Here is a 922,746-nt window from a genome sequence, read left to right as displayed (position 1 = left end):
AAAAAAAATAAAGCAAATGTTAATTTTTCTTAGTATTTCCGCAATTTAAGTATCTTTGGGCATTAACTATTATCTAATATGAATACAGAAACGATCAACAACATCAAAATGATAGCTGAAACAGCAAAAGAATTTGCTGAGAAAAATATCAGACCCAATATTATGGAGTGGGACGAAAGTCAGACTTTTCCGAAAGAATTATTTCATCAATTAGGTGATATGGGTTTTATGGGAATTGTTATTCCTGAGCAATATGGTGGTTCTGGTTTGGGTTATCATGAGTATGTGACCATTTTGGACGAGATTTCTCAGGTTGATCCTTCAATCGGGCTTTCTGTAGCAGCTCACAATTCATTATGTACCAATCATATTTATGAATTCGGAAATGAAGAGCAGAGAAATAAGTGGCTTCCTCAGTTAGCCACCGGAAAAGTAATCGGAGCTTGGGGTTTAACAGAGCATAATACAGGATCTGATTCTGGAGGAATGTCTACAACTGCTGTAAAAGATGGTGATGAGTGGGTTATCAATGGAGCTAAAAACTTTATTACTCATGCAATTTCCGGAGACATTGCTGTGGTAATGACAAGAACCGGAGAAATTGGTGCTAAAAATAATTCTACAGCTTTCGTTCTTGAAAAAGGAATGGCTGGTTTTACTTCAGGTAAAAAAGAAAATAAATTAGGAATGCGTGCTTCAGAAACTGCTGAGCTTATTTTTGATAATGTTCGTGTACCAGATTCTCACCGTTTAGGAGAAGTAGGTGAAGGTTTCAAGCAGGCAATGAAAATATTAGATGGTGGTAGAATTTCTATTGCTGCTCTAAGTTTAGGAACTGCAAGAGGAGCATACAAAGCTGCTCTAAAATATGCTAAAGAAAGACATCAGTTCGGAAAATCTATTGCTACTTTCCAGGCGATCAACTTTATGTTAGCTGATATGGCAACTGAAATTGATGCTGCAGAATTGTTGATTCAAAGAGCTTCAACATTGAAAAATGCCAAGCAAAAAATGACCAAAGAAGGTGCAATGGCAAAATTATACGCTTCTGAAGCTTGTGTAAGAATTTCTAACAACGCAGTACAGATCTTTGGAGGTTATGGTTATACAAAAGACTTCCCTGCTGAGAAATTTTACAGAGATTCAAAATTATGTACCATTGGAGAAGGAACTTCTGAAATTCAGAGATTGGTTATCGGAAGAGATATTACTCAATAATTTTTTAACATCCAAATATATGAATAGCACTTGCATTTTTGTGAGTGCTATTTTTGTTTTATTAATGAACGTTTTATCATTTATTTAATGTGTTGCATAATATTTTAAAGCAATTATCTAAAAATTTCTTAATAAATTTTGTTTTTCATAATATAATTTTTATTAGCTTTGGTATTCCACAATCAAAATGTTATCTATATGAAAAAACAACTATTGGTGATTGGAATGCTGGTATCAGGCATTTCTTTCGCTCAGACTGATAGACTTTGGTCTGAAGGTTCTAAAAAAACCAATTCTGAAATTTTTGAAAACAAAACAAATATTCTCAATCCGAAAGTCTATAAGCTAGATATCAACGGGTTAAAAAGCGTTCTTGCTAAAGCTCCTAAAAGATTGTCTGTAGGAGAAAAATCAGAGATCATCATTTCCTTTCCTAATTCTGACGGGAAATTAGAAAACTTTAAAGTAAGAGAAAATTCAAACTTCGATCCTCAGTTAGCCGCAAAATATCCTGATATTAAATCTTATGTAGGTGAAGGTCTTGATGATCCCAATTCTACAGTTTATTTCAGTATTTCACCATTAGGATTATCTTCAATGGAAATTTACGGAGATAAATCTGCTGTTTTTATCGAGCCTTATGCAAAAGATCTTTCGTCGTATGTTGTGTATAAAAAATCTGACAAAAAAGATAACCTAAGTGCTTTTGAATGTACCGTTATCGATGTTGCTCAAAAAGGAATCACTACATCAACTCTCGCTGCAAGACCAAATGCAGATGATGCCAAATTAAGAACGTTCCGTTTGGCGCTTTCTTCAACTGGAGAATATACAACCTATTTCGGAGGTACAAAAGCTCTAGCTTTAGCAGCAATGAATAACACAATGACTCGTGTAAACGGTGTTTTTGAAAAAGATTTTGCAGCAAGAATGGTTTTGATTGCCAATAATGATGCGGTAATTTATACAAGTGCTTCATCAGATCCTTATTCTGCAGCTGCGCAGATGAACAATTGGAATTCTCAGCTTCAATCTACCTTAACCTCAGTAATCGGTGAAGCCAATTATGATGTCGGGCATTTATTTGGAGCTTCCGGTGGTGGCGGAAATGCCGGTTGTATCGGATGCGTTTGTGTAAATGGTTCCAAAGGCAGCGGTTACACATCTCCATCAGACGGAATTCCATCAGGTGACAATTTTGATATAGATTATGTAGCTCATGAACTAGGACATCAGTTTGGAGGAAATCATACATTCTCTCATGCCAATGAAGGAACAGGTGTCAATATGGAGCCCGGTTCAGGATCAACAATCATGGGTTATGCAGGGATTACCGGACAAGACATCCAGGCTCATTCAGATTCTTTCTTTCATGCAATAAGCATTCAGCAGATTACAAATAATATCAAAGCTAAAACCTGTCCCGTAAGTACTTCAACTGGCAATTCAATTCCTACCGCAGATGCCGGTTTAGATTACACGATTCCGAAAAGCACGCCATTTATGCTTACTGGTACAGGAACAGATGCTAACGGAGATTCTTTAACTTACATCTGGGAACAGGTTGATAACGCTTCATCTTCCCAGACAGGTGCAAGTTCTGCTGCAACTGCTACGAAAGCTACAGGTCCTACATTCAGATCTTTTACACCAACCACAACTCCTGTGAGATATTTTCCGAGAATGGCTTCTGTTTTAGCAGGTGCAACGACAACAGCAGGTGCTGAGATCAATGTGGAAGCACTTTCTTCTGTTGCCAGATCTTTGAATTTCAGATTTACAGTACGTGATAACAGAGCCGGAGGTTCCGGAAATAATTCTGATGATACAAAATTGACTGTAAACTCAACTGCAGGACCTTTCATCATTACTTCTCAAGGTACTTCAACAACATATACAGGCGGAAGTTCTCAAAACGTAACATGGAACGTTGCCGGAACAACTGCAAATGGTGTCAATACTGCCAATGTTGATATTCTTTGGTCAACAAATTCCGGCACCACATGGACTACTTTGTTATCAGGAACTCCTAATGACGGATCTCAGGCTGTGGTTATTCCTAATGTGACGACAACAACAGGAAGAATTATGGTGAAAGGAAGCAATCATATCTTCTTTGATGTGAATAATGCTAATATTTCTGTGAATGCAGGTTCTGGAAGTACAGATACAGTTGCTCCAACAGCTCCTACTCTTTCCGCATCAGGAACTACTTCTACAAGCACCAATCTTTCTTGGTCTGGTGCAACAGATGCAGTAGGTGTAACAGGTTACGATGTTTATCAAGATTCATCATTGATTGGGAATACAGCTTCTACAAATTACACAGTTGCAAGTTTAAGCCCGTCTACGACCTACAGTTTTTCAGTAAGAGCAAAAGATGCTGCCGGAAATATTTCTACTTCAAGTAACTCGGTAAGCGTAACAACACTTGCAGGAAGTACAGTTACTTATTGTACAGCAACTGCAACAAATACTGCGGATGAAAGAATTGGAAACGTGACATTTGGTAGCATCAACAACACTTCAACAGGAACGGCAGGGTACGAAAATTTCACTTCTGTTTCCACCAATGTAACTAGAGGAACAGCAAATGCAATCTCCATCACACCGGTTTGGACATCTACTAAATACAATGAAGCTTATGCAGTCTACATTGATTATAATAAAGACGGTGATTTTACAGATAGCGGAGAATTAGTCTGGACAAAAACAGGTTCGCAAACAACTCCGGTTACAGGGTCAATCATAATTCCTGCAACAGCAGCACTTGGAAGTACAAGAATGAGAGTAATGATGCAATACAATTCTGTTCCTTCATCATCTTGCGGATCTTATACTTACGGGCAGGTTGAAGATTATACTTTGAATATTCTGTCATCAGGAAGAGGTGAAGATTTTAATGTCGAAAATTTAATGACTGACATTAAATTATATCCAAATCCTGTACGAGATATTTTAAATATATCAAACACGAAGTCAGAAGATTATAGAATCTTCGATATGGGTGGAAAACTAATCAGCTCAGGAAAACTCGAAAGAGGCACAGTGAATGTAAGCCAACTTACAACAGGAGCTTACACGATCCAGATTGGAGAAATCTCAAAAAGATTTATCAAAAATTAACCATTGAAAAATTAAACTTGAAAAGGCTGCCAGAAATGGCGGTCTTTTTTTATGAGTAATGAATAATCTGTAATAAGTAATTTTGAAACTAAAAACTAAAAACTAAAAACTAAAAACTAAAAACTAAAAACCGACAACCAACAACAATTTCCCAAAATCACTATATTTGCTTTAAATTTAAAATTTCATGGACAAAATTGACAGTCTGAATCAGGTAGCAGAATTCCACACTACCTTCAAAGCACCCATTCTAGAAACTCCTCAAATTCCTTCTCAGGACAGATGTAATCTAAGAGTTGAGCTTTTGCAGGAAGAATTAAATGAATTGAAACAGGCAATTGAAGATAAAAATTTAGTAGAAATTGCTGATGCATTATGTGATTTGCAGTATGTTTTAAGCGGAGCAGTTTTAGAATTCGGCTTAGGGGATAAATTTGTAGAATTATTCAATGAAGTTCAGCGTTCTAATATGTCTAAAGCTTGTGATAATGAAATTCAGGCAAACGAAACAGTCGAATTTTACAAAGAAAAAGAGGTTGAATCTTTTTACGAAAAATCCGGAGAAAAATTTAATGTATACAGAAAGACAGATCATAAAGTTTTAAAAAACAAATACTACTCTCCTGCCGACCTAAAAACAATTATTGAAAATTAAGATGAGATCAAAGATTCACAAATACAATGAAAAATAATAGAAATATGATTTGTAAAAAATTTATTACCAGAACACTTGCGGTTTCAATCATTGTATTGGGAATTCAGGAATATAGTGCACAGAAAGTTGTTGTCAATCGTGAGGTTGAAACCACCAATGACGGCAAGATGCTTTTAGGACATCAGCTTAAAGATCAGTTTGTAAAAGAACCTTATGCTGAATGGTACACAAAAGAATTCAATGAATATGCTTTGGATCAAAAAGCTGTCGGAGAATTAAAGAAAAACAAAATCAATTCTTACAATCTCATTGTTTTCATGGGAACCTGGTGTGAAGACAGCCACAGAGATTTCCCACGATTAATGAAGATTTTAGAAGAAGTAAAATATCCGGAAGGCAAACTAACAATCATTGCGGTAAATCGTAAAAAAGAATCTCCTACCGGCGACGAATCTAAATATAACATTCAAAAAGTTCCGACCATTATCGTAGAAAAATATGGCAAGGAAATTGGAAGAATTATCGAAATGCCGACTACAGGATATATCGAAAGAGATCTTGTGGAAATTTTAAAGAAAGATGACAAATCGGTGATTAAAGAAATATTTAAAAAAGAAAATTGAGAAATTTAAAACTTGTTATTCCATTTGTTGCAGGAATTCTCCTGATGCTGATTCTGTTTTTCAGTTTCAGATCATGCTTAAACATTACTGAAAAAACCGAAAAATCTGATTACTATATTTTGACCAATCAAATCTCAAAGATGAATAAAATGGTCGTCTTAGAACAGGATTTTTCTGCAATGCAGAAAACTAAATTCGGTTATGAATTTCTAGGAAAAGAAATGACAAGCAATAGCGTTATTACCTACACCAAAACCAATGCGCAGGTTTCCTATGATTTAAATAAAATGAAAATGGAGGTTGATTCGGTGAATAAAAAACTGATTATTACAGATCTCCCGAACGCTGATATCAGAATTACCCCAAGTGTAGAAATTCAATCTTTAGACGATTCTTTTATCAATAGGATTTCAGAAAAGGATATTAAAAATGTGCAGCAAAAGGCAAAACAAACTGCTATTAATTCTGTAGATCAAAATAAGCTGAGAAATGAAGGCAAACAGCAATTATTGGAAAATTTGAATAATATTTTCGTTTTGGCAAAGGCTTTGAACTATACCATAGAAGATAAAACCGGAAAACTCGGTGTTCTTGGACTCTAAAATTCAAAACAATGGACTCAAAAGAAAATAATAAAAACATAGAGCCTGCAAACTCTGCAGAAACTAAAAAACAAAATGAGGATTTCCGTGATTTACCGGCATCTTCAAAAAAACGAAAATCCACCGGATGTAGATAAAGAAGATATCAAAAAATCTTCAGAAAACAAATCCGGAAAACAGATAATACTAAGTGAAAGCTTAGTATTTTTTTGTTTCAGTAATAATGAAAATCATTAATTGAAAATTTCGCTAACGTCAAAATTTAAAATAAATTGTATTTTTTGTGAATTATCGTGCTATGATTTCTCAAAGATGTAAAAAATGCGTATTTTTGCAACTTAAAATTTCTTAGTAAACAATGATAAAAATTACACTTCCAGACAATAGCGTCAGAGAATTTGAGGGAGAAGTCACTCCGTTGGATGTGGCAAAATCGATAAGCGAAGGATTGGCTAGAAATACCATTTCCGCAGTTGTAAACGGCACACAAGTCGAAGTTACCACGCCTATTACCACAGATTCTACCGTACAGCTTTTGACGTGGAATGATGATCTTGGCAAGAAAGCCTTCTGGCATTCTTCTGCCCACCTTTTGGCGCAGGCAATCCTTGATTTTTATCCGAATGCTCAATTAACTATCGGTCCCGCAATAGAAAGCGGATTTTATTACGACGTAGATTTCGGTGACGAAGTTTTGTCTGAAAAAGATTTTGAGAAAATTGAAAAGAAAGTTTTAGAAAATGCTAAAAAAGCTTCTACCTTCTCACTATACCCTGTTTCTAAAGAAGAAGCTTTAAAAAGATATGCAGACAATCCTTATAAAGTAGAATTGATCTCTAATCTTAATGATGGTGAAATCACTTTTGTAACGCATGATAATTTCACAGATCTTTGTCGTGGCGGTCACATTCCAAATACCGGAATTGTAAAAGCAGTAAAGATTTTGAATGCTGCAGGAGCTTATTGGAGAGGAAATGAGAAAAATCCTCAGTTGACAAGAGTTTACGGTATTTCTTTCCCAAAACAGAAAGAACTCACAGAATATCTTGAGTTATTAGAAGAAGCAAAAAGAAGAGATCACAGAAAATTAGGTAAAGAATTAGGGATTTTTGCTTTTTCAGAAAAAGTAGGTGCCGGTTTACCACTTTGGTTGCCAAAAGGTACAGCTTTAAGAAAAAAATTAGAAAATTTCCTTTCTGATGCTCAGAAAAAAGGAGGATACGAATTTGTAATGACACCTCATATCGGTGCAAAAGAATTGTATGTAACTTCCGGTCACTGGGATAAATATGGTGCAGACAGTTTCCAGCCGATCAAAACTCCGAATGAAGGAGAAGAATTTATGCTTAAACCAATGAACTGTCCCCATCACTGTGAAATCTACAAAACTTCACAATGGAGCTATAGAGATTTGCCCAAAAGATATGCAGAATTCGGAACGGTTTACAGGTATGAGCAGAGTGGCGAACTTCACGGCTTGACAAGAGTTCGTGGTTTTACTCAGGATGATGCTCACCTTTTCTGTACTCCCGATCAGTTGATGGATGAGTTTAAAAAAACAATTGATTTGGTTCTTTATGTTTTTGGTTCACTTGGATTTGCAGACTTCACTGCTCAGATTTCGTTAAGAGATCCCGACAACAAAGAAAAATATATCGGTTCTGATGAAAACTGGGAGAAGGCAGAAAATGCAATCGTGACTGCAGCAAAAGAAAAAGGGCTTAATACTGTCACAGAATATGGTGAAGCGGCATTTTACGGACCTAAATTAGATTTCATGGTGAAGGATGCTTTAGGTAGAAAATGGCAGTTGGGAACCATCCAGGTAGATTACAATTTACCGGAAAGATTTGATCTTACTTATATCGGAAGCGATAATGAAAAGCACAGACCGATCATGATCCACAGAGCGCCATTTGGTTCTATGGAACGTTTTATCGCTATATTATTAGAAAATACTGCCGGAGATTTCCCATTATGGTTGAGCCCGGATCAGTTTACCATATTGCCAATCAGTGAAAAATATGTAGATTATGCTAAAAAAGTTTCACAATTTTTAGAAAATCACGATATTAGCGGATTGATTGACGAGCGAAATGAAAAAACGGGTAAAAAAATCCGTGATGCAGAATTAAAAAAGATTCCTTTCATGCTTGTAGTAGGAGAAAATGAAGAAAGAGATGGCACAATTTCTGTACGAAGACGTGGAGAAGGCGATCTTGGAGTAATGAGCATGGATGAATTTGCAGCGTACTTCAAAAAAGAAGCAACAGTATAAAAGTTCTTATAAAATCTTTTATATTATTAAATAGTTATTAACCAATAAAATTATAAAGCGATAGCACAACGATTTAACAACAGAGGCCCACAGAGACGTCCACCACAGGAGGACTTACACATGATAAACGATAAGATCCGTGTACGGGAACTTCGTTTAGTGGGCGATAACGTAGAAGCGGGTATTTTCCCGATTGATAAAGCGAGACAAATTGCCAAAGAACAAGAACTTGATTTGGTCGTGATTTCAGACAAAGCTGAACCTTTCATTGCGAGAATATTAGACTATAAAAAGTTCTTATACGAGCAAAAGAAAAAAACAAAAGAACTTAAAGCAAAACAAATCAAAGTAGTTGTGAAGGAGATCCGTTTTGGACCTCAGACTGACGAGCATGATTATGATTTTAAGAAAAAACATGCTGAAAAGTTTTTGGAAGAAGGTTCAAAATTAAAGACCTACGTATTTTTCAAAGGACGTTCTATTATCTTTAAAGATCAGGGTGAAATTTTACTTCTTAAACTTGCCCAGGAACTTGAGCATGTAGGGAAAGTTGATCAGCTTCCTAAACTTGAAGGAAAGAGAATGATTATGATGATGAGTCCTAAAAAACCGGCTAAATAATTACAGTATAATAATGGGTTTTCATGCTCATTATTATCCATAAACATATAAAAGAGATTTTCTAATGAAAGTCTCTTTTTGTATGATAATTTTTCGTAATTTTGCAAACCAAATATCTGTATGGATATTAACTGAAAGCTAATAGCCAAAAGCTTTTAGGGATAGCTAAAATATTGATAACAAAACATAAAAAAGCAAACAATGCCAAAATTAAAAACGAAATCAGGTGCTAAGAAGCGTTTTAAGCTTACCGGAACTGGTAAGATTAAAAGAAAAGGTGCTTTCAAAAGCCACATCTTGACAAAAAAGGAAACTAAGCAGAAGAGAAATCTTACGCAAACTTCTTATGTTGCAAAAGTGGACGAAAAAAGCGTTAAACGTCAATTAGCAATTAAGTAGTTTTTATAAATCCTTTATTCGGTTTATAAGAATAACAATTCAACATTTTAACCCTGAAACGGTGCACCAAAGAGAAATAAAGTCTGAGAGTTTGAGAATTGTAGAGAAAATCTTTCATCAATTATCATTTATCAATTATTTTTAGTTCCGCCCTTTTCAAAAAAACAATTTAAATTATGCCAAGATCAGTAAATGCCGTAGCTTCTAGAGCTCGCAGAAAAAAATTAATGAAACAAGCTAAAGGTTTTTTCGGTAGAAGAAAGAACGTTTGGACTGTTGCTAAAAACGCGGTACAAAAAGCAATGCAATATGCTTACCGTGGTAGAAAAGAGAAAAAGAGAAACTTCAGATCACTTTGGATCATGCGTATCAATGCAGGAGCTAGAGAACACGGAATGTCTTACTCTCAATTTATGGGAGCTCTTAAAAAGAACAACATTGAATTGAACAGAAAAGTTTTAGCTGATTTAGCGATGAACTATCCTGAAGCATTCAAAGCAGTTGTAGATCAAGTAAAATAATGTAAAATTTTTTGTTATCAATATAAATCCTGAGTTTTTTGCTCGGGATTTTTTTATTATATACATTTGCTTAAATAATTTTAAAGTTTAAATTCCCGTTAAAAGTGAAAAAAATAACTACTCTACTTCTTCTTGCCTTAGCAGTTTGTCAAATTCAGGCACAAAGTTTTATTCAGGCTTATCAGACAAGAGCTAATCAGGTTTCTCAAACCAATATTACAGGTGCTTTGCAGGATTTTGCCAACCTTGGTGTAAAAACTACAGGATCAATCGCCAATACCAATACATTAAACTGGCTCAAAGCCAAGTATCAATCATATGGCTACACTGCAGCTCAAATAACAGAAGACACTTTTACATCTGGAAGCGTTACTTCAAAAAACCTGATCATTACAAAAACAGGAACCTTATATCCAAATACTTACGTTATCATCTGCGGACATTACGATACTATTGCAGGCGCCGGAGTAAGTGATAATGGAAGCGGGACATCTATTCTTTTAGAAGCGGCAAGAATTTTAAAAGATGTGCCAACAGAATATTCGGTGAAATTTATCCATTTTTCAGGTGAAGAGCAAGGTCTTGTAGGAAGCACTCATTATGTGAATAATGTAGTTTTTCAAAATAATGTTCGTCAACTTAATCTTAGGTTGGTGTTCAATATTGACCAGGTTGGCGGACTGCTGGGAAATATCAACAATAATGTTAAATGTGAGAGTGACCAAGCCGGACAATCTGCTAATAATGCACAATCATTAGCTTTTACCCAACAGCTTGCAACTTGCACTACATTATATTCTCCATTGCAAACGACAATGGCAAATGCCTTTGCTTCAGATTATGTTCCTTTCGAATCAAAAGGTGATATCATCACCGGTTTTTACGAAACACAAAGAAGCTTCAACGAACACACGGTCAATGATACCTTTGCAAACGTAGATCCTACCTATGTTTTCAATGTAGGAAAAGCTGCAGTGGGTGCATTACAGCATTTTGCCATTGCATCAACTACAATTTTAGCAACAAGTGAAACTCAAACCGATCAGCTAGAATCTGTAAAAATTTATCCAAATCCTGCTAAAAATATTTTGAATATTGATGTACCGACACCCATCAAAGATTTCAATGTTGAAATTACAGATGTAAGTGGAAAATTAATTTTAAAATCAGAAAACAGTTCAGAAATAAATATTTCAGGGTTAGAAAATGGAGCCTATTTTTGCGTAGTAAAAACAGATAAAGAGAGTGTAACAAGAAAAATAGTTGTCAAAAAGTAAATTTTCTAAAATTCTTTTTTTTCTTTACAGACTATTTATAAAATATTTATTTTTAATAGATTTAAAATAATAATTCCAGGCTTTTGTTTGGAATTATTTTATTGATATATTTGCAAAAATTTTTAGATGAAAAAAATATTTGGTTTTTTAATTTTATCTTTCGGATTAAACTTTTCTTACGCTCAAAGTTTTATACAGGCTTATCAAAACAGAGCGAATCTGGTTACGCAGACCAATATCACTACAAATTTGCAGGAGTTTTCTAATTTTGGTATTAAAACTACAGGTTCTGCAAATAATACAAACGCTTTAAACTGGCTTAAAAATAAATATCTCTCTTACGGATATTCTGCAAGCCAAATAGTTGAAGACCCTTTTTCTTACACATCTGGAGGTAATACAATTAATTCAAAAAATTTAGTCATTACAAAAACAGGTACAGTTTATCCTAATAAATTTGTGATTATCTGTGGACATTTCGATAGTATCAATGGTCCTGGAGTAAATGATAACGGCAGCGGAACATCTATAATTTTAGAAGCGGCAAGAATATTAAAAGATGTACCCACAGAATATTCTATTAAATTTATTCATTTTTCAGGAGAGGAACAAGGTTTGAGAGGAAGCAGCCATTATGCAAATACCGTTGCTTATCAGGGAACAAATCGTGTTCTGGATATAAAATTAGTTTTTAATCTCGATCAGGTAGGTGGTAAAGTAGGTAATAATAACAACACCATTTTTTGTGACGAAGACATGGGCGGAAACCCCAATAATACTTTAGCTTCAGCTGCCGTAACCCAAGAGCTGGTTACACTTACAGGTCTTTATTCACCTTTATTGACAGATATTGACGAAGCAGAAAATACAGATTATATTCCGTTTGAACTGAAAGGTGAATTGATTACCGGTTACTTTGAGAAAATAAGAAGCAATCATCCTCACACATCCAGCGATACTTTTGCCAATACAGATCCTGTATATATTTATAATGTTGGAAAAGCATCAGTAGGTGCTCTTCAGCATTTCGCTGTAGCCACAACCTCAATTTTAGCTACAAATGAAAATTCTGTAAATGAATTAGAAAATCTAACGATTTATCCCAATCCTGCAAAAGATTTCATTCATCTTGAATTACCAAAGAGTGTAAAAGATTTTACTTTCGAATTAACAGACTTAGTTGGTCATACTTTTTTGAAAACGGATAATGAAACTAAAATAAATATCTCCGGAATTGTAAAAGGAGTTTATTTGGGACATATAAAAACAGATCATCATACCGTCGTGAGAAAAGTGATGATCAAATAATATCTTAAGATTAAAAACCTGCAAAATTGCAGGTTTTTTTTATTGATTTCTTTCAAGAAGTATTTTCTCAATTTCAATGAGTGAAAAGTTTTTAGCTTTCAGTAAGATTAAATAGTGGTAGAGCAAATCTGCAGCTTCATTTTTAAACAAATCATCATTATTATCTTTAGCTTCTATCACCAATTCTACAGCTTCCTCTCCTACTTTTTGGGCGATTTTATTGATGCCTTTTTCAAACAAAGAATACGTATAAGATTCTTCTACTTTATCATCAATTCTCTGTGAAATTTTTTCTTCGAGCTCATACAAAAATCCTTTAAAATTCTTTTCACCAAAGCAGCTGAAACTTCCCGTATGGCAAACCGTATCTTTTGGAATCGCCTTAATTAAAATGGTATCCTGATCACAATCTATCTGAATATTTTTTACGGTAAGAAAATTTCCCGACTCCTCACCTTTTGTCCACAATCTGTTTTTTGAGCGGCTGAAAAAAGTAACAATTCCGTCATTTTTTGTTTTATTGAATGCTTCTTCATTCATATAACCCAACATCAAAACCTGTAAAGTTCTGTCATCCTGAATAATTACAGGAACCAATCCGTCTGTTTTATAAAAATCTATTTTCATCGTACGTTTATATTTCTATTTTTTAATTCGTTTTTTAAATCATCAATTCTGATTTCACCAAAATGAAAAATGCTTGCTGCCAAAGCTCCGGTGGCTTTTGTGAGATTAAAAACATTTTCAAAATCTTCAATTTTTCCTGCACCACCTGAAGCAATAACCGGAATATTTACATTTTCCGAAATGAGTTTAGTTAATCTCAAATCAAAACCATTTTTAGTTCCGTCTCCGTTCATTGAGGTTAGAAGAATCTCTCCTGCGCCCGATTCTTCTGTTTTTTTTGCCCAATCCAAAGTTTTTAAATGAGTCAATTCTCTACCGCCTTTCACAAAAACCCAATCAGAATCATCGATGAATTTTGTGTCAATTGCCACAACGATACACTGACTGCCAAATTCTTTTGCCAACTGAGAAATCAGATTCGGATTTTTTACCGCAGAAGAATTGATACTTATTTTATCTGCTCCCGCTTCCAGCAATTTTCTGACATCATCAACAGAAGAAATTCCGCCACCAACGGTAAATGGGATACTCAATTCTTTTGCAATGTTTTTGACCAGTTCTGTAAAAGTTTTGCGTTCTTCAATCGTAGCGGTAATATCTAGAAAAACCAATTCGTCAGCACCTTCATTTTCGTATTTTTTGGCTAATTCAATAGGGTTTCCGGCATTGATCAAACCTTCAAAGTTGATTCCTTTTACAGTTTGTCCGTCCTTAATATCCAGACATGGTATAATTCTTTTTTTAAGCATTCTGAATAAAATTTTGAAGTTGATTCAACGATATTTTTCCTTCGTAAATTGCTTTTCCGATGATTGTTCCGGCACAGCCAATTTCTTTCATAAGATACACATCTTCAATGCAGGAAATTCCGCCGCTTGCGACTAATTGAATAGATGTTCTATTTATTATTTCCAGATATAATTCTTTTGATGCACCTTGCAACATTCCATCTTTTGCAATGTCAGTACAAATCACATTCTGAATTCCTTTTTGTTGAAAATCAAGAATAAAATCGATTACATTTTTATCACTTTCTTCCAGCCAGCCAGCAGTTTTTATTTTCATATCTTCACAATCTGCTCCTAGAATTATTTTATCAGCCCCATATTTTTCAATCAGTTGAAAACAAAATTCAGGATTCTGAACGGCGATACTTCCGATTGTAATCTGTTGTGCACCAGAATTAAAAGCGGTTTCAATATCTTCTTCAGTTTTCAGACCGCCACCAAAATCAATGTGTAATGACGTTTCTTTTGCAATACTTTCCAATACTGTTTGATTCACTATATGTCTTGATTTTGCACCATCCAAATCAACCACATGCAAAAACCGAATTCCGTTAGCTTCAAATTCTTTGGCAACTTCAAGAGGATTTTCATTGTAAATTTTCTTTGTACTGTAATCGCCTTTAGAAAGTCTCACACATTTTCCGTCGATGATATCTATGGCAGGAATTATTTTCATTTTTAATTGTTTATTTTAAATTTTTAAAAAATTTTCAAGTATTTTATTTCCTGTTTTACCTGATTTTTCTGGATGAAATTGAGTTGCAAAGAAATTATCTTTCTGTAATGATGCACTGAAAGGTAAAATATAATTACAAACAGAAGTTGTATTTTCTGATAATTCGCAATAAAAACTGTGAACAAAATACAAATCATTTGCTTCAGAAATTCCCGAAAATAGTGGTGATTTTAAATCTAAAATGGTATTCCAACCCATATGAGGAATAATATTTTTTGCAGGAAATTTCTTTACATCAATGTCGAAAATTCCCATACCTGCCGTATTTCCTTCTTCATTATTTTTACACATCAGCTGCATTCCCAGACAAATACCCAAAACAGGCTGTTTCAAACTTGGAATTAATTGATCTAAACCTTTTTCCTGCAAGAGTTTCATAGTAGATGAAGCTTCACCAACTCCGGGAAAAATAACTTTTTCAGCATTTTTTATCACATCAAAATTATCGGTAATAATAGAATTTGCTCCTAATCTTTCTAATGCATTCTGAACAGAATTCACGTTTCCGCCGTTGTATTTTATAATCGCTATCATTTTATAAGCTTCCTTTTGTAGATGGTAAATTGTAGTTTTGATCGCTCTGATTGACTGCCATTTTTATCGCTTTAGCAAATGCCTTGAAGATAGATTCTATCTTGTGATGCTCATTTTCTCCTTCCGATTTTATATTCAAATTGCATTTCGCAGAATCTGTAAAAGATTTGAAAAAATGCTGAAACATTTCCGTCGGCACATCGCCAATCTTTTCTCTTTTAAAATCAGTATCCCAAACCAACCAGGATCTGCCTCCAAAGTCAATGGCAACCTGGGAAAGACAATCGTCCATAGGAAGTAAAAAACCATATCTTTCAATCCCTTTTTTCTTTCCTAAAGCCTGTAAAACCGCTTCTCCAAAAACAATTCCTGTATCTTCAATCGTATGGTGCTCGTCAACCTGCAAATCGCCATTCACTTTAATTTTCAGATCTAAATTTCCATGCTTTGAAATCTGTTCCAGCATATGATCAAAAAAATGCAGACCTGTTGAAATTTTAGAATTGCCGCTTCCGTCAAGATTTATTTCGACCTCAATTTCTGTTTCATTCGTTTTTCTGAAGACTTTGCCTTTCCTTGGAATTTGTTTTAAATATTGGTAGATTTCACTCCAATCTTTTGTCGTCAGTTCAGCATGTTCATTTTTGAATTCATTGATGAAGATGGCTTTTGAACCTAAATTTTGGGCTAATTGAATATCCGTCAATCGGTCTCCAATCACGTAAGAATTTTCAAGATCATAATTTCCATAAATATATTTTCCCAGCATTCCAACTCCAGGCTTTCTGTTCGGTGAATTTTCATGTTCAAAACTTTGATCAATCAGAATATCATCGAAAATAATCCCTTCATTTTCAAAAGCTTTCAACATTTTTTCTTGAGGCTTATTAAAATCTTCAAAAGGAAAATTTTCAGTTCCTAAACCGTCCTGGTTGGTAATCATGACCAATTCGTAGTCTAATTCTGTCACAATTTTGGATAAATTTTGAAAAACCCTGGGATAAAATTCAAGTTTTTCCAGTGAATCAACTTGAAAATCAAGCGGTGGCTCAATAATCAATGTTCCGTCGCGATCTATGAACAATACTTTTTTCATTTTTAAATATTTTTTAGAGCATTTACTAGAAGTTCATTTTCATCTCGTTTTCCGAGATTTATTCTGATACAATTTGGAATTTGCGGAAATCTTTTGCTTGTCAGAATTTCATGATCTAATAATTTTTGATAAACTTTTTCAGCATTTTTAAATTCAATAAGAAAAAAATTGGCGTCCGTCGGGAAAACTTTTGTGATGCATTCTACATTTCCAAACTGATGTTTTAGCCATTCTCTTTCTTTTAAAATTTCATTTAATTGGGTTTGAAAATCTTCAATTTTTTCCATCTTTTGTAAAACCAAATTCTGGCTCAGAAAATTCACATTATAAGGTGATTTTACTGTATAAATAAGATTGATAATTTCTTCAGATGAAAATGCAATTCCAACTCTTGCTCCTGCCAATCCCCAAGCTTTGGAAAAAGTCTGCAATACAATTAAGTTTGGATAATTCTTAATTAATTCTAAACAAGATTTCTGCTGTGAAAACTCAATGTAGGCTTCATCGACAACTACAATTCCTTTAAAATTTTCGATATAATATTCAATATCTTTAATAGAATTTCCAGTGGGATTATTGGGCGAACAAAGAAATAAAATCTTAGGTTGGTTCTCTTTTATACTGCTTAAAAACTCTTCCTTTATGATTTCAAAATTTTCATTAAGAGTGAGTTGCACAATTCTATTTTCATTAATCGAAGCATAAAATCCATACATCGCAAAAGAGGGATTCATCACCAAAATAGAATCCCGTTTTGGTTCACAAAAAATTTTTATAATTAGATCAATCAATTCATCACTGCCGTTTCCCACTGCAATCTGATTGGCTGAAATCTTTTTAACATTCGCAACTTTTTCCCTTAAACTCTTGTGGGTAGAATCCGGATATCGATTAAATTCACCAAACGGACTTTCGTTAGCATCCATTAATAAAGGATTTTCAAACTGATTTTGATCTCTGAAACTGACGTATGGTTTCAGTTCCAATATGTTTTTTCGGACTAAATTCTGTATATCTTCTGTGGTCATACTGATTGTTTTAATCTAATGGATACTGCATTTTTGTGTGCTAAAAGACCTTCTGCTTCCGCCATGAGTTCTATGGTTTTTCCTAAATTCTGTAAACCTTCTCTCGATAAATTCTGAAATGTAATTTTCTTCACAAAACTGTCTAAAGACACTCCGCTGTAATTTTTGGCAAAACCATTTGTTGGCAGTGTATGATTAGTTCCACTAGCGTAATCTCCTGCACTTTCGCAGGAATAATTTCCGAGAAAAACAGAACCTGCATTTTGAATTTGATCAAGGTGATTTTCAAAGTTTTCAATAGCCAAAATCAAATGTTCCGGCGCATATAAATTGCTGAATTCTAAGGCTTCATCAATTGAATTCAACAAAATAAAGTGACTGTTATTCAAAGATTCCTGAGCAAATTCATTTCTAGGCAGTTCTTTGATTTGCTTTTTGACTTCCTCAATGGTTTCCTTTAAAACTTTCAAATCTGTTGCAATAAAAATCACCTGGCTGTCACTTCCATGTTCAGCCTGAGACAAAAGATCTGCTGCACAAAATTCAGAAATTGCATTTTCGTCAGCAATAACCAGAACTTCACTAGGTCCTGCAGGCATATCTATGGCAATGCCAAAATTTTGAGCATAATCTTTTGCCGCAACCACAAACTGATTTCCCGGGCCGAAAATTTTATATACATTCGGAACAGACTCTGTCCCCAAAGTCATGGCTGCAATAGCCTGAGCTCCACCAATTTTAAATATTTCAGAAATTCCGCAAAGCTTTGCTGTATACAAAATCGAAGGATCAATGTTTCCATTTTTATCCGGTGGTGTACACAAAATTATTTCTTTGCAGCCAGCCAGTTTTGCAGGAATTGCCAACATTAAAACTGTTGAAAATAAAGGGGCGGTTCCTCCGGGAATGTAAATTCCTACTTTTTCTATAGCACGGTTTTCTCTCCAGCAGATGACGCCTTTTGTAGTTTCTATTTTCTGAATTTCAGTTACCTGAGAAGCGTGAAATTTTGTGATATTTTCTTTGGCAGTCTGAATGGCTAGTTTTAAATCTTCCGAAATACAATCTGCAGCTTTGTCTATTTCATTTAAACTTACCGACAGTTCATTAATCTTTGCAGAATCAAACTTTTCTGCATATTTTATTAAAGCCTGATCTCCAAATCTTTCTCACTTCTTCGAAAATTTCTTTGATTATTTCTGAAATTTCCTGCTTTTTGAAACCCGGTCTTTTTGTAAGTTCAGACCAAGTTATTTTTTCTGGATTTTTATAAATATTCATCTTAAATAACCATTTTATCAATTGGAATTATGAGTATATCCTGTGCACCGTTTTCTCTCAATTCATCAATTACTTCCCAAAAACGTTCTTCATCAATCACTGAATGAAGACTGCTCCAACCTTCTTCAGCTAAAGGAATGACCGTAGGGCTTTTTAAAACCGGAAGTACATTTGTAACAGCTTTAATCTTTTCATTAGGAACATTCATCAAAATATATTTGGAGTTTTTAGCTTTCAAAACAGCTTTAATTCTGAATAGAAATTTTTCGAGAATGACTTCCTTTTCATTGTTCAGCTCTGGATTTTTGGCAAGAACAGCTTCAGATTTAAGAATCGTTAATGTTTCTCTTAAACCATTTTTAAACAGCGTGCTTCCTGAACTCACAATATCACAAATTCCATCTGCCAATCCGATATTGGGGGCAATTTCTACAGAACCCGAAATCACATGAATTTCTGCAGAGACTTTATTTTTATCTAAAAAATCTTTTAAAGTATTCGGATAAGAAGTTGCTATTTTTTTACCTTGAAAATATTCCAGCTGATCTGTATTGACATCTTTTGGAACAGCCAGAGAAACCCGGCATTTGGAAAAACCAAGTTTGTGGATTACTGAAATGTTTTTTTTCTTTTCTGCCAAAAGATTTTCACCCACTATGGCAATATCGACCACTCCATCTTCCAGATACTGAGGGATATCGGAATTTCTGAGGAACATAATTTCCATGGGAAAATTGTCTACCGATATTTTCAGCTGGTCTTTTCCGTTGTTGATAGAAATCCCGCAATCTTTCAGAAGCTGCAGAGATTCTTCATACAATCGACCGCTTTTTTGAATTGCAATTTTTATTGTACTCATTTCACTTTTGTTGTGTCTGAGTATTAACTGGAATCATTGTAAAATTTCTGAAGAGAAATCTGGAAACAAAAAAACCGTCTGTATACTCAGACGGTTTAATTTTTATAATATTATTTTAACACAAATATCAATCAATTCCGTCTTAGCAGAGATGATGATAATGATGAAGTGTTAAAAAATTCGGTTTCATTTTTGAAATATTGTGTGACAAATGTAGGGCTAATTTTTAAACTGCCAAATAATTTCTGAATAATTCAGAATAATTTTTGATAAAAATTAATGAGTTTATGAGCAATTGATACATCATTAAACTTCTGAACGAACTCAAAACCCTTATCAGAACGTCGTTTTCTTTCTGATTCGCTTTCCCAGAGAAATTTTATTTTTGACTGTAAATCTAAATAACTTTTAGGATCGATGTAAACAGAATCAGCACCACCTGCTTCAGAAAGACAACTTGTGTTACTTGTAATCGTTACAGTTTTTGAGAATAATGCCTCAATTACCGGAATTCCAAAGCCTTCAAAAAAGCTTGGGTAGACAAAAATATCGGCAAGCTTGTAAATCGCTGCCAATTCATCCATAGAAACCCCTTCTAAAAAATGAACTTGTTTTTCCATTTTATTTTTTTGGATGAGATCCTGAATTTTCTTGAAATATTTTGTTTTTCTTCCAACTACAACTAAAGGAATCTCGGTTTTATCAATTGCTTTTACAATGTTTAAAAGGTTTTTACGCTCTTCAATTGTTCCTACATTCAGGATAAATCTTTCTGGTAAATTGAATTTTTTTTTGGTTTTTTGAATGAATTCCTGTGATTGTTTATCTTTAAATGTATGATGGCAACCTTGATAAATGACTTCAATTTTGTTTTCAGGAACTTTTAAATAATGAATGATATCCTGCTTGGTCTGTTCTGAAATGGCAATAATTTTATCAGCCGTTTCAGCTGCTTTTTTAAACTTCCAAAAGTGAATTTTGCGGTCAAAGAAAGAATAATATTGTGGATAACGCATGAAAATCAAATCATGAATGGTCACCACTTTTTTGATGGGAGTTTTGTCCCATTTTAAAGGTAATTCGCCAGATAATCCGTGAAAAATATCGGCATTTTGCGATTGCGCATCTTTTCCCATTTTAAACTGACGTGAGAATTTTCCTTTTGAAGATCCTATAAAATGAACATTATTTTGTTCCAGAATTTCTTTTCCTCGATCAGATTTATTTTTATTAACAAGAAGATATTCGTTTTCCGGAAAATATTGTGATAAAATTCTCACCAAATCTCTCGAGTAATTTCCTAAACCCGAAGTATTGTGAAAGAAACGCTTTGCATCAAATGCTATCTTCATGACTCTTCACTGGGCTTAATGATATCCTGAGAATGCTGTTTTTTCTTCCAGTGTTCAGATTTTTTTCCATAAAGAAAAATTCGTCCCAGTTTATACTTAAATTTAAGATGCCCTTTAAAATCTGTTCCTAAAAGACGGTAAGGTGTATTGGGATCCTGTTTTAAAACCTCATTTATGGCTTCTGTAAAAACTCGTGGTCCCGTAGTACTGTGCACGTCGTTTGGATATCTGTGTGTGTTAATATTATCAACAACTTTCTCTAATGTTAGTTTTAAAAAAGGGTGATTTTTATCTGATATAAGCGCCCATTGACAATATAATCCAGGATTACCTTCATGGCTTATTACAGCGGTATCATCATGTCTTAAGAAATTATCAAACGGAGTTTTTACATAGGAATCTATATCTATGTATATTCCCCCATATTTATATAAAACAGCATATCGGAAAAAATCTGCTTTGGCAGCACCAATGGTCAAGCTTTTATAGGCTCTTAAATATTCTGGACTGTATTCTTTTTCAAAAAACTCCAGGATTTTTTCATCATCATAAAAATGATAAATCCACTCGGGGTTTTTCTTTTTCATTCTCCCAATATAAAACCTCGTGATCCAAGGAAGATCAGAGGTTTTAAATGTTTGAAATATATTTTTTGGAATTGCCATTATTACAATTTAAACCGCAACATTATTCTCTCTCAAAGCATCATTCAATGATGTCTTTTTATCTGTAGATTCTTTTCTCTGACCAATGATCAAAGCACAAGGAACCTGAAATTCTCCTGCCGGATATTGTTTTGTATAACTTCCAGGAATTACAACAGAACGTGCAGGAACTCTACCTTTTATTTCGATAGGAGTTTCACCGGTAACGTCAATAATTTTAGTTGATGCTGTTAATACGACATTTGCTCCCAAAACTGCTTCTTTTTCAACGTGAACACCTTCTACAACGATACATCTTGAACCAATAAAACAATCATCTTCAATGATAACCGGGGCTGCCTGAAGAGGTTCTAAAACACCACCAATTCCTACACCACCGCTTAAGTGAACGTTTTTACCAATCTGTGCACAACTTCCAACAGTTGCCCAAGTGTCAACCATCGTTCCTGAATCTACATAAGCACCAATGTTTACATAAGAAGGCATCAAAATAACGCCAGATGCGATGAAAGAACCTTCTCTAGCAACAGCATGAGGAACAACTCTTACCCCTTTTTCAGCATAATTTCTTTTCAACGGCATTTTATCATGAAACTCAAAAGGGCCTACTTCAATAGTTTCCATTTTCTGGATCGGGAAGTACATTACTACTGCTTTTTTTACCCATTCATTTACCTGCCATCCGTTTTCTGTAGGTTCAGCAACACGAAGTTTGCCTGAATCTAAAAGAGAAATAACTTCTCTGATAGTTGCTTTGCTGTCTTCGTTTTGTAATAATTCTCTATGATCCCAGATATTTTCAATAGTTTGTTGTAACGACATTTTTTTAGTTTAAATCAGTTTAATAAATATGTTTTCAAATATACAAAAAGTTGAGCAAAAGCCTTTGAAAGTTGCAATTCTGAAAGCAAATTTATTTTAAAATAGAATGAATTTAATTACAAAACTCTCTGGGCATGAAGGTAAGTTTTGTTCCAGTATTTTTCGTTGAGTGATGAAATGATAACACCTTTTGATGTGGAAGCGTGAATGAATTTTACTTCGCCATTATTTTCAATGGTATGAACAATTCCTACATGAGAAACTTTGCTTCCACCAGCTGTTGCAAAAAATAAAAGATCACCCGGTTTAGCATCTTTTATATTAATATTATTACCTGTATTGGCTTGGTCAGCTGATCGTCTTGGCAGTTTTAAACCATTTTCATCAAATACTTTTGTTGTTAATCCTGAACAGTCAAAACCGGAAGAAGTATTTCCTCCGAATTTATAAGGTGATCCCAGATAATTTTCAGCATCTTTTAAAATACTTTTCATTGAGCCAGAAATTTTGCCGTCAAACTTAGAGTCCAATTTCCTCAGATTTTCTGGTTTTGAAACTGCTTTCGCAGATGAATTCTTTGAGTTTGTTACATTTTTTGAACTTCCACACGATACAATTAAAGTCGAAATTATCAAAATTGCAGTTTGCTTTAAAACCGATCTGTATTTTACTGATTTGGGACTCATTCCTGTAGATTTTATTAACCCTGTAATTAATAGAGCAAATATAAATAATAAATTTTAATTATGTAATAACTATACTACAACTATACAATAATTATATGTTAAAATTATAAATCTATAAAATTATTAGTATATTTGAAATTTATTTATATAAATGGCAACGTACGAAAGCTTCATAAAACTTAACGGAACTGTAGGGGATTTAGTTTTTTATAATCTGAATGGCAAAAATGTCGTTCGTAAAAAGAGTGGGTTTAATAAAAATGCTTTTAAGAAAAGTCCGTCTTATGAAAAAGTTCGTCAAAACAGTTCAGAATTTGGTCATTGCTCTAAAATCGGAAAAATTATCAGACAATGTCTGGAGATTTATATTAAAGAATGTGACGATGCCCTACTCTATCAGAAGTTTGCCAAGCTGATGACTGAAATTAAAGATTTGGATCTAATTTCAGAAAAAGGAAAAAGAACTGTAAAGAATGGAATAATTTCTGAACCAGGAAAACAGATGCTGAAAAATTTTCAATTTGGAACTATTCAAAATCTTGAAAATGCTGTGTCTATTTCTACCGGTTTGTGGGATTACAGTTTGGTTTTGGATAAAAGCATCAATGTTGATGAAATAACCTTAGAGACTTTATATATTGATTTTGAGGAATATCAGTCAAATCATTTAAGTGAAACTATATCCGTAGAAAAAACGCTGAACGAATATGTATTTCAAAAACAATTTATTGAGGAAGTGCAGATTCATTTTGTAGTTTTAAAGAAAGACCGTAAAATTATCCAAATGGGATTTGTTTAGAAAGCAAAAAAAACCTGTAAACGAAAGCTTACAGGTTTTTAGATTTTATAATTTAAAATATTATTTATTTTTTTCTCCGATCCAAGCGCCACTTCTTGGTGGAGTCGGTACTGCGTTGGTCCAGTTTCCGCTTCCTTTTTTATCACGAGCTAAGGTTCCTAAAAATTGACCGTCTGCAGGCAAGCCCAAGTCTGCAGTAAGTTGTCCGGAAGCGTCTAAACGCCCTGAGATATTATAATTTTCATTATTATCATCAGAATGCATTGTTCCTGTTACCTTACCATCGCTTGCTACTACAAAATTCCATGATCCTTTATCATTTCCGCTGTAAGTTCCGGACCAAGTTCCGATGTAATCGTAAATTGTTTCGTCATCAGCAGTACATCCAATTAATAAAAAAGTTGTCACTAAAAGTAAAAAAAGTTTCTTCATAGCTTTTTATATGGTTTGATAAAGTTTTGTTTTTGTGGAGAATATGGGGATCGAACCCACCACCTTTAGACTGCCAGTCTAACGCTCTAGCCAGATGAGCTAATTCCCCTTAATCTTAGTGCTTTTCACACGAAGCGGTACAAAAGTAAGTAATTAAACCATAATTGCAAATATTTTGTTAAATTTTATTTAAGAAGAATAATTATTATATGAATAATTATCATCCATTGGTAAAAATCGCTTAGAAAAACACAAAAAGCGTATCCTGTTATGGCATACGCTTAATAATTTATGATAGCTGAATTATTTCCAACCTCCACCTAAAGCTCTGTATAAATCTACTGCCGCTTTCATTTTACTGTATTGTGCATTAGAAATATTCAGTTCCGCGTTCAATGAATTTACATTGGCATTCAACACCTCAAGATAGTTTGCCATACCGTAATTCACCAATTCCTGAGAGTATTCTACAGAGTTTTTGTAGGCATTCAATTCTTTTGTTTTTAAATCAATGAAAGAATCCTGAACAGAAAATACTCTGATTGCGTCAGAAACTTCTTTTCCTGCAGTAAGAACGGTTTTTCTAAAGTTTAAATAAGCCGTTTCTTTATTCGCTAAACTTACCTCATAATTGGTTTTGATCTGTCTTCTGTTTAAGATAGGTTGAGCCAATCCTCCAACTACACTGGCAAATAGGGAATTAACACTGAAAAGGTGATCGATATCCACAGATTGTACTCCGCTGCTGCCAGTAAGCCTTAGAGTTGGGTAGAATTGTGCTTTCGCTGAATTTGTCAGTTCAAAGGCATTCATCAGATTAAATTCGGCCTGCATCACGTCCGGTCGGTTGGCCAGTAAGTTTGCAGGATACCCTAAAGCAAAGTTTTCAGGAAGTTTTTGACTGTCTAAAGTTGATCTCTCAATTGCTTGAGATGGCTCACCCATTAGAAGACTCATTGTATTTTCTAACTGCTGAATCTGTGTATCGATATCAATGAGTAAAGACTGTGCATTGTAAACCAACGCCTCACTTTGTTGTACTGCAACTTCTGTCAGAATTCCGGCAACCTTTAAAGCCTTTGTGGTTTCAAGATTATTTTCACGGATTTTTATCGTTTCCTGAATGATCTTTTTTTGATCATCTAAAGTTAATAACTGATAATAACTTGAAGCAATAGAAGATACCAAATCACTTTTTACCGCATGATGAGCAGCTACATTTCCCAGGTAATTTGCCAGCTGAGCTTTTTCCTGAGATTTTAATTTTCCCCACAAATCGGCTTCCCAGGCAATACTCCCGGTAATATCAAACTGATTGACATATCTTCTTTCCCCAATGATCTGTCCGAATTGCGTATTTAATGACTGAGTCTGAAAAGTGTAACCCGGTCCCACCGTTAAAGTCGGTTGATAGGCAGCTTTACTCTGTCTTAAATAGGCTTCTGCAGAATTAATATTCTGCAATGCAATTCTTATGTCTAAATTATTTTCTAAAGCTTTAGAAATATGTTTCTGAAGAATAGGATCGGTAAATATTTCTCTCCAGGAAACATTTGCCGTGCTGATGCTATCTTGAGGAAGCATATCGGTTCGGAACAATTTTTCATCTACAACTGTTGTGGGTCTTTCGTACTCTTTTCTTACGTGGCACGATGAGATCACAACTGCGGTAAGTACTGAAAAAGCCGTTCCTTTTATTATTGATAATTTTCTCATTATTTTAATTTCTTATTCAGCTAAATTGATGTCTTTTGGTTTGATCGGTTTTATTTTCTCTTGCAAAGTCTGGAAAACCACATACAAAACAGGAATTACAAATACTCCTAAGATGGTACCTATCAATAATCCGATTGAAGCACCTGTCGCAATTGATCTGTTACCTACTGCACCAATTCCGCTGGCTAAAACTAAAGGTAATAAACCGAAAATAAAGGCTAATGAAGTCATCAAAATCGGTCGCAATCTGGCCTTGGCTGCGTTGATGGCAGATTCTACAATGGTTTCACCGTGATGTCTTCTCTGGACAGCAAATTCGATAATTAGAATCGCATTTTTAGCCAATAAACCTACCAACATAATTAATGCAATCTGGAAGTAGATATTATTCTCAAGTCCCATTATTTTCTGTCCGAAATAAGCTCCCATCACTCCCAAAGGAAGTGAAATAACTACCACTAAAGGCAGAATGTAACTTTCGTACTGAGCAGAAAGAATGAAATAAACGAACACCAAACTCAAAGCGAAAATCATTAAAGTCTGAGATCCTGAACTCAACTCCTCTCTGGTAAGACCTGTAAATTCAACGTCATAATTCTGATCCAGTGTTTCTTTTGCCACTTGCTGTACAGCAGTGATCGCATCACCCGAACTGAAGCCTGCTTTGTTGGCTCCGGTAATTTTCACTGAAGTAAATAAGTTGTAACGACCTACAGATTGAGGACCATATGTTTTCGTTAATGTCACAAATTGTGAAATGGGTGACATTTCTCCTGAACTTGTTTTAACGTAGTATTGATTTAGATTTTCTGCACTCGCTCTGTCTTCCGGTAGTGACTGTATCATTACTCTGAACTGCTTTCCGTACTTTGTAAAATCAGCACCATAAATTCCACCGATATATCCCTGCATCGTTGCCAAAATATCGTTCACAGAGACACCTTTTTGTTTTGCCAACGGAACATTGATTTCCATCATGTACTGCGGATATTTTGTATTGAATGAAGTCTGAGCGAATTCAATTTCCGGTCGCTGCATCAGGTTCCCAATAAATTCATTGGTTTTTGCATCAAGCTGAGCAAAATCTCCTCCCGATTTATCCAAAAGTACCATCTCAAAACCTGCACTGTTACCAAATCCCGGTACACTTGGCGGCTGGAAGAATACAACTTTGGCATCCGGAACTTTTCCAGCAAGACCAAATAATCTTTTGGTAATTTCTTCTGATGATAAGCCATCCCCTTTTCTATCGTCAAAAGGTTTTAATTTAACAAAAGCAAGTCCGTTATTACTTCCATTACCAGATAATAATCCTCTACCTGTAGAAATGGTCACATTCTGAATTCCGGGGATTTTCAGTGCGTCTTTCTGCAAAGTTTTAAGAACATTGTACGTTCTTTCCATTGACGCTCCCGGCGGAAGCTGTACATCCGTAAAGATGATACCTCTATCTTCTGTAGGTACAAAACCTTTCTTCATACTTCCGTTTGCCCAATAGATGATTCCTCCCGTGACAATCAGAATTACTAAAGTCACCCATTTATGTTTAATCAAGAAATTAAACCCTCTACCATATCTGTCTGTTGCTGTTTTGAAGCCGATATTGAATTTATAAAAGAATTTCTGAATAAAATTTTTGTTCTTATAATCCTGGTGATGATCTTCATGTGGTTTTAAGAATAATGAACATAAAACAGGACTCAACGTTAATGCATTCACCGCAGAAATGATGATCGCAATAATTAATGTAATCCCAAACTGCTGATAAAATACTCCTGTCGGACCTGTAATAAAAGTTACGGGAATAAATACCGCCGCCATTACCAAAGTAATAGAGATAATTGCGCCCGTGATCTCATCCATTGCTTCAACAGTTGCTTTTTTAGCATCTGAAATTCCGTTTTCCATCTTGGCATGTACAGCTTCAACGACGACGATTGCATCATCTACCACAATACCAATTGCCAGTACCAATGCAAAAAGTGTTAAAAGGTTTAATGAATATCCAAATAGATTTAGGAAAAAGAAAGTACCCACAATAGAAACAGGAACCGCAATTGCAGGAATCAAGGTTGATCTGAAATCCTGTAAGAAGATATACACTACAATAAAAACCAATATAAACGCTTCAATCAAAGTATGAATTACTTTTTCGATGGATGCGTCCAAAAATTCGTTGGTATCAAAGTTAAATGTATATTTTACACCTTCAGGGTATGAACTTTCATTTTCTTTAAGCTGTGTCTTTATGTTTTCAATAATCTCCTGAGCATTCGATCCGGGAGTTTGAAAAACCCCCATACTGATCGATGGATTATCTCCGTTTTCACCAACTCCAAAATAAGAAAGACCTCCTAACTCGACTTTTGCGACATCTTTCAGCATTAAATTCTGTCCGTCCGGAAGAGATTTAATAATGATATCATCATACTGCTCTTTCTCACTGAATTTTCCGACATATTTAATAATATATTCGAAAGAACTTCCGCTGTTCTGTCCTAAAGAACCAGCAGCAGCTTCTCTACTCTGATCATTAATGGCGGCTGTAACTTCAGTGGGAGTAATTCCATAAGCTGCCAGTTTAGCAGGATCCAGCCAAACTCTCATGGAATAGTTTTTACCCCCAAAAACATTGGCTTCACCTACTCCATTAATTCTCTGAAGATTTGGGATAACATTGATATTCAAAAAGTTCTGAAGATAAACGTCGTCAATATTTTTGTTTTCAGAATAAAAAGATAAATACATCAACGCACTGGTCTGCTGTTTCTGCGTTACGACTCCTGCACGGGTAACTTCACTCGGAAGCAACGGACTTGCTCTTGAAACTCTATTCTGAACGTTTACGGCTGCAATATCTGCATCAACGCCCTGTTTAAAGAAAACCTGAATCTGAGCCGAACCATCATTACCAGCTGAGGAGGTAATATAATCCATCCCTTCTACCCCGTTGATCTGTTCTTCCAGAGGAATAACGACACTCTTCATTACGGTTTCAGCGTTGGCTCCAGAGTAATTCGCTCTTACACTCACCGTTGCAGGTGCAATGTCCGGATATTGAGTAACCGGAAGTGCTGTAAGCCCCAAAACCCCAAGAATAAGGATCATTATGGAGATTACGGTCGATAAAACCGGTCTGTTAATAAAGTTCTTTATCATTAGAATTTCGGTTTTACTGATTGTACTAAACTATCCATGCTGATTTTTTTAGGCTTTACGGCTGTACCTGGTTTTATATTTCCGGTTCCGGCGGCAATAATTACTTCACCTTTTTTGATGCCAGATTTTATCAAAGCTAAATTGTCTATTCTTTCGATTACTTCCACAACTGTATTTCTGGCAGTGTCTTTTTCAACCTTATAAACATACACAATACCTTGTTGTTCGTAAGTTGCGCTTTCAGGAACGACTAAAACATTATCATAAGCTTTAGGAAATCTTATAGTTCCGCTGTTTCCGTTGCTTAAAAGTTTCTGTGCATTTTTGAAAGCCACTCTGAACTGAATAGTTCCTGTTGTAGCATCTATTGAACCTGTAATGGTTTCTATTCTTCCTTTTTCAGGATATAAGCTTCCATTGGCCAATTGCAACTCTACCATCGGAAGATTTTTGATTTTTTCTGGAAGAGTTGATCCGACAGATTTTTCAAGAAAATCAAAATATTCTTTTTCATTCATTGAAAAATAGGCGAAAACTTCTGAAGTATCTGAAATTGTAGTTAAAGCCGTCTGATCTGTTGGACCGACTAAGCTTCCTACTTTTAAAGGTAATTTACCGATTACACCAGAAATCGGTGCACGAATAATCGAATAATCAACGTTTGCTGCTGCTCCTTTGTAATTGGCATTTGCCTGCTGTCTTGCTGCGATCGCCTGCTGAACCTGAGCCTGAGCCTGTGAAAGATTTGCCTGGGCTGTCTGAAGCTGAATGTTACTGATGATATTTTTTGCAACCAAAGGTTTCAGTTTGTTGACTTCAACCTGAGCTGCATTTACTGCTGCCTGAGCTGCTGCAATGTTTGATTGAGCTGCGCCAACTCCTGCTTTCGCTGCTGCCGCAGTTTCATTTAAAGTATTGGTTTCCAGACGAAATAAAGGCTGACCTTTTGTTACATACTGTCCTTCGTCTACTAAAACCTGTGTGATATAACCTGATATTTTCGCTCTCACATCATTGTTTACTCTACCTTCAATGCTCGCAGGGAAGGTATCATACCCTACTATATTTTTATTTTCTACCGAAATTACGGGATATGTTTTTGGACCATCCTGTACGGGAGCTTCTTTTTTGCAGGCTGTCAAAGAAAATGCAGCTACAGAAAGTAGTATAAGCTTGTTTGTCATTTTTATAGTTTATTAAGAGATTCCTGAATATTTACGATGTTTTTGTTTAAAAGAGATTTGTAGACTTCCATTTTATCTTCAAAATCTTTGTCATCTACTTTCCTGAATTTTCTGAATTTTCGCAGATCTTCTATCAAGTTGAGCTCATCCTGCATTTTTTGAACAATTTTTTCAAATCTAATTTTCTTGTATTCGCTATTTGTGTAAAAATACCGTTTTCTTTCATCAATTTTATTTACATCAATAATGAGCTGAGCATTAAGCAACAATTTGATATTGGTAGAAACTGAACTTTTACTCGCCGCAAAAACGTCAACAAATTCATCAAAAGTAATTCCTACCTTTTCAAAATCGAAAATAAGGTAGGAATAGATTTTAGAAGCCAATGGAGGAAGATTAAACATCGTGCTGCAAAACTTTACAGAATTCTGAAAAATCTTCTCATCAATTTCTATACTTTTTTTCATCATATAAAATTTTAAGCAAATATAGAACTTAGTTCGGAACTAAACGAACAAACTCAATAGAGTTTATGAATATATAGTTTCTAAAAGAATCAATTGAAACAGATTTAACCTTTTTGTCTTTCTAAATCAATATTTTCTCAAAAGCTTTTCTCATACCGCCAGCAAGAAATACTTCGCCACAATAAATATAGCCTTTGGTCTCAAGAATCTTTAGCATTGCCAAGTTATCATAATTGGTATCAACTTTAATGCTCGAAACATTTTCTGACTTTACAAAATCTTCAATACAGTCAAAAAGTTTTTTCACTAAACCTTGTCCTGCAAAGCTTTCTGATACCGCAACTCTATGAATTACAACAAATTCACCATTGGTTAACCATGCTCCGTCAATCGTACTGTATGCAGGTTCATCATTGAAAATCAATGCAACATATACCGCAATTTTATCATCAACGGTTAATACATATCCAAAGTTTTTTGAAATATCATGTTCAATTGTCTGCTCATTTGGATAACCGTTTTGCCATTGCGTACTGCCGTCTATTCTTCTTCTTTCGATTGACTGCTGTATGATTTCCCAAATTCTTTCCTTGTCTAAAATTTCAGCCTTTCGGAATTCTGTTTTATTTTCCTGAATCATAAGTTTGATTTTTATGATATTTTGAAGTTAACTATTTTATAATTTTATTTGAAATGATTTATTTTTCAAATTCTATCAAATGGTTTTTTAAAACTTAACATAAAAAACCGAAAACTAATTGTATTAATTTTCGGTTTCGAAGTAGTAAAATTTAAAATTATGAAATTGTTTTTTATTGATTCTGGTTTTGCTGAAGATACGCATCAATCACATCAAATGCTTTCTTCTCATCTTCTAAGTTTACCATCACCTTCAACGAAGTCGCTGTGGGCGTTGTAGTGAAAGTAAGATAACTATTCTCTACGTCATTGGTAATCTGCGCTTCTTCTAACTTAGACTTGATCAATTGAATTTCTGAAGGTTTATCGCTTTCAAAAACTGATACTCTTGTGTTGCGTTCCATATAATATACATTTTGAGTAACTAAATATAGGACGTTTTTTCAAGAATTCCAAATTTTGAAGTTTTAAATTTTATTAATATTGTTTTCGATTTTATCTATGGCAATCTGTATTTCTTCTTTTGTTACATTCAAATGAGGTCTGAAACGGATTGACTGGTCGCCGCATGATAAAATGATTAATCCGTCATCAAATAAGATTTCTCTCAGTTGATTTCTCTGTTCCTGAGAAGGCAAATCAATCGCACACATCAATCCTCTTCCTCTTGCATTAGAAATTTTTTCAGGATATTTTTGAGCTAAATTTTGTAAACCTTCTAATAAATATTCACCAACGATTTTAGCATTTTCAACTAAATTCTCATTTTCAATAACTTCCATTACCAATTGGAAACGCAGCATATCAATAAAATTACCACCAAAAGTAGAATTGATTCTTGAGCTTTCTCTGAAAACATTGTCAGGAACTTCATCAAACTTTTCTCTGTTTGCCAATACTCCGCAAACCTGAGTTTTTTTACCGAATGCAATAATATCCGGTCTTACGCTGAAATGTTCAAAAGACCACATTTTTCCTGTAATTCCGATCCCGGTTTGTACTTCGTCGAAAATTAATAAAATCTCATGTTCATCGCAAAGGTTTCTCAATTCAACGAAAAATTCATCTCTAAAATGATTGTCTCCACCTTCAGCCTGAATCGGCTCAATGATAATGCAGGCAACTCTGTCAGGATGTGATAAAATCGCTTCACCGATGTTGAGTAATGCTAATCTTTCATTGTTAATCGTTTCCTCAAGGTTTTCTTCAGTAATCGGGAACGTGAGTTTCGGATTTAGAATTCTCGGCCATTCAAACATCGGAAAATATTGATACTTTCTCGGATCTGAAGTGTTGGTCAAACTCAAAGTATAACCACTTCTACCATGAAATGCCTGTCTGAAATGGATGCAGATCCCGGCTTCAATATCAAGACCTTTATCAAAATTCTTTCTTGTTTTCCAATCGAAACAGGCTTTCATTGCATTTTCAACACCCATTGTTCCTCCTTCAATAAAGAAAGCATACTGCAATTCTTCCGGCATTACAACTCTTTCAAAAGTCTCTAAAAACTGAGCATATTCTTTAGAATATACGTCTGCTAAAGTAGGCTTATTGATTGCCATTTTGCCTAACCATCCGGATCTTTCAACAAGATAAGGATGATTGTAACCGATAGAAGCAGAACCGAACATCGAAAACATATCCAGATAATTCTTACCCGTAATTGAATCATGAATCCACGAGCCGTGAGAATTTTCAATATCCATTACAAAGTCAAATCCGTCTGCCAGAACGTGTTTTCCTACGATTTCTTTTACTTTATTTATTTTTGTTAGTGTGTGTTCCATATTTTTAAATGAGTAATTGGTAATAAGCAATGATTAATTTTAATATCAAACTTTACTTAGAGTTGTTTATAAATCAAATTTAATTCCCTGAGCTAAAGGAAGACTTGCTGTATAATTAATAGTGTTAGTTTGCCTTCTCATATAATATTTCCAAACATCAGAGCCAGATTCTCTACCACCACCGGTTTCTTTTTCACCACCAAAAGCTCCGCCAATTTCAGCACCCGAAGTCCCGATGTTGACGTTGGCAATTCCACAATCAGATCCGGCCTGAGAAAGGAATAATTCTGCTTCTCTCAAATTCTGCGTCATAATTGCTGAGGACAATCCCTGAGGAACATCATTCTGAATTGCGATTGCTTCCTCTAAAGTTTTGTATTTGATTAAATATAAAATCGGTGCAAAAGTCTCGTGCTGTACGATTTCGAAAGAATTTTCAACTTCAGCGATACAAGGTTTTACGTAGCATCCTGATTCATAATCTTTGCCTTTTAGAATTCCGCCTTCTACAACAAATTTCCCACCTTCCTGAATACAGTTTTCAATGGCCAATTCGTATTGATTCACTGCATGAACGTCGATAAGCGGTCCTACATGCATATTTTCATCTAAAGGATTTCCTATTTTTAATTGTCCGTAAGCTTTTACCAAACGGTTTTTCACTTCATCATATACATCTTCATGAATAATCAGTCTTCTGGTGGAAGTACATCTTTGTCCGGCAGTTCCCACCGCTCCAAAGACCGCTCCGATGATAGACATATCCAGATCTGCATCTTTAGAAATGATAATTGCATTGTTTCCGCCCAATTCCAGGATTGATTTACCGAATCTTTCAGCCACTTTAGAAGAAACCATTCTTCCTACTTTGGTTGAACCTGTAAATGATATTAATGATACTCTTTTATCATCAACCAATAACTGTCCGATCTCGTGATCTGCTACCAAAACGCTTGAAATACCTTCTGGAAGATTATTTTCTTTTAAAACTTCCATCATGATATTCTGACAGGCAATTGCGCAGAAAGGAGTTTTTTCTGACGGTTTCCAGATCGTAACGTTTCCGCAAATCCAAGCCAAAGCAGTGTTCCAGGCCCAAACGGCAACCGGAAAGTTGAAAGCAGTAATCACACCCACAATTCCCAACGGATGATATTGCTCGTACATTCTGTGACCCGGTCTTTCTGAATGCATGGTGTACCCGTGAAGCTGTCTTGAAAGTCCGACTGCAAAATCACAGATGTCGATCATTTCCTGAACTTCACCAAGACCTTCCTGCAAAGATTTTCCCATTTCATAAGAAACGAGTTTACCCAAATCATCTTTATATTCTCTTAATTTCTGACCCAATTGTCTTACAAACTCTCCTCTTTTGGGAGCCGGAATCATTCTGAATTCTTTGAAAGCCTGCTGTGCAGTTTCTATTACTTTGTCGTAATCTTTTTCTGCTGCAGTCTTTATTTTTCCGATTAATCTTCCGTCTGACGGCGAATAACTTTCAATAGTTTTCCCGGAAGCGAAAAATTTACCTCCCATAGAAGTTCCTTTATTTTCAGCTTTTATTCCGAGATTTTTTAAAGATTTTTCAATTCCAAAATCTTTGATTTTTTTTGACATAAATGTTACTTTTCGTTTTGCCTAAGATAAAAATAATTATGGTACTGGTGAAATTTTTATGATTTAAACTTGTTTTTATTTGGAATGAATCTAAATATATTTACCTTTGTGATATAATTTGCAAACTTTCAGAAATGGAAATCAATAAATCTGTGCAAGAACTTGAGGAAGAGAAAACATCAAAATGGAAAAAGATGCTGAAGAAATTTGGAATTGGCGGAATTATCTTTTTTACAGTGAAAGGAATTATCACTTCTACACTGATTTATTTTCTTGGGAAAAATTTCTGGACGATTATTAGTAACTATTTTTCCGGAATTTTTCAATAAAAAAAGCAAAGAAACGATCTCTGCTTTTAGTTATAAGTTCTGAATTATGAATGATAAGTTTTCATAATGTTTTTCTCTGAGTTATTAAATTTGACAATAAAAAACTCCCGAAAAATTAATTTTCAGGAGTTTGTAATTTATATATTAATATCTATTTTTTCTTTAAAGCTGAAAATCTGATATAAGAAATCACAGATAGAATAAGCATTGAAGCCAGGCCTATATAAACCCAAGCAGGAACAGGAACCGGATCACCTGCTGCGTAAGAATGCAGTCCGCTTAAGTAATAATTGACCCCAAAATACGTCATCACCATTGAGCAAAACGCAAACATTGTTGCAACGTGGAATGCCCATCTGCTTCTCAAGCCAGGAACCAATCTCATGTGTAAAACAAAAGCATACACCATAATCGAGATGAATGCCCAGGTTTCTTTTGGATCCCAGCTCCAGTATCTTCCCCAAGATTCATTGGCCCAGATTCCACCTAAAAAGTTTCCTACGGTAAGAGCAAAAAGACCTATCGTTAAAGACATTTCAGAAACAATTGCCAGTTCTTTTAACGTTGTGTCGTTATGAATTTTAAAAATATTTTTATCTGAAATGATATAAAACACGAGTGAAATTACCGCAATAATCATCGATAAACCAAAGAAGCCATAACTCGAGGTAATAATGGCAACGTGTACAATCAGCCAATATGATTTCAAAACAGGAACCAATGGGGTGATCTGTGGATCAAGAGACGAACCACCGTGAGCAAAGCCCATCATAATTACAGCAACCATAAATCCTGCTGCAGGAATAAGTGCATTCGAATTTCTGTATAAAGCTAAACCTGCTGAAATTCCGACCCAGGAAATGAAGATAATTGCTTCATAGCCGTTACTCCAAGGTGCGTGACCGGAAATATACCATCTTGCAACCAATCCCAAAAAGTGAAAGAAATAACCAATTGAACCAATAATAATGATCGCTTTGATAATTTTACTCAACATTTTTCTAGGCTTAAATAAATCTACAAACCCTAAGATTAGTAATAAACTTCCTACAATTGTGTAGAAAATTAAAAGCTTAAAATTAAGATTCACTTCATTCATGAAAACCTCAAGATTAACTTTGCTTTCTGAAGGAACAACACTTTTTCCCCACTTCTGCTGGTATTCTGATAGTTTTGCTAATTCTGTATCTGCTTTAGCCCAGTTTCCTGTTTTCTCAGCCTGTAAAGCTTCTGCGAAATATGGTCCCATTACTTGCTGAGATTCCATATCCGGTTCCATTTTTTGGTCAAGCCAAGAATGCCAAGTATGATTCGGATCGTTTTTCACGGGAACAATTCTCATAAACTGTCCGCTGAAAAACTCATTAAAAATCTGTACCTTTTCGTTTATTTTAATAACCTGTTTGTCGTATTCAGACTGCTCGCCCGGTTTTTTACGGAAGGCCGTATTGTAATCTTCATCTAAAATGTACGTCAGGTTACCATTAGCATCTGCCGGGAAAAGATTCATTAAAGAAGTATAACCATCCTCGTCAGCTTTTGTTTTTTTCAAAAGCTCTTTTCCTCCTTTTGAATCAATTTTAATCAACGGAACCATTGTCCAGCTTGGTGTGTCTGTATTAACTGATAAAAACCATTGATTAGCGGTAAGATATTTCCCATCAGTTCCTCGGAAAGCATCTTTTTTATAAAGCTTTCTTAAAACGTCTAAAGCCTGCGTATTAATCGGAACAATTCTACCTTCATAATTCTGAACCAAAAGGTATCCAAATTTATCTGCATGTTCTTTACTGATTTTATTTCTTGCAATGATCTCGTCTGGAGAAATCATTTTCATTTTCGTCAAAGGTGCAGCTATTGAATTCTGCTGTATACTTTTTTCTGGCTGACTTGCTTGCGGAGCTGGGTCATGTGTGTGACCATCGCCTTCTATATGTACGTGCTCTCTGCTTCCGTCTGAAGTCCCGTGAGTTTCTATTTTTTGAGCATTGAATCCAAAACTTAAAAATAACAATAAAACCGCTGCTGCTCTTTTTTTGTTGACGTCTTTCAGCATCTTATTTAATTTCCAGAAGTGCGTTCCTTTCCAGAAGAACATCACGAACATTCCTCCGAATAAAAATGCATATCCTATATAAGAAATCAAAGTTCCCCAGAAATCATGGTTTACAGATAAAACGGTTCCCATTCTGTCCGGTGAAAAACTAGACTGGAAAAAACGGTAACCTTTGTAATTTAAAACGTTATTCATATAAATTTTATAAGGAGTCTGCTTTCCTTCATCTATAATTTTCACATGACTTTCGTAAGCACTCGGAGATGAACTTCCAGGATACGTTTCCATCACGAAATCATCTAGTTTTATAGCAAAAGGTGTGTTGTAAATTTTCGGACCAAAGCCTACCATAATATTCAGACCATCTATCGTTACCTGCTTGTAAGCGTTTGGATTTCCTCTTTCTACCGATAAATCAACGATTTGTTTTGTTTTTGGGCCGTGAAGTTCGATGGTCATTACGTCAGGAACATTTTGGTCTTTCTTTCTGTCACCTTCGAAAGCCATTAATTTACCTTTTCTGAGTCCTTCAGGTACCACCAGTTTTAATTCGTTAATGGTATATAAACTTCTCAAAACCAAAGGCTGGAACTGATCTTTTACAGTGGTTCCGGTAGCCTGAGTTGCCATCGTCATAAAATTGGCATCAACAGGAGTTTTAATTAAAATCTGTCCGTTTTCTTTTTTGAATTCAACTGCACCGTCAATAGCTCTGTTGAACGTTACCAAAGTTCCGTTGATTGATTTTGTTTCGCCTGGTTTGATATAAATATTTTGTCTTCCTGTCTCAGCTGTAGAAACTAAATGAAGATATTCTGCTCCGTTTGGATCGGCAATTAAGCTGTCTTTTTTTCTCTGAACATAGTCTAACGTCTTCACTTTAATGTCTTTTCCATGGAAATCATAGGTCGCATTAAAGTTTTTGTGCAAAGGAGACATTAGGTAAGGAACATCCTGATAATCCAGTATATCGCCTTTATTTTCAATCTGAATTTTAAAGAAATGTTTGTCAGTTACAATTTCATTGGAAGTTTCTCCTTCTCTTATGACCATTTGACCTTCAAAACTGATATATCTCGTAATGGCACCACCCATAAAAATTAAAATAAAAGAAAGGTGGAAAACCAAAACCGGCCATTTTTCTCTTTTCCAAAGACGATACCTTGCAATGTTTCCGATGAAGTTTAAAATAAGAAGAACCATAATTAGCTCAAACCATTTAGCTTCATAGATTAATGCTTTCGCTGTGGGCGTTCCATAGTCGTTTTCTAAGAATGTTGCATACGCCATAGAAAATGCGTAAACCAGCAATAGAACTGCCGTTGTTCTGGTTGAAATAAGAATATCCTGGATCTTCTTCATGATTTTTTTTACTTGACATGCAAAAATAAGGATGATAAAACGAAAGGCAGATAAAAAAAGCTGTTTTTTGTCATTTGAACGTCGTAATACTGTTATTTTGAATGATTCTTAATAGTTTTTAATTCATTGTTGAAAATCTAAAATATCTGTGAATCAGTGTAGAAGTAAAGACTCTGTTTTGATGAAAAAAAAAAGCCACAATATCAAAAAAACACTAAATTTGCCGAGATTGACATTATGGAAAAGAAAACACAAAAACCACAAACCAATTCGCCTGAAAAAGGCAATCTTTTATCAAAACCACGCATATTCTTCGGATTGACGTTCATCGTTTTTTCCGGGGTTCTGGCTTTATCTTTCATTTCATATTTAATGAATTGGAAATCAGACCAGAGCCAGGCAGGAACCATGCTAGATAAAAGCATACAGTCTTCTAATATTTTCGGAAAACTGGGTGACTGGCTGGGCAATATTTTTATATTTGAAAGCATTGGTGTTGCATCATTCATTGTAGCATTTCTTTTTCTGGTTTTTGGGACGATGATTCTGAAGAAAAAAATCTTTAAACCCTGGATGACTTTTGGGCATTCTCTATTCTTTATCTGTTGGCTTCCTGTTCTTTTTGGAGCTATTACTAAAGGTCAGGGAAAAGCCGGAGTTTTAAGCGGAGTTTACGGTTACCAAATTATGGATTCTTTGAACGCAATCATCGGAAGTGTGGGTCTTTGGTTAGTTTTGGTCGTAAGTATTGCGTTGTATTTTATTCTGGAATTTAATCTAAGACCAAGTTCGATCAAAGCAAAATTTGAGGAGATCAATGAAAATACAATTGGCAGAGTAAAATCGATGATGCCAAATTCCAGTGAAAATTTTGAAGCTGATGAAGAACTGGAAAAAGAAGTTAAGGATCCTGCTTCAAATGTTACAGTAACTGATCTTTCTGAAAACATTAAAGAAACAGTAAAATCTGTAAAAGTTTCCAATGAAAACCAGACTTCATTAAATTTGGAAACTATTGTAACGCCTAATCAGACTTCATTTGATGAAAAAAAGGATTTTTCTCAATCTTTGAATCTAGATTTAAATAAAAAACCTGTAATTCCTGTTGCAAAACCTGAAGATGCATTCGATCTAAAGCCTGCATCAACGTCAACTGACGGAATTAAATTTAATGTAGAAGTAGCTCCGGCTGTAGAGATTCTAACGGATTCTGAAATGCAGTCAAATGATTTGGTCGAAAAGCATGGTCTGTATGATCACCGTTTGGATCTGGCAAAATTCCAGATGCCTACCTTAGATTTGCTGAAAGATTATGGAAATGAAGAAATTTCAGTTAATAAAGAAGAGTTAGAAGAAAATAAAAATAAGATTGTTGGATTACTGAAGAACTTCAACGTTGGAATTGCTGAGATCAAAGCGACCATCGGACCGACAGTTACTTTGTATGAAATCGTACCGGAAGCAGGAATCAGGGTTTCTGCAATCAAAAAGCTGCAGGATGATATTGCTTTGAACCTTTCTGCTTTAGGAATCAGAATTATTGCGCCAATGCCGGGAAAAGGAACAATAGGAATAGAAGTTCCGAGAAAAAATCCTACCATGGTATCAATGCGTTCGGTAATTGCTTCACAGAAATTCCAGACTACCGATATGGATCTTCCTGTTGTATTTGGGAAAACGATTTCTAATGAAGTCTTCATGGCAGATTTATCAAAAATGCCTCACCTTTTGATGGCTGGTTCTACTGGTCAGGGAAAATCGGTTGGTATCAATGCCATCTTAACTTCCCTACTCTACAAGAAGCATCCGAGCGAATTGAAATTTGTGATGGTTGATCCTAAAAAAGTAGAACTTTCGTTATACTCAAAAATCGAGAGACATTATCTGGCTAAACTTCCGGATTCTGATGATGCAATTATCACCGATACTCATAAGGTGATCAACACTTTAAACTCTCTTTGTGTAGAGATGGATCAACGTTATGATTTGCTGAAAAATGCTTTCTGTAAAAATTTAAAGGAATATAATAAAAAATTCAGTGAAAGAAAATTAAATCCTGATAACGGACACCGTTATTTGCCTTACATCGTTTTAGTAGTCGACGAATTTGCAGATTTGATTATGACTGCAGGAAAAGAAGTTGAGCTTCCTATCGCAAGATTGGCACAATTGGCAAGAGCGGTGGGAATTCACCTGATTGTTGCAACACAAAGACCTTCTGTAAACGTAATTACGGGTATGATTAAGGCCAATTTCCCTGCAAGAGCAGCATTCAGAGTAATTTCAAGTGTCGATTCCAGAACAATCCTGGATTCTCCGGGGGCGGATCAGTTGATTGGAAAAGGAGATATGTTGTATTTTAATGGGAACGAAATTTTGAGACTGCAATGTGCATTCATTGATACGCCCGAAGTTGAAAGACTTGCAGAATTTATTGGCGAACAAAAAGGATATGCTTCTGCATTTATGCTTCCTGAATATGTGAATGAAGAGGCAACAAGTACAGTAGGAGCTTTTGATCCCAATGAAAAAGATGCTTTATTTGATGATGCTGCCAGAATAATCGTTTCGACTCAGCAAGGTTCTACTTCAATGCTTCAGAGACAGTTGAAATTGGGATATAACAGAGCCGGAAGAATTATGGATCAGCTTGAAGCAAGCGGTATCGTTGGCGGATTTAACGGAGCAAAGGCAAGAGAAGTTCTGATCAGTGATCTTCATTCTTTGGAACAATTTTTGGAAGATTTACGAAGTTAAAAATCAGGTACACTTTAAATTTTAACTTTTGATCATTGAAAGTGTCTAAGTAGTAGAAATGTTAGAAATAAAAACATGAAAAAAATAATTTCAAAAATAGTTTTCGGAAGTTTTGTAATAGGAAGTATTTCTTTCGTTCAGGCTCAAAAAATTGACGCCAAAGCGAAGAAAATTTTAGATGATGTAACTGCTAATTACAAATCTAAAAAGAACTCTTATTTTAAATTTGCTTTTGGAACTGGTGTAAACGGTACAGTTAGCAAAAATGAACCCGGAATTTATTACACAGCAGGAGATAAATACAAGCTGAAAATCATGGAAACCGAACAGATTTTCGATGGCAGTAAGATTTATAATATCAATACTGAAGATAAGGAAGTAACTGTAGCAAAGCCAAACGGAAGTTCTACTATGTTCTCTCCTATCAATTATCTGACGTCATACAGAAATGATTACAACGTTACATACAGTGGTAAAAAAACTATTGAAGGTGTGAGCGCAGATTTCATCACATTAACTCCTGTGAAAGCAAACGGATTAAAATCTATCTATATTTATATTGATGGTGCAAAAAAGCAGATGTTAAAACTAGAGCAACACGGAAACAACAAAGATATTGCGGTGATTTCGATAAAAGAATATAAAGAAAACCAGCAACTAGACCCCAATATGTTTGTATTTGATAAGAATAAATTCAAAAATTATTTGGTTACAGAATTATAATTCTAAATATATATTAAAATTTAAAGTCACAAAGGAAACTTTGTGGCTTTTTCATTAATTTTGGCAAATGTTTAAAATATTAGACCGATATATCATTAAGACCTTTTTTGGTCCGTTCTTTTTTATATTCAGTGTATTGTTTTTCATTTTTATTGTAAACATTGTCTGGATTCAGCTTGGGCAGTTTATGGGAAAAGGTCTTACTACAATGCAGATCATGAAGCTTCTCTTTTATTTGGGAGTGAATGTGGTGAGTATGGTTTTACCTTTGACGATACTTTTAGCAAGTATTATGTCTTTCGGGGAATTTGGGGAACGCTATGAATTAGCTGCCATGAAAGCTGCCGGTATTTCTTTAACGAGAGTCATGATCCCACTTTTGGGAGTCGTTTCCGTAATGGCAATTCTCCTCTATTTCTTTTCGAGTAACATTATTCCTGATTTTCAGAGGAAGGCAAAAAATATGCTTTTCAATATTGCACAGACAAAACCTGCTCTGAATTTTACGCCCGGACAATTTATTGATCAATTACCTGGATATATGGTAAAATTTGATAAGATTGAAGGTGAAGAAGGCCGTGATCTGGAAGGAGTTTTTATTCATAAAAAAGCAAGCACCCTCGAAAACCAACAAACAATAACAGCGCAAAAAGGAAGATTTGCGTTGGCTAAGAATAAAAATTATCAACAGCTTATCCTTTATAACGGTTATATTTTTGAAGACAGTTATGCGGGAAAATCTGAAAATGTAAGATTAAAACAACCAGATCAAGCTATAAAATTCGACACACTTGTTACCCATTTCGATATTAGTGAAATCATTAATAAAGCCATCGAACAAGAAAAAATCACTGAAGATTACCGCTTTCAGAATTTTAATGAATTGTTTACAGACATCGATAGAACAAAAAAAGATAATATAAAATTAACCACCAATATTGGAAATGAAGTTTTATCTCAAACCAGTTCCGTCGTTAGTTACATGGATAAAAATAAATCAAAAGCTCCTGTAAAAGCTCAGTATAAATTAGATACCATCAAGATTGATAAAAAGCTTGAAATGATTTACAATGCTCACAGCAGATTGGATAATTTGAAAACTACACTCGATAGTAAAAACCAGGAACTTAATCCCAGTATCAAATATTTCAATAAAGTGGTGATTTATCAGCAGAGAATGATTACGTATTCATTTACGTGTATTATCTTCTTTATGATTGGTGCAAGTTTGGGATCTATTATTAGAAAAGGTGGAATGGGTGTTCCTGTGATTGTTGCAATCGTTATTTTTATTATATTTTATGTCATCAATGTCGGTTTTGAAAACGTTGCATGGTCAGGAAAGATGAGTCCTTATCTGGCAGCCTGGCTCCCCAACATGATTTTATTTCCTTTCGGAGTTTTGATGACCTATAAAGCATTGACAGATTCTCAATTATTCGATTCTGAAAAATATAAAGTATTCTTTAAACCAATTACTAAACTTTTTATAAAAGATAAAGAACATAAAAGATATCAGTAAAAAAAATCCGGAGTTTATCTTCGGATTTTTTGTTTTAAAACTGATGAAATAATTTAACGATTAAACGAAATACTTCTGAGAATTAAATCAGTACATGATAAAACATCAAACTTTCAAAAAAAAATCTCATATTTATAAAAATTAATTTAAATAAAATTCTAATGAAAAAAGTTTTATTGTTTGGCTTATTCAGTTTGATCACTTCGAGCGTTTACGCACAGGAAGAAAATACAGATTACGAATTAAAAGCCAATGAAAAATACGGTTATATAATCGATAAAAACGGAAAGAAAACTGAAGGAATTGTAAGATTGGCAGGAGATGATATGAATCCGTGGGTCAATCAGAAAAAAGTAAAATTTGTTGCTACATCAGATATTGACAAATCTAAAAAAAAGAGGCAAAAGTTTAAAACAATGGATTCTGACGACGTAAAAGAATATGTTGCCTATGATGACAGCGATAATGAACGGCATTTTGAAGTGGTAAAATACACCAATACCAAAGAAGGTTTTAATACAGCAACCGGTGGATTAAGCGGCAATATCAAAGCGTTTAATAACCTTACCAAAAGCAATCAGTTTGCAGAAGTGGTAACAGATGGTAAAATAAAAGTATATAAATTATATGGTTACCCAACCACATTTTCTGCCGGACAAAGCCAAATTGACAAGGCTGATCAGGAAACCGAAAGAATGAGAAAAAACCCATCTTATATTTTTACAAAAAAAGGAAGCAAACTTAAAGAACTGACTTTAAAAGAATCAAAAATCATTGTCGCAGATTGTCCTTACGTAAAAGATAAAATAGCAAGTGGCTCTTACGCCTCACTAAAAAATGATGAGAAAAAGAGATCAGGTTTGGGTAAATTGATTAAAAGTCAAATTGACGATGTAATGTCAAATGTTCCTCAGATTATTGATGAAGTAATTTTAGACTATAATGAAAACTGTAAATAGATATATCATGAAAAAAGCACTGCTCATTTCAGCTTTATTGTTAAGCATTTTTAGTTTTGCTCAACAACTGGATAAAGAAGCTTACGTTAAAAAAGAAAGCATTAATGGCAAACTAGATTTCACGAAAATGATCGAAGAAAAATACCGTGATGCTCCTTCTATCCGTTTCGGTAACATACTCTATGATAAAAAAGATTTTGCAATTGTACTTTGGGCCGCAAATGTAAGAATAGTAGGTATTGAATCTTTTGATCAGGCTGTGAAAATATGGGAAGAAATAAATAAAAGAAGTTTGACAGAACCTGAAAAAAAGGCTTTGAAATCGGGATTTGAGGCAAAATTTTAAGTTAAAAACTGAGTTGCACAATTATTGTTTGATAAGTTATCAAACTTTATTAAAATGAAAAATTTTCTTACAATTTTCTGTCTGCTTATTATTTTATCCTGTAAAAAAGAAAACGAACAAAAAACTCTTCAAGGTTCTAATACAACAGATAGTGTACAATTAAAACCGAATGATTCTCCAGATTTGCAAAATGATTTAAGCACAGTTGAAGGAATAAAAAGGGAATACAATATCTTAAATTCAAAATTATTGGCAAAGAAATTAGATTCTACGAGTTTTGAATACGAATGCGAGGAAAGATCAGGAAAAGTAGTTTATTATTCTGAAAACGGAACTTTGAAAGTCATCAAGCATTTCACTGCAGACAGTCATTATTCTTCTTTACAAAACTATTTTATTGATAAAAACCAGCCATTTTTTATATTTAAAGATGATACCGTTTGGAATTTCGATGGCGGCACTCCCGAAAAACCTGAAACGAAAGATGAAGTAACGCAGCAAAGAATGTATTTTTCTAACAACAAAATTATTAAATGTTTAGAAAAGAAATTTACTTTAAAATCAAGTTCTGCAAAGAATCCGAATCCTGAAAATATCCCAAATTCAGAAAGTAAAAACTGTTCAGTAGAAGAAGTGCATAAGACTTACGCATCGCTTCTGAAACATAAAGGCAGAAGAAATAATATCACTTGTCTTTAAGACAAAAAAGTGGCTTCGAAAATATTTCAAAGCCACTTTTTTTATTATTATTTTAAACTGAAAATTATACTTTCATAATTTCAGCTTCTTTTGTTTTAAGATGATCATCACACAATTTTACATGCTTGTCAGTAAGTACCTGAATTTCTTCTTCAACACCTTTTATTGCATCTTCGGAAACACCTTCCAGTTTTTTCAGTTCTTTAATACCGTTTTGTCTGGCGTTTCTTACAACAATTTTCGTGTCTTCAGTTTCTCCTTTAGCCTGCTTAGCCAATTCTCTCCTTCTTTCTTCAGTTAAAGGCGGAACATTAAGAATAATATTTTCACCATTATTAGAAGGTGCAAAACCTAAATTTGAATTGATAATTGCTTTTTCTATCGCTCCAATCGCAGTTCTGTCCCAAGGTTGAATAGAGATTGTCATTGCATCAGGTACAGATACATTGGCAACCTGATTAAGAGGAGTCGGAGCACCATAATATTCTACCATCACATCCTGAACCATATTTGTAGACGCACGTCCTGCTCTGATTCTTTGAAATGCATGATCCAAGTGCTTGATAGCTGCTTCCATATCATGTTTTACAGATTCTACAATAAGATCTAATTCTTCCATTATATAATAAAAATTTGATAAGTTACACATGTTAAAGTAATAGGTAATTGGCAATCAGCAATTTCAATGCCTTTTATCTTTTTACTTTCTAGATATTTACTAAAGTTCCTACAGATTCTCCTTCTACAATTTTCACCAGATTACCATCTTTGTTCATGTCAAAAACGATGATTGGCAATTTATTTTCGTGGCTTAGAGTAAAAGCAGTCATATCCATCACTTTAAGATTTTTCTCAAAAACTTCATCAAAAGATAATGAATTGTATTTTACTGCATTTTCATTTTTCTCAGGATCGCTGTCGTAGATTCCGTCTACTCTTGTTCCTTTTAAAATAACGTCAGCTCCAATTTCGATAGCTCGCAAAGTTGCTGCAGTATCTGTTGTGAAATAAGGATTACCGGTTCCTGCACCGAAGATCACTACTCTACCCTTTTCAAGATGTCTCACCGCTCTTCTTTTGATGAAAGGTTCGGCTACTTTATTCATTTCTATAGCAGATTGCAGTCTTGTTTTGATTCCTGCATCTTCCAAAGCGCCTTGTAATGCCATCCCGTTGATTACGGTTGCAAGCATTCCCATATAATCTCCCTGCACTCTGTCCATTCCTGCTGCAGCTCCGGCAACACCACGGAAAATATTTCCTCCTCCAATGACGATAGCAATTTCGCAACCTAAGTCTACTACCTTTTTAATTTCTTCAGCATACTCCATCAGTCTTTCAGGATCGATACCGTACTGTCTGTTCCCCATCAATGCCTCACCACTCAGTTTTAGAAGGATTCTTTTATATTTCATCTTTAAATTTATAATAGTTTTTGAGAATTAATTTCCTCAGAAATTAACTTTGCAAATATAATCATTAAAAATATTGAAAAAAGAAAAATATTTAATAGTAAATAATGAAGTAAATATTTTGATAAGTACGAAAAAGGATTATTTTTGCATTAATTAATTACTGATTTGAAGAAAGTTCTAATTTTTTCACTATTTCTTTCGGGAATTGTTTCATTTGCACAAACTGGAACAAACGTATATCCGTTTCTGAACATTCCGGTTTCTGCAAGACAGGCTGCTTTAGGGGGCGACGCAATTACAATGAGAGATCATGACGTTTCGTTTGCTATTGCCAATCCATCTTTGTTGAATAAGGAATCTGACAAGCAACTTTCTGTGAACGCAACCGCATATCTTGCAGATTCAAAATATGGAACCATAGCTTTTGCAAAAGATCTTGATAATGGTCACATGGTAACCGTAAATGCACGTTACATGAGCTACGGAAACATCCCGAGAACGGATGACAGTGGTTTTGAAATGGGAGAATTTTCCGCTTCAGATGTTGCAATCGGTGGTGGGTATGCTTACCAGTTTGAAGAAGACTGGACGATCGGTGGAGGATTGAATTTTATCACTTCAAAAATTGACACCTACACTTCTTCTGCGGTGGCAGGAACCTTAGGTGTTACTTATCATCCAAAACAAAGTAAAGAAGTTGTTGCTGTAGTTTTAAGAAATTTCGGATATCAGTTTAAATCATTCAACGGCGAAAGAGAAAACCTTCCTTTCAGAATAGATTTAGGATATACCAAGATTTTAAAAGCTTTTCCTTTAGCGATTACCATAACAGCTCATGATCTGCAGGAATTTGATATTTCATCAGAATTAAATGTAAACGGACAGGAAGTAAACGTTGGCAGAAAAATCGCCGATCACTTTTCTTTAGGTGCAGAGCTTTTTCCTGAAAAAAGTTTCAACTTCAGATTGGGGTATAATGTAAGACGCGGAAATGAATTAGCTGTAGCAGACCAGAGAAATTTCTCCGGGCTTTCTGCAGGTTTCGGACTTAAAGTTTCAAGATTCCGTATCGATTATGCACATGTAAGGTATCATAATTCTTCAAATGTGAACCAAATCGGTATATCTGTAGATCTAAGCGGTCGCCAAGGAGAATAATTTCATACATAAAACTTAAAATTTTAAGATTAAATCTTTAGAATTTCTTGGATTTTCAGAAAAATTTTTGAAATTTGTAGTATGAAAAAACCAGTGATAGCGATTGACGGATTCTCATCTACAGGAAAAAGTTCTATCTCAAAAATTATTGCAGATATATTGGGAATCGTGCATCTTGATACAGGAGCACTTTATCGTGGTATAACCTGGTTTGCTTTGCAAAACTGTCTGAATGAAGATCAAACAATCAATTTAGGGCAGCTTTTTAATTCTTTTCCTTCAATCGACCTTGAATTTATAAATGACGATGGTGAATTGGTTCTTTTCCTAAACCATATCAACATTTCAAAAGAAATCCGTTCCAACGAAGTTTCAAACAATGTAAGTTTTATCGCCAAACAAAAAGAAGTAAGAGATTTTTTACTTGAATCCCAACGCAATTTGGCAGAAAAAGGTGGCATCATCATGGATGGCAGAGATATTGGCACAATTGTACTGCCAAACGCAGATTTTAAATTTTTCCTGACAGCGAGTATCGAAGAAAGAACCAGGAGAAGGTATAAGGAATTACTAAGCTTGGGAATAGATACTGATGAACAAAAGGTAATGGAAAACCTTATCGCAAGAGATAAAATTGACAGTGAGCGCGAGATTGCGCCATTAAAACGTGCCGAAGATGCAATTGTGATTGATAATACCCTTCTCACCAAAAAGGAGACAATAGAAAGCATATTGTCACATATAAAAAATTAATAATATTTATAGGACAAAATTACCATTTGGTACATAAATTGTAACCTTTAGGATATAAATATTTATTAACTATTAAAAAACAAAAAATGTCTAGAAAAGAGAACAATACAGCAGGTATTTTAGCAGGACTTTTAGCAGGCGCTGCAGCCGGAGTAATCTTAGGAATGTTATATGCTCCTGAAGAAGGTAAAGAAACAAGAAAAAAGATTAAAACAAAAGCTAACGATTTAAAAGAAGAAGCTAAAAATAAATACGGAGAAGTTTCTGAAAAAGTAAAAGATCAGTATGGAAATATCTCTTCTACTTTCAAAGAAACAGCAAGTAACGTAGCCCACACTGTAAAAGATGGTTACGATAAATATAAAGATCAGATAGTATCTAAAACTACAGACATCGTAAAGGATGTAGAAACTGGTTTGAACGATCTTAAGAGATAAATAGACCTTAATTTAAATAATAAAAGGAACTTTGACCAAATTAAAGTTCCTTTTTTTGTAACTTTTAAATATAAACAATGATAGAAACTTTAAAAGAATACGCATCAAAGAGGATAGATCTGTTAAAACTTCAGGCGACAGAAAAATCTTCACTTTCGGCAGGAATTATTGCTTATCTGGTTGTATTATTAGTAGCTTTTACTTTTTTCATAATCCTTTTTAATTTTGGAGTTGCATTTCTTATCGGTAAGGCTCTCAATAATACTTCGTACGGCTTTTTAATCGTGGCAGCATTTTATTTGCTGGTTACAATTTTAGTTATTACCTTTAAAAAGAGCATTGTAAATGTTATCGCAAACAAAGTAATAGAATTTTTAAATCACTAAATATGAGCAGAAATTACAGCAGTTTGGAAGAACTGAGGAGAAAGAAAAAACTTTTGCAAAATGAAGTTCAGGATCTGGAAGGCTTATTGACATTTAAAAATACAAAAGAAAGTTTAAGTGCTTTTACCAACGGACTGAGCGATCAATATTTAAAAGAAAAAATAGATGAAGACGGCGAAGAAACTACGGTTATCAGAAAAGATGTTATTGCAAAACAACTGACTTCAGAAGTAAAAGATTTGTTTTTTAGTAGAAATACAGCAATGGGAATTGCAGGAAGCGCCTTAAAAGGAGATGCTATTGATACTGTTGTAAAAATTGCGATCACTGCATTTGTTGCGAATTATGCAAAGAAAAACATGGTCAGCTCAAACTGGAAAAAGAAAATTTTAGGAGCGGTATTAATTTACGTAGCTCCAATGGCTTTAAAATTTGTAAGGACAAAATTAGAGGCCTATCAGAAAACAAAAAGTGTATCCAGCATGGAGCAACTTATATGAGTTTGTAGAGTTTTAGAATTGGAATTTAGTTTTAAAATACACTAAACTTTCCTACTCTAAAACTCTATCACTCTCCCACATTGAAAAGTTGTCCTAAAATGATTCCGGCTGCCATAGAGACATTCAGGCTTTCTGTAGATTTGATTTTTCCGAATCTCGGGATTGAAATTTTCTTTTGAAGCAATTTTTCTGTTGTGTCACGCATTCCGTTACCTTCGTTTCCTAAAATTAAATTGAGTTTTTTAGGTTTTTCAAATGAATAGATATTTTCTCCATCCATATCTGTTCCTACATTTGTATTTTCAGTTTCAGATAAATACTCAAACAGATTGCAATAAGCAATATTCACTCTTGTGAAAGAACCCATACTTGCCTGTATTACTTTTGGATTGTAAAAATCTACCGTATCATCACTGCAAATAATCTGCTCAATCCCAAACCAGTCTGCCAAACGAATAATTGTTCCTAAATTTCCGGGATCCTGAATTCCATCTAAAACCAATTGAATATTCTGATCATCATATTTTTGTTGTTCATTCAGAACGCAAACTGCAACAGAATCTTTTGGATGTTGTAAAAAACTTATTTTTTTAAGTTCATTCTCAGTGATTTGATGAATGTTTGTTTCCTTTAAACCTAAATTTTCAGGATTCGTAGAAAATATTTCTTTAATTTTAAACTTAGAATTGGGAAGTTCGGAAATGATTTTATTCCCTTCAACCAAAAACAAATTGTATTTTTGCCTGAACTTCTTTTTATCTAAAGATTGTAAAACTTTTATTGTATGAGCTGTAAGCATTTTAAGAATTCTCCTCAAAAATATTATAAAATTCTATCATTTGCAACTGTTGTGGTTGTACTCTATGCATGCAGTACAACCAAGAAAGTACCGGAAGGTGAATTTTTACTCACCAAAAACAATTTTAATTTTGAAGATAAGAAAGAATTTTTTGATGATGAGCTGAAGAATTATGTTCAGCAGAAGCCCAATAAAAAACAATTTCTTTTCATGCCGCTCAGTCTATGGTTTCACAATGCAGCAGATCCGAAATATGATACAATCTTTAGCGAATACATGACCTACCCGAGTGAAATGAGAAATCAGAAACTCAGGGATTCACTCTTTGTAAAATACAATATGCCGGAGAGCGTTGGGAAAAGTTTATTGTGGGACAGAATTCTTCATAATTGGGGAACGCCACCTGTAATTCTGGATCAGACAAGGACAGAGAAAAGTGCACAATCTATTGAAAAAAGAATGACTTACAGAGGTTTCTGGGATTCTGAAGTTAAGTTTAAGCATGATCTAGATTCCACTGCAAAGAAAGCTGCAGTTACCTATTTTATTACTCATAACAGCCCTACAAACATCAAAGAATATTATTACAACATTCCTGATGCCGGAATTAAAAGTATATATCAGCAAAACATCAATGAAACTCTTGTAAAATCTGGAAAAGTTCTGGATCAAACAGTTCTTGAAAAAGAGGTAACCAGAATAAACGACCTCATGCGAAGAAATGGTTACTATAAATTCAATAATGCCAATGACGAAGTTTATTTTGTTGCAGATTCTTTAAAGAATAGAAAAAATATTCCGCTGACCCTAGAAATTCACAAAGATTCTGCAGATTCTCCTTATAAAGTGGCCACTATAGGAAATATTGATGTTGCAATCGTTGATGAGCCGCGTGATTTTGGCAGAAAAACAGTTAAAGACAGTCTAAGAAGAGTTAGGTTTCATAAGATGAACGACGATTACAAAACCAATTCTATCTGGAGAGCCATCATCATTGATAATAAATCTGTCTATGATCAGAATAAACTCGATTTAACAAAAAGAAACCTTATTGCAATGAACAATTTCAGTATTCTGAAAGCAAAAGATTCTTTAAGACAAGGAGGTGCAATAAAGCCTAATGACAGTATCATCGATGTATTGTACCTATTAAAACCTCTCCCAAAATATGAGCTGAAAGTGGGTACAGATATTAACTATTCTCAATTGCTGAATCTCGGAATTTCTCCGTCTGTAGATCTCACCACAAGGAATGTTTTTAGGGGTGCAGAAAACCTTTCAACAAGTCTTTCCGGAACATTTGGTTCCATCCGAAATCCTAAAAATCTGGATAGAAGAATTTTGGCCTACGAAATTTCTGCTCAGGCATCTTTGAGTTTCCCGCGTTTGTTGCTGCCTTTTAATTATTACAAATTGATTCCTAAAAGATATACACCAACATCTTCAATAGTATTGGGTACATCTATTCAGAATAATATCGGTTTGGGAAGAGTTAATTTTAATACAGGATTAAATTACTTTGCCAACGTCAATGATCAGTCATCACATAGATTAACATTGTTTAATACACTCTTCAGTTTAACTAAAAATAAAGACAGTTACTATGATTTCTTTATCAACGATGATAATATTCGTAAAGAAATATTTGCAGATTATTTTAGTTTTAATCCGCAGGTACAGCAACAGTTTAATTCCGGAGCTTTGACCAGAGATCAGGTTTCTGAGCAGATTATACAGGATGCAAGTTATGTGGGAACGCTCGATAAAGACAGAGCTGATCGATTGGTTGCTTTTTTGGGGACACTTATCAACAAAGACAGACAGACGCAGGATGTAATCATCTCATCTTTCATTTATAATTTTATCTATAACGAAATCGGAAAAAAAGATTATCCTAATGCATTTTATTTTAACGGTAAAATGGAAGTTGCGGGTAATATTCCGAGTTTATTTAATCAGAAAAGAGAAGATGACGGAGGTGTCTTGAGAAACCCTGAACGTACAATTTTCGGAATTCCTTATGCGCAGTTTGTGAAATTCGATTTTGATGTAAGAAAATATTTTAAATTCAATGGAAATCAGACGTTAGTTCTCCGTCAATTTATCGGTTTAGGAATTCCATACGGTAATTCTTCTTCAATGCCATTTGTAAGATCATATTTTAATGGCGGATCTAATGATATTCGTGCTTGGGTTGCATTTGGAGGTCTGGGTCCCGGAGGTTCTCAGGTGGATGAAAGAGTGAGAACTTATTTGATGGGAAATGTGAAGCTCACAACCAATTTAGAATATAGAATTCCTTTTAATGATATGTATGAAGGCGCAATATTTACGGATGTTGGGAATGTCTGGAATACTGAAAACAATGGTTTTGGTGATCAGTTTAAATTTAACAGATTCATTCGTGAAATGGGTGTGGGAAGTGGTTTTGGGCTGAGAGTAAATGTCGCTTATATCACGTTGAGAGTAGATTTGGCATATAAACTTTATGATCCTAATAAACCTGATGGAGAAAAATGGAGATTCAGCCAGTTTCAACCTCTAAAACCTACATTAAATATTGCGTTCGGATATCCTTTTTAATCAGGAGAAATTCCCAGCAAAAAATAAACTACAGCAATCACTCTGGCAAGTATTTCTCTGGATTGATTTCTGTAGAAACTCTGTGGTTTATTGACATCCTGGGCATCAAATCCTAAAGCATTCATATTATTATTTCTTGCAAAAAATAACGCTCGAAGATTGTGAAAACCCTGCGAAACGATAATCACATTTTTCATTTTATAAACGTCTTTGCAGCGCAAAATACTTTTGTAGGTATTGAAACCTTTAGGATCTTCAATGATTATATCTTCAGGCACACCTTCCTGATACACCAGATAATTTTTCATGGCAGCCGGTTCATCATAGCCTTTGCTTTTTTCACCACTTACAATGATTTTTTTAATCTTTCCATGATGGTAAAGCAATGCTGTAGCATCCATCCTTTTTGTAAAGTAAGGGTTGGAAACACCAGATCTCATCCTCGGCGAAGTTCCTAAAACCAAAGCTATTTCTCTTGGCGGAATTTTTGAAATTTTATTGTACGTTCTTCCGTTTGTCAAACCAAAAACCCAGACATTAGAAAGGCAGATCAAAAGAAAAACCAGTTCTATTGATGAAATAATAAGCTTAAATATGTTTCGGATCATTCTCAACTGAAATCAAAGTTAAGCTTTATTTTCTTAGTTTTTGCGATCGACATACAGGCAAGAATTTTGCCTTGCGCTTCTTCTTTTTCGGTAAGATATTCGTTTTCTAACAGCTCCACTTCTCCTTCTTCCAAAGTACATTCACAGCTTCCACATATTCCTGATTTGCAGGAATAAGGAACGGGAAATTTTTGTGTTAAAAGTTGCTGAAGAATCTTCTCACGATTATCTGATAATACCGTTTGATAATTATTCCCCAGCATTTTAAAATCTACCTGTACATTTTCAATTAACGGAAATTCTTGTTCCACAGGATAAATATCATCATTGAACTCTTCGAACAATTCAAAATGTATATTTTTTTTGGGAATTCCATGATGATAACATGCATTTGCAAGCGTTTTGATCATTTCTCCTTTTCCGCAAATTAAAACCTCGTCTACGGCATCCCAAATCGTAGATTCTTCGTCTGTATCATCCAGATGAAGAATCTGATTGATAATTAAATTCAATTTTTTTGCGTCTAATCTTCCGTAGAAAAAATGATCTGCAGTTTTTTCCTGAGAATAAAAATAGAAAATTTGCAACCTATGATGATGTTCTTGGGCAAGTTTGTCCAGAAGTTCACGATAAATGATCTCTTCAGAATTTTTATTTCCAAAAAATAAGAACAATCTTGTGCGGGGCTCGTTGTAAAGAATATTTTTAAAATGGCTGATTATAGGCGTAATCCCAATTCCGGCAGCAAAACCAATGATGGTACGGAATTCACTCGGTTTGGAAACCAATGTAAATCTACCGCTGGGTTCACTGATAAGCAATTCATCACCAATTTGATAATTTTCGTACAATTGTGAAGTGGCGCCATTCAATGAATTTATTTTTATCCCTAAAGCAATTTTTTTCTCGTACGGAGCCGATGTCATCGAATAATCATTGATCACTTCATCACCATTGGAAATGAATTTGATACTTACAAACTGCCCTGCCTCAAACTTAAATTTCTCTTTCAGATTCTCAGGAACTTCAAGCTCCATCGAAAAACTATTTTTGGTCAGGTCTTCCTTTTTAACTATTTTTAGGCGGTGAAACTGCGTCAGTTTACCTTTATAGATTTGTTGTTCCATACTTCAATTCAAAAATAAATAAAAAATAATTATGAATTTGCTGCTGATGTAATTTTATTAATTATAAAACCGGTAAGAATCAGCAATCGTATATTTCACTGTAATAAAAGAAGATTTATCTATGAAAAAAATATTTTTATCAACCCTTTTAGCTGCTACTCTTTTCAGCTGTAAAAAAGAAGCCGAAAAAACGGAAGAAAATACAGTTGTCAACGATTCGATTTCAAATGTAACTCCGGAGTCCCTTCCTGCAGCCATTACTTTGAAAACTTTAAATCCTAAACAGACAACAGATTTTTTACAGACTAAAAATGATACTCTGTATGTAACCAATTTCTTTGCAACCTGGTGTGGCCCGTGTGTAAGAGAAATTCCGCATTTCAAAGATAAAATTGCAGAATTAAAAGATCAGCCTGTAAAAATCACTTTTATAAGTTTAGATACCAAAGAGGTCTGGAATACTGAGATTCCTAAATTTGTTGATAAACAAGGCATCAGAAATAATACAATTCTTTTGGATGGCGGTTTGTTAGACGAGACTTTTTTTAAGAATAATTTTAAAAATTGGGATGGCGGTGCAATTCCTTTTACTTATATGAGGAAAGGAGATAAAACTGATGAATATTTAGGAATGATGACCTCAGAATTACTCAATTCAAAAATCAATTCATTTATCAAATAATTCTATTTGGAATTATCTTCATCATGTCTAAAAAATTTAAAATCCTGTGTTTAATATTCATCATCGCAATTGTATTTACAGCGGTTATCAATCTGAACACAGGATTTTTACATTTAAATTTTCAGGATTTTTTTCTGACTTCTGAAAACGGGCAGATTGCTGAGATTCGTGTTAATCGAGTTTTGGTCATGCTTTTGGCAGGAATTTCAATTCCTACTTCCGGATTTCTGATGCAGGAGTATTTTCAGAACCCACTTGCCGGACCGGATATCTTAGGAATCACTTCGGTTGCGAGTTTATCTGTTGCTTTTTACATTTTCTTTTCACACAGCATTTTGCTTCCCGAATTTTTGCAGAATAGTTTTTTGAGTTTATCTGCAATTATAGGAAGTTTACTTTTGATGCTCGTTTTGCTGTCATTATCTAATAAATTTCAGGATAAATCGTATTTGATTATTTTTGGATTTTTGGTTTCAGCATTTGCAGGAGCACTCGTTTCTTTATTGCAGTTTTATGCAGAAAATCAAAGTCTGAAAAATTATATATTATGGTCTTTTGGAGCCAATAATATGGTGTCCCGAAGTCAGATTATTGTGTTGTCTATTCTGGTTTTAACGGGATTAATATTCTGTTTTAAAACGATTAAGCCATTAATTGGAAATTCTCTGGGAACTTCATATGCGAAGAGTTTGGGAGTTAACTCAAACAATCTGAAGTTATTGATTATTGCTACTTCATCATTGCTTTCGGCTTCAATAACAGCATTTTTAGGGCCCGTTTTATTTATCGGAATTATTGTTCCCCACTTCTGCAGACTCATTTACAACCCCGCAAAATTATGGCAGCAGTGGATTCTGAATATGTTTTTAGGAATGCTTATCATGTTACTATTTTCTATTGCCGCAGAAAAATCTCAAATTCCATTGAATGTAATCAGTTCCGTCTTTGGAATTCCTGTAATTTTGATGATGCTTTTGAGGCAAAATAAAGTGTAAGATGAGAATAAGAATATCACAAAAATTTTTAATGATTACTAATATAATTTTATTTTTATTTAATAACAATGCACCTACAAATTAACCAAGCCAACATCGGTTATGACAAATCTTTAATTTCAAATGTCGAAGCCACTTTGAAATTAGGAGATGTATGTCTGCTCATTGGTAATAATGGTGTAGGAAAAACAACCTTAATTAAATCAATACTTCATCAAAATCCTCTATTGCAAGGAGAAATTTTAATTGATAGTAAAAATATAAAAGATTTATCTGTTAAAGAAATTGCTGAAAATATTGCAATTGTTTTTTCAAAGGCTGTGATTCCGCAGAATTATACAGTTGAAGATTTGATTTCTTTAGGAAAATATATTTATTATCCCTATTATTTTGAACTAAAAAATGAAGACAGGAAAGAAGTTGCTGATATTATTGATGAGTTAGATTTAATACAATATAAAAATACGTTGCTCCAAAATCTGTCAGATGGAAATCTTCAGAAAGCATTCATCGGAAGAGCTTTAACGCAGAATTCTGCAATCATCATTCTTGACGAGCCCACGACTCATTTGGACGAGAAAAATAAATTAATTATTCTTAAAACGCTGAGAAAACTAGCAAAAGAACAAAATAAATTAATTTTGTTTTCTTCTCACGATTGGCGATTGGCAAAAGAATTTGCGGATAAAATTTGGTACATTAAAGATCAAAAACTTTTTTCCGGCTTGGTTGAAGATGTTTTACTACAACATCATGAGCTCACCAATGTTTCACTCTTTCAAGTGAATGAAGGTTTTGCAGCACCAAAGATTTCAGCACCTGAAGTACAAAAAGAAATGCTTTACTCATTACTTCAGAAAAATTTTGAAAAAGACCTCTCAAACTTAAATTTTAAATTTGTTGGAACATTTTGGGAGATTTCTCATAATGATAAAGTATATCAATGCGAATCTTTTGAAAATATACTTAAATTAATCTCAAACATTCACTAATTCTCATTTTTTATTAAAATATCTACATACTATGCATGCATAGTATTATGCTTGTCATACATTTTAATTAGCTGTAAATCATATTGTTAACAAATTTTAATGTTAATAAATACTATGCATGCATAATATTTACTAAATTTGATAAAACCGATTAGCAAAAAATATGATGGATAATAATAAAGAAAAAACAGAAAATGTTGATCTCATTTTAAAACAGACTTGGTTGGCTGTTTCTAAAATGTACACAGAGCTTGCTCAAGAACACGATTCTACTGCTGTACAGGCCTTAACATTATTAAAAATTGATCCGAAAGAAGGTACCAGAAGTACCAATTTAGGTCCAAAAATGGCAATCGAGCCCACCTCACTTACAAGAATCATCAAACTACTCGAAGACAACGGATATATCTATAAAGAAAAAACTACTACTGACAAAAGAGAAGTCATTATTAAACTTACAGATAAAGGATTAAGTTCTCGAAATATGTCTAAAGAAGTCGTGGTCAATTTCAACAAAAAGGTGATGGAAAAAATAGCTCCTGAAAAGCTGGAGATGTTTAAAGAAGTGATGACAGAAATTATGAAAATTGCAACTGATATTAATAATAGAAAATAAATCAAATGAAAAGACGAATCAAACACGTAACGGTCTTAGGTTCAGGAATCATGGGAAGCGGTATTGCTGCACATTTTGCCAATATTGGTGTGCAGGTTTCGTTGCTCGATATTGTTCCGTTTGAATTGAATGAAACCGAACAGAAAAAAGGTTTGACCAAAGAAGACAAAGCCGTTCGTAACAGAATTGCTTCAGAAAACTTTGAAAAACTTAAGAAATCAAGTCCGGCACTACTCTATTCTCCAAAATTTGCTGAAAGAATTAAAGTAGGAAATTTTGATGATGATCTACAGAAAATAAAAGACACTGACTGGATTATTGAAGTTGTAGTGGAAAAATTGGACATTAAAAAATCGGTTTACGAAAAAATCGAGCAGTTCAGAAAACCCGGAACTTTGGTCTCTTCCAATACTTCAGGAATACCTATTCATTTTCTGATCGAAGGAAGAAGCGATGATTTTAAGAAACATTTTGCAGGGACACATTTCTTTAATCCGGTGAGATATTTGCCACTTTTAGAGATAATTCCAACGCCGGAAACTGATCCTGAAATTGCCGATTTCTATATGAATTACGGTGCAAAATTTTTAGGTAAAACAACCGTTTTAGCAAAAGATACTCCCGCATTTATCGCCAATAGAATCGGAGTTTTCTCAATGATGGATTTGCTTCACAATGTTCAGAAATTAGGTTTAAATGTTTCTGATGTAGATAAATTGACAGGTCCTGTTATTGGTCGTCCAAAATCTGCAACTTTCAGAACTGCCGATGTTGTAGGACTTGATACTTTGGTAATGGTTGCAAACGGTGTTCGTCAAAGCGGTGCAGAAGCGAATGATTTCAACAATGTTTTCGCCCTTCCTGATTATATTCAGAAAATGGTAGACAACAAATGGTTAGGATCAAAAACAGAACAAGGTTTCTATAAAAAAGTAAAAGGAGCAGATGGAAAATCTGAAATTCACGGATTAAATCTGGATACTTTAGAATACGAACTTCAGGGCAAATCTTCATTCCCTACTTTAGAATTAACGAAAAATATCGACAAACCAATTGACCGTTTTAAAGTCTTAATTGGAGGAAAAGATAAAGCTGGAGAATTATACAGAAAATCTTTAGGGGCATTATTCGCTTATGTTTCTCACAAAGTTCCGGAAATTTCTGATGAAGTGTACAAAATCGATGATGCGATGAGAGCCGGTTTCGGTTGGGAAAACGGTCCTTTCGAAATTTGGGATGCAGTTGGAGTTCAAAAAGGAATCGAATTAGCCACAGAAGCTGGTTACCAAGTTTCTGACTGGGTGAAGAATGTAGAATCTTTCTATAAAGTAAACGAGGACGGACAAAGCATTTTCTTCGACAAAAATTCAGGAAATTATAATAATATTCCGGGTCAGGAATCATTTATTATTTTAGATAATATCAGAAAAAACAAAACGCTTTGGAGCAATTCAGGTTCTTCTATTGAAGATTTAGGTGATGGAATTATCAATTTTGAAATCCGCTCTAAAATGAATTCTTTGGGAGGTGAAGTTTTAGATGGTTTAAACAGAGCCATTGATTTAGCTGAAAAAGAATACGATGGTTTGGTTATCGGAAATCAAGGAACAAACTTCTCTGTGGGAGCCAATTTAGCCATGATTTTAATGATGGCAATCGAAAAGGATTGGGATGATCTGAATATGGCAATTGCTTATTTCCAGAAATCGATGATGAGAGTTCGCTATTCATCAATTCCTGTTGTCGTTGCGCCTCACGGAATGACACTGGGTGGTGGATGCGAAATGACCATGCACGCAGACCGAGTTGTCGCAGCAGCAGAGACTTATATCGGATTAGTTGAAACAGGAGTTGGTGTAATTCCTGGTGGTGGCGGAACAAAAGAATTTGCCTTGAGAACTTCAAGAGAATTCCATAGCGATGACGTGAAAAACAACAGACTTCGTGAAGCTTTCATGAATATTGCGATGGGAAAAGTTGCCACTTCAGCTTACGAAGCTTACGATATGGGAATTCTTGAAAAAGGGAAAGATGTGGTAGTAGTTGACAAAAAACGTCAGATTATGACCGCAAAAATGATGGCGAAAAGTTTAGCAGAACACGGTTACACACAACCGATCGAACAAACTGTAAAGGTTCTTGGAAAAGATGCTTTGGGAATGTTCTACGTTGGAACCGACCAAATGTTAACCGGGAATTTTATCTCAAAGCATGACAAATTAATCGCAGATAAATTAGCTAACGTTTTGGTAGGTGGAAATCTTTCTGAGCCAACAGTGGTAACCGAACAATATCTCTTGAATCTTGAAAGAGAAACCTTCCTTCAACTATGTGGTGAAAGAAAAACTTTGGAGAGAATTCAGTTTATGTTGCAAAAAGGGAAACCGTTAAGAAATTAGATTTTATGTAGAATGTAAAAAGTATTAATGTACTCACTATGCACAATTTTAGAGACTTAGAAGTTTGGTCAAAATCGATGAAACTTTGTAAAATATTTTACACGGCTTCAAATAATTTTCCTAAAGATGAAATGTTTGGATTGACTTCTCAATCAAGAAAAAGTTTATATTCAATTCCATCTAATATTGCTGAAGGTGCAGGTCGAGATACAAATGCTCAGTTTTCACATTTTTTGAATATTGCATTAGGTTCTTCATTTGAATTTGAAACACAAATCTTAATTGCTAATGATTTAGGTTTCTTTAAAAATGATGATTTTAATGGTATCCATTCAGAGATAAAACACATCCAAAATATGTTGGCAAAATTGAAGCAAAAATTTAATACTCAAGCATTTTAACTCATAAATACATTTTACACAAATACATTAATACAACAAAATGAAACAAGCATATATCATAAAAGGGTTTAGAACTGCCGTTGGAAAAGCGCCAAAAGGTAGTTTAAGATTTACAAGACCCGACGTAATGGCGGCAACAGTTATCGAAAAACTGATGGCAGCCGTTCCGCAGTTGGATAAAAACAGAATCGACGATTTAATCGTTGGAAATGCAATGCCGGAAGCTGAACAAGGCTTAAATGTGGCGCGTTTAATTTCTTTAATGGGATTACAAACCGACAAAGTTCCCGGTGTTACTGTGAACAGATATTGCGCTTCCGGAAGTGAGGCAATTGCGATTGCATCGGCGAAAATTCAGGCAGGAATGGCAGATTGTATCATCGCAGGTGGTACAGAATCTATGTCTTACATTCCAATGGGTGGTTACAAACCGGTTCCTGAAACAGAAATTGCAAAGTCAAATCCCGATTATTATTGGGGAATGGGTTATACGGCAGAAGAAGTTGCAAAACAATTCAACATTTCTCGTGAAGAACAAGACCAGTTTGCTTTTGAGTCTCACATGAAAGCTTTAAAAGCGAATGAAGAAGGAAGATTTGCTAATCAGATCGTTTCAATCCCGGTTGAATATAATTTTTTGGATGAGAACCAGAAAATGCAAACCAAAAAATTCGATTTTTCTGTAGATGAAGGACCGAGAAAAGATACATCGATTGAAGGTTTGACAAAATTAAAACCAGTCTTTGCAAACGGAGGGTCGGTTACCGCAGGAAACTCATCTCAAATGAGTGACGGAGCTGCTTTCGTAATTGTGATGTCGGAAGAGATGGTCAAGGAATTAGGTTTGGAACCGGAAGCAAGATTAGTGGCATATGCAGCAGCAGGATTGGAGCCAAGAATTATGGGAATGGGACCAATTTATGCCATTCCAAAAGCATTAAAGCAGGCTGGTTTAGAATTAAAAGACATCGAATTGATCGAATTGAATGAAGCCTTTGCTTCTCAATCGGTTGCAATTAAAAAAGAATTAAACTTAAATCCTGATATTCTTAACGTCAACGGCGGCGCAATTGCTCTCGGTCACCCACTTGGCTGCACAGGAACAAAATTAACCGTTCAGTTGCTTGACGAAATGAGAAAACGCGGAAACAAATATGGAATGGTTTCTATGTGTGTAGGAACAGGACAAGGAGCGGCTTCAATCTTTGAGTTATTGTAGATAAAAGAACAAAGAATAAAGAGTAAAGACCAGATGAAGCATAATTTTAAGAATTTAAATATTTGGAAGCTTTCAATAGAATTAGCAAACGAAATTTATATTCTTACAGATAGTTTTCCAAAAAACGAAGAATTTGGACTTAAATCTCAGATTAGAAGATGTTCAGTTTCCATCGCTTCTAATATTGCTGAAGGTTCAAGCAGAACTTCTAACAAAGATTTTAATCGTTTTTTAGAAATCAGTCTTGGCTCTCTTTATGAATTGCAAACTCAAATAATAATTTCTTCAAACAGAAATTATTTTGAGAAATCTAAACTTGAAAATATAGAAATTAAAATCACAGAATTGCAGAGAATGATTTCTGGCTTCCAAAAAACCTTAAAGTTGTAAGTCTTTATTCTTTTCTCTTTATTCTTCAATCTAAAAAAAAACAAAACAATGAGTGATACACTTAATAAATCATTAAAAGGAGGAGAATTCTTAATCAAAGAAACTCCTGCAAAAGAAATCTTCACTTTAGAGGAACTGTCAGAAGAACAAAAAATGCTTCGTGATTCTGCAAAAGAATTTATCGATAGAGAAGTCATTCCTCAAAAAGAAAGATTTGAGCATAAAGATTATGCTTTAACAGAGGAGAAGATGCGTCAGTTGGGTGAGATGGGACTTCTTGGAGTTGCCGTTCCCGAAGAATACGGCGGTCTTGGAATGGGCTTTGTGAACACCATGTTGGCTTGCGATTATTGTTCGGGAGCAAATGGATCATTAGCAACAGCTTACGGAGCTCACACAGGAATCGGAACACTTCCTATCCTACTCTACGGAACTGAGGAGCAAAAGCAAAAATATCTTCCGGATCTGGCGACAGGAACTAAATTTGGAGCATATTGTTTGACTGAACCAGATGCAGGTTCTGACGCAAATTCAGGAAAAACAAAAGCAAAATTGTCTGAAGATGGAAAACATTATATCATCAACGGACAAAAAATGTGGATTTCAAATGCAGGTTTTGCAGAGATTTTCATTGTTTTTGCTAAAATTGACGACGATAAAAACATTACAGGCTTCATTGTTGAAAAAGAAGGAACTGAAGGACTTTCTTTTGGTGAAGAGGAGCATAAGTTAGGAATCCGTTCGTCTTCTACAAGACAGGTATTCTTTAATGATATGAAAGTTCCTGCTGAAAATCTTTTAGGTGAAAGAAACAACGGTTTCAAAATCGCTCTGAATGCTTTGAATGTGGGCAGAATTAAATTAGCTGCTGCAAACCTTGACGGACAAAGAAGAATTTTAAATCATTCCCTGCAATATTCAAATGAAAGAAAGCAGTTTGGAGTTTCTATTTCGACTTTCGGAGCTATCAGAAAAAAAATAGCGGAAATGGCGACCGGAATTTTCGTATCTGAAGCAGGTTCATACAGAGCCGCAAAAGATGTAGAAGATAAAATTGCAGAATTGGTTGCAGGTGGAATGAATCACCAACAAGCAGAATTGAAAGGTGTTGAAGAATTTGCGGTGGAAGCTTCTATTCTGAAAGTTTTCGTTTCAGATCTTACACAACATACTGCCGATGAAGGAATTCAGATCTATGGCGGAATGGGATTCTCGGAAGATATGCCGATGGAAGCAGCCTGGAGAGATTCTAGAATTGGAAGAATCTATGAAGGAACCAACGAGATCAACCGTTTACTTTCTGTTGGAATGTTAATCAAAAAAGCGATGAAAGGCGAATTGGATTTACTTTCTCCTGCAATGGCGATTTCTAAAGAATTAATGGGAATCCCAAGTTTTGAAGTTCCTGATTATTCTGAATTGATGAGTGAAGAAAAGTCGATTTTGGCAAATCTCAAAAAAGTATTTTTAATGGTTGCCGGAGCAGCTCTTCAGAAATTCATGATGGATATTGAGAAACAACAACATTTATTGTTGAATGCTTCAGAAATTTTAAATCAGATTTATTTAGCAGAATCTGCGGTCTTAAGAGCTGAAAAACATTTTTCTGCAGAGTCTGTTGAAGTTGCCATGGCACAGCTTAATCTTTATAAAGCAGTAGAAAAAATCATTGTTGCTGCCAAAGAAGGAATTATTTCTTTCGCAGAAGGCGACGAACAGAGAATGATGCTTTCGGGATTGAGAAGGTTTACAAAATACACCAACAACCCTAATGTAGTTGCTTTAACTGAAAAAGTTGCTGCTCATTATATTGCAAAAGGATCTTATTAGTCTTTTACATATAATTTAATTCCAAAACGTCTCATTTTTTGAGACGTTTTGTATTATAATGAATATTATTTATTATTTTTGTTAAAAAATCAATATTAATTCTTTTAAAAACTACTTACAATGAAAAAAAATTTATTAATCTTTGGAATTCTTTTAAATGTTTTCTCCCTCTCAAATGCCCAAGATTTTTGTGCGACTGATGAAATACAAAAAAGATTAGAATCTAAAAATCCCTCGCTTATAAAAGAGAGAGAAGATGCCGAAAAAAAAATGCTTTCTCTGGATATTAAAAATTTTTTAAGTTCAAGAAAAATTAAAACAGATGTATCTGGAAAATATGTGGGGCCAATTTATACAATACCTGTGGTCGTTCATATTATAGTTCCCAATGGTGAAGCTCTTGGCAGTGAGTTTAATCCATCAGATGCACAAATTCAAACATGGATCAATAATACAAATGCAATATTTGCAACTACCAAGGGTGGAATCTTCTCTGCTGAAGGGGTTGGAAATAATGACGGTACAGTTATTCCTTTCCAACTTGTTTTAGCTAAAAGAAAGAAAGATTGCACTGCGACAACAGGGATAGTAAGATATGATGGCAGCTCTTTGGCAAACTACGCTACTTATGGTGTTAATATAAATAATAATACGGGGGTATCAAGGGATCAGATTACAAGTTTAGCACCTCACTGGTCAGAATCATCATATTATAACATATATGTTGTTAAAGGATTTGACGGAAATTTCGCTTACACAGCAAAGAATGGTTTTGCAGGTTTCCCCAACTCTGCTAATTCAGATTATCATGCTTTTATGAAAAGCGGCTTAGTCACTGGAACCAGTGATTTTAGTTTAGGAATTTTGCCCCATGAAATGGGACATTCATTAGGATTACTGCATACTTTTAGTGGCAATGGAACTGTGTGTTCAACTAACAATAATTGTGATATTGATAATGATAAAGTTTGTGATACTTCTCCTAACACTGCTTATCTAAATCCTCTTCCTGATAATACTATGATTAACCCATGTACCAACCAGGTGTATGATGGCATACAGTACAATATGATGAGCTATAATAGCAGTAGAAAATTTACTACGGGGCAAAGAGATAGAGCGCTTGTACAGTTTTTAGCATATAGAGAAAATCTCACTCAATCTTTAGGAGCCACTGATATTGTGACTAATCCTGGAATTGGCGGCTTATCAGCTACCAGCTGTACAATAGCAAATCCCAATAATAGTATTAATTATGGTAAAGGTCCAAGACTGGTTAAATTAGGAACGATAAATAATATAAGTGGCGGTAGAGATTCAGGCAATGATATTTATTATACTGACTATTCTATTGAAAATTGTATTAACCCCGGAGCATATACTGATCTTACAATAGGACAAAGTTATACACTCCAGGTAAATATTAAAGGCAATCCTCAATACATCCAGGCTTGGATAGACTATAACAATAATGGTTCTTTTGAAGCATCTGAATTGGTTGCAACATCATTAACACAGGTTCCTACACCTAATGGCTTTGCAAGTGATGCTGTATGGATGTCCCAAATAACACCTCCTGCTACTGCTACACTTAATACCCCGCTACGATTTAGAGTAAGAGCCAGCGGAGAAACAGGAGCTTGTACAACACCTTCTCAAGGACAGGTGGAAGACTATACGGTCATTCTTAAACAATCATCTGTTTTAAAAACTTATGAAAAGGTAGCAAACAATAAATTTGTTATTACCTATTCTAAAGATGAAAACAAATTGATAAGCAATAAGGTAATTGGCGATTATAAAATCTATGATATGTCCGGTAAACTGATGCAGTATGGAAACAGTAGGTCAAAAGAAATTAATCTTAATTTTAACTTACAAGGGACATACATTATTTCTAACGATAAATACAATACTAAATTTAATAAATAACGACAACATTATTTAAACCAAAACGTCTCATTTTTGAGGCGTTTTTTTTATGCTGTCTAATATCTAAAGAATCTTCTGATTATTTATTGTACTTATCTATCTTTTGACCACTATACAAATCAGTGGGAAAATTCATTATTCTGCTTTCTTATTTTGTAAATATAAAAGCCGTCTCAATTGAGACGGCTTTATGATATAAATGCTTATCTATTTCTTATTTACCAAGTTTGAAATTCTTAGAAATCCCTACATTAATAGATTTACCAAAAGAAAAATCGAATGTACTTGTTTTTAGATCAGAATTCTTATCGTTTAAATTGTTGTATCCAATACCTCCGATATTAAAGTTGAGTCCGAAACTATTCTTAAAATTAATGAATAGAGCGGGTGTAAACTGTACATATATCCCGTTAGCTTTAGTAACAATATCCTGATCCAGCAATGTCTGTGTAGTTTTCTGACCTTGATATCCAACCCCTAAGTCGCCATATATGGCAAAAGTTTCATTAAAAGGTTGGGCATACCTTACAAATGCTCCTATTTTATCGGTATTTTTTTTATAAACATCCGATATTTTATCGCTTCCCCAAAAAGAATTAATACCAGCAGTCCAATGGTCTGCAAACTGATACCCTATTGTCGGCGAAAATTCGAACTTATTTGAAGTATTTGAATCATTGAGATCATTAGTATCCTTGGTAGAGCTATATGCTATATTACCTCCAACTAATAATGTGTTTTTTTGGGCACTTACCAACCCGAAAAGGGCAACAGCCCCAGTCAAAATCAATTTTTTCATAAATGTGTTTTTAATTTAAGCGACAAATTTAAATAATTTTATATTGATGAGGAATATTTTTTTATGATTTTAATCATGTTTTAATGAGGCTTTCTTTCACTTATAGTTAAAATAATTACTGCCTGTTATTTTTTTACTGTTTTCGGTTTATCTTCAAAAAGCAATAACTCAATTACTTAATTAAAATATAAAAGGCAAACGTAAATATTCTGCAAAATAATATTAAAAAAATGTCTCAGATTTTAAGGCATTTTCTATTTTTGTATTCTACTTTAGATACAATGACAAAAGAAGAACTTCTACATAAAGCGATAAAAATTGCAGATAAAGCACACAAAGGTCAAAAAGACAAATATCATGCTCCATACATCGCTCATGTAATGCGTGTGATGGAATATGGGAAAACGATGGACGAAAAAATTGTAGGAGTTTTGCACGATGTAGTAGAAGACAATCCACAGGATTTCAGTATAGATTATCTACGTGATGAGGGGTTTCCCGAATACATTCTTTATGCGATCAGCTGTCTTACAAAATATGATCCTGATGAATTATATGATGACTTTGTAAAACGAACAGAAAGATCTCCACTTTCTGTTGCAGTAAAGCTTAATGATCTGCGGGATAATATGGATCTAAGAAGAGTAAACCGTGAGCTTACATCAAAAGATATTCAGAGATTCAATAAATATTTAAAAGCTTACCGATATTTATCAGAGAAATATTAATCTGCTCCCGGGAAATGATATGTTTTCGTTTCCTCACCTTTTGCTCCGTCAATATTGATGTTGAGAGCTAAGTAAACAAAGTGCACGTTTTTATTTCCTTTTGCATCAAATTCTCTTTGCCAGAGATAACCGCTCACAATACCGAATGTTTCGTCAGCCTGATATCCAAAACCACCATATAATCTGTTTCGGGCAAATGTAGGCTTCATAGGTGTTACAAAGAAAACTTCATCGTAAACATTGGCAAATAAAGTTCCTGGCTCTATTTTTTTGGCATTTAAAGGCACTGAAATATTCAATCGGTAACGATAACGCATTCTATCAGAATTTTTACCGGTTTTGGGTTCATAAAACCATGATTTCTCTGCTCTGAAACGATTTTCGAATTTTACAATTCCTTTTCTGAAATCAATGACATCCTGTAACCACACTCTGAACTCTTCTTTATCAATTGCGTGATTTTTGTATGTTGCATATCTTCCTAAACCAACAAATGGTTTGTGATTTTTAGTCAAATTATATCCTAAACCACCTTTGATTTCGTAATAATCGGGATAAGTGTATTCTTCGATACCTCTCATTTGACCTTCTGCATATAAGAAAAATTTCGGATGGAATTTATAAGTCACAGTCAATGCATTGAAAGAAGAAATATGCTCCTGAGCATTAAAAAAAGCTGCCATCAAAACTAAACCAAGACTTGTAATAAACTTCATCCGAAAAATTTTTGCAAAAATAAACGAATTAACAGTACCGTAATATTAAGTTTACTTAATATTAATATTGTAAGTAAATCCTAGGTGAAACCATCTTTGTGGCATCGGTAAACCAAAAGTTTCTGTATAATCCGAATTAGTCACATTATTCACTAAAATATATACAGAAAAATCATTTTTATTAAAGCTCAGTTTCTCATCCAGAAGATGGTAGCTTCCTAAATTTACACGATCGTTGTATCTGTAAACCAATTCATTGGTAAAGTAAGTAAGAAATTTAGTCTGTAATTTGGTGACAACCTGATGTTTTAGATTATCAAGCACATATCTTGAGACAAATTGATTTTGTTGCTTAAATTCTGTATCTAAATAAGTATATCCAAAAGAATATTTCAACCATGATGTTAGTTGATGATTAATTTCCAATTCCACACCTTTTGTATCTATCGCTCCAACATTTTGTGCGTACCAGATTGGGTCTTGTAACGAGTTTTTCACCCAGTCAATAGCATTTTTTGAATTTCTCATGAAACCACTCGCTTTAATGAGAATTCCATTTCTTTGAAATTGATATCCAAGTTCTGCCGAGACAGCATTTTCAGGAACTAAATTTTCATTACCCTTCTCTGTTTTACTGGTGTAATATAAATCTGTAAACGTCGGAACTCTATGAACTTTGGAGATGTTTCCGTAAATTTTATGGTTTGAATTAAAATCAAATCCCACATCTAACCCCGGATAAAAGAAGTTTCCTTCGTTAGAATAATTTGCCCAGGAAATTCCCGGTGTAATATTCAATTTTTGATCTAAAAGAGAAAAGTGATGTTCAAAAAAGACCTGAGAAACAAATCTTTCTCTCTGTCCCAAATTATTACTTGCCAGAAACTCTTTCCTCAGCTCAACTCCTAAACCTGTTGTTCCCAAGCTTGAAGTATAGCTGGAATTTACTTCTCCGCCTACGTTATTCCCGATATGCATATTTCTGTAAATCTCAGGCTTTTCTCTGTTAAACAGATACATATCTTGCCCTCTTCGCCAGTAAACATTGGAGTTGAATTTAAATTTCCCAAAACTTTGCTGATGAGCCAGACTTACAATAGAAGCCTGAAGCTCTTCATACTGTTCAGTGGCATTGGGTGAAGAATAAAAGCCGTTTGCTCCAAATTTTTTCTCAGAAAACCCTGCTTGCAATCGTATGTTTCCACCTTTAATTTTTAATTGATTCTGATAGAAAACATTTCTTATTTCAAAATCCGTGTTATGTCTGTAACCTTGTGAAGAATTCGAGTTGGCCTGTAATAAATTTGAAAACTTTTCATTTCCAAAATTGGCATTTAGTCCTAATCCATAGGTTTCATAATCGCCCGCTTCCGCTCTTATCTTCACTCTTTTACCGGGATTGGCTTTCGTAATAATATTGATTGCTCCTGCAAAAGCATTCTGCCCGAAACGTCTTGCTGCAGGACCCTTGATGATTTCTATTCTCTCAACATCTTCCAGATCTACAGGTATATTCAGTGAGTTATGACCGGTTTGAGAGTCATTCATTCTTATCCCATTAAGAAGCAAAAGAACCTGTTCAAAAGAACTTCCACGAAAGCCAATATCACTCTGTACCCCATTTGCTCCTCTCCTTCTGATATCCATTCCCGGAATCTGCTGAAGAATTTCATCGATGCTGGTTGAGGGTGAATTTAAAATATCTGCTTTTGTAATCACAGAAATATTTTGATTGGCATTTTTATAAGGTGTTGAAATAAATTTCCCCTGAATTTCCAGAGAATCAATTGCTGAAATTTTTTCCTGTGCATTGACTAAATTCCCAAGAAATAAAATGGCTACTAATCTTTTAATCATATTGATGAGTTTCTCGTATTATCAAAAGCCAAAAGTACACGAGTTCTGCGAAAATCAGAAATGATTCTTATCATAAAAAAAGACACAGAAATCTGTGTCTTTTTTGAGGGGCAATACGGGAAAATTTTATCTTTTGTTCATCAAATATGTAATAAAGTGTTTAAACAATGTTTTCATATTTTTAAGATTTTATGGTATATGCAATTTACGTATAATTCAAACATAAAACAATATGTTAGAACAAAATGCATTTACTTTTTTTAAAATATTTCTGACAGAATTGATAATTAAGGAATTAAATTTTAACATGGTCAAAAAAAATGTTAACAAAGTGAATTATTGTTTCAAATTTTAACAGATCTGCTGAAAAATATTTTGAATTCTTGATGCATAAAAGTCATATGACATTCAAAATCGCATTAAAATTACTTCAAAAATTACAATTTAAAATTCGTATTTTTGTTAGTCTTAATTTTACTATGACTCCACTTACAGAAATAGATATAAAAAAGCAGGTTTTCGTTAAAAACGCACATCTTAACAACCTGAAACACATCGATGTATTAATTCCTAAGAATAAATTGATTGTCATTACAGGAGTTTCCGGAAGCGGAAAATCTTCTTTGGCTTTCGACACCATTTATGCTGAAGGACAAAGACGTTATGTAGAAAGTTTGAGCTCTTACGCCCGTCAGTTTTTAGGCAAGCTTGAAAAGCCAAAAGTTGATGACATCAAAGGTTTAGCACCATCGATTGCGATTCAGCAAAAAGTAATCTCCTCCAATCCTCGTTCTACTGTAGGAACTTCTACGGAAATCTACGATTACATGAAGCTGCTTTTTGCAAGAATCGGGCGAACTTTTTCTCCGGTTTCTGGCGAGGAAGTGAAAAAAGATTCGGTTTCAGATGTTATTGACTACATTAAATCGGCAAAAAAAGAGACCACATTTCTACTGACAGTTCCTTTGCAATATGATATTGAAAATTTTACAGAAAATTTAAATATTCTAAAACTTGCAGGATTTACGAGACTTGAAGTTAACGGAAACGTTGCAGGTATTGAAGATCTGGAAAGCTTTGGCTTTATACCTTCAAAAGAAATGATCATTAATCTTGTTATTGACCGCTTTTCATATGAAGACGATGAGAGTTTTCTTCAGCGTTTGGCAGATTCAATTCAAATGGCTTTTTATGAAGGTCGGGGATATTGTTCATTGAAAAATATACAGACCGCAGAAAAGAAAGATTTCTCTAATAAATTTGAAATTGACGGACTTGAATTTCTTGAGCCGAATGTTCATTTTTTCAGTTTTAATAATCCTTATGGTGCTTGTCCGACCTGTGAAGGTTATGGAAAAGTGATAGGAATTGACGAAGATTTAGTCATTCCTAATAAGGCGCTATCTGTTTTTGAAGATGCTGTTGCATCATGGAGAGGCGAAACGATGAGCGAATGGAAAAAAGATTTCATTAAAAAAGCCAAAGAATTCCCAATTCATAAGCCTTATCATCAATTAACGAAAGAGCAGAAAAATTATCTCTGGAAAGGTGACGGCAGCAAAACGTTCCCCTCTTTGAATAATTTCTTCAATATGCTGGAGGAAAATCTGTATAAAATCCAATACCGTGTCATGTTGTCCCGTTATCGTGGAAAAACGCTTTGCCCTACCTGTGAAGGTCTGCGTTTGCGTGAAGAGACCACTTGGGTAAAAATAGACGGTCTCAATATTCAATCAATGATTGAGCTTCCTCTGGATGAATTGTCACCGATGATCAGCAACCTGCACCTTTCTCAGCACGACAAAGACATTGCCAAAAGATTATTATACGAAATTACCACCCGACTTGATTTTTTACTGAAAGTAGGTTTAGGATACTTATCAATTAACAGAACTTCAAATACACTTTCGGGAGGTGAAAGTCAGAGGATTAACCTTGCAACAAGTTTAGGAAGTTCTTTGGTGGGTTCTATCTATATTTTAGATGAACCGTCAATTGGATTACACTCTCGCGACACTGAAAATTTAATCGTAGTTTTAAAAAATCTTCGGGATCTGGAAATACCGTAATTGTTGTAGAACATGATGAAGATGTAATGCGTGCCGCCGATTATATTATCGATATCGGTCCGGAAGCAGGTTATCTCGGTGGTGAATTGGTTTTTGCAGGCGATTATAAAGAATTAAAGGATGCAGATACGCTGACTTCAAAATATTTAACAGGAAGATTGGAAATTAAAGTTCCTGAAAAACGCAGAAAAGCTAAAGAATTTATTCACATAAAAGGTGCAAGAACCAATAATCTTAAAAATATTGATGTTGATGTTCCTTTAGAAAGTCTGGTTGTTATATCAGGAGTTTCAGGGAGTGGAAAATCTACTTTGATGAAGGAAATCCTGACCAATGAGATTCAGATTCAGTTGGGAATGGGCGGAAAAAAAGGTGATTATGATTCTGTGGAATTTCCAAAAAAACTGGTGAAAAATATTGAATTAATTGATCAAAATCCAATAGGAAAATCATCACGTTCAAACCCTGTCACGTATTTGAAAGCATATGATGATATCAGAGATCTGTATTCGAAACAGAAGGTTTCGAAAATGATGGGTTATAAGCCAAAGCATTTCTCATTTAATGTCGACGGCGGAAGATGTGACGAATGTAAAGGTGAAGGCGTGATCAATGTTTCGATGCAGTTTATGGCGGATATTGAACTTGAATGTGAAGTTTGCAAAGGAACCCGCTTTAAAAATGAAATTCTTGAAGTGAGATTTGACGAAAAAAACATTTCAGATATTCTTCACATGACACTTGATGAAGCATTGGCATTTTTCAGAGAAAATAAAGAAGATAAAATCGCAACAAAACTGACTCCGCTTCAGGAAGTTGGTTTGGGATATTTGCAACTCGGACAAAGCTCTTCTACCCTTTCCGGCGGTGAAGCGCAACGTGTGAAACTTGCATCATTCCTGGTAAAAGGTGTGACGACTGATAAAACTTTATTCATTTTTGATGAGCCTTCCACCGGATTACATTTCCATGATATTCAGAAATTATTAAAATCTCTTCAGGCATTAATTGAATTAGGACATTCTGTGATTGTCATTGAACATCAACCCGATATCATGAAATCTGCAGATCACATCATCGACATAGGCCCCGAAGCCGGAAAACATGGCGGAGAAGTAGTTTTTGCAGGTACTCCGGAAGATTTAGCCAAGAATAAGAAGTCGCACACGGCAAAGTATATTGCTGAGAAGTTGTAAGTCTATTCTATGAAAATTTTCTTTTTCATACTGATAACTTTAATTATTTCATCCTGTAAAAATGATGATAAGAAAAGTATTGAGGAGAAAGTTTTCATCGTTTCTAAATTTAATAATGATATTGAAAAACGTGTTCAGGAATCACTTGTTAAAAATTCTGAAATATCGATTATTAAACAACCAAAATTGTATGATTATCCTAAAGGAATATTTAATTTTATTTTTTTGAAAGATGGTTCCGTCTTGTACTATCAAGAAGAATTATTTACAATAATGTGTGGAAATGGATTAGAAAACTTAAAACCTATTAAAAGAACATTGTCCAAAGACAGTTTACGAAAAATTCAGTTTAGAGAAATTTTGAATTTTGTAAAAGAAAAAACTGTAGATAAAGAATTGAAAAATAATTGGGTTAGTTTAAATCATTTATCTTTTTCATTTGAGAATGATACGATTAAGAATTTTGATGTTTATAAATTGTTGCAAGATATCGACAGTTTAGGTTATCATTCTTATAATGTTAGAAGGATAGCACCTTTGAAAGTGAAGCTATTACATATAAACATCAATAGAACCTTATCCACAAAAAAATGTGGATAACCTGTTAATTTTAACATTAAATTCATTTTGTATATTAAAAATATCCTTACATTTACTATGTAATAAAACTGAAATGAAATCAATTTTTGCTCTCTTCGTTTTCGGAATTGCAATTAAATTTGAAATAAATTTAAAGCACAGCATCGTCGGCTGTGCTTTTTTGTTGTTGTCTAATTAAAAAAAAAATGAGATTATCTACTGGATCCGCCTCTAAAGGGCGGATTCTTTTATTGATATCATTCTCTGGTCAATTGGTCAAGTTTCTTCAGCAAAGTTGGCATTCTATAAGCGCCGTGCATTTGCTGTATTGTCGGTTTTACTTCATCTACATCAATTCCCAATGCAGTAATAAATAAAGGAGTTTTGCTTTCTCCCCGAAAAACTTCTCTCCGCTTTGAATCTGGCGATGAAAATTCATTCTTCGCAATTCCGATGATTGGAATTTTTTTATGAAGTTCTTCATAAAGATAACCTCCTAAACCGATTTTCCCGTCATCATTTAATGTAACGTAACCATCTACAATGATGATGTCGTTGTATTCTAATTCAATCTTTTTCAAAAGACTTAAAATGCAGGGAAGTTCTCTTCTGTAAAATTCACCACTTTTATAATCTGAACTGATTTTAGTTTTTTCGGTGAAAATTTTTGTTTCTTTTTCAGAGGTCCAGTCTTCAAATGAAATACAGACGGTTTTTGCAGAATCTTCGTAATAATAAGTATCAAAAGCGTAAATCATCAGTGATTATTTATTAAAAAATTCTCCAAAATGCCATAAAATCCCTGAAGGATCATGAAGAAAGCACTCTTTTCCCCACTCCATTATTTTCACGGGACTTAATTTTACACCCTCATATTTTTCATTTAGATTTAATGATAAAAGTTCATGATAATATTCATCAGTATTTTCCACTTCGATGAAGATCATGGTGTTCTCTATCCATTCTTTTGAATAATAATCCTGCAGATAAAAGGCGATTTCCTGTTTTTTAAATACTGAAAAGTTATGTTCAAGAATCACTTCTTCAAAACCTAAATCTCTGTAAAACGCTCTGCTCACTTCAAAATTTTCAGCTCCTATAAAAGGTCGGATTGATTTTATATTCTGTTTCATTTTTTTAATATTTGTTTTTTCCAGTTATCTAAAGTCATTTCAAATTTAATTTCTTTGCCGTGCATTCCGACATCTTCCCAGCCGGATTTCCTGTAAAATGTTTCTGCTCTCGTGTTGGGTGAGGTTCCGAGCCATAGCGTTTCCATACTTTTTGAGAAATACCAATCGACCATCACATCATGAAGTTTTCTTCCAATTCCTTGTTTTTCAAAATCAGGATGAATAAACAATGCCCAAATGTTATTATCCTTTACATCTGCAATTGAAAATCCTACAATCTCATTATCTATTTCACAAACCCAGCCCTTTCCTCTATTCGTCAGATATTCTTCACAGTCTTTATCCGAAACAAGTTTGGGATCAGATAATGTATTTTCTTTTACAGAATTTCTTACGATTTGTATTTGTGCAATATCCTCAATCTTAGCTTCTCTAATATTCATTTGAAATTTCAATTTAAAAAACCTACAAGAATTTTCTTATAGGTTTAATGTTAATATCTAACATGACTTATTTTCTGTCAACCACTATTCTTGCTTCTCTGTTAGCTAATTCCCAAGCTGTCGCAAAGACTAGTTGTGTTCTCTTCTGCAACATCGAATAATCAATTTTCTCGACATCATCAGTAGGTTTGTGATAATCTTCGTGAATTCCGTCAAAGTAAAACGCTACCGGAATATTGTTTTTAGCAAAATTATAATGATCTGATCTGTAATACAATCTCTGTGGATCTTTCGGATCGTCATATTTGTAATTTAGTTCCAGATTAACTGTTTGTTTATTGGCAGCTTCATTGATGACTTTTAATTCTGAGCTTAACATTTCAGACCCTATCACATAAACATAATTTTTACCTCTGTTTTCAGGATCATCACGACCGATCATATCAATGTTTAAATCTACAACCGTATTTGCCAATGGAAATACAGGATTATCGGAATAATATTCTGAACCGAAAAGTCCGTGCTCTTCGCCCGTCACATGAAGAAACAAAATGGATCTTTTCGGTCCGTTTCCTGCTTTTTTTGCGCTTTGAAAAGCTTTTGCAAGCTCCATTACAGCTACCGTTCCACTTCCGTCATCGTCTGCTCCATTGAATACGACACCATTTTGGGTACCTACGTGATCATAATGTGCAGAAATCACTACTATTTCTTCAGGTTTTTCGCTTCCTTCAATAAATGCCAGAATATTTTCTGAATCCGGTAAATTTTCGCCACCTCTTTTTTTCATATAATCGGCAGGAACTTTCTGATAATAAGAACCTAAAGTCTTCGGAAAAGAAACACCGATACTTTTGTAATAATTGATCATATAATCACCCGCTCTCTTCTGACCAGGACTTCCTGTATCTCTGCCTTCCATATTGTCCGCTGCAATTACATAAAGATTTTTCTTTAAATCTTCCAGCTTAATGTTTTGATAGGCAGCTTGAAAAGCCTTGTCATTTTTAAGTGAAATTGAAGTTACAGAAGTTTGAGTAGTCTGATGAGTAGAACTTACTTTTGATGCTCCGCAACTTGCCAGAACCACCAAAGAAAATATCGGAAAAAGAATTTTTTTCATATGCAGATTTTATTTTAAGATCATAGGTTATTGCCTTTTTATATCAGTGTTTGTGGATCAAAACCAACCATGGCAATTTCATTCGTAAATTATTTCTTTAAAAATAATAAAAATAATTTAACTTTAGATCAGAATCAATATTTATAAATTTGATAACCACGATGAAAAAAAATTACGGATTTAATGATTTTAAATTTTTTACTGAAATGTCTGAGCTCGCTTCGAGACATCATAGTTATGATTTATCATTAGGTCTTCCCGATTTCGAGATCGATCCGCGTCTGCGCCATTACCTCAAAGAATCTGCGGATATCATCAGTCACAGCTACGAATCACTAGCCGGAAATTCTCTTCTGATTGATAATATATTAAAATTCAACATCAAAAGAACCAACAGTTTATTGCTGAAAAAAGAAGAAGTGAATATTGTCCCGTGTTCTACTTTTGCTTTATATACTTCTTTGAAATCGATACTGGATTTTGGGGATGAAGTGATTGTCATTCAGCCATCATATTACACTTATGCGCCATCTATTGTATTGAATGGCGGAATTCCTGTGTATTATGATCTTGATAATGATTTTGCCATCAATTGGGAAAAACTTCAAAACTGTATATCTGATAAAACTAAAGCAATCATCATTAATTCTCCTCAAAATCCTACTGGGAAAATGTGGACTGCTTCAGATTGGGAACAGTTGTACCAGCTGATTAAAAATCATGACATTTATCTCATTTCAGAAGAAATTTATGATATTTACTGTTACGATGAAGTTGAACATTACAGTCCTTTTTTGCATCCTGAACTCAAAAAAAGAACATTCTCCATTTTCTCTTTTGGTAAAATGTTTCATTCTACAGGCTGGAAAGTAAGTTATCTTTTAGCTTCGGAAGAACTACTAGAAAATTTCAGAAGTCATCAGCAATATATTTCTTACAGTTCAAATGCTCCTTGTCAATACGCTATAGCAAAATATTTAGAAGTTTTTGATCCTTCAGACAACCAAAAAATCATGCAGAATAAAAGAGATATTTTTAACGAAATGATTAAAGAAACTCCGCTGCTGGTTGAACAAAAATCTGAAGGCAGCTTTTTTCAACTGGTCAATTTCAGAAGTGTTTCTAAAACGATGACTGATGTTGAGTTTTCTAAATGGCTGACTGTTGAGAAGAAAGTTTCCTGCTTACCCCTTTCTGCATTTTATCAATCGAAGGAAGATTCAGATTACATTCGATTTAGTTTTGCTAAAAAAGACGATGTGATTATTCAGGCGATGGAGCATTTGAGAAAGAATTTGTGAACGTACCCACAGATCACGCAGATTTTCACATATAAAAAACACCGCATATAAATTGCGGTGTTTCATTTTATTTATTTGATTTTCATTAGAAAGACAAAACTCTCACATCAATCCTTCTGTTTTTTGCCATGCATTCATCTGTGTCATTTGCAGGACAAACAGGATATTGCGAACCATAACCTTCTGCTTCTACTCTATCTGCTGCGATTCCCAATTCTAATAATTTAAGTTTTGTTGTTTGTGCTCTCAGATTAGATAATTGTTTGTTAGCTTCCTCACTTCCTGAATTATCTGTGTAGCCACCTAATTTTATTTTCAGATTAGGATATTCATTTAATATTTCAGCTAAATTCATCAATTGATTTTCGGATCCTGCTTTCAGATCACTTGAACCTGCTTCAAAATACAAGTTTTCAATCGTATACCACGAATTTGGATCTAAAACTTTCTGATCTTTTCTATTGATATTATCATACATCGCAAAAAGCTGACTTTGGTTTCCTAAAGAAATTGTTTTACCTCCCTTCAGTTTAATCTCTTGCGGAGTTCCTGTATTGTAAACAAAATCACCGTTTTCATTAAGCTGACCCATCACTTCTGCAGGAACAACTACAGGGGTTGCACCTGCTGTGTTTTGATTGACCGAAACTCCTGCCATTCTTGTAAGGCTTTCGATTTTTGCCTGACGGTTAGCGTCAATTTTATCTTTATGCATTACCGCTAAAGTGGGTGCAATCACCAATGAAACAATTGACATAAGTTTAATCAAAATATTCATCGACGGTCCTGAAGTATCTTTGAAAGGATCTCCCACAGTATCTCCGGTTACCGAAGCTTTATGAGGTTCTGAACCTTTGTAATATGTTTCGCCATTAATTTTAGCACCTTTTTCAAAAGACTTTTTGGCATTATCCCAAGCTCCGCCGGCGTTATTCTGGAACATTCCCATTAAAACTCCACAAACAGTTGCCCCCGCTAAAAATCCACCTAAAACTTCAGGCCCGAAGATGAAACCTACCAATAGTGGTGAAATGATTGCAATCGCACCGGGAAGCATCATTTTTCTGATGGAGGCGTCCGTAGAAATCGCAACACATTTTTCGTATTCCGGTTCTGCTTTGCCTTCTAAAATCCCAGGGATTTCTCTGAATTGTCTTCTGACTTCTTCCACCATCGCCATTGCAGCTTGTCCAACTGCTGTAATTGCCAACGATGAAAAGATAAAAGGAATCATCCCTCCTACAAATAATCCTGCAAGAACATCTGCTCTGTAAATATCAATCCCATCAATTCCTGCAATTCCTACAAAGGCTGCAAATAATGCTAAAGCCGTCAAAGCTGCTGAAGCAATTGCAAATCCTTTTCCTGTTGCTGCAGTAGTATTTCCTACGGCATCTAAAATATCTGTTTTTTCACGAACTTCTTTTGGTAATTCACTCATTTCTGCGATTCCTCCCGCATTATCTGCAATAGGTCCGAAAGCATCAATGGCCAACTGCATTGCTGTAGTCGCCATCATTCCTGCTGCGGCGATAGCAACTCCATACAATCCTGCACAGAGATAAGAACCGTAGATTCCTCCTGCTAAAACAATGATTGGTAAAAATGTAGATTCCATACCAACGGAAAGTCCTCCGATGATATTGGTTGCATGACCTGTGGAAGATTGTTTTACAATACTTTTAACCGGTCTTTTTCCCATTGCTGTATAATATTCTGTGATGATACTCATCAAAGTACCTACAACCAAACCTACCATGATGGCTCCGAAAACTCCCATTTTTGTAAATTCCAATCCACGTAAAACCATCGTTTCCGGTAACAGGTAATTAACCAAAAAATATGAAGATATTGCTGTAATGACGATACTTCCCCAGTTACCAAGATTCAAAGCATTCTGAACACTTGAAGTAGAAGATTCTTCATCGTCATTTATTTTTACAAATAAAGTTCCGATCATTGAAAAAATAATTCCTGTTCCGGCGATGAGCATCGGTAAAAGAATGGGTGCAAAACCACCAAATGAATCATCAGACATGGTCTCACGACCTAAAACCATTGTTGCTAAAACTGTTGCGACATAAGAACCGAACAAATCGGCACCCATCCCGGCAACATCACCTACATTATCCCCAACATTGTCTGCAATAGTTGCGGGGTTTCTTGGATCATCTTCAGGAATTCCTGCTTCTACTTTACCCACCAAATCAGCTCCTACGTCTGCTGCTTTTGTGTAAATTCCACCACCAACTCGTGCAAAAAGAGCGATTGATTCCGCACCCAAAGAAAATCCGGTAAGAATTTCAATCGTTCTTTCCATTTCATGAGAATCAACCATTGCATCCGGAGCAAAGATCTGTTTAATAATTAAATACAAAGCTCCTAAACCTAAAACAGCCAGCCCTGCAACGCCCATTCCCATTACAGAACCTCCGGCAAAAGAAACTTTCAATGCTTTGGAAAGTGAAGTTCTTGCAGCTTCTGCAGTTCTTACATTGGCTTTCGTGGCGATTTTCATTCCGATAAATCCTGCCAATGCAGAAAACACGGCTCCAATTACAAAAGCAATACTGATGCTCCAGTGAGAATTTTCATTAGTGGTTCCCATGATCGCCAGAAGTACGGCAACAATGACAACGAAATAAGTTAAGATTTTGTATTCAGCTTTCAGGAACGCCATGGCTCCGTCCGCGATGTGTCCGCTTATAACTTTCATTCTTTCATTTCCTGCGTTTTGCTTGGTCACCCAGTTGCTTTGCAGAAATGTGTAGAGTAATGCGATAACACCAAAAATAGGTACTAAATAGAATAAGTTCATAGTTTAATATTTTTTTGATAATAGTTTAATAAATATACCAAATTATTCTATTCATAAATTTAAAAATTTTGAAAAGTCTTTAAAATTTTACACTAAGCTATAATTTGTAGAGAAATTTTATGCTTCCAGAGTATGTAAATTGTCAATATTTTATTGAAATTTAAAACGAAAAAAGAGCAAATGATCACTCATTTACTCTTTTAGATTGTATGATTTTGAGAATTTTATCCTCCGAATTTGCTAGCGTAATCATTTTGTGAAGCAACAATCACTTTTCTTGCGTGATCAGCTCCGTAAACTTCCTGAATTCTACATTTTGCAGGCTCATCCGGAAGATTTTTATACGTTAAGAAGTAATGCATTAATCTTTTAACTTCAGCTTCAGGAAGCTCAGAAATATCTCTGAAATGTCCGAAAGCATGGTCACTTACCATTACCGCAACGATTTTATCATCTGCTTCACCATCGTCAATCATTTTAAAACCACCGATTGGAATAGCTTCCATCAACAATCCTCCAGAATGAATATTATGAGAACTCAAAACACAAATATCCAAAGGATCATGATCTCCCATTGTAACGTCGTCTGCTCCGCTTTCTACAGCTAATTTCATAACTTCATCGTTACAATATGTTCTTGGAACAAAACCGTACAATGCCGGGATGATATTAGAGAATTTCTGAGGTCTGTCTACCTTCAAATATCCTGTAGCTTTATCAATTTCGTATTTAATAGTATCTGAAGGAACAATTTCCACGAAAACGTTAACAACTTCTGGCGCATCTTCTCCCGCAGAAATCCCATGCCATGGATGTGCTTTAAAATTTGGAATCATTATTTATATTTATTTTTATAGTTTAAGCAATTATTAAAATTTCTCTTCGTAAATCTTCGATGGTTGCAACAATATAATCGTCTCCATTTATATAATTCATGATGAACACGGTTTTGAATTCATCAAGATTAGGATTATTATTGAGACTTTCGTAGGTTTTGTGGAGCAAATCGATGATGGCATTTTTAGAATCTACAATATTCTGCCATGAGTTTTTTGTTAAATACAATTGTTGAGATGAGTTGTACTCAAATTCGTCATTGATGGTTTTCTCTGTTAAGAATATAAATTCGTGAGCAGCAAGATTTTTATCAAATTTCTGAATAAGATTTGAAGGTTTCATTCGTTCTAAAAAAAGCGTCATTCTTTCGTAAGAATGCGTTTTGTTTTCAGAATTTGATTTTACAGAAAGTAATTTGATTTCCTGATTTTTTAAATTAATATAAGTGTAGACAAACTGTCTCAGCAAAACCAAAAAAGGAATTGCTACAATCAATGCAAAAGCATACGGTAAATAATCTGAAAAATCTGTCATAATTTGAGGAAGCAAAATTACTAAATATTTGTTATTTAATCATTATTTTAACAAGTTTTAATAAAAGCTTTTATACTAAAGGTTTACGAGTAAAATAAATCATTAAATTAGATAAATTTTCATCGAAATTTAAAGTATTTTTACCAATCGGAACAGCAAAATATCCTAAAATGCCTCTTAAAAATTATCTCTCAAAAATTTTTTTCACCTCAAAAATAACTCAGAATATTAAATCGTGGATTTCTCTTATTGTAAATTCAAAAAGATACAGTACAAAATTTAAGAAAAATATATTGGATCTGAACAATGATGAAACATTTGTTTATCATTTAAAAGCAGGAAAGAAAAACTTTGATTTTTACATGAGAACTTTTAAAGGAGATATTGATATTTTCTACGAAGTTTTCTGGAAAAAAACATATTCAGAATATCTTTCGCTCTTAAAAGAAGAACCGCAGATAATTGTTGATCTTGGAGCGCATATTGGGGTGACTTCTATTTATTTGTCTCTGAAATATCCAAGTGCAAAAATATATTCTGTCGAAGCTTCGCGTGAAAATTTTGAACTGCTTAAAACCAATACGAAATCATTCAATAACATACTATGCATCAACGCTGCAGCTTATTTTGAGGACGGATTTGTGAATTTCAGCAATGATGAACTTTCTTATAATCAGAAAATATCAGACAAAGGAATTTCAACTGAAGCTATTTCTATTAAAAGCTTGAGACAGAAATACAATATTAGCCAGATCGATCTGATGAAAATAGATATTGAAGGCGGAGAAACCGAACTTTTAAGTAAACAAAATTCATGGCTGTCGAGCGTGGAGAATATTATTATAGAAATTCATCATCCTTATTCAGAGCAAGATTTACATGAGGATTTAGAACCTTTTGGTTTTAAAATTAAAAGCGCAGAAAACTCGGTATTGATGGCAGCTAAAGTTTAATTATTAAAGCTTTAAAAACATTTTGACAAGATCTTTTTTTGAATTTCTAATGACAGGATACGTCTTTAATGTTGGACGAAAACCTGTGAAGAACTCTTCTATCGAGGGAATTTCGCTTCCTTCAAAATCAAATATTTTAGAACCAATGTTTCTGGAAATAATATAATCTATCAAAACAGCTGATCCCGATAGTTTGATGTAATTTTTATCATTAAAAGTACCCAGCAAAGCAACTGTATTTTGATCTGAATATAATGCCAATGCATTAATTATTTCCGATTTATAGATGAAAACGTTTATTTTTAAAAAATTTGCTTTCTCCAAATCAGAGAATATCTTTAGAAATTTCTTTTTATCATTTTTATTTTTTGCACCGATGAAATTTTCTGCTATAAACTTTTCAGCTTGTCTGAATTTGATTTCTTTAATCTCCGAATGAGCAATGACTTCATCATCAAGTCTGAGTTTTCTTTTCCTTTTGGGCGAATATCTCTGTTTTACAGCTTCATAATTTTCAGGATGTATCAAATAATTTTTTCTTGTTTTCAATTTTTGAGTGAACTGATTGACATCGTTGAATGCATAATACCAGATTTTGTATTTTTTTTTAATAAAATCTAAAAAAAGATCATTGATCTGAATACTATCTTTTTCAGAAAAAATTCCAAGTTGCTGACAAAGTTTTGGATGAATTACCAATTTCAAACTCATTTTTCTAACGTAAGGAATGGGCATCACCGCTTCATAATCATTATAAACCAGTAGTTCCCATTGCTTGCCTGAAGTAATATCGAGAAAATCTTTTGCAGCAGAATATTTGCTTTGTTCAGAATTTTCTAAACATTTTGAGTATTTATCAAAATTTATTTCGTTGTATTTTAATCTTCTGATCATAATATGTTTTCGTCTGCAAAACTTAAATAAGAATTTTGAGTAATGATAAGATGGTCGAGCAGTTGAATACTCATTACTTTTCCCGCTTCTCTGATGTTTTTTGTGATCGCAATATCTTCAGAACTTGGTTTTAAATTACCTGAAGGATGATTGTGAGAAATGATAATTCCCGTAGCAAAATGTTCTAATGCTGTTTTAAAAACAATTCGGATATCCACAATCGACTGATTGATCCCTCCTTGCGTAAGCTGGGCAATATGAATAACCTTGTTACTCTGATTGAGAAAAACCGCCCAAAATTCTTCCGTTCTAAGATCAGACAAATGAAGTTTCAGGATTTGATAAGCGTCATTGCTGCTTGAGATTTGAGGTTTTTCCGGAATTTCCTGTCCCGCTCTTCTTCGTCCGATTTCCAGAGCCGCAGCAATTGAAATTGCTTTCACTTCACCAACACCTTTGAATTTTGTTAAATCTTTTATCGTCAGCAAACTCAACTGATGCCAATTATTATTGACCGATGCCAGAATTTTTCTTGCCAATTCCACAGCTGTCTCATCTCTGCTGCCGCTTCCCATAATAATTGCCAAAAGTTCAGAATCAGAAAGTGAATTTTTACCTTTCAGTAAAAACTTTTCTCTGGGTCTGTCATCTTCGGCAAGAAATTTTATGGACATGATCTAATGAGTATTAGTTTCTAGGCTTAGTAAAATGCATACAAAATAATCGGTTTCTTTGACTGGTCGATATATTTTGCAGTTTGATCAAATGCCATTTTGGAAAGCATGGGACATCCCAAACTTAAACAAGCTAGTGTTTCTGATTCTTTATTGGGAATGCAATCAAAAGAATGGAGGATAATAGCGCGCTGCATTGCATTGCTGTTGCTAGAATCAAGACCTTGCAATCTGTAAGATTTGCCAAACTTGCCAACGTAGCTTTCCCTGATCTCATATTTTCCCAAAGATGATTGATAAGAGCCCTCCACATTAGAAAATTTCAGCTTATCAGATTTTGCAACAACAGAACCTGAACCGTGAGAGACGATCGCTTTCTGTAAAATCTTATTGTTTTTCAGATCATAGACAAAGTATCTGTATTTTCCTGAATGCGTTTTAAAATTGATAAATACAGCAATATTCTGATTGTAATTTTTTTCTTTTACAAATTCTCTGATTTCTGAAATTTTAGATACAGGCAAAGCCAATTGACTCTGCTGAGACTGGGTTTTGGAACATGAAATAATAAAAAGAAATAGTAAAATAAAGTGTTTCATCAGAAATTGTGTTCAAATTTTAAAAATTTAGATATTTATAAAAGTCAAGAGTAGCTCTATTCTATAATCATTCCGTCTTTCATGACGAGTTTTCTGTCTGTGATTTCCGCCAAATTTGGATTGTGCGTTACAATGACAAAAGTCTGATTGTATTTATCTCTTAAATCAAAAAATAATCTGTGAAGATCGTCTGCGTTTTTTGAATCCAGATTTCCTGTCGGTTCATCTGCGTAAATAATTTTTGGTGAATTTATCAAAGCTCTTGCCACCGCTACTCTTTGTGCTTCACCACCGGAGAGCTGATTGGGTTTATGATGCAATCTTTGTCCGATTTTCAAATCTTCAAACAGATCATGGGCTTTTTCGATGGCTTCTTTTTCATTGGCTCCTGCAATTTTTGTAGGAATTAAAACATTTTCTAAAGCTGTAAACTCCGGAAGAAGCTGATGAAACTGAAACACAAAACCAATATTCTGATTTCTGAATTTTGAAATCTGCTTATCGCTCATATTGATAAAAGATTCGCCGTTCAGAGTAATTTCTGTATGATAATTTTTAGGATTCGTCGGGCTGTCCAGCGTTCCTAGAATCTGCAAAAGAGTAGATTTTCCCGCTCCCGATTCTCCAACAATAGAAACAACTTCACCGGTTTTGATGTGAAGATCAACCCCTTTTAAAACTTCCAGATTTCCATAAGATTTATGGATATTACTTGCTTTAATCATGTTTCAAAAATAGTGATTTTTTTTTGCTTTTGGCTTCTGAATTATACTATTAGTATTGTAGATTTTGAAAAATATATTATGCTTTTTTAATAATAATTCTGAAAGTTGTACCCTTTCCTATTTCAGTTTGTGAAATTTTAATATCGCCGTTATGATACTCCTGCACTACTCTTTTTGCCAATGACAAGCCTAATCCCCAACCACGTTTTTTTGTAGAATATCCTGGTTTGAAAGCATTTTGAGCTTGATATTTTGTCATTCCGCTGCCATTGTCTTTTACTTCAACCAAAATATTTTTGTTGCGTTCAAAAACCGACATCTGCAAAGTCCCTTGTCCTTTCATAGCATCAACGGCATTTTTAACTAAATTTTCGATGACCCAACTCATCAGAATTCTGTTATGAGGAACAAGAATATTGTAAGTGGGAAGCAAAAGTGTAAAGTCGATTTTTTTTGAAATTCTTGTTTTCAGGTAATCATAATTTTCACGAATTGTTTCATTAAAATTCTTGTCATTCAATTCAGGAACTGAACCGATTTTAGAGAATCTTTCGGAGATGGTTCGCAATCTCTCAATATCTTTTTCGATTTCCTGAACGCCGTCCGAATCAGGATTATCAAGCTTCATAATTTCCATCCAACCCATCATTGAAGATAATGGTGTCCCAATTTGATGTGCGGTTTCTTTTGCCAAACCAGCCCAAAGATAGCCTTCATCAGTTTTTTTGACCGTTCTTAAAAACCAGAATGAGAAAAGGAAATAACACAACACAAAAAAACCAAGCAAAAAAGGAAAATATTGCAGATTATTAAGCATTTCTGAATTGTCATAATATACAAACTGATTATTTCCACCCTGCACTATTATTTCTATCGCAGGGTATTTTTTTGCCATTCCTTTTGCTAATGCAATTATTTCGCTGGAATCATCACCAATCTCTTTTGGTAAATGTTTGTATTCTATAATCTGATCATTTTTATCTAAAATAATCACAGGAATTGTAGTGTTGGAACTGTAAATTGCAAGAAGGAGCTCCTGAACTTCTAAACTCGGGGTAATATCCTGCTGAAATTTTATAGCTTTAACCAAAATATCAACCCTTTTCACCTCTTCTTTTCTTAAGTAATTGACAACCATTGTAGAAGCAATTACAATAGCGACGACTACCAAAGTCATCAGAGAAAAAATAAACCAGTTGTTGAATCTGGAAAAAATGGATCTTTTTTTCAATTGAATTTATTTTAAAACATTTAAAATTTTTTGCAACTCGGTACTTCCGCTTCCCTGATAATTGTTGATGATAATTGCGTAAACGTATTTTTTTCCATCTTTGGAAGTGTGATAACCTGCATAAGATTTTGTATCTCTCATCGTTCCGCTTTTCATCTTCATGCCGTTGTCCTGAGTAGGAAAACCATCATAATAACTTTCAAACCAAGATTGTTTTCTGGCATATATTAATGCCTGAACTTCTGCTTTTGCAGAAACATAATTTTGAGGTGAAAGACCGCTTCCGTCAGCGAAATTAATCATATTAGAATTAATTCCTTTTGATTTCCAGAATTCTTTAAGATAGGCAACTCCGCTTTTGAAACTAGGGTTTCCTTTTTTTTCTTTACCTAAAGTTTTAATTAAGTTTTCGCCATACAAATTCACAGATTTTCTCAGAAACCAATAGATAATTTTATCTAAAGTCGGAGATTCGTAGGTAAGAATACTATTGTTTTTAGGAAATTCCGGTGCTGTTTTCCCATCTAATTCTAGTTGAGAATTTGTCACTACTTTTCCTGAAAAATCAATTCCTGAATCTTTCAGCCATTTTTGAACTTCCATACCCAGCTGTAATGGCGGATTGGGAACAGAACCAGAAACAGTGGTTACCTTTCCTGCAGGCAAACTTCCGTTGATTAAAGCCACATCCGAATGTGGAGCTGTAAAAATCAAGCTTTGGTCTGAACTTCCTGCTGCTTTCAGATCATTGAGCCATTTGACATTAGCCAACGGATATGAAAAACTTTTAATATCTGTTCCGTTGATGTTGATATCAAACTGATTTTCACGCCAGTTTACGCCCCAAACTCCGGCTCCGTAATAATTTCCCAGATCATCCCAAGGCCAGCCTCCGGGAATCGTCTGATAGTCAAAATAAGAATCATCAATAATTAAATCGCCTGAAATCTTTGTAATTCCTGATTTTTTGATGGATTCTAAAAGCTTTTGCTTAAAATTTTCCGGCTTGTAACTCTCATATCTCCAGCTTCCTAAAGTCGGGTCTCCATTTGAAGTAATAAAAAAATTTCCACTTAAATTTCCTCCGGAGATTGTTCCCGAGTAGCCTGCATTTGTTTTGTAAGTATAATTTTTACCTAAAGTTTCTAAGGCAGCAGCAGCTGTAAAAATTTTTTGCGTTGAGGCTGTCGAAAGCCCTTTACTTCCCTGAAATTCATAAATTAAATTTCCGCTCTCATCAGAAACATAGAATGACAGATTCGATGAAACTGCTGTTGGGGAGTTCATCAGATTTTTTGTTGCTTCATCCAGCTTTTGGCTGATATTTTGTGCAAAAAAAACTTGTGTTGAAACTGCAAATATTGAAAACGATTTTTTCATTTCAGAAATACTTATTCAAATATAAAAATTAAGAATACAAACTAAAGCTGACTGCCTGATTCAATTTCATAAGGTTCTTTTCCTTTCTCAAAAATCCTTGTGAGTTCACTGCCTTCGACAGAAATTGTGTCGCCAATTTTTCTAATCCAGTTTCCCTCTCTTAAACCAACAACTTTGATATCGTTTTGAGTTAAAAATTCTTTAATTCTCGTTTCTCTTGTCTCGCCATTATGTTTCAATTCAGGATTTGGATCTAAATAATGTGGGTTGATATTAAAAGGAACCAATCCCATACAATCAAAACTTGACGGATAAACAATAGGCATATCGTTGGTGGTTTTCATGTTTTGTCCACCAATGTTACTTCCGGCACTGCATCCCAGATAAGGTTTTCCGTTCTCTACATTTTGCTTTAGAATATTCATCAAATTTTCTTCATGCAAGGTTTTAACGAGCAGAAACGTATTTCCTCCACCTGTAAAATAGCCTTCTGCCTGATTTAAAGCTTCATTTTTATCGTTAAATTCATGTAAACCTTTTACTTTGATGTTTATGGTTGCAAAAAAAGAACGTACTTTCTCCGTATACTCCTCATGAGAAATTCCTCCGGGTCTTGCGAATGGAATGAAAACAATTTCATCAATTCCCTGATATAATTTAATTAACTCTTCCTTTAAATATTCCAGATAATTTCCACCAAAAATTGTGGAAGTTGAAGCTAATATGATGTTCATTTAATACAATTTTAAATTCCTGACAGAAAATCTGTAATTGAGATTTCCATTACCAGCAAATATACTTAAAACTGATAATTCATAGCCGATAATCGGTCACTCAATTACAAAGTATTCGTTATCTTTGCGGGAATAAATCTATCGAACAAAATGAAATTTTTTATTGACACTGCAAATTTAGAGCAAATTAAAGAAGCCAAAGACCTTGGAATTTTGGATGGTGTAACAACCAACCCGTCATTGATGGCGAAAGAAGGAATTCGCGGAGCTGAAGCAATCAAAGATCATTACAAAGCAATCTGTGAAATCGTAGACGGAGATATTTCTGCGGAAGTGCTTTCTACAACTTATGAAGAAATGATCAAAGAAGGTGATGAATTGGCGGCGATTCACCCAAACATTGTAGTGAAAATTCCAATGATAAAAGACGGGATCAAAGCTTTAAAATATTTTTCTGATAAAGGAATTAAAACTAACTGTACGTTGATTTTTTCTGCCGGGCAGGCTCTTTTGGCTGCGAAAGCTGGTGCGAGTTACGTTTCTCCATTCTTAGGGAGATTAGATGATATTTCTACAGACGGATTAAATTTAATCCAGGAAATTCGTTTGATCTTCGACAATTATATGTACGAAACTGAAATTTTGGCTGCGTCAATTCGTCATTCGATGCACATCATCGATTGTGCTAAAATTGGTGCAGATGTAATTACTTCTCCTCTTCCTCCGATTTTGAGTCTATTGAAACATCCTTTAACAGAAAGCGGTTTGGCTCAGTTTGTTGCAGATTCTCAGAAACTAGCATAAATTTTAAACTTAAATATGAACGCCCGAAACTAAAGTTTCGGGCGTTTTTTATTGTAATAATTCGAATTCCAGGAGATTATTATTTTAGCATTATTTTTTTTTAACTATTTTGGAAAATTATGATTGAAATACAAATAAAATTTAACAAAAAAAACCTCTCGAAATGAGAGGTTTGAGTATTATATAGAAAGAAAATTACAATAACAAAGTTAATGGACTTTCTAAATATGTTTTTAAAGTTTGTAAGAATTGAGCTCCTGTAGCACCATCAACCACTCTGTGATCGCAAGCTAAAGAAAGTTTCATGATGTTTCCTACAACAATCTGTCCGTCTTTTACAATTGGTTTCTCCACAATTGCGCCTACTGAAAGAATTGCAGAGTTCGGTTGATTGATGATACTCGTGAAAGTTTCAATTCCGAACATTCCTAAGTTTGAAATAGAGAATGTAGATCCTTCCATTTCGTTTGCTTTAAGACCTTTAGATTTTGCTCTTCCGGCCATATCTTTTACAGCAGCAGAAAATCTGGGTGTAATTCATCTGATCTGTATTCTTAAGAACCGGAACTACCAATCCGTCAGGAATCGCAACCGCCACACCAACGTTGATGTTTCCTCTGTGAATCACTTTATCTCCTGCCCAGCTTGAATTCACTTGAGGATGTTTTCTTAAAGCAACTGCTGTCGCCTTAATAATCATGTCGTTGAATGAAATCTTAGTATCTGGTAATGAGTTGATTTCTTTTCTTGCTTCGATCGCTTTATCCATGTTGATCTCCACCATCAGATAATAATGAGGAGCAGAGAATTTACTTTCAGCAAGACGTTTTGCAATAATAGTTCTTACAGGCGAATTTGGTGTCTCTGTATCTTCGCCTTGAACAAAACTCAACGCAACCTGAGCTGCAGCATTGCTTTGTGTAGGAGCAGATTCGGTTTTTTGTGAAGGCTGATAATTTTCAATATCTTTTTTCACAATTCTTCCGTTTTCACCAGATCCCTGAAGACTGTTGATATCAACACCTTTATCCTGAGCCATTTTTTTAGCTAAAGGCGAAATTGCTACTCTATCTGAAGATGAAGTATTTACAGTTTGTGCAACCGATTTCTCTTCTGTCTTCGTTTCAGATTTTTGTTCGGTAGGTTTATCCTCAGATTTAGTTGTAGGTTTTGCAGCTCCAATACCTGAAACATCAGTTCCTTCAGGACCAATAATCGCCAAAACAGTATCAACTGGTGCAGCACCGCCTTCTTCAACACCTTGTTTCAAAAGGATTCCGTTAAATTCAGATTCAAAATCTTGAACGGCTTTATCTGTTTCGATCTCAGCGAGAAGATCTCCTTCTTTTACTGTATCTCCAACGTTTTTGTGCCATTTTGCAACTTTACCTTCTGTCATTGTATCAGAAAGTCTTGGCATTGTAATCACTTCCACTCCTGCAGGAACTTCGGCTGAAGTTTCTTCAACATTTGTAGATTCATTTTCAGTTTTAGTTTCTTCCTGTGATTTTTTTTCTTCAGAAGCTCCTTCTGATGTTGTTGGGTTTCCTCCCTTTAATGCAGAAATATCCTCACCTTCCTGACCTATAATTGCTAAAACAGAATCTACTGCCGCAGCAGCACCTTCTTCAACTCCAACAAATAAAAGCGTTCCTTCAATTTCAGATTCAAAATCCTGAACAGCTTTATCTGTTTCAATTTCAGCTAAAATATCTCCTTCTTTTACTTTATCTCCTACTTTTTTATGCCATTTTGCCACTTTACCTTCCGTCATCGTATCGGAAAGACGTGGCATTGTAATAACTTCTGCCATAATCTATATTGATTTGAGATTCGAGATTCGAGATTTGAGATTAGACATCCCAAATTCAAAAAATCAAATTAATTATTATTTTTTAGTTTTCTAATTTGTCTAAGAATGGATAATCTTCCTGAGCGTAAACATACTCATAGATTTTTTCTGCAGTCGGGTATGGAGAATTTTCCATAAACTCGATGCATTCTTCTACAAATTCTCTTGATTTATTGTCTGTAGCTTCCAATTCTTCTTCTGTCGCCCAGTTGTTTTCTAAGATTCTCGCTTTGATCAATTCAATAGGATCATCTTTTTTGGCAATAGCAACTTCATCCTTAGATCTGTATGGTTCTGCATCAGACATCGAGTGACCTCTGAAACGGTAGGTTCTGGCTTCGATAAATGTCGGTCCGTCACCTCTTCTTGCTCTTTCAATTGCTTCGTAAGCAGCTTCAGCCACTTTTTCAGGATCCATTGCATCTACAGCAAGGCAAGGCATTTCGTACCCTAAACCTAATTTGTAAATATCTTCGTGATTAGCAGTTCTTTTCACAGAAGTTCCCATTGCATATTGATTGTTTTCAACCACAAATACTACAGGAAGTTTCCAGTTCATTGCCATATTGAAGGTTTCGTGAAGAGAACCCTGTCTTGCAGCTCCGTCTCCGAAGAAACAAATGTTTACTGCTTTTCTGTCAAAGAATTTATCTGCAAAAGCAATACCTGCGCCCAAAGGAATTTGTCCTCCTACAATACCGTGACCTCCATAGAAACGGTGTTCTTTACTGAAAATGTGCATAGATCCTCCCATACCTCCGGAAGTACCTGTAGCTTTGCCACAAAGTTCTGCCATGATTCTTTTTGGGTCTACTCCCATTGCCATTGGATGAATATGACATCTGTAAGCAGTGATCATGCTGTCTTTAGTTAAATCCATTGCATGAGTAAAACCAGCCGGAATAGCTTCCTGACCGTTGTACAAATGTAAAAAACCTCTGATTTTTTGTTTTAAATAAAGAGAACGGCATTTGTCTTCAAACCTTCTCCACATTGTCATATCTTCATACCACTTCAGGTATACCTCTTTAGAAAATTCTTTCATGTGCTAGCTTCTTGCTTATTTATTATGAAATAGTTGAGCAAAAATATAAAAAAAACTTTGTTTTTATTATATACATACCAATTGTTTTTTTAGTTATAATGTTATATTTACATCACAAACTTCAATATGGAAGAAAAAAAGACCTCATTATTACAAACTGTTTCAAGAATTATTTCAGATTTTTTTAATCCGCTGGTTTCTCTGTTTATTTATTTTGTGTATTTCAGTATTCAGAATTACACTTTTAAAGATGCGCTAACACACTTTTTACCCATTTTGCTGATAACCATTCTTCCTGTCATTTTATGGATTGTTTGGAACGTAAAAACCGGTCGTTACACAAATATGGATGTATCCAATCGTGTTCAGAGAAAAAGCCTGTATATCTTCATTGCTGTTTGTATTATCTCTTACCTGACATTCAATTATATAAAAAACGGATTTATAGATTTTGTAATGTTGTTTATTCTGATCCTTTTATTCGCTTTACAATTTAGTAATTTATATATCAAAAGCTCGATGCACACTGCCTTCAATGTATTTGTAGCTGCTTTATTCTTTGCATTTGATATAAAAATCGGATTTGTGTGGTTAGTGATTGCAATCTTGGTAGGAATTACAAGAGTTATTCTGAAAAGACATACTGTAAAAGAAGTATTTATGGGAGCCGGTATCGCTGTTTTGGTTTCTTTTATTTATCTTTATTGCAACAATAAGTATCAACGCAACGATTTGCCAACTGAAGTGATTCCTATGGAAACAACGATTAAATAAGCATTTTATAAAAATACTTATATCTTATAATTTTAAACTCAAATATGAAAATAAATCATCTTACATCAGCAGAAGAAAATTTAATGAAGCTTTTTTGGGATCTCAATTCCTTTTATCTTAAAGATGTTATGGATAAGCATTCTGAGCCAAAACCGCATCAGAATACGGTTTCTACTTACTTAAAAATACTGGTTGAAAAAGGTTATTTATCTACGGAAAAAGAAGGGAGAATTTTTAAGTACAGCGTTGGTATTCCGTTCGATGATTATAAAAAATTCTTACTGAAAGAACTTACACAAGATTTCTTCAACAATTCTGGAAAAGAAATTTTAGAATTTTTGTTTAAAGAAAATCTGGTTTCAAAGGATGATTTCCAAGAATATTTTGAAACTGAAACGAAACCTGTAAAAGTAAAATCTCCGACATTGCAACTAGCTGAAGAAATTTTAAATTCGAAGAAAGATAAAAAAGGAAAGGATAAGAAAAAGAAGAAGAAAAAAGATTAGAAAAATAAAGTATTACCCTTGCTCGTAATGCTTTGTCTCATCAATCAATAATTGCATTATCTCTGCGTTTCAGAGCTCCAGACAGGAGAATTGTTATTGTTATAAATTACAAGATTTCCATCATCCTGAATCTTTAATTTTCTAGCATCTTTATTAGATGTATTTGTTGACCAGATTGCTTTTTCATAAGAATCGTACACTACCAAATTTCCATCATTCTGAAATTCTGCTCTCCCTCCTTTGTTATCTGTCGCTGAGCTCCAGATAGGATTACCATTTTTATTCGCCAGAACAAGATTACCGTCATTTTGAAAAGATAAATTATAGAAACGGTTTGAAGAATATAGCTTTAAACTTCTACGAAATACATATCCTGGATTAATAGAAGAAGTATCTCTAAAACCAGAATTACCTCCGTTATTACCGGGCTTTCTATTAGATGACCATAATGGGTTTGATCTATTATAAATAACGAGATTCCCATCATCTTGCATAGTCAATCTGTCTGCACGTCTTGCATTCGTATTTGTGCTGTAGACAACTGCATCACTTTGACTATAGACTACCAAATTACCATCGTCCTGGAAAACCGCTCTACTCCCTTTTCCAGCAGTATTTGAACTCCACATAGAAACATCATTTCTTTTATATACAACCAGATTACCATCGTTCTGAAAAATCAAATAATATTGATTATTCCCTGACCAATACCTTTTGTTTTGTTCGAGGTTTTGACCGTTGTAGATATTTTGTGCAATGCTTAAACCACTAAGCAACATTAAGAGTATGAATAAATATTTCTTCATTTTGATTCAATTTATTTTATCCGAATATTCAATACTTACACCAAATCCAGTTTTTATTTATTTTTATACTTCATAATTTTTACAATAAATAAAGACATAAAAAAAGCGGCTAAAAAGCCGCTTCAATTTTTTACCAACGACTTCCGCCGCCGCCGTTACCTCCACGGTTGTTGTTGTTTCCGTAACCACCTCCAGAGTTGTTACCTCCTCCACGGTTGTTACCATAACTTCCACCTCCGCTTCTGTTATTATCAAAACTTCTTCTTGGTTTTTCTTCTCTTGGCTTAGCCTCAGACACGTTAAGAATCTTACCGTTAAGTTCTTTTTGATTAAGCGCTTCGATAGCTTGAGCTCCTTCTTCGTCACCCATTTCTACGAAACCGAAACCTCTAGAACGACCAGTTTCTCTGTCTGTAACAATTTTAGCTGATGATACATCGCCAAATTCTGCGAATAAATCGTGCAACTCATATTCTTTAGTTGCGTAATTGATGTTTGAAACAAAAATGTTCATTGTAAAAAAAAAATTAAAAATTAATATAAATTCTGGTATAAAAGAAAAGCAACATAATAATGAACATGATATTGATTCCTAATATAAACGCTTGCAAGATACAATTAAATTAAATATATCAAAACATTTTTTGAAGTATTTCATCGATTATATCAAATTTAACATTCAATTAATAAAATACCTGTATAAATCAAGTCATTTCGATCGTAAACCGCCATTTAAAGATCAAAACAATCAGGTAATTCAGCTATAAAAAACATCGACAAAGTCTTTAATATGGCTATAATTTCCATTAAATTCAATTATTCAGTTTTAAACCTTAAATTTGTATTTTTAATCATCTATAATATGAATTATCATACCAGAAAATGGGTAAAACCTGAGGACTTGAATCCCAACCAATCTCTTTTCGGAGGAAAACTTCTGCAATGGATTGATGAGGAAGCTGCCCTATATGCTGTCATTCAGCTTGAAAATAAAAAGGTGGTCACCAAATATATATCAGAGATTAATTTCGTAAGTTCTGCAAAACAAGGTGATATCATCGAAATTGGTATTGAGGTTTCGGCTTTCGGATCAACTTCACTTACTTTAAAATGTGCTGTACGAAATAAAATGACCCACCAAACCATCATTACCGTTGAAAAAATCGTAATGGTAAATCTTGATGAAGACGGAAATCCTAAGCCACACGGTAAAACAAAAGTAGAATTTGTAAAAGACAGACTGAGCAATCCGTTATGAAAATTTCAGTAAAAAATATGGTTTGTGACCGCTGTATTTCTGCTGTGGCAAATATTTTTGAAAAAGAGGAAATTACAATAAAAGCTATCACATTAGGTGAAGTTGAGACCGAGTCTGAAATTCCAGAAAATCAACTTTTTGATATTGAGAAAAGGCTTGAAGAAATTGGCTTTGAAAGAATTAAAGATTCTGCACATCAAATGATTGAGAAAATTAAAAACCTGATTGTTTTAAAGGTTGGAAGATTAGATACTGACGAAAACTTTATATTGTCTAATTTTCTTAGCGATGCACTTCACAAAGATTATAGTGCCCTATCAAAGGTCTTTTCACAAAACGAAAATATTACCTTAGAACAATATTACATTCTTCAGAAAATAGAAAAAGTAAAAGAACTGCTTTTCAATAACGATTTTACTCTGACCGAAATTGCAGGACATATGGGCTACAAAAGTGTGCAGCATCTCTCATCCCAATTTAAAACTACTACAGGCCACACTCCTACTGAGTTTAAAAAACTTAAAGTCTTGGACAGAAAACCTCTGGATCAAGTGTGAGAGTTTTAGAGTTTTAGAGTTTTAGAGTTTTAGAGTTTTAGAGTTTTAGAGTTTTAGAGTTTAAAATTAATTTTAAATTTTAGATTTTCATAATCCTTAAACTTTCTTTCACTCCGGTTCTAGCTCTCTCTCTCTCTAACACAAAAACGCCCAAATTCTATAACTATTATCCTTAAATTTATAACAGTCTTCTATATTCATTTTGGAAATTTGTTGAATAAATTTAAAAATCATGCAACAGCAGTTTAAAATATTAGGAATGACCTGTTCAGGTTGTCAGAAGAAAATTTCAGAAAAACTTAATAGTCTGGAAAATATAAAAGCTGATGTCAATTTAGAAAGCAACACAGCAACCCTCAATTCTGATAAAGAAATTAATTTAGAAAAATTAAACACAGCTTTAGAAGAAATAGGAAATTACAAATTGGAAGATCCCAATCATCCCGAAAAAACTTTTCTAAAACCACAAGATAGAGTTTCCCCATCCTCGGTTTACTATTGCCCAATGGAATGTGAAGGCGAAAAAGTATATTTTAAACATGGTGAAAGATGCCCGATTTGCCATATGTTTTTAGTTCCTATTGAGGAAAAACTGGCAAAAGACCCGAACTTCAAAACTGCTTTTTCCAAAACCAATTTACCCGAAAATTTTAAAGATCATATCGGTGATTATTACTGTCCAATGTTCTGCGAAGGCGATAAAATTTATGATGAAAAAAGCGATTGCCCGGTTTGCCACATGCATCTTGAAGAGATCACAGAAGATCTAGTTAAAAATTCCGTTTCAAATCATTTACATGTTCATCAACATCATGAAGCTCCAAAAGTTACTGATGACATGGCGGGAAAATATTATTGCCCAATGTTTTGTGAGGGAGATAAAACGTATGATTCCAATGTTGGTTGCCCGGTCTGCGGAATGGATCTCGTAAAATATCCCGATAAAAATGGCAATAGCGAAGAAGATGAAACATTCAATATTTTAAAGAGAAAATTCATCACTTCATTAGCATTCACAATTCCTGTTTTCATTTTGTCAATGGGCGGAATGTTGATCGACTTTCCTTTTTCACATCAAATTCAAGGTTATATTGAACTTATTTTAACAATTCCAGTTCTTTTCTATTCCGGATGGTTTTTGATGAAAAGAGGTTTTATTTCATTCAAAACCTGGAACTTAAATATGTTTAGTCTGATTGCTTTAGGTGTTTCAGCTGCGTTTTTGTTTAGCATTATTGCTTTGCTTTTCCCGGATATAGTTCCTCACGAAATTCGAGGTCACAGTCATGAAAGTCCATTGTATTTTGAAGCGGTTTGCGTGATTATTACTTTAGTGATCCTAGGTCAGCTTATGGAAGCTGCTGCTCACAAAAGAACAGGAAATGCCATCAAAGAACTGATGAATCTTTCTCCGGATGAGGCCAATTTAATGATAGATGGTGAGGAAAAAAAAGTTCCATTATCCGAAATAAAAATTGGGGATTTATTAAAAGTAAAACCGGGCGAAAAAATTCCTGTCGACGGAAAAATTACGGAAGGAAATTCTGTGGTTGACGAAAGTATGATCACCGGCGAACCCATTCCTGTTGAAAAAAAACTGGATGATAAGGTAAGTTCAGGAACCATCAACGGAAACCAGGTTTTCATTATGAAAGCTGAAAAAGTGGGCGACGAAACTTTGCTTTCAAAAATCATTAAAATGGTGAACGACGCAAGCCGAAGCCGTGCTCCGATTCAGAAACTAACTGATAAAGTGGCAAAAGTTTTTGTTCCGACTGTTATTTTTGTTGCGGTAGTTACATTTATTTTATGGCAAGTTTTTGGTCCTGAAGGTAAAAAAAGTCTGTTTGCTTTTGTAAATGCAGTTGCCGTTCTTATCGTGGCGTGTCCGTGTGCTTTAGGACTTGCAACACCGATGTCTTTAATGGTGGGAATCGGAAAAGGTGCGAAGAACGGTATTTTAATTAAGAATGCCGAAGCACTTGAACAAATGAATAAAGTAAACGTTCTAATTACCGATAAAACAGGGACTTTAACCGAAGGCAAACCTTCTCTTGAAGCTATTGAAACTGTAAGTAATGATCAAAATCTAATTTTAAAACTAGCCTATTCACTAAGCCAAAATTCTGAACATCCATTATCCAATGCAGTCATTAAAAAAGCTAAAGAAAAAAATATTTCTGCTGAAAAAGTAAGTCAGTTTGAGAACATTTCCGGAAAAGGTCTAAAAGGAATCATCAACGGAAAAACAGTTTATCTCGGTAATGAAAATGTTCTGACTTCAAATCAAATTCAAATTCCTGAAATTTTAAAACAGAAAGCCATTGAAACCCAATCAAAAGCGCACACCATTTCTTATGTTGCACAGGAAAATGAAGTCTTAGGATTTTTAAGCTTTACCGACAAAATTAAAGAAAGCTCAAAAAGAGCAGTTGAATTATTGATGAATGACGGAATTGATGTCGTTATGATGACAGGCGACAATGAAGACACGGCAAAAGCCGTTGCAGATGCATTGGGAATTAAACACTTTAAAGCAAATTGTCTTCCTGAGGATAAATTAAATGAAGTAAAAAAACTGCAGCAAGAAGGAAAAATCGTAGCCATGACCGGTGACGGAATTAACGACTCCCCTGCTTTGGCACAAGCAAACATAGGAATTGCAATGGGAACAGGTACCGATATTGCCATTGAAACTGCTGAAATAACTTTATTAAAAGGAGATCTTATGGGCGTTGCCAAAGCCAAAATTCTGAGCGAAAAACTTCTAAAAAACATTAAAGAAAATCTGTTCTTTGCATTTATTTATAATGTTCTGGGAATACCGATTGCGGCAGGATTGTTGTATCCGTTTTTTGGAATTTTGCTATCTCCGATGATTGCAGCTGCAGCAATGAGCATCAGTTCATTATCGGTAATTTTAAATTCATTAAGATTAAATTCTGTGGATTTAAATATTAAATAAAACTTGAGCCATCTAAAAAAGATAATATTTCACAGCTTTTACCAAACTTAAAATGTTAAAATCTAACATGAAAAAAGAAAATCTCTACATTGGCTGTTCCGGCTTTTACAACAATGATTGGAAAGGTTCGCTGTATCCTGAAGATGCAAAAAGTAAAGACTTTCTTATACTGTATTCTCAACAATTCAATGCGGTAGAAATTAACTCAACTTTTTATAGAAAACCTACCGCAAAAACACTTCAAAAATGGTTTAATGAAACTCCGGATGATTTTAAGTTTTTTATTAAAATACCAAAGGCTATTTCACATGATAAAAGACTTGAAAACTGCAAAGAAGAAATCAGTGATTTCTGTGATCATATTCATAGCCATCTAAAGGAAAAACTTTCCGGTTTTTTATACCAGTTTCCGCCATCTTTTAAAAACACCGATCAACATTTGACACTTATTTTGGAGAATATTGATTTTGATTTTTTAAATGTTATCGAATTTCGTCATGAATCGTGGTGGAATGATGAAATTTTTAAGACATTGACAGACAACAAAATTATTTTTTCCGGCGTAAGCTTCCCGGGAAACCTTCCGGAAGAAGTGATTCTCAATTCTGAGGATTTTCTTTATTACAGACTTCACGGAAAACCCATTCTGTATAAATCAGAATATTCAGATGAATTTTTAAATGATTTTGCTGATAAAATCAAAATTTCAGATAGAAAAACATTTATATTTTTCAATAATACCTGGGGAATATCTGCTATTAAAAACGGTTTACATCTTCAAGAAGTATTGTCTAAATAATTATTATTAAGATTTAATTACATCATCAATTTTTTCACAAATATTGGTATTAAATTTGCTAATTGTACAAATAGAATTTAACATTTTTTAACAATTTAATATCCGCCATTTTTTATGAAAAAAACCTTTGCGGAAAAGTCTTTTAACGGGACTTTTCTGGGGATGATTGCAGTAATAAGCGCAACATCAATTTTCTTTACGAGTTGTAATCAGAAAAAAGACATGAAAGAATCTGAAAAGATCATCTCTAAAGAGCCTCCCGTCGCAAAGCAGAATTTAAAATCAAATGATGAAGATATTATTTCAGACAAAAGAGTAATTTATCTCACTTTTGATGACGGTCCCAATCGTGGAACTGAAAATCTTCTTAAAATCCTTCAAAAAAGAAATGTTTGCGCAACCGCATTTTTAGTAGGACAACATGCTAATGGCAGCAAAAAACAAAAAGACGACCTTGAATCTTTGAGGAGAGACAGGTTGATAGAATTAGCCAATCACAGTCACACCCATGCTCATAACAGATACACAGATTTCTACAAGAATCCTGCGGCTGTAATTCATGATTTTGATACGGCAAAAGACAGTTTAAAATTGCTGAATAAAATAGCAAGAACTCCGGGAAGAAATATCTGGAGACTTAATAACATTACAAGTACCGACATCAAAACTTCAAACGAAGCTGCGAATGTATTAAAAACAGCAGGCTATAAAATAATTGGTTGGGATTTAGAATGGAAGCCCACCCATAAAATGCAACTCAAAGATAATCATCAGGCAATGCTCAAAAAAGTGGACAGTATATTTTTCAATGACTTAGAAAAAACTTCAAGACATTTGGTATTTCTCACGCATGACCAGTATCTTACAGATGCAAATTCTGTTAACGAACTTGATCTATTTATTGAAAAACTACAGAAAACCAATCGTTTCGTATTCAGGAAAATTTCAGAATATCCAAGAATCAATGAAGTTCTGAATTAAATCTAATCTTCAACAGATTTCACAGATGATTGCGTGTAATTAAAAATATAAAACATCTGTGAAAATCTGTGGGATCTGTGGGATGATTTTTTCATAAATTTCTCTTCTCAAAGTATTCCAGAATTTAATAGTTTTTCTTTTCGAAATTTCAGAAATTTGCATCCATGAATATTCAGGAAAATTACAACATAATAAAAAATCAGCTTCCGTCGACAGTTGAATTGGTAGCGGTTTCTAAAACACATCCTGTTTCAGCGATTCAGGAAGTATATGATTTGGGACAGAAAGTTTTTGGTGAAAACAAGGTTCAGGAATTGATTGAAAAATACCCTGTACTTCCAAAAGATATTCAGTGGCATTTGATCGGGCATCTTCAGACCAATAAAGTAAAATACATTGCAGAATTTATTGACACCATTCAAAGTGTTGATTCTGAAAAACTTTTAAACGAAATCAATAAAGAAGCAGGAAAGCACAACCGAAAAATCAAAGTTCTGCTTCAGGTAAAAATTGCCGAGGAACAAACTAAATTCGGTTTGGAAATAGAAGAAACGGTGGACTTATTCCAAAAATTTATTTCCGGTGAATTTCCAAACGTAAAGATTACAGGATTAATGGGAATGGCAACGTTCACTGATGATCAAAATCAGGTGAGATCGGAATTTAAAAAATTAAAAAGTCTTTTTGATGATTTAAGTCAGACTCAAAAATTAGAAACCCTTTCAATGGGAATGAGTGACGACTTTCCTCTTGCATTAGAGTGTGGAGCCAATTCTGTACGCGTTGGTTCAGCAATTTTCGGACGAAGAGATTATTCTATATAATATATTTGGGAATGGTTTTTGATGCAAATCACGCAAAATTTACCTAAATTTGCAACTATGCTAAAAATACTGATAGTAGAAGACGAAAAAGCAATATCCGGAGTGCTTCACAGCATTCTTTCGGACGAACTTGCTGATTATGAATTTGTAATTGCCGAGGATGGTCTTGAAGGTTACAAACAAATCGAAAAAGAAGATTTTGCTCTCGTGATTTCTGATATTAAGATGCCCAAAATGTCTGGTACAGAACTTCTTAAACAAAGTTTAGCATTAAAACCTGAAACCACTTTTATCATGATTTCCGGTCATGCAGATATTGATTCTGCGGTGGCTTGCCTGAGAGACGGTGCCTATGATTTCATATCTAAACCAATTGACATTAACCGTTTGATTACCAGCGTAAAAAATGCTTTGGTGAAAGAGACATTAAAAAAAGAAAATAAAAGCCTGCAGACTGAAAATAAAACGCTTAAGAAAAAAGTAAGCAAAAAATACCAGATGATCGGTGAATCTGCTCCGCTAAAGAAAATTCAGGAGATGATTGAAAAAGTGGCAGTTTCTGACGCCAGAGTTTTGATTACAGGTCCTAATGGTGCGGGTAAAGAATTGGTTGCTCATGCGATTCATAATTTAAGCGAGAGATCAAGAGGTCCAATGGTAGAGGTAAATTGTGCTGCAATCCCTTCCGAACTGATAGAATCTGAACTTTTTGGTCATGTAAAAGGATCTTTTACCGGTGCCATTAAAGATAAGCAGGGTAAATTTGAACAGGCTAACTGCGGAACCATTTTCTTAGATGAAATCGGTGATATGAGTTTAATTGCTCAGGCTAAAGTTTTAAGAGCTTTACAGGAAAGCAAAGTTTCTCCGGTAGGAAGCGATAAAGAAATAAAAGTTGATGTAAGAGTGCTTGCAGCAACCAACAAAAATATGGCAGTTGAGATTGAAGCAGGAAGATTCAGAGAAGATTTGTATCACAGATTGTCTGTTATCGAGATCTACGTTCCGCCTTTGGATGAGAGAAAAGAAGACATCAAGCTGTTGGTCGATCACTTTTCAGGATTGATCTCTGACGAACACGGTACTGCTCTGAAAAAATTTGACGACTCTGCGATTGATGCGTTAAAAGCCCTTTCATGGACAGGAAATATAAGAGAGCTGAGAAATGTTGTGGAGAGATTAATTATTCTTGGAGGAACAACGGTTTCCGAAAAGGATGTTGCAAGTTTTGTGAGAAAATAATTTAATTATTAATTAAAATATAAAATAAAAATTTGCAGTAACTATACTGCAAATTTTTTTTGTCATCAATTATGAGTTTTTTAAATAAAAATTACACGAAAGAAGCCCTTGCATTGGCACTTCCGGTCATGCTTACACAAGTCGGCCAGGTTTCTGTTAACCTCTTCGACAACATTATTGTAGGGAAATTATTGGGTGCAGATGCGTTGGCGTCTGTTTCTTTGGGGAATGCAGTATTTTTCTCCATGTTTGTTTTGGCACTGGGTTTTTCTTTTGCCATTCCGCCATTGGTTTCTGAAGCGCACTCTCAGAATGATCATAAAACCATCAATTCAGTTTTCAGCCATGGTTTTGTGATCAATATGACTGTGGGAGTTATTCTGATGCTGGTCTTATTTTTAGGATTACCGCTACTCTATCATTCGGGTCAGCCTGCGAAAATCATTCCTGATACGGTAGATTTTTTATGGATTATGGCGATCAGCATTGTTCCTTTTATGGCATTTCAGACTTTGAGAGAGGTTTCCGAAGGATTATCATATACGATTGGAGTTACAAAAGCAACGATTATCGCCAACGTGATCAATATCGTTTTGAATTATGTTTTGATCAAAGGACTGTGGATCTTCCCTGAAATGGGCGTAAAAGGTTCGGCTTTGGCAAGTTTGATCGCACGAATTTTCATGGTGGTTTTTCTTTATTTTGTTTTAATGAAAGAACCGAAAACCAGAATATACGTCAAAGAATTTTCGTTAAAAATGCAGGTTTTCTCTAAGAATATGTTTGAAAAAATGATACGATTAGGTTTTCCTACCGCTTTGCAGATGTTCTTTGAGGTTACTGCTTTTGCAGGAGCAGCATTTATCTGTGGATTAATTTCGGCTCACGATATCGCTTCTCATCAGATTGCATTGAGCATGGCATCTTTTACTTTTAACTTATGTATAGGTTTCAGTGTAGCATCTACGGTGATGATCGGTAGAAAACTGGGCGAACAAAACTTTGTGGAATTAAGAAAAATAGGCATCAACAATTTAAAAATCGCATTTCTCTTTATGTGTATTTGTGGAATCATTTTCATCTTAGGACGAAATATTCTCCCTACATTTTTCACAAAACCGGAAGAAGTTGAAGTCATTATGCTGGCTTCAAAACTCATGATTATCGCAGCGCTATTCCAGCTTTCAGACGGCATTCAGGTGACTGCTTTGGGAATGTTGAGAGGTTTACAGGATGTGAAAATCCCTTCGATCATTACATTTATTGCGTATTGGCTGATTACAATTCCGTTAGGATATTTTCTCTGTGTAACTTTAAAAATGGGCGCTTTCGGAATGTGGATTGCGCTTGGATTGGGATTAACGATTTCAGCATTTATGTTGGTGAAACGTTTTCTCGATATGTCTGCGAGAAGAATTAAACAGGATTCATCCATTTAACTTAATTGGAATACATGGAAAATATAATCATTAAAAAAGTCAGTCTGAATAACATCAAAGAACTTCAGACCATTGCAGAACAAACCTTCTTCGATACCTTCTCCCCTCACAACACGGAAGAAAATATGGCGGAATACATGAAGGAAGGTTTTACGGTTAAGAAACTTACTGCTGAAATTCAAAACGAAGGTTCAGAATTTTTCTTTGCGCTTTCAGAAGGTAAGGTGATTGGCTATTTAAAAGTAAATGTCGGCAATGCACAAACAGAGTTACAGGACAGTGATGCTTTAGAAATCGAAAGAATCTATGTTTCAAAAGATTTTCACGGTAAAAAGGTCGGACAAATTCTTTACGACAAAGCTTTAGAAATTGCCAAAGAACAAAATGCCAGGTACGTTTGGCTGGGCGTTTGGGAAGAAAACCCAAGAGCCATACAGTTTTATAAGAAAAATGGTTTTGTGGAATTTGACAAGCATATTTTTAAGTTTGGAAACGAAAAGCAGACGGATATTATGATGAAATTTGTATTGTAATAAATCATTTTTGATAGTAATAAATATAATTGGCAAGACATCAATAATAAAACTGCAGGAATTTCTGAGGTTTATTATTGTGGTGTAAAAATTTTAAGATTAATCTTTTCTATACCATCTATATAACTTTCAGTTTTATATCCATTTCTATAATTTGTTGAAAAACTTTCGATTAAGTAATTATAATTACCGTCTAATTTTTCTTTCAAGCTAGCAATAAGTTTTTGACTAATATTGTCACTCAAATCTAAATAGTAAAATCTTAGTAAGTCTTTGTCTAAAGGCTTAAGATTAACAATTATTTCTAAATTAGTCCTTTTATCTTTTTTAGTTGGGTAACATTTTATAAAATATTTATTCTCACCTATTTTCTCAACAACAATATGATCTATTGATTTATTATCAGAATATTTAACTTCTCTTGTTGCAGTAAAACTGTAGATACTTTTATTAGAAAGCTTAGAATGCAGAAAATCGTGAGCATTATAGTTTTTTGTATCAATCTTATCTATCAACACACCTGTATTATCTTTCCTTATATGCATCTCATAATTAGGATTATCAGAATTTAAAATATATTGTCCCGTAGTTATTTTTGCTGCTCCTTTCGGATTGATATTTCTAATTTTTAAATTGTAATCGAAATTATAGGATTGAGCGTTCATGCTCAATCCTATAAGTAATATCAATGTTGTTATAATGTTATTTCTCATAATCAATGTTTTTCCATAATTGTTTTAATAATTTATACCCACAAATTAATGTAATTACATATGATATAAAATATATGTAAAAAGAATTATCTAATGGCAGACTTTTATAAATAAAGATTGCTCTTAAATCATATTGATATACTATAATACCCAATACCGACCCTAATAAAACAACAAAAAATATATTTCTAGAATTTTTTAAATAATATGATATCAGTATATAAGTAATGAAAAAGCAGCTAATACAAAACAAGTTATAAGGTTCAAAAATGTGACTTATTATACGAAATAAATACAAAATCAAATACTGGAAATTATATTGTACTATGCAAATTAAAACACTTGATAATATCGAAAATATTAATAGTATCAATATAAAAAACAAAAAGTTAAAAACGGTGTAAAACTTTAGTGACATCCTAATGCTGTTAATGGTTTAATTCCTTTTAGATAATCTTTTATAAATATGTAACTTGGTGTATAATCCACACCAGGAATAATTGAAGAGTTACCATTTTTATTATTCACAAATGTAGAAACTTTTTGCTGCATATTTTGCCACATGGTTTTAGCTTCTGAATACCCAAAATTCTCAACAGTATATTGTAACGCATTATTAGATACTTTTGTGGTAAATCTATCTACACCTCTAGTATATATAATCATATTTCCTGCAGCATCAACGAAATAACCAAATAATCTATTCCCACTTACAGGATGTTCTCCATCCCAAGGTGACTTAACCGTTGTGAAAATCCATGCTTGAGAATTAAAACCACTACAAACAACAGTCCCATTATCAGCTGGAATTTTTATTGTAATTAAAGAACCAACTGGATTATTAGAATACCAAAGTTGAGTGTCATCAATCCCATATTGGGGTTCAACAACTGGATAAAAGTTGCCGTGATTAATATCTGTAAAGTTATTTATGTTTTTTCGAAAGTAATCGAAAAATTCTGCATGAGTATATTTCACCCTGGTGATTTTTCAGGCATATTAGTGATTTTAACCGGGTAAACATCCATATTTACTGTAAATGATTTAGAGTAGTCTAAATTTTGAATAACTGCGCTACTAAACCAACCTGTGTTATCATTAACTTGAAATATTTTATTTATAACAGATTGCGGAATAGGATGGTTAGCCAATTCTTCCCAATCTGGTAGTTGTGAACAAGGAATATTGATCAAAAAATTTGGATTTTGGGTCAACGCATTATCTAAATCTTTTAGTCTTTGAAATATTTGTTCTGGATTTAATGTATCAGGATTTTCTTGTAAAAAGTTGTGTGCAAATGTTAACATTGGTTTAAATGTTGCCCAAGTTGTATTAGTATTAACTGCTTTAAATTGCAATGCCCAAGTTATAAAATTCTTTGCTTGCTGACTTCCAGCTTGAGAAGTGTAGTAAGTGTTGAGTCCGAATAAAAATTCTTGGTTTGATTGGTTGTTTATTACCTGTTTCAAATTCATCGGCAATGTATTGATGTAAGAAATAAATCCTGCATTTAGAATATGTGTATTTCTAAAATCTTCCCAAGATACAAACCTGTTTTGGTCAAAAAAACTTACAGCCCAAGATGCAATCTGACCATTTTCCGGTGAAGGGTTATCGAGTAAAAACTTGAAAAGCTCATACACTCTGATGCTGTAATCAGTCACTTCTGCATTAGGCACATTAGGAGTATTCTGGTTATACGTCGCAAGATCATTGAACATTTGATCGTTATTAGAAAAATGCTGTAATCTTGTATTGAGTTCAGATAAATCTCCATTGATATCAGTAACATTAGCAGGGATCCATTGTCTTACGATCTGCAAAAGAAGTTCATGACCAGGCGAAGTTAAATAATCTCCATATAGAAATGTAGAGTTAGTAAGCAATGCGTTCAATTGTTCGTCAAAAACATAACCTCCACTTAAACTTCCGCTTCCGTTGCTTCCTGGATTTCCTATTGTTGCCGGTCCAAATTCATGTGGACAGCTTACTACAATCGTGACTTCAAAGTGAGCGTCGTTCGTCATTCCTGGATCGCAAGTCTGACCAACATGATGACCATTTCCATTTGAACATAGTACTTCTGTTGTGATAATATCAACATCACATTCTCCCGATGTTTTATTTGATACATTTTGACCAGGTTTATTCTGTGATGATAAATTTTGTGCAACGCCATTTAGATAGTTTGTTGCAGAAACATAGGACATATCTTCATCATAAACTTCAATAGAACCAGTAAGATTTTTCAAAACATCTTCTGTTTTATAAGCAGGAGGATTGTTTGGAATTATCTTCAAATATCTTGTTGTTTCAACATTTGAGGGTGATATCAAGATTTGTTGAATCAGATAATATGGTTTTTGGGAAGAATAAGAGTTAATAGGTAAAGTATAAGTAGTAATTCCTGTTGTTGCATTTTCAAATTTTCTGTATAAAATATTGTTTGAGTTTATATCAAAAGATGTTTTACCTGCTTTAGAATTATTTAAGCTGCTTTGAAATTTGCTAAAGCTTTTGACTTCTTTTCTAACGGTATTAATAGAAATAAGCTTGGAAGAAATAGATTTCTGAGTCTGTGTAAATTTTGGAGTGTTTTCCTGCATAGAATCTAATTCGTTTCTACAACTTAGGACTAAAAATGCCAATGCCAGAAACATCAGGGAACTGAGTTTTTTCATTTGTGTTTGTTTTTAATTATTTAATACTACAATATTAAACATTTTCTGAAATCATTACACAACTTTTTCGGAAAAAATATTACTTTTGCACTAATAATTACAATTTTTAGTTATGGATACCATGGAAGTTATCATCGAAAAAATAAAAGAATACCGCAAGAAGAAAGGCTTTTCACACGAGAATATGGCAGAGGAACTGCACATCAGCCAGGCAGCCTATAGCAAAATAGAAAAGAACGAAACCAAACTTACTGTTGATCGATTATATCAGATTGCTGAAATTCTGGAAGCTCCGGTTTATGAATTATTGGATGCAAATCCAAATAACATTTATAATCAGCAAAATTTCTATGATGCTTCTGTAGGTTATCAGGATATTCAAAATCTGTATCAGGAAAATAAAGATAAAACAGAAAAGATAGAATCTCTGTACGAAGAGAGACTGAAAGACAAGGATAAGATGATCCAACAATTGCAGGAGATTATCAGCGTATTAAAAAAGTAAACAAAAACCTCGTTCAGATTGAGCGAGGTTTTGTTTAGTTTAAGCATTTCTAAGATAATTTTTATTTAGGAAATGAAGATACCCTGTATAATCATTAAATCATACCATCTTTTCCTTAAAGTCTTTCAAAGCTTTGTTCAGGCTTCTGACGGTAGTTCCCAGATAAGCCGCCATGTCTTTTTTTGAAATCTTCATTTCTTTCGCTTTAAGTTCGAGAAGTTGAGATAAAGTATGTTCTGTTGAATGAAGCTGCTGATAAGATGATCGGTTTGAAGTATTGACAATACGCTCAGCGAAAACATCAAGCAATAAATTGTTTAAATCAATATTGCTTTTAATCAATGACTGAAAGTACGGGATCGTCATTGAAAAAACTGTAACTTCTGTGATAGCTTCAATACTGCAAATACACGGAACATTCTTCATCACCTCTATTTCGCCGACAATCTCTCCTTTTCCAAGAAATTCCACGATGTATTCCTGATCATTTTTTTCTGTGAAAAAGCATTTTGTAATTCCACTTTTGATAAGCATTATCTTAGTAGAAACTTCGTTTTGGGTCAATATTTTTTCTCCTTTTTCAAAAGAATCTACAATGATATTACCTTTGTTCTCCTGATTATTATATATTTTTTCTAAATAATCTAAAAATGGTTGGTTTGTTTTTAACATAACTTTTTTTTGAGAAAGATAACCTTTCGGAATCTAATATTTGTAGTGAATTTTGTCCTTGAAAATTACAAAAACTAACGTGAACATAATGTGAATTATTCTCACATATCTTCCATAAAAAAACTCGTTCTTTCGAACGAGTTTCAGTCATTATTTTTTCAGACATTTCTCCAGAAACTGATCCTGTTCCCAAAGAAGGTGAAGAATGTTTTCTTTTGCAGCATAACCATGAGATTCTTTTGGTAAAAGAACCATTTTCACAGGAGCTCCCAAATTTTTCAAAGCCTGAAAATATCTTTCGGTCTGTAAAGTAAATGTTCCCGGGTTGTTGTCTGCATCACCGTGAATCAGCAGCAATGGTGTTTTCATCTTATCTGCATTCATAAATGGTGACATCGTATTGTAAATTTCAGGAACATCCCAATAATTTCTCTGTTCGCTTCTGGAAACCAAAAGGTGTCAAAGTTCTGTTGTAGGCTCCACTCCTTGCAATTCCGCAGGCATAATCTTTAGAATGTGTCAAAAGATTGGCAGTCATAAATGCACCGTACGAATGTCCGCCAACAGCCACTTTATTTCTGTCAATATATCCCAACTGATCTACTGCATCAATGGCAGCTTTTCCGTTGGCAACCAACTGTGGAATGAAGGTGTCGTTCGGTTCTGTTTTTCCTTCACCGATGATCGGAAATGCGGCATCATCAAGCACGGCATACCCTTTGGCTGTCCAGTACACAAACGAACCGTAATATGGGAAAGTAAAGTCGTTCGGGTTTTGCGTATTCTGACCTGCCGTGTTTTTATCTTTATATTCTGTAGGATATGCCCAGATCAATAACGGAAGTTTTTCTTTTTTCGCTTTTCTGTCATAGTTCGCTGGTAAATAAAGTGTTCCTGTTAAAGTAACACCATCATTTCTTTTATAAGTAATTACTTCTTTGTAAACATCTTTGATGCTTTCAAAAGGATTCGCAAAATTGGTTATCGCTTCAGTTTTATTGTTTTTAATATTTTTCTTGAAATAATTCGGGTACTGACTTGCAGACTGCTGAATCATTAATACCTCTCCTTTTACAGGATTGATGATATCGATTATTTCTTCTTTGGCACCTTTGAGATTAGACGTGTAGAGTCTTTTCTTTTTAAAGATTTCATGTCCATTTCATCTATGAATGGATGTTGACCTTCTTTGGTAAATCCGGCACCGATGAGATAAGCTTTATCATTTTTCATATCTAAAACATATCTTCCGAAATTATTTTTTGTGGTATTAAAAATTCCCGGATCGCTGTAAACGTCCTGGTAATTTCTATCTTCTATGATCTGCGATTTTCCGTCATTTAAATTTACCAGATAAGATTTTGTATTTCGGGTATCATACCAACCTTCGGAAACGATTGCGTAATGATTATTCGTCCAGCTTGTTCCTTCATAACGCTGTTTAGTTTTGAAGAACGACCTCGGCTGTGCAGTAAACGGTGCTTCCCAGGTGAAAACTTCATCTCTGAAATCCACTGTTTTCGACTGATCTCCTCCATCCAGTGCTTCAGCATAAACTAAAGTGGCAGGCTGATCGGCTCTCCAGCTCATATCTCTTTTCCCGGTGCGTACTGATGAAAATCCTTTCGGCATAATTTCATTTAACGGAATTTCGTTCACAACTTTTACCGTATTTCCTTTAGCATCATAAACCGTTGTGGTCATAGGAAATCTGCTCAAAGGAACGATGTATGAAAAAGGTTTTTTAACAGTGGTCAACATCAGATAATTTCCGTCTGGAGAATAGCTGATTCCGCTATATAAATCCTGATCTTTTATCTTTTTTAAATTTCCGTTTAAATCAACATTGTATAATTCAGACGCCGTAAGGATTTCAAAATTCTTTTCATCCTGCGGATTTTTAAGCAAATCCTGATACGTTCTGTTCTGAGAAACTTTTCCGTCAGCTGTAGAAACAATAGGACCAGTAGGAAGATCTTTTGAAGAATCTGTTAATCTACCTCTGTTTTCGGGAAGAACTTTAATCAGGAAACTCTGAGAATCTTTTATCCAGGTGTAAGGATTTCCTAAATTGGCATTCAGATTATCTTTAGTCATCTTTTTTGCTGTTGCGGTTTCAAGATCAACAACCCAAAGTTCAACTCCTTTATCGGTAGTGTTTGTGAAAGCTAATTTTTTCTCATCAGGTGAAAAGGAAGTATTGGTAATTTTAGGATTTGCCGGCAGACCTTTTACCTGAATTTCCATTTTATCATTCATCTTTCTCACTTTCAGATTGTAAGAATATGATGTCGAACTTGAAATATTTGTTACCGGATTGATTCTCAAACCACCCAGTTTCATTTCCTGTTGATTAAGATCATCCAACGTTTTGTAGGTCGGACGGTATACAAAAACAACCCAGTCTTTTTTGGAATTGGTTAAAACACTTGGTGGTCTGTCATAATCTGCGAGCTTTAAAATTTCTGCAGAAGGCTTTTGGTAAGAAATATTTTCCTGTGCTTCGTAAAAATTGAGAAACGCCAATAAACAGATGGTTAATTTGATCTTCATTATCTTTTTGATTTGATACGAATTTAATGAAAAGTATTTAACCACAAAAGGGACGATGTTATACAAAACAAAATACTCTCAGAAAATAATTGATTTGACCATTCACCAGACATTTAATCAAAAAAAAAAGCGGCAAATAAATTACCGCTTTGTATATTTAAAAATAAAGTTTACCATTCTGATGCCCTTCTTCTCTTTTCTATCATATGATCTATGGAGAACTTTCCTGCCCCGAATGTGATGATAAGTGCATACACTGAAAGATACAATAAACTCATTTCTCTTTTATCAAAAGGGTCTTAACCATTAACTACGAATGCTGCAATTCCCATCGTGAACAGTAAAAATCCGCCTGCAATTCTGGTGAAAAGACCTAAGATAATGAAAATTGAACAGACAAACTCTGCAAATACAGTCAGTATTAGCGAAATCTTTGGCCCCAATCCTATGAAATCATAGAACTGAATTTCGCCTCCATTCAATAATTGCTGAAGTTTCGGAAAACCGTGAGAAAGCATGGCAAAACCTACAAATAATCTCACAATACACAAAACGATGTCTATAATGATGGGATTAGTTTTTGAATTTAAGTAGCCCATTAAATTAAAAATTTAGTTTAAAGATAATAAAATCTTTTGATACAACGATGTATATTGACTTTTTAGTCTATCTGTACCCAAAATTCTTCAGATCTCTGTCGTTCTTTCTCCAGTCTTTTTTCACTTTTACAAACAGATTTAAATGTATTTTTTTAGAAAAAAACTTCTCCAGATCTATTCTTGCTTCTGTTCCTACTTTTTTGATAGCTTCTCCTTTATGTCCGATAATGATTCCTTTTTGGGTATCTCTTTCCACATAAATGATTGAATCAATAAAGATAATTCCTTCGTTTTCTTTGAACATTTCAGTCACAACTTCTACAGAATAGGGAATTTCTTTGTCATAATTCAAAAGAATTTTCTCACGAATCGCTTCGTTTACAAAAAATCTTTCCGGCTTATCGGTGTACATATCTTTATCGTAGTACGCCGGACTTTCCGGTAACATAGATTTTAATTTTGGTAAAATAATATCTGTGTTGAAAGCCTTTAATGCAGAAATAGGAAGAATCTCGGCTTTAGGAATTCTTTCGTGCCATTCAGTAGCTATTTTTTCAAGACCTTCCTGATTAGTCTGATCAATTTTATTTAATAATAATAAAACCGGAACCGGGATTTTGTTTAATTTTTCAATTAAAAATTCTGATTGTTCAGATTTATCCGTAACATCTACAATGAAAAGAAAAACGTCTGCATCCTGTAAAGAATCTTTCACAAAATCCATCATTTTTTCCTGTAAACCGTATTTTGGATCTAAAACTCCCGGAGTATCAGAAAATACGATCTGTAAATCTTCTTCATTATAAATTCCAAAAATTCTATGTCTGGTTGTCTGTGCCTTTTGGGTAACAATTGCCAGTTTCTCACCCATTAATTCATTCAAAAGGGTTGATTTTCCGGCGTTTGGCTTTCCAACAATATTTACAAATCCTGCTTTATGCATATAAAAAAATTAAGTCGCTTTTATTACGATTTGCAAAGTTAGTAAAACAAAAATTGACTTTCTTCAATATTACATTTAAAAGACATAATTTTACCGTTTAGGATAAATTTTAAAGATTATTTGGTTATGAATTGGATTATTTTAATTATTGCAGGACTGTTTGAAGTGGGCTTCGCTTCTTGTTTAGGAAAAGTAAAAGAAACCTCAGGAACGACAATGCATCTTTGGTTTGGAGGATTTTTAGTTTGTCTTACTATCAGTATGCTTTTATTAATTAAAGCAACACAAACACTTCCTATAGGAACAGCTTATGCCGTCTGGACGGGAATTGGTGCTGTAGGAACCGTTCTAATGGGTATTCTTGTTTTTAAAGACCCTGTAAGTTTCTGGCGAATGTTCTTTATCTGTACATTGATTGGTTCTGTTATCGGTCTGAAAGCTGTTTCTCATTAATTTTTAAAATAAAAAACGTATCAATTAAATTTAACACATATCACCATATGTAGATTCTTTTTATTTAATATCTTTAAATAAAATTTTCCATGAAAAAATCTCTATTCATTTTAACCTTTTTGAGTCATCTTGCTTTTGCACAAAGTGCTGAACTTTTTAACAACAGCTGGTACATTTCGCAAATAATCACTAATGGTCAAAGCGTAACCACTCCTGCAATGAATTTTAGTACTCCGGCTTCAACCTTTTTGCAAAATGGCTCCGAATACATTTTTACTTCCAAATATTTTAATACGGCAACATCGAATATTACTTTTTCGCCAACACTCAGCAATTTCACAAAAAATGCCGGAGGATGTACATTGGCTGATTATTGGGGAACAAATATGACTGCTGTACAAGGTTTTGACCAAAAGAACTGCGACTTTTATATTGGGAATCCGTCTGTACCTGTTCCGGCAGGAACATTATACAATTATCAAATTATAAACAACGGAACATCTAAAACATTGATTATTACAAACCCGACAACGGGAACGCAAATATTTTACAACAATTCGATACTTGGTACAAAAGAAGATGTGCTGAAAAAGAATTTCAAAATATTCCCAAATCCTTCAAAAGATTTTTTGACTGTTGAAAATATTGAAAGAAATTTGAATCTCAAGATCTATGAAACTTCAGGAAAACTGGTTTATGAAACTCTGACTTCGGGAAAATCAATCAAGATCGATGTAAGTCATTTTCAGAAAGGCCAGTATATTCTGATGATTGAAAATTTAAAACCTGAGTTTTTTATAAAAGATTAATTTACAATTTTGCTCAAACAAAAACGTCTTCAAAATTGAAGACGTTTTTTTATTTTTTATAAACAACAGGTAAAATTTCGTTGTGATTGAGTCCGTATTTTAAAATTTCAGCGTCGCTGAACTGTTTTGAGTAGAAATTAGGTTCGGTTTCGAAACCCGCTTTTCTCAGACGGTCAAAATAATCCATTCCGTACCAGCGAACGTGATCGTACTGGCCGAAATGTTTCTGACGTTCTTTCGGATCTTTTATGGTAAAATCTTCATAGGTTTTCTCCAAAGAATTTTTCATCGGCACCTGAATAATTCCCCATCCTCCTGGTTTCAAAACACGATACAACTCGCTCATTGCTTTTGCATCATCTTCAATATGTTCTAACACATGATTACAGAAAACCACATCAAAACTTTCGTTCTCAAAAGGCAAATCTAAAATATCAGCTTTCACATCTACAATCGGCGAATACAAATCTGCCGAAATGTAATTGAGATTGCTCATTCTTTTAAACTTTCTAAGAAATTCCTGTTCAGGAGCAATGTGCAGAACTTTAGCATTTTTAATGAAAAAATCGGTTTCGTTCTGAAGATACAACCACATTTGGCGGTGTCTCTCTAAGCTTAAAGTTCCCGGTGATAAAGCGTTTTCCCTTTGTTTTCCGTAACCGTACGGTAGAAATTTTCGGTAAGACCTTCCATCAATCGGGTCGAAAAACTGATCTCCTTTAAAAAACTGGTAAATTAAAGGACGCGCCCAAACACTCATCTGAATGAGCATCGGACGAGGAATTTTATTTAGTAAAAGCTTAGTAATTTTTTTCACTTTTTATTTTATAAAAAGCTGCGAAGCAGCGATATGTTGGTAATTATTGATGATGTTCTGTCCAACATATCAGCGCTTTGCGCCTTATTATTTTGTTAATTGCAATATTTTTTATCTACACTTTATGGCTTCATCCTTTCAAAGCATCTAAAAATCAAATTGAAATGGCTTTTCATCATCACTTTCAATGCCTAAAGCTTCGTTAACATACTTGAATGTAGAAAGTAAAAGAGGTTTACCGTTTACAACCGCAACATCATGTTCAAAATGTGCCGAAGTAAGATTATCTAAGGTAGTTACCGTCCAACCATCATTGTGAAATTTCACTTTTTCAGTTCCCATATTGACCATTGGCTCGATGGCAATCGTTAGACCATCTTTAATGATTTTACCACTGCCCTGTCTTCCGTAGTTGGGAACGTTGGGTTCTTCGTGCATTTTTCTTCCTAAACCATGACCTACCAATTCTCTTACTACGCCATAACCTTGCTTCTCACAATGTGACTGGATAGCATGAGAAATATCTCCGATTCTTTTTCCTCTCACACATTGTTCAATGCCTTTGTACAAAGATTCTTTAGTAACCTTGAGTAGTTTTTTGATCTGAGGTTTTACTTCACCAATCTCAAAAGTATAAGCGTGATCGCCTACGAAACCATTCAAAATAGCTCCGCAATCAACAGAAAGCACATCACCTTCTTTAATTTCTTCTTTATTCGGGAAACCATGCACAACTTGCTCATTGGGTGAAATACATAATGAATACGGAAAACCTCCGTATCCTAAAAATGCCGGTTCTGCGCCATGATCTTTGATAAAATCGTGAGCTAATTTATCTAAATATAAAGTAGTAATCCCAGGTTTGATTTCTTTCGCCAACATTCCTAATGTTCTGGAAACCAGCTGAGCACTTTCTCTCATAAGACGAATTTCGTCTATTGTTTTTAATTGAATCATTGTTTTGTTTAGATATTAGAACTTAGATGTTAAAATTAAATTAAAAAGTTTCTTGCTTTTTTTTCATAACATCTAATATTTTCTGATTAAAATTTTAAAATTAAAAGCTGACTTAAAAAATTAACTTCTAATGTCTTACATCTAACTTCTAATTTTTTTAATCTACCAGAATAAACCTTTTTTCTTTTCTTTTTTTAGTTTTGAATAGGCTAAAACTTCTTTGCCTTCAACACGGAACTCAATTCTATCGTTAATAATATTATAGATTTCTCCCCATCCCGGAAAACCACCCAAATTTCTGTCATCAATAAACCAATCTGCATCAAGTTTTCTGGATTGAGTTTCGCTGTCAAAAACTTCTCCCTCAAAACTAGAATTAATTGCATAAAACTCAATTCCGTTTTTTTTACAGAATTCTACCGCTTCATCAAGGGTTTTGCCGTGTCTGTATGTCCAGAGTATCAATCTGTAACCTTGAGCCTGCAATTTTTTTAAAGTTTCAAATGCGAAAATTTTTGTCTTTCCTATTCCGGGATATGCATCGTCAACGATTGTTCCGTCAAAATCTACTGCAATTTTTTTATTACTAATCATTTTGTTCTTTTTAGCCTGGCAAAGATAATAAATAAAAAAAGAGTGTCGAAAAAACATCCGACACTCTGAATTATAATTTACTATTAAATTGAAATTTTATTGCTTTACCCAGCTAAACTCAAATTGTAAATCCGGAGTAGAAACTCTGTCTGTGATTTTTTGTAATCTTGAAGGAAGTTTCATTAAATATTCCTGAGCCTTTTCTGCTTTTTCTGTAAGACCTGTTACGTGTTCGATTTTCCATTCATCTAACAAATCTTTCATGATATTGATATAATCCTGACCTGTATAAACCATACATCTTTGCGCTGCATCTGAAAAATGTCCCCAAAGCTCACCCGCTTTTTGACCAGACTGTCTCATCATGTGTGCAGGCATCACAATTTTTTTACGCATCATATCCTCAAATGCCAAGATCATTTCTGAAGGATCGAGTTCTAGAATCTTTGCTACAAAGTGCTTATATGCTTTGGCGTGTCTTGCTTCATCTGCTGCAATTACTGCACACATTTTAGCCAGTTTTGTATTGCCCGATTGTTTTGCTAAAGTACCTACTCTTCTGTGAGAAATATTGGTCGCCGTTTCCTGAAAGCTTGTATAGACGAAGTTTCTGTAAGGATCCATACTTGTACCGATATCAAAACCATCACTGATTAAGTATTGTGTAGTGATCTCAACTTGTCTCATGTTCACTCTTCCACAGAGATAAAGATATTTGTTCAGTAAATCTCCGTGTCTGTTTTCTTCACCCGTCCAAGATCTGATCCAGTTTGCCCAGCCAACTCTATTGTCTTCCTGATTGATGCCATCAACACCCATTAACCAAGATTCATAAGATGGTAAAGCTTCCTCAGTGATACAATCACCAATCAATGTTACGAACAAATCGTAGGGCATTTCTCTGGCGAATGTCTGAATTTCATCCAGATCGTATTTGAAATCATCACTAGAAGGATCCGGAAGAAAATCTGACGGCTGCCAGATTTTTTCAATTGGAGTTAAAAATCTTTCAAGAAAAGAACCTACTTCCTTTTCCAAAATACCCATTACCTCTTTCCTTACGAGCTTGTTGTACATTTTGATACGTTTATGAATTGCAAATATATTAATATTTTACTATTTGTAGCATATCGTTCTATGCTTGTCATAATAGGTGTGACATAAATCATACCGTTATTTGAATAAAACAATAGTATTTGTATAATAATATTTTAATTATTAGCTGGTTAGGATTTCGCCTGTCATGATTGCAGGAATTTCAACACCCATTACCGAAAGAATTGTAGGAGCCATATCGCCTAGTTTTCCGGGTTTTAAATTCCACTGGCGGTCTTTATCCATCACAATTAACGGAACTAAATTGGTTGAATGCTGTGTATTTGGTGATCCGTCTGCATTGATCATCACATCAGAATTTCCGTGGTCGGCTAGAATAAATACAGCATAACCGTGCTCATACGCCGTGGTTGCAACTTTTTCGATGCACTGATCTACCGTTTCAGCTGCTTTCACAGCTGCTTCAAAAACTCCTGTATGACCCACCATATCCGTATTGGCAAAATTCAAACAGATAAAATCAGCCGTTTCGTTTTGTAATTCAGGAAGAATGGCATTCGTGATTTCGTAAGCAGACATTTCAGGTTTTAAATCGTAGGTCGGAACGTCTTTCGGACTAGGACACAACAATCTTCTTTCACCCTCAAACTGTTCTTCACGACCGCCAGAAAAGAAAAAAGTAACGTGCGGATATTTTTCTGTTTCAGCAATTCTGATTTGGCTTTTTCCATTTCTTTCAAGAATTTCGCCCATCGTCTCTCTTAATACATCTTCATCAAAAACCACTTTTACATTCTCGTACGTTTTGTCATAATTGGTCAAAGTAACATAATGAAGATTTAGTTTTCGCATGAAATATTCGGGCATATCATGCTGACAAAGAACCTCAGTAATTTCTCTGCCTCTGTCTGTTCGGAAATTGAAGCAAATCACCACATCATTATCCACAATTTTTCCTACCGGAACTTCGTTTCCAATCTGTGTATCTTTTACTAAAATAATGGGTTTGATAAACTCATCGGTAACTCCTTCATTGTAAGAATTCTGAATCACAGATGCTGCATCCATAGTTCTTTGTCCGATTCCGCTCACCATTGCGTCATACGCCAGTTTTACACGTTCCCAACGTCTGTCTCTGTCCATTGCAAAATATCTTCCGATTACCGTTGCCAATGCTCCGGTGGTTGTTCTCATGTGATCCTGAAGTTCCTCAACAAAACCTAATCCGGAATGAGGATCGCAATCTCTACCATCTGTAAATGCATGAACGTAGACGTTTTCGTGCAAACCAAATTCACTTGCAGCAGTTAATAATCCTTTTAAATGATTGATATGTGAATGTACTCCGCCATTGGAAACCAATCCGATGAAATGAACATTTTTATTCTCTGTTTTAGCATAAGCGAAAGCTTCCTGAATGACTTCTTCATGACCCAAAGTTCCATTCTCAACAGCCATATTGAGTTTTACCAGATTTTGATAAACTACTCTTCCGGCACCCAAATTCATGTGTCCTACTTCCGAGTTTCCCATTTGTCCTAACGGAAGACCTACCGCAAGACCGCTTGCTTCTAATGTTGTGTGTGGATATTTTTGATAACAGCTATCTATAAATGGTGTGTTTGCCTGAGCTAATGCAGAAACTTCAGGGTTTTGACCTAAACCCCATCCGTCAAGTATTGCCAGTATTGCTTTTTTTGACATTCTAAATTTATTTTTTACAAACAAATTTATTGATTTAGAAATGAATTGAAGAATTTGAAAGACTTAAATTTTAATTAAAAAACTTCTTCTTTGTCAAACAAATATTTTATTAATTTTGCGGTATGGATTTACGTGACCAACTTAAAAACCTTTTTCCTGAACACGAAGAGCAGGATTTTCAGATGCCCCAAGAAGAATTTAAACAGAATGAACCGCTGGTTTGTAAGTTTGAAAAGAAAGGAAGAAACGGAAAGCCTGTAACGATTGTAGAAGGTTGGGAAGGCAGTGAGGATGATTTAAAGAAAATTTCAAAGAAAATAAAAACCACATTGGGAATCGGTGGTTCTGAAAAAGACGGAACCATTATCATTCAAGGGGATAACCGGGATAAAATAATGGATATTTTAAAGAATATGGGGTTTAAAACAAAAAGAGTCGGCGGATAATCCTAAAAATAGATCTGCGTTTGAGGCATTAATTTTTTCAACTTTTCTACAGTTGATTTTTCGATAGGATTTCCTTTAAGAATTAATGTTCTAAGATTTTTCAGTTCCTGAAATTCTTTTGGAAGATGTGTGAGTTGATTATTTGCCAGATTCATGCTGACAACATCCTTTAAACCTTTTACTTTTGGCGAAATTTCTTTCAGATGATTATCGCTCGCATTCAAAAATTCCAGATTTTCAGATTTGAATAAATCATCAGGAAGTCTTACCAGCATATTTTGTTGAAGTTCTACATATTTTAATTTCTTAGGAAACTTCACTTTCGTAAGATCATTGATTTGGTTTGATGCAAGATTTAAATAGCTTAAGTTTTTAATCTTATTTAAATCCTGAGCAACAAAACTGATTTGATTGCTACTGAGATTTATCTCTTCCAAAGTTGGAATTTCTATTAAAGCTTCAGGGAAAACATTCAGATTATTGGCATCAAAATGAACTGTTTTTAGTTTCTGAAGTTTTGTGAGATTATGATTTATGGTTGTTAAACTGTTCAAATTCATTGAAAAAACCTTCAAGTTTTTCAGTTCACCAATATCGTTTGGGATAAATTTTATACTGTTAGAATTCATATTTAGAATTTCTAAATCTTTTAGTTCAAAAATTCCGGCTTCCATTTTTTCTAAATTGTTCGCCATGAGATTTAGAAAAAAAAGAGACTTCATCTTTGTAAGATCAGAAGGTATATTAAATAGTGCCTTTTCTCTGAAACTCATGCTGTAAACCGGTTTATCACTTTTCAAAGCATCTTCCATATTGGTAAATGTAGGATACTTTATGGGGTCGATTTGTGCTTTTATTGTACCAACAGATAAGAAAGTGAAGATTAAAATCAGTTTTTCCATTTAACAAAAATCTATTATAAAATTTATTTTAGGTGAGTTTACAAAAACAAAAAGCCACCGGCAAAGAAACTGCCGGCAGCTGAGAAAGAAAATCAGTAATTATTTTTTAAGAATTTTCATGGTTTTTTGGAATCCTTCAGCCTCAATGTTTAACATTAAAACTCTTGAAACCTGAAGTTGATTTGTAAAATCTAATTCTAAAGATGTATTGCTGCCAGTAAATTTCTTGCTGTAAACAATTTTACCATCCATAGTGTATGCTGTAATTTCAAGATTTTTCAAAGCTTTTGGCGAGTTGATTTTCACTATTCCTGATGTAGGATTAGGAGAAACGGTAACTTCAGTTTCTTTAATTATTTCTGTTGTACCTAAAACTGCTGAAGAGCCTAAAAACTGTTGTAAGGCAACCACCATTGTAGCAGATTTTCCTTTATAATCAATCACGTTTCCGGTAGCATCAATATCTGTATCGATTGTAGAATTTGGATGTTGAATAGAGAAGAAACCGAATTTATGATCTGGTGTAAATGTAAGACCAGTTGGCTCAGAACCTGCAGGCATAGATGCGAATAATCTTACTTTAGGATTTGCAGCAGTATGATCCGGAGCAATTACCCAGATATAGTTTTTACCACCATCCTGAAGTACCCAAAGATTTCCCAGCTCATCAAAAGTTAAGTTATCATTTCCGTCACCCCAGAATTCAGTTTTCATACCTTGAGCTGTATTGAAAGAATATTGTGTCGTATCTCCACCTACGAAAACTTCTACCTGAGAAGCGGTCGTCCCATTATCCAGTAAACGGTAAACTTTGTTTAGACCTTTAGCTGCAAAATAAACTTTTCCATCTAGTGGGCTGATTTCAATATCTTCAACACCGTTGAATGCAGTACCGCCTAAAGATAATGCAAGTGCTTGTGTATTGTTTTGGTCAGCTTTTAATTTATTCGGAACCTGAACCCAGTTTGCCGTAGTTCCTGTAGGATTACCACCAGAAAGAGGTTGATTCAGCTGTAAAACATACAAGTTTCCTGATGTCAAATTGTTTGGAGTGTCCATCACATATTTGTACACTAAGTTTGTACCTCCATCTTCACCGAAGTAAGCTATCGTTCCTGCATTGTTGACCACCACATTTTCATGGTTCATCTTACCCATTTGCCAAAGCTTATCCTGAGTTCCTAATGGATTGTGAGACATTACCTGTGCAGTAGCAGGATTAATTTCTACCAACCATCCGTAGTCATGGTTTCCATCCGCATTAGTGTCGTTTCCTGTTACAGATTCTTCCGCAGTAACAACTGTTCCCCAAGGTGTAACTCCACCAGAACAGTTTCTGATAGTCTGAACCAAACTTGTTGCAGAGAAACTTACTCCTCTAGATTTGGTTAACGCCCAAAGTTTAGTAGTTGCATTGTAATTGATCTCTGCCATCGTCACTCCACCAGGACTGGTTTCATGATTTACAGAAAGATATCCGTTTGTACTGCTTGCAGTTTTTGGTACGTAACCTGTAAAATCATTTTGACCTCCTACAAGACCGCCACCTTCTGTGTAAGCATCACCTTCTTTTAAGATTAATTGAAATCTGTGTTCAGAAGGAATAATTAATTTTGAAGTCTGTGAAGTAGGTACGATTGACGTAAAACAGCTGATGTGTGTGCCTGTACAAGTGGTAGTTATCGGAGGCGTTACAACGGGTGTAGTTTTAAGATACGCATCAATTGTTAAATCTGAGCTCGTTGCACTTCTATTGTGCAACTGGATTGAAATTCTGTTATTACCCTGTACAAATTTGTTTTTAAGAATTGAAAAAACATTGAAAGTTGTCTCAGCAGAACCATCAACTATAGTGCTGGAAAAATCACCGTGAGAAACCACACCTGCAGGCATATTGTCTCTTATCACTTCTACCCCGTTCAGATAAACGATAATACCGTCATCTCTTCTTACACCAAATTCCATTGTATCGGTAAGATCAGCTAAGTTTACCGTAAAATCTTTTGTAAGATAAGCAGTATCTATTCCTGTAACGAAAGATGTTGTTACAGGATCACCATAACCCAAAGGTCCATTTCCGGACGGCCATGCCGATGTATCGTAGTTGGCATCTTTCCATGTGCTGACAAGAGCTACGTCGTTGTCATTGTATTTCCAAGACGAACCTTGACCAAAAATCGTTGTTTGTGCTTGAAATGCAGTGCTCATCATGAATGCGAGAGCTGCAATTGAGAATAGTTTTGTTTTCACTTTTAATACTTTTATTTTTACATTGCAAAACTATAAGATTGCGGTGAGCCCTCTGTTAAAAAGGTTTTAATTAAACCTTGCCGAATATTAATAAATCTCGAATCTAATGTTACGGGGATTAACTTATTGTTAAATATTTTGAAAAAGTGAATGCTGTTTTATTCTACTTACCTTTTGCTTTACTGATGTCGGTCAAAGAATTTAGAAATGCTATAATCTGTTTAATTTCTGCATCTGTTAAATTCAATTGATCGGCAGGTAATGTTTGATTATTTATTTTTAATCCCAAACCTTCTGCTCCGCCTTCATTGTAAAAATCCATCACCTCTTCTAAAGTTGTAAATGCGCCATTGTGGAAATAAGGTTTTGTTAAGGCAATATTTCTTACCGTCATGGTTTTGAATGAATTTTCATAAATCCATGAGTTTTCTTTTTTTACATTGCTTTTTATTCTTCCCTGATCAGAATCAATTTCCAAAGGAGAAATTGTAATAGGTTTTTTAGTAACTCCCAGGACTTCAGATTCATTTTCATTAAAAAACGGCGGAACCAATCCTGAAAAGTGAGGCGCAAAATGACAGGTCGCACAATTGGCTTTTCCCATAAAGAGATTAAATCCTTTTTTAGCATCGTCAGAAATTTCTTTCTCGTTTCTCATAAAACGGTCAAAATCACTATCGAAAGAATATAAAGATGCAACGTAAGAACTTAATGCCTTTGAAAAGCTTTGCTTATCGACCTCTCCGTTTTTAAATGCTTTTCTGAAAGCTTTTTTGTACTCAGGTTTGGTTTTTAATTTTTTAATGATGCTTTCGTAGCTTGTATTAAATTCCTCATTGTTGTAAATAACGTGTTCAGCTTGCTGTTCCAGATAGAAAGCTCGCATATCATAGAAAAATCTTTTGGCAAAAACTGCGTTATACAGCGATGGTGAATTTCTGAGAACCGTTTTTCCTTCTACATTGCTTAAAGATTTTGCTTTAAGATCCGTAAAAGCATTTTCCGGAAGATGACAGGATGCACAACTCATTTTTCCGTTTTCGCTGAGGTTCTGATCATAAAAAATCTCTTTCCCCAAAGCTCTAAGATCATCATTATCTTCTGAACCTTTTAAAATCGTATAAAAATAAGGATCTAAAAAATCACTGCTGAAAAAGTTTTTGTTAGCAACATTCCAACCCGAAAATTCTTTGAGATCATCTGAATTTCCGTCCCAGTTTCCTAATTCTTCATAGAGAGGCTGCAAATATTTTTTGTAAAATTCAATTCTGTCAAAGGTTTCAAAATCTTTATTTTTTGACAAATAATCTGTGCTTTCAGACAATAACTGATTCGCTTTTTGTGTGTGGTAATTTTTGAAATATAAGTCGTCCTGAATGTATTTTTTAATTCCATTAAGCGCAAAAGATGTTTCCTCGGAGATATTCAACGATCCGGGTGTATCAAAGCCTGTTAATCCTAAAGTATAAATTCTGATCAACTCAATCCTTAAAGGCAGCGTCTTATTATTTCCTTTGCTCAGGCCATTGGTTACTGAACTCAGGTAAAAATTATTGTAATTATTGTAAAGATAATCTGTGATTTCTATGATTTTATCTTTCTGCTCTGTGATTTCATCAGAAAAAATCAATTCATCCAAAACCTGCAAACCTTCCGGCGGAAGTGTGTAAGCAGAAGTTCCGGCAGCTTCAATTCTGAATAACGGAGCCGCATTGATGTGTGTTTTAGAAAATTCGGGATAATGATAAGCGATGAAAAATTCTATTTCCTTATAAGAATTTCTGGTATTTCTTAGTGATTTCTGAAGCTGTTCTGTATTGATTTTATCTTCTTTAAAGAGATAAACGTCTGTTTTTAACTTTTCAAGATGATTTTTAAAATTGAATAAACCCTGCTCTACGAAAGTTTTTTGGGTTTCTGATCCTTTATCAGTGGGATTGAATGACATTGCAACGATTCCGAAGAAAAATACAATGATAAGTATGGGAAAGAATCTTGTAAAATTTTTCATCTGCAAAACTATCACCTCAACGTTACCGCAGTTTTAACGAAAAATTAAATAATGTTTATATTTTGCTTCATTTAATTTTCGTTAATTTTAAATTCCTAAAAAGTAAATTACAGATTACAAAATCAAACGATACAAAAACATTTTATGCTAAATAAACTTACAGCTTCAGAGCTTATACTGAATGAAGACGGAAGCGTGTACCATTTAAATCTCTTACCGGAAGATATTGCCGAGAAAATAATCCTGGTGGGAGATCCCGATCGTGTACCGAAAGTCTCGAAATATTTTGACAAGATAGAAATTAAAAAAAATAAAAGAGAATTTTACACACACACCGGAACCTTGCGTGGCGAAAGAATTTCTGTAATGTCCACAGGAATCGGAACAGAGAATATTGATATTGTGATGAATGAGCTCGATGCTTTGGTGAATATTGATCTTCAGAAAAAAGAATTCAAAACCGAACACAAATCTCTGAAGCTTTTCAGAATGGGAACTTGCGGAAGTGTAAATCCTTATGTACAGGTAGATAATATGTTGGTTACGCAAAATGTCGTAGGTCTTGACGGACTGATGAATTTTTATCAGGATTACAGCTTTGAAAATGAATTTTCTAAGAATTTCTTAGAAAAATTTCCATACGAAAAAATCAAACCAATGCTTTATTTCTCCGAATGGTCAGAAGACTCAGGTGAAGTTTTTAAAGATGCAAAATACTTCGGAAATACAGCCACTTTCCCGGGTTTTTATGCGCCTCAGGGAAGAGAACTTCGCTTAAAAGCACTTGATGACCAATTTCTTGAAACTTTAAATGAACTCGGAATTACCAATTTTGAAATGGAAACTTCCGCCATTTATGCATTTTCAAAACTTTTGGGTCATCAGGCGATTACCGTCAACAATGTGATTGCCAACAGAAGACGGGGCGAATTTTCCACTAACCATCACCAGTCTGAGAAGAATTTGATTGAATGGGTTTTGGAGAGGGTGATTTAAAAATAAAAAAAGGATTTCAAAGTTTGAAATCCTTTTTTATTGCAATTTAATTCTGACAGTTTTTTTCATATTCTTTTACGATGCCTATATAAAATTGTGCTTCATAAAAAAATAATTTCTCACCTACATAATTTAACCTCTCTTCTTTACTCAGATCGAGTTCACGCGATTTTTTCTTTACTTCTTTTCTGTAACTGATAGCGTCTTCTCTTATTTTCTTTTCAAATTCCTTATCATTCATTTTTTTACGAAAATCTTCAAGGTATTTAGTAAACTCAGGACATTCTTTTCCTGCCGCTTTAAAAGCATTCACGAAATTATCATAGCTTCTTTTCGTATTAAAAAGTTTAATATCTAAAGGTGTTACAGCAAAATTTTCTTCATTATTTTTCAGATAAAATGTAGAATAGGCATACTCGCAGTTGATGAAATTTTTGTTTCCATTTAAAGGAGCACGAGACACATCCTGACAAATAAAATTTGCTTCACCATAAATACTGATTTTACCATCATAGACTTGCGGCATATAAAGTACCTGTTTGGTGTCTTTTAATACATTATTCCTGTCAAACATTCTTATTGAAAGACGTTCATAGGCTCCTATTTCGTCTTGGTTTTTGTCCAGAAATTTTAAAAATACAATATCCTTAGAATTTATTTTTTCTGTAGGTCCGTTTTCAGAGATTTTGTATTCAATCTTTACATTAGAATTTTGGTTTCCGCCAAAAACCTGTTTAAAATTGCTTAATCCGGGAAGAGTGATGCGCTTAAAAAGAACCTTCATTTTAGTTCCGTCACTTTTTGTAATTTCCACAGGAGCATATTCACTGTTTTTCTTATCTGTTTTTTGGGAATAAACTATTGTAGTAAAAGACAATAGAATTGCAGCAATATAATTTTTCATGGGCATTAATAAATTGGTTATTTTATTTTTTTACGAACATATAAAATTTATCTTTATTTTTAATAACAATTTTGATCATTTTAAGATTTATTTCTAAAGCTAATTTTGTCAAGATAATATAAATATACAATTTGGACAATCATTTTAAAATTGAAAAAACAGACCATACAATCTATCTGACAACAAGTGTAAAACCTAAGTTTTATGCTTACATACTATTGGTAATTACATTAGGAGTTCTCGTATTACCATTCATCTTTATCGGTTTTAGCTCTCCAGATTCAATCATGGTAAGTTTAACTGTTGTTATCCTATGGTTTTTATTTCCTCTTAAATATGCTTGGTGGAATGTATTCGGAACTGAAATACTAATCATCAATAATAAATCAATCAGTTATAAATATGATTTCGGATTTATACAAAGCCGACTTATATCTAAGCCATATAAAGATTTGACCATATATCTTCAAAATTTAATTATTACCGATGATAATTATTTTGGTAAAGTATATTTTTTTGAAGAAGACGATAAGACAGGTTTGAAAAAAGTTTTGCATCAAACCTCTATATATATTTCAAATGAACAATATGATCAATTGGTAGTGGAAATTTCAAAAATAGAGATATTAAACGAGTATATATATTTAAACTAGTAATAAAACATTATGAAAACTTTAACAACGCTTTTTTTTCTTTAGGAATAGTTCTTGTTTATTCTAAAATATATAACACTTAAATACTATATTATTATGGACAATCAAGATTATAACAAAGCAGAAAGAGCAGTTGACAACACTGAAGATTCATTAAGAAATACTGCAAGTGATGCAAAATGGAAAGTAAGTGATTTAGCTGACAGAGCAAGAGATTATATCAATGAAAAAAGAAATAATGACCAGGAAGCTACACAGGAAGACTGGCTAGACAGAGTGAAAGCTAATGCTTCAGATACTTGGGAAGACATTAAGGACGGAGCGAGCGATGCATGGGAAAAGACAAAAGATGCTGCTGAAGATGTGAAAGCAGAATGGAACAAGAAAACGAATTAGAAAATTCAGTCTTTTATATATATTCAAAAGAAAACGGAACCTTTTTATAAAGGCTCCGTTTTTTATTATGTTCTAAACACAATTATTCCTACATTTGTAAATATTAAACATTAAAAAATTATGTCATACGGTTTACTTAAAGGGAAGAAAGGAATTATTTTTGGAGCCCTTAATGAACAATCTATCGCATGGAAAGTTGCAGAAAGATGTCATGAAGAAGGTGCAGAATTTATATTATCTAACGCTCCTATCGCTTTGAGAATGGGAGAATTAAATGGTTTAGCAGAAAAAACAGGCTCTGAAGTAATAGGTGCAGATGCAACTTCTACAGAAGATCTTGGAAAGCTTTTGGATGCCGCAATAGCAAAATTTGGTAAAATAGATTTTATCCTTCACTCGATAGGGATGTCCGTAAATGTAAGAAAAGGGAAACATTATACAGAAATGAATTACGACTGGACAGAAAAAGGTTGGGATATCTCAGCAGTTTCTTTCCATAAAGTAATGCGCATGGCTTGGGAAAAAGACTGTATGAATGAGTGGGGAAGTATTTTAGCACTTACCTATATCGCAGCTCAAAGAACATTCCCTGATTATAATGATATGTCTGACAATAAAGCATATTTAGAAAGTATTGCAAGAACTTTCGGATACTATTGGGGAGAGAGAAAAGTACGTGTAAATACTGTTTCTCAGTCTCCTACTGTAACTACCGCAGGAAGCGGAGTGAAAGGTTTCGGAGGTTTCTTAGGATATGCTGAAGATATGTCCCCACTAGGAAATGCATCAGCTCTTGAGTGTGCAGATTATTGTGTAACGTTATTCTCAGACCTTACCAAGAAAGTAACCATGCAGAATCTATTCCACGACGGAGGATTTAGCAACACGGGTGTTACTCAAAAAGTTATCAGCAAATATGATCTTGAATAAATAATTAATACTGATTATTATTTTAAAATATAAACCCAAAGTGAAAATTCACTTTGGGTTTTTTATGTTCGGATGCCAAAGTATTTTAATTTTTTTTGAAAAACTAATTTTTATGTGATTTATTTTTCTATTTTTGAAAAGAAAACACAAACACATGAAACAAAATATTTTACAAAAGGTTAACCCTTTATCAGCCTCTCCTCTATCAGATTACTTCATGTATTCTATATGTAATTTCAATTTCATTTAAAAATTAATTCAAAATGAAATTATTCCTGCTACACCATATTGTAAAAAAAGGAGAAACATTGGAGCAGATCGCAGCCCTCTACAATGTTCCGAGTGTGGAAATACTGAAATATTACCATTATCAGCATATTCCCAAAAACAGCAATCATTTAGGTCATACCCTGTTTGAAGGACAGGAAATTTTCGTACCCGAGAGTCAGGATATCGAAGATATCTTAGCAGAACGGAAACAGGCTGCAGAAAAGTAGACGAGAACAATCCCATTTATTAATAAAGAATAGTGTTCTCCTTCCCGATTTCTCAGAAATTAACCAGACCTACACGGTTAAAATTACAGATCTCAATAACGGTAATATAGAAAATGAAACAGAATTTGATATTGGCATACACTATCTTGGAAAAGATGAACAGCAGTATATTTTCAGGTTGACTAAAAAAACAGTCTTCGTTAATGGAGAAATCCCTGATATGAAAACATATGAATTGGCAATGGACTGTTCTTCTGTACTCTCTACTGTAGAGCTAGGGATAGATAATAACGGAATAATAGAAAACATTTACAATTACAGACAAATTTTAAATACATGGAAAGAAAACAGACAGCGTCTTCTTCAAAAGTATAAGGATCAAAACTCACGTCAATATATTGATCAGGTGGATATGAGAATAGAAGACAGAGAATTATTGCTCAACGATCTGAATAAAGAGCTGTTTATACAATGTTACTTCTCCCCTTACTTTAAAACATTTTCTGATGGAAAATCAGAAAATACTTCCAGATTTTTACAATACCGGATTTTGTATAAAAACCGTTATGAAATCAACTTACAAGATAATATCCATATCAGTCAGTTCTCCCAATCCATTGATCCCAGAAACCAGGAAGAGATTATCCGTTATCTGAAAAATCTTTTGGAAGATTCTGAAGATCATGAATTGCCTGAGTCTGAAATATCTGCGAATTTTTACCTTGATCAACAAAATAGGTCTCTGCAGAAAGCAGATATAAAAATAGATTTATATCTCTATAACACTCAGGAAACAAAACAATTACAGATCGAAAGAAAATAAATTTACCCATTGAATGAACACAAAAAAATACACAAATGAAAGAATATGAAGTCAAAAAAGGTGACACCCTTTTTAATCTTGCCGAAAAACTGGGAGTGCCAAGTGCTTACGCCCTACAATCATTTCACAACTTCAAAGGTCCCATTGATAGAGGAATCGGACCCGATATTCAACCGGGAATGATTCTCACGATCCCCGAACCTCATGAAGTAGAAATCATAAATAAAAATATTGCTGAAGTGGAAAATAAAAATTCAGAAACTTCTTCCGGAAAATCTCCAGAGAATTCTGAACAGCAAGAAGAAGAAGAAGAAGAAGAAGAATCAAAAGAAAAAGCTGCGGGAGAACACGAAGGAAAACTTTTCGTTGCCCAAAAAGGAAAAGCCGTTTGTGATAAAGGAACACAGTTTCCACAGTTTAAAGTAAGCAGTCACAAAAAACACTATATCAATGATCAAGAAGGTACGGAAGATTATCTTGCGGTAACGGAAAATGACCTGCAGTTTAATCCTCCAACTGTTCCCTTCGGAAACTGCTCTGTAAAAAACGGACAGCCCTGCACTTTTGCCCCTGCCGGAAAATGGAAAAAGTTTTATGAAGGCGTAAAAATGATGGATCATGCCTTACTCACCGAGATCTCCGAACTGCAATGCTCCGTCGGCGGAAAAATAAAGGTGATGGACCACGGACAGAAAGCTCAGCTCAGCATACATAATTTCAGGAATGCCGATGCAAAAGTGCACAGTTATATTAATCCTTTGGTGGATCATGGAGGAGTTTATTGATGAGATGGACGGAGAACAATTTTATATTTAAAACTTACTGCTTATGTCACAATTAGTAATCATAGGAGATAAAAATCCAGAAACAGGAAAGGAAACAAAATATTCTCTTTCTCTTGCCGGTCTTGGTGGGTTATCCAATAACATCAGTATTTTTAATCCCATTTCAGAAATTCCACAATGGCAGATTCTCGTTCTGGAAAATGGAAAATGGCGCAAAACATCTGAAAATACCAAGCAGGGCGAAAGTGTATCTTATACCTTCAAACAAAGTAGTCTTTCCAGGCAAGGAATAAAAATTGTCGTTACAAAAGGAAACGACAGAGGAGAATTAATTATTAAAACAAAGAAAGCCGGACAAGCGAAAATTCTGAAAGTAGATCTTCTGGATGCGAATTATCATAAGGTCACAAAACCTTTGCACTATTTTGACACGCTGATTGCAAAAGCTCAGTGCACAGATATGGAAGGTGAAAAGCTTCATTTCACCCTTTGGGAAGATGATGCCTTAAAAGAGGGACACAACAAAATGAATGAGATCAATAAAATAAATCCGATCCCGATTTCTGCAACGGTAAAAAGAGGTAAGGCAGAGGCAAGGTTCAATATGGCTTTTTATACTCAGGCTTCAATGATTGCCAATATGCAATTAGCCAAAGGTGATAAAAGCGAAGGCAAAAACCATGAATATTACGTAACGGCAGATTATTACGGGAAACTTGAAGCCAGTAATAATGTAAATATTAAAGCAGCTTCTTCTTTGACACCGGTAAGTATGGAAGATATTCTAAAAAGGATAGAAGCAGATAAATTACAAAAACAGAAAGATACCCAAAAGCCAAAAGTAAACAAACGACCTACTCCACCGCCACCTGCGCCTAAAAAGGACACTTATAAAACTCCCGTAACTCCAAAGGCAAAAACTAAAGCTGCGGATCCAAAAGGGAAAATTATAGGTGTTGAATTTGTAGATTTTATGGGGAAACCTTATAAAAACATGAAGTTTGGAACAAATGTCATAGCCAAAATTGTTTCCAAAAACATGAAAGGAAAAACCATAAAACTGAACATATGGGAAGATGATATTTCTGATCAATTGGTTTATGAGCATAATTATATTTTAAGTGGCGATGAAAGCTATGCTACGCTTAATCTTACCAATGATATGCGAACAAAAGGTGATGATTTTAAAGAAGGCAGTGAACAGGAATATTTTTTAGAGATAGAATATGCGGGACAAAGTGTAGATTCTGAGGTGATTAATGTAAATGATTCTGCACCAAAGATTAAAGTGGAAAGTGGGGTGAGTACTTCGGGAGTTGGGAGAAAGAAGAGAGAAGAGAAAAAAGAGGAAAAAAAGTCTAATGAAAAATGTTCGTGTAATAATAATATCACAATAGAAGAATTAAAAAAATATTGCTCCTTATGCAAAAGTAACTAATATTGATAAATATTTTGATGGCTTTAATATAACTTTTAAAAAATTCAATATTAAAACTTGTCTGCAAAAGATACATTTTTTGTCACAAGTAATTCATGAATCAGGAAGTTTTCAGATATAATGTTGAACAAGGAAATTCTGAATATTTAGCGAAATATGGAGGGTGGCATGGAAGAGGATTAATACAGCTTACAACAAAACCAAATTATTTGGCATTTGAAAGAGCAATTGGAGATGATGTAACTTCTTCAACTTTAGCAAGAGATAAGGTGACAAAATCTCCATATGCAGTATATTCAGCTGGTTGGTTCTGGGATAAGCGTGCTATACTCAATACTCATGCTGAAAGTAATGATTTTATTTATATTACTTATAGGGTAAATGGTGGGTTTAATCATATAGATGATAGACTAGAAAATGTAAAAAGAGGTTTTAAAATATTATATTCAAACTGTGTTAATAATGATGGAAAAACGACAGAATATAAATTTAAAAGTAGTAAGGCTTATGAAGATAAAAAAGCATCATTTGCATGGGGGCTTTGGCATGATCCAAAATTTAGCAAAGACGGATGTAGAAAAAGTAAGCAACTAGCATTAGAAGGATATAAAAGATTCGTAGAAATGACTGCTGAAGCAGATTCAACAACTAATTATTATAGTATACAAAAGCTTATATATTTTTCAGATTTAGTGTATACAAAAACCGTAGCCGGAAAGGTTAAAAAATTTGTAAATATTAGAAAAGCATCGTTAAAAAGAATAAAAGAATTAGAAAATGAATAGATATATGATCTCTATGATTGTTCTTTTACAATTCATCTATTGTAAAAAGACAGAACCTCAAAAAGTTTTAAATTCAAACAATAAAGAAATATCCATACAGAATATTTCTCAAAAAAATATCACAGATACAATACATGGTTATTTTAACAACGATAATATAATAGACTATATTGAAATAAATACTAAACCGTTTGAGGAAAAAGAGCTTTGTATTTATTTAGGATCTGATCAAAACCAATTTAAAAAAATAAAATCAATCACAATTACTAATGACTATTTTAGCGAAGTTGAAAATCCTATTGAGAATTTTTTTGTCTCAAATGGTAAAGTTGGAGAAATAATAATTGGATCTTCTTGTTGTGGAAATTTTAAAACAACAGAAACATATAATTATAAATACTTAAATAATAATTGGTTTTTATATAAAACATTAGTTTCTACTGTCGACGATGATTTTATACCAATAATAAATCTGAATCTAAATGATTTATCTGAAAGTATTAACAGTGAAAAATTAGCAAATAATAAATTAGTTTATTCTAAAGAAATAGAGGATTCAAAATCTCAAAATCTCAATCTTTTCAATGAAAAACTTAATTTATTTAAAAAAAATTATCTCAATAAAACAATTAAAAACATAAATGGAATTGATCTAGATAGCATAACTGAATTATTATATTTTTTTCCTCTTCAAGAAAAAAACTTGAATAATTATAATGATTTAGCTTTTTATAACATGTATACAAAAGATGGTCCCATTGGTTCAATATTTTTGTTAAAAGAAATCGTCAATAAATTTCCAGATCGTGTAGTCTCTTATATCAATCTTGGGGATGCTTATTGGGAGTTCGATAATCAACAAAAAGCAAGAGAAGCATATCAAAAATATATTGATTTGATGAAAATTCAACACAAAGATTTAAATAAAATTCCTAAACATGTTTATGAAAGAATTAAATAAAATTTTAAAATCAAAAATTAAAAAAATATTTTTCTTTATAGTAAATATAGCAATTATTAATATTTCTTGTCAGAAAAAAAATATCAATAATAATTATTCAAAACCGACTATAGATACATTATATGAGCAACCTAAACTATTATATTTTGACGGCGATAATATAAAAGATAAAATAGCAATTTATGAAAAAAATAGTACTGAACTTTTAAACTTTGTACTTACTATTTATTTATCATCATTGAATAAAACTGTTGAAATACCTTTGTCAAATAACAGTATTTTATATAATAACATTGAAGCAGATTATTATTTAAGCGATCCTATCATCAAAAATAAAGTAATAGAAATTCGGGTGGAATATGCTGAACGACCAACAAAACCTAACATTTCTGGCGAGAAAAAAAATCTAATAGAAAATATTAAATTTAGATTCAATCCTAAAAATAAAAAAATACAAATAATTGGTTATGATTTAAGCTATTTAAAAGTCGATAGAAAAAAATATATAAAGTCATTTAATTTTATCACAGGAAAGTATTATGCTTCTTCCTATATAGATAATGATAAAAAAACTACATCTGGTTTGGCACTAGAACTTCAAGATATATATACAGAAAATTGGAATGCTAGTTTTTTGAATAAACTTATTCTATATGGAAGTGAAATTGAGTAAATTTTAAATTAAAAAATGAAAGATAAGCAAAGGTGATGATTTTAAAGAGGGCAGTGAACAGGAATATTTTTTAGAGATAGAATAGCGAAGAACATCTGCTGCTGCATTAAGAGGTAATCAAGTACATTTACATTTTGAAGTACGTACCACTAGAGAAAGAACAGGAGGAAGGGTCGATCCTTTTACTCACATTTCTGAACTAAATGAAGAAGTAATTAAAAATCCTAAAAAAGAAAATCAACCGTGATAAAGAATATAACTTATACATTTACTATTTCTCTTTTACTATTTACAGTTGGCTGTAAGGGACAAAAAGAAGAGAAAAAAGCAAGTAAAAATAGACTAGAAATTAGAAAAGATTCTAAAAAATTATCAAATGATATTTATATAGGTAAAGAATTTTTTTCAGGCGACGAAATAAATAATTATGACTTTATTAATACCAATAAGACTCCTAAAGATAGCATTTTTTATAGTATTTATCAAGATAAATATAGTAAAAGATATGTTTTTTCATTAGAAAAATTATTAAAAAATGACGATGTTGAGAAATATAAAATAATAGATACTCTTAATATTAAAAATAAAATATTAATAGATAAATTAAAAATAGAAAAACAAATATCTAACAATACACTTAATTTAATATATCAAAAAGAAATACTAAAGTCATGGAAATTTAATAACAAAAAATTCAAAAAAACATTTTGGCAAGGTAATTATTCAGTCAATATTGACTATGGGAAATTAGATGAATTTTCAGAAATGTCCATTAATTATGATATTGAAATTATAAACTATAAGTGTACATTTTCGGGATTAGGATATAAAACATTTTTCTCAGATCAATGTATTGTCGAAGAAAATAATAATAATCTTATATTAAAATATGAAAAAACAATTGCTGGAGATGAACTTTCAAATCATTCTACAATGGATACCCTTGGCATTTTAATATCAAAAAACAATAAATATTATATAAAAAGTCCAATCATAGCAGATAAAAATTGGAATTATAACGTAGAAATATTGCTTAAAAAAAATTAAAGTAAGAAGAATAATTTTATTTAGTGACCTCAGCAGACAAATCCCGAAACAGGAAAGGAAACAAAATATTCTCTTTCTCTTGCCGGTCTTGCTGGGTTATCCAATAACATCAGTGTTTTTAATCCTATTTCAGAAATTCCGCAATGGCAGATCTTCGTTCTGGAAAACGGAAAATGGCGCAAAACATCTGAAAATACCAAGCAGGGCGAAAGTGTATCTTATACCTTCAAACAAAGTAGTCTTTCCAGGCAAGGAATAAAAATTGTCGTTACAAAAGGAAACGACAGAGAATTAATTATTAAAACAAAAAAGGCCGGACAGCCGAAAATTCTGAAAGTAGATCTTCTGGATGCGAATTATCATAAGGTCACAAAACCCTTGCATTATTTCGACACCCTGATTGCAAAAGCTCAGTGCACAGATATGGAAGGTGAAAAGCTTCATTTTACCCTTTGGGAAGATGATGCCTTAAAAGAGGGACACAACAAAATGAATGAGATCAATAAAATAAATCCGATCCCAATTTCTGCAACCGTAAAAAGAGGTAAGGCAGAAGCAAGGTTCAATATGGCTTTTTATACTCAGGCTTCAATGATTGCCAATATGCAATTGGCCAAAGGTGATAAAAGCGAAGGCAAAAACCATGAATATTACGTAACGGCAGATTATTACGGGAAACTTGAAGCCAGTAATAATGTTAATATTAAAGCAGCTTCTTCTTTGACACCGGTAAGAATGGAAGATATTCTAAAAAAGATAGAAGCAGATCAATTACAAAAGCAGAAAGATACCCAAAAACCAAAAGTAAACAAGCGACCTACTCCACCGCCACCTGCGCCTAAAAAGGACACTTATAAAATACCAGTAACTCCAAAGGCAAAAACTAAAGCTGCTGATCCAAAAGGAAAAATTATAAGTGTTGAGTTTGTAGATTTTATGGGAAAACCTTATAAAAACATGAAGTTTGGAACAAATGTTAAAGTCAAAATTGTTTCTAAAAACATGAAAGGAAAAACCATAAAACTGAACATATGGGAAGATGATATTTCTGATCAGTTGGTTTATGAGCATAATTATATTTTAAGTGGCGATGAAAGCTATGCTACGCTTAATCTTACCAATGATATGCGTACAGAAGGTGATGATTTTAAAGAAGGCAGTGAACAGGAATATTTTTTAGAGATAGAATATGCGGGACAAAGTGTAGATTCTGAGGTTGTTAATGTTAATGATTCAGCACCAAAGATTAAAGTGGAAAGTGGGGTGAGTACTTCGGGAGTTGGGAGAAAGAAGAGAGAGGAGAAAAAAGAGGAAAAAGAATGTAAATGTTGTAGAATTGATGAAGAATACTTCTTTGCAAATTATCAAAAAGAATTTCCAAAACGTGATAAAAAAGGTAATTTATTGCCTATCAAAGAAAATCTTAAAAAAAGTCTTATAAAAGTGTTTAAAGGTATTAGAGAATATTATTCTAAGGAAGAAAAAGATTGTGATATTAGAAAAATTTCTTATATGCTAGCCACAGCAAAACATGAAACTGCACACACATTTAATCCGATAAAAGAATATGGAGGTAAGAGTTATATTGAAGGAATGTATGATCCTGTTTTGGGGAAAAATGAAAAACGCAGAAATATGGCATTGAACAATGAAAATACAGAACAAGGTGATGGAGTGAAATATTGCGGAAGAGGTTTTGTACAACTTACTTGGAAAAAAAATTATAGAAAAATGGGCGAAAAATTCGCTGTGGATTTAATCAATTCTCCGGAAAAAGCTTTAGAACACGATCTCGCAATTAAAATAATGATATATGGGAGCGAAGAAGGCTCATTTACAGGAAAATCACTAAATGATTTTATAAATTCCAATCAAACCGATTTTTACAATGCAAGAAGAGTAATAAATGGAACTGATAAAGCAACTACCATTCAAGAATATGCAGAAAAAATTGAAAAATGTTTAAAAATAAAAAAATGCAAAGATTAAAAACCCTCATATTAATTATACTTTCACTTCAAGCTTGTAATGGAAGTGGACAGATTAAAGAAAAGTCAGATGAGGTTGAAATGGATTCAGAATATACTATTCAATTGATTAATGAAAATTTAATGATAAAATCCGCTGACTCAGTAATAATTTATAATAGTAATAAGCTTATTAGGAATTATGATTTGCTCAACACTTTTTTTTATAAGGGTGAAAGTAATGATTTTTTCCTTTTGTATCAAAATGATGCAAGTACTGTTAAAACACAAATTACTTATCATTTATTTATTAGTAAAAAGGATTTATATTTAATAAGCAAAGAACAAGTTACTCTAAATAAAAGTAATATTTCTATATCAAAAAATTATACAGTTCCAGTAAAAGTAACCAATATGGATTATGAAACATTGGACGAAAAAAATATTATTATGAATAATAAAAGTTCTATTCTTTCAGAAACCAAACTGAAAAACAATGTTTTTTTTCATAATAAGAACGCTTTTGATTTGATATTTAATTATAAACATAATAATTTTTTTATTGACTATCCTGTAAACTTATTCAAAATTGGAACCATCAATTTTCAAGATATAGAGAACAGTAATGACATAGCGTATTATTTAGGAGAAGCTAAAATTTATGATGAAGCAATTTTTATTTTAGAAAACATTATAAAAAAAGAACCCATGCGAGTTGTAGCTTATCTAAATTTAGCAGATGCTTATTGGGGAGTTGAAAATAAGAGCCAAGCCAAAAAAACTTATCAAAAATATATTGATTTGATGAAAATTCAACACAAAGATTTAAATAAAATCCCTAAACATGTTTATGAAAGAATTAAATAAAATTTTAAAATCAAACATGAAGGATATTGCAAGTCCAATAAAGCGCAACTCGTTCTTGAAATAAAAATAGTAGAAGAAAAATGAAACAAATAAATTTATTGTTACTTTCCTTATTATTTAGTTTTGGTAGTTGCCAAAAAAAAGAAGCTACTAATAATAACAAACAAAAAATTGACTTAAAAAATTATTTAAAAATTACAGTAGACAAGGATATAAATCTGTTAATTGGTGAATTAGCCTCTGTCAATGAAAATATTAATGAAGATTTTAAAATTGTAAAAAAAGTTGACACTATATACCTCTCAAAACTATTTTTAGAATCAGATAATATTGATGGTAAGAAACTAATATTAGAAAGTAATCACAATTTTAACATAACTACTAAATATGATGTTGGATATAATTTTTCCGGTGATGAAAAAAAATCAAATTATTTGCCAATAAATTATGTCATACAACAAGATATTTATTCCGATTTAATTATTCCATCTTTTGAAAAAATACACAATGATGACGAATTTAAAAAGTTCGAGAAATTAAACAAACAAAAGATATATGAGGAATCATACAATACTTTCTTAGAATATTATGGAAGTAAGCCTCAAAACGAATTAAAGTCTTGCTGTCTTTCTGATTTTAAAAATTATCAAATCATAAAAAATATGAATCCTAAAAATATTTATCAATTAGATTTGGAAAAAGACTTAATTACGTATCCCAATTATAGATCTATCATTATAAATTTAAAAGACCTTAACACAAATAAAAATTATGTAATTAAGTTTATAAAAGAAGAAAGTAAATTACAAGACGAATCAAATACCATAAATAATACTTTAAATAGTACTCAATTTTCAAGCTGGGAAGGGATTTATTGGCTATATCCATATAATCTTGATAGCCAAAAAATAGGTAATTATTATATAAACATTTCTAATCAAAATAGAGAATTTGGTTTTAGTGGTGATGGTGAATTTAATTATAAAATAAATATCAAAATAGTTGATAATAATAAACTCTATATTTTTAATTCAAATAGCCAATCATCAAAGCCTCTAGCTATTATTTATAAAAATCAAGATAAATACTATTTAAAAAGTGGTCTTATTAAAATTGAACGCTCTGATTTAAAAGAAACACAAAATGGTTACCCTATAAATTGGGCAAGGTCAAGTGATGAGATATCAGATTTCCAATAATAATGCATAGATTAAAAATAGATTCCAATAATCTATATACTATTCCTTGTAATAGATTGAAACTTATAATAATATAATGTTATGAAAAAATCATTGCTATTAAAAATTACATTAATACTTTCATTAGTATTTAATAATTTCAAGTCACAAAAAAATAATTTGGAATATCAAAATGATAACATAATACAAAATCTAGGTATTGGGTTACTTCAAGTTGTGAATTCAAATGAAAAAATTAAACTATATACTGATAATAATTTTACTAAAATAAAAGAAATTAAAATAGGAAGAAATTTTATTCCTATTTTAAATAAACCTGACTATGGTATTCTATTTTTTGTATGTGCTGAAAAAAAATCTAATTATTATAAAATTATTATTTCAAAAAATGATTTTGCATACATAAAATCTTCCCAAAACTTTATATACTACACTTGGGAAAACTTTTTAAAGGATCAGGTTTCAGGCATTGAAAATAAAACTCCAAAAAGTAATCCACCGAGAAGTTTAATAAATGGCAAGCCTGTAAATATGAATTGGAGGAATGACGATGAAATCGAAATTGTTAAAGTTCAAAATTATTGGATTCAAATAAAAAATATTACTCAAAATAAATTATTTTGGATTAAATGGAGAGATGAAAAAGAATTGAAAGTATATTTAAACTTATTAATATAAAACAAATGAAAACAATATTTTCGACATTTATTCTAATTTGTTTTTTAAATTGTGAAAAGACAATCAATTTTAAAATAAAAAAAACAAATGATAAAACAGAAAAAAAAATTAATAGTCCTATTCAAATAAAGCAAAATTATTCATTTTCCTTTTCTGTACTAGAAAAAGATTCTAATAATAAGCCTATAAAGTTGAATATTAAAATTAAACAAAATGATAAAATAATTCAGGAAATAAAATATAAGCCAGGCTTTTGGTCATATAATGATTTTAATCCTATAAATTATTTTAATACAGAATTAAAATTCCAAGAGGGTGTAGAAAACTATCATAATTTTATTACGGCAGACTTTAATTTTGATAATTTGGAAGATTTTGCGATACTTTACGATTCTGGAGGAAATGGAGGTCCGGTATATTCATATTATCTTCAAAATAGAAAAGGGGAATTTAAACAACTTCAAAATTTTCCACTTAATGAAGGATTCTTTCCTAAAGAAATTAATAAAAAAGATAATACTTTGACTCTTGTTGGACCAATTGGCTGCTGTAAAATAGAAACAACTGTTTTCCAATTAAAAAATAATAAGTGGAATATTATTTTATCTAAACAAGAAAACATGAGTAAAGAATAATTCCAAAGACAAGATCTTAAACTTTGAATTTGTAAACTTTGTTCAGTAATCAATTCCCACCGTACAATTTGAAGTTTCTTTTTATGCCAAAGTAAGATCAAATTGTACGGTGGGAAAAACCATAAAACTACATATATGGGAAGATGATATTTCTGATCAATTGGTTTATGAGCATAATTATATTTTAAGTGGCGATGAAAGCTATGCTACGCTTAATCTTACCAATGATATGCGCAAAAAAAAGGTGGCGTCTTAAAGAAACAGTATTTCTTAGAAACTAGAATGCGCAAAGCAAACTCTAGATTAACTAGGCACTCCAAAGCAGTATCGGCGGCACCTTTGGTGCCGCCGATACTTAATAAAAATGTTAATATGATGTTATAAAATTACGGTCTTTATAGAGTGCGCAGGTGCTTTTATATTTTAGCTCATCCAAATGGCAGGTTATGTTCTGCGACCTTTCGGAAGTTTAGCAAGAAACTCAATTGTTCTGTATTGAAAAGAAATTTTCCTTTGGTTAAAAAAAAACAGAAGGGATTACGCTCGTTTTGAAAAAACTAATCATGTTATTTTTCCCAATTAATTCTTTTTGTCTCAACATTTTGAGAATCGGTTCCCACCATAATGTCAAATTCTCCGGATTCCCAGTCATAATTTAATGAGTCGTCATAGAATTTTAAGTTCTCCGGAGTTAAATTGAATTTGATGGTTTTAGTTTCTCCCTTTTTTATAAATACTTTTTGAAAAGCTTTCAATTCTTTCACAGGTCTCACCACTTTTCCTGCCCAATCTCTGATGTACAATTGCACCACTTCTTCCCCATCGTAATTTCCAGTATTAGAAACATTTACACTGATATTTAAAGTCTGATTACCTTTAAGACTGGTCGAACTCAGATTCATGTCCGAGTATTTGAACTGAGTGTAACTTAAACCATAACCAAATGGAAATTTGGGATCATTATCCAGATCAATGTAAGCTGAAACATAGTTTCTGTCTGTCTTATTTTTCGCCGGTCTTCCGGTGTTGTAATGATTGTAATAAATTGGAATCTGTCCTTCTGCTCTTGGGAATGTCATTGGCAATTTTCCACCCGGATTAACTGCTCCAAAAAGAACATCGGCAATAGAATTCCCTGCTTCAGTTCCCAACCACCAAGTGTAAACAATCGTAGAAATATTGTCTGCTGCCCAGTCGAAAACCAAAGGTCTTCCTGCATTGATCATCAGAACAATCGGCTTTCCTGTTTTTGCAATTTCTTTCAACAGATCTTCCTGAACGCCTGAAAAATGAAGGTTACTTCTGCTTTTCGCTTCACCACTCATGGCATGACCCTCGCCTAAAGTCATGATCACAATATCAGCTTTTTTTGCCGTTTCGATGGCTTCAGCAAACATAGATTTGTCCTGATCATCAATATTCGCACCTTTTGCATATAATAAAGTTGAATTGTTATCCAATTGATTTTTAATTCCATCAAACTGAGTGACGATTCTTTGATCATCATCTTTAAAGGCAACTGACCAAAAGCCATGATTCGCAACAGTTTCTTTTCCGAAAGGCCCAATCAGAGCAACCGTTTTAGTGGTTTTTGAAAGCGGAAGAATATTTTTTTCATTCTTCAGTAAAACAATACTTTTTGAACCAAATTCTCTTCCGAATTTCCTGTTTTCCCGATTGTTAAGTTGCTCTTTCTGTCTTTTTTCACTGCTGAACCGATAAGGGTCATCGAATAATCCCATCTCGAATTTTTTAACCAAAATTCTTCTTGCGGCATCATCGATTAATTTAGGATCAACCTTTCCTTCTTTCACTAATTTAGGAAGTTCAGCCATATACGCACGACTTTCCATATCCATATCACTTCCGGCAATGATTGCTTTTTCGGCAGCTTCTCTGTTGTCTTTTGCATAACCATGAGGAACCATTTCACCGATACTTCCCCAATCTGAAACCACAAAACCCTGATAGTTCCATTGACTTTTTAAAAGATCTCTTAAAATATATTTGTTAGCCGTTGCGGGAATTCCATTGATATCGTTAAATGAATTCATAAAAGTAGCAACACCAGCTTCTGCAGCCGCTTTGAAAGGTGGCAAATAGGTCTCATGGAGCTGTCTCATACTCATGTCGACAGAGTTGTAATCTCTCCCGCCTACTGCTGCTCCGTACGCTGCAAAATGTTTAGCACAAGCCATTATTGCATCAAGATTCCCTAAACCTTTTCCCTGAAAACCTTTAATTCTTGCTAAACCGATTTGTGTTCCCAGATACGTCTCTTCACCAGAACCCTCCATCACTCTACCCCATCTCGGATCTCTCGCAATATCTACCATGGGCGCAAAAGTCCAGTGAATTCCGTACGCAGATGCTTCGGTTGCAGCAATTCTTTCGGATTTTTCAATTAATCCTAAATCCCAACTTGCAGCCTGACCCAAATTAACCGGAAATGTTGTTCTGTAACCATGAATCACGTCCTGTCCGAACAATAAAGGAATTTTTAACCTTGATTGTAAAGCTAATTCCTGAAATTTTCTGGTTTCTTCTGCTCCTGCTACATTAAGCATTGATCCCACTTTTCCTTGTTTTATTTCATTCAAAACATTTGCAGAATTGGAATTTTGCGGACCCGTTGCATATTCAAAACCACTGTATTGAACGAGCTGTCCAACCTTTTCTTCTAAAGTCATTTTAGATAATAACTCAGAAACTTTTTGGTCAATGGTCTTTTGTCCGAAAGAATTGAACCCAAATATTGTAAATGCAAGTATGAAATAAAGTTTTTTCATTTTTTAATTGATTTTTAAGCTGCTCAGTAAATTTAAAGACAAAGTGTACAAAGTTTTTAAAAAACTTACTGCTTTTAGGTTACAAGTTGCTGTCTCACTTATAAAGTCTACAATTATTTTATGACAAATTAAGTATACTAATTTAAAAAATATAAGTTGCAACCGAACTTGCCGAAATATTTATTGGCACTGCTTTGCTGTTGTATTTAATATTGAAATTTTCATCAGTTTTGCTGTAATTCTGAACAATTAAAACCGTTTTTCCTTTTGGAGTTTTGAATGCAACTGTTGAAAGTTTGTCGGTCTGTGTAGAAGAGATTCTTTGAGAATTTGCAGGAACAAATTTTGAAGCATGGGCAATGATATAATACGCAACATTTCTTGTGAAATTCTCTCTGTCTGAAACCGTTATTGCACCCTTGCATTCTGTACAACCTCCGTCTGTGTGAGGTTCGAATTTGGGATCATTGGCTAAGTTCCATTCCAGTGCAATTTTGCTCCAGTTTCTCATAGATCCGATGATTACGTTTTTGGTATGCCAGTTTAAATCTTCATTAAACGTACCTTTTGCACCCGTCCATTGTTCTGTAAAATATAAGTTTTTATCTGGAAAAGCATTGTGAACAGTACTCAAAGATGAAATATCACCTTCATATAAATGAAAAGCTGAACCGTCGATATATTGATTGGCTTCAGCATCATTCAAAATATTGATGGCATATTCAGGCTTATTACAATTGTGATCGTAAACAACAATTTTAGTTTTAATCTGATTAGATTTAAAAGCAGGTCCTAAACTTTGTTTAATGAAATCTCTCTGATGATCAGAAATCATGAGCAAACTCGGATTATTTCCCGGGTGCAATGGTTCATTTTGAGGAGTGATTGCATAAATAGTGATCCCTTCTTTCTGCATTCCCTGAATATACTTTACGAAATATTTTGCGTAAACATCGTAATATTCCGGTTTTAAACTTCCACCAATTGATTGATTATTATCTTTCATCCAAACTGGTGGCGACCAAGGTGCTGCAATGATTTTTATTTTCGGATTGATTGCTAAAATTTCTTTTAACATCGCAATCAAATCTTTATCTCTTGCCAAACTAAATTTTGAAAGTGAGAGATCGGTTTGTCCTTCCGGTAAATCATCGTAAGAAAAGACTTCGCTGTCCAAATCTGATGCTCCGATGCTTAATCTTAAATAACTAATGGAGACAGAATTTTCATCTTTCCCGAAAAGTTCGTGCAACAAAGCTTTTCTTTTTGAGGGAGAAAGACGATTAATCACTTCAACACTTCCTCCGGTTAATGTAAAACCAAAACCATCAATATATTGAAACTTTTGAGTGTCATCAATTTCAATATATTGAACGTTATTGGAATTATTTACAAAACTAATAGAATTTTGCTGTTGTAATTTTACGCTTTCATCACCTTTCGTTAGCCAAATGTGAACTTTATTTTCAGTATTTGAAAAAGTTTTGCATGATGATAAAGAAAAAAGTACCACACCGCCGAATAGCAGTGCAGTACTCTTTAAAAAGAAACTATATGATTTTTTAAACTTCATGTTAGTTATAACCCGGGTTTTGTTTTAAAGCAGTTCCTGTAAGTTCAGTTAAAGGGATTGGTAAAATTTCATTTTTACCGGCTGTAAAACCTCTGGATCCTAAAACTGCTGGTGCATCTCCCCATCGCACCAAATCAAACCAACGGTGTCCTTCACCAATAAATTCTCTTCTTCTTTCATCTTTAATCGCCTGAATAGATACAGGCACAGACGCTAAACCTACTCTGGCTCTCACTGCATCAAGTAATGCCTGAGCTCTTGCTCCACTTCCGTTTAATGCTTCTGCTTCCATTAAATAGGTGTCTGCAAGCCTTATTAAAATATAATTTTTTCGATAATTTAATTCACCTGCACCGGGAAGTGTGGTTACTTCATTTTTCGTTGGCATATATTTTTTTAAGAAATATCCAGAATCCATATATGCCGGAGAATAATCAATATATTCTTGTTGCTTTAAAGATTTGGCATTAAAAATACTTGCATCCAATCGAGGATCACCCTGCATAAAATTAAATAGATTTTCTGTGATGGGATTGAACGCCCAACCTGCAATATAATCAGGAGCTGCAACGTTTTTTCTATTGTATGATCTTATTGCTGTCATAATACAAATAGAATTGCCTTCATCAGCACCTTGTCCCCAAAAACTCCAGTCAGAATTTCCCAAATTCGTATGATTGACCTCGATGATTGATTCTGTGGTGAATTTATTTTCAGTATTCCAAAGTGTTGCAAAATTTGCTACCAATTTGTATCCATATTGACTAGTACTGCCGGGAGTTCCGTTTACATCTGCAAACTGAGCTGCTGCTTCACTTTTTTTATTCTGATACAAATATATCTTACCAAGCAATGCTTTCGCCGCACCCTGCGTCATACGTCCTTTCTGGTCAGCAGATGCTACAACAGGAAGATTAGGAATTGCACTTAGTAAATCAGCTTCCATTTGCGCATAAACTGCAGTTGGAGCTGCCTGTGGAACATTATAATAATCATCCGTAGCCTTGAATGGTTCCAGGATAAGCGGAATGTTTTTGAACATCTTTAAAAGTTCAAAATAATACAATGCTCTTAATGTTTTTGATTCTGCAACAAATCTATTTTTTGTAGCATCACTCATATCAGCAAGCGGAACTTTCTGGATTAAAACATTTGTTCTTGAAATTCCCTGATAATAATCTCGCCAATAAGTTGCAGGCATCACTGTAGAGTTTATCGTATAGTTTGACAGACCTTGTATTCCTGCGCCATCTGTAGAGCTTCCACCTCCGGCGTAAAAATCATCTGAACCTGCATTGAAAAAAGTAACCATATTTTCAAAGCCTCCTGCATATTTTCTCATCCCGTCATAAGCTCCTACGAGAGCGAAAAAACATTCTTTTTCATTTCTGAAAAAATTTTCTGTTTCGAAAGCACCTTCATATTCTACATCTTCGATATTGCTATTGGTACACGCAGTATTGGTAAATGCCACTCCTAATAGAAGTGAGGCAGCAAAAGTTATTTTATAAAAATTATTTTTCATTTTATTATTATTTAGAAAGTGATATTTGCTCCAAAAAGAAAAGATCTTGCCTGTGGATAAAAAGCTCTGTCGATACCAAAACTGTCTCCGGCTGCGATCTCAGGATCATAACCTGTATATTTTGTAAAAGTAAAAAGGTTTTCTGCCGTCAAATAAAAACGAACCTTACTTGCTCCAAAATTTTCTGTGACATTCTGCGGTAAAGTATATCCTATCTGAACCAATTTTAGTCTTACGTAATCGCCTTTTTGCAGATAATAGTTTGACATTCTGGAATAATTTTTATTAGCATCATCCCTGGTCAAACGCGGATTATCGTTGGTTGATCCCTCACCTGTCCATCTATCAAGAATTGTGGTTTGATAATTGGCATCAAGCATATCTAATCTCCTCAGACCCTGAAAAATTTTATTTCCTGCCACACCTTGAGCAAAAGCCATAAAATCCCAGTTTTTGTAATTTATATTTGCAGTTAAGCCAAACGTGTATTTAGGAATTGAACTACCTAAATTTACCTTATCTAAATCGCTAATTTGACCATCTCCATTAGAATCTGCCCAAATGAAGTCTCCCGGTTTAGCATTAGGTAAAATTTTCTGTCCATTACCAGTCACGTAAGAATCAATTTGAGCTTGATTTTGAAATACTCCTAATGTCTGAAAACCGTAAAAAGAATTGTAAGCATCGCCTACCTGAATTCTTTGAATAGGTCCCATTGATTGGAAACCTGGACCGTCAAGATATTCTTTTCCTCTCTCTAAGCTTGTAACAGTATTTTTTAAGTATGCAAAGTTACCGTTAAAAGAAACTCCAAAATCTTCCCAGTTTTTCTTATATCCCAATTCTACTTCAACCCCTTCGTTTTCCATATCTCCAATATTGGCAGTCGGAGCATTTGTAACTCCTACGTAGCCAGGAATAAAAATCTCTCTGAGGATATCTGAAGTCTTTTTCTTATAATAATCTACAGTTAGATTAAAATTATTAAATAACTTCATATCTGCAGCGATGTTCAACTGAGATGTGGTTTCCCATTTTAGATTTGGATTTTCTAGCGTATTGGGTATGTATCCCGGATAAATAACTTCTTGACCTGAAGCATTAATAAATGTATAGTTGGCTCCAGAAACGTAGAAACTAGCAAACTTAAAATCACCAATTCCGTCATTTCCTAATACACCATATCCACCTCTAAGCTTTAAAGTATTTACAACAGAATTTTGTGGCCAAAAAGTCTCATTATTAACATTCCACCCTACTGAAAAAGCCGGGAAAGTACCCCAATGATTATTTGCTCCAAATTTTGAAGAACCGTCTCTTCTAACTGTCCCAGTGAACAAATACTTGTTATCATAATCATATATAACTCTTCCAAAATATGAAGTTTTATGAGTATTTATATAATCCCATGCATTGGTATTTCGTTTATTTGGCGCAACAAAAAAGTTAAACGATGCATCCTGCCAATTATTAACCGGAAGATCAGTATGAGTAACAGTTTGCCCGAATCCAATATTATATTCGTAATAGCCGTTTCCTAGTAATGCGTTGATACTGTGCTTGCCGAATTTATTTTGATAATTAATTGTATTTTCAGAACTCCACTCAAACTTTTGCTGCGTAGTTCTGCTCAGACTGTTTACACTTAAATTGGTGTAGTTCGGATTCAGATAAAATAATGGTGTGAAATTTTTGCTTCCCCAATAAGCTTTCTTACCGTTTAATGATGGTTTAAAAGTGAAATTTTTCAAAAACTTCACTTCTGCATATACATTTGCCACAAAATCATCAGACCAACTTTTATTTCCTTGTTGTGTATATTTAAATGCCATTGGGTTTGACATTTCCTGATTTACATAGTGTGATATACCATAAGGATTTCCATTTGGATCTCTGATTATGTATGGATTCGAATAATCATTCGGAAATGGTTGTGATGCAATATTATCCACAAGTACAGGCGTTGTTGGATCTAAATTTACGGCTGAGCTAAGCGGTCCGCCAAATTCACCATTAGCATTGATCCCCTGGTTTTTTATATTGGTATAGGCAAAAGTTTGACCTAATGTTAACCAATCTGTTACTTTGTGCGTAGAATTGAGACGGCCTGTAAGTCTTTTATAAAAAGATATATCGCTGAGTACAATACCTGTTTGATCAAAATAACCAAATGAAGCATAAAAAGTAGACTTGTCACTTCCTCCATTTATACTTACTTCATGATTTGATCTTGTTGCATTATTAAAAATTACATCCTGCCAATCGGTTCCTGTGCCTAAACTTGCAGGATCACTGTAGCGTGGTGCTTTGCCGTCATTAATGAAACCTTCATTAATAATTGATGCATATTGACTTGCATTCAGCAAGTCAAGTTTTTTTGCAGCACTTCCAAAACCATAAAAACCGTTATAAGATAAATTGAGTTTACCTTTTCTGCCTTTTTTAGTGGTAACAAGAATAACTCCTCTTGCTGCTGAAACTCCATAGATAGCTGATGATGCTCCGTCTTTCAGCACTTCAATACTTTCTATATCTGATTGGTTAAGCCAGCCAATTCCGTCTACGACTATACCATCTACAACCCATAGCGGATCATTGCTTGATGAGTAGCTGGTTATCCCTCTTACACGAATCGTTGCAGCTGAGCCTGGCTGACCAGAATTTGTAATTACATTTACCCCTGCAGCACGACCTTGCAAAACCTGCTCTGGTCTTCCGGCTGGGATATCTTCAATGTCTGAAGCCTTGATACTTGATATCGCTCCGGTTACATTACTCTTCTTCTGAGTACCGTAACCGATCATTACTACCTCCTCGATCTTTTGTTCTTTTTGAACAGTATCCGTAGGTGTAGTTTGTGCAGTGAAATTTGCAGTGAAATACAGTACCGCAATTGCCCCTAAACTTCTTGATATTTTTACATTCATATACAGTTAGTTTTTTAATTCTCAAATTGAGACAATAAAAATATATTTTTTTTTGAATAATTAACATTTATTTAATAATTATTTTAATATTTCCACTATTTTTGGGGTCTCAAAGACATAAAGAGATGGTCATATTTAGTTAAAATTCACAAAAAACTTATGAAAAATTTCCCCAAATGAGTGTTAAGCATCCGAATATTTCTCTTCCGCTGAAGCTTACCTTCCTTGTTTTCTCTATGGTTTTAAACTGTATGGGAATTGTAATTTTGCAACTTTCTGAACAGAAAATAACCTATGATAAGCTGGGATTTTTAGAGTCGTTTAAAGATCTGCCAATTGCTATATTTTCACTTTTTGCAGTCAACTTCATCAGCAGATTCGGGACAAAAAAATCATTGATATTTGCTTTAATAATGGTAGGAATTTGTTCATTATTTTTACCTTTTGTTGAAATGTTCTGGTTTTTTAAATTATGGTTTGCAATTATCGGAACCTGTTTTGCGATTGGAAAAATATGTGTCTATGGAATTATCAGAAATAATATGACCGAAGAAAAATCATTAGCCAAAACCATGAACAGCGTAGAAGCATCATTCATGATTGGTATTTTTGCAGTGAACACAGGTTTTGGTTGGCTTATTTCCAGTCAGTACGGTGCATACTGGAAGTTTGGATTCATGTCTATTTCTTTAATTTCTTTTTACACAGCATACCTGTTTATTAAATCTAAAATTATTGAACCCGAAAGCAAAAGCAACAGAATCTTCCCCGATTTATCAGGTTTTGGAAAAACGCCTTTTATTTTGTTTTTTGCCGTGAGTTTTTTCATCATTTTCATAGAACAAAGTTTTAATTCCTGGCTTCCGGCATTTTACAAAGACCACTTGAAAGTCAATTCATTTTTCGCACTTCAGGCTTCCTCATTTTTAGCATTATTTTCTTTTACAGGAAGAACAATCACTTCCAAGATTATTCAGAGATTTCCTTTATCCGGATATTTTATGACCTGTGTGTTTCTGATCATATTTTTACTGATCATTATTTCGACAATTCAGTTTTACTTTGTAGAAAATGCGAAAGTTCTGTTATTTCTTTTTCCGGTCATCGGTTTGTTCTTATCCCCTCTATATCCGGTAATTAACTCAAAAATGATTGCGAAAATTGATAAAGATAAAATCAATACTTTTACTTCTCTCATAGTAATTGTATCTTCAGTAAGCAGTTCAATCAACTCCATAACTATTTCATTATTATTTAGAAATCAAATACTTACCTATTATTCATTATATATTTTAGGAGCAGTGATTATGGTATCTGTATTGGCATATTGTTATTTTAAACTTAGTATTCATAAAATTTAAAAAATAATTTTATTTTTACTGCATGAAAACTGACCATAACAGAAACATAGAAACCTTAAAACAACTTGTAGAGAGCAAAGACTTTATCCCAAACCTCTCGGTAGATTGTACAATTTTTGGTTTTCATGATAATATTCTTAAAGTTTTGTTGCTTAAATATCATGATCTCGATTTATGGTCGCTTCCTGGTGGTTTCGTTTTTATTGATGAAGATCTCAGAGAAGCTGCAGATCGTGTTTTATACGAAAGAACCCATTTAAAGGGTCTTTTTCTGGAGCAGTTTCATACATTTGGAAGATTAAATCGTACAGAAAATAACGTTCACAAAACTTTAATTAAAAATAAAGGTCTTGACGTTCCAAAAGATCACTGGATTCTTCAGAGATTCATCACCGTAGGATATTGCAGTCTGATTGATTTTTCATTAGCTAACACATTTCCTGATGCTTTTAACGAAACCTGTGCCTGGTTTGAAGTGGGCAAACTTCCAAATATGGCATTTGATCATGACAGAGTAATTACAGAAGGTCTTGAATATTTGCGTAAAAACATTGATACTCAGATCGCTGCGAGCAATCTTTTGCCAGAGAAATTTACCATGAAAGATTTACAATCGCTTTATGAAACAATCTTGGGCGAAAAATTCAGACGCAATAATTTTCAGCGTAAAATACTGAGCATGAATTCACTGGAAAGAATGGAAAAACTATTCGATGGTTCTGCCAACAAAGCGCCTTACCTCTACAAATTTATTAAAAAGTAGTGTTTGATATTTTTCTTAAAAAATTTTTCCCAGACAATCTGAAAAGTATTATTTTTAGGAAAATTAAATTACATGTCATATTATCCTCTTACAAGCATTCCCGATTATTTCGGAATCGATGCTTTACTTACCGAAGAACACAAGCTTATCCGTCAGTCTGTAAGAGATTGGGTAGAAAGTTTTGTCATGCCCAATATTGATGAGGCTGCTCAAAATCATACCGATTTACCAAACTTGATGAAAGAATTGGGTAAAATCGGAGCTTTAGGACCTTATATTCCTGAAGAATATGGCGGTTCCGGACTTGATCAGATTTCTTACGGTTTGATTATGCAGGAATTGGAAAGAGGAGATTCTGCCGTACGTTCTGCAGCTTCGGTACAGAGTTCACTGGTTATGTTTCCTATCAACGAATTTGGTTCTGAAGAACAAAAAAGAAAATATTTACCCAAATTAGCTTCCGGCGAAATGATTGGTTCTTTCGGGTTGACCGAACCTAATCATGGTTCAGATCCTAGTTCTATGGAGTCTCAGTTTAAAGATATGGGAGATCATTATCTTCTGAATGGTGCCAAAATGTGGATTACCAATTCGCCTCTTTGCGATATTGCTGTGATTTGGGCTAAAAATGAAGATGGAAAAGTTCAGGGGCTGATTGTTGAAAGAGATATGGAAGGATTTACTACCCCAGAAACTCATAATAAATGGAGCTTACGAGCTTCTAAAACAGGTGAATTGGTTTTTAATAATGTAAAAGTTCCTAAAGAAAACCTACTTCCGGGAGTTACAGGATTAAAAGGACCATTATCTTGTTTAAATTCTGCTCGATATGGAATTTCCTGGGGCGTAATTGGTGCTGCGATTGATTGCTATTGTACAGCAGTTCAGTATTCTAAGGAAAGAAAACAATTTGGTAAACCTATCGGTGCATTTCAGCTACAGCAGAAAAAACTGGCTGAATTTTTAACTGAAATTACAAAAGCTCAATTGCTTTGCCTTCAATTAGGAACATTGAAAAATGACCACAAAGCAACACCGGCTCAAATTTCTATGGCAAAAAGAAACAATGTAAAAATGGCGATTGACATTGCAAGAGAATCTCGTCAGATTCTTGGCGGAATGGGAATCATGGGTGAATTCCCGATGATGAGACACGCTGCAAACTTAGAGTCAGTGATTACCTACGAAGGAACACATGATGTTCATCTACTGATTACAGGTTTAGATATTACAGGCTTTAATGCTTTTTAAATAAATGAAAGTCCGGTGTATAACCGGACTTTTTTAATAATTATACATTTTTATTTTTTCGGTAAAACTGATTTCCGGATTTAGAATTTGCATGATCAGACTTTTTACCGATTGCATCGCATCATCGAGATTTCCCTGAGCAAATTCTAAAGAGGCAACACCTTTTTTGGCATCGGCAAAACTCCAGATTCCCGTTTCAATCGGGAAGCCCCAAAATTCCGGCAAACTTTGAACGACATATTGATAAATACAAAGCTGTAAAGCCTGTTTTCGATCATCTTTATGAAAGTAATTTTCCATATTTTCAGCGTCGATTTTAACCGTTAAATTTTTGATTTTTGCCGTTTTATAATCAATAATTCTTACAGTTCCGTTCAGTCGGTCAATTCGGTCTATAAATCCGAAGAAAGAAACTTTGTCTTTTTTAGTTTCATCCAAATAGAAATCTACATTTTCAAATCTTCTTTCAATATCAATGATTTCTAAAGAACTGCCTTGTTTTATTAATTCCAGATCCTGATTCAAAATATTTTCAACTACTTTTTTTGCAATAGCTTTATGAATGAAATTCATTCCTTTATTATAAAATTCAGGTTGGTGTTTTAGCTTTTCAATAGCGATATTTATATATTCATCTATTTGTTGAATTGATTTTTCTAAATCTTTTGTTTTTAATACTTTACCTTTAATAACTTCATATATCTCTTGAAGAGTGTAATGTACAAGATTTCCATAATTTCTTATGGAGAGTTCTTCTTCTATTTCGTCCGTTTCTGAAGTATTTAAAATTTTAGATATATAAAAATCGATCGGATTATAGAGGTAACTCGTGAGGTGAGAAGCAGAAACTCTTTCTTTCCACTTTTCCAGCTGTTCCATGACGATTGCTGTTTTTGCAATTTCGATGGGCTGACTAGAAATTGGTTCAGAGGTATTTTCCACAATCAAATGTTCGATATCGTGATTGCTTTCCATTTCAATTTGTGTGATGAAACGACTTTTTTCACCCGTATTTATACCAGAACTTAAAGCATTGAAAAGCAAATGAACATTCTTCGCATCCTGAATCAAACGATAAAAATGGTATGCGTAAATACTGTCATTTTCTAAAAAAGTGTGCAGATCAAAATGTTTTCTGATATCAAAAGGAATGTAAGTATTTTGTGAGTTTCCCAAAGGCAATTTACCTTCGTTTACAGAAAGCAAAATCACGTTTTCGAAGTTGAGCAAACGTGTTTCCAGAAGGCCCATAACCTGAAGTCCTTTCAACGGCTCACCCTGAAAATCGATACTTTCTGTATTGATGTGCTGATTGATCAGAATCTCTAAAGTATCCATTTTTATTTCAAAACCATAAGGTGTAATTTGGTTTTTTATAATCTTAAATGCATTTTCGAAGTGAGACACGTTTTCATACTGTATATCATCGAGTTGCATCCATTTGATTTGCTGACAGTATTCAATTAAAATATCTAAAAAGTGATAACCGGAATTTGCTTTTTGAAGAAGATTAAAATAGGACAGATCATTCAATAATTCGTACAGAAGATTTGACGAAATGTAGACGATATTTCTTTCTTCAATATTAGATTTAAATTCATTGATGACCTTTTCATCACCGTCCGTTTTAGGAAGTTCTTCGAGAATCGGAAAGATGTCCCGGTAATAATAGGAAGATTTATTTTTTTCTAATTGTTTCTGAAGATAAAAAAGCTGTTTAACCGCATTTGAAAAGGAAAGATTTTTCAAAGGAAAACCCATCGTAATATTCAGGTTTTCAACGTCATGCATCACATCCAAACTTGCAGGCAAAAGATTTTCATCCAGAAGAACAACCGCAGTATTTGTAAATGTTTTATTGTCAATATCTTTGAAAAGATCGGGAAGAACTTTCGTTTGCGTAACATTTCCTGAAACTTCGTAGATTTTAATATTTTTCGGTTGATTAAAATCATTTTCAATCCAGTGAAAAGATCTGCTGTCATTGAATTCTTTCCACATTTTATGATTTCGGAGAAACTTTCCTGCTTCCTGCCTTTCATCATCAAAATAGTAATGATCTGCCTGGAAAAAACATTGTGCTTTATCCCATTGCAAGAGGTTTCTGACTAATTTTTCTTCAACCGGCGTGAAAGCATTAAATCCACAAAAAACAAACTGCTTATCCGTATTTTTTGTAAAATCCACGATTTTTGCCTTCGCAGATTCATGAATCATTCCCGGAGTTGCCCAGTTTCTGTCTTTTAATTTTTGTTTTAAAACGGGGAGAAAAATATTCATATTTCTCCAGAAATTCAGAAACTTTTTTCTGGGAACTTCTTCTTCATCACCCAAATCCTGAGCCCAGTCTTTGATTCTTTCTTCATCAAACATATATTGCAACACTGCTGTATCACTTTCTGAAAATTTCAGAATATCATCCCAGTCTTTTTGAAGTGTAGGAAACCACTTTAAAAATTCGGCAAAATCATCGTTGGGAATCAAATTTAGACTTTTGTAAACATCAAATGCAAAAAGCCATAAAGCGATCCCTTGAATAATCTGTTGATCAACAATATCAACGATCAGTTCTTCAATCGTAACAAAATTTGGAAGAAATCCGGAATAATTATTCTCTTCTAAAATCTGCCTGATAAAAACAATAGGTCTTTTACCGGGCAAAACAATATTAAACTGAGATAAATCTGCACTTTGCGACAGTAATTCATCAATGATTTTATTGAGAAATTTCAACGCTTTTGATAGTTTTTTAATTGTTCCAGATCATTCGAAATCAAAGCATCATATTCGGCTTGTTTTTCTTTATTCATGCCATGTTCCGTAACTCCGTCGTACAGTACCTGAAAATTTCTGTAATCTTTAACGATCCGATTGTATATTGTCTGAAAATACTTATCGTAATCTTTTGTGGTCTTTATTTTTTCAGCAACTTCTTTTCTGATTTTTCTGGCATAAATCTCTGCAATATCAAAATGTTTCTGCTCATGGTTCAGAATATAGTCATTAATTCTTTTGTCGTCCTTCCAGGATTTATCTTCATTGAAAATGGTTTCAACGGTTACTTTCGCTGCACCTTTCGGATCTGAAGATTTTACTACAGAATAAGCCCAACCGCAATGCGTATAAGCAACAATATCTTTTCCGTGCTGGCTATTAATTTTACTTTTAAAATTACTCCAGACCAACTTACCATCTTCCTTCCACTCTATTCGCTGACTCCATAAGCAATTGGAAATCAATAGAAAAACTATTAGCGCATATTTCATTATTCTACAACAATTGTTTTGGTAATCCAGGTATTATCACCATTCCAAAATTTAAAAGTATATGTTCCTGTTTGCTGCGGACTAAAATTAATCTGATTGGCAGAAACATAGTTGGCTTCTGTGCAGGATCCGTTCGTATGATATTGATATGCAGTTACCTCTCTGGAAAAATTACCGGAATGAATATAATCATATCCGTAAAATCCCTGACATTTTGAAGCATACTTAGAATAAGTTCTGATGCTTTGAACACTCATAACAGACATCGTATCATTAACAATTTTTACACTGTCAATTTTAATTTTATCTGCAAATTCAATAGTTTCGTAATCATCATCATCTTTACATGAAGTGAAAATTGCGGGAAGAGTGACGATCAGAAAACTCAATTTTAAGATAGATTTCATGCCTTTGAATTTAGAAATTAAAATAAAATTTGTAAACAATATTAATTATCAATGCTAATTTACGAATTAAAATTACCTTTTGATAAATAAACTACTTTTTTAGTATCAAAAAATTCTTCATCAAAATAATTTTTTAAATTAAAAAGTTCACATTTTAATCCGGCTAACTCTTCAGCTAAATCTCCGCCTTTTAAATACAGTACACCATTGTGTTTTGTATTCAATTGTTCTTTCTCAAATTTTCCTTTCAGCCATCTCAGGAATTCCGGCATTTGCGTCACAGCACGACTTACTACAAAATGGAATTTCTCCTTCACTTTTTCTGCTCTTCCGTGTATGGCGGTTACGTTTGTTAAACCAACACCTTCTGCAACAGCATTCACCACTGTAATTTTTTTACCGATAGAATCTATCAGCGTAAATTGTGCTTCAGGGAACAAAATCGCCAAAGGAATCCCCGGGAAACCTCCGCCAGTTCCAATATCCAAAACTTTAGTTCCGGGAGCGAATCCCATGATTTTAGCAACCCCTAAAGAGTGTAAAATATGTTTCTCATAAAGTGATTCCATATCTTTTCTGGAAATTACATTGATTTTCTCATTCCACTCACCATAAAGGCTTTCTAATTTTGAAAACTGCTCGATTTGTTTTTCGGAAAGTTCCGGGAAATATTTCTGGATTAACGCTACTGACATACGATTGAATATAAATAGCAAAAATAAGTTTTATTTCATAGCAAGAATAATGTTTTTGAGAGATTATGGTAATCACTTGATTTTCAAAATTGTTCGTTCAAAAAAAACACAATAAGCTCAAACTTCATCCACATAAAGTTTTTTATCTATATTTGTTAAAACGACAAAAAGAATACATGAATAAACTTTCAGACCGAGTAAACAGGTTAGGATACTCACAGACTTTCGTCATGTCAAATAAGGCTAGAGAAATGAAAGCCAGCGGAATTGACGTTATTTCTTTAACATTGGGCGAACCCGATTTTGATGTTCCGGACAATATAAAACAGGCAGCTTTTGATGCCATCAATGAAAATTACAGCCACTACTCTCCCGTTCCGGGATTTTTAGAACTCCGACAGGCAATTTCAGATAAATTAAAAAGAGACAATCAATTAGATTATAAACCAACACAAATCTGTGTTTCAAACGGTGCAAAACAGGCAATCATCAATGTTTTGGCAGCAATCATCAATGACGGTGATGAAGTGATACTTCCTACTCCATATTGGGTAAGCTATGATGAAATGGTGAAAATGATGGGCGGAAATTCTGTTATGCTTCCTACTTCGTATGTAACTGATTTTAAAATCACTGCCGAACAATTAGAAGAAGCAATTAATGATAAAACCAAAGCTGTCCTTTTCAGTTCGCCGTGTAATCCTTCCGGAGGATATTATACCTATGATGAATTGAAGTCTTTGGCAAAAGTGATTGCAAAATACCCTCATGTAACTGTAATTTCAGATGAAATTTACGAATACATCAACTATGAAACCCGATCGACTTCAATTGCTCAGTTTCCGGAAGTGTACGAACAAACCGCAGTAATCAACGGAATGTCTAAAGCCTTTGCGATGACAGGCTGGAGAATAGGCTATTCTGCGTGTCCCGAATGGCTGGCAAAAGCGTGTGAAAAAATTCAGGGGCAAATGACAAGCGGTGCAAATACAGTTGCCCAAAGAGCTTCGATTGTCGCTTTAAAAACAGATCCTTCTGAATACAGATACATGATTGATGCTTTTGAGCAAAGAAGAAATGTTATGTTTGATTTAATAAAAGAAATTCCAGGATTTAAGGTTCTTTTACCAAAAGCTGCATTCTATTTCTTCCCGGACATTTCATATTACATAGGGAAAACTTTAAATGGAATCGAAATTAAAGATGCTGATGATTTTGCCATGTTTATTTTAGAAAATGCCCATGTAGGATGTGTTGGCGGAGTTTCTTTCGGAAGTCCTGAATGTATCAGGTTTTCTTACGCAGCTTCAGAAGACGACTTGCGTGAAGCGATGAGAAGAATTAAAGAATTACTAATGAACGTATAAAAAATAAAAAGTTCTTCCTGAGGAAGAACTTTTTTAGTTTAATCTCAAAGAGAACCACCTTCTACAGGTATTTCCGGTACGATAATATAGCATTCTTCATTAATTGCGACACAAACATCAGCTTCGGGACAGTAATACCTTCCAGGAGGACACTTTGAAGTAACTGCTGCTCCTTTAATTGTTTTCAGTTCTTTTCTTGACAGACTTTTTAAATTTTTCATAATAATAGTATTTGGTTGTTTATAAAATTTTTCAGTTCTATTTTCTAAAATTAATAAATAATTTTTATTAATTTTAATTTATTTTTTTCATAATCAACATATTATAAAAGAAATTTTCACAAAAAAAGTAAAGGAAACTTTTTATAGAGATTATTTTATACAACAGGAACTGTGTGAATTTGATTTTAAATCATATCACAAGGATGACAGTTCATACCCTTTCTTTATTTCAGAAATTACCGTAATAAAACTACATCGAATACAATAATTAATTATATTTGACACAATAAAAACACTTTTTATGGAAAGCGAAAACCTCGATCCCTCTATATTCGGCACTTGCCGTTCTTTTCAAGACTGGCTTCACGACAAAACCAACTCCATGGTTTATTGTCTTTTGACCATAGACGGAAAAGAATTTCTGAGAAAAAACAGCTATGAAGTAGAACTTCACCAGAAAACCAATGACCACGATACCTTTACCATTACCGTTCCGGATGATGCTTTAGACACATTCAAAGGGTATGTGATGGAAAATTCCAGAAAACTACTCGGAAAAGAAATAGGAATTACCTATTGGCGTTTTGGCGAATCCCGGTATTATTTTAGAGGCATCATCGGAAAAATCCGCAACAAAAAAGACGAAGGCGGCGGTTACGGAGATTTGCACATTACAGGATTTGCACCAGGCATTTTGTTAGAAAGCGGTAAGGATTGCCAAAGCTTTGAAGACAAAACACTGGAACAGATCATCAAGCAAATTAACGAAGAATATCCAGAGGAAGCACAGGTAGAGATTTCTTCAAATCACCTGAATGCTTACAACAAAAAATCCCTTCCCTACACCGTTCAATATAAAGAATCTGATTATCAGTTTATCCGGAGACTCGCCATTCGTCACGGTGAATATTTATATTACAACGGTGAAAAACTGGTCTTCGGAGGTCAGGTACAGCCTGTTTTGAAGCTTAGGGAAAATATGGACCTGATCGATGTTGAATTTGAGATGCGGATGCAGGCACAGGAATTTACCTTCACTTGTTATGACTCGCAGAGCGGAGCCAAAATAGAGAAACACAGCAATGGTGTACAAAGCGAGTTCAAAGAAAGTCCTTTTCAGGCAATTGCGGTCATTGCTTCCCAAACCATTTTTAATAAAAAACCAAAAATGCACTTCAACCATACAGGAATCCAAAAAGGGTCAGAAGGACAATTGGCAGAAGCCGTTCGATTGGAAAAAGAAAAGCGGGAGAACCTGATGCAGGTAAAAGGCAGAAGTAAAACTCCCGAACTGAAAATAGGCGGGAGAACCCAGCTTTCGGACATCAACGGCAAAGCAATGGAAACTTACCGCATTATAGAAATCAAGCACGTTTATGAGCCGGGTGATTATTACAACGAGTTTGTCGGAATCCCCGATTTATTCAATGCTTCCCCTTACATCGATACCGAAGCCGTACCGAAAGGTGAAGAGCAGCCTGCAAGAGTGATGGATAACAACGACCCGATGGGAATGGGAAGAGTTCGGGTACAATTCCCGTGGCAGGAAGATAAAGGACAGAAAACCCCGTGGATCAGACTGATACAGCCACATTCAGGATCAGGCAAAGGTTTTCATTTTATCCCGGAGATTGGTGAGGAAGTTCTGGTAAGTCACGAATCCCAGAATGCAGAAAAACCTTTTGTGATGGGAACGCATTATAATGGGAGTGAAACGAGTTCGTACCACACTTCTGGAAACGACAAGAAAGTTATACACACACGAAGCGGAACTAAAATTATTCTGAATGACGCTGAAGGAAGTGTTTTTATAGAAGATCCTAGCGGAAATACGTATCTAATGGATGGAGCTGGAAATATTAATGTGAATGCACCAAAGAATATGAGTTTTACGGCGGGTGAAAACGTAACAATTACGGCAGGCATGAATATTACATCCAATGCAGGGATGAACATTTCTGAAACTGCTGGAGTAAACCATTCTAGTTTTGCCGGAGCCATGATGATGCAGAATGCGGTTGCAGATTATTCTCTAATGGCGGCTAATATTATGGAAGTGGCACAGGGAGAAAGGAAATCAAAAGCAAAAGAAGTTACAGATCAATCCCAAGAAAAGAAAGTTATTTCAGAAAAGAAAAATGAAGTGCATACAAAAGGAACTTTTGACAATAACAGTGGAGAAAAATCTAAAATGCATTAATTATGGCAGGAGGAAAAATAACTCGCATTATTGGTGGAACCAATAGTATAGAGTGTGAAACCTGGAAGGTTTATACGGATCAATTTTCAGTCTTTGGAGAAAAAGGAAGTCATTTTACGGCAGATGAAGGAATTATTATCGGAGAACCGAAGGAAGCTCCTCTTTCCTATCGTTATTTTGAAAAAGGTTGGTGGACTGATAAAGATGATAAAGAAATAAAGGAAGCACAAATAGGAGATCGGGTAAAATTTCATTTGAAAATGAAGAACATAAAATCTCCTAAAGGAAAAAAAATTAATCTTGAATTAAGAGAATGGGATGATTTTAATTTTCTAATGTATATTTTGGCACTTACAAACAAAGAACTTATAGGGCATGATAATACTAAAGGATATGAAACGATAAACATCATAACCAACACACCGGATGGTAATCAAATATTAACCGACTGGGAGCTTAATGAAAACTCTGAAATAACAGTAAGTTTACTGCTGGATGATGATAGTTTATCAAAAATGGTTGCCAATGATGATGCAAGAGATATAGAATTATACTTTCGTTGCAGATACATTGATGAAAATAATCAACCTGAAATTGCTGAATTTCCAGATGAATCATGGAATTATTTAAAAGTAAAACCAAAACCTGTAGTTGAGCCTATCATTTTTGTGCATGCTTCAAAAGAACATTTATTACCGGCAATTTACTCTTCAGCGGATGGAAGTCCTTGGTATATTTCAGCTTTTAAAAACGCAATGTATACCATAAAGATAGATGGTTTAATGAAACCATACGACCTGGCTGGAAAAAAAGAACTGACTTTTTTTGAGAAAAATGCTTACAACATTGCCATAAGAAATTTAGAGAAAAAGAATTTTTTTACCACAATAAAAAAAGGGTCTACTTCCGAATATTACTATTATGATATTTCTGAAATAGACAATATGTTTGAGAAAGAGATTAAAAGAGCGGTAAATGTAAGTGCCGAAGCTTCGACAGATGTACCAAAGGGATTAAATGCCATCACATATGAATCCGGAAAAAGTTCAGCCAAAATAATAAAAACGGTGGGCGAAGTTGCGGGTCTTTTTGGAGTTCTTTCGGATTTGGCAGCTCTATTGCGCGGTGTGGCAGATCACAAGATACCTCCACCGTCTATTATTCCGCCTTTTATAACAATGGAGGTTGAAAAATATCTTAATGAAATGTATGAAGACTTAAGAGATTTGTGGAAAAAAGATTTGATGAAGGCTATTGATGGAGGAAAAGGAGGTGTTATTAAATTTCTTGAAGAAAACAGTTATAGTGATGGTATAAAAGTTCGAAATTTAGGATTTAAAGTAATAGATATGACAGAAGATGGGTTAAAGAAAATTTTAAATAAGGAAATATCTTGTATCAACAATAAAAACGACAGAAATTCGCCTCAAATATTAGAGTCTTTATCAAATATTGGTAATGGCAGCCATGATGCTGGGATTTTAGTTCAATCAGTTGAAGAAAATGATAAGTATAATAGAATAACAACATTTCATTATATTCATGCCATATTTGTTAATAATTTAAAGGTCTGAAGCATGATCAAAAACATTTTATATATTATATTATTATTGCCATTATTTTATTCTTGTCAGAAAAAATACAGCAATGCTCCATATGATAAGAGTGAAGAAAAAATGAGAGTAATGCCCGATACTATAAAAGTTTTATTACTTGACAGTTTATGGCAAAAAAGAGATTCTATAACTTATTTACGGTTTAAAAATATTGAGCAATTAGTGTTATCAGAAACAGATTCAATCCCAAGATGGATTATAAAATTTGAAAAATTAAAAATACTATATGTAAGTAATTATCAAAAAAAAATCAAAACAATTCCAGAGAATATTGGAAAATTAAAGAATCTAGAACAGATAGATTTACCTAGAAATAATATATCGCATATTCCTATGTCATTATTTACTTTGATAAATCTTAAAAGGCTAAACTTAGAAGGAAATCGTATAGTAAATCTTCCATCACAAATAAAAAATTTAAAAAAAATCACAATTTTATCACTTGAATATAACCCTATTGCTATGTTGCCAAATGAAATATGTAGTCTAGATTCATTAAAAGTTCTTCCAATTGGAAACACTAATATTATTGAACTGCCCAATTGCTTAAATAGTCTAAGTCATATAGAAAGAATATATATAACAAATACTAAAATAATATACATTCATCCAAATATTTTAGAAAATAGAAATTTAAAAGATATAACTGCAAAAGGGTTAAAACTTAAAAACTACAAAGAAGTAAAATCTATCTGCGAAAAAAGAAACATTGATTTTTATTATGATGAAGAATAATTTAAAGAGCTGGTATTTTCGGTGTTCTTTCAGATTTAACTGCTCTATTACCAGGTGTGGCGGATCATCAAATTCCAATGCCATCTTTTGTTCCGCCTTTTATAACAATGGAAGTTGATCGAATGATGAAAGAAAACGATGAGTTTATCATTGAAAATTGGAATATAGATCTTGAAAAAGCAATTAGAGAAGGTAAAGATTTTACTAAATTCTTTTTAGAAGATAATGATATCAATCGAAGCAAAAACTTAGGTTTCAAAATTATTGAAATGTCAGAAGAAGGGATCAAAAAAGTTTTAAATAAAGAAATTGATGCTATTAATGATCAAACAAATTCTGATTCTCCAAAAATGTTAGAATCATTATGTAATATAGGAGAAGGTAACCGAGACTCAGGTTTTTTAATTCAATCAATGGAAAGTTTAGACAAATATAACAGACTAACGGTTTTCCATTATATTCATGCCATATTTGTAAATGATTTAAAAATTTAATAATGAAGTTTTTGCAATACATATTTTTTATATTTCCACTACCTATATCATGTCAACAATATAATAAACAGCCCTATGACAAATCTGAAGAAACTTTAAGAGCGTTTCCTACTTCTACCACTCAAATTATTTTTGATAGTCTTTGGAAAAAGAGAGATTCGCTCACATATTTAAGACTTGAAAACGTTCGTAGTATATATCTTTCAGATACTGATTCTATTCCAATTTGGATTTCAAATTTTCAGCAATTAAAAAGTATCCAATCTTTTTCTGGAAGTAAAAAGATAACTGATATTCCGGAAGAGATTGGAAAAATTGTTAATTTAACTCATATTGAGCTCCCAAATAATAGTATCACTAAAATACCACAATCTTTATATAGCTTAAAAAAATTGGAAAGGCTAAACTTGAGTGATAATGATATTAAAAATATTGATGTACAAATAGGAAATTTAAAAACTCTAAAAATTGTTTTCCTCTCAAACAATCATTTTTTATTAAATCTTCCTAAAGAAATCTGTAACCTTTCAGATTTAGTTAGTTTACCCATTAATGACACGAGTATATCAAATCTCCCTAAGTGTTTGAAAAACATGAAAAATCTTGAAAGGATTAATATTTCTAATACAAAAATATCCTATTTTCCTATCGAAATTTTATCAGCTTCAAAATTGAAAACAGTTCATGCGAAAGGACTAAAGCTTACAAATTACAAAGAAGTAAAAGCTATTTGTGAAAAAAGAAACATTACTTTTTATTATGATGAAGATAGGTTTTAATCTAATTGATATTTCAAACGAACTGTTTAAAAAATATCTAATATGATAAAAAGTCGCTTGATTTTGAAACCTATTTGATGAACGAAAGCCAAGGTGAAGAGGATGCCGTCTTGAATGACAAAGGAAAACAGTAAATTCTAAATTGATAGTATCATTAATATTATTCAGTAATTGCAATGCAGAACCATAAAAAAACAGATCTTAAAACACTAACCTACCAAGCGCCTGTCGTGTTGGTGTGTTATAAGTTTCAGTCATATTTGCTGTATAATTCGGAGACCAGTGCATACCTGTATTTAGATCCCCATGGTGGGATCTGCTTTTCCGATGACCGGGGAAACCATTTTGTGTGTGGTGCAATGATTACAAAAATCAAAACTGATTGCGAAAACATTGATTCTGGAACTTGGGCAGTCAGTGTATGTAAAAAGTTTGGGATTCTATTATCATACCCTGCTCTGGAGTGAAGTGTACCAAAAAGCCGCCGAGTATTTCACTATTTTTTCGGAATAAAGGCACACTGAATGAAAAAGATTGATTTAGAATGAAGAAAAAACTTTTCCACTTTAATAGGAGATAGAAGTTCTTGATCTGCAGGTGCAACAGATTTATTTAAGTATGCAAATTAATAAAATTATAAGTGGGTATTTTGCCCACTCTCCTGCTTAAATTTGAAAGACTATCTGTATAAGTTTTTCATTTAGTTGACACATAAAAAAAATAATTTGTAACACGTTTATCTATAAATATTTAGAATCAATTTAATGTATTTTCAGAGAATCTAAATAATTAAGATGCTTTCAGCATGATGAACTCCACATTCAATATATAAAATCAGCAAATAATTATAGATTTTATTTATCGATATGAATAATTCCAATAGATAAAAATTGTATATTTGCACCATTAAATTATAAATCAAAAATTAGAAAATTATGTCTTTAGTAGGTAAAAAATTTCCAAACGTAACGATTGATGCAATGTCTGAAATGGGTGATGATCTTAAAATCAACATCTTTGAAGAAACTACAAAAAACCAACAAAAAGTGATTTTGTTTTGGTATCCAAAAGATTTTACTTTCGTTTGCCCGACTGAGCTTCATGCTTTTCAAGAGGCTTTAGGTGAATTCGAAAAAGAAACACGAAAGTAATCGGTGCTTCTTGTGATACAAACGAAGTACACTTTGCGTGGTTAAACGTTTCAAAAGACAACGGGGGTATTGAAGGAGTTACTTATCCGCTTTTAGCTGATACTCACAGACAATTGGCAAACTTATTAGATATTGTTGATCAGGATCTGGAATTTGACGAAGAAGGAAATGAGTATTTCACAGGTTCAAATGTAACATACAGAGCAACTTATTTAATCGATGAGACCGGAAAAGTATTCCACGAGTCTGTAAACGATATGCCTTTGGGAAGAAACGTAAAAGAATATTTAAGATTAATCGATGCTTACACACACGTTCAGAAGCACGGTGAAGTTTGCCCTGCAAACTGGGAAGAAGGAAAAGATGCGATGAAAGCTGACAGAACTTCTACTGCTGAATATTTAGCAAAAAATTAATGAATTAATTTCAATCTAACAATGTAGCAATCTAGCAGTATACCAATTTTAAAATCTCTTTTTTAATTGGTACATTGATAAATTATTTGATTGCTACATTGTTTATTTTTTTCTTTAAAAAATAAACTTATGTATACTGAATTAACAGAAGATACGCTGCAAAATATTGTGAGCGACAATGAAAAAGTAGTGGTACAATACGGAGCAACATGGTGCGGAAACTGCAGAATTATGAAGCCTAAATTCAAAAAACTGGCTTCGGAAAATGATGCAATCCCTTTTTTGTATGTAGATGCTGAAAAACTTCCTGAAAGCAGAAAATTAGCTAAAGTTGACAATCTACCAACCTTTGCTATCTTTAAAAACGGCGAATTGGTGAATCAGGTTCAATCTAATCAGGCGGAAAGTTTAATTAACTTATTCAATGAATTATAATATGAATTCGTAATTCTGCGAATCCATATAAAAAATAAAATCACACATGAAATTACCTGTAATCAGACAATTTTATCAGAATCAGACCCCTGAAAATTTGGAAAAAACTTTAGAGGTTTTAGAAAGTTTCAGTGAGTTCAGAGGAACAAGCGAAGAAGATCTAAATGTTGCCGGAGAATTGATTACCAACATCTGCGGAGCTTTAGAAGTTCACGCCAATGTACAAAATGGTATGAGCGAAAAAGATGCTTTAAACTCTTTTGCTCAAAAGGTTTTAGGATCAATCGACAAATAATAAAATTCTAAGAGTTCATATTCTTAAAACAAAAAAATCCTGATGCATAATACATCAGGATTTTTTGTTTAGTGTATTGAATTTAACTCTTTCTGTTTAAAACATTTAAAATCAGCGGGAGAAAATTTTTAATTTTACTTAGTTTGTTTGTAAGGTTTCACGCCTAATATTTTTCCATCTTCCTGAAAAACTGCGGTGATAATTTCTTTTGGGTCAGACTTAGATTTATCATCAGAATATTTATACTGAATCATAGGATAATTTTCACCATTCATCAAAGATTTGTATCCTGTTTTATAAATTTCCGTTTTTCTCGTAAAATCAATTTGCTCCAAAAGCTTTTGATAAACTTTTTCTGTAAATGATGGTTTGGCTTTTTCAGAAAGCAGACTTTCCACTTTACCTTTATCGGAAACTTTTAAAGCTGAGATAAACTGCTCAAATTGTCCGTTAAAAAGTTCTTTCTGACTTTTACTGAGCTCTAATTTCTGCTCAGTTGTTCTATTATCTTTTACTACTACTGCTTTTTTTACCTTCTGTGAAAAACACAGCTGGAACGCTAAAAAAGAAAGTATGATTAATATCTTGTTCATATCATTGATTTTGGTTGACAGGTAAATTTAATGATAATTATTAAATAACTTCCAAAAATCTCATTGTATCTACATTATCAGCGTACGTATCAAGTCCCGGATTCTGCGCTTCGCCGAAATGTATCGTTTCAATTCCCAAGTCGTTTTTACCAACCACACATTGAATATTTTCTTCATTTTCACTGATGAAATTTTTCACTTCATCCAAAGAAGAATATCTGCTGAAATGAATTACAGACAACGGACTGAACAATTTTTCGTCTTCTTTCAGCATGACAAAATTATTATCCCAGAATTGATCCTGATTCAACAGATAAACGGCTCTGTTATAATCATAATTATTGGCATATTTATTATGATTAATGATTTCTTTAAAATCAATAAAACTTTCAAAAACCCTGTCAATAATAAAATTTTCCGGAATAAAAAGTCTCGTCACATTTCTGCAGCCTAACCCAAAATACTGGAAAATATCCTGAGCCAAAAGTTTTAATTCCGCTTCTGTTTCATCACCCTTTATCACGGCAACCGAAGTTCTGTTTTTTCTGATAATACTTAAATGGTTTTTAAAGTAATATTCTAAATATCTCGCCGTATTATTGCTTCCTGTAGCTATTACGGCATCAAAGTCGGTCAGTCTTTCAACAAACTCATATTCAATTTCATGATCAGAAAATTCTTTCCATTTTTTTAATAAAAAAGGCATCATCTGTTTGTCTTTTGAAGATAATTTAATCAGTGGAATATGATTGCTCAAAACCACCGAAATAACATCATGCCATCCGACTAAAGGAATATTTCCGGCAAGAATTAATCCTACCCTTTTTGTCGTTTTTGAAGGAGAATAATTGTTTAACCAGGAATTAAGATTTTCCTCATTTAACAAATCTGCCCATTGCTTCAATGCAAATCTTTGATTTTCTACGGTAAACCACGGATTTTCGATTTCAGATTTTTTAATGACTGATTCAAATTCAGAATCATTTTCATTAAAATCGTCATTATTTTCTGACAAATAGCTTTTTATATAATCACTTAATTTAATAAGTCCTAAAACTTGTTTTTCGATATTCATAATTACTGTAAAAGTGGGGAATATTTTGTAATTTTGTGCAAATTTAAAAAAAATTAGCGATGGCTATTAAAATAACTGATGAATGCATCAATTGCGGCGCTTGCGAACCGGAGTGTCCGAATAATGCAATCTATGAAGGAGCGGTAGACTGGAAAGCTTCCGAAGGTACAGAATTAAAAGGTACTGTGACATTACCATCAGGATTAACTGTTGATGCAGATGCACCACAAGAACCTGTAAATGATGATGTGTATTTCATTGTAACAGACAAATGCACAGAGTGTAAAGGCTTCCATGAAGAGCCACAGTGTGCAGCAGTTTGCCCGGTAGATTGCTGTGTTCCGGATGAAGATCATGTAGAGTCTGAAGAAACTTTGCTTAATAAAAAAGCATTTTTACACGGTGAATAAAATACGCCGTCTCATTTTTGTTGAGACGGTTTTTTTTTCTTTATATTTAAATTAATTCAAATACTGAATAGCAGATTGAGAAATCAGCACAATCCCAATAAACAAAAAGTAAAATTATGAGCAAAAAGCACAATTTCAGCGCAGGACCATGTATCTTACCTCAGGAAGTTTTCGAAAAATCAGCAGAAGCGATTTTAGATTTTAACGGTATCGGATTATCTCTTCTTGAAATTTCGCACAGAAGCAAAGATTTTGTTGCGGTGATGGATGAAGCTCGGGCAATCGTAAAAAGATTGATGAATTTGGGTGACGATTATGAAGTTTTGTATTCAGGAGGTGGCGCAAGTCTTCAGTTTGCGATGATTCCTTACAATTTGATGAAGGTTGGCGGAAAAGCGGCTTATCTTGATACGGGAACTTGGGCTGCAGGAGCTGTAAAAGAAGCAAAAAAAGTAGGAACAGTAGATGTTGTAGGTTCTTCAAAAGAAGAAAACTACTCTTTTATCCCAAAAGATTATACGGTAGGTTCAGAATACGATTATTTCCACTGTACTTCAAACAACACAATCTACGGAACTCAGATGAAATCTTTCCCTGAAGTGGATACTTTGATGATTTGCGATATGAGTTCTGATATTTTTTCAAGACAATTAGATTTTTCAAAATTTGATTTAATCTACGCCGGAGCTCAGAAAAACATGGGACCTGCAGGAGTAACTTTAGTGGTAATCAAAAAAGAAATTTTAGGAAAAACAGGCAGAGAAAATATGTTTTCGATCTTAGATTATTCTGAGCATATTTCTAAAGAATCAATGTACAATACTCCACCGGTTTTCCCTGTATATGCATCTTTACTTACATTACAACATTTAGAAAACAATGGAGGAATTGCCGCTGCTGAAGCAAGAAACGAAGCAAAAGCAAAACTTTTATATAATGAAATTGATACCAACCCGATGTTTGAAACATTTTGTGTTGAAGAAGACCGTTCGTTGATGAATGTTTCATTTAAATTAATTGACGACAGCAAAAAAGAAGAATTTGATGCTGCATGGAAAGCTGCAGGAATCAGCGGATTGAACGGTCACAGAAGTTTAGGGGGATACAGAGCAAGTATGTACAACGCCTTACCTCTTGAAAGCGTGCAGGTTTTGGTGGATGTGATGAAGTCAATAAAATAACTTAAATTAGGCAACACAAAAAAATAAAAAGATTAAGAGATTTTTAGATTTAAATGAAAGACAAAATTGTCTGAATCTAATTTCTAAAATCTAAACATCTAAAATAACAATATGAAAGTCTTAGCTAACGACGGAATTTCCAAAGCAGGTGAGCTTGCTTTAAAAGAAGCAGGAATCGAAGTGCTCGATAACAGAGTTGCGCAGGATCACGTTATCAGTTTCATTAATGAAAATAACGTTGACGTTCTTTTGGTGAGAAGTGCTACCAAAGTAAGACAGGAATTAATTGATGCTTGTCCGAGTTTGAAAATTATCGGAAGAGGCGGCATCGGCATGGATAATATTGATGTTGAATATGCCATTGAAAAAGGTCTTTACGTAATCAACACGCCCAATGCATCATCGAGATCAGTGGCTGAGCTGGTTTTTGCGCATTTCTTTTCTTTAGCAAGATTCTTACATGAATCCAACCGATTAATGCCGTTGGAAGGAGATACGAATTTCAATGCTTTGAAAAAATCTTTCAACAACGCGTATGAACTTTCTGGTAAAACTTTGGGAGTTATCGGATTTGGAAGTATTGGTCAGGAAGTGGTGAAGATGGGAATTTCTTTGGGAATGAAAGTTAAAGTTCTGACAAGAAAACCAAAGACCAAGACAATCAGTTTAAGTTTTTTTGACGGACAAACCGTTGATTTTGAAGTTACATCAACCAACGATTCTGATGCTTTCTACAAAGACACTGATTTTATCAGCATCAACACTCCGAAAACAAATGAATATGTAATAGATACACCTCAATTTGAAAAAATGGAAGATGGTGTATTTATCGTAAATACTGCAAGAGGTGGTGTCATCAACGAAGTAACCTTAATCAATAACATCGAATCAGGAAAAGTTGCAGGAGCTGCACTCGATGTTTTTGAAACCGAACCGACTCCCGAGCTGATTTTATTAATGAATCCAAACCTGTCTCTTACACCCCATCTTGGCGGAAATACCCTTGATGCTCAGGAAAAAATAGGTGTTGAGCTTGCCGAACAGATTATTGAGATTAAAAAGAAACTATAAATTATATATGCCAGTTTTTAAACCTTTCCGTGGAATAAGACCTCATAAAGATCATGAGGCTACATTTCCTACTCATCCTTTAGATAATTTCACTCAGGCTGAAATCACTGAAAAAGCTCAAAAAGAGAAAACTTACATCAATATGATAAAACCCTATGTTGTAAGTAAATCTAAAGATGTCGACCGGAATTTAAGGAAAATACGTTCAACTTTTGAAGAACTGATGGATGATAAAACACTCGTTCAGGACAGTTCGTCATATTATCTGTATGAGCAAATTTATCCTAACAAGCAGGTTTTCAGAGGACTTCTCGGTTTAACGAACATAGAAGATTTCTGGGCAGGTAAAATAAAACGTCACGAAAGTACAATTCCTCAGCGAAAAGAGAAGCTGGCTCATTATTTAGATAAAGTAAACCTTCAGGCAGAACCTGTATTGCTCACTTATCCATCCAATTCTAAGATAGAATTACTGATGAATCATGAGGAGAAGAACGTTCCGATTTTCAATCATGTAGATTCAGTGGGAATCAGACACAAAATCTGGAGAATAGATAACCGTTTAAAACTTCAGCAGTTCAAAGAAGTGATTGATCAGATCGATTCTTTCTACATTGCAGACGGTCACCACAGAATTGGTTCCACAGCAATTCACGCAAAACGTTTGAAAGATAAAAACAAAAAACATAATGGTACAGAAGCGTATAATTTTGTCTACAGCTTCATAGTTTCCAACCAATCCATAAAAATTCATGATTACAACAGAATCGTGAAAAGCATCGGAGATCTTTCCACTGAAGAATTCCTTAAAAGACTTGAAAAATATTTTTTAATTCACGAAAAAGAAGAAACTCCATACTATCCGTCACAGAAATTCCATATTTCTATGTACATTGATGGCAAATTCTACTCTCTTCATGTGAAACACGACCTTCGTTCACAGGAGATGTCTTTAGATAATCTTGATCACCATCTTTTAGATAAATATATCATTAAAGATATTTTAAAAATTGAAGATTCAGACAGTTCAGATCAGATCACTTACAGCAAGGGAACTTCAAATATTGACGGAATCAAGCTTTTGAAAGAAAAAGTGGATAACGGTGAAGGCAAAGTAGGTTTTGGCGTTTATCCTGTAAGTTTTAATGACATGATTAAAATTTCTGATTTAAAACTTCGTATGCCTCCAAAATGTACATTCATCGAACCAAAATTGGTTACTGCATTATTAATGTACGATATGAAACAATAAAAAGCTTTCTTCTTTTTGCAAAAAAATAATTCAATATTAAAAATCCTCAAAATTACTCTTCTGCAAAAGAAAATAATTTTGGGGATTTTTTTAATGTTAGTATTTAATCTAAAACTTTTGTTGTCTTTGCTAAAGTGATTCCTTTACGAACTTAAAATATTTAGTAAAAACTCTTTGCGCCTTGTATTAAATTGAATATTAATAAAAACCAATATTTATAAGAGTTAGTGAATTTTTCTTTATTTTTATGCACCGAAAGAAAAAGGTCAGTAAAAATGAAAAAACTCTTACTCATCATACTTCCACTCTTTTTGAGTGGATTTTTATTTTCTCAAAAGAAGCCTGTCAGAAAACCGAAACCAATTCCGAAATTTAATTATATAGAAGAATTTAAAAAAATTTCTGATGAGATAATGACCAACGGAACGGCGTATGATAATCTCGGCGAACTGACGAAAGGTGTTGGTGCACGTTTCAGTGCAACTCCCGGTTATGCAAAAGCAGCCGAATGGGCAGAGAAAAACCTTAAAGAAGCAGGTGCAGAAAACATCTGGAAACAGGAAGTAAGAGTTCCTGTCTGGATCAGGGGCAGAGAATCATTACAGATCAAAGCCGGAAACGGAGAATGGAAAAACATCAGAATGCTGTCGTTCGGAAATTCTGAAGGTACCGGCGGAAAAGATATGATTTACGATATTCTTTTGGTGAATGATGTACAGGAATTAGTGAATCTGACAAGTGCGCAGGTAAAAGATAAAATTATTTATGTCAATTATCCTATCGATCAGAAAATCATCAGCACCGTAGATTCTTACCTGATTGCTGCTAAATCTAAACTACTTTCAGCTTCTGTCATCGGAAAAAAAGGAGCGAGAGGTTTGATTATAAGATCATTAACAACTGCTTCAGACGATATTCCTCATGCAAAACAGATTTATTACGAGCCTGATGATAAGGTAAAAATTCCTGCCGTTACAATTGGTGTGAGATCTGCGGACGAGCTGGAAAAACTTCTGAAAAAACAAACTGTAAAAGCAAAACTCAATATGACCGCCGAATCAAAAGGCGAAACCATCAACCATAATATCATTGGAGAAATTCCTGGTAAGAAAGATGCTAAAGTCATTGTTTTGGGAGCGCAGCTCGATTCTTGGGATTTTGCGGAAGGTGCTCATGATGACGGTTCGGGAGTGGTGCAGTGTCTGGAAGTTTTAAGAACCTTCAAGGCATTAGGTTACGATAATAATCACACCATAAGAGTTGTGCTATACGCCAACAGCGAAAACGGTGGACAAGGGAGAGAAATCTATGCCGCCCAAGTAAAAAAGAAAGAGGAAAAACATATTCTTGCCTTCGGTTCAGATTCCGGTGGGTATTCTCCGAGAGGGTTTTCTCTTGATATGTCTCCCCAAAGACGACGCCTGATTTTCCCCTGGAAAGAATATTTTCTACCTTACGGAGTGTATGATTTTGATCAAACTGATGCCATTCAGGATATTGCTCCACTTAAAAAACTGGACATCCCGTTAATGGAAATGGTGGTAGATACCCAAAGATATTTTGACTATCATCACTCTGAGAAAGATACTTTCGATAAAGTGAACAAAAGAGAATTGCTTTTAGGAGCGGTTGTGATGACACAGATGGTTTTTATGATTGATAAGAATTGGTAGATCAAAAAGTATTCATGCTTATAGAATTTAGTTTACACCAGATTCTCAATGCGATTTCTTTAAAATCTTCTCGAATTGAAAGCATTTAAAATTAATATTAATTCAAAAATTCCTTTTTATCCATCGTAAAATCTAAAATTTTGCCGTCACGTTTTACTTTTATATTGATCTGATTTCCGGCTCTCTCTACCCTGTTCAGTAAATATTGACAAGACAGATCCTGATTTAAATTTTCAAAACTGGTGTCATTAATGCTTAAAATTTCATCGTCAACCTTTACCGGAATATCATTTCCCTGAAACACCAGAACCACTTTAGCTTTATAATCAATAAAACGGTAAGCAAATCCGAAAGACTCCATTTTTGCAGGAGTATTTTTGATCCGGTGGAGATAAATTTTATTATTCTGCCAATCGATGATGAACTGGAATTTTTTCAGAAATTCATTCCCCAGCAAACTGGAATTTCCGGTCATTACAATTTCGTTTTTAAATTTTTCGCCGCCCAATACTAATTCTTCAGCTCTGAAATTATAAGAAGATTGAGGTTTTCCGGTACCGAATGCTCCCACAGAATTCACCCCGTACATTTCTACAGATTGTACTTTTCCGTTTTTGGGATCGTAGTAGTGATCGCCAATTTTAATAGATCCTGTAAATCCGGTATCGAAAGTGAAATTGATCTTTTGATCTAAAACCAGTCCTTCGATGATGGGAGTTTTCTGAGGTCTTACCGTAAAATTAAATACCGTTTCGTAACCCTTTGTAGAAAACAGATTAAGATCTTTTGTAGCCTCAAGAAGATTTTCAGAATAATTGAATCTCCAGAATAATTTTGCCATCTGACTTGCTCCTACGATGCCGTCTATCTTTAAACAGCCAAATTCAGGACCTTCAAGATCGATTACTACTGCCCCTATATCTTTGAAAACAATCTGATCAATCGTCATTTCAGGAAGTATTGTAAAAATCTGCTCCTGCTTGTTTTTCTGTGAATCTCTTACTTTGCTGGAGTGTTTCTTTTTAAGATTCAGTTCGTTATACACAGCGTGGGAAATAACGGTGGGCGCACCTGTATCGAACAGAAACTGATAATATTTTCCGTTGATGAAAACTTTCACTAAAGGCAATTCGTTGGCAAAAGTCAGATTAATTTTTTCAATAGGATTTGTAAGCACTGCTTCCCCACTTTCAAAAAACTTTTTCCCCTGTGCAGATAACGCTGTAATACAGAATATAAAAAACAAGAATAGACTTTTCTTCATAGCGGTAATTTGTACTAAAATAGTGAAATATTTGATACTATTCTTTATTAATATGCTGTGAGATTTTTTAAAAATGTATATGGTTACCTCGGAATGAGAATTTTATAATTTCTTTTTGCTGCTTCGAAAAGACATAGTAATAATGAAATCTTCCTACTTTAGAAAAATTTTTTTGTTACTTTATAGAGGCAATAGATCTATTATTAATATATTCTAGCCATTAAATATTGAGGAAATTATTCCTCTATGTTGTGTTGGTAAAGATAACTGGAAATAATGATTTAGAGAAGATTCAAATGATAACTGCCCTCTAAAGGGCGTTTTTTCGACTAAAAAAATTACTTAAGTCTTGATAATTTATATTTGATTTCGCTAATGAATTCATTTGTTAAGTTTCTAGCTCCTCTCAAATTATATATTAGTTCTTCAAGTTGTTTATCCAATTTTCTTTTAGAAACATTAAGATTAGCTTGTAAATTTGGTAAAGTTTTTACTGTATCATGAAATCCAGACATCCCATCAATAGCTAAAGGCATACTTTCTGAAAGAGACTCAGTTGCTTCTAATGTAGATGTTAAATTTTCAATGTACTGATGTTTATCTAAACTTTCCATGCTATTTATGTACTTCAATCCTATATCAATAGCATCTTTAAAATTATTATAAAATATTGAGTTCTCAACCTTTATTCTATTGGAATATTCATCCATTAATCTAGAAATCCTCTTAAACAATTCAATAATCACTAATTTATTTGGATTTGGATAATTTGTTATTCTTTCTATTTCATCAGCTTTTTTTGAGAATTCGGTTCCAATATCTGTTGTACTTTCACTTATGTTAGAAAGTGCATTAGTTGCATTCATGAGCAAAGTTTCAAATTCAATCAAATAATCAAAAAGACCAAAATCATCCTCTAAAATAACTTGTTCATCTTCATCAAGAACAGTATCAATTTGGTTTTCATCGAAAATCATATTATCCAAATTAAATTGATTAATTTTTAAGTCATCAATTCGTTTTGGTAAATGCATCCTTAACTTTGTTTTAAGTTCATCAGTATCATTAAAAGAATTGTAAAAGACGTTATTTTCTTTCAAAACTTCTTTAAACTTTTTGATCTTTAATAATTCTTCAACATTAATATCATCCAAACTAAGAGGAGCTTTATTTTTAAAGTAGAATAAAATTTGAATATTCTCATTATTATCAAATCTTTTAATAGCATTAAGAAATTCTTCTTCAGTTCCAGAATTTGCAGCATTCGTTTTAGTACCAAATTTTTGCCAAATTATTCCTATAAATATATCATAATCATAGCCGATATCTTTACTAATTAAATCCTGTGTGTAAGTATTGGTGACACCGGGTGCAGAATGTGTTTCCCATTTTAATAATTCAAGAATTATATTATCTCGATTTCCAAAAGTTATATTTAATTCTTTAATTACATTCTCAATTTCTATTCTCTCCTCCTGCAAATCACTAGGTGATCCTAAAAAAATTGAATATTTCGTTATATTTTTTGCCATAAATTTTATTTTTTTCAAATATATACCGTTTTTCTTATTGCTTTTTATGGGAATCCATAATCTGATGCTATCTTGAAATAAAATATTATAAAATTAATGTTAAATTTTAAATCTTATCCAAAACCTTCTTCGGCAGCAGCTTCACCAGCTGTGATTTGAACTCCTTGTCTGCAAACACAAGCTTCCATGCTTTTTTATCTTTACTTATCGCACAGGCTTTCATTGGAGCATTGATGATGTAAGAACCTTCATTGGCTATATATTTTATGTTGGCTTTACCGTATTTTGAAGTAAGCATCTCTCCTATTTTCTTTCTCATAGGCTCATCCATAGATCCTACATTTGCCTTTAGTTTCAGGTAATAATTGGTTATTGAAAAATATTCACCATTGATGAGTTCAGGGGTTTCAATATTCCCAAACTTTAGATCCTGCACATCGATTTTTACAAAAGGATTGTTGTAAGTCATATTCAGAAGCTGCGACATTTGATCTTTGGGAATGATGGTAAAATATTTGGGATAAATAGTGTTCATCGCCTGATCAATATTTTTAGATTTGATGCTGTTGGCAAAATAAGTGAGTGTCTTCTTGATTGCCAAACCATCGGGAGTTGCATTAGCCTGAGCAAAGGAAAAAAGAGAGAAAAGTACCAGTAAAAGGGTGAAAAATTTTAATTTCATGATGATAAATTGTAATTGAAGTTGATATAATTGTCTCTTCGGAGAACTTTTTCAAATATATGTAAAATTCTGAGGTTCGTTCTCATAAAATCTTCTCCTGCAATTCAATATTTTACCACAGCGCATCCGATTTATATCAGTAATTTTGCACCGAAGAATTACTAAGTATGAAAACATTATTACATTATTTAAAACCTCATAAATGGTTGCTGATCTTATCTTTGGTTTTGGCAACGATCAATCAGGTTTTTTCTTTATTCGGACCTGCGATTACCGGAAATATATTGGATCAGCTGGTAACGCATCCCAATTTTTTTGATAAAGAAAAACAGATGTCCAGAACATTGGATGAATATTTATACGGAACCGATCTTTATCATGGAGCATTTTATTTTCTTGGCTTATTAATAGGAACTGCAATGGTGAGCAGAATTGCCAAAGCTTTTCAGGATTATGTAGTGAACGTCATTACCCAAAAATTTGGGGCAAACATTTTCACAGACGGTTTGCAGCATTCTATGGCATTGCCTTATCAGGAATTTGAAGATCAGAGAAGTGGCGAAACGCTTTCTATTTTGACGAAAGTAAGAGAAGATTCTGTGAAATTTATCACCAATTTCATCAATATATTTTTCGGAATTCTGGTGAGCATTATTTTCGTTTCGGTATATGCCATTCGTTTGCACTGGTCGATTATGCCGGTATATGTGGTGGGAATTTTCCTGATTGCATTCATTACCAATTTATTAAGTAAAAGAATTAAAAACATCCAGAAAACCATCGTAACAGAAACTACAGGTTTGGCAGGAAGCACAACCGAAAGTCTTCGTAATATCGAAATTGTAAAAAGTTTAGGTTTAACAAAACAGGAAGTAAAACGTCTTAATAATAACACGTACAAAATTCTCGGACTTGAATTAAAGAAGGTGAAAAGCATTCGTTCTTTAAGTTTTATTCAGGGGACGATGGTGAATTTCCTGCAACAGTTGATTACTCTTACTCTTTTATATTTAATTTTCAGAAACATTGTGACACCCGGACAGTATTTATCATTGATGTTTTACGGGTTCTTTATTTTCGGACCGATGCAGGAAATCGGGAACATCATTATCTCATATCGTGAAGCGGAAGCATCGCTGCATAATTTTGATAATTTAATGAAAAAACCTGTGGAAGAAAAGCCTCAGACTCCAAAACAGATTGGTGCTGTAGAAAAACTGGCTTTTGATCATGTGTCTTTCAAACATCAGACTGCATCTTACAAAGCATTAAACGATATTTCGTTTGAGGTAAAAAACGGAGAAACGATTGCATTTGTGGGACCGAGTGGTTCAGGGAAAAGTACATTGGTTAAGCTATTAGTGGGATTATACCGTCCTAAAGAAGGTTCTATTTTTTATAATGGAATCAATGGAAAAGAATTCGACTTTGATGAATTGAGAAATCAGATAGGTTTTGTCACTCAGGATACCCAGCTTTTTGCAGGAACGATTAAAGAAAACCTTTTGTTTGTAAACCCAAATGCGACAGACGAAGAGTTAGATTTAGCGCTAAAAAAATCAAGTGCAACGGCATTGATAGAAAGAGCAGAAAAAGGAATTGAAACCGTTATTGGTGAAGGCGGACTGAAACTAAGTGGGGGTGAAAAACAAAGAATAGCCATTCCAAGAGCATTATTGAGAAAACCTAACCTGTTGATTTTTGATGAAGCGACTTCAGCTTTAGACAGCATTACCGAAGAAGAAATTACCACAACCATCAAAGAAATTTCTGAAGAAAAAGAACAGATCACCGTATTGATTGCCCACCGATTAAGCACCATCATGCATGCAGACCGAATTTATGTTTTGGAACGCGGTAAAGTGATAGAAACGGGATCGCACGAAAATCTTCTGGATTTAAAAGGATTGTATTATGCGATGTGGAGACAGCAGATTGGTGAAAGAAAGGTGATTAAACCTATTAGTTAAGCTGGTATGATACTTAAAAAATTGATTACCACCGTAATTATTCTTATTGTCATTTCTATTGATGGTCAGGATAAAACATTTTCTAAACTTCAGTTTGATAAAGTGATCATTTATGATTTCATCGGAGGGAAAGGAGCAGAAAGTATGTACATCATTGATGAAGACGGTAATGTATCGAAGACTGCAAAAAAGAAAGTTACATTAGATAAGGAAACAGTAAAAATCCTGAATGCAAAACTTGACGATAAGAAATCTTATGGAGCGGGAACTGCTGCCTGCTTTGATCCTCATCTTGGTATTGTTTACTATTTGAAAAATAAACCTGTTGCCCATATTTCAGTATGTATGGATTGTAACAGGTTACATTCCAACAAAGATATATTAGCTCAAAAGCAAGGAAAAACAGGAAGCGGAACAGATTCTTATTATCTATTGGATGGGATGAGTACATCATTCAGAAATTTCCTTAATGGATTGTTGAAAAAACACAATTTTTCACACCAAATAAAATAGTAGTATTTTTATCAAAATCAAAAAAGCCATCTCTCACGAGACGGCTTTCTTATTTTTATCTTAATTCGACTAAGGAACTTTCACCAATTCCACATCGAAGATCAACCATGCATTTGCTGGGATAACTCCTCCTGCACCTCTTTCTCCGTAAGCCATTGCCGGCGGAATCAAAAGTGTAGCAGTTTCACCTTCTTTCAACAAAAGAATTCCTTCGTCCCAACCTTTGATTACTCTTCCGGTTCCTACAGGAAACTCAAGGGGCTCACCTCTTTTGAATGAAGAATCAAACTCAGTTCCGTCTACTAATTTCCCTGCATAATGTACAGAAATATTATCACCTGCTTTTGGTGCTTTTCCTTCAGTCTTTTTTGTGATTTTATAGAACAAACCAGATTCAGTCACCTGCATTCCTGCTTTTGCATCTTCAACCATCTTCAGCTGATTAGCTTTAAATTCTTCTTCTTTCTTTTTCTTTTCAGCTTCTTCTTTAACTAAAAATTCTTTATTTTTTTCTGCAATTTTAGCTTTACCTTCCGTGAAAGTTTTTGCAGCATCATATCCTTTGTATTCGTCTCCTTTGCTGAAAATACTTACTTTTTCAAGTACGATATCCGTTTTAGGTTTATCCTGAGCTCCTTTTTCAACATTAGCAATTGCGTCAATTACATCGTCTCCTTTTACAACTTCCCCGAAGATGGTGTGTCTACCGTCTAACCAAGGAGTAGCAATTTCGGTGATGAAGAACTGAGAACCATTGGTATTTGGTCCGGAGTTAGCCATTGATAAAATACCTTTTCCTGTATGTTTAAGGTCGTTTTTTTCGTCTTCGAATTTATATCCGGGATCTCCTGTTCCTGTACCTTTAGGATCACCTCCCTGAATCATGAAATCTTTGATCACTCTGTGAAAGATTGTTCCGTCGTAAAAAGGAACACCTTTCGCTTTAGATTTGTTATCAATTTTACCTTCTGCCAGACCAACAAAGTTAGCCACAGTAACCGGTGATTTTTTGTCTTCAAACTTTACAATCAGGTTACCTTTTGTAGTTTGTAGATTGGCATAAAGTCCGTCTTTAAGCCCTTCGTAAGTTTCTTTGTCTACGTTCATTTTCTTATAAATTGGTGTACAACTTAGCAGCGATGCACTTGCAGCTGCCAGAATTATATTTTTGTTAAACAATTTCATTTTATAGAACTTTTAATTTTATAATTAAAGGAATATCGTTATCTATTTTATTTTCGTCACCGTAAGTTCCGTAAGCCAATGATGATGGTACAAGAAGCGTTACTTCTTCGCCGTCATTCATATATCTTAAAGCATTTTCTACTGCTTTCAATTCATCAAAACGTCCGAATACCGCATTATTTCTGCTGATTGACTGGTCATAAATTTTAGTCTGATCAAAATCATAGAGATCATACGAATAGGAAATCGGTGAATTATCCGGTCTTCTCTGTCTTTTGTCGAAATTTTCTACCGTTGTCCAGTAATTAAGCTGAGTAGGATAAAATTTAATCTCCTGACTATTCACCCAATCCTGAATCTGCTGTCTTTCTAGAGCATTCAGATTTTTCATTCGGTTTCTGGAAACGTCGAGATCATTCTGGCTCAATACTCCACCTACAGGAGGATGAACCTGTGGTGCATTTCTTTTACAACTTAAAAGTCCTAAAGCAGATATGAGAAGTATTTTTTTCATAAAACTTTTGCGAAAATACGCATTTCAAAGGATATAAAAAAACAAAAAAAGCCAAGAAGAAATCCTGGCTTTATATAATAATTAATTATTCGGAATTAAGCTGTTTCTAAAACATCTTTTTCAACCAGTACTCTCCATCCGAATGAATCTTCACTTACATTATTCTGCAAGTTAACCAAATCATTTTTCAATAGTGCTGCATAACTTTCTTCATCAGAAAGTGTTGGAAGCTGCAATTTTTCTCCACGGTGTCCTAAGGCTTTAAATACAGTAGTCACAACAGCTGTACCTACACCCCAAACTTCTTTCAAAGTTCCGTTTTTGTGGGCTTCTACCACAGCTTTCACTGCGATAGGTTCAATTTTCATGTCAAGACCTCTCTTGTTTGCAAGCTGGATAAAGCTGTCTCTGGTAACACCATCTAAAATTTTCTCAGAAGTTGGCGGCGTATAAATAGTATCGTTGATTCTCACGAAAACATTCATTGTTCCGCTTTCCTCAAAATATTCGTGTGTTGCATCGTCTGTCCAGATAATCTGATCATATCCTTCTTCCATTGCTAATTGCGTTGGGTAAAAAGATGCTGCATAGTTACCTGCTGCTTTTGCAGATCCTACTCCACCACTTGCCGCTCTAGAATAGTGATCAGAAATTTTCACTGATACAGGTTCAGAATAGTAGCTTTTTGCCGGTGTAGCAACAATGGCAAACATATATTTATTGGCTACTCTGGCTTTCAGGGCTTCTTCTGTAGCAAAAATTAAAGGTCTGATATATAAAGACATTCCGTCTCCCTGCGGAATCCATTCTCTATCGATATTTACCAATGCTTTAAGTCCATCCAAAAACATTTCTTCGGTAACTTCCGGCATTGCAAGACGCTTTGCAGATTTATTGATACGTTCAAAATTCTTTTCGGGCCTGAAAAGGAAAACCTGTCCGTCATTGTCTTTGTAAGCCTTCATGCCTTCAAAACAAGCCTGTCCGTAATTTACTCCCATCATCGCTGGTGTAAATAATAAAGGACCGTAAGGAACCAATTTCACATCGCCCCATTTACCGTTTTCATATTCACAGATGATCATATGATCACTGAAAGTATTTCCGAACGAAAAATTATTGGGATCGAAAGTAGAAATTCTAGAGTTTTCTGTTTTTTGAATTATCATTTCTTAAAATTTTTATGATGTTCCACAAATTTAACATAATTTTCCAAATATAAAAATTTTGAAGTAAATTTGAAAAAAAATACCTTGAAAAGAGAAGTCAGAACTACAAATGATGGTAGTAAAACACTATTTATCAGCTATTTAGACGAAAATTACCATTCACATCATGGTGCCTTACAGGAAGCAGAACACGTCTTTATCAATAATGGATTTATATTAATAAATGATTACGAAATTAACATTTTAGAACTCGGATTTGGAACAGGTTTAAATGTTTTGGTAACTATTAATGAATATTTAAAAACTGACAAAAATCATGTAGTCAATTATTTTACGCTCGAAAAATATCCCATAAATGAATCTGAAATAGAAAATTTAGCCTACTTCGACCATTTTGATAACCCAGAATTAAAAAATATTTATCAAAAAATTCATCAAACTGAATGGGATAAATCCGTTGAAATTATTAAAGGTTTTAATCTGAAAAAAATTGAATGTGATTTTTTTGAGCTGAAAAATATCGATTTACCCAAGATTAACCTTGTTTATTTCGATTGCTTTGGTGCAAGAGTGCAGCCGGATCTTTGGGAAAAGCCACTGTTTGAAATAGTTTCCGACAAAATGAGCACAAACGGACTGTTAACAACATACTCATCAAAGGGCAGTGTAAGAAGAATACTGAAAGAACTTAATTTTAATGTAGAAAAAAAACAAGGTCCTCCCGGAAAAAGAGAAATGATCAATGCTATAAAGTTATGAGTTATGAGTTAGAAGTTAGAGGTTAGAGGTTGTAATAATTGAAATAGTGTATAAACTTGTAGACTCATAATTGATAAGTCTTAATTTCTAACTTTTTTCCCTATTTTAGCTTTACAAAATAGTACATATGATTGACAAAATAAACGTGAGAGTTTATGCTTGTGCTGTAAAAGATAATAAAGTTTTGACTTTGTTTGAAGAGTATGCAGGACAGCCGTTATTAAAATTTCCTGGTGGCGGACTAGAATTTGGAGAAGGTTTAACAGCATGTCTTCATCGTGAATTTGATGAAGAACTTAATGTGAAAATTGATATTTTAGAGCATCTATATACTCAGGAAAATTTTTTAGTTTCTCGGTTCAGAGAAAATGAACAGCTTCTTACAATATATTATCTGGTAAAAATTGTGAATGAAGAAGACTTCCTTATTCTTGATCCCTGCATAGAAAAAACAGAATGGCTTCCTATCAATACTGAAATAAATCCTTTTACTCTCCCTGTAGACAAAATTGTTTTTGAAAAATTAAAAGAAAAATTCCTGTAAAAATTAACTTTACAGGAATTATTTTTATTTAGAAATTCTGAAATCTTTCGCACCCGGATAAGGCTGCAAATAACCTGAATTCCAGTTGGATTGTAATAATGATTCCAGAAACTCATCTGTTCTGTTTTTATGAGGATTGTATTGATCTTTCAAATCAATATCTGCCATTTTTCCTTTCACATTCCACCAAAATGCGCTCCATCCGCCACGCATTTCTTTAATGATTTCAAAGACATTCTTTCCTGTGGCTCTGTTCATTAATTTTGCAAAAACCTGCCCTTCGGTTGTAGTTAAATCTTTTAATTGCTTTTCATATTGATCTGCAAGCATATTCTGACGGTCTTTTACATATTTTCTTTTTGCTGCGGTATCCATCACGGTCATTTCAACCTGAATATCTTTATATTGCTCCAAAGCAGTTAAAAATAAAGGATATACTCTGTATAATTTTTTATTGAGAAAATAATAATAATTTTTATCCAGTTGATTGTTAAATCTCGGTTTATTTAACAAAACCAATTCATCCATCACGACCACGGTTTCGCCATTGATTTCGTAGATTTTGGCTTTTTGTCTTTCGTCGTAATAATATCGATTTCCAAATTCATCAATTTTCAATTGATCTTGAGGATATTGACTTAAAGGCTTCGCAATAATAGAATCTCCCTGCTGTCCGAATGTAGCAACTCCAAAAAAGAATAGAAAAAGAAAGGTGAATTTATGAAATTTCATTATTTTTACACGTATTATAACAAAATTTAACTACAAAAATCATTCCTTAAATATGAAATTTGAGAAGAAATCTTTGAAATTTTTAGAGAAATATTTAAATACTTCGTCACCAACCGGATACGAACACAAAGGTCAGGAGGTATGGATGAATTACATCACACCCTACGTTGATAAAATTGAGGTTGATCACTACGGAACCTGCTATGGAATCATCAATCCGGAAGCTGAATTTAAAGTTGTGATTGAAGCTCATGCTGATGAAATTTCATGGTATGTTAACTATATTACAGATGACGGATTAATCTATGTGATCAGAAATGGAGGTTCAGACCAAACTATTGCGCCTTCTAAAATTGTCCATATTCACGGAGAAAAAGGAATAGTAAAAGGAGTTTTCGGATGGCCTGCAATTCATACAAGAGGAGCCAACCAAGATGAACCTACACCAAAAATTGAAAACATTTTCATCGATTGCGGAGCAATTACTAAAAAAGAAGTTGAAGAATTGGGAATTTTCGTCGGATGTATGATTACTTATCCCGATGAGTTTTTTGAAATGAATGACCGTTATTTTGTCTGCAGAGCTTTAGATAACAGAATCGGAGGTTTTATGATTGCCGAAGTTGCCAGACTTTTAAAAGAGAATAAAAAACAACTTCCATTTGGTTTATATATTACCAATTCTGTACAGGAAGAAGTGGGTCTGTATGGTGCAGATATGATTGCCGACACCATCAAACCAAACATTGCAATCGTCACCGATGTTACCCATGATACAACCACTCCGATGATCGAGAAGAAAAAAGAAGGCGACCAAAAATGTGGTGACGGTCCTGTAGTTTTTTTCGCACCGAGTGTTCACCATGTGATCAGAGAATTGATTATCGACACTGCCAAAAAGAAAGAAATTCCTTTTCAAAGAGCTGCAGCAAGCAGAGCGACAGGGACAGACACTGATGCGTTTGCGCATTCGAACGGAGGTGTACCAAGTGCATTGATTTCATTGCCTTTAAGATACATGCATACGACAGTTGAAATGGTTTCAAAAGAAGATGTAGGAAATGTCATTCAGTTAATTTATGAGACGCTTCTTAACATCACTCCTGAAATGAAACTGAAGTATCATTAAGCAATTTATTGTACTGTTTAAAAACATAGAATGCTAATCGAAAAATACACTTCGAACTGGATTAAAGATTTTGAGAAAATAAAGCGTGAAATAACTAAAGGATTAGACGGAATTGAATATCGCATAGAGCACGTTGGAAGTACTTCTGTTAAAAATTTAGACGCTAAACCAATAATTGATATTGACCTGATTTATACCGAACAAACAGATTGGGATAAAATAAAATCTTGTTTAGAATCAATCGGATATTATCACAACGGGAATCAAGGAATTACTGACCGTGATGTCTTTAAAAGAAACGGAAAATACTCCAATAATGTTTTAGATACCATAAAACACCATCTTTATCTTTGCCCAATTAACAGCAAAGCATTAGAAAGGCATATTTTGTTTCGGAATTTTTTGAAAAAGAACGACTGGGCTAGACTAGAATATCAGCAATTAAAGTACGAAATGGCAGAAAAATCAAATCAAGACAGAAAGAAATATGCAGAAATGAAAGAACAGTATATTAATGATTTTATTGATATAATAATACAAAGAGAAAAAGATAACCTGAAGTCTTGAATCTTATCTCAATAATTTATTGAATTTAATTAAAAAATAAAAATGAAAACTAAGCTCATCGCTCCATCCCTATTATCCGCAGACTTTGGGAATCTGCAAAGAGACATTGAGATGCTGAACAATTCTCAAGCCGACTGGTTACACGTTGATGTGATGGACGGCAGATTTGTGCCCAACATTTCTTTTGGCTTTCCGGTTATGAAAACAATTCAGCAGCACGCAAAAAAATTCGTAGATGTACATTTAATGATTGTAGAGCCGGAAAAATATGTTGAAGAATTTATAGAATATGGTGCTGATCTGGTTTCTGTACATTATGAAGCCTGTGTACATCTACACAGAACAATTAATTTAATTCAAAGTAAAGGGGCAAAAGCCGGTGTTGTTTTAAATCCTTCAACTCCTGTTTTAATGCTTGAGGATATCATTGCAGATGTTGATCTGGTACTATTGATGAGTGTGAACCCAGGATTCGGTGGACAGAAATTCATCGAAAACACGTATAAAAAAATCGCAGAAACTAAAGATTTAATTCTGAGCAATAATTCTACTGCACTTATACAAATTGACGGTGGTGTAAATCTGGACAATGCTTCCAGATTATTCGAAGCAGGAGCAGATGTATTGGTCGCAGGAAATGCAGTTTTCTCAGCTGAAAGTCCAGAAAAAACGATCGAACTTCTAAAAATGTAAATCAAAAAAGCAGCTCATTAAAGCTGCTCTTTGTTCTCATATAAAGAGAAAGTATGATGGTTATTAGTTTCTATAACGATGATTAATGATATTTTTATTCTTTATTTATCTTTTGTAAAGATGGAGATTTTTATCAGACGAAAACATCCGTAAAAACACGGATTTTTTCAACATATACTGATTATGAATTTTAGAAAATAATTGTATCATATTATTTTTACATTATTCACAATATTTTAATAATTATTTATTTTAATTATAATGATGAATGAACAAAAAATTGAGAATAAATCAATTTGTTTTTTATGACTAAATGTCACAAAAAATGGAAGTATTTGATTATAACAAAAAAATCCGGAATAATTTCCGGATTTTTTATTGACAAGAGTTTTTGGTTAAAAAATCTCTCTCCCTGAAAAGTGGAATTGTGCTTCAATAAGAGCATTTTCATCAGAATCAGATCCATGAACTGCGTTCTCTCCAATGCTTCTGGCAAACATTTTTCTGATTGTTCCTTCAGCAGCATCAGCAGGATTTGTAGAACCAATTAAAGTTCTGAAATCTTCCACAGCGTTATCTTTTTCCAAAACTGCAGCAACGATTGGTCCTGAGCTCATGAAATCAACCAATTCTCCATAGAAAGGTCTTTCAGCATGCACTTCATAGAATTTTTTGGCGTCAGCAACTGTAAGTTGAGTTAATTTTAAAGCTTTAATTTTGAAACCTCCTTCAGAAATTTTTCCTAAAATAGCACCGATATGTCCATCAGCAACTGCATCAGGCTTAATCATAGTGAATGTAATGTTAGACATAAATGTATATTTTTTTAATGGCACAAAACTACAAAAAATATCTAAATATAATTTTAATTTAATTTTAACACAAAATAACTTTTATTAAGAAAATTTACCATACATTTTGGCACATAAATTGCAATTAATAATTCGATTCTCATGTTTAATTTGAGTTTTCATGGTTATTAGTTTTTACCCAGCTTCGGCTGGGTTTTTTTATTTGTAAATTTTTGTATATAAATTTACGAATTTCACAATAATAAACAGGGAAATTTAAATTAAGATAAGCGAACTCTTTTATTCTAAATTAATAGAACAATTTGTATTGTAATTTAAAAGTGAGATATTTTTAATTCTGAGAGTTTTCTTCCGCTTCATCCATCAGTTTGATGTAGGTAGAATAGCGTGAATGTTGAATTTCTCCTGTCTCCAGAGAATTCAGAACGGCACACTTCGGTTCATTAATGTGCATACAATTATGAAACTTACATTCTTTTCTCTTTCTGAAAATTTCCGGGAAATAATGTTGTACCTCTTCTTTTTCAATATCAATCATTGCAAATTCTCTCACACCCGGAGTATCAATCACATTTCCGCCGAAATGCCAAAAGTGCATCTGTGCAAAAGTTGTCGTATGTTTTCCTTTGAGATGAGTATCTGAAATTTCTGAAGTCCTAAGATTTAAATCAGGTTGCAGCGCATTGACCAAAGTAGATTTCCCGCACCCGGAATGCCCGAAAAATACTGAAGTCTGATTCTTTACAAGTTCCTGAAGATCATTCAGATTTAATTTTGAATAGGAAGAAATTTCAAGGCTGTCATAACCGATTTCCTGATAAAGAAACTGAATATCTTTCACCACCTCAATTTCTTCGTCATTTAAGACATCCATTTTATTGAAAAGAATAAGTGGCTTTATATTATAGGCTTCACAACAGGCAAGAAAACGATCCAGAAAACCAAATGAAGTTTCAGGATGCTTCAAAGTAAAAATGAAGCAGGCAATATCAATATTTGATGCGATGATATGTGCTTCTTTTGAAAGATTGACCGCTTTTCTGATGAGATAATTTTTGCGTGGATCAATTTTGGTAATCCATGCTACATCATCCTGCTCAAGCTGAAATTCTACATAATCACCTACAGCAAGAGGATTGGTAAGCCTTGTTTTAATCAGCTTGAATTTTCCACGAATTCGTGCTTCGAAAATCTTATCGGTTTCCATTTCTAAAACCTGATACCAGCTTCCTGTAGATTTAATGATTTTTCCTTTCATATATATGACTGCAAATATAAGAAATTAGGATTTAGGTAACAGGATTTAGTTTAAGCTATTCATTAGATTTTTCAAAGCCAAATCCTATTACCATTTCCAGTTTCTTTACATTCTGTCAATCATAATATTGTTTTGTTTTTCAATAGATTCTTCATGAATTGCCTTAAAAACTTTTTCTATAAAATCCTGAGACATTCCTGTTTCTCTGGCTTTTTGAATTGCATATTCTGTAATCACTTTCCAGCGTTCCGGTTGGAAGATTGCGATATCGTTTTCTTTCTTTAGCTTGCCGATTTGTTCTGAGATCTTCATTCTCTGCGAAAGCAATTCTATCATTTGAAAATCAAGATCTGAAATCAACGTCCGGTGTCTTCCCATTTCGTCATCAAAACCTGCGATCCCGGAATTTCTTATTTTTAAGTTTGAAATTAAATCAGCCAGAACTTCCGGTGTAATCTGTTGGGAAGCATCGCTCCAGGCTTCATCAGGATTGGAGTGCGATTCTATAATTGCTCCCTGGTAACCAACATTTAATGCTTCCTGAGTGATATCTGCCAAGCCGGTTCTGTTTCCGCAAATGTGAGAAGGATCGATCAGCATGGGAATGTTCGGAAATTGACTTTTAAAATCTAAAGCAATCTGCCAATTCGGGTTATTTCTGTACTTTGTTTTTTGGTATGTAGAAAAACCACGATGAATTACCCCCAGATTTTTAATATCCTGACCCAAAAGTCTTTCTAAAGCACCAATCCATAACGCTAAATCTGGATTTACAGGATTTTTAACTAAAACTGTTTTTTCAGTTCCTTTTAAAGCTTCAGCAATTTCCTGAACCGTAAAAGGATTTACTGTAGAACGTGCGCCAATCCAGAGAATATCAACATCCGCTTCCAAAGCTGCTGAAACGTGATGCGCATTGGCTACTTCCGTGGCCGTCTTAAAACCGTATTCCTGCTTTACTTTTTTTAACCAGTTTAAACCAATTACTCCAACTCCTTCAAAACCATTGGGTTTTGTACGAGGCTTCCAGATTCCTGCACGGAAAATAGGTACCTGAGCATTGGTATCTTTTATTCTTTTGGCTGTCTCCAGCATTTGAGCTTCGCTTTCTGCGCTACAAGGTCCCGCAATGATCATTGGTTGCGAAAACTCATTAATCCAGTCGTTTTTTAAATCTATTAAGTTCATTTTAAAGTGTTTTTTTATTTAAATATTATATTCAATGAATAAGCATTATAAAGTTTATTTATAATTCTTTTCAAAAAAATCCGGTACAAAATTGCAGTGAAATTGGAAATGGAAAATGATTGATTTTCCAGTATTTTTTGAGAAAGAAATTCAGTTAACTATACCAATAAAACAGATAATAATTTCTGAAATTTCTATAATAAATAGTTTCAAAACTAAAATAGCTGCTAAAATGATTAGCAGGTACAAAATTAAACAGATATGGGAACAATAGTTTTACCACGTTGACTGTCAGAATTTTTTGTTTAGTTTTAAATTAAATTTAGACTTGTAAAAATCGTATTTTCTACAAATCACTTGGCAAATATATAAAATTATGTCAAATCAAACTTCATTAAATCATCAAGATCTTTTAAAAGTGGATTAATTTCGACAAATTTCTCAAATTTTTTCTTGGTTGTAAGTACTTCCTGTTTCAAATTTTGAGGATCGTGCTTAAAATTAAACACAATTGCATGATTATTTACTTTATGCTTAAAATGATTAAAAAACTCAATACTTATTTTGTCAAATTCAACTTTTGCAGATTCTGAAGGATACTGAATCTGAATCAGTTTTTCATCAATCTTTTCCAGTTTGAAAGATTTGATAGCATTGAATATAACAGGATCTTTGGCGCGAAGCTGCATCAATAAAAGATTCCATTCTGACTGAAGATCAGTTTCTGTAAAATGATGCTCTTGCAAATGCTCATTAACTACAGTTAGCTTTTCCTCAACTTCCTGCTTTTCTTCTTTATTTATAAAAGAATTAATGCTGAAACCTGATGAAACTTTTGGTCTTGATAATGGTTTTGAAGCGGTTTTAATTGTAAGTTCTTGAGGTGGCTGATGTTCAGTAACCTCAGATTTCGCTGCTATTTCTTCTTTTTTTTCTACTCCTTTTGATGGCAGTATAATCTCCTGTTTCTCATGAAGAAATGGAGCTAATATTATGAACTTTTTTTTTTAGCAATATCTCCAGAAGCAGTAAGAGAAGCCAATTGCATTAAGGCAATCTCTACTGTAAGTCGGGGATTTTTAGAGTTTTTATAATTGATATCTGCATGATTGCAAATTTCAATTCCGTCTATCAATTGCTGAGCATTCCAGTTTTTTGCCTGCTCTACAAATTTTGTTTTGGTATGTTCTCCCACTTCAATCAAATCAATAGTTGAAGCATTTTGAGCCATCATTAAATCTCTGAAATGATTTCCTAAACCTGCAATGAAAATATGCGGATCAAAACCTCTCTTTACAATTTCATTAAAAGCAAAAAGAACTTCGGGAATTTTATTTTCTTTTGCAAAATCTATGATCTTCAGATATTGATCGTAATCTAAAATATTGAGAACTTCGGCTGCTTTAGCAAGTGTAATATTTTTCTGTGAAAATGTTGATAGTCTATCAAATATTGAAAGTGCATCTCTTAATGCGCCGTCTGCTTTTTGGGCAATTAAATACAGAGCATCATCTTCATATCTGATATTTTCTTTTGCTGCAATACCTTTTAAATGCTCCTGAATATCGAGAATTGTAATTCTTTTAAAATCATAAATCTGACAACGTGACAAAATAGTAGGAATAATCTTATGCTTCTCTGTCGTAGCGAGGATAAAAATTGCATGAGCAGGCGGTTCTTCCAAAGTTTTAAGAAAAGCATTGAACGCCGCCGATGAAAGCATGTGAACTTCATCGATAATATACACTTTATACTGACCGACCTGTGGCGCAAAACGCACCTGATCAATCAGTTCACGAATATCATCAACCGAGTTATTGGAAGCTGCATCTAATTCATAAATATTATATGCAAAACCATCTTCTGAGACCGAACCGTCTTTTTCGTTAATTTTTCTCGCTAAGATTCTCGCACATGTAGTTTTTCCTACTCCACGAGGGCCACAGAAAAGCAATGCTTGTGCTAACTGATTTTCTTCAATTGCATGCTCTAAGGTATCTGTAATGTGAGATTGACCAACAACGGTGTCAAACTGTTGAGGCCGGTATTTCCTTGCAGATACGATGAAATTTTCCATAGCCCAAAAGTAAGAAATATTGTTCTAATCTGAAAATATAAATTTTCAAATAATGGCTGATATAAAGCTGGATTATAAGAAAATAATTATTTTTTCTGATATGCGAAATCGATAATATCTACAATGGCTTTTTCAATTTTCTTTCTTCCGTCTTCAGACTTTGTATCTATTCCGCAGAAAGTCGTTCCGTTGTATGCAGTATACAAATTAAGATGGTAAATACCTGCAACGAGCAAAGCTGTGATTGCTCTGTATTCTTCAGACTTGTCACCAAAATGGGGATCTGTAATATTTGTAAATAAGCCCTCTCCTACTTCTTCACGCTGTTCGAAGAGTTTTTTAAGAACCGCCCTGTTTTCTGAAAGCTCCCAAACTATAATTTTCTGAAGTTCTTTGTTTTTTCTCAGGCTTTCATACTGATTAAGCAATGCCATTTTAGACATTTCTTTTCCACCGTCGGAAACATCAACTTTCATCTCTTTTTCATCTACTCTGCTCCAGTAATCTTGGGATCTGATATACTCATCTATAAGCTTATCAGTGCTTCCGAAGTATTCATAAATTAATTTTTTGTCGAAACCGGCAACGGCTGCGATCTTACTTACCATTAATCCTGAATACCCTTTGGTTTTCAAAATTTTACCCACTGCATTCAGCAGTTTTTGTTTGGTTTTTTCCTTATCCCTAATCGGGCCTTGTACAACTTTTCTAGGCATCGTCTATTATTTAATATTGCAATTAGCAGTCAATTATTTGTTATTTTTAAAAAAAATGAGACTTAGAAAATTTTCTAAAATCAGCATTTATTACAGATTAAAAATTATCCATTTCAAAAATCAGAAGGAAGGCTCAAAAGATTTCCCGTATTTTTGAAAAGACTAATAATAAGTACGATATTAATATTGATTTGGATTTGGCTAAACTTAAACGCTTAATTAATAAAATAAAAAGCTTTATGATGAAAATGATACAATAATAAACAGTTATTGAAAAACAGTTATCATAAATTATATCCAATGATTTAATTTCAAAAGTGAATACAAATAAACGTATAAATCACTGGATAACTTAAAATTATTTTTTTTCAGACACTAAAATTATACCAATTAAAGTTAGCAATTCAACTGATATGTTTTTAATTTTTTATATTAAATCATTACTTTATTTAAAAAACCACTTAAGCATTTCATTTACTGATGATTACCACACAACATAATGAGTTTAATTATCAAAATAATTTAAAATTATTTTTACCAATAAAAATTTATTCTTCCAAATTGTTCGATTATAACTCAATTATATTAAATCAATCCATCAATATTTTAATTATTTGTTATAAACTAATAAATATTTAATCATCATAATAATTCTAATCATAAATTTTAAGAATTAGATCTGTCTAATTTGTTTCATACATTTTAGAAATCATTTTTCAAATAAAAATATTTTGGAATTATTTTTGATAATAACTAATTCACAAATATACTAATTTAATTATTAATTTGTATATTTATGCACTAAATTTTAAAGATGGATTTTGACTTAATAAAAGATACTATTGCTTTAGTAGAAGAGTTTAATTCTTCTAATAAAACGCTAACTTATCCGAAAACTATCGATGGATTCAAGAATTGGGTTATTGATCAGGAAATTGACAAAAACCCGATGGTAAAGGATGAGCCAGACTGGGAAGGTAAAGAAAATGGCAGAACTGTTGAAAGTGCAATTAGTACCCTATTTGTTCATCTAAACCGATATGCAAAAATGTATTCAAAATCTGCAATTTTAGATTCTGATTTTTCTACACAGGAAGATTTTATTTATCTGATTAATCTAAAGACTTTCGGAACGATGTCAAAAATCGATTTAATCAGAAAAAACATCCATGATAAATCTGTCGGTAATCTTATCATTTCAAGATTGATGAAACAAGAATGGATTGAGCAAAATGACTCACCTGAAGATAAAAGAATGAAATTAATTCACATCACAGAAAAAGGATTGTCTGTATTAGACAATCAGATGAAAAAGATTCGTCAGGCTACACAGATCGTTTCCGGTAATCTCAATCATACAGAAAAAATGGATTTGATCCGTATTCTTAATAAATTAGAACAATTTCATCATCCCATTTACACCCAAAATATTGACAGCAAAAATCTTATAGACACGGTTTATAAAGAATTTTCATTTGATTAAAACGAATATGAAAAAAATAGCAATTATAGGATCAGGATTTTCAGGTTTATCTGCAGCGGCTTACTCTGCACAGAAGGGTCATGAAGTGCACATATTCGAAAAAAACAGCAGTTTAGGCGGAAGAGCCAGAAAATTTACTACCGATAACGGTTATGTTTTTGATATGGGGCCGAGTTGGTATTGGATGCCGGATATTATTGAAAATTTCTTTAATGATTTTAATAAAAAAAGTTCAGATTTCTTTGAGTTGATTCCTTTGAATCCACAATTTGAAATGGTTTTTTCAGATGGGACAATGCAGATCCCACATGATTACAACGAGATGAAAAGCCTTTTTGAAAAAACCGAAAAAGGTGCCGGACAAAAACTAGATGAGTTCATGAATGATGCGCAATACAAATATGAAGTCGGTATGAAAGATTTTGTCAACAAACCATGCAATTCCTGGTTTGAATTTGTTTCTCCGAAAATTGCAAAAAGTGCGCTGAAATTAGATTTGCTTTCTAACTTTCACAAATTTGTCAGAAAATACTTCAAAGATCCAAAACTCATAATGCTGATGGAGTTTCCGGTGATTTTTTTGGGAGCAGCTCCGAAAGACATTCCTGCGTTATACAGTCTAATGAATTACGGAGGATACAAGTTGGGAACATGGTATCCGATGGGAGGTTTCTCAAAAATTATTGATGCGATGGTAAATGTTGCTCAACAACAAGGTGTACAGTTTCACTTAAACTCAAACATTGATTCCATAAAAATTACTGATCATAAAGCAACTTCTGTTTCTGTCAATGATTCTGAAATTGAATTCGACACGGTGATTGCGTCATCAGATTATCACCACACAGAAAACAGTTTACTTCCAAAAGAATATAGAAATTACACGGAAGATTACTGGAAAAAAAGAATTTTTGCACCATCATGTCTTATCTATTACTTAGGATTTAAAGAAAAAATCCCAAATCTAAAGCATCATACTCTTTTCTTTGAAAACGATCTGGATCTTCATACAAATGAAATTTACGACGATAAAAAATGGCCTACAAAACCACTTTTTTATGTATGTTGCCCATCCAAAACCGATCCTAACGTTGCGCCTGAAAATTGTGAGAATGTGTTTTTGCTCATGCCGGTTGCGACAGGATTGGAAGACAGTGAGGAAGTAAGAGAAAATTATTTTAACGAAATGATTCTCAGACTTGAAAAGCATACCAATACTTCTAATATATTATCTAAATTAGACTACAAAAAAAGTTATTGCATTAAAGATTTTAAAGAAGATTATAATGCCTATGAAGGAAATGCGTACGGTTTGGCAAATACCTTATCACAGACTGCAGTTTTAAAACCATCATTGAGAAATAAAAAAGTCAGCAATTTATTCTATACAGGACAGCTTACGGTTCCCGGACCAGGCGTTCCGCCATCCATTATTTCAGGAAAAATTGCCGCTATCGAAGCAACTAAATAAACTAAGATTACTATGAAAAAACTATTTGACGATTTATCTTACAAAATCAGTAAACAGACCACCAAACAGTACAGCACAAGTTTTTCATTGGGAATTTTGGCTTTATCACCGAAAATAAGAGATTCAATCTATGCTATCTACGGATATGTACGCTTGGCCGACGAAATTGTAGACAGCTTTCATGATTATGATCGTGCTACTCTTCTTGCACGCTTCAAAGAACAAACAAATCAGGCATTAGAAGAAAAAATATCATTAAATCCTATTTTACAGTGTTTTCAGGAGACCATTCACAGATATGAAATCGACGTACAATTGATTAATCAATTCCTGAAAAGCATGGAAATGGATCTTCAGAAAATCGATTACAATTCAGATTTGTATAAAGAATATATTTTGGGATCGGCAGAAGTTGTAGGATTAATGTGTCTTCATATTTTTGTAGATGGAGATAAACAGCAATATGAAATTCTGAAACCTTCTGCGATGAAACTCGGTTCGGCCTTTCAAAAAGTGAATTTTCTGCGTGACCTGAAAGATGATTATCAGGTCTTGGGACGTACTTATTTTCCGGATGTTGATATTACTTATTTTGACAATATTGTGAAGTCTCATATAGAAAATGATATTCAGCAGGAATTCAAAGAAGCGCTGGAAGGGATTAAAAATTTACCCAATTCATCGAGATTTGGAGTTTATCTGGCTTACAGATATTACATTTCACTGTTCAGAAAAATTAAAAGAACACCGGCTAAAAAAATTATCAACCAAAGAATAAGAATTTCTAACGGGAGAAAATTTTCACTGATGATGAGCTGCTATGTACAGTACAAAATTTCTCTTTTATAAAATTCAAAAATTTATTTTAAAAAAATATAATGGTACACCAACTTAAACGTGAACAACAACTCAACTGTGATATAGAAACTGCCTGGAAATTCTTTTCTTCAGCCAATAATCTTTCAAAGATCACTCCGAAAGATATGAACTTTGTCGTTCGGACTCAATTGGAAAACGATGAAATCTACGAGGGAATGATCATTGATTATTATGTTTCACCACTTTTAGGAATTAAGATGGATTGGCAGACAGAAATCACTCAGGTAAACGGTAACCGTAGTTTCACAGATTACCAAAAGAAAGGTCCTTACAAACTTTGGAATCATTTTCATGAATTTATACCCAATGAAAAAGGAGTTTTGATAAGAGACACGGTAGATTACGAACTTCCTATGGGATTTTTAGGAGAAATTGCACACAGCGTTTTTGTAAAAAATAAATTAGAACATATTTTCAGTTATCGTTTTAATATTCTGGAAAAAATGTTTAATTCTAAAAAAGATTAACAATGAATTTTTTAATAGTATTTGCTACATTTTTTATCATGGAAGGTATAACCTGGATGGTACACAAATATGTCATGCATGGCTTTTTATGGAGTCTTCACCGTGATCATCATGACCATAGCAACGAAGGTGAACTAGAGAGAAACGATTATTTTTTCGCAATTTTCGCAATTCCAACTATTGCATTGATGTACTATGGAACGGTGAATAATTTTAATTTTTATTTTTACATTGCCGTCGGGATTACCTTATACGGAATGGCCTATTTCTTTGTTCACGATATTTTTATACACCAGCGTTTTAAGTTTTTAAGAGACACGCAAAACCCGTATCTGTTAGCAATAAGACGTGCTCATAAGCAGCATCATAAGCACACTGGGAAAGAAATGGGAGAATGTTTCGGATTTCTTTGGGTTCCTGTGAAATATTTTAAGATGTATTTTAATAAAAATAAAAAATAATGATGTGGCATTACACATATCTTGCAATCAACTTTTTCACGGTAATTATCTGTTTTTTGTTTTCATTTCATCCGAAAATAAAATTTCATAAACATTTTAAAGCATTTATGATGGCTTCTGTTTTGGTTGCTGTAGTTTTTATTGTTTGGGATGTGTGGTTTACAAAAATGGGAGTCTGGTGGTTTAATGACAGATATTTGATTGGCAGCAGACTTTTCGGATTGCCGATAGAAGAACTCATGTTTTTTATCTGTATTCCGTTTTCATGTGTGTTTACCTATTTTTGTTTAGACAAGTTTTTCAAACTCGACTGGAATGTCAATTTTGAGCGAATTTTCGTTATAATATTCATTATTGTTTTATTATTTCTTGCCGTTTATTTTAGACAGAAAATTTATCCTTTCGTCACATTTTTCAGCACGGCAATCAGCCTTTTCGTACTTTATTTTATTTTAAAAATAAATTGGCTCGGGAAAGCTTCCCTTATTTACCTGATTTTGATGCCCGGATTTCTTGCAGTCAACGGAATTCTCACCGGAAGCGGATTAGACTCACCGATCGTCAATTATAATCCTGAAAAAATTATCGGCATCCGTATTTTTACCATCCCGATTGAAGATACAATATACGGCTACGAAATGATTCTTTGGAATTTATTTTTTTTTAAGAAGTTTAAAAAGAAGGAAATTATTGAGAATGAAGAGTAATTTCACCACAAATTGACAAAAATCTGAAAACGTATTCAAATTACATTTATTTACATACCACATAATTAATGCGAGGCATAGTATTTGCAACTATTTAAGTCAACTCACTTATACCACAAATATTATGAACGTTACAGATTTAAAAATTAAAAATCTGGTAGATTATAGAGGCCAGATTTTCACTATTACAGAAATTTTTCAGAATGAAAGCAACGAATATTCTGTAAAGATTGAAAATGACTATCAATGTTTGGCTGTACCAGCAGATTCTATTCAGCCTATTACCATCAATGAAGATTGGCTTGAAAAATTTGGTTTTGCAAAAACATACAGCTCTGATCACAGAATACGATACGAAAGACCAGAATCGTTTATCAAGTATGATATTGATTTAAGTTCAAAAAAGATTGTTGAAGGACTGAAAATTTATGGAAATACAATCAAATGTAAATATATCCATGAATTTCAAAATATCTTTTCTTCACTATTCGGAAAAGAAACATGTGTTTCTATGAAAAACTTGTTCAATAAAGAAGCAGTAGCTTAGAACCACAATCAAATTTTATATATCTTTCAAGAAAAATCTCTAACTTCGGTTAGAGATTTTTTATTTTATCTAATTTATTCTTTTCTTATTTATCGCAGGTATCCAGTTTTCTCTGCCACAGTTTTTACATTTTCCGGCTGAGCCTGTTTCTTTATTTTCAGTATACCCACAGAAAGTACAAGAATAGTACCCTGCATCATTAATATAATTTATATGATGATCTAGAGAATTTGGCATAATTGATAATCCGAAACGCACTTCCTGATCAGCAAGAAAAAAAACACTTATATCGCCGGAGATTTCTTCAATTGCCGTTTCTATCTGCCCAAGATGAGAGACTCCTTTTAATCTTAATTCTGAAAAAAACTCATCACTTCCCAAATTTTCTTTTTTAAAATTCTCAGTTAAAAATACACCATCCTTTATCAGGCAGATTGGTTTTCCTTCTAACAGAATTTCGATTTTTTTGAATCTTCCGATACAATATGTTAACAGACTATAAAACAAAATGATCACTGTAAAAACTGCAAGAGATGAAGCAATGCCCACATCTTTATAAAACATAGGATCACCTGCTGCAGAACCTAAACCGATAATCACCACCAATTCAAAAATCGATAATTGCTTAACCCCTCTTTTACCTAAAACACGAAGTCCGAATACGATTGTAAAAAACATGATGACTGTTCGCAAAACAATTTCTGGAAGAAAAATCCATTCTTCGGTACCCATCAAAAATTCTTTCAAATCCAGGCTTAATAATACGGAGAGATTCATAAACAGTAATTTAAAACTAAGATTTCAAATAGTAAGCCACATACAGATTTACACATAAAAAACCTTCGAATCTGACTATACAAATTCGAAGGTTTTTAATTGGATTTGCCAATATTTGAGTTTAAGGGGGGCTTTTGGGGCCTTTTTCTAAAAATCTTTATTATTTTATATCAAAATAATTTCCGTATTTGCTTTGTTTGATTTTAGTCATAAAATCATCAAATGCAGGATAACGTATTCCTGTTGCAATATCAATTACAATTTTATTCAGATTGGGTTTCAGTCGCAATTTTATCTGATCAAAGCTTTTATTATCAACTTCAGACAAAAAATTTTTGATCTCATTAAAGTTGACTGCATTTTCATTAACAGATTTTTTAGAATTTCGAAACGGCATATCGTCTACAAAAAATTTTATTCGTTCCATAAGATTTAGATTTGATGGTTGATGCTAAGTTAATGATATCTAATTGAGAAAAATATGATTCCGATCACATTATCAGAATAATAGAAGTTTAAATTAAAGCTTTTTTAATCCTTATCAATTGGTTTTTTATGATTACTCATAAAAAAACTGGTCTGACTTTTGAGTCATTACCTCAAAATATTATTATGAATCTTCAAAATATCTCACGACTCGCACTTGGTACTATGCTTATCACTGCAGGAATTGCACATCTCTCTTTTGCGAGAAAAGAATTTCAAGCTCAGGTTCCTGATTTTGTTCCTTTGGAAAAAGATGATACGGTGATATATTCAGGTATTGCAGAAATTTCTCTCGGTATTGGTATTATTGCAACTCCTGAAAAGTACCGTTCAGGTTTAGGTAAATTTACAGCTGCATTTTTTACTGCTGTTTTCCCGGGAAATATTTCTCAATATAAAAACAGAAGAGATGCCTTTGGCTTAAACACTGACAGCAAGAGATTTGCAAGACTATTTATGCAACCCATTCTTGTAGCCTGGGCTTTAAAATCAATGAAATAGTAGTTTCCGTAACCAATTTTTCAAAATAAATTTCTTTCAAAAAAATTTAGAATTAAATAATGAAGAATGATTATTTTTGTTAAAATTAAAAGACGAAATGAAGAACGCAGTAAGTTGGGTTTTGGTAGCATTTTTAGCCATCACATTGCTTAATAACTGTCTGCAAAACAATACTCACAAAGACATCAAAGAAAAGCAATCTTTTATTGATCAGCTAAGATTTGCTTATTCTTCCGGGGACACAACAAAATGGCCAAAACCAGTAATTGATGCTTCCGTATCTTCATTTTCAGAAATTGGTCATTTACCACAAGTTGAGTTTCCTAAAGACAATCTTTATTCTGAAGACAAAGCTCTGTTGGGAAGGGTTCTCTTTTATGATCCGAGGCTTTCTAGCTCTAACCAAATCGCCTGTGCATCTTGTCATGATCCAGAATTGGGATGGACGGATAACAGAAGATTTTCTTTCGGTCACGACAGACAATTAGGTTCCCGAAACGCAATGACGATTATGAATGTCGCTTATGCTAGCTCTCTTTTCTGGGACGGACGCGCAAAATCACTTGAAGATCAGGCGAAAATGCCTATTGAAGACATGAGAGAGATGTATGAGCATATTGATATTGCCACAGACAAAATTGTAAAGATAAAAAGATATGAAATTCTTTTTGAAAAAGCATTCGGCGACAAAAAAATCACCAAAGACCGTATTTCGAAAGCCATTGCTACTTTTGAACGAACAGTGATAAGTCCGCCAAGCAGATTTGATCGGTTTATAGACGGAGAAAGAGATGCTTTAACCAATGATGAAGTGATGGGTCTTCACCTTTTCCGGACAAAAGCACAGTGTATGAACTGTCACAATTCAGGATATTTTTCTAACAATCTTTTTGAAAATGACGGAACTTCTTTATTAGGTTCAGACGAGGAAGATTTAGGACAATATCTGATCACTAAAAAACAGACAGATGTTGGAAAGTTCAGAGTTCCAACATTAAGAGAAGTTACCAAAACCGGACCCTGGATGCACGATGGTTCATTCAATACTTTAACTGAAGTAATCGAATTTTACAGCAAAGGAAATCCGGAATCATCAAAACATCGTTCCACTGTACATGAAAATATCTCATTACATTCTGAAAAATCTGATATGCTGAAACTTTTAGAATTGACAAAAGAGGAGATTATGCAGCTTGAAGCATTTCTCGGAACTCTGAGTACACCTGTAATAAGACCGAAACCACCTGTGCTTCCGAAATAATTTTTAAACAAAAATGCCTTTAAATAATTTAAAGGCAAAAAAAATTAATTGAGTTTAAATTAAAAAAACTGATCCGGAGTTATCGGTAAATTCCTGAAACGTTTACCCGTTGCATTATAGATTGCATTTGCGATTGCTGGTGCAGCACCTATAATTCCTACTTCACCCAGACCTTTTGCACCGCTAGGATTCAGGTTTAAATCCGGTTTGTTGATAAACGCAACTTCTATGATTGGTGCATCTGCGTTTACCGGAAAATGGTAACCAGCCAGATCATTGGCGACTAGGCTTCCCAGTTTTTCATCGAGAGATATTTTTTCCATCAGAGCCATCCCTATTCCACCTACAGCGGCTCCTGAAATTTGGTTGGCAGCAGGTTTTTCGTTAATTATTTTGCCACCGTCTACAACGACAACCATTTTATCTACGACTACTTTTCCGGTTTTTGTATTTACTTTTACTTTACAGAAATGTGCAGCTGATGAACAAAAAGAAAATTTATTTTTTTCATCTCCCGGACCGGAAGTTGCTTCAACTTCAATTACATTGATATTATTTTTTGTGAAAATATCCTGATACGAAACAAAATTCTCACCTTCTTTCTGAAATGAAACGCCGGAATCTGAAAGGATGATGTCTTTTACAATTGCATCTTTAAACTTTTTATTAAAATCTGAAGCATATTCTGCCAACTTTAATTTTAGAGCATCGCTTACTGCAACTACTGCTCCACTGATGGAAGATAATCCTGTACTACCGCCCTGACTTCCTGCAGGTGGCAAATCAGAATTCCCTAATTCGATTTTTATTTTATTTTTAGAAATACCGGAAGTTTCATGCATGATGTTCATCATTCCGGTTCCTGTCCCGGTTCCGATATCGGTCATTGCAGTTTGCAGAACTATATTTCCATCTTTGGTCATTTTGATTCCTGCTCCGGCTTTATTTCGCCCCGCATTCCACATTCCTACAGCCATTCCGTAACCTATCTTCCAGTCTCCTTCTGTTGTTACTCCTGTTGTGGGTTTTCGTAAATTCCAACTGATCATTTTAGCCCCTTTTTCGATGGCTTCTTTCAGAAAATTAGTTGACCAGGGCAAACCTGTTTCCGGATTTTTTTCTAAAGCTAAATTTTTATATCTCAATTCTACAGGATCCATTTTCAACTGATAACTTAGCTCATCCAAAGCACTTTCTACTGCAAAATCGCCCGTACAATCGCCTGGACCACGCATCCAGGTTGGTGCACTGAGATTTAAAGGAACCACTGCATTTTCAGTTTTGAGATTGTCAAACTGATAGATTAAGCGGGTAACTCTCGTGATTCCATCGCTGAACTGATCATACATTGCGCAGCCGTTTTTTGCCTGATGCAAAACTCCTGTAATCTTACCATCCTGATTGGCACCTAATTTTATTCTCTGCCAAGACGCAGGTCTGTAACCCACAGAATGAAACATTTGTGGACGGGTCAACATTAATTTGACGGGTCTTTTCACCTGTTTTGCCGCCATAACCGCAGCTAAAGCATGAGGCCAGACTTTTAGGCCGGAACCGAAACCACCCCCAACAAATTCGCTGATGACCTGAATATTGTCAACAGGAATTCCGAATAAACCTGCAAAAGTTTTTTGCACGCTGTTTACTCCCTGATTTTTATCGTGTAATCTTAATTTATCTTCTGCATACCAATCTGCTATTGTTGCGTGCATTTCCATCGGATTGTGAACTTCCGCAGCGATATTGTATTGTTGATCCACTGAAAATGGCGAGTTGCTCCAGCTTTTTTCATCGCCTCTTTCTTTTCCGGCAGATTTTAATTCAACTCTATTTTTAGCCGTATTAAAATCAACTTCAAAAGGTGAAATTGTATATTCCACTTTAACCAAAGATGCAGCATAAGTGGCTTCCTCAAGGGTTTCAGCAATAACCACAGCAATCGGCTGTCCTTTAAAAAATATTTTATCCGTATGAAAAACGGGCAATCCGAATTTTGATTCTTTTATTTTAGCTTCATCCGCAAATCCCGGAACTGAAGGTTTCTTTAAGTGTGAAATAATATCTATTAAACCATCTGCTTGTTTTGCAAGATCTGTATTGATAGACTTGATTGTTCCTGATGCGACATCACTCGTCACCAAAACTCCATAACAAAGATTGTCTACTTTGTATTCGGCAGCATATTTCCCCTGTCCTTTTACCTTTGCAATTGCTTCAACCCTACCTTCGGCAGGAATTACAAAATCAGTTTCATCGTCAAAAAATCCCATGTTTTTAATTTTTAAAATTGTTATAAATAAAACTGTTTATAAATTGGAAGCATTTTGTAAAGCCAGTTCGATAGCTCCTTTCAGCATCGGAACTTTATAACCGTTGTGAGCCAAGGGTTTTACTTTTTCAGCGGCGATTTCTGAGGCTTTTTTAAATACGTCTTCAGATGCATTTTTACCTTTTAGATATTCTTCTGCTTCGTACCATCTCCATGGTTTGTGAGCGACTCCGCCTGAAGCTAATCTTGCTGATTTAATCGTATTCCCATCCATTTCCAGAGCTGATGCTACAGAAATCATCGCAAAAGCGTACGAAGTTCTTTCACGCAATTTCACATAAGCATATTTTTTATGGAATTCATTTTTAGGAACTTCAATATGAGTAATGACGGCATTTTGTGGTAAGTTATTGTCTAACCATGGTGTATTTTCCGGCAATTTGTGGAAGTCTTTGAATGGAATTACAAGCTTTTCGTTTTTAGAATCAAGCGCATGAACATTAGCATCCAACGCACTCAAAGAAATACATAAATCTGAAGGATGTACGGCAACGCACTGGTCGCTGTAACCTACGATTGCACTCATTTTATTGTCACCTTTCAATGCACTGCACCCACTTCCTTTTTTTCTTTTATTGCAGGGTGTGGTGACGTCATAAAAATATGGACATCTGGTTCTCTGCAACAAATTTCCGGCGGTGCTTGCCATGTTTCTGATTTGAGGAGATGCTCCTGCAAGAACAGTTTTGGAAATCAGCGGATAGTTTTTCAGCAAATCAGAATTTGTAGTCAGATTAGTATTTCGAACCATCGCACCAATATTAACCGACTTTTCAGACAACTTAATTTCGGTAGACAATGCACCGGAAACATCAACCATTCCGTCCGGTTGTGCTATGTTTTTTTTGAGAAGATCAACGATATTTGTTCCGCCTGCTACAAAATCTCTGTTTGAAATTTTTAATTTTAAAGCTTCAGCAGAAGTTTTTGCTTTTTCGAATGTAAATGGTTTCATAACGCTGCAACTTTTTGTATAGATTCAACAATTCCGTTGTATGCACCACAACGACAGAGATTTCCGCTCATGAATTCTTTAATTTCTTCCACAGAATTGGTATGACCTTCTTTTACACAAGCCACTGCAGACATGATCTGTCCGGGAGTACAATAACCACATTGAAATCCGTCACAATCAATAAACGCTTTCTGCATAGGATGAAGCTGATCACCAGATGACAAACCTTCAATGGTAGTCACTTCTTTTCCGGGAACCATTGCTGCCAAAGTAAGGCAACTTAATGCTCTTTCACCATCAATATGAACGGTACAGGCACCACATTGCCCGTGATCACAGCCTTTTTTTGTTCCGGTAAGATTGAGGTTTTCACGCAGAACATCCAGAAGTGTTGAACGGCTGTCTGTTTTAATGTCATATATTTTTTTATTGACAGAAATTTTTATGGGCAAAACACTTTTTTTCGGAAGAATAAAGTCTTTTACATCCTGATAAAAAGCTTTTACAGAGGTAGGAATAGAAGCAAATATTGCTACAATTGCCGTACTTTTCAGAAAGGATCTCCTGCTTTGATTTGTTTCAGACATATCTGATATTTTTTTTGAAAAGGGGGAATGATTTAATTTGAAATACTAATTGAATAACTTATTCAATTATATCAAATATAATGAAAACTTTATGCAAAAGTTATTAACTGTATTTGAATAAAGATAAAACAACCGCAATTTATAATCGAAATAAATTAAGAATAAATAAAAATCCGACAAAAATAATATCTGTCGGATTAAATTTTAAGTTGTTATCAAGTTTATTGAATTACATGGCTTCTTCTGCTGATGGTATGTGCAGAAAAATATCCTAAAGCTCCGTTGCTGATATTGCTTGGCGGGTTAGAAGGAGTTATTCCTCCACCGGGACCTCCACCGTCTATAATTTCCAGTAGAGACGTAAAATAGGTGTAAACATTGGTATCAATACACTGCATTTCAACAAAAATGGTATCTCCTACCTTTGTTTTTTCGTTGGTACCATCTTCATCATCATTAGGTAGTAACAAAGGTCTTTGGTTTACTAATCCGTTATTGACATTGTCTGAAAATGCTTCAAATGTTTTGCCCGAATTATTTACCCGGTAACTAAAGAGGTATCTGTTTCCCAAAAATACCGGATCTGTAAAAACTGGCAAAAGCGTGTACGACAATTCACCAGCCACCATGAATGAATCCTGTTGCAGATCCTCTAGCAAAACGGGTTCAGGCATCGTACTTTTTGCTGTATATTCTTTTCCTTCAGCGGTAACTTTTAAGGTATAAGTTCTTCCCGGAACTGTAGTGAAATTTATTGTTTCATAAACACCTCCACCAACATGGTTTAAAGTTTCGGTTTGCCCGCTATTATCACTCAATATCACAACGGCATTGCTTACAATTGGATAAGAATTGGCTGCCGTAAAAGCTACAGATTTTGTTATTTTCACGAAATGCGGTCCGGGTTGATCTGTAATATTTCCTTCAATAACGATGTTTCCGCTTCGATCTTCAAGATCGAGATCAATTTCTTTTTCGCAACTTATGAATAGAAACAGCGATATGATTATTAAAAATATATTTTTCATATGTATTTATATTGTTTTTCAAAGGTCATGTGTTATCGCCTATTTGAGGGAGCTTTTGTTTCCTGATTGTGGCGATTTCATCGAACTAAAATTTGAAATTATAGGTTATATTCGGAACAAATTTAAAGAGAGAAGTCTGCAATGCACGGGTTGTTCCGGGTTTGTCAGGATTATCTTCAAAGGTAATTGTGTAAGCATTTTCTCTTCCATAAAGATTATAAATCCCGAATGACCAGGAACTCTGAAAACGTTTGTTTTTACCAGGCTCATATGTTGCGCTCAGATCCATTCTGTGATAAGCAGGCATTCTGTCTGCATTCCTGTTGCTGTATTGGAAAATAGTCTGATCCTGCAACTCATATTTTCCTGTTGGGAAAGTTACGGCATTTCCTGTACTGTACACAAAAAGCCCCGAAAAAGACCATTTTGGATTCAGCTCATACGTTGCTACGACTGATAAATCGTGGGTCTTGTCCTGTCTTGCGTTGTACCAATTGTTATCATTGATGCCGTTTATTTTTCTTTCGGTTTTTGATAAAGTATAAGAAATCCAGCCTGTCAGTTTACCGCTTTTCTTTTTTGCAATCAATTCAAAACCGTAAGCTCTGCCTTTTCCAAATAACAACTCTCCTTCCACATCTGCTGCTGCATCAAAAGTAATTTCTGCTCCATTTTTAAAATCAATCTGATTTTGCATTGATTTGTAATAAATTTCTGCATTCAATTCATAATTATTATTGTTGAAATTTCTACTGTACCCTGCGCTGACCTGATCCGCTATTTCAGGTTTTACGGTATAGCTACTGCCAATCCATTGGTCAGTAGGATTTCCGCTGCTGCTGTTGCTCAATAAATGAAGATTCTGAGTATTTCTAGCATACCCTCCTTTGATACTGCTTACTTCATTAATTCTGTAGTTGGCTGTAATTCGTGGCTCAAGATTAACGTAGGTTTTTCCTAATTTTCCTTTTTCTAAAAATTGACTGCCTGTTAAAACTCCGTTTTCATAAATATTAAAGTTATCTCCGCCTAAAACGCTGAACATTGATAATCTTAGACCATAATTAACCGCCAGTTTTTCTGTGGCTTTAAAATCATCATTGATGTACAGTGCATTTTCCCAGGAATATCTGGAATTTCTAGGAAAACTGCTTACACTCGTTCCCGAAGCACTGCTCGGAGTAATGGTGTGATAAATAGACTGTAAACCAAAACGGACAGAATGTTTGTTCCCTGCAAACCATGTGAAATCCTGCTTCAGATTCCAATCCTGGATTTGTGAGTCTAATCCAAATACATTGTCGTTGCTCGAAAGACTTACTTTATAATCGTAATTGCTGTAAATAAATGAAGTGTTGGAGAATAATTTGCTATTGATGATGCTGTTCCAACGTACGGTTGCAGTTGTATTTCCCCAATCTGTCGCAAATGTATTTCCAAGACCTAAAACGTCTCTTCCAAAATACCCCGAAACATACAAACGGTTGTTTTCATTAATCTGATAATTGGCTTTTAAATTTAAATCATAAAAGTAAAGCTTGCTGTCTTTAAAATCATCCGTTGCTTTTAGAAAAACATCGGCATAAGTTCTTCTTCCAGAAACGATGAATGAAGATTTCTCTTTCTGAATAGGTCCTTCCACGCTTAACCGGCTGCTGATCAAACCAATTCCTCCATTGACGTTGTAATCTTTGTTGTTACCGTCTTTCATTTTAACATCCATTACCGACGAAAGTCGGCCACCATACTGAGCCGGACTGTTTCCTTTGATAATGCTTGCATCTTTCAAGGCATCACTGTTGAATGTGCTGAAAAATCCTAATAAATGCGATGCGTTGTAAACCGGAGCTTCATCTAATAAAATTAAATTCTGATCGGTTGCACCACCACGCACGCTAAATCCGCTGCTGCCTTCGCCATTGCTTTTGATCCCCGGAAGCAACTGAATGGTTTTTAATACATCTTTCTCACCAAACAAAACGGGAAGCTTCTCAATGCTTTTTATGCTTAAAGTTTCGGTTCCCATTTGAGCTGAAGTCAGGTTTTTATCTTTTTTAACTGCTGAAACGATGACTTCGTCAATCTGTGTAGTTTTCTCTTTTTCCTGACTAAGAATAAGATCAAGTTTTACGTTTTGGTCGAGCTGTACAGTCTGTCTGTAATTTTCGTAACCTCCGTAAGCGACAGCAATGGTATAACTTCCTGGTGGAAGAGAAAGTGAATAAAAACCGTATTCGTTAGCTGTGATATTGATTGCGGGATCTTCCACCACTTTTATTGTTGCTCCGATTACGAGTTCGCCATTCTTTCCGTCTCTGACCGTTCCGCTGATCGTTTTCCGTTCCTGAGCAAAAGCCGTAATGCTGAAAACCGACAGCCCGATTGTGGTAAAAATTCTAGAATAGATTGCTTGCATTCTTTAATGTTTATTAAGAAAATAGTTTTTAAATCTAAATGTAAAGATAAGCTTTAATTGAATGGATCTAAAAGTCAATAAACGGATAATGGTGTTTTAAATTGTATGAAATTTTGTTCATGACAAATTCTCACTTGTAGGAGTGAGGATTTAATGATGTACAATAAAATCTTTGCTTTACTAATTTTTAATGTATTTCGCCACTTTCTCTTCCAAATCATCAAGATTGAAAGGTTTTGCTACATAATCGTCTGCCTGTGCACTTTTGGCCAAAGCCACAATATCATTATTGGCTGTTACATAAATTACAGGAATATTTTTGTATTCTTCATGGTTTTTTAAAAGCCTGGTTGCCTCTACTCCACCAATATTCGGAATCCAGTTATCCATCAAAATGACATCCGGACGAAACTGTGACACTTTCTGTATGATGTCGTGCGACGTTTCTGAGATCTCTACTTCGTAACCGCCTTCTTCGAAAATGATGCTGATTACCTCAAGAATCACTTTATCATCATCAAAAATCAAAATTTTCTTCTTGTTCATATTTTTTAGTTAATTTATTTAAATTATTATATTGAATGTAGCCGATTGATTAGATCTGCTAACTTTCCCGGTTCGATCAGGAGATCGTAATCTACTTTCTCCATTGCCTGCTTCGGCATATAATTTACTTCTGCAGTTTCAGGATTCTGAATCCATACTTTTCCTTTATTTTTTTTTATATATTTTAAACCTTCCACTCCGTCTGCATTGGCTCCCGAAAGTAAAACTCCGATCAGGTTTTCGCCAAAAGTTTCTGCTGCAGATTTGAAAGTGACATCAATTGACGGTCTCGAATAATTCATCTTCTCTGAGCTGTCGAGCGATACAGTATTTTTATTTTCAAACAACAGATGATAATCTGAGGGAACTATATAAATCGTATTCTTAAGGATATCTGCTTTATCTTCTATCTCTATGACTTTCTTTGCGGTAAATTGCTGCAGCAAAGTGGGCAATATACTTGTAGAATAAGCTTTTCTATGAACAACAACCAAAATCGGAAAATTCATATTTTCGTCGAGATTTTTAATCATATCCATAATGACCTGCAGACTTCCTGCTGATCCTCCGATAACGATTAACTCTGTTCTGGCCGTTTGCTCTTCCATTATTGTAGAATTAATTATGATCTACTTTTTTCCAAATTTTCTGATTCTCGACCTGATGATAAAATTTATCTAAATTGGAAAACCGCAAGGTCTCTTTTGAACCTAAAGCGAGATATCCTAAGTTTTCTAAACTGGCATCAAAAAGATTGAAAACCCGCTCCTGCAAAGCTTTTTCGAAATAAATTAAAACATTTCTGCAGATAATCAACTGGAAACTGTTGAATGAGCTGTCTGAAACCAGATTATGAGTCGATAAAATCAGTTTTTCTTTCAAGCTTTTATCAAATCTTACGCTGTCATAATTTGCAGTATAATAATCTGAAAAATCTTCTTTCCCGCCAGAAAGCATGTAATTTTCTGAATAAATTTTCATCTGATGGATCGGAAAAACACCCGATCTTGCGGTTTCCAGAACCGACGGATTGATGTCTGTACCGTAAATTAAACATTTATGATAGAGATTGGCTTCTTTCAATAAAATTGCGATCGAATATGCTTCTTCACCCGTTGAACATCCTGCAACCCAAATCCTTATCAAAGGATAAGTTCCCAACTGAGGTAAAATTTCTTCTCTCAATTTCTTGAAAAAATGAGGATCTCTGAACATTTCTGTAACATTCACCGTAATTTCTTCAATAAAATGTTTGAGATAATCTGGATCATTGATGATGGTGTATCGCAATTCTGCAAAACTTGTAAAACGGTCGATCATACAAATACGATTAATTCTGCGTTTAAAAGATGCTCTGCTGTACAAAGAAAAATCATATCCGTACAGATCGTACACATCTTTGATCAGAAATTCAATTTCCTCGTCTTTTACGATACTCGGTTCCAGCATTTATGAAATTTTTTCAATGGCAGTTAATAATTGGTCTACATCAATGGGCTTTTTCACATAATCCTGCGCTCCTGCATCAAGGCATTTCTGACGGTCTTCTTCCATTGCCTGTGCAGTCACCGCAATCACAGGAATATGTTTGATGGAAGGCGTCTGACGAATCAATTTCACCGCTTCATAGCCGTCCATTTCCGGCATCATCATATCCATCAATACCAAATCTATATCTGGATTTTTCTCTAAAATCTGAATTGCTTCTTTGGCCATAGTACAACTCACTATGTCGAAACCACGGGCTTTTAACGTAAGTTTCAGAGCAAATATATTACGCAGATCATCATCTACTATCAAAATTTTCTTTTGCATGCCAGAATCTGTAATTTAACTTTCATATAACCAAACACGTAGCAGAGACAACAGCTGATCCATATCCACAGGTTTTGTGATATAATCTGAAGCTCCTGCCTGAATACATTTGTCACGGTCACCAATCATTGATTTTGCCGTTACCGCAATAATGGGAAGTCTTTTAAACTTCGGCATTTTTCTGATTTCCTGTATGGTTTCGTAGCCATCCATTTCGGGCATCATCATATCCATCAATACCACGTCGATATCCGGATGTATTTTTATCTGTTCTAATGCCTGAACTCCGTCCATCGCCAAAACAACTTCAACTTTGTATTTTTCCAAAGCTTTCGTTAAAGAAAAAATATTACGAACATCATCATCGGTAATCAGAATTTTTTTACCGCTCAAAACTTCTGTTAATGAGCCTAAAGTTTTGTTTATAATGGTTTCCACCGAACTGTTTTTCTCTTCAACCAAATGTAAAAACAATCCTACTTCATCTAAAATCCGCTGATAAGAATGAGCCGTTTTCACAACAATAGAATCGGCATATTGCTTTATTTTCAATTCTTCTGAAGTAGACAAATTACGTTCTGTGAAAATAATAATCGGGAGATTTTCCAGACCTTCATACGTTTTAATGGACTCAATAATTTTATACCCATTTCTTCGGTCGGGTCCGATGTCTAAAATAACACAGTCTACTTTATCCGTTTTGAAGGCTCTTACACTGTCTTCAAGATTATCTTCTACGGATAACGAGATATTAAAATTACTCAGGAAATATGACAGCGCACTTGCATGTTTGGCATTTTCTTCAACAATAAGAACCTTTTGCGGGGATTTTTTAAGAGCATCTTCAATTTTCCTGAAAACTTCATTCATCTGTTCCAGGGCAACCGGTTTGTCGATAAAATCGATAGCACCTTTCATCAGACTCTCTTTTTTAACGTGTAAAGAAGACATCATGTGCACCGGAACAGGCTTGGTCTGAGGATTAGATTTTAGTTCTTTCATTACTTTCCAGCCATCTTTTACAGGTAACTGTACATCTAATAAAATTGCCAAAGGACTGTATTGGAGAGCGGCAGACAAAGCCTGATCTCCTCTTACTACAACAACGCCCTTGTAGTTTTGCATTCTGGCATATTTCAGCAATGCTTTGGCGAAATTCGTATCGTCTTCAACAATTAGAATTACTTTATCGTCTTTTGAGATGCTTTCTCTGTCGTCTTCTACATCATCAGGAATTTCAAGATGATTAAATGCTGATGTTATATTATTGTCTTCATAATCGATGATGTTTTTGATCTCTTCAAGATCTTCAACAATGACATCAACTAAATTCTGATCGGAATTCACATTCGAATTTGGCTGCAATCCTTTCAGTTTTTCACTCATCGGTATGATTAAACTGAACTCACTTCCTTCATTAACTTTACTATTTAAATCTAAATAACCTCCTAATAATTTTGCAATTTCACGGCTGATTGACAATCCCAAACCTGTTCCGCCAAACTTACGCTGCGTAGATCCGTCAGCTTGCTGGAAGGCTTCAAAAATAATTTTCTGCTTATCTTCCGGAATACCAATTCCGGTGTCTTTCACAGAGAATACGATAAAGTCTTTGTTTTTCTGATCTTTTTTAATATTTAATTCTACACTTCCTTCTTTGGTAAATTTCAAAGCATTTGACAGAAGATTTCTCAAAACCTGATCAAGACGAAGGCGGTCAGTTTCAAAGCTTTTAGCCAAATCTTTTTCAATATTGATATTAAAATTGACTCCTTTTTCTTTAACTAACGGGTTCATTAGATTTTTTAAATCTTTCACCACTTCATCAATCACAACATTCTGATATTCAAGAGACATTTTACCCGATTCTATTTTAGCTAAATCTAAAATTTCATCAATCAAGGTTAATAAACTGCTTCCCGAACTTTGAATAACTTTTGCAGATTCAATCTGATCTTCATTTAAGTTTTCGTCAGGGTTTTCTGCCATAAGACGTGAAAGAAGCAGGATTGAATTCAATGGTGTTCTCAATTCATGCGACATATTTGCTAAAAATTCAGATTTGTACTGCGTACTGAGAGCCAATTCTTCTGCCTTTCTCTGAATTTCAATATTTCTTTCGGCAATCAAATGATTTTTTTCCTCCAATAATTTAGAACGTTCTTCCAATTCCGTATTGGTCTGCATGAGTTCTTCCTGCTGCACTTTCAGTTCTTCTTCAGAAGCCTGCAGTTTTTGAGTTTGTGCCTCAAGTTCTGTATTCAGATTTTCCAATTCAGCATGCTGAACCTGTAATTCTTCTGACTGAGCCTGAGTTTCTTCCAACAAACGCTGTTCTTTTTCACGAGCTTTTGCTGCACGCAAAGTAATGGCAATATTTCTTGAACTTTCTACAAAATAATCAATTCTGTTCTGCTCAAAATTTTCATTTGAACTCACTTCCAGAACACCGACAGTTTGGCGGTCTGACATGATAGGAACTAATAGAATTGCATTAATCTTCAACTTACTGCTTGCAAAAGTAACTGCAAAATCATTTTCATCTAAATCATTATATGCTTTCGCTTTTTTCTGAACAAAAACCTGCCCAACCATACCTTCTCCCAACTCGAAGGTCTGTTTCATATTGCTTTCTAAACCAAAAGAACTGCTGAGCTTCAGCTTATTGTCATCAATTAAATAAATCGCACCATTCACACAGTTTCCGTATTCAATGATTTGACTGAGAGAATCGGTGGTCACCTGTTTTACAGATTTATTTCCTACCAAAATATCATTGAGTAATACAAGACCTTTCTGTCGCCAGTCGTCTTTATTGATCTTATCAAAAGAAATCTGAAGAGAATCTGTCATATGATTCAGAGAATCTACCAAATCGCCCAAGTCACCTTCATAATCATCTACCACTCTTTGGCTGTAATCACCATTTGAAACCCGGTTGGCAACCTGCTGAATAACATTCACACGTTTAGAAATTTCTAGATCTTTTGCTCTTAATTGTTTTTCCAGCTTATCTCTTCGGATCAGATCATTTCTTAATTTAATGTAGAAAAAAATGGTCACCACCATTGCTGCCAAAGATGAAAAAATAATGAATAAAACAGTCGTATTAGATGATTTATTAAGATCTTTACTTTTTTTCTCAAGCTGGTTTTCTTCAAATTTTACAAATTCTTCAACAAGCCTACGGCATTTATCCATAGAGAATTTGCTCATCGAGATTTGCTCCTGAGTCATTGCAATGCCTTTCCTCCTGTTTTCAACAAAAAGTTTTAAATTGGTGATATTGACATTTACGTTTTGCTCTAAATCTTTCAGGCGGGCAAGCTGAGAAGGTTCAGTAATATCCAGAGATTTTGCTCTATCAATCGATTTAGAATACTCTACAATACTTCTCTTGTACGGATCTAAAAAGTTTTCCTGACCCGTTAACTGATAACCGCGGTTACCGGTTTCTGCATCAAGCAATGCGATCAACACATCTTTTACAGCGGTCATTGATCGTCTGCTTTTGGAAACGCTTTCCCGATGCTCCATCTGGTTTTGGATGCTTAAGTATGATGCGACCGAACTCGCAATTAAAACCAGTAAAGAAAATCCGATTCCAAACTGGAGATTCCTTATTACTTTTTTCGGCATAAAATTAATTTAAAGGTAATGTGAAATAAAACGTAGAACCTTCATCTGTTTTGCTGGATAAACCGATGGTTCCGTGGTGTTGCTTGATGATTTCCGAACAGATGTACAACCCGATTCCCATCCCCTGAAACTGTACCGATGATTCTTCAACACGGTAAAATTTACGAAAAACAGCATCCTGCTTAATTTCAGGAATCCCTATCCCGAAATCTGTGACGCTTACTTTTACTTCATCCTCATCTACAAATGTAGTGACGATGACATGATTATTTTCCGGGGAATATTTGATGGCATTGGTTAAAAAATTAATCAAAACCTGCTCAATACGAATTGCATCTAAAGGAATGAGTTGATTGATCTTCCCGATATGACGGTCTATTTTTACATTGGGATCGTCGTTGGTTTGAAGAATAGTATCAATAGTGCTGTTAATTAATTTTTCTAAATCTGTTGGCTTTTTATTGATTTTCAGTTTTCCGTTATCAATTTTAGAAACATCCAGCAGATCTGTAATCAGCGTATTTAATTTTTCGATTTGACTGAGTGCTTTTGTTACAAAAACAGCTTCTGTACTTTCGTTATGGGCTTTCAGTTTGCGATCCAGCAATTGCATATACGCTTTGATGCTGGTAAGAGGAGTTTTGAGTTCATGACTTGCAATGCTCAGAAATTCATCTTTTTCTTTTTCCACTTTTTTCTGGTCATCGATATCTGTAAAAGTTCCTACCCAATTTTTTATTTTTTCGTCCTGATAAATCGGTGACATTCTCAGCAGATGATATCTGAATTCTCCTGAATCAATATTTTTTATTTCTGGCTTCCAATTCCAGTGCTTTCCCTTTATTTCTGCATCTTTCAAACTCCTCAAGAATATTTTGATCATCAAAATGCGCTTCGGGAAATTCATGATCTGAAGATGAATATTCGTACCATTTTCTGTTGACAAAATTGACAATTCCTTCTTCATTTACAGTAAATGCAATTTGTGGTAACGCTTCAAGCATGAGATGAAAATGATCAATCTCAGACTTCATCGTCACCTGCGCTTCTCTTCTTCCTCTGACCTCAAGCTCCAAAATCTGCTGTGTCTTTTTCATTGCAAGATTATTTTCCTGCAGATTGTAAAAAGTTTTCACTTTGAGCATCAGAATTTCAGGATCTATGGGCTTTGTCACATAATCAATTCCACCAGAATTGTAACCTCGGGTGATAAACCTCTTGTCGGTATTAACGGCTGATAAAAAAATAATCGGAATCTCTTTGGTTTTGCTGTATCCTGCAAAAGTCTCAGCAACTTCAAAACCATCCATTCCCGGCATCTGAACATCAAGAATGATCAATGCGTAGTTATTTTTTAGTGCTTTGCCCAGAGCTTCTTCACCAGAATTTGCCGTATCTACCGGAAAATCTTTAGACTCCAATAATTTTTTTAACGAATAAATATTGTTCTGGTTGTCATCAACAATTAAGATCATAAAGCGTAAAATAATCTGATATCAGGTTCATATTTGGATAAACATCAAAAATACTTACAAATTTTCAAAAATCACAGGATTATTTTAGGAATATTCAACTTATAAATCAATACAAAAGAAAATAAATAATAAATATTATTTTAATCTTAAACAATCAATAATTTAATCATTTTCATTTTTAAAATACCACAATCTATGTCAACTTAATACTTACAATTGAAATGAATACAGTTTAGATAACATTAAAATCAATATCTGGTCACTTCAATTGTATTTTTGGCATAATTTGTTCTTTAAGTAAAATATAAAAATATAAAAATATAAAAATGAATTATACAGAAGCCTTAAAACACAAAGAAGAATCGATTGCAACTGCTGACGAATCTATCTTAAAACTTTACCATATTACCATCGCACCCGCCAATACCGATGACAGCTATAAGTATATTGAAGATTTTATGAAAAATCCGGAAAAATTTGACGATGAGAGCTGTAAAAAATATTGCAAAGATGATTTATATGAAGTGGTAAGCTTTAAAAAAGAAAAAGAATAATGATATTCTATTATGAATGATGATCATATTTCATTTTATTGATCACCGGATTGGCATACATTGCCAAAAACCCTTCCCTCAAAATATGATCTGATACATCAATGCGCATTTCGAGCCTTCTTTCAAAAAGCTGTTTCTCCTTTTCAGTGTATTTGTGTGCAAACTGGTCTGTTTTCTGAAGCAAATCGTAGGCAATGTAATTGGTAGGCCACAAATAATAATTCTGAATTATACAATCATCTATTATTTGTGCGACAGCCTGCAACTGCCTATTTCTGTGATTAAATTCGGTAAAGACATGATCAAACTCTGATTCTAAAACATCGCATGCATGAAGATGGATGCGTTTTTTCTGTCCCAAAACCCCGCTCATCATGGTATTAAAATCTTCATCCTTTGTTTTAACATACGTTGTATCATGATGTTTTGCCAAAAGCTGAGGCATTTTTAAAACGTCTGTAGGATCATATTCGTAGGAAATTGAAAGAGGAACAATTCTTAAGTTTTTAAAAAACTCTTTTAAAGGAATTTCTTCGGCTGCCATTGCAAGCATTTTCAGGATTCCCTGTTGTGTTGCATCATTTCCGTCTTTTGTACGACCTTCTCTTTGCGCAATCCAAACTGAACGATTGTCTGACAAAAGCTGGCAAATATATTCTGAAAGAAGTTTAGAACTTTTGAGCTGCTCACGCAACGGCAAACCTCTTTGTACCAAAAAATTACGGTTAAGCTTTGCCAATTTGTGCAGGAAGGTCTGCTGAACAAGATTATCTCCTATCGCAGAAGAAGTCATGATATGACCATTTTCCAGCAAAATCAGATTCAGCAACGAGGTATCTAAAACAATATCTCTATGATTGGAGATAAAAAGATAGGAAGTATTTTTATCCAGCTTATCAAATCCAGAATGCGTTAAACCCTGAGAACTGATTTCTAATATTTTTCTGATGGTTTGCGAAATAAAATTTGTCTGAAAATCTTTTATTGACGATGTTTCTTTTAACTGAGATGACCAAATTTCCTCATCAGTATCCGGAAAGGTAAAGCCCATCAATGCTTTCATCATAGGATGACGAACTATAGATTGCACCGCATTATTGACTTCTGCATCATCATAAGACCTTATCTCATCAAACTTCGACATGTAATTTTTTGATTTTCTTAAACAATCTGCAAAAGAACAAAAAAAATAATAAAATCACAGCATTATGTTAACAAGAGATTTATATGCTATGAATATGTAAATAATTAAATTTTTATTTAAAAAATATCAAATATTCATCATTTTTCAATGTAAGTTTTCAATATGCAAATATTTCATTATATTTATTCATAATTGAATACTGATAAACATATTTATACTAATTGGAATACGTTTTGTTTAACTAACTTAATCTCAACAAAAAAATTGATGAAACAAAACGAGCCCGTTAAGAAATCTAACCGAAAAAAATGGTTTATTTCTATAGCATTAGGAATTTTGGCGTTAATAATTGCTTTTCCCTTTGCTCTGAATTTTTACCTTCAAAGAAAATTGCCTGATTTAGTAAATGAAAAAACACCTTATAAATTACAGCTGAAAAACTTTGATTTAAGTTTAATATCCGGACATTTTTCTGCAACCGATCTTAAGATTTCGACTAAAAATCCTAATGATAAAAAAATTACACAGATTGACGGTAATATAAAAAAAGTTGAGCTGACAGACTTCAGTATCTGGAAAGCTGTTTTCAACAAATCTTATCATGCCGATCAGTTTCTGCTTACAGATTCTAAGGTGAAAATTCGTTTGGCTCCCAAGTCTGAAAAGGAGAAAAAAGCGACAAAAAAAACGGATCTCCATATCAATAATATAGTGCTGAGTAATGTATTTGCCGACATTGTAAATGCTGAAGGAAAACCCGTTTTTACTGGTAAAGACATCAATATCAGATTAAAAGATATTGAACAGAATGACAACGAAGCAAAAATTCCATTGGCATTTAAAGAATTTAAAATTGATGCCAACGATGTTCATATCGGAGTGAATGAATTTTACCAGATCAATGCAGAAAAAATAACTGCTGCCAATAAAACTTTAGATCTCAGAAAATTTCACCTTCAGCCTATTCAGAAAGCAGAAAAATACAATGCAAAGAATGTTTTTGATTTTGCATCTGAACGTCTTGTGGCAAAAGATTTTAACATCAGCAAAGATTCTTTGATCGTTTCTGATATTATTTTTACAAGTCCTGATCTGAAAGTAACTTCAACAGGGAAAAATACAGTTGAACAAAATAAAAATCCTAAAGAAGTTGAAATGAAAATCGGGTTGAAAAACATCGACTTTCAGAAAGGTAAAATTGCAGTAATGCAAGCTAACAAAGAGAAAACGGCGTCTGTTGATAATTTCAATTTTAAGCTTACCGATATTGTGTTTGATAAAAATACCGTAAAAGAAAAATTTCCTTTCAGATTTACCAACCATGATATTGAGGCGGACCATATTTATTTTAAAGCCAGCAATCTGCAGGCGTTGAAAATTCAAAAAATATCTTCTAGAAATTCAAACATTATTATTGAAAAATTTCAAATGATTGCTTTGGGAAAAAGCGCTCATAAAGATTTATTCAACGTGACTACGGATGAAATTAAAATCAATAATAATAAAACAAAATACATCGGGCAAAAACTGAATATTCAATTTGACGGTTTGGAAATCAAAACTCCAGATATTAAAGTAATTTCTGCAACTCAAAAATCGAAACAGAAAAAAGAAAAATCTGAAACTCCGGAATTCAACGCTCAACTAGGTTTTATTAAAATTTCAAATGGTAAAATTTCACAAACAAGTTTAGGAAAAGAAAAATTATCCGTTGGTAAATTTGATATTCAGCTAAATAATATTGTTTCAAATAATGAACAATTGAAAAAAGATTTGCCAATCAATTTCTCAAGTCATCTTATAGCTGCTCAGAAAGTCTTTTTAGATGCAGGCAAATATTACACACTAAAGGTTGGTCATCTGAAAAATTCAGGAAAACAGACTGAAATTAAAGATTTACAGTATCTTCCTAAATATTCGAGAGCAGGATTCAGCAAAGTGATTGCTAAAGAGAGTGATTTGTATACGATTACCGTTAAAAAAATAGGAATCACAGATTTTAATTCAAAACTATTTAAGAATCAACAAATTGACATTAGTAAAGTCGACATTGATGGCTTACAGTGTAATATTTATCACGATTTGGCACCACCCGATGATACGGATGCGAGATATCTTTTCAGCAAAAAACTCCGAGGGATGAAGATGCCGATGTTTGTAAAAAATGTTGCTATCAAAAATTCAGGTTTAGAATATGAAGAAAATGCCGAAAAAAGTAATATTCCTGGGAAGCTTACATTTGACAAATTCGGAATTGACATCACAAATGTGAACAACGGAAAAATCAAAGGCCGACCTACTGTGATTAATGCTGATGCAAGGTTTGCTTTTTATGAAAAAGCTGATACTCAAGTGAATTGGAAATTTGATGTGATGAATCTTGAGGATAAATTCACCATCAACGGAAAAATTCTGAAGTTGCCTGCAGACAATGTCAATCTTTTTGTAAGACCTTATTTGAATGTAACATTAGACGGAAATATTGATTACCTTAAATTTGATTATTATGGAAGCAATGCCGGTATTGCAGGAAATTTCTATTTTAAGTACGATGAAATGTATGTGAATTTTCTGAATAAAGAAGGTAACGAAAGAAAGCTACTTTCAAAAGTTGCCAACTGGTTTGTAAAAAATGAATCTACCGGAGAACCTGATCACGTCGTTATTGAGAAAAAGAGAGAAGCCGACAAAAGTTTTTTCAGTATGCTTTGGCAGGGAATTATGGAGGGATTAAAAAAATATCTGATATAACCTCCATCAAAAATATTAAAAAAAACTATCTTAATTCATGTTAAGATAGTTTTTTATGGTTGTAAGAACTCCAAATTTATTATTGCTTGAAGCTTCATATTTTGCGGCTTCTTTCACAGAAGGATGCGCATTTTCCATTGCGTAAGAATATTCTGCTTTTTTGAGCATTTCGATATCATTCATATAATCACCGAAAACCATCGTCTGCTGAGGAGTAATGTTCAGGGTTTTCTGTAGTTTTTCAAGTGCATTTCCTTTGTTGATGTTTTTATTCATAATATCCAGCCAATTTTTACCCGAAACTACCACCTCAAGATTATACTTCTCAAACTGTTTTAAGACTGGATATAAATTTTCCTCAGAACCTTCCGGATGATATACCGCGATTTTGAAAATACTGTCATCCAAAGTTTCTGTAAGATCGTTTACTTTCTGATTTCCAGTATAAAACTGCGCAATATAGTCTACAAAATCCTGATTTTTTACTTCGTAATAGGCTTTTTTCTTCCCTGATATCACGGCTGTCGCATCGGAAATTTCTCTTATCGTTTTAATGATTTCTTCAACATATTGTTCTTCAAGTTTATCTGCGAACAATTCTTTGTTTTTATAAATCATGTAGCCCCCGTTTTCAGCAATGAAAGCCATTTCGTTTTCTATTTCTCCGAAATATTTGGTAATGCCCGACATCTGTCTTCCGCTTGCAGGTACAAATAATATATTTCTTCTTTTCAGTTCTTCATAAATTGCAGGAAATTCGGGACTTACTTCATGTTTAGAATTGAGGAATGTTCCATCCATATCCGTCACTATAAGCTTAATATCTTTCATAAATTATTTAAATTCTTTCGGAAAAATCACTCTTTAAACATCAAATTTAATAGATAATAACTGAGTTATCATCCTAAAAATCAAAGATAACAATGTTTATCTTCATTAAAATATTAAATTAATTCATTCTTAAGATAATCCTTCCATCTAGAATATGCTTCTGTATACTGCTCTTTTTTGTCGTGTTCCGGTTCTATTACCGAAATTTTTTCAAGTGATGCAAATGCTTCGGAAGAGTCTGAATAGAAACCGATCCCCATACCTGCTGCTCTGGCTGCTCCTACTGCGCCATCTGTATCATATAATTCGATTACTGCACCACTCACACTTGCCAATGATTGTCTGAATAAAGAACTTAAGAACATATTGGCATTACCGGCACGGATGACGTTGATATCCATCCCGATCCCTCTCATAATATTCATACCATATTCGTAAGAGAAAACAATAGCTTCCTGTGCAGCCCGGAGCACGTCACCTTTTGAATGAATATTAAAATTAATCCCATGAATTGAACATTGTGTATCTTTATTTTCTAAAACCCGTTCTGCACCATTACCAAACGGAATAATGCTTAAACCCTTGGAACCAATCGGTGAAAGTGAAGCAAGCTCATTCATATCGCCGTAAGAAGAAAGTGACGTTGCAAAATTATGCTTCAACCAAGAATTTAATATTCCTGTCCCGTTGATGCACAGCAATACGCCTAATCTCATCTGTTCTTCGCTATGGTTAACATGCGCAAACGTATTAACTCTGGATAGCTTATCGTAATCAAGCTGATCTAAAACTCCGTAGACAACTCCTGAAGTACCCGCAGTGGAAGCAATTTCTCCTGGATTAAAAACATTTAACGATAATGCATTATTTGGCTGATCTCCTGCTCTGTAAGAGATCGGTGTGCCTTCTTTCAGACCTAATTCGTTGGCTGCTGCAGCTGAAACCGTTGATTGAATACAAAAAGTAGGAACAATTTCCGGGAAGAAACTTTCTGGTATTCCAAAGTACTGAATGACATCCTGTGAGATGCAATTATTTTTAAAATCCCAAAAGATACCTTCAGATAAACCCTCAACAGTAATGCCTATTTCTCCAGACAGCTTCATGGCGATATAATCTCCCGGAAGCATTATTTTATCAATTTTTTCAAAAATTTCGGGTTCATTATCTTTTACCCATGCTAATTTTGATGCTGTAAAATTTCCCGGAGAATTGAGCAGATGAGAAAGACATTTTTCAGCTCCAATTTGTTTGAAAGCTTTTTCTCCATATACTACCGCCCTGCTGTCACACCAAATGATTGATGGTCTCAGGAGATTCTGATCTTTATCTACCAGTATCAATCCGTGCATTTGCCAGGTAATCCCGATTCCTTTTATATCTTCTGCATCTATTCCTGCGTGGTGCATAACAGATTCATGGGCAAGTTTCAGATTGGTCCACCAGTCAGCAGGATTTTGCTCTGCCCATCCAGGTTGAGACGCTATGATCTTCATCTCTTTTTTCGGAGAAAAATCTGAGGCAATTACTTTGCCACTGGATGCTTCAATGAGACAGACTTTCACAGAAGAACTTCCTATATCGTACCCTAATAAATACATAAACGAAACGGTTTATTTGATTAATTTTGAATTATTTTTCTTGAAAACTTTGGCATCAAACTTATAATATCTTGCTGCCCGATGTGAAACGTTCTTTTCAATCTCATCCAATGGGATGATGTAGCTGAAAGAAGAAACTTTTTTATGAAAATTTTTAATATCAATTTTCTTTTCGCTCAAAGCACAGTAGAGTTGATAAAGCTGTCTGATTGTAAATTTTTTTGGCAGAAGCTCAAAAATAATGGAGAAATCGATCTCAATCCACTTTCTGATTTCTATGAGCGATTCTGCGATAATCTTGTTATGATCAAACGGCAGAGACGGTATTTTATCAATGGGATACCAATCTACGTTGCTGTATTTGTTGCTGTTAATTTTATGATCTATTTTGCAAAGAGAGAGATAAGCTACAGTAATGATTCTATCAATATTATGTTTATATTCTTTGCCCATCCATTGTATATCACTTTGGTTACTTGCCCGCAAAGGATCTGCATAACATTTAAACTGCTTTAAGACCATCTTTTTTATTCCTGTAAGCTCGTGAAGCACCCTGTTTGCCGCATCGTCAACATCTTCATTATTAAAGATCAGGCTTCCTGGTAATCTTTTCTTCATTTCAGCCTGAGAATCATCAAAATGATGCTGAACCAATAATATATTTAATTTATTCTCGGGATCAAATCCAAAGACAACACAGTCAACAGAAACGAAAGTATGTATAAAATCCGGATTCATATTATAGTAACATTTTGCAACATTACAAATATAAAAATTCAATTGGTAAAAAAATGGAAAATTATGTTATCAATTAAATATCAGTCTATTACAAGCTGATTTTTAACAATTAATAAAGTATATATTATATGATAAGCTTATCGTAATTTTAAAGAAAACTTTATGACAAATCTCTAACTTTAAATCGATTATGTATTTAAAAAACACGACATAAAATGTATAATGCCGTACAAGTAAATATGATAACAAAGTACATTGAATAATACTTTATTTTATTCGAAAAAAAATAAAATATCAATTTTTGATACCGAAAAACCTAAATTATCTCGTTGTTTTCTCAAATTGCAGTACCAAAGACAAGATTAAATGGTTTGAATTTTAGTTCCCAAACTTTTTTGTATTGACTTTTTTCTCTTTCACTCTAATAATAAAATCCGGCAAAACCGTTATTTTTCCGGCTGCAACTTTTATTTTTTGGCTTTTCACTTCACAAAAAGTATTTGTAGGTAAAGAATTTTCGTTTAATGTCACTGTGTATTCTCCGGTAGGCAGAAAAGAATTAAAATCCCCTTCTTCGTTTGTGTAAAATTTTTGAATAACCTGCTCTTCTTTTAAAACACTGAATGAAATTGCTGAACCTCGGCGTTCAAACTCTACCGCTTTTTTTATATTGTAATCAAACGATACTTTCCCCTTGACTGAACCATTCTGATGCAGTGGAACACTAAGGTTGTACGTATAGCGATCTACATTAAATTCTAACTCATCATAATACCATCCCTGCTGGATAAATTGCTTTAAAAGATATTTTCCAAACGGTACACTTCTGTTATGAGGCTTCACCTGTATTATTGGTCTTTAATGCAATGCTATTGATATTGAGAATATATTCATCCGCAGGCTTTTCACCATCATCATAAAGATTATTTCCGTTGCTATCATAAAAAGCAAATGCCTTGATGACTGATTTTTTAGACGGATCCAAAACATTTTTCCGCAAATTCAAACTCACTCCTACTTCAAAAGTCATGATATTCGTCTTGATATTTCCTGAAGAATAATTGTACCAGGAAGAATTTAAAAAAGCACTGAAATTTTTACCGTTGTATTTTGAATTGATAAATGCCGAGGGCGACTCACCATAAACGGTATCATTGATGTAAGAAACTCCGGCACTAAAGGTAATTTTATCCTTTATAAAGTTGTCGTTATAGAAAAATGAGAATGTTGTTTTTTTATAATTAAATTCTCCGAGAAATGCAGAAAATGCGTATTCGGATAAATAGTAACTTCCGGACTGATAAATTGAGTTCACATTAAACTTTTTAAAACTGTAATTCGCATTGAGTTTCATCTGAAATTGTTTGCTTTCAGACATAGGATATTCTACCAATCCTGTCTCAACTCCCAACACAATGGTCTGTCTTGTCGGAGCGTTCACCCAGGACAATTGTTCTATAATACGATGTGCTGTTATGTGCTTAATCCCTCTATCGTCTAAGTTGCCCAAAAAAGTGTTATAGCTGTTTGAGCTTTCATCTTGGTATTGATACAATAAACTCAGAGTAAAATCTTTGAGTTTGGGAAATCTGTTACCTATTTCCAGCCTTTTGTTTTGCGAAAGCTGCTCTCTGTTAAAAAAATAAAATTTTGGTGAAAAATCTGATATAGTAAAATTTGCATGAAGATTCTGTTCTTTTATCTGCGTCGTAATATTCTGCTGTATCAGCATACTTCCTCTTCTGTTTCCGGGATAATAATCAGAACTGTAAAAATAATTTCCGTTGAGATAAAAATTACTAAACTTACCCGAATAATTAGATTCTGCAGAAAATGAAGGTTTACTGAAATTTTTAGATTCGTAAGAACTTATTCCTGCATTAAGCTTTGCATTCAGCCTCCATAACTCGTTAAAGTTATAATTTGCTTCAGTTCCCAAAACGCTGTGTTTTACTTTTTCAAAGGGATCATAGCGGTAAATATATGTTGCTGAAATATTACGTGAGCTGTTGTTAGACTGTAAAGTTCCTTTGGTAAAAAAGCCGTATCCGTTTTTGAGCCAGCTGTTTTTCTCTGTGAGATTAAAATTCTGATCTACAAAACCTACTTCAAGCTTTTGATGTTTAGAAAATGTGTAACTGTATTCTACTCCTCTTCCGACAAGCGTCATATCAAGGAGTTTATTTACGCTTCCTACGATATATTCACTTCCTCCCTGACGAAACACAACATTGGTATTGGTAACTAAAGGATCTTTTTGGCTATTCAAAAAAGCTATATTTCCTCTCATAAAAACATATCCTGCAGATAAATTGACTCCGCCAGAGCCTATAATCTGAAAAATATCTACATCTTTTCCTACTTTTCTGTAACTTGTTGTGATTTGATTTTTAGTTTCTTCAACAAAATTATATAAATCCGGATTCTGATACTTTTGGTTGCTCGATATATTTTGTACTCCTATCGTGGTGGAACCAAATATTTCTTTATCCGGATTTCGGAAACCGGAAATGCTAACAATAAAATTAGACTGTCTTGCTAAGCTTTTTGAAGGTAAATGGGTAAAGATGAAAACAGAATCTTTTTTAGGTAAAATCACTGCATTCTGCTCAAAAAATATATTGGAATCTGAAGGATCGGGAAATTTGCATACTAAAGTTATATCCTGATCGACGTTTCCGGTGTTTGCAACTCTTATTTTAACCGTTATAGGTTCTTGATCTGAAGATCTGTAAATTGTAGTTGACAAAGGATTGATGAGAAGACTTGCATCTATCTCAATCATGTGTTCAGTATTTTTCTGGGCAATTAAAATATCTGCCTGATTGAATAATTTTGTAGTGATAACCGAAGTTCCCGCTACAGCACCTTCATCAATGATGATTTTTACAGGGATGTATCTGATCTCATTTGGAGCCAACTCAATCTGCAGATCTTCTCCATTGATATTTTTGAATCCTTTCGGAGACACAAACTGTAGCTTACCTTTGAAAGTTTCTGGTTTTAAATTCTTGACCGTAACCACTAAATTCATCAACCGTGATTTTTGTGAAGTCAAATTATTTTCGACATCAAGAACAACATTAGAATCAATGTTTTGAGCATAAAAAAAACTGTTTAAGCAAAAAAAGAAAACAAGGCTGAATAACAGTTTAGATTTGAAAAAATACATTACAGATTTTATTGTGGTACAATTTCATATTGCAAAGTGGTAGAATAGTCTTCAGGTTTGGCATTGATCAGACGCTCATCCTGCGGAGCCGTAAAATACTTAATATCATAGCTGTAAGATGTGTATTGCGAAGTGGTTGCCTGGGCTAAAGTCTGATTGGTAACACTCAATGTAACAGGAAATACTGTCTGGCTGCCGGTATTGAGAGGTGATAAAACAAGATGAATTACTCCTACAGGAATTGTATTTCCGTTTGCTGAGATCAGCTCATTTTGAAGAGACCTTACTCTGATCTGATAATTACTATTGCTCGTCACAGCAAGCCCGTTGGAATACGTTACACTTGTACCGTTGTTATAATCCTGCATACTTTTGAATTCCAAAATACCATTAGCTGCGTTCATATTGATTTTTAATGACATTTCTTCAGCGGCAGGCGGCGTACCGGTAATGCTGCCTATCTGAAACTGAAAGGTATGACTCATTTTCCCAAGAACGGAATTATTCTGATCGTAGGCTGTAAATTCTATTGGTGCAGTAAATTTCGTCCAGGCAGGAAAACTTCCCAGATATGAGCCGCCAATAACCGTAATGGCAAATTTCAACTGAAGATTATAGTAACCATTCGGCTGAGCCGGCATATTATATAAAGGAGCGTTGGATTGAGGAACTAAAAAAACTTCGTTATTGTTTTGCAATATTACATTTAAAGGAACTCCTATTTGTGAAACTAAAGGAATAGGATTCGGGTAAGACTGCCCTGTAGATGAGATGGGCTGAAAAGCTATTTTGTTTGCAGGAATGGTAAACTGACCGTTGGCGGAGGTAATGTTTTGTTTTAATCTTGCAGAGAGCCTCCAATTAGATATGTTTAAATTTCCGTTTGCAGCAAAAGTAACCGTGTAGGCATCAGGATTTGTATTTCCGTTATAAGAATCAATCTGCATGTAACTGTTCGTCCAGGATGTAAAAGAAATCTGAGCCTGAGTTACAGCACCAATGAATAAGAATATAAAAATAAATAGTTTATTCATAATTGAAATTTAATTCGGCAATCTCCAAAGCTGAAGAATCACCATAATCAATCATCACAGAAGCACTATAAGAACCTTTAGCCAGTGTTTTTACGATTGGTAAATTTACTTTTCGGGAATCACCTGCTAATGTATAAAATATAATATCTTCCACAGAAAATTTTTCTCCGGTAGTAGTATTAATAATCTCTGTTGAGATTTTTCCGTCTACCCAAATTGCTGACTGATTTTGAAATTGCAGAGCCAAACTATTTTTAGATTGATCAAACTTCAGATTTTCAATTTCTATTTTTTTGATAACAGCATCTGTGGATTTATGAAAAATCTTTATTCCCGAACGGATGCTTACTTTTATATTTGCACCCTTGGTATCAACATCGTCTACAGGATTCATCTGACTCACGTAAAGCAATGCAGTATGTGAAGAAAGATTATCTTTTGCAACACCGGGAACGGTAAGGGTAACATCCAGTTCCTTTCTTTCGCCGGGAGCGAGTGAAAAATAATTATCTGTTTTTTTTACGGAAACCCAGCTTGCACAAGAGTTTTTCAAACTATTTGCAGGGTGCATGATGTTTTCTCCTACTCCATCATACTCCCAGTCTCCAAGACTCACGGCAAGATCTAAAGAATTTTTGGCGCTTACATTGGTGATGGTTATTTTCTGTGTGTCGCTGCTTCCCGCAGAAGTATCAAAATAAATTCTTGGCGGAGATACAGAAATACCGGTCTGTGCACTCAATTGTATGGCTAAAAAATAAAATAATAACGAAATTTTATTCATAGGAAACGGTTAAAAAATAAAAAAAGTGCCACAGTTATCGTGACACTTCATAATTTGGATCAGATAATTCTTACTGACTTACGATTGTATAGGTAAGCTCTGTAGTATATACTGTAGGATCTTGACCTGCAATATAATTATCTAAATATGCATTGGCACCAGAACCTTTATACTCGATGCTGATTTTTTTGTTTACTCCACCATTTGTAGATGTTACCAATGTAGATTCGTTGGCAGACAATTGTACGTTTTGAGAATATTGAGCTCCTGTTACCGCTTCAGAACCAGCAGTTGCTTTAATCTGAATAGTGTTTGCCTGAATATTTTTACCTCCGTTTTGCATTGCTGCGTTGGCACTTTTTACTTTTACCTGAAAACCTCCAGTACTGAAGACATTCAAATGATCTGCGTTTACTGAAGTAACACCATTTGCATAGTCATCTTTAGTTACGTAATCTAGGTTAACAATTTTTTGAGCATTGTTTACAACTAGTGTTTGAATTGGCTTAAGACGTACGTTAAGTGTTACATTTTGAGCGCTTAATGTTGTGAAGCCCAATATTGCTATGGAGCTAAGAATGAATTGTTTCATTTAAAAAATGTTGTTATTGTTTCTACTAAGTTTCTGGCTGCAAAATTACTCAGTTTTGAACAGAAGCAATTGTAAAAAAACACATATATTTTGTGAAAATTAACAAACGTGTAAAAGTCAGTTAATATTAGAAAATTATATGATTAACATCCATAAAACCAAAACAATAAACATATTATATTAAGAAACAGTTACGAAAACCAAATAATTAATAAAATGAAAATTATGGACTATTTTATTTAATATCATAATTTGCAATAAACTATTCATAGCATAGCTTTTATTTAAAAAAATATCTAAATTTTATTGGAATAATTTGAATTCAAATAAAAAAAACGGGCATTCTGTAAGATTATTACAATTTTACAATTCTCTACACCAACATCAATCTCATTTCTGATGGTTTTTTGCCTGTATGCTTTTTTACGAAATTGCTAAAATTGCCTTCATCATTGAATCCCATTTCATAAGCTATTTCAGAAAGTGTAGAATTTGAATATTTTATTGCTTTTTCGCATTCGAGCTTTATTTTTTCAATAATAATTTGCTTGGCAGATTTCCCATATACATACTCAGTCATTTCAGTCAGTCGTCTTGGAGATATTTTAAGCTCATCTGCATAATACGAAACTTTTTTGGCATGCTTAAAATCTCGCTGAAGCAAAATCTTAAATCTGTTAACATGCGAGACAAACATTAATCTTTCATCATTTTCCGCCTGCGGGCAGCCAATGTGCAAAAAGGCATCCAATATTAGCGCTTCTATAGCATTATGAGCTGCAGAAATATAAAGGCTTTCGTTTCTATCTTTAAAATTCGATAATCTATCGATTAACATAATGTGATTGTATTCGATATTTCCAAAATAGGGCGCAATGAAAATTTCTGACTGATAATTGAAAAAAACCTGAGAGTTTAAGAAGATACTGTCTTTGGTAGACCGGTCATAAAAATCTGACGAAAAAGCAATCACATAAACCTCATTATTCCGTACATCGCCAAACTCGACATCCTTCTGAGGACCTATAAAAACAGAATTACCTGCCTGTACATCATACATCTTGTCTGCTACTTTAATTCTGAAATCACCGGTTACTATAAAAATACAGTAATAATCTAAAGTATTAAATTCTCTCTGATAATTATTTCGTTTAAGAATATCACTTAGCAGATTGATGCTAAAGCCTATTTTATGAAGCTGATTTGTTATTGTGTACATTAAATCTTTGGTCCTTAAAATGGTTATATTACAAAAATACAATAAATAATACATTATAAACAACCAAGTAGCAACATAATTAAATTTATTACTCATTTTAAATAGATATATTATAATATAAATATTACAAATACAATTTATGTTGCAAAGCCACGAACTAGATTATGATAATTTATTCCTCATAAAACATCACTCAAAAATGATTAAAATAAAATTGATTTTAAAAAACCAAACAGTACAAAAATATATTTTATTAAATAAAATTAATAAATGAATCATGTTAAATTATAATGTGGTAAATTTTAATAACCCTGAGATCTGCTATACTCTACTGGGATAAATTTTAGGAAAGATATATAGTAAAAGGTATGATAATGCTGCTAAAAAAGGAAATGCAATATCTGAGGTAGCACTGATAAAAGAAATATTTATTACAAAGTTAAAAAGGAGAAACAGGAATGGGAATAAACATCAATACCGACAATGGAGACACAATTTGTCATCTGCAATTAAATTATAATCTGGTCACTAAACAAAAAAAGCAGATAAATAATTATCTGCTCTATATCACGATTGAAGATTAGTATCTTCAGAAGTTAAGCTACTCTAACGTTAACTGCGTTAACACCTTTTTTACCATTTTCTAAGTCATAAGTAACAACATCGTTTTCACGAATGTTATCTACTAAACCTGAAGTGTGTACGAAAATGTCCTGACCACCATCTGTTGGTGTAATAAAACCAAATCCTTTGGTATCGTTAAAGAATTTTACTGTTCCTTGTTGCATTGTATATGTATTAATTAATGAATATTCTAATTTTTCTTGGATCATTAAAATCCGTTTGCTTTGATATTTAAATCAAAACGATAATAATTTATTTGTGTAAAATATGGATGAATTTAATTTAAGAGTTTAAAATCTTAAAAGGTAGTACACCTAAGTCTTAGTAACAAAATTGAACGTCTTCTTGTGAATGCTGATATAAAAGTAAACTTAAATTTCAGAAGATACAGATATCTGCCTTATTATTCGACAAATGTAAAACAAATATTTTAATAAACAACTATTTAATTAAAAAAACTTTGAAATTTTCAAAAAAATCTAATGATGGATTATATATACTGCATATTCATTCAAATATTTCTATAAGTATATGGATTGGCTTTGTTTTTGCCAAGCTATGGGTATGAAAACAATTTTTATCGTGGAAGATGAGACAGGCATCAGAGATGCATTACAATTGCTCTTATCATTTGAAGATTATGATGTACGCTCTTTTGCAAGCGTAAAAGCATTTAATGAACGAGACGCATCTGCATTGCCTGATGCTTTTATTCTCGATGTCATGCTACCGGATGGATTAGGAACCGATCTCTGCAATCAATTGAAAGAAAATCCGGAAACTTCTAAGATCCCTGTCATTATTATCAGCGCTCATGCTAAAGCAGACAACGTTATTAATGTATGTAATGCAGATGAATTTATACCGAAACCTTTTGATATAGATGATGTTCTTCTTAAAATAAAAAAATTAACTGATTAAGTTCGATTTTTATATGTATTAAGTTCATTTTCTTATAACTATAATTTTATTGCCAAGAGTTTTTAATAAAACCTGAGCCAATATTTTCAAATTTTATTTTTAATGGCTATAAAATTATCAATTCTAAAATATCCAAAAAAAGATAAAAAAGTTATTGAAATTAATTCAATATTTGATAATCAAAAATAAAATACTATTTTTGATTATTTTTTTGTAATTTTTTTTATTTTAATTAGAAACAACAAATGATTTGAATGAGATTACTAAATTATTACTTATTTAACCGGACATGTTTTAAAACATAATTTTTAAAAAAAAGAATTATTATATTTCTGCCTTTAAATAAAAGGTCAAAAACCAGTATACAATCATTTTTAGTACAAACAATTTATGAATTATAAACTTGAGCTCCACAAACAGGAACCTCACTCAAAGATAATATTTAACACCATTTTATTCGATTCGTTTAAAGTTAATATCATCGAACGATACATGGGAAAAATGAATTTCAATCCAAAATTGATTGAGGTTTTGATAAAAGTAAGAACCTTAGATGATCAACTCATTAAGAAAAGGGACGGTAATATAAGAGTACGTTTGAAGGGAGATGATTTTAATATATACGAGCAGTTGGTAAAAACATTAAGCTCATATGATTATAAAAACAGATTAATAAACAGAGAAGCTTCCGAACAGGATTTTGTCCATTTTATTTTGAGGTTAATCATATCTAATTATGAATTATATTGAAGAATTTTATCAGCTTAAAAATTAATTTTTAAATATTAAGCAATTAAAATTTCATTAAGTCTGAGAGGCAAATCAAATTTCTGATCTTATTTATATGCTCAGAAATGATGAAAACAAAAAGTCCGTATACACAAATAATGTGATACGGACTTTTAAATTATTCTGATATATGTTACAGCTTTATTTTAAAGCGGCTTTCACTTTTTCAGATTCCATTAAATGATGTTCTAATGTAGGAAGAGTTTTCTGAGCAAAAGTTTTCACTGAATTGTCAGAACCTTCTGAAGCTTCTTTCTTGAAGGCTGCGATATCTTTTTTATGATCTTCTACCATAAGATTTGCGTACATCTTATCAAACTCACTGCCTTTTTTCGCTTTCAAATCATCATGCATCTTTTGTTGATCAGCATCTAATGAAGTTGGGAGTGTATAATTTACAGATGATGCCCATTTTTTTAATTCTTCATTTGCTTTTCCGTGATCTTTTACCATCATTGCACCCAATGATTTCACTGAAGCATTTGTACCATTAGTGGCTGCAAGCTCACCCATCATGACTTCCATCATACCGCCTTTTGCTGCGGCATCAACAAATTTTTTGTCCTGATCGTTCAAAGTATTTTCGGTAACACCAGAATTAGATACTGTCGCAGAATCATTACGCGTCATCGGAGAATCGGCAGGTAAAGACATATCTGCAGAATCTGCTGAGTTATCAACTGCCGTAGTTTCTTTCTTGTTACAAGCTGCTAAAGCAAAAACTGCCAACATAGTTAAGATTGAATTTTTCATAAAAATTTGATTTGGTTAATTATATGGAGCTGTATTTTTCTCACTCCGCACAAACTGTAACAATTTGTTTGCCAAAAATTTAATAATAAAGACATTATGTTTCAAATAGTATGTAATGTATCCACAGATTCGCCTTATCAATTTAAAAGTGAGTGTAATGTCGAATCAATCATTTCAAAAAATGAAAATCCCCCTGAAAAATGAAATTTCAGAAGGATGTAATAAAAATATAATGTATATACATTTACATTTTAAAATATAATTTTTAGTCTGTAGTTTTTTCCAGACTTTGAAATTTGTTATATGAAGATTTCAGTTGCTCTAGTTGGTCTGCAACTACAACAGTACTTTGAGGACACAATTTATCACTTTGTAATGCTTCCTGATAAGCTGCAATCGCTGACTTTTCTCCGAATACAACATTCTCTAAAGTTGCTTCAGGATTATCTCCCGCAAAAGCATTTTTAACATCAATCCATGTTCTATGGATTGCTCCTGCTGTGGTTGATGTATCATCAGGCTCTCCTCCACGCTCAGTAATCAGCTCGATGAGGTCAGATTTCATTTCTTGGGATTCTCTTACCATCTGTTCATAATCGCTTTTCAGAGGTGAGTGTGTTTCCCACACTTTATCTTCTACTTTACTGAATCCTTGAATTCTGTCATTGGTGATGTTTAATAAATCGTTTAAAACTGATATCGTTTTAGTACTGTCCATAATAATATTTTTAAGTTAGTATGGTGTTGTATTTACAACTGTCATACCATCATTTGAATTTTCTGATCATTTTATCTCATTTTCTTTAAATGTTTTTTGTGAAAGCAATTCAATACCAATAAGGCAATTTACAAGAGTACTCTTTGATACAAGATCAGATTTTAAACAAAAAAAATCCCGGATTAACGGGATTTTAATTTTTCATATTACATTTATTTTATATTTACTGGAACTGATATTTTATCCCAATCCATAGTAAATCCATTGCTGTTTACTTTATAAACCAACGTTTCCTGTTTTGCCTGTAAAGTTTTTGTTTTAACATCAACACGCAGAGCATCTTTAGCTTCTTCGTATTTATAAGCGCCCCATTGTTTGGGTTCTTTGTTAAAAATCGCAGTCCAGGTTCCGCTTTCTTTAGGAATTAAGAAAAAGCTATATTTACCTGCAGGCAGTTTTTTACCTTCAACGGTAATATCTTTATCTGTTTCGAAAGTAGTTGCGTCATTTGCACCCGCACGCCACACTTTGTTGTAAGGAACTAGTTCGCCCCAAACTTTACGCTCTTTTACAGAAGGACTGTTGTAGGCGATAGTAATGGTTGCCTCGTTAATTTTTCCCGTTGCAGTAGCTGCAGGACTGGCAGGTTTTTTAGCCTCCTGTGCAAATGCATTAACTGACATCGTCATTGTAGCAAAAACTACAGCAACAGTTTTAATCATTGTTTTCATAAAATTTTTGTTTGTTTGTTCGTTTACGAATTTACTGCTTTCGGTTTATAAAACAGTAATCCTAATGTTGAAAATATAATAACTGCCGCTGCCCCGATTACATTAAGCCATAGGAAAGAAACAATATCGAATTGATAAACGGCAATCACTGTAATTTCTGATAAAATCGCTGAAATAAATACATTCTTTCCATTGATTTTTTTATAGTAAAAAGCGACAAGAAAAATCCCTAATATTGGACCGTAGAAAAGAGAGCCCAGTATATTCACTGCTTCAATAAGAGAACCCATCTGAGTGGCAAACATGGCTACACCGATTGAGAAGATACCCCAGGCTAAAGTGTGCAGCCGACTGTACTTCAATTCGGTTGCATCGTCGGGAATTTCTTTTTTAAATATCAAATGAACATCTTTTAAGGAACATGCGGCAAGAGAATTCAGCGCTGCAGAAATTGAACCCCAGCTGGCGAGAAAAATGACGGCAAAAAGTAAACCGATCATCCCTACAGGTAAGGTATTTTTTACGAAATACAGAAAAATATAATTGGTATCCGTTTTCTCCGCATTATAGTTTGAATGATTGATCGCTTCCTCTACCCTGCCGTGAAGTGCTTTCACCTGAGTTTGTGTGTTTTTAAAATCCTCAATTTTATTATTAAGTTGCGGAGAATGAGTTTCCTTTAAGTTTAAAATTTCTTTCGATTCTGAATTAAATTTGGACTGCAAATCCTGATGTTCTTTTTCAAAAACCGCAGCCTGTTCAGGCTTTGTTTCCTTTAAATATTGATAAGACCGTTCGTTAAAATAAATTGGAGCCGGCTTTAGAGAAAAGAAAGCAAAAAGCAAAGCACCGATCAGGAGAATAGCAAATTGCATCGGAATTTTAACCAGTCCGTTCAACAGCAAGCCCATCTTAGCATTCGTATTGTCTTTCGCCGTAATATATCTCCCGACCTGGCTTTGGTCAGTTCCGAAATAAGAAAGTGCCAGGAAAAAACCGCCAATCAATCCGCTCCAGATATTGTATTTATCTTTCCAGTCAAATTCTGTGGTGATTACATTAAGCTTTCCTGATTTCCCTGCCAGATAAAGTGCATCCTTAAAACCAATTCCATTCGGCATATTTTGAATAAGCAGATAACCTGCAAAAGCCATGGTTCCCAGAATGATAAGAAACTGTATTTTTTGAGTATGAGCGATCGCTTTTGCACCGCCTACATAGGTGTAAATCAACAGAATACCACCTGTCAAAACATTGGTTAAATAAATATCCCAGTTTAAAACACTTGATAAGATGATACTCGGAGCGTAAATGCTGATTCCCGTAGATAAGCCTCTGGAAAAAAGAAAAAGGAGTGAAGTGAGCACCCTTGTTTTTTTATCAAAACGGTTTTCCAGATATTCATAGGCGGTGTAAACATTTAATCGCTGAAAAATCGGGATAAAAGTAATGCAGATCACAATCATCGCCAATGGCAGACCAAAATAATACTGAACGAAACGCATACCGTCTGTATAAGCCTGTCCCGGTGCTGAAAGAAAAGTAATCGCACTTGCCTGAGTAGCCATAATACCTATCAGCACAATGTACCAAGGCATTTTATTATCTGCTTTCAGGTAGGTTTCGTTGCTTTTTTGACCACGACCGATCACTACGCCGTAAACAACCACTGCAACAAGTGTAACAATAAGAACGGTCCAATCTATCGTACTCATGCCCAGAATTTAGTAAATAAATAATAAAATGCGATCTGCAATACTAATGCAACCGCCAATAGTATGTACCAGGTATTCCAGTTTTTAAGTTGTTTGTTCATCAGTTTTTCTGTGCAGATAAAAAGTTTAAAAATAAACGTGCCGCACCCACATTTCCTGCGGGCAACTGTCTGAAAAATGCCAACGGTGTGTAAATAAAATTACCTTTCCCGTATTTGGCATATAAAGTTGATCCCTGCAGAGGCTTTTCATCTGTATCGTGAATTTCAAAAAGCGGTTCATACGCTGCATCCCATTGATCAGGAAAATAGGCGCCACGCTCCTGAACCCAACCATTAAAATCATCAGCAGTAATTTTGTTCGGAAAATTCAGTAATTGATGATTTGGATTTAAAAACGTAACCTCAGCATTTTCTTCGGTAACCCGCTTATTCGCAATGCTGAAATTGTACATTCCCAATTGATCAACGGTTGTATCCTGATTGGTGTTATATTGCATCACCAGATTACCCCCGGCTTTTACATAAGACCATAAAAAAGGCATCCAGCGACCCAGCTTTTTCTCTGTGTTGTTGGCACGAACACCCAATACGATAGCATCATATTGCGACAGCTTATTTTGACTTCCATTTGCAGATTCATCTAATTTGCCATAAAAATCTTCATCTTTCAAGACATCCACCTGAATCCCTGCAATACGCAGGAACTCAGGAATAAAATCGCCTGCACCTTGTATATAACCCACTTTTTTAACCTTTGCCTGAATATCGCCCTTCATTACAGTTACCGTTGCAGGTGCAAAATATTGTAAGGAAGATAAATGCGGATACTGAATTAATATCTGTTTTTTATTATAAGTCATTCCATCTACAAGATAATTGGCATCCAGTTGTAACTGATTCGATTTTATTGAGGAAAGTTTAGTTTTTGGAATGACATAATCAACAGTAAAATATTTTCCATTGATCGATTTTAAATCACCACCTCCAAGTCTTTCTCCATTAAACATCAGGTTTACTTTACCATTGTTGAACTGTTTATCGGAATTCACCTTAAAATTTAGGCTTATATTCAAATCTTCATTTTCTTTAACTAAATAAAGCGGTTGAGTAAATTTCAGTTCCAAGGCTGGAATAATTCTTAAAGCTTCAACCACATCGCCACGCACGGGGTCTAATTTCTTGAAAGATAAAGGAAGTTTAACCTGAAACTTTTCCGAACCAATTTTTAAATCAAGTAAAACGTTCAGTGGTGATTCTGCATCCGGTAAACCGATTAAAGTATCATTGGGAACAGAGAAAGTTGCTGCATTCGTGGGAGATTTTGCCAACCAGTAAGGTTCTGTAAGCGCAGCATCAGCAGGAATCTGAATATCATGCTGAATGGTAATTAAAGAATCTTTTGAGAGTTTTCTGTTGAAATTTTCTAACTGATTTAGCCATTTTACATTTTCTAAAACGACAGGATTTTCAGCTCGTGAAATCAAATTTAATTTGAAATTGTAATGGTCTCCGGCAACAGCTTCAGCCTGATTGATCACTACTTCACCCATGAAGCCTGCACAACTTAAAATAATATTATCGAGAAATTTAATTTTATCCTTTTTTAAATCTGAATCTTTCAATGCCATCACTTTTTTTCTTAAAACAAGCAAAGCAGGCAAGCTCAGGTCAGGTTGATTAAAGTTGAAAGCGGAAATAATTTTATCCAAAGATTGGTCGATATCAGGATTTCCTTTTGCGGTCCATGTTTTAACAACTCCGTCAAAAAGTGATGCGTTGGCAGGCTCGCCAACAACATGGGAAAAATATTCAGTTTTGATCCCGGCTACAGACTGCGTTCCCGCACCCTGGCTTTTATGTAAACTTCTGCTTAATCCTGCCAGTTCACCATACCCCATCCCCAGTTGCGCATCATATTGCCCAACGGTAATTTTCATTTGATTTTCGGCAGTCGTATTGACCGAACCAAAGCGGAAAGTATTCCATAATAAGCGTTTTGGTTGCCATACATTGACATATTTTAGTTGATTGGGAAAAGCAGTTTTATCGCCCGCCAGCTTAAAAGCTTTTTCAGCAATCACAGCCGAAGCTGCATGTTGTCCGTGACCTGCAGCAGAAGTTGGCGGAAAACGACATATGATCACATCAGGACGGAATTTACGGATGACCCAAACTACATCTGCTGTAATGACATCTGCATCCCATTGTTTAAAGGTGTCGGTGGTATTTTTAGAGAATCCGAAATCAATCGCACGGGTAAAAAACTGTTGGGCGCCGTCTAACTTTCTTGCTTCTAAAAGCTCATGCGTTCTGATTAAACCCAATGCAACACCCTGCTCTGTGCCTAATAAATTCTGACCGCCATCACCTCTTGTTAAAGACAAATAGCCCGTTTCTACGTTTTGGTCGTTGATTAACCATGAGAGTAATCCTGTATTTTCATCATCGGGATGAGCAGCCAAATATAAAACTTTAGGAATATGTTTAAGGGTTTTGAGGTCACGGTAAATTTCAGATGATTTTGAAGGCCGAACCTGTTGGGCCGAACAAAAACCCATATAAAAGCCAAGAATAAATACAATGATTACTTTTTTGAACATTTGAATTTGCTTTGCGAGGCAAATATAAGTAAATCGTTCTTCTTTCAACCATACAGCCAAAACCAAATACTTAAACTTCTAATTCGCTGTTTCTAATTCTTTTTTGCATAATTTTTTTTAAATTGTTTCTAAGGCTGATTTTAATTTTTAAGTATAAAATTCCAGGCCGCCGTTCTATTAAAAGCAGTTCAATGGGTATTGTTGAAGTAAGATTTTTCAAGCATTTTTAAACTCACAAAAATGTAACAATAAATGATCAGAATCGAGGATCTGACAGAAAAAAGAACTGGATAAGCTTCACATTTTTTGAGAAAAAATTCTTATATTGAACTTAATAAAACCACATCATAATGACAGCCAACAAAAACAATTTCTTTAAGAGAAACGGTCTCAGCATCGTAATTGTTATTTTATTCCTACTGTTTCTCAGCTTTCAGTTTTTTACAGGGTGGTACGTAAAAAATGATGAACTTTCAGAAGATCATTTGCCTACTCTTACTTACCTGCAGTATCTAAAAAGCCCACATTTTATACAGGCCACTTTCGAGAATTGGGAAAGTGAATTTCTTCAGATGGGAATGTATGTGCTCTTTACAGTTTTCTTACGACAAAGAGGATCTGCCGAATCCAAATCTATTACAGAAACTGAAGATGTTGACAAAGAACCGGTTGCTCATCAAAATGCACCTTGGCCTGTTAAAAAAGGAGGTATTATCTTATCAATTTATGAACATTCGCTTTCTATTGCATTCGGGATTTTATTTTTGCTAAGCTTTATTTTTCATTTTATCGGAAGTTTCAACAATTATAATGAAGAGCAGATCTTAAAGCATATGCCCACTGTGACACGAAATGAATATTTTCTTAATTCTCAGTTCTGGTTTGAATCATTTCAGAATTGGCAGAGTGAATTTCTTGCTGTTGCATCTATTGTTTTATTATCAATATGGTTAAGAGAAAAAGGATCGCCCCAGTCAAAGCCTGTGGATAAACCTTATGATGAAAATTAAACGTAAATCTTTAGATGGCACTATGAATATCTATAATCGGATTAACATCACAGCTAAATTATTTATGACAAGATTGACCCTGTTTCCAAACACCTACTATTGATAAAGTATCTGTAATATTTTCAGTAGGATCGCCTTTTACTAAAAGTAAATCAGCTCTCATACCTTCTGCAATAATACCTCTATCATCTAAACTGAATCTTTTTGAAGTGACTGACGTTGCCGACCTTAAAGCATCAATAGGAGTTAAGCCTGCTTTAACCAAAAGCTGCATTTCGTGATGAACACTTACTCCATGAGCAAGACCTCCAAGATGTGCCATTGGTACGGATACGTCTGTACCCACCAAGATATCAACTCCTGCATCAAATAAATCTTTTACATTATGGAAATTATCCTGCATGTTACCTGACGGGAAAGTATTGAAACATGAGCACATGGTCATTTTCCAATCTTCGTCCAGCTTTGTTTCTACTCTTTCGTCTTGAGCAATATGACAAGCTGAGTTCCCAATTATAGATGAATTCAGGACCAGGCAAGGCGTAACAAAAATACCTTTATCTGCAATAGATTTAATAAGATCCGGAGTCCAGTCAGGTCTGTCTATAAATAAGTGAGCGAGTCCATCCACGCCAACCTCAACCGCTGTTTTTGCAGCTTCAGCAGTTAATACGTGCGCAATTGCAATTTTACCTAATTTATGAGCTTCATCTACTGCCGCTTTCAGCACTTCAGGTCTTATCATTGGTAAACCTGGCGCATTCATAACAGTTCCTTCCTCAATCATTATTTTGAAATAATCGGCTCCGTTTTCCATTTGTTGATTTACAAATTGCACTGCACCCTCAATGGTTGTAACATCTGACTTAACCTCATCATCTTTGTTGCTCTCTTCGAAAGAAGTTATAAAATCCTGTTTTTCCTGCTCTGTCATTTTCTCCATCTTTTTCAAAATAAAACTTGGTATGCCGTCTTCTTTAGGAATTAGTTCGTCAGGATGTCCTCCCGGAGCTGTGAGAGCCATTCCTGATGAACGGACATCAGCAACATTCCTCCAATCTTTTATCTGCATTTCACGACCTTTTTTTGTCATACCGCCTTGCATTTCCAATTCAGTAGTTATTCCGAATTTCAATGCGTGTGCAAGTGAATCTTCTGAGGTATGCACATGAGCATCAATTAATCCTGGAAGTAAAGTAGTCCCTGTACCATCAATGATCTCAGTATCATTTGCAGAAAAAAAACCATCATTCATTTCTAACTGCTGCGGTGTAAAATCCAATATTTTTAAAATTTTTCCATCTTCAAATAATACAGTTTTAATACCCAATACTCTAGTTCCATCAAATACATTTGTATTGATGATCGCTGTTTTTTTACTTTTTGTCATTTCTTTTGAGGTTTAAAAATTTATAATACAAAGATAATTTCAAATTAACAGGCATAATACCTATATTTGACAACATAATAGCTGTAAATGGTCAAATATGGTAGAGCTACAATTAAAAAAAGAAGCAAGCTTTTTACAAATTTTCGCCAACATATTGGGTTCCGAGGTTAAAAATGGAATTTTGGAGATACCAAAAGATAAAGGAGCCGGTTATTTAAGAGGTTTCCGACTGGCTAATTCTATTGATATGATTGTAAGTGCTTATGCATTTAATGATGATATTGTGGCTAAAAGATTTGGGAATCAGAGTACACTGAATAAAGTTATTTTTTCATACAATAATATTTTCCCTGACTTGAATTCCACAATAAAGTCTACAACAAATGATTTACCCACTATCCAAATTGTAAAAGGTAAACTGAATTTTGAAACCTTTCATCCTGCTAAAACTAAGATCAAATCTATATTTATCGGAATTGAGACTGGCCGCTTATTAAGCTTTTTAGACTCGAATAATGATAATGAAATTTTAAGAAATTTAATCGATAGCGAACAAACAATTTTGTTTGAAGAATTGGTTTCGCCCAACATCCAGAAGGTCGCTTTAGAAATTTTGGAATCAGACATTCCTGATTCTTTAAGTGACTTCTACTTTAGAATAAAAGCAGAAGAATTAATATGTCTGACCCTAAAAGAGCTTTTAAAAAGAGGACATTATAAAATGTATGCGCTTAATGAAAATGATGTTAAAAAGATTTATCATGTCAGAGACAAAATTTTGAGCGAGTTAAATAAAGCACCTGTCATTAAGGATTTTGCGAATATAAGTGGAATGAGCGAGTCTAAGTTCAAAAGATTATTCAAACAGATATTTGGAGATAGTTTCTTTAGCTATTACCAAAAGTTTAGACTAAGAGAAGCGGCAGTTCTGTTAAAAGAAAACAAAATGACCGTATCAGAAGTCGGCTACAGTTTAGGGTTTTCTAATTTAAGTCATTTTGCAAAAGTTTTTGAGGAACATTATGGTATCAAACCAAAATCGTTTCAGAAAAAGCAGGTTACTTAAACTATTACTTTTTTTCTTTTTTTCAGATCCCTAATAAAAATAGTTGTTTAGTAATGTGCTCCAAGCCGGATTTATTGTCTTTCAGGATAATCTTTAAGTTTTTCCTTCATAGTTAGAAAGTAAAAAAGAGGGCTTGCAATGAAATTTTATGTTGCACACCCTCTGAAAAAGTTTGAAGTTACTTTTATTAGCGTTTTCTTAGTCCTAAACAAATTATGATGATCACAACAAACAATCCCACGATATACCACCACGAGAAACTTGTATTAACTTCGAAACCTGATACCAGGTTAATATTGAGCAGCGTATAATGTGAATTTTGCATTATTAATCTTTTTTTGATACCGTATTTTCTTCTTTCAAAACAACAAGAGGCTTTCCTTTTTGTACTATATAAGTTGCTAGCTCAGATGCTTTTTCCTTACCGACATTTTTAGCTGAGTGGTTTTTTCCTGCAGGAATAAAAAGCACTTCTCCGGCTTTAAGCACTACAGGTTGCTCTCCCTCAATTACATATTCTAATGAACCTTGTAAGACATTAATAATTTCCTCTCCTGGGTGCAAGTGCATTCCGAAAGCTTTTCCTGGCTCAAAATCAACGCGAACCTGAATGGCTTCGTAACCTGAGGCACTAAGATCGTGTCGCTGAAGTTCAGTACGTTTAATTCCTGCTGTTTGTGCCATTAACTTATTAGGGATCATACAGAAGATAAAACCTGAAATTGCCAGCGCATTGGATAAAAAATTTTTAGATGTTTTCATAATATTATTATAAGTTAAAAGAATCATTTTTACTTGAACCTTATTTTCGTCTTCATTGCAACTATGATGAGGTAATAAATTAGGATATATTATTAGTTAAACCTGATGATTCATTCGAATTACAAAACAAAAATAGGGCTTCTATAATACTGATAATTGTATAAAACGGTCATTTTTATTATTGGCGAGTTCTGTTGGAATTACTCCGGCGAATTTTTTAACATTTCGAATAAAATGGGGCTGGTCTGAGAAATTCTGCTCAGGATATAAAATTCCGTTTTTCAAATGATTAAACGAAGCTTTAAATCGCAGAATATTACAATATGTTTTTAAAGGCATTCCGAAATGATGGTTAAAATAGCGATTGATTTGCCTGCTATTCCATGAAACTGCTTTAGATAAATCTTCAACGGAAGAAGTACCGCAAGACGAATATATCAGCTTAAAGAGTTGCCTTCTTCTATTATCAATTTTCACATCTGCCTGTTGTTTTATTCTAGAAGTAGCTTTGGCACAAAACGAATCAAAATCTGTGATGTCATCTTCAAAAATATCTAAAAATCCATTGGTCAAAAGTTTAGACTTATTGAGAAGACCGGAAATTGTCTCATTTAATAAATATTCAACGGCTAGAAGATTAAGACTTATAGCAAAAATTTTTGCTTTGGCTTTTAGGATTTTGGTTGCTGGTTGATCCTCCAGTCCCATTAAGATTACCTGAAACGGTTCCGAAGCAGAACAATAGAAAAACACATCTATTCTTCCATCTGGAATGACAATAATTTCTTTCTCTTCATCAGAAGGATTCTCAAGAAACCAAAAACTTTCCACAAACTCGGAAATATCTTTATCTGGTTTTTGTATTTTATACTTGTCAGCCAATAGTCTTAATTTTAAAATTAGAATTAGACATCATTTTTCACAAACCGTTCAGCATCAACGGTTGAGTAAGTAAATATAATTAAAATAACTTACATCTTCGAAATCACAAATTGCTGTGAATCTGAAGTTAACAAGACAGATAATTAACTAACAAATCACTTTTTTTTATAGGATCCAAGGAGAAAAAATTTCCCTGTTCATTTAAACGATGCACAATATCTTCTAACCGACATATTGAATCTTGCTCTGTTGTTCACAAGTCATGTATTGTATTTTTTCCTTGAGATAATGGTACCTGTTTTTGTTGCACTTACATTCAAAAATCAGTACCTATATCTGAATATGCAATATGATTTCTGCAGAAAAAGAATTTATGGCATTTAGTGTGAAATAATTTGTAATTTCGGATAAATATTAAAAATTCTTGCTTCATAATAAATAAGCTTTCAAATATAAAGAATTAACAACATTTTTAATAGCTAAAAATAAATCCTCGATTTATGGATAAATATCCGATGCCCTCCAACGAGAACGAACGGATCAATAAACTGAAGTTTTTTGACCTTTTGAATTTAAAAAAAGATCCCCAGTTAGATATTTTTGCTGAAGCAGCATGCTTAATTACAGACTGTCCTGCCTCTCTTATCGGTATGATGGAAAGTGAAACACAGGTCATCCAAAGCTGCATAGGGCTCGCTTTTGATTCCGTAGACAGAAGAAGCACTTTATGCCAATACAGTATTGCAAGCGGAGAGGTTGTCGTTATTGAAGACACATTATCAGATGAAAGATCATCGGAAAATCCCTTAATACTGGAAGGTGGTATCCGTTTTTACGCAGGAATCCCTCTAATAGATGATGAAGGTTTTGCATTAGGAACTTTGTGTGTTATTGACTTTAAGCCTAAAACATTAAGTGAGAAGCAACTAAATGTCCTTCAAAAAATTGGAAGTGCTGTCACAAATCTGTTAATTGGAAAAAGAAAAAACATTGAAGCCGAATACTTTCAGCAGATCTTCAACATTTCCAACAATCTAATATGTGTCCTGGATAACAATTTGATAATCAAAGATATTAATCCGGCTTTTGAAAATATTTTTAAGAGTAGTAAAATTGAAACTGCTGGTAAAAATTTATTAGATATCGTAGGTGAAGACTATATTGAATTACAGTCGCTGGTTAAAAATCTGTCTGATAGTGAGGAGGAAATTAAATTTTCAACATCAACAAAAATTGAGGATGTATCAATTACGGTAGAATGGTATTTAAAGCAGAATCAAAAAAAATCTGAGATTTTCTGCTTCGGAATTAATATTACCCAACAGATCGAAGAAAAACAAAAACTTGAAAGCTCAGAACGTCGCTTCAGAAGCTTTTTCGAAAATGCAATCGGATTGATGAGCATGCATGACATGGAAGGGAACATCCTTGCTGTGAATGAAAAAGGAAGAAAGACACTTCAATATTCTGCAGAAGAAGTTAAAGGATTGAATTTAAAAGATCTCGTTCCTGAAAAAAACTGGCCACTACTTGCAATGTATCTTGAAAAAATCCACAATACTCAGGAAGATCTCGGAACCATGATCCTAAAATCTAAGGAAGGAGAAGAAATGGTCTGGATGTATCATAATCTTGTAGAAACGGATAAAGAAGGAATGCCATATGTTGTAAGTACAGCTTTGAATGTTACAGAAAGAATGTCTCTCGAAAAAGATTTGCTGTACACTAAGAAGATGTTAGAACAGACGAGTGCAGTAGCTCAAGTAGGAGGTTGGGAAGTCAATCTTAAGGCCAATACTGTTTTTTGGTCACAATCTACTAAGGAAATACATAAAGTAGACAAGACATTTCAGCCTGATTTTGAAAATGCAATAGGATTTTATAGTGAAGAAAGCAGAAAAAAAGTAGAAATATTATTTGATAGAGCTGTACAGAATGGGATACCTTATGATGAAGAGTTACGCCTCAAACGTAATGATGGAGTTATGATATGGGTAAGGGTAAAAGGAATTCCTGAGTTTGATGATGGTGTATGTACAAGAGTGTACGGAATTATCCAGGATATCGATAAATTCAAAAACATCTACCTCGAATTGGCTACAAAAGAGGCTATGCTTCAGTCATTTGTCACCTATGTACCTACTGCGGTGGCGATGTTTGATAAAGATCTCAACTATCTGTCAATAAGCAGCAGCTGGAAAAATGAGTTCCAGATGCATGATGCAGAACTTATAGGAAAAAATATGTTTACTGTCTCGCCCAATGTGCCGGAGGATAGAAAGAGAATATACAGAGATGCGCTGGCTGGTAAAGCTTACGTAAATAAAGATATGACTTTGGAAGTTCCTCATAAAGAAGGATTACAACATTATAATATAGTGGTAAGTCCCTGGTATCTTTCAGATAAAGTTATGGGTGGCGTTATTGTTTCAGCACAAAACATTACGGAGTCGGTACGAACCAATGAAGAGCTTAAAAATGCAAAGCAGATGGCAGATATTGCCAATAAAACCAAGTCTGAATTTTTAGCCAATATGAGCCATGAGATAAGAACTCCGTTAAACGGCGTCATTGGTTTTTCTGATCTATTGCTTCAAACTCCATTAAATGAAGTACAAACACAGTATCTTAATTATATTAATGAGTCTGGTGAAAATCTTCTGAATATCATTAATGACATCCTTGATTTCTCTAAAATTGAATCAGGAAAAATGGAGCTTTTGATAGAGAAAGCCAATGTTTATGATATGGTAAGCCAGGTTATCAATGCAGTTCTATATCAGTCTCAGAAAAAAAATATCGAACTCCTTTTAAATATCGAACCGGGATTGCCAGATACAATTTGGCTTGATGAAACACGATTGAAGCAGATTTTAATCAATCTTCTTGGGAATGCTGTGAAATTTACGGAACACGGTGAGATAGAGCTTAAAGTAGAAAAACTGAATTCAGACGATAAAAATATAAAACTGCGATTCTCAGTTAGAGATACCGGAATCGGTATTCCAATAGACAAACAGCAGCATATCTTTGATGCATTCACTCAGGAAAACAGTTCTATCAGCAAACGTTATGGCGGAACAGGGCTCGGACTTACCATTTCAAATAACATTTTGAAATACATGGGAAGCAATCTTACTTTAGTAAGCGAACTTGAAAAAGGTTCTGTTTTCTATTTTGATATTGAGATTCCTTATGAAGTTTCTGATCAGGACGAAGATGAAACACTGAAAATCAACAAAGTTCTTATTGTTGATGATAATGAGGCAAACAGGCTTATTCTTCAGCATATGCTTGCTTATAAAAATATAGATTCTAAATTAGCCGCCAACGGAATGGAAGCTCTTCAAATGCTTTTAGCAGGAGAGCGTTTTGATATTATTTTGATAGATTACCATATGCCAATTATATCAGGTTTGGAAACAATCGAAAAAATAAAGCAGCTATTTAATGAACAAAATGAGGTCTCCCCTCTCGTTATTCTTCACACATCTTCTGAGGAACATGACGTTATTAATTCATTCAGAAAGGAAGAAAGCTCCTATTTTCTGCTAAAGCCTATTAAATCTGAAGAATTGTACAAGACGTTACGACGTGCGGTTAAAAGTTCAGAAAAAGATTTGGCTGTTGCTAAACCGCTGCAGAAAGAAGAACATTTACTCATGCCTTCTCCAAATGTTTTGCTTGTCGATGACAATCCTGTTAATATGGTTCTGAATAATAAAATGATGAAATCATTAATTCCTGATGTAAAGCTAACAGAAGCAACTGATGGATTGCAGGCACTGGAACATTGTCGTGATCAGCTTTTTGACATAGTATTAATGGATGTACAGATGCCCGTAATGGACGGAATCGAAGCTACAAAGCAAATCAGGTTATTGCCAGAATACACCACAGTTCCTATTATTGGCGTGACGGCAGGAAACGTTTTAGGTGAAAAAGAAAAATGTCTGAGTTCGGGAATGGATGACTTCTTACCCAAGCCTCTTAGACAAAATAATCTTTTGGAAATGCTGAAAAAATATATTGGCACTGGCGTTCAAGAATTATCGGAAAACCTACCACAACCTGAGACGTATCTGGATATGAATCTTCTGAATGAGCAGATGGGTGATGATGATGATTTTAAAGTCATGTTTTTAAACTTAGTGATCCAGGAGCTTGAGCAGGCTAAAGAAAAAATGCAATTACGGATAAGAGAAAGGAATTCTGAAGAGCTTAAGAAGATTCTTCATAAGCTAAGAGGAACTGCCGGTACTGCCGGCTTGATTAAACTTATGGAACAAACTGCCAATTGGGAGAAATCCATTGAAGAAAACATCGATTATAGTCCTATGGAGCACGATATAATACATGAAATAACGGTAGGATTACAATTAATCAGAAATTTAATTCAATAAAAACATAAGACTATGGTAATTCTAGTTGCTGAAGACGATGAGCTTATATTAAAAACGATAGAGCACAAATTATTGAAAGAAGGACACAAGGTAATTTTGAGCCGTAATGGCAAAGAAGCTATTGAAACCCTGAAAAATGAAAGTGTAGATATTGCGATTACAGATATTATGATGCCTTTTGCATCAGGAATTGAAATTCTATCTGCAATACAATCAATGGGTAAAAAAATACCTGTAATTATACTTTCAAGTATGGGACAGGAAGAGGTCGTATTAAATGCTTTTGATCTGGGAGCAGCAGATTTTATTGTAAAGCCATTCAGTCCTAACGAATTGATGTTAAGAATAAAAAGATTTTCTACAAAATAAAGACATGAGATGCTAGATTCTGTACACTTTATTTTTCTGGTTTTTTTGGGAATGCTGTCATTGGTACTCTTGCTGATTATTATAGTCATCATTTATGGTATTTATCAGTATAGATTTTCTGTCCGTACTTTTGAATGGTCTGAAATAATCAATAAAAAAATTACAAAAGTGATTGTGTATGAGGAAGATGAAGAGTCTGCCGATCATAATTTTGACGAGGCAAATAAAAACCCTCTGTTTAGAAATCTTTTTTTACAAAAACTGGTTGATTCTGAAAAGAAATTTTCCGGAGCTGCCAAAGAGAAAATTAAACATCTTTTTGAACATTATAAACTTCAGGATGATGCCTTTAAAAAATTAAACCAAAAAAAACCTCATCTGATTACAGGCGGAATACAGGAACTTACTGCTATGAATGTAGAAGACAGCCTTCCGGAAATCTCCAAATTTCTTACCCATTCTTCGCCACAGGTTTATCAGGAAGCTCAATATGCTTTGGTGAATTTTAAAGGTTTTGAAGGATTACATTATTTAGACACTATTGAATCCGTAATATCAGAATGGCAACAGTTACGACTGCTCGGTTCAATAGCTCACATTCCCGAAAATTCTGATGGCCTGATAAATGGCTGGCTTAAAAGCCCGAACACATCTGTAATAATTTTCACGCTTAAATTAATCAGGAAATTCCAGATACTTTCGGTTTACTCCATTGTTACCGAACTTATGGCACATTCTTCCACAGAAGTAAGAGTAGAAACAGTACAGACTTTGCTATCTCTGGAGAATTTTTCAACGATTACTTATCTTATTGAAGCTTATCCTGATCAGCCAATCGAAGTTCAGTTTGAAATTCTTAAAGCAATTAGAAGTTCAGGAGATAAAAGCTGTATCGATTTCCTGAAAGAGCAACTGCTTCATACCACCGAATCTTCTCTAAAAGTCTACGCTGCCGAAGTTCTTTTTTCAATGGGGCAACAGGAATTTTTGGAACAGATCGCTCATGATGAAACTTCTTCAGAAGAATTAATAAGAATAATAAAACACGCATCGCAGGAAAAAATATGACAGAATTCTCACATATCATTTACGAAGTTGTTATATGGCTGTTTTTGCTTTATGGTATAGCTGTTACGACTATATATGGATGGATAGGAACATATGCATTGGGAGCCGTATTAAGATACAAAAAAGAAAATACCTTTACAGATTACAGTATTATCGCAGCCAATCCCAACGCTCCTACGTTTAGTATTATTGCTCCGGCTTACAACGAAGGAATGACCATTGTAGAAAATGTGCGTTCTCTTTTATCTCTTTATTATCATAACCTGGAAATTATTATTGTAAATGATGGAAGTAAAGATGATTCTGTACAAAAACTGATTGAAGCTTATGATCTGGAATCTATCGCTTATTTCATACAGGGAAAAATAGAGACCAACAAGGTAAGAGGGGTTTATAAAAGTAAAAATCCGGCTTTCAAAAAGTTGATTGTTGTAGATAAAGAAAACGGTGGTAAAGCAGATGCACTGAATGTTGGTGTTAATATTTCTTCCGGCCAATATCTTGTCTGTATAGATGTAGACTGTATTTTGGAGCAGGATGCAATTCTGAAACTGGCAAAGCCTTTTCTGGAACAGAAAGATAAAAAGTTTATCGCATGTGGCGGAGTAATCCGTCTGGCGAACAATTGCGTTATTGAAGACGGTAAAGTCATCAGTGTCAATATGCCGAGAACTCTTCTGGGAAGAACTCAGGCATTAGAATATATCAGAGCTTTCGTCCTCGGGCGAATGGCTTGGTCACGCGCTTCGGGACTCATTTTAATCTCTGGAGCCTTTGGTGTTTTTGACCGGAAAATTGTGCTGGCCTGCGGTGGATATGATAAAAAGACCGTAGGAGAAGACATGGAATTGGTAGTCCGTATGCGAATGTATATGGAAGAAAGAAACGAACCCTATGAAGTTCTTACCATTCCTGATCCTTTGTGCTGGACTGAAGTTCCTGAATCAAAAGACATCCTTAAAAAGCAAAGGAACAGATGGATGCGCGGAACAATCGAGACTCTCTGGAAGCATAAAAAGGTCATGTTCAATCCAAAATATGGAAAGCTTGGTATGATCAGCCTTCCCTACTGGTTCTTTTTTGAACTGCTGGGTCCGTTGGTAGAATTTTCGGGATACATTATTTTTATTATTTTTCTATTGTTGGGCATTATCAGTTGGCCGTTTTTCACTGTTCTGTTTGCTTTGGTAATTTCCATGGGATTTTTGTATTCTATCTATGCGATACTTGTTGATCTTGTGAGTTACCAGGTTTATACCAAAAGAAAAGACTTTTTTGCTCTTATTGCAACTGCATTTTCCGAACCGTTCTATTTTCATCCTATCGTTGTAAAGGCGGGTGTTAACGGGTTTATCGATTACTTCAGAAATTCTCACGGTTGGGGAGAAATGACGAGACAAGGGTTTAATCAAAGTACAAAAAATTTACCTTTAAAAGAAAGGATTTTAGTGATCCTTAAAACAGGACTTAAGCAGTGGGGAATTCTCGCTGTAGTATTTTTGATTCTCTTTTTTATAGGAATAGGTGCAGAATCGCTTTGGTACTGGTATTCTTTTCCTTCCATAGACACATCGCAGATAATCGGTCACCTGTTTTTTGAAAATCTTTTATTTGCCTTAAAGCTTATATCAGTGATGGGCATTATTTATCTTATTTTGTCATTCATCAAAAAAAGCTGGGCAAAAACTCTCACCACTGCAGTATTTCTCACAGCGGCAGTTACGCATTATATCTTGTTTCTTTATTTTTCAGAAACGCATAATCTTCTTGGAGCGGAGGTTTTCTATTACAGCAAAGACGAAATAAAACAGACTTTACAGGCAAGCGGAATGCTTAACTACAAAAATTTTGCGTTAATGGGCATTTTGATTGTATTGGTACTTATTCCTTTGTGGATGATGGGGAAAAGAGCACTCAAATCAATCTACACTGGTCTCACATTATTGATCATCGGATTGCTGGCTTTCCTTGTTCCTTCATTTATGTTAGACACGAATGCGTTGAACAATTCCAATGAATTTAATAAAGACGCTTCAAAAAGCAAATGGGTTTACTTTTTTAATTCTAATGAAGATAATTTCATTAGCGATCATCCTGAAATCGTTGCACTTTGGGGTGGCAGCCACAAGTTTCAGGTCACTTCTGAAATGCTGGATGAAAATTTTCCTTTTTGGAGAAAAGAAACTACGCCCGACTTTTTAGGTCAATATCTCACAAAATCTGAGAAAGTACCTAACTTAATTTTTGTTGTGATGGAAGGCTTCGGACATGCTTATACTTCTCCTAAAGGATATGTCGGTAACTTCACCCCTTTCCTGGATTCATTATCACAAAAAAGTCTCTATTGGGAAAACAGTTTGAGTTCGGCAGGAAGAACATTTGGAGCATTGCCTTCATTGACGGGTTCTCTTCCTTTTGGCAAGAACGGGTTTTTAGAAATCAAAAAAACTCCACAAAATTTTAATTTATATAACGTACTTAAAGCAAACGGTTTTGAAACAGGTTTTTATTATGGCGGGCACATCCAGTTCGACCGGTATCGTGAGTTTTTGAAATACAGTAAAGTAGATCATATTGTTGATGAAGACTTATTCAGCAAGCCTTATAGAAAGCTTCCCGCAAACAATGGAGAAAGCTGGGGATATGAAGATCAGGCAGTTTTTGATAAAATGCTTGAGGTTCAGACTCTGAGCAATCGACCATATTTTAACATGATACTTACTTTATCAACCCATAATCCGTTCTTGATAAACAATAGAAATTATTACGAAAAGCAGTATAACAGCAAGTTGCAGTCTAAGATTCTGAATCCTCAGCAGAAAAAGTGGGCGATGCAACATAAGAAAGAATTGATTTCTGTTCTGAATGCTGATGATGCTTTAAAGAAATTCTTTTCAGATTACAGTAAGCGTCCAGACTTCGCAAACACAATTTTTGTAATTACCGGTGACCACAGCATGCCTGAGATTATCTTACAATCTAAAATTGATAGATTTCATGTCCCGCTCATGGTATATTCACCATTACTCAAAACGTCTAAAAAATTTAATAAAATTGTTAGCCATTTTGATCTTGCACCTTCTTTATTGTCTTATTACAGAAATAACTATAGCGTGCGTACACCTTCCACGGTTGCCTGGCTGGGAAGAGGGCTTTCTGTAGGTTCAGAGACTGTAACTTCAGGTATTCCTATGATGCAAAGCAAAAACCTTCTGACCGATTTTGTTTTTGAAAATTATTATCTTCATGACGGACAGCTGTTTATCACAAAAAATTTGGAAGAGAGCATCAATAACGATGATGCAGAATTGCAAAAACTAACTGTAAGATTCCAACAATTTAAAACAATGAATTCCCGCTTCTATAATTCTAAAAAAATAATGCCAGATTCGGTAATCGTTAATTTTATGAAAAAAACAAAATAAGATTTTCTTAGAATAAATCTTCTACAACCTGTTTCCTCCTCTACCCATTTCAACACTTCGGAAACCTGAAAAAAAAATTTTTGATTATAAATCACAAAAAAAGTTTATTGAAAAGTATTTCCAATAAACTTTTTTTTGAGTTACAAAATGAATTTTTGTCTGTTATTTTAACGATTAAATTTTAAAATTTTCGTGTGTATCCTATTGTAACATCAAACTGATTGCCTTTAACATTCGGAAGATATTCCTGATTATAATACATTGCTCCCACAGAAAATAAATTTCTGTAGACCGAAAAATTATATGAAGCCCCTATTTTGAAAGTCTTCAGTTTAAAGGTTTCATTTTCCAAAAGATTATTACGGCTTTCTTCCGGGCTAATTCCTGTTCCTATCTGAAAAGCAAAATAATCTTGGCTGCTTTTCGTATAGTATCGTACAGTTGCGGTATACGAATGTGATATATTTTTATTGTTCGGAGTAATGTAGGTTCTTAAATTAAACCAATAATTCTTATAATACTTCCCTACTGATGCGGTATACAACCAGATATTATTGGTAAAATAAAGTTGTCTGTATCCTATTTCGGCTTCAAAGCTTTTTGGTAAATTGGCATTCAGAGAAACTCCCGTCCGGTATTTCGGAAAAATGCCAACATCCTCAGAATATCCTGCGCCTACATATAAATAAAATGTTTTAGACAATCTTGGGTAGGCTTCAAATTCTATCTGTGTGCCGTTTTGTGCAAATTTGTTGGCATAATTCCCTCTCAGGATTACTGATCCGAGCGAAGTGACTCTTTTATAACTTACTCCTACAATGTGCCAATCATCACCGAATTGCTTGTCAAAATGTGAATAATTATAGGTGATTCCTATTTCATTTTTTGAAGAAAAATCATTTATTCTCACAGCAAGAGCTCTTGCCTCTGTATTTTTAGGATTGATTAATAGAAGATTTGCGATGGCTTTTTGTGCTTCGGCATACTCATTCATTCCAAAATAGACTTTTGCTTTCAACAGCCATAAGGCTTCAGACGAAGGATGATTAGCCAATCCCTCATCAATTATCTTGATGGCATCTGTATTTTGATCATTCCAATATTCAAGCGAAGCATATGCTACAAAATAGTCTTCATCCTTAATTCCTTTCTTTTGCAGATCTTCAAATACTTCTCTAGCAGAAACAATATCTTTGTTCCACGTATAAAGTCTTGCTAAAAATATAGAAATATCAGTGTAATCGGGAGATATTTTCAGTGCTTCTTTTGCAAGAGAAATAGACGAATTATAATCTTTTTGTTCAAAAGCTGTTGTCCGTGCTTTTGAAAACAACTCATCAGCTGTGGGACTTTGCTGTGCTGTAACTGCAAAGGGAATCCATAGCAATAACAATAAGGATTGACATCTTTTCATGGAAGATTATAATTAATTATATGATATAAGACAAATATATTGAACTTTTTCATAGTAAACCAAACTAATATTATCTATCAGATAATAAGGGAGATTCCGGATTAATTAAGTGGATGTGTTTACTATGCTTTGTGAAACAAACTACTGATATAATTATCTATCTTGATCATTCAACAAGACTTTCGGTAGGTTAACCAGCAGAGAGAGGATTTTTGTAACTTCTTCTCGTCCTTTTGTTGATAATCTTATAGGAAGAATATTTGTAAGCAAAAAGCATTAGGATATTAAAACTTATTTTGAGTTTTTTTACTTATTAGGCATATTCTAAGCATTAAAACTTTGTCCTATCCCCATCAATCTAACTCTTTCCAACCATTCATAAATCATCGAAGAATTATATTTCAGATTACCATTTTCATCCTTTTCTTTTTCCAAAGCTATTGCCATCAACGCATATTCATTTTCTAATGAAGTTGAAAAAATTCCTTGATCATCAGTATTTATAGAAACAGAAAGCTGAGGACAATTTTTAAGCTTTTCATGATCTAGTTCTAGTCCTAAATTAAAAAATTTGGTAATTGGATGTTTTGCGTATTTCTTGAAGGTTCCAATAAGATAATTTGATGTTGGATTTGTTTCAATAGCTATATTTTTATTCTTTAATTCATGCATCATGTTGAACTGTACTGCTTCAACCAATTCAATATAAGCATGAGATATTTCAAACTGTTTGATTTGCGCACCTGCTTGTTTGATTTTTGAATTAAAATGATACTGCTGATTCAGGCACTTAATATCAATATTGTTTCGAATATTTTTATTTCTCGGGTATTCTTCATTAATACGACATCTTTCCCAATAAGTAAAATTAGATTTTGTGTAAATATCTTCCTTAAGATTATCTAAATATAAATAGGGATCATCACCTCTCAGTTTCCAGGCATCAAAATAAATTGTATGATGAATATATTTTTGTTGTAGTAGACTGCCCTCATCAAAATGACCAGTATATAATTCATAAAATAAATTCTCATAAAGCTTTTCAAGTCTGTTAACTTCATTTCTATGAATTCCAATTCCAAATTTTCTTATTTTAGCTAATAGCCACACTATATTATCCAAAACAATTTGTTTTGGTAACATCAGTTTCAATTGTTTGAAATTATAATATTCTTTTACATCAATACCTAGTGCTAATGCATGTCCAATTCGATCTCCTTGCGTTAAATTTAAAAATCTGATACATTCATCAATTGATCGTAGACCATCAACTAAATCATAAAAATCCTCTCCCGCATGATAAGTTGCGTAAATCTTCGGTTCTTCCAATTTATCTTTCAAATGATTAAATTGTCCCTTTAGTTTATGATTCTTTAAATATCTAAATCCTTGCGCAAAAACTTCAGGACTAGCTTTGAATTCACTAGAAGCAGCGTCTATTCCACGAATTAAATCTGACACTTCTGAGTAGCTTTCTCGCAGTTGACTTATGGCTATCGATTGCTTTCTAACCTCTAATCTTAAGTCATGATGTCGACATAGTATTTCCTGTGATAAGTCAGAATATTCTCTTGTATCTCCTTTTTTAATGTAATGTATGGTATAAAATATTTTGTGCTTCTTTAAATCAAAACGACTATTATCGGGTAATGAATGGCTCAATTGCTTTGATAATATTACTTGATTATCTAACGCTTTGCTATATCCTTCTAAACTTGATTTTAATTTTATTACATCATCTTTTGGAGCAACCCTTAATTCAAAAGAACTAATTTCACTATGTGACTTGGTATCATGCACCGCTAAATTCATAAAAGCAGTATGATAAATAGAATCATCAGGTAAGAAAAACTCTTTTCTATCCTGATACATAGAGAAATTACCAAATCCTACTTTATCATTGACCTGAATGAGCTCGGCTCTAAACTGAGCTTTAATTAATAAATAGGCATGAAATAAATAAATATATGATTGGAAATCTCTATCTCCTGAATAAATCAACTTAAAACAGTCATAAAGCAGTTTTCTCTCACCATAGAATACATATGATTTTTCAAGATTTTGTAAATGAATATTTTTAGGAATTGCATAATCAATAACTTCTATGTTTCCTTTAAATTCAAATTGATGTCCAACATCATACCTTAAAACTTCAATATTATTCGAAATTTCATGTGCATTCATTAACAGATCAAAAGATTCAAAAGCATTACTTTCTTGAGAGAGATCAACACTAAACTTTTTACCTCCGTGAATTTTATTAATTAATCTAAATAATTCATATCGTATATAAGCAGCTTTATAGACGAGTATCTTAAGCTCTTTTTTTGAACTTTGGGAAGCATTGGATGTTTTGGTTAACAGACTTATTTCTTTTTTTAGGTCATCAAATCCTTTTTCGAAAGAAGTTGGATGATTCATTATGTTAATCCAACTTAAATCGAAAACGGGGCCCGAACCTTTTAAATGAAAATGATTTTCTGCCAAACCTTTTTTAAGTAACTGATGAAGTCTCTTATTGTCAGAAAATGCGGTTGGTCTCCAAGCGAAAAAATCTCTTCTTCGTTGAGATCTGTTATCCAAACTAGCAAAAAGAGAAGTGGTAAGTATATCTTCTCCGATGTAGTAAGACAAGTCTCTCCATTTAAGTAAATGTTCGTATACAACAAATGGTTCTAAATCTTGCTCAATTAAAACTTTTGAAGTAAAATGATTAAGAATATGGAAATAATTTTTATTTTTTTCTTTATTAACATCATAAAACCAATCAGAATCAAGCTTTTTATAAACATTTTGAATTTCATCAACTGAGTAATTTGAAAAAGTTCTAAAACCTTTTTCTAAGAAATTATGTTCATTTATATAATCGTTTGCGTCTTTTTCAGATAAAATAAAATCAGAACAATAATCTGCGAATAATAAGCGTATGGATTTTCGAAGATTATCCATTTATTATAAAGTTTTTAAATAATTTCTTAATTCAATAATAGCACTGTTTTTAATGGACACATTCTTTGAATTTATTTTATGCTGGAAAGACCTTATAACTTGAGTAATCTGATTAGTATTCTCTAATTTATCTAAAGCTTCTAATTCCTTATAATAAAGAGCACTTGTAAAAGTAGACCTGCTAATTTTATTTGAAATTCTATTTAAGAAATATCTTACCTCTTCAGATAATTTTTTATCACCACTTATATTTTCTGGTTCATCAAAAATACTATTTATGATTTCAATCAATTTTGTACTTATTTCATAATCAGACTGAACTGATGAAAGAATATTATGCTTTTCATTTAGTTCTTTAACGATTGTAGATTTATATTCAACTTTTGTAAAATAATTGATTAAAACCTTTACAATTGGAAATTGTATAAAATCAACAACAATTCCATTAATATTATATTTTTTTTCAATTTTATCAAGTGAATAAATAGTACCGTAGACAAATAAAAGACATAAATCATCCAAATATGTTGGAGGAAGTGTCTTCTTGACTTCTTTATTTCTAAATTTTTTTAGATCGTTAAATATAGTCGATACAAAAGATGGATTATATAGATTTCTTATAAATTTTGATTTATTTAAAACCATGAAAGATTTTGTTGAATAAAAAAAGTTTCTTTATCATATTTTAAAATTTTAGAAAGGATATCAATATTAAATAAATTGTGAAAGATTGCAAATGGACTGAACACACCTTTTTCATAACCAGTCACAAAGATATCTTCATCCTCATCAAATCTGTACGACGCATATCCTGTGCCTAAATATAGTAGAAATAGACTTAAAAAAAACTTATCATCATTAATTTCTAAACCTTCTAAGCGTTCAGCTGGAAAATCAATTCTACTTCGTGATTTCTTTCCTTCTTCTTTAGGTAATACATCATTAAAGTAATTTATAAATCCATACTTAGTAATTGGAAGATATATCGGTTGGTCGTCACTAAATAGTAATATCTTAATTGTATAATATGCTTTAAAATAATCTAAAAATTTAATAGTATCGTAATCATCAATTTTAGTTTTTTTCTCAATTTCCTGTAAAAGATAATATATATCTCCAAATGAAATTACGTTTTGTAAATTTGAAAAAGAAATTCTCTCTAAAAGATTCACCCTACGTCGAGGGGTTGCTTCGAGTTTAAAATATTTTTCATATAACGAATATATTCTTTTGAATACAATTAAGTTAAACCATTGATAAGGCGTGTTTTCAAATTCTTGAAATACTTCTTTTTTGACATTTTTTATATATATCTCGTCAATTATATAATTTTTAATACTTGTTAAAGAATTCCCATCTGAAAATGTACCTATAAAAGCTTGAGTTTCTCTAATTGTTTCAGGCAAAATAATACTAGTACCAAATAAATTTTCTAGAAATAAAATGGATTTTTTCTCAAAAATTAGTTTTATTAATGACGTATTAAAATCTAATTTTTCACTACTAAATAATATTTTTTTTTCGTCATATAATTCGACATCAATATCTTTTAATTTCTGAACATCAGGCAAATAAATCCTTCTGTTAAATGGTATTAATTTAGCTGTATATCTATTAGTTTTATCTTCTATATGGTTCTTAATTCCTAACTTTTCAAATTGAATTGAAATTGCTTCATTGAGCTGCTCAATTTTACAAGATATTAAAAGTATAACTTTAGGCTGTATTAAAAATTGTCTTATATCCTCTAGCATCTTATAAGCATTTTCTATATTTACATCAAAATCATCAATTGCAATAATTAAAAACTTTTTTTTTATCAAAATATTCCAAATAATACTCAACTAGATTATCAAAATCTTCTTTTAAATTGCTGCTTATCGCTAGTTTACTTTAGGGCCTCGATAGAGTCTTTTTTAAATATATCTCTTCGATTCAGAATTTATGATTTGTAAATTTTGAAAAGTTTTCTGAAAATGCTGTATTAGTTCTCTTTTATGAGTTTGATCAATTTTGCAATCTTTTTCATTTATTCCATTCTGAAATTTTCTAAACATTTTTGCTAAAATAATCTCAAAAAGACTTTCGCCCCCTCTGAATAATGAAGGATCAATAATTTCAATTTCTGCAAAAGTTTTATCTATTAAATATTGCTCAGGATCATTTTTTCTTTCAAAAAAAATTTTATTATTGTCACATTCTTTATTGACTAAAGCATCACGGAATGAAATCATTGAAGACGACTTTCCTTTCCCCCTTTCTCCTGTAAAAGCAACAATATTATTAAAATCATCGTATTTTGAATCTTTGTGAGAATCATAATGTCTAACTATTTCAATAACATTTTTTAATGCTTCCTTATAAACTTCACTAAAAATTGAATCTTCAAATTGCTTTCCTTCTTCAATTTTTATCTTGTACTCATCGTTTAAATTTATTTTTAATAAAGCTTTATCGCTCATTTTTATTAGTTTTTAATTGGTTATTTTATGTTTTTTTAAATTCCTACGACGCCACCCCATCAATAAAAACCTCAACAAAATCCTGAACTTTTTGAATAATTCTTTTTCCGATATTATTTCGTTCCGTAAGTTTTGGTTTTATTTCTAAGAGTTTTAGAGCGTCGCTCATTTTTGGTATTTTGGAAGTAAATAGAAAACTGTCAATCGTTTCTTGAAATTTTTCTTTATTAAGAGATTCTTCTTCTGCAATTTTCTCAAAAGCATTAGTTCTTTCTTTGTTCCAGAAATTATCAAATTCATCACTTACAGCATCGCCATCCGGAATATGTGGCAAGTTCTCGTCTATGAATTTTTCAATTAATTCTTTTTTGCTTCTTAATTGGGCGTCGCCGGATAGGATTTCACGAATTTCTTTTATTTTCGCTTCTCGTTTAATTCCTTTTATATCTGCAATATTTGCTAATAGTGAAAGTATATAGCTCACATTGATTTCATCACGGTGGATGAGCTCTAATTCAAAATCAACATCATCTAAAATACTGACTTTGTCACCACCTTCTTTCTTTCCCTTAATTCCAGTCCAGATATCAAGATATTTACTTTTATATCCATCAAACTCAAATTCTGTCATCTCTAATTGCTCAAAACCAAAATCTGTAAATGACTTTAAGACATTCAGAATACGCATCAATTCACGGAAGGCTGTAACAAATTCAAACTTTTCCTGTTCGGTTTGATAAGAATCAACACTTTGAATTTCGGGCGCAACAAATTTTAATTTTTCTAAAGAATTTTTGAAAAGTTCAATATAATCTTCAATGGGTTGGATAATTATTTCCTGTATAGCTTCTTTATTAGAAAATAAAGTCACTGCATCATCTGTCGCAGATTTTAAATTGCGAAAACAAACGATATTTCCCTGCGATTTTTTCTCTCCGATGATTCTGTTGGTTCTAGAAAATGCCTGAATCAATCCGTGGTATTTCAGATTTTTATCAACAAATAAGGTATTGAGTTGTGGACTGTCAAATCCTGTCAAAAACATATTGACCACAATAATCAAATCAACTTCTTTGTTTCTGACTCTTTTCGCAATGTCATTATAATAATTATAAAAAGTCTGGCTGTCTTTGGTAGAAAAATTGGTTCCGAACATTTCGTTGTAATGAGCAATATATCTGTCCAAAATATTTCGGCTGTGATTAAAACCGTATTCTGCACTTGGTTCTGCAACCATTCCAAAAACCTCCTCCTCTTCTGAATGAATCCCGTCTGCATCTTTTGAATCCTCATTGCTATTATAACTAAAGATGGTTGCGATTTTCAAATCGTGTTTTCCCTCTTCTTTCTTCTTTTGGAAAAGGTCATAATATTTCTGCAAAACATCTATGCTACTCACACAGAACATTGCATTGAATGTTTTCTGATGGGTTTTTCTATCGTGTTCGGTTATAATATAATCGGTGATTTTCTCTAGACGTTTTGGACTTGCAAGCAACTCTTGAGTATCAATAGCTTCAACTTCCATATCTATGTACGTATTACTACCTTCTTTTTCTTTGTATCTGCCAACATATTCTACAGAGAATTTCAAAACATTTTCATCTCTGATAGCATCTGTAATCACGTATTTATGCAGACATTCTTTGAAAAGCATATTGGTCGTTGCAGCAATTCCATCTATTGTACCAACTGAATTCACTTCCGAAATCGGCGTTCCGGTAAAGCCAATCATCTGTGCTTTTTGGAAATATTTCTTAATATTTTGATGCGTTTCTCCGAACTGACTTCTATGGCATTCATCAAAAATGAATACGACTTTTTTGTCTTTTAAACGGTCTATTTTTCTACCGTGCTTTTCTTTGGTAATAGCAGTATTTAGCTTTTGTAAAGTTGTAACAATCAGTTTTGTATTATCAGAAAGTTGCTTTACGAGATGTGCCGTATTTTCCGTAGCATCTACACTATCCTTTTCAAAAGCATCAAATTCCTTCTGTGTTTGATAATCTAAATCTTTCCTATCCACTACAAAAACAACTTTCTCCACTTTAGGAATTTCTTTCAAAATCTGACTTGCTTTGAAAGAAGTCAATGTTTTCCCCGAACCCGTTGTATGCCAAATAAATCCATTGTTATCGGTATTTCTAACTCTGTCAACGATTTTTTCTACCGCATAATATTGGTACGGTCGAAGAACCATTAAAATTTTATACGTTTGATTCAGCACGATATATTTCGTAATCATCTTGGCAATGTGACAAGGCTCTAGAAATGCCTGTGCAAAATCTTCAAGTTGTGTGATATTATTATTGTGCTCGTCTGACCAGAAGAAAGTTTGTTTGAAACTCTGCTTGGCGTTATTGGAATAATACTTTGTATTCACTCCGTTGCTAATAACAAACAACTGAACATAGTTGAATAAACCTTTTCCGGAATTAAAGGACTGATGATGATAACGGTTGATTTGGTTGAAAGCTTCTTTCATTTCCAAACCACGGCGTTTGAGCTCTATCTGAACCAAAGGCAAACCGTTGACTAGAATCGTGACATCGTAGCGATTTTTATAATCTCCTTCCTGAGAAATTTGATTTGTAACCTGGAATTGATTCTGACACCAGCTTTCCTGATTGATGAATTCAATCCATTCCGAATTCCCGTCATCTTTGGTAAACTGAAATCGGTCACGCAATATTTTAGCTTTTTCAAAAACATTTCCTTTGGCAAGATGATTTAGAATCTTTTCAAATTCTTTATTGGAAAATTGTTTTTTATTATGAATTTCGAGCTGGGTTTTCAGGTTGATAATCAAATCTGCTTCATTGCAAATCCTGACTGGCTTATGACCTAACTGCTGTAATTGTTCTACTAATTTTTGTTCAAGAATATATTCGGGCTGGCTGGACATTTTTGCGTTTACGAGTTTTTTGGTTAAAAAACATTGTCAGAGTTTGAAACTCTGACAATGTTGTTAATAGTTTTATCAAATCTAACAAAAAATTTCATAACTAAAACTATTTAAGTGCTTTAAACATTTGATCTATTGCTTTTTTCTTCTGTTCTAGATTTGGATGCACATAAAGATTCAATGTTGTACTGATATTAGAATGTCCCAGCAGCACACTCACAGTTTTGTAATCACATTTGCTTTCAATACATCGGGTTGCAAAACTATGACGCAATCCGTGAAATTTAATTTCCGGGATTTCCAGTTGTTTCATCAGATTTTTATAATAGCTCCGGTAAGTTCTTGGCTCAGTTGGTTTAGCATCATTTGTCAAGACAAAAAACAAAGGATTCACAATCTTTTTAAAAGGCTTCAACATTCGCAAAAGGTCTCTGCTCATTGGAACTTCACGTATTGAGTTCTTGGTTTTTGGTGTATCGAGAAGCAATTCTGTTCTGCGTTTGCCATCTTCGATAATGTAGATTCGCTGAATGGTTTTTCTGATGTTGATAATCCCGTTATCCGTATCAATATCTTCCCAAGTGAGTGCGCAGATTTCTCCAATTCTCATTCCTGAACAAAGACAAATGTAAACGCCTAGATTCCGGAATGTAAAATGCTCCTGAATATAATTCATTACTTTTTTCTGATGGGCTCTGGTCAGAACTTCGATGCTCTGATTTTCCCGAACTGTTGGATATTGAATATCAAATGGCGTGTATTGAATCCACTTATACTTTGCCCCAAATTTCATTACCATTTTCAAAACGATAAGAACATCTTTGATGCTTTTCTGGCTCAATCCCTGTTCCAATTTTTGAAAAACAAATTGCTGAACTTCCTCTTCTTCTATACTACTAACTTCCGCAAATTTGGGTAACAAATGGTTCTCCAGCAAAAGCACATAAGCCGAAAAGCTAGATTTCTTCACATAGAGTTGTTTGTCCTTTTTCCATAGTTCCACGATTTGAGCAAATGTTTTTTTTGTCGTCATAATTTTCTTTTGATTTTTAAATTATTATTAAAAATCAAAAAAGGTATGAATAAAGGATTTGAGAAGAAAATTCTGTGGAATTTAAGATTGGAAATCATTAATCTTTAGTTTTCCAAATTTGCGATTTCCGGGGTTTGATTTAGAAAAAAATTCTTATAAAAAATACATTTTTAAAGATATTTTCCTTTTTTCAACGGGTAAAAATATTAAACAAAATGAAGCATCTCCTGAATTTGAAACTTTTTGTGTCAGATATGGGGAGTTATACCATATGTATAATGAGGTTATTACAGAAGTGTTTAATAAAACTAACCTTGATAAATCTGAATTGCATTTTAGTAAAGGAGATGAGATTTTGCTTCCCTCAGCAGGTGAAGACCCTCTTGATATTGGATTAGCCTCCGCTCTAACAGTTGCGAACGTAGCTATAGGTCGCACAATAAATATATTAAAACCGATAAATTCTGATGTTTATTCTCAGATCTACGTATCCTATTACATCAATCATAAATTAAGAAGGAAAATTTCCAATTTAGCCAAAGGCTCAAGTATTAGTAATGTATATAATTCGGATTTAAAAACATTAGAAATAATACTTCCTAATCTTGATGAGCAAAAAAGAACATCAAATTTTTTATTATTGCTTAACGATAGAATTTCAACTCAAAAGAAAATAATTGATAATTTAATGTATTTAATGTTAGGTTTTCGTGAGAAGATCTTTTCTAATAAAATTAGATTTAAAGATGAAGATGGAAATGATTTCGTTGATTGGGAAACATTAAATTTAGGAACTGTTTTAATTAAAAATTCCAATAAAAATAAGGACTTAAAATATCTAAATGTTCAAAGTGTTAGTAATAAATATGGTTTCATAAATCAGGATGAGGTTTTCCAAGATAGACGAGTTGCAAGTGTGAATACCTCAAATTATTATGTTATTGAAAAAGGACATTTTGCTTATAACCCGTCAAGAATTGACGTTGGTTCTTTAGCCTATAAATCTGACGATAACGTGTCAATAATCAGTCCTTTATATATAAGCTTTAAAGCCGATAACAATTTGCTAAATGATGATTTTTTATTAAGCTGGTTTTTTACTTTAGAATTTAATTTTCAAATGAGTAATTCTTTTGAAGGTAGTGTGAGAAATACATTAAGTTATGAAAGTTTAAGTAAAATGAAAATTAAATTTCCCTCCATTAAGGAACAAACTAAAATCGCTAACTTTTTATCATCCATTGGTGACAAAATTAGATTAGAGAAAGAAATTTTACAAAAATTAGAACTTCAAAAAAAGTATTTACTCGTTAATTTGTTTGTGTAAAACGGAAACTTTTCAAGGTTTTAAATCTTGAAAAACTAATTATATAAAAAGATTTGCCAAAAGGTATTTTTTTTGGGTTTCGTATTGCGCTAAAATTTTCTTTTCTGTTTCGATTTTTTCATCAATGGATGATAGGAAATTTGCAATTTGGGTCTGTTCTTCAAAATCATTTGACACTAAAAGATTTAAATTTTTTAAATCCTTTAGTTGGATATTAGGAAGACCTGAACCCACTCGAAGAATTCATAATTTTTGATTCATTATATTTAAGTAGATGATAAAAGTATTTTTTAGAAGCATTCTTATTTACGATGATTTTATAGCAATGCCCACCTAACCAAAATTTTGTACTCATAAAATTTATGTATCCACAAGAATTACCACCTTCACTTATAGTAATTGTATTTTCTTCAGAGTTAAATTTCTCAGTAAAACCCGAAAAACTTATTCCGCCATTTAAACAAGGATATGAACCAGCATCATTTAAATCATCTTTATTTAATTGTTCACCCTTTTTTATTTCAAATAAATCTCTAATTTTTTTTATTTCCCAATTAGAAAAATCAATTTCATTTACAGTTCGGAATTTTAATTTTTGAGAAAATATTTTATCACGTGAAGATTTAATTAAAGATTTTAGTTCCTTTAATATTTTCTTTTGTGATACGATACGCTTATCTATCAGAGAAAGAAATGAGGTTATTTTGTCCTGTTCTTCCAGCTTAGGAAATTTTATTTCAATACCTTTTATGATTCCCCCACTTAAATTCTCTTGACCACCTTGATTACTTAAATCTCTTATCTCATCATACCTTTTAGAAAGATTTTGGAAAGCAAAAAGTGAATTAAGAATATTTTCGTTTGTTGTAATTGCTCCGCACGCTTGATTTGTAGTGGCTTCAATATTTAACATTGCAATTTTACCTCGCGTTTTCCCCTGTCCGTACATTGCCATTAGTAGAGTGCCAATAGGAAATAATTTTGCAGAAGAATTTTTAAGACCTTCCTCAGTAATATATTCCTCTGATTTTTCTATAATATTGAAATCGATTAGTGAGGTCGATATCCAAGGGATTTTTCCATTCCAAAACATTGAATTTGCTCTGTTTGGTGTTCCTCCTGATGAAATAGTAGCAATCTCACCTAATTTATTCACTTCCCACTCCTGTTCAAACCCCGGAAATCGCAAATTTGGAAAATTTCTGATACTTTTATTTTTTTCTGTCATCTTGATAATTTATTGTTACTGCTATAAAAATTAAGGATATTCTAAAGTCAAAAAAAAATTAACTTACTAATCCCAATTCTTTTAAATAAACTTCAATTTGACTGTCGAGTTCCACACGTTTGGCTTCCAAAACTTTGATTTCTGCCATTACCGCTTGGATGTCAATTTCTTCTTCTTCCTCAAAAGTATCTACATAACGAGGGATATTCAGGTTGTAATCATTGTCTGCAATTTCCTGCAAAGTAGCGAGATGAGAGAATTTCTCTTCCGTTTTTCTCTCTTGATACATATCAACAATTTTATTGATATGTTTTGGGAGCAATACATTTTGATTTTTTTGCTTTTCAAATTCTTTGCTGGCATCCACGAACAGAACATCTTCATCTTGCTCTCGGCATTTCTTGAAAACCAATATACAAGTAGGAATGCTTGTGCCAAAGAAAATATTGGCAGGTAAACCGATTACAGCATCCAGATAATTTTTCTCTTTAATAAGATATTTACGAATAACCAATTCAGCCGCACCACGGAACAAAACACCGTGTGGCATCACAACTGCCATAATTCCGTTCTCATCCAAATGATGAATCATATGTTGGATAAAAGCGAAATCAGCTTTGGAAGCCGGAGCTAATTTTCCATATTGTGAGAAACGCTCGTCTAACAATAAAAGTTCATTGCTACTCCAGTTCGCAGAAAAGGGCGGATTGGCAACAATAGCATCAAAAGTTTTATCAAGGTGTTGGGGTTTCTCAAGCGTATCCTCCTGCTTGATATCGAAATTACTATAATTGACACCGTGTAGAATCATATTCATTCGCGCCAAGTTATAAGTGGTTCGGTTCATTTCCTGACCGTAGAAATCACTTACTTTTGCTTCACGGGCAACACGAAGGAGCAAAGAACCACTTCCGCAAGTTGGATCATATACGGATCTTAACTGGGATTTTCTGCTGGTAACGATTCTAGCTAAAATGGTAGAAACCTGCTGAGGCGTGTAGAATTCACCTGCTTTCTTACCTGCACCACTGGCAAATTGTGAAATGAGATATTCATAAGCGTCGCCTAGAACATCGGCATTGGTATCAGAAAGATTGAAATCTATATCATCCAGATGATACAACACTTTGGAAATAAGAGTATTTTTCTCGTCTTCGGTTTTTCCTAACTTAGAAGATGTTAAATCCAAATCTTCAAAAAGATTATCAAAATCATCTTCACTATCAGTACCTAAAGTGGACTGCTCAATATTAGTAAGAATCTTTGAAAGTTCTGCAAGGATAAAATTTGATTTACCTTCTTCTTTTTGATGACCTTTTTTAGCAATATTACTGAAAAGTTCTGATGGTTTTAAGAAATATCCTAAATCTTCAACAACCTCTTCATAAATTGCCTGAACGATTTCTTTTCCTTCTTCAGTATTTTCATCAACATCATTATAGTCGATGTCTTCTCCTGAATCTAATAAAATTTTATTGGCTGTAAAATGAATCTTCTCGGACAGATATTTATAGAAAATAAATCCTAAAATATAATCCCGAAATTCGTCGGCATCCATTTTCCCTCTTAAAGTATTGGCAATATTCCAAAGTTGCTGCTGCAACTGACGTCTTTGTTCTTCTGACATTTAGTATCATTAATGTTAACCCTCAAAGATAAAAAATGTTAGATGCATACAATGCTAAAATAGCTAAAAATTATAAAATTGATATTGAAAAATAACTGTCATAATTATATCCATCAAAATGTCGCAGAATAACCTCTGTTATTAATTAACACTTGAGAAATTCAGAAGAAATTAAGGCAACTTTGTTTGTCGACCCTTTGGTAAAAAGTGATTTAGCTTGGATTTATAACAAAATCGTGAACGTTTTTAATTTAGCAAAGATTAAATGATGTTTTCTAGCTGAAACTAGCTCTAAACTCTATTGGGCTTTGACTGGTTTTAGCTTTAAATAAGCGACTGAAAGATTGTGAATATTCAAACCCTAATTCATAAGCTATTTCTGAAATCGATAAATCAGAAGTTGATAATTTCTCTTTTGCTTTTTCAATGATCTTGTTTTGGATGTGTTGTTGTGCATTTTGACCTGTTAAGGAGCGCAACATATCACTCAAATAGCTTGGCGAAAGATGGAGTCTCCCGGAAAGATGCTGAACTGTCGGAATTCCTTGGATTGCCAGATTTTCATCTTTAAAAGCTTCTTCCAGAATTTTCTCCATTTTTTGTAAAAGGTCGTTATTTATTTGTTTTCGGGTTATAAATTGTCTCTTGTAAAATCGATTGCTGTAATTGAGCAAAGTTTCTATTTGTGAGATCATTACGTCCTGACTGAAATCATCAATTCTGCTTTGTAATTCTTCATCAATATTTTTGAAAATAGAAATAATAATATTTTTTTCTTTCTCTGAAAGATGCAACGCTTCGTCGGCAGAATAACCGAAAAAGCCATATTGCTTTATTTTATTTGCTAAAGGATAAGTCAATAAAAAATCGGGATGAATTAATAAAGTATAACCAGAATGATCACCGTTATTATCGCTATTTGCAGTAACCTGATTAGGCGATACAAAGAACAATCCGCCCTCATCAAAATCATAATAATGTTGCCCGTATTTTAACTGCCCGGTAAGATTTGATTTATAAGAGATCTTATAAAATACTGAAGTTCGCAGGTCTGCTATGTTGCTGTAATCTATTTTTCTATTGGTGTTGTCGAAAAAACTAATCAACGGGTGCAAGGGTTTAGGTAACCCAAGCACCCGATGCAATTCTGTAAGTGAATGGTAATGGTAAGGAATATTTTTGTCCTTTTTCATCTCATAAATTTAGTGATTTTCTACCACGGAATTTCGCCGGTGTCCGTATTTATATCTTCAGAGAAAAATTTACCTGTCGGTCCGTCTTCGCCAATGATGGCATATTTTACAATTCTGTTACCGGCATCTTCAACAGAACCTTGCCCCAAATTATGATTAAAATCTGTCTTGGTAGAACCTGGGCTAACAGCATTTACCTTAAAAGGCAAATCCTTCAATTCATATGCAAGCACAATTGTGTACATATTTAAGGCTGATTTTGAAGATTGATATACCGAACCTTTGAAGTGGTAATGAATATAATTTGGGTCGCTGTGTAAAGTGAGCGAACCTTGGCTGGAACTTACATTGACGATTCTGGGTGCTGATGAATTTCGTAATAAATCTAAAAATGCCTGCGTAACTCTTATCACGCCATAAACATTTACCTCATAGACTTTCTTGTAAACATTTACATCCGTTTCTGTTGCAGTATGCATGACAGGTTTGCCATCTTTAAATTCTATTCCATTGATACCGGCATTATTGATCAGTACATCCAGTACCTGTGTTTTCTTGCCCAATTCAATCCGGGCATTGTTTACCGAATGCTGATTGGTAACGTCTATTTCTAACAATTCAACATTTTTCAGCCCTTCATTTTTTAATTTTTCGACAGCTTCTTGACCATTATTTAAATCTCTGCTACCCAGATAAACATAGTACCCTTTTTGTAACAACTGTTTTGCTACCTCGAAACCAATGCCTTTATTCGCTCCTGTAATTAATGCGTTTTTCATTTTTTTAATTTTAAATGTTTGAAAAACAAAGGTCACTATATCTAAAATACTGTTTGTAACACAACTGAGGTTTCTTATAACAAAATCGTGGAATGTTTTTAGTTTAGCAAAATTCGGATGATGTTTATTAATTGAAACTAGCTCTAAATTCTAGCGGGCTTTGACTGGTTTTATCTTTAAACAGTTTGCTGAACGATTGCATATGCTCAAAACCTAATTCATAAGCAATTTCACTTATCGTTAAATCCGTAGTTGACAATTTTTCCTTTGCTTTTTCAATCAGTTTCTCGTGAATGTGCTGTTGCGTATTTAAGCCTGTCAGTGTTTTGAGTAAAGTACGCAGATAGGTTGGCGAAACATTTAAATGGCCTGAAATGTATTGGACGGTTGGCAATCCCTTTGAAACCAAATCATTACTGTTGAAATAATCTGAAAGCAGTACTTCTAGACGGTCGAGGATTTGATGGTTCGTTTTCTTGCGGGTAATAAATTGTCTCTGGTAAAACCGTTCCGAATAATTCAACAAAGTTTCTACATGGGAAATGATGATATCTTGGCTAAATTGGTCGATGTATGTTTGATATTCGTTTTTGATGTTTTCAGCGATACCATTTATCATTGTTTCTTCTTTATCCGATAAAAACAAGGCTTCATTGGCAGTGTAGCCAAAAAAATCGTATTGTTTTATTTTTTTAGCCAGAGAAGTATTCCATAAAAAATCAGGATGGATAAACAACATCCAGCCGTCTATATTTTCCGGAATATGATCACTTTCTCCACGTAAAATTTGTCCGGGCGATAAAAATGCCATCACTCCTTCATCAAAATCATATTGTTGCTGTCCGTAAAGTAATTTATTGCAACCTCTTTTTAAAGTAATTACATATAAATCAAATAGTACGGCAAAAATTCCTGTATCCTTTTTTTGTTTGGATAGATCAATGAGTTCAATCAAGGGGTGATGTGGTTTGGTCAAACCCATTATTTGGTGTAATTCAGAAATGGTTTTTATTCGGATTGGTTTTTCCATAATGCAGATTTTGATTAATTTTTTAAAAACGGATATTTCAACCAAATCAACACCAAAGGCATCATTAAAAACGGAATTTCCATCAATACCATTTTAAAATTCCCAACGTTCATCGCCAATGCCATAATTATTAATATAGAAATAGCATTGAGCATATTACCTAAGAAAAATGTTCTGGGGATAAGCAATAATACACCAATTAATAATGTAACCCCACCGAAAATGGGAATCATTGTTTCGGTAATGCCTAATTCGCCCATCATTTTCATCGCTTCGGGATTTTTTTTGTAATTAAATGTGTCCCAACCGTGTTTGAATGCCAGAAAAACCGACACTCCCAACAACACTAAAGAAATTATACTTTTTACCATCGTTTTGTTTTAAAAACTTACGTTACTAATTTATTGAATTCTTTTAAATTTCATCGAAATACTAAAACTCAACCTTTGCTAACTCTTGTGATACTTCCCATAATTTTTTAGCAACTTCTTTATCATTTGCCTGTTCAGGGATTTTTGCGATAGATGGAAAGCCACGGGTCTCGCTCATTTTGTCAGGTCCATAGTACAATCCGCCTTTAGCTTCCGGCGAAGTGGCTGCAAATAAAGTGGGCAATGCTCCTTGTGACTGTGGCTGAAATAAAAACGGAAAAAATCTTCGCATAATTCCAGGAAAACTCCATTTTCCGGTACCATTTATCAATAGATTGGTTCGGGAAACACCCGGATGTGAAGCAATACTTGTAATGCCCCAACCATGCTTTTCACTTTGTCGCTGAAGTTCCAAAGTAAACATTAAGTTTGCAATTTTTGATTGGCTATATACTTTCCCCGGAATATACGAAGATCTTGACTGAAGGTCATCAAAATTAATTTGCCCGTTACGATTAGCTACGCTGGAAACGGTAACAACACGAGCATTAGGTGCTTTACGAAGCAAAGGAAGTAATTGTGCTGTCAATGCAAAGTGACCCATATGATTGGTACCGAATTGCAATTCAAAGCCATCGGCAGTTTCTAATCGTTTTGGTGGTGTCATTACGCCGGCATTGTTGATGAGCAGATGGATGGCTTCGTCTCTTGCAATCATTCTTGAAGCAAAAGCTTTTATTGAGGATAGATCTGCAAGGTCTATTTTTTCAAAACTCACTTTTGCCGTTGGATTAATCTGATGAATCTTAGCAATTGATTCAGCGCCTTTGTGAGGGTTACGTCCCATTACAATCACGTTCCAACCCGCAGAAGATAATGCCAATGCATCTTCGTAACCAATACCTTCTGTACTACCTGTGATTACAGCTAAACCGTTATTTCTTTGAGGAATATTTGAAGCTGTCCAATTTTTAATATTGTTTCCCATTTTCTCTTTTTTGACTGAAACAAAGTTGCTGCAACTTCAGATAACAGATTTAGCCAAAACGACTTTTGATGTAATCAAAAAAAAACCAAGCATTAAACTTTGTATGCTAAACACTGCAAGGCTAGTGACTACCGAATTCTTATATCTGTTGGCCAAACCAGTAACACCCCTTACTTGGGTCAATCTATCGGAAGCAAATTCTTTTTCATACATCGTCTGGATTTCTTCTTTAGACAGAAAAATAGATGTTCTACAGCTTTGAGCTTTATATCCTTGACTCTTATCAGACTCTGTGACACAAGCAGGACTTCTGGAGAAAGTAAAGCGCTCATGCATAACCTTCCAATACTTCATGTAATATACTAGTACCTTTAACCTTACCCATCATAGTTTCTAATTTGCCTAAAAAAATAGTGATTAACGGTATTATTTGCATGAACTTTACCGCCATATTTATAACTTCCTCCATATGCTCCACCTTGATGTAATACCAAACCATCACTATTATCCATTCTCAAATCGCTATCTGTTTGTAACATTACAATATGATTTTCGTCAACATTAGCAGCGTAACCTATTTCCTGTAAAAATGCTATAAACGCTTCCGACTCATAAGCGGTATAGCCGGATTCTGCGTACACAACTCCCAGTTCATAAACATCCGATAACGCATAATGAAACCATCAAGATATTCGGTGGATGAAGCATGCATTGATCCACTTGAGGATGAACACAAAGCAGCGTTTTTAAAATCATTGACAGGATGCTTACAAAACAAAAATTTCAATTTTTTTGCTAAAAATTTAGCCGCTTTATAAAACAACAAAAAACCTCGCATTTTGTGAGGTTTTGTTTATCTGCGCCAAGTTATAAACTTTGCGCAGCAGGGGTTAATTTAAACTTTTTTATTGAACAATTTAATGTATCAAGTTTATAATATCCTATCTCTTTTTTATTTCCAAGAATAGGCTCTCTTTTATTAAATGAGATTTTATTGTTTGTTAATTTATAACATTTGGAAATTTTTTTTTCATTATCGGTATATAAAAAAATTGTATCCTTATCCAATATCTGACATCCTTTAAAATTTGAGGCAACAAGAACTTCTTGGTACTTTACTATTTCGCATATATGCTCGCCATGATCTGTAAATAAGCTTACTATGTATACACCTGGTTTCTTCGATTCTTTTCTATCTTCCTTTATTTCTTTCAGAATATTTTCATTAATTGATATTTCTTTAAAAGAGTTTTTCTCTTTACAAGAAAACATTAATAGAAAAAATACTAAGCAATATTTGTACATAATATAATTATTTATCGGTGAACATTATCTTGTTTTTGATTAGGAACCCAAAACCTTTCATGATCGTATTTGATAATATTAGGATGCTTTTGTGTTGGTATGAAAATCCAAGCACTTTCAGGCATTATATCTTTATTATTTTCAAAAACACTTCGATCTCCTCCTTCGTTTGGCTTAATAGTTCCATTTGGATTAAATCCTGAAGGTCGGCTAGAAGCATCATAGTGAGAATCTTTCATTAGAAAGCCTAAAGGATGACTATGCCCAGTTTCTAACCAAGTGTATCCATCTTTTTTTACATAGTTTTCTGCAATCCCATGATTAGTAACATCTCCTATACGGTGTTGAGAAGTAATTAAATATAATGTGGTATCTCCAAATAAACCGTCTTTGTGCAATTTGTCGTAATGCCATTCTTTATTTGTGACCGATGCAAGAAAATAGTAATAGTTTTTAATTTGCTTTGAAGAGATATCAGGATTTTCTAAAGTTATAGTTGTTTCTGTAGGGTGATACCCAATGTATGGAGCCCATTCTACATTTTGTCTAAAGCTTTTAGAAAATTCCTTACTAACTTTAATTGATTTTGAACCGTTTTCATTATAATATCTATCAAATTTATCTTTAGTAGTTCTAATTAACTCTCTTCTGCCATCTTTATATACTCGATAATCATCTTTAGGCGCTCTACCATCAGGATCAAAAAACTTAATCGGGTTATTAAATACATAATTATAAGGGCTATGTCTTGTCATCTTCTCCGCCAGGGGATCAACCACACCCCATCTTCCAATATCGGGCATATAGAATCTTGCGCCGTAATCATACATGCCCGTCTCTTGTAACTCCTTTCCGTTGTACTTATAATTGTAATTTCCATTTCCACTTCCATTCCCAACATTATAATCTTTGAGTTTTAAACCAAAAGGATAGTAATTATTTTCTTCAACAATTTCTGCTGTGTCATTAATATTTTTGGAATAGCTTACCCTAACATTTCCTAAATGGTCAATATAATTATAAATATACTTATTTTTTACAAAATCAAAATAACCTTCCGCCGTCAGTACAAATTGAAGCACTAGAGGGGTAGAAACCAAAAATCCTGTCGAAGAATACTGAAACCCATCTAAATAACTAGTAGAACTAATATCTGTTTGGGTTGCATATGATTTCGCTAATTTTACACCATCCGCTCTATAAGTATATTGTGTGATATTTGATCTTTTACTACTCTGATTTGCCTTTATACTGGACGGAAGATTTAGAATATTATAATTAATTTCATTGATTACCTTATCTAAATGTTGAGTCATATTTCCGTTAAGATCATATTGAAAAATGTTTCCTAATGCATTATATCCTGATCCGTTATTAATGATACCTGATGGAAGTGTGATTTGAGATAACCTATTGCTTGCCCCATTATTTTCATAATTGTAAATTAAATCATCAATTTTATTAGCAATTGTACCTGATGGCGGCATATCGAACCTTTGCAAGGTTACTATATTACCGTTTAAATCATAAGTCAGCTTTTCAGTGAAATAATCATTATTTATGATTGTAGCATTTACATCTGAATATGCCCCTTCTAAAAGCCTGTTAAGCATGTCATACTTGTAATTATATCTTCTTTTATTGTCATTAGGGGTTGTAGCTGTTTTCCAGTCAATCTCCGAAATGTTCCCGTTAAATCTCCCCCCCGAAAGACTGGTATCCTCAGGGTTATTGTATTTAATCTCATACCCAAACAGTTTCCCGTTAATTAAATTCGCAGGATCATTGATCTTCGTCATCCAGCCACGGATGTTATACGCATAATCAATGCTTTGCAAGGGTGTTGCCGCATTGGTTCCGCCTACTTTTTTGTTTTGTAACTGCGACAATTCATTGTAGGTATTCTGCGCTAGAATCTCTTCCGCATTGTTATCTACTTTATGTTTGTGAACCAGCAGTCTGTTTTGGTTATCATACGTAAAAGTTTCTGCGATCACTTTTTCAGTATCCGAGTCCAGCCTTTTGTGTCTTGTTACTACCTGCAATGGAGTTCCTGCAAAATCAAGCTCAGATTCTGTTTTGGTATAGCCTCCGAGATGGTTGATAGAATGAGATCCTATCGGTCTTCCTTTTTGGTCATACCAAGTGTAGTTTTTTGTCCAGTTATCATCTTCAATATTTTTCACATAAGAAGCAGTAGGAAAACTTTTGGTACTGATATTTGAATTTTGAGCATCCTGCGGCAGTACGTTCTGTCCTAATACTTGGGCAGGTAGTGCGGGACTTCCTGTAGGATAAGTGTCGTAGTAATTAACGGATAATACGGTTTCTATATTGAAGAAATATCCATTACTGTAATAAATCTGCATTCCGTTTTTAGTAAAACCTCCTGCATCTCTGTTTTCTGTAATCACCAAATTTCCTGCCTGATTCTGCATACTTTCTCTGCTTCCACCCGGTAAGATGCCCGTGTAAATTACTCTGCCAAGCGTATCATATTTGGTGATGAGCCATTTACCCTGCTGGTTTAAGTTCGCATCCTGTGTCATAATAAGTCTGTCAGCTTTATCATACACCATATATTCCCAGCCTTTTCCAGGAAGCTTCTTTTCTACCAATCGGTTTCTGCCGTCATATTTATATTGGTAACAGAGATCATTCAATAAGGTTTCTGTGATTGCATTGTGTACCGCCTTGGGGGGAATGACGTACGCTAACTGATTGTATTCATTGTAAACATAGTAGGTATCAACATTATTGAGTCCGTCAGTTTTTCTCACCAATAACGTTTGTCCTTGTCCGTTTTTAAATTCAATAGTTATGTTCCCGTCTTCATCAGTTATAATGTTTTTGTACAATTGGTTAGGAGGGAAAGTGACAGCACTTGACAGGCTTAAAACAGATGATGTGCTGTTATTAACCCAACTTGTCGTTGTCTCAAATTTGTATACTTCACCACTGTAATTGGTTTCATATCCGAACTGTACCGGCTTATTCGTCCAGGCATTACCTACATGGATTTGTTGCTGAATCCTGTCTAATGGTGAGTTTTCTAAGATTTTCTCAGAATAGATTTTCTCAGAACCATAAGAGGCAGGCTGAGAAGCATAATCCAATGGTGCTGTAAATATGCTGCCATTGGCAGTGAAAGTCTGAGTCACAGGAAGGTAATCTCTCACCTGTCTTCCGAAACCGTCATATTCGATATGCGTAACAACATCCCTTCCCAGAGGAGAAGCTTTAATATTAACGACTTGTTTGGGCCTGCCCAAACCGTCTAAATACTGAACGGTTTCTACACTCTTTGGACTCGAAGCGGTAGGATCCGTTAAATATGTTTTGGTATAGACATAGTTTTCATTAGTACTGAGATTGAGGGTCTGTGCATGGGAGATCCCCACTACAAACAAAGTACTGATTGGAATGATTATTTTTTTCATGGTTTCGTTTAATGTTTGTAGTTGTATTTGAATTCCTTTAACAGCTTGCCGTCAATGTCCTTAATATTTGCCAGCCTGTTGGCAGAATCATAGGTATATATTTCTCTGATGCCAGAAGGTGGAGTCACAGTCGTTACTCCAATCAAAGGATCGTAAGTATAGGTCGAAATCTGAGCTTCTGTCAAGGCTGAATTCTTTCTGAAGGCATCCAAAGCATCCAATAAAGCAGGTTCATTCGACGAATTCGAAGCGTCAAGATCAGAGGCTGCAATAATTGCTGACGCCAAACTGTTTGCTGTAGAATACGGAACACCGGTAACCTTCGCAATCGGCTGAGTCCCGTTATATCCCCAGATAATCGAGGTCGGTATACCTTCCCTCGTTGTGTACTGCAATAAATTCCCCTTGCTGTCGTATTGGTCGTAGGTTAAATCGGTAGAAGAAGTATTTTGAAAATCAAATGACAAAGCTGAACTTGGGAACAGGTTTGCAGGATGGTCATATTTTGTTTCTGTTTTTCCGATTATTTTACCAGAGTCTGCAGAACTCTGTTTTTGAAGGACAGAAGTTTCTAGAGGAACAGCGATCATATTGGCATTGATCAGGCGCGTGTTGCCTTTCTCATGAGCATACTGGTAATTGGTTTCTGTGATCTTTGAATCTGAATGAATAGTCACCTGTTTAATAGGATAATCTCTTGTGTTATATTGATATAACTTTGTTGTTTTCAAAGTCTTTTGATTGGCAAAATATTCGATAATTTCTTCCAAATCTAAATTTGCTTTACCCACTACTTCGTATTTAATGTAAGGACTTATAAAATTATAAGGATCAATAGATAAATAATTTTTATAATAGTGATAAAGATTATCATACCATTGACAAAAATTATCTAAATCCAAACATGGCATATTTAATAAGCTTAAAAATTGATCGTAACCAGTAAAAACACTACCATACAAGAAATCGCCCAAGCCATTATTGTTGTTATAATAAAAACCTATACCTGCAACAACAGTAGATTCATAATTATCATAAGTAAGTTTTTGTTCTTGTAATAAAATATTGTTATTACTAAAACTTTTTTTATTAAGTAAATTACCTCTTAGATAATCATGATTTAATGTTGGTAAAAAAGGAGGCATTATGGATACAGTAGAGCTATTCGGCTGATCTATCGGACTTGTATACTGATATACCTCTTTGCCTTTATCAAGCTGTGAAACTTCAACAAACTGGTAGCCAATATCTCCACCTTTAGTCTTTTGTACATTAAGGAAATTTCTGTTAGAATAATGAACTAAATCATTTTGAAAATTATCATGTGATATAAGATTTGGATAGTATGGATCTCGATATGCAACATTTGTCTGATATGCTTCAGTATAATTTAACAAAGGTTTTGGGAAAACGAGTGCTCCGCTACTTTTCTTTACATCATTGATATCTTGATATTTATAATGGAGAGTTTTATCCGACAATGTATTACTTAAAGATGTGTAATATTTCAATGTTTTCACCCTAATTCCTCCGCCTTGTAAATATTTAAAATTATTCTGATTCTTCTTTTTATAATATGTATTGAAGTTTACATTAAATGACATGCTGCCAGCATTTAAATCAGCGGTAACCATCTGGAAATAATATTCTCCAGGACTTAGCATTTTAGAATATTCTGTCGGGTAAGGATCATTAGCACTAGAAAAGGCGGTCCCAACAGCACCAACTTCAATATAATTGCTTCCTTCCTTTCTTAAAACCCTCATATTCCAAGCATATTGGTTTATGCTTGATGTATCAAAGTAGGTTGCAAACATTGATTCTTCAGATAATGTGAATGCATATTTCATGCTTTGATTAAAATTATTGAAAACAACTGAGTTATTAAATGTGTCCCAGTTTAATTCATTTTCATTAAAATCACTTATTTCACTCGGAAGGCTCTCCGGTCTGTGAGTATAAGTGTTTACTTCATACTCTATTTCTATATTACCTGCCGTCGGAATTTTCATTGATTTTAACTGTCCTGCCCTAACGCATTCATCGGAGTAATCTTGAGTCGCATAAATGTATTTTTTACATTTCACAAATCTCCATTCATCTTCTACAGTCTCTAATGGATAATTGTAATAATTTAAATCATAATCAAAAAGGTTCGAGTTATTTTGGATGTTGATTTTAGCTACATTTCTTAGCCGTAGACGCTGCACACTATTCGTTGCCAGCTCATAATCATAAGTGAATTTATATCGATCAATAAGATGAGATGTCGAGTAAACTTTTATTTCGTCAAGTGTTGCTAAATTTTGAAGTGTAGAATTTCCGCTTCCGTAATAATTGCTGTCACTTCTACCATAAATGTAAGAGAATTCTATTTTCCCGTGGCCTGATATATTTATTTCTTTTAACTGCTTTGTTTTAGTTTTGATTCCAATAGAAGAAATTTCCATCACCTTAGGCAAATATGGATCAAATTGGCTATTTATAATGGGTAACACATGATTCAAATTACCATTCGAATGTTTATACGTTCTGCTAACCTGGTTTTGGTTAACAATTGCTATTTCCTTTTCTTCACCGTATAATAAATTTACAAATGTATAATTGTTGTAGTTTTCCATTTTGCTCAAATGATAACTACTGTTAAATTCTGCTGAGTTATGACTTGCAGAAGTATACTGACCTCCAAAAAACCCTTGAGAATCGCTAAAATTAAATGTACTTGATTTCTCAGTTACATCAAAAAGAAAATTATTACCAAACTCATCTGTAATTGTGAATGATATTGGTTCAAAACTATTATGATTACAAACTATCCTTAGATTATTTTTATCGAGCTTATTTACGACTAATTGATCAATAACTTTTTTAACAATAAATCTTCCTGTATAACCCAGAAAAGAATATTGATAAATATCATAATCGGTATCAAATGTATTCTGATAAAGACTTTCGTATAATAGCCTTTTTAAATTCCGATCGTCGGTAACCGTAGGCTGAATTCCATTCAAAACAATATCAAGATACTTTCTCGCATAATTTTTGGGTATTTCACTTGAAGAATCGTCAATGTATATTCCTAATTTTTTCCGTGAATTATAACTACTTATTGGCCAGTCGGTTATTGTATATGTTACTTTTTCGTCGGGCAAACCGATTACAGTTCTGGAAATGGTACCTCCTGCAAATAAACTCCAACCAATACCTAATTCACCAGCTTTCTCTTCCGGCTTCAGATTATTTGAGTGGTACTTGATGTTAACATTTAAAGAAACATTTTTCAATCCTGTATTTAAATTTGCTATTGGAATGGAAATATCGGGTATCCCTGTATAGTTACTCACCGGAACTTCTTCAAATTTCATCAGATTATTTACAGATGGAGCTGGAGGAATTATATTGGGTGTGTGACTCCCCTGCTCCTGTCCAAAAACAATATTTAAAATCGAAAATGTTAAAATTGTAGATAATAGTGAATTTTTCATTTTGTCTATTTCTTAATCAATTTAGCGTTCGCAGTTTTATTCGTATCCGTTTTTATCGTCACCAAATAAGCTCCCTGAATTAGATTCTGCGTATTGATCTTCGTGATTTTGTTTTTGGTTTTTAGTGTTTGGAGCTGTCTTCCGCCCATGTCATAAATCGTGATATCTGCTTCTTTAAAATCAAGCCCAATCTCCACATAACAGTAATCCGAAACAGGATTCGGATAGATTTTAATATCCTGCTTTTCAATCAACTGATCAAGCTGTTTATCGCCCAACTTAACGATCTTCCAGTTTTCCTTTCCTAATTCTTCAGCACTGGTTCCTGCTAAAATAATTGAGCCGTCTCTGTTTAATTTGATGTCAGACAAACGTTCTTCCTTTTTTCTAGATTCTCCCTTTACGTGCTTTCTCCACTGTTCGCTGCCTTCAGAATTTAAATACAACATCCAGAAGGTTTCGTCATCGGTTTCAATTCTGCCTTCTGCCTGTGTATAACCACCGAGTAAAATTCCCTGAGTTAAATCTTTATTCTTTGCTCTTTCATCTTTCCTCTGAATCACATTCATCCCCATCAAAACATCCCTGTTTTTAAAATTGTAGGATTTTTGCCACAGTTCTTCACCTCGGTCATTTAAAGAAATCAACCAGATGTCGGTTCCTTCTTCAATTCCTGTTGTCTTATTTCCTGATCTTTCTGATCTTGATTCTCCGCCAACGATAAATCCTGTAGAAGTCATTGCCAAAGTCCGCAAATGGTCATCACTTTTACCTCCAAAGTTCTTTTCCCATTCTACTTTTCCTTCTTTATTCAGCTTTACAATCCAAAAATCACCTTCTCCGAAGTTTTCGGTTTTCTTGGAACCGCCAACAGTACTTCTTGAGTAAATTCCGAGCAAAGCACCGCCATCCAAAGTAGGAATCATTTTTTCCACTTCATCCAGTCCCTTGCCGCCTAAAATGATTTGTGACAATTCTTTTCCGTTTTTATCCAGTCTTGAGATCACTACATCTTTCGATCCGTGACCTTTTGGAGCATTCTGAACATTTCCTGCAACAAAAAATCCGAAATCTGTAGTTTGGATCACTGCTTTCGCTTCTTCATCCTGAGCCGATCCTAAAGTTTTCTGCCATAGCTCGTCTCCGAATTCGTTGATTCTGATGAGCCAGATGTCGCTGCCGCCTTTTGCATTGTCTTTTTTGTCTAATCCTGCGTTGGAGTACGAAGTTCCTGCCAGTAAAAAACCGCCTTCCTGTGTGGCAACCGTTGCAGAAAGAAAGTCATGGTTTTGTCCCGATAAATATTTTTCCCAGACTTCCTCACCCTGCTGGTTGAGCTTTACCAAATGAAAATCGTAACCGTTATTCTGTTTGTTTTCGGAAGTCAGTTTTTTTGCCTGAATGGAACTTCCTGTAATGAGATATTGCTGATCGATCGTTGTGGTCACCTGAGAAAGAAAATCCTGAGTGGAGGATTTGATGTCTTTCTGCCATACCACATCCTGAGCATAGAATATTGCAGCAGCGCACATAAGGAATGCACTCGTGTAGAGCTTTTTCATGATTTGAGTTTTTATTGTTTATAATTGTATTTAAATTCTTTTATAATCTTTCCGGTAGAATTATTTTCTCTGATTTCTTTTAACCTGTTGAAAGGATCATAAATGTATATTTCCCTGATTCCTGATGGTGGCGTAATACTGGTTACTCCAATCATTTGGTCATAGGTGTACGTTGTGATACGATAAGATGATAAAGTCGTATCTTTTCGGAAAGTATCTAAAACATTGATTAAAGACTGATCAGTAGCAGATGTCTCAAATTGTGCATCATTATTTGACTGATTGACAATCGTATTAATAAGTGATGTGGATATATCAGACCATTGTGCTCCTGCTATTTTTGCAATTGGCTGCATATCATTGTAACCCCATATAATAGACACCGGTATGCCATCCTTTGTAGTGTATTGCAATAGATTTCCCTGAGCATCATATCGGTCATAGGTACCTTCAACGGTAGACACATTTTGATTCTGTAGATCCAATGATAGAACTGAACTTGGAAAATGATGGGTAGGATCATCATATTTACTTTCAGATTTTGATACAATCTTTCCATTATCCAGCAAATCAGCTTTTTTCAACACTGAACTCTCCAGAGGAATGCCAATAATATTTGCATTAATCAATTTTGCATTTGATTTCTCATGTGCATAACTATAAGTAATTTCCTTAATACTGCTGTCTGCAGATATTTCAGTCTTTTTTGACACATAATCTCGTTGATTATAAGTTGTTTTAATAGTTTTTTCCAGAGAATGAGTCCCTAAATATTCGATTTCCTTATTTTCTTTTATTCCACTAAATCCGTATTTTTCAAATGAGTTAAGAATTAGCGACGAAGACAAAGGATTGGTTCCGCATTCAGATGAAGGGTAAGGCTGAGCATTGAGATTACTCATATAAGAATTATAAGATCCCACTCGGGATGACCATGGTCCGTTTTGCAAATAACAACCTCCACTATTATTATATATCTTATAATTCAAGCTAGCTGTGTAATCATGTATCTCATACTGGTTATCTGTATTTCTCAGTAAAACGTTATTAAGACCAATAACTTTACTGTTTATTAACAAACCTATTTTATAATCCTGATGATGGAATTTGTAAGCAGGATAAAAGATATCGTCATAGGTAATATCGGGATAATCTGAGTACACGGAAAATGTGTTTTCTATTTTACCTTTATTATCTGATACTTTTACAAATTTATAATTAACATAGCTTCCCTTAATGGCATTTACAGAAGAATGACCAAGTTCACTAACACTCAAATACTGCGTGGTCTGCGGAACGATTGAATATCCGATAAAATTACTGCCATATACCTGTGACCATTTATATGCATGAACTTTTGTAAAAACAGGAGTATTGATAATCTCTCCACTGGATTTTTTAATGTTAAGTGGATCAGTATAATCATAATTTTTAGAATATAGATCATTACCATCACTTATCTTTATTTCCTTTATTCTTAGTCCGCCGCCATATAAGTACTGTATATTATCCTGAAGCGTATAATAATAAGTATTTACGTGATACTGAACAGGATTGAACTGGATATCTCCATTGCCGGTTATCGATATTCTGTAATATCCTTTTCCATAAAAGCTGATCTGTTTACTATTAGCATTGTCCAGTGTGACATATTGTTTTGATCGGGGCTGTATTGTATTGGACGAATTTTCTTCAGAAGCATTGTCTATTTCACTCTGAAGAATCCAGTTGGGATGACTAGGATTTGATGGTGTGAAGATAATGGGTGTTATCGTAAGGCTCTTAGCAGCAATATCTGATGTACTTTGATTCTGCGACGCTGAAAAATTAAGAACAATTCTTTGTGCATTTTTAATGTAAATAAATGAGCTCCCATCCGGCGTGGAAATCCCATTAAAAATAGTTTGAGAAAAATAAGAACTGGCTGGTGTCCTGTTTTCAGCAACATCATATATGAGGTTGGGATTGCTCAACTCTTTTGTATATCGGTTCGATTCAAATAAAAACTCTTTGTATCCACCGGTTGGTAAAATCATCTTTTTAAGAACGCCGGAAGTCACGAAATCTTTGTCGGCCCACTTATTTTCAGAACTTACATTTTTACCATCAATAATCAGATCCGTATTGGTTTTGTTATTAAAATATCCCCAGTAATCATAATGATCAGTTAGGATCGATGGCAACATTTCCGGTGATTCATATTCAAAAGAGTATTTATAAGCCTGTACATTATCTTTGTTTTTGATATATAAATCTTTTAAGAATCTGCGTCCACTGTAGGTGGTAAGATAATTGAAATCTATTTTTTTAATCGTACTTCCCGAAAGTGTTTTGATTGAAATTGACTCAACCTTCCCGCTCACTACGTTAAAATCGATACTCCCCTTATTGATCATATTGATTTTCGTCAATGCAAGACCTGCGGTATTCTGGATCGTAGTAGTTGAGTACCTTGGCAGCAAGCTTCTATGATTACAAAATTGCGGAGTACAGTTTTCTGCAGTATTTGCGTCATCTTCTAAAATTTGTCCACCGGATCCCAGATCCCCGATATTCATATCATCCAGTCGCAGATTTACTTCTTCTGATTTTGCAGGTGGCGGAACTTCTGTGGATGCATCATAAGAAAACTGGCATAATGTTACATTTTCTGGAGTCTGAATCTCGCTTAAGTACCAGGTTACATAAGGCGGAGGCAAAAGAGTGCTTTCCATAGGAGTATATGGCATACATGAATGCATATTCTCGTAAGTAAGCACCTTTGTAACAGTTCGTCCATCTATGACTTTCTTATCAAATAGATATTTATAACCTAAATCATCGGTTATCGTAATTCTTGAAATTCTGCCGGCATCATTTTGATTTCTTTCATAGAATATTTTATAATTTCCCTCTCTGCCGATATAAACACCGGTTCCATTCTTATTTAATTTAAAGCTGCCCGAATGATTCATAAAGCTGAAGTGGAATACATCATATTCAATATCTTCGGTTCCAAATTTAGAATCATACATGTATTTTATCGTTTGGTCATGAGATAAACCATATTGAGATAAAGCATTTTCAAAACCATTATCTAAAATACCGTACATCGGCTTATCATCCGGCAAGCCATTAACTTCCCTAGTTACAACACCAAAGTTAGTAAGGTTCCAACCCTGCCCTACCAGACCAGACATTTCTTTAATTCTGATCCCGGAAGGATGATATTTGATATTCAGGTTGATACTGATATTTTTGTCTAGCCCAACAGAATATAAATTTTCAGATATGTCGGGTATTCCTGTATTCAGATCAACGGGATTAATATCAAATTTCAAAAGAGAATAGGCTTCCGGTGTTAACGGTAAGGAGGCAGAATTTTGACCGTTAAAAACAGGTGTCAAAGGACCTCCGGGTTGAGAATGTAAAAAACATATTGTGCATACAAGAAATACACCCATGCAAAGTTTTTTCATGATTTGGTTATTAAGATTTGTTGCTAATTTAACTTTTTTTTAACACATATCACAATAGCTTGAACAAAATTGATAAATATGTGATATTTTCTTAACGCAAAGCTAAACTGACATGGCGTCAAAACTTGACGTGTTTAAAATAATAGGAAGAGATTTTTTAAAAATTATGTAATAAGACGACTAAGCATGCAGAAGTTCAAATCTGAACAGGTTATTTTATGATTTAAATACAGAGTACCCCAATAAAAACGGAACTCCAAAAAATAAGACTTATTCAACAGCTCAAAGAAGAAGAGGAAGAAGAAGAAGACAAGCAAACCATTTTCAGACTCATGGAAAAATGCTTACCACAAAAAAAATAAATATTTCTTTAATAAAAAATGTAGCTGCGCTATAAACACAAAAAACCTCGCATTTTGCGAGGTTTTTTTGTGTTTATAATGTTCTTATTTTCCGTGAGTATATTTAATAACTTTCTTAGTTTTAATATTTACCTCTGCATAAGCAACACCTCCTAATCTATTCTTTGGTAGGGTTCCCTGAACCATCCAAAGACTATCATTTTTCTTTTCTGCAACAAATGATTTTTGTTCATTTACTGATTTACCATAAATCTCTATCCATTTTTCACCCGCAAGCGAAATTGCAACATTTGAGTCTGAACTCTGATCTTCTTTTTGGTTTAATTTTCCATTCTTGCAACAAGATAGTAAAATTGTGGATATTATTAAAAAGTAATGTCTCATAATTAATTAATTTTTGTAAGTCCTGATCTATCCAATTATTCTTAATTCGATGTTATATTGACAATAACTTCATAATTAGACTTCAAATGTAGATTCTTAAATCAAATTTTTTATGGGAATCCGTAATGTAGAAATTTATAAATACTGAAAAGAAAAACCTCAAAATCCAGCAATGGTCTTTCAGTATATAGAAGAGGATATCTATTAATTAAATTTTGTGCAATTTTTTTTCTAAAACATAGAAAAGCTAAGACTGGCGGATGTTTTAGAATTGGGTTGCTCCAATTCCGCAAAATGCGTCAAGAATTATCCCAGCCAACGATTCCCACGGAACATCTCTTCAATCTAATAGCGGTATTGAGAATTATGAAGGTAAAAAATGACTTGTTATAAAATCGCCAACAGAACTCCCTGTTAGCATACTTCTTATTTCTGGCAGTTTATACCGTTTCAATAAAAACTTCGTACGTTTTCAGATCTTGTTTTTCTACATCCGAAGAACTATCAATATACTCCTGCAAACCTCTCGCTGTTTCCTGTCTTATATCCCCTGAGTTAAAAAAAAAGAATATTCCGAACTGATGATAAAAATCTGGATCACTTTAATGATAAGGTACTTTGGAGTTTTATTTAAACTTCACAATATCTGAAAGAATAATCAATAAAATATTTATTCTGATAATTTGCATGCAAACGTTTAATCGCTAACTTTACATTACTCTGAATTAATCTTTTATCCCATGAAAAAAATGATTCTGTTTATTGTACTGACTTTTATATTAACAGCCTGTGGTGAAGATTGTTATAATTCTCCTCAACCGGTCGTGTTTGAATTTGTTGATATTGATGGCGAAAATCTGATAACAAATGGAACACTGCATCCATTCTCGGTCACTGACGAAAATCAAGTTGTGATACAGCTGACGAAAACTGATGACGGAAAAGTCATTTTAGAAAATGTAGGTACCTATGACGGTACAAAGAATTACACTTTTTATTCTGCAGTTAAAATTTTTGATTTTTCAATACAGTCGTCTGAATTTAATAGTGGCTGTAATGGTTACCAGATTAATAAATTAACATTTAAAGGGGTGGGTATAGATGTAACGGACGAAAAAGGACACTATAGAATTACTCTGAAATAGTACTACTTACAAATCTAAATGTTCCCTGAATTTTAACAGACAACCTATTATAAAAAGAAAAAACTAATTCTACATTTAGTCCCAATAAGTCATATCTGAATGATCGAGGCAGATTTAATTTGGTCAATAATAACTGAGTGATGCGTTGGATATTTTAACTGGATATCTATTCCCTGATACTGGAATCCATATGACAGCCATGGTGAATATTACTTTAAAATGATCATGAAAAAATCAAATGTATAAAATGATCTGAAAATTAAAAGCAAAATAACGAAAAATCTAGCTTTATGAAAATCGCAACCTACAATGTCAATGGAGTGAATGGCAGATTGCCTGTCTTACTCAGATGGCTGAAAGAATCTAAGCCTGATATCGTGTGTTTACAAGAACTTAAATGTCCTCATGATAAATTCCCAATAACTGAGATTAATAAAGCAGGGTATGATGCGATTTGGAAAGGGCAGAAAAGCTGGAATGGTGTTGCCATTCTTTCAAAAAATCATAAGATACAGGAAGTTCAAAATACTTTGCCTGGTGATGATGATGATTTTCAGAGCAGATACATTGAAGCGATCATTGATAAAAAAGTAATATGCTGCATTTATCTTCCCAATGGAAATCCTTATCCGGGGCCAAAATTTGATTATAAACTTTCATGGATCAAAAGGTTAAAAAAAAGAACTAATCAACTCATAAAGATGGATCTCCCTGCCATACTTATAGGTGATTTTAATATTATCCCCACTGAATTAGATGTTTACAAACCGGAAAAATGGACTAATAATGCGCTTTTCACAAAGGAAATGAGAAAAACATTTCGTGATTTTGAAAAAAGCGGCTGGACTGATTCTTTAAGACAAATCTATCCCGACGAGCAGATTTTTACATTTTGGGATTATCTCTATCATTCATACGATAGAAATGCAGGCATGAGATTAGATCATATTCTCTTAAGCCCTTATTTAATGTCTGAACTTATAGACGCTGGGGTAGATAAACATGTACGGGGGTGGGAAAAAAGCAGTGACCACGCACCTACCTGGATAGAGTTAAAGTAAATTTTCATTTGAAGATGATATCAGGAGAAAATATCAATTTGCAAATCATTGATCATTTTGGTTAAATTGTTTTATCAAATGAATAATCTTCAACTGGTGATTACAATAAAAACTACACATTTCTATCTTTTCTAGCACGGAACTATTATAGTACCTCATAGATGTCTACACCGAAGATGTTGTAATTTATTGGTTCAAATACTTATTGATATTAAAAAAAATCATAACATTCCCATTAAAATCAGTACTATCAATTGATAGCTGTAAAATATGGTTAATAATTATTCAACAACATGCAAAAGAAAACAAAAAGCCACTTCAAAATGAAGTGACTTTTATAACAATGTTATTTTTAGCTGGTTTTAGCTGTCTGCTCTCCAATAAGACCAAACAGTTCCATTGTAAACACAAAACAGTTTTTTAACCGTGTCGTAAACAAGCATTCCCGGTGCAGGGCTTTTGATCGTGTTAGCGGGGTCTGCCACCAATGGCGGAATCATCGCTTTATTAGTATCTGCCAACACAAGAATTCCCGGAGTATTATCCGTAAAAACACCTCCAATCTGCATTTTTGCAGTGGTCTGCTCTACAGCCGGGCTTGCCTGGATGGGTGCTGCAACTACAGCATTCGTTCCTATTGCAGGTAATTCATTGGTTCGTACCGTAAGGTCAATCCACGTTCCGTTATTTCTTGAAAGTTTAACTCTGCTGTCGTTTCGATCAAAAATAAGAGCTCCTCCTTTCGCATTGGCAGTCGGGTTTAAACTTACATTAGCTGCAGCCGAAACCCACGGCAATATCAAACCTTTATTACCGGTCCCAAATTCTAAAGAGACACCAGCCTGAGTAGTTGTTTTTCCGATTGCGACTTGTGCAGAATATGTGGCTGCACATGACAGGCTTAAAAATATTGAATATATAAATTTCATTTTTTTAATTTTTAATATTAATTTTCTTCAGGACAAGACTGTGTGTTAAAACACTTCCACCCTGTTCTTGTACCATCTATATTTATTTTCATACAGTTGTTGGTCGTATCATAGAAGGTCATTCCTACTATCGGAAGGGCTATAACAGGAGAAGTTAATGCTGCATTTACAGGCTCACCTGCAATAACAGCACCGGCAGTAGTGGCTGCAACAGGCATTCGATTCATCACAAATGCTTTTGTATTGGCTTCAAGAACTGTCCAACCATTATTCCTGATCATCGGCCAGTTTGTATTATTTGCTCCTGCCCTGTTAAATGCGGTAATACCGTGCTTCGTAGCATTATCAGTTCCTAAAGTTGTTGTTGGATTTCTGTAGCATTTACAGTCATTAAGTCCTGAATTTTGGGAATTTCCAACAGCCTGACCTACTCCTGTAACAGGAGAAGCACCTGTATTATCTGCTACACCCGCAACACCGCCTGTATTATTGACCGCATTATTTACCAGTAAAGGAACACCGTTTGCAGCAGGAACGGTACTGATAACCTGAGCAGGAGTTCCCGCAGTTGTTCCGTTTGCTAAAACTTTTATCTGACCAGAGTGGGTAGGTGAAGTCAAAGGATTAACCATAGAATATGTAACATTTTCTGAACCTTCTATTGCATCCGGACAACCGTCCCCGTCTGAATCTGTATCAAATTGATTCGAAACTAAATCATTATCCGGGTCACAAAAACCATTTTTCAATCCGTTTCCATTGCCTGTAATATAGGTTGCACCTACAACAGCTTGACTCAGTATTACACTATTCGCACCAGTTCTATTCCAGGTTATCGTATTTAAAACGTTACCATTATAAAGTTCCAGTTGAAATAATGGTCCGTTTGACGCTTTGCTTCCATATATACTCACACTTCCATTCTTCTGAATTATAATTCTGATGAGGGGATTAGTAGCGTTACCGGTCATACTATAAATTTGTGGAACCGAACCAATACCATATCTGTCACCTCCCACGAACCTTATATTATCTACCTGATCTGACTGGAACTGAATTTCACTGGTCGCTAAATTCACTCCGTTTATATTTAAGTTGAATGAATTATCTAAAGTATAGACATCAAATACAAATCCTAAATCTGCAGCAGGTGCTGAAAATGAAACAGTTGTACCATTTGAAGTATTGTATGGCTGATTTACTACTGATTCCGTACATTCGAAAAGGTCCAAGATTCCGTCATTATCAGAATCCAGATCTACACTGTCGACTAATCCGTCACTATCTGTATCTGGCTCTATCGTCGCTAGTATAGTACAGGTTGTTGTACTTCCGTTCAGGTCAACGGTAAGAGTTCTTGATCCGGCACCGCCTGTCCCATTATATGTAAGAGGAACATCAATAAATGTAGTTGCCGTAGTTACAGAAGCAGAGAAAGAAGGATTGGTGAAATCTGTTCCGGTAACATTAATCACATAGTTTCCGGGTGAATAGATATTTGAAACAGGAATACGTAGAGTTCTGGTGGAAGAACTCCCTGCCGTATACGGAGTCGTTCCTTGCAATGCTATTGAATTACAATTAAAAGTAAATGGTACAAAATAATCAACAGAAGCCAAGTCAAGATTGTTGGTTCCAAATCCAGTTCCTGTATATGTTGCCAAATAATTTGATGCTCCGGTAGAAATATTGATACGGTAAATTAAAGCCTCACTTGCTCCACCTGCAGTATTACCAGCAGCAACAAATACGAACCCATTTAAATATGCACTTCCTCTTACGTTGCCAACATCTATAGTTGTACTTGTGCCTACAGTAGCATTTCTTACGCCTACAGGACCCGTAATTGCCGCAACCTGAGTTGCAGTAGCTGCCGAAACAGCTCCGTTAATTGCTATTTTATAGAGATATCTTGTGTATGTTGTTCCATTAAGATTCTCCAAAATAGTATAAACGTTATTCTGATAATCATAAAACGTATCACTTGCAAATACAGTAGAATTATTACCTCCAGTTCCATTCCAAATTGCATCACCGGTAACAGGTATTGCTGCAGATACGGTAGGATATACCCTGTAGAGATTTTTACCACTGAAGCCAAAAACCTGTCCAAAATTAGTTCCTAAAACATTGTTGGTACCTAATCCACCGATTCCCGCCGGAAGTGTATTCCCAGTAGCAGTTCCATTCTTAAGAACATTAGCACCATTAGCATTACTTGAATGAATAATTACCAAAGGCTGATTTGCAACCGTTGTATCATATCCTACAGCTAGGTTACTGATATCGATCCCATTATTTGCATTAAAGTATGAAGGTGTTGTAATTCCGGCAGGCAAAGTTGTCTGCACTGTAGATGGCGTGGTACCTGTAATATCATAAACACGCCCTGTTCCCTGTGCAGAAAAATACAGAGAACCTCCACTTTGAGCCAAGGCGAACGTTATATTAGTAACAGTTAACAATAACGCCAAAAATATTTTATTTTTCATATAAAAGTATTAGAATAATTTATCTCAAGAATATGAGATAGGTAATAATAGAAATTAAAAAAACTTATTGATACTCATACTCATGGAGGTGGTCTTGCAGAAAATACCTGTGAGAAACAAAAATCTAAAGATTTGTTATTATAACAACTGAATTTTTGGGAATGCAAAAAATATAAAGCATTCTTAAGAGAATAATGACTTTCTTCAAAATAAATTTTAGAATCAACCTGGCTGTCTGTGCATAAACTTATGTAATTTTTATTACCGCCTCGTGTTGTTGAAATATGATTTGCTGACGGGTAACTTTTAAAAACATCTGTGCGAAAACTTTCTGTTCTAAGTTTATATTCTGCTATTTGTTTTTGTATTTTTCTTATAAGATTTTCTTTCTTCTCATCCTCTGTATTTTTTAGCTGCAATGAAAGACTTTTGGGTACATTGACAGATTTTATAGGTGATATTACCAGATATTTTTTTTCTAAAACATGGGTAATTGAAACCTGCGATCTACTGATAACGATATTTCCCTGCTCGATCTGTTGATTAAAAGCATCGTCTTCAGAATATATCAGTGCATTGTTTTGTAAAAAAATAAAATGATACTGAACACTTTCTTTTTCCGGAATATGCTGAGCATAAATGAATGGGTTTGAAAAAAGAATAAAAATGAAATATAGGAATCTTGCTAAACTACCAAATTTAATAGCAGAATTTGCTTGTCTTGTAGACGTGATAAAAAAAAGAATAAGACTTCTCAATTTGTATTTATTCTGATTGATAATTAATATCATCAATGTTATCGGTTAACTATAATTAAATAAATGTCTGTACTGGAACTTTATCATTGAACTTAAGACGTTATTGAAAGTACTCTGCAGAATGCTTGGCAGCCATCTTACATATTATGTTAAGATACAGAGCGATGATGACTGGTATAAATAAACTCCCTTTCTTCACTCGATTCATAATTTATATCATATTTTTTTTCAACGAATGCTATTGTCTTAACTATACTTCTGATCTGAGATTCTGTAAACCATTGAAGTGAAAGATTGATTGTTTTTGGAGCCGCACTTCCACTGTCAATCGAAATTGATATGTAGTAGATATACAAAAATCTGCTGACTGTATAATCTGTAATGTAGGAAGCAGGTATTTCAACATAGGGGCGCACATAACCTTTTGTGAATAAAGGATACTTTCTGAACGTCATGCACTCACCGGAAAATTCGTAAACTCTATATTTGACGGTAACGGCAAAAATAATTAACAAGAAAGCTGCAGTTATAAGGATCAGCTTTATTGTAAAACTGGATATAAAAATTGTTGCTGTAATCAGGATAAAAAACAATGACAGGGTCGCAAACCTAATAGTATTAATATAGCTTTTATTAGTAATTTTCACAGTATTATATTTTGGGTGGTATTAAAAAGGTCATCAGTTATAAATAAATAACTGTGACCCGAAGATATATTGAGTATTGTGTTGTATTTGAAAAGCAGAGCAAAAATAGATCTATAGAAAATTTCTCACAACGTATCTAACGGCCCTTTTCGGGAAAACAGATCATCTGATATGGTCTGAATATAAAAAAATCTGACATAAAATCCAGATTATGAAAATGTTTAAAATAATTCGCTATTGCATGAAAATAAATTACAACTAACCTATTATCAAAATGGTATAGCACTTGATATCATTAAATGATTGTCCGTTTTCACGAATTGGTCACAGAATTCCTTGGAAGCATCTTAAGTTACCATTACTTTTGTAACACATAAGAAATATGGTACTGATTCATTGAAATATCAATACACGTATTGAAAAACAATGTTTAAAGAAATTGATAAATCAAATTATCTAAAAGTATAGCTGAAAAGCTATTTTTTTTCATCATTTGTGTTTTTAGCCTTCTCTACATGAGAGGGCTTTTTTTAATAATATTAAAATTAAATTATAACATAGGCTCAAAAAAGATATTATAATTCCCTTAGATCTGAAAATTGTATTTTTGACGATTTAAATACATAATAAGAAAATCTTATGAAATTGCAATTGTCTTACGTTCTTATTTCACTGTTATTATGTGCCACTCTGCAAGCACAAAATCTGGACGATTACAACCGTATTTATACAAGAACTTTTCTAGAAACATCACAAAAAGATTTTGATAAGGCTTTACAAGTTGCTGATTCGCTGTATCAAATATCAGAATCGCCCAAACTTAAGGCAAAAAGCCTTATGCTTTCTGCTACCCTTCTGCAACAATCGGGAGATCTGAAAAAAGCAGTGGACTTTGCCCTGAAAGCTGAAAAGGTTGTTCTCAATTCTGAAGACTATCTATGGCAGGCTAAGATCAACGGTTTTCTTTCGACTCAATATAGAAATCTCCGGTTATTTGAAAAATCTAAAAAGTATATTGAAAAATCAGAAAGAAGTATTGATAAGCTGAATGATCAAAGAGTAATCAACAATATGAGAGGTTTTGTAATGCAGGAAAAGGCATATTATGAAATTGACTTAAAAAACTATACACAGGCCATCGGTTTTATTAAGCAGTCGCAAAAGTATTTTGACCTGTCTGAAAACAAGGAAGCTTTTCTTACCGCTAGCAATTTGCAATTAGAGGGTCTTTGCCATTATGAGTTAACCGATTATGCTAAAGCTCTTGATTGCTACCGCAGCGCAAAGGAAATTCTTGACAGGATGCCCGATAACTTTTTAAAAGGCTTAGTGTATAACGGGCTTGCAAAAGTATATATAGGTATGCATGACTGGAAAATGGCAAAAGAATATCTTACAAAAGCAGAAAATATTTCTGAGCAATCTAACCACATCAATTTAAAAAGGGAGATATACAGCACTTCACAGCAATATTATCTTGCAATAAAAGACATAAAAAAATTTGAAGAGATTACTGCTAAAAAAGACTCTGCTGTAGAAAAAATAGTTAAGAATAATACTGCTTTTATCAATAAGGAAATTTCTGAGCTGGAAAAGAAAAATACAGTTACAGAGAAAAAAAACTCAAGAAAGACCTTTTACATATTTATTATCGCAGGATTATTCGTAATTGTGTTGATCATGGTGATAATCCGCAAAAAACAACATAACGAGAAGCTTAAAGTAGCAAGAGAGCGCTTTGATGATGTACAGCAAAGCTTTTCAGAACTGAAAACCCAGATTGAGACCAAGGAAATTGCTGAGGCTGAACGAATAGCAATTACGATCAATAATTCTGAACAACAGCCCATGATGTCAGCCGCCACAGAACAGAAAATTCTTGCAAAACTTGAAAAGTTTGAAAAAACAACATTATATACCCGGAACACTATATCACTTCCCTATTTAGCAACGTACTGTGGAACAAACACAAAGTATCTATCTTATGTTATCAATAATTTTAAGCAAAAGGATTTTAACAATTACATCAATGAACTTCGCATCAACTACATCATCGCAAAGATCAGATCAGAACCTAAATACCTAAAGTATAAAGTAGCAAGTTTAGCCGAGGAAGCTGGCTTTTCATCACAAAGCAAATTTGCCAATGCATTTAAAAAAGTTATTGATATTTCACCTTCTCAATTTCTTCACAATCAAAAGCACAGTGATCAACAATGATTCTATACTTGTTAATTATCAAGTGGTGCATATTTGTAATCCGTAAGATGGAATTACATCAGTATAAAGCGAATATTACGATATAAAAGGTAATCCATTTTCAGTCATATGAACCTATATTTATTTGTTATCATACTTAGAAAAGCGTAGCATTGCTTCAGCATTCGGGATATTTTATTGTTAGTTGTTTAAAAATTTGAGCCATCGTTCAATTTTGTATAAATCTATTTATATCCTGAAAGAAATTGGGGCGCACTAAGACACAGATCTATTTATGATGACAGGAAAGTTAAAAAAAATTGAATTTTACCTCAATAAATATTTGAATATGCCAAAGGAAATGGTATTAAAAGATTTAAAAATTCACTGTAATGAGTATGAGGATATTATGTTTTATAATCGTAATAGATGTAAATTCCTTATAAATGATGAAATTATTTTTTTTGTCAAGAATAATAGGATTTACAATATTTGCATTACTGAATATATTTTAGGTATTCCATTAACCATTATATTTTATCATCAGGATCAAGATTTTACCTATACGATAATTGGGCTAAAAAATAAAAAAATAAAAACATACTAAACTTGAGGATGTGAAATCTTAATCCACTCTAACAAAAGCTGGAAATGATAATATTCTTGTTGAAAATTCTCTAGTTTATTAAATGGCATTACAAAAGGCCGGTGTGCATGCGGAATACCATTTCTACTTTTTAGGAAAAATTAATTAGTCTACTATTTGAATTCACCTTTAAAGATGAATTCAAATAGTAGACTACAATGAGGATCCAGTTTCAAAGATAGCTTGATTATGAATACAGTTTAGATTTATTGAAATATCTGGGTCAATTTAGATCATCCATAATAACAGCATACTATTCATATTTAGTAAAATCAACCGCAAAAATGCATCGATTAACCTGACTTCCATTCTGTGCTCCGGCATTAGGTTCATACTCCGTCAAACTCCAAAGATAACCATATTGAGATTCGTAGTAAAGGGATTCGGCTCCATACGGCCATCGGTAACGTACAGTATCATCTGCTCCGTCGGTATAGCGTGCTAATCTGGCATTGGAACCGTAAGAATTGCTTGGCGATCCGGTACAAGAAAGCCATGTTCTGTTCCCTTTTCGGAAAACTCCCTGTATTCCATGAGCGTGATTATCTGTAAAAAGACTATTCTTTGGGGCTACTGCGACAATTCCTGTATTTTGAAGTGTCCCATTTGTGCCAACGGGAAAACCAAAAACTTTGGGAACAATTGTTGCATCAGAACTGCCTGCATAGTATTGCCCTGTCCAGAACTGAGTGCCTTCGTCATTGACCTGAATGGTGGAGAAAGGATTACCATTATTGATCTTTTGATATCCTACTTGAGGCAATATATACCGATAATTGAAGGCGAATAAATTCCCATTGGCATCTTTACCGCATTTTTCATTGGTCGTGTCACCTGTACTTACCTCAATTATTTTATTCAAATCAAATACCCGAACACCTAAATTCGTGCTGCTGAGATATATTTTACCGTTAAAATAGGCAATTCCCCCTGCATGTACGTTCAATGGAGCGTACGAACCATATTGCGAATAGGTTGATGTATTTGCAGGAATATCGGGCTGCACCAGCAGAATATGACGATAGGTAAGATACGTACTCGAACTCGGACTGATATCAATCAGAGTAATGCGGGAACCTTTATACACAGCAGCATCCTTTGCGTACCAGCTTACCAACAGATAACGAATACCATCTTTTGCAAATCCTGCAATCCCTTGAGGTCTCCAGATCGATGTCGTTTCATCATCGGTATTCCAACGGATTCCTCTTACTCTGTTTTCTTCGGGAATATTAAATCCATAGACTTCAGTATAAGCATTTCCTCCTACAGCCTGACGGTTTTTATTGATCTGAGATGGGTTTAGAAAACCAAAGCCAGAATTGATGTAGCTACTTGTGTCCACATAAGAATTAACACTTACGTCTGTGGCTGCTCTATCGACATTGAGTTCTGAAGACAGTTCTTCGTCCATCGAAACTGAAGCAAATTCATTGTTCTGGCATCCGATACTCGTTACGGCAAGCATAAGCATCCATCCAAGGAGTCGTGGTTTTTGAATCATAATTAATTTGATGTTTTTAGTTTTTTAATTTTTGCTAAACTATCTGATTGTCGTTTTATATAGATGACGTCAGCATTAATTATGGATTAAATTTATGATTCTTGACTACGATGGCGATTTATTCAAAAAGTGTACATCTCATTGATACTATCGTGACCAGTTTTTTTATAAACTACTCAAAGTGAATTTATTGTTCACAGTCTATAAAATGAAATAAGTGGTCTCTGTTAGCTCTATTTTATTTAATTTTTTAAATAATTTAAACACTAGATTTTCTCATCCTTACAAAACAATACACCAAAAATTGATTACTTGATAAGTTAAGAGCCTTTTTTTGTAAATTTAAAAAATATTAACCATCAAATCACTCAACATGAACCTCGACCCTATTTACCAGGCCATAAAGAACTGGAAGACGCTGGTAGATTCCTATCAGAAAGGAAACTTAGAAAGCATGAAGCAGCTTCTAGAATTTTTAAACCAAGGCTCACATTTCTCCACGGAAGCCTCTGTAATCAAAGAATGGACAAAACGTCTGGGAAACACTTCAAACCCATCTATACATGTGTATGCAGGTATTGATGATAACGTATTCAAATTATATTTAATAGACTCCGAAAGTGATGCTCAGGAAGATTTCAGTTTTATCACAACAAAAGAACTGAACCGTAAGCCACCGATCAGCGTACCTGACATTCAGCTAAGTTCCGGCCCTCCTATTTCTTCAGAATCTGCAATTTACCGTAACTTCATTTTCAATATGTATTGCAGTACATGGATGGCAGCACAAAAAACAGATTTTTTCCGTATCATCACAATCCCTTTTGATGATTTTCAAAGAATGTCGCTTGAGGAGGATCAGTCATGTATCTCATTCTTTGGAATTACAAATGAAAAATCAAATTCTACCAATATCAATGGCTACCATATAGAATTGATCACCATAAAAGATGTCAAAATTAACAGCATGAGCAAAACCGCTGAAAACTATTCTACGCCACGCCCGCCATTTACTGCCTCAGATCCAAGCTCAAATTATAAATTATTACTAAAGAGTGATGCTTACCTATAACCAGCTGTCGTTTTACCTACAGTTTGTCATTAATGCTACACTGCTTGTAGGATTTGCGCTCCTTATGTGGAGAAAACACTCCAAAAAGCTTTTATTTATCTTCTTTTTGGGTGAGCTGATAGCAGAATTGCCTGATCTTATTTTTCGGCTCATCAAAGTAAATACAGCGAACATGTTTATTTATCCATTCAGCCAAAGCTTTTGTTTACTAATGATGACCGAGATTTACAGCAAATATTTTTTTAAAATTCCTTTTTTTGTAAAATGTATCATTTATTTTTTTGCGGGATTTTCACTCCTATTAAATTTCACCCACAGACAAGGTATAGAATCAATCACTTTTTATCAAAATATTATTACCGATATTGTGATCTGTAGTTTTGCAGCAGTGTATTTTATGCATGTATTCAAGAATCCGGGAATTGACAAAGCTTTACTTACTGCAAATATTTTTATTTTTTTATTTTTCTCAATTGAAAGTATTGTTTCAACAACGTTTAACTTTCTTATCAGTCATCATTTGCAGTGGGTAGCGCCCGTTTGGCTCTTTCGTGGTGTATTATTATGGTTCTTATATATTACTTTTATTAACTTAGGATGGAAAACGGGCGAAGTGAGGACGTAATTATCTTATGGATCTGGATTGGTATCGGATTATTACTCTTAACTACCACCTTTGTTACTATTCTGATTCTTGGCTATATCAAAAACATCAAAAAAAATAAGCGGAAAGCAGCCTCGTTAATTGATAGAATACAGACAAGATACGGTGAAGACACCCTATATCTCCAGGAGAAAGATAGGGAAAGGCTTGCTAAGGAAATTCATGACAATATCATATCCCGGCTGAACATCTTACGGCTGAATGTTAATTACAGAGATATGACTGAACTTCATACAGATTTAAAAAAATCCATGCAGATTATACGGGAATTCTCCCATCAGCTGACTCCTCCAGATCTTAGTGAGATAGAACTGGCAGATTTGATCTCCGATTACCTTGAAGAAGTGAAGACAAGTATTTGTGTCGAATATTATCCATTGGTTTCGCAGAAAAAAAGCATCAGTAATCCGGTAAAATTAAACACCTTCAGAATATTTCAGGAATTGATTAATAATATATTAAAACATGCCAATGCTACGCTTATCACCGTTTCGCTAAGAATTTCGAAAAATTATATGATTCTGATAGTGTATGATAATGGCAGCGGTTTTAGCCTTGAACAAAAAGCAGCAGGAATCGGACTGCGTAATATTCAATTAAGAGCCAAACAAATAGGGGCTGCTTATAAATATAAATCCGGACCACGACAAGGTACACAATTCATTATCCTTGCAAATATTTAATACATCTAAAATGGAACACTCTAAAATTAAGGTAGGCATCGTGGACGATGATCTTTTATTTGTGCAACTTTTAACAAACTATATCAATACTACCAAAGATTATTATGTTGTAATGACCTCAACCAGCGGCAATCATTTCCTGAATGAAACTGATACCAGCTTACCGCAAATTCTCCTGCTGGATCTACGAATGGCTAATGGTGACGGACTTGAGGTAATGTCTGTCTTGGCTCAAAGAAACACAGAAACCAAGATCATTGTATTGTCAAGCTTTTACAGAAGGTCATTTATGGGACAAATGCTAAAAATGGGGGCACATGCTTTTTTGCCTAAAGAGATTGATCTTGACGATTTGTTAAAGGTAATGAATGCCGTACATTATCACGGGCACTATTTTTCGAATGAGCAGGTAGAGTTGATGAGAAGTCAGCTCTCTAACAAGCTTCCCGAATTTCATTCATTCTCTAAGGATGATCTCACAGAACGTGAAATTGAGGTTCTGAGGCTGGTCTGTTTACAGTTAAACACTAAAGAAATTGCAGATACCCTTTGCATTTCCCCGAAAACAGTAGAGACTCACAAAACAAATCTGATGATTAAAACCTCTGTGAAAAATAGTGCAGGACTGGTAATTTATGCTGTACAAAATGATATTGTAAATGCACATGAAATTGTTTTGTTGGATAAATAATTATTCTCTTTCAGAATAGTCAGAAAATTTTTTTACACTATGGTCTATGCGTGAAAGATTCTGTAATTCCCTAAATTTAGCAGCGGCGGCTTTTGCCATAGAAGGAAATAACCTGGTTCCAACGATCTGATTAATCCATTTAAAATTATTATATCCGCCCCCCCTGATTTCAGTGTAGACAAAACCGTTAATTTCCACAAATCTGAACTCCAAATACCCGCCGCTGAATAAATGCCCTGACTCAGCTACATTGGTCATCGTCAATTCCAGATCATTGTGTGTCGTACGTACCGGCCCACCAATCCCCGCTGTAGTAAGCCCTCCCTGAGGTCTTGCTCCAAAAATTCTATTTCCTTCTCCTATAAGAGAAAATGGGACTGACCTTGTTACGGAAGCCTTTGAATATTCATAAAGCAAACGGGCATTAAATTGTGGGCTGGCTTCTCCTGCCAAAACTCTGAAATTAAATTTATGTTCACCATAATTAACGCTCCAACCCAACCGCTTCCCTAGGATACGAAAAGGGATGAAAGGCGGAAATCCCCTCCATGTAGGTGGATAAATTTTTTCGTTAATAGCACGAATTGTAGGGGCATACCTCTCTATCCTTAAAAAGTGTTTGTAAAAAGGGGCAACACGATCCCAGCGAGCCCGGAGATTGCGTGGATGCCGTAATAAAAATGCTGTGATTAATTCTCTCATATTAAATGATTTAATTTGTTATAATTTGTGTAATCTAAAAATCAGGGAGAATGGTAATCTCCTCCCTGAAAAGATCCTGAAAGCATACTTAAGAGGGATTCATCATCCTGGCAATTGAAATAGCATCTGCTACCGTATCAAGGCTATAAATCTGCATGACGCCTTGTGCAGTAGCAGCCTGTCCTAAAATATTCTGATGATTCTGATTGTTCACCGCATTTTCAAACATGAGCCCCGTGGAATGGGCAGCGGTTTGATATACATTTGCTAAAGCCATTGCAGGAGCCTCTGCAACTACTTTCACGTTAGTCTGTGTTACAGCGTCTGTGATTTGTTGGTTTACGAATGCCATAATTAATTTTTTTTAAAGTTTGGTTTAAAAGTAACCGGATTGATCTCCGGTTACTAATCATCTGTACTATTTATACTATCGGATTATTAACCGGGATTCAACATTTTTGCAATAGAAATAGCATCTGCTACCGTATCGAAGCTATAAATCTGCATAACTCCCTGTGTGGTGGCCGCCTGTCCTAAAATATTCTGTTGATTCTGATTATTTACCGCATTTTCGAACATAAGCCCTGTAGAATGGGCAGCTGTTTGATATACATTTCCTAAAGCCATTGCAGGAGCTTCTGCAACTACTTTAACATTAGTTTGTGTTACTGCGTCAGTAATTTGTTCATTTACGAATGCCATATTAATTTTTTTTTGAAGGTTTAAGTAACCGGATTATCCGGTTATGTAATTAAATTTTGATTTGGTTTTAAAGCAACCGGGTTGATTTCCGGTTGCCAATATTTGTTGCCTGAACTACCTGATTATGGATTAGGATTCAGCATTCTTGCAATTGAGATAGCATCTGCTACCGTATCCACACTGTAAATTTGCATTACTCCCTGAGTTGTAGCTGCCTGTCCTAAGATGTTTTGCTGATTCTGGTTATTAACTGAATTTTCAAACATAAGTCCTGTTGAATGGGCTGCGGTCTGGTATACATTACCGATAGCTATTGCCGGAGCTTCTGCTACTACTTTTACATTGGTTTGCGTTACTGCATCTGTGACTTGTTGATTTACGATTGACATAATTAAAATTGTTTAGAGTTTAAATAAACCGGATTTTCCGGTTGTTTTTTTAGATTTTTTTTGTTTTAAAAGATACCGGATTGGTTTCCGGCTGCTGGAAATACCGTGCTTTCAACTACCCGATTACGGATTAGGATTTAGCATTCTGGCGATCGACATCGCGTCAGCTACTGTATCTACGCTGTAGATTTGCATTACTCCCTGAGTAGTTGCTGCCTGTCCCAGGATGTTCTGTTGATTTTGATTGTTCACTGCATTTTCGAACATAAGTCCCGTAGAATGAGCCGCTGTTTGGTATACGTTACCTAGAGCCATTGCAGGTGCTTCTCCTACAACTTTTACGTTGGATTGCGTTACTGCATCTGTGATTTGTGTGTTCACTGTCATAATGTAAATGTTTTTTTGAGATTGATCTCGGTTAATGATTATTTGATTGTTAAACTAGTTTTCATATTAATTGAAATATCATAAAGACTTTATCTGATATTGAAGGTGATATTTCATTTAAAACACATTTCTTATTTCTTTTATAATTAAAAGTCGAAACGGCTTTTTCTAAAAATCTTGAGCTCTTTTTTTAATTTTACAGAACTCATTTTTTTAATCCCCATTGCAGAACTACTCAATCCGATGAGCGAATCTCTCTGCTGATTCAAGACTGAATGTTGATACATTAATCCCGTCGAATGCGAATTGACCTGCATTAATATGGCGGAAGGTACCGTAGAAGACATTCCTACAACTTCAGCGTTGATTTCATTTTGTTTGTCTGTCATATTATATTTTTTGAGGTTGTACTTTTATCTGCGCATATTCGCAAATTTTGCCTGAAGCTGGCTCATTCTTTTTGCCACCTTCATCTCTTTCATTTTGAAAGATTCCTGAAGGCTTTTTAAGCGGTCTCCACTATCCATCGGAAGAAGACCTCCTTGCAATGCAGTTTCCTGAGATTCCTGCTGCTGTGACTGCTGCTGTTTTACCCCTTCTTCCAGTTTTTCGAGCAGAGGTGATAAATAAATGAAAATTTCTTTAATCGCTTTTTCCTTTATGTAAGCGATAATTTCTTCTTCATGGCTGATCACAAACGGCATTATCGTTTCTTTTTCCACGGCTTCAGGTTTGATGGGCTCTACATCTATGATGATTGGATGAGTATGAGCCACACGTTTATGAGGTTTTAATCTCTGGTATATTATTCTGCGCATATATTTGACTTTTTATATATAAATTCTTAAAGGCAGATTTTCAGGAATTGATATGTTTTAAAGCAAATAACCGATGAAAGCTTCTGCAGCAGTCCAGTCTCTGTTAAGATCTTTAATGACATTACTTCCAATGATTTCCAGCAGCATGGATCCAGAGATAGCGTTGGCAGACATCAGTTCTTTCAGTTGGTCATTAGGAAGATTCAATAAATATTCATCGGGAATAATTGGTAATTTTCCTGTATTGGTGGGGTTTTCATTGATAATGATGTCTAAGATTTCCTGAAAATAATGGGCAACTAATTTTGATCCCTGAAATTCCAATTCTCTTTTTAACTCGACAATTAAACCCTGGGTGACCAGATCTGATATCGCACTAACATCCACATCATGAACTGAATACAAGGCCTCCCCTGTATTGGATGAGGTGATCGTAATATCAGTTTTCACAATACATTTCGCTTTTTCAAGATTTACTGTAAGAAGCTTAGAGTCAATTTCAGGCTCAGTAATGTCACTCAGGCTGCTAAGTGGGAGAATTCTCACATTGCAGAAAAAAGTCTGCTGCTCTTCCAGTTTAATCATGATCACCACAATCCCTGTAGATTTTCTTTTAGGTTCGATCACGAATGACTGGTAGTTATTGTACCTCTTCCCTTTATTGGTACAGATCACATGTCTTATAATGGGCTGGATGTTGACATCTGCTGTAGCAAGGGAAAAGGTAACACGGTCACTGTTGTTTTCCGGCTTTTTTACACTAAAATATTCGGTATCACTTTCTCTGGTAAGATAAAGGCTTTCGTTCACTTCCTTTAGAGAGCTTAAGTTTAAAATTTTTGCCGGTTTTGTTTCGTTTGAATAATTCATATTTTATTTTTTTTAAGTTTGTTCATTATTTTTGTGAATAGTGTTTGTTTTGGAGCCTCGCTCATATGCACTTCGATAGGCTTCGAGGCTTCCTGTAAGTTTGTTCTATCAATTGTATCTGTCGGTTTTTCCGTTTTCAGATCATTGTCTTCCGTGATCGGAATTCCTTCTTCAGCATTATCCTTCTGTTGGGAAACCTCTTCGGTTACTCGTTTTTTTTTTCGTTGTCCTCGGTAGTTTTGAGATCATCAGATCGGGCGTTTGCATTCTGCACAACTGTCGGATTATCCGTATTAAGAACCGCAGGATGATACATGGTACTAGAGATTTTCGCCTTTGCATCGGCATAATCACTTACAATGTTAAATAAATCCCGTATCATTTCATTTCCTTGTAGATGATTATAATTTTCGGCGGAAAGGTTATCCCCTGGTGGAGGTTTGTTTTCACTCCATGTTCCGTAAGTCAGTAAATTATTGGCTAGTCTGCTTATTGCAATAAGCCCAAGCTGTTCAAAACTTTTTAGAAAAGACTGTAAATCCTGAACCATCATTCCTGTAGACTGCTCAATCATCAGTTTTGCAATGCCTCCTAATGGATCGGCTGCAGGCGGCGATAATACTTCGGCATTGATGAACTGTACCGATTTTTGTGTAGTAGTCATTGCATCGGCTTCCTGAGGCTCTGCTGTTTCACTTTTATTCTCGTCCATTTTCTAAGTTTTATTTATCCTTTTAAAATCTTAATAGCATCTGCAACAATTGCCGGATTGAGCTGATTTAAATTATGCTGATTGGTTACCGAGTTCTGAATGGAGATTCCACTGGCATGCGTCGCCATCTGATAAAGCATACTCATCGCCTGCGCCGGAGACTCCCCAAGTACGGTTACATTGGTTTGTGTAACTGCATCTGTCGTCTGATTATTCACTGTATCTGCCATAATATTTTTTTTGGTTATTAATTTATTTTTGCATGTCGCAGACTATCAAATTCTAAGTCGCTAATCTTGTTACCTTTTCGGCCTCCAACATATTGGTTTATCCCTTTTGTCTGATACAAATTTCTCCAATCGGAACAACAAAATAGTCGGGGAAAAAACTGAATTTTAGAAAATCAGGGAATTCTCTGATCCTTTAATATTTGAAATACTTGGTAAAAAATTATTTTAATCTGAAACCTTCAATATTTCTGCAGATACCTCCTAGAAGTGCAGATAAATTTGATTTTCAACAATGGTAACATCAGATGAGCGGAAAAAAAAGAAATTATGTTTAATTGTTGTATAAAGGTTTTAAATTTGATTTCATAAATTATCAAGGAATGGAAAGAGTGACCCAATTTATATTAATCCTGCTCATCAGCATTATGTGTACACAGAAAGGATATGCCCAAAAAGCAGCCTCAAGTCAGGAAACAACCAAGTATTTGATTGAAGACTGTGTCAAGCCATTTGACATGAGTAAGGCTACAAAAACAAAATCAGGTTATCAGTATTGGTTTGCCGACAAAAAAAATACTGAAGAAAACACCTTGAAAATGAGCATCGTAGAACCTGGAAAATCGACACACCCACCCCATCGCCATCCTGAAGAAGAATTTTTTTATATACTGGAAGGAACAGCCACTTTTTATCTCGACGGTAAAACAGTGGAAGCATATCAAAATACAAGTTTGTACTGTCCGCCAAATGCTGAACATGGTATAAGTAATGCGGGAAACAGCAATTTGAAGTATTTGGTTATTAAAAAGGATTTACGTTAGAATAATTATCGAGCCTATGTATGGGCGATTTACTATTAAGAAAGAAATGAAACTTTAATCACTGTAAATACAAGAATTAAAACACTGTAGCTGCACAGTCAAGGGATCATATTTTCTGCCATAACATCCACAATTCTCCAAAATTTCCTGTGTGGTTTTTAATGTCAGTGTGCCCAAGCATTTTGCTCACGCTTTCAATCGGAACACCATTAGAAAGTGTAACAGTTGTTGCAAATGTATGTCTTGCAGTATGGAATGTCAGATAATTTTAACTTCTTCAGTTCACAAGATGTTCAAATACTGAATAAGTCAGCTAGACCACTTCTAAAGTACTTGTCCATCGAGTTTTTTGAAAAATTCGGTTACCCAGAATTCTAGATATTTATGGTAACCGAATTAGACCCTTTCGTTTTACGCATAAATGAATAGTTTTGATATTAATGAATACAAAAAACCCTTGCTAATCATTTAATTAACAAGGGTTTGTTTAAATTTAGTATCTCTACCAGCGGAGAGAGAGGGATTCGAACCCCCGGACCTGTTACAGTCAATAGTTTTCAAGACTATCGCAATCGACCACTCTGCCATCTCTCCATTAACTTCGATTGTATCGTTGTTTTTGGTGGTGCAAATATAATATGTTTTTAAATTCTGACAAAATGATTTTAACAAAAAATTGAAATTTATTAATAAAACACTAAAAATCAGCAACATTAGATTAAAGATTTGTTATATAAAAAGTAAGTTATTTGTCAATCAATATTTTTATTTGCGTAAGCTTCAAAATAAAAGCGCACCTTATTCAGGTGCGCTTGTGTATACAAATTGTAGTATTTAATGCAATTCTGCTAAATATTTTTCGGCATCCATTGCTGCCATACAACCGCTTCCCGCAGCTGTAATTGCCTGTCTATAAATGTGATCCTGAACGTCTCCAGCTGCAAAAACACCCGGAAGATTAGTTCTGGTCGAACCTTTTTCTGTTGCGATGTATCCGTTTTCATCTAAATCAATCTGACCAACAAAAATATCTGTGTTTGGTTTGTGACCGATTGCTATAAAAATTCCATGAACATCTACTGTTGATTTTTCCTGTGTCTGGTTATTGATGACAACTGCTCTTTCAACCAAATTATTTTCACCTTCAATACCAATCAATTCGTGATGGAATTTCACTTCAATATTCGGTGTATTTTCCACTCTGTGAATCATTGCTTTCGAAGCTCTGAATTCACCTTTTCTCACCAACATCGTCACTTTATTAACCAATTTCGCAAGATAAGTTGCCTCTTCAGCAGCTGTATCTCCTGCTCCTACTACCACAACGTCTTTTCCTCTGTAGAAAAAACCATCACAGGTTGCACATGCGGAAACTCCTCCTCCATTGTATTTTTTTTCGTCATCTAAACCTAAATATTTTGCAGTAGCACCGGTAGAAATAATTACCGTTTTTGCGAAAATCTCTTTATTTCCTGCATATAATTTATGAACACCGCCAACTTCTTTAGAAAACTCGGCTTTAGTAATCATCTCATAAAGAACTTTTGTATCGAATCTTTCTGCTTGTTTCTGCAAATCCATCATCATTTCAGGACCTGTGATTCCTGCAGGATAACCAGGGAAATTATCAACTTCTGTTGTAGTCGTTAATTGTCCTCCCGGCTCAAGACCTGTATATAACTGTGGTTTTAAGTCTGCTCTGGCTGCATAAATTGCTGCTGTAAAACCAGAAGGTCCAGATCCTACAATTACACAATCTAAAATATTTTCTTCCATAATTCCCTTTTCAAAAAGATTTAATTTTTAAGACGACAAAGTTCGTAATTTTTAATATTTAATTAAAGAAAAATTAATGATAGTTTTCAATATTTAATATGTGAATAGTCAATGGTTGCCGATTAATTGTTTTATGTTCATTGATATAAGAATATAGACAAATCAACGATCAATCTAATTACACCTTCATTTTAATCTTATCCACATTGATAACTTTATACACCAATTCTTTGATCAGTTCGGCTTCGCTCATATTAACTGCACCCAGTCCTTTCCCTTTCATGTCATACTCTCTTAAAATAGAAATCACTCTGGTAGAATGCTTTAGCGGATACAATCTTGCTGCTTCGGCATAATCTTTCAAAAAGTAAGGATTTACGCCCATTTGCGATGCAATCACTTGTGGTGATTGACCTATCATTGTATTGTAAATGATCACATTAGAAAAATAATTGTACAAACTGGAAAGCAACATCACAAACGGATTATTTTTAGGATTTTTACCCATAAAATGAGCAATTTTGAATGCTGCATTCGCATTTTTTGTCCCTAAAGCTTTCTGAAGTTCAAAAACATTGAACTCTTTGCTAATACCTATGTGATTTTCAACGATAGTTCCATCTAAGATCTGGTCATCTTTCAGAATGATCTTTAACTTTCCTAATTCATTTGAAATTCTGGAAAGGTCATTCCCAAGATATTCTGCAAGAAGATGAGAAATATTCGGGGCTGTTTTTATTTTAAGTCTGATACATTCATCGGCAATCCATTTTGGGAGATTGTGGTCTTTTAGAGATTCGCTCAAAAAAAGAGCATTTATTTTCGTTAAAGTTTTGGTGACTTTTTTTCTGCTGTCTAACTTTTTATGTTTGTGTGCAAAAACCAAAACTGTAGAAGGAACCGGGTTTTCAACATACGTTTCTAAAGCTCGGCTTTCTTCGTCATTAAACTTCAAATCCTGCGCTTCTTTTACGATAATCACCTGTTTGTCACCCATCATCGGAAACTGTCTTGACAAAGAAAGAACTTCCTGATACGTTGTGTCTTTTCCGTAAGTCACAGTTTGATTGAAGGCTTTTTCGTCCTCTTCCAAAAAGTCGTGTTCAAGAGCTTTTACAGCAACATCAATAAAGTAAGGTTCTTCTCCGTGGAAAAAATAAATCGGGAGAACTTCTTTATTTTTAATATTTTTGAGGATTAAATCTAATTCTTTCATCGTAATAAATGGAACTTCCCAAACTGAATTTTCAGGAAACTTTTGATTTTAAATTCAAGAAAGACAAAGATAAGTTTTTTATCTATGATCTGGTACGCAAAACTTACCTTTTGCTAACGCCTGAAGAGTGGGTAAGACAGCATTGGATTCATTATTATCTTACGGTAAAATCATATTCTGTATCGGCTTTGATTACCGAGAAAAAGATCGTTCTGAATGGTTTAACCAAAAGGATTGATCTTCTCGTCACTGAAAAAGCACAACCAAAAATTCTGATAGAATGTAAGGCTCCTCAAATAAAATTAACCGAAAAAACTTTTGAACAAACCGCACGGTACAATTCAATAATTGGAGCAAAAGAAATTGTGCTGACCAATGGATTTCAGCATATCAATGCATCTTATGAAAATGGAGAATATCAGTTTTATAAACCTTAAAAGATTTTATACCATTTTATTAATCTCATTGTAAGTTATTTTTGTTAATTTAGATCAAGGTTTAATTCCAATTGTTAATTGGGCACATTGTTTGTCATTCCGTAGGAATCCAGATATGAATCTTTTAATGTTATACTCTAATAATTTTGTTTAGATTCCTACGGAATGACAAAATTAATTTTGATTTGACGATTGAAATTTGAATACGAACAAAATTCTAGCCCCGATTGCAGCGGAAATCCTTTTTTTGAAAAAAAAAGATTGTAGCGGAAAGCGGGAAACAGCTCCTGAAAAAATTAAATTAATAGATATGATAAAATCGATTTTCATTACCGCAACATTGCTTGCTTCAGCAACCGTTTTCAGCCAAAATCTTAAAAAAGTTTCTTATCAGGACGGTTCACAAAAACTCAAAGGTCTGGTTACTTCAAATGCAGGAAAAAAACTTCCCGGAGTTTTGATTCTTCCCGCCTGGAAAGGAATTGACGAGGAAGCAAAAACTGCTGCCGCAGATTTAGAAAAGCAAGGTTATATTGCTTTTATTGCTGATATATATGGTGAAGGAAATATCCCGACCGATAATGCTTCTGCAGGAAAAACTGCTGGGTTTTACAAAAAAGATTATGTGGCTTACCAGAAAAGAATTTCTCTGGCGCTGGAACAATTGAAGAAAAACGGAGCTATTCCTGAGAAGATTGCCGTTATAGGATATTGCTTTGGCGGAACCGGAGCATTGGAATCTGCAAGAGGAAAACTACCCGTTGTGGGTGTGGTTTCGATTCATGGAAGTATCGGGAAAGATCAATCACGACCGAATGAAGCTATATCAACTAAAATTTTAGTGGAAAATCCTGCAGATGATAAGGGCGTTACGCCGGAAGATTATAACAATCTGGTTAAAGAAATGAATGAAGGCAAAGCTGATTGGCAAATCATCACTTATGCGAATTCAAAACACACTTTTACCGACCCGAAATCTGCAGATTATAATCCCGTAATGGCAAAAAGAGCCTGGAATCATACTTTGATGTTTTTGAAAGAAATTTTGAAATAATTCAATTTGACACAATCAAAAAATAACCTCAATGATCTGAGGTTATTTTTTTATATTTCGGTTGTCTCATTACAATTAGAACACCACCAATATTCTTTTTGTTTATCTTTCAACTTCGTTTTTGTTTTCTTTTCGCAATTTTCACATATACATTCGTCGGCTTCATTTTCTTTAGCTTCATAATCACAGTTAAAACAGCTCCAACTCGTCATATTAGACTTGTCATTCATAAACCATGTAAATGAATTTTGTTTGCATTCAGGACAAATTTGTAACGCCATATTTAAAAGATTTCTTGTTCTCTATTTACCAATTCCATTGAAAAAGCAGGTAGGCAAATCGCAATATATTCACAAGGTTCTGAGAACGGATTGCTGTACCTCACTCTTGCTCCTTTTTCGATTAAAATGCTTTGACCTTTCTCTAAAACTATAATTTCACCGTCAATTTCAAATTGCTTTTTTCCTGAGATAACCAGGGTAAACTCATCAAACTCGGGAGTCTGATGCGGCTCGCTCCAATCCGGAGGGGCAACCATGTGAGCAATCGAAATATTAGGGTTATTTGTAGAATTTCCCCAATGTTCTTCAATTAATTTTCCATCAGTTGTCGGAACTAAAAACGGGGATTTTTGAATTTTATATTTTTTCATATGAATGATTCTTTTTAATTTCATAGACAAAATTGGTTCTTGCAGGCTCACCAAAATAAGCAACTTCTTCTTCGGCAATTTTTTGTCCGCCCAATCTTTCCAAAGCGATTTGTGAACGCAAATTCTCTTTGCCAATATGGAAATAAACTTTCTCTGTAAACTGAAAAATATAATCAATCATCAGCTTTTTAATTTGAGGATTGATGCCTTTTCCCCAAGAATTTGTTCCGTAAAATGTATATCCGATAAAAATGCTGTTTTTAGATTTATCAAAATCATAAAAGCGGGTACTTCCTAAAATATCTCCTGAAGATTTTTCAATAATTTTAAAAGCGCCCCGACTTTCCATCGCACCTTTGAAAAAATTTTCAAAAACTTCTCTTTTATAACGGTCTTTATTCGGATGCTGTTCCCAGACTTTAGGATCGGAAGCGACTTCATACAATAACTCAAAATCCCCTTGCTGTAAGGGGATTAATTGATATGTTTCATTTTCTAAAACAGGTTGAATAGAAAAGTTCATGGGGTATAATTTTGAATCTTAGCTTTTTGCTTTTGCAGCGTCAGATTCTATTTTTTTAATTTCTTTTAATTTCTCTGCGATTTTTGTTACCGCTTCCGGTTTTGCAGGTTTTAAAGGAACTTCTGCCTGAGCCATATCCCATTTGATGACCAGATTTCCTGAATTTTCATCTGTCGGGTTGATGGTAATTTCAAACCATTCTTGTTTATCAGCTAATTTATTAACCGGAACAGTGACGTCTACTACATCGTTTTTAGCATCATAAGTGTAAGCACCCCATTGCTGAAAATCTTTATTTAGAATGACTTTCCAGTCTTTTTCTGTTGGCACGATAAATAAACCGTAAGTTCCTGCCGGAACAACTTTTCCGCCAAAATTTACAGACTGTCCGAATGTAATTTTCGTTGAAGAGTTTGCTCCCGCTCTCCAAACCTGACCGTAAGGAACTAATTCTCCGAAGATTTTTCTTCCTTTCACACCCGGCCTTCCGTAATCGATGCTTATTTTTGACATTGAAAACTGCTGCTCAACTTTCTGACGCGGGCTTGCTGCCGGTACCGAATAATCCTGTGCAAAACCGAAAGCCGAAACTGATATGCAAACTGCAAATAATATTTTTTTCACTTTTTTTTAATTTTGATAAAATTACGAAATCGAAGTTATAAATTATCGGCTGATCTTGATAAATTTTGTTAAAGTATGTTTTAAATAAAATAAAAAGCCTCACAATAAAACTTATGAGGCTGTATGTGTAATTATTCAGGTCTGGCTTTCCATTTCATGAGAATTGCTGTGTAAAAATAGGTAAAAATGAAACCACAGATTAGTATGATATAACTTAAACCTAATCCTAAAACATCAACAGTTGTTTCGCAATAACTCTGAATGTTTCTGCAAGCTTCCTTTTCATGAATTGTAATTATTACAAAAATAAGAGCTAAGAAAAGTACAAAGGCATTCAATGAAATATTCATAAAAATTGAAATGACAAGCTTGCTAAAATTTTTCATCCATAAAACAGGTATTGCCAATATAATTAAAGAAAGAATTAAGGCTAAATAAGAAACGAAAAATTCAAATCCTTCCGACGTAGAAACTGAATATAAAACCGTCACCAAAACAACCGCTAAAGTCAAAAGTCCCGCAGAAATGATACTGAATAATAATGATTTTAAACCTGTAATTCTGAAACTAAGAATAAATGTTGAGAGAAAAAAAGCAAGCCAAAGATAAATATGGATATTTTCAGAAAAGAAATCATAAGATTTTACATCATCTACACTTGTTAAAAAATCTTTCAGATTGTCTGTATAATAGTAATAATCTGTGATATTCTTTTTAAAATAATCTTCGGGGGAAATTTGTTTGTCTATTTCCGGGTTTAGCTCTCTGATGTGTATTGAATCATCCACAATTACTCCATTTACAACTGCGGCAGCGTTATCATCAACAGTTTCTGTTACTATATAATCTCCTTCGTTATTAAGTGGTCTGTTATTGACATCATATTTTTCACCTTTTAAAGGTTTATATTTTTTTATAAAATAATGAACATTAAAATCCTGCGGTGCATAAACCATTTTTGTCCATTGCTTGACATCAAGATTATTTTCGATCCCGAATTTATTGGATATTGCTAAAAATTGTGAAAGAAGTTTTTCAATTTCCGCCGAATTATTTTTATCTAAAAGTTCAGCAGTTTTTCTATTGATTTCGGCTCTTTTTCTTTTAAACTCAATATTATTAATGTTTTGATTATATAAACTGTAATCCTCTAAAAATGCTTGACCATCAGATTTATAATCATAAAAAACATCTGAAAAATTATAGAAACTCATCTGAGTACTTCTTAAATAGGAAGAAACATCCACAACATCTCTTTTAAAGTAAAATGTTTCTGATTTATAACCATTTTTAAAAGAAAAAACAGCTTCTTTCTTTTGAGAATTTTCAGGCTCTGGTGTAAGGAAATTCTTATAGAGATCTTTTTGATAAGATGTTTTTGAGTATAAAGAATTGAATTGATAAACTCTGTCGTAAAAAACAAAATATTTCTTCGTACGGTCTATTTTTTTGATGTCTGTTTCGCAATACAAATCGTAGAAAGGTTTTGGTGAAAGACGATTGTCTAAAGTATACAATTCTAAATTCTGACTTAAAAAAGCATTTCCACGATTGATGATTTGGATATTTTCTTTCATCTCAGAATCAGGATATTTATTATCAATAAACATCTTAAAACCAACCATGTATGAGAAATAAAAAGTAGTGCAGACAAAAATAATCACAAAATACTGAAAAAATTGTGAAAAAAGCTTTGCTTTCGACTGAGGATAAAAGTTCTTGAATGCATTGTTTTTAAACATTATAATGAGCCATCCTACAATCATCAAAATAGAAATTATGATATGTACCAAAATAATCCCGTCACGGTAATAATCGTCTTTAACATTTGATGTCTGAAGAGAAACAGGATTGATATGTGAGATAAAACCAGTGATGAAAAACAAAATATGAATGATGAATCCCGCCAAAAGCATCCAAACGATTTTGGTGTTCCAGATAGTAGGATATTTTTCAAGCAGAAATTGATTGAATTTATTTATTTTTTGCATTTTAATTTGAATTAAAGAAGATTAATTAACGAAAAATCTTCTCGTAGAAGATGAAATATTTCTGATATACACCAAGTCTGTTTTTGCCTGTCCCAAAGTTGCAATAACCTGATGAAATTCGGTATCCGAAGAGAAATAGGCAACATAAACACCACCGTTGAAATTAAGTTTTTCCAAACTAAAATCTTTGAAAATCTCAAGAAGATGTTCTCTGGATTCCGGAGTATCAATTTCGATAATCAAATTTCCATTTTCTGTGTTATCAAGTTTCAGAATTATCTTTGTACTTTCCGTTTTTCAGGAAAATAACTTTATCCGAAACTTTCTCTACTTCGTATAATTGTTGTGAACTCAGAATCAAAGCAATAGGATTGTTGACAGAGTTTGCAATTGATTTTAAATCTTCCAGAATAACCTGTTGAGCCAAAACATCAAGATTTGCTAAAGGTTCGTCTAAAAGTAAAATTTCGGGTTTTCTTAAAAGTGTTCTGGCTAATTCGAAACGCATTTTATAGCCGGAAGATAATTCATTCCATTTCAGATGTTTATAATTCCAAAGCCCGAGACGGGCAATCATCATCAAAGTACGAAGTTCATTCTCTTCAGGATTTACACCATAATTTGCAAGTACAAATTTCAAGTTATCTTTCAGACTTCCGTACCATTTTTCGGTACGTTGAGGAATGTAAACCAGCTTTGTACAAAGATCATAATCATCTTTCGGTTCGATATTAAAAGAATAACTCAGATCGCCTTCATTAAATGAAATTTCCTTTGCCAGAATCCTTAAAAGTGAGGTTTTACCGTTGCCGTTTTCACCAACTAAACCGTAAACCTGACCTTTCTTGATTTCCATAGAAACGGGACCGAGTGAAAATCGGTTGCTTCCGTATGATTTTATAATATTTTTTGCCCTGAGTACAGATTTTTCAGCAGAATGCTCCTGAACTTGATTTTTTTCTATTTTCTGAAGAAGAATTAAGGATTTTTCAATAAAATCATCTATTGTATGATTACTGGTTTCTTTCCAATCGGTTAACTCAATGGCTTCTTTGTAAATTTCCATATTCTGAGTATCGATTGCACAGTCGAGCAATTTCCTGAAACCCAAAACAGTATCTTTATTTTCAAAAAAGTGGTAGACTTCAGTTACTCTTTGCTGATGTTTCGTCATTCTGTTTTTTTTAATTTCTGTTTGTAGATTTTAAAGATAAATATTATATGTATTTATTTTAATTTTTAGCTAAAAAAAAGATAAAAATTTCACATTAATTTGATTTAAAAGATAAAAATAAGAGATTACATTCCCATCATCATGGCCATATAATAATTTTATTTTTTAGAGTTAGTTGTTCAATATATTTTCAGATTTTCCAAATATTGTGACCAAGCACCTGAACAACCTTCATAGCATTCAAATTTTGGAACTAAACCATCATGAGTAAAATCAATTATTAAATGGTTGTTTTCTTTAGAAATGTTGAAACTGATTTTGGTTCCCGTCCACTCATTAGTCTCTTTTAAAAAAGATAAATTGCTGTCAACAACTTCCCAAACTATTTTTTCATTGGGAATAAATTCCACTAATTTTTGAACGGAATTGTGCGCTCCATTTCCGGCACTGAAAGTAAATACATCATCCAGTTTTTCATAATTTCCGGTAATGATCTCGTTGTGTAAACCAATCCACCATTTTTTTGGATTCATTACAATATTGAAAACTTCTTCTGCCGATCGGGAAGTTGAAAATGTATATGAGAAATTTTGTGTTGACATTTTTAATCATTTTATTAAAATCTAAATTATACAATTTTTCTTATCCATTGATCATAAAAAAAAACGCACCTTAAAAAGATGCGTTTTGTAATATATTCTTAATCTGAAAGCTACATTGCCTCCATTTTAAATGTCATGCTTTCAATCACTTTCAGGATTGCTTCAACAGTATCCATTGATGTTAAACAAGGTACACCGTTTTCTACACTCATTCTTCTGATCTGGAAACCGTCTCTTTCAGACTGTTTTCCTTTGGTCATGGTATTGACAACATACTGAACTTTTCCTTTCTGAATCAGGTCGATAAGATTGACACTCTCCTCTCCTATTTTGTACCCGATTTTACAAGGGATTCCTTGTTCTTCAAAGAATTTTGCTGTTCCTTCGGTTGCCCAGATTCTGAAACCAACTTCATGAAACCTCGCTGCCAAATCTGCCGCTTCCTGCTTGTGTTTATCTGCTACCGTAAACAAGATTGAACCGTGCATCGGAACTTTTCTTCCTGCTGCAACCAATCCTTTATATAAAGCTTTTTCCAAAGTGGTGTCTTTCCCCATCACTTCTCCTGTAGATTTCATTTCCGGACCTAAAGAGATATCCACTTTCGTTAGTTTTGAGAAAGAGAATACAGGAACTTTCACGAAAACGCCTTCTTTATTTGGAACCAGTCCGTTTTGGTAACCTAAATCTTTCAGTTTCTGACCTAGAATTGCTTTTGTCGCCAAGTTTGCCATCGGAACATCGGTAATTTTAGATAAGAAAGGAACCGTTCTTGATGAACGCGGATTCACTTCAATCACATATACATTTCCTTCAAAAAGAACGTATTGAATATTCATTAAACCAATCACATTCAACCCTTTAGCCAATCTTTCGGTATAATCTACCAACGTTTTGATTTCTTCCGGAGAAACATTCTGTGGAGGATATACCGCAATTGAGTCACCAGAGTGAACTCCAGCTCTTTCAATATGCTCCATAATTCCCGGAATAATTACCGTTTCGCCGTCGCAGATTGCGTCGACCTCCACTTCTCTTCCGGTAATATAACGGTCGACCAATACAGGCTGATCAGGACTCGCATCTACCGCAAATTCCATATAGTGAGCCAATTCTGATTCAGTGTATACAATTTCCATTGCTCTGCCTCCCAAAACGTAACTTGGACGAACCAAAACCGGATAACCAATTTCGTTTGCAATCACAATGGCTTCTTCTTTTGAAGTCGAAGTTTTTCCTAAAGGCTGGGGAATTCCCATTTCCTGAAGGGCTTTTTCGAACTTATCTCTGTTTTCAGCTCTGTCAAGATCTTCAAGTGAAGTTCCTGAAGATTTTCACTCCATAAGCTGCTAATTTATCTGCTAAGTTGATTGCGGTCTGACCTCCAAACTGCACCACAACTCCCATTGGTTTTTCAAGGTCGATGATGCTCATTACATCTTCTTCCGTCAAAGGTTCGAAGTATAATTTATCTGAAATCGAGAAGTCTGTAGAAACAGTTTCCGGGTTATTGTTGATGATAATCGCTTCGTAACCCATTTCTTTGATTGCCCAAACCGAGTGAACCGTTGCGTAATCAAACTCAACTCCCTGTCCGATTCTGATGGGTCCTGAACCCAAAACGATGATTTTTTCTTTATCGGTAACTACAGATTCATTTTCCTCTTCGTATGTTCCGTAGAAATATGGGGTTTCAGATTCAAATTCTGCAGCGCAGGTGTCTACCATTTTATAGACAGGCACAATTCCGTTTTCTTTTCTGAAATTATATACTTCTCGCTGTGTAGATTCCCACAGATGAGCAATATTCTGATCTGAGAAACCTAGTTTTTTAGACTGAATAAGAATTTCTTTATCAAATCTGTTGGCTGCAATTATTTTTTCGAAATCAATGAGCTTCTTTAATTTCCAGATGAAGAATTTATCAATTTTACTCCATTCTACAATTTGTTCCCAATCATAGCCTCTTCTTAAGGCATCACAGATGATAAACAATCTTTCGTCATCACAAACTCTGATTCTTCTTTCGATATCTTCGTCTGTTAAAGCTGCAGCCTGTTTTGTTTTTAAACCTAAATGTCTTAAGCCTGTTTCGAGAGAACGTACTGCTTTCTGTAAAGATTCTTCGAAGTTTCTTCCGATCGCCATTACTTCACCTGTTGCTTTCATCTGAGTAGACAATCTTCTGTCTGCAGTCTCAAATTTATCGAAAGGGAATCTTGGGAATTTTGTTACCACATAGTCCAAAGCCGGCTCGAAGCAAGCGTAAGTTTTACCTGTAACCGGATTCATTATTTCATCTAAAGTCAATCCTACAGCAATTTTTGCAGCAATTTTCGCAATCGGGTAACCTGTTGCCTTACTCGCCAAAGCCGATGAGCGGGAAACTCTCGGATTTACTTCGATGATATAATAATCAAATGAATCTGGGTCTAAAGCCAACTGCACGTTACAACCGCCTTCAATTCCTAATGCTCTGATGATTTTCAGTGAAGCATTTCTCAACATCTGATATTCTCTGTCGGAAAGTGTCTGAGAAGGTGCTACAACGATTGAGTCACCGGTGTGAACTCCCACGGGATCTATATTTTCCATGTTACAAACCACAATTGCGTTGTCATTTGCATCACGCATTACTTCGTATTCTATTTCTTTGAAACCTGCGATTGATCTTTCGATCAAGCATTGTGTAACCGGGCTGTATTTTAAACCTAGTTCAGCAATTTCTTTTAATTCGATTTCGTCTGCAGCAATTCCGCCACCTGTTCCGCCCATTGTGAAGGCAGGACGAACAATCACCGGATAACCGATTTCTTCAGCAAAACGAAGTGCTCCTTCTACTGTGTTTACAATATCAGATTCAGGAACGGGCTCATTTAATTCTCTCATCAATTCACGGAACAAATCTCTGTCTTCCGCTCTGTTGATGGCTGAAAGTGTAGTTCCTAACACCTCAACTTTACATTCTTCAAGAATCCCTGAATTTTCCAATTCTACCGCCATGTTCAGACCTGTTTGTCCGCCAAGAGTCGGTAAAAGTGCATCCGGACGTTCTTTTCTGATAATGTGACTTACAAACTGAAGTGAAATCGGCTCGATGTAAACTTTATCAGCGATTTCAACATCCGTCATAATCGTTGCAGGATTTGAGTTGATCAAAATCACCTTGTAACCCTCCTCTCTCAGGGAAAGACAAGCCTGCGTTCCTGCGTAATCAAATTCTGCTGCCTGACCGATGATAATTGGTCCGGAACCGATTACTAAAATTGTTTTTATATCTGTACGTTTTGCCATTTTCTTTTTTTTAGATACTAGATGTCAGATTTCAGATTTCAGACTTCCAATATTGTGTTTACTTTTTTAGATTAGATTTAAATGAATAAATCATTCGTTGAATTTCATTTAGATTTGATATTAAACTGTTGACTTTTTCTGCATTTAATAAATTGAGCTCTCTAGTTAAGATCAATTGAGTTTGTAACTCAAAAGAAGAAGCATTTGCAATTCCAAGAAAATGGTAAAATTCTCTGTCATTGTTCCTTCCTGCTCCTTCCGCAATATTTGACGGAATTGAAACTGCAGATCTTTTAATCTGAGAAATCAAACCAAATTTTTCATCTTTTGGCAATTCAGCACAAATTATATAAACTTCTTTTGCAAGTCCTATTGATTTCTGCCAAAAAATTAATTTCTCAAAATTGTGCATGTAAAGTCTGTTATCTGATGTCTAATATCTGAAATCTAAATTATTTTTTAAAATCTTCCATCAACGTGATGAAATCATCAAATAAGTAGTTCGCATCTTCAGGACCCGGGCTTGCTTCCGGGTGATATTGTACGGAGAAACAAGGGTGAATTTTGTGTTTCAGACCTTCGTTTGTTCTGTCGTTCAATGCGATGTGTGTTTCAATTAAATCTGTTCCTTTTAAACTTTCCTGATCAACAGCATAACCGTGGTTTTGAGAAGTAATTGCCACTTTATTTTTTTCTAAATCTAAAACCGGGTGATTTCCTCCTCTGTGTCCGAATTTTAACTTGAACGTTTTAGCTCCGCAAGCCAACCCGATCAATTGGTGTCCGAGACAAATTCCGAAGATGGGAACTTTTCCTAATAATCCGCGGATCATGTCTAAAGCATGTTGGTTATCTTCAGGATCTCCGGGACCGTTGGACAGCATGATTCCATCCGGATCCATCAGTAAAATATCTTCTGCCGTAGTGTCTTGCGAAACCACGATTATGTCGCAGTTTCTTTGAGATAATTCTCTGATTATTCCTAATTTAGAACCAAAATCTACAAGCACAACTTTAAGTCCTCTTCCAGGATTTGCATAAGAAGTTTTCGTAGAAACCTGCTCCACCTGATTAGTTGGAAAGGTCGTTGATTTTAATTCTTCAACAGTGGTATTTTCGTCTGCATCTGCATTAACGATTTTTCCCTTTACCACTCCTGAATTACGAAGAATTCTGGTCAGTCTTCTGGTATCAATCCCTGAAATACCCGAAAGATTTTTCTTTTTAAACAATTCCTGTAATGTAATCTGAGTACGGAAATTGGAAGGCAAATCGCAAATTTCTTTTACAATAAGACCTTTGATTGCAGGTTCTATGCTTTCGTAGTCATCACGGTTGATCCCGTAATTTCCGATCAGCGGATAGGTCATGCAAACAATCTGACCGCAGTAAGATGGGTCAGAAATCAATTCCTGATATCCCGTCATTCCGGTATTGAAAACCACCTCACCTGCTGTTTCCAATTCTGCTCCGAAACCTTCTCCATGAAATACTTCACCGGACTCCAGTATTAATTTTTTCTTCATTTTAACTTTTTATCTTTATTTCTATTTTATCTTTTTTAAATCATCCTTTATTTGATGATCTTATTTTTAACCACCCCGTCAAAAATTCTTTGAATTTTTGCCACCCCTCCAAAGGAGGGGAATTTTAGAGCCATTTATTTATGAACTTTTACTGGCTTTTAAACCTTTAGTTTTTTACTTGAAAGAAAACCCTTTCTCTTCCAAAGCATTTTTCAGGATTGCCATTCTTGCGAAAACACCGTTCTGCATTTGTTTGAAAATTCTTGAGCGTTCGCATTCCACCAAATCAGTATCGATTTCAACTCCTCTGTTGATGGGAGCGGGATGCATGATGATGGCTTCCTTTTTCATGTTTTTTTCTCTGCCCTTCGTCAACCCATATTTTCTATGGTATTCCGAAGCTGAGAAACTCATTTTTGCATCGTGTCTCTCGTGCTGAATTCTTAACAGCATCAATACATCCACATCTTTAATCATTTCATCAACAGAAAGATAAGTTCCGTTAATTAAAGCTCCTTCGTCAAACCATTGTTCCGGTCCGGAGAAATAAACTTTCGCTCCCAATCTTCTTAATGCTTCTGCATTAGAATTGGCAACCCGGCTGTGTTTTACATCTCCTACAATTCCTACTTTTAACCCTTCAAAAGTCCCGAATTCTTGATAAATCGTCATCAGATCCAGCATACATTGGGATGGATGATTTCCCGTTCCGTCTCCACCGTTGATCACAGGAATCGTTATATTTTTTAAATCATCAAAATATCTGTCTTTTTTGTCTCTGATTACCACCAGATTTACCCCTAAACTTTCAATTGTTTTTACCGTGTCATATAAACTTTCACCCTTATTGACAGAACTGTTTGAAGCATCAAACGGAACCACCTGCAAACCCAATTTTCTTTCGGCAATATCAAAGCTTGTTTTGGTTCTTGTACTGTCTTCAAAGAAAAGATTTGAGCAAAAAACTTCTCCTTCAATTTTAGCAGTTTTTCCATTCGCAAAAGCCATCGCTTCTGCCAGTATACTGTTGATTCTCTCGGTGCTTAGTTCTGTAATCGTAAACATAATATCTTAAATTTTTTACAAAAAAAAAGCGAAGAAAATATCTTCGCTTAAAATAAATAAATATCGTAAAGGACGTCTACGCCCGGTAATTCTAATGATATAAATACTGTGTTATTCATTAGGTGCAAAGGTATAACATTTGGTTAACATGGCAAAGTGAAATTTTAAAAAAATTAAAAAACTTCAATCACCTGGTAATTCTCATTTATTCTTAATATTTTTGTTAGAATTCAAAAACAAGTTTATGGACGCAAAAGACAGGATGATTCTCAGCATAATTCAGGAGGACTCTACTTTCTCGGTGAAAGAAATTTCAGAGAAAATAGGCTTGACCTTTACTCCGACCTATGAACGTATCAAACAGTTGGAAAAACAGGGAGTTATTGAGAAATATGTCGGTCTTCTGAATCGTGAAAAACTGGGTTTGAATATTGTTGTTTACTGCAACGTTCGCCTGAAAGAACAATCCAAAAAAGTGTTGGAAACGTTCGAGAAAAATATCATGCAGCATGATGAAGTTCAGGAAATTACCAGTCTTTCCGGCGAATATGACTATATGCTGAAAATCATTGCCAAAGACATTAATTCTTATAATGAATTTACCGTCAATGTCATTTCAAATATTCCCAGTATCGGGCAGTATCACAGTTCGATTGTGCTTCATGAGGTGAAGAAGTCTACTAAGTTTAAGATTGATTTGGGGTAAGATGAAATCAATAATAGGAATACTAATAGCAATTACTTTTTTGGTCTCATGTCGTGACTCCCGATGGAAAATAGAGAAGAAAAATCAATTTCTCATCGATAATAAAATTGATACAACAAAATACAAAACTGTCGCAGAACTTTATCTTGATGGACAAATCTCTAAAATAATAACTTCTGATAGCACAAACAACCATAATTATCTGCATTTTTATTCCCCATTACTCTTTGATAATAAATATGTTTATGTTGAGAAAAATCATTCTTCAGACAAAGACAAAAATGTAATCGTAAAATTAGATTCTACTGGAAATATTATTGATTCAATCATAATAAATAAATATTCCACAATCATTAATAATTTTATAATTGAAAAAGATTCATATATCAGTTGGTTTGTGGATAACAACAAGGAAATCAAAAAGCTTGAAAATATTAATTATTTTTCGAAATCGGACACAACAAAATTAAAAGTGCTAATTAAAACATTTGAAAATGATGATGTTAAGTTTTATTCAAAATCAAAATATTCTTCAAACGACAATATCGATACTTGTAATTTTATTATTTCTTTTAAAAATAATAAGCTTCGGAAATTCAATTATTCAAAAAATATTCAACCTGAATATTTCTTAGATATTGATAACAATACCACTTTTGATTTTTCAGATAAATTTAAAGAACTTCCTGTAGCAACTTCCAACGATTTTCTTAAAGTTGATAATTTTTTTGCAAAAACTTCTGAAACATATATCAAAGGAAATAAACCAAACTTCAATTTGTATCTAAATGGAGGTGGTATGAATCCCTGCAATCGCTTTACAGGAAAATGTTTTATAACTCTGTCACCATCAGGAATAAAATTAAAAAGTACTAATCAATCCGTTTGTGACGATAAGAAAGCTCAAGAATTCTCTGACTTTAGAGCTTTTTTAGATAAATCGGTAAACTTTATTATGATCATTGATTACGATGATAAACTTAATTCAGTTTTGTATATTTTAAAAAATAAAATACAGTAAGAGAATGTTATGATGATACAATTACTAACCCAATAATTTGTTTTTCAACTTATTAAACTGATATTCAATTTTATCCAGACAAAGATTTCCAATGCTTCCCTGATGAGTATGATTTAAATTTTTAATTTCAAAATCAAACTCATTATTTTCAATCTCCTGCCCTACTTTCACATACGCATCACGGAATGAGCTTCCGTTTTTCACTTCTTCATTAATTTTCTCTACACTGAAAAGATATTGATACTTTTCATCTTCCAGAATTCCATCTTTCACCTGAATATTGGGTAATGTATAGCTTAAAATCTCCAAACACTCTTTCAGAGAATCGATTGCTGGAAAAAGAATTTCCTTCGTCAGCTGCATATCTCGGTGATAACCTGAAGGAAGATTATTGGTCAGCAAAATAAATTCATTCGGCAACGACTGAATTCTGTTGCAGCGCGCACGAACCAGCTCAAAAATATCCGGATTTTTCTTGTGCGGCATGATGCTGCTTCCTGTCGTAAACTCTTTAGGAAAGCTTATAAAATCAAAGTTCTGACTTAAATACAAACAAACATCATACGCAAATTTCCCTAACGTTCCTGCCAAAGTAGCCATTGCCATCGACAACATTTTCTCTGATTTTCCTCGTGTCATCTGAGCATATACCGAATTATAATTCATCGACTGGAAACCTAAATTATAAGTCGTACTCTCACGGTCGATCGGGAAAGAAGAACCATAACCTGCCGCGGAACCCAGTGGATTTTTATTAATTATATTCTTCACTGAAAACAGCATTTCAACATCATCCAACAATGCTTCTGCATAAGCTCCAAACCACAAACCAAATGATGAAGGCATTGCAATTTGTAAATGGGTATACCCCGGAAGAAGGACATTTTTATGCTGCTCTGCCAGTTTAATTAATATTTGAAAAAACTCGTCTGTCAACACTGTGATTTCACGAATTTCATCTAACAAATACAGTTTAATATCCAGCAAAACCTGATCATTTCTTGAACGAGCCGTGTGAATTTTCTTTCCTGTATCACCTAATTTTTCAATTAAAACAGATTCTATCTGTGAATGAATATCTTCCGCATTTTTATCCATTGTGAAAATTCCGTTCTCGATTTCTTCTAAAATTTCCGCTAAAACAATTAACATCTGCTGTGATTCTTCACTGGAAATAATACCGACTTTTGCCAACATTGTACAGTGCGCCATTGATCCTTTGACATCGTATTTTGCCAAACGTTCATCAAAGTCAAGATCTTTCCCGACTGTAAATTTGTTGACTACTATATTAGTGGCGTTGTCGTCTTTTTGCCATATTTTTTTCATAATTCTCTTTTTAGATATTAGATATTAGAAGTTAGATTTTAGATTTAGATTTAGATTTAGATTTAGATATAGATTTAGATATAGATATAGTTACAAAGAAGTATTACTCTCTAACTTCTAGTTTCTAAAATCTAACTTCTTTCTTTATAAAACCTTTTCAAGCATCTTGATATAAATCTCAATTCCCTCTTCTATTTCCTTTATATAGATGTATTCATCCGCAGTGTGAGAGCGTTTGCTGTCGCCGGGACCGAGTTTTACCGATGTACAAGGAATGATTGCCTGATCGGATGAAGTTGGTGAACCGTAAGTTGTCCTCCCGATTTCCATACCTGCCTCTACAAACGGATGATCAACTTCGATTTTTGAAGAATTTAATCTGAAAGACCTCGCCGTTAAGGTTGATTTCATCTTTGACTGGATAATTTCAAATGCTTCTTCATTAGAATATTCATCGGTAACCCGAACATCCAAAGTGAAAGTGCATGATTCCGGAACGACATTATGCTGAACTCCGGCGTGAATTTCCGACAGCGTAACTTTAACTTCACCCAAATAATCCGAAACTTTTGGAAATTTAAAGCTTAAAATTTGCTGCAAATCTTCCATACATTTTACAATCGAGTTATCGTCATTCGGATGAGCTGCGTGAGAGGGAGTTCCTTTTATTTCCCCGTCAATGACCAGCAATCCTTTTTCTGCGATCGCTAAATTCATTTGCGTTGGTTCTCCAACAATAGCGAGTTCGATATTCGGCAGTTGGGGAAATAAAGCTTCAATACCATCAAAACCTGAAATCTCTTCCTCGGCTGTCAAAGCAATCACTATATTATATTGTAAATCTTTCTGAGCATAAAAATGCAAAAAAACCTGCGCCATAGATACCAAAGAAGCTCCTGCATCATTACTTCCCAGTCCGAATAATTTTCCGTCTTTTTCAATCGCTAAAAACGGATCTAACGTATACGCTTTATTTGGTTTTACGGTGTCATGATGGGTATTCAGCAAAATTGACGGTTTGAAAACATCAAAATTTTTATTGACTGCCCAGATGTTATTTTTAAAACGTTTGGCAGGAATTTGGTGCTTTTTGAAAAAGTTTTCAATTTCTACTGACGTATTATATTCATCTTTGCTGAATGACGGAATCTCAATCAGTTTTTTCAACAAATACACTGCGTTATTCAGTAATTCTTCTTTACTATAAACAGATTTCAGTTCCTGCATGATGGTGTTCTGTATGGTTTTTCAGTTGGGTTTCTTTGATTAAAAAAACCTTATTTACACTATTTTTCACAGCTTCAAGAGCGTTTTCCAGTTTGGGTAAAATTCCTTTGTGTAATTTTCCTTCATTTTTTAATGTTGAAAATTCTCCTTCAGAAATATTTTTGATAACAGATTCAGGATTGTTTACATCTTCCAAAACGCCTTCTTTATCAAAACAGTACAATAATTCTACATCATATTTTGAAGACAAAGCCTGAGCAATAACCGAAGCAATCGTATCTGCATTGGTATTGAAAAGATTTCCTTTTTTGTCGTGCGTAATAGCGGAAAAAACCGGAACCAGATTAAGTTTAATGAATTTTGAGATTAATTTCTTGTTCACGTTTTTCTTTTCAATATCTCCTACAAATCCGAAATCTATTTCTGCGTGTTCTCTTTTTTTGGCTTTAATTAAATTGGCATCAGCTCCCGAAAATCCTATTGCTTTACATTTTTTCTGCTGAAGTTTTGCCACAATATTTTTGTTGATTCCTCCCGCATAGACCATCGCCACAATATCCAAAGTCTCTTTATCTGTGATTCTTCGTCCGTTGATCATTTTTTGTTCAACACCCAATTTATCAGCCAATGTTGTAGCTAATTTTCCGCCTCCATGAACAAGGATTTTCTTGTCTTTAATTTCAGAAAACTGCTCGAGAAATTCATTCAATAATTCTTCATCATCAATTAAAGCACCTCCTATTTTTATAACGAAAAGCTTTTCCTTCATTATTTTATTTTGAATTCAATTCATCTAAAATTTCAGAGAAAACCGATTGAGCCGAGAAAATTCGATTTTTTGCCTGTTGATAAATAATAGAATTTTTACCATCCATCACCTCATCACTTAACTCTACATTACGACGAACCGGAAGGCAGTGCATTACTTTTGCGTTATTAGTCTTTTCCAATTTTTCATTCGTCAGCATCCAGCTTTCTTTCACTTCAGGCATTGCTGCGTAATCATCAAATGATGACCAGTTTTTCACATAAATAAAATCTGCATCTTTCAACGCTTCATCCTGATTATGAACCACTTTTACATCTTTCGTGAAATTTTTATCCAAATCATAGCCTTCAGGATTAGCAATCACTAACTCAACATCCATTTCCTGCATCCATTCTGCGAAAGAATTTCCCACTGCATGAGCGATCGGTTTGATGTGGGGCGCCCAAGTTAAAACCACTTTCGGCTTGCGTTCTTCTTTCCAGTTTTCGGTAATCGTGATACAATCTGCCAAACTTTGCAGAGGATGACGGGTAGCCGATTCCAAAGAGATCACCGGAACTTTTGCATGTTGCTCGAACTGGCTTAAAATACTTTCGTTAACATCATCTTCCTTGCTTTTCATTCCTGCAAAACAACGAACTGCGATGATATCGCAATATTGATTTAATACTTCAATGGCATCTTTGATATGTTCTACGGTATCGCCATTCATGACGGCTCCGTCTGCGAATTCTAAGTTCCAGGCTTCCTGAGCTGCGTTTAACGTCAAAACATTTAAACCTAAATTTTGTGCTGCAATCTGACTGCTTAAACGTGTTCTCAAACTTGAATTTAAAAATACAAGTCCAATTGTTTTTCCTTTTCCTTTCTCAGTTTCCGAAAGAGGATTTTCTTTAATCTGTAACGCTTTTTTTATGATTTCCTGTAAGTTTTCAATATCGCTTACAGAGGTGAATTTTTTCATTGGGTAATTTTATTTTTCAATGACAAACGGAATATCCATTTCATTTTGAATTGATTTTAAAGATTTTCTAAAACAGTTTTCAAAGCACCGATGAATAGGTCGGTTTCTTCCTTTTTAATGTTAAGCGCCGGAAGAATCCTCAACACAGCCTTATCATTGGAATTTCCTGTGAAAATTTGATGATTGTACAATAGGTTGTTCCTCACTTCCGAGCAATCCCTGTCGAGTTCAATTCCAATCATCAGGCCTTTCCTTCGGATAGTTTTAATATGTGGAAGATCTTTAATTTTATTTTCAATATACTCGCCCATTTTTTGAGCATTTTCGATGAGATTCTCATCTTTCATGACATCTAAAACCGCAATCGCAGCGACACAAGCTAAGTGATTTCCGCCAAAAGTGGTACCCAGCAAACCATTACTCGCCTGAAACTTAGGGTGAATCAAAACTCCGCCGATTGGGAAACCGTTCCCCATTCCTTTTGCGGTTGTGATAATATCTGCTTCAATTCCAAATTCCTGATGAGCGAAGAAATATCCGCTTCTTCCATATCCTGACTGAACCTCATCTAAAATCAAAACTGTATCATGTTTTTCACACAATTCTTTAATTTTAGTTAAAAATTCAATCGTTGGAATCATAATTCCACCTACTCCTTGGATTCCTTCGATAATTACAGATGAAATTTCACTTCCTTGTTTTTCGAAAATTGTTTCAAGTTGTTCGATATTATTAAATTCAGACTTGATGAATCTTTCATCATAATTTACCGGAGCCACAATTTTCGGATTGTCGGTCACGGAAACTGCCGCAGAAGTTCTGCCATGAAATGAACCGGAGAAATACAACACTTTGCTTTTTCCGTTTTGAAACGAAGCTAATTTTAAAGCATTTTCATTCGCTTCAGCACCTGAATTACATAAAAACAAATTGTAATCTTCTAAATCTGAAAGTTTGCCTAGTTTTTCAGCCAATTCAGTTTGTAAATCATTCTGAACCGAGTTTGAATAAAAAGATATTTTATCTAATTGGTTTTTCAATTGAGTCTGATAATGCGGATGGTTGTGCCCTATAGAAATTACTGCGTGACCTCCGTAAAAATCGAGATATTTTTCTCCTTTATCGTCCCAAAGAAATGATCCATGAGCTTTTACCGGATTGATGTTGAATAATGGATATACGTTGAATAAATTCATCTTTTGGTTGATGGTTTTTGGTTGATAGTTGCCAGTTTTTGAATAGCTATCTTATTTTCTATTAATTTCTTTTGTCTTGAAACAAAAGAAACAAAAGTTCAAGACTTGGAAACTCCGGCTTAAATTTTAAATAATTTCCTAAAATTTCTAAACTCGGGCGGAAGGCAAATTTTGTTTCTTAAAGATTTTTTTGGACGCCACTCAAACAGGAGAAATTTTTTAACGGAAATTCTTTAAAATTTCTTAACGCCTCCGTTTCCTAAGTCGGTTTTACTTTGAGTTTAAAATTCACGATTGATTTATTGAAAATTGACATTAAAACGCCATAGGCTTTAAATTCAATCCTGAATTTTCTTCCCAACCCATCGCAATATTCATATTCTGAACTGCCTGTCCGGAAGCTCCTTTCAACAAATTGTCAATCGCTGAATGAATAACTGCAACATTTCCACTCTTTTCTATATGAATCACACAGCGATTGGTATTGACAACCTGTTTTAAATCAATTGCTTTCTCGCTTACCTTTACAAAAGGTGCATCTGCATAAAAATCCCTAAACAATTGATTGATCTCTGAAAGTTCTACATCTGTTTTCACCGTTGAACTCGTAAAAATTCCTCTCGCAAAATCTCCTCTCCATGGAACAAAATTTAGACTGATTTCATTCATATTAAAAGAAACTAGCTGTTGTAAAATCTCATCTACATGTTGATGGGTCAAAGTTTTATACGCTGAGATATTATCGTTTCTCCAGGTAAAATGCGTAGTCGGCTGTAAAGACTGACCTGCTCCTGTTGAGCCCGTAATACCTGTTGTATAAATTTCATTCAACAAACCTTTTTCAGCTAATGGAAGTAGAGCCAATTGAATCGCCGTTGCAAAACATCCGGGATTGGCAATACTTTTTGAACCTAAAAGTTGTTTTTTATTGATTTCAGGCAAACCGTAGATAAAATTTCTGTTTCCTAAGTTTCCATCTAAACGGAAATCATTTCCTAAATCGATTATTAACGTTTCACCTTTTACAGCATTTTGAGTCAGCCAGTTTTGGCTTTCTTTGTGAGGAAGACATAAAAACAAAATATCTACATCTTCCGGCTGATCGGTCAAAACCATTTCACAAACCGTCGTTAAATCCGGGTACAAATTTGAAATCTTTGTCCCCGAATTTGAACGACTATATAAAAAACTCAATGACACATTGGGATGAAAAGCCAGAAGCCGAACCAGTTCGCTTCCCGTGTAACCGTTGGCGCCGATAATTCCTACTGTCTTCATATCTCTTCTCCGTTAATCTGGTGATATATATTTAAGGAATTGCTTACAATTTTGGTATACCCTTTCACATCTTCACCTGTCCATGCTCTGTTTGCTTCGCCGTAACTCCCGAATTTATCGGACATTAAATCATGTTTAGATTCAATACCATTTAATATAAATCTGTAGGGATGAAGCGTTACAAATACTTTTCCGCTTACTGTTTTCTGAGAATCATCTAAGAAGGACTCGATATTTCTCATCACAGGATCTAAGAAAAGTGCTTCGTGAAGCCAGTTTCCATACCAATCAGACAATTGAGATTTCATCATCTGCTGATATTTTGAAAGGGTATGTTTTTCCAATAAATGATGTGCTTTGATGATCACAGATGCTGCTGCCGCTTCAAACCCTACTCTTCCTTTGATCCCGACAATCGTATCTCCCACATGGATGTCACGACCAATTCCGTAAACAGAAGCCAGTTCTTCAATCTTTTGAATAGCATAAACAGAATGTTCAAAATTCTCTCCATTTACGGCTATAACTTCTCCATTTTTAAATTCAATATCCAGTTCTGACGGCTGAGTTTCTTTAATTTGTGAAGGAAAAGCTTCTTCGGGCAAATAATTTCTTGAAGTTAATGTTTCTTTTCCCCCGACTGAAGTTCCCCAAAGTCCTTTATTCACAGAATATTGTGCTTTTTGAAACTCCATTTCGTACCCGTGATTTTTTAAAAATTCGATTTCATCTTCACGAGACAAAGACAGATCACGAATTGGTGTAATAATTTCTACATTCGGGCACATTACCTGAAAAATCAAGTCGAAACGAACCTGATCATTTCCAGCACCTGTACTTCCGTGAGCAATCGCATCAGCTTCAATTTCAATGGCATATTTTGCAATTTCCTGCGCCTGAATCGTACGTTCAGCACTTACAGACAATGGATACGTATTGTTTTTCAAGACATTACCAAAAATCAAATACTTAACACAAGAATTGTAATAATCTTCCTGAGCATCAATGCACCTGTATTCTTTCACGCCCAGATTAAAAGCTTTTTTTTCCAGTTGTTTTTCCTCTTCTTTAGAAAAACCTCCGGTATTTACGGTGACTGCATACACTTCATATCCCAGTGTTTCACTCAGGTATTTGGCGCAGTAAGAGGTGTCCAGACCTCCACTAAATGCTAAGATTACTTTCTTGCTCATTGTTATATTGATTTTCGGGTTGATTATTCTCAATACCGTTTACTTTATTATCAGGAACGAAAAGCATTGCTGTACAAAGACAATTTTTTCGTTCTTTTTTTATTAGAATTTCATAATTCACACAGCTTTTACAACCGTTCCAGAATTCTTCATCTTGCGTGAGTTCAGAATAAATTACGGGTTTATAACCTAAATCACTGTTAATTTTCATCACGGCAAGACCTGTCGTTAATCCGAAAATTTTGGCATTCGGATATTTATCTCTGGATAATTGGAAAACTTTATCCTTAATTAAAGTTGCAGCTCCTCTCTCCCTGAATTTTGGGGAAACTATTAATCCTGAATTGGCAACAAATTGACCATGTGACCAGGTTTCTATGTAGCAGAATCCTACCCACTTCCCATCTTCAGTGGCAACTACAGCATTGCCTTCTGAAATCTTTTTGCTTAAATATTCTATAGAACGTTTTGCAATTCCGGTCCCTCGTCGCTGTGCAGAGTCATACATTTCCTGCTGTATTTCACACACATACATTAAATGTTCGAATGAGGAAACTTGTATTTCCATTTATTATCTGAATTTTTTGGCAAATTTAAAGCATAATTACTTTAAAAACCAAATTAAAAAGATAATATTATTGTTTTAAAACATATTTAAAGATAATATATCTTATTTATTAAATTTTATTTTGCTAAATTATTATATATTTGCTAAAATACTATATATGGAAAATATTTGTCCGAAATGTAAGAGTGAAAAAGTAGTTAAAAGCGGAATTATTAACGATAAGCAAAGATTCCATTGTAAAGATTGCAAATACTATTTCACTGTCAAAAAATTAGGCAAAAAGATTGATGATTATTATGTAACAAAAGCCCTTCAACTTTACCTTGAAGGTTTGAGTTTCCGAGAAATAGAAAGGATTATAGGCGTTTCTCATGTAACCATCAGTTCCTGGATTAAAAAGTACAATATCACAAGACCTCCCCATTCTGAATTTCATCCTGTTTATAAAATTTTAAAACAAAATGAGCTGATTGACTATATTTCTAAAGAAGAAAACATCAAAGATTCTGGATTAATCATTACTCAATTTGCAGATAAATACATGTTGATCAAATGGGAAAGATTTAAAAAATGAGATATTAAAGTTATGAGTTATTAATTATAAGTTTTGAGTTTTTTTGCATAAATAAAATTAATAAATAATTGTAAATTAAAACATTATGAAAATAAATTGATTAAAATTTCAACATTTTAAGAACTCATAATTCATCACTAAAAACTTATAACTATATTATAACCATTAATATATATTAAATTTTTATAACTAAATTATTAATTCCAATTTGGCTTTCACAAAATAACAGCCAAAAAATTAATAATTTATGAAGAAAATATTAAGTTTTATTGGATTAGCTTTAATAAGCAGTTCTGTATATGCTCAAGGTTCTCCTGATTATGGAAATGGTTTAAAAATCAACATTAATCCTGAAGGAGATAAGTATGTGCGATTTATTTTATGGGATCAGTTCTGGATCAGGAATACAGATATGAACCCGGGAAGTATGCTTGGCGGCGAACCCACTGACAATACATGGAACTTAGGAAACCGAAGAGCACGTATTTTAGCTTATGCTCAGATCACCAAGCGTTACATGATTTTAACACATTTCGGGATCAACAATCAGACTTTCATCAACGGTGGCGGATCGGGAACTACAGGAACAGGAGGCTACGGAAATGGTAAAAAGCCGCAGCTTTTCTTCCATGATGCTTGGAACGAATATGCCGTTATATTGCCCGGAGAAGCAGGAAAATTCAGTCTGACTTTAGGAGGCGGACTTCATTATTACATGGGACTTTCACGTATGACAATGGGTTCAACGCTCAACTTTTTAACTTTAGATTCTCCGATTTTCAGTTGGCCTTTGATAGATAATTCTGATCAGTTTGCAAGGCAGATGGGCGTTTTCGCCAAAGGTAAATACGGAAAATTTGAATACCGAATGAGTTTAAACAAACCATTTGCAACAGATTTAGCTCCAGCCAACACGCTAGTTCCAGGAAATGAAGTTGCTGTGGATAACAACGGAAATCCGAACTGGTCTAAAGCAGGTTATTTTGAATACCAATTTTTAGATACAGAATCTAATCTTCTTCCTTTCAAAGTGGGTTCTTACTTAGGAACCAAAAAAGTTTTTAATCTTGGCGCAGGTTTTTACCATCAAAAGGAAGGAACCAGAACCTCAGTAAATTCAAATATTGAAAAACATAATATTACTTTACTTTCTGTAGATGCTTTTGCAGATATACCATTGGGTGAGGCAAAAAATAAAATGGCAGTTTCTGCTTACGCGGGTTTTTACAACTATAATTTCGGACCCAATTATGTCAGAAATTTAGGAATTATGAACATTGCAGCGAACGATCCAAATTTTGCTGGGCAAAGAGCTTTGGCTGGTCCCGGAAATCTTCAGCCGATGATCGGAACCGGAAATGTGGTTTATGCGCAAGCTGGTTTGTTACTGCCGAATCAGGCAGAGAAACCAAAAATCAGAATTCAGCCTTTTGCAGCTTACACATATAAAGATTTTGAAGCATTTGACAGACCTTCTTCGCAATTTGATGTAGGAGCCAACTGGTTTTTAGATGGTCATCATGCAAAAATTACTACACAATATTCTACAAGACCGGTTTACACAAGCCCGACTGAAAGCCCGTCTTCTAAAGGAGAATTTATTGTACAGCTTCAGATTTATCTATAAAAATTAATTTCCATAATAATAATTTAAACAAAAAAATCTAGTGATATGAGCGAACAACACCACGATGCTTACGAGAATATGACAGATAAGCAAAAAAACCGCACCATCTGGAGCGTCATCACTGCATCGTCTCTCGGAACTTTGATAGAATGGTATGATTTCTATATTTTCGGAAGTTTGGCAGTCGTTTTAGCGACAAAATTCTTTCCGGCAGACAATCCAACAGCAGCATTTTTGTCTACACTGGCAACTTTTGCAGCGGGATTTGTAGTAAGACCTTTCGGAGCTTTATTCTTCGGAAGATTGGGAGATATTATCGGAAGAAAATATACTTTTCTGGTAACTTTATTAATCATGGGATTCTCCACCTTCTTAATTGGATGTATTCCGGGATACGAAACTATTGGGTTTATGGCTCCTGTTTTAGTTTTAATTTTAAGACTTTTACAAGGTTTGGCTTTAGGTGGAGAATATGGCGGAGCAGCAACTTATGTTGCAGAATACGCACAGCCACACAGAAGAGGTTACTGGACCTCATGGATTCAGACTACTGCAACGGCAGGACTTTTCATTTCATTAATTGTTATTTTAATTACAAAAAATACACTTTCCGCTGAAGAATTTGATTCTTGGGGATGGCGAGTTCCTTTCTGGATTTCCATTTTAATGGTAGGAGTTTCTTATTTCATCAGAAAAAACATGAAAGAATCTCCACTTTTTGCAAAAGCTAAGAGTGAAGGAAAAACTTCAAAAAATCCTTTAAAAGAAAGTTTCGGGAATAAATTCAACTTCAAATTTGTCTTGCTGGCGTTATTCGGAGCAGCAATGGGACAAGGAGTAATCTGGTACACAGGACAGTTTTATGCAATGAGTTTTCTGCAGAAAGTAATGAATATTAACTCGATGCAGGTCGATTATCTAATGGCAACTGCATTATTGATGGGAACCCCTTTCTTCGTGTTTTTCGGTTGGCTTTCAGACAAAATTGGTCGAAAATCGATTATGATGACCGGAATGCTGGTGGCAATTTTAGCTTACAGACCCATCTACGACAGCATGTATAAAAGTGTGAACATAGAAGCGAAAACTGTGGCGAATGACGGCATCAAAGAAACCAGAGTGGCGGCAATTCACAAAACTATCGCATCAGACAGTGTGATTACATTCCACAAAGAAACCGCTTTTACAGACGGAACCTTAATGAAGAAAGACAGTATTGTTCATTGGTCAGCTGCAGGTCCGGTAATGAAAGACGGAAAAGCAGAAGAACCAAAAGTTTCAACAGCAATTACTTTGAACGATGACACAAGATGGTATTTGGTATTTCTGGTGTTTATTCAGGTGATTTTTGTAACGATGGTTTACGGTCCGATTGCCGCATTTTTAGTTGAAATGTTCCCTGTGAAAATACGTTACACCTCAATGTCTTTACCGTATCACATTGGTAATGGAGTTTTTGGAGGATTGCTCCCTGCAGTTGCCACTTATCTCGTGACTTCCGGAAAAGATGCAGGACACCCGACGTGGTACCTGGAAGGACTTTGGTACCCGATTGGTGTCGCTGCAGTCTGTTTAATCATCGGATTGATTTATCTTAAAAATAAGAACAACAATATACACGATTAATAGGTATAATCACTTAAAAATTTATTAATTTTAAATCTACTAAAATGAACGGATTAAAAAAAATATTAGGCATTGTATGGATTTTGGTCGCCTTAATCGTTGCCTACTTCGGAATTACAGTGATGGGCGTTCCTAAAATCACTTCAGGAAAACAGGAAGATCTGGTATTCGGTATTATCATACTTTTTGTATTGGTACCGATTGTAACCGGCGGTCTTGCAATCTTCGGATACTATTCTCTGATTGGAGAATACTCCGATGACAAATAATTATAAATAATATTTGATAATTGATGAATAATTTTGTTCATCAATTATCTTTTATAGAACTAACGTATTTAATTAAATTTTGAGCATGTTGTAAGTTAAAATTTGTATTACTTTTATCAGTGAAACGCCTTTGTTTACTTTAAAAACATCAAATATTTTAATCAAAATCTTTGTCTAACCTTGCGTTAAATTAAACGCAAAACTAAAAGAAGCAGAAAACTGCTAGAGTTTCAAAATAAACAATGGCACTTCGTTTAACAAAGAAATACAAGGATTTGGATTCAGTTAATTTATTCAGATACATAAAACAAAGATATTAGAGTAAATGAGCACAAAACATTCGAACCAATCAATTGTCATTCATCATCTATGAAAAAGCGTCACGAGCAAAAACTGATTATTCTGAGCATAGGTTTACTTATCGCTTTCAGCATCCCTGTTTCATTGCTTTTCAACAGTGAAAAAGAGGTTTTTGGCTACCCGATGATTTTGATTTATCTGTTCTCAGTCTGGATGATTTCCATCATTATTTCTTTTGTAATCATAAAAAAACATGATGAGTAGTTTCGCATTATTTATCGTTGTGCTGATTTACCTTGCACTTTTATTCTTAGTTGCTCATTTGGCAGAGAAGAAAAAGAGTAAAATCTGGATCAATAACCCCTACATCTATGCATTGTCTCTTGCCGTGTACTGCACCGCATGGACGTATTATGGAAGCATTGGCGTTGCAGCGACAAGCGGGCTCAATTATTTACCGATTTACATTGGCCCCATCATGGTTATCCCGGCTTGGATTTACATCAATACCCGAATCGTAAGAATCTCAAGAGTCAATAAAATAAGCAGTTTAGCAGATTTTATTTCATTAAGATATGGAAACAGCAGAAGCTTCAGCGCTATTATCACATTGGTTTGTCTTTTTGCGATTATTCCTTATATCGGATTGCAGATTAAAGCAATTTCAGAGACTTTTCATTTGGTCACAGAAACTAAAATTTCTCAAAATATTCTGACGGATAGCGGAACTTTTGTAGTTATTTTAATTGCATTATTCTCATCCTATTACGGAACAAAATATGTAGATGCTTCCGAAAAACGGTTAGGAATTATTTCAGCCATTGCGTTGGAAAGTTTTCTAAAATTATTCTTCATCATCATTCTTGGGTTATTTGTTATTTATTATGCTTTCGACGGATTTTCAGATTTGTATCAAAAGGCAAGTAAATTCCCGGATTTTAAAGCAAAAAACACTTTTAACGGAATTGAAGGAGCTATGAACTGGATGGTTCTTTGTATGATTTCCGGGACGGCGATTTGTATTTTGCCGAGACAGTTTCACACTGCAATTGTAGAAAACAGACAGGAAAAACACATCAAAACAGCCATTTGGTTTTTTCCGCTTTATCTTTTGATTTTTACAATTTTCATCTTTCCGATTGCTTGGGGCGGAAGATTGATTTTTGCCGGACAAAACGTAAATCCCGAGTTTTACTCTATTCTGATTCCGCAGCATTTTGATAATACTCTGATCACGGTTTTGGTATTTTTAGGAGGCTTAAGTTCGTGCATTTCGATGATTATTATTTCAGCAATCACATTATCGATTATGCTGTCAAACAATTTGATTATTCCTTACGGTTTGTTAGGAAAATTTAAAGCTGAAAATGAAATTCAAAATACAAGAAACATTACCAATATCCGTAAATTCTCAATATTTGGGCTGATCATTTTGGCTTTCGGATTCTATAAATATTTTATTTTAAAAACCTCATTAGATTCTGTAGGATTGATTTCATTTGTCATCATTGCTCAGCTTGCTCCTGCTTTTTTTGGAGCGATATTTTGGCGAAGAGGAAGCTACAAAGGCGCAGTAACAGGATTAATAGCAGGATTAATGATCTGTTATTTCGGATTGATCATTCCACAGTATTATTTCTCATACAATTCAGAATTGAAAGGTATTTTGAGAGAGATGTATGATACTTTTCAGTTTTTTGATATTTATTTTTTAAACAGAATTCCTGAAATTTTCTTTTGGTCGATTTTAGTAAATACGGGTTTGTTTACCATACTTTCTGTAAGTATGAAAGGAAATTATCGGGAAAGAAACTTTGCCGAACTGTATGTCGATATCGATAAATACATTCAAAATCATGAAAACGCATTTATCTGGAGAGGAACGGCTTATGTTTCTGACATTCAGAATATTCTGGAGCGATTTTTAGGCAAGAAGAAAACTGAACAGGCCATGCGGATTTTCAATATCAAATACAACATTGATTCGCAAACAGAAACTGCCGATTCTAGGTTTATCAAATTTTCTGAAAACCTTTTGGCAGGAAGAATTGGCACTGCATCTGCAAAAATTTTGATTGAAGGAGTAACCCAAGAAGATAAAATATCTTTAAAGGAAGTTTTAAATATTCTGGAAGAATCTAAAGAAAATATTACGCTCAATAAAAAACTCACCGAGAAATCTGAAGAATTGAAACAGCTTTCCAACGACTTGAGTGAAGCCAACGAAAATTTAATCGTAAAAGACCGTCAGAAAGATGATTTCTGGATTCTGTGGCGCACGAATTGAGAACCCCGATTACTGCCATTCGTTCGGCAGGAGAAATTTTAGCTGATGATGACGATATACCTTTAGAGATAAAAAAGGAATTTTTAAACAATATCATTACAGAATCTGACCGTTTGAGCGAAATTATTAATGACATTTTATACCTTGACAAGCTTCAGCACGGAGAAATAGCTTTACATATTCAGGAAAACAACATTCTGGAAACCTACAAAAAAGCGTTAAATCCTATCCTGCATTTGATTCAGCAGAAATATATTCATATTAGTGAAGTTGATTTGCTTCAAACTTATCAATTTGAATATGATGAAGCAAGAATGATTCAGCTGTTTCAGAATATTTTGGGAAATGCCTTAAAATTCACTGATGAACAGGGCACAATTCAGACTAAATTTTCAGAGAAAGACAGTTTTTTAATTATAAAAATATTCAACACCGGAAAACATATTCCCGAAGAAGATCTGGAAATGATTTTCGATAAATTTTATCAGGTTAAAAATCAAAATATCAGAAAACCTACAGGAAGCGGTCTCGGACTTGCCATCTCAAAAAGAATTGTAGAAGCCCAAGAAGGACATATAAAGGCAGAAAACAGCGGACTAGGTGTGACATTTACGATAACTTTGCCCGGAAAAATAAATGAAGTTGAACCTTAACGAAGAAAATCATGAAAAAAATATTGATTGCTGATGACGAACACAAAATATTAATGTCACTGGAATACAGTTTCAGGAAAATTGGTTACGAAGTTTTCATTGCCAGAGACGGAACTGAAGTTTTGGAATTTTTAAAAACCATTGTTCCTGATGTTATTTTATTGGATATTATGATGCCGAATCTTGATGGATACAGCACTTTGGAAGAAATTAAAAAAAATGAAGCCTTAAGCAACACAAAAGTTCTTTTTCTCAGTGCCAAAAACAACCCGAAAGATATTGAAAAAGGCCTGGAAATGGGCGCTGATGCGTATGTGACTAAACCTTATTCGATTAAAAAACTGATTCAGCAGATTGAAGAATTACTTAATCTTTAAACAACAACATCAGTCATAAATTGCGAGAATGAATATTGTTGTGCACACAAAATGAGTGTCATCAATTTTAATAAAACAAAAAAATAATTAATATCAATTCTAAAAAGAAAAAGTATGAGAAATTACGTGATAGAAGATTTACCGCACTACTTTGAAGAGTATAAAAAATCAATAAAAAATCCGAAAAAATTCTGGGATAAAGTAGCCGACCAAAATTTTGTATGGTACCAAAGATGGAGCAAAGTGGTAAAATATGATATGAATGAGGCAAAAATCACATGGTTTAAAGATGCTAAATTAAATATTACCAAAAACTGTCTCGACAGACATTTATCGGTACGAGGAGAAAAAACGGCAATTATCTGGGAACCCAACGATCCGAAAGAAGAAGTACAGCACATTTCCTACAATGATCTTTATGAAAGAGTAAACAAAACAGCAAACATATTGAGAGACATGGGAATTGAGAAAGGTGACAGAGTCTGCATCTATCTTCCCATGATTCCGGAACTGGCGGTTACGATGTTGGCGTGTGCAAAACTAGGGGCAGTTCACTCGGTTATCTTTGCCGGATTTTCTGCTTCTGCAGTTGTTTCAAGAGTGAATGACTGTGGGGCTAAAATGATCATCACTTCAGATGGCAGTTACAGAGGAAGTAAAGTTTTAGATTTAAAAAGCATTATCGATGAAGCGTTAGAAAAATGTCCTACTGTTGAGAAAGCTTTGGTGGTTAAAAGAACCAACAACCAGGTTAAAATGAAAGAAGGCAGAGATTTCTGGATGAATGATCTTTACGAAAAAGCTTCAGCTGATTTCGTCACTGTGATTATGGATGCCGAAGACCCTTTGTTTATTCTTTATACATCAGGTTCTACAGGAAAACCAAAAGGAATGCTTCATACTTCCGCAGGTTATATGGTGTATTCGGCGTACACTTTTAAAAATGTATTCAATTATCAGGAAAACGATATTTACTGGTGCACTGCAGATATCGGCTGGATTACAGGGCATTCGTACATTTTGTACGGACCTTTATTGAATGGTGCAACAACCGTTATTTTTGAAGGAATTCCAACCTATCCCGAACCCGACAGATTCTGGGAAGTTATTGAAAAACATAAAGTTACCCAATTCTATACTGCACCGACTGCCATTCGGTCTTTAGCCAAGGAAAGTTCAGAATGGGTAGACAAACATGATTTAAGTTCACTAAGGGTAATAGGATCAGTTGGAGAACCCATCAATGATGAAGCTTGGCATTGGTTTAACGATCATGTTGGGAGAAAAAAATGCCCTATTGTTGATACTTGGTGGCAAACTGAAACCGGTGGAATAATGATTTCTCCCATTCCGTTTGTAACTCCTACAAAACCGACGTACGCAACACTACCCTTACCGGGAATTCAACCGGTTTTAATGGACGATAAACGCAACGAAATTACAGGAAATCAGGTAACAGGAAATCTCTGCATCCGTTTTCCCTGGCCGGGAATTGCCCGTACAATCTGGGGAGATCATCAAAGATATAAAGAAACTTATTTCTCCGCATTTCCGGGAAAATATTTCACTGGCGACGGTGCTTTGAGAGATGAAGTGGGTTATTACAGAATTACAGGTCGTGTGGATGATGTAGTGATTGTTTCCGGACATAATTTAGGAACTGCACCGATCGAGGACAGCATCAACGAACATCCTGCTGTAGCAGAATCTGCGATTGTAGGTTTCCCTCATGATATCAAAGGAAGTGCTTTGTATGGTTTTGTGATCCTGAAAGACAGCGGTGCAGATCGTCAGAAAGATAATTTAAAGAAAGAAATTAACCAATTGATTTCAGATCAGATCGGTCCGATTGCAAAATTAGATAAAATTCAGTTTGTTTCCGGACTTCCGAAAACCCGTTCAGGAAAAATCATGCGTAGAATTTTAAGAAAAATAGCAGAAGGAGATTTTAGTAATTTTGGTGATACTTCTACCCTTTTGAACCCTGAAATTGTTGAAGAAATTATGAATGAAAGACTAGCTTAACCTCTAACTTCAATATTTTTAACTCTGTGCTTTTACCGTGCAGAGTTTTTTATTTTAAGGCTAAAAATATGACCTAAAAAAATAGAATTTAATAAAATAGACTATATCTTAATTTTTATTAAATATTTATAGATAAAACAATATAAGTTAAATTTATTTGAATTTTTAATAATTATATTAAATAATTCACTATCTTTATAGAACAAAAATAGATGATTATGTCAAACATTTTAGCAGGAATATTCGAAAAACATAGTGACTATAAAAGATTAGAAAACGAATTGGAATCTTCCGGTTTTGAGAACTCTGATTACATCGTTTATCTTACAGAAGATCACCATCATTCCAAATACATGGCAAGTGTAGAAGTAAAGGATAATGACAGGACAAAAGTGGCTCAGAATATATTTCATGAAAACTCTGTAGTGAAAACATATATATTCGAAAACATGAATATCGGACAGGCTTCATACGGCACCATCAAAAAATACATCGACGCAAGATCTAAAGCTGAGATTCACAGCAGTCCGGATGTGAGGATTAAAGTGCAACATGACGGAATGAATTCTGAAGTAAAAGTTTAAAAACCAACTAAAGACTTATAACCATGATCCGCAGAATTTATTTCTGCGGATTTTTCGTTTGAGGAATTGACAAATAGCTTTATTTTTCGTATTTTCGTTTAAATAAAGCCTTTTACACAGATGAGTTACAATTTGGAACAGGAGAATAAAGAAATCTCAGCAAGGTATAAAGACCTGATATCTAACACATACAGAACTTTGGATGAAGAGAATAACAAACTCATCCGAAAGGCTTTTGATATTGCGCTTGATGCACACAAAGATCAGAGGAGAAAAACCGGTGAACCGTACATTTATCACCCTATCGCTGTTGCAAAGATCGTAGCAAAGGAAATAGGTTTGGGAGCTACATCAATTGCCTGCGCATTGCTGCATGATGTTATAGAAGATTCGGATTATACGTATGAAGATTTAAAAAAGATTTTTGGAGAAAGAATCGCAGTGATTGTGAATGGATTAACTAAAATATCCATCATGAATCATCAGAATATTTCTGTACAATCAGAAAATTACAGAAAGCTTTTGTTAACTCTTTCTGAAGATTTTCGTGTGATTTTAATAAAAATTGCCGATCGTCTTCACAACATGAGAACACTGGAAAGTATGGCACCGGACAAGCAGAAAAAAATTGCTTCCGAGACGGTTTACATCTATGCTCCAATGGCGCACCGTTTAGGTCTGTACAACATTAAATCTGAGCTCGAAGATCTTTCTTTAAAATATAATAGTCCGGATGTTTTTAATGAAATTTCCCAAAAACTGGAACTCGCAAAAGAGAGCCGAGAACGTTATATTGAAGAATTTAAAAAAGAAGTTTCTGAAAGATTAACCGAAGAAGGACTGAATGTAACGATCAAAGGTCGTGCAAAAGCAATTTCTTCTATCTACAGAAAAATGCTGAAACAGGGTGTCTCTTTCGAAGAAGTTTTTGATAATTATGCGATAAGAATCATTTATAAATCAGATGCCAAGAATGAAAAATTTCTTGCCTGGAAAATTTACTCTATCGTAACCGATGTTTACCACAGTAATCCTTCAAGAATGCGTGACTGGATCACACAGCCTCGTTCTACAGGTTACGAAAGTCTGCACCTGACGGTTCTCGGCCCGGACAGAAAGTGGATTGAAGTTCAGATTCGTTCAGAACGGATGGATGATATTGCCGAAAAAGGTGTTGCTGCACACTATAAATACAAAGAAGGTTATAAGCAAAGCAACGATGACCGAAATTTTGAAAAATGGGTCACCGAAATCCGTGATGTACTAGAACAGCAACAAAATCTTTCTACTTCTGAGCTTTTAGATAATATTAAACTCAATTTATATTCAAAAGAAGTTTTTGTCTTTACGCCGAAAGGTGAAATTAAAATTTTACCAACCAATGCAACAGCCTTAGATTTTGCTTTTTCCGTACATTCAGATCTGGGAATGAAATGTTTGGGAGCAAAAATCAACGGAAAACTGGTTCCGATTTCTTATGTTTTACAAAATGGTGATCAGGTTGATATTTTATCCTCTCAAAATCAGAAACCTAAGTTTGACTGGCTAGATTTTGTGGTTACATCCAAAGCCAAATCAAAAATAAAAGGATATTTAAATTCCGAGAAAAATTCTTTTGTTGACGAAGGAAAAGAGATTTTGCAAAGAAAACTGAGACATGCAAAGATTAATTTCAATGATGAAGAGATCAACAAACTTCAGAAGTTTTTTAATTTGAAGACATCTCAGGAATTGTTTTTAAAATTCCAGACTAATGAGCTGGATGCAAGCAGCTTAAGAAAATATATTGAGAGTAAGAATGTATTCAACAATTTACTTTCAAGATTTAAGCGTACCCCGAATAAAACTCAGCATTATGTAGAGCCGAAAGAAATCAATCTTGATATGATTGTCTTTGGGAAAGATGAAGAAAAACTGAATTACAGCTATGCAAAATGCTGTACGGTAATTCCGGGTGATAAGATTTTCGGCTTTATCACCATTTCAGAAGGGATAAAAGTTCACAGTGATCACTGCCCGAATGCAATTAACCTGAGAGCGCAGTACGACTACAGAGTGATTCCTGCGAAATGGGTCAATGAAGAAAGTTTCAAAAACCGTATCAAAATTGAAATTGAAGGGCTTGACAGAATGGGAATGATCAATGACATTACAACCGTCATCAGCGGTGCAATGGGTATGGATATGAAAAGTATGTCGATTGAGTCTAACGACGGAGTATTTACCGGAAACATCAATTTAGAAGTTAAAAACAGAAATCAGCTGGATGAAACATTCAAAAAATTAAAAAATATAGATGGTGTTTCTAAAGTGATAAGAATTTAAAAATGAAATTAAGCGTTTACTTTAAAAAGTTTTTCGAGAGCAGCCAGTCATCAGGAATTTTACTGATTATATGTGTAGGATTGGCTTTGGGAATTGCCAACTCTTCTATGGCAGAGAATTTTCAAAATTTTTTAGATCAGGAAATTGGCACTGCTCTTTTTCATCTGAAATACCCTGTCAGCATCTGGATCAACGATGGATTGATGGCGATTTTCTTTCTCTTGGTAGGACTTGAAATTAAACGAGAAGTTGTAGAAGGTGAGCTTTCATCTTTTAAAAATGCTTCACTCCCGATCTTTGCAGCAATTGGCGGAATGATCATTCCTGCACTTATTTTTACCGCTTTTAATCACGGAACAAGATATGGTAACGGCTGGGGAATTCCGATGGCGACAGATATTGCATTTTCACTGGCAATTATTTCAATGCTTGGTAAAAGAGTGCCCAATTCAATCAAAATATTTCTGGCTGCGTTAGCGATTGTAGATGATCTGGGTGCAATTCTTGTAATTGCGATCTTTTATACGGAACAGATTCACTGGACGTATATTTTCCTTTCTTTAGGAGTTTCACTTTTATTGTTTTTACTTAACTATTTTAAAGTAACAAAAATTATCTTTTATCTTATTCCCGGAATATTGCTCTGGTATTTTCTGCATCATTCGGGAATTCATGCGACGATTGCAGGGGTTGTTCTTGCATTTTCTATCCCTACAAATATTTCCACAACAGAAATTTCACCATTAGAAAAACTCGAGCACCAGCTTCACTTTCCGGTAAGCTTTCTGATTATGCCTGTTTTTGCATTGACGAATACCAATATTACCTTTACCAATGGGATGGTTGACGGATTATTCGGTGGTTTGGGAATGGGAATTATTTGCGGTCTGGTAGTTGGAAAGCTGGTAGGAATCAATTTATTTTCCTGGATTGCCATTCGATTTAAGATCAGTTCACTGCCTCATAACTCTTCCTGGACGCAGATGTTGGGGGTAGGACTTTTAGCGGGAATCGGCTTCACGATGTCGATTTTCATTGCATTGCTGTCGTTCAAAGGTCAGATTCAGATTCAGGATGAGGCTAAGTTTGCGATTTTAATTGCTTCATTCATCGCTGCAATTTCTGGTTATATTGTTCTAAACTTAAGTTCTAAAAAAATAGAAGAAGCTGAAGAAGAAGATTGATTTATTTTAAAATATTTAAATAAAAAACAGATCAGTTTTTAAGATTTATTTTTGTTTGTCTTTTCTCCACTATTGATACTGCGGGTATGATTTTCATCACATTCAAGGCTTGGCTCTTCGCTTTTTGATTGATAATGATCGGCTTCTTTTTTGATTTCATCAGACAGAAGTTTTTCAACTCTCAGTTTTCTCAGAGCCATATTCAGTTCGTTTCCGAAAAGAAGAAGATACACATTCACATTCACCCAGATCATCAATAAAATCATACTTCCGATAGAGCCATACAAAACGTTATATCTTGCCACATTTTTCACATAAAGCGTAAACAGATACGTTGTAAGAATAAACAATACAGTAGTAAGAATAGCACCCGGAACCGCCTGTCTGAATCTGATAATCTTCACCGTTCCCAGCCAGTAAAACATGGCCAGCAAAAGGAAAAAAAATATAGGAAAAGATACGAAACCAATGATTTTTGAAAGGTTATTAACGAGCCAGGAAATATTGTATTTCGGTGTAAAAAGCTTAAGTACAACCTCAGAATAATAGACCCCGAAAAGTCCTAAAAATACGATCGTTACAAAACCAATCGTAATAAAAAACGACAGAATAAATTCTTTTACATCCGGAAGTTTTTCTTTAGAATTTTCGTTAAAACCATTGATGATAGAAAATGTTCCGTTGGTTGCAAAAACCAAAGCAATAAGAATTGTTAAATTACTGATTCCTTTCATATTGGGAATGATGCTGTCTTCAATATATCCTCTTACATCACTTTCTATATTTGAAGGAAAAATATTGTGCATTAAAACTTCAAAAATATAGAACTGAAGCTTGTCATAATGCGGCATGTAAGGAATCACTGACAGTAAAAACAGGATGAAAGGAAAAAGACTAAGCGTAAAACTCCAGGAGATTGCTGCTGCTTTTTTACCGATCTTACCTTTAAAAACACCTGCAAAATAAATTTGAAACAACTGCCAAAGCGATATTCCCAAAAGTGGAATATGTATATCATCAAAAAAATCTTGAACCTTCAAAAGAAAACCCGGAACCTTAATACCCATTTTTTTATTAAAAAAACTTTAATTAAAGCAAAGATATAAAAAACATAGAAACAAGACAGATGATTAAGTCTTGCAAACCTTAGCATAAAAAATTGGGTTATGACTGAAATCATACCTGTAAAACCAAAACTGTTATATATTTAAAATGTTGTAAGTATAATTCTTAGAACCTTGTTCAATACCACAAAATAGCATTAAGATTATTAATCACAAAAAATAAAAATATGTATAAAAAAATAATAGCAGGTTTGGGTGGAGCGATTGCCCTGAATATTCTGCACGAAACCATCAGAAAAAATTTTGACAACGTTCCTGAAATCAATCTTTTAGGAGAAGAAGCTCTTTTGAAGCTCACTGATAAAACTTCAATTAATTTCTCAGGAGAAAATAGTTTATATGCTACAACATTGGTGGGTGATATTGTAAGCAATGGGATTTATTATGCTACCACTGCAACAAAAAACAATCTGACTTCCGGTTTACTGGCCGGTGCAGGAGCTATATTGTTGCCCAATAAAATGGGTCTTAATGAAGAACCTGTTGCCGGAAATAACAAAAAGAAAGTGATGACCGTAGGGTATTATATTTTTGGTGCGTTAGTTACAAAATTGATTTATGACAAAATTAAATAAGTATAACCATGATCGATAGGTCATGTAAAATTATTACACGGCACATTTCTTAAAAAAAAACAAATGATGCATGATTGTACGATAGCAACCACTAATCACAAAAATAATTATTATGAATAGGGACGGAAACACAACGAGTTTTTGGCAGTCTACAACAACTGCTGACAAAAATCAAGTAAAAAAAGAAACTGATTCCAAACATTTTGACACAATCATTGTCGGAGCCGGAATTACAGGGGTGACTCTAGCGAAAGAGCTTCAAAACAGAGGAAAAAAATGTCTCATTCTTGAGAAAGCAAATGCAGGTTTCGGAACGACAGGCGGAACAACGGCACATATCAATAATTTTTTTGATTCTTCTTATGATGAGGTCATTTCCAATTTTGGTAATGACGGAGCTAAAACACTTGCCGACGCAGCAAAGGAGACTGTAAAGTATATCAAGTCTAATATTATCAAATATCATATCTCCTGTGAATATTCTGAGTGCAGTAACTTTTTATTCAGCGCAGAAGAGAATCAAAATGACCAGTTAAAAAAGATTTTTGACGCCCATCAGGAAGTGGGTATTGAAACTATTAAAGCGTATAACATTCCCTTTTCATTGCCTTTCGAAAATGCAATTGAGATAAAGGGACAGGCACAATTTCACCCTTTAAGATACATCAACAAATTGCTGAAGGAATTTGAAAAAGAAGGCGGAACGTTATTAACTGAAACTCAGGTCACAGATTTTGAAAATAAAGATGGAAAGATAAAAGTCTTCATCCAACAGGATGATGAGTTTACCAGTGATAATCTGGTTTGGGCAACTCACATTCCGCCTGGCAATAATCGTTTTAGTGTATTATTATCTCCTTACAGAAGTTACGCTCTTACCGCAAGACTATATAATCCTGTTACACAAATGGCTCAAACGGCAGATTTGTATGACCCTTATCATTATCTGCGATATCATAAATCCGGTGACGAATATTTTCTCATTGCAGGAGGATTTGATCATATGACCGGAAATGAAGAAGATACGGAAAAACATTTTACAGATCTGATAGCCTATGTTGATGAACATTTTAAATATAAAGAAATTGTTGCAAAATGGTCTTCTCAATACTATGTTCCTGCAGACGGATTAGCGTATATTGGACAAATGCCCGGAGAAACAAACATTTATATATCAACCGGATATAATGGAAACGGAATGACTTTCGGATCTATGGCATCTCTAATAATTCCGGATTTAATGGAAGGCAAAACCACGCCGCTTTCTGATTTACTTTCGCCGGGAAGAATAAAACCGGTTGCGAGTGCAAAAAATGTAGCATCGGAAATATTGAATGCATCGACTCATTTTGTAAAAGATAAATTTTCTGCAGAAAAAATGAAAGATCTTGATACAATTTCTATAGGAGAAGGTAAAATAATAAAACATGAGGGGCAGACTTTTGCAGCATATCGGGATCATAAATTCGAACTTCATCTTCTGAGTCCGGTGTGCCCTCATATGGGTTGCAGTGTGGTCTGGAATCCTTCTGAAGTTACATGGGATTGCCCGTGTCACGGTTCGCGGTTTAGTATCGAAGGTAAGTTGATGAACGGACCCGCCATGTCTGATCTTAAAAAAACAGAAAATCAATAATTAAAATTACATCAAGATAATTTACTACCGAAGCCCCTGAATACAGTCAGAAGGCTTCGGTTTTTATGTGATGAAGATATACATAAAGTTGTATGACTACAATATTCTATACTATGAGTCTACTCATATAATTGTTGATCTTAAATAACTATTTTTACAATAATATTATTGATGATTAAATTTATTTATGAAAACACGAATAATTTTGAATTGTTTATAGTTGTAGTTATAGTTTTTATTTGAGTTTATATGAGAAGGAGAGCAAAACATCACGTTTTGCTCTCTTTTTTTAAAATTTTGCTGAGAATTCTACCTCATATGATTCAAACCATATGTATCCGTTTTTTCTTTAGTTAAATTTGTTAACACATAGAAATATGTTTAATGTTGTTTCATCACTTATGTTTATCCATCTCTTCGGAGATGGTTTTTTTTTCACCGGTTTCGTAGTAAAATACGACTACACATTTTTACTATGACTTAAATCATAATGAATGGCAAAGTCTTCTTCTAAATTTACTAAAACTCAATAAAAAGTGTTATGGTCAGTAAATGTTTTCAAATTATATCAGGTTAATCTGCATCATTAATAAAACAAAAAAAATTAAATCTACATCAATCAATTCTAAAATATATACAAAATTATGCTCATCAATAATGAATTATTATTTAAATATAATGCCGAAACTACACATATCGACACCCTTCAGACAATTTTTCATGAAGGTGATCAGCCAAAATACTATTACCAGATTATCAACGGAAGAATAAAATTAAATCATTGGGATGAAGACGGAAAAGAAATCATACAAAGTATTTTGGTCCCAGGACAAAGCGTTTGTGAACTTTTACTTTTTATTGATGAAAAATATCCTGTGAATGCAGAAACCTTGTCCCCATGTGAAATTATAAAAATCTCAAAAGAGAATTTCTTTAAGCTCATATCAGAGAATATGGATATTTCTTTAGACATCAACAGGTTTTTATCTGAAAGATTATTCCACAAGTTTGTAATGATGCAAAACAACCTCTCACTAAAACCAGATGTACGGTTGTTGGGAGTACTTGATTATTTTAAAAGCTACAGCAATAACAAGGAAAAATACTCATTTGAAATTTATCTTACCCGAAAACAATTGGCATCAATTACAGGTCTGAGGATTGAGACGGTGATCAGAACCATTAAAAAAATGGAAAAAGAGAACATACTGAAACTTGAAAACAGTAAAATTTTTTATTAGTTTTCCTTAATATTCTATCTTTTACTAAACATCAAATTTACTTTAATATTTACAAATATGAATATATCTGACACAGAAGATAAAGAATTTCGCGGAGGACAGGGACAAGTGGTAGAACCCGAGACTTATCGGGACTCAATTGGTACAATGGAGCAGTCAGGAAAAAGAAAATGGGTTTTCCCCAAAAAACCCAAAGGACGTTTTACCAACTATAGAAATATCGTGGCCTATACCCTTCTGACATTCTATTTTACCATGCCATTTGTTACAGTCAACGGAAATCCTTTCTTACAATTTGATCTTATCAACCGGCAGTTTTTTATTGCAGGAAAATCTTTTTATCCTCAAGACTTTTTTCTCCTCACATTAGGGGCAATCGTATCATTGATCTGTATTATTATATTTACCATTGCATTCGGAAGAATTTTTTGTGGTTGGATCTGTCCTCAGACTATATTTCTTGAAAATGTTTTCAGAAAAATAGAATACGCTATAGAAGGCGACCGTAACAGGCAGATGAAGCTTGACCGTCAAGAATGGAACACTGAAAAAATATGGAAAAGAGGTTTAAAATGGACAATTTACGCCATACTCTCATTAATTTTCACCCACTTTATGTTTATGTATGTTGTAGGATATAAGGAGGTCATCAGAATTGTAACAGAAGGTCCATTTGAGCATCCCACCAATTTTATTGCCATGATTCTGTTAACTGCTGCATTTTACTTTGTATTTGCATGGTTCAGAGAACAGGTCTGCACATTGGTTTGTCCATACGGACGTCTTCAGGGAGTTTTGATCGACAAAGAGACTATTAATGTATTCTATGACTTCAACAGAGGTGAAAACCGCGCAAAATGGAGAAAAGGTGAAGATCGCCGAGCTGCCGGAAAAGGTGACTGTATCGACTGTTACCAATGTGTGGTAGTGTGTCCCACCGGAATTGATATCCGCGATGGGCAGCAATTAGAATGTGTGAATTGTACTGCATGCATCGATGCTTGTGATGAGGTTATGGATAAAGTTGGTTTGCCAAGAGGTTTGATCCGCTATGCAACTGAAAACGAAATTGAGACGCAATCTCCAACCAGATTCACAACCAGAATGAGGAGCTTTGTAATAATCCTTGTTGCATTACAGCTTTTCTTAGGCTTTATGTTTTACAACCGTGGAGATTTGGAAGTAAAATTCATTAAACCCGCAGGAAGTACTTTTTTTGTAAGAAATGGAAATATCACCAACACTTATACTTATACTTTTCTCAATAAAACCAATGAGAATAAAAAAGTAACTATTAAAGTTTTGGAACCTGCCAATGGTGAGATTACTTACAGTGCCGCAAGCACAATCGCTGTACCACGTGATAAAATTACAAAAGGCTCTATCAACATCAGCTTTCCCGAGAAGGAAATAAAATTATCAAAACAAAATATCAATATCGGGGTATATGATGAAAAAGGCAACCTGCTAGATTCTTATGATACTTATTTTGAAGGACCTTTTAAATTACAGTTTTAATACAATAAGGTAATTAAAAAATAAAAATAGTCAACAGTAAATCTGTTGACTATTTTTTCAATAGTTGAACTCGGGGATGCCTGAAAGGTTATTTAATTCTCAATATTTTGAAATATTTTTTAATTTTAATCATTGACAATAACTTAATTTTAAGGATATAGTTGAATTTTAACTGATCATTTTCTAAAAAATATCTTTTGCTTAGTAAAATATTTACAACATAATGTATTATGATTCAAAACATAAAAATAAGTCACACATCGGTACTATATTTGTAAGATATTTATTACACCACCATAAAATATTTAATATGTCTATTAAAGAAGAAATCCTGCACTCCATTGGAGCGACAGAGCAAGATTATAATCCTGGCGATTATATTTTCCACGAAAACGGCAGCCCTCAGTTTTACTACCAGGTAGTAACCGGTGAAGTGAAACTGAATAATTATAACAGTGAGGGCAAAGAATTCATTCAAAACATTTTAACCTCACAAGATGCATTTGGAGAGTCTATGCTTTTTACGGAAAAGGCGTATCCTATGAACGCTATTGCTTTGACTCCCTGTACTATTATTAAAGTTTGCAAGACTACCCTGCTCAATTATTTAGATTTAAATCCTGATATCTATTTAGATGTCTGCAGATCTCTTTCAGAACGTCTTCACCGCAAATTTGTTCTGATGCAGAAAATATCCTGCCACAGTGCAGCTGAAAGATTAAAAGAAGTGATGCAGTTGATGAAGCAAGAGCAGAAGAACAGTAAGGCACCCTTTACATACGAATTGCCCATTACCAGACAACAGTTAGCTTCTTTAACAGGTCTGTGTCTTGAAACCACCATCAGAACGATAAAAAAAATGGAAAAGGAAAAAATTCTTTGTATTAAGAACCGAAAAATTCTATTTTAGCATTGTTGATGATGTGACGACAGTTATTCAGCAGATGTAAACTGTCATTCACTATTCCTTTTCACAACGTCAATATATCTTCAATACTGAATAGTTTTTAATGCCATCGTCTGCATTATAATGATGGCATCATCTGGAACAGTGTTCGATGTACCTGTCAATATTGCAGTCAGATCTTCTGTTTCAGGATCAGCTTTCAGTTTTTTTTAATCTTTGATCCTTTTATTTTCCGGGAATATGATCATCAACAATTTCCTTTTAATAAAAAATTTTTCCATTGATGATCTCTACCAAATTTTCATATTCCATTACTTTAACTGCCCGTATAACGGTTTCAACTCTTAAACCTGACAGTGAGGCTAACTGCTGTCTCGTGTAGGGCACTTCATATCGTGATGTTTTAGGAAGTTTCTGTAAACATTTAAGATAATCCATCACCGCAATAATCTTTTCACTCGGATCTCCGAATGCAATTTTATTCATCAACACCATTTTGTAGTTTACAAAATCACACGTGTTTTGATAAAGTTTAATTACTACTTCAGGGTGCATCTTTAAAAGATCATTAAATTGACTTCTGTCTAGTACATAGATGATGCAGTGGGTTAATGCTATTGCATTAATAGTATATGGGTCATTTGAAAATAAAAATGTTTCGCCTACAGGATCTCCCGGATTTATAAAATTATGTATAAATTCATTTTTTCCATTTTTATTGCTAGTGATTTTTAGATTTCCGCTATTAACCTGAAAATAGCTTGCTGAAATATCATCTACCGAAAACAGATGTTCGTTTTTCTTAAGAGTTAATAATTTAGCTCCGTAAGATTTAAGTACTTTTTCATTAATAATCATAATTAGTACTTTATTTGATGTTGTATTTGTGGAAATTACTGCACAAATACATATCAGATTTCTATGTAATTATAGTGTAGTCTAAATTACTATTTATGTATTTGCTCTACTATGACCTTAGTCACGTCTTTAAATATAAAGTGTGATTAAAAATAAATGTGCATTTAAAATGATAGTAAGGATTCTAAATTATAAACATCCGGATCTAAAATTGTGACAATATAGCGGTAAATCAGAAAGACATTTTGGATTTATTTACAGAATTCGATGGTCTTCATCCAGATATTTTCTCTCTTCAGAATCAATAACTTCCTGACAGAAAGCCATGTCTGAACAGCCTAAGAACAACACTGTGAAAAAGTAAAATTTCATCTTAAATCTGGTGATCTTGTAAAAATACATATTTTAAAATAATTTCCTGATTTTTTAATTATAAGTATCTTTGAACTTTCTTTTTAAAGCTTATCAATGCGCATCAATCTACTTTGTATAGGGAAAACAGACGATAAAGAAATCAATTCTCTGATCAGCTATTATCTTACCCGGCTTCCAAAACATTGGAATTTTGAAATTATCGAAATTCCCGACATCAAAAATGCTAAAAATCTTTCACCGGATCTTTTGAAAAAAGAAGAGGCTAAATTATTTCAAAATCATATTGATAAAAATGACTGGGTTGCCATTTTAGACGAAAAAGGGAAGCAGTTTACCAGCAGAGAATTTGCTCAGAAAATTGATAACTGGATGAATTCTTCTGTAAAAAAAATTCATATTCTGATTGGTGGTGCTTACGGTTTTTCAGACGAAATTTATGAAAGAGCCAACGAAAAAATGTCACTTTCTAAAATGACATTTACACACCAGATGATCCGGTTATTTATTGTTGAGCAGTTGTATCGTGCAGACCAGATTTTGCAAGGAAAACCCTATCATAATGATTAAAAAACGTTTAACTAAACCTCCTTTAGGCTGATTTGTCTTTTTGCCTCTCCTACCACGAAAGCCACAGAATTGGCAATATTAAAACTCCGGATCAGTTTCGACATCGGAATGGTTAAATGATTTTCAAATAAATTCAATACATCTTTGCTCAATCCTACACTTTCTTTCCCGAAAACCAGCCAGTCACCATCTTGGAAATCAGTTTCCAAATACGATTTTTCAGCATGAGAACTCATCAGAAAAACACGTGACGGATGCGGAATAACTTTCATCCAATCTTCCACATTTTCATACTCAGTTACATCCAGATGTACCCAATAATCTAAACCGGAACGTTTCAGGTTTTTATCGTCAATGACAAATCCGAACGGATGAATAAGATGCAATTTACTTTCTGTACCTACACATAATCTTCCGATATTGCCTGTGTTATTGGGTATTTCCGGTTCTACCAGAACAATGTTTAACATGAATGAATTTTAAGTTATTTTAAAAGAAACTGATATTTATTTTTTGCCACACTTAGCATACTGCTCCGTTAAGGCTGCTTTTTCGTATCCTGTAGCAACCGCTTTATCCAAACTTGCGCACGCTTCTTTGTCTTTTGCAGATTCAAACAAAATCAATGCTTTAGTGACATAAGATTGAGAAAATTTGGGATCGATTGAGATCGCTTTATTAACATCTGCCAATGCTTCTTTGTATTTTTTCAGTTTTAAATAAACATCAGCTCTGCCGTTATACAATAGAGATTCCGGTTTTTCTGAAAGCAGTTTATTATAATCCTGCAAAGAACCTTCGAGATTGCCGTTTCTTTTCTTCAGATTGGCTAAACCTGTTCGTGCAAAAATATTGTCGGGTGCAAAACTTAAGATTTGATTGAGGTCTTTTTCTGCTAAATCTTTTTTGCCCAAATTTTCATAAACTTTTGCTCTGGTCAGATACATTTCTGCATTTTGATCATCTGCTACCAAACCTTTATTGAGGTATTCCAAAGCTTTGGTTTTGCTGCCTTTCTGATAATGCAGAGACCCTAAATTTGCATACACCGAGGCAGAGAGCGGATTAGATTTTAAAGCAGATTCATATGATTTAAATGCCGCCGGAGTTTTTCCTAATCTTCGTTGTGCCGTACCCAGATTATTGTAATATTCAGATTGATATTTCTGAATCTTTTCAGACATTGCTAATTTTGCATATTGCTCTTCAGCACATTTGTAATCTGCTTTTTGCATGCACTCTTCTGCAATCTTTTTATCCTGAGCATTGAAAAAATTAAGCGCAGTAAACGCTAAAGTAAGAATGAGTAGATGTTTTTTCATTTTATATAGTTTGTTTGTTGATGACTTTTTTTGCGAGCATAGAAAATACCGCTCCCAATAAAATTCCAACAAACGCCCCCACCAAAATATCTATCGGGAAATGAACTCCTAAATAAATGCGGCTGTATGATACTACCACTGCCCATACAAATATAACATAAGGAAACCACTTAAGTTTATCTTTTAACAAAAAACTGAGGTAACTTGCTAAGAAGAAAGTATTTGAAGCATGAGCCGAATAAAAACCAAATTTTCCGCCACATTTTACAGATCTCATCAGTGATTGTAAACTTGGGTCATGACAAGGTCTTAATCTGGCAACTCCATATTTGAAAATTCCAGATACCTGATCAGAAATCGTAACACCGATTGCGATGAAAATGAGAATGTAAAGAAAAGATTTAAGCTTAAAATTTTTATAGAGAAAATAGCAGAAAATGATGTAAAGCGGCACCCAGATCCATGTTCCGGAGATCATCATCCAAAATTGGTCAAAAGGGGTATCTCCTAAATTGTTGAGGTACAGAAAAGCCTTTTTATCTTCAAGAATGATTTCTTCCATTATGATCTGCTTACAGGCCCTTCGTAAGTTTCGTCATCTGAAGGTTTTAATTTTAGCGTATTATCAACCAACGGTTCACCAACAATATCATTCTGAATATTTTTCACAGGATCAAAATCTTTGGCAGCATCTTTTACTTTTTCTATCTCACGTTTGATCTCAGAAACAGGATTATCTGTTTCCTTCAGAATTTCGGTTTTGATATCTTCTACTGCGCCACGCATTTTTCGTACTCCGGATCCCAGATCACGGGCAATCTGAGGAAGCTTATCCGGTCCGAATAAAACTACAATCGCAATGGCGATCAATGCCATTTCTCCAATGCTTAATTCCATGAGGCTAAATTACAAAAGAAATATGAATCTTAATGTTCAAATTTTAAGATTTAAGAAAATATTAAGCTTTATAATTATTCTTTCTTGAGAACGTCAATGTCTTTCATAAGCTGTTCTATATCAGTCTGTAAAGTTCCGTTGTATATACCTCTTATTTTTTTATTCCGGTCTGCGAGAATAATGTGTTCTGTATGAAGAAATTTTGTGCTGTCACTCGTAAATCCCAAATCTTCTTCTGCAAAATAAGATTGCCTTGCCAATTTGTATATTTCACTCTTTTTTCCACTCAAAAAATGCCAGTTCGGATTGCTGATTTTATTTTTCATCTTAAAATCTTTAAGCTTTTGAGGTGTATCAATCCACGGAGTTACAGAGAAAGAAAGCAAAACAATATCTTTATTTTTCTGATATTTTTTGTCAACAATGCTCAAATTTTTGATCATTACCGGACAAATACTTCCGCATGATGTAAAAATAAAACTTGCAACGTGTATTTTCTTATCTACTGTCTTATCAGTAATCGTTTTTTGATCTTGATCTGTAAACGAAAATGGAGCAATCATATGAGGAATTTCTTTTAACGCCTCCTTATCTGATAAAAAATGAGGTTCAAAATCCGGGGTATTATAATAAGGAATAGTGCTTTCCTCTCTGCAGGAAATCAACATTAAAATAAAAATAAAACTACTTCTGAAAAATACTGTCTTTAACATTTACGCAATTTTTAGTTCCAAGTAAACCATATCTTTTGCCATCTTTCATGACATAATTTGATCTTATTTTTCCGTTATCATAGAATTGTTTTTGGCTCCCTTCTTCGTATCCTAAATTATAATGCATTTGTTTTACAAGTCTTCCATCTCTATTCCATTCCTTAAATTCACCATGATTTTCACCTTTGAGAAAAGATGCTGATAATTTTGGCTTACCGTCTTCCCACCACTCATTTAGAGTTTTAACTTTAGTTCCGTTATCAAAATAGCGTCGTTGCATCAGTTTGCCATTCGGAAAAAACCTTTTCCACTCAGAATCTTCTTTTCCTTTATGAAAACCCATTACCTCGGCTGTATCTTTTGTATTGGGATAAAATGAATACACAATTCCTGTGAACAACTGGCCATTATTTACAGCCAAGCCATTTTTATTTTCTAAATGGAGCTCGGTGAAATTGTAATATCTTATTTTTTCTTTTTCAGGTGAATTACAAGATAACAGAAACGATACAATACTAATTGCTGACAGTACCCGCAGTGCCATAAAATCCGTTTCCGTTAATATAAGGATCTGTACTTGTGATGTGATAATGATAAATTCCGTTCGGATAATCTGCTGTTACACTTGTATGACCATGATATGCATCTAAAGAACCATTGGCAACCACAGAGCCATTTTCTTCAGGTCCGTAGACAGGAAAACCATCCAATAAAAAACCTAGCAAGGCTGATTTTGAAGTTTTTACAGTTGTAAGATATTTTGGCTCAACATGATAATGATAGTCTCCACCTTGTGCAGGATGTCCCCAATATTGATCAAAAGATGCGATTTCTCCGGTAAGTGGCTGATTAGGTCCCGCATATTGGTTGAAGAAAGGCACACCATTTAACGAAACTCCTATCGGACCTAAAGGTGTTACAGCATGAGTAGAAGCCATTACAGGATTTATAGGAATTTTGAATGTATAATTTTTGATAGAAACAGAATTTGGATTTTTTGAAAACGTATAACCACCGAAAGTTGTTCCTGAGAAATTCTCATACAAACTATTACTTACAGCATAATAAACGCTTTTATGATCAGGAGCGCCAGTTGTTTTTATATAGACATAAGTCCCGTCTGAAGTAATGCTTGTTGCACCATAAATTTTGCTGTAAATGGTAGGAACAGGAGACGTATTATTATTATTTCCTTCCTGAGTTACTTCATCACTGCTGCAGTTTAGAAATATTGTTGATACAAGAAATGCAAGTACCATTCTGCTAATTTTCATATTTATGTTATTTTAATCAAAAATATGAAAATTTAACAATACATTAAATAAATAATTTTGAAATTATTAAATTATCAATTTTAAGATTTCTTCTTCTGAAAAGCATAATAAGTTGCAATTACACTTATGGTCATTAAGATAAACGCTAAAAAGAACGGCGCACCCGAAAATTTAAAAGGTGCTTCCTCATGCGTGAAAAAATAAAATAAGTTGGTCATCATCGGAGGTCCAATAATAGCAGTTGCACTCATTAAGCTCGTTAAAGCTCCCTGAAGTTCACCTTGTTCGTTTGCGGGAACACTTTTGGTAATCACAGATTGTAAAGCTGGTCCGCAGATTCCGCCCAAACAATACGGTATTAAAAATACAAACATCATCCATCCTTCTGTGGCAAAGGCAAACAACAACATTCCTAATGCATATAAAGCTAAACCATAATAAATACTTTTTTGCTCGCCCAATTTCGGAGTCGTCCACCGAATTAACAATCCCTGAACTAAACCAACTAAAAGCCCTACAACACCGAGAGAAATCCCGACCATTCTTTCTGTCCAGTCAAATTCATACATTGTAAAGAAACTCCAGTTGCTTTGAACGGCATGACCTGCAATATAAATTAAAATTAAAGCGACAATCAGACCTGAAATTTCAGGGTGTTTTCCTAAAAATTTGAAAGAACCGACAGGGTTTGCACGTTTCCAGCTATATTCTCTTCTTTTATCTTTGTCTAAACTTTCCGGGAGAATGAAATAACCGTAAAGAAAATTTAATAAACATAAAACTGCCGCTGCATAAAACGGAACTCTTGCCCCATAATGTCCTAAAACTCCGCCAATCACAGGACCAATGATAAATCCAAGACCGAAAGCAGCACCAATTAAACCGAAGTTTTTAGCCCGGTCTTCATCAGTTGAAATATCTGCAATGTAAGCACTTGCTGTTGTTACACTTGCGCCGGTAATTCCTGCAATGATTCTCCCTGCAAAAAGCCAGATAATTGTTGGTGACAATGCTAAAAGAATATAGTCAACTGCAAAACCGAAAAGTGAGATTAAAATAATAGGTCGACGTCCGAATTTATCACTTAAATTTCCGACAATGGGAGAAAAAATAAATTGGGTAAAGGCATAGGCAAAACCTAACCAGCCACCATACTTTGCAGCTTCACTGATATCAGCATGAATAAGCTCTTTAATCAATGCCGGAACCACCGGAATGATAATTCCCCACCCTGTAATATCGATTAACAGAGTGATGAAAATAAAGCTCATGGCGGCTTTCTTTTTCGATTTTTCCATAATGGTGCAAAAGTAAGGAAATATTGGGAAAATTTGGGATTCAAAAAATCAATGTCTAAAATTTAATAGTCAACATTTTGTGTAAATTAAATGGAGCTTTAGCAAAAATTTAAGCAAAAAAAAGAGCCTTTCGGATGAAAGGCTCTTTTCTTATTTAGTGTAGTTTAAATTTATTTTGAAGCAAGAACTTCTTTGCTTGAAGATGATCTTCCATGTACATCTTCTTCTTTTCCTGATTTAAGAAAATCATAAGCGATTGCCGATGCAATAAATATGGATGAATACGTACCGAAGGCAATACCTATCAACATTGCAAACATAAACCCTCTCAAATTATCACCACCGAAGATGAAAATTGCTAAAATTACAAGGATTGTAGTGAATGAAGTATTGAATGTTCTGCCTAAAGTACTTGAGATAGAATCATCAAATAATCCTGATAACGTAAGTGCTTTTTTCTCTCTTAAATATTCTCTGATTCTGTCAAAGATAATTACGGTATCATTAATTGAATATCCTAAAACCGTCAAAATAGCAGCAACAAAATCCTGATTGATTTCCATGTTGAAAGGCATAATTCTGTGAAGTAAAGAATACGCACCCAAAATAATTACTGCATCATGGAATAACGCTGCCACTGCTCCCAAAGAGAACTGCCATTTTCTGAATCTTACAAGAATATAGATAAAGATACCTGCTAAAGCCGCTACAACAGCAAGAATACCGTGAGTTTTGATATCGTCTGCAACTGTAGGTCCTACTTTTTCAGATGATACAATACCTGCGTGATCTTTTTCTGCTGATTTAAAATCCTGAATCGTTAAATTAGAAGGTAAATTTGATTTTAAACCTTCATATAATTTTTGTTCAACAGTTTGGTCAGCTTTTAAAGATTCGTCATCAATTAAATAATCTGTAGAGATTTTTAACTGCTTGTCGTTACCAAAAGTTTTTGCTTCTACAGAAGAGTTTTTACCATCTGTCGTTGAGAATACTTTCGTTAAATTTTTCTCAATATCTTCTGCTTTTACATCTTTATCAAATCTTACCACATAGTTTCTACCACCTGTAAAATCGATTCCGTATTTGAACCCATTAATAGCAATAGAAGCAACACAGATCACTGTTAAAATTCCTGAAATGATATATGCATATTTTCTTTTCCCGATGAAATCGATCCATGTATTTCTGAATAAATTTTTAGTTGGAGCTGTCCAAACCGATAAAGATTTCCCTTTGTTTAGTCTGTTGAAAATCATTACTCTTGAAAGCAATACAGATGTAAACAAAGTCATTAAGATACCGATACCTAAAGTAATGGCAAATCCTTTGATAGGACCTGTTCCGAAGAAGAATAATACCGCTGCAGTCAATAAAGTCGTTAAGTGACCATCAATAATAGCACTTAATGCATGTTTGAAACCATCTTTGTATGCCTCAAGAATACTTTTCCCTGCGAATAATTCTTCTTTTGTTCTTTCGTAGATAATAACATTGGTATCCACCGCCATTGCCATCGTCAGTACAATACCTGCAATACCCGGAAGCGTTAATGTAAAGTCTCCGGAATCCATAATTCCGAAAATATAGAATAAGTTGATAATCATTGCGATTACAGCATACACACCTGCACCACCGTAATAGAAAATGATATAAACAATGATAATTAAAAATGCAATTGCAAATGAGATAACTCCTGCATCAATAGATTCCTGACCTAATGAAGGACCTACTTGTGTAGCCTGTACCACTTTTGCTCCAGCCGGTAATTTACCTGCTCCCAAAACATCCACCAATTCTTTAGCTTCCTCTTGTGAGAAGTTACCAGAGATTTGAGTTCTACCATTTGGAATAGCGTTTACAACATTAGGTGCAGTATATACTCTGTTATCTAAAGTTACTGCAACCGGTTTCCCGACATTTTTCTCTGTCAAAGTCTTCCAGTCTTTCGCTCCTTTAGAATCCATCTGCATATCTACCACAACTTTCCCAAGATTATCGTAACTGATATTTGCAGTTTCTACAGCACCATCTACAGGAGCTTTTTGGCTGATGTTACTTTTAATTGCATATAGAACCAAAGCATCAGGACTTGTAGATTCAGGCTTATAACCCCACATAAATTGGGTATATCTTAAATTTGACGGTCTTGCAGCAATTGCAATATCAGAATTTAATAATTTAATAATTCCTGCAGTATCGCTAAGCTTTACGTTACCTACACCATTTGATCTCAAAGAATTCAGTTGAAGATTTTCAACCAATCTTACAGTCTTATTGTTATTTAATGAATCATTTTTAGTATTGATGATCGTCTGAAGTTTCTCAAAATATGGAAGAACTTCAGGAATTTGCTGTATTTCCCAAAACTGAAGTTTTGCAGAAGTCTGAAGCATTTTTTTCACCTTGTCGATGTCTTTCATACCAGGCATTTCCACAGAAATTCTTGCAGTACCCGGAACTCTCTGTACGTTTGGCTGAATAGCTCCAAGCTTATCAATTCTTGTTCTGATTACTTCAAATGCAGTACCTACAGAAAGATCAATTCTTTTCTTAATGATGCTTTGTACCTGCTCATCTGTCGTATTAAATTTAATCTCTGAAAGATTGGTATTCCCGAAAATCTCAGGATCTGCAAGTTTAAGATTCGCTCCTTTAGCTTTGTTTACAGCATCGAACTGTACAAAAAAATTGTCGATATAAGATCTTGTAGAGTTTTTCTGAGCTTCATCTGTTTTATTTAAAGCTTCAATCAGGATAGGATTGGTGGAATAATTGGTTAAATCATTCACCAAATCTCTCTTGGTTGATCTCCAAAAGAACGTTGATCCCACCTTTAAGGTCAAGACCCAGTTTCATTTCTTTGTCTTTCGCTTTTGTGTAATAAAGTTCCGTAAAACCTAGATTAAGTGTATCATCCTTAGAAAGTCTTGCGATTTCTTTCTGATACTTTTCCGGATTGTCTCCTGCAATAGCAGTTGCCTGCCTTTCAATCTTGCTGGCGTACCATGTTGGTAATAGCTCATTTAAGCAAATTAACCCTAGTACAATAGCAACAATTGTAATAAGTCCTTTTCCTTGCATTTTGTTATAACTACGTTAAATTAAGTCGGCAAATATAATGATTTTATTGATATTTTATGAATTTTTAAGAACAGAAATCGTTTATTTTCAGACATATCTGTTTTCTTCCAACTTTATAGATTTAATATTTTTTTAAATAATTTATAATGAATTTTCAAATCTCATTTGGTATGAAATTTTCATTGAACATAATACACTAAATATCAAAATATTATGAAAAAACTATTACTGTCTGCAGCACTACTCGCTGCATTACCTTTCTGCTCACAAAATATTACGCTTACAGAATTTGCCACAGGACTTTCAAATCCTGTAGAGATCACACATGCTAATGACGCCCGTTTATTTGTTGTACAACAGAACGGTATCATTAAAATCATTCAACCTAACGGAACTGTGAATGCAGCTGATTTTCTGAATATAAGTTCAAAAGTAACTTTCGGAGGTGAAAGAGGTCTTTTGGGACTGGCTTTTCATCCTCAATATGCTACAAATGGATATTTTTTTGTGTATTACAATAATACAGCAGGTAATATTGTGGTTGCAAGATACACGGTAAATTCTACAAACCCGAATGTCGCAAATGATACTACAGAAAAGATCATTCTTAATATTCCCAAACCTTTTGATAATCATAACGGAGGAAGTATGCATTTTGCACCAGACGGAAATTTATGGGTTGTAACCGGAGACGGTGGCAGCGGCGGAGACCCCAACAATAACGGACAGAATAAAAACTCGCTGCTTGGGAAAATGCTTCGGATTGATATAAACTCTACAGGACCATACAATATTCCGGTAGGAAATCCTTTTATAGGAGTTGACGGAGCAGATGAAATTTGGTCTTACGGTCTGAGAAACGCATGGAAATTTTCTTTTGATCAAACTACAGGAAATGCTATGATCGCCGATGTAGGTCAGGGAGCCATTGAAGAAATCAATAAAATGCCAATTGCGACAGCAGGTTTAAATTACGGATGGCGCTGCTACGAGGGAAACAGCACGTACAATACAGCCGGTTGCGCACCTTCATCATCAATGACATTCCCAGCTGCGGTCTATGATCATTCAGGAGGAAAATGCTCCATAACAGGAGGTTACGTATACAGAGGAACAGCTTACCCGAGCCTTCAGGGAAAATATTTCTTTGCCGATTTTTGCTCTAAGCAGATTGGTACTTTAGATGCAAGCAATATGATCACATGGTCTCTTGCTTTTGTGGATAACAGTTTTTCGACCTTCGGCGAAGACAGTTCAAAAGAATTATACATTGCTGCCGTCAATAACGGAAAAATATTTAAAATTACCTCTTCTACGCTAGGTACGCAGGAAAGTAGTTTTAATGAAATAAAAATTCATCCGAACCCGGCACACGAAAAAGTTTTTGTAGAAGGATTAAAAATGCTAAATGCCAAAGTAGAATTGATCAGCACAGAAGGTAAAAAAGTGATAGACAGTATACAACTAGATAGTGAAAACAGTTTTGACGTTACCGGAATCACTCCCGGAGTTTATTATATTAACATTAAATCAGGAGATTTTAAAGAATATACTCAAAAGTTAATCATCAAATAAATTTCTGTAAATATTCAGTTATCGAGCCTCAAATTCTTCTTGGGGCTTTTTGTATATAACAAAACCAAAATGACAAATGGAATGAGAATACCTATTCGTTTAATCAGTGAAAATCTTTCAGTCTCATGATCAAACAACGGATTTGGGAAAATAGTGATTAAAATGAAAGACAATATAAAAAGTATCATGTAAACATTAAATAATCTTTCTTTAGAAATTTCCTTCTGATATTCTGAACTCAAAACCCAAAATCCAAGAAACAGAATCATAAAAGGAAATGCCCAGATTCTATAGGTATCCCACGCAATTGAATGCAGAAGCAACGGAATTAAAGTACAAATTCCCAACGAAACCAATATGAATAATTTAACCTTGCGAAACTTTTCATATGTCAAAAACATCATAAAAAGAATAGGAATTCCGTATAAAACAGAACATTTCGAAATAAAAATTCTTTGAAAAAAATGAGGACTTTCTTCTTTAAGGTAATACGTAAATTCATTGGTATATGCATACGAAACAGACTGGGCAACTTCTGTACTGATGAATTTAATATTCTTTAAATAAGTGAAAATTGTATGAAAAGATGCGACATCATTTTCTTCCTGATAAAAAACAATAGAAAGTGTTGAAATTAAAGGCAATAACAGTAAAATCACCATCTTCTTTATCAATCTTTTTTTGTTCTCAAATTCTACAACCACTAAAGTAAAAAAACAAATAGGAATCGTGATGAAAAAAGCGATTTCATGTATGAATAAAGCAATCGTAATGATAATTGATGACAGAAAAAAAAATCTCTTTCTGATACAATAAATGATCAAAAAAGTCATCAAAAAAATAAGATGGTCTAAATAACCAATAAGATGTGCAGAAAAAACCACATACTGTGATAGAAAAAAAAGCACATAAAACATGAAATCTATTGTGAGTCCGGCTTTAAAAAAATCAGTATTTTTTATAGCAATAACGAACATCACAGAATAAAGACAAAGTAAGATAACAGCCGATAAAACCAGAATACTGAATTCATTTTTATCAAAAAAGAATCCGAATATTTCTCCTGCAAGACCTCTTTTGATAAACCCGAAACGGTAATCGAGCATCCAGTGTGCTTCTGACCATTCATTCGGAAGTCTAATTGTTTTTAAAACACTGAAAATAAGTGCATACAAATAGATGAGAATGAGAAGAAGCCTGCGATTCATAAGCTATATTGTCATAGAAAAAATTCTGGTCTCCGGTTTATTCCTCATCATTCTGAGATCAAAAACCATTGCTACATTTCTGGTAAAAGCCCTGCCCTTTTCGGTAATCTTTATCTCATTGCCATTGATTTCAACTAACTCATCTTTTTCCATTTCTTTCAGCATTTCGAAAGCATTTTCAAGTTCAGGAAAGGAATTATTGATATCAAAAGTAGTTTCAAGCTGACACATTAAATTCAGAATATGTCTTCTTACAATCAGATCTTCCTCATTCAGAATATGACCTTTCACCACAGGAATAACGCCCTCTTCCACAGTTAGCTGATATTCTTCCACGGTTTTTACATTCTGGGCAAAAGCATACCAGGAATCTGAAATCGCAGACATACCCAAACCTACCATCAATTGGGTATTGCTTGAGGTATATCCCATAAAATTCCGGTGAAGTTTTTTCTGAATTAAAGATTGGTAAAGGTCATCATGCTCCAGAGAAAAGTGATCCATCCCGACTTCGATATAGCCCAATTTTTCTAAAAGTGTTTTCCCATCTTCGTACAGGCGGCGTTTTTCTTCACCACTCGGCAGATCATTTTCATCAAAACCTCTTTGCCCAACACCTTTTATCCACGGTACATGAGCGTATGAATAGAATGCCAGACGATCTGGTTTCAGTTCCATCGTTTTTCTGATGGTATGTTCCATCGCTTCCCAGCTTTGATGCGGAAGACCAAAGACCAAGTCATGACTGATACCTGTATACCCTATTTCCCTTGCAATTTCGGTAACTTCTTTTACTTTTTCGAAGGGCTGAATCCTGTTGATGGCTTTCTGCACTTTGGGGTCATAATCCTGAACTCCAAAACTTGCTCTCCTGAATCCTAGATCATACAAAGTCTGTAAATGTTCCCGGGTCGTATTATTGGGATGTCCTTCAAAAGAAAATTCAGGATGTTCGGCAATTTCAACAGTAGAGAAAATACCTTCCAGTAAAGTTTTTAAATTTTGCGGAGAGAAAAAAGTGGGTGTTCCGCCTCCCAGATGAAGTTCTTTTAATTTCGGCTTTTCATTAAAAAGCTGAAGATAAAGATTCCATTCTTTCAACACACTTTCCAGATAAGGTATTTCTACGCTGTGCTGTTTCGTGATTCGTTTGTGACAAGCACAAAATGTACATAATGCCTCACAAAAAGGCAAATGAATATAGATTGATATTCCTTCTTTCGAATTGGTTTCTTTGAAAGACCTTACGACTGTCTCCTTCCATTTTTCAGGCGAAAAAGTGCTTTCGTCCCAATATGGAACGGTAGGATAAGATGTATAACGAGGTCCCGGAATATTGTATTTATCAATTAAAGAGTTCATTCAGAAAATTTAAATAAGATTAAATCCTTGAAGGATTTTGAACTGCAAAATTAACCATTACAGTTGACTTTTTCCTTATGAATTATGTTAGGTATTATTTTTATAATGAATCTAAATACGACGGTTTGAAATTCATTTTTATAATCCGGTCTTTTCCTGCGAAAACTACTGTATTTTTGTCTATCCATTCACAGACATAAAGACCTTTTTCATTAGAGATTTTCCGCCATGTTTTCCCGAAATCTGAGGAATAACTGATGTGCTGATCTCCAACTGCGATCATTTCTTTTCCTTTTGATCCCATTTTTATTTTAACACAGGTTGTATATCCTGCATTTTTTCCTGATGCCTGAATTTGCCAGGTTTCTCCGCCATCATTAGTTGTTGCAATATTGTTGATGTTGTCATCCTGTTTTGTATAATCTCCGCCAACTGCAATGCCGAATTGATCATCTGAGAAATCAATTGAATAAATTCCTTGTGATGATATTCCCTGGACGAAAGGAGTATTAAAAGCTTCTAATTTGTCATTCTTTAGATTTAGTCTTAAAACCCTTGAAGAATTTCCTCCGGTTGCGATCCAAAGATAATTTTGTCCTCCTGAAATATTGGTATTACTTGCTGCAAAAGCTGCCTCACCTACATTCAATTTTAAATGTGAAAAGTTTTTAGTTTCGAATTTTCCTTTGTTCAAACTGAATTGCAGTAGTTTTAGTTTCAAATCTGCTGAAGGATCTGAAAAAGCATACCATTTATTTTTATTAAAATACAGAGCATCATAAAAAGCAGTTTTTGCTGTATCCTTATAAACTATGTTATGTTTAAGGCTCTTTTTATCAATTTTGAAAAACTGCGCGGGACTTTCAATATTGATTGCGAAAAATGAATTTTGATCCTGCGCCAAAGTTCTGAACTGCAAATTCTTTTCGGAAAGCTTTATTTGCTTCTGATTTTGAGGATTTTTAAAATCTACATATCCGAATTTAGAATCTGTTCCGCTGTACCAGACTTTCCATCCCAGATTTCAATCGCTCTGATGCTTATTTTATCGTTCAGCAAAGTTTCAAAACTTACATTTTGGGCAAAGAGAAGAGTTCCCAAGAATAGAAGTAACAATGGAAATGTTTTTTTCATAGTATCAAATTTAATCAAAAAAAAATTCCGCATGAAGCGGAATTTAAATTTATTCTTTATTATCGATATTAATATCAACGTCTTCCAAAGGTTGTTGTTCAGCCTTGAAAGTTTCTCCGTAACCACCATTTTGCAGTTTAGAATTTCTCTTACTGTAAAGGAAGTAGATGATAAACCCAATAACTAACCATCCGAAAGAGTACATTTGTGCTTCTTTGCTTAAATTAAAAATAAGATAGATGTTGATTGTAATTCCTAAACAAGCAATTAATGGCAATGCAGGAACTCTGAAGCTTCTTACCAAGTTGGGTTCTTTCACTCTTAAAACCCAAACCGCCACACAAACCATGGTGAAAGCGAATAAAGTTCCGAAACTTGTCATGTGAGCCAATTCATTGATTGGAGTAAGCGATGCAACGATTGCAATCACTGTACCAAGGATCATCAGATTTTTTCTAGGAACACCCGTTGCAACATTTACTTTTGAAAATGTAGCAGGAATAAGACCATCTTTAGACATTCCCAGGAAAATTCTGGACTGTCCCATGATCATTACCATCAAAACAGAAATCAAACCTACCGTAGCAGCAATCGTAATGATATAACCTGCCCAAGCCTGACCTGCGATATCAAATGCGTAAGCAACAGGAGCTTTAATAGCATCAGGATATTTTCCTAAAGGATTAAAATCAGTATAATGCATCATACCTGTAAGAACAAGCGATACCAAAATATATAAAATTGTACAGATAACCAAAGAAGTGATAATGGCAAAAGGCACATCTTTTTTAGGATTGATCGCCTCACCGGCTTGCGTAGATACTGCATCAAAACCTACATAAGCAAAGAAAATAGCTGATGCACCGGCAACAATACCACCATAACCATAAGCCTTGTGGGAAACTCCGTTTTCTGTAATCGTTGTAGCATCAGGGATAAAAGGAGTCCAGTTTGCTGTATCGATAAAGAATAGTCCGGCAATAATTACAAAAATAATGGCAGAAACCTTTAAAATTACAATAAAGTTATTTGCTTTAGCAGCACCTTTTGTTCCTCTTAGCAAAATCCAGATAACAAATAAAACGATTACTAATGCAGGAAGGTTAAGGAAAAGTTTGAAATCAAATAATTCCGGAGCAGCATTGAAGTTAGTGATCGTTTCTTGAAAACCCAATAATTTATCTGCAGGAAGTTTTCCTTCTGCGAGTTGTTTTGTAGCTTCTCCGAAGGCTTTATGAGCAGTTCCCGGATCTGTAGTCATCCAATACGGTAAGTGCAGACCAAACATCTTGAGGAGTTTTGCAAAATATCCCGACCAGGAAACGGCGACCGTCATAGATCCCATTGCGTACTCTAAAATCAAACCCCAACCGATGATCCATGCGAAAATCTCTCCTACCGTACCATAAGCATACGCATAAGCAGAACCTTCTACAGGTAATATTGAGGCAAACTCTGCATAGCATAACGCTGCAAATACACAGGCAATACCAGCAATTACAAAAGATAGTGCCAAAGCAGGTCCTGCGTTATAATACGCACCGGTACCCGTTAAAACAAAAATTCCTCCTCCGATAATAGCTCCGATTCCGATGGCAGTAAGGCTCCATTTTCCCAAAACACGTTTGAGCTCGCTCTTCTGTATATCGGCTTCGTAAGCACTCATTGGCTTTTTAGCCCAAATTTTAGACATAGTTTTTAATTTAATTAAAGATTTACGAAAATATAAAAATTTTAATGATATTAACATTTATTAATAAAATTTCATGATTTAATTTGAATAAAAAAATATAAAAAACTGATTTTCACTTGTATTAAACATTTACTGAACATTAATTTTTTGTTTATTTTTGGTGATATGAATTTGTACAATCTCTTTCTTAAACCCTATGAAACCTATACAAGTTCTTCAGATCTTTCTTGAAGCAGCAGGAACTTTTTTCGGAATTTTAAGTGTTTATTTTTCAGTGAAAAAAAATATCTGGGTTTATCCTACCGGGATTATTTCTACGATCATTTATGTTTACATTCTTTTTAATTTCGGACTTCTGGGAGATTGTATGATTAATGTTTATTACACCTCAATGAGTATTTACGGATGGGTGTTGTGGTCGAAGAATTCTGAAGATCACATTCATGTGGAAGTTTCCTGGGCTTCAAAAAAAGAATGGATTTTTGCGGGCTTCCTTTTTATTCTGAGTATCATTGCTGTTACTGTTTTATATTATTATAAACCTTACATCGATAACAGAACAAAAGTTTATATAGAAAAAAGAAGCTCGTCTCAAAGACCTGCAAGCGGTTTCAGAGATACACCGACTAATAACGGTAATTATACAAATCCCAGAACCAATAGCAATACTAATCCCAGATCAAACAACGGATTCAGAAATCAAGGTAATACTAATAGCGGACAAAGACCGCAACAACAAAGTACACCAAGGTCAAACAGTAACGGGGGTTTCAGAAATACAACTCCGAGTACCCAAACCACTCCGCCTGCAACACCTCAGAGAAACGACCAAAATAACTCTACAAGATCAGGTGGAGGATTCAGATAATAATTATTCTAAATAACAAAACGAACAGCATCAGCTGTTCGTTTTTCCGTTTTAAATACAGTAATTTTGCATGTCAGTTTTTAGACAAATAAAATATGGAATTTTATAAATATCAGGGAACAGGAAACGACTTTGTAATGATTGATAACAGAGATCTGCAGTTTCCTAAAAACAAAAAAATCATTGAAAAATTATGCGACAGACGTTTCGGGATCGGAGCTGACGGACTCATTTTATTGGAAAACGATGAACAATATGACTTCAAAATGGTCTACTATAATTCTGACGGCGGAGAAAGCTCCATGTGCGGAAACGGCGGAAGATGTTTGGTAGCATTTGCTTTCTTTCTTGATATTTTTGAAAATAAATGTACGTTCATTGCCACTGACGGTGAACATGAAGCTGAAACTCATAACGGAATTGTGAAGCTGAAAATGATAGATGTTGAAAACATCATTAATGACGGAAATGATTCAGTTTTGAATACGGGTTCACCGCATTATGTAAAATATGTAGAAGATATTGCCAATTTTAATGTATTTGCAGAAGGAAACAGCATAAGAAATTCTGAAAAATATCAGGAAAAAGGCATCAACGTCAATTTTGTTGAAAATATTTCTAATGATGAGATTTTTGTAAGAACCTATGAACGAGGTGTTGAGGACGAAACTTTCAGTTGCGGAACAGGAGTTACCGCTTCTGCTTTAACTTTTCTTCAAAAAAACAATCTAACTTCTATAAAAGTTAAAACCTTGGGTGGAGATCTTAAAGTGTATGCTGAAAAAAACGGAAATTCTTTCCGTAATATTTGGCTGGAAGGTCCCGCAAAACAAGTTTTCAGAGGTAAGATTGATCTGCTTTAAAAAAAACTTAAACTTTTAACCTACTTATCTATAATGAAAAAAGTTATTCTCATTATCATCCTCTTTGTTCTTGCTTTGGCAGGATTTTTTGGTTTTAAATTTTATAAAAAATATTACGGAAACAACATTCAGAAAAACGGATTTGTTTTGATTCCTCACGGAGCAAATTTTAACCAGATTTTAGATTCTATTACTCCATATATTAATAATAAAGAATCTTTTGTTGAAGTGGCAAAAGATAAAAATATGGATCAGTATTTTAAACCGGGACGTTACCGTTTTGAGAAAGGGGCAAGCAACACTGCTCTTGTCAATATGATCAAAGCAGGAAATCAGACAGAAAATTCTTTCAGAATCGGAGACTTCGGAGATGTTTATCAGATGGTTGGTAAAGTTTCTAGAAAAACTGAACTTGATTCTTTAAGATTTGTAAATGATTTAAATAAAATTGCTTCAGAAAAAGGCTACAATAATGCTGAAGATCTTAAAAAATATTTTTTCATCGACACCTATAATTTTTTCTGGACGGTAACCCCAAAAGAATTTTTCAAAAAATTTGAAGATCAATACAATGAATTCTGGACCGCCGACAGAAAATCAAAAGAACAGAAATCAGGCTTATCAAGAGAGCAGGTTTATTCTTTAGCTGCAATTGTTTATAAAGAATCCGGAGGAAAGCCCGATGAAATGAAAACTATTGCAGGATTATATTTAAACCGTTTCAGAAAAGGAATGAAGCTTCAGTCTGATCCTACTGTAATATATGCAATTAACAAGCAAACCAACTTTAAAGAACCCATCAAGAGAGTTTTTTACAAGCATCTGAAAACTCCGTCGCCGTACAACACATACGCTAATGCAGGAATTCCGCCGGGACCTATCTGTGTGGTTGATAAAATTTCTGTGGATGCAGTTTTGGATGCAGAAAAAAACTCATATATTTTTATGTGTGCAGACCCAGCAAGAATGGGTTACCACAAATTTACAGCAAGTGCAGAAGAGCATGTAATCAACGCTAAAGCGTATCAGGATTGGCTGAACTCAAAAAATATCAAATAATATAAATATTTAACTAAAATTTAACAATTTAATAATTAACAAAACGTAGATAAAGGCGACTTATTTATTAAATAATAATAAACTATCATGAAAATACAGAAATTATACATTTAATAATTTCATAATTATAAATGTATTTTTCATGATTTCATCTAAAGAATATCTTATGAATCAGACGGAAATTATCAGCATTTTTACAAAGAAAACTCTAGGACTTACCTTTGTATTATCTGCAGCAGCTTTTGCTTTCGGGCAGGAAAAAGTGGGCGTAACCGGAACCATTGTAGACAAGAGTAATCAACCTGTACCTTACGCTTCGGTTACTTTCGGCCATAAACAGAATAAACTCTTCAGTGATGCTACACTGACTGATGAAAAAGGACAGTACACCCTAGAATTGACTCCCGGAAATTATGATATTTCAGTTGAAGCAATCGATTACAAAAAAACTGTTACCAACAAACAGATTTCGGCAGCAGGAAATATTGGTGCCTTATCAATAGAACCTGAAGGATCTGCAACTAATGGCAAGACTCAGGAAATCCAGGGAGTAACGATAACCGTTGCAACAAAACCTTATAAAGTAGAGCTGGATAAAAGAACCTACGATCCGTCACAAGATATTGTAAGTAAAGGGGGAAATCTTCAGGACGTACTTTCAAATGTACCTTCAGTTTCTGTAGATACAGACGGTACGGTTTCTATGAGAGGAAGCTCAAACGTTCGTTTTTTAATTAATGGAAAACCTTCTGCCCTTCTGGGAATTGATGATGGAGCAAATGCTTTACAGAGTATTCCTGCAGACCAGATTGAAAGAATTGAAGTGATTACCAACCCTTCTTCAAAATTTGAAGCAAGCGGAACAGCGGGTATTTTAAATATTATTTTGAAGAAATCTAAAAAAACAGGTTTTAACGGTAGTATTATCGGAACTTTGGGATATCTGCCTCAAACTAACTTAAACACCAATTTGAGCTGGAGAAAAGGAAACTTAACTTGGTTTCTGAATGGTGGCGGCGGATATCGTGAATCTAAGAATACAAACAGAAATAATGCAAGATTCTTTAATGCCGTTTTAGACAATGACAGAACTTCGACCGATCAGGAGTCTATAACAGATAACAACAACAGTAATTATAATGCTTCTACAGGTATCGTATATGATATTTCTGATAAAACATCAGTTAATGCATCAGCTACTGTAAGAACTTTTGAAAGTGAAAACATAGGCACAATTACGTATGATTACCGTTTCTTAAAAGATCCGAATTCTTTCATGAAGAGGGTAAATACAGGATCTAACGACAATCTTGCTTTCCAGAGTGATTTTGGTATTGATCATAAATTTGATGATAAAGGGCAAAACCTATCGTTATCTGCAAGCTTACAAAGTAACAGATCATATAATGATACTTTTGTAGATCAGACTCAAAATAATGTTTTTGAATTGCAGAATTCAATCAATCAGAATACAAAAAACAAAACATTGGTAGGTAAAGCTGACTATGAGCTTCCGATTGGTGAAAATTCTAAAATAGAAGCGGGTTACAGATTAGATATCAATCAAAATATTTACGACAATGATGTTTTAGAAAGATATTCTCCAGCTCCAGAATCTAATTTTCATTTTTTAAATGTTTACACGTATAATGCCTATTACAGAGAAATTTTCAATGCAGGATATGTTCAGTTCAGAAGTAAAATCGGTAAAGTAGGATATCAATTAGGATTGAGAAATGAGAATTCTCAAATTGATATTAAATATTCAAACCTAGATTATTACACACAGGATATTAATAGCAAAAAAACTTACAATAATTTATTTCCATCGGTATTCTTAAGCTACGAGATCGCAAAAGACAATCAGTTTTTAGTGAATTACTCCAGAAGAATCGACAGACCGAGATCTTTCTTCTTGATTCCAAACCCGAGTTATACAGATAACCAGAATATCTTTGAAGGTAACATTGATTTAAATCCATCTTATGTAGATTCTTATGAATTTGGTTACAGTATTTCGAAAGGTAAATTTACGATCAACCCTACCCTTTATTACAGACATTCTACCGATGATGTAAAAATGCTGGTCTATTCTGATAATGGAATTTTTAAAACCAAACCTATCAATCTGGGATCAGATGATCGTTATGGTTTAGACTTAAACTTTAATTGGGATGCAACAAAATGGTTGAAATTCTTAGGGAACGTCGATCTATTTGGATATAAAACAACAGGTATTTTCTCTGATCCTTCTGTTGTGAGTACCCCTTTATCTTTTGAAGGAACAGGTTTTTCTACCAGAGCAAGACTGACGTCGACATTTAAGATTGACAAAACATTCAGTTTCCAGCTACAGGGCTTCTACAGAGGTGCTCAGAAAACAGAAAACCAAACCAGAAACGATATGTATGCATTGAATTTTGGAGCTTCAAAAACAATTTGGGATGGCAACGGAACAGTGAGTTTCAACATTCAGGATATCTTCAATACGCGTGCTATGAGAAGCACCACCAATACTGCTGAATTTAGCAGAGAATCTTATATGCAATGGCAGCCAAGACAGTTTGCGGTTTCTTTGACCTACAGATTTAAACAAGGTGAAAAAATAGAGCAGCCGAAGAGAAAGAAAGACGTAAATGCTAATGCTACAGGAGACGACCAGCAAGGTCCGATGTAATTAAAATTAATGGACATAAAAAATCCCGAAAATTATTTTCGGGATTTTTTTTATTTTAGTTTTGCCATTTCGGCTTCGTAAATTCTTTTCCTTAAGTCGCTGGATGAAAAGCGGTGATCTCTTTTGTTATAAAAAATTTCGATTCCTTTTTCTTCACAGTATTTTTTCCCAGTGAAATCTCTGTCCATATAATCATCACCGATGATTCTGACGTCAATCACGAAGGATTTTAAAATATCTTCAAGATCTTCCTCTGTATAATAAGGAATTATTTCGTCAACTGCATTCACCGCTTTTAGCTGAATATAGCGCTCAACAATGGTTTGAGTCGGTCTATTTTTATTCGGTCGATCATGAGAAGGATCAATTTGCAGTCCTACAATCAGATAGTCACAAACGGTTTTGGCTTCTTCCAACATTTTAATGTGACCTGCATGTAATAAATCAAATGAGGAAAATGTAATGCCTATTTTATCTGTCTTCATATATAATATAGTTGATTTGTTTAAAATTAATTTGTTCTGGATTCTAAATACTTCTGCCAATCCCATACCGTTTTTAATGCTTCCTCTAAAGAAGTTTCAGATTTCCAGCTCAATTCTTTCTCTGCTTTATCTGCATTAGCATAAGCAACGGTAATATCACCTTCTCTCCTATCACAAATCTGATAAGGTACAGCAACATTATTAGCAGATTCGAAAGCATTAACCACTTCCAAAACTGATGATCCTTTTCCGGTTCCCAAATTGTAAACATCAATAACAGTTTCGCCTGAATTTTTATTGATTAAACTTTTCAGGGCTGCAACGTGAGCTTTTGCCAAATCTACAACATAGATATAATCACGAATTGCAGTACCGTCTTCTGTAGGGTAATCATTTCCCCAAATGCTCAGTTTTTCACGAATTCCGGCTGCTGTCTGCATCACATAAGGCACAAGATTATTCGGAACTCCAATAGGTAATTCGCCTAACAATGATGACGGATGCGCTCCTATGGGATTAAAATATCTTAAAAGACATATTTTACTTTTATAAGCCTGAGCAAAATCTTTTAGAATTTCCTCACCCATCTGTTTGGTTTTACCGTAAACGCTTTCAGGCATTTTCAACGGAGTATTTTCGTCAATCGGCATTGTGTCTGCTTGTCCGTAAACAGTACAGGACGAACTGAAAATAAAGTTTGAGATTTCTCTTGCTTTAAATTCCTGCAGAATATTGATTAATGAAAACAAATTATTTTCATAATAATCAATAGGTTTTTCCTGACTTTCACCAACTGCTTTAAATGCAGCAAAATTGATACAGCCTTCAATATTGTGCGCATCAAAAACCTGATGCAAAAGTTCTTTTCTTTTTAAATCAAAAGGATAAAACAGAGGTCTTTTCCCTGTAATTTCCTCGATATTATTTAAAATAAATTTTTCCGAATTGGATAAGTCATCTACAATAACTACTTCATAGTTATTATTGATCAGTTCAACCACAGTGTGAGAACCGATGTATCCTAGTCCGCCTGTTACAAGTATTGCCATGTTTATTTATGTTTTTTTATTTATTGGGTTCCAATTTCATCCAATTCAGACCAAGCATTACTTTCCCTTTTCCTATTATTAAAATATATTAAAACAGAAAAACCTAACATAAATGAAAAAGATATACTTAAAGAAATGAATTTTAGTAAAAAACTGTTATGTTCGGAAAAGTGAAAAATACAATCAAAAATATTTAATATTATAGCAAAAGAAAATAAGATATTAAGATACACTAATGTCTTTTTTAGTCTTGTAAAAAGAACTATTAAAGCACAAATGTAAGTCACAAAATAAACCGAATATAATATTAGTTCCTGATTTTTATTTTCAGCTTTAAGATTATCATCCGTAAAATTATTTATTAAGTAAAGACTTAAAATCGTAAGCGATAATAAAAATATGCAAAAAATTAAATTTGCAAAATATAGCCTTTTACTATTAAAAATGTATTTTTTCATTTTATCCCATAAACTCCAACACCGCATCCGTAATGTACTTCAACTGCTCTTCATCTAATTCTGTATGCATCGGAAGTGAAATTACCTGATCCAAAAGTTTGTCTGTGTTTACAAAATCTGCATCGTTACTTTCCTGATAATATGCTTTTTGTTTTCTTAAAGCCACGGGATAATAAATCATTGCAGGAACTTCTTTTCCAGTTAAGAATTTTTGCAAATCATTACGTTTTCCGTTCAGGATTCTTAAAGTGTACTGGTGGAAAACATGGGTTGAATATTCTGCTCTTTTCGGAGTTAAAATATTTGCATTTTCGGCAAAAGCTTCGTCATAATAATCTGCTGCTTTTCTTCTTGCATCATTATAAGAATCCAGATTCGGAAGTTTTTTTCTTAAAATAGCTGCCTGAATACTGTCTAGTCTTGAATTTACCCCCACTTCGTCATGATAATATCTTTCGTACATTCCGTGGTTGACGATTCCTCTTAAACGGTGAGCTAACGCATCGTTGTTGGTAAAAATCGCTCCACCGTCACCGTAACAACCTAAATTTTTAGACGGAAAAAAAGACGTTGTCCCAACTGTTGACATGGTTCCGGCATAACTGACTTTTCCATCTGAAAATGTAAACTGAGAACCAATTGCCTGCGCATTGTCTTCGATAACAAACAGATTATGTTCTTCAGCAATCTTTAAAATCTCTTCCATATTCGCACATTGTCCGAAAATATGAACAGGGATAATCGCTTTTGTTTTTGGAGTAATTGCTTTTCTGATCTGATCTGTTGAAATCGTAAATGTATCATAATCCACATCTACCAAAACAGATTTCAATTTAAGCAAATGAATAACTTCTACGGTTGCCGCAAAAGTGAAATCAGCTGTGATCACCTCATCACCTTCCTGCAGATCTAGACCCATCAAAGCGATTTGCAAAGCATCTGTTCCGTTTGCACAAGGGATCACGTGCTTTACATCAAGATAGGTTTCCATTTCATTCTGGAAAGATTTTACTTCAGGACCATTGATGAAAGCTGCAGAATCCAACACATTAAGAACCGCATTATCTACATCATTTTTTATTTTGTAATACTGACTTTGCAAGTCAACCATCTGTATTTTTTTCATACGTAGTTATTTATTATTTCTATGTTATTGAGATCGCTTCAGTTTTTAATGATAATTAAACTGATTCATTGTCGCAATTTCACAGACAAATATTTCCGTAAAAATAAGGAATTTAAAATCCTACCGAAAATTTTATTGAATTTTGTTTTATCTTTATACAAAATAAAGAGATGAAAAAACTTTTACTATTTTGTTTTTTAATAGGTTACAGCTTAAGTTCAGCACAGAGCGAACTGGTTTTTATCTATTTTAATGACAAGCCCAATAAAGCCGCATTCTATGCCAATCCGTTATCAGAATTAACGCAGAAAGCACTCAACAGAAGAACCGCATTAGGAATTCCTCTGAACGATCAGGACGCACCCATTGAACAGGCATTTATACAAAATATTCAGAATTTAGGATTTACGGTTACCGATTATTCGAAATGGCTGAACGGAGTTGCCGTAATGGCCAACCAGGCTCAGGTTAATTTAATAAAGGCACAGCCATTCGTGCAGTCTGTAGAAAGTTTCGCTAAAAATTCTTCTTTAGTTTTAAAGACCCAAAAATTTAATAAATGGGAAAGTTTTGAACAAAGCCAAAAGATTTTAACAACATTTGATTACGGTTCTGGTTCTGCACAAATTGACCAAATTAACTTAAGACCTCTTCATCTTGCCGGTTATACAGGAACCGGTGTGACAATCGCTGTGATTGATACCGGTTTTCCGACTGTCAATACAGGTTCCGCATTTTCAAGATTATGGACGAATAATAAGATTAAAGGCGGTTACGATTTTGTTATGAAGAACACAAATATTTATGAGCCATCCCTGAATAATCATGGCACTGTTGTTTTAGGAGCGATTGGCGGATATATTCAAAACAGTTTTGTTGGTTCTGCTCCGGATGCAGACTTTTATTTGTATCGAAGTGAAAATGCGACGATAGAAATCCCTGAAGAAGAATTATATTGGATTGAAGCTGCGGAAGAAGCTGACAGAAAAGGCGTGGACGTTATAACTACATCTTTAGGCTACAACATTTTTGACGATCCCAAATACAGTTATACGTATGCTCAAATGAACGGAACGACTTCTTTCATAGCAAGAGCAAGTCAAATTGCCGTAAGCAAAGGAATTTTTGTTTTAATTGCTGCCGGGAACTCAGGAGAACAATCATGGCATTACATTACTACTCCAGGTGATAACGCACAGGTTTTCACTATTGGTTCTGTAGATTCTGCAGGATTTTCATCAGGGTTTTCATCATACGGACCCAATTCTGCCGGAATTATTAAACCAGATGCAAGTGCAAGAGGAACCGCAGCCGCAACGGTAAATAATAATTCAACAACATCTGTCTCAGGAACTTCCATCGCCACTCCAATTGCTGCAGGCGGAGTTGCATGCTTAATTCAGGCGTTCCCCGCGATGAACAGAAATACAATGAGAATGCAATTAAGACAGACAGCTTCTCTGTTCCCTACTCATACCGATCAAATGGGTTATGGAATTTTAAATTTCGGGAACTTATACAATTCCGTTCTGAATACTTCTGAATTAGTAAAAAGAGAAAAAATTGCCATCTTTCCAAATCCAGTGCGATCTATTTTAAACATTGCTACTGAAGGTGATGTTTCCTCTCTTGAAATTTATGACAATCTTGGAAGGTTTATTTTAAAATCAGATAAAAAATCAATCAATGTTCAGGATTTTGCAAAGGGAACATATTACTTGAAAATTCAGGTTAAGGATAAGGTTTATTATGAGAAGTTTTTGAAAGAATAAACGAGATAAATTACAAATAAAGCCTTCCAATCGGAAGGCTTTATTTATAGCTAAAAAGTGAATCACTTATGCCGAATTCCTGCTCGCATTAATATTCCCAAAAAGTGATCTTGTCACCAGTTTTTCATAAGCCTCTTTATTACCTTCCCCTTTCTGAATTTTCATTAAAGCATATTGCTGAATACTCAATAAAGGAAGTACAATTTTCTCCCGAATTTTAACTGATTTTCTTGATAAAGGATCTTCTTCCTGAAGCATTTTAAATCCTGTTAATTCAAGCATAATATCTTTTGAAAGATTATACTCGCTGAAGAGCACATTCCAGAATTCACCAAATTTAGGATTGTTTTTAATATAATACGTCAATGGGAAATAAGATTTATTCATACTCATCATCGAGTTTAAAACTAAAGTTTTAAAGAAATCTGAACCTCTGTATAATTCTCTCACTTCATCAAATCTTCCCTCTTCTTTTAATTGTTGCATCGCAAAACCAAAACCAAAGAACCCCGGAACATTTTGTTTTAACTGAGACCAGGATCCCACAAATGGTATTGCTCTCAAATCTTCAAACTTCAACTCATTTCCGCCACCTCGTTTAGACGGTCGGCTTCCAATATTGGTTTTCCCGTAATATTCAAGTGTACTCATTTCCTGTAGATAGGGCACAAACATCGGGTGCGCTTTTAGATCTGAATATTTTTTATAACTGATATTTGCTAATTCAAGAATTAATGCTCTTTCTTTTTCCGTTAAATCTTTTTTAGAATTTTTAAACACATCATTTTCAACTCCGGCAGTCAGTAATTGTTCAAAATTGTATTTTGCCTGTTCTTTATTTCCAAAAATGCTGGTGATTGTTTGCCCCTGAATCGTTAGCTCAATTTTATTATTGGCAATTGTTTTCCCTTGAGAAGCATAGAAATCATGAGTTTTCCCGCCACCTCTCGCAGGAGGACCTCCTCTACCGTCAAAAAAGACAACTTTTATTCCGTTTTGTTCTGATAATTTTGTGAGAACTTCCTTTGCTTTATAAATTTCCCAGTTCGCCTTCAGATAACCTCCGTCTTTGGTTCCGTCTGAAAAGCCAAGCATGATCGTCTGTTGATTTCCTCGTCTTTCAAGATGCTTTTGATATGTTGGGTTTTGGTACAATTCGGTCATCACGCTTTCTGCATTATCAAGACCTTCCATGGTTTCAAAAAGCGGAACAATATCCATATTGATTTCATCATCTTTATATCCTGAAATTTTGAAAAACGCATAAACATTCATGACATCTTTCACGGCATCAGAATTGGAAATAATATATCGGTTCATCCCCCTGTTTCCGTTGGCAAACTGAATATCTTTTATCTGAGCGACATTGATTAAAGTATCTTTCACAATATCATCAAAATCATCGGCATTTATTTTTTCCGAAACCTGAATTAATTGATTAAATTTCTCTTCGTTGCTCGCTTCAGATTCACCGAATTTAGATTGATAAACATCATCAATTACCTGCTGATGAATTCTGCTGTCCTGTCTTATATCTAAAGTCGCAAAGTGAGTTCCGAAGATCTTCACACGGTCTTTGAAATTTTCAAGCTGATCAAGAAACAGAGAATTGTGTTGTTCAACCAATATTTTTTCAGCTTCATGTAATCTTCTGAGAATATCTTCAGCGGTAATTCTTTCATTTCTAAAAATCGCAGTGTACAATTCGGCGCTCAATAATCCCAAAACTTCTGAAACTCCTCTGAAACTCAATCTTCTTCTTACATCTTTTAAATTTCCGTAGTACGATTTTAAAATAGCAGAACGCAGTTCTTCAGAAACTCTTTTTGTTACATCAGCTGTTACAAAAGGATTTCCGTCTCTGTCTCCACCCGGCCAAAAACCAAGCTGAATCAAATCTTCATGCAAATGAAAATGTCCGTTACCAAAAGTCTTTTTGATTGTTGTAAACAGTTCGCCAATGCTATCATAATATACATATCTCAGATAATGAATGATGCTCAAGGCTTCATCAATCGGGGTTGGCTTTTCTTTGTTAACAAAAGGTGTTTTACCTAATTGCTGTAAAAGCATATCAATATTGGTAATCGAATCATCGGTGATTGATTTTCTCAAATCATGTAAAATTCTCTGCACAGAACTTGGGTAAAACTGTGTAGGGTGAGCTGTAAAAACTACTTTTACCGTAAAATCTCTCAATTTTTCTCGTACTTTCTCCAGTTTATGATCCTGTAAAGAGCGTTCAAAAAGATTAGTAACGGTTCCGCTGTCGCTTTCAGAATGTAAATTTGGAAAAGCAGCATCTTCAATACTATCAAACAAAACCACCTGTCTTTCAATATACTGAATAATTTTAAACAGCAACTCCAGTTTTTGTTCTTCTGTTTTTAAATCGGTGTGATTGGTGAAGAATTCTTCTACAATATCTTCCGGCGTTTTCCCTGCCTGATAACCTTCTTTGCTTTCTTCATAAAGAAATGGAAGTAACATCCCGATATTGGTCATTTTGTCATAAGGCAGGCTCATAAATAATGAATTGTAGATCTGAAATTTATTTTCTACAATTTGCCTGAATTTTTCTGCGCGCTGGTCGTGTCTCATATAACAAATGTAATAGATTTTAAATGTATTTTGGATAAATTAACTTTAAATTATCCTGATTTTAACAAAAAAAAATATCAATACAATCGATTACAATCATCAGAACATCTAATCAAAATTACGATTTGGAAAAAACTGAATATTCTGAAGCAGAGAAAATCAATTTCAATATTATGATGTTAATATTAATCATTAAAACTTAGGTAGAAATCCACTATATATGATTTATATCATAAATAATTACTTTATGTGAATATATCCATAGATTAAAACGTTTATTATAAGATATTTAAAAAAAATTAAAGATTAAAATAATCTACACATAGGGAATTGTTATAGAGAATAGCACAATATTTGTTTACTGTTTCTTAATAATTTTTAAGAATGCAAAAGAAAATACTTTCAGATCAAAGTCTTGAAGAGCTTAAAGTCAATAAGAAAAAATATAATACCCGAATGATCATTCATACAGTAATCCTCCTTATTCTTACAGGAGTTGCTGTATATTTTACGATGACAGAAAGTTTTACAGTCTACACATTTCTTCCAATCCTTTACATTCCTTTCTTCATCTTCGCCCTACTCAAACTGAAAAGAATAAATGACGAAATTAAAGTGAGAGAGAGACATATTTTTCTTCAGAAAAAAAATAATAATTTCTAATCACTGAAAAACACAATAGTTTTCATAAAATTCAATCATACAAACTTTAAACTTCTAAGCATTAAAATATCGTCAATCAATCCGTAAATTTGGCTTTAAATAAATTCAGAACAATGCTTAATTTCGAGTTAAAAAATCCAACTAAAATACTTTTCGGTAAAGGCGAGATCGCTAAAATTTCAAAAGAAGTGCCGCAAGATGCAAAGGTTTTGATGGTTTATGGTGGCGGAAGCATCAAAACCAATGGCGTTTATGATCAGGTAAAAGATGCCTTAAAAAACCATGATGTTGAAGAGTTTGGTGGTGTTCCTGCCAATCCTGAGTGTGAAGTTTTAGTAAAAGCTTTGCAATTGATCAAAGAAAACAACATTACCTATTTACTCGCCGTAGGAGGTGGTTCTGTAATTGATGGTGTGAAATTTTTATCAGCAGCAGCCAATTACGATGGTGAAGCCTGGGAAATTTTGACAAAACCGGTAAGAACTTTAGAGGGTGAAGGAATGCCTTTCGGAACTATCCTCACCTTACCTGCAACCGGCTCAGAAATGAATTCGGGATACGTGATCTCCAGAAGAGAGACCAAAGAAAAATTATCATCCGGCGGTCCCGGCTTGTTTCCTCAGTTTTCGGTTTTAGATCCTGAAGTCATACAATCAATTCCAAAAAAACAAATCGCAAACGGAATAGCCGATGCTTACACGCATGTTTTAGAACAATACATGACATCTCCATCTTCAGCTGATCTGCAGGAAAGAATTGCAGAAAGCATTTTGATCAGCTTGCAAGAAACAGCGCCCAAAGTAATGGCCGACAATTTTGATTATAATGCTGCCGGAAACTTCATGTGGTGTTGCACCATGGCTTTAAATGGCTTAATACAAAAAGGTGTAATGACCGATTGGGCAGTTCACGCTATGGGACATGAGCTTACTGCTTACTACGGAATCGATCATGCAAGAACACTAGCTGTGATTGCGCCTTCTCATTACCGTTATAATTTTGAAACTAAAAAAGAGAAACTGGCTCAATATGCAGAAAGAGTATGGAAAATTACTGAAGGAAGCTTAGAAGAAAAAGCAGAAGCAGCCATCAAAAAGATGGAAGAATTTTTCCATAGTTTAGGAATTCAAACAAAACTTTCAGATTATACGGAAGATTACCAAAATACGGCAGAACGTATTGAAAAGACCTTTAAAGAAAGAAATTGGCAAGGTTTGGGCGAATATAAAAATCTTACACCTCAAGATGTTTACAAGATCGTAGAAATGAGTTATTAAATAGAATGATATGATTGATAGCTCAAAGTCTTTGAAATTTTTAAGATCAATAACTGCTGATTTCATCCTTCATGCTCAAGAATTATCTTTTTTACAAACATTAGTTTAAAAAACCTTTATTTCATTATAAATATTTCAAATTTATTTATATTTTAGCATATTATTAAATTTGTGAAAATGAAAAAATATTTGCTTTTATTTGCCTTTTCGGCCTTGGCGCTGAGTTCTTGTGAAGATGATGATATTCAAAACTATGAATTGGATATGCTAAAAGGTGAATGGAAGATGACAAAACAGGAAGTAATTTCCGGTGCAGACAACAAAACTGTAATTTCTACTGATGTTCCTACAGGATGCAGTGCAAAAAGCATCACCGAATTCAGAATCGATTATTATGCTGCATACACTGCAGTTACCGGTATAGGAGCAAGCTGTACAAGCAGCAAAACAGAAGGTAAATATTCTTACGATTCAGAAAAGAAAGAACTAGTCATTCAGTATGACAATGATTTGCCAAGAATGTATAAAGTTATTATCCTGAGCAGTACAGAAATGCGATTTATGACAATGTTTGACAATATTGACCAAGACGGAGATCAGGTCATTGATTTTACGTATTTAAATTACGTCAGATAAATTAACAGACTCCCGAACATTTCGGGAGTTTTTTTATTCTATTTATTTCCCAGAAATAAAATTAACAAAACAATGAAGAAGATTTTATCAGCATTTTTATTGCTTACATTTACTATTATTTTTTCACAAGAAAAAAAACCAATGTTCTGGCAGGAAATTCAGGATTTCAATACATTAAATTCAGAATATACACCTCCAAAAAACGCCATTCTATTAATTGGAAGTTCTTCTTTCACAAAATGGCAAGACGTTTCAGAGTATTTTCCGGGAAAAACAATTATTAACAGAGGCTTTGGAGGATCACGGTTGACAGATTTGAATTATTATTCCGAAGATTTATTAAATCCCTACCAGCCAAAACAAATTATCATCTATTGTGGCGAAAATGATTTTGCTGATGATGCTAAATTGAAAGCTGATGTTGTCGTTGACAGATTTAAAACCTTTTACACCAAGATAAGAGCAAAATTTCCTCAAATTCAAATTGATTTTATTTCAATAAAATATTCTCCCAGTCGAGAAAGCCTTTGGCCGCAGATGAAAGAAGCCAATAAAAAGATTGCCCAATTTATGAAAGAGGAAAAAAATGCAGATTTTATAGACATCACAAAAGTAATGAATGATGCCAGTGGAAAGGTAAGAAAAGATCTTTTTGTGGAAGATATGCTGCACATGACTCCAAAAGGTTATCAGCTTTGGGCAAAAGTGATGAAACCTTATATGAAATAAAACTATAAAAATTAAATTACGAGCAAGAGTTTCGAGCTGTATTTGTAGATTGTATTTAAAATTTAATCTAAACATTTGATGTTGATCATTGGGAATCATCAATCCATCCTGAATTTCTTACGATTCCATTCAAAATGATGATGAATTATATTTTTAAAAATGATTAAAAAACAAAAAGCGATTCCAAAATTTGAAATCGCTTTTATTTTTATTTCTTTCTCTTTGATTTAGAGATTGCTTTCTGTTGTGATCTGTTGGCTCCGAATTTTTTAGGTTCTTTTCTTTTTGACGGTCCGCCCCAGTTTTCCTTTTTGTTTTTATCTTTCTTTTCGTGAAATGCTCCTCCACCATCGTATAATTTGGCTTGTGCAGGATTCTTCATCAGAATTACATCTTCTTCAGAGGCAATCTTTTTAGGATTGATCTTAACTTCAGCAGGAAAATCGATGTATCTTAATTCTTTATCCATCAATAATTCAATATCAAGTACCAAAGTTTCTTCTTTTTTAGCAACAAATGTGATGGCTTTACCGTCTTTATCTGCTCTACCTGTTCTACCTATTCTGTGAATGTACTGTTCAGGAACTTCCGGAGTTTCGAAATTGATTACATGTGTAATGTTTGAAATATCCAAACCTCTCGCCATAACGTCAGTCGTGATCAAACCTCTGATTTCTTCTTTTTCAAAGCTTTTCATGGCTTTCAATCTGTAGTTTTGAGATTTGTTGGAGTGAATTACATCAAATTCTTCCGGGAAAAGCTCATCTATTTTGGTAAGCAATAAATCTGCGTTCTTCTTATTGTTTGTGAAAATCAAAACTTTAGACATATCTTCATTGTTTTTCAACAAATGTTCAAGCAAATTGATTTTTGTATTAAAGTTCTCAACTTTGTAAGCCGTCTGATCAATTTTCTCAAGCGGCGTTCCAGATTTTGCTAACGAAATTTCTATTGGTCCTGCAAAATACTGATCCAACATTTCGTCTACCGCTTCTGTCATGGTTGCAGAAAAAAGAATATTCTGTCTTTTTTCTCTCATCATCTCAAAAATGTGCGTCAACTGTGGTCTGAAACCCAGATTCAGCATTTCGTCAAACTCATCAATGATTAGCTTCTGAACTTCTCTTAACGAGATTGCATTATCAATGGCTAAATCCATAATTCTACCCGGAGTTCCTACCAAAATATCGCAACCGTCATTAAATAAAAGCTTTTGCGTATTGATATTTTTTCCACCATAAATTCCAATTACTCTTGCAGTGATGTTTTCTGTCAGTTTTTCTACGATTTCTGTAACCTGAACCACCAATTCTCTTGTTGGAACCAAAACAACAACTGTAGGATTTCCTGTTTTATTGTATTTCCAGGTCTTCAAAACCGGCAAAAGATAAGCTAAGGTTTTACCTGTTCCCGTTTGTGCAATTCCCATCACATCTCTTCCGGACAGGATAGGTCCGATACTTTTCTCCTGAATTGGAGTAGGCTCAAATAAATTTAAATCTGCTAAAACATCAAGAACTTTTACCGGAAGGTCAAAGTCTGCAAAAGTGAGTTTTTCCATTTTGCAAAGATAGGCAATTAATTCGATTGACTTTTATGGTTGAAAAATTGATGTTTGATGCTTCTTCAATCGAATTTCAATAAGAATATTTCTCATTCCAAGGAGTCTAGACAAATATTTCAGCTATGTGAAGATTCCTTAAGAATGACACATTGAATAGCTATTTAATCTTACTATCTGCACAAAACTATTTCCTTGTAATTCTCAATAAAAGAACAACTATCAGAAAAACAGAAAATAAAAATCCTAAAACCGCAATCAGAGACATTTCCCCTATTCTGGGTCCGGATTCTGAAACAAAAACGATTGCTGTAGCGATAATATTTGCGCCTAAAATCATTGCTAAGATTAAATTGACAATGCTTGATTTGATCAGCTGATTGGTTTTTTCAATATTTTTAATTTCGCTGGAAATGGTAAATTTATCATCGTCCAACTTCTGCAAAACAGAACGGAGTTCTTTTGGAATTTCATCTAAGTTATCGGTGAAATTCATCATTTTGTCCATTCCTGACTGGAGAATTTTTTTTGGACTGATTTTTTTCTTCAGTATTTTTTTGGTGTAAGGATGAAGACTTTTTACAATATCAAGATCAGGATTGATGGTTCTTCCTACACCTTCTATCAAACCAATTCCTTTGAATAAAAGATAAAAATAATCCGGCATGTACAATCTGTTTTCTTTCAAAACATCTTTCATTTTATTCATAATTACCTGCGGATCAATATCTTTTAAGGAAGTACTGTGAACAAAACTTACAACTTCCTGCACATCATTTTCAAATCTTTTTTCATCAGGAATTTCGTAGCTGACAGCCATCTTCTTGAGGTAACGAACTATTTTATTGGAATTTTTTGCCACAAAAGCAACGATTAAACTTTCAAGAATTTCTTTATCGTTAGGCTGAATTTTTCCTACCGCACCAAAATCAATAAAAACAACTTTTCCGTCTCTCTTTACCAGAATATTTCCGGCGTGCGGATCTGCGTGGAAAAAACCGTAATCTAATATCTGGGAAACAAAAAGTCTTAAACCTTCTTCGGAAACAACAACCGGATCGATGTTATGTTTTAATAATTCATCTTTGTCAGTAACTTTAATTCCGTCAATAAATTCCATACACAGAACATTATTGTTGGAAAATTCATCATAAATGACCGGAACATAAGTTTCTTTATTGTTCTTAAAATTTAAAGCAAATTGTTTGATATTATTTCTTTCATTCACTAATGAAACTTCTTCCAGTAAAGACTTTTCAAAGGTTGTGATGGCTTGTTTTAAGTTAAGTTTCGAACCAATTTCAGAATAGGTTGAAATGAGTTTTACCAAATCTTTGATGAGCAACAAGTCATCTTCAATTACACTGAGAACATCAGGCTTTTTTATTTTCAAAATAACTTCTTCACCAGAAATTAAAGTGGCTCTGTACACCTGTGCAATCGAAGCTGTTGCTAAAGGTTTGGTAATAATTTCAGAAAAACAGTCTTGAAGTGAAATATTAAATTCATTTTCAAGAATTTCTTTAACATTCATATCAACTACTTCTACCCGATCCTGAAGTTTTTGTAGCTCCTGAATTAATTCCGGTGGAAGCAGATCTTCACGATTGCTGAATGTCTGTCCGAGTTTCACAAACGTAGGTCCCAATTCTTCCAAAACTAATCGAATTCTTTCGTATACGGTTCCTTTTGAAATAATTTCATCAGATTGGGTAGAACTTTCTTCAGGTTTTTTGCCCATTCTGGCAATCATATCTTTAAATCCGTATTTGCTTAAAACGGATATGAGCCGGGCAGATCTTTTCAGCTTTCGCTGCTGTTTGTCAAACATAATTTTGAAGATGAATTGAATTGCAAAGTACGGTCAAAAATTATTCCTATTGAATAGTACACTGGAAATATCCAGATATTTTTATATCACTTTAAAACCTGTCAAGACCAATAATAAAATATTAATCCCCAAAATTACCCAAGAAAAGCCGGCTAGGTTCAGAAATACTTTTCAGCTGATCGATGATTTTCACTTTAATAATTTCAGTAAAATTTACGTTCTCGTCTTTGAAATCAATTTCGTTCAGGTCAATTTTTTAAAACCAAAAGTGATGATTTTCTTCAGCCATTTATTTTGTTTTGAATCTCTTATTTCCTGCAAAATTCTCAACTGTAACTTAGTTTTGTCTACACCTTGTGTGAACAATTCCGGTTGATGCTCTCTTACTTTTAAAAGTATTTTATCAATAATAGGAAACAACAAATTTTCGCCTTTATCGGAAATCAGACGGTTGATCGTTTTAAAAATGACGTATTTATTTCCCATTGAAAATAGTAAAAACGGACTGGCTATCATACTCAATAACGTCAAACCAAAAGCAAATGGTCGTTGAATGAAAAGTACAACAATGGCAGCTTCGCCATCTGAATGAACGGATCCGCTGCCATTTGAATAGGTCTGTCGGATCACGATTATTATTGTCGCCACACAGAGAATTGCTATGGAGAATTGTGCGATTAGGTTTATTTTTAAAAAGCTCAGGGTTGCACTTCCGAAAAGCTTTGCAAAATATTTGAAATCTTCATTAATGAAACTTTTCTGTTTTTCTTTAATCATCATGTGTGTGAATTTTGTTATTTAAAAATAAGAATAATTGTACACATTAAAACAATTTTTAAAGAAATTATTCATTAAAAACATATTCATCATAATGTCCTAAAAATTTCACATTACAGCCTAAAGCAATAATCTCGTCGATGGCATTTTGAGACAGTACATTATGCCACTCACTTGCGACATTAATAAAGAAAAAGTAATTTCCCAAACCGGTTTTCAAGGTTCGGCTTTCGATTTTTGAGAGATTCATTCTTCTCCAGGCAAAAACGGAAAGTACCTGATGAAGACCTCCTGCATGATCTTCGGGAAGTGTAATAATAAGAGATGTTTTTTCAGAAATTTGTGGCAAATTAAGTTGTACACTTTCTTTCTTTTTTGAAATCACGATAAACTTGGTGTGATTCTGTTCAAAATCCTGAATATTTTCATGAATGATTTTTAAACCATACAACTTTGCTGAATATCGGTTGGCAACTGCCGCCCATTTCTCACTTGGATTTTCCGAAACTAATTTTGCGGCTGCGGCTGTTGAACTGTAATCCTGTGACTGAATATTTTTATAATGGTCATATCTGAAATGAAAAGTCTGCGCTAAAGCCTGCGGATGTGAAATTATCTTTTCAAATGTTTCATTATCCGGATGAATCATCAGATGATGTGCAATTGGCATTACGAGTTCAGTTTCGATAAATACATCAAAATCATAGAGATAATCGAGCGTCATTGAAACCGTGCCTTCAATAGAATTTTCTAAAGGAACTACTGCCTTATCTACTTCATTATTTTTCACAGCATTGAAACAATCTAAAATACTGGATTGTGGAATTAATTCTTCATTTGGAAAAATCTGAGATGTTGCCAATTGAGTGAAACTTGCCTGTGGACCGAGGTACGCTATCTTCATTGAACAAATGTAGAAAATTTAGATAGAATTAATTTTTACTAAACGTTGATTTTTTGTATATATACGTTTCATTTTTTAATTTACCATCTTCTTTCTGATCAATTTCTATGTATACATCTTCGGAAATAGGTTTACCTCTATTTTTTATAATATCAAATTTAAGATAAACCAAACTATTCTCAATTTTCTTTATACAAAATTGGTATTCATCCTTATCATAATATTTATCGATTTCATCGTCATCATGAGCCATTTTAACCTTAGATATTTTACCTTTCTCTCCAATGGTTATGACATATTTATCAGAACAACTAAAATTTTTATCATTTTTAAAATTAACTTTGCTAAGAGGTTTAAAAATAATATCAGAGATTTTATTTTTGTGTAATCTCTTGTAACCACCTTTTACTTTCTCATAATTATCTACATCATAATCCTTTATCAAATTTCCTTTGCTAAAATCAAGTACTTTTTCATGTCTGAAAATTATTAGAAAAAAAATATTTTCCCGTAATACATTGTTTTTATTAAATTTTTTGGTAAAATTTATACTACCTGAAAACCAATCCATTAAAACTTTTCCACTAATTACTTTATCTCCAAAAATTTCCTTCATTCTCGATAAAGATTCATTACTTAACAATTCCTTTTTATTTCTTAAACCACCACAATCAATTATTCCTGATAAATATAATTTGCTATCAATAATTTCATAAACTGCTTGATAACCTCTCCAACAGCTTAATGGCATTGCTTCTTGATTTTTAAAGCTTACATTTTCAAAATTATCTTTACTATATGTTTTTTTAAGATAATTCTCAATCAATAAATTGTATGTTGAAATTGTATCATTTTTATAAATAATTATATCGGGTATTTGGGGACTAGCAAAACTTTTCAGAGACAGCAATAACAGTATTGTAAAAATAAATTTATTAAACTTTTTCATCTTACGATTTTAGGTGACAAATTACCTTTTATGCTTTAAAAGAATTCTACAAATATAAAGTAATTATAAACTGCCTATCAAACAAGTTTTGTTTATGACCTGCAATATAACGACGAAAGTATTAATAAGCTTTTAAAAAATATATGCTGTCTGCCATTGATACAGCGGGATATAATCAATTAATTACAATAAAATGTACACCTTATATCTATCAATAATGTAAAATCACTTCAAACAAAAACCAGCCTCGAAAAGCTGGTTTATATTCAATTTAAATCAAGATTACTCCCACTCAATTGTTGCTGGTGGTTTGCTTGAAATATCGTAAGCTACTCTGTTGATTCCTCTTACTTCGTTGATAATTCTGCTAGAAACAGTATCTAAAAAATCATAAGGAAGTCTGCTCCAGGTTGCCGTCATAAAATCGATGGTGTTGGCAGAACGAACTACTGCTGTGTATTCATACGTTCTTTCATCACCCATAACTCCGACAGATTTTACCGGAAGAAGAACTACAAATGCCTGAGAAACTTTCTCATACAAATCATTTTTGTATAATTCTTCGATGAAAATATCATCAGCTTCCTGAAGGATTTTTACTTTTTCAGCATCAACCTCACCCAAAATCCTGATTCCCAAACCTGGACCAGGGAAAGGATGTCTGTGCACCAAATGATGAGGAATACCCAATTCTTCACCCACTTTTCTTACTTCGTCTTTGAACAGTTCTCTTAATGGCTCAAGAAGTTCAAATTCCATTTCTTCAGGAAGTCCGCCAACATTGTGATGAGATTTAATTACCGCTGAAGGTCCGTTTACAGACTGGCTTTCGATCACATCTGGATAAATGGTTCCCTGAGCTAAGAATTTCGCCCCTTCAATTTTATGAGATTCCTCATCAAAAACATGAATAAATTCGTTTCCGATGATTTTTCTTTTTTGTTCGGGATCGTTGATTCCTGCTAATTTTGATAAAAATCTTTCTTTAGCATCAACCAGTTTGATGTTCATATGGAAATGTTCTCCATAATTTTCCATTACTTTTACGTCTTCGTCTTTTCTCAACAATCCTGTGTCTACGAAGATGCACTGCAGCTGATCACCGATTGCTTTATGAATCAAAACGGCAGCTACCGAAGAATCTACTCCTCCTGAAAGACCAAGGATCACTTTGTTGTCACCTACTCTTTCTTTGATTTCTGCTACTGTTTTTTCGATATAATTGGTCAGCTTCCAGTTTTTTTCTGCATCACAGATTGAGAACACAAAATTCTCCAGCATTTTTCCGCCTTCTTCTGTGTGAGAAACTTCAGGATGAAACTGTACGCAATAGATTTTTTTGTCTTCATTAGAAATCGAAGCGATTACACCAGATTTTGCATTTAGTTCAAAACCTACAGGCAATTTTCCTACTTCGTCAAAGTGACTCATCCATACTACTGAATTTTGCGTCACGCCTTTTAACAGAGAAGATTCTTTGATAATATCCAGATGAGCTTTTCCATACTCACCTTTTTCACCTTTATTTACTTTTCCGCCTAAAAGATGTGCGGTTAACTGCATTCCGTAGCAAATTCCTAAAACAGGAATTCCCTGTTCGTACAATTCTTTTTCAACCAAATGGGCATTTTCTGCATTCACAGAGCTTGGTCCACCTGAAAGAATAATTCCTTTTGGCTGTTTTTCTAAAATTGTTGATAATGGCGTATTGAATGGTAAAATTTCAGAATATACCCCCATCTCACGGATTCTTCTTCCGATAAGCTGGTTGTATTGAGATCCGAAATCTAATATGATAATACCGTTGTGCATTTTTTAAATGATGAATTATGAGTTATAAATTATGAGTTAATTTTTGGTTGTTAAAACATTGTGTCAATCTAAAAGTAAACTCAAATATTTTTAATGAAATTTAATATAATTTTGGCTAAAGCCAATTCTATCTTTAAACTTTTTAATTCGGGCTAAAGCCCGATCTTATTGATGAAATCTTTACAAAAAAAGACTTGGAGAATTTCCAAATCTTTTTTATGATTTTATTAAAATTTCCCGATGTCTTCTCTGTAGAAACTGTAATCGAAGTGAACGTGAAGTGCATCTTCATATACTTTCTTTCTTGCCTCGTCATAGGTAGCGCCGGTTGCAACTACATTCATCACCCGTCCTCCATTAGAAACTATTTTGTCGCCTTTCTTAACAGCTCCTGCACATAATATCTGACTGTGCTTAGCTTTTTCAATTCCGGTAATTTCAAAACCTGTTTCGATATTTCCAGGGTAACCTCCGGAACACATTACCAGACATACAGCTTTTTCGTCTTTAAATTTAAGATTCAATTCTTTGCCGTCCATACAGTCATTGATCACATCCAGAATATTGTTTTCCATCAATGCCATTAAAACCTGAGTTTCAGGATCTCCGAATCTCATGTTGTATTCTAACAGGTAAGTTCCGTTTTTAGTCACCATCAATCCGAAGAAAATGATTCCTTTAAAACTGAAACCTTCTGCCTTAAGACCTTTAAGAGTAGGTTCTAAAATATTTTTTTCAAAGTCAGCTGTATGTACTGCAGTAAATTCCGGGCTTGGTGCTACAGAACCCATTCCACCAGTGTTTGGTCCTTTGTCACCGTTTCCAGCTTTTTTATAATCTTTTGCAGCAATGCAAGGGAATATTTTGTCACCGTTTGAGAAAGCAATAATTGATGCTTCAAAACCTTGTAAAAATTCTTCGATAACCAAACGAATACCTGCATCACCATGAATTCTTCTGATCATAAAATCGTGGATTGTAGCTTCAGCTTCTTCGCGGGTATCACAAATAACAACTCCTTTTCCGCCTGCTAAACCACTTGCTTTAATCACTAAAGGATAATCCTGGGTCTGTACGTAAGCTTTCGCTTCGTTATAAGAATCAAAAACTACTGCTTTTGCTGTTTTGATATCATAGGTCTGCATAAACTTCTTAGAGAACGCTTTACTTCCTTCCAGACTTGCCACTTTTTGGTTCGGACCGAAAACTTTAAGATCGTGTTTCTTAAATTCATCCTTTAAACCAGCTACTAAAGGAGCTTCAGGACCTACAATCGTAAGATCTACTTTTTCTTTTATGGCGAAATCTCTTAATTCTTTAATCTCTAATAAATGAACATTCTGCCCGAATGAATCTGTAGATGCGTTTCCGTTAGCAAAAAACATTTTGGTAACTCTGTTGTCTTTATGAAGTTTCGCTGCTAATGCAGATTCTCTTCCACCTTCACCTATGATTAATATTCTCATACTTTAGTTATTTCTAGTCTAGTTTACAAATATATAATTTGAATGTTATAAATACAATCTTAAAACGCTATTTTAATTCAATTTTAATGAAAGAAATGTCTTACACCCGTGAACATCATTGGAATGTTGTGTTCGTTAGCAGCATCAATACTTTCCTGATCTTTTACGCTTCCACCAGGTTGAATAATCGCCGTAATACCTTCCTGAGCGCAGAAATCTACCACATCACGGAAAGGGAAAAATGCATCAGAAGCTAAAACAAGATCTCCTGTGAATTTTTCTTTTGCTCTTTCGATTGCCTGTTGCGTTGCCCAGATTCTGTTAACCTGTCCGCCACCAATTCCGAAAGCCTGGATGCCGTTTGAAACAACAATTGCATTTGATTTCACATATTTTACCACTCTCTGAGAGAATAATAAAGCTTTTTTCTGCTCTTCCGTTGGTTGAGTTTCAGTAACAACTTTAATATCATCTGAGAAAATACTATCGTTATCCTGAACCAAGATTCCACCATCAACTTTCACCCAAGTCTGCTTATCTGAAACCGAATTAACGATTTTTATAATTCTTAAATTTTTCTTTTTTCTTAAAACTTCCAAAGCATCCTCATCAAATTCCGGAGCCATGACAATTTCAAGGAAAGTTTTGTTTAATTCTTCAGCGGTTGCAGAATCAATTTTAAAGTTGGCAGCTACAATTCCACCAAAAATAGAAACCGGGTCACATTCGAATGTTTTCTTATATGTTTCTAAAGCTGAAGTTCCGATTGCCACTCCACAAGGTGTAGAATGTTTTACAGCACAACAAGCCATTTCTTCTTTAAATTCAGTTACCACTTTCCAGCAAAGATCCATATCACGAAGGTTGTTGAATGATAATTCTTTCCCTCCCAACTGTTCGAAATCTTTCATTGCACCGTTTTCAAAAGTTGAAACGTAGTACGCTGCAGTCTGATGTGGGTTTTCTCCGTATCTTAGGTCTGAAACTTTCTTGTAAGAAGCACTTAAATACGTAGGATAATCTTCTTCTAAAAGCATTCTTGAGATCGCCGCATCGTAGGCTGAAGTAAGGTTAAATACTTTTCCGGCTAATCTTTTACGGGTTTCGATGAACGTGTCACCTTTTTGCTCCATTTCGATCTTTACTTTTTCGTAATCTTCAACGTCAGTGATTACCGTTACAGAATCGAAATTTTTGGCCGCTGAACGAAGCATTGAAGGACCTCCGATATCGATGAATTCAACTTTTTCGTGTAATGAAATGTCTTTGTTTACATTTTCAAAAAACGGATACAAATTCACTATCACCATGTCGATCAAACCGATATTATGTTCCTGGACAGTTTTCATGTGCTCTTCGTTTGAACGAACCGCCAATAAACCGCCGTGAACTTTCGGGTGTAAAGTTTTTACCCTTCCGTCAAGCATTTCAGGAAAATCGGTTACCTCATCGATCTGGATTGGATTTAAACCAGCGTCTTTCAAATGTTTGAATGTCCCTCCTGTAGAAATCAATTCATAATTCTGGGATTCTAAAAACTGTGCGAATTCTGTTAATCCACTTTTGTCAGAAACACTGATCAAAACTCTCTTGCTCATAGATTTTTTCATTTTTTTTAAGATCAAACCGCAAAAAATTGCGGTTTTTCACTCATTTTACCTGCCCTTTCGAGGCTTTTCACTTTTTACTTTTTACAGTTATTTCAAACTGTAGACCGGTTCTTTCACCTCCGATCTCTTACTTTTACTTAGATTTTTTACTTTTTCGAAATATTCTTTAATCAATCTAAGTGTGTCTTTTATTTTTTATTAAGAAACGCTTCGACAGGCTCAGCATGACCTTTATAGTACTCATCTTAATTTTGTAGCGTTGTCAGGTTGAATGTTTTAAACCACCCCGTCAAAAATTCTTTGAATTTTTGCCACCCCTCCAAAGGAGGGGAATTTTTATATCTCTAATACTAATTGTAGCTTTTCGGCTTCGTCAGGCTGAGCTTGTCGAAGCCTTTTATCACTAATTTCCTAATACTTTGTTTATTGCTATTGGAAAAATTTCATATTCGATTTTATGAACTTTTTCTGCTAACGTTTCGGGCGTGTCATTTTCTGTGACCTCGAAAGATTTTTGGAGAATTGCTTCTCCTTCATCGATTCCTACCGTTACAAAATGTACGGTTGCTCCACTTTCTTTTTCTTTTGCTTCAATTACGGCATGATGAACGTGATGTCCCCACATCCCTTTTCCGCCGTATTTTGGAAGTAAAGCCGGGTGAATGTTAATGATTTTCCCTGCCCAGCTCTCAACAAATTCAGGTTTGAGGATGGATAAAAATCCTGCCAATACGATTAAGTCTGTATTTTCGGGAATGATTTTACCCAACTCACTGCTGAAGTTTTTTCCTCTCGGAATCAACACTCTTTGTATGTTGTGGTTTTTTGCTCTTTCGAGTCCGTAACATTCTCTGTCGGCAACAACCAAAGATATTTTTGCATTTCTGGATTTCCCCGTTATCAATGGTATCAATAATTCTCTGAAGATTGCTTCCTGAACCTGAAACAAGTATAACTAAGTTTTTCATTAATATTAGATAATAGATTTCAGATACTAGATTTCAGACTAAAAGTCTGTCGTCTGATATCTAAAATCTGATGTCTTTTTAGAATTTCAAATCTATTTTTTCGCTTCCTTCTGTGATTTCTCCGATTTCGTAAGCGTCATCTAGAAGATGAAGCACTTTCTCAGCGTGTTCCGGATCAACTACAATGATCATTCCTACCCCCATATTGAAGGTTCCGAACATCTCTTCACGAGCAATATCTCCTCTTTTTTCTAATTCTAACATCACGCTTGGAATCTGAATTTTTGATGCCTCGATGGAAGCACACAATCCTTCTCCGATAATTCTTGGAATGTTTTCGTATAAACCACCACCTGTGATGTGGGCAATTCCTGAAACTTCCACTTCTTCAATCACTTTGTGAATATCTTTGTAATATAATCTTGTAGGCACTAAAAGTGTTTCGTACAAAGGCTTCCCTTCAAATTCTTCTTCAAAATTCGGGAATATTTTTCTTACCAGAGAAAATCCGTTTGAGTGGAATCCTGAACTTGGCAATGCAATAATTTTGTCTCCTGTTTTGATTTTTGAACCGTCGATAATCTGGTCTTTTTCAACGATTCCTACGCAGAAACCTGCAACGTCATAATCTCCTGGCTGATACATTCCCGGCATTTCGGCAGTTTCACCACCAATCAATGCACAGTTGTTGTCTTTACAGGCTTTTACCATTCCTAAAACGATTTCTGCAGCAATTTCGGAATCTAATTTTCCGCAAGCTAAATAATCCAGAAAAAACAATGGTTTTGCGCCGTGACACAGGATGTCGTTGGCACACATTGCGAAACAGTCTACGCCAATAGAATCGTATCTTTTTGAATCTAAAGCAACTTTAAGTTTTGTTCCTACTCCGTCAGTTCCTGAAACCAAAACAGGGTTTTTGTATCCTCCGATTTCATAAAAAGCACCGAAGCTTCCCAAATGATTCAATACATTGGAGTTGTGCGTTTCGCCCACCGCTTTTTTGATTTTATCAACGGTTTTGTAACCTTCTTCTTTGTCTACACCTGCAGATTTGTACGTATTGCTCATTATTATTTAGATTTTTAGATGCTAGATTTCAGATTACAGACTGACATCTTTTATCTTTTATATTAACTTTTAATTTGATTTAAAGAAAATAAAAAAGCCGACAATCTTGGTAGATTATCGGCTGATGTTTTATCTGAGAGTTTCAGAGTCCACAGTTTTTCCGTTATTTGAAAAACATTCTTTGAAAGTGGACTGAATCTTCATCTATTTTCTTTTTGCAAAGATATTAATTTTATGTTAATATTCAAATGCTATTTTTCTAAGATTATTTCAACTGCCGAAATCTTGTTTACTTTCTCACGTAACTCATTGTCTTTTTCTACGTTAGAAATTTTTTGATTTTCTTTATCAAATTGATCATTGAAAAAAGGAAGCGTAAAAGTGTCTACAATATTCCCGCCATGTAAAGGGAAACGTTTTTCTGCCGCTTCTAAAACTCCTAAACCACCTCTTGCGCCGGGAGCTGTAGCCATTAGCAGCATAGGTTTTTCGTTCCAAACTGCTCTTTGTTTGATTCTTGAAGCCCAGTCGAATACGTTTTTGAAAGCTGTAGAATACGTTCCGTTGTGCTCAGATAAAGAAACTAAAAGTACATCTGCACTGTCAATTTTTGATGCAAAATCAATGGCTTCCTGTGGAACTCCGCTTTCAACTTCTCTTTGATGTTTGTAGATTGGCATTTCAAAATCGTTCATATCTACGATTTCTATTTCTGCGTTGTCGAATAACGTTGTAGCATATGTTACCAATTGCCTGTTGATTGATGTGTCTGAATTGCTTCCTGCTATAGCTAGAATTTTCATTTATATATTGTTTTAAATTTAATTATTAAGTTAGATGCATTTAAACCACGCCGTCAAAATTCTTTGAATTTCGCCACCCCTCCAGAGAAGGGGAAATTTTGTGCTGCAAAAATATTATTATTTATTTTAAATATGCCGGTAAATCCATTGGAACTTCCATTAAAAGGATCTCGGTGTCTTCAACTGCTTCGATGTTAAAACTTTGGGTATCCCAAATTCCTAAACCGTCTTTTTCGCTTAAAATTCTATCTCCTACTTTTGCGCTTCCTTTTAGTACAAATACATAAACGCCGTTTCCTTTTTTGTTGATAGTATAGTTTTTTCCATTTCCTTGCGTGAAATTTGCTAAATTGAACCATGCATCCTGATGAATCCAAACGCCATCGTCATTTTTATCGGGTGATAAAATCTGTTGGAAACCGTTGATTTTTTCACCGTCTTTAATGCTTTTCTGATCGTATCTAGGTTCTACATTTTCTTCTCTCGGAAAAACCCATATTTGTAAAAATTTTACGGCTTCATCTTTATTTTGGTTGTATTCGCTGTGCATTACACCAGTTCCTGCGCTCATCACCTGAATTTCACCTTTTCTTATAACGGCAGTAGTTCCCATAGAATCTTTATGTTCTAAGTTTCCTTCCAACGGAATGGAAATGATTTCCATGTTTTTGTGCGGGTGTGTTCCGAAACCCATCCCTTGAGAAACGGTATCGTCATTTAAAACCCGCAACACTCCGAAGTTTGATCTTTCTCTATTTTGGTAACCTGCGAAACTGAAAGTATGGTAAGAATTTAACCAACCGTGATCTGCGTGACCTCTTGAATCTGCTTTGTGATATACTGTTTTCATTGTAATTTTTTTTGATTATTTATAGTACAAATGTACATACAGTATGATTGTAAAATGTTGATGTAAGGTAAGAAGTAATTTTAAGTGTTAATTGTGAATTATCAATTTTCTTTGAAGTGAATTTTTAAAATATTAAAATTTTAAGAGTATTAAATTTTGGGCTAAAGCCAGCCATCTTTAAATTAACAAAGCGGACTAAAGTCCGCTCCTATTGAAACAATTATTGAAATAATTTTGAATTTTAATTAAAATAATTTCTAATTTCTAATTTCTAATTTCTAATTTCTAATTAAACTAAAAATGTACCTGCTGGATTTCTTCTTCAATTGCTTCTTGTTTTGAATCGTCAGTTTTAATAAAAATCAATGTGAGAACAGAACCTAACAGCATACAGATACCTCCTACCACAACATATCCCATCGCATAGCTACCAAAAGCGCTTTTTACAATCGGTCCTCCAAAAAGTCCGTTAATGATTTGTGGAATTACAATGAAGAAATTGAAAATGCCCATAAAAACACCCATTTTTCTTTGAGGAATTGCATTAATCAGCATAGCATAAGGCATAGCAAGAATACTTGCCCATGCAAAACCAAGTCCTATCATCGAAATCCATAAAAGCGAAGTATCTTTAATAAAGTACATCGAAATAATACCCAATCCACCACAAAAAAGAGCTAATGCGTGCGTCTGTTTTTTACCGATCTTTTTGGCAAGTGGCGTTAATAAAAATGCAAATGGAATTGCCCAAAGATTGTACATCCCAAATAATTTACCTGTAAGATCGCCCACTTTGTTGAACTCAACCGAATGTGTGTCTTCCGGAGAAAGTCCGAAATGATGTGTTGCCAATGCACTTGTCGTGAAAACCCACATTGTAAACAAAGCAAACCAGGAAAAGAACTGAACAATACCCAGTTTTTTCATCAAAACAGGAATGTTAGCAAAATCCCTAAAAATATCTATGAATTTAGATGGCTGTTCAATAATGTCATTTGTACCTTCAAAACCCGCAAACTCTTTAGGAGAATATTCTTTTGTAGTAATAATTGTATAAATGATTGTCAATAAAAGAATTCCGGCACCGCAATAAAATGCATAAATCACATTATCGGCAACGAAACCTTCTTTTGCTACATTTGAAACGCCTAATTTCGTCAACCAATCCGGTAAATAAGATCCAATAACAGCGCCTATTCCTATTAAAATTGTCTGAATAGAAAATCCTAAAGTTCCCTGATGTTTTGGCAGCATATCACCAACCAAAGCCCGGAAAGGTTCCATAGCAATATTGATTGAAGCATCCATCATTGCTAAAAAAATCACTGCCAACAGCAATACATTTGCCGCCATCATCTGCGTTGCCGAAGCTGCATTCGGAAGCAAAACTAAACCTATTGCACAAAGAATAGCACCTATTAAAAAATACGGTTTCCTTCTCCCCAAAAAACCCCAGGTATTGTCTCCCAGATGACCAATAATGGGCTGAACAATCAATCCTGTAACCGGTGCAACCAGCCAAAACCAAGATAATTGATGAACATCTGCGCCAAAATTCCCAAGAATGCGACTGGCATTACCGTTCTGAAGACCAAATGCCATCTGGATTCCCAGAAATCCCATGCTCATGTTGATGATCTGAGCCATGGACAGATTTGGTTTTGTTTTTTTTGTCATTGTGTTTTATTTTTAGTTTTTAGTTTTTAATTTTTCTATCAAAGCATCTTCTATGATGGTTTTTTCTGCAACCACTTTATCTGCAATATCATTCGGAATTGTCATAGAAAGTACATACTGTTTTATTTTCCATTGATTACCCATTTTTTCTAAAACGCCACTTCCCCGACAGATTTTCATCTGGGTGTCTAAAATTTCATCAAACCAAGCATATTTTCCGTCTTTACTGAACGAAATATTTCTTTGCAGAGAAGTGAAATTCCATGCTTTTCCTTTGTCAAAATGTGGTTTTGAATAATCCATGAATTGCTTTTTGTTCCAAATTTCGGTAGCATCGGTTCCGATAAAGGTAGATTCTTCGGCAAATAATGCAAAATAGTTTTTGAAATCGGCTTTGGCTGCAAACTCATTGAGTTGATTGAGCACGGTTTCTATATTTTTCTTTTGAACATTTTCGTAGAAACCTTTTTGTTGGGCAGAAAGTGTTGATGAAAAACCGAAAAGCAATATAATAACTCCAATGAAAGTTAATTTTTTCATATTATTTATTTTTTATCTCAAAGAAAAGCTGTGAAGAGATTATTTTAATTCTACAATTAAAGATGTTTTTGCCGGAATTGTAAGACTTTTATTTATCATCAATTCTTTTCCTGAAAGTACATCTTTACCTTTTTTGAAGTCCTTTAAACTTTCAGCAAATCGTTGTAAATCTAAAGTCTGTTCCTTTTCATTATTATTTAAAACTACCATCACACTTTCTTTTTCGTTGTACCTGAAATAAACATAAACATCGTTTTCCGGGATATAATGTTTGGTTTTTCCGGTATGAATTACGGTAGTATTTTTACGCCAGTTTAAGATTTTTTGGCTGAAATCATAAAACTCTTTTTGCTCTTTGGTTTGTGTGGAAGGATTGAAAGCGTTTTGTTTATCCGATTTCCAACCGCCAGGAAAATCTCTGCGAATATCTGCATCACCACCTGTTTTTTTGTCGCCACGCATTCCAACTTCAGAGCCGTAGTACAATTGCGGAATTCCCCGAACTGTAGAAATAAGGGTTAAAGCCATTTTGTAAGTTTCAGGATTTCCGTTGAACATTTCGTTCCAGCGTTCGGTATCGTGATTTTCGAAAAAAACGAGAATATTATTGATGTCGGGATATAAAAAATCGCTGGTAAAAACATTGTACAATTTATTCATTCCTGCGTCCCAGGATTCTTTTTCAGTCAAAGCTTTTGGTAATTCGGAATACAGCATAAAATCCATTACCGAGGGTAAATTGGAATTATAATTTGCTGCTTCGCCAATTTTTGAATCTTTTTGCCACGCAGAAATATGAGCCGCAGAATATAACCATGCTTCCCCAACTATATTGAAATTGGGATATTCATCAGTGATCGCTTTTGCCCATTTTGCCATTGCTTCCTTGTCGTTGTACGGATAGGTATCGACACGATAACCATCCAGATCAGCAAATTCTATCCACCAAATGGCGTTCTGTGTTAAATATTTTAAAACAAACGGATTTTTTTGATTGATATCGGGCATTGTCGTATCAAACCAACCGTCGAGCGCAAGTTTTTTGTCGATTTCTGCAACATTGGTATCGAACTGTGAGGTGGTTTTATAATTAGATCGTTTAAAACCTTTTTCGCTGTCGGGAAACTGATGAATCCAGTCTTTCATCGGTAAATCTTTAATGAGCCAGTGTGAAATCCCCCAATGATTGGTAACATAGTCCATCACCAATTTCATGTTATTTTTCTTAAGTTTTTGTGAGAGCTCAAGGTATTCTTGATTGGTACCGTAACGCGCATCTATTTTGTACAAATCGGTTTGTGCATACCCGTGATAACTGTAAGCTTTCTCATTATCTTCGCAAACCGGTGTGAGCCAAAGTGTTGTTACACCAAGGTTTTTAAGATAATCAATATTGTTAATAATCCCCCGCAAATCTCCGCCATGTCTCCCGTTGGGTAAAGTTCTGTTGGCTTTTTCAATAAGTTCAGGTTGAGAATCGTTGGAAGGATCGCCATTGGAAAATCTGTCGGGCATGATGAGATACATCACATCTTTTGAAGTGTAAGATGCTCTGTTGGCAGAATTTGGGTTTCGCTCCCTTAACTCATAATTGTAAGAATCTATGATTTTATTCTGATTCTTTATATTGATTTTGAATTTTGAAACCTTTATTTCATTAGTATTGACAGTGATGAAAACGTAATTCGGGTTTTCTACTTTTTCTAATTTTTTGATGGAAATGCCGTCTGAAAGTACAATCTCATTTTTAGAAACATCTTTTCCGTACACCAAAATTTGAAGTTCAGGACTTTTCATTCCTTTCCACCAAAAAGCGGGTTCAACTTTTTGAATCTGCAAAAAAAAGTTCTGAAATACAAAAACTAATGTGAGTAAAATTATTTTTTTCATAAGAATAATATTGAAAAAAAACATTGATTAAATAAACTTTGTCAAAGATTGTACTTTGACAAAGTTGTAATAAATATAGACTTTCTTAGCCCCGATCGAAACGGCATCCTTTTTTGTTTTGGGCAAAAGCCCGGAACAAAAAAGATATAGTGGAGAGCGGGAAACAGCTTCTGAAAAAAAGATTTAAAATCTACCCAGTTTTTCGCTTCGCTCAAAATCTATCCCTTCAGAGAAGGTAATTTTTATTTTACAGGTTTGATCGAGATCGCAAAACCACCACTTCTAACCATCTTGAAAGGTATTTTTGACTTGCTTGTAATCTGTTTTTTATAAATATTGTAGCTTTGAGGATTATCAATGTAATCTGCATCTTTTCCGTCCTCATACACTACAGCTTCATACTTTTTACCTTTATCCAAGAAAGAAAAATCTACCGTATACTCGCGTTTGTTTTCATCGGTAATTCCACCTACAAACCAGTTTTGCGTTCCTTTAGCTTTTCTTGCCGTGACCACGTATTCTCCAGGCTCTGCGGACAAAATTTTGGTGTCATCCCAATCTGCAGCTACATCTTTGATAAACTGAAAAGCATCCATGTGCTTTTTATAATTTTCAGGTAAATCTGCAGCCATCTGAAGTGGCATATACATGGTTACATACAAAGCCAATTGTTTTACTAAAGTCGTTTTCACAAAACGTTTGTCACCAGGGAAATAGTAGTCTAATTTTGTCTGAAAAATCCCAGGTGTGTAATCCATAGAGCCTCCCATCCATCTTGTAAAAGGAAGAATAGTCTGATGATCGGGATTGTTTCCTCCAAAAGCATCGTATTCTGTTCCACGAGCAGCCTCTGCAGAAATGTAGTTTGGATAGGTACGGCTTTCTCCTGTAGGGCGAACTGACTCGTGAGAGTTGACCATCACTTTATATTCATTTGCTTTTTCTGCAATTCTGTAGTAGTGGTTGATCATCCATTGAGAATAATGATGTTCCCCTCTCGGAATTATATCTCCTACATACCCTGTTTTTACAGATTTGTAACCGTATTTATTCATCAACTGGAAAGCCTTGTCTGCCCATCTTTCGTAGTTCGTTGCAGAACCTGAGGTTTCGTGGTGCATGATCAGATCAATTCCTTTTGAATGAGCGTAGTCATTCAGCATTTTGATATCAAAATCCGGATATGGCGTGATAAAATCAAAAACATACTCTTTTGAACGACCGAACCAATCTTCCCAGCCAACATTCCAGCCTTCAATTAACAGTCCCTGAAAACCGTTTTCAGATGCAAAGTCGATGTAATCTTTTACTTTGGTATTGTTGGCACCGTGGTTTCCGTTTGGTGTTAATTTTGAAAAATCTGTCTGACCCAACCTTACGTTTGATTCTGGCTGACCATAAGCCCACTGAGATTTTCCGATGATCATTTCCCACCAAACTCCCATGTATTTTGTAGGCTTAATGTATGAAGTATCAGTATATTTTGTAGGTTCGTTTAGGTTAAAAATCATTTTAGAATCCATCACATCTTCTGCTTTCGGAGCAACGATGATGGTTCTCCAGGGCGTTACTATCGGAGTCTGCATATATCCTTTTGCGCCTTGTCTGTCGGCCGTAAGGTGAGTTTTAAATTTAAAATTCTGAGCATCTACTTCAAGATGAGAAGCAGGATAATCTAAAACTGCAGCTTCGGCAACATTGATGTATAAAGGTTCTTTTCCTTCTTTTTTCAGCATTAAAGGAGACTGAACTGCATTTTTAATTAAAGTCTGTGAAGCGTTTGCATCAGCTGCTTTTGCCCATCTTCCCGGAATTTCAGAAATTTTTGTTTCCTGATATTGGTATTCCTGTGAATCGTAATCTGCGACCATCCACCAGGCTTTCATATCTGAAGGAAAGTCGATTTCAGAATCTTCTTCACGAATAACGAAATAGTTTAGATTTTTCTGCTGTGGAAATTCATATCTAAATCCTAATCCATCATTGAACAATCTGAATTTTACAATAATACTTCTGTCAGTAGCTGACTGATTAAGCGTTACCGCCAATTCGTTGTAATGATTAATATAATTTTTCTTTTCACCTAAAACCGGTTGCCAGGTTTCGTTTTTTGAATCTGTTTTCTCATCAATTTTTGTAAAACCGCTATTTAAGTCAAATTTAGCATCTTCTGGTTTTGCAATTTCTGAAGCAAACTTAATAGATGAATCTTTAAAGATTCTCAATCCCAGTTTTGAATCTTCAACAACTGTTTTGCCGTTAAATTTCAGATTGTAATAGGGAACGCCTTGCTTCAACTGGAAATCCATTTCAAATTTTCCATCCGGCGATTTTAAAGACTGTGCATTTGCACCTCCAAACATCATAGAGAGCAAAAATGCTCCGATTGTCATTTTCTTCATATTGAATATTATAAGTTTTAAAAATATAAAAACTGTTACTTTTTAGCAACAGTTTTTATGTAAAACATCTTGAAATAAAATTATAGTTTTACGGCTGTATAAACTAAGTTTACTTCATCAAAAGTAATTTTATAAGTTCCTGCAATACCAATGGCAATATTTGCACCACCAGCATCTAGAGACCCATTATTTCCATCATCTCCAAAGTTGGTTCCCCAATCATTGTTGAGTCTGAATTTGATTTCTCCTACTGTTAAAGCAACAGTAACTTCCCATTTTTCTGTATTACTATTCCAAACTAAATCGGTATCTGGATCACTCCAACCGTTTGGTGTTGCAGAACCAATAACTCCCCAAGAATAAGGTGCTAAAGTAAATTTGTTAGTATTAATATTTACAGTTAACTTTTGACTTCCAGCATTTACTGCTTTCAAGTTATTGCTACCTCCATCATATATGATATCTACGTTATTATTAGTACCATAACTATGATCCCAATTTTTCATTGGTGTAATTTTAAATTCAGAGTTTGCTGTAGTAAAATTAATATAACCTATGTAAATTCCGTTGCTTGTAGCAGATTTTAAAGCTTGAGCTGTCGGTGGATCCCAACCTTGATATGCACCCGGAGCGTACATGTACGAAACCAAAGCATAAGGATTTACAGAAATTTTCTGTACAGCCGAATAGACAGGTACTCCCTTTCCTACAGTAGTTTTTAATCTAACATCAATATCAGAAGCAATCCCGGTTGGTAATCCAAGGCTTAACATTAAGGCATTAAATTCTATTACAGTATAGGATTTAGATAATACGCCATTGCTTAATCCGGCTTCTTTTGGCAAAGCAAAATTAGTTCCTGAAACTGCAAATTGCAAGACATTGGTAATTTCTACTTCGGGTGTGTAATCTGCAGGGGTAATGGTAAAAGTAACTGCGTTGCTGTTAGCATTTGCACTAGATAATGATAAAGTGGTTGCACTTGCTTTAAGTGTTGGCTCGGATTTTAAAGATAAAATCGCCTGATCTTCATCTTTTTCGCAAGACCAAATCATTGTTATAGCAATGGCAGCGAAAATAAATTTTATAATATTTTTCATTATTTTAAGTTTAATAATTAATAACCTGGATTTTGAGTTAAATTAGAATTAATATTTAAATATTTATTCGGAATAGGGAATAAAACTCTTGTAGAAGCTATAGAAGATCCATTTTGGACTCCTCCTTTCCATTGCCAAGTATAGCCAGATACGTAATGATTTAATCTAATCAAATCTTGTCTTCTTGTGCCTTCCCAATACAATTCTTTAGCTCTTTCGTTCAAAATAAACATTTCTTTAGCGTCTGTTGAAGTAAGAGCATTGAGGTCAGACATTGCAATGTTTGTAACACCACCTCTTGTTCTTAAAGTATTGATATACCCTAAAGCAGTAGCTATACTACCTTTTCCATTAACAATTGCTAATTCTGCGTACATTAAATAAGCATCTCCCATTCTGAATAAAGCAAAATCTGCATCCGTAAAAGTACCATCACTTCCACCTGCACCGCTAGCTGTTTTGTTAGAAAACTTAATCAATTTTACACCTTCCTCAAATTTTGCATAATCTGAAATAGATGCAGGATCTGTACTTCCTGCTACTTTCATTACTCTGGCATCTGTTCCTGTAGATTGAATAAATTCCTGGCGAGTTCTAAAACCTGCCCAGCCTGCATCTACTCCCAATAGAGCTCCCACTGCATTGGTACAACTTGCATGAATTAAAAAAGTAGTTCCTCCGTAAGTTTTTGTTTTAATACCATCGAAAGTAATAGGAAAAATAGCTTCGTCTTGGGCACCGTTTAGATTGTTATCTGCCTTAAATAAATTAGCATAAGGTATTGTTGCCACTTTATATGGTGAACCAATTACTTTCGTGATTTCTGTTAAAGCTTCTGTACTTCTGTCAACACCAGTATATACTTTGGAATTTTGGTATAGTTTGGCTTTTAACATCCAAGCAGCAGCTTTATCTGCTCTACCATACTCATTGGTTTTTGCAGCTGCTAAATCTCCATCTATCTCATTCAACTCTTCTAATAAATAGTTGAAAACATATTCTCTCGATTGTACTGATGGTTTTACCCCAGAACCAATAATATCACTTTCTGTTGCAAAAGGAATTCTACCATAAATATCTATTGCATGATAGTAAGATAAAGCTCTTAAAAATCTTGCTTCTGCACGGAAAGTTTTAATTTGGGTTTTTAAATCCGCTGAAACTCCTCTAGTTGATAATTTCTCATCGGTAGTTTCTCTTAAAAACTCATTGACTAAGCCAATCTGGAAAAATATTCTTGCAAAAAAAGCTTCATTGAATTTATTATCTGCGTTCCAAGTATTGAAGTTTAAATCTCTAATTCCTGGATTATCAGATTCTCCCCAAGCAATAATTGCCTCATCAGTTGTTAATTCTTGTAATTGCCAATATCCTCTGATATATTGTGAAAAACCTTCGTTGGGTCCTCCATCTGCTTCTAGTCCTAAATCTGAATTTCCATTAGGAGAAGTCTGTCCTGTAACCGCTAAACCAGCGTAAATTTTTGCTAAAAACTGCTTATAAGATTCTGGATTGGAATAGAATTGTTCTGATGTATATAATTCATCATCATTTACTTTAACATCCAAATCATTGATACAAGAAGTTGCTGATATAAGAAATACACTTGCAATAGCCAGATTTCTTAATTTTATTATATTTAATTTCATTTTTTCTAAAGTTTAAAAGTTTGCGTTAATCCCTAAAGTAAACATTCTTGCTCTTGGATATATAGAACCATCTCTTCCTTCATTAAATACCTCTGGATCTAAGTTTTTATACTTAGTGATAATAAGTACATTATTAACACCTGTATAAAATCTTATGGAGCCATTATTTTTTAATAAATTATCAAAGGTATATCCTAAGGTTACATTGTCTAATTTTACGAAACTTCCGTTTTTTACATAATAATCAGATTCTTTATTGGTAAATCTAAAATTTGTATTGCTAAAATCTACAGGAGCATTATTAATAGTTCCATCTACAGTATTGTAAATATTTCCCAATTGAGCTCTGTCTGCAGAGATTTGATCATATACATAATTTCCTACACTTGCTCTCCAAGCCATAGAGAAGTCAATATGTTTTCCAAAAGTTGCATTGGTCATAAAGCCCATTGTCACATCTGCTTGTGGTTTTTTATAGATGTACTTATCTGCAGAAGTTATTACACCATCATTATTTCTATCGACATAAGCACCTTCAATTGGCTTACCATTGCTGTCATATACCTGTTGGAAAACATTAAATACATAAGGAGAATAGCCCGTTTTAAATGTTTGTATAAAAGCACCTAAGCCAACACCTCCTTTATCAATATTATCTAACTCTAATTCTTTAATATTAATATTATTATAGGTTGCGTTATAATTGAAATTTAGGGTGAAATTTTCTTTTTTCACAGCTTTTATATCCAATCCCAATTCTATCCCTTTTGATTGTAATCTACCAATATTTTTAGGACCAATAATTCTTAAATTTTCTAAAGGACCTTCCGGAACAATAGATAATAAATCTTCTGTATCTGCTAAATAAAAATCTAATGTTCCTGTCACTCTATTCTTAGCAAATCCAAAATCTAACCCTAGGTTATATTTTATACTTTCTTCCCATTTCAAGTTTTCATTATATCCGTTGGCTTTTGCAATCTGATAAAATGTATTTCCAAATTGATAAAATAATGTTGAAGAAACATTATATGTCTTAAAGTAGTCATATCTGAAATCTCCAATATCTTGATTTCCTATTTTACCGATACTCGCTCTTAATTTAAGATCAGATAATGTAGAATTTCCTTTTAAAAAACTTTCTTCTGAAATTCTCCAGGCAGCAGCTACACCTCCAAAATCTCCCCACCTATTTGCTTTGCTAAAACGGGAAGAACCATCTCTTCTATAATTTACAGTAAGTAAATATTTATTTGCGAAACCTAAATTTAATCTACCAAAAAAAGCTTGTAAATTAAGATCTGGTTTAGAATCTGGATTATAAAAATTATTAACAGGATCTAAAGTGTATAAAAATGTATTACCACTTGAAAAACTTGTTTTATGGTAATTCTGATATTCATAACCTCCCATCACATCAAAATTGAATTGACCGAAAGTTTTAGCGTAATTCAATTGAATGTTGGCATTTTTGTTCAATAGACTTTCACCGGAGAAAGATTCTGACCCATAATAAGCAAAAGTATTGGCAACAGAATAATATCCGTTTCTGGAATTCTTATTTGTTGTTACGTGCCCGTCTAATTCTTTACTATCCAAACCTGCATTAGCAATCAATCTTAATTCTGGTAAAAAATGGAATTTATATTCCATGTTTACATTTCCAAAAAATCTTTTGAAATTTTGTATATCACTCTTATTTCTTAATTGTGCTACAGGATTTGAAACTCCATTGGGATTGTAAGTTCCTGTTGTAGGATTGAAATTACCTCCGCTATTTTCATAATAACCATCTCCGTAGATAGAATTGTCATCATAAACAGATTGAGTAGGGTTCATAGAAAGTGCATTACCAATAGCTCCTTCATCGGCATTATTTTTAAAAGTATAAGAATAAGTACCAGTAATATTAAATTTTAGATGATCATCAAAAAAACTAGGGCTGATTGCAATATTTCCTGTCGTTCTTTGGAAACCAGATGTAATTAATAAACCGCTATTTTCTAAATGATCTACAGAGAAACGGGTTGGTATTTTACCAAACAAACTTCCGGAAACCGAGGCATTAATGTCATTCGTTACGGATGTTTTAAAAATCTCGTCTTGCCAATCAGTATTAGCAGTGCCTAACTGAGCTACTTTATCTGGAACATATTGATTAATTAACGCTCTAAACTCATCACCATTATACACTTTAATTTTTTTAGCTAAAGTATTAACGGTTGTAAAAGCATTTAATGAAACTCTTAATCTTTTACCTCCTTTTTTTGTTGTAATTAATATAACTCCATTAGATCCTCTAGATCCATAGATTGCAGTAGAAGCCGCATCTTTTAATATAGAAAAAGATTCTATATCATTTGGGTTAATAGTAGATAAAGATACTCCATCTAAAGGCAAGCCATCTACAACCAACAAAGGTTCGTTACTTGCATTTAAAGAAGAACCACCTCTTACTCTAATAATCGGTTCACTACCAGGTGTTCCAGATTGGGTGATGACCACACCAGCAGCGCGGCCATTAATAAGCCCTTCTGCAGTTGCTACAGCACCCTTATTGAAATCAGCTGTCGAGAGAGAGGTAATAGAACCCGTCAAATCAGTTTTCTTCTGTTTTCCATAACCAATCAAAACCACTTCCTCAATAGTTTTTTCCTTAGTTGCAGAGTCTGCAGTTTGTGCATACATCATTGAACTAGCCAATAAAAATGCCGGTGCAATTTTTAATACTGTTGTAAAATTTTTCACAAATATTGTTTTTATATAGTTTTTTATCCTTATTAAAACTGCAAATGCAGTGTTGCAATATAAATAAAAATTATAATTATATTAATTTTACATTAAATTAAGTTAATTTTTTATAAATTAAAGCGACTATTTTAACTAAAAAATTAATATTCAGTTAATTATATAAAATTATTCATAGCATAGTATTGGTTTTGCATCCATTAATATTTAAACGAACGTTTAACTAATTATCTGTTAAATGTAATTAAAATGTGCTAATCGCAATCAGAATGTTATTATAAAAGACGTATAAACAAAATATCTTTATCTTTGCAGACCTAAAACTATACTATAAATGTCAAACAGAAAGATGATTACGGCAGCTTTGCCATACGCAAACGGACCAGTTCATATTGGGCATTTGGCGGGAGTGTATATTCCTGCAGATGTTTATGCAAGATTTCAAAGAAGATCAGGAAAAGATGTTGCTTTTATCTGCGGATCAGATGAGCACGGAATTCCTATCACTATACGAGCTAAAAAAGAAGGAGTAACCCCACAGGATATTGTCGATAAATACCACGAAATCATTAAAAAATCTTTTTCAGATTTAGGGATTTCATTTGATGAATATTCGAGAACAACTTCAAAAAAACACCACGATACCAGTCAGGATTTCTTCAAAGTGCTTTATGAAAAAGGCAAATTCACGGAAGAGGTCTCTGAACAATATTTTGACGAACAGGCAAACGAATTCCTAGCCGACCGCTACATCGTAGGAACTTGCCCCAATTGTGGAAACGAAAACGCTTACGGAGATCAGTGCGAGAGATGTGGTTCTACCCTTTCGCCGTCTGAACTGATCAATCCAAAATCGATGCTGAGCGGGAATGTTCCTATTTTAAAAGACACCAAAAACTGGTATTTACCTTTAAATGATTACGAAGATTTCTTAAATGAATGGATTATTGAAGGACATAAAGACGACTGGAAACCCAATGTTTACGGTCAGGTAAAATCTTGGTTAACAGACGGTTTAAAACCTCGAGCAATGACCAGAGATCTGAATTGGGGAGTTCCTGTTCCGCTGCCGGATGCTGAAGGTAAAGTGCTTTACGTTTGGTTTGATGCGCCTATCGGATATATTTCTTTCACTCAAGAATGGGCAGAGAAAAACGGAAAAAACTGGAAAGATTACTGGCAAAGCGAAGAAAGTGATCTGGTTCATTTTATCGGAAAAGATAATATTGTATTCCACTGTATTATTTTCCCTGCGATGATGAAGGCTCACGGAGATTACATTATGCCTAAAAATGTTCCTGCTTTTGAATTTTTAAATCTAGAAAACGATAAAATTTCAACTTCAAGAAACTGGGCAGTCTGGGCACACGAATATGTAGAAGAATTTCCGGGTCAGCAGGATGTTTTGCGTTATGCACTTCTTTCTTCCGCTCCTGAAACGAAAGACAACAATTTTACCTGGAAGGATTTCCAGAACCAAAAACAATTCAGAATTGGTTGGAATTTTTGGAAACTTCATCAACAGAGTTGCTGTTTTAATCCATAAATACTATGATGGAGTTGTTCCTCAAGGTGATGTAAATGCTCCGGAATTACAGGAAATCAATAAATCAGCAAAAGAAATTTCAGCTTTCTTAGAAAATTACGAATTCAGAAATTCTTTGACAGCATTGATGAATTTAGCACGTTTCGGAAACCAGTATCTTCAGGCAGAAGAACCTTGGAAAACGATCAAAGACAATCCTGAAAAAGCGGCACAATCGTTATTTGTCGGAGCTCAGATTGCAGTTGGTTTAGCACAGTTGTGTGAGCCTTTTATGCCCTTCAGTTCAGAAAAATTACTGAATATGTTTAATGTTCAAAAAACAAGCTGGAGCGATGTTGAAACTAAAAATGTTCTCATTGAAACAGGACATCAAATAAACGAATCATCTCTTCTGTTCTCAAAAATTGAAGACGATGTGATTGATTTTCAAATCCAGAAATTAGAAAATACAAAGCAAAGCAATAAAAAAACAAATCCTAACGCCAAACCAATGAAAGACGAGATACAATTTGATGATTTTACAAAAATCGATCTGAGAACAGCAACCATTCTTGAAGCTGAAAAAGTAGAAAAAGCTGATAAATTATTAAAACTGACTGTAGATACAGGTGTTGATGTAAGAACCGTAGTTTCTGGAATTGCAGAAAGCTTTACCGCAGAAGAAGTAATCGGAAAGCAGGTGATGATTTTATTAAATCTTGCTCCCAGAAAAATCAGAGGAATAGAATCTCAGGGAATGTTGCTTTTAACAACAAAAGCTGACGGAAAATTATCTTTTGTAACGCCGGATGAAACGGTAGAAAACGGTATTGAAATAGGATAATTTTTATATATTTGCACCATTAAAATAAATTATTAAATGAAAAAATTATTATTAGTTGCAATTGCTGTATTTAGTGCTTATTCTTGTTCAAATGACTCTGATTCTGATTCAAATAACGAAGCCACAATTGTAGGGGTTTGGAAACCAATTAAGATGAGAATTGTATCAGGAAGTAATAATACTGTTCTTTTTAACACTAATGTCGATGACTGTGAAAAAAAATCTATTTACGATTTTAAATCAAATGGAACTGCCTCTGTTACTCTATATGAGCTTAATTCTGGCGCCTGTCTGAATATAGGAACTGAAACTCTTCCTTATTCTTATGATTCAGCTTCAAAAATTTTAACTTATGATGGTGAGTCAATTCCAGTTGTAAATTTAACAAAAGATACATTCGAACTCATAGATATCGATTACAATGACGATTATAATAATGATGGTGTGATGGATAAAGCAATTTATACACTTGTAAAATAGTTGCGCAGACTAAAAACAATGAAATTAAAACCTTAAATTAATTTTAAATTTAGATTCGTTTTAAATCATGTTTTTAAATTATTGACTGTGCTTAATCAAGGTTTAGTTTTCTTAGTCAGTTTTGCCAAAAAAGAATCTTCATACTGTAAGATCAATTCAATACTAAAGCCGTTGTTTTCAGCGGCTTTTTTTAAGGTGTTAAAATCAAGATACAGCCATTTGATCGGATCTTCAGATTCACCTTTGTAGTGAACGATATAATCCAGTTCACCATAATATCCACCTGCCGGAATCAATACTCCGCCATCCTCGTCCTGATCAAACATATACAAAATATCGGTGCTGTCAATCAGGATTTGTCCGTTTTTGTTTAATAACGAATGGAGCTTTTGAAGATAGATATCAATCACATTCAGGCTTTGGAAAATCCCTGTTCCGTTCATCAACAGAAGAATGGTGTCGAAAGTTTCTCCCGAAAATTCAAGCATATTCTGAGCAACCGTTTTCTTAATTCCTCTCAACTGACAAACTTCAATTGATTTTGGAGAAATATCTAAAGCTGTAACATCCAGATTTCTTTCATTCTGAAGATAAAGAGAATGCGAACCAGCTCCGGCTCCGATATCGAGAACTTTTCCCTGAGATAATTTCAAAGCTTTTTGTTCAATATTGTTCATCTCTTCAAAGTCTCTGAAAAGATATTCTACCGGAAGCTCATCGAGTTCGGAAATTGAAGTTTCAGTCTGCAGATCTTCAGGATTTTCATTTTTAAAATAATCCCATATTGCGCGTCCCATTAAGTCTTTCATGCTGAATTTTATAGGACAAAGATAGAATTTCAAAAATAAAAATTAAAAACTAATCATAATAAAAACGTCAATTTTATAATTCTTAGACAATTTAAATGTTGTTATCTTTGCAGTAAAGATGTTATATTGATCACTATAAAAGATACGATAGAAATATTATTCGGTATTAAAATCAGTAATAAAACAAATTGGATAATAAATCTTTCTGTGCTATTTTTTGTAATCCTATGTTTTTTTTTCATTCCTAAATATGTAGAACAAAGAGGAAAAATCATTTCTGAAAAGTGGTACAAAGTAGAATTTTCAGGAATTATTGATAGTCTAAGCATTGACAATTCTAATCGTACTTCGATTTATTTTTCAGATGGTCATAAGACGCATAATTTTAGTAGTAGATATTTTTATATATTTAAGAAAAATGATTCATTGTTTAAAAATAAAAATAATGATATGGTATACTATAAACGTAACAACAAAATTATAAAGCTTGACTGAATCTTAACAAATTTCAATTAACTCCTATCACCATCATCCAAATTTTCTATTTCTAAATATACTCCACTCCTGCAAAATTTCCCTAACTTGTCTATTCAAAAAACGAGATTCATCTCATGACAGATAAACAATTTAATTTTCAACAGGGTTTTACATTCAGCAAACATATTCCGGAAGAAATTTCCCATTTTGACCGGGTTTTTGATGTGTTCAAAGATTTGCTGACCCACACTTCCGGCGATATTGAGGAAGCTTTTGAGTGGCTCGATATGCTTGATAAAGAATACGATATTTTCACCGACGAATATTCACTTGAAGATTTTGAAGAAGACCTCCGAAAACGAGGCTACATCAAAAAAGAAGACGATTCTGAAGATGGAAATACCGGAACAGGAAAAGGTAAAAACATTCTGACTGCTAAACTGGAAGCTGCTTTACGCGAATTTGCATTAGACCAAATTTTCGGAAAGCTGAAAAAAAGCGGCATTGGAAATCACAGAACCAACAAAACCGGAGTTGGTGATGAACGTGATGGCGAAAATCGAAACTTTCAATATGGTGACGATCTTTCGACCGTAAATATGACTGAAAGCCTGAAAAACGCACAAATAAACAACGGAATTGCAGACCTCCGAATGACGGAAGACGACCTCATCGTAGAAGAAACCAAGCACAAAGCACAAATGAGCACGGTTCTGATGATCGACATCAGTCACTCGATGATTTTGTATGGTGAAGACAGAATCACACCTGCCAAAAAAGTTGCTATGGCTTTGGTGGAACTCATCAAGCGAAAATACCCCAAAGATTCCATTGACATTATTGTTTTCGGGAACGAAGCCTGGCCGATTAAAATTAAAGACCTTCCCTATTTACAGGTCGGTCCGTATCACACCAATACGGTTGCAGGACTGGAATTGGCGATGGATATTCTCCGCAGAAAAAGAAATACCAATAAGCAGATTTTTATGATTACCGACGGAAAACCGAGTTGTATTCAGTTACCCAATGGAGAATTTTATATGAACAGCAATGGTCTGGATGAAATGATTGTTGGACAGTGTCTCAACAGAGCCGCTCAGGCAAGAAAGCTGAAAATCCCGATCACCACTTTTATGATTGCGCAGGATCCTTATCTCCGACAATTTGTAAATGCTTTTACTGCTCAAAATAAAGGAAAAGCTTTTCTTACAGGACTTTCAGGTTTAGGACAAATGATTTTTGAGGATTACGAAAAAAATAGAATTAAGAGAATTTAAAAGATTAAAATGAAAAACGATACTACATTTAAAGAATTAAAACAATCAGGATATACCGATAAAACAATCAGTCAGGAAATTCAGGCAAATTTGATTGCAAAGATTAAAGCCAAAGAGCCTGTATTTGAAGGACTTTGGGGTTATGAAGATTCTGTGGTTCCACAATTGAAAAAAGCGATTTTGGCAGGTCATCACATCAATTTATTGGGTTTACGCGGACAGGCAAAAACAAGAATTGCAAGAAGCATGGTGAATCTTTTGGATGAATATATGCCGATTGTAAAAGGTTCTGAAATTAATGACAGTCCGTTTCAGCCGATTTCAAAATTTGCAAGAGATTTAATTGCAGAACTGGGCGACGAAACTCCTATTTCCTGGGTTCACCGTTCCAACCGTTTTTTTGAAAAACTGGCGACTCCAGATGTGAATGTTGCGGATTTAATTGGTGACATTGACCCGATTAAAGCTGCCACTTTAAAACTTCCCTACTCTGACGAAAGAGTTTTACATTACGGCATGATTCCGAGAGCCAACCGTTCGATATTTGTACTGAATGAACTTCCCGATTTGCAGGCGAGAATTCAGGTTTCTTTATTTAATATTTTGCAGGAAGGCGATATTCAAATCCGTGGATTTCAATTGAGAATGCCTTTGGATATTCAGTTTGTGTTTACAGCAAATCCGGAAGATTACACCAATCGTGGAAGCATCGTAACACCATTGAAAGACAGAATCGGGTCGCAGATTTTCACACATTATCCGAAAACTATTGCGCTTGCAAGACAAATTACAGAGCAGGAAGCGGCAATTTCAAATGAAGATCAATCTCAAATTCAGATTCCGAATTTAGCAAAAGACCTTTTGGAAGAAGTGGCTTTTGCAGCTCGAGAAAGTGAATATGTAGATGCGAAAAGTGGCGTAAGTGCAAGATTGACAATCAGTGCGATGGAGAATTTAGTCGCAGCAGCAAAATTGCGTTTAATAGAATCTGATACCTCTAAAACAACCGTTCGTTTGCTTGATTTTATGTCGATCATTCCATCAATTACAGGAAAAATCGAGTTAGTGTATGAAGGTGAACAGGAAGGTGCAGATTATGTTGCCAGAATATTAATTGACAAAGCGGTGATGGTGCAGTTTGAAAGTATATTTCCAAGAATTTCAAAATTAGAAAAAGAAGGTATTAAAACACCTTATACTGATCTGATTAAGTGGTTTAATAAAAATCATCTTGAGCTTAATTACACAGATTCTGATGAAGAATTTTACAGCAAACTCAACAGCATTACCCCTTTGGTAGATCTTGTGGAAGAAAACGCTTCAGAATTAAGTATGGAAGACCAAAACTTCTGCAAAGAATTGGTTCTTTGGGCATTAACGATTAGCAAAAAATTAGATAAATCTGAAAATTCTAATGCGTATACTTTCGATTCTGCGGGAATCGGACAGTTTTTGAAAAATTAGAATTTGATTACATATGATATAGCCTAACAGTTTTAAATCTGTTAGGCTTTTTTAAGCTATTCTTCTAATGCATACACGGCAAAACTTGCCAGCCAATGATCTCCACCATAATTCCCTTGAAACAACAACGGCAAACCATTCAATAAAAATTTATCTGCAGTCTTTTGAAATGATTTTTTTAAAGGATGATTCTCAGGTAATGATTTTGCAATTCCTTTCATACACCAGGCTTTTGAAAAAGATAAACCTACTAAATGAACGGTTTGGTAATCGCTTAAATCACTCACCACCGGGATTTTTTCGATATTTTCTAAGCTTCGTTTTTCGTAGAAATTGTCCAACCATTTTACAAATTCTTTCTGAGGGAGCACTCTTCGCATTAAATCTGCAATTTCAAGACTTGGAGAGAAGAAATCTGAACCGTCCGGCTCAAGATAGGCAGGTGTTTTCGTATTGTTTAAATAAAAATATTTTGACTTTTCAATAAGTTGTTTTTCAAAATCCTGATCACCTTTCGCCCTTGCCCAATCCAACGCAAAAACCATGGCAAATGCTGTATTTGGATGTACACCGGTTCGGTTCGGATAGGTTTGTTTAGGCAAATAGGTTTTCCATGAAGCAAGAATTTTGTCGGTCAAAGGTTTTAAATTCTGATGCCATAGTTTTGCTTTAGGATGATTCCAGGTCATCAGTTCTTCATCTAATTTCAGTAACCAGGCCCAACCGTAAGTTCGCTCAAAAGTGGTTGTTAATTGATATTTCGTAAAGTAATCTGCCTCCACTTCAAGATTTTCTTTTTTGAATGAATTGTCTAAAATATTTTCGATGTCTTTTGCAACCGACAAATCGGGTTTTGTTTTTAGCAGACGAACCAACATCCAATGTCCATGTACTGAGCTATGCCAATCAAAACAACCGTAAAAGCTGGGATGCAGATCTTTCGGGCTTAATGTAACTTCATTCGCAGTATTAATAATATGTGCAGTTTTATTAGGATATTCCTGATTAATGCAATGCAATGGTTTTTCTGATAGTTTGATCGCCATCTCATCCGTCAGTTTCGGAGTTTCCTGGGCGAAAATTAAAGATGTAGAAAAGATAAATACCAATAGACTTGTTTTCATTGTATAAAAATATCAATTATTAGGGTAATGGCAATACTCATCTTACAAAGAAAGCTCAGAAACCTGGAAACTTTCAACATTTTTTAAGCTGAATTAAAATTTGAATAACAAATATCTTTTACAGTATCATTTATTCGGAATAATTTGTACATTAGCAGCAAAAATTACTACACAAATGAAATTTTTAGGTTTAATATTTTTACTTTCTTTTGCAATTACGAATGCACAAACAAATTATAAATATTTAGCATCTGATAAAACAGGTGAAAAATGGTACTATAATTTTGATAAAAAAAAAGCTAATGGTTTTTTTACCTGGCTAAAAATTGAGCATATAGAACAAAAAAAATCGTCAAAAAAAATATCAACGGAATATTATATTGAAGTTAAATGCAACAATCGTATGATGTCTGATGAAATTGTAAGAATTAACTGGGAAGATTCTAAACCAGAAATCTATAAAAAGAATTATCCTTTTCAGAAAATTCCTGAACGTCATTTTGTGATGAATCTTGTTAAAAAATATTGTAAATAAAAAATCCGGGTATCAATTGATACTCGGATCCTTTTTATTGAATTAAAAATTCTAAGCGTTAAAATGCGACTTTACAGTTTCTAAAACCTGCTCGTCAGACATTTGCTGTGATGTTTCTAAAGTAATCTTTAGATCTTTAAATTGAGCAGTATCATGAAGATAATGTTTTAATTCTTCCTGAATATTTCCCGGACCTGTAATCAAAACTTCCTGAGAATTTGTAAGAAGATGTTCAACTTCCTTAAAAAACTTAATTTTATTAGTTTGCTCAGCATTGTTTCCTGCATTTTCACTTGAGTTGCCATGTTGGATCGTCGCTTTTACCGGACTGCAAAGAAAAAATTTAAATGCATTTTGAGCATCATGATTTTTTACTACCACTGCCTTGTGAGAATCGATCCAAAGACCTGCTAATTTTTTATCAGACATAATTTATTATTTAATGTTACTCCGTATACTCTCAATAATGATGCAAACGATGTGTTAATGGGTGTTAAATTATTAAATAACAATTAATTCTGTCTGTTCAAGAATCCGTTAAGCAAATTTTATTACTTTTTTCAGTTTTTAGATTTCGGTTATTTACCTATCACAAAAACAGCCGGAACTTTATGAAGCTCAGGTTTCTGTTTCTGCCAATCTTTGATGCTTAACGTTTTTATAAATTCATGTTCAGAATCGTTAATGTTGGCAGCAATGCAAAGTTTTGTACTTGGCGAAAGAAATTTACACAAATCCTCGAAAAGCGCATTGTTTCTATACGGAGTTTCCATAAAAATTTGGGTAAAACCAGTTTTTTGAAGTTCACTTTCCAGATGTTGAATTCTTTTTTTCTTTTCTCCTTTTTCGATAGGAAGGTAGCCGTTGAATGTAAATTCCTGACCGTTGAATCCGCTTGAAATCAGTGCTAAAATAATTGAAGAAGGTCCTGAAATGGGAATAACCCTTATCTTTTTTTCATGACACCATTTTACAATAAGATTACCGGGATCAGCGATGCACGGAAGTCCGGCTTCTGATAATAATCCAAAATCCTGACCATTCAGCATTCTGTCTTGCGCCTCTTTTATATCTGAATTTTCTGTGTATTTATCTAAAAGGAATAGCTTCAGATCTGACTGCTTTTTTTCGGGTGCAAAAAATTTAATAACCTTTCTCGCGGTCTTTTCATTTTCAACAAAGAAAAAATCAGTTTGCATTATGTATTCTGTAATCACAGGAGAAAAGTGAGTAATGGGAGTATTTTCTGAAAGGTAAGCCGGAAGAAGGAAAAGCATTTTAGTAATTTAAGAGTTAAAAAATTATGAGTTTTGAATTTTTAAGATCAAAAGTTTTTTAGCGATTTCTTCACACGCTTCATCAAGCTGATGATAGACTTTTTCAAATCCGTCTAATTCACTCCAATATGGATCCGGAACTTCTTGCGGAAGACATTTCAAATCTGCAGCTTCCATCAAAAGAGAAATTTTTCTTTTCTGCCCATCATTTTGGGCAAGTGAGATGACGTCCTTAAGATTACTCTTATCCATACAGAATATTTTATCAAAATCATCCAGATCCTGAACGGTAATTGGTCTTGAACACTGGTCAGAAATATCGATGCCGTATTTTTCTGCTATCTTAATGGATCTTTTATCGGGAGTTCCACCTTGATGCATATCAATAGTTCCGGCAGAATCAACAAAGAAATTTTCGGGAAGTTTTGATTTCATTATTCCTTCAGCAAGCGGACTTCTGCAAATATTACCCAAACAAACCATCAGTATCTTCATTGAATAAAAATTTAGTAGTAAAAATAATTTAGACTGACAAAATTAAATAAAAAATGGAGAACAAAACTATTCTCCATTTTTCAGTTATATTTTGACTAAGATCAATGCTTGATCTTCTCTGTCAGTTCTTTTACGTATTTCTTAACTTCTTTATCTATTTTAGAAACGTCTTTTATTGTATCGCAAGCATACATTACCGTTGAGTGATCTTTACCACCCATTTCTTCACCAATTTTGGTAAACGTTGCGTTGGTAAACTCTTTAGCAAAATACATCGCTAATTGTCTTGGTAAGGCGATTTCTCGTTTTCTCGTTTTAGATAAAAGCTGCTCTCTTTTGATGCCGAAATATTCACAAACCACTTCCTGAATGTAAGGAATGTTGATGACTTTTTTCTGATTGGCAGCAATTTTATTAATGGTTTCTTTTAATAATTCAAGACTCAGATCAGACTTATAAATCGTAGAATAAGCAATTACTGAATTGATAACTCCGATCAGTTCTCTAACGTTGGTTTTAGCTTCTGCCGCTAAAAAATCTAACATATCGTCTGTTAAAACAATACCGTCTCTGCTTAATTTATCAACGATGATTCTTTTACGGGTATCCAGATCCGGAGATTTGATCTCTGCAGAAAGTCCCCATTTGAAACGGGAAACGATTCTGTCCTGAATATCCATAATATCAACAGGTGCTTTATCTGAAGTCAGGATAATCTGCTTTCCGTTTTGATGCAAATAATCAAAAATATGGAAGAAGCTATCCTGAGTCGCCGATTTACCGGATAAAAACTGAATATCATCAATTATCAAAACATCTACCATTTGGTAAAAGTTGGCAAATTCTGTCTGTTTATGAGCTTTTGCAGCAGAAATAAACTGCTGGATAAATTTTTCTGAGGAAAGATAAAGAACTACTTTGTCAGGAAACTGGCTTTTCACTTCCAGACCAACAGCTTGTCCTAAATGGGTTTTTCCGACACCATAACCTCCATACAAAAACAATGGGTTGAATGCTGTAGATCCCGGTCTTTTTGCAATTGATCTCGCAACCGTAGACGCAAATTTATTACTTTCTCCTTCTACATAATTATCAAATGAAAAATCAGCTTTCAGGTTAGAGTCAATATTTACTTTTTTAATTCCGGGAACTACAAACGGATTAACGATGTTTGAAGAGAAACCTTGTGGCATTGTTTCCTGCATTTTTGGGGTAGGAACAGTTTTGCCTTTCATATTCATGGTAACAGGTTTTTCTAAACCGCTTGGTTTATTTTCCATTACAGAATACCAAAGTTTAACACCTTTACCGATGTTTTTCTTCAGGGCAGCAGAAAGTAGTGAAAGATAGTTATCTTCAATATATTCTTTGTAAAAATCACTCGGTACCATCAGCGTAAGATTATTATCAACCAATGAAATTGGCTGTACTTTATCAAACAGTAAGTCGAAAGATTTTTCGAGTTTTTTAAGGTCAGAATTGTCTTCAGCAGCATTAAGGTTATCTCGCATAAACTGAAGGCATTTCTGCCAGATCATCATTAAATTTTCGTCCATTTTTATGCTGATTAATTCTGAGATTAGTAGTTTTTATTCGGAAGACAAAGGTGTCATTTTTTAATTTTAAAAAAAAATATTGCAGGTATTGATTATTAAAAAATATATTTGTATGTTTAAATTATAACTTAACATGATACACACAACCCACACTATACGAGTACGTTATGCAGAAACAGACCCTATGAAGTACGTATATTACGGCAACTATGCTGCATATTTTGAATTGGGAAGAGTCGAACTTTTCAGGAGCATAGGAATATCATATGACGAGATAGAAAAGCTTGGAATCTGGCTTCCGGTTTCTGATTACAATATTAAGTATTTAAAACCAGCTTTATACGATCAAAAATTAGAAATTCATACATATATAAAAAAAATTCCCGGCGTAAGAATAGAATTTGAATACGAAATTTATAACGAAGAAAAAATAAAAATCACAGAAGCCCGCACTACCCTTTTCTTTTTAAATGCTGAAACAAACAAAGTCATCAAATGCCCTGACTTTTTAATGAAACTTATCGAAGAAAACTGGAAAGAAGATTAAAATTAAAAGTTTATTTCAAAAAATTCACACTATGATTTTTACGAAACCCTATTCCTCAAATTCTTATATTTGGTGACAAATCTAATCTATGAGTTCTGTTTTTGCTATAGTCGTAATATTGATAGTGCTTCTGATACTTGTATATCATCAACTGAATAGACGCATCGAGATTTTAGAAAAAAAAATTGCAGATTTATCTAAAGAAATTTCTTCAAGTGAAGAAGTTAAGAATGAAGGAATTCTTACAGAACCTGTTCGTTTTGCTAATCAGATTCAAGATCCAAATAAAGTTGTAACCGATTTTAAAGAATCAGAACCTCAAAAAGACTGGCTTGCTCCCGTTTTTGATTTTTTGAAACAAAATGCTTTAACCATAATCGGAATTTTCACATTGGTTTTAGGAATCGGATATTTTGTAAAATATGCCATCGACAAAAACTGGATCGGAGTAACTTCACGAGCAGGAATCGGATTCATCACTGGTATATTAATCATAGGAATAGGACATTTTTTAAGAAAAAACTATACGGTTTTCTCATCAATAATTACAGGCGGCGGTGTAGCTGTACTCTATTTTACAACCACCATTGCGTTTCGTGAATACGAGATTTTTTCACAGAGCACAGCATTTCTGATTACTTGCCTGATAACCATTCTGTCCATTGCTCTTTCTTACTATTATAAAAGTGAGATTCTACTCATCTTCTCTCTGTTTGGTGGATTTTTAGCGCCGTTGATGATCAGTACCGGACAAAGCAATTATGTTTTTCTGTTTACCTATCTTTCGGTTTTGAATATCGGAATGTTAATTGTCGCTTATCTTAAACACTGGAAAAGTATTGGCTGGATCTCTTTTATTTTTACCTCAATTTATCTTTTCTCATGGACTTTGGAACAGCCTGCATTGGCAAGTATTCCTTTTTACATTATTACTTATCTTTTGTTTTATGCATTTGCACTTCAGAATTACATCAAAAAAAATACTTTAGAATCACTTGATATTCTGATGCTTATTTTGACCAATTTCTCAGGAGTTGCAGGTTTGGTTTATATTTTTAATGAGATGCAGATGTTTCCTGCATCAGTATTTCCTCTTGCTTTTGCAATTATTAATTCTGTCGGATGGTACAGAGAATATCAAAAGAAAAATTTCAGCACTAATTATTCGGTTTTCATAAGCATCACCATTAGTTTGATCACTTTAGCCTTTGCGCTTGAGCTTAAAACACATCTTATAACCAGTGTTTGGGCAATCGAAGCAAGTCTGCTTCTCTACATTTGGAAAAAAACAAACCATAAGATATTCAAAGTTTTCTTCTATGTCCTGTTTCCGTTGGTGATTTTATCTCAAATGATAACCTGGGCAAGATATTTTGATTCAGATTCTTTGAATATTATTGTAAATCCTGTTTTTATTACAAGCCTGGTTGTCATTGGAAGTTGTTTTATGAATTTATTTTTATTGAAAAAAAATTCTGAAGAAGAAAATTCCGGACCGGAGTTTTATGAAAGTGTTTTTAAAATATTATGTATTTCGGTAATCTATTTTTCAGTTTTGTTTGAAATCATTTACCATATTTCAGATGAGAGCTTGGTTTTCGTCATGACTATCAGTTTCTTATTTACGTTGTTTTATTTATTTATACTCATTCTTTCTGGTAAGAAAATCAGCATTGGTAAAGATTTCCAGAAAGGAATGATCTATCTTTTTCTATTGCTTCTGTTGATACATATTTCTACATCGCAGGTTGCATCAGAAATTATCACTAAGAAAATAAATTCGGAGTTTTTCTTTGTTCATTTGCTGTATATTTTTCCATTGGTTTATCTAATCTTAAAAATAATTCCAAAATCAGATTTTATAAAAAATCGCTTTTCATATTGGTTGGTTTCTTTCATTATTGTTTTGGCTTTCAGTCTGGAATTATTTCGTACTTATTTATTGATGAATACATATCGATCAGATGAAATGTATCTCCTTGAGAATCATTTCAGCATATTATATTTACCCATTGTATGGGCTGTTTTGGCGTGTTCATTTATTTATTTCGGATTGAAAAAAGAAATTCCGGAGTTCAATAAAATCGGCTTTAGCTTACTAGGAATCATGATTTTAAAACTATACTTTTACGATGTATGGCAAATGGATAATGTCTCAAGAATAATCGCATTTATCATTCTTGGAATTATTTTACTGCTAAGTTCTTTCATGTTCCAGCGGTTTAAAAATATACTAAAAAACTTAGTGGATAAAGGAGATGAAGCTCCTCACAAAAATCAATAGAAATACCACTAAAACCTATTATCTGTTACTGTTTTTTAAATTATTTAAAATTTTCTATTGACAATTTGTAAAAAATAAGTATATTTAACACGTTTTTAATACTTCAGTTTAAAAATGAAATCGCTGATCGATAAGCTTGAATAAAATCATTTTAAAAGTTAGCGTTTTTATATAACTTAAAAATAAAATTTACCTTTATGAAAAAAATCCTCTACTCTTTATTAATCTTTGCTTCAGCAACTTTATTTGCTCAAAAAAATCCTACTGTGAAATTTGCAATCTGTAACGATGCGGTTGGTACTGTAGCAATGTTTGAAGGAAAAAAAGAAGCTATTCAAAGTGTAAATGTCTTTAAGCCTAAAGCAAATCTTCCTCAAAGCCTGAAAAAATATGATTATTTAGCTGAAAACGGTTTGGCTGAAGTAAAATTTAAAAAAGATTTCGGAACTCTGGATATCATGTCTTTAGCTAATTTTAATGCTCAAAGCGGACTTCCAAAAGATACACCTGTATTCATTGAGGGATATGAATTCAAAAACACAGAAACCAATATATATGCAGATATGATTGCAGATATAAAAGTAGATACTGTAGATGGTAGAAAATCTTTGGTAATTACAACAGTAAAGAAATAAATATTTAAATAATATTGTCAAAACGGATATTCAGATTGAGTATCCGTTTTTTTAGTATTTATTTTGCCATTTTTTCTTAAGCTCTTCAGATATTTTTTTCTCAGTGGCATTACTTCCGGGCTCATAAAATTTCGCATCTTTTATTTCTTCCGGCAAAAAATCCTGACTTACAAAATTACCTTCATAAGAGTGAGCATATTTATATTCTTTACCGTAATCGAGATCCTTCATCAATTTCGTAGGTGCATTTCTTAGATGTAACGGTACCGGTAAATTTCCTGTTTTTCTCACAAAAGCCAATGCATCATTAATGGCTGTATAAGCAGAATTGCTTTTTGGAGAAACCGCCAAATAAATAGCAGTTTCACTCAATAAAATCCGTGCTTCGGGATTTCCGATCACGTTGATCGCCTGAAAACAGTTATTCGCTATGACCAAAGCATTAGGGTTTGCCAAACCAATATCTTCTGATGCCAAAATAAGCATTCTGCGGGCAATAAATTTAATATCTTCGCCACCTGCAATCATTCTCGCCAACCAATAGACTGCTCCATTCGGGTCTCCTCCACGCATAGATTTAATGAATGCCGAAATAATATCATAATGTTGTTCCCCGTTCTTATCATAGAGTGCCATTGTTTCCTGAAGAACTTCCATCACATCCTCATCAGAAATTTCTTTTGTATCAGAATTGATAAACTGACTTAGCACCAACTCAACAGAATTGATCAGTTTTCTTCCGTCACCACCAGAATACTGAATAAATGCCTGCTTTTCTTTAATTTTGAAATCAGTTTTTTCGTCCTTATTAAATCTTTCAAGAGCAATATCAATCAGTTCTTCTAGCTTTTCGTGCGTTAAAGCTTTTAAAATATAAACCTGACTTCTTGAAAGCAATGCCGAAACCACTTCAAAACTAGGATTTTCTGTGGTTGCACCAATCAAGACAATCCATCCTTTTTCTACCGCATGAAGCAATGAATCTTGCTGAGATTTATTGAAACGGTGAATCTCATCGATAAAAAGAATTGGAGATTTTCCGGAAAAGAGATTTTGTTTTTTGGCTTCTTCAATCACATCCCGCACATCTTTTACACCCGACGAAACAGCCGAAAGCTTATAAAATTTTCTTCCTGATTTTTCAGAAATTATTTCAGCCAGCGTTGTTTTACCTGTTCCCGGAGGCCCCCACAAAATGAGAGAATTCAGGGTGTCATTCTCCAGCATTTTCCGTATTGTCCCTTTTTCGCCCGTAAGATGTTCCTGTCCCAGGACTTCGTCTAAGGCTTTAGGTCTTAATCTTTCGGCTAATGGAGTATTTTGGCTCAAAATTTTATGATTTGATTTAAATAAAATTAATTTTAAAAAATGTTCAGGTTCTCAATAAACAGAATGTATTTCAGTTAAGAAAAATTAAATTTGACAAACACATTAATCTAATCAACAAACACCTATTTAAGACTCTGAAACTTCTAACAAATTTAAACTAATTTTCAATTTTTTAGCCTATTTTTGCATTGTTTTGAAACTTACATTCAATAAAATCATTACTTCACCTTTGGTAATTTTGGTCAGATTTTACCAATGGTTTATCTCACCTTTACTTCCAAAAAACTGTCGATATGAGCCAACTTGTTCGCATTATATGGTAGAATCTCTGCAGACACATGGTATTTTTAAAGGTTTGTGGCTTGGTATAAAAAGAATTGCTAAGTGTCATCCCTGGGGCGGAAGCGGCTATGATCCTGTTCCTCCAAAAAAATAAAGATTTTTTATTAAACGACTTATAAATACATTAAAAATGAGTACTTTTTTCTTCAGAATTTACCTTTTTGCCTTTGCCTTAATGGCTCAGAGTTTTTTTTCGCAAGATAATCAAGACAGTTTATCAGACGGAATTTTAAAGATAAATTCAACAAAAATTCCTGTCAAAATATACACTAATTCTGAAGTAGGAAATCTGAACAGTTTTGCAAATCTTAAAACGACGAATAACACATTAGTGATTCTCAATAAGTCGAATTTGGAAACCTCACATTTCGAGTACAGCTTAAATATATTAAATAAGTTTAAAGACACAAATTATCAGTTTTTTGACAAGGATTTTAAATTAGTTGAAAATATTAAAATAACCGAAGATAATATTGAAACATTAAAATATGCTGTAAAATCTTCAAACCCGATTCAATCATCTGACACCGTTCAGCTTGAAACTCCTTTTAAAATTTGGGATCCTTCTACAGGAATTCATTTGGGACCGATAACTCTGCATTATTACAGTTTGATGTTTATTTTCGCATTCGGAATCGGTTATTTCCTGATGACCAAAATGTATACGATAGACGGTGTAGATACAAAATATGTTGAACCTTTCTTTACATGGACTTTAATCGGGACGATACTTGGAGCAAGACTGGGTCACGTTATTTTTTATCAGCCAGAATTATTCAAAGAAGATTTCTGGAGTGTCTTTTTACCGATAAGCACCAAAAACGGAATCAAATTCACAGGATTTGCCGGATTGGCAAGTCACGGAGCTACCCTTGCGGTGATTGTTACAACGCTCTATTATTCATACAAAATTGTGAAGAAACATCCGCTTTGGGTATTTGACAGATTAGGAATTGTAGTAGCAATCGGCGGAGCATTTGTAAGAATGGGTAACTTTTTTAATTCTGAAATCATCGGAAAACCGGTTGATCCTACATCACCATTTGCACTTTTATTTCCACAGCAAAGTGGTGAATACGGAGTAACAGTTCCGCGTTATCCTACTCAATTGTTTGAAGCTGCAGGTTACGTAACTTTATTCGTTATTCTCTGGGTTTTATATAGAAAAACAGACAAAAAATATCAGCAGGGATGGTTATTTGGTTTGTTCTTTTTCGTACTCTGGGCAATCAGATTCTTTGTAGAATTCTTAAAAGAACCTCAAGGTCATGAAGTGATATCATTCGGAGGATTAAATACCGGACAGATTCTTTCTATTCCATTTATGATAGCAGGTTTGGTCATTATGGTTTATTCTAAAAAAAATAAAATCGCTCCGGAAACCGACAAAACTTTTTAAAATATTAAAAATAAAATACCGAAAGTCACAACTCTGTTGTGGCTTTTTTGTTAAGTTCCAAAAATACATTTCCAAGTTCATCAATAACATCTGTCGGAAGCATTGCTTCTTTTGAGAATTTTTCAGCGGCAAGATCTGCAGCTTTCCCATGAAGCCATACTCCCAGAATACACGCATTTTCCGGAGAATATTTTTGAGCTAAAAGTGATGTAATAATTCCGGTCAAAACATCTCCGCTTCCGCCTTTTGCCAAACCTGCGTTTCCGGTGATATTATAATACACTTTTCCTTCGGGCGTAATAATCTGTGTGTGATGATCTTTCAAAACAATAAAAACTTGCAGTTCTACGGCTTTTCTTCTAGCCAATTCTAATCGTTCAAACGAATCTTCAGTTGAACCAAAAAGTCTTTCAAACTCTTTAGGATGTGGTGTAATAATTGAATTTTCAGGAATTAAATTAATATTTTCTTTGTTTTTAGAAATAATATTTAAAGCATCTGCGTCTAAAATCAAAGGATTTGCAGTCTGTTTCAAAAAATTCACTAATGCTTTTTCCGTTAAAAAAACGGTTCCTAAACCGGGACCAATTCCATAAACCGAATCACTCTGAATTTCGATTTGTTCTATATGTTTTTCTCCTCCTGAAATAAACATGGCTTCGGGACAAGTGGTCTGCAATATTTCATAGCCGCAGTTTGGAGAAAGCACAAACGTAAGTCCGGCTCCAGTTTTCAGGGCTGATTGGGTTGCTAAAACTGCTGCGCCCATTTTACCATAGCTTCCGGCGACGATTATTGCTTTACCAAAAGTTCCTTTGTGGGTAAAATCGCTTCTCGGTTGGAAAATTTTCTGTACCATTTCCTCATCAGTCACAAAATAATCTACGGGTATGTTTTGTATAAATTCCTTGTCTAAACCAATGTCTAAAACAGTGATTTTACCGACGAATTTTCCGGTTTCAGGATGAAGAAAACTTCGTTTCCAGAATTGAAAGCTCAACGTGTAATCAGCTTTAAAAACAATTTGGTCATCATCTGAAATTTTGTCAGAAAACAATCCTGATGGAACGTCAATAGATATTTTAATCTGATTTAATGTATTTAGCTTCTCGATTAATTCAGCATAAACTCCATCCAATTTTCTTGATAATCCTGTTCCGAAAAGCGCATCGATAATTATTGTTTGTTGAAATTGAAATTGATCTGTTTCTTTAAAATCATGAATGGAAATTCCTAAAAATTCTTTTAATCTATCAAAATTAATTTTGGCATCTTCAGAAAAATTTTCATTCGATTCATTAATAAATACATCAACATCAAATCCCTTTAAATACAGCATTCTTGCAACAGCAAAACCGTCTCCGCCGTTGTTTCCGTTCCCACAGAAGATTACAAATTTTGTGTGATTTTTACAGTTCAGAAAAATCCAATTTGTACAAGCTAATGCAGCTCTTTCCATTAGTAAAATAGAAGAAACAGGTTCATTTTTTATGGTAAATTCATCTGCCGATTTGATTTTTTCTGCTGTGAGAATTTTCATGAGAATGTTTTATTTAAATTTAAGGATAATTAATTGAAATGCTCGCTCAAAAAAATTCTGAAAATTTGCAAGATTACTGTTAATAAATTATAATTTTGTTTTAAACATTAAAAAAAATATAAATTATGGGATTTGTAAAAGAATTTAAAGACTTCGCATTTAAAGGAAATGTGGTTGATCTGGCTGTCGGTGTCATCATCGGTGCTGCATTCAGTGCCATTGTAAAATCATTTGTTGATGATATTGTTACGCCATTATTACTCAATCCGGCATTAGAAAAAGCGAACGTAAAAAATATTGCGGAACTTTCCTGGAATGGGGTAAAATATGGTAACTTTTTATCTTCTATAATAAGCTTCCTAATCGTAGCGTTTGTATTGTTTATGATGATTAAAGGAATTAACAGATTGAACAGAAAAGAAGAAGAAGTGCCTGTTCCTGCAGGACCTACCGAAGATCAGAAATTGTTAACGGAAATCAGAGATTTGCTAAAAAGCAAAAACAATTTATAAAAACAAACTCGCCGCAAATAAATTTGCGGCGAGTTTTATTTATCTAAGGAAATTCTTCTTAATGAATCTGTAAAATGCTTGAGATCTGCTCTGCCAGAGAAAGACCGATTCTGTCTTGTGCTTCCAAAGTTGAGGCTCCTGTATGTGGGGTCAAAGAAATTCTAGAATGATTTAAAATTTCTTTTGAAGGTGTTGGTTCGTTGATGAAAACATCAAGACCTGCAAACTTCACTTTTCCTGAATCTAAAGCTTCAATCAAAGCTGCTTCGTCAATCACCCCACCTCTGGAGCAGTTCACAATTGCCACACCATTTTTCATGATTTCAAATTCGTTTTTACCAATCATATAACCTTCTTTCTGAGCAGGAACATGAAGCGTAATAAAATCTGAGTGTTTTAAAACCTCCTGTAAAGGTTCAGTTTCAATATCTACATTGATGAACTGATTGTTGTAGAATTTTACCTTAATACTTGCTTTGCCAACGTTATTATCTGCGGCAATCACCCTCATTCCCAGACCTAGTGCAATTCTCGCAACTTCTTGCCCGATCCTTCCCATCCCAACAATTCCGATGGTTTTTCCTCTTAATTCAATACCTGCAGCGTAAGCTTTTTTAAGACCTGCAAATTCTGTATCACCGACTAATGGCATTTTTCTGTTTGAATCCTGAAGAAATCTAGCTCCTGAAAATAAATGTGCAAAAACCAATTCAGCAACTGATTCTGATGAAGCTGACGGGGTATTGATGACATGTATTCCTTTTCCTCTTGCATAATCTACATCAATATTATCCATTCCTACTCCACCTCTTCCGATGATTTCGATAGACGGACAGTTATCAATCAACTCTTTTCTTACCTGTGTTGCACTTCTTACCAAAATTGTACGGATTTTGTGCTCATTAATGTAATCAATCAAAGATTCCTGTGGAACTTTTGTCGTAATCACCTCAAATCCTTTTTCCGTTAATGCATCAATCCCAGATTGGTCTAAACCATCATTTGCTAAAACTTTCATCATACTATTATATATTAAAAGTGAAAGATTTAAAAAACTAAAAAAATCGAAGTTATTTAAACTTTATTTGTTTAATTATTAAATCTTCAATTAGATTTTAATCTTTAAAAACCTCAATGGTTACCTGTTTCTCAATCAAATCTGTGAATTTCCCTTTGTATCTCGTTGCCTTTACCAAGTGATTATCAATCCAGTGATAATTGCCGCCTCTTGGTTTTCCGCACAACACACTGTGATATTTGAAACCATGCTTGTCTAACCAATCGATGGTAATCTGTTTCAGGTTTTCGGTTCTTGAAGTGAAAAAGCAGATCTGGTGGCCATCATCATACCATCTGTTTATTGTTTCCAAAGCATCCGGATAAGGTTCACAAGTGACCATTCTTTCAGGTTCCTCGTTCGGGACATCATCTGTAATTGTTCCGTCAATATCAATAAGATAATTCTTAACTCCGTCTTTCAGAATCGGACTTATATGCTCAATATAATCTAGCTCCATCGTTTATTTTTTTAAAGCGCAAAGTTACACATTTTGTAGAATAGGCTTATGTTAATCTTAGTTTATGTTAAAATTTTAACAATAAAAATAATTTTAAATAACTAAAAATCATTATTCTCTTGCATTTTTCACAAAATTAGCAGCAAAAAATTATTTGGATAAATGCCAATATTTCATAAATATTAAAAAATTTAAACAAATATTTTACGAAATGATGATTTAAACTTAAATTTGTAGGAATGGAAGAATATGTAGTTTTAGTAAATCCTGAAGACCAAGTTTTGGGTTTAATGGAAAAACAGCAGGCGCATATCAATGGTTTACTTCACCGTGCATTTTCTATTTTTTTATTTAATGACAAAGGTGAAATGCTGTTGCAAAAGCGTGCTTCAGAAAAATATCATTCTCCCAACCAATGGACCAATGCAGTTTGCTCTCATCCTCGTGACGGAGAAACTTATCTTGAAGGCGCAAAAAGAAGACTGAAAGAAGAATTAGGAATTGAAGCTGAGCTTGCAGAAAAATTTAATTTTATCTATAAAGCAGATGTGGGCGGCGGACTTTGGGAGCATGAACTTGATTATGTTTTTACAGGAACATACAATGAAGAATTTAATTTGAATAAAAACGAAGTGGAAGAAGTTCGGTATATTTCAATTAAAAATTTAGATAAAGAAATTACTGAATATCCTCAACAATTTACAGAATGGTTTAAAATCATACTAGAAGAATATAAACACAATTTTTAACACAACTAATGAAAAAAACAGTATTTCTATTTACTTTCTTATTTTTTTTAAGTGTTTTTGCCCAAAAAGCAGACACCGAAATTTTTGAAAGTGAAAATTATTCGATTACAATGCCCAATACATGGAAAGCAACCAATGATGAAGGTATAGTTAATATTTTCCCGACCAATCAGATTGGTGCCATTACCATCTCTGAATATCATGATTTAGAACTTCCAAAAGAAGAAACTAAAAAATTCATTCTTGCGCTCTACAATTCAGCGGATGAAGAGAATAAAATAAAAAGCGGAAATGGAAGGAAAGGATATACAGAATATTTTTACGAATACTTTGATGAAAATGAAAATCTTTTCTGGATCACCAAAGTATTTCAAAAAAGCAAAGATCTTTACATTGTAAGCATTAATTGCCAGCAAAAATATTGGAATGGAAATTATATGAAGGTTTTTAACGAAACTTTTGACAGTTTTAAAATAAAAAAGTAAGAATAAAAATGAACAAAACAGCATTGTATGACAAGCACGTTTCTTTGGGAGCGAAAATAGTACCTTTTGCAGGATTTGATATGCCTGTACAGTATTCCGGAGTGACGGAAGAGCATTTTGCCGTGAGAGAAAAAGCGGGATTATTTGACGTGTCTCACATGGGGCAGTTTTTCATTGAAGGTGCAGGTTCTAAAGAACTTTTGCAATTTGTAACCACCAACAATGTAGATGCTCTTGAGAACGGAAAAGCTCAATATTCTTGTCTTCCTAACGAAGATGGCGGAATCGTAGATGACCTTATCGTTTACAAAATGGAAGATGACAAATATTTTGTGGTCGTAAATGCTTCAAACATAGAAAAAGACTGGAATCACATTTCAAAATACAATACTTTCGGAGCGAAGATGACGAATGCCTCAGACGAGATGTCTCTTTTGGCGGTTCAAGGTCCGAAAGCGACTGAAATTCTTCAAAAATTAACTGAAACCAATCTATCTGAAATCCCTTATTATCACTTTACTGTAGGAAGTGTTGCAGGTATAAGTGATGTAATTATTTCAAACACAGGTTACACAGGAAGCGGTGGTTTTGAAATTTATTTTAAAAACGAAAATGCAGAATTACTTTGGGATGATATTCTGAAAGCCGGAGAAAGCGAAGGAATGATTCCTTGTGGATTGGCTGCCAGAGACACTTTGAGACTTGAAAAAGGTTTCTGTCTGTACGGAATGGACATTGATGATACAACCTCTCCTATCGAAGCAGGATTGGGCTGGATTACAAAGTTTGATAAAGATTTTGTATCTAAAGAAATTTTCGCAAAACAAAAAGAAGAAGGTGTTACCAGAAAATTAGTTGGTTTTGAACTGACTGATAAAGGAGTTCCAAGACATGATTACCCGGTGGTAGATGCAGAAGGAAATGTAATTGGAAAAGTTACTTCCGGAACACAGTCTCCCATGAAGAAAATAGGTCTGGGAATCGCTTATGTAGATAAGCCACATTTCAAACTAGGATCAGAAATTTTTATTCAGGTTAGAAATAAAAATATTCCTGCGAAAGTGGTGAAAATGCCATTCGTTTAGTTTTTTGCAGTTGGCTTTCGCTTTACTATATTAAAAAACCACAGAATAATCTGTGGTTTTTACTTTTTGACAAGAATAGGAAATTTAGTTATTTCCGTTAAAATGTGCTCTTAAATTTTCAATGTTTTTCTTATCATTTCCTATGAAAATCTCTGTATCGGTAAGAAAAACAGGACGCTTCAAAAAAGTATAATGATCTAATAACAATTCTTTGAAATCATCTTCTCCCATTGTTTTCAAATCAAGCTCTCTCAATTTGATCTGTGTTGATTTTTTACTGAACAAATCCTCGTAAGAATTGGTGATTTTATGCATCGCTTCCACTTCTTCCTGGGTAATAGGCTCTTTTTTTATTTCACGCATTTCCCAATCTCTCAGATCAAATTTTGCTAAAATTTTTCTGCACGTGTCGCAACTATTAAGATAAAATACTTTCTTCATCTATATATATATTAATTATTTTTTAAATTATACGTTCTAAATTCTATATTATTACAAGATACCACTTTTAGTTGGAAAAACAGCTATTTAATTTCACTTTCTGATAATTAATGAATATCTTTATTAAAATTTATAAAATATGGACAACAAACCTGTTACTTTTCAATTTATTTCAGAGCCTTCAGACGTAAATTATGGAGGAAATGTACATGGTGGAAGTGTTATGAAATGGATTGACCAAGCAGGATATGCATGTGCTACAACATGGAGTGGAAATTATTCTGTAACCGTTTATGTAGGCGGAATTCGTTTTTACGAGCCTATAAAAATCGGAGAAATTGTACAGGTAGAAGCAAAAGTGATCTATACAGGCTCTTCAAGTATGCATATTTCAATTAATGTTTTCTCCAGAAACCTTAAGCAGCCCACTTTTGATAAGAAAACTCATTGCATTATCGTATTTGTTGCCGTAGATGAAAACGGCAAGAAACTTCCTGTACCAAAGTGGATTCCCGAAACTGACGAAGAAAAGCAGCAGGAATTATACGCCAAACGTCTGATGGAATTGAGAACGCAGATTGAAGACGAAATGAAACCTTTTATTAAATAAGAATCATGCAGAGAAGTGATTTTTTAAAAATTTCATCTTTAGGTTTTCTGGGATTCTATTCTTGCGGAATATCACATTCAATGACAAAAAATAAGCGTTTGGCCATCCAACTTTATACGATAAGAGATGCTATCTCAAAAAATCTTGAGCGGTCATTTGAAAAATTAGCAAGTTTAGGTTTTAAAGATGTAGAAATCTATGGTTATGACGGGACTTTTTTCGGTAAAAATAAAAATGAATTTCAGTAAATTTTAAATAATACAGGTTTAAAAGTAATCAGCTCTCATCACCAAACCGGAGTTATAGGAAAAGGATTGGGAACTTTAGTTAATAATTGGGAAAGAACTGTAGAAGATTTGGATTTTATAGGATCAAAATATATGGTTTGCTCTTATTTGGTTTCGGATGAAAGAACTACTGAAAACTACAGAAACTTACCTGAACTGTTGAATCGATCAGCAGAAATTACAAATAAATCTAAAATTCAGTTTGCATATCACAATCATGATTTTGAGTTTAAAAAAATGGATCATGATACATTGATTTATGATTTTATTTTAGAAAACACTTCCTCAGATTTAGTCAAAATGGAGCTTGACCTTTATTGGATTTCAAAAGCAGGATATGATCCTTTGGCTTATTTTGAAAAGTATCCGGGCAGATTTCCTTTGTGGCATGTAAAAGATATGCAGAAAGGAACGGAAAATTTCTCAGAAGTCGGAAATGGAACTATTGATTTTAAAAGAATTTTTGAAGCCAGAAAAAAAGCAGGTCTGGAATATTGGTTTGTGGAACAAGATTCTAGTAATAAAGATATTTTTGAAAGTATTTCGATAAGTAAAAAATATATCGATCAGAACGATTTTTTCTTTAAATAATAATCTCTTATAAAACAAAAGGTCTTCCATCTGGAAGACCTTTCTATTTTCAAAGTTTTATAATTTCTTAACAAGTAATTATCTGTGGACAACCTATGTACTGGCTGCAATATTTAGGTCCTGTTACAGCACCTGTACAACTGCATCCGCACAATGATAAATCTGGTGTGCCGATTTTTCCTACACCTCCAACGATGTCTTTTAGATCAGAACTTTTTAATTTCTTAGCGTTTTTTAAAATTTCATTTAACATAATAATTTGGTTTTAAGTTGAAAAATATGAAGATCTTAATTTATACTGCAAAATCATCGCAGGTATACACTTGTGGACAGGCAATGTAAGTTGGGCAATATTTTGGTCCTGTAACGGAACCTGAACAACTACATCCGCAAAGCGATAAATCTGGAGTACCAGTGTTTCCGGCACCTCCTACAATCTCTTTCAGATCAGAACTTTTTAATTTCTTAGCATTTTTTAAAATTTCATTTAACATAGTAATTTGGTTTTAAGTTAATATTCAAATATAATAATTTTAACAATATTAAATTATAATTATTTGATTTATTATAATAACGTTCATAATAAACGAATAGTATAGCACTATTTAATTTTTATTAATTAAAGTATCGTTTAGCTACATCATTGATTAAGGCTAATAGAATTAAAAAATCCTTTCAAATTTCTCTGAAAGGATTACTATTGATAAGCATGAAAATTATCTTGCGATATTTACTGCTCTTGTTTCTCTGATTACCGTAACTCTTACTTGTCCGGGATACGTTAATTCATTCTGAATTTTCTCTGAAATATCATATGAAAGTTGGGAAGCGATTTCGTCGTTTACTTTACCACTTTCTACCATTACTCTTAATTCTCTACCCGCCTGAATTGCATATGCGCTAGATACTCCTTCAAAGCTTAATGCAGCAGCTTCAAGATCTTTCAGACGTTGGATGTAAGATTCTAAAACCTGACGTCTTGCTCCCGGTCTTGCTCCGGAAATTGCATCAGCAACCTGAATGATTGGTGATAAAAGTGAAGTCATTTCTACTTCGTCATGGTGAGCTCCAATTGCGTTGATAACTTCCGGATTTTCACCATATTTCTCTGCCCATTGCATTCCTAATAAAGCGTGAGGAAGTTCAGATTCTTGTTCAGGAACTTTACCTATATCATGTAAAAGACCTGCTCTTTTAGCCATTTTTACGTTTAATCCTAATTCTGCAGCCATAGTTGCAGCGATGTTTGCCACCTCTCTTGAGTGCTGTAATAAGTTTTGTCCGTAAGATGAACGGTATTTCATTCTACCAACAATTTTCACCAACTCGGGGTGTAAACCGTGAATTCCAAGATCTATAATGGTTCTTTTACCTACCTCGATGATCTCTTCTTCAATCATCTTTTTTGTTTTCTCTACAACTTCTTCAATTCTCGCAGGGTGAATTCTTCCGTCTGTAACCAATCTGTGTAGTGATAATCTTGCGATTTCTCTTCTTACAGGATCGAAACATGAAAGGAGAATAGCTTCCGGAGTATCATCTACAATGATTTCTACACCAGTCATCGCTTCCAAAGCACGGATATTTCTACCCTCTCTACCGATAATTCTACCTTTTACTTCGTCTGATTCAATATTAAATACAGAAACTGAATTTTCAATTGCCTGCTCAGTTCCAATTCTTTGGATGGTCTGAATAACAATTTTTCTCGCCTCACTCTTAGCATTCAGCTGAGCTTCTTCCATAATGCTTTGAACGTGCGCCTGAGCTCTCGTTTTAGCTTCAGCTTTCATAGTTTCTACCAATTCTGCTTTGGCTTCATCAGCGGTATAGTTTGAAATTTTCTCCAGCATTTCAACTTTTCTTGCCGTTGCTAAATCAAGTTCCTGTTGTTTCTTTTCTAAAACTTCTGTTTTTTTAGCATAATCAGCAATCTGTCTGTCAAGATCTTTCTCTAATTTTCCAGCTTTGCTAAGCTCATCATTTAGTTTGTTTTCTTTGTCTTTGACTCTCTTTTCGCCTTCCTGCATCTTTTTTTCGCGAACCTGAATATCTGCATCGTGCTGAGATTTCAGTTCAAGAAATTTTTCTTTAGCCTGAAGATTCTTTTCTTTTTTGATAGTTTCTGCCTGTACACTGGCTTTATCTAAAAGTATTTCGGCATTTTTCTTTGCATCATCTACAATAAATTTAGCTTTGGTATTGAGTGAACTTTTTGAGAAAAACATTCCTGCAGCTGCACCAACTATTAAGCAAATAATGCCGACTATTATGGCTGTTGTCATATATATATTGAGTTTTAATTGTCTAAATTTAAAATAAAAAAACCTACAATAATCCAGTGATTTAGAGTAAACTCCTGATCTCCACGATTTGATCTGATTCCTTCTCTCTGTAATCTGCGTAGTGCAGCACGCCATTGAAAAGACTTTCGAACATTAATTGTTTAGTGTTGAGTTTACCTTAATGTGTTAGAATTACTGTAGGCAGGTTTTTGCGGAAAATTTATTTTCCGGCATCATTCAACGTTTGATTGATTTTCATTAATCTCTCGTTGGTTGATTTTATATTTTTTTCGTTGTTCAGAGCTACAACTTCTGCGTTGGTTCCCAATTTCAGGGCACACATTGCTAAAGCATCCTGTTTATCTCTTACATCGAAATTTTGTTCAAAATCTTTAATCATATTTTCAATCTGCTTCCCCACTTTACGCAGAGTTTCCTCCTCTGCTGCGGGTACATTCAGTGGATATACTCTTCCTGCAATGTTGATGGTTATTCTCCTTACCTCCATTATAATCCGCTGTTTTGAAGCTGTGCAATACAAAAGTCTACTTCTTTTACCAGTCTGTTGATATGGTTTTTCATGAGTCTGTTGTGTTCAGGATTTCCTGATATTGCCGAATACAATTTTATCGTTTTCTGTTCTTCTGCTAATACCTGATTTTTTTTTCTCTCTTCATCATATTTCTTCTTCAAATCTTCATGCTCTTGATTTAGTTCTGATAACTTTTCTGAAAGATTCTGATGACTTTTATGAAGATTCAAAATCTTTTTTTCCAGTTCCGAAAAATTATTTTCTAATTCTTGAAGCATTTCAGGTTTCTAATATTCTAACTAATAGCAAAAATATGAAAATAAAAAGACTAACAAAAATAAAAGACTCTATATTTTGACTTAAAACAAAAAAAGGAGATGCCAAAGCACCTCCTTTTTATATTAATTTTTTATTATATTATTCAAATTTCAATACAAACATGATCGCTCTTGTCTGTAAGGTAGAAACTGCTGCAGACCAGTAAGGTGGTGTTGTAGCGTTGTCGGCAACCATTTCGTTGTTCATAAAGAATGTTCCTCTGATCGCAGGGGTCAGTTTAAATTTATTGAAATAAAACTGAATTCCCATCTCTGCAGACCATGCAAAATTGTGCGTTGTAGATCTGAAAACCTGTTGTAAGTTATCATCTTCAGAATCTGAATTAGACTGTAAATTAACGATATAATTCACACCGGCTGCAACGTAAGGTCTTGAGTTGTACCATCTTTCACCATGAAATTCTAATAAAACAGGAACATCTACCAATGTAGATTTTATTTCTCTTACTCTGTCTTTTTCAGTTAAAGTAACAGGTATAAATGGTGGATTTTGAGGATTTCCATTCTGAAAAATATCGTTCGATTGGGTATTAAAAATCAACTGTCTCTGAGCAAACTGCAAACCTGGTTCTAATCTTACATCTAAATAATCATTTAGTCTGAATTTTGCAATCAGACCTGCACCAAAACTGGTACTGGATTCAGATCTCACAAGGTTTTGATTATTATTCATACCATATCTTGGGTTAAGAACAATACGATAGTCTAGTAAATTGCCATTCAGATAAAAACCCCAGCTGAATTTCTGCTGGTCAAAATCTTCCAGCTTATCCATCCTGTTACGAGTTCTAAATTGAGCGTCTGCAAAAGTTGCAATACTAACTGAGGCTAAAACCAGAGCTTTTAATAGAAATTTATTCATAGGTTACTTTGTTGCTTTATAAATTGTGGCTATACCTAAACTTAATTTTTTATATTCTACTTTTTTAAATCCTGTATCTAAAAGGATTTGTCTCATCTTTTCACCAAACGGAAAAGCATTTACAGAATCCGGAAGATAAGTATACGCCCTGTTGTCTTTAGAAACCAATCTTCCGATTGCCGGTAATATATTTTTGAAATAAAACATATAAAACGGTGCTAAAAAACCCTCTACTTTAGAAAATTCAAGTATGTAAACACTCTTGTTTTCTTTCACCACTCTTCTTAGTTCTGCCAAACCTTTTGTAAGGTTTTCAAAATTTCTTACTCCAAATGCAACGGAAACAGCATCAAATCTATTGTCCTCGAAAAGTAAATTTTCTGCATCACCTTTTTGCATAGAAATTTTGCCGTCTAATTTAAGTTTTTTTATTTTAATAACGCCAACATTTAACATTTGTTGCGATAAATCTAAACCAATTACCTGAGCATTTGTGCCTTTCTCTACAGCAATTGCGAGATCACCTGTCCCGGTAGCTACATCAAGAACTTCCTGAGGAGCCTCTTCCTTCATCATCCTTACCAATGTATTTCTCCACAGCACATCTATTTTCATAGACAGAGCATGGTTTAGCAAATCGTATTTCGGTGCTATATTGTCGAACATTTCCTCTACCTGGCTTTTTTTCGTAGCCTCAGAGTTGTAGGGTGTTACTTTGTTGATATCGTTTGTCAAAACTTGTAATATTCTTTATAATAATTAAGGTAATCTTGCTTTCTGAAAATCTTTGACCGGGATTCTACTTTGTCAATATTTTTTATTAATTGATCATAATCTTCATCTACATTATAATAAAAATCTTCTGTGTACAACTTATTGAAGTGTTTTGCACCTCCAAAATAAGGTTTTCCGTCGATGATTGTTTTATCCAACGCCAAAAGTAATGAATCTTTTTTAAGATTGTACCCATAATATTGACGATTAACATAATAATCCTTGTGAGCGATGTTAATAAGACCTCTTATTTTATTAACTTCAAATGCAGAATCATACAGTAACTTCTTATTCTGATCAAAAACTTTTATAGTATTTTTCCCCATTTTGAGATCAACATTAACATATTGTCCACCCGAAACAATGCCTTCCGAACCATTATTAATCTTATAATAATAGGTATCTGGTGTAGGATTATCTACAAGGTAGTAATTTTTTTTGGCTAAAAAAAAGAAGTAAACTCCAAAAGCAAGTACAAAGACTGCCACAGCAATTAATAACCCTTTAAGGGCCGGATTGTTTTTCATAGATTCTAGAGAACTATTTTTGCAAATTTAATAATATTTTTAATTCTTTCTTATTAATATTAATTATTAACTTTGCATCTTTATAAAATCATTTAAACGAATGCCGAATACGATTATTATTGGTTCTGGATCTTACATTCCCAACAGAGTTATTGGTAGAGATTATTTTCTAAATTCTGAATTTTATACCGATGAAGGCGACAAAATAGACAAGCCAAACGAAGAAATCATCTCAAAATTTGTAGAAATCACAGAAATTGAAAACAGAAGATACATCGAAGACGATACTTCCAGCTCCAAAATCGGCTATGAAGCAGCCAAAATAGCACTATCAGATGCTAAAATAGATGGTGAAAATTTAGATTACATCATATATGCAAGTAATTTTGGGGAAGTTGGAGTAAACGGAGCTGCCAACTTTATGCCGAACATGGCAGCAAGAGTTAAAAATCATTTGGGCATCAAGAACAGAAAATGTATCACCTATGATATGATTTTCGGTTGTCCGGGTTGGGTGGAAGCAATGATTCTCGCAGACCATTTTATCAAAGCAGGTGTTGCAAAAACTATTTTGGTGGTAGGTTCAGAAACCTTAAGCCGTGTTACAGATCCTTACGACAGAAATAAAATGATTTTCGCAGATGGCGCAGGTGCGGTTGTTGTACAAGCTACAGACCAGGAAAATGTAGGTATTATTTCTCACAACACCATTTGCGACAATGGTATTGAATTAGAATATCTAAGAAACGGCGCATCAATCAATCAAAATTTTGACGAAAAGAAACTGTATATCAGAATGATGGGCAGAAAAATCTACGAATACGCCCTGAAAAACGTTCCTATAGCAATTAAAGAAACCATTGACAATGCAGGATTATCTATCAATGACATTGATAAAGTTCTGATTCATCAGGCAAATGCAAAAATGGATTACGCCATGATCGACAGACTTCATAAACTTTATGACATCAAAGAATACGACCATGCTGTTTCACCAATGACGATTCAGGAGTTTGGGAATTCTTCTGTAGCAACAATTCCTACCATGTTTGATCTAATCATTAAAGGAAAAATGGATGGTCATACGTTTAAAGAAAAAGGGAACATTGTGATGACTTCGGTAGGTGCCGGAATGAATATCAATGCGATCGTTTATAAATTTCCTTAAGACTTAAATTAATTTAAAATATTAAAAGCACAAAGGAGTTTCTTTTGTGCTTTTTTAAAACTTATTATGCAAAAAAATATTTTAATCATTGCTGCAATCTTCCTCTTTCTTGAGGTCTATATTTATCAGGCAATCAGAACATTAACTGATAATCTATGGTTAAGAATTGCTTATTGGGTCATCACTTTGTCGGTCTACGGAGTTTTTGCATACGAACTTTCTCATTTCCAGAGGTCAAACAGAGATGCGAACAGACCCCACCTGATGATCAGCCTGTTTTTAATTTTTATCTTACCTAAAATTTTCATCGTATTACTTCTCTTAATTGATGATATTTTCAGAACAGGTGCTTATTTTGTTGGATTTTTAAAGCCTGACGAAAACTTTTTTCCCGAAAGAAGAAAATTTTTAAGTTTAGTGGGATTGGGTTTAAGCGGTGTGCTTTCCGGTTTGTTTATTGACGGAATTACTTTCGGAAAATACCGACATAAGGTAAGAAGAGTTAAAGTAAAAATTAAAAATCTTCCCCAAAGTTTTAAAGGATATAAAATCATTCAGATCTCAGACGTTCACAGCGGAAGTTTCGCTGACCCTAGTAAACTGGAACACGCAATTGATCTCATCAATGAGCAAAACCCTGATTTGGTATTATTTACGGGTGATATGGTGAATAATGTTTCTGAAGAATTCAAACCATTTATTCCTCTTTTTTCTAAAATTAAAGCAAAAGATGGGAAGTTCGCAGTCTTAGGAAATCATGATTACGGTGATTACGTGACTTGGGATTCACCCGTTGCCAAAAAACTAAATCTCGATCAATTAATTGAATACGAAAGACAGGCAGGTTTTGAAATGTTGATGAATGAAAACCGTGCGATCGACAGAAACGGAGAAAAACTATACATTTTAGGCGTAGAAAACTGGGGACTGAAACCTTTTCCACAATTTGGAAAAATCGATAAAGCTTTAGAAAACGTTCCGCAAAACGCTGCAAAAATATTAATGAGCCATGACCCTACTCATTTCGATAATGTGGTTAAAAAACACCCCGCTGACATTAGTTTAACACTTTCCGGTCATACGCACGGAATGCAGTTTGGATTGGACTTGAAAAACATCAAATGGTCACCTGTACAATATCGCTATCCAAAATGGGCAGATCTATATGAGAGCGAAGGAAAACTATTGTATGTAAACCGCGGTTTTGGGGTTTTAGGTTACCCAGGAAGAGTTGGGGTTTTACCGGAAATTACTTTGTTGGAACTATCTTAAATCCGATTCAGTACTTGTTGTATTGGGATTATAAAAAATTCAAGATTAAAAGTTGTTGCTTTAAACTTTTAATCTTGGATTTTGGATTTTGAATTAAAAAATATAATCTTTCATTCTAGAAGTCGCCAACTCCTTTTCATTAATCCAGGTTAGAAAATCTTCTAATTTGTCTTCCATTTTTTTACCGCAGTTGTAACTTCTGTAAAAAGGAACTTTAAACTGATGTTTTTTCACATCGGTAAATTGCCACGATTCTAGATAAACCAACACGAAATCATCATTCTTTAAAGTTTCAAAAACCATATTCTGGTAATACTTCATAGGCAAAACCTGAAATACAAAATCATTATAAGGAAGCTGGCTGTATGGTGAGATACTTTCCGGAACAATACTGATTCCGTTATCTTCAGTGATTTCAGAATTTCTTTTAAGACGTTTAAAAGGAAACAAAATATCAGCGTTATCAATATTTGAAATATAATTGAATCCCATTAATTTCAAATCAGATTCGGCAGCTTTAAACTCTTTCTGGCGAATGCCTTTAATCTGTTTTTCCAGAAAATCTTCTGCACTCTTTTTGGCTTCTTCAATTTGTAAAGCTGAAGAGTTTTTATTGTAAAAAGCAATTTCATGCCCTCGAACAGAAATTGCTTTTATCAAATTTTTAATTCTTTCTACAATAGAAATTTCGATAAAGAAACTTGCCTTTATTTCATGAAGATCTAAAATTCTTAAAACAGATTTTGTATTAGCTTCTGTGATCACCAACCTTTCATCATCTGAAATCTGAATACCGTTTTTGGTTTCAGATTCAATATTTATTAAATTAAAGGTCAGTAAAATCATTTAAACTAAATTTTATATAAAAATTATAAAATACTATTAATCAATAGTTAAAATACGTTTTAATTAAAGTAAAATCTATATAGATATTACTTACCTAATTTAACTTTAAGATTCTTAATCATATCTTGAGACATTTCAGAAATTCCGAAATCGTAAGTAAGTCCCCAATCTTTTTTGGCTATAGAATCGTCAATAGAAGAAGGCCATGAATCTGCAATTGCCTGTCTGAAATCTGGCTTATAATCAATTTCAAACTCAGGAATTACTTTCTTAATTTCAGCTGCAAGTTCTTTTGGAGTGAAAGACATTCCGCCTAAATTATAAGATGAACGAACGGTTACCTTTTCTTTTGGAGCTTCCATTAATTTCAAAGTTGCATTAATGGCATCTTCCATATACAACATCGGCATTGCCGTATCTTCCGAGATGAAGCTTGTATATTTCCCCTCTTCCACTGCTTCGTAAAAAATCTCTACAGCATAATCAGTTGTTCCTCCACCTGCAGGAGTTTTCCACGAGATCAATCCGGGATATCTTATGCTTCTTACATCAACTCCATATTTGTCAAAATAATACTCACACCATTTTTCTCCTGCCATTTTTGAAATTCCGTACACTGTTGTAGGATTTAAAACAACATCCTGAGCAACATCATTTTTAGGAATTCCTTTACCGAAAACAGCGATAGAGCTTGGCCAGAAAATCTTCTGAAGCAAACCTTCTTTCGCCATTTCACAAAAATGAAGAAGAGGTTCAAGATTCAGTTTCCATGCAAAAACAGGCTGTTTTTCTGATGTTCCTGAAAGAAGTGACGCTAAGTGATAAACCGTTGTGATTTCGTAATCTTTGATAACCTGTCTCACCAATTGTGTATTGGTAACATCCATTCTTTCGTAATAACCGGCAGAGGTCATTCCGTTTTGGTATCTGTCAAGCCCTGAAGCAACCACATTTTCGGCTCCGTGGATTTCTACAAGTCTGTTCGTAAGCTCGGTCCCGATTTGACCTAAAGCTCCTGTAATCAATATTTTTTCCGTGAAGGACTCCATTTTTTATTTATTATTAGATGAATAGAAGCAAAAATAAAGATTTTGAATACTATAAGAAAACAAAATTGTAAATTCGGGTATAATATTTATCATGAAAAAAGTTTTATTCGTCTTATTCATTGTCTCACAGTCAGTTTCAGCACAGTTTACTGACTTCAACATCGTAAAAGAAGTAAAGGTGAAAAACAAAGGGGTTGTTGTTTCGGCACACCCTTTAGCAAGTGAAGCCGGAGCAAAAATCCTGAAAATGGGAGGAAATGCATTTGATGCGATTATTGCCACACAATATGCTCTTGCGGTTGTTTACCCTCAAGCCGGAAACATTGGCGGTGGCGGGTTTTTGGTTGGTGTAAAAAACAATGGAGAAAAATTCAGTCTGGATTATCGTGAAACGGCTCCGAAAAAAGCTTCAAGAGATATGTATCTGGATAAGAAAGGAAACGCCAATACCGATTTATCTCAAAACGGCAGATTAGCGGTAGGAATTCCGGGAAGTGTTGCCGGTTTTTTTGCAACTTTAAAATATGGAAAGCTTCCTATGGAGAAATTGATTCAGCCGGCAATTGATCTGGCAGAAAAAGGCTTTGCCATTACTGAACAGGAAGCCAATTTATTAAATTCAAATAAACAAAACTTCCAGACACATAATCAGTCTTCTCTGGTTTTCGTAAATGTTAAGCTTTGGAAATCAGGTGATTTACTTATTCAGAAAGAATTGGCAGAAACTTTAAAACTGATTCAGAAATTGGGCTTAAAAGGTTTCTACGAAGGAAAAACTGCCGAACTTTTAGTTGCTGAAATGAAAAAAGGAAACGGAATCATTACTTTGGAGGACTTAAAAAACTACAAAGTTGCCGAAAGGAAGCCTTTAGAATTTAATTATAAAGGAAATCAGGTTGTATCAATGCCTTTGCCATCAAGCGGTGGAATTCTATTAGCACAGATGCTGAAAATGTCCGGTTTTGAAAATTTAGAAAAATATCAGCAAAATTCTACAGAAGCCGTCCAGATTATGGTTGAAGCTGAAAGAAGAGCTTATGCCGATCGTGCAGAATATATGGGTGATCCTGACTTCATCCAAGATAAAACTTCTTATTTGATTTCTGATGAATATCTTAAAAAGCGCTGGAAAAGTTTCAGTTTTAACAAAGCGACACCAAGTTCTGAAGTCGGGAAAATCATCAGACAACCAAAAGAATCTACAGAAACTACACATATTTCGATTATAGATAAAGACGGTAACGCAGCTGCGGTAACTACTACTTTAAATGGTTTGTATGGCAGTAAAGTCGTTGTTTCGGGTGCTGGATTTTTCCTGAATAACGAAATGGATGATTTCTCGGTAAAGCCGGGCGTTCCCAATATGTTTGGAGCCGTTGGCGGTGAGGCAAATTCTATCCAACCGAATAAAAGGATGCTTTCATCAATGACTCCTACGATTGTTTTAAAAAATGAGAAACCCTACATGGTTGTGGGAACTCCCGGCGGAACAACGATTCCAACTTCTGTCTATCAGTCGATTGTAAATGTAGTAGATTTTAAACTGAATGCAAATCTCTCTGTTAATTCTCCGAAATTTCATCATCAATGGTTACCTGAAATGGTTGCTTTCGAGAAAAACTTTCCCGAAACTACAATTAAAGATTTGGAAAAAATTGGTTATAAAGCTGAAAGATGGGGACAGATCGGCAGAACAGAAATAATCTTGATTGATGATCAGGGAAATATTCATGCAGTTGCTGACGGACGTGGTGACGATTCTGTGGCGGTGGAATGATGGTATTATTAACTCTTTAAAATTTAATAAAGAAATTAAACTTTTACCTGAGAAAATTCAGAATATAAAACTTATTTTATTACTTTTCAACATCAATACATAAATCTTTTGAAAACAAAAAAAATATACCAGCAGCTTTACTTTCAGGTAATTATTGCCATCATTGCAGGGATTCTTTTAGGGAAATTTTATCCAGAACTGGGTGAAAAAATGAAACCTTTGGGAGATGGTTTTATCAAGCTCGTAAAAATGATCATTGCTCCGGTTATTTTCATTACACTGACTTTGGGAATAGCCCACATGACAGACCTTAAAAAAGTTGGAAGAATTGCCGTAAAAGCAATGATTTATTTTTTCACTTTCTCTACTTTAGCTCTAATCATCGGATTAATTGTCGGAAATCTCTTACAGCCAGGTTCGGGATTAAATATTGATCCGGCGAGTCTCTCGGGTGACTTTTCGCAATATCAACAGAAAGCACATGATACAACGTTGACAGGTTTTATCATGAATATCATTCCTGAGACACTGTTTAGTCCGCTGGTTGGTGATAACATCCTTCAGGTACTTTTAGTAGCCATTCTGATGGGAGTTGCATTGGTTTTAACCAAAGAAAAAAGCCAAAGAATTACCGATTTTCTACAGGATCTGGCAACTCCTGTTTTCAAAATTGTTCATATGCTCATGAAACTGGCACCTATCGGAGCGTTTGGAGCAATGGCTTTCACTATAGGAAAATATGGTTTGGCATCTGTTTTAAATTTAATTTTTCTGGTTGGTACTTTTTACATCACTTCTATTTTATTTGTTGTTTTAGTTTTAGGTTCTGTTGCTTGGTATAATGGTTTTAGTATTTTTAAACTGATGTATTATCTGAAGGAAGAACTTCTTCTGGTATTGGGAACAAGCTCATCAGAATCTGCCCTTCCGGGAATTATGGATAAACTTGAAAAAGCAGGATGTTCAAAAGCAATAGTAGGTTTGGTAGTACCTACCGGATATTCTTTCAATCTGGACGGAACTAATATTTACATGACGCTCGCTTCACTTTTCATCGCACAAGCTTTAAATATTGATCTCTCTTTAGAAAAACAATTGATGCTTCTTTTAGTAGCCATGCTAAGCTCTAAAGGCGCAGCCGGAGTTACAGGAGCAGGCTTTGTCACGTTAGCAGCAACCTTGGCGGTAGTCCCCGAAATTCCAATAGCGGGAATGACTTTAATTTTAGGTATTGATAAATTTATGAGTGAATGTCGTGCACTTACCAATGTTGTCGGAAATTCAGTAGCAACCGTAGTTGTAGCCAATTGGGAAAAGCAATTAGACAAAAAACAGCTGCAATATTGTCTGGATCATCCTAATAAAATTGAAGAAAAACTTGAGGTTTAATTTTAAAATCACGGAAAGATTGAGATAATCATTTCAGGTTTTTATTCAGGGCACTGATGACAAAATCTCCTCATAAAAATTAAATAATATTTGAAAAAAATCTACATTGGAATAGGAATTAATTTTTTTTTATTAAATTTGTACTACATTATCATTTAATAATGGTAATTTTTTTTTCATCATTTGTGTTTTTAAGCCTTCTTCATTGAAGGCTTTTTTGTTTTAATATTATGATTCCTTACTAAAAACTACATTTGAAAAATATCAAACAAATCTATCACATTTATTTAAAGCATGCAGGATGTATGTTGATAAGTATTTTATCCAATTTGCTAAGAGGAAACAAATTATTCATTAAAAATAATCAAAACATTAAATTAGAATTGTAAGGCTGGAAGGCTGTACTTTGATGTGAATCGGAGATTTTATTTTATTGAATTCCCCGTCAAGATGCCAGTTTTTTGTATTGACCTTAAATTCAATTTCAGACACAGGAAAGATAGGTAATGTATTCATCTTCTTTGAGTTTCTTCGTAAACATTCTAAAAGCAAATAATGGCGAATACGTAAGTGGAAATTTTTTCACCAAAACCATATCAACCAAACCATCACTTTTACTCGCCATCGGTGCAATGTAAGCATGGTTACCAAACTGGCGTGTGTTTGCGATATTGATCATCAAATATTTACCATTATATTGCTGATACTTTTCATCAAAAAATTTCAATTTAATCGGCTTGTAGCTAAAAAATGTTTTGAGTGAAACCTTTATGTAATTTTTAAAACCACGATTGGTCTTTTCAAATTCTTTTACCACTTTTCCATCGAATCCTGTTCCGGATACATTGATAGAAAGTCTATCATTAACGGTGAATGTATCAATTTTTCTGGATTTCTTTTGCTTTAATTTTTCTAATAATTCATCTAAATTTTTACTGAACTGTGTTTCATTAGAAAAACCATTTCCCGATCCGGCAGGAAAAATAGCTAAGATTTTATCTGTGTTGATAAGATTTTGTGCAACGGTAGAAATTGTTCCGTCGCCTCCTATTGCTACAAAAACATCAATATGGAGAAAATGTAGCTGAATAAATTCCTGAGTTCCGAGAATCGATTCTGAAATATAGTATAACGGATTTTCAACTTTATTTTTCAGCTCATTGAGAAATGGCTGATAATTCTTTTTCGCTGAAAAAGGATTGATGATAAAGGCTACTTTTTCCATTGTGACAAAAGTAAAAAATGCTTCCTGATTTGGAAGCATTAATATTAGTTAATTTTCATTCTTTCTTTAAATTGGGGAGTCAAAGTTTCTTTTAACTCCTCCCACGAGACAGGGATTATTATATCTCCGGCAGCAAAAGCCGCAATTTCGTAAGGACTGTAATGGAAATACAGATTTTTTTCGTCAAAATAAAAATTATCATTTGCCGGAATTGACTCCAACAAAAGCATATCTGAATTTTTTACCGCACCTTCAGAATCAGTTGTTCCACTTGGGATGTTGTTAATATTCTTCATCAAAAGTGCTTCTAATCTGGCTTTTGGCATTGTCGTAATGTCTTTCAGTTGAACTTTTTTATTGGTTTTTAAATCAAAAATCCGTTCAACAAAACCATAATTTTCATGTGCTCCACCTTCGTATGATGAAAATAAATATTCAATCTGAAGAAAATCATTGGCATGAGATTTCAGTTTCATAGAAGCAGTTGTATTCCAGGTCTGTGGATATTGGATATCATTAATCCATTCAGTACTTTTACTTTTCACCGACTCAAAATATTCATTTTTATCATTATTTAAAAAAGTCTGTAATCCGTTTTTTGAAAAGTCTGCAATTCCTTTTTTGTCATAATAGATACTGTCTAAAAGCGATTTGTCTTCAATATTTGGAAAAACAAGCATTTTGGCGTCATATTTTACTGAAAGTTTATCATTCACTTTTACAGAATCACTAATTTTTACCGAATCTATTACAAATTTCTGAGGAGATTTGTCTTTTGTTTCTGCTTCAAAATTTTTCGAATCTGTTTTCTTACACGATGTAAAGACAAAAAGGATTGAAAGTAATGCAGCTGCGATATTTTTTTTCATAAATTTTATTTCTGCTTACAATGCAAAAACCATTCAAAAAGATGAATGGTTTTTAAATATTTTGAAAAAAATGTGACGCATTATTTTTTAATTAAACTCATCACCTGATTTTCACTGTCTGAAATTACTTTCCAGATTTGTTTAAAAGCAGGATAATATTCTTTCGGATAATCTGAGCTTTCAATTTTAAATTCCGAAACCGTCAAAATTTTATTTCCTTTTCTTTCCACAAGATAAGAATAGCTGATTTCTTTGTCTTCTGTAACAATTTTTTTGCTTTTAGGTAATTCTGCAATATCATAACCTTCAGGAATTTCTATTTCCACAACTTTCGTCTTATAAATTGGCGAAATAAAATCGATCATGTATTTTCTTTCCTCCTGCTGATCAAAATCGTTGCTAGTCTGATGTAAAAACAACAGCGGATTAATGATTTTTCTCTTACCTAAATTATCAATCATATTGTTAGATGTAAACTTCATTGTTGATCTGAATTCGCCATTATCCAAAACCCTTGAACTGATATTAGAAAAATCTACTGAAAAATTTTCTTTGTACTGTTTTGAGTATTTTTCTGGATTTTCGTCATAACTTTCCTGAGCATTTAAGGCTAACAAACCTTCATCCTGATCTTGATATTCTCCTGTAACCGTACCATCAGCATCAATTTTTGCTTTTGTAGTATGAAAAGAATAGCTTGGTTTAATATTATTTAAAGAGATCACTTCAGCTTTATCATCTCTTAACAAAACTCCGTTGTTATTCCATACTCTGCCGGGAAGTATTCCTTCTTTCGACTGTTTTGAAGTGGCATCAAAAAGGTAAATATTCTTATCAATTTCTACAGCTGCAATTACGTAATTAAAGTTACCTACGTTTGGAAAAGTAAGATTTACATGACCATTTCCTACAGTAGAAATTAAAATAGGATAAGATTTTATGCCCTGACTTCTCATCATATTGATCAACATCAGATTAAGATCACCTGTATTTCCTGTTTTGGTTTTCGCAAGTTCTTTAAGACCGCTTTCTGTATAAAAACCTGTCGTGTGGTTCCATGTGAAAGTATTTTTTACGAAATCAAAAATTGAATTTGCTTTTTTCAGTTCGTCTTTTTCCTCAGAAATATTTTTTGGAAGCAAATCTTTTAGAACTTTATCTTTCTTATACTGCAAGCCAAATTCTTCATCTTCCCAAAGCTTTTTCTAATATCTTCCCAAGTTGAAGCATATATGTCTTCAAACCATTATTGAAGAATGTAGAATGCAGCTCTGCTCTTATTTTGGTTCTGTAGTTATCATTATTCTTAACAAATTTTTCAGTTTTAAATGCCTTTACATTTTCATATGCGAACCTGTATGTTTTCAATAATCTGCCCATATAAAGACTCTTCACCTACTTTCTGATGCTTAGGCTTTAAACTACCAGTGAAATCAAATATGGTACGACATATTTGTGGGAGAATCGAGTATATATTCTGTGTACATCGAAGGTGTGTCTACTTCGATATAGATCATAGGAAGCTCATACATAAAAGGTGATGACACTTCATACTGATATTCAATCACCGATCCGTTTTTTATATTAGGAAAAGCAAACTTTGTAATGGTAACATACTTATTTTCCTTCGATTTGAATTTAGAACTTTTATCAACTTTAGTTTCTGCAATTTTACCGTCTTCAAGATTGTAAACATAAGCTTTCACAGAATTTAATATTTCGCGGCTATTAGAATTATTTTCTCGTAAGGGAATATCAAGATTCAGCCAGTCTTCAGATTTATCTTTGTCGTAAATTTTTACCCGATAGGCGTATTTTTTTATAAGTACCCCATTATAAGGATCTACCCGATAATGTACGGATCTGTAAAGAATTTCTGCAGGGGCTTTTTCATCAATTGCAGATTTTGTTTTATTCAAATCTTCAATGCTGAACTTAGGCATTTTTAAGAATTCATGTTTTTGTGCAAAAATCACTGTGTTCATCATGACTACACAAAATAATAAAAGACACTTCTTCATCTTACGATTTTTTGGATATTAGTATTTTTGAATTGTCAGCACCCATTATTTTTTTTCTGAAACTGACATATTCATTATATTTTTCTTTAGAGTAAATTCCTTTTTTTATACTTATATTTCTTTTGACAATAATTTTATCTTCTTTTTTTTCAAACGAAATAATATATGTACCGAAATCTGATGTCAGAAGTCCGTTTTGAGGCATTTCTTCTACTACATAATTTGCCGGAATTTGATATATAATCTCGTAATCGTCTTCGTAAGAAAACCTGTTTTCAAATGGCAACAGACGGTTTTCATCCTCATGAAAAAAACCTGTGGTATAAATAGGTACAGCTCTGAAGATATAACTGTCACCCATCATTTTAGAATAATTGGAAGCTTTAAAATTTAAATCGAAATCTATTGAAGCCAAATCTTTATTGTTAACAAAATTATTTACTTCAACATTTTCAAAATTCAGACTTGAAAATTTAGATTTCATTGCTTCGTTTTTATCTTTCTGTGAAAGTGAAACATAAGATAAATTAAAATCATATTGATTACCAGTGTACGTAAACTTCCCTTTTCCAGAGATTGTTTTATCCGGATTGATCTGAATATTCAGAACCTGTTTTTCTTTACTTTGCTGTGAAGTGTATGATGGAGTTTCCATAATATCAATTCCTGTAGATTTTACAGCCAAAACATTTCTGTCTGTGGTACTGTAACTTAAATGATTAAAAGCGATATCCTGAGAAGTATTTTCTAACCAAATATTTCCTTTCTCGGTAGGAATTACCAAAATCACATGATTACCTGCCATTTTAGGAAAGTCGACATCAAAACTTATCGGTGAAGTATTTGAGTTGATAATGGCATAATAAGAAGGAATCCCAGCTTCATCCAAAAGAGTTTTCATATAATTACTCAAACCTTTGCAATCTCCATAGCCTTTTTTCTGAACTTCATCCGGCATCATGGGTTGCCAACCGCCAATTCCTAATGCTACAAAAATGTACCGGGTTTTACTCTGCATGTACTGAAAGATTTTTTTCACTTTATCTTCCGTACTTCCTGAAAGATTGAGTGCAGCAATTTCAGATTTGATCTGCGGTGTCGAAACAGAAACAGGTGTTAAAAGATTTTGATAATACCAAAGTCCGAAATCTTTCCATGAAGTTATGTTACCTTTTTTACCCACTAAATTAAACTGATCCAAAGAGAAACTTACTTTTGGTAAAATCTTCTGCGGATTAGGAACTAATTCTACTTGATCAATTGCGGGAACATTCTGATAGGAATACGTTTTCTCGTTTCCGCTATCATTAACCGTTGCTACCGTATATTTGTAAGGCGATTCGTAAGTTTTAGTACGTAAATTAATTCCTGATTTATTGATAATCTTAAAACTGCTTTTTTCTAAAGAAATGTTGTACGAATTAAAAGGCACAAAATCAGGAAGAAAAACAGTGTTTTGATCTTTCTGGTCATAGCTAAACTCTACGGTATAAGGAAAAGATATCGGTGTAAAAGGCAGAACCATCACTCTGCTGTCTGAGTAAAAAGTACCTTGAGAATTCGCCGCCATATCTGTAAAGTCACTTTTGGAATAACTTTTCAGCTTAGCACCTTTTTCATCAAAGACTGTTACTTTCACATTTGAAACAACATCTCCTTTCTCATAAAAAATCTTAGGAATAGAAAAACTGATTGCATCTTTGTTTAAAATCGTAATTACAGATAAATTTCTGTAGACGATCTCATCAATTTTATTTATTTCTACAATAGTACTTTCATTTCTGATAACAGCACTGGCATTTTTCTTCAAATTTGCGCCAATTTCTGAGACAGGATAACTTTGTGCAAAATAAATAGATGCCAAAGAGAAAGCACCTAAACAAAGGATTTTCACCATGAATATTAATTTTTTACAAAAATATAAAAAATCTTAATAAAATGTTAAAATATTATCTATAATATGAGAAATATTATTTTATAGATAAAAAAAAGACTTCATTTTTATGAAGTCTTTAAAATATTTTATATAAAAACGATTAAACGTCGATCTTCGCATATTTTGCATTCTTTTCGATAAATTCTCTTCTTGGCGGAACCTCATCTCCCATCAACATTGAGAAAACAGAATCTGCTTCAACCGCATTATCGATGGTTACCTGTTTCAGAATTCTGTGATCAGGGTTTAATGTTGTTTCCCAAAGCTGTTCAGGATTCATTTCCCCAAGCCCCTTATAACGCTGAACTTCAACACCTTTCCCATCTGGAGCCATTTCTAAAGTAAATTCTTCACGCTCTTTTTCGTTGTAAGCATATACTTTTTTATTTCCTTTTTTTAGTAAATATAACGGTGGTTGAGCGATATAAATGTATCCGTTCTCAATCAATTCTTTCATAAATCTAAAGAAGAAAGTAAGAATCAAAGTAGAAATGTGAGAACCGTCGATATCCGCATCGGTCATAATCACTACTTTATGATATCTTAGCTTAGCCATATTCAAGGCTTTGCTGTCTTCCTCAGTTCCTACGGAAACACCTAAAGCGGTATAAATATTTTTAATTTCTTCGTTATCGTACACTTTGTGGAGCATTGATTTCTCAACATTCAGAATCTTACCTCTTAACGGAAGAATTGCCTGAAAATGTCTGTCTCTACCCTGCTTTGCAGTTCCACCTGCCGAATCTCCCTCTACTAAGAATAATTCAGATTCTGCAGGATCTTTAGATGAACAGTCAGAAAGTTTCCCTGGTAAACCGGAACCTCCCATTGGAGATTTTCTCTGAACCATTTCACGAGCTTTTTTCGCAGCCTGTCTAGCTTTTGCAGCTAAAACGACTTTCTGAACGATAATTTTAGCTTCGTTTGGATTTTCTTCTAAGAAGTTGGTCAACATTTCACCAACGATCTTATCAACCGCACCTGAAACTTCAGAGTTTCCTAATTTCGTTTTAGTCTGACCTTCAAATTGAGGCTCCATCACTTTTACAGAAATCACCGCAGTTAAACCTTCACGGAAATCGTCACCGGTAATTTCTACTTTTTCTTTAGCAGGAATTCCTAAATCGTCAGCATATTTTTTCAGGGTTCTCGTTAAAGCACGTCTGAAACCTGCTAAGTGAGTCCCCCCTTCATGGGTATTGATATTATTGACGTAAGAGTGAAGATTTTCGTTAAACGAGGTATTGTAACGCATTGCTACTTCCACAGGAATGTCATCTCTTTCACCTTCCATGAAAATTACGTTTTCCATGATAGATTCTCTGTTTCCGTCGATATATTCTACAAATTCTTTTAAACCACCTTCAGAATGGAACACTTCAAAAGCAAAAGATCCGTCATCATTAGGTTCTCTTTCATCTACAAGTGTGATCGTAATTCCTTTGTTCAAAAAAGAAAGTTCACGCATTCTTGCTGCAAGTGTATCATAGTTGTAAACCAGCTCCTGAAAAATAGTTCCGTCGGGCTGAAAGAAAACTTCAGTTCCTCTTTCATCAGTAGTTCCTATCTCGGCAACATCTGCCAATGCTTTTCCTTCAGAATATTTTTGCTGGTATAATTTACCGTCACGACTTACTGTTGCGATCAGTAAAGTTGAAAGTGCATTCACACAAGAAACACCCACTCCGTGAAGACCTCCCGATACTTTATAAGAATCTTTATCAAATTTTCCTCCGGCTCCGATTTTTGTCATTACAACCTCTAAAGCCGATTTTTGTTCTTTTTCGTGAAGATCAACAGGAATTCCTCTACCATTATCTTTTACAGAGATACTTTCTCCCTTATGTATTGTTACTAAAATAGTATCACAGTATCCTGCTAAAGCTTCATCAATAGAGTTATCTACTACTTCATAAACCAAATGATGAAGACCTCTCACTCCTACATCTCCAATGTACATTGATGGTCTTAATCGAACGTGTTCCATGCCTTCTAATGCCTGGATACTACTAGCTGTATATTGTTTTTGACTCATATTATTGATTGCTCTTTCTAAATTTAAATATATTTTTTAATTTATAATTATAATTGAATGTATTCTCTTTTTTCTTAAAATGTATTTGCACTTCCATTCTGTCTGGATAAAGAAAAAGTTCAATATCTTTAATCTCGTTTTTTTTCACTCCTATCTCTCCTACTTCTTGTTTACCTGTAAGAGTGTTCTGATAGTTGCTTATAAATTTAAAGTCTGAAGACATACTGTCTATAAATGGGGTGATTTTAAATATAAAAACATACGTTTTTAATTTAAAATCATAAGTCAAATTATGTTCAATCTTATTGATATAAAAAGAGATATCTGATTTATCATTTTTATTTTTTTCATAAAAGAATTGATTTGGGAGTTCCAGTTTCAAATCTCTTTGAGGAATAGCAATACTTCCTCTCGGAAGAATGTATTCATTAGTCACATCTTCCACACTATTATTCCAAATGCCACTAAAAAAATCATTTAGATTCTTTCTGGTTTTATCTTCATCAGAAGTTGCTAAATATGCTTTATAAGGTGCAAAATTACAATCGGAATTTGGCATTTTGCTATTAATTTCCTTGCATAATCTTCTCATCAATCCTGGAGATTCACTATCAAAATTTTCATCAATGTGAATATTATTAGCCTTATTAACATCTCTGATAAACTGTACAGAATTATCAATTTTACTGCTAAAATTAGCTACTTTCATGTTGAAAAAATGAGCTAAAAGCTGCTCATCAGTGATATTACCAAAAAACTTCATATAAAAGAAGTTAGTCGTATTATTACGTGGATTATAAGTTTGAAAATCTACAGTTCCTTTAGGTGCCTTCCAGGTACTATTAGCCCTTACTGATACCGTAGAAATAGACTTTCCCATCATTTTACTATTCATTTGTGGCACAATCACAAATCCGGTACCAAGAAAATCATATATTTTATTTTCAAAGAAAACTAAATCTAAAGAATTGAAACTTCCACCATTGCCATCTGAATGCTGAAGATTTTTAAAAAAAATTTCTTTTGAATTTTTTTTTTGTTCATTAATAAAAAAACTATAATCAGAAGGAAGATTAATTATTTCTTCTTCCTGCATATAAATACGATTTAACCCATTCATAAACTGAGCATAAGAAAATGTAGCAAAAAAAAGAAAAAGGGCTGAAACAACCTTCCTGTTTAATAATTCAATATAGGATTTTTTAAACACCTTATTTATATAAAAATTCTTACAAATATCGTGATTTTTTTCGACTTATGAAAGTAATTTACCTCTTAAAATGTCCGAATTTATCCTAAAATTTGAATGATCGTTCAACAAAAAAACAATAAAGTTACAATGCAGATTTGAATTAATTGTAATGTTTTAAATCATATAATGTTACCATCATTTTATCCGTAACTTTAAGCTGGAAAAATTAAAACTATGGACGATTTTTTGGCTGCACGTGCACAAATGGCGCTTTCTTTGGGTTTTCATATCATTTTTGCCTGTGTCGGAATGGTAATGCCTTTTCTGATGGCTTTTGCTCATTGGAAATATCTCAAAACAGGAAATGAAATTTACAAAGGTCTTACCAAAGCATGGAGCAAAGGCGTAGCTATTCTATTCGCAACCGGAGCTGTTTCAGGAACGATGCTTTCATTTGAATTAGGACTACTTTGGCCGGGATTTATGAAGCACGCAGGACCTATATTCGGAATGCCGTTTTCTCTTGAAGGAACAGCATTTTTTATTGAAGCCATTGCTATTGGATTTTTCCTGTATGGTTGGGATAAATTCAATAAATGGTTTCACTGGTTTTGCGGATTTTTAGTGGGTTTAAGCGGTTTAGCTTCCGGAATATTGGTGGTAGCAGCCAATGCATGGATGAATTCACCCACAGGTTTTGATTATATTAATGGAGAATACGTGAATATTGATCCAATCAAAGCAATGTTTAATGAAGCTTGGTTTCCGCAGGCTTTACACATGACGGTTGCCGCTTTTTGTGCGACGGGATTTGCCGTTGCAGGCGTTCATGCATTTTTAATTATGAAAAAAAAGAATGTAGAATTTCATACCAAGGCGTTTAGAATTGCGGCAGCCTTTGCAATGATTGGTGCTTTTGGTGCTCCTCTAAGTGGTGATGTCGCAGCAAAATCTGTTGCTGAAAGACAGCCGATAAAATTAGCCACAATGGAAGCTCATTTTGAAACTGAAAAAGGTGCTGCTTTCGTCATTGGCGGAATTCCGGATGAAAAAAAAGGGGAAATTAAATATGCTGTAAAAATTCCGAAACTTTTAAGTTTTTTGGCAACAAATGATTTTAATGCTGAAGTAAAAGGCCTGAATGATTTTTCGAAAGATTTGTGGCCCCCTGTAGCAGTTGTACATTATGCCTTTCAGTTGATGATTTTCTTTGGAGTAGTGATGATTTGCATTGGAAGTCTGTACCTTTACGCTTTCTTTTTTAAAAAAGACTGGCTGAGTAGAAAATGGCTTTTAAAAACTTTCCTTTTTGCTACGCCTTTTGGGTATATTGCTTTGGAAGCGGGCTGGACCGTTACAGAAGTTGGGCGACAACCCTGGATTATTTACGGAATTATGAAGACAGTCGACGCTGTTACTCCAATGCCCGGAATTCAATACTCATTTTATTTTTTTACAGCAATTTTTATTTCATTATCATTAATTATTATATTCCTCCTGAGAAGACAAATTCAAATGGTTCCTAAACTCTACGACCCTACCGATGCGCAGTTTAACCCTAAAAACAAAAAGTTATGATTTACGTTGTTATTGGATTTCTATGGCTTTCCGTATGTCTTTATGTAATTTTAGGCGGTGCCGATTTCGGAGCAGGAATTGTAGAATTAATTTCTAAAAAGAAAGCAAGAAAATATACCGAAAAAATAATGTACGACTCGATTGCACCCGTTTGGGAAGCCAATCATATGTGGCTGATTATTGCCATTGTAATTCTCTTTGTGGCATTTCCCGAAATATATACCACAATGTCTACTTATCTTCATATTCCATTGGTATTGATGCTTTTAGGAATTATTGCAAGAGGAACCGCATTCACGTTCAGAAATTATGATGCCGTAAAAGATGACTGGCAGTTTTTATACACGCAAATCTTCTATTATGCGAGTCTTCTTACCCCTTTTTTCTTGGGATTAATAGCAGCTGCAACGGTTTCACAATCTATCAATCCTGATGCTACGACATTTTCAGAGCTTATACATCTTCAGTTGGCTCAATTGGTTCGGCGTTGCTGTAGGATTGTTTGTGGTAGCACTTTGCGCTTATTTAGCATCCATATTTTCTTTAAGAGAAATAAGTGACCGGTTTGAGCTCAATTTGATGATTGAAAAATCTCACCAAACAATGATTTTTGTTGTTATTACAGGATTATTAGTTTTCTTAGCTGCATACCTTTCGGGCATTCCATTGGTAAGATGGGTGTTTTCAAAACCATTGGGAGTTATGGCAATCACTTTTGCAACGTTTGCTTTAGGTTTAATTTTAAAGGCAATGCATGATAGAAAATTTCTACCGGTAAGAGCTTTAGCTGGATTTCAGATCATCATGATTTTGGTTGCGGCAACGTATCAGCACAATCCGAATATTATCTTACTAGGAAACGGCGAGCATCTATCTCTTCTGGAACATGTTGCAGCTCCAAAGACAATTACAGCTTTAGCCTGGGCACTAATGCTGGGTTCTGTATTTATTTTGCCGTTTTTATTTTATCTGATGTTTTCATTCACAAAAGCTAAAAATAGATCTTAAATGTTATTTTTTAATTAAAACTAATTCAACTCTCCTATTTTTTATTCGGTCGCCTTCTGTAATTTCGGGATAAACAACGGGATTGAGATGACCGAGTCCTTTTACTGTAATTCGATCGAGATGAATTCCCTGCTTTATTAAGAATTCTTTTATGGCATTGGCTCTCGTCCATGAAAGATTAAAAGTTTTTAAATCGATATCTTCACCATCAAAATTATCGTAATCGCAACAAATATGACCCTGCAGTTCAACCTCCAGGTTAGGATTTTCTTTTAAAATTTTAGAAAGTTTCGACAAATTGGCGTTACCTATTGGAATCCAAACATGACGTCCGCCAACAAAACTCACATCAGGAAGTGAAAAAGTATCTTTCACTTTCATCATTGCAATCTTTGCACTGAGAAAACTAGGATACATTTTTCTTGAAATTTTCTCTCCGGGAGCAAATGCTTTTTCAATAAATATATCTACCCTTCTGTTTTTTTTCCTCAGTTCTTCCGTACTGTTGTCATTGATTTGTTTTTCTATTCCCAATCCTACTGAACTTCCTAATTTGATATTGCTTCCGATTTTCTTTTTTAAATATTCACTGACTGATGCTGCACGGTTTTCTGATAATTTTTTATTGAGTTCTACATTTCCTGTAGGATCACAATTTCCAAAAATTCTGAAGGTAAAATTTGATTGTAATTCAGACAAACTATCAAGTCTTATTTTAGATTCCTGATTGAGTTCGTAACTGTTGGTTTTAAAATAAACGGAAGTAAGCATTTGTGCATCAAATGTTACGGTAATGAGAAACATAAAAAAGAGTATGAAGGTTTTCATCAGCTTTTTCTTAACAACGAGAAATACTTAATTATAGTTTATATCAAAGAAAAATCCTGAAGCTTTTTCAGGATTTTATTATTTACTTTCAGTTAAGTTTAAACCAACTTCATCAAAACAACATCTTCAATTTTCTCCACCTTAACCAAATTATGTTTCGTTAAAATTTTAGAAGCTTTATCCCATTTTTTACCTGAAAATTTGCTTAAATTCTTCACATCATTTAATGGCATCTGCTCACCGGATTTTAAAATTTCTAAGATCAATTTTTCGTCTTCTCCCAATTCGATTTGAGCAACGGTCTTTTCCGGTCTCATTTGAGGGAAGAATAAAACTTCCTGAATAGACGGATTATTCGTTAAAAACATAATCAGTCTGTCCATACCGATTCCTAAACCTGACGTTGGCGGCATTCCATATTCTAAGGCTCTTAAGAAGTCTTCGTCAATAAATCCTGTTGCTTCATCATCGCCTTTTTCAGCTAATTTTAATTGCTCTTCGAAACGCTCTCTCTGGTCGATCGGATCATTTAATTCTGAATAAGCATTCGCAATTTCTTTTCCGCAAACCATTAATTCAAAACGCTCCGTTAAACCTTCTTTGCTTCTGTGTTTCTTAGTCAAAGGAGACATTTCGATCGGATAATCGGTAATAAACGTAGGCTGAATGAAGTTTCCTTCACACTTTTCACCAAAAATTTCGTCGATTAACTTTCCTTTACCCATCGTTGCGTTCACGTCAATTCCGATAGATTTTGCAAAATCGAACAATTCCTGCTCAGATTTTCCTGTAATATCGAAACCTGTATATTTGATAATGGCATCTGTCATCGAAACTCTTGGATATGGAGCTTTCCAACTAATGGTATGTTCGCCAAAAGTTGATTCTGAATTTCCGTTCACAGAAGTTGCACAGAATTCCAGTAATTTTTCTGTAAAATCCATCATCCAGTTGTAGTCTTTGTAGGCTACATAAATTTCCATTGCAGTAAATTCCGGGTTGTGAGTTCTGTCCATCCCTTCATTTCTGAAGTTTTTCGAGAATTCGTAAACACCGTCAAAACCACCTACAATCAATCTTTTCAGATACAATTCGTTTGCAATTCTTAGATATAATGGAATATCCAAAGCATTGTGATGGGTAATAAACGGTCTTGCAGCAGCTCCACCGGGGATCGATTGTAAAATTGGAGTTTCAACTTCAAAATAACCTGCGTCATTGAAGAAAGTTCTCATGGCATTGAACAGTTTTGTTCTTTTCACGAAAATTTCTTTCACCTGCGGATTTACTGTCAAATCAACATAACGTTGTCTATATCGCATTTCAGGATCGTTGAAAGCGTCATGCACGATTCCGTTTTCATCAGTTTTTGCCTGAGGAAGCGGTCGTAATGCTTTGGTAAGCAAGGTAAAGTTTTTCACCAAAACGGTCATTTCTCCAACCTGAGTTGTGAATAGACTGCCTTCAATCCCGATAATATCACCGATGTCTAAAAGGTGTTTGTAAACATCATTGTATAAAGTTTTATCATCTCCTGTACAGATTTCGTCTCTGTTGAAGTACACCTGAATTTTGCCCGTAGAATCCTGCAATTCAGCAAAAGAAGCTTTCCCCTGAATCCTGCGGGACATTAATCTCCCCGCTATCTTCACCTGTTTACTTTCAGAAAAGTCCTGTTTTATAGATTCTGTAGTATCTGTAATAACATATTCTTCCGCTGGGAATGCATTGATTCCCATTTCAACAAGCTTATTCAGCTTTTCTCTTCTAATGATTTCCTGTTCTGATAATTGCATTTTTCTATATTTCAATAACGGGCAAAGATAACTGTTTTTGTAGGTTCGAGTCAAACAAAATATTTTAGCTGTAAAAAAATTCTTCATTCAGCCACAATGTATAGTTACAGAAATCTTTTTGCCTGTATTGTGACTTTTTTAAAGAGAATCAGAATATTTCATTTGCTTACATTATGAATAAAATAAACCAAATTATTCAAAAAAAGTAATTTTAAATTTAATATTTTACATTAAAATTAAATATTTAATGTAAAATCCAATTTTTTAAAATTATTAATCTATCTTTGTTAGAATACAAATGAAAAATACTATGAAAAAAAAAATTATTATTTTGTCTTCCTTGATAGGTTTAGGCATACACATTAACGCACAAGTAGGGATCAACACATCAATTCCTCAAGCAACTGTTGATATTACAGGTAAGCCTGATGAACCAGCCGTATTAGACGGATTATTAGTTCCAAGATTAACTGGAAATCAGTTAAGAGCTAAAATTTACACTGACCAGCAAAATGGTGCAATTGTCTATGTAACAGCAGCAGATACTGCTCCCGATGGGCAAACCATAGACGTAAAATCTGTAGGATATTACAGCTATAATTATTCTTTAAACAAATGGGTACCGTTTCAATTAGGTGAAGATTGGAATCTTACGGGCAATTCAGGAACAACAGCGGGAACTAATTTCCTCGGTACTCTGGACGATCAGGATCTTGTTTTTAAAAGAAATAATATCGAAGCTGGCTGGCTAAGCACTAATAATACTGCGTTTGGTGTTGGATCATTACCTACTACAGCATCAGGTTCCGGAAACGTAGCACTGGGAAACAACTCTTTAAGTAATATGGTTACTGGTGTACAAAATGTCGGTATAGGCTTTAATGCAGGAAAAGGCATTAGTGGCGGATCCAATAATATTGCCATTGGTGGTAACGCATTAGCCAGTGCTTTATCTGCTACGGTACAAAGAAATATAGCTATTGGAGATGGTGCTTTGAGTAGCACTACCGGTAATAACAATGTAGTTATAGGAACAAATTCAGGAGCAGCTATATCATCGGGAGGAAATAATACAATTCTAGGAAACGGTTCAGCTACCACCCTTACTACCGGAAGTAATAATATTGCTTTAGGAAATAATATATCGCTTCAGACCGCTACAGCAAGTAATCAAATGAACATTGGCAACATTATTTTTGGTACGGGAATGAATGGCTCTCTTGCTGCACCCGCAGGAAATATAGGTATTAACCAGCCTGCTCCGGCAAGAAGATTAGATGTAAATGCCGCTATAGCTGCTTCTCCGGCTCCAATACGAGTAACCAACTTGCAGCCGGTTGCTGTAGGAAGCCCTTCTACCAGTACTGTACCTTTAGTAATGGATACCGCTACCGGTGATATTTACAGAGGAAAATCTTCAGAATTATTAATCTCAAGCACAAATGTTATTCCTAATGCAACGCCAGTACAATTAAATGCAGCCGGTACCATTTTAGCAGTAGGATCAGCTACCGGTTCACTTTATAACACTACTTTTACACTTACCCGTCCTGCATTGGTTTCTATATCTTATTCTCTTTCCTTAGCAATTACCACAAATACAGGGGTAGTAACTTCTGATGGAACTCCTAGGCTATCAATCACTTGGGCAAAAATATCAGATGCTACAGGTGTCACAACCATACAGGATGGCTTAGGATATTCTTCAGTTTCACATACAAACGCTACTTCATCTAGTCCGAACTTAAATAGTCCATATTATAATTCATCTAGTTCTTATATAAATCTTCCTGCAGGAACATACCGTATAGATCTTATGGGACTAGTTGGCTGTTCAGGCTCTCAAACTGTAAGGGCAACATACGGTGCTAATAATGATAATCTCTTTATCAAAGTTGATTATAACTAATTGATAGTAAAACAGGTCTTACAATTTTTGTAAGGCCTTTTATATTTTTAAATCATCCAAATATTTAATTTTACACGAACCAATTTTTCCGATCTTTTTGAGAAACAAAAGTCCAAATCAAAATCCTGCTTACTTTTTGACCTTGAGACATTTCAATGATTCTTATTTCAATTGCCTTGGATTTCTTTAAAAGTGAAGTCAGTTTGTATAGATTTTCTTTTTTTGAAACTAAACATGTAAACCACAGAATCTGAGAAGAATACAAAACACTTTCTTCAATCATTTTTGAAATAAACGTAAGCTCACCGCCTTCGCACCAAAGTTCAGATTGTTGTCCACCAAAATTGAGGATAGGTTTTTGAGCTTTAGATTTTTTAAGATTTTTTGTTTTCCTGAGATTTCCTTTCATGGCAGATTCTTCAGAATCGTGGAAAGGCGGATTGCACATCGAGAAGGTGAATCTGTCGTCAGAACCAAGAATATTTTTGAAAATAAAATTGGAATCAGGCTGAAATTTTAGCTGAATATTTGAGGAAAAATCCTGATTTATATCTAAAATATTTTGAGCATTCTCCAGAGATTTTTGATTGATATCTGTTCCCAACATTTTCCAACCGTAAGACTGATGTGCAATTAATGGATAAACCAGGTTGGCTCCTGTTCCGATATCCAGACCTTTTACCGACAAACCTTTCGGAATATCTATAAAATTTTCTGCCAATAAATCTGCAATGTAATGAATATAATCTGCACGTCCGGGAATTGGCGGACAGAGATTTTCATCTGGAATATCCCAGTTTTTAACTTGATAAAAATACTCCAATAAGGCTTTATTAAGTAATTTTACCGCTTTTGGGATGCTGAAATTGATGGTTAAATTTCCGTAAGTGTTATTAAAAACATAGTGTTTCAGTTCCGGCACACAGGAAATCAATTGTTCAAAATCATAAGGATTTCGGTGAAGATTTCTTGTGTGCAGTCCTGATTTTTCGGTGGTCATCAATTATTTTTTGAGACTTAAAATATATTCCACCATTTTTTTTGCATCATCTTTTGAAATCTGCGGATGAGGCTGCATAGCAACTTCTCCCCAAACTCCGCTTCCTCCGTCAATAATTTTTGAAGCAAGCATTTCGATATCCTTTTCAGAATATTTTCCTGCAATTTCTTTGTACGAAGGACCAATCATTCGCTCATCGGCGTTATGACAAGACATACAATCAGACGCTTCTATAAGGCTTTGCCCTGAAACATTAGTCACAACAGGAGTGGAAATATCTAACGAAGACTGTATTTCTGAATTTTCTTTTTTAGAACAAGAAATAATAAGCAGGCTTACAAATCCGGTCAAAATAAGTTTTTTCATTATTTAGTCGCCGTAGAATCTGTAGATGGTGATGAAGCAGGAACTGCAGTAGCCGGAGCTGTATCGGTTTTAGCTGTAGAATCACTTACTACAGTTGGAGCTGCAGGTTCTTCCAGCATAATGTTGCTGTCCTGTAAAGATTTGTCAGTTTTTTTTGAACAGCTTACTGCAAACAGACTTCCGATAAATGCGATTGCTAATACTTTTTTCATATATAGATTTTTAGATTAATTGTTTCTTGAAATCGCCTAAAGATTTCATTTTTTATTTGGTCACAAAAATATAAAAATAAAGTTTCAAATAAGAGCGTTCTTATTCTTTTTTAAATCGTAATTATTTTTTCAGTTTTTTGTTTCTGATCTGAAAAAAAGTTTTACATTTGTCACATGAATAATTCAGTTAACAAATTTTGGTGGTGGCACTCAAACTCCTCGTCGAGTCTGATGCTATTGTCTTGTTGTTAATTACAGCCAGAATCTTATAGAAAAACATACAGAGACTTTGACGATTGCGTTGAAGTCTTTTTTTTGTCGATTATTTACAAAAATTATCAAATGTTTCATAACAAAATCCATATTAAAACCACATCAAGAAAATCATTGGGCGATCTGCAGACTCCGATGAATATTTACCTGCAGATCAGGGATAAATTTCGTGATACTATTCTTCTAGAAAGCTCAGACACGAAGAATCTTGACAATAACTTCTCTTTTATTGCCATCAATGCCATTGCAGGAATTGAGATTAAGAATCTTCATGAATTTGAAGTGAAATTCCCAAATGAAAATCCTGAGAAAAAATCTTTAGAAAACATACAAGTGACCAATTTATTGAATGATTTTTCAAAAGTTTTTGTTTGCGAAAAAACACATGATGCAATAGAAGAGACTGCACAAAGTCTTTTCGGATATACGAGTTTTGAAGCCGTTCCGCTTTTTGAAAATATTCAGTTTAAACCTCAGAGCAAAGAGGTGGAAATTCCGATTCTGCGTTACAGATTGTATCAATATGTTATTGCAATTAATCATTTTAACGATGAAATGCATTTGATAGAAAATCAGATTGAAGGCATAAAATCTGAATTGAGATTGCTGGAAGATTTAATTAAGAATAAAAACACACTCGTTTACCCATTCGAAAAAGAAGGTTCAGAAACATCAAATCTTACGGATGAAGAATATTTGGAATTGGTAAACAAAGCACAAAAACACTGCAAAAGAGGTGATGTTTTTCAATTGGTTCTCAGCAGAAGATTTGAACAGAAATTTAAAGGAGACGAATTCAATGTGTATCGTGCCTTAAGAAATATCAATCCATCACCTTATCTCTTCTTTTTTGATTACGGAAATTACAAATTATTTGGTTCAAGTCCTGAAAGTCAATTAATTATTAAAAACAATACAGCTACTATTCACCCAATTGCAGGAACTTTCAAAAGAAGCGGAGATTTTGATATCGACTTACAATCTGCTGAAGCTTTAAAAAAAGACCCGAAAGAAAATGCAGAACATACGATGTTGGTAGATTTGGCCCGGAATGATTTAGGGAAAATAGGAAAAAATGTAACGGTAACCAAGCTGAAAGAAATTCAGCTTTTCTCCCACGTTATTCACATGGTCAGCGAAGTAACTGCCGAATTGGAAGAAAACACAAATCCTTTTGATATAGTTTCTGCTACTTTTCCACAAGGAACTTTAAGCGGAGCACCAAAATACAAAGCTCTTCAACTTATCAACGAATACGAAAAAGATTCTCGTGGATATTATGGTGGCTGCATCGGGATGGTTGGTTTAAATGGCGACTGTAATCAGGCAATTATGATCCGAACATTCTTAAGTAAAAACAATACTTTATTTTATCAGGCAGGAGCAGGATTGGTTGCAAAATCAATTCCTGAAAACGAATTGGAAGAAGTAAATAATAAATTGAACGCTTTGAAAAGAGCGGTAGAGAAGGCGGAAAGATTGGTTTAAAACTTTTATGGCGACAAATTTCCGTCTTCCGCTCCCACTCTTTTGCTGCGCAAAAGGAGTTCCGCTCAAGCCGGGTCGCAAATTTGCCCGAACTTTAAATACTAAATAATAATACAAATGAATCAAAATATAGAAATGACAACTGATATAGATCAACCAACAACCAAAATATTGGTCTTCGATAACTACGATAGCTTCACCTACAATCTCGTTCAAATGATTGAAAAAATCACCAAACAAAAAGTAGATGTTTACCGAAACGATGAAATTTCCTTAGAAGAAATCGAAAAATATGACAAAATCATTCTTTCTCCAGGTCCGGGAATTCCCGAGGAAGCCGGAATTTTATTAGAGGTAATAAAAAAATATGCTCCCACTAAAAGTATTTTGGGAGTTTGTCTTGGTCAACAGGCAATTGCAGAAGCTTTTGGAGGAAGCTTAATTAATCTGACAGAAATATTTCACGGAGTGGCAACCTCTTCAACCACCACAAGAGAAAACGTACAATTATTCAAAGATTTACCCAAAGAAATTGAAGTTGGAAGATACCACAGCTGGGCCGTAAACCCGGAAAACTTTCCTGCAGAATTGGAAATTACAGCAACTGATCACGATGGAATGATCATGGCTTTGCAGCATAGAAGTTATGACGTTCACGGAGTTCAGTTTCATCCTGAAAGTATTTTAACACCTGATGGAAACCAGATTATTAAGAATTTTTTAAATAGTTGATTGATTTGGCTGATTGGTGACAGAAATTTATTTTATACCAATCTAGCTAAAAACCAACAACTAAATACCTACTCTATGAAAGAAATCCTAGAATACCTTTTCAATCATCATACTTTGTCGAAATCGGAAGCAAAGGCGATTATGATTGAGATTGCTCAAAATAAATTCAATGCGACTGAAGTGACAGCTTTTATCAGTATTTTCCTGATGCGAAATATTACTTTAGAAGAACTCGAAGGTTTCAGACAGGCATTATTAAGCATGGCTGTACCTGTAGATATAGAAGAAAAAAACACCATCGATATTGTCGGAACGGGCGGTGACGGAAAAAACACCATCAATATTTCGACTTTAGCGAGCTTTATCGTTGCCGGAACCGGACAAAAAGTTACCAAGCATGGAAATTACGGTGCTTCAGCGATTACAGGATCATCCAATGTTTTGGAAGCTTTAGGTTATCAGTTCAAAAAAACTTCTGAAGAACTCAATCAGGATTTAGAAAAAGCAAACATTTGTTTTCTCCACGCTCCTTATTTTCATCCGGCACTGCAATCTGTTGGAGCTTTAAGAAAATCTCTTGGTTTACGAACCTTTTTCAATCTTTTGGGTCCCTTGGTGAACCCTGCAAAACCTCAATTCTCTGTAATCGGAGTTTACAATTTAGAGATTGCAAGAATTTATCAGTATGTACTTCAGAAAGACAGTCGCGACTTCATTCTCGTGCATGGATTAGACGGATACGACGAAATCAGTCTTACCGGCGACACCAAAATCATCACTAAAAGCGGTGAAGAAATATATACTTCAGAAGATTTAGGGTTTAACCCGGTTGATTCACAAAACATTTTGGGAGGTTCTACCATTGAAGAATCTGCTCAGATTTTCAGAACTATATTAGAAGGAAAAGGCTCTGCAGATCAAAATGCTGTTGTTTTGGCGAATGCAGCAACGGCTTTATTTCACACAAACAATTGGGGTTCTTACCAGGATTGTATTTCACTTGCAAAGGAAAGCCTGGAGAGTGGAAAAGCTTTGAATAGTTTAAAGTTATTAGTTAATGGTTGATAATTTTAATTGGCAGTTTATGGCGACAATTTCCGCCCTTCGTTCCCGCTTTTTTTATGTCATTGCGAACAAAATGAAGCAATCTCTCATCAATATTATCCAATCGCAATGCCAGGAAAAAGAGCTCCACTCAGGTCGGGTCGCAATTTAGTCATCAACAGACAATTTAGTTCAGGATTTACAAAAAATATTAAAAACACTTTCAAAATATCAAAAGCAAAATGAACATTTTAGATACAATAACGGAAAGAAAAAAACTAGAAATTGAAAATTCAAAATCTAAAATTTCTGTTGAGCAGTTGAAAGATTCAGAATTTTTTAACAGAACAACCTTATCATTGAAAGAAACACTGAATTCAAAATCCGGAATTATTGCCGAATTTAAGAGACAGTCTCCAAGCAAAGGAATTATTAATGACAAAGTTCCTCCCGTAGAAGTTGTTTCAGCGTATGAGAATTTCGGAGCGAGTGCAGTTTCTATTTTAACTGACAGCCATTTTTTTGGAGGAAGTTTTGATGATATTTTAAATGTGAGAAATAAAATCAATATTCCTATTCTGCGAAAAGATTTTATTATGGATGAATATCAGTTGTATGAGGCAAAATCAATCGGAGCAGATCTTATTCTATTGATTGCGGCCTGTCTTTCACCCGATCAGGTTTCTGAATTTACAGAGCTTGCACACCATCTGGGTTTAGAAGTTTTACTGGAAATTCATACCGAGGAAGAACTTCAACACATCAATAAAAATATTGACTTTGTAGGCATCAACAACAGAAACCTGAAAGACTTCAAAGTTGATTTACAACATTCTGTTAACCTTAAAAATCAGCTTCCTGAGAATATTTTATCCATTGCAGAAAGCGGAATTTACAATGAAAAAGATTTTAAATTTCTGAAAGAGAAAGGCTTTGACGGGTTTTTAATGGGAGAATATTTCATGAAAAACACAAACCCCGGAAATAAGTTCTCTGAATTTGTTTCTAATGTATCAATTAAATCATGACCGAAAACCAACAACAACCAACAAATAGCCAACATTTTAAAATCAAAGTCTGCGGATTAACAAAACTGGATCAGATTCAGGAATTGATTGCTATGAACACTGATTATTTAGGCTTTATTTTCTATGAAAAATCACCAAGATTTGTTTTAAATCATTTGAATTTAAAGGAAATTTCTGAAATCAATCATCAAGGGAAAGTTGGGGTTTTTGTAAATGAAAGTATTGAAAAAATAGTTGACATTTCAGAAAAAGCAGGTTTAAATATCATCCAGCTTCACGGTGACGAAAATGAAGATTTTATTTATGATTTAAGAAAAAAGCTAAAAGCACAAATTAAAATCATTAAAGTAATCAGAGTTGGAAATCAAAACTCGAATGAATTACAAAAAACCATCAACCAAAAACCATCAACCATTGACTACCTACTTTTCGACACCGATTCAAAAGCTTTTGGCGGAACCGGAAAAACTTTCGACTGGCATTTATTAAATAAATTGGAAATTCCATTTCTTTATTTTCTAAGCGGCGGAATTTCTTTGGAAAACTTTGATCATACGAATGATTTAAATCAAAAGCCATTTGCTATTGATGTCAACTCAAAATTTGAAGTCGAACCCGGAATCAAAGATGTAGAAAAAATAAAAAAATTATATGAAAAATTATAAAAATCCAGATCAAAACGGATATTATGGAGAATTCGGAGGTGCTTTTATCCCGGAAATGCTCTATCCGAATGTGGAAGAATTGCAGAAAAATTATATTGAAATCATAGAATCCGAAGAATTTCAAAATGAATATCAGGATTTACTGAAAAATTATGTCGGCCGAGCGACTCCACTCTATTTTTCGAAAAATTTGAGCGAAAAATATAAGACTAAAATCTATTTAAAAAGAGAAGACCTGAATCATACCGGAGCGCATAAAATCAATAATGCACTGGGACAGGTTTTATTGGCAAAACGTCTCGGAAAGCATAGAATTATTGCTGAAACCGGAGCCGGACAACATGGTGTTGCAACCGCAACTGCCTGTGCTTTGCTGGGTCTGGAATGCATCGTTTATATGGGAGAAGTTGATATCGCAAGACAGGCTCCCAATGTTGGAAGAATGAAAATGCTGGGTGCAACTGTTATCCCCGCAACTTCAGGTTCTAAAACTTTGAAAGATGCTGTGAATGAAGCATTAAGAGATTGGATTAATAATTCAACGACAACACATTACGTCATCGGAAGCGTGGTTGGACCACATCCTTTTCCTGATCTGGTAGCGAGATTTCAAAGTGTTATTTCAAAAGAAATTAAAGAACAGCTTCACGAACAAATTGGAAGAGAAAATCCGGATTATGTCATAGCATGCGTTGGCGGTGGAAGCAATGCTGCAGGTGCTTTTTATCATTTTGTTGAGGAAGAAAATGTAAAAATTATTGCCGCAGAAGCGGGCGGTTTTGGAATTAATTCTGGGAAATCTGCTGCAACTACTTTTCTGGGAACTTTAGGTGTTTTGCACGGAAGCAAAAGTCTGGTGATGCAGACTAATGACGGGCAGGTTATTGAGCCACACTCTATCTCCGCAGGTCTTGATTATCCGGGAATAGGACCTTTTCATGCTCATTTATTTCAGGAAAATCGTGCAGAATTTTTCAGTATTGATGATGATGAAGCGTTGCAATCGGCTTTTGAGCTCACAAAACTCGAAGGAATTATTCCTGCTTTAGAAAGTGCTCATGCTTTAGCGGTTTTAACTAAAAAGAACTTTCATGAAAATGATATTGTTGTCATCTGTCTGAGCGGGCGTGGCGATAAGGATATGGAAACGTATTTAAAGATGCTGGAAGATGGAAGTCAGAAGGCGGAAGTTTAATTCCATTAAAAAATAGAATTTTTCAACCTAAATTTAATTAATTATGTATTCACACAACATCAAACTTCCAGCATCCAGCTTCCAAATTAAAAAACTTCTCAATATCTATTTCACAGCAGGAATTCCACAATTGGATGATACAGCTGAAATTGTAAAACTTATCCAAAATGCCGGGGCAGATATGATGGAAATCGGGATGCCTTATTCTGATCCTGTTGCCGACGGTCCGGTTATTCAAAAAGCTCATGAACTGGCTTTGAAAAACGGAATGACTATTGAAAAACTTTTTTCGCAATTAAAATCCATTAAAAATGATATCAGAATTCCCGTGATTCTGATGGGCTATATCAATCCTGTTTTAAGTTTCGGGTTTGAAAATTTCTGCAGAGAATGTTCTGAAAGCGGAGTTTCAGGATTAATTATTCCTGATCTCCCACCCATTGAGTTTGAAAAAAATTATCAGAAAATTTTAGAGAAATACAATCTCAATTTTACTTTTCTGATCACTCCTGAAACTTCGGATGAGAGAATTCTGTATTTAGATTCTTTAAGTTCAGGATTTTTGTATGCAGTCAGTTCGTCTTCTACAACAGGGAGTGAGAATACTGTTTTAAAAAACGAAGAATATCTATCAAGAATTGCATCACTTCCAATAAAAAATCCTGTAATGATCGGTTTCGGAATTAAATCTAAAGAAGATTTTGAAAATGTTACTGAAAAAGCAGATGGTGGAATCATCGGAACAGCCTTTGTCAATATTTTACTGAATGATAAAGAATGGAAGATAAATGCCATAGATTTTATTCATTCTATAAAAAATTAAAATTCACTAAATTTGTCTGTTAATAAAAGGCATGAACACACATCAAAATAAAGTCGTTGCATTTGAAGATTTAGGCATCAAAGATTATCAGTCTTCCTGGGATTATCAGGAAAAACTGATGAAAGGCATTATTGATACTAAAATCAAAAACCGGGATTTATCCCCTGAAAATCATTTGACAACTTCAAACCATTTTCTTTTGGTAGAGCATCCTCACGTTTACACTTTGGGAAAAAGCGGTCATGAAGAAAATATGCTTGCCGGAATTGATAAACTCAAGGAAATTGATGCAACTTTTGTAAAAGTAAATCGTGGCGGAGATATAACGTATCATGGCTTCGGACAAATCGTGGGGTATCCGATTTTAGATCTTGAAAATTTCTTCACTGATATTCATTTATATATGCGAAATCTTGAAGAAGTTATTATCAGAACGATGGCAGAATTTGGTTTAAATGGTGAACGTTCACCGGGAGAAACGGGAGTCTGCGCTTGATGTAGGAAAACCGTATGCCAGAAAAATCTGTGCAATGGGTGTAAAAGCTTCTCGTTGGGTCACTTTGCATGGTTTTGCATTCAATGTTAATACCGATATGCGTTATTTTGAATATATTATTCCTTGCGGAATTAAAGACAAACAGGTGACTTCTTTGAAAAGAGAACTGGAAAGAGAATTGACTTCTGAAGAAGTTGAAGATATTAAATTGAAGATCAGAAAGCATTTTGCGGATGTTTTTGGAGCGGAATTGGTGAATAAATAATTACATACAGTTTTGAGTTACGGTCATATACAATTTGAACCTGGTATTGAAAGAAAAATCAAATTATTAATCTTTGCTTTTTTTTTGGTGATTATTGGTTTTTTAGTTATTCGAGAATATTTTCATGGTGATGATATTACTAAAAATATTTTATTAAATATAGAAAGAAACACCTCAGTAATTGATATTTATAATAATAAAGAACAACACAACTTCCCTTATGTTAAATACTCAAATGGAACCGGTAAAATTTTAGAATTTTCTTATCAAATAGGAGATTCCATTTCCAAAAACAAAGGTGATTCTATAGAATATATATTTAGAAATGATACAATAATTCAAAATAATTTACTTGAGAATTACAGAAATAATCAATAGTATTTTCTACGATTGGATTTAGTTTTGAGCAGAAAAATAGTCGTGAAATTTCAAGCATTTAAATTCTCATTACCTCCTTACAGAATCACTTCTCTTATAAGCATCCACTTTTATATACTCAACATTTATTTCCTTCTCTTTTTTATCTGAAATTAAAATCCCGAAAAGATGGTCAATCTCATGCTGGAAAATAACGGCGGTGAAACCTTCTACGATTTCTGAGTATTTTTGCCCTTTCAAATCAACATATTCCAACTGAATGATTTTGCTTCTGTAAAATTCACCTCTGAATTCAGGAATTGAAAGATCACCTTCCGAGCCGAGATTCTGTAATTCAGATTTCCAGGTAATCACCGGATTGATAAAATACTCTAATGGTTCGCCTTCTTTATCAAAACGCTGCACCCAGATTACTTTTCTGTTGATCCCAACTTGTGGTGCGGCAATTCCTACTCCGCCATCTGTTGAAAGAAGAGATTCTTTCATTCTTGCAACCAAAATTGATGTGTTTGGATCTAAAGGATCGATTTCTGTTGATTGACCTAATAAAGTGGAATGCTGATGAGTATCTGTCGTTTGAAAGATGGGTAATAAGGTTTTAATATTGCCTTGATTGATCAGAGATATTTCAGTGGTAGTCAATTTCTGAGCATTTACAAACCCGACAAAAAGCATGAACAGAAAGGATAGTTTTTTCATTTTATTCTTGAATCTTAAACAAATATAAAGATGTTTTTATGTTTTGGCTAAAGCCTATTGATGTATTTCTTTTAAAAGCGGGCTAAAGCCCGCTCCTATTTATATACTTTTAATAAGTCTTCGTCATATCCGCTGGAATGATCAGATTAAAATCGGTTGGAATATAATCCTTTTCAGGAAGTTTCAACTCAGGATCTTCTGATTCAAATACAGAGATAACTGCCATTTTAAGATTCGGAGTTTTCTGTTTGATATACCAGTAAATTCCGCCAAATTCTTTGCTATGAAAATTTCCGTTGTAATGGATGAATATTTTTCCTGCTTCCCTATTTTTCAAGATAGATTCTGCCATTGTTGCATCTTTTATTGCCTGTGCAGAGATGAAATTCATCACTTTTGTTCCTTCAGCATGCTCACCCATCATCTTTTTCATTTCAGGATAACCGGGAGTGTCTAACGTAACTTTAACAGGAAGCTGGGCAATGTAAGTTTTTTCTTTTTGGCTTAAGTTATTCAAGGATTCGAGACCTTCTTTTGCGGTTTTAGAAGCATATTTTCTCGGAACATTGGTTGCGAGAAATTTCAGTTTTTTGTCTTTAGCAAAATCTAGCAATGGCTTATAATCTGTGGTAAAATTATTCCATAAACGAGCAGAATCCTTCAGGGTTTTAGCATCAAATTTTCCACTTAAATAATTGTTTAATTGAGATTGATTATCTCTTTCAAACATTTCGGCGCCTAAAATAATCTGTCCGTTTTTCTTTTCAAATAATGCCTCGGTGATCTTTAATTGAAGCCAGTGATTGATTGAGCTGTTATGATTTTCTCCAAAGAAAACGACATCATATTTTGCTAATTCTTTAACTAATTTATCGGTTTTTATTTTATTTCCTTTTTGAGTATAAAACTGAAAAGATTTTAAATTCTGAGCATTTATTGAACAAAAGCAGATCAGTAATAAAGCTGAAATGACGTTTTTCATTTTTAAGTCTTTTTTCATTTGCAAAGATAGTTGGTTCATTTGAAGTGTTTAAATCTTTCTCTTTTGGCAAGCAGATTTGTCTTATGTCAGGAGATTTCTTCACATCTGATATTTTTTATTTTATAAAATCGTACAATGCAGTCCAAAATTTGTCATACACTTCGATGTGCGGAAGATGACCAACATTTTCTAACTCTAGCAATTTTGATCCTGCGATTTGCTGCTGTGTTTTCTTTCCCAATTGCTGATATTGTCCCATTGTTGGCTGAATCTCTTTTGGAGCGCGGTCTTTTCCGATTGCAGTTCGATCTCTTGTTCCTATAATAAGTAACGTGGGAGTTTTTATATTTTTAAATTCGTAAACGACAGGCTGATTAAAGATGATATCGCTCGTCAAGGCAGCATTCCAGGCGACTTGTGGGTAATCTTTATGCAGCGTCCAACCCGCAATAATATCCAGCCAAGGTTGATATTCTTCTTTCCATTTGTTGTCGTAATAAAATGTTAGCTGGTACTTTTTGTAGGATTCTGCGGTATTTTTAAGTTCAGATTGATACGCTTCATCTACGGTTTGATATTTTGCCAAAGTTTTGTAGTCTTCAAGGCCTATAGGATTTTCAAGAATCAATTTTTCAACAGTTTCAGGATACATTAAGGTAAATCTTACGGCAACCATTCCGCCCATTGAATGTCCTAAAACAATCACTTTTTCAATTTTTAAATCATCTAAAATAGCTTTCGTATTGCTTGCCAATTGTGCAAATGAGAACTGATAACTTTGAGGTTTAGAAGATTTCCCAAAACCAATCTGATCCGGAATAATAACTCTGAAACCTTTATCTGAAAGATCTTCTGCTGTTTTTTTCCAATATGCACCGTTAAAATTCTTCCCATGAAGAAGCATGATGGTATTTCCATTTGATTTTTTGGGTTTTACATCCATGTAAGCCATTTTCAGGTTCTGTTTTTGCGAATTAAAATCTTTAAAATGAACCTCAAAAGGATATTGGTAATTGGTAAGCATTGCATCCAGAGGTTTTATCTGAGAAAAAACCGATACCGGTGCCATTGAAAACATCATTACAACCACTGCATTTTTAAAATATTTCATGAAAATTTATTTTAGAACTTAAATTTAAAAAAACCGTTTCAAAAGAAACAGTTTTTAGGATTATTTATAATTTAATTATAAGTTCTAAGAAAATTCTGACACCATATTTTGATTTTTTGATGGCAGATTCATCAAAACAATAGCAAACAGTATTAAAATAATTCCCAACCATTGAATGAGCACAACCTCTTCACCGAGTAGAACATAAGCCATGGTAACTGAAACCGGAAGTTCTAATGATGAAATGATGCTTCCCAAACCCAAACCGGTATTCGGAAATCCAAGATTAAATAAAATTGGTGGAATAACGGTTCCGAAAAGGGCTAAAATAAATCCGTATGTCCAGAATATAGAATAATCGAATGATCGGATGTGCTGCGTATTTTCGGTAAAATTTAAATAAAATGATTTCAAATCCTCAAAATACATGGGGCCAATCTGTGAAAAAAATAAAAATAACAGAACAATAACCGAACCTCCGGAAAGCATAATAATACTTTTTCTGAGAACCGGTAATCCAGTCGCTAATTTGTTGGACGTAAACATCGTCATCGTGAAAGAAGCCGCTGCAAGCAATCCCCAAAAGATGCCGTGCCAATCGATTTTCACTTCTAAATTAATGAGATTGGTTGCTAAAACAGTACCCAGTAAAACGATGCAAACTGAAACTACTTTTCTGAGATTGGGTAATTTTTTAGCTAAAAAACTTTCCACAACCACACTGAACCACACAGATTGCATCAACAGAACAATAGCAATCGACACATTGATATACTGAACCGAAATATAATAAAACAGGCTTGTGCAGCCTAAAGAAGTTCCTGCCAAAAGCAACATTTTAAACTCTTTCGAAGTGGGTGATGACAACGTTGTTTTTGAAGTGATGGTCTGTATAAAATTTAAGATCAAAAGACCTACAAATCCCATAACAAACTGTGCAGTAGTAACCTCTGATGTAGTAAACCCATCTTTGTAAGACATTTTTACAAAAGTTGCCAACATCCCGTAAATACTCGCTCCTACCCCAACAAACAAAACTCCTTTTAAAATATTTTTCTTCTCCATAACCATTTTTTCGGCCGGCAAAGTTACAATTTAAAAATTTGTTTCATTGAGTTTCAATATTAAATAAAAATCACTCCAGAATTTCTGAAGTGACTGTAATATTTTTTCAATTATTATTTTTTAACTATTATTTTCGAAGAAATATCTATTCCTATACCCTGTAATTTTACAACATACACTCCATTTTCAAAATCTTTTGTAGAAACCGGAATTCTGGAGTCGGGCGAAGATCTGTTTTCTGATAACACCAATTTTCCCGACATATCATAAACCTGAACATGAACTTTTCCTATTGTATTATCTTTTAAATAAATAAAAAATTCATCCTTCGCAGGATTGGGATAGATGGCTATAAGACTTTTATCAATTGGGATATTTGAATTACCATCCATACAATCTTTCGGGATTGAAAAGTCTTCTTTTTGATCATTAATATTCATTTTATTTCCGGCCAGAGCATTCAGACCTAAACCTCTTCTGGCAAAAGTTTTCCAGATCATACATCTGTTTTCCCCTTTAGTGGTAAGCATTTCGGCAGATAATACGGCATTACGCCCATCTATAAATGTAGGATTACATACCTGTAATTTTAAGGCATCTGTAACCAACTGTAAAATGCGTGAGCTTCCGCTATTCATATCAGATGTAACATCAGAAGCATATCCGTACTTAGCAGCATACTGCCAATGCAAATCCCATAACATCGTTGCCCACACAAAACCGATTCTGTGTACATCGGGAACGATTTCAGAATCTTCTTCAATCTCCATCCCGTTTGTATCTCCGTACGTGTAATCATTAACAGAAAAATCTGGTGAATATTTTGCGGATCTTAATCCTGCACCGTTTGTTGACTGCCCGCTTGCATACGTTCCTATACTCCTCGGCACAGCTGCATTATCATTAGGACTGTTGGTAAGCATCAGTGCAAAAAAATCTGACCAGCCTTCCCCCATTTGTTCTTTACTTTGATTTTTGGAAAGGCATGAAAATCCGTTCCCTGTCAATCGGTTAGAGATACCATGACCATACTCATGAGTAATAATACCATTATCAAAACTTCCGTCTGGAGTTATTGCAGTTGCAGGATCACTTTTTAAAGTTGCATTTACAGCTACCGAATTATTTAATTGAGTTTTAATATATTCTCCTTCGTCATTTGTAATTAAAACTGAAGGTATCGTTATCGTCGCATCTGTTCCTCCCATTGAAGACGGAAAATTAACTGCGCTGGAATTGTTATAAATGATTGCAGCAATTGCACCTGCATTCTGAGCATTTTTTACTTTAACTGTGAATGTGCAGTTCGTACCGCCACCTCTTTCTATGAGTCCGATTTTTCCGGTTAAAGAATTTGCTGTTAATGGAGAACAGGCATCAATCACATTTGCTAAAACAACATCTCCCGTGACGCCCGTTCCATTAAGCGAAGGTCCAAACTGGGCAGCATTTGCCTGAGGAATACGTGGAATTGCTGATAAAGGAGCGTTATAAAAAAAATATCTGTTGGCTGTAGACCAAAGAAACATCTGCATCAGCGGTTTACTACCATCTGAAGGTGTTGTAAAGTTGGCGTTATTCAAACCTCCGCCATCTTGTGATTCGGCGATTACATAATCGTTTCCTGCACCACCTTTTCCGAAATTGTTCTGTTGAAAATTTCTTGCAGATTCTGTAAATCCAAAGCGATAAAATATGTCGTGAACTTTATTACTGATATAAAAAAGATTGGTAATTGCTGAATTTTGGTTAGATGAAGGAGTTCCGTTGATTGAAAAAGGAAAATTAAAATTCCTATTTGCGCCACCATCGGGAGAATATCCCGGTTCGTCTTTATCTTTAGTATCCTCATAAGCGTAAACATTATTCCCTCTTGTTATGGTATATTTTGTATTCCCTGTCGAATGCCATCCTTCCGGAGAAGAGCTCAATATCCAAGGGTTTGTAAGAACTGACCGGTTACCGAAAGTAGGTGCTTCTATCGGGAGTGGAAATACATTATAAGAGGCATTATCTGGCGCAAATACATTTGATGATTTATGTTTTACATTTTGAGATTTTGTAAAATATTCATTTGAATGATCGTGGCCATAAGCTCCTGCGTGAAAATTGCATGATAAACTGAGATTTTCTTTGTTTAGAATTTCTCCTGTGTTAGCATCGATTAAAATATTCCATGAGTTTTGTGATTTTGGTTCCCGAAGAAAAAAATGATGGGCAAGTCTTAAATTAGAATCAACTTCCACAAATGTCAGGTTGTGTTTTACAAATTTTTTATGATCAGGCTCTAAAGCATCCCTGTCAATAATCTGAAATGTTGAAATTTCGTTTTTTCCTAAAGCTAAAGCAATTTTTTCCAGGGCGTATTTTTGGCTGAAAAATGCCGTGTTTGATGTAGAAACTTGATAGTTTTTTATAAATGTATCTGAAAAATATGAAATTTCTCCGTTCTTTATTACCGCTGTTCCTACTGCATTGTAAATAGGATATCCTTTAAATTTTTGTTGAATTTTCACAATCTCACCTTTCAAAGATGTTGATTGATCTATATTATCAATTTCAAAATCTGTAAGACCGTCTTTTTTAAAATCCTGAATTTGTTTTGTGAGAATATAGTTTGTAATCAATCTTTTTTGTTGCTGTGAAAGCATAGAATGAGAAAACAAAACAAATAGCAACATCAGCATTTGAATACTCTGAGTTTTTATTTTATCAATAAAATTACAATTCATGATTTCATTTATTAATACTTTATAAAAATAGGAACATTTTGGTAAATTATCAATAAATAATCAAATAAAAGTAGAAGTAAGAAAAAAAAGCTGTCTCACTTTGAGACAGCTTTTTAAATTAATTTTAAAGACCATTATTTTTTAATCAGCAATTTTGAGGTGGTATCAATTCCAAGACCCTTCACATTTACAAGGTAAGTTCCATTGATCAATTGATCGGTTGAAATTGACTTTTTAGAGTCTGGCGAAATTTTGTTTTCTGTAGAAATCAGTTTTCCCGACATATCATAAATCTCAACATTTACTTTTCCTAAAGTGTTTTTAGGGAAATTAATGAAAAATTCGTTTTTAGCAGGATTCGGATAAATCGAAATTCCATTGTCCTTCACGGAGTTTACTTCATCCGTAGACAATACACAATCACCAGGCACTGTAAAATCTTCTATTTGATCATTAATATTGGCTTTAACTCCTGCTGAAGCATTTACACCTAAACCTCTTTTTGCAAAAGTTCTCCAGATCATACATCTGTCTGCACCTCCCGTAGTTGCTAGTTCAGCCGCCAAAATTGCTTGTCTTCCATCAATAAATGTAGGATTACAAGGTTGAAGTTTCAGCGCATTAGTCACCAACTGTAAAACTCTTGCGCTTCCGCTGGCTGCATTTGCAGTTACATCAGAAGCATATCCGTATTTAGCAACATACTGCCAATGCAGATCCCATAATGTAGATGCCCAAATAAACCCTATTGAATGTACATTCGGGACAATTGCTGTTCCGTTGTTATATTCCATACCGTTGGTGTCGCCATAAGTATAACTATTGATTGCAAAATCCGGGGAATATTTTGCAGGTCTGATTCCCGTACTTGTAGACGACTGTCCTGCTGCATAGGTTCCCATACCTCTAGGCACGGAAGCATCATCTCCCGGTTTGTTTGTTAACATTATGGCAAAGAAGTCTGACCAACCTTCACCCATCTGTTCTTTACTTTGAGAAGAGACAAGACAGGTTGATCCGTTTCCGGTTAATCTATTTGAAATACCATGACCGTATTCATGAATAACAATACCATTGTCAAAACTTCCATCCGGAGTAATTGCAAGAGCAGGATCATCTTTAAGAGTTACATTTACTGTAGTATTTGCAGAAAGCTGGTTTTTAATAAACTCTCCTTCAGTATTGCTAATCAAAACTGAAGGTATCGTGAGGGTCGCATCAGTGCCTGACATTCCCCCAACTGCTGCGGATGTTGGTAAATTATAAATTATAGCAGCAATCGCCCCTGCATTTTGTGCATTTTTTACTTTAACTACAAAATCACAGGTGCCTCTTTCAATGAGACCAATTTTCCCTGTAAGTGAGCCTGCTGGTATTGCAGTACATCCGTCTAGCACGGAGGATAACTGAACATTCCCTGTTATACCTGTTGCGTCTAAAGGATTACCAAACTGCGCAACTCCTGCAGCTGGCTCTCTCAGAACAGCCTGTGATGGTGCATTATAAAAAAATGTTCTGTTAACAGCTGACCATAAATACATTTGCATTCTTGGTTTACTTCCGTCTGCAGGAGTGGCAAAATTAGCATTATTTAATCCTCCTCCATCTTGAGATTCTGCATTTACATAATCATTTCCAACCCCACCCAATCCGAAATTAGTCTGTTGAAAATTTCTTGAAGTTTCTGTAAAGCCAAATTTGTAAAAAATATCATGTATCTTATTATTTAAATAAAATAAGTTAGTAATTGCTGCCTCCTGGTTAGTAAAAGGATCGGCATATATATTAAAAGGAAAATTAAAATTTCTTGCTACACCTCCTTGGGCAACTGCACCTACAGTATTGGCGGCACTGGAATCTTCATAGGCATATACATTATTACCTCTTGTATAAGTATATCTTGTCACTCCGTCATAATGCCATCCTTCTGGTGAAGAAGCTACAATCCAAGGATTTGTAACTACTGATCTTGATCCGAATGTTGGAGCTTCTATGGGTAATGGAAAGACATTATAAGAAGCATTATCAGGAGCTAAAAGTGAGACTGACTGATTAGATGATTCATTTAATGGACCAACAAACTGTTTTTCATCAATATTTGAATGATCATGAGAATAGGCATCATGATGAAAACTACAAGACAAGTTTAAATTTGTTTTAGTAATAATCTGCCCTGAATGAGCATCTACCAAAACTTCCCAATAATTTGATGATTTAGGTTCCTGAAAAGTAAATTGATAAGCAAGTTTTAAATCATTCTGATCCTCAACATATATCAGTCTCTGCTTAGCAACATTTTCATGTACTGGCTCGGCATCCATGATATTCAAAATAGGATAGTTTCTAAGCTCAGTATTTCCTAAATCAGCAATAATATTTTCAAAAGCGGCATTTTTATTAATAACTGCAAGACTCGAATTTGAATTATTATAATTCTTTAAAAAATTATCATTAAAGTATACGATTTTACCATTTTTAATTAAAGCAGTACCTACAGAATTATGAATTGGCAAACCATTATATATTTGCTGAAATTTTACAATATCCCCATTAAGTGATTGGGATGTATCTACATTATCAATTATAAAATTAGCCAAATCAGATTTTTTATATTCTCTGATATGATTCATTGAAATATAATCTTTAATAAGGGTCTGTTTGTCTTGTGAAAACAGATTGGAAGATGGAAAAATTGTATAAACAGCAAATAAGAGGGGTAAAGTTATTTTTTTCATTTTTGTTATTTAAGTATAAAACTACAAAAAATATTCAATCAAAAAATATTTTTAATGAAAATATGATAAATTTAACTAAAATTTAAACCAATATCAATAATTATCATTCATTAAATAGTGAATTAATATTAATTTATATTTAAAAATTTAATTTTTAGGTGATTGAATTTTACTTATGATATGTCATATCACAAAAAGCCACTCTCACGAGTGGCTTCATATGTATAAAAATGGTTTGAGATTATTTACCTCCTTCCATTTTTCTTTTCAATTCTGCTAATACATCAATATCACCTAGAGTTGATCTTTCTTCGTTGTTAGAAGAAGATGAAGTGTTACTGTTGTTATTATTAGATCTGTTGTTATTGTTAGAAGCTTCTCTTGCATTCTTTTTCTCTTCATCTCTGAAGATACCTGTATGAGAAACTACTACTCTCTTGAATTCTTTGTTAAATTCGATTACTTTGAACTGAGCATCTTCACCTTTTTTGATTTTAGATCCATCTTCTTTCTCTAATAATCTTGAAGGGCAGAAAGCTTCTACTTCAGCATCTTCGAATTGTACAGAAGCACCTTTATCGTGTACTTCTACAGCTTTACCAGCGTGTACAGTTCCTTCAGCATATTTAGTTTCAAATTTATCCCATGGGTTTTCTGTCAATTGTTTGTGACCTAGAGATAATCTTCTAGCCTGGATGTCTAGTTCAAGAACTACAACATTCAATTTATCACCTACTGCACAGAATTCTGATGGATGCTTGATTTTCTTAGTCCAAGAAAGGTCTGAGATATAGATTAATCCGTCGATACCTTCTTCCAATTCTACGAATACACCGAAGTTTGTAAAGTTTCTTACAGTTCCAACGTGCTCAGAGCTTACCGGATATTTAGCTTCGATATTTTCCCAAGGATCTTTAGATAATTGTTTCATACCTAGAGAGATTTTTCTGTCTTCTCTATCAAGAGTAAGTACTTCAGCTTCCACTTCGTCACCTACTTTTACGAAATCTCCTGCGCTTCTCAAATGAGTAGACCAAGACATTTCAGAAACGTGAATTAATCCTTCTACACCTGGAGCGATCTCTACGAATGCACCATAGTCAGCAAGAACTACTACTTTTCCTTTTACTTTATCACCCACTTTCATGTCAGCAGAAAGAGCATCCCAAGGATGAGCTTCTAATTGCTTCATACCCAATTGGATTCTTGTTTTCTCATCATCAAAGTCTAGGATAACCACTTTCACAGTTTGTCCGTCTTCTAAGATTTCAGATGGATGGTTCACTCTAGACCAAGAAAGGTCTGTAATGTGGATCAATCCGTCTACACCACCAAGATCTACGAATACACCGTAAGAAGTAATATTCTTAACAGTACCTTCAAGAACCTGACCTTTTTCAAGCTGTGCGATGATTTCTTTTTTCTGACCTTCGATATCTGCTTCAATCAATGCTTTGTGAGATACTACTACGTTTTTAAACTCAGGGTTGATTTTCACAACTTTGAATTCCATAGTTTTACCTACGAACTGATCGTAATCTTTAATTGGCTTAACGTCGATTTGAGAACCTGGTAAGAATGCTTCGATACCGTGTACGTCAACGATCATACCGCCTTTAGTTCTAGATTTTACAAAACCGTTAACGATTTCTCCAGTTTCGTGAAGCTCGTTTACTCTATCCCAAGCTTTAAGCGTTCTAGCTTTTCTGTGAGATAACTGTAATTGACCAGTTTTGTCTTCTCTTCTGTCTACCATTACTTCAACATCATCACCTACTTTAAGGCCCGGGTTGTAACGGAATTCGTTAAGAGAAATAACACCTTCAGATTTGAAATCGATGTCTACAATAGCTTCTTTGTCTGTCAATCTTACAACTTTACCAGTGATAACGTCGTTATCATTTAAACTGCTAAGAGATCCGTTGTAGATTTCTTCAAGATCGCTTTTTTCTTTTCTAGCATCTGCATCAAGACCAGATTCGAAAGAATCCCAGTCAAATTGTTCCGGTGCTACGTTTTGGTTAATAATAACCTCTGCTGAATTTGTCTCTTTTGACATTTTCTAATAAAATTTGTATTCCAATTCTTACAGACTTTGGCTTTGCTGTGAATCCTGAAAAATATGGAAGATGTTAATTGTTAATATTTTACTTCGCCTAAAGTACGTTCACAAAAGTGAGTGCAAAAGTACGACTTTTTTTAATTACAGCAATAGTTTTAACATCAATATTAAATATAATTAGTGAACAGTATTTCAAAGCATTACAATAAAAAACGGATGGCAAAATGCACATCCGTTAAAAAAAACACAAACATGATAAAAAAATTCTTCTAATTCTAAATATTAAAATTCACTTTAAAAAGAAGATGGTAAAAAACTAACTAATCCTATCCCTACCTAATCTTATTTTAACAAAGAAAATAGCAGACATTAAAAAGCTGCTATTAATGATTATTCTTTCTCATCATTACATTAGTGTTTATAAAAATCACTAATATGAAAACAAATATATGAAATATTTAATTAAAAAAGCCAAATCACTAAAAAATAATTATTTGAAAAATGTTTATTTTTTATAATTACTCATACGTTTTAGATGAGCCATCCAGCATAGCATTGAGTTCAGATAACTCATCAGCAGTTAAATCTCTCCATTTGCCTAAAGGAACATCTAATTTGATGTTCATGATTCTTATACGCTTCAGTTTTTTCACCTCATAGCCTAAAAATTCACACATCCGTCTGATCTGTCTATTCAGACCCTGAGTCAGAACAATACGGAAAGTCATGTCATCAATTCTTTCTACTTCACATTTTTTGGTGACTGTATCTAAAATCGGTACGCCATTCCGCATTTTTTCTAAAAATTTTGAGTTCAGAGGCTTGTCTACTCTTACTAGATATTCCTTTTCGTGGTTGTTCTTTCCCCTAAGAATTTTATTAACGATATCGCCGTCATTGGTGAGCAGAATAAGACCTTCACTCGGTTTATCAAGCCTGCCGATTGGGAAAATTCTCTTAGGATGGTTGATGTATTCAATAATATTATCAATCTCACGTTTGGTATCTGTGGTACAAACGATCCCTACAGGTTTATTAAAAGCTATATAAATTGGAGCTTCTTCGCTTTCACGAATAGGTTTTCCGTCTACTTCCACAACGTCTTCGTCAGAAACTTTGGTTCCCAGTTCCGGAACTATGCCATTTATTTTTATTCTTCCTTCTTCCAAAAGCTTATCTGCTGCCCGTCTTGAGCAAAAGCCTACTTCTGAGAGATATTTATTGATACGTGTCTTTTCCATTATTCTATTCCTTCTATTGTATAATTTTTATTACTGAAAATGGTAATTCCATAGCTTAAGCCTACAAAAACGGTACTCGAATTGCCCAATCGGAAGCCTTCTAAAACCAAACCTCCTTCCTGGCTCAGTCTTTTTGAGTAGGCAACCTGAAGACCAGCTTTCAGACTCCAAAATATAGAATTTGAAATAACCGACTTATTTATTTGTGCACCATAAGTTACATCTATAAAAAATGCTTCATCACCGGGATTAAAAATAAACTTAGGCTGAACGAGCCAATACATTAAATGAAAATTCGGATCGATATAACTATACTTTAAACCTGTACCGATTGCAAAGTTAGGAAGAAATTGGTAACCACCTACTGCAGAAATTCCGTAAGTAAAATCGTTGGGAAGATACGGCGCCACGTTTTGTTGATAGTCATAAGAATCTTTATTTTGATTTTCTTTAATCTTGTTTCCTAAATTATATCCTACATTCAAATTTGGATTAAAATAAAAATCCATTTTAGGTTTTTCAGAAGAATTAACTTGCGAAAAAACTTTAAATGAAATCAGTAAAAATAATGTTAAAAATAAATTTCTAATCATAAATTTTCAAATCTGTATTCGTTTTCTAAAAAATCTACTGTTGCATCTTCAATCTTATAATCGCCGATTTTAGTGCGCCTTAATTGAGTTAAATAAGCACCAACTTGTAATTCCTGACCAATATCGTGAGCCAGACTGCGAATGTAAGTTCCTTTTGAACAACCAACGGTAAAACTTATCAAAGGAAAATTAATTTCTATATTTTCAATATATGTGATTGTCGTTTTTCTTGATTTCATTTCAACTTCCTGTCCTGCTCTTGCCATATCATAAGCTCTTTTTCCGTCAATTTTAATGGCGGAAAAAATAGGAGGTTTCTGTTCTATTTCACCCAAAAATTTATCTAAAGCTTTTTTCACATCGTTTTCTGTGATGTGCGAAATATCCTGTTGAAGAATTTCAGGTTTTTCGGTATCGTAAGATTCTGTCTGAACACCGATTTTGATTTCTGTCCAGTATTCTTTTGGTGCATCCTGTATTTCAGGAATTTTTTTTGTGAATTTTCCTGTGCAGACAATTAATAAACCTGTTGCTCTCGGATCTAAAGTTCCTGCATGACCGATTTTAAATTTTTTCGGAAGACCAAACTCGTTTTTGAGTTTGTATTTCATTTTATTCACCGCCTGGAAAGAAGTCCAGTCCAGAGGTTTGTCTAAAAGAAGAATCTGACCTTCGAGAAGTTGTTCTGCTGTCATTTTTTTTTATGGGTAATTGGTAATGAGTAATGAATAATTTAGCAAAAGTATAGACTAGCAGATGTAATTAATTTTCAGATAAATAATCATAGGTTAAAACCCTTGTATTTCTATAGATGTAATAGATTGTTGAACTTTTTTTCTTTGATAAAGAATCATCTAATTTAATTAATCTGTAAAATCTCTCGTCAATATTTACTTTTTCACCATCAGAAAATATCATATAAGGTATATTTCTATTGGTAGAGTCAATACCTTTTTTAATAATAAAAGATTCTTTTTCAAAATCAAGAATTCTATGCAAGGCTGCTAGTTGTAATTGGCTTTCATCAGAATCTCTGTTACACTTTTGCAATACAAATCCGAACATAACAGCTCCTATTAGAACATAAATTACAAAGTATCTTGTATCTGTAATTATTTTCTCAACTATTTTATGATCAGGATCGAATTTGCTCATGCAAAGAACTAATTATTTAAACCAATAAAAATAAATCAGTAAAGCGATTCCCACAATAATTCTATACCAACCCCAAGGTTTGAAACCATACTTGTTCAGAACTCCGATGAATGCTCTGATTGCGATAAGTGCTGTGATAAATGCTACAATATTCCCAACGATGAATATCATGATGTGATCTTGAGATTCAAGAATCATTTCGTAACCTTTCATTGGATTTCCGGTTTCCTTTCCCCACGTTTTTACAAAAACTGAATATACGGTAACCGCCAACATAGTGGGAACTGCCAGGAAAAATGAAAACTCTGCTGCAGCTTTTCTGGTCAATCCTTGTGTCATCCCTCCAATAATTGAGGCTGCACTTCTGCTGGTTCCCGGCATCATGGCGAGACATTGCCAAAAACCGATGATTACTGCTTTTTTTATTGATAATTCTTTCTCATCATGAATAACAGGATTTTTAAACCATTTATCTGCAAATAAAAGAACGACACCACCCAAAACTAACACTGAAGAAATTGCGATTTGATTTCCCAAAACCGCTTCAATTTTATCATCAAAAATATACCCTAAAACCAACGCAGGAATTACTGCGAAACCTAATTTAAAGTAAAACTGAAGATTTTTCAGGTCGAAAAACTTTTTCCAATAAGCAACGACTACCGATAAAATGGCTCCAAACTGAATGGAAACCTGAAACATTTTTAAAAATTCGGTTTCTTCTAAGCCCATCAGATTTGCGGCAAAACCCATGTGAGCTGTTGACGAGATAGGTAAATATTCTGTAAGTCCTTCTACAATCGCAATGATGATTGCTTTGATTAAATCCATAATTTATGAGTAATGGGTAATTGATGATTAATATTGCTTTCAGCGTTTTTAATTTACACAAAAAGTCAATTGCACAGCAACCGACTTTTGTGATTAAATCTTTTTATCTGATTTTTTATTTCTTTCTTTTTAGAATTGCATAAATTTCTATTACAAAACCGATCACGATCAATAAAGGTGCAATTCTGATTCTTCTGATCGAAAAAATGTCATCATTCCATACATTCGGATCTAATTTTCCGTCAACGGTGTTTGCATCTGGTCCCATCATTAAAAGAAAACCGATAACGATGCAGGCTAAACCAATCAGCATCCATTTGTAATTTTGCTGCCCGAAGTAGAATGTTTGCTCTTTTGCAACTTCTGTATCCGTACCAAAATCTGATGCGGAAAATTTATGTGTCTTTTTGCCCATTTTTTAAGAATAATATAAATCGTCAACATTCGATCTTAAGAATCTCCATGTTGCAATGATTGTGCTTAATACTGTGATGAAAATACCAACTCCGAATACCAAAAGAACTAACCAGAAATATTGGTTGGTATCTTGTACGAAAGGAGTTTTTATAGTGGTTGTAAAGTAATACCAAAGTCCAGACAAAGCTATAAGAGCTAATACTGCACCCAATAAACCAAGAATTAATGCTTCTTTGATGAACGGCGTTAAGATAAATCTTCTTTTCGCTCCTACCAACTGCATGGTTTTGATGATAAATCTTTTTGAGAATACTTTTAGTCTGATCGAATTATTAATTAAAACAATCGCAAGCACTAAAAACAAGACACAAAATGCCAAAATCCATTTTAGAATTTTATTTAATTTATCGTATATCTTTTGAGAATCTGAATCGTTTTTTACGTCGATAATTCCGGGAACTGATTTGATTTGAGTTAAGACTGCTCCAATTTTAGTTGAATCTGTATACTCCGGTTTTAAGGCTACTTCCACAGAAGCAGGATAAATATCTTCATCAAAAAGTGCTTCTGTATCGATCCCTAAACTTTTTTTGGCTTCGGCTGTAGCCATTTTTTTAGAAATATATTTCGTGCGCTTTACAGACTCCATCGCCTTGATAACTTCTACTGCAACTGCTTCCTGTTTTGCTATTTTTGCAGAATCTTTATCGTCATAATTTTCGTCAAAGTACGCATTTACAACCAGTTGCTCTTTAAGATAATCAGAATATTTCTGTGCATTGATTAGAATCAAACCCATTAATCCCAATAAAAATAACACTAAGGCAATACTTATTACTACAGTAATATTGCTAGACCGAAGCCTTTTCTTATTAAACTCTTCTACAGATTTCGCCATTAATATTAAAATTTTTGGCTAAAATAGAAAAATTCTACCGAAATTTGGAACGAATAAGAGAAAATCATTGTTAACGAAATCATAAATAAACTTTGAGTGTAAGAGCAAAAAAACATCTGGGTCAACACTTTTTGACCGATGAGAACATCGCAAAAAATATTGTAGAAGGCTTAAGCTACGAAAACTACAACAACGTTATGGAAGTAGGACCAGGAATGGGCGTGCTCACCAAATATCTTTTAGAAAAAGAACAAACTATTTATCTGGCAGAAATTGATACTGAATCAATCGATTATCTTAAAAAAAATTACTCAAAAGCTACCGAAGAAATTTTTGTAGGAGATTTTCTGAAACAGGATTTTAATTTTATTAATAATGAACAAATTGCCATAATAGGTAATTTTCCATATAATATTTCTTCTCAAATTCTCTTTAAAATTATCGATTATTATCAACTCGTTCCTGAGATGGTAGGTATGTTTCAGAAAGAAGTTGCAGAGAGAACCGCTGCAGTTCCGAGAACGAAAGATTACGGAATTTTATCTGTTCTTGTGCAGGCTTATTATGATGTTACCTATTTGTTTACCGTTCATGAAAATGTTTTTAATCCACCACCTAAAGTAAAGTCAGGGGTTATTAGACTGACCAGAAATCCGAAGGAAGGTTTGGCAGGAAATGAAGTGCTTTTCAAACAAATCGTTAAAGCTGGTTTTGGCCAGAGAAGAAAAAAGCTTTCAAACTCATGGAAAGTTCTCAATATTCCGGAAGCATTAACTAATCACGAATTTTTAGATAAAAGAGCAGAAGAATTAAGTGTTGCGGATTTTATACATATCACACAACTCTGGAAAGAAAATATGTAATTTTCTTTTCAAAATAAAAAACAGCCTTTCAAATCTTGAAAGGCTGTTTTTTATTTAATATGAATTGAATATTATTCTCTGTTTTTCAACATGATCCAACCAGATCTGCCCATCTGCACTTTTGATTTTTTATATTCAAAGTTGAATTTATACCAATAAGTAGCAGTTGGTAATCTTTTTCCGCTGATCGTACCATCCCAGATAGGTCTTTCTTTTGAAAATCTGAAAATTTCCACTCCATATCTGTCATAGATTGACCCTGTGAAATTATTGAAGTCTCTTAGGTTAGTAAGATCTAAAACATCATTCACACCATCCTGATTTGGAGTAATCACATTGTTGATTTCAAGTGTAAAGAATTCTATCGCACCAACGCAAGTTGTTTCCTTTATTCTTACCTGAACATTGTATGTCGTATTGTCTACAAGATTGGTAAAAATATTTGAGTCTTGCCAGTCAATCCCGTTCAAAGAATATTCTAATGTTCCGAAAATATTATTGATCGAAGGATTTGTCGCAATCGCTGTTAAAGTACCATTTTCATAGCTTAGATTAGTGAAGAACGGTGAAGATGCACCGAATACTTTTACGGTAAACAATTTATCACAGATACCATTACTGATTTTCACTGTATAAATTCCTAATTGTGTAGCTGTAATAGTTTGAGTAGTTGCACCCGTATTCCACAAATAAGTATAATTGGTTCCTGCACCCGCATCGAGAAGGATGGTATCTCCTATACACATTTCTACATCAAGCAAAGGTGACGTGATTTCCGGTACAACCTCAACCACTACTTTTGCAGGAATTAGAGATTTACATCCTTTAGCTCCAATGGCATAAACGGTAAATGTTGTTGTCTGATAAACTGGAATTGTCTGAGTATTCCCGTTTCCGGTAAAATTATCCCATAAATAAGTAACACCACCTGTCGCAGTAAGTGTTACCACTTCACCCGGACAAACACGTACTCTTGTTGTAGAAACCTGAGCTATTGGGGTAACTTCTCTTGCTAAAGTAAGCTTGATGGTTTTACTACAAAAACCGCCGTCAGAAACTACAACATATAAAATTTGACCGTCTGTACCGTTATAATTGGCAACGTTGGTAATAAAATTGTTATTTTGAGCAGTTGCATCAGCTTGATTTGCATAAAATCTGAAAGTTGCATTTGGTGTTGGACTAATCAGGGGTTTTGCGTTATTTAAGTCAAAAGTTGTAATATCTGGTGTGCTGCACAACAAGAAGCTTGCATCTTGTGCTAACGGAGTCGTTCCACCGTTGATTTTTATCGTTGCAGTTCCAGGACAAGGATTACCGGGAACGGTTACTTCGATCGTATAATTTCCAGGTTGTATTGCGGTAACAACATTTGATGTTGCTCCTGGAATCGGGTTCCCATTGAAAAACCACTGATACAATAAATTAGGATCATTCACAGAAGCAGTAATGACTTGTGGTACATTATCACATACATTAATCTCTGCTGGTAATTGTGCTCCCGAAGGATCTAAGAGCTCAACACCAATGTTGAAAGAACCTCCTTCAAGAAAAACAGCAGAATCATAACTTCTATCACTTGCATCAGCGATGGCCATCTTAAAATGATAAGCCTGTCCGGGAATAACTGTTGCTGTTGCAGTAAGAGGAATTGTTCGTCCGCCAAAGTTTGTTTCTATATTGGCATTATTATATCCTGCAAAAAATGTAGGATTTGCAGCTCCACAAGAAAGTGTAGCACCATTGTCCTGAAGAGCAGGATGTATATTTGTTACACTTACAGGACCTGCACCCGCTGGTAATACAGCCATATTAACATAAGGAGCAGTACTTCCCACCGGTCTCAGCAATAATGCAAAAGCATCAGAAAAACTACAAGGGAAACCTCCTGTATACTCTTCTGAAGCAAAAAGATAATTAAATTTTATCTGGCTTGTTGTAGGTACAAAGTCGAATTCCAGTATTACAACATCATTCAATGTTCCTTGTGGATTGGTTGCAGCGACAAGATCCGGATCGCTCCCGGTCGTCAATTGATCACTTAAATTTCCAAACGCACTGTTACCTGCTTTATTAACATATCCTGTTGACAAGACAATACCATCTTTAAAAGGAAAATTGGTAGTACCCTTATGAAAGTATCCCCAAGATCGGTTGGTATTCGTCACTGGTAAATTAGGGTTTACCGTAACATTAGAAACATTAGGTGTTATACATGTATTTGTTCCTGATGAAATCAAAACATCTTTAACTAATTGTAAAGGTGAAAATGCAGATTCAGGATATGCGGCCGTATTTACGTCAATGTAAACACCTGCTTTTTTTGATTCAGCCGAAATTTTTTCTTTCTGCGGTATCCTGGGTTTTAATGTTTGTGAATAAACACTTGCATAGGTTAAAAATAATGAAAACAACAGTAGATATCTCTTCATAATAATTTTGTTTTAACAAATTTAGCTTTTTTTTAAATAAATTTCATAAATATGTCGAATTTTTAACATAAAAAAAGTCTCACAAATTGGAGACTTTTATATTTAGTTTCTATTTTTAAGTAAAATCCATCCAGATTTTAACTCTAATTTCTTACTTGCAGGGTTTTCCCATTGAACTCTATACCAATAAGTGGCAGTTGGAAGATTGATTGTTTTTAAAGATCCATTCCAAATTACATTTGATTTGTCTGCTTTAAATAATTCTGCACCATATCTGTCAAAGATCGAAGCTGCAAAGTTTTTATAATTGCTAACTCCAGAAAAATCAATATAGTCATTGATCCCGTCACTGTTTGGAGTGATTGCATTACTCATTACAAAGGTAAAGTATTGCAGCATGTTACCACATTTTGCATCTTTAATTCTCACCATCAGATTATAATTGGTGTTATTTAAAACATTGTAAAAAATATTAGAAGCCTGCCAAGTATTACCTCCATCAATAGAATATTCTAACGATCCGTTTGAAGGATTTGTAGCAGAGATCGTCAATACATTATTCTCAAAAACCACGTTGGTAAATTGAGGAAGATCAGGATTAATAAGCTGTGCCGTAAATAATTTTGAACATGTTCCGTTACTGATTGTTACTGAATAAGAACCAGGGATATTTGTTGTAATTGTTTGTGTGGTCGCACCATTACTCCACAGATATGTATAATTGGGTCCTGCACCTGCATCTAAAGTTCCATTATCACCTGCACAGGCATAAACATCTTGTAATGTCGAAACAATTGCGGGCACTACCTCAATAGTTATTGTTGCGGGAGTGTTTGAAACACATCCGTTTCCACCCAATGCAAATACTGAATAAGTTGTAGTGACAGCAGGTGATACAACTTGAGTGTTACCATTTCCGGGAAGACCCACCCAATTATATGTGAAACCTCCACTGGCTGTAAGAGTTACAGATTCACCTGCACATATTTTACTTTTAGAAGCAGCAATTATTGCGATTGGAGGACCTACAACAATTGTAATTGAAGCAGGATTAGCAGAGATACAGCCATTTGCTCCTACAGCAAAGACTGTGTAAATTGTATTATTCGTTGGAGAGACAGTTTGAGTAGGACCATTTCCAGTAAGACCATTACCCCAGTTGTAAGTAACTCCCCCAGAAGCTGTTAATGTAACAGACTCACCTGGACAGATCTGCTGAAAAGTTGAAGTAAGGTTAGCTACCGGTAAAACTTTATCCTGAATAACTGTAACGCTTGCAGTAAATGTACATGTTAAATTTTGGGGTTGTGTGATATTGGTGACGGTCAGGGTATATGTTCCTGCTGCATTTACTACAGGATTAAGAGTATTTCCGCCAGACACAATATTACCACCACCTGTTGTTGTCCATGCGATTGTTGATCCTACCGGAATTACTGAAGCAGAAGCATTCAGAGTAACCTGAGCAGTTGTACACGTGATGGTTTGAGGGGCAGCAATGGTTAAAGTCGTAACTGCTGTCGTTAATAATTGTAGTGTTACCACATACTTACATCCTCCGTTGCTTACTAAAACATAAATCGTTTGATTTCCAGCACTTGGAAATGCAGTTGGTGTTGTGATATTGCTGGTGTTACCTGCATTAGCATCAGCTTGATTTACATAATAGGTAAATGTTATTCCTGCAGATGTACTTATCAGAGGTTGCGCAGAAGTAAGATCGTATGTTATATTTCCTTGTTGAAAGCATTTTATAAGACTTGCATTTTGAGCTGTAAAAGGTTGTGAAACTTCAATTGTAACAGAGGCAGCAGTTGTTGAAATACAACCGTTCGATCCTACAGCGGTCACTGTATATGTGGTGGTTGCAGTAGGTGATACTGTCTGAGTTGCGCCATTACCAGGAAGACCTCCACCCCAATTATAAGTGGCTCCACCAGAAGCGGTAAGGATCACTGATTCACCTGAACAAATTAATATTTTGCTCGCTGTAAGTCCGGTTGCAGGTGGTGCGCTGTCCCCTACAACAGTTACATTTCCTACGCCAGTACAAGTTACGTTCCCGGCAAATGTATTTGAAATAGTCAAAGTATAAGTTCCTGCTGCGCTTACAACAGGGTTTAAGGTTGTACCTCCGGAAACGATATTCCCACCTGTCGTCGTCCATGCAAATGTAGAACCTGCAGGATATACAGATGCAGAAGCATTTAATGTTACTTGAGTATTAGTACACGTCAACGCTGCCGGTGTTGCAATTACAGCTGTAATTTCTGCCGCCTTTACCAATTGAAGTTGTGCAACTTTAGAACAGAAACCATTTTTCACTAAAACATAAATAGTTTGATTTCCTGCACTTGAAAAAGTGGTAGGAGCCGGAATTGTATTTGTATTTCCTGCATTAGCATCTGCCTGATTTAAATAAAATGAAAATGTAGCACCAGGAGTTGTACTTATAGAATTCTGAGCAGATGTAAGATTAAAAGTAGCATTTCCAGCTGTATAGCAGCTGGTCAAGGTAGCATTTTGTACTGTAGGTGAGGTTCCTCCAACAATTGTAACGGTAGCTTTTCCCGGACAGGAATTTCCAGGAATCAGCACTTCAACAGAATAAACACCTGGCTGTGTTGCAGTATATGATGCACCTGTAGCTCCCGGTATTGCTGTTGTTCCTAAAAACCATTGATATGTAGCATTGGGAATCTGAACTGATGCTGTGAAAGTCTGTGGTGCATTATCGCATACATTAATTGAAGCTGGAAGCTGAACCCCAGCTGGTCCTAAAATCTGAACACCTATATCAAATGATCCTGCCTCAAGAAAGACACCAGAATCAAATGCTGCATCCTGATAATCTGCCAAAACCATCTTGAAATGGTATGTTTGACCAGGAATTACAGTTGCAGTTGCGGTAAGAGGAATTGTACGTCCGCTAAAATTTGTTTCAATAGCTGCGTTATTATAACCTGCAAAGTAACTTGCATTAGAAGGTCCGCAAACAAGCGGAGAACCATCAAATTCATTAGCGGGATGAATATTGGTAACACTTACAGGTCCTGCCCCACCAGGCAATACTGCCAAATTGGTATAGGTAGGATCACCTACTTTTTTAAGCAACAACGCAAAGCCATCACCGATGGTACACGGATAATTATTTTCATATTCTTCTGAAGCAAAAAGATATCTGAATTTCACTTCTGTAGAACTAGGAATAAAATCAAATTCTATATATGTAGCGTCTTTTAAGTTAGTATTTGATATTCCTAAGGCTGTCGCCAAATCAATATCGCCTTGTGTAGGAACGCCATCACTCAGTTCGGTTGCCTGATAAGTATTCCCTGCTTTTCTGGCATGTCCCGTCGTTAGTAAAATACCTTTTGCAAAAGGAAAACTTGTGGTACCTCTGTTAAAAAAGCCCCAGGTTCTTGCCTGATTACTTACTGCCAAATTGGGTGATACAACTACATTGCTCACATTTGCTGTGGAACAAGTAGAGCCGCCTGCAATGAGAACATCTGTTACCAATTGGGTAATGCTGTATGAAGATTCAGGATAGGTTGCAGTATTCACATCTATAAAAGCTCCTGCTTTCATAGATTGTGCTGATGCCTTATGAATAGTTTTACCTTTTTCTCTAGTCTGAGAAAATGTAAAATTTCCAACAAGAACTAATAATAAAGACAAAAATATACTTCCTGTACTTTTATTTAACATTTTGCATTATTTTTAACAAAAATACTATTTTTTTTGATTAAAATTTAATTCAGAAATATTTATCTTATTATTAACATAATCTTATGAAACATAATATATTAAAGCTAATTCTATTCAAATAAAAAAAAGACCGAACATCAGTCGGTCTTTTTTTATCATGTTATAAGTTGTTATTCAAAATTTTTCAACAAAATCCATCCTGTTTTTACAGTAAGTTTTTTACTCGCTGGATCTTCAAAAGTTACCTGATACCAATAAGAGGATGTAGGTAATTTTTTTCCTTGGAAATAACCATCCCAAAAAGGTCTTATTTTTTCAGCTTTGAAAACTGCTTTACCGTAACGATCAGATATTACAGCCTGGAAATCTTTCAAATCGCTAATTCCTCTAAAATCTATCATATCGTTTACATTATCACCATTCGGAGTGATTACATTTTTCATTATAAATGTAAAATACTCTAATGTTCCGACACAACTTGTATTTTTTACCCTAACTCTAATAGGCACAATTACATTTTTACCAACGTTTGTAAATACATTGGATGACTGCCAAGTTACTCCATTATCAATAGAATATTCTAACTGTCCGTTACTAGGATTACTTGCTGTAATTACCATCGTTCCGCTTTCACTATACTCAACATTAATGATTTCCGGAATGATTGCCAAAAGAACTTGAGTCGTAAAAATTTTAATACAAACTCCATTACTTATTGTTACTGTATATGGTCCCGGTGTACCTACAGATATTGTCTGCGTTGTTTCACCAGTGCTCCAAGAATATGTATAATTCGGTCCTGCTCCTGCATCAAGGGTGATTCTGTCTCCGACACATATAAATCCACCTGTAAGATTAGAGGTAATTGCCGGAACTACTTCTACAACAACTGATATCGGCTGCAAAGATTTACATCCTTGTGCACCAATTGCATACACTGTGTAAGTGGTATTTTGTGTAGGTGAGACTGTACGTACTGCACCAGTACCTGCAAAACCTTCCCACTGGTAAGTAACTCCACCAGAAGCTGTAAGAGTTACAGATTCACCAGAACATATTTTTAGTTTTGATGCTGTGAGAGCCGCAATTGGTGTAGCTTCTTTGCGTAATGTTAAAGTAACCACTTTACTACAAAAAATTCCATTGGAAACTAAAACGTGTAAAACCTGACCATCAGCACCATTATAAATTTCCGGAGATGTTATGAAATTGTTATTTTGAGCAACTGCATCTGCCTGATTCACATAAAATTTAAACACCGCACCTGGAGTCGTACTGATAGATGGTTTTGCTAAATTAAGATCAAATGTTGAGACACTTGGTGTTGTACAAAGTTTAAGCGTAGCATTTTGCGCAACAGGAGTTGTACCACCTATGATGGTTACTTTTGCCTCTCCAGGACAGTTGCCACCCGGAACTGTAACTTTTACTGTGTAAATTCCCGGTGTTGTAGCCGTATATTGAATATTGGTAGCTCCCGGAATTGCTACTCCATCTTTAAACCACTGAAACGTCATACCCGGACTTGCAGCCACCTGTGCTTGTAAAACCTGTGGTGTATTGTCACATACATTCAGAGTTTCAGGAACTGGATTTCCTGCACCATCAACAATACTGATACCAATATCAAAAGAACCCGCCTCTAAAAAGACGGCAGAATCATAACTTCCGTCTCTTGCATCAGCTAATACCATTTTGATGTGATACGATTGCCCAGGAACAACAGTTGCTTCTGCTGTTAATGGGATTGTTCTCCCGTAATAATTAATTTGATTGGGTGGTAAAGAACCGAAATATTGCCCATTAATAGGACCACAAGAAAAAAGTGGGTTTTGAGGAACAATATTTGTAGCCGAAACAGGCCCGGCTCCTCCCGGTAAAACTGCTAAATTTGTATACGTAGAACCTGCCGTATTAGGTTTTAACAATAAAGCGAATGCATCATCATAATTTGAACAAGGGAATCCACCTGTATATTCTTCTGAAGCAAAAATATAATTAAACTTCATTAGAGAACTGGACGGAACGAAATCAAATTCTAAAATTACTGCATCAAAAAGGTTTTGTGTGGTTCCTATAGCCGCAACTAAGTCAGGATCAGAAGCCGTTCCGGTGCTTCCGCCAAGAACATTTGTAACTGCCGTGTTTCCTGCCTCTCTTGCATAACCTGTAGTTAAAACGATTCCTTCATTAAAAGGAAATGCTGATGTTGATTTATTAAAGTAACCCCAAAAACGATCATTATCTGTAATGGGTTGACTAGGACTAATAGAAACATTGGAAATATTGGGTGTTCCGCATCCTGCAGAACTTCCTACAAGTACGTCAGTAACAAGCTGTGTGGGAGTGAAATTACTTTGTGGATAAGGTGCAACATTCACATCTATATAATCACCAGCTTTGGCATTCATAGGAATGTTTTTCTTTGCGTTGGGTCTTCTTCCTTTCTGTGCATAAGAAAATATGCTTAAAAAGAATAGCAGAACAAAACTAATCTTAAAGTAATTTTTTAATCGATAATTTAACATTTTATTATTGTTTGCTCAAAAATAATAAAAATAATCTTAATTGATTAAAGTTTAACCTACAGATTTTTAAATTAATAACAAATTGTTAATATGATTTATGATCATTAAAATCATCACATCAATTTTAGAAACTAGTCTTTCTTCATCTGATCAATCATATTCTGAAGCTCGTTTATTTTATCTTTCAGTAATTTGATTTCGTTTCTATTGGTACTTACATTGTTTTTCAAAATAGCATTTTTAGCTCTTTCTATATGCTCTTCGTCATCCTCATCTTCATTGATTTCTTCAATATCTTCCTGAATATCTTCAATATCTTCTGTGATCTCTTCAATATCTTCACTGATCTCTTCAAGGTCTTCCTGAATATCTTCAATGTCTTCACTTATTTCTTCAATATCTTCCTGAATGTCCTCAATTTTTTCACGACTTTTATTCACTGACATCTGAATGAGAATGGAAAGATAAATTGCTTCCAAAGAAAGCACTGTCGTCAATACCAACAGCATTTTATCAAAATCAACGACACCAAAAGCAGGCAGCAAAAATGAAGTGGTAAATAGTAACGTATGAATGATGAGAGACGGTATAGAACCAATCCATGAAGTGATTCCGTCTGCCATTTTTTCAAGAAATTCTATTTTCTCGTGTGATGTTTTCATTATTTTTTGTTTAAAATAATTCTTTTGTAACTCCTAATCCGAATAATGCAAAATCATATTTAGCAGGATCCTTTTCATCAAATTTTCTGATGATTTCGTCTAATTCCAAAACCGTTTTCCAATCATTCTGCGTTCTGGAAATTAAACCCAGTTTTCTTGAAATGTTCCCTGTGTGAACGTCTAAAGGTATTGATAAATATCTGGAATCAATGTTTTCCCAGATCCCAAAATCTACGCCACGATTGTCATTTCGCACCATCCAACGCAAAAACATGATGATTCTTTTTGATGATGAATTTTTGTAGGGTGAACTTACATGCTTATGGCTTCTGTGTTTTTCAGTTTGCAGAAAATTCTGACGAAACCTTTCTATGGCATGGTAAAAATTGGTTTCAGGATTTTTTATTGTAAATAAATTTTCAAAATTGTTATTTTCGATGTAAATCCTCTTAAACTGTCTTATGAAATATGCAAAATCTTCACCGTTAAAAGTTCTGTGAATGCTTTTATCTTCAATCGATTTCAAATCATTTTCAGAATGATTCATGACAAAATCATACGGTGAATTTCCCATTATCTCGAGCATTTTATCTGCCGATCTGATGATTGATTTTCTGTTTCCCCACGAAATGGTAGCTGCCAGAAAACCTGCAATTTCAACATCCTGCTTCAGAGAAAAACGATGCGGAATCTGTATAGGATCATCTTGAATGAATTCAGAATTATTATACACATCAGCTTTTTCATTCAGAAATTCTTTTAATTCTTCAAAATTCAACATCATCATTTAAATTTTTACAACTTCTAATGCTTTAGGTAAAAATGTGTTTGGGAAAACCGTTCGTGCTTCATCTGTAAAAACAGTAAGATCACCGTATCTGTTTGAGAAATGACCTAAAATTAATTTTCCTACTTCGGCTTGTCTTGCAATTCTTGCCGCTTCCAGAGCTGTGGTGTGACCGGTGTAATCTGCCATTTCTTTCAGATCGTGTAAGAAAGTAGACTCGTGATACAAGACCGTCACGTTCTTTATTATAGGAATTACAGATTCTAAATATCTTGTATCACTGCAAAAAGCATAAGATACCGGAAGTGCAGGATCTGTGGTGAGAATTTCATTTTTAAGAACATATCCGTCGCTTAATTCAAAATCTTTTCCTGCCTTTAAATGGTGATAATCACAGGTTTCAATTTCTTTGTATTTTGAAATTTCCTGCATGTTAAGATGCCTGTCTTTCTTTTTTTCTTTAAAAAGATAGCCGTTACAATAAATTCTGTGATCTAATGGAATTGTATAGACTTCTACCCTATTGTCTTCATAGATTTTTTCTGACTCGTTTGCATCAAGCTCATGATAAACAATCTCAAAACCGCGATGTGTTTCTGTAATGGTAAAAATGGTTTCCAGCATCTTTTTTATTCCTTTCGGACCGTAAACATGCAACGGAACATCCCTTCCCAGTAAACGGAATGACGCAATAAGACCCGGCAATCCAAAACAATGATCACCATGAAGATGCGAAATAAATATATGATTGATCTTTGAAAATCTTGCTTTTGCTTTTCTCAGCTGTACCTGTGTTCCTTCACCACAATCAATCAAAAAACATCGTTCTTCCATCTCAAGAAGTTGAGATGTAGGAGACGTATTGACAGTAGGAATTGCTGAATTAAATCCTAAAATAGTTAAATAAGTACTCAAATCAATAGTTTATTGGGGTAAATGTACGATAAAAGTTTGACGGTAAGGTTGAGGTTGAGATTGATTTAATTTTTACCATCCGGCATTATAATTTAAAATTTCATCTTTTTTCTTCCGCTTTTATATTACCTGAATTATTTCTTCACTTTTAAAAAATCCAAGAATAAATCTAATGCCTGCTTTCTGTGGCTGATCTGGTTTTTATATTCAGGATCCATTTCTGCAAAAGTTTTTTCATAACCTTGAGGAACAAAAATCGGGTCGTAACCGAAACCTTTATATCCTTTGTTTTCAGTCAGTAAATTTCCATGAACTCTGCCATCAAAATATTGAGCGCCATTTTCATCATAATAACATAAAACGGTAATGAAGTAGGCTTTTCTATTTTCAAGAGATTCCATTTCACTTAAAACTTTAGCAATATTTTTAGCAAAATCGTGATCACCCGCATACCGTGCCGAGAAAATTCCGGGTCTGCCATCAAGAGATTCTACAACCAAACCGCTGTCGTCTCCCAAACTTGGGATTCCTGTTTTTTCGAAACAATATTTAGCCTTAATCAGAGCATTAGCGTTGAATGAATCTCCATCTTCTACGATTTCTTCGTGAATATCATAATCAGTTAAGCTTTTAACGACAAACTGATCGCCTAAAATCTGCTGAATTTCTTCTTTTTTATGTATGTTGTGTGTCGCAACTAATAATTCCATATCCAATTTCATTTAAATTAAATCTCAGAGTAATGTACTTTATATTTTTTCATAAACAAATAATAAAACAGAGAAAAAAGCACCATTCCTATTCCTAATATCATCCATTCCGAAACTTTAAATGCTTCAGAAAAACTTTCGTTTTTGGTGTAAAAAATCAATATTGACGAACACAAATTATTAAAACCGTGTAACAACATGGGCAACAATAATGATTTTGTTTTGTAGTAAACAAGTCCCAAAACACAGCCCAACAAAACCGCACCAACGAACTGCCACGGATTTGCATGCACCAGTCCGAAAACAACAGATGCGAATAAAATGGCTTTCCAAGGTTGCATTCCATTATTAATCAATCCTTTCTGAATAATCCCTCTGAAAATAATTTCTTCAAAAATCGGTGCCATCATTACCGCAGTGATTACCATTACCACAGGATCATCTGTAAGCTGACTCATTAAATCTGTAAAAAATTCGTAATATTTTCCGAAAAACGGCCCAGAAACAGGAATCTGGGAAGTGAAAAATTCTCCTACAAACATCATCCCAAGCATCATTGGAAAAATAAGGAGATACGTGTAAAAATTAGTGGGAGAAAAATTGAAATTGAGTTTCATTTTAGTTGCAGGCCTTACCACAAAAAAATCAAAAAAAGCAATTACCAAAACAAAAACCAACGTGTTGGCAAGCATCAAAAACCATGGCTTCTGCATAATATCAACACGGAAAACAATGGTGTAAAGAGCACTTAACAGCGCAACAATAATACTTCCGGCTATATATCCCGAAAAAAGCACCAAACCGCCAATCCAGTTAAAAATAAATTTCGGGTATCTGCTTTTTTCCATACTATTTTAAAATTTCCGAAAACAAAGATAATCGATTTTACGAGAATAAAAGAAACCGACATTTTATATTATCCGGACAACTTTTCCAATCATTCATTTAGAAACATTCAGCTTAAACGGTTTCTATGAAGTATCTTTGCAACTTAATTTTTTATGAACATGGATCATGTAGTCAAACGTCCCGAAAACGTTAATTTATCATTGCTAACGTATGTTGGTTTCACTTTTTTAGGATATTTCATTATCGGTTTATCACTTTCAGTGCTTCCGATTTTCATCAGTAAAAGCTTAGGCTTTAGTTTGGTAATTGCAGGAGTTGTGATTAGTTTGCAGTATGTGGCAACATTTTTTCTAAGAGCTTATTCCGGAAAAATTATTGATGGAAGCGGGCCAAAACCTGCAGTTTTATTCAGTATGCTGAGTTTTTCCTTAACCGGAGTCTTTCTTATTGTGGCTTATTATTTTAAATTATCACCTTTCGTTAGTCTCGGGTTTTTAATAATTACACGTCTTCTTACAGGCTGCGGGGAAGGAATGATTGGAGCAAGCCCGATCAATTGGGCAATCATGGCAGTCGGTGAAAAGCATACTGCGAAAATTATTTCTTACAACGGCATTGCCTGTTATGGAGCTTTGGCAATCGGAGCCTCTCTGGGAATAGTTATCGAGCATAAATTTGGTCTTAACGGGATTGGGATTCTTTCTATTTTGGTAGGAATTGCCGGTTTTATTTTTGCTAAAACTAAGATGAATTACACCAATACCAACACCCAAGAGTCTCAATCTTTCTGGAAGGTTTTAGGAAAAGTTTCCCCTTTCGGAATTTGTCTTGCATTGGGAGGAATTGGTTTTGCAAGTATTTCCACGTTTATTACCCTGTATTACAATTATTTTCACTGGAATAATGGAGCTTTGTGTCTGAGTATTTTTGGTGGATTGTTTGTTACAGGAAGATTGATTTTCAGCAATGTTATCAATAAGTATGGCGGAATTAAAGTCGCAATTGCCTGCCTTTTTGTAGAAACAATCGGGTTAACTATTATTTCTCTTGCAAACAATTCAGAAATGGCACTTTTAGGAGCCGGAGTTACAGGTTTAGGATTTTCATTAATTTTTCCTGCACTCGGAGTGGTTGCTATCAAAAGTGTTTCACCATCAAGTCAGGGTTCTGCTTTGGCAGGGTACGGACTTTTCATCGATCTTTCTTTGGGTATTGCTGGTCCGTTAATTGGAGGCGTTGCAGATATTTTCGGAATGAAATATATTTTCCCTTTCAGCGCAGGGATGGTTTTAATAGGTTTTGGAGTTGCTTATTTGCTTAAAAGAAAATCAAGTTTCAACAAGTCTTAAATACGATTTTCAGAATCCGATAAAAATCACGATTTTTGCAAATTCAAAATACACTATGTCAGACTTAATCAAAGAAATAGAGAAAAGAAAAACATTCGGAATTATTTCTCACCCCGATGCCGGAAAAACCACACTTACAGAAAAATTACTGCTCTTTGGAGGTGCCATTCAGGAAGCAGGGGCTGTAAAATCGAACAAAATTAAAAAAGGAGCAACCTCCGACTTTATGGAAATCGAAAGACAGAGAGGAATCTCGGTAGCGACTTCTGTATTAGCATTTGAATATAAAGGCTATAAAATCAATATTTTAGATACACCCGGTCACAAAGATTTTGCTGAAGATACGTACAGAACTTTGACTGCCGTAGACTCTGTAATCGTTGTCATCGACGTAGCAAAAGGTGTTGAGGAACAGACAGAAAAGCTGGTGAAAGTTTGCAGAATGAGGAATATTCCGATGCTGGTTTTCATTAATAAACTGGATCGTGAAGGTAAAGATGCTTTTGATTTGTTGGATGAAGTTGAGCAGAAATTAGGCTTACGCGTTGTTCCACTTTCTCTTCCCATCGGAATGGGTGCTGATTTTCAGGGAATTTATAATATCTGGGAAAACAATATTCAGCTATTTTTAGAAGAAACGAAACAGAAGGTAGGTGAAGCTATCAAATTTGACGACATTAACGATCCTACAATCGATGAAATTATCGGGACAAAAGCAGCTCAGAACTTAAGAGAAGAATTAGAGTTAATTCAATCTGTTTATCCTGAGTTCAGCCGTGAAGAATACATGAATGGCGATCTGCAACCTGTATTTTTCGGTTCAGCGTTAAATAATTTTGGTGTACGTGAGTTACTGGATGCATTTATAGAAATTGCTCCTATGCCACAGCCAAAAGAAAGTGAAACCCGAATAGTAAAACCTGAAGAATCTGCATTCACTGGGTTTGTTTTCAAAATTCACGCAAATATGGATCCTAAACACAGAGACCGCTTGGCTTTTGTGAAAATTGTTTCAGGAACATTTAAAAGAAATGAAAATTATCTGTTGGTAAGAGAGGGTAAAAAGATGAAGTTTTCATCTCCAAATGCCTTTTTTGCCGATAAAAAAGAAGTGGTAGACGAAAGTTTCCCGGGAGACATTGTCGGACTTCATGATACAGGAAGTTTCAGAATAGGTGATACTTTGACGGGGGGTGAAAAAATCAGTTTCAAAGGAATTCCGAGTTTCTCTCCGGAGCATTTCAGATATATTAATAATAATGATCCTCTTAAAGCTAAACAATTAGCTAAAGGTATCGATCAATTGATGGATGAAGGTGTAGCACAGTTGTTTACTCTTGAAATGAACAACAGAAAAATTATCGGAACAGTAGGTGCTCTTCAATATGAAGTTATACAGTACCGTCTGGAGCATGAGTATGGAGCAAAATGTACTTATGAACCTCTTTCTATGCATAAAGCGTGTTGGGTAGAAGCTGATGAGAAGTCTGAAGAGTATAAAGAATTTGCAAGACTTAAACAACGATTTTTGGCCAGAGATAAGTACAATCAATTGGTGTTTTTAGCTGATTCATCATTTACAATTCATATGACACAAGAGAAATTCCCTAATGTGAAACTGCATTTTATCAGTGAATTTAAACAGAATGAAACTTTAAATTGATTTTTTAAACATAAAAAAACCGTTCATAAGAACGGTTTTTTTTTATGAAGTTTAATTGATATTTATTTCTTTTTAGCTTTCGTAAACATCAATAATTTCTTAACAATTTTCTCGTCATCAACGGTAACATGAATCATGTACGTTTCAGTAGGAAGATCCGTCAAATCGATTTTCTCATCTGCTCTGTTATCAACAGTTCTGGAGAAAATATATCTTGTCTTTTTCGGAATTACCAATTTTCCATCCATTGCATAGATCTCATAGGTAACTTTATATGGAGCAGGTTTTCTGCCTTCATCAAATTTCGGAGGGAAATCAGTTTTTATATAAACGTAACCATCATACGAAGGAACCGGATAAATCATCATTCCCTGGAAAATTGGTGAAGCTGGAGCTCCAGGTGTTCCAGGAGCGCCCGGTGTTCCAGGAGTACCCGGTGTTCCTGGTGTCCCAGGAGTGCCCGGTGTTCCAGGAGTACCCGGAGGAACAATGACACCTGAAGAAACTATTTGTATTCCTTGTGAATTTACATTTAAAAATACATTATCTATAGCCTTAACCATAATTCTTGCGTTACTCACATTTCCTAATCCTCCTGGTACCGTATAAGTGTAAGTACCATTATTTGGTGTACTTGCTACGATAACAGTTGGGAAAGTAAGACCACCATCTTTCGACAATAAGATTGTTACATTAGGGGTGCTTACTGGTGCAGCTGTTGTATTGGCGACATTCCAAGTTATTACTTGTGTCTGTCCTTCTGTCCAAACAATTCCCGCTGTATTTTGTGAAGTTACTGTAAAAGGTCCTGCAGTACTTACTACTGTAAGTTTTACATCATCTCTTCCTGTCTGTCCGCCTAAAGGATTATTATCCCTAACAAGAACTGAGAAATTTAAGGTTCTAGCAATAGAAGGAAGCACCTCCCATGTGCTTGCTAGAGCAGGATTAACAATGTTTGCCAATTTTGGAAAATATCTTGAAGGCGATGCTGTAGGCATTATAGACCTAAAAAGAGGACCCACTGCATTGGTTGATACAGGAGGCATTGTAGCCGCACCAAAGTCTAACTGCTCCCAAGTGTAAGTTAATGCATCATTATTAGCATCAGTTGCTGTAGCAGTTAACAAAAATGGGGTACTGTAAGGAATACTTTTATCTAAACCGGCATTTGCAATAGGCTCTGCGTTTGCGATATTAGTTTTAGTACCGCAGACGGATGTTGCACCTGTTGTTAATCTTAAATACATTTCAGCAACACTTACTGCATGGAAATACGCATCACTATTATTCTGCACGTTTGGAGGACAAATACCTGCATAACCCATAATAGTACTTGCACTTCCCGGTTCTACAGAAGTTGGTGTATTTCTGTTACAGTTATTGTTTTGTGTATGCATTGCCCCAAACTGATGTCCCATCTCATGAGCAACATAATCAATCACAAAAGGATCTCCTACCGGAACTGCAGAACCGGTAACACCGCCGGCTTTATTGTTACTACATACAGAAGGTGTCTGCGCAAGACCATTATCATTCCCTGCATTAGCCTGGAAAAACAAATGTCCTAAATCATAATTGGCAACTCCTATAATATTGTTGGTAACTGTAATATTTTCTGAAAGCATCTGACTTGCATTCAGTGTATTGAAAGTATCTGTGCTTATGAAAAATAACGCATCTGTATTGGCAATCAACTGCAATCTTACGGAAACATCTTTTTCAAAAACTTCATTAAGACGAGTAACCGCTAAATTTACAGCTGCAAGAACTGCTGCTTTTTTCTGGGCATCTGTTCCAGCGCCTACACCCGCCTGACCGGCAATGTAAGCTGTATATTCTGTAGTGGTCGTAATTGCAAGTCTGTACGTTCTTTTTAAACCGTCTATAACTGTCTTTTGCGCAACAGCATTACTCAACTGAGATTCTCCGTTGAAAAGACATTCAAATTGATTTGAAGATGACGCTTTTTTTCTGTCATACATTTTATAGACATTGTTGTCTTTCGTATGAGAATCGATATAATAAATTCCACTTTCATTTCTCATCATTCCGTTAAAACCGAAATAAGGATCAATGGTGAATCTCAAACTTGCAGACTGATCTCCTTTTTTGAACCCTGAATAAGATTTAATTTCAGAATATCTATTCTGCAGATCCGGATGCATTGTTGATGATTCATACACTTCATATGTATCAAAACCTCCCTGAATATTTGGGAAACTAAGAAGAACACCTTGTTTTGAAGGATATGTATTTGTGTCAGGTGCATTTTTCAGCTGATTCTGGATATCAGAAACATTTAATGTGAAAAGCGTGTAATCAGAAATTCTGACATTATTATTCTCACGAACTTCACTATCGACCTTCGAAGTAACTTTTTTCCAATTATTTTGCTGTGCAAAGCTCGCTGCAGAAAAAACCAGCAAGCTGCCCAGAATGAGTATTTTTTTCTTCATATTTTAAATAATTTTAATTATTATTTGTTTACAGTTATCATTTTGATGCCGGATGGTGCTTTACCTTTAATTCTCAGGATCAAAATTGGGTTCTTTTGTTTGTTTGATAAATATTCCTGGTTACTTATTTCTTTAAAATAGACATTCAAAACAGAATTTTTCATCTCAATTTTCGTCACTTCAATATCTCCAAAAGGCTCTTTTTTCATTTTTGGTTTCATCATCAGAAAAAACTCATTTTCCTCAAGTGCAGGTATTGGTTCTGATCGGGAAAATCTTTTATCTTCTAATTGAGCATACAATTTCAGAGTCTCATCAAAGTTTTTCAAAATCATATATTCGTTCAATTGAACGTCACTATTTAATCTCCGAACTTCTGAAAATTCAACATTATCTTGTGGTACATTCACGACAGTTTCATTTTTAAATTCATTTTTCTGAACAGAAATACTTCTACAACTGAATTCTGTAGCTAATGCTAAAAATGACAATACAAACAAGAAAGTATGTTTCATTATTAAAGTCTCAAAAAGCAAAGGTAAATATTATTATATCTCCAAAGAAAATTTTTATTTAACATTTTTAACATTTAACATTTTTTTTTGTAAAATAATTATAAATAATTTACAAAACACTGATTATCAATTAGATAAAATTTTACCAAATTAATACTTTCCTTTTACAAATCATGATGATTATAACCGCATAATTTTACTTCAACAAAAAAATAATCTTATGAAAAAGTACATCTTACTAGTTGCGACATTAAGCACTTTCATTATGTGTAAAAAAGGAGAATCTGCAACATCTCAATTAGAAAACTCAGTCAATTCTGTAGACAGCCTGGCAACAGATATGAGCAACAAAGCAAAAAATGTGAGTAATGAAGCAGAAGCTGTTTTCGATTCTGCAAGTATCAAAATTAAAGATTTTGAAAAAACGAAAAGTGACGTCACGGAAAAAATAGAATCTACTTCTAAAAGCATTGATTCTCTTTCCGACAAAATCACCAATATGAAACTGGAATCTAAAATTGAGAAAAAAGATTCGTCAAACAGACATTCTGAAAAGATAGTCGTGAATGTTCCGGCACCGAAAATCATTAAAGAAACCAAAGTCATCTACAAAGAGAAACCAAAAAATGACCATTATGAGCATATTGTTTCAAAAAACAAAATGACCAAAACCGGAGTACTGGAGATCAATGTAAAAGATGCGGATACGGCAAAAGAAATCGTAAAAGAACAAGTTAAAAAATACGATGGGATTATAAAAAGCGAAAACATTTCTTTAAACAACAATGACAGAAAAATCGCTTATCTGAAAGTAAAAGTTCCTATTCAGAAGTTTGATTATCTGATGGATGATTTAAGCTACAATATTGGAGAAGTTGAAAATAAAGGAATTGACGTTTCGGGTCAGGATTTTGTCAACAATACTTTTTGCGATATCGAAATTACTTTGTACGGAAACGATAACCTTCTTGCGAATGAAAAAAAACCTGAAGGTTTCGGAGCACAATCTTTAGCAGCGGTTTCTTCCGGCTGGAATGTCATCACTTCGATTTTCCTTTTTATACTTCCGCTTTGGCCTCTGTTTTTGATTACAGGAATCGGATATTACTTTTATAAGAAGAAAAATAAAAATCTGCCGGGAAATTAGATTGACTGAATGTTAAGAATAAAGCTGCTTTAAAAAAACTTTTCTTCATGATTTAACCTCTTTCGAAAAACATCATCAAACCATAAACGAATAAGAATTTTCATATATTATATTTGTGATTTGGTGTAAAGTAAAAGGCTCTCAATGCGAGAGCCTTTTATGATTATTTCATGTTCACTATTTTATCTACAATATATCTTGTATTTCCTCTCCAGGGTAAAGTCCCTTTGTATTCTTTATAATGAAGATCAAAGTTTTTGCCACTGTTGAGTTCCAATTGCTTGAAAACTTCCGGATTATCTACAGAAAATTCAAACTCGTAGCTGGTAATGGTTCCACCAGTACCTTTTCCAAATCCTTCCTGTATCAGTTTACCTTCGTAGGTTTTAAAAACATAGCCTTTTTTGATGGCATAATTTAAATTACCCGATTTCACTCCTTCTCCGAAAACGAAGAAAAATTTGTACCAGATAAAAACTCCTAAAAGCAGTAAAATGATTCCCAAAGTGATTAACCAAGATTTTTTCATGACAGATATTTAGTGATTTTAAATCGATTATTTTGCAATACTTCTCGAGATCACAATTCTCTGGATTTCAGAAGTTCCTTCATAGATCTGAGTAATTTTGGCATCTCTCATCAATCTTTCTACATGATATTCCTTCACATATCCGTATCCACCGTGAATTTGTACTGCTTCAATCGTAGTATCCATCGCAACCTGAGAAGAATACAATTTTGCCATAGCTCCGATCTCAGAAATATCTTTTCCGGCATCTTTTTCAACAGCAGCTTTAAAGCAAAGCATTCTTGCAGCCATAATCTGAGTTGCCATATCTGCCAATTTGAAAGCAATTGCCTGATGATTGATAATTTCAGTTTTAAAAGCTTTTCTTGTTTTAGCATATTTCAAAGCCATTTCGTAAGCTCCTGAAGCAATACCTAAAGCCTGAGATGCGATACCGATTCTACCGCCATTCAATACTGCCATTGCAAAATTGAACCCGAAACCGTCTTCACCGATTCTGTTTTCTTTAGGAACTTTTACATTGTTGAAAAGTAAAGAATGCGTATCACTTCCTCTGATCCCCAGTTTGTCTTCTTTAGGTCCTATTTCGAAACCTTCCCAACCTCTTTCTACGATGAAAGCATTGATCCCTTTATGCTTTTTTTCAGGATCAGTCTGAGCGATTACAATATAATAAGAAGCTGTTCCACCATTGGTGATCCAGTTTTTTACACCATTCAGAAGATAATAATCTCCTTTATCTTCTGCTGTAGTTTTTTGAGAAGTTGCATCAGAACCAGCTTCCGGCTCAGATAAAGCAAATGCACCGATTACCTGTCCGCTTGCCAATGGAGTAAGATATTTTACTTTTTGCTCTTCCGAAGCATATTTTTCTAATCCTGCACAAACTAATGAATTGTTTACAGACATTACAACCGCTGCAGAAGCATCAATTTTTGCAATTTCTTCCATTGCCAAAACATAAGAAATACTATCCATACCGGCACCGCCGTATTGAGGATCAACCATCATTCCCAGAAGTCCCATTTCTCCCATTTTCTTTACTTGCTCGGTAGGAAATTTCTGATCGCGGTCTCTTTCGATTACTCCGGGTAATAGTTCGTTTTGTGCAAAATCTCTTGCTGCCTGCTGAATCATCAGCTGTTCTTCGGATAAATTAAAGTCCATAAAAATAATAATTAGATGGCCGTAAATTAACACTTTTTAGTCGAATCTGAAAAAATATTTGACATTTGAAAATTGTAAACAGAATTATGCTATTTTTACAAAAATGCTTATATTTAAAATTCTTTATTAAATATTTAACAAATTATGACAATCAAAAGATTATTCGATATTCCTCACCACGCTTTAGAAAAACTTCCTAATGATGTAATGTTTGCAACAAAACATCAGGGAGAGTGGAAAAAGACGTCCACACAAGAGTTTGTAAACCAAGGAAACAAAATTTCGAGAGGACTTTTGAAATTAGGAATAAAACCCGGAGACAAAATTGCACTCATCACTACCAACTCTCGCACAGAGTGGGCAATAATGGATCTCGGACTTTCACAGATCGGAGTGGTTTCTGTACCTGTCTATCCAAGTATTTCACCGGAAGATTATGAATTTATCTTCAACAATGCCGAAATAAAATACTGCTTCGTTTCTGATAAGGAATTGCTGGCAAAAGTGATGAAAATTAAACACAACGTTGCTTCTCTGCAAGGTGTTTTTACGTTTGATCATATTACCGGAGCAGCCAACTGGAAAGAAATTTTAGATTTGGGAGAAGATGATTCTACTCAGATTGAGGTTGAAGATCTTTCAAAGGCAATTAATCCGCAGGATTTAGCAACTTTAATCTATACTTCCGGAACTACTGGCAAACCAAAAGGGGTAATGCTTACGCATGAAAATATCGTTTCTAATGTATTGGGCTCCCTTCCGAGAATTCCGAGAAAAAAGAGTTTAGATTATAAAGATACCCGAGTGTTAAGCTTTTTACCGATCTGCCATATTTTTGAAAGAATGCTGTTTTATCTTTTCCAATACAATGGTTTTTCAATATATTTTGCTGAAAGTATTGAAAAAATGGGTGAAAACGTGAAAGAAGTGAAACCTCACTACATGAGCGTGGTTCCCCGTTTGGTAGAAAAAGTGTACGATAAAATTTATAATACAGGTTCTTCAGCTGGTGGATTTAAACAAAAAATATTCTTCTGGGCGTTACATTTAATTCAAAAGAAAAAAGAAATTACAAAACCTTCAGGATTATCTGAAATTATAGCAGACAAATTGGTCTTCAAAAAATGGAGAGAGGGCTTGGGAGGAGAAATCATCACTTTAGTTTCCGGTTCGGCAGCTTTGTCCACAAGATTAAATTTAATGTTCCAAAATGCAGGAATACCAATTTTGGAAGGTTATGGATTAACCGAAACTTCACCGGTAATCTCGGTAAACTCTTTCGGGAAAGTGAAAGTAGGAACCGTAGGACATCCTTTGGATAATGTAACTGTAAAAATTCAGGAGGATGGAGAAATAACTGTGAAAGGACCTTCTGTATTTAAAAGCTATTTTAAAAATGAGGAACAAACTAAAGAAACCTTTACAGAAGACGGATTTTTTAAAACCGGAGACATCGGGCACATCGACAGTGAAGGATATCTGCAGATTACCGACCGCAAAAAGGAAATGTTTAAAACTTCAGGCGGAAAATACATTGCACCGCAAATGATTGAAAATTTAGCCAAAGCTTCCAAATTTATTGAGCAAATAATGGTGGTTGGTGATGGCGAAAAAATGCCTTGCGCATTTGTACAGCCAGATTTTGAATTTGCCAAAAACTGGGCGATGAGAAATAACCTTACGCTTGGTTCTACGCCGCAGGAAATTGCAAAAAGTCCGGAACTGAAATCCAGAATAGAAAAAGAGATAGATGACATTAATGAGCATCTCGGAAATTGGGAACAGATCAAGAAAATAGAGCTTACACCCGAAGTGTGGAGCATCGAAGCAGGACTTCTGACTCCTACCCTCAAACTGAAAAGAAAGGCGGTAAAAGAGAAGTTTAAAAACCTTTACGACAAGATGTATGATCATCATGATTAAAATAAACGAACCGTTTCAGTTTTGAAGCGGTTTTTTTTGGTTTTCATCCGAAATTAAATTTATGAAAACTTAAAAAGCATAAAGACTTTCAACAGGTAAAATAAAACCACCCGTCAAAATTTATTCTAAATTTCCGCCACCCCTCCAAAGAAGAGAAATTATAATTTTGTCATCGAAAAGTTCAGAACAAAAAAACGGCTTCAAATTTGAAGCCGTTTGTATTTTTATATAAATTCTGTATTAAAATTTAATAATAGAATTCATTTTTTCATTTTCTTCGTTCACCAATTCGTCGTCAACAAGAATTTTTCCTGAATGTTCGTCAATGATGATTTTCTTTCTCTGAGCAATTTCCATCTGTTTTTGTGGTGGAATTGTGAAGAAAGATCCTTTGGGAGCTCCTCTTTCAAGACCTACAACTGCAAGACCTGTAGAAGAGTTTGTTCGGATTCTGTGGTAAGAAGCTAGTAATCTTTCGTCAATTTTAGAAGCAAATTCTTCAGATTTTTTGATCAGATAATCTTCTTCTTTCTGAGTCTCAGAAATCAACCCTTCCAATTCTTCTTTTTTGAATTTCAGGTGATTTTTAAGATTTTCGATTTTAGTATTCAACTCGTTAAGAGTTTCTTCCTTGTGACCGATTTTAGCTCCGAATTCTTTGATTCTCTTGTCAGAAAGCTGAATTTCAAGTTCCTGATATTCGATTTCTTTTCCTAAAGCTTCAAATTCTTTATTATTTCTTACGTTATCCTGTTGAGATTTGTATTTATCGATTAAAGTTTTTGCATGATTGATCACTTCATTTTTATTATTGATCTGATCATTCTGCTCTTTAATCTCTGCATGAAATTTTTCCGCTCTTTTTTCTAGGCCTTCAATCTCGATTTCAAGATCTTCAACCTCGATTGGCAATTCTCCTCTTGTATTTCGGATCTCGTCCAATCTTGAATCGATGATTTGCAAATCGTATAAAGCTCTTAATTTTTCTTCGACTGAAATTTCGGTGATTTTTGCCATATCTATAGGAAATAATTTACTGGGTTTGTTTTTTCACTAGATTTTAAGATTGCAAATGTACTAAATTTTTGCGATAAAATTTCAAATAATTGTTGACTTACCAATTGCTCTGATTCATAATGTCCTATATCACAAATCAGCATTTTAGATTCTGCCAGGAAATAATCGTGGTATTTTAGATCTCCTGTGAGATACGCATCACATTTTTTTGAAAGTGCCGATTTTATACCGCTTGCTCCTGAACCTCCCAAAACCCCTACTCTTTTGATTTTCTTTTGATTAAAATCCGAATGCCTGATAATATTTAAATTAAATTTTTCTTTCACCAAACTTAAAAATTCCTTTTCATCCATCTCTGTTTCAAATTCACCGCACATTCCCAATCCCGAATATTGATTTTCATTTTCTAGCTGATACATCTGATGCGCAACTTCTTCATAAGGATGAGCCGATCTCATTGCGGTAAGAATTTGATTTTGTTTAAAAGATTCAAAAATCACAGAAATCATATCTTCATCGGCATTTTCACGAATATTCTGTTGCCCGGAAAACGGATTTGAGCCTTCAACGGGTCTGAAAGTTCCTTTCCCTTCTATTTTGAAACTGCATTCATCATAAAAACCAATGTTTCCGGCACCGGCAGAGAAAAGCGCTTCTTTTACCTTTTCAGAATATTCTTTCGGAACATAGACATTAAGCTGTTTCAAATTATTTTTTTTCGGCTGAAGGATTTTTAAGTTTTTTAAACCTAAAAGATTGCAGATTCCGGCATTGACTCCATGAAAATCATTATCAAAAGCGGTATGAACGGCGTAGATGGCAACTTTATTTTCGATGGCTTTTAATACTGCTCTTTCCACATAATTTTTTCCTGTGAGAGATTTTAAACCAGAAAAAATAATCGGGTGAAAGCAGACAATAAAATTACAGTTTCTTTGTATGGCTTCATCCACTACATTTTCCAAAGCATCATGACAGACCAAAATTCCTGAGACATTTCTTTCCGGGAGACCGCACAAAAGCCCTACGTTATCAAAGTCTTCAGCTTGTGGCATATCAATAAGCTTTTCTATTTCTGAAATTACTTCGCGTATTGTCATTTTATTATGTAAGTTTGTTACGAAAATAGCGTAATTTATTGTACAAAAAAACACCAATTATGGAAAAAGAACACAATCTCGTCCCAGGCGACGTACTTTGGAAAAGATTTTTGTACCGCGTCATTTACAGATCAGATACCCGTCTGGGAAAATTATTTGACGTCATACTTTTGTGTTTGATTTTGGTGAGCACTTTTATTATTTTAATGGAGAGTGTGCCTAAGATTGATAAGAAATTTCATATTTATTTTATCATTTCAGAATGGATCATCTCTGTTATTTTTTCTGCAGAATATTTTCTGAGAATTGCTGTTTTAAAAAATAAAAAAAATTACATATTCAGTTTTTTTGGCATTATTGATTTTCTTTCACTGGTTCCTTTTTATCTGAGTTTCTTTTTTCCGATTACAAAATACTTTTTGATTTTCAGAATGTTGAGAATGCTGAGAGTTTTCAGGGTATTCAATTTACTGGATTTTATGAATGACGGATATGTCATAGTAAGAGCTTTAAAAAACAGTTCAAGAAAAATTTATATTTTCCTGTTATTTTTAATTATTTTTTCGGTAATTGTCGGTTCACTGATGTTCATGGTGGAAGGGGGAAGACCTGGTTTTGAGACGATTCCTCAATCAATCTACTGGGCAGTGGTTACCGTAACAACGGTTGGTTATGGCGATGTATCACCCATTACGCCGATGGGGAAATTTTTTGCCGTCATTCTGATGCTTGCAGGTTATTCTATTATTGCAGTTCCTACAGGAATAGTAACTGCCGAAATGAGAAATAAAAGACAAAATCTGGAATTGATCTGCGAGAGATGCGGAAATGAAGATATTGATGATGATGCGAGATATTGCAAACAGTGTGGCAAGAAATTAGCATAGTACTTTCATCGAAACAATCTATTTATCTAATACAACAGAAATCATGGAACCACAAAAGAAAAACAGACCCAACAGTTTAGTAATTATTCTATTTGCTTTAATTATTTTAATGATCATCATCTATTTCATTCTTGTAATGTTTTTCCCTACAATATTTGATTTGATGAGCACAGGAGAAATAAAACCTGTACCACCAAGCGAATAAAGCAATTTATAATATAAAAAAAATTGGCTGTTCAATTATGAGCAGCCAATTTTCATTTATCACTAAATTTGTTTTTACTTTTTAATTATTTTCAAAGACTGTGCTGAGCCATCTTTCATCATTAATTTTAAAATATAAACTCCTGAATTCAACTGTTCCAAACGAACTACCGAATCAGGATTTTCAATTGTTTTCAAAACTCTTCCCGATACATCCATCACAGAAACCGATTTTACAGTGGTGAAATCTGAAATATTAATACTCTCTGTAAATGGGTTAGGATAAATTTTCACTTTAGACTTGACCTCAGAAACCTCAGAAGTTGCAAGAAAACTGCTTGATAAATTGATGGTGAAAATGTCTTCAATTTCATTATCCGAACTGCTGTAATGACCTACATTTACATAATATATTGTCCCTGCAACTGTTGGTACAGACATAATTTCTGTTTCGCCGTCACCTCCGCTATCTTCTGTATCTACACAGGTTAAAGCACTGCAGCTTCCGGTAAAAACTCCGACTTGAGGATCAAAAGAACTTCCGGTTGGCATATTCACCACGACATCAACAGTACCGCCATTTCCTGTAAAACTAAACCAGGTTCCGTCATTCATTCCATCAGAGCAAGTAGATAAAAATCCTGTATTGTTAGTTGCTCCTGCCGCATCAGATTGTGTGTAAGAATATGGAAAAGTATTCGCAGATAAAGCTCCTGAACAGGTATCATTAACAGGTGGTGGCGGAATTGTTCCCACACAGATATCAAAACTCTGATTGCTTCCTGCACCACCATAACTATATACTCTCACATAATATGTGGACCCAACCGTCAAACCAGTAACCCATGAAGATGCAGGATCTGAACATAACATATTCGTCAAACTGCCGCAAGATCCGCTAAAAACCTGAAAATAAATATCATTGCTGTTACTGGTGCCAATAGAAGCAATATTATTGAGTGAAATTTTGTGTGATGTTGCTGTTGCTGTAAATTTAAACCAAACATCGTCATCAGGATTTCCATAACACGGAGTTGGGCTCAATCCTGAATTGGTTGCTCCTAGAGTATATCCTTGAGTCGATGCAGTGCAAACGGCATTTGGATTAACTGTTAAAGTAACTGCGTTTGTGCATTCATCATTTGAGGGTTGTCCGGGTGCTGTTCTAAACATAATGACTGAACATCCCTGAGATTCTCCGCTTGTATTCACAGCCGTTACTTTTAGATAATATATTGTATTTGCAGATAAAGTCTGAGGAACCGTGAAACTGTTTGTACTTACTGATTGCTGGTTAACTACATCCGAGCCACCCAAAATAGTACCTATAGACACTTTGTAACTTGTAGCTCCGGGAACCGTTACCCATTCAATGGTTGGAGATAAAGGAACAAAAGATGAGTTATTGATTGGATAGATGAGATCGGGACAAGCAATTGTTGAATTTGGATTTATTCCGTTAAACGTAATTACAGATTTCCGATCACTTAAAAATCCATTTGGAGGGAAAGAAGGATTGGGATTATTAACATCACTTCGATAATACAATACTGAGTTCAGACCTGAATTATATCCGTAAAATGCGTCATTAAAACCATTTGCATCATAGCCTGCAGAATTTTCTTTCACAGCCAATACCAAATTTTCTGTGTTGTTATATGCAAAAGGTGCAGGAAGTACTACCGTCACTACTCCGTTAACGTTGGTTACTGTTCCTGAAAAAGCCTGGGTAAGCTGTGAAACAGGAATCCAGTCTGAAATTGAGGTGAAATTGTTTTTTGTAGTGCTACCAAGATATATAATCCAACTCGAAGAGTTGGTAATCGTTGAATTGGGATTTAGATAAAACTTAAGACCTGTAATATTTCCTGAAGAATTTGCATTGATTTCGTTTTTTGTGAAAATTTGCTGTACATAAGAATACCCGTAATATGTACTTACAGGAGCAGGTGAGACCGATGTACTTCCTGAGCCTAAATTTATTTGACCGTTTAAAAAAATATTAAAGGATAAGACGATAAAAAGTATAGTTTTTTTCATAAAGCATTAATAGCACAATTATAGGTAAATTTATAACATATATTTTATTACGCTATTAATATTACATTACGTTTGTAAAAAAAATTAATTTCCAAAAAGAATATGAATGTTTCTTTTTGGAAAATATTCATGAAGTGAAATTTAATTATAATATTCAGAATAGCATAAATAAAAAAATAGCGACCAAGAAGGTCGCTATCATTATTTAAAGTTTAAAAAAATTATTTTTTAATTACTTTGATTGTTTGTTTAGAACCATCATTCATATTTAAAATCACCATATACATACCTGAATTCAACTCTCTTAACTGAAGAGCAGAACTTGGTTTGTCAATAGTTTTTATTAATCTTCCGGCAATATCAACTATCGATACAGATTTTACATTTTTCACATCTGAGATGTTTAGCACATCAGCAAATGGGTTTGGATATACTTTGATATTGTTTTTATTAAGCGAACTTTCTACTGTCGATAAAGCAGATTGATTGATCGCAAAATTATCAATAAAGAAATCATTATCCGGAGTATCATCTACGGTACCATCTGTTCCATAAATAGCAAACTTCATTTGAGTTGTTCCGCCTGTAATCGTATAAGAAAACGCAGTTGAAGTATTTGAAATATTTGTAGATGCGTTCCATGACTGAATAGACGTCCATGTAACTCCATTATTATTTGACATCAGAACTTCGATTTTATCATCAGAACCCAATGTTGCCGCAGCTGTTCCATTCCATTCTGTCATTCCATAATCAAATGTCAAATCATAAGATCCACTAGATAAATTGAAAGTAGGAGAAACTAACCAGCCTGTAGTATTAGTTGAATATAGGTTGATTTTAGCTGCTCCGGTTGTTCCGTTATTAAGGAAACCATCTTCAAGCCAATTTGAAGCTGTACCTGTAGGACCAGTCCCTACAGTTCCACCAGAAGACTGGTTCCAGCACGCAGTGTTGATACTAGCAAAAGTATTGGTATAATTTGGGGTAATTGCCGCACATTCTGTTGTAAAATTTCTTATTGTACAAGAATTTGATGTAAGACCTCCGACATCATAAGCATTGACTGTGTAGAAATATTCAATACTATTAGCTAGCGGAGAAGTAAATGTATACGAAGTAACGTTTCCTACATCGTAATTATTCAATACATCTGTACCTCCTGAAGTAGTTCCTACGGTGATTCTATATCCTGTAGCTCCTGTCATTGCAGTCCATTCAATCGTTGGTGAAAGTGGTGCACCTGTTACTCCATTTGCAGGACTTGTAACAGACGGACAGAAAGTTTCAGTCGTAAAGTTTGCAGCAGAAGACCAAGAGCTTTTATCTGTTGCCGAACATACAGAACGTACCCAAACATAATATGCTGTAGACGATGATAATGATGAAAGATTAGTTGTCGCTGTAGTTGCAGTTCCTGTTGCTACAGTAGCAGATGTAGGAGCAGTATTTGTTGTTGACAAATAATATTCATAACCATTTGCAGGCGCTGTTGCTGGTGCAGTCCACGATACCGTTGCAGTAAATGCTGTAATTGCACTGGTAGATAAAGCAGTAGGTTCTACACATGAAGGGTTAACTTCCACAATGATATCATCTACATACAGATTAAACATATTGGCATCAGAATACACATTAAACCCAAAATAATAGACACCACTTGCTGTAGGTGTAAATGAGTAAAAATCTGTAACCGGAGTCAGAACATCTACGATACTTGTGTAGTCATGCAACACATTTGTCTGAGATGCCTGATTAGGTGCTGTACCATAAGTAACTTTCATTTTTTCAGTATAAAAAGCACTGTTGTTTCCATATTTATACTTAATTCTATACGTAGTTCCTGAAACTAAATTTACTCCTTGAGTGAAAAACCACGCATTAGCAGAATTTTGGAAATTGTAGTAATAAGTCAGTGTTTTATTTGTAAAACCATTCCCAGGGTCATTACTTATCACCCAGCTATTTCCAGATCCTGCATTTGTAGCTTGAGTACATGTAGGCATTCCCGGAACTGTAGCATTTTCAAAATCCAGTGTGTAAGGAACATTTGCAGCTACACATACTGTAACTATACAAGTGTTTATCCAGTTGCTGGCTTCTGTTGCAGTACATTTAGATCTCACCCAAATACAGTAATTGGTTCCAGGTGTTAATCCCGTTAAAGTAACAGCTGGTGTAGCAGAATTTAAAAGTGGGACTGTAGTAGCATTTGGTACAACTCCTGTACTGCTATAAAAAACATCATATCCTTGACCAGGTATTGTAGATGATGGCGTCCATGTAACATTTACTGTTGTAGGAGTTATATTAGAAGTGGCAAGAGCTGATGGCGCAAGACAACTTGGCGGCTGAGTTACTGTAAGTTTGTAATCATGAACCTCACCATATCCAGTAACATCGCAAGGTGTCGGATCATTGTTCCATCTGTCTGCAACTCTCATTCTATAATTCCCTGCTGTTACAGTTGAAGGCAAGGTGATTGTCCCATTTGTAGTTGTAGTAGTACCGCTTGATCCCGAACCAATCAATTCTGTTGTTGCATCAAAAGTGCCGTCATTATTAAAATCAGCCCAAATTTTTACAAATTGACCCTGATAATCATGTGTTGCAGAAAAAGAATAAGGAATCGTTGGAGAGAGTGTGACGGTCTGACTCGCAAAATAATCACCATATGTGTTTGATGAGCAACCAGTACCTAGGTGACTGAAGCCTGCCGTTAAAATCGTGAAATCATTGATCTGATCTCCACCACTGCAACCGCTCGAATAATTAGGTGTGCAATAGGTCTGTGCCGACAACATTAATCCTAATGCCGCAAAACCCATGAATAAAACTTTTTTCATTATAGTAATTTTATGATTAAAAAATCGAAATTAATAATTAATAACAACATCAACAATTAAATATTAATAAATTATCAAAAATTAACACATTTACGTCAAATTGAATTAGACTAATTTTATTTTATTATGTTAAAAACGAAAAATAATTGAAAAGTCGACAAATTAACTATACTAACATTTCTGAATTGTTCACAAAAAAAATAGCGACCAAAATGGTCGCTATCATTATTTAAAATTAAAAAATTATTTTTTAATCGCTTTGATTGTTTGTTTAGAACCATCATTCATGTTTAGGATCACCATATACATTCCAGATTTCAATTCTCCTAACTGAAGCGCTGAACTTGGTTTTGTTATAGTTTTCACTAATCTTCCAGCAATATCAACAACTGATACAGATTTTACATTCTTCACATCTGAGATGTTTAATACATCAGCAAATGGGTTTGGATAAACTGTAAGATTGTTTTTATTTACTAAAGTTTCAGAAGTCCCCAGACAAGCAGCAGCATCCGCTGTTGCAATAACGGTCTGTCTTGCAGATTCACAACCAGTACTGAATTTAAAATTATAGAAACACATATAGTATGTTGCATCAAATCCATTTCCAGTAACATTAGCTATTGAAGAAGTATATGGATAAGTAGCTCCTGAAGTATTTCTAGATAATCCAGCAGTAGGTAATGTTGGATAAATAGTATAGCTTCCTGCTGGTAATTCTACATCAATTGTAATAGTTTGAGCAGTTGCACCACCACCTACATTTGTAGTAAACGGAATAGTAGCTAAAGCCGTACCAGTACCAACTGACTGCGAACCACTAACTATTTTAATAGAACCTGTTTGTCCGCTTGTAATTGGGAAAATATCTACCGATTTCAATTTAGCTGTAGCCGTGGTTGTATAATAAACTCCCCAAGCAGTTGTTTGAGTTGCTATAGTACCTCCTTGAGTTGTAGGCGAAATTGGTCCTACAGTAGCTTCACTTCCTGTATTAGCAGAAACATAATAGTTCGTAGTTGTAGCAATTGGTGGGGTAGTAAATGAATTTCCAGTTGCTAAAGCTGAGCCACCTGTAGGAGAACTATACCAACTAAGTGTTGCGCCGGCAACTGTTGTCGCTGAAAGATTCGCAGTATTTCCTGGACAAACAGTAGCTCCCATAGTCGAAAGAACAGCTGGTGGCTGACATAATGTAGTGAAAAATGCAGAACTTGACCAAGCTCCTTTATCAGTTCCATTACAATTTGTTCTTACCCAGTAATAATACTGCGTAGAAGGAGTTAATCCTGATAAATTTGCAGTTACAACTCCAGCTGCGGTTGACCCAGAAGGTGTAGTTGTCACTGTAGGAGCAGTAGATGTAGTACTATAATAATATTCGTATCCATTAGCAGGAGGAGTTGTAGATGCCGTCCAACTAATAGTTGCTGTATTTATATTAATAGCAGAAGAAGCAAGTCCTGTAACAGTACTTGGACAACTAAGAATTGTAGTAAAGCTTCTTATTGTACAAGGAGTAGCAGGTGCAGCAGATGTAGCTGTGTAAGCAGTTACCGAATAATAATAAATTGTACCATTAATTAAGGGAGTCGTAAATACATAACTCGTTCCTGTTGGTACATCTGCGTTGGCAATAACATCATTTCCACCTGAAGTGGTTCCTACATTTACCTTATAACCAGTTACTCCGCTAATTGCCGTCCAAGTTATTGTTGGGGTTGTGCTAACACCCGTTGCTCCAGCTGTTGGTGCAGTTACGGTTGGGCAAAGTCCAAGTGTTGTAAAGTTTGCAGAACTTGACCAAGCTCCTTTATCAGTTCCATTACAATTTGTTCTTACCCAGTAATAGTACTGCGTAGAAGGAGTTAATCCTGATAAATTTGCAGTTACAACTCCAGCTGCGGTTGACCCAGAAGGTGTAGTTGTCACTGTAGGAGCAGTAGATGTAGTACTATAATAATATTCGTATCCATTAGCAGGAGGAGTTGTAGATGCCGTCCAACTAATAGTTGCTGTATTTGGAGTAATCGCTGAAGAGGCAAGCCCTGTGACAGTACTTGGACAAATTAGAATTGTAGTGAAGTTTCTTATTGTACAAGGAGTAGCAGGTGCAGCAGATGTAGCCGTGTAAGCAGTTACTGAATAATAATAAATTGTACCATTATTTAAAGGAGTCGTAAATACATAACTCGTTCCAGTTGGTACATCTGCATTGGCAACAATATTATTTCCACCTGACGTGGTTCCTACATTTACTTTATAACCAGTTACTCCGTTAATCGCTGTCCAAGTTATTGTTGGAGTTAAGCTAACACCTGTTGCTCCAGCTGTTGGTGCAGTTACGATTGGGCAAAGTCCAAGTGTTGTAAAGTTTGCAGAACTTGACCAAGCCCCTTTATTAGTTCCATCACAATTTGTTCTTACCCAATAATAGTATTGTGTAGAAGGAGCTAATCCTGATAAACTCGCAGTTATAACTCCAGCTGCAGTTGACCCCGAAGGCGTTACGGTATATGAAGGAATTGCGCTACTTGTTGTATAATAATATTCATATCCATTTGCAGGAGCAGTGGTTGAAGCTGTCCAACTAATAGTTGCTGTATTTGGAGTAATTGCTGAAGAGGCTAGCCCCGTAACAGTACTTGTACAAGTAGAATTAGTCAAAGTTGCAAAAGTACCCGTTACAGAATAACCGTCCCCACTTCCAGCTGCATTAGGAGTATGGGAATATATTGATTGTGCTGAACCATTTATTGCTTGAACTCTCGCCTGATAATTTGTTCCTTGATTCAAACCAGTTAAAACAACCGTGTTTGTACTAACAGGATTTCCGCTCCAGTTTGTCCAGTCACAAGCTCCCGGTAAACGATATTGAACATTATAAGTAGTTGCACCTGTAGGAGCAGTCCAATTTAATGTTGCTCCACTAGTTGTAATAGCTGTTGCAGCAGCAAAAGTTCTTACAGGTAACTGAGTTCCAGGTGTCCATTTATATTGTAATCCCGTTGGAATTTTAACATTCACATTATTAGTTCCGGAAAATTGCATTGCACTTGAGTTAGCAAAACCTGTAACAGCTTTAGACCAATCACAAGTTGTTCCAGCTGGTATATTACCAATCATAAGTGAATTTACATTGGTTGCATACGTTGTACTATTTCCTCTAATTCCCACTTGAGGAGCGATTCCTGATGTACTTACAGTTCCAGGATCAGTACAGTTTCCATAAACAATATTAATTTCACCAGTAGCATATACTAAACGTATTTGAAAGTTCAACCTTTCAGTCGCTCTATTAAAATAATTTGCATGATCCTGCCATTGAACTACAAATTCTGTCCCTAAATCCTGATATCTAACTTCATGATTTCCTACCGGCTGTGTTGTGTCACTTGATGAAAAACCCCCATCTTGACCAAAGGCAGAAATAGCACCTGTAGTGCTTTCCAAAGTTGACATAGGAGTATAGGTTGTACCACTTGGTGCAGCACCAAAAGTAATGAATCCGTTTGCACTTACATAAACAGTTGTTACTGCAACACCACCAAAAGTGAATGGTGATGATAAAGTAATAGCAGATGATACTTCATTATCATAAGTAGTGTTAGTTCCTGTCGGAAATAATTTTGTTCCTCCAGTGATTGGTGTATAAGCCACACCCGTACTTCTTGTAAAAGTATAGTTTGCAATATTTGTTTGTGCATAACTATTACCTCCCAAAATTAGCATGGCAGCTGCTAAAGCACCCATTAACCATCCTTTCTTTTTAGGATTGCCCGTCGTTTCTTTGCGACGAAGCAAGCCAATGTAGTTTTTCTTCATACTTAGTTAAATTAAAATTAGGGGGTGAAATTACACAATTATTACTATATGTTTCAAAATTTTACTTAATTTTTTAAACACAATTTATAAATTTGACTGATTTATTATGTATTTACCAAACAAACATTTAATTATTTTTTGTAACAAAACAGCAATGAAAGAACATAATATCCTGTTTTTCAAATAATTAAATATATTGACATAATAATTCATACATATTAAGAATTAAAAAAGCAGCTTTTACAAGCTGCTTTCAGATTTAAATTTATAATGAATCTAAATTAATTCAAATAGAATTCATATTTATTTAACAATTGGATTTCTTTTATCAAATCTCCATTAAGATCAACAGAATATTTCATAGACTGCAACTCAATATGAGAATCTTCTTCAGGATTTTTAATGAAAAATTTAAACTTCTGATCACCTTTATTCTGATCTAGAACATTTCTGAAAAATTCTAAGTCTTCTTTTCTGAAATCCATAATATCCATCACCAAAGAGATACTTTTTGCATATTTTTCAAAAGCTTCCTGAAGCTCAATAACATCTACAACATTAACGAAAACCCTTCCGTCTTTTACTTGGGCAAACTTTATTTTTAAAATCACAAAACGTTGCACCTCCAGTTTTTCTTTCAAACGCATGTAATCACGGTCACCCAATCTGAAGGAATAAGATCCTGAATAATCTTCCAAAGTTAAAAATGCCACTTTTTCACCACTTTTAAAACCATCTTTCACAACGTATTCAGTAATCAAACCTGCTACGGTGAATTCTTTTCCACCACCACCATTTTCTCTTTCTTTCTGAAGAGTTTTCCAGTCTTTCTTTTTTTCCTCAAATAATTCCGGTGGTTTATTGGCAAATGCCTGTTCTTTGTAAGCATCCACCTCATCGAGATTCAAAAATCCAAAATTTCCTTTTGGTTCAGCCTTCTTGGTAGTTTCTTCTATAATTTCTTCTTCGCCTGCAATTACATCATCAGAAATAATTTCAGCAATATCTACCACTTCATCTTTATCATCAACTTCCAGAATAGGAACATCATCAATCGCTACTTTTATTTCATCTTCTTTTTCAAGAACTGCTTTTTTAGAAAGCTTGCCTTGCATAAACTGATAATGGTATTTAAATTCATCCAAAGGATGTGCAGAAAGATAGAATCCTATAATTTCTTTTTCTTTATTTAATTTATGCATATTCGGCCATTCCGGACACGGCGCTAATTTGGGCTGCTCAATCTGAACTTCATCCGCAAAATCTGCAAAAAGAGAATTTTCCATCTCATTTTTACTCTCCTGAAAGCTTTGTCCGTATCTTATGAGCCGTTCCAGATTGGTTCTTCCTGCCATATCGATATCAAAATACTGACCTCTGTGATAGATGCTGAATTCGTCAAAAGCTCCTGCTAAAACCAAACTTTCCGCTACCCTTTTGTTCATTTGAGAAGGTGAAATTCTTTCAAAAAAATCATAAATACTTTTGAATCTTCCATTGGTTCTTTCCTTAGTAATACCTTCACTAGGTCCTTCCCCAATTCCTTTTATTGCACCCAAACCAAAACGAATCTGACCTTTTTCGTTTACCGAAAATTTGTATTGAGATTCATTCACATCCGGTCCCAAAACGTCTACTCCTATACTTTTACAATCTTCCATGAACATCGTAATCGAATCTGTATTATTGATGTTATTACTCATTACACTCGCCATATATTCTGCGGGATAATTTGCCTTTAAATACGCTGTATGATAAGCAATGAGGGCATAACAAGTAGAGTGAGATTTGTTGAAAGCATATTCTGCAAAGGCTTTCCAGTCATTCCAGATTTTATTTAACGGATCTTCGGCAAGGTTATTTTTTTTACCGCCTTCAATGAATTTCGGGTACATTTTATTCAGAACGTCTATCTGTTTTTTGCCCATCGCTTTTCTCAAAGTATCGGCTTCACCTTTTGTGAAATTGGCTAATTTTTGAGATAAAAGCATTACCTGCTCCTGATAAACAGTAATTCCGTAGGTTTCTTTTAAATATTCTTCAGTTTCCGGTAGATCGTAAACAATTTCTTCAATACCGTGTTTTCTGTTGATAAAATTTGGAATATATTTAATAGGTCCCGGTCTGTACAAAGCATTCATGGCAATCAGATCTGCAAAAACCGTGGGTTTCAGTTCACGCATATATTTCTGCATTCCCGGACTTTCATATTGAAAAATCCCAACCGTTCTTCCTTCTTTAAACAATTGATAGGTTTTGGTATCATCCAAAGGAATCGTATCCGGATCAATATCTACATTATGTCTTTGCTTGATTAGTTTTAAGGCATCTTTAATAATGGTCAATGTTCGAAGACCCAAAAAGTCCATCTTCAGAAGTCCGGCGCTTTCCGCAACTGAGTTATCAAATTGTGATACCAAAATATCAGCATCTTTTGCGGCAATGGTTACCGGAACCAGATTGCTTACATCCTCCGGCGTAATAATCACTCCACAAGCGTGAATTCCTGTGTTTCTGATACAACCTTCCATCTTTTTGGCACTTCCCAAAACATCATGACGCGGATCATCCGGGTTTCCTAAAACAAACTTCATTTCGTCGACCAGCATTTGGTCTTCAGGCTTCAGTTTATCATATTTTGCTAATGCTTTTGCAATATTCATCCCAGGACTCGGAGGAATCAATTTTGCAATGTTATTGGTATCAGAAATCGGAAGATCAAGAACTCGTCCGGCATCTTTAATCGCTGATTTCCCTCCTAAAACTGAATAAGTGATAATCTGCGCTACCTGATTTTTACCATATTTTTCAACTACCCATTTGATGATTTTATCCCGACCTTCATCATCAAAATCGATATCAATATCGGGCATTGATACTCTTTCAGGATTTAAGAATCTCTCAAATAGCAAATCGTATTTTATCGGGTCTACATTGGTAATTCCTGTGCAATAAGCAACTGCAGAACCTGCCGCAGAACCACGACCTGGTCCTACCCAAACGCCCATTTTCCGGGCTTCGTTACAAAAATCCTGTACAATCAAAAAGTAACCGGGATATCCCGTATTGGCAACAACTTCAAGCTCAAAATCCAGACGTTCTTTAATTTCATCTGTAATTCCTGTCTCAGCATATCTTTTTTTCGCACCTTCATAGGTTAAATGCGTTAAATATGCCATTTCACCACGTTTTCCTCCGTCAACTTCATCTTCAGCATGTATAAATTCTTCAGGAATATCAAATTTAGGCAAAAGAACATCTCTCTTTAAAGTATAAGGACTGAATTTTGCAGTGAATTCTTCATACGCATCAAACGCATCAGGATAATTCAAAAAAGTTTCCTTTATCTCGTGAGCATTTTTGATGTAATATTCTCCTGTAGCCAATCCTCTTCTCTTTCCAAAGCCTTTTCCGACAGGCGTTGTCAGTTTTTCACCATCTTTGATGCAACTTACAATATCCTGAATATTAGAATCATCTTTATTGGTATAATAGGTTTGGTTCTGTGCTAAAATTTTAACGTCATATTTGTCGGCAAAATGTAAGAGAACATCATTCAAATGCTCTTCTTCCGGCAGTTTATGGTTTTGAATCTGAACATAAAAATCATCTTCAAAAGTTTCTTTCCACCATTTGAAAAGCTCCTCCCCTTTTTGTTCACCGGTATTTAAAATCGCATCTGGAATATCTCCGTTGATACCGGAAGTTAAAGCAATTAATCCTTCTTTATATTCAGCAATTAATTCACGGCTGATTCTCGGAACTCCAAAATAAAACCCTTTGAGAAAACCTATACTTGAAAGTTTGGCTAAATTTTTATATCCGTTAAAATCTTTTGCCAGCAAGACAACCTGCGTTCTTCTGTCAGGATCATCTTTCGTAAACTGTTTTTGCTCGTAACGGTCTGAAATATAAAATTCACAGCCTACAACAGGAATCAAAGGCTCAGAAATCGGCTCAGCTTCATTAAATTCCGTTCCGTTTTCTTCGGCTTCCTGTTTTTTTGCTACATATTCTTTATGCTTTTTTGAACGGTCTGAGTTGGCAGATTCAACGGCAGAAACAAATTTGAAAGCTCCCATCATATTTCCTAAATCCACCATTCCGACTGCCGGAAACTGATCTTCTGTAGCCTTGTTAATTAAATCATTAATGCTGGAAGTCGCCGTTAATGTTGAAAAAACACTCTTATTATCGAAGTTAAAATATCTTCCTAAATCAATATCGTCGATACTTCCAACATCAGATTGCTTTTTCTTATTGTTAAAATCTGCAACCTGCCTTCTGATAATAATTCCAAAAGGCTTGACCGGATTTGGATGTAACGTTTTAAAATATGCTAGCTGATCTTCTGAAGTTTTCAAAACCTCAGCCGGAATAATTCCGATACGCATCATTTCAAAGAAAACCTGAGCCGTGGCATTTACATCGGCCGCTGCATTATGGGCTTCATCAAACTTGTGACCGTATAATTTTTCATACAGCTCTTCCAATTTCGGTGATTTGTATTTCCCTCCTCTTCCACCACCAAGCTGACAATATTCTGTGCCCAAAATCATGGTGTCTGCTTTAGGCTTTTCCTGAAGATTATCCTGTATATTTTTTCTGAAAAGTTCTGCGCCGACGATATTGTAATCGAACTCAACATTATGCCCGGAAACTACTCTCACTCTTTCCAGGACTTTAGAAAATTCTTCTAAAACTTCCTGAAGATCACGTCCCTCATCATTGGCGATTTTTGTGGTAATTCCATGAATTCTTGCGGCATTAAATGGTATATCGTATCCTTCGGGTTTTATAATATAATCTTGATTTTCAAGCAAATTACCTTCATCATCGTGCAGTTGCCAGGCAATCTGGACCATTCTTGGCCAATTGTCTGAATCTGAAAGTGGAGCGTTGAAATTCTTTGGTAAACCGGTGGTTTCTGTGTCAAAAACTAAATACATAAATATTGTCTGACTTTTAATTAAAAAAAGAATGTAAAGTTAGTGTAAATTTTGCTTTTTATAGCAATTTCACACTTGAAAATCATTTGAAAATGATCTGGAAAACGATAAATTATTAACAAATTTAGAACATCTTGGTTTTTTTGAATTCACCTAACTTAAACACATCAGAATAAAATCAATATTTTATAAAAGGTAACTATATTGTTTAAAAAAAACATTCCAACTTCCCTATCAATTGTTAGGCAATTATTTTCAAAAATCCAAAATATGTTTATCTTTGCTTTCTATGGAAAATACACTTCACGAAAAAGTTTCTCAGGATATTTTACTTAAGGCTTATAATCATATGATGCTTGCCAAAGCGATGGCAGATATCTATGAGGAGAACAGAAATGTTTGCAAATATGTACACAGTACTTCAAGAGGGCACGAAGCGATTCAGTTGGCAACGGCTTATCAGTTAAAAAAAGAAGACTGGGTTTCTCCATATTACAGAGACGAAAGTATTTTGTTGGGAATTGGCTTTGAGCCTTATCAATTGATGCTTCAATTGTTGGCAAAAGCTGATGATCCTTTTTCGGGTGGAAGATCATATTATTCTCATCCTTCGAGCAGAAACGAAAATATGCCGAAGATGATTCACCAAAGTTCGGCAACGGGAATGCAGACGATCCCTACAACCGGAGTTGCACAGGGAATCAAATATATTGAAGATTTTGAATTGGAACAATTTGAAAATAATCCTGTTGTCGTTTGCAGTTTGGGTGACAATTCTGTAACAGAAGGTGAAGTAAGTGAAGCACTTCAATTTGCCGCTTTGCACCAATTACCGATTATTTTCCTGGTTCAGGATAACGAATGGGGAATTTCTGTTACAAAGGAAGAAGCAAGAACGGTTGATGCCTACGATTTCGTAGCCGGATTTGAAGGTTTGGGAAGAATGCGGGTAGACGGAACCAATTTCGCTGAAAGCTTTGATGTGATGAAAAAAGCTGTTGATTTTGTAAGAGCAGAAAGAAAACCTTTGGTTGTTTGTGCAAAAACAGTGTTAATCGGTCACCACACTTCCGGAGTGAGACGTGAATTCTACAGAGATGAGGAAGATTTAACAAAACACAGAGCAAAAGATCCGGGAGAAATCCTGAGAAATCAATTGCTGGAAGCTGGAACAGACGAAGAATTATTAAAGCAAATCACTAAAAAGGCAAGACTGGAAGCTGAAGAAGCTTTCGAAAGAGCTCAAAAAGCTGAAGATCCTAAGCCTGAAACCGTGATGCATCATATTTTTGCACCAACCCCGATTACAGAAGAAGTGGGAACCCGTGAACCTGAAAGTGGCGAGAAAATCGTAATGGTAGACGCAGCCATTCACGCCATTCAGGAGATTATGTGGAAACATCCGGAAGCTTTATTGTACGGACAAGATGTTGGAGAAAGAATTGGCGGAGTTTTCCGTGAGACGGTAACTTTAGGTAAAAAATTCGGCAGCAAAAGAGTTTTCAATACCGCTATTCAAGAGGCTTACATTATCGGTTCTACCACAGGAATGAGTGCAGTAGGTTTAAAGCCGATTGTTGAAGTTCAGTTTGCCGATTATATTTATCCGGGAATCAACCAGTTGATTACGGAGATTTCGAAATCAAATTATTTAAGCAACGGAAAATTTCCGGTCAGCAATATCATCAGAGTTCCGATCGGAGCTTACGGCGGCGGAGGACCATACCACAGTGGAAGTGTTGAAAGTATTTTAGCGAATATAAAAGGAATAAAAATTGCCTATCCAAGCAACGCAGCCGATTTCAAAGGTTTGCTTAAAGCAGCTTATTACGACCCGAACCCAGTCATAATGCTGGAACATAAAGGTCTGTACTGGAGTAAAGTTCCGGGAACGGAAGATGCAAAAACCATCGAACCGGCAGAAGATTATATTTTACCTTTCGGAAAAGGAAAAGTAGTCATTGAAGCCGACGAAAATGAAATTAAAAAAGGAAATACTGTTGTTGTAATCACTTATGGAATGGGCGTTTACTGGGCAAAAGAAGCCGTGAAAAACTTCAATGGTAAAGTAGAAGTGATTGATTTGAGAACCATCATTCCTCTGGATGAAGAATTGGTTTTTGAAAGAGTAAAAGCGCACGGAAAATGTATCGTTCTAACAGAAGAACAACTGAATAATTCTTTTGCTGAAGCTTTTGCACACAGAATATCTAAAAATTGTTTTAAATATCTTGATGCTCCGGTAGAAACTATGGGATCGCTTGACACTCCTGCAGTTCCGATCAATTTAATTTTAGAAAAAGAAATGCTCCCAAATGCTGAAAAGCTTTCGAAGAAAATCAACGAAATGTTGAAATACTAAAAATTAAAACCTCTAAAAATTATTTAGAGGTTTTTTTGTACAGTTTTTGTTAACTTGGTTTCATTAATTACTTTAAATGATTACAACAAAATATTTCAACTACAAACAAATCGCTAATCTTGCAGGGCTGCATCTTATCTGGCTTACAGCTTGGAGTACATTTGTTGCAGCAATCTATTACTTTTTTGAGTGGCAGTGGATGACGATTCCTCTCGTACCACTCACTTTGGTAGGTACAGCAGTTGCATTTTTCGTCGGTTTTAAAAGTAATCAGGCGTACGACCGACTTTGGGAAGCCAGAAAATCTGGGGAGCCATTGTGAATTCCAGCAGGTCATTTACATCAATGCTCTATGCATTTGATACCGAAAAAGGCGAAATGCATTATATTAAAGATTTTAAGAAACAACTAGTTTACCGTCATATTGCCTGGCTTTATACTTTGAGAGAACAACTATTGATCCCTACAGAATGGGAACATATAAGCCTTGAAAGACATTTCGGAAGCATCAATTTTAAAAGACACAGACAGATAAAGGCTGGTTTTCCTGATTATGTAAGAACGCATCTTTTTCAGCAAAAATATCTTTCCGAAGATGAATTGCAAGTACAGGAAGATTATAAAAATTTCGCCACGTATCTCAATTCAAAACAGGCAAAAGATCTGAATTATCTGAAAAATAAAAAAGTCATCACAGACTTTGATCAGATGCAGCTTCAGAATTGTCTGAATGATTTCTATGATTATCAGGGACAGGCAGAAAGAATTAAAAAATTTCCGTCACCAAGACAATTTGCCAATTCCGGGTTTATTTTTATTGTTATTTTTATCATCCTTCTACCTTTAGGTCTAGTAAGTGAATTCAGCAAATTAGGCGATTGGGGAATCTGGACCTGCATCCCATTCTGCGTGATTGTAGGCTGGATTTACATTATTATGGAGCTTGTCGGCGATTATTCTGAAAACCCTTTTGGTGGATTAATGTTTGATATTCCCATGCTTTCTATCTGTAGAACCATTGAGATTGACCTTCTGCAGATTATTGGGGAAAATGATGATCTTCCTGAGCCGATTGCTTCCAAAAATGGTGTCTTAGTTTAAAAAAAATTTATAAGACCAGTTCAGTAGTATTTTTCACTTCAGAAATGGTGAATGAGCTTTGTGTGCTCGCAATATGCTGAATTGTTGTAAGTTTGGTGAGCATAAAATTTCGGTAATCTTCCATGTCTTTTACACAGATTTTAAGAATATAATCATAGTCGCCACTTACATGGAAACATTCTGTAACTTCATCTAAAGTCATTACCTCCTTTTCAAACCGAAGTACATATTCTTTTTTATGCTGAGTGAGTTTTACATGGCAGAGAATGATAAAATTTTTATCAATTTTTGTTTTATCCAAAAGTGCTACATATTTTGAAATAACTCCGTTGTTTTCAAGCTTTCTTATGCGCTCATAAACGGCTGTAATCGACAAACCGAGTTTGTAAGACAGTTCTTTGGTGGTTTGTTTACAGTCTTGTTGTAAGAAAAGCAGCAGTTTTTTATCAGTTTCATCAAATTGCATAGAAAAATTTTTGCCTAAATTTATTAAATTTAAAATTAATAAACTTTTTATCATCAAAAACTAATTTCTATAGATTTTATATCTGAATTTTACTAATTATGTTGTAATAATACTTTTAAAGATTCATTTTTAAAACAAAAAAATATGGATCATTTTAATGCAGCAAACGAAATACAGGATTTGCAATATTTTGGAGAATTTGGCGGAGTAAACCCATCGATTTCAGACAGCTCTACTTATACTTTTTTGTCTGCAAAAACCATGTTTGATACTTTTGAGGGAAATGCAGACGGATGTTACCTGTATTCAAGACATTCATCACCAATGAACCTTTACCTTTCTCAGGCGCTGGCAAAAATGGAAAATACAGAAACCGCTAACGTTACCGCATCCGGGATGGGAGCGATAACTTCAGTTCTGATGCAGATTTGCAAAAGCAATGATCATATCATATCAAGCAGAACGATCTATGGCGGAACGTATGCTTTTCTGAAAAATTTTCTTCCTCCTTTCAACATTGATACGACTTTCGTGGATATCAACAATTTTGAATCGATTGAAAATGCCATTCAGCCCAACACAAAAATAATCTACTGCGAAAGTGTGAGCAATCCGCTTCTGGAAGTTGCTGACCTTAGAAAACTTTCCGCAATGTGTAAAAAACATAACTTAAAACTTATTGTAGACAATACTTTTTCTCCGCTTTCCATATCACCCACCCTTTTAGGTGCTGATATTGTCATTCACAGTTTAACTAAATTTATTAATGGCAGCAGTGATACGGTAGGCGGAGTTTATTGCGGTACTCAGGAATTTATCAACGACACCAAAAATGTAAATAACGGAGCCTGTATGCTTCTCGGGCCAACAATGGACAGCTTCAGATCCGCAAGCATTTTGAAAAACCTGAGAACCCTTCACATCAGAATGAAACAGCACAGCTACAACGCGATGTATCTTTCTGAAAGATTTGAAAATGATGGTTTAAAAGTTTCTTATCCAGGGTTAAAATCTCACAAAAATCATGATCTGATGAAGAGCATGATGAATGAAGAATATGGTTTCGGAGGACTTTTAACTCTCGATGCCGGAACAACCGATAAAGCGAACGAATTAATGGAAATGATGCAGCAGGAAAACCTGGGTTATTTAGCCGTAAGTTTAGGATTTTATAAAACTTTATTTTCATGTTCCGGAAGCTCAACTTCCTCTGAAATACCGGAAGAAGAACGTGAAACTATGGGAATTTCTGACGGATTGATACGATTTTCTATCGGTCTGGATCATGATATCAAAAGAACTTACCAAAAAATGAAACAATGTATGATGAAAACAGGCATTCTGCAAACCGAAAAAGTTTAATTAATTGATATTGTGAATGAATGCCGTTGAGAAATTAACGGCATTTGTTTTTTATGAAATTGAAAAACTTAATTTAAAACAAAGACAGTTGAATACCTTTAGAATCTGAAGGCTTTTTTGCATCGCCAAAAACCGTCTTTCCGCCGAATCGCCAAGAGTTTTGTCGTTCTTCTTCAATGACTTCATTGATGTTGAAATCCGGAGTGAAGTTTTTTTCTGCTTCCGAAATAATGGTGTGAAGTTTATGGACAGATTTTAATTTATCAGAATTTCCAAGCTTTGATTTTTCGATTCCTTTTCGTAAAATTCCTATGGTTTCGTCATAAACGTTGATGGGAACAGGAAACGGATGACCGTCTTTTCCGCCATGTGCAAAAGAAAATCTCGCCGGATCTTTGAATCTTGAAGGGGCACCGTGAATAACTTCACTTACCAATGCCAGACTTTGTAAAGTTCTCGGTCCTACTCCTTTCAGTAAAAGTAATTCTTCAAAATTTTCTGGTTGGTTTTCTCTGGTCATGTACAAAAGTGTTCCTAATTTTTTCAGGTCTACATCTGAAGCACGAATATCGTGATGTGCAGGCAAAATTAAATTAGCAAAATCCTGCATGATCTTTTCCGAATTGGTATGAGAAATTTCTAAAATTCCTTTTCTGCTTTCATGAGCTTCATTTGCTGTTAAATTTAAAATTTCGCCCTGATTAATTCCCTGAATTCCTTTGTGAGGCTCATCTACGAAAGATTCCAGGTTTTCAGAATGCCAATGATAACGGCGTGCTGTTCCGTCTGAATCGTTCATTCCCTGTTGTACAACGGCCCAATTTCCATTGTCTGACAAAATAAAATTATGAAGATATAACTGGTAACCGTCCTGAATTGCGGTGTTATCAACCTTAGCAGATAACTTACTTGCTCGAACCAGTTTATCACCATCCAACCCTGTTTTATCGGCAATGACTAAAAGTTCGTTGGGTGTTTCTTTGGAAAATCTGCCTTTTCCGCCACAGATGTAAATCCCAAGTTCTTTAGAATTGGGATTGATGCTCCGTTTCAAAGCACCCATTACGGAAGTTGTAATTCCTGAAGAATGCCAATCCATCCCCATTACCGCTCCGAAACTCTGAAACCAAAACGGATCTGCCAATCTTCTTATAACCTCATCTTTACCATAATCTGCTAACATGACTTCAACAATCGAAAGTCCTAGAACAGACATACGCTCATACAACCAAGGCGGTACTTTTCCGTAGTGAAGGGGTAATGTGGCAGTTCCGGAGCGTTTCATTTATTGGTTTTTGGTTTTTGGTTTTTGGTTTTTGGTTTTTACAAAATTACAGCCTTACGAACGAAATCCATAAGGCTGTAAACATATTTTATATAAAATTTAATGCTTTATAATTTCCTTCACAATTCCACCTTGAGGTTCTCTGACGGTTTGGGTGAAAATAAATGCTTTCGGATCGATTGCACGAACGATATTCTGTAATTTTCTAACTTCCAATCTGGTAACGATCGTGAAAATTATATCTGCTTCAGAGCTATGTTCAAAAGATTCTTTCATAAAACCTCTTTCTCCTTTGTAAACCGTAATTCCTCTATTCATGGTTAAAACCAAAGCTTTTTTGATCTCTTCGCTGTTTCCTGACACGATGGTAACGCCTGTGTAAGCTTCTATTCCTTCAATCACATATTTTGTGATCTGACTTGCCACCAGATAGGTCATAATTGCATATAAAGCAGTTTCTACTTTTAAAAATTTTGCGGCAATGATGAAGATAATGACATTCATTCCTAAAATAATCTCAGTAATACTGAAACTGCTTTTTTTGAAAGTCAATAATGCTAAAACTTCCATACCATCGAATGTTCCGCCACCTCTCATTGACAATCCGATACCGATTCCCATGAAAAATCCGCCAAACATTGCGACCAATAACTTGTCATGTGTCATTTCCGGAAAAGGAACGAAATAAATGGTTATGATGATTAATAAAATTGTCAAAAAACTTCGAATGGCAAAATGTTTTCCAATCTGGAAATATGCCAAAACGATAAAAGGAATATTTAAAACCAATAAAATAACACCAAGATTCCAATGATAAACTTCGTGTAATAAAAGTGAAATTCCGGTAACGCCACCATCTAAAAAGTGGTTGGGAACGAGAAAAGATTTTAAAGCAAAACTCGCAAAAATCACACCTAAAACAAGATAAATAATATCTGACAGGGTAAATAGCGGGCCATGTTTGGTTGCTGAGCTCATAAGATGATCAGTAGTTTTTTAGTTTTAATTTGATGACATCAAGATTTTCCTGTTTCTTCTGCTTTCTGTTATGGATAGAAGTCTGAGTAAAATAATGATGGCTTTCGAGAAATTTCTCCTGCAAAAGATTCCAATCCTGTTCAGAGTGTACAATTCCAAACATGGAAAGTTCTTCGAATAGTTTATCCCCGATGATGAAAAAATCATCTCTGCCAAGATAATCCAGATCTGCATCAGCAACAATTTCTTCTAAATGATTATAGGGCGTCTGCGGAATTTTTGTTGCCATAATCATCCCATTTATTTTATCAATCTGTGATTGAGAATAACCGTATTCCGGAAGATATTCCTGTGCGATTTCGCAGGATTTCTCTTCATGATTTTTAGAACCGTACAAAAACCCTGTGTCGTGAAATAATGCCGCCGTTTTTAGCAACACCAAATCTTCATCATTTACATTTTCTGATGTTGCAATCTGCTCTACAGAGACAATTACATCTTTGATGTGCTTAACACTATGGTAAGAAAGATGCTCCGGAAGTTTTTCCTTAAGCAGATTCAAGATGACTTTTTTTATTTTTTCATATTCCATATTGAAGATAGAGAATGGTTTTTAATTATTTTAAGTTAAGATGTTTCGCCATCTTTTTTAGTTCCGAGCGCAAAATACATATCCATATCGCCTTTTCCTTTGGTATGAATTTTCCCTCTGTATTCGCAATTTATTTTATCTTTTACCAGTTGATAAGTGGTTTCAGAAATATTTATCTTTCCTTTCTGGCTGTTCTGCTCCATTCTTGCGGCCGTATTTACCGTATCTCCCCAAATGTCGTAGGCAAATTTTTTAACTCCTACAATTCCAGCGATCAAGGAACCGGAGTTAATCCCGATTCTGATATCCAGAACATCAGGATGTGTCTTTTTTCTTTCCTCGATAAATTCAATAATATCTAAAGCTACCAAAACGGTCTGATATGCATGACATTCATTTTTCACTGGCAGACCACAAACCGCCAAATAGGCATCACCAATGGTTTTTATCTTTTCTAAACTATGTTTTTCCATGATCATATCGAAAGCCGTAAAACATTCGTTCAGTTCGCCAAGCATTTTTTCGGCTCCCATTTTCTCAGAGTTCTGCGTAAAATTAACAAAATCGGTAAATAAAACGGTAACTTCATCGTAATATTTGGCTTCAGAACTTCCGTTTTCTTTCAGTTCTTCAGCAACTTCAAATGGAAGAATATTGAGCAATAAATTTTCTGTTTTCTGTTTTTCTTTTTGCAATTCAAAGGTTCTTTCGTCAACCTGTTGTTCCAGCAATTCATTTTGATTCTGAAGAATCTGTTGTTTTTCCTGTTCTTGCTTTAAATTGATATCCGAAAGTCTGCTGACTTCATCCAGCTGTTTTACCAAACTTAAATTGGTTGAAGCAAATTGCCAACCCAAATATGCAGAGATGGAAATAGGAAAACTGATGAAAATAAATATGAAAACATATCCCAGAAAATCATCTCCGAACATTTCTTCAAGATCAATGGATCCCAGTTTATTTAAAAACATGTAAATGATGAGCATTACAATAAAAAGAAAAAACACCAAAACTCCACCACCGACAATGAAAGCTGATTTCTCTCTCCTGATCATTGCTCTGATTATTAAATAAAATGACTCAAAAGCAACAAAAAAAAGATAGAAAAGTGCTAAGCTACCCGCAGCCGGAGCATTAAAATAAAAGAGAATAAAAATTACAGCCGAAATAATCAACAATACTTTAAGCCTTATTTTAGTTCTTCCGAACAAAGTATTTATAAAACCCGTAAGCGATGTACCAAACGCCAGTAACGCTATAAATGAGTAAAAGGTATAAGAATCAAGAGTTAAAGGATCACTCATTTCAGAAAAGAGCAATACCATGTAACTCATCAACGAAATTGAAAAATTGTATATGGAGAAATACAGATTGTAGATTGCTTTTCTATAAAAGATAAATAACAATAAATGGATAAATCCTAATGCACCAAATATGCCACAAAAAAGCATCGTGTAAAAATTAAAATACTGAGCAGTTTCCGCTTTGTCTCTTACAAATTCAGAAGCCGAAACCAAATCTATGCTTATGGCAACAGGACTCAGATTGATGGTCTTTTTTTTGCTTCCAACGGCCGGTAAAAATCTTATGGCTAAAACATTTACCCGGGTATTATCTAAAGTAAATAACTCTGGATATCTGTTTTTCATCTTAAATTTTTTCGCATCTCCCTTCCCGATTTTTCCGATATTCTCGATTTTTTTTCCATTGAGATAAATTTCGGAAGCACCAAGCTGGTTGATGTCGAAACACAAAGATTCACCAATAGAAGCAGAATCTATTTTAAAATAGTACCGAATCCAATAGATTTTTTCTTTGTCGTCTGTTTTTTCAGAATTTAACTTGAGATTCTTCCATATAGAATTATTAAAATTAACATGCTTCCATGCAGAATCATCAAATTCAGACAAAGCAAAAGCAGGATTATCGCCTTCAATAAATCTACTGTCGTCTTTGATGGATGCGCCGTTTTTAATATCTTCTTCGGTAAAAACTCTTGGCTTTTGAAAGGAATTTTGTGCAAAGCAAAAATTTTGCAAGACAATAATTGCAAAAAGCAGGAATTTATTGAGTAGATTTTTTCTCACAGTAATTAGTTTATGATTGATTAACGAAATACATCTCCATCGCGCCTTTACCTTTGGTTTCTATTTTACCACGATGCTCAAAAGTAAATTGATCTTTCACGAGATGGTATGTAAATTCTGAAATATTTACCTTTCCGGGTGTACTGTTCTGCTCCATTCTTGCGGCGGTATTTACCGTATCTCCCCAAATGTCATAAGCGAACTTTTTTACACCCACAATTCCTGCAATCACGGGCCCGGAGTGAATTCCGATTCTGATATCCAAAGCATTTGGGTTCTCCTGTTTGCGATGTTGAATATAAGAAAGAATTTCTAAACTTGCATTCACCGCATTTTTTGCGTGCTGATCGTTAGAAACCGGCAAACCACTCACCGCCAGATATGCATCACCGATGGTTTTTATTTTTTCTAAATTGTATTTCTCCATAATCCGGTCAAACTCTGTGAAACAGACATTCAGTTCATTAAGAACTTCCTGTACGCCAATTCTTTCAGAATTTGATGTAAAGTTGACAAAATCTGTAAATAAAACCGAAACCTCATCAAAATGTTTTGCACTCGTTTTTCCTTTTTCTTTAAGCTCTTCAGCAATCTCATATGGAAGAATATTGAGTAACAAATCATCAGATTTTTGTTTTTCTTCGGCGATCTTCTTGTTGTCTTTACGTTTTTGATTGTATGAAAATGCTGCAAATCCTAATAATAAAAGTGATAAACCGGCACCGACTGCCCACATATTTTTTTGGGTTTTGGAACTTTCTAAATCTGCTTTTGCAACAGCATCTTTTTTATCCTGGTTGATTTTGGCTATACTTTTTTCCTGGTTGTATCTTAACAAAGCCGCCTGCTGTTCCTGCTCAAATTTTATCTGAATTTCTTTTCTTCTCAAATCTTCTTCCAGCAATAATCTTTTACGTTCTTCATCGGTTTTTGCTGCTGCCTGCTTTTTTTCAAATTCAAAACGGAGTGCTTTTAGTTCTATCTCTTTTTGAAGCTGGATGCGTTTGGTTTCTTCTTCTAATTTTATGCGGATTCTTTGGCTCTTGAGCTCGGTTTCTGATTGAAGGTTTGAGAGCTGTTTCATTTTCTCTAAACCATATATTTTCTCATTTTCTTCGATGTACTTTTTATGATAAAATAAGGCTTGTTCGTAGTTGCCCAACTTTTCATGTACTTTAGATAAATTCTGGTTGTTTTGAATGACAAGCTGAGGAACAATAAGAGTTTTTGTATTTTTTATATAATCAGATTCGGCATTTAAATCTTTTAACAAAGTTTCAATCTCTTCCTTTGAAGATTTATTGTTCTCGGAAAGCAATTTTGTAACCTGAATATCGTGCAAAACCGATTGATAAGTAAATTTAGTTGATGCAATATCCTGTGCAGGAATTAAATTTAATGCTTTATGTATATAATTTTCTGCCAGTGTATAGTTTTTCGCATGCTTATTCAACAATGCATAACCATAATATATTGTTGCCAGACTGGGTGAATTACTATCTTTAAAATAATCATAAGACTTATCTAGATAATATTTAGCAGAGTCTAATTCTTTTTTATCTTCATAACATAATGCTAATAAACTGTAAGTACCATTAATCTGCTCTTTGTCTTTTTTATCGGTAAATTCTATACTTTTTTTAAAAGAATCAATCGCTTTATCATGATTTTTGGTTCCTATATAAAAGCTTCCTAACACCACATATGCCTGATTAAGTTTATCCGGATAATTCTTTTTCACAAAATTAACATATGTATTTGCCGCTTCATAAGTATCACCAAATTTACTTTGTGTGTAACTATTAGAAAACAAACCCTGATAAGCAAACATTACAAAATGTTTACTTATATTTTTTCCTTCTTTATAATATTGTATATTTTTTTGAAAATATTTCGCAGCTTCATCGTTATTCTTTTTGTAAACATTTGAAAGTGCAAACATATGATTCAGCATTGCCTTGCTGTTGTAATTGGTAGAATTTTCTAAAAACCGCTCCCCTTTTTTCAAATGAAAGTCTAATAAATTAAAATCAGCTTTTACTAAATACAATTCTGCGAGAACCAAATGCATTTCGCCCTGTTTATCCGGATCTTTCTTTTTTTCCAGAAGAGGCATGATTTTTTTTACATAAACGATAGAGCTATCAATATTTTTAGGATAATAGGTACTGAAAATTTTTTTATTAGCGTCAATTTTTTCATCATCAGTTTTAGCTGAAGATAATTTCTTTTTCAGTTCCAGAATCTCGACCGATTCCTGCGCTTTAAAAACTGTATTCCCATAAAAAAGAAAACAGATTATAATAAAAGATGTAGTTTTATTTTTCAATGGGATGGTTATGTCGTTGATTCACAAAAATAAAAAAATCATTCTATTAAATAACAGAATGACTCAATTTAGTTAGAAATATTATTTTTTATTTCAAAGCTGCTAACGCTGCTTCATAATTTGGTTCGTTGGCAATCTCAGAAACCTGCTCTGTGTAAACTACTTTATTGTTTTCGTCGGTCACGATTACGGCACGGCTCAAAAGACCTTTCATCGGAGAATCTGTGATGGTAACTTCATAATCGTCACCAAAATTTCCTCTGAAGTCTGAAAGTGTTTCTACATTATTCAAACCCTCCGCAGCACAAAATCTTGTAAGAGCAAATGGTAAATCTTTTGAAACGTTGATTACAACAGTATTTTCTAAATTGTTTGCTTCTTCATTAAATTTTCTTGCCGAAGACGCACAAGTGGGTGTATCAATACTTGGAAAAATATTAAACACTTTTTTTTTCCCTTCAAAGCTTTCTAAAGTTTTCACGTTTAAACCCGAATCTACCAAAGCAAAATCCTTAATTGTAAATCCTACCGTAGGAAGTGTTCCCAATGTATGTGCTTCGTTTCCTTTTAATGTAATATTTGACATAATTTATTTTTTTATAAGTTTTATCAAATTTAGCCAAATTTCATACGATTTAGTTTTAAATAAAGGTTAAATAATTCTTAAAGTAGAAAATCTTACTGACTATTAAAGTGTAAAAAATTAAAAATTAACTAAATTTGTGAAACTAAAACTTTAAATAATAAATAAAAGTATAATGTCAGAAAAATCAAAAATCTATTACACACTTACAGATGAGGCTCCAATGTTGGCTACGCACTCGTTTTTACCGATCGTAAAAGCGTTTACAAAAGCTGCAAACATTGAGATTGCAGTTCCGGATATTTCTTTGGCAGGAAGAATTTTAGCAAACTTCCCAGAGTTTTTAAAAGATGATCAGAAAATTGATGATGCTTTAGCTCAATTGGGCGAATTGGCAACCCAACCTGACGCAAACATTATAAAGTTACCTAACATTTCTGCTTCTGCACCACAATTAGATACTGCTATTGCTGAATTGCAGTCTAAAGGTTTTGCAGTTCCTGATTATCCTGCTGAACCAAAGAATGATGAGGAAAAAGCAATAAAAGCTAAGTATGCAAAAGTTTTGGGAAGTGCTGTAAACCCTGTGTTAAGAGAAGGAAATTCTGACAGACGTGCTCCAAAAGCCGTTAAAAACTACGCAAAAGCAAATCCTCACAGAATGGGCGACTGGGCTTCAGACAGCAAAACTGATGTTGCTCACATGAATACCGGAGATTTCTACGGAACTGAAACTTCTGCTACACTTGAGAATGCTACAAAATATAAAATCGTTTTTAAAGGAAATGACGGTGCAGAAACTTTACTGAAAGATTTCGCAGGTCTTCAGGCTGGAGAAGTAATCGATTCTTCTGTCATGAATTTAAATTCTTTAAAATCTTTCGTACAGGAAGCAATAGAAGAAGCTAAAAATAAAAATGTACTTCTTTCGGCTCACCTGAAAGCAACAATGATGAAAATCTCTGATCCAATCGTATTCGGAGCTATTGTTGAAACTTTTTTCAAAGATGTTTTTGCTAAATATGCTGAGACTTTTGATTCTTTGGACGTGAATCCAAACAATGGTCTTGCGGATCTTTTTGATAAAATAAAAGGAGATGCTCAGGAAGCGGATATTAAAGCTGATATTGAAACCGCTTTGGCAAACGGACCAAGAGTGGCAATGGTCAATTCTGATAAAGGAATTACCAACTTCCACGTTCCTTCTGACGTTATCGTTGATGCTTCTATGGCTGCTTTGGTAAGAGGCGGAGGAAAAATGTGGAACAAAGAAGGTAAAGAAGAAGATACAATCTGTATTATTCCAGACCGTTCTTATGCAGGTTTTTATCAGTCTGTAATTGATGATATGAAAGCTCACGGAAAATTAGATCCTACTACAATGGGTTCTGTACCAAACGTTGGTTTGATGGCTCAAAAAGCTGAAGAATACGGATCTCACGACAAAACTTTCCAGGCTACAGCTGAAGGAACAATTGAAGTTCAGGACGAGACAGGAAATATTCTTCTTTCTCAAAAAGTTGAAAACGGGGATATTTTCAGAATGTGTCAGACAAAAGACGCTCCTATTCAGGACTGGGTAAAATTAGCGGTAAACAGAGCAAGACTTTCAGATACTCCGGCAATTTTCTGGTTAGATAAAGGCAGAGCTCACGACAGAGAAATGATCAAAAAAGTTGAAAAATACTTAGCTGACCATGATACAAACGGACTTGACATCAAGATTCTTGACGTTAAAGAGGCAATGACAGAAACCTTAAAAAGAGCCAGAGAAGGAAAAGATACGATTTCTGTTTCAGGAAACGTATTAAGAGATTATTTAACGGATCTTTTCCCAATCCTTGAGCTTGGAACTTCGGCGAAGATGCTTTCTATCGTTCCACTAATGAACGGCGGTGGTCTATTCGAAACAGGAGCCGGAGGTTCTGCTCCGAAACACGTAGAGCAATTTATTGAAGAAGGCTATTTAAGATGGGATTCTTTAGGTGAATTCTTAGCATTGCAGGCTTCTTTGGAACATTTGGCACAAACTCAGGGAAATACAAAAGCTCAGGTTTTAGCAGATGCATTAGATGAAGCAAATGCTAAATTCTTAGCTACAGATAAGTCACCTGCAAGAAAGGTCGGACAAATCGATAACAGAGGTTCTCATTTCTATTTGGCGATGTACTGGGCGGAAGCTTTAGCAAAACAAACTGCTGATGCTGAATTGGCTCAACAATTTGGTCCGGTAGCAGAAGCATTGCAGGAAAGCGAAGAAGTAATCAATTCTGAATTAATTGGTGCTCAAGGTAAGCCTCAGAATATTGACGGTTACTACAAAACAGATAGCTACAAAACATATGAAGCAATGAGACCAAGTACAGTTTTAAATGAAATTGTAGACGGAATTTAATTTCTCAGATGATATTTAAAAGCTCCTTTTAAAAAAGGAGCTTTTTTTATTGAATAAAATTTCACTTATTACTTCAAAGCAAAGTCAGGTTTTTCTAAACGGTTACCTTTTTGATCATACACTGCAAAATCAAAACCATCCTGAATGCAATACGATCCGTATTCGCCATTTTTATTCAAAGCAATAAAGCCAACCTGGATGTCTTTCAGGTTTTTATTTCTTTTTTGCGTAATTTTTACAATTCTTTCTACCGCTTCTTTACAAGCCTGTTGAGGGGTTCTTCCCTGTCGCATCAACTCAACAACGAGATGACAACCAACAGTTCTTATCATCTCTTCGCCATGACCTGTTGCTGTAGCTGCACCCACTTCATTATCAACAAACAGACCTGCGCCAATAATAGGAGAATCGCCTACTCTTCCGTGCATTTTGTAAGCCATTCCGCTTGTAGTGCATGCACCTGAAAGATTTCCTTGTGCATCCAAAGCAATCATTCCGATCGTATCATGGTTTTCTATGTTGACAATGGGTTGGTATTTACTGGTTTTAAGCCATTCTTTCCATTCTTTTTCAGATTCGGGAGTGAGAAGATTTTCTTTTTTAAACCCTTGCGAAATTGCAAATTCAAAAGCACCGTCACCAACCAACATTACGTGAGGTGTTTTTTCCATCACGGCTCTTGCAACAGAAATTGGATTTTTAATATTTTCTATGCACGCAACCGAACCGATATTGTAATTTTCATCCATAATGCAGGCATCCAGAGTTACTCTTCCGTCTCTGTCTGGTCTGCCTCCATATCCCACACTTCTTTCGCTGGGATCATTTTCTATCAAACGAACACCTTTTTCAACCGCATCTAATGCTTTTCCACCTTTTCCTAAAATCTTCCAGGCTTCTACATTGGCTTTTATCCCGAAATTCCAGGTTGAAAGAACGATAGGTTTATTCATTACTCTATTGTTATTTTCAGACGATTCTTTAGCGATTAAATCTAAAGGATTCAGCAATAAAGCAGATGATAATATTCCTGTGGTTTTTAAAAATTTTCTACGTGAATTCATATTTTAATTTGGTTTTTCAGGGATGTAAAGTTTAAAGTTATCGGAAATTATCTTATTGCGCTCCTATTTCGTCTACAAAAAGCCAGGCTTTTGAGTCTGCTCCGGGATTTCCTGCGGGAATGATACCTGCGTTTTCTATTTTAATTCTAATAAATTTCGCATTTTGATTTCCTGCTTTCAGAGTTATTTTCCCTTTTGCTGAAAGAATTTCATCTTTCCCGATTTCTTTGATTTTTTTAAAATTCTTCCCGTCATCCGAAATCGAAACTGAGGCCGATTTAGCCAAATGAATCCAGCTTCCTTTATTATCCAATGTATTAAAATAAACTTCTGAGAAATTTGTCTTTTTACCTAAATCAATGGTTGCTACCACATCTTTTCCCTGAAAACCCAGCCAAGTTTTTCCCAGTTGCTTTACGTTTCCCACAATTCCGTCAACTAATGTAAATGCTCCGCCGAAAGAATAATTTTCACTTGGGTGATGCTCTAAAGTAATTGTCTTTCCCGTAGTTTTTGATGGGGTAAAATTCTGAGAAGATACTGCACTTTTCAATTCTCCATTTTCAAAATAAGCAGATTTTACAGTCATTACTTTAGAAACAGAAATCGGATTCTGATAAGTTGCAGAACCCGATGTGGGCTCACTGCCGTCAATGGTATACTTAATTCCGTTCGAATTTTGTGAGGTCGAAAGTTCATAAGAAACACCCATCTTATTAGGAATAACCTTTCCTGCAATATTGTAAATGCTTTTAGCATAATTGATGTTCATTTTATCTAAAATTTTAAAATTCTCCACCACTCTGTTTTCAAATTCTTTATATTTTTTTGGATCTGAAGTTCCCCAACTGACTTCAGAAAGTGCAAATAATCTAGGAAAAATCATGTATTGAACCTGCTTAAAATCAAGTATATATTCCGTCCATAAATTTGCCTGAACTCCCAGAATATATTTCGACTGTTCCTCATTTAATTCAGCAGGAATCGGATGGTAAGAATACACTTTATCCAAAGGCGTAAAACCTCCAAACGCATTTGGTTCAGTTTGTGGATCGCCTTGATAATGATCAAAATAACAATATGCTCCGGGAGTCATCACGGCAAAATGATCTGTTTTTGCAGCTTCAATTCCGCCTTTTATGCCTGTCCAGCTCATTACAGCAGCATTTGGGGCTAATCCGCCTTCAAGAATCTCGTCCCAGCCAATAATTTTCCGTCCTTTAGAATTCACATATTTTTCAATTCTTTGAATAAAATAACTTTGTAAGCCATGCTCACCCTTCAGATTATTTTTCCTGATCAAATCCTGACAATGTGTACATTCTTTCCATCGTGTTTTCGGGCATTCATCACCACCGATGTGAATGTACTGCGAAGGAAACAGCTGAATCACTTCATCCAAAACATTTTCTAAAAAAGTAAAAGTTTCATCTTTCGGACAGAAAACATCATCAAATACACCCCATTTTGTTGCCGGTTCAAAAGGTCCCTTTGTACAAGCCAATTCAGGATAAGCGGCGAGCGCCGCCAAAGCGTGACCCGGCATTTCGATTTCCGGAACTACTGTGATATGCCTTTCATGAGCGTATTTTACGACGTCTTTTATTTCATCCTGCGTGTAAAAATAAGGTCCATAAGGTTTTCCATCAAAGGTATTATCCACATAAGCTCCAATCATAGATTCTTTACGTTTTGACCCGATTTGTGTCAATTTTGGATATTTTTTAATTTCAATTCTCCAACCCTGATCGTCTGTCAGATGCCAATGAAAAGTATTCAGTTTGTACATTGCTAAATAATCGATGTACTGCTTTACTTCTGCAACGGTGAAAAAATGACGGCAGACATCGAGATGCATTCCTCGCCATGCAAATTTGGGCTCATCTTCAATTATTAATGCGGGAATTCTTCTGTTATTGCTATTTTTAAATAATTGAATCAACGTTTGAACCGCTAAAAAGTAACCCTGGTCAGTGTAAGATTTTACATGAATTTGTTTTGATGAAACTTCAATAGAATAAAATTCAGAATTCTGTTTACCCTCATTTGCTAATTTTGAATATAACAATTGAACATCTTTTTTCTGTGCATTTTTAAATTTTAATTTGAGATGTTGTTTAAGATATTCTGTTTCCTGTTTTGGAAGATTATCTCCTAAATTCAATGTTTCAGTAATAATAAATTCTCCTTTTTGAAATTCCACTTTATGCGGATAAGGAATTAAATTCAGTTTTGATTGAGAGAAAGAAAAAGCAGAAATCAATAAAGAAAAGACCAGAAAAATACGCAGCATCTTGTTGAGTTTAGATTAAAGCGAATATAATTATTTTCTCAAAAATTCATTCTATCATTTAACTTATTCTCCTACAAAACATCTAAATTTGTATAAAATAAACGATGAAAAAAACATTTCTATTGGCGGCCGGATTATTATTTTCAGTTTCTGCACAGGCACAGATTTTAGATATTATTAAATCTACCGTGAAAAATCAGACCGGAGTTGACCTTAACCAGCCGGTTAAAACGAAAACTACGACCAATTCTTCAACTACAACTTCTACGAATACACAATTTCCAACGATCAACATCAATAGTCTTACTTCGACCCAAATTTCATCAGGTTTAAAAGAAGCTCTGACTCTTGGGGTAACTGAAGGGGTAAAAAAATTGTCCGTGACAGATGGTTTTTTGAAAAATGAAGCTGTAAAGATTTTAATGCCCGAAAAATTACGAGTTATAGATACAAAACTCCGTGCTTTCGGATTGGGAAGTTTGGCTGATCAGGGTGTAAAATTACTCAACAGAGCCGCAGAAGATGCAGTGACAGAATCTGCCCCGATCTTTACAAAAGCCATTACCTCGATGACCATTACGGATGCTAAAAATATTTTACTTGGTGGCGATAATTCTGCAACCAATTATTTACAAACAAAAACAAAATCTCAGCTTTTCACTGCTTTTCAGCCTAAAGTGAAAGCCTCTTTGGGAAAAGTAGGTGCAGATAAAGTTTGGAATAATCTGATTTCAAAATACAATACTTTAACCGGAAATGCTGTTTCCACCGACCTTAATGAATATGTAACCAATGAAACCATCAACGGTGTTTTTAAAATGGTTGCCGAAAAAGAAAGCGGGATCAGGAATAATTCTGTAATGAGAACGACAAGTATTTTGCAGAAGGTTTTTGGGGCGCAGGATGGGAAATAAATGTTAGATATTAGACACTAGATATTAGACATTAGATGTTAAACCTGCAATGAATTGTTTAAAATTAGTAAAAATAAAAAGGGTTATTTCAAAAACTGAAATAACCCTTTTTATTTTATTTAGAATTGCATTTCAGGAATTTCTCCTTCGATGATTAAATCTGCTTCTGTTGATTTGATGATGTGGTCTACAGAAACACCGGGAGCTCTTTCAACCAATTTAAATCCGGCTGGAGTTACATCCAAAACTGCCAATTCGGTTACAACTTTCTTTACGCAATTGATTCCGGTTAAAGGAAGTGTACATTTTTTCAGTATTTTGCTTTCTCCGGCTTTGTTAACGTGCATCATGGCAACAATAATATTCTCAGCCGAAGCTACCAAATCCATCGCGCCACCCATTCCTTTGACCATTTTACCGGGAATTTTCCAGTTGGCAATGTCACCATTTTCTGAAACTTCCATCGCTCCAAGAATGGTAAGATCAACTTTCTGACTTCTGATCATCCCGAAACTGAATGCAGAATCGAAAAACGACCCGCCATCCAGAATGGTAATCGTCTGTTTTCCGGCGTTGATGACATCTGCGTCTTCTTCGCCCTCAAAAGGAAATGGTCCCATTCCCAAAACTCCGTTTTCACTTTGGAATTCTACCGAAAGATTGTCCGGAACGTAATTGGCGACCAATGTCGGGATTCCGATTCCTAAGTTGACGTAATATCCGTCTTTTACTTCTTTGGAAATACGTTTTGCTATATCTTCTTTACTTAACATTTTTAATTTGATTTTTTTAACGCAAAGAGCGCAAAGTTTTTTTAAAGATTGACACTGCTTTTAAGTTCGCAAAGGCGTTCCACTTAGCAAAGTCACACAAATTTTAATTACTGAAGTGTTTGAAGGAATATATTTAATTATTATTCTTTCTTACAGTTCTTTGTTCGATTCTTTTTTCAAATTTTTCGCCTTGGAAGATTCTTTGAATCATAATTCCCGGGATGTGAATCTGGTTGGGATCTAATTCTCCCGGAGCCACCAATTCTTCTACTTCGGCAATGGTAATTTTTCCTGCTCCCGCCATTGGATGATTAAAATTTCTTGCCGAACCTTTAAAAATTAGATTTCCTGCATGATCTCCTTTCCATGCTTTTACGATAGAATAATCTGCTTCGTAAGCATGTTCAAGAATATGTGGTTTTCCGTTGAAATCTTTTACTTCTTTCCCTTCTGCAACTTCAGTTCCAAAACCTGCTGGTGTGTAGAATGCAGGAATTCCTGCTTGTGCAGCTCTGCATTTTTCGGCTAAAGTTCCCTGTGGTGTCAATTCAACATCCAGTTCGCCAGAAAGCATCTGTCTTTCAAATTCTGCGTTTTCTCCAACGTAAGAAGAAATCATTTTTTTGATCTGCTTTTTCTGCAACAACAATCCTAATCCGAAATCGTCGACTCCGGCATTGTTTGAGATACACGTAAGTTCTTTTACACCACTGTCTACCAATGCGTTGATTGAATTTTCCGGAATCCCGCAAAGTCCGAAACCTCCAAGCATCAAAGTCATTCCGTCGTGAATGCCTTCGATAGCTTCTTGTGCATTTTTTACTCTTTTATCTATCATGAAATATTAGATTTTCTGTCGGCTAAATTTAATACTTTTCTTTATAACTTCATTTATTTAAGATTCATTTGAATATTTTATTAAAAAATAAAGGTTTGTGATTTGGTCATAAGATTGAATTTACATTTTATAAATTTCAAATAATCAAAAAAATCGTCTACAAGATGGAGGATGATTGTTAAAAGATATGGGGGATTTTCTTTGTAGTAAAGATTTATTCTTTCTGAATTTTTATGTTTTGAATACTTTTATCTGAATAGTAAAATCTAATTATATAAAACCCTTTAGGATATAAATGAATATCAATTTTTCCGGTTTTCTGGTTTATTTTTTCCCAGCCGGTTACTTTTCTACCTGTAGAATCATACATCTCTATTCTGTCTAATAATTTTTCTCCTTCATAGAATATAAAGTCAGAAGTAGGATTAGGATAGAATTTTAACTTCGTAGCTTTACTTTCGGCTACTAAGAGTTGGTTCACATTAACCGTTTTTGTAATATTGGAAGAACACGAGTTTCTATAGACTGTCAAAGAAACAGTGTAAGTACCAGATGCTGCATATTGGTGTATAGGATTTATTGTTGTAGATGTGACTCCATCTCCGAAATCCCACAGCACAGAATCATAATTTGATGAAATATTATTGAAAGTAACCTGCTGATTATTTCCGGAAACAGAAAAATCGGCATTTATATGGTAAAGATTCATGAGCCATTGTGCAGGATTTGTCAATACTGTATTTCCTGAAATCTGCTGATAGTATTGTGCTGTATTTTGCGGTAGTCCACCAAAATAACCTGAAAGATGAGAAGTCTGCTTATATAATGTAGCATATACTGATGCTGCAACAAGATAACTTCCGTTAAGGTTTGGATGTATATCATTATAGCTACCGTGTAATGCTAAATCTTGGGATGCAGTATAATGTACTCTTGCAGATTCTCCTGCAGGAATCATCTCTACCTGCATAAGATTAGACATTTTTGTTATGGAATCTTTAATCATTCCCTGTATAGTAAAATAAGTAGCGTAATCATTTTGTGAGGGCACTCCATAAGGTATCTCATAAAGAAAAATTTTTGAACACGGACTGTATTTTCTTATAGAATCTCTTATTGTTTTTCCTCTGTTTGCTGTTACACTAACCGGATAAGAAACCCCAGCAGATTCAGAGGTTCCGGGCTGTAAAACGACATACTTATATATTTTTGATCTTATTGCCTGATATAATGCCGCATCATTAACATGATTCACAAAACCTGTACCTGCTACTGTATAAGAAGTGACTTCCACTGTTTTTCCTTTATCAATCGCTATATTTTTAAACAATTCCGGCATATTATTATAATAAGTCATGCTATTTCCTACAAACAATACCTGATCTGTTTGCCCTGAAAGATTAAGAAAAAACACAAAGGCTAATAATGTAAATATTTTATTCATAGTAAAAAAATAGTTAATAAATTATTGTAAATATTCCTAATTATGGAATTTTATAAGTAAATATATTAAAAAAACAATACACTCTTAAATATTTTATCATCAATTTTGAGAAAGATAAAATAGATTTACTCTAAAAATAATTTACAAAAGGTTTTAAAACGAAAAAAGCGGAAACAAGTTCCGCTCTTTATCAGTAAATTATGAATCGTTTTATTCGATAATCAATTTTAAAGTAAATAATTTCCTGGTATATACTTTTACAAAATAAACACCTTTTGGAAGATTCTCGTTGACCAAAGAAAAACGTTGATTCTGAACGTTTTCCGATCTATATAAAAGTTGACCTGTTGCAGATAACAACTCAATCTTATCAATCGGATAATCACTTTTTATGAAACTTGGCTGTCCCGGTTTTGTAGGATTAGGATATAAAACTACATTTTTCTCGGTTTTATTATTCGTTTCTGCAGTTCCTAAAGTTGGTGAGGTTACCTGAAACTGTACTCTGTTTGAAACTTCGGTATACGAATCGTTGGTGAACATCACCATGTAATAATTACCTGCTGTAGTTGGTACTCCATTTACATTTCCTGTGATGGTTTTCGTACCCTGGGTAACGCCATCGAAATAAGTGTAAGAAATAAAATTATCATCCGGAATAGAGACACTCTGAGGATAAACTCCCAACCAGTCTTTGATGATTCCCGGAGAATCTGTCCATGAAGCGGTAATATTTTCACCTAAAGTATACACTGGCTTATTGATCCAAAGTTCTGTAACAATATCACCTACTTTGAAGAAAACCTTCTCTCCTACAGTATTATAACCGTCTTCAAGAAAATACTGAGCGTAGTAATAACCTTTCGGAAGTCCTGTAAAATTCAGAGTACCTGCAGCAGCATTTACATAACTCCATTTTGATGCGGGAGTCGGGCCGGGAACCTGCCCCATTTTGTAAATTCCGATCCAGTCTTTTACTAAATTGGGTGCATTACTGTAGTTCACTACCACCGTACCACCAACCGGATAATTGTTGGCAGTTGTCTGAAGCACAACTTTTGGTCCTACATAAAAGTTTTTCTTCTGAGCAATGTCTGTATAACCATTATTGGCAAAAAATCCTGCAAAATACTGACCTTTAGTTGCCAAACCATTGGGAAAGCTGGCTATCCCTGAAGTTTGCCCGTTGGTGTATACAAAGCCTTGGGAAGTTGTGGTCGCCGGGTTTTGACCTTTTTTGTAAAGTCCTACCCAATCCTGCTGATTTCCCGGCCCATCATTATAAGTTACTGTGATGGCTTCATTCTGGAGATATTCTGTTTTATCTAAAGTAAAACTCGGGTTAGAAACTACACTTCCTGTTACCTGAAACTGTTTCACATCGCTCCAGTCGCTCCATTCCATATTTCTGTCTCTGTAGCGGGTTTTCACGTAATACGTTCCGTTGGTTATAGAATTGGCAGCGAATGTCATTTTCGTAATATCTACACCTGCATTGATGTTTTTAGTAAGATCCGGATTTCCGTTTCCGTCTTTTCCGAACCAGTTTTCGTAATCTCTGTAAAAATCTTTTTCGATTACAGAAAAGTCAGCCACTTTACTTACTAAAAACTGAGTACTGTTTAATAGTTCATTTGCCGGCGAAGAGAATGCGCTTCCATTCAAAGTTAAAGGTAAAGTGATCGGTGCCGAAAATGTATTGGTGATCATCGGCTTTACCGGTTTAGGCTTATTTTTATAACGGTGGAATGAATCGATCAATACATTATCTTTCTGAGTATAAATACCTCCGATAGAATAACTTTCGATATCTACTTTTCCATTAGCAACATCTACTTCGATGATTTGATACGTCCAATCTGTCAGTGTTTTTTGTACGTCATCAAAATCCTGCTCTGTAGACATTCCCCAATATTGATCCCAAGCCGTTCCGCCTGATATAATCTGATAATTTGGAGTGTTTTTTAACTGACCTCTGTGGTAAAGGTGATGGTGAGCTCCTACATGCATCAAATATTTTTCTGAACCTGCCAAAAGTGGCACCGCATTGTTTCTTACCCAAGTAGAAATATCACCCACATATTGCTCTGCCTGATACGGTCTGTGACTTAAAGAAATGATCCAGTCGACTGTAGTATCGGTATTGGCAGCATTTAAAACCTGTTGAAGCCATGTTTGCTGTGCAGATCCTGTATGTTCTGAACTTAAACTTACAAACAAAACGTTTCCGGCTTGATGTGCGTAGTAGTTTTCGTTACCCGATGTGATATTTTTATAACTTATTTCATCAATATTAAAATGCGCATAGTAAGAATTCATTCCCATCGTACCATAGGTTTCGTGGTTTCCTACTGTTGTAAGAATCGGAAGGTAAGGTGACAATTTTCTATTTTTCTTAAAATGTACATTTTCATAATGATCCAGAGTTCCTACGTCAACCTGATCTCCCACCATAAAAGTTAAAGCGATATTGTCTGAAGGATCTGAATTGATTCCAAACTTTTCTTTTATTTTTTTATACGCTTTATAATTTAATGAATCATAGCGAGGTTCTGCTTTGATCTGGTTGTCTCCCATGATCAAAAAACGTATTTTACCATCTGAGGTTACAGGTTGCCCCGCAAGAGGAAGCGTTCTGAAATTATAGACTGCCGACTCGCTGGTTCCTGTTTTAATTTTATAATAATATTTCGTATTGGGCTGTAAGTTGGTAATCTTTGCTGTGTGATAATAATAATTGTTATTATATCCTGTATCAGAAAAAATGTTGGTTGTTCCTGTTACAGTTACATTGAGGTTCGTAGGAGAGTTTCCGTAAAGAACAGTAGTTTCGTTGTTTGAGCTTGTCTTCCAGTTGACAATCATAGAATTAGGAGCCGGATTTTGCAAATAAGGGTACAAAACCTGAGCATAAGTAAGCTGGACGACTAAAAAAAAAGAATAATAGATAATGCCTCATGATAATTTTTGTTGAGTTGAATTACTAAAGAATGATTTCATTTTTATAATGCGGCAAATATAAATTTCATGTATAAACTCAGAATGACGTTAATAATAAACAACCATTAATTTTTCTCTGAAAAAAAGCACTAAAAACATGCTTTAGTATCGTAAAATTGTTTGGCATATTCAAAAAGTATTTCATATATTTGCAACCTGTTATTCAACCTCTGACGAAGTCCGTGTAAGTTGCTTAGCGTAACATATTTTATTTTATTAATAATGGATTTATTAAAGTACGTACAAGACAAGTACATTACAAAAAAAGAATTCCCAGAATTCAAAGCTGGTGATACAATCACTGTGTATTACGAGATTAAGGAAGGTCAGAAAACAAGAACTCAGTTCTTCAAAGGAACTGTAATCCAATTGAGAGGAACAGGTTCTACAAAGACTTTTACAATCAGAAAAATGAGTGGTGATGTAGGTGTAGAGAGAGTTTTCCCTATCAACATGCCGGCTCTTCAAAAAATTGAAGTTGACAGAAGAGGTAAAGTTAGAAGATCTAGAATTTACTACTTCAGAGATCTTAGAGGTAAAAAAGCGAGAATTAAAGACGCTGCTTACAAGAAAAAATAATTTAGACAACAACACATACGAAAAGAGACTGCTAATTTTAGTGGTCTCTTTTTATTTTATAAAAAACTAAAGTTTTCTTCCAAAAAAAAACCGCTTTGCCACAAGAACAAAACGGTCTTCATCAAATTATCTAATTGTTACTTTTTCTACTTTTCCAAATCTGCAACAAGATCTTTCCATTCCTGTAATTCAGGGATACCCGGTTTTCTTTTCCCGAAAAACTGTACGATAAAATCACCTTCTTTGTTGAATACTTCGATAGCTGTTACCTCACCATCATCTGTCGGTTTTTTCACGATCCAGGCTTCAGCTATTTTCGTTACATCTAAATGCAGATTAAAATCAGGATCCATCACATTGAACCACTGCTGGTGCCACATCGTTTTCTTCACCTCACCGGTATGAATCTGAATAATCCCTCTGTTCCCAACGAAAATCATGATCGGGAGATTTTTTTCAGAAGCATCTTCAAGCACATTGACCACTTTTGAAGTTTCAATTTTTTTAGCATAACCTTCAGGAGCCAGTCTTAAAGCCTGAGTTCTTGAAACTCCGAATTTTCTGGTCATCATGAAGAAATCATGGGTATCTTTTAGCTCAGTCCACGCTTTTCTGAAACCTTCTGCATCGATTTCAGAATCTGCTTTTTCAGCAGCTTTTGGAAGAACTTTTTCAAATTCAAATTTTTCATTTTGGTCTTCAGCTTTAAACTGAGCAATAATTTCTTCAAAAGCATCCACGTTGCTCTCTTTTGTTAGATATATTTTATGAAGTGCCAAACCGTCTTTCCCGAAGAACTGAATACTTTTTTTATCATCTTCTACTACTGCAAAAGCGAATTTCCAGTGATTCATAAATATTCTCAGATCAATATCTTCTCCCACAAAAAGCTGTGCGTGAGGACTGCTGAAATCACCATTCAGGTAAGTTCCTTTTCTTTCGTGTACGCATTCTTCGTTTCTGGTAAGAGCTATCACCTTACCCATTTTTTCAACTTCTGTTAAGATATTTGCAAATTCAGGCTTAAGAACGGTCACCTCTTCTCCAACGTTAGTGAGTAACAATTCTGCTTCGCTCACACCCAATTGCTGTGCTGCATTTCTAATTCTCAAATGAGGATTTTCTGTTTTCAAAGATTCCCATTTTTCTTTCAGTTCATTAATTACTGTATTCATTATTTTATCTTTTATGGTTTAAAATTAATTGAGGGATAATTTTAATTCATCATTATTTCTCCAGATTATCCAAAAATAATCATGGGATTTGCGTTAGTGGGATGCGGACAAATCGTACATGGAAAATTGTAAGCCTGCGTAATATTTTCTGAAGTAAACACCTCTTCCGGCGTTCCGTAAGCAGAAACTTTTCCCGATTTCATTAATACAATTTTGTCTGCAAACTGTGCTGCCAAATTCAAATCATGCAACACAACTATTGCAGAGTTTTCTTTTTGTGTAAATTTTTTAATGATTTCTAAAGCTTTGTACTGATGTTTGACATCCAGATTATTTAAAGGCTCATCCAGAAAAACCAACTTTTTTTCAATTTTGTTTTCCACCTGAGCCATTACTCTTGAAAGATGGACACGTTGTTTTTCACCACCGGACAGAGTATTGTAATCTCTTTCTTTTAAGTGATACACATCGGTTTCGTACAAGTGCTTATTCATCGCTTCGAAATCTTCTTTTCCTGGCTGAGAATCGAAGTACGGATAGCGCCCCATCATCACAACATCTTTTACCTGCAAAGGAATTTCATTGGAATTGTGTTGAGAAAATTTGGCTTTGTGCATTGATAATTCCCGAACTTCCCAATCAGAAATATCTTTATCTTTAAATAAAATTTTCTGTTTGCCTTGCTGCACTTCATGAGCCAAGACACTCAATAAACTTGACTTTCCGGCTCCGTTGGGTCCTACAATCACTAAAAATTCGCCATATCCTAAAGTGATATCAACTTCATTAAGAATAAAAAAATCTTTATGCTTGTAATTGATTTTATTCGCCTTTACCATCAGAGTGATTTTTTAAATTTAATTAAAATAGCAATGAAAATGGGTCCGCCAATAAGTGAAGTTAAAATACCAATCGGCAATTCTGAGGGTGCCACAATACTTCTGCTAACGGTGTCTGCAATGAGAAGTAAAATACTTCCCAAAACCGCTGATAAAGGCAGAATAAACGTGTAGTTTGACTTAAATAAAAGCCTTAAAATATACGGGACAATAAGACCGACAAAACCAATTGTTCCGGAAAATGCCACACAAGTTCCTACCATTAAAGAGGTGATGATGATGATCTGTTTTTTTAATTTTTCTACATTTATTCCTAAATGCTGTGCATCTCTTTCGCCCAACATCATTGCGTTTAGAGCTTTTCCTTTTGGCAGTAAAATGAGGTATGAAATGATCATTACCACCCCTAAAACAATATTTTTCATCCAGGTTGCGGCGGCAAGACTTCCCATATTCCAAAACGTTAAATCTCTCAACTGTTCGTCTTTTGAAATATAAATCAAAAATCCTGTGACTGAAAAACCGATTGATGTAATCGCTACCCCACTCAGCAACATCATGACCACGTTAGTTTTACCACTGCTCGTGGAAATTCTGTACACCAACATCATTGCCAACAAAGCTCCTAAAAAAGCTGAAATACCGGTAAGTGAAAATTGAATCGCCTCTGGAAGATATTCCTTAAAATGTCCGCCGAGTACAATTGCAATGGCTGCCAATAAGGTTGCACCAGAAGTTAAACCTATCGATTCACCCGTTGCCAAAGGATTTTTAAATAAACCCTGCAAACTTGTTCCGGAAACTGCAAGCATACTTCCTATCAAAATTGCCATGATAATTCTGGCTGCACGTACATCCCAAATCACATATTTGTCGCTTAAAGCTAAATTTGGATCACCCATGATCATTTGGTTTAAAACTGTAAAAGGGGAAATCCCATTAAAGTCATAAACCCCAATATAAAGTGCCACAATTGCCAGTATCACGAGCAAAATGACACTTATTGTGAAATAAAAATATAATTTATTTTGTGCTTTCAATTAAAAGTTTATTTAATGCAACTGCAGCCTCGCCTAATCTAGGACCGAAACCGGAAACCAAACCTCCGTCCATTGCGATAATCTTCTTGTTTTTACCCGCATTTGTCTGAGAAACTCCGGGCATTTTTAAAGCTCCTTCGTTTCCGCCAGAACCCTGTAGACCCGTTGAGAAGAAGAATAAAACATCAGGATTTGCTTTTACTACCGCTTCCGGAGTCAATGGTTTGAAATCTTCGAAATCATTGATCGCATTTTCTCCTCCTGCAAGACCAATTAGCGCAGCCATCGGTGTATTTTTACCAGAAACCATCATCATATTTCCTCTGGCGTAGATGAATAATACCTTTGGTTTTTTTGCAATGGGCTGAATTTGCTTTAAATCTGCATCAATCTTATCATTTAATTTCTGATAATCAGTATTTCCGACAGCTTTTGCAACATCAGCGATCAGTTTTTTGGTTCCTGCTACAGAAAATTCCTGTTTAAATAATTCAGATTTAATTCCTGAAGCTTTAATTTTTCCTAATAACTCCGGATTGATATCTTTTTCAGAAGCCAAAATCAATGTTGGAGAAACTGCCATAATCGGCTCGATCGTCATTGATCTTACGTGACCTAAATCTTTAGCGGTAGCTTTTAAAGTTTCAGGATAAGTACTTGTAACATCTGTTGCTACGATTTCGCTGTCGTGACCCAATGCACTTACAATTTCTGTAATTCCACCGCTTAGCGAAACGATTTTATGGTTGGTTTTTGGAGTTTCAGAGGAAACTTCAGTACCGTTTTCTGTAGGTTTTGCAGTTTCTTTTGTGCAAGAATGTACTGCCATAAGAACAGAAGCTGCAAGAATGAATTTTTTCATGTTTAATTATTATTTGATTATTTCTATAAAGGTTTGAATTCAAATTGTGGTTTCCCACGTTCTCCTTCCGGACTGGTAAGCCGCATGAATTTTAATTTAAAATAATATCCGTTGGCATCTTTTATAATGTAGAAAACACTGTTGTTGACAGAAGATCCTCCCGGTCCTGCTACCCGCCAATTTCCGCCAATCGTTCTCTGATCATTGTAAACAAATTTCGACTGATCTATATCTGAAGTTTTAAACTGATTATAAGTTTCAACACCTGTAGTTGGTGCAGTCACTTTTACTTCGTACGCAGCAGCACCTCCCATAATGTTGTGGGTAACGAAATCTGCGTATACATAACTTCCGGCTCCGTCAATCAGATTTGTAAAGACCGTGAATGAGATATCCCATTTTTTCTTTTCCGGTTGAATGCTAACTTCTTTGTTGTTTTTAAGACTGAAAAATTTAAAGTTGTAAGAGTCATTTTTAGTGATAATTGCTTCTTTAATTGTCGTAGAATTGAGCTCAGCATACCTGATTCTGTAACCATCACCATATCTTGTCACCTGAATTTTCATCCATCCTCTGTTATCACCACCCGTAAGCGCAGAACCTGTAGGAACCGTTCCTGTATAAATATCTTTTCCCATATTGACGATGTAAATTCCGTTTTCAGCATCATTTGCTTTCACTTCACCAATTGCCGTTGCCGCAGAAGGAAAATTGCCTGTTACGGCATCCACATAAATAACATTCGAAGGATTGTAGTTTGCTACCTGCACCTGAGTCATCAAAGCCGATGTACTGATCTCATTCACCTGAGATAAGTCGGTTGCATTAGGAACTTTTCCTGCTCCCATCGCAATGGAAGAATTAAGAACAACTTTAAATTCGTTTCCTGAATATAATGCAAGATCCCAATCTGTTCTTTTGTTGAAGGTCTGTTTAGGATTTCCATCAGCATCAACTTCACTCAGGTCAATCCAAACCTGATTGGGTTGTGCGCCACCTCCCACAGAAGGCTCTACAGTTTTACCTTCAATGGGCGGAACCGCTATAGGATCTTCACGATCATTGATACAGGACTGCGAAATGAAAGAAGTCCCCACCAGAAGACAGAATAGTATTTTTTTCATTTTATTTAAAAATTATAGTTTAATCTTACGAAATAACTTCTGCCGTAAAAAAGATTCTGATTGTCGTTGGCAGCGGAATGACCATCACCTGAAAGCACGGTATTTCTGATGGTAGAGACATCAAATATATTTTTAACACCTGTACTTACTTCTAAATGATTATTAAAAAACGGCTGGCTCACTGTAAAATTCATCATATTGAACCCATCAATTTCTCCTAAAACATATTCTCCGGGATCCACTCCAGGGTTTACAGAAGCTTTGTGAGTGTATTGTTTACGTTTGCCAGTATATTTGTAGTACAGCGCAAAAAGTGTTTTGGTTTTTTCTAAAGTATAGTTGGCTCCAAGATTGGCTTCTGCATAATAGTTGTAATCATCCGGAGAAACTGCATTTCCTGTACTTATACTTTGTGAAATTCCCAAAACCGAAACTCCTGTGTTAAGCGAGAAATTATTTTTTCTGAGACTGATCCCACCCCCGAAAACCGTTGATCTATAATTATCTACATTGAGGTAAGTAAATCTCAGAGGCTGATTGTTGACAATCACATTTTCAATACGATTTTTTACATCGAGATACATTCCTGAAAGATTTAAACTGAATTTCCAGGCTGAAGATGTTGTTGTATTGTAATCCCAGAATAAACCTGCAGAATAACCTTTTTCCGGATTTAAATTTTCATTTCCCCGTATGTCGTGGTTATTATCAACCACATAAGTATAGAGCTCATCGTATGTTGGAAATCTGTTGGCAGAACCGAAAACAGCACGCAAATCAGATTTTTCCGAAGTATTGTATTTTGCAGTTAAGGAATAATTATATTGAGAATCAAACTGATCACTTAAAGCTAATCTCACACCGGGGCGAATTGAAAACTGATCAGTCATTCTCCATTCTGCAGATAAGAAATTAGCGTAATTGAAAATGGTTCTTTCAATATTGATTCCGTTATTATTAGATTCAAAAGTTGATGCGGCGGCATATCCGCTTGTATGATCGAGTTCGTAGCCTAACTGAAAATTAATTTTATCGTTATCAAGGAAATTGCTGAACATTCCACGGGAATAAAATATTTTCGAATTGTAAAAGGTAGATTTATCTTCTTTTGAAAGGATCTGTCTGTTGGGAACATCGTATTGATACTTTTGAGATATTCTTTCCTGAGTCTGATAAGAAAAATCACCGTTATAGTTAATCCTTGCACCAATTTTTGTCTGAAGATTCAACTGATGAATCCATCGTTTGGTAAAATAATCAACATCGTTTGCCGTGTAAGTTCTGTTGCCGTTTCCTAGTGGTAAATCTGTTAAGCTGTTATCATAAAAATTAATAGTCTCTGTAAGAAAATTTATTTTATAAAAAAATGAAGTATTTCCTTTAGAATAGCGTACTGCTGCATTGGTAGTTAACTGATCTTTTGGCAGCCATTCATTTCCTCTCAGCTTCTCATCACCTTTGTTTAAATATTGATAACCTCTCAGATTGCCCTTATATCCCTGAAAGTCATTATGATTAATATCTGCTGTTAAAGACCAATGATCTGAAACTTTGTATCCTAAGTTTAAAGTCTGAACATGTCTGCCTTCCCCTTTTTTAAACCAGTCATAATCTTTGTTTACAGTCTCTTCCTGTAAACTGATCTGAGCACTGAACTTTTTTGCATAGCTTTTTTTGGTAATGATGTTGATCACTCCGGCTACTGCATTATTCCCATATTCTACACCCATTGAGCCTTTTACTATCTCAATTCTTTCAATATTATTAACATTTATTTTGGTAAGATCTACCAGATTTCCCATTCCCTGATCGCTTACGACAGGTATATTATCGATGAGAACTTTTGTGTATTGTCCGTTTAGTCCTAAAATATTGGCATTAGAATCGCCACTTCCGGAATTGGGTTCCACTAAAATATTCAGATTTTGATTAAGAACTTCAGCTGCATTGGTTACAGCCATATTTTTAATTTGTGCTGCATCTATTACCTCTACTTTGTAAATAGATTTGTTAACAGACTGTTGTGTATACTGTCCGGTGATCACGACTTCATCGATCTTTTTCAGACTAAGAGAATCTCTTTCCTGTGCATTGATCCAAAAAAGAGCTGATAATGATACCACAGAAAGCACTTTCTTCTTCATAAACTCAAATATTTTTGACAAATATATGCTTTATTTAGAATAGTTAAAAATAATTTTATTAGTTTTGTAGAATAATTCTAAATAAAAATAACGTCATGAAAATAAAACTACTTTTAGGAGCTTTAGTTTTTTCTGCCTTATCAGCAAATGCACAGGTAGCTACATTAAACGAAACATTCAATGCTTTTACACCGGGACCGGCAGCATTCCCAAGTAACGGATGGACAACCGTTTTACCTGCAGCAACAGGAAATCCGGGACCAATGATGTTGGTTGTTGTAGACGGAGCCAACCGATTTTTACAATCTTACTCAGGAGGAAATATGAATTCACCATCATATGTAGTGAGTCCTCAAATTGTAGCACCTACCGGTGACAAAACGCTTACATTTAAAGCAAGAAAAAACACCACCTCAGCTCCTGGAATGATTCAGGCTGGTCTGGTTTCTAATCCTTCAGATATGTCGACATTTGTAGCATTAGGCGCACCAACGATGTTGACAGGAGATACATTCCAAACCATTAATGTGGTTGTACCCAATTCTGCTTCTACTTATTTAGCCATAAAATTTACAGGTCACGTCGCTCCGCATACAGCGTTGGAATTTGATGATTTCCAATATTTACCTACAGGATCTTTAGGTGTTTCGGATTATCTGAAACCGACTGAAGAAATTAAATTTGCCGTTAATAATGAAAATACGGCTTTACAGTTTACGGGAAAATCTGAACCAAAAAACGTACAGATTTATGCTGCAACCGGAGCAAAAATCACAGAAGGAAAGCCGAAAAATAAGCAATTTGATATCACTACACTTCAAACGGGTGTATACTATATTTTAATTGAAACCAATGAAGGAACGGTTGTAAAATCGAAATTCATTAAAAAATAAATACTTTCTATTTTTTCTAAAAAGGCAGTCTCATCAAGGTGAAACTGCCTTTTGCATTTTTTGGCTTCTAGCTAAATTAATAAATCCTGAAACCTTTGTAAACCTGAATAGTTTCTGTAAGAATTTTTGAGGCATTATTTCTGAACTCAAAAAGATGATCTGTACCGTTGTGACGGTTGTGGTGTTCTGTGCTTTCCCATAATTCAATTAAGAAAAAAGTTCCTTTCTGCTCATTGTCTTCAATCAATTCGTATTGCAGACATCCTTCTTCCTTTCTGGTTTCTCTTACCAATTTCTGAAAAAGATCAACTGCTTCCATCAGGTAACTTTCGTTAAATTTGAAAAGTGCCACAATATGTAAATTCATGCTTTAATTTTTAGGCTGTAAATGTAAAATTTTTGAAGCTGAACTATTGTCGAAATCTTAAAATATTTATAAAATTTATCTAAACTAAAAAATAGATTTATAAATCGTAATCGAGCTCATCACAATTACCAAAGTGCCTATGACGATAAACATTTTTTTCACGGGTAATTTTGATGTAAGCATGGCTGAAAAAGGTGCAGTAATAATTCCGCCAATCAGAAGACCGAGAATGATGTTCCAATGCTGAATTCCCAGAGTAAAGAAAAAAGTAACTGCTGCTGTAGCCGTTAAAATGAATTTTGCAACAGTAGAACTTCCCACTGCAAATCTTGGTGTAAATGAATTTTTAATGAGCGTTCCTGTAACCAAAGGTCCCCAACCGCCACCCGCAAAAGAATCTATAAAACCGCCAATTGCACCCAAACGGGTAAGGTTGGTTTTCTTTTTTAAAGTTTTGTCTTTTTTAGGATTAAAAGCATTTGATAAAATCTTAAAACCAAGATATAAAGTATAAAAAGCTATAATAGTTTTGGTGATTTTCGAATAATATTCACCCAAAAAAGTAAGGCATAAAGCTCCGATTACAGCTCCAAAAACTGCAGGAATTGCTAATTTTATTACCAGACTTTTGCTTACATTTTTAAGTTTAATATGGCTTATACTTCCTGCAGCTGTTGTGAAACTCTCCGCAGAATGTATACTTGCACTTACAATAGGTGGCGGAATATTCAAAAACAAAAGTGTTGTGGTACAGATCACACCATATCCCATTCCCATAGAACCTGCGACAACCTCTGCAAAAATCCCCACCAAAAGCATCCAATAAAAAATATAATGATCTTTTGCTAAGATTACCTGAACCTCATCCAAATATCCCAGTTGATAGAATAAAAACATCATAACAGCCAAAATAATGACCGTTATAATAAGCACATTTAGCCTGATCTGAATTTTGCGCGAGATGATCATGCTACAAAATCATCACCGCTGCAACGGTAGAATTACTTGTTTCATCAATCAAAATTGCATTTCCGGTAGATTGGCTATCTTCAAAACTATCAAAAACCAAAGGTGAAGAAGTTTTCAATCGCAGTTTTACGACTTCATTTAATTTTATGCTTTCTGTAACCTGATTTTTTTCTAAAGTATTCACATCAATTGTATACTCAATTTCTTTGATGATTGCCTTCAATGTTTTGCTTTTATGCTGAATAAAATATTTATTTCCTTCATTCAGTTCTTTTTTATCCAGCCAACAGACGATTGCTTCAAACTCATTTTCTACTTTTGGGTGTTGGTCAGTTTTCACAATAAAATCACCTCTACTGATGTCAATATCATCTTCAATGTGTAAAACTGCAGGCTGATTGGTAAACACAAGATCGACTTCCTTTCCTCCGGTTTCTATTTTTGAAATTCTCGTCAGAATATTTTGTGGAAGAACAGTAACCTCATCGCCTTTTTTGTAAACTCCCGAGATCACTTCTCCGGCATATCCACGATAATCATGCAATTCTTCAGTTTGAGGACGGATAACGTACTGCACCTGAAATCTGGGATTTTCCGAATTTTTGCTTTCATTAATTTCCACGTTCTCCAGATAATCTAATAATGGTAAGCCTTTATACCAGCTCATTCTTTCAGACTGTTCTACGATATTGTCACCATAAAAAGCTGAAATAGGAAAATATTCAACATTTTCCAATCCTAATTTTTGTGCTACCAAATCGTACTGCGCTTTTATATTATCGTAAATTTCTTCAGAATAATTTACCAAATCCATTTTATTGATGGCAACCACCACATTTTTCATTTTCAACAATGAAGCGATGATAGAATGTCTTTTGGTCTGCTCTATGACGCCTTGTCTTGCATCAATCAGAATCACGATCAGCTGCGAATTTGAAGCTCCGGTGATCATATTTCTTGTATACTGAATATGTCCGGGAGCATCAGCGATGATAAATTTTCTTTTCGGAGTAGAAAAATACCGGTAAGCCACATCAATCGTAATTCCCTGCTCTCGTTCTGCCCTCAAACCGTCCGTAAGGATGGCGAGATCGATTCCGTTTTCATTTTTATTTTTTGACTGTTTTTCCAAAGCTTCAAGCTGATCAATCAATATATTTTTGCTGTCGTAGAGCAGTCTTCCAATTAATGTACTCTTTCCGTCGTCTACGCTTCCTGCTGTTATAAATCTTAATATGTCCACAATTAATTTAGTTATAAGTGATGAATGATAAATTATTTAAAAGCTTATTGCCTAAAAATATCCACTTTTTTTACGGTCTTCCATTGCGGCTTCAGTCACTTTATCATCAATTCTCGTTTCGCCACGTTCAGAGATTTTAGAAGCTGTAATTTCTCTTACCACATCATCCAAAGTTTCGGCAGAGCTTTCTACGGCGGCAGTACACGTCATATCACCAACGGTTCTGTACCGGACTTTTTTATTCTGAATGGTATCATTTTCATCAATCTGAATAAAATCTGAAACAGCTATAAGATTTCCATCAAATTCAATTACATCTCTTTGATGTGCAAAATAAATGGATGGAAGCTGAATATTTTCTTTTTTAATGTAATTCCAGACATCAAGCTCCGTCCAGTTGGATATTGGGAAAACTCTTACATTTTCACCTTTATTGATTCTCCCGTTGTAGATGTTCCACAATTCGGGACGCTGAAGTTTCGGATCCCATTGCCCGAACTCATCACGAACGGAAAAAAATCGCTCCTTGGCTCTGGCTTTTTCTTCATCTCTTCTTGCCCCTCCAATACACGCATCAAACTGAAATTCTTCAATTGTATCTAATAAAGTATGGGTTTGCAACCAGTTTCTTGAGGCAAATTTACCTTTCGGTTCGGTTAAATTTTTAGTTTTAATGGTATCTTCCACCTTTCTCACGATCAACTCTACTCCTAAATTTTCTGCTAAATAATCTCTGAATTGCAAAGCTTCCGGAAAGTTGTGTCCAGTATCAATATGCACCAAAGGAAAAGGAATCTTCATAGGTGCAAATGCCTTTATGGCTAAATGAACCAGCGTTATAGAATCTTTTCCGCCACTGAAAAGCAATGCAGGCTTTTCAAACTGTGCTGCGATTTCACGCATAATGTAGATGCTTTCCGCTTCCAACTGTTCCAGATAGTTTAATGTATATGTGCTCATTGAGAATTTTTTGTTAGTGTGTATGCAGACCGCATTCTTTTTGTGAACTTTCCCACCACCATCTCCCGGCGCGTGGGTTTTCATTTTCTTCGATTGCTCTTGTACAAGGCTGACAGCCAACGCTGATGAATCCTTTTTTGTGCAGAGATAATTCCTGTACATTATTTCGTTCCAGGTAATCTAAAACTTCTCTGTACGTCCAATTAATCAAAGGGTTGTATTTCCAAAGCTGTCTGCCTTCATCCCACTCGATGATCGGCATATTTTCACGATTTTCAGATTGCTCCGTACGAAGACCAGTGATCCAGACTTTTGCATTTTCCAGTGCTCTGTTCAGAGGTTTCACCTTTCGGATAAAGCAACATTCTTTCCTGTTTTCCACAGAATGGTAAAAAGCATTGATGCCTTTGGTATTGACATAATTTTCTACATCTGATGCTTCCGGAAAGTAGACTTCTGTTTTGGTTTTATATCTTGAATTGTTTTGCGAAAGTAAATCGTAATGCTCATAAAACAGTCTTCCGGTATCTAAAGTAAAGACTTTGAAAGGTAGCTGATTGCGAAAAATAAGATCGGTAATCACCTGATCTTCCTGACCAAGCGATGTTGAAAAGACCACTCCATCCGAGAACTTTTCTGAAATAAATTGCAATCCATCCTTTGGTGAAAGCTGTTCTAGTCTATCTGCATCTTCTTTTAAAATCATGGTTTATCCATTTGAAGTTGTGCAAATATCTAATAAAATTATTATCCTACCAAATAAGTAGACTTATAAATCAAAAAAAAGGATCAGATTAATCAATCAAATCCAATAAAGTTTTTTGGTCTAAAATTTTAAGTGAAGCATCCCTAACTTCTATCAAAACATCATGCAGGCTGCAATGATCTTCGTTGCAGTTTTCACATTTTTCGTAAAAATTAAGACTTACACATGGAAGCATGGCAATAGGACCATTTACAAGACGGATGATTCTTGCTAAATTTACTTTTTCCGGAAGTTCTTTGAGAAAATAACCTCCGCCTTTACCTTTTTTACTGTCGAGAATATCTGCCTTTTTTAATTCTAATAAAATATTTTCAAGAAACTTCAACGGAATTTTCTTGTACTCGGCGATTTCGGAGATTAAAACCGGCCCTTCATTTCTCTTTTCTACAAGATATGAAAGTGCCTTAAAAGCATATTGAGATTTTTTTGACAGCATTGCAACAAAAGTAAGAAAATAGTTTGAATTGTATAATGATTAAGCAGAAAGTTAGGAAATTGAAGTTGAATCATAATAGGATATTAAAACTGCCTTTGACTTATAACCAAATTCGCTAAATTTGCTTTTATGTTCAGTAAACAGGAAGCACAACAACTTAAGCAAGAATTTTGGACGGCATTTGGTAAGTCGTTCCCGAGAAAATGGATTTTGTATGATACAAAAGTAAAGGATTTTTCATTTAAATTTAATGCTGACAACAAAAAAGCGGAGGTTTCTTTAGATATAGAAATGAAAGATGAAGTCTACAGAGATGCCTATTATAATAAGATCTGGTCACTCGAAGATATTCTGAAAGATTATATTGGAGAATTTCAAAAAGAAGAATTTTATCCTTTGGAAAACGGAAAAATCATCAGCAGAATCTGGGTTGAAAAAGAGGGAGTTTCAGTATTCAATAAAAACTCATGGCAACAAATTTTTGAATTTTTTGTAGACAAGATGGATTGCTTTGAGAGGTTTTATTATGAGTATGAGGATTTTATAAAAGATGTTTGATAATTATGATTCTTGAAATTATTGCAGAAATCTTATTGGAATTATTTTTTTTTAAACTTCCTGTTTTTATTTACAGGAAAGCAAAACTACTTTTCACTAAGAAAAATAAAATCAAAACTAAATAATTTCAAAACAATCATAACTGTTATTTTTTACCAAATGACAAATCCACAAAAATTGCTTTACCTAAATTGTACCCATGAAAGAATTATTTGATTATATTCTAAGATTTGGAAATCTTAACCAGCAACAAATAGATTTTATCAAAAGTAAAGCAACAGAAATTACCATTTCAAAAGATGGGTATTTTTCTGAGGCAGGAAAAATTGCAAAACAAGTTGGCTTCATTACAGACGGAATTCTGAGGGTTTGCTATTACGATAATAAAGGAGAAGAAATCACCAAATATTTTATTGAAGAGAATAATCTTGTTGTAGACCTCGAAAGTTTCGACAATGAACTTCCCTCAATAGCCTATGTGCAAGCCGTTACAGACTGTAAGCTGATTGTTTTTCAAAGAAAAGACTGGCTCGAACTCCTACAAACCATTGTGGGTTGGGATGCTATTGTTCACAAAATCATCTCCAGAGCTTTGATGCAGAAAGTGGAGAGAAGAAGTCCTCTGGTTTCTGAAGATGCCAAAACACGCTATCTGAAGTTTCTGGAAATTTATCCGAATGTGGTCAACCGTATTCCGCTGTCCTTTATTGCATCTTATTTGGGAATTACCCAATCTTCTTTAAGCCGAATCAGGAAGAATATCAGTCTGTAGAGGCTTGAATTTGGATGCTCGAGGCTGGAAGTTTATAGATTCGCTGTTTAATTTAAATCTTTTAATCAAAAAAAACGCTTTTTGCCAAATGGCAAATGATATTATTATGAAACAAGGCAACTTTGTACTGTTCAAATTAAAAAAACAAAAAAATGAATACAGTATTAATTACAGGAGCCAACAGAAGTATTGGGCTTGAAACCGCAAAACAACTTTCACAAAAAGGATTATTCATTTATTTAGGAAGCCGTGATCTCGCAAAAGGTGAAGCCATCGCAGAAGAACTTTCCGGGCAGGGATTTCAAAACATCAAAGCGATTGAGATTGATGTTACCAATCCTGAATCCATTTCGTCAGCAAAAAATATTGTGGAAAGCGAACAGGGAAAACTGGATATCCTGATCAACAATGCAGGAATTCTGGGAACAAACCTTCAAACGGCAGCAGAAGTTTCTGTGGATGACATTAAGAATGTTTTTGAAACCAATTTTTTTGGAGTTATCAGTGTTACCCAGGCATTTTTAGATTTGCTTAAAAAATCTGAAAGTCCGAGAATCAGCAATATTACTTCAGGATTAGGCTCACAAACCTTACACAGCGATCCCAACTGGAAATATTATCAGGTGAAAACTGCGGCTTACGGTCCTTCAAAATCTGCTTTAAACGCCTATACCATCGTTTTAGCCTATGAATTAAAAGATTTACCTTTCAAAGTAAATGTTATTGATCCTGGTTACACCGCTACAGATTTCAATCATCACAGCGGTCCTGGTTCTGTGGAAAGTGCAGCTGATTTCATTGTCAAACATACTTTAACGGATGAAAACGCACCAACCGGACAGTTTTTCAGCAATGATATCGAAGACGAAATAGGAATCAGTCCGTGGTAGAAAAATATTTTGATAAAATTAAGAGAGACTCTGGTTTCTCTTTTATTACCATTTCCTGAAGATATTTTTAAGAACAATATAAGTTTCAGATTCAAAACAAAAAAACATCCGCCAAGGCAGATGTTTTTCTTATGTATTTTTATAAGCTGATTATTTCTGAGCAGCTTTCACGTCGATAGCGATTTCGATATCTTTACTAATCATCCATTCTGCAGGGTCAGCTTCAGAAGTTCCGAATTTAATTCCCCAGTCAGCACGGTTTACTGTAAATTTAGCAGCAACATTTGCAGATTTATCAACAACATCTACTTTTGCAGGGAAAGAAACATTCATTGTTTTTCCTAATAAAGTAAGGTTTCCGCTTACTGTTTTGTTGGCACCCGGTACAGCGTCTGTTCCTGCAGCAGCAAGATCTTCAACTTTAGTGATTTTAAAATCAGCAGTAGGAAATTTTTCAACGTTAAAGAAATCTTCATTCTTCAAATGACCTTCAAGATCTGTATATTTTTTATCCTTTTCAGTTACAGAAGCAGGATCTACTTTGATCGATTTCATATTGATAACAAATTCACCTGAAGTCAATTGGCTGTTATCAACAGATAATTCACCTGAAGTGATTGCAAGAGTTCCCCAACGTGGAGCCATACCTCCTTTATGGAAAGCTTTCCAGTTTACTTTAGAAGCTGCTGCATCTACTGCAAATACAGATCCCTGTTTTTGAGCTACAGTCTGTTCTTGTCCTGCTGCTACAGTTTCTGCCTTTTTATCTCCACAAGATGCCAGAAGCAAACCCATTCCTGCTAAAGCGATTACACTGATTTTTTTCATTTTTTTAAAAATTTAATTTTGTTATTGATTAAGTATTGCTTTACTAAAAAGCAAAAATACCGTTTTATTATTTGACTATGCAAACCTCGGAAAAATTTATGATTTCAATCATTATCATAGGATAAGAAAATGAAAAAATATTATTAAAAGGAATATTTGTTTTTCAAAATAGATTTGGCCTTCCCAACTTAGGACATAACAATAAATTCATTAAAGTCTTTATCTTGCGTGAGTGATTTTAAAGGACGCTTTTTTTTATATTTGAAAATTATATAAGCTGCATCAGAATGTACAGTTGATTCAGAAAAAATGAAAAGACTTCTGCCTTCTAATGATAACTGTATTAATTTTATACATCAGCGACACAGCTATTATGCTTTACCTTTTTAATTAATACCTTTGAATCAATTTAAAAAACTAATAAAAATGAAAAATCTCTGGTTACTGATCTTTTTTCCGATTTTAGGAATTTCGCAAAACAAAAATGCGGCAACAATTAAAGTGCACGAAGGGGTCGCACTTCATGACGAAGGCAAATACGATGAAGCTCTCATAAGATATGACGAAGCACTCACTTTGGACAAAGACAATCTCATTGCACTTTCAGAAAAAGCAATGACGCTGGAATCTTCAAAAAAATATGATGAGGCGATTGAAGTGAGCAAACACATCATCAGCCTTTATCCTAATGAAGATATCAAAAACACATACGTTACCTACGCCAATTCTTTAGATCATCAAAAAAAATCGGAAATAGCGCTAAAAATCTATGATCAGGGTTTGAAAAAATATCCGGATTATTACCAGCTTCACTTTAACAAAGCGATTTCTTTAGTTAACGCAAAACAGATCGAAAAAGCTTTAGAATCATTTCAAAATTCTGTAAAACTTAAACCAAACCATCCGGGTTCTTGGAATGCTTTGGCTGCACTGAACAGAGAAAAGAGAATTCCTTCTATTTTGGCATCGTCTAGATATTTAGTTTTAGACAACAAATCTCAACGTGCCAAAGGTAATTTAAACTCTATCCTTGATCTGATGATGGAGGGAATAACTCAGAATGATGACAAATCAATCAATTTAAACATTGATCCTTCAACCGTAGATTTGGCAGCAGGTGAGAAAAAAATTGCCAATAACTTTTCTTCGACAGATATGGTGTTATCGATGTCGGCAGCACTGGATTTTGATGATAAAAACAAAGATAAAACGGAAGTACAGAAATTTATTGACAAATTTGACCCAATATGCAGATCGATGAATGAAATGAAAAAAGGACAAAAAGGGTTTTATTGGGAATTTGTTGCTCCTTACTTTATAGAAATGGAAAAGAAAAAATTGACAGAAACGTTTGCCTATATAATATTTCTGCCCAAACAAACGGAAGATGTTACCAAATATCACGAAGATAACAGCCAAAAGATTAAAGATTTTTACACTTGGTCTGATAACTATGTCTGGAAATAAAATACTATGCTGAATAGCTTACGCATACAAAAACTAACATAGGACAAGAATGGACGAAATTTTTAAAAATTACGAAAAGACAATAAAGAGGAAGCATAGCGTACATTACTCTCCCAAGTATAAAGAAGAATTTAGAACAAGTGTGAATAAATTTTTTTTTATTGCTATTGCTGAAAAAACAATCGAAAAACTGGTTTGGGATATAGTATATGTAGAAGAAAGCTCCATAGAAGCAAAACGAAAAGAAGAAAGTTTAGGTGTTGAGCGCTGGACAGAAGCCATCACAGCAAGTTATGCAAATGGTAATATTGTTGTTAAAAGTCAGAGTTTGGGGAATGAAATATGGGATATTGGAAAAAATTCAAAACGTGTAAAATTATTTATTTATGCATTTGAAGAAACCTTAAAAACATTTGACCAACAATCATTAAAAGAACTTGAAAAGGAAATAGAAAGAAAAAATAATTTGGACGACTATGTAATTCCCGAAACATTACCAAAGCCAAAGCAAGCAAAAATCCCAAATATTGCAATACCAATTGTTGGCGGCTTGATAATTTCTTTAATTCTTGGTTTTATATTAGCGTCTATTTCAGTCAAAGGGCTATATTTCTTGTTCTTATTTGAGTTTTTAGTCGCAACTGCAATTAGCTTTGCAATGAAATATTTAATTAAATTTTCAAATTTTACAAACTTCAGCAGATTGCAGTATATATTAGTTGCCATGATAATCTTGACTTATCTGTCAAACCAGTATTTTCAGTACGAAATAATTTTAAACAAATATGATTACGAAAGAATTGGATTTTGGGAATTTATCAATTTAAGATTTTCGCAGGGTTTTACAATACAAAATATGAATACAGGCGGGATTGGTTTAATAGTAAGCTGGATTATACAACTTGGTTTGACAGGACTTTTTATTTATCTTAAAATTATTACAGTTTGGACAAAATATGTCATTGAAAGAGTTCCCGTAGAAGTCGTGGATTTTACTTATTATCATTTCGTGAAAGGAAAAACAGAAGATGAAGTGAGAAATGAACTTACTAAAAAAGGTTGGACTGAAAAATTAAATCAAGACGAAGTACTGGAAGCCATTGGTGGTTTTCAAACTGCAACTGAAATAAATAGAATAAAATAAAGCTATTAAAAGCGTACTCAAATTATAATCTTTTGTCGATTTATAACAAATACGCCTTCAGTAATTACTATTATTAATAATAAGTTCCAAAATTAAAAGAGAAATTTCACGTTAAAACACTTGTTGTTATATCATCAGAATTTAATAAAACAAGTACATACTTTTGTTCAATAATCTAAAATCTAAAATTTATTGATTTAAAAAGGCCTATGCTGCTGTTTAGAATTTAACCCTATAATACTAAACTTATTCATCATTATAGCATTATCTATCTTGTCATCACCATCGCCCATTCAACAATCATATTTTACATATTAAGAAATCAAATTAATGCAGATCAAAAAATAACATTGATCTAAAATCAAAAAACACATAAATATTTTTAAAATTTATTTAAAGTAATTAAACAAAGAAAAAGAGAAACCTCGCGGTTTCTCTTTTCATATTTTATCCAAATTTCTTCTTTCTTAGCCAGAAGAATAAACCTCCTAAAAGTCCGATAATCGCTAAAGGAAGCAACAAATTAAACCATTGCCAGTTTGTTTTTTCTTCACTGATTCTATGTCGGTCGAGAAGACGTTCTTCTATGTTTCGGTTTCTGAGTTCCATCAGGTTGCTGTCATCGAGAAGATAATCTAAGGCATTTCTAAGAAACTGTTCGTTACCGAACTGTTCATCAGTCAGCATATCAACACCCAGAGGAAGCGGTTCACCTTTCATTACTTTATTTCTCCCAATATCACCGTCTGCAATTACGATCATTTTATTTTCAGGACTTGTTGCCTTAAAACCTGGATAAGACTGTCTTTGAATTCTTGAAGCATAAGCTGAAGAAAATTTGCCTTCCAGAGCAACTGCAAAAATCTTTGGTGTGCTTGGTTTTTCCATTTGTCCGAGGCTGTCGACACTGGCAATTTCGCTCAGTTCCACATAATTCGGAACCTGTTTCAATAAAGTTTTTTCGCTTGACTCAAAAAGAACATGGGTTTTAAATTTCTTTCCGCCTAAAGTATCGATGGAAGTTGGAAATTCAAATTTTACCGGATTAATATTTTTTGTAATCGGATTGTTGTTTTCAGCAATTCCCAACGGGAAATAAGGCCATGGAAGACTCGTATATTGAGGATTTCCTCCTACTTCACCGGTCACCAATTTAAGAAGAGCAAATTTTTTCACATCTTTCACCAAAGCAGGATTGATTCTTAAACCATAATTAAAAAAGAAATCGGTCATGTTGATATCAACAGGGAACGGCATTACTTTTTTAGATCTCGTCAAAGTATCCATTTCGGCATTCACGGCATCAATCATCCAAAGCGTTTTTCCACCGTTCATGATGTACTGATCTAGTATAACTTTTTCACCGTCTGTAAATGCTTTTCTCGGTTTTGCAATAACCAAAGCACTCATTTGCTTTAATAAAGGTAAATCTGCTAAAGTCAGTTCCACATTATTTTTCGGAATGATTGGTCCTGCATCATAACTTTCTAAAGCCAGATTCATAAAACCCTGAAATTCTTCAGGTCTCAGCTCGTCCTGATTGACCAAAATTCCGACTTTTTTTCTTTGTTTGGTCGCAACGGCTTTGATATTGGAAACCAGATTGTATTCTAAATTTTCAATCGATTTTCTTAATTGTTCATCTGCATTAATATTTGCCTGCTGTACTACCAAAGGAATCGAAGCTCCGTTTTGACCTTGCTTTACCACTGCGTAAGGGAACAAAGTGATTTGCGAAACTTTCCCATCCTTTATGTCCGGAAGAATGGACGGTTGCATTCCCATCGCCATCAAAGTGTCCTGAGACATTTTGGTTTTGATGGGATCGATGAATTTAAAATCTATTTTAGGATTGATCTTTCTGAATTCTTCGAGCATAAATTTTGTTTCGCTCTGCAGCTGCTTAAAGCTTGCCGGAAAATCTCCTTCCAGATAAACATCTACCGTCACTGGTTTTTTGATCGATTCTAAAACTTTGATCGTACTTTCTGAGAGGGTGTATCTTTTCTCTTTGGTTAAATCCAACCGAATTCCTGAAAACATCAAAATGATGCTTAAAGGTAAAACTACAAACAGTAAAATTCCGAATGGAGATGTAAGGGATATCTTCTTCATGTTTTTTACTTCTTTTTATTAATAAAATGATTGGACAACGCTAAGGTAAGACCGATGATAAATACAAAATAGGCAACATCTTCAAAATCAATTAAGCCTCTTGTGAAGCCCATAAAGTGCTGGTAAAAACCAATATTCTGAAGGATAAAATCTGCTCCACCCAATAATTTATAACTCGCCAACTGTTCAATTCCGAAATACATGAGGAAGCCCATAAAAACTCCGAGAAGATAAGCCATGATTTGGTTTTGAGAAAGTGATGATGCTAAAATTCCCACTCCGGAAAATGCTGCAATCAACACAATTAATCCAAAATAACTTCCGAAAGTCATTCCCAAATCAATATTTCCTTCCGGAACGCCTAAAACATAAACGGTGTACAGATAAATCAGTGAAGGAATCAGACATAAAATTCCGACTACCCAAACAGATAAGAACTTCCCGAAAACCAATTCTGAAACTTTCAGTGGCTGAGAAAACAACCAGTTTAAGGTTCCGGTCTGCTGTTCTTCCGCAAAAGTTTTCATCGACAATGCGGGAATGATAAACATCAATAACCAAGGCACCAAAACGAAATAGCTTTGTAAGGAAGCCAAACCGATGTCGAAAATATTAGACTCGTTCTCGAAAAAAAACAGGAACAAAGTCGTTATCAGACTGAAAGCAGCAATGATCACCCACGCACTCCAGTTTCCGAAATAACTCCAAAGCTCTTTTTTAAAAATTGCAATCATGTTTTTAGTTATTAATTATGAGTTTTAGGTTATGAGTTCATGTTATTCGTCAACGTATCAACTAATAACTCATCATTCATAACTTATAACTTTATTTATTTTTCTTATTCTTATTCACCAGTTTCACGGTCATCATAATCAAAAATACCAAAACGAAAAATCCTGTGATTAATTGCCACCAATATTCAATAACGGAAGATTTTAAAATCACGGTAAATACAACTAAAAATAAAATGAAAGTCGCTATTTCGTTGATTTGTCTCAGCTTCACATTTGAAGTCTGCAAAGTTTCGCCGTCCAGCTTTTTAATTAAATTTAATTTTTTCCAGGCCCAATAATGAAAAAATGCCAAACCTACTAAAAAAGTTAATTTTAAATGAAGCCAGGGCATTTTCATTAATGCAGGATTAAGAAAAATCATGATTAAACCGCAGACTGTCATAATAACTCCTGCCGGAACGGTGATGATATTCCATAATCTTCTTGCCATGAAAATGTATTGTTCTCTGAGTATTTTCTTTTTCTCCTCGGCAAAAGCATCTGTATCTTTATAGTACACAAAAATTCTTACGAGATAAAAAATTCCCGCAAAATAACTGACCATAAAAATAATATGCAACGCCTTGATGATGGTATACAGCATCTTAAAAATTTGTGTGCAAAGATAACGATTTTGCCAGTGAATTTTTTATTAAAACCCGTTAGAAATGCGAAATCAAAAATTAATTGAATATTTTTCGGAAATCAACGGTAAAATTTGGAGTATTTAATTCTGAAAAGAAATTTTATTGATTCTTACATCAGCATTTTATATTTCTTAAAAGCATAAAGTAAGGATTTAAAAAAAAAACAGAATTTCTATATATAGAAATTCTGTTTTATCTGCCATAGTAGAACTTTTTATTTTTTTGATGATACTCTACGAAATCACTCCTAATTGTTTTCCAACTTTTTCAAAAGCTACTATCGCTTTATCCAAATGTTCTCTTGTATGAGCTGCAGAAAGCTGCACTCTTATTCTCGCTTTTTCTTTCGGCACAACAGGATAGAAGAACCCGATTACATATATTCCTTCGTCCATCAGATTTTCAGCCATTTTCTGCGCCAGTTTTGCGTCGTACAACATCACAGGAACAATCGCAGCATCGCCTTCAGGAATATCAAAACCTTTAGCTTTCATTTCTTTCCTGAAATATTCTGCATTTTCCATGACCTGATCACGAAGCGAAGTATCGTCAGAAATCATCTCCAAAACTTTCAAAGCAGCACCCACAATTCCCGGAGCCAATGAATTTGAAAATAAATAAGGACGAGAACGTTGTCTCAGCATATCAATGATTTCTTTTTTACCCGAAGTAAATCCGCCTAAAGCACCACCTAAAGCTTTTCCTAACGTTGAAGTAATGATATCTACTCTACCCATTACTTCGTTGGCTTCGTGAGTTCCACGACCTGTTTTACCGATAAAACCAGTGGCGTGAGAATCATCAACCATTACCAAAGCATTGTACTTGTCTGCTAAATCACAAACTCCTTTCAAGTCTGCAACAATTCCGTCCATTGAGAAAACTCCGTCTGTAACGATGATTTTGAAACGGTGATTTTTTTCTGAAGCTGCAATCAGCTGCGCTTCAAGATCTGCCATATTATTATTCTTATAACGGTATCTCGCTGCTTTACAAAGACGTACACCGTCGATGATCGAAGCATGATTCAGCTCATCTGAAATAATCGCATCTTCTTCGGTAAACAATGGCTCGAAAACACCGCCATTCGCATCAAAACAAGCCGCATACAAAATGGTATCTTCAAGACCTAAAAACTGAGCAATTTTTTCTTCCAACTGCTTGTGAATATCCTGAGTTCCACAGATAAAACGGACTGAAGACATCCCATAACCATGAGATTCTATCATATCCTGTGAAGCTTTCATCACTTCAGGATGGTTTGAAAGTCCCAGATAATTGTTGGCACAGAAGTTTAAAAGTTTTTTTCCGTTGGCTTCAATTTCTGCACTTTGTTGTGAGGTGATGATTCTTTCTTTTTTAAAAAGACCGTCGTTCTCAATATTTTTTAGTTCGTTCTGTAGATTTTCCAGATATTTTTCAGAGATCATTATAATAATTTTTTAGGTTCGCTAATTTAATAAAAAGGCTTTAAAGAATGCATTTTTATTGAAATTAATTCGACGATTAGAGATCAACACTAGATCATAAAAAATCTACTCTTTAATAAATTTTAATCTAGCTTCCAGAATTTTTATAAAGTAAATTCCCTTATCTAATAAAGAAATATCAATTTTCTTTTCAGTAGTTCCCTTTTTTGCCAATCTTCCGTCCGCAGTGTAAATTGTGTACTCTGTCTGCTTTTTTAAACCTGATATAAATAATTCATCTTTTGCAGGATTTGGATAAATTGTAAACTGATCCAGTTCAATATCTGAAGTGCTTAAAGTATTATCTTGTGCGACCGTTGAGTTTTTCTCTAAAATCTGATACTCATAATTGAATTCTACACTGGCAACAGGAAACGCAATATTCTCTGTAAAGTATTGGTTATTTGAAGTGTTATTTAAAGCAAAATATGCAACCTGACCTCCAGTACCATTAACTTTAATCGGCAAAGGCATATCAAAAAAGCCTACTGAAGCATGACTTTGCGTTTGCCCTGCTCTGAAAATGATTTGATTTCCATTCTGTTTCCATCGGATATCGTAAGTGGGGTAACCCTGACCGTAAATCCAATCATTAAAAAAGCCTGTAAAATCTTTTCCGGTTGATAGAAGTAAAGATGCATTCAAGTCTCCAGTGCTTACATAATTGTAAGCTAAATTTGGTCTTGCGTGGTAATCTTTTAAAGCCTGGTAAAAAACGGTTTCTCCTAAAATCCATTTGATCATTCTTACCACATAACCACCTTTAGAATATGAAAGTCTGCCGCTGAAAATAGTACCTACACTTCCTAAATTGGCATCAGCAACATAAACACTTCCACCTGCAGCACTCGTTATATAATTTTTTTCACCTAAGAGATAATTTAAAAAAGCCGCATTGGTCATCAATAATTTCTCATAAGCAACATGTTCCCCGAAAGTTGCAAAACCTTCATTGAGCCAAATATCATTCCATGCTCCACAGGTTACCTTATCACCAAACCATTGATGGGCAAGCTCGTGAGCGATTAATTGTTTGCTCCATGCTCCCATAGATGACATCGTTTGATGTTCCATTCCTCCACCAGCAGTAAATTCCATGTGACCATACTTTTCGTTTCTGAAAGGATAAGGCCCGAAGAATGTTTCAAAAGTACCCATCACTGTTTTCGTCCATTCTATATTTGCCATACTTGTTGTATTGGTAGAAGTGGAAGGATAAATATAATTCACAAAAGGAAAAGGCGGATTTCCTATGGTGTCATTTAGTTTAACAAAACTGGTGATTGAAAGTGCTATTAAATAGGCTGTTGTAGGATAATTTGTTCTCCAAAATGTCAATTTCTGACCGTTTCCTAAGATGGTTTCACTCATTAATTTTCCGTTGGATGCTACACTATATTGTGACGGAGTGGTTATTTTAATATCAAATCTTTCGATTTTATCATTTAAACTTTGCTTTGTCGGAAACCAATCTTGTGCGCCGTAAGGTTCGTTTAGTGTTGAAAGAACAGAATTTCCGCCTTGCGTATTGATAAAAAATGCATTGTTATTGGTGGGTGGATTTCCGTTGTATTGTATGGTTAATGAGTCTAAAACGTTAGCCGGGAGCGAGGAAGTGAAATCTATTTTCAATTCTTTAGTAGCCAATTGCTGAAAAACCAAAGGCTGACCATGAAAAGTTACCTGAGAAACAGTCAATTGATTGGTTAAATCAAAATAAATGCTGCTCATTGCCTGATTCGGTTTGAAGTGAGAAGTCACAGAACCAGAAATTTGAGCCACTGCGGGATTTAAAGAAACATCCATTCTCTGATACTGAAGATCGTAGTTTAGAGTATTGGGATTGGTATTTCCGGCATTCATTTTAGCAGTAAAAGATTTCATCTCCTTTGCCATTAAGCCTTTCATTTCAAGGTTTTCCTGAGCAAATGCAGATTGTATTGCCAAAAGGATTAAACATAAAAAATAATTTTTTTTCATTCTCAATAAATTAGGTAATAAAGATAAAAAAAACCTTTCAATCTGAGACTAAAAGGTTTATATATCAATTGTATTGTTAATTTTATAAATCTAAAGCCGGCTGAAGAATTTTTTCAATTCTGCTTTTCACCATATCTACAGATCCCGAATAGTTGTTTACAAGTATAGAAAATACTAAAGTTCGCCCTGTATTGGTTTTCATATAACCTGTTAACGCTTTTACTTTGTTTAATGTTCCGGTTTTTGCAAAAATCTGTCCGTTTCCTTCTCCGATGAACATTTTCTTTAAAGTTCCTGTTTGTCCTGCAATCGGTAAAGAATCAAAATAGGTTTTATAATATTTCTGGTTCATCAAAGACGTTAGATATTTCACCTGAGAAATTGGAGTTACTTTATTGCTTCTGGACAATCCGCTACCATCCATATAATTTAAACCTTCTACATCAAAAGCAACTTCTTTCAAATGTTCGTTTACCACAATTTTTCCCGATTCTGAAGTCTGGTCTCCCATTTTCTGGAAACCAACTGTCTTTAACAAAGCTTCTGCTAAGGCATTATCACTACGTTGATTGGTATAATAAATAATATCTGAAAGCGTTGGAGATTTGTATGCAGAAATCATTTTTCTCACTTCAGGAGCTGCATCTGTTGTTTTCGGAGTTACTTTTCCGGTTACACCTACTCCGCTTTTCACTAAAGTTGCTCTGAAGCTATTTGCCAAAAATGCAGGAGCATCAGGAAGTTTGGTTGTTAAAATTCCGTCGCCATGATATTTTTCAGCATATACCATTTGATTAGCATAGGGCGAAACGTAGAAATATTTTTTATCTGAAGCTATATTGTTTCCTTTTTTAACGATCAGTTTTTCGTTTGCTGGATTGATCTCACGAGTTGTACCAACCGGAAGATAATAATTATTGTTTTCTAACCACACAACATTTTCCGGAAGTCTCGAAATGTTACCTTTGAAAAGCGCTGTCTGAATGATAATATCACCATTTACCTTTTTGATTCCCTCACGAGACATTCCGATTACAAAGTCTGAAACAATTTCTTTGTAAGACCAGGCTCCAGCTTTGTTGGTTCCCAAAGACGGGTCGCCGCTTCCTACAATATAAAGATTTCCATTTAAAACTCCATTTTCGTCAATTTCCCCGGAATATTCAAGCTGTGTCATCCATCGGTAATTTTCTCCCAACAGATGCAAAGCAGTTTCTGTGGTTAATAATTTCGTAGTTGAAGCAGGAACAAGAGGGGTATTTTCATTGTAAGAAGAGATTACTTTCTTCGTTTTAGGATCGAAGATTACAAATCCCCATGTTGCATTTTTCAGCACAGGATCTGTCATCATCGTGTTCAGGCTTACATCTACAAGTTCCTTTGGAGACAAAAAAACTTTTTCAATCGCTACTGCGGGAGAAGGTAAGTTTAATTTACTTTTCTGACTGTCAAAATTCGGAGAATAAAGAACTGTAGCTACGGTAGATTGAGCAAGTAAAAACCCTGTCGCCAAAACCGTAATACCCGAAATATACTTTCTGTAATTTATCATCAATTTTTCTTTTTGTTATAGTTTGGATGGCATAAAATATGATAAGTTAAACCGCTTATTTTTATCCAAACACCTAATAAACGTTCAAATGTAGATATTATTGTTAGAATGCGGTGCAGAAAAGTATACAAAAACCACATAAAGTTTGTTAAAAATTGTTAAAAATCCACAAAAACATCTTTTTTAATGCTTTGATACGCAGTGATTTCGTCAAATTCTTTTAAACTTAATAATACAAGACTTTTAAATTTCTCATAGTTTTTTCCTCGCGGAAGCTTCAGTAAGATCTGAAACTGATATAAATTGTTAAGCCTCGCAATCTGAGATCTTTCCGGACCGAGAATACAATCTTCAGGAAGATATTTTCTTAAAACTGAACCTAAAAACTGGGAAGCACGATTGACTTTATCGTCTTTAATGTGCTTCAGTTCGATCATAATTAATTTCGTGAATGGCGGATAATGAAATTTCTGTCTTTCAGTGAGGAAATATTTATAAATTTTAGTGATATTGTTTATTTTAATCAACTGAAAAACAGAATGATCCGGATTATAAGTCTGAATTAAAATTTTACCGTTTCCTGAAGCTCTTCCCGCCCTACCTGAAACCTGCGTGATCAATTGATAGGCACGTTCTTCCGCTCTGAAATCTTGTACATACAGCATAGAATCTGCTTTCGGAATTGCTACCAACTCGATGTGATCAAAATCTAAACCTTTGGAAATCATCTGAGTTCCCACCACAATATCGGTTTCCCTATCTTCTATTTTCTCATATAATTTTTCGTAGGCAAATTTTTTCCGCATAGAATCGACATCCATTCTGTCGACTTCATTTTCTGGAAATATTTTTGAGATTTCCTCGTGAATCTGCTCTACTCCAACTCCCCTTTCATTCAGATTTTCAGAATGACATTTCGGGCAGGCTCTTGGTTTTGAAGCTCTTTGACCGCAATAATGGCATTTCATTTCGTTGGCGGCTTTGTGATAGGTCATTACCACATCACAATTCGAACAATAATTTACATAGCCACACGTTTCACATTCGATTACATTGGCGTAACCTCGGCGGTTATGGAGAATTATTGCCTGATTTTTTTCGTCTAAAGTTTTTTTGATCTCATCTAACAACTGAAGAGAAAAATTCCCTGAAACCTTTTTAGAATCCTGAGCTTCTTTAAAATTAATCAGTTCAAATTCGGGTAATTTCACCTTCCCGAATCTCTCATGTAAAAAGATATAATGCAGCTTTTCTTTTCTGGCTAAATAATAACTCTCTACAGAAGGCGTTGCCGAACCTAAAATAACCCTTGCGTCATAAAAACCCGCCAACATCATTGCCGAATCTCTTGCATTGAAAAAAGGCGAAACTTCACGAGGTCTGTAAGCCGAATCGTGCTCTTCATCAACAATGATTAATCCTAAATTCTGGTAAGGAAGAAATAAGGCATTTCTTGTAGCAATGAGAATTTTAATATCGTTGTTTTTAATTTTTCTCCAAACCTCAACTTTTTCAAAATCACTGAGTTTCTGGTGATAAAAACCAAGTTGCCGACCGTATTTTTTTTCTAATCTTTGCGTAATCTGTTTTGTTAAAGAAATTTCCGGAAGCAAAAACAAAACATTTCTTCCTTCATTGATACATTCTTCTATTTTCTCTAAATAAATATGGGTTTTCCCTGAAGAAGTTACTCCATGAAGAAGAACATTTTTCTTTTCCTCAAATGCTTCATCAATTTCTGTTTTTGCTTCATTCTGAGCTTCTGAAAGCTCTTCTATCTCTTCAATCTCGCCTTCATAGCTTTCAATTCTGTCTTTTTGAAGATAATACTCTTCTACCAGATTTTTATCTGCCAAAGCTTTAAAATGCGAACTCCCAAAATATCCATCCTCAAACAATGCTGATTTCCTGATGTGCAAATCAGGATTTTCGGTTTGCTTTTCAATAATATTCAGGAAAAGTTCTTTCTGCTTTTTGGCTCTGTTGAGTTGTAAAAGAATTTCGGTGATATTTTGATTTTTCAAAACTTCATCTTTCACTTTTACATAAGCAACTTCCTTAGCTTTGTATTTTTCTGCTACTTTCTCATCAATTTCAATGTATTGGAGATCAATCAAGGAGTTGATGGTTTTGATAATTTCTTTTTTAGGGATAAATGCCTCAATATCAGTTAAATTAATCAACTGACGAACTTCCAAAGCCTGAATAAGATACATTTCGTTGACATCGAGATTTTCAAATTCGATCGTAGCATTGGGTTTTAATTTAAGATACGTTTCACTTTCCAATTTCAGAGAAGACGGAAATGCAAAGCGGTAAATTTCACCTAAGTTGCAGAGATAATAGTTAGAAAGCCAATTCCAGAAGTTGATTTGCTCAGAAGGCACAATCGGATAATCATCTAAAATACTAATCACTTCTTTAGCCACAAAATTTTCCGGAGCCACATCATGAAGTTCAAAAACAATTCCGGTGTATATTTTTTTCCCTCCAAATGGCACGAGTACACGCATTCCGTTTTCAATTTTGGAAGCAAGTTCTTCGGGAACTTTGTACGTGAAAGTTCCTTTAAGATTTAACGGTAAAATAATCTGGGCGTATTGCAAAGGGAAAATTAAAATGTAAAATTAAATTTTTCTGAAGAGAACTGCAATATTTTAGTGAAGCTAAATTTTTAAACGCAAGGATCGCAAAGTTTTTATTTATTGTATTGAAAAGATTTTTCGTTCGCAAAGGCGTTCCACTCAGCTAAGAAATACAAATCTTTTTTAGTGAATAGTCAAATCTTCAAGATTTAAGATACTAATTCATCGTATCCCAAAGACTCATCACTTCAATATTTTTTAAAGGTTTTGACAAATTAATTTTTTTGGAGGTATTTGGTAAAAGATCAAAGAAATTATCACTAAAATGTGTGTCGCCCATCAAATAAACGTCTTTTGCCAAAACATCTGTTGAAATTTCAATTTCTGTTGGTGATATTTTTTGGATGGTGATATTGGGTTTTGAAAGCTTTAAATCTTTTGGTTTTACGAAGAAATAGTTGCTTTCAGCAATGATTTTTTCATCTCTATCTTTCAAAGTTAATTTTACAAAGAATTTACTTTTATCTAAATTCGAAACTAAATTTTCCATTTCAATCGGTTCAAATTTTATAATTCTGTCTAAAGTTTTTCCATTCGAGACCGTTACAATTTCATTCTCAATTTTTCCGTCAAATTTCACAACTTCAATTTCTACAAAAACATCTTCAAACTTTTTCAAATCATCATTAATTCCATAAAAATTCAAAATACCATCTTTTTCTTCAGTTACAATCACCTTTTGTTCAAAACTTCTTTTCACCTGATAATGCAATGCTTTCCAGTTTCCCAAATAATCGATTGATGACCAAGAAATCACCGGCCAGCAATCATTCAGTTGCCAATACAAAGTTCCCATGTTGTAAGGTTTTGCACGTCGGTGCGCTTCAATTGCGATCTGCATTCCACGAGCCTGCAGCAGTTGAGAAAAGTAATTGTATTTTACAAAATCTTTCGGAACCACATAATCCCGTTTCATATATTCATTGATGATATGAAAGCCTCTTGCATTTTTTTCGTGTGCTTTGATTGTCGGATTTTCTAAGCTTAAATCAGGCTTTCCTGCAAACATTGATTTCACAGTTTCTAAACCCGGCATTCCCTGAAAACCGTATTCAGAGGCAAATCTTGGAACTTTTTCGTTATATATTTCAAAAGGAAATTCGCCCCACCAAACTCCCCAGTAATGAGAATCACCTTCAGTTAAACTTTCTTTATGTCCCCAACCGATCGAAGGTGAGCTTGCCCAATAAATATTTTTTTCTGAGGTTACATTTTCTTTCAAAGCATTCGGAATGACCTCATGGAAAACCATTTTGTAATCTTTCCAGACCTGAAGAGAATCTTCTTTTGAATATTTGAACTGCTTCTGATAACCCCAATTGACGATAGCTTCATCTATTTCATTATTTCCGCACCACAAAGCAATTGACGGATGATTTTGAAGACGGTTGACCTGATCTTTTACTTCTTCTTTTACATTGTTTAAAAAATCTTCGTCTGACGGATAAAAACTTCCGGCAAACATAAAATCCTGCCATACGAGAATTCCGTTTTTATCACAGGCTTTGTAAAATTCATCATCTTCATAAATTCCGCCGCCCCAGACACGAATCATATTCATGTTGGCATCTTTGCAGTCTTTAATGAGTTTCTGGTATTTTTCTTTGGTAATTCTCGGTGTAAAACTGTCAGACGGAATCCAGTTGGTTCCTTTTGCATACATCGGATTTCCGTTGACTTTAAAGTAAAAAGATTTTCCTTTTTCATCTTTCTCCTGAATTAATTCTATGGTTCTTAAACCTATTCTTTCTGTTTTATCGGATAAAATTTTTGAATTTTTTTTAAGCGAAATTTTTAAATCATATACATTCTGTTCACCCCATCCGTTGGGCTGCCAAAGTTTTGGGTTATCAATTTGATAAGGAATTGAGACTTTATTTAGACCATGTTGTAAAGAAATTTCACGATTTTCATGATTGATCAAAAAACTGTATTTACCGCTTTGCTCAGCAAAAATATCTGCATGAATAGTAAGTTCTGCTTTTTGTCTGGTTACATTTTTCTGCTCAATTTTTATATTCTCAATGTTAGCATGATTCCAAAAATTCAGCTTTACTTCTTTCCATATTCCTGCGGTAACTAATCTCGGTCCCCAATCCCAACCGAACTGATATTGCGCTTTTCTCACAAAACTTCGCGGAGATTCCGGCATTATGAACGGAACTTTTTTGGCTAAATCTTTTCCCATATTTACCGAAGATTTAAATTTAATCTGTAAAATATTGCTTCCGATTTTTAAATCATTCTTTACGGGAATTTTCCACGTTCTGAACATATTATCGGTTTTCTTCAGTAGTTTTCCGTTCAGATAAATTTCGGAAAACGTATCCAATCCGTGAAAAATCAATTCAGCATTACGGTTTTCCAGTTCTTTTGATGAAACTTCAAAGGTTGTCTGATAATCCCAGTCTTCATTTTCAACCCACTGCACTTTTTTCTCGTTCTCATCTTTGTAAGGATCAGGAATAAGCTGATGATTCATCAAATCCAAATGAACCGTTCCGGGAACCGTGGCGACTAGCCAGGAATTTTCTTTTGCATTTTTGAACTGCCATTTTTCTGAGGATAAATTTCGTTCTGAAAATTGTGCATTAACAAATAACTGAATGAAAAATATAGTTAAAATTAAAATTTTATTCATTGTTAAAACTTACCGTTGGTATGAATTTAAGTATTAATTGAAGCGCATTTTATTACTGATGACTCAGAAGTAAAAATAGCAGAATTGAAACTCGTGACCAAATTTTAACTGAAAGTAAAAAGCCACTCTTTCGAATGGCTTTTTGTGGAATTTATTTAGTCCAGTTTATTTTTGAATGTTTTACATCTTCGGAATTGGTTCCGATCATGATATCAAACTCACCCGGTTCCCAGTCGTATTTCAAATCTCCATTATAGAATTTCAGCTGTTCCGGAGTAATATCGAAGGTTACTTTTTTAGATTCTCCTTTTTTCAGCATTACTTTTTGGAATCCTTTCAATTCTTTTACCGGTCGTGTAATGGTTCCTACCAAATCTCTGATGTACAATTGCACCACCTCAGCTCCGTCATAATTTCCGGAATTGGTAATCGTAACCGAAGCCTGAATGCTTTGATTTCCTTTTGGATTTGCATTTGAAACCGTTACCTCAGAATAATTGAATTTAGTATAACTCAAACCGTAACCAAACGGATACAACGGCGTGTTGCATTCATCCATATAATTGGAACGGAATCTCTGGTATTCACATTTATCAACCAATTTCTGGTCTAAAGGTCGTCCTGTGTTTTTAGCATTATAATAAATCGGAACCTGTCCTAAACTTCTTGGGAACGTCATCGGAAGTTTCCCTGAAGGATTTACCTTTCCGAAAAGAACATCAGAAATGGCGTTTCCAGCTTCTGAGCCTGCGAACCACACATTAAGAATCGCATCCGGAGTATCTTTCACATTCGTCAAAGCTAAAGGGCGACCTGTGAAAAGAACCATTGCGATCGGTTTTCCTGTTTTCTTCAATTCATTTAACAAATCTACCTGAGATTGCGGAATCGTGATTTCTGTTCTGGACGAAGATTCTCCGCTCATTTCTGCAGATTCTCCGATTGCCAGAACGATAACGTCAGCTTTACTGGCAACATCAACAGCTTCTTTTAACAATGCTTCTTTTGAACGACTGTCTCTGTCGGTCTTCTTACCGTGAGCAGCATAAATATCTTCTAATTTGGCATCATAATCAATGTTTGCTCCTTTTGCTGACAAAAATTTTACATCTTTCCCAAAATTAGCCTGTAAACCCTGCATCAGGTTGATTGCATTGGCATGTTTTGAAGCCACACTCCAGGTTCCGGGCATATTCATCGAGTTGTTTACCAATGGACCAATCACGGCAACCGTTCCTGATTTTTTCAAAGGTAAAACCTGATTGTCATTTTTCATTAAAACCATAGACTGAGCAGCAGCACTTCTCGCAATATTTCGGTTTTCCATATTGTAAACCTCTTTTGCAGCCAACTTTACGTCACCATGTTTGTACGGATTATCGAATAAGCCTAAATCGTATTTTGCCTCAAGAATTCTTTTTGCAGCCAAATCAATTTCTGCCTGTGTTACTTTTCCTTCTGCCAAAGATTTTTTCAGTGTGGTTAAAAAGCCTTCTCCCACCATATCCATATCAACTCCGGCTTTTAAAGCTAAAGCAGAAACCTGTTGAAGATCTCCCATTCCGTGGTCTACCATTTCGTTGATTCCCGTGTAATCAGTCACTACAAAACCTTTGAATTTCCACTGATTTCTTAATACTTCAGTTTGCAACCATCTGTTTCCTGTTGCAGGAACGCCATCAACCTCGTTAAAAGATGCCATGACAGAAGCTACACCTGCATCAACAGCAGCTTTGTAAGGTGGAAAATATTCGTTAAACATTCTTACGTGGCTCATATCAACCGTGTTGTAATCTCTACCGGCTTCACCTGCTCCATACAAAGCAAAGTGTTTTACACATGCTAAAATATTGGTTCCGTTTGCCAAATCTTTTCCCTGATAACCGTAAACCATATTTTTAGCAACTTCACTTCCTAAATACGGATCTTCGCCAGAACCTTCAGACACTCTTCCCCATCTTGGTTCGCGGGAAATATCCACCATTGGCGAGAACGTCCAGTTGATTCCGTCTGCGGCAGCTTCTCGAGCGGCAACTCTTGCGGACTGCTGAACCAAATTCATATCAAATGAAGCTGCTAAACCTAACGGAATCGGGAATGTTGTTTCATAACCGTGAATAACATCCATCCCAAAAATCAAAGGAATTTTCAGACGGCTGTTTTCTACTGCCACTTTCTGAACGGCCTTAATTTTTTCAGCACCTTTAATATTGAAAAGTCCACCGACTAATCCCTGTTCTACTTTTTTTCCGATGTCTGAACTTTTAGCCAGACCAGTTGTAAAATCACCTGAACTTGGCAAATTTAACTGTCCGATTTTTTCATCTAAAGTCATTTTTGCCAAAAGAGCATCAACAAAAGCTTTTTTCTTTGTCTGATATTGAGCAGTCTGATAAGACTGCACGGGTTTCGTGATCATTTCCTGAGCCGAAAACATTGGCGCAAGGACTAAAGTTGCTATTACAATTAACTTTTTCATACGTCTTCTTCTTTAATTATATTTTCTTTTTGATTTTTTAATTTTGGTTAACGGTGTGGCGCTAAGTTTATTCAACAAAAGCTGCGACAGGATCAGTTTGAACCCTATATTTTTCAACACTTTAAATACAAATTATCAGGCTAATGTTGTTGAAGCCTTTATTTTTTGATTTAAAATTCCTGAACTGTCAACTATTTCTTTTTACTCAACATCCATTCATATAATTTAGGATTAGAATAGGTTGAATCCCAGGAGTTATGATTATCATTCGGGAAAATCGTGAGTTCTCCGGATGGATTTACCGGATGAAGTGCCTGATAAAAATTGAATGCATTTTCAGGTAAAACAACATCGTCCATTCCACCATGAAAGATCTTCATATTCAGATTTTTGTACTGATGAATATTTGCGAACATTACTCTGTCGGTCGGTGCGCAAACTGAAACAACCGCAGCAAACATTTCAGGATGTTCCATGGCTAATTTTAAAGTTCCCCAACCACCCATTGATAGTCCGGTAAGATAAATTCTAGAGTCATCTATTTTATATTTTGCCTGGATTTCTTTGATTAAATGATAAACAGTAACCGTATCCCACCACGTATTCTCAGGACATTGCGGTGCTAAAATAGCGACAGGTTCTTTGATTATATTTTTATAAGTAAAAGGACTGTGCGCTTTTACTTTTTCAAGGTCGTTTCCTCTTTCGCCGGAACCGTGCAGAAAAACAATCAACGGAATTTTTCCTTTTGCATTTTGAGGATAATCAAAAACGTAAGATATTTTTTCTGTACGGCGTACTTCTTTATTAAAGGTAGTTTTTATTTCCTGAGCATTGAAGCTTAGAGAAAACGAGAGAAGTAAAAGTGGTAAATGTTTTAATTTTAAACTCATATTTCTTTAGATTTTGGCGACTCTTCGACTTCACTCAGAGTGCACGTAGTTTATTGTATCCGAATTACTAGCCCCGATTGCAGCGGTTACCCCGCAGTGAGGCGGCGGAGCGAAGCGGAGCCGTCGAGCGAGGAGTATGAGCGGAAAGCGGGATGAAGCTCCTAAAACTACCTCATATTGTATTTTTCAGTTTTAAAACTTAATTTCTTTAATCCCTGTTGGATTTCCGGTGCGTTCATGAATAATTTCCATAAAAATCCTGTTCTGTAGTTTTCAATCATTGGAGCAATTGTTCCCTGATCAATGGCTAAATATCGAGGTGTCGTCCAATTATTATAATGAATTGAAGTTGCATCGTAAGGACCTGCAGAGCCTATGAATTCTGGTTTTTGAGTGTAAATAAACTTCAAAAAATCCATAGATTCTTTTGGGGTGTAAGGAAAACTACTCAAAGCTGCTGTGGGCGTAATAACTCCATGATCATTTTGTGGAAAATGTGCATCATAACCTACTCCACCTTCTTTATTTCTTGAGTAACTTGCTGTTAATCCCCAATAATTTTCAGCGTAACCTTTCCATTGTTTTGGGTTTTCTACACAATATTTATAGTCTATTAAAACCTGATTTTTATTTAAATCAAAGTAATTTTTGACCAGTTTATCCGATAAATTGTTAGGATCTAAACCGAGATAAGAGTAATGCGCCCAAAATAATGGTCCGCCATATTCTTCTGCTCCGTTGTGCTTTACGTACATTGGAAGCCCGTATTTTGTTTTGTCTGACAGATAGGTTCCGTTTCTCGTCCACCCTTTATAATACGTTTCGGCATCAATTGAATGAGTAGGTGAAGAGGCTGCCAAAATGTAAGTAATCAGGCATTCGTTGTAGCCCTGAAGCGGAAAATTCATTTCCCATTGATAATCAGGTGACCAATGCCAATACAATACTTTTTCACCGCCTTTGGTATACCAATTCCACTGAATTCCTTTCCAAAGCTCATCACATTTTTTGGCTAATATTTTTTCTTCGGTATTTCCGTTCTTGAAATATTCGCGAACCATTAAAATTCCGGAGGTTAAAAATGCTGTTTCTACCAAATCTCCTCCATTATCTTTCTTTCCGAACGGAACGGTTTTTCCTGTTTCTCCGTTAATCCAATGCGACCAGACTCCTTTGTAGCGGTCTGCCTTGGCAAGAAAATCCATCATTGTGTTCAGTCTTTTTACCGCATCTTTTCTGGGAATGAAACCTCTTTCAACTCCGACCAAAATCGTTGCCAGTCCAAATCCTGAACCACCAGTTGTGATCACATGCTTGTCGTCATCAGGATAAATATTGTCTTCGTGATACCGCTCTCTTCCCAACATAGAATTGGGTTCTGCGTAATCCCAGAAATATTTTAAAGCATCTTTCTGAACTTTATCCAGCAATTGTGCATCGGTAAGATTAGTTTTTACCGTCTCGGTTTTCGAAACTGTCTGATTAACAATTTGAGAATTTTTGCAGGAGACTGCAAATAATGATATTGCTGTGATTGATCGTATTATCCTCTTCATATATTAATTTTAAACGAAATAATAAAAGAAGAGGAGAACTTTCATTCTCCTCTAAGTTTTTATAATTTAATTTTAGTAACCAGGGTTTTGGACAAACAATCCATTACTTTGATTCATTGCATCTAAAGGAATTGGGAAAAGCTCATTTTTCCCTGCTTTGAATCCTTTAGGTCCGAGAACCGTAGCAGCCTGACCTGTTCTTACTAAGTCCGGAAATCTATCATTTTCCATCGCTAGCTCTACTCTTCTTTCCTGCCAAATAGCAGTTCTTAACGTACTTTGTGTAGTTGCCGTAGTCGGAAGTAGGTTTGCTCTCAATCTTACTTTATTGATACTGGTCGTTGCAGCACCGGTATTTCCCAATTCGTTAGCAGCTTCTGCATTGATTAAAAGAATATCAGCAAATCTCAAAATTCTTAGATTTTGGATAGAGCCATAACCACATGCACTGTTGTTAAGAGATGATGGTACATATACTTTTTGGTTCCACATGTTACCTGCATTAGGATCTCCTTTTTTGATTAAATCTCCTTCAATAGTGGTTTCTCCTTCTCTCAGGATAGTTAATTCTTTTCTGATATCTCCTGGTTCAAATGCATTTTCTAAAGCTGTTGTAGGGGTGAAGAATCCCCATCCAAATTGATTTCTAACTCCCTGAACTTCTGCATACTGACTTCCGCTAAATCCAGGAGCGCAATCGGAATTCACCTCAAAGACAGATTCTGTTCCGAATTCTCCCTCTGGTCTGAATAAGTGATTAAAGTCTGGATCTAAAGAATATCCCATCCCAATAACCAAATTAGAAGTGTCATACGCTTTCTGATAATCTTTCATATAAAGATATACTTTTGAAAGCAATCCTAAAGCACCTCCTTTGGTAACTCTTCCGCGATCTGCAGCAGAATAGGTTTGAGGTAAAACCGCAGCAGCCTCCGTCAAATCTTTAACTATAAAAGCATAAACTTCTGCGGTAGAGTTTCTTGCTTTCAGATAATTACCATCCGCAGGTAAACCATCATATATAGGAACTCCACCATAAATTCTTACTAAATTGAAGTAGAAATATGCTCTCAACATTTTCGATTCAGCTATTAATCTATTTTTTAAGGTAGCATCCATATCAATTTTAGGAACATTGGTAATCACCTGATTTGCCCTGTTTACCGCTTGCCACTGCCCTATCCAATATCCTCTTACTCCTTCATCACTAACGGTGAAAGTGAAATTATCGTAAGCATTGATAAATGATGCATCTCCGGGATTAGATCCTTTTTCTACATCATCACCAGTTACTCCAAATACATATTGTGCTGGGAAACCAGTGTTTTCCCAGCTTCTCAAAAAGCTATAAATAGCAGTAGTAGCCTGCATAGCATCATCTTGTGATGTAAAAAAGTTTGTGACATCCTTTTGTCCTTCATCCTGAATATCTACAAAATCGTCGTTACAACTTGCAAATAATGAAAATATAGAAAGTGTTAAAAATATTTTTTTCATGATCTTTTAATTAAAATGTTAAGTTCATACCCATCGTATAAATAGCAGAAATTGGATAAATATTATTGTCAATTCCCATTTGTACTCTGTCACTGTTATTGATTTCTGGTGAGAAACCATTATACTTGAAACTTGTCCAAGGATTCTGCGCACTTAGATACAATCTAAGTCTTGTCACTGATAAAGATTTTGCAAAGGATTTTGGTAAATTATAACCAACCTGAATATTCCTGATTCTTATATAACTTCCGTCTTCAACATAAAAACTACTAGGCAGTATGACAGACTGATTCGAGGTAATCATTGCATTGGTATTAGAAGTACCTGCACCACGCCATCTGTTATTGTACATGTCAAGATCCCATGTCTCGTTTCCAAAACGCTGTTCACGGTTATAGTTATATATTTTGTTGCCAAATACACCTTGGAAATCAACAGCAATATCAAATGTATAAATGTTAAAATTAACTCCGAAACCATAAGTTCCTTTAGGAATCGGGCTGCCTAAGAATGTTTTATCTCTTGAATCAATTGTACCATTGCCATCCTGATCTGTGAATTTAAACCAGCCTGCTTTTGCGCCTGCCTGTCCCGAAGCAGCTGCCTCTGCATCTGTCTGGAAAACACCCGCAACATCATAACCATAATATGATCCTACTGCCTCACCAGTCTGCAATCTAACAATTGGATTACCGAATAAACTTGCTCCTGTATCTTTAAATGAACCGCCGTATACAGATGTGATTTCATTTTTAAGAGATGTAAAATTACCATATACTCCAAAACTCACATTTTCACTAAGCTTTGTATTGTAATTTACGGATAATTCAAAACCTCTGTTGTTAAACGAATAAGCATTGGTTACAAAATTGTCCCAGTTACTTGCACCAGAAACAGTTCCTTGGTTTACACCATAAACTACATTTTTAGAGTCCTTATCAAAGTAAGCTGCGTCAATTTTAAGTTTATTATTAAATAGTGCCATCTCCAATCCTACATCTCTTCCTGTGGTAGTTTCCCAACCAATAGTAGGATCAACAAAAAGGTCAATAGTTTGAGCGGGATAACCTGAATTTCCAAAATAAGCACCACCTCCTATAATAGTGGTATTTGCATTAAAATTTCTTGTAATATTAGGGTTTCCTAATTCACCATAACTTGCTCGTAGTTTTAGCAAATTGAAGACATTCTGCTCGCTCATAAAGTCTTCTTTAGATATTACCCAACCAGCACTAACCGCAGGGAAGGTTCTTGATCTGTCAACGCTGATCTGTGAGCTCGCATCTCTACGAATAGATGCATTTACTAAATATTTGCCTTTATAATCATAATTGATTCTTCCAAAAAATGATTGAATTCTTTGTTGATCTTGAAAAACCCCTAAATCACTTCTGTCAACACCGCTTACAAAAAATTGATCTGTTCCGCTTGCAATATTCAAAGAGCCATTAGTTCCATCATATTGTACACCTCTTGACGATGCGTATTCTTGTGAAAGTGTTGTTCTCGTTCTTGAAAAACCAGCTAACACATCAAAATTATGATTTCCAAAGCTTTTCTTCCAGTTAATTGTATTATCCCAAACATAGTTGCTATTTTTGAAATCTCTGGTAATTAAAGTTGAAGGTGCCTGATTAGCAACAGGAACATAAGTAAGTGTAGGTGTAAATTCATATTGAGTTGGGCGATAATTATCACTTGAATAGCTAATTCTAAATGTAAAATCTTTCAAAAACTTCAATTCTCCCCAGACATTATTAAGCAATCTTTCCTGTCTTACCTGAGAGCGATATTGATCTAGCTTTGCTCTTGGGTTTGGTATAGAATAACCGTTAAAAAACTGGTAATCTCCAGTAGCAGAATTCATTACAGAGAAAATAGGAGGTGCTGAATATGCATCTAATAAAGGATTTTGCGCTACATCAGTACGTATTTTTGAAAAACTGAAATTATCTCCGATTGTAATATTATCAGTTATTTTATAGCTGAGATTTACTTTTGTATTAAATCTATTAAATCCACTTCCTGAGTTAATACCAGAACCTGCAGCAAGATTACCCTCATCTTTAAGATATCCTATGCTCGCATAGTAATTTAATTTACCAAGACTACCCATTGCAGAGAAATCATTCGAATTGATTACACTGGTTCTGAAAATCTCATCAAACCATTTGGTATCTGCAGGAAAATTTGCTCTGCTGATAGAACCTGCACTCGAGCCATTATCATTGATCAGTTTTTCATTATATAATTCTATATACTGATCTGAATTGACCATTTGAGGAACATTCGTTACAGTCTTAAATCCTAAATAAGAATTTAAATTGAAAACAGGTTTGCCTTTTCCGGTTTTAGTTTTAATCAACACCGCACCATTCGCAGCCTGAGCTCCAAAGATCGCTAAACTTGAAGGATCTTTAAGGACACTCATAGACTCAATATCCTGTGGATTAAGGTAAGAAATATCAGTTGTAATCATTCCATCCACTATGAAAACAGTGTTTCCTGATAGAGAACCAACACCTCTGATGTCAACTCTTGGAGAACTTCCCGGAGTACCGGAATTGGTAATATTTACACCTGCAAGCTTACCTTGTACAGAGCTAAGAGGGTTTGAGTTGGGTCTGTCTGCTAAATCTTTTGCTGAAACAAGACCGATACTTCCCGTAACGTTCTCTTTCTTTTGGCTACCATATCCAATCATGACAACTTCCTCTATTCTCTGCTCTTTGGGAAGCGTATCCTGAGGAGTCACCTGTCCGTTGACGTTCATACCGAAGTAGAGAACAGCAATCAGACAAGAATACTTTAAATTAGTTTGTTTCATATAGTTTAATTTTATCTTGTACAAATCAATGCATCTTATAAAGTTGAAAATATCATTTTCTCAAAATAAGACTTTGTTTCAAAAATATAAAAAATATCAAATGATGTTAATTTTAGTTAAATAAATTATTAATGTTCGATTAAATTATGATATCTCTTAAAAAAAACAAAATTTTAATATATTACACAACAAAAAATATCAATAAATATGATTATTTCACATTGAAGCAAAGACAATTTTATGAGAAAAAACCACCAAAATCGACTTCCAACTTCCTATTTTCATACGATTGTTGATTTCGTATAAATAATCGGAATTTTATTTACAAAAACATAGATTTTTAAAATTCAGCTATAATCTCGTAATTTTTTGTTAAATACATAATAGTCTTTACCTTTGGTGCAGTATTTGACAAGATTAAAAAAATTAAAAATGAAAAAATATATAATTTCTATTGCAATGATTTTTGGAACGGGTGTAATGATTAATACAACCCTGCAATCTTGCTCTACTCTTGCGACATCTGATCTTGGATTGGCTGTAATTAAAAGAGTATTATTAGGAGGCATCAATAAAGGAATGAATATCTACGGTAATAAAGAAGCTTTTCTTCAGAATAATCTGGTAGACAAAGCACTACCTAAGCAACTGCGTGATATCAATGCCACTTTAGAAAGAATAGCACCTGCATTGGTTGCCAAAGAAAGAGAATATATTGCAGATGCAGCTGTTTTTACCGTGAATATTTCAAGACCTATTTTAGAAAATGCAGTCAATAGTTTAAATGCTCAGGATGTTACAAGAATTATTCAGGGTGAAAAAGGAACGGCTACTCTTATTTTAAAAGAAAAAACTTCTCAACAACTCGTTGCTGCAATTGCGCCAAGAGTTGAACAGGAATTGAATAAATACGGAATCGTAAAGACCATCAACACCGCATTATCAGGCAGCAATCTTTTAGGAAGTGTTCTTGGCAGTGGAAATAATAGCAATGTGAACGCCGGAGGTTTGAGTATGCTGGCTTCTGAACAAATTGTAAACGGATTATTTAATATCATCGAAGATCACGAAAAACAAAATTCGGCATCACTTTTAGCACCTCTTGGAAAATAGTTAAATTTTCATTATATTTATATAAATTAAGTAACAATAATGGACATATTACAAGGAAATCAGCATGCAAATCCTGAAGAATTTTACACTTCATTAAAAGAAAAACTGGAAGATCAACATGATTTTCCTGAAGATTATCTTTTTAAGTTTATTATTCCGACTGATCAGGCAAAGCTTACAGAAATATATAAAGTTTTTGACGGTATCAAATTCACACTGGGTAACAGAGAAAGTAAAAATGGTAAATATACAGCCTGCAATATCAATGCATTTGTATTGGATGCAGATCAGGTCGTGAGGATCTATAAAGAAGTTGGCAGGATTGAAAATGTCATCTTATTGTAAAAAAATAAAGTCAGCAATTGCTGACTTTATTATATTTATTCAAAAATTATTCTAGTGTTCGATAAAGAATTTCACATTTTCTACAGGTCTTCCAAGCATTGCTACAGAACCTTTGATCAAAATTGGCCTTTGAATAAGTGACGGATTTTCAGATAAAATTTTCAGCCATTCGTCTTCTGTAAAGTCTTTTCCTGCATACTTTTCTAAGTAAAGTTTCTCTTCTTTTCGGATGATGTGTGAAACATCTTCATTCAGTTTTTTCAATACTGTTTTAAGTTCCAAAACGCTCAGCGGATCTTCCACGATATTAATAATTTCAAACGGAATACCGTTTTCGTCAAGATATTCAAGTACCGCGTTTGATTTTGAGCAATTTCCGTTATGGAGAACTTTTACAAGCATTTTTTATATTAATTTATATTTGTTGGTGTAAAACAAATTTAACACCAATAAGCAAAAACGTTTTAATTTAATATGAATTAAGACTAAAACAATCCATTCAGTTCTGTTTCTATTTTCTCTAAAATCAATCCGAAATCTTCAGGCTTTTCAACAAAATCAAGATCGTCTACTTCAATAATGAGAAGTTTTCCTTCTGTGTAGTTTGTAATCCATTTTTCATATTTCTGATTGAGCTTAGAAAGGTATTCTATGCTGATGGAAGCCTCGTACTCCCTTCCTCTTTTGTAAATTTTCTTCACCAGATTCGGAACATCAGATTTAAGGTAAATCAGTAAATCCGGAGCCGAAACGAATGTCTTCATCAAATCAAAAAGAGAAGCATAGTTTGTATAATCCCTGTCTGACAAAAGTTTCATATCATTAAGGTTTTCAGCAAAAATATGAGCATCTTCATAGATCGTACGATCCTGGATGATATTTTTACCACTCTCCCGAATTTCTTTTACCTGACGGAATCTGCTTCCCAAAAAATAAATCTGCAGTGCAAAACTCCACTTGCTCATGTCTGCATAAAAATCTTCCAGATAAGGATTGTGGTCTACATCCTCAAACTGCGCATCCCAGCCATAATGCTTTGCCAACATCGTCGTCAGCGTAGTTTTTCCTGCTCCAATATTACCTGTAACTGCAATGTGCATATTCCTGTCTTGTATATTATGTAAATTATTTTTTTAAAAACCAAGCTCCTGAATTTCTTCTAAAAGTTTCTGCATATCGGGGGTTTCAGTTTTTTCTTTCATCAATTCTTCTACCGTTTTTTCCGTGTCGTTTTTCAGACTGTCTGTCGCCGTCTGCATTTTCAAATCTTTGATATTTTCGAGGTTGTAAAGATAAAGTTTGTTGTGTTTGATTTCAAAATATGCCAATGAGTTTTTTTCCACAATTTGTACATCGGGATCATCAAATATTTTGGTCAGATCTTTTTCCGGAATATATTTAAAAATAGAATTTTTGCCAACAACCAGAATAAATTCGTTTTCTCTTCTCAGTCTTTTTCCGTTTTCAACAGGTGCTTCAAAAAGCTTCTCAAATTTCAGATTGTAAATTCTGAACTGATTTTTAGTTAAAATATACACCTTATTTTCAAAAACCAAAAGATCAATCAATTCATCAAAACTTGCATCAAAAGGATAAGAATTGATGGTTGTATCATTTCTGAAATTGTACTGAAGAAGCCTTTTTGTACTTTCATCAAGCAGCCAGATTTGCTGTAAATCTTCTGCATAAGCGTGTTTGATATACGTGAACTTTTGTCTGAAATCTATTTTTTGAATTTCATTTAAATTCTGATCCACAAACTTCATTTCCTGTGCATTTTCAGAAAAAAGAGCAATACTCAAAGGATTCTGAACGCCTTGAATCTTGAAAGGTACCGTAAACATCATTTTACCAAGCTGTTTACCGAGCGAATCGTATTTAGTAAAGCTAAAGTCTTTGTTTTTATAAATATAAATACTGCCGTAATCATCAGCAAACATATCTCTTGCTTCTTTGATCCTCAAAGTATCAAAAGGCAAAATTCTCTGCGCAGAAACCGAACAGATAATGAAAACGAAAAATAGACTTAATATTTTCAAAAAACTTTTTTACCAAAGATAGCGCTCCGGAGGAACGCTACCAATTTACATACTTTATTTTAGAGAACGTGAGATTAACTTAAAATTATTTAATCGCAACTTCATAAATTTTTGACCAGTTTTTACCTGTAACCAGCATATTATCATCTTTAAAAGCGATGCCGTTTAAAACAGATTCACTGTTTGAATCAGTAAACGGCGCTGCAATTTTAGTGAAATCAAACTTACCGACAACTTCTCCGTTAGCAGGATTTATTTTAAGAATAACAGGCTTATGCCAAACATTTGCATAGATAAAACCTTTGTAAAATTCCAATTCATTTAACTGATCGTAAACTTCAGAATTTCCTGCAACTGAAATATACTTTACAACCTTGGAAGGATCACTTGTGCTTAAGAAATACAGGTTTTTTGTTCCATCTGAAGCGATTAGATTTTTACCATCAAATGTTAAACCCCAACCTTCTCCCATCACATCCGGATAAGGAAATTCTGAAAGCAAGCTCAAAGAATTTTTGTCATAAATAAAACCTTTCTTATTTTGCCATGTCAATTGATAAATTTTATCTCCGACTATAGCACTTCCTTCAGAAAAAACATCTTCAGGCTGCTTTGTTGCAACAATGGGTTGAGTATCTCCCAAATTATATTTTAAAATCTGAGAAGAACCTTGCTGACCGTCACTTTCATAGATGGTATTTCCCTCGATCTGAAAACCTTGTACAAAATTTGCAGGATCATGAGGATATTCTGCTATTACATCATAGCTGATATTTTTTACAGGAATTTTGGTAAAAACATTAATGGTTGCATCCTGATAGAGAGTTTCGCCACCTTTTGTTTTAATATTAAAAGTAACGGCATTGTCTCCCAGCGTATAATATTTTGAATCAACTACTAAGCTTGAGGTTTCTTTTTCTCCAAAACTGATTGTGATGCTTTCGGCATTATCTAAGACATCTTTCGGAAGATCCAGTTTATCACCAAAATGATATCCTTTGGTTTCCATCGAGGTGTTGTAATCAGCTAAAGAATTCAGTATTTTCTCGTCATTTTTACAAGATACTAACAGCAAAAGTACCGCAATACCTGTAATTATTTTATTTCTCATATTTGTTTTTAAAATATTTCACCAAAAATAGCAAAATTTATTCCTCTTTACTAATTTCGGCGACAGGTTGACCGAATTGTAATATATAACCATTGTTGTCATAGATTGCAAACTCCCGCATTCCCCAATCAAAACTTTCTATTTTATAACAAATTTTTGTAATCGTATTCAGATCTTTCCATAGAACGTCAACATCATTTACATTAAAATAAAAAGAACCGGAAAAACCTATTTTCTCATATTTAATATGCTCATTAGGTTTTGTAATCATGATCTGAACAGTATTTTTTTCAAGAAAAGCCCATTGTGAATCGCTGTTTGCACTGATCAGCTGAAAACCCAAAATATGGATGTAAAAACCTATAGTTTCTTCAAAATTTTCTGTCCAGATCACCGGAAAAAGAGAATTAAATTTCATTTAGTTATTCAGTAAAATCTTATCCATTAAGAATGACTAAAACCTGTAATTTTTGCTTCATCAAAATCGAGCTGCATTTCTATGGTTCTCATCACATGGTCATCAAATATTTTTTCACGTTTCATCCGGTGAAGTTCGTTCCGCTGTGCCTGAATCAACTGCCGAACAACATCTTTATTTTCATTCATTGCCGTGACGTAATCTCCGGCAGAAGCCATACACTGTGATTTGTCTGCCATCATCAGCATTTCATTTTCCAATCTGTGTTTTTGATGGCGAACCATACTGTTGGTTTCCGTCAGTTCAGAAAAATCAGATTCAAGTTTTTGCAAAGCGGTTTCTTTCAGTTTTCTCATCAGGATTACTTCCTGTTTCTCTTCTGGCAATTCGCTTCCTGCGTCGCTTACTTTCAGCCATTTTAAGACAGGTGAAAGCATCAATCCTTGTCCGACTAAAGTTATTAAAATGATCACGAAGGTTACAAACAAAATAATATTTCGATGTGGAAATGCTTCTCCGTTTGGTAAAAACGCAGGAATAGATAATGCTGCCGCCAGTGAAACCACCCCCCGCATTGCCGCAAAACTGATGATAAACGGCTCTCGCCAGTCTGGTTTAGGATTTTCCGACCTTAATTTTTTAGATAAAAACCAAGGAAAGTACATAATGCTGTAACTGTACACCAATCTTGTTAAAATAATTGCTCCGCCAATCACGATACTGTAAAAAACACCTTCTGAAATGGTATAATCTTTCATTGCTGCGACTACAATAGGTAATTCTAAACCGATTAAAATGAAAATAATTGTATTCATCAGAAAAATCAAAACACTCCAAACGTTTCCTGACTGAATTCTTGTCGTATGACTGAGATAGCAATGCGAGTTGTAAGACATCAGCAATCCACCTGCAACAACTGCGAGAACTCCTGAAAAATGGAAATGCTCTGCACCGACGTATAAAATGTAAGGAACAATGAGTGTGATAATGGTATCAATATTTGAGTTGGAAGGGATTAATCGCAGAAAAAAACCGAAAAGCAATCCTAAGGCAATACCAATTGCAATTCCGCCAACTGCCATACTGAAGAAATCCCCGATCGCTTCTCTCCAGATAAACTGACCTGAAATGACTGCCGCCAAAGCAAATTTAAATACAATTAAACTCGAAGCATCATTGATCAAACTTTCACCTTCCAGAAATGCTTGTGATTTTTTTTGGGATTTTCATGTGCTTTAAAACGGAAGTTGCTGCTACAGCATCCGGCGGCGAATTGACGCCACCCAACAAGAACCCCATTGCCACCGTAAGCCCCGGAATAATAGATGATGAAAGATATGCCACAACAACAGATGTCAGAAAAACCAATCCGAACGCCATTGAGAAAATCTGTTTCCGCCACTTATGAAAATCCTGCCATGAAGTAAACCATGCAGCTTCAAATAAAATAGGCGGAAGAAAAATCAAAAAAACCAAGTCTGGCTCAATCTCAATATGAGGCATCCCTGGAACTAGGCTGATGATTAATCCTGCAATCACAAGGAATATCGGGTAAGCAACTTTCAGCTTTTGCCCGATCATAACAAGTATCATTACAGATAACAAGACTGCAATTGAGATAATGACGTAGGTGTGAATCATGGAATTTGTTTTTTAAAGTGTATTACATTGAGTGTTTATTCGGTCAGCAGATATTAATTTTCTGTGGAATTATCTGAAAACGAATCTACGCTCTAATTTTACATTTATGCATTAAGTTATTGTTATTAAAATAAACACAGATCATAACTTTTATTTTAAAGGACAATATCATTTTTCGGAGTAATTGCTGCCGGAAGATCAGCTTCATCCAACATATCTCTCATATCAATTTCTATCGTACGGCTGATCTGAGTAATCGGAACGTCATTCGGGCTGCCTTCAAATGGATTTACTGAAGCTTCTCCCACACTATCCAATGTATGAAAACACCAGGTTACCAGAAGAGAAAACGGAATATTGAACCATAAAGTATACCCTTCTAACAAAGTTCCGTCGCCCATTTTGTCAAACTCCTTAATCAAACCAAACGGCACGAAAACAATAAACATAATGAGCAGATACGTTGTGATTGAAGAAAAATTCCTGGGATATGGGAAGTTTTTTATTCTTTCAGATTTACCCTGATTATCTGTAAATTTCACAAGTTGCTGATTGATTTGAGACCATTGGAAATCATTGATCTCGCCTTGTGAATAAGCTTCAGATAAATCTTTACTTTGCACGGCCATCAATTGAGTTGCTCTGTTTTTTTTACTTAAAATATATCGCAGTTCATCCTCCGAAAGATAGTTTTTCAGCTCTGCATCAATTGTAGAAAGTCTTTCCGGAATTTCATACTTTTGAGCATACTCTTTAAACTGCTCCGTACTCATATTTTCCCAGTTTCTGGGTTCCCGAAGCTGAAAACGAAGCGCTGTTAACCATGCATAATGACGTCTGAACATCTGATTTACTTTATCAGAATTTTTTTCTCTCAAAGAATCTCTCAAAATATACCCAAAACTACGGCTGTCATTGATAATAGCACCGTAAATCTGTCTTGCTTCCCACAATCTGCTGTAACTTGCATTGTTTTTAAAACCTACAATAAACGCTACTGCAGTTCCCATGATAGCAATCGGTTGCCATGGAAAGGATATAAAAGTAATTCCTAAATAATATAAAACAGTGGGTACTGCCGCCAAAACGAAGAGAATATACAAACTTCTTCTCGTCCATATTATAAATTCTACCGGTCCAAATCTTTTTCCTGAATGCATTTTTAGTTTGTATTTTGAAGTTATTGAGTTTAATTTTTCGTAAACGGAATATTGTTGTAAAAACCAATCTGAATCTGTCCGCGGTTTTTGTTTTCCTGAATCTGATTCATGTAGCCCGCTTCAATTCTCATGTTTTTATTAATGACAAATCCTAATGCTCCGTATACTCTGTTGCGGTCAAAAACAGGACTGTCAAGATGTAGAAAAATCTCGTTGTAAGCCGAGAGATATAAAGTTTTTGGTAACATCTCTTTATTACTGATCGGAATATTAAACCCTAACAGATAGCGAAACCTCATCCTGAAATCATCCTGTAAAAATCTCTCTTCTAAACGGTAACGGTGCTGAAGATTGAAACGACCGAATTTCTGTTTTGTAATATATTGCTGGAAAATGCGGTGTTCAATATTCTCACTTTTTTCATTGTTGAGATAAGGCCGGCTCAAAATAAAACCGTAGCCCAACAAAATATTATTATTATTTTCGGTCAAATCATATCCAATTCCTGTGCGGATGAGAAGCTGCTCTAAGTCTCCGATTCCGTCAAAATTTCGATATTGAATTTCATTATGAAAATTCAATTTTTTACTGATTTTATTATTTCCGAAATACATATACCATGCACCAAGATCACTTTTTTGAGCAATAGAGAAAGCCGAAATGCCAATAAAAACAACACAAGCTAACTGTCTGAAAAAATTCATATTTCAATTTTTAATTACTATTATCTATCAGAATTACAAAATTAATAATTTTAATCAATAATTGCAAATAATAAATTAATCTGGAATTGATGCAGTAACTCGATTCAACTATGAAGGAACATTTTCTATTAATATATAATTTCCTTGCTTATCAAAATACGAACATGTCATTTCACTCAAATCCATTTTCCAGCCATCTACTCCATCTTCCGCACAATCTTTACAGAAAGTCATGTAATCTGTACCGCCTTGCTGATGAAGTTTTAATTGGGTTTTGAAATTTTCCAGATTCAAGGTTTCTGAAATTTGTAAATTCTCATACTTACTTCCTGTCTTTGCTGAATGATTTTCTGTATCAAAATATTCTGTATTTCCGTCTGCTACATAAGCCCTGTAATGCGAAACTCCGAGATTTTTAATTGCCTGAATGTATTTTGGGAAATCTGCACCGCTTTTTACTTTTTGATGTTCTGCTTTTATTTCGTCAATTGTGAATTTCATTTGATTGTATTTTTAAGTTTAATAATTTTTGGAGAGCAAAGGAATAATAAAATCAAAACCGACAAAATAAGTGTCGGTTTGTTTTTAATGATTAATCCAATAAGATATTAAGGATGCTGTTGAGTTTTTGAAGGATCATCATAATTAACCATCCAATTAATACCAAACTGATCGGTGAACATCCCAAAATAAGCACCCCAAAAAGTATCTGCCAAAGGCATTGTGACTTGCCCATCCTGAGATAGTCCGTTGAATAATTGATTTGCTTCTTCTTTTGAATCTGCATTAATGGAGACGGAAAAATTATTTCCTTCTTTAAAATGTGAAGACCATTCACCACCTGTGTCGCTTCCCATCAGCATTGTTTCTTTTGAGACCGGAAGAGAAACATGCATGATTTTGTCTTTGTCTTCTGCAGACATTTCACTTCCATCTTGTGGCGGCATTTCGCCGAAAGTTCCGATGTATGGAAATTCTCCTCCGAAAACTGATTTGTAAAATTCAAATGCCTGTCTGCAATTTCCGTTGAATGTAAGATAAACGTTTACTGTTGCCATAATTTTTATTTAAAATTTATTGTGTTTATTGTTTTTAGTTGATAGTGACAATATATTATTCCATTACTCATTACCAATTACTTATTTTTAATTATCTATGTTGGTCTATTAAGATCATATTTCCGTCGGGATCTTTAAGGAAAATATGTTCGGGGCCGGAAGTTGTTTCGTCGGCTTCTTTTTCCAGTGTAACCTGATTTTCTTTTAAATGCTTCTGAATTTCTCTTACATCGTCAAAACTCTCCAGATTCTGAGCATTTTCGTCCCAGCCCGGATTGAATGTGAGCATATTCCCGTCAAACATTGCCTGGAAAAGTCCGATCAATGTGCTGCCGTTTTTCATGATAAGATAATTGCTTTCCATGCTTCCGCCCATTGTAGAGAAACCTAACTTTTCGTAAAATTCTTCAGACTTTTCTAAATCTTTTACGCTTAAACTGATGGAAAATGCGCCTAATTTCATTTATTTAATTATTAGTGTATTTATTTTTATCTAAAGCAAGTTTGTATCCTGCTAAAACCAATCCCCAAACCAAAACTCCTAAAACCCAAAACCAGACTGGCGTAGGCAAAACCATCATATTGTAAATTGTAAAAGACAGAAAAATACATCCGCAGATAATTGCAGCGGCAGGTTTTCCGTTTTTTGAAATTTTAGTCGAAACAAATCCTGCAGCTATTGCTCCCAAAGCGTATCCTACGATTACCATAAATTTTCCTAAAAACGGTAAACTCTCAATATACGATTTAAAAGCATCCATATCATTGGCTTTCATACCTGCCGGAAAAGGATACAAATTGTGATTGAGCGTTTCTACAGCCCAAACGCACAAAGATCCTACAACCATTCCTGCAATGATTCCTAATATTTGTCTTAACATAATTATTTGTTTTTTAAATTGGTTTTAAAGTCTAAACTTCCGTCATAGCTTTTCCAGTTTCCTATGAGTTCGATGTTTGGGTTCTCTATTTTCTCAGTCTTTCTATTCCATTGAAAGGTGTAAATAAATTTCCCGGTAAAAATTCCCGAATGTTTCCCTTTATTTTCCTCTACCAGCTCGTAATCTCCGTAAATTATGCTTTTTTTCTTACCGTCTTTGTATTTTGTAATGGTTAATTTCCCTTCGAACCTGGAGGTATTGTTTTCAACAACAGAATAACCTGAGACAAAGTATTCCTGATCATTTTTTTTATTCTGTTCAGAAATTTCTATTGTAAGGTTTATCGTTTCTTGATCATTGCCAATCGTTCCGATGTAGGGTTTTGATTGATTCAGCCACGTATTTGAAATATTGGGCATTTGTGCAAAAGCAAGATTGGAAACCAGGATGAGAAGAAATAAAAGTTTTTTCATTTTTTGTTTTTTTAAACCCCAAACTGAGATAAATGGTGATTCAGGTGTTTTGCAAACATATTATTCCACTCGTGAGATTTTAGTTTACCAAAAGAAAAAGATTCTTTATCATCAAAAGCCGGAGCTCCCAACTGTTGAGTTTTTTGAATAAAACCAACTAATCTCTTCTTTTCATCATCAAAGTTTCTGCGACCTGTAATCACAAATTGCGGTGCTGTAGGAGAATCTCTCGGGTATGCTTTTTCGCCCACAACTTTAGGCTTTACAAATGTTTTTAAAATAAATTTGGCAATTGTTCCCGGCTTTTTATGCTTCTCTGGTTCATAAATCATCTCGTAAGTAATACAGCAGTGCGCCAACATCTGATCGACCGTCATTCTGCCCCACAAACCGTGTGTATCTTCTACCAGATTATTTATTCTATTGATATAATTCTGAGCGTCTTTCGCATCAAATACATTTTCCATAGTTTTATTTGTTTAGTAACAAATATAATATTATTCAAGTGATTTTAAAAATTTTTACAACAAGCTGTGAAACATTTTCTTTAAATATTAAATAAAAAATTCCCCACATTTCTGAGGGGAACTGGCTATAATTATTATTTACATTATTCCGAAATTTCTACATTGCTTCCTTTTGTGTGCGCATTCATTTGCGGAGCATAGAAGTTCTGCATGGTTGTAATTCCGTTAGAGAATTTTCCGGATGCATTGGCTACAAAATCATACTCAAACACATATTTTCCTTTTGGCATGTATTGAATATAGAAATTGGTGGAAGCATCTTTTGTTGATTGGTAATAACCCAAATTATTTTTCCACTGATAACCTGAAATCACATCCAAAGGCTCAAATCCTGCGGCCCGCATATCTTTAATATGAATAAATTCCATGGCGCGATCTGTATTTAAAATCATTCTTACGGTTACTTTATCCCCAACTTTCAACGGAGTTTCTGCAGAGATTTTCTGCAATTCTTCACCGTTTACCGTTTTTATTTTTTTGTAAAGCTCTTTAGTGATGGAAATGTAATTTTCAGAAGATTTTATTTTACTTAAATCTTCATAATACTGCCAGAACAACCCACCCTGAACAATTCCAGCGCCGGGTTTTGTTACAGTAACTGTCGCTAGATTTTTATCTAAAACATCTATTTTCAAAGTAGATTTCACATAACCTGTCGCCTGAGTTTCGGGTTTCAGTTCTTTGCCGCCCCAAATAATGGTTGCTTTATCGCTATCATTTGAAGTCCATGATTTACCTGAATTTAAAATCGTAAAAATCACTTCTGCAGTTCCTCTTGAACTTCCCCAGGAATTGACTTCTTTTTGCGTAATCAGCCAGATTTTCAGGTCTTCAATGAATTTCTGATCGTTCGGTTTAAGCTTATTGAAAGTTTCCAAAGCTCCTGCATGATTCACAACTTTTGAACTGAACCAGCCCCAATCATCCAGATTCTGTTTCCAATAAACACCTTGATTTTTTGAGTCTACAAAAGTTTCTTTTAAATAATTTAATAATTTATCTGAAATATCTTTCAAACCATAATCGCTCATCAGTAAAGCTGTACGATGCAATCCGAAGAATGTGAAATCGGTTATTTTTGTCGTTTTTGCTTTTTGTTTTACCAAAGATTTTAAAGTTGCTCCTTTGTCTTTTAAAGGAAACTGTTTTTCCCAGTAATTTCTGGTGTCGAGATAATCTAAAGTCCAGTTGTTAATAACATTTTCAGTTTTAACGTCCGTATATTTATTAATTTCATTATCAACATACCGAACCAGTTTTTCAACCAATTCTTTCTGATCTGAACTTTGATAATCTTTCACGTTATCTTTTAACCAAACATTTATTTTTCCTAAATTTTTAAGTATATAAAGCGATGTTCCGTAAGAGCTCGGATACCCTTGATACCAAGAAAAACCACCATCCGGATTCTGTAGCTTTTTGAAATCATCCCAATCCTGGTTAATAGAATTTTTCATCGTATTTGCATCGAAAAGCAATGCCAGTTTCTGCATCTGCTCTTCCTCATTTTTGCTTTCCAAAACCCATGGAGTTTCATCCAGCAACAGTTGTTTCAGTTCCTGATTTTTTTCAAGATTTGAATTTAATAATCCTTTGCTTTGATATTCTTCAAAAACCGTTTTCAGTTTCGGATTGGCTTTAAAAATTTCTGAAGCCAAAACGTCGGCAAACCATTTATTGAAAACCACATCTGCAGAATTATTCTGATCATTTTTCAGACTTGGAAGTGCAAACATGATTTCCCAGATCGGATTTGTGGTCAGTTCCAAAGTATTTGAAACATTTGAAATGGTCGTAGAATTGGCATTTTTAAGATTTTCCAATTCAAACGTCTTCGTTTCTCCTTCTTTTACGAAAACCGGAATCGCTTCGGTCACCAACATCCTGTTTGGCAAAACAGGAATTGCTTTTTGTTCGCCATCAGAATAAACTCCTGCTTTTGCTACAACTTTTAAAATAATAGAAGAAACATTATTAGGAACCTTCACTTTCCATGTTAATGCTGAGTTTCCGTTTTCATTTAAATTAAAATTCTGGGTGCTAGAATTTAAACCAAATTCCGACGAAATATCTTCATTGGTAAAAGCGTCTAAAATTTGTAACTGAGCAGAACCGTTTAATTTCTTACTGGTTAAGTTTGAAAGTTTAGATTGCAAATTCAACTCATCACCTTCTCTCAAAAATCTCGGATAATTTGGGGTTACCGAAAATTCTTTCTGCGTAATCACTTCTTTTTCTAAAGTTGCCGATCGTGCATCTTTTGTGTGAGCCAGGAACATTAATTTCCACTTGGTCAATGCTTCCGGTGAAGTGAATTCGAAGTTAACGTTTCCTTCGGCATCTGTTTGTAAGTCTGGGTAGAAGAATGCAGTTTCGTTGAGGTTTTGACGGACCGGGATATTTTCTAATTCTTCTTTGGGAGATTCTATGTCAATCAATGAATCTTCATTTGCCACAGTAATACTAGAAGCTGCACTTTTAGCTTTCGTAGACGTTTTACTATAGCCTAAAACAACAACTTCTTCAATGTTTTTTTCCCCAGCCATAGGCGCTGGTTGAGCAATACTAGATTCTATCTCCATTGCCGTAACCTTTTTGGGTTTCGGGCAACCATTATATTCTGGTAAACCAGGAACTGTAGGACAAGCATCATCTTTATCCAGTGTTCCATCAACATCTGTATCCGAACCAAATCCCAAGTTTCCGTCAAACCAATTAAAATTGGGAACTGATACAAATTTTCCTTTGTAATATTTCATTTGCTTCTGATAATACTTCTGAGCTAAATATTCTCTGATATGATAGGAAGTAACAAATGAATAAGTCATATACAGTTTTTCCCAGTCAAAAGCATTCACCGCAAACTGATCCAAAGACATATCATACATATTCGCCAAAACTTCAGCATTGATCTTTTCTTTATCATTTCCGGAAATTTTCACCGACCATTTTTCTTTAGAATTGGGTTCTATTTTATCTCTGAATGTTACCGTTTCTATTTTTAAAGGCTGTTCTGTATCTTTAATTTTTAAATTAACCGCTTCGGTTTGTACATCATTAAATGCAACTACCTGAAACTGGAGATTCAAATTAATAATACTTTTTTCCTTTGGCATATCAACCGAATATTCCAAAATTCCGTTTTTAAATTTGTGAACTTCAGAAACCGTTTTTCCTGAACCATTTTGAATAAACACATTCACCAGAGCATCAGGAATTGCAGAATAAACATAAATTTTAGCTTTCTCGCCTCTTGAAAATTCATTTTTAGGTTCTAAAACCGTCAGAAAAGTTTTTTGGTTTGATTTTAAAGATTTTTTGTTCCAAACACTGAATTTCTGAGTAGATTTAATGGTGTCTTTTCCTTCGATATTGTAGAGTTCCAGTTGATAATCTCCGGCTTCAAGTTTTCCTAAATCGAGATGAGTTGAGGGTTTTTGATTATCAGTGGTTGGCTGCTGAGTTTTTTCAAAAACGATTGTTGATTTCCAGTTTTCAACTTCATCGTTTTTATCATACAAATCATGCGGAAATTTGCTGATAAATTCTTCTTTTGAAAACTTCGGTAAGTTCTGAACTTCCAGTTTAAAATTGCTTCTGAAAATCCTGACTGGAGCTTCTAACTTTGATAATTTTACCTGATAAGATTTTGTGAGATTTTGCTCGTTGTAATTTTTAGTTTCAACTTTTACTTTCACGTTTTCATCAGCAAAAGTATTGTTAATCTCATCCACTTTGATATAATGAGAGACAGAAGCCACTTTTAAATTGGTATTCGCAGTCTGTGTTTCACCATTGATGTCAGTTGCGGAAGCACTGATCTGGTAATTATCAATCTGAATTCCTTCTACATTTTCATCTTTTTTAAGGTCTAATTGTATGGTAAATTCTCCTTTCTCGTTGGTTTTTGCTTCACCAAGAATTGAGTTTTCATTTTCATTATCGTTTGGATACCAAGGAAAATATCTCCAACGGATGTTTTGTTTTCTGATTTCGTAACTAATATTTGTATTACTCAACGCAACACCCGAAAACATCACTGCTTTTCCTTTCAGTTCGATGGTTTGTCCGTATTTGTATTCATCTTTTACCGGCTCGAAAGTGACTTCAAATTTCGGACGTTTGTATTCTTCAACCTGAAAATATTTATAGCCATTTGAATTTCCGTCTGTTACAATTGTGAAGTTGCCGTTCAGTTTTCCTTTTGGCAAAACAAAGCTTCCGTGGTAAGAACCAAACTCATTCGTCGTAAAATTTTGAGCGGAAACCTCCTGATTATTGGCATCTAATAAAGTTATTTTCTGCTTTAAATTAGATACAACTGATTCAACTTCTTTATCTATTTTGGTATTAATCACTTTAAAATAAACCGTTTGCCCCGGTCTGTAAATCGCTCTGTCTGTAAAAATCTGAGCTTTTGTGCGAGTTTCTTTATTGGGATTATAATCTTCTACATTTTCGCGATCACCATAAAATTCCATCATTTGGAAATCATTGGTTTTTTGCTGATGAATCAGAAAAGTTCTGTAATAATCCGTATTTGCCGTTGTCGGAAATTTAAAAACACCTTTTTCATCAGTTTTCCCCGAAACTTTATTTAAAGTTGTATTCGGTACAAATTCATAGAAAGTTATGTTTTCGTTGTTGACGGGCTTTCCATTTTCTGCAACTACCAATTTCAATTCATTAGAAAGTTGATTTCTGTCATCTTTAGATTGGTAAATTATCCTGTTTTTTGAAACAAAAAAATAAAAATTTTGTATCGATTCTTTTTCATCAGAACCTGCTACAATATACTCTGCAACATAAATTCCTGATGGAAGCGGTTTGATCTCCAATGAAGTTTTGTGAAGCTGATAATCTTTTGGGTCAGACAAACTGTAAGTTTCTTTCTTTAACAAAGTCTTTTTAACTTTTGCAAAAGCATTGTTATAAGGGTTTTTAGCATATTGTATGAATGATAAAAATTCATCTTTTACTTCATAAATATTCATTGAAAATTCTGAAACATTTTTGAATTCAGCAACCAAATGAATCGGCAGATCAGGTTGCGTTTGTTCTTCATATTTCAAACTTAAATAGGGGTTAATGACCTGATTTTCTTTATTCTTGATATTTTCTAAAAAAGAAGATTTCGGATATTGAGTCTTTGCCTGATTTCCTACTGCCAATGCTTCTTTTTGTTTGTTTTTGGCTATCAGTTCAGTCATGATTTCCTCCATCAAAAGAACTTTGTAATCACCATCAATATTCGACTGAACTAAATTTTGAAGTTGCTCCAGTTTGTCTTTACATTGACTCAATTCACAATTTTCAGACAATTTCTGATGCATAAAATACAACTTAGAGTTTCCTGAATTTTGAGCAATCAAATTATCAAAAACAGCATTGATTGTATTTCTGTTTTCTGCTAATTCATTTTTGGTAAAAAATTGAGCATTAGATAAGAAACTGACTTTCTCAATAGAATACCAATCCAGCAAAGTCGGGAAATACGAAATATCAGTCGTATTAGAAAAAACATCTTTATATTGTGTAAAAGAAACTTTTTTCATCGCCTGATTCTGTTTATCAAGTTCGATATAATTTTCGTTTAAATAATTCTTAAAATCAAGCTTACTCCATGTTTCAATTTGCGAAATATCCTGAGAATTCATATTGGTTCTTCTGTTAACCTCCCAATAATGATCATTGTAGTAATCGAACATAAAGCCTGATAACAAAACCTTATACACCAAAAGATCTTCGCCCTTCAATTTTTTTTCAGCATTTTGAAGCTTAACAAAAAACTTTGAAGCAGAATTGTTTTTATCATCATCTGAAGTTCTATTAACAATACTGAATTCCGCCTTAAGAGAACGGATAAGTTGTAGAGCATTATTTTCTTTCATCGCCTGGTTTTGTATGTCTAAAATGATGGGCAGATTAGATTTAAAAGTTCCCGTATTTGCATTTTCCTGTACTTTTTTCCATTGCTGATCATAATAGTTTTGCGAAAAAACCATTGAAAAATTCAGCAGCATAAGGATAAGAAACAAAATCTTGGAATATCTTTGCATAAATGTTATTTTTACTAAATGAATTGCTTAAAAGTACTGAAAAAATCTATCATAGACAGCCAAATTTTTGTCTCTTTGATGGGAACTTTTTTCGCTGTATTTTTCATGCTTGAGCAAAATACATTCCGTTATCCGTCTGCACTTTTGATATTCATCACCTATTTCAGCGGATATCTGTATACTAAATATCAGAATACCCAGTATTTTTATAAAATTTTCATTTTTAATATCATCACAGGAATTGTTTCGGCTGCTTTGATAATTTTTAACCATAATGAAATACGGTTGATAAAATGGTTTGTGATTGTGATTTTAGGATTATTATATAACAGTTTTTTTCTGGAAAACTACATCCGGAAAATCCCTTTATTGAAAGTCTTTTATGTGGGTTTGGTTTGGGCATTAGTCAATTGCTGGCTGACTTTGCCTGAATTTGATATTCCTATATTTTTCATCAGCTTTTTTTTCATTACGGCTTTAGTTTTACCGTTTGACATCCGGGATATGAAAAGTGATGCTGTTCAAACATTTCCAAAATTGATTGGAATTCAAAACACGAAATATCTTGCCTATATTTTGGTGTTTATTTCAACAATTTTATCTACTTTTTATTTAGATGTTCAGTTTTCACTTAGCTTTTTCATAACCTCTGTCTTTACTTTTGTTTTGATTTATTTTTCCGAAAACAAAAGAAATGATACATATTTTTCTTTCGGAGTTGAAAGCTGTTCTATACTTCCTTTTTTATTTTTAATAATAATGAAGTATTTTTGACAAATGATTATCAGGAAACTCACCCTATACAATTTTAAAAACCATTCTGAAAAAAAGTTTGAGTTTTCGCCACAAATCAACTGTTTTGTGGGAAATAACGGTGCCGGGAAAACCAATATTCTTGATGCTTTGCATTATCTTTCTGTCGGTAAAAGTTTCTTAGGAAATACAGATACCAACAACATCAAAAAAGACGAAGATTTCTTCACGATTGATGCTGAAATTCAGAATGATGACAGTGAAGACAGCATCAAAATCTCTCAACCGAAAGACGCAAAAAAGATCATTAAAAAAAATGATAAAAGCTACGACCGAATGGCAGATCACATCGGTTATTTGCCAAGCGTGATGATTTCTCCGTATGATTCTAATTTGATTTCAGACTCTGGGGAAAGTCGAAGAAAGTTTTTAGATTCAATGATTTCACAGACCGATTCGGGATATCTTTTTGATTTGATCCAGTATCAGAAAACCATTCAGCAGCGAAATGCTTTATTAAAATATTTTGCAAAAAACAGGGTTTGGGACAGAGATTCTTTAGAAATTTATGATGAACCGATCACGAAATCCGGAACTAAAATTTTTGAGAAAAGAAAAGAATTTGTAGCCAAACTTAATCCTATTGTTCAGAATTTTTATCAGATTATTTCGGGCGGAAAAGAGACTGTTTCAGTGATTTACGAATCACATTTACTGGAAGGTTTTGACATTGCTCAGTCTGATAAAATCTTTCAGGAACTTTTAGATCAAAATATAGATAAAGACAGGATGCTCACTTATACTTCAAAAGGTATTCACAAAGATGATTTGCTTTTTGAAATGGATTCTGTGCTTATCAAAAAAATAGGTTCGCAGGGACAGCAGAAATCGTTTTTGATTTCGTTAAAACTCGCTCAAATGAGTTTGATAAAAGAACTTACCGGAAAAACTCCGATTCTTCTTTTAGATGATATTTTTGACAAGCTGGATGACACTCGTGTTGCACAATTGATCAAGCTCGTTAATCAGGAAAATTTCGGACAGATTTTCATTACTGATACGCACAGAGAACGCACAGAAAGTGTGGTGAAGAAGATCAATGAAGAAAGTATAATATTCGAAATCTAAAATCTATGAAGAAATTCTCTTTTTTTATATTCATTTTCTTATCATTTTTTGTTTTTGGGCAGAAGAAATTTTTAACAAATGAAATTTTAGAAATATTCCCCTTTAGTAAAGCAACAAAAGTAAAAATCATTTCATATAATACAGATTTCGTTAGTGAGTCCCCTATTCCATTACCACCAATTGGAAAAAATATTGATTCTGCAATAATTAAAAAAATAATGGCAGAACAAAAGTTTCCAATTAAATTAGAAAACATTATAGGAAATGAAAATCTAGAAGGAATTGAACAAGCCAAAACCCTCAACTTTAAAGAAATTTTTAATTTATCAAAATTACTTTACAATACTTGCGGCAAATTTTCAAATGATTTGCGTGTGATGAGTAAATGCTTTTTTCCAAGAAATGCTATTTTATTTTATAATGAAAATGATAAAGTTTTTGAAATACTTGAAATTTGTTTTGAGTGTCACAGAATGCAATATAATTTAGAAAAATCGTTAGAAATAAATGAAATGTGTGATGGTTTTTATTCTCAATTAGAAAAATTGTTTAAAAATAATGGAATAGAAACACAGCATAATAGAAAATACTGATGCGAAAAAACAAAAAACGCGAATTTCAATCCTCTGAACTGGTAAAATCATTTGCCAGAATTTATGGTTTTGAAGATAAATTATTGGCTTTTGAAATTAAAGATTTTCTTGAAGAATATCTGGATGAAAGTTTATTTAATGAAATTGAAAGTGTAAATATTGAAGATAAAACAATTATTATAAAAATAGATTCTCCGCTTTTGAAAAATGATTTTAAAATGAGAAAAAGTTTTTACCTCAAAAAGTTTCAGGATAAATTCGGGGAAGAAAAATTTACGGATGTTCAGATTTTGTAATGGATGTTTTTTTCACTAAATCATTCGCTTTAAAATCAAAACTAGATCGCAACGGAATAAAAAATTTGAGCGGATTTTTTAAAAAGTATCTGAAAATCTCTCTGTAAATCTCACTTACTTCACCAAAATTTAATTTTCTAGATCTGAATGCCAAAAACATCGACAAGCTAAAGCTCACCGCAAAGTTGAAAAATCCGATAATGAAAACAGTGAGCAGCGAAATCCAGAACGTGTAAGAATCTACACTAAAATCTTTTCCGTACAATCCAAGAGCAAAATTTCCTGCAGCGAACGTAATGTGACGAATATCCAGATCTAAACCAAAAAATAATCCGATCGGAGCTGTAGCGCCAAGAAAAACACCAAACCAAAAATTGGAAATTATTCCGGCCCAGTTTTTAGCATAGTATTCTGAAAGGCTTTTTGCAAATTTTGCTCCGAAGAACCTTTTGATCGACTGGTTTTTGGCAATCCGATCCGGAATCTGAAAGAATACGGAATTGTTACCGATGTTCCCTGAAATGATCCCCGAAATAAAAAGATAAAAACCTGCAATACTCGCATGGAGAATCGCTTTAGAATTAAAAGGATCTAAATCTCTCAGTAATTTTTCAGATTTTTCAACCGCCAGATTCTGTGAGAAAAATACATCTAAACCATAAATAATCGCCAAAGCAACCGGAAAAGCAAGCAACACATTCCCAACAAATGCAATAAACTGACTTCTGAACAATTTGGAAACTAAATCTGCAAATTCAGTATTGTTTCTTTGAGTATTTTCCTGTTCATACAGAACCTTAGTCATTGTTGCAGCCGTCATCGCAGGCTGTTTTGTAGCTAAAGTAAAACCCATCAGATAAATCATCACAAATCCCATTGCGTAATTTAACGAGTACAAAAACGCATGGTAAAAGTCGCTTCCGGGCATAAAACCATACAGCATTTTAAGAATACATAAAGCACCAACGATGATACCTCCACCGCTCGCTTTGTAGAACATTTTCATGTACTGTTTCCGGCTCGATGTGATGTAATGGCTTCCTGTTTCGGCAGTGTGATTGGTGATTAAATGAGAAATCATTCTCGTACTGTCGTTGAAGAGTTCTGAAATATTGTTTTTGTGAGATTTGTAGCTCAAAACATTCAACATCAATTGTTTAGACTTTACAATTACATCATTATCGGTATCAATGACCAATAACTGTACGATCTCAAAAATCCTCTGCGTTTGCTGACGGATTTTTAAAAGTGCCTGATTGATTTTTCCTGAAATACCGTATTTTGATGAATTTTTAAAAGCAATATTTACAAAATCATGGCATTGCTCGGTATAAATTTTTATTTGTTTGTACCTGCTGTCTTTTGAATTTAACTGAATATCAGGATTGATTTTAAACTCTTCTGCTAAAGTTTCAAGTTCCTTTTGTAAAGCTAAAAATGGGTTGTCAAAGTTTCTGTATTCGGGAGCCATTCTTACAACTTCAACATCCAATGCCATTCCGGTAACGCGCCACGAGAGAATATTCATCGAGAAAATAAGTTCCCTTTTAACTTTTCGTTTTTGAATAAAATCTGAAATTCCCAACAAATGAAAAAACTCATTCATTTCATTTTCAGGAAGATTGTGCAGATATTCGAGGTCTTTTTTTGGTCTGAAACTGATATTGTCTACCATGTACCAAACCGTTTTCTCGTTTTCTACGGGAGGTAAAACTTTATTAAGAATCCGTTTCTTCAGCTCGGGAAAAAAGGCATTCTCCGACAAAATATTCGCTTCAGTTAACGATAAATTGAATGGTCTGCCCGCAAAAATGTTGTGAATATAATGTTTGAAATTCTCAGCTAAATTAGGATTTGCCTTTAAACAATTCAGAACGTCTGTAAAATCAGCTTTCTTTATGCTTTCCAGAAACTCAGCAAGAGGTTCCAGCGAAAGGGTTTCGTTCTTAAAAGAAAAATATTTTTTAAGAACAGATTCAAAATTTTTTGTACTAGAACTGAGAAATTTCATTAGTACAAAGATACTATTTCAAACTTACATTTCTCATCTGTCTCATGATCCAATTGTGTTTCTTTCGTAAATAAGCTGAAGGATTTTTCGGATCATATTTTTTCGGATTGGGTAAAACTGCGGCAATCCAAGCTGCATCTGATGCAGAAAGGTCTTTTGAAGATTTCCCAAAGTAATATTGGGAAGCAGCTTCAACCCCAAAAACACCCTGACCCATCTCAATAGAATTCAGATATCTTTCGAGAATAATGTCTTTGCTCCAGACTTTTTCAATAATGAAAGTATAAATTGCTTCCAGACCTTTTCTTATCCAGCTTCTGCCCTGCCAAAGGAAAATATTTTTAGCGGTCTGTTGAGAAATTGTACTTCCTCCTCTCAGTTTTTTGCCCTTTTCGTTGTTCTTCATTGCTTTTTCAATCGCAGTGTAATCAAAACCATTGTGATTAAAAAATTTTTGATCTTCCGAGGCAATTACTGCTTTTTTTACATTATTACCCATTTCATCATAGGAAATATAATCACGATTAAGCTTTCCATATTCGAAAAGTCCGCCAATTTGCGTAATGGTAATAGGAGGATTAAAAAATCGTCCCCAAATGATAAATACAACGTTCAAGACAAGAACGATAAAAATGAACTGCTTTATTTTTTTCCACATAAGCTTAAATACTGCTGCAAAAATAAAAAATTCCTGCGAGCTATTGCAATTCTTTCATGTAAGTCAACTGATATTCGGGCAAAAGCTCCGGATGAAAGATTTTTATGTAATCTTTAAGAATAAGATCGGCACGTACAACTCCACTTTCAAAAATATCATTAGACTGTTGCTTTTCTTTGCCACTAACTCCGTAGATTTTACCTTTATTGAAAACTTCAATTTTGCTGTAAAACGGATTGATATTCAATAACTCCTGTTTTGAAAGATGATTTCCGGCATTTACCCAGTATTGAGTTTGTTTTGATTTTGCGAAGACTTCTTCGAAACTCATGGTCACTGCCTTTTCTTCGGTATTATCTTTTAAAATGTAATCAGCATTGGCGTCTGCAATATAATGGGCGGTAAATGTTTTTCCACCAGGCAAATACCATACATCACCATACATTTCATTGGCTAAAACTTTTGGCTTTGACCTGAATTGTAAAGCTAATTTTTTTAAGCCAATATAATTTTTTTCAATCTCAGCATATTTTTGTTCTGCAAGTTTTTCTTTTCCGAAAAGTTTTCCGAAAAGTTTGAGATATGCAGATTTTTCTAATGGCTTCTGTTCCATATATTCATCTAAAAATATCACCTGAATTCCGTTATTTTTTAAAAGCTGGTAGGTGTTATCAAAACTTGCAATGTAATTGGTGAAAATGGCATCAGGTTTTAGAGAAATAATTTTTTCGACATCATATTTTTGATCGTTTCCAACATTATGTATCCGTCCTTGTATTATCAAATCATTAATTTTTTGAGAATAAATATATTCAGGACTAGAAACTCCAATGATCCTATTTTCTGCTTCAATTTCTGAAATATATCCTAATAAGCTCGCATTTAATAAAATAACTCTTTTGAAAGGTAACTGACTCTCTTTAAAATCATACTCAAACTTTCCTGATTTTATATGTATATTCCCGTCATTTACCTGATATCTTAAATTGGAAGATAAAGAAATGAGACCAGATTGCGATATTTTTTGCTCTTGTTTACAGGAGTTTAGCAGTAACAAGGTTATAAAAATTAAAAATTTCAATTTCATCTTTCAAAGAAAGCAAAAAAGTCTTATATTTGCAAACCTTTAAATAAGGCCTCGTGGCGCAACTGAATAGCGCATCTGATTACGGCTCAGAAGGTTACAGGTTTGAATCCTGTCGAGGTCACAAAACCGACATTTGAAGTTTCTTCACTTCTTTGTCGGTTTTTTTGTTTTCCTATTTCCTTCTTAATCAGGAAGATAGTCTCTGCAAAACTGTTGATTTTAGTGGTTTGAAAATATTCTCCGTTGAAGGTTAACTTTTCAGGATATATCAAACCAATTATAGCTCTTTTATCAATGGTGCACATTAATAGATGATGATTACCATATCTTGAATCAAATTTCATTTCATCACAAGACATTGTTTTTTTAACGATTATTTCAAAACAGCCTTTTAAACAAAGTATATTCGGACGTTTAAACAAAATCAAGTCAAAATATCCAGACTACTTTTGTTCTATTAAACAAACAAATAAAGTTTTACAGAAAATGGAACAAAACAATGATCAAGGAGCATTACAAAAACCAGTCGGTTCTGGCTTCAACGCAAAATCAACAACTACAGATGTAATTAAAGGAATTGATCTTACCGGAAAAATTGTAATTGTTACAGGAGGAAATTCCGGCATTGGTCTTGAGACCACCAAAACATTGGCAGCTGCCGGAGCTACGGTCATTGTACCTGCAAGAGATGTAGAAAAAGCTAAACGAAATCTTAACGGCATTGCCAATGTAGAAATTGAAACAATGGATTTGATGGATCATAATTCTATAGATCAATTTGGTAAAAGGTTTTTAGAATCAGGTCGGCCTCTTCATCTGCTCATCAACAATGCAGGGATTATGTGGGTTCCTCTTCGTAAAGATAGCAGGGGTATAGAATCTCAACTGGCTACTAATTATCTGGCTCAGTTTCAGTTAACCGCAAAGCTTTGGCCTGCACTTAAACAAGCTAACGGATCGAGAGTGATTAACGTTTCGTCTCATGGACATCAATTTGCTCCTTTAAATTTTGAAGATCCAAATTTCGTGCATCGGGAATACGAAACTTTGCATGCTTACGGGCAATCTAAAACTGCCAGCAATTTATTTGCATTGGAGCTGGATAACCGTGCCAAAAGTTATAATATTCGTGCCTATTCTCTGCATCCAGGTTCTATCGCAGGGACAGAATTAGGCAGAGAGGCTTCTTTGGAGTTATTTCAGAAAATGGGTTTCTGCGATGCTGAAGGTAAAATTTTACCAGAAGTTGCGGATTCTTTAAAAACTGTTTCTCAAGGTGCTGCTACAACAGTTTGGTGTGCTACAAGCCCTTTGCTCAACAATATCGGAGGGATATATTGCGAAGATGCTGAAGTTGCCGGACTGGCTTTCGATAATGAAATGTCACCAGGTGTAAAACGATATTCGGTAGATGAAACCAATGCCAAACGTTTATGGAATCTGAGTGAAGAAATGACAGGGATAAGATTTAATATAATCTGATCAACATAAACAATGTGAAAAATTTAAAAATAGAGTTGCCGTCATTACTGTTGGGCATTCAATAAAGTATTAAATTAGTAATAAAGAATGTGCTATTTTCATGATAGCAATATACAGGTAGAATAACCATTAAATTCCTAAAAATCATAGTAAGATGGAATATCAAGCAAAATATATCACAGAAGACATCAAACTCAGCTGTTATGAAGATAAATTCTTCAAGTCGGATATTATGTTAGATCATCATATGCTCATTTGGTTCATTTCAGGAGAAACAAAAATAGTGCAGGCAGATGCAACTTATTTTTTCAGCAAAGGAGATATATTTCTGATACCAAGAAACCAACTTGCCACGATTATTAATTATCCAAAAGACGGGCAACCCCACAAGACTGTTGTAATGCACCTTTCCATGGATATGCTAAGAAATTTTTACGCAACTTTAAATATAAAACCTGCACCATCGAGATCGCAGAAAATATATTCATTTAATAACCACCCATTACTGGAAAGCTGTTTAGCATCACTGGTACCATATTTTGAAATGAATGAATTGCCGGAAAAACTAGCCTCTTTGAAAATTACTGAAGCTGTCACTATACTGCGTAGTATTGATAAAGAAATAGACCATGTTCTGGCAAACTTCGAAGAACCAAACAAAATTGACCTGGCCGATTTTATGGAAAAAAATTTTATGTTTAATATGGCTTTAGAAAAATTCAGCTACCTTACAGGAAGAAGTCTCACTACATTTAAACGTGATTTTAAGAAAGCTTTTAATACAACGCCGCAAAGGTGGCTTACTCAAAAACGTTTGGAATTGGCACATTATCAGCTTGCAGAAAAGAAAAAGAAACCCATCGATGTTTGTTACGAATCAGGCTTTGAAAATCTCTCTCACTTTTCGCATGCTTTTAAAAAACATTTCGGATATGCACCAACTGTATTGTTAAGCCAATTGAATGATAATAATAATAATACCCGATATAAATAAACTTGCCTGAAATGCATTTGAACAAGTTCACATCACTATTCTATTTAATTTTGTTATAATCTCGGTTATCTTAGCCAAAATAAAGCTAAATTTCAAAACGATATTAATATTTAAGTCACCAAATTTAACAATTATGAATTTTTTCAAAACATCTTTTGCTGCTACTTTTCTTACTTTACTGGTAATTATCAGTTGTGGAAGCAGATCAACAGATTCTCAGCCATCAAGAGATACAGGATTTTATCATAAAAACAGCGGTGAGAATGAGCTAAATTATATATCGTATTACTCCGAGATTTACAAAGCAGACAGTTTATTTGTTACGAAAAACTATGATGAAACTTATAGAATTTTAGATCCTTTGCTTAAGAAATATAAACCTGTAAAAGGTTGGTTTGTAAATGTATCTAGAGATTATTTGATCTCTAAGAGTAAAGTGGTAAAAGTGGAAAGAACTGATGTTGAAAATTATCTGAACGGACAGGCATACAGTGTCGAAACTATTTTAGGAGACAATAGTGTTGTCAAACTTTTAGAAGAGTTTCATATTGACAAGGCAGAAGTTGAAAAGATCGTTGAGAAAAATGTCAGCAAAATCAACATCCCATTGAGAAATGAATTGGGAAAGATGACACTGAAAGACCAAGAAGTAAGAAACACAACAGACTATGACAGTATAAAAAAAATTGATTGGCAGCACAGCAAAAGATTAAGAGAAATTATCGAAACAGTCGGTTTTCCCAATGAAAAGGTAGTTGGCGGATATATTCTGCAAGGAAAACCACATTCGGAAATATTCTTACCCCTGATTTTTAACCACATGGCATATAATGGAGATTATGAATATTTTAAAAAGAAGCTTCCCGAATTAATCAGAAACGGAACGTGCGATCCTTTTAATTATGCGATGTTGGAAGATCGGAGAAATGAGATCAATAACAAACCCATAGAATATCATGTAATTATTCCAATAGAAGAAAAAAGTAATAAAAAGAAGATCAATGCAAACAGGAAAGCTATTGGTTTACCATCTGTAGAATTTGAGGAGTTCAAAAAGAAAATAATGTCAAATTAATAATACTGATAACAAAATATAATTACCAAGACTAGTTATACCAGTTCATTGCAGTAATATTGGTGAACTGAAAAAATAGAAAACATTTTAGAATTTATAGTGGAAAACTATAACAAATCACAATAATGATGGCACGTGAATTTTAATGTAAAACGGTTTTGAAATATCAACTACATACAAAATGATAAATCGAATTAAAATACTGACGATTCTAAATATTCTGATTATTGCTTTCTGCAATCAGACATTTTCTCAAAATGCTATAAAAAAAGAAATTCTTTGGACAACAGACTGGAGTCCAAACGGAAAATTCATTGCGATTGGCGGAAACATAAATACTTTAAAAATTTATAGTGAGAAGAATCTTAAACTATACAAATCATTTGATATTAAGAACACTATTACACGCATTAAGTGGCATCCTAAAAAAAATATAATAGCAGTAACGACACAAATGTCTGGTGACAAATCCAGTATTATTAATCTAGAGACGAATCAAAAAACTGAATTAAAAGGGATTTCTACTGATGGAGCAAGAGGAATTGATTGGAATAATACAGGTGAATATTTAGCTGTTGCCAACAATGAAGGACAGATATTGATTTACAATATAAAAGGTGAATTGATAAGAAAATTTAATAATGAAAATACAAGGAGCATAACAGCTATTGATTGGCATCCTACAAAAAATATTCTTACAACAGTTACAGACAGAATACGTTTTTATGACATTGAAGGAAATTTGCTAAAATCAATAAAACACAGGCAGGAAGAAGTAATGTTATTGAGTATTGCCTGGCACAAATCAGGGTTTTTTTTTGTAACAGGCGACTATGGCGATGAAAAAAACAAATCTTTACTTCAATATTGGGACGAGAATGGTAAACCATTGAAATCAATTGATATAAGTAAAGGTGAATACAGAAACTTAACCTGGAATTCAAAAGGTAACAGATTAGCAACAGCAAGTGACGCATTGAGGATCTGGGACACAAAAGGAAATCTTATTTCAGAAGGCAAATCGAGTGACTATTTATGGGGTGTTACTTGGAACAAACAGGGAAACAGAATGATTACTTCAAGTATGGAGCAAAAAATAATACTTTGGAATAATAAAGCTAAAAGAATATTAACCGTAGAATAAAGGCAGACTATAAGAACCTTTTCGGATCTTTTATTTATACGCTTTTGTCTTACCCAGATCAATCATACTATGACATACCTGTTATGTAATTTTGGTGAATCACTTCGATCAGAATATATCTTACATTAATTTTTCCTGGATTCACGAATGTCTTGTTTTACTGTTAAAATAAACAGAGGTAAAATTCTATTATATTTTTGGTGATCATAGCCGATAATCATTGTTATTATTGCAGGTAAGAACATTATCAATCCCTCAGCACCAATGTATTGGTTCAAAAATAAGGCAGCTGAAATGAAAACCCATGATGATAAAAAGTAATAATTTGCCAATCGGAAATTTCGGTATTTAACATCTTTTTTATGATATGGAATGATTATAAAGCTGACGTGTGCGAGAATGGCTCCGGCTAAAATATCAATAAAATGGTGTTGATAAGTAGTTAATGTTGAAACTCCCACAAGAATCAGCATGATCATAAAGAAAAACCGCCACTTTGAAAGATCTTTAAACACCGACCAGAATACAAATGCAAAAGCAATATGCAATGATGGAGATTGATTAAAAGGAGAATCGAATGCTTTTAAAAACGAGAAAGGCAGCTTTAAAATACTATTAAACACTTCAGGCTTTGTTAATGAAAAACGTAAAGGAAGTGCCACGAAAAATATTCCTGCTATAATGATGACAAAAAGCATTCTCCATGTCAATATTTTTAATTGATGTTTGTCTTTACAGGAAAAAAATACCATGCAGAAAAAAAGACCGCTTACCATATAAGGAATGATCGACAACGGAACGAATGGGATCGACCTCTCAAAGTCAAAAGTGTATGACGGCACATGATCTAATGAAGAGGCATACCAAGTGGATAGTTTGTACACAACAATGAATACAATCGTGCAGAGTGTTAGTGCAAATGCCTGTTGCCTGATTTTTAATTGCTTTTCAGTCATTTGTTATTTTTTTAAAATCAAGATATTAATTAGTAATCCACCACCAGGTAAAGGCTCTTCTCTTATCAGCATACTCTTTCGTTTTTATAATTCAACAATGAAAGTTGATGTAAAGCTTCAAATAATAAACCACTCCGAGTCGATTTTTGATTCATTATCAATAAAATGAGATGATGTGGTATCTTTTTACTTATTTCTTATTTTTTATAAAAGTTACTTCCCGTTTCCAGATGTATTGAATTTTTTCTCAGTCCGAGTATGATTTGATTTCAATTTTTTGCTCCAAATAAGTCAGAGATATGATTTTTAGGAATTTACATTGATTGATTGGTTGATTGATTGATTGATTGATTTACAGAAGGAATTTTGACCGCTGAATCTAGATCCAACAGAATTATGGAAAACTGTAGACATACAATTTTCTAATTTTATGATTCAGAATTCATGAAACAATTTGTTGAAAAAACAGAAAAACCTTACCAAAATATAGTCTTGATTTTGGAAGGCAATGATGGTGTGAGATTTAAAATAACATATCTTTAGTCAAGTTTCATTATTCAGACCAGTGAATCTTTTTGCCGTCAATGGGTAAAATAACGGAGAACATAGTTCCTTCATTTTTTGAGCTTTGTACCTGAATATTACCGTTATGAAGTTCAATAATTTCTTTACAAAGATAAAGTCCGATCCCAAATCCCGCTATCGATTTACTGTTAATATCTTTTACGCGGTAATACCTCTCAAATATTCGCTGCTGATCATCTACTGATATTCCTATTCCTTGATCCAGAACATTAATTTTTAAACTGTTATCATTTATTGTTAAATATTCAACTGTGATAACCGTTTCGAAAGGTGAATACTTGATCGCATTTCCTATCAGGTTGTGAAGTACTTGCGATATCTTTTCACGGTCAGCATATATTATAGTTGGCTCAGATGATTTAAAAATAAATTTGTGGGTATGGTTTGTGGTAAGTATTTCGTCCTCAATATCGGAGAACAGTAGTTGTAAATCAAAGCTCGTTTTTTCAATGTGCAATTGCCCGGAATCAAGTCTTGATACGTTAAGAAAACCATTGATCATATTATTCATATAATCCGTCTGCTTCAATGATTTTTCAAGTATACTTTGCTGCATTGCGTTTTCTCTATTGACTTCCATTCGCTGTAAAATCTGAATATATCCTTTAATGGATGTGAGTGGTGTCTTAAGCTCATGACTAACCATTCCCATGAAATCATCTTTCCGTTCTTCCTCTTTTTTTTGTTCTGTAATATCTCTGAGGGTACCGTTGAGGCTTATCGGATTGCCTTCATTATCGTGGAAAGCCCTGCCATTGGCCTGTATCAGCCTTAATTTTTTATCTACTTTATTTTGGATCGTATATTCTATAAAATAATGACCATCAGAATCTTTGTCAAGTGCTTTAGTGATAGCTGTAATAACGCGGTCCCGGTCTTCCGGCAAGATGATCTCTAATGCAAGAGAAAGGTCTAAATCTTGGTCTGAAGAGAGACCAAACCAAGTTTTAAGCAGGTTATTTCCTGAAAAGAGGTTCGTTTCAGGTTGATAATAAAATGTAGCAAGTTCGCCTGCATCTATGGCAAGTGCCAACATTTGCTGATCATCTTCATTCTTGCGTCGCTCCAAAACCTGTTGTGTAATTTCTTCAAGAATGATAAGAACTCCCTCAATATCACCACTTTCGGAAAAAATCGGTTGATATATAGAGTTTACTATCGCTTCTCTCAATCCATCTTTATGTCGCAATTTAACTACAAACTCGCTGTTGATTTGAGGTTTTCCGCTTCGGTAAACTTCTTTAAGCCAACTATTGACAGGCTGACCCTGTAATTCCGGGCGGGCATCAGCATGCGGGTAGCCAATTACTTCCGATTCTGTGCGTCCCCATATGGTAAGAATGGCCGGGTTTGCAATTTCAATGATATGTTCAGGTCCTTTCAGCATGGCTATTCCAACCGGGGCCTGCTCAATGATCATACGGATATATTCCCTGCTTTGGGCAAGCTGTTTTATAGAATTGTTAAGCTCTTCGTTAGTTGAGGTAAGCTCTTCAAGTGTGGCAGCCATCTCTTCATTGAGTGCATGCTCTCTTTCTTCTTTCTGATGTATTTGTTGTAAAAATTCACGACGAGAAGTTACCTCGAGTGCAGTATTGACGATACACCACGTTTCATTATTATGGTCTGTAAGTGCTTTATAATCGTAGTCAAAATAATCCAGCACTTCCTCACCGTTTTTTATCAGTTTTGCAGGAGCTTCCTGTACCGAATAAGTTTTACCGGTACGCCAAACCTCTTGTAATAACTCTAAAAATGGTTGCCCTTCAAGTTCCGGAATTGCCTCCATTAACGGTTTACCTATGACAGATGAGTTTTTGCCCCATAGAGACAACATGCCCTGATTTGCAAACTGTATAATCATATCTTCGCCAGAATAAATGGCAGTCGGTGACGGAGATGACGTTAATGCTCGGAGGATTAAATCTGGATCAAAGCTTTTATAAGACATAGTTTCTTGGGTAATCATATATTAAACAAAGATAGCAAAAGTCTTTTTATCGCTGTTCAACAATCGTTTTTGATTTAGCTTTTAATCTATTCAAAATAATGACCATCCATCATCTATGTGCTCTTACATAAGGCTAAAAATCGCATTATAATTCTGTAAATCTGATTCCAATATTTCCTTTTTTGTGTCATACACTAGGAACTACCTCCACCCGATGCATATCTTTACAATACAATGTATATCCTCCGAGCCAAGAGTAATCATCACAGGCAATAAGCTCCAAAAAAATATGAAAAAAAATTATCAGAAAAACTTGTAGGTATTTAGGAAATTCCCTAAATTGGTTTCATGGAATTATTAGAAGTTATAAAATCATTATCCAATGAGACCCGTTTAAATATTCTTAAATGGCTAAATGATCCTTATGCACATTTTCCGGCAGAAGAATTGGGTGAGGAAACAGCTGAATTAGGAGTTTGCGTCTCTGATATCGCCAAAAAGGCAGGTATGGCAATACCGACCGTATCTGAACATTTAAAGACTTTGTCAGGTGCTAATATTGTGATTGCCACAAGAAAAGGACAATGGACCTATTATAAAAGAAATGAAAAAACAATTCAGGATTTCGCAATTCTGATAAAAGATCAATTATAAAAAAATTTATATTAACATTTAGGTATTTACCTAATTAACTAAACTTATTATGAAAGCAGCAATGTTAAAAGAATTCGGTTCTGTAGAGAAATTCGAAATTGTGGAAGTCCCAATGCCAAAACCAGGCTCTAAGGAAGTTTTGGTCAGAGTTATAGCAAGTTCTGTGAATCCGTTGGATTTTCAGGTGCGACGAGGAGATTATAAAAATGAACTGACATTACCTATTATTACAGGTCATGATGTTTCCGGTGTGATCGTGGAAATAGGTTCCGGAGTCGAAAATTTTAAAGTCGGTGACGAGGTTTATTATACTCCCGAGATTTTTAAGGGACAAGGAAGTTATGCGCAGTATCATGTGGCCAATGAATCAATTATGGGGCTTAAACCTAAAAACATCAGTCATCTTGAAGCAGCGACACTCCCTTTGGCAGCAGGTACAGCCTGGGAAATGCTGGTTACAAGAGCACAACTAAAAATTAACCAGACTATCTTGATTCACGGTGGCGCCGGAGGTGTAGGAATTCCTACCATACAAATTGCTAAAGCGATGGGTGCCACAGTATTTACTACTGCCCGAAAAGTTCATCATCAATTTCTAACTGAATTGGGTGCCGATTATATAATTGACTATGAAAATGAAAATTATCTGGATACTATTATGCAGTTGACAGATAACAAAGGTGTGGATGTTATTATTGATACTTTGGGAGGCAATACACTTTCTGACAGCGGTAAAATTCTCAGCCAGATGGGACAGGTCGTTACATTGGTGGATATTGAAAAACCTCAGAACCTCATTGAAGCATGGGGCAAAAACGCAACCTATCATTTTGTTTTCACACGACAGAATAGAAATAAAATGGACGAATTGACCAAATTGGTGGAAAACAAAAAACTAAAGCCTGTTGTAAATAAAGTATTCCCTTTAGAGGAAATTGGTAAAGCCCACAGCTTACTGGAAACAAGAGTTGGCGATAAAGACTTCTACGGTAAAATAGGGATACAGATTGGCAATTAAACCATTACTGATAGATAAGTGATGAATAATCAACAGATTTTAAAAAACCATTAAAGTCATCTTTAACAAGAACAGATTGTTATTAAATTGTTTTGACAGAACATTTAAAAGGGTTCAAGATGAGTTGCATGATTTTACTTCGTACTTTTATGCGCCTTAAAGAGGTAAAGATTTTTAAGCTGTTATATTATAAACATCTTTTAAAATAAAAACAACACTGCCAACAGAATGGAAAACTTCGTCAAATTTATCAGACAAACCATCAGCATTGATGAAAGTGAATTGAATATTGTGCTTTCAAGATGCAGAAAAAAGTCAGTTCCGAAAGGAACACTCGTCCTAAAAAAAGGACAGATTGCCAGTCAGTATTTTTTTATTGTTTCCGGTGGTTTACGATTTTTTTATGAGGGATTAACCAGTGAAAATACAACCTGGGTCGTTTTTAAAAATGAATTTTTTACAGAAATTTCAAGTCTCAATCCGCAAAAACCAACAAGGTTCAATATTATTGCAATAGAAGACACAGACCTTATCGTCATCGCTAAAAAAGATATGGATTTTCTGTACGGCCACATCCCTGTATGGCATGAGTTCGGCAGGAAAATATGGGAAGAAACCACGGTACGGATGATTGATCAGATCTTAAATTTTCAGACACTTACTGCTGAAGAAAGGTATCTGGAATTTATCAATACACCGGAGATCCTACAAAAGATTCCTGTAAAGCAACTAGCCAGTGTATTAGGCATAACACCTAACGCTCTCAGCAGAATTAGAAAAAATATCCGATAAAGCATTTACTACCAGATGGTAGTTTTGCCCGCAAAAAGACCATCTATCTTTGTGTCAACAAATAAAACCGACATGAACGTAATTTCAAATCTTACAGCAGACCACTATTCCGATGATGAATTGATTAAGAATCTTCCGGGCTTCGAAAACAAATACATTACCGTAAACGGTATCCAACTACACTATGCAGAAGGCGGCAAAGGAAAACCCTTAATCTGTCTCCCTGGTTGGCCACAAACCTGGTATTCATTACAACCCGTAGCAATGGAATTGGCTAAAGAATACCGGGTTATTATTGTTGATCTCAGAGGCATGGGAACATCAGGAAAACCCGAATCAGGATATGATAAAAAGACAATGGCTACCGATATTCAGCAGTTGGTTATGCACTTAGGTTTTGAGAAAGTGAGTTTAATGGGACACGACATCGGTGGAATGGTCGCAATGAGTTTTGCATTTAACTTCCCCGAAGCTACAGAAAAACTGATCGTTCTCGATGGCTCGCATCCAAGTGAAGGACTGTATCAAATGCCACTCATACCGGCACAAGGCACTTTTAATGAAAAAATGAATGCGGATATGCCTTACGCATGGTGGATGGGATTCAATCAGGTTAAGGGTTTGCCGGAACAATTGCTGGAAGGTCGATTCCATCTCCTGCAGGATTGGCTTTTTGAATATGTGATGATTGATGCAGATAAAATGACCAGCCTCGAAAGAGCTGTCTACGCAGCAGCTTACAATGATAAAGACAGCATCAGAGCATCCAATGCGTGGTATCAGACTTTTCATCAGGATATAGAGCACGCCAAGCAATATCAGAAACTGACTATGCCTGTTTTAGGAATCGGAAGTTACATCAGCTACAATTATATGAATTATGGACTTCCTTTTGTTGCTTCTGATCTGAAAGTCGTTGGGATTATGGACAGCGGACATTATTTATTTGAAGAAAAACCACAGGAAGTGCTCGACATAGTATTACCTTTTTTAGCATCGTAAAATATATACTTATGAAAAAGAAAATTTTAGTTGCAGGTGCAACAGGCAATTTAGGAAACAGAATTTGTAGAGAATTACTTCAGCGAGGCGCATCCGTCAAAGCAATTGTTCGAGAATCAACGGATACAGATAAAATAGAAGTTCTTGAAGAACTGGGTGTTGAAGTTAAGATCATTGATCTAAATGACATTGATGCCATCTCTGCAGAATGTAAAGATGTCGAATGCGTTGTTTCAGCAGTTGCTGGATTGGGAGACGTCATTATTGATCTGCAAAAAAAAATACTAGACGGAGCCATCAAAGCGGGTGTAACCAGATTTATCCCGTCTGATTTTTGTACTGATTACAATGACTTACCGGAAGGCGAAAACAGAAATTTTGATCTAAGAAGAACTTTTAAAAAACATATAGACCAATCCCCTATCCAGGCTACATCTATTTTTAATGGATGTTTCGCAGATATTTTAAAATATAACACACCCATGCTTAACCTGAAAGATAAAAGTATTGGGTATTGGGGAGATAAGGCAGATTGGAAATTAGATTTCACAACAATGGATAATACAGCATCTTTCACGGCAGAAGCTGCGTTGGATGATACCACACCTAGAAATATGCAGATTGCCAGTTTTCAGATAAGCCCGAATATGATTTCTGATGATGTGAAAAACATTACCGGACAAGAATTTCAATTACATCAGATGGGAACATTAGAAAATTTCGCACAATATATCAAAAAACAAAGAGAAGATAATCCGGCAGGTGAAAATGAATTGTACGCAAAATTCCAGCAGGGGCAATATATGTACTCAATGTTTACAACACAGCACACTGATCTTGCAAATGATCGTTATAAAAGTATCGTCTGGACTGCAAGTATCGAATATTTAAAAACATTTTTAGAATAATCTTCCTCATATATAATCCTTGCCAGCTTATCCAAAATCTGAGTACTTTGTATAGTTGGCGGAATGGCTATACTGTATTTGAAAATTATCAGCACCACCGTTGATATTCATATTAAATAGCACTTAACACCTTCAAAATATGATTTATATCTGCCAATAAATGATTTGAATATAGAACTATCGAGGTTACACTTCAATAAAACCGCTTTTTTACAGGCGGTTTTTTCTTTTGTCATTAAAAATTAATTTTACTTAAATCTTATACTTTAAAAATCGAAGTTAAAAAAAAAGATTATTTTTGTACACGAAAAAAATTGTTGTTTATGGGAGAATCTATAATTTAGCATAACCATATCACAACAATTTAAAAGGACATCATATGAGAAAATTTATTCTATTATTTGCCTGCATATTTGGCGTTACTGCTTTTTCGCAAATTAAGGTGCTTAAAAATCAGACCTTAGTGGAAATTGGTAAAGAAAATTCTGTAGGCTTATACAAAAAAGAAAACAAATTCACCATCAATTATCAGGACATCAATACAAGTAACCTGAATACATTCAGATCATTTTCATTTTTGGATATGAACGGAGATGTTTATGAACTTTACAAATTGGTTACGGACGGTTTTATAGATGAACCGACGGGAAACGTTACTCTGGAGCTTCCTAATGACATTATAGAACTTCATTACGAAAAAAACTATGGTCAGCCAACGGTACAGTTTATTCAGTTTATCAATAAAAATAAAAAATACACTGGTAAATCTCAGTTTTTAAACAAAAAACAGATTGATAAAATTTTCGGAATTGGCACTACAAAAGCTGCTTTATACAAAAAACCTTTACTCAATAAGGTAAATACTGCTTCTAATGTATCAAATACCCAGACTTATGTAGAAGAAAAACCTGCTGTTGCAATACCTGCATCTACTCCAGCAAAGAAAAAGAAATCCAGAAAATAACATTTATTTTTTAATAATATCCAACTCATTCTCTCTGAATGAGTTTTTTTATTTTTATTTTTGTACAAAGATTATTCTAAAATTATGTCTCTTCAAGTAATCAATTTAACCAAAAAGTTTGCCGATCAAACTGCACTCAACAATATTAATATTTCGATCGAAAAAAACGAAATCATCGGTCTTCTCGGACCCAACGGAGCCGGAAAATCTACCCTGATGAAATCTATTGTCGGTGCTTTGAAAATAGATGAAGGTGAAATTATTTTTAATGGAAAAAACATTTCCGAACATGAGATTGAAAGCAAAAAAAATATAGGTTTTTTACCTGAAAATAATCCTTTGTACTTAGAAATGTATGTAAAAGAATATCTTCAGTTTGTGGCAAATATTCACAAAATTTCTGAAACGAGAGTAGACGAAGTAATAGAATTGGTAGGAATAACGCCGGAAAAATCTAAGAAAATCGGTCAGCTTTCTAAAGGTTACAAACAGAGAGTGGGTTTAGCTCAGGCAATTATTCACCAACCGGATTTATTGATTTTAGATGAACCAACCAATGGTTTGGATCCCAATCAGATTATTGAGATCAGAAACCTAGTAAAAGAGATCGGTAAAGAAAAGACGGTTTTACTTTCTACACACATCATGCAAGAGGTTGAAGCATTGTGTTCAAGAGTGATATTAATACATAAAGGAAATATTTTGCAGGATTGTGCAATTGAAGAATTCAAAGGAAAATTTGATAGTTTGGAAGAGGCTTTTGCGAGTTATACCCAGTCTGAAACTATTTCTTAATTGGCTTTAAATTTGATCCTCTTCAGATAATTAATTTAAACTGAAAAAAAATGATTAAAAAAATTATACTTGGTGCCTATTTACTACCTATTTTATCTTTTGCCCATGTGAATGAAAATAGTTTTTATTCTGCAGAAAAAATCATCATTAATAAAGACAAGCAACCTCAGGAAAAAGTACCAAAGACGGTTATTATTAAAACCAAAAAGTTTAAAATAAGAATTGACAAACAACCCAACGGAAATTACCTGTATCAATCTTGGGGAGCCAATACAAAAATCACTGCAAAACCAAGTATGATTGTTGCGGATGGTGAATTGATCCCAGATGGAACCGGAGGAAACTACTATTTTGAATTTAATAACAACGGAACTCTTTATCAGGTGTGGAGAAACTACTTAACCAATTCCTCAAAAAAAGCACCTTATACATTAGTTGTAATCGGCGAAAACGGTGAAACCCTGGTAAGACAGGATGCGCAGGTGGTCAAAAATTAATAATTTTTAATGAAATTCAATTATAATTCCTAATTTTCCAATTAGGATTTTTTATTTTAAACAGGAAAACACATGGAATTTACAGTGAAAGCAAATTTAATAGATATTGTTTCAAGAGAAATTTATCCCGCAGAAATATCTATTGTAAACAGGAAAATTACTCTGATAAAGAGAATTGAAGAGAAATTACATACCTACATTTTACCTGGGTTTATCGATGCTCATGTACACATAGAAAGCAGTATGCTTGTTCCTTCAGAATTTGCACGCATCGCTGTAAAACACGGAACTGTAGGAACAATTTCCGATCCTCACGAGATTGCCAATGTTTTAGGCATCTCCGGTGTAGATTATATGATCAGCAATGCACAGAAAGTACCTTTTCATTTCTATTTTGGTGCTCCGTCATGTGTTCCTGCCACTCAATTCGAAACTGCAGGAGCTGTAATTGATTCTGATGATATTGATGAATTATTAGGCAGAAAAGAAATTGTTTACTTAGCAGAAATGATGAATTTTCCGGGTGTTATTTATAATGATGAGGAAGTTTTAAAAAAATTAGATCATGCTAAAAAGCACAATAAACCCATTGACGGTCATGCTCCGGGATTGATGGGTGAAAATATGAAAACTTATTTCGATGCAGGAATTACCACAGATCATGAATGTTTTGGTTATGACGAAGCTCTTGAAAAACTACAACATGGCGTCAAAATAATGATCAGGGAAGGAAGCGCTGCTAAAAATTTTGATACGCTCATTCCATTATTAAAAGATTTTCCTGATCAGATTATGTTTTGCTGTGACGACAAACACCCAGACAACCTGATTGAGTCACATATTAATGATCATGTAAAACGTGCATTGAAAGCAGGTCATGATTTATATAACGTGCTTCGTGCAGCATCTTTCAACGTTATCAAGCATTATAATCTACCAATCGGTTTGTTGCAGATTGGTGATAATGCAGATTTTATTGAAATTGATAATATTGAAGATTTCAATATTTTAAAAACATACATTAATGGCGAATTGGTAGCAGAAAACGGAGAATCATTCATTCAATCTGTTGATGCTCCGATTGTCAATAATTTCCATTGCCATTTTAAAAAGACTTCTGATTTTAAAATGAAGAGTGAAGGCGAAAAAATTCGGGTGATAGAAACTCTGGACGGTCAACTCATCACTCATGAAATTCAGAAGGATACAGTAGAGATCAATGGGTTTGCAGAATCTGATATCGAAGAAGATATCCTGAAAATTGCAGTCATCAACCGGTATAATGACGCTCCTGTTTCCATTGCTTTTATTAAAAACTTTGGTTTAAAAAATGGAGCCATCGCATCTTGTGTTGCACATGATTGCCACAATATCGTTGTTGTTGGAACAAATGATGATGATATTTGTAAAGCCGTCAATGCAATCATCAAAGCAAAAGGCGGGATTTCTTTAGCCACAGAAACTGAAGAACTGGTTTTAGAATTGCCCATTGCCGGAATTATGACCCATCTTCCTGCTGAAGAGGTTGCCGCATCCTACATCAAACTAGACAGACGGGCAAAAGAACTCGGTAGTAAACTAAGAGCTCCTTACATGAGTTTATCTTTTATGGCGTTATTGGTTATTCCGGAGTTAAAATTGAGCGACAAAGGATTATTTAACGGTAAAAGTTTTGAGTTTACAGACGTTTTTGTGAACTAAAAAATAGGTAGTAAATCTTATATATCCCTAAATATTTCATCAAATTTAAAATGAAATATCTTCACAAAAAAACCACAGAAAAAATCTGTGGTTTTTTATTATTTAAAATTGGATCTGTCAAATTAAATATGAATTACTTCGCCGTAAGCAGCAGCAGCAGCTTCCATAATTGCTTCAGACACCGTTGGATGCGGGTGAATAGATTTGATAATCTCGTGACCTGTAGTTTCCAGTTTTCTTGCAACAACAGCTTCAGCAACCATATCTGTAACGCCTTCACCAATCATGTGACAACCTAGCCATTCGCCATATTTAGCATCAAAAATCACTTTTACGAAACCGTCTGTGTTTCCGTTTGCAGTCGCTTTACCACTTGCAGAAAGAGGGAATTTACCTACTTTGATTTCGTAACCTTTTTCTTTTGCCTGCTTTTCTGTAAGACCAACAGAAGCAACTTCAGGGTGACAATAAGTACATCCCGGAATATTGCCATAATCAATCTTTTCAACGTGCAGTCCTTTGATTTTTTCTACACAAGTAATCCCTTCTGCCGAAGCAACGTGGGCTAAAGCCTGAGTCGGGATGATATCACCGATTGCGTAATAACCTGGAACCGAAGTTTCGTACCATTCGTTCACTAAAACTCTGCCTTTATCTGTCTGGATTCCCACTTCTTCAAGACCAATGTTTTCGATGTTTGCAGCAATACCAACTGCAGACAATAAAATATCAGCTTCAAGAGTAATTTCTCCTTTCGCAGTTTTTACTTTAGCTTTCACGCCTTCTCCGCTTGTATCAACACTTTCTACAGAAGCGTTGGTCATGATCTCAATTCCTGTTTTTTTCAAAGATTTCTCTAAGTGTTTTGAGATTTCTTCATCTTCTACAGGAACAATGTTTGGCATAAATTCTACAACGGTAACTTTCGTACCCATTGTATTATAAAAATCGGCAAACTCAACTCCTATCGCACCAGAACCTACAACAATCATAGATTTTGGCTGCTCAGGAAGAGACAATGCCTGTCTGTATCCTATTACTTTTTTACCGTCTTGTGGAAGGTTGGGCAATTCTCTTGAACGGGCTCCTGTAGCAATGATGATGTTTGCTCCTGAATATTCAGTTATTTTCCCATCCTTATCTGTTACAGAAACTTTTTTATCTTTTTGCACTTTTGCAGTTCCTAAAATAACATCGATCTTGTTCTTTTTCATCAAAAACTCAATTCCTTTGCTCATTTTAGACGCTACTCCACGGCTTCTCTGGATTACGTTTGGAAACTCAAAACTAGCCTCCACTTTGTTTAAACCATAATCTTCAGCATGATTGATATAATGAAAAACCTGAGCAGACTTCAACAAAGCTTTCGTTGGAATACATCCCCAATTCAGGCAGATCCCCCCCAAATTTTCTTTCTCGATAATTGCAGTTTTAAAACCCAACTGTGCTGCTCTGATTGCTGTAACATATCCACCAGGACCACTTCCGATGACAATAATATCGTAATTCATTAGCTTAAAATTTTTATGCGAATTTACGGAAAAATATTGGATGTTTTGCGTTTCAACCAATGGATGTGGCAACGCTTTAAAAGTTTTTGATTTATTCTTAAACCAAAAAAAGAGAACGCTTTTGCATTCTCTTTTATATTTTTGAGTATTTAAATAATAATTGATCTGATTATCTTGTACTTCTCAAAAGTCTTTTTTCATTCTGATACCTTAGATTTAAAGCTTTTAACTGCTCATTCTTCATCTTTTTGGTTGCAACAGGATGGTTCATAATCAATCTCTTTTCTGATCTGTATCGTTTATCCAATTCACTTGCTTTACTGTTTGTTAATTGGGTTTTTGAAGGATGTGGCGGAGCGGGCGGACGTTTTTGACCGTAAGCACTGAAAGACAATCCGACTAATAATACTGTTGATATAAATAACTTTTTCATAATATTTAAATTTTGAGAATGAAACCCATTCATTCCTATTTATTACTAATATTACATATTTCGTACCACATTGTAAGATCATTACAAAAAAAATCTTTATAATCTATTGATTAACTTATTTTTCTAAATAACTTTGACTTTATCGTTTAAATTAAATTCGTAAAAGTAACTTCAATGGTTGGATAAGAAAAATGAAACCCGTTTTTTATCAATTTTTCAGGATATACGTTTCTGCTTTTCAGCAGCAGTTCGGTCTCTGTTTTTAAGAAAATTGATGCGACTTCTAATTGCCAAACCGGAGCATTTAACCCGAAAGGAACTTTCATTTCTTTTCTTAATTTTCTCATGAATTCTTCGTTTGATAAAGGGTTTGGAGCAGTTACATTAATTTCACCTGAGATATTTTCATTTTCGATAATGAACTCTACCGCTCTGCAAAAATCGTCAATATGAATCCAGCTTACCTTTTGTTCTCCTCTTCCCTGCTTTCCTCCCAAACCTAATTTGGTAATCATTTTTAGTTTCGTAAAAGCTCCGCCATTATTTCCTAAAACAATAGATGTTCTTAACGCAACTTTTCTCACATTTTCATTATCAGTTTTAAAAAATTCCTGTTCCCAGCTTTTGCAAATATTCATAGAGAAATCGTCGCCTGTCATTCCGTTTTCTTCTGTATTCAAATGGGTTTCTGAATGAGTATAAATGGTTGCAGAACTTGCATTCAGCCAGATTTTGGGTTTAGTAGCACATTGATCAACGGCTTGCTGAAGAACTTTTGTACTTTCAATTCTTGAAGTATAAATTTCCTGTTTGTTTTTTTCGGTATATCGACAATCTACAGATTTTCCTGTGAGATTAATTAAAACATCAGATTTTTCCAGGAGATTTCTCCAGTCGCCCAACGTTTTTGCATCCCAAAGAATTTCGTTTTTACGTTTCGGATTTCTTGTGAGAATATAAACTTCGTTTCCTTTTTCTGTAAAGTAATTTTTGAGATTTTCACCAAGAAAACCTGTTCCGGCTGCGATAATTATTTTCATGATTTTTGGGTTAAATTAAGTTTAATATTTTAAAATATCCAGATGTTATTTCTAATTTTTATTTCTAATGAATTAGATCATCTCGTTCAGCGAATTTTTTAATAATTGCATTTCTTTCTAACAAGAAATTTTTCATGTAGTTTTTAAGAAATATTGTATTGAAAAGTTTTCCGATCATTCCGAATGGTGATTCAAATTCAAAAACATCAATCATGATTGTATTTTCGCCTTCCTGCTTAAAAATATGTTGATGTTTTAAGGATTTAAAAGTACCTTTTATCATTATATCAGTGAATTGATATGGTTTTTCCATACTGATGATTTTTGAAGTATGTGTCTGATAAAATCCCAAATGTTTGGCTCGCCATGTTACCGTTTCATCCTTTTCAATCAATCCTGAAATTCTTCCTGCAATTGCTTTTTCTCCGGTTTTAAAAGTTGATTTCTGGTGAAGATCAATGTCTCTTGCTAAGTTGAAAACGTTGTCAATATCGGCTTTAATGAAAGTTTCCAAATAAATTTTAGACATATAAAAATATTAATGTGATAAGTACCACTGTTCTGAAAATCATCCAGGAAATTGTAGGAAGGAGATTTAATTTTAAAATTCTGCATCTTCGTAAATGCTCTAAAAACATGATGAAAACAACAATTCCAAAATACATTAGTGACGAAATTGAATTTAGATTTAAAAATAAGGCAGGTATCAAAAGCAAAGTTCCGAGCAATGATACCGTCATCATATTGCCAAGATAATCCCAGATTTTATTTTTTAAATATGTTCTTAAAAAAATCGTCTGCCATAGAATCTGACCTAAACAAATCATCAATTCTCTGGTAAAATTTTGGTTCAGACCTAAATCTAATTTCGTTGAAAATAAACTTAAAACATATCCGGAAAAAATCACTACGAAACCCATATAAACCAATCTGTATTTTAGATTAAAATCTGGAACGCAGGATTGTTTTGCATCATCATTTTCTGACGGAATAATCTGTTTTCTGTTGTAAGATACGAAGGAATACAGCTTTTTGAAAAACCAATAGAGCGGCTTTATCCGGGCAATTTTCTCTAAAATCGGAAATGAATTCCCTATGATTAAAAGCAAACTGTCTATGCCATAAACAACTCTGTTTTGATTGTGATCAACTAAGGCGATTTCGTTTTTGGATCGGTTGAAATCAATCAGATTTTTGTTTTTAAAGCTCAAATCAGTAAAGGCTTCTCTTCCGTTTTCATCCAGCATTCCGGATTGTATGAAACCTTTTGAGTATATGTTGCACATAGGACATTGGTTGTCGTAGATGAGGGTGTGGTTTTTAAGCTTTTTCATGATTTTTTGATTCTAATTCTCTAAATTTTTCATAGTCACTGCTACAAATTAAATAATAGCATATTGCAAGGAAAGGTGTTCCTAACAAACCAAAATATAATATTATTGACCATACTTCACTAAGAAACTCATTTGAGAATTTAGAATTTCTGGCCAATAAAAGCGAAGCAAAACTTAACAGATAAATCATACTAATTATATAGTAAATTTTAAACAACAACCGTTTTGAATAGCTTTTCGAAAAAAATCTTATGTTTGAACTTATTACATGATTTAAAGCCAATAGAAAGTAGAATATGAGGCAAATTCCTTTTTGAAACAATAAATCAAGTAGAAGAGCAATAAAGAATAAGGCTACAATTACAGTTTGGATATTGAAGTCTATAACGATATTTTTTTTCATGGCAATTAATTTTAAAAGTTTACTCTTTTCGTTTTTCCTCCGAAATAAAAAATGAGGATTAAATGAATTATTAAGTTTTTCATAATTATAATATTTTCAGTAATTATTGAAAGTTAATTCGAAATAAAAAAGGTTTTTACACCTTTCTACTTTAATAAGTTGGTTATTTTTCCAACCAGCCAATGATCGTCACTTTTTATGGCGAGATCCATAATATTATTAATTTTGCTCGTGACGTTGCTAAAATCATCCATCAATTTTATAAATTCTTTTGCTTCAGCAGAATCATTGTCTTCTATGTTTTTTAATTCTTCCAGAAAAGAAACAACAGGTTCGATTTCTCTTTTTCTTCGCTCTTTTGTAATTTGTTTAAACAAAAACCAGACATCTTTTTCTGCAGTGAAATATTCTTTTCGGTCACCTTTGATAAACTCTTTTTTTACAATTCCCCAGTCCATCAATGCTCGAAGGTTCATATTGGCATTCCCTCTTGAGATCTCAAGCAGTTCCATAACCTCATCTGTGGAGAGTGGTTTTCCGTTTGCCAGAAGCAAAGCATGAACTTGCGCCATGGTACGATTGATTCCCCAACTCGTCGCAAATGTTCCCCAGGTCTGAATGTATTTTTCTTTAGCTTCTGAGAGTTTCATTATATTTGATTTAAATTTCTATTACAAATATAATAATAGTTTTTGAATTTTCAATAATATTTGAAAGTTTATTTTTAAATAAAAACAGACACTTTTGAATGTCTGTTTGAACTCTATTTCTGAATTGCTTTGTAGCTTTCAACAAGTCTTACAAATTCAGACCTGTAACCTTCATTATCATTTCCTTTTCCTTTTTTAGAAAGTTTTTCAATCTCAGTAAGATTTTTATTTTTAATTAAACCTGAATTTCTTAAAACCAAACCAAACCATGCAACAGAAGAGGCAAAATTAAAATCTTCACTCGCTGAAGAGATGCTTTCATGAAAATTTTTAACAATCTCAATAATCTCCGAACTCGTATCACCGTCCGGTTTTTTATATCTGAATTTCACGGTTGCCAGTTCATCATTAAAATTTTCATCACTTGTGTTTTTAGTATATTTCAAATTATTTTCTTTTGGTAAAAACTCAGACTTCACATCATTCGGAATGACTTCGTACAGAGCGGTAACTGTATGACCACTTCCCAATTCGCCGGCATCTATTTTATCGTTGGTAAAATCTTCATTTTTTAGTTTTCTGTTTTCATAGCCTATTAATCTGTATGATTTTACAAATTCCGGGTTAAACTCAATCTGAATTTTCACATCCTTCGCAATCGCATACATACTTCCTGCAAACTCTTTTCCGAGAAATTTATTAGCTTCCTGCATATTGTCTATGTAAGCGTAATTTCCGTTGCCTTTATCTGCCAAAGTTTCCATTCGATTATCTTTAAAATTTCCCATTCCGAATCCTAAACAGGTAAGAAAAACCCCAGATTTTCTTTTCTCTTCAATTAGAGTTCCCAAATCTCCTGTAGAAGATGTTCCTACATTAAAATCTCCGTCTGTTGCGATAATCACACGATTGTTTCCTCCTTTGATGAAGTTTTCCTGAGCCAATTTGTAAGCCAGCTCAATTCCTGCTCCGCCCGCTGTGCTTCCGCCTGCCTGAAGGTTTTCCAAAGCATTCAGAATTTTATCTTTTTCTCTCGCTGATGTGGGTGGCAAAATCATTCCTGCACTTCCTGCGTAAACTACAATACCAACTTTATCTTGCGGTCTTAGCTGATCTAAAAGAACTTTAAAAGAAGATTTTAATAATGGTAATTTATTCGGTTCATTCATAGAACCGGACACATCAATCAAAAAAACAAAGTTTGAACTCGGTAATTTATCCATCGGAATATTTTTTCCCTGCAAACCTATTTTTAATAATTTATGTTTCGGATTCCATGGTGCGTCGTTGTATTCTGTATTAATAGAGAATGGTTGTCCGTTTGTAGGTTGTGGGTAATTATATTTGAAATAATTAATCATTTCTTCAATTCTTACTGCGTTTTTATTCACTCTTTCTCCGTTACTAATCATTCTCCGGATGTTGGAATAAGCCGCTTTATCTACATCAATTGAAAAGGTAGAAACCGACTGATTTTTAGTCAGTTCAAAAGGATTTTCTACGAAAGCATCATATTCTTCTGTGTTATTTTGCTGAATTTGCTTGGAGTTATTAATGCTGTCCTGAACTTTTTGAATTTTCTCAAGAGCTTTTCTTTCTTTACGTGAAAGTTTTTTGGTTTTAATAACAATAACTCCATTTAAAGCACGGTTTCCGTATATGGCAGTTAATGATGATTCTTTTAAAACATTAACACTCTCAATAGAATTAGGATCTATTTTCTGGATCACATCTACACTTTGAATCATACCATTTACAATATATAATGGCTGACCACTTCCATTTAAACTACTATTTCCTCTTATAATAATGGGCTTTGAGGAACCGGGAGCTCCTTCGCCAGTCTCCATATTGAAACCTAAAGTTGTACCAATTAAAGTCCTTGATATATTGTTATTTTTTTTATGCTCATTTCTAATATTATTATAATCAATCTTCGCTGATCTTGGAGTTCCAGAAATAGTATTTACTGCTAAACCAGCAACCTCGCCTTGTAATGAATTTAAAAAACCTTGACTCGGACGATTTTCTAATTGTTGAGCATTCACTATTGTTGAACTTCCCTTATGTCTTAATTGAGTTTTACTATATCCTAAGACAACTACTTCCTCAATATTTTTTTCTTTAAAACTACTATCTATATGTACTTGTGGAAATGTTTTACTTATACCAATCGGACTTACAGTATTATTTTCATTTCTGCTGAGTATTGATTTTTCTTTTAGAAAAAAATTTGTTTTGATGCCAATATTGTTGAAAACTTCAGCATGTTCGTAAGCTAACTTTTTTTGGTTTTGATACTCTTTTATCTCATCAATTTCTTTCTCAATATTCGATTTCACGGTACTGTCAATCTTCTGAATATTATTCACTTTTGGCGATACCGTATTTTGAACAATCTGAGGTTTTGAAATATCTGCAACTTCTTTTTTGTTAATAAAGTAAAACGCACCCAAACCAATAATCAAACTGGCAGCAATTCCATACGGAAACCAAACAGGAATAACTCTTTTCTTCTCTTCTTTTTTATCTAATTTTTCCTCCACTTTTGTCCAAACTTTGTCGAAACCAGGAAAAGTCGCAGGTTCTTCCAAAGATTGAGAAGCTTCATTGAATTTTTTATCTATATCGTGATTATTTTCCATTTTGTAAAAGTTTAAATGTTGTGATTGACCAAGAGTTCCTGAAGTTTTTTCCGAGCGAAATTGAGCTGTGATTTTGAAGTGCCTTCGCTGATCGAAAGCATTGTCGCAATCTCTTTGTGCGGATAACCTTCAATAGCAAACAGATTGAAGATTGCTCTGCAGCCTTCCGGAAGAAAATTGAGCAGCTTTAGAATATCTTTCTCAAAAGAAATACTATCCGTTGGAGAGCCTGTAGATTCTACAAACTCTTCATCTAAAGACACATCGAGCGCTTTCATACTTCTCAGTTTCTGCAAACACTCATTGACTGCAATTTTTCTTGCCCAGGCTTCGAAAATATCGTGATTTTGCAGTTGGTTCAGCTTTGTGAAAATTTTGTAGAACGTATCGGCCAATACTTCTTCAATATCTTCATCATTTTTCGATAGCGTTTGCAGACTGTGTACAGCTTGCCCGCCATTTTTTCGTAAACCTTCCGCTGGGCGTTGCGGTCGTTCCGTTGGCATTCTAACAGTAATTCTTTTTCCATAGTCAGGCTTTATACTCTTATAGATGCAGGAAACTTGAGAAAGGTTGTAAACATTGTAAACTTTATTTGAATTTAGTTAAAAAAATGAAATGAGAGGAATTTATTATTCTTGTTAGATGTAAATATTAGTCAAAAAAAAACCGCTTCCAAAAAGAAAGCGGTTATAAAATTTATCTCAATTCCCAATTAAAATATCGCAGGATATTTCTGAGGATTTGCTTCATTAAATAAGGCATAAATTCTTTCCACCATATCATCTGAAGATGGCTTACTGAAATAATCTCCATCACTTGCATACGCAGGTCGGTGATCATTTGCAGCAATCGTTAAAGGATCAGAGTCTAAGAATCTGAAAGCTTTTTGCTTTTCTAAAATCTGCTGAAGAATAAATGCTGACGTTCCGCCTTCTACATCTTCATCGATTACAACCAATCTGTTGGTTCTTTTCACAGATTCAGCAATTTCATGCGTTAAATCAAAAGGAATTAATGACTGAACATCAATAACCTCTGCAGAAATTCCTAATTTTTCTAGTTCATCCGCTGCTTCCATCACAATTCTCCAAGTCGATCCGTAGGTGACCAAAGTAACATCCTTACCTTCTTTTGTGACTTCAATTTTCCCTACAGGAACAGTGAATTCGCCCAAATTATCCGGTTGTTTTTCTTTTAATCTGTATCCGTTCAAACATTCAACAATGATTGAAGGATCATCACTTTGAAGCATGGTATTGTAGAATCCGGCAGCTTTTGTTAAGTTTCTCGGAACTAAAACCATAATTCCTTTAGAAAGATTCAGAATTCCCGCCATTGGCGATCCAGAATGCCAAACTCCTTCCAGTCTGTGACCTCTCGTTCTGATGATTACAGGAGCTTTCTGACCGCCTTTTGTTCTATACTGAACTGTTGCCAAATCATCGCTCATTCCCTGTAAACAATACAAGATATAATCTAAATACTGAATTTCAGCAATCGGTCTCAAACCTCTCATTGCCATACCAATTCCCTGACCTAAAATAGTAGCTTCACGAATTCCTGTGTCGGCAACACGAAGTTCACCGTATTTTTCCTGCATTCCTTCAAGACCTTGGTTTACATCACCGATATTTCCGGCATCTTCACCAAAGACTAAAGTCTGAGGATATTTTTCAAATATTTTATCAAAATTATTCCTTACCACTACTCTTCCGTCCACATCTTCAGAACTTTCAGTATAGACTGGCTTGATTTCTTTTACGTTTTCAGCTTTCCACTGAGACTGAGAATACAAATGAGAAGAATAATTGTCTTTTTCAACTTCAAAAACTTCGTTGTACTTATCCATCAACTGATTTCTTTCCGTTGAAGTTGTACCTCTTGTTGCCAACAAGGATTTTCTGATCAAATGAAAGACATCTTTCTTTGCTTTCGAAACCAATTTATTGTATTGATTAACATACACTTCAATTTCGGAATGTTTTTCTTTCAGGTTTTCTACCAAAGGTAAAACTGAGAATGCTAATTCGGTAATTGTTTTTTGGTAATTTTCCCAGGCAGCTTTCTGTCCGTTTTTTACATTTTTCTTTGCTTCTTCATCGATGGCCTCTAGTTCTTCAACGGTTGCAATGATTTCTTCAATTCCTTCAATTTCGATTGAATAATTTAAAATCCATTCTCTGAATTTTACCAATCCGTCAAAATCTGCTTCCCAAGACAGACGGTCTTCGTTTTTGTATCTTTCGTGAGATCCCGAAGTTGAGTGACCTTGAGGCTGAGTCACTTCAATGACGTGAACCACAACAGGAACAGATTCCGTTCTTGCAAAATGCTCTGCTTTAGCATAAGCATCCAACAAAGCCGGATAATCCCAAGCTTTCACCTGAATAATCTCGCAACCTTGGTTTTCGCCTTCTTTTCTTTGGAAACCACTTAACATTTCAGCAATATCGGCTTTTGCTCTCTGTTTCATCGTAGGAACAGAAATTCCATAACCGTCATCCCAAATTGATACAATCATAGGAACCTGAAGAGCACAAGCTGCATTCAAAGTTTCCCAAAAATGACCTTCTGCTGTAGAAGCGTCTCCGATTGTTCCGAAAGCGATTTCGTTACCCTCTTTTGAGAATTTTTCAGAACCTTCAAATTGTACTGATTTATATATTTTTGATGCTTGCGCTAATCCCAACAATCTTGGCATTTGTCCTGCAGTAGGAGAAATATCGGAAGAAATATTCTTTTGAGAAGTTAAATCTTTCCAGCTTCCGTCCTCATTCAAACTTCTTGTCGCAAAGTGACCGTTCATCTGTCTTCCCGCTGATGCAGGCTCTCTTTCAACACTCGTATCTGCATACAATTGAGCAAAGAAACTCTCAATGGTCAATGCGTCTGCAGCCAAGGCAAACGTCTGATCTCTGTAATATCCCGAACGGAAATCTCCATTTTTGAAAACTTTTGCCATTGCCAATTGCGGCAGCTCTTTTCCGTCCCCAAAAATTCCAAATTTAGCCTTTCCGGTAAGTACTTCTCTTCTGCCTAAATATGACATTTCACGGGAGATTCTTCCTAATTTATAATCTTCAAGTATCTGGTTTTTAAAGTCTTGAAAGGAAATTTGTTGAGTTTCAATATAGGTTGTCTGCATAGCCAAATATTAAATATTTATTATTAATGAGTATTTTGCTAATATACAATTTTTATATTAATTTTAATTTTCAAGAATGTTTTTTAAAAATTTGATAATGAAAAAAAATGTATTTACTTTGAACAAAACTCTGTAAATGGAAAAAAAATCAACTCATATCCTTAATGCAGCATCTAATCTTTTGGGATTTTCTATGATTATAATCACCTCATTAAAAATCACTAAAATGAGTCATCATACATTTTTAGACGAGTTTGCAGGGATTGCATGCGTATTTTTTGCGTGCAGCAGTTTATTTTCTTTTATGTCAATAAGATCTAAGAAAGAAAGTTTAGGAAACAAGTATGAGGTTATTGCGGATTATTTATTTTTAACCGCTTTATTTTGTATTGTTCTAGCTGTTATAATTGTAACTGTAAGAATTACTTAATTTGAAATTTCAATAAATTAAATAAAGGCTTTCCCAAATCTATCAATACGGTTCCAACAGTAGTTTTTTAGTGTGAATTTCATTAATTCCACAATTTATTTTACTACTATTCTATATAGTATATCAATTTTAAATGATATTATTTAAATAGCCAGCAGTAATATAAAAAAACATTATTAATAATATTTTTTTTCGAAAAAATAGCTATTTTTGTGAAAAATTTTACACACACAAATGAAAAAGCAAATTATTTTAATCGTATTCCTATTAATTGGAAGCACCCATTCAGCACAAGTTGGTATTAATACAAGCAATCCACGGACAATCTTACATGTAGACGGAGCTAAAGACAATGCAGAAACAGGGGTGCCAACTGCTGCTCAACAGCTCAATGATGCAGTCGTAACTTCAGCCGGAAATCTTGGTATTGGAACAATAACTCCGACAGAAAAAGTAGATATCAGTTCAGGAAACGTACGTCTCCGAGACATCAATTCAAATGTTGGAATTGGAGGAACAGACAAGGTGGTTGTTGCAGATGCAACCGGAGTATTAAAAACCATTGACTTTACGGCTTATTCATTATTCCATGCCCGTTTAGCTGCTGAACAAAGTATTTCAACTGCAGGTTCAATTGTCACCCTTCTGTTTGCTTCACCATTAGCCACCTCACCATTTTATTCCTATGACACTTCTTCAGGTGTCTTAACATTCAATCAGTTCTGGAAACTATCTGATTACCCTGCAATCGAGTTTTGGTAATATTTCCTCCGGATCTCAGTTAGTTCTTGGAATAAGACCTTTTCCGGACGCTAACTATTTAGGACGTGGCAGCCATTACACAGGAGCTACACCTCCAGTATTAACTGCATCCTCAAGAATTGGTGAACTGATGAACTATACAACCTTACTGGTAATCCCTACAGCAGGTTATCAGATTCGTTTTACAGCCTCAGCCAATGATCCCTGTACTATTTTATCTACGGAAACCGGATCAACAGGAAATGGAAACGTCACCAACGTGACGGTACAAAAAATATAAAAAACTAAAAAAGGAGGGCAATAAATGTCCTCCTTTTTTTTAAAATTTTCTTTCGATAACGTAATCCAACATGCTGTGTAAAGATCTACGAACTTCAGAATCAGGAAATTCGTTTAAAATATCTTTTGCTTTTTGTTGAAAGTCTTTCATTTTTGTAATCGCATAATCTAAACCTCCGGAACTTTTTACAAAAGCAATCAATTCTTTTACACGCTTTTGGTCATTGTTATAACGCTTTATCGTGTTGAAATAATATTTTCTATTGGTTTCGTTCGCAATTTTCAAAGTATGAATTAAAGGCAAAGTCATTTTCTGCTCTTTAATATCGATTCCGACAGGTTTTCCGATAAAGTTTGAACTTAAATAATCAAATAAGTCGTCTTTAATTTGAAATGCCATTCCTGTATACGTCCCAAACTGCATCATTTTTTTTGCTAAAGCTTCATCGGCATTGTTTGACAAAGCACCAATTTCACAACAGGCAGCAATTAAAGTTGCCGTTTTCTGACGGATAATTTCGTAATAAACGTCTTCGGTAATATCTAGTTTTCTGGCTTTTTCCAATTGGAGAAGTTCCCCTTCAGACATTTCTCTGATAGTTCTTGAAATCACGGAAAGTAAATCGTAGTCTTTATGATCTGTAGAAAGTAAAACAGCTTTTGACAACAGGAAATCTCCAACTAAAACAGCGATTTTATTTTTCCATAAAGCATTAATAGAGAAAAAATTACGTCTTTTAAAGCTTTCATCAACCACATCATCATGCACAAGTGTTGCTGTGTGAATGAGCTCAATCATTGATGCACCACGATAAGTTTTTTCATTGACCTCACCTACTAATTTTGCACACAGGAAAACAAACATCGGACGCATTTGTTTTCCTTTTGTGGTAACAATAAAACGGGTAACTTTATCGAGTAAAGCGACTTTACTTTGCATAGATTCGTAAAACTTTTGCTCGAAAAGTTTCATTTCCTCATTGATCGGTTGCTTGATTTCTTCTACAATATTAGTCACTATCTGAGAATGATGGATGAGTATTTATTAATTCTCACAAAGATAATTTTTTTCATCTGTTTATTTCTAATTTTTTTTAGAGGTCAGATGAAACAGTGCGTAATTGCATCCAAATACATTATATAAGCTGCATCATAAGTGTTTAAGCAGAATTTAAAGTTTGAGTTTTTCTTTAGGAATGAAATACAAAAATGGGCTTGTTTTCTTGATAGGAGAATGAAATTTTTCTCCAGAAATATAAATTCCTTTTTCGTCAACAGCAACTCCTTCGATTTGTCCCAGTGACAAAGCGCTTCCTAAATAAAGATGTTTTGATTTTTCTTTGAAAAATATTCCTGATTCAGTTTCGTTAAATACATCTAAAAAGACTTCTGTTTTCTTCGTATATCCTACAACGTACAGCTTTTTTTCGAAGTAATAAGCATCACTGATCATAAAACCAGTTTTATACGATTCTATTTTTTGTGCAGCCTGATTTTCAAAATTTTCGGGATCTAATGTATAATGAGTGGTCGATTTCGAAGCCCATTCTTTGGTGAAAATATGGATTTTTCCGTTTAAATAAACCATCGATTCCAAATCGAAATCATTATTACTATTTTTTGAAGTGAAATCATTTTGTTCAGGATAATAAAATGAAATAGTTTTCATTAAATCATTATTCAAATTACCATTCTGAAAAGGAATTTTATAGATTTTTAAATCTTTTCTTGTTCCTGTATTGTTACCAAAATCTCCAATGTAGAAATTTTCACCATCATTGGTTAAAGCTTCCCAATCTTTATTTTCAACACTTGTTTTTAAAACCTTAAGAATTTTTCCTGAAATTTTATCAATTTCATATAATTCTGCTGGATTACCGCTGTCGTTGAAGGTATATAGTTTTCTGTCGAAATAATTCAGTCCAGAATTTTCCTGAATGGAATCGTTGAGAATTTCAATGGTATACTTTTTAAGCTTGAAAATTTCTGCATTTTGAGAAAAAGCAGCCTGGAATGCAAGAATAACAAATAATATAAAAGCCTTTTTCATACAGCAAAATTACGGATTTTGGTATGCATTGATTGTTAAGAAAAATTTATTAAAAGTATTGTAATGAAGAAATTATTCGGCATTTTTATTTGCCAATTGCCCGCAAGCAGCATCAATATCGCCACCACGGCTCTTTCTGATCATAACGGTAATTCCTGCGTTTTCAAGCTGACGAACATAATTTTCTTCCGCTTTTTTATTGCATTGGTCATATTTTCCGTCACCAATCGGATTGTATTGAATCAAATTAACTTTAGAAGGGATTTGTTTACAGAATTTAATTAAAGCTTTAATGTCTTCATCGCCATCATTGATGCCTTTCCACACGCAATATTCAAAAGTGACTACAGAACATGTTTTTTTATACCAGTATTGTAGAGATTCCATAATATCCGTTAATGGAAATTTATCTGAAAACGGCATAATTTCATTACGCTTAGACTCGATCGCTGAATGTAATGATAAAGCCAGTTTCACACGTAATTCATCATCTGCCAACATTTTAATCATCTTTGGAATCCCTGATGTTGAAACGGTAATTCTTCTTGGAGACATTCCCAAACCTTCCGGCTGGGTAATTTTTCTGATGGCTTCTACCACATTTTTGTAATTCATCATCGGCTCACCCATTCCCATAAAAACAATATTGGTAAGCGGTCTGTTGAAATACGTTCTGCTTTGACTGTCAATTAAAGCAACCTGATCTACAATTTCAGCAACTTCAAGATTTCTCATTCTTTTCAGCCTTGCAGTTGCGCAGAATTCGCAGTTTAATGAGCATCCGACCTGCGAAGAAACACAAGCCGTTGTTCTGGTTTCTGTCGGAATTAAAACAGATTCTACCATTAAACCATCGTGAAGTTTCACACCATTCTTAATGGTTCCGTCGGTGCTTTTTTGAAGCTGGTCTACAGAAACAGGATTAATGATATATTCTTCAGAAATTTTGTCTCTGAGCTGTTTTGAAAGATTCGTCATTTCCTCAATCGAATGCAGATTTTTGCTCCACAGCCAATCGTAAACCTGTTTCGCACGAAACGGTTTCTCTCCTAAAGTTCCAAAATAGTCTTTAAGCTGATCGAGTGATAATGTACGGATGTCTTTCATGTAGTGAGTTGATAGTTTATTGTTGATAGTTGTCAGTAAATAATCCAAAAACTATCTACTAACAACCAACAACTTTAAACTTATTAAAGGATCAGCATTGCGTCACCGTAAGAATAGAATTTATACTTTTCTCTTACAGCCTCTTCATACGCCTGCATTAAAAAATCTTTTCCGGCAAACGCTGCAATCATCATCATGAGCGTAGATTTTGGCGTATGGAAATTGGTAATCATCGTATTGGCAACCCCGAAATCGTGAGGTGGATAAATAAATTTATTTGTCCAGCCATTAAACGCTGAAATTTTTCTGTTTGAAGAAACTGAAGTTTCAATCGCTCTCATGGTAGTTGTTCCTACAGCACAAACTCTTCTGTTTTCCTGAACAGCTTTGTTAATGATTTCGGCATTTTTTTCATCGATGATGATTTCTTCAGACTCCATTTTGTGCTTAGAAAGATCTTCTACTTCGATCGGGTTAAAAGTTCCCAAACCAACGTGAAGCGTAACCTCAGCGAAATCAATTCCTTTGATTTCCAACCTCTTCATCAAATGTCTTGAGAAATGCAGACCCGCAGTTGGTGCTGCTACAGCTCCTTCTACTTTAGCATAAATCGTCTGATACCTTTCAGCATCTTCCGGTTCAACCTCTCTTTTAATATACTTTGGAAGAGGAGTTTCGCCCAATTCATTCAATTTTTTACGAAATTCTTCATAAGAACCGTCAAATAAGAATCTTAAAGTTCTACCTCTTGAAGTTGTATTATCAATGACTTCAGCAACCAAAGATTCGTCTTCGGTGAAGAATAATTTATTACCAATTCTGATTTTTCTAGCTGGATCTACCAACACATCCCAAACTCTGGTTTCTTTATCAAGCTCTCTCAACAAGAAAACTTCAATTTTAGCTCCTGTTTTTTCTTTATTTCCGTAAAGACGTGCCGGGAAAACTTTAGTATTGTTGAAGATGAATAAATCTTTCTCATCAAAATAATCTACAACGTCTTTAAATGTTTTATGTTCTATTGTTTGAGTTTTTCTGTCAAGAACCATCAACCTAGACTCGTCTCTGTGTTCAGACGGGTGCTCAGCCAATAATTCTTCAGGGAGATCAAAATTAAAATCGGATGTCTTCATTTTTTAAATTACGGTTTAAAAATTACACGAAAATTACTGAAGTAATTTTCCGGACTGCAAATATACGACATTCGACACCCCTTTGTCAAGTCTTTATTTCACAATCGGTACTGACAGGGATTTTAAAGCATGACATTTTTTTATTTAATGAAATTATTAGGATAAAAAACAGTATTTTAGTAAGATTAAATTTAAAACCAATGAGCAAATATTCTTTAGAAGAATTCGTAAAAGAAACCAAAGAAAATCCACTTGAAAGAGATTATTTCGAGCTGGAAAAACCTGCACTTTTAGAAATCAACCTCAACAATCAGGCAGTCTGGACAAAAACAGGAAGCATGGTGGGTTACATAGGAAATGTCAATTTTGAAAGACAGGGAATGCTTTCCGGCGGACTCGGAAATTTATTAAAAAAAGCTCTCAGCGGAGAAGGGTCAAAGCTTATGAAAGCTGAAGGTACAGGCAAATTATATGTTGCCGACTTCTGGGAAAAAGGTGAGAATTCTATATTTAAACAACGAAACTCTTTTCGTTAACGGAAATGATGTCTTAGCCCACGAACAAAGTGTAAAAAGTGATATCACTATGCTAAAAAGCATCGCCGGAATGATGTCTGGAGGATTATTTCAGGTTAAACTTTCCGGAACAGGTCACATTGCCATCACCACACACGGTGAGCCTTTAACGTTGATGGTTACTCCTGATGCACCCGTTTTTACAGATCCGAACGCAACGGTTGCATGGTCTGGAAATCTAAGTCCGGAACTGAAAACCAATGTTTCTTTTAAAAGTCTGATAGGAAGAGGAAGCGGAGAAGAATTTCAGATGAAGTTTTCCGGGAATGGATGGGTGTTGATACAGCCTTTTGAGGAGATTTATGTGGTTACGAAATAAAGTATAAAATCAAAGCAAGAAATTTTTTTCTTGCTTTTTTGTTTTTATTAATCTGTAAATTCTAAAATCTTTTTCCAGTCATCCAATTTTTTTTCAAAAGAAATTGTGTGAAGCGGACTTGTTGATGGCAACAAATAAATTGGAATTCTAAAATTTTTCCCTAAAATTTTCTGCAGATTTTTAAATGCTTTTCCACCGTTGCAGAATATTGCCTGAATATTTGGGTATTCTTCCAAAATTTCTGGAATTAGATTGGCTTCTTCGTTTTTAATCTCAGAATCTAGACTTCCTTTTCTTTCGCAGGAATCGATGACATCCCAAAGTGCAATATGATTTTTTTTTAACACCTCAATTCGTTTAAGATAATCCTCTGTAAATTCTTCGTGGAATAATTCAAAAATAATTCTCCAAAACTTATTCTGCGGATGACCGTAATATTGTTGTTTTTCCAAAGATTTTACCCCAGGAATTGATCCTAAAATTAATATTTTAGAATGGGTATCAATGATTGCTGAAAAAGAAGAGATGCGGTTTTGCATGATTCAGAGATATAAATTTTGGCTAAAGCCTTTTTCTTTGAAAACAAAAAGCGGGCTAAAGCCCGCTCCTACCATATTTTTTTGAATAATTAAAATAAAGTTTAATTATTTATCTTAAAACCACCCCGTCTAAATTTTCTTTGAAAATTTATCCACCCCTCCAAAGGAGGGGAATTTTTGCGCGGTTTAAATTACAAAGTCTCTTTCAGCCAATCGAAAAATTCTCTTTGCCAAACCAGTCCGTTTTGAGGATGAAGAACCCAGTGGTTTTCATTCGGGAAATAAACGAATTTAGATTTTAAACCTTTCAATTTTGCAGCCTGGAAAGCTTCCTGTCCTTGCTCATAACCTACTCTAAAATCAATTCCTCCCTGGAAAATCATGATGGGTTTATTCCATTTGTCAACAAAATTACTTGGGTTGAATTCTGTATAGGCTTTGGGTAGAGGTTTTTCCCAGGGAGAACCCAAATCCCAGTTGGCAAACCAAAGTTCTTCCGTAGTCAGATACCAAGATTTCATATCAAACAATCCGTCATGAGCTATGAAGGTTTTAAATCTGTTGTTGTGAATTCCTGCTAACATGAAAACGCTGTAACCACCGTAGCTTGCTCCGACAGCCGCTACTCTACCGCCATCAACATAAGGTAAAGTTTTGGCAAAATCTGTCGCGGCCAAATAATCTCTTATAGGTTGTCCGCCCCAATCTTTTGAAATTTCCTCGTTCCATTTGGTTCCCCAACCAGGCATTCCACGGCGGTTTGGTGCCACTACGATGTATCCGTTGGCAGCCATTAAAGCAAAATTCCATCTTGTGCTGAAAAATTGAGTTAATGCAGATTGTGGACCTCCTTGGCAATAAACAAGAGTTGGATATTTTTTATTCGGATCAAAATTGGGTGGATAATGAAACCACACTCCCATTTCTTTTCCGTCTGTGGTTTTTACCATTTTCAGTTCAGATTTTCCCTGAGCTAGTTTAGAGTACATGTCTTTATTAGCTTCTGTAACCGGCATTAATTCACCATTTTTAAGATTTACAGAGAAAATTTCTGATGCGTGATTGATATCAGTTTTTGAAACCAAAAGAGAACTTTTTTGGTCTGCAAAAATTTCATTAATATCAAAATCACCTTTTGTGATCTGCTGAACTTTTGAAGATTTAGCGTCTAAAGAAAACAATTGTTTTGTTCCTCTGAAAGCCGCTGTGAAATAAATACTTTTCGAATCACCACTCCAGAAAACATCACCGGAAACGCTTTCGTCCCAAGCTTTTGTAAGATTTGAAGTTTTCCCGGATTTCCAATCCATCAATTTGATGTCGTTTTTATCAGCCTCGAAACCATCTCTCTCCATACTTTGCCAAAGCAAAGATTTTCCGTCCGGACTGAATTTTGGGTTAACATCGTATCCTTTATTGGTTTCCGTTATATTTTTAACCGACCCTGAAGCTACATCATAGGCAAAAATATCTGTGTTGGTACTTGTAGAATATTCTTTTCCACTTTTAGGTTTTGTAACATATAAAAGCTGAGAAGAATCTGGACTCCAGATGAAATCTTCTGCTCCACCGAAAGGTCGTTGCGGAGAATCCCAAGTTTTACCTTCCAAAAGATCTTTTGCAGAATCTACATTATCCGAGGTATTGACTACAAAAACATGGTTGTATTTTCCCTCGTTGAAATAATCCCAATGTCTGTGATTCAAATCTGTATAAACCTGAGCTGTAGTTTTCGGAGTATCCGCATATTTATCTTTGCCCATTAGTTTTTCTACCAACACCTGCTTGCTGAAAGCGATTTTTTTACCGTCAGGAGAAATCACAATGTTATCAACTTCGCCAATGGTGTAAAAATCTGTCCAGGTTTTAGCATTATCTTTTGAAAGGAAAATTTTATCGCCTTCCTGAGCATACAATCCGTTTTTATCCCACTGAATCAATGCTTTTTTGCCTAAATCAATTTTTGAAGATTGTTTATTGATAACATTCAGGAAATAATTATCGTTTTTTGTTTTTTCAGTTTTTAAATCAACTTGTCCAACTTTATAAATTAACGAAGACTGGTCGGGAGAAACTGCCTGTACTCCTACTTTTTTTAAAGTCCAAAGGATTTCAGGTGTCATCAATTGTTGTGCATTCATTATAAACGGAGCTGCCAAAGCGAGCAGGCTGTATTTTAGTTTCATATATTTTTTATTTTAAATATATAAATTGAATAAATTCATTTCATATATTTCTATTAATCCAAGGTTGCCAAAGTTAATATTTTAAATAAAATTGAACTAAAAATTAACAGTTTAGTTTTGAGTTGAAACTATAAATTCTATCAATATTTTTTTCGTAAATACCACAAATAAAAAATCGCCAGCTTAAAACTGGCGATTGTAATATATTATTTGTTTTATATTTAATCTCCGTCTGACATCATCGAATTAGCCAATGAAGTAATTACTGAGAGCAAAATACTAAATAAAAATGCCCACCAAAAACCGTCAACCACCATACTTTCGATAAAATAATCAGCAATGAGAATAATCAGGGCGTTAATTACTAAAGCAAAGAAGCCCAAAGTAATTATGGTTAAAGGAAGACCGAAAAGACTTAAAACTGGTTTAACGATTAAATTTAAAAGTCCTAAAACGATAGCGAAAATGATCGCTGTGGAAAATCCGTCAAAATGTACTCCCGGTAAAAGTTTGGTAAGTAAAAATGCTACAATCGCAGTGATCAGCAAACGAAATATTAAGTTCATAGTATTTGATTTTTATGTTGCTAAAGAAGCAAAACTTATTCCAATGCAAAAGAAATAGTAATGAATAAAAATTTATTTAATTTTCATCATCGTAACAAGAGACGTTGCCACATGACTTTCTGAAGAAGAATCTTCTTTCACCGTATATATTTCTGTTCTGATGACACTGATTTTACTACCGCCTTTAATAACATAAGCTTTTGAAACCAACGCATCACCGATTGCCGGACGAAGGTAATTCACCTTTAGCTCAACCGTTACAACATAACAATCTTCCTCATAATGACTCACAGCAGCATAACCTGAAGAAACATCGACAAGTGAAGCGATCATCGCTCCGTTGAACATACCTGCGCTGCGGGTCATCATTTCCATTTTTGGAATTTTGATGGATACAAAATCGGTTTCAACTTCCAAAAGTTCGGCGTTGTAGAATTTTAAAGTTTCTGAACGGTTGAAACTGTCGGTCATGAGTTGTTTTTTTTCTGGAGTCATGGTTTTGATTTGAAAATTTGAGATCATCTTTCTGTTGGCGAATTTAATCAAAATCCTAAAGCAATGCTACGGTTGCAAAATTTTGTAAATTCAAAAGCAATATTATTGCTTCTTCCATAATTAATGATTTTATCTAAAGAGATTTTTATCTAATATTTATATCATTGTGATATGGTTTTTTTTATATTTGGAAGTTAATATGCAATTTATAGTTTGGATTGACACATTGCATAAATACAGACGTTGTGTGTAATTATGAAAAACAAACAGTTGAAATATAAAACCATTCTTTTGATTTGGATTTTATGTTGCAGTTTTCAATTAACTGCACAAACAAAATCTCGTGAAATCCCATCTGAATTGATAAGCGGAGAAAATATTAAACCATTTATTGATAGTTTAAAACAGAAAATTCTTGCCGACACAATTAAGTTTGACAGAAAAGATTTAAGACACGTGAATGGACGAACTGAAAACCAAAATTATTATTCAAAACTGATAACCGTGAATATGAAATACAGTTACCGACTTGATATTGTGAATGGAACTTTGGTAAATGAATTTGTAAACGAAATTCTAAATAGTGAAAATATTGAATCTATACGTTATATTAAAAAAGAAAACGCACCAATTTTGGGCGGATTTATGGCTAAAGATGGCTGGATTTTGATAACCTTGAAACCGAAAGTCAAGCTGGACTACACTGTTGGCGGACTCAAATATCGAAAAGAAAAAAAACGAAACGGCGGAAATAATTTCCTTCAACGAAAAGACGGAGAAATAATGATTAGAACATAAAAATAACTACACACAACAAGCGTTTGGCAAGATTGCGAATTTTGTAGTAAACACACGTTTACATTTCGCACGAAATTTTATCTTTAACAGAAAATAATCGGTTCCGAAGTTCGCAAACTCGCCAAGTGCCGGAACGTTATGTGTAATTTTAGTAGGCACCAAAACGACAAACGAAAATAATAAAAATTTTAATTCTAATGGCTGGACTTTTAAATTGGTTAACTGGCTGGAATGAGTCAAAAGACAAAAGAGACTTTCAAGATGACAAGTTTAAAGTAGGACAAATTTGGAGATATAACACAAGAACAGGTGAAGACAATTCGACCCTGACAATTTTGAAAGTTGAGAAGTATGACAGTGCCGGTGTTGTTATTCATATTTATGTAAATGGACTAAAATTAAAAAATCCGCAACAACCAAGTGGCTTCTCTGATGACATTGGACACCTACCTTTATCTAAAGACGCAGTTCTTAAGAGTGTGACAACACTAGTTTCCTCAGACAATATGTTGCCTGACTACAGAGAAGGATACAACAATTGGAAAGAAGCATTTGACAGCAATAAGGGAGGAGTTTTTTCAATTGTAGTAAGTGACGCAGTGAAATATGTTGAAGAAGTAATGAATATTGGACAGCCGACAGACAACTAAATAGAAATAAAAACTACACATAACAGGCGTTTGGCAAAAAAGCGGTTTCAGTGTTTAGATGAAGCTTTTTGCTACTTATCAAGTTCAGTGCTAGAAGACAGTTTAGTACTTCGAAATCTGCTTCTTTGCCAAGCGCAAAACGATATAAAAGAGGTTTAGTTTTACATCTAAATCCCCTACCTTTGCAAAATGGAATTAGAATCTATTTATAAAAAACTGCAGATTCAGGATATGAATCAGATGCAGAAATCTACATACAAAACTACGGAAAACAATACAGATGTTGTTTTGCTTTCGCCTACAGGATCAGGAAAAACATTGGCTTTTTTGTTTCCTGTTCTAAGAAATCTTAAAAAAGAATCTACGGGAATTCAGGCTTTGATATTGGTTCCGGCGAGAGAATTGGCATTGCAGATTGAGCAGGTTTTCAAATCGATGGGAACAGATTTTAAGGTAACGGTTTGCTACGGCGGTCACGATAAAAAGATTGAATTGAACAATCTCAAGGAAGCTCCTGCTGTCTTAATTGGAACTCCGGGAAGAATTGCCTATCACATGAGAAATAAAAATCTCGATGTGAAAACGATTAAAAATCTGGTGCTGGATGAATTTGATAAGGCTTTAGAATTAGGTTTTCATGATGATATGGAATATATTATCGAAAATATGTACAATCTTTTTCAGAGAATCCTGACTTCAGCAACTTCTATGGATGAAATTCCGAAATTTACTGGTCTGAAAGATGAAAAAACAGTCGATTTCTTAAAACTGGGAGAAAATAAGCCTGATATTCAGCTAAGAAAAGTAATGACGATTTCGGAAGAAAAACTCGACACATTATTTCACTTAATTTGTAAAATCGGAGATAAAAGAACGTTGATTTTCTGTAATCACAGAGAAACCGTTGACCGTATTGCAGATTTGCTTCTGGATAAAGGAATTGCCAGAGAAACATTCCACGGTGGTATGGAGCAGGACGAAAGAGAACGCGCTCTTCTGAAATTCAGAAATGATACGGCGAGAGTATTAATTACGACTGATTTGGCTGCGCGTGGTTTAGACATCCCAGAAGTGGAATCTATTGTTCATTATCAACTGCCAAGCACTGAAGACGCTTTTATTCACAGAAATGGTCGTACAGCAAGAATGAATGCCAAAGGCTTTGCGTATTTGGTGATGACCGCTGATGAAAAGTTTCCGTTCATCAAAAAAGATACTCCTGAAGAATCTGTAAAAGAATTCTCTAAAGTTCCTGCCAATTCACCATTTCAGACCGTTTACATTAGTGCCGGAAAAAAAGATAAAGTAAATAAAGTGGATATCGTAGGATATTTAATCAAAAAAGGTGAATTACAAAAAGAAGATTTAGGTCTGATTGAAGTTAAAGATACCACTTCTTACGTTGCAGTTTCAAGAAGTAAAGTAAAAGATCTGCTTAAAAAACTAAGCACTGAAAAATTAAAAGGGAAGAAAGTAAAAATGGAGATTGCTTATTAAATTTTAAGAATTAATTGAGCTTTACTTTTCAGTGAGTGAAGCTTAATTATCTTCAAACTCATTATTTTTCAGCAATTCTGCCAAGACTTTTTTAGCACGCATTACACGAACTTTTGTATTTGCGACAGAGATTCCAAGCTCTTCCGCAATTTCTTTAATACTTTTTTCCTCGAAAAATCTTAGCTTAATAATATCCTGATAATTAACATCTAAGGACTCGATAGTTTTGATGATTTTCTTTTGTTCTTCATCAGAGATCATCAGTTCTTCAGGAGATTTTGCATAATGGTTTTTTACTTCATCCAGATTTTCGGTTGGATCTTGCGTTTCTCTGGACTTTCTTCTCCAGAAATCAATCATTGTATTTTGTGCAATCGTCAGGACCCAGGTTTTAAACTGAAAATGGGGATCATACATATCCAATTTCGACAAAACTTTTGAAAAAACATTGACCGTGATTTCATCCGCATCATTTTCATCCCGAACTTTTTTCATCACAAAAGAAAAAACATCCACCCAAAAAACATTGATGAGTTTGGTCTGTGCTTTTTGATCTTTCTCTTTTGCTTTTTGAATCAGTGAAAATAATTGTTCGTCTTTCATTACTAACAAATTTATTAAAATTAAAGATTAAAGAATTAAAAAATTAAAAGAAATTGAATTTTAGAGATTTAAACTTAGTTGCAGAACAGTCTGTTTATTTCACGTTTTACTTATCTTTGTACATTAAATTTTAAACAAAAAATAATGAATTCTTTTATTGAAGAACTGAAATGGCGAGGTCTTTTTTCTGACATGATGCCCGGAACCGACGAACAACTGAATAAGGAGATGACAACTGCCTATATCGGGTTCGATCCTACTGCAGATTCTTTGCATATCGGAAGTCTTATTCAGATAAAAATTTTGGCTCACTTTCAGCAACATGGTCATAAGCCCATTGCTTTGGTGGGAGGTGCAACGGGAATGATTGGTGATCCTTCGGGAAAGTCTGCCGAGAGAAATCTTCTTGATGAAGAAACACTTTTACATTATGTAGATTGCCTGAAAAACCAGCTTTCAAGATTTTTAAATTTTGAAGGACAGGAAACCAATAAAGCAGAATTGGTGAACAATTATGATTGGATGAAGAAAATTTCGTTCCTTGATTTTGCTAAAAATGTTGGAAAAAATATCACAGTCAATTACATGATGGCGAAAGATTCTGTAAAGAAAAGACTTTCCGGAGAAGCAGGTGTTGACGGAATGAGCTTTACAGAGTTTACTTACCAATTAATTCAGGGATATGATTTTCTACATTTGTACCAAAATAATGGCGTAAAACTTCAGATGGGAGGTTCTGACCAGTGGGGAAATATCACTACAGGAACAGAATTGATCCGTAGAAAAGCACAGGGAGAAGCATTTGCACTGACGGTCCCTTTGATTACAAAAGCTGACGGATCCAAGTTTGGAAAATCTGAAAGCGGAGAAAATTATTGGCTTGATAAAAAGAAAACTTCACCTTATAAATTCTATCAATTTTGGCTGAATGCTACAGATTCTGATGCCGAAAGATTTATCAAATTCTATACATTCTTAGAAAAAGAAGAAATTGATTCGTTGATTGAAGAGCATCAAACCGCTCCACATGAAAGAAAACTTCAAAAGAAACTGGCTGAAGAAGTTACCGTTTGGGTGCATGGAAGCGAAGAATATGAAAGAGCCGTAAAGGCATCTGAAATTCTTTTCGGGAAATCTACAGCAGAAGATTTGGTAAGTCTTGATGAGGAAATATTTTTAGAAATTTTCGAAGGTGTTCCACAAAAAGAAATTGCAAAAAGCGATGTCTTAGGAGTCAATATCATTGATTTGCTTTCTGAAAAATCAGGATTTCTAAAGTCTAAAAGTGAAGCAACGAGAGAATTGAAAGGAAATGCAATCTCAGTAAACAAAGAAAAAATAAATGAAATTTATACTGCCAACGAAAATGATTTGATTGACGGGAAATTTTTACTGCTTCAAAAAGGAAAGAAGAATTATTTTATTGTGAAAGCAATTTAATATTTATATAAAAAACAAAAAAACCGCTGCTTTAGCGGTTTTTTTTATTATTTTTTAATTAATTAAAGCTCTAAGAAGCTGTAATCAATAGATGCATCTTGGGTTCCTGCTCCTGTAGCGGTATCAGATTTTGCAACCTCACCGTCAATGTAAAGCGTAACGATCAATTTTGAATCAGGATTTGGAAGTAAAGCATTTGCGTCCAAATTAAGCTGAGACTGGCTTGTATTTACAAAAAACTCATCACTCGCCCAAGATACACCCGGCGTATTGAATAAGGTATTTTGACTTACTCCGACCTGAGTAACAATAGTTTTAAATTCAGGCAATGCTGTTCCTGTACCTTTTACTAATTTTGCTTCAAACTGCACAAGACGTTCCTGAAACTCATCTTCTTCGTCGTCTTTACAAGAGTTCATAACAGATACAACTGAAAATAATGCGACTACTAAGAACGAAAGTCTGTGTAAACTTTTTGATTTGTAAATTTGCTTCATGTCTCCAAATAGATTTTTAATGTTTCAAATATAGGATTTTTATCAATATAAAAATAACTTTCATGAAAATTTTCTAATAAAGATTTGCAATTGATAGTAAATCAACAAAACACCTGTAAGTGATTTGGCTAATTAATTTTCATTTCTACACTACTCTTTTTAAATTTAAATAAAATCATTATTAATTATCTTTGCTGTTCAAAATTGTTTTCATTAAATACGAAAATCAATAATCGCAATTCCATTTATTAATAAAAAATAGATTCTACGTATATGAATTTAGATTACATTGTAAGAAAACCGGAAAATATAACTCCACAAACGCCTGTTTTATTCATGCTTCACGGGTATGGAAGTAATGAGCAGGATCTCTTCAGCTTCAGAGAAAGCCTTCCTGCAGACTGGATATTAGTGAGCTTCAGAGCTCCAAAAGAAACTCAGTTTGAAGGATATTCCTGGTTTGACATTGATTTTAACAATCCGGAACAATTCATAGATATTGATCAGGCAAAAGAAATTTTAGAAAGTATTGTGCAAAATATTATGGCAATCACCAACAAATATGGTCTTACCGATAACAAGACACATCTCTGCGGATTCAGCCAGGGTGGAATTTTGTGCTACAGTCTGGCTTTAAAATATCCTGAGCTTTTCACTTATGTTGCCTGTTTGAGCAGTTATCCCGAAGAAAAATTGCTTACAGATATTGTAAAAGATAAAAAGAAATTAGAAAAACTTCGTTTCTTCGTATCTCATGGAACTGATGATGCGATTATCCCAATGGAATGGGGAAGAAAAGCCGCGGATCTTCTGTATGATTTGAGCTGTTATTTTACATTCAGAGAATACATGAGCGGTCACGGAGTCAACCAAAAAAACTATATCGATCTAATGGATTTTTTTTCAAAATAAAAGTATTTTCATTAATCAATTGTAAGACATTCTCAAACATTTGAGAATGTTTTTTGTTTACGTAAGAATTATTTTACTACTTTCATTAAATGAAACTGATGGTAATTATATTCATACTTTTTATAAGCATTTTTACGAATGCCCAAAATAGTTTTGAGATAAAAGATGCTAAAAAAGTAGTGATTCCGTTTAAATTCATTAATAATTTGATTTTTATTCCGATCAACGTAAACGGTGCAGAACTTACCTTTTTATTAGACACGGGCGTTGCAGAAACTACTATTTTCAGTCTGGAAAATAAAGAAATGAGACTTTCTCCTCTAGAAAAGATGAACTTTTCGGGACTCGGCGGGAACAAATCAATTGAAGGGTTTAAATCTGATCACAATATCGGTAAAATCGGAGAACATTTTATCAATACTTCTTTTACCCTTTTCATGATCCTGGATCAGGATTTTAACATCTCATCGCATGTAGGAATTCCTGTGAATGGCATTATAGGTTATCATTTCTTTAAAAATCATCCCGTCTTAATAGATTACAGCTCAAAAAAAATTACTGTTTACAATAACGATGACTTATTCAGAAAAAGAATTAAAAAATTTGATGAATTACCCATTTCAATTGAAAAAAACAAGCCTTACATTTTCGCTGATGTAGAAATGACCAATGAAAGAAAAAGTTCGAAGCTTTTGATTGATTTGGGAAACAGTGATGCGATCTGGCTCTTCCCTGCTCTGATAAAAAACTTTGTGTACAATCGCCCGAATATTGATGATTATTTGGGAAGAGGATTTAACGGTGATATTTATGGAAAGAGAAGCAGAATTCATCATTTTTATTTAGGCAAATTTCAATTTGTAAAACCTCTGACAGCAATGCCCGATGAGTTTTCTATACAGCACGTGAATCTGGTGAGTGAAAGAAAGGGTTCTGTGGGAGGTGACATTCTCAGAAGATTTACTGCCGTTTTTGATTATCCAAACGGGAAATTATATTTAAAGAAAAACAAATATTACAATGATTCTTTTCATTTTAACATGAGTGGTTTGGATTTTCAGCAGGATGGAATGCAGTGGGAAAAAGATCTGGTAACGCTAGAAAGTAAATTTAAAGACAAATCGACTAGAGGAGTGGAATTGATTAACAGTAGCTTGCAATATAAATTTGTATTAAAACCTTCATTTTCTATAGCAGGTGTGAGAAAAGATTCTCCATCTGATAAAGCGGGATTTAAAAAAGGGGATCAGCTTATTTTCATCAACGGAAGAAAAACAGCGGATATGACTTTGCAGAAAATTATGGAAATGATGAAATCTGATGAAGGTAAAATAATAAATATGGTTATTCTGAGAAAAAATCAGGAACTTCGCCTGAGTTTTACGTTAGAAGATCCAATACCTTACCAATAAATTATATGCAAACCGAGGAAACCACTTTAGATAAAATAAGAAACCGGCCAAGATTCAAGATGTACACGCATTTGAGTAAAGAAAAATATGCAGAAAATCTGAAGAAATACCTTGCCGAGCATAAAGGTGAATTTACCGGAAACATCAACAAAGAAATGGCGACAATATGTGTAGACACAGAATACGACCAATATTGGCAACCCAGATTATCATTACGAACAGAAATTGAAGATGACCAAACCGTTATAAGAGGAGTTTTTGGGCCTAGCTCTGCAGTCTGGACTTTTTTCATGTTTCTTTACTTTCTTTTTTCTATTCTCTGGATGACTTTTTTCACGATGTATTATGTAGAAAAACAAATCAAAAGCTTTGAATATCCTTGGGCATTAAACGCATCTTTTGTCATGTTATTCTTCATTGCAATTACTTATACAGCCGCAAGAATCGGAAAGATCAAAGCAAAAGATGAGATGAAAAAACTCAGAAAATTTGCGGAAGAATCAACTCTGCAGTTTGAAAAGAAAATTTAATTGGAAACTTCCTGTTCTTCTGCAGGAGCAACAACCTCAATAGCCTTCGCAGCTTTTATAGAATCAGCTACTTTTTCTCTGTTGGATTGTTCGCTAACCATTTTTTCTACGTGAGGTTTAATTAAATTAGTCATTTCTTCAACAGAAATATTATTAGCATTTGGATCATTTAACAAATTTCTCCATGGTTTTCTTTTTCCCCACGGATAATCTCCGAAAACAATAACAGGTGTACCCTTTGCTTTAGTAGTTGCACCACCAGGATTCAGTATCCAGGTGTCGGCATAGCTATACAGCCATACTGCATCTTTCATGAGTAATCTTAAACATGAATGTGATGCAGGATAACCGGGCAAATCATATTGATGCCATCCGATCCCATGAGTATTATGAATATTGAAGTTATAAGGTAATTTCCACTCGCTTTTAACTGTGGATATTGCCAGCTTCTTTTTCCAGTTGGCAAACATTAATCCTCTTGTTGTCTGCGCCGTTTTTTTACCCATACTTGTAGGTCCCCATTTTACTAAGGTTCCGTTGGAATAAACTGCATATGCCTGAATCGGATATGAAAATACCACAAATTTTTTCACTTCACTTAAGATGTCAAGCTGCATTGGAAATGGTGAATAGGCCATCAAAGTAGTATCGATCTTTGCAGGAACGACCAGAGTATCAGAATTCCATTTGCTTTTAGAATCTAACCTATTAAGTGCTAAAATAGCATAACGCTCTCTCTCAGTATATTTTTTACTGAAAACTGAATATAAAGAATCTCTTAGTTTTTTGTCTTTGGGAATAGCAAATGCATTATAAAAACCATTTTCCTGAATTGCAGGAGGTACAGATTCTTTGACTTCTGCTTGTGTAGCTGCTGAATCTGAATTTTTGCCATCTGAAGAATTTCCTGAATTTGAATTTTGCTGCTGATCGCCTATTTTTTCATTGTCTTTTTTACAAGAAGTGAATGATATTGCCAATAAAAAAAAGTAAAAGAATGATTTTTTTAAAAAAAAATTTTTCATAAATATAAAATGGTCATTGATTTTGATTTCTATTAAGCAAATATCACACCTAAAGACTTTTAAAAAATAATTTGAATCAATAATTTATAATCGATTTGAATTACACCTAACAATAATGCATACTGAAATTAAGCTGGACACTTGAGAAAATAGTAAGAAAAACAGATAAAAAGTAGAATTATTCTTGAAAAATACTTTTATTTTAAAAAAACGTGAAATAGTTAAACAATTAAATAATAAACAGTTATAATTAAAAATAAAGCAAAATTTATAAATTATTACATATGAATTGTAATTTATTTGCATTTACTAAAGTGAATTTATTTCGATAATCTATCTTTTGATATTAAACATCATATAGAAGTTTCAAATTATACTATTGCTAAAAAACTGCTTATTTTCTGCCTTCACAGCTATTGCGATATTATTATTTGTTCGCTTTATATGAGAAAACACTACAGAGATTGAGCTTATTACTATTGGTAGTTATTATTTCTTTTTGACTAAAATCTGCACCTTATGAATTTAGCCCTGCGCAGAAAAAAAGATGATACAATCATCACTCTGATCTGGATTAACATAAATAAAAACCAAAAAGCAAAAAATTTAAAATAAAAAAACGCTAGAGATACGATTAATAAAGACTTTTGTGTACGAATTTATAAATCACGACCACATAAGTTTGCATCATTTTCAAAACAGATCTATCTTTGACATAGAAATTAAGAGCAAGATCTTTACGATTCATAGATTAAATATCCAAAGCAAATAATTGACTCCATATACACCAAATCACATTCATATTAACAAGAGGTAAAACAATAAAATGTTTTACCTTTTTTTGTACTAAAAATTAAGTAGTATTCTAATATGACATAAACGAAAATATTATTTAAAATGTATTGAGATGAAAATATTTTGGGTTTGGATATTTGAAGTCAAAATCTAATGTTTTTATTAATTTTTCTGAAGAAATAATTCTTCCCTGAGGATCCTGAACTTCTGAATGAACCAGATTTTTTTGGCAGTTAATGACCGCAGCTTTAGAAGGGTGTTCTGGAGCTACAATGTTATAAAGTTGTGCACTTACATCGCATTGAATCATCTTTTCAATGGCAAGAGCAATATCAACATAGTGAATATGATTTACCGGAGCATCAAGCTGTTTAACATTATATTTTATCAGCAGTCTGTCATCACCCATTAATCCCGCTAATCTGAGAATATTTGTCTGTGGAAATCTGCTTAGTATCAACCGTTCGCCTTCAATATCATCTGATGATAGATCGTCTTCAAAAAACTGTTTATCTACAATAGGATAAAAACCGGTTGAGCTCATGAAAAACATTTGACCCGTGAAGCCTTTGAGAAATGAAGATAATTGCTCAGCTTTTTTATTTAATAGATCTGCACTTTCTGTTTTCTGAGAAAACGGAACGGTAATAATGATAATATCCAAATTGCTAAGTATTTCCCACGGCAAAACTTTACCGGAGTTAATTTCATCCCCAAAGTTGATGAGCGTAGACTTGTAGTTTAGCGCTTCTAAATGATTAATCTTTTCAGGATTTCTGACCGTTAAGTAAATATTATACCGATCTGAAAATATGTCTGCAAGTCTTTTTCCGAGCCAGCCGCAGCCAATTATACCAATATTTCTCATAATAAAATTAATAAGATAAAAAATGTAACACGATTAAATCGACTTTGAAATTTTTGATGAATACTTAAAAAAATCCAATAAAAATAATCAATTCATTCGTAATACGTATTAACAACAAAAAAGTCATGCTTACGCACGACTTTTTGTATTATTTATGTTGAAAAAAAATTATTTTGCTTCAAAATAAACTCTTCTGTTTGCTCTGTTTTTCCATTCAGGGCATTTTGTTGCAGGATCACATTCAGGATACTTCAAATCTTTTTTACCTCTTCCTAAGGCATTTAATTTTGTAGATTCTACTCCGTTTTTGATCAAATAATCTTTTACACTGTTTGCTCTTTTTTCAGATAAATTCTGATTGTAGTTTTCAGAACCTCTTGTATCTGTAGTTCCGATCACAGTGTAAGCACCGTTTGATGAATTAATGTAATTTACAGCATTATTAAGAATAGGTGTGTTTGAAGGTAAAATTCTGTCAGAATTTAAATCAAATTCAATACCGTCTAATTTTGTTTCTGCTTCTGTTACCGTACCTGTACCTGTGTTTGTATTCGTTAACGGGCAGCCGTTGTTTTCTACCGGACCAGGAACTGTTACACATTTGTCATTAAGATCGATTACTCCATCCATATCAACATCTAAAGCAACACCAGCACCATCTACTCTTGCTCCTGCAGGAGTATCTAATTGTCTGTCCCAATCATCACATACACCATCATTGTCTGCATCACCATTTTTACAAACATCTATATCCTGATTTTTTTCAGCCAATACATCAAGTTTGTAATAGATTTCCTGTAACGGATCATGCCACATCAAGTGAGATTCATGTTTCCCTAATTTGATAGACAAACCTAAAGTTGCATTAAAGAAATTATCAGAAACCTGATCTTCTCTTCTGTTAATAGCACTGTATTGCTCACCACCACCGTCAAACTGATCGTCTGTAGTTACAACATACATTACTCTACCTTCTAAGTCTAATCTGTTGTTGATTTTATATTTTAAACCTGCACCCGCTTGTCCGAAGAAAGATTGTGATTTGAAAGGCTTAATTTCTGTCATTAATCTTTGTCCGTTCTCGTCTTTCAAATAAGCTTTGTAACTTAAAGCACCAAGACCTGCATAACCATGCAATGCCCATCTGTACGGAGATTTGTTATCTACACGTCTCATTAAATTAGAGAAATTAATATCTCCTAACAATGAGATCGCATCATACTGTGTTCTAGCACCTTGCTGACCTAATGCAGATGCATTAGCAGGAGCATTATCTTTAGTATTAAACCATCCTTGTCTAGTCTCACCTCTGTCATACTGAAGATTAATTCCAAAAGCATGTGTGATGGCTTTGTCTATACTTACATAAGCAGAATATCCGATAAGATCTTTTCCGTTTCCGTTTTTAATTGACGTTAAATCCGCAGACTGTACCAATGGTACACCCGCTCCGAAAGAGATAGACCAATCATTAAATCTTTTAGACTGCTGTGTAAATGGACTAACGTTGGCAGAACCAGACGTGTAAGTGTTTGGATACTCTCCATTAGATACCGCTAAGCTGTCTTGTGCCGACATTGTTGCCGAAACACCTAATGCTAATGAAAGAATTGCTAAATTTAGTTTCATAATATATTATATTTGTTAAAAATTCAATTTAAGGCGTGTTTTTTACTTCGATAGGTGTTTGAGTAGTTAATTACACTAAAACTGTCTATCAGAACATATCTATAGTATGTTCAATCTGACTTGCAACTACTGTACCAAAAAGCATTCCATTGCAAAATATGATATGAATAAATTACATAATCAATATCAATTTATTATTTTAAAAATTTTAAAGAATCTTAATATCCTGCATTTCAGTTAATAAACAACTGACGGAGTCATACATATTATATTTAAAAATTTTTAAAATAATTTGAGTGTAATAAAAATAATGAACATTAAATCTGAATTAATAAATAATTACTATTAAAAATAGCAAAATGTAGGACGTAATAAATTATTAAAGACTATATACAAATATGAAAACAGAGAATAGTAGCTTAAGCTAATCACACAAGCAGCCAATAAGAAAAAAAACCAGAAGACAATCTTCTGGTATATATATGAAAGCGTTCAAGTAAATTGAATGGAAAAACTTTACTTATGGTAAAATCTTTTATTTTTCCTTTTTTTTGCAGTTTCGAGCTTATATTTTATGAATGAAATCAAAAGAATAAGTGAAGTAAATAAAAATATAACCAAGGAATACTTTCCAAAATTAACCATTGAAGCATTTAAAAACAAACTCTTTCTAAATTCACTTGGCAACACCATCAGAAATATATTAACAACAAAAATTGAGATTACTACTCTATTTGGTTTTTTATTCCACTCAAAAAATTGGTTGAAAAATCTATTCATATTTTATTTTGCATTAAACTAGGCAAATAAAGCCATCGATAAATTGTGATTTGAATAATTTAATTTTTTAACAGATCTGACCTGTTGTATTTTATACTTCCTTTTTGAAATTATAGCAGTCAAAGAATATTAATTCATTTAATTTCTGCGCTGCTAAATCCTATTAACCTTATTTTTATTCTTACAACATCCATCAGACCATTCGTAGATTACATATTTAATCCAGAATATTACAAACGTAAGACATGCAAGAACTATATCAAAAAAAGTATTTATAAAACTTCATTATTGGTTAAACAAATGTACATCATTACATTGTTATTTATTTAAAAATAAATCATTATTATTAAACAAAACCTAAAACGAAATATCAATATTAAAAAAAAGTAACATAGTATTCTTTTACATTATTAACCTAATATTTATATCCTAATTTCAGCTTAACATTTTAATTTTCGTGTAATTTATCTGATATAAAATTTTAGAATATTTTGAGTAAATGTGTGATGTTATACCAATCAAATCTTTCCAACTCTTCAAGTTCTAAACTATGTAATGGGTTTTCCATAGATACAGCAATCTATATTTAAAGCTTTTAGAACATAAAAAAACCCTTAAGACTTATCTTAAGGGTTTGATGAAATCTAAAAAGACATCTGCGATCCGGACGGGACTCGAACCCGCGACCTCCGCCGTGACAGGGCGGCATTCTAACCAGCTGAACTACCGGATCAATTTGTTTTAAAAGTAATTGAGAAACTTTTTGCGATCCGGACGGGACTCGAACCCGCGACCTCCGCCGTGACAGGGCGGCATTCTAACCAGCTGAACTACCGGATCTTTTCACAACATACAAAAACATCTTCGTTTATTGTGGTTGCAAAAATACAACTTTTGAGCGACTCTGCAAGTATTTTCATAAAAAAAATACTTCCCAATACGGAAAGCATTCATTATCAAAGTGATTTTCTTTATAAGTGTGCACTTAATTTTTCTGCAATGATCTCTTTTGGAGTTACCCCAACCAATTTATCAACTACCTCACCATTCTTAAAAATAAGAACTGTAGGGATATTTCTGATTCCGTACTGCATAGAAATTTCCTGATTGTTATCAACATCTACTTTTCCTACGACAGCTTTTCCTTCAAAATCTGCTGCTACTTCTTCGATGATTGGTCCCAAAGTTCTGCACGGTCCGCACCATACTGCCCAAAAGTCTACCAATACCGGTTTATCTGATTTTAAAACTGTTTCCTGAAACGAGCTATCCGTAATTTCTAAAGCCATTTTTTTATTTTTAATTATTAATATTCTATGTTAATTCAATGATCAAATTTACCACTTTTAAACCATTAGCTTATCTATGCTCAACATTTGTATTTTCTATGATTAAATCTTTAGAAATTTCCTTTAATGCATTTACAAAAGTATCAATATCTTCTTTCGTTGTCATGTGACTGAACGAAACACGTAACGGTGTGCAATGATCCATCTCATCTTCAGAAAGCACCATCATCATGACCATTGAAGGTTTTGAAGCTCCGGAAGAACATGCACTTCCCTGAGAAACAGCAATACCTTTCATATCCAATTGCAATCCGATTAACGGGTTCTTATAAGGCAATAAAAGACTTACCACTGTGTACAGACTATTTTCTGCTTCAGAACTTCTTCCATTAAACTTCACACCCGGAATTTCTTCAGAAACTCTATCAATGGTGTACTGCTTAATTTCCTGCATATGTTGGGTGTAGTTATCCATATTTTTCAATGAAAGTTCCAATGCTTTTCCCAAACCTGCAATTCCGCTAACGTTTTCTGTTCCTGCTCTTAAACTTCTTTCCTGCGGACCACCTGTAATAATTCCTTTCAGACCACTTGATTTTCTGATGAAAGCAAAACCAATTCCTTTAGGACCGTGGAATTTATGCGCACTGCAAGATGCAAAATCAACAGGAATTTCAGAGAAATCTAAATTCATGTGAGCCATCGTTTGTACAGTATCAGAATGAAACAACGCATTATTTGCTTTGCACAGTTCTGCAATTTTTTTAATATCTACAATATTTCCGATTTCGTTATTGGCATGCATCAGACTCACCAAAGTTTTCTTGTCAGAAGCTTTAAGCAATTCTTCAAGCTTATCTAAATCAATATCACCTTTTTCATTCGGGCGGATGTAAGCAACTTCAACACCTTTTCTGTTTTTCATGTCTAAAATACTCTCAGAAACACATTTATGTTCCATCGGCGAACTGATGATTCTTTCAATACCCAAATGTGAAACACTAGATTTGATAATCATATTATTGGATTCTGTTCCGCAAGAGGTGAAAATAATCTCTGCCGGAGTCACATGAAGATACTCTGCAACCTGCCTTCTTACGTTTTCAATTAAAATTTTAGCATCTTGTCCGAAACTGTGTGTTGAAGACGGATTTCCAAAATTCATTTTCATGGTTTCTACCATGGCATCGATAACTTCTTCTGAAAGAGGCGTTGTAGCAGCGTTATCTAAATATATTTTATTCATTTTTTATTTTGAATATTTTAATTGTACTGAAGTGAACTGATAATTTGACGGAACGGAAAATATAAACCAAGGATTTGACATCACCTGAATTGCCATCCCACCCGATTGATATTCCGGAATCTCAACATATAAAACATTATTCTTAACAGATATACTTTTAATGGCTGAAACTTTATGATCACCGGAATTGAACGTTCCTAAATTATACAAAACAACTTTTTTATCTTTTGGAAAATCAGGTATTTGCATAACTGGTTCCATTCCTGAAGCTGCAAAATTTTCTGTTATTTCGTTTTTAAGCTGTCGTTCATCATTTATGATTTTAAAACCTGCTTTTTCAGCTCCTCCCTGCGTTTCAGAGGCAATTATTTCTCCTTTACTTTGCATATCTCCAGATTTCTGTGCAGTTGTATTGGTACAGCTTGTGATGATGGCAAAACATAAAATCAGCAACTTATTCATTTTATCATTATTAATCTTTCAAAATTAGTGAAAAAATCGGTAATGACCTTCATTTGCCCATTTCAGCATTGACTTATCACCGGAAGTATCGCCAAACGCAATAATTTTATCATACTTATCGTTTGAAATTTCTTTTTTAATTCTTTCTAATTTTTCTTTTCCGTTGCAGTTTTTACCGATAAAATTTCCTGTAAAAATACCGTTTTTAAACTCTGCCTTTGTAGAAACAAGATTCATCTGTAATTTTTCTGCAAATGGTTTTGCCCAAATATCCAAAGAGGCAGTTACCATGAGACTTTCCGTATTTTGTCTGTCCATATTCTGAATAAAATCCAAAGCATTTTCTCTCACAATTTTCGGATAATTTTCTTCAAAAAACTGTTTAGATTTTTCTTCGATTTTAGTCTGAAGCTGACCTTTTAAAATAGAACCAATAAAGCTTTTCTTTACTTTTTCAGTCTCTGCCAATTTTAATTTCAGTAAAATAAAAAGCGGAATATGTTTTACAAATTGTACCCGAAATTTCGATGGATTATAAAATCTTAAATACAAAAACATCGTATCCTTATACGTTAAAGTGCCGTCAAAATCAAAACAATATAATTTTTTCATTATCAATTAAAGCTTTAATTTCTTAAAAATAAATTCAGGTATATTTCTTATGATTAACATAATAACGCCCCAAATGGGTAAAACGTATGCCACATTCTTCTGTTTTTTGAATGCCTTGTAGATACAGTCTGCAGCTTGTTTTGGTGTAGCAGTTAGTTTTGGGTTTAGAGGTAAACCTTCAGTCATTTTTGTAGCCATAAAACCGGGTTTTACAGTCAACACGTGTACTTTCTTTTCAAAAAGATAATTTCTGAGACCACTTAAATAGGCTGTAAATGCAGCTTTTGCGCTCCCATATATAAAATTACTCTGTCTTCCTCGCTCACCTGCAACTGAAGAAAGTCCAATAATTGTTCCTGATCTTCTGCTTTCAAATTTCTGAGCAAAATAATTGATTACGGGAACTAATTTTGAGTAATTGATATCTATAATTCTCTCCGTATTTTTATTATCATATAAGCCTTCTTCACTACCTTCACCCAAATAACCTGTCGCACAAAACAACAGACTACAATTGATCTGGTCAAATTCAGAATAATTGACAGGTTTCGTTAAATCAAGTTCAAAGATCTGAGATTGTTGCAGAAATTTCACATCAATATGTCTTGCAAATCTTTCTGTGCTTTCTTTATTTGACGTAAAAAGATAGATTCTTTCAAACTTCTCGCCTTCCTGCAAAGCCTTTTCTACAAAAGCCTGCGCTACTTCGGATGTACTTCCAAGAACTATCATTCTACTTATTATTTAAAATTCTTTTGTGCTGTAAAGACACAAATTTTGAGCTGTCTGCATTTTTCAGATAATTTGTAAGCGAAGATCTGCTCATGCTGTCTTTTGTGAGATAAATTCTTCCGCCAAAATCCTGTACAATTTGGTCAAGTTTATCAACTAATTTTTTAAGTTTTGAGTTCACTTTAAAATCTAAAGCCAAAGTATAACCTTCAAATGGAAAAGAATTATAAGCATCTGGATTATTTTTACCGAAAAGTTTCAAAACCGCCAAAAAGGATCCGTTCCCGCTGTTGGCAATGGTTTCAAGAATTTTTTTCATTCCTTCTTTGCCTGTTTCTTTCGGAATCACCATTTGATATTGAATAAATCCTGATTTCCCATAGATTTTATTCCAATCATTAATAGCATCCAAGGGATAAAAAAAAGTTTCATAATCAATAAGATTTTTAACTTCTTTTTTAGATTGCTTTTTATAATACAAAAAATTAAAAATCTTCACTGTAAAATTATTCAGCACAAAATTCGGGAAATAAAAAGGAACTGTGGGAGAGAATTTCTTTTTCAGTTTCAAATGATTTTTGTTCTCATTTTCAGACAATTCATGTCTCTTGGCGTGTTCTCCGCGCATCATGATGCTGCGTCCTATATTTTCACCTTTTTGAAGACAGTCAATCCACGCAACAGTGTACGTCCAGCTTTCACTTTCTTCAAAAAGCCTGAATATTTCGTCTAAATTTTCCGCTTTAATACTTTCCTGGCGAATATATGCGGTTTCAATATTTTTAAGCTTAAATTTTGCTGAAAGAATGATTCCTGTAAGTCCCATTCCGCCAATTGTAGCCCAAAATTTATCTGAATTTTCTTCCTTGGAACAATTAATAATGTCACCATTTTCTGTCATCAGTTTAAAATCAATGACATATTCTGAAAAACAACCTTCTGCATGATGATTTTTACCATGGACGTCTGATGCAATTGCCCCACCAACAGAAATAAATTTTGTGCCGGGTGTTACATAGAGAAAATATCCTTGAGGTACAGAAATTTCCAGCACTTCTGAAAGTAAAATTCCGGATTCGCACTCTATAATTCCGTTAATACGATCAAAACTGATGAATTTATTTAATTTTCTTGTCGAGAAAATATTTTCGCCCAATGAAGCATCGCCGTAGCATCTTCCGTTTCCTCTTGCAATGACTTCGTTATGATTGAGTACAAATTCTCTTATCTTTTTGAAGCTGTCTTCAGATCTCATCTCTTTTTCCACTATGGGAAAATTGCCCCAATTGGTGACTTTTTGTTTGAAATTCGGCTTCATTCTTTAAAGTAAATTTGAATTAGAAATGTAGCAACCCAAAGAATTAAAGTAACCTGTATGTATCTGTCTCTGTATACTATTTTGGTAGGGGATTCCGTTCTGTTGTAGACCAAAGTTTGCTGTAAATATCTTAAAAATGCAAAAACAACAAAAATTACAGTGTAAAAAACTCTTGAGTGAAATTTTTCCTGAACTTCAGGTGATAACGTAAACATAAGATAGCAGATGATGGCCAAAGTCACTGAAATCGAAAGAGCAATATCTGCAAATTGTACATTATAACCATCAAGTGCTTTTCTTGTTTTACCAGAAACCTGAGCGTTAATCAGCTCTCCCCTTCTTTTTCCGATCGCTAAAACCAATGCCAGTACGAAAGTAAGTAATGTTGCCCATTGAGAAATGAAAATGCCTGTGATATATCCCCCGGCTTGAACTCTCAGAACAAATCCTGTTGCGATAATGAAAATATCAATGATCGGAACGTGTTTCAAGTGAAATGTATACGCCAGATTCATCACAACATAAATTGCAATGATGGTGGTAAATTTCCAGAGATTTTCATTAAAATTGAATTGTGCGAAGCATATAAGAGCAATATCAACTATAATTAAAGCAGAAAGAATGATCAGTGCTTTTCGCTTTGATATTTCACCGCTTGCCAAAGGTCTTCTTCTTTTTTCAGGATGCTGTCTGTCTGCTTCAATATCGTTATAATCATTTAAAATGTAGACAATACTTGCAGCAATTGAAAATATTACGAAAGCAAATATACTTTTAGAAAGTAAATCTAAATTTTTGATATTTCCTGAAAAAAACAAGGGTACAAAAACAAAAAGATTTTTCACCCACTGTTCTACTCTAAGTAGTTTTAGATATTTCTTCATTTATGTTTATTTCGGTAGCAAAAATAGTAAATTTAAAGCAAAAAAATATTTCGCATAAAAATACAAAAAAAACCGCCAAAGCGGTCTTTTATGAAAATATTTATATGTTAACGACTATTGCCCTTGCTGAGCTTCGTTGATCATTTTTTCGTTCGCAGTAATTGCAAATTCTACTCTTCTGTTTTTTGCTCTGCCTGCATCTGTATCGTTAGATGCTACAGGCATTGCTTCTCCTTCTCCTAATGCAAACATTCTGCTTGATGCAATTCCTTTAGACATCAAATATGATTTTACAGAATTTGCTCTTCTTTCAGAAAGTTTTTGGTTATAATCATCTGCACCCACACTGTCTGTATGACCATAGATATTGATATTGGTGTCTGGATTATTGACCAAAACCTGAGTTAATTTATCTAAGTTGGTTTTAGCAACAGAAGTAAGATCTGATGAGTTGAATGCAAAAGTTACAATACTTTCGTTCATCGTAATTTTAATTCCGTCACCTACTCTTTCCACTTCAGCACCCGGTAAAGTTTCTTTAATCTCTTTAGCCTGCTTATCCATTTTATTACCAATCACGTTACCAGCAACACCGCCGATAATACCTCCAAGTACAGCACCTAATGCTGCGTTCTTACCTTTTCCTACATTGTTTCCAAGAACACCACCGATTACAGCTCCGGATGCTACTCCTACTGCTGTACCTCTTTGTTGATGATTAGAATTTTTTACAGCTTCGCAACTTGTAAGAAATAAAGCTGATGATAAGAAAAATGCTCCTATATATGTTTTGTTGAATTTCATTTTGTTTATTTTAAATATTTTAAATTATTTCATTCCTGTTCTTTCAAAGTTGTAAACAACTCTCACTGTACTCCCATCAAACGGAACGTTTTGTTCTAACGAAAACTGATCAGTAGTTAAATTTATTACATCAAGAGTATACCCAACGATATTTTGTTTAGCTTTTGTACCCTCCTGAATTTTTTTGAACATAAAAGTGTTTCCGTCTTTTACCTCAAATTTTATAGGCTGAGTAAGAGCGGGACAACTTCCTCCCCCATTTAAAGTATATGCTCCTGTATAATTATTCGGGATAAATCTCCAATGACTTCCTACGAAACATTGTGCGTCTGCACCTTCGTCGAATGGCTTTATTTTATACTGCTTATCGTATTCGATGCTTACAATCTGAAAGTCACCTTTCATTTTAAGAAATTCTAATCTGTTGCTTTGTGCATCTGCTCCTTTTTTAACGGTGGAACAAGAAACAGCAAAAAGTGATGCTCCTAAAATCCCCGTAAGTAATAACTTTTTCATATAGTTTTTTTTATATCAGATGAAATCAAAATCAATTTCATCTTTTGTTTATTATTCATAATGTTACTACAAAAAACCGTGCCAAAAATGATCTATCAAAAACAAAGCCCGGAAATTTCCAGGCTTTGTTTTTTTAATCTAAAAGATTATTATTTATTTTCTTACAGCTTTTTTAACCTTTGCAGGTTTTTTTACTGAAGATGATTTTCCGTTATAAAAATTGTTGAATGCATATTCTGCAGCTTTTTTAACATCGATTACTCCACCAGCCTGAGATTTTTCTCCAAACTCATTTTCTGTACTTGCATTGCTTGTTTTAACCAAAGCTTCGATGATCTGTGCTGGTTTTAAATTTGGCATATAAGCCAATAAAACTGCGGCGGCACCAGCAACTACAGGAGAAGCCATTGAAGTTCCCTGCTGATAACTGTATTCATTATTCGGAACTGTAGAATAGATTTCTTCACCCGGAGCAAATACATTCACCATTTTTTTATTATAGTTGGAGAAGCTGGCTCTTAATTCATTATTTCTGTTTGTGCTTGCACCTACAACTAAAACATTATCAACAAACGGAGCTGCATCAGTAACATTTTTAAAATTGGTAGGATAAGCCAAATGCTCAGCAACATCTTCATTTTCGTTACCCGCAGCTTTCACCAAAAGCACCCCTTTATCATCTGCATACTTGAAAGCGTCCCAAACAACATTTTTGCCTGGCGAAACTGGTTTTCCAAAGCTCATATTCAAAACTTTGGCACCATTGTCAACTGCATATCTTATAGCGTTGGCAACATCCTTATCTCTCTCATCCCCATTAGGAACTGTTCTTACCACCATGATTTTAGCAACTTTCGACGCTACACCATACTGAACTTCTTTTCCTTGTGGTAATCCGGCAATAATTCCTGAAACGTGAGTTCCGTGTTCTGCATCCGGACCTTGATAATGATTATTTCCGTAATTTTTTTGAGAATAGTCGTTATAGTTGTCACCTACAACTTCAGCTCTCGGATCGTAAGCCAGATCATATTGTTTCGCCATTGGACCAAAGTGATCTAATGCTCCTTTAATTTCTTTTTTTAAGAATCCCTCAACATCAGAAGGTGATTTGCCCGCTAATTCAGGATTTTGAATCAGACTATTTAAAATCTGTAAACCTATTGCTTCCTGTTGATTTGCAGGTTTTATCGTTGCAAGATTTTCCTTAGTTAGATTTTTACCTCCGAGCATTTTTATCATTCCCGGTATTGCATCATTAATCATGCTATATTGCTTGAAATTCTGAGCAGCATCAACACTTTTTTTAGTAAAAAGCTCTTTAGATTTCATATACATAGCAAATTCTTCGGGCATTTTCGCCTGATTCGCTTTGTTTTTTGTAGAATCGTCACCTTCGAAAACTGATTTGTATTTGGCAACAACTCTGGTCACTTCCATGTTGTCAACATCTATATCTGCAGTCTTTCCTCCGATGAAGTTCCATCCATGAACGTCGTCGATGTAGCCATTTCTGTCATCATCCTTTCCATTGTTTGGAACTTCATTAGGATTTGACCACATATTTTTCACTAATCCCGGATGATCTACCTGAACGCCACTGTCTAAAACTCCAACAACAACAGTTTTAGGTTTAAGACCTTTGGATTCAAGATATTTGTAAGCATTTTCGGTATTTACACCATATACTTTTGAAGTGGCAAAATCTTTATGATACCACGTCATCAGATCTTTATCTTCTTTAGGATCAAGAGCTGTCGCCTTAGCTTCCTGTGCATACGTAAAACTAAAACCTGCTAAAAAAAGAGCAGCTAGAACTATTTTCTTCATGTATAAGTATTATTTAATATTTTTAAGATAAGTCACAGATTCCGGGCCTTTGTTACAGATAAGATCAATTATTGATAAATCTTTTAAAAAACCATATTTATCTTCGAAGATCTGATAATATTCATCCATCTTATAATCGGCTTCAACTTTCGTAGAAAATTTTTCCCTAAAATTAATCTCAGCAGGATTTTTAATATATTCTTCATTCAAAGAATGTGCCTTTTCTGTCTTTAGAATTTTTTGGATAATGTCGATACTTTTCAAATTAAAATCTAATAAAAATTTTTCTTTGTTTTGGTAAAGAACTTCAAATTTATCTTCATAATATTCAAAATAAGGAGAACTTTGGTAAACATTTTTGATAGATTTCCAGTGAATTTTCATCCAATCTTCTCTGTAGGAAATTTCAATATCTTTCATTTCCCTTTTTCCGGAATGATTAATAGGAATAATGAGTGAGAGTTTTCCATTGGCACCATAGATATTGGTTCTGTTTCTGTAAGTCTGTTTCGGAAAACTTTCATACTGCTCGAAAACCACTTCGTTTTCAGGATCTAAAAAAACTGAAAACCATGAGATGGGCGGTAAATAGAATACCGGTAATAATATATTCTGCATTATCATTTAATTTTTAGGATAAAAAACGGCTCCTACAATATCTTCTTTATCAGCAAAACCGACAAATCGTGAATCTAAACTTGCGTTACGGTTATCGCCAAGAAAAAAAACTTTGCCGGGAGGTACGGTAAGCGGACCAAAATTGTCTGCATTCCACTCTTTACCAAATGTTTTAAAAATATAAGGATCAGTTTCTATACTGATATATCTTTCAGCGAAATAATTCTTTTTAAGATCTTTTGTAGTGAGGTTTGTTACATAATGATTGTCATCTATTGGATAAAAATCTTCTTCCGGAGTACCTTTTTCAATAAGATCATTAGCAAAACCTCTGTCTATTCTGTAAGCTTGTTGGATTTCAAAATTTCCATTGATAAGAGAATCATTCACATATAAATTTCCGTTTCTAATCTTAATCTTATCACCTTCTATACCTACAAGACGCTGAGCATAAGTGCCTGGAAAATGTTCCGGATTTTTCTGATTATAGGCAAGGATTTTATATTTGTCGTAAGGCAAAATACTACTAATGAATAATAATTCTCCTCTTTTTATTGTAGGCTCCATTCCTGCCTTTGGTACAAAAGCATATTGCAAAACCCCGGAGAGTTTTGCAATAATTATAAGGCTTATCATAAAGCTTCCGGTGAGGAGAACCCTATTAAAAATTTTATTTTTAGACATTATTCGTCTTCAGTTTTTTTCTTTCCAAAAAGTTTAACGAAATATTCCCACCCAAAGAAAAGAACAAGTATCATCGCTGCAATCCACCAATATGAAGTTTTGTTGGCTTCACCTGTATTGGTTGCTTTAAACATTCTGTCCCAACGGATTCTCCATCCATCTGCCTGATAAGATGATTGCGAATCTGCAAATGCACCTTCCACACTCATCCAGGTAAACATTGGTTTCCCTACAATATTTTCTTCCGGAACAAAACCGAAGAATCTCGCATCAAGAGAAGCATCGCGATTATCACCGACCATCATATAATAATCCTGTTGAATTGTATACTGATTGCTTTCTTTTCCGTTGATGAAAATTTTTCCGTTTTTATTCTCTAGTGTGTTGTGTTCGTAATTTTTGATAATCCACTGATATTCCGGTAAAGTTTTCTCATTGATGGTAACGACATCTCCTTTTTTAGGTATTTTAAGTGGGCCATACTGATCCTGATTCCATCCTTTATTGATTGGAAAAATTGAATTTGTAGTATCAATCTTTGTCATTAACTGATCACGGTAAGCGACACCACCTTCGCCCTTATCCATAATTTCTTCATGTGCGGAGACTATTTGTGGTAAAGATTTTATTTCTTTCAGTCTCGAATTTGTCAGTTGCATCAAATAGACAATATTCTCTGGATTAATATTGTACTTTTTTGTGTTTTCGACAAAGAATCTTGTATCCTTGTCCAAAACAGCTATTGAAATAAACCCTAACCTTTTATATAATCCCTGAACATCAATTTCGCTACCAGCTTCGATTATAAATGAATGCTGCACTTCCTGATCTCCTAAAACCATTTCAGGTTTACCATTGACAAACAATTTTCCTTCACGCATTTCGAAAGTATCACCTGCAACAGCCACACATCTTTTCACATAAGGATCTGCACGGTCAAGCGACACATGTACAGAATCTCTCGGATAATTGAAAACTACGATATCATTTTTCTGAGGTTTACTGAACTGAAATATTCTTTCGTAAGGGAGTTTTACTGCTTCAACATAAGATTTTCCATCATTTTTCGGGTTTCCGTCTTTTTGAAAATCATAAATAGTACCCTGAAGGAAAGGTATTGCCAAAGGACGCATTGGTAATCTGTAACCATAGCTCCATTTATTAACGAAAAGGAAATCTCCCACCAATAGAGTACGTTCCATTGATCCCGTAGGAATTCCGAATGGTTGAGTAAAAAATACGTGAATTATTGTTGCGAAAACTACTGCAAAAGTAATAGATCCCATAAAAGTATCTTTCTTTTTAGCATTTTTCTCTTCTTCTGTTAAGTACAAATCGTTTTCATCTTCCACTTCTACATCTTTAGAATAGTTGACGGTCGCCATGTAAATAAATGGTAGAATAACCGTCAAAATCTGATGTTGAACAAGACTTTTCCCAAATTTTTTCATTAAATAAATATGAAAAACAGACATCATAATCGGTCCTACAATCGGCAGGTATGACAAAATTGCCCACCATTTCGGATGTTTTGTTTCTTTTAAAATAATGAAATAATTGTAGAAAGGTACAAACGCCAATAGCGGACTATACCCCATTTTCTTGAACAGCTTCCAAGTAGAAATCCCCATCAATACTGATAAAATGAGAACATAAACTGTATACGTTAAAAAATAATTCATAAATCTTTGGTATGAGTAATGAGCAATTGATGCTTATGCAAATGTCTCTTATTAGTTTGTAAAATAAAGGTTTTGTTACAAAATTAAAGTCCCAAAACGTCTTTCATTGTGAAATTTCCTTTTTTATCTTTGATCCATTCTGCAGCTACCACCGCACCGAGTGCAAATCCGTTTCTGTTGAATGCTGTATGTTTTATTTCAATTTCGTCAACTTCACTTCTGTAAAAAACACTGTGAGTCCCCGGAACTTCATCTTCACGGATGGCAAAAATTCCCAATTGCTTATCCTGAGTTTCTTCCAGTTTCCAGGCATTATATTTTGGATTGTTTTTAAAAATTCCTTCTGCCAGAGAAATTGCTGTACCACTTGGAGCATCCAGTTTGTGAATGTGATGAATTTCTTCCAACTGACAAGAATATTCATCTACGCTCTTCATTAAATCTGCCAATTTTTCGTTTAAAGCAAAAAATAAATTCACTCCTAAACTGAAGTTTGAACCATATAAAAATGCAGTTCCGTTTTCTAAAGCTAAATTTTCGATCTCTGATTTTCTTTCCAGCCAGCCAGTCGTTCCGCAAATCACCGGAATTTTATTTTCAAGACACGCCTTAATGTTATCAAAAGCCACTTCCGGCAAAGAAAATTCAATCACTACATCTGGATTATTCAGATTCTCAGAAGTTGGAGTTTCTTTTAAACGGGCAACCACTTCATGACCTCTTTTCGTAGCAATCTCGTCAATGATCTGACCCATTTTTCCGTACCCCACCAATGCTATTTTCATGTTTAATAACTCTTTTAAAACTTAAAATTTAAACTTAATCCTGTTTTTGGCGGATTATTTCCCAAATCATCATAAATTATCGCAGGAGTGAAAGTCAAATCCGGATCTTTACGACCTTCATACAAATGCGCATCAACTACTGCATCAACGATGTTTAAGATATAGATAAGTCCTGTAATGGCAATGGCATAATCCCGTTGTCTTTTTGATCTGTCCTGAGCATTTCCCAATGCTATTTTATCTAAATAGGGTCTTGCATCAACAAACTCGTTAGGTGTTCCGTTAAGTTTAGCAATGTAATATTCTCTGTATTTTTTGTATTGATTCTGGTTCCAGAGAGCGATACCTGCTCCTGCTCCAACTGCTCCCCAAACAATTGGAATTTTCCAGTATTTTTTATTGTAAAACTGTCCCAATCCGGGCAAAACAGCAGAATACAAACCTGCTTTTGTAGGATTCAATTTTTTAACAATAATCTTTGCGGGAGCATTTGCTTTTTCTATGGTCTCAACAATTGATGTTTCAGGAATTTTTGATAGCATGACACTGTCTTGCGGAACGGTTTCCACACGAACGGTATCATTTCGGGTTACTTGCGAATAAGCGATGCTTATCAAAAACAGGGGAAATATGAAAAGTAATTTCTTCATCTATTTAATGTGAGATAAAATATATTCCAGCTCGTCTTCATTTTTAAAATCTAAAACAATTTTACCTTTTTTCCCGGTTCCGATTGTTTTTATCTCCACTTTTACGTCAAGAATATCGGCAATTGTTTTTTGTGCTCTTTTGTAATTATTGGAAAGCTCTGCTTTTGCTTTTTTAACTGCCGGAGATTTAGGATTTTTAAAAGATGCAGCAGCCTGTTCGGTTTGTCGAACATTAAGTTTTTCTTTTATTATTAATTCAAATAACGCCTGCTGATGATCTTCATTTTCAAGACTGATGATCGCTCTTCCATGTCCTGCTGAGATTTCACCACTTCTGATGGCATTCTGAGTATCCGGATTCAGTCTGAGTAATCTGATAGAGTTGGTAATGGTACTTCTGTCCTTTCCTACTCGTTGGCTCAGGTTTTCCTGCGTCATCCCGATTTCTTCCATTAACCTTTGGTAGGTCAATGCAATTTCGATAGAATCAAGATCTTCACGCTGAATATTCTCCACAAGAGCCATTTCTAAAAGCTCCTGATCATTTACCAGTCGGATATATGCCGGAACAGATGTTAAACCCGCAATTTTACTTGCTCTGAAACGTCTTTCACCAGATATAATTTCAAACTTTTCACCGTCTTTTCTTAAAGTAATGGGCTGAATTACTCCAAGATTTTTGATCGATTGTGCAAGTTCGTTGAGTGCTTTTTCGTCAAAATAAGTTCTCGGCTGAGTGGGATTGGGATAAATATCTTCAATAGAAACTTCCATGATATTTCCTACAAAAGTTTCTGCGCCTTCATCTGTGGCAGAATTTACCGTAGCTTTCGATTCAGCACTTAAAATAGCACCCAAACCACGTCCCATCGCTCTTTTTTTATCTTTCATAGTATTTATGACTATTTGCTATTGCACTTCGACAAGCTCAGTGTGACAGCTTTTAGCTTTTTTTAATTCTTTACTAAATTTTCGTTTTTCAACAGAACTTCCTCTGCTAACTGCAGATATTGAATTGCACCTTTACTTTCTGCATCGTAGTTTAAGATACTTTCACCAAAACTTGGTGCTTCACTTAATCTTACATTTCTGCTGATGATCGTTTCAAAAACCATTTCCGGAAAATGAGCATTAACCTCTTCAACTACCTGATTGGAAAGTCTCAATCTGCTGTCGTACATTGTCAGCAACAAACCTTCGATATCCAGATCTTTATTGTGAATTTTCTGAACGTTTTTAATGGTATTCAAAAGTTTACCCAAACCTTCTAAAGCAAAATACTCACACTGGATGGGAATAATTACAGAATCAGCTGCGGTGAGTGCATTTACGGTAATTAAACCTAAACTTGGTGCACAGTCAATAATGATATAATCGTAATCATCTCTTACCGTTGCCAATGCTTTTTTCAACATATATTCACGGTTGTCTTTATCTACCAATTCTATTTCTGCGGCAACCAAATCGATGTGAGAAGGTACAATATCCAAGTTTGGAGTAGAAGTTTTCTTGATACAGCTTCTTGTATCTATGCTGTGTTCCAGAAGATTGTAAGTAGAATACTGCACATCATCAACTCCAAGACCAGAAGTCGCATTAGCCTGCGGATCTGCATCTATGATTAATATCTTTTTCTCTAATACCCCTAATGCTGCGGCTAAATTTACAGCTGTTGTAGTTTTTCCTACCCCACCTTTTTGATTAGCGATACCTATGATTTTTGCCATTGCTTGAACTTTAAGTTTCAAAAATACACTTTTTTCTCTGCTTTCAAGGAAGGGATAAAACGAAAGTTGAGTTAAAATATTGTTAATAAGGAATTTAGGCAATAAAAAAATTATCCACAAAATATAGTATTTTGTGGATAAGTATCAAGAGTTGTTTTGAATATATTTAATTGTCAAACTTCATTGAGATCGGAAATTTGAAATAACTTCTTACTGCTTCACCTTTTTTATTTTTTCCAGGAATCCATTTTCCTTTTACAGCTTTTATGGTTCTGAGAGCCTCTGCATTGAAATCTGAATCTCTTCCATCTGCTTTTATCCCAGAAATTGTACCATCACGCTCTACGATGAAAGTAACAGTACTTTTCATCACTTCATCAGAAGAAAAAGAAGAACCGTCAAACTTGTTCATTACTTTAGTTCTGAATGCTTCAATTCCTCCTTCGAAATTTGCAGAAACACTTAATTCTGTCTCGATTTTAAGAGGATCTTCTACTGGATTAGAAGGAATTATTTTTGGTGCAGTAAATTTTCCAGGTCCAGAATCTGAACTAATAGGTATATAAACATCTGGAGTAGCAGGCTGTGCTTCGAAATCATTTTTAAATCCTGCAACTGCATCTTTTGGGATATCTTTCACAATAGTACTTTCATCAGCATTTCTTGTCGGAGTAACAACCGTTGCATCATATTGCTTTACGCGTTCAGGTTGAACTACTGGTTTTACAGGCTGAACTTTTACCGGAGGCAATTCAACTTCAACGACATCTTTTAAAATGAACGGAGGAGGATTTTCTATAATTTCATCCGTTGTTTTAAGCGCCGAAATCAACATTGGTGTAATAGAAATTGCAGCCAGTAAACTCACGCCTATGAAAAGTGCTTTGGTTAAAATTCTGTCTGATTCATTTCTTAAAACATAAGCACCATATTGCTTATTGCGGTTTTCAAAAAGAATTTCGTTCAGTCGAAATTCCTGATTTTGTTGTAGGTGTTTCATCACAAAAATATTAAATTGTTATAGTAGATCAGATTAATACTTTATCATCTTTAAGTAATAATCTTTAAAACAATATCAAAATATTTGCCAAAAATTTACCAAAACACAAACTGTATATTAAAATTGATGAGAAAACAAAAAATTAACTATTTAGTGAATAAGGTATGAAAGACAGATCAAAAAAAAGAGACTATCAATTAATAGTCTCTTTAAATTTATATGAAAATTATTTTCTTAGAATAATTCTTTTCTGATGATGTTCTGACTTCTTTCTGGTCCTACAGAAACTAAGTAAACATTGATTCCTAAATATTTCTCAATGAATTCAATGTATTTCTGAGCAGTATCAGGAAGTTCGTCATAGCTTCTTACTTTTGTAAGATCTTCTTTCCAACCCGGCAAATCTTGATAGATCGGCTCGTAGTTGTATAATTTTTCTGTTGAAGAAGTAAAATAATCGATGATTTTTCCGTCTTCAGTTTTGTAATGCGTTACGATTTTCAGGTTTTCAATCCCTGTAAGAACGTCTAATTTAGTAATCACTAAATTATTGATTCCGTTGATCATACAAGCGTGCTTCAAAGAAACAAGATCTAACCAGCCTGTTCTTCTTGGTCTGCCTGTAGTCGCTCCGAACTCACCACCGATCTGTCTGATGCTTTCTCCTAACTCATTATCCAGTTCAGAAGGGAAAGGCCCGTTTCCTACTCTTGTGCAATATGCTTTGGCAACACCGATTAAGTTTTTCAGTGAAGTTGGCGGAACACCTGCTCCTGTACAAACTCCTCCTGTTGACGGAGAAGATGAAGTAACATAAGGATATGTTCCGAAGTCGATATCCAGCATCAAAGCCTGAGCTCCTTCGAACAATACATTTTTACCATCTCTGATCGCTTCGTTAAGCTCTAATTCAGTGTCAACGATTCTTTCCTGAAGCTGTTTTCCGATCTCTAAATATTCGTTGTAGATTTCTTCAACATCTAAAGTTGGTTTGTCGTAATATTTTTCGAAAAGAGAGTTTTTAACTTTTAAGTTTTTCTCAATTTTATCTCTTAAAATCTCAGGATTCAAAAGATCTACCATTCTGATCCCGATTCTTGCAATCTTATCTTCGTAGCAAGGTCCGATTCCTTTTTTGGTCGTTCCGATCTGAGTTCCTCCGTGTTCTTCTTCACGGTACGTATCCAAAAGAATGTGGTAAGGCATGATCACATGCGCTCTTCTGCTGATAAAAATATGGTCTGTTCTCAAGCCTTTGCTTTCAATCTGACCTACTTCTCTAATGAAAGATTTAGGATTCACCACTACTCCATTGGCAATGATACATTTCCCTTTGCACTGCAAAACTCCTGAAGGAAGAAGGTGCAAAACAAATTTCTCTTCACCTACATAAACCGTGTGACCAGCGTTGTCTCCTCCTTGGAAACGTACAACGTAATCAGATTTTGCCGATAAAACATCCGTGATTTTTCCTTTACCTTCATCTCCGTACTGAAGACCTACAACTACGTAAGTTGACATATTTTACTTTTATTTTAGATTCGTACAAAATTACTTTTAAAAAATTGGGTGGGCAAATTTGAGGGTAATTTTATTTTTTTGGTGGTGGGAATCATTAATGTTATAAGAAATTTTAAATTTTCTACATTTGATAAAACTTATTTATGGCAAGCAGCTTTATAGAAAAATGTGACGAATCAATACTTTATTTTTCTGATTTCTTGAGTCATTTAAGATATATGAAAAACCTTTATCTTGAAATTTCATCTTTTTTCACAACCGATAAAGATTTACAAAATTTCAGAGATTTTAATTCATTAAATGACATATCGTCACTAATAACAATATGTAATTTAGATTTAATAACATGCTCTAAAAACTTATATATAGCAAGAACAGATTGGGAAAAAATATTCTTTATTAAAAATATCTTCTTAACTATACGGGAAACATTAAAAACATATGATAGTTTAAGTAATTTCTTAAAAGAAAAGTCTACTATGAATGATCTAATTTTCACTGAATTTTCGACAGTTTCTAAATTGTTGAGGGATTCGCTCTAGAGTAAAATCTCATTTTATCTTTTACAAAATCAATTTGAAAAATGAAGAAATTGAAATTATCAGGATTCTTCATCAACAAATGGATATCTCATCAAGATTGAATGAATAGTTAATATACTTTGTTTATTTTAAAATATTTTAATTTTCCGATCATAAAACCACCCCGTCAAAAATTTCTTTGAAATTTTCGCCACCCCCCTAGAGGAGGGGAATTTTTAATGGGTAAATGTTTATTGATTTCTTTTATAAAACAAGTTTTGTAAACCTGACAGACCTCACAAAAAACTTTCATCAAAATTCCGTAACTTTGCCGCCTACTAAAAATTTTATGGAAAGTATACAAGTTCACGACAAAACTTTTGTTCCTTATTTAGAGGATGCCGAAATTCAGGAGATTGTAAAAGCTACGGCTCTGAAAATTTATGAAGATTATAAAGATGAAGTTCCTGTTTTCATTGGCGTACTGAACGGTGTTATTATGTTTTTTTCTGATCTTCTGAAGCATTATCCGGGTGAATGTGAGATCGCATTTATCCAGATGAGCTCTTACTCAGGAACAGAATCTACAGGAATCGTTTACCAGAAAATGGAATTAACGAAAGATGTAAGAGATCGCCATATTATTTTGGTAGAAGACATTGTAGATACAGGAAATACCGTTGAAAGCTTATTCAAATACTTTAACGAAACGCAACGTCCGAAATCTGTAAAAATTGCTTCATTCTTATTAAAGCCTGAAGTGTATAAGAAAGATTTTAAACTGGATTATATCGGAAAAGAAATTCCGAACAAATTTGTTTTAGGTTACGGTCTTGATTACGATGAATTGGGAAGAAATTTGCCTAATCTGTATCAATTATCTGACGGACAAATCAATCATTAAACAGCTTTTAGCTATTTGCTGATTGCTTTTAGCTAAAAAATTATAGAGAAATAAATTTAATAATAACTAAATATAGCTAAAGGCAAAAAGCCAACCGCCAATTGCCAAAAGCACTTCAACATTATGATAAACATTGTTCTGTTCGGCCCTCCAGGAAGTGGAAAAGGGACTCAAGCTCAAAATCTGATCGAGAAATTTAATTTAAAACAAATCTCTACGGGTGATCTTTTCAGATTCAACATGAAAAATGATACTGAACTTGGGAAATTGGCAAAATCCTACATTGATAAAGGAGATTTAGTTCCGGATCAGGTAACGATTGATATGCTGATTGACGAATTAAGAAAGCCGACTGATGCTGCGGGATTTATTTTTGACGGCTACCCAAGAACTGCTGTACAGACAAAAGCCCTGGAAAAAATAGTGAAAGAAGAACTCAATGATAACATCGACGTTTGTCTTTCATTGATCGTAGAAGATAAAATTTTGGTAGAAAGATTGCTTAAAAGAGGGGAAACCAGCGGTAGAACTGATGACAGCAATGTAGAAATCATTGAAAACAGAATAAAAGAATATTACACAAAAACTGCAGAAGTTGCAGAATTATATAAGCAGCAAGATAAGTACGTTGAGATCAACGGTGTAGGAGAAATCAATGAGATTTCTGAAAAGCTTTTTGCTGAAGTAGAAAAAATAAAATAGTTTAAAGTTGTGAGTGATGAGTTATTAATAAATACCATTCATTCTCATAATTCATAACTCATAACTCCTAATTGTAAGAAATGTCAAATTTTGTAGATTACGTAAAAATTCATTGTAAAAGTGGTCATGGTGGTGCAGGTTCTGCCCATCTTCGCCGCGAAAAATATATTCCGAAAGGTGGTCCCGATGGTGGAGACGGTGGTCGTGGAGGTCACGTGATCATGAGAGGAAATGCGCAGGAGTGGACATTGCTTCCCCTTCGTTACACCCGTCACGTAAAAGCTGAACGCGGTGAAAACGGAGCAAAAAATCAGTTGACCGGAGGTTATGGTGAAGACGTTTATATCGACGTTCCTATCGGCACGATCGCTAAAAATGAAGAAGGTGAAATCATGGGTGAAATCATGGAGGACGGACAGGAAATTATCCTGATGGAAGGCGGAAAAGGCGGAAAGGGAAATGAACATTTCAAATCATCAACCAATCAGACTCCCCGTTTTGCACAACCCGGAATGGACGGACAGGAAGGTTATGTCGTTTTCGAACTAAAAATCTTAGCCGATGTAGGTTTGGTAGGGTTCCCGAATGCAGGAAAATCTACTCTGTTAGCTTCCGTTTCGGCTGCTAAACCGAAAATTGCCAACTATGCTTTTACCACGTTAACCCCGAATTTAGGAATTGTAGACTACAGAAATTACAAGTCTTTTGTAATGGCAGATATTCCGGGAATTATTGAAGGAGCCGCGGAAGGAAAAGGTTTAGGGCACAGATTTTTGAGACATATTGAAAGAAATTCAATCTTATTGTTTTTGATTCCTGCAGATTCTGAAAATCATTTTCAGGAGTTCAAAATTCTTGAGAATGAATTAAAAGAATACAATCCTGAGTTATTGGATAAAGATTTTCTTATTTCTGTTTCTAAATGCGATTTGTTGGATGACGAGCTCAGAAAAGAAATCTCGGCAGAATTTCCCGAAAATAGAAAACCCATATTCTTCTCTGGCATAACCGGAGAAAACTTAATGGAACTGAAAGATGCAATCTGGAAGAAACTCCATGGATAGAATATAATTGAATATATAAAATAAAGGATAAGCATTCGTGTTTATCCTTTTTTGTTAACATTGATAATCACTATTTGGAACACTTATTGAGAGACTTCAACCAAATTTTAAACAATGAAATATTTATTAAGTCTTTTTGCAATCGTAGTTTTATTCTCATGTCAATCTCAAAAAGTAGAATCACCATATTCAACTATTGAATATGAAGCCGGAGCATGTTTCGGGTTTTGCCCGATTTACAAAATGACAATTCAGAAAGACCGAACTGCAGTTTTGGAAGCAGAACATTTTAATTTCTCCAAAGGAACTTCAAAGGACGAATTTTCAAAGCCAAGAGAAGGAACTTTTACCGCAACCATCAAAGAAGCAGATTACAATCACTTAGTTGCTCTGTTAAATGATCTGGATTTGAAAAGTCTTCAGGATAAATATGGTTCGCAAAATGTTTCAGACTTACCGACCTCTTATCTGAGAATTAAATTAGTTGACGGAACTTCAAAAAACACTGAAGATTATGGTAAAAGAGGATCTGAAAAATTGATGAAAGTATATCAGTTTTTCGAGGATTTAAAGCAAAATCAACAGTGGACGAAAGTAAAATAATTGCGTTCAAATAATTTAGACTATATTTGCAGTATATTTCGCGGCATTCTCGGCCAGTAAAGTACTTTTGTACTTAAAATTCTGTTAAAAGTTTTTTAGCAGATTTGCTAAAAATGATGAAGTATACTGCTTCACCCGCACTATTTTAATACACAATTTTATTTTGTTATTTACAGACTTAAACATTATCAAGCCCATTTTAGATGCGCTTCAAAAACAAGGTTATGAAAAGCCTACACCTATTCAGGAACAGGCGATTCCTTCAATTCTAGAACACAGAGATGTACTGGGAACTGCACAGACAGGAACCGGAAAAACAGCAGCTTTTGCCATCCCCATCTTACAGAATCTTACCGAAAGAAAAGGTCCTAAAAACAACCATATTAAAGCTTTAATTCTTACTCCAACGAGAGAATTAGCAATACAGATAGAAGAAAGCTTCGATGCTTACGGAAAAAATTTACCTCTAAGAAAATTAGTAGTTTTTGGTGGTGTAAAACAAGGAAGTCAGGAAAATGCTTTGAGAAGAGGTGTTGATATTTTGGTTGCCACTCCGGGAAGATTATTAGATTTTATCGCTCAGGGAATTATCAGTTTAAAAAATCTTGAAATCTTTGTATTAGACGAAGCCGACAGAATGCTGGATATGGGTTTTGTACACGATGTGAAAAGAATTATCAAGCTTTTACCTCAAAAAAGACAGACGCTTTTCTTCTCTGCGACAATGCCTACAGAAATTCAGAAATTGGCAGATTCAATTTTGAATACTCCTATTAAAGTTTCTGTAACTCCTATTTCTTCAACTGCGGAAACCATCAAGCAAGCGGTTTATTTTGTAGATAAAGACAACAAATTAGAATTGCTGACGCATATTTTGCAAAATGATATTTCAGATTCTGTTTTGGTTTTCTCAAGAACTAAACACGGGGCTGACAAGATTGCAAGAAAACTGCAGTCGTCTAATATTTCAGCAGAAGCGATTCACGGAAACAAATCTCAGAATGCCAGACAGAATGCTTTAAATAACTTTAAGACAGGAAGAACACGTGTTTTGGTTGCTACTGACATTGCAGCGAGAGGGATTGATATTGACGAATTAAAATATGTAGTCAACTACGAACTTTCAGACGTTGCCGAAACTTACGTTCACAGAATTGGAAGAACAGGACGTGCAGGATCTGAAGGATCATCGATCTCATTCGTAGACGGCTTAGACTTATTAAATTTAAAGGATACCGAAAAACTAATTGGAATGAAAATTCCGGTGGAGAAAAATCATCCTTTCCACACTGATAATTTGGTAGTTGAAAAAAGAGATTCAAACAATAAACCTTTCACACCAAGACCGAGACCTGCTGGTCAACAACAAAAATCTGATCACAGCAAGAAACCGAAAAATAAAAGTAATTTTTCGAGAAATAAATAAAATAGTGAAGCCTTCCAGAGTTTGGAAGGCTTTATTTTTATAATTTCCAGATCTTATTTTTGAAAGCTGATGTTCTTCGTCCGATTTTTATACTGATAAAAATAGAATCTTAACTGGTCTGCTTTAAATAACAGACTCTTCTCTCTCAAAAATGCAGAAATTTTTGCTTTCATGTTTTAATGATTAAACATCTTTTTGGCATTCTCGCTCGTAATTCTATCAATCTCAGTAAAATCTTTTTGATAAATATCAACCAGTTTCCCGGCAACCAAATCAAGATACGAGCTTTCGTTACGCTTTCCTCTAAAAGGAACAGGAGCAAGGTAAGGTGAATCTGTTTCCAGAACAATTTTATCAAGCGGAATTTCGTTTAAAAACTGGTCGATTTTACCGTTTTTAAAGGTCACTACTCCACCGATTCCTAAAATGAAATTTAAGTCTAAAGCATGTTTCGCCTGTTCTAGATTTCCTGAAAAACAATGAAAAATCCCTCGTAATTTCGGATGCTTTTTTCTTTCTAAAACTTCGAACGTTTCATCGAAACTTTCTCTGGTATGAATTACAATCGGCAAATCTTTTTCAATTGCCCAGTCGATTTGCTGTTCAAAAGCTTTTACCTGAATATCCACCGTGGATTTATCCCAATATAAATCAATCCCAATTTCTCCTATAGCAGGAAAACTTCTTTGATCTAAATAATTTTTCACAATTTCAAGTTCACTTTCCCAACTTTCCGGTTTTACATAACACGGGTGAAGTCCCATCATTGAAAAAACCTGGTTAGGGTAATCATTTTCAAGTTGAAGCATCTTCTCATGAGATTCAGAATCAATAGCAGGAAGATAAAACTCAGTAATCCCTTTGTCTAAAGCTCTTTGGATGGCTTCTTTTCTGTCTTCATCAAACTCCTCTGAATATAAATGTGTATGTGTATCAATCATTTTTTTTAAAATTTTAACAGATCTTGATAAGGATCTTCAAGATTCAACAATATTCCGAATGCAGGTTCTGTTTTGATGCCTTTTTCTTTTAATTCTATTATTTTTTGTCTAAAATCTTCTCCCTTTTCCTGTAATATTTTGTATTCGGCAATCATGTGCAGATAGGCATTTTGTAAAACTGTTGGCTTATTCTGTCCGAAAATTTCAATTGAAAAACCATCCAGAAAACCATTAAAAATAATACAACCTTCATTATTAATCACATCCTCTGTAATCTTGAAATTAGAATATTCCTGAAAGATTTGTTTCAAGGATTTTATAAACTCAACTTTGTTTTTAACCTCACAGATAATATCCAAATCACTGCTTTCAATATCAATTTCAATAGGAATTGTTCCTGCTAAGATTGGAGAATACTGTTTTAACTGATTAAAAATCTGATATTTGGTAAGAACCCGGAAAGCGTTTTTCTGTCTTTCGTTTCCAGTCTTCAGGTAATCAATTTTGGTAAAATCAATCATTTGAAATCAGAATATTTTATGTTTGGTTTTATTCTGCTGACTTTTAATTCTGTGATTTAGTTTTTCTCTGAATTCCAGATATTTCGGATCTTTCTCGTCATCAGATTTATGTTCCAATGCTTTATGAATTTTAAAATTTTCTTTTATAAAATCTTTAGTTTCACTCGAAAAAAAGGCATCTCCGAATTTTTCAAAAATATAGTTCACAGTCTGGGAATTCGGGTGAATCATATCTTCTTTGTAGAATCGGTAATCGCGAAGATCATCCATTAAAATCTCATAAACCGGTAGATAATGACAGTTTTCTATCTCTGAAATCACTTCATGAATGGCTGTAATCAATTTTGATTTGCTCAACTGATTTTCAATCATTCCGTCTTTTGTGTGACGAACCGGAGAAACGGTAAACAAAATTTGAACATCTTCTTTACCAATGTCTTTTAAATTTAAAATAGTATCATAAATAGAATCTGTAAGTTCCTGATGAGTTAAAAGCCTTTTTTTAAAAAACTTCTGTGGTATCTTATGACAATTAGCAACCAGTTTTTTCTGGGGTTGAAATTCATAAATAAATGAAGTTCCGTACGTTATGATTACCCAATTGGAATCCTGAAGAAATTGATTTCCTTCAACAATTTTAAGATTGATTTTTTCTAAAGTCTGATGAATAAACCTGGTGTCGAAACTCGAATGATGATCCAGCGAAATGTATTCATCATCAAAAACAATCAGCTCTTCTTCGTGATAAAATTCAGAATCATGAAGCCTTTTAATTGAATTATTAATTGAAAAAGGATTAAATAATGTTCCAAACGGATTATTCACCGTCTGCAACTGAGCTTGCTGAAATAACTCCGACATTTCTGAAGCAAAACAAGATCCTATTGAAAATATTTTATCTTCAATCTCAATCTTTTTATCAGATTCTGTGATGTTTACTTCAGTCCGGAATTTCATTTCGTTAATTTGAATAAGTCGATTGACTTATCTTTTTTACTAATAAAGGCTTCGACAGGCTCAGCCTGACAATTTTTAAATATTGCGGTTAGTATTCGAGATTTTATCATTAGTTCGTCGAAGGAGTTTTAATTAAAAAACCGTTTACTAATCGTTGTTTTCCAATATTAAAGGATAAGTCAATTTGAGAATTTGAAAATGAAAAATTGAATCAATAATGATTTTCAAATTCTCAAATCAGCACATTAGCTTTCTCTTCTCAAAAGGTAGTTTGCCAATTCTGCAAATGGCTTTTTCTTTTCTTCCGGTATATCTATTTTGGCAAGATAGCTTTGTCCGATCTCATTATGTTTTTCAATCAAACGTAAGGCTTTCTCATCGACTTTTGTTCTTCTGAAAATCTTTTCAACACCATATACTTTATCAATGTTATCTGTTTTTTTAGAATACCAGTAGTCCAATTCTTTTTTCTCTTCTTCTGTACCATGTTCTTTAGCTAAAAGATACAGAACGGTTTTTTTATTTTCATAAATATCACCTGCATGTTTTTTACCAAACTGAGCCTGATCTCCGAAAACATCCAAATAATCATCCATAATCTGGAAGGCAATGCCAATGTGCTTTCCGAAATTGAAGATCGCTTTTGCATCTTTAAATTGTGCTCTGGCAATCAATGCTCCAATTTCAAAAGAAGATGCACTCAGAACTCCTGTTTTATACGTAATCATTCTGATGTAATCATCAAAAGTTACATTTTCCTGAGTTTCAAAATTGATGTCATATTGCTGACCTTCGCATAAAAGCAAACCCGTATGCGTGAAAATTCTGATACATGCTTTGAAAATTTCAGGTTCAAGATCTTCAAAAAACTTGTAGGCTTTCAACATTAATCCGTCTCCGGAAAGAATCCCGACGTTGATACCGTGTAAGGTATGAATTGTAGGCTTATTTCTTCTCAAAGGTGCTTCATCCATAATATCATCATGAATGAGTGTAAAATTATGGAAGAACTCAATCGCCAAAGCGGGCTTTATCGCCTGTTTCATGTCACCACCGAACAAATCACAAGCCATGAGCACCATAATCGGACGAAGACGCTTTCCTCCGTGCGAGATGATGTAATTCATCGGATCATACAATTCTGTAGGCTTGTCTTTGAACGTATATTTAGTAATGGCATCAGCAACAATCTGTTGGTAGGTGTCTAAGAATTCCATAAAAAATTTAATTTGAACAAAAATACGATTTTCTGAGGGGTTGTAAAACAAAAAACTTTGTCTGGTGAGACAAAGTTTAGTAATATGATTTATTATTTTAATTAAGTTAAATAAGTCACCACAAGATAAGTCAATCCGGCAACAATCGCCGAGATAGGAATCGTTAATACCCAAGCCCAAAGCAAGCTTACGGTAATTCCCCAACGTACTGCAGAAACTCTTTTCGTCAATCCAACTCCGATGATAGAACCCGTAATGGTGTGTGTTGTAGAAACCGGAATACCAAAGTGATCGGTAATGAAAAGCGTAATCGCACCAGCAGTTTCGGCACTTACTCCTTCTAATGGTGTTACTTTTGTGATTTTAGTTCCCATTGTTTTGATGATCTTCCAACCACCACTCATAGTTCCCAATGCTATTGCAACGAAAGAAACCAACGGAACCCACATATAATGTTCTGCAAAATAATTAAAACGTTCAGCAGATTCAATATTTAAATAGACAGGATCCTGAAGCATATTGACGTGATAATAAATCAATGCAGCTCCGATAATTCCCATTACTTTCTGAGCGTCATTCAAACCGTGTCCTAAACTAAACAAAGCCGAAGATGCCAACTGTAATTTTTTGAAAGATTTATCTGCCTTATGAGGATTTGAATTTTTGTACAGATACACAATGATTAAAGTAATGATAATCGAAGTGATCATCCCGATAATAGGCGCAAGGAAAATAAATAAGAAAATAGGAATTACTTTGCTGAATTTCACAACATCCTGACTTGCAACCTTAGAAATAGTCTGTTTGAAAGTTTCAAATATTCCTAAATCCGGAGTGGCGGCAACCACCTCACGATAATCCATCAGGAAAGCGTGCATTAATGCTGCTCCTAAGAAACCACCGATTAGTGTGTGAGATGATGATGAAGGAATTCCGAACCACCATGTTAAAAGGTTCCAGGCAATTGCTGCAATTAATCCTGAGAAGATCACTTCAAGAGTAATAAAATTCTCATTGACTGTTTTGGCAATCGTGTTACCGATTTTAAACTCGCCAATAATATATGCGGCAATAAAGAATGCTGCAAAGTTCCAGACAGCTGCCCAAAGCACGGCCTGAAAAGGAGTCAAAACTTTTGTCGATACGATGGTCGCAATAGAATTGGCAGCGTCATGAAAACCATTGATATAATCGAAGATTAAAGCCAAAGCAATAATAACCGTAAGTAAAATAGGAAAATCCATTTTTTGTTATGTATTGTTTTTTAAGCGTATTTAATCATGATATTCTCAATCGTATTGGCAACATCTTCTGCTTTGTCGGTTACGACTTCAAGATAATTTAAAACAGATGATATTTTGATGATGTTGATGGCATCATTAGTTTCAAAAAGCTCTACCATAGAGTTTGAAAGAAGATCATCAGCAATATTTTCGATAGAATTTACTTTAATACAAGCTTCTTTTACCAATTCCATGTTTTTGAAACCTTTAAGGTTTTTCATGGCATTCTGAATTTCAAGACAAGCCTTGTGAATCAATAATGAGAAGTCTGCGTAAGCCTTCATCATCGGAGATTTGTACAAGAAAATATATTTTGTAGAAGCGTAAATATAATCTGCAATATCATCTAAGCCGGTTGCCAAATGGTGAATATCTTCACGATCGAATGGTGTGATAAAGTTTTTCCCCAATTCGATAAAGATCTCGTGAGTAAGCTCATCATTTTTGTGCTCGTAGTCGCTCATCAGTTTCAACATTGTATCGTCGTTCAGATCAAAATCTTTTACTCCGTTGTTAAAATCATTAGACATCGCAACTAAATTCTCTGTTACTTTTTCGAAAAGCACAAAGAAAATTTTATCTTTTGGCTGAAATGCGTGGAAAATATTACCAATTGCCATTTGTAAATTGTATTTAATTTATTCGTGTGCAAATTTCCTAAAAAACCACCTTAACAAAAAGCTTCCAGCATTAATTTTTGTTAATATTGGGATGATATTTGTTCACATAAAAAACCACAATGAAAAAACCTTTTCTACTCGGTTTAAAATCAATAATTTAAGAATAAATTGCGTTTCAATATCCTACATTTTTTAAACAAAAAAGCCGACAAAACTGCCGGCTTATCATATATTTTAAGTCTAAGATTAGTTCGCTTCTTCAGCTCTCATTTCTTTTCCTTTAAATTTCATCGATTGAAGATTACCTATAAGCTCATTGCTAAAAGATTTCTCAACTTCAAAGAATGAGAATTTCTCAAGAATTTCTATATTTCCAATCTCAGCTCTTTTATTTCCTTTGCTTGATGTAGCTTTGTTGATGATTTCCAATACATCTAGTTTTTTCAACTGGTCTTTTTTACCAAGATTGAAGAAAAATCTAGTCATATTTTCGTCTCTCTGTCTCGGCTTACCGCCACGATCTCCTCTTCTTTCACCTCCTCTGTCGCTACGTTCGTTACGATCTCCTCTGTCACGGTCTCTTCCTCTGTCGCGATCTCTTCCACCTCTGCTGTCTCTGTCTCTTCCGCCTCTGTCATCATCTCTGCTGCTGAACTTCTGATCTGCAAGATCCTGTTTGTCTTTGTAATACAAAGCAAGGTCTTTTAATTGAAATTGTAACAACTGTACTACCAGTTCTTCTTTGGTGAAATTACTTAAATCAGGAACAAGACTTTGATCAAAATCAAAAATATTCTCATGTTCTGTCATTAATTTTTCAAAAACGCCTTTTACCTGAGCCGAAATCACTTCGTCACCCGTAGGAATTTTCTTTTCAACGATATCAATTTTCGTTGTAGATTTTATCTGCTTAAGCTTTCTGCTTTCTTCAGGCTTAATCAAAGACATTGAAATACCGTCTTTTCCTGCTCTACCTGTTCTTCCGCTTCTGTGTACAAAAACTTCAGGATCATCCGGTAAAGAGAAATGTACCACGTGCGTTAACGAATCAACATCCAATCCTCTTGCCGCAACATCAGTTGCTACCAAAATATCGATGTTCTTCAATCTGAATTTCTTCATTACCGTATCTCTCTGCGCTTGAGAAAGATCACCATGAAGAGCATCAGCAGCATAACCGTTTTGCATTAAAAAGTCTGCAACCTCCTGAGTTTCCATTCTTGTTCTGCAGAAAATAATAGAATACTGATTCGGGTTTGCATCAATTAGTCTTTTCAGAGCTTCTTTTTTGTTACGGTAACCTACAACGTAAAATTCATGCTTGATGTTCTTCTTAACTTCGTTAATAGAACCCACAGAAATACGGTGAGGCTGTGTAAGGTAACTTTTAGAAATTCTTTCAACCTCTTTACTCATCGTTGCCGAGAATAAGTAAGTTTGTTTTGTTTCAGGAGTTTCCTTCAAAATTGTTTCCAATTCGTCTTTGAAACCCATAGATAACATCTCATCTGCTTCATCTAAAACCAACCACTGGATTTCAGAGAAATCAAGAGCTTTTCTGTTGATCAAGTCGATCACCCTTCCCGGAGTACCCACGATAATCTGTGGTTTATCTCTCAAAGAACGCATTTGATCCGTAATACTGCTTCCACCATAAACTGCTGTAGTTTTGATGTTTCTCATGTACTTCGAATAGTTGTTAATGTCTTTTGAAATCTGTAGACATAGTTCTCGCGTCGGGCAAAGCACCAAAAATTGGATTTTGCGACTCGTATCGTCAATCATGTCCAAAATCGGAAGCGAAAACGCTGCTGTTTTGCCTGTCCCTGTCTGCGCAAGTGCGATTAGATCGCGTGTATCTGATTGAATAAAAGGGATAGTCTGTTTTTGGATTTCTGTCGGGCTTTCGTAACCCAGTTCGCCAATGGCCTTAAGGATATCAGGACTTAAATTGGTCTCCGTAAATAAATTCATTAATTAATATAAAATTTTTGCAAAGATATAATAAATATTTGGATTCCGAACTATATAATATTAACGAATTAATAAATTCGTTCTATCAAAACCCAGTTATTTTTAAATTTAATTAAAAAAAATGCATAAATATTATTTAAAATTTATGGAATTCTCAAACATCTTCTGTTTTGTGAATTTATCTGAATTTTTAAACATTTGATGTAAATCATTAAATGAAATATAAAATTGAGGAATGACCGGATTTTTTTAAATTTGAATAAATTAAAAATATGTCTGCAGTAATTTCTCAGAAAACCTTCGATTTTCTTACCCAACTTGAAAGAAACAACAATAGAGACTGGTTTAACGACAATAAAAATCTTTACACCGAAGCACAATCAAATGTATTGAATTTCCTTGAAGAGCTTATTTTAAAGATGGGACAGTTTGATGAAAATCTGTTGAAAATTGATGCCAAAAAATCAATGTTTAGAATTTACCGGGACACCCGTTTTTCTAAATTGAAAATTCCTTACAAAACTAATATCGGTGCCTCTTTGGGAATGGGAAAAGGCAGCCAGAAAGGAGGATATTATTTTCATCTGGAACCCGGAAAATCTTTTATTGCCGGCGGAATCTATATGCCCGAATCTGCAACGTTAAAACAAGTACGCAAAGAAATTTCTTTATATGGCGAAGAATTTCTTACCATCATCAATGACAAAAACTTCAAAAAACATTTTCCGGATTTAAGTGAAGAAGATAAGCTGAAAAAAATTCCTCAAGGTTTTGAAAAGGAAGATCCAATGGGAGAATATTTAAAACTAAAGAGCTTTATTGTTGTTTATAATTTAAAAGATGAAGAAATTTTAGATAAAAATGCGACCACAAACATTTCTAAAATTTTCGAGGTCATGAAGCCTTTAAATGATTTTCTAAACGCACCATTTTTAGATACTTCTGATTAGTTTCTTATTTTGTAATTCCATTATGAATTAACAATCAATACCTTCGGATTTAAAAAACTTAATACCATTTTTCCTACCTTTGTGGGTCGTAAAAAAAGAAAGAAATGTCTTTATACCAGCAACTCGCAGAAAAATTACAGTACATCAGTCCAGGTTTTTATAAACAAAGGTATTTTAAAAGTTTAAAAAATCTAACGAAGGAAAATTTTTCCGGTCGAAATGTAGAGCCGGAGCTTGTTTGGATTAAAGAGTATTTACCAGATAATGCAGTAATTTTTGACATTGGTGCTAATGTAGGAACTTTTCTTTATCAGTTTGAAAACAAACTGAATCATCAGAACATTTACGCTTTTGAGCCCAATAAAAAACTCAATATCAGATTAAAGAGACTCTTCCCATCCATGAACATTTCCTCCGTCGCACTTTCTGACGAGAATACGACCGCCCAATTCAAAGTTCCTATTATTAAAGGTAAAATGGTTGCTTCGAGAGGCACACTCAACACTTCATACAAAGAAAAAGACGAGGATAATAGTTATTTTGAAACCGTAGAAGTGGTAAAACTGGATGACTGGACGAAGTCTAAAAATATCCAAAAAATAGATTTCATCAAAATAGATGTGGAAGGCAACGAGATGAAAACGCTCTTTGGAGGAAAAAACACGATACAGCAATTCAAACCAACTCTAATGGTTGAAATGGAACAAAGACATCATGAAAAACCGATCTGGAACGAAATTTCTGAAGTGGAAAGTTGGGGCTTTAACGCAAATTATCTAAACAGAAAAACATTTACAACAGAAAAACTGACCAAGGAAATTTTAATTAAAAACACAGCAGACGAAAAAAACAAAACCGACTACATCAACAATATTATTTTCCTTCCAAAAAATCATTAAAAAATCTGTATGAGTGTAGTTGCAAGACAGGGATTTAAGTATTCCATCATTGGATATATTGGTTTTTTAATCGGAACTGTTTCCGCGATTTTCATTTTTCCAAATGACTTTGAATTTTACGGAAAACTGAGATATATTTTACCGACTGCTGAAATGCTGGTACCGTTTGTGGTGCTTGGAATTTCTTATTCTAACGTAAAGTTTTTTCACAAAGTAGAAAAAGACGGCAAAAAGCAAAATATGCTGTCACTTTCGCTGGTTGCCATATTGGTGAATTTCTGCATATTTTCTGTTATTTTTTTTATTCTTCCTTACATTTTTCCAAATTTTAAAAATACAGAAGCCTGGAAAATAAAAGAAGTGATTCTTCCGATGATTTTATTGCTGTCATTCTGTGCGCTTTTCAATAAATACACCTCCAATTATAAGCGAATTGTCGTCTCTAATATTTTCGATAATTTATTTCCTAAAATTGCCAATCTAGGAGCTTTCTGTCTGGTTTTTTACTTTGCTTTATCTCAACAGACTGCGTATGCTTTTTTCTTCGGAATGTTTGGTCTGATGCTTTCAGGTTATATTTATTACACCAACAGATTAGAGAAAATAAGGTTTGATCTAAGTACAGATTATTTCAAAAAAGACAACTTTTGGAAAGAATTTTCCAGCTATAGTTTTTTTGGTTTTCTGGGAACATTCGGAAATTATTTGGCCATCAACAGCTTTATGATCGGTGAATTTTTAGGAATGGAAGAAAACGGAATTTACTCTGTTTTATACGCATTGATTTCTTTAATATCTATCCCACAACTTGGTTTATTTAATATTTCCGCACCTATTATCAGTAAAAATCTAGCGGAAGGTGACATGGAAGAACTCGACAGATTTCATAAAAAAACTTCGTTGACGCTTTATTTTTTAGGAGCAGTTTTATTTTCATGCATTATGGTTGGCTTTCCATTTCTAACGCATTTTATGCCTAAAAATGGTCTGCAGCTGCAGGAATACACTCCGGTTATTTGGATTTGGGGTTCTGCGGTTTTGGTTGATTTAGCTACAGGTTTTAACGGAAATATCATTTCACTTTCTAAATACTATCGTTTCAATATCCTGGTAATGCTCTTACTGGCAGGATTAACGATTAGTCTTAACCTCTATTTCATCAACAACACCGATCTTAAACTTATAGGAATTGCTTTATCTACAGCTATTTCGCTGACGATTTACAATGCTATTAAAATCATTTTCAATTATGTAGTGTTTAAGGTTTCGCCTTTGAGCATTGAGATGATTTTCGTTTCGATTATCTGTACTTTAGCGATTACGGTTGCGATTGTTTTACCGAATTTTGACAATCAATTTTTGAATTTGGTTTATAAACCTGCCGTTGTTCTGATATTGATTTTCACAGGAAACTACTTCACCAAAATATTTCCTGTAGAACAATATCTGAATATGAAATTTATTAAAAGTGTTCTGAAATTTAAGTAGAGATTAATCGATGAAGAAGCGATTCTGCATCTTTCAGAATTTTATCTTTGCTGAAATCTTTCTGAAAATCGAATGTTGAATTTTTAATATTATGAAATTGCTCAATTATATTTTCATCTTCGGAAATGATAAATTCTAGTTCTGACGAATAATTTTTAGGAAAAACAGCCAATTTTCCATATTTGATTGCATCACCCAAATTTCCGGTCATTTTGGTTTTTCCGTACATTTCTTTGTTACTGAAAAATTCGGTTTCCTGCTGAATCGGACACCATAAAACATCTGCTCTATTCATCCATCCATCAAAAATATCAGAAGAAACTCTTTCTGAAAAATAAATAATTTTTATATTATTCGGGATATTTTGAGATAATCCTTCTACATTTTTTAGTTCTTCACCGATAGCTTTGCCCAAAAAAACAAAGGTTATATTTTCTTTAGTTTTTAAATTTTTAATGGTTTCAAAAACATGATGATAATTTCTCCTGTGCTGTGAAACTCCACCGGGAATTACTATCGTTAAATCTTCGTTTTTAATTTTATCAAAAGATTTAGTGTGAAAAAGCGGCAAAAACTTAAACTTCTCAAAAGACAATTGTTGATCAAGAACTAAATGATTTCCAGCTTTTCCGTAAGTTTTATTTTTATAAAAAAGACCTTCTTTCCACCATAATTTTAAGCGATAAATCAAATCATTTTTAAAAACATTTTTAATCAAATCAAATTTTGAGATCTTGGAAAAATTGAGATTATGAACAATAATTGAAGTATTGTATTTTTCACATATCGCCAAAAAAGTATTAAAATATCGGTGAACTGTTCCGATGATGATCAGGTCATAATTTTCAGCGGACAACTGATCTAAAATCATGGAAGAATCTGACAGATGAACCGATTCTCCGTTTTCTCTTATCTGATTTTTTATCTTTTCTGAAAAATAATAATCCACCGAAAACTCCTTAGAATCGTGCATTAAATCTATAAAATCCTGAGCGATTTCTGCGTGGGTATCGATTTCTATGTAAGCTATTTTTTTCAATCTGAATGTTTAAGTTTTGGCTAAAGCCAATGAGATAATCTGCTTATTAAAACGGGCTAAAGCCCGTTGTTATTGAATTTAAAATAAATTTACAATTTAAACCATTTCTTTTTAAACAGATCCCAACGTTGTTTATTAATTACTTTCTGTTCCCCCTTCGAAATTTTCAATTCAAGATTTTGAGATTTACATTTCTCATACGAACTGATAATCTGAAATAGAAAAGATGGAGACTTTAATTTCATCGCTTCTTTGGCAGCTGCCACATACGTGAGAAATCTGTTTAATCCTAAAAAATAAAAATATCTGCCGTAGTAATCTGCAGGTTTTATCGTGTAATCCGCTCCTTTCACTTTCATTAATTTCACATGCAATTCCGGTAAAACAACTTCTTTCCATCCTAAATTTGCCAGAAGAATAGAATCTATATTATCCCAGCCTAAAGTTTCTCTCAAACCTCCGATTGCCAAAAAACATTCTTTCCTGTACGCTTTCATTGGGCCACGAACATGGTTTTTATTTGAATTGCCTTCATACACCCAATCGCCATTTTTTTCAACATACAACAGACCTCCAACTAATCCATATTCTGGGTAATTGCTAAAAGCTTTTTCAATTTCAAAAAGATAATTTTCATTTAAAATAATGTCCGCGTCAAATTTACAGATGATATTAAAATCGTTAATATTCTGGGTTTTCAAACCATTTTTAAAAGCACTTACGATTTTAGATCCCGGTTGATGGGCAGATTTTTCAAGATTAATCGTTTCAAAACGTGAATCTGTACTAGTATATTTTCTGATGACTTCAGAAGTTCCATCTGTTGACCCATCATTCACGATCACGGCTTTAAAATCTTTGGAACTCTGTTGAAGTAAAGAATCTAAGGTAAATGACAGGTTATCCTGTTCGTTATGTGCGGGAATGATGATTAAAAATTTCAATTCTATTTCTACAGTTTAAAAATTACTTAAAATCAATGACTGATGATTGATTAGCATTTATTATATGAGGCTTCAGCATATTCTTAGGATCAAGAATTTCATCTAACTGTTCCTGAGAAAGCAGATTTTTTTCTAACACCAAATTATATACACTTTTCCCTGTTACCAGAGCTTCTTTTGCAATCTGTGTAGATTGCTTGTAGCCAATATAAGGATTCAGTGCAGTTACAATTCCGATGCTGTGCTTCACCATATTCAGACAGATTTCTCTGTTGGCGGTAATTCCCACGATGCATTTTTCACGAAGCGTGTCGAGTGCATTACAAAGAAAATGAATATTTTCCATGATGGCGTGAGAAAGAACGGGCTCCATTACATTTAGTTGAAGCTGTCCTGCTTCTGCCGCGAAAGTGACCGTAAGATCATTTCCAATTACTTTAAAACAAACCTGATTCACCACCTCCGGAATAACAGGATTTACTTTCCCTGGCATAATAGAAGAACCTGGCTGCATCGGTGGTAAATTTATTTCTGATAAACCTGCTCTTGGTCCTGAAGATAACAACCTCAAATCATTACATATTTTGGATAATTTCAGAGCAAGACGTTTCATTGCCGAAGAATAGATTACATAAGATCCCGTATCTGGTGTAGCTTCAACCAGATTCGGCGCAGAAACTATTGGATAACCTGTAATTTCAGCTAAATTTTTGGCACAAAGATGTGCATAACCTATCGGAGCATTAATTCCTGTTCCAATAGCTGTTGCGCCCATATTAATCTCAACAAACAGATTGGCGTTGTTATTCAGTTTAGAAACATCTTCTTCAAGAGTTGCTGCAAATGCTTCAAACTCCTGCCCCATTGTCATCGGCACGGCATCCTGAAGCTGAGTGCGTCCCATTTTAATCACATCCTGAAATTCCTGACCCTTTGCCCGAAAAGCTTCAACAATTTTCTTCAGTTTTTCAACCAAAGTTTCATTCATCTGCAACAATCCCATCTTGATAGCTGTAGGATAAGCATCATTAGTTGACTGAGACAGATTGATATGATCGTTTGGCGAGCAAAACTCATATTCGCCTTTATTTTTTCCTAATTTTTCTAAAACCCTGTTGGCTATCACTTCATTGGCATTCATGTTAATTGAAGTTCCCGCACCACCCTGAATCATATCTACAGGAAATTCACTGTTGAATAACCCACCAATTAATTCATCGCAGGTTTCTGAAATTTTGAAGTATAAATCCTGATCCAGCAAGCCTAATTCGTAATTGGTTTTCGCGGCAGCTTTTTTTACAAAAGCCAGCCCTTTTATAAATTCGTGATAAGACGAAAGAAACTGTCCGGAAATTTTAAAATTGTCAATCGCTCTCTGAGTCTGCACTCCGTAATAAGCATCGATCGGTACATTCAAAACGCCCAATAAATCACTTTCCTGTCTGAAATTTTCCATTTTATATTTTTAAATGATAAAAACGCACCATTGAAAGATGCGCTTTAGAATTTATTTTGTTGGATATTTTTGATTTAAAGCCTGCAAAATTGACCAGGTTTCAGCGTCTAAAATACCATTGTAATTTTGTGGTCTGAAGTGATATTGTACCGCTTCAATTGTTTTTTTAGTTGCATCATCCCATTTTCCGTTTGGTAACAAATCGTAACCAAATTTTTGCAAAGCTGTCTGAACAACAAAGATAAAAGATGGTTCATCATACCTCGTTTCAATATCGGTTTGTGCTAAAGTGAGGAAATTTTGTTTTGTCATCTCATCATACCACATCCCGATTTGATATTCGTCGTAGAGTTTCTTCCAAGGGAAAAGTGGTCCGGGATCTTGTTTTCTGGTGGGTGCAATATCAGAATGCGCCAAAACATTGGTTGCCGGAATATTATATCTTGTGACGATATCTTTTGCCAAGGCTGCAACTTTTTTGATTTGATCATCACTGAATGGTTCAAAAGTTTTCATTCCAGCCGCATCAGCTTTGTAACCCATATTCACGATTTCAATCCCGATTGATGTGTCATTAAGGTTTTTGTCTGTGCGCCAAGCACTTACACCTGCATGATAAGAACGTTTGTTCTCATCTACTAATTGATAAATTTCGTTATCGCCTAAATTATTCACCAAATAATGGGCACTTACAGATTGTTTTGTAAGAACTTCAATAGATTTGTCATCCGGTAAAACCGTGTAATGTAAAATAAGATATTTTTGTCTGAAATTTTGACCTATTGCAGGAAAATGAGTTTTCACTACTTTATAACCTGCCGGTTTTGCAGATACGATAGAACCATAACTTGCCGTATTGTCATTTTTGGTAATGTCTGCAATATTTGTTCTAAAAAAATCTACCCCATGTTCAGTTGCAATTTCAGATTTATTTTTATTTAAATTCTGTGTATTAACTGCAGTTTTTGACTGTGAAACTGTGGTTTTGGGTTTGTAAGTGCTTTTCTTAACATTTTTCTGTGATGTACACGAAAAAACGAAAACACTTAAGCCGATGATATATAATGTTTTACGCATTGCTTTAAATTTTAGTCTTTTTATTCTCTCAAAAATACGCAAATTTTTCTTGAATATTATTTGCGAAATAAAGAAATCTATTCTATATTTGCACTCGCAATAACGGGATAGAAGTGATTCAAAAAACGTTATCAAGGAGAGTTGCCTGAGAGGCCGAAAGGACATGTTTGCTAAACATGCGTACTGGTAACGGTACCAAGGGTTCGAATCCCTTACTCTCCGCAACAATTATTCGGGGCGTAGCGTAGTCCGGTCATCGCGCCTGGTTTGGGACCAGGAGGTCGCAGGTTCGAATCCTGCCGCCCCGACTGTTTTAGTAATTTCGAAAAATTACAAATGGGTGCGTAGCTCAGCTGGATAGAGCATCTGCCTTCTAAGCAGACGGTCTCAGGTTCGAATCCTGACGCGCTCACTAAAAAAGAGAAATCAAATGTTTGGTTTCTCTTTTTTTGTACATGTATTCTTTTAAAATTTCAAATAAAACATATCCGAATTGCAAAAATAGATTGATATATTCGTTTGAATACTTAAATTTCAAAAAATGAAAATAAAACCCTATTTCAAAGCACTCCTCACCTATTTACCCGAAGCGGAAAGTTCAAAAACAACTCCTGTCTCTTCCGGATATCGTAGTGATATCAAATTTCCTTTTGACCTTAATTTATATACAAGTGTGCAAAATTTCTCAGAAAGTGATTTGGTTTTCCCGGGAGATACTGTTACTGCAGAAATTGCTTTGCTAAAACCTGAAGAGGTTGCCGGAAAAATCTATCTGGGATTAGATTTTGATTTCTATGAAGGCTTCAACTTAATCGGTCACGGAGTAGTTACCCAAATTATCAATTCTAGTTCAGAGGATCGTTAGAAAAAGATTCGGACGGATGAAATTTAAGTAAATGAGTTATTAAAAATCGTTACTAAATTTTTATGACAATGCTTTTTTGTAAGTTTCAAGAGCCTTTTCCCGGGCTGTTTTATGGTCGACGATCGGTTTTTCGTTATAATCTTTCGGAAGCCATTGACGGATATATTTCAGATCTTTATCAAATTTTTGAGTTTGCGCTTCCGGATTAAAAATTCTGAAATACGGCGCAGCATCGCAACCACATCCTGCTGCCCATTGCCAGTTTCCGTTATTGGAAGATAATTCGTAATCAAGCAGTTTACCTGCAAAATAAGCTTCACCCCATCTCCAGTCGATCAACAGGTGCTTTGTAAGAAAACTTGCAGTAACCATCCTCACTCTGTTGTGCATAAATCCGGTTTCATTAAGCTGTCTCATACCTGCATCTACAATAGGATAGCCTGTTTTACCTTCACACCATTGCTTAAAAAGTGTTTCATCATTTTGCCATTCGATATTTTCATATTTTGGCTTAAAACATTTGTTGACGACATACGGAAAATGAAAAAGGATCTGCATGAAAAATTCTCTCCAAATTAACTCATTGAGCCAAATCTGGTTATGTATTACAGCAAAATTTACACATTTTCTGACAGAAATAGTTCCGAAGCGCAGAGCAATTCCTAAATGCGTGGTATGATCTAAAGCAGGAAAATCACGATATTGATCATAAGAATTAATTATTTTACTTTCCAAAATCGGTTCAGTGAATTTAAAATCAGTTTTTTCAAATCCTATTTCTTTCAGAGTATGTATTTTTCCGGGGTTTAAAGAATAAAAATTCTTTACATCACCATCAATTTTTTCAAATTGTATGATCTTAAAATTTTCTTTCCATTTTTTTGAATAAGGCGTGTAGACGGTATATGGAGAATGATCACTTTTTAATACCTCATCTTTCTCAAAAATGACCTGATCTTTATAATCTTCGAACTTAATATCTTTTTTTCCTAGAAACGCTGAAATATCCTGATCTCTTTTTATTGCCTGCGGTTCGTAATCTCTGTTGCAGAATACCGTATCGATTGTAAATTCCTCAGACAATTCAGCAAATACATTCAAAGGTTTGTCATAAAATGTTTTCAGAGAGCTGCCGTATTTTATTAATTCTTCATTTATTTTTTCAATAGCCTGATGAATGTAATCAACTCTTTTATCGGCTTTATCAGTAAGCTGACTAAGAATTTCTTTATCGAAAATAAAAACAGGCAAAACTTTCAGACCACTTTTCAGGGCATGAAATAGCGCAGTATTATCTTCAAGCCTTAAATCTCTTCTAAACCAAAAAACATTCATCTTACTCATATTCGTCTAATAAAAAAGTTGTGATTGTATAAAAAATTAACTGATGCTTTATTTTTTAAAATAAAATTCATGCAAACATACAAATCCTACTATTAATGATGGCTCATATTAATTATTATCATTTGATAAAATTTTAATCAAACTAAAAAATGACATAAAATATACTACAATTTAAAATAAAACAAATAACTGAATATCAACACATTAAAAATATACTATGCATAGAATCAAAAATAATTTTAGAATAATGTTGTGAAATTTGTAATAAGACAAGGAATTGTCATAATTTTGAACATTACTCCAAAAAAACAAGACTTTCAGCGGGTATGATTATTAGAAAGACATGTATAATGAATATAAGAATTAAAGGATCCGGCAGTTATACTCCAGAAAATGTTATGAGAAATGCTGATTTTTCGAATCATACATTTTTAAATGAAGATGGTTTGACTATCAAATTCCCAGAATCTATCATAGGAAAATTCAGAGATATCACCGGAATTGAAGAGCGTAGATATGCCGATTCTCAGCACGTCACCTCGGATCTTGCTTTTTTTGCCGCTGAAAATGCCATAAAAGACGCTGAAATCGACAGGGAAACTATCGATTATATTATCGTAGCCCATAACTACGGAGACATAGAAAAAGGAAAAATACAGTCTGATACCGTGCCGAGTATTGCAACCCGCGTAAAAAGTAAACTCCGTATTCAGAATCCCGGTTGCGTGGCTTATGACCTGCTTTTTGGCTGCCCAGGGTGGAATGAAGCAATGATCCATGCAAGTTCTTTCGTAAAGTCGGGTATTGCAAAACGTTGTCTGGTAATAGGCGCAGAAACATTATCAAGAGTTACAGATCCATACGACAGAGATTCTATGATTTATGCCGATGGTGCAGGTGCAGTCATTGTGGAAGCTACTGAAGATAATGACGGAATTCTTTCTCATGAGAGTGCTACCTATTCTTATGATGAGGCAAATTATCTGTTTTTCGGAACTTCTTATCAACAGGATACAGACTCGGAAACCCGCTACATCAAAATGAAGGGCAGAAAAATTTACGAATTTGCTCTTACAAAAGTTCCTTTGGCAATGAAATCTTGTCTTGCAAAAGCAGGTGTAGATATTAAAGATCTCAAAAAAATTCTGATTCATCAGGCAAACGAAAAAATGGATGAAGCCATTGTTGAGCGATTCTACAGTTTATACGATATGACTCCGCCTCAGGATATTATGCCCATGTCTATTCATAAATTTGGGAACAGCAGTGTTGCAACAATCCCAACATTGTACGATCTGATTATGAAAGGTGAAATGGAAGAGCATTCTTTTTCAAAAGGTGACATCCTTCTTTTTGCATCCGTTGGCGCCGGGATGAATATCAATGCCTTTACTTATAAAGTATAATTTACCTCATCATAAAAACATTCATTGTTACAATATTCGTATTGATAATGAATGTTTTTTTTATCTAATTTTCTGATTATCTGAATAATTTTTTACGCCTAAATACATTACAAGATTAGTCAAAAGAATTGCAACAATTCTGCAAGTTTGATTCAATTGTTAGTTTGCTTTAAATATCAGGTTACAAATTCTTAATTCGAATTAAATTCTGAGTGTAAAATTAAAAACACTTCCCATCCCTATTTCGCTCTCAACGGCAATTTTTCCGCCCTGTGCTTCAATAAATTCTTTGCTGATGCTTAAACCTAAACCAGTTCCTTCTATTTTTGTGCCCGGAATCCTGAAATATCTTGTGAAAATTTCCTTCAGATACCGTTCTTCTATTCCCCGACCTTGATCTTTAACCGAAAATCTCACGAAATTTTCATCTGATTTTTCAACTAAAATTTCTACTTCAGAATTTTCGTAAGAATACTTTATTGCATTGGAAACCAAATTATTAAGCACCCAAACGGTTTTTTCGATATCAACATTTATTATTTTTATATCAGAACCGACAGACGATTTTAACTTTATTTTTTTATGAGCTGCCAATGATTGATTGGCATTAATAACATCATTAATGAGTAAACTAACATCGCATGTTTTGGTATTCAATTGCATAACTCCGGATTCTAACTGAGTCATATTGAGCAATTCACCGGTTATTCTGAGAAGTCTAAGAGTATCTTCTTTAATGCCTGAGACTAATTTTTCCTGTTCAGGATTTAACGTTCCTATTCTTTCGTTTTCCAGCAGTTGCAGACCCATTTGAATAGATGAAATCGGAGTTTTAAATTCATGCGAAACTGTTCCCATAAAATGGGTTTTAGCTACATCAAGCTCTTTAAAGGGTGTAATATTTCTGAGCATAATCACCTGACCAATAAAGCGGCTTTCTTTTTCTCCGGTAGGAATAACATTAATGTCCAAAATCTCTTTTTCAAAGAAATTTTCTTTTCCTTCAACAAATATTTTTAACGATTCGGTTTGGTTTTTTTTAAAATCAGGATCTATGATTTCTCTGATCATGTCTCGCACAAGATCATTATTTACTGCAACATCCTGAATAATTTTACCCACAAAATTTTCTTTTTTCAGACCAGAAATTTTCAGGGCTTCATCATTTACAAAAAGAACTTTTTTATTTTCGTCTATTCCAATTACGGCATCGTGCATATTGTCGATCAGGGTTTCGATTCTTTTTTTTCCTTTTAATATTTTATCAATTCGGCTTTCAGAATATTCCTGAAGTTTTTCTGCCATGGTATTAAAAGACCTTGCCAATTCGCCAAATTCACTATTGCTTTCAAACTTTACTCTCTGTGTATAATTCTGTTTTGCAATCTGGTGAATACTGGAGGTTAGCTCACGGATCGGATTTGCAATATTGGAAGGAAGATTAACCATCAGAATAAAAGCGATCAAAAAACACAACGTTCCGACGATTGATATAACGGCAATGGCATTTTGAGCGGTGGTATTGGCAATACCGCTTTTGATTTGAATAGCATTCATATTCAGCTGCATCAGTTCGGCAATATCTTTACGGATGGCAGACTGTAAATTCAGGCTATCTTTTTTATTTTTTAAATCTGAAAAATGGGAAGCTATATTCTGAGTGGCTTCTTTCTCACCGTCTTCTGTAATATTCTGGTGCTGAAGATTAAGGTTTTTCTGAAATTCTTCAATGGCTGAAGGTTCGGTTTGAAATTCTTCCAAAGCTAACAGCATATTCCTGGAATACTGCAAAGTATTATAATTGGCAACCAGAATATTCCGGGTATCTTTTTTCAGTTGGTAAATAAACCATCCGCCCAACGTTGAAAGGATGATGATCATGAAAAACAGAAGACCTACACCGGCATTAAGTTTAGTTTTTATTTTCATTAGGACAAAATTACTAAATCTACATTTTGTTTTGAAAGTCTTTTAAGTAAGGAATTGAAAGTATCTGTGGCAAGAATAATTTTCCAGATGTCAAGATGTGGTTTGCCGATACAGACGGTAGTGATTTTTCGCTCTTCACACTGGTCTACAATTGTCATTGCGATATTTTTGCTTTGTATTTTAATGATTTCCGCACCCAGCTCTGTTGCCAGTCTGAAATTATTGATGAGATGTCTTTGCTTATTAAGAGCAATTCTATCTGCAGATTCTTTGGGAATCTGAACGTACAGTAAAAACCACTGACTGTTGTAATAATTAGCGAGCCTCGCAGTTTTTCTGATCACATTTTTAGCCGTCAGTTCATTTGAACTGATACACGCAAGAAACCTTTCTTTTTTTAAAGTTTTTCCGGTGATAATTTCTGTTTCTACTTTCCGGGTGACTTGTGAAGCAACTTCTTTTAAGGCCAATTTGCGAAGCTGAAGAATATTTTCGGTTTTAAAAAAATTATTCAGCGCAGATGGTATTTTACTTTTATCGTAGATTTTGCCTTCTTTTAATCTTGAAATAAGTTCATCTGCGGTAAGGTCAATGTTTACAACCTCATCTGCTGAAGCCAAAATAGTATCAGGAATTCTTTCTGTTACTTCAATTCCCGTGACAGATTTCACTTCTTCATTCAGGCTTTCCAGATGTTGGATATTGACCGCACTGATGACATTGATCCCAGCTTCAAGAATCTCCATGACATCCTGCCAACGCTTTTTGTTTTTACTGCCTTCAATGTTGGTATGGGCAAGCTCATCAACAATCACAATTTCAGGACGAAGAACTATAATAGCCGGAACATCAAGCTCTTCCAGCTCTTTACCTTTGTAAAATAATTTTCTTCTGGGAATGATCGGCAAGCCTTCCAATAAATCATGTGTTTCCTTGCGATGATGAGTCTCTACATAACCAATTTTCACATCGATCCCATTTTGCAGAAGTACATGAGCTTCCTGCAGCATTCTATAGGTTTTCCCTACACCAGCGCTCATACCGATGTAAATTTTCAGTTTACCCCGTTTGGATTTGTTGATGAGATGCAAAAATTCTTCTGCAGATTTTCGTGATTCTTCCATTTTTTTAATTAAAATGAAATTGCTAGTGCTGTAGTTGCTGTTAAACTGTTTGTTTTAAAAATATCTGACCGGTTGATGAATATGGGATCTTTACTGCTTAAATTCCTGATTTCTGTTCGCCATACAAGATTAGGTAAAATCTGGTAGTCTGTATTTAAAGAATATCCGAAAGTTTTGAATCCATTTTCTGTTCCTGTTGAGATGATCACGCCTCTTTCATCCTGATAATATTCTCCCCTTGCTGTGATGCTGAATTGATCTGTAAAAGCATATTTTGCCACAACAACCGGAGTGTACCACATATGGTAGCTGTCACTTCCTTTTTCTTTCTGTTCGGCACCTACATCGATTCCCGCAGTGACTCCCAATTTTTTACTGATCTGATAAACAGCATATAAATTGTGAAAATATCGGTTTTGTCGAATGCTGTCCGGTTTATCGTTTCCGATGAATGAGCTGCTGTTAATCGTTAGTTTTTCATTGGGTTTGAATGTAATCTGATGTCCAAACGCCGGAGTAGAATTTCCGTCAACCCGCTGAATACGTTGCCAACCGTTGAGCACCAAACCGCTGAAAAACCATTTTCCGCTTTCTGAAGTGTAAGATATTTTTGCACCGGTTTCGAAATAAGGCGAATTGTCTGAAGCAAGACTTCGGGTAAGCGTCCAGTTATCTTTTCCTATCGCACTTTCAAAACCAATATGGGAAGAAAAAATTCCTGCATCAATCCAAAGATTATGTTTTTTTGAAATTTTCAGGCCTACATTGGCTTCATAAATATTTTTTAGAACGCCCTGTTCAGCAGAATAATTGGCGTTCATGTATGTTCCTGTCGCGAGAGCCAAGTTTGCCCGTAAATTTTCTGTGTTGTAACCCGCTTTAATAAAAGCCAAATTAATATTGACTTCATTGTTTCGATTGTGGCTGTATACAAATCCCGGACGGCTGTTGTTTTCAGGATTATTAAAATCTGCTAAATAATACACTTCTGCATATCCGCTTACTGTAAGAGGTTTTGTGATTGAATCATTTTGAGCATATGCACTGATTCCACATACAGCTAATAAAACAAATAGTATCTTTTTCATGGATGATTATTATATTTTTAAAATTTGGCTCTAAGCCAATGATGAAGATTTTGGATGATTTAATTTAAATAAAAAATTAAAATAACGGTTGATGATTATTTACCGCTCAACTGATCTAAAGCGATATTAAGTTTCAGAACGTTGATTTTTTCTGGACCAAATAATCCGATCAGAGGTTTTTCAGTATATTCATCGATCAGAATATTCACTTTTCTTTCATCCAGATTTCTGATCTTGGCAATTCTTTTTACCTGTACTTTTGCTGCCTGTACAGAGAAATTGGGATCTAATCCGCTTCCGCTTGCCGTAACCAGATCTGCAGGGATTTGTGACTTGGTGATTCCTGGATTTTTCATTAAAATCGTATCAATGCGAGCCTGAACCTGTTTCAGATATTCTTCATTAGAAGGTCCTTTATTGCTTCCGGCGGAACCAGCTGCATTGTAATCTACGGCTGAAGGTCGAGAGTTAAAATATGTGTCGCTTGTAAATGACTGTCCTATATTCGCATAATACGTTTTGCCATTATTCCTGATCATTTCTCCTTTCCCTTTGTTGCCGGAAACCTGAGCGATTGCCCAGACTGATGCCGGATAGACAACTGTAAAAAGGATGATACATAAAACAGTAAGCTTAATTGCTGGTAAAATATGTTGTTTCATTTTGTAATAATTTAATTAAAAGCAAATGGCAAGAAGATGAAGATTGTTATATTAGGAAATGGTTTGGTGATGACGGTTTCTTCTTGCCCTGCCTGTTGAGATTTAAAAGAATAGGGATACGATGAGGTCTATGATTTTAATCCCGATAAATGGGATAATAACACCTCCCAATCCGAAGATGAATAAATTGCGTCGTAGCAATGCGGATGCGCCAATGGGTTTGTAAGCCACCCCTTTTAATGCCAACGGAATCAATATCGGAATAATAATCGCATTAAAGATCACCGCAGACAAAATTGCACTTTCCGGACTGTGAAGATTCATAATATTCAAGCCCTGCAACGCCGGAATTGCTGTAATAAACAATGCCGGAATAATGGCAAAATACTTCGCAACATCATTGGCAATACTGAATGTGGTGAGTGTTCCTCTTGTCATCAACAACTGCTTCCCGATTTCCACCACTTCGATTAATTTTGTAGGGTCATTATCAAGATCCACCATATTTCCGGCTTCTTTTGCAGCCTGTGTTCCACTGTTCATTGCGACACCTACATCTGCCTGAGCCAATGCGGGAGCATCATTGGTACCGTCTCCCATCATGGCGACTAAGCGACCGTCCTGCTGTTCTTTTTTGATGTAATTCATTTTATCTTCCGGTTTTGCTTCTGCGATAAAATCATCTACACCCGCTTTTTCGGCAATAAATTTAGCAGTTAGAGGATTGTCACCCGTAACCATTACGGTTTTAATACCCATTTTTCTGAGACGTTCAAAACGTTCACTGATTCCGGGTTTGATGATATCCTGAAGTTCAATCACTCCCAAAACTCTTTCGTTTTCTGAAACCACCAATGGAGTTCCTCCGTTTTGAGAAATTTCTTTTACTTTAAGATCCGTTTCCTGCGGAAAAGTATTTCCTGCTGCTTCAGATATTTTTCTGATAGCATCTGTTGCTCCTTTTCTGATGCGTGTTTGGTCATAATCGATTCCTGAACTTCTGGTTTCAGCTGTAAATTTGATGAATTTCGGACTGTTAATTTCATAGCTTGAAGGATTTATCTGAGCCAACTCAATGATCGATTTTCCTTCCGGAGTTTCATCTGCCATCGAGCTTAAAACCGCTGCTTTGATCAATTGTTTTTCATCGACTTGATTAGCCGGATAAAAACTTGTTGCTTTACGGTTTCCAATCGTTATTGTTCCTGTTTTATCTAAAAGCAAGACATCAATATCTCCAGCTGTTTCCACTGCTCTACCGCTTTTTGTGATGACATTGGCTCTTAACGCTCTGTCCATTCCCGCAATTCCAATGGCAGATAAAAGTCCGCCAATTGTCGTAGGAATTAAACATACAAAAAGCGAAATGAAGGAAGCGATGGTGATTGTGACATTTGAATAGTCAGCAAATGGTTTTAAAGTAACACAGACAATAATGAAAACCAATGTAAAACCTGCCAACAAAATAGTCAGTGCGATTTCGTTGGGTGTTTTTTGTCTTGAAGCACCTTCTACCAAAGCAATCATTTTATCTAAAAAGCTTTCTCCGGGTTGTGTCGTTACCTGCACTACAATTTTATCTGATAAAACTTTGGTACCGCCGGTTACAGAACTTTTGTCACCTCCTGCTTCTCGAATTACGGGAGCAGATTCACCAGTGATGGCACTCTCATCTATCGTTGCAAGACCTTCGATGATTTCTCCGTCTGATGGAATAATATCGCCGCTTTCACAGACAAATACATCTCCTTTTTGCAATTTAGATGAAGAAATTATTTCTCCATTTTGCAGTTTCGCAGGCGTTTCTTCTCTTGTTTTTCGTAAACTGTCTGCCTGAGCTTTACCTCTTGCTTCTGCAATTGCTTCAGCAAAGTTTCCAAAAAGAACCGTCAGTAAAAGAATAATGAATACGGTAAAGTTGTAAGCAAAACTTCCCTGAGATTTTTCTCCTGTCAACGTCCAGATACTCACAAAGAACATCACCAGTGTACCGAGCCATACGAGAAACATGACAGGATTTTTAAACATCAGTTTCGGATTCAGTTTCACAAAAGACTGTTTCAATGCTTCCTGAACCAATTCTTTTTGAAACAAAGATTTATTTTGAGTCATTTTAATTTCTGTTATTTAAATTTGTAGATTTATATTGTTTTTACCCGTTGTGCATTTTGAATTATTGTTTTTCGAAAATAAGTGAAACGGCTTTGTTTGGCTTGATATCAGTATTTTTACAATTCTTTGTATAACCTTGCGTTTTTTTATCGCCAGGAAAGACAATTTTTTTATAATAAATCTTATTTTTTAAGTTAAACAAGGGCATTTCATTTAGTAAAGAAATACAAAGACTTTAATTATCAGTTACTTGGCGGTATCTGCAAAAATGCACAACGGGTATTGTTTTTATTTGTCATATTGAATTGTGTCATCTTCATCCGTGTTGAGTATCCAAATCATAGCGATTTCAATGAAAAATATTCTGCAATCGGTCCCAATGCCAATGCCGGAAAGAATGATAGTGCTGCTATGATTGCAATTACAGCAAAAGTCATGAGTCCAAATGTTGTAGTATCGGTTTTCAATGTTCCTTCACCTTCGGGAATATATTTTTTCTGAGCCAGTAATCCTGCAATCGCTAACGGACCGATGATGGGTAAGAAACGACCAAGAAGCAGTACAATTCCTGTAGAAATATTCCAGAAAAGATTATTATCACCCAAACCTTCAAAACCGCTTCCGTTGTTGGCTGCTGAAGAAGTGTATTCGTATAATACCTCACTGAAACCATGGAAGCCCGGATTATTGAGTGTAGAAGTACCAACTTCCGGAAAATATGCAGCTATGGATGCTCCTGCCAAAATGAGAAAAGGATGAAGCAATGCGATGATCATGGCAATTTTCATTTCTCGGGCTTCAATCTTTTTACCCATAAATTCAGGAGTACGACCCACCATCAATCCGCTGATGAACACCGCAAGAATGATGTAGATGAATATATTTAAAATACCGACTCCATCACCACCAAAAAATGCATTGACCATCATTGCAAGCATCTGTGTCATCCCGGAAAGCGGCATCGAGCTGTCGTGCATTGAGTTCACAGATCCTGTAGAAATCACTGTGGTTACAATACTCCAGAATCCTGAAGCAGTAGAACCAAAACGGATTTCTTTGCCTTCCATGGCTCCGAGTGACTGATCAATTCCCATGTCACTGATTGCAGGATTGCCATTCATTTCCATAATAACTGTGGGTACAGCGAGTAAAAGGAATCCAATCGTCATGACTCCAAAAATCATATACCCAAATTTTCGTCTTCGGATGAAATGGCCAAAAGCAAAAACCATCGCCATTGGAATTATTAACTGAGCAAACATTTCTACCATATTGGTAAAATAGTTCGGGTTTTCTAAAGGATGAGCAGAGTTTACCCCAAAAAATCCTCCTCCGTTGGTTCCTACGTGTTTTATGGGCACAAAAGCGGCAACCGGACCGGTAGAAACTTCCACATTTTTACCTTCCAGCGTAATCATTTTATCTTTTCCTTCAAATGTCATCGGCATACCCTGAAAAACCATTACAACGCCGATAATGAATGAAAGTGGTAATAAAATTCTGGTGTTTGACTTGAGAAAATAATCATAAAAATTGCCCAGCTTTTCGGTAGATTTTTCTCTGAATGCTTTAAATACGACAATCGCAGCTGCCAAACCTGTTGCCGCAGAAACGAACTGTAAAAACATCAGCCACATTTGCCCAAGATAACTCAACCCTGTTTCACCGGAATAATGCTGTAAATTACAGTTCACTAAGAAAGAAATCGATGTATTGAATGCGAGATCCGGAGACATATCGGGATTACCATCCGGATTAAGAGGCAGCCAGCTCATATTCATCAGGACAAGCATACTGATAAAAAACCACAAAAGATTTGTTGTTAAAAGTGCTACCAGATGTTGTTTCCAGTTCATTATGTTATCCGGATTGATACCGGAAATTTTATAGAAAAGTCTTTCGACAGGTTTAAAAACGGGATCCAGAAAAGTTTTCTCTCCCGAATATACTTTTGAAATATATTTTCCAAAAGGAATTGCCAATAGCAATGTTGTGAGAAACATTACTACAACGCCTAAAATTTCAGTGTTCATAGTTTTATTATTGAATTAATGCAAACTCTTTTACGGTAATGATCAAATACAAAAAGGCGATGATAAATCCTATCCAAAAAATAAGAATACCCCAGTCTTTTATCTGATCTGCGATTTTGCGGTTCATTTGCTGATTATAGTTTTTAAAATTTTTCGGGTTTGATGAGTACGTAGCAGATGTAAATAAATATGGCTACTGAAATAATAAATAATTTGGTCATTTTTAAAATTTTAAATATTTTCAAAATATTCAACTGTTCGGTAAAATAACGTGAATAACACGACCGCGATAGCTAATAGAATAATTGTTGTCATCTTATTTGTTAATTGTATTGCAGAACTGCAGCGGCTACAAATACTCCAAGTATCACTGCTATATTGATTGTTAATACTTCCAGATCATGTTTTTCCCGAATAGATCTGAACATTTTCCAGTCTCCGATTTTTCTGATTTTTGATTTCATTTTCTTATATTTTTTAAATTCCGGATTTATAAACCTGTCTCAAATAGTTATTCTGCAGACTTGGCGACATTTTCGCAAAAATCAAATCTTTATATGACGGCTCGCAGCAAAATGTGAGACTGTCTAAAGAATACACAAAAATGTTTTCTATGGCATTCTTCAACGCCTGATCGCCTTGATTGTAAAGCAGATTCATCTTGGCAATCGACTTCATCAGAATTTTCTGATCATGCGTTTTTATCAGTTTTTTGATCTGCTTTGTGAAAACACTGATCACCATAAACGGCGTTTTTGTCTTGTAAGAATCTTTAAATTCTTCCTCAGATTGAGGAATGATTTTTACGATTTCTCTTACAGCATCTGTATGATTCATTTTTAGTTTGTTTTGAATACTTATGCCAAGATTTATTCCTTTACAAAAAATAACAACTCAAAACATTGAAAAACAAAACATTAAATCAAAACAAGAATTGTATGAAACACGAAAAACCCTATCAAAATGATAGGGTCATTATCAGAATGGAAAAAATTATTAAGAAATTTTATATTCTTCTACTTTTCTGTACAGCGTTGCAATACCAATTTCCAATAAGCGTGCAGCTTCAGCTTTATTGCCTTTGGTATGATTAAGAACCTTCTGTATCTGCATTTTCTCGGCACTTGCCATAGAAAAGGCTGACATCATTTTTGATTGAGTAGAATTTTTTTCGCCGTTATCGACTGAAATATCAATGGGAAGACTTTCTATCTCTAATTCGGAAGAATCTGTAAGAATCACACTTCTTTCTATGACGTTCCGGAGTTCACGGATATTTCCTTTCCATGAGTGATTTTTTAAAGCCTTTAAATAATCTGATGAAACCGAACTTATATTTTTCCCGGTTTTAAGCGAAAAACTTTTAAGAAAAAAGTTGACAAGAATCTCAATATCCGCTACTCTATCACGTAAGGAAGGAAGTTTAATCATAAAAATATTGATTCTGTAATACAAATCTTCACGGAAATTTCCTTTTTCAATTTCAACTTCCAAATCCCGGTTGGTTGCTGCAATGATTCTCACGTCTGTTTTGGTCGGTTTGCTGTCTCCAACTTTCAGAAATTCTCCGGATTCTAAAACTCTCAAAAGTTTAGCCTGAAGATCTAAAGGCATTTCTCCTATTTCGTCCAGAAAAACAGTTCCTCTGTTTGCTTCTTCAAAAATACCTTTACTGTCTTTCAATGCCCCTGTAAATGCACCAGCTTTGTGACCAAACAATTCATTTTCAAGCAAATCTTTCCCAAAAGCGGAACAGTTGATCGCAATAAAATTCTCTTTACTTCTTTTGCTTGCATGGTGAATTGCCTGCGCAAAAACTTCTTTACCGGTACCTGTTTCTCCCGTCAATAAAACTGTAGCATCGGTAGCTGCAACTTTCTGAGCGGAAGAAATAGCGGCTAAAATCACAGTAGACTTGCCAATAATTCTGTTAAATGATTGTTTGGTATCTAATTGTTTTTCAAGATGTAAAACCCTTTTATTGAGTGCTACTTTTTCTGCGGCTTTATAGATAAGAGGCAAAATTCTCGAATTGTCATCACCTTTTGTAATATAATCGAAAGCTCCGTTTTTGATTGCCAAAACTCCGTCAGGAATATTTCCGAAAGCCGTAAGAAGAATGATTTCGGTAGTTGCAAACTTCTCTTTCACTGCTTTACTAAATTCTACTCCGCTGCCGTCGGGTAATTTTACATCGCAAATTACAATGTCAATATCAGAAATTTCAAGACGTTTTTGTGCACTTTTCAGATTGCTCGCCTCAAACACTTCAAATCCTTCCAGACCGATGATGCGTGATAGAAGCGTCCTGATCTTTGTTTCGTCATCTACAATGAGAATGCTATTCAATTGTTTAATTTTTTAAAATTTAATTTGATGGATGAGGATTTTAAATTGTTTACTTTCTGATACATAAGTACAAAATAAAATGCTGCAACATCTTTTCCGTAGATGTGAACGTGAATTTCGTCCTTCTAATATAATGCTAAATAAATACTTACCATTATTTTCTATTTAAAAATATTTTAAAATGTACAAATCTGAAAACAGATATGTTGAAAAACAGGATTTTATATAATATTAATTTCCGATAACTTTTTGATAAATCTACCCAATTGTCTAGTGCATTCTTCGTTTGTTCAATTATATGATCTATTAAAACAATTCCAGTATCAAAAAAATTGCTTTAAAAATACCTTATGTGACCATTGTCATAGCATTCAATATACATTTTATACTTTTTTTGAAAGGCTGATAGTACAAAATTGGATGCCTTGAATCACCATTCACAATAACAAAAAATATATTCATATGAAAAGAAACGGAAGTAATTTAAGCTTTTGGGAAAACAAAGCTGAAAAAGAACAAATTCCAAAATATGATAAAACTGGTTACAATACAAATATCATTAGATCAGGAATTACAGGGATCACTTTAGCAAAAGAGCTGCTATATCTGAGCTAAAAATTAACGAAACTACTTCATAAGTTTATATTGCTTGAATGAACTTGAATTATAAGAAAGTAAGAGGTCATGGAAGATCATCATCCACATGTATTGAAAGGCGGTCAAGGTCAGTTATCAGAGCCGGAAACTCATAAAGATCCCATCAGAACCATGGAACAATCGGGTATGAGAAAATGGGTTTTCCCTAAAAAACCTAAAGGCAGATATACCAATTACCGAAATATGGTGGCTTACAGCCTTCTGTTCTTTTATTTTACATTACCTTTTGTTACGATCAATGGCAATCCTGCTTTACAGCTCGATATAATCAACAGACAGTTTTACATTGCCGGTCGACCATTCTATCCGCAGGATTTTTTCATCCTTACAATAGGTGCTGTTGTATCGTTGATATGTATTATTATTTTCACCATTGTATTTGGTAGAATATTCTGCGGCTGGATCTGCCCACAGACGATCATTCTGGAAAATGTATTTAGGAAAATTGAATACGCTATCGAAGGTGACCGAAATAAGCAGATAAAACTTGACCGACAGGAATGGAATTCTGAAAAAATAGGAAAGAGAGGATTAAAATGGACGATCTATGCGACATTATCTCTGATATTTACTCACATTATGCTCATGTATATTGTTGGATATAAAGAGGTGTTCAGGGTTGTACTCGAAGGACCATTTGAGCATCTCAACAATTTTATTGCTATCACTTTTTTAACTGCCGTATTTTATTTTGTTTTCACATGGTTTAGAGAACAGGTTTGTACCTTGGTATGTCCGTACGGAAGTTTGCAGGGAGTGCTTATTGATAAGGAAACGATCAATGTATTTTATGATTTTAAAAGAGGCGAAAACAGATCAAAATGGAGAAAAGCCGAAGACCGAAGAGCAGCAGGAAAAGGAGATTGTATTGATTGTTATCAATGCGTAGTTGTTTGTCCTACAGGAATCGACATCAGAGACGGGCAGCAACTGGAATGCGTGAACTGTACAGCGTGTATTGATGCTTGTGATGAAGTTATGGATAAGGCAGGTTTACCAAGAGGCCTCATCCGATATGCTTCGGAAAAGGAAATAGAATCCGGAGTACCTATGAAATTCAGTGCGAGAATGAAGGGCTTTATCGTACTTTTGGTTGCTTTGCAATGTTTTCTGGGATATCTGCTATACAGCCGTGCTGAACTGGAAACCAAATTTATTAAGCCTGCAGGAAGCACATTTTTTATACGGGACGGAAAGATAACAAACACCTACAATTTTACTTTTCTGAACAGAACCAATGAAAAGAAAGTTGTTACCATCAGAATAATAGAACCTCAACATGGTGAAATAGCATTGAGTGCATCAAGTAAAATATCTGTTGAAAGAGACAAAATTGTAAAAGGGAACCTCAACATCAGCTTTCCTGAAAAACAAATGAAACTCTCGAAACAGAATATAGAAATAGGTGTCTATGATCAGAAGGAAAATCTTCTCGACACGTATGAAACTTATTTTGAAGGACCATTTAAAATACAGTTTTAAGAAATTTAACAATAATAAGGCAGAAAAGCGCTATAAAAGGGTTTCTGATCGCAAAATTAATTATGATGTAAATCATAGTTATTAGATATAAGGTGATTTATCTTTGATATAAAGGCAATCTTAATCATTATATCTACAGCCTAAGTTAAAAAATTTTAAGTTATCATCTTCCCATCAAGACGTGAGTTATCAATCGTATAAAATGTGGATATATGTCTACCAATTAAAAACAAACACATGATTTTAGTAACAGGTGCTACAGGAGTTCTAGGCAGAGTCATCGTCCTGGAACTTTTAAAAAAAGGAGAAGCTGTGAGAGCATCAAAAAGACTTCAAAGTGATTTGTCAGATGTTCAGCAAAGTTATTATTGGTATACCCCAGATGCAGATTTCTATTTTAATCAGATAGAATGGATCACGATTGATTTTAATAACAGGCAGTCGTTACACAAAGCACTGCAAGGTGTGACTGAGGTTTATCATTGTGCCGCAAAAGTAAGTTTTGATCCCAACGATGATGATGAGGTTTTAGAAACCGGAATCATAAGCACAAGAAATCTTTTAAGTGCATGCAGATCTATGTCTGTAAACAAATTTTTATTTGTAAGTTCTGCTGCTGTTCTTCACGTAAATAAAGATGAAATAGAACAACAGATTAAAAGAGATGATCATTGCAAAAAATATCCTGCGTACCTAGTCAGTAAATACATCTGTGAGAAACTGGTAAGAAATGCTGATAAAAAGGGATTGCGGACTATTATTATCAATCCCGGGATGATTATCGGAAGTGGAAACTGGAAAAAAGAAAAAGAGCAAATGCCTGACCTATTTATAAAAAGTAGATTTACATTCTCGGGAGGCACATCTTGTGTTGACGTACGGGATGTAGCAACAGCTGCTATACAGTTGATGGAAGAAAATATAGCCGGAGAAGCCTTTTGTGTTTCGTCAGAAAATGTTCTTTATAAAGATTTAGCAACACAGATAAGAACAATTACAGGACAACACCAACCCATTATCTGTTCTAAAACTTTTCTAAAAGCAATAAAGCCATTAAAAATATTTGCTGCTCTTGTGGTTAAAAATGCAAAATTTTTAACTGATGAAAATATTGAATTTGTTTCTTGCATACAGTATGATAACAGTACTAAATTAAGAAGTACCATTCAGCAAGAATTCTATCCCATATCAGACAGCATCAATTTTCATTACAGAAATTATGTGTTTTTCCAAATGATGATGTCGTCAAAAACAATGTAAAGTGGTTATTCGTTTGAGGTAATAACTATTTTCGATCTTCTGGATTTATCCTTACTTTTTATCGATCCACGCATTCATATATTCCCTGTTCAATTTTGCAATGTTATCCAGTGAAATATGTTTTGGACATTCTACTTCACATGCACCAATAACTGAGCAGTTGCCAAAACCTTCTTCGTCCATCGCTTTTACCATATTGAACACCCTTCTTTTTCTTTCAACCTGACCTTGTGGCAGAAATGCAAAATGTGAAACCTTGGCTCCGACAAACAGCATCGCAGCACCGTTGGGACAAGTGGCTACACAAGCACCACAGCTTATACATGCCGCAGCATCCATTGCCTGTTCGGCATCTTCCTTATTCACCAGAATAGCATTTGCATCTAATGTATTTCCTGAAGTATTCACAGAAATAAAACCTCCGGCAGCCATTATTCTGTCAAAAGAGCTTCGGTCTACAACCAAATCTTTGATCACAGGAAATGCCACACTCCGCCATGGTTCGATAATGATTGTCTGGTTATTGGTAAACATTCTCATATGAAGCTGACAGGTGGCAATTCCCGTATCAGGTCCATGTGCTCTTCCATTGATGTAGAGAGAGCACATTCCACATATTCCTTCTCTACAGTCGTGATCGAATGCTATAGGTTCTTTATTCTCGTCGATCAATTTGGCATTCAAAGTATCCAGCATTTCTAAAAATGAGGAATCAGTGGAGATATCTGAAATCGTGTACGTTTCAAAACCACCTTTTGTCCGGCTGTTTTTTTGTCGCCAGATTTTAAGCGTAAGATTTAAATTATGTTTGTTGCTCATGCTATTTTTATTATTATTTATCTTGACCCTAAAGTATTGGGTTTATTATTTTTCTTATCGTTGGTTGCTAACTCTTCTGTCTTTCTTGAAAAGTCGTAGAATCATTGTTCATTTTGCCTGTTCTGAACACGGTACAGCCAACTTTCCCAAGTGATTTCGCAAATTCTTGTACAATATCTAAATTTCATGCGCACTCATTTCCGGGATTCAGATTCGGATTTAGTGTCTGATTCTGATCTGATTTCTTCATCGTCCAACGGCGCCCTAACCTGCTCTCTCTTATGTTTTTTTGTGAAAATATATAAAACGATCGCCAAAACCATTAGCATAATACTGATCGTAGATAAGACCTCGTACATTCCATAATGCTCCTTATCCACCAATAACATTGAGGTGACCATATTTTTCATAGGTTAGATTTAGTTGTTTGAAGCGGTTTTAATTTCAGTGGTTCTGATATCAATCCCAAGTCTTTGGAGATATGAGATCAATGCTATAATTTCTTTTTTTTCGAGTTCTCCCGGTGGTCTGGTAGAATAGGCGCTTTTCAGGTCGGGCGCTTCAACGAAAATATCTTCTACTATTTCTGCTGCCTGATTATCTGCCCATCGATCGGCAGAATCTATTTGAGCTTTGGTATAAGGAACATCGAATACATTTTTCATCAACTTAATTTTATTGATCATACCCGAACGATTTAAATTGTTAGAGATCAACCAGGGATATCGCGGCATAATAGAGCCTGCAGATGTAGATCTTGGATTGTACATATGTTTGTAATGCCACGAACTTGGATTTCTACCACCCTCTCTATGCAAATCGGGTCCTGTTCTTTTGGATCCCCATAGAAAAGGCCTGTCATAAATAAATTCTCCGGCTTTAGAATACTGCCCGTTTTTACCATTGAAGCGTATAATTTCATCTCTGAAAGGTCTTACCATTTGGGTATGACAGGCATTGCATCCTTCACGAATATAAAGATCTCTTCCTTCAAGTTCTAATGGTGAGTAAGGTTTTACTGCCGAAATAACAGGAACAGATTTGTCCATCGACAGGGTTGGAATAATCTCAGTAATACTTCCGATAGAAATTGCCAGGAGAGACAAAATACCCATCAGGACCGGCATACGCTCAAGCCACAGATGAGCTCCCTCCCCTTCTTTACGTTTATTGCTGATCGTTGACAGCGCAAATGCTTCTGCAGGTACATCTTTCTCAAAAGAACCTTTTCTGACTGTGGCAACCAAATTAATCACCATCAATATTCCTCCGGTGAAATACAGTAATCCACCTACAAAACGTAATTGAAAATAGGGAATAATTGCCGTTACCGTATCCAGCCAGTTTTTCCAAAGCAAAGTACCGTCAGGATTAAATTGTTTCCACATAAGCCCCTGAGTGAAACCTGAAATATACATGGGTATTACATAAAAAACAATCCCTAATGTTCCCAAATAAAAATGCCAATTGGCCATTTTCACTGACCATAGCTTTGTACGCCACAAAATAGGGATCAGGTAATAAATAACACCAAAGGCCATGAAACCATTCCAGCCTAATGCACCGACATGTACGTGACCAATCACCCAATCGGTATAATGTCCTATTTTATTAATGTTTTTAGTCGCCAGAAGTGGTCCTTCGAATGTTGCCATCCCATAGCAGGTTACTGCAACAACGAAAAATTTCAAGATAGGATTTACTCTTACCTTATCCCAGGAACCACGCAGGGTTAAGAGTCCATTCAGCATACCGCCCCAGGAAGGAGCAATGAGCATGATCGAAAATCCTGTCCCGACCGCCTGAGCCCATGCAGGTATTGAGGTATATTGCAAATGGTGCGGTCCTGCCCAGATATAAACAAATATTAAGGACCAGAAATGAATAATGGATAGTTTATAAGAAAATACAGGACGGTCTGCTGCCTTTGGTAAAAAATAATACATTAATCCGAGTACCGGTGTTGTAAGAATAAATGCAACAGCATTATGCCCATACCACCACTGCACGACTGCATCTTTTACTCCTGCATACACTGAATAAGATTTCCAGCTTGAATAATTGAGCGGGACTTCAAGATTGTTAAAGATATGGAGCATAATAAATGCAATCCAGGTTCCGACATAAAACCAGATTGCCACATATAAGTGTCTGACTCTTCGTTTAGCAATCGTCAGAAACATATTAAGCCCAAAAACAATCCATGAAAATGCAATTAAAATATCAATCGGCCATTCATGTTCTGCATATTCCTTCGAAGTATTGATTCCCATGAAGAAGGTGATATAGGCTGCTACAATCATCAACTGCCATGACCAGAAATGGATCCATGAGAGTACATCACTGTACATTCTGGTTTTCAATAATCTCTGAAGAGAATAATATATCCCCACGAATACATTATTGCAGACAAAAGCGAAAATCACACTTGTGGTGTGCAGCATCCTGATTCGTCCAAATCCGAACGCTCCCTGGGTATTCATTAATCCCTGAATATTTTGTGCGGAAAATGATCTGATGGTCGCATCATCTGTTCCAAACAAAAATTCCGGAAGTTCAGGATAAAAAAGCAGTAAAGCAGCCGTTAATCCAAAGAGAAATCCGAAGAGTGAGAATACAACAGTAGCATATAAAAAGGCTTTGACAATTGTATTATCATAACTAAACTTTTGCGGCTCCATAAAACGTTTATATTTTTTAGTATTATAATTTTAAAGGAATACATTGAGTAGAATTTCAAATAATTTAATTTTGAAGAACGTTTACGATCAGTACTTTTCAATGATGCGGTGAACCATCAGCAATCCCACGGCTCCTGCTATAGTTGTACTTACCGATCCTATTTCCCAACGGTTATCAGTCGCTAAAACAATAGTTGCTGATATGAATCCTCCGGCGACGGCACCGATAACACCGAGTATAATGGTCAATAACCATGACGCTGCCGAATAATCTCTTAAAATTAATTTGGCTATTATTCCTACTACAATTCCTACAAAGATCCATGCTAAAATTTCCATAATGCAATTGATAATATTGATTAATACTTATTCTATCTATTACCTGCACATCAATAATATCTGATATGCTCCGGCTGAAGTGATCGTATCAGAGATTAAAATATGTACTTTACCGTTCTTAAACTGAGATACAATTAATTCTTCTGACATCTTTTTTTTACCTATATATTCAAAACCTTCTTGCGGTAGATCATTTTTTAGTTTAAAAACATTTTCGGCTGACCTGTCAACAATACTGAGTACATTAGCACAACCTTTCGAATCTCTGATTACCGTAACCACAAGCAATTGATCAAGCTGGTCACTGTCATTTGTATATACTCTCTGATTATTATCTTCAACATCTTCCACACGCTTAAACTTATGCTGGTTTACCATGAGATTATCTAAATCATCAAACGTATGCAGCCCGATCTGATGAATCTGAGCCACATTCAGTATCTGAGCAGTAATGCTGCTACACATCAACATAAAAATCAGAAGCAGATATTTCATACAAATAAGTATATTAATAGTTTTAATGATTGAATATTACTGTGCATTTGACTCTGCACGCTGGTCAGATTTTAGAATATAATGAAGCTTCAACTGACCTAAAAATTTTTGCAAGATGTGCTCACAATAATATAATTTGACCGTAAGAGAATCTATTTTATCATCTAGTTCCAGCTTATCTGAAAAAATGACTTTTCCACGATATAATATTGAATAATAGGCATATATTCCATACATGGAATTTCTTTCCGGCGTACAATAGCCAGAGGTCGCAATACACCAGTCACTATCAAACATTTTGGAAGCATGACGACCCATTGTGTCTGCTACAAAGCTGGATACACAGTTTGAGTTTTTTATTTCGGAAATATCTACCTTCAGCAACTTGACGATTTTATCGGGAGTGTGAACGGTAACACCACCTTTATAAAATAATTTGGAGTTGGTCATTTCAGAAAATGCAACCTGTAATAAACCAGCGGTCACACTTTCGGCAATGGAAATTGTCTCATCGCAGTACATCAACTGTTCGTTGATTTCTTTTAAAAGTACCGTATTGAATTCCATGAGTAATTTTTATTGATGATTTTATAAATACCTAGTTGTTGGGATCCGCCTTTAAGTTCTAACCTTTATCTCTTAATTGAAGCCATACATTACTTTATGTATGGCTTCTTATTAAAGAAAATGAATAGTTATTAATCTTCCTGCTGTGCATCAAAATTAATATTCGTCTCTGCGATTTCCGTCAGATTGTAATCGGTATCTTCTTCTTCCTGTAGTGTTTTATCCAACAGCTCTGCAGCTTTATCATGACCCATCGTAATGGCAAGCTGAACAAGACCACCATAGGTTGCGATCTCATAATGTTCTACTTTTTGAGCTGCAATAATAAGCGCTGCATCTCTGGTCATAGAGCCTTCGTCTGTTGATTGAATAACTTTTTCACCTTCTTTAATCAGACCGTCCATCGCTTCACAGGTTTTCTGCTCAGGAGTTTCATTAATCAGTGTAAATACTTTGTCTAAACGGCTGATGTGTTTTTTGGTCTGAAGCTGATGATCTTCAAATGCATCCTTCAGTTCTTCTGTGGTTGCAGCATCATGCATGGTCTGTAGTGCGTCTATTAATTTGTGCTCAGCGTAATAAATATCTTTTAGAGCATCTACAAAAAATTTATGCAACGGAGCATTTTTCATTTCGCTCTCTTTTACAGTCGCATTTCCCATTTCCATTTTTTTATTTTTATCTGTTGCAGACGTTGTGCTGTTTTCGGGTGTTTTAGTTGCCATATTTTTTGGGGTTAAATAATTAAAAGGCTGCCTCTCTTTCCGGAGGCAACCTGAAAAAAGAATTATGAATTACGTTTTCCTCCGAATCCTGATCTGCCGGATCCTGATGATCTTCCGCCTCCATGAGAAGCCTGACCTCCCATTCGTGCTATTCTTGTTCGTTCAGCTTTACTCATTGAAGCAAATCCTCTTCTAGATGTTCCGTTTCCAGAGCCGGAATTAGAGCCCCTGCCTGAGCCACCGCTGTTTCCGGATCTTGAACCAGAACCTGAATTTCCCTGACCGCTTCCAGATCTGCCGGATCCTGAAGATCTTCCGTTACTGTTACCGCTGCCTTTTGGTCTTCCGGGATTATCATGTCTTCGGTCATAGTTATCATTATCTGACGAACCTTGGGATCCACCTCTTCCACGAGATCCGGAACCTGATCCTGATCTTCCTGAATTTGAGTTTCCTCCTCTTCCCGAGCCAGAGCCTCCTCTTCCGCTGCCAGAACTAAATCTTCCCTGGCTGTCTCTTTGCTGGTTTCCGTTATTGCTTCTTCCTCTTCCTCGACCTCTGTTGTCATTATCATCATCGTCTTCATCATCATCGTAATCATCATCATCATAATTATCATCATCGTAATCTTCGTCTTCTTCGAAATAATCTTCATAATCTGAGAAATCGTCATCGTAATCCTCATCTTCGCTACCATCGCTATAGCCATGCTCATAGCCTAACTGGTATGCCTCTTCAAGCATTGACTGATCATCATCAGATGAATTTCTACCGGAATTTCTGTTGTTTGAATTTCTACTGTTCATAACATTTACTTTTTTTAAATTAATATATAGTGATTTACCATAGTCCGTGACTAGTATTGGACTACAGTGGGTTTGGTTATATTTTGGGGCATAGTATCACCATCATACTGTAAAAGAATATGAATATTGATGCTTAGAAACAGTACTTTACTGAATCTTAGATTAAAAAATGCTTATTTTAGGGGCGAGGACTCCCGCTCACTGAATCATTCGTATTAAGATCTGTACTATCGGGAGCAGTCTGCAAAGGCTGAGTTATCGTATCCGCAGAATTAGAATTTACATTCATTGAATCCTCCGTATTGGAGATCGTATCTGAAGCGGATGGAGATGCCGTCTGAACTTCTTTTTTACAACTCGTTACTGTAACAAGCCCAAGAACAAGGACTGAAAAAATTAATGCTTTCATATAATTTAATTTGGTTATTCAAAGCTATAAAGTGAGCAAAAAAAATCCTATGACGATGATCATAATGAGCTAATATTTTTATATATTATTATATATCAACACTTTAATTACATAATTTTTTTAAAATATTATTACCAAAATCTGATATTCACAATATATTTCACTACAATTGGTTTTATTCAGTAATATAAATGTTTCGGATGCAGAAATTTGGAGTTTTAAAATTCAATCAATGCATCCGCAAAAGCCTTCCATTGAATCTTTGAAATCCCCACCATACCACCCAGTGCAATTGCTAAGTTCCTTGCCTGATCCACAATATTTGCATCCATATTGGGCGACTCGTTACGTCCGTATACGCCTATCTTTACAAAATTTAAACCTCGTGATATTATAAAGGTAGAAGTTGCTTCTCTCGTATAGAAATGTGCAGTATGTGCATTATTTTTTCCGGGTATTGTTGAGGGCTTGCATTCCAGAAGCAAAAACTCTGAAATATCACCATCATCAAACTGCATTTCGTAGAGATCAGTAATCTTCACCCAATCAAAACCTCTTGCTTCAAAATTTCCGGGACCGGGAATATCAATCCTGATAAAGTCGTCTTTTTCCGGCAATCTCTTTTTTAAATTTCCGTCTGCATCATGAAGTTTGAAATCTGCACCGATGCCTTTAGCATAGTAGTTCCAATAGTTCACAGATACTAAACGATCCTTTAATACCTTATAATTATCAATCGTACTTTCATGTTCTTTGGTCATGCGAATACTTTCGGTATCGTGAAAGCTCCCTTTCTGCTGCTCCGGAACGCCGGCTATTAATTTTGTTTTCATATCTGACTTTCGATTAAAATATTAGTTTTCATCTTTAGGCTATCAATCGGTTTGCTTCGTAAGATCTCTTTTCCTAAGCCAGATCAATTGTATATTGTTCACTAAGCTAAAATACCCATATTAACTGTTGACAATAATACCACCGTTCGGATGCAATACCTGACCTGTAATCTGCGCCGCAGCTTCCGTAGCCAAAAACAAATAACTTGCCGCCACTTCTTCTGTCGTCGCCTTTCTCTGGAGTGGGGATTGGCTTTTACCATCTTTTTTCTCCCAAAAAGTTTTTTCCTTTATGGGTGTTGCTGCATATCCCGTGGATACTGCATTAACTCTGATTCCTTTGGGTTTTGACTGCAGTGCCAAAGATCGTGTAAAAGAAACGACAGCTCCTTTTGTTGTAGAATGATCTTGCTCCTGCAGCTCTTCACGCCCCACAGATGCGACTGCTGAGGTGGTATTGATGATTGAGCTGCCTTGCTTCAGATAAGGAATAACTTCTTTCGTCAGTAAAATCATTCCGACAGTATTGGGATCAAAGGTTTTTCTAATGTTTTCTCCTTCAAGATCAACAATATTATCAGTGGCAATTTGCATTCCTGCATTATTAATCAGGATATCAATTCCTCCGAATTCTGAAACTGTTTTCAAAACAGTTTCTTTGCAGAACTCAATATCATTGATATCGCCTTCGAAATATCTTACCGACCCGCCTAAAGCTTCAAGATCTTTGGCTGTTTTTTCTGCATCTTTATTATCTTTATAATAAATAAAAGAGATATCAGCGCCTTCTTTTGCAAATAGCAAGGCAATGGCTTTTCCTATTCCGCTGTCTGCTCCGGTGATCAGAACAGATTTATTTTTCAGCTGAGACTTCTCCATTATTCCCTGATTATTGATCTTGTGGTTTTTGCATTTCTCCCATGCGGTGTGCTGCCAAACTATCGGTTGCAAGGTTAGACATTGCTACAGTCAATTTATTTTTCATACCGGAAATTACCTTGTCTTCTCCATTCATCAGCGCATTATAACCATCTTTAGCTACTTCTTCCGCAGTGCTGAGATTATCTTTGTCTTCCAGAATCTTACTTCTGTTCATATGAGCTTTATTGAAGAAATCGGTATCTGTAGGTCCAGGCAGGAGAGCCGTTACTGTAATTCCCGAGTCTTTCAATTCTTCACGAATCGCCTCCGACCAGGATAAAATAAAAGCTTTAGTCCCATGATAAACCGAGTGCCACGGTCCCGGTGCTTTACTGGCTATTGACGCCAAATTCAGAATTTTACCAGAGCCTTTTCCCAGGCGATCTTTCAGAAAAAGTTTAGTTAAGATGAGAACTGCACTAATGTTGAGGTTTACAATATCCAGTTCACGGTGTATGTCCGTATCCTCAAATTTTCCATAGGCACCCTGTCCTGCATCATTGACCAAGATTTCCGGACTGATGTTATTCAATTTCAGCTCGGCATACATAGAAAACACATCATCCTCTTTAAAAAGGTTTTTTACCATGGTGATTACCTTTACTCCGAACTTTTTAAATTCATTGGCTTTTTCCAGCAATTGTTCATGGCTTCGCGATACAATAATTAAATGATACCCTTCCTGGGCAAACAATTTTGCCAGTTCATATCCTATTCCACTGGTAGAACCGGTGATCAGTACATATTGATTTTTAATTTCCATATTTTTTATTTTAAGATGATCATTTGATTAAGTTCACATTTAAAGCATCCCAGAATAAATTCTGCATAATATTGCTGAGCTGCTGATGAATCTGTTTTATAATGCAGTTCTAATTTTTTGGATAATATGACTTCATTTCTGTAAGCAAACGAATAATAGGCGAAAATTTTATGATCAGATTCTTCAACCGGAGTGGCATATCCGGTTACTGATATACCCCAATCTGTGTTAAATAGTTCGGACACATGAAGTGCCATCTCGTCAGCTATTTTTTTTGACACACCATGACACCGCTTAGCTTCTTTCTCGTCGATTTTTAGAAGTTTCACTTTTTCTTCCAGGGTATAAGCAGTCAGGCCGCCTTTAAAAAACTCAGACGCCTCTTTCATCTTCGAAAATGAAAACTGCAGGTAACCGGCAGTAACACATTCTGCCAGCGAAATGGTTTCGTTAGCAGCTTTCAATGCTCCGCCGATGTAATCGAGTAAAGACTGTTTCAATTCCATGAGAATATTTTTTACAGTATGAAGTACTATAAGGTATATTTGTCTTTATCGCTAAACAGATTGGTGGAGGTTGTCGCAGAACCAAAGTCGTAAGATTGTGAGAAAATTGTCGGATCTTTAATTTCAAGATCCTTCACTCTATTGCAGGAAGAATTATCCGGCAAATGTAAAACAATTGCTTTCATATTATTATATTTTATGGTTGGTTGTATCGCTGGTGTACGAATCTGCATTTGTGTTTATGTCAATTCCGTATGAGGCATTGATCTGCACACTTACTGGATCGAAATTAAAGAATTGATCTATTAAATAAAATGATTCAAATCACATTATCACAAATTCTGACCTTATTTTATATTACTTCTCCATGATCTTTTTCAGTAACAGGGACGGATCTGAGATCCCCGCCTGACCTACCATAGATAATGCAAAAAGCAGATAAACAATATATAAGAAACTCATACTCATTCCGATGATGCTGAGCGTTCTTCCTGTCTGTAAACTATCAAAATTTTTATAGTTGTGTTTATTCTTTTCATAAATTTTCTTTTCTTTTCCGTATAAAATAAGAGCGACCATCCCGGTAAGAATTCCCGGCACTCCATAGCAGCAACAAAGTGCGACCGACGAAATCCCCAGTACAAGTACAGCAGTGGCATAAGGTGATTTGTAGTCTCTCATTATTAAATTGATGTTTATAGGAAAAGGATTTACAAAATGAAATAAAGTCACAACGAACTGTCAGAATACACTGATTTAAACCTGTATGATTTTTTTCTTCTGATGAGGATCAGGTAGAAAACATTTCTGGGCAGAAAGTTTCATTCTGTTCCGTGAAACCATATCATATAATCTGTCACTGATAGATTTTGGAAGCAACTTTCCTACTTTGAGAAAAGAGTAAACGCCACCTAAAAGACCTGCAATTTCGAGAACTGCTTTTGATTTGATTAAATAATTTCCATCAGTCTTCAAAAGATACAACGTATTGAATTGTTGGGTATCAAGACCTCGTTCGTTTAAAAATCTTTGTCCAAAATCAGATTGCAGTGATGAAAACAGAAATTTGTCTTTCAGATCCCGTTCCAAGATCCACTGCACCCAGAAGTTACAAACTCCGCATTCGCCGTCAAAGAATACGATATTTTTATTTTTAAATTGCTCTTCCATTTGCGATGTATTTTAATCACTAACTGCAAATATATCTATCAGTATATGATAACCTATTTTGCAAAGCGCATTCTCAAAGTTAATAAAGTTTAACTCCCTATTAAATGACTTTAATCATAAATGTTTTCTGGATAATATTGAGATCAAATTTTCACTGATTATCAAGTCTGTTTCTCGCTTAATAAAAGATCTTACCATTTTTAATGATCAGGATCTCAGATTTTTCAAGTCGTTTGATCGCACGTATTGCCGTTTCAATACGAAGTCCGGTTAGTGAAGCCAATTGTTGTCTGGTATGCGGGATTTCAAATGAAAATTTTCCCTGATCTTCTTGGGTTTCTTTTAAAACATTAAATAACTCCGTCAATCGTTCTTCTGAATTTTTGCTTGATATCTTACGCATCAAAAGCGATTTTTCATACGCTCTTTCCGAGAGTGTCTTAAACATATCTATGATAAGATCCGGGTGATCTTGTAGTAATTGAAGAAATTGGTTTCGGTTTAATTTCAGGATCAAACATTTTGTGAGTGCTACTGCATTTACAGGGTAAGGCTTCCCTAAAATGAGCATTGACTCCCCTATACATGTTCCGTCTGAAAAGATATTCTGAATAAACTCCTTGCCATCTTCATTATAACTATTAAGTTTGACTTCGCCTGAAACAATTTGATAATAGAATTGAGGCATCGCAGCTTCCCGAAAGATATAGTCGCCGGCTTGGTATTCTTCTTCTATTGCTCCTACTGAATGCAGAAGTTGTTCTACGATAGACATAATTTAAGTTTCTGTGGATTTACTTTTTTACATTATTGTTCGCTCGACCAAGTTTGTCGTTGGTTCCTTGCAATCTTAGCACAGTTCTGTTTAAATTACACTTTGTGCGACAATGTAAACAATAATGAAGCTCAAAGATAAACGTATCAGCGATGCTTAAAGTATGACCTAGATCATATTTTTATTTTTCGCCAGTTCAGGACTTATCACAGACACTAAAAAATATCATCGCTTTCTTTATCTGTCTGCTTATTAAAGACCTTTTCATACTTGTATTCGGCTGTTAAGAATGCTAGAATATAAAAACCGAATGGCTTGATTGTGATCATAATCAGAATTTTTAAAAAATTGTATATTTGTGTACTTTGCAGGTAGCTTTACAATGAGCACCTTCAAATTTCAATTGTTAATTATGGTGATACAGAAGGAATTGCTCAACACTTTTGGAGCAGAAACTATTACGGTACAGAAGTCTCAATTTCTGTTTGAAGAGAATACTTCTTCTGAGTATTACTACCAAATCGTGAAAGGAAAAATAAAACTCACAAATTCCAAGACAGTAGGAGGTGAATTTATTCAGAGTGTTCATGAAGATGGTGATTCAGTAGGTGAAATTTTTCTTTTTTCCAAACACATTTACTCTGTTAATGCCGTTGCGATGGAAAACTGTACATTGCTACGGTTAGAACGCAATAAATTTCTTCAGTTGCTGGAATCGGATTTTGAAGTTCAGATGAGGTTTCTCCATAAAATTGCCCACAGGACTTATTTCAGTTATATATTTCTGAATAGCCTGACTTCAGAAGATGCCGCGCACCAGCTCTTAACCTTATTGAATTATTTAAAATCCAAAAATACCAACAAAGAGCCCTATTCTTACAAAATTCCTTATACCCGAAAAGAACTTGCTTCGTTGACGGGTTTGCGGGTCGAAACCGTTATCAGGACATTAAAGAAAATGGAGAATGATACTATCGTTAAGATCATTAGAGGCAGAGTTTACTATTAAAACGATAAATTCCTGTCATATAAAATTGACTTCAAACAACAGATCTTATACGAATCAAAAAAAATAATCCCACAAAAAAGTGGGATTATTAAGCAATTGAATATTAATTATTTTACTGCATTCTTAGCTTTCTCAGATTCCATCAAATGATGCTCCAAAGCCGGAAGCGTTTTGGTTGCAAATCCTTTTAAAGAAGTTTCAGAACCTTCAGCAGCTTGTTTCTTAAAATCAGCAATAGTCTTGTTATGATCGGCAACCATAAGGTCAGTGTACATACGATCGAATTCTGCACCTTTTTTTGCCTTAAGGTTATCATATTTCTTCTGTTGATCAGCATCTACATTGGTCGGCAAAGTGTAGGCATTGGCTGCCGCCCACTGTTTTAACTCTTCATTCGCTTTACTATGATCTTTTACCATCATTTGCCCCAAAGCTTTTACGGTCGCATTGGTAGCATTTTTTGCTGCGAGTTCCCCGGTCATTACTTCCATCATCCCTCCTTTTGCAGCTGCATCAGCAAATTTTTTGTCCTGATCACTGAGGGTCGTCGTTTCAGCAGAGGTTTGCGCTGTCGTTGTAGCAGTGTCACTCGTCATAGACCCTGAATCTACAGGAGCAGACATTTCAGTATTGTCTTGAGAATTGTCAGCAGCTGTTGTTTCTTTTTTGTTACAAGCTGTTACTGCGGCAACTGCTAAAAGCATTACAATTGATTTTTTCATAATAAAATTTTAATAGGTTTGATATTTTTTAATGATTGTTGTTGATATATAAGATTTATTTTGGCAATGGCACCAATCGTGCGTGCTGCATTTCAAATCTCTTCGAAGGTACATTGGTACTATCTGTAAGCTCCGAAAATTTCGCATTCATAATCCATACTTTATCTTTTGCCATGGCAGCTGTAGAAGGATAAGTAAATCGATCTGCCGCTAAAGTGGACGCAGATAGTTTTGCCGAAGACCAGTTATCTTCAGAAGTCAGTTCATAAATTTTATCACTTCCTCCGTTTTGCACTACGACAAGTTTTTGGTTTCCGGTGAGTAAAAGTCCGTCACCGTTTACAAAAAACTGCTCAATAGCGACCTTGGTGATGTTTTTCGGATTCTTTAGGTCGATTTTATAAATTGCCCCCGTTCCGCTGCTCACGGTGAGCAAATAACCGGATGGATGATAAACAATTCCGTTAAGCCCAATTCCTTCTGTTTTAAACATCGGGCTGTCCGCAAAAACTGAAGCCTGACCGCCCGGTGTTACTTTATAAATCACATTGGAAAAACTATCGGTTACATAGGCATTTTTCTGATCGTCAAAGGTCAGATCATTCACAAAGTGATTTCCCTGAACTAATTTTGACAGATCCATATCATCCGTTTTGTTTCCTGTAGCCATATCGATTCCTACCAATCTTGCCATTTTTTTCCGGGTATCCGGAGACGTAAATTTGCTGTAATTTGCATCGCCGACACAGACAAACAAGCGTTTACCGTCAGGATGGACTTTTACTCCATAAGTTGATTTGAAGGAAGGATCATTGATCAGCGAACTGTAAACACCTGCAGGAGTAACTTTCCCTACGCTTCCAAGTCTGGCTGATGATACAAAATAAACATCAGATCCACTGTCATAGGCAATTCCTTCGGGATACGTTTCGGGAGCATTAAATTCTATTCTTGCAGTGGGCTGGTCAGGAATTGCAGATGCACATCCTGCCATCAATACACATACTATTAATTTTTTCATAGTGCTTATTTTTGCTTAATACTGTAAAGAACGCCGTTGGCATCGTCAGAAATGTATACCGTACCAGATTTTGAGATCGCTATTCCTGCAGGTCTTCCGAATCTCGTTTTACCTTTAAGAAAACCAGTCAGAAAATCTTCTTCGCCGACCGGCTTTCCATTAGAAAACTTGATTCGCTGTACTTTGAAGCCAACAGGTTTGCTTCTGTTCCATGATCCGTGCCAGTTAATCAACGCATCTCCACTGTAGGAAGATCCAGCCGGGAAAAACTGAAATCCTAAAGGTGCCATATGCGCCTGATATTCAGCTGTAGAAGGCTCTGTTGTTTCTACCCATTTTTCTTTGCTGTTTCCTGCCGGATCTTCACGGGTTTTATCAACCTCTTTTTTAGCATAAGCAAAAGGATATCCATAATTTTTACCTTCTTTAATATTGTTTAATTCTTCGGGCGGCCAATCATCTCCTTTTGCATCGCCTCCGTTATCCATTCCCCAAAGTTCACCGGTCTGCGGATGCCAGTCGAAACCTATAGTGTTTCGAAGTCCTGATGCGAAAATCATTCGCTTCCCTGTTGAAGGATCTACCTGTACAATGGTAGCAGCCTCACGGTCAGACTCTTTACAATCATTACATAGCGTTCCGATTGAGATATAAAGCTTACCATCAGGTCCGAAATCCATTGTTCTGTTCGGGTGCTGACCTGCGCTTGGCATATCATTAAACAGCATTTCTTTATCGGAAAGTGTACCGTCTGGATTAACCTTATATCTGCGCAACTCATTATTGTTACACAAATACATTAATCCATCCTTCATCGTAATTCCGTGAACGCCTTTGAATTCTGCAGCTACGGTTTTTATTTCCTCAAATTTACCGTCATTGTTTATATCCTTCAAAAGCAATACATCTCCTGTATCTCGCCTTGTTATGTAGAGATTTCCATTGGGAGTATGATAAAGCATTCTTGGTTTCCCCAGACCGGAAGCCGCTACTGACACCGTCCATCCTTCAGGAACCTTCAGAAGATTTACCATTTCAGGAAGGAAATCAAGATGTTCAGGATAATTCGTGGAATGGGTAATTTTGGTTATTTCCTTGGGCGGAATCCCTCGCTGCGAAGATGCTGTGGTAAATACAAAAGCAGTGACGATAGGAACAACTTTAAAAAAATATTGATTATTCATCTTTATTGGTTTAAAAAACATCAAGCTGCACAGTGCAGCTTGATGTAAGGTTATTTAATCGTTATCCTCCTCAACCGCTTCAAAATTGATAGAATTATATGCAGATTCAGTAAGCAATGCGTCTGCTTCTTTTTCTTCTGCAAGAGTTGCTTCAAGCAGGGAAGCAATTTCGTTTTCGCCAAGCGTATTTGCAAAGGCAACCAACGTTCCGTATGACGCAATTTCATAATGCTCGATCTTCTGTGAAGCTGAAATAATTCCTGCATCTCTTACCGGGCCGGCTTCTGTTTCTTCCATAATACTTTCGCCTTCTTTGATAAGACCTTCCATGGCATCACATTTCTTACCACGGTTTGATTCTCCAAGAATTTCAAAAATCTGATCCAGTCTCTGAACTTGTCCTTCGGTAACTCTGACATGTTCTTCAATGGCTGATACAAGTTTAGGTTCGGTTGCATTTTTAGCCATTTTTGGCAAAGATTTCAGTAATGCTCTTTCTGCATAAATAATGTCTTTTAATTCATCAATAAACAGTTCTTTAAGCCCTTCAGCTGCGGAAGATTTAGCAGTTACCTTACCTGCTTTCTTATTCTGGTTGTCTGTCTTTTTCATACTCTATTGTTTAATGGTTTATATTTAAATATTATCGATTTGTCCGTTTCTTTCTTTTTCAAACTGCCATACTCTGTGATTGGCGATTGCATCAATAAATAAATCATCTGCATCAGAATCATCTGCTGATATCACTCCCGGATCATCGTGCGTAATTAATGCAACATCTGTAAGATTTTTCAGCGTGTCAGTATCTGCTCCGAAATAAATTGCTTTACAATGACGAAATGCCTCATTGATGAAATCAACGGTCATATTTTTATTTCCCGGTCTCACAAAACCTGCTGCGGATTCGGCTCCGCCACAAATATATAATGCATCAAAACACACGCTTGATGTTGTAGATAACGCATGATCCGGAATATAAGCCTCACCCTGTGATGATTTTACGGGCGCTACAGAATCTGCGATATACTGAACAACTGCACCCTGCCCTTCTAATTTTTCAATTAAACGGTCGGTAGAAGCAGCGTCAAATCCATCGGTCATCATAAAACCTATGACACGGCTTTCAATCGTATTTTTAACAGTATTTGCCATGCTCAAAGCGTCAGAAAACTTTGTTACAGGTTCGATTTCTTTACTTTGAAGACTTGCAGGATCTGCATCGGCGGGAATGCTCTGATTGGGCTGATCAAGAATGGTCACTTCAACTCCCAAACGTGACGCAACATCATTGGCAAGATCTTTATCAACAAAAGCCAGCTGACCCACCATTCTCTCCCGGATTGCAGGAATGGTTACTTTTGAAAGTTCAAAAACCAGTGCATTCTGAAGGTGTGTTTTTTCAAATGTTGACTGACTGTTGTAAAATAACTTTGCCTGCGAATAATGATCTACAAAACTTTCACTTCTTGCTCTTACTTTGTGACCTTCTACACGCTCTTCCTGAGAAGCAAAGCCACCATCTTTCATCATTGCCTGAAATGGACATCCGCCACCTATCGAATTAGGTTCATAACTTACTTTTCCTTTAGCGATTTGCTGACGCATATGACCATCTCGTTGATTATTGTGAATGGTAGTGATGGATCTGTTAATCGGGATTTCATGGAAATTAGGTGATCCCAATCTGGTAAGTTGAGTATCTGTATAAGAAAACAGTCTTCCTTGTAAAAGCGGATCATTACTAAAATCGATCCCCGGAACGATATGACCCGGGTGGAATGCTACCTGCTCGGTTTCGGCAAAGAAATTATCGGGATTTCTGTTTAAAGTAAGTGTACCTACCAACTGAACAGGAACAAGCTCCTCAGGAACCAATTTTGTAGGATCCAATAGATCAAAATCAAAATCATGTTCATTTTCTTCAGGAATTAGCTGTACACCGAAGTCCCATTCCGGAAAAGCTCCGTTTTCGATCGCTTCCCAAAGATCTCGCCTGTGAAAATCAGGATCGTTTCCTGAAATTTTCTGAGCTTCGGGCCAGGCTACTGAGTGTACTCCTAATCTTGGCTTAAAGTGAAATTTCACAAAGTGTACTTTACCTTGTTGGTTGACAAATTTAAATGAATGAACACCAAAGCCTTCCATCATACGGTAACTTCTCGGAATGGCACGGTCACTCATCAGCCACATGATCATGTGTGTGCTTTCGGGCATCAATGAAATGAAATCCCAAAAAGTATTATGTGCTGAAGAAGCCTGCGGAATTTCATTGTCGGGTTCAGGTTTTACGGCATGAACGAGATCCGGAAATTTGATGGCATCCTGAATAAAAAAAACAGGAATGTTATTGGCAACCAGATCATAAACTCCTTCTTCTGTGTAAAACTTCACGGCAAAACCTCTTACATCACGTGCTAAATCTGTACTTCCTCTGCTTCCTGCAACGGTAGAGAATCTTACAAATACAGGAGTTTCCTCATCCACATTATTTAAAAATTTGGCTTTGGTATATTCTGCGAGACTTTTGTTTAATTTAAAAACTCCGTGAGCTCCGGAACCTCTTGCATGTACTACTCTTTCGGGAATTCTTTCGTGATCGAAATGCGTGATTTTTTCTCTAAGAATAAAATCTTCCAGAAGAGAGGGACCACGCTCACCGGCTTTCAGTGAATCTTGATTGTTATTAATTTTCAATCCCTGATTGGTTGTCAGTAATTCGTTGCTGTTATCTGTGGTGTGACTTTGAAGTTGATCACGCTTCGAATTTGATCCTAAACTTTCATTTTCCATAATATATTGTCGGTGTTAATTGTCTTATTGCGTGAACTGCTAACTACTCTTGTATTCTAAACAAGTTTTTATCGCCGGATTCAAAATTTTGTACGTAATGTATGAGACTGATGGTAGTCTGTATGATGACCTCCAAAAATTAAAATTTAATTCAATTCCTTCAATAAGGAATTCGCAGAAATTCCTGTGAGATTAAATTTAATCACTGAAAAAATCCTGACGGTTAGAAAAATTTGAATGTGTTGTTGTAGAAATGATTTCCTTTTGGATCCGAAAACAGCAGACCTATTTCCGAAGGTAGAATAATAATTGCTCATATAACAGTTCTTTGATGTGGTGTATTTCAAAAATACAAGTTCATTGAAAACTATCCTATGATCCTAATCATATCGATGAGATTTATTCAACTTCCTGAAAAATTAGTCAGAAAGATTTGCTTTCCCGGAGTAATGAGATAATGCCTTTCTATTTTTAGACAGTTAATCTTTAAGGATTGATATTACAAGTAAAAAACTTTACCGGTTGCCTGAATTGATGTGATCAGATGATGTTTTATGTTCGGGAATGATTTGTAAATATTAAATCATGATAGTCTGCATGAGAATCAATAAAAAATTTTGCCGTTGAAAATTTTCACAATATTTTCCCGTTCCATGCGCTTGATTACCCTGATAACTGTTTCGACTCTTAACCCTGTTAGCGATGCAATTTCAAGACGTGTGTAGGGAATCTGATACGCATACTGCTCTGTTACATTATGATAATGCTTCAGGCAATCTATCACACACAGTACCTTATTAAAAGGATTGTTAGATGATAAATTATTGAGCATTATATACCGGTAATGCATTCTCTCTGAAGTGTAAAGATAAAGGTTGAATAAAATATTTTTGTGACTTTGAACCAACTCAAAAAATTTTGAAGTGTGAACCCTGATAATCTCTGTATCAGACATTGCTACTGCATTGACAGGATATGGTCTTTCAGAAAATATGAATGTCTCTCCAAGGCTGTGTCCTGCTGAAGGGAGACTGTGAATAAATTCCTTTCCTTCTTGATGGTAATTATTGATTTTTACATTACCTTGTTTTATTTGATAATAAAATTTGGGTGTTTCCGACTCTCTAAATATAATATCATTTTTGGCAAAACTTACTAGTTCTCCTCCATATCGAAAGAGTAAATCTTCATCGACTAACATACTGTAAAAAAAAATTAATGAAAAATTATGTACAAACTTTTATAGTAAATACTGCAAAACATTATATCACTGATTGTGTACATCCAACGATTCAAATATAGTAGGATAGGTGATTTCTTCTGTATGATTAAGATCATAGCATAATAGTACAGACTCAAATATCACGTAATCAGCAGAATAATTTTTCAAAGATTTCAGAATAAGTTTTGTGTTAAATAGATGTTCCGCAGCAAAACCAAAAAAACAGATGAGACGACTACCATCAGAAGACCATATCAATATAAAATCCTTCTTATGGTAAGAAGGATTTATAGATAAACAGTTCTTTTAAGCACACATATTAATCACATCCAGTTATTCTTTAAAGTCACTCAAACCACCCATCAGAAAACTTTTAAAAGGATTGATGTTGGAAGGCAGAAAATCATTATTGAACATATTCTTCCCTGCTTTTTAATTTTTTGAAAAGTGCCAGTGACTGGGCCACCACCTGATCCATGTTGTAGTATTTATACGTTCCCAAACGGCCTGTGAAAAATACATCAGGAAGATCTTCTGCAAGTTTTTTATACTGATTGTAAATTTCCTGATTCTGTTTCCGCGGAATCGGATAATAAGGATCTCCCTCGGCTGTAGGATATTCGTAAACGATGGTGGTTTTCTCGTTTTTTTGCCCGGTTAAAAATTTAAACTCCGTGATTCTTGTATATAAATTGGAGGTCGGATAATTCACCGTTCCTGTGGGCTGGTAATTTTCCTGATTCAGGGTTTCAAATTTAAAATCGATAGAACGGTAAGGCAGCTTCCCGTAGCAATAATCAAAATATGAATCGATCGGACCTGTATAAATCAAAGTTTTAAAAGGAATTACATCAACAATATCCCGGTAATCGGTTTGCAGCATGATGCTGATGTTTTTGTGAGACAGCATCTTTTTAAACATCTCAGTGTACCCGTTTTTAGGCATTGCCTGAAAAGTATCCGTAAAATAACGGTCATCCTTATTGGTTCTGGTGGGAACACGTGCCGTAACCGAAGCATCCAGTTCTGAAGGATCAAGATCCCACTGTTTTTTGGTATATCCTTTAAAAAATTTCTCGTAAAGTTCTTTCCCCACTCCATTTAATACAACATCTTCGGAGGTGAGAATGGGATTTCGTTTCTCAGCTTTTGAGGCTAAAAAGTCTGTAACCTCATCTGAAGTTAAATTTTTACCGTACAAATCATTAATCGTCGTCAGGTTAATAGGAATAGGAACCAATAAACCGTCTACACTTCCTAAAACCCTGTGCTCATAAGGTCGCCAATCGGTAAATTTTCCTAAATATCTAAACACATCTTCAGAATTGGTATGAAAAATATGAGGTCCGTATTTATGAATCAGAATGCCGTCTTCGTTATAGTAATCGAAAGCATTTCCTGCAATGTGATCTCGCTTATCAACAATTAAAATTTTCTTTCCTTCTGAAGCTAAACGCTCTGCCAACACGGCTCCGGCAAAACCGCAGCCTACTATTAAAAAATCATACATAGTTATTAATTTGCTTTTTTGTATTTAACTGTTTCCTCCGTCATGGTCACTTCATTGATCAGGGCATTCATTTTACTAAAAGTGTGATCCCAGGAATCGTTTTCAAGAAAGTGATCAACATTTCTCAGCCAATGGTCTTTTTCTGTATCGGCAAATATTTTTTCTGCAGCTGAAATGAAAGATTCGGAATCACCGATGATGTTGACCAGACCTGCTATGCCATAGGGATTCACAACATCTCTGATGGCTGTAGAAATCACAGGTTTGCCTGCTGCCAGATATTCAGGAGTTTTGGTGGGGCTGATAAATTCTGTTGATTCATTTAATGCAAATAAAATAAGGGAGATATCCCAATGTGCAATGTACAAAGGCAATTCGGAATACGTTTTCGGACCTAAATAATGAATATTGGAAGCAACCGGTAAATCATCAGGATTAATTTTCACCACAGGACCAATAATCACAAACTGCCAGTCGGGGCGCTTTGCAGAAACTTCACGGAGGAGTTCGATATCAAATCTTTCGTCAACCACTCCGAAGAAGCCTAATCTTGGGTAGCCAATGGGTGACTGGTCTTCCGGCTCGTGCTGTAAAGCTCTGGCCTTTCCGAAATGGGCTTTATCAATACTGCTTGGCATTGCATGAATGTTGCCATGTTTGTTTTTCTTTGCCTGGTAAAGAGAGTTTCCACCGGTGAATACCACATCTGCTTTTTCGAATAACTTTTCTTCCAACTCTAAAAGCTGTGGCGGTGCAAATTTAAAAGCAGACAATTCATCCATAGAATCGTAAACAACCGTCTCAGGATTCAGTTCATCCGTAAACTGCAGTGCCATGGGAGTATAATACCAACTGATGTAATTTCCGATACGATATTCTTTTATCAGCTGATTGATCATATTCCGGATTCTTCTGTTTGTGGTATCGTCATGTCTTGTCACCAACAATTCTACCACATAAACCCCATCCTGAACATTGACAGTATACCTGTCGGAATCTCCAATTTTTGGCTCTTCAAAATAAAATACCTGATAAGCTTTTGAAAACCGGGTCAAAAGATGTTGCGGTCGCTGATAAACAAAGTTCCATGATAAATGGCTGAAGCATAATAAGTATTTCATATAATGTAATTTAGTCAGAACAAGATAGAACAATGTACGAATCATGTCCTATGACCGTGATCATAATATTTATTTTCTACATTTGAAGTTACCTGCCCTGATAAAATCGGATTGCTTAATCTTCAGAGTTTTGTCTTAACCTTCATACCTATTTAAAAATGTTCAAAAAAATTAAAGCATATGATTAAAACCATCTTTTTTTTAATGTTGATAGTAGTAGTTTTGCAATGATTGAGACGTAGAAATACGTAACATTTTTTCATCATTTGTGTTTTATCCTTCTCTTCGGAGAAGGTTTTTTTATGTATGACCCTGGTATTTTAATATTAGTTTCATCCAATTAGTTTCACTAAGTATATTAAAAATATGATCTAGATCATAAAAATGTCTTTTATTTTTACTAAATTTATAGATCCTATACACAATTATTATGCTTATCAACACTGCACTTTTACAATCATATGGTGCCGAAACAATTCATATCAGTACCCTTGATACTATTTTTCAGGAAGGTGATACACCAAAATATTACTATCAGATCATCAACGGAAGAATTAAATTAAATCATTATGATGAAGAAGGTAAAGAAATCATCCAGAGTGTTCTTGGTTACCGGACAGAGTGTTTGTGAGTTGTTGCTTTTTATTGATGAAAAATATCCGGTTAATGCTGAAACATTAACATCATGTGATATACTAAAAATATCAAAAGAATACTTTTTTAAAATGTTGGAAGAACACCCGGATGTTTCTCTGGATATCAACAAATTTTTATCCGAAAGATTGTTTCAAAAATTTGTTATGATGCAAAACAACTTGTCATTAAAACCTGAGGTAAGGCTTTTGGGTGTCCTAAATTATTTCAAGAGCTACAGTGACAACAAAGAGCCGTATTCATTTGAAGTTTATCTTACCCGAAAGCAATTAGCGTCTATTACAGGTCTAAGAATTGAAACAGTGATCAGAACGGTAAAAAAAATGGAAAGCGATCAGATTCTGAAGCTGGAAAACAGTAAAATATTTTATTGATATTTGACAGCAAAATAAATTCTCATATATAACATGAGTAATTCAGAATAGCTGTATTCTTAGCTAATATACAAACTTTACATACGTTTATCGCAGTTTCAGACTGTCCTGGTCAAAGTTCTTCTGGATACTATTTTCTTTTTCTTTCTGTTCGTCATCTTCAGGGTCGCACCTGCAAGACGAGGTCATTAATGCAATTACAGCAAGAATAAAAAATTTCTTATAGTTTTTCATTTAATCATTTTATGGTTTGATTATTCTACATTTTTACAAATATATGATGATATAATTCACGTAATTATGACTATAGTCATAAGAACAATCTATCTCAATTATCAACGAATAAAGCACTTAAACAGGCTGATTATTTCAATTTATTACATTAAAATTCAACATATTAAAAGTATGATCCAAACCATATTATACAAAAACAATTTGTATTAATTTTGTTATATCAATTAGTGATGAATAATTATTTAACCCACTTCTAAGATTCAGTAATCTGCTCTATCCAGACAATTGTCTCATAAATATCTGTAAAAGAGATCTTTGTACATATCATTATGAATTTTCCAATATATTCATATTAATTGACTGCTTAAAAAAGAGGCAGTAACAGTAAGTTACGAACATCGTGATATACTGGAAATCCCTTAAGATGAAGATATCGGTTTCACCTTATGACCAACCACAAAAAATTAAATATGATTTTACACCAGGAACTTCTGCGCTCTATCGGAGCGGCAGAAAAACACTATAACCCCGGAGATTATCTTTTTCAGGAAGGCGGAAGCCCTCAATATTTTTTTCAGATCGTAAGCGGGGAAGTTAAACTAAACAACTATCAAGGGGATGGTAAAGAATTTATCCAAAGCATTCTTACTTCTTCTGATCCAGTTGTAGAATTCATGCTGCATTCCAACAAAATGTATCCCGTGAACGCTGTAGCACTTACAAGATGTACCATCATTAAGATCTGCAGAAAAAGTCTGCTACGATATCTGGAACAAAGCCCCAATCTTTATATGGAACTTTGCAGATCGGTATCACAGAATATCTACCAAAAATTTTTGCTGATGGAGAAAATCTCATGCCACAGCGCCATTGAGAGATTAAAAGAAGTGCTTCATTTAATGAAACAGGAACAGCAAAATACAGCACCTTATACATACGAGGTTCCTATCACGCGACAACAATTGGCATCACTAACCGGCCTTTGCGTGGAAACAACAATCAGGACGATCAAAAAAATGGAACGTGACAAGATATTACGGATCAAAAACCGAAAAATTCTTTTCTAAATAGTAGAACTATTGTTTGGTAGCCTGAAAATTATCAGATTTCTAAAAAATCCCTTCACTGTGATTATTGTCATAATATTTTACTTTATTACGGTGTATGTTTGGTTAAATCAAATCTCACATATGAAAAATTTAGCATTATTAGCAGCGGCATTGTTGGTCACAGCCGCCTGTACAAAATCTGAAACCCAATATACTGATCAGTCGAATAAAAAGCAATCAGTTAATGACAAAAAATCTGACACCATCCAGACTCTGACAGAGATATCAGATACTTTACAAAAGAAAAGTGAACATTCTGATGGGAAAAGAAGCACTGAATAACAATAACACCTGAAGTCATGTATCCAAAAGGAAAATTGATCGTCTTGGGACAACCCGCCAACTCAGAAAATAATGACATACTTATATCAAAAAGTGCCTATTATGAGCAATTATTTTCATGTCTATCACTTAAAAAAGAAGACCGGATTGAGATAATTGCTCCCTGCTTAGCAGTTCCTGTACAATCTATTACAAGTTGTTGTGAAACCATTCTCGGACAAGGACATACCAACTACGGAATCATGTGCAGCGAGCATTTGCTTGATACTGAAATTGATTGTCTAAAAAGAATCTCCAGTGCTGACATTATCATTCTCATAGGAAGTCAGTCTGAGATCAATAATTTTTTCAGTGTCAAGCTAATCTTCGAACTGATCAAAAGAAGATATACAGAGGAAGAGAACTTCAGACTTGTCGGAATTCATACAGCTGGGATGGCATTCTCTGAACTCATGATCAACCAGAAAAAAACCGCAACAGGACTTGGTTTTGTTAAAAGATGTGTCATCTATACGGAAGATCAACCCTATTGTCACACCCTGATCAAAGCGGTACTTGAACATCAGGATTATCTGGGATTGTCTGTAAAGGGCGGAATGATTGTCACGATTGAAAAAGGATATAAAGCGACCTGTAAAGGTACAGGCTCTGCAATGATCATTAATGCGAGGGAGGTCACTCCGAAAAGCATGAAACCTTACAGGCGGGGCGCCTCATTATTTGTAAAAAATCTAAAAGGTCAAATTCTTGTTGACGGATCGTCTGCGGATCTTCGCACCGGTGAAGTAATTCAGCCATCAAATTTCAGCTATGATTTAAATTTCACCAACAGAAACAACACTGTATAGACTTTTGATTAATTGCGGTAGCATCGAAATTGATGTTGACAATCCTGCGAGGATTTCTATAATATGCTTATTCATTTTGATTCATTTTTTTGACCCAAACCGATACTGAGCCGGGGTTAACTTTAAAGATTCCTGTCCCATAATCATCCAAAACAATTTCTTCGGTTCGGTGTTGCAAAAAATCATAAAAAACCGCTTGAGCAGATTCTTTTCCTAAAGTAACTTCCTTGTATCCTTCTTCGCTGTTTGAAATAATAACAACACATCCGAATTTTTTCTCATTTCCGGTTCTTACAAATGCAATACAATTCGGATGATCAAAATAGTCAGTTTGCTTTCCGTGAGCAAATAGTTTTCTCGCTTCCATCAATTTGGGCAAAATTTCAACCTTAGGTATTTTAATGTGTATTTCGCTGTCATCTTTTATGTCTTGATATTCTGCCCCGAAAAGATCAGGATAAAAAACACATGGATAACCCTCTGTTGATAGAAGAATAATTGAATAAGCAATCGGTTTGAACCAATCCTTAACTGCTGATTCCAATGCCTGAAGCGGTTGCGTGTCGTGATTTTCAACAAAAGAAACTGCAAAGTCCGGTTTTTTTTTCAAGAAGCTGCCGTTGAATATCTGCCGCAGATCATAGTTGCTTCCTTCCTCAGATGCTTTGGAAAAATTATAATGCAATGGGACGTCAAAACAAGAGATCATATTATTCATTTTATTGGTGAAATTTTCGATTTTCTCTGCATCATCTTTCCAAAATTCTCCCAATATATAATACTCCGAATTAATTTCTGTTTTGATGTAGGTGATCCATTCTTTCAGAAAATTTGACGAGACATGTTTCAAAGCATCCAGTCTCATCCCATCAATTTTAGTGGTTTCTGCATACCATTTGATCCAGCGTTTCATTTCCTCTACGACGTAGGGATTTCGGTATTCTATATCCGCACCCATCAGATAATCGTAATTACCTAATTGATGACTTACTGCATCATCCCATTCCCCACCATAATCATTCTCTATTTTAAAAATTCCTTTCAATTTTTCTCCGTCCTTTTTCACATCATCGATTCCACTAAAACATTGGTGATCCCAGATGAAATCAGAATATCTGCCTTTTCTGCCTGGAAAAATAAATCTGGTCATTGCAGATACCTCAAAAGAATCACTGATAATTTCTGTCCGGTTTTCTTCATTGACTTGATGTACCATTATTCGTTCATCTTCGTCTCCGCCCATTCGGTGATTTAATACAAGATCGGCATACACTGCAATTCCTGCAGCATGGGCTTTTTCGATTGCCTTTAAATATTCTTCTTTTGTACCGTATCTCGTAGGTATGCCGCCTTTCTGATCAAATTCTCCTAAATCGTAAGGGTCATAAATATCATATCCTCTTCCCTCCAAGCCCAAAAAGCATTTTGTAGCAGGAGGAAACCATACAGCCGTAAATCCTAAATCTTTGAGATACTCTGATTTTTCAGCAAATTCGTTCCACAGATTTCCGGGATGATACCAATGAAAAAATTGTATGATTACTCCACTCATAATTTCTTTTACCCGTTAACAATCAAGCCTCCGTTCGGATGCAGAACCTGCCCGGTGATTTGTGCAGAAGCATCAGTCGCTAAAAACAAATAGCTGGAAGCAATTTCTTCTGTGGTGGCATTTCTTTCCAGTGGTGGTTTGGTTTCATCTTCTTTTTCTTCACCAAATGTTTTCTCGGTAAGCGGCGTGGCAACAGGACCAGGCGCAACGGCATTTACACGGATTCCTTTGGGCTTCGCCTGTAAAGCCAGTGAGCGGGTGAATGAGACAATGGCTCCTTTTGTGGCAGAGTAGTCAAGAAGTTCTTCGTGCCCCAGATACGCAACGGCGGAAGTTGTATTGATAATTGAACTTCCCTGCTTCAGATATGGAAATGCTGCCTTAGTAAGCAAGATCATCCCAATAATATTGGTGTCAAATGTTTTCCTGATATTTTTTTCTTCAAGATCTGAAATACTCTTTGCCGGAAATTGTGTTCCTGAATTATTTACAACAATATCAAGTTTGCCAAACTCAGAAACTGTCTTGGAGACTACTTCTTCACAAAAATCATTATTGTTGATATCGCCACCAAAAGAGAGCACACGAACTCCCAATTCTTTTATTTCTTCTTCGGCTGTTGCTGCATCTTTATCATCTTTGTAAAAAATGAAAGAAATATCGGCTCCTTCCCGGGCGAAAAGTAAGGCGATCGCTTTACCTATTCCGCTGTCTGCCCCTGTGATGAGTACAGATTTATTTTTTAGCTGTAGGTTTTTCATAATGATATCTTTTATTGGTAATATTTATTTGTTATTGTTTTCTTTATGCTTGTCAATCTCATTCTTTAAACATTTCAATATAAATTCACTGTAATAAAGCTGAGCGTTTAGCGGTTCGGTTCTCGGATGCAGATTAAGCTTTTCTGTACGCACAACTTTTTCGTCATATGTTATAGAAAAGAAAGCAAACAGCTTCTGCTCAGATTCCGGTACCGGACTTGCATAGCCCGTTATAGCAACTGACCAATGAGTTTGAAACATTTTAGCAACATTTATTGCCATTGTTTCTGCGATATGAGCAGATACACAGTCAGATTCCTGCGCTTCATTTTCATCTACGTGAAGGTGAAATACTTTTTGTTTTAACGTATAAGTTGTGATCCCTCCCTGAAAAAAATCTGATGCGTCTTTTGCCTGGGATAAGGAAAGCTGCAATAAACCTGAGCTGACACTTTCGGCAACTGAAATAGTTTCATGATCAGTCATAAGGGTTTCGCCTATTTCATTAACTAATACTTCAAGATCAGTCATCATCTTTTTGCATCCTCGCGCAGACAACTCTTCAATATTATGGTGTGGAAATTCTGTCATATCAAACTGTTTGGTAATTTATAGGGAAATAAGATTATTTTTATCCATAGAACAATCTCTGTATCTGTTCAGCTTAATCTGGATTGCTTTTGAATCTTTATTCTGTATTTTTTGAATCAGGAAAACCATTAAAAATGTTATAATTGTGGTCAGTTGCCCGGTTTCGGAAAAATTAAATAGCAGTCCGGTAGTGACCCAAATAATCACCATTAAGGAGGAAATAATAAATGCAAACGGACTTTCGATAGAGCGTACAGCACGGTCTGAAAACCTTTCAAAAAAGTTCTTTTTCATGTAAATCGTAATTTGGATTTTTGTTATTATATCGCTGCCGGTTGATACAACAGCTAAAATTTATATGAAATAACAAATTTAAATTCGAAAAAAGTATGATCTAAATCACCACATAAGAAAAATGATTTTCTGTATGAGTGATGCAAAAATCATCCATGACTTAAAGCATAAAAATTATGTAATTTTTGATTTAATTTTAAATTTTAATCTAAACTTAAGCCTTTACGGTTTCTGTAAGAACTATAAAATATTATTTAATTAATCTTTATTCATCATAATCACCCATACATATAAATATGGAACATAATGATTTTTTTGACGTTATTGTAATAGGGGGAAGCCACTCAGGACTTTCTGCAGCATTATCACTCGGACGCTTCGGTAGAAAAGTTTTGGTACTGGATAATCATCTTTCATGTAACCGTTATACTGCACTTTCCCATAATTTCCTTACCCAAGATGGCCAGCAAACGAAGTCGATTGCCGAAATTGCCAAAAAACAAGTCCTTCAATATCCTACAGTAAAAATTATTAAAGACACTGCGATATACGGGGAAAAAATTTCAGATGATTTCGAAATCATTACATTGAAAGAGAATCACTACAAGGCAAGAAAAATACTTTTCGCCTCTGGAATAACAGATATCCTTCCTGATATTAAGGGTTTCAAAGAATGTTGGGGCAGTTCGGTTGTTCATTGTCCCTATTGCCACGGATATGAATACCGGAATCAAAAAACTGCTATACTCGGCAATGGAGAAGCGGCATTCGAAATGGCAAGAATTTTAAAGAATCTCACTTCAGATATTGTTATTATCAGTAATCAAGATTCAGAATTTGATGAGGATCAACTCCATCAATTGAAGCGCAATAATATTAAAATCATACAATCAGAACCACAGGAAATTCTTCATCATAATGAGCAAATTTATGGCATTGCTTTATCAGATGACCTTTACATAGACGTTGAGATTGTATATACTTCCCTTCCCTTCAGGCAAAGTTGTGAAATACCACAAATTCTGGGTTGTCGCTTTACTCATCATGGATTAATAGAAGTTGATGATAAGCAGCGCACCAATATAAAAGGAATATATGCATGTGGTGATAATTCATCGATGATGCGCTCGATTTCCAGAGCCGTCTACACCGGAAGTTTGGCAGGAGCAGTAATCAATACGGATCTTTCGATTGAGCTATTTTGACAATAGTCTGAAGCGAAAAAAGACCTACATATGAGATATAATAATAGTTATGAATAGTTATTCACTGCCTTTATCTGTAATAGAATCCATCATCGTTAAATTCTCATATGAGGTATCTGCAAGAGTGGAGTAAATATCCAGAAAAACATTAGGCTGAGCGTGTAATAAACGGAAGAAATCTTCACTGCTAAGTTGAAGTACAGTACAATCTGAAACAGCAACTGCATTCATAGGATATGGTTTTCCCAATATAAGCATTGACTCTCCAATGCAGGAATTCTCTGACATTATTTCCTGTATAAATTCTTTTCCTTCATTGTATCTGTTCAATTTTACATGACCAGTTAGGATCTGATAGTAATTCTGGGGAATATCACCTTCATGAAAAATAAAATCTCCTGCGTTATAATGCGCTTTAATTGCTCCGGCTGAGTGTAAAATATCTTCCTGTATCGGCATGACAATCTTTTTTTATTAATATTTATTCATATGAGTAAGTTGACTGTAATTCAAAATTCAACATTTTCAGATACTTCAAGAAATTAAATCAAGTTGTTCTGTGTATTTAAACAGCAGTTACTATATTTAAAAAATTTTATATTTTGTACACATCAAATATATATCTTTAAAGGATATATTGATTATGACATAGATCATATTCTTTACACTAAATTGTTGACTCGCAGAAAGAATCTAAAATTATAAATTTACATAATTTTCATTTTTTTCCGTCGTCTTATAACAATATCGCAGCAATAATTTAGGTGACCAAGATCATATATTTAGATTTTAATAATATATTATATTTGTAATAATCTGCAAGATTTATTATTTTGTCTTGTGGAATTATTAATTGAAAGTTATGGTCATAAAAGAAGATTTATTGATTAGTTTTGGTGCTGATATCATTCGAATGGATCAATCTGACCTGCTCTTTGAAGAAAATGCTCCTCCCGAGTATTATTTTCAAATCCAAGAAGGGCAAGTAAAAATTACGAACTTCAAAAAAGGAGACGGGGAATTTATCAGAGTATTCATGATCAGGGCGAATCTGTAGGGGAAGTATTTTTATTTTGCAGGCATCACCGGTATCCTGCCACTGCAGTTGCCACACAAGGCAGTACAATCCTGCGATTGGAACATTCAAAATTTCTTAAACTTCTGGAGTCCGACTTTGATATACAGTTGAAATTTTTACGCCAATGCGCAGGTCAAACCTATTACAGCTATATTTTCCTGAACAGCTTAACATCAGAGGACGCTACTCATCAATTGCTCACGGTGCTAAATCATCTGAAGGAAAGACAAAATCTGACTGAATATTATTCGTATAAAGTTCCCTATACCAGAAAAGAACTTTCATCCTTAACCGGTTTAAGAATTGAAACTGTGATCCGGATTTTAAAAAAGCTGCAAGGCGACAAAGTTGTTAAGATTGTAAAAGGAAAAGTGTACTACTGATCAAACATCAACATCTGCCTTTGTTTTTTGCAGCAAAGCAAAATTCATTGGAACTTGGGTACATTCAAAAAGACATCATTTTTTTTAACAGTATCATTCATTTAAATCTCTGTATTTTTTTTTAAAATCTGAGAGCAATCTTCTACATTTTTATATTTCTGTTTAATTATTCTTTTGCAGAATTTCCATTGTCATTATTATCTAAAAAAAAGCGATTTTATCATACTCTTTCAAGATTTCTGCTGTTTTAAAAAGCATTGCACCTGAATTTAAAATTAAGCAGTCAGAAGATACAGTGAAGTTTTTTCTAAATTTTAAGGGTAAGATCATCCAAAAAAACATATTTCATTTTGTTTTGAATTTTCTTACCTAGGCATAATTATTGTGATTTCTTTAGTACCAAAAAAATATGTTATGGAAAATAAAAAAACAGTATCGGTCCTGAACGACTTGCTTCAGATCACCAATGACCGAATCGAAGGATTTGAAAAAGTAGAAGGAAAAGTTTGGGAAAAATATCCTGACATCAAATCTGAGTACGATCGCATGATATCCCAATCGAAAATGATGAAAAACGAGCTTATTGATCAAATCACTGAGCTCGGTGGCGAGCCAAATGATTCGACATCAGTTGCCGGATCATTCCACAGAACATGGATTGATATTAAAAATTCTTTCACATTAGGCAACATCGAAGAATCAACATTATCCAATGTGGTTTTTGGAGAAAAAGCTGCAATAGAAGCCTATCAAAATGCATTGGATAGTGGTGAGCTCCCTTCACAAAGTTTTGATCTGGTTAAAGAGCAGCTTCACAGTCTAAAAGTATCTTACAGCCAATTTCAAAAAATCGAAGAATATAAAACCAAATGATCTAAATCGTCCAAATCACTAACTAAATATTTTTAAAATGGAGAATGAAATGAATGAACAAATTAACCCTCATACGCAAAAGACTGATTCAGTACTTGAGAATCCTACAACGAAACACCCAAAACCACCATTCGAAAGGCAATTTCAGCCTTTTCCGGGATTGGTAAGCAAAATGAACCCGATTCCTGATCATGGCGAAGAATCCTATAAAGGCTCTGGTAGATTAACTGGACGGAAAGCATTAATTACGGGTGGAGATTCCGGAATAGGAAGAGCTGCTGCAATTGCGTACGCAAGAGAAGGTGCAGACGTAGCAATCAATTATTTACCTGATGAAGAATCAGATGCTCAAGATGTTGTAAAACTGATTGAGGAGGCAGGACGGAAAGCGGTCGCCATTCCTGGAGACTTGCGGGAAGAATCATTTTGTCAGCAATTGGTTCTGGAAGTCGTTGAAAAACTGGGAGGTATCGATATACTTGTTAATAATGCAGGACATCAAAAATCTCATGAATCTATCCTGGATATAAGCACCGAAGAATTTGACCGAACCATGAAAACCAATATCTATGCCCCATTTTGGCTGACTAAGGCTGCACTACCTCATCTAAAACCTGGTTCTTCTATAATAGGCTTATCATCCGTTCAGGCTGAAGATCCCTCAGCGGATTTATATGACTATGCGCAGACTAAAGCAGCCACAACAAATTACGTAAAATCATTAGCAAAACAATTGGGACCAAAAGGAATTCGTGTGAATGGTGTAGCACCCGGACCCGTATGGACGGCTTTGGAAATCAGTGGTGGTCAGACACAGGAAAAGATCGAAGAATTTGGTGGCGACACCCCACTCGGAAGACCTGGACAACCGGCTGAGCTTGCATCGATTTTTGTACAGCTTGCAGATAATGATGGCAGTTTTGCTACCGGGCAGATCTACGGTTCCGCAGGCGGAAGCGGACAGCCATAATTTTTCAACAATAGTTATGAATAATAATACACCATAAAAGATTCTTTATTGCTAGTAAACTGACCGAAGAAAATGTATAAAAATTCATGGTCAGTAATAAAGATTTTAGCATTATAACCAGAACAATGTATTGCTCTGGTTTTTTTATTTTTTGAGCATATGTTGAGTACATATTAGCTAAATACCATTACTCTCCTATGGTTTCTTGAACAAATACCACATCTTAATTTTTTGGTCTTATTCTTGGATCAATTATTTCACACCAAAAAATATTATGATATGAAAAAGCACGTAGTTGTGGTCGGAGGCGGATTTGCGGGTATTAATTTTATTAAGACCATTGGTAAATCGGATGACTTTCTAATTACATTGGTCGATCAAAATAATTATCATTTTTTTCCTCCATTGATCTATCAGGTAGCCACGGCGTTTATAGAACCATCACATATCAGCTATCCCTTCAGAAAATTATTTTCAAAATATAAAAATGTGCGATACCACATGGGCGCATTTACGAGTATCAATACAGAAGAAAAGATTGTTGAAACTGATACCGGAACTCTGAAGTACGATTATGTAATTTTAGCGTTAGGAACAGAAACCAATTTTTTTGGACTTGACAATGTAAAAGCCTGTGCACTGCCGATGAAAACTATTCATGAAGCTCTTTTTCTTAGAAACCATTTGTTACTGAGTCTGGAAAAAGCTTCGCGCAATAAGGATAAGACCAAAGCAGAGAAGCTGCAAAATATAGTGATTGCAGGGGGCGGTCCTACCGGGGTTGAACTGGCAGGTATGATCGCAGAGATGGGTGGATATATTGCAGAAAAAGAATATCCTGATATAGAACATAGCCTTTCACATCTTTATCTGATAGACGCTCTCCCCTCTTTACTAGCTCCTATGAGTGATGCTGCCAAGAAAACATCTTACGAAAATCTGAAAAAACTAGGAGTCAATATCCTTTTAAATGTGTCCGTTAAAGATTATGTTGACGGCAGCGTACTGCTTTCCGATGGCAGTCAGATAAAGACCGAGACTTTAATATGGACATCGGGAGTAATCGGCAGAGAAGTGGCAGGTCTGCCGGAAACCAGTGTTGGAAAAGGAAGAAGATTAATGGTCGATGAATACAATAGGGTTTTAGGTGTCGAAAACATTTTCGCATTAGGAGATATCTGTCTCCAACTGACCGATAAAAATTTCCCTAAGGGTCATCCCCAACTTGCTCAGGTCGCAATTCAGCAGGCAAAATTAGCTGCAACTAATCTCAGAAAATTAGAAAATAATCAATCACTGACACCATTTATATACAATAATAAAGGCAGTATGGCGATTATTTCAAAATACAACGCAGTTGTAGATCTACCTCAATATTCGTATACAGGTTTTTTTGCATGGCTTACCTGGTTATTTATACACATCATTCCGCTTACCGGCTTTAGAAACAGAATCAGGCTCGCATTAGAATGGTTCAGATTATTCATCACTAACAATCCATCGATACGAATGATTTTACAGCCGCAAAAACACAGCCTGAAAAAATAAATTAACCGAAAAACTAACAAATAATAATTTCAATCTCTGCCCTGAGATTGTTTTTTTTTAAATTTTACAATTGATTTTCTTTTTGAATCTGATACTGATTTTACTTTTGAGTGGAAAAGGTTTTGAATGGATAATTTTTTATTATTTAATTCAAAAATACAGTCCAATTTTGAATATAAATGGCAGGATTTTCTTTATCTACAAACGTTAAAAAATAATTCTTTGCCATTTGCAGTATTCTTTCTTTATCATCAATAATAGAAAGATTATATATACCAAAAGAAGTTCCACTGTTAAGTGTTAAAAAGTGGGCAAGATCTGTATCGATTCGTATAAAACAATCACTAAATGCCCATTTATTTCCATATTCGTCTCTAAAAGTCAATATTCCTAAATCATTTTTGGAGAATAAAGCACCAGTATCTATATCGATCAAAAATTCGGTATTATCATTTCTTTTTTTGATGATGTGAGGCAGGTATTTTAAGTTTAGTAAATTTGTGTTTTTCATATTTATAATTATTTGAATTTTATCCAATTACCTGAATAAAGCTTTCCTTTTAGCTCAGCTTCATATTTTGGATCACAGATGAACAATACAGATTCCTCAATATTATCTTTTTCCACATCCTGAATAAACTTTTTATCTTTTTCAGAAACTATATTATGAGGATTTGAAAAATCTAATTTTAAATCTGTGGCTAATTTTATGATTTGATCATTGTTTTTCCACGAGCATACAGTATATTCAATAAATCCTCCCATTTCCTCTTCAACAATTTCAGGTTCAGTCCCAAACTTTTTGTTCATATAAGATATAAGATTTTTAATTTCCTTCTTATTCACCTTTGTAACAGCGTTCACTAACATTAAATCTTCTTCTTTATTTATCATAAATTCCATTGTTCTGAATTTAATATTATTAAACTTTGCAACTACATCTTTTGGAGAATAGCTTTTTACATTATATTGTATTCCTAGTATTTTATTTTTGTCACCCTTCCACTCGAAATCTGATTCTCTCAAAGTATCTTTTTCAACATATTGTTTTCCACTTGTAAATTTTATATTCTCTCTTTTCATTGATTCTTTATAAAATTTTTCAGGATCTAGTTTAAAACTAAAGGATTCCAAATTAATTATGTCATTTTCATATTCTTGGGAATGACAAGAGATTGTAGTTAATAATAAAATTGAACAACAATATAATAAAATTGCATTTTTAACCATTTTTATGATTTGTATTAGTTATTTTAGTGAACGAAATAAATTAAAGGTCTGTTTTTATCTAGGCAATTTACCTCTGATAGAATATTCGTATTATTTTTAATTGTTCCTTTCCTTGTGGAATATGAAAAATTCCATATTTGAAAGTGTACAAGATTCTTCAATTTGCTAACTACTTACATATTTTCATAATCTCTGTCTTATTTGGGTTAATTTTGTTATTATAAACAGTTAATGTATCTATGTATTTATTTTTAATATTATTTGAAAACGCACAATAGTTTTCAAAATTTTTGTTATCAACTAAATATAGATGGTTTATCTTTTTTAACTTAGGTAAATAAATGTCGCCATTAATTCTAAGGTTGCTATTAAGTGCAAAAAAGCCATTAATATTTTCAAGATTTTGTAAATAGATTTTAGTCAAAAAGTTGCTATATTCTACTGAAAAATTTTCATGAACATTTTTTAAGTTTTTGAAATTTGTAATACTGTCAAGTTCAGTACTCATTATTTGGATTGTATAAATATTTTCTATTTTATTAAATGCATCTAGCTTTTTAAGACTACTATTAGAAGATATAAATATATTATTTACATTAACGAGTTTATCAAAACCTGTTATTTCTTTTAGTCCATTTTTTCCATATTCTCCTACATTATAATTGAAAATAATATCTCCATTTACTATTTCCATATTATTGATATCTTTAATTTGAGATAAACCACATCCAGAGATAACAAAATTTCCATTTACTTTTTCTAAATTTTTTAAGCCGCTTATTGATTTTAATGATTTTATTTTAGTAATTAAAACTTCTCCATTTATAATTTTTATTGATTTTAAGTTATCCAAATTTTGAATCGCTTCTGAATATTCATTGTTTGGACTATTAATTGTTAAAGAACCATCAATAAAAGTATATTTATTTTCTCCAAATGTATCAATTTCTATTTGTGAATTTAATACTACATTTCCTTTAAAAACATTATCATTTTTATCGGGTGATAAATCTACTTTTTTATCATTTTGACTGATAAAATCTTTATTTTTTCTTTCCATATCTTTATTTTTTTGACAATAGAAAAGAATTGAAAAAAGTAACATAATTATAATGAATAATAAAGAAGAGCGTAATGATTTTTTTTTCATATTATTTTAAAGCAGTATATTATTAATAAACTTCTAGTTTACCTGTTTTTTGATTTCTGTACAAAATAAATCCATATATTCTATTATATCCTTCTTTGTCAATAGAAATTAGTGGAGATTGTCTCTTATCATTAATTAATTCTAAAGTCTTGTTATTTAGGTGAATTTTAGTGTATTATTTTGTAAAGGCAACATACTCTCTTTTGCTTTTGAAGCTCTGATAACTTGCTCATCTATATATTTCCTAATTCCAATCAAAATTTTCAGAATTTTCAAAAAAATTATTTGATAAATTAATTTCAAAACTTATCTCTTCTTAGAGCTGAGTTTTAATTAGAAAATTTATCTAGTTTCACGGATAGTGTCTGTAACCCTGATTTTTGGATATATGGATTTAAATAGTATGAACTATTTGAAACCCCATTATTTTCAAATGTTTTTGAAAGTAATATTCCATTAATATATATTTCAGAGTTTGCTCTAAAGCTATAAATAAATAATATTTCATCTTATTTTGTGATTTACCATTACAAGAAAAAAGCATAATGAACATTAAGAATATGAAATTCTTCATTTTAGTAAATTTCCAGTTTTCCTGTTTTGATTGAACGGTATAATTGTAAACCAAATGTCCTTGTTTTACCACTATTATCTTCTGACATCAATGGCGTATTAAAATTTTTATCTTGAAGTTCTACAATTAAACCATTAGGATGTATCACTATTTGTGTATTTGGTATTTGAAGCATACCATTCTTACTTTTTTCAACTCTATCTGCTAAGTTGGTAATATAATCCTCTTTTTTTTGTACTGTATAATAGCTTGTTTCAGTTTCTCTTTCAATAGAATTTTTATAAAGTCTGAGGTATTCTTTAGAATCTCCCGAATTAATAATTCCATGAACATTAATATAATAATCCTTAACTTCTTGAAATAAGCTATCTATATTTTCTTGTGTAAGATTAGTTGCTATATTTTTAAGTTTACTTCTCATAAATGGTACTTCCATCTTTACTTTCCAATTATAAATCACAGAATTTTGAGGTTTGCTATATGGAGGTAATACTAAATTTTCTACCATTTTTAAAGGAGGAGTATCCCCATTTTCTGAAAAATAAATTTTAAGAGTAATACTTTTTAATACATTTGGTAATATTTCTGTATTTCCATTTTCAGGTAGAATTTTTATTGTGATATCTTGTTCACCAGATTCTTCGATAAACTGATTTAGATATTGATAATTCATTATTGTACCATTCGTATTTTTTCTTTCGATTAATATTCCATTAAAATATATTTCAAAATTTCCTCTAAGACTATAATCTATATAATAACTATTTTTGTTCATGTTTTTATTTTTTTCTGATGTACCATTTATTATAGGTGTTTCTTTTGCGTTACTACACTGTAGAAATAAACATATGACACTAATCATAATTGCTGATAAGTTCATTTTCATAACTAAAATTTAAATGTTTTAATTTCGTTAAAATGAGGAATTATTTTTTTGCTTATATCTGCTTCCCCATCGTTATTTTTATCATTAATACTTGCTTTAAACCAAACCTTTAATTCTATTCCTGAAAAGAAAAAATCCATATCTAAATTTCCATCTTTATTCAATTTAAACGGACATTTTAATTCAACATATGATGACGCTTGAACACCAGCTCCAATTTCCGCAATATTATGCTTGTCATTTTCAGGCTTTGCTTCCACTTTATTTTTGGACATAAATCGAACAGATAAGCTTATTTCAATTTCTCCTAATATTTTACCTTCTAATCCCCAATTAAAATCTAACGTTTTGTCTGCAAAATTATATTTCAAATTGGCTTCCGACTCATAAACAGCAGATTCCTCACCTTCGGCATCCTTTAATTTTTTCCCTACTAATTTTACTTCTGCCGAGAATCTAACTTCTACTTTATACTCCAGCTCTAAACGACCACCGCTAAAAGTATTCGCCAGCCAAGAAGCTATATCCAAAGCATCAATAATTGCTCCCCAAGGTTTGAATTTGCTTCCTAGAGCAAGTATATCCAAGGTTACATTGGCTCCGATAATTGGATTAGCTTTTAATCTTCCCTCTAATTCATAGGTAATAGTACCATTTTTTGAAGTAGCATAACCGATTCCTAAACCTACCCCAATACTTGGGGGATTCAGCTCAAATTCCATTGGTAGTTTATTTAGCCTGTCCCAAAGTCCTTTTTTTGTATCAGGCGAAGCAATCAGACGTGATTGTTCTTCCCTGCATCCGAAACCCCTAAATCGTTATCCAAAGTATCTACCATCCAAAATAGTGGGGCGCACATTTCTCGAAACTTTTCGCCAAACTCGTCACCCAGATTAATGACATCATCCTCTCCACTTACTTCACATTCTACATGCAGACCAAATGTGGTTTTTCGTCCAACGTAATGTTGTAAACCATTGGAAATCTTTTTGTCAAGTATTTCTTTTCGTTTATTGTTATTCGAACTGCTAATTTCACCTTCATTAAATTCGCTGTAATGCTCTGTTAATGCAGTATTAGCTTTGTAATAAAGTGGTGTCTCAATATTATAATTAAAATTCAGCACCCATTTCATATCGGGAAAAACACGAATCTTTGCAATCTGATTTGGGTATCTGCAAGTTGTTACGGGAATAAAATACAGCTGCTCCAAATCTTTAACTGAAGATTAAATTATGTTTTTGGAAGAGTAGACTAATTAAAATCGTCATCATTTCTATAAAAAGTAATATTATATGAGGTTTGCTCATTACTAGGAAATTTGACTTCACAAAATCTAGAAAAATATCTATCCGATATAAGTTCGTAGCAAAAATCATTGTCTCCTTTTGAAGAGTCAATCAATTTAAAATCTGATTTTTTTACTGCATTGAGAATTTCATCATAACCCTCTTTAGTTTCTGGAACATAGCTAATAAGATTTCTCCCTTCTTTGTCAACCCTCATGACAATTAAGGAACTGCTAATTTTGCTTTTTTCATAAATAATCTTTTTTGTGCCATCGCCTATATCTTTGTCTTCTCGATACACAAATCCCTTCTTTTTTACAAATTGAAGATTGACATCATTTTTATTATCAGCAAGAGATTTTAGTTCATCTAGATTTAATTGTGTAAATCCTAAACTTGGTAGAATTAGTAATAAAAAAAGTGTTTTTTCATAGTTAAAATTTATGGTACATTATTATCAAATTAAAATTACCAAATATGCCATTGGTTGTCTCTGGTATCTTTGTAAATAAATAAAGGTAGAGAAAGAATTTCTTCTCCTGTTTTAGGGTCTTTGCACCAGACAATACGACCGCCATCTTTTATGCGTTCTAAAGCTGCTATTTTGCCATTACCGTATAACACCATGTTATAATTTTCTATGGGTTGTAATTTAGAACTGTACTCATCATTTTCAAATTCTTTCTTATTGTCAGCCAATACATTTTTTAAATCTGATTTGGTCTTATACGTAGGTATTACCGAAGATAATATTTTCGGTAATACTTCTTGATTATATTTATCATAATCATTTTTGATGTAATTATGATATTCTTTAAATTTTTCTACAACTTCTTTCAAAAGAACATCATTATCTATTTTTGTCAAATCAACTGCATAATTAATAGTATTCATTTCGTATGGCACATCTGCTTTGAAAGTAGTTTCAAACTTCACAAATGGTAAGGGGTTTTTATCATCAATGGTGGGCATTTCCCATTCTAAAATGGTAGTTGCACCTCCAAAATCTGTTTTATTAGACATATCGGCATAACGCATTAGTCGAATGGTTAAATCTGAATTACGTGTAAGTCTGTTTCCGTTTTGTGGGGTAATGATAATTGATAGTTTCTGTAGTCCGCTTTTTAAGATTTCATAATTGAGCATCGGTCTTACCGAATAAGCAGGATAGACACCATGATATCCATAAGTGTACAAATCATTCACCAGCATTTTATAATGACAATTTTGATTGTTGATTTGTAAAAAGTAGCCTGTTTTTGGTTTGTTTTCGAAAACGATGTAGTCTTCTTCTCTATCGAATGTGTTGTTCATTGTATCATTTTTTTGTTGACAAGATACTGTCTGCGTTAAGATTAGTAGTAATAATAGTTTAATTAATTTTTTCATTTTCTTTATTTAGATAGTATTTATTTCCAATTAAGGTACATTCTTTAATTACCGTGTATGGTCCTATTTTTTTTGTTTTTGAATATCCGATTCCCTGATCATTTTCCACTTTCTCTGCCACAAAAATAAGTCCAGCAAATTTTATATTGGCATCAATATATGGTCCTTCTGGATCGGCACCTGTTTTCAGAGTTCCTGTAATTCCCGTTTCTCCGTAAGCTCGGTATTCCGTAACCTTATCTCCTTTCCAATCCCCTGCAGCAAAGAGAAATCCTACGATACCTCCTCCTATAGTTAGGCTGGCTTCAACTCTTATCTTGAAGTCTCCTTCAAAACCGATATCTCCCTCGCTTAGGGAATCATCTTCACCTATTTTTATAGTAAGACCAAAATCTATTTTTCCACTTGCCGATATGAAGAAAGCAGCATCTATTCCCGATGCTTCCAGCACAACATCTACAACATTGATGGCTTGCCCGAATACAGGAATATATCCTGCCAAGGCAATTAGGTCTAGCGTTCCAGTAGCAGAAATTATTGGAGATGCTTTAATAAAAATGTCATAGCTTCGGGTTACCTTATTTTTATTGGCAACATGTCGGAAACCCCAAGAAAATCCACATGATAATGCTGGATTATCCACTACGATCTCTATGGGCAGCTTCGTTAGCCCTTTTAAGAATTTACTTTTTTTGGAACTTTCGAGATATTTTACTTTTTTCTGTTCAGTATCTGGAGCGTCTTCACCATTTCCTGCAACGGAATCAAAAAGTTCTTTCACAAGACCAAAAGCATAAACGGCATCTTTTATTTTATCACCAAAATCATCCGTTAGATTATATTCTTCTGAACCAACTGTTGCATTAAAGCCAAATTTAAAGTCTAGCTTTTCTAAAGTTTTTTGTTTCTTACTAACCTCATCTTTCTTTGCAGCATCTGGTGACGGATATTTAAATGCACCTTTGTACTCTTCCAGTACTTTCTTTCTTTTCTCTGTGAGGTCCTCTCTCCAGTCTTCCTTGTGTTTGGGATCAACAGTGCCTATAGAAAATGTGATTCCCCATTGAATATCAGGAAATACTCTAAATTGAGCTATCTGGTTGGGATATCGACAAGTGGTGACAGGAACAAAATAGATCTGTGCATTTTTTTCATCTAATTTAAAATAATTGAAGATCCATAATTTATTGATCGCCGAACTTGTGTATTTCTGAATTTTTTCTGCAATTGTTTTATTGTATATATATTGCAATTCCAAAGTAATAGAGTCACCTTCTTCATCAATCGTGTAATCTTTATCCGTTAAGCCCTGTATACCAGCAACTGTAACTGCTTCGTACTTTTTCTGTTCTTCTGCAGGAGCCTCTATCCCTTTTGCTTCCTGATCGGGTTTGTTCCATTCTAATTTTGGAGAAGAATCTCCATTGGAGGGATGATAGAATGAGGATTTATTTCCTAAGCCTAACATTTTCAAATACCGCTCTGCAAAAAGCGCAGGATCTTTGGAAGGTACCCATTGTCCTACGACCCATCCCATTTTAAAAACGTCATTTATATCTTTATGCTCATGCCCATTATTAAGAATTTTTTCACATTTTACTCTTAATTTACCTTCTTCTCTTAATTTACCATTTGCTGTTCTTATACTTTCAGGCTGTGCATTTTTATTTTTTAGAAATTTCGCTGTAACTTTTACTGTTTTTTTGTCCTTATCTCCAATAATTAAATCCACAAACCTCCCTGTTTCATCATTAACTTTTTTATTGAGCTTGTATTCATTAAAAATTTCAATGTCTTTTTCTCCATTGTTTACTGTAATTACAGAATAGGCGCAAGGATTGTTCTCTTTTCGGTTGTATTCAATATCTCCGATATACTGAATCATGTTGGTTTTCTCAATTTCTCGTTTAGCCAAAATTTCACTCATGAAATCTTTTTGTACTACGATTCTGCTTGAGATAGAGCTTTCCTTAATATCTATATCTTTAATTGATAAAGTTTTTGAATCGTATTGATACAAATTGTTGGTAGGCTGTGCCAAAAAATTTCTAAATTTTATGACTTTACAACTTACATTTTTTAAAAAATCGTGTTCTTTTGTATATACAACTGCAATTACAGAAAACTGTTTTTCTTTAACCTCACCCTTTCTCCACTTTTCATAATCGATCAAAATGTTAAAAGGAGCAGGAATATTTAGTCCTTTCGATTCTTTATCAATCTGTCCCATTGTGCGCTCTCCACTTTTCCACACACTGGCTTCTTCTATATCTTTAAAATTAATCTTACTTCCTTCTTCTGCTGTTATTGTCTTATTGCTGTCATTCTTCTCAACTACAAAAACCTGACTATACAAAATATTGGTATTAGTAGAACACAAGTTATGATAATGTACTAACAGATTTACGGCTTCTCCATACTGCCAGTTTTTCTCGCTATTTTCAAAATGAGCGAAATTAATGTATGGATTAGATACAGGAATAATATAAAATGTAAAGCCATCTTCAGGTTTATCTGTAAAAACAATAACCTTTTGGATATATCCATAGTAATACATAGATTTACTATCTCCAAGCAGTTTAACGGTAAGAAATTCTCCCTTTTTATAATGCCTGTTCATTCCCATATATTTAATGGGTATATCTCCTTCATTTAATGCCCATAGATCGGAAGGGATATTTCCTCCTTTTGTACTGGCATCAAAAAAAGCGTGCTGATAAGCCATTGCCCATTTTACATTCGGTGATATTTTATTATCATCAAAGCAAGATGCATCAACATAGAATTTGGCTCTATTCATAAAGCCTGTGTCTACAATTATTATATCATCTTTTTTAACCCTTCTTCTTTCTTCTTCCAATAATTTAGCCTTATGAGCATCAATAGGCTTTTTGGATCGTCCATACACGACAATTTCGTCTCTGTCGAATTTACAACCGATAATCTTTGCCATAATCTAATCTATTTGCATATGGTTATAAGGTTCTTTTTTCTCAAAATTCTTCATATTAATAACAGGCAAGACATGAGAAAGTAATTCTTCATCTGCATTTTTGAAATTCTGTTTACTGGGTTCAGCTACTTGCCCGCTTTTGAGGATAATGATGCAATCCTTCCCGCCAATCGGGCAGGTTGCTTTGCTGTCTTCCGTTAAAACATAGCCTTTTGGTGGGTCGTATAATACTTTTTCGTAATATCCGCTCCACTGTGTTACTGCTGCAGTGCAGGGATTATTATTCATTTTTGCGCACGAGCCAAAGGTGTTTTTCTCAAAGGTTGCTCCAATATCTTTGTGGGTAGCGGCAAGTTTGCTTTTGCCTTCGTGGTCGTTTAAGTAGTATTTGCTCTGGGTAAGAACTTTAAGCTTGTCGGGGGTAGTACCAAAGTTACATTTGCAGGTTGCACCCTGAACGATCATTTCTTTTTGTGCCATCTTTTTGTGTTTTATTAATTAAAAATAGTTAATTATTTGATAAATTCAAGAGATTTATTTTAAATTTCAGTAAATTTTTATCTTTAATATAAGGAGAGAAATAAATCCACGCTTTCTCATAAATCTGTTGCCTGTTGCTGGTAAAAACAGTAAAAGTGTTTTTTTCTTCATCATAATACTTGTTCCCTACTTCGTAACTGCCCGACTCGTATCCATCTTCTGTTATTCTTACGAAGCTTAACTGGTTATTGTCAGTATATATCCATTTGTTACCCAACTCGTCTTTAAAACTAACATACTTGCCATAACTGTAATTTTCTACAAATGCAGCTCCTGTTTTTTCATTGCCCATTTTCACACAATAGTCTAGAAAGTTCTCCCCTGCTTCACAATACACAATAAGTATGGGTTTATGATACCTGAACTCACATACCGGACTGAATAATTCTATAGGGAATCGTTCATATAAATTGTTTTTTTTGATTACAGTAACATCAACATCATCTTTTAAAAATTTCAAAAAATAATTAGCAGCAAGATGATAAATCTCTTCGGCGGTCTGAGTATGTTTTAGAGTCGTATTATCCCAGTAAACCGAGCATCCCGAAAGAAACGGAAAGCTTTTATCGTATTCCTCACAATGATATAGTATTCCGGATTTTCCTGTGTATATGAATTTATTTCCTTTTCCATCATCAAATGAAAGCGTATTTTCTAATGCGTCATATTTTAAAAAGACACCATGATGGGAATGAAGAATTTCATACACATCTACGCCAATGTATTTTTTAATACAATCATCATAATTACACTTAAAAAAGTCATGGATATTTTCTAATTTTCTGTTAGTCATTTGTATATGTTTCAGATTGAAAATTCACCCCAAAAAATCCCAAAACCTTTTTTTTGCCTGTTTCTCTTTGTAGAGTTTGTATTGTTCTTCTTCAAAGTCTTTCCACTGCTTATAAGTGTAATCCTTTCCTTCATAGGTTTTATAAATTTCATGATCTTCATTTTCATCATCGTGAATCAATAAAGGGCTTCTTTTTTCAGGCGGAGCGGTTTTGTTATTCTCGGTGTTTTGCTGATATTGGGTAAACTCCGTTTTTTTTATTGTAGTTTCTTTTCCTTCTGCATCTTTTGAATAAACCTCGAAATAAACTCTCGTGTGCATAGGAAACAGATAATAAACATCCAAGTCAAAATAAGCATTCAGCCTCATAAAAACATTTTTTTCAGAACTGATATTACTTTTATGATGATTCGGTATAAAATAATCAGAAGCTGCCATTTCGTCGGATTGAAAATGAATTTCTACTGAATGATAATCTGTAATTTCAGTATTGATTTTTTGCGTTCCTGTAAAATGTATCGGGTATTCGTAAGGAACAACAGCCAGGTATAAATCTGTTTTTGATGAATGCTCTTTTCCGTAATCAATATATTTCGGATGAAACAGCAGGTTCCAAAACCAGTCATATTGCATACTTTTTTCAAAAACTCCCCTGCTTTCAAGATTTCTCTCAAAAGCATTGTAAAAAGCCTGTACTATTTGAGTATTATATTTCTCGGTAGCTTTGAGTTTGTTTCTATGCCAACGGCTGTTTACAATATGGTTAAAATTCGTTATTCCTAGAAACGTTCCTGCTTCATTAATCCCTACCTGAATAGGATAAATCGTTTTTGACAGCTCATCCGTCATCATCTCATTGATTAAATCAGGCTCATGCTGATCAAACCAGAGATTGGTTTTATCAATGTCTAATAACCATGTATTATTGTTGGAAGTTATGGTGAGTTCAGCCTCGTAGTCTATTCTTTTGGAGGGAATGTTTTTTTGTCCGTCAAAATACTTTACCGATACTGCATACTTACGGGATCTCAGGTTTCCGAAGTTGAGTTGTAGGGTATTATTTTTCAGGGTAATAGCCTGTTTTTTCATCAATGCGTTTTTCTAAATATAAATATAAACAAAGAAATCGAAATTTAATTCCTTTGGTAAATATTTTATTTTATTTTGTTTTTACATTGTTGTGGAAGGACTATAAAACACATGGCAGACCTCCTAAAACTTGATCATTTTTCTGACTTTTCTTGTGTTGCTTGAAATTTAGACTTTTCTAGTCGTAGGGTTTTTACAGAGACAGGCTATTTTCCGATACAGTATCTAAAGAAGTGTTTATTAATGGTGGTTTACACAATACAAGGTGTACAAAAGTGGTACAGGATTAAGATGCTGCAACATCTTTTTTTTCTACTTTTTCGCACGAATCTCGTCACGATAATCAATTGTAAACCAATTATTTACAATATTTAACGATAAATTTAAATATACATTTGTACTACTTCTGTACACCTCAAACCGTATAAATTCCTGTAAATTAGACAATTAACATTTCCCGAATGCATCGGTGATAATTGATAGATTTCGCCTGTACACCTCAATTTTTAGCCATTTAGAGACGAAAACAATTTACAGTTCGATCAGTTATAGCTCAAATTTTATATTAAAATGTTTTAATTGATCTACTTATTAATTTCACTTAATTCTTATGATAATTTCTTACCCTCCCTAATTTAATAAGATTTTTGAATATTATATTCGTTCTTGTCCATTAACATGGTTTTTTTTCGATCCTCATTCATAAAACAAGGTAAAGTCACATGCTGGTATAATTTTCATTCACCAATTTGTAATACAATAATATCATTTAGAGCTAATTAATCGTGCTAAATACCACTATTGTGTTATTTGTCCATTATCTATGAATTCATAAAAATTTATAAGATTTATTTTATACCATCTTTCTGACACCGCATACAAGAATGACAATGGCAATGTGCTGTTTGTGTATAACAAAAACAACACAAAAAATATTTTTGTTGGCGGCGGCAATAACATAGAAAATTATTTTAGAGGTAAAGTGGAAAAATGACTAAAGCTCTATTTCTTGTGCCACGACAAGGCATTCAATTAACAGAACTCTTCCATAAAATCTCTTCTTTGCTCATCTTCAATTTCCTGTTTTTTCCGAATAATTTTTTGTTCAAAATGATCAATATGTTCGGAATAATCTAAAATACTTGGTAATGTGTTTATCATTCTAATAATATCCTGATAAAATTCAATTTTCTTTTGAATTAAAGGCACTCTGCTACCTGACCAGCTTTCTGATCTTCCAAAATTAATATATTTAGCTACTTCAATATTTTTATTAACTAGAAGAAATTCCTTAAAATAATCGATAAACCATGCATTAAAATTATGATAAACCACTTCAATAAGCATTAATGAAATTTTTTCATTGTTGCTATACTTCCTAGTAAGATTTAAAATTAGAGATTTCATTTTTTCAGTTGCATCTTCATGAGCACCGCTATATCTAAATAGCGAATAAATATCCTGCTCCACTAAAAAAGCAAATTGCTCTTTTTCTAATGCTGTTAAAAATAGATCTTCGATAAGTTTATCATATTCAGTATACTCCCACAATGCACTTGTATTAATATTCTCCAATCTAATTTTTGAGGAATACCCTAATCCAATTTTACCGTTTTTCAAACTGTCATTAAGAAATTTATTGTCAATATCTAAAATTGCTTTTAATTCTTTACCCTTGTAATCAAAATGATGGTCTAATTCATACTGAGACCAAAATGCATCTTTTAAAAGTTGAGTATGATCAGTAAAATAAGAAGCACATTCTTCACAAAAGTGAAGTCCAAAATCATATCTTGTCTTGCGTGGCTTTTGAAAAATTATATTTGTGAGGTACGTTATGATATTATGATTTTCTAACTTTGGCTTTCCATGTTTATATTTATTGAATACAGTTTCATATTTCAGATAATCTAGCATCCGATGGATATATAGATATTCATTTGTATTTTGAAAAACATCTATTAAAAGATTTAAAAACGATTCATTTACTTGTTCAGCAGGTATCATTGTAACCAATACAGATTCCCAATAAGGTTTCCCTTTGAAATCATATTCTTTTATTATGCTTAAAAGTTCATCTGCTGTCATAATGTTTTCACTCATCACCACATTCATAACATATGCACGTAAAGGATAATTTACTTTACCGCTAAAAAATAGTCTTAAAGCATTTTCAGCTTCGGATTTACTTTTTCGTGCAATTGTAGAATAAATATCGGTAACAGCACCCTCTATGTGCCACGCATCTGTATCATTTTGCTGACGGTATAATTCATCTACATTCAAAAGAAAATTTTCTAAATTATTCCAGTCATTTTCATTTACAAATTTTTCAAATTCTTGTCTTTTTTCTTTTTCACATTCTTCAATTGATTTATTTTGCTCATACTCCCAACTTGGTTTTATAAATTTTGACAATTTTCTAATGTCAGATTCAATAAAATCATTCCAACTATCAGGGAAATCTTCTCCGACATCTTTCAAATGTCTGGCAAGAACACTAACAAACTTACAATGAGCATATTGCTTGTTATCTAATTTTTTTAAAATCCAATCTTCATAGATTGAAAGTTCTTCTACAAAAATAGTCTTGTCAATATCTCCACCAGGTCGTACAATTTTATTTAAAAGTTTTTGGGATTGTTCATTTTCAACATCATACAAGTCGTATGCTTTGTTAAGGATACGATTTCTTAATGCAATTAAGGAATCAGATTTAAATAATCTAAAGTTCAAAATTGTAAATGCAGAACCTTTTGCTGAACCGAATTCTGTAAATTCCCAACCCAGCAATTTTTCCGATATATTTAGAAAAATGCCGTTGGCAATTAATTTTTCTACATCAGTCAATTTATTATTTAACAGCACATCAAATAAGATATTCTGGCGCAAATAACCTTTTTCTAAATCTTCAACTCTGTAACTAAAATAGTCGTTTACGAATTTTAAAACCTCAGGCATACGACTTGGATTTTTAGCTAGCATCTTCAATGTTAATTCTAGTGATGGAACTAATAATTCATTAGGATGATTCCAAAAATTTCGTAGTAATTCAAAATGTTTGGTCGCTTTTGTATGATCATTATGAACGTAACTAAATTCAAACTTTTCAGGATATTCTTCTTGAGAAAGTCCGTTAATCCATTTTTTTAAATAAATTAAACAGTCCCGGCCTTTATAAAACCAAAAAAGATTGTAAAATTCATAAAATTCTTTGTCAGATTTTAACTGTGAAATTACTTCCTGCAAATGAGGCAAGACTAACTCTTTTACGTGAAAATAAGCAAACGTATTATTTATATCAATGAGTGTAGCACTAATTCTATGTGAATATTTTTCAATGAAAGCCATTATCCAATTTGCATAATTAATAACAGCGGACTTCTTATCAGTAAAACATTTGTAAAAAGCATACGTAGCCAAAACTTGGTCCGATACTTTTACAATTTCTTCAGAATAAACATCCAGAATTTCACTATTATGAAGCTCCATTATTGCTGACCATAATTCTTTCCAATCAATTCCAAATTCGGATAATAAAACATCTTTCAGTTCTTCATTATTTCTATCCAAAACTCCAAAAAAGGATACAATTGCCAATGATTTGAGAATGATGGGTTTATTAAATATTCCTATTTCTTCAGATATTTTCTTAAAATATTTTTCATATAGCAACACAGGGCTATCCAAATAATTCGTTTCTGCTTCTGGTACAACTGAATTAGTTGCCATCAATGCTACTCTGGCATTTCCTTTTGCTAATTCAATGATTTTTCTTTTAATGTCAGGATAATGCTTCAGATTAGGTAAGGCAGCAATAATTATTTTCCCAATTTCCTCATCTTTAAACTCTTTTATATTTAATTCTCTATGTGTATAGTTTTCAAGAGTATGCGAAACTTGTTTTTTCACATAGTCTCTCGAAGTAATTATCACTTTAGCAGTATAAGATTGCGAACCCTCTAATTTGCTCAATAAATAAACTAAGTTACTAACCGATTTATTAGCATCATCAAACAAAATAATATGATTTTTACCTGGCAAAAACAGATGTTGATAATCATCCCAAAGAGAAACACCAGAACTTTGAATGACAATAGGAATATAGTCTTCTTTTAAAAGTTCTTCTAATATTTTAACTCCCAATTTTGATTTTCCTACACCAGCAGCTCCTGATAAAAATAAAATATCAGAAGTTTTTAAAATATTAATAGAATCTTTTAATTCTTCTTCTCTACCAACAAATTCGTTAGTAAGCGATGGTTGTAATCCTTTTTCAGTTTTTAGTAAAAATTGTTCAAGTGTATATATATCTCCTTTTACCATCTGAATATTAAGATACTCTTCCGCCAATTTTGGAATATCGAAAATACGCATTGGCAAATTTTGAATTGTCAATATATCAAGAGTAGCATTCGAATTAAAAGATTTTACTTTTTCATTTAATGAATCGTATTCATCTGTACTTACTTTTTCAATACAAGCTAAAAAAACTTTCTCGATTTTATCTTTGCTAATACTTGTTTCATTTTCATTAAAACAATGATCTATATCTTTTGAAAGTTTATCAAAAAATGATTTTGATTCTCCAATTCTTTCTTTTGTTGTGCATTCAACAAAAATGTAATTATCGCCATTGATAAAAAAAGAATCTGGTGTTCCTTTACTTGTTTTCTCTTTACCAACCACAGCACCTGGTGAACCTATAAATTTATTCCCTTCTAAGTGCAACAAATGATTTATTAAGGTCTGAAAGCTTGCCTGATTAATTGCTTGTAAGGCATTTTCTATTTGAGTTATAGTATTCATTGTTCTGTAAGCTAAATTCTTTATTCCATTTCTTCAAAACTTTCCAACTCCTTATTTACTTCATCTAGTAATTGTTTTTCGGTTGGTAAATATAATTGATATTGACTTGCGAAAATTTGTTTTTGTCCTTCCGGAAGGGTGAATTTCACAACTGCATCGTTTTTATTGGCACAAAGCAAAATTCCAATAGTTGGATTTTCGTGTGAGAGTTTTTCTATTCGGTCGTAATAATTGACGTACATCTGCAATTGTCCAATATCCTGATGGGTAAGTTTGGTTGTTTTGATTTCGATGATTACAAAGCACTGTAAAATACGGTTGTAGAAAACCAAATCTATAAAGAATTCATCACCTTCAATATGTATTCTTTTCTGTCTTGCTACAAATGAAAAACCATTACCTAATTCTAACAAAAAATCTTGTAAATGCGTGATAATGGCACTTTCCAAATCTTTCTCATAGTAAGATGCTTCTCTTTTCAAACCAAGAAACTCCAAAAACATTGGGTCTTTTATAATTTCTTTGGCATCAGAAGGCTGCTTCTCATTCCTTGCCACTGCCAAAACATTTTCTTTATCATTACTCAACAGAAGCCGTTCGTATAGACTGCTGTAAATTTGTCGCTCCAACTGGCGAACAGTCCAATTATTTTTCACTGTTTCAGCAATATAAAAAGCTCTTTTATCCTGACTGTCAACACTTAATAATAGTTTATATTGACTCCAGCTCAATTGTGCATACAGTGTATGCACATTCTCGAATGTTCTGTAAAATTGGCGATAAAGGTTGATTTGTCTTGTAGAAAAGCCACTTCCAAACTCAGGTTGTAGTTGTTCTGAAAGATATTTAATAAGAAACTTACCATAATCTGCTCGGTGTTTGCCCTCTTGTTCTTCTTCAAAAATTCGTTTGCCAATATGCCAATACATAAGCGTTCGCTGATGGTCTACTGCACGTGTAGCATTGTCTTTTGAATGGGCAATGATGGTTTTTATATCGCTTATTACAGATTTATTTACTAGCATTTTTTTAGGTATGGAATTTAACGAGAGAGATTATAAAATTATGAAAAAGAAAGCCATAGTTTCAAAAATATTACTTTACAACTATTGTCGCCCCAAAATAGCATGATTAAAGACTTTTTAATTTTTAATTCAATTCAAATTAAATATTTTAAGACTTTTGTAATAGTTTACTACATCTAAAATACATCATTATGCTATAAATCAATTAATTACATGATTCATCAGCAATCCGACAATCAGTAAATATTTCCGAAAGTTTTAGGTTTTTAAAAATAGTATGTCAAATTTTTTAAGTTACAGTACATAGAAGTAATTGTGCAAGATGCCAACCCCTTTGATATTTCACATTTCAATCGATTACTTACTTTTAAGAAATCTAAATTGAAATCTAGAAAGCCCTTGTCGCAAATTTCGCAGATTTTTATGACAAAACATACAGTTTCTTAGTTTATGGCTTAAAAGACATTTAATGATGAATACAGCTCATTTTATTTTTGTAATTTTCAAATTCACATAAATTAAAACTTGAATAACATAATATAAAAGTTCAGACTAATGGCTAAAAACACTAAAAAACTAACAGATGTTACAGGTGGTGAAATATCTATTGTATTTGATAAATTAAAAAATAAGGGTCTTATATTTAGCTATGATTTTTCAATGATTTCAAAGTTCCTTTTAAAAGAATTTCTTCCAGTCGATCCATTTAAAACAGACTTTACATCACTTATATCTTCATTTCTTGAACATATTGACTTTAAGGAAAATGAACAATTTGAACATTTGGGATTCTTCAGAGATGCTCATCTTAAAGAAAAGGAAGAGCTTTTGAAGGCAACTAAAAAAGAAAATGACTTCCATCGCTATATCTGCAAAACTTATTTTGATCTGATTGCGGAACCCAAAGATAAACTTCTCGAAGCGTATATAAAGGCTACGGCAGATCTCAAAGAAATTGACGAAACACTTGATGATATAAAAGCCAAACTTGATAAAATTACATCTGAAAACATCACAGCTGATGTTCAAGAAAAAAAACCAATATTATATTACTATCAGACGCATAACGAGAAAGCAAGGACTCAAATCTTATCTTTTATAAAAGAAGGTATACGGGATTATGCTATATCCACTTCTTATGGAAATTCTTTATGGGGCTCACTTATGCAGCGAATTTCATATAATTACGAATGGAACTCTGACTCTTATAAACCGCGTTATCCCAATGATCTCGCTAATAAATTAGGAGACCTCCCTTACCCTAAGTATGTAAGGATCTGCAAACTTTATGACGAGAATAAACCTGAATTTTACAAATTCCTCACTAAGCATATAGTTGACGAAGAAATTATTTTTTCTTTCAACAACCTTATCCAGAATCATCATATTCTTGACGCTAGAAAAGAAATCTTAAATGAAACCTTAAACATTTACCAAGCTGGCTCGAAAATGATGTTCGCTACAGCTGTACCGTCCATCATTGAAGGTATATTACACGACTTATGTATTCTTGTGGGTGAACAGGAAAATAACTTACTACGGGAAGGATTTCAGTACAAACTAGATAAGCTTCAAGAATATCTTGGAATAGAACTTCACTACGAGTACTATTCCTTTCGCTTCCGTTTATTCAGGAATAAAGTTTCCCACGGCAGATTAACAAAAAAAGATGTTCATGAACTCGCTGATCTTTTACTACTTGATCTTTACCAGATATGTAAGCTGGTTAGCACCGACAAGTTAAATCTTAATCATAAACGATTTGTTATTCATGAGCTTAATCAAAATCTAGCAGTGCCAGATTTCAAGTACCTTATGCAGTATCTCCTTTTGGACAATATAGAAATCCCTGCATTTTATCAATTAGAAGAGCAAATTGAAGAAGTTGAAAAGCTGATATTAAACGAGGAATTCTGGAAGTTTCTTGAAGAAGAGATAACACACGGAGATGATGCTACAAATCATGGAATTCACATTGTCATTGAAAGCATAAGCAGAAAGAAGCTGGAGAAAGAAAAATGCAAAAGTTTATTTAGAAAATTGGGAATAAAGAAATCAGACAAAATTTTGGCAAACGGATATCTTAAGTATCTGACTAGGGATTTTTAAATCTTACAGAGTGCTCGCTGTTAAGTAATTTAATTTGTACTTTTGACTATATTGCATTTAATATCAAATAACTATGTATAAACTGAGAGTATTAGATTGTAAAACATTCGAAGATAGGATTTGGATGCTTTGCAAAGGAAGTTTAAATGATTATTTACATAACTTAAAGCCTGAATTTTACAACTTTTCTATTCAACGTAAAATTGTAAAAAACCAATATCTTGACACTTTGATTTCAACCGTTAAGGAAAGAGACCCTATTCCATTGATCACATTGACATATACTGACAACAATCTAACACCTACTGTCGGTCAGGATGTGGAAATCGATATGGGAAATGTAGAAATTTTGGATGGGCTACAAAGAACATTTAGATTGTGGGCTCATCACATACTGATTGAAGAGTTTGATAAATCTGAGATTTCTGATGCCACTACATTTGCTAAAAAAATTAAAAGTCAGCATCCCTCTTTTTTCGAGACGGGAATTGTTTCGCTAACTAAGATCAAGGATTATTATAAAAATGGGGAGTTTTCCGAAATTAAAGATGCTTTTAAAGATTTTGAAATCTATTTCACAGTTTGGGTCAATTTAAGTCCTAAAAAAGTTATTCATAAAATGTTGGTTCTGAATGCTGGTCAAAGAAGCGTGAGTAAAACCCATCAATTTGAGCTTCTATTCTTATACTTGTGGGAAGATTTGCAAAATCAGGTTGATGGTATCACTTTGTATCGAGAAAAAGACCCCAATGCTAACAAGGTCAAATCGGGGATCAGAAACTCAGGTGATTATATGTTCACATCAGTAATTGTTGCTCTTAGATCATTTTTGGAGAAAAAACCTTTGCGTGTTTCGATTGATGACCTAGATGTTTCTGAATTGAGTCAAGACGAGTCAACAGGAGAAATTAATGAAAATATCTTTACCACTGATTTTATAAAATTATTCTTGCAAAATTTAAAAGTTCTTGATGAAGCTGTTGTAGAAAATGAGCCAGAAGAGGGTCAGAAGTGGTTTGTGAAAGACACAACACTTTCTGGTATTCTTGCTGGATTAGGTGTTTATGCCAACGTCGATCAAACACTGCCAACGGAAGAAATTATCAAACTTTACCAAACTAGTTTTGATCAGCTAATAACGAAAGTAGTCAAAAATGGTTTTAAGTTAGAAGATTTCACCAAGCAATACAATCTGCTTTCAAGCCGATCTGTCAATATCGGAAGTTTCATAAGAAAAGTCATCATGGATTATACTATTCAGCTTTTGGAGGATTCAAATCCATCTTGGGAAGACATTTTTAATTCTAAAAACAAAAAAGTTTAGTTATGATCGGCAGTGATATACTTAAAGAACTTTATAAAATCATATATCAAAAATATCATTTAACTATCGATGATTTTGAATTACAAGTTGATGAAGATTTTTGGACAAATGATGAAGTGATTGATGAATTGTGTGGGGATACTGTAATAATCTCTCTACCCAAAATTTATGAATTATTACAGGCATTTAAAGAGGCTAAAATTGGTACTGACTTTTTAATTGAAGAATATATTCCATTAGAAGATGTTGAACTGATCGACTTTTCGAACACAGATTTCAGAAAAAGAAATAGAGCTTTTAGTTTTTCTGATGCTGAGTTTGGTTACCTATCACTTTCCAAGCTCTTAAAAATCGATCCACTATCATCTCTCGATGAAACCTCTCAGGAATATAGGACTTTGATTGACTATATTTCAACAGCCATATCAAAAGGTGAGAACGCTAAAGTGAGCCAAATAATTTCCCACATTGAAAATTCTAATATTGAATGGGGAATCTTAGTTCATAAGATCATCCATACTAATACTACACTCAGTATCTACTCCTACTTGTACTATAAGGAACTTTTACAAGGAGGAAAAATTGAGCTCGATCAAAATCTAGATTATTCTATTCCTCATGGTGTAACAGCATCATTGATCGCTAACACAAAATATGAACAATATTTTGAGGTATTCGATATTCTAAATGAATTAAATCATGCAACTGACACGGTAACCAGATTTCTTAAGCTGTATCATATCATTGAATATTTGGTATATCGTAAAGAATTGGTAGAGATTGAACAAAAGGCTAGAAATAATAGAACTTTTATTCGTGAGATCCATGGATTATCTAATCAGGGAACGAAAGAATTGGAGGTGTTAAGAAGAAATTTTAAGAAAATATTTGAAGCTGAAGTTCTTGCGGGATACTTTAATATAAATCCATTAAGTGCCAACGAAGCTGATTTTTTAAGAAATTATTGGGGTATTGCAATTCCGGCCAGCAATGTTCTTGAACATACAGTAGTTAACAGAATTGCTGATCTTGTTTATAAAATTAGAAATAGTATCGTTCATAGTAAAGAAAGTGAATTCCACATAACCACTTCTAATCCAGAGGACTACACCGATGTATTACAACTCTTGAAGCGCTTCATAAATTTGTTAGAAATACAAATATTGAAGAAAATTTCATCCAATGATATTTCGATAAGCTATCAAAATCAATACATTGAACTATATTAATAATATAGCCCATTCATATGCCGACCTGAAAGGGCTCTATTTTAATTTTCAATATCATCTTAAGGTCTTCTCTCATTCTCTTCATCATATTCTGCCACATCCTCCGGACAATAATATTTGATATCCATAAATATTGTCATCGCACAAAACCACATAGAAAAGCTTTATCTATTTCACAGATTAATTTAATGGTAAAAATGTACTTCTCATGCACATTACTATGCTTATAAATTACTATTATAGTTTCTAAAATAGACTGCTTCTTCTATGGTCATACATTTACCATAATTTTATCAGTTATGATTTTGCTAGTTGCAATGAAATTTATATTTTAATAAGCCAAATTCTAATTTGATAATAATTTGTAAAATGCTGATGGGCTAGTAGTCCAAGACATGTTTAAATATACCTATAGATCTATGGACTTTAACAATTTTAAAACCTACAGTGACAGCCCGCAAAATGCATTTGAAACTTTTTGCACTCAGATATTTGAGCGCTACCTGAGACGAAAATACAGAAGTGATCTTATAAAATTCCGTGTCGTCAATGGTGCTGGTGGCGATGGCGGGATAGAAGCATATGCTGAACTAAAAAATGGTGACCTAATTGCCGTACAGGCGAAATGGTTCCTAACGGCTATGCAGGATAGTCAGATAGCACAAATAGAGAAGTCTGTAAATGCAGCTATAAAGCTCCGTAAAAGGATTGTAGAGTATATTATTTGTGTTCCACGATCCCTCAACTCTACAAAAATAGGTAAAGGTAAGGTTCCGGTGGTTAACACTGAAGAGTCACGGGTAGATCAGCTTAACGCTAAAATAAAGTCGTTATACAGCAACACAAAATTTACCTGGTGGTTTGAGCAGGACATTCAAAATGAGTTGTTAGAGGGTGATAATGAGGGTATGAATAAATTCTGGTTCGAGCGTGATGTGATTACCCATAAGCAACTGGTAGATCAGTTCGAGTTGGAAAAAGCCGGTTGGATTAACAAACGCTATATTCCGGAATTACACGGGTCTGGTGTGATTCAGGAACATATCCAACAAATATTATTTAGTCAAGATTATCGCAAGGAGTTGCTTGGCCGTGTCGGAGAAACCACCAAAATATTGCAAAATGTCACTTCTCTTATATCAAGATTTACCGACACCCTGAAAGAAGGCAGTCGCGTACTAACGGAACTGAATGCCATACAAACTAATATTGATCATAACCTATCTTCCCTTTTGCCATTTATCACAGCAATACAAGAAGGTAATAATAAACTGCCAACTGTTTCAGTCCAACCAATGCCGATTAGTAGCAATCTGTTTATAGAGCTTGAGGGATGGAGTCCAAGTAACCTCCAAATTGGATTGCCAAAGCGTTTATCAGCTATGCTTGACCGTATCGACGATCTTGACTTAGAGCTAATAGTAGACAAAATCCAGAATGATGCATCTCAATTTGGTCGGCTTTTCCTTGGTAATTCAGGTACTGGTAAGACCCATGCGTTTTCTAATACTGTAGATCTCCGTTTGAATCATCAAAAGGTTCCCGCACTAATCATCAGGGCTAAAGGTGCACCAAATGGGGATTGGAAGACTTTATTACAAAAGGCGCTGGATATTAACGACTGGAACAAAAATGAAATGTTATCCGCCCTCGAAACGCTTGCCATCCGCGCCGACCACCAAGCCGCTAAAGCTATTAAGGCTGGTGAGGAATTAAAAAATGAGTCGACAAAAGTAATAATATGCATCGATGGCTTAGAGGAGGATACTGACCATTGGCCGGAGTGGTATGCCCGAATAAGAGAAAGCGTTGTCCTCACAGGTCGCTATCCAAGGGTACGTTTTGCATTTACCGCAAGGCCATATTTCCTGAATGACGAGGAATTGCCCACAGATCCTAATTTCCAGGTAATCGAAATTCCACGCGAGGGCGATATACCGATTCAAGAAGTGGTTGATAAGTATTTCGAGCATTTTGAAATCACCGTGGAGCCAAGATCGCTTATCCGTGGTATCGACAGTCTTTATGCCCTGCGTTTATTCTGTAAACTATATGAAGGTGAAAAGCTTACCGCAGAAGACCAGATACTCACTGCTGAAAATGACCTGCTCAATGAAAAAATTGATCGGATGGATGAGGAATACAAGAAGATAAAGAACCCTGGTACTGCCCGTAACCCGATAAGAGAGGCAATCGAAGCCATTTCGGAAATATTTTATGCCAAACAAGAGATCTCACATGTAGACCTGTTTTCCCTGTTGAAGGGTGATTCTTTAAATTATTTAGCAAACGAAGAAGTGGAAAGAGCCATTGAATTTTTGGTAAATAATGCTTTCATGACTAAAAGCGAGATTCCGGTTGGTACGGGAGCAATGAAGAAGAAGCAAGTAAATTATACACTGACCTATCAATCGATCATGGAAGTGATTATGGCTGAAAAGTATGTAGATGGTATTATAAATGGGGAATTAACTGCAATACCGGAATTTCTGCGTGCTGTACCAGAAAGTAGGAGGCGAACAGAAAAGCAATTGGTTAACCTTCGGATCGTTCAAGAGATTACCAACACGCTATTTCATAAACACAACCTCCTAATTGGACAAAATGGTTATTTAAGTGAGGGATTTTCATCGGCAACAATTCAGCAATTACAGACTACGGCACTAATTCAGGCCCCAACAGAAGTAGCCTCCTCATTCAAGGCAAATATTGATCGCTTGTATTTTGCAGACCATATGAGCCGTCATTTTGTATTTCGCACACTTATCTATCCTTCAGCAGTATCGGCAGCAAATTATTTCGGTTCGGAATACCTTCATGGCTTATTGATACAGCAACCTACGGCAGTTGACCGCGACAAAATCTGGCTTGGCATGGATCACCACGATATTCATGAACTGGGTGAGGACAAAAGTAGCCAATTTTATCGCTACGACCTGCAAAGGGTGATTGACCTTAATGGGGAAGGCGATCTTTACCTAGCAGAACTTTCGCTACACAATGAATACCCGCTTATATTTGGATGGGCACTGGCCTCCTTGGATCAGTTGTTCAGGGAGCGCCTTCGCACCGCGCTGACAGGCTGGGCAATAAAACAACCAAAGGAGTTTAAATTGTTGCTGGATAAACTATTCCCATGCAACGATCCGCAGATACAGGAAGACCTGGCCACGATAACTTTAGGGGTAGCCTCCAGACTGAAAGATAAGAGCTCACTACAAGAGCTGGCAGAATGGTCACTGGCAAATGTTTTTGCGCAACCGGGCAACCATCCTGATATCCTTGTCAGGACCGGCTTCCGCTCAGTGGTTGAAAAGGCGTTCTATTTAGGGGCAATTAGCCGAGAACAGGCCTTGCATGCGCGGCCGCGTCAAGTAGAATCTTTTCAATTTATTGAGCTCGATAGAGATGCCCTGGCAAAAGGCGGCGAGCAAATTTATCCCATCGTTCGTGACCTGGCCTGGTACGTAATCAAACGCTCATTCGATGATTTTCTGGAAGACCAGTCTGTGGATAAGGAAACAAAGCCGGCGAATAACGGTGATAAATTTTTAAAAGCTTACCTTGATCATTTTGGTCTCGAAGACCTTTCGGTTTATGAATGGGCGATCTCAGCTGCTATTGCTTATATGAAATCTTTAGGCTTTAGTCGAACCGCAGGTAATGGCAACGGATTTACCGAAGCTAGTCATGGCTCAAAAAGCAAACTGTTTACGCAAGAGGAAAAATATACCTGGCTGGCGGTGCACTATATTCAGGGTTATTTATCCGATTACCTGCCTCATAAAGATACCTCAGAGTTTGTTAATGACTATATGCAGATAATAAATGTAGATAACCCTGCCGAATTTTTGGCGATAGCGGTTCATCAAGAAATGCCGGATATTGAGGATAACTGGATCGTTAAAGAACCGCTTGCCCCGGAAATGCTGGAAATAGGAACACCGGACGAGCAGGTGAAAGTGGCTGTTGAAAGTGAACCTGTTATTAATTTTAATAGATGGTTACATATCAACGATAAAGATTTGCGCACCGAAGGCACAGATAAAGAATGGCTCGCCCTATTTAATTATACCACCGTTCATGATTCCAAAGCTTATATCCGTTCCAGTTTAGATATTCGCGGTGTGCTTATAGAAAAGGGGCAGACGCCAGCCTTGCTGGACATCATTAAAAACCATTCTGGCCCCGGTTCCTTTGTGGAATCTATCGACAGAATAGTAAGTTCCCCTGATACAGATATCTATAGCAATCCAACAGATGTGGTGTGGATGAAGTGGATTGGCGAAAATTACGACACAAAGCGATATTACCTGCCGCCTGGGGGAGAGGAGAAAATAATGCAATACACCGTGACGAGCGTAACTAAGAATACGGTCGAAGGAGGTGAGGACGAAATATACATTCCATCCAAAGTAGTCAGGGATTTGCTTGGCATCAGTGAGATGTCGCAGCAAATATTTCTGGATGATAATGAAAAGATTATGGCAATTAATCATATCATTAGTCGCCCTAATTACGATAAACAGGAAATGACGCTAGTACCAAAAGATGAGTTTTTAGCCAAGTTAGTTGCAGAAGATAAAGAAATTGTATGGTTCGTTGATCATTACCGGTCTAAAGATGCACTTAATGAGAGTATCAGAAGTGATGAGCACCCAATGAAAACCCGCAAATATATGGTGTGGTATGAGAACGGCGAGATGAAATGGGAAAAATTCTGGGATGCACGATTTTCAAATCAGCGTGATGATAATTCTGAAGAGGAAATACAAGACTAAAAATTATACTTTTACCTAAATTTTGAAATTTGCCGAAAACTGATCCATATAGTTTAAGTATGCGATCACAGGAATTCTTTTATTTACTAACAAAAAACTATTAAGCCATAACATGAACTATCAATATGAACCCTTAAGTGACGAATACAAATTTCAAACATTTCTCAAAGATTTATTTAATGCCATTCATGCCACAAATACATTTGAAGAATATGGTACTAAGGGGAATTCCCAACATGGTATAGATGTATATAGTCCTGTTTTAAAAACTGCAATTCAGGCTAAGAAGAAAGATATTAATCGGTCTCCAAAGTCCATCGTTAGGGAACTGCTTTCCGATCTTTCGGAAACGCTAGAACAAATTAAAGATTTCCCACATCCCTTAGAAAGTTTATTCTTTGCAACCACAATAAAAAAGAATAAAGAAATTCAAAACGCATGTATGATGGCAAGCCTTAATCATGGAATAAATGTAATATTTTTCTCTTGGGATGACATTCAGAGTAAATTGTCTGATTGTCTCCCTATTAGGAATAAATATTTTCCACACTTGCAGGAAGCAATGAGTATGGAAAGTAACTTTAATGAAAAAATCAAGAAGCTTGAATCGCTTATCTCGAAATTAGAGAACAAAAATACAGGTATTAAAAAGCAGTATCGTGATATACCTTATTGCGAAATATTGCTGCCCACTATGCCGCAGGATCTTCTGCAGAATCTCGTAGCAATTATAATGAAGATCTCCCTGTATGAAACATTTACTCAAACAAGATATAGAAAATTTAGGTGCCTTTTTAACTTCAGTATGTCATACACGCAGTTTGATGATGGGTCGTCAGGGCCAGGATATGGGATTATCTCTGGGGAGGTAATCTTTCTTGCAAACTGTTCGCGATTGATAAAAGAAATTCAAGATGACCAAGATCGTTTTTGGACCCGGTTTGAAAAATACAAAGTTGATCCTGATTTTAATAGAGTAAGATTTAGAATGGAAATTATACCAACTGAAGGACTAAAGGCTTACGATTTTGAAATTGACGGCCAAACAGGTAATTATAACATAAAAATTACAAAATACAAAGGCCTTGAATATGACAAATTAGACTCGCTTAACGCTATTTTACCCTTTATTGCACAATCAACCAAACCAACTATAAACATAATTGATTTTGATAAGATTACAACAAATTCAGCGTTTATGAAGCTTTTTCACCATCTTTTAAGTGAAGACTCTTTTAAAACAAATCTTCTTAAAGTGAATGTTGATGACTTTGACGATTGGGATTACGATTACTACCTCCATTAACGACTGACTCTTTGGCTCTTATCTACTTCCCTATTGTCTGTGATTAATGGTATAATAAAGAGCTATCTTCAGGAAGACATAATATAAAGAATGGTATTTGGCTCTGTGCAAACTGCGCAAGCTTATTGATAAAGATGAAAATACTTTTATTGTAGAAATAAATGAATGAAAAACTTCGCTGAAAAGGCTTTCTAAATAAGGAAAGAATTTAATCCAGAATTTTTACAAAATAAAAAACACCGATTCTAGTCGGTATTTTATTCATTTATGAGGTTAAAAAATTGTTCAAGAGTAAGTTTTCTTGCTTTACAAATTCTATAAAGTGTTTCAACAGGAATTCTATATGTACCATCACTCTTGATTTTCCGTACAGTACTTTCTTCAATATCGTGGTTTTTAGCAAAAGAGTTCTGTGACTTATTTTCTTTAAGCCAAGGAATCAACCAATTTTTAGTTATATACGAACAGATTTTCTCGTTTATGTCAATCATATAACAAAAGAAATATTTTGTTACTGAAATTTTACGGTCGAACGACCGTAATTAGATTATTTTTGTTATATTTGTAATACAAGTTACAAGAGTGTAACTTTGCGATAGTTCAAAGAAATATAGAAGCTATTGCTTAGATTCTCGCATTAGAAAACTGGTAATTTTATGTGTACGAGGAGATAAGTAAATGTGCCCACGACTTCGGCGTGGGCTCACTTATCGTACACGGGTATACCAGTGCCTCTAATGCTGTAAGCTGAGTTCCACGCCTTTTCTTTAGGAAAAATGCAGTAAGTATTTTCAATGATGCAAAGGATTCATCTTATTAATCTAAGCAGTTCCTTATAGCAATAATTTTGCTAAAATATGCCGCTTATGAAAAGAACAGACTCTTTGTCCCAAAAACTGAGCAATCTTCAGTTGTACGAACTGCTGAAAAAAGGCAATCCGACCGCTCTGGAACACATTCATCTGCGTTACAAGAGACTTCTTTTCTGGGTTGGGTGGCAGGTGCTGAAGGATGATTTTGTAGTAGACACAATTGTTCAGGATACCTTCCTCAAATTGTGGCTGCACCGTGACAGCATAGAAACGCCTCATCATATTACCGGCTTTCTAAAGTTTGTGATGAAAAGAGACTGCATCTCGTATGTCACTGCGCCAAGAAATAAATTCACCCGCCTGATGGCTTCTCTCGACAGTTTTGAGAATTACCAGGATTATCTTGCAGGCTACGACCCTTTGAAAGATAAAGAGTATTTGCATAGCCAGGAATCTGACCAAAACAAATTCGATGAAGTTAAAAAGGTGTTACCTGTTCTGGATCCCAAAAGGAAACACCTGATAGAACTTTGCCTGGAATATGGCTTCCAATACAAACCCATCGCAGAGGCTATGGGAAGCAGCGTGACAGGCATCAGCAATGAGGTGGGCAGAGCCATAGATGATCTTCGGAAAATCCTTAAGGTCACTTCATTTGAACATCCACAGGAAAAAACTGTCAACTCAAGCGCAGTCAGAAGTACTCAGCAGTCAGCAGCTTGAGATTATCAAAAGACGGTTTGAACAGAAATCTTCTTTTGCGGTGATTGCCCAAGAGCTCAAACTTCCGGAAAAGGAAGTCCACCGGGAATTTCTTTATGCCTATCAGCATCTTCAAAATCAAAATACTTCTGAAATAACGCTTTGATATGGAAAAATCCACCATAATTTTGACCCGAAGAATTCAGCTGCTGATAGATCTCCCTGCCAATGAAAAAAAGGAGATGTGGGAGAAACTCTACCGGTATCAAAACCGATGTTTCCGGGCTGCTAATCTTATTGTTTCCCATTTGTATGTACAGGAAATGATCAAGGATTTCTTTTACCTCACAGAAGAGATCCAATACAAGCTGGCTGATGAAAAAAAAGATGAAATGGGAATCTTCACCCGTTCGAAAACACACACCACGGCACGTATGGTTTTTGACCGTTTCAAAGGAGAGATTCCCACCGACATTCTTGGAAGTCTGAACAATACTATTCAATCTACCTTTTCTAAAAACAAAGCCGATTATTGGCAAGGAACAAAATCATTGAGGAACTTTAAAAAGGACATTCCCATTCCGCTTCCGGTGAAATGCATCAGCAAAATGAAATATGATGAAGACAAGAAAGCATTTAGCTTCAATATGTTTGCAATTCCGGTTAAAACGTATTTAGGGAAAGACTTTTCTGACAAACGACTGATTATGGAACGCCTCTTAAAAAAAGAGATCAAGCTGTGCACCTCGCAGGTCCAGCTGAAAGCCGGGAAAATCTATTGGCTTGCCGTATTTGAATTTGAAAAGGAAGAGCACCTTTTAAAACCGGAAATCATTGCAGAAGCTTCCCTGTCTTTGGAACATCCTATTGTTGTAAAAGCCAATAATGTTCGAATCAATATAGGGTCGAAAGAGGAGTTTCTATATCGCAGACTTGCGATTCAGGCAAGTCAAAAGAGGATTCAAGCGGGCGTCGAATATTCCCGTCCAGGGAATGGAGCCAAACGCAAACAAAAAGCATTGTATAAAACGGAAAATTTGGAAAGCCGTTATGTAAGCCATCGGCTTCATTTGTATAGCAGGAAGCTTATCGATTTCTGCATCCAACAACAGGCGGGAACATTGATTCTTAAAAATCAGGAAGACAAGATAGGAATTGCAAAAGAGCAGGAATTTGTGCTTCGCAACTGGAGTTACTATGAATTGCAGACCAAAATAAAATACAAAGCAGAAAAAGCAGGCATCGAATTAATTACAGGATAAAAAAATAATGAGGGTGCTTGTACACCCGTAGGGTGAGGTCGTGAACACTCACTAAATACCGAATAGTATATACAACGGCGTGGGCTCTTTTAAAAAAGGAAAAACCGTAATAAAAAAAGCATTTTGCAAAAACGTTATAATCTACAATATTTATTTTTTAATACTTTTTATAATATCTCGTATGACTGAGAGTTCAGATTTTTCTTCGTAAATTTTTTTTATTACAAAATCTAGAATTTTATGAATTTTGTCTGAGTTTTCTAAACAATTTTCTTCAGTTAGGTTATGAAGACCTTGCGAGGTTAATGAATACAATAACTTTAGAGGATTCTCTCCTAATAATTGTAATGATTTTGGAAGTAGATGAAATGAGTCAGTATACAAAGTACTAATTTGGCTCTTTTCTTTATATTCACTAACTAATTTATTTAGCTTTGAATCTGCATCCGGAAGTAAACTGATTTCTTGGAAGATTTTTATAAGTTCTTTTTCAATAATTCTTCTAAAGTAGGCGTATGAACCAATTCCAAATCCTTCATTATATGATTTGATTCCCTTATAATACCAGTTGTTGGTTTCTCTATCAAAATATTTTTGAATATATTTCTCAATTTTAATTTTTGGTTCTGGGAAAACAGCAATTTTTGTTAAATACACATTAATTTGCTTATTTTCAAAAACATCAATTGGAACAGAAGTTTCTTCATCAATAACTTTATATGTGTGTTGTCTATCTGTTGGAAAATTTTTATCACTTCTCACAGAAATCAAAAATTCAGCTTGTTTCTTTTGGCAAGATTTACAAATACCAAGCAAATGCAAATTATAATTTAAAATTCCGGTTTCATCAATTATTTCGTCAGGAATTGATTGTTCAGCATAATTTCCGAAGTGATTTTTAGTGTATTCAGGTAAATCTAATTCAAATGTTTTAACAGAATCTTCTTCAACACAATGGTAATCAAATGATAACGTACAAAAATCTATAGGATCAATGATTCCATCCTCAAGTCTTATATAATTTTCTATGTATAGAAATTCCTTATTGAGAGGGAATGATGAAAAGAATGATTTTATATTGTGTAAAATTTGTTTCATATTGATACAAAATTGGAGATAACGTTTTGGGGATTTGCGATAGTTAGGCAATTGAAGCGCAAATCTTCAGTTTTGCACCAGTGTTAAATCGAAGGATAACTGTTGAACTTTACAATTTTGCACCACTATTGCAAAACCATTGTTAGCGGTAGTTTTATCTCCAGAATGCTCTGGAATAAATCGTCCCATTTTTATGTTTTTCAAAATGCACTTTATATGTTTTTCCAAGAGTTATTCCATAGTAAATTTCAATGTTAGTATTATTACATACAGATAATATTTTTCTTTCAATTTCTGTGTCAGCTCGTGAACCAATATAAATAGCTTTAATAAATTCTCTATCAATAGGTATAAATTCCGTGTCTTTGTCGCTTAAAAAAATAATTCGATGCTCACCTTCATATTTCCATTCTGATTGTTTATTGAACATAATTTTTTCGACTTTCAAATTAACGTCCTCAAGTCCTTTAACTGTTGGTGGTTCATCAGAATAATTAACTTTCCAAAAAGCAAAGTAATCTTTTAGACTTTTTAAATATTCAAATAATTCAGCTTTATATTCGATGCAAATTCCTTTGTGGTTGTTTGTATAGTGAGACCACATTAAATTATTGTCATTTTTCTCTGTAAATGAACATAGAGCAATTGCCTGTGCAATTGAATTTCGTTGTTGTTGTTCTGCATACCAAGAGTAGCCCTCGTGTTCCATTGCATGTTTTTTCCAATCAATAAAATCCTGAACGCTACTGCCTGGATTATTTTTATAGTATTCTTTTTCTTGTCCATCTGCTAATGGGTCTATATTCAAATTGAATTTAAGTTCGTAAGGGTCATTTAAATTAAACGCAGAAGATAGTTTAATTGTCGACTGTTCACCGATAAGTTTATCTATTATGTCTTCTGATGGTATTGTGTAGAATTTGAACATTGGATGATGTCTTTAAAAATTACCGTTAACGTTTCGGGGGCTTGCGGAAGGCTGGGATTTTTAGCACAAAAGTTCAATAGAATTACTGCTGTTGAACCTTGCACAAGCTTTTGGCAAGTTCATGTTATGTGTGTTTTTCTATTCATTCGGTCTAACTGCTTTCAACTTTCTATACGTTATATCTCTTACATAGTCTGCGATATAATTCCAATCAAGTTCTGAAAGTCTGTTCTGTATTGGTATTCTGACTGTAAATGTTTCATTATCCTGATTTGGTTCTGGAATGTCTTTTAGCAAAATCCAATATGCTTCATTGTCTGCTTCAACATACTTCACAAGCAAAACAACTCGCAAGTTGTCCCATAAATAATTATACGTTGAAACTCTCAATGATTGCCTTTCATCGGTACCGTTAATGTCAGAAGAATTAGAACCTTTCAGTTGAACAATAAATTCAAGTCCTCTATAAACTGCATTTTCTGCAATTTCTATGTTCAAATCTTGTCCGTAATCTCTGTCAATTGAGTTTACGTTCCAATCATTGGGTAAATAGTTACGAAAGAAAATGATTGATTTTTCTTCGAGTGTATGATTTTCGTGTCGTATTGGAAATTTTTTAGCCATTCTTAATTTCAATTTTGTTCGTCTGACTATTGTATGTCATAATTAAATGTCTGTCCCAATTTAAAAACTCGTCGCAAGTAAATTCTAATTTTGAGCTATTCCATTCTTTGAATTTAATTAAGTCCATTTCAATTGGGCTTTCAATTTTTTCTTTCTTATTTATAGTTGTCGTAATTTTTTCAAAGTTGTAATAGTCAGCAATAATAAAATCCCCATTTGGTGCAACTGTCAAATTTTGATACTGCGGTTGGTCTTCTAAATCTGTTAAGTTTCCTGTTACTATGTCAAGTTGAAACAAGTAGTCCGAAGTCAAAACCAAAACTTTTTTTTTAAGTGTCGATATAGCCACGTGTTTTGGAAAGCCACGAAATTGTCCGCACCATTCTGAATAGTCATCATTGGTGAACTTTATAAAAGTCCAACTTTGAGAATTCCACACACTTTCATTGTCGTAAATTCTTTCAGTGTATTGTCCCGAATATGGTTGATTTATTATTTCAGCTTCAATTATCATTCGTGTTGTAGGTCTTTAAAATGCCACATAATTTCCAAATTTACGCAGTGCGTCAATCCGATCTATATAACTTTCGTAAAACTATTTATGCCACTAATATAAAATATATTTTGATGATTTGATAATAAGGTGCTTGCAAATATTTTTATCGTAAGTTTTCTTTGGACTTATGAATATTTTTTCTTTATTGATAAATACAAATATAGCTAAAGTAAATTCCACTACTAAAACAGAAGTTGACATAGACAGTAAAGAAAATATACAATAAAAATATCATTCTTAAACCTCAAAAAATCGCCCTCTTTGTAGAAATATTTTTAATACATAATTGCATTAAATTATTATTTTCGCACAAAAATTTTCATTTAGTTTGCGCCATCTTTTTTCTTTTCACCAGCAATTTATTCTATGAATCTATGGAAAATTAATAGGTGTTTATCCTAAAAAGAATGATTTCCAAAACAAAAAAAACGAGTTCCGATGTTTTTTTAACCCTTTTCGCAGAAAAGGCAAGAAAGTCTAGGTAGTATAAAATGTAAATTTTGTACGTACAAAGACACATCTTGCTATACAGCTTTCATAATTTAGAAATTTTATTTAGTCTACTATATTTTTGACTAGTGGGTTTAGATGATTTTAGTCTAGCTTCGGTCTTTTAATAATTGGAAGATCAGATAGCGAAGAACTTTTGTAAGAGTGTGAAAACTCAAGTGTATTCATGTTTTTTTCAAGAGTAGATTGCCAATTCAAAATAGGTCTTCCTAATGAATTTTTCCAATTTGCTTCATCCCATTTCTGAAATTTTTGGATCAATAAATCATCTAGCTTTTCTGTATAGTCTTTTAACGTTTTTGCAAAATCCATAAACTGTTTTAGGTTAGGATATTTGAAAGACGAATTATTAACAAAACTTTCTACTTCCAGAATCTGATCTAATTCTTCAATCGGGTCTTCTATTATTTCGTCAGTTTTTGGTGTAACTTTTGGCAATTCATTCCCTTTTAAAATGAAACGATTCGGAAAACCACGATTTCTGTTGTAATCTAAAAGTCCTAAAAGTTTGAGCTTATTTTTCGCCGTGATGATCGTTTGTCTGGAGAGACCAAGTTCTCTTGCCATTTGATAGTCTGATAATACAATTTCCTTTCGCAGATCTTCACATTTGTAGAGAATAAAAGTGAAAACAACTATGGTATTTGCGCCAATTTTATTTTTTGAATTTAAATCAAAAATTTTTTCTAATAAGTTTACTCCTAAAGTTTTGGAATTTTTCATCGCTTAAATCTCGGTTTACATTGATTTTGAACTTCATTGGTTTGCTGATTCAGATATTCATTCAAATCTTTAAAGTTAGAATATAAAGTCCTACCGTCTTTTGCATTTTGTATTTCATTACTAATGATTTCAACAGCACGATTTCCAGCTTCATCATTATCAAAATAAAGCTCCACTTTTTCATATTTTCCGAGTGAATTTTTAATATTATGAAGCATCGAAACAGAATTCAAAATGAGATAATCAGAAGGTTCTTCTTCTAATTCATTTTCTAAATTTTTAAATGAAAGAAAATCGAAAAAACCTTCGAAAATCCTAACTGAATTTGAATTGTTTCTAATTGTTGAAATATCTTTTTTGCCCAAACAAATTTTCGAGTATTTATTGCGAATTTCGTAACCGCCGGAATCGTTTTTGAAACCAATTCCGAAATAGTTTTTATCGTTCATTCGATAATGGATCTCTTTTAAAAATTTGGTTTGATCTTCTACTTTCCGGCTTTTTAAATATTCCAAAAGTGCAGGATGTTGAATTTCTTTTACATTAATTATCTCATAGTTCTTTGAAAGATTTTCCAGTTTCCTATCGGAAATATTTTGCTGATGAAAAGAAGAAAGACTTTGATTTTCAGCCCAAAGTAAAACTTCACTTACTGATGCATTCAAATATCTTTTCATAAAATCAATATTTTTTCCGCCGATTCCCTCAGAGTGTAAATACCAGTAGTTTAGATTTTTATTAATTTTAAAAGAGGCGTGGTTCTCTTTGGCAAATGGATTAAGAAACCACGCTTCTTTTTCCGATTGTTTCGTGGGAAGGTGTCCGAGAGAAAGGAGGACTTCTTCCAACGGGATTGTATTAAATTGTTTGCAGTTCATTTTTAAATTTTTCTGTGATTTTGTTAAAAGACTTACCTAATTACCATATTCTTGATAATCAAAATATTAAACTCAATTTCCAACCTTACCTTAAAATACCTACCTACCAGAATTTACTATATAGGTAAGTTTAGGTAGCTCCGAATAATTATACATACCTTGATAAATAGATTGCTTATCAAACATTTAAGACATTAAGGTAAGTAGGTAAATGATTATATATAATTTATATTAATCTGTAATTTTCGACCGAATGAGGTAACCGTAAATTTGTCTTTGCGGATGTTTAACTCTGGGAAATTTAAAAGATGATAAAGCCCTTCCAATTTTCAAATGATTGAGACGAATTCCGTGACCATTTAGATCAATCATTACTTCTGTGGCGGTTTTAAATTCTTCCAGATTGTCAGATGCTTAATAGAATTTATTCACCATTTCCTGTTCTAAAGTCATTTGTGTGAATCGCTCATTGCGTTTTTCGTTTTCGGAAATATCTGCTAAAGTGAGTTCAGGATTGTAATTTTCTCGTTTGTAAGCGTTGAAATAAGCTTGAGCCCAAACTTGATCAATATCAATTTCAGATGAATAATTGAAGTTGATCTTCTCGATGACTTCAAAAATAATCCAACGAACACTTCCGGATTCGTCTGTTAGAAAATCTGTTTTGTTGGTAGAACCCACGAAACTGCAAATTCTTTCCAGATATTCGGCCTTCCTTGCATAAGGCAATCTTTCGTTGATATGCGTCTTTGAGATCATCGCTTTCAAAGAATTGATGTCAGCTTTTGCCAAAACCGAAAGTTCATCTAAATTGATAATCAAATTTTTGCACAATTTGATTCTGCTATCTTTATCCAAACCAATATCTTCCGAAAGGTAATTCGTTAGTTTTCTAGGAATAAAAAATCTTAAGAATGTTGACTTCCCACTATTCTGAATGGTATTTGCCAAAACCAAACAATGCTTATTGATTTTCTCTTTTTCTAAAGCACAAAAGACCGCTCTGGTAAACCATTTCTCAACGTGATACAAAAATTTTTTATCGTCGTTAGTCTTCACATAACTGCATAATTTTGCGATATGATCTTCACCATCCCAATCCTCCAAACTTTCAATATATTCTGAAATAGGATTATACTGTTCTATCAAATGGCTTCTGACCAAGATCTCCAATTTATTAATGGGTATATTAATTCCAGATTGAATGAGCTCTATATACAATGAGTTTAAATTTAGATCTGCCCATTTTTTATCTTGTATCAGTTTGATTTCAAACTCCAGAGAGATGGTGTTAAATCTTAATGAATACTTCGAATTGAGATAATTTAGAGTGCGATCAAAAATGGTTTTGCCTTCTGTACCATTTTGATACAGAGTATTTTTCTCTTCCATAAAAACATCTGGGTATTGTGGAAACGGAAACAAATAATTATTATATTTGTACCTTACTTCCAAGTAAAACAAAGATTTTAAGCCTAACTACTGCTATAGTTAGGCTTTATTTTTTTCGTAAAGAAAATTCTATCGCTTCTTGTTGAATTTCATCATTTGATTTATGGCTGTTTTTTAACAACCATTCATCGATTTTTTTTCGTTCAAAAAATAGGACTTTCCCGTTGGGTTTAGAAAAAGCAATACTGTTGGAATGAACTAATTTGTAGATGTAGGATTTTTTAAATCCGGTGTAATCTGAAAGTTCTTCGACATTCAGAATTTCCTTTAAACCGAAAATATGTTTTTCAATTCGGTTGAGTTTGTGCAGAATGATTTCGTTATTTTCCATTGCTTTCGTTTAACAAATTTAATGAAGCAAAAGTCATCATAGAAAACCATAAAAACAATAGAGTCAAACACTTAAAGGCGAAATAAGAATGATGTGGATTAATCTGGAATTTCAAAAGTCTAAATAAGAATAATCTGGATTAAAATAGATTCAGTACAATTTTACTAACTAAAATATTACTCTACCTAAAAATATATTTTTTACAGTTCGATATTTAGTTCCGGGATAATCTCAGCGGCTTCTTTCATTTTGCTATCCACAATTTTAGCATAAATCTGTGTAGTTCTCAATTCTCTATGTCCTAATCTTTTAGAAACCGTGTAAATATCTGCACCATTTTCCAACAACAGAACTGCGTTAGTATGTCTCGCTGAGTGAAAAGTAATATGTTTCGGAACTGCAGCACGATTGCACCAACGGATAATTTCAGTATTGTAGGTCATTCCATATTTCAAACCCTTGAAAACTCTTTCTTGTGGATCTTGTCTTTCGCCCAACAATTCTCTGGCTTGTTTTGAGATATAAAGATATTCTACACCCTCTGTTTTTTCCTGTCGGAAATTGACTCTGGAAATATCACCTTCATCACGGACTTCTTTCCAAATCAAAGTATTGATATCCGACCAACGTAATCCTGATAAACAAGAAAAAAGAAAAGCTTTTTTCAAAACCGGGTATTTACATTCCGCTTTTGCTAATCGTTGTAATTCATCAAAAATCAGATATTCTCTTTGGCTTTCAGCCTGTTCAAATGATTTTATTTTTGACGCATAATTTATCGTCAAATATCCATTATCGAAAGCATTTCGAAGTGCAGCTTTAAACTTGTTGAAATATGAATATTTAGAATTTTGAGAAAGTGGAATTTCACTTCTGGTGAGAGCGTCCTTTTCAAAATATCGGTGAACTTTTTTGACAAACTTTTCATCGATTTCATCGAAAGTCATATTCTTTGAAACGATCTTTTTTAGATGTTGCAAAGTAGAATACCAGTTGCCGTAATTATTAGAAGAATCTTGCAATCGTTTTTCATCTGTCAACTCTTCAAAATATGTCAAAAAAGTTCTTTTACTTTTCACCGTATCTTTTAAGTCGTAACGTCCTTGGACATATTCAGCTTTTTTGATTACCAAAATACTTTCGGCGAGAGTCAAAGTTTCTTTATTCTCTTTTTTTTCTTTGGGCGTTTTAGGATCGGGGTGCAAATACAGTTTCAAATACTCGAAATCTCGTAAATGAATTCTTTTTCCTTGTACATTAGTGGAAGAACCTTTGTAATACTCAATGAAAAGACTAATCCTTCCATCAGCTAAATTTTTCTGTTTTAAAGTGATATTCATACATTTTATTTGAGGTGTACATTTGTACACCTCGTGGCTGATTTTAGTAGCTCAAGGTGTACACCAGGTGTACAAATATATAAATAAACACTAAAAAGAGAAAATAAAAATTATATAAATATCTGATAGTCAACTAAAAGAAAGAAAAAGAAATCAAAGAAAAGCTAATTTATTTCCCGATACAAAACTTAGAAAAAATATTTCCAAGCACCTCATCATTAGTTACTTCACCAGAAATTTCACCAAGATGTTCCAAAGCATTTCTCAATTCATAAGCCAAAAGTTCTGTAGAGATTTGAGTGGTGATGGCTTCTTTCACTTTATCAACAGCCGTCAGAGATTTTCCTAAAGCTTCAAAATGACGCTGATTGGTGATTACTACATTATTTTCTTCAGATTTTAACTGTTCAACATAAGATGACAATTCGTCTTTTAAATCCTGAATATTTTGGTTTTCTACAGCTGAAATGGTAATAAAAGCAAAATCCTGCGAAATTTCTTTTCTGAAAATATTTTCGGCCGATGTATACCGGTGTGGTAAAACTTCATCAATTTTCGTGGCACAGATAATAAGCTTAAGATCATCTCTTTGCAAAGATTTAATCATATCAATATCTTCAGAAAAATTTTCTGTTCCTGCATCTGCTAAGTAAACAAGAATATTCGCATTCTGTACTTTTTCTTTAGCTTTCTGTACACCAATCGCTTCAATTTCGTCCAATGTGTCACGCAAGCCTGCGGTGTCAATCAGGCGGAAAGCATGACCTTTTATATGTAAAATTTCTTCAATCGTATCTCTTGTCGTTCCTGCAATACTGCTTACAATTGCCCTTTCTTCTTTCAGTAAAGCATTCAGCAAAGTAGATTTTCCGGCATTGGGTTTGCCGATAATTGCCACTGCAGTTCCGTTTTTAATTGCATTTCCATACTGGAAACTTTCAATAAGAGAATTTAACTTATTTTCAATTTTATCAAGCAGTTGATTCAAAGCAGATCTGTCTGCAAATTCTACATCTTCTTCAGCAAAATCCAATTCCAATTCAATTAAAGAAACAAAATTTAATAGATCTGTTCTTAAAAATGAAATCTCGTTGGTGATTCCTCCTTTGAGCTGATTCAGAGCTACTTTTCTTGAAGCTTCATTTTCCGAAGCAATCAAATCGGCAATTGATTCTGCCTGACTGAGATCTATTCTGCCATTCATAAAAGCACGCATCGTAAATTCACCTGCTTTAGCCATTCTTGCTCCGTTTTTTATTAAAACTTCCAAGATTTTCTTAGCAATGTGCGGTGAGCCATGAAAAGAAATTTCAACAGAATCTTCAGCGGTAAAAGTTTTTGGAGCTTTGAAAACCGAAACCATTACTTCATCAATCATCTCTTCATTATCTTTGATAAATCCGTAATGTACAGTATGTGATTGAGCATTTTCAAGGTTTTTCCCTTCAAAAATTTTTGCAGAAACTGAAATAGCATCGTCTCCCGAAATTCTGATAATTCCGATAGCTCCGATTCCGTTGGCTGTTGCAAGTGCGCAGATAGTGTCATGATTCATGTTGCAAAGATAATGGTTTTGTAGATTTAAATATTGACACTAAGAAAGCCTTGCGAAATTAACACAAGGCTTCTTTTACGTTATGTAAAATATTTACTACAAAGGTTTCACTAATTGTAAAAACCATTCTTTCACTTCATCTTCCAAATAGGGAGCGATTTTTTCTTCACATTTTCTATGATAGTCATTCAACCATTGAATTTCTTCTATTGATAAAATTTCTTTTACGACGGTGTCTGTAAAGAACGGACAGAACGTCAAAGTTTCAAACTCATAAAAAGTTCCTGAATCTGTAGTTTCAGACTCTTTTACAGCGATTAAATTCTCATGACGAATTCCGTACTCTCCTTCTACATAATATCCAGGTTCATTTGAACAAACCATTCCCGGAAGCAATTCCTGTGGATTCAAATCTTTTCTGATATTTTGCGGACCTTCATGTACATTCATAAAACTTCCTACACCATGACCCGTACCGTGATTGAAATCTTTACCATTCATCCACAACGGAAGTCTTGCAATTGCATCCAGCTGTACGCCTCTCGTCCCTTTCGGAAATTTCACCATCGACAGACGGATTAATCCCTGCAAAACCAAAGTTGAGTTTACCTTAAATTCTTCCGATGGAGTTCCCAAAGCAAAAGTTCTTGTAATATCGGTCGTTCCTTCAAGATACTGCCCTCCGGAATCAACCAAAATCGTTGATTCATTGGTTACTTCCTTACTCCCATCTTCTTTAGCCGAATAATGCATAATCGCACCATTATCTTTATATCCTACAATACTTCCGAAGCTTTCCCCAACAAAATTTTCGCCTTCTGCACGGAAATCCTTTAGTTTTTGTCCAATAGAAAATTCGTTCATTGCCTGTTTTCCGGCATTGTGAGTCAGCCAGTGTAGGAATTTCACCATTGCAACGCCGTCTCTTACCATTACTTTTCTGAAACCTTCCAGTTCAGTTTCATTTTTCTGGGCTTTCATCAGATTTCCCGGAACAGCAGCTTTTACAAACTGGTTGCCAATTTTCAAAGCTTCAAAAATTGACTGATTGCTGTTGGGCGAAATCAAAACTTTTTCATTTCTGATGGTTTTCAGATGATTGTAAAATTCTTCGTAAGGCATCATCTTCACCCATGCTTCGTCCATCTGTTTTCTTGCTTCAACGTCCAATTTATCAAGATCTGTGAACAGCATTACTTCATTTTTTGTAATGATAATGTATCCTAAAAATACCGGATTGCTTTCTACGTCACTTCCTCTCAAATTCAGTGTCCAGGCAACATCATCAAGACTTGAAATGATATGAACTGTCACTTCCTGAGCTTCCATTTTCTGGCGGATGGCAGCAATTTTATCAATGACAGACTTCCCTGCTCTTTCTACAGGATGCGTATAAATCGGATTTTTTGAAGATTCACCTCTTTCTTTCCATACATATTTCAGTAAAGGAAGGTCAACTAAAGTTATGTTTTTTGCGTGTAATTTTTCAAAAAGCAATTCCCAGTTAGCATGAGAAGTCGCCAAAGCATTGACTGCTACTTTCCCATTAGCCGGGATTTCTGAGATGATCCAGTCAATATAATTGGGAGTTCCTTCCATTCCGTCTTTAAAAAGGTCAATTCCTGAACCTTCTAATTCAATGGGAGCTTGTGTAAAATACCTTCCGTCTGTCCAAAGTCCGGCTTTGTCCTTCGTAACAACCACAAAACCTGCAGACCCTAAAAAACCCGACAACCATGATCTTTCCTGCCATTCTTTAGGCAAATATTCACTCATGTGCGGGTCAGCAGAATATACGATAAAGGCATCAACATTATTTTTATGCATCTCCTCTCGAAGTGCAGCTACTTTTTCCTTTGAAGTCATTATTTTAAAATTTTAAAACCGAAAGTTACAAAAAAATCAAGTTCACCTATTCGATTTTCCAGGTTTTCATTGATGAGACATTATACAACCGTCAGTTAGATTATAAATTTGTTTGAGATACCACAAAGTTATTATCATTATTAATTTCATAATATTTTGGAAAGGTTCTTGCTATATTTTAAAAATGAAAACGCAGAATTATCAAAATCACAGGAAGTTTTATCCTCCACACCACTTCGTTTATCTTCCGCTACTCCTGATTTTACAAGTTTACGGAATTTATAAAATCATTAACGAGGAACAAAATGAACTGTCTTGGTTCCTTTTTTCAATCGTCATATTTCTAATTTTGTTTCTCGCAATAATGACTCGGCAGCACTATGCTCTTGGACTGCAAAACAGAATCGTAAAGTTGGAGTTCAGACAGCGATATTTTGAAATTTTCAATAAAAGATCTGATGAGGTTTGCGAAAAACTCACTTTTGGACAGATTGCAGCACTCAGGTTTGCTTATGATAATGAGTTTAAAGAACTGCTAGAGAAAGCATTAAAAGAAAACATTTCAGGGGACGAAATTAAAAAGTCAATCAAAAATTGGCGTCCTGATAACGAGAGAATTTAATTATACAATCACTAAATATAAATTATTATGCGAAAATTAACTTTATACAGCATAAGTCTTTTCAGTATTTTATTATTGACGAGCTGCGAAGCAGTAGAAACGATCTTCAAAGCAGGTATGTGGTGGGGAATTATTGTTGTAGTCGGAATCATAGCCTTGCTTTTATGGCTATTCTCCAGGGGTAAAAACTCTTAACCAAATTATTTATGGAACAGACCGATTTAGATATTATTTCTCATCTGAAGCCTGCGAAGATTGTCAAAATCATGAAAGATCCTGTTGCTTCTGCAAAAGCAGTGAATCTTATATATACTTCTGATGCAGAAGCATCTGGTATTATCCGCAGAAAAAGAGGTAAAAAATATCTTTACTTCAAAGATGGTGAAAAAATAAAAGATAAAGAAGAAATCAAACGGATCAACTCACTGGTAATTCCTCCGGCATGGGAAAATGTCTGGATCTGTACTTTAGATAATGGTCATTTGCAGGCTACCGGTCTTGATGCAAGAAAAAGAAAACAATACAGATATCACCCTTTGTGGAGTGCTTTACGGAATCATACCAAATTTTACAGAATGCTTCAGTTCGGATATGCGCTACCGGAAATCCGTCTTCAACTGGAAAAAGATTTAGCGCTAAGAAATTTCGAAAAAAGAAAAATACTTGCATTAATAGTCAGCCTGATGCAACGCACCAATATCAGAATCGGCAACAGTATTTATGAAAAGCTGTACGGATCTTTTGGTCTTACGACTTTAAAGGGAAAACATGTAAAAGTGGAAGGGCAGAAAATCAACTTCGCTTTCAAAGGAAAAAAAGGAGTGATGCATGATGTCAATCTGAAAAGCAAAAGACTGGCAAAATTAATTACAAAATGTAAAGAAATTCCAGGGAAAGAGTTGTTTCAATATTATGACAGCGAAGGAAACAGGCATCATGTAGATTCCGGAATGGTGAATGATTATATTAAAGAACTGAGTGGTGAAGATTTCACGGCAAAAGACTTCAGAACCTGGTCAGGGACTGTAAACGCATTAATCGCATTTAAAGAAATCGGTTATGCCGAAAACAATACGGAGTACAAAAAGAAAGTTAAAGCAGCCCTGGATATTGTTGCTGAACATTTAGGAAATACGAGTACTGTTTGTAGAAAATATTATGTTCATCCTTTGGTCATTAATTTATACGAGAATAACTCTATCAAAAAATATCTGGACGAATTGGAAGAAATAGAAGAAAACGACGGCAAAGCAGGTCTGACCCACGAAGAAAAACTGGTATTAAAAATTCTAGAAAACGAGAAAATGTGATCAAAGTAAATATGAATGGTCAATTCGCTGTACCTGTTAAATGGTTACTATATGTAAAATTCGGCATTCACTTACAGTGCAAAATTCACTATTGAGATCATAATCGACATCAAATAAAAGTTGTAAATTTGTGACATTAGCAAAACTATAAAATAATACAACGTAATATGTCAAAAGCAATTTCGCAAGTACCATTTGCAGTAAACGAGCCGGTAAATTCTTATGAACCCGGTTCTCCGGAAGTAAAATCTCTGATCGCCCAGTACAAAAAAATGTGGGCACAGAAGATAGAGATTCCAATGGTTATCAATGGTAAAGAAGTAAAAACTGACGATAAAGTTCAGCTTCAGTCTCCTCAGGATCACGCTCACGATTTCGGTTTTTATCACAGAGGGACAATGCAGCATGTAGATGATGCCATCAACGCTGCTTTAGCTGCTAAAAAACAATGGAACGAGCTAGGCTGGGAACACCGAGCTGCCATATTCTTAAAAGCTGCTGATCTTTTGGCAGGACCTTACAGAGATGTAATTAATGCTGCAACAATGATAGGACAGTCTAAAAATGTTCATCAGGCAGAGATTGATGCTGCTTGTGAATTCATTGATTTCTTAAGATTCAATGTAGAATTCATGACAGAAATGTATTCTGAACAGCCTGTTTCTGATGCAGGAATCTGGAATCGTGTAGAATACAGACCTTTAGAAGGATTTGTTTTTGCGGTGACACCATTCAATTTTACAGCAATTTCAGGAAATTTACCTGCATGTATGGCAATGCTTGGAAACGTAGTTGTTTGGAAACCTTCTGACAAGCAAATTTATTCTGCAAAAGTAATCATGGATGTATTGATCGAGGCTGGGCTTCCTGCCGGAGTCATTAACATGGTATTTACAGATGGAAAAGAAACTGCTGAAAAAGTTTTGGCTCACAGAGATTTTGCAGGTCTTCACTTTACAGGATCTACGAAAGTTTTCCAGGGAATGTGGAAAATGATCGGAGATAATATTCACAATTACAGAACATACCCGAGAATCGTTGGAGAAACCGGTGGTAAAGATTTCGTAATCGCTCACCCTTCTGCTAATGTAGAAGCTGTAGCAACAGGTTTAGTTAGAGGTTCTTTTGAATATCAAGGACAAAAATGTTCTGCTGCTTCAAGAGCTTACATCCCAAGATCACTTTGGGCAGACGTGAAAAAAGTAATGGAAGCCCAGATCGCTTCAATCAAAATCGGTTCGCCGGAAGATCCTTCTAATTTCGTGAATGCGGTAATCGATAAAAACTCATTCGAGAAATGCAAAGGATATATTGAAAGAGCTGAAGCATCCAGCAATGCAGAAGTAATTATCGGTGGTAAATGTGACGATTCTAAAGGTTGGTTTGTTAGCCCAACTGTCATTGAAACAACTGATCCTCAATACGAAAGCATGGTTGAAGAAATCTTCGGACCTATCTTATCCGTATTTGTGTACGAAGATCAGGATTGGAAAGAAACCCTTAAAATCGTAGATTCATCTTCTCCTTATTCATTAACCGGTTCTGTATTTTCGCAAGACAGATATGCAACTGACGAGGCTTTCAAAGCACTAGAAAACGCTTCTGGAAACTTCTATATCAATGACAAACCAACAGGTGCCGTTGTAGGACAGCAGCCTTTCGGTGGTGGCAGAGCTTCCGGAACCAATGATAAAGCAGGGTCTAAAATGAACTTATTAAGATGGACCTCTGTGAGAAGCATCAAAGAAACTTTTGTTTCTCCCAAAGATTATAAATATCCATATTTAGGGTAAAAATTAGATCATTATTACCAATAATCTTTTTTTTAAACTACAATACAGCCTCGAAATTTTTCGGGGCTGTATTTTTACTAAATATTTAACATAAATTTAATATATTTACTTTTTAAATGTTCATATTAGACAAATTTTCGGAATAGTTATTGAATACTCCATACTACACCATTTAAAAATTATAATATGAAAAAGTTAATGTTATTAACCCTAGGAATTGGATTTTTCGCAGTAAGTTGCGGCACTAAAGAGAAACAATTATCATCCAGTAACACAGATTCTACAGCGGTAGACGCAACGCAAGCTGCACCGCCTGTAGCAGATACGATGATGACAGTGCCGACGGATTCTATGAAAGTAGATTCTATGTCAACTCCTGCAACCCGATAAAATCTAATGTAAAAATGAAAGTCCGCAGATTCAAGTTCTGCGGATTTTTTATATTTGAAAATCAAAATTTAAATATGTATACTATGAAAAAATTATGGATTGGAGCAGTTTTAGGACTATTATTTTTAGGAAGCTGTGCTCAAAAAAAAGAAAACAGAGAAGAGTTTAAAGAGGATCATAATAAAGATGCAATGCGAAATGATATGGGAGATTCGGCGGTAGCAAATTCAGAACGAAACGCTACAACAGGAAATGATACTACAAATCTGGCAAACGATACTGTCAAAAAGCCAACCGATTACAAAAGCAAAGAATCACGTCCGAATACACAGGTAGGAGGATCAAGATAAGATAAAATCCACAGAGTTTCTGTGGATTTTTTGTTTTTTAACTTATTTAATATTGATTATTTCTAAATATTTTAACAAAATTTTATGAATTCTATTATTAATAATTATAAAGTCTTGTGTGTACATAATTATTACATTTGTATTCAATAAAATATTTCATGAAAAAAACAGCAATATTATCATTCCTATTCTTTGTCGCAATTACATTCGGACAGGGAATTAAATTCGAAGAAGGAAATTTCAAAAGTCTTTTAGCTAAAGCAAAAAAAGAAAACAAACTGGTTTTCGTTGATGCTTATGCAGTCTGGTGCGGACCGTGTAAACTGATGGTGAAAAATATTTTTCCTCTAAAGCCTGTAGGTGATTATTACAACGACCATTTCGTTAATGCAAAAATTGATATGGAAAAAGGTGAAGGGATCGATTTGGCAAAAAAATATAATGTGAAAGTGTTTCCTACTTATCTTTTCATCAACGGTGACGGTGAAGAAGTACACAGAACAATTGGTTACGTAGAAGAAAAAGACTTCATCCAGTTTGCGATGGATGCAGGAGATCCCAACAAAAGACTGACGGCATTAAAACAAAAATTCGAAAAAGGAGAAAAGGATCCTGAATTCCTGAAAAACCTTGCCGGTCTTACCATTTACAATGACGCAGACTTCGCAGGAAGAGTTTTGGATCGTTATTTTAGTGCAAAAAACACTTTAGATCAGGAAGATGTACAGATGATCCTGACAGGAACTCAAACTACAGAAAGCCCTTTATATAAGATTTTTCAGAACAAGAAAGATGAGATCATCAAAGTTTTTCCGGCTGACCGTTATGAAATGTTTGACAAAAACGTGAAGCTAAATACCATCATGAAAAAAACGTACAGTGCTGATACAAAAAAATGGAATGATGCTTATTTTTACACTGAAACTCAGAAGTTTTTGACTAAAGAAGAATCTGAAAAACTTTTGAAAAGAGCAAAATCAAGCAGAGCTTTAAAAGACAAAGATTTTGCAACGTATGAGAAAATGACTTTAGAAGTGTATAAGGATTATTCTGCTGCAGGTTCAGATGAACTCAATTCAATCGCCTGGAATTTCTTTGAGAACGTCAACACAAAATCGTCTCTGGAAACTGCCGTAAAATGGGCTCAGGAATCTGTAAAGAAGCAAGAAAGCTACGCCAATACAGATACTTTAGCCAATCTTTATAATAAAATCGGCGACAAGAAAAACGCTAAAATTTGGGCAGAAAAGTCAATTAATTTAGCAAAGAGTACAGGCCAAGATTCTTCTGACACCGAGAAGTTATTGAACAGTCTTTAAACGAATTTTTTTACCTATTATAAACGAAAGATGAGTCTCACACGGCTCATCTTTCGTTTTCTATATCTATGATCATTCTGAATATTAGACTTTAACCGAATCAACCTATAATTTATTACTAAAACAAATCTATATGTTTTGCATAATAAATTATTATTCCTACAAAAAAGAATAAAAAAAACATAAAACGATGTCTAATTGCTTTGCACAGGAAATTATTCTAATATTCTCTTCAATATGAATTAAATAAATGATCATCATATCGATAAGAAATAAACTAAATTTAAAAATAAAAACCTATTTAAAATAAAAAAATACTATTTTTGTGCATTATTAACACATTTTTTTAACACAAGATGAAATTATCAAAATTATTTATTGTCTTATTCGCTTCTCAATTTACAAGCGTTTACTCACAATGTAGTCTTACAGGCTATACTAAAGTTGCACAAGCTTCCAACTACTCAGGAGCTATTAAAAGTGACGGAACCTTTTGGATCTGGGGAAATTCCTACGGCGGAAACGGAAGCGGCACAGGAAACTATGCACATCCATTCCAGGTTGGTACTGGTACAGATTGGAGCCAGGTTTCTGCGGCTACTTCTTACATTGCTGCTTTAAAAAATGATGGTACAATATGGTCTTTCGGAAGTAGCTATCTGGGAAACTTTTTAGTCCCTACTCAAACAGGAACAGATACTTACAAAGCTATTTCTGCTGGAGACAATGTTCTGTTAGCCATAAAAACTGATGGCACACTCTGGGCTACGGGCATCAATAATTTTGGTGGGTTTGGTAACGGTAACTACACTTCTGTCCTTGGTTTTGTGCAAATAGGAACTGATACCGATTGGGCTTCCATCAGTACAGGACCTCAACATTCCTTAGCAATTAAAAATAACGGAACGCTTTGGGCTACAGGTACAAATACCTCCGGACAAACAGGATTAGGTACATCAACTAACGTTTTTACACAAGTAGGAACTGCAACAAACTGGAAGCAATCTGCAGCAGGATTATCTCATTCACTAGCTGTTAAAACTGATGGTACACTGTGGTCATGGGGAAGCAGTGCAGATGGAGCATTAGGAAATGGAACAACTACACCCAACGTAAGTGTTCCAACGCAAGTAGGAACAGATACCAATTGGGTAAGTGCAGGAGCAGGAGACAACACTTCTTTTGCTTTAAAAACTGATTCTTCTCTATGGGCTTTTGGAAATGACAGCTCGGGAAAACTAGGAAACGGCGCTCCAGTTGCAACTTCTGCTACTCCTTCTCTTGTTATTGGCAGCACTTGGACAACAATTCCGGTTCGATTTGGAGCCAACCATTCTGGAGGAATTAAGTCGGATGGTACATTATGGGCTTGGGGAAATGACGGAACTTACCAATTAGGTAATGCAGACGGAACTCTTACATCAGTAGACACTCCTACACAGGTGACATGTACAGATAATGTTTTGGCTGTAAATGATGTTAGCAATACTGAAAAGACATCAATTCTATATCCTAATCCTGCTAAAGATTTTATCTTTATTAAATCTGATCAGAAAATAAAAACTGTAGATATCACAGCTGTAACAGGACAGTTTATAAAATCAATTGAAGTAAATAATAATAATAAAATAGATATCCGAGATTTAGAGGCCGGAACTTATTTATTCACTATTAAGAGTAATTCATCTAAAAAGGTTCAAAAAGTTATTGTGAATAACCATTGAATTAGTTATTTTAAAAGGACTTTAGTACAACTAAAGTCCTTTTATTTTTAATTAAACGGGGTAAAGAAAGTTTTACTAGGTCTAATATTCAAACAAAATACTTCCCCAGGTAAAACCACTTCCAAAAGCTGAAAGAAGCACCAAGTCTCCTCTTTTCACTTTCCCTAGTTCAATCGCTTCATGCAAAGCAATCGGAATAGAAGCGGCGGTAGTATTTCCGTATTTCTGGATGTTATTATGAATTTTTTCATCCGGCAAACCGAATTTCTGCTGAACGAACTGGGCAATCCTTAAATTAGCCTGATGCGGAATAAACATATCCAAATCTTCAATTGTTTTTCCGGCTTTATTTAAAGCTTCCTGCATCGTTTCGGGAAATCTTGTCACGGCATGTTTGAAAACAAAATTTCCGTTCATGATCGGGTATACTTCTTTATCCGTTACATTTTCCGGCTCTTTTCTCATTCTGTCACTCCATCCATACTTAGAACCAGGAAACTGCGTACACAATTCATCCGCATATTTCCCTTCGGAATGCATATTCATGGCTAAAATATCTCCTGCATCTTCATCTTCGGTTGCAGAAAGCACGATCGCTCCTGCCCCATCACCAAAAATCACAGAAACTCCTCTTCCTTCATCTGAAAAATCTAATCCGAAAGAATGAACTTCAGCTCCTACAACCAGAATATTTTTATAAGTTCCTGATTTTATAAAAGCATTCGCAACACTCATCGCATAAACAAATCCTGAACACTGATTTCTTACATCCAGTGCACCGATCGTATCACAACCCAGTAAATCCTGAAGCAAGACGCCGCAACCTGAAAAATAATAATCCGGTGAAAGCGTTGCAAAAACAATGTAATCAATATCTTTTGCCGTTAAGCCAGCTTGCTGAAGTGCCTTTTCTGAAGCTTTAAAACCTAAAAACGCTGTCGTTTCCTGAGTATCATTCCTGTTGATTCTGTGTCTTCGCTCTTTGATACCTGTACGTTCCGTAATCCATTCGTCATTGGTGGTCATTAATTTGGCTAAATCATCATTGGTCACAACATGATCCGGAACGTGAAATCCGATCCCTTTTATTGTACTTTTAATCATATAGTTTGTTTAATTTTGGTAAAGATAAAACTTTATTCTGCACATCACTTTTTTAAAATAAATAGTATTTTTACTTCATGCCTATTAACACAATTTACAGAGATCCGGGATGCGAATGGATAGACGTAGAAGCGCCTACCGCCGAAGATATGAAATATCTCCATGAAAGATATGAGATCAACAATCTCCTTCTGGAAGACACCTTAGATCCCAATCACCTCCCAAAATATGAAGAAGACGGAAATATAAAATTCTTTCTTTTGCGCGAAAGCACCGAACTGGAACGTAAAAACCTTAATACCATCAGTGATATCAGTACCAAAATCGGAATTTTCCTTTTAGAAAAAACCATCATTACGATCCACCGAATGAAAGCGAAAAGTATTACTGAAACCAAGAAAGATCTTACCGAAAGTTCAGATGAAGCATCGCCTCAAAAGATCGCACTGATGATTTCTCTGGTCATTATGAAAACTTTTGATGATGAAGCCATCAGTCTTTTTGAAACAATGGACAATATTGAGAATGAAATTTTCCTGAAAAACACCAACCACACCAATCAAATCCGGAGATTGTATAAATTAAAAAGGAAATCCGGATTAAATTCCCGGGTTTTAACCATTTCCAATGATGCGATTGATAAGTTTAAATTACTGGATCTACAGGATTCTGAAGTGGTCGATTTAAAAGACAAACAAAAAGATGTCGTTGCAGATTTTGACCATTTGAATATACAGCTTACCAACTTAATTTCGATGTTTCTTGCATTATCCGATCAGAAAGCCAATCAGGTCATGAAAGTTCTGGCAATTTATTCTGTATACTTTTTACCGATCACTTTTATCGCAGGATTATATGGAATGAACTTCGACAATATGCCGGAATTAAGAACACAGAACGGTTATTTTTATACGCTGGGTTTAATGGCGGTGATTGTAATCTGTACCTTTATTTATGCGAGAAGAAAGCAATGGTAATTTTTTAAATCTTTAAACTTACCCAAAAACACCAAACCAAAATCATGAAAACCGAAATCCTTCAAAAAATCCTTGAGGACGACGTACTTTCTCAGGAATCTAAAGAAAAGCTTACCGCTTTGCATGAGAACATTTCCACCAGAGAATTCTCTGATATTCTCGATGCTGAAGGCAATCAGTATATCGAATTTGTACAGGAAGGCGGCGGAGTTTGGGGAAGCGCTTTGGTGGGCTATCTGTATGCACTGGAAATATTCGGAATCCGGTTTCTGAAAATTGCGGGAACAAGTGCAGGAGCGATCAATACGATGCTCATCGCAGCCTGTAAAACCAAAGAAGAAGCTAAAGCTGACGTTATCAAAGATATTTTATTCAATTGGGATTTTTCAGATTTTATGGATGGGAAAGCGTATGTGAGAACTACCATTCATGCAATGCTCAACAATAAAAATTTCATTAAAATCAACAGCATTCTTTTTGGGATTACCTTGATTATTCTTATCGCCATTCCTTTTATGATTGAAACGGAAAGATCTTGGCAGGCAAAACTTTGGTTTCTCGTTCCTATTGTTCCTTTGGTGATTGTGTTTTTTATGGTTAAGAAATTCTACATTGATTTCAGAAAAAGCAATAGCGGACTCAACCCCGGAACTGTTTTCCTCAAACAAATGACTGATGTGATGAACGGATTCGGTATCAAAACCGTTGCCGAACTCAACGAAAGATTCATTCAAAAAGAAGACCGACTCAACCTTAATTACCGCTACGGAAATGGATCAGAATTTTACAGCAATGCACTGAAAGGGATTGAGGAAATTAAAAATAACAATCTTGAACACATCGACAAAACCCGTTACAAAATATTCTATGAAAGTGCTTTAAACAACGACTATTACAGAGACAGTCCTTTCTACGGATTACAATCGGAATACATTGTGATCACAACCGACATCAATGCAAAAATAAAAGTTGAACTTCCGACAATGGCGAATCTGTATTGGTCTGAAGAAGAACTGAAACACATCAGTCCGGCAGAATTTGTACGGGCATCGATGTCTGTACCTTTCTTTTTTGAACCGATGCAGAAACTCATCAATAAAGAAGATGATTCTGTACAATACGCCTGGAAATTCTGGATAAATACACCAAAAGAAGACATTTATCCTGTCGGGATTTTTATTGATGGCGGCACCCTTTCCAATTTCCCGATTGATCTTTTTCACATGAATGACATTTTTTATCCGAGACTTCCTTTGTTTGGCGTACAGCTCACCAGCGATTCTGAAATTTTGGGAGAGAAAGGAAAAACAAGCGAACAAATCCTTAAAACTCCCCTTTCCTATGCGGGAAATATCATCGGAACGTTAAAAGGTTTTAACGACAAAACTTTTCTGACGAAAAACTCTTTTTACAATCATTTCAGCATCAAAACCGTCAACTGCGGAACGAGCAGCTGGCTTAATTTCTTTATGAAACGAGAAGAAAAAGAACAGCTCTTCAATGCCGGATTTCTAGCAGCCCTCGATTTCCTCAACCAATTTGACTGGGCACAATACAAATGTGAAAGAATGATGGTTGCCATGAAGGAGAAAAAGATTTTGAAGGAAGAGGATACGAAAACGGTGGGGTGAGTGAATTTTAATATATTTGGTTATTATTAATTTTATATACTAATATGATTTTAGAAGACTTTGATTATAAAAATATTTTTGAAACTTTAGAATTTACACCAAGTGAATCATTAGAATCAGAAACTCTAGAATTTAAGAACTACAGTAATGAAAGCGCTCTGCATAATTCCAAAGAATTAGCGGAAGAGATTTCTGCTTTAGCAAATCATTTAGGAGGAGTTATTATTATTGGGATTAAAGATTCTTCTGATATTAAAAATCTTAATTGGATAGATCAATTACATGGTTTTTGCAAAGTTGACTTAGATACAACTAAAGAAAGAATTAAGGGGAAATTAAAACCAAATTTAGAAATAAAACTCAACTGTTTTGAATACAAAAATAACCAATATCTAATTATTCTTGTGCCCCGCAGAAATGATTCCGTTGTAGCAACATCAAGCGGTAAAATTTGTATAAGAGATGGAAAATCCAGTAGACCGGCTACACCTGATGAGATAGAAAATCTTGTTAAATCATTACAATTTTATGATTGGAGCAATAATGATATAAACATAGATATTGATGAAGCATTAAATCAAGATTCTCTTAATGAAGCATACCAAATCTATTTATCAAAAAGAAATATTTCTCAATCTGAAATGACAAAAACAGCTTTTTTAGAGTCGATAGGAGTTACTAAAAACGGCATTCTTAATAAAGGCGGATTATTATTTTTAGGAAAAGCAAGCTTCATCAAAAAGTATCTTGGAAATTATGAATACAGATTTACTTGGAAATTGAAAAATGGAGATTTAAAGATTAATGAAGTATGGTCAGATTGTATATGGAACAGTGTTAAAATTGCTAAGGAATACTTTAATAAATGTAATAACCAAATGACATTTGAATTTCAAGGTGAAAATTTTACATTTTATCAATTAGATGAAACTGCATTTCATGAAGCTTTTCTTAATGCTTTAGTTCACAGAGATTATTCGCATGATGGAATGGTATCTATAAATTTTACTGGCAAACAATTAAAAATTAGCAGTCCTGGTTGTTTTTATGGAGGCATTAGTAGTGAAAATATAGTTTTTCATGAGCCCCGCCATAGAAACAAATCTTTAGCAAATACTTTAATGCTATTCCAATTGGTTGATAGAGCTGGAGTTGGAGTAACTAGAATTGGTCTAAGTTCTCTAAAATACGGAAGATCATTTCCTGAATTTATAGAAAACAACAGCAATATTGAGGTAATTATGGAGGCAGAATATCTTAGAACTGAAATATTTGTAATTACACACAGAAAAAATGAATTAGGCATTATAGATTTATTTATACTTAATAGTGTATTTGGTACTGGTCATATTTTGGTAAATGATTTAGAAAATAGACTAAAAAAAATTACAGAAAAACCTTGGTTAGGTATTGAACAAGCCATGAGTGATGATTCAATTAAATCTTATGTAGAATATGTTGGAACTGCAAATGGATTGTATATTTGTGTCAAAGATTTATATAAAGATTTTTTCCATGTTAAAAAAGCAATAAAAAAAACAGCGACTAATGAAAAACATATTAATTTATACAAATTTTTAAAGGAGTTTCAAAGTGGTAGTAATGAAGAAATAACAACACTATTGGGATATAAGCACGCGTCACAAACTAGCTTATTTTTAAAAAAAACCGCATATGTGAAAAAAGGTAAGTCTGCAAATAGTAGATGGACATTTAAATAGTTTTACCACCATATTGAATCATAAAAAAAACCATGGCCACAAAAACAGACCTCAGAGAATCTCTCAACCTGTCCAATTTAGAAACAACAACTCCTGCAGAAATATTTCAAAACGAAACCCTGCGTCCCATTTTAAAATTGCAAAACGATTTGTACACTTTACTGTTTACCAATTATGCCATCCGTCAGAATTCAAATTTTAATGCGCTGTCTTCCTCGAAAAAAGCAGTGATGATCGAGCAAAGCCTACAAAAGGATAATGTTTTAAAAAATACTTTCATCGGAATGACCATTGGAATGTTTACTTTGGAGGAATTGGAAGTGTATCAATCTGACAGCAAAGTTTTCAATAAAAGAATCATCACGATGCTTATTGAGAGACTGAAAAGCCAGATGAAATAATTTAAAAGTTGATTTCTGTTTAAATAACTAAAGTTGAAGATAAAATTAGGGATTCTTTCTTTTTTGTCAGATTGACTCATTATGATAACCTACCCTTTCTTCCACATCGGATTAAATTTCAAAATCTCCTCATTCACCACACAACCTTCTGCATGAGCACCTTTCAGAAAACCAATGCTCATCAGAAATTCATTCACAATTTCTCCGCCGGTGAATTTGAATGTTTTTTTGAAAATTTTCATCCATTCAGGTAAAGTTTTGGGATGATGATGTTCCAGCCATTTTTCAAACGAGCCGAATTCTTTTTGAAGTTCGATGATGGTTTTGGCATTTTCTATGGCAGCGTTTACCTTCAGTTTATTTCTGATAATTCCGGGATCAGCCAGATAATCTTTCACGATCTTCGTCGGTGTAAGCGGCAATTTTTTCAATATTAAAATTGTCATACGCTTTTCTGAAACCATCTTCCTTTTTTAAAATTGTTTCCCAGCTCAAACCTGCCTGATTGATTTCCATGATGAGTCTTCCGAACAATTCGTTATCATCGTGAATCGGAAAACCGTAATGATTGTCGTGGTACTTTTTGTGCAGTTCTTTTCGGCTTTCAGGCTGCATGGTTTCGATGGCGGAACAATAACTCATGAGAATAATTTATTTAAATTTTAACAAAGATAAGATGAGTTGGTGACAAATGTTTGTCAGTAGAATTTTTTCAATAAAAAAACCTCCAAAAATTTTCAGAGGTTTATATTTTTTAGTGCATCGCTTCACTCAGATCTATTTTTTCTTTGCTTTTCCGTTCTTTAATAAATAAAATAAACGGTATACAGACTAAGAAAACAACTCCCAGATAAAGGAAAACATCCATATAAGATAAAACAGTTGCCTGTTTGGTGACAGTCATATCCATCACTTTGTACGCAGCATTCATTGCGTTGTCAGGTGTCATTCCCTTTGCGATAAAGCTGGCTTTTAAACCTGCCAATCTTTGCTGAACATCCAGGCTGTCACTGTCGAGATGGGAAATTAAGTTCATCCTGTATTTCTGTCCCGCATTCGCAATAAATGTAGTAATAGCTGCAATTCCGAACGAACCGCCGAGTTGTCTCATCATCCCGGTAAAAGCTGCTCCCTGACCGATTTCCTGGCCTTTTAATGTACTTAAAGATAATGAGGTAATTGGGATAAATAATAATCCTAATCCCATTCCGCGGACAATCAGCATCCAGAAAAACGCCTCTTTACTTGTATCAGGAGTCAAGATTTTATAACCCCAGAAACTGTAGATAAAGAAGATTAACAATCCTAATGAAACCAAAATCTGCTGTTTGACACCTTTGGTTAATAATTTACCAATAATAGGCATCATAAAAGCTGTCGTCAATGCTGCAGGAATCATTAATGCACCGGACTGAAGCGCCGTCCATCCCAAAACACTCTGTGTATATAAAGGAACAATAAATGTTGACCCGTACAACCCGAATCCTAACACGAAGGACATCACGGTTCCTATCCGAAGGTTACCATTTTTCAAAACCCGTAATTCTACAATCGGATATTTACAGGTTAACTCCCGCCACAGGAATAAGATAAATCCTAACACTGCAGTTGTGGTAAAAGTAACGATCATTCCGCTTTCAAACCAATCTTCTTCGTGACCTCTTTCCAAGATAAACTGAAGCGAACCAACCGTTAATGCCAATAACATGATTCCTAACCAGTCGACATCTGAAGCTTTACGTTTTTCAGAAAATTTCGGACTTCTTACAAACTGTAATGTCATCAAAGTTGCTGCAATCCCAAGTGGAATATTGATGTAAAAAATATACGGCCAGCTGAAATTATCTACAATATAACCTCCTAATGGCGGACCTAAAGTCGGGCCAATAATAACTCCCAAACCATAAATTGCCTGCGCCATACTGCGTTTTTCCACCGGATACGATTCGGTGATAATCGTTTGTGAGGTTACGAGTAATGCTCCACCTCCGATTCCCTGACAAAGCCTGAAAAAAACCAGTTCCCAAATATTATCCGCATTTCCGCATAAGAATGAGAAAACGGTAAATATGATAATGGAAGCTGCGAAATAATTTCGTCTTCCAAACTGCTGAGAAAGCCAGCTCGTCATGGGTACAATGATGACGTTACCGATGGCATACGCTGTAATTACCCAACCTACTTCAGAAAGTGTGGCTCCCAAATTACCCTTCATCTCGTTGAGGGCAACGTTCACGATCGTGGAATCCACAATTTCAAGCAAAGCACAAAGAATCGCTGTGATCGTGATGATCACTCTTCGGGCTCCGTATTCTACTAATGAATCTTGCATTCTTTTTTAGTGTATTTCAAAGATTAAGAGAAAAAGATTGAGTTTAGATTTTGGCTAAAGCCAATGGTTTTTGGTCTTTTAAAAATGGGCTAAAGCCCATTCCTATTGATAAAACATTTGACTGTTATTTAAAATAAATTGAATTTAGAATAGGTGATTCCTCAAAACTATCTGATCTATTAATCCTTAAAGAATTTTTTATAAAAATGAATTGTCAATAATCAATCAACATCGTCGTCAATTTTACTACTTCATATCCAATTAACATCAATATACTCCTTCATCTTCAATTCAAAATTGACTCTCTTCAGCAAAATTGACAATTCACTTATTTTAGTATTATTTCAAAGAAACTTCTGCTTTTACATTCATTCCTGTTCTCAGTCTTTTGGCAATATTTGGATCCAATTTTACAAAATCTATTTTGACAGGAAGTCTCTGGACTACTTTTACGAAGTTCCCACTTGCGTTATCCGGAGGCAAAATTGAAAAGGTAGAACCTGTTGCCGGAGAAAATGAGCTAACCACACCTTCAAAATCGGTATCCGGAAAAGCATCAATTTCTATATGAACTTTCTGTCCTTCCACCATTTTTGACACCTGAGTTTCTTTAAAATTGGCAATCACCCATTTCTGATCATTTTTCACCAAACTGAACAGTTGAGAACCTGCCTGTAAATATTGACCTGCCTGAATAGGAATTTTACCCACAAAACCGTCTTCCGGAGCAGTGATTACGGTGTAAGAAAGATTTAATCTTGCACTTTCCACATCTACTTCTCTTTGTTTTGCTACCGAACCGGCAACTGAGATTTGCTGAGAACTTGCTTCGGTTTGTGAAGATGCAATACCTGTTTGCTGCGCAATCTGGTTTCTTGTATCTACTAAAACCTGCAACTGCTTATCTGCAGATTGTTTCGCTGCCAAAGCCTGCTCGTATTGCTGTTCTGTAATCGAGTGGTCTTTTACCAAAACTGAATATCTTTTAAGATCCTGAGAAGTTTTCCAGACGTTCACTTTTGCTGCTTCAATTTGTGCATTTGCTGTTGCTACGGCAGCCTGAGAACTGCTGATATTTTTTGAAGTTGCATTGGTTGAAGACTGAGCAGAAGAAATATTGCTTTTTGCTGTTGATAAAGCTGCTAGAGCCTGCTCCAAAGCCATTCTTTGATCTTTGCTATCTAAAATAACCAAAGTGTCTCCTTTTTTTACAAACTGATTGTCTTTCACTTTTATTTCCGCAACATACCCTGAGATTTTAGAAATGACCGGATTCATGTTGGATGCAATTTGTGCATCATCCGTTTCTTCGTGAATCTGTCCGTAAGAATAGGTTCTGTATCCGTAGATTCCACCTACGACGATGATTACTGCTAAAATGATCGGAAAAACTAAACTCTTTTTCTTTTTAGGTTCAGCTGCTTGAATATTGTTATTTTCCATTTTGGATATCGTTCTGTTTTTATTTGATTGTTAAAGTTCCTGTAGTCTGTAATAGTTTTCTGTACGCCAGTGCTGCATCTGCTTTTGCATTGATCACTCCGACATTGGCTGAGATTTGTGCTGCATCCGCATCTAAAAGTTCGGTCATGGTTGCCAAACCGTTGTCGTATTTATTTTTGGTGATTCTGTAATTTTCATTTGCCTGAACTGCTGCTTTTTCGAAAACTGCAATCCTTTTTTTAGAATAATCTGAATTTTGATACTCTCTGTTTACTTCTAATTTAATATTGTCATTCAGCAATTCGTTTGTGGCAGATAATTGCATTTCTCTTGCTTTAGATTGCTTCAATGCTGAATTTTCTTTCCAAAGATTTGACAGATTATAGGAAACCCCTACTCCAACATTCACTGCATTATAAATCGTTAAAAATTTTGGAATATCAGCCGCTACATATCCTCCGGTAAATGCGATGGAGGGAAGATTTTCTGCTTTTGCCGATCTGGTTCCCAAAGCTGCTGCTTTTCTCTGTTGGTCTAAAGCCTGGAGATCTTTACGGTTTTCTCTGGCTTCATTTAAATAAAAATCAACTGGTTTTACATCATCAGATTCATCAATATAATTTTGATCGACTTCTATTTCAGTATTTTCAGGAAGACCAAGCAATAAATCCATATTGATATTGGCGATGTTGTAATTGTTTTTTGCTTCCAATAATTGCAATTCGATATTAGAAGTCTGAAGGTTTGCCTTTAAGCGGTCGTTTCTTGCAATTACACCATTATTTTCAAGCTTAAGAAAAGTGTCGTCTCTTTTTAGAGAGGCTGAAAGATTTTCTTCTAAAACTTTAATAGACTGGTTGGCTTTAAACAAATTATTATAAGCCTGAGCCACGTTATAAGCAATGGCAACTTTATCATTTTCAGTACTTAGTTTTGATGCTTCTACCAGATATTTTGCTGATTGTATGCCGTATTTTATTCTTCCGCCACTGTAAATAGGAACACTTACATTTGCTGAACCATAAGCCACCTGGTGAACTTCTGGACCGCCTGCCGAAGAAACACCGGGAATCTTCAGATCGATATTCGGTTTTAAAGGAAGATACAGATAACTCGCAGAGACGGCAAGTTCCGGCAACTGTTTATTTTTAGCTTCCAAAAGATTAGCGGTTGCCTCTTCTATATTGGCAGCATCTATTTTTAAACTTTTACTATTCTGGATTCCCAACTGTACGGCTTCATCGAGGCTGAGTTGTTTTTTTTCCTGAGCATGGGTGTACATCATTCCTGCTAAAAGTGACAGTACAATAACGGAGTTATTTATTCTCTTCATAACCTAAAAGGTCTTTTAAAATATGTTTTATATGTTGGGTAAGTTCACGGAAATACGTTTCCTCAAAAACGTCTTCGTCTTCATTGTTTTTTAAAAAATCTTTGTACATCTGTTTGGCATTGGATGCATAAAATAATGTTCCGCTTACTGTAGAATGCAGTAAATATATTGGAGGATTTTTAGTAAAAATTCCTTTTTGGAGACCACTTTCCAGAATCTTTGAATACATGGTAATGAAACTTATTTTGGTCTGCCTTATAAATTCCACAATATGAGGATTATCGCTGTAAAGCTGCTCTCTCTGCATAATTCTGAAGAACATTTTGTGCTTCCGTACTCTTTCTGAAAACTGATCAATTATTCTCTCCAGCTTTTCCCATTCATTGATATCTGTGCGTTCGACAATCTCATTAGAAAAATACTGACCTTCGCTCATTCTATACTCTACCAATCTTTCATACAGTTTTTCTTTTGAGCCGAAATAATAAGAAATCATTGAAATATTAACGTTGGCTGCTTTAGAAATTTCTCTGGTGGAAGTTCCTGTAAAACCCTTTTCAGCAAAGAGCTTTTCGGCTGCGAACAATAAATTTTCTTCTTTTGAAATCATATACTACTATTTTTCGACTGCAAATGTACTTCGAATTTTAACAAAATCAAACGATTGATTGATTTTTGTTTTAAATTTTAGAAATAGAGAATATAGATGTTGATTGTAAGAGTTATAAAATTGAATTAAATAATAAAGAAAAATTCAGACTTGAGTCTGAATTTCTATTGTGTTTTATGAATGTATCTTGAAAGTTTGATTCCTAAATCTGTCCATACAATTTTAGGATTTCCGTTCCGGGTTAAATGTAAATCTGCTGTGTTGATTTCATCTAAAATACTAATAATATTGGCACCGCTGATAAACTTTGAGAAACCAGCCCAGTTGAATCCGTTGGCATCAATTTTTTTATAAACCAATTCTTCAGACTGGTAGTTTTGTAATAAAGCCAGCCTGAAAATTTCCGAAGCATAATTAAGAAAGTTTTTTTGCTTTTCTCTGTTCCAACCTGCGATTTCTCTTGCCCAAAGAATAATATTTTTCAGAAATTCCGGTTTCTTTTTCACCATAAAAGCATCACGAACCCACTGTACAAAAAGTTTTTCAAACTCAGGATTTTTTATTTCCGAGTTCAAAAGTTTTATGGCTTCGTTCAAATTACCCTGTGCCTCGTGAGTTACTACTTTTGCCTGTTCTTCTGAAGCTGCCAATTGATTTTTAAGATAACTGCTTAAATCTTCATCTGCAATCCTTGGAACTTCTATGATTTGTGTTCTGGAAAGTATGGTTGGTAAAATATCGTCAGCACTTTCTGCTGTTAAAAGAATAATTGTTTTTGCAGGTGGCTCTTCCAAAAATTTAAGGAATTTGTTGGATGCTGCGATATTCATTTTATCAGCACGCCAGACAATGAGGATTTTTGTTCCGCCTTCAAAACTTTTTAGAGCAAATTTCTGATTTTGATCGTCAATTTCGTCTGCTGAAATAAATAACTGCTTATTTTCTGAATCTAGAAAAGCGGTCCAGTCATCATAGCTTGCATAAGGAGAATCTAACATCATCTCTCTGAACTGCTCAAATTTATTTTTACTTAATGAATTTTTATTGTCGGTAAACACCGGAAAACAAAAGTGCAGATCCAGGTGATTGAGATGCTCTACCTTAGAAGTGGCGTGTTCGTTTTCACGATTTAGAATTTCTTTTGCATACGCAAGAACCAACGGCATCGTACCATAGCCTTCTTTTCCGATGAAAAGCTGGGCGTGGCTCACTCTGTTTTCGGTGATGCTGTCCTGAAGAAGTTTTTTAAGATTTTCCTGTCCTGCGATGTTTTCCCAATTCATGTTTCAAAGATAAAAGAAATTTACGGAAAAGGGAATCGGCGAATTGTCAATTTTGTTCAGCAGTTTAAAAATTCACAACAAAGCTAATTCACGATTGACAATTCTCTATAAAAAGCCCTTAACAAACTTTAACCTCAGTAAATTTTTACAATTCATTAATATTTAAGATATTTGCGCATTATTTTAAAAATATAGAATGAAAAAAATTTTTGTACTATCATTCATTTCAGTTGGGTACTTCCTTAATGCGCAGAATTTGAGTAACTCACCTTATGCGACTTATGGAATTGGTGATGTAAAATATGATAATACTATTGAAAATGTCTCTATGGGAGGTATTTCTACTGCTTACATAAGTGATTTCAGCAGTAACTTCAACTTCGGAAACCCTGCGAATAACAGCAATTTCGATTTAACAAGTATCAAACTTGAAGCTACCAACGAAAATAATTACTTTAAAACTGATTATAATAATACAAAGTCTACAAAACATTCTACGTATTTATCTAATATTTCTTTGGCATTTCCTATTTCTTCGAAGATTAAAATGGGACTTTTGTATCAACCTTACAGCTCAAAGAGCTATGATATCGTTAATACCGAAACAATGGCAGACGGTACCATTTACGGAAACCGTTTCAGAGGTAGCGGAACTTTGAACACTGCTCAGGCAGCGTTATCTTATAAAATAAACTCAGAACTTGCAGTGGGTGTTCGTGCCAATTTGTACTTTGGAAACTTGTATGACACCAACGAATTCACAACATCTACAGCTGAACTTATCAACGGCTACGAAACCAAAAACAGCATCAGAAATTTAAATTTCACGCTGGGAACAAGCTACCAAAAGCTGAACACGAGTACAGACCGTAAGTTTACGGTAGGTGCAACGGCAACCTTTGGTAACACCAGTAATATGACTACAGAATATCTGAACAGCACCTATTATTATACAGACGGCGAAGTGAAGGCGGGACAAACGACCATTGATGCTAAAAGTACAAACTCTAAAAACTTATTGCCATTACAGGCTTCTTTAGGGGTGGGTTATGGTAGCGAAAACCAATGGTTCTTATCTGCTCAGGTAGACTATAAAAAAGGAGAAACCATCAGTTACTTCGGGAATACTTATGATTTTAATGATTCTTACAGAGTTTCTGCCGGAGGTTGGTATCTTCCAAATTACAACAACTTCAGAAGTTATTTTTCGAGAATAGTATACCGTTACGGTGCGTTCTACGAAAAAGGGAATCTTGAGATTGCAGGAAACAACATCAATAAATTCGGTGTTTCTGCAGGAGTTATGTTGCCATTCAAAACCAGCAGCATCACAAGAATGAGTGGTCTTGAAATTGGTGTAGAACTTGGGAAAAGAGGAACACTGAAAGACAATCTTATCAATCAGAATTTTGTTAATTTAAGAGTAGGATTCAATTTTGCTGATAAGTGGTTTAGAAAATCTCTTTACAACTAAAATGAAATTGATCTTTAACATATCATATAAAAATATAGCATACCTTTTTAGTTGTGCTATATTTTTTATGCTTACTTCCTGTGAAGAAGATCTTACGAAACAAAATGGAAGTCAAAGTAAAAATTTCCCCTCGCAGATCATCAATAATGCTAAAATAATTCAGCGAGACTCAGGATTCATTACTTTGAAAGCTACCGCTCCTATCATTGAACAATATCAATTGATAGACAGTCCTTACACGATTGCAAGAAGAGGAATGAAAATAGAGTTTTTCGACAAAAAAAATCCTAAAAAACCCGGCAATATTACTGCTAAATATGCTAAAATATATGAGTACAAGCAGTTTTATGAGGCAAGAGGTAATGTGAAGATTCTTACAAGTGACGGACAAAGATTTGCTACACAAAGTGTTTTTTGGGACAAAAAGAGAAATAGGATTTATACTAAAGATACCGTTTATACGACAACCGCAGACGGTTCTGTACTCGTTGGAGCCAACGGAATGACCGCAAAAGATGACTTCTCAGAATATACTTTTTACAACAATTCCGGTGATCTTGATATCAGCAAAAGTAAAATTGCCGAATCTAAAAAATAAATTATAAAATTATGATTTATCAAGCGATTGGGTTGATGTCTGGAACAAGCTTAGACGGTTTGGATATCTGTCTGGCAAAGTTTGAAAAACAAAATTCGATCTGGAAATTTCAAATTTTAAAGGCTGAAACTCTACCCTATTCTGAAAAATGGGAAAACCGACTTAGAAATTCCCTCCATTTATCAGCAGAAAAACTTCTAGAACTTCATTCTGAGTACGGATTTTATTTAGGAATCGCAGTTAAAGATTTTATTCAAAAGTATAATCTGAAAAACATCGATGTCATCGCATCGCATGGACACACCGTTTTTCATCAGCCTCAAAAAAAATTCACTTTACAGATTGGTGACGGACGAGCCATTAAAATAGAAACCGGGTTACCTGTGGTTTACGATTTTCGCTCACAAGATGTCTTGATGGGTGGAAATGGGGCTCCACTGGTTCCGATTGGTGACGAACTTCTGTTTTCAGAATACGATGCGTGTCTGAACCTTGGAGGATTTTCTAATATTTCATTAAAGTATAACGGAAAAAGAATCGCCTTCGATATTGCTCCGGTGAATATTGTTTTAAATAAATTAGCCCAAAACTTTAATCAGAATTTTGATACAAACGGAGATTTAGCCAAACAGGGGGAAATTCATTCTGAGTTACTCAGCAAGCTAAATTCTTTGGAGTTTTATCATCAATCTCATCCGAAATCATTGGGAATTGAATGGTGCTATGAGAATATATTTCCTTTGTTCACAGACGTAGATCCAAAAGATATATTAGCGACTTTTACAGAACATTGTGCAGAACAAATCTCAAAGGTTTTCAATCAATATCAACTAAAAAAAGTTCTCTTTACCGGTGGTGGAACTTTCAATTCGTATTTAATTGAAAAAATTAAAGAAAAAACAAAATCAGTAATCATTATTCCTGAAAAAGAAATGATCAATTTTAAAGAAGCTTTAATTTTTGCTTTGATGGGAGTTTTGAGAATGAATGGTGAAATCAATGTTCTTGCTTCAGCCACAGGAAGCACTAATGACCACAGTTCGGGTATTATTGCATAATACAATATTATATCACACTATGTTTGTCATTCCACAGGAATTTTAACACAATAAAAATAGATAGATTCCCTCCAGAATGATAATTGCTAAATTAAAAACCTTCATTTCTGAAGGTTTTGATCTTATTTATACGCTTCAATCTTATCCGTCAAAGTATTAATGAAATTCTGAAGTGGTTTTTCTACCATCATTTTGATGAAAGGATTAAACTTACCTTCAAATAGCATCTGTACTTCTGTCTGGTTTTCATTAAGAGGTTTCAACGTTGCCAGAAGAGTAAAGTCTAAACTAGAACTTGCAGATTTTAAAACTGCTTTTTCTTCGGTTACTTCGTCTATTTTTAAAGCAATCTCGGGCATCCCCTGAAGTCCGAACTTGAACCCATCTTCTCTGCTTTCAAACTTCTGAAGACCGTCTGGCATAAAATCTTTGTAATTTTCCGGTGTTTTTAGCAACTCAGATAACTCTTTAGATGATTTATTGACAATAATTTTTCGTCCTTCTAAATTCATTTCTTTATTTTTGTATTTAAATTCTTACAAATGTATAAAGTTTTTGTGAACGAAAAAAAATTATTACTGTCTAAACAGTCTGAAGACTTAGAAAAAGCTCTGAAATATGACAGTTTCACAACTTTAGAAATTGCTCTCGATCTCCTGCAAAATACATCTGTAAAAGAACTGAATGTATACGGAGAACAGATTGAGGAAATCTGGGAAGAATTTAAAAAGCTTTTCAGAATCATTGAGGCTGCAGGAGGTATTGTCAACAGATCCAATGGCGATATTCTTTTCATTAAAAGACTGGGAAAATGGGATCTGCCAAAAGGTAAAATGGAAAAAGGAGAATCCCGTGAAGAATCTGCGGTACGGGAAATTGAAGAAGAAACCAATTTACAAAATGTGGAGCTTTTAGATTTTATCAATACCACCTACCATATCTATGTTGAAAGAAACGGTGACAGAGTTTTAAAATACACCCATTGGTTTGAAATGAATTTTGAAGGTGAAGACACTTCCAAACCACAGCTTGAGGAAGGAATTACAGAAGTTGCATGGAAAAACACATCACAGATTGAAAGTGAAGTTTTTGCGAGTACTTTTAAAAATATTCAGTTGATTATTAAAGAATTCTGGGAGACTAAAGCTAAATAAAATCAATTGCTTTTTCTAAAGAAATTCCTCGCGAAGCTTTCAATAAAATATTCTCTGACTGAATTTTGTTTGAATCAAGGTATTTAATTAAATCTGAAGTATTTTCGAACGATTTTGAAGAATCATTGACTGCTTTAAAATGTTTCCCAACAGTGATAATTTCGTTAAAACCTAAATCGTGGGCACTTTTCAGAATGTTTATATGTTCCAGTGTACTTTCTTCACCCAATTCGAGCATATCGCCTATAATGATCGTTTTAGTTCCTTCAAAATTGATAAAGTTTTGTAAAGAAGCCATCATCGAGCTCGGATTGGCATTGTAGGTATCTAAAACCAAAGTTTTGTTATTTTTTTTAACGATTTGAGAACGCATATTTGTAGGTACGTAATTCTGAATTGCTTCTTTGATTTGATCAATTGAAACTCCGAAATGAAGTCCGAAACTTGCTGCGGCGCAGAGATTAGTAAAATTATAATCTCCCGTAAGCTGTGATAAGGCTTTTGTATCCTGATAATCTAATCCTACAAAGTGATCATCAGAAAAGATTTCGAAAAAATAATCTGAATTTCGTTTTCCGAAAGTTATTTTTGAAAGATAATCAATAGTTTTCTCTACCTGAATCTGATCATTTTCGTTGACTAAAATAGTTTGTTGGCTATTTTTCAGGTAATCATACAATTCAGATTTACCTTTTATAACTCCTTCAAAGCCTCCGAAACCTTCTAAATGAGCTTTTCCGAAATTGGTAATGTATCCGAAACTAGGTTTTGATAAAGTACACAAAAGTTCAATTTCTTTCTGATGATTGGCTCCCATCTCAATAACCGCCATCTCATGTTCTGGTTTTATCGATAAAATAGTAAGTGGCACACCGATGTGATTATTTAAATTTCCATGAGTATACTGAACATTATATTTTTGAGAAAGCACTGCATGAATCAATTCTTTCGTTGTTGTTTTGCCATTGCTTCCTGTAAGCCCGATGATCGGAATCTGCAATTGGTTTCTGTGATGAACAGCCAGATCCTGAAGAAACTTTAAAGTGGATGGCACATAAAATATATTCTCTTCTGCATTTTCAAAATTTTGATCTTCAACAATCACTGCCGAAGCGCCGTCTTTAATTGCCTTTTCTGCTAAAGATGCAGCATTGAAATTATCTCCTGAAAAAGCAAAGAAAATATCATTTGTATTGATCTTTCTGCTGTCGATTGTTATTTTTTCTGCATTTAAAAATAATGGATAAAACTGTTCTATATTCATGTAGATAATTTCTAATAATTTTTTGTAAAATAACCTAATACTATCTCTTTTCGTTTCGTTCTTAACGAAGGTAATTTCACGATTCAAAAATAAAAAAACCTCCGGAAAATTCGAGAGGTTTTTTGTAAGTATTTTGAAATATTATCTTCTTGTTCTAGCTTTATCGTTTACTCTAGCATCTTGTGCTACACGGAAACCGATCCAACCATAACCAGAATTCTCAGTTTTGTATCTTCTTTGTCCCGGATCTAGCCAATACGCTGAATCTTGCCAAGAACCACCCTTCACAACTCTGATGTCATTAGTGATAGCAGATGTTCTGTCTCTTGTATCTTTCTGCATAATAACCTTACCATTACCGTCAACTACAAATCTTGTTGTTGGAGCGTTGTACATATTGTAAGAAGCAGAAGAGTCACTTGCATTTCTATAATCTAATGAAGACATTCTGTCGCCATCTCTATAGTTTCTGTAATCGGCAATAGTTTCTCTTTCAAACTGACCAGGAAGGTTTTTGTAAACCAATCTTCCGTCAGCTAAAGTATCGTATTTTATAGTACCCTCGTCTACCATTTTGTAAGAACCGTCTCCGTTTCTTACGATAGCTTGAGGCATATTTCCTCTGTAATAATTAAAGTCGCTTGCGTCTTCATCAATGATAGGTCTGTAAACATCTGCAGTCCACTCAGAAACGTTTCCGAACATACCATATACACCGATATCATTTGAAGGAAACTGTCTAACATCTGAAGTTTGTGCGGCCCCATCGTTTTTCCAACCTGGTAAACCTGAATAATCACCTCTACCTTGTTTGAAGTTAGCCAAGATCATCCCTCTGTCTTTACCCTTAGTACCTCTAAGCATATCGATTTGAGGTTTCTTCTCTGTATAGCTGTTGTATTCTCTGTTTTTTTCCATTCCAAGAGCAGCATATTCCCATTCTACTTCTGTAGGAAGTCTGAATTTCGTAACCATTGCTGAACTAGGAGATCTGTTAGCAGCAAGCAATCTTTGGTTGGTCGTTTTCATACCAGATTTTTGTGCCATTCTTTGCTCATTGATGTAACCTTGCATTTCAGGATCATTCGATTTGAATTTATCCATATTGAATGCTGTTCCACCTTGGTTATTAGATTCATTGATATACAAATCTTTTGCAATAATACCTGCCTGCATCAAAGCCTTTTCATTTGCTCTGTCTGTCAACCATTCGCAGTATCTGTTTGCCTGTGTCCAAGAAACACCTACTACCGGATAATAATCATAGTTCTGATCTCTGAAATAAGTTTCATTAAGATCATTTCTAGATAATTTGTTATCCCATAATAAAGTATCGGGTAACGCACCATTATAGATTTCCTTGAAACTAGGGTCACTAGGTGGGAAAACATACTTCAACCATGTAAGGTATTCACGGTATTCGTAGTTAGTAATTTCTGTTTCACCGATAAAGAATGAGCTAACCTGCATTCTGCGAGGCGAGTTATTCCAATCATGCATTACATCATCTTTCACTAATCCCATGGTAAAAGTTCCACCTTCTACATAAACCATACCTGGCCATCCTTTCTGCTTTTGTTGCTTTCCTGCAAAAAACCAACCTTGTTTCTCGTTTGGTTTCCAACCTGTCTTGCTGACAAATTTTTTAGTACCCCCTCCTTTGCTGGTACCGGACCCTCCACAGCTGGTTAATGCAAGTGTAGAACTTAATGCTATTAATGAAAACAACTTTAGTTTTTTCATAGTCGATATAAATATTATTCAAAGTACAAAGAAAAAATAAATTATTCAATAAATCAAGTAAAGATTTGATTTTTTTTGAAAACGTTAACAAATTAATTTTATTGTATCACTGTTTAATTCTAAAATTTTCATTTATTTTGTAATTTAGAAATTTCAAAAACAAACATGAGACTAAAAACGACTCTATTCTTTATATTCGCTTTCATATCAACGACTTGGGCTCAAAAAATCTCAATAGAATGGGATGGAGCAAAAATCGAAGATTTCGGCGATGTAAAGAAGACTCTTCCAAAATTTAAAAATGAAGGTTTTTCTTTCAGCCAAAATAATATATTTATCCTGAACAGACAAAAAATTGGGGAAAATGAACTGAAAGTTTCTAATCTTGTATGGGAAAACATTTCAAATAAAGACCTGTTCGATGTCAATAAAAATCTTTTACCCAATTATGATATTGCAGATATTACTTACTACTATTCAGAAGGTGAAAGATTTGCTAATGTGAATGTCGCTTTATTTAAAAATGTAAAAGGCAGAATTTTGAGACTGGCTTCCTTTGAAATATCGCCAGCTAATCTCCGTGCTAATTTCAGTGCGAAAAAAGTAGGAACTACAGCAAACCCTTTAGCGACCGGAGCTTTTTATAAAATAAAAGTTGACAAATCCGGAATTTTTAAAATTACTGCACAATTTTTAAGAGATAACGGAATCAATCCTTCCAACATAAACCCGAAGAATTTCAGAATTTATGGAAATGGCGGGATCATGCTTCCGGAACATAATCAGGATGTAAGATACAGTGCCCTCCAAGAAAACTCCATTCAAGTGGTGGGTGAAGATGACAATGTTTGGAATGATGCCGATTACGCCTTGTTTTATGCTCAGGGACCCAATGGATATAATTTATACAATACCTCGAACGGAAACGGATTTAAGAGAAATGATACACGATTTGATCAAAGTGATAACTTAAAAAACATTTACGAAGATTTTTCTTACTACTACATCAATTTTGACAAAGGTGCAGGAAAAAGAGTTCAAAACATTGACCTAAATTTGCCTACTACTCCGCTTATTACAAGATATGATGATTATCAGGTCATCAATACAGATCAGAAAAATGTGATGAAAGTAGGACGAATCTGGGTTGAAGATCAACCTTTTGCCACAGAAAAAACAGTAACTTTTAATTTAAAATCTCCTATTCAGGGTTCAGATGTGATACGTTACAAAACTCAGGTTATAGGATACAGAGCCCAAGGAAACAGCATTGCATTCAATGTCAATAATCAAAATCCTTTTGTTGATATTTCTACGTCTTCAGATCTGGATTTCAGACCTTTTATATATTTCGGAACCATCAGCAATTTAAGTGGCAATCAGATTAGTATTAAATACAACCCGAATATTTCGATTAATCCTAATGGAGCCTTTCATCTTGACTATGTTGAAGTGCAATACAAAGAAGATTTAAAATTCAATGGAACCCAAATGAATTTCCGTGATTTTTCTCTTCAAAGTGGCACAAACACCAATTACGGTTTCAGCATTACTACCGCAGCAAATATGGAACAGGTTTGGGATGTTACCGATATTACAAATGCTAACAGAAGAGTAAATAAAGCTGCCGGAACTGGTAATTTTAATTTTGCTTACACAGCATCTAATCCTGATTTTAACAATGAATTTGTCGCTTTCCGCGCAGATGCAGCTTTTACACCACTATATGTAGAAAGAATAAATAATCAAAATCTTTCTGCATTACAAAATGTGGACTATCTGATAATTGCTACTCCTGAAATGACATCTCAGGCTCAAAGACTGGCCAATTATCATCAGACAAAAAATAATTACAACGTTCAGATTGTTGATCCTGCTAAAATATATAATGAATTTGGAAGCGGAAGCAGAGATCTTACTGCTATCAGAGATTTTGTCACCAAACTTAACACACCATCTGGAGCTTTAAAGTATGTTTTCATCTTAGGAGATACTTCTTATGATTACAAAAACAGAATTCCCAATAATTCAAATATCGTTTCCAGCTACGAAAGTGAAGAGTCTGCTGATTTTATCAGTTCTTTTGTGACAGACGATTATATTGTAATGACGAAACCTCAAACCAATTCTTTTATTTCAAACAATCTTCCTGATCTTCCGGTAGGCAGAATTCCTGCTGCAAATCCTAGTGAGGCAGCTAATATGATGGATAAAACCTTGGCCTATTACAATTCGCTGTCTGGTCAGTCAACACCCTTTGGAGAATGGAGAATGAAACTTGATTTTGTGGTAGATGATGATAATGATGGCGGAATCCCTTTCCATACTATTATGAATAATACACTGGAAAGCACATTTGAAATTCCGGCAAGCACAATTCTTAAAGAATACAATGTAAGGAAGCTATATCTAGATGCTTTTCAGGCGCAGAGTACTGCAGGAGGAAGAAGATATCCACAAGTAAATCAGGCAATATTCAATGATTTAGGTAACAGTTTATATCTTTTCTATTTCGGTCATGGCGGAATCAACGGATGGGCACAGGAAAGAGTTTTTACATTAGATGAGATTCAGAATGCCAACAATTTTTCTAATGTATACAGTAGATTTCCATTTATCTCAACGATAACCTGTGAATTTACACTTTGGGATGAACCTGCAACAGCTTCTGCTGGTGAACAATTAATGAAACTGAAGCAAGGAGGACCATCTTCAATGATTACTTCCAGCCGTGCAGTGGGTGTAGGATACGGGATAGATTTCACCAATCTTTACACTAAAGATATTTTTAAATTAGTAAATGACAATTTTATATCAATAGGTGACGCGCATTTAAATGCAAAAAAACTACGTGGTGCAGATCCGAATCATTTAAAAGTAAATCTTCTTGGGGATCCTGCAATGAAACTGAGCAGACCGCAGAGATTATTAGTGATAGATAATATTGCAACTCCTGTTCCCGGTCTTATCAGAGGATTAGATTTTGTAAAAATAACAGGTCATATTAATAATTCTAATGGATCTACGAACACAACCTTTAACGGAAGAGTTGTCATTAATATTTTTGATAAAAGACTCAATAAATCAACTCTAAATAACAATGGAGCTTTAACACCGGTTTTAAACTACACCGAAGAAGGAAGTGCAATTGTAAAAGCATCCGGAACCGCTGTAAATGGCGTTTTTACAGTAGAATTTTATGTACCGAAAGACATCAATTACGCTGTAGGTGAAGGAAGGTTGCTGGCGTACGCAGATAACAAATCTTTTGATGTATTTAATAATCAGGCAGTACAGGTAGGTGACCTTAATCCTAACGGAATTAATGATAATGAGCCGCCAAAAGTAAAACTTTACATGAACAATACGAATTTTGCAAACGGCGGAATTACCAATCAAAGCCCAATGCTTCTTGCGTGTGTGACTGATGATACAGGAATAAATTCTACCGGTTCTGGTATTGGTCACGATATTACTGTATATTTGGACGGACAAATTATTAACACCGTCGTTTTAAATGATTTCTATGCTTCGGGTGAAGGAAATGGATGTCTTAATCCCGGCTTGGCAGACTACCAGAAAGGGAATGTAACCTATCCTTTCAGGAACCTGGCAATAGGACAACATCAGTTGACATTTAAAGTATGGGACATAAACAATAATTCGACGACTGAAACGTTAAACTTTGAAGTTAAGGATGAAACAGATCAGCATTTAGTGATCAACCGCCCGCTGAACTGGCCAAACCCTTTTACAAACAAAACGTACATTCATTTTGAGCATAATTGTGATGATATTTTGGATGTAAACGTTCAAATTTATACGATTACAGGAAAATTAGTAAGAACTTTAAGTCAGCCAGTTGTTGCAGAACCCTTCCTACAGGGGTTTAGAACGCCACGTCAGGCAATTGAATGGGACGGAAAAGACGATTTTGGTGATACAGTAGCAAAAGGTACATATATTTTTAAGATATTTGCAAAAAGCCAAAATCAAGAAAAATGCAAAGGAAGTGCTACAGCTGTAGAAAAAATGGTACTTTTGAAGTAAAATAATAAACAATTAAGAATATCAATAGAAAACTGATAATATATAAAAGACAACATATGAATTTAACTACTAAACTGCTTGTGGGGATTGGTTTGAGTGCTGGGTTTTTAGGCTATGCACAAGATTTGAGTCAGGTAAGACCTGTTTTAACCGGAGCTCCATTCTTGAGAATTGCGCCAGATGCAAAGTCCGGAGGTATGGGAGATCAGGGGGTCGTTACTTCCCCGGATGCTTTCTCTCAATTTTGGAATGCAGCCAAATATCCTTTTAGCAGAACAAGTTCTTCTGTGGGTATTAACTACACACCATATATGGGGAAACTTACTAATGATGTATTTTTACTATACGGAGCTTTCCATAAATTTTTAGGTCAGGAAGAGAGATCTACGATCTCTGCAAGTATCTATTATTTTAACATGGGTGAAGTTGATCTTACTACCTTGGTAGGAAATGACGTAACATCTTTGGGTACTTCAAAACCAAACGAATTCTCAATTGACGTAGCATACGGTCTTAAACTTTCCGATTCTTATTCAATGGCAGTTACAGGTAGATTTATTCGTTCAGATTTGGCCGGAGGATTCAACACAGACACTACTCTTAAACCGGCAAATAGTTTTGCGGTAGACGTTTCAGGATATTATACATCTCCGAAATTCTCTAGCTTTGGAGGATATGACGGAAAATTGAATGCAGGTTTTGCAATTACAAACTTAGGTCCAAAATTAGACTATACAGGTAATGAAGAATCAAGATCTTATCTTCCTACAATGGCTAGATTAGGGGTTGGTTATGATATGTATCTGGATGATGTAAACAGAATCGGACTGAGCGTAGAAGGTTCTAAAATTTTAGTTCCGGGATCTGAATTTGTAGGGAATGATCCTAATACAAGACAGCCTATCTATGCAGTTCCGAATGTAGGTGTAATGGAAGGAATTTCAAAGTCATTCAAAAATCCTGAATCCATCATGTACAGTGGTGCTTTAGAATATTCTTATGACAATGCATTTGCAGTAAGAGGCGGTTACTTCCACGAAAGTGAAGTACAGGGTGCAAGACAATTTGCAACTGCAGGTATTGGTTTAAAATACCGTTCTTTCGGATTGGATATTTCTTATCTTATCAATATGTCTAAAATTAATACTGCTTTGGATAACACTCTTCGTTTCGGTCTTACCTGGAACATTGGTGAAGAAACTTCTAACGTAGATTATTAAAATATAAAGTCAATAGTGAATATTAATCGAATTAAATTCACTTAAATTATGACTTGCTATCAATAAAAGTCCCATAAAATGTGGGACTTTTGTTATGTATAAAAGATCAGTTAAAATTATTTACTCTTTTTTCCAACTTTGATATTTATTAAATAAAATTCACAATTCAATTACGAAGTAAAACCGACAATTCAGTTTTAACTCTTATTTTTGTAAAATGAATTATTCTTCGGAGCTAAAAAAAATCGTTACCAGCCAATATGTATATTCTTCCATAAGAATTACGTTGGCAACGGTTATCCCGTGTCTGGTTCTCTCCTATTTCGGTTTACTTAAAGAATACTTCCTTTTTCCCTTGGGAACCAGCTTTGTAGCACTGACAGATCAGCCGGGACCATTTATCAGAAGAAGAAATTCATTAACGTTTGCAATTTTCTGTTTTGTTATTGTTGCTTCAATAGCAAGTCTAGTAAAGGGGATAATTCCATTGGTTATCTTAGAAATTGTCGCTTTCGGAATGTTTTTTTCGTTGATTGGCGTGTACGGACAAAGACTTGCCGCCGTTGGATCATTGGCATTAGTTGTATTAGCAATCTTTATTGACGGACATTTAACGGGAGTCAACATTCTCAAAAGTCTGATTATTTTTACCGCAGGTTGTATTTGGTTTTTACTAATTTTCTTAGTCGTAACAACCATTCAGCCTTATAAACTCGCCAGTCAGATGATTGGTGAAAATTATTTGCAACTGGCAGAATTTCTAAAGATTAAAGCTAATTTTTATCAGAAAAACCCTGATTTTGACCGTTTGAACACACAAATCATCGCCAAACAGATTGAGATCAAAAATTTGCAGGAAGAAACCCGGGAAACGGTTTTCAAAACAAGAACCATCGTCAACGAATCCACCACAATAAGCAGACTGCTAATGTTGATGTTTCTAAATTCGCTGGATTTGCACGAAAAACTCATGACTTCAGAAAGTGATTATAAAAAATTGCAGCAGAGTTTTGAAGATTCCACAATTCTTGTTCAGATTCATGATTATTTAAATATACTTTCAGAAGAAATTTCCAACATCGGAATTTCTTTGCAAAGCAGTACCCGTGCAAAACCTATTTTTAATCTCGAAGCTCGTTCGCAAGATCTCAACATTCATTATTTTGAACTTAGAAATAAAGCGATGAATCCCGATACGCTGGAAAACTTTATGATTTTGAGACAAATCATGATGCGCATCAACGAAATCACAAAAGAAATCAGCGACATTTATAAAGTTTTTGCCCAAAATGTAAAATTGGCAAAAAGTCTTTCCACAGGTTTAGATTTAAAAAAGTTTTTGCCTAATGAAGAAAAAATAAATTTTAAAGTTTTAAAAAGCAATATATCGCTTACCTCATCACATTTCCGCCATGCGATCAGGATTACAACGGCTTTGCTCTTAGGATATTTGGTTTCCCAGCTCCCATTTCTGGTAATTGGTCATACCTACTGGATTTTAATTACGATTGTCGCCATTTTAAAACCCGCCTACTCCATTACCAAACAAAGGAATCTACTTCGTTTCTATGGGACCGTAGTAGGAGCCGTGATAGCTTATGCCATCCTATACTACGTTCATATTAATGCAATACTGTTTTCAATTCTGTTACTCAGCATGATTTTATGTTTCAGTTTGCTAAAAGGCAGATATTTCTGGGCAGTTCTTTTTATGACGATGTATATTTTTATGAGCTTTAATTTCCTAAATCCCGGTAATATCAACGTTATTTTTAAAGACAGAATTGTTGATACCGTCATTGCAGGAATCATTGCATTTTTGGTTTCTTATATGGTGCTTCCGGTTTGGGAACATACACAGAATTTAGATTTAATGAAAAAATCTGCAGAATCTAATCTTACGTATTTTCACAGTGTAATGTCCAAATTTCTTAATGAAGATTTTGATCTGCAAGATTATAAAGTAAAACGAAAAAATGCCATCATTTCATTAGCCAACCTTTCGGATAATTTTCAGAGAATGATTTCTGATCCAAAAAATCAGCAGAAAAAACTAGAAGTGGTACATCAGTTTGTAACAACTTCCCATCTGATTACAGCTTACACCGCATCACTTTCACAATATTCAAAAAATAATAAAACGTATCCTGAAATAGATTCTGAAAGCTGGACAAAAAAAATAGAAGCCGAAATGAATCAGGTTTCTGTATTGCTTAATGATCAAAAAATTCCCGAAACTTTAAGAATGGACAGTCGCTTAGAGCCTGAAGATTCTTCGATAGAAAATTTATTGATTCAAAGAAAATCTGAATTGCTGGAAAATGAAATATTCGACCGCAGAGATCCTAATAAAATTTCGCATTTAACCGAACTTAAAAATATACACGATGTTCTGGAACTGATTTATGATGTTGCTAAAGAACAAAGAAAAGTGATTGAAACATACAGAGCAGAAACTACTACTCTTCCACAATCGTAAAGCAGTAATCATCAAAGAATTTCACTCTGGCTTTAAATTCATCTGAAATATTTTCATCATGCACTCTGCAGCTAATATCGAAAAGATGCTTTAATTCAAATGGTTTTACCTCATAATGCTTCTTCAGAGACCAATGTTTGGAATGGTGAATTTTGTACATACTTTCTTTCACGCTCCAGATAATCGTGTAAAAAGTCACTTCATTATCAAAAGGAATAAATCCTCTTTCATTTTCGTAGGTAAATTTGTCGATAACCCTTAAAATTTTAGGATTGAATTTCTCAATATCAATTCCTATTTTATTTTTTGATATGGCAATCGCTGCAAACGGAAAAGAATGCGTAATTGATATTTCTGCGTCTTTCGGTGAAAGAAAAGGTTCTCTTTCTTTGTATAAAATTTTAGAATCTGGTTTTAAACTTTTCAAAAGTTTGCGTACCATCAGAACCTCCAATAGTTTTTTCGGATGATAATCTTTTACTTTTTCAGCATTTTCAGGCTCCAAAAGCTCATCAATAGACAGCTTGTCCTCATCCTCGTCGTACTTCCATACAAGAATTGTAGCATTGTGGTCAGAAAAATCGCGGTAAAGAGGCATATTTGGTCAGCAGAATATTAGTTTGTAAATTTGCAAAAAATATTTCGAATGGAAGCGATAACAATTATACCAAAAGATAAGGAAGAGGAATCTTTCTTAAAGAATCTTTTCGAAAAAATGCACATTAATTTTTTTTTAAGTAGTGAGAAAGATGCTGTTTCAGAATCACAAAGTTCTTACAATCAAACATTTGTTGAGAAAATAAAAAAAGGAGAAGAAGATATTGAAAACGGAAAAACAAGAAAACTGGCTTTAGATAATCTATGGAAATAATTCTTGTTGATTCTGCGGAAGAAGATTTAGTTTATTGGAAAATTCTGGTAATACGAAAATTCAAAATAAAATTAAAGAATTATTGAGAAACATTTGCCAAACACCTTTTGAAGGAATTGGTAAGCCTGAAGCACTAAAACACAATCTTTCAGGATATTGGTCAAGAAGAATAAATAGAGAACACAGAATTGTTTATCAGGTAGACGATGAAAAAGAAATAATTTATGTACATTCTCTAAAAGGGCATTATTAAATTAAAAAATATTACAAATAAATTCAGATTAATGGAAACCACAACACAATACGTTCCTTATAAAGTTAAGGATATTTCTCTGGCAGAATGGGGAAGAAAAGAAATTACGCTTGCTGAGGCAGAAATGCCCGGTTTGATGTCTATCCGTGAAGAATACGGACCTTCTCAACCTTTGAAAGGTGCAAGAATCGCAGGATGTCTTCACATGACTATTCAAACTGCCGTTTTGATCGAAACTTTAGTAGCTCTTGGAGCTGAAGTTACCTGGTCTTCTTGTAACATTTTCTCTACGCAGGATCATGCTGCTGCTGCTATTGCTGCTGCAGGAATCCAGGTTTATGCTTGGAAAGGTCTTGATGAAGAATCTTTTGACTGGTGTATCGAGCAAACATTGTTCTTCGGAGAAGACAGAAAACCATTGAACATGATTTTGGATGATGGTGGAGATTTAACAAATATGGTTTTTGATAAATATCCTGAATTTACAGCAGGAATTAAAGGGCTTTCTGAAGAAACTACAACCGGAGTTCACAGATTGTACGAAAGAATGAAAAACGGAACTTTGGTGATGCCTGCAATCAATGTAAATGATTCGGTTACTAAATCTAAATTTGACAACAAATACGGATGTAAAGAATCTGCAGTAGATGCGGTAAGAAGAGCAACTGACATTATGTTGGCTGGTAAAAGAGTGGTAGTTTGCGGTTACGGAGACGTTGGTAAAGGTACTGCTGCTTCTTTCAGAGGAGCAGGTTCTATCGTTACGGTAACTGAAATCGATCCTATCTGTGCTTTACAGGCTGCAATGGACGGTTTTGAAGTAAAAAGATTAGACACTGTAGTAGATAATGCAGATATCGTAATTACGACCACTGGTAACTTTAATATCGTAAGAAAAGAACATTTCTTAAAATTAAAAGATAAAGCAATCGTTTGTAACATCGGTCACTTTGATAACGAAATCGATATGGCTTGGTTAAACGAAAACTACGGTCACACAAAATCTGAAGTGAAACCTCAGGTTGACATCTATACTTTGGAAGAAGGTAAAGAAGTGATCATCCTTGCAGAAGGGAGATTGGTAAACCTTGGTTGTGCAACAGGTCACCCAAGTTTTGTAATGTCTAACTCTTTCTCTAACCAGACTTTGGCTCAGATCGAACTTTGGACAAACTCTGAAGCTTACGGAAATGAAGTGTATATGTTGCCTAAACATTTAGATGAAAAAGTAGCTGCTTTACACCTTAAAAAATTAAGCGTAGAGCTTGAAACCCTTACCACTGAACAAGCTGATTATATCGGTGTAGATGTGAAAGGACCTTATAAGCCAGAATATTACAGATACTAATTAGCAATTAGCAATTAGCAATTAGCAATTAGCAATTAGCAATTAGCAATTAGCAATTAGCAAAAATAGAACGCTTCAGAATTTTTCTGGAGCGTTTTTTTATTATCTATTTTATCAGGAGCTTAATCACGCTATCCGCTGTATCTTTTTTACGGTTTCCTCCGCTTCGCTCCGGAAACCGCAAAAAAGGATGCCACTTCTATCGTGGCTATACGGAAACACATTAATTGAAATTTCGTCAATTTTTAAAAGGACAGAAACAAAAAAACGTGATCAGGTAAAAGTTTTGGTTAAAAAATAATATATTTGAACAATTATACATATTAAAAACATAATTATGAAAAAACAAGGAGTGTCGAATGCGTTTGTAGCAGCATCATGGGTTGCTTTAGGAGCAGGAATGATCGGTTACATCGTAGGTTTGGTAAGAGCAGAAATGCAGTTGAACGAGAAGGGTTATTATTTTACCATTCTGCTTTACGGATTATTTGCTGTGGTATCTTTACAGAAAGCAGTAAGAGACAGGATGGAAAACATCAAAGTCACCGATATTTACTACGGTATTTGCTGGTTTGCAACGCTATCATCCATCATTTTGTTAACCATCGGACTTTGGAATGCCACTATACTTCCAAGTGAGAAAGGTTTTTATGCTTTTGCATTTTTGCTGGCTCTGTTTGGCGCAATTGCCGTCCAGAAAAATACCCGTGATAATATGATGGAAGATTAAATCATAAAAAATAAATCGTTCAATACTCACTAAAATTGGTGAGTATTTTTTTGTTTGTTAAATCTCTATTTCACAAAATATTGACATGTCTAAAAATTTACTATATTTGCTGTTTAACAGATTATTAAAAACACAAAAATAATTTGTTATTATTAAGGATATCTGTAAATATCGATTTTAAGAAATAAAAATTGATAAAAATAAAAGATCATTTTATTTGTATCTTCTCATACCAAATTTCATTACTATGAAAAAATTATTACTGATTACTATTTGTATTCTTTTCTTCCAGATTACAAAAGCACAGAATGAGTTTATTACGGTTTGGAAACCTGGCAATGTTTCTACACAGAATATAGCAGGCGGAATTGCTTCTACCTCTACACAGTATCTGGTTTCCGGGAAGAGGAAATAATTATAATGTGTCTTGGGAAGAAATAGGATTTCCTTCGCACAATGGCAGCTTATCAAACATTTCTTCTACTCTGCATTTCCTTATTGATTTTGGAACTCCACAAAATCCCGTTGCAGCAAATGCGACATACCGCGTGAAGGTAAGCAACGGAAATGGAACTTTTCAAAGAGTGAAATTTTATGATCCTTTGGGTTCTATTTTTTTTGGAGACCCAAGTAAAATCTTACAAATTGAGCATTGGGGGAATATTGTATGGACCAATATGGATTTTGCTTACTCATCCTGCCCACATTTGGATATGACTGCGACAGATATACCCAATTTAACCAATGTTACAAGTTTCGAAAGCATATTTTTTTCTTGCGCTTCTCTTGTGGGCAACAGCAGTTTTAATAATTGGGATACTTCAAACGTGACAGACTTACAGGCTGCATTTTCAAACAGCCCGTTATTCAACCAGCCTCTTGGCAATTGGGATACTTCTAATGTAACAAGAATGATCTTGACATTTGCACTCTCTACATCATTTAATCAAAATATTAATACTTGGGATACTGGGAATGTTCAAACTTTTAATGCAATGTTTTATAATGCAAGCGCGTTCAACCAACCTTTAGGAGATTGGGATATGTCTAGTGCCATAGAAATCGAATTAATGTTTTCGGGGGCTCTTTCATTTAATAAGCCTATCGGAAATTGGAATACTTCAAATGTCATAGATTTCCAAAGAACTTTCTTGAGTGCACCCAATTTTAACCAGCCTATAGGTAATTGGGACACTTCGAGCGGAATTTATATGGCCGGAATGTTTCAAAATGCAACGGCGTTCAACCAAGATATTAAAGACTGGAATACCGGAAATGTCATCAGTTTTAACAGTATGTTTCAGAATGCGACATCCTTTAATCAGGATATTAAGAATTGGAATACCGGAAATGCTACCCACTTAAACAGCATGTTTCAAAATGCAACCTCCTTTAACCAAGATCTTAAGAATTGGAACACTTCAAATGTATTGTTTATGAATTCAATGTTTCAAAACGCTACATCATTTAATCAAGATATCGGTAAATGGAATACAGGACAGGTAACGAATATGAGTAATATGTTCAATGGAGCAACCAACTTTAATCAAAGTCTAGGAAGCTGGAATCTTTTTTCCCTTACTTCTGCGAGTAATTTATTTCTAAATTCCGGCGTAAATTGTCAAAACTATGACAGCACACTTTTAGGATGGTCTAATAATCCTTTAACTCCGCAAAACATAAGCATTTTAAGTGCCTCACCTCTTAAATATTCTCATCCGGCAGCAGTGACTGCGAGAAATTTTTTAATAACATCCAAAGGCTGGGCAATAACGGGAGATGCATATGATGGAGAGTGCCAATCTGTACTTTCTACTTCAGAAAACACTATCAAAAACGAAATTTCTATCTATCCAAATCCTGCAACAGATTTTATTTACGTTAAAAATCTTCCGAAAGAAGCAAAAGAATACCAGATTATAGATTTTAGCGGAAGAATCATCAGTAAAAATAAACCGGATCAAGAAATGATTAATGTTCAGCAATTAGTTCCCGGTAGTTATATTTTAAAAATTATAATGAAAGACAAGGCTGAGAATTTTAAGTTTATTAAAAAATAATCATTTAATGATATCTTCCTTTAAAGAATCCTGACATGAAAAAGATCATTATACTATTTATATTTGCTGCATTTTTCCAAATAACAAAAGCTCAGGATGAATTTATTACCATCTGGAAACCGGGCATCTCTCAGGTGATCCATTTTCCAGGACGAGGAACCAATTTTAGTGTGACCTGGGAAGAAATAGGATATCCGCAACATAATGGAAATATAAGCGACATCAGCTCCACCGTAGATTTTACGATTAATTTTGGAACGCCACTCAATCCTTCAGCTGCAAATGCTACATACAGGGTAAAAATCAGTGATGGAAATGGAAATTTTAATCAGGTAAAATTCTTCGACAACACAATAACTCCGATTTATCTCGGGCCAGACAGGGAAAAATTACTCGATGTATCACAATGGGGAAATATACATTGGCAGACTTTTGATAACGCTTTTGTATTTTGTACCAATCTTGATATTACTGCAACGGATGCTCCGGATCTCAGTTTGGTAACCAGCACCAGAGAAATGTTTTATCTATGCTCCTCACTGATAGGAAATGCAAGCTTTAATAATTGGAACACTTCAAATCTGACAACGATCAACTCTATGTTCTCCGCAGCTGATTTATTTAATGCTCCAATTGAAAACTGGGATGTTTCTAACGTGACTGATTTTTATGCGGTATTTGATATGGCAGGAGACTTTAACCAGCCTTTGAGAGACTGGGATACCTCCAGTGCTACAACGATGGAGCATATGTTTCACGGTGCAACTTCGTTTAATCAGAATATAGAAAAATGGAACACTTCGGGTGTTGAGAATATGGATATGATGTTTGCCGTAACGACCAATTTTAATCAAAATATAGGATCATGGAACCTGAGCTCACTAGAGTCGGCAGTCGATATGCTTATTTCTTCCGGCCTAAACTGCCAGAACTACGATAACGCTTTGTTTGGCTGGAATAACAATCCTCAAACTCCCAACGGTATCAATCTCGGAATTGCATCACCTTTATTTTACGCTCATCCCGCAGCGGTGGCAGCACGAAACAATCTAATAAACAATAAAAATTGGCAGGTATCAGGAGATAATCACAATGCATCCTGCAATTCAGTCTTACAAGTTTCTGAGCCTGAGAAAAAAACGGGGCTCATTATTTATCCAAATCCGGCAGATGATGTCATCTTTTTAAAAAATAATAAGGACGCTAAAAGCTTTATCATCACTGATGTAACAGGCAGAATCATTATGAAAGACACCTTGAATAAAGATTATATCAATATACAAAACCTTTCGCAGGGAAATTATATTTTACAGATCATCACGAATAAGGGTACAGAAAACTTTAAGTTCATCAAAAAATAAACAAAAATGCCTCGCAAAATCGCAAGGCATTTATTTTATCACAAATCTGAATTACTACAAATCATACAAATTAGGATGCTTCGCTTTGATATCATCTACCGTTCCCAACACCTTATCTTTCAAAGTATCCTGATAAATCTGAAGTTTTTCTGCTGTATTTTCATCTCCGGTTCCTAATATTTTCGCCGCTAAAATTCCGGCATTCAAAGCTCCGTTTAATGCAACAGTTGCCACAGGAATTCCACCGGGCATTTGAAGTATGGATAGAACAGAATCCCAACCGTCAATAGAATTACTCGATAAAATAGGAACTCCGATTACAGGCAAAGTTGTACAGCTTGCGACCATTCCTGGAAGATGGGCTGCTCCGCCCGCTCCTGCAATAATAACTTTCAAACCTCTTTTTTTGGCATGTTTGGCATAATCAAACATTCTTTCCGGAGTTCTGTGTGCAGAAACCACGGTCAATTCGTAAGGAATGTCTAAGCTTTTTAAAAAATCTGCCGCCAGTTCCATGATTGGTAAGTCGCTCTGACTTCCCATGATAATTCCTACCATATCTTCAATTTTATTAGATTTTTCAAAGATAAGAATTTTAACAGAGCTGAATGGTTAAAGGTAATGTTGCTTCGTATGTCAGTTGTCAATTTCGAATTTCACAATTGCTTAAATAAAAGTTACAGACCATTGCTCATTGACTTATTTCAAAATTGACTCCTTTTTTCGGTCTAAAATAAATACCTTTGCAGCTCGATTTCAGTTATTACTTTGAAAAATTACAAGCTTACTTTCGCTATTCTTACTGTTGCTATTGTCTGGGGAACCACTTTTTTATCAATTCGTGTAGCCGTAGAAACTATTCCGGCTTGGTTTGTGGCAGGAATCCGTCAACTTTTAGCAGCCATTATCATGTTCATCATCCTCATTTTTAGAAATGAACTCAAATGGATTGGCTGGAAAGATTTGGGCTATCAACTGATATTTTCAACACTTATGCTGATCATCGCCAATGGGATGACGACAGTTGCAGAAGAATCTGTTACAAGCAGTTTGGCTTCACTGATGAGTGCCTGTTCGCCCATCGTAGTATTTTTAGGAAGTGTAGCGATTGGTTTACAGAAGTTTAGCTTTCGGGCACTCATCGGAATTATTTTATGTTTCAGCGGTATCTTATTTATATTTTGGGATGGTCTTAATGATTTGGGAAATCCTGATTATCTTATGGGAGTCATCTATCTTTTTCTGGCAATTTTGGGGTGGGCTTCAGGAACAATTTTCACCAAAAAACTTAACCTTCAGAGTAAAAATATTACTTTAAATCTCTTTTACCAGTTTTCTTTTGCCGGAATTGTTCAAATTTGTTTTGCATTTCTTTTCTCAGAAAACTATAATTTTGAAAACTGGAGTTTAGTAAGTATTGCTGCAACTCTTTATTTGGCAGTTTTCGGTTCTGTAGCTGCTTTTTTTGCTTTTCATTATGCTTTAACCAGGGTTTCACCTGTGCAGGTTTCTATTTTGGCGTACATCAACACCATTATTTCAATCTTCTTAAGCTGGCTGATTTTAGATGAGAAAATTTCATTCAAATTTATAATGGCTGCAATTTTAATTATTTTTGGCGTTTTCATCATCAATTACAATCCTGAACTCTTTAAAAGAAAGAGAGTTAAAAAGTAATTTTACCTGATAGACCCCTTCTTAATCATTAAGATTTTCTTCTTAAAATGTCTTAGTCATTTTACTTTGTCATAATTTTTGCCTATATTTTATCATAATTCGTGCATTATGACAAAAAAATACTCCTTATTGCTCCTGCTCCTGTTTATCATTTTTCAAAGCTGCAACAACAAAGAAAAAAATCAGGAACTCACCGAGCGCGAAAAAAATCTGCTAGAAAAAGAAAAACTCTTCGCCACAAAAGAATCAGAATACCAGTCTCTCATCAAAATGAGAGACAGCATTTTCAATAAAAAAGATACAACTGAAATTATTAAAAAGTGGCCTGCAGAAGTTTTTGGCAATTGGACGGGTAAAGTAATCTGTACAGAATCATCCTGTAACGATTATGTAATTGGCGACCAAAGAATTGACAGTTGGGAATTTGACAGTGATTCTATTCAAATGGTTGCTAAGATTGTGAATAACAATAAGCTGGTACGATTATATTCCGGTTATTACGAAAATAACGAAGTAAGACTGCATTATAAAACTGATTCTACAGCAAGTAAAAATGTAGAAATGAGCGTTATCCTGAACGAAATTTCACCAAATATAATGAAAGGAACCAGAAGCATCACGGTAGATAATAAATGTACCGCCAAATTTTCTGTAGAATTGACAAGACCTTCAAAATAAATACTTATGATCTTAAGCATTCACAGCCTCACTCTACCCTTCGAAGATCCTGTACTGAAATTTTTGTTGGTTCTGATTATTATTCTTGCAGCACCTCTTTTATTAAACAAAATTAAAGTTCCACATCTTCTCGGGCTCATCATTGCAGGAGCTATTATAGGTCCGAACGGGTTTAATGTGTTGGCAAGAGACAGCAGCATTGTGGTTACAGGTACAACCGGACTGCTCTATATCATGTTTCTTGCAGGTCTGGAAATTGACATGGGAGATTTTAAAAAAAATAAGTGGAAAAGCTTAGGATATGGAGGTTACGCTTTTGTTTTTCCTTTTATTTTAGGATATATCGGCTCTTACTATCTGTTGGATTTTTCAGTAATGACATCTGTACTTTTTGCCAGTTTATTTTCATCCCAGACACTCATCACTTACCCGCTTATCAGCAAACTCGGAATTGCAAAAAACCGCGCTGTCAATATCACCGTTGGCGGAACAATGATTACTGACGTTGCTACATTATTGGTCTTGGCAGTAGTTGTAGGTATGGTACAAGGCGATGTTGGTACAGCATTTTGGTTAAAACTTACCGGCTCATTTTTGATTTTCGGGTTAATTGTACTGATGGTTTTCCCTTTGATCGGAAGATGGTTTTTCAAGAAGGTAGATGATAAAATTTCCCAGTATATTTTTGTACTGGTAATGATTTATCTCGCAGCACTTTTAGCTGAATTGGCAGGTGTAGAAGCCATTATCGGAGCTTTCTTTGCGGGTTTAGCTTTAAACAGACTGATTCCGCACACCTCATCGTTAATGAATCGTGTAGAATTTGTAGGAAACGCAATTTTCATCCCGTTTTTCCTGATCAGCGTAGGAATGTTGATTGATTTTAAAGTTTTTTTCAACAGCTTCGAAACCTTAAAAGTCGCAGGCATCATGCTTGTAGCATCTATTGGCGGTAAATACATTTCTGCCATAATCAGTCAAAAAACCTTTCGGTTTACAAAAGACGAAGGTATTCTGGTATTCGGATTAAGTTCTGCATCAGCTGCAGCAACTTTAGCAACCGTAATGGTGGGTTACAACATTATCATCTCTGAAAGCGAAACCGGGGAACCCATCAGATTACTCAATGAGCATGTTCTGAACGGAAGTATTTTGCTGATTTTAATTTCATGTACAATTTCATCATTTATTTCCATGGCAAGTGGTCAGAAAATTGCTGCACGTGAAAATGAAGATACCGTAACAGGTAATAATCATGATGAAGAAAATATTCTTTTGGCTTTAAATTATGAAAAGACAGTTGAACGAATGGTCAATCTTGGAATTTTAATTAAAGCGCATTCCAACACAGAAGATTTTTTTGCGTTAAATGTTATTAATCAAGATAAAAATGAATCTTCTGTAAAAAATGCTGAAAAACTCCTTCATCAGGCAACCGATATTGCAGCTTCGGCAGATGTAAAATTGCAGGCACTCAAAAGATACGACAACGATGTGATCAACGGAGTCAACAACGTTATTAAAGAACAGAATATCACAGATTTGATTATTGGTTTGGAAGATCAGAAAGGTTTTTCAGCATCATTTGCACATAATCTGTACAACGGATATTTGCAGAATGACGATGTGAACATTTTTGTCTACCATGCTGCACAGCCACTTTCTACGATTAAGAAATATGCTGTAATGATTCCTGAAAATGCTCATAAGGAAGCCGGATTTTTTCACGCTTTGGTTAGAGTCTGGAATGTAGCCAGAAATTCCGGTGCCACGATTATTTTTTACGCTCCCGAAAACATTCTCAACATTTTACAGAAAATCATCAAAAAAGCCAACATTGAAGCTGAGTTTATCATCATGAGCACTTGGAAAGATGCCGAAGAAACTGCTGCAAAAATAAAAGAAGATGAAGGTTTGATTATTTTTATGGCAAAAAGAGGAATGCAGTCTTATATTCCTAGGATGCGAATGATTCCTGAACTCTTGAACAGCAAACTTCATGATAATAATTATCTTCTCATTTTTCCTTATTCAGAATACAAACACGATCATACTGAAAAGCGTTCTGTAGGAAATCATGATGACTTTGTGGAGATTGGAAATGTGATTAAAAAAATTTTTAAGTAAAATTTATTGATGAAAAGCTGAAAATTTAAATAAATATTCAGATTTTAGCGGTCAGTAATCAATCAAATAAAAAATGAATAAACTATTAACCATCTTAATCTTGCTACTTTCAATTGATATATTTTGTCAAACTGATAAAAATGGAAATCCAGTTTTTAATTCAATTACAGTTTCGGAAGAAAAAACCAAAGACTATCAATTAAATACAAATTATTATACGATAGCTAACAACATTAACAATAAAAACTCTTCAGTATTTGTCAATGAAAATGCAACTTTAGATGAAATTGAAACTTTTGCCACAAAACTTCCTTCAGATTTCTTTTTAGTAATAAAAGATAATTCTCCGATCAATATGATTATGATTGTTGACAAACCTGAAAAAGTATTCTTTGTAATAAATCCTTCAACCGGATCAAGTGAAACATTTCCTTGTGATCTTAAAGGTGATATTACAGAAAACCGTGCAAAAGAAATCATTAAAGAGAATTATGATAAAAATTCAAAATTGGATGGTAATTTTTTATTTTTCAACAATAAAAAATTCAAGGTAATAAGCAATGGCGAAATTGCAACAACTATTAAAAACTTTATAACCGAAAAAAAACTTTATGCCGGAAATCCAAGTACACTAAAGATAGTTGATAAAGGTCTTTTGAAAAAATTGATTATTGAAGAAAGTAGAGAGGGTGGAAAATTAGATTTTTTCAGTTCAATAAAAGGTCATGAAATGGACGGAATACAAATAAAGCCAGGTGTTTTCAGTACAAATAGTGGTATTGCATTATATAAATGGGGACGGGAAAACTATGAATTGGGTGTAAGTACATCAGAAGATGCAATAAATATCTGGGGTGAGCTAAAAAAAAGGAAGCCTAATCAAAGAGAAATTGAGTACATAAAAATGGGATTTAATAAAGAACTAGAAAAATAAATTATAAAAAAAGACTGCTTTTCAGCAGTCTTTACTATTTCTAAGCAATCACTCTCACCATCGATTTCACTTTCACCAGTTTTTCCATCAATTCTTCTCTGGAATCTGCCAAGACATTAATGTGTCCCATTTTTCTACCGGGTTTAGTTTCACTTTTTCCGTAAAGGTGAATGTACGTTTCGGGAAGCTTTAAAACCTCTTCCATTCCTTCGTAAATTACTTTTCCTGAAAATCCTTCTGCTCCAACTAAATTCAGCATTCCGCTAAAAATAATTGCATCGGTATCGGCTAAAGGTAAGTTTTTCACCACACGATACATTTGTTCGAACTGCGAGTTGGCGTTTCCTTCCTGACTTTGATGTCCCGAATTGTGAAGTCTCGGAGCCGTTTCGTTGACCCAAACTTTGCCTTCTTTGTCTAAAAATAATTCAATCGCAAACAATCCCGGAGAATTGACCGCATTCAGAAATTTCTCTGTAATCGAATCGATTTGATTTTCAATATCTTCACTTAAAAAAACCGGACAAATATTGAAATCGAGTAAATTTAATTTCGGATCAGCAACCATTTCTGTTACCGGGAAAGTTTTGGTTTCGCCATTTTCGTTGATCGCAACAATCACAGAAAGCTCTTTATCAATATCAACCAGATTTTCTAAAACAGAATCTTCAGTCCATAGATTTCTCAAATCTTCAGATGAACGGATGATCTGCACCCCTTTGCCATCGTAACCGCCGGTATTTAGTTTTTGTACAAACGGAAACTGAATTTTTATTTCATCTGAACTTCCGTCCATAATTTCAAAATCCGGACTTGGAATATCATGAGCTTTATAAAATTGCTTCTGAAGAATTTTCTGCTGAATCGTTTTAATAATCGCAGCATTCGGAACCACTTTTATGCCTTGCTTTTCCAGTTCTGCCAAAGCATCGGCATTTACGTGCTCGATTTCTATCGTAACAACATCTTTATCTTTACCAAAATCTAAAACAGTATCGTAATCGTTGAAATTTCCTTGTGTAAAATGCGAAATATTGTGACAAGGTGCATCTGAAGCCGGATCTAAAGTATAAAATTCATCATCATATTTTAATGCTTCCTGAATCAACATTCTCCCGAGCTGTCCGCCGCCTAAAATTCCTATTTTCATTTTTCTTTAAGTTTTTATTAAATTTTATCAATCTTAAAATATCCCACTTCTGAAATATTTTCCTGGTTTTCTTCTTTTGATTGTTCCAGAATAATCGAATATTTTTCTTTCATATATTCCGGAAGAATATCATTGACTGCAAAAATATCATCAATATCTACTCCATGTTTATCATCAATATGACTTACTGCGTTTTCAAAGCCCATTGTTCTGTAGAATTCAGTTTTCTTCACTCTTTTCACCACTTCACTCATGGAGGTTCCCACCATCAGATGTTGCTCGTGAAACTCTGTAAAAAAGCCTCTTTTGTAACCTCCAAGATTGATAAAAAACAATTGATTTTCCTGCTTCAATGTTGTTTTTTCAACAATTTTCACTTCGTATCCATCGATGAATTTCACTTCCTGATACGCATCTAAATGTATTTTACCTTCTGCTTCCTTCCAAAAATCTTTTATATCCGGAACAAGATTATGAAGCTTGTCAGCAATGCCGAAGAAAACATCATGCTGTTCTATGTTTCTGCCTTTCGGTGTTGCCCCAAGAATTATGTAAAATAATCTCATTATGATATTTATTTTTTGCAAAAATACGGCAAAAAATAATCTTTCATTAAAGTTTGGCTAAAAACGGCAATAGTTTTATATTTGTGACATGTCAGAAATCATTATTCTCTTTCTCGGTGCGATCTCTGCTGGTCTTTTAGGATCACTCACAGGTCTGGGAGGAGGAGTTATCATTATCCCTTTATTGACGCTTGGTTTCGGAGTTCCTATGCATTATGCGATTGGTGCATCACTTATTTCTGTGATCGGAACTTCATCGGGTGCAGCAGTTGCTTTTGTAAAAGAAGGATTCACCAATATGAGAATAGGTATGTTTTTGGAGATCGCTACCACAGCCGGTGCGATTGCCGGAGCTTTAGTTTCCGGAATGCTGAATCCAAATACCATCGGGATTATTTTTGCCAGTATTCTTCTTCTGACCGTTATTTTAAATCTTAAAGGAAAACCAGATCATCAGGAACCGTTAATTAAAGGTAGTTTAGAAGAAAAATTAAAACTTTACGGAACATTCCCCGATAAAGGTATTATGAAAACGTATGCCGCCAGAAATACCGTTCCCGGATTTTTTATGATGATGTTTGCCGGGGCAATGTCCGGACTTTTAGGAATCGGTTCAGGTGCGCTGAAAGTTCTGGCAATGGATAATATGATGAGACTCCCCTTCAAGGTTTCTACTACAACAAGCAACTTTATGATTGGCGTAACTGCGGTTGCGAGTTCGTTAATTTATTTCCAGCGAGGCGAAATTATTCCTGTCATTGTAGCTCCGGTTTTGGTAGGTGTTGTCGTTGGAAGTTTCATCGGATCAAAAACTTTAATGGTTTCAAAAACAAAAAAGCTAAAGACATTTTTCGCTATTGTAATTACGATTCTTTCGGTTTATATGATGTATAACGGCATTAGAAATAATTTCTCATGAGAAAGAATTTTACAGATATTGATCTTAACCGCTCTGTTGGAAACCTGCTTCGATTGGGCGTTATCTTATCGGTTATCACATCGCTGATTGGTTTTATAAAACTTTTTCTGGAAGGCTTTAAAATGCCCAGAAAATACAAACTTCTCGATATGGGAACTTCTTCTGAAAAAGTATGGAGCCATTTTTGGGACACGCTTTGCAAAGGTGAAGGAATGGCCATCATTCAACTGGGAATTCTGATGCTTATTTTCACACCTTTGATGAGAATTATTTTTGCTTTAATCGGTTATCTGAAAGAAAAAGATTACACGTATGTTATTATTTCATCGATTGTTTTGGTGATTATGGTGATCAGTTTCATTACCGGTTATGCTCATTAATAATAATTGAAAATTGATCTAAAAAAAATCTTTTTTTAAATTTAATTTTCATAAAATTCTAAAGGCAACTGATCTGGATCCTGAGTAAAGAAAAATTCTTTTCCTGTAAATTCATCAATACGGATTTCTTCACAGTTTAAACCTTTCTGAATTAATTCTTCACGCTTGTCATTCACATTTTTTACTGAGAAAGCCAAATGTCTTAAACCACAGGATTCCGGTCTCGATGGTCTTGCCGGAGGATTTGGGAAAGAAAATAATTCGATTACATAATTTTCTCCAATGGCTAAATCTAGTTTATAAGACTGTCTTTCTTCTCTGTACACTTCACGAATGATATTCAAGCCTAAAACCTCTGTGTAAAACTTTTTTGAAATTGTATAATCTGAACAGATAATAGCAATATGGTGAATTTTCATTTTAAAAATTATTTATTGCAGTTATTTCTTCTTGTATCAATTAAATATTGAATCTTCCATTCCCCATTTTGTTTAACCAGCTGAAAACTGTTAGCTCCGCAGTGAGAAAACTTCCCTTTATAATAAAATTCATACGGTGTAAAAATACTTGCTAAATTACCATCAATATGCACGGCATCAACAGTAATCTTTTCATCTGCATCATTTTTTGACAGCCTGGAAATGGATGTAATAAATTCTTTTATGTTTTCAGTTTTTACCGTTCCGTCTTTTTTTATGCTTTGTAAAATCGCATCTTCCGTAAACACAGATTTTATGACTGCAGAATCTGCATTTTTCATTCCCAAAAATAATTTCTCAACCGTCTCTTTTGCCAAATCGGTATCGGTTTTTTGTGCGAATGAAAATGAAGTTAAAAATACAGTCAAAACTAAAAACTTACTCATGATCTACAGTTTTAAAAACTAAAATTAATGAATAATTATTAAACTATAATTATTAACAGAGTTTAAAACCCGAAAGATTTGAAATCAATGAAAAATAACTTATTTTTAAACATTCATTTTATAAATATGTGGGAAACGTACCTTGTTTTAGTAGGTCTACTTTTTGTTTTAACGATACTTCCAAAATTTCCAAATTCACACTGGATTTTTCGTTTTCCTGATTTTGGAAAGATTCAGATAACTTATTTTACTATAATTACTTTCGCTCTGGGATTTTTTGTTGAAAAGTCTGAATATTTCTGGTATCTGCAAGGGGTTTTACTCGCCATGTTTATCTATCACGGAATTACCCTGATCAGATATACTCCCCTTTACAAAGTAAAAAAACATCAACAGACAAAAAATTCATCCAAAAAACATCATTTTATTTCTGCAAATGTATATCAGTTCAATAAAGATTATCAAAAATTTATCGATCTGGTCAAGAGACAGCAACCCGATGTATTTCTAACGATGGAAAGCAATGCCGATTGGGAAAAAGCATTGCAGGTATTGGAAACAGAGTATCCGTATCATCATAAAGTGACATTAGAAAACACCTACGGAATGCACTTTTACTCCAAATTGAAAATTGAAGATTCGATAACACACTATTTTGTTGCCGATGACATTCCGAGCATTGAGGCACATTTAAAAACCGAAGATGGCTATCAATTTGTTTTTTTCGGAGTGCATCCGCCGCCGCCAAGTCCCACTGAAGAAGAAACGTCAAAAGAAAGAGACGGTGACTTGCTGAGCGTTGCAAAAAGAGTGAAAGATTTCACCAAACCTGTAATCGTTGTGGGAGATTTTAATAATGTTGCCTGGTCTAAATCATCAATTTTATTCAGAAAAACGAGCCATTTGATTGATCCAAGAGTTGGGCATGCTTTTGTATCGACTTTTCATGCAAAATCAAGGCTATTAAGATTCCCGATTGACCTGATGTTTCACAGTGAAGATATCTTCATTAAAGATTTAAAAACATTAGAAAATTTCGGTTCAGATCACCTTCCTGTTTATTGTGAATTTTTTATTGATCATCACAATGATGATCAGGAAGAACGCGTAGAACAGGCAGATTCTGAGGAAATTGCTGAAGCTGAAGAAATCATAAAGGAAGGTAAAGAAGAAAACGGGGAGCGAGATGCAGTAGTGACTGAAGATTAATTTGTTTTACTTTTTTTTAATTCCCCTCCTTTGGAGGGGTTGCGAAAATTCGATTAGAATTTTTGACGGGGTGGTTTGATACGTTTGATTAAAGCAATATTTTTCAAAACATTAAAAAAAGGCGGACTAAAGTCCGCTCATATCGATATTAGAATTTCATCACATCCTTCACCACTCCATTCTTTTGAGTGTGCTGGAGTAATTCTTCTTCAATAAAAGTTTTTATTTTTTCTTCCGAACCATCATTTGGAAATAAAAGATGAACATTCGCTCCTGCATCTAAAGTAAAAAACAACGGCAATTCTGTTTCTTTTCTGAAATTCCAGATTTTATTGATCACTTCCAAAGTTCCTGTTTGCATCAGGATAAATGCGGGGTCGCTCATCATCATCATTGCGTGAAGTGTAAGAGCTTCGTGTTCGACTAGTTTGATGAAACTTTTCAAATCCCCAGTCTTCAGAATTTCTTTCATGGGAACAAAATTTTCTCTTGCTTCCTGAAATCTTCTTTCCGCATAAGGATTGGTATTCATCAAACCGTGCCCAACTGTAGATGATACGCTTTTTTGTCCTTCATGAATCAATAAAACCCAATCATTAAAATCTTTGAAAACATCATGAATTTCAGCGTTTGGATATTGTACTGCAAATAGATCTGAGCTGTCTTTAACCTCATCAGATTCGCCCCAAACAACCAATCCGTTGTATAAACTTCTACAGGCACTTCCACTTCCTAATCTCGCTAAAAAAGAGGCTTTTTGAAGAGATTCTTCTTCAGAATTTTTTCCTGAAAAATCTTCGTCTAATTTCATCAGACATTTTGCAATCGCCCCGAAACCTGAAGCCGAACTCGCAATTCCTGAGCTGTGAGGAAATGTATTTTCAGTATTAATGATGTATTTTCCTTTTAAAATCCAGGGAAGATACTGCTCAATATTTTTAAAATATTTCTCGATTTTCTCGGCAAATTTTAGTTCTTCATTTCCTGACAGAAAAGTCTGCACGGAGAATGGTTCATTTGCTAAGAACTCAATGGTTGTATTGGTTTTGCAATGATTTAAAGTATAACTGATGCTCGGATTTGCAGGAATCTGATTGTCATATTTCCCCCAATATTTGATTAAGGCAATATTTGAAGGACAGCTTTCTGAAACTGTTTTTGAATTAATCGTATATTCTTGTTTTCCTAAAAAATCCTGTGTTGTCATAGTTCAATTTTTAAAATACTAAATTTTAATTCCTAACCCAAAAGCACTGTTGAGATTCCTATGAAATCACAAACTTTAAGTTGATCATCTTTGGTTAAAAAAAGTTTATCTAATACATTTTCTCAATTAATTCAGCATATTTTTTCAGAACCACAGTTCTTTTCACCTTTAAGGTCGGAGTAATTTCTCCGCTGCTGATTTCAAATTCTGATGGCATTAAAGTGAATTTTTTCACTTTTTCAAAATCTGAAAGCTCGTGCTGTAATTCTTTCAATTTATCTTTATAAATATCAATGATTTCCTTTTTCTGTACCAATTCTTCATGATTGGCAAACGAGATGTTGCTCTTTTTTGCATAGTCTGACAGAAATTCAAAATTCGGGACAATCAATGCTGAAACAAACTGTCTGCCTTCTGCAATCAGAACAATTTGACTGATAAAATTATTGTTCGTGAGAATATTTTCAATCTGTTGTGGTGCAATGTATTTTCCGTTGGAAGTTTTCATTAAGTCTTTAATACGATCGGTAATAAACAAATTTCCGTTTTCATCAAACTTGCCTGCGTCACCGGTTCTAAACCAACCATCCTCTGTAAAAACTTTCGCTGTTTCTTCAGGTTTTTGGTAGTATCCTTTCATAATACCGTTTCCTTTTGCCTGAATTTCATCGTTTTCTCCGATACGGATTTCTACACCGGGTAAAGGTTTTCCACAACTTCCATGCTCAAATCTGGTAAGCGGAAAAGCCGTGAGCGTTGCTGTAGTTTCGGTAAGACCATAGCCAACCGTTACATGCAATCCCATCGCCTCAAATAATTGCGTTACATCTGGCGAAATCGAAGCTCCGCCGCATGGCATAAACCAAAGTCTGCCGCCCATTTTCTGCTTCACTTTATTGAAAACCAAAGCATTTGCAAGAGAACTTTTCACAGTTAATCCAATAGGAATTGATTGTTCTTTTCTTCTTAGTTCTGCAGTTTGTTTCCCTACTTTTACTGCCCAGTCGAATATTTTTTTCTTGAATGATGAACTTTCCGCTGCTTTTTCCAAAACTCCTGCGTACACTTTCTGAAAAAATCTCGGTACGGCGCACATCATGGTTGGTTTTACTTCCGCTAATGCTCCAGCAATATCTTTCGGATCTTCCAGAAAATACACTCTTGCACCACCATAAAGACACAATAAGCTCCAACATCTTTCAAAAACATGAGTAAGCGGTAAGAAGGCTAGTGAAAGTTCTTCTTCGAAATTTTTAAATTTAAAAAACTCAAAATGAGCATCAAAAGATTTAATAAAATTTCCGTGGGTGAGCAGTACACCTTTTGGTGTTCCGGTAGTTCCTGATGTATAGATAATAGTTGCAAGGTCATCGAGTTCTTTTTTAACGATCTCTAGTTTTGGTGAAGATTTAGCAATAAAATCTTCAAGGTAAAAAGTGTGCTCTTTTTTTACCCAAACTGCTTTTTTAGAAACGATGATGGTCTGAAGGCTGTTTTCTCTGTTTACAATTTCAAAAGATGCATCATATTGAGCCTGGTTTCCCACCAAAATAACTTTTGCCCGAGAATCATTAATAATATATCCTGCCTGTTCTGCATTGTTGGTGGAATAAATGGGAACCGTAATGGCTCCGATTGACATTGCAGCCAAATCAAAGATCAACCATTCTGCAGAGTTGTCTGCATAGATGGCGACTTTGTCATTTTCTTCTACTCCGTTATTTTTTAATGCGTTTGCAGTTTTATAAATAATTTCGCTGAATTTTTTCCAACTCAATTCTTTCCATCCTTCTTTCTTTTTAAAACCAACAGCTGATTTGTAAGGATGTTTTTCTGCATTTTTACTGATAATTGCCTCTGCAAGATTCATTATAATTTATTCAGCTTTTTGTCATTAATATAATTATTGAGATGGAAATCTATACTATCCTTTACAGGAATAAAATGATAGTTTAAAGTTGTTTTCACTTTCTCATTTGAAATTGTACTCAAAGTAGTTACTGCTTCTATATTGGTTTTTGTGGCCATCTTCAGTTGAGGAATCATCCATCCGAAAAAAACATTCAGCCATCTACCGATATGCAATTCTGTATTTGACAGAATTCTGGCATTTTTCAGATTTAATTTTCTTCTGATCTGATTTCCGATTTCTGCATATTTTTTACTTTCCGAAATTAAAATAAAACGTTCCCCGAATTGATCTTTTTCCATAAGATCGATTGCAATTTTTGCCACATCACGCACATCAATATAAGCTGCACCTCCGGAAAATGTAAAACTGTTTTTTTCAAAAGTAGAAAATAATTCTCCACTGCTCTGTTTCCAGTTTCCGGTTCCCACGATCATTCCGGGATTGATGATGATGGTATTCAAACCTTCGGCTGAAGCTCTCCAGACTTCCATTTCTGAAAGATGTTTTGAAATTGCATAGGCAGAATGTTCTATTTTTGGATTAAAATCTGATTCTTCATCAAGCAGACCCTTTTCATTAGCATTATCCAGAACCGCAATGGAACTTACATGAAGAAATTTCTGAACACTTGAATTTTCACAGGCAAACAAAAGATTTTCTGTACCTTTTATATTGGTATGATTCATTTCTTTTTCATCTTTCGGATGAAAACTTACTCTTGCAGCACAGTGATAGACTTCTGTAACGCCGTTCAAAGCATCTTGTAACGAATGAATATCGTCAAAATCAACATCTACCCATTCAATTTGATTAAAAAATTCTTCAGGTTTTTTGGTGTAATACTGATAAGAATGTTTTACTTCATCCGTATTACTTGCAGGTCTTTTTGCAGCACGCACGCTTCTCCCTTTTTTCAAAAGTTCCAAAACGATGATTCTGCCTAAAATTCCTGTTGCTCCTGTTACAAAAACCATGAATGCTTATTGTTTTTTTATTTCATTTTTAATAAAATTAATATTCTCAAGATAAGAAGAATATTTGGGATGATCTTTTAATAATTCGATCATTTGGGTTGCTTCTTTTATGTCGTTTTCTATTTCTTTATTTTCTGTTTCTATATGTAGAAACATTATATTAATAAGTGTTTCTACAACATCAGGTAAAAACCTTTGCAGATTATCCTTTAAGAAATTTTTTCTGATCTCAAATGCTTTCTGATAAGAATGTTCCGCTTTTGAAAATTCATTTTGAGCTACTTGTAAATTACCCAGATTATTGAGAGTATTGGCTACTTCTGGCAAAAACCTTTGCGGATTATCTTCCGACAGCTTCTTCCTGATTCTCAACGCTTCTTGAAAAGAATGTTCTGCTTTTGAAAATTCATTTTGAGCTACTTGTAAATTACCCAGATTATTGAGAGTAGTGGCTACGCTGGACAAAAACCTCTGCGGATTATCTTCTGACAGCTTTTTTGTTATCTCCAATGCTTCCTGATATAAGTTTTCTGCTTTTGCAAACTCACTTTTATCTAATTGTAAATTACCCAAGTTATTGAGCGTAATGGCTACTTCTGGCAAAAACCTTTGCGGATTATCTTCCGACAGCTTCTTTCTGATTCTCAACGCTTCTTGATAAGAATGTTCTGCTTTTGAAAATTCATTTTTACCTGCTTGTAAATTACCCAGGCTATTAAGCGTAACAGCTAAATCGGGTAAAAACCTTTGCGGATTGTTCTCTGATAATTTTTTTCTGATTTCCAGTGCTTGCTGATATGAGTGTTCCGCTTTTGAAAATTCATTTTTAGCTTTTTGTAAATTACCCAGATTATTGAGCGTAGCGGCTACTTCTGGCAAAAACCTGTGTGGATTATCTTCTGATAACTTTTTTTTGATCTCCAATGCTTCCTGATAAGAATGCTCTGCTTTTGTAAGCTCATTTTTACCTGCTTGTAAATTACCTAGATTATTGAGTGTCGAAGCTACATCAGACAAAAATATTTGCGGATTGTCTATTGCTAATTTTTTATAGCTGTTAAGAGTTTTTATATAAAATTCTTCTGCTTTTTGATAAGAATTAATAGACTTATAAACGTATGCTAATTTAAAGGCAATTTTAGGATTTGAAGTATCGAAGTCAGGTTCATACAACTCTAGAAGATTATTTATGGCGTTTTCAGATTGAGGTATCTCTGTATAGAAAGCCAATAATTCTATCACAATACCATTTGCTATTTTAACATTGTCCCATCTCTGCTCTTTTGCTTTCAAAAGTTGTTCGTTCAATAGTTTTATCCTATTTGAAAGCTCTTTTATGTGGGGATTTGCTTCTGCAATGGCTTCCATAACATAGGCATTTCCAAATTGCTGGGTTTCTGGGTTTAGTTTCTCGTCAAAATAAATAACAGAAACTCTTTGATTGTAAATATCGGGTGCATTAAAACTAATTTTAGATACTAACTCAGAATTTAACCAAAACATGATGGGAACATTTTGCTTTAACAAATCTTCTCTTGCAAAATTAAGTAGTGCAAAAAAATTAGGAATAATATTATTGATAACTATGTATTCAATACCATTTATAATAATTCCTCCACATTTTTTCCCGTTGATTGTATTATAAATGTTATCAGCAATAGAAAGATCCTGATTATAATCTTTCTCAAAGCAAAATGGAACAAGGTCATATTTCTTCGCCTGTAATATATTGGTAACGGTATTATTTACATTCTTTTGCAACAACTCATCATTGGCTACACAAAATAAAAACGCTCCTTTTTGTGTATTCAAAAAATAGCGTTCTAGCGATCTGATATTTTTATTAAACTCAGACTGCTCCTTCATGCTCTCTTTCTTTTAGAATTTCTTTCACTGCAGGATGCACATCATACCAACCTTCACCATTGTAACCCAATATGCAAAGATTGTGTCTAAGATCTAAGTCTATTTCGGAATTCTCAAGCTGCTTCAAACTACTTTTGTTGAGTTTATCTAATACCTGATAATATTCTTCTGATTTTATAACCGAGCCATCAGGTTTCTGCTTCTCTGCGATGGTTTCTTTATAAGATCTTTTAAGCTTAATAAAAGCTTTGTTATAGTGGACTTCGTTTATTTTATGAAGATTCTCATCTAAGGCAAAATCTGCGGCATCAATAATCATCCTAAATAAATCTCTTATACAACCTCCGCTTGATTTAATGAATTTTTGTAAAACTTCTTCTTCAAAACAATGAATAATTCCTCTCTTTGCAATTAATTCTTGCAATGCATTAATTCCATTATGATTTTCAGAGCCATCTTTATTGGTAATTTTCACCATTGGAAGTTCATAACAATTATTATCAAACGTAGCATTGATAATATTCGATAGCTGACTGCATTTCAAAGCTATCGGATAAGTGAAGATCATATTCGTTCTTAAACTCATAAATACAGAACTATGAATATGAAATAACTTTGTAGCAATATCTATATTTAATTTATCTGTATCTTCTATTATAATTAATAGACCTTTATCTTTACTGTCTAGTTCTAATGAAATATCACGGATTAAATCATTGCAATGTCTTAGTAAATCTGTAAGTTGATGTTCTACAATTTCGTTAATGGTCTTTTTTGCAGAGTAGTTAAATTTTGTAATATTTTTAAGTGTTGCAAAAAATTTGCTGAAAAAAGGAATAGAGAAACCAACCTCACCTTCTGCTCCTGCCTCAAACTCATTAGAAAATTCTTTTATCTTTACTATCTCTTCAGAATTAGTCCAACTTTTAATGTTGGCTAAGAGCGCCTTATTTATATTCAAATTATTTTCTTCAGCACAATCAAAAAGCCTTTGCATTATGAGAATAATTAAATCTGTATAATTAAAATTAACAGGATCTAACTCATTATGAATAGAAATATTGAGTACAAAAAAATCATCTTGCAACTCCTGTTGCATCTTGTTGAGTTCTGTACTTTTTCCACTGCCTCTAAATCCAGCTAAAAGACAATGCATCTCACCTAACTTATCATCTAAAAGTCTTCTTTTAATTTTCCGGATAGGATTATCTCCTCTTGAAGAAAATAAATCATAATAATACTGATCTAACTCTTCAACAGGTAAAGCGTACAAAGAAAGTATTTTATATATAGATTCAAGGTTCGGCATTTTTGTTTCTTATTTTATCTACAAATATAAACTTATTTCCCTAAAAATTCTTTTACAACAATTGCAAAATCTACAGGATTATCTGCCTGAACCCAATGTGCAGCATTTTTCACGGCGATAATCTGAGCTTTTGGAAATTGTTGTTTAATAGCAAAACTGTCTTGTGGTAAAATATAATTTGATTTTTCACCAGATATAAACAAAGTTTCGCCTTCAAAAACACCAAATTTTATAGCGTTTGAAACAAACTGATTGTATTTTTCTGAAAGTGTTTTCAAATTAAATCTCCAGTTGAGTTTTTTTGTTTCTCCGATTTCTTCCCAATATAAATTTTTAGCTAAAAACTGAATGGTAGATTTTTCGGGAATATACTGACTGAGAACCGCTTCTACTTCATTTCTGGATTTTACTGCTTCAAAATCAACCGTTTCAAGAGCTTTAATGATTCCTTGATGATGTGGTGGATAAGCTTTCGGAGAAATATCGACCACGATCAGTTTTTCAACCTTTTCAGGGTAACTTAATGCAAACTGCATGACCGCTTTTCCTCCTAAGGAATGTCCTAAAACATGGGCTTTTTCGATGTCATAATGATCCATATAATTGGCAATATCGTTTGCCAGATCGTCGTGAGACATCTCTTCAGAATGAAAACTTCTTCCGTGATTTCTTAAATCAATTAAATGAACAGGCAAAAACTCGCCCAATTCTTTTCCGAAACTCCCCCAGTTATCAAGCATTCCGAATAAACCGTGAAATACTAAAAGCGGTGTTGACGAATGATTTTCGCCGAATATTTTTGAATGTAAAATTTCCATTTTCTTAGATATTAGATTTCAGACATCAGATGTTAGATAATAATTATGGCTTTTTTTTCAGTCTAATATCTGAAATCTAACATCCGATGTCTATGAATTTACCATTTTGCCAATCTCTTCAAATAAGCCTGAACCGTGTTTTCCATTCCCATGTATAAAGCTTCAGAAACTAAAGCGTGACCAATGGAAACTTCCAGCAAATTCGGAATATTATCCGCAAAATATTTTAAATTTTCTAAACTTAAATCGTGACCTGCATTGATGCCCAAACCGAATTCATTCGCCACAATTGCTGTATCGTTATATGGCTGTATTGCCTGTTCTTTATTTTTAATATAATCTCTTGCATAAGCTTCTGTATACAATTCAATTCTGTCGGCTCCTGTCTGGGCTGCATATTCTACCAACTCAGGATTTGGATCAAGAAAAACAGAGGTTCTGATTCCTGCATTTTTAAATTCTTTAATAATTTCCTTTAAAAAATCAAGGTTTTTTTTGGTATCCCAACCTGCATTGGAAGTAATGGCATCATCAGCATCGGGGACCAAAGTCACCTGTTCTGGCTTCACTTGCAAAACCATATCGATAAAATCTCTGTGCGGATTTCCTTCGATATTAAACTCTGTTGTTACCAAAGGTTTAAGATCATAAACGTCTTTTCTTGTGATGTGTCTTTCATCAGGTCTTGGATGAATGGTAATACCGTGAGCACCAAATTCCTGAATTTTAACTGCAGCTTCTGTCACACTTGGGGTTTCACCGCCTCTTGCGTTTCTTATGGTTGCAATTTTATTGATATTTACGCTTAGCTTTGTCATTGTTATAGTGTTAGAGAGGAGATTTCCAGATTTATTTATTAACAAGTTGATAGTAATCTCTTAACTGATTTTTAAAAATTTATTTCGGTAAGCCGATCTGCATAATCTGGAGATCAAATTCTTTAGAAGCTACAAGAAGATGATCAAAAATATCTGCCTGAATCTGCTCAAATTTTTCCCATTTAGAATCGTTTGCAAAACAATATATTTCCATAGGAAGGCCCTGAGTGGTGATTTCTAACTGACGAACCATGATCGGGCTTTCTTTATCAATTTCAGGATCATTTTCCAGATACTTTTGAGCATAATATCTGAACACACCAATATTTGTGAGTTGTCTTCCGTTGATAATTTTATTTTTATGCTCTATCTGTTCTTTTTCTTTTACAATTTCATTTATTTTTTCATCCAGATACCCTGAAATTAGATTAATTTCTTTTAAACGTTCAATTTCTTCATCATGAAGGAATTTAAAAGAATTGATATTAAAAAAAATAGATTTTTTTATTCTTCGGGTATTGGATTCTGACATCACCTGAAGATTTTTTATCTCGGTGGTCAGTAAATCATACGTTGGAATGGATGATATGGTTTTATCAAAATTGGAAATTTTGGTAGTCAGTAAACTGATATCTAAAATATTTCCTTCAATATTATATTTCGGAATACCAATCCAGTCGCCAACCTTAAGGCTTTTAGAAGTTGCTACGTGTATGCCGGTAACAAATCCCAAAATAGTATCTCTGAAGACCAAAACCAGAACTGCGGTGATTGCACCTAAACTTCCAACGATGGTGGTGCCTTTAATTCCGAAGATCACACAAATACCTACAATCGAAAACATAAAAATACCCATAATTTTCACAGTCTCCGATATCGCATTGATTGCCATCACTTTATAATAATCCTGCTTGATGGTAAAGTAATTTCTGAAAGCCGTCAATGATCTGTAGAGCATCCCTGCAAGAATGAGAACCAATCCCAGATTTACCAATCTGTGTAATAAAACATTGGTTTTTACTAATGCTCCCACAAAGATAGATTCGTGAAGCGATGCAACAATAATTAACGAAATAAAATGTGCTACAGAATTGGTAATTCTGGATTGATAAATAGATTTTATAATTGGATATTTCTGCTCATTTCTAAAAAGACTAAAAACATTTCTGATAACATATTTCAGAATAAAATCAATAACTAAAAATATTGCCAACAGCAAAGCCAGTTTCACGATGATATGGAAAACCCAGTCAAGCCCCGTAGGAGAAACTTTCGTAATATAAATATAAAGCTGTTCACTCGTTTCCTGAAAAAAACTTTTAGTGTCTTTTATTTCGTCTTTCATTAGTGCGAATTTATGAAATTCATTAAGATCAATACCCCATAAACATTGATAAAAACCCTTGTCAACTCTCAAAATTATATAAAATAATTCAAAAAATTAGATTAAAAACAAATAATTTCACAAACATTTAGTAACTTAGCCTATAATAACATAAAAACTAATTCTTATGCAAAAACTCAATCTTTTATTCATCTTTATTTTATTGATGTTTTCCGTATCGTGTAGCTCAGATCCGGACACGACCACAGAGGTAGTTACAGAAAATGTTTTAAAAACAGGAAAAGTTTCCGGCAGAGTGATGTCTCAGAATGGTTCAAAACCAATTGGGGGCGCATCAGTCTTTACATTTGATGAGAAGTACAAAATTTATCACACCAACTCAGATTCGGATGGTAATTTTATTTTGGAAGCACCGGAAGGAAATCACACCATTTATATCCAGACCGGAAATGGAAGCAACTTCCGGACTGAAGTTACAGCCAATATCAAAAATAATGAAACTGTAAATCTTGAACTGACACAAACGAAACTGACACAGGTTGCCAAAATAGCCTATGTAAAAGGGAATTACGATAAAATCGAAACCATTATCCAGAATCTTGGATATACAGCAACCGAGATTACCCATGCAGACCTCGCCAATATCAACACTTTAGCGCAGTATGATATTCTTTTTCTTAACTGCGGTTCCAGAAAATACAGTCAGTTTTCTTCTATTTATCCTCTCATAGAAACCAATTTGGCAGTTTTCGTAGCCAATGGAGGCAGCGTATATGCATCAGATTGGGATGTTTCTTATCTGGTAGGCGGAAATGACAACACCAATAACTGCTCTCTTCCCGGCGGATTTGTACCAGACACAAAATTATGCTCAAAAAATATAGGATCTGCAGGGCAGATTGCCGGAACCGTAAACAATGCTGCCTTGGTAAGCGCTTTAGGATTCAACAGTTTAAATATAGATTATGATCTGGGAGCCTGGCAAAAAATCATCAGTTATGATGCTGCCTACTGGGAAGTTTTGGTGAAAGATGCAGCAACTAATGATCCGTTAATGCTGAGAACCAACCAATTTACCAGCACCAGCGTTCCAACAACACCTATTGGTAATGCACCCAATTTACAATACACAACCATTTGTGTAACCCTTCCGAGCAACATTCAAATTACCATTAGTGTTCCTCAAATTGCGGTGCCTTATCTTATTGCACTGGGAGCAACATTAGGACCTTGCTCAGGAGCTTCAGGAAGCGGGTATATTTATTATACAACTTTCCATAATCACGCTACAGGAAATATCGGAAATGCAGGAGTCATTCTGCAATACGTAATTTTAAACTTGTAATATTCGGCTTAAAAATTGATGATGTGAAAGTGACTTCTTGTAAGTCACTTTCTTTTTTAAATTTAAAATTAACTATGGATCATTCGCTTATCTCAATTTTATGTATTATTCTTCTCATTCTCGGGATTCTCGGTACTTTTTTACCGGTATTACCTGGTTTAGTTTTAAGTTTAGCCGGTTTATTGATTTATAAATACGGAACAGATGCAGACCTTTCCATGATCTATATTTGGGCTTTCGTGATCCTGTCATTAGCATCGGTAATTTTAAGTTATGTAATTCCTGCAAAGACCAACCGAAAGTATGGCGGAACACGTTGGGGAAGTATAGGCTCTGTTATTGGAACGATTGTCGGAATTTTCACACCTATTCCGCTTGGGTTTTTGGTAGGAATGTTTGCCGGAGTTTTTATAGGTGAACTATTGCACGACAGCAAAGACATGAACAAGGCGCTTCGCTCTACCAAAGGTGCATTCATAGGATTTATTTACGGAACAGGCTTTAGTTTGGTGGTAGGAATTGCAATGCTGATGGTTGTCGTTTTAGATATGATTAATTTTATTTAAAGATATGTTGTACAAAATTATCATTTCAGGTTTTGCTGTTTTACTTTTAGCCAATTGTAACGCTCAGAAAGATTCAAAAAACACCGAAAAAGTGACTGTTAAAAATTCTGATATTAAAAATATTGAAGGTAAGGTCATCTACTTCACAGAAGGAGAAAATAAATTCCTGAAAGAATATGAAATGAACGTTACTTTCAAAAACATTTCAGAAGACAGCCGCTGTCCGGAAGGAGTTACCTGCGTTTGGCAAGGAGCTGCCGTTGCAAATATTGAGTTTTTGGGAACTTATACAAGACCCATGACTATGCCATTAGCAACGACTGAAAATGCAGGACGCAATTACCACAAATCAACTGTTTTTAATGGATATACGATTTCTCTGGTTGAAGTAAATCCTGCTCCGAGTGCAGGGGAAGGAGCAAAATCACTGGCCGGAAAATACAGAATAGGAATCGTAATTTCAAAAGATGGAGAAAATTCTACCAATCGATAGGTTTTTTACCTTTCGAAGTTAAATATTCATTAATTTTTGAAAAAGGCTTGCTTCCGAAAAAACCTTTATAAACAGAAAAAGGTGAAGGATGTGCAGACTTTAAAATAAAATGCTTAGCCGGATCAATGAGTTCGGCTTTTTTCTGTGCAAATGCCCCCCACAAAACGAAAACCACATTTTCTTTCTTCTCTGAAATTTCTTTAATAATATAATTGGTAAAGGTTTCCCAGCCCAAATCTTTGTGCGAATTTGGAGAATGCGCACGAACGGTTAATGTCGCATTTAATAATAAAACACCCTGTTTTCCCCAATCATCCAATTCTTTTGATGTTCTTTCAATTCCTAAATCACTTTTTAGTTCAATAAAAATATTTTTCAGTGAAGGCGGTGCAGTTACCTGTTCGGAAACCGAAAAACACAGACCATTTGCCTGGAAATCATTATGATAAGGATCTTGCCCAATAATTACAACTTCGACATTATTAAAAGGAGTAATTTCCAATGCTCTGAAAATCTGATTTTTTGGCGGGAAAACTTTTGTGGTTGCGTACTCCTGTTTTACTTTTTCCCAAAGATTGGTAAAGTAGGGTGTGCTTTTTATTGGGGCTAGAATATCGGTCCAGGTCATAGTGTCTAATATTTATTGATTGCTTTTATTTCGTCAACATAATCATATCCGAGAATGCCTTCAGCTAAAGTAAGTTCAATAAGCTGGTTGTCTGAAATACTTTCATAAAATTCTTCATCAATCCTTAATCTCTCATTCTTATCAAATTTAGTTCTGATAAATATTATATAAGATTTACCACCTTTTGAACCATTACTAATATACTTTTTATTTATTTCAACTCTATCTTTTTTGTCGGCAGAAATTGGAAATCTATAATTAATGAAAATACTTAATGAAGGTATTAAAAGTAGAAAAAAAATGCTAAGACTCAGAATATTATTTCTTTTTGTTTTGTCATTATTAAAATTATAATAAAATGATAATATATATACTGTAGAGCTGCTAAAAATAAGACTTGCAAAAGCAGATTTACAAAATAACTCATACCCACCAATCGTATTTTCAAAATACCCGTCAAATATCAAAATCATAAAAAGAGGTATTAAAAATATCCATTCAAAATTTTTAGTTTTTCTTTTATCTAATTTCTTAGAACTTAATTTCAGAATTAAATTTGATAAGGTATATGATAGTAAGACGAAAATTGGCAAAGAAATAAACATGTACCCAAAATCCTTCACTGAAAAAAGGAGAATGAGAATACTTATTAAAATTGCTACAATATTTTTCGCCATTTAAGTTTATATAAAATTTTATCAATTCTTTTTCTTCAAACTAAAAACCAAATTCTCCGGAAAACCCTCATCAGTTCTACCCTCTTCCAAAACAAAATTATGTTTTAAAAGAAGTCCTTTAGAATTTTCGTTAAACTTATTAGTCATAGCCACAATCGTCTGCAAATTTAATTCATTAAAACCATAATGTACAACTGCAGTCAAAGCTTCAGACATGATTCTTTTTCTGTGAAAATCGGGTAGCAATTCATAACCGACTTCTGCTTCTTTCCGATTTTCAGAGAATTTCCAGAGACAAATGGTCCCGATGAGATTAGGTTGCTCTTTTCGTGAAATCCCCCAATAAAAAGTTTCGTTATTTTGAGTTCTTTTTTTAATGGTTAAAATAAAATCAAGCGCATCATAATTTGTTTTTGGCGGAATCCTTTTTACAAATTGGTTAACCACTTCATTGCTTCGAATCTTTAAAATATCGTCAACATAGCTTTCGTCAATGGGCTTTAAAATTAATCTTTCAGTTTGCAGTTTCATTATTCAAATGTAGTCAATAGAAATTTACCGGTTCAGAATTAAAATACATTTTCAAATTTCTAAATTAACTCATTTTCAAATTAATTATCTTTGCACTGTGTATATAAATAAAGCAGATTTAAACGAATTAGAATTTCCGGCATTGCTTGCGGAAATTGCACCTTTTGCCTACTCTCCCAAAACGAGAGAAAAAATCCTTGAGCTTCGTCCGATGAAAATTGATGAAGCAGAACTTTCGCTGAAAAAAACTTCAGAATATCTGTCGAGTTTTGAAAGTTCAAATGCGATTCCGTTTGATGAATATGAAGATATTGAAAGTGAGCTGAAATTGATGCTGATTGAGAATTACCGTCTTGAAAATGCAGCTTTTATCAAAATAAAAACCCTTACCGAACAAATAGGAAAACTTCAGAAGTTTTTCCCGACCATGCCCGATACGTTTCCGAATTTGATGAAGGAAGCTTCTGTTTTGGAATTTAAAAAAGAAATTATTGATAAAGTTGACAAAGTTTTCAATCGTTTCGGTGAAGTAAAAAGTGAAGCATCCCCAATTCTGAAATCATTGCGAGCGGATATGCAGGTGGCGAAAAAAGCCATTCAGGAAAATTTTAACCGAGTACTCTTTAATTACAGCCAGAGCGATTTTCTGGATGACATCCGCGAAAGCATCATTGAAGACCAAAGAGTTTTAGCAGTAAAATCTGCATATAAAAAAAGAGTTCCGGGAAGAGTTTTAGGGCTTTCAAAAACCGGTTCTATTACTTTTATTCAGCCTGACAGTGTTGTTAAACATTATTTTAAGCTTCGTGAAGATCAGGAAGAAGAAAAGAAAGAGATTGATAAAATCCTGCGACAGCTTACGGCAGAACTGGCCATTTTTCAACCCCAACTCTGGAGGTATCAGGTTTATATTTTTGATCTGGATTTAACGAGAGCTAAAGCTAAATTTGGTGAACTGGTGAATGGTGTTTTGCCTAAAATCAACCGTCACAAAACTTTAAAGCTAAGAGATGCCTTCCATCCGTTATTATGGTTGAGAAATAAGGCCGAAAACAAGACCATTTTCCCACAGACATTAAGCTTAACGGAACACAACAGAATCATCTGCATTTCCGGGCCCAATGCAGGTGGAAAATCCATTACTTTGAAAACGGTCGGATTGCTTCAGCTGATGATCCAAAGCGGAATTTTAGTTCCTGTGCATCCCAAATCTGAAATGTTTTTCTTTGAAAAAATAATGACAGACATTGGGGATAATCAGTCGATAGAAAATCATCTTTCAACTTACTCATCCAGATTAAAGAAAATGGGCGGAATCATTCGCGAATCTAATCCTGATACCCTTTTATTAATTGACGAATTTGGAACCGGTTCTGACCCGGAACTGGGTGGTGCTTTGGCAGAAAGTTTTCTTGAGTTTTTCTATGATAAGAAGAGTTTTGCTATTATCACGACTCACTATACCAACATTAAAATCGTAATCGAAGAACTTCCGAATGCACAAAATGCAGCAATGCTTTTCGATGAGAAAACCCTGGAACCGATGTATAAACTGGAAATTGGACAAGCCGGTAGCTCATTCACTTTTGAGGTGGCCGAAAAAAATAAAATTCCGAGATTTATCATTCATTCTGCAAAGAAAAAAGTAGAACACGACATCGTCAATTTAGATAAAACCATTGTAAAACTTCAGCAGGAAAAATTTGAAGTAGAAAAACTAAAAACTGATCTTGCCGAAAGAAAAGGTTCTGTAGAAGACAAACGTGATCATCTTCAGAAATTAAACGAACAGCTACAGCAGAAGCTTTTCAACTTCCAGAAACTGTATGAAGATGAACACCGAAAGTTGCAATTCGGAAATAAAATTGAATCATTTATCGAGAGTTATATTAAAGGAAAATCGAGAAAAGATGTGGTGAAAGATTTTGTAAAAATTCTTGAACAGGAAAAATTCAGAAAAATCGGAGCTGATAAGGACGAAACAAAACGTTTGCAGATAGTAAAAAGAAAAATTACCCAACAGCTTAAAAAGGTAGACATTATCGATAAAATAAGCGAAACCAACGATAAAATTGAGGAAAAACGCAAAACCGACCGTGCAGTCTGGATGAAAATCGGACAACGTGTTCGTATAACCGGAAGTACGAGTGTAGGAACCATAGAAACAATTTCTAAAAATAAAGTTACTGTGAATTACGGAAGTTTTAAAACCGTTATCAGCGCTGAAGAATTAGAGAGAATTTAAAAATTGATGATTAAAAACAAAAGAGAGTGTGTTGTGCGACACTCTCTTTTTTGATTTATTTATTGATAATCTCAGTCAATTTTCATTCGTTTTGTTCTAAGTTTAAGGATCAGTTATTTTATGATAAATTAAATTTCTTTGATTTTAATTTTGTATTGTCAAAAAAAACCATATATTTGCACCCACAAAAAACAAGGTAAAACTTGTATTTAGATGACCTTTAATCGGGGCGTAGCGTAGTCCGGTCATCGCGCCTGGTTTGGGACCAGGAGGTCGCAGGTTCGAATCCTGCCGCCCCGACTGTTTTAGTAATTTTTTCAAAATTACAAATGGGTGCGTAGCTCAGCTGGATAGAGCATCTGCCTTCTAAGCAGACGGTCTCAGGTTCGAATCCTGACGCGCTCACTAAAAAAGAGAAATCAAATGTTTGGTTTCTCTTTTTATTTATATGTACTTCTCTTACACACTTACTCAAATTTATTTATACCGTTTAAAATCCTGTGGTCCACAATTGGTTATTTAAAGTAAATCTACTTATTATAAAATCGTCTTGATGCTCTTTGAATCCTTGCTTATTTTTGAGATCATCTACAATTTCGTTAGCATTACTTTCATTTAAAAACACTCCAATTATTCTTTCATCATCTAAAAAGGTATGAATTGTGTAGGTGTGACTTATTTGAAAAACACATTGTAAATTCAATTCTTTTATTGATCTGCTCTCTCCTGTAATAACATCTAATTCGCTTAAATAATCTCTTCCAATTTCTCCTATAACATTACTAAATCCATCTTGCCAATGAATTTTATCCACGTGATATTTCCTAATAATCAATCCTTTAGGGGAGATTCTAAATCCAGGAAGGCTCAAAGCATTTTCTTTTGCTTCTTTCAGCTTTACAATATCATCAAAATATCCTAAAAACTTACTGTTACGGTGAGTTTTATCTGTATAAACATGCTCAAGTGCATAGACAAAGTAATTCATAATTTTAATTTAATAAAAACGAAAACCACCGTAAATATACAGTGGTTTTAGAATTTATTAAGAAATATTATTTCAACTTACACAATCTTTAACCCAACATCTTTTTGAGATATACATTAATTTTAAGATTTTTCTTGTTAGCTTCTCATTTCGCACATATTTACCGACGCCAACTCTATATACGACGCCATTTGAATAGGTGAAAATCATATCAGTCTTTTTTCCACTTAAAAATATTTCTAAATATCCATAATTATGACTTATCATGATGTCTTCTCCATCTGAGAAATTATTGATTGTTTCACAAATAAATATTCGATCTTTACTTTTTACTTCCAAATAATCAATTCCTCCATTTTCTGCATACCATCTATTTTCTATTTGAATACTTGAATTTTCGCAATTTAATATAGTTTTTTCACATCCAGTCAGAGAAATAAGAAGTAATATAAAAAATAAAGAAACAACCCTAGCCTTCATGTTTAAATTACTTCAGTTTATAAGAACTTCCATTCCAAAGATAGGTTTTAGAAAGATGTTTGATTTTCTCTTTCTCATTTTCATCTTTTTCCATCTCTTCCATTTTAAAGATAATAGCATTTGCAATTCCGCCTTTGTCGTTTGGGAAAATAAATTCTTCACTGTGATGATAGACATCCGCATCTCCAACGTTCATCAACTGCGGAAGAGCAATCAGTTTTTTATCTTTAAGCAAGACATATTGGTCGTAACCAGCAATTCCGCAGGCTTCACCGGAAACAGAAGCTTTTAAAGTAAAATCTACATTCTTAAGTTGATGACTGCTTTCAATAATGAAAGATCCATAACTGAGACTTTCTCCTGAGCCAGTTTCAAAGAATACCTCATCTGTTAATTTATTTCCTGTAAGCATTTTTATACTTGCTACATTTTGTTTGTAGGTCTGTTTAAATTTTTTATCTTTCTTATCAACAGTTTTTGAAATTCCGAAAAGAAAATCGTATCCATTTTTATTTCTGAAACCTATACAAAGATTTCCACCCCAAACGTAGCCTTCAGTAGTTTTATTATCTTTTTGATAGGATATTTTATACCAGTTTGCGGCTCTTTCTCCCAACTGTAAAACCGTTTCATCTTTTTTAAGAATAAGAATTTGTTGATTGGCTTGTAATGAATCTAAAATCTGAGAATTTACATTCGGTAATTGCCTCACTCTCGTAGACTCAGTGAAAATTTTCTGCGTTTTATTTTCTTCAAAACTGAAAACTCCGTTGGGATAAATTTCTTCCTGTGCAGAAAAAAACTGCATCAGAAACACCGAAAGAAAAACAAAAATAGATTTCATAGCAGCTTTACATTTATTTTTTTTCCAAAAGTAAACTCACCCATTCTTCACGCTGCAATTTCTTTTTCAGTTCTAAATTATTTTCTTCACAAACTTCCATAATATCATCCACATCAAAGAAACACAATCCTGAGAGTAATAATTTTCCGCCATCATTTAAAACAGAAACGTACGTTGGGATGTCTGAAATCAGAATATTTCTATTGATGTTGGCTAAAATAACATCATAATTTTCTTTTCCTAAATTATCCGCAGTTCCCTGTTCGATATCCAATTCAACACTGTTTCTCACTGCGTTTTCTTTTGAATTTTCTACAGACCATTCATCGATATCAATTGCTTTGGTTTCTCCGGCGCCATTTTGCTTTGCGAAAATTGCCAAAACCGAAGTTCCGCAACCCATATCCAACACTTTTTTTCCGTTAAAATCAATATCCATCATTTGCTGGATCATCAAATGCGTTGTCGGGTGATGACCTGTACCAAAAGACATTTTTGGCTGAATGATAATCTCATGCATTCCTTCTACAGATTCATGAAATTCTGCTCTTATTAAAACTTTATCATCAATGTTAATCGGTTCGAAATTCTTTTCCCATTCTTCATTCCAGTTGATGTTGGGCATTTCGGTGAAAGCATATTCAATTTTCACTTCTTCATTTTGAAAGAGCGGCAAATTTTTCAAATCTTCTTCCTTAAAAAGATCTTTCTGGATATATCCTAAAATACCGTGAATTTCTTCTGTAAAACTGTCGAAACCTATTTCAATAAGCTCTGCCATTAAGATATCGCTCCAGGGTTGAAGAGGTTGTACTTTAAAATCGAATTCCAAATAATTTTGCATGTGAGTAATTTGGTGCAAAAATAGTCAAATTAAAAATTAGAGTTTAAAAAATCGAAGGATTTGACGATTAAGAATAATGGAATTTATTGCGACTGTTAAGTTTTAGCTAAAGCCCATTTCATTTTAAATAAAAAGCGGGCTAAAGCCCGCTCTAATCATCCTATTTTTAAACTCTAAATATAATCTAAGGATTTGTTGAGAAAATAGATCCGTTTGCAATCAATGCACGTCTGTTCATTTTCAGAATATCTCTTACCCATTCTGCAAAATCTTCCGGCTGAAGCACTTTATCAGGATTTCCGTCTGTTAAACCACCTTCAATACTCATATCTGAAGCAATTGTACTCGGCGTTAAAGTAACCACACGAATGTTTTGTTTTCTCCATTCTGCCATCATAGATTGTGACAGAGAAACTACTGCTGCTTTTGAAGCTGCATAAGCTGACATATTTGCACCACCTTTCAAACCTGCCGTTGATGCTACATTGATGATATCGCCTTCTCCTTTTTCTTTAAGGAAAGGATACACTGCTTTTGCTGCATAATACACTCCAAAAAGATTGGTCTTTATTACCTGTTCCCAGGTTTCTGACGGCATATCTTCGATGCTTCCGAAGTCACCAATTCCGGCATTGTTGATAAGAATATCTACGCCACCAAGCTGTCCGGCAATAGATTCAATACCTGCTTTTACATGAATTTCGTTATCAATACTAAAAACTGCATACGCTGCTTTTACCCCTAATTTTTGAATCTGATCAACAGTCATTTTAAGATTCTCTTCATTTCTTCCTGTGATTCCTATGTTTACTCCTTCATTGGCAAGGATCAAAGCAACCGCTTTTCCTAAACCTTTACCACCACCTGTGATGATGGCATTTTTTCCTTTTAAATTCATTACATCAAATTTTACAGATGCAAAATTACAAAACCATTTTTTTAAACAAGTGTTTATATTTTCGATTTATCAACATTGAATTATCAGGTTCTTCTATAACACAAAACCAACTTACTAGAAGTTGGTTTCTGAAAGTAATCTATGAATGAAAATTCAGATTAAGGGATTAAAATTGATTCTTCTACCTGAAAGTCTTCTGAAGCTGAGAATTTATTTCCGTACATATCAGAAGCTCTCACGTCTACTTTATGCTTTCCTAAAGTGAGTTTATTGGTAAAACCTCCCATCCAGATATGCTTTGAGTTTTCAGGATTTGAAGGTCTTCTTCCCGGAAAAAGCTTTTCTGTTGTGTCCCATTTAAAAACTGATTGCGCAAAGTTAGGATCAATGGTTTCGGTATATTCCATATCTTTCCATTCTCCATTGTCGATTCTGTATTCTACTTTGTCTTTTTTGCTTCCCATAAAGAAGTTGGCCAAGATTTTAGCTGATGTTTTTGACGGATGGGGAACAACATTGGGAACATACAACTGAATCTGATAGTCTTCCGGTTTTCCGGCAGTTTTATATTTAACTTTATATTGGTTATCATTAAAACTGATAAAAGAATATCCTTTCGCTGTACCGTCTCTCATTGTAGAAGTAGGCAATCCTACATCATCGGAAGTTCCTGACCACCAGTCTCCGCAGGTGGTTCCTACGTTGTACTCATGCAAATTTTTTGCGTTATTCCAGCCTTGTGGTTTTCCGTAGAAAATCTGCTGCTGAATGTGCGTGTGAGCAGACAGCAATAAAGCATTTTCAAATAGGGAAAGCGCATCAAATAATTTCTGACGGTCTGCATTTCTGAAATTATCTTCATTATTATGCTCCAACGGAATATGGAAAGAAACCACAACCAGTTTATTCTTATCAACTAATTTTAAATCATTCTGAATGAACTGAATCTGATCTTCACGAAATCCGCCCCAATACCCTCTTCCGTCTCTCGGATCTGGATAAAGAATATCGTCTAACACTAAGAAATGAACGTTCCCGTAATTGAAAGAATAATTTGCCGGACCGAAATTGGATTCGAAAGTTTCGTCTGAAAACTGATCTTCCTGAGCATCATAATTCATATCATGATTTCCCATTACGTTATACCAAGGCAGACCGATTTCTTTCATCACATCAGCGTAAGGTTTCTGTAAGCTTAAGTCATCACCAACCAAATCGCCCAAACTCAAACCAAAAACAGCGTTTTTCTTGTTGTTTTTAACTTCATTTACAATAGATCTTTTAAAATAATCCAATTGTTTTTCTGTGTAGGGTTGCGGATCTCCAAAAACTAAAATGTCGAAGTTTTTGCTTTCATTCTGTTTATTCAGGGCAAAATTCAACTCTTTCGGAAGCGTTCCTGTCGGGGCTGTACCTTTATATTTAAAATCTGAAGGCGAACCTTTTGGTTTGTACTGATAAAAATACTGAGGAAGATTATTAGAATTCAAAGCAGACTTAAATCCTGAAGGCTTGATGACAAAAATCGTCTGGTTTTCCTGAACCGGCAAACTGTATTTTCCGTTTTTATCGGTTAAAACAACCTGCGCTCCATTAGAAACTGCTACATTTTCTATTCCTTTTTCGCTTTTTTCTTTCTTCTGATTGTTATTGGCGTCTTCATAAACATACCCTGAAACGGAAGTTTGAGAAAATGCCATTGCCGAAATTAATAAACACGGCATTAAAAATTTTATATTCATTTTACTTTTAGATTATTGATTGAATTAATTACTGATTCCACCAGTTGATAACGTTGATATTATCACCACCGATCGACTGTACTGCCGCCTGATAATTGTTTGTGTTAAGAATCTTGGTTTGAACGGGATACATCAGTCTTTGAGGTAATTTCGCATCATTTAGCAATCCATTGTTATTGGGAAGTACAGGAAAACCTGTTCTTCTTTTTTCATACCACTGCTGCTGATCTACAAAGAAAAGAGCAACATATTTCTGAAGCATAATTCTTTGTAAAGAACCATTATATGCAACATTTGGATTGGTAAAGTAGTTGGCAGGAACCACACCTCCCCATTGTTCTACAGCAGCCTTTACTCCGTTTTCGTAGAAAGTCTGTGCGCTTCCTGAGATAATTCCTCTCTGAACAAATTCGGCAAGCGTCAATTGAAGCTCTGCATAAGGATAAATAAGAATTTTGAGTGGTGCTTTTGCCAAATTCTGATTCATATTGGATGGCTGATAAGTAAATACTGTTCCCGGAGCATATCCTGCAGGAGCGCCTTTATAACCAAGATTTGCATTGGTGGCTATATCTTTAGCCTGAGAAAAGAAAGTAGCCATCCTCGGATCGTTATTACTTTTCAGTGTTTCCACAAAAAATTCTGCTGCGGCTCTTCCTGTTGTGAAATCCTGAGGTCTCGCAATCGGTGGTAAAAGCGGCGCAACACCCGTAATATCTAAACCTGCTGTATCTGCATTACTCGTCATCAACGGATAGGTTGTAGGATTATTGACAATCTCCTGAATTTTACCATATACATCAATTTCACCGTTTTTCTTTAAAATTCTACCCAATAATCTTAATGAAAGCGAATTACAAAACTTTTTCCATTTAACAACACCGGCAGCCGAAGTGTTTGCACCAAAGAATAAGTCTGCATCTGAAATTGTTTGTGTGGTTACAAATAAAGAATTTGCAGTTTTTAAATCTGCCAAAAGTTTGATGTAGATGTCTTTTTGTTTATCAAATTTCGGTTGGGTAATTCCCTCTTCAACACGTGAAGCTTCACTGAATGGAATGTCACCAAAAGTATCGGTAAGATTTGCAAACATCCATGCATTTAAAACTAACGCAATAGCCTGATAGTTTTTATCACCCTGCTGCGTTGCAAAGTCATACATCTCTTTGTTTTGCTTTAGCCATTTGTAAGAAGTATTCCAATAAGAATTTCCTGTAGTTTCTGTGATGTAATATCTGCTGAGTGAGTTTCCTTCATTAGGAAAGTCGATAGAAACCTGCATGATATCAAAAGTGAAATTATTAGCTCTTGTGTAAGCATTTGATGCCATGTTATATTGTATCGGCATCAGAAGACTTCCCGCTGTGGGAGTATTGATTTTGCTGGTGTCTGTATTTATTTCTTCGAAAGATCTGTCGCAAGAAGTAAGCATTGCAGTGGCTATAAGAGCTACGCAGAATTTTGAAATGTTATTTTTCATGATTTTTTCTTTTTTAAAATTTAGCATTCAGTTGTATACCCACAGTTCTTGCTGTTGGCAATTGACCCACTTCAACACCCGGTGTGATAGAAGAATCGTTAAGTGTAGCAGCTTCCGGGTCGAAAAGTGGAAAATTTTTAGTCCACATCAATAGATTTCTTCCGTATAAAGAAATACTCAGATTAGACATTTTAAGAGATTTCACCATATCCTGTGGAAAATCATAGGTAATGGTTGCTTCTCTCAATTTTAGAAAAGTAGCATCGAAGCTATTGGTTTCTATATTGGCTCTTCTGTAATAATCTCCATAATAGGTGTGAAGGGCAACTGCTTTGGTATTGGCAGAAAAACTACCATTTGAATTCTGAACAACACCATCACCTACGAAAGTTCCATTCGGATTGTCTCTTCCCGGCAAAGTATTTTCAAGCTTACCCTGTTCAGACATTTTGTGATGAGATTGAGAATACACCATTCCTCCGTATTGACCATCTAAACTGAATGAGAAAGAAAAGTTTTTATATTTGAATGTGTTTTGTAAACCCCCTCTCCATTTGGCATAAGCGTTTCCTACGTATTCTATTTTTGTAGATTTTGCCGTTAATCCGTCCGAACCATAAATTACCTGACCATCCGGTGATCTTTGTAATTTTGCTCCGTACATATCTCCTAAAGATCCTCCCACTACCGCATTAAAGAAAACTACACCCCCTACAGAAGACATCGTGTAAGGCTCTCCGCCAAATTCTTCCGGTAACGAAAGAATTTTATTTCTGTTCATGGACCAGTTGGCATTCACATTCCATGAGAAATCTTTAGTCTTGATAGGATATGCTCCAAGCGTCATCTCAATACCTCTGTTTCTCACTTCACCGGCGTTGATAATTCTGGTAGAATATCCGGTTTCTATCAATGTAGGAACAGGAATAATCTGGTTATCTGTATTACTCTGATATATCGTAACACCGTATGTTACTCTATTTTTAAGAAAACTGACATCCATCCCCGCTTCAATGTTGGTATTCATTTCAGGTTTTAGATTGGGATTAAGGTAGACAGAGGCAATCTCAGCAGAATTATTAAAATCACTGGCATTATAAGTCTGTATTAAATTATACGGATCTGTATCGCTTCCTACCATAGACCATGAAGCTCTCAGTTTCCAGAAGTTAAAATTGTTTGATTTTAAATTAAATAGATCTGAAAGGATAACTGATGTAGCTGCCGACGGATAAAAATATGATCTGTTAGCTTTGGGAAGTGCACTACTCCAGTCATTTCTTGCAGTAAGATCCAAAAACAAAACATTATCATAATTTAAAGAAGCTAAACCGTACAAGCTATTCATTTCTTTATCTCTTGGCTGAGGTACTCTTGTAAGCAAAGAAATACCATTGGTAAGTTCGTACAAACCAGGAATTTTTAATCCTGTAGCACGGTAATCATATAAATTATACTCATTGTATCGAAGGTTACCACCTGCGGATGCATTAAAACCAAACTTTCCAAAATTATTTTTGTAACTGAATAAAACATCTGTATTGAATTCAGAATTTTTAATGTGCTGCTCTCTATAATATCCCTGAAGATAATTGGCAGAGCTGTACGGTCTTTTTGTTGTTCTAAGTTCATCGGTAAGCTCAATCCCGGAACGCAACATCACATCAAAGTTTTTAGCAAATTTGTAATTGGCAGTTACATTTCCTGTAATAAATTTCTTATCTAAACCATTGAGCATTTCGTATGCAATCAAATATGGATTATCAATAAAAGAACTGAACGGATGTATCTGATCAATCTGATCTTGTCCTTTCTTCCAGATCGGTCTGTACCACTGCAAATCTACGTTCGGATTCTGAAAAATCATGAAATAAGAAATCGACTGATTGTTGTATCCTGTCGCAGGCAGATTATCACTTTTGGTATTGTTGTATGCAAACTTGGTTACAATATGAAGCTTATCGCTTGCATGATGATCTACAGATAAAGCACCATTAAATCTATCGAAACCTGTATTGGGCATCATCCAGTTATTTTTGGTGTAATTTAATGATGCCCTGAAAGCTGTTTTTTCGGTAGAACTTTCAATTGACAAATTATTGGCATACGTAGTTCCTAGTTCCCAAAAGTCTTTTATATTATTTTTGTAAGGCTTCCACTCTTGTCTCTGAAGGCTTTGTCCTTCTACGGTCGGATCGTATTGAAAATAAGACTGTCCGTTAAATTTTGGACCAAAAGCACTACTCGTAGAACCTGTATTTACACCATCTGGAGAAGCTTGGTAAGAATAATAAAACTGTCCTGCGGTATTTTTCTGTAAAGTTCCCTGTCCGTACTCGTACTGATAATCCGGCCAATGCAAAACAGAATCAAAACTTGTGTTAGAATTAAAAGTAACTGATACTTTACCGTTTTTAGATTTCCCTGATTTTGTGGTGATCATGATGGCACCATGCATTCCTCTAGAACCATACAATGCTCCTGCTGTAGCACCTTTAAGCACTGTTACAGATTCTATGTCATCAGGATTAATGCTGTTAAAATTATTACCAAAATCTACAGGAAGATCACCACCGGTTCCTGCTCCATATGCAGCATTTCCTGTTCCGGTGTTTGTACCTCCCAAAGGCACACCATCTACAACAATTAAAGCCTGATTGTTATCTAAATTCATAGATGCACTACCACGCAAAGTAATTTTTGCAGATCCTAATGGTCCCGTTCCTGCAGTCTGAATTTTCAAACCTGCTACTTTACCTTCCAAAGCTTGCGCCCAGTTGTTATTCTGTGTTTTTGTAAACTCTTCACCTTCTACCTTTTCGGCTACATATCCTAATGATTTGTCCTGTCGTTTAATTCCTAAAGCAGTTACTACCACTTCATCAATGTTCTGAATAGTGTCTTTCTTTACTTGCTGTTGAGCTGCAACATTGACGCTTATCAATCCTAGTACAGACAACATGAACAGCTTTTGAGTCTCTTTACGCATATCCTATTTTTGTTTGTGCAAAATTAGAACGCCATTATGACTAAGCTTTTAACATCACCTTAACATATTTTAAACAAATATTGAACGTCATATTAACTATTCTTTAACCAAAATCATAAGTCACTATTAAACATCCACTTAGAATGATGAATAAAATTTAATGTATTACATATGACTTTTGAACGCTATTTTATAAAGATCTTAAATAAGTTTACTATCAGAAACAAAAATACCTTACAAAATGTAAGGTATTTTATTAAAAGACGATAGCAGTTTATTGGGTATTCTTTAAAACATCCGGAACATTGGTAGTGATATACCCTATTCCTTGTTCTTTCAGTTTTTTATAAATTTCTATATCATTGACCGTCCAAGAATTGGTGATCAAACCTAAACTGTTGGCTTCATTAATCCAAGTGGGATTTTTTTCAAAAACACTGTAATGATAATCGATTCCGTCTAAACCTTCAGCCTTGATTTGTTGTGGGGACAATTCTCCGTTGAGATACTGAACTTTAAATTTCGGTTCTGCTTTTTTAATCTCCTTACAGATATTAAGACTGAAAGAAATAAACTCACTTTGAGATTCAAGTTTCATTTCCTTGATGGTTTTAATGGTTTTAGCCACTAATTCATCTTCCAGTTCTTTGGTTTTAGCAGGTTTGATCTCAACAATAAGCTGCAATGCTTTATCTTTTTTCCCTTGCTTCAGATAGTCTTTTAAGGTCGGTAATTTTTCTCCATTAGATAATTTCACTTTTTCCAATTCTTTAAAATCAGTTTCCGAAATTTCCATTTTTCCATGATGCTCATCATGATTAATCACCAGAATGCTGTCTTTGGTCATTCTAACATCAAATTCAGATCCGTAAATTTTCAGATCCTGAGCATTTTCCAGTGCTTTCAGAGAATTTTCTGTTGTTGCCGGATTGGTTTTCCAATATCCTCGGTGAGCGATAATTTTGGTTTGTGCATTCATAAAAACTTGTGTTAAAACTGCAAACCCTAAGATAAACTTTTTCATAAATTCTAAAATATTCTTCTACATTATTATTTTTTTCACCTCAAGTGAATATCTGCAAAATTAAAAAGAGATTTTTAAGATCAGTTTAATTCTGATTAACATTTATTGAACCTAATATTAAATTTAACCATTCATTTCTCCTCAATACTTATTATTTTTGTGAAAATAAACCCAAGCAATGCCCGAAAATAGTCAGCAAAAGATAGAACAGCTCCGGAAAGAACTTAATCAGCATAATGAAAACTATTATCTGCTGGATGAACCGAGCATTTCTGACCTTGAATTTGATTTATTATTAAAAGAACTTCAGGATCTGGAAGCTAAACATCCGGAATTTCACGATGATAATTCTCCTACCGTACGTGTTGGCGGTGGCGTAACGAAGATTTTCCCGACCATTCAGCATCAGTTCAGAATGTATTCTTTGGATAATTCTTACGATTTTGATGACTTGGCAGATTGGGAAAAGCGAATTATCAAAACGATTGATGAGCCGGTAGAGTTTGTTGCAGAATTGAAATATGACGGTGCTTCTATTTCTATTTTATTTGAAAACGGAAAATTAGTTCAGGCAGTGACTCGTGGTGACGGTTTTCAGGGAGATGAAATTACTTCCAACGTTCGCACAATTTCAGATATCCCGATTACGTTGAAAGGTGATTTTCCTGAACGTTTTTTTATGCGTGGAGAAATTTATTTAACGAGAAAAAACTTCGATAAAATCAATAAACTTCGGGAAGAAGAAGGCTTAGATCCGTTTATGAATCCCAGAAATACAGCAAGCGGAAGTTTGAAAATGCAGGACAGCGGTGAAGTGAGGAAACGAAGATTGTCTTCAGTTTTGTATCAATTTGTTTCGCAAGAAACGACCGCAGAAAGCCACTGGGAATTGCTTCATAAGGCTCACGATTGGGGTTTTACAATTTCGGATCAGACAAAACTCTGCAAAAATTTAGAGGAAATAAAAGAATTCATCAACTTTTGGGATATAGAAAGACATCATCTACCATTTGAAATTGATGGAATTGTACTGAAAGTCAATTCATTAAAACAGCAAAGACAGCTCGGTTACACGGCAAAATCTCCACGCTGGGCAATGGCTTATAAATTTAAAGCTGAAAAAGTAGAAACCGAATTGCAAAGCGTTTCATATCAGGTTGGAAGAACCGGAGCGATTACGCCTGTTGCCAATCTGAAACCGGTTTTATTGGCGGGAACAGTGGTAAAACGAGCATCACTTCACAACGAAGATATTATTAAAAAACTTGGTTTACACGAGCACGATTTTGTTTTTGTGGAAAAAGGCGGCGAAATTATCCCGAAAATTATCGGCATTAATACAGAAAAAAGAAATTCCGACAGCAAAGAAGTTGAGTACATTAAAAACTGTCCGGAATGCGGAACTGAACTGATAAAACTGGAAGATCAGGCGATTCATTTTTGTCCGAATGATTTGCATTGTCCGCCACAAGTTGTGGGCAGAATGATTCATTATGTTTCCAGAAAAGCTTTGAATATTGACAATCTGGGAAGCGAAACCATCGAGCAATTGTACAAAGAAAGACTCATTGAAAATCCGGCAGATTTTTATGCTTTAACGAAAGAACAGATTCTGCCTTTGGAAAGAATGGCAGAAAAATCGGCTCAGAATATTATTGACGGTATCGAAAAATCAAAAGAAATTCCGTTTGAGAAAGTTTTATTCGGAATCGGTATTAAACACGTTGGGGAAACCGTTGCCAAGAAATTGGTGAAAAATTTCAACACCATTGACGAATTGAAAAAAGCAACCGCAGAAGAATTGTGTCAGGTTGAAGATATCGGGATGAAAATCGCTGTGAGCATCGTAGATTTCTTTAATAATCCTGAAAATATTCTGATGCTTGAACGCTTGAAATCTTATGGCGTTCAGTTGGAAAAAGGAGAAAATACGAATGAGGTTTTATCAGATACTTTAGATGGTAAAACGTTTCTTTTTACAGGAAAATTATCTCTTTTCACCAGAGAATCTGCCGAAGAAATGGTAGAAAAACACGGAGGGAAAAATATTTCTGCAGTTTCTAAAAACTTAAACTATTTAGTGGTTGGTGAAAAAGCAGGAAGTAAACTGAAGAAAGCACAGGATATCGGAACGATTGAGATTTTGGATGAGCAAGAGTTTCTTGATTTGACACAAAAATAACAATCATATTTAAAATTTAACATAATATATCATTAAGGTTTTATCTTAATGATATATTTTTGCTTTTCTACTTGTAAAGAATTTAAAACTAATAATTTATATGACAAAAAATTACTTTCTAATTTTAATATTTCTGTTTTCTGCATTTCAGGCACAAATTGTGAATATTCCGGATGCAAATTTTAAGGCTAAACTATTGGCTGCAAATGTAACTAATAATAAAATTGCTAAAAACCTATCTGGACAATGGACAAATGTTGATACTAATTATGACGGAGAAATTCAGATAACTGAAGCAATGAATCTGACATATCTTGATCTTACAACATCTCCTCCAAGTACAAACTATATAACAAATCACTTAGGAATAGAGAGTTTTGCCAATCTAAGTTTTTTAAGTTTTAATAGAAATCAACTCTCCAGTATAAATTTAAACCTTCCAAACCTAACTGATTTAAATGTAAATTCTAATTCTGTAACCTCACTTAACGTTCAAAACTGTCCGAATTTAGAAATTTTACATATATCTTATCATGGTTTTACTAATCTTAATGTACAGAGTAACTCACTAAAAAATATAGATATTGGTGACAATCTTAATCCTTTTAGTATAAACTTTCAAAATACACCAAATTTGGAAATTGTTACAATGTTTTTTGCTCCAATTGTTTCGATAGACTTAAGTAACAAACTTTTTCTAAAAAAAATCCGTCTGGAGAATATGGATATGCTTACCAGTTTAAATTTACAAGGTTGTAATCTATTGCAAGAAGTGCAGCTTGTCAATCTTTATGTAATTCCGAGCATTAATCTCCAAAATTTACCTGCCTTAACTACTGTTTATTGTACTAATTCTTCTAATTTACAATCTGTAAATGTAAGTAACAGCATTAATATTAATAAATTATATATCAATAACAATAATATCGCCACTGTTGATATTAGCACACTTAATAACTTGCAAGATTTTAAGGTAAATGCTAATGATTTAATTTCTTTAAATCTAAGTAATCACACTTTATTAAAGTTTGTAAACTGCGATGACAATGACCTAACTAGTATCAATCTTCAAAACACACCTGCTTTAGAAAATCTTTCGTGCGAGTACAATAATCTACAAAATATTAATCTACAGTTTTCTCCTCAACTAAAAACATTGAATGTAGGATCTAATTATTTAACATCCATTAATGTTTCAACACTTCAAAATCTGATAAGTTTAGGTGTTCAACATAATCAATTACAATCTTTAGATGTAACACACAATCCCCTTTTAACCTCTTTAGGATGTAATAGCAATTACGGTTTGGAATATCTATTTTTAAAGAATGGCTCATTGCAAGCTAACTATACAAATTTTAATGACACAGATTATTTAAAATATATTTGCTGCGATGACAGTCAAATAAATGCTTATAATTCTGCCGCTATATATAATGCAGGATATTTTCCGGTAGTGGTAAACTCTTATTGCTCATTTACTCCCGGAGGGACTTTTTATACCATACAAGGAAACACAAAATATGATTCTAATAATAATGGTTGCGATATCAATGATTTCAATAAGGCTTTTCAAAAATTTAATATTAGCAGTGGAAGTGTTTCAGGAATCTCATTATCCAATAATTCAGGAAATTATTCGATTCCCGTTCAAGCAGGTTCTCATACGATCACACCAGTTTTAGAGAATCCAACTTATTTTAATATTTCGCCCTCAAATTTTACAGCCAACTTTCCTGTACAATCAAGCCCTATTTCACAAAATTTCTGCTTGTCTGCAAATGGAATTCATAATGATCTCGAAGTATTTGTGATTCCTATTACCGCTGCTGCACCCGGTTTCAACGCAAAATATAAAGTTATTTACAAAAACAAAGGAACCGCTTCACAATCAGGAACTTTGGTTTATAATTACAATGATAATCTGATGAATTACCAGAGTTCTACACTTGCTCCAACATCACAATCGTCGGGAGTTTTAAACTGGAATTTCGCTAATCTTCTTCCATTTGAAACAAGAGAAATCACTTTAACATTTGTACTCAATACACCAACACAAACGCCACCTTTGTCGGGCGGAAATGTTTTAAATTACACTATACAAATTAACGGTGCTACAGACGAAACTCCGTTGGATAATACGTTCACATTAAACCAAACCGTTGTAAATTCTTTCGATCCTAACGACAAAACCTGTTTAGAGGGAGCTACAATCGCTTCGACACAAATTGGTGATTATGTACATTATTTAATCAGATTTGAAAATTCCGGAACTGCAAACGCACAAAATATTGTAGTGAAAGACCTGATTGATACTTCAAAATTTGATTTAAGTACTTTACAAGCCTTGAACGGAAGTCATAATTTTGTAACGAGAATTACCAACCCGAATACCGTAGAATTTATTTTTGAAAACATCCAATTACCTTTTGCCAATGCCACTAATGATGGTTATGTCGCTTTTAAAATCAAAACAAAATCTACTTTGACACTCGGACAAAGCTTCAATAATACCGCAAACATTTATTTTGATTATAACTTCCCGATTGTGACGAATACCTACACAACTACTGTACAAAACATCTTAGGAACATCAGAAGTTAGTAATGATAAAATCGATATAAGCATTTACCCGAATCCTGTAAGCAACACTCTTTTCATTAAGTCAAAAGAAAAAATCGTAAAGGCTGAAATTTACGATACCGCAGGAAAGAATTGTAAGCTCTCGAAGTGTAAATAATGATTCGATTGACGTATCTGAACTCTCCAAAGGCAATTACATGATCAGATTATACACAAAAAGTCATTTTGTAACTCAAAAATTTATTAAAAATTAATTTTCTCAATTCAAAATAACAAAAAGACCGTTTATAAGACGGTCTTTTCATTTTTAGAAGGAATTTAATTATTCCTATATTCAAGATTTATTGTAATTTTATTAAAACAAATCATACAATGGATTTTCTAAAAGATCATTCTATTCAAAATGAATTGGTATTAATTTTCATTTCGGTAATTCTGGGGCTATTCATAGGTGCAGAAAGAGAATACAGAAATAAATCTGCAGGTTTGCGAACATTTATTCTGGTATGTTTCGGTTCTTGTCTATTCACGATACTTTCAATAAAAATCGGGGTGAGCAATCCTGATCGTTTAGCCGCAAATATCATTACAGGAATCGGTTTTTTAGGAGCCGGAGTCATTTTCAAAGGGGACAATAAGATTGAAGGAATCACCACTGCTACTACTATTTGGGCAACAGCTTCTATTGGAATGGCAGTGGGTGCAGGATATGTTTATCTGTCTTTAACGGGGATGGTTTTGGTTCTGCTGATTTTGAGTTCACTCAATTATTTGCAGAATTTTATCGACAGCAATCATAAAGTCCGTGAATATAAAATCGTAGTCAAACATTTGGAAGACATTGCTTATTTAGAAAATACATTTAAAGAATATCACTTGAAATTTATCGTTACGAGACAAAAATTCAGTACAAAGAATATTACCATAAGCTGGGTTCTTACAGGAAAACATATCCATCATGATCTTTTTATCAAAAAGCTGCAAAATGACGGTAAGGTAAATTCTTATGAATTTTAAACAAATAAGAAGCTATTGTTAAAAATAAAACTCTTAATTGCTTCTGATACCCATAACTATGATTGATTTTTATTATAAAATAGCTGGAAGTACATCGTAATTACTTAATTTTGTCTTCCATAATTTATGGACGATTTAATACATTTTTATGTTTCAGTTTTGGGAATTCCCGAAGATTTGGCGATACTCCATACCGTCAAATTTGAGCGGTTAGAAATTCCGAAGAAAACAACGATTTTAAAATGCGGAGAAACCGAAAATTACCTATACTTCATTTCTGAGGGGATAGTTCGTTTTTTTGTACACAAACCGCATCCTACAGATCCTCCAAAAGAAATTACATTTTCATTTATCGTAAAAAATATGTTTTGCAGCGCATATGATTCTTTCATTACGAGAAGACCTTGTCACTACAACATTGAAACATTGAAAGACACTGTGCTTTTCAGAATCCATTATCAAGATCTTCAGGATTTATATAAGAGTACAGAAATTGGTAATTATATTGGCAGAATTTCCGCCGAAGGATTGTATGTGAGAAAAGCACAACGAGAGATGTCGCTTTTGATGTACAGTGCTGAAGAGAGATACCTGAATTTATTAAAATCCTATCCTGACTATGTACTGCAAATTCCGTTAAAATATATTGCGTCTTATCTGGGAATTACACCGCAGGCGCTAAGCCGCATCAGGAAACAGATTTCTTAACATAGGTTCATTTTCTGTAACTATTTATTTTCCTAATTTTGCCGCTACTTAAGAGACACAAGTGATGAAACAGTATTTGTGAAAATTAAGCTAGACTTTAGAATCTAGAAGATTTAAATTCTCAGACCCTTTCAGAATAAAAATTCGGAAGGGTTTTCTTTTTCCCACGAAAATTAAATCCGTATTTTAGTCAAAATTTTTTGTAATGATAAAACGTAATATTTTAATTGCCTCGGCGTTCTTCAGTTTTTCTTTTGGAATTGCTCAGCAATACGGCGGAATGTGGATTCCCACTGAATTGAATGAAAAGGAAATGAAAGATTTGGGAATGAAAATCTCCGCCAAAGATATTTTCAACACACAAAAACCCAGTATTAAAGATGCCGTAGTACAATTCAACGGAGGCTGCACGGCTGAAATTATTTCGCCAAAAGGATTACTTTTAACCAATCACCACTGTGGTTACGGACAAATTCAGGCACACTCTACGGTTGACAATGATCTTCTGTCAAACGGATTCTGGGCTAAAAATATGGGAACCGAACTTCCCAATCCCGGCGTAACAGTTGATTTTATCGTTGATATTAAAGAAGTTACCAATCAGATTCTCGAAAATACAGACAACCTTCAGGAGCCGGAACTTTCGAAGAAAATTGCTTCCAATATTGAAATCTATAAAAATTCTCAAAAAACAGAACCGTATCAGTCGATTTCTGTAAAATCGATGTATTATGGAAATAAATTTTATGCATATGTCATTGAAACCTACAAAGACGTTCGTTTGGTAGGAGCACCGCCTCAAAGCATCGGTAAATTCGGAAGTGATACCGATAACTGGGTCTGGCCAAGACATACCGGAGATTTCTCGATGTTCAGAATTTACGCCGACAAAAACAACAAACCTGCAGAATATTCTAAGGACAACATCCCTTACGTCCCGAAACATTATCTGCCGGTTTCCATAAAAGATAAAAATGAAAATGATTTCACTTTTGTGTATGGTTTTCCGGGGAGAACTACAGAATATCTTCCTGCCATTGCGGTTGAAAAAATCATGACAGAAATTGATCCTGCAAGAATCGCAGTACGTGATGTGGCTTTGAAAACTCTTGACGAAAAAATGCGTACCGACGATGCGACACGTATTAAATATGCTTCAAAATTTGCTTCGGTTGCCAACTACTGGAAAAAATGGATAGGCGAAGTGGAAGGTTTGAAAAAATCTAATGCCGTACAGAAAAAAGTAAGCTACGAAAGCACTTTATCTGCAAAAAATCCTGAAATTAAAAATACAATAAGCGAACTCAACGCACTTTATACTCAACAGGCTCCTTTTGCTCTAAACAATGCTTATTATTCAGAAGTGGTGAGAAATGCAGAAACTTTGATGCTTGCCAATCTCTATTCTAACTACATCACAACCGTAGAAGCCGGAAGAATGGACGAAAAGGGAACTAAAGCATTCAAAAACAGACTGACTTCTTTCTACAAAGATTACAGCGCAGAACTGGATGCTAAGGTAACAGCCAAACTTTTAGCTCTGTACGCCAATAAAACAGCTCCTCAATTTTTGCCTGCAGGTTTCGAAAAATATAAAAATGAAGCTCAAAATATCACCAATTTTGAAGAAATATCAAAAAATTCTGTCATCACGGGAAGATCTGAGGTGAATGGTGCTTCATTAAGCTCGGATATTGACAAAGCTTTTTCTAATCAGGACAAATTAATTAAAACAATTAAAAAAGATCCTGTTTATCAGCTATTCATGAATATTAAAGATACATACATGAAAACTGCTGACCCTGAATTTATTTCTTTACAGGTGAAAATTGATGCCTTGCAAAAGAAATACATGGCGCAGCAGATGTCTACCGATAAAAACAGAAAATTCTTTCCTGATGCCAATTCTACACTTCGTGTAACGTACGGACAGGTAAAAGGTTCAACTCCCAAAGATGCAGTCACATACGATTACCAAACGCATTTGGCAGGTGTGATGGAAAAATATGTTCCGGGAGATTATGAATTTGATGTACCAAAAAAACTGATTGATTTGTATGATAAAAAAGATTTCGGAAATTATAAGGACAAAACAGGCGATGTACCTGTAGGATTTACTGCAACCAACCACACAACAGGTGGTAACTCAGGAAGCCCTGCATTGGATGCATACGGAAATCTGGTAGGTTTAAACTTTGACAGACAGTGGGAAGGTACAATGAGTGATATCAACTACGATCCGCGTTTCAGCAGAAACATCATGGTCGATACCAAATACATTCTTTTCATCATTGATAAATTCGCCGATTCTAAATGGCTGATTAACGAGATGAAAATAGTGAAATAAAAAAATATTTATCGTTAAAATAAGCGGGCGAAAATCTTCGATTTTCGCCCGCTTATTTTTTATTTTAGAAACCTATTACTGAAATGTAATATCAATACCCAAAAATCTCTTCCAGACTCACTTCCTTAAAACTTCCCATTTGTTCCACTGCTTCTAAATTAAGGTTTTCTTTTTTACCGATAATAGCGGTGTTGAACTGGATGGGTTTTATTGCTGTCTGATAAAACTGCTTTACATCTTCAAACTTCAGACTCTCAATCTGGCTGTAGATATCTTTCCTGAAATCGTGTGTGATTCCCAGCTTTTGCAGTCTTAACGTATTGAAAAATATATTGGTTCTTGTAATTCTCGTGGAAGCAATTTGCTTCAAAGCAGCACTTTTTGCACTTTCAAACTGACTAGTCACTTGCGGAAGTTCATCCATCAGTTCGGTCATTGTGTCGACTGCTATTTTCAGTTTGTCCGGTTGAGTTCCGATGTACGTTGTGATGTAATCCGGATGCCCGATTTCTTCACTGGGCGAATACGAAACATATGCAGAATAAGCCAAACTTTTACTCTCACGAATTTCCTGAAAAACAATAGATGATAAACCACGTCCAAAATATTCATTAAAAACATTGATCTTTCCAAAATTATCAATGTTTATATGCTGTCCCTTTCCTATTTTACTCATTTCCATCTGCACCATATCATAGTTGGTGAAGTATACATTTCCTACGGTTTCCGGTTCAGGATAAATCTTTGGATCAGAAATACTGCGACTTTGGGTTTCGATATAATTCTCTATCTCATTTTTAAATTTCTCAAAATCTTTTCCGTAGAAAAATATCTGATATTGAAATTTGAATAAACTTTTGATTCGTTCCGTAAAACTCTCAACTTTGGTATTCTGAAGCTCATCTTTTGACAGAAAATCTAAAAATCTTGAGCCTTTTCCGAGTTTTGTATAATTCGTCAAAGCAGTCATGATGCGATTTTTATCCTTTTTTCCTGCTTCTCGGTTTTCAAGAATCGTATCGACAAACTGATTGTAAATTTCCTGATCCGGCTGTACATTTTTCATCCAGTGCTGAAGCAGTTCAATCCCTTTTTCGATGTTTTCCTCCAGTCCGCTTAACGAAATCTGAAGCTGATCTGAAGTAGTTTTAAAATCATTGCTGATTCCAATTTTAAAAAATTCTTTCTTCAAATCTTCGGACGAAAACTTTTCTGTTCCCAGATATTGTAAAATCTGTGTAGAAACTCCAAGCTCACGGTCATGATCACTTCCGAAGGGGAAAATAAAATGAACCTGAGCAATTTCGTTATATTTATTTTTAACGAAACTTACTTTTTTATCTTTAATAACATCGGTTGTTATTTCTTTTTGATAATCAATAAATTCAGGTTGAATATCATTAGTTTTTTCATCTAAAATTTCTTTTAAAAATTCAGATTGTGCATCACGGTTAATTTTGATCGCAGTAATTCCGGGATTATCAACTCTAAGCAACTTATTATTGACTCCTTTTTCTTTGTTGACAACTACGTAATTATCCTGAAAGAAATTATTGGCAAAAGCGATCACTTCTTCTCGTGTAATCTCAGCATATTCATCCATTTCATTCAACTCCTGTTCCCAGGATCTTCCTTTGATGTAAGTATCATAAAGATTATTGGCCAAACCTCCTGCAGTTTCAAGACTTTTCATTCGCTGCAGTTTAAAATCATTGATGATAGCAGGAAGCATCCAGTCCGGAAAATCGCCGTTTTTCACCAGTTCAACTTGTTCCAAAACCATTTCCCGGGCTTCCTGTAAAGTTTGATTTTCTTTAGGAACGGCAACAATTGAGAAAAAACCGTACTGTTTTAAACCTAAAGAATAAGCCTGTGCCCAAAGCATTTTCTGAGTCTGATTGATATGTAAATCCAGCAATCCGGCTTCCCCTCTGTTGCTCAGAATATTGGCAACTACATCAGCAAGCATAGCTTCTTTTGAACCATAACTCTCTGTTCTCCAGGCCAGCTGAACTCTTGGAGTTGTAGGACTGTACACTGTTCTTTCGATAATTTCTGTAATGGGCTGCTCAATAATTACCTCTTTTTCAGGCAGTTCTTTGTATGGAATTTCGCCAAAATATTGATCAATGAGCTTCACCGTATTTTCAAAATCTAAATCGCCTACCAGAACAATTGCATAATTATTGGGAACATAATATTCGTTAAAATATTTATGAATCGCCTTCATTGAAGGGTTTTTCAAGTGTTCCGGCTTTCCTAAAGTGGTTTGCTGGCCATTTGGGTGATTTGGGAAAAGCGCTTCCATCAATTCATCATTTACCAATCGGGAATCATTATCCTGTGCACGGTTGAATTCTTCATAAACAGATTCTAATTCTGTATGAAAAAGTCTTAAAACAATCTCTGAAAACCTTTCTTTCTCAATTTTCAGCCATTTTTCCAGTTCGTTACTCGGGATATTGTTTTTATAAACCGTTTCATCGTACCATGTATGAGCATTGGTACCGCTGGCTCCGATGGATGAAATTATTTTATCATACTCGTTGGCAATCGCAAACTGACTGGCTTCCTGAGAAATTTCATCAATTTTTTTATAAATTTCCTTCTTTTTTTCAGGATTTTGCTCGGCTTTATGCTCTTCGTATAAATCTGAAATCTGATCAATCAAAACTTTTTCTTTCTCCCAGTTCTGTGTTCCGATTTTAGATGTTCCTTTGAACATCATATGCTCAAGATAATGGGCTAAACCTGTATTATCAGAAGGGTCGTTATTGCTTCCCGTTCTCACCGGAATGTACGTCTGAATTCTTGGTGCATCAAAATTCTGCGCCAAAAAAACCTGTAATCCGTTTTTGAGGGTGTAAATTCTGACTTTATTTTCGTCGTGGATAACTGTGGTATATTCGTAATTATTGGTGTCTGTATGAATTGTTTCCTTATATCTTCTGTCTGTCATATTTAAATTCATTTTCACTCTTTTTAGTATTCGAATGCTTTACAAATATAGCAAATCGGAAAGGAAGAGTGACTGATTTTAAAAATATTACGTCTATGATGATGATAACTTTTTTTATCTTCGTGTGGTATATTGAAATTCAGTTTGAAATAAAGAAGAAAAGAATTTAGAAATTAAACGAAATCTGGAAAAGAAGCGAAGTTGTGCTTCTCAAAAAGAAGAAAAGAACTATACTTGCAGCAGTAAACCGACTGAAAGCAATAGGACGATAATATTCCGTGAAATGAAACCAACTTTCTTCCAAACCCCAAAAGACTTCCGAGACTGGCTCGAAAAAAATCATACAACTGAAAAAGAAATTTTGGTAGGATTTTATAAAGTCGGAACCAAAAAACCTTCCATCACCTGGTCTGAATCTGTAGATCAGGCTTTATGTTTTGGCTGGATTGACGGAGTAAGAAAATCAATCGATGAAGAAAGCTACACCATTCGTTTTACCCCAAGGAAACCGACAAGCATCTGGAGTGCAGTAAATATCAATAAAGTTGAAGAACTTACCAAAGCCGGATTGATGCGAACTGAAGGTTTAGAAGCTTTTAAACTCAGAAAAGAAAACAAATCCCGAATCTATTCTCACGAAACTGAAAACATCAAGCTTTCTGATGAATACGAAAAACAATTTAAGGACAATAAAAAAGCCTGGGAATTTTTCGAAAAGCAAGCGCCATCTTATAAAAAGGTCATAACGCACTGGATCATGAGTGCGAAACAGGAAAAAACACAAATTTCACGTTTAGAAAAAACAATTTCGGAGAGTGAAAAGGAGAAGAGAGTTACTTAAAACAGTAACAGTTACAATTTTTACTCATAAAATTTTGTTATTTTTAAATTCCAAATTAGAACATATGAAAGAAGCTGTAGTAGCTCTACTCCTTATATTTTGCTTTTCCTGTACACCGCCTGAACCAAAAAAACAATCGGTAGATGAGCCTGAAAAAGAAATAGTGCAGAAAATTGTCGCTACGAAAGATTCCATTAAAAAAGACACCATCGAATTTATTTCTTATAATGATGATTTCGATTATTCACAGCTCAACGGTAAAAAAGGAAAAAAAGAAGTTTATTTTATAAACGATAATAACAACGACCGAAGTTTCCTTCGAGGTGACCTCATCGCCATTACATGGAAAAATGATTCTATTTACATTGCAGGAGACGGAGAAACTCCGCAAAATGCACAATGGATTGTTTCTGCTAAAAAAATCAGAGACGGAAACGTTTCAAAGTTCAGGAAAGAATACGGCAAAGAAATCAAATATCATTTATCTAATGAAGATCAATTGTCCGACAGCTATCGTGATCATCTTTATCTACTTGCAGAATATTATATTGCCAATTCTCATAAAGATTTAATTAAATTATCCATAAAAAATAAGGAAAACTTGTCATATTCAGTTGAGAAACGCAACAGAGAAGACAAGCAATATTACGTGCTGGGAATTTATACAGAATCTGAACATACAATCAATACTTTTCAATGGCTTTACATTGATCCTGAAACTGACAAAATCTATGAGTATGATCTGCCCAATGATAGGCTGATCTATTTTCCTTAAATTTTAAACTAAAAACACTTCATCATGGCATCAAAACAACAATTATCTGAAAGAGAAACCACAGAACTTCTTGATGTTCTTCAACAACGTTTTGAAAAAAATACCCATCGCCATCCGAAAATGGATTGGTCAAAAATTGAAGAAAAACTCACGATAAATTCACAAAAACTTTGGTCATTGAACGAAATGGAAAATTCAGGTGGCGAACCAGATGTCGTAGATTACGACAAAAACTCTGATGAATATGTGTTTTTTGACTGTTCGGCAGAGAGTCCGAAAGGAAGAATGAGTTTTTGCTATGATCGTGAAGCTTTGGATTCGAGAAAAGAAAATAAACCCCAGAATGATATACTCACAGTTGCTGCAGAAATGGGTATTGAAATTCTTGATGAAGTACAGTATAGGTTTTTACAGACCTTAGGAGAATTTGATCTCAAAACATCAAGCTGGATCAAAACACCAAAAGATATCAGAGCTTTGGGTGGCGCATTATTCTGTGACCGACGTTATAATACAGTTTTTGTATATCATAATGGTGCCAATTCTTATTATGCAGCGAGAGCCTTTCGTGGAATGTTGAAGGTTTAGATTTAAAATTACCAACACCTTCGTCAGTTCGAGTGTTTTTTGTAGCAAAGTAAAGAAAAATGTATCGGGAAACTGTGAGCTTTCCAACAATTCATTTACAATAAAAAATTGCAAAATTAAAAAGTTCCTGATATGATTTTTTCAAAATCTATTCGAATAGACGTTGTAAACACATGAAAAACTTTTAATATAAAAACTATTAATCTTACCTTTGGCGCTTCAAAAAATTTGGCATGAACACACAGTTTTTAGATTTTTGGGTAGGAAATTTTAATTCAGAAGAACAGTTTTTACAGTTTGTAGAAGAAGATGACAACTATTATCTGAATGAAGAAGATGAAGATAGTTACATCTCAAAATTTGCAGAATCACAGGACACGGTTTGGTTTGACGGTGATATGGCAGAATATGGTTTTGAAAATCTAAGCAATAATATTTACGAGAACTTTTCAGAATATTCATTTGCGGATCAGTGGCTTCCGGAACTGGTGCACAAAATCAACCTGTCAGAATTAAAATTTGACATCAACTCTCTAATATTTGTAAGTCAGGGACAAATTCCCAAGCCAGTTTCTGTAGAAAATGACGATTTTACTTTGGTATATATGGGTAGTGTGGAGATTGAGTATTAGAATAAACTAATTTTATTATCTTTGATAGTATCAAATGATAGTATCACTCATGAAACCTCCTTATCAAATTACCAGTTTAATTTTAAGCTTAATTTCAAATATCTCTCAGAAAATAGGAGAGGTAAATGCTACATATCTAATTAAAAATAATCCAAAATTAAGAAAGCAAAATCAAATTAAAACCATTCATTCATCATTAACTATTGAAGGAAATACACTTTCAGAAAGTCAGATTACCGCAATTCTAGAAAACAAAAGAGTTTTAGGTTCTAAGAAAGATATTTTGGAAGTTTTGAATGCTTTAGAAGTTTATAAACACTTAAATCGATTAAAGTTTAATTACGAAAAAGATTATTTAAAAGCTCATAAAATATTGATGAACGGTTTGGTTGAAAAGGCCGGAATGTACAGAACTCAGGGAGTTGGAATTTTAAAAGGTTCTAAAGTTGAACATATTGCTCCTTCCTCTGAAAATGTTCCTTACCTGATGAAAGATCTTTTTTACTATTTGAAAAACGATACTGAATTAGGTTTAATTAAAAGTTGTGTCTTTCATTATGAAATGGAGTTTATTCACCCATTTATGGATGGAAACGGGAGAATGGGCAGACTTTGGCAAACATTGATTTTGATGAACGAGTTTCCCATATTTGAATTTTTACCTTTTGAAACTTTAATTTCAAACAATCAAGCCAAATATTATCAAGCACTTTCTCAATCTGACAAAGAAGGTCATTCAACAAAATTTATTGAGTATATGTTGGGCATTATTGATGATTCACTTTCCGAATTACTGGGAAATTCAGTTCAAAAGCTTACCAACCAAGATAGAATTATGATTTTTCTGGAAAGTATAAAAAATGAATTTTCAAGGAAAGATTACATGAAAAAATTCTCAGAAATCTCTTCAGCCACGGCAAGTCGTGATCTAAAAACAGCTGTTGACAAAGGTTTAATTGAAAAATCAGGGGACAAAAAAACAAGTATTTACAAAAAAATATAAAAAAACTTCCGCATTTTAGCGGAAGTTTTTCGTTTTATATTCTTAATGCGCTTCCAGCCAATTATTTCCTACTCCAACCTCAACGAGTAACGGAACTTGCGTTTCAATAGCATTTTCCATTTCGGTTTTAATGATATTTGTAGCCACATCAACCTCATCAATTGGAGATTCGAAAACCAATTCGTCATGCACCTGAAGAAGCATCTTGGTCAGCAACTTTTCTTTCTCTAATTCTTTCTGAATTTTGATCATGGCCATTTTCACAACATCTGCTGCACTTCCCTGAATGGGAGCATTCACGGCATTTCTTTCGGCATGAGCACGCACCACAAAATTTCCGGAGTTGATGTCTTTCAAGTGACGTTTTCTTCCTAAAATCGTTTCTACATAACCCATATCGCGGGCTCTTTGTACTTGTGCAGCCATGTATTCTTTCAGTTTCGGGTAGGTTTCATAATAGGCTTCGATCATCTGCTTCGCTTCAGATCTGGATAAACCGGTTTGTTCGGCTAAAGCAAAAGCTCCCTGACCGTAGAGAATTCCAAAATTGACGGTTTTTGCCTGTCCACGCTGTGTTTTTGAAACTTCTTCCAATGGAATATTAAATAATTTCGCAGCCGTAGAAGCATGAATATCTTCTCCATCCTGAAATGCTTTGATCATATTATCTTCCCCAGAAATTTCGGCAATCAGACGCAATTCGATCTGAGAATAATCGGCAGAGATAATCTTCTTTCCTTCACCGGAAACAAATGCTCCACGGATTTGCTGACCTCTCAACGTACGAATCGGGATATTCTGCAAATTCGGATTTACACTTGCCAAACGACCTGTTGCAGCCGTGGTTTGTGAAAAATTGGTATGTACACGATTGTCATCTTTATCAATTTGTGACGGCAAAGCATCTACATAAGTAGATTTCAGTTTCTGGTAGGTTCTGTATTCTAAAATATGCTGAATAATCTCGTGCTTTGTAGCTAATTTCTGTAGAATATCTTCTGATGTTGCGTATTGTCCGGTTTTCGTTTTCTTGGCTTTTGGGTCGAGCTGCATTTTATCAAATAAGACATCGCCCAATTGTCTAGGTGAGTTCATGTTAAATTCTTCACCCGAAATTTCAAAAATTTTCGATTCTAATTGTCTTAAATCATTTTCCAGGTCAATACTTTCCTGAGCAAGCCATTTTTCGTCTAAAGAAATTCCTTCGAGTTCCATTTTAGCTAAAACTTCCATCAAAGGCATTTCCACATTATAGAAAAGATCTTCAAGGTTTTCTTTCTTTAATTGAGGTGCAAACAATTCATATAACTGGAAAGTTACATCTGCATCTTCTGCTGCATAGTCAGTCTGTGTCCGCAAATCTGCATCTCTGAAATTGCCCTGATTTTTTCCTTTTTTGCCAATAATGGTTTCAATAGAAACAGGTTTATAATTGAGGTAAACTTCTGAAAGATAATCCATACCATGTCTTCCGTCGGGATTTAAAAGGTAATGTGCAATCATGGTATCGAACATCGCACCTTTTACGGTCATGTTATATTGCTTCAGAACTTTATAATCGTATTTTAAGTTGTGAGCGATTTTAATTAAATCTTCTTTTTCAAAAAACGGTCTGAAAATTTCCAGTGTCTGCAAAACTTCACCTTGGTCGTCAGAAAGCGGAATGTAATATGCCAAACCTTTTTTGTAGGAGAAACTCATTCCGACCAATTCGGCTTCCAATTCGTTCAGCGAAGTTGTTTCCGTATCAAAACATACCGCTTTTTGCTTTAGAAGATTTTGTACTAATATTTTCTGAGCTTTAGGATTATCAACAAATTGATACAGGTGGTCATTTTGCTCAATGGTTTCTTTTGTAGAAGTTGCCTGTTCCAATTCTTCAAAGCTGGCAAAAAGATCAAGCTGACCACTTTGGCTGGCGGTTTTTGGTTTTTGGTTGTCGGCATTAGATTCTACCGTTGTTGTTTTTACCGTAACTGTTTCAGCCGGAGCAAATGCACGGTAAAGGTTTTCGTAAAGTCTTCTGAATTCTATCTCGTCGAAAATCTCTTTTACCTTTTCAAAATCGGGAGTATCAAGATCGTATTGTTCCTGGTGAAATTCTACGGGAGCGTCACAGATAATTGTTGCTAATTTTTTAGATAAAATTCCGCGCTCGGCAGAGGCTTCTATTTTTTCTTTGATCTTTCCTTTTAACTGATGGGTATTTGCTAAAAGATTTTCTATGCTGCCATACTCTTTAAGAAATTTCATGGCCGTTTTTTCACCAACACCATCCAGTCCCGGAATATTATCAGATGAATCGCCCATCATTGCTAAGAAATCGATCACCTGTTTCGGATCTTCGATTCCGTATCTTGCTTTTACTTCTTCTACCCCTAAAATTGAAATTTCGCCACCCCTGAAACCTGGTTTATACAACTTAATTTTATCTGTAACTAACTGAGCAAAATCTTTATCTCCACTCACGATAAAACTTGTGTAATTCTCCTTTTCGGCTTTACATGCAATGGTACCTATGACATCATCAGCTTCGTATCCTTCAATACCTAAACTCGGAACGTGCATCGCCTCCAGAATACGATGGATATATGGAATGGCAAATTTAATTGCTTCAGGTGTTTCACTTCGATTCGCTTTGTATTCGGCATAATCATTCGTGCGAATACTTGCCTGACCGACATCAAAAATTACTGCTAAATGAGTAGGTCTTTCTTTTCTAATGAGTTCGATCAGGGAATTCATAAAACCAAAAATAGCCGTTGTCTCCATTCCGGAACTGGTATACCTCTGGTTTTTTGACATTGCGTGATATCCTCTGAAAATCATTGCATAAGCATCGATCAGAAAAAGCCTTTTGTCTTGTGTTGCGTCCATATTTTGAATAATGAACAAATATAAGAAAATGGCTTTGGTTTTATTCCAGAATTTCTAAATGAGCATAAATTATCAGAGTAAAAAATTGATTCAAAAATTTAATTTTTAACAGGGATCAATTTAAGACGGTCTTTATTGATTTTGAAAGTAAAGGTTCCTACGAATGTTTTGGGTTCTTTACAATTTTCAACCATATCTGAAATGCCCTCTGAAATTTCTATCTGATTATTTTCGTAAACATTGTATTTTCCCATCATGTGAAAACAATCGTTTCCTGTATGAAAATTTTTGTCTTCATCAAACTGCAGAAAATTATTTTTGGGCTGTTCTTCAGGAAATTTTATTGATTTAGCTTTTTTGAAAGTGGCACTTCCGTCAGTATTCACTTTTTCTATCTGCCAAGATGTTTTTTCAAGTTCATTGCTCTGAGCTTTTATGGTAAAACCTAAACAAGTAAATAATGCTAAGATGATGATTTTTTTCATAATTAATTTTTTTTTGATTTTTTGATTTTACAAGATGAATAGCCTGCTTTTAGGCAGGCTATTCATTGATAATTTAATTTAAGATCTCTTTAAGCACTTGGCCAAACACCTTCGTAAGCTGCATTTCCGTAATTGATTTTTTCTGCACTTACGATAAAGCTGATCAGCATAGAATTTTGATCTACTGCATCAAAATCAACTTCGTGCTGGATAACGTATCCGTTTTCCCAGTTTAAAGTGATCAGTGTACCTTCTTCGTGAGATTTGTTGAAAGTAATCTCACCAGAAGTTGGCTTGTATTTTCCATTGAGCAAACTTTCTAAGATTTCAGATTTTTCTGTAGCCTCGATGGTAAGTTTGATGATCGCATTGGAAGGATCTGAAGCTACACGTCCTGAAACGTCTGTAGATCTGGATACGCTGTAATTCAGCTTTAATAATTTTTGTCCTTCGCTACCGTTGAATTTTAAGATTCCTCTTGAATTGTCTGCCATGATTTGTAAATTTTAAGCAATTAATATTTTGTGATTTGATGTTATTTCTATAGCGAAGATAGAGCCAAAGATTGGCAACCGGAAGTTTTTATTCGTCTAATTTGTATTTTGTAGTAGAACTACGATTTTGTGTAGTAGAATTACTACTTTGATTTATCGAAAAGAAAAAAACCTTTATCATAAAAGGTTTTACATATATTTTGTTGAATAAAATTCACTGTTAAATGAATTTTAAACAATTAAATAAGATCATTATGTTTATTTTCTCAATTGAATCTCATCATGTGCTTTTACATTTAATTTCATTGCAGAGATATATACTATAAAAGCGCTTATTATTAAATATAAATATGAATTGGATATCATTCCTGCTATCTCACCCTGTAAAGTAAATGAACTCCATGATGAAACCCGGTCAACAAAAATGTAATAATTATTCAGGCAGTTCAATGCTAAAAAAAGTATTACTGTAATAATAGAAAGCACTATCTTTTTTTCAATTATTTTTTTCAAAAAAATGTATAAAATCGTCAGTATAACACTACTCAATAAAGGCAGAACAAAAACATCACGAATCAGGGAGCATTCTAAACATGATGCTGAAACGGTATCTTTATAATCAATCATCGAAAAGTAAACTGTGAAAACGCTCAGTAAATACACAATCACAAAAAATGTAAATATTTTAAAAAATCTCATCAGTCGATTATTTTTTTATTGGTTCTTTTCCTTTTTCAAAAACGAACATTCCTGCTTCAAGAAGACCTGCCGGCGAAGCTCCCGAGGTTGGCAATAGAAATGCCCCTCTGGGATTCCAAAGTGACTCATCCCATCGGCTGTCACCAAGAGTTGCCCTGTACCAGTCCGCAGGATTGAATGGACTGCTCACACCTTCATCCTCGATGGTCATGTACTGAGATTTATATTCTTTATTTCCTCCGTCAAGCCATGTAGAAGTGTAATTACTTCTTCTCAGAAATGCATAAACCTTCGCATCAAGGTGATCGCTTAGCTTTTGAGCTAAACTTTCCTTTGGCTTTACTAATTTTAAAGATTCTGAATCATATTTGTAAGATGGATTGAGAGTAACTGTTCTGTCATCACTGTTTCCGGTTCGGCAGGCGTAAGAAAATATTTCAGGTTTTAAAGTGAAAGACTCTTTCTTTAATTGCGATACATGCTCCTTCTTAAAACGTTGAGATTCTTCCTGATCACCATCCAAACCAAAATCTAAGATACTCGGTAAACCATGTGCAAAAATCTTCAGAGTAGAAACTTTTGCTTTGCTTCTGCTTATGGTAGCATCTCCGTCATTGATATATTTTATCAGGTCGCTTACCGTTTTTATTTTCTTAAAATACAGATTTGCATTCCATTTTTTTGCATCTCTCTTGATAATGCTTAGTTGCATGTCTGTAAACGCATCAGAAAAGATGATGATATTTGCATATTTATGATCTTTATAATGTTCTCTGATCTCTCGAACCGCCTGTGCGGGAAACATAAGTTTATTTCCATAAGATTGAGAATGTTGCTCGGTTCCTACTACGATCAGAATTTCCCCTTGTATGATTTCAGCTTTAGCGTGAGATTCAGGTGTCTGGAAATAAGCATACATCTTTAATTTATGAGCCGTAAAAGAATTTAGAATTTTATGAGAAACTTCTGTTAATCCTTTATTGGAAACATCGATTAATATTTTTTTTCTACCGTTTTCATCATATTCTGAAGCCCATTTTAAATTTTTTTCTTCATCTTTTTCCGGCTTCCTGTTAAATTTTGCTTTATAATTATACCACTTTCCTTTTTCAACACAGTCTACAAGTTTATTGTTTTCATCAAACGGACCTTCAACTTTAATAACTTTTAAAAGTTCTTTTTTTGGTTGATTCACATCATGATTTACCCCTCCACCGGAGCCATTCTGCACCTGTCGTCCTCCTGCAATATTCTTTGTAAATCTGCTTTCTTCTAGAATCCCTCCGTTGGCATTACCTCTGATGTTTTTTGCAAAAATTTGTATCCTGCCTTTCGTTTTCTGATCTCCCATCGCCTTTCGATTTATGCATTATGACCCTTCTCTCCTGACAGATTATGAATCGTCTGCTCGCTGTTTTGTACATAATCTTTTGCAGCCGCT

The 922,746-nt window shown here is 34.3% G+C and carries 821 protein-coding genes, 10 tRNA genes and 16 pseudogenes (1 of these 847 only partly in view); 332 read left to right on the top strand and 515 right to left on the bottom strand.

Annotation, left to right across the window (positions count from 1 at the left end; translation table 11 throughout):
* Positions 1–78: 78 nt before the first annotated feature.
* The 12 genes from ACZZ9T_RS12345 to ACZZ9T_RS12290 all read left to right on the top strand — a co-directional run bounded on the left by ACZZ9T_RS12345 (position 79) and on the right by ACZZ9T_RS12290 (position 12,628).
* Positions 79–1,218: an acyl-CoA dehydrogenase family protein gene (locus tag ACZZ9T_RS12345; protein ID WP_463432550.1), complete on the top strand. Its 1,140-nt coding sequence runs from the start codon at positions 79–81 to the stop codon at positions 1,216–1,218.
* A gap of 198 nt (positions 1,219–1,416) precedes the next feature.
* A complete protein-coding gene (locus tag ACZZ9T_RS12340; RefSeq protein WP_463442334.1) occupies positions 1,417–4,344 on the top strand; it encodes a reprolysin-like metallopeptidase in 2,928 nt (975 codons plus the stop codon).
* Between the two features lie 187 nt (positions 4,345–4,531).
* The gene (locus ACZZ9T_RS12335) at positions 4,532–4,999 is read left to right on the top strand and encodes a pyrophosphohydrolase domain-containing protein (protein WP_463442333.1); all 468 of its coding nucleotides are present in this window, start codon (positions 4,532–4,534) and stop codon (positions 4,997–4,999) included.
* Positions 5,000–5,043: 44 nt separating this feature from the next.
* Positions 5,044–5,622, top strand: coding sequence for a TlpA family protein disulfide reductase (locus tag ACZZ9T_RS12330; RefSeq protein ID WP_463442332.1), 579 nt, complete (start codon positions 5,044–5,046; stop codon positions 5,620–5,622).
* Positions 5,619–6,224 (top strand): DUF4230 domain-containing protein, encoded by a 606-nt coding sequence (locus ACZZ9T_RS12325; RefSeq protein WP_463442331.1) that lies wholly within the window; start codon positions 5,619–5,621, stop codon positions 6,222–6,224. The genes ACZZ9T_RS12330 and ACZZ9T_RS12325 overlap by 4 nt, the downstream gene beginning before the upstream one ends.
* An 11-nt stretch (positions 6,225–6,235) precedes the next feature.
* Entirely contained in the window at positions 6,236–6,361 is a 126-nt protein-coding gene (locus ACZZ9T_RS12320; RefSeq protein ID WP_463442330.1) for a hypothetical protein, read from the top strand.
* A 221-nt stretch (positions 6,362–6,582) separates the two neighbouring features.
* Positions 6,583–8,502, top strand: coding sequence for a threonine--tRNA ligase (gene thrS / locus ACZZ9T_RS12315; protein WP_463442329.1), 1,920 nt, complete (start codon positions 6,583–6,585; stop codon positions 8,500–8,502).
* Between the two features lie 120 nt (positions 8,503–8,622).
* The gene (gene infC, locus ACZZ9T_RS12310) at positions 8,623–9,123 is read left to right on the top strand and encodes a translation initiation factor IF-3 (RefSeq protein WP_047444040.1); all 501 of its coding nucleotides are present in this window, start codon (positions 8,623–8,625) and stop codon (positions 9,121–9,123) included.
* A 201-nt stretch (positions 9,124–9,324) separates the two neighbouring features.
* Positions 9,325–9,522 (top strand): 50S ribosomal protein L35, encoded by a 198-nt coding sequence (rpmI, locus tag ACZZ9T_RS12305; RefSeq protein ID WP_034758008.1) that lies wholly within the window; start codon positions 9,325–9,327, stop codon positions 9,520–9,522.
* Positions 9,523–9,698: 176 nt separating this feature from the next.
* A complete protein-coding gene (gene rplT / locus ACZZ9T_RS12300; RefSeq protein WP_047444038.1) occupies positions 9,699–10,043 on the top strand; it encodes a 50S ribosomal protein L20 in 345 nt (114 codons plus the stop codon).
* Positions 10,044–10,147: 104 nt separating this feature from the next.
* Positions 10,148–11,320, top strand: coding sequence for a M28 family peptidase (locus tag ACZZ9T_RS12295; protein ID WP_463442328.1), 1,173 nt, complete (start codon positions 10,148–10,150; stop codon positions 11,318–11,320).
* Between the two features lie 126 nt (positions 11,321–11,446).
* A complete protein-coding gene (locus ACZZ9T_RS12290) occupies positions 11,447–12,628 on the top strand; it encodes a M28 family peptidase (protein ID WP_463442327.1) in 1,182 nt (393 codons plus the stop codon).
* A 39-nt stretch (positions 12,629–12,667) separates the two neighbouring features.
* Here ACZZ9T_RS12290 and hisIE read toward each other — a convergent pair whose 3' ends face one another.
* The 12 genes and pseudogenes from hisIE to ACZZ9T_RS12230 form a co-directional block, all read right to left on the bottom strand.
* A complete protein-coding gene (gene hisIE / locus ACZZ9T_RS12285) occupies positions 12,668–13,255 on the bottom strand; it encodes a bifunctional phosphoribosyl-AMP cyclohydrolase/phosphoribosyl-ATP diphosphatase HisIE (protein WP_463442326.1) in 588 nt (195 codons plus the stop codon).
* Positions 13,252–14,004, bottom strand: coding sequence for an imidazole glycerol phosphate synthase subunit HisF (gene hisF, locus ACZZ9T_RS12280; RefSeq protein ID WP_463442325.1), 753 nt, complete (start codon positions 14,002–14,004; stop codon positions 13,252–13,254). The genes hisIE and hisF overlap by 4 nt, the downstream gene beginning before the upstream one ends.
* Positions 13,997–14,719: a 1-(5-phosphoribosyl)-5-[(5-phosphoribosylamino)methylideneamino]imidazole-4-carboxamide isomerase gene (hisA, locus tag ACZZ9T_RS12275; RefSeq protein ID WP_463442324.1), complete on the bottom strand. Its 723-nt coding sequence runs from the start codon at positions 14,717–14,719 to the stop codon at positions 13,997–13,999. The genes hisF and hisA overlap by 8 nt, the downstream gene beginning before the upstream one ends.
* Positions 14,720–14,734: 15 nt before the next feature.
* Positions 14,735–15,313 (bottom strand): imidazole glycerol phosphate synthase subunit HisH, encoded by a 579-nt coding sequence (gene hisH / locus ACZZ9T_RS12270; protein WP_463442323.1) that lies wholly within the window; start codon positions 15,311–15,313, stop codon positions 14,735–14,737.
* Position 15,314: 1 nt separating this feature from the next.
* A complete protein-coding gene (gene hisB / locus ACZZ9T_RS12265; RefSeq protein ID WP_463442322.1) occupies positions 15,315–16,409 on the bottom strand; it encodes a bifunctional histidinol-phosphatase/imidazoleglycerol-phosphate dehydratase HisB in 1,095 nt (364 codons plus the stop codon).
* A 2-nt stretch (positions 16,410–16,411) separates the two neighbouring features.
* Entirely contained in the window at positions 16,412–17,437 is a 1,026-nt protein-coding gene (gene hisC, locus ACZZ9T_RS12260; protein ID WP_463442321.1) for a histidinol-phosphate transaminase, read from the bottom strand.
* Positions 17,434–18,718, bottom strand: a pseudogene (hisD, locus tag ACZZ9T_RS12255) (histidinol dehydrogenase). Before hisD ends, hisC begins: the two are co-directional and overlap by 4 nt.
* 1 nt (position 18,719) lies before the next feature.
* Positions 18,720–19,577 carry an ATP phosphoribosyltransferase gene (gene hisG, locus ACZZ9T_RS12250; protein ID WP_463442320.1) on the bottom strand — a complete coding sequence of 286 codons (858 nt, stop codon included), beginning with the start codon at positions 19,575–19,577 and terminating at the stop codon, positions 18,720–18,722.
* A gap of 254 nt (positions 19,578–19,831) precedes the next feature.
* Complete coding sequence (locus ACZZ9T_RS12245) at positions 19,832–20,929, bottom strand: glycosyltransferase family 4 protein (protein ID WP_463442319.1); 1,098 nt, start codon at positions 20,927–20,929, stop codon at positions 19,832–19,834.
* On the bottom strand, positions 20,926–21,594 hold the full coding sequence (locus tag ACZZ9T_RS12240; protein ID WP_463442318.1) for a glycosyltransferase family 32 protein: 669 nt from the start codon (positions 21,592–21,594) through the stop codon (positions 20,926–20,928). Before ACZZ9T_RS12240 ends, ACZZ9T_RS12245 begins: the two co-directional genes overlap by 4 nt.
* 9 nt (positions 21,595–21,603) lie before the next feature.
* On the bottom strand, positions 21,604–22,416 hold the full coding sequence (locus tag ACZZ9T_RS12235) for a 2,3,4,5-tetrahydropyridine-2,6-dicarboxylate N-succinyltransferase (protein WP_463442317.1): 813 nt from the start codon (positions 22,414–22,416) through the stop codon (positions 21,604–21,606).
* 116 nt (positions 22,417–22,532) lie between these two features.
* On the bottom strand, positions 22,533–23,102 hold the full coding sequence (locus ACZZ9T_RS12230; RefSeq protein ID WP_463442316.1) for a C40 family peptidase: 570 nt from the start codon (positions 23,100–23,102) through the stop codon (positions 22,533–22,535).
* A 151-nt stretch (positions 23,103–23,253) separates the two neighbouring features.
* Here ACZZ9T_RS12230 and ACZZ9T_RS12225 point away from each other — a divergent pair, with 151 nt between their 5' ends.
* Entirely contained in the window at positions 23,254–23,901 is a 648-nt protein-coding gene (locus ACZZ9T_RS12225; protein ID WP_463442315.1) for a hypothetical protein, read from the top strand.
* A 60-nt stretch (positions 23,902–23,961) separates the two neighbouring features.
* Here the strand turns inward: ACZZ9T_RS12225 and ACZZ9T_RS12220 are convergent, their stop codons facing one another.
* The 10 genes from ACZZ9T_RS12220 to amaB all read right to left on the bottom strand — a co-directional run bounded on the left by ACZZ9T_RS12220 (position 23,962) and on the right by amaB (position 34,905).
* Positions 23,962–24,333, bottom strand: coding sequence for a hypothetical protein (locus ACZZ9T_RS12220; RefSeq protein ID WP_463442314.1), 372 nt, complete (start codon positions 24,331–24,333; stop codon positions 23,962–23,964).
* Between the two features lie 35 nt (positions 24,334–24,368).
* Positions 24,369–24,442 (bottom strand) — tRNA-Ala (locus ACZZ9T_RS12215).
* Between the two features lie 194 nt (positions 24,443–24,636).
* Positions 24,637–26,049, bottom strand: a complete 1,413-nt coding sequence (locus tag ACZZ9T_RS12210) for an efflux transporter outer membrane subunit (RefSeq protein ID WP_463442313.1) — start codon at positions 26,047–26,049, stop codon at positions 24,637–24,639.
* A 12-nt stretch (positions 26,050–26,061) separates the two neighbouring features.
* Positions 26,062–29,208 (bottom strand): efflux RND transporter permease subunit, encoded by a 3,147-nt coding sequence (locus tag ACZZ9T_RS12205; protein ID WP_463442312.1) that lies wholly within the window; start codon positions 29,206–29,208, stop codon positions 26,062–26,064.
* Complete coding sequence (locus ACZZ9T_RS12200) at positions 29,208–30,392, bottom strand: efflux RND transporter periplasmic adaptor subunit (RefSeq protein WP_463432500.1); 1,185 nt, start codon at positions 30,390–30,392, stop codon at positions 29,208–29,210. The genes ACZZ9T_RS12205 and ACZZ9T_RS12200 overlap by 1 nt, the downstream gene beginning before the upstream one ends.
* 2 nt (positions 30,393–30,394) lie before the next feature.
* Complete coding sequence (locus ACZZ9T_RS12195) at positions 30,395–30,859, bottom strand: transcriptional regulator (RefSeq protein WP_463442311.1); 465 nt, start codon at positions 30,857–30,859, stop codon at positions 30,395–30,397.
* Between the two features lie 121 nt (positions 30,860–30,980).
* Complete coding sequence (locus tag ACZZ9T_RS12190; RefSeq protein ID WP_463442310.1) at positions 30,981–31,499, bottom strand: GNAT family N-acetyltransferase; 519 nt, start codon at positions 31,497–31,499, stop codon at positions 30,981–30,983.
* 172 nt (positions 31,500–31,671) lie between these two features.
* Positions 31,672–31,902 carry a DUF2007 domain-containing protein gene (locus ACZZ9T_RS12185; protein ID WP_463432497.1) on the bottom strand — a complete coding sequence of 77 codons (231 nt, stop codon included), beginning with the start codon at positions 31,900–31,902 and terminating at the stop codon, positions 31,672–31,674.
* A gap of 63 nt (positions 31,903–31,965) precedes the next feature.
* On the bottom strand, positions 31,966–33,288 hold the full coding sequence (gene lat, locus ACZZ9T_RS12180) for an L-lysine 6-transaminase (protein WP_463442309.1): 1,323 nt from the start codon (positions 33,286–33,288) through the stop codon (positions 31,966–31,968).
* 66 nt (positions 33,289–33,354) lie between these two features.
* On the bottom strand, positions 33,355–34,905 hold the full coding sequence (gene amaB / locus ACZZ9T_RS12175) for an L-piperidine-6-carboxylate dehydrogenase (RefSeq protein ID WP_463442308.1): 1,551 nt from the start codon (positions 34,903–34,905) through the stop codon (positions 33,355–33,357).
* A 134-nt stretch (positions 34,906–35,039) separates the two neighbouring features.
* Here amaB and ACZZ9T_RS12170 point away from each other — a divergent pair, with 134 nt between their 5' ends.
* Entirely contained in the window at positions 35,040–35,234 is a 195-nt protein-coding gene (locus tag ACZZ9T_RS12170; RefSeq protein ID WP_463442307.1) for a hypothetical protein, read from the top strand.
* A gap of 151 nt (positions 35,235–35,385) precedes the next feature.
* On the opposite strand, the gene ACZZ9T_RS12165 is transcribed toward ACZZ9T_RS12170, so the two are convergent.
* A complete protein-coding gene (locus ACZZ9T_RS12165) occupies positions 35,386–38,652 on the bottom strand; it encodes a cytochrome c biogenesis protein (RefSeq protein ID WP_463442306.1) in 3,267 nt (1,088 codons plus the stop codon).
* A gap of 237 nt (positions 38,653–38,889) precedes the next feature.
* On the opposite strand from ACZZ9T_RS12165, the gene ACZZ9T_RS12160 reads away from it, so the two are divergent.
* The 6 genes from ACZZ9T_RS12160 (at position 38,890) to ACZZ9T_RS12135 (ending at position 45,658) form a co-directional block, all read left to right on the top strand.
* Positions 38,890–41,409, top strand: coding sequence for an FtsK/SpoIIIE family DNA translocase (locus tag ACZZ9T_RS12160; protein ID WP_463442305.1), 2,520 nt, complete (start codon positions 38,890–38,892; stop codon positions 41,407–41,409).
* A 75-nt stretch (positions 41,410–41,484) separates the two neighbouring features.
* Positions 41,485–42,132: an outer membrane lipoprotein periplasmic chaperone LolA1 gene (gene lolA1, locus ACZZ9T_RS12155; RefSeq protein ID WP_463442304.1), complete on the top strand. Its 648-nt coding sequence runs from the start codon at positions 41,485–41,487 to the stop codon at positions 42,130–42,132.
* Positions 42,133–42,199: 67 nt separating this feature from the next.
* On the top strand, positions 42,200–43,654 hold the full coding sequence (locus ACZZ9T_RS12150; RefSeq protein ID WP_463442303.1) for an LptF/LptG family permease: 1,455 nt from the start codon (positions 42,200–42,202) through the stop codon (positions 43,652–43,654).
* 161 nt (positions 43,655–43,815) lie between these two features.
* Positions 43,816–44,613: a hypothetical protein gene (locus tag ACZZ9T_RS12145; protein WP_463442302.1), complete on the top strand. Its 798-nt coding sequence runs from the start codon at positions 43,816–43,818 to the stop codon at positions 44,611–44,613.
* A 7-nt stretch (positions 44,614–44,620) separates the two neighbouring features.
* Entirely contained in the window at positions 44,621–44,959 is a 339-nt protein-coding gene (locus tag ACZZ9T_RS12140; RefSeq protein WP_463442301.1) for a hypothetical protein, read from the top strand.
* A gap of 54 nt (positions 44,960–45,013) precedes the next feature.
* Entirely contained in the window at positions 45,014–45,658 is a 645-nt protein-coding gene (locus ACZZ9T_RS12135; protein WP_463442300.1) for a hypothetical protein, read from the top strand.
* 64 nt (positions 45,659–45,722) lie between these two features.
* Here ACZZ9T_RS12135 and frr read toward each other — a convergent pair whose 3' ends face one another.
* Together frr and pyrH are read right to left on the bottom strand one after the other, a co-directional pair.
* Positions 45,723–46,277 (bottom strand): ribosome recycling factor, encoded by a 555-nt coding sequence (gene frr / locus ACZZ9T_RS12130; protein ID WP_463432473.1) that lies wholly within the window; start codon positions 46,275–46,277, stop codon positions 45,723–45,725.
* 88 nt (positions 46,278–46,365) lie between these two features.
* Positions 46,366–47,073 carry a UMP kinase gene (gene pyrH / locus ACZZ9T_RS12125; RefSeq protein WP_463432471.1) on the bottom strand — a complete coding sequence of 236 codons (708 nt, stop codon included), beginning with the start codon at positions 47,071–47,073 and terminating at the stop codon, positions 46,366–46,368.
* A 165-nt stretch (positions 47,074–47,238) separates the two neighbouring features.
* Between pyrH and porQ the strand changes: the two genes are divergently transcribed.
* The 5 genes from porQ to ACZZ9T_RS12100 all read left to right on the top strand — a co-directional run bounded on the left by porQ (position 47,239) and on the right by ACZZ9T_RS12100 (position 50,307).
* Positions 47,239–48,231 carry a type IX secretion system protein PorQ gene (gene porQ, locus ACZZ9T_RS12120; RefSeq protein ID WP_463432469.1) on the top strand — a complete coding sequence of 331 codons (993 nt, stop codon included), beginning with the start codon at positions 47,239–47,241 and terminating at the stop codon, positions 48,229–48,231.
* An 81-nt stretch (positions 48,232–48,312) separates the two neighbouring features.
* Positions 48,313–48,984, top strand: coding sequence for a (d)CMP kinase (gene cmk / locus ACZZ9T_RS12115; RefSeq protein ID WP_463442299.1), 672 nt, complete (start codon positions 48,313–48,315; stop codon positions 48,982–48,984).
* A gap of 86 nt (positions 48,985–49,070) precedes the next feature.
* Positions 49,071–49,421 (top strand): YtxH domain-containing protein, encoded by a 351-nt coding sequence (locus ACZZ9T_RS12110; protein ID WP_463432465.1) that lies wholly within the window; start codon positions 49,071–49,073, stop codon positions 49,419–49,421.
* 77 nt (positions 49,422–49,498) lie between these two features.
* Positions 49,499–49,807 carry a phage holin family protein gene (locus tag ACZZ9T_RS12105; protein WP_463432464.1) on the top strand — a complete coding sequence of 103 codons (309 nt, stop codon included), beginning with the start codon at positions 49,499–49,501 and terminating at the stop codon, positions 49,805–49,807.
* Positions 49,808–49,809: 2 nt separating this feature from the next.
* Positions 49,810–50,307 carry a phosphoribosyl-ATP pyrophosphatase gene (locus ACZZ9T_RS12100; protein WP_463442298.1) on the top strand — a complete coding sequence of 166 codons (498 nt, stop codon included), beginning with the start codon at positions 49,810–49,812 and terminating at the stop codon, positions 50,305–50,307.
* A gap of 67 nt (positions 50,308–50,374) precedes the next feature.
* Here the strand turns inward: ACZZ9T_RS12100 and ACZZ9T_RS12095 are convergent, their stop codons facing one another.
* Positions 50,375–51,106, bottom strand: a complete 732-nt coding sequence (locus ACZZ9T_RS12095; RefSeq protein WP_463442297.1) for a TrmH family RNA methyltransferase — start codon at positions 51,104–51,106, stop codon at positions 50,375–50,377.
* On the opposite strand from ACZZ9T_RS12095, the gene tamL reads away from it, so the two are divergent.
* Positions 51,092–53,689, top strand: a complete 2,598-nt coding sequence (gene tamL / locus ACZZ9T_RS12090) for a translocation and assembly module lipoprotein TamL (protein WP_463442296.1) — start codon at positions 51,092–51,094, stop codon at positions 53,687–53,689. The genes ACZZ9T_RS12095 and tamL overlap by 15 nt on opposite strands.
* Here the strand turns inward: tamL and ACZZ9T_RS12085 are convergent.
* Positions 53,686–54,297 carry a SanA/YdcF family protein gene (locus tag ACZZ9T_RS12085; RefSeq protein WP_463442295.1) on the bottom strand — a complete coding sequence of 204 codons (612 nt, stop codon included), beginning with the start codon at positions 54,295–54,297 and terminating at the stop codon, positions 53,686–53,688. The two genes, tamL and ACZZ9T_RS12085, sit on opposite strands and share 4 nt — an antisense overlap.
* A 2-nt stretch (positions 54,298–54,299) precedes the next feature.
* Complete coding sequence (locus tag ACZZ9T_RS12080) at positions 54,300–55,424, bottom strand: flavin reductase family protein (protein WP_463442294.1); 1,125 nt, start codon at positions 55,422–55,424, stop codon at positions 54,300–54,302.
* 121 nt (positions 55,425–55,545) lie between these two features.
* Here ACZZ9T_RS12080 and ACZZ9T_RS12075 point away from each other — a divergent pair, with 121 nt between their 5' ends.
* The 10 genes from ACZZ9T_RS12075 (at position 55,546) to ACZZ9T_RS12030 (ending at position 66,880) form a co-directional block, all read left to right on the top strand.
* A complete protein-coding gene (locus ACZZ9T_RS12075; RefSeq protein ID WP_463442293.1) occupies positions 55,546–56,106 on the top strand; it encodes a TlpA family protein disulfide reductase in 561 nt (186 codons plus the stop codon).
* Between the two features lie 23 nt (positions 56,107–56,129).
* The gene (locus ACZZ9T_RS12070) at positions 56,130–57,101 is read left to right on the top strand and encodes a FecCD family ABC transporter permease (RefSeq protein WP_463442292.1); all 972 of its coding nucleotides are present in this window, start codon (positions 56,130–56,132) and stop codon (positions 57,099–57,101) included.
* Positions 57,102–57,169: 68 nt separating this feature from the next.
* The gene (locus tag ACZZ9T_RS12065) at positions 57,170–58,093 is read left to right on the top strand and encodes an ABC transporter ATP-binding protein (RefSeq protein ID WP_463442291.1); all 924 of its coding nucleotides are present in this window, start codon (positions 57,170–57,172) and stop codon (positions 58,091–58,093) included.
* Between the two features lie 166 nt (positions 58,094–58,259).
* Positions 58,260–58,709: a MarR family winged helix-turn-helix transcriptional regulator gene (locus ACZZ9T_RS12060; RefSeq protein ID WP_463443001.1), complete on the top strand. Its 450-nt coding sequence runs from the start codon at positions 58,260–58,262 to the stop codon at positions 58,707–58,709.
* 5 nt (positions 58,710–58,714) lie between these two features.
* The gene (locus ACZZ9T_RS12055; RefSeq protein ID WP_463442290.1) at positions 58,715–61,108 is read left to right on the top strand and encodes a 3-hydroxyacyl-CoA dehydrogenase/enoyl-CoA hydratase family protein; all 2,394 of its coding nucleotides are present in this window, start codon (positions 58,715–58,717) and stop codon (positions 61,106–61,108) included.
* 38 nt (positions 61,109–61,146) lie between these two features.
* The gene (locus tag ACZZ9T_RS12050; RefSeq protein WP_463442289.1) at positions 61,147–61,509 is read left to right on the top strand and encodes a four helix bundle protein; all 363 of its coding nucleotides are present in this window, start codon (positions 61,147–61,149) and stop codon (positions 61,507–61,509) included.
* 40 nt (positions 61,510–61,549) lie between these two features.
* Positions 61,550–62,728 carry a thiolase family protein gene (locus ACZZ9T_RS12045; RefSeq protein ID WP_463442288.1) on the top strand — a complete coding sequence of 393 codons (1,179 nt, stop codon included), beginning with the start codon at positions 61,550–61,552 and terminating at the stop codon, positions 62,726–62,728.
* Positions 62,729–62,761: 33 nt separating this feature from the next.
* The gene (locus ACZZ9T_RS12040) at positions 62,762–63,118 is read left to right on the top strand and encodes a four helix bundle protein (protein WP_463442287.1); all 357 of its coding nucleotides are present in this window, start codon (positions 62,762–62,764) and stop codon (positions 63,116–63,118) included.
* Between the two features lie 48 nt (positions 63,119–63,166).
* Positions 63,167–64,948, top strand: coding sequence for an acyl-CoA dehydrogenase family protein (locus tag ACZZ9T_RS12035; protein ID WP_463442286.1), 1,782 nt, complete (start codon positions 63,167–63,169; stop codon positions 64,946–64,948).
* 120 nt (positions 64,949–65,068) lie between these two features.
* A complete protein-coding gene (locus ACZZ9T_RS12030; RefSeq protein ID WP_463442285.1) occupies positions 65,069–66,880 on the top strand; it encodes a GEVED domain-containing protein in 1,812 nt (603 codons plus the stop codon).
* A 214-nt stretch (positions 66,881–67,094) separates the two neighbouring features.
* Here ACZZ9T_RS12030 and ACZZ9T_RS12025 read toward each other — a convergent pair whose 3' ends face one another.
* A complete protein-coding gene (locus ACZZ9T_RS12025) occupies positions 67,095–67,679 on the bottom strand; it encodes an outer membrane beta-barrel protein (RefSeq protein WP_463442284.1) in 585 nt (194 codons plus the stop codon).
* Positions 67,680–67,960: 281 nt separating this feature from the next.
* Between ACZZ9T_RS12025 and ACZZ9T_RS12020 the strand changes: the two genes are divergently transcribed.
* Positions 67,961–68,407, top strand: coding sequence for a phosphohydrolase (locus ACZZ9T_RS12020; RefSeq protein WP_463433780.1), 447 nt, complete (start codon positions 67,961–67,963; stop codon positions 68,405–68,407).
* Here ACZZ9T_RS12020 and ACZZ9T_RS12015 read toward each other — a convergent pair.
* Positions 68,404–69,123: a DUF2490 domain-containing protein gene (locus tag ACZZ9T_RS12015; protein WP_463442283.1), complete on the bottom strand. Its 720-nt coding sequence runs from the start codon at positions 69,121–69,123 to the stop codon at positions 68,404–68,406. The two genes, ACZZ9T_RS12020 and ACZZ9T_RS12015, sit on opposite strands and share 4 nt — an antisense overlap.
* A 51-nt stretch (positions 69,124–69,174) precedes the next feature.
* Entirely contained in the window at positions 69,175–70,980 is a 1,806-nt protein-coding gene (locus ACZZ9T_RS12010; RefSeq protein WP_463442282.1) for a TonB-dependent receptor plug domain-containing protein, read from the bottom strand.
* A 479-nt stretch (positions 70,981–71,459) separates the two neighbouring features.
* On the opposite strand from ACZZ9T_RS12010, the pseudogene uvrA reads away from it, so the two are divergent.
* A pseudogene (uvrA, locus tag ACZZ9T_RS12005) lies at positions 71,460–74,245 on the top strand (excinuclease ABC subunit UvrA).
* Between the two features lie 9 nt (positions 74,246–74,254).
* On the top strand, positions 74,255–74,845 hold the full coding sequence (locus ACZZ9T_RS12000; protein WP_463442281.1) for a hypothetical protein: 591 nt from the start codon (positions 74,255–74,257) through the stop codon (positions 74,843–74,845).
* Between the two features lie 236 nt (positions 74,846–75,081).
* Here the strand turns inward: ACZZ9T_RS12000 and ACZZ9T_RS11995 are convergent, their stop codons facing one another.
* The 4 genes from ACZZ9T_RS11995 to ACZZ9T_RS11980 all read right to left on the bottom strand — a co-directional run bounded on the left by ACZZ9T_RS11995 (position 75,082) and on the right by ACZZ9T_RS11980 (position 77,523).
* On the bottom strand, positions 75,082–75,582 hold the full coding sequence (locus ACZZ9T_RS11995; RefSeq protein ID WP_463442280.1) for an endonuclease V: 501 nt from the start codon (positions 75,580–75,582) through the stop codon (positions 75,082–75,084).
* A 6-nt stretch (positions 75,583–75,588) separates the two neighbouring features.
* The gene (locus tag ACZZ9T_RS11990; RefSeq protein ID WP_463442279.1) at positions 75,589–75,957 is read right to left on the bottom strand and encodes a VOC family protein; all 369 of its coding nucleotides are present in this window, start codon (positions 75,955–75,957) and stop codon (positions 75,589–75,591) included.
* Positions 75,954–76,400 carry a GNAT family N-acetyltransferase gene (locus ACZZ9T_RS11985; RefSeq protein WP_463442278.1) on the bottom strand — a complete coding sequence of 149 codons (447 nt, stop codon included), beginning with the start codon at positions 76,398–76,400 and terminating at the stop codon, positions 75,954–75,956. Before ACZZ9T_RS11985 ends, ACZZ9T_RS11990 begins: the two co-directional genes overlap by 4 nt.
* 67 nt (positions 76,401–76,467) lie before the next feature.
* A complete protein-coding gene (locus ACZZ9T_RS11980; protein ID WP_463442277.1) occupies positions 76,468–77,523 on the bottom strand; it encodes a M28 family metallopeptidase in 1,056 nt (351 codons plus the stop codon).
* A gap of 161 nt (positions 77,524–77,684) precedes the next feature.
* Between ACZZ9T_RS11980 and ACZZ9T_RS11975 the strand changes: the two genes are divergently transcribed.
* The gene (locus ACZZ9T_RS11975; RefSeq protein ID WP_463442276.1) at positions 77,685–78,824 is read left to right on the top strand and encodes an aminotransferase class I/II-fold pyridoxal phosphate-dependent enzyme; all 1,140 of its coding nucleotides are present in this window, start codon (positions 77,685–77,687) and stop codon (positions 78,822–78,824) included.
* 85 nt (positions 78,825–78,909) lie between these two features.
* Here the strand turns inward: ACZZ9T_RS11975 and ACZZ9T_RS11970 are convergent, their stop codons facing one another.
* The 3 genes from ACZZ9T_RS11970 to ACZZ9T_RS11960 all read right to left on the bottom strand — a co-directional run bounded on the left by ACZZ9T_RS11970 (position 78,910) and on the right by ACZZ9T_RS11960 (position 83,013).
* Positions 78,910–81,642: a sodium-translocating pyrophosphatase gene (locus tag ACZZ9T_RS11970; RefSeq protein ID WP_463442275.1), complete on the bottom strand. Its 2,733-nt coding sequence runs from the start codon at positions 81,640–81,642 to the stop codon at positions 78,910–78,912.
* 224 nt (positions 81,643–81,866) lie between these two features.
* Positions 81,867–82,478, bottom strand: a complete 612-nt coding sequence (locus ACZZ9T_RS11965) for an inorganic pyrophosphatase (protein ID WP_463432418.1) — start codon at positions 82,476–82,478, stop codon at positions 81,867–81,869.
* A 22-nt stretch (positions 82,479–82,500) separates the two neighbouring features.
* Positions 82,501–83,013: a DUF7935 family protein gene (locus ACZZ9T_RS11960; RefSeq protein ID WP_463432416.1), complete on the bottom strand. Its 513-nt coding sequence runs from the start codon at positions 83,011–83,013 to the stop codon at positions 82,501–82,503.
* A 170-nt stretch (positions 83,014–83,183) separates the two neighbouring features.
* Between ACZZ9T_RS11960 and ACZZ9T_RS11955 the strand changes: the two genes are divergently transcribed.
* Positions 83,184–83,966 (top strand): FkbM family methyltransferase, encoded by a 783-nt coding sequence (locus tag ACZZ9T_RS11955; protein ID WP_463442274.1) that lies wholly within the window; start codon positions 83,184–83,186, stop codon positions 83,964–83,966.
* A 3-nt stretch (positions 83,967–83,969) separates the two neighbouring features.
* Here ACZZ9T_RS11955 and ACZZ9T_RS11950 read toward each other — a convergent pair whose 3' ends face one another.
* The 7 genes from ACZZ9T_RS11950 to pepE form a co-directional block, all read right to left on the bottom strand.
* Positions 83,970–84,860 (bottom strand): hypothetical protein, encoded by an 891-nt coding sequence (locus tag ACZZ9T_RS11950; RefSeq protein ID WP_463442273.1) that lies wholly within the window; start codon positions 84,858–84,860, stop codon positions 83,970–83,972.
* The gene (radC, locus tag ACZZ9T_RS11945; protein WP_463442272.1) at positions 84,857–85,534 is read right to left on the bottom strand and encodes a RadC family protein; all 678 of its coding nucleotides are present in this window, start codon (positions 85,532–85,534) and stop codon (positions 84,857–84,859) included. Before radC ends, ACZZ9T_RS11950 begins: the two co-directional genes overlap by 4 nt.
* A gap of 26 nt (positions 85,535–85,560) precedes the next feature.
* Complete coding sequence (locus tag ACZZ9T_RS11940) at positions 85,561–86,133, bottom strand: murein L,D-transpeptidase catalytic domain-containing protein (RefSeq protein WP_463442271.1); 573 nt, start codon at positions 86,131–86,133, stop codon at positions 85,561–85,563.
* Positions 86,134–86,189: 56 nt separating this feature from the next.
* On the bottom strand, positions 86,190–86,858 hold the full coding sequence (locus tag ACZZ9T_RS11935) for an ABC transporter ATP-binding protein (protein ID WP_463432406.1): 669 nt from the start codon (positions 86,856–86,858) through the stop codon (positions 86,190–86,192).
* A 76-nt stretch (positions 86,859–86,934) separates the two neighbouring features.
* Entirely contained in the window at positions 86,935–88,089 is a 1,155-nt protein-coding gene (locus tag ACZZ9T_RS11930) for a sensor histidine kinase (RefSeq protein WP_463432404.1), read from the bottom strand.
* A gap of 6 nt (positions 88,090–88,095) precedes the next feature.
* Positions 88,096–89,469, bottom strand: coding sequence for a D-alanyl-D-alanine carboxypeptidase/D-alanyl-D-alanine endopeptidase (dacB, locus tag ACZZ9T_RS11925; protein WP_463442270.1), 1,374 nt, complete (start codon positions 89,467–89,469; stop codon positions 88,096–88,098).
* 41 nt (positions 89,470–89,510) lie between these two features.
* Entirely contained in the window at positions 89,511–90,203 is a 693-nt protein-coding gene (gene pepE / locus ACZZ9T_RS11920) for a dipeptidase PepE (RefSeq protein WP_463442269.1), read from the bottom strand.
* Between the two features lie 150 nt (positions 90,204–90,353).
* Between pepE and fsa the strand changes: the two genes are divergently transcribed.
* Entirely contained in the window at positions 90,354–91,007 is a 654-nt protein-coding gene (fsa, locus tag ACZZ9T_RS11915; protein ID WP_463432398.1) for a fructose-6-phosphate aldolase, read from the top strand.
* 195 nt (positions 91,008–91,202) lie between these two features.
* On the opposite strand, the gene ACZZ9T_RS11910 is transcribed toward fsa, so the two are convergent.
* From ACZZ9T_RS11910 to pdhA, 3 genes are all read right to left on the bottom strand, one after another.
* Positions 91,203–91,511 (bottom strand): 2-oxo acid dehydrogenase subunit E2, encoded by a 309-nt coding sequence (locus ACZZ9T_RS11910; protein ID WP_463442268.1) that lies wholly within the window; start codon positions 91,509–91,511, stop codon positions 91,203–91,205.
* The gene (locus tag ACZZ9T_RS11905) at positions 91,489–92,820 is read right to left on the bottom strand and encodes a dihydrolipoamide acetyltransferase family protein (protein ID WP_463442267.1); all 1,332 of its coding nucleotides are present in this window, start codon (positions 92,818–92,820) and stop codon (positions 91,489–91,491) included. Before ACZZ9T_RS11905 ends, ACZZ9T_RS11910 begins: the two co-directional genes overlap by 23 nt.
* Before the next feature lie 82 nt (positions 92,821–92,902).
* Positions 92,903–93,904 carry a pyruvate dehydrogenase (acetyl-transferring) E1 component subunit alpha gene (gene pdhA / locus ACZZ9T_RS11900; protein WP_463442266.1) on the bottom strand — a complete coding sequence of 334 codons (1,002 nt, stop codon included), beginning with the start codon at positions 93,902–93,904 and terminating at the stop codon, positions 92,903–92,905.
* Between the two features lie 126 nt (positions 93,905–94,030).
* On the opposite strand from pdhA, the gene ACZZ9T_RS11895 reads away from it, so the two are divergent.
* Positions 94,031–94,678 (top strand): phosphatase PAP2 family protein, encoded by a 648-nt coding sequence (locus ACZZ9T_RS11895; protein ID WP_463442265.1) that lies wholly within the window; start codon positions 94,031–94,033, stop codon positions 94,676–94,678.
* 44 nt (positions 94,679–94,722) lie between these two features.
* Positions 94,723–95,184, top strand: a complete 462-nt coding sequence (locus ACZZ9T_RS11890) for a BlaI/MecI/CopY family transcriptional regulator (RefSeq protein ID WP_463442264.1) — start codon at positions 94,723–94,725, stop codon at positions 95,182–95,184.
* 56 nt (positions 95,185–95,240) lie between these two features.
* Here ACZZ9T_RS11890 and ACZZ9T_RS11885 read toward each other — a convergent pair whose 3' ends face one another.
* Both ACZZ9T_RS11885 and ACZZ9T_RS11880 read right to left on the bottom strand, forming a co-directional pair.
* Positions 95,241–95,990: a bulb-type lectin domain-containing protein gene (locus ACZZ9T_RS11885; protein ID WP_463442263.1), complete on the bottom strand. Its 750-nt coding sequence runs from the start codon at positions 95,988–95,990 to the stop codon at positions 95,241–95,243.
* A 130-nt stretch (positions 95,991–96,120) separates the two neighbouring features.
* Complete coding sequence (locus tag ACZZ9T_RS11880; RefSeq protein ID WP_463432388.1) at positions 96,121–96,504, bottom strand: RNA recognition motif domain-containing protein; 384 nt, start codon at positions 96,502–96,504, stop codon at positions 96,121–96,123.
* 348 nt (positions 96,505–96,852) lie between these two features.
* Here ACZZ9T_RS11880 and ACZZ9T_RS11875 point away from each other — a divergent pair, with 348 nt between their 5' ends.
* From ACZZ9T_RS11875 to ACZZ9T_RS11835, 9 genes are all read left to right on the top strand, one after another.
* Positions 96,853–97,248 carry an acyl-CoA thioesterase gene (locus ACZZ9T_RS11875; protein WP_463432386.1) on the top strand — a complete coding sequence of 132 codons (396 nt, stop codon included), beginning with the start codon at positions 96,853–96,855 and terminating at the stop codon, positions 97,246–97,248.
* A complete protein-coding gene (locus ACZZ9T_RS11870) occupies positions 97,245–97,805 on the top strand; it encodes a helix-turn-helix domain-containing protein (protein ID WP_463442262.1) in 561 nt (186 codons plus the stop codon). Before ACZZ9T_RS11875 ends, ACZZ9T_RS11870 begins: the two co-directional genes overlap by 4 nt.
* 232 nt (positions 97,806–98,037) lie before the next feature.
* Positions 98,038–100,770, top strand: coding sequence for a heavy metal translocating P-type ATPase (locus ACZZ9T_RS11865; protein ID WP_463442261.1), 2,733 nt, complete (start codon positions 98,038–98,040; stop codon positions 100,768–100,770).
* 67 nt (positions 100,771–100,837) lie between these two features.
* Positions 100,838–101,569, top strand: coding sequence for a DUF72 domain-containing protein (locus ACZZ9T_RS11860; protein WP_463442260.1), 732 nt, complete (start codon positions 100,838–100,840; stop codon positions 101,567–101,569).
* A 114-nt stretch (positions 101,570–101,683) separates the two neighbouring features.
* Entirely contained in the window at positions 101,684–102,550 is an 867-nt protein-coding gene (locus ACZZ9T_RS11855) for a polysaccharide deacetylase family protein (RefSeq protein WP_463442259.1), read from the top strand.
* A 164-nt stretch (positions 102,551–102,714) separates the two neighbouring features.
* Positions 102,715–103,374: a YggS family pyridoxal phosphate-dependent enzyme gene (locus ACZZ9T_RS11850; RefSeq protein WP_463442258.1), complete on the top strand. Its 660-nt coding sequence runs from the start codon at positions 102,715–102,717 to the stop codon at positions 103,372–103,374.
* A gap of 57 nt (positions 103,375–103,431) precedes the next feature.
* Positions 103,432–104,616 carry a sigma-54-dependent transcriptional regulator gene (locus ACZZ9T_RS11845; protein ID WP_463442257.1) on the top strand — a complete coding sequence of 395 codons (1,185 nt, stop codon included), beginning with the start codon at positions 103,432–103,434 and terminating at the stop codon, positions 104,614–104,616.
* 71 nt (positions 104,617–104,687) lie between these two features.
* A complete protein-coding gene (locus tag ACZZ9T_RS11840) occupies positions 104,688–106,055 on the top strand; it encodes an MATE family efflux transporter (protein WP_463442256.1) in 1,368 nt (455 codons plus the stop codon).
* A gap of 14 nt (positions 106,056–106,069) precedes the next feature.
* Positions 106,070–106,588 (top strand): GNAT family N-acetyltransferase, encoded by a 519-nt coding sequence (locus ACZZ9T_RS11835; RefSeq protein WP_463442255.1) that lies wholly within the window; start codon positions 106,070–106,072, stop codon positions 106,586–106,588.
* 74 nt (positions 106,589–106,662) lie between these two features.
* Here ACZZ9T_RS11835 and ACZZ9T_RS11830 read toward each other — a convergent pair whose 3' ends face one another.
* The 3 genes from ACZZ9T_RS11830 to ACZZ9T_RS11820 all read right to left on the bottom strand — a co-directional run bounded on the left by ACZZ9T_RS11830 (position 106,663) and on the right by ACZZ9T_RS11820 (position 109,982).
* On the bottom strand, positions 106,663–107,301 hold the full coding sequence (locus ACZZ9T_RS11830) for a hypothetical protein (RefSeq protein WP_463442254.1): 639 nt from the start codon (positions 107,299–107,301) through the stop codon (positions 106,663–106,665).
* A 408-nt stretch (positions 107,302–107,709) separates the two neighbouring features.
* Positions 107,710–108,279 (bottom strand): hypothetical protein, encoded by a 570-nt coding sequence (locus ACZZ9T_RS11825; protein WP_463442253.1) that lies wholly within the window; start codon positions 108,277–108,279, stop codon positions 107,710–107,712.
* Positions 108,276–109,982: a hypothetical protein gene (locus ACZZ9T_RS11820; protein ID WP_463442252.1), complete on the bottom strand. Its 1,707-nt coding sequence runs from the start codon at positions 109,980–109,982 to the stop codon at positions 108,276–108,278. The genes ACZZ9T_RS11825 and ACZZ9T_RS11820 overlap by 4 nt, the downstream gene beginning before the upstream one ends.
* 112 nt (positions 109,983–110,094) lie before the next feature.
* Between ACZZ9T_RS11820 and ACZZ9T_RS11815 the strand changes: the two genes are divergently transcribed.
* Entirely contained in the window at positions 110,095–110,487 is a 393-nt protein-coding gene (locus ACZZ9T_RS11815; RefSeq protein WP_463442251.1) for a helix-turn-helix domain-containing protein, read from the top strand.
* Positions 110,488–110,586: 99 nt separating this feature from the next.
* On the opposite strand, the gene ACZZ9T_RS11810 is transcribed toward ACZZ9T_RS11815, so the two are convergent.
* The 4 genes and pseudogenes from ACZZ9T_RS11810 to era all read right to left on the bottom strand — a co-directional run bounded on the left by ACZZ9T_RS11810 (position 110,587) and on the right by era (position 115,254).
* Positions 110,587–111,159, bottom strand: a complete 573-nt coding sequence (locus ACZZ9T_RS11810) for a Crp/Fnr family transcriptional regulator (protein WP_463432368.1) — start codon at positions 111,157–111,159, stop codon at positions 110,587–110,589.
* Positions 111,160–111,309: 150 nt separating this feature from the next.
* Positions 111,310–113,712: pseudogene (locus tag ACZZ9T_RS11805) on the bottom strand (alpha/beta hydrolase family protein).
* 299 nt (positions 113,713–114,011) lie between these two features.
* Positions 114,012–114,311: a DoxX family protein gene (locus tag ACZZ9T_RS11800; RefSeq protein ID WP_463442250.1), complete on the bottom strand. Its 300-nt coding sequence runs from the start codon at positions 114,309–114,311 to the stop codon at positions 114,012–114,014.
* 67 nt (positions 114,312–114,378) lie between these two features.
* Entirely contained in the window at positions 114,379–115,254 is an 876-nt protein-coding gene (gene era / locus ACZZ9T_RS11795) for a GTPase Era (protein WP_463432363.1), read from the bottom strand.
* A gap of 126 nt (positions 115,255–115,380) precedes the next feature.
* Between era and ACZZ9T_RS11790 the strand changes: the two genes are divergently transcribed.
* Together ACZZ9T_RS11790 and ACZZ9T_RS11785 are read left to right on the top strand one after the other, a co-directional pair.
* Complete coding sequence (locus ACZZ9T_RS11790) at positions 115,381–115,707, top strand: DMT family transporter (protein WP_463442249.1); 327 nt, start codon at positions 115,381–115,383, stop codon at positions 115,705–115,707.
* 89 nt (positions 115,708–115,796) lie between these two features.
* Positions 115,797–116,516 carry a T9SS type A sorting domain-containing protein gene (locus ACZZ9T_RS11785; RefSeq protein WP_463442248.1) on the top strand — a complete coding sequence of 240 codons (720 nt, stop codon included), beginning with the start codon at positions 115,797–115,799 and terminating at the stop codon, positions 116,514–116,516.
* A 49-nt stretch (positions 116,517–116,565) separates the two neighbouring features.
* Here the strand turns inward: ACZZ9T_RS11785 and ACZZ9T_RS11780 are convergent, their stop codons facing one another.
* The 5 genes from ACZZ9T_RS11780 to gpmI form a co-directional block, all read right to left on the bottom strand.
* Complete coding sequence (locus tag ACZZ9T_RS11780) at positions 116,566–117,333, bottom strand: class I SAM-dependent methyltransferase (protein WP_463442247.1); 768 nt, start codon at positions 117,331–117,333, stop codon at positions 116,566–116,568.
* A 147-nt stretch (positions 117,334–117,480) separates the two neighbouring features.
* A complete protein-coding gene (gene map, locus ACZZ9T_RS11775; RefSeq protein ID WP_463442246.1) occupies positions 117,481–118,290 on the bottom strand; it encodes a type I methionyl aminopeptidase in 810 nt (269 codons plus the stop codon).
* A 162-nt stretch (positions 118,291–118,452) separates the two neighbouring features.
* Complete coding sequence (locus ACZZ9T_RS11770; protein WP_463432353.1) at positions 118,453–118,884, bottom strand: BT0820 family HAD-type phosphatase; 432 nt, start codon at positions 118,882–118,884, stop codon at positions 118,453–118,455.
* Positions 118,885–118,980: 96 nt separating this feature from the next.
* On the bottom strand, positions 118,981–119,961 hold the full coding sequence (locus ACZZ9T_RS11765) for an acyl-ACP desaturase (RefSeq protein WP_463432351.1): 981 nt from the start codon (positions 119,959–119,961) through the stop codon (positions 118,981–118,983).
* Between the two features lie 141 nt (positions 119,962–120,102).
* Positions 120,103–121,644 (bottom strand): 2,3-bisphosphoglycerate-independent phosphoglycerate mutase, encoded by a 1,542-nt coding sequence (gpmI, locus tag ACZZ9T_RS11760; RefSeq protein ID WP_463442245.1) that lies wholly within the window; start codon positions 121,642–121,644, stop codon positions 120,103–120,105.
* A gap of 122 nt (positions 121,645–121,766) precedes the next feature.
* Between gpmI and ACZZ9T_RS11755 the strand changes: the two genes are divergently transcribed.
* Positions 121,767–122,090, top strand: a complete 324-nt coding sequence (locus ACZZ9T_RS11755; protein ID WP_463432347.1) for a translation initiation factor — start codon at positions 121,767–121,769, stop codon at positions 122,088–122,090.
* A gap of 2 nt (positions 122,091–122,092) precedes the next feature.
* Here ACZZ9T_RS11755 and ACZZ9T_RS11750 read toward each other — a convergent pair whose 3' ends face one another.
* From ACZZ9T_RS11750 to ACZZ9T_RS11740, 3 genes are all read right to left on the bottom strand, one after another.
* Positions 122,093–122,992 (bottom strand): leucine-rich repeat domain-containing protein, encoded by a 900-nt coding sequence (locus ACZZ9T_RS11750; RefSeq protein ID WP_463442244.1) that lies wholly within the window; start codon positions 122,990–122,992, stop codon positions 122,093–122,095.
* A gap of 99 nt (positions 122,993–123,091) precedes the next feature.
* Complete coding sequence (locus ACZZ9T_RS11745; protein ID WP_463442243.1) at positions 123,092–125,242, bottom strand: alkaline phosphatase PhoX; 2,151 nt, start codon at positions 125,240–125,242, stop codon at positions 123,092–123,094.
* A 163-nt stretch (positions 125,243–125,405) separates the two neighbouring features.
* Positions 125,406–127,253: a cytochrome-c peroxidase gene (locus tag ACZZ9T_RS11740; RefSeq protein WP_463442242.1), complete on the bottom strand. Its 1,848-nt coding sequence runs from the start codon at positions 127,251–127,253 to the stop codon at positions 125,406–125,408.
* A gap of 144 nt (positions 127,254–127,397) precedes the next feature.
* On the opposite strand from ACZZ9T_RS11740, the gene ACZZ9T_RS11735 reads away from it, so the two are divergent.
* The gene (locus ACZZ9T_RS11735; protein ID WP_463442241.1) at positions 127,398–128,249 is read left to right on the top strand and encodes a nucleoside phosphorylase; all 852 of its coding nucleotides are present in this window, start codon (positions 127,398–127,400) and stop codon (positions 128,247–128,249) included.
* Positions 128,250–128,295: 46 nt separating this feature from the next.
* Here the strand turns inward: ACZZ9T_RS11735 and ACZZ9T_RS11730 are convergent, their stop codons facing one another.
* Positions 128,296–129,153, bottom strand: coding sequence for a hypothetical protein (locus ACZZ9T_RS11730; RefSeq protein ID WP_463442240.1), 858 nt, complete (start codon positions 129,151–129,153; stop codon positions 128,296–128,298).
* 131 nt (positions 129,154–129,284) lie between these two features.
* Between ACZZ9T_RS11730 and ACZZ9T_RS11725 the strand changes: the two genes are divergently transcribed.
* The 16 genes from ACZZ9T_RS11725 to ACZZ9T_RS11650 all read left to right on the top strand — a co-directional run bounded on the left by ACZZ9T_RS11725 (position 129,285) and on the right by ACZZ9T_RS11650 (position 143,487).
* Entirely contained in the window at positions 129,285–129,806 is a 522-nt protein-coding gene (locus tag ACZZ9T_RS11725) for a hypothetical protein (RefSeq protein ID WP_463442239.1), read from the top strand.
* Positions 129,807–129,902: 96 nt separating this feature from the next.
* On the top strand, positions 129,903–130,202 hold the full coding sequence (locus ACZZ9T_RS11720) for a hypothetical protein (protein ID WP_463432334.1): 300 nt from the start codon (positions 129,903–129,905) through the stop codon (positions 130,200–130,202).
* A 120-nt stretch (positions 130,203–130,322) separates the two neighbouring features.
* Positions 130,323–131,132, top strand: a complete 810-nt coding sequence (locus ACZZ9T_RS11715) for an enoyl-ACP reductase FabI (RefSeq protein ID WP_463442238.1) — start codon at positions 130,323–130,325, stop codon at positions 131,130–131,132.
* A 263-nt stretch (positions 131,133–131,395) separates the two neighbouring features.
* Entirely contained in the window at positions 131,396–131,629 is a 234-nt protein-coding gene (locus ACZZ9T_RS11710) for a LysM peptidoglycan-binding domain-containing protein (protein ID WP_463442237.1), read from the top strand.
* 220 nt (positions 131,630–131,849) lie between these two features.
* On the top strand, positions 131,850–132,452 hold the full coding sequence (locus tag ACZZ9T_RS11705) for a hypothetical protein (protein WP_463442236.1): 603 nt from the start codon (positions 131,850–131,852) through the stop codon (positions 132,450–132,452).
* Between the two features lie 35 nt (positions 132,453–132,487).
* Entirely contained in the window at positions 132,488–133,237 is a 750-nt protein-coding gene (locus ACZZ9T_RS11700; protein WP_463442235.1) for a DUF4280 and LysM peptidoglycan-binding domain-containing protein, read from the top strand.
* A 43-nt stretch (positions 133,238–133,280) separates the two neighbouring features.
* Positions 133,281–134,675, top strand: a complete 1,395-nt coding sequence (locus tag ACZZ9T_RS11695) for a hypothetical protein (RefSeq protein ID WP_463442234.1) — start codon at positions 133,281–133,283, stop codon at positions 134,673–134,675.
* 95 nt (positions 134,676–134,770) lie between these two features.
* Complete coding sequence (locus ACZZ9T_RS11690) at positions 134,771–135,460, top strand: hypothetical protein (RefSeq protein WP_463442233.1); 690 nt, start codon at positions 134,771–134,773, stop codon at positions 135,458–135,460.
* Positions 135,453–136,421: a tetratricopeptide repeat protein gene (locus ACZZ9T_RS11685; protein ID WP_463442232.1), complete on the top strand. Its 969-nt coding sequence runs from the start codon at positions 135,453–135,455 to the stop codon at positions 136,419–136,421. Before ACZZ9T_RS11690 ends, ACZZ9T_RS11685 begins: the two co-directional genes overlap by 8 nt.
* Positions 136,405–137,094, top strand: coding sequence for a hypothetical protein (locus ACZZ9T_RS11680; RefSeq protein ID WP_463442231.1), 690 nt, complete (start codon positions 136,405–136,407; stop codon positions 137,092–137,094). The genes ACZZ9T_RS11685 and ACZZ9T_RS11680 overlap by 17 nt, the downstream gene beginning before the upstream one ends.
* Positions 137,095–137,337: 243 nt before the next feature.
* On the top strand, positions 137,338–138,141 hold the full coding sequence (locus ACZZ9T_RS11675; protein WP_463442230.1) for a DUF5991 domain-containing protein: 804 nt from the start codon (positions 137,338–137,340) through the stop codon (positions 138,139–138,141).
* Positions 138,142–138,519: 378 nt separating this feature from the next.
* Positions 138,520–140,130, top strand: a complete 1,611-nt coding sequence (locus ACZZ9T_RS11670; protein WP_463442229.1) for a hypothetical protein — start codon at positions 138,520–138,522, stop codon at positions 140,128–140,130.
* Positions 140,118–140,975: a tetratricopeptide repeat protein gene (locus ACZZ9T_RS11665; protein ID WP_463442228.1), complete on the top strand. Its 858-nt coding sequence runs from the start codon at positions 140,118–140,120 to the stop codon at positions 140,973–140,975. The genes ACZZ9T_RS11670 and ACZZ9T_RS11665 overlap by 13 nt, the downstream gene beginning before the upstream one ends.
* Positions 140,976–141,055: 80 nt before the next feature.
* Positions 141,056–142,174, top strand: a complete 1,119-nt coding sequence (locus ACZZ9T_RS11660; RefSeq protein WP_463442227.1) for a hypothetical protein — start codon at positions 141,056–141,058, stop codon at positions 142,172–142,174.
* Positions 142,175–142,255: 81 nt separating this feature from the next.
* Positions 142,256–142,852, top strand: coding sequence for a hypothetical protein (locus ACZZ9T_RS11655; RefSeq protein WP_463442226.1), 597 nt, complete (start codon positions 142,256–142,258; stop codon positions 142,850–142,852).
* A 5-nt stretch (positions 142,853–142,857) separates the two neighbouring features.
* A complete protein-coding gene (locus tag ACZZ9T_RS11650; RefSeq protein WP_463442225.1) occupies positions 142,858–143,487 on the top strand; it encodes an XAC2610-related protein in 630 nt (209 codons plus the stop codon).
* 566 nt (positions 143,488–144,053) lie between these two features.
* On the opposite strand, the gene bglX (ACZZ9T_RS11645) is transcribed toward ACZZ9T_RS11650, so the two are convergent.
* The 4 genes from bglX (ACZZ9T_RS11645) to ACZZ9T_RS11630 all read right to left on the bottom strand — a co-directional run bounded on the left by bglX (ACZZ9T_RS11645) (position 144,054) and on the right by ACZZ9T_RS11630 (position 152,301).
* The gene (bglX, locus tag ACZZ9T_RS11645) at positions 144,054–146,276 is read right to left on the bottom strand and encodes a beta-glucosidase BglX (RefSeq protein WP_463442224.1); all 2,223 of its coding nucleotides are present in this window, start codon (positions 146,274–146,276) and stop codon (positions 144,054–144,056) included.
* 142 nt (positions 146,277–146,418) lie between these two features.
* Positions 146,419–147,849, bottom strand: coding sequence for a glycoside hydrolase family 30 protein (locus tag ACZZ9T_RS11640; protein ID WP_463442223.1), 1,431 nt, complete (start codon positions 147,847–147,849; stop codon positions 146,419–146,421).
* A 1-nt stretch (position 147,850) separates the two neighbouring features.
* A complete protein-coding gene (locus ACZZ9T_RS11635) occupies positions 147,851–149,374 on the bottom strand; it encodes a RagB/SusD family nutrient uptake outer membrane protein (RefSeq protein ID WP_463442222.1) in 1,524 nt (507 codons plus the stop codon).
* An 11-nt stretch (positions 149,375–149,385) separates the two neighbouring features.
* Entirely contained in the window at positions 149,386–152,301 is a 2,916-nt protein-coding gene (locus ACZZ9T_RS11630) for a SusC/RagA family TonB-linked outer membrane protein (RefSeq protein ID WP_463442221.1), read from the bottom strand.
* A 176-nt stretch (positions 152,302–152,477) separates the two neighbouring features.
* Here ACZZ9T_RS11630 and ACZZ9T_RS11625 point away from each other — a divergent pair, with 176 nt between their 5' ends.
* The 3 genes from ACZZ9T_RS11625 to ACZZ9T_RS11615 all read left to right on the top strand — a co-directional run bounded on the left by ACZZ9T_RS11625 (position 152,478) and on the right by ACZZ9T_RS11615 (position 155,676).
* Positions 152,478–153,662, top strand: coding sequence for an MFS transporter (locus ACZZ9T_RS11625; RefSeq protein WP_463442220.1), 1,185 nt, complete (start codon positions 152,478–152,480; stop codon positions 153,660–153,662).
* Positions 153,663–153,684: 22 nt separating this feature from the next.
* Complete coding sequence (locus ACZZ9T_RS11620; protein WP_463432295.1) at positions 153,685–154,425, top strand: NUDIX hydrolase; 741 nt, start codon at positions 153,685–153,687, stop codon at positions 154,423–154,425.
* 72 nt (positions 154,426–154,497) lie between these two features.
* Positions 154,498–155,676: an acyl-CoA dehydrogenase family protein gene (locus tag ACZZ9T_RS11615; RefSeq protein ID WP_463442219.1), complete on the top strand. Its 1,179-nt coding sequence runs from the start codon at positions 154,498–154,500 to the stop codon at positions 155,674–155,676.
* Positions 155,677–155,709: 33 nt separating this feature from the next.
* On the opposite strand, the gene ACZZ9T_RS11610 is transcribed toward ACZZ9T_RS11615, so the two are convergent.
* From ACZZ9T_RS11610 to rsmG, 4 genes are read right to left on the bottom strand one after another with little or no spacing between them, the layout of a single operon-like run.
* The gene (locus ACZZ9T_RS11610) at positions 155,710–158,409 is read right to left on the bottom strand and encodes a PD-(D/E)XK nuclease family protein (RefSeq protein ID WP_463442218.1); all 2,700 of its coding nucleotides are present in this window, start codon (positions 158,407–158,409) and stop codon (positions 155,710–155,712) included.
* Positions 158,406–158,942 (bottom strand): DUF922 domain-containing protein, encoded by a 537-nt coding sequence (locus ACZZ9T_RS11605; RefSeq protein WP_463442217.1) that lies wholly within the window; start codon positions 158,940–158,942, stop codon positions 158,406–158,408. The genes ACZZ9T_RS11610 and ACZZ9T_RS11605 overlap by 4 nt, the downstream gene beginning before the upstream one ends.
* Positions 158,942–159,349 (bottom strand): hypothetical protein, encoded by a 408-nt coding sequence (locus tag ACZZ9T_RS11600; protein ID WP_463442216.1) that lies wholly within the window; start codon positions 159,347–159,349, stop codon positions 158,942–158,944. Before ACZZ9T_RS11600 ends, ACZZ9T_RS11605 begins: the two co-directional genes overlap by 1 nt.
* 59 nt (positions 159,350–159,408) lie before the next feature.
* A complete protein-coding gene (gene rsmG, locus ACZZ9T_RS11595; protein ID WP_463432285.1) occupies positions 159,409–160,044 on the bottom strand; it encodes a 16S rRNA (guanine(527)-N(7))-methyltransferase RsmG in 636 nt (211 codons plus the stop codon).
* Between the two features lie 176 nt (positions 160,045–160,220).
* On the opposite strand from rsmG, the gene ACZZ9T_RS11590 reads away from it, so the two are divergent.
* Positions 160,221–161,411 carry a pyridoxal phosphate-dependent aminotransferase gene (locus ACZZ9T_RS11590; protein ID WP_463442215.1) on the top strand — a complete coding sequence of 397 codons (1,191 nt, stop codon included), beginning with the start codon at positions 160,221–160,223 and terminating at the stop codon, positions 161,409–161,411.
* Positions 161,412–161,455: 44 nt separating this feature from the next.
* Here the strand turns inward: ACZZ9T_RS11590 and ACZZ9T_RS11585 are convergent, their stop codons facing one another.
* Positions 161,456–161,632, bottom strand: a complete 177-nt coding sequence (locus tag ACZZ9T_RS11585) for a bacteriocin-like protein (RefSeq protein WP_463442214.1) — start codon at positions 161,630–161,632, stop codon at positions 161,456–161,458.
* Positions 161,633–161,933: 301 nt separating this feature from the next.
* On the opposite strand from ACZZ9T_RS11585, the gene ACZZ9T_RS11580 reads away from it, so the two are divergent.
* The 8 genes and pseudogenes from ACZZ9T_RS11580 (at position 161,934) to ACZZ9T_RS11545 (ending at position 169,753) form a co-directional block, all read left to right on the top strand.
* Positions 161,934–163,832, top strand: a complete 1,899-nt coding sequence (locus tag ACZZ9T_RS11580) for a type VI secretion system Vgr family protein (protein ID WP_463442213.1) — start codon at positions 161,934–161,936, stop codon at positions 163,830–163,832.
* 2 nt (positions 163,833–163,834) lie between these two features.
* The gene (locus ACZZ9T_RS11575) at positions 163,835–165,406 is read left to right on the top strand and encodes a hypothetical protein (protein WP_463442212.1); all 1,572 of its coding nucleotides are present in this window, start codon (positions 163,835–163,837) and stop codon (positions 165,404–165,406) included.
* Between the two features lie 3 nt (positions 165,407–165,409).
* Positions 165,410–166,183, top strand: a complete 774-nt coding sequence (locus ACZZ9T_RS11570) for a leucine-rich repeat domain-containing protein (protein ID WP_463442211.1) — start codon at positions 165,410–165,412, stop codon at positions 166,181–166,183.
* A 56-nt stretch (positions 166,184–166,239) separates the two neighbouring features.
* The gene (locus tag ACZZ9T_RS11565; RefSeq protein ID WP_463442210.1) at positions 166,240–166,677 is read left to right on the top strand and encodes a hypothetical protein; all 438 of its coding nucleotides are present in this window, start codon (positions 166,240–166,242) and stop codon (positions 166,675–166,677) included.
* A gap of 2 nt (positions 166,678–166,679) precedes the next feature.
* Positions 166,680–167,456, top strand: a complete 777-nt coding sequence (locus ACZZ9T_RS11560) for a leucine-rich repeat domain-containing protein (RefSeq protein WP_463442209.1) — start codon at positions 166,680–166,682, stop codon at positions 167,454–167,456.
* Positions 167,457–168,391: 935 nt separating this feature from the next.
* Positions 168,392–169,023 (top strand): annotated as a pseudogene (locus ACZZ9T_RS11555) (peroxiredoxin).
* A 129-nt stretch (positions 169,024–169,152) separates the two neighbouring features.
* Complete coding sequence (locus tag ACZZ9T_RS11550; RefSeq protein ID WP_229984819.1) at positions 169,153–169,458, top strand: thioredoxin family protein; 306 nt, start codon at positions 169,153–169,155, stop codon at positions 169,456–169,458.
* Positions 169,459–169,504: 46 nt separating this feature from the next.
* Complete coding sequence (locus tag ACZZ9T_RS11545; protein ID WP_027375263.1) at positions 169,505–169,753, top strand: DUF6952 family protein; 249 nt, start codon at positions 169,505–169,507, stop codon at positions 169,751–169,753.
* Positions 169,754–169,887: 134 nt separating this feature from the next.
* Here the strand turns inward: ACZZ9T_RS11545 and ACZZ9T_RS11540 are convergent, their stop codons facing one another.
* Positions 169,888–170,346 (bottom strand): peptidylprolyl isomerase, encoded by a 459-nt coding sequence (locus tag ACZZ9T_RS11540; protein ID WP_463442208.1) that lies wholly within the window; start codon positions 170,344–170,346, stop codon positions 169,888–169,890.
* Between the two features lie 40 nt (positions 170,347–170,386).
* Positions 170,387–171,421 carry an acyl-CoA reductase gene (locus ACZZ9T_RS11535; protein WP_463442207.1) on the bottom strand — a complete coding sequence of 345 codons (1,035 nt, stop codon included), beginning with the start codon at positions 171,419–171,421 and terminating at the stop codon, positions 170,387–170,389.
* Positions 171,422–171,480: 59 nt separating this feature from the next.
* Here ACZZ9T_RS11535 and ACZZ9T_RS11530 point away from each other — a divergent pair, with 59 nt between their 5' ends.
* From ACZZ9T_RS11530 to ACZZ9T_RS11510, 5 genes are all read left to right on the top strand, one after another.
* Positions 171,481–171,831, top strand: coding sequence for a 4Fe-4S binding protein (locus ACZZ9T_RS11530; protein WP_220179325.1), 351 nt, complete (start codon positions 171,481–171,483; stop codon positions 171,829–171,831).
* Positions 171,832–171,947: 116 nt separating this feature from the next.
* Positions 171,948–173,012 carry a 3-phosphoserine/phosphohydroxythreonine transaminase gene (gene serC / locus ACZZ9T_RS11525; RefSeq protein ID WP_463442206.1) on the top strand — a complete coding sequence of 355 codons (1,065 nt, stop codon included), beginning with the start codon at positions 171,948–171,950 and terminating at the stop codon, positions 173,010–173,012.
* Positions 173,013–173,123: 111 nt separating this feature from the next.
* Entirely contained in the window at positions 173,124–174,083 is a 960-nt protein-coding gene (locus ACZZ9T_RS11520; protein ID WP_463432249.1) for a D-2-hydroxyacid dehydrogenase, read from the top strand.
* A 7-nt stretch (positions 174,084–174,090) separates the two neighbouring features.
* Entirely contained in the window at positions 174,091–175,335 is a 1,245-nt protein-coding gene (locus ACZZ9T_RS11515) for a DUF1015 domain-containing protein (protein WP_463442205.1), read from the top strand.
* A gap of 275 nt (positions 175,336–175,610) precedes the next feature.
* Positions 175,611–177,008, top strand: coding sequence for a M28 family peptidase (locus ACZZ9T_RS11510; RefSeq protein WP_463442204.1), 1,398 nt, complete (start codon positions 175,611–175,613; stop codon positions 177,006–177,008).
* A gap of 97 nt (positions 177,009–177,105) precedes the next feature.
* Here the strand turns inward: ACZZ9T_RS11510 and ACZZ9T_RS11505 are convergent, their stop codons facing one another.
* From ACZZ9T_RS11505 to ACZZ9T_RS11495, 3 genes are all read right to left on the bottom strand, one after another.
* Entirely contained in the window at positions 177,106–178,272 is a 1,167-nt protein-coding gene (locus ACZZ9T_RS11505) for an aspartyl protease family protein (protein WP_463442203.1), read from the bottom strand.
* A gap of 338 nt (positions 178,273–178,610) precedes the next feature.
* Positions 178,611–179,804: a DUF4062 domain-containing protein gene (locus ACZZ9T_RS11500; RefSeq protein WP_463442202.1), complete on the bottom strand. Its 1,194-nt coding sequence runs from the start codon at positions 179,802–179,804 to the stop codon at positions 178,611–178,613.
* 106 nt (positions 179,805–179,910) lie between these two features.
* Entirely contained in the window at positions 179,911–180,486 is a 576-nt protein-coding gene (locus ACZZ9T_RS11495) for a hypothetical protein (RefSeq protein ID WP_463442201.1), read from the bottom strand.
* A gap of 167 nt (positions 180,487–180,653) precedes the next feature.
* Here ACZZ9T_RS11495 and ACZZ9T_RS11490 point away from each other — a divergent pair, with 167 nt between their 5' ends.
* The gene (locus ACZZ9T_RS11490) at positions 180,654–182,456 is read left to right on the top strand and encodes an ABC transporter ATP-binding protein (protein ID WP_463442200.1); all 1,803 of its coding nucleotides are present in this window, start codon (positions 180,654–180,656) and stop codon (positions 182,454–182,456) included.
* Positions 182,457–182,462: 6 nt separating this feature from the next.
* Positions 182,463–182,969 carry a hypothetical protein gene (locus tag ACZZ9T_RS11485; protein WP_463442199.1) on the top strand — a complete coding sequence of 169 codons (507 nt, stop codon included), beginning with the start codon at positions 182,463–182,465 and terminating at the stop codon, positions 182,967–182,969.
* 69 nt (positions 182,970–183,038) lie between these two features.
* Here the strand turns inward: ACZZ9T_RS11485 and ACZZ9T_RS11480 are convergent, their stop codons facing one another.
* From ACZZ9T_RS11480 to ACZZ9T_RS11470, 3 genes are all read right to left on the bottom strand, one after another.
* Positions 183,039–184,076 (bottom strand): peptidylprolyl isomerase, encoded by a 1,038-nt coding sequence (locus ACZZ9T_RS11480; RefSeq protein WP_463443000.1) that lies wholly within the window; start codon positions 184,074–184,076, stop codon positions 183,039–183,041.
* Between the two features lie 79 nt (positions 184,077–184,155).
* A complete protein-coding gene (locus tag ACZZ9T_RS11475) occupies positions 184,156–184,668 on the bottom strand; it encodes an FKBP-type peptidyl-prolyl cis-trans isomerase (RefSeq protein ID WP_463432235.1) in 513 nt (170 codons plus the stop codon).
* Positions 184,669–184,763: 95 nt separating this feature from the next.
* A complete protein-coding gene (locus ACZZ9T_RS11470; RefSeq protein WP_463432233.1) occupies positions 184,764–185,837 on the bottom strand; it encodes a branched-chain amino acid aminotransferase in 1,074 nt (357 codons plus the stop codon).
* An 84-nt stretch (positions 185,838–185,921) separates the two neighbouring features.
* Between ACZZ9T_RS11470 and mnmC2 the strand changes: the two genes are divergently transcribed.
* A complete protein-coding gene (mnmC2, locus tag ACZZ9T_RS11465) occupies positions 185,922–186,596 on the top strand; it encodes a tRNA (5-methylaminomethyl-2-thiouridine)(34)-methyltransferase MnmC2 (RefSeq protein ID WP_463442198.1) in 675 nt (224 codons plus the stop codon).
* Positions 186,597–186,723: 127 nt separating this feature from the next.
* On the top strand, positions 186,724–187,140 hold the full coding sequence (locus ACZZ9T_RS11460) for an NUDIX domain-containing protein (RefSeq protein WP_463442197.1): 417 nt from the start codon (positions 186,724–186,726) through the stop codon (positions 187,138–187,140).
* A gap of 24 nt (positions 187,141–187,164) precedes the next feature.
* Here ACZZ9T_RS11460 and ACZZ9T_RS11455 read toward each other — a convergent pair whose 3' ends face one another.
* Positions 187,165–187,872: a DUF4294 domain-containing protein gene (locus ACZZ9T_RS11455; protein WP_463432229.1), complete on the bottom strand. Its 708-nt coding sequence runs from the start codon at positions 187,870–187,872 to the stop codon at positions 187,165–187,167.
* A gap of 52 nt (positions 187,873–187,924) precedes the next feature.
* Here ACZZ9T_RS11455 and chrP point away from each other — a divergent pair, with 52 nt between their 5' ends.
* From chrP to rpe, 3 genes are read left to right on the top strand one after another with little or no spacing between them, the layout of a single operon-like run.
* Entirely contained in the window at positions 187,925–189,001 is a 1,077-nt protein-coding gene (chrP, locus tag ACZZ9T_RS11450; protein WP_463442196.1) for a chryseobasin maturation metalloprotease ChrP, read from the top strand.
* Positions 189,002–189,031: 30 nt separating this feature from the next.
* Complete coding sequence (locus ACZZ9T_RS11445) at positions 189,032–189,568, top strand: GrpB family protein (protein ID WP_463442195.1); 537 nt, start codon at positions 189,032–189,034, stop codon at positions 189,566–189,568.
* A gap of 42 nt (positions 189,569–189,610) precedes the next feature.
* Positions 189,611–190,261, top strand: coding sequence for a ribulose-phosphate 3-epimerase (gene rpe, locus ACZZ9T_RS11440; RefSeq protein WP_463432227.1), 651 nt, complete (start codon positions 189,611–189,613; stop codon positions 190,259–190,261).
* 395 nt (positions 190,262–190,656) lie between these two features.
* On the opposite strand, the gene ACZZ9T_RS11435 is transcribed toward rpe, so the two are convergent.
* The 6 genes from ACZZ9T_RS11435 to ACZZ9T_RS11410 all read right to left on the bottom strand — a co-directional run bounded on the left by ACZZ9T_RS11435 (position 190,657) and on the right by ACZZ9T_RS11410 (position 196,312).
* Entirely contained in the window at positions 190,657–191,073 is a 417-nt protein-coding gene (locus ACZZ9T_RS11435) for a nucleoside-diphosphate kinase (RefSeq protein ID WP_129536993.1), read from the bottom strand.
* Positions 191,074–191,404: 331 nt separating this feature from the next.
* On the bottom strand, positions 191,405–192,331 hold the full coding sequence (gene rsgA / locus ACZZ9T_RS11430; RefSeq protein ID WP_463432225.1) for a ribosome small subunit-dependent GTPase A: 927 nt from the start codon (positions 192,329–192,331) through the stop codon (positions 191,405–191,407).
* A gap of 105 nt (positions 192,332–192,436) precedes the next feature.
* Positions 192,437–193,519, bottom strand: a complete 1,083-nt coding sequence (locus tag ACZZ9T_RS11425; RefSeq protein ID WP_463442194.1) for a chorismate mutase — start codon at positions 193,517–193,519, stop codon at positions 192,437–192,439.
* A gap of 374 nt (positions 193,520–193,893) precedes the next feature.
* The gene (locus ACZZ9T_RS11420) at positions 193,894–194,265 is read right to left on the bottom strand and encodes a hypothetical protein (protein ID WP_463442193.1); all 372 of its coding nucleotides are present in this window, start codon (positions 194,263–194,265) and stop codon (positions 193,894–193,896) included.
* Between the two features lie 245 nt (positions 194,266–194,510).
* Complete coding sequence (gene dnaX / locus ACZZ9T_RS11415; protein ID WP_463442192.1) at positions 194,511–195,596, bottom strand: DNA polymerase III subunit gamma/tau; 1,086 nt, start codon at positions 195,594–195,596, stop codon at positions 194,511–194,513.
* Between the two features lie 86 nt (positions 195,597–195,682).
* Positions 195,683–196,312, bottom strand: coding sequence for a TetR/AcrR family transcriptional regulator (locus ACZZ9T_RS11410; protein ID WP_463442191.1), 630 nt, complete (start codon positions 196,310–196,312; stop codon positions 195,683–195,685).
* An 814-nt stretch (positions 196,313–197,126) separates the two neighbouring features.
* On the opposite strand from ACZZ9T_RS11410, the gene ACZZ9T_RS11405 reads away from it, so the two are divergent.
* The 7 genes from ACZZ9T_RS11405 (at position 197,127) to ACZZ9T_RS11375 (ending at position 202,327) form a co-directional block, all read left to right on the top strand.
* Positions 197,127–197,795: a MarR family winged helix-turn-helix transcriptional regulator gene (locus ACZZ9T_RS11405; RefSeq protein ID WP_463442190.1), complete on the top strand. Its 669-nt coding sequence runs from the start codon at positions 197,127–197,129 to the stop codon at positions 197,793–197,795.
* A gap of 7 nt (positions 197,796–197,802) precedes the next feature.
* A complete protein-coding gene (locus ACZZ9T_RS11400; protein WP_463442189.1) occupies positions 197,803–199,266 on the top strand; it encodes a phytoene desaturase family protein in 1,464 nt (487 codons plus the stop codon).
* A 12-nt stretch (positions 199,267–199,278) separates the two neighbouring features.
* On the top strand, positions 199,279–200,115 hold the full coding sequence (locus tag ACZZ9T_RS11395) for a phytoene/squalene synthase family protein (protein WP_463432212.1): 837 nt from the start codon (positions 199,279–199,281) through the stop codon (positions 200,113–200,115).
* A gap of 29 nt (positions 200,116–200,144) precedes the next feature.
* Complete coding sequence (locus ACZZ9T_RS11390; protein ID WP_463442188.1) at positions 200,145–200,612, top strand: SRPBCC family protein; 468 nt, start codon at positions 200,145–200,147, stop codon at positions 200,610–200,612.
* A 2-nt stretch (positions 200,613–200,614) separates the two neighbouring features.
* Positions 200,615–201,073: a sterol desaturase family protein gene (locus ACZZ9T_RS11385; protein WP_463442187.1), complete on the top strand. Its 459-nt coding sequence runs from the start codon at positions 200,615–200,617 to the stop codon at positions 201,071–201,073.
* The gene (locus tag ACZZ9T_RS11380; RefSeq protein WP_463442186.1) at positions 201,073–201,780 is read left to right on the top strand and encodes a lycopene cyclase domain-containing protein; all 708 of its coding nucleotides are present in this window, start codon (positions 201,073–201,075) and stop codon (positions 201,778–201,780) included. Before ACZZ9T_RS11385 ends, ACZZ9T_RS11380 begins: the two co-directional genes overlap by 1 nt.
* A gap of 124 nt (positions 201,781–201,904) precedes the next feature.
* Positions 201,905–202,327 (top strand): hypothetical protein, encoded by a 423-nt coding sequence (locus ACZZ9T_RS11375; RefSeq protein WP_463442185.1) that lies wholly within the window; start codon positions 201,905–201,907, stop codon positions 202,325–202,327.
* A 69-nt stretch (positions 202,328–202,396) separates the two neighbouring features.
* On the opposite strand, the gene ACZZ9T_RS11370 is transcribed toward ACZZ9T_RS11375, so the two are convergent.
* Positions 202,397–203,104, bottom strand: a complete 708-nt coding sequence (locus ACZZ9T_RS11370) for a DUF421 domain-containing protein (protein ID WP_463442184.1) — start codon at positions 203,102–203,104, stop codon at positions 202,397–202,399.
* Positions 203,105–203,264: 160 nt separating this feature from the next.
* Positions 203,265–203,531 (bottom strand): hypothetical protein, encoded by a 267-nt coding sequence (locus tag ACZZ9T_RS11365; RefSeq protein WP_463432200.1) that lies wholly within the window; start codon positions 203,529–203,531, stop codon positions 203,265–203,267.
* Between the two features lie 185 nt (positions 203,532–203,716).
* On the opposite strand from ACZZ9T_RS11365, the gene ACZZ9T_RS11360 reads away from it, so the two are divergent.
* Entirely contained in the window at positions 203,717–204,091 is a 375-nt protein-coding gene (locus tag ACZZ9T_RS11360; RefSeq protein ID WP_463442183.1) for a DoxX family protein, read from the top strand.
* 97 nt (positions 204,092–204,188) lie between these two features.
* Positions 204,189–205,352: a cytochrome-c peroxidase gene (locus ACZZ9T_RS11355; RefSeq protein WP_463442182.1), complete on the top strand. Its 1,164-nt coding sequence runs from the start codon at positions 204,189–204,191 to the stop codon at positions 205,350–205,352.
* Positions 205,353–205,411: 59 nt separating this feature from the next.
* Here ACZZ9T_RS11355 and ACZZ9T_RS11350 read toward each other — a convergent pair whose 3' ends face one another.
* The 12 genes from ACZZ9T_RS11350 to ACZZ9T_RS11295 all read right to left on the bottom strand — a co-directional run bounded on the left by ACZZ9T_RS11350 (position 205,412) and on the right by ACZZ9T_RS11295 (position 220,142).
* On the bottom strand, positions 205,412–207,622 hold the full coding sequence (locus ACZZ9T_RS11350) for a xanthine dehydrogenase family protein molybdopterin-binding subunit (RefSeq protein WP_463442181.1): 2,211 nt from the start codon (positions 207,620–207,622) through the stop codon (positions 205,412–205,414).
* Between the two features lie 36 nt (positions 207,623–207,658).
* The gene (locus ACZZ9T_RS11345; protein ID WP_463442180.1) at positions 207,659–208,636 is read right to left on the bottom strand and encodes an FAD binding domain-containing protein; all 978 of its coding nucleotides are present in this window, start codon (positions 208,634–208,636) and stop codon (positions 207,659–207,661) included.
* Entirely contained in the window at positions 208,633–209,223 is a 591-nt protein-coding gene (locus ACZZ9T_RS11340) for a (2Fe-2S)-binding protein (protein WP_463432191.1), read from the bottom strand. The genes ACZZ9T_RS11345 and ACZZ9T_RS11340 overlap by 4 nt, the downstream gene beginning before the upstream one ends.
* A 221-nt stretch (positions 209,224–209,444) precedes the next feature.
* Positions 209,445–210,251 carry a DUF4249 domain-containing protein gene (locus ACZZ9T_RS11335; RefSeq protein WP_463442179.1) on the bottom strand — a complete coding sequence of 269 codons (807 nt, stop codon included), beginning with the start codon at positions 210,249–210,251 and terminating at the stop codon, positions 209,445–209,447.
* 85 nt (positions 210,252–210,336) lie between these two features.
* Positions 210,337–212,667: a TonB-dependent receptor gene (locus ACZZ9T_RS11330; protein ID WP_463442178.1), complete on the bottom strand. Its 2,331-nt coding sequence runs from the start codon at positions 212,665–212,667 to the stop codon at positions 210,337–210,339.
* 180 nt (positions 212,668–212,847) lie between these two features.
* Positions 212,848–213,213 carry a response regulator gene (locus tag ACZZ9T_RS11325; RefSeq protein WP_463442177.1) on the bottom strand — a complete coding sequence of 122 codons (366 nt, stop codon included), beginning with the start codon at positions 213,211–213,213 and terminating at the stop codon, positions 212,848–212,850.
* A gap of 26 nt (positions 213,214–213,239) precedes the next feature.
* Positions 213,240–213,821, bottom strand: a complete 582-nt coding sequence (locus ACZZ9T_RS11320; protein ID WP_463432185.1) for a chemotaxis protein CheB — start codon at positions 213,819–213,821, stop codon at positions 213,240–213,242.
* A gap of 10 nt (positions 213,822–213,831) precedes the next feature.
* On the bottom strand, positions 213,832–214,662 hold the full coding sequence (locus ACZZ9T_RS11315) for a CheR family methyltransferase (RefSeq protein WP_463442176.1): 831 nt from the start codon (positions 214,660–214,662) through the stop codon (positions 213,832–213,834).
* Positions 214,663–215,028, bottom strand: a complete 366-nt coding sequence (locus tag ACZZ9T_RS11310; RefSeq protein ID WP_463442175.1) for a response regulator — start codon at positions 215,026–215,028, stop codon at positions 214,663–214,665. It abuts the gene before it with no gap.
* Between the two features lie 15 nt (positions 215,029–215,043).
* Positions 215,044–218,667: a response regulator gene (locus ACZZ9T_RS11305; protein ID WP_463442174.1), complete on the bottom strand. Its 3,624-nt coding sequence runs from the start codon at positions 218,665–218,667 to the stop codon at positions 215,044–215,046.
* A gap of 4 nt (positions 218,668–218,671) precedes the next feature.
* Positions 218,672–219,526 carry a sensor histidine kinase gene (locus ACZZ9T_RS11300; RefSeq protein WP_463442173.1) on the bottom strand — a complete coding sequence of 285 codons (855 nt, stop codon included), beginning with the start codon at positions 219,524–219,526 and terminating at the stop codon, positions 218,672–218,674.
* Positions 219,465–220,142, bottom strand: a complete 678-nt coding sequence (locus ACZZ9T_RS11295) for a response regulator (RefSeq protein WP_463442172.1) — start codon at positions 220,140–220,142, stop codon at positions 219,465–219,467. Before ACZZ9T_RS11295 ends, ACZZ9T_RS11300 begins: the two co-directional genes overlap by 62 nt.
* 326 nt (positions 220,143–220,468) lie before the next feature.
* Between ACZZ9T_RS11295 and ACZZ9T_RS11290 the strand changes: the two genes are divergently transcribed.
* On the top strand, positions 220,469–220,696 hold the full coding sequence (locus ACZZ9T_RS11290; RefSeq protein ID WP_463432180.1) for a hypothetical protein: 228 nt from the start codon (positions 220,469–220,471) through the stop codon (positions 220,694–220,696).
* A gap of 10 nt (positions 220,697–220,706) precedes the next feature.
* Here the strand turns inward: ACZZ9T_RS11290 and ACZZ9T_RS11285 are convergent, their stop codons facing one another.
* The gene (locus ACZZ9T_RS11285) at positions 220,707–221,840 is read right to left on the bottom strand and encodes a 1-acyl-sn-glycerol-3-phosphate acyltransferase (protein WP_463442171.1); all 1,134 of its coding nucleotides are present in this window, start codon (positions 221,838–221,840) and stop codon (positions 220,707–220,709) included.
* 267 nt (positions 221,841–222,107) lie between these two features.
* Here ACZZ9T_RS11285 and ACZZ9T_RS11280 point away from each other — a divergent pair, with 267 nt between their 5' ends.
* A complete protein-coding gene (locus ACZZ9T_RS11280; RefSeq protein ID WP_463442170.1) occupies positions 222,108–224,591 on the top strand; it encodes an AsmA family protein in 2,484 nt (827 codons plus the stop codon).
* Positions 224,592–224,621: 30 nt separating this feature from the next.
* Here the strand turns inward: ACZZ9T_RS11280 and ACZZ9T_RS11275 are convergent, their stop codons facing one another.
* The 10 genes from ACZZ9T_RS11275 to ACZZ9T_RS11230 form a co-directional block, all read right to left on the bottom strand.
* Positions 224,622–225,422, bottom strand: a complete 801-nt coding sequence (locus ACZZ9T_RS11275) for a Cof-type HAD-IIB family hydrolase (protein WP_463442169.1) — start codon at positions 225,420–225,422, stop codon at positions 224,622–224,624.
* 113 nt (positions 225,423–225,535) lie between these two features.
* On the bottom strand, positions 225,536–227,023 hold the full coding sequence (locus ACZZ9T_RS11270; protein WP_463442168.1) for a xylulokinase: 1,488 nt from the start codon (positions 227,021–227,023) through the stop codon (positions 225,536–225,538).
* 12 nt (positions 227,024–227,035) lie between these two features.
* Complete coding sequence (locus ACZZ9T_RS11265; protein WP_463442167.1) at positions 227,036–227,761, bottom strand: NUDIX hydrolase; 726 nt, start codon at positions 227,759–227,761, stop codon at positions 227,036–227,038.
* 378 nt (positions 227,762–228,139) lie between these two features.
* Entirely contained in the window at positions 228,140–228,604 is a 465-nt protein-coding gene (locus ACZZ9T_RS11260) for a hypothetical protein (RefSeq protein ID WP_463442166.1), read from the bottom strand.
* Complete coding sequence (locus tag ACZZ9T_RS11255; RefSeq protein ID WP_463442165.1) at positions 228,591–230,795, bottom strand: COG1470 family protein; 2,205 nt, start codon at positions 230,793–230,795, stop codon at positions 228,591–228,593. Before ACZZ9T_RS11255 ends, ACZZ9T_RS11260 begins: the two co-directional genes overlap by 14 nt.
* A 146-nt stretch (positions 230,796–230,941) precedes the next feature.
* Positions 230,942–231,967 carry a hypothetical protein gene (locus tag ACZZ9T_RS11250; RefSeq protein WP_463442164.1) on the bottom strand — a complete coding sequence of 342 codons (1,026 nt, stop codon included), beginning with the start codon at positions 231,965–231,967 and terminating at the stop codon, positions 230,942–230,944.
* On the bottom strand, positions 231,960–232,751 hold the full coding sequence (locus tag ACZZ9T_RS11245; RefSeq protein WP_463442163.1) for a fimbrial biogenesis chaperone: 792 nt from the start codon (positions 232,749–232,751) through the stop codon (positions 231,960–231,962). Before ACZZ9T_RS11245 ends, ACZZ9T_RS11250 begins: the two co-directional genes overlap by 8 nt.
* A gap of 70 nt (positions 232,752–232,821) precedes the next feature.
* The gene (locus ACZZ9T_RS11240; RefSeq protein WP_463432170.1) at positions 232,822–233,343 is read right to left on the bottom strand and encodes a hypothetical protein; all 522 of its coding nucleotides are present in this window, start codon (positions 233,341–233,343) and stop codon (positions 232,822–232,824) included.
* A 373-nt stretch (positions 233,344–233,716) separates the two neighbouring features.
* On the bottom strand, positions 233,717–234,562 hold the full coding sequence (locus ACZZ9T_RS11235; RefSeq protein ID WP_463442162.1) for a helix-turn-helix domain-containing protein: 846 nt from the start codon (positions 234,560–234,562) through the stop codon (positions 233,717–233,719).
* A 596-nt stretch (positions 234,563–235,158) separates the two neighbouring features.
* Complete coding sequence (locus ACZZ9T_RS11230; protein WP_262988999.1) at positions 235,159–235,350, bottom strand: cold-shock protein; 192 nt, start codon at positions 235,348–235,350, stop codon at positions 235,159–235,161.
* Positions 235,351–235,768: 418 nt separating this feature from the next.
* Here ACZZ9T_RS11230 and ACZZ9T_RS11225 point away from each other — a divergent pair, with 418 nt between their 5' ends.
* A complete protein-coding gene (locus ACZZ9T_RS11225; RefSeq protein ID WP_463432162.1) occupies positions 235,769–236,107 on the top strand; it encodes a response regulator in 339 nt (112 codons plus the stop codon).
* Between the two features lie 390 nt (positions 236,108–236,497).
* Positions 236,498–236,857: a prevent-host-death protein gene (locus ACZZ9T_RS11220; protein ID WP_463442161.1), complete on the top strand. Its 360-nt coding sequence runs from the start codon at positions 236,498–236,500 to the stop codon at positions 236,855–236,857.
* A 180-nt stretch (positions 236,858–237,037) separates the two neighbouring features.
* Here ACZZ9T_RS11220 and ACZZ9T_RS11215 read toward each other — a convergent pair whose 3' ends face one another.
* The 5 genes from ACZZ9T_RS11215 to ACZZ9T_RS11195 form a co-directional block, all read right to left on the bottom strand.
* Entirely contained in the window at positions 237,038–237,649 is a 612-nt protein-coding gene (locus ACZZ9T_RS11215) for a DUF4142 domain-containing protein (protein WP_463432158.1), read from the bottom strand.
* 265 nt (positions 237,650–237,914) lie between these two features.
* Positions 237,915–238,367, bottom strand: coding sequence for a ferritin-like domain-containing protein (locus ACZZ9T_RS11210; protein ID WP_463442160.1), 453 nt, complete (start codon positions 238,365–238,367; stop codon positions 237,915–237,917).
* A 212-nt stretch (positions 238,368–238,579) separates the two neighbouring features.
* Positions 238,580–239,098: a DUF2911 domain-containing protein gene (locus ACZZ9T_RS11205; RefSeq protein WP_463442159.1), complete on the bottom strand. Its 519-nt coding sequence runs from the start codon at positions 239,096–239,098 to the stop codon at positions 238,580–238,582.
* Positions 239,099–239,121: 23 nt separating this feature from the next.
* On the bottom strand, positions 239,122–240,813 hold the full coding sequence (locus ACZZ9T_RS11200) for a sodium:solute symporter family protein (RefSeq protein WP_463442158.1): 1,692 nt from the start codon (positions 240,811–240,813) through the stop codon (positions 239,122–239,124).
* Between the two features lie 100 nt (positions 240,814–240,913).
* Positions 240,914–243,415, bottom strand: a complete 2,502-nt coding sequence (locus tag ACZZ9T_RS11195; RefSeq protein ID WP_463442157.1) for a PIG-L family deacetylase — start codon at positions 243,413–243,415, stop codon at positions 240,914–240,916.
* A 350-nt stretch (positions 243,416–243,765) separates the two neighbouring features.
* On the opposite strand from ACZZ9T_RS11195, the gene ACZZ9T_RS11190 reads away from it, so the two are divergent.
* Positions 243,766–244,425, top strand: a complete 660-nt coding sequence (locus ACZZ9T_RS11190) for a DUF6766 family protein (RefSeq protein WP_463442156.1) — start codon at positions 243,766–243,768, stop codon at positions 244,423–244,425.
* Positions 244,426–244,483: 58 nt separating this feature from the next.
* On the opposite strand, the gene ACZZ9T_RS11185 is transcribed toward ACZZ9T_RS11190, so the two are convergent.
* Complete coding sequence (locus tag ACZZ9T_RS11185) at positions 244,484–245,815, bottom strand: amidohydrolase family protein (protein ID WP_463442155.1); 1,332 nt, start codon at positions 245,813–245,815, stop codon at positions 244,484–244,486.
* 97 nt (positions 245,816–245,912) lie between these two features.
* On the opposite strand from ACZZ9T_RS11185, the gene ACZZ9T_RS11180 reads away from it, so the two are divergent.
* The gene (locus ACZZ9T_RS11180) at positions 245,913–246,881 is read left to right on the top strand and encodes a helix-turn-helix domain-containing protein (protein ID WP_463442154.1); all 969 of its coding nucleotides are present in this window, start codon (positions 245,913–245,915) and stop codon (positions 246,879–246,881) included.
* A gap of 327 nt (positions 246,882–247,208) precedes the next feature.
* On the opposite strand, the gene ACZZ9T_RS11175 is transcribed toward ACZZ9T_RS11180, so the two are convergent.
* Both ACZZ9T_RS11175 and ACZZ9T_RS11170 read right to left on the bottom strand, forming a co-directional pair.
* Positions 247,209–247,670 carry a cupin domain-containing protein gene (locus ACZZ9T_RS11175; RefSeq protein ID WP_463442153.1) on the bottom strand — a complete coding sequence of 154 codons (462 nt, stop codon included), beginning with the start codon at positions 247,668–247,670 and terminating at the stop codon, positions 247,209–247,211.
* A 114-nt stretch (positions 247,671–247,784) separates the two neighbouring features.
* Positions 247,785–248,525, bottom strand: coding sequence for a DUF6597 domain-containing transcriptional factor (locus tag ACZZ9T_RS11170; protein WP_463442152.1), 741 nt, complete (start codon positions 248,523–248,525; stop codon positions 247,785–247,787).
* 500 nt (positions 248,526–249,025) lie between these two features.
* On the opposite strand from ACZZ9T_RS11170, the gene ACZZ9T_RS11165 reads away from it, so the two are divergent.
* The 4 genes from ACZZ9T_RS11165 to ACZZ9T_RS11150 are packed head-to-tail and all read left to right on the top strand — an operon-like array spanning position 249,026 to position 257,790.
* On the top strand, positions 249,026–252,928 hold the full coding sequence (locus ACZZ9T_RS11165; RefSeq protein ID WP_463442151.1) for a response regulator: 3,903 nt from the start codon (positions 249,026–249,028) through the stop codon (positions 252,926–252,928).
* A 12-nt stretch (positions 252,929–252,940) separates the two neighbouring features.
* On the top strand, positions 252,941–253,297 hold the full coding sequence (locus ACZZ9T_RS11160) for a response regulator transcription factor (protein ID WP_463432137.1): 357 nt from the start codon (positions 252,941–252,943) through the stop codon (positions 253,295–253,297).
* A 9-nt stretch (positions 253,298–253,306) separates the two neighbouring features.
* Positions 253,307–254,365, top strand: coding sequence for a HEAT repeat domain-containing protein (locus ACZZ9T_RS11155; RefSeq protein ID WP_463442150.1), 1,059 nt, complete (start codon positions 253,307–253,309; stop codon positions 254,363–254,365).
* Positions 254,362–257,790, top strand: a complete 3,429-nt coding sequence (locus tag ACZZ9T_RS11150; RefSeq protein ID WP_463442149.1) for a sulfatase-like hydrolase/transferase — start codon at positions 254,362–254,364, stop codon at positions 257,788–257,790. The genes ACZZ9T_RS11155 and ACZZ9T_RS11150 overlap by 4 nt, the downstream gene beginning before the upstream one ends.
* 181 nt (positions 257,791–257,971) lie before the next feature.
* Here ACZZ9T_RS11150 and ACZZ9T_RS11145 read toward each other — a convergent pair whose 3' ends face one another.
* The 7 genes from ACZZ9T_RS11145 to ACZZ9T_RS11115 all read right to left on the bottom strand — a co-directional run bounded on the left by ACZZ9T_RS11145 (position 257,972) and on the right by ACZZ9T_RS11115 (position 268,553).
* A complete protein-coding gene (locus tag ACZZ9T_RS11145) occupies positions 257,972–259,204 on the bottom strand; it encodes a YaiO family outer membrane beta-barrel protein (protein WP_463442148.1) in 1,233 nt (410 codons plus the stop codon).
* 324 nt (positions 259,205–259,528) lie between these two features.
* A complete protein-coding gene (locus ACZZ9T_RS11140; RefSeq protein ID WP_463442147.1) occupies positions 259,529–262,153 on the bottom strand; it encodes a hypothetical protein in 2,625 nt (874 codons plus the stop codon).
* Positions 262,154–262,156: 3 nt separating this feature from the next.
* Entirely contained in the window at positions 262,157–262,798 is a 642-nt protein-coding gene (locus ACZZ9T_RS11135; protein WP_463442146.1) for a hypothetical protein, read from the bottom strand.
* Positions 262,789–263,997 (bottom strand): hypothetical protein, encoded by a 1,209-nt coding sequence (locus ACZZ9T_RS11130; protein WP_463442145.1) that lies wholly within the window; start codon positions 263,995–263,997, stop codon positions 262,789–262,791. Before ACZZ9T_RS11130 ends, ACZZ9T_RS11135 begins: the two co-directional genes overlap by 10 nt.
* 72 nt (positions 263,998–264,069) lie before the next feature.
* Entirely contained in the window at positions 264,070–264,615 is a 546-nt protein-coding gene (locus ACZZ9T_RS11125; protein WP_463442144.1) for a hypothetical protein, read from the bottom strand.
* Between the two features lie 43 nt (positions 264,616–264,658).
* Positions 264,659–267,520 carry a type I restriction endonuclease subunit R gene (locus ACZZ9T_RS11120; RefSeq protein ID WP_463442143.1) on the bottom strand — a complete coding sequence of 954 codons (2,862 nt, stop codon included), beginning with the start codon at positions 267,518–267,520 and terminating at the stop codon, positions 264,659–264,661.
* Between the two features lie 106 nt (positions 267,521–267,626).
* Entirely contained in the window at positions 267,627–268,553 is a 927-nt protein-coding gene (locus tag ACZZ9T_RS11115; protein ID WP_463442142.1) for a tyrosine-type recombinase/integrase, read from the bottom strand.
* A gap of 118 nt (positions 268,554–268,671) precedes the next feature.
* Here ACZZ9T_RS11115 and ACZZ9T_RS11110 point away from each other — a divergent pair, with 118 nt between their 5' ends.
* Entirely contained in the window at positions 268,672–269,880 is a 1,209-nt protein-coding gene (locus ACZZ9T_RS11110; RefSeq protein WP_463442141.1) for a restriction endonuclease subunit S, read from the top strand.
* Positions 269,881–269,919: 39 nt separating this feature from the next.
* On the opposite strand, the gene ACZZ9T_RS11105 is transcribed toward ACZZ9T_RS11110, so the two are convergent.
* The 9 genes from ACZZ9T_RS11105 to ACZZ9T_RS11065 form a co-directional block, all read right to left on the bottom strand.
* Positions 269,920–270,114, bottom strand: coding sequence for a restriction endonuclease subunit S (locus ACZZ9T_RS11105; RefSeq protein ID WP_463442140.1), 195 nt, complete (start codon positions 270,112–270,114; stop codon positions 269,920–269,922).
* The gene (locus ACZZ9T_RS11100) at positions 270,095–271,108 is read right to left on the bottom strand and encodes a restriction endonuclease subunit S (RefSeq protein WP_463442139.1); all 1,014 of its coding nucleotides are present in this window, start codon (positions 271,106–271,108) and stop codon (positions 270,095–270,097) included. Before ACZZ9T_RS11100 ends, ACZZ9T_RS11105 begins: the two co-directional genes overlap by 20 nt.
* A gap of 58 nt (positions 271,109–271,166) precedes the next feature.
* Positions 271,167–272,735: a type I restriction-modification system subunit M gene (locus tag ACZZ9T_RS11095; RefSeq protein WP_463442138.1), complete on the bottom strand. Its 1,569-nt coding sequence runs from the start codon at positions 272,733–272,735 to the stop codon at positions 271,167–271,169.
* Between the two features lie 275 nt (positions 272,736–273,010).
* The gene (locus tag ACZZ9T_RS11090; protein ID WP_463442137.1) at positions 273,011–273,928 is read right to left on the bottom strand and encodes a helix-turn-helix domain-containing protein; all 918 of its coding nucleotides are present in this window, start codon (positions 273,926–273,928) and stop codon (positions 273,011–273,013) included.
* Between the two features lie 20 nt (positions 273,929–273,948).
* Positions 273,949–274,707, bottom strand: a complete 759-nt coding sequence (locus ACZZ9T_RS11085) for an SDR family oxidoreductase (protein WP_463442136.1) — start codon at positions 274,705–274,707, stop codon at positions 273,949–273,951.
* A gap of 127 nt (positions 274,708–274,834) precedes the next feature.
* Positions 274,835–275,737 carry a helix-turn-helix domain-containing protein gene (locus tag ACZZ9T_RS11080; RefSeq protein WP_463442135.1) on the bottom strand — a complete coding sequence of 301 codons (903 nt, stop codon included), beginning with the start codon at positions 275,735–275,737 and terminating at the stop codon, positions 274,835–274,837.
* 14 nt (positions 275,738–275,751) lie between these two features.
* On the bottom strand, positions 275,752–276,108 hold the full coding sequence (locus ACZZ9T_RS11075) for a hypothetical protein (RefSeq protein ID WP_463442134.1): 357 nt from the start codon (positions 276,106–276,108) through the stop codon (positions 275,752–275,754).
* Positions 276,109–276,169: 61 nt separating this feature from the next.
* Positions 276,170–277,096 carry an SDR family oxidoreductase gene (locus tag ACZZ9T_RS11070; protein ID WP_463442133.1) on the bottom strand — a complete coding sequence of 309 codons (927 nt, stop codon included), beginning with the start codon at positions 277,094–277,096 and terminating at the stop codon, positions 276,170–276,172.
* A gap of 377 nt (positions 277,097–277,473) precedes the next feature.
* The gene (locus tag ACZZ9T_RS11065) at positions 277,474–277,737 is read right to left on the bottom strand and encodes a hypothetical protein (RefSeq protein ID WP_463442132.1); all 264 of its coding nucleotides are present in this window, start codon (positions 277,735–277,737) and stop codon (positions 277,474–277,476) included.
* Between the two features lie 33 nt (positions 277,738–277,770).
* Between ACZZ9T_RS11065 and ACZZ9T_RS11060 the strand changes: the two genes are divergently transcribed.
* On the top strand, positions 277,771–277,914 hold the full coding sequence (locus ACZZ9T_RS11060) for a hypothetical protein (RefSeq protein WP_463442131.1): 144 nt from the start codon (positions 277,771–277,773) through the stop codon (positions 277,912–277,914).
* A gap of 49 nt (positions 277,915–277,963) precedes the next feature.
* On the opposite strand, the gene ACZZ9T_RS11055 is transcribed toward ACZZ9T_RS11060, so the two are convergent.
* The 6 genes from ACZZ9T_RS11055 to ACZZ9T_RS11030 all read right to left on the bottom strand — a co-directional run bounded on the left by ACZZ9T_RS11055 (position 277,964) and on the right by ACZZ9T_RS11030 (position 291,092).
* Positions 277,964–278,401: a hypothetical protein gene (locus tag ACZZ9T_RS11055; RefSeq protein ID WP_463442130.1), complete on the bottom strand. Its 438-nt coding sequence runs from the start codon at positions 278,399–278,401 to the stop codon at positions 277,964–277,966.
* An 11-nt stretch (positions 278,402–278,412) separates the two neighbouring features.
* Positions 278,413–281,841 carry a DUF6443 domain-containing protein gene (locus ACZZ9T_RS11050; protein WP_463442129.1) on the bottom strand — a complete coding sequence of 1,143 codons (3,429 nt, stop codon included), beginning with the start codon at positions 281,839–281,841 and terminating at the stop codon, positions 278,413–278,415.
* An 8-nt stretch (positions 281,842–281,849) separates the two neighbouring features.
* Positions 281,850–285,326, bottom strand: coding sequence for a hypothetical protein (locus ACZZ9T_RS11045; RefSeq protein ID WP_463442128.1), 3,477 nt, complete (start codon positions 285,324–285,326; stop codon positions 281,850–281,852).
* A gap of 5 nt (positions 285,327–285,331) precedes the next feature.
* A complete protein-coding gene (locus ACZZ9T_RS11040) occupies positions 285,332–286,888 on the bottom strand; it encodes a T9SS type A sorting domain-containing protein (RefSeq protein WP_463442127.1) in 1,557 nt (518 codons plus the stop codon).
* A gap of 11 nt (positions 286,889–286,899) precedes the next feature.
* Positions 286,900–290,346 carry a hypothetical protein gene (locus tag ACZZ9T_RS11035; RefSeq protein WP_463442126.1) on the bottom strand — a complete coding sequence of 1,149 codons (3,447 nt, stop codon included), beginning with the start codon at positions 290,344–290,346 and terminating at the stop codon, positions 286,900–286,902.
* Between the two features lie 446 nt (positions 290,347–290,792).
* Entirely contained in the window at positions 290,793–291,092 is a 300-nt protein-coding gene (locus ACZZ9T_RS11030) for an NTF2 fold immunity protein (RefSeq protein ID WP_463442125.1), read from the bottom strand.
* Between the two features lie 740 nt (positions 291,093–291,832).
* Between ACZZ9T_RS11030 and ACZZ9T_RS11025 the strand changes: the two genes are divergently transcribed.
* Complete coding sequence (locus ACZZ9T_RS11025; protein ID WP_463442124.1) at positions 291,833–292,237, top strand: membrane lipoprotein lipid attachment site-containing protein; 405 nt, start codon at positions 291,833–291,835, stop codon at positions 292,235–292,237.
* Positions 292,238–292,527: 290 nt separating this feature from the next.
* Positions 292,528–293,298 (top strand): exodeoxyribonuclease III, encoded by a 771-nt coding sequence (gene xth, locus ACZZ9T_RS11020; RefSeq protein WP_463442123.1) that lies wholly within the window; start codon positions 292,528–292,530, stop codon positions 293,296–293,298.
* A 362-nt stretch (positions 293,299–293,660) separates the two neighbouring features.
* Here xth and ACZZ9T_RS11015 read toward each other — a convergent pair whose 3' ends face one another.
* From ACZZ9T_RS11015 to ACZZ9T_RS11000, 4 genes are all read right to left on the bottom strand, one after another.
* On the bottom strand, positions 293,661–294,227 hold the full coding sequence (locus tag ACZZ9T_RS11015) for a hypothetical protein (RefSeq protein WP_463442122.1): 567 nt from the start codon (positions 294,225–294,227) through the stop codon (positions 293,661–293,663).
* Positions 294,228–294,244: 17 nt separating this feature from the next.
* Positions 294,245–296,719, bottom strand: coding sequence for a beta strand repeat-containing protein (locus tag ACZZ9T_RS11010; RefSeq protein WP_463442121.1), 2,475 nt, complete (start codon positions 296,717–296,719; stop codon positions 294,245–294,247).
* A gap of 80 nt (positions 296,720–296,799) precedes the next feature.
* A complete protein-coding gene (locus ACZZ9T_RS11005) occupies positions 296,800–297,510 on the bottom strand; it encodes a hypothetical protein (protein WP_463442120.1) in 711 nt (236 codons plus the stop codon).
* A 116-nt stretch (positions 297,511–297,626) separates the two neighbouring features.
* Positions 297,627–298,124, bottom strand: coding sequence for a hypothetical protein (locus ACZZ9T_RS11000; RefSeq protein ID WP_463442119.1), 498 nt, complete (start codon positions 298,122–298,124; stop codon positions 297,627–297,629).
* Positions 298,125–298,763: 639 nt separating this feature from the next.
* On the opposite strand from ACZZ9T_RS11000, the gene ACZZ9T_RS10995 reads away from it, so the two are divergent.
* Both ACZZ9T_RS10995 and ACZZ9T_RS10990 read left to right on the top strand, forming a co-directional pair.
* On the top strand, positions 298,764–300,344 hold the full coding sequence (locus tag ACZZ9T_RS10995) for a tetratricopeptide repeat protein (protein WP_463442118.1): 1,581 nt from the start codon (positions 298,764–298,766) through the stop codon (positions 300,342–300,344).
* A gap of 274 nt (positions 300,345–300,618) precedes the next feature.
* Positions 300,619–300,930 carry a hypothetical protein gene (locus ACZZ9T_RS10990; protein ID WP_463442117.1) on the top strand — a complete coding sequence of 104 codons (312 nt, stop codon included), beginning with the start codon at positions 300,619–300,621 and terminating at the stop codon, positions 300,928–300,930.
* Between the two features lie 292 nt (positions 300,931–301,222).
* Here the strand turns inward: ACZZ9T_RS10990 and ACZZ9T_RS10985 are convergent, their stop codons facing one another.
* Positions 301,223–302,473: a hypothetical protein gene (locus tag ACZZ9T_RS10985; RefSeq protein ID WP_463442116.1), complete on the bottom strand. Its 1,251-nt coding sequence runs from the start codon at positions 302,471–302,473 to the stop codon at positions 301,223–301,225.
* A 373-nt stretch (positions 302,474–302,846) separates the two neighbouring features.
* On the opposite strand from ACZZ9T_RS10985, the gene ACZZ9T_RS10980 reads away from it, so the two are divergent.
* Genes ACZZ9T_RS10980 through ACZZ9T_RS10965 form a run of 4 tightly spaced genes read left to right on the top strand, consistent with a single transcriptional unit; the run spans position 302,847 to position 305,583 of the window.
* Positions 302,847–303,545 (top strand): hypothetical protein, encoded by a 699-nt coding sequence (locus ACZZ9T_RS10980; protein WP_463442115.1) that lies wholly within the window; start codon positions 302,847–302,849, stop codon positions 303,543–303,545.
* Positions 303,532–304,170, top strand: a complete 639-nt coding sequence (locus ACZZ9T_RS10975) for a hypothetical protein (RefSeq protein ID WP_463442114.1) — start codon at positions 303,532–303,534, stop codon at positions 304,168–304,170. The genes ACZZ9T_RS10980 and ACZZ9T_RS10975 overlap by 14 nt, the downstream gene beginning before the upstream one ends.
* Positions 304,143–304,892, top strand: a complete 750-nt coding sequence (locus tag ACZZ9T_RS10970) for a sensor histidine kinase (RefSeq protein ID WP_463442113.1) — start codon at positions 304,143–304,145, stop codon at positions 304,890–304,892. Before ACZZ9T_RS10975 ends, ACZZ9T_RS10970 begins: the two co-directional genes overlap by 28 nt.
* Positions 304,893–304,902: 10 nt before the next feature.
* On the top strand, positions 304,903–305,583 hold the full coding sequence (locus ACZZ9T_RS10965; protein ID WP_463442112.1) for a response regulator transcription factor: 681 nt from the start codon (positions 304,903–304,905) through the stop codon (positions 305,581–305,583).
* Here ACZZ9T_RS10965 and ACZZ9T_RS10960 read toward each other — a convergent pair whose 3' ends face one another.
* The 10 genes from ACZZ9T_RS10960 to ACZZ9T_RS10915 form a co-directional block, all read right to left on the bottom strand.
* Positions 305,584–306,036 (bottom strand): hypothetical protein, encoded by a 453-nt coding sequence (locus ACZZ9T_RS10960; RefSeq protein ID WP_463442111.1) that lies wholly within the window; start codon positions 306,034–306,036, stop codon positions 305,584–305,586. It lies immediately after the preceding gene.
* A gap of 337 nt (positions 306,037–306,373) precedes the next feature.
* A complete protein-coding gene (locus ACZZ9T_RS10955) occupies positions 306,374–306,637 on the bottom strand; it encodes a RebB family R body protein (protein ID WP_463432049.1) in 264 nt (87 codons plus the stop codon).
* A gap of 86 nt (positions 306,638–306,723) precedes the next feature.
* On the bottom strand, positions 306,724–306,987 hold the full coding sequence (locus ACZZ9T_RS10950) for a RebB family R body protein (RefSeq protein WP_463432047.1): 264 nt from the start codon (positions 306,985–306,987) through the stop codon (positions 306,724–306,726).
* Positions 306,988–307,109: 122 nt separating this feature from the next.
* Positions 307,110–307,376: a RebB family R body protein gene (locus tag ACZZ9T_RS10945; protein WP_463432045.1), complete on the bottom strand. Its 267-nt coding sequence runs from the start codon at positions 307,374–307,376 to the stop codon at positions 307,110–307,112.
* Between the two features lie 123 nt (positions 307,377–307,499).
* Positions 307,500–307,763 (bottom strand): RebB family R body protein, encoded by a 264-nt coding sequence (locus ACZZ9T_RS10940; protein WP_463432043.1) that lies wholly within the window; start codon positions 307,761–307,763, stop codon positions 307,500–307,502.
* 146 nt (positions 307,764–307,909) lie between these two features.
* The gene (locus ACZZ9T_RS10935) at positions 307,910–308,152 is read right to left on the bottom strand and encodes a RebB family R body protein (RefSeq protein WP_463432041.1); all 243 of its coding nucleotides are present in this window, start codon (positions 308,150–308,152) and stop codon (positions 307,910–307,912) included.
* Positions 308,153–308,176: 24 nt separating this feature from the next.
* Positions 308,177–308,581 carry a hypothetical protein gene (locus ACZZ9T_RS10930; RefSeq protein WP_463442110.1) on the bottom strand — a complete coding sequence of 135 codons (405 nt, stop codon included), beginning with the start codon at positions 308,579–308,581 and terminating at the stop codon, positions 308,177–308,179.
* Positions 308,582–308,638: 57 nt separating this feature from the next.
* On the bottom strand, positions 308,639–309,451 hold the full coding sequence (locus tag ACZZ9T_RS10925; RefSeq protein ID WP_463442109.1) for a hypothetical protein: 813 nt from the start codon (positions 309,449–309,451) through the stop codon (positions 308,639–308,641).
* A 205-nt stretch (positions 309,452–309,656) separates the two neighbouring features.
* Positions 309,657–310,163, bottom strand: a complete 507-nt coding sequence (locus tag ACZZ9T_RS10920) for a hypothetical protein (RefSeq protein WP_463442108.1) — start codon at positions 310,161–310,163, stop codon at positions 309,657–309,659.
* Between the two features lie 14 nt (positions 310,164–310,177).
* Positions 310,178–310,393, bottom strand: a complete 216-nt coding sequence (locus ACZZ9T_RS10915) for a RebB family R body protein (protein WP_463432033.1) — start codon at positions 310,391–310,393, stop codon at positions 310,178–310,180.
* A 380-nt stretch (positions 310,394–310,773) separates the two neighbouring features.
* On the opposite strand from ACZZ9T_RS10915, the gene ACZZ9T_RS10910 reads away from it, so the two are divergent.
* Positions 310,774–311,214 carry a cupin domain-containing protein gene (locus ACZZ9T_RS10910; RefSeq protein ID WP_463442107.1) on the top strand — a complete coding sequence of 147 codons (441 nt, stop codon included), beginning with the start codon at positions 310,774–310,776 and terminating at the stop codon, positions 311,212–311,214.
* A 157-nt stretch (positions 311,215–311,371) separates the two neighbouring features.
* Here the strand turns inward: ACZZ9T_RS10910 and ACZZ9T_RS10905 are convergent.
* The 4 genes and pseudogenes from ACZZ9T_RS10905 to holA all read right to left on the bottom strand — a co-directional run.
* A pseudogene (locus ACZZ9T_RS10905) lies at positions 311,372–311,476 on the bottom strand (tyrosine-type recombinase/integrase); the annotation flags it as partial.
* Between the two features lie 247 nt (positions 311,477–311,723).
* A tRNA-Ser gene (locus ACZZ9T_RS10900) sits at positions 311,724–311,808 on the bottom strand.
* Between the two features lie 240 nt (positions 311,809–312,048).
* Positions 312,049–312,990: a thioredoxin-disulfide reductase gene (gene trxB, locus ACZZ9T_RS10895; RefSeq protein WP_229984658.1), complete on the bottom strand. Its 942-nt coding sequence runs from the start codon at positions 312,988–312,990 to the stop codon at positions 312,049–312,051.
* Positions 312,991–313,168: 178 nt separating this feature from the next.
* Positions 313,169–314,206 carry a DNA polymerase III subunit delta gene (gene holA, locus ACZZ9T_RS10890; RefSeq protein WP_463442106.1) on the bottom strand — a complete coding sequence of 346 codons (1,038 nt, stop codon included), beginning with the start codon at positions 314,204–314,206 and terminating at the stop codon, positions 313,169–313,171.
* Positions 314,207–314,214: 8 nt separating this feature from the next.
* On the opposite strand from holA, the gene ACZZ9T_RS10885 reads away from it, so the two are divergent.
* Together ACZZ9T_RS10885 and ACZZ9T_RS10880 are read left to right on the top strand one after the other, a co-directional pair.
* Positions 314,215–314,643: a type I restriction enzyme HsdR N-terminal domain-containing protein gene (locus ACZZ9T_RS10885; RefSeq protein ID WP_463432025.1), complete on the top strand. Its 429-nt coding sequence runs from the start codon at positions 314,215–314,217 to the stop codon at positions 314,641–314,643.
* Between the two features lie 310 nt (positions 314,644–314,953).
* Positions 314,954–315,697, top strand: coding sequence for a dienelactone hydrolase family protein (locus ACZZ9T_RS10880; RefSeq protein WP_463442105.1), 744 nt, complete (start codon positions 314,954–314,956; stop codon positions 315,695–315,697).
* Between the two features lie 50 nt (positions 315,698–315,747).
* Here ACZZ9T_RS10880 and ACZZ9T_RS10875 read toward each other — a convergent pair whose 3' ends face one another.
* The 12 genes and pseudogenes from ACZZ9T_RS10875 to ACZZ9T_RS10820 form a co-directional block, all read right to left on the bottom strand.
* A complete protein-coding gene (locus ACZZ9T_RS10875) occupies positions 315,748–315,978 on the bottom strand; it encodes a hypothetical protein (protein WP_463442104.1) in 231 nt (76 codons plus the stop codon).
* A gap of 2 nt (positions 315,979–315,980) precedes the next feature.
* The gene (locus tag ACZZ9T_RS10870; protein ID WP_463442103.1) at positions 315,981–316,349 is read right to left on the bottom strand and encodes a cupin domain-containing protein; all 369 of its coding nucleotides are present in this window, start codon (positions 316,347–316,349) and stop codon (positions 315,981–315,983) included.
* A complete protein-coding gene (locus tag ACZZ9T_RS10865; protein WP_463442102.1) occupies positions 316,336–316,872 on the bottom strand; it encodes a GNAT family N-acetyltransferase in 537 nt (178 codons plus the stop codon). Before ACZZ9T_RS10865 ends, ACZZ9T_RS10870 begins: the two co-directional genes overlap by 14 nt.
* 18 nt (positions 316,873–316,890) lie before the next feature.
* Complete coding sequence (locus ACZZ9T_RS10860) at positions 316,891–317,496, bottom strand: DUF2911 domain-containing protein (protein ID WP_463432015.1); 606 nt, start codon at positions 317,494–317,496, stop codon at positions 316,891–316,893.
* Between the two features lie 131 nt (positions 317,497–317,627).
* Positions 317,628–319,487 (bottom strand): hypothetical protein, encoded by a 1,860-nt coding sequence (locus ACZZ9T_RS10855; protein ID WP_463442101.1) that lies wholly within the window; start codon positions 319,485–319,487, stop codon positions 317,628–317,630.
* 21 nt (positions 319,488–319,508) lie between these two features.
* A complete protein-coding gene (locus tag ACZZ9T_RS10850; protein WP_463442100.1) occupies positions 319,509–319,730 on the bottom strand; it encodes a hypothetical protein in 222 nt (73 codons plus the stop codon).
* Between the two features lie 19 nt (positions 319,731–319,749).
* Complete coding sequence (locus ACZZ9T_RS10845) at positions 319,750–320,661, bottom strand: ABC transporter ATP-binding protein (RefSeq protein WP_463442099.1); 912 nt, start codon at positions 320,659–320,661, stop codon at positions 319,750–319,752.
* 179 nt (positions 320,662–320,840) lie between these two features.
* Positions 320,841–321,263, bottom strand: coding sequence for an SRPBCC family protein (locus ACZZ9T_RS10840; RefSeq protein ID WP_463442098.1), 423 nt, complete (start codon positions 321,261–321,263; stop codon positions 320,841–320,843).
* A gap of 110 nt (positions 321,264–321,373) precedes the next feature.
* A pseudogene (gene carB, locus ACZZ9T_RS10835) lies at positions 321,374–324,557 on the bottom strand (carbamoyl-phosphate synthase large subunit).
* A 58-nt stretch (positions 324,558–324,615) separates the two neighbouring features.
* A complete protein-coding gene (locus ACZZ9T_RS10830) occupies positions 324,616–324,969 on the bottom strand; it encodes a four helix bundle protein (RefSeq protein WP_463442097.1) in 354 nt (117 codons plus the stop codon).
* 40 nt (positions 324,970–325,009) lie between these two features.
* Positions 325,010–326,083 (bottom strand): carbamoyl phosphate synthase small subunit, encoded by a 1,074-nt coding sequence (locus tag ACZZ9T_RS10825; RefSeq protein ID WP_463432005.1) that lies wholly within the window; start codon positions 326,081–326,083, stop codon positions 325,010–325,012.
* Positions 326,084–326,257: 174 nt separating this feature from the next.
* On the bottom strand, positions 326,258–327,148 hold the full coding sequence (locus tag ACZZ9T_RS10820) for an aspartate carbamoyltransferase catalytic subunit (RefSeq protein ID WP_463442096.1): 891 nt from the start codon (positions 327,146–327,148) through the stop codon (positions 326,258–326,260).
* 244 nt (positions 327,149–327,392) lie between these two features.
* Between ACZZ9T_RS10820 and ACZZ9T_RS10815 the strand changes: the two genes are divergently transcribed.
* Both ACZZ9T_RS10815 and ACZZ9T_RS10810 read left to right on the top strand, forming a co-directional pair.
* On the top strand, positions 327,393–327,854 hold the full coding sequence (locus tag ACZZ9T_RS10815; RefSeq protein ID WP_463432001.1) for an Lrp/AsnC family transcriptional regulator: 462 nt from the start codon (positions 327,393–327,395) through the stop codon (positions 327,852–327,854).
* A gap of 1 nt (position 327,855) precedes the next feature.
* Positions 327,856–328,875 (top strand): hypothetical protein, encoded by a 1,020-nt coding sequence (locus ACZZ9T_RS10810; protein ID WP_463442095.1) that lies wholly within the window; start codon positions 327,856–327,858, stop codon positions 328,873–328,875.
* Positions 328,876–328,899: 24 nt separating this feature from the next.
* On the opposite strand, the gene argH is transcribed toward ACZZ9T_RS10810, so the two are convergent.
* The 8 genes from argH to ACZZ9T_RS10770 form a co-directional block, all read right to left on the bottom strand.
* Positions 328,900–330,204 carry an argininosuccinate lyase gene (gene argH / locus ACZZ9T_RS10805; protein ID WP_463442094.1) on the bottom strand — a complete coding sequence of 435 codons (1,305 nt, stop codon included), beginning with the start codon at positions 330,202–330,204 and terminating at the stop codon, positions 328,900–328,902.
* Between the two features lie 144 nt (positions 330,205–330,348).
* Positions 330,349–331,431, bottom strand: a complete 1,083-nt coding sequence (locus ACZZ9T_RS10800) for a M20 family metallo-hydrolase (protein ID WP_463442093.1) — start codon at positions 331,429–331,431, stop codon at positions 330,349–330,351.
* On the bottom strand, positions 331,406–332,200 hold the full coding sequence (argB, locus tag ACZZ9T_RS10795) for an acetylglutamate kinase (RefSeq protein ID WP_463442092.1): 795 nt from the start codon (positions 332,198–332,200) through the stop codon (positions 331,406–331,408). Before argB ends, ACZZ9T_RS10800 begins: the two co-directional genes overlap by 26 nt.
* A 4-nt stretch (positions 332,201–332,204) precedes the next feature.
* A complete protein-coding gene (locus ACZZ9T_RS10790; RefSeq protein ID WP_463442091.1) occupies positions 332,205–333,164 on the bottom strand; it encodes an N-acetylornithine carbamoyltransferase in 960 nt (319 codons plus the stop codon).
* Between the two features lie 56 nt (positions 333,165–333,220).
* On the bottom strand, positions 333,221–334,360 hold the full coding sequence (locus tag ACZZ9T_RS10785; RefSeq protein WP_463442090.1) for an aspartate aminotransferase family protein: 1,140 nt from the start codon (positions 334,358–334,360) through the stop codon (positions 333,221–333,223).
* Between the two features lie 315 nt (positions 334,361–334,675).
* Positions 334,676–335,638, bottom strand: coding sequence for an N-acetyl-gamma-glutamyl-phosphate reductase (gene argC / locus ACZZ9T_RS10780; RefSeq protein WP_463442089.1), 963 nt, complete (start codon positions 335,636–335,638; stop codon positions 334,676–334,678).
* Positions 335,635–336,831: an argininosuccinate synthase gene (locus ACZZ9T_RS10775; protein WP_463442088.1), complete on the bottom strand. Its 1,197-nt coding sequence runs from the start codon at positions 336,829–336,831 to the stop codon at positions 335,635–335,637. Before ACZZ9T_RS10775 ends, argC begins: the two co-directional genes overlap by 4 nt.
* Entirely contained in the window at positions 336,803–337,399 is a 597-nt protein-coding gene (locus ACZZ9T_RS10770; protein WP_463442087.1) for a GNAT family N-acetyltransferase, read from the bottom strand. Before ACZZ9T_RS10770 ends, ACZZ9T_RS10775 begins: the two co-directional genes overlap by 29 nt.
* A gap of 157 nt (positions 337,400–337,556) precedes the next feature.
* Here ACZZ9T_RS10770 and ACZZ9T_RS10765 point away from each other — a divergent pair, with 157 nt between their 5' ends.
* The 12 genes from ACZZ9T_RS10765 to nhaA all read left to right on the top strand — a co-directional run bounded on the left by ACZZ9T_RS10765 (position 337,557) and on the right by nhaA (position 351,230).
* Positions 337,557–337,973, top strand: coding sequence for an IS1/IS1595 family N-terminal zinc-binding domain-containing protein (locus tag ACZZ9T_RS10765; RefSeq protein WP_463431981.1), 417 nt, complete (start codon positions 337,557–337,559; stop codon positions 337,971–337,973).
* A gap of 247 nt (positions 337,974–338,220) precedes the next feature.
* Positions 338,221–339,600: a porin gene (locus tag ACZZ9T_RS10760; protein WP_463442086.1), complete on the top strand. Its 1,380-nt coding sequence runs from the start codon at positions 338,221–338,223 to the stop codon at positions 339,598–339,600.
* A 45-nt stretch (positions 339,601–339,645) separates the two neighbouring features.
* Complete coding sequence (locus ACZZ9T_RS10755) at positions 339,646–341,226, top strand: MFS transporter (RefSeq protein WP_463442085.1); 1,581 nt, start codon at positions 339,646–339,648, stop codon at positions 341,224–341,226.
* A gap of 44 nt (positions 341,227–341,270) precedes the next feature.
* Complete coding sequence (locus ACZZ9T_RS10750; protein ID WP_463431975.1) at positions 341,271–341,495, top strand: DUF6814 family protein; 225 nt, start codon at positions 341,271–341,273, stop codon at positions 341,493–341,495.
* 369 nt (positions 341,496–341,864) lie between these two features.
* Positions 341,865–342,059 carry a hypothetical protein gene (locus ACZZ9T_RS10745; protein ID WP_463431973.1) on the top strand — a complete coding sequence of 65 codons (195 nt, stop codon included), beginning with the start codon at positions 341,865–341,867 and terminating at the stop codon, positions 342,057–342,059.
* Complete coding sequence (locus tag ACZZ9T_RS10740; RefSeq protein ID WP_463442084.1) at positions 342,049–344,082, top strand: SLC5/6 family protein; 2,034 nt, start codon at positions 342,049–342,051, stop codon at positions 344,080–344,082. Before ACZZ9T_RS10745 ends, ACZZ9T_RS10740 begins: the two co-directional genes overlap by 11 nt.
* Entirely contained in the window at positions 344,067–344,735 is a 669-nt protein-coding gene (locus ACZZ9T_RS10735) for a sensor histidine kinase (RefSeq protein ID WP_463442083.1), read from the top strand. The genes ACZZ9T_RS10740 and ACZZ9T_RS10735 overlap by 16 nt, the downstream gene beginning before the upstream one ends.
* Before the next feature lie 11 nt (positions 344,736–344,746).
* Entirely contained in the window at positions 344,747–345,112 is a 366-nt protein-coding gene (locus ACZZ9T_RS10730; protein WP_463431971.1) for a response regulator transcription factor, read from the top strand.
* 114 nt (positions 345,113–345,226) lie between these two features.
* Positions 345,227–347,137 carry an acetate--CoA ligase gene (gene acs / locus ACZZ9T_RS10725; protein WP_463442082.1) on the top strand — a complete coding sequence of 637 codons (1,911 nt, stop codon included), beginning with the start codon at positions 345,227–345,229 and terminating at the stop codon, positions 347,135–347,137.
* Between the two features lie 218 nt (positions 347,138–347,355).
* Positions 347,356–347,721 carry a hypothetical protein gene (locus ACZZ9T_RS10720; protein ID WP_463442081.1) on the top strand — a complete coding sequence of 122 codons (366 nt, stop codon included), beginning with the start codon at positions 347,356–347,358 and terminating at the stop codon, positions 347,719–347,721.
* Positions 347,722–347,841: 120 nt separating this feature from the next.
* Positions 347,842–350,046, top strand: coding sequence for a RelA/SpoT family protein (locus tag ACZZ9T_RS10715; protein ID WP_463442080.1), 2,205 nt, complete (start codon positions 347,842–347,844; stop codon positions 350,044–350,046).
* A gap of 2 nt (positions 350,047–350,048) precedes the next feature.
* A complete protein-coding gene (gene nhaA, locus ACZZ9T_RS10710) occupies positions 350,049–351,230 on the top strand; it encodes a Na+/H+ antiporter NhaA (RefSeq protein ID WP_463442079.1) in 1,182 nt (393 codons plus the stop codon).
* 38 nt (positions 351,231–351,268) lie between these two features.
* Here nhaA and ACZZ9T_RS10705 read toward each other — a convergent pair whose 3' ends face one another.
* Entirely contained in the window at positions 351,269–352,297 is a 1,029-nt protein-coding gene (locus ACZZ9T_RS10705) for a YihY/virulence factor BrkB family protein (RefSeq protein ID WP_463442078.1), read from the bottom strand.
* A 224-nt stretch (positions 352,298–352,521) separates the two neighbouring features.
* Between ACZZ9T_RS10705 and ACZZ9T_RS10700 the strand changes: the two genes are divergently transcribed.
* From ACZZ9T_RS10700 to ACZZ9T_RS10680, 5 genes are all read left to right on the top strand, one after another.
* Positions 352,522–352,929 (top strand): hypothetical protein, encoded by a 408-nt coding sequence (locus ACZZ9T_RS10700; protein ID WP_463431961.1) that lies wholly within the window; start codon positions 352,522–352,524, stop codon positions 352,927–352,929.
* A gap of 112 nt (positions 352,930–353,041) precedes the next feature.
* Complete coding sequence (locus tag ACZZ9T_RS10695) at positions 353,042–354,565, top strand: FAD-dependent oxidoreductase (protein ID WP_463442077.1); 1,524 nt, start codon at positions 353,042–353,044, stop codon at positions 354,563–354,565.
* Between the two features lie 644 nt (positions 354,566–355,209).
* Positions 355,210–355,806: a Crp/Fnr family transcriptional regulator gene (locus ACZZ9T_RS10690; RefSeq protein WP_463442076.1), complete on the top strand. Its 597-nt coding sequence runs from the start codon at positions 355,210–355,212 to the stop codon at positions 355,804–355,806.
* A 57-nt stretch (positions 355,807–355,863) separates the two neighbouring features.
* Positions 355,864–357,324 carry a cytochrome c oxidase accessory protein CcoG gene (gene ccoG, locus ACZZ9T_RS10685; protein WP_463442075.1) on the top strand — a complete coding sequence of 487 codons (1,461 nt, stop codon included), beginning with the start codon at positions 355,864–355,866 and terminating at the stop codon, positions 357,322–357,324.
* 310 nt (positions 357,325–357,634) lie between these two features.
* A complete protein-coding gene (locus tag ACZZ9T_RS10680) occupies positions 357,635–358,234 on the top strand; it encodes a Crp/Fnr family transcriptional regulator (RefSeq protein ID WP_463442074.1) in 600 nt (199 codons plus the stop codon).
* A 258-nt stretch (positions 358,235–358,492) separates the two neighbouring features.
* On the opposite strand, the gene ACZZ9T_RS10675 is transcribed toward ACZZ9T_RS10680, so the two are convergent.
* A complete protein-coding gene (locus ACZZ9T_RS10675) occupies positions 358,493–359,089 on the bottom strand; it encodes a Crp/Fnr family transcriptional regulator (protein WP_463442073.1) in 597 nt (198 codons plus the stop codon).
* A gap of 255 nt (positions 359,090–359,344) precedes the next feature.
* Positions 359,345–359,491: a hypothetical protein gene (locus ACZZ9T_RS10670; protein ID WP_463442072.1), complete on the bottom strand. Its 147-nt coding sequence runs from the start codon at positions 359,489–359,491 to the stop codon at positions 359,345–359,347.
* Between the two features lie 66 nt (positions 359,492–359,557).
* Here ACZZ9T_RS10670 and ACZZ9T_RS10665 point away from each other — a divergent pair, with 66 nt between their 5' ends.
* The gene (locus ACZZ9T_RS10665; RefSeq protein WP_463442071.1) at positions 359,558–360,031 is read left to right on the top strand and encodes a 23S rRNA (pseudouridine(1915)-N(3))-methyltransferase RlmH; all 474 of its coding nucleotides are present in this window, start codon (positions 359,558–359,560) and stop codon (positions 360,029–360,031) included.
* A gap of 11 nt (positions 360,032–360,042) precedes the next feature.
* On the opposite strand, the gene ACZZ9T_RS10660 is transcribed toward ACZZ9T_RS10665, so the two are convergent.
* The 9 genes and pseudogenes from ACZZ9T_RS10660 to secD form a co-directional block, all read right to left on the bottom strand.
* Positions 360,043–360,501, bottom strand: coding sequence for a tRNA (cytidine(34)-2'-O)-methyltransferase (locus ACZZ9T_RS10660; protein ID WP_463442070.1), 459 nt, complete (start codon positions 360,499–360,501; stop codon positions 360,043–360,045).
* Between the two features lie 36 nt (positions 360,502–360,537).
* Positions 360,538–361,353 (bottom strand): tetratricopeptide repeat protein, encoded by an 816-nt coding sequence (locus ACZZ9T_RS10655; protein ID WP_463442069.1) that lies wholly within the window; start codon positions 361,351–361,353, stop codon positions 360,538–360,540.
* Between the two features lies 1 nt (position 361,354).
* Positions 361,355–361,915 carry a phosphatase PAP2 family protein gene (locus ACZZ9T_RS10650; protein ID WP_463442068.1) on the bottom strand — a complete coding sequence of 187 codons (561 nt, stop codon included), beginning with the start codon at positions 361,913–361,915 and terminating at the stop codon, positions 361,355–361,357.
* Entirely contained in the window at positions 361,915–362,250 is a 336-nt protein-coding gene (locus ACZZ9T_RS10645) for a Sec-independent protein translocase subunit TatA/TatB (protein WP_463442067.1), read from the bottom strand. Before ACZZ9T_RS10645 ends, ACZZ9T_RS10650 begins: the two co-directional genes overlap by 1 nt.
* A 74-nt stretch (positions 362,251–362,324) precedes the next feature.
* Positions 362,325–362,963, bottom strand: coding sequence for an SCO family protein (locus ACZZ9T_RS10640; RefSeq protein ID WP_463442066.1), 639 nt, complete (start codon positions 362,961–362,963; stop codon positions 362,325–362,327).
* Positions 362,935–363,507: a toxin-antitoxin system YwqK family antitoxin gene (locus ACZZ9T_RS10635; protein WP_463442065.1), complete on the bottom strand. Its 573-nt coding sequence runs from the start codon at positions 363,505–363,507 to the stop codon at positions 362,935–362,937. Before ACZZ9T_RS10635 ends, ACZZ9T_RS10640 begins: the two co-directional genes overlap by 29 nt.
* The gene (locus ACZZ9T_RS10630; RefSeq protein WP_463442064.1) at positions 363,479–364,237 is read right to left on the bottom strand and encodes a YHYH protein; all 759 of its coding nucleotides are present in this window, start codon (positions 364,235–364,237) and stop codon (positions 363,479–363,481) included. The genes ACZZ9T_RS10635 and ACZZ9T_RS10630 overlap by 29 nt, the downstream gene beginning before the upstream one ends.
* Before the next feature lie 80 nt (positions 364,238–364,317).
* Positions 364,318–365,535: a TCR/Tet family MFS transporter gene (locus tag ACZZ9T_RS10625; protein ID WP_463431938.1), complete on the bottom strand. Its 1,218-nt coding sequence runs from the start codon at positions 365,533–365,535 to the stop codon at positions 364,318–364,320.
* A gap of 170 nt (positions 365,536–365,705) precedes the next feature.
* A pseudogene (gene secD / locus ACZZ9T_RS10620) lies at positions 365,706–368,619 on the bottom strand (protein translocase subunit SecD).
* A gap of 213 nt (positions 368,620–368,832) precedes the next feature.
* On the opposite strand from secD, the gene ACZZ9T_RS10615 reads away from it, so the two are divergent.
* Positions 368,833–370,194 (top strand): PQQ-dependent sugar dehydrogenase, encoded by a 1,362-nt coding sequence (locus ACZZ9T_RS10615; protein ID WP_463442063.1) that lies wholly within the window; start codon positions 368,833–368,835, stop codon positions 370,192–370,194.
* 14 nt (positions 370,195–370,208) lie between these two features.
* Here the strand turns inward: ACZZ9T_RS10615 and ACZZ9T_RS10610 are convergent, their stop codons facing one another.
* From ACZZ9T_RS10610 to ACZZ9T_RS10590, 5 genes are all read right to left on the bottom strand, one after another.
* Positions 370,209–371,402, bottom strand: coding sequence for a hypothetical protein (locus tag ACZZ9T_RS10610; RefSeq protein ID WP_463442062.1), 1,194 nt, complete (start codon positions 371,400–371,402; stop codon positions 370,209–370,211).
* 3 nt (positions 371,403–371,405) lie between these two features.
* Positions 371,406–372,764: an oxygen-independent coproporphyrinogen III oxidase gene (gene hemN / locus ACZZ9T_RS10605; protein WP_463442061.1), complete on the bottom strand. Its 1,359-nt coding sequence runs from the start codon at positions 372,762–372,764 to the stop codon at positions 371,406–371,408.
* A gap of 100 nt (positions 372,765–372,864) precedes the next feature.
* Complete coding sequence (locus ACZZ9T_RS10600; protein ID WP_463442060.1) at positions 372,865–373,683, bottom strand: WD40/YVTN/BNR-like repeat-containing protein; 819 nt, start codon at positions 373,681–373,683, stop codon at positions 372,865–372,867.
* A gap of 50 nt (positions 373,684–373,733) precedes the next feature.
* On the bottom strand, positions 373,734–373,898 hold the full coding sequence (locus tag ACZZ9T_RS10595) for a hypothetical protein (protein WP_463442059.1): 165 nt from the start codon (positions 373,896–373,898) through the stop codon (positions 373,734–373,736).
* 49 nt (positions 373,899–373,947) lie between these two features.
* Positions 373,948–375,591 (bottom strand): APC family permease, encoded by a 1,644-nt coding sequence (locus tag ACZZ9T_RS10590; protein WP_463431933.1) that lies wholly within the window; start codon positions 375,589–375,591, stop codon positions 373,948–373,950.
* Between the two features lie 165 nt (positions 375,592–375,756).
* Here ACZZ9T_RS10590 and pnuC point away from each other — a divergent pair.
* From pnuC to ACZZ9T_RS10570, 4 genes and pseudogenes are all read left to right on the top strand, one after another.
* Positions 375,757–376,147: pseudogene (gene pnuC, locus ACZZ9T_RS10585) on the top strand (nicotinamide riboside transporter PnuC); the annotation flags it as partial.
* A 407-nt stretch (positions 376,148–376,554) separates the two neighbouring features.
* Positions 376,555–377,322, top strand: a complete 768-nt coding sequence (gene dapF / locus ACZZ9T_RS10580; protein ID WP_463442058.1) for a diaminopimelate epimerase — start codon at positions 376,555–376,557, stop codon at positions 377,320–377,322.
* 33 nt (positions 377,323–377,355) lie between these two features.
* Positions 377,356–378,381 carry an endolytic transglycosylase MltG gene (gene mltG / locus ACZZ9T_RS10575; protein WP_463442057.1) on the top strand — a complete coding sequence of 342 codons (1,026 nt, stop codon included), beginning with the start codon at positions 377,356–377,358 and terminating at the stop codon, positions 378,379–378,381.
* 166 nt (positions 378,382–378,547) lie between these two features.
* Entirely contained in the window at positions 378,548–381,058 is a 2,511-nt protein-coding gene (locus ACZZ9T_RS10570; RefSeq protein ID WP_463442056.1) for a TonB-dependent receptor domain-containing protein, read from the top strand.
* Between the two features lie 50 nt (positions 381,059–381,108).
* Here ACZZ9T_RS10570 and ACZZ9T_RS10565 read toward each other — a convergent pair whose 3' ends face one another.
* The 3 genes from ACZZ9T_RS10565 to ACZZ9T_RS10555 form a co-directional block, all read right to left on the bottom strand.
* Positions 381,109–381,543 carry an adenylyltransferase/cytidyltransferase family protein gene (locus ACZZ9T_RS10565; protein WP_463442055.1) on the bottom strand — a complete coding sequence of 145 codons (435 nt, stop codon included), beginning with the start codon at positions 381,541–381,543 and terminating at the stop codon, positions 381,109–381,111.
* A 26-nt stretch (positions 381,544–381,569) separates the two neighbouring features.
* Complete coding sequence (gene galE / locus ACZZ9T_RS10560; protein WP_463442054.1) at positions 381,570–382,592, bottom strand: UDP-glucose 4-epimerase GalE; 1,023 nt, start codon at positions 382,590–382,592, stop codon at positions 381,570–381,572.
* 459 nt (positions 382,593–383,051) lie between these two features.
* Positions 383,052–384,176: a DegT/DnrJ/EryC1/StrS family aminotransferase gene (locus tag ACZZ9T_RS10555; RefSeq protein WP_463442053.1), complete on the bottom strand. Its 1,125-nt coding sequence runs from the start codon at positions 384,174–384,176 to the stop codon at positions 383,052–383,054.
* Positions 384,177–384,346: 170 nt separating this feature from the next.
* On the opposite strand from ACZZ9T_RS10555, the gene ACZZ9T_RS10550 reads away from it, so the two are divergent.
* On the top strand, positions 384,347–385,948 hold the full coding sequence (locus ACZZ9T_RS10550) for a S8 family peptidase (RefSeq protein WP_463442052.1): 1,602 nt from the start codon (positions 384,347–384,349) through the stop codon (positions 385,946–385,948).
* 66 nt (positions 385,949–386,014) lie between these two features.
* Here ACZZ9T_RS10550 and ACZZ9T_RS10545 read toward each other — a convergent pair whose 3' ends face one another.
* On the bottom strand, positions 386,015–388,549 hold the full coding sequence (locus ACZZ9T_RS10545) for a phosphoenolpyruvate carboxylase (RefSeq protein WP_463442051.1): 2,535 nt from the start codon (positions 388,547–388,549) through the stop codon (positions 386,015–386,017).
* 384 nt (positions 388,550–388,933) lie between these two features.
* On the opposite strand from ACZZ9T_RS10545, the gene ACZZ9T_RS10540 reads away from it, so the two are divergent.
* The 4 genes from ACZZ9T_RS10540 (at position 388,934) to ACZZ9T_RS10525 (ending at position 391,854) form a co-directional block, all read left to right on the top strand.
* Positions 388,934–389,212 carry a hypothetical protein gene (locus ACZZ9T_RS10540; RefSeq protein ID WP_463442050.1) on the top strand — a complete coding sequence of 93 codons (279 nt, stop codon included), beginning with the start codon at positions 388,934–388,936 and terminating at the stop codon, positions 389,210–389,212.
* A 113-nt stretch (positions 389,213–389,325) separates the two neighbouring features.
* Positions 389,326–390,489: an iron-containing alcohol dehydrogenase gene (locus ACZZ9T_RS10535; RefSeq protein ID WP_463442049.1), complete on the top strand. Its 1,164-nt coding sequence runs from the start codon at positions 389,326–389,328 to the stop codon at positions 390,487–390,489.
* A gap of 177 nt (positions 390,490–390,666) precedes the next feature.
* Positions 390,667–391,125, top strand: coding sequence for a lipocalin-like domain-containing protein (locus ACZZ9T_RS10530; RefSeq protein WP_463442048.1), 459 nt, complete (start codon positions 390,667–390,669; stop codon positions 391,123–391,125).
* 72 nt (positions 391,126–391,197) lie between these two features.
* Complete coding sequence (locus tag ACZZ9T_RS10525) at positions 391,198–391,854, top strand: GDSL-type esterase/lipase family protein (RefSeq protein ID WP_463442047.1); 657 nt, start codon at positions 391,198–391,200, stop codon at positions 391,852–391,854.
* Positions 391,855–392,062: 208 nt separating this feature from the next.
* On the opposite strand, the gene ACZZ9T_RS10520 is transcribed toward ACZZ9T_RS10525, so the two are convergent.
* The 19 genes and pseudogenes from ACZZ9T_RS10520 to ACZZ9T_RS10430 form a co-directional block, all read right to left on the bottom strand.
* Complete coding sequence (locus ACZZ9T_RS10520; protein ID WP_463431914.1) at positions 392,063–393,415, bottom strand: DEAD/DEAH box helicase; 1,353 nt, start codon at positions 393,413–393,415, stop codon at positions 392,063–392,065.
* Positions 393,416–393,602: 187 nt separating this feature from the next.
* The gene (locus ACZZ9T_RS10515; protein ID WP_463442046.1) at positions 393,603–395,246 is read right to left on the bottom strand and encodes an ABC1 kinase family protein; all 1,644 of its coding nucleotides are present in this window, start codon (positions 395,244–395,246) and stop codon (positions 393,603–393,605) included.
* A gap of 243 nt (positions 395,247–395,489) precedes the next feature.
* The gene (locus ACZZ9T_RS10510) at positions 395,490–396,026 is read right to left on the bottom strand and encodes a hypothetical protein (RefSeq protein ID WP_463442045.1); all 537 of its coding nucleotides are present in this window, start codon (positions 396,024–396,026) and stop codon (positions 395,490–395,492) included.
* Between the two features lie 64 nt (positions 396,027–396,090).
* Positions 396,091–396,927 carry a prephenate dehydratase gene (gene pheA, locus ACZZ9T_RS10505; RefSeq protein WP_463442044.1) on the bottom strand — a complete coding sequence of 279 codons (837 nt, stop codon included), beginning with the start codon at positions 396,925–396,927 and terminating at the stop codon, positions 396,091–396,093.
* A gap of 28 nt (positions 396,928–396,955) precedes the next feature.
* Positions 396,956–397,876: a hypothetical protein gene (locus tag ACZZ9T_RS10500; RefSeq protein ID WP_463442043.1), complete on the bottom strand. Its 921-nt coding sequence runs from the start codon at positions 397,874–397,876 to the stop codon at positions 396,956–396,958.
* 282 nt (positions 397,877–398,158) lie between these two features.
* Positions 398,159–399,688, bottom strand: a complete 1,530-nt coding sequence (gene guaA / locus ACZZ9T_RS10495) for a glutamine-hydrolyzing GMP synthase (RefSeq protein WP_463442042.1) — start codon at positions 399,686–399,688, stop codon at positions 398,159–398,161.
* Positions 399,689–399,915: 227 nt separating this feature from the next.
* Positions 399,916–401,154, bottom strand: a complete 1,239-nt coding sequence (gene purD, locus ACZZ9T_RS10490; protein ID WP_463442041.1) for a phosphoribosylamine--glycine ligase — start codon at positions 401,152–401,154, stop codon at positions 399,916–399,918.
* Between the two features lie 83 nt (positions 401,155–401,237).
* Positions 401,238–402,752 carry a bifunctional phosphoribosylaminoimidazolecarboxamide formyltransferase/IMP cyclohydrolase gene (gene purH, locus ACZZ9T_RS10485; RefSeq protein ID WP_463442999.1) on the bottom strand — a complete coding sequence of 505 codons (1,515 nt, stop codon included), beginning with the start codon at positions 402,750–402,752 and terminating at the stop codon, positions 401,238–401,240.
* Positions 402,753–403,167: 415 nt separating this feature from the next.
* Positions 403,168–403,732 (bottom strand): annotated as a pseudogene (gene purN / locus ACZZ9T_RS10480) (phosphoribosylglycinamide formyltransferase).
* Between the two features lie 78 nt (positions 403,733–403,810).
* On the bottom strand, positions 403,811–404,803 hold the full coding sequence (gene purM / locus ACZZ9T_RS10475) for a phosphoribosylformylglycinamidine cyclo-ligase (RefSeq protein WP_463442040.1): 993 nt from the start codon (positions 404,801–404,803) through the stop codon (positions 403,811–403,813).
* Between the two features lie 251 nt (positions 404,804–405,054).
* A complete protein-coding gene (locus ACZZ9T_RS10470) occupies positions 405,055–405,606 on the bottom strand; it encodes an NADPH-dependent FMN reductase (RefSeq protein ID WP_463442039.1) in 552 nt (183 codons plus the stop codon).
* 121 nt (positions 405,607–405,727) lie between these two features.
* Entirely contained in the window at positions 405,728–406,456 is a 729-nt protein-coding gene (locus tag ACZZ9T_RS10465; RefSeq protein ID WP_463431896.1) for a pirin family protein, read from the bottom strand.
* 294 nt (positions 406,457–406,750) lie between these two features.
* A complete protein-coding gene (locus ACZZ9T_RS10460; RefSeq protein ID WP_463442038.1) occupies positions 406,751–408,133 on the bottom strand; it encodes an MFS transporter in 1,383 nt (460 codons plus the stop codon).
* Positions 408,134–408,145: 12 nt separating this feature from the next.
* Positions 408,146–408,673 carry a nuclear transport factor 2 family protein gene (locus ACZZ9T_RS10455; protein WP_463442037.1) on the bottom strand — a complete coding sequence of 176 codons (528 nt, stop codon included), beginning with the start codon at positions 408,671–408,673 and terminating at the stop codon, positions 408,146–408,148.
* A gap of 39 nt (positions 408,674–408,712) precedes the next feature.
* A complete protein-coding gene (locus ACZZ9T_RS10450) occupies positions 408,713–410,563 on the bottom strand; it encodes a glycoside hydrolase family 13 protein (RefSeq protein ID WP_463442036.1) in 1,851 nt (616 codons plus the stop codon).
* Between the two features lie 242 nt (positions 410,564–410,805).
* Positions 410,806–412,965, bottom strand: coding sequence for a glycoside hydrolase family 97 protein (locus tag ACZZ9T_RS10445; protein WP_463442035.1), 2,160 nt, complete (start codon positions 412,963–412,965; stop codon positions 410,806–410,808).
* Between the two features lie 80 nt (positions 412,966–413,045).
* Complete coding sequence (locus ACZZ9T_RS10440; protein WP_463442034.1) at positions 413,046–414,065, bottom strand: SusE domain-containing protein; 1,020 nt, start codon at positions 414,063–414,065, stop codon at positions 413,046–413,048.
* A gap of 17 nt (positions 414,066–414,082) precedes the next feature.
* Positions 414,083–415,714 (bottom strand): RagB/SusD family nutrient uptake outer membrane protein, encoded by a 1,632-nt coding sequence (locus ACZZ9T_RS10435; RefSeq protein ID WP_463442033.1) that lies wholly within the window; start codon positions 415,712–415,714, stop codon positions 414,083–414,085.
* Between the two features lie 12 nt (positions 415,715–415,726).
* Positions 415,727–418,462, bottom strand: coding sequence for a SusC/RagA family TonB-linked outer membrane protein (locus ACZZ9T_RS10430; RefSeq protein WP_463442032.1), 2,736 nt, complete (start codon positions 418,460–418,462; stop codon positions 415,727–415,729).
* Positions 418,463–418,796: 334 nt separating this feature from the next.
* On the opposite strand from ACZZ9T_RS10430, the pseudogene metG reads away from it, so the two are divergent.
* Positions 418,797–420,831 (top strand): annotated as a pseudogene (gene metG / locus ACZZ9T_RS10425) (methionine--tRNA ligase).
* Positions 420,832–420,867: 36 nt separating this feature from the next.
* The gene (locus ACZZ9T_RS10420; protein WP_463442031.1) at positions 420,868–421,311 is read left to right on the top strand and encodes a lipocalin-like domain-containing protein; all 444 of its coding nucleotides are present in this window, start codon (positions 420,868–420,870) and stop codon (positions 421,309–421,311) included.
* 95 nt (positions 421,312–421,406) lie between these two features.
* On the opposite strand, the gene ACZZ9T_RS10415 is transcribed toward ACZZ9T_RS10420, so the two are convergent.
* On the bottom strand, positions 421,407–422,120 hold the full coding sequence (locus tag ACZZ9T_RS10415; RefSeq protein WP_463442030.1) for a class I SAM-dependent methyltransferase: 714 nt from the start codon (positions 422,118–422,120) through the stop codon (positions 421,407–421,409).
* 611 nt (positions 422,121–422,731) lie between these two features.
* Between ACZZ9T_RS10415 and ACZZ9T_RS10410 the strand changes: the two genes are divergently transcribed.
* Positions 422,732–423,874, top strand: a complete 1,143-nt coding sequence (locus tag ACZZ9T_RS10410) for a vWA domain-containing protein (protein WP_463442029.1) — start codon at positions 422,732–422,734, stop codon at positions 423,872–423,874.
* 9 nt (positions 423,875–423,883) lie between these two features.
* Positions 423,884–425,338 (top strand): sigma 54-interacting transcriptional regulator, encoded by a 1,455-nt coding sequence (locus ACZZ9T_RS10405; RefSeq protein ID WP_463442028.1) that lies wholly within the window; start codon positions 423,884–423,886, stop codon positions 425,336–425,338.
* Between the two features lie 56 nt (positions 425,339–425,394).
* Here the strand turns inward: ACZZ9T_RS10405 and ACZZ9T_RS10400 are convergent, their stop codons facing one another.
* On the bottom strand, positions 425,395–426,462 hold the full coding sequence (locus ACZZ9T_RS10400) for a DUF2891 domain-containing protein (RefSeq protein WP_463442027.1): 1,068 nt from the start codon (positions 426,460–426,462) through the stop codon (positions 425,395–425,397).
* Between the two features lie 175 nt (positions 426,463–426,637).
* Between ACZZ9T_RS10400 and ACZZ9T_RS10395 the strand changes: the two genes are divergently transcribed.
* Positions 426,638–426,997, top strand: a complete 360-nt coding sequence (locus tag ACZZ9T_RS10395) for a hypothetical protein (RefSeq protein WP_463442026.1) — start codon at positions 426,638–426,640, stop codon at positions 426,995–426,997.
* Between the two features lie 51 nt (positions 426,998–427,048).
* Here the strand turns inward: ACZZ9T_RS10395 and ACZZ9T_RS10390 are convergent, their stop codons facing one another.
* The 4 genes from ACZZ9T_RS10390 to dnaA form a co-directional block, all read right to left on the bottom strand.
* Positions 427,049–427,426, bottom strand: coding sequence for a hypothetical protein (locus ACZZ9T_RS10390; protein WP_463431869.1), 378 nt, complete (start codon positions 427,424–427,426; stop codon positions 427,049–427,051).
* A 149-nt stretch (positions 427,427–427,575) separates the two neighbouring features.
* Positions 427,576–428,274 carry an SAM-dependent methyltransferase gene (locus ACZZ9T_RS10385; RefSeq protein ID WP_463442025.1) on the bottom strand — a complete coding sequence of 233 codons (699 nt, stop codon included), beginning with the start codon at positions 428,272–428,274 and terminating at the stop codon, positions 427,576–427,578.
* 24 nt (positions 428,275–428,298) lie between these two features.
* Positions 428,299–428,769 carry a low molecular weight protein-tyrosine-phosphatase gene (locus ACZZ9T_RS10380; RefSeq protein WP_463442024.1) on the bottom strand — a complete coding sequence of 157 codons (471 nt, stop codon included), beginning with the start codon at positions 428,767–428,769 and terminating at the stop codon, positions 428,299–428,301.
* 101 nt (positions 428,770–428,870) lie between these two features.
* Positions 428,871–430,325 carry a chromosomal replication initiator protein DnaA gene (gene dnaA, locus ACZZ9T_RS10375; RefSeq protein WP_463431863.1) on the bottom strand — a complete coding sequence of 485 codons (1,455 nt, stop codon included), beginning with the start codon at positions 430,323–430,325 and terminating at the stop codon, positions 428,871–428,873.
* 133 nt (positions 430,326–430,458) lie between these two features.
* Between dnaA and ACZZ9T_RS10370 the strand changes: the two genes are divergently transcribed.
* The 3 genes from ACZZ9T_RS10370 to ACZZ9T_RS10360 all read left to right on the top strand — a co-directional run bounded on the left by ACZZ9T_RS10370 (position 430,459) and on the right by ACZZ9T_RS10360 (position 433,791).
* A complete protein-coding gene (locus tag ACZZ9T_RS10370) occupies positions 430,459–430,872 on the top strand; it encodes an acyl-CoA thioesterase (RefSeq protein WP_463431861.1) in 414 nt (137 codons plus the stop codon).
* Between the two features lie 88 nt (positions 430,873–430,960).
* Entirely contained in the window at positions 430,961–433,156 is a 2,196-nt protein-coding gene (locus ACZZ9T_RS10365; RefSeq protein WP_463442023.1) for a DUF2339 domain-containing protein, read from the top strand.
* Between the two features lie 197 nt (positions 433,157–433,353).
* Positions 433,354–433,791, top strand: a complete 438-nt coding sequence (locus ACZZ9T_RS10360; protein WP_463442022.1) for a hypothetical protein — start codon at positions 433,354–433,356, stop codon at positions 433,789–433,791.
* A 51-nt stretch (positions 433,792–433,842) separates the two neighbouring features.
* On the opposite strand, the gene ACZZ9T_RS10355 is transcribed toward ACZZ9T_RS10360, so the two are convergent.
* Positions 433,843–435,120, bottom strand: coding sequence for a replication-associated recombination protein A (locus tag ACZZ9T_RS10355; protein ID WP_463442021.1), 1,278 nt, complete (start codon positions 435,118–435,120; stop codon positions 433,843–433,845).
* Positions 435,121–435,313: 193 nt separating this feature from the next.
* Here ACZZ9T_RS10355 and yidD point away from each other — a divergent pair, with 193 nt between their 5' ends.
* The gene (gene yidD, locus ACZZ9T_RS10350; RefSeq protein ID WP_463431853.1) at positions 435,314–435,556 is read left to right on the top strand and encodes a membrane protein insertion efficiency factor YidD; all 243 of its coding nucleotides are present in this window, start codon (positions 435,314–435,316) and stop codon (positions 435,554–435,556) included.
* A 459-nt stretch (positions 435,557–436,015) separates the two neighbouring features.
* The gene (gene lgt, locus ACZZ9T_RS10345) at positions 436,016–436,861 is read left to right on the top strand and encodes a prolipoprotein diacylglyceryl transferase (RefSeq protein WP_463433766.1); all 846 of its coding nucleotides are present in this window, start codon (positions 436,016–436,018) and stop codon (positions 436,859–436,861) included.
* Between the two features lie 25 nt (positions 436,862–436,886).
* Here lgt and ACZZ9T_RS10340 read toward each other — a convergent pair whose 3' ends face one another.
* The gene (locus ACZZ9T_RS10340; protein ID WP_463442020.1) at positions 436,887–438,401 is read right to left on the bottom strand and encodes an NAD(P)H-hydrate dehydratase; all 1,515 of its coding nucleotides are present in this window, start codon (positions 438,399–438,401) and stop codon (positions 436,887–436,889) included.
* A gap of 125 nt (positions 438,402–438,526) precedes the next feature.
* Here ACZZ9T_RS10340 and mscL point away from each other — a divergent pair, with 125 nt between their 5' ends.
* Positions 438,527–438,913: a large conductance mechanosensitive channel protein MscL gene (gene mscL, locus ACZZ9T_RS10335; protein ID WP_463431849.1), complete on the top strand. Its 387-nt coding sequence runs from the start codon at positions 438,527–438,529 to the stop codon at positions 438,911–438,913.
* 58 nt (positions 438,914–438,971) lie between these two features.
* Here mscL and ACZZ9T_RS10330 read toward each other — a convergent pair whose 3' ends face one another.
* A complete protein-coding gene (locus ACZZ9T_RS10330; protein ID WP_463442998.1) occupies positions 438,972–439,931 on the bottom strand; it encodes a D-2-hydroxyacid dehydrogenase in 960 nt (319 codons plus the stop codon).
* 97 nt (positions 439,932–440,028) lie between these two features.
* Positions 440,029–440,430 (bottom strand): LNS2 domain-containing protein, encoded by a 402-nt coding sequence (locus ACZZ9T_RS10325; protein WP_463431847.1) that lies wholly within the window; start codon positions 440,428–440,430, stop codon positions 440,029–440,031.
* 239 nt (positions 440,431–440,669) lie between these two features.
* Between ACZZ9T_RS10325 and idi the strand changes: the two genes are divergently transcribed.
* From idi to gcvT, 3 genes are read left to right on the top strand one after another with little or no spacing between them, the layout of a single operon-like run.
* The gene (gene idi / locus ACZZ9T_RS10320) at positions 440,670–441,179 is read left to right on the top strand and encodes an isopentenyl-diphosphate Delta-isomerase (RefSeq protein WP_463442019.1); all 510 of its coding nucleotides are present in this window, start codon (positions 440,670–440,672) and stop codon (positions 441,177–441,179) included.
* An 8-nt stretch (positions 441,180–441,187) separates the two neighbouring features.
* A complete protein-coding gene (locus ACZZ9T_RS10315; protein ID WP_463442018.1) occupies positions 441,188–441,664 on the top strand; it encodes a hypothetical protein in 477 nt (158 codons plus the stop codon).
* A gap of 8 nt (positions 441,665–441,672) precedes the next feature.
* Complete coding sequence (gene gcvT, locus ACZZ9T_RS10310; protein ID WP_463442017.1) at positions 441,673–442,749, top strand: glycine cleavage system aminomethyltransferase GcvT; 1,077 nt, start codon at positions 441,673–441,675, stop codon at positions 442,747–442,749.
* A gap of 84 nt (positions 442,750–442,833) precedes the next feature.
* Here the strand turns inward: gcvT and ACZZ9T_RS10305 are convergent, their stop codons facing one another.
* Positions 442,834–443,190 (bottom strand): arsenate reductase family protein, encoded by a 357-nt coding sequence (locus ACZZ9T_RS10305; protein WP_129534108.1) that lies wholly within the window; start codon positions 443,188–443,190, stop codon positions 442,834–442,836.
* 139 nt (positions 443,191–443,329) lie between these two features.
* Between ACZZ9T_RS10305 and ACZZ9T_RS10300 the strand changes: the two genes are divergently transcribed.
* From ACZZ9T_RS10300 to ACZZ9T_RS10290, 3 genes are all read left to right on the top strand, one after another.
* Positions 443,330–443,800 (top strand): acyl-CoA thioesterase, encoded by a 471-nt coding sequence (locus ACZZ9T_RS10300; RefSeq protein WP_463431838.1) that lies wholly within the window; start codon positions 443,330–443,332, stop codon positions 443,798–443,800.
* Positions 443,801–443,805: 5 nt separating this feature from the next.
* A complete protein-coding gene (locus ACZZ9T_RS10295; RefSeq protein WP_463442016.1) occupies positions 443,806–444,048 on the top strand; it encodes a hypothetical protein in 243 nt (80 codons plus the stop codon).
* A gap of 66 nt (positions 444,049–444,114) precedes the next feature.
* On the top strand, positions 444,115–444,678 hold the full coding sequence (locus tag ACZZ9T_RS10290) for a sugar phosphate isomerase/epimerase family protein (RefSeq protein ID WP_463442015.1): 564 nt from the start codon (positions 444,115–444,117) through the stop codon (positions 444,676–444,678).
* Positions 444,679–444,745: 67 nt separating this feature from the next.
* Here ACZZ9T_RS10290 and ACZZ9T_RS10285 read toward each other — a convergent pair whose 3' ends face one another.
* The 8 genes from ACZZ9T_RS10285 to ACZZ9T_RS10250 all read right to left on the bottom strand — a co-directional run bounded on the left by ACZZ9T_RS10285 (position 444,746) and on the right by ACZZ9T_RS10250 (position 449,996).
* Positions 444,746–444,931 carry a hypothetical protein gene (locus ACZZ9T_RS10285; RefSeq protein WP_463442014.1) on the bottom strand — a complete coding sequence of 62 codons (186 nt, stop codon included), beginning with the start codon at positions 444,929–444,931 and terminating at the stop codon, positions 444,746–444,748.
* A gap of 40 nt (positions 444,932–444,971) precedes the next feature.
* On the bottom strand, positions 444,972–445,172 hold the full coding sequence (locus tag ACZZ9T_RS10280) for a hypothetical protein (RefSeq protein ID WP_463442013.1): 201 nt from the start codon (positions 445,170–445,172) through the stop codon (positions 444,972–444,974).
* A 222-nt stretch (positions 445,173–445,394) separates the two neighbouring features.
* Complete coding sequence (gene rny / locus ACZZ9T_RS10275; RefSeq protein WP_463431830.1) at positions 445,395–446,963, bottom strand: ribonuclease Y; 1,569 nt, start codon at positions 446,961–446,963, stop codon at positions 445,395–445,397.
* Positions 446,964–447,183: 220 nt separating this feature from the next.
* Positions 447,184–447,471 (bottom strand): cell division protein ZapA, encoded by a 288-nt coding sequence (locus ACZZ9T_RS10270; protein WP_463431828.1) that lies wholly within the window; start codon positions 447,469–447,471, stop codon positions 447,184–447,186.
* The gene (locus ACZZ9T_RS10265) at positions 447,471–447,773 is read right to left on the bottom strand and encodes a hypothetical protein (RefSeq protein ID WP_463442012.1); all 303 of its coding nucleotides are present in this window, start codon (positions 447,771–447,773) and stop codon (positions 447,471–447,473) included. Before ACZZ9T_RS10265 ends, ACZZ9T_RS10270 begins: the two co-directional genes overlap by 1 nt.
* Before the next feature lie 139 nt (positions 447,774–447,912).
* Positions 447,913–448,695 (bottom strand): type IX secretion/gliding motility protein PorT/SprT, encoded by a 783-nt coding sequence (porT, locus tag ACZZ9T_RS10260; RefSeq protein WP_463442011.1) that lies wholly within the window; start codon positions 448,693–448,695, stop codon positions 447,913–447,915.
* A 3-nt stretch (positions 448,696–448,698) separates the two neighbouring features.
* Positions 448,699–449,430: a bifunctional demethylmenaquinone methyltransferase/2-methoxy-6-polyprenyl-1,4-benzoquinol methylase UbiE gene (gene ubiE / locus ACZZ9T_RS10255; protein WP_463442010.1), complete on the bottom strand. Its 732-nt coding sequence runs from the start codon at positions 449,428–449,430 to the stop codon at positions 448,699–448,701.
* Positions 449,427–449,996, bottom strand: a complete 570-nt coding sequence (locus tag ACZZ9T_RS10250) for a hypothetical protein (RefSeq protein WP_463442009.1) — start codon at positions 449,994–449,996, stop codon at positions 449,427–449,429. Before ACZZ9T_RS10250 ends, ubiE begins: the two co-directional genes overlap by 4 nt.
* A gap of 100 nt (positions 449,997–450,096) precedes the next feature.
* Here ACZZ9T_RS10250 and ACZZ9T_RS10245 point away from each other — a divergent pair, with 100 nt between their 5' ends.
* Together ACZZ9T_RS10245 and ACZZ9T_RS10240 are read left to right on the top strand one after the other, a co-directional pair.
* Complete coding sequence (locus tag ACZZ9T_RS10245; protein WP_463442008.1) at positions 450,097–451,164, top strand: 3-oxoacyl-ACP synthase III family protein; 1,068 nt, start codon at positions 450,097–450,099, stop codon at positions 451,162–451,164.
* A 66-nt stretch (positions 451,165–451,230) separates the two neighbouring features.
* Entirely contained in the window at positions 451,231–452,436 is a 1,206-nt protein-coding gene (locus tag ACZZ9T_RS10240; protein ID WP_463442007.1) for a metallophosphoesterase, read from the top strand.
* Between the two features lie 93 nt (positions 452,437–452,529).
* On the opposite strand, the gene ACZZ9T_RS10235 is transcribed toward ACZZ9T_RS10240, so the two are convergent.
* Positions 452,530–453,282 carry a polysaccharide deacetylase family protein gene (locus ACZZ9T_RS10235; RefSeq protein ID WP_463431814.1) on the bottom strand — a complete coding sequence of 251 codons (753 nt, stop codon included), beginning with the start codon at positions 453,280–453,282 and terminating at the stop codon, positions 452,530–452,532.
* Between the two features lie 86 nt (positions 453,283–453,368).
* A complete protein-coding gene (locus tag ACZZ9T_RS10230; RefSeq protein WP_463431812.1) occupies positions 453,369–454,331 on the bottom strand; it encodes an NAD-dependent epimerase/dehydratase family protein in 963 nt (320 codons plus the stop codon).
* 91 nt (positions 454,332–454,422) lie between these two features.
* On the opposite strand from ACZZ9T_RS10230, the gene ggt reads away from it, so the two are divergent.
* Together ggt and ACZZ9T_RS10220 are read left to right on the top strand one after the other, a co-directional pair.
* Positions 454,423–456,108, top strand: a complete 1,686-nt coding sequence (ggt, locus tag ACZZ9T_RS10225; RefSeq protein ID WP_463442006.1) for a gamma-glutamyltransferase — start codon at positions 454,423–454,425, stop codon at positions 456,106–456,108.
* Positions 456,109–456,216: 108 nt separating this feature from the next.
* Complete coding sequence (locus ACZZ9T_RS10220; protein WP_463442005.1) at positions 456,217–457,497, top strand: dicarboxylate/amino acid:cation symporter; 1,281 nt, start codon at positions 456,217–456,219, stop codon at positions 457,495–457,497.
* Positions 457,498–457,869: 372 nt separating this feature from the next.
* On the opposite strand, the pseudogene ACZZ9T_RS10215 reads toward ACZZ9T_RS10220, so the two are convergent.
* The 8 genes and pseudogenes from ACZZ9T_RS10215 to ACZZ9T_RS10180 form a co-directional block, all read right to left on the bottom strand.
* Positions 457,870–458,722 (bottom strand): annotated as a pseudogene (locus ACZZ9T_RS10215) (diacylglycerol/lipid kinase family protein).
* 44 nt (positions 458,723–458,766) lie between these two features.
* Entirely contained in the window at positions 458,767–459,591 is an 825-nt protein-coding gene (locus ACZZ9T_RS10210; protein WP_463442004.1) for an RsiV family protein, read from the bottom strand.
* 80 nt (positions 459,592–459,671) lie between these two features.
* Entirely contained in the window at positions 459,672–460,766 is a 1,095-nt protein-coding gene (locus tag ACZZ9T_RS10205; RefSeq protein WP_463442003.1) for a transglutaminase domain-containing protein, read from the bottom strand.
* 10 nt (positions 460,767–460,776) lie between these two features.
* Positions 460,777–460,971, bottom strand: coding sequence for a hypothetical protein (locus ACZZ9T_RS10200; RefSeq protein WP_463442002.1), 195 nt, complete (start codon positions 460,969–460,971; stop codon positions 460,777–460,779).
* A 53-nt stretch (positions 460,972–461,024) separates the two neighbouring features.
* A complete protein-coding gene (locus tag ACZZ9T_RS10195; RefSeq protein ID WP_463442001.1) occupies positions 461,025–461,612 on the bottom strand; it encodes a hypothetical protein in 588 nt (195 codons plus the stop codon).
* 1 nt (position 461,613) lies between these two features.
* Positions 461,614–463,509, bottom strand: a complete 1,896-nt coding sequence (locus ACZZ9T_RS10190; protein WP_463442000.1) for a DUF3857 domain-containing protein — start codon at positions 463,507–463,509, stop codon at positions 461,614–461,616.
* A 139-nt stretch (positions 463,510–463,648) separates the two neighbouring features.
* Positions 463,649–465,583 (bottom strand): DNA topoisomerase (ATP-hydrolyzing) subunit B, encoded by a 1,935-nt coding sequence (gene gyrB, locus ACZZ9T_RS10185; protein ID WP_463441999.1) that lies wholly within the window; start codon positions 465,581–465,583, stop codon positions 463,649–463,651.
* A gap of 1 nt (position 465,584) precedes the next feature.
* On the bottom strand, positions 465,585–466,679 hold the full coding sequence (locus tag ACZZ9T_RS10180; RefSeq protein WP_463441998.1) for a hypothetical protein: 1,095 nt from the start codon (positions 466,677–466,679) through the stop codon (positions 465,585–465,587).
* 330 nt (positions 466,680–467,009) lie between these two features.
* Between ACZZ9T_RS10180 and ACZZ9T_RS10175 the strand changes: the two genes are divergently transcribed.
* From ACZZ9T_RS10175 to ACZZ9T_RS10165, 3 genes are read left to right on the top strand one after another with little or no spacing between them, the layout of a single operon-like run.
* Positions 467,010–468,353 (top strand): cytochrome ubiquinol oxidase subunit I, encoded by a 1,344-nt coding sequence (locus ACZZ9T_RS10175; RefSeq protein WP_463441997.1) that lies wholly within the window; start codon positions 467,010–467,012, stop codon positions 468,351–468,353.
* Entirely contained in the window at positions 468,350–468,913 is a 564-nt protein-coding gene (locus tag ACZZ9T_RS10170; RefSeq protein WP_463441996.1) for a cytochrome d ubiquinol oxidase subunit II, read from the top strand. Before ACZZ9T_RS10175 ends, ACZZ9T_RS10170 begins: the two co-directional genes overlap by 4 nt.
* The gene (locus ACZZ9T_RS10165; RefSeq protein WP_463442997.1) at positions 468,858–469,361 is read left to right on the top strand and encodes a hypothetical protein; all 504 of its coding nucleotides are present in this window, start codon (positions 468,858–468,860) and stop codon (positions 469,359–469,361) included. The genes ACZZ9T_RS10170 and ACZZ9T_RS10165 overlap by 56 nt, the downstream gene beginning before the upstream one ends.
* A 3-nt stretch (positions 469,362–469,364) precedes the next feature.
* Here the strand turns inward: ACZZ9T_RS10165 and ACZZ9T_RS10160 are convergent, their stop codons facing one another.
* Both ACZZ9T_RS10160 and lysS read right to left on the bottom strand, forming a co-directional pair.
* The gene (locus ACZZ9T_RS10160) at positions 469,365–470,189 is read right to left on the bottom strand and encodes an OmpA family protein (protein ID WP_463441995.1); all 825 of its coding nucleotides are present in this window, start codon (positions 470,187–470,189) and stop codon (positions 469,365–469,367) included.
* Positions 470,190–470,287: 98 nt separating this feature from the next.
* The gene (lysS, locus tag ACZZ9T_RS10155) at positions 470,288–471,985 is read right to left on the bottom strand and encodes a lysine--tRNA ligase (RefSeq protein ID WP_463441994.1); all 1,698 of its coding nucleotides are present in this window, start codon (positions 471,983–471,985) and stop codon (positions 470,288–470,290) included.
* Between the two features lie 310 nt (positions 471,986–472,295).
* On the opposite strand from lysS, the gene ACZZ9T_RS10150 reads away from it, so the two are divergent.
* Complete coding sequence (locus ACZZ9T_RS10150) at positions 472,296–473,894, top strand: hypothetical protein (RefSeq protein WP_463441993.1); 1,599 nt, start codon at positions 472,296–472,298, stop codon at positions 473,892–473,894.
* Between the two features lie 70 nt (positions 473,895–473,964).
* On the opposite strand, the gene rlmF is transcribed toward ACZZ9T_RS10150, so the two are convergent.
* From rlmF to ACZZ9T_RS10135, 3 genes are read right to left on the bottom strand one after another with little or no spacing between them, the layout of a single operon-like run.
* Entirely contained in the window at positions 473,965–474,894 is a 930-nt protein-coding gene (gene rlmF, locus ACZZ9T_RS10145; protein WP_463441992.1) for a 23S rRNA (adenine(1618)-N(6))-methyltransferase RlmF, read from the bottom strand.
* A 3-nt stretch (positions 474,895–474,897) separates the two neighbouring features.
* Positions 474,898–475,260: a c-type cytochrome gene (locus ACZZ9T_RS10140; RefSeq protein WP_463441991.1), complete on the bottom strand. Its 363-nt coding sequence runs from the start codon at positions 475,258–475,260 to the stop codon at positions 474,898–474,900.
* The gene (locus ACZZ9T_RS10135; protein WP_463441990.1) at positions 475,260–475,472 is read right to left on the bottom strand and encodes a hypothetical protein; all 213 of its coding nucleotides are present in this window, start codon (positions 475,470–475,472) and stop codon (positions 475,260–475,262) included. The genes ACZZ9T_RS10140 and ACZZ9T_RS10135 overlap by 1 nt, the downstream gene beginning before the upstream one ends.
* 342 nt (positions 475,473–475,814) lie before the next feature.
* Here ACZZ9T_RS10135 and ACZZ9T_RS10130 point away from each other — a divergent pair, with 342 nt between their 5' ends.
* From ACZZ9T_RS10130 to ACZZ9T_RS10090, 9 genes and pseudogenes are all read left to right on the top strand, one after another.
* Positions 475,815–477,233, top strand: a complete 1,419-nt coding sequence (locus ACZZ9T_RS10130; RefSeq protein WP_463441989.1) for an anthranilate synthase component I family protein — start codon at positions 475,815–475,817, stop codon at positions 477,231–477,233.
* Positions 477,234–477,350: 117 nt separating this feature from the next.
* The gene (locus ACZZ9T_RS10125; RefSeq protein WP_463441988.1) at positions 477,351–477,965 is read left to right on the top strand and encodes an anthranilate synthase component II; all 615 of its coding nucleotides are present in this window, start codon (positions 477,351–477,353) and stop codon (positions 477,963–477,965) included.
* A gap of 75 nt (positions 477,966–478,040) precedes the next feature.
* A complete protein-coding gene (trpD, locus tag ACZZ9T_RS10120; RefSeq protein ID WP_463441987.1) occupies positions 478,041–479,030 on the top strand; it encodes an anthranilate phosphoribosyltransferase in 990 nt (329 codons plus the stop codon).
* 221 nt (positions 479,031–479,251) lie between these two features.
* Positions 479,252–480,037 carry an indole-3-glycerol phosphate synthase TrpC gene (gene trpC / locus ACZZ9T_RS10115; protein WP_463441986.1) on the top strand — a complete coding sequence of 262 codons (786 nt, stop codon included), beginning with the start codon at positions 479,252–479,254 and terminating at the stop codon, positions 480,035–480,037.
* On the top strand, positions 480,034–480,702 hold the full coding sequence (locus tag ACZZ9T_RS10110; protein ID WP_463441985.1) for a phosphoribosylanthranilate isomerase: 669 nt from the start codon (positions 480,034–480,036) through the stop codon (positions 480,700–480,702). Before trpC ends, ACZZ9T_RS10110 begins: the two co-directional genes overlap by 4 nt.
* On the top strand, positions 480,689–481,897 hold the full coding sequence (trpB, locus tag ACZZ9T_RS10105; protein ID WP_463441984.1) for a tryptophan synthase subunit beta: 1,209 nt from the start codon (positions 480,689–480,691) through the stop codon (positions 481,895–481,897). The genes ACZZ9T_RS10110 and trpB overlap by 14 nt, the downstream gene beginning before the upstream one ends.
* A gap of 43 nt (positions 481,898–481,940) precedes the next feature.
* Complete coding sequence (gene trpA, locus ACZZ9T_RS10100; protein WP_463441983.1) at positions 481,941–482,720, top strand: tryptophan synthase subunit alpha; 780 nt, start codon at positions 481,941–481,943, stop codon at positions 482,718–482,720.
* A 31-nt stretch (positions 482,721–482,751) separates the two neighbouring features.
* Positions 482,752–483,481: pseudogene (gene lipB, locus ACZZ9T_RS10095) on the top strand (lipoyl(octanoyl) transferase LipB).
* 12 nt (positions 483,482–483,493) lie between these two features.
* The gene (locus ACZZ9T_RS10090; RefSeq protein ID WP_463441982.1) at positions 483,494–483,859 is read left to right on the top strand and encodes a hypothetical protein; all 366 of its coding nucleotides are present in this window, start codon (positions 483,494–483,496) and stop codon (positions 483,857–483,859) included.
* 69 nt (positions 483,860–483,928) lie between these two features.
* On the opposite strand, the gene ACZZ9T_RS10085 is transcribed toward ACZZ9T_RS10090, so the two are convergent.
* The 14 genes from ACZZ9T_RS10085 to ACZZ9T_RS10020 form a co-directional block, all read right to left on the bottom strand.
* On the bottom strand, positions 483,929–484,558 hold the full coding sequence (locus ACZZ9T_RS10085; protein WP_463441981.1) for a peptide deformylase: 630 nt from the start codon (positions 484,556–484,558) through the stop codon (positions 483,929–483,931).
* Between the two features lie 109 nt (positions 484,559–484,667).
* The gene (locus tag ACZZ9T_RS10080) at positions 484,668–485,558 is read right to left on the bottom strand and encodes a ChaN family lipoprotein (RefSeq protein ID WP_463441980.1); all 891 of its coding nucleotides are present in this window, start codon (positions 485,556–485,558) and stop codon (positions 484,668–484,670) included.
* A gap of 97 nt (positions 485,559–485,655) precedes the next feature.
* Complete coding sequence (locus tag ACZZ9T_RS10075) at positions 485,656–486,651, bottom strand: alpha/beta fold hydrolase (protein WP_463441979.1); 996 nt, start codon at positions 486,649–486,651, stop codon at positions 485,656–485,658.
* 84 nt (positions 486,652–486,735) lie between these two features.
* Entirely contained in the window at positions 486,736–487,716 is a 981-nt protein-coding gene (locus tag ACZZ9T_RS10070) for an EamA family transporter (RefSeq protein ID WP_463441978.1), read from the bottom strand.
* Positions 487,717–487,829: 113 nt separating this feature from the next.
* Positions 487,830–490,448 carry a T9SS-dependent M36 family metallopeptidase gene (locus ACZZ9T_RS10065; RefSeq protein ID WP_463441977.1) on the bottom strand — a complete coding sequence of 873 codons (2,619 nt, stop codon included), beginning with the start codon at positions 490,446–490,448 and terminating at the stop codon, positions 487,830–487,832.
* A 134-nt stretch (positions 490,449–490,582) separates the two neighbouring features.
* On the bottom strand, positions 490,583–493,183 hold the full coding sequence (locus ACZZ9T_RS10060; RefSeq protein ID WP_463441976.1) for a T9SS-dependent M36 family metallopeptidase: 2,601 nt from the start codon (positions 493,181–493,183) through the stop codon (positions 490,583–490,585).
* 241 nt (positions 493,184–493,424) lie between these two features.
* The gene (gene rpsA / locus ACZZ9T_RS10055; RefSeq protein WP_463441975.1) at positions 493,425–495,242 is read right to left on the bottom strand and encodes a 30S ribosomal protein S1; all 1,818 of its coding nucleotides are present in this window, start codon (positions 495,240–495,242) and stop codon (positions 493,425–493,427) included.
* Positions 495,243–495,763: 521 nt separating this feature from the next.
* Positions 495,764–496,486, bottom strand: a complete 723-nt coding sequence (rluF, locus tag ACZZ9T_RS10050) for a 23S rRNA pseudouridine(2604) synthase RluF (RefSeq protein WP_463441974.1) — start codon at positions 496,484–496,486, stop codon at positions 495,764–495,766.
* Entirely contained in the window at positions 496,486–496,995 is a 510-nt protein-coding gene (locus tag ACZZ9T_RS10045) for a hypothetical protein (RefSeq protein ID WP_463441973.1), read from the bottom strand. Before ACZZ9T_RS10045 ends, rluF begins: the two co-directional genes overlap by 1 nt.
* An 80-nt stretch (positions 496,996–497,075) precedes the next feature.
* A complete protein-coding gene (gene truB, locus ACZZ9T_RS10040) occupies positions 497,076–497,774 on the bottom strand; it encodes a tRNA pseudouridine(55) synthase TruB (protein WP_463441972.1) in 699 nt (232 codons plus the stop codon).
* Between the two features lie 67 nt (positions 497,775–497,841).
* Entirely contained in the window at positions 497,842–498,234 is a 393-nt protein-coding gene (locus ACZZ9T_RS10035) for a hypothetical protein (RefSeq protein ID WP_463431763.1), read from the bottom strand.
* A gap of 12 nt (positions 498,235–498,246) precedes the next feature.
* Positions 498,247–499,065: an undecaprenyl-diphosphate phosphatase gene (locus ACZZ9T_RS10030; protein ID WP_463441971.1), complete on the bottom strand. Its 819-nt coding sequence runs from the start codon at positions 499,063–499,065 to the stop codon at positions 498,247–498,249.
* A 115-nt stretch (positions 499,066–499,180) separates the two neighbouring features.
* Positions 499,181–499,480, bottom strand: coding sequence for a DUF3098 domain-containing protein (locus ACZZ9T_RS10025; RefSeq protein ID WP_463431761.1), 300 nt, complete (start codon positions 499,478–499,480; stop codon positions 499,181–499,183).
* Between the two features lie 3 nt (positions 499,481–499,483).
* A complete protein-coding gene (locus ACZZ9T_RS10020; protein WP_463431760.1) occupies positions 499,484–500,380 on the bottom strand; it encodes a cell division protein FtsX in 897 nt (298 codons plus the stop codon).
* Between the two features lie 92 nt (positions 500,381–500,472).
* Between ACZZ9T_RS10020 and rsmA the strand changes: the two genes are divergently transcribed.
* On the top strand, positions 500,473–501,243 hold the full coding sequence (gene rsmA / locus ACZZ9T_RS10015; protein ID WP_463441970.1) for a 16S rRNA (adenine(1518)-N(6)/adenine(1519)-N(6))-dimethyltransferase RsmA: 771 nt from the start codon (positions 500,473–500,475) through the stop codon (positions 501,241–501,243).
* A 71-nt stretch (positions 501,244–501,314) separates the two neighbouring features.
* Here the strand turns inward: rsmA and ACZZ9T_RS10010 are convergent, their stop codons facing one another.
* The 8 genes from ACZZ9T_RS10010 to ACZZ9T_RS09975 form a co-directional block, all read right to left on the bottom strand.
* On the bottom strand, positions 501,315–503,675 hold the full coding sequence (locus tag ACZZ9T_RS10010; protein ID WP_463441969.1) for a choice-of-anchor L domain-containing protein: 2,361 nt from the start codon (positions 503,673–503,675) through the stop codon (positions 501,315–501,317).
* Between the two features lie 102 nt (positions 503,676–503,777).
* Entirely contained in the window at positions 503,778–507,386 is a 3,609-nt protein-coding gene (locus ACZZ9T_RS10005; protein WP_463441968.1) for a choice-of-anchor L domain-containing protein, read from the bottom strand.
* Positions 507,387–507,556: 170 nt separating this feature from the next.
* Positions 507,557–509,914, bottom strand: a complete 2,358-nt coding sequence (locus ACZZ9T_RS10000) for a choice-of-anchor L domain-containing protein (protein ID WP_463441967.1) — start codon at positions 509,912–509,914, stop codon at positions 507,557–507,559.
* A gap of 131 nt (positions 509,915–510,045) precedes the next feature.
* The gene (locus tag ACZZ9T_RS09995) at positions 510,046–510,576 is read right to left on the bottom strand and encodes a DUF1003 domain-containing protein (protein WP_463431754.1); all 531 of its coding nucleotides are present in this window, start codon (positions 510,574–510,576) and stop codon (positions 510,046–510,048) included.
* A gap of 10 nt (positions 510,577–510,586) precedes the next feature.
* On the bottom strand, positions 510,587–511,357 hold the full coding sequence (locus ACZZ9T_RS09990; protein WP_463442996.1) for a TIGR02757 family protein: 771 nt from the start codon (positions 511,355–511,357) through the stop codon (positions 510,587–510,589).
* 6 nt (positions 511,358–511,363) lie between these two features.
* Positions 511,364–512,278: a ribonuclease Z gene (locus tag ACZZ9T_RS09985; RefSeq protein ID WP_463441966.1), complete on the bottom strand. Its 915-nt coding sequence runs from the start codon at positions 512,276–512,278 to the stop codon at positions 511,364–511,366.
* Positions 512,279–512,412: 134 nt separating this feature from the next.
* Complete coding sequence (rdgB, locus tag ACZZ9T_RS09980) at positions 512,413–512,988, bottom strand: RdgB/HAM1 family non-canonical purine NTP pyrophosphatase (RefSeq protein WP_463441965.1); 576 nt, start codon at positions 512,986–512,988, stop codon at positions 512,413–512,415.
* Positions 512,989–513,005: 17 nt separating this feature from the next.
* Positions 513,006–513,836, bottom strand: a complete 831-nt coding sequence (locus ACZZ9T_RS09975) for a lysostaphin resistance A-like protein (protein ID WP_463441964.1) — start codon at positions 513,834–513,836, stop codon at positions 513,006–513,008.
* Positions 513,837–513,995: 159 nt separating this feature from the next.
* On the opposite strand from ACZZ9T_RS09975, the gene ACZZ9T_RS09970 reads away from it, so the two are divergent.
* Both ACZZ9T_RS09970 and ACZZ9T_RS09965 read left to right on the top strand, forming a co-directional pair.
* The gene (locus tag ACZZ9T_RS09970; protein WP_463441963.1) at positions 513,996–515,186 is read left to right on the top strand and encodes an MFS transporter; all 1,191 of its coding nucleotides are present in this window, start codon (positions 513,996–513,998) and stop codon (positions 515,184–515,186) included.
* A 55-nt stretch (positions 515,187–515,241) separates the two neighbouring features.
* A complete protein-coding gene (locus tag ACZZ9T_RS09965; RefSeq protein WP_463441962.1) occupies positions 515,242–516,849 on the top strand; it encodes a peptide chain release factor 3 in 1,608 nt (535 codons plus the stop codon).
* Positions 516,850–516,911: 62 nt separating this feature from the next.
* Here ACZZ9T_RS09965 and ACZZ9T_RS09960 read toward each other — a convergent pair whose 3' ends face one another.
* Entirely contained in the window at positions 516,912–519,308 is a 2,397-nt protein-coding gene (locus ACZZ9T_RS09960) for a reprolysin-like metallopeptidase (RefSeq protein WP_463441961.1), read from the bottom strand.
* A 20-nt stretch (positions 519,309–519,328) separates the two neighbouring features.
* Positions 519,329–519,823, bottom strand: coding sequence for a hypothetical protein (locus ACZZ9T_RS09955; protein ID WP_463441960.1), 495 nt, complete (start codon positions 519,821–519,823; stop codon positions 519,329–519,331).
* Between the two features lie 220 nt (positions 519,824–520,043).
* Between ACZZ9T_RS09955 and ACZZ9T_RS09950 the strand changes: the two genes are divergently transcribed.
* On the top strand, positions 520,044–520,970 hold the full coding sequence (locus ACZZ9T_RS09950) for a DUF4349 domain-containing protein (protein ID WP_463441959.1): 927 nt from the start codon (positions 520,044–520,046) through the stop codon (positions 520,968–520,970).
* Between the two features lie 163 nt (positions 520,971–521,133).
* Here ACZZ9T_RS09950 and ACZZ9T_RS09945 read toward each other — a convergent pair whose 3' ends face one another.
* Positions 521,134–521,499, bottom strand: a complete 366-nt coding sequence (locus ACZZ9T_RS09945; RefSeq protein ID WP_463441958.1) for a hypothetical protein — start codon at positions 521,497–521,499, stop codon at positions 521,134–521,136.
* A 27-nt stretch (positions 521,500–521,526) separates the two neighbouring features.
* A complete protein-coding gene (locus ACZZ9T_RS09940; RefSeq protein ID WP_463431739.1) occupies positions 521,527–522,666 on the bottom strand; it encodes an acyl-CoA dehydrogenase in 1,140 nt (379 codons plus the stop codon).
* A gap of 144 nt (positions 522,667–522,810) precedes the next feature.
* On the opposite strand from ACZZ9T_RS09940, the gene ACZZ9T_RS09935 reads away from it, so the two are divergent.
* A complete protein-coding gene (locus tag ACZZ9T_RS09935) occupies positions 522,811–524,589 on the top strand; it encodes an AMP-dependent synthetase/ligase (protein WP_463441957.1) in 1,779 nt (592 codons plus the stop codon).
* 240 nt (positions 524,590–524,829) lie between these two features.
* On the opposite strand, the gene ACZZ9T_RS09930 is transcribed toward ACZZ9T_RS09935, so the two are convergent.
* Positions 524,830–525,606: a zinc ribbon domain-containing protein gene (locus ACZZ9T_RS09930; RefSeq protein WP_463431735.1), complete on the bottom strand. Its 777-nt coding sequence runs from the start codon at positions 525,604–525,606 to the stop codon at positions 524,830–524,832.
* Positions 525,607–525,608: 2 nt separating this feature from the next.
* Positions 525,609–526,706 (bottom strand): Nif3-like dinuclear metal center hexameric protein, encoded by a 1,098-nt coding sequence (locus ACZZ9T_RS09925; RefSeq protein WP_463441956.1) that lies wholly within the window; start codon positions 526,704–526,706, stop codon positions 525,609–525,611.
* Between the two features lie 59 nt (positions 526,707–526,765).
* Here ACZZ9T_RS09925 and ACZZ9T_RS09920 point away from each other — a divergent pair, with 59 nt between their 5' ends.
* Both ACZZ9T_RS09920 and ACZZ9T_RS09915 read left to right on the top strand, forming a co-directional pair.
* Entirely contained in the window at positions 526,766–527,593 is an 828-nt protein-coding gene (locus tag ACZZ9T_RS09920; RefSeq protein ID WP_463441955.1) for an ion transporter, read from the top strand.
* Between the two features lie 43 nt (positions 527,594–527,636).
* Positions 527,637–527,798, top strand: coding sequence for a hypothetical protein (locus ACZZ9T_RS09915; protein WP_463431729.1), 162 nt, complete (start codon positions 527,637–527,639; stop codon positions 527,796–527,798).
* A 74-nt stretch (positions 527,799–527,872) separates the two neighbouring features.
* On the opposite strand, the gene ACZZ9T_RS09910 is transcribed toward ACZZ9T_RS09915, so the two are convergent.
* The 4 genes from ACZZ9T_RS09910 to dnaE all read right to left on the bottom strand — a co-directional run bounded on the left by ACZZ9T_RS09910 (position 527,873) and on the right by dnaE (position 541,457).
* On the bottom strand, positions 527,873–529,837 hold the full coding sequence (locus ACZZ9T_RS09910; RefSeq protein ID WP_463441954.1) for a T9SS type A sorting domain-containing protein: 1,965 nt from the start codon (positions 529,835–529,837) through the stop codon (positions 527,873–527,875).
* A 221-nt stretch (positions 529,838–530,058) separates the two neighbouring features.
* Entirely contained in the window at positions 530,059–532,683 is a 2,625-nt protein-coding gene (locus tag ACZZ9T_RS09905) for a GEVED domain-containing protein (RefSeq protein WP_463441953.1), read from the bottom strand.
* Positions 532,684–532,926: 243 nt separating this feature from the next.
* Complete coding sequence (locus ACZZ9T_RS09900; protein WP_463441952.1) at positions 532,927–536,508, bottom strand: fibronectin type III domain-containing protein; 3,582 nt, start codon at positions 536,506–536,508, stop codon at positions 532,927–532,929.
* A 281-nt stretch (positions 536,509–536,789) separates the two neighbouring features.
* Positions 536,790–541,457, bottom strand: a complete 4,668-nt coding sequence (dnaE, locus tag ACZZ9T_RS09895; protein WP_463441951.1) for a DNA polymerase III subunit alpha — start codon at positions 541,455–541,457, stop codon at positions 536,790–536,792.
* A gap of 289 nt (positions 541,458–541,746) precedes the next feature.
* Here dnaE and ACZZ9T_RS09890 point away from each other — a divergent pair, with 289 nt between their 5' ends.
* Both ACZZ9T_RS09890 and ACZZ9T_RS09885 read left to right on the top strand, forming a co-directional pair.
* A complete protein-coding gene (locus ACZZ9T_RS09890) occupies positions 541,747–543,819 on the top strand; it encodes an alpha-ketoacid dehydrogenase subunit alpha/beta (protein ID WP_463441950.1) in 2,073 nt (690 codons plus the stop codon).
* A 76-nt stretch (positions 543,820–543,895) separates the two neighbouring features.
* A pseudogene (locus ACZZ9T_RS09885) lies at positions 543,896–544,920 on the top strand (bestrophin family protein).
* Between the two features lie 7 nt (positions 544,921–544,927).
* Here the strand turns inward: ACZZ9T_RS09885 and ACZZ9T_RS09880 are convergent.
* Positions 544,928–545,386: an Lrp/AsnC family transcriptional regulator gene (locus ACZZ9T_RS09880; RefSeq protein WP_463441949.1), complete on the bottom strand. Its 459-nt coding sequence runs from the start codon at positions 545,384–545,386 to the stop codon at positions 544,928–544,930.
* 144 nt (positions 545,387–545,530) lie between these two features.
* Here ACZZ9T_RS09880 and ACZZ9T_RS09875 point away from each other — a divergent pair, with 144 nt between their 5' ends.
* On the top strand, positions 545,531–546,748 hold the full coding sequence (locus tag ACZZ9T_RS09875) for an aminotransferase class I/II-fold pyridoxal phosphate-dependent enzyme (RefSeq protein WP_463441948.1): 1,218 nt from the start codon (positions 545,531–545,533) through the stop codon (positions 546,746–546,748).
* A 73-nt stretch (positions 546,749–546,821) separates the two neighbouring features.
* Here the strand turns inward: ACZZ9T_RS09875 and ACZZ9T_RS09870 are convergent, their stop codons facing one another.
* The 6 genes from ACZZ9T_RS09870 to tpx all read right to left on the bottom strand — a co-directional run bounded on the left by ACZZ9T_RS09870 (position 546,822) and on the right by tpx (position 554,605).
* The gene (locus ACZZ9T_RS09870) at positions 546,822–548,033 is read right to left on the bottom strand and encodes a DUF763 domain-containing protein (protein WP_463441947.1); all 1,212 of its coding nucleotides are present in this window, start codon (positions 548,031–548,033) and stop codon (positions 546,822–546,824) included.
* Between the two features lie 99 nt (positions 548,034–548,132).
* Entirely contained in the window at positions 548,133–549,011 is an 879-nt protein-coding gene (locus ACZZ9T_RS09865) for a YitT family protein (RefSeq protein WP_463431715.1), read from the bottom strand.
* A gap of 7 nt (positions 549,012–549,018) precedes the next feature.
* A complete protein-coding gene (locus tag ACZZ9T_RS09860; RefSeq protein ID WP_463441946.1) occupies positions 549,019–549,573 on the bottom strand; it encodes an HD domain-containing protein in 555 nt (184 codons plus the stop codon).
* A 65-nt stretch (positions 549,574–549,638) separates the two neighbouring features.
* Positions 549,639–551,690 (bottom strand): adenylate/guanylate cyclase domain-containing protein, encoded by a 2,052-nt coding sequence (locus ACZZ9T_RS09855; RefSeq protein WP_463441945.1) that lies wholly within the window; start codon positions 551,688–551,690, stop codon positions 549,639–549,641.
* A gap of 10 nt (positions 551,691–551,700) precedes the next feature.
* Complete coding sequence (locus ACZZ9T_RS09850; protein WP_463441944.1) at positions 551,701–554,019, bottom strand: adenylate/guanylate cyclase domain-containing protein; 2,319 nt, start codon at positions 554,017–554,019, stop codon at positions 551,701–551,703.
* Positions 554,020–554,107: 88 nt separating this feature from the next.
* Positions 554,108–554,605 carry a thiol peroxidase gene (tpx, locus tag ACZZ9T_RS09845; protein WP_463441943.1) on the bottom strand — a complete coding sequence of 166 codons (498 nt, stop codon included), beginning with the start codon at positions 554,603–554,605 and terminating at the stop codon, positions 554,108–554,110.
* 172 nt (positions 554,606–554,777) lie between these two features.
* Here tpx and ACZZ9T_RS09840 point away from each other — a divergent pair, with 172 nt between their 5' ends.
* A complete protein-coding gene (locus tag ACZZ9T_RS09840; protein WP_463441942.1) occupies positions 554,778–556,997 on the top strand; it encodes an NADP-dependent isocitrate dehydrogenase in 2,220 nt (739 codons plus the stop codon).
* A 68-nt stretch (positions 556,998–557,065) separates the two neighbouring features.
* On the opposite strand, the gene ACZZ9T_RS09835 is transcribed toward ACZZ9T_RS09840, so the two are convergent.
* Entirely contained in the window at positions 557,066–558,061 is a 996-nt protein-coding gene (locus ACZZ9T_RS09835) for an isoaspartyl peptidase/L-asparaginase family protein (protein ID WP_463441941.1), read from the bottom strand.
* Positions 558,062–558,113: 52 nt separating this feature from the next.
* Positions 558,114–560,354: a glycoside hydrolase family 20 protein gene (locus tag ACZZ9T_RS09830; protein ID WP_463441940.1), complete on the bottom strand. Its 2,241-nt coding sequence runs from the start codon at positions 560,352–560,354 to the stop codon at positions 558,114–558,116.
* A gap of 104 nt (positions 560,355–560,458) precedes the next feature.
* Here ACZZ9T_RS09830 and ACZZ9T_RS09825 point away from each other — a divergent pair, with 104 nt between their 5' ends.
* Positions 560,459–561,268, top strand: a complete 810-nt coding sequence (locus tag ACZZ9T_RS09825; protein ID WP_463441939.1) for a DUF4197 domain-containing protein — start codon at positions 560,459–560,461, stop codon at positions 561,266–561,268.
* Between the two features lie 119 nt (positions 561,269–561,387).
* Here the strand turns inward: ACZZ9T_RS09825 and ACZZ9T_RS09820 are convergent, their stop codons facing one another.
* The 4 genes from ACZZ9T_RS09820 to ACZZ9T_RS09805 form a co-directional block, all read right to left on the bottom strand.
* Positions 561,388–562,041 carry a CoA transferase subunit B gene (locus ACZZ9T_RS09820; protein ID WP_463441938.1) on the bottom strand — a complete coding sequence of 218 codons (654 nt, stop codon included), beginning with the start codon at positions 562,039–562,041 and terminating at the stop codon, positions 561,388–561,390.
* A 133-nt stretch (positions 562,042–562,174) separates the two neighbouring features.
* Complete coding sequence (locus ACZZ9T_RS09815; protein ID WP_463441937.1) at positions 562,175–562,879, bottom strand: CoA transferase subunit A; 705 nt, start codon at positions 562,877–562,879, stop codon at positions 562,175–562,177.
* 214 nt (positions 562,880–563,093) lie between these two features.
* A complete protein-coding gene (locus ACZZ9T_RS09810; RefSeq protein ID WP_463441936.1) occupies positions 563,094–564,323 on the bottom strand; it encodes a PKD domain-containing protein in 1,230 nt (409 codons plus the stop codon).
* A 210-nt stretch (positions 564,324–564,533) separates the two neighbouring features.
* Positions 564,534–567,188, bottom strand: coding sequence for a fibronectin type III domain-containing protein (locus ACZZ9T_RS09805; RefSeq protein WP_463441935.1), 2,655 nt, complete (start codon positions 567,186–567,188; stop codon positions 564,534–564,536).
* A gap of 357 nt (positions 567,189–567,545) precedes the next feature.
* On the opposite strand from ACZZ9T_RS09805, the gene rplS reads away from it, so the two are divergent.
* Positions 567,546–567,902: a 50S ribosomal protein L19 gene (gene rplS, locus ACZZ9T_RS09800; RefSeq protein ID WP_007846341.1), complete on the top strand. Its 357-nt coding sequence runs from the start codon at positions 567,546–567,548 to the stop codon at positions 567,900–567,902.
* A 146-nt stretch (positions 567,903–568,048) separates the two neighbouring features.
* Here rplS and ACZZ9T_RS09795 read toward each other — a convergent pair whose 3' ends face one another.
* From ACZZ9T_RS09795 to ACZZ9T_RS09770, 6 genes are all read right to left on the bottom strand, one after another.
* Positions 568,049–569,077: a hemin-degrading factor gene (locus tag ACZZ9T_RS09795; RefSeq protein WP_463441934.1), complete on the bottom strand. Its 1,029-nt coding sequence runs from the start codon at positions 569,075–569,077 to the stop codon at positions 568,049–568,051.
* A 65-nt stretch (positions 569,078–569,142) separates the two neighbouring features.
* On the bottom strand, positions 569,143–569,916 hold the full coding sequence (locus ACZZ9T_RS09790) for a heme ABC transporter ATP-binding protein (protein WP_463441933.1): 774 nt from the start codon (positions 569,914–569,916) through the stop codon (positions 569,143–569,145).
* Positions 569,916–570,956 (bottom strand): FecCD family ABC transporter permease, encoded by a 1,041-nt coding sequence (locus ACZZ9T_RS09785; protein WP_463441932.1) that lies wholly within the window; start codon positions 570,954–570,956, stop codon positions 569,916–569,918. Before ACZZ9T_RS09785 ends, ACZZ9T_RS09790 begins: the two co-directional genes overlap by 1 nt.
* Entirely contained in the window at positions 570,940–571,818 is an 879-nt protein-coding gene (locus tag ACZZ9T_RS09780) for a heme/hemin ABC transporter substrate-binding protein (RefSeq protein ID WP_463441931.1), read from the bottom strand. The genes ACZZ9T_RS09785 and ACZZ9T_RS09780 overlap by 17 nt, the downstream gene beginning before the upstream one ends.
* 23 nt (positions 571,819–571,841) lie before the next feature.
* Positions 571,842–572,942 (bottom strand): HmuY family protein, encoded by a 1,101-nt coding sequence (locus ACZZ9T_RS09775; RefSeq protein WP_463441930.1) that lies wholly within the window; start codon positions 572,940–572,942, stop codon positions 571,842–571,844.
* Positions 572,943–572,947: 5 nt separating this feature from the next.
* Positions 572,948–575,086: a TonB-dependent receptor plug domain-containing protein gene (locus tag ACZZ9T_RS09770; RefSeq protein ID WP_463441929.1), complete on the bottom strand. Its 2,139-nt coding sequence runs from the start codon at positions 575,084–575,086 to the stop codon at positions 572,948–572,950.
* Positions 575,087–575,181: 95 nt separating this feature from the next.
* Between ACZZ9T_RS09770 and ACZZ9T_RS09765 the strand changes: the two genes are divergently transcribed.
* On the top strand, positions 575,182–575,979 hold the full coding sequence (locus ACZZ9T_RS09765) for a choice-of-anchor J domain-containing protein (protein WP_463441928.1): 798 nt from the start codon (positions 575,182–575,184) through the stop codon (positions 575,977–575,979).
* A gap of 76 nt (positions 575,980–576,055) precedes the next feature.
* On the opposite strand, the gene ACZZ9T_RS09760 is transcribed toward ACZZ9T_RS09765, so the two are convergent.
* From ACZZ9T_RS09760 to ACZZ9T_RS09735, 6 genes are all read right to left on the bottom strand, one after another.
* A complete protein-coding gene (locus ACZZ9T_RS09760; protein WP_463441927.1) occupies positions 576,056–576,346 on the bottom strand; it encodes a putative quinol monooxygenase in 291 nt (96 codons plus the stop codon).
* 84 nt (positions 576,347–576,430) lie between these two features.
* A complete protein-coding gene (locus tag ACZZ9T_RS09755; RefSeq protein WP_463441926.1) occupies positions 576,431–577,246 on the bottom strand; it encodes a sulfite exporter TauE/SafE family protein in 816 nt (271 codons plus the stop codon).
* A gap of 70 nt (positions 577,247–577,316) precedes the next feature.
* Complete coding sequence (locus ACZZ9T_RS09750) at positions 577,317–578,558, bottom strand: sulfate adenylyltransferase subunit 1 (RefSeq protein WP_463441925.1); 1,242 nt, start codon at positions 578,556–578,558, stop codon at positions 577,317–577,319.
* Positions 578,559–578,609: 51 nt separating this feature from the next.
* A complete protein-coding gene (cysD, locus tag ACZZ9T_RS09745) occupies positions 578,610–579,518 on the bottom strand; it encodes a sulfate adenylyltransferase subunit CysD (protein WP_463441924.1) in 909 nt (302 codons plus the stop codon).
* Between the two features lie 13 nt (positions 579,519–579,531).
* Positions 579,532–580,224 (bottom strand): phosphoadenylyl-sulfate reductase, encoded by a 693-nt coding sequence (locus ACZZ9T_RS09740; protein WP_463441923.1) that lies wholly within the window; start codon positions 580,222–580,224, stop codon positions 579,532–579,534.
* Between the two features lie 88 nt (positions 580,225–580,312).
* Positions 580,313–580,720, bottom strand: a complete 408-nt coding sequence (locus ACZZ9T_RS09735) for an RrF2 family transcriptional regulator (protein ID WP_463441922.1) — start codon at positions 580,718–580,720, stop codon at positions 580,313–580,315.
* 129 nt (positions 580,721–580,849) lie between these two features.
* Here ACZZ9T_RS09735 and ACZZ9T_RS09730 point away from each other — a divergent pair, with 129 nt between their 5' ends.
* The 3 genes from ACZZ9T_RS09730 (at position 580,850) to ACZZ9T_RS09720 (ending at position 582,940) form a co-directional block, all read left to right on the top strand.
* A complete protein-coding gene (locus ACZZ9T_RS09730) occupies positions 580,850–581,278 on the top strand; it encodes a DUF4268 domain-containing protein (RefSeq protein ID WP_463441921.1) in 429 nt (142 codons plus the stop codon).
* Positions 581,279–581,477: 199 nt separating this feature from the next.
* Positions 581,478–582,050 (top strand): Crp/Fnr family transcriptional regulator, encoded by a 573-nt coding sequence (locus tag ACZZ9T_RS09725; RefSeq protein ID WP_463431658.1) that lies wholly within the window; start codon positions 581,478–581,480, stop codon positions 582,048–582,050.
* Positions 582,051–582,202: 152 nt separating this feature from the next.
* Entirely contained in the window at positions 582,203–582,940 is a 738-nt protein-coding gene (locus ACZZ9T_RS09720; RefSeq protein ID WP_463441920.1) for an SDR family oxidoreductase, read from the top strand.
* Between the two features lie 150 nt (positions 582,941–583,090).
* Here ACZZ9T_RS09720 and ACZZ9T_RS09715 read toward each other — a convergent pair whose 3' ends face one another.
* Positions 583,091–583,768: a YceI family protein gene (locus tag ACZZ9T_RS09715; protein ID WP_463441919.1), complete on the bottom strand. Its 678-nt coding sequence runs from the start codon at positions 583,766–583,768 to the stop codon at positions 583,091–583,093.
* Between the two features lie 426 nt (positions 583,769–584,194).
* Here ACZZ9T_RS09715 and ACZZ9T_RS09710 point away from each other — a divergent pair, with 426 nt between their 5' ends.
* Complete coding sequence (locus ACZZ9T_RS09710; RefSeq protein WP_463441918.1) at positions 584,195–585,235, top strand: tetratricopeptide repeat protein; 1,041 nt, start codon at positions 584,195–584,197, stop codon at positions 585,233–585,235.
* A gap of 49 nt (positions 585,236–585,284) precedes the next feature.
* Complete coding sequence (locus ACZZ9T_RS09705; RefSeq protein WP_463441917.1) at positions 585,285–586,379, top strand: hypothetical protein; 1,095 nt, start codon at positions 585,285–585,287, stop codon at positions 586,377–586,379.
* A gap of 447 nt (positions 586,380–586,826) precedes the next feature.
* Here ACZZ9T_RS09705 and gldG read toward each other — a convergent pair whose 3' ends face one another.
* The 13 genes from gldG to ACZZ9T_RS09640 form a co-directional block, all read right to left on the bottom strand.
* The gene (gene gldG / locus ACZZ9T_RS09700; protein WP_463441916.1) at positions 586,827–588,494 is read right to left on the bottom strand and encodes a gliding motility-associated ABC transporter substrate-binding protein GldG; all 1,668 of its coding nucleotides are present in this window, start codon (positions 588,492–588,494) and stop codon (positions 586,827–586,829) included.
* Positions 588,495–588,499: 5 nt separating this feature from the next.
* Positions 588,500–589,228, bottom strand: coding sequence for an ABC transporter permease (locus ACZZ9T_RS09695; protein ID WP_463441915.1), 729 nt, complete (start codon positions 589,226–589,228; stop codon positions 588,500–588,502).
* Between the two features lie 91 nt (positions 589,229–589,319).
* A complete protein-coding gene (locus tag ACZZ9T_RS09690) occupies positions 589,320–589,871 on the bottom strand; it encodes a CopD family protein (RefSeq protein ID WP_463441914.1) in 552 nt (183 codons plus the stop codon).
* 276 nt (positions 589,872–590,147) lie between these two features.
* Positions 590,148–591,344, bottom strand: a complete 1,197-nt coding sequence (gene kbl / locus ACZZ9T_RS09685; RefSeq protein ID WP_463441913.1) for a glycine C-acetyltransferase — start codon at positions 591,342–591,344, stop codon at positions 590,148–590,150.
* 105 nt (positions 591,345–591,449) lie between these two features.
* Complete coding sequence (locus ACZZ9T_RS09680; protein WP_463441912.1) at positions 591,450–593,363, bottom strand: M1 family aminopeptidase; 1,914 nt, start codon at positions 593,361–593,363, stop codon at positions 591,450–591,452.
* A gap of 82 nt (positions 593,364–593,445) precedes the next feature.
* On the bottom strand, positions 593,446–594,915 hold the full coding sequence (dacB, locus tag ACZZ9T_RS09675) for a D-alanyl-D-alanine carboxypeptidase/D-alanyl-D-alanine endopeptidase (RefSeq protein ID WP_463441911.1): 1,470 nt from the start codon (positions 594,913–594,915) through the stop codon (positions 593,446–593,448).
* A gap of 158 nt (positions 594,916–595,073) precedes the next feature.
* Entirely contained in the window at positions 595,074–597,521 is a 2,448-nt protein-coding gene (gene priA / locus ACZZ9T_RS09670) for a replication restart helicase PriA (RefSeq protein ID WP_463441910.1), read from the bottom strand.
* A gap of 196 nt (positions 597,522–597,717) precedes the next feature.
* Positions 597,718–600,201 carry a beta-mannosidase gene (locus ACZZ9T_RS09665; RefSeq protein WP_463441909.1) on the bottom strand — a complete coding sequence of 828 codons (2,484 nt, stop codon included), beginning with the start codon at positions 600,199–600,201 and terminating at the stop codon, positions 597,718–597,720.
* A gap of 151 nt (positions 600,202–600,352) precedes the next feature.
* A complete protein-coding gene (gene bglX / locus ACZZ9T_RS09660; RefSeq protein WP_463441908.1) occupies positions 600,353–602,680 on the bottom strand; it encodes a beta-glucosidase BglX in 2,328 nt (775 codons plus the stop codon).
* A 191-nt stretch (positions 602,681–602,871) separates the two neighbouring features.
* Positions 602,872–603,573 (bottom strand): carboxylesterase family protein, encoded by a 702-nt coding sequence (locus tag ACZZ9T_RS09655; protein WP_463441907.1) that lies wholly within the window; start codon positions 603,571–603,573, stop codon positions 602,872–602,874.
* A 167-nt stretch (positions 603,574–603,740) separates the two neighbouring features.
* Positions 603,741–605,129 carry a glucoamylase family protein gene (locus ACZZ9T_RS09650; RefSeq protein ID WP_463441906.1) on the bottom strand — a complete coding sequence of 463 codons (1,389 nt, stop codon included), beginning with the start codon at positions 605,127–605,129 and terminating at the stop codon, positions 603,741–603,743.
* A gap of 72 nt (positions 605,130–605,201) precedes the next feature.
* Positions 605,202–606,626 carry a RagB/SusD family nutrient uptake outer membrane protein gene (locus ACZZ9T_RS09645; protein WP_463441905.1) on the bottom strand — a complete coding sequence of 475 codons (1,425 nt, stop codon included), beginning with the start codon at positions 606,624–606,626 and terminating at the stop codon, positions 605,202–605,204.
* A gap of 10 nt (positions 606,627–606,636) precedes the next feature.
* The gene (locus tag ACZZ9T_RS09640; protein ID WP_463441904.1) at positions 606,637–609,453 is read right to left on the bottom strand and encodes a SusC/RagA family TonB-linked outer membrane protein; all 2,817 of its coding nucleotides are present in this window, start codon (positions 609,451–609,453) and stop codon (positions 606,637–606,639) included.
* Between the two features lie 432 nt (positions 609,454–609,885).
* On the opposite strand from ACZZ9T_RS09640, the gene ACZZ9T_RS09635 reads away from it, so the two are divergent.
* Both ACZZ9T_RS09635 and ACZZ9T_RS09630 read left to right on the top strand, forming a co-directional pair.
* Positions 609,886–610,566, top strand: a complete 681-nt coding sequence (locus tag ACZZ9T_RS09635) for a DUF4197 family protein (protein WP_463441903.1) — start codon at positions 609,886–609,888, stop codon at positions 610,564–610,566.
* A gap of 39 nt (positions 610,567–610,605) precedes the next feature.
* Complete coding sequence (locus tag ACZZ9T_RS09630; RefSeq protein ID WP_463431623.1) at positions 610,606–610,911, top strand: DUF493 family protein; 306 nt, start codon at positions 610,606–610,608, stop codon at positions 610,909–610,911.
* Between the two features lie 51 nt (positions 610,912–610,962).
* On the opposite strand, the gene ACZZ9T_RS09625 is transcribed toward ACZZ9T_RS09630, so the two are convergent.
* From ACZZ9T_RS09625 to ACZZ9T_RS09550, 16 genes are all read right to left on the bottom strand, one after another.
* Positions 610,963–611,313 (bottom strand): ArsC/Spx/MgsR family protein, encoded by a 351-nt coding sequence (locus ACZZ9T_RS09625; protein ID WP_463431621.1) that lies wholly within the window; start codon positions 611,311–611,313, stop codon positions 610,963–610,965.
* A gap of 83 nt (positions 611,314–611,396) precedes the next feature.
* Positions 611,397–612,011: a deoxynucleoside kinase gene (locus tag ACZZ9T_RS09620; RefSeq protein ID WP_463431619.1), complete on the bottom strand. Its 615-nt coding sequence runs from the start codon at positions 612,009–612,011 to the stop codon at positions 611,397–611,399.
* 33 nt (positions 612,012–612,044) lie between these two features.
* Positions 612,045–612,950 (bottom strand): hypothetical protein, encoded by a 906-nt coding sequence (locus ACZZ9T_RS09615; protein WP_463441902.1) that lies wholly within the window; start codon positions 612,948–612,950, stop codon positions 612,045–612,047.
* Positions 612,951–613,035: 85 nt separating this feature from the next.
* Entirely contained in the window at positions 613,036–614,061 is a 1,026-nt protein-coding gene (locus ACZZ9T_RS09610; protein WP_463441901.1) for a glutaminyl-peptide cyclotransferase, read from the bottom strand.
* A 37-nt stretch (positions 614,062–614,098) separates the two neighbouring features.
* Entirely contained in the window at positions 614,099–614,479 is a 381-nt protein-coding gene (locus tag ACZZ9T_RS09605; RefSeq protein ID WP_463431613.1) for a VOC family protein, read from the bottom strand.
* 26 nt (positions 614,480–614,505) lie between these two features.
* Positions 614,506–615,663, bottom strand: coding sequence for a cation:proton antiporter (locus ACZZ9T_RS09600; RefSeq protein ID WP_463441900.1), 1,158 nt, complete (start codon positions 615,661–615,663; stop codon positions 614,506–614,508).
* A 4-nt stretch (positions 615,664–615,667) separates the two neighbouring features.
* Positions 615,668–616,120 carry a cation:proton antiporter domain-containing protein gene (locus ACZZ9T_RS09595; protein ID WP_463441899.1) on the bottom strand — a complete coding sequence of 151 codons (453 nt, stop codon included), beginning with the start codon at positions 616,118–616,120 and terminating at the stop codon, positions 615,668–615,670.
* A gap of 155 nt (positions 616,121–616,275) precedes the next feature.
* Positions 616,276–617,280, bottom strand: a complete 1,005-nt coding sequence (locus tag ACZZ9T_RS09590) for a bestrophin family protein (RefSeq protein ID WP_463441898.1) — start codon at positions 617,278–617,280, stop codon at positions 616,276–616,278.
* A gap of 29 nt (positions 617,281–617,309) precedes the next feature.
* Entirely contained in the window at positions 617,310–617,984 is a 675-nt protein-coding gene (locus tag ACZZ9T_RS09585) for a DUF2490 domain-containing protein (protein ID WP_463441897.1), read from the bottom strand.
* A 108-nt stretch (positions 617,985–618,092) separates the two neighbouring features.
* Positions 618,093–618,485, bottom strand: a complete 393-nt coding sequence (locus ACZZ9T_RS09580; protein ID WP_463441896.1) for a DUF1398 domain-containing protein — start codon at positions 618,483–618,485, stop codon at positions 618,093–618,095.
* A gap of 107 nt (positions 618,486–618,592) precedes the next feature.
* Complete coding sequence (locus tag ACZZ9T_RS09575) at positions 618,593–619,042, bottom strand: VOC family protein (RefSeq protein WP_463441895.1); 450 nt, start codon at positions 619,040–619,042, stop codon at positions 618,593–618,595.
* Positions 619,043–619,133: 91 nt separating this feature from the next.
* Complete coding sequence (locus ACZZ9T_RS09570; protein ID WP_463441894.1) at positions 619,134–619,505, bottom strand: VOC family protein; 372 nt, start codon at positions 619,503–619,505, stop codon at positions 619,134–619,136.
* 4 nt (positions 619,506–619,509) lie between these two features.
* A complete protein-coding gene (locus ACZZ9T_RS09565; RefSeq protein ID WP_463441893.1) occupies positions 619,510–619,923 on the bottom strand; it encodes a hypothetical protein in 414 nt (137 codons plus the stop codon).
* Positions 619,924–619,925: 2 nt separating this feature from the next.
* Positions 619,926–620,396 carry a hypothetical protein gene (locus ACZZ9T_RS09560; protein ID WP_463441892.1) on the bottom strand — a complete coding sequence of 157 codons (471 nt, stop codon included), beginning with the start codon at positions 620,394–620,396 and terminating at the stop codon, positions 619,926–619,928.
* 11 nt (positions 620,397–620,407) lie between these two features.
* The gene (locus tag ACZZ9T_RS09555) at positions 620,408–620,863 is read right to left on the bottom strand and encodes a DUF1569 domain-containing protein (RefSeq protein WP_463441891.1); all 456 of its coding nucleotides are present in this window, start codon (positions 620,861–620,863) and stop codon (positions 620,408–620,410) included.
* A gap of 143 nt (positions 620,864–621,006) precedes the next feature.
* A complete protein-coding gene (locus ACZZ9T_RS09550) occupies positions 621,007–626,982 on the bottom strand; it encodes an alpha-2-macroglobulin family protein (protein WP_463441890.1) in 5,976 nt (1,991 codons plus the stop codon).
* A gap of 18 nt (positions 626,983–627,000) precedes the next feature.
* On the opposite strand from ACZZ9T_RS09550, the gene ACZZ9T_RS09545 reads away from it, so the two are divergent.
* Genes ACZZ9T_RS09545 through ACZZ9T_RS09530 form a run of 4 tightly spaced genes read left to right on the top strand, consistent with a single transcriptional unit; the run spans position 627,001 to position 629,752 of the window.
* Positions 627,001–627,756, top strand: a complete 756-nt coding sequence (locus tag ACZZ9T_RS09545) for a UbiA prenyltransferase family protein (RefSeq protein ID WP_463441889.1) — start codon at positions 627,001–627,003, stop codon at positions 627,754–627,756.
* Between the two features lie 3 nt (positions 627,757–627,759).
* Positions 627,760–628,863, top strand: a complete 1,104-nt coding sequence (gene recF / locus ACZZ9T_RS09540) for a DNA replication/repair protein RecF (protein ID WP_463441888.1) — start codon at positions 627,760–627,762, stop codon at positions 628,861–628,863.
* A 5-nt stretch (positions 628,864–628,868) separates the two neighbouring features.
* Complete coding sequence (locus ACZZ9T_RS09535) at positions 628,869–629,456, top strand: hypothetical protein (protein WP_463441887.1); 588 nt, start codon at positions 628,869–628,871, stop codon at positions 629,454–629,456.
* The gene (locus ACZZ9T_RS09530; RefSeq protein WP_463441886.1) at positions 629,456–629,752 is read left to right on the top strand and encodes a hypothetical protein; all 297 of its coding nucleotides are present in this window, start codon (positions 629,456–629,458) and stop codon (positions 629,750–629,752) included. The genes ACZZ9T_RS09535 and ACZZ9T_RS09530 overlap by 1 nt, the downstream gene beginning before the upstream one ends.
* Here the strand turns inward: ACZZ9T_RS09530 and ACZZ9T_RS09525 are convergent.
* Genes ACZZ9T_RS09525 through ACZZ9T_RS09515 form a run of 3 tightly spaced genes read right to left on the bottom strand, consistent with a single transcriptional unit; the run spans position 629,730 to position 633,478 of the window.
* The gene (locus tag ACZZ9T_RS09525; protein WP_463441885.1) at positions 629,730–631,763 is read right to left on the bottom strand and encodes a recombinase; all 2,034 of its coding nucleotides are present in this window, start codon (positions 631,761–631,763) and stop codon (positions 629,730–629,732) included. The two genes, ACZZ9T_RS09530 and ACZZ9T_RS09525, sit on opposite strands and share 23 nt — an antisense overlap.
* Positions 631,764–631,776: 13 nt before the next feature.
* On the bottom strand, positions 631,777–632,421 hold the full coding sequence (gene mtgA / locus ACZZ9T_RS09520) for a monofunctional biosynthetic peptidoglycan transglycosylase (protein WP_463441884.1): 645 nt from the start codon (positions 632,419–632,421) through the stop codon (positions 631,777–631,779).
* A 40-nt stretch (positions 632,422–632,461) separates the two neighbouring features.
* Positions 632,462–633,478: an ABC transporter substrate-binding protein gene (locus tag ACZZ9T_RS09515; protein ID WP_463441883.1), complete on the bottom strand. Its 1,017-nt coding sequence runs from the start codon at positions 633,476–633,478 to the stop codon at positions 632,462–632,464.
* A gap of 77 nt (positions 633,479–633,555) precedes the next feature.
* Here ACZZ9T_RS09515 and ACZZ9T_RS09510 point away from each other — a divergent pair.
* A tRNA-Arg gene (locus tag ACZZ9T_RS09510) sits at positions 633,556–633,629 on the top strand.
* Here the strand turns inward: ACZZ9T_RS09510 and ACZZ9T_RS09505 are convergent.
* Positions 633,595–633,867, bottom strand: a complete 273-nt coding sequence (locus ACZZ9T_RS09505; protein ID WP_463441882.1) for a hypothetical protein — start codon at positions 633,865–633,867, stop codon at positions 633,595–633,597. The two genes, ACZZ9T_RS09510 and ACZZ9T_RS09505, sit on opposite strands and share 35 nt — an antisense overlap.
* A 127-nt stretch (positions 633,868–633,994) precedes the next feature.
* Between ACZZ9T_RS09505 and ACZZ9T_RS09500 the strand changes: the two genes are divergently transcribed.
* The 4 genes from ACZZ9T_RS09500 (at position 633,995) to ACZZ9T_RS09485 (ending at position 638,203) form a co-directional block, all read left to right on the top strand.
* Positions 633,995–634,990: an SDR family NAD(P)-dependent oxidoreductase gene (locus tag ACZZ9T_RS09500; RefSeq protein WP_463441881.1), complete on the top strand. Its 996-nt coding sequence runs from the start codon at positions 633,995–633,997 to the stop codon at positions 634,988–634,990.
* A gap of 154 nt (positions 634,991–635,144) precedes the next feature.
* On the top strand, positions 635,145–635,984 hold the full coding sequence (locus ACZZ9T_RS09495) for an AraC family transcriptional regulator (RefSeq protein WP_463441880.1): 840 nt from the start codon (positions 635,145–635,147) through the stop codon (positions 635,982–635,984).
* 133 nt (positions 635,985–636,117) lie between these two features.
* Entirely contained in the window at positions 636,118–637,059 is a 942-nt protein-coding gene (locus tag ACZZ9T_RS09490; protein ID WP_463441879.1) for a hypothetical protein, read from the top strand.
* Between the two features lie 181 nt (positions 637,060–637,240).
* Complete coding sequence (locus tag ACZZ9T_RS09485) at positions 637,241–638,203, top strand: WD40 repeat domain-containing protein (RefSeq protein ID WP_463441878.1); 963 nt, start codon at positions 637,241–637,243, stop codon at positions 638,201–638,203.
* A gap of 125 nt (positions 638,204–638,328) precedes the next feature.
* On the opposite strand, the gene ACZZ9T_RS09480 is transcribed toward ACZZ9T_RS09485, so the two are convergent.
* Positions 638,329–639,159: a phosphatase PAP2 family protein gene (locus ACZZ9T_RS09480; protein ID WP_463441877.1), complete on the bottom strand. Its 831-nt coding sequence runs from the start codon at positions 639,157–639,159 to the stop codon at positions 638,329–638,331.
* A 553-nt stretch (positions 639,160–639,712) separates the two neighbouring features.
* Entirely contained in the window at positions 639,713–641,713 is a 2,001-nt protein-coding gene (locus ACZZ9T_RS09475; RefSeq protein ID WP_463441876.1) for a PAS domain-containing sensor histidine kinase, read from the bottom strand.
* Positions 641,714–642,043: 330 nt separating this feature from the next.
* Here ACZZ9T_RS09475 and ACZZ9T_RS09470 point away from each other — a divergent pair, with 330 nt between their 5' ends.
* The 9 genes from ACZZ9T_RS09470 (at position 642,044) to ade (ending at position 650,026) form a co-directional block, all read left to right on the top strand.
* Positions 642,044–642,349 (top strand): ArsR/SmtB family transcription factor, encoded by a 306-nt coding sequence (locus ACZZ9T_RS09470; protein ID WP_463441875.1) that lies wholly within the window; start codon positions 642,044–642,046, stop codon positions 642,347–642,349.
* Positions 642,350–642,398: 49 nt separating this feature from the next.
* Positions 642,399–643,367 carry a zinc-dependent alcohol dehydrogenase family protein gene (locus ACZZ9T_RS09465; RefSeq protein WP_463441874.1) on the top strand — a complete coding sequence of 323 codons (969 nt, stop codon included), beginning with the start codon at positions 642,399–642,401 and terminating at the stop codon, positions 643,365–643,367.
* Between the two features lie 228 nt (positions 643,368–643,595).
* A complete protein-coding gene (locus ACZZ9T_RS09460; protein WP_463441873.1) occupies positions 643,596–644,159 on the top strand; it encodes a Crp/Fnr family transcriptional regulator in 564 nt (187 codons plus the stop codon).
* Between the two features lie 51 nt (positions 644,160–644,210).
* Positions 644,211–645,161 (top strand): alpha/beta fold hydrolase, encoded by a 951-nt coding sequence (locus tag ACZZ9T_RS09455; protein ID WP_463441872.1) that lies wholly within the window; start codon positions 644,211–644,213, stop codon positions 645,159–645,161.
* Between the two features lie 11 nt (positions 645,162–645,172).
* Positions 645,173–646,069, top strand: a complete 897-nt coding sequence (locus ACZZ9T_RS09450; RefSeq protein ID WP_463441871.1) for an NmrA family NAD(P)-binding protein — start codon at positions 645,173–645,175, stop codon at positions 646,067–646,069.
* A 379-nt stretch (positions 646,070–646,448) separates the two neighbouring features.
* Positions 646,449–647,033 carry a hypothetical protein gene (locus tag ACZZ9T_RS09445; protein ID WP_463441870.1) on the top strand — a complete coding sequence of 195 codons (585 nt, stop codon included), beginning with the start codon at positions 646,449–646,451 and terminating at the stop codon, positions 647,031–647,033.
* 84 nt (positions 647,034–647,117) lie between these two features.
* Positions 647,118–647,828 (top strand): ABC transporter ATP-binding protein, encoded by a 711-nt coding sequence (locus ACZZ9T_RS09440; RefSeq protein WP_463441869.1) that lies wholly within the window; start codon positions 647,118–647,120, stop codon positions 647,826–647,828.
* 50 nt (positions 647,829–647,878) lie between these two features.
* Complete coding sequence (locus ACZZ9T_RS09435; protein WP_463441868.1) at positions 647,879–648,325, top strand: hypothetical protein; 447 nt, start codon at positions 647,879–647,881, stop codon at positions 648,323–648,325.
* Between the two features lie 72 nt (positions 648,326–648,397).
* The gene (gene ade, locus ACZZ9T_RS09430; protein ID WP_463441867.1) at positions 648,398–650,026 is read left to right on the top strand and encodes an adenine deaminase; all 1,629 of its coding nucleotides are present in this window, start codon (positions 648,398–648,400) and stop codon (positions 650,024–650,026) included.
* A 122-nt stretch (positions 650,027–650,148) separates the two neighbouring features.
* Here the strand turns inward: ade and lpdA are convergent, their stop codons facing one another.
* The 10 genes and pseudogenes from lpdA to ACZZ9T_RS09380 form a co-directional block, all read right to left on the bottom strand.
* The gene (lpdA, locus tag ACZZ9T_RS09425; RefSeq protein ID WP_463431545.1) at positions 650,149–651,537 is read right to left on the bottom strand and encodes a dihydrolipoyl dehydrogenase; all 1,389 of its coding nucleotides are present in this window, start codon (positions 651,535–651,537) and stop codon (positions 650,149–650,151) included.
* Positions 651,538–651,706: 169 nt separating this feature from the next.
* Entirely contained in the window at positions 651,707–651,970 is a 264-nt protein-coding gene (locus tag ACZZ9T_RS09420) for a hypothetical protein (RefSeq protein WP_463441866.1), read from the bottom strand.
* A gap of 146 nt (positions 651,971–652,116) precedes the next feature.
* Positions 652,117–653,010, bottom strand: a complete 894-nt coding sequence (locus ACZZ9T_RS09415) for a TIGR01777 family oxidoreductase (RefSeq protein ID WP_463441865.1) — start codon at positions 653,008–653,010, stop codon at positions 652,117–652,119.
* Positions 653,011–653,074: 64 nt separating this feature from the next.
* Positions 653,075–653,539 (bottom strand): SRPBCC family protein, encoded by a 465-nt coding sequence (locus tag ACZZ9T_RS09410; protein WP_463441864.1) that lies wholly within the window; start codon positions 653,537–653,539, stop codon positions 653,075–653,077.
* Positions 653,532–654,344 carry a DCC1-like thiol-disulfide oxidoreductase family protein gene (locus ACZZ9T_RS09405; RefSeq protein ID WP_463441863.1) on the bottom strand — a complete coding sequence of 271 codons (813 nt, stop codon included), beginning with the start codon at positions 654,342–654,344 and terminating at the stop codon, positions 653,532–653,534. Before ACZZ9T_RS09405 ends, ACZZ9T_RS09410 begins: the two co-directional genes overlap by 8 nt.
* The gene (locus ACZZ9T_RS09400) at positions 654,331–654,747 is read right to left on the bottom strand and encodes a hypothetical protein (protein ID WP_463441862.1); all 417 of its coding nucleotides are present in this window, start codon (positions 654,745–654,747) and stop codon (positions 654,331–654,333) included. The genes ACZZ9T_RS09405 and ACZZ9T_RS09400 overlap by 14 nt, the downstream gene beginning before the upstream one ends.
* A gap of 146 nt (positions 654,748–654,893) precedes the next feature.
* Entirely contained in the window at positions 654,894–655,397 is a 504-nt protein-coding gene (locus tag ACZZ9T_RS09395) for a GbsR/MarR family transcriptional regulator (RefSeq protein WP_463431533.1), read from the bottom strand.
* A gap of 113 nt (positions 655,398–655,510) precedes the next feature.
* Entirely contained in the window at positions 655,511–658,042 is a 2,532-nt protein-coding gene (locus ACZZ9T_RS09390) for a vWA domain-containing protein (RefSeq protein ID WP_463441861.1), read from the bottom strand.
* Between the two features lie 11 nt (positions 658,043–658,053).
* Positions 658,054–658,571 (bottom strand): annotated as a pseudogene (locus ACZZ9T_RS09385) (RNA polymerase sigma factor).
* A gap of 186 nt (positions 658,572–658,757) precedes the next feature.
* Complete coding sequence (locus ACZZ9T_RS09380; protein WP_463441860.1) at positions 658,758–661,190, bottom strand: alpha-ketoacid dehydrogenase subunit alpha/beta; 2,433 nt, start codon at positions 661,188–661,190, stop codon at positions 658,758–658,760.
* 136 nt (positions 661,191–661,326) lie between these two features.
* Here ACZZ9T_RS09380 and ACZZ9T_RS09375 point away from each other — a divergent pair, with 136 nt between their 5' ends.
* From ACZZ9T_RS09375 to ACZZ9T_RS09365, 3 genes are all read left to right on the top strand, one after another.
* A complete protein-coding gene (locus ACZZ9T_RS09375; RefSeq protein WP_463441859.1) occupies positions 661,327–661,620 on the top strand; it encodes a hypothetical protein in 294 nt (97 codons plus the stop codon).
* A 366-nt stretch (positions 661,621–661,986) separates the two neighbouring features.
* On the top strand, positions 661,987–662,382 hold the full coding sequence (locus ACZZ9T_RS09370; protein ID WP_463441858.1) for a hypothetical protein: 396 nt from the start codon (positions 661,987–661,989) through the stop codon (positions 662,380–662,382).
* A 130-nt stretch (positions 662,383–662,512) separates the two neighbouring features.
* Entirely contained in the window at positions 662,513–662,662 is a 150-nt protein-coding gene (locus ACZZ9T_RS09365; protein WP_463441857.1) for a hypothetical protein, read from the top strand.
* A gap of 39 nt (positions 662,663–662,701) precedes the next feature.
* On the opposite strand, the gene ACZZ9T_RS09360 is transcribed toward ACZZ9T_RS09365, so the two are convergent.
* The 4 genes from ACZZ9T_RS09360 to queA all read right to left on the bottom strand — a co-directional run bounded on the left by ACZZ9T_RS09360 (position 662,702) and on the right by queA (position 666,951).
* Positions 662,702–663,679 (bottom strand): polyprenyl synthetase family protein, encoded by a 978-nt coding sequence (locus tag ACZZ9T_RS09360; RefSeq protein ID WP_463441856.1) that lies wholly within the window; start codon positions 663,677–663,679, stop codon positions 662,702–662,704.
* Positions 663,680–663,832: 153 nt separating this feature from the next.
* Positions 663,833–664,711 carry a hypothetical protein gene (locus tag ACZZ9T_RS09355; protein ID WP_463441855.1) on the bottom strand — a complete coding sequence of 293 codons (879 nt, stop codon included), beginning with the start codon at positions 664,709–664,711 and terminating at the stop codon, positions 663,833–663,835.
* A gap of 72 nt (positions 664,712–664,783) precedes the next feature.
* Positions 664,784–665,818, bottom strand: coding sequence for a dual-specificity RNA methyltransferase RlmN (gene rlmN, locus ACZZ9T_RS09350; RefSeq protein WP_463441854.1), 1,035 nt, complete (start codon positions 665,816–665,818; stop codon positions 664,784–664,786).
* Positions 665,819–665,901: 83 nt separating this feature from the next.
* Positions 665,902–666,951, bottom strand: a complete 1,050-nt coding sequence (gene queA / locus ACZZ9T_RS09345; protein ID WP_463431519.1) for a tRNA preQ1(34) S-adenosylmethionine ribosyltransferase-isomerase QueA — start codon at positions 666,949–666,951, stop codon at positions 665,902–665,904.
* A 200-nt stretch (positions 666,952–667,151) separates the two neighbouring features.
* Here queA and ACZZ9T_RS09340 point away from each other — a divergent pair, with 200 nt between their 5' ends.
* Together ACZZ9T_RS09340 and ACZZ9T_RS09335 are read left to right on the top strand one after the other, a co-directional pair.
* Positions 667,152–667,487: an AIM24 family protein gene (locus tag ACZZ9T_RS09340; protein WP_463441853.1), complete on the top strand. Its 336-nt coding sequence runs from the start codon at positions 667,152–667,154 to the stop codon at positions 667,485–667,487.
* Positions 667,447–667,845 carry an AIM24 family protein gene (locus ACZZ9T_RS09335; RefSeq protein ID WP_463441852.1) on the top strand — a complete coding sequence of 133 codons (399 nt, stop codon included), beginning with the start codon at positions 667,447–667,449 and terminating at the stop codon, positions 667,843–667,845. Before ACZZ9T_RS09340 ends, ACZZ9T_RS09335 begins: the two co-directional genes overlap by 41 nt.
* A 47-nt stretch (positions 667,846–667,892) precedes the next feature.
* On the opposite strand, the gene ACZZ9T_RS09330 is transcribed toward ACZZ9T_RS09335, so the two are convergent.
* From ACZZ9T_RS09330 to ACZZ9T_RS09315, 4 genes are all read right to left on the bottom strand, one after another.
* A complete protein-coding gene (locus ACZZ9T_RS09330) occupies positions 667,893–668,384 on the bottom strand; it encodes a DNA-deoxyinosine glycosylase (protein ID WP_463441851.1) in 492 nt (163 codons plus the stop codon).
* Between the two features lie 191 nt (positions 668,385–668,575).
* Positions 668,576–670,570 (bottom strand): S9 family peptidase, encoded by a 1,995-nt coding sequence (locus tag ACZZ9T_RS09325; RefSeq protein ID WP_463441850.1) that lies wholly within the window; start codon positions 670,568–670,570, stop codon positions 668,576–668,578.
* Positions 670,571–670,791: 221 nt separating this feature from the next.
* Complete coding sequence (locus ACZZ9T_RS09320; protein ID WP_463441849.1) at positions 670,792–671,136, bottom strand: phage holin family protein; 345 nt, start codon at positions 671,134–671,136, stop codon at positions 670,792–670,794.
* A 72-nt stretch (positions 671,137–671,208) separates the two neighbouring features.
* Positions 671,209–671,631, bottom strand: a complete 423-nt coding sequence (locus ACZZ9T_RS09315) for a PaaI family thioesterase (RefSeq protein ID WP_463441848.1) — start codon at positions 671,629–671,631, stop codon at positions 671,209–671,211.
* Between the two features lie 255 nt (positions 671,632–671,886).
* Between ACZZ9T_RS09315 and ACZZ9T_RS09310 the strand changes: the two genes are divergently transcribed.
* The 3 genes from ACZZ9T_RS09310 (at position 671,887) to ACZZ9T_RS09300 (ending at position 674,576) form a co-directional block, all read left to right on the top strand.
* Positions 671,887–672,429, top strand: a complete 543-nt coding sequence (locus ACZZ9T_RS09310; RefSeq protein ID WP_463441847.1) for a hypothetical protein — start codon at positions 671,887–671,889, stop codon at positions 672,427–672,429.
* Positions 672,430–672,626: 197 nt separating this feature from the next.
* A complete protein-coding gene (locus ACZZ9T_RS09305; protein WP_463441846.1) occupies positions 672,627–673,079 on the top strand; it encodes a hypothetical protein in 453 nt (150 codons plus the stop codon).
* 189 nt (positions 673,080–673,268) lie between these two features.
* Positions 673,269–674,576, top strand: coding sequence for a DEAD/DEAH box helicase (locus tag ACZZ9T_RS09300; RefSeq protein ID WP_463441845.1), 1,308 nt, complete (start codon positions 673,269–673,271; stop codon positions 674,574–674,576).
* A gap of 42 nt (positions 674,577–674,618) precedes the next feature.
* Here ACZZ9T_RS09300 and ACZZ9T_RS09295 read toward each other — a convergent pair whose 3' ends face one another.
* Positions 674,619–675,179, bottom strand: coding sequence for an RNA polymerase sigma factor (locus ACZZ9T_RS09295; protein ID WP_463431504.1), 561 nt, complete (start codon positions 675,177–675,179; stop codon positions 674,619–674,621).
* 144 nt (positions 675,180–675,323) lie between these two features.
* Here ACZZ9T_RS09295 and tyrS point away from each other — a divergent pair, with 144 nt between their 5' ends.
* Positions 675,324–676,619 (top strand): tyrosine--tRNA ligase, encoded by a 1,296-nt coding sequence (gene tyrS / locus ACZZ9T_RS09290; protein WP_463441844.1) that lies wholly within the window; start codon positions 675,324–675,326, stop codon positions 676,617–676,619.
* 62 nt (positions 676,620–676,681) lie between these two features.
* Here tyrS and ACZZ9T_RS09285 read toward each other — a convergent pair whose 3' ends face one another.
* Entirely contained in the window at positions 676,682–677,116 is a 435-nt protein-coding gene (locus tag ACZZ9T_RS09285; protein ID WP_463431501.1) for a hypothetical protein, read from the bottom strand.
* 273 nt (positions 677,117–677,389) lie between these two features.
* Between ACZZ9T_RS09285 and ACZZ9T_RS09280 the strand changes: the two genes are divergently transcribed.
* From ACZZ9T_RS09280 to ACZZ9T_RS09270, 3 genes are all read left to right on the top strand, one after another.
* Entirely contained in the window at positions 677,390–678,028 is a 639-nt protein-coding gene (locus ACZZ9T_RS09280) for an alpha/beta hydrolase (RefSeq protein ID WP_463441843.1), read from the top strand.
* 98 nt (positions 678,029–678,126) lie between these two features.
* Entirely contained in the window at positions 678,127–679,440 is a 1,314-nt protein-coding gene (locus ACZZ9T_RS09275; RefSeq protein WP_463441842.1) for a PDZ domain-containing protein, read from the top strand.
* Between the two features lie 5 nt (positions 679,441–679,445).
* Complete coding sequence (locus ACZZ9T_RS09270) at positions 679,446–679,970, top strand: hypothetical protein (RefSeq protein ID WP_463441841.1); 525 nt, start codon at positions 679,446–679,448, stop codon at positions 679,968–679,970.
* Here ACZZ9T_RS09270 and ACZZ9T_RS09265 read toward each other — a convergent pair.
* From ACZZ9T_RS09265 to ACZZ9T_RS09150, 24 genes are all read right to left on the bottom strand, one after another.
* Positions 679,967–680,950, bottom strand: coding sequence for a L,D-transpeptidase (locus ACZZ9T_RS09265; RefSeq protein WP_463441840.1), 984 nt, complete (start codon positions 680,948–680,950; stop codon positions 679,967–679,969). The genes ACZZ9T_RS09270 and ACZZ9T_RS09265 overlap by 4 nt on opposite strands.
* A 937-nt stretch (positions 680,951–681,887) precedes the next feature.
* Entirely contained in the window at positions 681,888–682,658 is a 771-nt protein-coding gene (locus ACZZ9T_RS09260; protein WP_463441839.1) for an NAD(P)-binding domain-containing protein, read from the bottom strand.
* Positions 682,659–682,826: 168 nt separating this feature from the next.
* Positions 682,827–684,287 (bottom strand): OmpA family protein, encoded by a 1,461-nt coding sequence (locus tag ACZZ9T_RS09255; protein WP_463441838.1) that lies wholly within the window; start codon positions 684,285–684,287, stop codon positions 682,827–682,829.
* 1,439 nt (positions 684,288–685,726) lie between these two features.
* A tRNA-Asp gene (locus tag ACZZ9T_RS09250) sits at positions 685,727–685,800 on the bottom strand.
* Between the two features lie 33 nt (positions 685,801–685,833).
* A tRNA-Asp gene (locus ACZZ9T_RS09245) sits at positions 685,834–685,907 on the bottom strand.
* A 131-nt stretch (positions 685,908–686,038) separates the two neighbouring features.
* Positions 686,039–686,356, bottom strand: a complete 318-nt coding sequence (gene trxA / locus ACZZ9T_RS09240) for a thioredoxin (RefSeq protein WP_047445614.1) — start codon at positions 686,354–686,356, stop codon at positions 686,039–686,041.
* A 70-nt stretch (positions 686,357–686,426) separates the two neighbouring features.
* Complete coding sequence (locus ACZZ9T_RS09235; RefSeq protein ID WP_463441837.1) at positions 686,427–687,602, bottom strand: cysteine desulfurase family protein; 1,176 nt, start codon at positions 687,600–687,602, stop codon at positions 686,427–686,429.
* Positions 687,603–687,605: 3 nt separating this feature from the next.
* Positions 687,606–688,064, bottom strand: a complete 459-nt coding sequence (locus ACZZ9T_RS09230) for a hypothetical protein (RefSeq protein ID WP_463431487.1) — start codon at positions 688,062–688,064, stop codon at positions 687,606–687,608.
* Between the two features lie 24 nt (positions 688,065–688,088).
* Positions 688,089–688,676, bottom strand: a complete 588-nt coding sequence (locus tag ACZZ9T_RS09225; protein ID WP_463441836.1) for an HAD family hydrolase — start codon at positions 688,674–688,676, stop codon at positions 688,089–688,091.
* Between the two features lie 6 nt (positions 688,677–688,682).
* Positions 688,683–689,408 (bottom strand): SDR family NAD(P)-dependent oxidoreductase, encoded by a 726-nt coding sequence (locus ACZZ9T_RS09220; protein WP_463441835.1) that lies wholly within the window; start codon positions 689,406–689,408, stop codon positions 688,683–688,685.
* Between the two features lies 1 nt (position 689,409).
* Positions 689,410–690,726 carry an FAD-binding oxidoreductase gene (locus ACZZ9T_RS09215; protein ID WP_463441834.1) on the bottom strand — a complete coding sequence of 439 codons (1,317 nt, stop codon included), beginning with the start codon at positions 690,724–690,726 and terminating at the stop codon, positions 689,410–689,412.
* Positions 690,723–691,610 carry a decaprenyl-phosphate phosphoribosyltransferase gene (locus ACZZ9T_RS09210; RefSeq protein ID WP_463441833.1) on the bottom strand — a complete coding sequence of 296 codons (888 nt, stop codon included), beginning with the start codon at positions 691,608–691,610 and terminating at the stop codon, positions 690,723–690,725. Before ACZZ9T_RS09210 ends, ACZZ9T_RS09215 begins: the two co-directional genes overlap by 4 nt.
* Positions 691,611–691,724: 114 nt before the next feature.
* On the bottom strand, positions 691,725–692,414 hold the full coding sequence (locus ACZZ9T_RS09205) for an OmpA family protein (RefSeq protein ID WP_463441832.1): 690 nt from the start codon (positions 692,412–692,414) through the stop codon (positions 691,725–691,727).
* A gap of 24 nt (positions 692,415–692,438) precedes the next feature.
* On the bottom strand, positions 692,439–692,930 hold the full coding sequence (locus ACZZ9T_RS09200) for a hypothetical protein (protein ID WP_463441831.1): 492 nt from the start codon (positions 692,928–692,930) through the stop codon (positions 692,439–692,441).
* Between the two features lie 153 nt (positions 692,931–693,083).
* Positions 693,084–694,760 carry a S8 family serine peptidase gene (locus ACZZ9T_RS09195; RefSeq protein WP_463441830.1) on the bottom strand — a complete coding sequence of 559 codons (1,677 nt, stop codon included), beginning with the start codon at positions 694,758–694,760 and terminating at the stop codon, positions 693,084–693,086.
* Between the two features lie 9 nt (positions 694,761–694,769).
* Positions 694,770–695,378 (bottom strand): WbqC family protein, encoded by a 609-nt coding sequence (locus ACZZ9T_RS09190; protein ID WP_463441829.1) that lies wholly within the window; start codon positions 695,376–695,378, stop codon positions 694,770–694,772.
* 6 nt (positions 695,379–695,384) lie between these two features.
* Positions 695,385–696,062, bottom strand: a complete 678-nt coding sequence (gene lepB, locus ACZZ9T_RS09185; RefSeq protein WP_463441828.1) for a signal peptidase I — start codon at positions 696,060–696,062, stop codon at positions 695,385–695,387.
* Positions 696,062–697,744 carry a signal peptidase I gene (gene lepB / locus ACZZ9T_RS09180; RefSeq protein WP_463441827.1) on the bottom strand — a complete coding sequence of 561 codons (1,683 nt, stop codon included), beginning with the start codon at positions 697,742–697,744 and terminating at the stop codon, positions 696,062–696,064. The genes lepB (ACZZ9T_RS09185) and lepB (ACZZ9T_RS09180) overlap by 1 nt, the downstream gene beginning before the upstream one ends.
* Positions 697,745–697,827: 83 nt before the next feature.
* Positions 697,828–698,529 carry a 4-hydroxy-tetrahydrodipicolinate reductase gene (gene dapB, locus ACZZ9T_RS09175; protein WP_463431469.1) on the bottom strand — a complete coding sequence of 234 codons (702 nt, stop codon included), beginning with the start codon at positions 698,527–698,529 and terminating at the stop codon, positions 697,828–697,830.
* A gap of 14 nt (positions 698,530–698,543) precedes the next feature.
* The gene (locus ACZZ9T_RS09170; RefSeq protein ID WP_463441826.1) at positions 698,544–699,179 is read right to left on the bottom strand and encodes a DUF5683 domain-containing protein; all 636 of its coding nucleotides are present in this window, start codon (positions 699,177–699,179) and stop codon (positions 698,544–698,546) included.
* On the bottom strand, positions 699,180–700,070 hold the full coding sequence (locus ACZZ9T_RS09165; protein WP_463441825.1) for a ParB/RepB/Spo0J family partition protein: 891 nt from the start codon (positions 700,068–700,070) through the stop codon (positions 699,180–699,182). It abuts the gene before it with no gap.
* Positions 700,071–700,132: 62 nt separating this feature from the next.
* Positions 700,133–700,906 (bottom strand): ParA family protein, encoded by a 774-nt coding sequence (locus ACZZ9T_RS09160; protein ID WP_463431463.1) that lies wholly within the window; start codon positions 700,904–700,906, stop codon positions 700,133–700,135.
* Between the two features lie 166 nt (positions 700,907–701,072).
* Positions 701,073–701,906, bottom strand: a complete 834-nt coding sequence (locus tag ACZZ9T_RS09155; RefSeq protein WP_463441824.1) for an energy transducer TonB — start codon at positions 701,904–701,906, stop codon at positions 701,073–701,075.
* Between the two features lie 234 nt (positions 701,907–702,140).
* Positions 702,141–703,427, bottom strand: coding sequence for an adenylosuccinate synthase (locus ACZZ9T_RS09150; protein ID WP_463441823.1), 1,287 nt, complete (start codon positions 703,425–703,427; stop codon positions 702,141–702,143).
* A gap of 531 nt (positions 703,428–703,958) precedes the next feature.
* Between ACZZ9T_RS09150 and ACZZ9T_RS09145 the strand changes: the two genes are divergently transcribed.
* The 6 genes from ACZZ9T_RS09145 to ACZZ9T_RS09120 all read left to right on the top strand — a co-directional run bounded on the left by ACZZ9T_RS09145 (position 703,959) and on the right by ACZZ9T_RS09120 (position 708,647).
* Positions 703,959–704,078 (top strand): type II toxin-antitoxin system RelE/ParE family toxin, encoded by a 120-nt coding sequence (locus ACZZ9T_RS09145; protein ID WP_463442995.1) that lies wholly within the window; start codon positions 703,959–703,961, stop codon positions 704,076–704,078.
* Positions 704,079–704,297: 219 nt separating this feature from the next.
* Positions 704,298–704,852, top strand: coding sequence for a phosphoribosyltransferase (locus tag ACZZ9T_RS09140; protein WP_463431457.1), 555 nt, complete (start codon positions 704,298–704,300; stop codon positions 704,850–704,852).
* Between the two features lie 123 nt (positions 704,853–704,975).
* The gene (locus ACZZ9T_RS09135; RefSeq protein ID WP_463441822.1) at positions 704,976–705,554 is read left to right on the top strand and encodes an adenylate kinase; all 579 of its coding nucleotides are present in this window, start codon (positions 704,976–704,978) and stop codon (positions 705,552–705,554) included.
* An 80-nt stretch (positions 705,555–705,634) separates the two neighbouring features.
* Positions 705,635–706,618 carry a GTPase ObgE gene (gene obgE / locus ACZZ9T_RS09130; RefSeq protein ID WP_463441821.1) on the top strand — a complete coding sequence of 328 codons (984 nt, stop codon included), beginning with the start codon at positions 705,635–705,637 and terminating at the stop codon, positions 706,616–706,618.
* 114 nt (positions 706,619–706,732) lie between these two features.
* Complete coding sequence (locus ACZZ9T_RS09125) at positions 706,733–707,221, top strand: DUF6438 domain-containing protein (RefSeq protein ID WP_463441820.1); 489 nt, start codon at positions 706,733–706,735, stop codon at positions 707,219–707,221.
* Between the two features lie 163 nt (positions 707,222–707,384).
* On the top strand, positions 707,385–708,647 hold the full coding sequence (locus ACZZ9T_RS09120; RefSeq protein ID WP_463441819.1) for a DEAD/DEAH box helicase: 1,263 nt from the start codon (positions 707,385–707,387) through the stop codon (positions 708,645–708,647).
* 176 nt (positions 708,648–708,823) lie between these two features.
* Here the strand turns inward: ACZZ9T_RS09120 and ACZZ9T_RS09115 are convergent, their stop codons facing one another.
* The 7 genes from ACZZ9T_RS09115 to ACZZ9T_RS09085 all read right to left on the bottom strand — a co-directional run bounded on the left by ACZZ9T_RS09115 (position 708,824) and on the right by ACZZ9T_RS09085 (position 716,160).
* Positions 708,824–709,588 carry a TatD family hydrolase gene (locus ACZZ9T_RS09115; protein WP_463441818.1) on the bottom strand — a complete coding sequence of 255 codons (765 nt, stop codon included), beginning with the start codon at positions 709,586–709,588 and terminating at the stop codon, positions 708,824–708,826.
* A gap of 5 nt (positions 709,589–709,593) precedes the next feature.
* A complete protein-coding gene (locus tag ACZZ9T_RS09110; RefSeq protein ID WP_463441817.1) occupies positions 709,594–710,109 on the bottom strand; it encodes a DUF4269 domain-containing protein in 516 nt (171 codons plus the stop codon).
* 6 nt (positions 710,110–710,115) lie between these two features.
* Positions 710,116–711,066, bottom strand: a complete 951-nt coding sequence (locus ACZZ9T_RS09105; RefSeq protein ID WP_463441816.1) for a GSCFA domain-containing protein — start codon at positions 711,064–711,066, stop codon at positions 710,116–710,118.
* Between the two features lie 245 nt (positions 711,067–711,311).
* Positions 711,312–712,283: a polyprenyl synthetase family protein gene (locus ACZZ9T_RS09100; protein WP_463431447.1), complete on the bottom strand. Its 972-nt coding sequence runs from the start codon at positions 712,281–712,283 to the stop codon at positions 711,312–711,314.
* Between the two features lie 101 nt (positions 712,284–712,384).
* Positions 712,385–713,527 carry an anion permease gene (locus ACZZ9T_RS09095; RefSeq protein WP_463431446.1) on the bottom strand — a complete coding sequence of 381 codons (1,143 nt, stop codon included), beginning with the start codon at positions 713,525–713,527 and terminating at the stop codon, positions 712,385–712,387.
* A 20-nt stretch (positions 713,528–713,547) separates the two neighbouring features.
* Entirely contained in the window at positions 713,548–714,186 is a 639-nt protein-coding gene (locus tag ACZZ9T_RS09090; protein ID WP_463431445.1) for a DUF47 domain-containing protein, read from the bottom strand.
* 246 nt (positions 714,187–714,432) lie between these two features.
* Positions 714,433–716,160 carry a DEAD/DEAH box helicase gene (locus ACZZ9T_RS09085; RefSeq protein WP_463431444.1) on the bottom strand — a complete coding sequence of 576 codons (1,728 nt, stop codon included), beginning with the start codon at positions 716,158–716,160 and terminating at the stop codon, positions 714,433–714,435.
* 272 nt (positions 716,161–716,432) lie between these two features.
* Here ACZZ9T_RS09085 and ACZZ9T_RS09080 point away from each other — a divergent pair, with 272 nt between their 5' ends.
* The 3 genes from ACZZ9T_RS09080 to ACZZ9T_RS09070 all read left to right on the top strand — a co-directional run bounded on the left by ACZZ9T_RS09080 (position 716,433) and on the right by ACZZ9T_RS09070 (position 719,497).
* Positions 716,433–717,110 carry a DUF2461 domain-containing protein gene (locus ACZZ9T_RS09080; protein ID WP_463441815.1) on the top strand — a complete coding sequence of 226 codons (678 nt, stop codon included), beginning with the start codon at positions 716,433–716,435 and terminating at the stop codon, positions 717,108–717,110.
* Positions 717,111–717,214: 104 nt separating this feature from the next.
* Positions 717,215–718,009 (top strand): FkbM family methyltransferase, encoded by a 795-nt coding sequence (locus tag ACZZ9T_RS09075; protein ID WP_463441814.1) that lies wholly within the window; start codon positions 717,215–717,217, stop codon positions 718,007–718,009.
* Positions 718,010–718,018: 9 nt separating this feature from the next.
* Complete coding sequence (locus ACZZ9T_RS09070; protein WP_463441813.1) at positions 718,019–719,497, top strand: lipopolysaccharide biosynthesis protein; 1,479 nt, start codon at positions 718,019–718,021, stop codon at positions 719,495–719,497.
* Here the strand turns inward: ACZZ9T_RS09070 and ACZZ9T_RS09065 are convergent.
* The 4 genes from ACZZ9T_RS09065 to ACZZ9T_RS09050 form a co-directional block, all read right to left on the bottom strand.
* Positions 719,490–720,536, bottom strand: coding sequence for a hypothetical protein (locus ACZZ9T_RS09065; protein WP_463441812.1), 1,047 nt, complete (start codon positions 720,534–720,536; stop codon positions 719,490–719,492). The two genes, ACZZ9T_RS09070 and ACZZ9T_RS09065, sit on opposite strands and share 8 nt — an antisense overlap.
* Positions 720,537–720,625: 89 nt before the next feature.
* The gene (locus ACZZ9T_RS09060; RefSeq protein ID WP_463441811.1) at positions 720,626–721,480 is read right to left on the bottom strand and encodes a glycosyltransferase family 2 protein; all 855 of its coding nucleotides are present in this window, start codon (positions 721,478–721,480) and stop codon (positions 720,626–720,628) included.
* Between the two features lie 22 nt (positions 721,481–721,502).
* Positions 721,503–722,936, bottom strand: coding sequence for an aspartate ammonia-lyase (gene aspA / locus ACZZ9T_RS09055; RefSeq protein ID WP_463441810.1), 1,434 nt, complete (start codon positions 722,934–722,936; stop codon positions 721,503–721,505).
* Between the two features lie 51 nt (positions 722,937–722,987).
* The gene (locus tag ACZZ9T_RS09050) at positions 722,988–724,013 is read right to left on the bottom strand and encodes an N-acetylmuramoyl-L-alanine amidase (RefSeq protein WP_463441809.1); all 1,026 of its coding nucleotides are present in this window, start codon (positions 724,011–724,013) and stop codon (positions 722,988–722,990) included.
* 135 nt (positions 724,014–724,148) lie between these two features.
* Between ACZZ9T_RS09050 and ACZZ9T_RS09045 the strand changes: the two genes are divergently transcribed.
* The 4 genes from ACZZ9T_RS09045 (at position 724,149) to ACZZ9T_RS09030 (ending at position 724,878) form a co-directional block, all read left to right on the top strand.
* Positions 724,149–724,235, top strand: a tRNA-Ser gene (locus tag ACZZ9T_RS09045).
* Positions 724,236–724,246: 11 nt separating this feature from the next.
* Positions 724,247–724,321: transfer RNA gene (locus tag ACZZ9T_RS09040), tRNA-Pro, on the top strand.
* A gap of 30 nt (positions 724,322–724,351) precedes the next feature.
* A tRNA-Arg gene (locus tag ACZZ9T_RS09035) sits at positions 724,352–724,425 on the top strand.
* 129 nt (positions 724,426–724,554) lie between these two features.
* Entirely contained in the window at positions 724,555–724,878 is a 324-nt protein-coding gene (locus ACZZ9T_RS09030) for a hypothetical protein (protein ID WP_463441808.1), read from the top strand.
* Positions 724,879–724,938: 60 nt separating this feature from the next.
* Here ACZZ9T_RS09030 and ACZZ9T_RS09025 read toward each other — a convergent pair whose 3' ends face one another.
* Positions 724,939–726,213, bottom strand: a complete 1,275-nt coding sequence (locus ACZZ9T_RS09025) for a cryptochrome/photolyase family protein (protein ID WP_463441807.1) — start codon at positions 726,211–726,213, stop codon at positions 724,939–724,941.
* Positions 726,214–726,572: 359 nt separating this feature from the next.
* On the opposite strand from ACZZ9T_RS09025, the gene ACZZ9T_RS09020 reads away from it, so the two are divergent.
* On the top strand, positions 726,573–727,628 hold the full coding sequence (locus ACZZ9T_RS09020) for a 3-oxoacyl-ACP synthase III family protein (protein ID WP_463431434.1): 1,056 nt from the start codon (positions 726,573–726,575) through the stop codon (positions 727,626–727,628).
* A 201-nt stretch (positions 727,629–727,829) separates the two neighbouring features.
* On the opposite strand, the gene ACZZ9T_RS09015 is transcribed toward ACZZ9T_RS09020, so the two are convergent.
* The 10 genes from ACZZ9T_RS09015 to ACZZ9T_RS08970 form a co-directional block, all read right to left on the bottom strand.
* On the bottom strand, positions 727,830–729,557 hold the full coding sequence (locus ACZZ9T_RS09015; RefSeq protein ID WP_463441806.1) for a sensor histidine kinase: 1,728 nt from the start codon (positions 729,555–729,557) through the stop codon (positions 727,830–727,832).
* Positions 729,557–730,681 carry a sensor protein KdpD gene (locus ACZZ9T_RS09010; protein ID WP_463441805.1) on the bottom strand — a complete coding sequence of 375 codons (1,125 nt, stop codon included), beginning with the start codon at positions 730,679–730,681 and terminating at the stop codon, positions 729,557–729,559. The genes ACZZ9T_RS09015 and ACZZ9T_RS09010 overlap by 1 nt, the downstream gene beginning before the upstream one ends.
* A gap of 8 nt (positions 730,682–730,689) precedes the next feature.
* Positions 730,690–731,769: a porin gene (locus ACZZ9T_RS09005; RefSeq protein ID WP_463441804.1), complete on the bottom strand. Its 1,080-nt coding sequence runs from the start codon at positions 731,767–731,769 to the stop codon at positions 730,690–730,692.
* A 95-nt stretch (positions 731,770–731,864) separates the two neighbouring features.
* The gene (locus ACZZ9T_RS09000) at positions 731,865–732,431 is read right to left on the bottom strand and encodes a K(+)-transporting ATPase subunit C (RefSeq protein WP_463441803.1); all 567 of its coding nucleotides are present in this window, start codon (positions 732,429–732,431) and stop codon (positions 731,865–731,867) included.
* A gap of 102 nt (positions 732,432–732,533) precedes the next feature.
* Positions 732,534–734,543, bottom strand: coding sequence for a potassium-transporting ATPase subunit KdpB (gene kdpB / locus ACZZ9T_RS08995; protein ID WP_463441802.1), 2,010 nt, complete (start codon positions 734,541–734,543; stop codon positions 732,534–732,536).
* Between the two features lie 338 nt (positions 734,544–734,881).
* Complete coding sequence (gene kdpA / locus ACZZ9T_RS08990) at positions 734,882–736,576, bottom strand: potassium-transporting ATPase subunit KdpA (protein ID WP_463441801.1); 1,695 nt, start codon at positions 736,574–736,576, stop codon at positions 734,882–734,884.
* Positions 736,577–736,719: 143 nt separating this feature from the next.
* Positions 736,720–736,797 (bottom strand): K(+)-transporting ATPase subunit F, encoded by a 78-nt coding sequence (gene kdpF / locus ACZZ9T_RS08985; protein ID WP_463442994.1) that lies wholly within the window; start codon positions 736,795–736,797, stop codon positions 736,720–736,722.
* Positions 736,798–736,899: 102 nt separating this feature from the next.
* Positions 736,900–737,040 (bottom strand): hypothetical protein, encoded by a 141-nt coding sequence (locus tag ACZZ9T_RS08980; protein WP_463441800.1) that lies wholly within the window; start codon positions 737,038–737,040, stop codon positions 736,900–736,902.
* A gap of 13 nt (positions 737,041–737,053) precedes the next feature.
* The gene (locus ACZZ9T_RS08975; protein WP_463431426.1) at positions 737,054–737,413 is read right to left on the bottom strand and encodes a DUF7674 family protein; all 360 of its coding nucleotides are present in this window, start codon (positions 737,411–737,413) and stop codon (positions 737,054–737,056) included.
* Between the two features lie 159 nt (positions 737,414–737,572).
* Positions 737,573–738,925: a sigma-54-dependent transcriptional regulator gene (locus tag ACZZ9T_RS08970; protein ID WP_463441799.1), complete on the bottom strand. Its 1,353-nt coding sequence runs from the start codon at positions 738,923–738,925 to the stop codon at positions 737,573–737,575.
* A 462-nt stretch (positions 738,926–739,387) separates the two neighbouring features.
* Between ACZZ9T_RS08970 and ACZZ9T_RS08965 the strand changes: the two genes are divergently transcribed.
* From ACZZ9T_RS08965 to ACZZ9T_RS08955, 3 genes are all read left to right on the top strand, one after another.
* On the top strand, positions 739,388–739,540 hold the full coding sequence (locus tag ACZZ9T_RS08965; RefSeq protein ID WP_463441798.1) for a hypothetical protein: 153 nt from the start codon (positions 739,388–739,390) through the stop codon (positions 739,538–739,540).
* Positions 739,541–739,609: 69 nt separating this feature from the next.
* On the top strand, positions 739,610–741,064 hold the full coding sequence (gene ccoG, locus ACZZ9T_RS08960) for a cytochrome c oxidase accessory protein CcoG (RefSeq protein ID WP_463441797.1): 1,455 nt from the start codon (positions 739,610–739,612) through the stop codon (positions 741,062–741,064).
* Between the two features lie 237 nt (positions 741,065–741,301).
* A complete protein-coding gene (locus ACZZ9T_RS08955; RefSeq protein ID WP_463441796.1) occupies positions 741,302–742,324 on the top strand; it encodes an NAD-dependent epimerase/dehydratase family protein in 1,023 nt (340 codons plus the stop codon).
* 51 nt (positions 742,325–742,375) lie between these two features.
* On the opposite strand, the gene ACZZ9T_RS08950 is transcribed toward ACZZ9T_RS08955, so the two are convergent.
* The 16 genes from ACZZ9T_RS08950 to ACZZ9T_RS08875 all read right to left on the bottom strand — a co-directional run bounded on the left by ACZZ9T_RS08950 (position 742,376) and on the right by ACZZ9T_RS08875 (position 754,133).
* On the bottom strand, positions 742,376–743,143 hold the full coding sequence (locus tag ACZZ9T_RS08950) for a succinate dehydrogenase/fumarate reductase iron-sulfur subunit (protein ID WP_463441795.1): 768 nt from the start codon (positions 743,141–743,143) through the stop codon (positions 742,376–742,378).
* A gap of 194 nt (positions 743,144–743,337) precedes the next feature.
* Complete coding sequence (locus ACZZ9T_RS08945; protein ID WP_463441794.1) at positions 743,338–743,553, bottom strand: hypothetical protein; 216 nt, start codon at positions 743,551–743,553, stop codon at positions 743,338–743,340.
* A gap of 9 nt (positions 743,554–743,562) precedes the next feature.
* Positions 743,563–745,824, bottom strand: a complete 2,262-nt coding sequence (gene ccoO, locus ACZZ9T_RS08940) for a cytochrome-c oxidase, cbb3-type subunit II (protein ID WP_463441793.1) — start codon at positions 745,822–745,824, stop codon at positions 743,563–743,565.
* 87 nt (positions 745,825–745,911) lie between these two features.
* Positions 745,912–746,163 carry a GlsB/YeaQ/YmgE family stress response membrane protein gene (locus ACZZ9T_RS08935; RefSeq protein ID WP_463441792.1) on the bottom strand — a complete coding sequence of 84 codons (252 nt, stop codon included), beginning with the start codon at positions 746,161–746,163 and terminating at the stop codon, positions 745,912–745,914.
* A 39-nt stretch (positions 746,164–746,202) separates the two neighbouring features.
* On the bottom strand, positions 746,203–746,658 hold the full coding sequence (locus ACZZ9T_RS08930) for a hypothetical protein (protein WP_463441791.1): 456 nt from the start codon (positions 746,656–746,658) through the stop codon (positions 746,203–746,205).
* 36 nt (positions 746,659–746,694) lie between these two features.
* Entirely contained in the window at positions 746,695–747,225 is a 531-nt protein-coding gene (locus ACZZ9T_RS08925; RefSeq protein ID WP_463431414.1) for a CinA family protein, read from the bottom strand.
* A 131-nt stretch (positions 747,226–747,356) separates the two neighbouring features.
* Entirely contained in the window at positions 747,357–747,950 is a 594-nt protein-coding gene (locus ACZZ9T_RS08920; RefSeq protein ID WP_463441790.1) for a YciE/YciF ferroxidase family protein, read from the bottom strand.
* Between the two features lie 62 nt (positions 747,951–748,012).
* Entirely contained in the window at positions 748,013–748,756 is a 744-nt protein-coding gene (locus tag ACZZ9T_RS08915; RefSeq protein WP_463441789.1) for a KGG domain-containing protein, read from the bottom strand.
* A gap of 627 nt (positions 748,757–749,383) precedes the next feature.
* On the bottom strand, positions 749,384–749,998 hold the full coding sequence (locus tag ACZZ9T_RS08910; protein WP_463441788.1) for a hypothetical protein: 615 nt from the start codon (positions 749,996–749,998) through the stop codon (positions 749,384–749,386).
* Between the two features lie 120 nt (positions 749,999–750,118).
* Entirely contained in the window at positions 750,119–750,877 is a 759-nt protein-coding gene (locus tag ACZZ9T_RS08905; RefSeq protein WP_463441787.1) for an SDR family oxidoreductase, read from the bottom strand.
* Between the two features lie 10 nt (positions 750,878–750,887).
* On the bottom strand, positions 750,888–751,682 hold the full coding sequence (locus ACZZ9T_RS08900; RefSeq protein ID WP_463441786.1) for an SDR family NAD(P)-dependent oxidoreductase: 795 nt from the start codon (positions 751,680–751,682) through the stop codon (positions 750,888–750,890).
* 5 nt (positions 751,683–751,687) lie between these two features.
* On the bottom strand, positions 751,688–752,188 hold the full coding sequence (locus ACZZ9T_RS08895; protein ID WP_463441785.1) for a CinA family protein: 501 nt from the start codon (positions 752,186–752,188) through the stop codon (positions 751,688–751,690).
* Positions 752,189–752,214: 26 nt separating this feature from the next.
* Positions 752,215–752,373 carry a hypothetical protein gene (locus ACZZ9T_RS08890; protein ID WP_463441784.1) on the bottom strand — a complete coding sequence of 53 codons (159 nt, stop codon included), beginning with the start codon at positions 752,371–752,373 and terminating at the stop codon, positions 752,215–752,217.
* A gap of 172 nt (positions 752,374–752,545) precedes the next feature.
* The gene (locus ACZZ9T_RS08885) at positions 752,546–752,869 is read right to left on the bottom strand and encodes a CCC motif membrane protein (protein WP_463441783.1); all 324 of its coding nucleotides are present in this window, start codon (positions 752,867–752,869) and stop codon (positions 752,546–752,548) included.
* A gap of 75 nt (positions 752,870–752,944) precedes the next feature.
* Complete coding sequence (locus ACZZ9T_RS08880; RefSeq protein ID WP_463441782.1) at positions 752,945–753,358, bottom strand: thiol-disulfide oxidoreductase DCC family protein; 414 nt, start codon at positions 753,356–753,358, stop codon at positions 752,945–752,947.
* Positions 753,359–753,536: 178 nt separating this feature from the next.
* The gene (locus ACZZ9T_RS08875) at positions 753,537–754,133 is read right to left on the bottom strand and encodes a Crp/Fnr family transcriptional regulator (RefSeq protein ID WP_463441781.1); all 597 of its coding nucleotides are present in this window, start codon (positions 754,131–754,133) and stop codon (positions 753,537–753,539) included.
* A gap of 412 nt (positions 754,134–754,545) precedes the next feature.
* Here ACZZ9T_RS08875 and ACZZ9T_RS08870 point away from each other — a divergent pair, with 412 nt between their 5' ends.
* A complete protein-coding gene (locus ACZZ9T_RS08870) occupies positions 754,546–755,142 on the top strand; it encodes a Crp/Fnr family transcriptional regulator (RefSeq protein ID WP_463441780.1) in 597 nt (198 codons plus the stop codon).
* Between the two features lie 107 nt (positions 755,143–755,249).
* Here the strand turns inward: ACZZ9T_RS08870 and ACZZ9T_RS08865 are convergent, their stop codons facing one another.
* The 8 genes from ACZZ9T_RS08865 to ACZZ9T_RS08830 all read right to left on the bottom strand — a co-directional run bounded on the left by ACZZ9T_RS08865 (position 755,250) and on the right by ACZZ9T_RS08830 (position 764,712).
* On the bottom strand, positions 755,250–755,864 hold the full coding sequence (locus tag ACZZ9T_RS08865) for a DUF4142 domain-containing protein (RefSeq protein ID WP_463441779.1): 615 nt from the start codon (positions 755,862–755,864) through the stop codon (positions 755,250–755,252).
* Between the two features lie 55 nt (positions 755,865–755,919).
* Positions 755,920–756,885 (bottom strand): gluconolaconase, encoded by a 966-nt coding sequence (locus tag ACZZ9T_RS08860; protein ID WP_463441778.1) that lies wholly within the window; start codon positions 756,883–756,885, stop codon positions 755,920–755,922.
* 5 nt (positions 756,886–756,890) lie between these two features.
* The gene (locus ACZZ9T_RS08855; protein ID WP_463441777.1) at positions 756,891–758,069 is read right to left on the bottom strand and encodes a PQQ-dependent sugar dehydrogenase; all 1,179 of its coding nucleotides are present in this window, start codon (positions 758,067–758,069) and stop codon (positions 756,891–756,893) included.
* A 54-nt stretch (positions 758,070–758,123) separates the two neighbouring features.
* Complete coding sequence (locus tag ACZZ9T_RS08850) at positions 758,124–758,681, bottom strand: YciE/YciF ferroxidase family protein (RefSeq protein WP_463441776.1); 558 nt, start codon at positions 758,679–758,681, stop codon at positions 758,124–758,126.
* 24 nt (positions 758,682–758,705) lie between these two features.
* Positions 758,706–760,859 carry a catalase gene (locus ACZZ9T_RS08845; RefSeq protein WP_463441775.1) on the bottom strand — a complete coding sequence of 718 codons (2,154 nt, stop codon included), beginning with the start codon at positions 760,857–760,859 and terminating at the stop codon, positions 758,706–758,708.
* Between the two features lie 604 nt (positions 760,860–761,463).
* A complete protein-coding gene (locus ACZZ9T_RS08840; RefSeq protein WP_463441774.1) occupies positions 761,464–762,060 on the bottom strand; it encodes a Crp/Fnr family transcriptional regulator in 597 nt (198 codons plus the stop codon).
* A gap of 427 nt (positions 762,061–762,487) precedes the next feature.
* A complete protein-coding gene (gene glf, locus ACZZ9T_RS08835; protein WP_463441773.1) occupies positions 762,488–763,591 on the bottom strand; it encodes a UDP-galactopyranose mutase in 1,104 nt (367 codons plus the stop codon).
* Between the two features lie 5 nt (positions 763,592–763,596).
* Positions 763,597–764,712, bottom strand: a complete 1,116-nt coding sequence (locus ACZZ9T_RS08830) for a glycosyltransferase (protein ID WP_463441772.1) — start codon at positions 764,710–764,712, stop codon at positions 763,597–763,599.
* A 430-nt stretch (positions 764,713–765,142) separates the two neighbouring features.
* Here ACZZ9T_RS08830 and ACZZ9T_RS08825 point away from each other — a divergent pair, with 430 nt between their 5' ends.
* Both ACZZ9T_RS08825 and ACZZ9T_RS08820 read left to right on the top strand, forming a co-directional pair.
* On the top strand, positions 765,143–765,343 hold the full coding sequence (locus ACZZ9T_RS08825) for a cyclic nucleotide-binding domain-containing protein (protein ID WP_463441771.1): 201 nt from the start codon (positions 765,143–765,145) through the stop codon (positions 765,341–765,343).
* Positions 765,282–765,740 (top strand): Crp/Fnr family transcriptional regulator, encoded by a 459-nt coding sequence (locus ACZZ9T_RS08820; RefSeq protein WP_463441770.1) that lies wholly within the window; start codon positions 765,282–765,284, stop codon positions 765,738–765,740. Before ACZZ9T_RS08825 ends, ACZZ9T_RS08820 begins: the two co-directional genes overlap by 62 nt.
* An 87-nt stretch (positions 765,741–765,827) precedes the next feature.
* Here ACZZ9T_RS08820 and ACZZ9T_RS08815 read toward each other — a convergent pair whose 3' ends face one another.
* Positions 765,828–765,974 carry a hypothetical protein gene (locus tag ACZZ9T_RS08815; RefSeq protein ID WP_463431394.1) on the bottom strand — a complete coding sequence of 49 codons (147 nt, stop codon included), beginning with the start codon at positions 765,972–765,974 and terminating at the stop codon, positions 765,828–765,830.
* A gap of 470 nt (positions 765,975–766,444) precedes the next feature.
* On the opposite strand from ACZZ9T_RS08815, the gene ACZZ9T_RS08810 reads away from it, so the two are divergent.
* The 3 genes from ACZZ9T_RS08810 (at position 766,445) to ACZZ9T_RS08800 (ending at position 768,213) form a co-directional block, all read left to right on the top strand.
* A complete protein-coding gene (locus ACZZ9T_RS08810; RefSeq protein ID WP_463441769.1) occupies positions 766,445–767,041 on the top strand; it encodes a Crp/Fnr family transcriptional regulator in 597 nt (198 codons plus the stop codon).
* 123 nt (positions 767,042–767,164) lie between these two features.
* Positions 767,165–767,365 (top strand): hypothetical protein, encoded by a 201-nt coding sequence (locus ACZZ9T_RS08805; RefSeq protein WP_463441768.1) that lies wholly within the window; start codon positions 767,165–767,167, stop codon positions 767,363–767,365.
* A gap of 17 nt (positions 767,366–767,382) precedes the next feature.
* Positions 767,383–768,213 carry a hypothetical protein gene (locus tag ACZZ9T_RS08800; RefSeq protein WP_463441767.1) on the top strand — a complete coding sequence of 277 codons (831 nt, stop codon included), beginning with the start codon at positions 767,383–767,385 and terminating at the stop codon, positions 768,211–768,213.
* Between the two features lie 67 nt (positions 768,214–768,280).
* Here the strand turns inward: ACZZ9T_RS08800 and ACZZ9T_RS08795 are convergent, their stop codons facing one another.
* The 4 genes from ACZZ9T_RS08795 to ACZZ9T_RS08780 are packed head-to-tail and all read right to left on the bottom strand — an operon-like array spanning position 768,281 to position 771,411.
* Positions 768,281–769,765, bottom strand: a complete 1,485-nt coding sequence (locus tag ACZZ9T_RS08795; RefSeq protein WP_463441766.1) for an alpha-amylase — start codon at positions 769,763–769,765, stop codon at positions 768,281–768,283.
* 8 nt (positions 769,766–769,773) lie between these two features.
* Complete coding sequence (locus ACZZ9T_RS08790) at positions 769,774–770,526, bottom strand: SDR family oxidoreductase (protein ID WP_463441765.1); 753 nt, start codon at positions 770,524–770,526, stop codon at positions 769,774–769,776.
* A gap of 24 nt (positions 770,527–770,550) precedes the next feature.
* A complete protein-coding gene (locus tag ACZZ9T_RS08785; protein WP_463441764.1) occupies positions 770,551–771,117 on the bottom strand; it encodes a CinA family protein in 567 nt (188 codons plus the stop codon).
* Between the two features lie 18 nt (positions 771,118–771,135).
* On the bottom strand, positions 771,136–771,411 hold the full coding sequence (locus ACZZ9T_RS08780) for a low affinity iron permease family protein (RefSeq protein WP_463441763.1): 276 nt from the start codon (positions 771,409–771,411) through the stop codon (positions 771,136–771,138).
* 296 nt (positions 771,412–771,707) lie between these two features.
* On the opposite strand from ACZZ9T_RS08780, the gene ACZZ9T_RS08775 reads away from it, so the two are divergent.
* On the top strand, positions 771,708–772,616 hold the full coding sequence (locus ACZZ9T_RS08775; RefSeq protein WP_463441762.1) for an NAD(P)/FAD-dependent oxidoreductase: 909 nt from the start codon (positions 771,708–771,710) through the stop codon (positions 772,614–772,616).
* Between the two features lie 57 nt (positions 772,617–772,673).
* Here ACZZ9T_RS08775 and ACZZ9T_RS08770 read toward each other — a convergent pair whose 3' ends face one another.
* On the bottom strand, positions 772,674–773,075 hold the full coding sequence (locus ACZZ9T_RS08770; protein ID WP_463441761.1) for a Crp/Fnr family transcriptional regulator: 402 nt from the start codon (positions 773,073–773,075) through the stop codon (positions 772,674–772,676).
* Positions 773,076–773,478: 403 nt separating this feature from the next.
* Here ACZZ9T_RS08770 and ACZZ9T_RS08765 point away from each other — a divergent pair, with 403 nt between their 5' ends.
* The 6 genes and pseudogenes from ACZZ9T_RS08765 (at position 773,479) to ACZZ9T_RS08740 (ending at position 777,468) form a co-directional block, all read left to right on the top strand.
* Entirely contained in the window at positions 773,479–773,673 is a 195-nt protein-coding gene (locus ACZZ9T_RS08765; RefSeq protein ID WP_463441760.1) for a hypothetical protein, read from the top strand.
* A pseudogene (locus ACZZ9T_RS08760) lies at positions 773,637–773,729 on the top strand (hypothetical protein); the annotation flags it as partial. The gene ACZZ9T_RS08765 and the pseudogene ACZZ9T_RS08760, both read left to right, overlap by 37 nt.
* 21 nt (positions 773,730–773,750) lie before the next feature.
* Positions 773,751–774,077 carry a helix-turn-helix domain-containing protein gene (locus ACZZ9T_RS08755; protein WP_463441759.1) on the top strand — a complete coding sequence of 109 codons (327 nt, stop codon included), beginning with the start codon at positions 773,751–773,753 and terminating at the stop codon, positions 774,075–774,077.
* Positions 774,078–774,491: 414 nt separating this feature from the next.
* Positions 774,492–774,950 (top strand): ferritin-like domain-containing protein, encoded by a 459-nt coding sequence (locus ACZZ9T_RS08750; RefSeq protein WP_463441758.1) that lies wholly within the window; start codon positions 774,492–774,494, stop codon positions 774,948–774,950.
* A gap of 49 nt (positions 774,951–774,999) precedes the next feature.
* A complete protein-coding gene (locus ACZZ9T_RS08745) occupies positions 775,000–775,920 on the top strand; it encodes an SDR family oxidoreductase (protein ID WP_463441757.1) in 921 nt (306 codons plus the stop codon).
* A gap of 279 nt (positions 775,921–776,199) precedes the next feature.
* Positions 776,200–777,468 carry an NAD(P)/FAD-dependent oxidoreductase gene (locus ACZZ9T_RS08740; protein ID WP_463441756.1) on the top strand — a complete coding sequence of 423 codons (1,269 nt, stop codon included), beginning with the start codon at positions 776,200–776,202 and terminating at the stop codon, positions 777,466–777,468.
* A 145-nt stretch (positions 777,469–777,613) separates the two neighbouring features.
* Here ACZZ9T_RS08740 and ACZZ9T_RS08735 read toward each other — a convergent pair whose 3' ends face one another.
* From ACZZ9T_RS08735 to ACZZ9T_RS08670, 14 genes are all read right to left on the bottom strand, one after another.
* Positions 777,614–777,979 carry a hypothetical protein gene (locus ACZZ9T_RS08735; protein ID WP_463441755.1) on the bottom strand — a complete coding sequence of 122 codons (366 nt, stop codon included), beginning with the start codon at positions 777,977–777,979 and terminating at the stop codon, positions 777,614–777,616.
* 8 nt (positions 777,980–777,987) lie between these two features.
* Positions 777,988–778,698, bottom strand: a complete 711-nt coding sequence (locus tag ACZZ9T_RS08730; protein WP_463441754.1) for a hypothetical protein — start codon at positions 778,696–778,698, stop codon at positions 777,988–777,990.
* Positions 778,699–778,867: 169 nt separating this feature from the next.
* Entirely contained in the window at positions 778,868–779,848 is a 981-nt protein-coding gene (locus tag ACZZ9T_RS08725; RefSeq protein WP_463441753.1) for a hypothetical protein, read from the bottom strand.
* A 575-nt stretch (positions 779,849–780,423) separates the two neighbouring features.
* Positions 780,424–781,308: a hypothetical protein gene (locus ACZZ9T_RS08720; RefSeq protein ID WP_463441752.1), complete on the bottom strand. Its 885-nt coding sequence runs from the start codon at positions 781,306–781,308 to the stop codon at positions 780,424–780,426.
* 2 nt (positions 781,309–781,310) lie between these two features.
* Positions 781,311–782,030: a hypothetical protein gene (locus ACZZ9T_RS08715; protein WP_463441751.1), complete on the bottom strand. Its 720-nt coding sequence runs from the start codon at positions 782,028–782,030 to the stop codon at positions 781,311–781,313.
* Between the two features lie 53 nt (positions 782,031–782,083).
* On the bottom strand, positions 782,084–782,521 hold the full coding sequence (locus tag ACZZ9T_RS08710; RefSeq protein WP_463441750.1) for a hypothetical protein: 438 nt from the start codon (positions 782,519–782,521) through the stop codon (positions 782,084–782,086).
* A 41-nt stretch (positions 782,522–782,562) separates the two neighbouring features.
* A complete protein-coding gene (locus ACZZ9T_RS08705; RefSeq protein WP_463441749.1) occupies positions 782,563–782,898 on the bottom strand; it encodes a hypothetical protein in 336 nt (111 codons plus the stop codon).
* A gap of 167 nt (positions 782,899–783,065) precedes the next feature.
* Positions 783,066–783,911, bottom strand: coding sequence for a hypothetical protein (locus ACZZ9T_RS08700; protein ID WP_463441748.1), 846 nt, complete (start codon positions 783,909–783,911; stop codon positions 783,066–783,068).
* A 58-nt stretch (positions 783,912–783,969) separates the two neighbouring features.
* Positions 783,970–786,939 (bottom strand): hypothetical protein, encoded by a 2,970-nt coding sequence (locus tag ACZZ9T_RS08695; protein WP_463441747.1) that lies wholly within the window; start codon positions 786,937–786,939, stop codon positions 783,970–783,972.
* A gap of 3 nt (positions 786,940–786,942) precedes the next feature.
* Positions 786,943–787,419 (bottom strand): DUF4280 domain-containing protein, encoded by a 477-nt coding sequence (locus ACZZ9T_RS08690; protein ID WP_463441746.1) that lies wholly within the window; start codon positions 787,417–787,419, stop codon positions 786,943–786,945.
* 28 nt (positions 787,420–787,447) lie between these two features.
* Positions 787,448–788,272, bottom strand: coding sequence for a hypothetical protein (locus ACZZ9T_RS08685; RefSeq protein WP_463441745.1), 825 nt, complete (start codon positions 788,270–788,272; stop codon positions 787,448–787,450).
* Between the two features lie 24 nt (positions 788,273–788,296).
* Complete coding sequence (locus tag ACZZ9T_RS08680) at positions 788,297–789,361, bottom strand: hypothetical protein (RefSeq protein ID WP_463441744.1); 1,065 nt, start codon at positions 789,359–789,361, stop codon at positions 788,297–788,299.
* 1,032 nt (positions 789,362–790,393) lie between these two features.
* A complete protein-coding gene (locus ACZZ9T_RS08675) occupies positions 790,394–794,170 on the bottom strand; it encodes an nSTAND3 domain-containing NTPase (RefSeq protein ID WP_463441743.1) in 3,777 nt (1,258 codons plus the stop codon).
* Between the two features lie 20 nt (positions 794,171–794,190).
* A complete protein-coding gene (locus ACZZ9T_RS08670; protein WP_463441742.1) occupies positions 794,191–795,195 on the bottom strand; it encodes a PDDEXK nuclease domain-containing protein in 1,005 nt (334 codons plus the stop codon).
* A gap of 555 nt (positions 795,196–795,750) precedes the next feature.
* Between ACZZ9T_RS08670 and ACZZ9T_RS08665 the strand changes: the two genes are divergently transcribed.
* The 5 genes from ACZZ9T_RS08665 (at position 795,751) to ACZZ9T_RS08645 (ending at position 805,944) form a co-directional block, all read left to right on the top strand.
* The gene (locus ACZZ9T_RS08665; RefSeq protein ID WP_463441741.1) at positions 795,751–797,304 is read left to right on the top strand and encodes a hypothetical protein; all 1,554 of its coding nucleotides are present in this window, start codon (positions 795,751–795,753) and stop codon (positions 797,302–797,304) included.
* A 73-nt stretch (positions 797,305–797,377) separates the two neighbouring features.
* The gene (locus ACZZ9T_RS08660) at positions 797,378–798,628 is read left to right on the top strand and encodes a hypothetical protein (RefSeq protein ID WP_463441740.1); all 1,251 of its coding nucleotides are present in this window, start codon (positions 797,378–797,380) and stop codon (positions 798,626–798,628) included.
* Between the two features lie 2 nt (positions 798,629–798,630).
* Positions 798,631–799,857, top strand: a complete 1,227-nt coding sequence (locus ACZZ9T_RS08655) for a hypothetical protein (RefSeq protein WP_463441739.1) — start codon at positions 798,631–798,633, stop codon at positions 799,855–799,857.
* 419 nt (positions 799,858–800,276) lie between these two features.
* Positions 800,277–804,638: an NACHT domain-containing protein gene (locus tag ACZZ9T_RS08650; protein ID WP_463441738.1), complete on the top strand. Its 4,362-nt coding sequence runs from the start codon at positions 800,277–800,279 to the stop codon at positions 804,636–804,638.
* Between the two features lie 112 nt (positions 804,639–804,750).
* On the top strand, positions 804,751–805,944 hold the full coding sequence (locus tag ACZZ9T_RS08645; protein WP_463441737.1) for a hypothetical protein: 1,194 nt from the start codon (positions 804,751–804,753) through the stop codon (positions 805,942–805,944).
* 257 nt (positions 805,945–806,201) lie between these two features.
* Here the strand turns inward: ACZZ9T_RS08645 and ACZZ9T_RS08640 are convergent, their stop codons facing one another.
* Positions 806,202–806,435 (bottom strand): helix-turn-helix domain-containing protein, encoded by a 234-nt coding sequence (locus ACZZ9T_RS08640; protein ID WP_056222926.1) that lies wholly within the window; start codon positions 806,433–806,435, stop codon positions 806,202–806,204.
* A gap of 366 nt (positions 806,436–806,801) precedes the next feature.
* Between ACZZ9T_RS08640 and ACZZ9T_RS08635 the strand changes: the two genes are divergently transcribed.
* Entirely contained in the window at positions 806,802–807,479 is a 678-nt protein-coding gene (locus ACZZ9T_RS08635; RefSeq protein WP_463441736.1) for an RNA polymerase sigma factor, read from the top strand.
* Positions 807,480–807,625: 146 nt separating this feature from the next.
* Positions 807,626–808,720, top strand: coding sequence for a nuclease/transposase family protein (locus ACZZ9T_RS08630; RefSeq protein WP_463441735.1), 1,095 nt, complete (start codon positions 807,626–807,628; stop codon positions 808,718–808,720).
* Positions 808,721–808,870: 150 nt separating this feature from the next.
* On the opposite strand, the gene ACZZ9T_RS08625 is transcribed toward ACZZ9T_RS08630, so the two are convergent.
* From ACZZ9T_RS08625 to ACZZ9T_RS08575, 11 genes are all read right to left on the bottom strand, one after another.
* Entirely contained in the window at positions 808,871–809,818 is a 948-nt protein-coding gene (locus ACZZ9T_RS08625; protein ID WP_463441734.1) for a hypothetical protein, read from the bottom strand.
* Positions 809,819–809,972: 154 nt separating this feature from the next.
* Positions 809,973–810,746 carry a DUF2971 domain-containing protein gene (locus tag ACZZ9T_RS08620; RefSeq protein ID WP_463441733.1) on the bottom strand — a complete coding sequence of 258 codons (774 nt, stop codon included), beginning with the start codon at positions 810,744–810,746 and terminating at the stop codon, positions 809,973–809,975.
* Between the two features lie 138 nt (positions 810,747–810,884).
* Positions 810,885–811,370, bottom strand: a complete 486-nt coding sequence (locus tag ACZZ9T_RS08615) for a DUF4365 domain-containing protein (RefSeq protein ID WP_463441732.1) — start codon at positions 811,368–811,370, stop codon at positions 810,885–810,887.
* Complete coding sequence (locus ACZZ9T_RS08610) at positions 811,363–811,884, bottom strand: hypothetical protein (RefSeq protein ID WP_463441731.1); 522 nt, start codon at positions 811,882–811,884, stop codon at positions 811,363–811,365. The genes ACZZ9T_RS08615 and ACZZ9T_RS08610 overlap by 8 nt, the downstream gene beginning before the upstream one ends.
* 636 nt (positions 811,885–812,520) lie before the next feature.
* A complete protein-coding gene (locus tag ACZZ9T_RS08605; RefSeq protein WP_463441730.1) occupies positions 812,521–813,159 on the bottom strand; it encodes a hypothetical protein in 639 nt (212 codons plus the stop codon).
* A complete protein-coding gene (locus tag ACZZ9T_RS08600) occupies positions 813,156–814,037 on the bottom strand; it encodes a toprim domain-containing protein (RefSeq protein ID WP_463441729.1) in 882 nt (293 codons plus the stop codon). Before ACZZ9T_RS08600 ends, ACZZ9T_RS08605 begins: the two co-directional genes overlap by 4 nt.
* Positions 814,038–814,451: 414 nt before the next feature.
* Positions 814,452–815,492, bottom strand: coding sequence for a VapE domain-containing protein (locus ACZZ9T_RS08595; RefSeq protein WP_463441728.1), 1,041 nt, complete (start codon positions 815,490–815,492; stop codon positions 814,452–814,454).
* A 43-nt stretch (positions 815,493–815,535) separates the two neighbouring features.
* Positions 815,536–815,820 carry a helix-turn-helix domain-containing protein gene (locus tag ACZZ9T_RS08590; RefSeq protein WP_463441727.1) on the bottom strand — a complete coding sequence of 95 codons (285 nt, stop codon included), beginning with the start codon at positions 815,818–815,820 and terminating at the stop codon, positions 815,536–815,538.
* 200 nt (positions 815,821–816,020) lie between these two features.
* On the bottom strand, positions 816,021–817,160 hold the full coding sequence (locus ACZZ9T_RS08585) for a site-specific integrase (RefSeq protein WP_463441726.1): 1,140 nt from the start codon (positions 817,158–817,160) through the stop codon (positions 816,021–816,023).
* 169 nt (positions 817,161–817,329) lie between these two features.
* Positions 817,330–818,715: a tRNA uridine-5-carboxymethylaminomethyl(34) synthesis GTPase MnmE gene (gene mnmE, locus ACZZ9T_RS08580; RefSeq protein ID WP_463441725.1), complete on the bottom strand. Its 1,386-nt coding sequence runs from the start codon at positions 818,713–818,715 to the stop codon at positions 817,330–817,332.
* Positions 818,716–818,811: 96 nt separating this feature from the next.
* Positions 818,812–820,581, bottom strand: coding sequence for an aminopeptidase P family protein (locus tag ACZZ9T_RS08575; protein ID WP_463441724.1), 1,770 nt, complete (start codon positions 820,579–820,581; stop codon positions 818,812–818,814).
* A 184-nt stretch (positions 820,582–820,765) separates the two neighbouring features.
* Between ACZZ9T_RS08575 and ACZZ9T_RS08570 the strand changes: the two genes are divergently transcribed.
* The 8 genes from ACZZ9T_RS08570 (at position 820,766) to ACZZ9T_RS08535 (ending at position 828,089) form a co-directional block, all read left to right on the top strand.
* Positions 820,766–821,203, top strand: a complete 438-nt coding sequence (locus ACZZ9T_RS08570; RefSeq protein WP_463441723.1) for a DUF6526 family protein — start codon at positions 820,766–820,768, stop codon at positions 821,201–821,203.
* A 27-nt stretch (positions 821,204–821,230) separates the two neighbouring features.
* Positions 821,231–821,398: a phosphatidate cytidylyltransferase gene (locus ACZZ9T_RS08565; RefSeq protein WP_463441722.1), complete on the top strand. Its 168-nt coding sequence runs from the start codon at positions 821,231–821,233 to the stop codon at positions 821,396–821,398.
* Between the two features lie 11 nt (positions 821,399–821,409).
* Positions 821,410–822,513: a DNA topoisomerase IB gene (locus ACZZ9T_RS08560; protein WP_463441721.1), complete on the top strand. Its 1,104-nt coding sequence runs from the start codon at positions 821,410–821,412 to the stop codon at positions 822,511–822,513.
* A gap of 167 nt (positions 822,514–822,680) precedes the next feature.
* Positions 822,681–824,306, top strand: coding sequence for an L-glutamate gamma-semialdehyde dehydrogenase (gene pruA / locus ACZZ9T_RS08555; RefSeq protein ID WP_463441720.1), 1,626 nt, complete (start codon positions 822,681–822,683; stop codon positions 824,304–824,306).
* Positions 824,307–824,492: 186 nt separating this feature from the next.
* Entirely contained in the window at positions 824,493–824,696 is a 204-nt protein-coding gene (locus ACZZ9T_RS08550) for a cytochrome C551 (protein ID WP_463431364.1), read from the top strand.
* An 83-nt stretch (positions 824,697–824,779) separates the two neighbouring features.
* Positions 824,780–825,046: a hypothetical protein gene (locus tag ACZZ9T_RS08545; protein ID WP_463441719.1), complete on the top strand. Its 267-nt coding sequence runs from the start codon at positions 824,780–824,782 to the stop codon at positions 825,044–825,046.
* A gap of 158 nt (positions 825,047–825,204) precedes the next feature.
* On the top strand, positions 825,205–826,365 hold the full coding sequence (locus tag ACZZ9T_RS08540) for a thioredoxin family protein (RefSeq protein ID WP_463441718.1): 1,161 nt from the start codon (positions 825,205–825,207) through the stop codon (positions 826,363–826,365).
* 356 nt (positions 826,366–826,721) lie between these two features.
* On the top strand, positions 826,722–828,089 hold the full coding sequence (locus ACZZ9T_RS08535; RefSeq protein WP_463441717.1) for a T9SS type A sorting domain-containing protein: 1,368 nt from the start codon (positions 826,722–826,724) through the stop codon (positions 828,087–828,089).
* 81 nt (positions 828,090–828,170) lie between these two features.
* Here ACZZ9T_RS08535 and ACZZ9T_RS08530 read toward each other — a convergent pair whose 3' ends face one another.
* Positions 828,171–829,193 (bottom strand): 3-oxoacyl-ACP synthase III family protein, encoded by a 1,023-nt coding sequence (locus ACZZ9T_RS08530; protein ID WP_463441716.1) that lies wholly within the window; start codon positions 829,191–829,193, stop codon positions 828,171–828,173.
* 77 nt (positions 829,194–829,270) lie between these two features.
* On the opposite strand from ACZZ9T_RS08530, the gene ACZZ9T_RS08525 reads away from it, so the two are divergent.
* The 4 genes from ACZZ9T_RS08525 to ACZZ9T_RS08510 are packed head-to-tail and all read left to right on the top strand — an operon-like array spanning position 829,271 to position 833,923.
* Complete coding sequence (locus ACZZ9T_RS08525) at positions 829,271–830,170, top strand: magnesium transporter CorA family protein (protein WP_463431357.1); 900 nt, start codon at positions 829,271–829,273, stop codon at positions 830,168–830,170.
* A 44-nt stretch (positions 830,171–830,214) separates the two neighbouring features.
* A complete protein-coding gene (locus ACZZ9T_RS08520; RefSeq protein ID WP_463441715.1) occupies positions 830,215–831,801 on the top strand; it encodes a patatin-like phospholipase family protein in 1,587 nt (528 codons plus the stop codon).
* Between the two features lie 44 nt (positions 831,802–831,845).
* Positions 831,846–833,522 carry an RNA-binding domain-containing protein gene (locus ACZZ9T_RS08515; RefSeq protein ID WP_463441714.1) on the top strand — a complete coding sequence of 559 codons (1,677 nt, stop codon included), beginning with the start codon at positions 831,846–831,848 and terminating at the stop codon, positions 833,520–833,522.
* Between the two features lie 32 nt (positions 833,523–833,554).
* The gene (locus ACZZ9T_RS08510; RefSeq protein ID WP_463441713.1) at positions 833,555–833,923 is read left to right on the top strand and encodes a glyoxalase; all 369 of its coding nucleotides are present in this window, start codon (positions 833,555–833,557) and stop codon (positions 833,921–833,923) included.
* A gap of 89 nt (positions 833,924–834,012) precedes the next feature.
* Here ACZZ9T_RS08510 and ACZZ9T_RS08505 read toward each other — a convergent pair.
* The 6 genes and pseudogenes from ACZZ9T_RS08505 to ACZZ9T_RS08480 all read right to left on the bottom strand — a co-directional run bounded on the left by ACZZ9T_RS08505 (position 834,013) and on the right by ACZZ9T_RS08480 (position 840,924).
* A pseudogene (locus ACZZ9T_RS08505) lies at positions 834,013–834,565 on the bottom strand (DNA-3-methyladenine glycosylase I).
* A 112-nt stretch (positions 834,566–834,677) separates the two neighbouring features.
* Entirely contained in the window at positions 834,678–836,255 is a 1,578-nt protein-coding gene (locus tag ACZZ9T_RS08500) for a DHA2 family efflux MFS transporter permease subunit (protein ID WP_463431339.1), read from the bottom strand.
* Between the two features lie 339 nt (positions 836,256–836,594).
* A complete protein-coding gene (locus ACZZ9T_RS08495) occupies positions 836,595–837,698 on the bottom strand; it encodes an HlyD family secretion protein (protein ID WP_463441712.1) in 1,104 nt (367 codons plus the stop codon).
* A 19-nt stretch (positions 837,699–837,717) separates the two neighbouring features.
* Positions 837,718–839,031: a TolC family protein gene (locus ACZZ9T_RS08490; protein ID WP_463441711.1), complete on the bottom strand. Its 1,314-nt coding sequence runs from the start codon at positions 839,029–839,031 to the stop codon at positions 837,718–837,720.
* Positions 839,015–839,641: a TetR/AcrR family transcriptional regulator gene (locus tag ACZZ9T_RS08485; protein WP_463441710.1), complete on the bottom strand. Its 627-nt coding sequence runs from the start codon at positions 839,639–839,641 to the stop codon at positions 839,015–839,017. The genes ACZZ9T_RS08490 and ACZZ9T_RS08485 overlap by 17 nt, the downstream gene beginning before the upstream one ends.
* 164 nt (positions 839,642–839,805) lie before the next feature.
* Positions 839,806–840,924: a DNA polymerase III subunit gene (locus ACZZ9T_RS08480; protein ID WP_463441709.1), complete on the bottom strand. Its 1,119-nt coding sequence runs from the start codon at positions 840,922–840,924 to the stop codon at positions 839,806–839,808.
* Between the two features lie 196 nt (positions 840,925–841,120).
* Here ACZZ9T_RS08480 and ACZZ9T_RS08475 point away from each other — a divergent pair, with 196 nt between their 5' ends.
* The 3 genes from ACZZ9T_RS08475 to ACZZ9T_RS08465 are packed head-to-tail and all read left to right on the top strand — an operon-like array spanning position 841,121 to position 844,054.
* A complete protein-coding gene (locus ACZZ9T_RS08475) occupies positions 841,121–842,398 on the top strand; it encodes a hypothetical protein (protein WP_463431329.1) in 1,278 nt (425 codons plus the stop codon).
* 1 nt (position 842,399) lies between these two features.
* Complete coding sequence (gene lptC / locus ACZZ9T_RS08470) at positions 842,400–842,996, top strand: LPS export ABC transporter periplasmic protein LptC (protein ID WP_463431327.1); 597 nt, start codon at positions 842,400–842,402, stop codon at positions 842,994–842,996.
* A gap of 11 nt (positions 842,997–843,007) precedes the next feature.
* Entirely contained in the window at positions 843,008–844,054 is a 1,047-nt protein-coding gene (locus ACZZ9T_RS08465) for an anhydro-N-acetylmuramic acid kinase (RefSeq protein WP_463441708.1), read from the top strand.
* Between the two features lie 122 nt (positions 844,055–844,176).
* On the opposite strand, the gene ACZZ9T_RS08460 is transcribed toward ACZZ9T_RS08465, so the two are convergent.
* Positions 844,177–844,566 carry an SRPBCC family protein gene (locus ACZZ9T_RS08460; RefSeq protein ID WP_463431323.1) on the bottom strand — a complete coding sequence of 130 codons (390 nt, stop codon included), beginning with the start codon at positions 844,564–844,566 and terminating at the stop codon, positions 844,177–844,179.
* 30 nt (positions 844,567–844,596) lie between these two features.
* Between ACZZ9T_RS08460 and ACZZ9T_RS08455 the strand changes: the two genes are divergently transcribed.
* Complete coding sequence (locus tag ACZZ9T_RS08455; protein WP_463441707.1) at positions 844,597–845,208, top strand: NUDIX hydrolase; 612 nt, start codon at positions 844,597–844,599, stop codon at positions 845,206–845,208.
* Here the strand turns inward: ACZZ9T_RS08455 and ACZZ9T_RS08450 are convergent.
* Together ACZZ9T_RS08450 and gldJ are read right to left on the bottom strand one after the other, a co-directional pair.
* On the bottom strand, positions 845,201–846,472 hold the full coding sequence (locus ACZZ9T_RS08450; RefSeq protein ID WP_463441706.1) for a UDP-N-acetylmuramoyl-tripeptide--D-alanyl-D-alanine ligase: 1,272 nt from the start codon (positions 846,470–846,472) through the stop codon (positions 845,201–845,203). The genes ACZZ9T_RS08455 and ACZZ9T_RS08450 overlap by 8 nt on opposite strands.
* A 141-nt stretch (positions 846,473–846,613) precedes the next feature.
* The gene (gldJ, locus tag ACZZ9T_RS08445; RefSeq protein WP_463431317.1) at positions 846,614–848,215 is read right to left on the bottom strand and encodes a gliding motility lipoprotein GldJ; all 1,602 of its coding nucleotides are present in this window, start codon (positions 848,213–848,215) and stop codon (positions 846,614–846,616) included.
* 165 nt (positions 848,216–848,380) lie between these two features.
* On the opposite strand from gldJ, the gene porU reads away from it, so the two are divergent.
* The 3 genes from porU (at position 848,381) to ACZZ9T_RS08430 (ending at position 855,964) form a co-directional block, all read left to right on the top strand.
* The gene (gene porU, locus ACZZ9T_RS08440) at positions 848,381–852,265 is read left to right on the top strand and encodes a type IX secretion system sortase PorU (protein ID WP_463441705.1); all 3,885 of its coding nucleotides are present in this window, start codon (positions 848,381–848,383) and stop codon (positions 852,263–852,265) included.
* A 56-nt stretch (positions 852,266–852,321) separates the two neighbouring features.
* Entirely contained in the window at positions 852,322–853,485 is a 1,164-nt protein-coding gene (porV, locus tag ACZZ9T_RS08435; protein ID WP_463441704.1) for a type IX secretion system outer membrane channel protein PorV, read from the top strand.
* 217 nt (positions 853,486–853,702) lie between these two features.
* Positions 853,703–855,964 (top strand): FUSC family protein, encoded by a 2,262-nt coding sequence (locus ACZZ9T_RS08430; RefSeq protein ID WP_463441703.1) that lies wholly within the window; start codon positions 853,703–853,705, stop codon positions 855,962–855,964.
* Here the strand turns inward: ACZZ9T_RS08430 and ACZZ9T_RS08425 are convergent.
* Positions 855,945–856,562, bottom strand: coding sequence for a 4'-phosphopantetheinyl transferase family protein (locus tag ACZZ9T_RS08425; protein ID WP_463441702.1), 618 nt, complete (start codon positions 856,560–856,562; stop codon positions 855,945–855,947). The genes ACZZ9T_RS08430 and ACZZ9T_RS08425 overlap by 20 nt on opposite strands.
* 48 nt (positions 856,563–856,610) lie before the next feature.
* Here ACZZ9T_RS08425 and ACZZ9T_RS08420 point away from each other — a divergent pair, with 48 nt between their 5' ends.
* From ACZZ9T_RS08420 to ACZZ9T_RS08390, 7 genes are all read left to right on the top strand, one after another.
* On the top strand, positions 856,611–856,835 hold the full coding sequence (locus tag ACZZ9T_RS08420) for a DUF2683 family protein (protein ID WP_463441701.1): 225 nt from the start codon (positions 856,611–856,613) through the stop codon (positions 856,833–856,835).
* A gap of 82 nt (positions 856,836–856,917) precedes the next feature.
* Positions 856,918–857,088 carry a Txe/YoeB family addiction module toxin gene (locus ACZZ9T_RS08415; protein ID WP_463441700.1) on the top strand — a complete coding sequence of 57 codons (171 nt, stop codon included), beginning with the start codon at positions 856,918–856,920 and terminating at the stop codon, positions 857,086–857,088.
* Between the two features lie 31 nt (positions 857,089–857,119).
* Entirely contained in the window at positions 857,120–858,436 is a 1,317-nt protein-coding gene (gene ahcY / locus ACZZ9T_RS08410; RefSeq protein ID WP_463431303.1) for an adenosylhomocysteinase, read from the top strand.
* 337 nt (positions 858,437–858,773) lie between these two features.
* A complete protein-coding gene (gene yiaA / locus ACZZ9T_RS08405) occupies positions 858,774–859,166 on the top strand; it encodes an inner membrane protein YiaA (RefSeq protein ID WP_463431301.1) in 393 nt (130 codons plus the stop codon).
* A 247-nt stretch (positions 859,167–859,413) separates the two neighbouring features.
* On the top strand, positions 859,414–859,581 hold the full coding sequence (locus ACZZ9T_RS08400) for a hypothetical protein (protein ID WP_463441699.1): 168 nt from the start codon (positions 859,414–859,416) through the stop codon (positions 859,579–859,581).
* Positions 859,535–861,226: a BspA family leucine-rich repeat surface protein gene (locus tag ACZZ9T_RS08395; RefSeq protein WP_463441698.1), complete on the top strand. Its 1,692-nt coding sequence runs from the start codon at positions 859,535–859,537 to the stop codon at positions 861,224–861,226. Before ACZZ9T_RS08400 ends, ACZZ9T_RS08395 begins: the two co-directional genes overlap by 47 nt.
* 35 nt (positions 861,227–861,261) lie before the next feature.
* Positions 861,262–862,587 carry a BspA family leucine-rich repeat surface protein gene (locus ACZZ9T_RS08390; protein WP_463441697.1) on the top strand — a complete coding sequence of 442 codons (1,326 nt, stop codon included), beginning with the start codon at positions 861,262–861,264 and terminating at the stop codon, positions 862,585–862,587.
* 54 nt (positions 862,588–862,641) lie between these two features.
* On the opposite strand, the gene purE is transcribed toward ACZZ9T_RS08390, so the two are convergent.
* A complete protein-coding gene (purE, locus tag ACZZ9T_RS08385) occupies positions 862,642–863,145 on the bottom strand; it encodes a 5-(carboxyamino)imidazole ribonucleotide mutase (RefSeq protein ID WP_463431295.1) in 504 nt (167 codons plus the stop codon).
* A gap of 210 nt (positions 863,146–863,355) precedes the next feature.
* On the opposite strand from purE, the gene ACZZ9T_RS08380 reads away from it, so the two are divergent.
* The 4 genes from ACZZ9T_RS08380 (at position 863,356) to ACZZ9T_RS08365 (ending at position 868,003) form a co-directional block, all read left to right on the top strand.
* Entirely contained in the window at positions 863,356–864,264 is a 909-nt protein-coding gene (locus ACZZ9T_RS08380; RefSeq protein WP_463441696.1) for a DMT family transporter, read from the top strand.
* 108 nt (positions 864,265–864,372) lie between these two features.
* Complete coding sequence (locus ACZZ9T_RS08375; protein WP_463441695.1) at positions 864,373–864,942, top strand: hypothetical protein; 570 nt, start codon at positions 864,373–864,375, stop codon at positions 864,940–864,942.
* A 6-nt stretch (positions 864,943–864,948) separates the two neighbouring features.
* A complete protein-coding gene (locus ACZZ9T_RS08370; RefSeq protein WP_463441694.1) occupies positions 864,949–867,069 on the top strand; it encodes a cation:proton antiporter in 2,121 nt (706 codons plus the stop codon).
* 73 nt (positions 867,070–867,142) lie between these two features.
* Positions 867,143–868,003, top strand: coding sequence for a hypothetical protein (locus ACZZ9T_RS08365; protein WP_463441693.1), 861 nt, complete (start codon positions 867,143–867,145; stop codon positions 868,001–868,003).
* Positions 868,004–868,043: 40 nt separating this feature from the next.
* Here the strand turns inward: ACZZ9T_RS08365 and ACZZ9T_RS08360 are convergent, their stop codons facing one another.
* Together ACZZ9T_RS08360 and ACZZ9T_RS08355 are read right to left on the bottom strand one after the other, a co-directional pair.
* Entirely contained in the window at positions 868,044–869,153 is a 1,110-nt protein-coding gene (locus tag ACZZ9T_RS08360; protein WP_463441692.1) for a 5-(carboxyamino)imidazole ribonucleotide synthase, read from the bottom strand.
* A gap of 17 nt (positions 869,154–869,170) precedes the next feature.
* Complete coding sequence (locus ACZZ9T_RS08355) at positions 869,171–869,719, bottom strand: DUF1543 domain-containing protein (RefSeq protein ID WP_463441691.1); 549 nt, start codon at positions 869,717–869,719, stop codon at positions 869,171–869,173.
* An 88-nt stretch (positions 869,720–869,807) separates the two neighbouring features.
* Between ACZZ9T_RS08355 and ACZZ9T_RS08350 the strand changes: the two genes are divergently transcribed.
* Both ACZZ9T_RS08350 and ACZZ9T_RS08345 read left to right on the top strand, forming a co-directional pair.
* On the top strand, positions 869,808–870,638 hold the full coding sequence (locus ACZZ9T_RS08350) for a sulfite exporter TauE/SafE family protein (protein ID WP_463441690.1): 831 nt from the start codon (positions 869,808–869,810) through the stop codon (positions 870,636–870,638).
* A complete protein-coding gene (locus ACZZ9T_RS08345; protein WP_463441689.1) occupies positions 870,635–871,018 on the top strand; it encodes a DUF1634 domain-containing protein in 384 nt (127 codons plus the stop codon). The genes ACZZ9T_RS08350 and ACZZ9T_RS08345 overlap by 4 nt, the downstream gene beginning before the upstream one ends.
* Before the next feature lie 41 nt (positions 871,019–871,059).
* On the opposite strand, the gene gloA2 is transcribed toward ACZZ9T_RS08345, so the two are convergent.
* A complete protein-coding gene (gene gloA2 / locus ACZZ9T_RS08340) occupies positions 871,060–871,437 on the bottom strand; it encodes an SMU1112c/YaeR family gloxylase I-like metalloprotein (RefSeq protein WP_463441688.1) in 378 nt (125 codons plus the stop codon).
* Between the two features lie 8 nt (positions 871,438–871,445).
* Positions 871,446–871,883 carry a nuclear transport factor 2 family protein gene (locus tag ACZZ9T_RS08335; RefSeq protein WP_463441687.1) on the bottom strand — a complete coding sequence of 146 codons (438 nt, stop codon included), beginning with the start codon at positions 871,881–871,883 and terminating at the stop codon, positions 871,446–871,448.
* Between the two features lie 126 nt (positions 871,884–872,009).
* Between ACZZ9T_RS08335 and ACZZ9T_RS08330 the strand changes: the two genes are divergently transcribed.
* Positions 872,010–873,092, top strand: coding sequence for an endonuclease/exonuclease/phosphatase family protein (locus ACZZ9T_RS08330; RefSeq protein ID WP_463441686.1), 1,083 nt, complete (start codon positions 872,010–872,012; stop codon positions 873,090–873,092).
* 148 nt (positions 873,093–873,240) lie between these two features.
* On the opposite strand, the gene ACZZ9T_RS08325 is transcribed toward ACZZ9T_RS08330, so the two are convergent.
* The 8 genes from ACZZ9T_RS08325 to ACZZ9T_RS08290 form a co-directional block, all read right to left on the bottom strand.
* Positions 873,241–874,299, bottom strand: a complete 1,059-nt coding sequence (locus ACZZ9T_RS08325) for a diphosphomevalonate decarboxylase (RefSeq protein ID WP_463441685.1) — start codon at positions 874,297–874,299, stop codon at positions 873,241–873,243.
* Positions 874,300–874,408: 109 nt separating this feature from the next.
* On the bottom strand, positions 874,409–876,169 hold the full coding sequence (locus ACZZ9T_RS08320; RefSeq protein WP_463441684.1) for an AMP-dependent synthetase/ligase: 1,761 nt from the start codon (positions 876,167–876,169) through the stop codon (positions 874,409–874,411).
* Positions 876,169–877,185, bottom strand: a complete 1,017-nt coding sequence (locus tag ACZZ9T_RS08315; protein ID WP_463441683.1) for an NAD-dependent epimerase/dehydratase family protein — start codon at positions 877,183–877,185, stop codon at positions 876,169–876,171. The genes ACZZ9T_RS08320 and ACZZ9T_RS08315 overlap by 1 nt, the downstream gene beginning before the upstream one ends.
* Positions 877,186–877,191: 6 nt before the next feature.
* Positions 877,192–878,553, bottom strand: coding sequence for a tetratricopeptide repeat protein (locus tag ACZZ9T_RS08310; RefSeq protein ID WP_463441682.1), 1,362 nt, complete (start codon positions 878,551–878,553; stop codon positions 877,192–877,194).
* A gap of 481 nt (positions 878,554–879,034) precedes the next feature.
* Entirely contained in the window at positions 879,035–880,360 is a 1,326-nt protein-coding gene (locus tag ACZZ9T_RS08305; protein ID WP_463441681.1) for a P-loop NTPase fold protein, read from the bottom strand.
* Between the two features lie 32 nt (positions 880,361–880,392).
* On the bottom strand, positions 880,393–881,178 hold the full coding sequence (locus ACZZ9T_RS08300) for an alpha/beta fold hydrolase (protein WP_463441680.1): 786 nt from the start codon (positions 881,176–881,178) through the stop codon (positions 880,393–880,395).
* Positions 881,179–881,276: 98 nt separating this feature from the next.
* Positions 881,277–881,996 carry a pyridoxine 5'-phosphate synthase gene (locus tag ACZZ9T_RS08295; protein ID WP_463441679.1) on the bottom strand — a complete coding sequence of 240 codons (720 nt, stop codon included), beginning with the start codon at positions 881,994–881,996 and terminating at the stop codon, positions 881,277–881,279.
* 79 nt (positions 881,997–882,075) lie between these two features.
* Positions 882,076–883,341 (bottom strand): mechanosensitive ion channel family protein, encoded by a 1,266-nt coding sequence (locus ACZZ9T_RS08290; RefSeq protein WP_463441678.1) that lies wholly within the window; start codon positions 883,339–883,341, stop codon positions 882,076–882,078.
* 166 nt (positions 883,342–883,507) lie between these two features.
* On the opposite strand from ACZZ9T_RS08290, the gene ACZZ9T_RS08285 reads away from it, so the two are divergent.
* The 3 genes from ACZZ9T_RS08285 (at position 883,508) to ACZZ9T_RS08275 (ending at position 885,745) form a co-directional block, all read left to right on the top strand.
* The gene (locus tag ACZZ9T_RS08285) at positions 883,508–884,686 is read left to right on the top strand and encodes a carboxypeptidase regulatory-like domain-containing protein (protein ID WP_463441677.1); all 1,179 of its coding nucleotides are present in this window, start codon (positions 883,508–883,510) and stop codon (positions 884,684–884,686) included.
* 74 nt (positions 884,687–884,760) lie between these two features.
* Positions 884,761–885,252: a DUF456 domain-containing protein gene (locus ACZZ9T_RS08280; RefSeq protein ID WP_463441676.1), complete on the top strand. Its 492-nt coding sequence runs from the start codon at positions 884,761–884,763 to the stop codon at positions 885,250–885,252.
* Positions 885,253–885,256: 4 nt separating this feature from the next.
* Entirely contained in the window at positions 885,257–885,745 is a 489-nt protein-coding gene (locus tag ACZZ9T_RS08275; RefSeq protein ID WP_463441675.1) for a hypothetical protein, read from the top strand.
* Here the strand turns inward: ACZZ9T_RS08275 and ACZZ9T_RS08270 are convergent.
* From ACZZ9T_RS08270 to ACZZ9T_RS08260, 3 genes are read right to left on the bottom strand one after another with little or no spacing between them, the layout of a single operon-like run.
* Positions 885,732–886,373 (bottom strand): uracil-DNA glycosylase, encoded by a 642-nt coding sequence (locus ACZZ9T_RS08270; protein WP_463441674.1) that lies wholly within the window; start codon positions 886,371–886,373, stop codon positions 885,732–885,734. The genes ACZZ9T_RS08275 and ACZZ9T_RS08270 overlap by 14 nt on opposite strands.
* Positions 886,374–886,378: 5 nt before the next feature.
* On the bottom strand, positions 886,379–887,050 hold the full coding sequence (locus ACZZ9T_RS08265; protein ID WP_463441673.1) for a hypothetical protein: 672 nt from the start codon (positions 887,048–887,050) through the stop codon (positions 886,379–886,381).
* 21 nt (positions 887,051–887,071) lie between these two features.
* The gene (locus tag ACZZ9T_RS08260) at positions 887,072–887,581 is read right to left on the bottom strand and encodes a GNAT family N-acetyltransferase (RefSeq protein WP_463441672.1); all 510 of its coding nucleotides are present in this window, start codon (positions 887,579–887,581) and stop codon (positions 887,072–887,074) included.
* A 97-nt stretch (positions 887,582–887,678) separates the two neighbouring features.
* Here ACZZ9T_RS08260 and ACZZ9T_RS08255 point away from each other — a divergent pair, with 97 nt between their 5' ends.
* The 3 genes from ACZZ9T_RS08255 (at position 887,679) to ACZZ9T_RS08245 (ending at position 890,231) form a co-directional block, all read left to right on the top strand.
* Positions 887,679–889,826 carry an endonuclease MutS2 gene (locus ACZZ9T_RS08255; protein ID WP_463441671.1) on the top strand — a complete coding sequence of 716 codons (2,148 nt, stop codon included), beginning with the start codon at positions 887,679–887,681 and terminating at the stop codon, positions 889,824–889,826.
* A gap of 225 nt (positions 889,827–890,051) precedes the next feature.
* Positions 890,052–890,126: transfer RNA gene (locus ACZZ9T_RS08250), tRNA-Pro, on the top strand.
* Between the two features lie 31 nt (positions 890,127–890,157).
* Positions 890,158–890,231 (top strand) — tRNA-Arg (locus ACZZ9T_RS08245).
* Positions 890,232–890,316: 85 nt separating this feature from the next.
* Here ACZZ9T_RS08245 and ACZZ9T_RS08240 read toward each other — a convergent pair.
* From ACZZ9T_RS08240 to ACZZ9T_RS08200, 9 genes are all read right to left on the bottom strand, one after another.
* Positions 890,317–890,814 (bottom strand): hypothetical protein, encoded by a 498-nt coding sequence (locus ACZZ9T_RS08240; protein ID WP_463441670.1) that lies wholly within the window; start codon positions 890,812–890,814, stop codon positions 890,317–890,319.
* Between the two features lie 72 nt (positions 890,815–890,886).
* Positions 890,887–891,294, bottom strand: a complete 408-nt coding sequence (locus tag ACZZ9T_RS08235) for a hypothetical protein (protein ID WP_463441669.1) — start codon at positions 891,292–891,294, stop codon at positions 890,887–890,889.
* Positions 891,295–891,301: 7 nt separating this feature from the next.
* Complete coding sequence (locus ACZZ9T_RS08230; protein ID WP_463441668.1) at positions 891,302–892,138, bottom strand: SH3 domain-containing protein; 837 nt, start codon at positions 892,136–892,138, stop codon at positions 891,302–891,304.
* A 13-nt stretch (positions 892,139–892,151) separates the two neighbouring features.
* Positions 892,152–892,982, bottom strand: coding sequence for a 50S ribosomal protein L11 methyltransferase (prmA, locus tag ACZZ9T_RS08225; protein ID WP_463441667.1), 831 nt, complete (start codon positions 892,980–892,982; stop codon positions 892,152–892,154).
* Positions 892,983–893,166: 184 nt separating this feature from the next.
* Entirely contained in the window at positions 893,167–893,880 is a 714-nt protein-coding gene (locus tag ACZZ9T_RS08220) for a 3-ketoacyl-ACP reductase (RefSeq protein WP_463431237.1), read from the bottom strand.
* 158 nt (positions 893,881–894,038) lie between these two features.
* Positions 894,039–895,604, bottom strand: coding sequence for a calcineurin-like phosphoesterase C-terminal domain-containing protein (locus ACZZ9T_RS08215; RefSeq protein WP_463441666.1), 1,566 nt, complete (start codon positions 895,602–895,604; stop codon positions 894,039–894,041).
* Positions 895,605–895,650: 46 nt separating this feature from the next.
* Positions 895,651–897,102: a SusD/RagB family nutrient-binding outer membrane lipoprotein gene (locus ACZZ9T_RS08210; RefSeq protein ID WP_463441665.1), complete on the bottom strand. Its 1,452-nt coding sequence runs from the start codon at positions 897,100–897,102 to the stop codon at positions 895,651–895,653.
* Between the two features lie 13 nt (positions 897,103–897,115).
* The gene (locus ACZZ9T_RS08205) at positions 897,116–900,064 is read right to left on the bottom strand and encodes a SusC/RagA family TonB-linked outer membrane protein (RefSeq protein WP_463441664.1); all 2,949 of its coding nucleotides are present in this window, start codon (positions 900,062–900,064) and stop codon (positions 897,116–897,118) included.
* Positions 900,065–900,365: 301 nt separating this feature from the next.
* Positions 900,366–901,115, bottom strand: a complete 750-nt coding sequence (locus tag ACZZ9T_RS08200; protein WP_463441663.1) for a glycerophosphodiester phosphodiesterase family protein — start codon at positions 901,113–901,115, stop codon at positions 900,366–900,368.
* Between the two features lie 178 nt (positions 901,116–901,293).
* On the opposite strand from ACZZ9T_RS08200, the gene ligA reads away from it, so the two are divergent.
* The 6 genes from ligA to ACZZ9T_RS08170 all read left to right on the top strand — a co-directional run bounded on the left by ligA (position 901,294) and on the right by ACZZ9T_RS08170 (position 909,952).
* Positions 901,294–903,297 (top strand): NAD-dependent DNA ligase LigA, encoded by a 2,004-nt coding sequence (ligA, locus tag ACZZ9T_RS08195; protein ID WP_463441662.1) that lies wholly within the window; start codon positions 901,294–901,296, stop codon positions 903,295–903,297.
* A gap of 100 nt (positions 903,298–903,397) precedes the next feature.
* Positions 903,398–906,037, top strand: a complete 2,640-nt coding sequence (locus ACZZ9T_RS08190) for a DUF7619 domain-containing protein (protein WP_463441661.1) — start codon at positions 903,398–903,400, stop codon at positions 906,035–906,037.
* Positions 905,985–906,134: a T9SS type A sorting domain-containing protein gene (locus ACZZ9T_RS08185; RefSeq protein WP_463442993.1), complete on the top strand. Its 150-nt coding sequence runs from the start codon at positions 905,985–905,987 to the stop codon at positions 906,132–906,134. The genes ACZZ9T_RS08190 and ACZZ9T_RS08185 overlap by 53 nt, the downstream gene beginning before the upstream one ends.
* 118 nt (positions 906,135–906,252) lie before the next feature.
* Entirely contained in the window at positions 906,253–906,897 is a 645-nt protein-coding gene (locus ACZZ9T_RS08180; RefSeq protein ID WP_463441660.1) for an MgtC/SapB family protein, read from the top strand.
* Between the two features lie 126 nt (positions 906,898–907,023).
* Positions 907,024–907,605: a Crp/Fnr family transcriptional regulator gene (locus ACZZ9T_RS08175; RefSeq protein WP_463441659.1), complete on the top strand. Its 582-nt coding sequence runs from the start codon at positions 907,024–907,026 to the stop codon at positions 907,603–907,605.
* A 205-nt stretch (positions 907,606–907,810) separates the two neighbouring features.
* Positions 907,811–909,952: a S46 family peptidase gene (locus tag ACZZ9T_RS08170; protein ID WP_463441658.1), complete on the top strand. Its 2,142-nt coding sequence runs from the start codon at positions 907,811–907,813 to the stop codon at positions 909,950–909,952.
* A gap of 91 nt (positions 909,953–910,043) precedes the next feature.
* Here the strand turns inward: ACZZ9T_RS08170 and ACZZ9T_RS08165 are convergent, their stop codons facing one another.
* Positions 910,044–912,923, bottom strand: coding sequence for a M16 family metallopeptidase (locus ACZZ9T_RS08165; RefSeq protein WP_463441657.1), 2,880 nt, complete (start codon positions 912,921–912,923; stop codon positions 910,044–910,046).
* A gap of 271 nt (positions 912,924–913,194) precedes the next feature.
* Here ACZZ9T_RS08165 and ACZZ9T_RS08160 point away from each other — a divergent pair, with 271 nt between their 5' ends.
* From ACZZ9T_RS08160 to ACZZ9T_RS08140, 5 genes are all read left to right on the top strand, one after another.
* On the top strand, positions 913,195–913,752 hold the full coding sequence (locus ACZZ9T_RS08160; protein WP_463441656.1) for a YdeI/OmpD-associated family protein: 558 nt from the start codon (positions 913,195–913,197) through the stop codon (positions 913,750–913,752).
* 64 nt (positions 913,753–913,816) lie between these two features.
* Positions 913,817–914,527 carry a hypothetical protein gene (locus ACZZ9T_RS08155; RefSeq protein WP_463441655.1) on the top strand — a complete coding sequence of 237 codons (711 nt, stop codon included), beginning with the start codon at positions 913,817–913,819 and terminating at the stop codon, positions 914,525–914,527.
* Between the two features lie 24 nt (positions 914,528–914,551).
* Complete coding sequence (locus tag ACZZ9T_RS08150) at positions 914,552–915,115, top strand: DUF4256 domain-containing protein (protein ID WP_463441654.1); 564 nt, start codon at positions 914,552–914,554, stop codon at positions 915,113–915,115.
* 233 nt (positions 915,116–915,348) lie between these two features.
* On the top strand, positions 915,349–915,747 hold the full coding sequence (locus tag ACZZ9T_RS08145) for an immunity 22 family protein (RefSeq protein ID WP_463441653.1): 399 nt from the start codon (positions 915,349–915,351) through the stop codon (positions 915,745–915,747).
* Positions 915,748–915,796: 49 nt separating this feature from the next.
* Positions 915,797–916,750 carry a Fic family protein gene (locus tag ACZZ9T_RS08140; protein ID WP_463441652.1) on the top strand — a complete coding sequence of 318 codons (954 nt, stop codon included), beginning with the start codon at positions 915,797–915,799 and terminating at the stop codon, positions 916,748–916,750.
* A gap of 42 nt (positions 916,751–916,792) precedes the next feature.
* Here ACZZ9T_RS08140 and polA read toward each other — a convergent pair whose 3' ends face one another.
* The 5 genes from polA to ACZZ9T_RS08115 all read right to left on the bottom strand — a co-directional run.
* Positions 916,793–919,627, bottom strand: coding sequence for a DNA polymerase I (gene polA, locus ACZZ9T_RS08135; protein ID WP_463441651.1), 2,835 nt, complete (start codon positions 919,625–919,627; stop codon positions 916,793–916,795).
* A 98-nt stretch (positions 919,628–919,725) separates the two neighbouring features.
* Positions 919,726–920,112, bottom strand: a complete 387-nt coding sequence (locus tag ACZZ9T_RS08130) for an META domain-containing protein (protein ID WP_463441650.1) — start codon at positions 920,110–920,112, stop codon at positions 919,726–919,728.
* A gap of 89 nt (positions 920,113–920,201) precedes the next feature.
* Positions 920,202–920,606, bottom strand: a complete 405-nt coding sequence (gene tssD, locus ACZZ9T_RS08125) for a type VI secretion system tube protein TssD (protein WP_463431195.1) — start codon at positions 920,604–920,606, stop codon at positions 920,202–920,204.
* Positions 920,607–921,312: 706 nt separating this feature from the next.
* On the bottom strand, positions 921,313–922,656 hold the full coding sequence (locus ACZZ9T_RS08120; RefSeq protein WP_463441649.1) for a hypothetical protein: 1,344 nt from the start codon (positions 922,654–922,656) through the stop codon (positions 921,313–921,315).
* 11 nt (positions 922,657–922,667) lie between these two features.
* Positions 922,668–922,746, bottom strand: partial view of a type VI secretion system Vgr family protein gene (locus ACZZ9T_RS08115; protein ID WP_463441648.1) — the 3' portion only. 1,847 nt of this gene lie beyond the right edge of the window; the window shows 79 of its 1,926 coding nt (coding positions 1,848–1,926); the start codon falls outside the window, past its right edge; its stop codon occupies positions 922,668–922,670.

Source organism: Chryseobacterium sp. AC417 (assembly GCF_979258215.1).
The sequence above is the reverse complement of the archived record's forward strand: the minus strand, read 5'-3'. Positions and strand labels throughout refer to the sequence as shown.

What these genes read in the sequence shown, in the direction of transcription:
- ACZZ9T_RS12345 (WP_463432550.1), top strand. Translation starts at nt 79, where the DNA reads ATGAATACAGAAACGATCAACAACATCAAAATGATAGCTGAAACAGCA.
- ACZZ9T_RS12340 (WP_463442334.1), top strand. Translation starts at nt 1,417, where the DNA reads ATGAAAAAACAACTATTGGTGATTGGAATGCTGGTATCAGGCATTTCT.
- ACZZ9T_RS12335 (WP_463442333.1), top strand. Translation starts at nt 4,532, where the DNA reads ATGGACAAAATTGACAGTCTGAATCAGGTAGCAGAATTCCACACTACC.
- ACZZ9T_RS12330 (WP_463442332.1), top strand. Translation starts at nt 5,044, where the DNA reads ATGATTTGTAAAAAATTTATTACCAGAACACTTGCGGTTTCAATCATT.
- ACZZ9T_RS12320 (WP_463442330.1), top strand. Translation starts at nt 6,236, where the DNA reads ATGGACTCAAAAGAAAATAATAAAAACATAGAGCCTGCAAACTCTGCA.
- thrS (WP_463442329.1), top strand. Translation starts at nt 6,583, where the DNA reads ATGATAAAAATTACACTTCCAGACAATAGCGTCAGAGAATTTGAGGGA.
- infC (WP_047444040.1), top strand. Translation starts at nt 8,623, where the DNA reads ATGATAAACGATAAGATCCGTGTACGGGAACTTCGTTTAGTGGGCGAT.
- rpmI (WP_034758008.1), top strand. Translation starts at nt 9,325, where the DNA reads ATGCCAAAATTAAAAACGAAATCAGGTGCTAAGAAGCGTTTTAAGCTT.
- rplT (WP_047444038.1), top strand. Translation starts at nt 9,699, where the DNA reads ATGCCAAGATCAGTAAATGCCGTAGCTTCTAGAGCTCGCAGAAAAAAA.
- ACZZ9T_RS12290 (WP_463442327.1), top strand. Translation starts at nt 11,447, where the DNA reads ATGAAAAAAATATTTGGTTTTTTAATTTTATCTTTCGGATTAAACTTT.
- hisIE (WP_463442326.1), bottom strand. Translation starts at nt 13,255, where the DNA reads ATGAAAATAGATTTTTATAAAACAGACGGATTGGTTCCTGTAATTATT.
- hisF (WP_463442325.1), bottom strand. Translation starts at nt 14,004, where the DNA reads ATGCTTAAAAAAAGAATTATACCATGTCTGGATATTAAGGACGGACAA.
- hisA (WP_463442324.1), bottom strand. Translation starts at nt 14,719, where the DNA reads ATGAAAATAATTCCTGCCATAGATATCATCGACGGAAAATGTGTGAGA.
- hisH (WP_463442323.1), bottom strand. Translation starts at nt 15,313, where the DNA reads ATGATAGCGATTATAAAATACAACGGCGGAAACGTGAATTCTGTTCAG.
- hisB (WP_463442322.1), bottom strand. Translation starts at nt 16,409, where the DNA reads ATGAAAAAAGTATTGTTCATAGATCGCGACGGAACATTGATTATTGAG.
- hisC (WP_463442321.1), bottom strand. Translation starts at nt 17,437, where the DNA reads ATGACCACAGAAGATATACAGAATTTAGTCCGAAAAAACATATTGGAA.
- hisG (WP_463442320.1), bottom strand. Translation starts at nt 19,577, where the DNA reads ATGAGTACAATAAAAATTGCAATTCAAAAAAGCGGTCGATTGTATGAA.
- ACZZ9T_RS12245 (WP_463442319.1), bottom strand. Translation starts at nt 20,929, where the DNA reads ATGAAGATAGCATTTGATGCAAAGCGTTTCTTTCACAATACTTCGGGT.
- ACZZ9T_RS12240 (WP_463442318.1), bottom strand. Translation starts at nt 21,594, where the DNA reads ATGGCAATTCCAAAAAATATATTTCAAACATTTAAAACCTCTGATCTT.
- ACZZ9T_RS12235 (WP_463442317.1), bottom strand. Translation starts at nt 22,416, where the DNA reads ATGTCGTTACAACAAACTATTGAAAATATCTGGGATCATAGAGAATTA.
- ACZZ9T_RS12230 (WP_463442316.1), bottom strand. Translation starts at nt 23,102, where the DNA reads ATGAGTCCCAAATCAGTAAAATACAGATCGGTTTTAAAGCAAACTGCA.
- ACZZ9T_RS12225 (WP_463442315.1), top strand. Translation starts at nt 23,254, where the DNA reads ATGGCAACGTACGAAAGCTTCATAAAACTTAACGGAACTGTAGGGGAT.
- ACZZ9T_RS12220 (WP_463442314.1), bottom strand. Translation starts at nt 24,333, where the DNA reads ATGAAGAAACTTTTTTTACTTTTAGTGACAACTTTTTTATTAATTGGA.
- ACZZ9T_RS12210 (WP_463442313.1), bottom strand. Translation starts at nt 26,049, where the DNA reads ATGAGAAAATTATCAATAATAAAAGGAACGGCTTTTTCAGTACTTACC.
- ACZZ9T_RS12205 (WP_463442312.1), bottom strand. Translation starts at nt 29,208, where the DNA reads ATGATAAAGAACTTTATTAACAGACCGGTTTTATCGACCGTAATCTCC.
- ACZZ9T_RS12200 (WP_463432500.1), bottom strand. Translation starts at nt 30,392, where the DNA reads ATGACAAACAAGCTTATACTACTTTCTGTAGCTGCATTTTCTTTGACA.
- ACZZ9T_RS12195 (WP_463442311.1), bottom strand. Translation starts at nt 30,859, where the DNA reads ATGAAAAAAAGTATAGAAATTGATGAGAAGATTTTTCAGAATTCTGTA.
- ACZZ9T_RS12190 (WP_463442310.1), bottom strand. Translation starts at nt 31,499, where the DNA reads ATGATTCAGGAAAATAAAACAGAATTCCGAAAGGCTGAAATTTTAGAC.
- ACZZ9T_RS12185 (WP_463432497.1), bottom strand. Translation starts at nt 31,902, where the DNA reads ATGGAACGCAACACAAGAGTATCAGTTTTTGAAAGCGATAAACCTTCA.
- lat (WP_463442309.1), bottom strand. Translation starts at nt 33,288, where the DNA reads ATGGAACACACACTAACAAAAATAAATAAAGTAAAAGAAATCGTAGGA.
- amaB (WP_463442308.1), bottom strand. Translation starts at nt 34,905, where the DNA reads ATGTCAAAAAAAATCAAAGATTTTGGAATTGAAAAATCTTTAAAAAAT.
- ACZZ9T_RS12170 (WP_463442307.1), top strand. Translation starts at nt 35,040, where the DNA reads ATGGAAATCAATAAATCTGTGCAAGAACTTGAGGAAGAGAAAACATCA.
- ACZZ9T_RS12165 (WP_463442306.1), bottom strand. Translation starts at nt 38,652, where the DNA reads ATGAAGAAGATCCAGGATATTCTTATTTCAACCAGAACAACGGCAGTT.
- ACZZ9T_RS12160 (WP_463442305.1), top strand. Translation starts at nt 38,890, where the DNA reads ATGGAAAAGAAAACACAAAAACCACAAACCAATTCGCCTGAAAAAGGC.
- lolA1 (WP_463442304.1), top strand. Translation starts at nt 41,485, where the DNA reads ATGAAAAAAATAATTTCAAAAATAGTTTTCGGAAGTTTTGTAATAGGA.
- ACZZ9T_RS12150 (WP_463442303.1), top strand. Translation starts at nt 42,200, where the DNA reads ATGTTTAAAATATTAGACCGATATATCATTAAGACCTTTTTTGGTCCG.
- ACZZ9T_RS12145 (WP_463442302.1), top strand. Translation starts at nt 43,816, where the DNA reads ATGAAAAAAGTTTTATTGTTTGGCTTATTCAGTTTGATCACTTCGAGC.
- ACZZ9T_RS12140 (WP_463442301.1), top strand. Translation starts at nt 44,621, where the DNA reads ATGAAAAAAGCACTGCTCATTTCAGCTTTATTGTTAAGCATTTTTAGT.
- ACZZ9T_RS12135 (WP_463442300.1), top strand. Translation starts at nt 45,014, where the DNA reads ATGAAAAATTTTCTTACAATTTTCTGTCTGCTTATTATTTTATCCTGT.
- frr (WP_463432473.1), bottom strand. Translation starts at nt 46,277, where the DNA reads ATGGAAGAATTAGATCTTATTGTAGAATCTGTAAAACATGATATGGAA.
- pyrH (WP_463432471.1), bottom strand. Translation starts at nt 47,073, where the DNA reads ATGAAATATAAAAGAATCCTTCTAAAACTGAGTGGTGAGGCATTGATG.
- cmk (WP_463442299.1), top strand. Translation starts at nt 48,313, where the DNA reads ATGAAAAAACCAGTGATAGCGATTGACGGATTCTCATCTACAGGAAAA.
- ACZZ9T_RS12110 (WP_463432465.1), top strand. Translation starts at nt 49,071, where the DNA reads ATGTCTAGAAAAGAGAACAATACAGCAGGTATTTTAGCAGGACTTTTA.
- ACZZ9T_RS12105 (WP_463432464.1), top strand. Translation starts at nt 49,499, where the DNA reads ATGATAGAAACTTTAAAAGAATACGCATCAAAGAGGATAGATCTGTTA.
- ACZZ9T_RS12100 (WP_463442298.1), top strand. Translation starts at nt 49,810, where the DNA reads ATGAGCAGAAATTACAGCAGTTTGGAAGAACTGAGGAGAAAGAAAAAA.
- tamL (WP_463442296.1), top strand. Translation starts at nt 51,092, where the DNA reads ATGAGCTGTAAGCATTTTAAGAATTCTCCTCAAAAATATTATAAAATT.
- ACZZ9T_RS12095 (WP_463442297.1), bottom strand. Translation starts at nt 51,106, where the DNA reads ATGCTTACAGCTCATACAATAAAAGTTTTACAATCTTTAGATAAAAAG.
- ACZZ9T_RS12085 (WP_463442295.1), bottom strand. Translation starts at nt 54,297, where the DNA reads ATGATCCGAAACATATTTAAGCTTATTATTTCATCAATAGAACTGGTT.
- ACZZ9T_RS12080 (WP_463442294.1), bottom strand. Translation starts at nt 55,424, where the DNA reads ATGGAACAACAAATCTATAAAGGTAAACTGACGCAGTTTCACCGCCTA.
- ACZZ9T_RS12075 (WP_463442293.1), top strand. Translation starts at nt 55,546, where the DNA reads ATGAAAAAAATATTTTTATCAACCCTTTTAGCTGCTACTCTTTTCAGC.
- ACZZ9T_RS12070 (WP_463442292.1), top strand. Translation starts at nt 56,130, where the DNA reads ATGTCTAAAAAATTTAAAATCCTGTGTTTAATATTCATCATCGCAATT.
- ACZZ9T_RS12065 (WP_463442291.1), top strand. Translation starts at nt 57,170, where the DNA reads ATGCACCTACAAATTAACCAAGCCAACATCGGTTATGACAAATCTTTA.
- ACZZ9T_RS12060 (WP_463443001.1), top strand. Translation starts at nt 58,260, where the DNA reads ATGGATAATAATAAAGAAAAAACAGAAAATGTTGATCTCATTTTAAAA.
- ACZZ9T_RS12055 (WP_463442290.1), top strand. Translation starts at nt 58,715, where the DNA reads ATGAAAAGACGAATCAAACACGTAACGGTCTTAGGTTCAGGAATCATG.
- ACZZ9T_RS12050 (WP_463442289.1), top strand. Translation starts at nt 61,147, where the DNA reads ATGCACAATTTTAGAGACTTAGAAGTTTGGTCAAAATCGATGAAACTT.
- ACZZ9T_RS12045 (WP_463442288.1), top strand. Translation starts at nt 61,550, where the DNA reads ATGAAACAAGCATATATCATAAAAGGGTTTAGAACTGCCGTTGGAAAA.
- ACZZ9T_RS12040 (WP_463442287.1), top strand. Translation starts at nt 62,762, where the DNA reads ATGAAGCATAATTTTAAGAATTTAAATATTTGGAAGCTTTCAATAGAA.
- ACZZ9T_RS12035 (WP_463442286.1), top strand. Translation starts at nt 63,167, where the DNA reads ATGAGTGATACACTTAATAAATCATTAAAAGGAGGAGAATTCTTAATC.
- ACZZ9T_RS12030 (WP_463442285.1), top strand. Translation starts at nt 65,069, where the DNA reads ATGAAAAAAAATTTATTAATCTTTGGAATTCTTTTAAATGTTTTCTCC.
- ACZZ9T_RS12025 (WP_463442284.1), bottom strand. Translation starts at nt 67,679, where the DNA reads ATGAAAAAATTGATTTTGACTGGGGCTGTTGCCCTTTTCGGGTTGGTA.
- ACZZ9T_RS12020 (WP_463433780.1), top strand. Translation starts at nt 67,961, where the DNA reads ATGACAAAAGAAGAACTTCTACATAAAGCGATAAAAATTGCAGATAAA.
- ACZZ9T_RS12015 (WP_463442283.1), bottom strand. Translation starts at nt 69,123, where the DNA reads ATGAAGTTTATTACAAGTCTTGGTTTAGTTTTGATGGCAGCTTTTTTT.
- ACZZ9T_RS12010 (WP_463442282.1), bottom strand. Translation starts at nt 70,980, where the DNA reads ATGATTAAAAGATTAGTAGCCATTTTATTTCTTGGGAATTTAGTCAAT.
- ACZZ9T_RS12000 (WP_463442281.1), top strand. Translation starts at nt 74,255, where the DNA reads ATGAAAATTTTCTTTTTCATACTGATAACTTTAATTATTTCATCCTGT.
- ACZZ9T_RS11995 (WP_463442280.1), bottom strand. Translation starts at nt 75,582, where the DNA reads ATGATTTACGCTTTTGATACTTATTATTACGAAGATTCTGCAAAAACC.
- ACZZ9T_RS11990 (WP_463442279.1), bottom strand. Translation starts at nt 75,957, where the DNA reads ATGAAACAGAATATAAAATCAATCCGACCTTTTATAGGAGCTGAAAAT.
- ACZZ9T_RS11985 (WP_463442278.1), bottom strand. Translation starts at nt 76,400, where the DNA reads ATGAATATTAGAGAAGCTAAGATTGAGGATATTGCACAAATACAAATC.
- ACZZ9T_RS11980 (WP_463442277.1), bottom strand. Translation starts at nt 77,523, where the DNA reads ATGAAAAAAATTCTTTTTCCGATATTTTCTTTGGTGGTTCTGGCAAGT.
- ACZZ9T_RS11975 (WP_463442276.1), top strand. Translation starts at nt 77,685, where the DNA reads ATGAAAAAAAATTACGGATTTAATGATTTTAAATTTTTTACTGAAATG.
- ACZZ9T_RS11970 (WP_463442275.1), bottom strand. Translation starts at nt 81,642, where the DNA reads ATGAACTTATTCTATTTAGTACCTATTTTTGGTGTTATCGCATTACTC.
- ACZZ9T_RS11965 (WP_463432418.1), bottom strand. Translation starts at nt 82,478, where the DNA reads ATGATTCCAAATTTTAAAGCACATCCATGGCATGGGATTTCTGCGGGA.
- ACZZ9T_RS11960 (WP_463432416.1), bottom strand. Translation starts at nt 83,013, where the DNA reads ATGACAGATTTTTCAGATTATTTACCGTATGCTTTTGCATTGATTGTA.
- ACZZ9T_RS11955 (WP_463442274.1), top strand. Translation starts at nt 83,184, where the DNA reads ATGCCTCTTAAAAATTATCTCTCAAAAATTTTTTTCACCTCAAAAATA.
- ACZZ9T_RS11950 (WP_463442273.1), bottom strand. Translation starts at nt 84,860, where the DNA reads ATGATCAGAAGATTAAAATACAACGAAATAAATTTTGATAAATACTCA.
- radC (WP_463442272.1), bottom strand. Translation starts at nt 85,534, where the DNA reads ATGTCCATAAAATTTCTTGCCGAAGATGACAGACCCAGAGAAAAGTTT.
- ACZZ9T_RS11940 (WP_463442271.1), bottom strand. Translation starts at nt 86,133, where the DNA reads ATGAAACACTTTATTTTACTATTTCTTTTTATTATTTCATGTTCCAAA.
- ACZZ9T_RS11935 (WP_463432406.1), bottom strand. Translation starts at nt 86,858, where the DNA reads ATGATTAAAGCAAGTAATATCCATAAATCTTATGGAAATCTGGAAGTT.
- dacB (WP_463442270.1), bottom strand. Translation starts at nt 89,469, where the DNA reads ATGAAAAAATCGTTTTCAATATTTGCAGTTTCAACACAAGTTTTTTTT.
- pepE (WP_463442269.1), bottom strand. Translation starts at nt 90,203, where the DNA reads ATGAACATCATATTAGCTTCAACTTCCACAATTTTTGGTGGAAATTAT.
- fsa (WP_463432398.1), top strand. Translation starts at nt 90,354, where the DNA reads ATGAAATTTTTTATTGACACTGCAAATTTAGAGCAAATTAAAGAAGCC.
- ACZZ9T_RS11910 (WP_463442268.1), bottom strand. Translation starts at nt 91,511, where the DNA reads ATGGCCGGAAGAGCAAAATCTAAAGGTCTTAAAGCAAACGAAATGGAA.
- ACZZ9T_RS11905 (WP_463442267.1), bottom strand. Translation starts at nt 92,820, where the DNA reads ATGGCAGAAGTTATTACAATGCCACGTCTTTCCGATACGATGACGGAA.
- pdhA (WP_463442266.1), bottom strand. Translation starts at nt 93,904, where the DNA reads ATGAAAGAATTTTCTAAAGAGGTATACCTGAAGTGGTATGAAGATATG.
- ACZZ9T_RS11895 (WP_463442265.1), top strand. Translation starts at nt 94,031, where the DNA reads ATGGAAGAAAAAAAGACCTCATTATTACAAACTGTTTCAAGAATTATT.
- ACZZ9T_RS11890 (WP_463442264.1), top strand. Translation starts at nt 94,723, where the DNA reads ATGAAAATAAATCATCTTACATCAGCAGAAGAAAATTTAATGAAGCTT.
- ACZZ9T_RS11885 (WP_463442263.1), bottom strand. Translation starts at nt 95,990, where the DNA reads ATGAAGAAATATTTATTCATACTCTTAATGTTGCTTAGTGGTTTAAGC.
- ACZZ9T_RS11880 (WP_463432388.1), bottom strand. Translation starts at nt 96,504, where the DNA reads ATGAACATTTTTGTTTCAAACATCAATTACGCAACTAAAGAATATGAG.
- ACZZ9T_RS11875 (WP_463432386.1), top strand. Translation starts at nt 96,853, where the DNA reads ATGAATTATCATACCAGAAAATGGGTAAAACCTGAGGACTTGAATCCC.
- ACZZ9T_RS11870 (WP_463442262.1), top strand. Translation starts at nt 97,245, where the DNA reads ATGAAAATTTCAGTAAAAAATATGGTTTGTGACCGCTGTATTTCTGCT.
- ACZZ9T_RS11865 (WP_463442261.1), top strand. Translation starts at nt 98,038, where the DNA reads ATGCAACAGCAGTTTAAAATATTAGGAATGACCTGTTCAGGTTGTCAG.
- ACZZ9T_RS11860 (WP_463442260.1), top strand. Translation starts at nt 100,838, where the DNA reads ATGAAAAAAGAAAATCTCTACATTGGCTGTTCCGGCTTTTACAACAAT.
- ACZZ9T_RS11855 (WP_463442259.1), top strand. Translation starts at nt 101,684, where the DNA reads ATGAAAAAAACCTTTGCGGAAAAGTCTTTTAACGGGACTTTTCTGGGG.
- ACZZ9T_RS11850 (WP_463442258.1), top strand. Translation starts at nt 102,715, where the DNA reads ATGAATATTCAGGAAAATTACAACATAATAAAAAATCAGCTTCCGTCG.
- ACZZ9T_RS11845 (WP_463442257.1), top strand. Translation starts at nt 103,432, where the DNA reads ATGCTAAAAATACTGATAGTAGAAGACGAAAAAGCAATATCCGGAGTG.
- ACZZ9T_RS11840 (WP_463442256.1), top strand. Translation starts at nt 104,688, where the DNA reads ATGAGTTTTTTAAATAAAAATTACACGAAAGAAGCCCTTGCATTGGCA.
- ACZZ9T_RS11835 (WP_463442255.1), top strand. Translation starts at nt 106,070, where the DNA reads ATGGAAAATATAATCATTAAAAAAGTCAGTCTGAATAACATCAAAGAA.
- ACZZ9T_RS11830 (WP_463442254.1), bottom strand. Translation starts at nt 107,301, where the DNA reads ATGAGAAATAACATTATAACAACATTGATATTACTTATAGGATTGAGC.
- ACZZ9T_RS11820 (WP_463442252.1), bottom strand. Translation starts at nt 109,982, where the DNA reads ATGAAAAAACTCAGTTCCCTGATGTTTCTGGCATTGGCATTTTTAGTC.
- ACZZ9T_RS11815 (WP_463442251.1), top strand. Translation starts at nt 110,095, where the DNA reads ATGGATACCATGGAAGTTATCATCGAAAAAATAAAAGAATACCGCAAG.
- ACZZ9T_RS11810 (WP_463432368.1), bottom strand. Translation starts at nt 111,159, where the DNA reads ATGTTAAAAACAAACCAACCATTTTTAGATTATTTAGAAAAAATATAT.
- ACZZ9T_RS11800 (WP_463442250.1), bottom strand. Translation starts at nt 114,311, where the DNA reads ATGGGCTACTTAAATTCAAAAACTAATCCCATCATTATAGACATCGTT.
- era (WP_463432363.1), bottom strand. Translation starts at nt 115,254, where the DNA reads ATGCATAAAGCAGGATTTGTAAATATTGTTGGAAAGCCAAACGCCGGA.
- ACZZ9T_RS11790 (WP_463442249.1), top strand. Translation starts at nt 115,381, where the DNA reads ATGAATTGGATTATTTTAATTATTGCAGGACTGTTTGAAGTGGGCTTC.
- ACZZ9T_RS11785 (WP_463442248.1), top strand. Translation starts at nt 115,797, where the DNA reads ATGAAAAAATCTCTATTCATTTTAACCTTTTTGAGTCATCTTGCTTTT.
- map (WP_463442246.1), bottom strand. Translation starts at nt 118,290, where the DNA reads ATGATTCAATTAAAAACAATAGACGAAATTCGTCTTATGAGAGAAAGT.
- ACZZ9T_RS11770 (WP_463432353.1), bottom strand. Translation starts at nt 118,884, where the DNA reads ATGATTAGTAATAAAAAAATTGCAGTAGATTTTGACGGAACAATCGTT.
- ACZZ9T_RS11765 (WP_463432351.1), bottom strand. Translation starts at nt 119,961, where the DNA reads ATGTACAACAAGCTCGTAAGGAAAGAGGTAATGGGTATTTTGGAAAAG.
- gpmI (WP_463442245.1), bottom strand. Translation starts at nt 121,644, where the DNA reads ATGTCAAAAAAAGCAATACTGGCAATACTTGACGGATGGGGTTTAGGT.
- ACZZ9T_RS11755 (WP_463432347.1), top strand. Translation starts at nt 121,767, where the DNA reads ATGGATTTACGTGACCAACTTAAAAACCTTTTTCCTGAACACGAAGAG.
- ACZZ9T_RS11750 (WP_463442244.1), bottom strand. Translation starts at nt 122,992, where the DNA reads ATGGAAAAACTGATTTTAATCTTCACTTTCTTATCTGTTGGTACAATA.
- ACZZ9T_RS11740 (WP_463442242.1), bottom strand. Translation starts at nt 127,253, where the DNA reads ATGAAAAATTTTACAAGATTCTTTCCCATACTTATCATTGTATTTTTC.
- ACZZ9T_RS11735 (WP_463442241.1), top strand. Translation starts at nt 127,398, where the DNA reads ATGCTAAATAAACTTACAGCTTCAGAGCTTATACTGAATGAAGACGGA.
- ACZZ9T_RS11730 (WP_463442240.1), bottom strand. Translation starts at nt 129,153, where the DNA reads ATGAAAAATTATATTGCTGCAATTCTATTGTCTTTTACTACAATAGTT.
- ACZZ9T_RS11720 (WP_463432334.1), top strand. Translation starts at nt 129,903, where the DNA reads ATGGACAATCAAGATTATAACAAAGCAGAAAGAGCAGTTGACAACACT.
- ACZZ9T_RS11715 (WP_463442238.1), top strand. Translation starts at nt 130,323, where the DNA reads ATGTCATACGGTTTACTTAAAGGGAAGAAAGGAATTATTTTTGGAGCC.
- ACZZ9T_RS11710 (WP_463442237.1), top strand. Translation starts at nt 131,396, where the DNA reads ATGAAATTATTCCTGCTACACCATATTGTAAAAAAAGGAGAAACATTG.
- ACZZ9T_RS11705 (WP_463442236.1), top strand. Translation starts at nt 131,850, where the DNA reads ATGAAAACATATGAATTGGCAATGGACTGTTCTTCTGTACTCTCTACT.
- ACZZ9T_RS11700 (WP_463442235.1), top strand. Translation starts at nt 132,488, where the DNA reads ATGAAAGAATATGAAGTCAAAAAAGGTGACACCCTTTTTAATCTTGCC.
- ACZZ9T_RS11695 (WP_463442234.1), top strand. Translation starts at nt 133,281, where the DNA reads ATGTCACAATTAGTAATCATAGGAGATAAAAATCCAGAAACAGGAAAG.
- ACZZ9T_RS11690 (WP_463442233.1), top strand. Translation starts at nt 134,771, where the DNA reads ATGAATCAGGAAGTTTTCAGATATAATGTTGAACAAGGAAATTCTGAA.
- ACZZ9T_RS11685 (WP_463442232.1), top strand. Translation starts at nt 135,453, where the DNA reads ATGAATAGATATATGATCTCTATGATTGTTCTTTTACAATTCATCTAT.
- ACZZ9T_RS11680 (WP_463442231.1), top strand. Translation starts at nt 136,405, where the DNA reads ATGAAAGAATTAAATAAAATTTTAAAATCAAAAATTAAAAAAATATTT.
- ACZZ9T_RS11665 (WP_463442228.1), top strand. Translation starts at nt 140,118, where the DNA reads ATGCAAAGATTAAAAACCCTCATATTAATTATACTTTCACTTCAAGCT.
- ACZZ9T_RS11660 (WP_463442227.1), top strand. Translation starts at nt 141,056, where the DNA reads ATGAAACAAATAAATTTATTGTTACTTTCCTTATTATTTAGTTTTGGT.
- ACZZ9T_RS11655 (WP_463442226.1), top strand. Translation starts at nt 142,256, where the DNA reads ATGAAAAAATCATTGCTATTAAAAATTACATTAATACTTTCATTAGTA.
- ACZZ9T_RS11650 (WP_463442225.1), top strand. Translation starts at nt 142,858, where the DNA reads ATGAAAACAATATTTTCGACATTTATTCTAATTTGTTTTTTAAATTGT.
- bglX (WP_463442224.1), bottom strand. Translation starts at nt 146,276, where the DNA reads ATGAAAAAACTTTATTTCATACTTGCATTTACAATATTTGGGTTCAAT.
- ACZZ9T_RS11640 (WP_463442223.1), bottom strand. Translation starts at nt 147,849, where the DNA reads ATGAAGTTTAAAAAATCATATAGTTTCTTTTTAAAGAGTACTGCACTG.
- ACZZ9T_RS11635 (WP_463442222.1), bottom strand. Translation starts at nt 149,374, where the DNA reads ATGAAAAATAATTTTTATAAAATAACTTTTGCTGCCTCACTTCTATTA.
- ACZZ9T_RS11630 (WP_463442221.1), bottom strand. Translation starts at nt 152,301, where the DNA reads ATGAATGTAAAAATATCAAGAAGTTTAGGGGCAATTGCGGTACTGTAT.
- ACZZ9T_RS11625 (WP_463442220.1), top strand. Translation starts at nt 152,478, where the DNA reads ATGAGTGTTAAGCATCCGAATATTTCTCTTCCGCTGAAGCTTACCTTC.
- ACZZ9T_RS11620 (WP_463432295.1), top strand. Translation starts at nt 153,685, where the DNA reads ATGAAAACTGACCATAACAGAAACATAGAAACCTTAAAACAACTTGTA.
- ACZZ9T_RS11615 (WP_463442219.1), top strand. Translation starts at nt 154,498, where the DNA reads ATGTCATATTATCCTCTTACAAGCATTCCCGATTATTTCGGAATCGAT.
- ACZZ9T_RS11605 (WP_463442217.1), bottom strand. Translation starts at nt 158,942, where the DNA reads ATGAAATATGCGCTAATAGTTTTTCTATTGATTTCCAATTGCTTATGG.
- ACZZ9T_RS11600 (WP_463442216.1), bottom strand. Translation starts at nt 159,349, where the DNA reads ATGAAATCTATCTTAAAATTGAGTTTTCTGATCGTCACTCTTCCCGCA.
- rsmG (WP_463432285.1), bottom strand. Translation starts at nt 160,044, where the DNA reads ATGTCAGTAGCGTTAATCCAGAAATATTTCCCGGAACTTTCCGAAAAA.
- ACZZ9T_RS11590 (WP_463442215.1), top strand. Translation starts at nt 160,221, where the DNA reads ATGAATAAACTTTCAGACCGAGTAAACAGGTTAGGATACTCACAGACT.
- ACZZ9T_RS11585 (WP_463442214.1), bottom strand. Translation starts at nt 161,632, where the DNA reads ATGAAAAATTTAAAAAGTCTGTCAAGAAAAGAACTGAAAACAATTAAA.
- ACZZ9T_RS11580 (WP_463442213.1), top strand. Translation starts at nt 161,934, where the DNA reads ATGGAAAGCGAAAACCTCGATCCCTCTATATTCGGCACTTGCCGTTCT.
- ACZZ9T_RS11575 (WP_463442212.1), top strand. Translation starts at nt 163,835, where the DNA reads ATGGCAGGAGGAAAAATAACTCGCATTATTGGTGGAACCAATAGTATA.
- ACZZ9T_RS11570 (WP_463442211.1), top strand. Translation starts at nt 165,410, where the DNA reads ATGATCAAAAACATTTTATATATTATATTATTATTGCCATTATTTTAT.
- ACZZ9T_RS11560 (WP_463442209.1), top strand. Translation starts at nt 166,680, where the DNA reads ATGAAGTTTTTGCAATACATATTTTTTATATTTCCACTACCTATATCA.
- ACZZ9T_RS11550 (WP_229984819.1), top strand. Translation starts at nt 169,153, where the DNA reads ATGTATACTGAATTAACAGAAGATACGCTGCAAAATATTGTGAGCGAC.
- ACZZ9T_RS11545 (WP_027375263.1), top strand. Translation starts at nt 169,505, where the DNA reads ATGAAATTACCTGTAATCAGACAATTTTATCAGAATCAGACCCCTGAA.
- ACZZ9T_RS11540 (WP_463442208.1), bottom strand. Translation starts at nt 170,346, where the DNA reads ATGAACAAGATATTAATCATACTTTCTTTTTTAGCGTTCCAGCTGTGT.
- ACZZ9T_RS11535 (WP_463442207.1), bottom strand. Translation starts at nt 171,421, where the DNA reads ATGAATATCGAAAAACAAGTTTTAGGACTTATTAAATTAAGTGATTAT.
- ACZZ9T_RS11530 (WP_220179325.1), top strand. Translation starts at nt 171,481, where the DNA reads ATGGCTATTAAAATAACTGATGAATGCATCAATTGCGGCGCTTGCGAA.
- serC (WP_463442206.1), top strand. Translation starts at nt 171,948, where the DNA reads ATGAGCAAAAAGCACAATTTCAGCGCAGGACCATGTATCTTACCTCAG.
- ACZZ9T_RS11520 (WP_463432249.1), top strand. Translation starts at nt 173,124, where the DNA reads ATGAAAGTCTTAGCTAACGACGGAATTTCCAAAGCAGGTGAGCTTGCT.
- ACZZ9T_RS11515 (WP_463442205.1), top strand. Translation starts at nt 174,091, where the DNA reads ATGCCAGTTTTTAAACCTTTCCGTGGAATAAGACCTCATAAAGATCAT.
- ACZZ9T_RS11510 (WP_463442204.1), top strand. Translation starts at nt 175,611, where the DNA reads ATGAAAAAACTCTTACTCATCATACTTCCACTCTTTTTGAGTGGATTT.
- ACZZ9T_RS11505 (WP_463442203.1), bottom strand. Translation starts at nt 178,272, where the DNA reads ATGAAGAAAAGTCTATTCTTGTTTTTTATATTCTGTATTACAGCGTTA.
- ACZZ9T_RS11500 (WP_463442202.1), bottom strand. Translation starts at nt 179,804, where the DNA reads ATGGCAAAAAATATAACGAAATATTCAATTTTTTTAGGATCACCTAGT.
- ACZZ9T_RS11495 (WP_463442201.1), bottom strand. Translation starts at nt 180,486, where the DNA reads ATGAAATTAAAATTTTTCACCCTTTTACTGGTACTTTTCTCTCTTTTT.
- ACZZ9T_RS11490 (WP_463442200.1), top strand. Translation starts at nt 180,654, where the DNA reads ATGAAAACATTATTACATTATTTAAAACCTCATAAATGGTTGCTGATC.
- ACZZ9T_RS11485 (WP_463442199.1), top strand. Translation starts at nt 182,463, where the DNA reads ATGATACTTAAAAAATTGATTACCACCGTAATTATTCTTATTGTCATT.
- ACZZ9T_RS11480 (WP_463443000.1), bottom strand. Translation starts at nt 184,076, where the DNA reads ATGAACGTAGACAAAGAAACTTACGAAGGGCTTAAAGACGGACTTTAT.
- ACZZ9T_RS11475 (WP_463432235.1), bottom strand. Translation starts at nt 184,668, where the DNA reads ATGAAAAAAATACTTCTCATATCTGCTTTAGGACTTTTAAGTTGTAAA.
- ACZZ9T_RS11470 (WP_463432233.1), bottom strand. Translation starts at nt 185,837, where the DNA reads ATGATAATTCAAAAAACAGAAAACTCTAGAATTTCTACTTTCGATCCC.
- ACZZ9T_RS11460 (WP_463442197.1), top strand. Translation starts at nt 186,724, where the DNA reads ATGATTGACAAAATAAACGTGAGAGTTTATGCTTGTGCTGTAAAAGAT.
- ACZZ9T_RS11455 (WP_463432229.1), bottom strand. Translation starts at nt 187,872, where the DNA reads ATGAAATTTCATAAATTCACCTTTCTTTTTCTATTCTTTTTTGGAGTT.
- chrP (WP_463442196.1), top strand. Translation starts at nt 187,925, where the DNA reads ATGAAATTTGAGAAGAAATCTTTGAAATTTTTAGAGAAATATTTAAAT.
- ACZZ9T_RS11445 (WP_463442195.1), top strand. Translation starts at nt 189,032, where the DNA reads ATGCTAATCGAAAAATACACTTCGAACTGGATTAAAGATTTTGAGAAA.
- rpe (WP_463432227.1), top strand. Translation starts at nt 189,611, where the DNA reads ATGAAAACTAAGCTCATCGCTCCATCCCTATTATCCGCAGACTTTGGG.
- ACZZ9T_RS11435 (WP_129536993.1), bottom strand. Translation starts at nt 191,073, where the DNA reads ATGTCTAACATTACATTCACTATGATTAAGCCTGATGCAGTTGCTGAT.
- rsgA (WP_463432225.1), bottom strand. Translation starts at nt 192,331, where the DNA reads ATGAAAGGAAAAATCATTAAATCTACAGGAAGCTGGTATCAGGTTTTA.
- ACZZ9T_RS11425 (WP_463442194.1), bottom strand. Translation starts at nt 193,519, where the DNA reads ATGAACTTAATAGATTTAAAAAACGACTGGATTAATGAGTTTTCGCAA.
- dnaX (WP_463442192.1), bottom strand. Translation starts at nt 195,596, where the DNA reads ATGGAAAATTTCATCGTATCTGCAAGGAAATACCGGCCTCAACAGTTT.
- ACZZ9T_RS11410 (WP_463442191.1), bottom strand. Translation starts at nt 196,312, where the DNA reads ATGCCTAGAAAAGTTGTACAAGGCCCGATTAGGGATAAGGAAAAAACC.
- ACZZ9T_RS11405 (WP_463442190.1), top strand. Translation starts at nt 197,127, where the DNA reads ATGGATTTTGACTTAATAAAAGATACTATTGCTTTAGTAGAAGAGTTT.
- ACZZ9T_RS11400 (WP_463442189.1), top strand. Translation starts at nt 197,803, where the DNA reads ATGAAAAAAATAGCAATTATAGGATCAGGATTTTCAGGTTTATCTGCA.
- ACZZ9T_RS11395 (WP_463432212.1), top strand. Translation starts at nt 199,279, where the DNA reads ATGAAAAAACTATTTGACGATTTATCTTACAAAATCAGTAAACAGACC.
- ACZZ9T_RS11390 (WP_463442188.1), top strand. Translation starts at nt 200,145, where the DNA reads ATGGTACACCAACTTAAACGTGAACAACAACTCAACTGTGATATAGAA.
- ACZZ9T_RS11385 (WP_463442187.1), top strand. Translation starts at nt 200,615, where the DNA reads ATGAATTTTTTAATAGTATTTGCTACATTTTTTATCATGGAAGGTATA.
- ACZZ9T_RS11380 (WP_463442186.1), top strand. Translation starts at nt 201,073, where the DNA reads ATGATGTGGCATTACACATATCTTGCAATCAACTTTTTCACGGTAATT.
- ACZZ9T_RS11375 (WP_463442185.1), top strand. Translation starts at nt 201,905, where the DNA reads ATGAACGTTACAGATTTAAAAATTAAAAATCTGGTAGATTATAGAGGC.
- ACZZ9T_RS11370 (WP_463442184.1), bottom strand. Translation starts at nt 203,104, where the DNA reads ATGAATCTCTCCGTATTATTAAGCCTGGATTTGAAAGAATTTTTGATG.
- ACZZ9T_RS11365 (WP_463432200.1), bottom strand. Translation starts at nt 203,531, where the DNA reads ATGGAACGAATAAAATTTTTTGTAGACGATATGCCGTTTCGAAATTCT.
- ACZZ9T_RS11360 (WP_463442183.1), top strand. Translation starts at nt 203,717, where the DNA reads ATGAATCTTCAAAATATCTCACGACTCGCACTTGGTACTATGCTTATC.
- ACZZ9T_RS11355 (WP_463442182.1), top strand. Translation starts at nt 204,189, where the DNA reads ATGAAGAACGCAGTAAGTTGGGTTTTGGTAGCATTTTTAGCCATCACA.
- ACZZ9T_RS11350 (WP_463442181.1), bottom strand. Translation starts at nt 207,622, where the DNA reads ATGGGATTTTTTGACGATGAAACTGATTTTGTAATTCCTGCCGAAGGT.
- ACZZ9T_RS11345 (WP_463442180.1), bottom strand. Translation starts at nt 208,636, where the DNA reads ATGAAACCATTTACATTCGAAAAAGCAAAAACTTCTGCTGAAGCTTTA.
- ACZZ9T_RS11340 (WP_463432191.1), bottom strand. Translation starts at nt 209,223, where the DNA reads ATGTCTGAAACAAATCAAAGCAGGAGATCCTTTCTGAAAAGTACGGCA.
- ACZZ9T_RS11335 (WP_463442179.1), bottom strand. Translation starts at nt 210,251, where the DNA reads ATGAAAAATATATTTTTAATAATCATATCGCTGTTTCTATTCATAAGT.
- ACZZ9T_RS11330 (WP_463442178.1), bottom strand. Translation starts at nt 212,667, where the DNA reads ATGCAAGCAATCTATTCTAGAATTTTTACCACAATCGGGCTGTCGGTT.
- ACZZ9T_RS11325 (WP_463442177.1), bottom strand. Translation starts at nt 213,213, where the DNA reads ATGAACAAGAAGAAAATTTTGATTTTTGATGATGATAAAGTGATTCTT.
- ACZZ9T_RS11320 (WP_463432185.1), bottom strand. Translation starts at nt 213,821, where the DNA reads ATGGAAGAGCAAACGGCCAGAACAGAGTTAATCGTTATCGGAGGATCA.
- ACZZ9T_RS11315 (WP_463442176.1), bottom strand. Translation starts at nt 214,662, where the DNA reads ATGCTGGAACCGAGTATCGTAAAAGACGAGGAAATTGAATTTCTGATC.
- ACZZ9T_RS11310 (WP_463442175.1), bottom strand. Translation starts at nt 215,028, where the DNA reads ATGCAAAAGAAAATTTTGATAGTAGATGATGATCTGCGTAATATATTT.
- ACZZ9T_RS11305 (WP_463442174.1), bottom strand. Translation starts at nt 218,667, where the DNA reads ATGCCGAAAAAAGTAATAAGGAATCTCCAGTTTGGAATCGGATTTTCT.
- ACZZ9T_RS11295 (WP_463442172.1), bottom strand. Translation starts at nt 220,142, where the DNA reads ATGATCTTAATTGTTGATGACAACCAGAACAATATTTATTCGTTAAAA.
- ACZZ9T_RS11290 (WP_463432180.1), top strand. Translation starts at nt 220,469, where the DNA reads ATGAATTATACAGAAGCCTTAAAACACAAAGAAGAATCGATTGCAACT.
- ACZZ9T_RS11285 (WP_463442171.1), bottom strand. Translation starts at nt 221,840, where the DNA reads ATGTCGAAGTTTGATGAGATAAGGTCTTATGATGATGCAGAAGTCAAT.
- ACZZ9T_RS11280 (WP_463442170.1), top strand. Translation starts at nt 222,108, where the DNA reads ATGAAACAAAACGAGCCCGTTAAGAAATCTAACCGAAAAAAATGGTTT.
- ACZZ9T_RS11275 (WP_463442169.1), bottom strand. Translation starts at nt 225,422, where the DNA reads ATGAAAGATATTAAGCTTATAGTGACGGATATGGATGGAACATTCCTC.
- ACZZ9T_RS11270 (WP_463442168.1), bottom strand. Translation starts at nt 227,023, where the DNA reads ATGTATTTATTAGGGTACGATATAGGAAGTTCTTCTGTGAAAGTCTGT.
- ACZZ9T_RS11265 (WP_463442167.1), bottom strand. Translation starts at nt 227,761, where the DNA reads ATGAATCCGGATTTTATACATACTTTCGTTTCTGTTGACTGTGTTGTC.
- ACZZ9T_RS11255 (WP_463442165.1), bottom strand. Translation starts at nt 230,795, where the DNA reads ATGAATTTAGTGGTTACGGTCAAGAATTTAAAACCAGAAACTTTCAAA.
- ACZZ9T_RS11250 (WP_463442164.1), bottom strand. Translation starts at nt 231,967, where the DNA reads ATGAATAAACTATTTATTTTTATATTCTTATTCATTGGTGCTGTAACT.
- ACZZ9T_RS11245 (WP_463442163.1), bottom strand. Translation starts at nt 232,751, where the DNA reads ATGAATAAAATTTCGTTATTATTTTATTTTTTAGCCATACAATTGAGT.
- ACZZ9T_RS11240 (WP_463432170.1), bottom strand. Translation starts at nt 233,343, where the DNA reads ATGAAACAATTCATTCTTAGCTCCATAGCAATATTGGGCTTCACAACA.
- ACZZ9T_RS11235 (WP_463442162.1), bottom strand. Translation starts at nt 234,562, where the DNA reads ATGTACACAATAACAAATCAGCTTCATAAAATAGGCTTTAGCATCAAT.
- ACZZ9T_RS11230 (WP_262988999.1), bottom strand. Translation starts at nt 235,350, where the DNA reads ATGCAACAAGGAACAGTAAAATTCTTTAACGATACCAAAGGATTTGGT.
- ACZZ9T_RS11220 (WP_463442161.1), top strand. Translation starts at nt 236,498, where the DNA reads ATGAATTATAAACTTGAGCTCCACAAACAGGAACCTCACTCAAAGATA.
- ACZZ9T_RS11215 (WP_463432158.1), bottom strand. Translation starts at nt 237,649, where the DNA reads ATGAAAAATTCAATCTTAACTATGTTGGCAGTTTTTGCTTTAGCAGCT.
- ACZZ9T_RS11210 (WP_463442160.1), bottom strand. Translation starts at nt 238,367, where the DNA reads ATGGACAGTACTAAAACGATATCAGTTTTAAACGATTTATTAAACATC.
- ACZZ9T_RS11205 (WP_463442159.1), bottom strand. Translation starts at nt 239,098, where the DNA reads ATGAAAACAATGATTAAAACTGTTGCTGTAGTTTTTGCTACAATGACG.
- ACZZ9T_RS11200 (WP_463442158.1), bottom strand. Translation starts at nt 240,813, where the DNA reads ATGAGTACGATAGATTGGACCGTTCTTATTGTTACACTTGTTGCAGTG.
- ACZZ9T_RS11195 (WP_463442157.1), bottom strand. Translation starts at nt 243,415, where the DNA reads ATGTTCAAAAAAGTAATCATTGTATTTATTCTTGGCTTTTATATGGGT.
- ACZZ9T_RS11190 (WP_463442156.1), top strand. Translation starts at nt 243,766, where the DNA reads ATGACAGCCAACAAAAACAATTTCTTTAAGAGAAACGGTCTCAGCATC.
- ACZZ9T_RS11185 (WP_463442155.1), bottom strand. Translation starts at nt 245,815, where the DNA reads ATGACAAAAAGTAAAAAAACAGCGATCATCAATACAAATGTATTTGAT.
- ACZZ9T_RS11180 (WP_463442154.1), top strand. Translation starts at nt 245,913, where the DNA reads ATGGTAGAGCTACAATTAAAAAAAGAAGCAAGCTTTTTACAAATTTTC.
- ACZZ9T_RS11175 (WP_463442153.1), bottom strand. Translation starts at nt 247,670, where the DNA reads ATGATTCTTTTAACTTATAATAATATTATGAAAACATCTAAAAATTTT.
- ACZZ9T_RS11165 (WP_463442151.1), top strand. Translation starts at nt 249,026, where the DNA reads ATGGATAAATATCCGATGCCCTCCAACGAGAACGAACGGATCAATAAA.
- ACZZ9T_RS11160 (WP_463432137.1), top strand. Translation starts at nt 252,941, where the DNA reads ATGGTAATTCTAGTTGCTGAAGACGATGAGCTTATATTAAAAACGATA.
- ACZZ9T_RS11155 (WP_463442150.1), top strand. Translation starts at nt 253,307, where the DNA reads ATGCTAGATTCTGTACACTTTATTTTTCTGGTTTTTTTGGGAATGCTG.
- ACZZ9T_RS11150 (WP_463442149.1), top strand. Translation starts at nt 254,362, where the DNA reads ATGACAGAATTCTCACATATCATTTACGAAGTTGTTATATGGCTGTTT.
- ACZZ9T_RS11145 (WP_463442148.1), bottom strand. Translation starts at nt 259,204, where the DNA reads ATGAAAAGATGTCAATCCTTATTGTTATTGCTATGGATTCCCTTTGCA.
- ACZZ9T_RS11140 (WP_463442147.1), bottom strand. Translation starts at nt 262,153, where the DNA reads ATGGATAATCTTCGAAAATCCATACGCTTATTATTCGCAGATTATTGT.
- ACZZ9T_RS11135 (WP_463442146.1), bottom strand. Translation starts at nt 262,798, where the DNA reads ATGGTTTTAAATAAATCAAAATTTATAAGAAATCTATATAATCCATCT.
- ACZZ9T_RS11125 (WP_463442144.1), bottom strand. Translation starts at nt 264,615, where the DNA reads ATGAGCGATAAAGCTTTATTAAAAATAAATTTAAACGATGAGTACAAG.
- ACZZ9T_RS11120 (WP_463442143.1), bottom strand. Translation starts at nt 267,520, where the DNA reads ATGTCCAGCCAGCCCGAATATATTCTTGAACAAAAATTAGTAGAACAA.
- ACZZ9T_RS11115 (WP_463442142.1), bottom strand. Translation starts at nt 268,553, where the DNA reads ATGACGACAAAAAAAACATTTGCTCAAATCGTGGAACTATGGAAAAAG.
- ACZZ9T_RS11100 (WP_463442139.1), bottom strand. Translation starts at nt 271,108, where the DNA reads ATGACAGAAAAAAATAAAAGTATCAGAAATTTTCCAAATTTGCGATTT.
- ACZZ9T_RS11095 (WP_463442138.1), bottom strand. Translation starts at nt 272,735, where the DNA reads ATGTCAGAAGAACAAAGACGTCAGTTGCAGCAGCAACTTTGGAATATT.
- ACZZ9T_RS11090 (WP_463442137.1), bottom strand. Translation starts at nt 273,928, where the DNA reads ATGAAAAAGGACAAAAATATTCCTTACCATTACCATTCACTTACAGAA.
- ACZZ9T_RS11085 (WP_463442136.1), bottom strand. Translation starts at nt 274,707, where the DNA reads ATGAAAAACGCATTAATTACAGGAGCGAATAAAGGCATTGGTTTCGAG.
- ACZZ9T_RS11080 (WP_463442135.1), bottom strand. Translation starts at nt 275,737, where the DNA reads ATGGAAAAACCAATCCGAATAAAAACCATTTCTGAATTACACCAAATA.
- ACZZ9T_RS11075 (WP_463442134.1), bottom strand. Translation starts at nt 276,108, where the DNA reads ATGGTAAAAAGTATAATTTCTTTAGTGTTGTTGGGAGTGTCGGTTTTT.
- ACZZ9T_RS11070 (WP_463442133.1), bottom strand. Translation starts at nt 277,096, where the DNA reads ATGGGAAACAATATTAAAAATTGGACAGCTTCAAATATTCCTCAAAGA.
- ACZZ9T_RS11060 (WP_463442131.1), top strand. Translation starts at nt 277,771, where the DNA reads ATGAAACCATCAAGATATTCGGTGGATGAAGCATGCATTGATCCACTT.
- ACZZ9T_RS11055 (WP_463442130.1), bottom strand. Translation starts at nt 278,401, where the DNA reads ATGTACAAATATTGCTTAGTATTTTTTCTATTAATGTTTTCTTGTAAA.
- ACZZ9T_RS11050 (WP_463442129.1), bottom strand. Translation starts at nt 281,841, where the DNA reads ATGAAAAAAATAATCATTCCAATCAGTACTTTGTTTGTAGTGGGGATC.
- ACZZ9T_RS11045 (WP_463442128.1), bottom strand. Translation starts at nt 285,326, where the DNA reads ATGAAAAATTCACTATTATCTACAATTTTAACATTTTCGATTTTAAAT.
- ACZZ9T_RS11040 (WP_463442127.1), bottom strand. Translation starts at nt 286,888, where the DNA reads ATGAAAAAGCTCTACACGAGTGCATTCCTTATGTGCGCTGCTGCAATA.
- ACZZ9T_RS11035 (WP_463442126.1), bottom strand. Translation starts at nt 290,346, where the DNA reads ATGAAAAAACTTTGCATGGGTGTATTTCTTGTATGCACAATATGTTTT.
- ACZZ9T_RS11030 (WP_463442125.1), bottom strand. Translation starts at nt 291,092, where the DNA reads ATGAGACATTACTTTTTAATAATATCCACAATTTTACTATCTTGTTGC.
- ACZZ9T_RS11025 (WP_463442124.1), top strand. Translation starts at nt 291,833, where the DNA reads ATGAAAAAAATGATTCTGTTTATTGTACTGACTTTTATATTAACAGCC.
- xth (WP_463442123.1), top strand. Translation starts at nt 292,528, where the DNA reads ATGAAAATCGCAACCTACAATGTCAATGGAGTGAATGGCAGATTGCCT.
- ACZZ9T_RS11015 (WP_463442122.1), bottom strand. Translation starts at nt 294,227, where the DNA reads ATGAAATTTATATATTCAATATTTTTAAGCCTGTCATGTGCAGCCACA.
- ACZZ9T_RS11010 (WP_463442121.1), bottom strand. Translation starts at nt 296,719, where the DNA reads ATGAAAAATAAAATATTTTTGGCGTTATTGTTAACTGTTACTAATATA.
- ACZZ9T_RS11005 (WP_463442120.1), bottom strand. Translation starts at nt 297,510, where the DNA reads ATGATATTAATTATCAATCAGAATAAATACAAATTGAGAAGTCTTATT.
- ACZZ9T_RS10995 (WP_463442118.1), top strand. Translation starts at nt 298,764, where the DNA reads ATGAAATTGCAATTGTCTTACGTTCTTATTTCACTGTTATTATGTGCC.
- ACZZ9T_RS10990 (WP_463442117.1), top strand. Translation starts at nt 300,619, where the DNA reads ATGATGACAGGAAAGTTAAAAAAAATTGAATTTTACCTCAATAAATAT.
- ACZZ9T_RS10985 (WP_463442116.1), bottom strand. Translation starts at nt 302,473, where the DNA reads ATGATTCAAAAACCACGACTCCTTGGATGGATGCTTATGCTTGCCGTA.
- ACZZ9T_RS10980 (WP_463442115.1), top strand. Translation starts at nt 302,847, where the DNA reads ATGAACCTCGACCCTATTTACCAGGCCATAAAGAACTGGAAGACGCTG.
- ACZZ9T_RS10975 (WP_463442114.1), top strand. Translation starts at nt 303,532, where the DNA reads ATGCTTACCTATAACCAGCTGTCGTTTTACCTACAGTTTGTCATTAAT.
- ACZZ9T_RS10970 (WP_463442113.1), top strand. Translation starts at nt 304,143, where the DNA reads ATGGAAAACGGGCGAAGTGAGGACGTAATTATCTTATGGATCTGGATT.
- ACZZ9T_RS10965 (WP_463442112.1), top strand. Translation starts at nt 304,903, where the DNA reads ATGGAACACTCTAAAATTAAGGTAGGCATCGTGGACGATGATCTTTTA.
- ACZZ9T_RS10955 (WP_463432049.1), bottom strand. Translation starts at nt 306,637, where the DNA reads ATGGCATTCGTAAACCAACAAATCACAGACGCTGTAACACAGACTAAC.
- ACZZ9T_RS10950 (WP_463432047.1), bottom strand. Translation starts at nt 306,987, where the DNA reads ATGGCATTCGTAAATGAACAAATTACTGACGCAGTAACACAAACTAAT.
- ACZZ9T_RS10945 (WP_463432045.1), bottom strand. Translation starts at nt 307,376, where the DNA reads ATGTCAATCGTAAATCAACAAGTCACAGATGCAGTAACGCAAACCAAT.
- ACZZ9T_RS10940 (WP_463432043.1), bottom strand. Translation starts at nt 307,763, where the DNA reads ATGACAGTGAACACACAAATCACAGATGCAGTAACGCAATCCAACGTA.
- ACZZ9T_RS10935 (WP_463432041.1), bottom strand. Translation starts at nt 308,152, where the DNA reads ATGACAGACAAACAAAATGAAATCAACGCTGAAGTTGTAGGAATGTCT.
- ACZZ9T_RS10930 (WP_463442110.1), bottom strand. Translation starts at nt 308,581, where the DNA reads ATGCGCAGAATAATATACCAGAGATTAAAACCTCATAAACGTGTGGCT.
- ACZZ9T_RS10925 (WP_463442109.1), bottom strand. Translation starts at nt 309,451, where the DNA reads ATGAATTATTCAAACGAAACAAAACCGGCAAAAATTTTAAACTTAAGC.
- ACZZ9T_RS10920 (WP_463442108.1), bottom strand. Translation starts at nt 310,163, where the DNA reads ATGGACGAGAATAAAAGTGAAACAGCAGAGCCTCAGGAAGCCGATGCA.
- ACZZ9T_RS10915 (WP_463432033.1), bottom strand. Translation starts at nt 310,393, where the DNA reads ATGGCAGATACAGTGAATAATCAGACGACAGATGCAGTTACACAAACC.
- ACZZ9T_RS10910 (WP_463442107.1), top strand. Translation starts at nt 310,774, where the DNA reads ATGGAAAGAGTGACCCAATTTATATTAATCCTGCTCATCAGCATTATG.
- trxB (WP_229984658.1), bottom strand. Translation starts at nt 312,990, where the DNA reads ATGGAAGAAAATATTTTAGATTGTGTAATTGTAGGATCTGGACCTTCT.
- holA (WP_463442106.1), bottom strand. Translation starts at nt 314,206, where the DNA reads ATGAAAGAATTAGATTTAATCCTCAAAAATATTAAAAATAAAGAAGTT.
- ACZZ9T_RS10885 (WP_463432025.1), top strand. Translation starts at nt 314,215, where the DNA reads ATGGAACTTCCCAAACTGAATTTTCAGGAAACTTTTGATTTTAAATTC.
- ACZZ9T_RS10880 (WP_463442105.1), top strand. Translation starts at nt 314,954, where the DNA reads ATGATAAAATCGATTTTCATTACCGCAACATTGCTTGCTTCAGCAACC.
- ACZZ9T_RS10875 (WP_463442104.1), bottom strand. Translation starts at nt 315,978, where the DNA reads ATGGCGTTACAAATTTGTCCTGAATGCAAACAAAATTCATTTACATGG.
- ACZZ9T_RS10870 (WP_463442103.1), bottom strand. Translation starts at nt 316,349, where the DNA reads ATGAAAAAATATAAAATTCAAAAATCCCCGTTTTTAGTTCCGACAACT.
- ACZZ9T_RS10865 (WP_463442102.1), bottom strand. Translation starts at nt 316,872, where the DNA reads ATGAACTTTTCTATTCAACCTGTTTTAGAAAATGAAACATATCAATTA.
- ACZZ9T_RS10855 (WP_463442101.1), bottom strand. Translation starts at nt 319,487, where the DNA reads ATGCAAAAAATAAATAAATTCAATCAATTTCTGCTTGAAAAATATCCT.
- ACZZ9T_RS10845 (WP_463442099.1), bottom strand. Translation starts at nt 320,661, where the DNA reads ATGACGAAACATCAGCAAAGAGTAACTGAAGTCTACCACTTTTTTGAA.
- ACZZ9T_RS10840 (WP_463442098.1), bottom strand. Translation starts at nt 321,263, where the DNA reads ATGTCAACACAAAATTTCTCATATACATTTTCAACTTCCCGATCGGCA.
- ACZZ9T_RS10830 (WP_463442097.1), bottom strand. Translation starts at nt 324,969, where the DNA reads ATGCACAATTTTGAGAAATTAATTTTTTGGCAGAAATCAATAGGACTT.
- ACZZ9T_RS10825 (WP_463432005.1), bottom strand. Translation starts at nt 326,083, where the DNA reads ATGAAGAAAAAATTAATACTGGAGTCCGGTGAAGTATTTCATGGAGAA.
- ACZZ9T_RS10820 (WP_463442096.1), bottom strand. Translation starts at nt 327,148, where the DNA reads ATGTTTACGATTACAGAACTAAGCACCGAGAGAATCAACAGTATACTG.
- ACZZ9T_RS10815 (WP_463432001.1), top strand. Translation starts at nt 327,393, where the DNA reads ATGGACGCAAAAGACAGGATGATTCTCAGCATAATTCAGGAGGACTCT.
- ACZZ9T_RS10810 (WP_463442095.1), top strand. Translation starts at nt 327,856, where the DNA reads ATGAAATCAATAATAGGAATACTAATAGCAATTACTTTTTTGGTCTCA.
- argH (WP_463442094.1), bottom strand. Translation starts at nt 330,204, where the DNA reads ATGAAAAAAATATGGCAAAAAGACGACAACGCCACTAATATAGTAGTC.
- ACZZ9T_RS10800 (WP_463442093.1), bottom strand. Translation starts at nt 331,431, where the DNA reads ATGCAGGAACTGAAATCTGTTTATAGTAAAGAAGAATTACTGAATAAC.
- argB (WP_463442092.1), bottom strand. Translation starts at nt 332,200, where the DNA reads ATGAAGGAAAAGCTTTTCGTTATAAAAATAGGAGGTGCTTTAATTGAT.
- ACZZ9T_RS10790 (WP_463442091.1), bottom strand. Translation starts at nt 333,164, where the DNA reads ATGAAAAAATTCACCTCTGTAAGCGATATTGAAAACTTACAGGAAATC.
- ACZZ9T_RS10785 (WP_463442090.1), bottom strand. Translation starts at nt 334,360, where the DNA reads ATGAATTTATTCAACGTATATCCATTATTCAACATCAATCCGGTAAAA.
- argC (WP_463442089.1), bottom strand. Translation starts at nt 335,638, where the DNA reads ATGAAGACAGTAGGAATTATCGGCGCCAACGGTTACACGGGAAGCGAA.
- ACZZ9T_RS10775 (WP_463442088.1), bottom strand. Translation starts at nt 336,831, where the DNA reads ATGAGCAAGAAAGTAATCTTAGCATTTAGTGGAGGTCTGGACACCTCT.
- ACZZ9T_RS10770 (WP_463442087.1), bottom strand. Translation starts at nt 337,399, where the DNA reads ATGGAAATACAAGTTTCCTCATTCGAACATTTAATGTATGTGTGTGAA.
- ACZZ9T_RS10765 (WP_463431981.1), top strand. Translation starts at nt 337,557, where the DNA reads ATGGAAAATATTTGTCCGAAATGTAAGAGTGAAAAAGTAGTTAAAAGC.
- ACZZ9T_RS10760 (WP_463442086.1), top strand. Translation starts at nt 338,221, where the DNA reads ATGAAGAAAATATTAAGTTTTATTGGATTAGCTTTAATAAGCAGTTCT.
- ACZZ9T_RS10755 (WP_463442085.1), top strand. Translation starts at nt 339,646, where the DNA reads ATGAGCGAACAACACCACGATGCTTACGAGAATATGACAGATAAGCAA.
- ACZZ9T_RS10750 (WP_463431975.1), top strand. Translation starts at nt 341,271, where the DNA reads ATGAACGGATTAAAAAAAATATTAGGCATTGTATGGATTTTGGTCGCC.
- ACZZ9T_RS10745 (WP_463431973.1), top strand. Translation starts at nt 341,865, where the DNA reads ATGAAAAAGCGTCACGAGCAAAAACTGATTATTCTGAGCATAGGTTTA.
- ACZZ9T_RS10740 (WP_463442084.1), top strand. Translation starts at nt 342,049, where the DNA reads ATGATGAGTAGTTTCGCATTATTTATCGTTGTGCTGATTTACCTTGCA.
- ACZZ9T_RS10730 (WP_463431971.1), top strand. Translation starts at nt 344,747, where the DNA reads ATGAAAAAAATATTGATTGCTGATGACGAACACAAAATATTAATGTCA.
- acs (WP_463442082.1), top strand. Translation starts at nt 345,227, where the DNA reads ATGAGAAATTACGTGATAGAAGATTTACCGCACTACTTTGAAGAGTAT.
- ACZZ9T_RS10720 (WP_463442081.1), top strand. Translation starts at nt 347,356, where the DNA reads ATGTCAAACATTTTAGCAGGAATATTCGAAAAACATAGTGACTATAAA.
- ACZZ9T_RS10715 (WP_463442080.1), top strand. Translation starts at nt 347,842, where the DNA reads ATGAGTTACAATTTGGAACAGGAGAATAAAGAAATCTCAGCAAGGTAT.
- nhaA (WP_463442079.1), top strand. Translation starts at nt 350,049, where the DNA reads ATGAAATTAAGCGTTTACTTTAAAAAGTTTTTCGAGAGCAGCCAGTCA.
- ACZZ9T_RS10705 (WP_463442078.1), bottom strand. Translation starts at nt 352,297, where the DNA reads ATGGGTATTAAGGTTCCGGGTTTTCTTTTGAAGGTTCAAGATTTTTTT.
- ACZZ9T_RS10700 (WP_463431961.1), top strand. Translation starts at nt 352,522, where the DNA reads ATGTATAAAAAAATAATAGCAGGTTTGGGTGGAGCGATTGCCCTGAAT.
- ACZZ9T_RS10695 (WP_463442077.1), top strand. Translation starts at nt 353,042, where the DNA reads ATGAATAGGGACGGAAACACAACGAGTTTTTGGCAGTCTACAACAACT.
- ACZZ9T_RS10690 (WP_463442076.1), top strand. Translation starts at nt 355,210, where the DNA reads ATGCTCATCAATAATGAATTATTATTTAAATATAATGCCGAAACTACA.
- ccoG (WP_463442075.1), top strand. Translation starts at nt 355,864, where the DNA reads ATGAATATATCTGACACAGAAGATAAAGAATTTCGCGGAGGACAGGGA.
- ACZZ9T_RS10680 (WP_463442074.1), top strand. Translation starts at nt 357,635, where the DNA reads ATGTCTATTAAAGAAGAAATCCTGCACTCCATTGGAGCGACAGAGCAA.
- ACZZ9T_RS10675 (WP_463442073.1), bottom strand. Translation starts at nt 359,089, where the DNA reads ATGATTATTAATGAAAAAGTACTTAAATCTTACGGAGCTAAATTATTA.
- ACZZ9T_RS10670 (WP_463442072.1), bottom strand. Translation starts at nt 359,491, where the DNA reads ATGTATTTTTACAAGATCACCAGATTTAAGATGAAATTTTACTTTTTC.
- ACZZ9T_RS10665 (WP_463442071.1), top strand. Translation starts at nt 359,558, where the DNA reads ATGCGCATCAATCTACTTTGTATAGGGAAAACAGACGATAAAGAAATC.
- ACZZ9T_RS10660 (WP_463442070.1), bottom strand. Translation starts at nt 360,501, where the DNA reads ATGTTAAACATTGTTCTGGTAGAACCGGAAATACCCAATAACACAGGC.
- ACZZ9T_RS10655 (WP_463442069.1), bottom strand. Translation starts at nt 361,353, where the DNA reads ATGAAAAAACATCTACTCATTCTTACTTTAGCGTTTACTGCGCTTAAT.
- ACZZ9T_RS10650 (WP_463442068.1), bottom strand. Translation starts at nt 361,915, where the DNA reads ATGGAAGAAATCATTCTTGAAGATAAAAAGGCTTTTCTGTACCTCAAC.
- ACZZ9T_RS10645 (WP_463442067.1), bottom strand. Translation starts at nt 362,250, where the DNA reads ATGGAATTAAGCATTGGAGAAATGGCATTGATCGCCATTGCGATTGTA.
- ACZZ9T_RS10640 (WP_463442066.1), bottom strand. Translation starts at nt 362,963, where the DNA reads ATGTTAAAGACAGTATTTTTCAGAAGTAGTTTTATTTTTATTTTAATG.
- ACZZ9T_RS10635 (WP_463442065.1), bottom strand. Translation starts at nt 363,507, where the DNA reads ATGGCACTGCGGGTACTGTCAGCAATTAGTATTGTATCGTTTCTGTTA.
- ACZZ9T_RS10630 (WP_463442064.1), bottom strand. Translation starts at nt 364,237, where the DNA reads ATGAAAATTAGCAGAATGGTACTTGCATTTCTTGTATCAACAATATTT.
- ACZZ9T_RS10625 (WP_463431938.1), bottom strand. Translation starts at nt 365,535, where the DNA reads ATGGAAAAATCGAAAAAGAAAGCCGCCATGAGCTTTATTTTCATCACT.
- ACZZ9T_RS10615 (WP_463442063.1), top strand. Translation starts at nt 368,833, where the DNA reads ATGAAAAAACTATTACTGTCTGCAGCACTACTCGCTGCATTACCTTTC.
- ACZZ9T_RS10610 (WP_463442062.1), bottom strand. Translation starts at nt 371,402, where the DNA reads ATGAATCGCAGGCTTCTTCTCATTCTCATCTATTTGTATGCACTTATT.
- hemN (WP_463442061.1), bottom strand. Translation starts at nt 372,764, where the DNA reads ATGAACTCTTTAATTGATAAATACAATATTCCGGGACCTCGTTATACA.
- ACZZ9T_RS10595 (WP_463442059.1), bottom strand. Translation starts at nt 373,898, where the DNA reads ATGAAAAAAACATTTCCATTGTTACTTCTATTCTTGGGAACTCTTCTC.
- ACZZ9T_RS10590 (WP_463431933.1), bottom strand. Translation starts at nt 375,591, where the DNA reads ATGTCTAAAATTTGGGCTAAAAAGCCAATGAGTGCTTACGAAGCCGAT.
- dapF (WP_463442058.1), top strand. Translation starts at nt 376,555, where the DNA reads ATGGAATTTTATAAATATCAGGGAACAGGAAACGACTTTGTAATGATT.
- mltG (WP_463442057.1), top strand. Translation starts at nt 377,356, where the DNA reads ATGAAAAAAGTTATTCTCATTATCATCCTCTTTGTTCTTGCTTTGGCA.
- ACZZ9T_RS10570 (WP_463442056.1), top strand. Translation starts at nt 378,548, where the DNA reads ATGAATCAGACGGAAATTATCAGCATTTTTACAAAGAAAACTCTAGGA.
- ACZZ9T_RS10565 (WP_463442055.1), bottom strand. Translation starts at nt 381,543, where the DNA reads ATGAAGACAGATAAAATAGGCATTACATTTTCCTCATTTGATTTATTA.
- galE (WP_463442054.1), bottom strand. Translation starts at nt 382,592, where the DNA reads ATGGCAATACTTGTAACAGGCGGACTAGGATACATCGGTTCTCACACT.
- ACZZ9T_RS10555 (WP_463442053.1), bottom strand. Translation starts at nt 384,176, where the DNA reads ATGAAAAAAATACAGATGGTTGACTTGCAAAGTCAGTATTACAAAATA.
- ACZZ9T_RS10550 (WP_463442052.1), top strand. Translation starts at nt 384,347, where the DNA reads ATGAAAAAACTTTTACTATTTTGTTTTTTAATAGGTTACAGCTTAAGT.
- ACZZ9T_RS10545 (WP_463442051.1), bottom strand. Translation starts at nt 388,549, where the DNA reads ATGAGACACGACCAGCGCGCAGAAAAATTCAGGCAAATTGTAGAAAAT.
- ACZZ9T_RS10540 (WP_463442050.1), top strand. Translation starts at nt 388,934, where the DNA reads ATGCAAAAGAAAATACTTTCAGATCAAAGTCTTGAAGAGCTTAAAGTC.
- ACZZ9T_RS10535 (WP_463442049.1), top strand. Translation starts at nt 389,326, where the DNA reads ATGCTTAATTTCGAGTTAAAAAATCCAACTAAAATACTTTTCGGTAAA.
- ACZZ9T_RS10530 (WP_463442048.1), top strand. Translation starts at nt 390,667, where the DNA reads ATGAAAAAATATTTGCTTTTATTTGCCTTTTCGGCCTTGGCGCTGAGT.
- ACZZ9T_RS10525 (WP_463442047.1), top strand. Translation starts at nt 391,198, where the DNA reads ATGAAGAAGATTTTATCAGCATTTTTATTGCTTACATTTACTATTATT.
- ACZZ9T_RS10520 (WP_463431914.1), bottom strand. Translation starts at nt 393,415, where the DNA reads ATGGAAAAACTCACTTTTGCAGACTTTGACCTTCCGGTAAAAGTTCTT.
- ACZZ9T_RS10515 (WP_463442046.1), bottom strand. Translation starts at nt 395,246, where the DNA reads ATGTTTGACAAACAGCAGCGAAAGCTGAAAAGATCTGCCCGGCTCATA.
- ACZZ9T_RS10510 (WP_463442045.1), bottom strand. Translation starts at nt 396,026, where the DNA reads ATGATGATTAAAGAAAAACAGAAAAGTTTCATTAATGAAGATTTCAAA.
- pheA (WP_463442044.1), bottom strand. Translation starts at nt 396,927, where the DNA reads ATGAAGATAGCGTACCTCGGTCCACAGGCAAGTTTCACTCAATTGGCA.
- ACZZ9T_RS10500 (WP_463442043.1), bottom strand. Translation starts at nt 397,876, where the DNA reads ATGAAAAAGTTTAATAAATTTATTTTTACAATACTGTTATTGCTGTCT.
- guaA (WP_463442042.1), bottom strand. Translation starts at nt 399,688, where the DNA reads ATGCACAACGGTATTATCATATTAGATTTCGGATCTCAATACAACCAG.
- purD (WP_463442041.1), bottom strand. Translation starts at nt 401,154, where the DNA reads ATGAGAATATTAATCATAGGTGAAGGTGGAAGAGAATCTGCATTAGCA.
- purH (WP_463442999.1), bottom strand. Translation starts at nt 402,752, where the DNA reads ATGAGCAAGAGAGTTTTGATCAGTGTTTCTGACAAAAGTGGATTAACA.
- purM (WP_463442040.1), bottom strand. Translation starts at nt 404,803, where the DNA reads ATGAGCAATACGTACAAATCTGCAGGTGTAGACAAAGAAGAAGGTTAC.
- ACZZ9T_RS10470 (WP_463442039.1), bottom strand. Translation starts at nt 405,606, where the DNA reads ATGAAAATTCTAGCTATAGCAGGAAGCAATTCAGACACATCAATCAAC.
- ACZZ9T_RS10465 (WP_463431896.1), bottom strand. Translation starts at nt 406,456, where the DNA reads ATGAAAACAGTATATCACAAAGCAGATTCAAGAGGTCACGCAGATCAC.
- ACZZ9T_RS10460 (WP_463442038.1), bottom strand. Translation starts at nt 408,133, where the DNA reads ATGACAAAAAAAACAAAACCAAATCTGTCCATGGCTCAGATCATCAAC.
- ACZZ9T_RS10455 (WP_463442037.1), bottom strand. Translation starts at nt 408,673, where the DNA reads ATGAAAAAATTAACTTTCATTGGAGTTATTATATTGCTTTTCGGTTTT.
- ACZZ9T_RS10450 (WP_463442036.1), bottom strand. Translation starts at nt 410,563, where the DNA reads ATGAAAAAAATAATTTTACTCACATTAGTTTTTGTATTTCAGAACTTT.
- ACZZ9T_RS10445 (WP_463442035.1), bottom strand. Translation starts at nt 412,965, where the DNA reads ATGAAGAAAATGACAATCGGAGCATTTTTGCTCTCTATGATGTTTGGA.
- ACZZ9T_RS10440 (WP_463442034.1), bottom strand. Translation starts at nt 414,065, where the DNA reads ATGAAAAATATTATAAAATTTATTTTCGCTGCCATTGCTATAACAATG.
- ACZZ9T_RS10435 (WP_463442033.1), bottom strand. Translation starts at nt 415,714, where the DNA reads ATGAAATTAAATATAATAAAATTAAGAAATCTGGCTATTGCAAGTGTA.
- ACZZ9T_RS10420 (WP_463442031.1), top strand. Translation starts at nt 420,868, where the DNA reads ATGAAAAAATTATTATTAGTTGCAATTGCTGTATTTAGTGCTTATTCT.
- ACZZ9T_RS10415 (WP_463442030.1), bottom strand. Translation starts at nt 422,120, where the DNA reads ATGAAAGACTTAATGGGACGCGCAATATGGGATTATTTTAAAAATGAA.
- ACZZ9T_RS10410 (WP_463442029.1), top strand. Translation starts at nt 422,732, where the DNA reads ATGACAGATAAACAATTTAATTTTCAACAGGGTTTTACATTCAGCAAA.
- ACZZ9T_RS10405 (WP_463442028.1), top strand. Translation starts at nt 423,884, where the DNA reads ATGAAAAACGATACTACATTTAAAGAATTAAAACAATCAGGATATACC.
- ACZZ9T_RS10400 (WP_463442027.1), bottom strand. Translation starts at nt 426,462, where the DNA reads ATGAAAACAAGTCTATTGGTATTTATCTTTTCTACATCTTTAATTTTC.
- ACZZ9T_RS10395 (WP_463442026.1), top strand. Translation starts at nt 426,638, where the DNA reads ATGAAATTTTTAGGTTTAATATTTTTACTTTCTTTTGCAATTACGAAT.
- ACZZ9T_RS10390 (WP_463431869.1), bottom strand. Translation starts at nt 427,426, where the DNA reads ATGTCTGATAAAAAATTAGCAGGTCTTTGGATCGATTCTCACAAGGCA.
- ACZZ9T_RS10385 (WP_463442025.1), bottom strand. Translation starts at nt 428,274, where the DNA reads ATGCTTTTCCTTCTTCCGGCTTACCTTTCAGAAAATACTCCCATTACT.
- ACZZ9T_RS10380 (WP_463442024.1), bottom strand. Translation starts at nt 428,769, where the DNA reads ATGAAGATACTGATGGTTTGTTTGGGTAATATTTGCAGAAGTCCGCTT.
- dnaA (WP_463431863.1), bottom strand. Translation starts at nt 430,325, where the DNA reads ATGGACGAAAATTTAATGATGATCTGGCAGAAATGCCTTCAGTTTATG.
- ACZZ9T_RS10370 (WP_463431861.1), top strand. Translation starts at nt 430,459, where the DNA reads ATGATACACACAACCCACACTATACGAGTACGTTATGCAGAAACAGAC.
- ACZZ9T_RS10365 (WP_463442023.1), top strand. Translation starts at nt 430,961, where the DNA reads ATGAGTTCTGTTTTTGCTATAGTCGTAATATTGATAGTGCTTCTGATA.
- ACZZ9T_RS10360 (WP_463442022.1), top strand. Translation starts at nt 433,354, where the DNA reads ATGAAAAAAATCCTCTACTCTTTATTAATCTTTGCTTCAGCAACTTTA.
- ACZZ9T_RS10340 (WP_463442020.1), bottom strand. Translation starts at nt 438,401, where the DNA reads ATGAAAATTCTCACAGCAGAAAAAATCAAATCGGCAGATGAATTTACC.
- mscL (WP_463431849.1), top strand. Translation starts at nt 438,527, where the DNA reads ATGGGATTTGTAAAAGAATTTAAAGACTTCGCATTTAAAGGAAATGTG.
- ACZZ9T_RS10330 (WP_463442998.1), bottom strand. Translation starts at nt 439,931, where the DNA reads ATGAAAGTTTTAGCAAATGATGGTTTAGACCAATCTGGGATTGATGCA.
- ACZZ9T_RS10325 (WP_463431847.1), bottom strand. Translation starts at nt 440,430, where the DNA reads ATGGAGCTAGATTATATTGAGCATATAAGTCCGATTCTGAAAGACGGA.
- idi (WP_463442019.1), top strand. Translation starts at nt 440,670, where the DNA reads ATGGAAGAATATGTAGTTTTAGTAAATCCTGAAGACCAAGTTTTGGGT.
- ACZZ9T_RS10315 (WP_463442018.1), top strand. Translation starts at nt 441,188, where the DNA reads ATGAAAAAAACAGTATTTCTATTTACTTTCTTATTTTTTTTAAGTGTT.
- gcvT (WP_463442017.1), top strand. Translation starts at nt 441,673, where the DNA reads ATGAACAAAACAGCATTGTATGACAAGCACGTTTCTTTGGGAGCGAAA.
- ACZZ9T_RS10305 (WP_129534108.1), bottom strand. Translation starts at nt 443,190, where the DNA reads ATGAAGAAAGTATTTTATCTTAATAGTTGCGACACGTGCAGAAAAATT.
- ACZZ9T_RS10300 (WP_463431838.1), top strand. Translation starts at nt 443,330, where the DNA reads ATGGACAACAAACCTGTTACTTTTCAATTTATTTCAGAGCCTTCAGAC.
- ACZZ9T_RS10295 (WP_463442016.1), top strand. Translation starts at nt 443,806, where the DNA reads ATGCAGAGAAGTGATTTTTTAAAAATTTCATCTTTAGGTTTTCTGGGA.
- ACZZ9T_RS10285 (WP_463442014.1), bottom strand. Translation starts at nt 444,931, where the DNA reads ATGTTAAATGAAATTTTAAAAAACGCTAAGAAATTAAAAAGTTCTGAT.
- ACZZ9T_RS10280 (WP_463442013.1), bottom strand. Translation starts at nt 445,172, where the DNA reads ATGTTAAATGAAATTTTAAAAAATGCTAAGAAATTAAAAAGTTCTGAT.
- rny (WP_463431830.1), bottom strand. Translation starts at nt 446,963, where the DNA reads ATGACAACAGCCATAATAGTCGGCATTATTTGCTTAATAGTTGGTGCA.
- ACZZ9T_RS10270 (WP_463431828.1), bottom strand. Translation starts at nt 447,471, where the DNA reads ATGGAGGTAAGGAGAATAACCATCAACATTGCAGGAAGAGTATATCCA.
- ACZZ9T_RS10265 (WP_463442012.1), bottom strand. Translation starts at nt 447,773, where the DNA reads ATGCTTCAAGAATTAGAAAATAATTTTTCGGAACTGGAAAAAAAGATT.
- porT (WP_463442011.1), bottom strand. Translation starts at nt 448,695, where the DNA reads ATGAATAAATTTCTATTAAAAGCTCTGGTTTTAGCCTCAGTTAGTATT.
- ACZZ9T_RS10250 (WP_463442009.1), bottom strand. Translation starts at nt 449,996, where the DNA reads ATGAAAAACAATCCGGCCCTTAAAGGGTTATTAATTGCTGTGGCAGTC.
- ACZZ9T_RS10245 (WP_463442008.1), top strand. Translation starts at nt 450,097, where the DNA reads ATGCCGAATACGATTATTATTGGTTCTGGATCTTACATTCCCAACAGA.
- ACZZ9T_RS10240 (WP_463442007.1), top strand. Translation starts at nt 451,231, where the DNA reads ATGCAAAAAAATATTTTAATCATTGCTGCAATCTTCCTCTTTCTTGAG.
- ACZZ9T_RS10235 (WP_463431814.1), bottom strand. Translation starts at nt 453,282, where the DNA reads ATGATTTTACTGACCTTTAATTTAATAAATATTGAATCTGAAACCAAA.
- ACZZ9T_RS10230 (WP_463431812.1), bottom strand. Translation starts at nt 454,331, where the DNA reads ATGGAGTCCTTCACGGAAAAAATATTGATTACAGGAGCTTTAGGTCAA.
- ggt (WP_463442006.1), top strand. Translation starts at nt 454,423, where the DNA reads ATGAAAAAAGTTTTATTCGTCTTATTCATTGTCTCACAGTCAGTTTCA.
- ACZZ9T_RS10210 (WP_463442004.1), bottom strand. Translation starts at nt 459,591, where the DNA reads ATGAAAAAAAATATCGCAGCTGCATTACTTTCAATCCTTTTTGTCTTT.
- ACZZ9T_RS10200 (WP_463442002.1), bottom strand. Translation starts at nt 460,971, where the DNA reads ATGGGCAGATTATTGAAAACATACAGGTTCGCATATGAAAATGTAAAG.
- ACZZ9T_RS10195 (WP_463442001.1), bottom strand. Translation starts at nt 461,612, where the DNA reads ATGAAGAAGTGTCTTTTATTATTTTGTGTAGTCATGATGAACACAGTG.
- ACZZ9T_RS10190 (WP_463442000.1), bottom strand. Translation starts at nt 463,509, where the DNA reads ATGGTGAAAATCCTTTGTTTAGGTGCTTTCTCTTTGGCATCTATTTAT.
- gyrB (WP_463441999.1), bottom strand. Translation starts at nt 465,583, where the DNA reads ATGAGTCAAAAACAATATACAGCTAGTAGTATCCAGGCATTAGAAGGC.
- ACZZ9T_RS10180 (WP_463441998.1), bottom strand. Translation starts at nt 466,679, where the DNA reads ATGCAGGAAGAAGAAATAATTAATCTTCCTTCTGATTATAGTTTTTTT.
- ACZZ9T_RS10175 (WP_463441997.1), top strand. Translation starts at nt 467,010, where the DNA reads ATGGACGATTTTTTGGCTGCACGTGCACAAATGGCGCTTTCTTTGGGT.
- ACZZ9T_RS10170 (WP_463441996.1), top strand. Translation starts at nt 468,350, where the DNA reads ATGATTTACGTTGTTATTGGATTTCTATGGCTTTCCGTATGTCTTTAT.
- ACZZ9T_RS10160 (WP_463441995.1), bottom strand. Translation starts at nt 470,189, where the DNA reads ATGAAAACCTTCATACTCTTTTTTATGTTTCTCATTACCGTAACATTT.
- lysS (WP_463441994.1), bottom strand. Translation starts at nt 471,985, where the DNA reads ATGCAATTATCAGAACAGGAAATCATTAGAAGAGAAAAGCTGAATAAG.
- ACZZ9T_RS10150 (WP_463441993.1), top strand. Translation starts at nt 472,296, where the DNA reads ATGAAAAAAAAAATTATTATTTTGTCTTCCTTGATAGGTTTAGGCATA.
- rlmF (WP_463441992.1), bottom strand. Translation starts at nt 474,894, where the DNA reads ATGACCACCGAAAAATCAGGACTGCACACAAGAAATCTTCACCGAAAT.
- ACZZ9T_RS10140 (WP_463441991.1), bottom strand. Translation starts at nt 475,260, where the DNA reads ATGAAAAAACTTATTTTGACCGGATTTGTAAGCCTGCTTATTATTTCT.
- ACZZ9T_RS10135 (WP_463441990.1), bottom strand. Translation starts at nt 475,472, where the DNA reads ATGAAAAAAGTATTAGCAATCGCATTTATCGGAAGTCTGTTTGCAGTA.
- ACZZ9T_RS10130 (WP_463441989.1), top strand. Translation starts at nt 475,815, where the DNA reads ATGTTTCATAACAAAATCCATATTAAAACCACATCAAGAAAATCATTG.
- ACZZ9T_RS10125 (WP_463441988.1), top strand. Translation starts at nt 477,351, where the DNA reads ATGAATCAAAATATAGAAATGACAACTGATATAGATCAACCAACAACC.
- trpD (WP_463441987.1), top strand. Translation starts at nt 478,041, where the DNA reads ATGAAAGAAATCCTAGAATACCTTTTCAATCATCATACTTTGTCGAAA.
- trpC (WP_463441986.1), top strand. Translation starts at nt 479,252, where the DNA reads ATGAACATTTTAGATACAATAACGGAAAGAAAAAAACTAGAAATTGAA.
- ACZZ9T_RS10110 (WP_463441985.1), top strand. Translation starts at nt 480,034, where the DNA reads ATGACCGAAAACCAACAACAACCAACAAATAGCCAACATTTTAAAATC.
- trpB (WP_463441984.1), top strand. Translation starts at nt 480,689, where the DNA reads ATGAAAAATTATAAAAATCCAGATCAAAACGGATATTATGGAGAATTC.
- trpA (WP_463441983.1), top strand. Translation starts at nt 481,941, where the DNA reads ATGTATTCACACAACATCAAACTTCCAGCATCCAGCTTCCAAATTAAA.
- ACZZ9T_RS10085 (WP_463441981.1), bottom strand. Translation starts at nt 484,558, where the DNA reads ATGAAAAAACTATCCTTTCTGTTCATGCTTTTTGTCGGGTTTGTAAAT.
- ACZZ9T_RS10080 (WP_463441980.1), bottom strand. Translation starts at nt 485,558, where the DNA reads ATGAAAAAAGACTTAAAAATGAAAAACGTCATTTCAGCTTTATTACTG.
- ACZZ9T_RS10075 (WP_463441979.1), bottom strand. Translation starts at nt 486,651, where the DNA reads ATGAAATATTTTAAAAATGCAGTGGTTGTAATGATGTTTTCAATGGCA.
- ACZZ9T_RS10070 (WP_463441978.1), bottom strand. Translation starts at nt 487,716, where the DNA reads ATGGAGAAGAAAAATATTTTAAAAGGAGTTTTGTTTGTTGGGGTAGGA.
- ACZZ9T_RS10065 (WP_463441977.1), bottom strand. Translation starts at nt 490,448, where the DNA reads ATGAATTGTAATTTTATTGATAAAATAAAAACTCAGAGTATTCAAATG.
- ACZZ9T_RS10060 (WP_463441976.1), bottom strand. Translation starts at nt 493,183, where the DNA reads ATGAAAAAAATAACTTTACCCCTCTTATTTGCTGTTTATACAATTTTT.
- rpsA (WP_463441975.1), bottom strand. Translation starts at nt 495,242, where the DNA reads ATGTCAAAAGAGACAAATTCAGCAGAGGTTATTATTAACCAAAACGTA.
- rluF (WP_463441974.1), bottom strand. Translation starts at nt 496,486, where the DNA reads ATGGAAAAGACACGTATCAATAAATATCTCTCAGAAGTAGGCTTTTGC.
- ACZZ9T_RS10045 (WP_463441973.1), bottom strand. Translation starts at nt 496,995, where the DNA reads ATGGATTTTTATTTTAATCCAAATTTGAATGTAGGATATAATTTAGGA.
- truB (WP_463441972.1), bottom strand. Translation starts at nt 497,774, where the DNA reads ATGACAGCAGAACAACTTCTCGAAGGTCAGATTCTTCTTTTAGACAAA.
- ACZZ9T_RS10035 (WP_463431763.1), bottom strand. Translation starts at nt 498,234, where the DNA reads ATGAGCAAATTCGATCCTGATCATAAAATAGTTGAGAAAATAATTACA.
- ACZZ9T_RS10030 (WP_463441971.1), bottom strand. Translation starts at nt 499,065, where the DNA reads ATGGATTTAATCAAAGCAATCATCATTGCGATTGTAGAAGGACTTACA.
- ACZZ9T_RS10025 (WP_463431761.1), bottom strand. Translation starts at nt 499,480, where the DNA reads ATGGGCAAAAAGACACATAAATTTTCCGCATCAGATTTTGGTACGGAT.
- ACZZ9T_RS10020 (WP_463431760.1), bottom strand. Translation starts at nt 500,380, where the DNA reads ATGGCGAAATCTGTAGAAGAGTTTAATAAGAAAAGGCTTCGGTCTAGC.
- ACZZ9T_RS10010 (WP_463441969.1), bottom strand. Translation starts at nt 503,675, where the DNA reads ATGAAGAGATATCTACTGTTGTTTTCATTATTTTTAACCTATGCAAGT.
- ACZZ9T_RS10005 (WP_463441968.1), bottom strand. Translation starts at nt 507,386, where the DNA reads ATGTTAAATAAAAGTACAGGAAGTATATTTTTGTCTTTATTATTAGTT.
- ACZZ9T_RS10000 (WP_463441967.1), bottom strand. Translation starts at nt 509,914, where the DNA reads ATGTTAAATTATCGATTAAAAAATTACTTTAAGATTAGTTTTGTTCTG.
- ACZZ9T_RS09995 (WP_463431754.1), bottom strand. Translation starts at nt 510,576, where the DNA reads ATGAAAACATCACACGAGAAAATAGAATTTCTTGAAAAAATGGCAGAC.
- ACZZ9T_RS09990 (WP_463442996.1), bottom strand. Translation starts at nt 511,357, where the DNA reads ATGTTGAATTTTGAAGAATTAAAAGAATTTCTGAATGAAAAAGCTGAT.
- rdgB (WP_463441965.1), bottom strand. Translation starts at nt 512,988, where the DNA reads ATGGAATTATTAGTTGCGACACACAACATACATAAAAAAGAAGAAATT.
- ACZZ9T_RS09975 (WP_463441964.1), bottom strand. Translation starts at nt 513,836, where the DNA reads ATGGAAAAAAGCAGATACCCGAAATTTATTTTTAACTGGATTGGCGGT.
- ACZZ9T_RS09970 (WP_463441963.1), top strand. Translation starts at nt 513,996, where the DNA reads ATGGATCATGTAGTCAAACGTCCCGAAAACGTTAATTTATCATTGCTA.
- ACZZ9T_RS09965 (WP_463441962.1), top strand. Translation starts at nt 515,242, where the DNA reads ATGTCAGACTTAATCAAAGAAATAGAGAAAAGAAAAACATTCGGAATT.
- ACZZ9T_RS09960 (WP_463441961.1), bottom strand. Translation starts at nt 519,308, where the DNA reads ATGAAGAAAAAAATACTCATTCTGGGCAGCTTGCTGGTTTTTTCTGCA.
- ACZZ9T_RS09955 (WP_463441960.1), bottom strand. Translation starts at nt 519,823, where the DNA reads ATGAAACATACTTTCTTGTTTGTATTGTCATTTTTAGCATTAGCTACA.
- ACZZ9T_RS09950 (WP_463441959.1), top strand. Translation starts at nt 520,044, where the DNA reads ATGAAAAAGTACATCTTACTAGTTGCGACATTAAGCACTTTCATTATG.
- ACZZ9T_RS09945 (WP_463441958.1), bottom strand. Translation starts at nt 521,499, where the DNA reads ATGAAAAAATCTTGGTTAATCACTTTGGGAATCATTTTACTGCTTTTA.
- ACZZ9T_RS09940 (WP_463431739.1), bottom strand. Translation starts at nt 522,666, where the DNA reads ATGGACTTTAATTTATCCGAAGAACAGCTGATGATTCAGCAGGCAGCA.
- ACZZ9T_RS09935 (WP_463441957.1), top strand. Translation starts at nt 522,811, where the DNA reads ATGACAATCAAAAGATTATTCGATATTCCTCACCACGCTTTAGAAAAA.
- ACZZ9T_RS09930 (WP_463431735.1), bottom strand. Translation starts at nt 525,606, where the DNA reads ATGGCAAAAATCACCGAAATTTCAGTCGAAGAAAAATTAAGAGCTTTA.
- ACZZ9T_RS09925 (WP_463441956.1), bottom strand. Translation starts at nt 526,706, where the DNA reads ATGACAATACGCGAAGTAATTTCAGAAATAGAAAAGCTTATTGATATG.
- ACZZ9T_RS09920 (WP_463441955.1), top strand. Translation starts at nt 526,766, where the DNA reads ATGGAAAAAGAACACAATCTCGTCCCAGGCGACGTACTTTGGAAAAGA.
- ACZZ9T_RS09915 (WP_463431729.1), top strand. Translation starts at nt 527,637, where the DNA reads ATGGAACCACAAAAGAAAAACAGACCCAACAGTTTAGTAATTATTCTA.
- ACZZ9T_RS09910 (WP_463441954.1), bottom strand. Translation starts at nt 529,837, where the DNA reads ATGAAAAAAACTATACTTTTTATCGTCTTATCCTTTAATATTTTTTTA.
- ACZZ9T_RS09905 (WP_463441953.1), bottom strand. Translation starts at nt 532,683, where the DNA reads ATGAAAAAAGTTTTATTCATGGGTTTTGCGGCATTAGGATTAATGTTG.
- ACZZ9T_RS09900 (WP_463441952.1), bottom strand. Translation starts at nt 536,508, where the DNA reads ATGAAGAAAAACTACATTGGCTTGCTTCGTCGCAAAGAAACGACGGGC.
- dnaE (WP_463441951.1), bottom strand. Translation starts at nt 541,457, where the DNA reads ATGTATTTAGTTTTTGACACAGAAACCACCGGTTTACCAAAGAATTTC.
- ACZZ9T_RS09890 (WP_463441950.1), top strand. Translation starts at nt 541,747, where the DNA reads ATGGAAAATACACTTCACGAAAAAGTTTCTCAGGATATTTTACTTAAG.
- ACZZ9T_RS09880 (WP_463441949.1), bottom strand. Translation starts at nt 545,386, where the DNA reads ATGCAATTTGATGAAACTGATAAAAAACTGCTGCTTTTCTTACAACAA.
- ACZZ9T_RS09875 (WP_463441948.1), top strand. Translation starts at nt 545,531, where the DNA reads ATGGATCATTTTAATGCAGCAAACGAAATACAGGATTTGCAATATTTT.
- ACZZ9T_RS09870 (WP_463441947.1), bottom strand. Translation starts at nt 548,033, where the DNA reads ATGAAACGCTCCGGAACTGCCACATTACCCCTTCACTACGGAAAAGTA.
- ACZZ9T_RS09865 (WP_463431715.1), bottom strand. Translation starts at nt 549,011, where the DNA reads ATGAGCTCAGCAACCAAACATGGCCCGCTATTTACCCTGTCAGATATT.
- tpx (WP_463441943.1), bottom strand. Translation starts at nt 554,605, where the DNA reads ATGTCAAATATTACATTAAAAGGAAACGAAGCACATACATTGGGAACA.
- ACZZ9T_RS09840 (WP_463441942.1), top strand. Translation starts at nt 554,778, where the DNA reads ATGTCAGAAAAATCAAAAATCTATTACACACTTACAGATGAGGCTCCA.
- ACZZ9T_RS09835 (WP_463441941.1), bottom strand. Translation starts at nt 558,061, where the DNA reads ATGAATTCACGTAGAAAATTTTTAAAAACCACAGGAATATTATCATCT.
- ACZZ9T_RS09830 (WP_463441940.1), bottom strand. Translation starts at nt 560,354, where the DNA reads ATGCTGCGTATTTTTCTGGTCTTTTCTTTATTGATTTCTGCTTTTTCT.
- ACZZ9T_RS09825 (WP_463441939.1), top strand. Translation starts at nt 560,459, where the DNA reads ATGAAAAAAACATTTCTATTGGCGGCCGGATTATTATTTTCAGTTTCT.
- ACZZ9T_RS09820 (WP_463441938.1), bottom strand. Translation starts at nt 562,041, where the DNA reads ATGTTAAGTAAAGAAGATATAGCAAAACGTATTTCCAAAGAAGTAAAA.
- ACZZ9T_RS09815 (WP_463441937.1), bottom strand. Translation starts at nt 562,879, where the DNA reads ATGATAGATAAAAGAGTAAAAAATGCACAAGAAGCTATCGAAGGCATT.
- ACZZ9T_RS09810 (WP_463441936.1), bottom strand. Translation starts at nt 564,323, where the DNA reads ATGAATAAAATATTTACATTATTAGCCTTTGTGTTTTTTCTTAATCTT.
- ACZZ9T_RS09805 (WP_463441935.1), bottom strand. Translation starts at nt 567,188, where the DNA reads ATGATTGTCAACTGGAAGACAAGCTCAAACAACGAAACTACTGTTCTT.
- rplS (WP_007846341.1), top strand. Translation starts at nt 567,546, where the DNA reads ATGGATTTATTAAAGTACGTACAAGACAAGTACATTACAAAAAAAGAA.
- ACZZ9T_RS09795 (WP_463441934.1), bottom strand. Translation starts at nt 569,077, where the DNA reads ATGAATACAGTAATTAATGAACTGAAAGAAAAATGGGAATCTTTGAAA.
- ACZZ9T_RS09790 (WP_463441933.1), bottom strand. Translation starts at nt 569,916, where the DNA reads ATGGTAAAGGCGAATAAAATCAATTACAAGCATAAAGATTTTTTTATT.
- ACZZ9T_RS09780 (WP_463441931.1), bottom strand. Translation starts at nt 571,818, where the DNA reads ATGAAAAAATTCATTCTTGCAGCTTCTGTTCTTATGGCAGTACATTCT.
- ACZZ9T_RS09775 (WP_463441930.1), bottom strand. Translation starts at nt 572,942, where the DNA reads ATGAAAAAAATACTATTCTGTCTTCTGGTGGGGACTTCTTTCATTTCG.
- ACZZ9T_RS09770 (WP_463441929.1), bottom strand. Translation starts at nt 575,086, where the DNA reads ATGAAGAAGAAAGTGCTTTCTGTGGTATCATTATCAGCTCTTTTTTGG.
- ACZZ9T_RS09765 (WP_463441928.1), top strand. Translation starts at nt 575,182, where the DNA reads ATGAAAATAAAACTACTTTTAGGAGCTTTAGTTTTTTCTGCCTTATCA.
- ACZZ9T_RS09760 (WP_463441927.1), bottom strand. Translation starts at nt 576,346, where the DNA reads ATGAATTTACATATTGTGGCACTTTTCAAATTTAACGAAAGTTACCTG.
- ACZZ9T_RS09755 (WP_463441926.1), bottom strand. Translation starts at nt 577,246, where the DNA reads ATGATGTTTTTATTCTATCAACTGGGATATTTGGATGAGGTTCAGGTA.
- cysD (WP_463441924.1), bottom strand. Translation starts at nt 579,518, where the DNA reads ATGAGCACATATACATTAAACTATCTGGAACAGTTGGAAGCGGAAAGC.
- ACZZ9T_RS09740 (WP_463441923.1), bottom strand. Translation starts at nt 580,224, where the DNA reads ATGATTTTAAAAGAAGATGCAGATAGACTAGAACAGCTTTCACCAAAG.
- ACZZ9T_RS09735 (WP_463441922.1), bottom strand. Translation starts at nt 580,720, where the DNA reads ATGCTGTCAAAAAAATCTCAATATGCTTTTAAGGCACTTTCATATCTT.
- ACZZ9T_RS09730 (WP_463441921.1), top strand. Translation starts at nt 580,850, where the DNA reads ATGTTCAGTAAACAGGAAGCACAACAACTTAAGCAAGAATTTTGGACG.
- ACZZ9T_RS09725 (WP_463431658.1), top strand. Translation starts at nt 581,478, where the DNA reads ATGAAAGAATTATTTGATTATATTCTAAGATTTGGAAATCTTAACCAG.
- ACZZ9T_RS09720 (WP_463441920.1), top strand. Translation starts at nt 582,203, where the DNA reads ATGAATACAGTATTAATTACAGGAGCCAACAGAAGTATTGGGCTTGAA.
- ACZZ9T_RS09715 (WP_463441919.1), bottom strand. Translation starts at nt 583,768, where the DNA reads ATGAAAAAAATCAGTGTAATCGCTTTAGCAGGAATGGGTTTGCTTCTG.
- ACZZ9T_RS09710 (WP_463441918.1), top strand. Translation starts at nt 584,195, where the DNA reads ATGAAAAATCTCTGGTTACTGATCTTTTTTCCGATTTTAGGAATTTCG.
- ACZZ9T_RS09705 (WP_463441917.1), top strand. Translation starts at nt 585,285, where the DNA reads ATGGACGAAATTTTTAAAAATTACGAAAAGACAATAAAGAGGAAGCAT.
- gldG (WP_463441916.1), bottom strand. Translation starts at nt 588,494, where the DNA reads ATGAAGAAGATATCCCTTACATCTCCATTCGGAATTTTACTGTTTGTA.
- ACZZ9T_RS09695 (WP_463441915.1), bottom strand. Translation starts at nt 589,228, where the DNA reads ATGATTGCAATTTTTAAAAAAGAGCTTTGGAGTTATTTCGGAAACTGG.
- ACZZ9T_RS09690 (WP_463441914.1), bottom strand. Translation starts at nt 589,871, where the DNA reads ATGCTGTATACCATCATCAAGGCGTTGCATATTATTTTTATGGTCAGT.
- kbl (WP_463441913.1), bottom strand. Translation starts at nt 591,344, where the DNA reads ATGATCTCTGAAAAATATCTGGAAAATCTACAGAACGAACTAAAAAAT.
- ACZZ9T_RS09680 (WP_463441912.1), bottom strand. Translation starts at nt 593,363, where the DNA reads ATGAAAAAAAATTATTTTTTATGTTTAATCCTTTTGGCAATACAATCT.
- dacB (WP_463441911.1), bottom strand. Translation starts at nt 594,915, where the DNA reads ATGATAAATTACAGAAAGTATATTTCGGGTATTACGGTTTTGGCGACA.
- ACZZ9T_RS09665 (WP_463441909.1), bottom strand. Translation starts at nt 600,201, where the DNA reads ATGAATAAAATTTTAATTTTAACTATATTTTTCATTCAGTTATTTGTT.
- bglX (WP_463441908.1), bottom strand. Translation starts at nt 602,680, where the DNA reads ATGAAAAAGTTAATTGTAATAGCAACTTTAGTCCTTGCGCCAATGTTT.
- ACZZ9T_RS09655 (WP_463441907.1), bottom strand. Translation starts at nt 603,573, where the DNA reads ATGAGTTTAAAATTAAAACATTTACCACTTTTACTTCTCTCGTTTTCT.
- ACZZ9T_RS09650 (WP_463441906.1), bottom strand. Translation starts at nt 605,129, where the DNA reads ATGAAGAGGATAATACGATCAATCACAGCAATATCATTATTTGCAGTC.
- ACZZ9T_RS09645 (WP_463441905.1), bottom strand. Translation starts at nt 606,626, where the DNA reads ATGAAAAAAATATTTTTAACACTTTCTATATTTTCATTATTTGCAAGT.
- ACZZ9T_RS09640 (WP_463441904.1), bottom strand. Translation starts at nt 609,453, where the DNA reads ATGAAACAAACTAATTTAAAGTATTCTTGTCTGATTGCTGTTCTCTAC.
- ACZZ9T_RS09635 (WP_463441903.1), top strand. Translation starts at nt 609,886, where the DNA reads ATGAAAAAATATATAATTTCTATTGCAATGATTTTTGGAACGGGTGTA.
- ACZZ9T_RS09630 (WP_463431623.1), top strand. Translation starts at nt 610,606, where the DNA reads ATGGACATATTACAAGGAAATCAGCATGCAAATCCTGAAGAATTTTAC.
- ACZZ9T_RS09625 (WP_463431621.1), bottom strand. Translation starts at nt 611,313, where the DNA reads ATGCTTGTAAAAGTTCTCCATAACGGAAATTGCTCAAAATCAAACGCG.
- ACZZ9T_RS09620 (WP_463431619.1), bottom strand. Translation starts at nt 612,011, where the DNA reads ATGCACATTGCAGTTACAGGTAATATTGGAGCAGGAAAAACTACGCTG.
- ACZZ9T_RS09610 (WP_463441901.1), bottom strand. Translation starts at nt 614,061, where the DNA reads ATGAGAAATAAAATAATTACAGGTATTGCGGTACTTTTGCTGTTAGTA.
- ACZZ9T_RS09605 (WP_463431613.1), bottom strand. Translation starts at nt 614,479, where the DNA reads ATGAAATTTAATTCTCTTTTTCCGGTGATCTGGACAGAAAATTTTGAA.
- ACZZ9T_RS09595 (WP_463441899.1), bottom strand. Translation starts at nt 616,120, where the DNA reads ATGATTCACACCTACGTCATTATCTCAATTGCAGTCTTGTTATCTGTA.
- ACZZ9T_RS09590 (WP_463441898.1), bottom strand. Translation starts at nt 617,280, where the DNA reads ATGCATTCAGGAAAAAGATTTGGACCGGTAGAATTTATAATATGGACG.
- ACZZ9T_RS09585 (WP_463441897.1), bottom strand. Translation starts at nt 617,984, where the DNA reads ATGAATTTTTTCAGACAGTTAGCTTGTGTTGTTTTTATTGGCATTTCG.
- ACZZ9T_RS09580 (WP_463441896.1), bottom strand. Translation starts at nt 618,485, where the DNA reads ATGAAATTCACAATTGACGAAATAAAAGCAGAACATCAAAAAGTAAAA.
- ACZZ9T_RS09575 (WP_463441895.1), bottom strand. Translation starts at nt 619,042, where the DNA reads ATGGCAACAGTAAACGTTTATCTTACATTCAACGGAAATTGCAGACAG.
- ACZZ9T_RS09570 (WP_463441894.1), bottom strand. Translation starts at nt 619,505, where the DNA reads ATGAAATTAGGCGCATTTTCCATCAGTTTAAGCGTAAAAGATTTAGAA.
- ACZZ9T_RS09565 (WP_463441893.1), bottom strand. Translation starts at nt 619,923, where the DNA reads ATGTTAAGACAAATATTAGGAATCATTGCAGGAATGGTTGTAGGATCT.
- ACZZ9T_RS09560 (WP_463441892.1), bottom strand. Translation starts at nt 620,396, where the DNA reads ATGAAAAAACTTTTATTTCTTCTCATCCTGGTTTCCAATCTTGCTTTT.
- ACZZ9T_RS09555 (WP_463441891.1), bottom strand. Translation starts at nt 620,863, where the DNA reads ATGGAAAATGTATTTGATGCGAAAGACGCTCAGAATTATATCAATAGA.
- ACZZ9T_RS09550 (WP_463441890.1), bottom strand. Translation starts at nt 626,982, where the DNA reads ATGCAAAGATATTCCAAGATTTTGTTTCTTATCCTTATGCTGCTGAAT.
- ACZZ9T_RS09545 (WP_463441889.1), top strand. Translation starts at nt 627,001, where the DNA reads ATGAATTGCTTAAAAGTACTGAAAAAATCTATCATAGACAGCCAAATT.
- recF (WP_463441888.1), top strand. Translation starts at nt 627,760, where the DNA reads ATGATTATCAGGAAACTCACCCTATACAATTTTAAAAACCATTCTGAA.
- ACZZ9T_RS09535 (WP_463441887.1), top strand. Translation starts at nt 628,869, where the DNA reads ATGAAGAAATTCTCTTTTTTTATATTCATTTTCTTATCATTTTTTGTT.
- ACZZ9T_RS09530 (WP_463441886.1), top strand. Translation starts at nt 629,456, where the DNA reads ATGCGAAAAAACAAAAAACGCGAATTTCAATCCTCTGAACTGGTAAAA.
- ACZZ9T_RS09525 (WP_463441885.1), bottom strand. Translation starts at nt 631,763, where the DNA reads ATGAAATTTCTCAGTTCTAGTACAAAAAATTTTGAATCTGTTCTTAAA.
- mtgA (WP_463441884.1), bottom strand. Translation starts at nt 632,421, where the DNA reads ATGTGGAAAAAAATAAAGCAGTTCATTTTTATCGTTCTTGTCTTGAAC.
- ACZZ9T_RS09505 (WP_463441882.1), bottom strand. Translation starts at nt 633,867, where the DNA reads ATGTCTTGTGATGAAATGAAATTTGATTCAAGATATGGTAATCATCAT.
- ACZZ9T_RS09500 (WP_463441881.1), top strand. Translation starts at nt 633,995, where the DNA reads ATGGAACAAAACAATGATCAAGGAGCATTACAAAAACCAGTCGGTTCT.
- ACZZ9T_RS09495 (WP_463441880.1), top strand. Translation starts at nt 635,145, where the DNA reads ATGGAATATCAAGCAAAATATATCACAGAAGACATCAAACTCAGCTGT.
- ACZZ9T_RS09490 (WP_463441879.1), top strand. Translation starts at nt 636,118, where the DNA reads ATGAATTTTTTCAAAACATCTTTTGCTGCTACTTTTCTTACTTTACTG.
- ACZZ9T_RS09485 (WP_463441878.1), top strand. Translation starts at nt 637,241, where the DNA reads ATGATAAATCGAATTAAAATACTGACGATTCTAAATATTCTGATTATT.
- ACZZ9T_RS09480 (WP_463441877.1), bottom strand. Translation starts at nt 639,159, where the DNA reads ATGACTGAAAAGCAATTAAAAATCAGGCAACAGGCATTTGCACTAACA.
- ACZZ9T_RS09475 (WP_463441876.1), bottom strand. Translation starts at nt 641,713, where the DNA reads ATGATTACCCAAGAAACTATGTCTTATAAAAGCTTTGATCCAGATTTA.
- ACZZ9T_RS09470 (WP_463441875.1), top strand. Translation starts at nt 642,044, where the DNA reads ATGGAATTATTAGAAGTTATAAAATCATTATCCAATGAGACCCGTTTA.
- ACZZ9T_RS09465 (WP_463441874.1), top strand. Translation starts at nt 642,399, where the DNA reads ATGAAAGCAGCAATGTTAAAAGAATTCGGTTCTGTAGAGAAATTCGAA.
- ACZZ9T_RS09460 (WP_463441873.1), top strand. Translation starts at nt 643,596, where the DNA reads ATGGAAAACTTCGTCAAATTTATCAGACAAACCATCAGCATTGATGAA.
- ACZZ9T_RS09450 (WP_463441871.1), top strand. Translation starts at nt 645,173, where the DNA reads ATGAAAAAGAAAATTTTAGTTGCAGGTGCAACAGGCAATTTAGGAAAC.
- ACZZ9T_RS09445 (WP_463441870.1), top strand. Translation starts at nt 646,449, where the DNA reads ATGAGAAAATTTATTCTATTATTTGCCTGCATATTTGGCGTTACTGCT.
- ACZZ9T_RS09440 (WP_463441869.1), top strand. Translation starts at nt 647,118, where the DNA reads ATGTCTCTTCAAGTAATCAATTTAACCAAAAAGTTTGCCGATCAAACT.
- ACZZ9T_RS09435 (WP_463441868.1), top strand. Translation starts at nt 647,879, where the DNA reads ATGATTAAAAAAATTATACTTGGTGCCTATTTACTACCTATTTTATCT.
- ade (WP_463441867.1), top strand. Translation starts at nt 648,398, where the DNA reads ATGGAATTTACAGTGAAAGCAAATTTAATAGATATTGTTTCAAGAGAA.
- lpdA (WP_463431545.1), bottom strand. Translation starts at nt 651,537, where the DNA reads ATGAATTACGATATTATTGTCATCGGAAGTGGTCCTGGTGGATATGTT.
- ACZZ9T_RS09420 (WP_463441866.1), bottom strand. Translation starts at nt 651,970, where the DNA reads ATGAAAAAGTTATTTATATCAACAGTATTATTAGTCGGATTGTCTTTC.
- ACZZ9T_RS09415 (WP_463441865.1), bottom strand. Translation starts at nt 653,010, where the DNA reads ATGAAAATAATTATCGCAGCCGGAACAGGTTTTCTTGGTGAAAATCTC.
- ACZZ9T_RS09410 (WP_463441864.1), bottom strand. Translation starts at nt 653,539, where the DNA reads ATGTCTAAAATTTATTTGGAAACTTTCATTAAAGCCGATATTGACAAC.
- ACZZ9T_RS09405 (WP_463441863.1), bottom strand. Translation starts at nt 654,344, where the DNA reads ATGAAAAAGCTTAAAAACCACACCCTCATCTACGACAACCAATGTCCT.
- ACZZ9T_RS09400 (WP_463441862.1), bottom strand. Translation starts at nt 654,747, where the DNA reads ATGAAAAAAAATATCGTTATAGACTTCAATATCCAAACTGTAATTGTA.
- ACZZ9T_RS09395 (WP_463431533.1), bottom strand. Translation starts at nt 655,397, where the DNA reads ATGAAACTCTCAGAAGCTAAAGAAAAATACATTCAGACCTGGGGAACA.
- ACZZ9T_RS09390 (WP_463441861.1), bottom strand. Translation starts at nt 658,042, where the DNA reads ATGGAAAATAATCACGATATAGATAAAAAATTCAATGAAGCTTCTCAA.
- ACZZ9T_RS09380 (WP_463441860.1), bottom strand. Translation starts at nt 661,190, where the DNA reads ATGCAGACAACCTATATTGAAACTCAACAAATTTCCTTTCAAGACTTT.
- ACZZ9T_RS09375 (WP_463441859.1), top strand. Translation starts at nt 661,327, where the DNA reads ATGGAAAAAAAATCAACTCATATCCTTAATGCAGCATCTAATCTTTTG.
- ACZZ9T_RS09365 (WP_463441857.1), top strand. Translation starts at nt 662,513, where the DNA reads ATGAACTATACAACCTTACTGGTAATCCCTACAGCAGGTTATCAGATT.
- ACZZ9T_RS09355 (WP_463441855.1), bottom strand. Translation starts at nt 664,711, where the DNA reads ATGAAAAAGGCTTTTATATTATTTGTTATTCTTGCATTCCAGGCTGCT.
- rlmN (WP_463441854.1), bottom strand. Translation starts at nt 665,818, where the DNA reads ATGAAAGACATCCGTACATTATCACTCGATCAGCTTAAAGACTATTTT.
- queA (WP_463431519.1), bottom strand. Translation starts at nt 666,951, where the DNA reads ATGAAGACATCCGATTTTAATTTTGATCTCCCTGAAGAATTATTGGCT.
- ACZZ9T_RS09340 (WP_463441853.1), top strand. Translation starts at nt 667,152, where the DNA reads ATGAGCAAATATTCTTTAGAAGAATTCGTAAAAGAAACCAAAGAAAAT.
- ACZZ9T_RS09330 (WP_463441851.1), bottom strand. Translation starts at nt 668,384, where the DNA reads ATGCAAAACCGCATCTCTTCTTTTTCAGCAATCATTGATACCCATTCT.
- ACZZ9T_RS09325 (WP_463441850.1), bottom strand. Translation starts at nt 670,570, where the DNA reads ATGAAACTAAAATACAGCCTGCTCGCTTTGGCAGCTCCGTTTATAATG.
- ACZZ9T_RS09320 (WP_463441849.1), bottom strand. Translation starts at nt 671,136, where the DNA reads ATGAACTTAATATTTCGTTTGCTGATCACTGCGATTGTAGCATTTTTA.
- ACZZ9T_RS09315 (WP_463441848.1), bottom strand. Translation starts at nt 671,631, where the DNA reads ATGACTCCAGAAAAAAAACAACTCATGACCGACAGTTTCAACCGTTCA.
- ACZZ9T_RS09310 (WP_463441847.1), top strand. Translation starts at nt 671,887, where the DNA reads ATGAAAAACAAACAGTTGAAATATAAAACCATTCTTTTGATTTGGATT.
- ACZZ9T_RS09305 (WP_463441846.1), top strand. Translation starts at nt 672,627, where the DNA reads ATGGCTGGACTTTTAAATTGGTTAACTGGCTGGAATGAGTCAAAAGAC.
- ACZZ9T_RS09300 (WP_463441845.1), top strand. Translation starts at nt 673,269, where the DNA reads ATGGAATTAGAATCTATTTATAAAAAACTGCAGATTCAGGATATGAAT.
- ACZZ9T_RS09295 (WP_463431504.1), bottom strand. Translation starts at nt 675,179, where the DNA reads ATGAAAGACGAACAATTATTTTCACTGATTCAAAAAGCAAAAGAGAAA.
- tyrS (WP_463441844.1), top strand. Translation starts at nt 675,324, where the DNA reads ATGAATTCTTTTATTGAAGAACTGAAATGGCGAGGTCTTTTTTCTGAC.
- ACZZ9T_RS09285 (WP_463431501.1), bottom strand. Translation starts at nt 677,116, where the DNA reads ATGAAGCAAATTTACAAATCAAAAAGTTTACACAGACTTTCGTTCTTA.
- ACZZ9T_RS09280 (WP_463441843.1), top strand. Translation starts at nt 677,390, where the DNA reads ATGAATTTAGATTACATTGTAAGAAAACCGGAAAATATAACTCCACAA.
- ACZZ9T_RS09275 (WP_463441842.1), top strand. Translation starts at nt 678,127, where the DNA reads ATGGTAATTATATTCATACTTTTTATAAGCATTTTTACGAATGCCCAA.
- ACZZ9T_RS09270 (WP_463441841.1), top strand. Translation starts at nt 679,446, where the DNA reads ATGCAAACCGAGGAAACCACTTTAGATAAAATAAGAAACCGGCCAAGA.
- ACZZ9T_RS09260 (WP_463441839.1), bottom strand. Translation starts at nt 682,658, where the DNA reads ATGAGAAATATTGGTATAATTGGCTGCGGCTGGCTCGGAAAAAGACTT.
- ACZZ9T_RS09255 (WP_463441838.1), bottom strand. Translation starts at nt 684,287, where the DNA reads ATGAAACTAAATTTAGCAATTCTTTCATTAGCATTAGGTGTTTCGGCA.
- trxA (WP_047445614.1), bottom strand. Translation starts at nt 686,356, where the DNA reads ATGGCTTTAGAAATTACGGATAGCTCGTTTCAGGAAACAGTTTTAAAA.
- ACZZ9T_RS09235 (WP_463441837.1), bottom strand. Translation starts at nt 687,602, where the DNA reads ATGAATAAAATATATTTAGATAACGCTGCTACAACGCCTCTTTCAGAA.
- ACZZ9T_RS09230 (WP_463431487.1), bottom strand. Translation starts at nt 688,064, where the DNA reads ATGAATAAGTTGCTGATTTTATGTTTTGCCATCATCACAAGCTGTACC.
- ACZZ9T_RS09225 (WP_463441836.1), bottom strand. Translation starts at nt 688,676, where the DNA reads ATGAAAAAATTATATTGTTTTGATTTTGACGGCACTTTAACGTATAAG.
- ACZZ9T_RS09220 (WP_463441835.1), bottom strand. Translation starts at nt 689,408, where the DNA reads ATGATAGTTCTTGGAAGTACATCCGAAGTAGCGCAGGCTTTTGTAGAA.
- ACZZ9T_RS09215 (WP_463441834.1), bottom strand. Translation starts at nt 690,726, where the DNA reads ATGAAGCCGAATTTCAAACAAAAAGTCACCAATTGGGGCAATTTTCCC.
- ACZZ9T_RS09210 (WP_463441833.1), bottom strand. Translation starts at nt 691,610, where the DNA reads ATGAAGAAATATCTAAAACTACTTAGAGTAGAACAGTGGGTGAAAAAT.
- ACZZ9T_RS09205 (WP_463441832.1), bottom strand. Translation starts at nt 692,414, where the DNA reads ATGAAATTCAACAAAACATATATAGGAGCATTTTTCTTATCATCAGCT.
- ACZZ9T_RS09200 (WP_463441831.1), bottom strand. Translation starts at nt 692,930, where the DNA reads ATGAAAAAGTTATTACTTACGGGGATTTTAGGAGCATCACTTTTTGCT.
- ACZZ9T_RS09195 (WP_463441830.1), bottom strand. Translation starts at nt 694,760, where the DNA reads ATGAAGAAAATAGTTCTAGCTGCTCTTTTTTTAGCAGGTTTTAGTTTT.
- ACZZ9T_RS09190 (WP_463441829.1), bottom strand. Translation starts at nt 695,378, where the DNA reads ATGCAGAATATATTATTACCGGTATTCTATTTACCGCCCATCTCATGG.
- lepB (WP_463441828.1), bottom strand. Translation starts at nt 696,062, where the DNA reads ATGTCTAAAAATAAAATTTTTAATAGGGTTCTCCTCACCGGAAGCTTT.
- lepB (WP_463441827.1), bottom strand. Translation starts at nt 697,744, where the DNA reads ATGAATTATTTTTTAACGTATACAGTTTATGTTCTCATTTTATCAGTA.
- dapB (WP_463431469.1), bottom strand. Translation starts at nt 698,529, where the DNA reads ATGAAAATAGCATTGGTGGGGTACGGAAAAATGGGTCAGATCATTGAC.
- ACZZ9T_RS09170 (WP_463441826.1), bottom strand. Translation starts at nt 699,179, where the DNA reads ATGAAGAAATTACTTTTCATATTTCCCCTGTTTTTGATAAGCATCGCT.
- ACZZ9T_RS09165 (WP_463441825.1), bottom strand. Translation starts at nt 700,070, where the DNA reads ATGAAAGATAAAAAAAGAGCGATGGGACGTGGTTTGGGTGCTATTTTA.
- ACZZ9T_RS09160 (WP_463431463.1), bottom strand. Translation starts at nt 700,906, where the DNA reads ATGGCAAAAATCATAGGTATCGCTAATCAAAAAGGTGGGGTAGGAAAA.
- ACZZ9T_RS09155 (WP_463441824.1), bottom strand. Translation starts at nt 701,906, where the DNA reads ATGAAACACCTACAACAAAATCAGGAATTTCGACTGAACGAAATTCTT.
- ACZZ9T_RS09150 (WP_463441823.1), bottom strand. Translation starts at nt 703,427, where the DNA reads ATGTCAACTTACGTAGTTGTAGGTCTTCAGTACGGAGATGAAGGTAAA.
- ACZZ9T_RS09140 (WP_463431457.1), top strand. Translation starts at nt 704,298, where the DNA reads ATGGAAAGTATACAAGTTCACGACAAAACTTTTGTTCCTTATTTAGAG.
- ACZZ9T_RS09135 (WP_463441822.1), top strand. Translation starts at nt 704,976, where the DNA reads ATGATAAACATTGTTCTGTTCGGCCCTCCAGGAAGTGGAAAAGGGACT.
- obgE (WP_463441821.1), top strand. Translation starts at nt 705,635, where the DNA reads ATGTCAAATTTTGTAGATTACGTAAAAATTCATTGTAAAAGTGGTCAT.
- ACZZ9T_RS09125 (WP_463441820.1), top strand. Translation starts at nt 706,733, where the DNA reads ATGAAATATTTATTAAGTCTTTTTGCAATCGTAGTTTTATTCTCATGT.
- ACZZ9T_RS09115 (WP_463441818.1), bottom strand. Translation starts at nt 709,588, where the DNA reads ATGATTGATACACATACACATTTATATTCAGAGGAGTTTGATGAAGAC.
- ACZZ9T_RS09110 (WP_463441817.1), bottom strand. Translation starts at nt 710,109, where the DNA reads ATGATTGATTTTACCAAAATTGATTACCTGAAGACTGGAAACGAAAGA.
- ACZZ9T_RS09105 (WP_463441816.1), bottom strand. Translation starts at nt 711,066, where the DNA reads ATGAAATTCCGGACTGAAGTAAACATCACAGAATCTGATAAAAAGATT.
- ACZZ9T_RS09100 (WP_463431447.1), bottom strand. Translation starts at nt 712,283, where the DNA reads ATGGAATTCTTAGACACCTACCAACAGATTGTTGCTGATGCCATTACT.
- ACZZ9T_RS09095 (WP_463431446.1), bottom strand. Translation starts at nt 713,527, where the DNA reads ATGGATTTTCCTATTTTACTTACGGTTATTATTGCTTTGGCTTTAATC.
- ACZZ9T_RS09090 (WP_463431445.1), bottom strand. Translation starts at nt 714,186, where the DNA reads ATGGCAATTGGTAATATTTTCCACGCATTTCAGCCAAAAGATAAAATT.
- ACZZ9T_RS09085 (WP_463431444.1), bottom strand. Translation starts at nt 716,160, where the DNA reads ATGAATTTATTTACGGAGACCAATTTAAGTCCTGATATCCTTAAGGCC.
- ACZZ9T_RS09080 (WP_463441815.1), top strand. Translation starts at nt 716,433, where the DNA reads ATGTCTGCAGTAATTTCTCAGAAAACCTTCGATTTTCTTACCCAACTT.
- ACZZ9T_RS09075 (WP_463441814.1), top strand. Translation starts at nt 717,215, where the DNA reads ATGTCTTTATACCAGCAACTCGCAGAAAAATTACAGTACATCAGTCCA.
- ACZZ9T_RS09070 (WP_463441813.1), top strand. Translation starts at nt 718,019, where the DNA reads ATGAGTGTAGTTGCAAGACAGGGATTTAAGTATTCCATCATTGGATAT.
- aspA (WP_463441810.1), bottom strand. Translation starts at nt 722,936, where the DNA reads ATGGAAAATTTCAGACAGGAAAGTGATTTATTGGGCGTTTTGAATGTA.
- ACZZ9T_RS09050 (WP_463441809.1), bottom strand. Translation starts at nt 724,013, where the DNA reads ATGCGTAAAACATTATATATCATCGGCTTAAGTGTTTTCGTTTTTTCG.
- ACZZ9T_RS09030 (WP_463441808.1), top strand. Translation starts at nt 724,555, where the DNA reads ATGAAAATAAAACCCTATTTCAAAGCACTCCTCACCTATTTACCCGAA.
- ACZZ9T_RS09025 (WP_463441807.1), bottom strand. Translation starts at nt 726,213, where the DNA reads ATGAATGTTTTTTGGTTTAGAAGAGATTTAAGGCTTGAAGATAATACT.
- ACZZ9T_RS09020 (WP_463431434.1), top strand. Translation starts at nt 726,573, where the DNA reads ATGAATATAAGAATTAAAGGATCCGGCAGTTATACTCCAGAAAATGTT.
- ACZZ9T_RS09015 (WP_463441806.1), bottom strand. Translation starts at nt 729,557, where the DNA reads ATGAAAATAAAAACTAAACTTAATGCCGGTGTAGGTCTTCTGTTTTTC.
- ACZZ9T_RS09010 (WP_463441805.1), bottom strand. Translation starts at nt 730,681, where the DNA reads ATGGAAGAATCACGAAAATCTGCAGAAGAATTTTTGCATCTCATCAAC.
- ACZZ9T_RS09005 (WP_463441804.1), bottom strand. Translation starts at nt 731,769, where the DNA reads ATGAAAAAGATACTATTTGTTTTATTAGCTGTATGTGGAATCAGTGCA.
- ACZZ9T_RS09000 (WP_463441803.1), bottom strand. Translation starts at nt 732,431, where the DNA reads ATGAAACAACATATTTTACCAGCAATTAAGCTTACTGTTTTATGTATC.
- kdpB (WP_463441802.1), bottom strand. Translation starts at nt 734,543, where the DNA reads ATGACTCAAAATAAATCTTTGTTTCAAAAAGAATTGGTTCAGGAAGCA.
- kdpA (WP_463441801.1), bottom strand. Translation starts at nt 736,576, where the DNA reads ATGAACACTGAAATTTTAGGCGTTGTAGTAATGTTTCTCACAACATTG.
- kdpF (WP_463442994.1), bottom strand. Translation starts at nt 736,797, where the DNA reads ATGACCAAATTATTTATTATTTCAGTAGCCATATTTATTTACATCTGC.
- ACZZ9T_RS08980 (WP_463441800.1), bottom strand. Translation starts at nt 737,040, where the DNA reads ATGAAATCAAAAATCAGAAAAATCGGAGACTGGAAAATGTTCAGATCT.
- ACZZ9T_RS08975 (WP_463431426.1), bottom strand. Translation starts at nt 737,413, where the DNA reads ATGAATCATACAGATGCTGTAAGAGAAATCGTAAAAATCATTCCTCAA.
- ACZZ9T_RS08965 (WP_463441798.1), top strand. Translation starts at nt 739,388, where the DNA reads ATGAAAAGAAACGGAAGTAATTTAAGCTTTTGGGAAAACAAAGCTGAA.
- ccoG (WP_463441797.1), top strand. Translation starts at nt 739,610, where the DNA reads ATGGAAGATCATCATCCACATGTATTGAAAGGCGGTCAAGGTCAGTTA.
- ACZZ9T_RS08955 (WP_463441796.1), top strand. Translation starts at nt 741,302, where the DNA reads ATGATTTTAGTAACAGGTGCTACAGGAGTTCTAGGCAGAGTCATCGTC.
- ACZZ9T_RS08950 (WP_463441795.1), bottom strand. Translation starts at nt 743,143, where the DNA reads ATGAGCAACAAACATAATTTAAATCTTACGCTTAAAATCTGGCGACAA.
- ACZZ9T_RS08945 (WP_463441794.1), bottom strand. Translation starts at nt 743,553, where the DNA reads ATGAAAAATATGGTCACCTCAATGTTATTGGTGGATAAGGAGCATTAT.
- ccoO (WP_463441793.1), bottom strand. Translation starts at nt 745,824, where the DNA reads ATGGAGCCGCAAAAGTTTAGTTATGATAATACAATTGTCAAAGCCTTT.
- ACZZ9T_RS08935 (WP_463441792.1), bottom strand. Translation starts at nt 746,163, where the DNA reads ATGGAAATTTTAGCATGGATCTTTGTAGGAATTGTAGTAGGAATAATA.
- ACZZ9T_RS08930 (WP_463441791.1), bottom strand. Translation starts at nt 746,658, where the DNA reads ATGAAATATCTGCTTCTGATTTTTATGTTGATGTGTAGCAGCATTACT.
- ACZZ9T_RS08925 (WP_463431414.1), bottom strand. Translation starts at nt 747,225, where the DNA reads ATGGAATTCAATACGGTACTTTTAAAAGAAATCAACGAACAGTTGATG.
- ACZZ9T_RS08920 (WP_463441790.1), bottom strand. Translation starts at nt 747,950, where the DNA reads ATGGCAACTAAAACACCCGAAAACAGCACAACGTCTGCAACAGATAAA.
- ACZZ9T_RS08915 (WP_463441789.1), bottom strand. Translation starts at nt 748,756, where the DNA reads ATGAACAGTAGAAATTCAAACAACAGAAATTCCGGTAGAAATTCATCT.
- ACZZ9T_RS08910 (WP_463441788.1), bottom strand. Translation starts at nt 749,998, where the DNA reads ATGAAAACAAAATTAATAGCCGGCGTTCCGGAGCAGCAGAAAGGGAGC.
- ACZZ9T_RS08905 (WP_463441787.1), bottom strand. Translation starts at nt 750,877, where the DNA reads ATGGAGAAGTCTCAGCTGAAAAATAAATCTGTTCTGATCACCGGAGCA.
- ACZZ9T_RS08900 (WP_463441786.1), bottom strand. Translation starts at nt 751,682, where the DNA reads ATGGAAATTAAAAATCAATATGTACTGATCACCGGTTCTACCAGTGGA.
- ACZZ9T_RS08895 (WP_463441785.1), bottom strand. Translation starts at nt 752,188, where the DNA reads ATGGAATTGAAACAGTCTTTACTCGATTACATCGGCGGAGCATTGAAA.
- ACZZ9T_RS08890 (WP_463441784.1), bottom strand. Translation starts at nt 752,373, where the DNA reads ATGAAAGCAATTGTTTTACATTTGCCGGATAATTCTTCCTGCAATAGA.
- ACZZ9T_RS08885 (WP_463441783.1), bottom strand. Translation starts at nt 752,869, where the DNA reads ATGAGAGACTACAAATCACCTTATGCCACTGCTGTACTTGTACTGGGG.
- ACZZ9T_RS08880 (WP_463441782.1), bottom strand. Translation starts at nt 753,358, where the DNA reads ATGGAAGAGCAATTTAAAAATAAAAATATCGTATTCTTTGACGGCGAA.
- ACZZ9T_RS08875 (WP_463441781.1), bottom strand. Translation starts at nt 754,133, where the DNA reads ATGTCTATCGTAGAACAACTTCTGCATTCAGTAGGAGCAATAGAAGAA.
- ACZZ9T_RS08870 (WP_463441780.1), top strand. Translation starts at nt 754,546, where the DNA reads ATGGTGATACAGAAGGAATTGCTCAACACTTTTGGAGCAGAAACTATT.
- ACZZ9T_RS08865 (WP_463441779.1), bottom strand. Translation starts at nt 755,864, where the DNA reads ATGAAAAAATCAATTGTAATGCTTTTAGCAGTTGCCGCAGTAACAGCT.
- ACZZ9T_RS08860 (WP_463441778.1), bottom strand. Translation starts at nt 756,885, where the DNA reads ATGAAAAAATTAATAGTATGTGTATTGATGGCAGGATGTGCATCTGCA.
- ACZZ9T_RS08855 (WP_463441777.1), bottom strand. Translation starts at nt 758,069, where the DNA reads ATGAATAATCAATATTTTTTTAAAGTTGTTCCTATCGTCACTGCTTTT.
- ACZZ9T_RS08850 (WP_463441776.1), bottom strand. Translation starts at nt 758,681, where the DNA reads ATGAAAAAGACAGACAACCAGAATAAGAAAGCAGGTAAGGTAACTGCT.
- ACZZ9T_RS08845 (WP_463441775.1), bottom strand. Translation starts at nt 760,859, where the DNA reads ATGGAAAATGAAAGTTTAGGATCAAATTCGAAGCGTGATCAACTTCAA.
- ACZZ9T_RS08840 (WP_463441774.1), bottom strand. Translation starts at nt 762,060, where the DNA reads ATGTTAGTCGATGAAGATTTACTCTTTCGATATGGAGGAGAACTAGTA.
- glf (WP_463441773.1), bottom strand. Translation starts at nt 763,591, where the DNA reads ATGTATGATTTTTTAATAGTAGGCTGCGGTTTTGCCGGAGCCGTGTTG.
- ACZZ9T_RS08830 (WP_463441772.1), bottom strand. Translation starts at nt 764,712, where the DNA reads ATGAAATACTTATTATGCTTCAGCCATTTATCATGGAACTTTGTTTAT.
- ACZZ9T_RS08825 (WP_463441771.1), top strand. Translation starts at nt 765,143, where the DNA reads ATGCTTATCAACACTGCACTTTTACAATCATATGGTGCCGAAACAATT.
- ACZZ9T_RS08820 (WP_463441770.1), top strand. Translation starts at nt 765,282, where the DNA reads ATGATGAAGAAGGTAAAGAAATCATCCAGAGTGTTCTTGGTTACCGGA.
- ACZZ9T_RS08815 (WP_463431394.1), bottom strand. Translation starts at nt 765,974, where the DNA reads ATGAAAAACTATAAGAAATTTTTTATTCTTGCTGTAATTGCATTAATG.
- ACZZ9T_RS08810 (WP_463441769.1), top strand. Translation starts at nt 766,445, where the DNA reads ATGATTTTACACCAGGAACTTCTGCGCTCTATCGGAGCGGCAGAAAAA.
- ACZZ9T_RS08805 (WP_463441768.1), top strand. Translation starts at nt 767,165, where the DNA reads ATGAAAAATTTAGCATTATTAGCAGCGGCATTGTTGGTCACAGCCGCC.
- ACZZ9T_RS08800 (WP_463441767.1), top strand. Translation starts at nt 767,383, where the DNA reads ATGTATCCAAAAGGAAAATTGATCGTCTTGGGACAACCCGCCAACTCA.
- ACZZ9T_RS08795 (WP_463441766.1), bottom strand. Translation starts at nt 769,765, where the DNA reads ATGAGTGGAGTAATCATACAATTTTTTCATTGGTATCATCCCGGAAAT.
- ACZZ9T_RS08790 (WP_463441765.1), bottom strand. Translation starts at nt 770,526, where the DNA reads ATGAAAAACCTACAGCTAAAAAATAAATCTGTACTCATCACAGGGGCA.
- ACZZ9T_RS08785 (WP_463441764.1), bottom strand. Translation starts at nt 771,117, where the DNA reads ATGACAGAATTTCCACACCATAATATTGAAGAGTTGTCTGCGCGAGGA.
- ACZZ9T_RS08780 (WP_463441763.1), bottom strand. Translation starts at nt 771,411, where the DNA reads ATGAAAAAGAACTTTTTTGAAAGGTTTTCAGACCGTGCTGTACGCTCT.
- ACZZ9T_RS08775 (WP_463441762.1), top strand. Translation starts at nt 771,708, where the DNA reads ATGGAACATAATGATTTTTTTGACGTTATTGTAATAGGGGGAAGCCAC.
- ACZZ9T_RS08770 (WP_463441761.1), bottom strand. Translation starts at nt 773,075, where the DNA reads ATGCCGATACAGGAAGATATTTTACACTCAGCCGGAGCAATTAAAGCG.
- ACZZ9T_RS08765 (WP_463441760.1), top strand. Translation starts at nt 773,479, where the DNA reads ATGGTCATAAAAGAAGATTTATTGATTAGTTTTGGTGCTGATATCATT.
- ACZZ9T_RS08750 (WP_463441758.1), top strand. Translation starts at nt 774,492, where the DNA reads ATGGAAAATAAAAAAACAGTATCGGTCCTGAACGACTTGCTTCAGATC.
- ACZZ9T_RS08745 (WP_463441757.1), top strand. Translation starts at nt 775,000, where the DNA reads ATGAATGAACAAATTAACCCTCATACGCAAAAGACTGATTCAGTACTT.
- ACZZ9T_RS08740 (WP_463441756.1), top strand. Translation starts at nt 776,200, where the DNA reads ATGAAAAAGCACGTAGTTGTGGTCGGAGGCGGATTTGCGGGTATTAAT.
- ACZZ9T_RS08735 (WP_463441755.1), bottom strand. Translation starts at nt 777,979, where the DNA reads ATGAAAAACACAAATTTACTAAACTTAAAATACCTGCCTCACATCATC.
- ACZZ9T_RS08730 (WP_463441754.1), bottom strand. Translation starts at nt 778,698, where the DNA reads ATGGTTAAAAATGCAATTTTATTATATTGTTGTTCAATTTTATTATTA.
- ACZZ9T_RS08725 (WP_463441753.1), bottom strand. Translation starts at nt 779,848, where the DNA reads ATGAAAAAAAAATCATTACGCTCTTCTTTATTATTCATTATAATTATG.
- ACZZ9T_RS08720 (WP_463441752.1), bottom strand. Translation starts at nt 781,308, where the DNA reads ATGAAAATGAACTTATCAGCAATTATGATTAGTGTCATATGTTTATTT.
- ACZZ9T_RS08715 (WP_463441751.1), bottom strand. Translation starts at nt 782,030, where the DNA reads ATGGAATTTGAGCTGAATCCCCCAAGTATTGGGGTAGGTTTAGGAATC.
- ACZZ9T_RS08700 (WP_463441748.1), bottom strand. Translation starts at nt 783,911, where the DNA reads ATGAACAACACATTCGATAGAGAAGAAGACTACATCGTTTTCGAAAAC.
- ACZZ9T_RS08695 (WP_463441747.1), bottom strand. Translation starts at nt 786,939, where the DNA reads ATGGCAAAGATTATCGGTTGTAAATTCGACAGAGACGAAATTGTCGTG.
- ACZZ9T_RS08690 (WP_463441746.1), bottom strand. Translation starts at nt 787,419, where the DNA reads ATGGCACAAAAAGAAATGATCGTTCAGGGTGCAACCTGCAAATGTAAC.
- ACZZ9T_RS08685 (WP_463441745.1), bottom strand. Translation starts at nt 788,272, where the DNA reads ATGACTAACAGAAAATTAGAAAATATCCATGACTTTTTTAAGTGTAAT.
- ACZZ9T_RS08680 (WP_463441744.1), bottom strand. Translation starts at nt 789,361, where the DNA reads ATGAAAAAACAGGCTATTACCCTGAAAAATAATACCCTACAACTCAAC.
- ACZZ9T_RS08675 (WP_463441743.1), bottom strand. Translation starts at nt 794,170, where the DNA reads ATGAATACTATAACTCAAATAGAAAATGCCTTACAAGCAATTAATCAG.
- ACZZ9T_RS08670 (WP_463441742.1), bottom strand. Translation starts at nt 795,195, where the DNA reads ATGCTAGTAAATAAATCTGTAATAAGCGATATAAAAACCATCATTGCC.
- ACZZ9T_RS08665 (WP_463441741.1), top strand. Translation starts at nt 795,751, where the DNA reads ATGGCTAAAAACACTAAAAAACTAACAGATGTTACAGGTGGTGAAATA.
- ACZZ9T_RS08660 (WP_463441740.1), top strand. Translation starts at nt 797,378, where the DNA reads ATGTATAAACTGAGAGTATTAGATTGTAAAACATTCGAAGATAGGATT.
- ACZZ9T_RS08655 (WP_463441739.1), top strand. Translation starts at nt 798,631, where the DNA reads ATGATCGGCAGTGATATACTTAAAGAACTTTATAAAATCATATATCAA.
- ACZZ9T_RS08650 (WP_463441738.1), top strand. Translation starts at nt 800,277, where the DNA reads ATGGACTTTAACAATTTTAAAACCTACAGTGACAGCCCGCAAAATGCA.
- ACZZ9T_RS08645 (WP_463441737.1), top strand. Translation starts at nt 804,751, where the DNA reads ATGAACTATCAATATGAACCCTTAAGTGACGAATACAAATTTCAAACA.
- ACZZ9T_RS08640 (WP_056222926.1), bottom strand. Translation starts at nt 806,435, where the DNA reads ATGATTGACATAAACGAGAAAATCTGTTCGTATATAACTAAAAATTGG.
- ACZZ9T_RS08635 (WP_463441736.1), top strand. Translation starts at nt 806,802, where the DNA reads ATGCCGCTTATGAAAAGAACAGACTCTTTGTCCCAAAAACTGAGCAAT.
- ACZZ9T_RS08630 (WP_463441735.1), top strand. Translation starts at nt 807,626, where the DNA reads ATGGAAAAATCCACCATAATTTTGACCCGAAGAATTCAGCTGCTGATA.
- ACZZ9T_RS08625 (WP_463441734.1), bottom strand. Translation starts at nt 809,818, where the DNA reads ATGAAACAAATTTTACACAATATAAAATCATTCTTTTCATCATTCCCT.
- ACZZ9T_RS08620 (WP_463441733.1), bottom strand. Translation starts at nt 810,746, where the DNA reads ATGTTCAAATTCTACACAATACCATCAGAAGACATAATAGATAAACTT.
- ACZZ9T_RS08615 (WP_463441732.1), bottom strand. Translation starts at nt 811,370, where the DNA reads ATGGCTAAAAAATTTCCAATACGACACGAAAATCATACACTCGAAGAA.
- ACZZ9T_RS08610 (WP_463441731.1), bottom strand. Translation starts at nt 811,884, where the DNA reads ATGATAATTGAAGCTGAAATAATAAATCAACCATATTCGGGACAATAC.
- ACZZ9T_RS08605 (WP_463441730.1), bottom strand. Translation starts at nt 813,159, where the DNA reads ATGAAAAATTCCAAAACTTTAGGAGTAAACTTATTAGAAAAAATTTTT.
- ACZZ9T_RS08600 (WP_463441729.1), bottom strand. Translation starts at nt 814,037, where the DNA reads ATGAACTGCAAACAATTTAATACAATCCCGTTGGAAGAAGTCCTCCTT.
- ACZZ9T_RS08590 (WP_463441727.1), bottom strand. Translation starts at nt 815,820, where the DNA reads ATGGAAAATAACGAAATCATTCTGCACAAACTCAACCGAATTGAAAAA.
- ACZZ9T_RS08585 (WP_463441726.1), bottom strand. Translation starts at nt 817,160, where the DNA reads ATGAATATCACTTTAAAACAGAAAAATTTAGCTGATGGAAGGATTAGT.
- mnmE (WP_463441725.1), bottom strand. Translation starts at nt 818,715, where the DNA reads ATGAATCATGACACTATCTGCGCACTTGCAACAGCCAACGGAATCGGA.
- ACZZ9T_RS08575 (WP_463441724.1), bottom strand. Translation starts at nt 820,581, where the DNA reads ATGACTTCAAAGGAAAAAGTAGCTGCACTTCGAGAGGAGATGCATAAA.
- ACZZ9T_RS08570 (WP_463441723.1), top strand. Translation starts at nt 820,766, where the DNA reads ATGAAAACGCAGAATTATCAAAATCACAGGAAGTTTTATCCTCCACAC.
- ACZZ9T_RS08565 (WP_463441722.1), top strand. Translation starts at nt 821,231, where the DNA reads ATGCGAAAATTAACTTTATACAGCATAAGTCTTTTCAGTATTTTATTA.
- ACZZ9T_RS08560 (WP_463441721.1), top strand. Translation starts at nt 821,410, where the DNA reads ATGGAACAGACCGATTTAGATATTATTTCTCATCTGAAGCCTGCGAAG.
- pruA (WP_463441720.1), top strand. Translation starts at nt 822,681, where the DNA reads ATGTCAAAAGCAATTTCGCAAGTACCATTTGCAGTAAACGAGCCGGTA.
- ACZZ9T_RS08550 (WP_463431364.1), top strand. Translation starts at nt 824,493, where the DNA reads ATGAAAAAGTTAATGTTATTAACCCTAGGAATTGGATTTTTCGCAGTA.
- ACZZ9T_RS08545 (WP_463441719.1), top strand. Translation starts at nt 824,780, where the DNA reads ATGAAAAAATTATGGATTGGAGCAGTTTTAGGACTATTATTTTTAGGA.
- ACZZ9T_RS08540 (WP_463441718.1), top strand. Translation starts at nt 825,205, where the DNA reads ATGAAAAAAACAGCAATATTATCATTCCTATTCTTTGTCGCAATTACA.
- ACZZ9T_RS08535 (WP_463441717.1), top strand. Translation starts at nt 826,722, where the DNA reads ATGAAATTATCAAAATTATTTATTGTCTTATTCGCTTCTCAATTTACA.
- ACZZ9T_RS08530 (WP_463441716.1), bottom strand. Translation starts at nt 829,193, where the DNA reads ATGATTAAAAGTACAATAAAAGGGATCGGATTTCACGTTCCGGATCAT.
- ACZZ9T_RS08525 (WP_463431357.1), top strand. Translation starts at nt 829,271, where the DNA reads ATGCCTATTAACACAATTTACAGAGATCCGGGATGCGAATGGATAGAC.
- ACZZ9T_RS08520 (WP_463441715.1), top strand. Translation starts at nt 830,215, where the DNA reads ATGAAAACCGAAATCCTTCAAAAAATCCTTGAGGACGACGTACTTTCT.
- ACZZ9T_RS08515 (WP_463441714.1), top strand. Translation starts at nt 831,846, where the DNA reads ATGATTTTAGAAGACTTTGATTATAAAAATATTTTTGAAACTTTAGAA.
- ACZZ9T_RS08510 (WP_463441713.1), top strand. Translation starts at nt 833,555, where the DNA reads ATGGCCACAAAAACAGACCTCAGAGAATCTCTCAACCTGTCCAATTTA.
- ACZZ9T_RS08500 (WP_463431339.1), bottom strand. Translation starts at nt 836,255, where the DNA reads ATGCAAGATTCATTAGTAGAATACGGAGCCCGAAGAGTGATCATCACG.
- ACZZ9T_RS08495 (WP_463441712.1), bottom strand. Translation starts at nt 837,698, where the DNA reads ATGGAAAATAACAATATTCAAGCAGCTGAACCTAAAAAGAAAAAGAGT.
- ACZZ9T_RS08490 (WP_463441711.1), bottom strand. Translation starts at nt 839,031, where the DNA reads ATGAAGAGAATAAATAACTCCGTTATTGTACTGTCACTTTTAGCAGGA.
- ACZZ9T_RS08485 (WP_463441710.1), bottom strand. Translation starts at nt 839,641, where the DNA reads ATGATTTCAAAAGAAGAAAATTTATTGTTCGCAGCCGAAAAGCTCTTT.
- ACZZ9T_RS08480 (WP_463441709.1), bottom strand. Translation starts at nt 840,924, where the DNA reads ATGAATTGGGAAAACATCGCAGGACAGGAAAATCTTAAAAAACTTCTT.
- ACZZ9T_RS08475 (WP_463431329.1), top strand. Translation starts at nt 841,121, where the DNA reads ATGAAAAAAATTTTTGTACTATCATTCATTTCAGTTGGGTACTTCCTT.
- lptC (WP_463431327.1), top strand. Translation starts at nt 842,400, where the DNA reads ATGAAATTGATCTTTAACATATCATATAAAAATATAGCATACCTTTTT.
- ACZZ9T_RS08465 (WP_463441708.1), top strand. Translation starts at nt 843,008, where the DNA reads ATGATTTATCAAGCGATTGGGTTGATGTCTGGAACAAGCTTAGACGGT.
- ACZZ9T_RS08460 (WP_463431323.1), bottom strand. Translation starts at nt 844,566, where the DNA reads ATGAATTTAGAAGGACGAAAAATTATTGTCAATAAATCATCTAAAGAG.
- ACZZ9T_RS08455 (WP_463441707.1), top strand. Translation starts at nt 844,597, where the DNA reads ATGTATAAAGTTTTTGTGAACGAAAAAAAATTATTACTGTCTAAACAG.
- ACZZ9T_RS08450 (WP_463441706.1), bottom strand. Translation starts at nt 846,472, where the DNA reads ATGAATATAGAACAGTTTTATCCATTATTTTTAAATGCAGAAAAAATA.
- gldJ (WP_463431317.1), bottom strand. Translation starts at nt 848,215, where the DNA reads ATGAAAAAACTAAAGTTGTTTTCATTAATAGCATTAAGTTCTACACTT.
- porU (WP_463441705.1), top strand. Translation starts at nt 848,381, where the DNA reads ATGAGACTAAAAACGACTCTATTCTTTATATTCGCTTTCATATCAACG.
- porV (WP_463441704.1), top strand. Translation starts at nt 852,322, where the DNA reads ATGAATTTAACTACTAAACTGCTTGTGGGGATTGGTTTGAGTGCTGGG.
- ACZZ9T_RS08430 (WP_463441703.1), top strand. Translation starts at nt 853,703, where the DNA reads ATGAATTATTCTTCGGAGCTAAAAAAAATCGTTACCAGCCAATATGTA.
- ACZZ9T_RS08425 (WP_463441702.1), bottom strand. Translation starts at nt 856,562, where the DNA reads ATGCCTCTTTACCGCGATTTTTCTGACCACAATGCTACAATTCTTGTA.
- ACZZ9T_RS08420 (WP_463441701.1), top strand. Translation starts at nt 856,611, where the DNA reads ATGGAAGCGATAACAATTATACCAAAAGATAAGGAAGAGGAATCTTTC.
- ahcY (WP_463431303.1), top strand. Translation starts at nt 857,120, where the DNA reads ATGGAAACCACAACACAATACGTTCCTTATAAAGTTAAGGATATTTCT.
- yiaA (WP_463431301.1), top strand. Translation starts at nt 858,774, where the DNA reads ATGAAAAAACAAGGAGTGTCGAATGCGTTTGTAGCAGCATCATGGGTT.
- ACZZ9T_RS08400 (WP_463441699.1), top strand. Translation starts at nt 859,414, where the DNA reads ATGAAAAAATTATTACTGATTACTATTTGTATTCTTTTCTTCCAGATT.
- ACZZ9T_RS08390 (WP_463441697.1), top strand. Translation starts at nt 861,262, where the DNA reads ATGAAAAAGATCATTATACTATTTATATTTGCTGCATTTTTCCAAATA.
- purE (WP_463431295.1), bottom strand. Translation starts at nt 863,145, where the DNA reads ATGGTAGGAATTATCATGGGAAGTCAGAGCGACTTACCAATCATGGAA.
- ACZZ9T_RS08375 (WP_463441695.1), top strand. Translation starts at nt 864,373, where the DNA reads ATGACAAAAAAATACTCCTTATTGCTCCTGCTCCTGTTTATCATTTTT.
- ACZZ9T_RS08370 (WP_463441694.1), top strand. Translation starts at nt 864,949, where the DNA reads ATGATCTTAAGCATTCACAGCCTCACTCTACCCTTCGAAGATCCTGTA.
- ACZZ9T_RS08365 (WP_463441693.1), top strand. Translation starts at nt 867,143, where the DNA reads ATGAATAAACTATTAACCATCTTAATCTTGCTACTTTCAATTGATATA.
- ACZZ9T_RS08360 (WP_463441692.1), bottom strand. Translation starts at nt 869,153, where the DNA reads ATGAAAATAGGAATTTTAGGCGGCGGACAGCTCGGGAGAATGTTGATT.
- ACZZ9T_RS08355 (WP_463441691.1), bottom strand. Translation starts at nt 869,719, where the DNA reads ATGAGATTATTTTACATAATTCTTGGGGCAACACCGAAAGGCAGAAAC.
- ACZZ9T_RS08350 (WP_463441690.1), top strand. Translation starts at nt 869,808, where the DNA reads ATGTCAGAAATCATTATTCTCTTTCTCGGTGCGATCTCTGCTGGTCTT.
- ACZZ9T_RS08345 (WP_463441689.1), top strand. Translation starts at nt 870,635, where the DNA reads ATGAGAAAGAATTTTACAGATATTGATCTTAACCGCTCTGTTGGAAAC.
- gloA2 (WP_463441688.1), bottom strand. Translation starts at nt 871,437, where the DNA reads ATGAAAATTCACCATATTGCTATTATCTGTTCAGATTATACAATTTCA.
- ACZZ9T_RS08335 (WP_463441687.1), bottom strand. Translation starts at nt 871,883, where the DNA reads ATGAGTAAGTTTTTAGTTTTGACTGTATTTTTAACTTCATTTTCATTC.
- ACZZ9T_RS08330 (WP_463441686.1), top strand. Translation starts at nt 872,010, where the DNA reads ATGTGGGAAACGTACCTTGTTTTAGTAGGTCTACTTTTTGTTTTAACG.
- ACZZ9T_RS08325 (WP_463441685.1), bottom strand. Translation starts at nt 874,299, where the DNA reads ATGACAACACAGGATTTTTTAGGAAAACAAGAATATACGATTAATTCA.
- ACZZ9T_RS08320 (WP_463441684.1), bottom strand. Translation starts at nt 876,169, where the DNA reads ATGAATCTTGCAGAGGCAATTATCAGTAAAAATGCAGAAAAACATCCT.
- ACZZ9T_RS08315 (WP_463441683.1), bottom strand. Translation starts at nt 877,185, where the DNA reads ATGGTTTTTGTAACAGGAGCAACAGGAATTTTAGGCAGAATCATCGTT.
- ACZZ9T_RS08310 (WP_463441682.1), bottom strand. Translation starts at nt 878,553, where the DNA reads ATGGAAGCCATTGCAGAAGCAAATCCCCACATAAAAGAGCTTTCAAAT.
- ACZZ9T_RS08305 (WP_463441681.1), bottom strand. Translation starts at nt 880,360, where the DNA reads ATGCCGAACCTTGAATCTATATATAAAATACTTTCTTTGTACGCTTTA.
- ACZZ9T_RS08300 (WP_463441680.1), bottom strand. Translation starts at nt 881,178, where the DNA reads ATGGAAATTTTACATTCAAAAATATTCGGCGAAAATCATTCGTCAACA.
- ACZZ9T_RS08295 (WP_463441679.1), bottom strand. Translation starts at nt 881,996, where the DNA reads ATGACAAAGCTAAGCGTAAATATCAATAAAATTGCAACCATAAGAAAC.
- ACZZ9T_RS08290 (WP_463441678.1), bottom strand. Translation starts at nt 883,341, where the DNA reads ATGAAAGACGAAATAAAAGACACTAAAAGTTTTTTTCAGGAAACGAGT.
- ACZZ9T_RS08285 (WP_463441677.1), top strand. Translation starts at nt 883,508, where the DNA reads ATGCAAAAACTCAATCTTTTATTCATCTTTATTTTATTGATGTTTTCC.
- ACZZ9T_RS08280 (WP_463441676.1), top strand. Translation starts at nt 884,761, where the DNA reads ATGGATCATTCGCTTATCTCAATTTTATGTATTATTCTTCTCATTCTC.
- ACZZ9T_RS08275 (WP_463441675.1), top strand. Translation starts at nt 885,257, where the DNA reads ATGTTGTACAAAATTATCATTTCAGGTTTTGCTGTTTTACTTTTAGCC.
- ACZZ9T_RS08270 (WP_463441674.1), bottom strand. Translation starts at nt 886,373, where the DNA reads ATGACCTGGACCGATATTCTAGCCCCAATAAAAAGCACACCCTACTTT.
- ACZZ9T_RS08265 (WP_463441673.1), bottom strand. Translation starts at nt 887,050, where the DNA reads ATGGCGAAAAATATTGTAGCAATTTTAATAAGTATTCTCATTCTCCTT.
- ACZZ9T_RS08260 (WP_463441672.1), bottom strand. Translation starts at nt 887,581, where the DNA reads ATGAAACTGCAAACTGAAAGATTAATTTTAAAGCCCATTGACGAAAGC.
- ACZZ9T_RS08240 (WP_463441670.1), bottom strand. Translation starts at nt 890,814, where the DNA reads ATGAATTACTTTGTCTATGCACTTGAGCATGTTTATACAGATAAAACT.
- ACZZ9T_RS08235 (WP_463441669.1), bottom strand. Translation starts at nt 891,294, where the DNA reads ATGAAGGCTAGGGTTGTTTCTTTATTTTTTATATTACTTCTTATTTCT.
- ACZZ9T_RS08230 (WP_463441668.1), bottom strand. Translation starts at nt 892,138, where the DNA reads ATGAAATCTATTTTTGTTTTTCTTTCGGTGTTTCTGATGCAGTTTTTT.
- prmA (WP_463441667.1), bottom strand. Translation starts at nt 892,982, where the DNA reads ATGCAAAATTATTTGGAATTCGATTTTAAAGTACAACCTCTTCAACCC.
- ACZZ9T_RS08220 (WP_463431237.1), bottom strand. Translation starts at nt 893,880, where the DNA reads ATGAATTTAAAAGGAAAAAATGCCATCATCACAGGTGGTGGTAAAGGT.
- ACZZ9T_RS08215 (WP_463441666.1), bottom strand. Translation starts at nt 895,604, where the DNA reads ATGCCGTGTTTATTAATTTCGGCAATGGCATTTTCTCAAACTTCCGTT.
- ACZZ9T_RS08210 (WP_463441665.1), bottom strand. Translation starts at nt 897,102, where the DNA reads ATGAAAAATAACATTTCAAAATTCTGCGTAGCTCTTATAGCCACTGCA.
- ACZZ9T_RS08205 (WP_463441664.1), bottom strand. Translation starts at nt 900,064, where the DNA reads ATGTTGTCTGTACTAGGATTGATAAGCGTCAATGTTGCAGCTCAACAG.
- ACZZ9T_RS08200 (WP_463441663.1), bottom strand. Translation starts at nt 901,115, where the DNA reads ATGAAAAAGTTTATCTTAGGGTTTGCAGTTTTAACACAAGTTTTTATG.
- ligA (WP_463441662.1), top strand. Translation starts at nt 901,294, where the DNA reads ATGCCCGAAAATAGTCAGCAAAAGATAGAACAGCTCCGGAAAGAACTT.
- ACZZ9T_RS08190 (WP_463441661.1), top strand. Translation starts at nt 903,398, where the DNA reads ATGACAAAAAATTACTTTCTAATTTTAATATTTCTGTTTTCTGCATTT.
- ACZZ9T_RS08180 (WP_463441660.1), top strand. Translation starts at nt 906,253, where the DNA reads ATGGATTTTCTAAAAGATCATTCTATTCAAAATGAATTGGTATTAATT.
- ACZZ9T_RS08175 (WP_463441659.1), top strand. Translation starts at nt 907,024, where the DNA reads ATGGACGATTTAATACATTTTTATGTTTCAGTTTTGGGAATTCCCGAA.
- ACZZ9T_RS08170 (WP_463441658.1), top strand. Translation starts at nt 907,811, where the DNA reads ATGATAAAACGTAATATTTTAATTGCCTCGGCGTTCTTCAGTTTTTCT.
- ACZZ9T_RS08165 (WP_463441657.1), bottom strand. Translation starts at nt 912,923, where the DNA reads ATGAATTTAAATATGACAGACAGAAGATATAAGGAAACAATTCATACA.
- ACZZ9T_RS08160 (WP_463441656.1), top strand. Translation starts at nt 913,195, where the DNA reads ATGAAACCAACTTTCTTCCAAACCCCAAAAGACTTCCGAGACTGGCTC.
- ACZZ9T_RS08155 (WP_463441655.1), top strand. Translation starts at nt 913,817, where the DNA reads ATGAAAGAAGCTGTAGTAGCTCTACTCCTTATATTTTGCTTTTCCTGT.
- ACZZ9T_RS08150 (WP_463441654.1), top strand. Translation starts at nt 914,552, where the DNA reads ATGGCATCAAAACAACAATTATCTGAAAGAGAAACCACAGAACTTCTT.
- ACZZ9T_RS08145 (WP_463441653.1), top strand. Translation starts at nt 915,349, where the DNA reads ATGAACACACAGTTTTTAGATTTTTGGGTAGGAAATTTTAATTCAGAA.
- ACZZ9T_RS08140 (WP_463441652.1), top strand. Translation starts at nt 915,797, where the DNA reads ATGAAACCTCCTTATCAAATTACCAGTTTAATTTTAAGCTTAATTTCA.
- polA (WP_463441651.1), bottom strand. Translation starts at nt 919,627, where the DNA reads ATGGACGCAACACAAGACAAAAGGCTTTTTCTGATCGATGCTTATGCA.
- ACZZ9T_RS08130 (WP_463441650.1), bottom strand. Translation starts at nt 920,112, where the DNA reads ATGAAAAAAATCATCATCTTAGCATTATTTACTTGTTTAGGTTTTACC.
- tssD (WP_463431195.1), bottom strand. Translation starts at nt 920,606, where the DNA reads ATGGCAGACAATTCAAGAGGAATCTTAAAATTCAACGGTAGCGAAGGA.
- ACZZ9T_RS08120 (WP_463441649.1), bottom strand. Translation starts at nt 922,656, where the DNA reads ATGGGAGATCAGAAAACGAAAGGCAGGATACAAATTTTTGCAAAAAAC.